The following is a 922,746-nucleotide window of genomic DNA, read 5'->3' as shown; positions in this document are numbered from 1 at the left end:
ATATGATTTTTTTCATTTTTATTTCCTAAAAATCAGATATTGTTTATCCTAAGATGCCTATATATAAATTAATATGCATGTATAAAAAAGTCAAGCAGTTTATTATGAAATGATATAATTATAAATGTTTATCAACTAATTTTTGATATGTTCCATTAGACATTATAGTATGGAGACCTCTATTAATTGTTTGAAGTAAAACATCATCATCTTTTCTAACAGCTATTGCATAATCCATTAACTTAAATGATATATTTTCAGCCAATTTTATAGTATTATCAAATTTTACATAGTCTTCGCAAGTAATAGTATCAAGCATAACAGCATCTATTTTATTTACTTTTAATGAAAGTAAAGCACTGCTTGCAACATCAAATCTTTCTACATTAACTCCATCTACTTCTGATATAATATTGTCTGATATAGTACCCTTTATAACACCTACTGTTTTTCCTATTAAATCATCATTCACTTTTATTTCATCATTTTCTTTGTTTAGTATGATACCTTGTCCGGAGCTGCAATACTTATCAGAGAAGTTTACAAGCTGTTTTCTTTCTTCTGTTATGCTCATACCGGCAATAATAAGGTCTATATAGTTTGTCTGCAATGCTGGTATTAGTTCTGAAAATTGAATAGGGATAAATTTTAATTTTAAATTTTCTTCATTTGCTATAGCATTTATTATATCATAATCAAATCCGTTTATATTATCATTACTCACATACAGCATAGGATAATCATAAAGATATATTCCTACTTTTAATGTTTTGTTGGAATAAATATTATTTGTGATACTTGTAGTTTCATTGCTGTTTTCAGATATATTTGTATTTGAAGAATTATTACAGGCAATAATAAAGATTAATAGTATAAAAATAATAATGTTTTTCATTTGAAAAATATATTTATTAAGTATTAAATGTTGTAGTTATAAAATAATATTTTATAGAAAAAAAGTCAATATTTTTTTATATAGAATTGTAAAAAAAATATACATAAAAATATTTGCAAAAACATACTCACTATATTATAATAAACAATCAATAAATAATAAGAATAATTTTATCAATTTTTATATAAGGATATATTTTAATAAATGTCATACGCAGAAAAAATCAGGAATTTTTGTATCATAGCACATGTTGACCATGGAAAAAGCACATTAGCTGACAGAATTATAGAACATACTAAAGCAGTATCAAGTAGAGAAATGAAAGCACAAATACTAGACTCTATGGATATAGAAAGAGAGAGAGGAATAACAATAAAGAGTCAGGCCGTTAAATTATCATATCAGGCTAAAGATGGGGAAGTATATACTCTTAATTTGATTGACACACCGGGACACGTTGACTTTAATTATGAAGTTTCACGTTCTCTTGCTGCTTGCGAAGGTGCTATACTTGTAGTTGATGCAGCTCAAGGTGTTGAGGCTCAAACTATTTCCAATTTTTATCTTGCATTTGAAAATAATTTAGAGATTGTACCTGTTATAAATAAAATAGATTTGCCTGCCGCCAATATCGAACTTTGTAAGGAGCAAATGGAAAAAGAGTTTGGTGTTAATAAAGATGATATAGTTTTGGCAAGTGCAAAAAATGATATAGGCATAGATGAGATACTTGAAGCAGTTGTTAAGATGATACCGGCTCCAAAGGATAATACTAACAAAAAAACAAGAGCTTTGATATTCGATTCTTATTATGATCCTTTCCGCGGTGCTGTTATGATAGTGAGAATATTTGACGGCTCTATAAAGAAAGATGATAAACTTCTTTTAATGGAAACTAAAGCGAAGTATGAAGTTGAAGAATGCGGAACTCTTTTGCTTGGGCTTAAATCTGCTAATGGATTAAAAAGCGGCGAGGTAGGATATATTATTGCGGGCATTAAAAACATATCTGATATAAAAATAGGGGATACTATTACACTTGAAGAAGACCCTTCAGATGAACCTTTGATTGGATATAAAGAAGTTTTGCCAATGGTATTTGCCGGCATTTTCCCTGCTGAAGATGAGGATTATACAAACTTACAAAAGGCTTTGGAAAAATTAAAATTGAATGATGCTTCTTTAGTTTATGAGCCTGAGCGTTCTATTGCTTTAGGGTTTGGATACAGATGCGGATTTTTAGGACTTTTACATTTAGAGATAGTACAAGAGCGTCTTGAAAGAGAGTTCAATCTTAATCTTGTAATAACTAGTCCTTCCGTAGAAGTTAAATTAAAACTCACAAATGGTGAAGAAAAATTAATTGATAACCCGGCAGATTTTCCGTCTGGTCAGTATATAGAAAAATGTTATGAGCCTTTCATAAATGCTCTTATAATAGTACCAACCGATTATTTAGGAAACATTATTTCTCTTTGTATAGACAGAAGAGGAACACAAACATCATTAACTTATTTAGATGATAAAAGGGCAGAGATTAAATTCGATTTACCATTAATCGAAGTTGTATATGACTTTTATGATAAATTAAAATCTATATCAAGAGGTTATGCTTCATTCGATTATGATTTTTCAGATTTCAGAGAAAGCCAAATAGAAAAAATTGATATACTTGTTCATGGCGAAGTAGTGGATGCATTATCATTTATGTCGCATAGAAGCAATGCAGAAACTAGAGGCAGACAAATCATAGAAAAATTAAAGCATCTTATTCCAAAGCATATGTTCCAGATTCCATTACAGGCTGCAATAGGCGGACGTATAATCGCACGTGAGAATATAAGTGCATTGAGAAAAAATGTTACAGCAAAATGTTATGGTGGTGACATCACAAGAAAGAGAAAGCTTCTTGAAAAGCAGAAAGAGGGTAAAAAGAGAATGAAGGCTATCGGTAATGTTGAGATACCTCAGGATGCATTTATAAGCGTACTTAAAACTGACGATAACACAAAATAATTTAATAATAAATTAATAGGCATTAGAAATAATGCCTATATTTATATATACTAAAAATTTTTAAGTTTGTCAAAATTTAGATTTTTAATTTTATTGTTTGTGGGGACTAGCCCCCACACCCCCAGTTCTTTTTGTGACCAAAAGAACCAAAAAGACTGCATTTTTAACCTAAATTTTAGATATTACCATATATTTAATACATATTCTTAAAATATTAAGCTATAGTATATGCGTTTTCGCGAAGCGTGCCTGTGGCAGCAACTTTTTTGAGCGACAAAAAAGTTGATAATACATCTAAAAAAATATCAAAATTGACAAAATATAATTGTTTAGGTATAAAATTAAGAATCTAAAATTATCATAAGTTTGTTTTTTGTTTATTATAAATATTTTAATTTTTGCTATCAAAAAAAGTTCCAACATATATACATATTAATCCTGAAACTATCAATGATATCCAAATACAGCCTTCAGAAAAAGGAAGTTTTATATTTCTTGGTTTATTTGGATCAAACCATAAAGCTAATTCATCTCCAACTTTTCTAAAAGGGTAATAACTTTTTAATGTTGTATATAATGTTCCGTATCTTTCAGTTTCATAACTTATAAGCATTGTATTTTCGTATCTTAATTTTCTAGATTTATATACTTTTTTACTATTATATTCTTCAACTATGCATACAGTATGTACATACTTTTTTGAAGCAATAAAAATAGAAACGAATCCTGCTATTGCTCCTAATATTAATAATATTCCTGCTGCCAATATTATTACTTTAATTATTTTTATGTTCATATATTATACATTCCAATTAGTTCAAAAAATTAATAATATAAAATAGCTATAATAATTTAATATTATACATAAAAAATAATCAAGGTTTTAAGTTATCTATATTTATATTATATGATTGTATAAATTAAAGAATATTTGTATTATATTATCATTATATAAGAATGGAGTTTTTTATGTATAAAGTTGGCATAATAGGTCTTGGTCAAATAGCATATTTCATAGATAAAGACCCTAACAGAAAAATAATATGGTCGCATATAAAGGCTTATCAAAATACAGAAAACACTAAAATTACAGCTATATGTGGTAATAGTAATTTGGATTTAGTTAAGCAAATACAAAAAGATGAAAATATAGAGAAAGGATATATTGACTATAATAAAATGCTTGAAGAAAATGATTTTGATATAGTGAGTATATGCACACCTATAGAGTTTCATTATGATATAGCAAAGAAATGTATAGAAACAGGAGTTAAAGCTATTTTTTGTGAAAAGACTTTATCGTATTCAATAGAAGAGGCAAAATCAATATTAGAATTATCAAAGAAGCATAATACTGTATTTGCAGTTAATTATATATTAAGATGGGATAATATTAATAAACAAATAAAAAACTCATAGAAGAAAATGCCATAGGTAAAATATATACAATAGTTGGATATGGAGCTACTGCATTGCATACCAGTGCTAGTCATATTATAGATTTAATGCTTTACTTTACAAACTCTGAAGCGGAGTATGTTGTAGGAGAAAAGCAGGCAGATTTTATAAGAGAAGTTCATGGTATTAGTGATCATGGCGGATGCGGCATTATAAAATTTAAATCAGGTGCTATTGGATTCATTAAAGCTGTAAGTACATCTCCTTTTAAATATATGCTTGAAATGGATATAATGGGGGAGAATGGAAGAATAAGATTATACAATAATGGAAATAGTTTTGAATTATATCAATACAAACAAGTTGATAATAATGAGGCAGGTTCAGGATATGAGTCTTTAATTTTGACAAAACAATATAATAGAGATTATCAGAATGAAAGAATGCTTGATGCTGTTCATAATATTATAGAATGTTTAGAAAATGGCGGACAGCCTATATCGAATGCTTCTACTGCTTTGGAATCTGTTAAAATAATAGAAGGTATTAAATTATCATCTGATACAAAAAGTAAAATAGATTTTTAATCTAATTAAAACTTGGGTGGGCGTTAACATTTCTAGTCAAGCAATAAGAGAATAAAAAATAAAAATGATATGATATATTTTTTTTATTTAAATAAAACTAGAATATTAAAATTATTTTATATGACTTATGTATTAATTATGTTCTTTTGCAACTTTGACGAAGTCCGGGAAAAGTTGATAAAAATAAGTTCAAAATTTTATTAACATACCCCGCCATTTATTTTTTTAATTACTCTGTGCAATAATAAAAAAATTATCCGGTATACTCTTCTATATACTTACGCATAAGCATTTTTATTGTTTCTTTGTCAGCATCAAGTGAGGCTATATCGAATGCATCAATCATAACTTTGCGTTCTTCAGGAGTTAAACATTTTACAGGGTCTTTTGCTATGAATAATTTTTTATATTGAGAAGGTATTAGCGTTTCATCATCCATTAGAATTTCTTCATAAAGTTTTTCACCTTCTCTGATTCCTGTAAATATTATAGGTATATCTTTTTCTGTTAGTCCGTACATTTTAAGCATGTTTTTAGCTAAGTCCAAAATTTTAACAGGCTTTCCCATATCCAAAGTAAATATTATTCCGTCATTTAAAGTGCATGCCTTTATAACTAGTCTTGCAGCTTCTCTTATAGACATAAAGAATCTTACCATTTCAGGGTGAGTTACGGTTAATGGCTTACCCTCTCTAATCTGCTTTTCAAATACAGGTATAACACTTCCGCTGCTTCCCAAAACATTTCCAAATCTTGTTATTTTAAATGCTGTGCTGTTTTGTTCATGAGATAAAGACATTATCATTCTTTCGCATATTCTTTTGCTTGCTCCCATCAATGAAGTAGGTCGAACTGCTTTATCTGTTGATATGAATACGAAGTTTTTAATATTATTTTTAATTGCAAGTGTGGCAATGTTTTCTGTTGCTAGTATATTATTTTTAATTGCTTCTTCAGGATAAGCTTCCATAAAAGGTAAATGCTTATGAGCAGCTGCATGGAAAATTATATCCGGATTTTCTTCTTTTAATATTTTATCAACTTTGACATAATCTCTGACATTTGAAATTATATATTGGAATTTATGTTTGTTTTTTTCGTTCTTTCTGTCATTTATAGACATTATAAGAGAGTGTATTGCACTTTCAGAATTATCTAAAGCCATAACTTTTTTTACAGGGAGTGTAATTAATTGTCTTACAAGCTCGCTTCCTATAGAACCGCCTCCACCTGTAACTAGTATTGTTTTATCTTGATAGTATGCAGATATTTCCTTTTCATCGAAACCAATCTCTTCACGTCCTAGCAAATCAGATGGTTCTATATTTCTAATATCTTTTATAGAGGCATTTCCTTTTATTATCTCAAAGAAACAAGGAAGTATTTTATATCTTATTCCAGTAGGATATATAATATCTAATATTTCAAGAAGTTCTTTTTGTTTTAAAGTAGGAATTGCAATGATGATTTCTTCTATTTCTATACTATGGTTTTTATAATATTCTATTGTGTTTTCTATATCTTTAATCTTTCCTTTTACATCAATAGAATGATTTTCAATATTTACTTGTTTCTTATTTTCATCATCATCTAAAAAACAAAGTATATTATATTCATTACTATCATCAGAAGTTAATATTTCGGATGCAAGAGTTTCCCCAGCATTTCCAGCCCCAAGTATAACTATATTTTTTTTATTCATTGCTTCAAACCTAAAATACATGTTAAATAAGAATTATAGTATATATTTTTTTTATTATTATACAAGGATTTTATTATATATTGTTAATTTTATAGAAAGGTTTTATTTTAAAATAAATTTTCAATAGTATATTAATATAATAGTTTTATAGTTTATTATATTTTATACATATAAGATAATTTTTTTAATTATTTGTATTTTATGGTAAAAACGTTAAAAAATATTTTCAATTTTATTTATAAGCTGTTCTATGTTTTTGAAATTTATTTAGAACCCCGCCCTTTAAGATTTGATAACTTATTTTTTTATTATAACTTCATTAAGATTTGAAAACTTAGATTATAATTTACAGCACCCGCCCAAGATTTTATTAGAGTGAGGATATTTTCAACGCACGGTTAATTTTATCTTATTATTTAATAAGATTAAAATTGTAAAATTATCATAATTATGAATTTGTTTAGCGTGCGGTAATTTATTTTTTATAAAAAAGTTTGACAAATTAAATGTTTTTTGTAGAATTATTTTATAATTAGGTCATTAAAAATTGGACATATTTATGCATAAAACAAATAATAGTTATAACAAAAATAATAGTAAAAATAACAAGAATAAAATTGATGTAAAAAAACTCTTTTCTGATATAGGTACGGTAGCCAATGTTCTAGGCAAGATATTAACAACTTCTAAGTCTGTTGTTGATGAGTTACAAAATCAAAACGGAATATTATATGTATTTGATACTAATGCCTTAATGAATGATCCTAATTTAATCAGCATACCAAAAAGAAACAGCAGTTATATTGTGCCTATTGTAGTTTTAGAAGAATTGGATAAATTAAAATTGGATAAAAATAGATCACAAAAAGCAAGTAATGCTATAAGAACCATTAATAAATCAAATGTTCGTATAGAAAAATATAGCGAACATGCTTTACCAAAAGATTTTGATATGAGAAATAATGATAATAAAATACTTGCAACCGCAATGAAATTTTCAAATAAAAATGTTGTAATAGTTACAGATGATAATAATTTAAAGAATAAAGCAAAATCTCAGAATATTAAATATATGTCTTCATCAGAATTTAAAAGAAGTAAAAACTAATAATTTTTTATTATTGTTTATATATAACTTGATAAAAAGATCTGACAACTAAAATTATCAGCTGCTTGTTATAGTTTTAAAAACTAGTTAGATGTAATTTTATTATTAATATTATCAATAAGATTGTTAAAAAATATTTAAGTATTTTTATCATCACTTTAAAAAATAGCACTATAAACTATAGGTAGTTTTATATGTATTTTTTTTATAAACATTGTGAGTGTATATTTTATTTATTAGCTATTTACTCACAATTTTTGCTTGTAATCATATAAAATAATTATTTTCTACATTATAATAGGAACAATATTTAAAAAATATTTTTATTGTGTGTAACAAATAATGTTAATCTTATTTATCATTGATCAAAGAAAAGTATTTTAATATGTCAAAGTTCAATATTAGGTAATTTGTTATTATTTTATAATACCACAATCCCCTATTTTATAGTTTTTTATAATTATGAAACGTTTATATTATTTTTTGTAGTCTAGAATTAATATTATAAAAAACTAATGAAAAATTAATTAAAATCTAAAAAAAATATAATGACATTTTGTATACATTTTTGATAAAGATTATATTTCAAATATTTGTTATACTATAAAATTAAGAAATACTTAAATACAATATCTTGAAATTTTATGTTTTTTTAGTTTTGGCATTAAACAAAATGGCTATTTTATCACATTATGCATTGATTTTTAAAAAAAAATGTCCTATAATTAACTAAGAACTATTTCAATTATTTTAAGAAGGTGGTAATATGGATAAAGGAAAATTTATAAAAGCAAGTCAGGTTCCTGAGCTTATCAAGGATAACTCTTTTGTAGGGTTATGCGGATTTGTAGGTATCGGATCTGCTGAAGAAATTTTAACTAGCGTTGAGAAATCCTTTTTAGAAAAAGGATCTCCTAATAATTTAAGTGTCATTTTTGCAGCTGGAATCGGAGATAGTAAAGGAAGAGGCGCAGGACACTTAGCTCATAAAGGACTTGTAAAAAGGGTTGTAGCAGGACACTGGGGATTGGCTCCAAAACTTGGCGAATTAGCCAACAACAATGAAATTGAAGCTTACAATCTTCCACAAGGTGTTATTTCTCAAATGTTTAGAGAAATGGCAGCCGGAAAACCAGGTATACTTTCACATGTAGGACTTGGAACTTTTGTTGATCCGGAACTTCAAGGCGGAAAACTTAATAGCGTAACAACTGAAGATATCGTTGAAAGATGTAAATTCAGTGGACAAGATTTATTATTCTATCATGCTCCAAAACTAGATTATGCTATATTAAGAGGTACTTCTGCAGATGAAGATGGTAATATCTCTTTTGAAGAAGAAGCTCTTACACTTGAAGCTTTATCTGTAGCAACTGCCGCTAAAAATAATGGGGGAAAAGTTTTTGTACAAGTAAAAAGAAAAGTAAAAAGAGGAAGCATACCTCCAAAAGAAGTAAAAATTCCTGGAATTTTAGTAGATTATGTAGTTATAGCTGAAACTCCTGAAAATCATATGCAGACTTTTGGAGAATATTTCAATGAAGGTTATGTAAAAAATAACTTCGTTGTAGAAGGAAGTCTTAAAGAAGTAAAACTTGATGAAAGAAAAATAATATCAAGAAGATGTGCAATGCTTCTAGATAAGAGTAAAAAAATACTTAACTATGGTATAGGAATGCCAGAAGTTATAGCAATGGTAGTAAATGAAGAAGGTCAAGAGCAATACTTCACACCTACTGTTGAGCCTGGTGCAATAGGCGGTACTCCTATGGGCGGACTTAGCTTCGGAGCTACATTCAATGCTACAGCTATAGTTGATCAGCCATATCAATTTGACTTCTATGATGGCGGCGGATTAGACATGGCATTTTTAGGATTAGCACAATGCGATCAATACGGAAATATCAATGTTTCTAAATTTGGACCAAAGATTGCAGGATGTGGCGGATTTATTAATATCACTCAAAATGCTAAGGAAGTAGTATTCTTGGGTACTTTCACAACTGGAGGATTAAAAATAGGCGTAGAAAATGGTGAGCTTAGAATTCTTCAGGAAGGAAAAGTTAAGAAATTTGTAAAAGATGTAGAGCAAGTTACATTCAGCGGTAATATTGCTAATAAAAATAATAAAAAAGTTACTTATGTAACTGAAAGAGCTGTTTTCACTCTTGTTAAAGAAGGATTAAAACTAGTTGAAATAGCTCCTGGAGTAGATCTCCAAAAAGATATATTGGATCAAATGGAATTCAAGCCTATTGTAGCTGATGACTTGAAGAAAATGGATTCAAAAATATTTATTGATGAAAAAATGGGATTAGTATTTTAAATTAAAAAAAATTAAAAGGAGACATTATATGGCATTTGGAACAATTGGTATTATATTATCGCTGATACTTTTGATGTATTTGGCGTATAGAGGGTTTTCAGTTTTAATCATAGCGCCTATTCTTGCTTGTTTTGCTGCAATAATGAGTGGTATTGATAGCGGAAGTATTCACATTTTGGCTACATATACAGAAACATTCATGAGTAGCTTAGCTGGATATGTAAGAAGTTATTTCCCTATTTTCTTACTTGGTGCTATATTTGGTAAAGTAATGGATGATACAGGTTCAGCAAAAAGTATTTCATATTTTATTTGTGAAAAATTCGGTAAAGAAAAAGCTATACTTGCTATAGTTCTTGCATGTGCTGTACTTACTTATGGTGGTGTATCTTTATTCGTTGTATCTTTCGCTATTTATCCTGTAGCAGCAGCTTTATTTAGAGAAGCAGGAATCCCTAAAAGATTCATCCCAGGCGCAATTGCTTGCGGAGCTTTCACTTTCACAATGACAGCTTTACCTGGAACTCCTCAAATCCAAAATGCTATTCCTATGCAGTATTTTGGAACTGACGCTTATGCAGCTCCAATACTTGGTATAATAGGTTCTATAATAATGGGAGCAAGCGGAATTTTATGGCTTCAAAGAAGAGCAAAAAAAGCTATGGCTAAAGGTGAAGGATATGGAGTACATCAAAATGAACCAACTGTAACTAATGAAGAAAAAAAAGTACCTCCATTCGGAATTGCTATACTTCCTATATTGTTGGTATTGGTTGTAGGACTTATCACTTCTAAATTTGTATTCCCTAGTTTAGACCTTTCTTATCTTGAAAGTTACGGAACTAGTGCTGGTAAAGTTGTAGGAAACTGGAGCTTAATCGTTGCATTAGTTATTTCTATAATAGTAGCAATACTTGTTAACTTAAAGAGAATGGATAATGTTACTAAAACTCTTACTGATGGTGTATCAGGATCATTCCTTGCTGTAATGAACACAGCTTCTGAGGTTGGTTACGGAAACGTTATTGCTTCTATGGCAGCATTTGCTGTTGTAAAAGGTGCTTTATTAGGTCTTTCTTCTAACCCTCTTGTATCAGAAGCAGTTTCTGTATCAGCACTTGCTGGTATAACAGGTTCTGCATCAGGCGGATTAAGTATAGCTCTTGAAGCTCTTGCTGATACATATTTAAGAGATGCTTTAGCTGCTAACATAGACCCTCAAGTTTTACACAGAATAGCTTCTATGGCTTGTGGTGGTTTGGATACTATGCCTCACAATGGTGCCGTTATCACAGTTCTTGCAGTTACTGGTATGACTCACAGAGAATCTTATGGTGATATTGCTATGTGTACTGCTATAATTCCTGTAATAACAGTTGCTATTTGTATCGTACTTGCTAGCTTTGGAGTTGTATGATATAAAAAATAAAAAATTGAAATATTTTTCGGCAAGATATCTGATAAAGACATTTTGCCGAAACTTTATAAAATCTCTATTTATTATTTATGAAAATATTTTTTAGGAGAATAATTATGAAATTTGAAGAATTAAAAGTTGGTATGAAAGCTGAAGTTGCTAAAACTATAACAGAAACAGATGTAATTTTATATGCTGGAATTACACTTGATACAAACCCAGCTCATTTGAATGAAGTTCATGCTCAGCAAACTATGTTTAAACATAGAATAGCTCATGGAATGCTTACTGCCGGACTTGTATCTGCAGTTTTAGGAACAAAACTTCCAGGTGAAGGAAGTATTTATATGGGACAAGAATTAAAATTCACAGCACCTGTATATTTCGGAGATACAATCACAGCTACTGCTGAAATTATAGAACTTATTCCTGAAAAGAACAGAGTAATTCTTTCTACTACTTGTACAAATCAAGAAGGCAAAGTTGTTTTAAGCGGAAAAGCAACTATTATGAAAAAATGACAATTGTTAAATTTATTATAAATTAAAAAAAATTTGATAAAGATATTATCAGGAGGACTAGAATGGAATTTAATTTGCCTAAAACACATGAACTTTTCAGACAAATGATCAGAGAATTTGCTGAAAAAGAGGTAAAACCTTTAGCAACAGAAATTGACGAGGAAGAAAGATTTCCTGTTGAAACTGTTAAGAAAATGGCTGAAATCGGACTTATGGGTATACCTATTCCTAAGGAATACGGCGGAGCTGGTGGAGACAATTTAATGTACGCTATGGCTGTTGAAGAATTATCAAGAGTTTGCGGTACTACTGGTGTTATTCTTTCTGCTCATACTTCTCTTGGAACTTGGCCTATATTACAATTCGGTACAGACGCTCAAAAACAAAAATATGTTCCTAAATTGGCTAGCGGTGAATGGCTTGGAGCATTCGGACTTACTGAACCTAATGCTGGTACAGATGCAGCTGGTCAGCAAACTGTAGCTGTATTAGATGAAGCTACTCAAGAATGGGTACTTAATGGTTCTAAAATATTCATAACAAATTCAGGATATGCTAATGTATATGTTATATTCGCTATGACAGATAAATCAAAAGGATTAAAAGGTATTTCTGCATTCATAGTTGAATCAACAACTCCTGGATTTAGTGTTGGTAAAAAAGAGAAAAAATTAGGTATTAGAGGTTCTGCTACTTGCGAATTAATATTTGAAAATGCAAGAATACCTAAAGACAACCTATTAGGAGAATTAGGAAAAGGATTTAAAATTGCTATGATGACTCTTGACGGAGGAAGAATAGGAATTGCTTCTCAAGCATTAGGTATTGCTCAAGGTGCACTTGATGAGACTGTTGCTTATGTAAAAGAAAGAAAACAGTTCGGAAGAACAATAGCTAATTTCCAAAACACTCAATTCCAATTAGCTAACCTTGAAGTAAAAGTAGAAGCTGCAAGACTTCTTGTTTACAAAGCTGCTTGGAGAGAAAGTAACCATCTTCCATATTCTGTAGATGCTGCTAGAGCTAAATTATTCGCTGCAGAAACTGCAATGGAAGTAACAACTAAAGCTGTTCAGCTTCATGGTGGTTATGGATACACTAGAGAATATCCTGTTGAAAGAATGATGAGAGACGCTAAGATTACTGAAATCTATGAAGGTACATCTGAAGTTCAAAGAATGGTAATAGCAGGAAACCTTTTAAAATAAGCCAATTAAGTAAATAAAATATTTATGGAGGAATAGAAATGAAAATAGTAGTTTGTATAAAACAGGTTCCAGATACAACAGAAATTAAACTAGACCCTGTAAAAGGTACATTAATAAGAGATGGTGTTCCTAGTATAATGAACCCAGATGATAAAGCAGGTTTAGAAGAAGCTTTAAAATTAAAAGATAAATATGGTGCTCATGTAACTGTAATAACTATGGGACCTCCTCAAGCTGAAGCTATATTAAGAGAAGCTTATGCTATGGGAGCAGACAGAGCTATTCTTATAACAGATAGAAAATTCGGCGGTGCTGATACATTAGCTACTTCTAATACATTAGCAGCTGCTTTAAGAACTTTAGAATATGATATTATTATTTCAGGTAGACAAGCTATAGACGGTGATACTGCTCAAGTTGGACCTCAAACAGCTGAACACTTACAAATACCTCAAATTTCTTATGCTAAAGAAATTCAGTATAATGAAGCTGATAAATCATTAACAGTAAAAAGAGTAATAGAAGATGGATATTACCTATTGAACGTTCAATTACCAGCATTAATAACTGTATTATCAGAAGCTAATAGCCCAAGATATATGAGAGTTAAAGGTATTGTTGAAGCTTATGATAAAGAAATTGAAATTTGGTCTTCTGAAACTATCAAAATTGACCCTTCTTTGATAGGTCTTACTGGTTCTCCTACAAAAGTTAAAAAATCATTTACTAAAGGAGCTAAACAAGCCGGTAAAGTATTTGAAGTTGATACAAAAGAAGCTGTTAATATCATAATTGAAAAATTAAAAGAAAAATTTGTTATTTAATAATTAACAAAGAACCTTAGAAAAGGAGATAGATAATGAATTTAAGTGATTACAAAGGAATATTAGTATTTGCAGAGCAAAGAGACGGTGTAATTCAAAACGTAGGTTTAGAATTAATTGGTGAAGCAAAAAAACTTGCTGCTAAATTAAACGTATCTGTAACAGCAGCTTTAGTAGGACATGAAATAGAAGGCTTAGCTCAAACTTTAGTTGAGTATGGTGCTGATAAAGTAGTAGTTGTTGACAATGAACTTTTAAAACAGTACGATACTGAAGCTTATGCTCAAGCATTAACTGCTATAATCAATGCTAAAAAACCTGAAATAGTATTATTAGGTGCAACTACTTTAGGAAGAGACTTAGCTCCTAGAGTATCTTCAAGAATATCTACAGGACTTACTGCTGACTGTACAAAATTAGATATAGATGATGAAACTAAAGTTTTCGGAATGACAAGACCTGCATTCGGCGGAAACTTGATGGCTACTATTGTTTGTCCAGACCACAGACCTCAAATGGCTACTGTAAGACCTGGCGTAATGCAAAAATTAGCTAAAGAAGAAGGTAAAAAAGGTGAAGTTGAAGTATTACCTTTAACTATAGACACTTCTAAAATGAAAGTTAAAATCTTAGATGTTGTAAAAGAAACTACTAAGAAAGTTGATATTACAGAAGCTAAGATATTGGTATCTGGTGGTAGAGGTGTAGGTTCTAAAGAAAACTTCAAGAATCTTGAGGCTGTAGCTTCTAAAATCGGTGCTATCGTTTCTGGTTCAAGAGCTGCTGTAGATGCTGGATACATAGAGCAGGCTAGACAAGTAGGTCAAACAGGTAAAACAGTAAGACCTAATATATATTTCGCTTGTGGTATTTCTGGTGCTATTCAGCACATGGCTGGTATGGAAGAATCTGAATACATTATTGCTATAAACAAAGATAAAGATGCTCCAATGTTTGGAATCGCTGATTTGGGTATAGTAGGTGATGTTAACAAAGTACTTCCTCTATTAGCTGAAGAATTAGCAAAAGCTATAGAAGCTAAAAAAGCTAATTAATTTAAGCTTAAGCTTTTAATATAAAAACAAAGCCGATGGATAAAATATTTTATCTGTCGGCTTTTTGTTATATAAAGTGGATTATATATTTTATCTTAATCAATTCATAAAAACTTCAATAAAACAATTTCTTTGAATATAAAAATTCTAATTCCAGAATATATTTTTTATTTTTAATTAAACATTATTTTATACGATAATATATAAAAAAAATTACTATAAAAAAATTAAGGAATAATGTATGAGAAAAGATGAGCATATATCAAAAGTACTTATATCTGAAGAAGATATAAATAAGAAAGTTAAAGAATTAGCAGAGCAAATCTCTAATGATCTTAAAGATAAAGAAAACATACCATGCATAATAGGACTTTTAAAAGGTTCTTTTATATTCATTGCTGATTTATCAAGACATATTGATGTACCAGTGGAAATTGATTTTATGATAGTATCTAGTTATGGAAACAATAAAATAGGTTCTGAAATTAAAATACTTAAAGATGTTGATATACCTCTCACAGGAAGAGATGTTATTATAGTAGAAGATATAATAGACACAGGATATACTCTAGAGAAAATATGTGAGGTATTAAAAACTAGAAATATTGCTTCTCTTAAAATATGCACACTTTTAAATAAACCTTCAAGAAGAAAAGTTGATATAAAGATAGATTATAACGGTTTTGATATTGAAGATGAATTTGTTGTAGGATACGGAATTGACTATGCTCAAAAATACAGAAATCTTCCATATATTGGAGTTGTTGAATAAAACTAAATTACCGCACGTTAAATAAAATCATAATTATAATGAAATTTATAATTATGATTTTTTGATGTAAAAATATAAAATTAAACGTGCGTTGGGTAGATTTCAAATTTAAAAAAACTTGGGTGGGGGCCAACAAATATAATCTAAGTTTTAAATTCTTAATAAAGTTTTAATTAAAAAGTAGGTTATCAAGTCTTAAAGGGTGGGGGTTCTCAATAAATTTCAAAACTAAATTATTGAGAGTATGTTTTATAAAAAGAATTTAGATAATTAATCTATATTAAAATATAATATACTTCAAATTTATTTCTATACTGTTAATAATTACCATAAAAAACAGTAACAATATAATGTGAATATAAACTGTAAATATTCTTTTGATTTTTTTAATAGTTTTTTAATTTATACTTAATTGTTGTTTTATTTTATTTATTTGTTAAAAAATGTTACAATATTATCGAATATTGATACATGCAATACCTGTGTTAAAAAAATAATCTATATAATTATTTTACGTATTTTGCTTGATTTTTTTAAAAATATTGATAAACTAATAAAATAGTGTTTTTGGAGAAAAATTTTAAAATTTCTATAAATCAATTTATAAAAAAGTCAAGGAGTTATTATGGCTGAAGAGAAAAAATTAGACTCCCTTCTTGAACGTATATATCAAGATGGTGTTGAAAAATCCAACAAAAAAGCTGATGAAATAATCTCAAATGCTAAAAGCGAAGCTGACAGAATTATAAAAGAGGCAGAAGCAAAATCAGAAGAAATTATAAAAGAGGCAGAAAGAAAGTCAGAAGAGCTAAAGAAAAATACAATAACAGATGTTCGTATGGCAGGCGAGCAGTCAATCAGTGCTTTAAAACAAAGAATAAAGGATTTAGTAACTGCTAAAGTATTAGAAGACGGACTTAAAGGTGCTTTTGCAGACACTTCATTCTTAAAAGATTTAATACTTGAAGTAGTAAAAAAATGGGATATCGCTTCAAGTAATTCAGATGTAACAGTATATTTCCCAGAATCAAAGAAAGCTGATATAGATGCATCTTTCGAGAAATCTATAAAAAGTGCTATAAATAATGCTACTATTAATTTTGATAAGAAATTATCTAACGGTTTCAAAATCGTTCCTGAAGGCGGAAATTATCAGTTGCAGTTTACAGATGAAGATTTCGTAGAATTTTTCAGTGATTATATTAAAGCAAAAACGGAAGAAGTAATATTTACTAAATAAGAGGAGTGAGTATGGGATCATATTATTATCTTATCTCAGGTCTTCCCGAAGTTAAACTTTCTGACGCTAAGGCTAAGTATGATATTAATGAAATTACTCAAAGCATATTATCTAGTTTAAGTGCTAAAGATTCTAAATTTTTTAAGTATTTAATTTATCAAAATGATAATAAAAATTTAGTAAGTGCTATAGCAAAACAAAAGGGATTATTTACTCCTTATATAGAACATATAGAACCATCAATATTCGGCAAAGAAGAAATGCAGAAATATTCAAGCATATCAAATTTACCATTATATATGAGCAAATTTTTGGAAGATAATAAGAATATTGAATGGGAAAATGCAAGACATATAGAAAATACTCTTTTAAATTTGTATTATGAAGAGATGATACAAAGCGGTAATTCATTTATAAAAAATTATGCTTTATTTATGAGAGATATGAAGAACGTTCTTGCTGCTTTAAATGGAAGAGCTTTAGGTTTCAGCAGTGATGAGATAGCAAAAGAACTTATAGGAGATTATTCTTTGATATCTGCATTAACAAAATCTACAGCTTCAGATTTTGGAGTAGGCAGAGAGATACCATACATTAATACTATTGTTGAAACATTCAATTCATCAGATAAAGCAGATCCATATAATATGGAAAATATAGAGTGTTCTTTAGTAAGAGAATTTTTAGACAAACTTACATCTATAAAATCTTTCACAACAGATAATGTTTTTGCTTATTATATAAATCTCACTTATGCTGTTAGTATAAATGGAAGAAACGAAGAGGAAGGTAAGAAACATTTAGAGACGCTAATAGGTTCATTAAAAGAAAAAGCGTCTGCTATGTAATGTATGTATAATTAATTAGGAGATAGAAATGACTAAAGGTAAAGTAACTGCTATTATATCAAACCTAATTTCAATAGAGGTAGACGGTCCTGTTTCACAAAACGAGATATGTTATGTATCTTGCGGTAATGCGAAACTTATGGCTGAGGTTATTAAAATATCAGGTACTAGTGCTAGTGCTCAGGTATTTGAATCTACTAGGGGCGTAAAATTAGGTGATGCCGTAGAGTTTACTGGTTCAATGTTAGAGATTGAATTAGGACCTGGACTTTTAGGTAAAAACTTTGACGGACTTCAAAATGACCTTGACAAATTACAAGGTGTATTCTTAGAAAGAGGTAAATATAATGATCTTTCTGAAGATAAAGAATCAACTTATGACTTTACTCCAATAGCTAAAGTAGGAGAGGAAGTACAAGCTGGAGATTGGATTGGTGCTGTTAAAGAAGGTTGGATTGACCATAAAATAATGGTTCCTTTCAAATTTGAAGGCAAAGGTGTTGTTGAAAGCGTTGCTTCAGCAGGCACTTATCATTTACAAGATACACTAGCTGTAATCAAATCAGCTAATGGTGAAAAAGTAAATGTAACAATGATACAAACTTGGCCTGTAAAACTTACTATTAAAGCATATAAAGAAAAGCCAAGACCTTTCAAACTATTAGAAACAGGTGTAAGAACTATAGATACATTCAACCCTATTACTGAAGGTGGTACAGGATTTATTCCAGGACCATTCGGAGCAGGTAAAACAGTATTACAGCACGCTTTAGCTACTAATGCAAATGCTGACTTGATCATAATGACAGCTTGCGGTGAGAGAGCTAATGAGGTAGTAGAAATATTTACAGAATTCCCAGAACTTATAGACCCTAGAACAGGAAGAAGTTTGATGGAAAGAACAACAATCATCTGTAACACTTCTAACATGCCGGTTGCTGCTCGTGAAGCTTCAGTTTATGTAGGTATGACTATAGCTGAATATTACAGATCAATGGGACTTAAAGTTCTTCTTCTTGCTGACTCTACTTCTCGTTGGGCACAGGCTTTAAGAGAGATGTCTAACAGACTTGAAGAGTTGCCAGGACCGGACGCATTCCCTATCGACTTGCCTGCTATTATTTCTAGTTTCTATGCTAGAGCAGGTTTCGTATACTTAAATAACGGAGAAACAGGTTCTATTACATTCATAGGTACAGTATCTCCTGCAGGCGGTAACTTGAAAGAGCCGGTAACAGAATCTACTCGTAAAGCTGCTAGATGTTTCTACGCTTTATCACAAAAACGTGCTGACAGTAAGAGATATCCTGCTGTTGACCCATTAGATTCTTATTCTAAATATATTGAATATCCAGAGTTCATAGAATTCTCAGATATTAATATAGAAAAAGGCTGGGCTGATAAAGTAACTAAAGCAAAAGATATTGCTAGAAGAGGACAGGAAGCTAATGACCAAATAAGCATTCTTGGTGACGACGCAGTACCTCTTGAATACCATCAGCGTTTATGGAAAGCAGAACTTATAGACTTCGTTATCTTACAGCAGGACGCTTTCGATAAAGTAGATAAGAACTGTCCTATAGAAAGACAAAAAGAATTATTAAATCAAGTTATGAAAGTTGTAGAAGCTGATTACAGATTTGATGATTACAGCGAAGTAGGTACTTATTTCAAAAGACTTATTAACGCATTCAAACAGATGAACTATTCTGTATATCAGTCTGATGATCACAAAAAATACACAGCTGAGATGGAATCAATATTTGCTGAAAGGAGTATAACACATGCCTAAAGCATTTCAAAAAGTATATACAAAATTAGTACAGATCACTAAAGCAACTGTATCATTAAGAGCAGAAAATGTTGGTAACGATGAGATGGCTCTAGTAGCTGGCAGACCTGCTCAGGTTGTAAAAATGATTGGAGATATTGTTACACTTCAGGTTTTCCAAGGTACTGAAGGTATACCTACTAACGCTGAAGTTGTATTCTTAGGCAGACCTCCTAGACTTAAAGTAAGCGAACTTCTTGCAGGAAGATTCTTCAATGCTTATGGTGAGCCTATTGACGGAGGTGCAGAAATTGAAGGTAAGGAAGTAGAAATCGGAGGACCTTCTGTAAACCCTGTTAGAAGAAAACAGCCTTCCGAACTTATCGCTACTGGTATTGCTGGAATCGACCTTAACAATACTCTTGTTACAGGACAGAAAATACCATTCTTCGCAGACCCAGACCAGCCTTATAACGCAGTACTTGCACAGGTTGCTTTGAGAGCTGAAGCTGATAAGATCATTCTTGGAGGTATGGGACTTTCTAACGATGACTACTTATCATTCAAAAATACATTTACTGAAGCTGGAGCATTAGATAAAATCATATGTTTCATCAATACTACTGATGACCCTCCAGTAGAAAGACTTTTGATACCTGATATGGCTTGTACAGCTGCTGAATATTTCGCAGTTGAGCATAAGCAGAAAGTTCTTGTTCTTCTTACAGACATGACACTTTATGCAGATGCTTTGGCTATCGTATCTAACAAGATGGACCAAATTCCTTCTAAAGACTCTATGCCAGGTTCTTTATATTCAGACCTTGCTAAAATATATGAGAAAGCAGCTCAGTTCCCAGACGGCGGATCTATTACTATTATTGCTGTTACTACTCTTAACGAAGGTGATATTACACATGCTGTACCAGACAACACTGGTTACATCACTGAAGGTCAGCTTTACTTAAGACGTGACTCTGATATAGGTAAAACAATCATTGACCCATTCAGAAGTCTTTCACGTTTGAAACAGTTGGTTATAGGTAAGAAAACTAGAGAAGATCACCCTGCTGTAATGAATACTTTAGTACGTCTTTATTCAGATGCTGCTAATGCTAAAATGAAAAAAGAAAACGGATTCGACTTGACTGAGTACGATGAAAGATGTTTGAAATATGCTGCTGAATATTCTGAAAGATTATTAGCAATAGACATTAACATAAAAATTGATGAGATGTTAGAAACTGGTTGGGAATTGATGGGTAAATACTTCAGTAAAGCAGAAGTAGGTGTAAAAGAATCACTTGTAGAAAAATATGGTAAATGGACTAACAACTAATTTTTAATAAAGTAGGTACAAAATATGGCATTAAAGTTTCAATACAATAAAACGGCTCTTCAAAACCTAAGACGTCAGCTTTCTATACGTGAGAAAGCATTGCCTACTTTAAAAAGTAAAGAGGCAGCTCTTCGTCTTGAGGTGAGAAAGATTACCGCTGAGATTGAATTACTTAAAGAAGAATACCAAAAGTTAGTTAAAGAAAATCAAAACTACAATGGTTTTTGGACTGAATTTCCTGAGATAGTAAAAATCAAGAAAATTAATTCCGAGCTTAAAAACATTGCCGGTGTTAAAGTGAATATACTTTCTAATATAGATTTTGCTATTGAAAATGTCAGCCTCTTTAATATGCCTTCTTGGATAAGACTTGCCATAAGTATGTTTGAACGCCTTATGACTATTCAGGTAAAAATTGAAATGACTGAGGCTAGATTAAATGCTTTGGCTTATGCTAGGAAAAAAACTACTCAGAAAGTTAACCTTTATGAGAAAGTACAGATTCCTGAGTATAAAACAGCTATAATCAAGATTAAAAGGTATATGGAAGACGAGGATAATTTAAGTAAGTCTTCTCAAAAGATAGTAAAAGAAAGAAACAGAGCTAAGGAGGCGTCTTTATGATTAGAAAAATGAAGAAACTCTCTCTCTTTGTCTTTCATGAGGATAGGGAAAAAACTTTAAGCGATTTGGCATCACTTGGACTTGTGCATATTGAAATTGCTAATGGTGTTTCATCTGAAAATATAGAGAATATTTCAAGTAAGAAAAATGATGCTTTAAGAGCTAAAAATATTATTAATAATGCTTTGGCTGATGCTAAAAAGGCTAAAAAAGATGTTTCTAATGTGAAAGCTGATAATTTATCAAAAAAAGCTAATGAAGTTATAGAAAATGTTATATCTACTTCTCAGGCTTCTGATAAATTAAAAGCTGAAAGAGATATGCTTAAAAAAGAATTATCTGTTATAGCTCCTTTTGGAGATTTTAGCTTTGATAAAGTTAATGGCTTAAAAGAAAAAACAGGCTATAATATTCTATTCTACAGTGCAAATGCTAAAGAGTATAATGACTATAATTTCTCTGAAGTTAAGGATATATTTACTTATTCTATAAAAGAGGAAGCCGGAAAAGTTTATTTTGTTGCTTTCAAAAAAGACGGCAGTGAAGAGACAATTCCTTTCGATATAGTTAATATGCCTTCTCTTTCTTATAGTGAAATAAATGAGAAAATAGCTAAGCTTGATAAAGAAATAGAAAATAATGATACTGAGATTATAAAAAATCAGGTATTTATAGAAGCTATTAATAAAGAAATAGATAATCTTAATATATCTAATCACTTTGAAGAAGCTAAAGAAAGCTTTGTAGCTAGTGAAGGCACTGAAGGAAAAATCCTTTATGTAGAGGCTTATGTTCCTAAAGATAAAGAAAGCGAAGTGAAGTCTTTATTCGACAGCAAAAAAATAGCTTATATAATGGAAGATCCTTCAAGAGATGATAGAGTTCCTGTTGAGCTTAAAAATAATAAGTATTCAGGTGCTTATGAGCTTATTACAAAATTATTCCAATTACCGAATTATTTCGAGATAGATTTAACTCCTATGATAGCAGTTTTCTATCCATTATTCTTCGCTTATTGTTTCGGTGATTCAGGTTATGGTATAGTATTAACTATAGTAGCTTTAATAGGCTTATTTACAGTATTAAAAGGACAATTAAGAGGAGTAGGCATACTTGCTTTAACATTAGGTATATGTACTACTATTATGGGTGTTATAAACGGAGGAAGTTTCTTTGGTGTAAGCATACCTTCAAATACACAAATACCTTTATTTGCCACTTTAAGTAAGTATTTAATAATTACAGACTTAAAAGAAAATTGGTTCTTAACTCCATTTAATACAGCATTACTTATAGGCGTACTTCATATATGTTTCGCTTTATTGGTAGGCGTTATAGACAGGATTAAAACTAGCCCTATAGGCGATATACTTGGTGCTATAGGTAAACTTCTATTCATACCGGGACTTGTTTTATGGTTCTTGGGCGATATGCAAAAAATGGAAGTTATCAAACAATTCAGCACTGTATATTATGCTTTAATAGCTGTTGGTTTGGTATTCTTAGTAATACTTTCTAATGTTGGTAAGAAGCCTGATGTATTAAACTCTATACTTGGGGTTTATTTTGCGGCAACTGGTATAATGGGTGATACACTTTCTTATATACGTTTGTTTGCTTTAGGTGCATCTGGTTCTATATTGGCATTGGTAATAAATCAGATAGGTATGAGTTTCAAAGCTATTCCTGGTGTTGGTGTAGTGATAATGGTTGTATTCCTTGTAGTAGGACATATAGCTATATTCTTACTAAACATACTTGGTGCTTTGGTACACCCTTTGAGATTAACATTTGTAGAGTTCTACAATAACGTTGGTTTTGAAGGCGGCGGAAAAGAGTATAAGCCTCTCAAAAAAGCGGCTTAATTAGTTTATATAAAAAATAATTAAAAAGAAAATAATCTAAAAAAGGAGATTTTATTATGGGTTTTACAATGAACACAGCACTTTTATTAGGATATTTAGGTGCAGGATTAATGGTAGGTATGTCTGGTATTGGTAGTGCAGTTGGTACTTCTATTTCTGCTATGACTACAGTTGGTGCTTTAAAGAAAAACAAAGATGCTTTCGGTAGCTGTCTTGTTTTGAGCGCTTTACCTGGTACACAAGGTCTTTATGGTTTCGCAGCTTTCTTCATTATGCAGCCTTATCTAACAGCTGACATAAGCATATTCCAAGGTGCTGCTATATTAGGTGCTGGTATCGCTGTTGGTTTAGCTTGTATGGTTTCAGCTATATTCCAAGGTAAAGTTTGTGCTAACGGTGTTGAGGCTATAGGTAATGGTTATGACGTATTCGGTAACACTATCATCGTTGCTGTATTCCCAGAACTTTACGCTATCGTTTCTTTCGCTACAGCATTCTTAATCAGCGGTGTTTTAGGTGCTTAATTAAGTAATTAATAAAAGTGAATAAATAAGAATCCGTAGGAGTTATAATGACTCTTACGGATTTTTTGTTTTTTGATAAAATTTAATAAATTATATAATTGATTTTTTTTGATGTAGTGATAATATAGTTTTTATTATTATAATATATATTAATTTAATATACTATTTGTAATAAAAAAATAATTAAACTAAACTAAATTAAAGGAGTAGGTATGAAGAAATATATTGCAGAACCATTTAGAATTAAAATGGTAGAGCCTATAAGAATGATTTCCAGAGAAGAAAGAGAAGAAAAAATAAAAGAAGCAAATTACAATGTATTTGCTTTGAAAGCTGAAGATGTTTATATTGATTTATTAACTGATTCAGGTACTGGAGCTATGAGCGATAAGCAATGGTCTGGAATTATGATGGGTGATGAATCATACTCTGGAAGCAGAAGTTATTTTCATCTTATGGATGTTGCTAAATCCATATTCGGATACAAATATTTTCAGCCTGTTCACCAAGGAAGAGCTGCAGAAAAGGTATTGCTTCCTAATATAATTAAAAAAGGTCAGTATTCTATTTCAAACATGCATTTTGATACAACAAGAGGACATGTTGAATTAGCAGGCGGTATAGTTGTAGACTGTGTTTGTAAAGAGGCATTGGATACAGAGAATTATTTTGATTTCAAAGGTAATATGGATGTAGAAAGACTTGAGAAATTGATAAAAGAGTATAAGCCTGAAAATGTTGGTATTATTATAATGACAATTACTAATAATACTGCAGGAGGTCAGCCTGTATCTATACAAAATATCAAAGAAACTTCTGAAATAGCTAAGAAATATAATATACCACTTATTATAGATGCTGCAAGATATGCTGAAAACTCTTATTTTGTTAAGAAAAGAGAAAAAGGCTATGAGAATAAATCTATAAGAGAAATAGTAAAAGAAACTTTCCAATATGCTGACGGATTTACTATGAGTGCCAAAAAAGATGCTATAGTTAATATGGGCGGATTAATAGGTATAAAAGAGAATGAAGCTTTATTTGAAAAAGTGAAAATATCTACTATTCCTAATGAAGGTTTTGTTTCTTACGGCGGATTATCAGGAAGAGATTTGGAAGGTCTTGCTATAGGTTTAGATGAGGGATTAGACTTTGATTATTTAAATTATAGAATAGGACAGATTGAGTATTTAGGAGATATATTAAGAGAAGCTAAAGTACCATTCCAATATCCTGTTGGAGGACATGCTTTATTTGTAGATGCTAAGAAAATGCTTCCTCATATTCCTTATTATGAGTTTCCAGGACAGGCTTTGGCTATAGAATTATATAGAGAAGCTGGAATAAGAGGCTGCGATATAGGTTCTTATATGATAGGAAATGATCCTAAAACAGGAAAACAAATAGAAGCTGAATTGGAATTAACAAGATTAGCAATACCTAGAAGAGTTTATACTCAGGCACATATGGATGTTGTAGCTGAGGCTTTGATATCAATAAGAGATAGGGCATCTTCTATAAAAGGATATAGAATAACTTGGGAGCCTCCTATATTAAGACATTTTACTTCCAAATTGGAGCCTTTATCTTAATAAAAATTAAGTGTGTCATATATGAAAAAAGAAAGAGGGAATTTCAGCGGCTCTATAGGTTTTATTATAGCTTGTATAGGTTCTGCAGTTGGAATAGGTAATGTTTGGATGTTTTCTTGGAGAGTAGGGCAGTTCGGCGGAGCAATATTTATTATATTATACTTTTTCTTTGTTATTGCTTTAGGTGTAATAGGTTTAATAGGCGAATTTACATTAGGCAGAATGAACAGAACAGGTCCTATAGGGTCTTTTGAAAATGCTTTAAAAACTAGAAATAAAAATTTTGGCGGTATCATAGGTATTATTCCTATGATTGGATCACTTGGTATTGCTATAGGATATTCTGTAGTTGTAGGCTGGATATTAAGATATACTGCTGGTGCTATAGATGGCAGTTTATTTTCATCTTCAGATATTGGTCTATATTTTGTATCTCTTGTAACTGATTTTGGAAGTATACCTTGGCATATTATGGGAATAGTTATTTGCGTTCTAATATTAATTGGGGGAGTAAGTAAAGGAATAGAACTTACTAATATGTTCTTAATACCTTTATTCTATATATTATTTATTATATTATTAGTGAGGGTATTAACTTTACCTAATATAAAAGAGGGAATAGATTATTTATTATTTCCCGATTGGCAAATTTTATCTAATCCTAAAGCTTGGGCTATGGCACTTGGTCAGGCTTTTTTTTCTTTATCTTTAGCTGGAAGTGGAATGGTAGTATATGGTTCATACTTAAAAGATGATATAAATATACCAAAGGCTGCAGTTCAAACAGCTATCTTTAGTTCTTTGGGGGCTTTATTATGTGCTTTTGTAGTTATACCTGCTGTATTTGCATTTGGAATAAATCCTAATGCAGGACCTCCTTTAGTATTTATATCAATACCTTTAGTATTTCAGAAAATGCCTTTTGGTTATTTTTTCTCTATACTATTTAATATATCTATATTATTTGCGGCTATTTCATCTTTAATAAATTTGATGGAATGTCCTATTGAGGCTTTAGAAAATAGATTGAAATTATCAAGAAAGGCTGCTGTTATTACTATTGGTATAATCATGATATCTGTTGGTATTTTTATAGAAAGAGCTGATAGAGTGGGAGCATGGATGGATTTTGTTTCTATTTATATTGTTCCTACAGGAGCTATGCTTTCAGGTATAATGACTTTTTGGATTTTCGGAATGAAAACTTTCAGGGAAAATGTAGAAAAGGGTATGAATAAACCTTTACCTAAGTGGTTTGATTTTATGTCTAAATATGTATTTGTTGGAGTATCTGTTTTGATTTTAATATTAAGTATCACATTAGGCGGATTCTAATGAATATATAATTTATTAATAATAAGGTTAGGTTATTATGCCTAACCTTATTATAAAATTATAACTTATAAAAAATCAAAATTGACAAATAATAATAGTCTGTTAAAATAAATTAAATCAAAAATAATAAAAAATAATTTAAATGGAACACTGTAAATATGGCTGAAAACTATAAAGTAATTGCAAGAAAATACCGTCCTCAAACTTTTGAAGAAGTTATAGGTCAGGAACATATCACTAAAACTATATCAAAAAGTATAGCTCAAAAGAAGATAGCACATGCATATCTTTTTTCAGGTGCTCATGGAGTTGGAAAAACTTCCCTTGCTAGAATTATAGCTAAAGCCCTAAATTGTGTTAATGGCCCTACTGATAAGCCTTGTGGAGTTTGTCCTTCTTGTACTCAAATAGAAAACGGTACTCCTCTTGATGTTATAGAAATTGACGGTGCAAGCAACAGAGGTATAGAGAATATAAGAACAATTATTGAAAATGTACGCATATCTCCGGTTGCCGGTAAATATAAAGTATATATCATAGACGAGGTGCATCAGATAACTAATGAGGCTTTTAATGCTTTGCTTAAAACATTAGAAGAGCCTCCTGCTCATGTGGTTTTTATACTTGCTACTACTGAAGCTGAAAGAGTACTTCCTACTATAAGAAGCCGCTGTCAGCAATATACTTTTAAATCTCTTGGTATAGAAGACTTAGAAAAAATATTAAAAGGCATACTTGATAAAGAAAATATTAAATATGATGAAGAAGCAATTTTCTTAATAGCTAAACAGGCCAGAGGTTCTGTACGTGACAGTGAAACTATACTTGAAAAGATGATAGCTTATACTACAGATAAAAAGTATATAACTAGTGCAGATGTTAATGCTGTTGTAGGCGGAAATAATTTCTCTTTTGTCAAAGAGTTTTTTGATATCATGATTTCAGGGGATAAAAAAACTTATTTTGAATTTGTGAAGAAATTATTTGAGGAGTCTGTAGATCCTAGAACATTCATAAACAGTATAATCGAGTATATACGTGTTGTGCTTATGATAAAAAGCGGTATTGATGATATAAAATTATTAGAGATAACAGAAAATGAGAGAGATGATTTAAAAGTTTTTGCTAATCATTATAGCGATGATGAGATAGAGAGAATACTTGATTATATATTATCGACTGAAGAGCGTATAAGAAGTGCTTCTAATACTAGAACTATATTTGAAATGCGTATGCTTTTGCTTCTTAATACTGACAATTTGATTCGTCCTGTAGATATAATATCTTCAAATATGCAGGCTGCTGTTTCTGTTAATGAAGATTATGGATTTGAAAGCTTAAGCAATAACAATAATACATCTAATAATAATACTCCGGCAGTGAATCAGCCTAAACCTCAATATGATGTTCCTTTAAGCCCTAATGATAAGAGAAGAATATTCTATAATAAAATACTTTCATTTATAGAGTCAGAAAGCCCTACTATATATTCTTTATTATCTCAAGGAAACCCTATAGAAAGTAAAGGTGCTGTTTTAATAGTGGCATTACCTGATCATATATATGATATGACTCAAACAGATAAACGCATAAATGATTTGGTAGCAAAAGCTATACCTCATTTCACTAAAAATAAAGATGTGGCTATACAATTTCAGAAGGCAGTTGAAGGAAACATGATAGATAAATTAAAAAGTAAATTGCAGGCTACAGAGGTAGATGAAAGTTCTTTATAATTTTTTATAGAATTATAGTTTTTGTATATAGCTAAACAATTATATGAACAATATACAATAAATACACATACTACAATTTAATATTTAAAAAATATGTATTGAATATAGTGTAATACCATATTATTATCAAAAATGCAGTCTTTCGCGAAGCGTATTCGAGTTTATATATGATATAAGGTTATTTTACCGACGTTATGCGTACAGTAGCAATGTAGCTTTCAGTATTGGTATAATGGAAACTCATGTGGATAAAGTCTACACTTGCACTTTCGCGAAGCGTGCCGACGAAGTCCACCAATGGTGTTGGCAGCAACTTTGGCGAAGTCGCGGGAAAAAGTTGAATAAAAAATTGACAAAGTTAAAAAGTTTCAGTATATACATAAACAATTATATTTTGTTAATTTTTAAAAATGTAATTATAAAATATTATTATATATTAATAATATATATATATTTAAAATGCAGCGTATATATTGTATAATAACAAGTAATCAGCCGCATACTTTACAGTACTTCCTTCGGTCGCGTATAGTTGGCTATACATAATGATTTGCAATACCGTGTGGAAAGTCTCCGCGAAGCGTAGCTAATGGGTATTAGGCTAATAGTTGACAAACTTAGATTTTTTCAGTATAGTATAAAACTTATAAAATTCAAAAGGCTATTAATAAATATGAAAAAGCAACAAAATGAAGAAGCTGTTAGGCTTGTAAAAGTTATATTAGAATCCGGTTTTGCAAGCAGGAGAAACTGCGAGAAGGCTATAATGTCAGGAAGGGTTAGGGTAAATAATCAGGTTATACTCGATCCTGCTTATAGAGTTAAAGAAGATGATTCTGTTTCTATTGACAGAGAATTAATAAAAAGACAGACTAAAAGGTATATGGCATTATACAAACCTATAGGGGTTGTAAGCACTACAAAATATTTACCCGGAAGGCGAATAATTACAGAATTTTTTAAAGGCATTAAAGAAAGGCTTTTTTATGCCGGAAGGCTTGACTCCGAATCAAGAGGTATAATGATAATAACAAATGACGGAGAGTTTGCTAATATCATTACTCACCCTTCTTATGAGATTTTAAAGGTTTATGATGTTACAGTTAATGGTAAAATAGATTCTGAAGCTCTTTTGAATGCAAGCAAAGGTATCACAATTAAAAATGTTTCATATTCTCCTTTTAAATTTAAAATCTTATCAAAGGGTAGAATACAAAGCAAAATACGCTTGACTATCAATGAAGGAAAAAACAGAGAGATAAGAAAAATATTTGATCATCTTGGTTACAAAGTTATAGATTTGGAGAGAATATCTGTAGGATGTGTCAGCAAATACGATGAAGTTTCAGGAACTTTAGAGGCTGGTCATATAAGAGATTTAACTAAAAAAGAGATAGATTTCTTCTTCAAGCAAAAAGATAAAAAATTGAAAGATATTGAAAGTATATTTGAAAATATTCCTGATGATATAGAAGATGAAAATTATGAAGATAGTATTTCAAACGATAAAGAAGAAAATAAAAAAGTACATGATAAATCCAAATGGGCTAAAGCTAAGCCTAAGAAAAAAAGATTAGTTACTAAAAAGTCATCTACATTTAAAGGAAAAATTCAGAAGAAAAATACTAAATCTGAATTTTCTGAAAATAGAAAAGATAAAAAGCTTATAGGTAAAAAAATAACAATAGAAAATCAATTAATAAAAAAAGTACTGGGAAAGTAGATTTTAAATCTAATAAACGCTAGGGCGGGTATGCTTTTTCTAAGTTAGCTATTAAAACAAATAAAATTTTTAATGCAGATATAGCTTTAAATATAAAAGGGCGGGGTATGTAATTAAGTTTTAAAATTTAATTACATTTGCCCACCCTTTATGCTTTTTAATTTATTCCGTCATTTTTTAATTATTTTTCCTTTTAGTTTTATCAGTTATTTTTGCTTCCCACCCAAGAGTTTTTTAAATTTATAATGCATTCACCGCACGCTAAGCTAAGCTATAAGTATATGCTTATTAATAATAACATGTTGATTATATAAAAAAGCCGATTCACCGTGCGTGAAGCAGATTAAAAATCTAATTAAATTTAGGGCGGGTATGCTTTTTCTAAATTGGCTTTTAATATAAATAAAATTTTTCAATACAGAGATAACTTTTAAATCTAAAGGGTGGGATTTAAAAGATTGACAATATCTTTAATTTTTTTAAATTATTTATCTCTTTAGGGATTCTTTTTAATTTGTTTGAATCAATAATTAGTTCTTCTAAATTTTCTAAATTTTTTATTTTACTATCTATCTTTTTTATTTTATTGGAGGATATATCAAGAAATTCAATATTATATAATTTAAATATGCCTTCAGGAAGAGAAGATATATTGCAGCTGCTTATGTCTAGTTCTTTTAAGTTTATGAGCTTTTCTATATCATTATCAATTTCATCAATATAATTATTAGATATATTCAAATACTCAAGCATTGTTAAATCAAATATTTCTTTAGGAATAACTTTTATATTATTAGCAGATATATCAAGCACTTTCAATTTTTTTAAATTTTTTATTTGTTTTGGAATTTTTTCTATATAGTTTAAAGATAAATAAAGTTTTTCTATGTTTGTAAGTTTACAAATCTCTAAAGACACTCTCTCAATATCCAAGTTACTCAAATTTAATTCTTTTGCTGAAGTTATTTGTTTTTTAGTCATACTTATAATATTATAGGCATCATTTTTTTTAGCCCATTTAATCAATTTATTAAAATCATTATCAGTCATTGTCATATCCTCATAGCAATATACTAATATACAATGATGACAAAAAATGACATTTATATATAATTTTATATAAATTTTTACATATTTTTATATATTATCAGAGTATAGGAAATCTGCAAAATAATCAGGATAATCTATTTCAAAATCTAATGTTTCTTTAGTAATTGGATGCATAAACTCTATTTTTTTGGCAACTAACATAAGACCCGAATATTTATTGAAACTTTTAGAATATATTTTATCACCAGCTACAGGAAAACCTTTATATGATGAGTGAACTCTTATTTGATGAGTTCTTCCTGTTTTAAGATTAATTTCTATAAGTGTATGGGCTTTGAACCTTTTTAAAACTTTTATATGAGTAAGTGCTTCTTTACCGTCATCTCTCACAGTCATTTTTTTTCTGTATATATGATGCCTTCCTATAGGCAGATTTATTTCCATATAATTATCTTTTAGTACGCCTATAACAATAGCATGATAAATCTTTTTTATAGTTCTGTTTTTAAATTGCTCTTGAATGCTAGACACTATATTAGCATTTTTTCCAATAATCATAAGTCCTGAAGTATCTTTGTCTAATCTATGTATAATTCCAGCTCTCTCTTTATTTCCAACAAAATCAAAATCTTTTATTTTGTATAGAAGTGCATTAACTAAGGTCCCGCTCATTTCAGAAGGTGAACAATGCACACTCATACCGGCAGGCTTATTTATTACTAGTAAATATTTATCTTCGTAAAGTATATCTAAATCAATGTTTTCAGGTAATGGATTTTCTGTATCTGTTTTTTCTTTTAATATATTATCTAAATTGATTATTATATTATCATTTAATTTGAGAGAATATGATAATTTTTTTTCAGCATCATTTACGATTATAGAAGTTAAATAATTTTTTACTTGGCTTCTAGTGATATTTAATTTTTCGCTTACAAATGTATCTAATCTTTTACCTATATCATCTTTTGTTATAATGAACGATTTTTTATTATTAGTACTTTCAGCATCAATTTCATCGTCTTCTATTTCTTCTGTATCAATACTATTATTATTTTCTAATTCTTCTATGCTCATAATTAATTATTTTCAGTATTGTTTTTATCAGATTCTATATTTTTCTTTTTATCAAAATCTTCTTTGAACACAAACACTCCTATAGCTATAATACATATTCCTATTGTGATAGAAGCATCAGCAATATTATAGTTATAAGGAAATCTTATAGTTTCATTGAATCCCATACTTATAAAATCAGTAACATATCCTCTCATAATTCTATCAACTAAATTTCCCATAGCCCCTCCAAGAACCATAGTAAAACCAATCATAGATAATCTTTGTTTTTTTACATTGATAGAAAGCATTATAAAGAAAATTACAATCATAGCTATGAATACTATAACTTTTAATAATTCCGGTATTATATGCTGAATTGTTTCAGGTACATTATTTAGAAAACCAAAAGATACACCGTAATTTCTTGTATATATGAATATTAATATATCTCCTATTACTCTTTTAATAATAGTTTCCTGCAAATATTTATCTATAAAATATTTAGATACTGTATCTGCTATAAAAATCAATAATGCTATTAAAAAATATATTTTCTTTTGTTTGATTTCTTCTATTACTTTATTTAATTTTATCATATTTTATTTCATCTCTTAAATTAATTTTTATTTATTATAATATGCTTTGTATTTGAAGTTTTATGAAAAATAATAATAATTTATATTCGTAAAAATTACAAGCTGTTTTGATATTATAATGATATGTAATTTTAGATATTTGTATTTACTTTTTTTATAATTTATGTTATAATTTTAAAAAATTATAAATTTATAGGAATTGATAATTATATGGACTTAAAAGATAAAGCCCAAAAAATAATAGATGCCAAAGTTCTTGTAATAGGCGATTTAATGCTTGACAGATTCACTTACGGAGATGTTGTAAGAATATCTCCTGAAGCTCCCGTACCTGTACTTCATGTAAATCATGAAGAAAATTATTTAGGTGGTGCTGGAAATGTTGCAAGAAATATATCAGCTTTACTCGGAAATAACAATAATGATAATATATTTATTATAGGTGTTATAGGACATGATAAAGCTGCAGATGTTATAATTGATAATATGAATTGTTCAAATATATCATCAAATGGACTTGTAGTAGATGATACAAGATCCACTATAACAAAAACTAGGATAGTGGCAGGTACTCAGCAGATAGTAAGAATAGATGAAGAAAGTACCAATCCTTTTTCTTCTAATATTGTGAAGAATATAGAAAAAGCATTTATTGATAATGTAGATAATTATAACGTTGTTATAATAAGCGATTATGCAAAAGGTATAATTACAAAACAGTTATCAAAAAAGATAATAGATACATGTAATAAAAAGAATAAGCCTGTATTAGTTGACCCTGCTATAAAGCATTTTTCATTTTATAAAAAAGCAACTCTTATGACTCCTAATTTGAAAGAGGCTGTGGAAGGAGCTGAAAGTAAATCTCCTTTTTATGAATTCGATGAAAAAGCCATAAAGATTTTAGGTGATAATATAATAAAAAAATTAAGCTTATCAAAGCTGATGATAACTTTAGGTGCTAATGGAATGGCTTTATTTGATAAAGAAATAAAACTCAAAGATAAAAATGTCCCTTATATAATACCTACAAAGGCAAAAAGTGTATTCGACGTTTCAGGTGCTGGTGATACAGTTATATCAGTGCTTGCTATGTGTTTATCAGTGGGTTTATCATTTAAAGATTCTTCTGAAATTGCTAATGCTGCTGCTGGTGTTGTTGTGGGTAAGAGGGGAACTTCTACTTTAACTTTGGAAGAATTAATTGATGCATTATAATTCTTATAAAATTAGTAAGTTATTTTTTATATGAAGATTGTAGAGATTATGAAGAAAAAATATTTATATTATTATTTATACTTTTATTTTTAATTTCATGTTTACCGAAGCCTTTAATAGTTCCTGCTAAGGTTGTTACGGAGCTTTCTCTTGGTAAAGATATAGGAATTTACAGCAATGAATTTGTTGATTTAGATAGTCCTAAGATATATAAAGTTGATAATGAATATTATTTCGGTGAATTTTATAGGGTGAAGAATGATACAGTTTATGCTTTGGATTTATATAATTCAAGAATGGTAATAGCTTCAGGAAGTAATGTAAGATATTTTCCATTAGAATATAAAAATCTTGAAACTTCTACAATATCCCTTATAGATTCAAATTCTAATATATATATAACCGGATACAATTTAAGATATGTAGGCGATGTTGTTGTCAGCAATGTGATGATGTCTTTGCCTTCTGAAAGTCCTTCTACTGAAGGGGATGATGCTCCTCAAATAGAAACATATACGGTTAAAGTAACAAATACTAATTATACAAAAGTAGGTTTAGTTTCTTTAAATAAAATATCTCCAGAGGGAAATACACTTTATAGTATAGATACAATTATAGATAATGAATATGAATCATTAGTGAAATTATTAACATTAACTAATCATAAATTTGCTATTTTAAAAAGAGATAAAGACAGAATACCTCTTCTTGATATATATGATATGGACAGCGGTAAAATGGAGAACAGATATTCTCTTAAAGAAGTTGAGTATATTGATACTGGTAAAATGTCATATAGAGAAATAGTTGATTGTGTTTATGTTCCTGAAAAAGAAGTGCTCGCTATACTTACAATGAACATAGTTGAGGGTAAGCATCAGGAGGATATTATATATACTTCAAAATTGGATAATTTTAAATTAAAAGAATCTTATAAAATACCATGCCGTGATAATTCTTTGGCAGTAGGTATGTCAAGTACGGGCAGGGTTACATATACCGGAATGGATAATGGAATGTATTTCTTTATAAGGACTAATCCGTTTTTATCGCAAAACCATGTTAAAGAGTATTTAGGTACAGACGGATTTAATAAACTTAGAGGAATACATATGTTTGATGATTCAGTGTACGGCTTTATGGTAGAAAATGGAGTCATTAAATTTCATAACTATTAAACAGTTTTTTGAAATGCTATTCTTTTACCGCCGTTCAATTTTAAAATGATAGTTCCGCATTGTTTAAAACCTTCTTTTTTAAGGAAGTTAAGCATAGGTATATTATCCTTATAAGTATCTATTCTAATATTGCTGCATATGCCTAAACAATAATTAAGACAAAATGATGCAACGCCTTTTCTTCCTCCAAGTACTGCTATTCTATGTATAGTGCCGTATTCTTTATCATTAAGCCAATTACCGTCATATATTTTATCATAATTTTCATCTTCTCCTACAGCAAAAGAAAAAGTACCAATTATCTCTCCATTATCATCTAAGCATACATAACTGCTGTCATTTTTTATATCCAATTCAACATCACTCTTTCCCGGATATCCATCAACCCATTGATTTGGATTATTATTTTCAGCCATGAACTTTCTTGCATAATCAAATATTTCTAAAATTTTATCAATGTCATTAACTGTAGTTTTTCTTATTTTCATTTATTAAATACTCCGATTATTTATTATTATTTTCTTTTAAATATTCAAAAATGGTTTCTATATCTTTTTTATTAAGATTGATTTTTGAAAATAGATCTGCTCTGTTTGCAAAAGTTTTTATAATGCTTCTTTTTCTTCTGTATTCATCAATATTTTTATGATTTCCAGAAAGAAGTATTTCAGGCACTTTCATATCATCTATTTCAGGCGGTCTTGTATACTGTTCATATTCTAAAAGTCCATTGCTGTTTTCTTCAAATGTATCGCTTATAACAGACTCTTCATTATTCATAACGCCTTTATATCTTGCAATAGCATCTAGCAATAAAAGAGCAGGTATCTCTCCTCCGCTTAATACATAATCGCCTATACTTAAAGCCTCATCTGCATATTTCTCTTCAACTCTGTAATCTATTCCTTCATAATGTCCTAGTATCATTGTTATATGTTCTTTATATGCAAGTTCTTTTATTTTCTGCTGAGTGAGAGTTTTTCCTGAAGGCGAGAAAATAATTGTATATCCTTTTTTATGACTGTCAAAATATTTTTTAAATATATTATAAGTCATAATCATTCCGGGACCTCCGCCATAAGGATAATCATCACATTTTTTATAATTGCCTTCTCCGTAGATTCTCATATCTTCAATATTTAAATCTATTTTTTTTTCATTGAGAGCCATTGATATAACACCGAAAGAAGTGGTGCTTTCATAAAATTTTGGAAAAAGTGTAAGAATATCTATTATCATTTTAGCATTATACTTTATACAAACTATATATCAAGTGCTTTAAATATAATAAAAATTTTGTAAGCAGTTATAATAACAGTAAAAATAAAAAAGAAAATTAGTATAAAAACATCATAATAGATTGTAAATATAAAGGGTGGGGTATGTAATTGATTTTTTAAAGTTAATAATTTTCTAAATGTCTGAACAGTCTGCTAATGATATTTTACAAGTGTTTGACTAATAAAAAGTAAATTAATTCATTATTATTGATATTATAATTTAATAATATGAAATAATATTATGATTAAATTTGAATGGGATAATAATAAAAATATTATCAATATAAAAAACATAAAATTTCATTTGAAGATGCAATATATGTTTTCTCAGATAAAAATGCCCTCATTATGAAAGATGAAGAACATTCTGATTATGAGGATAGATTTATTACAATGGGTAATATTAAAGGAAAGTTTATTGTTGTTGTAATTCATACAGATAGAACAAAAAATTCTAATGAAGAAGTTATAAGAATCATATCAGCAAGGTATGCAACTAAAAACGAAATTAATCAATATTATAATAGGGGGGATTATGAGTGATATAAAAAAAGAATATGATTTTTCAAAAGCTCATAGAATTACAGATTTCGAAAACGGAAAATTTCTTATTAATAGCGAAGATATAGAAACTCCTATTTATTTAGATAAAAAATATTATCTGAATTGGAAATTTTATCCAAACAATCAGAAACTTATATATCAGAAATAGCTAATGAAATACTTTCAAAATATCTAATTAATAAATAATCTAAGCCCCTTTTGCAAATTTTCTAAAAGCCTGAACAGTCTGCACCGAGCCGTACCAGAATAAAACTTTACCTAAAAAATAAACTAACACTCCGAATGTTTTTAAAAATAAATTCAGTTTAGACGCGGCATATTTTATAATAAGGCTGTAATCAGTAGGTATAAAATATTTTATTAACTCTGGAAATAGATTTCTATAATATAGGCGTATTATATTAGAATCAGTCAAATCAGGAATATAAAAAACAGTAAAACAAATAATTGTTATTAATATAGTCATAAATAAGGCCTTAATCCAATTCTGCCCATTATCACTGTATAAAGAACTTAAATATATTGATGCTATATCTCCAACAATTTTATATAATTCTTTTATTTTTTTAGTAAATGAATATTCTTTATTTTGTATAATGTCTTTTGACAATTTCATTAAATCATCTTTATGACATTCAATTTCTTTAGCCTTATACTTTAAGGCATCAATAGCATTATTTCTAGCATAAGCCTCATTTTTAAGAAATAAAGCACTTTCACGGTTAGCGAATTTATGAACTTTGAAATTAACCGGATTGATTAAACCTCCATTAATAACAGAGCCCTTAAAATCTGCTTCTTCTACTTCTATATTTTTTAAATTTATTCTACCATTAATAAAAGTGTTATTTATATTTATTTCATTTACTTTTTTTATATTATTTAAGTTTATAGAAGAAGTATTGTTATCAAAAACAACATTATCTAATATAATTTTTGAATTATAATTTTTTTCTTCAATATTATCATCAATATTAATTTTATTTATATCAATTATTTTTTCTATATTATTGTTTTTTAATATTAATTCTTTATTTAAGTATGAATCTATAATTTCAATACTATTTATATATTGATTATTAGCAAATGATATTCCATTTTCAAATGTAGAATTTGATATATATAATTTATCATTTATTTTAGAACTTCCAAAACATAATTTATCTTTAAAATAACATCCAGAAAAGTAAATTCCTTTATTTAATATCAGATGATCAAACCATAAATTATTTTCAAATTCAATATTATGAAATTGTATATTAGAATCAAATATATTAAAAAAATTATTGTAACTAAAATCTAACTCATTATTAATAATTAAATTATCTAATCTTAAATTGTAATGTACTTTATTTACATTAGCGTATTTTATACTAAAATCAAATAAAATGTTTTCTAAATAAAAATTAATAATGGTTTTATTTTTAATATTATTTTTATAATCTTCAATACCTATATTTAAAGTATAATATTTTTCTTCTTCATCTGTTATAATTATAATATTATTTGAATTTTTAGTTTTACATTTGCTAAGTGCTTGTTGAAGTAAATCATACTTTAGCCAATTAATAAGTTCATATTCTGAATTATATTCGGTAGGCTGTTCTGTTATACCATATCCTAATATTTCATTTATATCTAAAGTGGTCATAAAAAACTCTTAAAAAAATTATACTTCAATTATAAACCAAATAAGTAAATCAGCAACAATATGTAAGATGATAATAAGTGCTTGCAGTTCTTTTGCTTCTTTTATACCAATAAAAGAAGTGGGGGTGTGGGGGCAAAGCCACCGCAACTAAAATCACTCCTTCAAAAACAAGTTAATGCACTTTAAGCTATAAAATATTTTAAATTAGTTTGTATGCAAATGTTAAAACTTATAATTAATAAAGAAAACAAATAGATTGACTTTTACTTAAAAATAATTTAAAATGCTTGAATCTTATTAAGGGGATATAGCTCAGTTTGGGAGAGCATCACAATGGCATTGTGAGGGTCGTGGGTTCGAGCCCCATTATCTCCAATTTTTTTAATTATTTAGTTAGAGTTTATCAAAATCTTAAATTATTAAATCTGCTTTTTATTTGCAATATAAAATTATAATAGTAGTTAAAATAAAAAAGTACAAACATAATATTTATGCTTGTACTTTTATTTTATATTTTTTAAATTACCATCTTCCTTTTTTAGTGATGTTGCCTTCAAGATCTACAGCTATTTTTCTTCTGCTTTTGAACTCTATGTCATAATTTTTGCTATTTTTCTTTATACTAATAACTTTTTCATCAGGAAATTCTTTTTTGATAGCATTTCTAACTTTATCTTCTACATAAGCTATAGATATTTCTTCTCCGCCGCCGTCTACAGTTCTCCATTCTCCATTAGAATTAACATATATTTTAAGTCCGCCTTTGAATATTAAAGAATAAGAACCTCCCATTTCAGTTGCTCTGTATAAATAATAATCAGCAAAATATTTATCAGCAAATGCTATAGCTTTACTAGGTACTTCGCTTAATGCTATAGAAGCACCATAAGCATATATTGATAATACAGATAAAGTTAATATTGTACATATTATTTTTTTCATAGTAACCCTCCTTAAATTATTAGAATAATATTATATATTATAAGGAAAATACTACAAGTTGTTAAAATGTTACATTTCCTGCAATATAATATCTTCCATCTGTAGAACCTTGGAAACCTACATTGAATTCAGCAGGACCAGCTTTGAATTTACCAAATATAGCATATTCTAAATATAATTTAGCATTTTTATCTTTTATATGAACCATTTCTCTTAAAGCAATGTTTAACATATACCATTCAAAACCCTGCTCTAAACGTATATAATGAGCATCATTTTCTCTCCAAGTATATTCGGCAATAGCATTAAGCCAAATAGTTTCATTCATAAGAGGGAATCTAAATGTTGCAGAAGCCTGAACAAGTGAATCAAATAAATTTATATGATAAAATTGTGGGTCTCTTCTGTTTTCATGTTCATATAAGAATCTAAATTCAATATTAGGTATATTAAATCTAAATAAAAATGCTTTAGGTATACTATGTCTGAAATCTCCTTGAGAATAAGCTATCTCATAATGATTTCCTATAAATCCAACTCTTATACCAGGTCCATTTAATACTTGAGGTATATAATAATCAGGTGTATCAATATGAGCAGGGTTTAATGTAGTATCATAATAATGCGGCATAAGCATGAAAGTAGTAGTATTAATATCAAAAGTAGCTCTTCCTCTGGCTGATACTAGTATTCTATCGATAAACACAGCCTGTACTCCTCCATCATAAAGACCAGCATTTCCTTTTATATATGGATATTCTATATCTGGGTTATGTGTATCAAAATATCCGTATGCTGTTATAAATCCTGTAAATTGTATATAGTCATTATGAAATGTCTGACCAATAGTTGCAAAAGTATCTCTTAAATTAAAAGTATTTGTATGAGCTGCATAGGAAAAAGTAGTAGTTAAATGAAATTCTATAGGATACTTTTGAAAGAAGCCTAAATTTGTATCATTAGGATTTGGAAGTTTTCTTTTATAATCATCTCTAAAATAATCAGGTTCTATATATTGAGGAAGTTCGTTGTTTCCTTCTCTTCCAATAAACATATCAAATGCATTTGGAAGCGGAGGCATTATAGCATTGGTATATTTTTCTTGAGCATTTAATAAAGAAGTTATTAATAAGAATGTGATAAAGGTTATCACAATTTTGATATAGTTTTTCATAGATAATCCTAAAATAAAATTATCAGCTATGATAATTTAATTTGTACAAAAAGTAAAGATTATTTGTCAATAAAATTTCATAGCTGATAATAAATTAAATTTTAATCCATTTTGAAGAAAGTCATAATACTTTTTAAATTCTCTGACTGTTCTAATAATTCTCTAGCATAGTTTGTAGTTTCATCAACTAAAGCAGCATTTTGCTGAGTTATACCATCTATTTTAGATACCGCTATATTTACTTGATCCACACCTGTTTGCTGTTCTACTGCGGTTGTGCTTATTTCCTGCATTATCTTTGCTGTTCCATCTATTTTTGACTGTATATCATTGAATATAGATTGTGACTCTCTTGCAGTTTCGGCAGATTTATTAATCTTTTCATAAATATTTTCTATAAGCAATGTTATGTCTTTAGCGGATGACTGAGAGTTTTGTGCAAGGTTTCTAACCTCAGAAGCTACAACAGCAAAACCTCTTCCCTGATCTCCAGCTCTTGCGGCCTCTACGGAAGCATTAAGAGCAAGTATATTAGTTTGGAATGCAATATCTTCTATTGTTTTAGTAATACTTTTTATTTTTTCACTAGATTCATAAACTTCTTCTATGTTTTTAGTAGTTTCCGCTATAACGCTTGCTCCATTTTCTACAGCCTTTTTAGAAGCTATCATCATATCGTTTCCTTCTACAGAATGTTCTGCTGATGATTTAATTGTAGAAGCCATCTCTTCTATAGCAGAAGCAGTTTCTTCAAGACTGGAAGCCTGAGCATCTGTTCTAGCTGATAAGTCATCACTTCCTTGAGTAAGGTTAGCAGCGGCATTGTTAATTTTTTCTGAAGTAGCATTAACTTCATTAATAATTTTTACCATAGCATCTCTCATATTTTTGAATGAATATGCTATATCCCCAATTTCGTTTTTCTTGAATTTGAATTTTCTAAGTACAAATTCTCCTTTAGACATTTCTTCAGCTTCTTCTACAAGTATTTTCAAAGGACTAATAATCTTTTTAATGTATAAGAATCCGATAACAAAACTAAATATTATTCCTAATACTCCTATTAGAATTCCAATCTTTAATATATTTGTACTTTGTTGTTCAATAAAACTCAAAGGCATAGAAAAAGCAACTTTCCAAGGCTGATCTTTAAGGGAATTATATAAGCATACTTTAGTCATACCATCATTTTGGAATTCCAATTTTCCTTCAGTGTTATTAACTATTGTTTTAATTTCCACAGGAGCCAATTTACCAACTTCGCTTGGTACATTATGCATTACAAGTAAAGTATCTTTATTGAATACCCATAATCTTATCCAATGAGTAAGAACCTCTCCTGCAGTAATGGATATTTCATCTATAACTTTCTGCCAATCTAATATAATCATCATACCGCCAAGATATGTATTATCAGTTTTAGACTTAACCGGAGAGATTATAGCAGTGATCCACTTGCCATCTTTGTCTTTATATATAGCATCAGCTAGAGTAGGTTTTTTTACAGGATCATATCTTCTCCATAAATCCGGATACAGATCAGCTACTTTTTTACCTACATCAATATTATTATCTTCAGAATTATTTAATATAGTTCCATCAGCTTCTATCAAAGATAGGCTTTTAACATATGGGTTTTTTGCTCCTATAAGTTTTAATACTGTAAGCATATTACTTTCATCTGCAGGATTTCTATATTCCATATAATTTATTACGAAAGAAAAAGAAGCATAAGTATCTGATAAAATTAACTGATTTTCAATTAGAGAATCAAAAAAAGTGGAATATCCTTTTATTGTAGTTCCAAATCCATCGTATGAAGATTTATCTATGGCTTTTTTCGACATATATACTAATGTTGATATAGAAATAATTAAAAGCAATGCGATAAAAATATTAACTACCATAGGTATTTGTACATTTAAACTATTAAATCGCTTTTTCATAATACAGACCCCAATAAAGTTATGTATAAATCAAATTGAAAAATACTAGTAATCTAGAATATAAAAAAATTGAAAGAATATATAAATTATATTTGATATATTCTTACAAAGACAATTTTTATTATATTAATGAAATCCTAGTAACTCTTAACACCACTATATAGTATAATAGTTAAAGTACCATATGTCAAATGTTTTATTGTTCATACATTTTTTTTGTAAAACTTGTGTAAACATATAGTATTTTTTTAATAAAATATATATATGCTACATTAAAATAATGATAATTAATTTGACTTTTATCTTATTTATAGTACAATATATAAACATTGATAGTATATTAATTTTATAAACTATTATACTTTTAATGTTTATTCCCAAAATCTCATTTTAATTAAATAAAGGAGAAAAAAATCGTGAAACTCCCAAAAGTCAATGATTTAGGCTTTTTCGAGATTCGTCTCGAAAGTATAGGCGGAATGGGTGCTAATAGTGCTGGTAAAATGCTTGCAGAAGTAGGTGTTTTGACTCAAGGTTTCTATGGTGCTGCATTCTCAAGTTATGGTTCAGAAAAGAAAGGTTCTCCAGTTAAATCTTTCGTAAGATTTTCTGATACAGAAGTAAGAGTTAACTCTACAGTAGAAGAGCCTCATGTTGTGGCTGTATTCCATATGAATCTTCTTAAAAACCCTATGACATTAGCTGGTGTTAAAGAAGATGCTATAGTTATTTTTAACACTAATAAAACACCTGATGAAGCAAGAGACTTCGCTAAATTACATGGTGGTAAAGTAGTTTGTGTTGATGCTATTAAAATCGCTAATGATTTAAAACTTCCTTCACAAGCAGCTAACACTATCATTATGGGTGCTATGGTTAATCAGCTTGACTTTATAGATTCTGCTAAATTTGAAGAGCAAATTAGAAAGCAATTCTCAGGCAAAAAACCTGAATTAGTAGAACCTAACGTTGAAGCTTTCAGAAGAGGCGGAAGTGATTCTGTAGTAAAAGATTTCCCTGCAGATGGTAAATATCCATATATACCTTACAAAAAACCAGAACCTGTTTATGGTAAAAACAACCAATTAACAGGTGGTTATATCAATGCTGCTGGTAACTCTACTTTAAAAGATTTACAAGTTACTCGTACAGGTAATATACCAGTATTCAATCCTAAAAACTGTATAGACTGTGCTAACTGTGAAGTTGTTTGTCCAGACCTTTGTATCGTTTGGGAAAAAGGACCAGACAGAAAAGATCCAAACAAAATAGCTATGAACATGATGGGTATTGATTATCAATATTGTAAAGGCTGCTTAAAATGTGTTAGAGCTTGCCCTAAAGGACCTTATTCAGGTAAGTTTGAAAAAGATCAGCAGGCTTTAAGAATAGAAGTAGAAGCTGATTGCAATGTTGATGAACTTACATACAGTCGTTATAAAAAATAATAAGGAGCGAATAAATGGCTAACAAATATAATCTTGCTGAACAAGAAAACATACTTGAAAGTGGTAATGAATTAGCAGCCATTGCAGCCGCTCAAATCAATTATCACGTTATGGGTTATTACCCAATCACTCCATCTACTCAAATTGCTGAGTACTTAGATGAAATGAAAGCTAATGGAAGACACACTGTTTGCATGATCCCTGGTGATGGTGAACATGGTGCTGCTGGTATCTGTTATGGTGCTACTACTGCTGGCGGTAGAGTATTCAATGCTACTTCTGCTAACGGTCTTCTTTTTGCTATGGAACAATTACCTGTTCAAGCGGGAACAAGATTCCCTATGGTATTAAACGTTGTAAACAGAACTGTTTCTGGTCCATTAGATATTAAATGTGACCAATCTGATATTATGATGGCTCTTAACACTGGTTGGATCATCATTATGGCTCATACTACTCAGATGGTTTACGACTTCAATATTCTTGCATTAAAAATTGCTGAAAAAGCTAAACTTCCTATCATAGTTTCTTCTGATGGATTCTTTACTTCTCACCAGAAGAAAAAAATATATCTTTTCAAAAATGATAAAGATGTACAAGACTTCTTAGGTAAATATACTCCAGAAGTTACTTCAGTTGAACCAGGAAAAAATCCTGTTACAATTGGACCTTACATGAACGAAGATGAATTAACAGGAAGTAAATTACAGCTTTCTCAAGCTTTAGAAGATTCTCGTGCTATCATTACTGAAGTATTCGAAGAATTTGCTTCTCTTTCTGGAAGACAATATCATCCAATAGAAACTTATAATATGGAAGGAGCTGAAGTTGCTTTAATGCTTTGCGGTTCTTCTTATGAAACTGGAACTTTGGCTGTTGATGAAATGAGAAAAGCTAATCCTAACCTTAAAATAGGTGCTTTCGCTATCACTCAAATTCGTCCTTTCCCTGAAAAAGAATTACAAAAATTATTAGCTAATGTTAAAGTAGTTGTAGTAGGTGACAGACAAGATTCATACTCTGGTATGGGTGGTAATATGTCTACTGAAATCAGAGCTGCTTTGAAAAACGATGTAAACAATAAATCTTCTGTTGTAAGCAGAGTTTATGGTCTTGGCGGTACTGAGTTTACTCTTGAAAAAGCTAAAGAATTATTTGATTTAGGTTTAAAAGAATTAGCTAACCCTGGTTCTGTTGAAAAACATTCTTACTTAGAACAATATATGGGTCATGCTGGTGTTGAAATGAAACCTATACATGAACCTCTTACTTTAGAGAGTCAAAAATCAGGCATCACTGTTACTATGAATGAACAAACTCATAAACTTGATGTTAAAGTTCCACCTCTTAGAGAATTAACTGGTAAAGCTTATCGTTATGCTCAAGGACATGGTGCTTGTAACGGTTGTGGTATCTTCTCTGGTATCAATACTTTCATGAAAGGTATTGAAGGTGATGTTGTTCTTTTAGTACATACTGGTTGTTCTATGGTTGTTACTACAGGTTATCCTTACAGCTCTTACAGAACTACTTATGTTCACAACTTGTTCCAAAATGGTGCTGCTACTCTTTCTGGTGTTGTTGAAATGTATCATGAAAGAAAACGCAGAGGAGAAATTCAAGGACCTGAAGATCCTACTTTCATAATGATTACTGGTGACGGTGGTCATGACATAGGTATGGGACCTTCTATTGGTGCTGCTATTAGAAATCACAAAATGATTATATTAGAATATGATAATGAAGGATACATGAACACTGGTAACCAATTATCATTCTCTACTCCATTAGGACATAGAACTTCTACTTCTAACGTTGGTAAAGCTGAAGTTGGTAAACAATTCGGACACAAAGATGTTGCTCAAATCTTTGCTGGTTGTCATATACCTTACATTGCTACTGGTTGTGAAGCTTATCCTATGGATTTGATTAAGAAAGCTGCTAAAGCTCAATGGTATGCTAATAATCATGGTACTGCTTTTGTTAAACTTCTTATCACTTGTCCATTGAACTGGAAATCTCCTGATGATATGGGTAAAGATATTATCAAAGCTGCTGTTGATTGCTGCTTCTTCCCATTATATGAGGTTGAACATGGTATCACTACTATCACTCAAATGGTAGCTGATGATAAGAAATTACCTGTTACTGAATGGTTGAAAATGATGGGTAAAACTAAACACCTTCTTAAAAATCAAGAGATACTTGATAAATTCCAAAAAGAAGTTGACAGAAGATGGACTAGAATCAAAGCTATGCATGAAAGTCCTGTTCTATAATAAGTTAATAGCTTAAAGATAGAATATAAAATAAAGATGACGGTTGTTTATCCAATAGGGTAGGCAGCCGTTATTTTTTGTTTTTAAACTTTATTATGAATGCCACACATTATCCTACTTAATACAAAATAAAAATTCAAGTTTATTTTTTCTTAATTACTTAATCTGAAAATATAGCTCCTCCTAGATTTATTTAAATTTGCTGTATACTAATCCGCATGCAGAACAAAATTATAAATATTGATTAAAATAAAATTTTGATTATAAAAAATAGCCAATTAAATAAATTTTTAAATTTAAATAACACTTGGGTGGGTAATAAAACAATAAAGTTAATTTAAGTAAAAATGTGTAGATTAAGCAGAAAATATTAAAGGGCGGGGTATGTAAATAAATCACAAAATAATGTATTGAATTATTAAATAATTTTGTTAACATATAGGTATTATTTTTAAGGACTATTATATGAAAACTTATGAGAGATTTATAAAATATACATCTTTTAATACTACTTCAAACAGCAGAAATGAGAATCAAACTCCAAGTACAGAAGGACAAAGAGTATTCGCTGAATATTTAGTTAATGAATTAAAAACAATGGGTATTGATAATGCTTATGTCGATGATAAATCTTTTGTATATGCTTCGATACCTGCATCTAAAGGAAAAGAGGATAAGCCTAAATTAGGATTCATTGCACATTTAGATACCAATGAAGATGCACCGGGAGAAAATATAAAAACTAATATTATCAAAAATTATGACGGTAAAGATATTGTTTTAAACAAAGAAAAAAATATAGTTTTAAGCAGCATAAAGTTTGATAATTTAAATAAATATATAGGCAATGATTTAATAGTAACAGACGGAACTACTCTTTTAGGTGCTGATGATAAGGCCGGTATTGCAGAAATTATGACTATGGCTGAAATTTTAATGAATGATAAAACAATAGAGCATGGAGAAATAAAAATAGCTTTCACTCCAGATGAGGAAATAGGAGAGGGTATAGAATATTTTGATATTGAAAAGTTTAATGCAGATTTTTCTTATACTATAGATGGCGGAGAGATTGGAGAAATAGAGTACGAGAATTTTAATGCTGCTTCTTGTAAGATAACAGTTAATGGTGTCAATGTTCATCCGGGATATTCTAAAAATAAAATGAAGAATGCTATTTTATTTGCAATGGAATTTAACTCTATGCTTCCAGCAGAACAAAAGCCTCAGTATACAGAGAAGTATGAAGGTTTTTATCATTTATCATATATAGAAGGTACTGAAGAAAAAGCAGAACTTGAATATATTATAAGAGATCATGATTTAGAGAAATTCAATCATAAAAAAGAATTCATAAAAGATATTTGTGATTTCCTAAACAAAAAATATGGCGAAAATACATTTATCTGTGATATTAAAGACAGCTACTATAATATGAAAGAAAAAATACTTCCTCATATGCATTTAATTGATAATGCTAAAAAGGCTTTTAATGAATGCGGTATAAAGGATAAGATTAGACCTATTAGAGGCGGTACTGATGGAGCTAGATTATCTTTTAGAGGATTGCCTTGTCCGAATTTATCAGCTGGAGGAGAAAATTTTCACAGCAGATTTGAATACATTCCTGTTCAGTCTTTAGAAAAAATGACAGAGGTAATATTAAAAATAGTAAGCATATATTCTAATTAAATAAAAAATAATAAATGTAGAGCGGGTATGTATTAAGTTTTAAAATTTACTTACATTTGCCCGCCCTTTAGGCTTTTTAATTTGTTCTGTAATTTTTAAATTATTTTTCTTTTTAGTTTTAACCCGTTATTTTTAGCTGCCTGCCCAAGATTTATTTAAATTTTTAGAGTATACTGAAAATTTTTAACTTTGTCAATTTTTTTATTCAACTTTTTCCCGCCGCAAAAAGTTGCAAAAAGTGCAAGTATAAAATTAGTACTAAATAATACTAAAATTGTCTTACATGTAAAATAATTTATTACATTTAAGTTCAAATATAGCCTTTCGCGAAGCGTATCCGAGTTTATCGAGGATATAAGCTTCTTTGTGGCACCAAAAGAAGTGGGGGTTCGGGGGCTAGTTCCCGAAAATAATAAAAATATAAAAAATAAAATTGACAAAATATAATTTTTTAGGTATATACACCGCACGCAGAATTAAATTTAAAATATTTATTTATTCATAAATACAAATTTTATTATATTATAAGATTTCACTTACCGTGCGTTAAATAGATTTTAATTATAAACTATCAATTTTTTCAAAACTATATTATATTAGAATGCATTAAAAATATTAAAAGGAAGTATTTATATGGGACTTTATATTGTAATTAATGTTATAATATTGCTTGCTCTAATTGGATTACTCTATTTTATGCAAAAGAAGCATATAAATTTCACAATTAGAGTATTATCAGCCTTAATTCTAGGCTTGGCTTTAGGCTTCGTACTTAGAACAGTTTATGCCTCAAATATGGAAATAGTAAATCAAAGTATCGTTTGGTACAATGTAGTAGGTAACGGTTATGTGAGACTTCTACAAATGTTAGTTATGCCTTTAATTTTTGTTTCTATAACTATGGCACTTATTAACATAAAAGGCAATAGTAATAATCTAGGCAAAATGACTATGATAATTATTGCAGTACTAATGATAACGACAGCTATATCTGCTTTAGTTGGATTTTTAACAGCTAAAGGATTTGGCTTAGATGCTTCAAAACTTCAGTCATTGGTAGGCGATATATCAAAAGGTGCTTCAAATTATGAGGGTAGATTGGAAGAGTTTTCATCAAGACCAGTTCCTCAGCAATTATTAGATATTATACCTACAAATCCATTTGCAGCATTAGCCGGTATGGGAGGATCGCCTACACTTTCGGTTGTATTTTTTGCAGCTTTAGTTGGTTCTTCTGCTTTGGGACTTAGAAAGAAAAAGCCTGAAGTATTTGAATTCTTTCAAAAGATTATGCAGTCTTTACATGACGTTGTTATGAAGATAGTTGCGTTTGTTATGAGATTAACTCCATTCGGAGTATTAGCTCTTATGGCTAAATTCATGGCTACAAGCGATTTGAATGCATTCGCTCAATTAGGACAATTCCTTCTAGCTTCTTATATATCTATAATCATTATGCTTATAGTTCATAGTATAATACTTATGATATTTGGATATAATCCTATCAAATATTATACTAAAGCATTTACAGTTTTAACATTTGCTTTCTCATCAAGAACAAGTGCAGGTACTTTGCCTTTAACTGTTTCAGCTTTAAAAGATAAAATGGGTATATCTGAAGGAGTTTCAAATTTATCAGCTTCTCTTGCCGTAACTATAGGACAGAATGGATGTGCTGGTATTTATCCTGCTATGGTAGTTGCTATGATTGCACCTACTTTAGGAATTAATCCTCTTGAACCTGCTTTCTTAATAAAGGCTGTTATAATAATTGCTATTGGAAGTTTCGGAATTGCCGGAGTTGGAGGAGGAGCTACAAATGCCGCTTTGATTACGCTTTCAGCTTTAGGTTTTCCCGTGGGATTGGTTGCTATACTTTTAGGAATAGAGCCTCTTATTGATATGGGAAGAACTATGCTTAATGTTAATGATGGTATGGTTACTGCTGCTGTTACAGGAAAAATCTGCAAGGAAGTAGATATGGACAAATTCAATTCCAGTGATAATACAGGTTCTAATATGTAATTAATTAAAATATTATAATAAAAGTTTTAGGTATTCCAAACAAATTGGGATACCTATTTTATATTATATAAAATTTATATATCTCTAAACGCACGGTTAGCAAAATTTCAAAACATAATGAAATTTGAATTATATACTAAAAATTTTTAAGTTTGCCAAAATTTAGGTTTTTAGTTTTATTGTTTGTGGTTGCTTTTCCTCACCGCTCTGAGTACTTCGTAACCCCAAGTTGTTTTATTGGTATAAAAGAACCAAAACAACTTCATTTTTGACTTAAAATTATGGTATTACACCATATTTGATACATATTCTTAAAATATAAAGTTTTAGCAATTGCGTTTTTTGCTACTTTTTTGTACGACAAAAAAGTAGATAATATCTATATAAAGTGCATCGGTTGACAAAGTTAAAAATTATTAGTATATACTGAAACAAATATATTTTGTTAAAATAATTTTTTTAATTCAAAATATTTTCAGGGCTTTGCCCCGAACCCCAGTTATTTTGTTGGCACAAAGAACCAAAAAGACTGCATTTAGTCTTTAATTTAATAAATTATCTTACATGTAAGATAATTTTAGTGTTATTTAGTACTAATTTTATAATTGCACTTTTTGCAACTTTTTGCGGCGGGAAAAAGTTGAATAAAAAATGACAAACTGAAAATTTTTCAGTATATATTAGATAAAAATTCTATATATCTAAACGCACGGTTAGCAAAATTTCAAAACATAATGAAATTTTATTATAATATAAATTTATATTTTTAGCTTTACTAAACGTGCGGTATATTCGCTATAAATTTAAAAAAATCTTGGGTGGGCAGCTAAAATAACATGTTAAAACTAAAAAGAAAAATAATTTATAGATGACAGAATAAAGTAAAAAGCCTAAAGGGTGGGCGAGTGTAATTAAATTTTAAAACTTTATTTACATACCCCCCTTTTTTATTTTTATTGCTATAATCTGCAATTTTTAATTTATTTATACTTAAAGCTAATGAAGAAATTATAGCCCCCCCAAGTGCAGATTAGATTTTTAATTTAATACTCCGCACGCTTTATCTATTTTTATATATAGCAAAATTTGAATACTAAATTAATTTATATTTTTTATTTAGTTTACCGTGCGTAAATTAAAACTCTATATTGTTATTAACACAAAAATCTACAGCAGTTTTTATATTTTCTTTTGCAAGTGAAGTAATACATTTTACTATTAATTTTTTATCATCTTTTTTAGCAAAGCTGTATGCATCAGAAAAATATTTGTAAGCCTCTTCATTAAAAATATTATTTTTATTGTTCATTTTGTCTAAATGTATATAAATGTACGCTATACTATTATGAGCCAGAGCATGTTTACTATTTAGTTTTAAAGCTTCTCTAAAACAGAGTAAAGCATTATTATAGTATTTGTAAGCATTGTCCATATCTTTCATTGATAAATAAATATTGGCTAATTTTGTAGTAGTATAGCCCATACTGTCATAAATTGAAGCGTTATTTAAATTATCATTTATTTTTAAAGATAAACCCTTTTCATAATATAATAAAGCATCATTAAGTAAATCTATAGCCCTTTGAGTGTTGCCGTTTTTAAATTCATTGTTGGAATATTTTGTCTTTGAAAAACCTATGCCATTATAAGCATTAGCATATTTAGGATCAATTTCTAAAGCCCTTATATAATCTTCAAAAGCTTCATTATAAAGTTTTAATTCTACTTTGCTTAATCCTCTGTTATAATAAGCATCAATAGAAGATTTATCAGCTTCAATAACTTTGGTGTAGCAGTCAATAGCTTTTTGATGCTCTTTCAAAGAATCATAACATATACCTATATTAAAATAAGCGTCCATTATGGTATTATCAATCTCTATTACTTTATAAAAATCTTCTATAGCCTCATTGTATAATTCCATTTCAATTTCAGCTAAAGCTCTGTTATAATATGGATCAGGTGTGGTAGGATCTAGTTCAATAACTCTAGAATAATATTTCAAAGCCGTTTCATATTCTTCTAAAGCATCATAAGATAAAGCTAAATGATAATTAGCATATACACTTTCATTATCAAGCTCTATAACTTTTTTGAAATCTTTAATAGCTGATTTATAATCGGTATTTCTATAATGTATAAGCCCTCTTTCATTATAGGCATTAATATATTTAGAATCTAGTTCTATGGCTTTGTTTATATATTTCAAAGCTTCATCTAATTCATTTAGGTATGAGTTGGTAAGTCCTCTATAATAATAGAATTCAGCATCTTCACTGTATAATGAAATAGCTTTGTCAAAATCTTCTATAGCTTCTTTGTATAAATGCATTCTTCCTTTAAGCAAGGCTCTGTTATTGTATAAATATGCATCGTTTTGCTCTAGTTCTATAGCTTTATTATAATCTTCTAATGCTTCATCATACATCTGCATTTCATTTTTTATGAGTCCTCTATTGTTGTATGAGTAAGTATCTTCAGGATTTAATTCTATAGCTCTACTATAATCGGCTAAAGCATCTTCATATAATTCCAAAGACTCTTCAGCCAATGCTCTATTATAATAGGAATAGTATATATCATCATTTATTTCTATAATTTTAGTATAATAATTGATAGCCTCTTTATAATTTCCTAATTTGTATTCTAGAAGTCCCATATCATTATATATACTGATAATATTATCTTCATCGGCGTATTCTAATGCTTTTTTATAATCATCCATAGCCTCTTTGTATAATTCTAAGCTGTTTTTAGTAAGCCCTCTGAAATAATATGCATTAGAATAATTGCCGTCTAATTCAATAGCTTTATCAAAATCATTAATAGCATCTTCATATAGCCCTAAGAAAAATTCAGTTAAACCTTTAGAATAATATGAATCGCTGTCATCATCTCTTAATTGTATAACTTTATTAAAGTCGGATAATGCCTCTTCATACATATTTAGGTATCTTTTAGAGTGCCCTCTATAATAGTATGCATCATCAATTTCATCATCTAATAATAAAGATATATCAAAGTTTTTTATAGCTTCCTCATATCTTCCCAAATAAAAATATCCTAATCCTATATAGTATATAGCTTCAGCATCATCTTCATTAAACTCTAAAACTTTTTTGAAATCTTTGATTCCTTCTTCATATTGACCTAAGTATGATTTAGAATGCCCTCTATTGTAGTAGGCATTAGATTTATCAGGTGACAATTCTATGACTTTATCAAAATCTTTAATAGCTTCCTCATACTTTTTTAAATTAAAATATGATAGTCCTCTATTATAGTATACATCTACTAGAGTATCATGAGTGGTATTTATATCTTCATTATTTATATTTTTTCCTTCTTCATCATCTTCATTATCATAAGAATCGCTATATATAATAAATTCGCTGTCTGAATATGCAATAATATCTTTATTATAAATATTGATAATTTCATCTAAATATTCAATAGACTTTTCATAATCTTTACTGATAAAAGCATCATGCCCTAAATCAAATAATCTTTCTATGTTCTTTCTATCATCTATATTCATTAATGATCACTCCAATAAAATACATTATTCTTATAATTATATACAAAAATATAATAATTACTATATATAATAGTTAATATTATTCATAATATATAGTTAATATTATTCATTGATTTATTTTTATTTTTATATTAAATTTTGACAAATCAATATTTTTAAATATAATATAATATTGTTCCGGTATTGTACCGGTAGTTTTTTTATAATATTTATTATATTATATTAATAAAGTTTAATATCAATGAAGGAGGATATATGGCTAAAGGCAGAGTTACTATTGATAGAGAACAATGTAAAGGATGTTCTAATTGCATATCTGTTTGTCCAACTAAGATACTGTATTTAGATAAAGAAAATATGAATTCTTGGGGATATTATCCGGCAGCTGTTACTGATATGGAAAAATGTATAGGCTGTGCTAATTGTGCGATGATGTGTCCGGATATATGTATAACAGTAGAAAGGTTAGACAAAGAGGAGGGTAAATAATGGCTAGGACATTAATGAAAGGAAATGAGGCTATGGCTAGTGCGGCTATTGCTGCAGGATGTAAATGTTTTTTGGGTATCCTATTACTCCGCAGAATGAGATACCTGAATTTATGTCAAAAGCTATGTATGAATCAGGTGGATCATTTGTGCAGGCAGAAAGTGAGGTTGCTGCTATTAATATGGTTTATGGGGCAGGCGGAGCTGGAGTAAGAGCTATGACTTCTTCTTCTTCTCCGGGTATAGCTTTAAAACAGGAAGGTATATCATATCTTGCCGGTGCGGAAGTTCCTGCTGTTATACTTAATGTTATGAGAGGAGGTCCTGGACTTGGAAGTATACAGCCTTCTCAAAGTGATTATAATATGATGACTAAAGGCGGAGGAGATGGGGATTATAATTGTCCTGTTTTAGCACCTGCAAATTTACAGGAAGCTGCTGATATGATAATGGAGGCTTTTGATATAGCTGATCATTACAGAACACCTGTTTATGTTGCTGCTGATGGTTTTATAGGTCAGATGATGGAGCCTGTAGATATAGTATATAAGCCAAAGTATGAGATAAAAGAAAAAACTTGGGCTGCATGCGGAAAAAGAGGCAAAAGAGAAAAAAATAATATAATTAACTCTCTTTATTTAGAGCCTGAATTATTATATGAACATAATCTACATTTGCAGAAAAAATACGATGAAATAAAAGAAAAAGAAGCAAGAGCAGAAAAATATCATACAGATGATGCAGAGTTAATATTTGTTTCTTATGGTACTATGTCAAGAATAGTAAGAGGTGTTGTTGATAAATTTAGAGAAGAAGGCAAGAAGGTAGGTATGATTAGACCTCAAACTTTATGGCCTTTTCCTGTTAAAGCATTTGATAACCCTAATTGCAAAATGTATATAAGTGTTGAACTGAGCATGGGACAGATGGTTGATGATGTAAAACTCGCAGTAGAATGTAAAGTTCCTGTTAAATTCTATGGAAAGGCTGGCGGTTTGGTACCTACTTCTCATGAGATAATAGATAATGTGAGAGTTTTAGCAGGAGGTTTATTATGACAGTATTTGAAAAATCAAAAGGATTAACAGATGCAAGGACACATTATTGTCCCGGTTGTATGCATGGTACTTCTCAAAGAATAATAGCTGAATGTTTAGAAGAACTTAATGTACTTGACAGAACTGTAGGAATAGCTTCAGTAGGATGTTCTGTACTTGCTTATAAATATTTTAATTGTGATATGCAGCAGGCAGCACATGGAAGAGCTCCGGCTGTTGCTACAGGTATAAAAAGAGCCATTCATGACAGTGTTGTATTTACACTTCAAGGTGATGGAGATTTAGCTGCAATAGGTACTGCCGAGATAGTACATGCCGCTGCAAGAGGAGAGAATATTACAGTAATATTTTTGAATAATGCAATTTACGGAATGACAGGCGGACAGATGGCGCCTACAACTTTGGAAGGACAAAGAACAACTACTACACAGGCTGGAAGAGATTTCCACAGAGCAGGTAAACCTATAAGAGTATGCGAAATGCTTGCTACTTTGGAAGGTGCTACTTTTGTTGAGAGAGTCGCTTTAGACAGTCCTGCGAATATTAGAAAGGCTAAAGTTGCAGTTAAAAAGGCTTTTGAAAATCAGATTGCAGGAAAAGGCTTTTCTATAGTAGAAATGCTTACAAGCTGTACTACTAACTGGGGAATAGCACCTACTGAATCTCATAAATGGATAAGAGAATATATGATACCTCATTATCCTCTTGGTAATTTTAGAAATGATGCTTAAAAAAGGAGGGAATATATGAGTACAGAAAGAATTATTTTTGCAGGCTTCGGCGGACAGGGTGTTATGTCTATGGGACAGATGATAGCCTATGCCGGAATGATAGAAAATAAGCATGTTACTTGGTGTCCTTCTTATGGCCCTGAAATGAGAGGAGGTACTGCTAATTGTTCGGTAGTTGTAAGTGATGAACTTGTGGGTTCTCCTATGATTTCTCATGATGCTAGTGCAGCAGTTATCATGAATCTTCCTTCTCTTACCAAATTTGAAAAAGATGTTCTTCCTAATGGAATACTTTTAATAAATTCATCTTTGATAGATAAAAAGGCTTCAAGAGATGATATAAAAGTTGCTTATGTTGAAGCAAATAAAATAGCAGGCGATATAGGTAATCCTAAATCTGCTAATATGGTTATGCTTGGTGCTTTGCTTACACTTCATAATATAGTATCATTTGACAGCGTACAGCAGGCATTTTTAAAGGTATTCGGAGAGCGTAAGAAAGATTTTCTTCCGTCCAATGAAAAGGCTCTTAATGCCGGACGCGATGCTGTTAAGGATTTAGTATCTTAATAGAAGAAAATATTTAATAAATAAAAAGTTTGAGCCTCTGTACTCGTAAGAGTGCAGAGGTTTTTTAGCGAAAACTTTTTTATATATAAATAAAAAAGGCTCTTAATGCCGGACGCGATGCCGTTAAGGATTTAGTATCTTAATAGAAGAAAATATTTAATAAATAAAAAAGCTTGATATAAAAAATTACGAGTGCCTGCTATTTAAAAAATGTCAGGCTCTTTTAATGAATAGTTTTTTCTTATAAATAAAAGTCTTATATTTTCAAAAATAGTGCTAGTAATAAATATTTTCTTAATTTACTTTTATATATTTATTTGTTATAATTTGTTTATGAGAAATATTAACAGAATGAACGATTACTTTGTGCGTTACCTTCTAGGCTCTCTTGGAAATGAAGATATATTAGAAAATATAGTAAATTGTGTACTTAGAGATTCAAAATTTGATGAAGTACATGATTTAGAAATTATAAATCCTCATAATCTGCCTGAAAATATTAATCTCAAAGAATCTGTTCTTGATGTTAAAGCTAGAACAAAGGACAATAAAAAAATAATTATAGAGATACAATTATCTGGAAATATTGATTTTGTAAAAAGGATATTTTATTATATATCAAAAAATGTAGTAAGTGAAATTAATGAAAATGAACCCTATGATATTATTAGTCAGGTTATAAGTATTAATTTTGTGAACTTTAATATGGATTTTTATGATGAAGGTAAGCCTCATAGATGTTTTAAATTAATAGATACTGAGAATCATAGTGTGTCATTGGATATGATGCAGATGCATATAATAGAAGTACCAAGATTTATAAAAGTATTAAATAGTTCAGATATAGATGATATTAAGAAAAATAAAATATTATCTTGGATAGAGTTTTTTACAGTTAAAGATTTAGATGAAGTAAAAGATAAATTAAAGGAGGTTAATGATATTATGCCTAAAGTAATAGATAAATATGAGAGATTTATATCAAGTAAAGAAGAAATGGAAGTTTATAATGCTAGGGATGCTTTTTTATATGGTCAAACTATAATGTTAAAAAGAGAGAGAGATGAAGGTAAAAGAGAGGGTATAGAACAAGGTAAAAGAGAGGGTATAGAACAAGGTAAAAAAGAACAGCAAATATCCATAGCTAAAAAATTAAAAGAATCAGGAATAGATATAAAAATAATAAGTGAAAATACAGATTTGAGCATAGAAGAAATAAAAAAATTATGAGCATTTAGTAAATTCCTATAATGCGGACAGAATCATTTACTAGACACTATAAGTGAATAATTTTTTTATGTATAAATAAAGAAATAAAAAAATTACGAGTGCCTGCTATTTGAAAAATGGCAGGCTCTTTTTACGTGTAATTTTTTTATCAACTTTTTTGGCTTCGCCAAAGTTGCAAAAAAGACATATAAAATAATTATTTATTATAAATATATTAGTTGAAAAAATATATAATATTATTATATTATAAAAAGAGTTAATTTTATATAAAGAGGTGAGCAATATTATGAAGAAAATTTTATTAATAACTTCAATGTTAATAATAACTATAAGCACAAATCTTATGGCTAAAAGCGGTTTTGGAGTTGATTTAACTGTACCTTTAGGAGCAGGTATTGGTTTTTTTTATGAAGATGGAAAAGAAAATAAAACATTGAAGCCGGATGGAGGTTTTGAATTTGGAGTATATTTAAGACCTAATTATTATTTTGATTTAAGTGTTTTATCTTTAGGAATAGCTTTAGATTTTGGATATCAAAGAGATGTATTCGCTTATAAATCAGATATTAACAAAGAAAATTTAACATTTGATAGCTTGAGTATAGGTTTAATGCCTAAAATTGATATATTATTTTTGTCTATTGGTGTAGGTGCTGGAGTAAAATTTCCTCTTGGCGGAAGCAGTTACTCTAAAGAAAATAGCGGCGGAGAGCATACTGAAAAATATGATTTAAAACAGCTTCAAAATAATTTTAATAATTTATATATACCTTATCTTAAAGCAAGTTTAGATTTTCTTTTATTATATAACTTTACTTTGGGTATATATATGTCTTATGATTTCCCTGTTATGGAATATAAAAATGTTGCTCCGAAAGTAACATTCGGAGGATTTGATATAGGCGGACAAATAGGTATAAGATTCTAATAATTTTAATTAAAAATAAAAACCATGCAGAATTTCTGACATGGTTTTTATATTATTTATAAGTATTTTTTATCATCATTATTAATCTATAATAGCATAGGCTCTAACTGGAGAACCTTCACTTCCTTTGATTTTTAAAGGTGCGGCACTGAAAAAGAATTTTTTATGAGATACTTTTTCTAAATTTGTAAGATTTTCTACAATACATATATCATTAGAAAATAAAATATTATGTATCAAGTTATTATTTGAAATTGAATCAACTGAAGGAGTATCTATTCCTATAGTTTTTATTTTTAAATCTATAAGCTTATATGCAAAACTTTCACTCAAATATGGAAAATTTTTATAATGTTTTTCTGTATTAATATTCTTATGCCAATATGTATTAATAAGAAGTATATTGCATTCTTTTATTATGTCAAAATTGAAATTATCATCAAAATTTATTTTATTATCATTATCAGGCATTATATCAATACAATAAGCATTTCCAACAAAATAATTTAAATCTATACTTGCAGCAGAATCTTTGCCTTTTATGCAATGAAGAGGGGTATCAATATGAGTTGCAGTATGCACGCACATAGATATATTTGTGATATTAAAATATTCATAGTTTTCAGCTGAAACTTTCACATCAATATCATCAGGATAATGAGGCATATTGTTATATATTTCAGCTGAAAGATCTATTATCATATTTTTTTAATTCTGTTTATTATCATGTCTTTTTTTATTATTAGGTTTAGAAGAAGCTAAAGAAGCAAATATTACTCTTCCAGCCTCTTTAGGAAGAACATTATCTATTTCTATTTCAACATTCTTTCCTATTAAATGTTTTGCATTGTCAACTACTATCATTGTACCGTCTTCTAAATAACCTAAAGCCTGTTTATCTTTTCCTTCTCTTATCAAATCTATATTTATAGTTTCACCCGGTAAAACAACTACATGAAGAGAATTAGCTAAATCATTGATGTTTAATATATCTACTTCATGTATGGAAGCTACTTTCATTAAATTAAAATCATTTGTTATTACTTTAGCATCCATTTTTTTAGCAAGCTCAATAAGTTTCAAGTCAACTTCTTTTATATTAGGAAAATCTATATCAGTTATTGAAAGAAGTATGTTTTTAGAAGATTTCATTTTATTTAATATTTCTAAAGCTCTTCTTCCTCTTATTCTTTTTTGCGGATCTCTTGCATCGCTTAAAAACTGCACTTCCTTTATGACAAATTCTGGAAGTATAAGAAGTCCGTCAAAAAATTTCTTTTCTGCAATATCATATATTCTTCCGTCTACTATTACAGATGTGTCTAATATTTTAGCGGTTTTAGTTTTATCCTGCTTTGTAAGTTTAAACATATTTGATATGCTTGGTATGAAAGCTATAATAATACCAAAAATCAAATATCCTTCTACGAATAGAATGATTAATTTTTCATTTAATGATAAAGTTATTCCTACTGTATTAATTGTACTTATAGTTAAAAGTACAGTTATTAATGTCAAAAAGAATGCTATAAAAAAACCTAGTATGATTTTAGAAGTTTTCTTTCTAATAAACAAAAACTCAAATAAAAATACCAATACCGCACTAATTATGAATACTGTTAATGTTTGATAATTAAAATGTTTCAGTATAAAATAATCCACAGCTAGTACTATACAAGATAGTACAAAATACACAACTCTCCACATAATTTCCCCTTAGTTTCATATTATATGCATATTATTTTTTTAAGGAATAAACTAATATAAACTGGATAAGGTATTATTCTTTATCAGCCTCTTTTTTCTTTTTTTTGTCCGTTTTTAGAAGTATCTTTTTCTTCTTTTTCTTTAACTACTTTTTCTTTTTCTAACGGCTTAGTCTTGAATTTCTTAGCTGACTTCTCCAAAGCATTTGATACTATATCTTCAATTTCATCTCTATCTTTTTTTAATGCTATACTAATTTCATTAACTATAAACATATAAGCTTTTTCATATAAACGCTTTTCGCTTGCAGAAAGTTCTTTTAATTTGTTTCTTGTGAATAAACTTCTTGCAACTTCTATCGTATCTTTAATATCTCCGCTTCTTAGCTTTTCTTCGTTTTCTTGGTATCTTATTTTCCAATTGTTTTCTATATCATGAGGTTTTGTCTGTAATATATTTAAAAGATTATCAGCTTCTGCTTTAGATATAATCTTTCTTATACGATATTCTTTAACTCTATTTATAGGCACTTTTAATGTAATATTTTCACTTTCACATTCTAGAACATAACATTCTACTAGATTAGAATTAACTTTATTATCTGATATTCCCACAACTTTGCATATACCGTACATAGGATATACAACATAAGTATTCAATTTGTACATATTAGCCTTTCTTGTTAATAGTTAATGGTTTATTCTAATAAAATATAATAATATACCTCAGTCTATTATATGTTAAAATTATAAAAAATCAAGTATTTTATTACAGTATTAATGTTGTATTTGTATAATTAAATAAAATTTTATTTGCAATCTTAATGAATAAATTGGGAAAATTTGCTGCTATATAGCTTGCTATATTTAAATATATAGTATACTATATATATTGACAATAATAAAAAGGAGGTACAAACGTATGACGGATAAAAAAATAGAATTATTTGAAAATTACCCAGTACATAAAGCACTAATTACGCTAGCACTTCCAACAATATTAGGAATGTTAGTAAATGTTTTTTATAATATGGTAGATACTTTTTTCGTAGGACAGACAGGCGATCCTAATCAGGTTGCTGCCGTGTCATTATGTATGCCTATATATTTGCTTCTTATGGCTTTTGGTAATATATTCGGTATAGGGGGCGGATCATATATATCAAGAAAATTAGGTGCCAGAGATTATGAATCTGTAAAAAAGATATCAGCATTTGCTTTTTATGCAAGCATTATAGTAGGTTTTATTTCTATGGCTGTATATCTAATATTTATGAAGGATATATTAAAAATTTCTGGAGCAAGTCAGAACACTTATCAATTTTCTAAAGATTATTTAGTAATAGTGGCATTTGGAGCACCTTTTGTAGTTAATCAAATGGCTATGGGGCAAATTGTACGTGCTGAAGGTTCTTCAAAAGAGGCTATGATAGGTATGATGCTTGGTACTATTGTTAATATAGTGTTAGATCCTATTATGATTCTTTATATGAATATGGGGGTTGCTGGTGCTGCTCTTGCTACAATAATAGGTAATGCTTGTTCTACTATTTACTACATATACCATATTTTAAGAAAAAAATCTTTCCTATCTATACATTTTAAAGAATTTACTTTGCATAAAGATATACTTATCAATGTATTTTCTATAGGAATACCTGTTTCAATCAACAATATACTTATGAGTGCTTCAAACATATTAATAAATAATTTAGCAGCAGGATACAGTGATAATGTAGTAGCCGGACTTGGAGTTGCTCAAAGAATATTTACTCTTGTTGTACTAGTATTTATAGGACTTTCCCAAGGGCTTCAGCCTTTTGTGGGGTACAACTTCGCTTCTAAAAATTATAAGAGAATGAATGCTGCTATTAAAATATCTTGTGCTGTAAGCGTTGTAATAGGATTTTTACTTTTAGGCTTATCTTTAATATTTGGAAGATTAGCAGTAGCTGTATTTATAAACAATGAAGAAGTAATTGATTATGGAGTAAAATTCTTAGTTGCTAGTTATTCTATAGCTCCTATAATAGGATTTCAATTTGTATTTATGTCTACATTCCAAGCATTAGGAAAGTCAATTCCTTCATTGGTGCTTTCTATAAGCAGACAAGGTATAGCATTTGTTCCTACAATACTTATAGGTACAAAATTATTCGGCATAAAAGGTATTATATGGGCTCAGCCTATAGCTGACATAGTTACTGTTATAATGGCTAGTATTATGTACATATATATTTACAGAAAAATGAAAAGAAAGGCATTGGAAGAAGAAAATAATAGTGAAAATAATTCTGAACCAGCTTATGCAAATGTATGACATTTCGTAAACTTTTCATAGACCTTAGCCTGCACTTTTATTCTTAGAAGTGCAGGCGTTTTTTATTATATAAAATTTATTTTAATACTATACTTGTACTAGATATCAATTTTATAAATGAAATCATATTTACTAATTTATTTCACATATAAAATTAGTATTGTTTAACACTAATTTTATACTTGCACTTTCACCGTGAGGCGTACTTCGTATGGTTCTTTGACGAAGTCCGCCTGTGGCGTGCGGCGGGAAAAAGTTGAATAAAAAAATGACAAACTTAAAAATTTTCAGTATATATAACATAAATAAATATTTTTGTTATATAGTTTTTACCAAAATATATTTAATTCTTAATCGTTATTATTAAACTTAGTTTTTAATAATTCTATATTTTGTGGTATATCAAATCCTAAATTTCCTATTTTTATAATTTTATTAAATATGTTTTTTATCTTATTTTAAATCCCGCCCTTTAAAATTTACGGCTTCAATTTCAATTAAGAATTTTATTTATATTAAAAATTAATCAGAAAAATTAAATCCCACCCAAGCATTAATTAGATTTAAGATTATCCTCAACGCACGCAGAATAAAGCTAAATATATTGATTTATTTGCAATTCAAATTTTTATTATATTGTTAATCTAGTTTAACGTGCGGGAAAATACATTTTTAATCTAATAAAAGCTTGGGTTGGGTACTAGTCGTACGGACTTACCGAACAGCAATATCATTCATTATACAAAGCTCAATATACGTTCGGTATAATATGCCTTAATTTACAGTTTTTAAGCTCAATGACAATTCAAACAAAATATTAATTAAATTTAGAACTCTCATCTACGCACGGTAAATGCATTCTTATAATAAATTTAATTTGAATTAATAATTAAGTTCATATTAATAAAATCATTCTTCGTGCGGTAAATAAGTCTTAAATTTAAATACAACTAGGGTGGGTGCTAAAATTTCTAATTAAGCAGTAAAGATAATAAAAGTAACATTATTAATTTAAATAACAAAAGATAAAGGGCGGGTATGTAATTAAAGTTTTAAAACTTAATTACATTTGCCCACCCTCTATATTTAAAGTTTCTATCTGTAATATAAACTTTAATTTTTTTTATTATCAAATTAGATTTTTTAGATGCCCACCCAAGATTTTTTTAAAATTTTAATTATATACACCCAAAATTATTCATCATCAGAGTCTTCATCTTCTTCATCGTTTAAATCTATGAATATAGTATATAAAGCACATATATTGTCATTTTCATCATAAGCAAAATAGGAAGGATAATAACCATCACCATAACCGCTTGTAAATAATACTATATTAGAATCGCTTTCAGGTACATTCCAATTAAGCCAATCACCATATTCAGATTGATATTTAGGGTTCTTTTTGGCATTATCTTCTAATAGGTCGGAAAATAAATCATCGTATCTGTTATCAAAATCTCCTCCGCTTTCCTCTTCAAGTTTGTTTTCATATTCAAAATATTTTTTAGCTGCATCATAATCGCAAAAACAACCCATACCAGCATCCACAGGATATCCGAAAAACTCTCCTTCTTCTACTTCAGATAAATCTTCTTCTCCTGTAACGGCAAGTTCATATCTTTTAGGTTCTTTATCAGAGAAAGAAATTTTAGCTATGGAAATTCTCTCTTCATCTTTTATTATAAGAAGCGAAACTTTATATTTATTAGGCTTTACAGTTTGAATGAATGGAGATACTTGATCATCATACATATATGCTAAAGGATCGCAGGCAATTATTTTTCCTGATGATAAATTAACTTCTCCTATATCTAATATATCAAGTTCTGTATCATTAAATTTTTTATCTCTAAAAGGCTTATCCAAATCAAAACTAGGTACAAGCAGATGTTTTACTTTATCAAATTGTTGTTTGAAATCTTTGTCCATATACTACTCCAAATAGTTATTGTTATGATAATAATATACTATAAAAAATAAATAAAGACAAATAAAAAGGCACTGCTTTATATAAACAATGCCTTTTAAAATTTAATGATATTTAGTAATAAGCTTAAACAGCCTCTACATTTCTAGTAGCAACTATATTAACCCCAGCAGCATTTTGAACAACAATATCCCCTATATGAATAGGTGCTTTAACTTCTACAGTTTTTAAAGCCTCAAGACATTCATTGATTTTTGATTTGTCTATAGGCTCTTTAGTTTTTACTGGAAGCATTTTTAATTTTCCGTTTTTTACTTTTACTATAGAAGTAACCATTCTTACAGGACGAACAACTTCATCTTTGGCATAAGTGTCGCCCCTTTTGCAAGTGTTTCCGCTTACACTTAAAACATTACTGCCCTCTAACTCTACAGACAAAGCACAGCCCATAGGACAGCATATACAAGTTAATTCTTTTTTTTCCATTTTAATTACTTCCTTATATATTTATTATTGTTTGTTATTTTTTAGTTATTGAGCTCATTAAATAAACTCAAATCTGCCATCATATTTTTAAGCATTATCTCAATTCTTGGCATATGTTCCGCTATAGTAAAGCCAACAATTTCCTTTTCTTTGGCAATATCATTTATTATTCTCACTGCTTCATTTATCTTCATTCCGTTCGGAGAAACACCGACAGCAGCTATTATCTCATTAGGATCAAGCACATCTAAATCAAAATGTATCAAAACCTTAGAAGCATTAGATTTTTTTAGCCATTCTATTACAGATTCACTTGATGAAGAAATAGCTTCAGGAGCAAAATGAGTTATGCCGTATTCCTCTTGACGTTTTTTTATCTCATCTCTTTCCCAATCTCTAAGCCCTACAAATAATATTCTATCAGCTGAAATTTTGCTTGGAAGTATATAGCTTATATTTTTATCAACATTACCCATACAAGCACTAACAGCCATAGCATGATATCCTGCATAAGTATTATCTTCAGGCAAAGTAATATCAGGATGAGCATCTATCCAAATTAAAGCAGCATCATTATCATATTTTTTATTTAAATATGTGAAAGGCACTACACTAACAGAACATTCGCCTCCAAAAGTGATTATTTTATCGGGATTATTTTTGCTTAAAATATCTAAGGCATTTTTAGTTTGAGATACTATAAAATCATAATCCATAATACCATTTTTTATTTCTCTGTTTTTTATATCCAAAGAAACAGGAACTTCTAAAGTTTCATGATTATCATTTTGAGGTGCAAGTATGCTAAGAAGTTTTGCCCCAAGATAATAACCTCTTGAAGAATCTTCAGGATTTAATTCCTTTATCCAATCAGATATAATTCCGCCCTGCCACTGCGGATAAATCAATCTTATAGTTTTACTCATTAATTAACCTCAATTAGATTTAATAATCAAAACTCTTTTAATTATCTTCTATCTTAAACTCAATATTCTTTAAGCCTTCTTTTGAAAGCATAGCTTTATCAAGTTTTACAGTTTCCATTTCACCCGGAGCAAATATCAAATGCTTTTTATGTATTACTCTCTCACCGTCAAAATAAACATTCAAGAATTTATTCTGAAATATATTTGCTACTCTGAATCTTACCATTACATGATCATCTACATTGTCAGTATTAATCATAGAAGGAACAGTATATCTTACTCCATTAGAACCTTTTAAAGAAATAGAGTTGCTGTCGTCTCTTCTTTTGTTTTTAAGAACATAAGCAGCGGCACTCTTTCCTGCAGTTTCAGCTTCTTCAGATACAAAGTCTACTAAGTCATGAACATGAAGAACATTACCGCAAGAGAATACTCCGTCAATATTAGTTTCTAAACTTTCATTAACTATAGCACCTGAAGTGATAGGGTTAATTTGAACGCCTATCTCTTTTGAAAGCTCATTTTCGGGAATAAGCCCAACAGATAAAAGCAAAGTATCGCAGGAATAATATTCTTCAGTACCTTTAATAGGCTTCATATTCTCATCGACTTTTGCTATAGTAACGCCTTCAAGTCTTTCTTTTCCTTTAATATCTATAACTGTATGACTAAGTTTAAGAGGTATTCCGAAATCGTCCAAACATTGAACTATATTTCTTTTAAGTCCTCCGGAGAAAGGAAGTATTTCAGCTACTACTTTAACTTTAGCACCTTCAAAAGTCATTCTTCTAGCCATAATAAGTCCTATATCACCAGAACCAAGTATTACAACTTCTTTTCCGGGCATATATCCTTCTATATTAACTAAATGCTGGGCAGCTCCGGCAGAAAATATTCCGGCAGGTCTAAATCCCGGTATATTCAAAGCTCCTCTTGAACGTTCACGGCATCCCATAGCAAGTATTACAGCTTTGGCATTGATCTCAACTAAACCTTCTTCTTTGTTTATATAAATAATCTTTTTAGTTTTGTCATTATTAAGTACAATATCCAAAACCATAGTATTAAGTTTATAATTGATATTTAAATCAACAACTTTTTCTATAAATCTATAAGCATATTCAGGTCCTGTAAGCTCCTCACCAAATCTATGAAGTCCAAAACCATTATGTATGCATTGATTGAGTATGCCTCCAAGTACGGCATCTCTTTCCAACATAAGTAAATTATCTATTCCATTTTCTTTAGCAGAAATGGCAGCGGCAAGTCCGGCAGGTCCTCCGCCTATAACAACAACATCATAAGATTCCATTTTTACTCCTTAAATCAAAACAAATAATTATATTGTTTTTAATTTAATACTAACAAACTCTAAATCAAAAAGTTTCCTTGTCATAACCAATAACTATTTCAGAACCTTTTCCACATTTTGTAATAGTTAAAGGAGAAACATTAAGTTCTCTAGCTAATATCTCTATAATCTTAGGAGAACAGAAACCGCCCTGACATCTTCCAAGTCCTGCTCTTACTCTTCTTTTTACTCCGTCAATAGATTTAGCTCCTATAGGGCTTTTTATAGCTTCTACTATTTCACCTTCTGTTACCTTTTCACATCTGCAAATTATATGTCCGTATAAAGGATTTTCTTTTATAAGTTTATTTTTCTCTTCATTAGAAAGAGCATTGAAATGTGTGATTCCTTTTCTAGTTTCTATAAAGTTTTCTTTCTTCTCAAAATTTCCTTTTTTACTTACTATATCAGCAACCATAACTCCTATGGCAGGAGAAGAAACAAGTCCAGGAGATTCTATACCGGCACAATCAAAGAATCCTTCACAGTCTTCAAGTTCTTTTATAATAAATTCATGATTATCTTCATGAGGGCGAAGTCCGCAGAATGAAGTAATAACTTTATTATAAGGAATATTTTTAACTGTCATTTTAGATTTCTCTATAATCTGAGCAAGACCTTCAGCAGTAGTATTTAATCCCTCTTTATCTTCTATATCAATAGCAGTAGGTCCAAGCATTATATTGCCATGAGCTGTAGGAGTAACTAAAATACCTTTACCCAATTTAGTAGGCAATGCAAATATTGTAGAAGTTACAAGATTATCAACTTCCTTATCAAGTAATATATAATCGCCTCTTCTAGGAGTAATATGTATTTTGTTTTTACTCATCATGTTATGGAATTTATCAGCATAAACACCAGCAGCATTTACAACATATTTTGTTTTTATAGTGCCATTATTAGTTTCTACTTCAAAAGTTCCATCATCAAGTTTTTTAATATTAATTACTTCAGTATCAAACTTGAACTCAACTCCATTAGCATGAGCATTTTCAGCATAAGCTATATTTAAAATGAAAGGATCAACTATACCGCCTGTAGGTGCATATAAGGCAGCACATACATTATCATTAAGATTAGGCTCTTTTTTATGAACTTCTTCTCTGTTTAATATTTGAAGTCCTTCAACTCCATTTTTTATTCCTCTGTCATATATAGCCTGTAAATTAGGCATATCCTCTTCATTAGTACAAACAACCAATGAACCATTTTGTTTGAAAGGCACATCAAGGTCTTTTGCTATTTTTGGCATCATCTTATTGCCTAAAACATTTAATTTAGCCATAAGAGAACCATTTGCAGCATCAAAACCTGCATGCACTATTCCGCTATTGGATTTTGAAGTTCCGGAACAAACATCTTCGCCTCTTTCAACAACACATATATTAGCTTTGTATCTGGCTAATTCTCTGGCTGAAGAAGTGCCTGAAACTCCTGCTCCTATAATCAATATATCATACATAATATATATTTCCTCTAAATTTTTTATACAATAAAATTTTAAAACTCTAAACTCTTTATAATAAATAAAACAATTTCTTAATAAAATTGCAGCATATTAAAATTAATTTCAAAAAACAAGAATATATATGCATATTAATATCTTAATTGAATAAAATATTAATATGCATAACATTTAAATGACAAATTATAAAGCCCAGCCTCTTGATCTCTCAACAGCTTTTTTCCAGCCCATATATTTTTTCTTTCTTTCTTCTTCAGAAATAGAAGGAGTGAATTCTCTCTCTAACTTCCATCTGTTAGCAATCTCATCTTTATCCTTCCAGAATCCTACAGCAAGACCTGCCAAATAAGCAGCACCCAAAGCAGTAGTTTCAGTGATTTGAGGACGAAGAACTTTTGTATTGATGATGTCAGATTGGAACTGCATTAAGAAATTATCTCTGCATGCTCCGCCGTCAACTTTTAATGAAGCAAGTTTAACACCGCTGTCAGCAACCATAGCATCAATAACATCTTTACTCTGATAAGCAATAGCTTCTTCAGCAGCTCTTATTATATGGCTTCTATTAACTCCTCTGGTAATACCTACTAAACAGCCTCTAGCATACATATCCCAATAAGGAGCACCAAGACCAACGAATGCAGGTACTAAATAAACACCGTTAGTATCTTTTACTTTTGTAGCAAAATATTCTGTATCTTTAGCATCATGAAGAAGTCTTAATTCATCTCTTACCCATTGTATAACGGCACCAGCTATAAATACAGAACCTTCCAAAGCATATTCAATTTTTCCTTTATATCCAATACCTATAGTAGTAATTAATCCGTTTTTGCTTAATATAAAGTTTTCACCAACATTCATAAGAATGAAGCTTCCTGTGCCATAAGTATTTTTAGTATCACCCTTATTGAATCCAGCTTGTCCAAATAAAGCAGACTGCTGGTCTCCTGCTATACCTGATATAGGAACTTCTTTACCATTAATATGAGCATATCCATAAACGCAAGAAGAATCTTTTACTTCCGGAAGCATACTCATAGGTATATTTAATTCTCTTAAAATGTTTTCATCCCATTTTAAGTCTTTAATATTATATATCATAGTTCTTGATGCATTAGTATAGTCAGTAACATGAACTTTACCACCAGTAAGTTTCCATACAAGCCAAGTATCTATAGTACCAAAAAGCAAATCGCCTTTATTAGCTTTTTCTCTAGCACCAGGAACATTATCAAGTATCCATTTTATTTTAGTACCTGAGAAATAAGCATCAACAACTAATCCAGTATTTTCTCTTATGTATGTATCAAGACCTTTTTGTTTCAATTCATCACAGATAGGAGCAGTTCTTCTACATTGCCAAACTATAGCATTATAAATAGGTTCTCCTGTATTTTTATCCCATACTACAGTAGTTTCTCTTTGGTTAGTTATACCAATAGCAGCTATTTCTTCAGGCTTAACACCTGCAATCTGTATAGCTTCCTGTAATACACCGAACTGAGTAGCCCATATTTCAGCAGCATTATGTTCAACCCAGCCTTCATGAGGATAAATTTGTGTAAACTCTTTCTGAGCAACTGATACCATATTTTGATCATAATCAAATACTATGGCTCTGCTGCTTGTTGTACCTTGATCTATTGCAACTACATATTTTGACATAATTAAAACTCCTTTATAATTAAATTAAAAAATAATAATCTATAAACTATTTATTGAAGTTTATCTTTAGCCAATGACTTTCCTATTGTGAAATCATATAAAACAGCACCTAAAACAGCACCTACTATAGGTCCTATTATAGGAACTATCCATATATTAGTTCCATCTGTAAGTCCATTATTTTTAAATCCTGCAACAACAGCAAAAAGTCTAGGGCCTAAATCTCTAGCTGGGTTTATAGCATAACCATGCATAAATCCAAATGACATACCTATAACAACTATTATAAGTCCAACTATTAAGTATCCTAAATTAGAACCTGCTGGTGTATTATTAGCATCACCTGTTGTAAGAATTAAGAATACAAGTATAAATGTTCCTACTACCTGGTCTATAAAACCTGGTAAGAATCCTGGAACAGCTGGGAAAGTTGTAAATACTCCTGCTGTAGTACTTAATGTAGGGTCTACTTCTATCCATTTAGCATAATAAACAGCAAATACTACAGCTGCACCAAGGAAACATCCTATCATCTGAGCTATAACATAATACCATACTTTATTCCAAGGAAATCTGCCTGTAACGGCTAATGCTAAAGTAAGAGCGGGATTTAAATGAGCACCGCTTATTTTACCGGATACATAAGCACCAAACATAACAGCAAGTCCCCAAGCTATATGAATATTAACTGGAGCTCCGTTATTTCCTATTAATACTGAAGCAACAACTCCGCATCCCAATAAAATTAGAAAGAAAGAACCTATTAATTCAGCTAAAAATTCAGCTTTTTTACTATACATAAGATTAACCTCCATACATAAAAAATAATAATAAATTAATAACTAATTTTTATAACCAAATATATTAAAAATTAATTACTTCCCCCAACTCTGTATTGTTCGCATACAGGACATCTTTTAGGTGCTTTAGAATCTTTGTGTACATATCCGCATTTTGGACATTGCCATTTATCAAGATTAGTGTTGCTTCCATCTAGGTACTGCTCAAACATCTTTTTATGTCCTTCTTCTATTTTAGCAACATGTTCAAAAAGCATAGCTATATCTGTGAATCCTTCATCTTTAGCAGTTTTTGCAAATTTTAAATACATATCCTCAGATTCATAAGTTTCACCTGCAATAGCATCTCTTAAATTTTCATCTTTTGATAAAATTCCATGGTATCTTTCAAACCATAATTTACCATGTTCCTGCTCATTTCTCGAAGCTTTTTCATAGGCTAATGCTAGATTTTCCATTCCATCTTCTCTAGCTTTTTCAGCATAGTACATATATTTGCACCTAGCCATAGCTTCCCCCATAAAAGCAGTTTTTAAATTTTCCGCTGTTTTTGAATTTTTTAAATCCATATATCCTCCTTAAAATTTTGTTTTCATGTTAACTAGTATAGAAATTTTTATTGACTAAATATATAAAAATATGAAAAAAAAGAATTTTTATATTTTTTTAAATAAAAAATCGTTATATGAATATTAACATTATTTATGAAATTGTTATAAATATACATATACTATGCTATACTATAAACATGTTTATTTCTATGAATTAATGATATTTAAAAATAAAAAAGACTTAATATCGTAAAAAATACAAATACCATGTATATCTATTTATAAGTAAATATTTCTGTTTATAGTATTGTACATATCATACATTATTTGTTTTGCTATTGATTTTATAAAGATAGACAATGCAAAGAAAAGCCAGTGTTGATAATACAGCTCCTCCAAATCCTACCCATCTTATGCCAAAATTATCAAATATGGTACTTCCTACAAAAGAACCTAAAGCTATACCAAAGTTGAAAGAAAATGAATTATTTGATGAAGCTAATGTTAAACAAGAGGGGTATTCTCTCTCTGTAAAGTCCAAAATGTTTAATTGAACAGGCGAGTTCATTAAGTACATTAAAAATCCTATTATTAATATAACAATAGAAGAACTTATAGCATTAAGAAGTGCAAAAGGCAATACTATCATACATATAAACTGCATCATAAATACATATCTTAATCTATATACTCCATTATGCTCTGCTAATTTTCCAGAAAGAAGATTACTGAAAAGAACTGTAACTCCGAAAACTAATAATGCGGCACTTATATATTTATTAGGTATATGAATATAGTCAAGGAAAATAGGCTTTAAATATGTATAAAGCACATAAGAAGAAGCGGCACCAAAAAGTATTGTGAAAGTGCTTAATATGAATCTAGTATCTTTGAATAATATAAATTGTCCTAATAGTTTAACTTTATGAGTAGGTGTGTTTTTTGGAAGAGTAGCGAACATTAAAACAAGCATAACAGCACTGAAAATAGAGATAAATATAAAAGAAGCACGCCATCCGAAATAATAACTTATGCTTGTGCCTATAGGGACACCGAATATTGAAGCTATACTGAATCCTGAATAAATCCAAGCTACAACCATAGGTCTTTTATCTTTTGTTGATATATAAGGACTGAATGATATTGAAACTGATATTAATGCTCCTGATATTATAGCTATAAACATTCTTATAATAAGAAGGAATGTATAATTTGAGGCTAATGAACATAAGAAATTTCCTGCTATAAATAGTATGCTTGCAAATATTATAAAATGAAATCTATTAAATTTACCTGCAAAAGCTGCTGAAAATGGGGTACATATTGAATAGGCTAGGGCAAACATAGATACAAGTCCGCCTGCTTTAACCTCTGTAATATTAAAACCTTCGGCTATTTCCGTTAATACTCCTATAACTATAAACTCGCTTGTACCTAATGCAAAACTAAGAAGCACTAAAGCAATTATGGCTAGTAATTTATTTTCTGAAACATTACTTACATTATTATCTATATTATCTATATTAGACATAAATAAACTCTTAAAAATAATTGCATTAGTTCTATACCTTTTTTGAAAAAAATTCAATTATAATATATGATTTATTTAGTAAATTTTTAATTAAAAATTGAAAATAGGTTATATTATTTATGAAAAAATCAAATGAAAATACTTCATTAAAATATTTAGAATTGGCAAAAGAGAAAGAGGAAATTGGAGAATATAAAGAGGCATTAGAATATTATGAAAAATCTATAGAAGAAGATCCTGATAATATAGAAGCCTATTTTGGACTTAATTTAATTAATTCATATATTGAAATGGAAAAAGAATTAAAAAATGATGATGCTTCAGATAATATAAATAAGCATATAGAATTTTTTAATATATTTAATGAATTTTTAAATAAAAAATAAAAATTATAAATATTTATTTAATTCTTTATAAATTTCTGAAGCAAATACACTATGTCCGTTTTCACTTAAATGAACACCATCAAAGAATATATCATAATAATTATTTTCTTTTAAAATTTTATTAGTAAATAAATCATAAACATCTATACTTTTAATATTGTTTTTAGAAGTATAATCATTTATAAAATTAACATACTCTTTTAGAATATTTTCAAATTCTTCTATATTATTAGATTCAAAAAAGCTGAAAGCCTCTTTGACAAAAGTTATAGGAGTAAAAACAATTATATCAATATTATTTTCTAAAGCTTTGTTTATTATATTTATAAAATTATTTTCTATTTTTTCTAAAGGCTTACAAGTGAATATATCATTAACTCCGCCCATCAAAATAACAGTGTCAGCATTTTCTTTTATGCAGTCCATATCAAAACGAACAAGCATACCGGAAATCATATCGCCATTAATACCTTTATTTATAAATTTAATATTTTTATTTTCTTTATGAAATTTATCATTTAAAATTTTAGTCCAAACCTTATTCCTTCCAACCATATATCCGTAAGTGGTGCTGTCGCCTAAACAAACTATATTCATAAACTATCCCTTAATTTAATATTTTAATATGATTATTAATTATACATAATAAAAATATTTAAATAAATCTATTTTTAATATATTATTATTCAATACACTATTAGTCAATAAAAAATTACTTAGGAGTAAAATACATGTTTGATAGTTTGAAAGATACATTCACTTTAAATAATGGTTATAAGATTCCATGTATAGGATTTGGTACTTGGCAGACTCCTGATGGTGAAACTGCTGTTAACTCTGTAATAGAAGCTATAAAGTCAGGATACAAACATATTGATACTGCGGCAATTTACGGAAATGAAAAGAGTATAGGAAAAGCTATTAAAGAAAGCGGCATAAACAGAAATGAACTTTTTATAACAAGTAAGGTTTGGAATAAGGATAGAGGATACAAAACAACATTAGCTGCTTTTGAAAAAACTATTAATGATTTACAGATTGATTATTTAGATTTATATCTTATTCATTGGCCTGCATCGGTAAATAAATTCAATGATTGGGATAATATTAATTTAGAAACTTGGAGAGCTATGACAGAACTTTATAAAGCTGGTAAAATAAAATCAATAGGAGTTTCAAATTTCATGCCTCATCATTTGAAATCATTGATGGAAACAGAAGTTAAGCCTATGGTTGATCAAATAGAGTTTCATCCCGGTTTTATGCAGGAAGAAACTTTCAAATACTGTAATGATAATAATATATTGGTAGAGGCATGGAGTCCTCTTGGTACAGGCAAGATGCTTGATAATGAAACATTAAAGATAGTAGCTTCTAAATATAATAAATCTGTAGCCCAAATTTGTATAAGATGGTGTTTACAGAATAATACTTTGCCTTTGCCTAAATCTGTAACTGCTTCACGTATAAAAGAGAATACTGAAATTTTTGATTTTGTTATAAGCGATGAGGATATGAAAACAATTAATGCTATGGAATATTGCGGCGGTTCCGGACATCATCCTGATAAGGTTAATTTTTGATTATATTATTCTTAAATAATATATATTGATAAAATATTATTTAAGATATATAATAACGCAAAAATTTATTAAGGGGATTTTTTAATGAAATTTTTTATAGATACAGCAAATGTTGATGAGATTAAAAAAGCTAATGATATGGGTGTAATTTGCGGAGTTACTACAAACCCATCTTTAATAGCTAAAGAAGGAAGGGATTTCAAAAAAACTATAGAAGAAATTACTACTATAGTTGACGGTCCTATATCTGGTGAAGTTAAAGCTACTACTGTTAAAGCTGAAGACATGATTGCAGAGGCTAGAGAAATAGCTAAAATACATAAAAACATGGTAGTTAAAATTCCTATGACTGATGAAGGTTTAAAAGCTGTAAAGGTTCTTGCTAAAGAAGGAATTAAAACTAATGTTACTTTAATATTCTCTGCTAATCAGGCATTACTTGCTGCAAGAGCTGGTGCTACTTATGTTTCTCCTTTCATTGGAAGACTTGATGATATATCAATGGACGGACTTGAACTTATAAGAACTATTTCAGAAATTTTTGCTACTCATGCAATAGAGACTGAAATTATTTCTGCAAGCGTAAGACATCCTATACATGTTACTGAATGTGCTTTAGCTGGTGCTGATATTGCTACTGTTCCATACAGTGTTATACTTCAAATGACTAAACACCCTTTAACTGATCAAGGTATAGAAAAATTCAAAAAAGATTACGAGGCTGTTTTTGGTAAATAATTGATTATATTTTAATAATTGTTTTTATTTTTGGGGAAGTATTTTTATTAATGCTTCCCTTTTTATTTAACGCACGCAGAATAAAGTTTTAAACTTACGCTTATTTTTTACTCTAATTAAAATAATAAATAAAAATGCGTTATCCGTGCGGTGCATATATTCTAAATTTAAAAAACGCTTGGGTGGGTGCTAAAAATTCTAATTAAACTATAAAGATAATTAATACTAAAATTATAAATTTAGTAATAAAGAATAAAGGGCGGGGAATGAAAATAAGTTTTTAAAAATTATTCTCACTTCCCACCCTTTAGGCTTTTAATTATTAACTGTTATTTTTGTATAATTTTTCTTTTTAGTTTTCACTGTAATTATAGTAACCCACCCAAAATTTTTTTAAATTTGCTGCTTATTTACACGCACGCAGAGCGAAACTAAAAATATAAATTTATTTGAAATGCAGATTTTATTATATTTTTAAATTTTACTAACCGTGCGTTAAAGAAATTCAATTTTTTAAATAAAGTTTGGGCGGGTGCTAAAAATTCTAATTAAACTATAAAGATGATTAATATTGAAATTCATAAAATAGCAATAAAGATAAAAGGGCGGGGATTAAATGAAAGTTTTTAAATTTAAGCTAAATAAAATTCTATTCTCCGAAAATAGCATTAACTAAATTCATTTTATCATCATTTTCTTCATTTATTATTTCTTCAATACCAAAGAATATTAAACTAGATAAAGCATCCGGAAAATCTAAATAACTAAATGCATCTCCTTTAATACTGCTTCCAACAAGTGAATCATCGAAATTAAGCAGCTGCCTTAAAGCTATATAACCTCGTCCATTATTAGTTTTAAGCCATTTATCTGTATCGGAGCCTTCTGGTACTTTCTGCCAGCTCTTTGGAAAATAAACTTTATCGTATATTAAATAGCTTGCATTTACAATTCTCTCTGCCTTATTTTTATGCACATAAAACGGAGTAACTTCAAAATGTTTTTCTAATCTTTTTACCAATTCTTTTTGTGCAAAATTTGATTCGCATAATATTTTTTTTATGTTTTTATTTGATAGAAAATTTATTATGCTTTCATCTGTAGTGGAGTTGGAATCATTTCTTATAAGTCCGGAGTCTATTAAATAAATATCTTCTCCTATTTGTGTATATATTATTGCTGAAGTAAAACAATTATATTCACCGAATGCGGGATCTACCACTGCTTTATGTTCTGATGAATTGATTTTATTTATATTTTCTTTTAAATTATCATCATAGAATTTTAATTTTGAATATAAGAAAATTTTACCTTGTTTATTTTTTATTTTTCCAAGCCAAATATGATCATACATTTTAGGCATGAGTTTTAAAGTAGAAAGTCTTGATTTATTTAATATATCACTGAAATAATAATTACCATCATAATTTATAAATGTAATTAAAATATTATTATCTTCATATTCTTGATAATTATATTTATTATTATTTTTATCTGTATAGAATTTATTTTCCAAATTAAATTTACTTACTGTTTGATAAATAAAATCTGTTTCAAATCTAGGATTAAATGCTATCCATATTTCACTTTTTTCAGCTCTTATTGAAGGCTCTAATATTTCGTAGCTTCTTTGAGTGAGAGTTTGGGCTTCTTCTATAAAGCATATTCTCACATTATAAATAGATTTAATTTCCTCTATAGAACATTCTCTAATACCTAAAAATATAAATTTGCAGTTTGTAATTTTATTAATGATTTCATTTCTTTTTATATTAAAAAACTTTTCTAATTTCAATTCTTTTATGATACTTATTAAAAGAGGGTAGGTTGAGTAGGATATTGATTTTTGTATTTCTCTTGAGCATAGTATTACTCCGCTTTTTTCAAAACTTTTAGCTATCAATATTCTTGCTATGGATTCACTTTTTCCACCTCCTCGTCCTCCATAAGCTATTTTCAATCTCTTTTCAGTATTTGCCCATTTTTCAAAAGGTTTTAGTATATCAAATTTTATATTCATAATTTTTGCTCATAATTTTATTTGATAGATATTCTTTTATATAAAAAATAATACCTCCATATAAAAATCAAAAATTATAAGTCATTATAAGTAAAGTTGATTTTTGAATTAATTTCACGCACGCTAAGCTAAATAAAAAATATAAATAAGTTAAATAATAAAATTTTAATTATAAAGAATAGTTGATTGACCGTGCGTTGAATAGATTTTAAATCCAATAACAACTTGGGTTGGCAGCCATATTTTATGTATTAAGCGGTAAGATAAATGATATTATAAATTTATAATAAAGCAGAAAATCTATAGGGTGGGGTATGTAAATAAAGTTTTAAAATTTAATTACACTTGCCCGCCCTTTATACTTTCTGCTTAATTATTCATTTTTGCTTTTATTTTTCTTTTTATTTAAATTAGTTGATATAGCACCCGCCCAAGATTTTTTTAATTTTATAGTTAGCTTACCGCACGATAAAAAATGTATAATTATACAGTGAAAATAAAAAATTAAATTTATATTATTATATTGTCTATTTACCGTGCGTTATATAATATTAATATGTATACTGTATTAATATATTTTAGTTATAAAAATTCGTATTTTTCAAAAAAATTACAAAAATTAATACTGTCTTTCGGAAGACATAGGAAATTATTTTTTATAATTCTGTTATAATCAGAAAGTATCTATTGCAAGGAAATATTTTATGAAAAAAGAAAGCATAAATATATCGGATAGAAAGTATAATATAAAGTATTATAGTATTTCAGATGAAAAAGCAAAATATCCATATATACTTCCTTCATTAAAAACATTGATATCAAAATGTAAAGAGTGCTATATAGTTTCTAAAATATCAGGAAATAAATTACATGATAAGCCTTACAATGTTGAAAGAGTAAAAATTTCAAAAACAGATGATAATACATTTGTATATAATTTTATAGATATAGGATCGATTAAAGAAGATATAAAAGGCATAATGACAAATTATAAAGATACAATATTATTTTTTGAAATAGGAGTTTTTGCAGATATATACAGCTATTTAAGAAGCCATTTACAATTTGATATAATAAACTGTTTTTCAAATGACGGCATCATAGATATTTCTAGTATTAAAGATAATATATTTGATAAACTTCCTATCAAGAAAGATAAACTCATAAAAAGAATGCAAAACTATTATGATGATAATAAAAACTGTATACTTCCAGCCTACAAAGTTCATGATAGCATTTTTGAAGAAGATAAAAAGCCTTCTAACAAAGTGCTTTATTCTATGTATCATCTTCCTGTGCTTGAAAAAATATCTGAACTTGAAAATATGAAATTAAATTTAAAAGATATAGCAGATATTTTTTTCAGTAATGATAATAAAGAAAATATAAATAAATCTTTAGTAAAGAAGATCACTTTAAATAAAATAAAGTTGATAGAAGAATCTGTTAAGCATTTGAACTATACTGAATTAACAAAAAGGATAGATAATTTTAAATATCTTGAAGAAATTTCTTTATCTAAAATAATAGAACATATATTCTGCTTATATTATGTTTTGCAGCATGATAGTGTATTAAGAGATAGTTATATTAGTTCTATTAGTATAATACTAGATCCGGAAATGGAAGAACATTTATCATTATCAGAATATTTTTCTAATGATGCTATATATTTTGATAAGATGTTTTATCATTTCGTACATAGGATCAAATATTTATATCTTAAAATGGATATAAAGTTTGACTGTTTGTTTATAGGCTTAGAAGAATACATAGAGTACCAATATAATGAAGTGATAAAATTATGTATAGATAAGTACAATGAAATGAAGAATGAATTAAAAGACTTATTTTCTGAACTATATTCAGATGATAATTCTAAAATGTACAGAATGCATAATTTGAGTCATGAAAACTATTTTGACAATGAAAATAAATTCAAATCTATTTTAAATGACGGACAGCATTATGTGAGTTTAATTTTATTTAATTATGATTTTCTAAAATTCTTATGTTCATTCATAAGATTTAGAATTGATTATGATATAGTTGAGGGCGGAGAAGAAATTGTATTTTCTAATTTAGAAAGTAAAAAGTACAGCAATAATAAAATCTACAATATAGCTTCTATTATAGATGATATAAATACATCTTTCTATATAGCCGAAACTTTATACTTTTTTAATCTTTACAGTATAAAATCTTACAAAGATATACTTAATTCTCTGCATTCTTGTATAGTGAAATTATCTTGTTTGAATTATGAATTATTAAAAGAGTATTTAAATAGTAATGATATTGAATTTAGAAATTATATTGATGAATTCAATTTAATGCTAAAAATTGCTGAAGAACATAAATGCATTGATGATATTTCAGTAAACTCTAATAAAGAAGTAATTGACTTTTTGAAAACTTTTGAAGAATTGAAAGATGTAAAAAGGTATGAGGATATATTTATAAATAATTCTTTCTTTATTTATAATCAGGAAATTATTTATAGCGAAGAAGATGAAGAAAAATTGAAAAAAATGGAAGAAAAAGAAAGAAAATTTCAGGAGGAAGAAAAAAGGGAGAGAAAAATATTTTTTGATGCCAATTATAAAACTATATACAAAGCAATCATGTATTACATCAAAGTAAAAGAATCAGAAGATTTTAAATACGATGAAAAATATTTAGAGGAACATTTTATAAATGCTCTTGAGTATATGTATAGGGTATCATACTACAAAGAATATTTGATTATTAATAATCCCAACTCAAATAATAATGAATAACTAACTGAAGAATAAAAACTTCATTTGTTATAAAAAATTAGGAGAATAAAAAATGAAAAAAGCCATTATTAAAATTGCTGTTTGTTTTACAGCAGTATTATTTGCGGTAAGCTGCGGAAATGATGCAAATACTGTTACAAACCCACCTATTATGGATGATACTTATGATTTTAAAGTATATTTATCCACAGTTAGTACTGCACCAAATTATGATAGAATAAATGTGTCTTCAGATAAGACTAAAGTTTCTAAAGCATCATCACTAGAATTTTCTATGACACCTGGAATAGTAAAAGAAGCACAAGCTAGAATAACAGATGTAAAAAAAGATAATGCATCTTCTTTAGTATTAGATATTTCAGATTTTACTATTGATAGTACAATAACCGATCTTACTGAATCTGTTTTAACATTAACTCAGTCAGGTATTAATAAAGTAAAAAATGCTAATCTTACAGCTGCAACAGAATATATATACAATGTTGATATTACATTCACATCAGATAATGAGAAGTTAAAAAATAAAGAAGCTGTAGTTACAGTACCAATAAAAATATTAGTGATAAAGAATGTAACAAAAACTGATATAGAAAATATCATAAAAAAAGCTAATGGCGGAACAATTACTATTAGTGGAGGTGATGCTAGTTTTGATTTAAATAGTTTCCAGTTAAATCAATCAGGCTCAACAATAACTTCAACAGGAGATAATGGCGGAACTTATAAAGCTCAAGAAGCAGCAGAATTATTTTGGAAAATAACAGATGATAATTTAAAATACAGTCCTTCTGCTAAAACTTCACCAATAAGCGGAGATGGCAAAACAGCTGATTTCACTATAACATTACAATTTAAAGACGGATACGAAATAGAAGATAGTAACTATGCATTTGTTAATAAAGATGGAATTAAATTAAGTTTAAAATTAAATGGTACTGGTAATTGGAAAGAATATTAATCTATTTATAAATTAGATCAATCAAATATATAAACCTCATGCTTTTATAAGTATGAGGTTTTTTAAATATCTTTATATTATTTTAATTTTTTTATTATCTCTTTAGCGAAATATGGTAAATCATCAGGACATCTTGAAGTTATAATATTTCCGCATACCACAACTTTTTCATCTTTATAATTAGCTTTGGCATTCATCAAATCATCTCTTATGCCTATATAGCAAGTAGCATCTTTTCCTTCTAATACTTTTGCTGATATTAAAGTTTGCTGTCCATGACAAATAGCTCCTATAGTAAGATTATTATCAACAAAGTATTTAATTATTTTCTTTACGTTTTCATTTCCTCTTATAGCTTCAGGTGCTCTTCCGCCGGGTATTATTAATGCTTTATAATTTGAAGGGTCTACTTCTGAGAAATCTAATTTTGCTTCAACTTTGAAAAAATATTCTCCTTTAATCTCGCCTTTATTTAAAGCTGCTATATCAACTTCAATGCCTTCCTCTACAAGTCTGAAGTATGGATAAAATAATTCTGAATCCTCAAAAAAATTATCTGTAATAATCAATGCTTTCATTTATATATTTCCTTTGTATTATAATTTTTAGTATCATATAATAATGCTTAATTTTTTCAATATAAAATATTTTTTTATTATATTTATAAATATTAAATAATAAAAGGATAAAAAATGAAAACATTATTAAAAACAATTTCTTTAACTTTGATGATAATATTTTTGGCATCTTGTTCTAATGATATTACAAAAACAGGAAGCGGCATAGACTCAAAATATCAAGGAAAATATTCTGGGGCAATAAATAGAAAACATCAAAACGGCATTGAAGATGGAAGAGCTACATTCACAATTAATAATGATGGTTCTGTAAAAGGTTCAGTAACATATTATGGAGGTTCTAATCCAGAGGATGTAGAATTATCTAAAGAAATTATTATTAAAAATTCTGATAATAGCTACAGTGCTGAAATAAATTTTACAGGATTAAAAAAATATACTTTTACATTCAATAATAATATGCTTGAGCTTAATATAGTAAATGAAGATAATTCAGTAACATCAGGTCAATTAACTGAGTCTAATTAAATTTAAAAATGTAAATTTAATTAAAATTTTTTGTAAAAAAAATTGACATCTAGCTATAAATGTATTATAATGTAAATATATCAAATATTAAATTTACAATATATTTACAAAAGGATATGTTTATGAGAAAAATAATTTTTAAAGCAATACCTGCCTTGATAATATCTTCAGGTATGTTGTTTGCTCAATATTATGATCCATATAATTATCAGAATGGTTATAACTATCAAAATAATCAGAATAATTATAATGCATATCAGAATAATAATATTCCTGCAAATAACTACTATAATAATTATTATCAGGAGTTTATGAGAACTTTATCCGAGGAAGCAAATAACCCTAACAGTATTTATTATAGTCCTGGATTTTATGAACAATATAATGATTATAATGCTATGCATGGAAATCCATATCAGGATACTATGAATGCTATGAATTGGGCTTCTCAAAATTATAATGCTCATTCTTATTATAATGAAGGTAGTACTGCACAAAATCCATATCAAAATAATTATTATAATGGCTATGATAATACTTATCAAGATCCATACCAAAATAATTATTATGGCGGTTATGACAATACTGCACAAAATACATATCAAAGCGGTTATGACAATTATAATAATCAAGCATATAATAATACAGCAAGCTATGTAAATCCTTATGAAGAATTGATGAAAATGTTGGAAAGAGAAGCTAAAAATCCTAACAGTCCGTACTATAGCCCTAATGCAAATCAGAATGGATATAATGAAAGTTATGATGGTACTGCACAAAATAATTATTATAATGACTATAATGCTTATGATAATACTTATCAAAATAATTATTATAGTGCTTATGACAATACTGCACAGGATCAGTATCAAAACGGATATTATACTGGATATGATTATAATGCTTATACTCAAACAAATAATAACATGTCAGATGATCCTTACAAGCTAGCTGCTGAAGCTTTAATAAAGGCGGCCGAAGAATTGACTATAAAAGCAAATGGTATGCCTAATCAAAATAATACTGCTAATCAAAATTTAAACAATAATAATCAGCCTGCGGCAAATACTAAAAATGCACCATTATATGTTCAGGATTTTTATACTCCTTTCAAAGTACCTCAAGTAGTTTTGGATACAGCTGCTGCAAAATATCCTAATGTTCAAATATTAGATGTAGAAGTAAAAGAGATAGGTACTTTTGAAGTGAGAATGGCAAATAGTATGAGACTTTATATTGATAGAAATGGAAACTTCCTTCGAGAAATAGTAGATTATTAAACATATTTTTGTTTTTGCAAAGAGAGTCCCTATTATTGGGGCTCTTTTTTTATTTAGTTTATACTGAAAATTTTTAAGTTTGTCAATTTTTTATTCAACTTTTCCCGCCGCAAAAAGTTGCTGCCGACATCATAGGTGGACTTCGTCGGCACGCTTTGCGAAAGTGCAAGTATAAAATTAATACTAAATCATACTAAAATTATCCTAAATGTAAGGTAATTCATAAAATTAAAGCCAAAATGTAGCCTTTTTGCTTCTCGCCGTAGGCGGGCTTCGCCTGTGGCAACAAAAGAAGTGTGGGTTGCCGAAGGCACGCACAGCGGGGGGCTAGTCCCAACAAATAATAAAAATAATAAAATAATTTTTGACAAAATATATTTGTTTCAGTATATATAAAAAATAATATAAAAAAATAATTTACTTTAAATAAAAATTTTATATACTATTTTAAAAGCACTAAATGAGGATTTTTTATGTCAGTTAAAATACCGTATGAGAAAATAGTAAATGAGGATTTTATAGGAAAAGAAGTTAATCCTATCAATCAGCAGGATATTTATAAAATAGCTTTAGAATACAGTAATGAAGTTATTAAAGAGTTTGAAGATGAAAGTATTAATCTTCTTATAGTAGATCCTCAAAGAGATTTTATAGATATGGAGAAAGGTGCTTTGCCTGTAAAGGGTGCCGTTGATGATATTAAAAATATAATAAGATTCATATACGACAATATGGAAAGGCTTTCAAGTATATATGTTACTTTGGATACTCACAGATATGATTCTATATTTCATTCTATTATGTGGAATGATTTTAATGATAAGCCTGTTGCTCCGTTTACAGAAATAACTTTAGAAAAAATTTTGAATGATGAAATAATACCTGTTTATGATGAGGAGATACAAATTAATTATGTGAAAGCATTAAAAGAAAAGAATGCTCAGAATTTGATGATATGGCCTTATCATTGTATATATGCTACAGACGGCTGGCTTATAGATAAACAGCTTGCAAATATTCTTTTATTCTTTGAAACTTCAAGAAGAGTTTATATAAATAAAATATTAAAAGGGCAAGATTCATTCAGTGAGATGTATGGTGTAATAAGGCCTGAAGTACCTACAGAGTATACAAAAAACTATGATACTTCTTGGGTTTACGATATAGCTAATGCTGATAAGATATATATATGCGGAGAAGCTAAGGATTATTGTGTTTATGAGAGTGTGAAGCAGTTTTGTGAAATATATCATAACGATAAAAGTGTAACAGAGACTATTAATATAATGATGAATTGCAGCAGTGCTATAGGCGATAATAAGGCATGCGAACAAAAATATGAGGAGCTTTCCAGTAAATACGGCATAAAATTACTCAATATTTAATAGATAAAAAAAATAATTTAGCCCTTGATTTTTTTATTTTATTATGCTATAATTTTAATACTTAAAAGTAAGTTGTTTTTATCGCGGGCGTCATATAATGGTTATTACCTTAGACTTCCAATCTAAAGATGACGGTTCGATTCCGTTCGCCCGCTCCATTTATTTAATTCCAATAACAATTTTTATTAACGCACGGTAAGTAAAATTTCAAAATATAATAAAGTCTATATTTCAAATTAATTTATATATTTATACCAATTCAACGTGCGCTGAGAATACAATAAATTTAAAAAATTCTTGGGTGGGAAGCTATAATACCAGAACAAATTAACAAGAAAAATAAAATTTAAATATCATAAAAGACTATAAGCCTAAAGGGTGGGCAAGTGTAATTAAATTTTAAAACTTTTATTACATACCCCACCCTTTATTTTTATTGATTTACTTTTTAATTTTGTTTTAATTTCTTTTTTGGTTTAATTAAGAATTTTTTAGTACCCGCCCTAGTTTATTTAAATTTATAATCTATTAACCGCACAAAGAGTAAAATTATAAATATAAGTCAATTAATAATAACATTTAAATTTCATAATAAATTTAGCTAACCGTGCGTTAAATAGATTTGAAATATAATAAAAACTTTATCAGACATACTTCTTATATTAAAATAAAAATATAATTTTGCATATACAGTTTTAACTATTAAAGTGTGATAAATTAGGATATAATAAAAAAGACTGCAAACACTTTTATTTGCAGTCTTAATTTTTATATTTAATTTCTAGTATTTAAAAATTGTTATTACCCATTAGCAAGCTTTATAAACTTATCAGCTTCCATTATCTCTACGCCTAAATCCTGAGCTTTTTTAAGTTTGCTTCCTGCTTTCTCTCCAACAATTAGAATGTTTGTGTTTTTTGATACAGCAGACTGAACAGTTGCACCTAATCTCTCAGCAGCCTCTTTTGCAGAATTCCTCGTAAATCCTTCTATTGAACCTGTTATTACAACATTCTTTCCAGTGAGAGGAGATTCCACTGTTACAACTTTTTCAAATACTGGATTAACTCCTGCTGCAAGTAAATCATCTATCAATTTTAATGTTTTTTCATTATGAAGGAAATCGTAAATACTTTTAGCACTTATTTCGCCTATTCCTTCAATATTTTGTAAATCATCAATAGTAGCCTTTTTGAAATTATCTATTGATGTGAAATATTTAGCTAGTAAGTCAGCAGTAGTTTCTCCAACCTGACGAATACCTAATGCATATATAAATCTTTTTAAAGTAGTGTTTTTACTGTTCTCAATAGATTCAAGCATGTATCCTGCTAATTTTTCCCCCATTCTTTCAAATTTAAATAAATCATCTCTTGTTATTTTGTAAAGGTCAGCAGGAGTTTTAACAAGTCCGCTTTTTGTAAATACTGCAATCCACTCTTTTCCTATTCTCTCCATATTCATAGCAGGCTTTGAAACAAAATATTCTATATATCTAGTTATCTTGCTCGGACATTCTTCATTAATACATCTTACAATTACATCGCCATCAGTTACAGCAGTATCGCCTCCGCAAACAGGACATTTTTTAGGGAACTCAAAAGGCTTACTATCTGCAGGACGCTTTTCCAATACTACTCTTGTGATCTTTGGTATAACATCTCCGGAACGTATAACTACAATAGTATCGCCGATTCTTATGTCTTTTGATTTTATCTCGTTAGGGTTATGAAGTGTAACATTTGAAACTGTAACACCTCCAACTTGAACAGGCTCTAATTTAGCAACTGGTGTTAATGCTCCGGTACGTCCGACTTGAACCTCAATATTTTTTAATACAGTTTCTTTTTCTTCAGGCTTGAATTTGAATGCTACTGCAAATCTTGGGGCACGTGACAAGAATCCTAATTTCTCCTGATGCTTAACATCATCAACTTTAATTACGAGTCCGTCAATCTCATAATCCATTTTGCTTCTTTTTTCTTGTATATCATAATAAGTTTCTAATACTTTTTTAGCATCAATATTTGGGTGAACGCCTTCAACTGTGAATCCTAATTCTGATAAAAACTCCATTGATTTATATTCATTAGTTAAATCAAAATCTTTATAATTAGCAATCTGATAAGCAAAGAATTTTAATCTTCTTTTTTTACTTTCAGCACTGTCTAATTGTCTTAATCCGCCGGAAGCTGCATTTCTAGCATTTGCAAAAGGTATCTCTTCAAGTTCTTCTCTTTCTTTATTTAATGCTTCAAAATCTTTTTTTGTTATTAATGCTTCGCCTCTTACAATGAGTTTCTTTTTCTCTTTTATGCTTTTAGGAACATTATTCATCATCTTAACATTATTGGTAACATTCTCTCCAACTTGTCCGTCTCCTCTTGTGCTTGCAACTGTGAGTTTTCCTTTTTCATAAATAAGCTCTAAAGCAAGTCCGTCAAATTTATTTTCAACTGTGTATTTAATCTTGCTTTGATTAAGTTCCTTTTGCATTCTGTTGTCGAATTCCAAAAACTCTTCTTCATTCATAACATTAGAAAGTGAGTACATAGCAATAGGGTGTTCAAATTTCTCGAACTTTTCTAATATAGTGCCTCCCACTTTATTAGTAGGGCTGTCATCTTTTTTTAATTCTGGGAACTCTCTTTCAAGATTTTCTAATTCCCTGAAAAGTTTATCATATTCATAGTCTTCTATTTCAGGGTTATCATCTGTATAATAAAGTTTGTTATGGTAATTAATAGTTTCTGTTAATTGTTCGATTTTTTGTTTAGCTTCTTCTTTATTCATAATTTTATTCCTTAAATAAAAATATTTAATTATTGGTATTATTTGAATATAGTATAGTATTAATTATCTAAATATATTTCAATTATTTTAATAAAATATTTTTTTATATCAACTTTTTTTACCTATGCTAAATCAAACTTCGTCAAATTTTCGAAAATACTAATAAAATAATTATATTTATACTTTATTTACTTTGACGCACGGTAAAGAGATTGTAAATATAATTAAATTGTATTACTTTATTAAACTGTATTTTTTATAATTGTTTTTCGTGCGGTGAGTATACTATAAATTTAAAAAATCTTGGGTGGGTAGCTATAATAACTGAACAAATCAAAAAGAAAAATGACATTTAAATAGCAGAAAAAATAAAAAGCCTAGAGGGTGGGGCAGTGTAATTAAATTTTAAAACTTTATTACATTCCCCGCCCTTTATACTTTATAACTAATTTTTGAATTTTAATATTAACTATCTTTATAGCTTACTTATAAATTTCAGCACCCGCCCAAGCATTAATTAAATTTAGAATTTATCTAACGCACGCTAAACCAAATTTTAAATATAGAAAAATTATAAATGACAATCAAATTATATTTATAGCTTTGTTCTCCGTGCGGTTAGTATAGAATAAACATTATCAAACTAAATCATGAACTAAATATTGTTTATATTTTTTCATTTAGTTATATAATATATACCTAAACAATGATATTTTGCCAAAAATTATTTTATTATTTGTGGGGACTAGCCCCCACTTCTTTTGTTGCCACATACGAAGTACACTTACGGCGAGAAGCAAAAAGGCTACATTTGAACTTAAATGTAGTAAATTATCTTACCTGTAAGACAAATTTAGTATGATTTAGTAATAATTTAACATTTGCACTTTTTGGTTCTTGACGAAGTCCGCCTGTGGCGTGCGGCGGGAAAAAGAACAACAAAAACATTGACAAACTTAAAAATTTTCAGTATATTCAAAATATAATAGGATAAAATATGTCTGATAATACAAATAACTTAAATAATAGAAATAATACCACATTCATATTATATATTGTTGTATGTTCAATATTTTTAATAGCATTGATTATAATATATTTATTATTTTCTTCTTCAATAAAAAAATCAATGGATTATAGTATTGGAAAGTTTGAAACAAATTCACAAATACAATTAAGCAATTATTATGAGTTCTTGAAAGAAATGGTTACAAATGAAAGTTTTGAAAATAAAGAGTTTATAAAAAATACATTAGAAGAAGCATTCAAACCTAATATAGATTTACTTAGAGAAACTCTAAAAGACAGTAAAGACTTTTCAATAAATACAGTAACTTTCTGGCTCGCATTTTTATCATTAATAATGATAATATTCACAATTTTAGGCATATACGCCAATAATAAAATAATGGAAAGCAATCAAAAGCAGTCGGAACTTATTATAAAAGACTTAGAATCAAAAGCGGAAAATAGTTTTAATAATATTGGAGAATTAGTAAAAGAAAATAAGGAGTATATTGAAAATCTAAAATCGGATTTTGACAATATAAAAAATAGTCTGCTTAGTGAAATGGAAACAATAAAAGATGATGCAATAAAGACAAAAGATAATACTCTAAATGAAGTAAATAGTATAAAAAAAGAAATAGACAGTAATAAAAAAGAATCTGAAGATTTAAAATCTGAAATATATGAAATAAGAGATGAATCAAAAAAACTATTAAAAGAAATGAGAGAAGAAAGAAAGGCTCAAAGCGAAGAAGGTAAAAATATTATAGAGAAAATAAAAATAGAAGGAAATACTCAAAAAGAAGAAGCTAAAGATTTAAAATCTGAAATAGAGAGAATAAAAGAAGAAGCAGAAAAAATGTTAAAAGAAATGAAAGAAGAAAGAGAAGTACAAAAAGAAGAATCTGAACAAACTCTAGAAGAATTAAATAAAAAAGCCAAAGAAATAGAATCAACATTAAAGAAAATAGAAAAACAAACCAAACAGTCAAAAATAAATGCTGACAGAGCTAAAGTAAGTGAATTATTTAATAGAGCTTTGAGAGAAAATGATAAAAATAATAAAGAAAAAGCTATAAAACTTTATACAGAAATAATAAATGAATATAATTCAAATGATACAGATTCTTTGAACAATAGAGGTGTTTTATATTCAGATAAATATAAAGAAACTAAAGATGAAGAATATTTTGATAAAGCATTAGAAGATTATAATCATATTTTAAGAATTGATAACAATGATTATGGTACATATATAAATATGTCATTCTTATATTTAAATCATTATGAAATAAATAAAGAAAACAAAGAAAGTTTGACACAAGCAGAAAAATATTTAAATGAAGGTTTAAAACTATATACTAATGATTTAGAATTAATAAATAATTATGGTATATTATTGTATTTCAAATATAAAGAAGATAAAAAAACTGTTGATTTAAATAATTCTGAAATGTATTTTAATAAATCTATAGGAAATACTAGAACTAAAGAAAACATAGGAGAAACCTACTACTATTTACATCTTGTATACGATGAATATGCTAAACTTGATGAAAATATAAGCGGATATTCAAAAGAAGAATGCGAAAAGAAAAGTAAAGAGTATCTTCAAAAGTCAAAAGATTTAGGATATAAGCATTTTATGGATAAATAATTTTTAGTATCTAAAATATACTGAAAATTTAAAAATTTTCAGTATATACCTAAACAATTATATTTTGCCAAAATAATTTTTTTAATTTAAAATATTTGCAGGGCTTTGCTGCGAAGCATACCTACGATAACAGCTCGCAGTTGACAGAATAAAGAAAATTAATTATACTATATAAAAATACTATTGACGAGGTGATATATGGAGAATAATATCAGTAATGAAGAACAAATAAGAAATAAGTTTGAAAGAATATTCCAATACGAAAACAATAAGAATGCATTCCTTGATTATTTTTACGGAAGATCAAACAGCTGCCCTACTTTAAGAAATTATTATGGTTATGAAGCTGAAGATATTTTTAAGTTTTATTTTGATGAAAATACTAAAGAAGAAGATAAAAAAGCACTGTCAAGATACGCTGAAGCTATAATAAAAGATATATACAAAAACCAAAATGTTCATATAATTTTGAGATTATCCACTGGTGAAGATTTAGAAAAAGCATTAATAGAAAGTTATAATAATACGTATGAAAGAACTATATATGATAAAAAATATTCTAAAGCAACTTTGCTTAATAATGAAGCATCTAAATATATACAAATACAAGTAAATAATTTTTATAAGTTTTCAGAATTAGAAGCCTATGTGTATAAAGACTTTAATCAATACTTAGAAAAAGTAAAAAATGACAATAAAGCATTATTGAATAAAGAACCTCGTTTATTATTAACTATTTTAGTATACCTCATAAATAGAGATGATGATAAAAGCCTCATAAAACAATTATTAAATTATATAGACTTACTAAAAATCAATTATGAAGAAACTATATCATTACTTTTTACTATAGTTGATAAAGATGAAGAAGTTTATAAAAGATTAATGAATATTTTAAATAAAGATAATAATATGATTTATTTTCTTGTGAATATATACAAAGATATGACAAGAACTATAAAACTATATAAAAGATTATTTAAAGGATATTCAGAGGATAAAGGCTATTATTACTACACACAAAAACTTATACCTGAATATTTAGAACTATGCAATTTCCCTAAAGAATGTATTTTGTTAAACACAATAGTTAATAATAACACTCTTTTTATTTCATATTTAACAGTAGAAGCAAAAAAATTATATGATGAAGACAAAGAAACTTTTTATAAGCTTTATGAGATAATAGAAAAATCAAAATTGGAAAATTTATATCTTGATTATGCTATGCTTTCATCAATTATGCTTGCAAGCGGTGATAACAAATATAATATCGATACTAATTCTATTGTAGAAACTCTCAAAACAATGTGCGTTGAGCTATTAAAGATAATGCAGCCTATTCAAAGTTTTGATGAAATAACTTCTAAAAGCTTTAAATATGTAAAAGAAGAACCTTACACTAATCATAGTCATTATTTATCAGCTATAATGTCCTTTGACGGTATAAATGATGAAGCATCAGAAATTACTACTAAATTATTAAAGCATTACGGAATATACGGCAAAATTTCAATTTATGTTTCTATTCAGAAAATATTCTATAATAGAAATATTTTGGAAGCTAAAGAAAAATTAGTTAATGATAAAAAAGTACCATTAAAAGATATTTATTTATCATTATTAGATTCAAAAGATAATATTATCACACTTATAAAAAATAATGTTGAAGAAACAAAATCTATTATGGAAGAAAAATCGTTTATCACTTCTATAACAGCAAATATTAGCGGTACTATATCATTTATTAATTGTATTTTCAGTGATGAATTAAGCGGTTTAATTGATAATAAATTTGATTTTGTTTTCAAAGTTCTTGATACAGCAAAATCAAAAGAAATAAAAAAGCATTGTGTATCAGTAATCAGTAATAATGAAAGCATTGTAAGAAGCAAAGTAGAAAAATTAGCGAATGAAGGAAAAGAAGCATCAAGAACAGTTTATAAAGAAATAATTAAATATTGGGACTTACAAAAGTTTGATGATGATTTCCAATTTACAAGTGTTGACGAAATAAACGAATATTTAAATAAATACTATAATGAAGGACATGAAAGTTTAATAAAAGATATAGACGAAAATATACTTTCTAATATTTTATTAAAAGACAAGAAAACTAAAGCACCTTTAAAAATAGTTCAGTATGTGTTTATGGAATATGTTGCATTAAAAGAACCTTCTATATTAAAAGACTGCAACAAGATAGCAGAGTTCTTTGATATTGATTCATTTAGAAATGCACTTGATAATATATATACAAATTGGCTCAACAACAAAGCAGATACAAAATTAAAAAATATACTTATTCCATATTGTATTTTCCAGCCTGAAGATAAACTATTAAAATTAAAAACACAAATTGAAGAATGGGCATTGAATGCAAGAGGAGCATTAGCCGCTCATGCAGTATATGCTATAGCATTAAATGCAAGCAAATTTGCATTGGTTTTAGTTGATACAATGTCTGTAAAAATTAAAAATAATCAAGTAAAAAATGCTGCTAAAGATGCATTAAAAAAGACTGCAAAAGCATTAGAGATTTCAGAAGATGAACTAATAGACAAAATAATTCCAGATTTGGACTTTGATAAAAAAGGAATGAGAGAACTTCATTATGGAGGAGAAGCAAACAGAGTATTTAAACTTCAAATAAAAAATGATTTCACTATCGAAGTAACAGATTCAAATGACAAAGTTTTAAAATCACTTCCTGCACCAAACAGCAAAGACGATAAAGAAACTGCAGATGCATCTAAAAAAGAATTAACTTTGATAAAGAAAAATATAAAAATGATAACTTCTAATCAAATAACAAGATTAAATAAAGTTTTATTAAACGGAAGAAAATGGTCTTATAAAACTTTTACTGAGCTTTTTGTAGAAAACCCTATAATGAATATATTTGCTTTAAAACTTATATGGGGCGTTTATGATGAAAAGAATAATTTGATAGAAAGTTTTAGATACATGGAAGACGGTTCTTTCAACACTTTTGATGAAGAAGAATATATATTTGAAGACAGTCTTAAAAACAAAAAGAATATTACTTTAGTTCACCCTATAGAATTAGACGAAGAACAATTATCAAAATGGAAAACTCAATTAAGCGACTACGAAATATCACAGCCTATAAATCAGCTTGACTTATTATTTGAAGAAGTAAAAGAAGAGCATATAAAAAACAACAAAATCATTTCCTTTGAAGATCAGGAAATAACAGCAGGCGAAATAATGTCAATGGCAAATAAAATGTCATTTGAAAGAAGCAGAGATATTGAAGACGGCGGAAGCTATACTTATTATGAATTAAAAGACTCTATATTAAATATTGCATGCCGTATAGATTTTGAATATATGTGGTTTGGAATAGAGGCTAACGAAAAAGTAACATTTAAAAATATTGCTTTCCACAGGCTAGATGAAAACGGAAACTGCAATGCAGAAGAATATATAAATCCTTTAGACATTAACAAAAGATTTACTTCATCAATATACGGAACAGTAAAATCTTATTTTATGAAGTAAAGACTTTTATAACCTGCATATATTTATTATAAAAATGTATGCAGGTTTTATAATTTTCGTGGGCTAGTTCTGAAAATAAACTAAATGTAAAAATTGTATGTGTTAGAAACTTAAATTTTTATTATATACTAACAATTTTTAAGTTTGCCAATTTTTTTGTTGTTCTTTTTCCCGCCGCACGCCAAAGGCGGACAGCGTCAAAGAACCAAAAAATGCAAGGATAGAATTAGTACTAAATAATACTAAAATTATCTTGCCTGTAATATAATTTATTAAATTAAAGCCCAAATGTAGCCTTTTTGCTTCTCGCTGTAGGCGGGCTTCGCCTGTGGCAACAAAAGAAGTGGGGTATGGCACGACTGTGTGCTTCGCAGCAAAGCCCCAGATATAAAAAAGAAAATATAATTTTATTTTTTGACAGAGTATAGTTGTTTAGGTATATACTAAATTTACTCAGCGTGCGTTAAATAAATTTTTAATATAATAACACTTTAACTTGTGATACAATAAAAAATTATATATAAAGATATTATGCATATCTTAAAAACAATTTATATCAATTATTTAATATTACAGTAAACAAACATAATAATAAAATTTGACAGAATAAAAAAAATAATTATACTACATGAAAAATATTGTTAATAGGTTGGTTTTTATGAAAAATAGTATTAGTAATGAAGAAAAAATAAGAAATAAGTTTGAAGAAATGTTTTCTCATGAAAATAATAAGGATGCATTCCTTGATTATTTTTACGGAAAATCAAATAGCTGTCCTACTTTAAGTAAAAATTATCTTTATTATGCAGAAGAAATTTTCAAATTTTATTTTGATGAAAATACTTCAAAAGGAGATAAAGAAGTACTGTCTAGGTATGCCAAAGTAATAATTAAAGATATATACAAAGGTAATCCTAATCCTAATTATATAATAATTACTACTTATATGATTGTAAGATTATGCTCTGGGGAAGATTTAGAAAAAGTTTTAATAGAAAGTTATAATATTGATATTGAAGAAATATATATAGATGATAAAAAATATTCTAAATCTCAGTTAAAAAATAATAAAGGATATGAATACATAAAAATACAAAATAAGAATTTTAATAGGTTTTTAATATTAGAAAATTATATAGGTAAAGAGTTTAATGAATATTTAGAAAAAGTAAAAAATGATAGTAAAGTATTATTAGAAAAAGAGCCTCATTTATTATTAACTATTTTGGTATATATCATAAATAGAGATGATGATAAAAGCCTCATTAAACAATTATTAAATTATATAGACTTGCTAAAAATAAATGATGAAGAAACTATATCATTACTTTTTACTATAGTTGATAAAGATGAAGAAGTTTATAAAAGATTAATAAATATTTTAAATAAAGATAATAACATAATATATTTTATTGTAAATTTAGATTCTGTAATGATAACTAATATAGAATTATGTAAAAGATTCTTTAAAAAATATTCAGAAGATCCAACATATCATTATTTTGAAGCAAGAGAAGTTGCAGATGAATATTTAGAAATATGCTCTTTCCCTAAAGAATATATTTTCTTAAACAAAATATATTGCGGCGGAAATACCCATTGTACTTCATCTTTAACAGTGGAATTAAAAAAACTATATATTGAAGACAAAACAACATTCTATAAACTTTATGAGATAATAGAAAAATCAAAATTAGAATGTTTATATCTTGATTATGTTGTGCTTTCAGCAATTATGCTTGCAGTAAATGATAATAAATATAATATAAATGCTAATTCTATTATAGAAAAGTTAAAAGAAATATCTTTAGAGTTCTTAAAGAAAAGAGAATCTATTAAAAGTTTTGATGATATAATTTCCAAAAGTATTAAATATATAAAAGAAAAGCCTAATGGCAGTTATAGTGCTTATTTATCAGCTATAATGTTATTTGATGAAATAAATGATGAAGCATCAAAAATTACGGATATATTATTAAAGTATTATAGAATATACATCAAAATTTATATTTATATTCAGAAAATATTCTATAATAAAAATATTTTAGAAATTAAAGAAAAATTGGTTAATGAGAAAGAGGTACAATTAAAAGATATATATTTATTTATAAAGTCGGAAGATGATATTATAACTCTTATAAAAAACAATTTAGAAGAAACAAAAAATATTATAAAAGAAGAAGCATTCATAAACTCTATAACAGAAAATACTAAATGTACTATATCATTTATTAATGCTATTTTTAGTGATGAATTAAGGAGTTTAATAGATAATAAATTTGATTTTGTTTTCAAAGTTCTTGATACAGAAAGAGATCAAAGAATACAAAATCACTGCATATTAATAATAAAGAATTACGGAATTTCTATAAGAAGCGAAGTAGAAAAATTAGCAGTTGAAGGAAAAAAATCATCAATAAAAATTTATCAAGAAATAATTAAATATTGGGACTTACAAAAAATTGATGCTGATTTCAAATTCAAAAATATTGATGAAATAGAAGAATATGTAAATAAACAGTATAATAAAGAACATGAAATTTTAATAAAAGATATAGACGAAAATATACTTTCTAATATTCTCTTAAAAGACAAGAAAACTGTATCTCCATTAAAAATAGTTAAGTATGTATTTATGGAATATGCTGCATTAAAAGAACCTTCTATACTAAAAGACTGCAACAAAATAGCAGAGTTTTTTGATATTGATTCATTTAGAAATGCACTTAATAATATATATACAAATTGGATTAAAAATAAATCAAATACAGAAATCAAAAATATATTTATTCAATATAATAATTTAACTGAAGATAAACTATTACAATTACCGTCGGAGACTACTAATATATCTTATACAACATATGATATAAAATTAAAAAACATACTTATTCCATATTGTATTTTCCAGACTGAAGATAAACTCTTACAATTAAAGATACAAATTGAAGATTGGGCTTCAAGTGATATGAATGATAGTGAAGAATTAGCAGCTTATGCAGTATATGCTATGGCTTTGAATGGAAGCAGCTTTGCATTATCATTAATAAATAAAATATATTTAGAAGTTAAAAATAAGAAGGTTAAAAAGGCCGCTAAAAATGTATTAAAAAAGGCCGGTAAAGTATTAGATATACTATAATAAACTACTTAATAATAGGATATAAAAATGGATAAAGAAATTGAAGATTTTAATAAAAATTTTGACGATGAAATTTTAGACATAGCATTCGTTTTAAAAAAGCAAAATTTATCCGCCGGTAAATCAAAAGGAAAATATTATACTTTATTGGTATCTGCAATTGCATATAAAAATATTATTACCAATGAAATTATAGAAAATGAAAATTTACTTATAGTAAAAGAAATTGAAGATACAAAGCATTATTTTCAAATATTCAGAAACAAAACAATAGTAAGATTAAAAGTAAGAAAAGAAAAAGATTCATCTGGTTTATATATGAGATTTTTACTTGAAGATATTATTGATACCAACTATAAAGATAATGATTTAAATATTATATTAGAAAAATATTCTAAGCCTGTTTATTATAAAGATGAAGAATTGGGAGATTTTGAACTTGATAAGTCTATAAACATGTTTAATAAAAATATAGAGTGGGATAATAATAATATTTCAATATCATTTGAAAACATTGATGAAGAAGTTAATAAAAAAAGTGTTGATATAATCAGAAAAATATTTGCTAGTAAAAAAGATATTGATAAAAAACTAAAAGAGTATATATCAGAAAACCTGATTGAAGATGCCAACACTTGGAACGATGATGATGACAAACCTCATATAAGCAAAGAAGAGTTTGTAAAATTAATAACATTAACATCTATAACTATTATATACGAAAATAATATAACATTTTATTTTGATGACGGCGATATTTTCTCTAGACATGTAATAGCAGTAGACAGCGACTATGATTTTAATTTTGAAGATGCTCATATAGAAGGATAATTATTAACATATAAGTTATATTTTATTTTTATATCAACTTTTCCCGGACTTCGTCAAAGTTGCAAAAGCACATATTTACAAATTAAATTTACTACTCTATTTATATATAATAAATGGTGTGATATTAATAAAGTCTTAAAAATTATTATTGATATTTTATACTAGTATATTACAATATTAACAGGATATATAAATGGATAAAGAAATTGAAGATTTTAATAAAGATTTTGATGATGAAATTTTTGACATGGCATTCGTACTAAAAAGGTCATGCTGCAAATATAATAAAATACCTTGGGATAAATATTATACTTTATTTGTTTCAGCTATAGCTTTAAAAAATATTTCCGCTAATGTCATTATAGAAAACACTCATATTATCATTCATAAAAAAGTTAAAGAACCTGAAGAATATTTAAAAATTCTTAAAGATGAGAGCATAGTAAAATTAAAAGTAAGAAAAGAAAAAGATCCTGATGATTTCTATATTAGATTTTTACTTGAAGATATTATTGATACCAACTATAAAGATAATGATTTAAATATTATATTAGAAAAATATTCAGAGATTATTTATTATAAAGATGAAGAATTAGGTGATTTTGTGCTTAATAAGGATATAAACAGTTTTAAGAAAGAGATGACTTGGACTGAGAGTAATATTTCAATTTTCTTTGATAATATTGATGAAGAGTTTAATAAACAAAGCGTTGATATAATCAAAAAAATATTCTCTAATAAAAAAGATATTGACAGTAAATTAAAAGAGTGTGCTGCAGAAAGTATATTTAAACCTCATAATATGGAAAGAGAAGAATTCATAAAATTAATAAGTTTAGAATCTATAAGTATATATTCCAAAAACTGCATAACATTTTATTTTGATGATATTGACGGACATACAATACTAGTAAATAGTGATTGGGATTTTAATTTTAAACCGATTACTGAACTAATGTTTTTTTAAATTTGTAGTACATTCACAGCACGCTAAATAAAGCCTAAAATATAATTTTATCTATAATTCAAATCTTATTGTATTATATAAATTTTACTCACCGTGCGTTAAATAAATTATAAACTTAATCAACACTTGGGCGGGTGCTAAAATTTCTAGATAAGTTATACTAAAAATTTTTAAGTTTCTCAATTTTTGGTTGTTCTTTTTCCCGCCGCAAAAAGAACCAAAAAGTGCAAGTGTAAAAAATTAGTACTAAATAATACTAAAATTGTCTTACATGTAAGATAATTTGTTAAATTAAAGCCCAAATGTAGCCTTTCGCCACAGGCGGGCTGTGCCTGCTTCTTTGTGGTAATACCACAGGCACTTCCTTCGGTCGCAAAAGAAGTGGGGGTGTGGGGGCAAATCCACAACAAACAATAAAATTGAAAAAACTAAAATTAAAATATAGTTATAAAAAATAAAGGGCTGGGTATATAATAAAAATTTTAGAATTGAATTACAGTTGCCCACCCTTTAGGGTATAGTTTTTTCTGGTATTTAAATTTCATTTGTCTTATTAATTTGTTCAGTTATTATAGCTGCCCACCCAAGAATTTTTTAAAATTTATTGTATTCTCACCGCACGCCAAATGGGTATAAATATATAAAATTAATTTGAAATATAAATTCTATTATATTAGAAATTTTGCTTACCGTGCGTTAAAAGAATTAATGTATTGTTAATAGGCTTTAATTGATAATAATATTTTAGTGGGGGGAACTTAAAAAATTCCCCCAAACGGTGTTTATTGTTAATAAAACTCTACTGAATTGATAGAATTGGCAATATTATACATTGAAGCGTATTCATTCTTTTCTGGAAAAGTGTAACTAAGAACTAAATATTTAGAATCTTTAGCCTCGAATATAGTATAAAATAGAACTGTATTTTCTAATTGTATTTTATACTGTATATTCTTTTTCCCATTGATATAGAAATAGTTTTTTAATATATTGTTATCTCTTTCCATTTTGTTTATATAGTTTATAAGTTTTTCTAAAGAATTATTATCTTTTTTCATATAACCTACTAAACAAGTGGTTTGCGTATTTTCTTCCCAAAATATACTTTCTATATGATATAAATCTTTAACATAACCTGTATTTTTTATTATATGATTTTTATCTTCATCAGTTAATCTTACAGAATTATTTAAAGGCATAAGTTTTACTTTAATATCCGATATATCGTATTTGTTTTGATATAATATATCATTATCTAAACTTAACTTTTTAAAATTTATATCTCTGTTAGAAAATATATCTTTGTACGAATTATTTGTGCATGATATTAAAAATAGTGTTATTATAAAATATAGTGTTTTCATTTTTTGTATTTTTCTATTTGATTATTTTCTCACAGTTACAGTTCTGCTTGTGAAACCAATTATTCCTGTAAATAGATTAATGAAGAAATCTCCGGCATTACTTCTAGTATATATTTCATAATTTTCACTTCCTCCAGCAAGTTTTTCAACATCTACATCGTTTACAGGTACTAATCCCCATAAAGCATACCATTGTTTTCTTGTTAAAGTAACTCCTGTCTGAGGTCCGTTGCCTACTAAATGCCTATGCTGATAAGAGCAGGAAACGGCAAATATAGAAATGATTGATAGTAAAATTATCATTTTTACCATAAAAACTCCTTAAATTGGTTTAATTTTTCACATTTAGTGAACATTGTTCAGTTTAACATAATAAGGCTGTTTGTCAATGAAAAAAGCTAAAATAAAAACATCAATACTAAATTGTTCATTTTGCTTATAAGAAATCATTTTTAATAGTAAAATAATACCTTTAAATAATATATAAAATTAAAACGAGTAAATATATACTATATTTATAAATCGTTAATTTAACCTAAATGAATAATTATTGTTATAATATTGAAATTGAAATATAAAAAATACAAATGAAACAAAATAAAAAAACATTCTTATTATCATATTTAGTATTTATATTAGCAATAATTCTATTTATTGTAATTTTTTCTATTCTTGGAAGTGTGGAGAGGGTAGGATATTTATCAAATTTCAATCATATATTGGAAAATAAATATTATTTCACATTGAAATTTGAAAGCAGTATTTTTAAGAACAATAAAATATATAGAGTATATCCAAATACAAATGAAATGCCTGATAATGTTACAAATATAAGATGGAGCGGAAGCTATTATGGAAATTTAGTTTTAGGCGATTCAAGCATACAATTAAAAGAAAATGATAAAATAGAAAATATTAAATATACAGTTAAAATACAAAAAAATGTATTTTTATTTCTGCTCTTTATTATAATAGTTTTTCCGGCAATTTATTTTTATGTAATACCTAATATATATTATCATCATAAATCATATATTTTCTTTTTTGTGCTTAATTCTTTATTATATTTGATAACTTCAAATTTAATAATGCCTTTATTTTCTATGATGAAGCTTGATTTTAATATATATGATTTTTTATATACTTATCTTTTTGTAATGATAGCTTATAATTTGCTTGTGCACTATCCTTTTAATTTAGGCAATATTAAAAATATTAGGATAATACTAACAGCTTTATTTTGTGTAGTGTCAATATTTTCATTTTTTGCTATAGAGTCAATAAGTTTAACTGTACTTAGTATGGTGATATTGTTTTCAGATATGCCTAATCTTTATTCATCGCTTATTACAGTTCTTCCAATGCATTTAAAAATTATTACTATCACAGTGAGCATAATATATTTTTCTTCTTTACTAGCTTTTGTAATATTATTTATTTTTAATATATATAAAATATTTGTAGAGAGAAATAAAATAGCATCTTTAGTGATGATAGCTTTTATAATATTCACAGTATTTTATTTATTTTTAAAGCCCAAGAATATAGATATATGGAGCATAGATTTTGTAAGAAATGCTAAAAGAAATGGTATAATAAATACACTCAATTATAGAATAAATTATGACAGATTAAATAATATAAAGCCAAGCAAAGAACTAGTATCAGATTCTATAAAATTATTAAAAGAATATGAATCAAAAAGAGATGTATCAAAACTTTATTTAAAATCCACAAAGAATATTTTTGACAATATAAAAAAAATAGAAGATGATATGCATTCTATATTGATTGAGGCTTCATCTAAAAACAGTAATTTTGTTTATAATAATGAAAATATAGATTATGAATATATAGAGCAGTTAAAAAATAATTATTATGATGTATACACTAATTTTGAAATATCAATCACAAATGATTTATCAAAAATAGAGGAATTAAAAAAAGGTTTAAAAAGAGATGTATATTTAATATTCTTAGAATCTTTTTATGATTATTCACATTTTAGAAAATTATTTAATAAAGACCCTTTCCCAAAAGAATACAGAAAATGGGCTGACTCATCAAGAAAAATAGCTCCTAATGTTAATAACGGAAGTTTTTATGCAAGGCTTTCAGGACTTACAGGATCATCTCCACTTTATCCAAAAACTCAGTCAGAAAAGATAGAAAATACTTTACCGGATATTCTTTCAAAAAACGGATATAATACAATAGCATTAGAAGAAGCATTGAATACTTATAATTTAAAAACTTTCTATCCTTCAATAGGTTTTAAATCTCAGTTGTTCGGATTAGGAACTACAAATATTAATACATATTTGGGAACAAATATTGATAATTTAGGAAGTCCTGTATTTGCTGCAGGCTTTACTATTTTAGGACATACCGATTCGCATTTATCTAATGATTTAAACTTTGCTGAAAACAATAAAAAGTTTTTGGATAATTTTGAAGGTAATGATAAACTTCATATAATAGAAACCATTGATAATTCTGCAATGACTGCTATAAATATTATAGAGATAAGAGACACCATTTTAAAACATTCTCCTAATGCAATTATAATATTTAAACATGATCATCTTTATCCTTATTTGAAAGCTATAATAGAACGTTCCAGTATAGATGAGAAAATAAAAACTAATTTTCTAAATGATTATAAACCTTCTCCTGTACTTATTTGGGATGGTACCAACGGAGCATATAAAGCACCTGAAAATTTTACTCCTGAAAATATACCTTTATTCATAGCTGCTAATTTGAATGTTGATTATACAAATAGTGTGATATCTCTTTTATATAAAGAAGAAATTGATGATACTATCAGCACTTATAATAAATTTTATCATACAACAAATGATTCTCTTATAGATAATAGTGAAGTTTCAAATATGATGATATTTAAATATGAGAATGCTCAAAGAACATTATCACAGGATATTTTTCAGGGTAAAAAGCATTATTATAATTTTATAAAATAATGTTGACAATTTTAGTAATTATGATATTCTAAGTATCATCTAAATATAGGAATGTTTATGCAGCAAACAGCAAACAGCAAACAGCAAACAGCAAACAGCAAACAGCAAACAGCAAACAGCAAACAGCAAACAGCAAACAGCAAACAGCAAACATTTATTCTTTAATAAATATAATTTCTAAAAAAAATACAAAAAAAATTTATCAATTAAAATACAATTCTTGTATTATTATGGGGTAGTTATGAAAAATAAATTAAAGAAAATTTCATTAACTACTAGTATAATTCTATTAATATTTATATTATTTTTAATCGTATTAGGAAATATTTCTAGAAAAGGATATTTTTCTGACTTCAATTTGAAATCTCATAATGAAGGAAAATATACTTACGCTTTTAGAATAAATTATTATAATAAAATTTTTAGGAATAATGACATATATGGAGTATATCCTAATATTCAAAGTATTTTAAATAATAATAAACATATAAAAAAAATAGATATGAATGATTATAATGGAACTCCATTCGGTACTTTGGTAACTGCAAAGAAATTAAATGTTGATGAAAAAATTGATAATATCGATTATAAATTACAAATAAAACCAATATTTTTTCTGATATTTTGTATATCTATCATATATATAATATGTAACTTAAAATCATTCAATATATATAAAAATATAATGAAAATAATCTATTATTTTAATAACTTCAATTATAGAAATATCATTAAAAAAATTATAATAGTTTCTGTACCATTATTTATATTCATATTTGTTTTATTATTTATTTTAGGAAAGAATGATAGGATAGGATATTTATCTGATTTGAATCTAAATATAGATAATACATTAAAAATAAATAATTTTAATGTAAATGCTACAAAAAAATTATTTACATTAAAAAATACTTTAAATAATAAAGAGCTTCTAAATTACATATATACTAATGATTCAATTACAAACTATAGCTATAATTTTGAAATAAAATATTATAGTAAAATATTTAAAAATAGTGATTTTTATGAAGTTTACATCGATACAAATAAATCTATTAATAATAATATATTCATAAAAAAAATAGATATGAATAATACAATAGGCACTCCTTTTGGTATATTGGCCTCTGATAAAGTAATAAATGAAAATAAGATTGATAATATTATTTATACCTTAAAAATAAAAAGTCATATTATATATGCTATATTCTTGATATTTTTTATTTTGATACTATGTTATTTAATTAAAGTATATTGTTCAATTACATCATTCAAAAGTAATAATATAAATGGATTAATTATAAAAGAAGATAATATAGTATATATGTTAAAAAATGATTATTATTTTTTATTCTCATTAATATTGATTTTTATATTTCTATTCTATTTTATATATTGGTTATTTTTTCCAGGTTATTACCAATACTGGGATACCTCAGAGGTTATATGGAGAGCATATACAGAAAATTATGATAATTGGAGACCTATAATTATTTCTTTAGTATTAAGAATATTATACAGTATATTTGGATATGATACATATTATCTATTTTTAATAAATATTTTATCATGGTTCATTGGATTATATTTAATAATAGTTTCACTTTATACAAAATTCAAAAATAAATTAGTAATATTATTGATATTTCTTTCTTTTCTTGGAAACATTTTTTTTACTAAAATTAATTCTGAAAAAGATTTTACGGCAACTTTAATTTTATGGCTATCTCTTTCTATTATTTTCTATTCTATAACAGGAAATATAAAAAATCCTAAAATATTATTTTTTACAAAAGCATTATCTATATTTATAGCATTAATAGCATTATTATGGAGACATAATTTTATTGTTACAGTATATCCTATATTATTTATATATCTATTTATTAATATAGAGAAGATAAATAATGTAAAAAAGTTTATACTATCAATAATTTCAATAATGTTTGTATTAGGAATATCATTAATAATTATGGTAAAAATTTTTCCTTTATTTTTTATAGATGAAGATAGGGCAAAAACAGCTACTTATCATACTTTTTTAATACAAATATCAGCTTGTGCAGTTGATTCAAATGATTCAAATCTAATTCCTAAAAATTGGTACTTAGATGGAAGAAATTTTGAGGATGTAAAAAAAATATATAATACAGAAAGAGGTAGCGTTTTGGCTGATTTGTATGCTGTTAATTTTGATAGAAATGCCCCATTTAAAATATTACCACCTAATCCAAATATAAAAAAGAATATAAAAAAAGTATGGGTAAAAGCAATAATTAGTCACCCTATTAGTTATATGAAACATATTTATAATTATGCAAAATACATATTCACTACAGAAGATTGGAGTACATTTTTAAGAAAATTAAATTATAGATTTGATCCTGAATACATACAACAAACATATAAATTTCCATTTATGTCAAATGAATATTATAATTCAATACATAATAAAAACATACAATTTGATAAAAATAAAGAAAAAATATATTCTTTTTTCTATAGATATTTACCTGATATAAATATATCATTTTTTGTTATATTATCTTTTGTTTTATTTTTTATATCATTATTTTGTATGTTTAAATTTAATAATAATTTTTTAATATTTTCTTTTTTGGTATCTTTTTCATCAGCGGCCACATGTATAATAGTTCTTTTATTTTCTCCTGCTCCTCTATATAGGTATATAAGTCCTGTAGTACATATTTCTATTATTTCTTTAATATCATTCATTACTTTTATATATGATATTGGAGGATTAAAAATTTTTATTAAAAAATTAAGGAGTAATAGCAATATATGAAAATATCTGTGATAATACCATGCTATAATGAAGAAATAACAATTAAACAAGTAATAGAAGAATTTAGAAAATATTTACCTGAAGCTGAAATAAATGTATTTGACAATAATAGTAAAGATAATTCTGTAAAATTAGCAAAAGAAGCTGGAACTATAGTTACTGAGGTTAATTATCAAGGAAAAGGAGAAGTTGTAAGAAGAGCTTTTTCTGATATTGATGCTGATATATATATAATGGTTGATGCTGATATGCAGTACGATATATCTGAAATAAAAAAACATATAGAGTATTTTTTAGATAAAAAACTTGATATGCTAAACATTGCACGTGAAGTAGTAGATGAAGATGTACATAGAAAGGGACATACTTTTGGAAATGCTATGCTTACAGGTTTTGCAAATATATTATTTGGAAAAAGATTTAATGATATGTTAAGCGGATATAGAATATTTTCTAAAAGATTTGTAAAAAGTTTTCCTGCTGCTTCTAAAGGTTTTGAAATAGAAACAGAACTTACAATATATGCTCTGCAAATGCGTTTGTCTGTAGGAGAAGTTCCCGCTAAGTATTTTAAAAGACCTGAAGGTTCACATTCTAAACTTAATACTTTTAGAGATGGATTTAGAATATTATTTACTATTATATATTTAATGATGACAGAAAAACCAATAATATTTTTTAATATAATAAGCATTATATTGTTTATTATTGGTATGGCTTTAGGAATAAGCATAACTATAGAATATTTTGAAACATTAAAAGTAGATAGATTTCCAACAGCAATACTAACTATATGCTTACTAATATTATCCGCATTATCTTTTGCTATAGGGTTAATAATGAATGCTATAGGCAGAGTTATATCAGAAAACAGAAGATTTAAATATAATTCTGTAAAGTAATACTAATATAAAAACGCTCAAGGAAATATTATATTAGGATATTTTTCATATTAAAAAGTATTATTATAATTTGTTAAAAGAAGTAACTAATAACTAGAATTATTTATTTAATAAAAAAATCTTGTTTTAAAATCTCTATCACTCACTCGATTTTTTATTTGTAATTAGCCGACAACTAAAGTTATCAGCTGATCCTTTATTGCTTTAATTATCGAATCCAACTTTTATGTTAATTCTACTATCTTCTTCTTGAATATTTCTTTTTAATTCTGCTTTCTCCAATCTTTTATTGTTTCTATTTTTTAAAATTTCAAAAAATACTATGATAGCTCTTTCGCTTGGCGGATTATATTTATTTATTATTTTTTTAGTTTTTGATTCTTTACCGTCTTTATCAGTTTTTATTTCTCTTACTATTTCTTTACTATAATATCCTAATGCTTTTTTTATCAAGGCATTTTCTATTTTTATTTTAACATCTTTCAAATATTCTTCTTTTGCCTTTCTTATTTTTTTTACTAAACTCTTTTTATATTTTTTGCTTGATTTATTTATATAGTTTTTTAAATCATCATAATTTATATTTAGTTTTTTGCTTATTTCCTCAAATGTAGGATTATCTTTTTTTATTATTTCATATATTTGATTTTCTATTTCTTTATTATATTTTGTATTCATAACAATATCCTTAAAAAAAATTTATGTTATAAAATAATTAAAAAATATAAGTGATTATAATCATTTTTATATTGTTATAATTTTAAAAAAGATGTTGCTATAAATAATAATTATTATATAATAATAAATATTAATAGATTAGAGGGTTATATCTATGATTAAGAAAATAGCATTATTTTATTTATTTTTATTTGCTTTAATATCTTGTAATGCTAATAGCGACGGATCTACATCAGCATCTGCAAAATATAAAGAAGCTCCAAGAGAAAGTAAAGGCTTAACTAATTTTACAGGTATTTGGAATGCAAAATTTCCAAATAATGAATCAAGCATTGTAATAGAAAACGGAGAAAATGTACTATATAATGATTTAAAAGCTTCATCTATAGAAGATTTAGGAAATGATAGATATAAAATGACTATATCAGCAGATAAAACTTTTTCAGTTACATTGAAATTTAAATCAGATACTGAAGGAACAGTTGAAGATGATAATTTAGGAATAGGTACTTTAGCAAAATCAGAATAATAAATATTCAAATGTCATAATGTCTCTAAAAAGCCCCATTTTAATATGGGGTTTTTTATTATTAAATGATTTTTATTTTTCTATATCATTTTCATCATTATCATTTCCATCATTTTCTTCTTCGTCATCATATTCATCATCTTCATTTTCTTGCATACTGCTTGATACATAATCTCTATTTAAGAAGAATAATGTTGTAATAATCTGAAAATATGTATTAAATATATATAAAACTATCATAGCAATAAAATATGATAATAACCCCTCTCTGTTTTCTAGAGATGATGGAAAAAGAGTCATAGCAAATACTTGTTGAAATAAAAATATAAATCCTAATAAAAATAATGTTTTAAAGAATTTAGGCTTTACTAAATAAAAAGAATATTTTAAAGCATCTATTCCCCAAGTATGTCTTAAAGCACATATATTTTTAATGAACACAAAAAATACAATAAAAGCAATACCAGGCACTATAAAGAAAGTAAGTCCTAAAAATACTAATATGAAATATATAAAAGTTGTAAATATAGTAGGCAATAAAAATTTAAAGCTTCTTATGATAGCCCAAGTAGCACTTTTTACGTTTCTATAAATTAATCTTTCTACTAATAATGATACGGATATAATAGAAATTGTATCCAAAAATAAAGAAAGAAATATATTTATATAAAACCCTATGGTAACATCATTTTTGAACCAATTTATAAGGTCCTCATAAGTTTTTAATTTTTCAGGATCAAATGTGCTTATAGGAAAGTAAATTCCTGTTAGTATCAAAGGTAAACAGCATATTAAAGATAGTATAATAAAATTAATAAAGTTTTGTTTAAACAAAGAAAAAGCAAGAGTAAATAAATCTAAAGTTTCAAGATCTCTTTTTCTTAATTCATTTCTTAATGAAAACATATATTTCCTTATAAAATTAAAAATGTACTTTTTATTATCGTATAATTATATATAAATTAAAATTTTATAATAATTTTAACCTATAGTAATTTAAATTACAAATATATTTTTGTATATAAAGTGATGATTAAAATTATAAATTTTATTTAATTAAATGTTTTTATTAGCCCGCCCACCCACCCCCTAAACTTATTAAAAAATCATGCAAATAAAAAGACTAGGTTTCATTTAGAAAACCTAGCCTTAATTAACTAATATTAAAAGCACTAAATATTATTATCTTAAAGGAGCTTCTGATATAAGAACTTTTATATCATCTAATTTATTTTTATCAGTATTTTTTTCATGTAAAATTTTTCTTATATATTCAGCAAGCGATTCATTATTTTCAACTTTAGAACCTATTATAATTTCTTTTATATAATTTGTGTTTTGATCAAAAAGTTTTAAATAATCTATATAAAGTTTATTATTGATTTTATCTGCTTTTATTTCTTTAGATTTATAATCAGAAGTTACAAGCATTCTTAATTCCTGTTCTTCAAAAAATGCTTCATGCTTTATTATGTATTTTATATTTTCAAATAAATAATTATATAGTTTAGGATCAATATTTTTCTCTTTAATTTTTCTAGTATATTCAAATATTTTTGAAAATGCATATTTAATCTTATCTTCAATAGTATCGTCTTCTTTTAATTTTTTTCTATACTTCTTTATTTCGTTTAAATCTATAATATTACTTGAATATTTTAAATCTTCTTTATTGAAAACAAGTTTATTTAATTTTTCATTATAATAAAGCACCCAATATAAATTTCTTTTATTTTCTTCTTTTTCTTTTTTTATATTCGACTTATATTCAATATTTATGTTGCTTACATTTGAATCATAAGATGAAGTATATGAATCAGTAAAATATTCATCATTTTTAATACTTATATTATTTACATTAAAGTCATAATAAGAAAAAGGAGAAGTATATGAATCAGTAAAATATTTATTGTCCAAAACTAAACATATACCAGTAGCTTCTTTATCTTCTCTTTTACCATATAATCTAAACATTGTAAGAGAATCTCTGTTTCTTGAATATGATGTTTGCAATGTTACAATTTTTTCATCGCTTCCTATTTTTATATCTATATCATTCCTATTGAAAATACTTTCTAAAATATTTCCTTCTTTAGGATCATTAGCAGTTGATATATTATTTATTCTTATATTCCCTATTTCATCTGAATTTTCATTTTTACACCCTAATAATATTAATAAAAGATCTAATGATGTATAATGAGATATTTCTATATTTTCATCATCAGTATCGAAAGATAATATTTTAAGTAAAAAATATTCATATAAAATTAAATATTTAATATTTTTTATAAGTTCATCATCAAATTTTTTGCTCTCTTTAAAATGAAAAATTAAATTAGTAATAGGTTCATTTTTCCATAATTCTTTATTTTCATCCATAATTAATAGCTTAAAAAATTTATCAATATCATTATACTTATCAAATTCCTGAACTATTTTTATGATAATTATCTTGGAAGTATCATTATTATCTTTAGAAAATATTTTAAAATCATTAATAGCTTCCTTATATTTTCCAAAATTTGTTTTTAAGATTCCTCTATTAAAATATGCCTTATTATAATTTTTATTTAGTCCTATAGCCTTATTAAAATCATTAATAGCTTCCTTATATTTTCCAAAATTTATTTTTAAGATTCCTCTATTAAAATATGCCTTATTATAACTTTTATTTAGTCCTATAGCCTTATTAAAATCTTCTATAGCTTCTTCATATTTTTCTAATTTTACTTTTGTAATTCCTCTACTAAAATATGTTTTTTCATTGTTTTTATTTAACTTTATAGCTTTATTAAAATCTACTACAGCTTCTTCATATTTTTCTAATTTTGCTTTTGCAATTCCTCTATTGAAATATGCATTTTCATTATTGGGATTTAATTCTATAGCTTTATTAAAATCTTCTATAACTTCTTCATGTTTTCCTGATTCTATTTTTGCAATTCCTCTTGCTAAATATGCTTTTTCATTATTAGGATTTAATTTTATAACTTCATTAAAATCTTTTATAGCCTCTTCATATTCTTCTAAATATGATTTTGCAATTCCTCTTGCTAAATATGCTTTTTCATTATTAGGATTTAATTTTATAACTTCATTAAAATCTTTTATAGCCTCTTCATATATTTCCAATTTTGTTTTTGCGATTCCTCTATTAAAATATGCTTCTTCATTTTTAGAATTTAATTTTATAGATTTATTAAAATCTTCTATGGCTTCTTTATCTTTTTCTAATTTTACTTTTGCAAGTCCTCTAAAAAAATATGCTTCTTCATTTTTAGTATTTAATTTTATAACTTCATTAAAATCTTTTATAGCTTCTTCATATTTTTCTAAAGATGCTTTTGCAAATCCTATATTAAAATATCCTCTTTCATTCTTAGGATTTAATTTTATAATTTTATTAAAATCTTCTATGGCTTCTTCATATTTTTCTAATTTTACTTTTGTAATTCCTCTGTTAAAGTATGCCTTTTCATTATTTGGATTTAATTTTATAGCTTTATTAAAATCTTCTATAGCTTCATCATACATATTAATAATTGAATAAAGCTTTCCTCTATTAAAATATAAATCCTCATCATTATTATATTCTTCTATAGCTCTATTAACTAATTTTATAGCATCTTCTATTTTTTTTGATGATATTAATTTTTCTATTTTATATTTTAATGCATCTGTCATAAAATAATCCAAATATTTTTTATATATTATAAACTGCAAACTTATTTTATCAAACAATATAAATATTACTTTTAAAAATTTTTAGTATATAAGGTAATGATTGAAATTATGAATTTTATTTAATTAAATGTTTTTATTAGCCCGCCCGCCCACCCCCTAAACTTATTAAAAAATCATGCAAATAAAAAGACTAGGCTTCATTTAGAAAACCTAGCCTTAATTAACTAATTATATTTTTAAAAATTATTTTGCATTGATAGCATCTATTATTTCAGCACATTTCATATACATTCTAGGAATATGGAAAGGTCCTTTATACATATTGCCTTTTAAGTCAGTAGATATTCTTCCATCTCTGTGAAGATATCCGAACCATTCTCCGTATTCTGTATCAATGAATTTTTTAGTATATTCTTTTACCATGTCATGCTTTTCTAAATATTTGTCATCTTTAGTGAAATAATAGCAGTATAAAGCAGCAATAGCAGCTTCAGTCTGAGGCCACCAGAATTTCATGTCATGGTGATATTCGCTTTTAGGCTTTCCAAGTACGTCCATATATTGAATGATTCCGCCGTACTCTTTGTCCCAGCCCCATTCCCACATCCAGTCGAATATTTTAACTCCTAGGGCTTTTAATGTTTCATCATGTCCTCTTTCTATAGCTTCTCTTAATATAAACCAAGATGATTCTATAGCATGACCTGGATTTAATAATCTTCCTTCAAAGTGATCTTGTAAAGTACCGTCAGGATTGCATTGTTCAAGAACTGCTTTTTTATCTTCGTATAGGAAGAGCTGTATGTTTTTAAGAAGATTATCAATATATTTGTTGTAATAATCTTTATTTTCAGGATCAGCTTTTCTTAATTCCTGAACAGTAGCAAGCATTATCATAGGAGGTCCGAAAGCTATAGTAGGTCTGTTGCCTGCATCAAATTTTGGTATAAGAAGACCTTCTTTTTGATAGCGGTCTATATTATCAAGTATTTCTCTAGCCTTTTTAACATAGCTTTTATCTCCGCTCGCTCTTGAATATGCAGCCATAGCAACTAAGCAGAATGTTTCTGAAAAGTAATATCTCAATCTTTTTATGATAGGCTTTCCGTCTTCAGTAACTCTGAAATACATTCTTCCGTCGCCTGCTTTATCAAAACAATATTTTTCTAAGAACTCTATTCCTGATTTTGCAGCATCAAGATATTCTTGTTTTTTCTCAAAATCAGCATAAAGAGTTGATAATACCCAAGCAAATCTTCCCTGAAACCATACAGATTTATCGGTTTCTATAAGTCCACCTTTTCTGTCTAAGGCAGTGTAGTATCCGCCATGCTTTTTATCAAGTCCGTTTTTTAGCCAAAATGGAATGATATTGTCTTTTAACATGTGAAGATACTCGTTTTTTACTTCGTTTAAATTACTCATATAAAAATTCCTTAGATTTTATTTAACATAATATAATAATATTAACAGATTGATATCATAAAAGCAATATATAAAAACAATAATTAAAAAAATATTTTTATTTTATAAAAGTTGACTATTTTTTAGATATTATATACAATATGTTAGAGTAATCTAACAATAATAAAGTAGGAGTAAAATATATATGACAACTTTAGAATTTATAAATATTTCTGATAGCATATATGATCTATGCACTAAATATCCAAAAATTAAAGAAGCATTATTTGATTTGGGATTTGATAAGATAAAAAATCCAATAATGTTTAATACTGTATCAAAGATTATGACTTTGGAAAAAGCAGCAAAAATGAAAAATATTGATAATAATGAATTAAGAAAAAAATTAAATGAATATGGTTTTGAATTGAATAGTATATCAAATAAAGAAGATAGAAATGATATACTGAAATCGCTTATAGTAAAACTCCATTGTACAGGAGATATAGAAACTATAAAAAGAGAGTTTGAAGATAAATTGATTAAAGTGTCAGCAGAGGAAGTTCATAATGCTATGCATGAGCTTATAGATAATGGTATGAGTATAGATGAAGCTAAAAGATTTTTCTATATAAGAACGCTAGTTTTAAAAGATGCTATGGATAATAATACAGAAACTAATCATAAGGCCATAGATATTTTTGAAGAAGAAAACAGATGTATAGAAAAATTATTAAATGAAATTAAAAGTTATGATAATATTAATATATTAAATGAGCTTTATGATAATCTTAATAGGCACTACATCAAAAAGGAAAGTTTATTTATTGCATCTTTAAAAAAATATGGTAATGATGAGCCTTCAAAGGTGATGAGCAGAGTTGATAAAGATATATTAAATGAGTTAAAAGATATTATTGATTATGGTAAAAATAATAAAATTAATTCAGAAAATATAATTTTATTAAAAGAGCATATTTCAGATATGATATTCAAAGAAGAAAATATATTAATACCTCTTTGTGTTTCTATACTTTCAAAAGAAGATTTTGATAATATAGAAATAAAGTATAGTTAAAATACAAAAAATGATTATATATATAAAAAAGAGTAGCTATTATTTCAGCTATTCTTTTTTTATACATAATAAATATTTAATTGACTATTAATGTATATACTATATAATTTGAAAAGTTGGAGTTTATTATTTATGGAAGAAAAAAGTATTTTATCGTTTATAAAGATGGTATCCAATATGCCTCTTGTAAAGATAGATAAGCATAAATATTTAGTTGCAGCATTTGCATCAGAATATCCTTCACTTCTTCAGACTATATTAGAGAAAGGAGCTTATGATGCAGGAGTACCATTAAATATAATAGATACAAAATTAAGAGAAGCTATTAATTATGAAATAGCCAAATCATCAGCCATATCATTTGTTTCAGGACTTCCCGGAGGCATCGTTGGTATAGGGGCAGTTCCGGCAGATACTGCTCAATTTTTATGTCATGCTTTAAGAATAGTACAGAAACTATGTTATATCTCAGGACTTCCTAGTTTTACTTTAGGCGATTCGATGACAGATGATGAAGCTTGTCTTGCTGCCGTATATATTGGGGTGATGTTTGAAGATAAGGAAGCTATATTTGCTTTAAATAGCATATGGAAAGCTATAGCTGAAAAAAGTGCAAGAATAGGTTTTAGAGTAAGTTCTGTAGTAGGATATGCAGTTATTTCAAGCATATTAAAATCTATAGGTATAAAAATAGGTTCTAAGAGTTTTATGAAATCTGTTTCAAAGGCTGTTCCTCTAATAGGCGGTGCAGTGTCTGCAGGTTTTACATATACTAGTTTAAATAAAATGTCTAACAGACTTTATAATAAAATTAAGGAAAGCAAGTATTCAATAAGCTGATATTTTACGGATAATTATATGGCAAATGATAAAAATAACAAAGAAGATTATGTTGAAATAAATGAAGATGATATTGAAATATTAGGCGAAGACGGAATATATAGAAAGTACGAAGTATATAAAAGATATCAAAATAAAAATAAGATGAAGTTAAGATATTGGCTTCCTTTTATTACTGCTGTTATTTATACTTTATCGCCTATAGACTTAATTCCGGATAGAATACCAATAGGAAAATTAGATGATATACTTCTTTTAGTTATATCATTTATGTATGGTATTAAAAGAGCTAATTTTTCTTATAATCCTATAATAAATATAATTATTAGAAATATTATATTATCAATCACTATTACAGGATTTGTTATGATGATCATAATATATATACTTGCTGCATTATTATAGTTTTTTCTTTTTTGAATATTTATATAAGGAGTTCTTTTATGAATAGAATATCATCAAGCAATATAACAAAATTAGAGGATAATGAAGTATTTGTATTTGGAAGCAATACTCAAGGAGCGCATGGAGGAGGGGCAGCAAGATTTGCTATGAATTTCGGTGCTGTATATGGTAAGGCATTTGGGCTTCAGGGTAAAACATTTGCTATACCAACGGTTGATTATACAAAAAGCGGAAAGATGGCAGTATCTGAAATAAAAAAATATGTTGATAAGTTTTTAGCCTTTACTTTAGAGCATAAAGATTTAAAATTCTTAGTAACAGAAATAGGATGCGGTATAGCTGGTTTTAAAGTTGAGGAAATGGCAGAGCTTTTTAGAGAGGCTTTAAAAGATGAATATGATAATGTTTATTTGCCTCAAAGATTTGTCGATTATTTAAAAAGATAGTTTTTATAATTAATTTGTTTTATTTATTAGTAAGGTGTAAAAATGAAGACAAAAATATTTATATTATTAATGATTTTAATATTGGCTTTTTCTTGTTCTAAAAATAACCCTGTAAGTGCTTTAGGTACAGGAAGTGATACAGGTATAGAAAGCGGCGGCACTGATACTGGTACAGAAGAAGGTAGTGGAGGAGAAGACACAGGAACAGGCACTGGAGGGGAAGACACTGGTACAGGAACTGGAGAAGGAGATACAGGAGGAACTGATACCGGTGAAACTACTATTGGAATAATCTATGCCGGAACATATACAGGAAAAGCTGTAAAAACCAGAATAAATAATATAACTGAAGAAGAAAAAGTAGTAGAAGATGTAATTTTAGTAGTTAATAAAGATTCAACTGCAATATTCAAAACAGCTTCTTTAGGAGATTATACATTTGAAAAATTTGAAAAAATAGCTAACAATGACAGTTTATATGAATCTATTAAAAGCGATACAATGTTATTTTTATCATTTGATAAAAATACTGTAACTGTTAATTTTATAAAAAAAGAATCATCAAGAGAAAGCATAATATATGGAAATGGTCATGAATATGATAAGGGATACGGTGATTTGACTAAGGCAGATTATTAATTTAAATATATATAAATAAAAATAGTTAGGTTTTATTTATAAAGTTAAGCATTAAAAAATGAATAGAAAATATTTTTATTGTTAGCTTTGTTAGTATTGGTTTTTTCTTGTGCTAAAAACAACCCTTTAAACTCTTCAAATAACATTACGATTAGAAGCTATGAAGGAACATATACAGGAAAAGCAAAATACACAGTAATACCATCTACTGGAACGGATAGTATAGAAGAAAATGTAAACTTAATAGTAAATAAAGATTCTACATTAACTTTTAAAACTCAAAAGAAGATGATAAAAATTATAATTCTACAAAAACTGAAAATAATGCAAATCTAATATTATCTTTAACATTTGATGGAAATGTTAATGCTATTCTTATTATACAAGATACTAGCAGCGGAACATCTGAAAAATATACAGCTGATAAATTGACAAAGACAGCTTCTTAATATAAGAAAAAACTTTTTTATTATAGTAACTTCTAAAAATAAAAAAGCCCATGCTTATATAACAGGAGCTTTTTTATATTATTATATAATTGTTAAAATATACAAAAATAAAGCCCACAGAATATATAAAATATAATTCCATAGGCTTTAATTTATCAACAATTTTATTTCTTAATAGTTTTATTTCCGCTTTCTTTGCTGTTCATCAATGCTTCTTCAGCTTTCATCATACCAACAGTTTTTTCTGTTTTATTAAGATTAGCATTATCAGTTTTTGAAACCTCGCTTTGAGTAGCAGAATTGATTTCAGCTTCAATAGCAGCTCTCATATCACCAAACTCATTATTGATTCCTTCGCCGTTATTTTCATCGCCTGAAGGTCTTATAATTTGAGCCTTATCAATTAAAGAAGATTCAAATACTTTAGCAGCCTCGTCTTCGCTTTGAGCTTCTCTCACCTGAGAAACTGCAGCAGCCTCAGAAGCCATTAAATCACCGCTTGAATGTACTATCATAACATCTTCAGGACGAACAGTTATAAGTCCGTTATCAGTTCTAACGGCAAGTGCCACTCCTGTATCATTTTCCATAACCATTTCAACAGGGCCTAAGAATCTGTTTCCAGCCTCATCCATAACCTCAACACTCTTACCAAGCATAGAGTAGCCTGTTTGGCTTGAATAGAAAGTTTTCATAGAGTCAAGGTTCTTATTAACCTCTGTCATTTGTTCAACAGATGAGAATTGTGCTAATTGTGCAATCATATCTCTGTTGTCCATTGGAGCAAGAGGGTCCTGATGGCTCATTTGTACTGTAAGGAGTTTCAAGAAAGCATCTTTACCCAAAGAATTTTGTGTAGGATCTCTTTGGAAATTATGCTGTAAGTTAAAAGCTCCTACCTCTTGTTTTAATATTTTTATCTCTTTATCTGACATTCTTAAAGCATCTGCTGATATCATTTATACACTCCTTCAAAGTTATTTCTTCATAATTTATTTTTTATCTTTATAAATACAATAAGCCAATAAACCTATTAAATAAGTAAATTCAACTTTCTTTCAGGTACTATATATGCTTTTATATCGGCTTTTACTTCTTCTACATTATTACTATTTTCAGAAGCGAATCTGTTTCCTATAGCTTCTAATTCCTCGCCAAAGCCTCCATCATTAGGCATATCCTGTCTAAGCATTACATCAAAACCTTCTATATTAATGCCTATCTCGCTTAATGAAGTTATAACAGTATCTAAATTCTTAGTGAAAATATCTTTAACATCTGCATTATCTACAAATATTTTACCTATTAAATTGTCTCCGTCCATGCTGATTTTTAATCTTACTTTACCAAGATATTCAGGATTAAGACTCATTAATACTTCGCTTTTTCCATTATTAACAGCAACTTGAGCTTTCTCTACCAATTTACCCATTAAGTCTTGGAATTTTATCATATTATCAGTAAGGTTTGTGCTGTTATGAGTTTTGGATACATTATTGTTATAATGATTATATCCTTTCAAATTAGCACCCTCTGCAGAGTCTTTCATATTGATTATAGTAAGTTCTGCACCTTTATCATCTGAAATAGTATTATTTACAGTGCTGTTATTATTTTTCATTTCAGCAGCATCTTTTTTATCTGCATATTTATTTTCTATATTCATATCAATATTAGCATCTGCCATAGCATTATTATCAACTTGCATAGCATTATCTTCTATATTGATATCGTTAATATCTTTTGTTTCTATATTTTTGTCATTATCTTTATTGGAAGCAACTTTTATTTCTTTAACTTCTGGATTATCAATATCTTTTACTTCTATATTTTCTTCAGTATTTTCAGCTAAAACTTCTTTTTTATCTTCGCTGCCTTCATTTTCTATCATTGCTTTTAAAGCTTCTAAAGAGTCAATTAAATCTTCTAATTCTTTCTCATCTTCTTCGCTTAATTCTTCTGCATTCAAAGATTCTATTTGTTTTTTTATTTTTTCTATTTCTTCAGTATTTTTTGTATTTTCTTTTTTATCAGCTTTAGCTAGAATATTTTCTTTAGTATCAGATGTATTAACTTCTTTTGCATCAGCTTTTTTATCATTAGAAGTATTTTGTAAAAGGAGTTTTGCTTTTTCTTTTGTTAGTGCCAATTTTTCTTTAGCTGATACATTTTCTTCTTTATTGCCTGAAGCTAATTTTTCTGCTTTTGCTTCTATATTATCTTTATTAGATGAAGCATTTAATTCTTCTGATTTATTTTCTGCCTGTTCTTCAGCATTATTAACAGATTTTGCTTCTTCAGCATTGTCTGAAGTTTCATCTGTTTTTTTAGCAGCATTTTCGCTAGATGAAGAAACCTTTTCTTCTATAGTAGTATTTTCTTCAGCATCATATTGATTATAATCGTTATAGTAATCATCATAACTATTATAATTATTTTCTGTTTGATTTTCTTCAGTATTTAAGTGTCTTTCTATTTTATTAGAAACACTTGAAGGAGCAGAATAATCTGTTTGAGTTTTATTTAGCATATTAGCAAAAGAATCATCATAGCTATAATTATTCAAATTATAAGGGCTATTATTAGATGAAACATTAGTATCAACAAAAGATAATAAGTTGCCTAATCCATTTACCATAATTTACTTCCTAATTATTAGTTTTATTACTATATTAATATTCGGAAGTATATAAATTTCCTTTATAAAAAATAACATAATATTTGAAAATTATTTTTATGTTTTATAATGATAATATGCTTAATATAAATAGTAAATATTTTAATCTCATAACCAATAAAAATAATGCTCAAATCAAAGACGGCGATGTGGTAAGATATTCTATAATGAGGAAATTAGATAATGATAAAGCATTAATAAATGTTATGGGCAATAAATTAATAGCATTATTTAAAAACGGCATGACGGATAAAGGCTTTGCTTTAGTTAGTAAAAAAAACGGTGAAGTAACTTTAACTATACTCAAAAATGCGGAAAGTTTGAAAGAAGCAAGAGAAGGCATACAAAATAAGAACAATGCGAATGTTTTACTTAACATAACTGAGAATAATTCAGAAGTTTCAACTATGCTGTCTCAGAAAGGTATAAAGCCCAGTCATGAAAATATAAGATATTTTGAAACTATACTTAAATACCTTCCGGATTTGGACAGCGATAAAAAAAAGTTCATACTAAATGCAATGTCTAACGGTGTATATTTAACGGTAGAAGAAATAAACTCTTTAGGAAATATTTTTAAACAATTTAACGACATAATAGGCTATATAAAAAACTCTAACAAAAATACTGAAATAACCGAAATATTACTAATGCTTGCTAATAGTGTTATTCAGGGTGATGATAATAACTCCAATAATACCATTGCAGAAAATTTGAATAACTATATAAATACAAATGCTAGTTTTAATATATGGTTTATGCTCTTTGATATGCTTCATGGTGAGTTATCTTCTGATAATTCTAATATGATGATGCTTATGCTGAAAATTCTATCCGCAAATAGGAAAAACAGAAATTTTAATGAAACTGCATTTATGATTCCTATACCATTTGTTATAGACGGCGAAATTAAAGATGTATTATTATATATTAGTAAAGATGAAAATAATAAAAACAGATTAACATTTGTAGTTTATAATGATGATAAAGAACTATGTAAAATAGATATCACTAAAGATGAATATGAGAATAAATATTTGATTACAGTTAAATTTTTTGATAAAAAGTTGTATAATAAATTAAACCGTATAAAAGAAGATATGGAAAAAGAATTAAGTATTTTTGATAATATAAAAATGAATTATGAAGGCTAAGTAAATGAGCAAAGATAATAAGGATATAAAAAATGCTGCTGCTTTATTATATAATAGAGAAATGCATAATGCTCCTATAGTTATATCCAAAGGAAATAATTATTTAGCTAAAAGAATGGTTGATATTGCAAGAAAGCATAAAGTGCCTGTTATTTCTGATGAGAATACGGCTAAGCATTTGATGCAGTTAGAAATAGGGGAGGAGATACCTTATTCACTTTATGAAGCTGTGAGTATAATATTAAAATATATATATAAATTAAAGGCAGAATAAATAATGGCAAAATTAATAAAAATAAATATCCAAGATATCAAAACAAAAGCTGAAAAGAAAGATATATACTTGTATAATGATTTTCTTGCATCTACAGGATATATAGACCTCAAAGAAGATGATATGCAAAGGTTTCAGAAATGGGATATCAATGAAGTATTTATGGAGGATAATACTTCTTTAGATATGGAAGTATCTGCTGACTTTGATAAATTTTTGAGGGAATATAAAGTATTCAAAAAAATATATTTAAATGTAATTAAAAAAGTTAGAAATAATTTGGGCGGATATAAAAATAATAATTTAGTTAATATGAATGAACTAAATGAAATTTTGGACGAGGTTTTGGATATAGTTAATAGAAATTTAAGCAGTGTACTTCAGCTTCTTAATTTAACTGGTTTGCCTAGAGCCGATGAATATTATATAAGGTCTTTAAATGTTTCTTTAATATCTATGATTATCGGACGTGCCATGAAGTTCTCCGAAAACAGGGTAAAAAAATTAGGTATAGGTGCTATACTTTATGATATAGGGCTTGTAAAAGTTCCAGATAAAATATTGGAAAAAATAGGAAAATTCACTCCGGAAGAATATACTGAAATAAAAAAACATACAGTTTACGGATATAAAATTCTTAAAACTAGTTTCAGGTTTGAAGAAGATTTGGCTATGATATCTCTTATGCATCATGAGTACTATAATGGTAAAGGATATCCTAGAGGACTTTCCGGCAATCAGATAAATTTATATTCAAGAATAATTGCAATAGCTCATGCTGTTGAAAAGATGCTTAAACCTATAAGAATAGCATCTTCTAATACTAAAATAAAAGATAATAAATCTACATTTAGTTTAATGCTTGAAAAGAGTAATGCAAATAAAAAGAAAGATATATCATTATACGATGCAGTTAAAGAGATTATACATGGAGCGAATACCAAGTATGATCCTAATATATCAAAAACTTTTGTGAGTATATTCACTGTATATCCTATAGGTTCTATAGTTCTTTTGAATGATAAAAGAAAAGGATTTGTTTTTGCTACTAATCCTAATTTTCCTATAAGACCTATAATAAAAATAGTTTCAAATGAGAATGGTGAATTTACTGATGATGGAGAAACTATTAATTTATTAGAAACTAATCAGCTGTTTATAGCAGGTGTTGATAAAGATAATAATTTCTTAGAGGAGGTAAGAACTAAAATATTAGACACTGAAGAAGAAAAGTAATATTAAAAAATGGCTAACAAAAAAATTATAGGCAATCTAGGAGAGGATATTGCCTTAAAATATCTCGAAGGACTTGGATATACCTTAGTAGAAAGGAATTTTAAAGGTAAGAAGACAAGAGGAGAGATAGATTTAGTAATGACAAAAGGAGTTGTTATTGTGTTTATAGAAGTTAAATATCGAAGACAGGGAAGTTTTGGATATGCAGCTTGCTCAATATCAGATCGCAAAAAGAAGAAGCTATATGAGACAGCTGAAGAATACTTAATTGAAAAAGGATTAAGTTTTAATCAAAAATGTTCCTTTGGGGCAGTTCTAATAGACGATACCCATTATAATCGTGAAATATCATTCATTGAAGATATATTTATTTAGGGGTATCGACATGAAAACAGCAGTAAAAATTAACCCTGAAAAAATAGATCTTTATAAGAAAAAATTAAAAGATGAAAAGTATATAGATAAAGCTATAGAGAGATTAGCTGGACACTTAATAAGTGCAGTAATAGATTAAATAATTAATAAGCGGATTTTGGTGCATTTGTATGAATATAATTGAACGAGGAAAAACTACTCTTTTACTTGAAAGTGAAAATCTTAAAATGTTGTCGGATAAATTAGATAGCAATTTTGAAAATGCAGTAAAAGAGTTATTTAATATTAGAGGCAGAGTCATAACTTCAGGAGTAGGAAAGAGCGGACATGTAGCAAGAAAGGCAGCGGCCACTTTTGCATCCACTGGTACTCCAAGTTTTTTTGTTGATCCTAATGAATGTATGCATGGTGATTTCGGTATGATTACAAAAGATGATTATTGTTTGCTATATTCTAAAGGCGGTGAATCACGTGAGATTATAGAGCTTGTAAATTGGTTATGCAGACAGAACATACCATACATTGCAATTACAAATGATATTAATTCTACACTTTCTAAGAATGCTAAAATTACATTGCTTACTTATGTTAAAGAAGAGGCTTGTCCTTTAAAATTAGCTCCTACTGTAAGCACTACAGCATCTTTAGCTTTATCTGATGCTTTGGCTACTGCATTAATGGAATTGAGAGGATTCAGAGCGGAAGATTTTGCAGTGTTCCATCCGGGAGGAAGTTTGGGAAGACAGCTTGCAAAAGTTAAATCTATTATGCATACTGAAAATTTGCCTATTATTTTTCCGGATACTTCATTGCAGGAGGCTTTATTTAAAATCATAGAATGCAAGCTCGGAATAGCCATTGTTGTCGATGATAAGAACGTTTTAAAAGGAATAATAGTAGATGGGGATTTAAAAAGGCTTCTTGTCAAAGATGATGATATAAAAAATATACTTTCTAAAGAAGTTAAATATATTATGAACACTTCTCCTAAAGTCATTTATGAGGATACTCTTATCGGAGAGGCTTTACATATCATGGAAGGAAAGATTACCAATTTGGTAGTAGTAAACAATAATAATAATCCTATTGGTATAGTGCATATACATGATATTTTGAAGATAAAGGCTTTTTAAATCATAAATATTCAAAACGCACGGTAATTTATATGAGTAATTCAATTGAAATTCTATATCATAATAATTTAATCGTGCGTTAATATAAATCAAAAAATTACAAAACACTTGGGTGGGTGCTTTAATTTCTAATTAAAATTTTAAATATAATCAATATTATAATTAAAAATATAGTTTTAAATTTTTAAGGGTGGGGAATTAAAATAAGTTTTAAAATTTAATTACACTTGCCCGCCCTTTAGGATTTTAGTTAATTCTGATATTTTTGAATAATTATTTTTTAACAATATCAACTGTTATTTTAGCTGCCCGCCCAAGAGTTTTGAAATTTAAAGTCTATACTCCGCACGCAAAGCAAAGCTAAAAATATAGAATTATTTGAAATTAAAATTTTTATTATATTTATAAATTAGCTCCCCGTGCGTTATTTATAATACTATACATCTATTATATAAAAATAATTGCTTGACTTTTTTCAGATATACATTATTGTTAAATGCATATCTAAAAATATTTTTGTACAAATGAAAAAGATTATTATTTTTTACTATTTACTTTAATAACTTTTACCGCCTGTAGTAATTATTCCAATACAAATAATTCAGAAAATATTGCAACTAATGAAGCATTAAAAGTAGGTATATATATTTATGATTATCCTATGCCTCATTCAGATACTGATGATATAGGCGGTTTTGATTATGATTTAATGAAAGAGGTAGCTAAAGTATCAGATTTAAAAATTCAATTTGTTACAATGCAGTTTGATGATCTTATTTCGGCACTTAATAAAAAACGTATAGATATTATTATAGCTGCTATGACAATAACAGAAGATAGAGAAAAACTTGTGAATTTTTCTGACAGCTATCTAACAGCTGGTCAAAGCATTGTAGTAAATAAAGGAAATACGAATATAATAACAACTAATGATTTGATAGGAAAAACTATAGGTGCTATAAAAAATACTGTTTCTGATATTACAGCATCAAAAATAGAAGGTGTTCGTCAAGTGATAAGATTTGATATTGCCGGAAGTGCTTTTCTGTCTTTGAAAACAGGTAAAATAGATGCTATGGTAGTTGATAAACTTACTTGTATTAACTATCTTCAATATGATAAAGATTTAGAAATAGTTGAAACTATAGAATTCCCAAAAATGGGATATGGTATAGCTGTAAGAAAAGAGGATACTATTTTACTTAATAAGATTAACAAAGGTCTTCAAGAAATAATGACTAATGGCACTTATCAAAAATTAGTAGATAAGTATTTATAATAATTTGATTTACATTTGCCCGTACTTTAGGCTTTCAGCTATTTCTGATATTTTTGTATTATTATTTTTTATTATTGCTAATAAAAATTGTTCGTTTGCTATGCGTGCTACGGCAAAGGCTATGTAAAGTAAACTTGCCAGAGGCTCACAATTTTTATAATTAGCTTTACAATATTTATCAACTATTATTTTAGCTGCCCCACAAGTTTTTTTAATTATAGTCTATTCACCGCCTCTATAGCAAAGCTAAAAATATAGAATCATTTGCAATTAAAATTTTTATTATATTTATAAATCAGTTAATCGTGCGTTAAATATATTTTCGATTTAATTAACGATTGGGTGGGTATGCTTTTTCAATTTAAATACCAAAATAAATGAAGCTTAAATTTATAATTAAGCTTTAAATTTTATAGGGCGTGGTATGTAAATAAAGTTTTAAAACATAATTTGTATAAGGAAGTATTATATAGTACATTGAATTTATAAGAAATATTTATATAATAGTTAAAGTTTTAATAGTTATATAAAACATTAAGAGTTTTTATATGAATAATTTCTGGGTAATAAATACAAGCAATTTAAAATATAGTAAAAATATAAATGAAAACCAAATTCCTAGTTTTTTAGATATTATGGAAAGAGAACATATATGTTTATTTGGATATTTCGATAGTAGCGGTCAAACATTTAAAAATAAAATAGAATTAGGTGATATTATAATAGTAAGTCAAAGAGGAATTAGAGAAGCTTATAAAAGAGATCCTGAACATAATTATTTTTCAGGTATAGTAAATTCAGATGCTTATTTATGTCGCTACTACGATAATGATTTTCAAGCTAGAAAAATAAAAAAATTCATTTCATTGAAAGGCAAAAAACTAACATTTAAAGAAGATAGTATATCTTATCCAACTGTACAACCTATTTATAAATTAAAAACAAGCAATGATAAGGATAAAATATTAATAGATGAAATAAAAAAAATAATGGATATAAATATGATAAAAGAATGTAAAGAACTGTTAGAACAAAATTATAATCTTATACTCACAGGAGCACCGGGAACAGGAAAAACCTATTTGGCTAAAGAAATAGCTAAAGAAATGATGAAGGATAATACTACACAAATTAAAGACTATAAACAATTTATAATTGACTATTATAATAAAAATAAAGATCGTTTAGAAAAATTGAAAAAAGAAGGAGATGAATTAAGAGAACAATTTAGAAAAAAATTTCCTATAGAGAGTTTGAAAAATATAAGCATAGATGATTATGCTGTAGGCAGAGGAGATAAAAATTCTTTTTGTTATTGGATTGAATACGGACTTAAAAGGGAATTATTGGATAACTTTTCTGCGCTAGGTTCTAAATCATCATATATTTTATATTATGATAAAAAAACAGGTAATTTGGTAAATGAAACTGATAAAACTGATGATGAACTTATAAAAGAAATAGGCGAAGAATTATATAAAATGGCTACAATAGAAAATTATGATGACAAAGATTCAGTATTTAATAAACGTAAGAATTATTTGTCAATAAAAATATATAATACATATCACCCATATACATATTTTCCTATGATGTCAAATGAAGACATTCTTAGTATATGTGATATATTTAGTATAGAAAAAGATAATAATATATATAAACTAAATAAAAATATAAAAAGTTTTTTTGATAATAATTTAAAAGATATTGATTCATATATAATTAAAATAATATTATCGGAGAATATTAAGCTATTAGAAGGAAATACTGAAAATATTAATTCTAAAGAATTAGACTATGGATTTGTGCAGTTTCACCCATCTTATGATTATACAGATTTTGTTGAGGGGTTAAGACCTATTAAAGATAGTGACGGAAAAATTGGTTTTGAAAGAAAGGACGGAGTTTTTAAAGAGTTTTGTAAAAAGGCACTCAAGAATTTAATTGATAGTAAGAAAGAAGTATCAGAATTAAATAAAGATACTATTATAAAAAATAATTTGATTAGATTCATAGATGATGTTTCCAATATAATAAATGAAAAAGGATATTTTAAAATTGATGGTATTGATAGGAAAGCAGCACCATTAAAAGAAATAAACTTATATGATACGGATATGTCATTTGATATTGATACTAAAAGTGCTCATAAGATTAAGAAAAATTTAGATGACATGGTTAGATTATATAAAATATTTATTAGTAAATCCATTAGTGAATGGAATAGAAGTATGTTAATATCAGCATTTGGATTTGAATCTTTTATAACATATGTATATGGTTTTTTAAAAGCATTCTATGAAAAATATAATTCTAAAATAGAAGAAGAAGTTAAAAATAATACCAATACAGTAGAAAAAGTTCAAAAGAAAAATTTTGTATTTATAATAGATGAAATTAACAGAGGGGAGATTTCAAAGATTTTCGGAGAATTATTCTTTGCTGTTGATCCCGGATACAGAGGTATTAAAGGAAAAGTTCTTACTCAATACTCTAATTTGATAGATGAGGAATCAGAAAAATATTTTTATATACCAGAGAATGTTTATATAATAGGTACAATGAATGATATTGACAGAAGCGTTGAGAGTATGGACTTTGCTATGCGTAGAAGATTCGCTTGGAAAGAGGTTAATGCCAAAGAAACACAAGAGAATATATTAAAAAGCTTAGATTCAAATATAAAACAAAATGCAATTGATAGAATGAATGCTTTAAATAATGCAATTAGCGAAATAGAAAGTTTTAATTCCTCTTATCATATAGGAGCTTCTTATTTCTTGAAATTAGAAAATTATTATAAGAGTTCAAGTGATAATAAAAACAAAGCATTTGATATGCTATGGGAGAATCATTTGAGAGGACTTTTGTATGAGTATTTGAGAGGAATGCCTGATGCTGAAAATAAACTTGATGAATTAAAAAAGTCTTATAATTCAGGTTGCGATAATAATACACAATCTGATAGTAATACATCACAAGATAGTAATAATTAAAATTTAAATAAACAAAATGATAGTAATTGATATTATAACAATTAATAATTTTTTAATATATTTATTTCAATGCAAAATAATAATAAGCTATGGTAATTGTGTTTTTTGCAACTTTTTTGCACTACAAAAAAGTTGAAGAAATTTATAATAAAAAATTAACACAAACAATAAAATGATTAAATTAAAAGATAATACTAAACATGAAAAATTAATAAATATAAAAGAAAATATTTCTGAAGAAGATATAATTTCAATCAAAGAAATTGCTAGTAAAACTCTTTCTGATGTGAAAGATAATATTATAATATTTCCTAACTCTATAAAAGAAAGTAAGGACTTAGAAGAAGACAGCAGAATATTTGATATTATTAATGACAGTTTATTAACTAATAATATAATGGGATTTATAAGCTATAATAATACGCAAATAAAAATATCTTCAAGGTTCGCTGTAAATGATAATGAAGATTATTTTCTGCATTATATGCTTATGAAAGTACTTTCTATTAATATTGTTAATTTAGAGCATAGTAAGGATTATGACGATTCATTTGATTTTTTAATTTATATGTTTATTAGTTTTTTCAAAAGAGCATTAAGACAGGGCCTTTTTAAACAATACAAATTAATAAAGCATAATGATGCTAATGTTAAAGGAACTATTGATATTAATAGATACATTAAAAATAATATTCCTTTCAATGGTAAAATTTCGTACAATACTAGAGAATACAGCTATGATAATAATATCACACAATTAATAAGGCACACTATAGAATATATAAACAATAAAAACAGATATCTTTTAAGTTATGATAGTGAAATAAAAAATTATGTTCAGCAGGTATTTTATTCTACTTCTAGTTATGAGAGAAATAAAAGAGAAAGTATTATAAATAAAAACTTAAAAAAATTATCTCACCCTTACTATTATGAATATGAGCCTTTAAGAAAAATATGCATTCAAATATTAAGGCATGAAAAATTAAAATACGGCAGTAATGATAATACTGTATACGGATTATTATTTGACGGAGCTTGGCTTTTTGAAGAGTATTTAAATACTTTTTTAAGCAAAGAAAATTTTATTCATGCTGAAAATAGAAATTCAAAAAATGGTATTAAATTACTTGATAATGCTTGGAGGGTTTATCCGGACTTCTATAAATTAGAAAATGATAATAATATAGTTCTTGATGCCAAATACAAAAGATTAAACTATTATGATAATGAAAGCATAGACAGAAATGACAAGCATCAAATAGTTTCTTATGCTTATACACTTAATGCTAAAAAGGCAGGTTTTATTTATCCATTAGAAGAAGTTAATTGTACCGATGCAAATAAAATTATAAAAATAGGCGTTTTAAATAATGCTTATAATGGATATGCTGATTGCGGTATATACAAATATGCTTTAAAAATTCCTTCAACAAAATCAAACGGGGAAGATTTTCAAAACATAAAAGAATTTGCTGAAGTTATGAGAAATATTGAAAATGAATTAATAAAAGTTTTAAATAAATTTTGATTAAGAATTTTTTGAACGCACGGTTAATGAAATTATAAATTTAATAAAAATTAAAATTGCATTAAATCAATATTTATAATGTTGCTTAACGTGCGGTGTATAGACTATAAATTAAAAAAAATCTTGGGTGGGTAGCTGAAATAACTTTGAAAAACTAAAAAGAAAGATAGTATGAAAATTGTATATTATGCTGAAAGCCTATAGGGTGGGCAAGTATAATTTGATTTTTTGTATTAATTTAAATGCCCGCCCTTTTATATTTTATGTAAAATTAAAAATTATGACTTAAATTTATCTATTGCGAATTTAGAAAAAGCATACCCGCCCTAATGTGATTAGGATTTAGAATTTATATACCGTATGTATTATTTTTTTGTATATATGTAGAGCTATTAATTAATGTTATTCATATTATATTTACCATACGTTTATATTAATATTTTATTTGTATATTTATTAAATTAATAATTATTTTAATTTCATTTTCATTGAAAAAAAAGCAATTTTATTATAAAGTATTATAAAATTAGTTTGTAATATATTTTGAAAATAAAAAACGATAGGAGAATAAACGATATGGTAGTAGAGCCAAAAATATTAAATAATATATGTATAACAGCTCATCCATTAGGCTGTGCTAAAGAAGTAGAAAATCAAATTAATTATGTGAAATCACAGCCAAAAGTAAAATCTAATGTAAAAAATGCTCTTATATTAGGAGCTTCAGGCGGATACGGACTAGCAAGCAGAATAGCTATAGCTTATGGATTAGGTGCTAAAACTATGAGTGTGTCATTTGAAAAAGAAGCTACAGCAAGAAGAACAGCTACACCAGGCTGGTATAATAATGAGGCTTTTTCTTCTTTCGCTAAAAAAGACGGAATAGAGGATAAAAACTTAATATTAGATGCTTTTTTAAACGCTTCAAAAGAAGAAGTTATTAAAGAAGCTAAAACATTCTTTAATGGTGAAAAAATAGATTTGCTTATATACAGTTTGGCAGCTCCAGTAAGAATGGACGAATCAACAGGAACACTTTACCGTTCATCTTTAAAACCTATAGGAAAAAAATATAATGGTATAGGTGTAGATTTCCTTACAGAGGAGTTATTAGAGGTATCTATTGACCCTGCTAATGAAGATGATATAAAATCTACTGTAAAAGTTATGGGCGGAGAAGATTGGAAATTATGGACAGATGCCTTACTTAATGCTGATCTATTAGCTGAAAATGCTATCAATGTAGCTTACTCTTATATAGGCCCTGAAATGACAAAAGCAGTATATAGAGAAGGTACTATAGGAAAAGCTAAGGATCATTTAGAGGCAACAGCTCATGAATTGGATAAAGAGATGCAGGATAAAATCAAAGGACACGCATATGTGTCAGTAAACAAGGCCGTAGTAACTAGATCTTCAGCAGTTATCCCTACAGTTCCACTTTATATAGGCATATTGTTCAAGGTAATGAAAAATAAAGGCCTTCATGAGGGCTGTATAGAGCAAATGTATAGACTTTTGAACGAAAAACTCTATAATGGCGGAGAAGTACCTGTTGACAGTGAAAACAGAATAAGATTAGATGATTGGGAATTGAGAGAAGATGTTCAAAAAGAAGTTTTGGATTCTTGGAATAAATTAACAAAAGATAATCTAAAAGAAATAGCTGATTTAGCATTATTCAGAAAAGATTATATGAATATGCATGGCTTTGATGAAGAAGGTATTGATTATAGCCAAGATGTTCAGATATGATAACTAATTATTAAATATAAAATTAAGGCGGAGGAGTTAATATTTCCTTCGCTTTTCTTTTTTGTATTATTTTAAATCCCGCCCTTTATACTTCTTGATATATTTTGAATTATAAACCTTTATATTTTTAACAGTCTAAATAGAATTTTTAGCTTCCCACCCAAGCTGTTTTTAATTTAGAATATAATTTAGCGCACGTATTATCTATTTTTTGTATGTTGTTATGCTTGTAATTGTTAATTTGTTTATATTTTATGTTATTTTTAGCGTGCGTTTAATAAATAATGGTGATAAATTTATAATTTTTTTAAAATTTTTAAATTTAGTAGTTGACAAAAAACAGAATTGGTATATAATACAAAGCAATCCTTAACTAATTTGGAGTTGTAGCTCAGTTTGGTTAGAGCGCCTGCCTGTCACGCAGGAGGCCGCGGGTTCGAGCCCCGTCAACTCCGCTTTTTATTTTAACATGGAGAGCGATAATGCCTAATATAGCTTCAGCATCTAAAAGATTAAGACAAAATGAAGTTAGAAATCTTTACAATAGAAAAATTAAAAGTTTCTTAAATACTCAGAAAAAGAAAGTAATTAAAGCAGTAGAAAGCAATGATAAAAATCTTGCTTCAGAAGAATTCAAAAAATATGCGAGTGCTTTAGATAAAGCTGCTAGAAAATCAGTTATTCATTCTAATAGAGCAGCTGCTAAAAAATCAGATATGATGAAAAAAATTAATGCTATGAATTAATTTTGATTGTTACTAAAAAATAATGAGGTCTATACAGAAATGTATAGACCTTTTTTTATGATTTTAATCATAAATGTCAATTTATTTTAAAAAAATAAAAAAAATTACATTTTTGTAAAAAAATATATATTTTTTATTTCCTAATAGAAAATTTTTGTTATTATTATAATATACAGTTTGAGTTTATTAAATGATATATACAGTTTTTATTGTTTAAGTTTATGAGCTTTGATAGTATATAAAGGTAAATTATTCTGTGCTATTTTGATAATATTATCACAAAAAAATATAATAATGGGGAGGATTGATTATGATTAAAAAATTTAAAAATAATAATTATAATGATTCTGTTATATTTAATGATGATGACTACAATTCTTTGATTGAAGAGTACAATGATATTATTAAAGATAATACATCCGAGAAAGAAAATGATAATCTTTAATAATATTATGGGAATACCGGTTATAATTATATAGCCGGTATCTTATCCGCTAAAATAATTTGCGGTATAAAAAATTCTAACATTATAACGATAAAATACGAAAATAAACACTATGAAATATTTAAAATTGATTTTTCTTATATTAATGCTAAATATAAATATATATTCTCAAACTATGACAGAAAATTCTCTGCCTTTGAGAGCAAAAAATTTTTTAAATATTAATTTTCCAGGAAATAATATAGAATCTGTTTCATTATATCAAAATGGCGGCGGATATGAAGTTGATATAGATTTTGGTTATAAATTTATTTTTTATAATACAGGCCTTTGGAAAAAAATATCTATAATCAATGATGAAACTAAAAATATTGGAATACCTAGAAGCTGCATACATAAGTCTATGGTTAATGTTATAGATAATGAGTATCCGCATTCTAAAATTACGGATATAGAGAGAAGAGATAAAAATTTTCTTATCAAATTAGATGATAAATATTTAATAGAAATTACAGGCTATGGTATTATAATTAGTCAGGAAAATTTGGATAATGTTCAATCTGAAGCAACTAATTAAGATATTATTTCTTTAGATTTATTGAATGCTATTATAGATTTTTCTATGTCTCCCATAGCATTATAAGTGTTAGCAAGCAATATATAAACTTCTTTATTATTACCATCTAATTTAACACATTCTTCTAGCACATTTCCAGCATTATCATAAAGTCCTGCTGAATAGTATGAAAGCCCTAAATAATAATAAGATGATGAATGGCTATTATTTATTTCTATAGATTTATTTAAATATGATATGGCATTTATATAGTCTTTTGTTTCATATAGAGAAATTCCAAGATAATAGTATAGCAAATAATCTTTATCATCTATATTTAAAGCACTATTAAAAGCAGATACAGCATTATCAAAGTCATCAATCATAAAGAAGCATAGTCCCATATTAAAATATGCGGAGTAATTATCTTTTTCTACTTCTGTTACTTTCTTTAATATATCTATAGCTTTTTTATATTCATATTTATCTTTATAGGCTATAGCGAGCATATATAGACTATTATAATCATATTTATTAAGTTCTATGGCTCTTTCAAAAGATTCTATAGATTCATCTGTTCTTTTTAGATTATATAAAGCTATTCCCAAAGTACGCCAATTAAGATATTCTTTAGGTGCGAGCATAAAAGATTTATTTAATACATTTACAGCATCTTCATAACGTCCAACTTCTATATAGCATTTGCCAAGCCAATTAAGACTTATATAATCATTATTTTCTAATTCACAAGCTTTTTCAAGATATGTAATAGCATTATAGTAATTATTTATCTTTGTATATGATATTCCTAAAAGTCTATATATAGAATAATCATTATTTTTTATGAGTAAAGCCTCTTTGAAAAGCTCTATAGCTTCTTTATGATTTCCTAATTGAGTATAGAATACCCCGAAATCTACTCTGGCTTTATGATTATGAGGTTCTCTATCGCATATTTCTTTATAATGAGATATCATATTATTTACTTTGTTTTGAAGACTATAATCTGATGAATTATCCATAATTAATTTACTTTCCCTAAAAAATAATTACTTGTATAATAGTATATCTTTAAGTTAATTTTTTTCAACTTTTTAATTTTGATATATCTTTTGTAAAAAGTTAAAATATCATTGTAATTTTGTAAATTTTTATTATATTACTTAAATAAGCGATAAGAATTGACAAACCTATTATTTTTTAATATACTACATATAGGTATTAAAAAGGAGTTAAAAATGAAAAAAGTTATAATAATAGGAGGCGTTGCTGCCGGAATGAGTGCGGCTGCTAAGGCTAGAAGAATAGATAAAGAAGCTGTAATTACGGTTTATGAAAAGACAGATGTTGTATCTTGGGGAGCATGCGGTATGCCTTATTATGTAGGCGGTTTTTATGAAAGCCCTAATACTATGATAGCAAGAACTGCTGAGGCTACTATAAAATCGGGAATAGACTTGAAAGTTAAGCATGAAGTTTTAAAAATAGATGCTAAAAATAAGAAGGTATTAGTTAAAGATATTATTAATAATAAAGAATTTGAAGATAATTATGATTCGCTTCTCATAGCTACAGGAGCAAAATCAATAATACCTAATATACCAAACATTAATATAGGAAATGTATCTACTTTAAAAGACTTTAGTGACTCTATTAATATGAGAGAGAAAATGAAAGACTCTAATATTAAAAATGTTGTAATATTGGGTGCTGGATTTATAGCTATAGAGGCTGCTCATGCTTTGAAGCATATAGGAAAGAATGTTACTATTATACAGCGTTCAGACAGAGTATTTGGAAATAAATTTGATAAAGAATTTTCTGATATGGTGATAGAGCATATAAAAGAAAATGTTGACTTACATCTTAATGAAAAAGTTCAGTCATTAGAAGCTGATAATAACAATAATGTAAAAGCAGTTATTACAGACAAAGGTAAATATGATGCTGATTATGTTGTTGTTGCTATAGGTGTTACACCTAATAATGATTTAGCTAAAGAAGTTGGCATTAAATTAATGGATAATGGTGCTATTTTAGTTGATAGGGAAGGAAAAACAAGCATTGATTCTATATATGCTGCTGGAGATTGTGCTAGCATATATGATAAAGTATTAGATGATCAGACTTATGCTGCTCTTGCTACAGGGGCTAACAAATTAGGAAGAATGGTTGCAAGCAATTTGGTAGGAGGGCATGAAAAGTTTATAGGAAGTTTAACTAGTGCCTGTATACTTGCTTTTGAACTTGAAGCTGCAAGAACAGGTATAACAGAAGAAGAAGCTAAAAAAAGAAATATCAATTACAAAACTGTTACTGTAAAAGATTTAGATCATACACATTATTATCCTGGTTATCAGGACTTACATATAAAACTTATATATTTAGCTGATAGCAGAAAGATAATAGGCGGTCAGATATTAGGAAAAAGAGGTGCTGTATTGAGGGCTGATGTTATAGCTGCTTGTATACATGCAGGGCTTACTGTAGATGAATTAGGAATGTTAGATTTATGTTATGCTCCTCCTTTCGCAAGAACTTGGGATTCTTTGAATGTGGCAGGAAATGCGGCTAAATAAACAATATTAATTTTAAACCATGCTGTTATTAATGCAGCATGGTTATTTATTTTCACTCCCCACCCTCTAGGCTTTTTATTTTTTCTGGTATTACAGTTTAATTTTTCTTATAAACTTAAACTGACATTTTAGCTGCCCACCCAAGTTTTTTATACGATTATGATGTCATTAACCGCACGCAGGATAAAGCTATAATTATGAACTGATTTATAATAACATTTTAATTATATAAAAAATTTCGTTCACCGTGCGTTGAGTAGTTTTTAATTTAAATAACACTTGGGCGGGGATGCTTTTTCTTTGTAGGCAATAAATATATATAAAATAAAAATTTTAATGAAAACATTGAAATAAAAAGGGCGGGGTATGTAAATAAAATTTTTTAATATCCTATTGCAAATATTTCTATTATTTAACTAATAGTAAAACTTACAATAGGATATTAAATATGATATTGATTATTATTTTTTTATTTTATGCTTACATACAGGACATATACTAGGATTTTTATTTTCAGAATCTATATATCCGCATATATCACATTGCCAGCTTGGTATATCTACTTTACTAGCTCTAAGTAAACTTTGGAATTGTTTTTTATGTCCATCTTCAATCCTCGCAACATTCATAAAAGCCATAGCCAACTCATCAAAACCTTCTTCTTGGGCAGTTTTAGCATAAGAAAGATACATATCTATAGATTCGTAATTTTCATTTATTATAGATTCTTTTAAATTTTCTTCTGTAGTAGGTATACCATGAAAATTTTCAAACCATATTTTAGCATGTTCCTGTTCATTTCTTGCAAATTTTTCATAAGCAGCAGCAACATCTTCTTTTCCTTCCTCACGGGCTTTTTCAGCATAATACATGTACCTACATCTAGCCATAGCCTCACCTATAAAAGCATTTCTCAAATTAACCTCAGTTTTAGATCCTTTCAAATTCATAAGATAAGCTCCTTATTAGTAAAAAATTCTAATAAATAATATACTAAATTTATAAAAAATAAATAGTTATTAAATGACAATTTTATTATTATAAATATAACAAATAATACAAATAAGGAAAATAAAAAAACAAGGAACTTAAAAAATAATTTAAGCCCTTGTTTTTATAATATGAAAATAATATAAATTTATAAGATATTTACTTTTCTATCTCTCTGATTAAATTAACCATTTCAATAGCAGCCATAGCAGAATCAAATCCCTTGTTTCCAGCTTTAGTTCCTGCTCTTTCAATAGCCTGTTCAATGTTTTCAGTAGTAAGTACGCCGAACATTACAGGTATATCAGAATTAAGAGAAACATTGGCAATACCTTTAGAAACTTCAGCACAAACATAATCATAATGAGTAGTAGAACCTCTTATAACAGCACCCAAACAAACAACAGCATCATACTTTTTAGATTTAGCCATTTTAGAAGCTATTAGAGGTATCTCAAAAGCACCAGGCACCCAAGCTACAGTAATATCATCGTCTTTTATGTTATGACGAGATAAAGCATCTAAAGCACCGCCCAAAAGTTTAGAAACAATGAATTCATTGAATCTAGCACACACTATACCGATTTTAATTGGTTTTTCACTAACGAGTTTTCCTTCAAAAGTTTTCATATTAACTATCCTTTTTTAAATTTGCTAGAAAATTGCTCGCTATCTAGGCCCTGGCAACTTCCTTCGTCAGTTACCAGAGGCTCGCAATTTATCTAGCTTTATATATTTTAAATTTGCTAGAAAATTGCTCGCTATCTAGGCTCTGGCAACTTCCTTCGTCAGTTATCAGAGGCTCGCAATTTATCTAGCTTTATATATTTTAAATTTGCTAGAAAATTTTATTATTATTGCTATGCTTGCCTACGCCTTAAATAAGCTAGCGAGTAAACTCACTAGCTGGCTTCGGCTCGCTTTTTCTTATTATTGCTATGCCACCCGTAAAGGTGCCTACTTGCTTGGCTCGCTTTAATGCCTATGGAAATAAGTTCTAGCAATTTTCTTTATTAGTTTCCAGAGGCTCGCAATTTATCTAGCTTTATATTTTAAATTTGCTAGAACCCTGACATTTTGTAAATGCCATATACTCACAAGTTTTCTATTTCTTCTATACTCAAACCTGTATTTTCACTAATTATTTTTATATCTATGCCGGCTTTTTTAAAGTTTCTAGCTATAGATATTTGCTGTTCTTTTTTACCTTCTTCAATTCCTAGTCTTCGTTCTTCTTCAAGCATTATTTGATTACCATATAAATATGCTTGTCTTTTATCATATTCATTCATCATCAATCTATCTTTAATGAAGTTATTATATCTTCTTTGTACTTCTTCCATTATAGGCTTTTCTTTTACTAATTCTGACATTATAACCTACTTATTATCACTTTCCTTTATAGTAAAAAATTTAAGCCAGCAATTTAAATCAGGTTTTAATAAATTGTATTTAAATTTTTTTACTTCAATTATGTGTATTTGTAAATGATCAGTTAATAATCTTTGATTACCTGTATCATAAATCATATAGCAGGAATGAATATTTTCTGAATCATCTAAATTAAAATTAAGAAGATTAATACTAATTACAGGAGTTAGAGCATCATATTTTTCACCCTGCTTTAAAAGTTTGCTGTAATTAGAAGCCCAATAATAAAGTATTCTCTCTGGAAACCTTGAATTTCCTTGAAGCTGAATCTCTATTACAACAACTGAGCCATTTTGAGTTATACATTTTACATCTGTAATTGTTTCTTTATCTTCATAATTTTCTTTATAATTAAATGGAGTTAGTATTTCAACACTTCTAAATGTTTTCATATTGGAGTCAAGCATTATTGAATTAATAAAATCCAACAATATTGCTTCACTTCCTCTATCAGATAAAAGATATCTTACAAAATAATCATTCAATGTATTAAAATATTTTACATTATCCATAATACAAACATTATAATAAAATTAATATAAATGTCAAAATGCTAGTCTATATCATAAAAAATTACTAGCTTGCTTTGTATGTCTATTGTGATAAGCTCTAGCAACTTCCTTTGTCAGTTTACAGAGGCTCGTAATTTTTTATTTTTAAATTCAATCTATATATGGCCCATACGTTTTATATATATATAAAAAACTTGTTCGTTGATAGGCCCTGACATTTTTGCAAATGTCAGGCACTCACAAGTTTTTTAATCTAAAATATGACCCATTCTTTCCTTTTTAGTCTTTAGATAAAATGCATCATACTCTGAAGCTTCTATCTGTATAGGTACTCTGTCTTTTATCTCTAAGCCGTAATTATTCAAATACTTTATTTTATCTGGGTTATTAGTCATTATTTTTATGCTCTTAATACCTAAATTTTTAAGCATTTGATAAGCCTCATAATATTCACGCATATCATCTCTGAAGCCCAAAGCTATATTAGCATCAACTGTATCAAGTCCGCTGTCCTGAAGTTCATAAGCTCTTAATTTATTAACAAGTCCTATTCCTCTTCCTTCCTGACGCATATAAACCATGATGCCCCTGCCTTCCTCAGCAATTTTTCTCATAGCATAATCATACTGTTCACCGCAATCGCATCTTTTTGAGCCTAATGCATCGCCTGTCAAACATTCAGAATGAACTCTGCAAAGTACATCTTCTCCGCTTGAAATATCTCCCATAGTTAAAACTACATGATGTTCTTTTGTGATTTTATTTACGAAAGTAAGTATTTCAAACTCACCATATTTAGTAGGCATTTTAGCCTTAGCATAAAGCTCCATTAAATCTTCATTCTTTTTTCTATAATCAATCAAATCAGAAACAGTTATCATTTTAAGATTATGTTTTTTAGCGAAATCAATCAAATCATCTCTTCTCATCATATCACCGTCATCTCTCATAATCTCGCAGCATAAACCACATTCTTTTAAACCTGCTAATCTCATCAAATCAACAGTAGCTTCAGTATGTCCCATTCTTACTAATACTCCGCCTTCTTTTGCAAGTAATGGGAACATATGACCGGGACGTCTAAAATCTTCAGGTTTAGCATTTTCATCAATAACTTTTAAAGCTGTGATAGATCTTTCAACTGCTGATATACCTGTTGTAGTTTCAACATGGTCAATAGATACTGTGAAAGCTGTTTCATGATTATCAGTATTTTTTGTAACCATTTGATTTAAATTTAATCTATTAGTAATTTCTTTACTCATAGGCATACATATCAAACCCTTAGCATAAGTAGCCATAAAGTTGATATTTTCTGTAGTAGCAAATTCTGCCGCACAGATTAAATCGCCTTCATTTTCTCTATCTTCATCATCAGAAACAACTATAATTTTTCCGTTTCTTAAATCCTCTAAAGCTTCATCAATAGTGCTGTAAACATTTTCCATTTTTAATGCTCCATTTTTATTTTTTATTCAACTTTTTCCTAATATTTATTAGCTGTAAAAAGCTGTAAAAAGTGCATAATTATTAAAAACCATTTTTAAGTAAAAAGTCCATTGTTATATTGGATTTTTTACTATCATCATTATCTTCTTTAAATGTTAAAAGCCTTTCAACATATTTGCCTATAACATCATTTTCAATATTAACCTTATCACCTTCTTTTTTATAATAAAGTACAGTTTCCTTCAATGTATGAGGAATAACCGCTATAGAAAAAGTATTATCGGTTAAACTTGCCACTGTCAAACTTATGCCGTCAACAGCAACAGAACCTTTTTCTACTATATACTTCATTAAGTGTTTAGGCACTTCAATAGTGAGTATTATAGCATTGTCATCTTTCTTCATAGACTTAATGCTTCCCACTCCGTCAATATGTCCGCTTACTATATGACCGCCAAATCTTCCGCTTAAAGTCATAGCTCTTTCAAGATTAACTTTACTTCCGTTTTTTAAACTTCCTAAATTAGTACGGTTCAAAGTTTCTTGAGTAACATCTGCATTAAATATTTTATTATCAAAACTAGATACTGTTAAACAAGTACCATTAACAGCAACACTATCACCTAAGTGCAAATCATCGAATATTTTGCTTGCTTCTATCGTGATAACTTTGCTTTGTACAGATTTAACAGTTCCTATTTCTTCAACTATACCAGTAAACATTATTAATATTTTCTCTCTTAAATAATTTCTGTACTTTTTCCCGTGGCAAAAAGTACCAAAAAGCACAAGGTATATTAATTTAATAATAAAATTTATCTATTAATATTGTAAGTAATACTCTAAAAATAAATCGTCTTCTATTTTTGTTATGCTGCCTTCAGTAAGTTTAACAGCATCATTAGGATCATCTATCCCTTCGCCTCCTATAGGGCTTTTTGCTTCAAGACCTCCGAATATTTTTGGTGCTATATAAATCAAAGCCTTATTTACTAGCTTTTCTTTTAATAAACTCGCATGTAAAGCAGCACCGCCTTCAACATACACACTGTCAATATCTTTTTCTTCTCCGAGTATTCTCATCAAATCTTTTAAACTAACTTTGCCATTATCATTTTCTGTTTTTATTATATCTATACCAAAACTTTCAAGTTCTTTTATTTTTTTATCATCATCGCTAATAGTAGCTATAAAAGTTTTTATTTCTTTAGCAGTTTTACAAATATTAGAATACAAATCTATTTTTAAAGAACTATCCAAAATTATTCTTATAGGATTTCTAGTATTTGGAAGTCTGCAATTAAGTGTAGGATTATCTTCTATTACAGTATTTATTCCAACCATTATAGCAGAGTATTTATTTCTAAATCTATGAGAATGCTCTCTAGTTTTTTCTGAAGTTATCCATTTTGATTTTCCGCTTACAGTAGCTATTTTACCATCAATAGTCATAGCATATTTCATAACAATAAATGGTCTTTTATTAGCTATATAATAGAAGAAAACCTCATTTAATTTTCTGCATTCTTCTTCAAGCACATTTACTATAACTTCAATGCCAGCATCTTTTAATTTTTTTATGCCATTTCCTGCTACTTTGGGATTAGAATCAACGCATCCTATAATCACTCTTTTTAATTTATTTTTTATAATAGCATCAGCACAAGGAGGAGTTTTTCCATAATGAGAACAAGGCTCTAAAGTTACATATATATCAGCATCTTCAACATTTTCGCCTTTTTCTTTGGCATCTAAAAAAGCATTAATCTCTGCATGATTTTCACCGCATTTTTTATGGTATCCAATGCCTATAACTTTTCCGTCTTTCACTATAACAGCACCAACCAAAGGATTAGGACTTGTAAAACCTTCTCCTTTTTTAGCTTCCTCTATAGCCATTTTCATGTACTTTTCATGCATATTGTTCTGCATAATGCTAATACTCTTAAAAAATATTTTTTATTAATCTTTGAGGTTTTTAATTGGCGGATTTTTTGACTTGTAAACAAAAAAACTCTAAATGTTAAAAATAACAATTAGAGCCATTATTTTATGTAGTAGTTTACATTAATTTTATCTTCTACCATCCAGACTTTAACTGTCGGTTTTGGAATCGCACCAAATCTGCCGTTTTTGAATGAGGAACATCAAAAAGGCTCGCGGACTTTACCGCCGGTATGGAATTTCACCTAGCCCCGAAGATTTATATGTAATAGTATAATACAAATATTTTATATTGTCAAGCATCAGTAATATATTATTAATTTTTATCATTTATTATTTCTTCACATAACTTTTTCAGTCTTTCTTCTGCAATTTTATTTTTTAGTTCACATTCCCAAATTACAATAACTTTCCATCCCATTGATTCTAAATTTATTATATTATTTTTGTCCCTTTCTATGTTGCGTTTTATTTTAGGTACCCAATAGCTTTTATTAGAAAGAGGCATTCTTCCTCTTGAACAGTTATGCATATGCCAAAAACATCCGTTGACAAAAATTATAGTATGATATTTTGGAAGTACGATATCTGGTTTGCCGGGATATCTTTTATCATTTTTTCTATATCTAAATCCATGTTTAAAAAGATATTTTCTAACAATATTTTCAGGTTTTGTATTTTCACTTTTTATTCTTGCCATATTTCGGCTTCTTTCTTCAGGAGTTTTTGTATCTGACATTATTAGTAACTCCAATATAAAATTAATTTTCGTTTGTTTTTACTTCTTCTATAAATCTTTCATAACTTCCCCAGCTTTGTATATCTATAGAATACTCTCCAGCTTTTTCCTTAGTTATTATGACAGAATCTATACCTAAAATTTCTAATCTCTCAATAGTAGCAAGTTCTAATTCTTTTAATTTGAGAATATTTCTCAAAAGCCAATTACTTAATGCTTTGTTAGGATTTGTCATTAATGCTTTATTATTATCTTGACATACTTTAGCATTTAATATTTCACCTATAGGAGTTTTCAAAATAAATGGAGTATCCCTTCCTGGAAAAAAATTAGGAAAATTATTTCTTATAAATGAAGGTATTGTAATATATACTTCATCAGGATCCCTCTTTCTTCCGCCTGCATTCCATTGATTCAAAGCAGATTTTTCCTGAACTATTTTTTTTCCTTCTTTTACTGTATACAATGGAAGAATAACATATTCACATTTAGGTTTAAAGTTATATGTAATTTCATCAATTGACAATAAAAGTTCTGCAGGATTTTCAAATATAACTACATCTGTGCAGGAACTTTCTTTAGGAATATCAAATCTTCTAAATAAAGTACTTTTTGAGAAATTAAACTTATATAAATGATTTCCATCTGTAAAATTTAAAGACTTTTCTTCTTTACTTCCTTTCTGCCTTTCTATTCTTAAGTTTGAAATATCAATTTCGTTATAATCTGTTTCAAAAAATAAGAGTGATTTTTTTCTTCTTGCTATAATATGATATAAAGATTCTGATATTCCATAAAGGTTCTTGGCAAGATTAATTCTATCATTCCTTAAATTAGCAAGAAATTCCATTATCTCTCTTTCATCTTTTTTATCTTTTATAAGTTTTGAATCTTTATTAAATTCTGCTATTTTTTCAAAACTATAATCTTTATTTTCACCAACAAAAGTTTTTAATCCTATTCCAAGATTTCCTAATTTAGCATCAAATGCAATATCTGATCTGCTTAAATTTTTAGCTCCAAAACAATAGCAAAATAAGTTCTCCATAGCTCTATAATATATATATGGAGTATCGCTGTCACTATATAACCTAGAAAGTTTTGCAACTATTTTCATTAAATTGACATAATTTTTATTTTCTTTTTTATCTAATTCAAAAAAATTCAGCATTTGTTTCCTCAGACATATTGATATTATTTATAACTTTAAGAATATTATCTGCTATCTTTTTTACTAAAGGATAAACAATAGAATTACCAGCTTGTTTATATAATTTAGAATTTGATTGATTTGGAAGTTTAAAATTTTTAGGATATCCTTGAAAATTAAAGCATTCTCTTGGCGTCAATTTTCTTATACCATAATCATCGCGTATTATAGGAACATTATGCCCCCCCTCTCCCATATTAGCTGTCAAAGTTGGACATAAATTAGATTTATTTTCTCTTATATAATGTCTTCTCCACTGATAAACGGTATTTTTATTAAGCATTCCTTCATTAAAAATTTCATAGTACTTAGTATTATTATAATAAAAAACATCATCTTGTTTTTCTTGATCTATAAAATCATGAATAGTATTAGTTAATTCTACAGGTTCAGGAAATTTAAAATAAGAATAATTTAATACTGTATCTTTATTAAAAGCTACAATAAAGATTCTTTCCCTATTTTGAGGAATATTTGAATATTCAGCAGAATTTAAAATTTTATAGCATACATAATAATTTAAATCTTGCAATACATTTATTATTGTTTTAAGAGTATTACCATTATCATGATTTTCAAGATTTTTAACATTTTCCAATAATACTGCTTTAGGTCTATGATATTTAATTATTCTGGCAATATCAAAAAACAAAGTACCTCTTACATCTTCAAACCCTTTTCTATAACCTGCTACAGAAAAAGGCTGACAAGGAAAACCGGCACAAAGAATATCATGTTCCGGAACATCTTTTTCATCTATTTTTGTAATATCCCCTTCTAACCTTGTATCAGGAAAATTTAATTTATATGTTTCACTTGCGTATTTATCTATCTCACTGGCAAAAACACAATATTCAGAATTAAAGGCTAAATGAAAACCTCCTACTCCTGCAAATAAATCAATAAATCTGCACATTATATGATTTCCTAATATATTAAATTTACATTATAGCTTAATTATTCGGATTATATAATTATAATTTATATTTGTCAAAAAATTATTTTTAGCTTTATATATCTTATTTTTCTAAAAACTCATTATTTCATACCAATAATTATCGAAGTATCTATACATTCCCATTCCAGGTGAATAGTAAGTGTATATTTCATGAAAATCTCTTAAAGCATCTTTGAATGAAGTATTACTTATATAGCCTTTTCTTGCCATATAAAGAAGTGCTATAGATGGAGATCTTGACATACCAAAATTACAATGAACTAATACTTCCATATCATTTATATGTTCATCTATAAACTCCATAGCTCTCTTTATCATAGGAAAAGCATATTCAAAAGATAAGCTGCTTATATCAAGTAAATTCAAATATAAATCATTATTATTTTGATACACTTTTTTATCGCCTATATTTCCTCTTACGCCTCTAACAAAACAGCTTTGGCAAGCATGAACTATAGCCCCTTTAAACTCTTCGCAATCTCTGTCATTACCTACATATAGATTTTTATATAATTTTTTCATAGTAAAAAACTCCAGTAAGTTTTACATTATAATTAAATAATTGAAATTGTCAATTTTAGTTTTTTATATAAATTAAATATAACAAATAATAGTCAAATTAATATTCATTAACTAATTATTTACATTATTATAGCATTATTATAAAATATAAAAAGTTTATGTATTTCGGAGAGTATATGGAAATTAGGGCTTTAAAATATTTTTTAACAACTGTAAGAGAAGGCAATATTACAAAGGCGGCTAAATATCTTAATCTCACTCAGCCAAATCTATCAAGACAGATAAATATACTTGAAAGAGATATAGGGCATAAACTATTTGAAAGAAAGCATAATAATATAATTCTCACTCCTGAAGGCATTTTATTAAAAAAAAGAGCCGAAGAAATAATTGATATGATAGATAAAACCAGAGCAGAATTCAATTTCACCGATGAGTTAATAGCTGGTGATATATTTATTGGGGCAGGTGAGAGTTGGGCTATGAGCTTAATTGCTTCTGTTATGAAAGATATTCAAAAAACTTATTCCCATATAAAATATAATATTTACAGCGGAAATTTTCAGGATATAACAGAAAAACTTGATAAAGGTTTATTAGATTTTGGTTTGTTGATAGATCCTGCAGATTTATCAAAGTATGATTATTTGAAAGTGCCTGCCAAAGATACTTGGGGGCTAATCATGAAAAAAGATTCTGAGCTTGCGAAAAAGAAAAGTATAATAAAAACTGATTTATTAAATATACCTTTGATAATATCGAGGCAGGTGATAGAAACTGAAATGCAGGATAATGATTTTTCAAGGTGGTTTTCTGATACTTTTGATAAGCTAAATATAGTTGCTACTTACAATTTGATTTACAATGCATTAATTATGGTTCAGGAAGGTATGGGTTATGCTTTATGTTTAGATAAATTAATTGACAATATGCATAATGAAAATATTTGTTTTATACCTTTAAAGCCCAAATTAGAATCTGGGCTTAATATAGTTTGGAAGAAGAATCAGGAGTTTTCAAGGGCTTCCAAAATATTTTTAGATAGGCTCACAAATGAATTTAATAATAAAATGTAATAATAATTTGATTCATAACGCACGGTAAACAAATCATCAAATATGAATATATTTTCTTTTTATAATATTTCTATAAATTAAAAAATATTTAATCGTGCGGTAGTATACATAACAAATTTAAAAAACACTTGGGTGGGTGCTAATAAACTCTAATTAAAATAAAAAACATAAAAGAAATGTTTATACAAAATAAAATTATAAAATCTTGAGGGTGGGGAGTGAAAATAAGTTTTAAAATTTAATTACATATGCCCGCCCTTTATAGTTTTTAATTTTATTAGTTATTTTTATCTTTATTTCTTTATAGTTTATACTGCAAATATAAAACCCGCCCAAGCTTTATTTAAATTTATTATTAACATACCGCACGATAAGTAAAATTATAAAAATAGATTTATTAATAATTGTAATTTTTATTATAATTAAAGCTTTACTTACCGTGCGTTATTTGATTATAATTACAAATAAAAAATCCAAGAATTATAAAAATAATACTTGGATTAAGAGAATACTAATGAAAAAAATATTATTAATTATTTTAAATTATCATTGAAAAACTGTGATAATTTTTCAAAAGGAATTTTCTCCATATTATCGTATAAATCAACATGATCAGCATCTTCTACTATTACTAATTCTTTTGGTTCTAATGCTTCTTTATAAACATCTTCAGAATAGTATCTTGAATGTGCTCTGTCACCTGCTACTAAAAGTATAGGAGTAGGAGAAACATCTTTAATATTAGCCATTAAAGGGAAATTCCAAAATGATACAGGCATTGTAGCAGTCCAAGAAGTAACAAAGTTTATAGCTCTAGGGTGATAAGCTCTTTTAGCATAATAGTTGTAGAAAGCAGCAAATACAGGATCAGCATTTTCAGGAAGTTCTTCAGGTACAACCATTGCAGAAGCCATTAAATTATTGTTCTCATCAAAATAAGGTTCATGATTACCTAAAGCATAAGTTTTGCTTTCAGCATCTTTCCAACGCTGCTCGCTCAAATATTCTCTTATTTTTCTTCTTTGTTCAGGAGTATAATAGTCTTGATGTCCTTTACTCATATCTCTTGACATATCATACATTGAAAGAGTTGCTACAGCCTTTATTCTAGTGTCAGTTCCAGCTGCAGTGATAGCCATACCAGAAAGTCCGCAAATACCTATTGCACCAATACGGTTTCTGTCTACATAATCAAGCAAACCTAAATAATCTACAGCAGCACTGTAATCTTCAGTAAATATATCAGGTGAAGAAGTGTTTCTTACATCTCCGCCGCTTTCACCAGTAAAAGAAGGATCGAATGCTAAAGCAACAAAACCATAAGTAGCCATTTCCTGTGCATATAATCCTGAAGCTTGTTCTTTAACTGCTCCGAATGGTCCGGACACAACTATGGCAGGATTTTTTTGATTAGTATAATTTTCTGGTAAATATAAATCTCCTGCTATTTCTATGCCGTAACGATTTTTAAATCTTACTTTTTTCATTTCTATGTTTGTGTAAATTTTGAAAACTCTTGTATCCATATTATCTCCTCCTTTAGATTGATTATTTTGTGATTGGTTATTGTTACAAGATATTAAAAAAGTTAGTATTAAAGTTGCTGATAATATTATTTTTTTCATAGAAATCTCCTTATAATTAATTTTATTTGTATTAAATTTTTATTATAAATTTCTTATTATTTTAGCAGGCACTCCGCCGACTATCACATTAGAAGGAACATCTTTATTTACCAAAGTACCAGCAGCTATTATTGAGTTATCTCCTATTGTTACACCTGGAAGTATATTAGCACCTGAACCTATCCAAACATTATTTCCTATTGTTACTTTTGAAGGATATGTTGTACTTCTGTTTTGTATCTCTATTCCATGATTAAGTGTAGAAATAATTACATTCATACCAATAAATACATTATCACCTATAGTGATTCCGCCTCTGTCCTGAAATGAACATCCAGTATTAAAAAATACATTCTTTCCTATCTTTATATTTCTTCCAAAGTCTGTATAAAATGGAGGAAAACATGTAAAACTTTCATCTATTTTTTCACTTGTTAATTGTTCAAATAATTTTCTCACCTCCTCTGTAGTATGATAGCTGTTATTGATTTCCATTGTTACTTTTATTGCATTTTGTGAGCATTCATATAAAAGCGGTGCAAGTTCTTTATCTTCGCTTGATATGGGATTGCCTTCTTTACAGTGTTTTATAAACTCTTCTATATTCATTTGATTTGTTCCTTTGTTTTAATTTATTTGTATTTTACAGAAAAAATAAATTATATCAAATATTTATGTGTTATATAGTTTTATGCTTAAAAGGTATATTTGTAATATTTGAAGTTTGATAGATGTACTTTATTGTTATTTATATATAATAATGTTTATATGATTTTATTATGTTGTATAAAGTAACAATATTGTATGCTCTAATAACAAAATTATATATTTATAATATGAAAGAAGTTTAATGAATTTGCTTTTTTGTCTCTTTTGTACAATACTTATTATATAGCATTTATTTTTATACTTATATTATAGTGTGAAACTATGCTAAAAATAATTTTAAGGACTTGCGATGACAGAGAATTTTATACCTAATAAAAAAGTGTTCGTATTTGATACAAATGTTATACTTCATGATTTTAAGTCAATATTTTCTTTTGAAGAAACTAATATAGTTATACCTATTACAGTTTTGGAAGAAGTTGATAAATTCAAAAAAGGAAGCGATACAATCAATTTCAATGCCAGAGAGTTTATACGAGAACTTGATGTCATTGTAGAAAAAAATGAGGAACTTCAAGGGGTAAAGGATATATTTAAAAAAGGTGCTTTGCTTGATAATAAAAGTAAAGTATTTATAGATGTTAATAATGAAGAGAGAGAAGAATTCAAAAAAGTATTTGCAGGAAACATACCTGATCATAAAATACTATCTTGTGCCTATAATATAAAATGTGAAAATCATAGAGTCATTCTTATAACTAAAGACATTAATATGAGAATGAAGGCTAGAAGTTTGGGAATAGATACTCAAGACTATAATACTGACAAGATAGAAAAATTATCTTCATTGTTTACAGGTATAGAAAGTATTTCAGGAGATAATGCACGCATTTATATAAAAGAGCTTAGCGAAAATAAAGAAATAGAAGTTAAAGGCGAGCATTCTATTTATCCTAATACATATTTCTGCTACAGAGTAAAAGAAGATGATGAGGCAGTTATAGGAAAATATAAAGATGACACAAAAACAATAGTTCATGTTGATACTGATATAAATGCTTATGGTATAAAGCCAAGAAATGAAGAACAGGCTATGGCTTTAGATGTTTTACTCGATAATAATATACCTTTAGTTACTATAATGGGTAAAGCTGGAACTGGTAAAACTCTTTTAGCATTAGCTGCTGCTTTAGCAAAAAGAAGAGAGTACAGACAAATACTTTTAGCCCGTCCAGTAGTAGCACTTTCTAATAAAGATTTAGGTTTCTTACCAGGCGATGTTAATAGCAAATTAGATCCTTATATGCAGCCTTTATTTGATAATCTTTCAGTAATACAGCATATACATTCTGATGATAGTGATGAAAGTAAGAATATCAAAAAAATGCTTGAAAATGAAAAAATAGTAATTTCACCTCTTGCCTACATTAGAGGAAGAAGTTTGAATAAGATTTATTTTATAGTAGATGAAGCACAGAACCTTACTCCTCATGAAATAAAAACTATCATAACAAGAGCAGGCGAAGGAACAAAAATAGTTTTCACAGGAGATATTCATCAGATAGATACTCCTTATTTGGATGAAAGAAACAATGGGCTTACTTATTTAATAGACCGCACAAAAGGAGAAGTTTTAAGCGGTACTGTAACACTTGAAAAAGGTGAGCGTTCACAGCTTGCAGAACTTGCTGCCAATGTATTATGATTTTTTAATTATTTAAAACAATAAGGCATAAAGTGATGGATTCTTCGCTTTATGCTTTTTATTTACTTTTTACTGTAATCCTATATATTTTTAATTTAATGCTAAAAATATAAATTAGTGCTTTCGCTTTGCGTACCTGCGGTATCAACTTTTGCCACGGGAAAAGTTGATAAAAATTAAAAAACATATTACAAATTTATTTATAATAACTCAAAAATTATATTTTATAAAGTTTAGAGTTTATTTAACGCACGGTGAACGAAATCTTATTTATAATTTAAATTTTAATTTATAATTATTCTATATTTATAATTTTGTTTAGCGTGCGGTTAGTGAATTTTTAAATCTAATAAAATTTAGGGTGGGTGTTATAATTTCTGTTTTGACATTAAGGAAAATTTAAATAGAAATATAAAATTAAAATAATAAGGCAATAGGGCGGGCAGATGAAAATAAATTGATAAACTGAAACATTTATTTTCAGCAAATAAAATATTTTATTAACTTTTTTAATTACAGTTAAAATCGAATATAACAATATATTATTTACATAATATAAAAAAGAATAAACTTTCATATATTAATATGATTAAATATTATATATAATATAATATAATATAATATAATATAATATAATATAAGAAAAATTTAATTGGGAGATATAATTAAAAATGATAAAAAAATACTACTTATTTTTATTATAGTATTATCTATAAGCTGCAGCAAAAATAATAATTCTGCCACAAATCCGAATTCACCTTCAAGCTCAGACTTAAATCAATGGAAAGGTATATATAAGAGTATCAGTGATGAGCAAGGCAACATTCTTATGACGTTAACAATCAATGATAATAATTCATTAGATATTGTTGCCAACAATGAAAGTATGCATGTGGATCCTTATATTATACAGGAAAGTTCTGAAAATATTTATACCATTTATGAAAAAGAAAACAATGAAGAAGGTATAATATTAATCAAAATACTTTGGGAAGGACGTTTTGTAGAAATAGATTTATGGAACTCTGTTAATGGTCAGCTTACCTCATTAGGCAGAGTTACTTTATGTAAAGAAGAATTTTATAATGTGAATAGCGGAATATCAGATTATAAAGGTATAGTATATACTCAATTTGATGATGCTAGCAGTAAGCCTTTGACAGTTACTTATGAGATTGACGCTCAAGGTGCTATAATTATTAAAGATTCATCGGATGCTTCTCAAACAATAATAAATCCAGGATTTATTGTAAAAGTAGAATATGAACAAGGTTTAAGATATATGAATTTTATTGATCCTAACTCCTATATCATTTTTGATAAATATTCTTATAGAGATAACGCAGATAATCTTATATCTTATGATGCTTTATTACAAAATACTGCTTTTGGTTATCCTACAATATATGTAGATTTAAATAGTAAGACTCAAGAACCAGCACAGTAATATATAGAATAAAATAAATTTTAAGGAGAAAATTTAAAATGAATAAAAAAATAATATTTTTACTAACTTTAGTATTTGCTGCTATCATAAGCTGTAAGGATAATGTTACAAATCCTAACACAGAAATTAAAAAAATAACAATTGCTGAGAGAGCTGGCAGTTATGAAGCTACTTATGGAACATCAAAAGTTGCCTTTACACTTGATAATGAGGGTAATATTACTTCTTTTGTTAGAGGAACATTCACCATTATCTATGAAGGAGAAAAAATGAATATAGTACAAGATCCAAGCAGCACACAAACAATTATTGCTTTTCAGTTAGAAAATTATACTTATGTTATACAATTTGAAAGCGAAACAGAAGCTACAGGAGGACAATTATTACTATCTCTTCCTGGTGTATCTCAACCCCCTGCTTTTACATTAGTAAAAATAAAATAATATTTAAAATATAATTTATAAAGAGGTATTTTATATTTTTATAAAGTATCTCTTTTTTATAATAAAAATATATTTAATCATTTTTTATTTATACACTCGATAATTGTATATAAGTTTATCTAGGATATAAGGTTCTTTGACTCTGTCCGCCTGCGACTGAAGAGGGTACCTTTAGGTAGGCTTGCGGCGGGAAAAAGTTGAATAAAAAAATGACAAACTTAAAAAATTTCAGTATATATTAAAAAGCATTAATTATATTTTAATATTTTTCAAGAAGCTCAACTATATCCTTATAATCTTCTGATTTTGCCAGATCAAGTGCAGTCCTGCCATATTCATCAGTTATAGAAGTATCAGCATTATTTTCTAAGAGTACTTTTGCAGCTTCAAATTGATTAAAACTAGCGGCCATCATCAAAGCAGTCATTCCAAAATCAGTGGTATAATTAATATCAGCACCATTTTCTAATAGCATGTTTATTATATTAGTGTTTCCTTTATAAGCAGCATTCATTAAGGGAGTAGGCGATATATCAGTATGTTCATTTTTTATTTCGCATACTGTATTGGCGTCAGCTCCCTTTTCAAGTAAAAATTTTACCATCTCTTCATCATTGAAAGAAGCAGCATAAACTAAAGCATTAATGCCGTCATCATCTTTTGCTTCAATGTCAGCACCTTTTTCAATTAAAAGCTCTGTTATAGCAATATTATGAAGGCTAGCCATAAGAGGAGTAAAGCCTGTAAGTTCAGCATGTAAATTGACATCAGCTCCTAAATCTATAAGTTTACGAACAAGTTCTTCATCATACATAGCTTCTGTTAATGGAGTAGAATATCCTAAAGTTAAATTAACATCTGCATTATTTTCTAATAAATAATTTATGATATCAGTTTGCTTATATTTTATAGCTTGTATTAAAGGGGTTGACTTAGAATATTCATCTATCTCTAAGTTATAATTAACATCTAAACTTTTTGATTCGATTAATTTTTTGATTGTTTGAAAATCTCCTGATTCTATAAAAGATATAATTTCTTTATCTGTGTATGAATAATATTCTGTTTCTTCCATTTCATTTGTATTTATTGATGAATTATTTTCTTCATTATCTGCAGTTTTTAATTCTTCTGTTTTATTTATATTATTATTATCTGTATTGTCATCTAAATTTATAGTTACTTTATCTGCATTATTATTTAGTTCTTTATTATTGTTAGTATCGTTATTATTATCGTTAGAGCAAGAAAATATTATGGTAGATAGAAAAAGAATTAACAAATATTTCATAATAATATATCCTATAGTCAAGTTTTTATTTATTATATTATAAAAATGTATTTTTTCAAGTTTTATATTAAATCCCTATAGGGTATATTTTTATTAAAATTCAATCTTAAAAATTTATTTTAAAACCCCGCCCTTTATGTTTATTGTTTTATACTTGAATATTAACTTTATTTGTTTTTTAGTTTATACTTAAAATTTTTAAGTTTGTCAATTTTTATGTTGTTCTTTTTCCAGCCGCACGCTACAGCGGCAATACCATACCTACACTTACAGTGGATTTCGTCAGGTACTCCTTTCAGTCGCAGTACTTCCTTTGGTCGCAAAAGAAGTGGGGTGTTACGAAGTACGCAGAGCGGCACGTCTGTGTGCCATCACAAATAATAAAATTTAAAAAACTAGAATTGACAAAATATATTTGTTTAGGTATATATTAAAAAGTATTAATTATATTCTTCAAGAAGCTCAACTATATCTTCAAAATTTTCTAATTTTGCCCAATCAAGTGCAGTCCTACCATCTTCATCAGTTATAGAAGTATCTGCATTATTTTCTAAAAGTATTTTTACTGCTTCAAATTGATTATAACTTGCTGCATACATTAAAGCAGTCATTCCATAATAATTGGTATAATTAATATCAGCACCATTTTCTAATAATGTATTTATTATATTAGTGTTTCCTTTATAAGCAGCATAAATTAAAGGAGTCATATCAGAATCATTGGTATAATTAATATCAGCACCATTTTCCAATAACATATTTATTATATTAGTGTTTCCGTTATAAACAGCATTCATTAAAGGAGTAGGCGGCATATAAATATGTTCATTTTCTATTTCGCATACTGTATTGGCGTCAGCTCCTTTCGCAAGTAAAAATTTTACCATCTCTTCATCATTTAAAGAAACCGCATAAACTAAAGCATTAATTCCGTCAACATTCCTTGCTTCAATGTCAGCACCTTTTTCAATTAAAAGCTCTGCTATAGCAATATTATGAAAGCTAGCCATAAGAGGAGTAAAGCCTGTAAGTTCTTCTTTTAAATTAATATCCGCATTATTTTCTAATAAATAATTTATAATATCAGTTTGCTTATATTCTATAGCTTTTATTAAAGGGGTTGACTTGGAATATTCATCTATCTCTAAGTTATAATTAACATCTAAACTTTTTGATTCGATTAATTTTTTGATTGTTTGAAAATCTCCTGATTCTATAAAAGATATAATTTCTTTATCTGTGTATGAATAATATGTTGTTTCTTCTGTTTCATTTGTATTTATTGATGAATTATTTGATTTATTATCTTTATCGTCTGTATTTGATTGTTCTGTTTTATTTATATTATTATCTGTACTTTCATCTAAATTTATAGCTGCTTTATCTGTATTATTATTGTTTGATTCTTTGGTATTACAAGAAAATATAATTATAGAAAGTAAAAAAATTAATAAATATTTCATAAACAATATATCCTATAGTCAAGTTTTTTATTAGTATATACTTAAAATTTTTAAGTTTGTCAATTTTTATGTTGTTCTTTTTCTCGCAGCACTTCCTTTGGTCGCAAAAGAAGTGGGGTGTTATGAAGTACGCAGAGCGGCACGTCTGTGTGCCATCACAAATAATAAAATTTAAAAAACTAGAATTGACAAAATATATTTGTTTAGGTATATATTAAAAAGTATTAATTATATTCTTCAAGAAGCTCAACTATATCTTCAAAATTTTCTAATTTTGCCCAATCAAGTGCAGTCCTACCATCTTCATCAGTTATAGAAGTATCTGCATTATTTTCTAAGAGTACTTTTACAGCTTCAAAGTGATTAAAACTAGCAGCCATCATCAAAGGGGTTGTTCCAAAATCAGTGGTATAATTAATATCAGCACCATTTTCTAATAACATATTTATTATATTAATATTCCCGTTATAAGCAGCATTCATTAAAGGAGTAGGCGATATAACCATATCTTCATTTTCTATTTCGCATACTGTATTGGCGTCAGCTCCTTTCGCAAGTAAAAATTTTACCATCTCTTCATTTTCATCACTTGAGGCATAAACTAAAGCATTAATGCCATAATCATCTTTAGCTTCAATGTCCGCACCTTTTTCAATTAAAAGCTCTGCTATAGCAATATTATTATGGCTAGCCATAAGAGGAGTAAATCCTGACTGAGCAGGTAAATTGACATCGGCTCCTAAATCTATAAGTTTACGAACAAGTTCTTCATCATACATAGCTTCTGTTAATGGAGTAGAATATCCTAAAGTTAAATTAACATCTGCATTATTTTCTAATAAATAATTTATAATATCAGTTTGCTTATATTCTATAGCTTTTATTAAAGGGGTTGACTTGGAATATTCATCTATCTCTAAGTTATAATTAACATCTAAACTTTTTGATTCAATTAATTTTTTGATTGTTTGAAAATCTCCTGATTCTATAAAAGATACAATTTCTTCATCTGTGTATGAATAATATGTTGTTTCTTCTGTTTCATTTGTATTTATTGATGAATTATTTGATTTATTATCTTTATCATCTGTATTTGATTGTTCTGTTTGATTTATGTCTTTACTATCATCTATGTTTATAGCTGCTTTATCTGTATTATTATTGTTTGATTCTTTATTATTGTTATTATTATTAGAACAAGAAAATATTATGATAGATAGAAAAAGAATTAACAAATATTTCATAATAATATATCCTATAATTAAGTTTTCATTAGTATATTATAAAAATATTTTTTTGCAAGTTTTTAATTACATCCCTATAGGGTATATTTTTATTAAAATTCAATCTTAGAAAAATTTATTTTAAAACCCCGCCCTTTATATTTATTGTTTTATATGGCAATATTAACTTTATTTGTTTTTCAGTTTAAATCAGAAATTAGAGCACCCGCCCAAGTTATTATTAGATTTTTTGCTTATTTAACGCACGGTTAATACGTTCTATAATATTGTGTAATTTTAATTTCAAATAAGTCTATATTTTTAGACTCATTATGCGTGCGGTTATGGGGCTATAAGTTTAAATAAAATCTTGGGTGGGCAGCTAAAATAACAGTTCAGATTTTTAAATAAAATAATACAAAATCATCAGAAAAATACAAAAAGGATAAAGGGCGGGATTTAGAATGAAACTTTATAATAATTTATGTATTTAGGTAATATTTGTAATTATTGCATTATGCTGTTTTTATAGTAAAATACTTTTCATTGTTAAGGATTATTGATGATGAAAAAACGGATAAAAATAATAAAAAAGATAATAACAATTTTGATGAGTGTTTTAAAGAGAGTATAAAAGATAATGTAATATTCTTTCCTATAAGACACCATTCGCCTGCATGCTCATATCATTTGAAGAAAATTTTCGAGAGTTTTAAGCCTGATGCTGTTCTTATAGAAGGGCCAAGCGACTGTAATGATTTGATGAAATATATGATAGAAGAAGATACCAAAGCACCATTTTGTATTTATTCAAGTTATGTCGATGGGAATGATGAAAAATACAGATGTTATTATCCTTTTTTGGATTATTCACCGGAGTTTACCGCTATAAGAGAATCATTAAAAAATAATATTCACTGCAGTTTTATAGATATGAATTATGCTTTTATGATAGAAAATTCAAAGCCTGAAAAAGAAAATAATAATAATAATAATGAAGAAAATTCAGAAGATATATATAGTAATAAAGAAAATGATAATGAAGATAAAAAAAAGAAATTAATATCAATTTATGATAATGATGATAATAAATTCAATGTTAATGCTTATACTGTAGAGCTTACAAAAAAAGCAGGACTTAGAACTTTTGCCGAACTTTGGGAGAGGGATTTCGAGATAAACGGAATACTTAAAGACAGCAAAGATTTTATAAAAAGTGTTTATGCTTTGGGCTATTATATGCGTTTGATAGAAGATGAAGATTTTGAAACTAGAAACAGAGAATATGTAATGGCTTTAAATGTTAAAGAGGCTTTAGAAAAATATAATAGAGTTTTGGTAGTTACAGGAAGTTTTCATACTAAAGGCATAATAGATAAATTAAAAGAAGATGAAAAAGATAATAAAAAATTAAATAAAGAATATAAAAATTTAAAAAAATATATAATTTCAAATACAGCCAACTATTTAATACCATATTCATTTGAAGATGCTGATGCTAGAAAAGGATACAGAGCAGGAATAGAGTTTCCGGCATTTTATAATTTAGTTTATAAAGAACTTGAAAATTACAGCAGTAAAAATGATAATGATAATATAGAAAATATGTATTTAAATGTTGTGATGTCATTTATAATAAAGGCTTCAAATATAGATAGGCATAATCATAATGTAAGTATTCCTGACTGTATTAATGCTTATTATATGGCGGTTAATCTTGCAAAATTAAGAGGCAAGCATTCTGCAGGAGTTTATGAGCTTATAGATGCTGCTAAAAGTGCATTTGTCAAAGGTGATATATCTCTGGAGAATACAAGCAATCTTGATTTGATGATGAAGCTTCTTTCAGGTATGTCAAATGGTACTGTATCATCAAAAAGTATAGTGCCTCCTGTTGTTATAGATTTTAGAAATAAATGCAAAGAATATAAAATAAAAACTGATAAAACAGAAGAAAAAGAATCTATATTAGATATAGTAAAAAATGAGAGTCATTTTGAAAAGAGTAAATTTTTTCATAAGATGAGATTTTTAGATACAGGCTTTTGTAAATTAGAAAAAGGTCCTGACTATGTAAATAAAATTAATAAGAACCTAGCAAGAGAAATTTGGAAATATGAATATAAAACATCTGTAGAATCAGCTTTAATAGATAAATCTGTTTATGGTGTAACAATAGAAGAATTAGCATCAAATTTAATAGTTGAAAGACTTAATAACCGTATAGAAGCTAGAGAAGTTTCAAAACTTTTAATAGAAGCTAATGTTATGGGTATTTACAGCTTTTTTACTGATAATTACAATAAAATAGAAGAAACTATACTTAGCGATAATAATTTTATAAGTCTTTGCTCATGTCTTAATAATTTATCATATTTAGCTAATATGGAAGCTATTAATAATAATTTATCAAAAGATAGAGAATCTTTATTTGATAATTATGATATAATGCCGGTTATAGAATCTTTAGCTAAACAGACATTTATGCTTGCTGTTGTAAATATGGATTCTATGAAGAATTTAAATGAAGAAGAAGCATTAAAAAATTCACATTATATAAAAGACCTGTATTCATTTACATTGGAAAACCCTAATTATTGCGATATGGATATTTTTAATGATAAGATAGATTTAATGCTTGATAATACTTTCGGAAGTTCTCATATATATGCAGTTTGTTTGGCTTTAAAATATAAATCTGGAAGATTGATGGCAGATGAATTTTCTAATATAGTATCATCTTTTATGGAGTCTTCAGATATAGAGGCCGCTTCATATTTTTTGAATGGTATACTTTTAGCTGCAAGGGATATTTTATTTATTAATGAAAATATTATAGAAAGTATAGACTCTGCAATAAAAAATTTAGATGAAGATAAATTTTTAGAGGTGCTTCCTAATTTTAGATATGCCTTTTCAAATTTAAGCCCTGTAGAAATAGAGCGTTTTTCAGGTATTATAGCTGACAAATACAATATTAGTAAGAACAAAATATTGATTGATGTTAATTTATCTATAGAAGAAATTCAATTAGCTTCCAAAATAGATAATGAAGTTTTTGATTTAATTAATAAAACTTTATGAAAAAATCATAAAAATGAACATGTTATTATCAAATTTGTATTATATGTATAAAATGATTTATTGTTTTATTATTATTTATTTATATTTCTTATTTATTGAGAAAAAATATAAATAAAAGCATTGTAAATATAGTTTACGAAATTTATAATTTATTTATTATAAATTTATAAAGATATCAGGGGAACTATTTTTGAATTTATTCGTCTAATAATACAAAGTTTATATATAATATGCTATATAGTAACTTGATATTTTCTATTCTAAGTTTATAATATAAAAATTTATAATTATTAAACTTCATAATATGATAAATTGATATTAGGAGCGGTCGGTGAAATTTTATGTTACTCTGGTTTTGATTTTAATATTGAGTATCTCTTTATATTCTCAAGATTTAACTGATAATATAGCATCTAATGAAGCCCCAGAGGTAAAAAAAATCTCTATAACTTTGGAAGATGCTTTGATGATGGCTTTTGATGCTAGTAAAACATTAAAACAGGCGGAATATGATGTAAGAATAGCACAGGTTCAAAAAGATGCTTCTTTTTCTGATTTATTTATGCCTTCTTTAAGTATAAGCGGAGGATTGAATTTAGCTGAATCCAAAGAATATTCAGTTAACGATATAAATACAGGTGTCTATTCCAGTCCTGATACTTGGTCAGCTTCTGCTACTTTATCCAAAACATTATTTACAGGATTTAGAAACTGGAACACAGATAGGGCAAGAGATGTTAATTTAAAAATGAAAAAAGATACATATTATGATGAAAGACTCAATGTGGATCTCAATACAAAATTAAATTTTTATAATACATTTGTGGCTCAGGAAAATTACAGAGTATATTTACAGCAGCAGCTTAATTATAGTAATAGAATGAGAGAATCATATATAAAGTATAGAAATGGACAGGTTTCAGAGTATGAATATTTGAATGCTAAAGTACAATATGAAACTACAAAACCTCAAGTTATAACTTTAAGTAATCAATATCAAAGTTTGAAATTAACATTTATTAGACAGATAGGATTAACTAATATTGCTGATGAAGTAGATTTAGTAGGAAATATATTGGATGCTACTAATATAGCATTACCGGATATGTCTTATGATGATTTGCTTACTGTTATAATGAATAATAATATAGAATTAAAAAATATGGCTAGTAATTTAGAGATGTTAGAGTATAATAGGAAAGTAGCAAGAAGTTACTTATGGCCAACTTTATCAGCAAATGCTAATGTAGGTATTACTACTGTAGATAAAATAAAAATGGAGAATGGTACATTTAAGAAAAATAGACAAGGTGAATTTAATTGGGGAGTAGGTTTTTCTCTTAATTATAGTCTTGACTCTCTTTTACCATTTTCTTCTACAGCAAAAGGGGCAGAAGAAATTGAACTTAGCATAAAGCAAATGGAAGTAAGCTATGATGAGTTAAGAGATACTATAGAGATAAACAGCCGAGATTTGATTTCTACCGCAAGATCTCAGGCTGTGAATTTACAATCACAGGCAGAAAATGCTAGAACAGCAGCTTATGCTTTACAAATGGCTCAAAGACAGTATCGAGGCGGTACAATATCAACACTTGAACTTAATGATGCCGAAATAACATATTTGAATGCCCAGCTTGCATATTTACAGGCTATATATGATTATTTTTCAAGCACTTTACAAATACTAAAACTTTTGGGAGCTTAAGGAGATTATGATGAGAAGAATAAGTATTATAATATTATCAATCGTTTTAATTTTATCTATTTTATCTGTTTCTTGTAAGAAGGGAGCAGTAGATTTGAAGAGAAAAGAAAATCCTATAAGTGTATTGGTGGCTGCACCTATAAAACAGCCTTTAGAGGAATATCTTGATTTATCAGCTGAGATTAAAGCCATTAAAGAGGTAGAAATATCATCTGATGTACCAGGAAAAATCGCTAATATATTAAAATATGAAGGAAGTTTCGTTAATAAAGGTGATACAATAGCATTGATAGACAGATTTGTAATAGGTGCAAATTATGCTTATGCTCCGGCAAGAACTCCTATTGCTGGTTATGTTACAACTACATATATGGCAGTAGGTGCCTCAATAGCTGCTTCTACTCCTATAGCAAATGTTGCTGATATTAGCCAATTAGAAGTAGAAATACAAGTTCCTGAACGTTCTATTGCTGGAATAGAATTGGGACAAAAAGTAATTATAAGAGTTCCTTCAGCTCCTAATAAAGAAATAGAAGCTACTATCACTAAAAGAGATTATGCTGTTAATCCTTCAACTCGTACTTTAATGGTAAAAGCTTTAATAGATAATAAAGAAAGACTTTTATTACCTGGAATGTTTTCAGATGTATCAATACTTTTGAATTCTGCTGATAATGTATTTGTAATACCAAACAGTGCTATGTTCAGTGATGATTTAGGTAAGAATTATATATATGTTGTTAAAGAAGATAATTCAAATAACCCTCCATCAGAAGTTCAGGCAGCAAATTCTACCAATGTAAAATACAGAGCATATACGAGAGAAGTTAATGTATTATTCACTTCTAAAGATAAAGTGGCTTTAAGTGGCGGACTTGAAGAGGGAGAAGAGGTTGTAATGTTCGGACGTGAATTCTTGAAAAACGGTTCATTAGTTAATAGAATAGAAAATGACCCTACTATTTTAGAATATATTACTCCTCCTACAGCAGTTGCTTCAGCTGATACTAATATAATAAATAACAACAATAATAATACTCAAAAAGCACAGCAGTCTGCAACAAAACCAGCAGCAAATACAAATACTACTGTAAAAAATAATACAGCAACTCAAAAACCAGCTACTACTACAAAACCAGCTGCTACAGTAAGAAACAATACTCCAGCTGCTACTACAAAACCTAATACAACAACTACTGTAGAAAAACCAAAACAAACTGAAACAAATACTTCTAATGATGATGCTATATATTCAATTGGAGGTTGATTTTTCTTATTATGATTATAGTTAAAATTAGATAAGGAGCGATTATGAGAAGTTTTATTGAATTAATAGTAAAAAGACCCGTAGCCGTTTTTATGGGTATAGTTGCTGTTGTTATACTTGGTGCTGTTAGTCTTTCAAGGCTTCCTGTCGACTTTTTGCCTGACATGGAATTGCCTTTTATTAGTATTAGGACAACTTATGATAATGCTGGTCCTGAAGAGGTAGAAAAATCTGTTTCTAGGATCATAGAATCAGCTGTTTCTTCAGTTAACAATATTAAAGAGGTAAGCTCATCTTCAGAAGAGGAAGAATCAAGAGTTTTTATAGAATTTAACTGGGGAAGTGATTTGGCTTCTGCTACTGCAGATATTAGAGAGGCTATAGACAGAATAAGAAAATCTTTGCCTGACGATGCTGAAAGCCCTGCAGTTTATAAATTCTCTACAGACAATATTCCAGTTATGGAAATATCTTTCTATGGTACAGATAACTTATCTGCTTTATACAATTTAGTTGATAATCAGATATTAACTAGTATAGAACAGGTTGGCGGTGTTGCTATGGCTGAGATTAGAGGAGGACTTAAAACTCAGATTAAAGTTGATGTTGATATGAACAGACTTCAGGCTTACGGTCTTGATATTAATACTATAGTAAGTACATTGGCTATGGAGAATCAAAATATATCAGGCGGTGAAACTTATGAAGGGGTTTATAAATATACTTTAAGAACTACAGGTGAGTTTAAAACTGTTAATGATATAGGAAATGTTGTTGTGGCATTAAAAACAAACAGCACTCCTATAAGACTTAGAGAATTAGCTACAATTTATGAAGGTTATGATGAAGACGGCGATGTAATGAAAGTAAATGGTACTCCTGCCGTTAACGTTTCTATAAACAAAGAATCCGGTGCAAATACTGTTGCTGTTTCTGATGCTATAAAGAAAAGGTTAGACTCTCTTAATTTACCTGAAGGTATCAAATATGAGGTATTATTCAATAGTGCTGATAACGTTAATAATGCAATAAAAGGGGTTCTTGATACTGCTTGGCAGGGAGGTTTATTTGCTGTTATTATTCTTATGATATATTTATGGAATGTAAGAACTGTACTTATAATAGCAATATCCATTCCTATGTCTATAATTGTTACATTTACTTTGATGTATTTCTTCGGAACTACTTTGAATATCATATCACTTTCAGGACTTGTACTTGGTATTGGTATGATGGTTGATAACTCTATTGTTGTACTTGAAAATATATTCTTCTATAGGAATAATGGTTATGGTAAATATTCATCTGCTATAGACGGTACTTCCACAGTGGCACTTGCGATATCTGCTTCTACTCTTACTACAATAGCAGTATTTTTACCTTTCCTTTTTGTTGAAGGTCAAACTGGACAGATGTTCAGAGATTTATGTATTACAGTTACTGTTTCTATGATAGCTTCTTTAGCTGTTGCTTTGACAGTTGTTCCTATGCTTGGTGCCAGACTTGTAACTACTAAAAAATCTAAATTCTTATCTAAGTTTGAAAATTTCTTTGATAAATATTTCCACTCTAAAGTTAATTATATATATGAAAAAGTATTAACTTTTTCTGTTCATCATAAAAACAGAGTATTAATTCCTGTTATAACTATAGTATTTGCCGTTATCATTGTAGGATTGATGTTGATAGGTAAAGAAGGATTCCCTGAATCTGATGAAGGTCAGTTAATGGCAAGTATTACTATGCCTGTTGGTACTAGAAAAGAACAGACAGGTGCTTTCATTGACAGAATGAGAAAAGATATGGAAGATGTTATAGGAAAGGATTTAAGCAGAATACAATCAAGAGCTAGATCTGGTTCTGATGCCAATAAAGGACAGATAAGAGCAAAACTTATAGATAAATCAGATGGAAGAACTAAAGAAACAGAAGAATATGTTGAGCTTGTAAGAAAAAGATTAGCAAGTTATCCTGCTACTATCAATGTTGACTCTGTAACTAGTATGAGAGGCGGCGGAAACAGTGATTCAAGCGGTATAGATATAGATATAGTTGGTGAAGATTTAGTTAGAGCTAGAGAATTAGCTAATAATGTAATGGCAGCTTTACAAGATGTTCCAGGACTTAGAGATGTTCGTCTTAAAAAAAGTGATGCTAGTCCTGAACTTAATGTTGTTATTAACAGAGATTTAGCTTCAAAGATGGGACTTAATATAAATACTGTTGCTAATTCTATTAAAACAAGTTTCGGAGGTACTACTGCTACAAGAATGACTCCTGACAATTCAGATGTTACTGATATTGATGTTATAGTAAGACTTAATGAAAGAGACAGAATAAACATAGAAGATGTAAAAAGAATGCTTATACCAACTCCAAGCGGTATGGTTCCTATATCAGCTGTTGCTAGTGTAGATAAGAATTTTGCTCCTACAGAAATAACAAGAAAAAATGACAGCAGAATTACTTCTATTACTGCTTCAGGTTATGGAAGACCTATGAATCAGATAATGAATGATGTACAGGCTGCTATCAATCAAAAAGTTTTCATACCTTCAGGATTTACTATAGTTTATTCAGGAGATTATGAGGACATGCAAGAAGCATTCGGACAGCTTATACAGGCTTTATTCTTGGCTTTAGTATTAGTTTATGCTATTATGGCAAGTCAGTTTGAATCTTATATAGCTCCTTTCGTTATTGCTCTTGCTATACCTTTTGGATTTGCTGGTTCTCTTTTCTTGCTGCTTGTTACAGGACAGACTTTAAGTGTATACAGCGGTATAGGAGTTATAGTTCTTATAGGTATTGTAGTTAATAATGGTATTGTACTGATAGACTATATGAATCAGCTTATGCATGAAAAGAAAATTAATGGTGATAAAGCAGCTTTGATTGCTGGTCCTAGAAGATTAAGACCAGTACTTATGACTTCTCTTACAACAATATTAGGACTTCTTCCTATGGCTTTATCCAGCGGAGAAGGTAATGAGATGTATCAGCCTTTATCATTAGCGGTTCTTGGAGGTTTAACAGTTTCTACTATGTTTACTCTTGTTATAGTTCCTACTGTTTATGCGGCTATTAGAAATAGAATACCTCTTAAAGACTATGATGCTAAAGATATAGCTAGTGTTGAAACTAGTATTAATGATGCTTTGAGTACTCCAGGTAAATAATATATAAACATAAATATAATAATAAAAGGGCTTGAGTTATAATACTTAAGCCCTTTATTTTTGCTTTATCTTATTTATTAAAAATATAATTTTTATATTTTAACGCACGGTGAACAAAATTGTTAATATAAAAAAAATTAAATTACACATAATACTATATTTTTAATTTAGCTTTTCGTGCGCTGAGTAAAATAATAAATTTAAAAAAAACTTGGGTGGGCAGCTAAAAAATTCTAATTAGGCATTGAAGAAAAATTAAATTCAAATTGAAAATTAAGTCTATAAACCTAAAGGGTGGGGAGTGAAATTAAAATAAAAAAATAATGACATAAAAAAGGATGCATTATTTATATGCACCCTTTTTACTAACTAAATTCAATAAATAAAATATTAGAATCTTATACCAAGTTGAGCACCTAAATCAACACTTGATAATTTAAAGTCATAAGTTTTACTTTCCATAAATGGTATATCATAAGAAATATAAATACCAGCAGTTAAATTAAGCGGTAAAATAAAATCAAGAGTAACTTTTACATAAGGTATAAAAGGTTTATTAAATTCTCTATATATAGTTTTTGTATCATACATACTAGCCTGAGCTATTCCGTTTGAACCTCTTTTATCATACATAAGTCCTGCTATAGGGAATTTGAATCCTCCGCCTACACCTATAGATATGAAAGCTAAATCTATTCTAGGCATTAAACCAAGATTGAAACTGTCAAAAGAAGCACCGTATCTTCCTTTTTCTCCTTTTAATCCGAAAGCAAATACATCTTTTTGATAACCTATATCAAGACCTATTCCTAAAGCTATATTACTTATTCCGAAATAATATCCAGGTATAACATGAATACCAAATTCAAAACCAGCATCAGCTTTGGTATATTTAGAAGCATCTGTTCCTGTATATGTTCCTAAACTTACTCCAAAAGGAAATAGAACATTTACTTCGAATCCTGTTTTAGCCATCAAATTTCCGCTTAATGCAATTATTAATAAGCATGCAATTGTTATTATTTTTTTCATTTTTTATAGTCCTTTATATTTTATTGCCTTATATATTCGACAATATCTATAATATACTTATAATAAAAAACTACTATAAAAAAAGGAATACATATTATTGAATATGCATTCCCCAAATATTATTTTTATTAATTAAATTTTGATTAGAATCTTAAACCAACTTTGGCACCCAAATCAAAAGCTGAAGATTTAACATGAAGAGTAGGGTCTTTAGTTTCAACTAAATGTATATCATAAGAGAAATAAGCTCCTAAAACTATATTATAAGGCAATAAGAAATCAACAGCGATCTTTTACATAAGGGATATAAGGATTTTTAAAAGTATTTTTAAGTTTTTTATAATCATATCCTTGAGAAGTATATCCTCCGCTACTTTCTCTAAAATACCTGCTTCCTGCTAAAGGTATTTTTACATCAGCCCTATACCTATAGATACAAATCAAACATCTATTCTAGGTAATATACCTATCATTAAGTTGTCAAAAGTTACCCCGCCTTTAGACTTTTCATCAATTGCAGATTTGAATGCAAATACATCTCTGCTATATCCCAAGTCTAAACCGAATGATAAATATTCAAATCCTAAATAATAAGCATGCCAAATTCAAAACCAACATCAGATTTTATTATAGAATCATCATTTCTGCAAAACTTGCTCCAATAGGTACTATTAATACGAAACTAAATCCTGTTTTAGCCATTAATCCGCTGCTTAAGCTAATGACTAATATACTTATTATTATAATTAATTTTTCATTTTATTTTCTCCTAAAATAATCTATATGTATATATAAAATCATAGGCATAAAAAATAAACTATATATACCTAAACAATTATATTTTGTCAATTTTTACTTTTTTGTAAATGTAATTTTTGTTTATTAATAGTATAAAATATTATTAAGTTTTGTTTGAAATATAAGGTAAAACCAAGATTTGTGTCAAAAATTCAGTCCTTTTGCTTCTCGCTGTATGCGTACTTCGTATGGGTCACCACCGAGTAGGTGCCTTGCCTACGGCACGCATAGCGTCGGCAAAAGAAGTAGGGGTTGCCGAAGGCACGCACAGCGTGGGACTAGTCCCCGAAAATAATAACAATATAAAAACTAATTTTGACAAACTTAAAAATTTTTAGTATATAATTTGTTTTTTTATTCTATATGCTATAATGTAATTTGAATTATTTTATATATTAGAATTGCAAGAATAATCTAACTTTTTTCAAGTGTTTTTAGTGTATTTTTAATTTTTGACCGAATGCTTAAAATGTACAAAAGTTGTAGATATATAAAATGAATATTTCTTTTTAAGAATAGAATTTTAATTTTTTAATTATTACTTAAATAAAAAAGAATATTATTATTGGCATAAGGAATTATCATTAATTTGTAAAATAAAAGCAGAAAAACTAAAAATGTCAAATAATTTTTATATTTACAATTTGTCATATTGTTTTTTGGATTTTTTGTATTATACTGATTAAAAGATATAATTTATTTAAAGGATTTATTATGAAAACTAAAATTTACATGTTTTTATTATTATTTATATTTGCGATAAGTTGTAGTAACCCATCTACAGAGCCAAGTAACGATGATACTACTAATCCTCCAACAGAAGATAAATATGTTGCTTCAGGTATGCCATCTAGCTATGATGGAACTGCTTGGAAATTTTATAGTGCTGATGGTAATACCTATGATGTTACAATCAAAGATGGAGGAATATCAGGTTTGAAATATGATAATAATTCAGCTGCTGTTTCATTTGACAAATCCAATATATACAAATCTGTTAACTATAATAATATATTATTAGTTTATGCTGATTCTTATAAGGGATATATAAAGATATATGATACATCAGATGCTGCATATCTGTATATAACAGATGGAACTAAAGTGATAAACGGCTTTATTGATAATAGAACTATTCAGGGAAGAGGTGTTTCTAGTCAATGCGAGGGTACTTGGGAGTATGTAGAAGAAGCAGTATCAGCTAGTACATTTAGAACACATAAGTTAGTAATTGATAAAACATTAATATCATACTCTCTTATTTATGATCAGCAAGGTGAAAATGTAAATTCAAGACTAAGTATACCTACTTCTTGGTTTAAAGTTAATGGCACAGGAGCAACAGCTATATATACAGATCCTGTAGTTTATTCAGAGGGACTTGTAATTGATAGTGAGGGAAATTTAACATTTAATTATACTCCTATTAAATCATATAATTCTCCTGTAGTAGAAAATGGAAAAGTTGTAGGTGAGACTTATACATATATTAATTTAAATACATTAGATAAATATACTTATACAAAATCTGTTCAATAAGTTAAAAAAATAATAGTAAAAAATGAAAATAGGGGATTTTTAATAAAGTCCCCTATTTTATTAATATAAATACTTAATGTTAGTTAATCAAAAAATAATTATTATATATTTTATCATTAATTCTAATATTCAATAATAAAGCATGATTTAAAATTTCTACTAAATTTTTAAAACATACAAAATTATATATAATGAATACTTATTTTTTAATAATAGAGTTTTAATTTTTTACTATTAGTGAAATAAAAAAGGACATTCTCTATTAAAGAAAATGCCCTAATTATATCATTTATTTATTTTGTATATCAATTAATTTGCAGCCCAATATGCTTCGTATTGTATACCATATACAATTTTTTTCTCTGTTACCTCTTTTAAATAAAGAGTTTTTCTAAAAGTACTTGTGTCAAATTTATCATAACTGTTTTTAGGAGTCATAATTATATCAAAAGTTATTGTTTGTTTTCCATCAGTGGTTATTGTAGGAGGTATTACTTCATAGTTAATTGTACTATTTGGTATAGAAGCAAAAGTTTTATCTAATCCATCTTTTAGTCTGGCAGGAGTAATAGCAGTAGCTGCATCGTTATTATCCCCAATTGGAGTAGGTGAAAGATATATTATAGAATTTATAATTTTTCCTGTTGTTATAGGTATTATAGATGGTGCTTCTTTTGATATAGTAAAAGAAGTATCTGCAGTATAAAGTTGTTCTGATAATATATCGAATGTTATTGTAGTAGTTATTGTTGGTTCTGCTACATTGTTTTTACAGCTTACAGCCAATGCTAAAACGAATAAAAGAGATAAAAAAATTTTTTTACTCATATAATTTTCTCCTTGATTTTTATATAATTAAATATTAACAGATTATGTTTTAAAGTCAATATTTTATATATTTGTTTGTAATATAAAATGTAATATTATTTAAACTATATGAAAATATCTTATCACTTTATTTGATATATTTTATGTATAAAGAAAATTAAACTTTCGACTAAATTGTTAAAACATACAAAAGTTATAAAACACCATTGCAATAAATAAAAAATAGTTATATGTTTCTTTAACTAGTCATTTAAATTTTTGTTTAAAATCTAATAGTTAGATAAAAAAATCTAATAAGGACTTAAAGAAATATGCAAGAAAAAATCAATGAATTAAGAAAAAGAAAAGAAAAGATAGAAGAAGGCGGCGGTAAAGAAAAAAACGAAGAACGCCATAAAAAAGGTAAATTAACAGCAAGAGAACGTATATTACAGCTTTTAGATGAAGGTACTTTCTGCGAGATTGATGCTTTTATAGAGCATAGATGCAGTGATTTCGGTATGGAAAAGAATAAAGTTCCGGGCGAAGGTGTAGTTACAGGATACGGTAAAATAAACGGCAGACAAGTATGTATATATGCTCAGGACTTTACTGTTATAGGCGGTTCTTTAGGACAAATGCATGCTGCTAAGATTTGTAAGGTACAGGATATGGCTATCAAATTAGGCTGTCCTTGTATAGGTATCAATGATTCAGGCGGAGCTAGAATACAAGAGGGTATTGATTCATTAAGAGGTTATGGTGATATATTCTATAGAAATGTTCAGGCTTCAGGAGTTATACCTCAAATATGTGTTATAATGGGACCTTGTGCAGGCGGTGCTGTTTATTCTCCTGCATTGATGGACTTTATATTTATGACTGATAAAAGTTCAAATATGTTTATAACAGGCCCTCAGGTAGTAAAAGCTGTAACAGGCGAACAGGTTTCTGCTGAAGAGCTTGGAGGAGCTTTTGTTCATAGTAAAACTTCAGGTGTTGCTTCTTTGATGTTCCCTGATGAAGTTTCTACATTAGAAGGCGTTAAAAAATTATTATCTTATATACCTCAGAATAATTTGGAAGATGTGCCTTTAGAAAATACAGATGATGATCCAAACAGAGCAGATGAAGAATTATCAAATGTTCTTCCAGATGCTCCAAATAAACCTTATGATATAAAAGAGATTATAAAAAGGGTTGTAGATAATGGAGAGTTTTTTGAACTTCAGCCTTTATTTGCTACTAATATAGTTATATGTTTTGCTCGTCTTGACGGAAAATCAGTTGGTATAATAGCCAATCAGCCTAATTCTATGGCTGGAGTATTAGATATTAATGCTGCAGATAAGGCTGCAAGATTCATTCGCTTCTGCGACAGCTTTAATATTCCATTGGTTACATTAGTTGATACAGCAGGATATTTACCGGGTGTAGGTCAGGAGCATAATGGAGTTATAAGACATGGTGCTAAACTTTTATATGCTTATTCAGAGGCTACTGCACCAAAAATCACTCTTATAATAAGAAAGTCTTATGGCGGAGCTTATATAGCTATGTGTTCTAAGCATTTAGGTGCTGATATGGTTTATGCTTGGCCTTCTGCTGAGATTGCTGTTATGGGACCAGATGGCGCTGCTAATATCATATTCAAAAAAGATATAGATAATGCTCAGGATCCTAAAAAAGTAAGAGCTGAAAAAATAGAAGAATATAAAAAAGAATTTGCTAATCCTTACAGAGCTGCTGTTAGAGGTTATGTAGATGATGTAATAGAGCCGGAATATACTAGAAGCTATTTGATTAATGCATTGCATCTTTTAGCAAGCAAGAGAGAAACTAGACTTCCTAGAAAACATGGCAATATACCTCTATAAAATTTGATTTTAATTAAAAGGAGAATTGAATGGAACATAATGCAGCTATTACCATATTTGGTATAATGTCTGTTTTTATAGTTGCTTTAGTTTTTTATATATTGTCTTTAGTTTTGGGAATGATTTTCAAAACTAGAAATATAAAGAAAGAAGAAGAAATTATAAAAGTAGTAGAGGAAAGTAAAACTAAAGAAGAGGATTTAATAGATGATACTGAACTTGTGGCAGTGATTACAGCTGCAATATCAGCTTATACAGGTATGTCTAATAATAGATTTATTATTACATCTATTAAAGAATCTAAAACTCCTATATGGGGAATGGTAGACAGAGTAAATAAATTAAAATAATAATTAAATTATAAGACTCTATTAATTTTATTTATTAGAGTCTTAAAGAAAGATTTTTTATATATAAATATTTTTTTGGAGAATAATATTATGACTAAGCAATATAAAATCACAGTTAATGGAAAAACTTATGATGTATCAGTAGAGGAGATAAGACCTGTAGCTTCAAATAAAACAGTATCTACTATAGTTAGTGCTCCAGTAAATACGCCAAAACCTGCAGTAGCTCCAGCACCAAAACCAGCGGCAGCTCCAGCAGCTCCAATAGATGAGAATGCTATATCAGTAAAAGCAACTATGCCTGGTACTATAGTATCATTCAGTGTTGCAGTTGGAGATAAGGTACAGGAAGGTCAGGTTGTAGCTACATTAGAAGCTATGAAAATGGAAAATGAAATTACAGCTCCTGCTTCAGGTGAAGTAAAATCTATACATGTTGAAAAAGGTTCTTCAGTTGTAGAGGGTCAGGTTATATTACAAATCAAGTAATATAAAGGGGTGAATATGAATAAAGCTTTAGGTTTGGATTTTAACAATTTACTTACAGGTTTTTATCCGCCAACTATAGCCCAAATTATAATGATGCTTTTAGGTGCATATCTTATATATATGTCTATATATTATAAGAAAAAGCCTTTGCTTCTTCTTCCTATGGGAGTTGCAATACTTGCTGCTAATATGCCTCTTCCTAAAATGACAGAAGATGTAGTAAGCGGTTTTTTGGGTTTAATGCATAGCGGTGCTGACAGCGGAGTTTATCCTGTACTTGTATTTTTTGCAGTTGGTACTATGATAGATTTAGGGCTTGTACTTGCTGATCCTAAGAATTTCTTTATAGGTGCTAGTTCTCAGATTGGTATACTTGTAGTATTTTATATTATGAGTTCTTTGAATTTGGGAGAAGATTTATCTGCTGCTACTGCAATTATAGGTGCTGCTGACGGATCTTTGGCTATGTATATGGCTTCTTTGATCACAGAACCTAAATATTTTGCTGCTATTGTTATGTCTGCTTATCTTTATATGGAGCTTCTTCCTTTACTTCAGTCAGGACTTACAAAGGTTTTAACTACTACAAGAGAAAGAAAAATCCCTATGAATTATTTAAGACAGGTTTCAAGAGGAGAGAAAATCATATTTGCAGTTATTGCTATGGGACTTTGCGGAATATTTTTGGCAAACTCATTCCCTCTTATAGCTGCTCTTTTATTCGGAAGTATTTTGAGAGAATCAGATATTATAAAAAATTTCTCAATCAATTTGCAGAAATCTTTAACAGGAATACTTACAATGCTTATAGGTATAGCAATAGGTTCTTCTGCTTCAGCTGATTATTTTATGACATTTAATACTGTGATAATATTTGCTTTCGGTTTATTGTCATTGATATTAAGCACTACTATAGGTATAATTGCTGCTAAAGTTATTAATATATTATCAGGCGGAAAAGTTAATCCTATAATAGGTTCTGCAGGTTTAAGTGCTTTTCCTATTCCTGCTTGGGGTGCCCATGTTTACGGACAGGAGAATAGTTCATCTAACTGTCTGCTTCTTCATGCGATGGCAGTTAATATTTCAGGTATAATATCCGGTGCTATTGTTATGGGTATACTTCTAACATTCTTTCATTGATTAGATGATCATACGATTAGATAAAAATAAATTAATAATTAAATAATGCTTAACCCTATTTATTAATTTAAATAGGGTTTTTTATATAAAAATCATTATTATTATATTTTATGTATTACACTGTCGAAAATTATAGAATTAATATATAATAATTTTAGTATAAAAATATTTATGGAAAAAATATGGTAAAAAGATTAACATTAAAAAATGGTACAAGGGTTGTTTTAGAAAAGATGCCTATGCTTGATACTGTATCTATAGGTTTTATATTTTTAACAGGAAGTGCTAATGAGAAAAAAGAGGAAAACGGATATACTCATTTCATAGAGCATATGCTTTTTAAAGGAACTGACAAAATTAGTTCAAAAGAACTTATTAGAAATATAGAAGGTGTGGGCGGTATATTTAATGCTTTTACTTCAAGACATTTAACTTCATTTTATATTAACATAATATCTAAATATTTTGATAGGGCAGTTGATACTTTAGAAAATATCATGCTTCATTCTGCATTCAGAGAAGATGATATAAACAGAGAAAAAAAAGTTATCATTGAAGAGCTTAAAATGTCAAATGATACCCCTGAAGAAATATCAGCTAATCAATTTTTTGCTGCTGCCTATAAAGGTACTTCTATGAGTTTTCCTATAGGCGGAAATATTAATAATATAAAAAAGATAAGCAGAGATAAAATTTATTCTTATTTTAAGGAACATTTTAATTCTAATAATTTAATTATATCTATAGCCGGAAATTTTGATATTGATTATGCTGTAGATAGACTTGAAAAAATAAAATTAGAAAAAAAAACTAGAACAGTTAATGATGAGCTTCCTTTTTATTATAAAACTATCACTAAAGAGAAACAAGAAATTAATCAGGTTTATTTTTCATTAGTAACACCTTCATATAATGCCTGCGATAATAAAAAAAGATATGCTATGAATATAGTTAATGATATATTCGGAGGAAGTTCTTATTCAAGATTATTTCAATCAATAAGAGAGAATAAAGGACTTTGTTATAATATATACAGTTATAATTCTAGTTTTATAAATGGCGGTACATTTGAGATACATGGTTCTACTAGTTTGGACAGATATGCAGAAACTATAGAAAGTATATATTATGAAATAGAAAGATTGGTTAATGAAAGGATATCAGAAGAAGAGATTGAAGAGGCAAAAGAGAGTTATAAAGGTTCTATGGCATTTAGTAAATTCAGTGCTGAGTTTATAATGAATAAAAATGCCAGACATGAACTGTATTCATCTAAATATATTTCATTTAAAGAACTTTATAACATAATAGATAAAATAGATTTGAAACTGGTTAATGAAGTAATAGATGAAAAATTGATTAATAAAAAATTCTTTTTAACATCTGTAGGAGCAAGTGGAACTAAAGATATAAGTAAGGCCTTAAGCAGCAAACTTAAATTAAATTGATAATAATGTTTTAAATGTATTACTGTGCTCTTTATTATTATATATAATTTTTTGTAAAATTGTGCTAAATATTGACTTTTTAAATATATTATGTATAATATGACTTGGAATTAATATGTTTATAAGGTTGTTTTTTAGTGTTTGGTAATTTAACTAAATCTATATCTAATGTATTCTCTAAAATACAAGGAAAAAAAGTCCTAACAGATAAGGATATAACAGATAGTTTGTTAACTATAAAAGAAGCATTACTTTCTGCTGACGTATCTTTAGAAGCTGCTGACAAGTTTCTTGAAGAAGCTACTAATAGAGCTATAGGAAAAGAAAAATTAGAAGGTGTAGAGCCTGCTAATCAGTTTGTAGCTGATGTTCATGATACTTTGGTTAATATGATAGGCGAGGGTGAAAGCGGTTTGAAATTAGAGCCTGTTGAGAAAACAACTATAACTTTGCTTTTCGGACTTCAGGGTTCTGGTAAAACTACTACTTCTGCTAAATTGGCTAAGTATTATAAAGATAAAAGACGCGTTATGCTTGTAGGACTTGACGTTCACAGACCTGCCGCTATGGAACAGCTTGCCGTTTTGGCTAGGGAAGTTGGTGTTCCTTATCATATAGATACTAAAGAGAAAAAAGCATATAAAATACTTAAAAAAGCACTTTCAATTGCTAAAAAAGAGCAGTATAATATGATATTAGTGGATACTGCAGGACGCTTAGAGATAGATGAAGAAATGATGCTTGAACTAAGACGTGTTGTAAACTCTGCTAATGTTACAGAAAAATTATTAGTTGTGGATTCTACAGCAGGTCAAAGTGTTTATGATGTTGCAAAAAGTTTCCAAAACAATATTGGCATTAATGGTGTTATACTTACAAAATTCGATTCCGGAGTTAGAGGCGGTGCCGCTTTATCTCTAAAATATGCCACAGGTTCATCTGTTAAGTTTGTCGGAGTAGGTGAGCATTTAGATGATATTGATGTATTTGATGCTAAGAGGGTGGCAGGACAAATACTCGGTATGGGTGATATAGTAAAATTAGTAGAAAAAGCCCGTGCTGCTATAAGTGAAAAAGAAGCTCAGGAAATGCTTCAGAAAGTTATAGAGAACAATTTCGATTATAATGATTTCTTGAAGCAGATAGAAGCTACTGCTAAAATGGGCGGACTCAGTAAAATGACATCTATGATTCCGGGTATGGCTAATGTAGATACAGAACTTTTAAGCCGTGAAGAAGAGAAATTTAAAAAGTATAAAGCTATTATACAGTCAATGACTAAAAAAGAAAGATTAGCCCTATTTCCTTTGAATAATTCAAGAAAGATGAGAATATCTAAAGGAAGCGGTCAAAGTGTTTATGATGTAAATCAGCTTATAAAGCAATTTACTATGATGAAAAACATGATGGGCAGTACTAAAAAGATGGATAAGCTCGCAAAGTCCCTAGAGGGTATGGGTATGTCTATAGATGATTTAAACAAATTAATGTAAATAAACTTGGAGGAAAAGAAAGGTGGTAAAATTAAGATTAAAACGTATAGGTCGCAAACATGAGCCTCATTATCGTATCGTAGCTGCAGATGCTCGTTTCCCACGCGATGGTCGTTTTATTGAAGAGCTAGGTTGGTTTAACCCTAAAGCTAAAGATGTATTATATAAGTTGAACGTAGAAGGTTTAAAAAAATGGCTTTCTAATGGTGCACAGCCAACTTATGTAGTAAAAAGCATTCTTGTAAAAGAAGGCTTAATGGAAAAAGATAAAGGTGCTCCTCTTGAAAGAAAGAAAAAAGAGCATTGAAAAATCCTGAAAAAAGGCGCAAACATCGTAAACAAGCTAAGCCTGAATCTGCTGAGGAGAAGAGCGAAGCTTAATTTACGTCTTATAATATATAAAGGAGTGTGCTATGACGGAAGAAAAAGAGCTTATTGAGTATTTGGCTAAAAAATTAGTGGATGAGCCTGATGGTGTTAGTGTTAAGGTTATTGAAGGTGAGAAGAGTACGATTCTGGAATTGAAAGTGAACCAAAGCGACATAGGTAAAATTATAGGTAAAAGAGGTCGTATTGCTCATGCATTACGTACTATTCTTTTTGCAGCTTCCATGAAAAGTGGTAAACGTGTAATGCTTGAGATTATTGACAATTGATTTTTTTTTACGGCAAAATCACAGGTTTACATGGTTTAAAAGGAGAGGTAGAAATTGCTTTTTCTGATAAGAGTTATTTTACCTCTCTTCCTGTTTTAACTAACGATACACCTGTTATCATCAACAATCAAACATTTACTCTGTTAAATGTTAAAAAGAAGAACAAATCTTTTGTGTTCCAATTAAAAGATATAAATAATATAGAAGATGCTCAAAAATTAATAGGGCTTGATATATTTATAGATTCTTCGTATTTGCCTCAATTAGATGATGATACTTTTTATGAGGCTGAATTAATAGGGTACAAAATCATAGATACTGATAATAATATTTATGGTGAGATAACAGATGTATATAGCCTTCCTTCTAATTATGTATTTGAAATTAAATTAAAAGAAAATAATAATATAGTTTCAATACCTTTCGTTAAAGCATATTTCGGAGATTCTGATAAAAGCAATAAAACCATATGCATAATACAAAAGCCTATATTTGATGATGATTAATATTGTTTAATTATATATAGTTTTTAATATCATTATAATTTTTTACTTTTTTCATATTATAAAAGTTATTAGATTGAATAAAAATCAATGATAAAAAATAAATAAAAGGATGGAAAATGAAAAAAATTATAACAACATTTATTATTTCTTTAGCTGCTTTATTATTTATATCTTGTTCAGAGAAAAATACAGATACTGCAGATACTAATGCCAACACTATGGATCATTCAGCTCATACTGCTCATAAATCTGGTTCTGAAATTATTGATTTAATGCATCAGCCTATGATGGATCAGGCTTTTCAAAAAACTGCTAATATAGATGCTGATTTTTTATTTAATATGATTCCTCATCATAAAGGTGCTATTCTTTCTTCTCAAAAATTATTAGAAACTACTAAAAATGAAAACTTGATAGAATTAGCTAATAATATAATAACAGAACAGAATAAAGAAGTTACAGAATTTGATGCATTGATCAAAGAATTGAATGCTAAAAATACAGATTACAGTGATATTGATACTGTAGCTATAGGAAATGAGATGCAGCTTATTATGGATAAAATGATGGCTGATATGGCTGTTATTGAAATAACAGGAAATAATGATATAGATTTTCTTAAGGGTATGATACCACATCATCAGGCTGCTATTGATGTTTCTAAAAAGATATTAGAATATACTAAAGATGACAAAATAAAAGAGATAGCAAACAGAATAATAAAAGCACAGGAAAAAGAAATAGAAGATATGAATAATATGATTAATTCTATGAGTTAAAATTTATAAAGTTTGATAAAAGAGCTGGAATTAAAAACTCCGGCTCTTTTTGTATATATTGAATAATTGACAAATTGATTTATTTTAAGTATAATCTATATACTTAAATATTATGGTAATATATTATGGCTAGTAAAAAGGATAAAAAATCAGGTAGCAACACTATTTCTTCTGGTGAAATAGTAAAAAATAAAAAGGCTCTCTTTAATTATGAGCTTGTAGAAAAATTTGAGGCAGGTATAGTTTTGCTTGGAACAGAAGTAAAATCTCTTAGGGAGAGAAGTGTTAATATGTCTGACAGCTATGCTTCTTTTAAAAAAAATGGAGAGCTTTTTATAGTCAATATGCATATATCGCCTTATCATTTTGGAAATAGAAATAATCATGAACCTTTAAGAGAAAGAAAGCTTTTGATGAAAAAAAGAGAATTAAAAAGACTTCAAGGAAAAATCAAAGAACAAGGGCTTACTTTAATTCCTGTTAAATTATATTTTGCTAGAGGAAAAGTGAAAGTTGAATTAGCTTTGGCAAAAGGTAAGAAACTTCATGATAAAAGAGAAACTCTAAAAAGAAAGACTTTAGATAGAGAAATGGAAAGATATATAAAAAGATAAAGTAATTTTATTCATAAGATAAAGCATTTCTTATATAAAATTCTATTTTAGAAATATTGTCTGATACTTCTTTAATATTTGTTCTTTTATCTTCATCTGTTTTATATTTTTTTAATGAATCTGTAAATTCTATTAATAAATTTTTTATATTTTCCATAGAAATTTTTTCAAACCTTTTTGCTAAAACTTCTATTTTGTCTATAGTGCTGTAATCTATATTGTTTATGCCGCTGAAAACTATATCGGATAAAAGCAATTCTAAATCTCTTAATAAATCAAAAACCATATACTACCTATTATTATCTTTTATTTTCAATAAATTAAGTCTGTATAGGAAAGGAATATCTTTTTTTACTTTTACAATATAGAATATAGAAGATACAAATATTCCAATTAAAGCTGTTATTAAAGATGTATCACTCATAACAAATACAGTTTGATATAATATTAATACACATATAGGTATATATATTCCTCCTGCTAATGCCGTAAATATTAAAAAGAAAAAGAAGACAAATACAGGATTTCCCATAACAGCATTGTTGACTATATATTCTGTAGCAATATGAGTGGAAAATGTTTCGAGATAAAGGTATATTGTAGAAATACAAGCTAGTATAAAAAAGGCTATAGCATATATTTTTTCTCTTTTCATTAGGAAGCCTGCTATAAAGAATGCTATAAGTATAACAGAGAATATATAACTGTCTAAAAGCAGAAAACAAGCTACTATTAATAACTCTGTCAATATTATGAATATCATTAGAGCAAAATTCTTTTTGATAGATGCAAATCCAAAGAAAGTATATATTATAATTTTTGATTTACTGTTTCTATATTCTTCATATATATGTTTAAAGTAGCTTATAAATATTAATGCTATAGATACCAAAAATAAAGACGGAAATAAAGTTGATGTTATTAATATGGAACTTTTAATATTTACATCATCGCTATCTCCAATTAATAGTTTTGAAGATATACGATTTTCCTTTTTTTCTTCTATATTCACATAAGCATATTCTTCATAGGATATATTAGTATTTCCTGTAGAGCCTACATAAAGTATATGCATAAGTACAACGCCATTTCCGGGATTTTTTAAATTCAGTTTAGCCTTTGCTATTCCATTTTCATCTGTAGGAACTACATATATATTTGTATACATATTAACTGATTCATTAGTGTTTAATGCAGTTTCTTCATTTTCATCAATTTCTTTTAAAAGTATTTCTTCTTTTTGATTTTCATCTATTTCAAAATCAAACATATCAGGGTGTAATGATGTGAATCTTACCAATCTATTAACAAGAGGAAAGCCTCTTCTTTCAAGCATTATAGATATTTCATTTTGGGTATTTGTAGTATTTGATTCATTAGTTTCATCTGATTCTTTATATATTGTAAAATTGTTTTCTTTTTCGTAAGTGAATTTGTATTCAGGATCTTTGTTAGTGGTGTTATCTTGAGCATATACTATATTTAATATTGCAAGAAATATTATGAAATATTTTAGCATTTATAAAAATCTCCTGATTAAAGAAATGAAATTAATGATTTAATTATCGAACAAATTAATAAAATTAAATAATATAATTTGTTATATTATTTAACCTTATTAATTCTTTATGATACGAAAAAGTTTTATTAACAATAATATAAACTGCCAAAAACCCTAATTAGTAAAAAAGAACACCATCTTTTTTTAAAGATTAGTGTTCTTTTATTTTTTATTTGTATAGCTATTAATTATTTTATAAGAGCAACTATCTCTTCATTTTTTACTATTAAATATTCAGTATCGCCTTCTTTTATTTGAATACCAGCATATTTATCATATATAACTATATCGCCTTTTTTTACTTTTATATCTTCGCTGTCTCCTACTTCTATAACTTCTGCTTTCTGAGTTTTTTCTTTAGCTGTATCTGGAAGAAGTATTCCGCTTGAAGTTTTTTCTTCTTGTTCTAATACTTTTAAAAGAACTCTATCTGCTAATGGTTTAATAGATGACATATTTTATATCTCCTTAAAATGTATTTATTTCGATAATTTTTTTAATAATTTTTGCTATATTCTATAATAAAAAATGTTAAAAGTCAATAACTGATTAAATAGTAATATTCTTTAATACTCTATAAGAACATGAACAGGATATTTTTCTATTTCTTTTCTTCCGTTTAACTCTTTTAACTCTATTAAGAAAGAAGAGCCTACAACTATACCCTCTAATTTTTCAACCATTTTTATCATAGCAAGTGCAGTTCCGCCTGTAGCAATTAAATCATCTACTATTAAAACTCTCTCTCCTTTTTTAATAGCATCTTCATGCATATATAAAGTATCTGTGCCGTACTCTAAAGCATATTCTTCTGAAATAGTCTTGTAAGGTAGTTTTCCTTTTTTTCTTACAGGAATAAATCCGCAGTTTAGTTTATAAGCTAATGCTGAACCTACTAAAAAACCTCTGCTTTCTGCTCCGACTATATAATCTATTTTTTCACTGCTTATTTGTTCAGCCATTTTATCTATTGCATATTTGAATGCATCTTTATTTTGAAGTAATGTGGTAATATCTCTAAAAAGTATGCCTTGTTTAGGATAATCTTGAATATTTCTTATATAGTCTTTTAACTCCATATAACACCTCGTTTTATTTAAAAATAATTATGTAAACAATTACACAACTTTTTATTATAATACTTTTATGAAAAAATCAATTAAAAAATACTTCTTTTAATAAACTTATTTTAATATATTATATTAAATAATAGGAGAGTATCATGAATTATTATATTGGTATAGATTTAGGAACTTCATCTGTAAAGAGTTTAATAATGACATCAAATGGCAAAATATCAGCATTATCTCAAAAAGATTATGATTTTGATAAGCCTTACTATAATTTTGCTGAGCAGGATGTTAATGTATGGTGGGAAAGCACTATATTTACTATAAAAGATTCTTTAAATCAATTAAGAAAAATAGATTCAAATTATAAAATTTCAGGGATAAGTTTTTCAGGGCAAATGCATGGGCTTGTGCCATTAGATAAAAACGGAAATGCTTTGAGAAAAGCTATATTATGGTGTGATTCAAGAAGCGTTAAAGAGCTTAATTATATAAATAAAAAAATAGGTTTAGACAAAATAATGCAAATCAATCATAGCCCTATAGCTGCAGGATTTTTACTTCCTTCTTTGCTTTGGATAAAAAACAATGAGCCTCATATTTATGAAAAGATTTATAAAGTAATTCTTCATAAAGACTATATAAGATATAAATTGACTGGTATAATTGCTTCCGATATAACTGATGCTGCTGCTACGGGGGTTTTTGACAGTGATAATTCTTTTTGGTCTGATTATATAATAAAAGAACTCAATTTAGATAGAAACATTTTTCCTGATATTTTTTATCCTTATGAGATATCAGGATCAATTACAGAGAATGCAAGTAAAGAAACTGGATTAGAAATAGGTATTCAGGTTTCATATGGCGGAGCTGATCAAGTTATGCAGGCTATAGGTAACGGCATAATAAATACAAACACTGCATCCATAACTATAGGGACAGGAGGACAAATTTTAATGCCTATAGATAAGCCTATTTATGATAAAAAGAATATGGCTTCTCATACTTTCAATTTTTTATTTCCTAATACTTGGTATTATTTGGGTGCTGCTTTATCTTCTGGGCTTGCTTTAAAATGGGCTAGGAATAATTTTTGCAATACTGATGAAACTTTTAAGAATATAGATTCAAAAGTAAAAGATATAAAATCTGGAAGTGATGGAATAATATTTCTTCCTTATTTAGCTGGCGAGAGAACTCCTCATATGAACAGTGATGCTTCTGCTATGTTTTTGGGATTGACTTTAAATCATGATAGATATCATATTTTAAGGGCTGTTATGGAGGGAGTTGTATATTCTTTAAAAGACTGCTTTATGATTTTAACTGATGATTTAAATATTAAATGCAATAGATTAATAGCTTCTGGAGGAGGTTCTTATAGTGATGTATGGCTTCAGATTCAGGCTGATATTTTAAATATGGAGATTTATGTTTCAAAGACTAAGGAGCAGGCAGCATTGGGGGCGGCTATAACTTCGGCTGTTGCTGATAAAGAGTATTCAAGCTATGAAGAGGCTATAAAAAATATTATAACTTACAATGACAAGCCTGTAACTCCTATTAATGAGAACGTTAAAATTTACTTTGAATATTATCAAATATATAAAGAATGCTATAAAAGAAATTTTGAATTGATGAGTAAATTAAAAAATATAGCTTATTAAATATCAGTTGCTTTTATACTCGCACGCAGAGAAGATTATAAACATAATAGAATTATATTATAACATTAATCTAAATTTATAAAAAAGTTAATCGTGCGTTAATAGGCACAAAAAATTTAATTAACATTTAGGGTGGGTGTTAAAATAACAGTTAAAAGTAAAAAAGAAAAACAATACAAAAATTACTGATCATTTTAAAAAGCCTAGAGGGTGGGCAAGTGTAAGTAAAATTTAAAATATTATTTATATACTGATATTTATTTTTTATAATAACTTTCATTATTTTTTTATTAATAAGAAAATAAAACTTATAAAACTATAAAAATATTTTAATATAAATTTGTTAAAAAGTAATGCGTGCTTTTGCAGCTTTGAAGAAGTCCGAGAAAAGTTGATATGAAATAATATAATTTTTTAACTATATTTAAAACCCCGCCCTTTATTCCTTTTTATCTAATTTAGAATTTTTAATTTTTATTATCTTTATAGCTTATTTAGAAATTTTAGTACCCGCCCAAGTTTAAATTAAAGTTAAAATGTATTTAACGCACGATAAACTGAATTTTAAATATTAAGTTGATTTATCAATATAACTTTAATTATATTTAGAAATTCGATTACCGTGCGTTTGGAAATAAATAAAACTACTCTAAATACGCATTAAAAAATCTATATAAGCCTTGAGAATCATATTCAACATTTTTTAATTTATGAGATACTAAAAGTGCCTCAGAATAAAAATATATCGGTACTATAGCATTGTCATTCATAAAAACATTCTCTGCTAAATGAAGTGCATGCATTCTTATCTGATTGTTTTTGTTTGTGGAGGCTATGTCAATGTAATCATCAAATGCCTTGTTTGAATATGAGCCGTAATTGTTTGGAGCATCACTTTTAAAAATGTTTAAAAAGTTTATAGGATCATTATAATCGGCATACCATAGATAAACAGCTAAATCAAAATTTCTGTCATACATGTTTTGTAGATAAGAAGCCCATTCATGCTTAACTATTCTTACATCAATGTTTAAATTCTCTTTAAGCATGCTCTGAACAGCATCGGCAATATTTATGTCAAACTCTCTTGTAGCTATAAGCAAATCAATTACAGGAAAATTTCTTCCGTTTTTGTATCCTGCTTGAGATAATAATCTTTTAGCTTCTTCTATGTTTTTCTGATAGTTGGAAGATATTATATACTCTCCTGCTTTAGTTCTGAAATCTCCATCTATGTCATTAATACCATAAGGAACTAAACTTCCTGCCGGACGCTCTCCGCACCTTGTGATTGATTTTACTATATAATCTCTGTCAATGGCTAAAGATATAGCTTTTCTTACCTTTTCATTTTTTAAAACTTCTTTGTTTAGATTGAATCTGTAATAATATGATGCAGCTACTGGTACAATATGAACTATTCCTTTTTGCTTTAGGCTTTCAATATCATTTCTAGGAAAAGGCTTTGCAAAATGAATTGAATTATTAAGTACACCTGCAAGCGAAGTATTAGGCTCTTCCATTAAAAGAAAAGTTAATTTGTTTGGCTTTATATTTTCATTGTTCCAATAGTTAGTATTTCTTTCTAGTATTATGCTTTTATCGAAATTCCTTTCAGTCATTTTAAAAGCACCATTTCCAATATATGTTGCAGGCTTTAGAGTCCAATCATCTCCATATTCATTTATTATATCTTCTCGAACGGGATAAAAAGGAGGATAAGCAGCAAGCTCTAAAAAGTATGCAGTAGGGCTGTTTAATTCCACTTCAAATGTATAATCGTCTATTGCTCTTACTCCAAGCTCTTCTATAGTTTTTTCGCCGCTTATAACTTCTTTGGCATTTTTTATCACTTCAAAATAATAGCTGTATTTGTTAGCAGTTTTTGGATCAACGGCTCGCCTCCAAGTATAAACAAAGTCTTGTGCCTTAACTTCTTTACCGTCGCTCCATTTAGCATTGGTTCTCAAATGAAAAGTGTAGATATTGCCTGCTTTGTTAATATCCCAGCTTTCAGCAGCTCCGCCTATTATTTTATTGTTGGCATCTTTTTTTGTAAGCCCTTCAAAAGCATGAAGAATATATATCATAGTGAGATTGTCTGTGTTTAAAGTTGGATCCATAGTTAAAGGCTCTGGCGCAAGATTTATAACTATATCATTATTACTCATTTCTTTTTTTGAACAAGATACGAATACAATTAACAGCATTAATAAACCAGCAGTAATTATTTTTTTGAACATTTGTTTTTCCTTTGCATTAATTTTATATTTCTATTTTTTGGTGTATTACTATACTAATAAAAAATTGACAAAGTTAAAAATTTTTAGTATATACCTAAACAACTATATTTTATCGAAAATTATTTTCTTATTTTTATTATTAGTGGGGACTAGCCCCCACACCCCAACTTCTTTTGTTGCCACAGGCGAAGCCCGCCTGTGGCGAGAAGCAAAAAGGCTACATTTGGGCTTTAATTTAATAAATTATCTTACATGTAAAACTAAATTAGTATTATTTAGTACTAATTTTATACTTGCACTTTTTGCAACTTTTTGCGGCGGGAAAAAGTTGACAATTCTATATAAAGACATAGGTTTACAAAGTTAAAAATTTTTTAGTATATACTATAAATTTTAAGTTTATAAAATAAAGTTTATACTGTAATGAATTTAATATATGCTTTTTTACTCATAAATAATACTTTATTATTATTTATAAAATTAATCATTTCAGTATATCATTTATAGAAGATACACATAAATCAACAGCATTATCTATTTCATCTTCATTTATAATTAAAGGCGGATTAAAATAAATTACATTTCCCAAAGGTCTTAATAGAAGTCCTCTTTGAAGTGCCTTTCTATATATTTGATAACCCATTCTAAGTTTAGAGTCAAATCCTTCTTTTGTATTTTTATCAGTAACTAATTCCATGGCATTGATAAGCCCTATATTTCTAATCTCTCCTATATTTTTATGATCAAGTAATTTTTCTTTTAATTTATTATTTAAATATTTAGCTCTTACTTGTGCCTTATTTATAATATCATCTTCTCTCAAAACTTTTTGTACAGCCAAAGCAGCAGAACAGCCAAGAGGATTTCCGCTGTAAGTATGACTATGCATGAATGCTTTTCCTTCATTATAGTCAGCATAGAAAGCATTGTATATTTTGTCTGTTGTTATTGTTATTGCCATAGGCATGTATCCGCCTGTTAAGCCTTTTGAAATACACATTATATCGGGTGTAATATTGGCATGATCGCATGCAAACATTTTTCCTGTGCGTCCAAAATTTGTAGCTATCTCATCAACAATAAAAACTACATTGTATTTATCGCAAAGCTCTCTTAATTTTTTCAAGTATAGGGGAGGATATATTCTCATTCCTGCACTAGCCTGAAGCAAAGGCTCTACTATAACGGCACAAGTTTCTTCTCCGTATTCTTTAAACTTTTTTTCAGCATCTTCAAAACATTCGCATTTGCAAGTATCTCTGTTTTGATTGTATTTACATCTGTAGCAGTCAGGTGCTTCTATATGTATAGTGTCCATTAACATTGGCTTGTATATTTTTGCATATAAGTCCAAACTTCCAACGGATAATGCACCAATAGTTTCACCATGATAACCATCAGTAAAACACATGAATCTTGTTCTTTTTGTATTTCCTATTTGATGCTGATATTGAAAAGCCATTTTTAATGCAGCTTCTACAGATGAAGAACCATTATCAGAAAAATTGAATTTAGTAAGTCCATTAGGAATTATTTTTATAAGCTCTTCGCATAATTTAATAGCTCCTTCATGAGAGAAGTTTGCAAATATTACATGCTCTAATCTGTCAAGCTGTGCTTTGATATTGGCATTTATTTTTTCATTGCAATGCCCAAGTAAATTGCACCACCAAGAACTTACAATATCAATATACTCTTTTCCATTTTTATCGTATAAATAAATTCCTTTTCCTCTGTCTATAATGATTGGAGGAAGCTCCTCATAATCTTTCATCTGCGAGCAAGGATGCCAAATATATTTTAAATCCTTTTCTTCTAATGTCATAACTAGTCCTTTATTAAGTACATATACTAAAAATTTGTAAGTTTGTCAATTTTTTTGTTGTTATTTTCCAGCGACTTCGTCAAAGAACCTTATATCCTCGATAAACTCGGATACGCTACGCGAAAGTGCAAGTATAAAATTAGTACTAATAATACTAATTTCATTTTACATGTATATAAACTATTAAATTTAAGCTACAATATAGCCTTTCTCCTGCCGTAGGCACGCTTCGCGAGGCGGGCTGTGCCTGATTCTCGCCGTAGGCGTACTTCGTATGTGGCAATACCACAGGCACTCCCTACGGTCGCAAAAGAAGTGGGGTTGCCGTAGGCACGCACAGCGGGGGCAAAGCCCCAGAATAACAACAAAAGTATAAATTGTTTTTGACAAAGTATATTTTTTTATGTATATATTAAGTAAAAATATTATTCTATTCAAATAGAGTTTCTATATTTTTTCATCTAGTTTTAAAATACCGTCTATAACAACGCCTATAATTTTTACTCCTGTCATCTCCTCTATCATTTTTCTATTATCATCATGCATTTCATTTGCAATTTCAAATCTATTTAATATCACACCATTAACTTTTAGATTTTTACTTCTCATATATTCTATAGTTAAAACTGTAGAATTTATTGTTCCAAGTCCTGCATCCGCTATTATAAGAGAAGGTATATTTAATTCTTTTATGATATCTTCTAAAAATATTTTTTGATTATTATCATAGCGAATAGGGCATATTATACCGCCGCTTCCTTCTACTATCATATAATCATGCCTGTTATCTATATTTTTATAAGCATTTTTTATAACCTTTATATCCGGAGGATTCCCCTCAATTTGTGCTGCCAAATGAGGGGAATAGGCATGCTTATAAGTGTATGACACCATTTCATCATAAGAATCTAATAAATCGGCCTGCTGTTTTACATACCAAGCATCGCTGTCTGTTATATCAAGACTTCCGCTTAATGCTGCTTTATAGTATCCGATATTCAATCCTTTATCTTTCATATGTTTTGCAATTAAGCCTGATACATAAGTTTTACCTATATCAGTACCTGTTGCTGTTATAAAAATAGCTTTAGCCATAAATATTTCCTAATAAATTAATCTTTATTATAAATTAGTCTTCTTTTAACTGTATTTTATATCCTAATTCTTCAACCATTTTTTTATCTGTTTCTATTGAAATGCCTGCAGTTGTAAGCATATCGCCTGTTATAGCGGCATTAGCTCCGGATAAAAAGCATGATCTTCCTTTATCTTTCATAAGTCCTCTTCCGCCTGCAAGTCTTATGAATGCTCTAGGGTTAATGAATCTGTATATAGCAACAATTCTTTTCATATCATCTTCAGTAAGAGGTTTAATATTTTCAAAAGGAGTGCTTGCTATAGGATTAAGCATATTAACAGGTATTGACATTATTCCTAATTCTCTAAGCTCTATTGCCATATCAATTCTGTCTTCCCAAGTTTCACCCATTCCCATAATACCACCGCTGCATACAACCATTCCTGCTTTTTGTGCTGATTTTATAGCATTGATTTTATCATCATAAGTATGAGTAGTGCATACTTTAGGAAAGAAATTTCTTGAAGCTTCTAAATTATTATGAACTCTTTTAAGTCCTGCATTCTTCATTTTGCTGAATCCTTCCTCATCAAGCAAGCCTAAAGAAGCACATACATATCCTTCAGTTTCTTTATTAATGGTTTCTATAGCATCATAAACTTCATCGATCTCTTTTCCGTATAAAGCTCTTCCTGATGTTACTATAGAATATCTTAAGACACCTTTATTAAAATCGCTTTTTCCTTGTTCTAATATTTTTTCTTTATCTAGAATATCGTACTCATCGCATTTTGTATCATAATGAGATGACTGTGCACAGAATTTACAGTTTTCTGAGCATTTTCCGCTTTTAGCATTGATTATTGAACACATATCAAATATATTAGAGCAGAAATATTTTCTTATTCCATTAGCCACAGAGCATAAATCTTCTAATGGTGCTTCTACTAATTTTATAGCCTCTTCTTTTGTTATATCATAACCTTTTATTATTTTCTCTTTTAATTCTTCTAAAGATATCTCTTTTTTATAATTAAATCTATGTTACTCATTTATAACCTCCTATTTATGATACTCTATGATTTACACTTCCTGAAACTATTCTATCAATTTTACCGTCTTGAAATTCCGCTACGAGAGCAAAAGTTTTATCTATATCCAATACTTTTACTATATGCTCTTCATTGTCTATATTAAGCGAAACTTTTTTTCCTATTAAAAAAGAACGTTTTTTGTATTCATCATAGAATGCCACATTATTAAAATAGTATTCATACATTCTTTCTAATATCTTAGCTATTAAAATATTTCTTATATCTTTGTTATTTTGCATTTTATTTATTGAAACAGCTATATTATTAATTTCTTCAGGAAAACCATTCTTAGGGAAATTAACATTTATACCTATTCCTATAACAGCATAATCTAATTTACCATCTTCAAAACTGAAAGCCCCTTCAGTGAGTATTCCGCATACTTTTTTACCATTTATAAATACATCATTAACCCATTTAATCTGGGTATTTTCATTTGAAATTTCTTCTATAGATTTTGACACAGCCATAGCGGCAGCAGTAGTGATAAAAGAACTATTAAAAATCTTTTTCTCTTTTTTTAGATTGAGTATAATGCTCATATATATTCCTGTACCATAAGGCGAGAAGAAAGATTTTCCATTTCTTCCGTATCCGCTTGTTTGTTCTTCTGCAATTACTACGGTTCCGCTGTCAGCTCCGTTCATTGCCATGCCTCTTGCTACAATATTTGTAGATTCTACAGTTTTATATATTACAAAGTTGAAGTTATCTCTATATTTAGGCATATTATCTTTTATTATTTTTGATGATAATATATCTGTTTCTTTTGATAGAGCATAGCCTTTATTTGATACAGAAAGAATATCATAACCTTCATTTTTCAAAGATTTTATAACTTTCCAAACGGCAGCCCTACTTACATTCAAATCATTTGCTAGTTTTTCGCCTGATATGAATAATCCCTTATTTGATTCTAGTATTGATATTATATTTTCTTTTAAATTTTTTCCCATAATTGAGAATAATAACATAACAATCATAATTGTCAACTTTAAAAACTATTTGAGTTTACAATTTTTATTTAAATTGTATAGAGTATGAACATCTATTTTTGATTAGGCCTTATATCGTATAATTGATATACATACTATAAAAATTCAATGTATTAATATTGTACATCTTTTATAATTTATATACCATATATACTGTCTCAACCATTAATAGTGTTTTATAAATATACAATACTTTAAAAATAATTGGTATATTTCTTGCATATATAATAGTGTAAGCGATGATGACTCGGTAAGAGTTAAAACAAATGATAGTTAATCGCTGATTAGATTTAGAAATATAAAAGTTTACATAAAAAGGAGTTTAATTATGACTAAAAGATTATTTTTTCCAGCTTTACATTCTATGTTAGATGATTTTAGAAGTTTTGACGAGGCATTCGGCAGTTTATATAACAATGATGAGGTTAGAAAATTATCTCATTACAATATAGAAGAAGATGATAAAAGTTACACTATAGAAATGGATATGCCGGGTGTAAGAAAAGAAGATTTAGAAATAGGTATAAAAGAAAATGTACTTTCTATATATGCTGAAAGAAAGAGAGTTAATAAACAAAAACTTATTGAGTCTTCAGCAGAAAATAGCGAGAACAAAGAAAATGATAATGAAGTGGTTGTTTCTAAATATGAACAAAGCTTTAATATCAGCACAAAAGGAATAGATGTTGAGAACATTGAAGCTAATTTGACAGACGGTGTTTTAAAAATAGTTCTTCCTAAAAAAGAGGAAGTAAAATATGAGAAGAAAATCAATATAGGTTAATTATTATTAATTAAATGAAGGCTATAAAATATAGAGGTTTATGGAAAATTTTTAAAAATTAAAAAAAGAGATAAGTTAATATAAATTAAGGAGTTTTAATATGTCAAGAAGAATATTTGTACCAACTTTACATTCAATTTTTTCAAATGCTAATAGATGTAATTCAACAGGAAATTGCGGTCATTATAATGGCTACAATGCTTATAATGATTATCATAATAGAGTATCAAATTACAGAATAGAGGAAGATGATAAAAATTACATTATAGAAATGGATATGCCGGGCGTAAAAAAAGAGGATTTGGAAATAGGAATAAAAGAGAATATACTTTCCATATCTGCTAAAAGGAAAAAAACTTTCAAATCAGAAAATGGAGAGTCAAGAGAGGAAGTTATTTCAAGTTATGAGCAAAGCTTTAATATCAGCACAAAAGGAATTGATGTTGAAAATATAGCTGCCAATTTGAATAACGGCGTACTTATGGTAACACTTCCAAAGAAAGAAGAGCTTAAATATGAGAAGAAGATAGAAATCAAAGGAGAATAATTAAAGCCTATATGTAAATTCAATTCATAAGATATAATCCATAATAATAAGGACACAGGGTAAATAAAAAATATCCTGTGTCTTTTTTATTTTTTTAATTAAAAATTTTTATTTTTCAGTATCAAAAGTAATATTAAAATAGTTTCAATTTTTTTATAATAGTCTTATAATTAATAAATAGCGATTCATAAAAAATATATATAATATTTCAATATATAGGTGCATTATTATGAGTGAATATTATTTAGAAAATGCATTTGAATTGAACAAGGAATATACTGATACTTTTGAAATACCTTCCAAAGAAGAAATTGATTCTTTAAAAGTTAATGATTTAGTTAAATTAATTTTTGTTGAGAATAATGGCAGCACAGAAACAATTTCTGAGAGAATGTGGGTAAAATCATAGAAATAAATAAAGACAATTTTGTTGGTATATTAGACAATAAACCTTACTATATTGAAAGTATAAAATATGGTGACGAAATAATTTTTAAAATAGAAAATATTATTGATATATACTGAAAATTTTTAAGTTTATAAATTTTTTGTTGTTCTTTTCCCACCGCACGCCTGCCGTAGGCACGCTTCGCGAAAACGCACATACTACCTTAATATTTTAAGAATATATATTAAATGTATGATAACACCTAAGATATGGGTTAAAAATGCAGTCTTTTTGGTTCTTTTGGTCACAAAAAGAACTGGGGGGTGGGGGCAAAGCCACCACAAACAATAAAATTAAAAATCTAAATTTTGACAAACTTAAAAATTTTTAGTATATATTATGCATAAAAATGATAAAAGGAACTAAATATGAATAAACCAAAAATAGTAGTGCTTGACGGATTTATATTGAATCCGGGAGATATATCTTGGGCAGAAATAGAAAGCATATCTGATTTAACTGTTTATGATAGAACTGATTATAATAAAGTGTATGAAGCAGCTAAAGATGCTTGGGGAATATTAAACAGTAAAGTTGTAATTGATAAAAAGTTAATGCAGTCGCTTCCAAATTTAAAATATATAGGAATGCTTGCTACAGGATATAATGTTGTGGATATTGAAGCTGCTAAAGAATTAGGAATTACTGTTACTAATGTAAGAGGATACGGCCCGCAGTCTGTGGCTCAGCTTGTGATGGCTTTTGTATTATCTCTTTCTTTTAGGATAGTTGAACATAATAATCAGGTTCATAATGGCGATTGGATAAAATGCAAAGATTATTCTTTTAGTTCTTATCCTTTAATGGAGATAGAAAATAAAACTATGGGTATATTTGGATTTGGAGATATAGGAAAAGAAGTTGCAAAAATGGCTAAGGCAATGGGAATGAAAGTTTTAGTTTATTCAATAAGTAAAAAAGAGAATGTTGAAAATGCTTCTAGTATAGATGAACTTTTTGAGAGAGCCGATTTTTTATCTCTTAATGCACCTTTAAATAAAGAAACAGAAAATATTGTTAATATAGATTTGCTTTCAAAGATGAAAAAAACAGCATTTTTAATCAATACTTCAAGGGGCGGAGTGATAGTTGAAAAAGATTTGGCTTATGCTTTGAATAATGATATTATAGCTGGTGCCGCTTTAGATGTGCTTTCAAAAGAGCCTCCTACAGAAGATAATCCTTTGCTTACTGCTAAGAATTGTTATATAACTCCGCATTTTGCAGGCAATACTTTAGAGGCTAGAACTAGACTCATGCATAAAGTTTATGAGAATATAAAAGCATTTTTGGAAGGAAATCCTATAAATGTTTTAACTAAATAATATTTATTATATATTAAAAATTTTTAAGTTTGTCAACTACTAGCCGTAGTGGCAACCCGCACGGTATTGCTTATTCTTAACGAATGTCCTTTATACGTGCGGCTGATTACTTCTCATTACACAATTATATTTAAAACTTTAAATACTCACTTCCCCAGTTAAAAGCCTACGCCATGTACGATTCTAGAGAACGCAATTGTTAGAACTTTATATTTAAAAAATATTTATTAAATGTAGAATATTCCCCAAATTTATACTAAAAATGCAGTTCTTCGCCGTAGGCGTACTTCGTATGGTTCTCGCCGCAAGCGGGCTTCGCCTTATACCAATAAAAGAACTAAGGGGGTAGGGGGTAGTCCCCACAAATAATAAAATAATTTTTTACAAAATATAGTTATTTAGGTATATATGATGTCTTTTAGCTCATTCAAAAACATGTTATTTATTTTATGAGTTGATACTGTAACCCTTAGAAAATTAGCTAGTATGTTTTCTTTATCATATTTTTTTACGAATATATTTCTTTTTATAAGTTCTTCGTATATATAATCAGATGTTTTATTTACATGTTTTATTAAAAGGAAATTCGCTCTTGAAGGCACTACTATAAAACCTTCTTTGCTTAGTAAAGTATCCAATCTTTCTCTCTCTAAAACTATATCGAATATATTATTATACGAAGTTTTTTCATCTCTCAAAGCAGCAAGAGTTATAGTTTCGGATATTTTATTTATTCCGTATTTCTGTCTTAATTTTGACATGTTTTCTATATTTTCTGAATTGGATATTATAAAGTTAATATTAAGTCCAGATAAAGAATGAGAATGTGCAATGGATCTTATTATAATTAAATTTTTATATTCATTAATTAATTTTATAGCACTTTCTCCTGCAAAGTTTATATATGATTCATCTATAACATATATTCCTTCATAATGTTTTAGGAACTCTTCTATTTCTTTTATATTGATGAACATTCCTGTTTCAGCATTAGGGTTGCTTGCTATTATTATAGAATTTTTATTTCTTATATGTTTTTTAAGACAAATGTTATAATCTTCTCTAGCTTCAATTACCTCATAATGCATTTTATAATATAGAAAAATTCTTGTATATAAATCTCTGTAAGGCTCTTGAATAAATATTTTGTATTTATCATAAGAGTTAATAATACAGGCGAAAGCTTCATACATACCATTAACAGAAATTATATTATTATTTTCCACATTAAGATATTTAGACATTTCTTCATCTAATTGCTGAGGGCTATACTCAGGAAAGAATCTTAGAGAATCAATATCAAATTTTTCAAGCTCTTTAATGATGTTTTTGGACGGCTTGTATGGATTTTCATTTTTGTCTAAAAAAATTTCTTTGTTCATTATTGCTATGCTCGCCTAGCTATGCTACCTACTTGGTCGCCCAAAGGCTTTACTTAATAAATTAAGTAAAGGTCTTCGGCTCGCTTATTTATTGTTATGCTCGCCCTTGGTCGCCAAAAGTATTGACTTAATAATTAAATCAGAAACCTGTGTATCTTAGTTAATTTATTCAGCCAGTTTATATTTAACTTTTTAATATTAAAAATATATCGTTTATAATTATCTTAATATTTTTAAATTAGTTTACACTTTTAAATTTTATGTTTAGTTAATGTAATATTTTTATTGAGTAATGTATTATGTTTAAATAAATGAGAAATCTTGTCGATAATTATGTTAGGTTGATTATTCATAATCAGCTTAATTTTGTATATTATATCTTAAATTAAGAGGCAGATTTCAATGTCAGTAAAACAGGTTTCCGATCAAGAAATATTATCAATGTATTTAAATTATGAAGCAGTGGAGAAAGGATTATCTTCCAATACTTTAGAATCTTATAAAAGAGATATTGTAATATATCTTGATTTTTTAAGCAGAAATAAAAAATCTATTTTAAAAGCTACAAGAAAAGATATTGAAAAATTTTTAAGTGAAAGAAAAGAGCAAGGTTCAAAGTCAAGAACTGTGGCAAGAAATAAAGTAAGTATAGTTAACCTTTATAAATTTTTAGTAATGGAGAATTATATTTCTAAAAATCCTACAGACAATTTAGAGGTTATTAGATTAAAAAGGGTATTGCCTGAATCTCTTACAGATACAGAAGTAGATGATTTGCTTGCAGTTCATAATGAGAAAACTGATAAAGGATTAAGAGATAAAGCTATATTTGAACTTATGTATTCTTCAGGACTTAGAGTAAGTGAAATTTGTTCTTTAAAAATTGATGATATATTTTTTGAAGGAAAGTATTTAAAGATATGCGGTAAGGGTAAGAGAGAGAGAATCGTGCCTATTAATGACAGAGCTTTAGATATTTTACAGAGATATATTCAAACCAGCAGGGTGATAATGGTGAAGGGTAAAAAGACTTCAGAATTATTTCTAAACTTTAGAGGAGATAAAATTTCTAGAGTAGGTATTTGGAAAATAGTTAAAGAGGCTATGAAAAAAAGTAAAATAGAAAAAAATATTTATCCTCATACTTTAAGACATAGTTTTGCAACACATCTTATACAGCATGGTGCAGATTTAAGAGCAGTACAAAGAATGCTTGGACATTCAGATATTACAACAACAGAAATTTATACTCATGTTGATTCTTCACATCTAAAAAAACAAATAGCAAAACACCCTAAACATTCTAAACATGCTAGACAAAACACTAATATATAATAAAATATAACGAATTGGAAATAGTAAATGAAAAGAAGCATAATAGCCACAACAATATTATTACTTATATCTATATCATTGGTAGCATTAACTTTCGGTATAGGTGAAAGAATGACAATAGTCAGTTATAATGATAATAATACAGATTATCTTTTTGATGAAACAGAAAAGAATCATAGAATAGATATGTATAATCCTGATTCTCTTTCCCTTGTTACCTCAAAGCCTATATATGATTATGATTTGTCAGTAGATTTGGAAGATATATATACAGAAGAAGAAATTAGTGCAGATTCTGATATAGAATATTTAAATCAAAATATGCTTCTTAGTGATGAAGAGATGAGCACTGAAATGCCTAATCCTAATATACTTCCTGCTATGGCATATAATGCTAATAATATAGACAAAACTGCTGATAAGCTTAGTGTGGCTGTAGATTTAGCTATACAAAATGCTAGAAACAGAGAAGCTCCAAGAGTGGCAATAGATTTATCCAAAATATCAGTATTTAGATATGAACCGGTAGTTATTAATGCTTCTGTATATACTGAAGATGTTGTAAAAAATATAAGTATATATGTAAGATACAAAAAAGATAAAATAGTTAGAATGAATGGAGATGAAAGACATTCTATTAATGTATTTAAAGTTAAAAATTCAGAGTATAAGGGAACTTATTTGCATCCATTCGGCGGAGATTTAGGAGAATATCAGGCTGTTGTATTAGTTCAGACTAAAAATGGTGTATACGGCTATACTAAAGACTTTACTGTAAAAGGCAGACAGTCTCCTTCAGCTAAAGAAACTAAAAAGATAGCTACTTTAGAATATGCAATAGATTTAACAACTAAAAAAATACCTAGTGTAGAAACAGGTGAGCCTACAACTTATGATGCTATATATGATTGGGTAAGATATATGAAATGCGATATGTTCTGGGCAATAGGAGGACAGACTACTGGTTGGACTGCAGGAATCACTCCGGAAGAGCCTTGGGCTAAAGCTATGATTAAAAATATAGAGAATCTTGCTTCTAGCAAAGCTAAAGGTAATGTTGAACTTGGTGCTTATGTTATGAGTTATTTTGCTGCAGGCGGTGGTGCTAGAAAAGGCGGTTATGAGGTTTCTATAGGATACAATTCTGCTACTCAAAGTCTTGTAGAAAGCAGACACATATCTTTAGATGATCCTAAAAGAGTGCAGGATATTATAGATATATTAAAAAGATATGATTCTAATCCTAATATATCATATTTAGGTCTTGACTTCATAAGAACAGGTGAGGTTGATGGATATGAGATGGTTGATGAAATGGTAGAGCTTACAGGAGTTTATGTGCCTTCTAATTGGTCTACTATGAGTAAAGCTGCTCGTATGCGTTGGCTTGCTGTTAATAGAGGAAGAAAAGAAATAGGTATGAAATGGAGATGGTTCAGAGCTCATAAAGAAGCTTTAATAATAAAAGCTATAAAAGATTCTGGAATAAGAAAAAAATTATGGGCATTTACTTTAGGTTGGAATCATGGTCAGGAGCATGGACAGGATCCTTATATGTTCTTTGATGCTGGTATAGATTATGATGCAGTTATGATATATGAAGCTAGCCGTCCTCAGCATGTTAGCATGCTTACTGCTTGGCCTCAGTATCTATCAGGTGAATACAATGTGTTAGTTGGAAATATGATAGATAACAGACTTCAGGACGGAAGTCTAAGACCTGAACTTGAATATATGAGAAGAGTATATGAATCTGAAGCTAAATTTAATAGAAGCAGCAGAATAAGAGGTATATTCTTCCATGATATATCAAGAATGTTATGGTCTAAATTTAGAGGTTCTGGAAATGGTATAAGAGAATGGGCTAATATTAATGCTTCTATTGTTTCAAGAATAGAAGAAAAATATTCTGAAAACCCATTTAATGTTACTGTTAAATTGGATGAGAGAAATAGAACAGGAGTGCTTACTATAGTTAATAGAACTTCTAAAATGCAAAATGATGTAACTATTAAAACAGATTTAGCTCAGGCTTTATCTACTATAGTGCTTGATAATGAAACTGTTGATATTGGGCCTGGAGAAACTGTTGAGATAGGATTCAGATATGCTTATGGAAGAAGCAGATATTCTTCACTTATGGCATTTAGAGTTGCTTCTTCTTCTGGTGAAGAGAATGTAGCAGTTGCTTATACTTTACTTAATTCTCTAAGGGCTAGACCTAAACAAGAAGAAAGTCCTACTTTAGCTAAAAGTAGCGATGATAGTAAAAAAGAAGATGAAAAAGTAAAAGATAATTAATAGAATATAATTAATATTAAAAATAGGGAGTAATTTTTTACTTCCTATTTTTTATAAAAAATATTTTTATCATGCATGCTAACCTAATAAAAACTTGGGTGGGCAATGCTTTTTCTTTTTAATACTAAAAATTTAAATAAAATTATAATGCAAATAAAAGCAGAAAATTTATAGGGTGGGGTATGTAAGTAGAATTTTTAAACATAAATTATTTTTATTGCTTATTTAAAAAAAACATTATATTTTTTCTTTTTGATTTATTCTGCCCGCCCACCCGCCCCATTAAATTTGTTTTTTAATTTTTTATATAATATCTATATCCTGATTCTTTTATAGCATCTTCAAATACTTTATTATCTAATTGCTTTTTAGTTAATATGATGGCTTCTTCATTATCAAAACTTACTTTTGCATATACATCTTCAATTTTATTAAAATTATTCTCTATTATCTTAGCACAATGCGTACAAGTCATACCTCCTATTTTAATTATTTGTTTATATGGATAATTATTCTTGTTTTTATCTTTTACTTTAACTTTTTCTATTGCTTGAAATGCTCCTTCTGATGAACAGCAGTTTCCTGATTTAATCTTTTTTATATAATTTATCACAGCGAATACTGCTATTATAATTATGATTGATAGTATTATTATGCTTTCCATTATTGCCTCCAAAGTTTTATTACTATAAAAAATGTTATGTTATTCTAACAAATATGATATACTTGTCAATAAAATTTTATAAAAAAACATTTCTTATATTTAATTTTAAGTTTTAAATTCCGTATTTATTAACAGTATAAACTATTTAAGGAAATTAAAATGATTAGATATATATTATTAATTTCATTTTTTATTATATCATTGAGTTCCTCTTTTCTTTATTCTCAGGATAATTTAAATGATAACCCAACTAATGCATTAAAGAGCAGATTATTTTTTACAGAGAGAGACAAACTCACTTCCAAAATGAATATATATACATCTTGGAAGGAAACATATAAATATTTGAGGGATAATAGATTCAGATTTTATAAAAGAGCAGGTAGAACTCTTACATTAGAATTTAGATATAAATATCCTAGTCAATTATATGTCAATAATGGTACGCCTATAATATTTACATTTGATGATGGAAGTACACTTGAACTTACTAATATACAAAAAGTTATATATAATCCTTATTTAATGGGTGATATTAACTATTATGATGTTGAGGTGAGATATAAATTCAATCAGGACAGTGAATTTGAAAGTTTTGCAAATAAATCTATATCAAATATAAGATTTAACTTTATAAATCAATTTGGTGAAGAAGACTATGAGGATATAGGAATATCTATATTATCTACAAGTAATTGGCAGGAAATATTTGCTGCTTTCAAAAATGGTATTGATGCCTTAGAAGAAATACAAGGTACAAATGACAATAATTATTAAAGATAAGTAATAAATAATAAAGCCAATCATAGCAGTTTAATATGCTTTTGATTGGCTTTTATATTATTTATAATAAAAATTTCTTATATTAATTTGCAAGACATTAAATCCTGTTCTATAGAGTTGCTTAAAAATTCTACAAATACATCGTATAATATAGGGTCTAATTTAACATGCTTTTCTATAAAATCTTCTCTCATAATATTAAGAGCCTCTTCAGGAGTGAAAGTTTTTCCTCCTCTATATTTTCTAGCAGGGTCTATTAAAGCATCGTATACATCTATAATTTCAAGCATTTTAGCAGGGAAATAAGCAAAAGCCTCGCATTCATCTATAGCTTTAGCATCATAAGTCATTATTCTCTGTATTTGGAAATTAGGATATTTTTTTAATTTCAAAGCATGTAAATGTTCATAAGGGCCGTATCCTAATCCATAATATTCATGGTGTAAAGCCACTGTAAGTATAACTTCAAGAGGATATTCAGAAGTTTGACTTACTAAAGCATAGCTGTTAAATAAGTGTTTTTTTATTCTTTCATAATCTCTTCCATTAGCTCCCTCAAAATAGTCTAAGTCTTTAACTTTTCCTATATCATGAAGTAAAGCTCCTACGGAATAAAGATTCATTTCTCTTTCTTCTATGATTTTTATACCTTTATCTATACAATCTTCTACAGTAGCTAAATTTTTATGAATTCCTTCTTTGTTGAACATATTTTCAACTTGCTCATAGAATTTTTTATATTTACTTGTATATGAAGTTCTTATTTTATGTACTAAATGTCTTCTGTTTATTAAATTATTATAGAATACCATGAAATTGACATAAGATATAAATACTCTGTTAGAGTGAGACATTACACCACCATCAGAATAATTTCTAAGTTCATCAAATACCTTCTGTGTTTCGGTATTAGCAGCAAGCATATCAACTATAGTAGTAACTAAATTTGTAGTAGTTTCAGTTATTTCCTGATTTTCTTCTTTAGCCTGTTCTTGAGTGATTTCTTCACCTTTAATCTTTTGAATACTTTCAAACATAGTAACTTTGGCTATAAGTCCTACATCATTACCTACATTTACAATTTGTTGAGCTGTATTCTTATTGATTCCTGTTTCTTTATCTACAGCAATTTCTTTTAATTTTTCATCATAATTTTTTATTGTATTAACTTTTTCCTTATATGTCATTTTAGAGATTTCGGATATTCTTTTACCCATCTCTTTTTCTGACTCTTTAGGTGTTCTAAATACATAAGGAGTAGATTCATCTGAAGTATTATCTGAATTATTTGTTTGAGTAATAGATTTGAATTCTTCTATAAACATAGAAAAATTTTTAGGTATATATATTTTTAGATTGCTGTATTTTTCATTATCAATTATCAAGCCTAATTGTTCTGTTGGAAATACTATAACTTTTCTTTCTTTATCTAATCTAAATAATGGTATATTGTGAGCTATTAATTGATCTTTTATGGTTTTCAGCTCTTTTACTGTTAGAATTTCGTATTTTTCAATCAAATCATTCATTATAAAAAATTACCTCAAATAAAAATTACATAATACTTTCGGATTGTATTATATAATATATTTGAAAAAAAATAAATATCAAAAAATTATTTTTTTATTTTGACACCTGGGCAGGCTCTTTTGAATTTTCCGGATATTAAATTGCCGTTTTTATCCATATATTCCTTCCAATATGGAAAAGTACCACATTGATTAGGTTTAGCACTATTAATTGTGCATCTATTATTTTCATCTAAGAATGTACAGGCTTTATCATCGGTTACTTTTATATAATAACCATATCCTTCTTCATATTCTAAATATTTATTTATAAAAACCAAAGGTGATATTTCTAATAATTTAGATGCTCTTTTTATATCATCATCATTAAAAAATACATATCCTTTTTCTTTGCAGCATATACCACATCCAGTGCATGAAAATGTTAGTATAGAATTTTTGTTATTTGATTTGTTAGATTTTTTCATTTTATTGATTTTTTATTTAAGTATAGAATTAGCTTGAGATTTTATTGTATTTGCTAGATTTTGCTTCCCCATTTTTGAGTACATTTCTGATACTTTTATATAATCATTATACAAAGCTCTCTTTTCTGAATCATTCATATCTTCTAATTTTTTTTTTCCCCCATTAGGGATTTTTATATCTATATTGAATACTATACTGTCAGGATTATTTTTTATTATATTTTCATTAAGTACTGCTATTGAAGGCCATCTTCTGCTGTCTCCAAGCTCGGCAGTGGCTATTGATGATAATGTATCAGTCCACTTTGTTTTATAAGTATCTGTATCGTATGCTAATGTATTATTATTCGCCTGTGTATTATTTGCAGCAGCATTTGTATTTGCTGTTGGAGGATTAGGCGGAGGTGTTGGAGGAGTAGGAGGTGTTATCTCAGGCTCTTTCGGAGGAGTAGGAGGTGTTGCAGTATTAGTCTGAGTATTTACTGTATTGTTAGTTTGCGGTCTAGCAGTATTAGTCTGAGTGTTTACCGCATTGTTAGTTTGCGGTCTAGCAGTATTAGTCTGAGTGTTTACCGCATTGTTAGTCTGTGGTCTAGTAGTATTAGTCTGAGTATTTACTGTATTGTTAGTTTGCGGTCTAGTAGTATTAGTTTGAGTATTTACTGCATTATTAGTTTGCGGTCTAGTAGTATTAGTTTGAGTGTTTAATGCATTGTTAGTCTGTGGTCTAGTAGTATTAGTTTGAGTATTTACCGTATTGTTAGTCTGTGGTCTAGTGGTATTAGTATTTACTGCATTATTAGTTTGCGGTTTAGTAATATTAGTGTTTATATTATTAGTAACAGATATAACATTATTTGTTGTTAAATCATTAGTATTTAATGTATTATTATTTGTAACTTCCTCATAGAAATTATCATCTATTTCATTATTTCTTCCAGAGAAGAATTGTATGCCTAAGAATGATAATCCCAATATTATAATTATAATTCCCACTATAGGTACAATTTTATTAGATTTTTTATTCTCACTTATAGAATGATCAGGAGCTACATAAGGTTCAGCTGGTTTCTTCTCAATTTCAGGTAAAGAAGAAGTTTTCAATTCATCTTCTGTTTCTATGATTTTTATTTCTTTATCTTTCAATTCCTGAATTTTTTCATTGATAGTTTCTTTTAATTCTTCTATTTTTGTTTCTGATGCTGAAGAAGAAGAATAATCTTTATAGTTTTCTACAGAAGCATTTTCATCTATTGTAGGAGCAGATTTTATAGCGGTATCAATTTCTTCCTGATTGAATTTAGATTTCTGAATATGCTCATCATCAGTAGGTATAATAACAGGTCTTTTAAATATATCGCTTTTACTGTATGTAGCTTTTTCTTCTACTTTTACGGTTTCCTCTTTTACAGTTTCTTCAATTTTTTCAACTTCATCAGTATCTGCTTCAGTTTTCTCTTCTGCGATTACATCAAGTTCTTTAGTTTCTTCTACTACAGTTTCTTTTTCCTCTATCAAATCTTCTTTAGTTTCTATTTCTTCACTAGCTTTATCTTCAGTATTTTCATCTTGAGTATAATTATTCTCTTCTGTTTTTTCAACTTCTTCAGTTTTTTCTTCTTTTTCTCTATTAGATTCAAATGTTTCGAAAGAATAAGGAGATGAAGTATTATTATGAACTATTGCTGATGATGCTATAGTTTCTGTATTTGATTCTTCAGTAGCAGTAGTATCTTCAATCTGTTCATTTTTTTCTTCTACTTTTTCAGTTTCTTCTGTTTTTATATTATGTGCTGCAAATACACTACTTATAACAGGTTTAGAAGTACTTATTTCATCAGTAGTATTTCTAGTATTATCTAAATTCTCATCATCATCCACATCTACTATAGCTATACGCTTTTTTACGCTTACAGGTCTTGATACATTCTTAGATTTTGCCTTTATAGCTTCTTTAAGAAGAGTTATAGACTCTCTTTCAGTTTTAGTTTCAGTATTTTCCGTCTTAATTGACTCAAGTTTTCTAACTGGAGTTGAAGTTTTAAGAACGATTTTTCTATCTGCGGTTTTTATTTCAGATGTAGCTTCTTTGATTATATCTTTTAAATCTCTTTTTTCATCATCATTTTTTTTCAGAATGGAAGTTAATGGCTTTGTTTCAGTTTTAGTTTCTTTTATTTCTTTAGTTTCTACTGTTTTTTCTTCTACTGTAGCAATTTCAGCAACTTTTTTTCAGGTTCTTCCTTTTTTCAACTTTTTCTATAGTTTTTTTACAGGCTCTTCTTTTTTTTCAGCTTTTTCAGTAGTTTTTTTAGCTGTAGTTTTCTTTACAGGCTCTTCTTTTTTTTCAGCTTTTTCAGCAGTTTTTTTAGCTGTAGTTTTCTTTACAGGCTCTTCTTTCTTTCAGCTTTTTCAGTAGTTTTTTTAGCTGTAGTTTTCTTTACAGGTTCTTCTTTCTTTTCAGCCTTTTCAGCAGTTTTTTTAGCTGTAGTTTTCTTTACAGGCTCTTCTTTCTTTTCAGCTTTTTCAGTAGTTTTTTTAGCTGTAGTTTTCTTTACAGGCTCTTCTTTTTTGCTAGTAGTTTTTTCGGTTGCTGATTTCTTTGTTTCTTTAGTTTCGTCTTTTTTGTTTGTTGTAGTTTTTTTTGTTGCCATATTTTCACTCTGTTATATTTTGTTTTCTGTTTATTAATATACTTTTTATAGTATTCATTGTCTTTTCATCAAATATGTTTTCAGTTATATTGCCTCTTTTTAAAGAATCTATAAGATATTTATTTAAATTTATATCTTTATTTAGATTTTTTTCTTTTGCTATATAAACATAATTACACATAGAAAGAATTATTCTAAGCTGATTTCCATCAGAAGAATATTTATCTATCAATTTCTGAGGCTCATCTATACCTAAACAACTTAAATTATAACAAACTTTAAAGAAAAGTTTATTAGTAACTTGTTTAATTTGGGTATCTTTTTTAGCTTTTTTATTTACAGTATATAGTATAGAAAAGTCTCTAGCTTCAAAATTACATATAGTAGCATAAAACTTTTCTTGATAAGGCATAAGATAATGATGACTTTTTGCCTTAGATTCTACTCTAGTAATAAAACCTTTCTCTTCTAAAGTATCTAATGATTTTACTATAGTAGCATTTCCGCCTATACCTGCTTCATTTAATATTTGAGAATGAGTTGTTTTAGCTATTCCAAGCTCATAATCATAATTAGCTACTAAAGTTCTGTATACTTCTTTAGCAGATAAAGATAATTTCTTCCAAGTATTATTTTCTGTTATAGATTTTGGAATGAACGAACACATCGATGCTATTGACAAAAATGTGTCTTTATCTATTGTTTTTAATTGTGCTTTATTGATTATATCTATAATGTTTTCCAAAATTCTACTCCAGTATGTATATAATATATCTAAATTAATATAAAATCAAGTTTTAACAAAATATTTTATTATTGTATATTTTGATACTTTATTTTATATAAATCAGACTTTTCTTATCGGATTTGTTTTTAATAATTTTATTTTGAATTTTTTATAAGAAATTTTCAAAATATATTCTTAGAAACTTCACAGAATTTCATTAATTTTAATTTTTTTATGAGTATTTTTTGGAAATTTAGTCTTAAAATTTCCTTAGATTTCTTGAATTTTAAATTTTTTACGCACTTTTTTTGAAAATTATTCTAAAAATTCCAGAAAATTTGGATTTTTCAGAATAAATTTTCCAAAAATCACCCAAAAATTCCCAAAATTTCAAGATTTTTAGGCTATTTTGGGGCTCATTTTTGGCAAAAATGGCAAAATATATTTTTAGCTAGCTTCAATATGTATTATATGTTTTATAAATACTGTATTTTAATAAAAAAGCCTGAAATTTTATAAAAAACGCCCTTTTTAGCTATTGTGTTTTTCTAGGTGTATGCTATAATAATAAAACAGTTGATGAGAAACAAAAAACAAAACGAAACATCAGCTGACACAAACAAAAAATAAAAGTTCTTTGAAATATGGATAGCAGAAGCAATTTAAGAAAAACAAAACACAACTGGTGTAAATGAACTTAATAAGTTCTATGACCCAACGGTTACAATTTGTAACATTTCTTTAAGTAAGTAAATCTCTATTCAGTAGAATAGAAAAATAAAGAATCATTTCAGATTCACAAAAGTGAGTATGGAGAGTTTGATTCTGGCTCAGAGCGAACGTTGGCGATGCGTCTTAAGCATGCAAGTCGAGCGGGCTTATTCGGGCAACTGGATAAGTTAGCGGCGAACTGGTGAGTAACACGTAGGTAATCTGCCGTAGAGTGGGGGATAACCCATGGAAACATGGACTAATACCGCATATACTCTTGCTACATAAGTAGAGTAGAGGAAAGGAGTAATCCGCTTTACGATGAGCCTGCGGCCTATTAGCCTGTTGGTAGGGTAACGGCCTACCAAAGCTACGATAGGTAGCCGACCTGAGAGGGTGACCGGCCACATTGGGACTGAGATACGGCCCAGACTCCTACGGGAGGCAGCAGCTGAGAATCTTCCACAATGGACGAAAGTCTGATGGAGCGACATCGCGTGAGGGATGAAGGCCTTCGGGTTGTAAACCTCGGAAATTATCGAAGAATGAGTGACAGTAGATAATGTAAGCCTCGGCTAACTACGTGCCAGCAGCCGCGGTAATACGTAGGAGGCAAACGTTGCTCGGATTTACTGGGCGTAAAGGGTGAGTAGGCGGACTTATAAGTCTAAGGTGAAAGACCGAAGCTCAACTTCGGAAACGCCTCGGATACTGTAAGTCTTGGATATTGTAGGGGATGATGGAATTCTCGGTGTAGCGGTGGAATGCGCAGATATCGAGAGGAACACCTATAGCGAAGGCAGTCATCTGGGCATTTATCGACGCTGAATCACGAAAGCTAGGGGAGCAAACAGGCTTAGATACCCTGGTAGTCCTAGCCGTAAACGTTGTACACTAGGTGCTTCTATTTAAATAGGAGTGCCGTAGCTAACGTCTTAAGTGTACCGCCTGAGGAGTATGCCCGCAAGGGTGAAACTCAAAGAAATTGACGGGTCCCCGCACAAGTGGTGGAGCATGTGGTTTAATTCGATGATACGCGAAAAACCTTACCTGGGTTTGAATTGTAAGATGAATGATTTAGAGATAAGTCAGACCGCAAGGACGTTTTACATAGGTGCTGCATGGCTGTCGTCAGCTCGTGTCGTGAGATGTTGGGTTAAGTCCCGCAACGAGCGCAACCCTCACCCTTTGTTGCTACCGAGTAATGTCGGGCACTCTTAGGGGACTGCCTACGTTCAAGTAGGAGGAAGGTGGGGATGATGTCAAGTCCTCATGGCCCTTATGTCCAGGGCTACACACGTGCTACAATGGCAAGTACAAAGAGAAGCGAGACCGCGAGGTGGAGCAAAACTCAAAAAAGTTGCCTCAGTTCGGATTGGAGTCTGAAACTCGACTCCATGAAGTTGGAATCACTAGTAATCGTAGATCAGAACGCTACGGTGAATACGTTCCCGGGGATTGTACACACCGCCCGTCACGCCATCGGAGTTGGTTTTACCTGAAGTCGTTAGCCTAACCGCAAGGGGGGCGGCGCCGAAGGTGGGACTGATGATGAGGGTGAAGTCGTAACAAGGCAGCCGTACCGGAAGGTGTGGCTGGATCACCTCCTTTATTCGGAGATTGTCCGACTTAAATCTTACTGCTATTCATATTTGAAAGAATTTTTCCATATTATATTTTTTATACCTCGTTAAATAAACTAGCCTATTTGGCTGGTTTTTTTGTTTTTAAATATTGTTATTTGAATAGATTTATTAATTTGAATAGATTTATTAAATAGAATATTCTAATTTTTAATCATTAGTTGTTTCTTCAATAAAGCCTAATGATAAATCTCTTTCCTTGCTGTAATTACTAGAATAATACCAGCGGTAAAATTTCCAATTATTAGTATCAAATATATTATTATTTACATGATAATAACTATTAAAATCATAAGTGTTTGATGATTGATTTTCAGGCTTCCAGCTTCTTATTCTTATTATATTAGCACCATTAGTTTTATAATCATTAGTTATTATTTTATTATTGAATATGTTTTTTATATCTTTTATATGATTAACTGCTAAATAGGGCATATCTGCTACAGTCATAAAATTGGTATCAATATTTAATCTGCCTTTCGAGTTAAAATCCTTATACATTAATAAAGAATTATATAAAGCTATGAATTTGGTATTAGGCTTTTCAAAATATTTAGAGTTTATTCTATATCCATGATCTGAAATAATTATTATCTTTGTATTATCATAAACATTATTTTTTTTAAGAAAGTCTATTATTTTAACTATATTTTTCATTGAGGCAGCATTAGCATAAAAATGTCTTACGCTGTTTGTATCTTTATATATTTTTAAATCATTAGTATCTATATAATTCAAAGATACTGAAGGCAATAAATCAGGAAGAAAATAATGAGGTTCATGTGTGGTATTGTTATGCATTATATTATAATTATTGCCATTTTCATCTATATTTATTAAATCTTTAATAGAATCTAATAAAGCATAATTTTCTATACTAGTATTTATAATATTATTTTCATTTATAAGCCATTTTCCTCCGCTGTATAATGTTTTTCTTAGCCATACAGGTATTATTCTAAAAAATGAAAATCTTATCAATTTATCATTATCCAAATTAGATGTTATTATATTATTTTCATTTGTATATTTATTTATACTATAATCATAAATATAATCTTTATTGTAGGCTTTAATATTGCTGTAGCTTTTAAATATGCTTAAGTCTCCATTAAAAGACATATTAGCATAAACGGGCTCAAGTATATAGGATTTATAGCCGTATTTTTCTAATGATAAAGGCAATGTCAATAAAGCTTGATTATGAATATTTGTAAGATTATTATTTTTATTAGTGCTTGTTTCATAAGGCAAATAATCATAACCTCCATAAATAGAAGCTATAGTTATGGTGTTATAATTGTATGAAACAGTATTAGGATAGAATGTAAAGCCATCAAACATATCTTTATATTCTTCAAATCTGTTAAAAGCATCAAACCAATATGAAGGTATGGCTCTATCCAATATTATAACGAATATATTTTCTCCATTTCTTGAGATATTAAATATTTTTTCTCCGTTTTTTAATTTATATGATGTTTTTGTATATGTATCATCATAGCTTAATACCTTATATGTATAGAATATTGATGAAGCAATCAATACAAATATGATTATATAATCAATGTTGATCAATATAGAAAATTTTGATTTTGTTATTATAAAATAAATTAATAATGATGATATTAATATAATTACAATATTTATTATTATATCTTTATTGATTATTTTAATTGCACTGTCAAACATAAAATCAGAGTTCATATTAGGATAATTGCCTGCGAAAATGAACGTGTCTATTATGAATATTACAGACAAAAAGATAAATGCCAATGTTATATAATTTTTTGTTTTATCTGAAAATATATTATATATAAACAGAGGATAAAATAAAAATATTCCAATACTCATTGAAAAATTATTTATTATTAGGTTCAAATGATTATTAAATTCTGACACTGAATTATTTATTAATGATGTAGGTATAAAAAGCCCTGAAAGTACGGTTATAATCAAACATGATAATATAAGCAGTTTATATCTATATTTTATAAAATTATTGTTTGTAATTAATGATTTTTCTATATAATCAAAATTTAACGTTAATATTATTACTATAAAAAGAGTTAAAATATTTTTTATATCTGTTTTATTTTTAAAAGACATCACAATCAATATTATAAAAGCCAATATAACAGATATATTACATATTTTTAATATTTTATCTTTATTTAATGCTTTATATAATTTGTATTCCAAAACAATATTTTTAATTAAGGAAAATAAACAGTTTATATTCCAATAAAATAATAATCCTGAAGGCGAATTATATAATATGATTAGAAATATTAATGAAGTTATATATAGAGGCATACTTTCTTTTATAGTCAATTTTTTACTATAAACCATTCCGGCAAGTATACTGAATATAGTCATAGTAAATGGAAGTAAATTAATACCGTTTATTAAATTATCAGGCTTTGAAAAATCTTTTATGAAAAATAAACTTCCTTGAGATAAATCGGATAGGCTGTATATAAAATTATATGCTGCTATAAAGAAAGGTATTTGTATTAAAAGCCCTAAAACTCCTCTGAATGCATAAATCACCTTATATCCATTAATTCTATGACAGGTTCTTATTAGTAAATATCTTTGATCACCTTTATAAACAGCTTTTATATTATCTATCATAGGCTTCATTTTATTTTGAATGTCTCTTTCTTTTTCCTGCCATTTTTCTGCTACATTATAGAGAGGAAGAGATAAAAAATTTACTGATAAACTTAATAAGAATATACTTGTACTATAAGATAAATTGAATATATTCTTAAATAGAAAAAATAGAGTTTCTATAATAAATTCTATAGGAAATATAAAAATATCAAAAAATATATCTGCTAATATCATATATATTAATTTAAAATTTAAAAATTAGAGAATTATATAATAACATATATTTTATATTATGAAAGCATATTAACATAATATTAATAATTTTTATAAAACTCTTGTTTTTTATTAATATTAGTTACTATATAAATAATAAATAAAATTATTTTGGGTTTTAATTTATGAAATTTATCTTTTCTAGATTTTTGATAGGAAGCATTGTCATATTGATAGGTGCTTATATTCTACTGCAATATGTCTTTCATATTTATATTCCAGCACTTGCATATACTCCAGTATTTACCATAATAGTTGCTATTTTGATAATGGTTTGGGGCTGTGCTATAGTTGTAGGTAGAGGTTTTTATGCATCTAAAATACTTTTGGGACTATTTGTCATAGGTACAGGAATATATGTACTTATAAGATACTGCTTTAATATCAATATGCCTTTTATATTATATACACCAATATTTAGAATGGTTATAGGTATGATAATAATATTTTTGGGTGTTTATATACTATTTGGCATGCATTATGTAAGAGATAGCATACCAAAAAATAAAAAAACTAAATATAATGTTTATTTCAAAACTGATAGTATAGATTTATCAGAATTGGAAATAGACAGAAACAGAGCTATAGATATTAATACAATTTTTTCAGATACAGTGGTTTTTATAAGCGATAAGGTACAGGTTCATATAAAAGCTTCAAGTGCTTTCGGATCTGTTTCACTTCCTACAGGCGATAGTGTGAGTTTTGGGGAAACTAATTTTGTTATTGGCAACTCTGATAAAATACTTTATTTAAATGTAAGTTCAGCATTTGCTCAAATCAGGGTTCTTTATAAATAAATGTTTTATTAGAAATATTGTAAAAGAGTAATTAATTTATGCATATAATATCCGGAAATAAAAAGGGAAGAAAAATAATAACCCCTAAAAGAGATTTCAGACCTACACAAGGTAAGGTTAAAGAGGCTTTTTTTAATATAATAGATATAGAAAATAAAACTTTTTTGGATTTATGTTCCGGAAGTGGTGCTATGGGGTTTGAGGCTTTAAGCAGAAATGCTAAATTTGCTGCTTTTATAGAAATAGACAGAGAGGCTGTAAAAACTATATTTTCCAATGCTAAAGCTATATTCAGTGATAATGAAAATATATATAAAATAAAAAGAGTATCGGCTGAAGATTATGTAAAAAAGACTAATGATAAATTCGATGTTATATATTTAGATCCGCCATACCATTCAAAGATATATTTTGATGTTATAAATAATATAATAAAAAGAAATATATTAAATGATAATGGGGTTTTAGCAGCAGAGTTTGGGGCAGATTATTATAAGAAATTTTTAGAAAATGAAGAATTAAAAAATATAATATCCGGTATTATGGAATATGATATAAAAACTTATGGTGAAAGTGTTTTGATAATATTTAAGTATATATAAAAAAAGAGATGCTTATTAAAAAGCATCTCTTAATAGTTTTTCATAAACCATTTAGCCGTAAAATATTTTCATAAACCTTAATTTATCATTAATCGTCCCATTGCTGCCCCATTAACTGACCATTAGCAGCTACATATATTTCCATCATATTGTTGAGTTTTATTTTGTAATTGCCCCATTCTTTTTCAACATCTATCATTCTAGCCTGAGGATAAGTTCTTCTAACAGTATTAGCTACAGCCTGAGGTAAAACGCTCATAGGTACTCCGTTATATTCTCCATCTATATTAAGCCAATTACCATTAGGCATAAAATCTATAGAAGCTCCATTAGACAATTTAACTTCAAATTTGCCGTCATCTCTTTCAACTTTCCATATCTTAGCATTAGGATAAACTCTTCTTATAAAAGTTCTTGCTTTTTGAGGCAATGATGAAGCTGGTACTACCCAATCAGCAAAAAGGCTTGATGTAGAAAGAATAGTCAATGATATTAATAAAGCTAATAATTTTTTTGTCATAATGAATCTCCTTAATTTAATTGTATTTTTTAATAATCTCCTGTAAATTATCTTTACAATTATAAGTATAGCAGAAAAACACTTTATGTCAATAGAATTTACTATTATTTTACAGTTTTTTTACAAAATATTATTAAATTAAGAGTATTGTAAAACATATTCTACTTTAGGGTTGTTTATATAAAATTAAATCTCATTATAGTAAATATTGTTTACTTTTACGATTATTTTTTATGAATGGTTTATAATTAAATACATTTAACTTGAATGATGAGAGATTAGATCATGAAAAAGAAGATTTATTTTTCTATACCAATAATAGCTGTGGCATTAATAATAGCTATTTCATTTTATAGGGCAAGAGATAAATATGTAACAGCTACAGTAGTAATAAGCGATACTATACTTAATATAACTGCAGAAACTTCTGATAAAAATATGGATAAGCTTATAAGCAGCATTACAAACGAAATAAACAGAATGGATAATATAGTAAACCCGTATAATACTTCAAGCGAAATAGGAAGAATAAATAGCGAAAGTTTATCCGGAAAAACTGAAATAGAAATTTCAGATGAAATGGCACATATATTTACTACAGGATTAAAATATTCAAAATTAAATCCTTCTTTTGATATAAGTGTAAGACCTTTGATAGAGTTATGGGGATTCGGTGTAAAAGAAAATCAAACTGTACCTTTAAAACAGGATATAGATAATGCTTTGGCTAATATAGATTATTCTGCTGCAAGTATAATTACTAATGAGGATAATAAAAAGATACTGAAATTATCAAAGCCATTAACATTTGATTTTGGTTCTTATGGTAAAGGTTATATAATAGAGAAATTAAAGAATGTATTTGCAGAGTATGGCATAAAAAATTATTTAATAGATTATGGCGGAGACACTTATGCTAATGGGGTTAATAGTAAGGGTAAACCTTGGATAATAGCTATAAGAAATCCAAGAAATGATGCTGACGGATATTTGGGACTTTTAGAATCTACAAATTATACTATAGTAACAAGCGGTGATTATGAAAGATATTTTACTCAGGACGGCACTAATTATCATCATATAATAGATGCTGAAATAGGATATCCTACTTATAATAGTATATCTGCTACTATAGTTCATACTAATGCCGAAGAGGCTGATGCTTTATCAACAACAGCATTTTTGATGGGTACTAATTTCTTTACAAATGAGGCATTTAAATATAAAGAGGCTTATATTGTAACGCCTCAAGGTGAATTATTTATAGTAACTAATGATAATTTTTAATATATATACTTTAAATTGCAAAAAATATATATATACTATAGAGCATAATAAATGAATTATGTTTAATTTGATTTTTTATTATAGAGGTTTTATATGGCTTTTTTTGATTTAAGTTTAGAAGAACTTTATAAATATAAAGGAAGCGGCGAAGAGCCTAAGGATTTTGATGAATTTTGGCTTAATACTTTAAATGAAAATAATCATAAAACAGAGTCTGAATATACTTTAATAGATACATATTTAAAATTATTTGATGTATGGAATGTATCATTTAAAGGATATTCAAAGCATGTTATAAACGGCTGGTATATAGCACCTAAATATGCAAGGGAAAATAATGAAAAATTAACTTGTATAATGCATTATCCGGGATATGGCGGCGGAAGAGATTATCCTAATAGCCATTTACTTTTTCCTTCAGCAGGATACAGCATATTCGTTATGGAGGTAAGGGGACAAGGGGCAGAAGGCGGAAACGGAGCAACAACCCCTGATCCTGTCGGTTCAACTCCTCATGCTGATGGTTTTCTTACTATGGGAATTTTGGATAAAAAAGATTATTTCTATAAAAGAGTTTTTGTAGATGCATTTAAATCGATTGAAGCTGCAAAGGAGCATCCGCTTACAGGAAAAATTGCTATAAATGGTACTAGTCAAGGCGGAGGCATAGCACTTGCACTTCTAGGACTTTCAGCACTTAAAAATGAAAAAATTGAGGCTGCTATGATAGATGTGCCTTTCTTATGTGATTATAAAAGAGCATGCACTATTACAGATACTTTGCCTTATAATGAAATAGCTAGATTTTGTAAAACTAATAGAATGTATGAAAATAGAGCATTTGAAACTTTATCATATTTTGATGGAGCTTTCTTTGCTAAAAGGTCTAAAGTTAAGGCTTTATTTTCTGTGGGGCTTATGGATATTTTATGTCCTCCTTCTACAGTTTTTGCTGCTTATAATAATTATGCCGGCGAAAAGTCTATTAATGTTTATACTTTTAATGGACATGAGGGCGGAGATAATGAGCAGAGTGAAAGAAAATTGGAATTTTTGAATTATTTAAATTTATAGTTTTAAAATATATGGTGTTCTACATATTATACATATATTATCTGCTATTATTTATGTAAATAAAATAGGTTGATAATATTTGTATATATGTTATATTATTATATACAATAATAGGTATTAATGGATATGGTATGAAGATTATATCTGGCAGATTTTTTTCTAAATCTGAACTAAGAAATAGAATATTGAGAGACGTTGTTATTGCTATTTTGTTCTTATTTATAATCGTTTTGGTTTATATGCAAATTAGAAACCCTATACCTATAAAATTTATTTTTAAATCTCTTTTTCAAGATGTTAAAACTTCAATAGTAGAGGAATATTCTAAAATATTTTATCCTACCTACTATTTTTCTATGCAGATGACTCCTATATTCGATATAGTTAATCAGGCTCCGGAAGCTTATAAAATTTTAATAACTAATTTCTTTCCAAAGCATACCTTTATAGAAAAGGCAGCTATGCAGGTTGGTAATAACTATATGTCTATTACTAAAGAAGGCAATGGGTATAAAGTCGTCGGGCATATTGTAACGAACAGTAGCAGTAATCTATATTCATCTGTACCATTTGAACAGCTTAGTATTGATTCTTTTTATATAAAAGATGGAAAACCTTATATACATTTAATATATATAGCTAATGAAAATGTTGCTTTTGAATATATTTCTCAATTTAATGTGAATTTTAATGATGTAGAGCTTAGAGATATTGATAATATGCATGCATACCTTATCACAGGAAACAGTAAAATTACTTTCCCTATATCATATTCTGACACAAATGCTGTAAAAGATAATTTAGATTATAATGTTATAGCTGATATTATGACAGAAGAATTTGATGGAACTAATGAAGATATGATAAAAGTTTCATATAAAGATAATAATTATTGGGGATATAAAGGTACTTTTGCAGTAGCTAATAATAATATACAAATAGGTATAATCATTCCTGAAAAGGATTTAATCAATAAAATACAAATACCTATAATATTATTCTTAGTTGTATTTATAATTGTTACTATAGTGATAATAGTAATGCTTGCTATACATTATATTAGAATGATTGAAGAATTAAAAAGAAATCATATGAATATAACTAAGATTATAGAAAACGGTGAAAATACTAATGTAGAGTTTAAATCCACATTAAGATATGATAGTAATACAGAAAAAATAAATAAGGCTTTAGAAGAAGTTATTATGAAGTCCATTGCAGCATTCAGCAATACTGAAGGTGGAAGATTATTTATAGGTATTACTAATGATGGTGAAATAATAGGGCTTGAGCATGATTATTCTACATTGAGACAGCCTAATAGAGATTTCTTTGAGCTTCATTTGAGAACGCTTATAGAAACTTATTATGGTAATGCTTTTTCTGCTGAGGGTATAAGGATTGATTTTGTAACTCATGAAGGTAAAGATATATGTATTGTTTATATAAGGAAGGGAAGAGAGCCAGTATATACTAAGATTACAAATAAACAAGGTGCTAAAGAAGAAAAATTCTATATAAGAGTAGGAAATTCTTCTAGGGAAATTGCAAATGCTAGCGAGATAATAGCATATGTAAAAAAACATTTTAAATGATTAAAATATTTAAATGTTTGATGTATCTAACTTGACTATTAAAATATATATTATATAATAATGGTTACTAATAATAAAAAAGGAGTGTTTATATATGTCTGTATATGATAGTGTTATAATAGGCGGCGGTCCTGCTGGACTTTCTGCTATGCTTTATTTAGGAAGAGCTTTAACAAATTCTATTTTGATAGAAAAGAAAGGTATTGGTGGTCAGATGATGAGTACTGATGCTGTTGAGAACTATTTAGGTTTTCCAGAAGAGATGAGTGCTTTTGAATTAGTAGCTAGAATGCAGCAGCATGCTGAAAAATTCTCTAAAAATGAAATAGTTTATGATGAAGTTATAAAAGTAGAAAATATAAAAGATGAAGTAAAAAAAGTTATCACTGCTGACGGCAATACTTATGAAACAAAAACAATAATACTTGCTATGGGCGGATCATCTAAAAAATTAGGTACTAAGGGAGAAGACACATTTGCTGGAAAAGGCGTTTCATACTGTGCTACTTGTGACGGAGCTTTTTACAGAAACAAAACTGTTGCTGTAGTTGGAGGCGGAAACAGTGCTTTTGATGAGGCTTATTTCCTTACAAGATTCGTTAATAAAATATATTTAGTTCATAGAAGAAAAGAGTTTAGAGCTGAGCCTATAAACGTAAAACATTTAACAGATACTGGAAAAGTAGAATATGTACTTGATTCTGTAATAGATGAGATTTGCGGAGATGGCAAAGTTAACAGCATAAAAATAAAAAATGTTGTAGATGGTTCTATGCATGATCAGGCAGTAGACGGTGTATTTGTATTCGTAGGTCAGGAGCCTTCAACACATTTCTTAAAAGATACTGGATTAGAATTAAAAGATACTGGACACATAGTTACAGATATGTCTACAATGGAAACTAATATTCCTGGTGTATTTGCATGCGGAGATTCTATATTAAAACCAGTTCGTCAGGTTGCAAATGCTGTTGGAGAAGGTGCAGTTGCTGCTATGAGCGTAACTCATTATTTGAACAAAGCTTGATTTTAATTTTATAATTTTTAATAAAAAAGAGTTTAGCTTTTAATTAAGTTAAACTCTTTTTATTTTTTTATTTTTCTGCAATAGAGTCAAATAATATTATATCTTTATAAACTTGTATACACTTCAAAAAGGTGCAAGTATAAATTATTTTTAATATTAAAATCTATAATCTTATCCTTAATTTAAAAGATTAATATATTTTTATTTGTATTATTTTAAATTTAGTTATTAAAATTAATTTAAATTAAATCTGTACTGCAAAGCCTCTGTAATATGATCTACTCCTATAATATCTTTGTCATCTAAGTCGGCTATAGTTCTTGATACTTTCAATATTTTATTATAGCTTCTTGCACTCATTGAAAATCTTTCCATAGCCATATTAAGTAGATTTTTAGCTTTATCATCTAATATGCAAAACTTTTCTGTATCTTTTATCCCCATAGATGAGTTTGAAAATATTTTAAGTCCATTATCTTTGAATCTTTTTTCTTGTTTTTTTCTAGCTTCAATAACTGTTTTACGCATAGAGGCAGAACTCTCCCCATCAGCTTTTGAAGTCATTTTTGCATATTCAACGGCACGTACTTCTATTGATATATCTATCCTGTCAAGTATTGGGCCTGAAAGTTTAGCAATGTATTTTTTTCTAGCTATATCAGAGCATCTGCAAGTATGTTTTTCATCTCCATAATAACCGCAGGGGCAAGGATTCATAGCGGCAATCAAAGTGAAATTAGCAGGAAAAGAAATACTTCCATTTGCTCTGCTTATAGTTATAGTTTTTTCTTCCATTGGTTCTCTTAAAGTTTGAAGTGCTGAGCTTTGAAACTCTACAAACTCATCAAGAAATAAAACTCCATTATGTGCTAATGTGATTTCTCCAGCCTTTATATTTCTTCCGCCTCCTACTAAACTTACATAAGAAGAAGTATGATGAGGTATTCTAAAAGGACGTTTTTTTACTATAGGCATGTTTTTTGATAATAGTCCATAAGAAGAGTAAATTTTAGTAACTTCCAAAGCTTCTTCAAATGTTAATGGAGGAAGTATTGTAGGTATTCTTTTTGCTATCAAAGTTTTTCCGCATCCGGGAGATCCTATCATTATAAAGTTATGTCCGCCTGCTGCTGCTATCATAGCTGCTCTTTTAGCATATTCCTGACCTTTAACATCTGAAAAGTCTATATTTTCATTTTCTTCATTACTAAAATTGAATTTACCTTCTGATACAATAGGGGCTTTTTTGCCTTCAATAGCATCTATGGCATCTTTTAAAGTTTTTACTGGGTATAGATTAAGTCCGTCAATGATATTAGCTTCTTCCATATTATTAAATGGTATTATAGCATTGGTTATTCCTAATTCTTTAGCATTTAAAAGCATTGAGAATATTCCTTTAACCTCTCTTACACTTCCATCTAATGCTAATTCTCCAAGTATAATAGTTTTATCCATAAAGTCAGAAAAGAATATTTGTGCACTTGATGAAAGTATACCCAAAGCGAAAGGCAAATCATACATACTTCCTGTTTTTTTCAAATCAGCTGGTGCTAAATTTATAGTTATTCTTTTTGGAGGGAAAAATCTGTCGCTATTATTTATGGCGGCAATTACTCTCTCTTTTGCTTCATTTACTGCCTGATCTGGTAAGCCCACAACATCGAATTTAGGCAAACCTTCTGATATATTAACTTCTATTACAATGGGTATTCCTTCTATTCCATAAAGAGCTTCTGAATATATTTTTGTATGCATATAAAACTCCGTTATATTAATTTTTATATACATATAGTTAAACAAATTTTTTTATCATTTTAAGCCTTAAATTTTTGATAAATTAAGAAAATATTTGTATTGATATTATTATTAAAATACATTATTATATGCTTTATATTATAAAAAATAATATATATTTTTGTTTGTGTTTTTGGGGTATGCTATGAGCGATTTAACAATTAATTATATAAATGATATTTCTGGATATAAATTTAAAATACCAAGCTATCAAAGAGGCTATAAATGGAGAAAAGCACAAGTTGAACAGCTTTTGAAAGATTTATATGAGCATTGTCAATCTAGTAATACTTTTTACTGTTTGCAGCCTTTAGTAGTAAAAGAAGAGAATGGTTATTATAAAGTTATAGATGGGCAGCAAAGACTTACTACTATTTATATGATACTTAAATATTTAAAAAGTTCTATATCTTATGAATTGTCATATGAAAGCAGAGAAAAAAGTAAGGATTTTTTGGAAAATATAGATAAAGATGCAAATTCTGAAAATATAGATAATATAGATTTCCATTATATGGTAAAGGCATATATTACTATAAAAGAATATTTTGAAAATAAAAAAGAAGAAGATAAAGAGAATATAAAAAAATTGCTTGAAGCAGAAAGAGATGAAAATAATAAAAAAGTTGGGTTCATTTGGTATAAAATAGATGATGATACTAAAAATTCTGATAAAGAGTATGAAATAGATGATGATACTAAAAATTCTGATAAAGAGTATGAAATATTTTCAAGATTAAATATAGGAAAGATAGAGCTTACTAATGCTGAATTAATAAAAGCTTTATTTCTAAAGACTTGGCCTGATGAAAGTGAGCATGAACTTCTTAAAGCAAAACAAATACAAATATCAAATGAATGGGACAGTATAGAAAATACTTTGCAAAATGATTCTTTTTGGTATTTTATAAATGATAATAAAAAAATTATATAAATAGAATTGAATATATATTTGATATAATAAAAGATAATTTAGATAATAAAAAAGAAATAAGATATACATTCAATGAATATTATAATGATTTTTTTAAAAATAGTGAAAATAGTGAAAATAAAAATAAAAATAAAAATAATATTAAATCTATCATTGATATTAAATGGCAGGAAGTAAAAAATATAATGTATATTTTTAATTATTTTTATAATGATTTAGAACTATTTCATTTAATAGGTTTTATTATGTGTTTTAATATAAAGTCAATAAAAGATATTATAGATGAATATAATAGTGCTGAAACTAAAGATGATTTTAGAAAATCAATAAAAAATATTATACATAAAAATATAAAAAATAAAATATATGATAATAATACTACTAATAATAAACTAACTTTAAATAAGATAGAATATAAAGATAAAGATATTATAAAAAAATATTGCTTTTATTTAATATAATAATCATTATTAAGAATAAGTCAGTAATAAAATTTCCATTTGATGAGTTCAAAAAACATAGTTGGGATATAGAACATATACATTCTCAAGTTACAGAAGAAGATATTACATGTAAAGATGAATGGTGTAAGATGATTAAAGATTTTTTTAATATTGATATAAGTAAAGAAGATGATAAAGAAAATGATGATTATAAAGAAATATGTAAGCAAATAGATGAATATATAAAAAAATATGAACAGTCAAAAAATAATGATGATTTTAATAAATTATTTAACTTGGTAAAAGATTATTTTAATTTTGATGATAATTTTGGTAATATAAATTCTATTGGTAATTTAGCTTTATTAGATTCAGAAACTAATAGAGCATATAAAAATGCTTGGTTTCCTTTCAAAAGAAAAACTATTTTGGAAAAAGATTCTAAAGGCTATTTTATACCAATAGCTACAAAAAATGTTTTTACTAAAGTTTATAGTTCTGCTTTAACAAATCTTTTTCATTGGAGTGATGAAGATGCAGAGGCATATCAAGAGGAAATAGAGGAAACTATAAAAGAATATTTTGAGGAAATATAATATGACTGAATTAAAAAGTTTAATTGATATTATTGAAAATAAATCCATTATTTTAATACCAGCAATGCAGAGAGATTATGTTCAAGGAAGAATGTGCGGAGATAAAGAAAAAAATGTAATAAATAATTTTATTAGTTATTTAAAAGAAGCATTATTAAATAAAACACAATGCGAGCTTGATTTTATATACGGAGTAAAAAAAGATAATAAATATATTATATTAGACGGACAGCAGAGAATAACTACATTATTTTTACTATATTGGTATTTGGCACAAAAAAGTAATAAAATGGAAAAGTTTAGAGAAAAATTTACATTAAAAGAAAATGATATATTAAAGTCTAAACTACAGTATGAAGTTAGAGCAAGTTCTTTGGATTTTTGCAATACTATAGTAAATAAAGATTTATTTAATGATTTTAATAATGATAAAGATATTTCTGATATTGTAAAAAATAAAAATTGGTTTATGTATTTATGGTATTATGATCCTACTATAAATGCTATGCTTAATACAATGAATGTTATCAATAATCAATTTAAAGATTTTAATGATATTGAAGGTATTTTTTGATAATTTAATTGAAAATAAAGATAAACTTATATCTTTTCAATTTTTAGATTTAGAAGATAAGAGTATGAGTTTATCTGATGATATTTATATAAAAATGAATTCTACAGGAATACCATTAACTGCTTTTGAAAATTTTAAAGCAAAATTGGAACAGTATTTAAATAAAGAAAAGATAGGGGCACAATTACAGTATAAAATAGCTGATAAATGTTTTAATTTACGTGAGTATTTTTCAAGGAAAATAGATACAGATTGGTCTGATTTTTTTCTATCATATTGTAAAGATGATAAAAATCAATTTGATGAGAAGCTATTTGATGAAAAAGTAATGAATTTCTTTCATAACATTTTTTATAATGAATATTATGAGAGAATATATTCAAATGAAAATAATAAAGATAATGAAGAAAACTATTTTAATAATAAAGAAAAACAGGTTCTATATTTTGAAGATTATTATTGTTCAAAAGTTATAAACGAAGAAAGTATAAAAGGAGTAACTATATTTTTAGATTGCTTAATAAAGATGAAAGAGTGTTTTGATAAGTATAATAAACATGAACGATATGATATTTCTAAAAATATTAATAAGATATTAGATAATGATGTTACATTTATGGATAGAATTAATTTTGCTGCTTTATATAGATATATAATAAAGTATAGCGATAAAATTTTAGATGATGATAATACTGTATATAACTTTAATGAGTTAATTCGAGTTATAGTAAATTATACAGAAAATACAGATAATAGTAAAGATAATTATATTAGAGATATAAAAGCTATTGATAAGTTCATTAAAAATTCAGAAAATATTTTAGATTTTGTAAAGAATATAGATATAAAATGTTTTGATGTTTATCAGAGAGAAGAAGAAAAAATTAAGGCATCTCTTATTACTGAAAATGAAGAATTATGGAAAAATAGAATAATAGAAATGGAAAATAATGAATTTTGTAAGTATCAGATAAAATTTTTGCTTGATATGTCTGTTAATGATAGCAAAGAATATGATACTAAATTATTTGATAAATACAGAAAGATAGCTGAATATATTTTTCATTCTGAGAGTGGTAATGAATGTATTAATAAAGATATTGAAGATAGATTGTTTGAAAGGGCATTATTAACATATGGAAAAAAAGAAGAATGTTACTTCTTTTTAGAACGAAAAGATAATTTTTATAATAAGAGCAGGGGATATTGGAAAGGAATGTTAAAAAAAGATAATTTTATTCCTATATTAAAGTATGTCTTCGATGAAATATATAAATATTGTAATGTAGATAATATATCTTCAAATGATATAAAGAATTCTTTATTGATGATAATAAAAAATAGTGAAGTAAAAGATTGGAGAGAGTTATTAATAAATGATTACTATAAATTGGATAATTTTAGAAGAATTTTACATAATAAAAATTATAAATTGTATGATAAATTTTATCTAATAGAGAAAGCCATAATGTCTTCTCATCATGTTGAATTCTTTTCTTATTTATTGTATTTATTTTTGCTAAAACAAAATTTAAGTGGTATTAAAAAAATTGAATATAAAAAGCAGTGCTCTTATGAAGAGACGTATTTAGAGATGTGTATAGATGATAAAACCATTAAAATTTATGGTGAACCATTATCTTCCGAAAATAGATATAAAGTGGAAGTTTATGAAAAAGAAAATAATACAATACCAATGGATACAAAATGTTTTAAAATAAATACAGATGTATTAGAATATTTACAAAATTATAATTTTTAGACAGTTATTTTTTGATGCTGATTTTGACAAATTGAAATTTTTAATATTTTATTAAATGTAATAAAACAAATTATTTATTATGAAAAAATCAAATAAAGGGGTGTAGGGTATTGACAAAAAACTGTTATATAATAAAATAATAAAACTAAGAGAATATATGAAAAAAAGTAAACAAAAAATGCAATCGCTTCAATTTTGGGTGATTGCATTTTTATTTTATTCTTTTTACGCACGCTAAGAAAAATCATAAATATAAACTAATTATCAATCAAATTAAAATTATATACTAAATTAAGCAAAACGTGCGTTGTATAATTTTTTTAATCTAATCAAATCTTGGGAGGGTGCTGAAATTTCTAATCAAGCAAAAAGTTTAAATAAATTTTAAATGCTAAAATAGATTATAAAGCATAAAGGGCGGGGTATGTAAATAAAGTTTTAAAGCTTAAATTACATTTGCCCACCCTCTAGTTTTTTTAAATTCACAGATGTTTTTGTGTCATATTTATTTTTAGTTTTTCACTGTTATTTTAACACCCACCCTGAATTTATTTAAGTTAAAAAATATATTCACCGCACGAGTAATGAAATTATAAATATTTGATTATTTTTAATTATAATTTTCATTATGTTATGAAAATTTGTACACCGTGCGTAAAGCAATAAAAACTAATTAGATGGATATTATTATTTTTCCGTCTGTATGTTTTTTTAGAACTGTTCTTAAAGCTTCTGATGCATTATCCATATTAAATACAGTAGAATATATTTTAGGTTTTATATTTTTATCTTCCACAATTTTTGTAATTTTACGAAGCTGTTCTCCATCAGCACGTACAAACATAAAACGATATTCTTTTTGCTCCTTCATCGCTTTTTTATCATATTTGGAACCGGCGAGAGAAAATAATAATTTTTTGAAGAAAGGAAGTTTATTATCTTCAGCAAACTTTTTATTAGGGCTAGTTCTCAAACTTAAAAGTTTACCTCCTTTTTTTAATACAGATAATTCTTTGTCAAATTCACTTGCTCCAAGCGTATCTATAACATGATCAACATTAGAAACTAATTCTGCGTAATTTTCTTTATTATAACTAATATATTTATCAGCACCTAAATTGATAAAATGTTCTTTTAATCTTTCACTTCCAGAAACTATAATATTTAAACCTAAATATTTTGCAATTGGAACGGCAAGCTCTCCAAAACTTCCAGAACCTCCAGTTATTAAAATAGTTTGTCCTGATTTTGCTTCTAATTCTTCTGTAAATGCTTGATATGCTGTAAGGGCAGTTAAAGGTATTGCAGCAGATGTAACGAAATCATAATCTTTAGGCATAAGAGATATAAACTTACTGTCCACTGCTACATACTCAGCAAAAGCTCCTATTTTTGATATAGGCAAACGAGTATAAACTTTATCTCCTGTTTTAAAACCGGTTACATTTTTGCCTACACTTTCAACTATTCCAGAACATTCATTACCTAATGTTAAAGGCATTTTATAATCTTGTATAAGTCTTACTGCACCTGTTAATATTAACATTTCAAGAGGATTTACTGCCGCAGCCTTTACCTTAATTAATACATCGTTATCAGAGATTTCAGGTATTGGAATATCAGCAATATTGATATCTATTTCTTTTGAATATTTTTTTATTTGTATAGCTTTCATAATATCTCCATTTTTTGTTTTTTATAAAAATATATTTATGTGAGATATAAATCAATATAAAAATGCTGCTCATTTACAAATTTTGTTGTAATAACGATAGTATTTCTATATATAGAAATGTAATAATGATACATACAACACATATATTGCCTGTATTAGAAATTAAGAAAAAATCAATGAATAAGTTTTATTTCTTATTAAAGTTATTTTTCTATGTTATTTTAAAGCTATTATATATTTATTAAATTAAAAAAATCTGCACACCGTGGTTAATTCAATAAACATATATACCGTATTGACAAAAAAACTATATACATTAAAATTGAAAAACTTCATATGATAAAAAATAATTTTAATTAAAGAGTAGCTAAATGAAAATTAAAAAGAAAAAAAATGATAGCAAAGATAATGTAATAGTTTTTATACTATATCTCTTCTTATCTTTAATTATACCGTCTACTGCAATATCATTTTTTGCTATGGCTGATAAAAATATAAAAGAAAAAAAAGAAATAATATATAATGATAAAGAAATAATAGATAATAATAAACAAACTAATGCATCAAATTTTGACAAAGAAGAAGTACTTCAAAAAATAATAACATCATTATTATTAAAAGGAAATTCATCATCTAAATATAGCGGCTCAAAAGTGGATTTGAAAATTCTTGGTATAAGAGTATTAATTGTATATGGACTGACTTATATATTATCGCTTGCAATTACCGCAATTATAGCCCAAAAATATTATCATGAAGATATAAAAATAAAAGAAGATATTAGAGAGACTATAGGAACAATATTAGTAGGGTTAGCTACTCTGGCATTAATGGCATTCGTTTTAATAGTAACAGTAATAAATATGGAAAGTAATAGAGAATATTTAGCTTTCAGCGGAGTGATTTTTGGTTTTATAGCCTGTATTATCATTAGAAAAATAACATAAATTTATTAGCATTCTAAAAATATATACCTAAACAACTATATTTTGTCAAAAATAATTTTTTTAAATTTTAAATATATGCAGGGGTTTGCCCCGCACTCCACTTCTTTTGCGACCTAAGGAAGTACTGTTAAGTATTGCCACAAAGAAGCAAAAAGGCTATATTTTAGATTGAATTTAATGTTTTATCTTACATGTAAAACAAAATTAGTATTATTTAGTACTAATTTTATACTTGCACTTTTTGCAACTTTTTGCGGCGGGAAAAAGTTAAATAAAAAAATTGACAAACTTAAAAATTTTCAGTATATACCTAAACAACTATATTTTGTCAAAAATAATTTTTTTAAATTTTAAATATATGCAGGGCTTTGCCCCGCACCCCACTTCTTTTGGTGCCCCAAAGAAGCAAAAGGGCTATATTTTATCTTAAATTAATAATCTATCTTACATACAAAACAAAATTAGTATTATTTCATACTAATTTTATATTTGCACTTTTTGCGGCAGGAAAAAGTTGACTAAAAAATGACAAACTTTAAAATTTTCAGTATATACTAAATTTTTTATTTTAACAATTATAGTTTTTTATATATAAAATTAATTCTATTGCTTTTTTATATTTACTGCAATTTTTTTTAATACTTTTATTTTACGCTTACAATAAACTAATTCCAATAAACATCTATACCGTATTGACAAAAAAACTATATACATTAGAATTGAAAAACTTTATATGATAATTAAAGAGTAGTTAAATAAAAATGAAAATTAAAAATAAAAAAATGACAGCAAAGTTAATGTAATAGCTTTAATAATATATATCTTCTTATCTTGTACTATACCTCCTACTGCAATATCATTTTTTGCTAAGGCTGATAAAAATATACAAGAAAAAAAAGAAATAATAGATAATAATAAACAAACTAATGCATCAAATTTTGACAAAGAAGAAGTACTTCAAGAAATAATAACAATATTATTAAAAGGAACTTTATCATCTAAATATAGCAGCTCAAAAGTGGATTTGAAAATTCCTAGTGTGAGAGTATTAATTGTATATACACTGACTTATGTATTATCGCTTGCAACTACCGCAATTATAGCCCAAAAATATTATCATGAAGATATAAAAATAAAAGAAGATATTAGAGAGACTATAACAACAATATTAGTAGTGTTTATTACTCTGGCATTAATAGCATTCGTTTTAATAGTAATAGCAATATATATGGAAAGTAATAGAGAATATTTAGCTTTTAGCGGAGTGATTTTCGGTTTTATAGCCTGTATTATCATTAGGAAAATATCATAAATTTATTAGTATTCTAAAAATATATTACCGAAACGATTTCATTTTCCCGACTACTGCATATTATATAATTATTATCAACTTTTTTTGCCACATACGCTCTGCGGACTTCGTCAAAGTTGCAAAAATACTAATAAAATAATTATATTGACAGTTTCGTTTAATGTACAGTGATAAAATAATAATAAAAAAATTGACAAAGTTAAAAATTTTTTGCTTAATAGTTTAATTTTACGCTTACAATAAACTAATTCCAATAAACATCTATACCGTATTGACAAAAAAAGCATATATAATAAAATATATTTAGGATTATGAAAAATAAAAGTCTATTTAATTAGACATTTATTAATTTACACAATACAGTTTTATTGCCTATATAAAAATCTTTTTTATAATAAAAAAGTATTGTCTTTATATTTTTCTAATCATTATATCTATAAAGGCTTAAAAATGAGTAAAAAAGAATCTGCAAAATCTATAATAATTTTTGCAATATTTTTGTTTTCACCTATTATAATACCTCCTGCTCTTATAATATTATTTTCTTACAGAGATACAAATATAGGATTTGCAAAAGAAGTAGAAATAAATATAAAAAATTATTTAGAAACAACTTATTTAAAAAATATATCAAAAGAAGAAAAGAAAGAGAACTTGACAACATATATAAAAAATAGTTTCTTTATAAAATATTATACGGCAAAAGCTTTTTTTAATACTATATTTATGAGAGTTTCTTTGCTATATGCTATATTGGCTATATTTACAGGTATTATACCAAATACAAAGAATGAAATTAAGAAATTCTACAGAATAATGAAAGAGGATAAAAAAAGTTTGCTATTCACACTTTTTTTATTTGCAAATGTTATTACTATAACAGTTTTATGTGTTATTAATGCTAAAAGTAAAATAGAATATTTAGCATTTAGTGCAATATTTTTTAGAAAAATACTAGATACTTTCTTAGAAAAATATTCATAAATATATAGAGTAAAATATAATGCAATTATGATAATAAAACATAAAGAAGAAAATATTTATATAAGAGCCATTCTTTTTATTATGCCTACCATGGCAATAATGATATTGTTGATACTCTTTATTATTAATGCCCATACGATATTAACTAAGTATGATTCAGTAAATAATAAATCAGAAACAATGGATAAATATTCTAAAAAATGTTATTTAGTTAATGAAAATAAAAAATATAATTTAATTAATTCAATTATAAATTTTATAACTACTAGCTGTATTCACTATAGCAAATTTGAATGTATTACTGAAAGTTACAATTATGTTTTTTCTTAGCTTTGCATCGGCTTTGTTTTGTAATTTAGTAATTCATAAAATAAAAAAGAAGGATTAAATAATAAGGAGTCAATAATTAATTTTTTTCATTTTTATGGATTGCAATTACTATATTTGCTTTCTTTATGTTAAAATATTATAACTTACAAAGAATATTTGAGTATAGCAGCAGGAATTACTACTCGCAAATATATTTAAGAATTAAGGAGATATTATAAATATTTATGAAAGATATTATTTTTAATTTAATATACAAAATCAATATACCAGAAAATGATTTATTTAGAATGTCGGCATTATTTTTATGCTCATTTATAATAGTGTTTTTAATATTACTTTTGATTAAAGGAGATTTTAGCTTTGATGAATTCATTGGTGATAGTAATGGTATAGGTTTGGGAATAATTATAATATTAGTAATAGCATTTTTTGGAGTATCAGGATTTTTTATAATAAAATACATTGAAAATACTTATGAATATATATTTATAGCAATTGGTATTATAACGGCATTATTTAATATAAAAGATGACAATATAAAAAAGACATTAATTGTTGCTTTGATATTTTTTCTTATACTTTTATATGCAGCATTTTTTAATGCTCCGCCAACTATAAATGATGTATCTATAAACAATCAAAACATTACAAATAATTATACTAATGATTTGAAATCAACTTTATCTACTCAAAGAAATATTGCTGACTTATTATTAGGATATAACAATCTTTTTCCTTCAGTTTTATTCGGTGATATTACATTAAAAGATTATATAATTATAGGATTCATTTTTATTTTATCTACAATTGTAATTATTTATATAATTAAAAGGATTGGAAAAAGAAAATCAAAATAAATATAATGACAAAAATATAATTTCTTAATTTTGTATAGCTAATTAATTTTATCAACTTCTATATTTTTATAATTTTTTATGCACACAGAAAAATGAATATTATAAAAGTTTATGCATTAGTCATACAAGCATAAAATCTTTATAATTATTCATTATTTTTTTTATTATCTTTAGATCTAAGGTATTTACTAATTGACAATGTTATAAATGATATTATACCACCGAAAAAGAAGGCTAATAATTCTAATATGCTTTCTGTACTTCCCCGCATATTAAGTATAGCCAAGTTTTCATGTATTTTATAAATAATAATTGAACTTATTACAAGAATTACAGCAAGTACAATAATATTAAATTTATAAGAGGCGTTTTTGAAAAAAAGTATATCTATTAAAACACCTATAATAGCACATCCTACCATAAATATTATTATTAATCTCACATATAAATCTTTTGAATCCTCTTCAAAATCTACGTTAGGATGCTCTCTATCTCTCCATCTGAGGTAGTTGCGGCGAATTTCTTTAGTTTCTACACTATTATTGAAATCATAACTATTTTCTAAAATAATATCATCATCACTTGCTATATAGTTTCCATTATAAATGTTGCTTTCTTCATTTTTTTCTATTACATTTACATTAGATACATTATAATTATGTTTTGTCATTTCATCATAAAATATAAAAGAAATAATAATTAATACAACCGCTAATATACTAATCTTCATATAAACCTCTTTAAAAAACGCTTAAGCAAATTAATACATATTTATCATAAATTGGTTTTTATTTCAAGTTATTTGTTAGTACCTACATAATGTATTAATAAAATAATAATTAACGCATGGTAAATAAATCCTTAAAATAAGTTTTAAAACTTAATTACATTTGCCCACCCTTTAGGCTTTTTATTATCACTGTCATTTTTGTATTATCTTTATTTTTAATACTATCTGTTATTTTAGCTACCCACCCAAGATTTTTTTAAATTTGTTGCCATTTCACCGCACGCAGAACTAAGTTTTAAACATAGATATATTTAAAATTTAAATCTAATTATATTAAAAATTTTGTTCACCGTGCGGTTGGTAAATTTTTAATTTTAAATAAAGCTTGGGCGGGTGCTAAAAATATAATCTAAACTTTTAAATCTGAATAAAGTTTAATAGCAAAATAGATTAACAATTCTTAAAGGGCGGGGAATTAGAATAAAATTTAAACAAATATATTATTTTTATTTAAATAATAATCTTCCCAATACAAAGCCTATTATAAAGCCTATAGGTAAAGATAAATACTCCAATATGTTTTTTATATTCTCATAATTGATAAAAATAATTATTCCAATGATTATAACAAATACAATGAGTATTATTTTGGCAGCAATTAATTCTTTTTTAGGTAATCTATTTTTTGATAATAAAATAAAACTAAGTAAAAAACCTATGATCAGAGAACCTGTGAACATAATAAACACTCTGTCTTCTTCAAGGTCAAGATCAACATCACTTCTGTATCTTCTTATGTCTTGATATTCAATATCAGAGTCTGTATTATAATTATATTCTATTATATAGTTATCTTCTACTATATAATTTAAATTATAAATGTTAATTTCTTTATTGGTATTATTTTTTATAAATTCATTATAAAATATATAAGAAATTATAATGAATATTAGTATAATAGTTAATCTATTCGTTTTTAAGAAGTTCATTTTATTTCCTGAATATAACTGATAAATATAGTTTTACTATAATTTAAAACAAGTATTATTTCAATACTAAAAGATAATTGAGATAAAAATATATTTTTTACATCCTTGAATAATAAGCGATTTTATTATATAACAATATAATATAGTTAATTTTGCTAGGCTTTGTGCCGTATACAACTTATTTTTCCAACATATTGCGTTCCATAGGTATCAGTGATGACCACCTACTGATAGAATTAAAAATACTGTGTTTTTTAACTTAAAACTATTTGCCAAAAAATATTTATTTTAATTCTTAAAATATTTTACTTTATTTATAAACATAAATAGTATATTATTAGAATAAGTCTAACGTACAGATAGTAAAACTGTAAAATAAAGGATTTTAATAATTCTAATTTTTATATTTATTATAAGTGATAGGTAGATATTAGTATAACTAAGTTGTATTACTTTTAATTAATTCCTTTTATTAAAAAATTGATTTTACTATATATATATTACATTTTTCTATTAATTAATACATATTTTTTTAAAATATTTATATTGATTTATAAAAATTATTGCAAATTCATTATGACATATTATAATGTATTTATGGAAGTTTGTTCACATAGTATTTTTGATCCTAAAACCATTTTACTAAAATTAAATGGTAATATATGTAATATGAACTGTTTATATTGTTCTGAGATAATAAAAGATTTTTATAAAGAAAAAAATACTTTTAATCTTAATAATATATTAGAAATTATTGATGGTCTGCCAAGAGATACACATATAATATTTCACGGTGGCGAACCTACTTTATCTGGTAAGGATAATATTTCTAGTATAATAAATTTTATAAAAAAGTCTGAATTTATATATAAGCCTGCTATACAAACAAATGGATATTTAGATGAAAGTTGGGTAGATTTTTTCTATGAAAATAAAGATAATTTAAGTTTAAGTATAAGTTTAGATGGTAATTATCAGGCAAGTATATTTAGGTTATTCAATAAAGAAAAAGCTTTTAATAAAATAAATGAATTTTTAAATTTAATAGATAAGAGAAATATAGAATTTAGATGTATTGCAACTATTAATTCAAAATCATATAATTTAATGTATGATATTATAGAATATTTCTCTAACTTCAACAACATTAAATTTTTAAAGTTAAATCCATGTTTTGATATTGATAATAATGGAATAAAAGAATATTCAATTACACCGCTTCAATATTTAAAATCCCTAAAAGATGCATTTAATTATATGATAAAATATAAAACTTATAAGAAATTTAAATTAGATCCTATTACAGATATAATAGAAAGTTTCAATAATAATAATAAAGAATTTAATTTGAAATGTAATAAATTTTATTCAGTTTATCCTGATAAATCTATAATGTTTTGTGATGCCATGCATACAGATGAAAATGCAAAATCTTTGTTTAATTCATATCCAGAATATATAGAAAAAGAAATAGAATATTGTAAATCATGTAATATGTTGGAAATTTGTTCAGGTGGATGCCCATCTGTTAGAAATATGTATAGAAAATATAATGAAAAATTATTAGAAGAATATTGTCAGTATAGAATAGAAATAAAAAATATATATTGTCCTATATTAATAATTGTTAGGAGGTATTTATGCTATTATGTAAATTTAATGAATTATTTTATAGTAAAAAATATGATGAATGTATAAAATTTCTAGAAGATGAGAAAAAAAATAATCAAAATGATCAAAATGAAATAAACTATTATATATCTAAAGTATATTACCAATTAGCTTTACTTTCAGATGAAAATGAAAAAAAATCTTTTTTTGATAAAATAGAAAAATTATTACAAAATAATACATATGATAAATCTAAAAAATTACTAGCATTAGTATATAATGAGGAGTCATCATATGATAAGGCAATAGAAATATATAATGAGATAATAAATAATGGTAATGATAAAGATTATAAATATCATGTATATAAAGCAAATGCATTACATAATAAATATAACAATAATAATGATGATCTAAATAAAATTATTTATGATTATAAAAGAGCTATGAATAGTGATAGCGAAGATATATATACAAATGCTTTTATAGGATATTGTAATGTTATTATATCTAAATGTATATGCGAAAAAGAGATTAATAGTTTTTTTGATATATTTGAAGATACAAAAATTTTAGATAAGTATAGTAATATTATAAATATAAATTTCATTGTTCATAATATAATATTTTATTTAGATAAAGTAAATGATAAATTTGATAATAGTTTTACAAATATTATAGATAAAATTTGTAATCTTGACATTATATGGGAAAAAGAAGAATATTTTAATTATATTGTTAAACCAGATGTAAATAATATATATGAATATAAAAAATTATGGATATTGCAGTATATTATGCTTGATTTATTATCTGTAAGAAAAAAAGGAAATATAGATAAATTATGTACATATATATCCATAGATGTATTTATGAAATTATATAAAGAAAATAAATCTAAATTAAAAATGTTCAGCGTATCAAGAGTTAATGATTATAGAGAAGGTAAAATAATTAATGATATATTATATAAAAAAGAAATAAATATAAATTATGATGAAATGGAAAATAATTTTGGTGTAAAAAAGAAAAATATATCATTTGCTGCTTTACAAACTTCTTTTACAAGAGTCAGAGATTCTCTAACTATGTTTAGATTATATGGTAAAAACACTAAATACAGCAAAGATGATAAAAATGAGGGAACAGGTGTTTGTTTAGTATTTAATAAAAATTTTTTTGATGTGTTTTTTAAAAATCCATCTACACCTATATCAGATAAAAAAAATAATGTTTTACCTATTTACAGTATTATGTATTATGACCATTATGAAAATAAATTAATATTCAATCAAACTCCTTCTAATTATCAGGCTATAGAAATAGGTTTAAATGAAACAAACAATTATAAGTGGAATAATGATAACAGTCTTAAAGAAGAAGAAAAATTAAAAAATAGAATAGGGTATATATTTAATAAAATTTTTGAAATTTTTATAAAAAACAATACAGAAAGAGAAAAATTAAAAATTTTATATAAATTATTAATTAATATACAATATCTTATAAAAGATGCGGCTTTTGTAGAAGAACAGGAAATGAGAATTTTGCAAGTGGCAGAAATGTCAGATAATGATGTTCAATATGATGAAGATAGTAAAACTCTATACAAAGATTATTTAAATATATTTGATAGAGATGCATTAAGAGAAGTTATAATAGGTCCAAAAGTGAAAGATCCTGTTTCATTAATTGAAGGATTTCAAAAAGATTTAGAAAATGATATTAGAACTCCTTATGGATTAAAATTTACTATTTCAAAAGCACCTCTTGCTTAAAATGTAAATTGTTTTAATGCTTCTAATATTTTATTTTTTTGTTCTTCTGAAACAATTATAGGTTTTAATTCATCACTACCAAAAGCTTCTACATATTCAGACCAAGGTCCTTCGCATATGGAATATAACGCACATTTTTGGCAATTATCTCCTTTTCTTTTTATAGAATGTCTTATTTCATTCCAATCAAAAACTTCTTCATGTACTTGAGAACATATTTCTTCACTTTTTAAATATTTTAATTCTCCTACTAAATGCATGTATTTATGAAGTATACAAAAAGGAATTGCTTCAAATTCTATATTAATTTTATATTTTATTGAATTGGAAACGACTTTATCTAAAATAGGCTGCAAATAAGAATATTTTGGTATAACCTCTTCAAAATTCTTCCTAGCATTTCCTTGTCCATGTGGGAAAGCAAAGCATATGTATTTTACTCCTAAACTATTTGCAAGAGTAACAATATCTGGAAGTTCCTCAGCATTTATTTTGGATATTACTACTTTCAATATAAGAATTTTTTTATAATCAATAATTGCTGAAATACCTTTGCAAGTTTCATCAAAACTTCCTTTTACACAAGTGATTGTATCATGAGTATTTGATTTTGCTCCATGCAATGCCACAACAAATTTTATATCATCTACATCTTTTATTGAATTTAAAATAAAATCATTATTTAATCTTCTTCCATTTGTTTGTATTGTTATAGATAAATTATTTTCAACGCATTTATTTATCAAAGTATCAAAATCTTTTCTTATTGTAACTTCTCCGCCGGTCAAAACTATTTTATTGATTCCATTTTTTACTTGATCATCTATTTGTTTTAAACATTCTTCTGTAGTTAAATCTATATTTATATTATTATCTGCAAGTTTATCACTGCTGTCAGCTATAACACAATGCTTACATCTGTTGTTGCATGAATATCCAACTTTTAAATCGTATGTTAACATTATTTTTCCTTTAAATAATTCAGTAAATTCATTAATTCTTTTTTATTTAAATCTTTAATTTTAGAATAAATTTTTATATCTTTTATGTCTTTTATATTAATGTTATTTTTTATAACATCAGATATAGTTCCATTAATCCAAGTATCTACAGAATATCCATCTATTATTTGTTTTAACCCCTTTTCCGATATACCTGTTTCACCGCATATGTCACAAGGTACTTCATATGCATCTATACCTTCGAAGACTCCTTCTTCTCTAATTAATTTTTTTCCATTACAATGTTCACATGGATAGCTTTTTATTATTTTATTAATTTCAGTTGATATTTTTTTAAATCCAAATAATTCATAAACAAATGAATTAATTTTATAATTTGAAAAATCATTGTTTAGTATATTTTCTTTAGTGTCATTAATGTTTTTATAATCACAAATTATAACTTTATTATTTATTGCTATATTTTCTATTATTTTCTTTGCATAATCTTTAAATGGATTTATATTTTTTAGTACTATATAAAATCCGTAAAAACTAGAGTAGTATATTTCTAATAATTTTAATTTAGCCTGCTTATCCTGAGGCAAATTAGATACATCATAATTTAATTTTATATCTTTGCCTAGTATATCTATTACACTATTTATAGGCTCTATATCAGATAATATGTTCATATTTTCTGATATACTAGAAGATAAAATATCTCTTATATCTTTATTCTTTATATAAAATTTATTATTATGACCTAATATACTGCCATTACATATAGGACATATTATTTCTTCTTTAGAACTATTTATAATTTCCTTTAATTTGCTCTTAGACTGTTTCATATATTTTTTTATTAAGAAAATTATTCCTTTCCAATATCTTCTAGTCTTTTTGTCTGAATCATAAAAATCTGTTTTCCAATATCCGTATAAAAAAGTATTTATTTCATCAGGGTTCATTTTTGAAAAATCTTTATTCAAATCCAATTTAGAATCTTTTTTTATTTCTTTAAATAAAAATTTTATTTTTTGAAAATTATAATTTTTTAATGCTTTCATTATATCATCTTCAAATAGATCATTCCAAAGATTTGAATCTTTATTTTTTATAATGTTATTTATATTAAAAGAATCTATTACTGAATTTCCGCGGCAGCATTTACATAAATTTTCTTCATTATAATAATCAAAAATATCTATATCATCTATAAGAACATTATCCCCCAAAGAAATAATTCTGTTTACTATACCTAATGTTTCATATAAAAATGTATTTTTACTGTAAAGCTGACTTTCAAAATCTATTGCTATTTCAGGTATGACTTCATCTGAAAAATAATCACCATATATCCATCTAGCAGTTTGTGATATATTCTTTAATATTCCTCCTTTAAATATATTTTCTGATTTTTTAAAATAATCTTCAACTTCTTCATCTTTTAAATACTCTATTCCAGATTTATTAGAAATTGATGATTTTATCATAATATTTTTATTATTTTTCTTTTTATTATCATGGTATTTTGAATTAGAAAGTATATTTAAGTGAGATATTATATTATCTGTTCTTTTACCAAAATCTATTATGAAATCACTTAGTTTTATTATATAGCTATTATGTTCTATCATAATTACAGTGATATTTTTATTGTTCAATATATTATGTATATATTTCATGAATTTATTTAAAATATTTTGTGAAAGACCTTTTGAAGGTTCGTCAAATATGAATAGAGTTTTTTTATTCAAATCTATAAATAATTCTGAAATTAAATGCACACACTGGAATTCACCTGTAGATAGAGTTTGTATTTTTCTGTTTAAATTCAGATAACCTAAACCTAAATCTATTAAAGAAGATAGGTATTTATATGCCTTCTCATTTGTATCTATCATGTTTATAATGTCTTCTATAGGGGCATTTTTATTCAAATCTTTAATTTTTGATAGATTATTTTTTATATCCAAAAATGTTTCAATAGTGGACTTGGAAGTTATAGATTGATTTCTATTTTGACCTATTAAAATTAGTTTTGCATTTTTGTATAATTTATTAAAAACAGACGATATGCAATCATTTACAAGAGTAGATTTTCCGCATCCTGATTCTCCAACTATTGATATTAGTCTGTTTTCAGGAATCTTTAATTCTTTTATTTTTAAATTACGTTTTTCTAAATCGCTGAAAACATAATAATCTTTTGCTTCAGACTCATTTATTTCAAAAAATTCTTCTTTTGGTCTAGGAGATTCATCTACTATTTTTCCTCCGTATTTTCCGCTTTTTGGTCCAAAATAAATTTTTTCTTGTGTTGAATTAATAACTATATTATTATGATCTATAAGCCATAATTGATTATTGTTTGATAGATCACCAATCTGTTCAAGCATATTATATAGACTATCTTCATCTAATCCTATAGATAATTCATCTGCTATTATAAGAGAATTGACAGAGTATGTAATAAATTCTGATAATAATAATCTTGTAGTTTCACCGCCTGATAATGTACTAACTATTCTATCTAATGATAAATATCCAATATTCAATTTTATCATATTATCAAGCATTTTCTTAATACTTTTATTAAAACCCAATTCATCAGATAACTCTATCAATTTAAATATATTCATTTTATTAAAATCAATAATATTATATTCTTTATCATGACAAGTTATAGTATATTTTTTTATTTCATCAGAATATCTTTCAGAATTACATTCTTTACATTCCACCATTGCATTATAGCCTCTTCCTTTGCATTTTTTACACCAAAATTTAGAATTATTAAATGAGAAAAATTCAGAAGGGCATTTATATTTTTTAGCAAATAAACTTCTTATAGTTTTAAATATAGGTGTATAAGTTCCAACTGTTGATCTAACATTTGAAGAGGTAGAAGTTTTTTCTAAAAAAAAAGTTAATGGTATATTAGTAATATTTTGAGCAGAAAAGTTTGTTTTGAGAAATTCAGAAAATAAAAATCTATATTCTACCTTTGGTAAAAGAGTAACTATACGTTTTAAAGACTCATCACTTACTACTTTACAAAATGTAGTTTTTCCTGAACCAGAAAGCCCTGATATAGAAATTGATTTATCAAAATCAATATTTTTATTTAAATTTATTATGTTATTTGCTATTAGATTATTAATTTTCATAGTTTTATTTTATCCAAAAATAATTTAAAGTCTTTTCTAGATTCACAAAAGGTTTCATCTTTTTGATCGACTAAACATCCGCCACCGCACCAATCATAAATATAACATTCCAAACATTTCTTGTCAACATTTGGCATTTTATTTGAAATAATATGGCTGCAATATTCAGTGTTATATTCTTTATTATAAAAAGTTTTAAAATATTTACATTTATTATTATCAGACGAATAAATACATATTTTACTGTCAGTTAATAAAGATATAAATGGCTGTATATCTATAGATTTGTATTTTTTGTTATTTATCCAATATATCAAAATCTCTTTTAGCATTTTATTATATTCTTTTTCTGTTATATAATAATCTGTATTATGAGTTGAATATCTTATCTTATTAATAGTTAAAAATTTTATTTTATAATTTATTAGTTCATCTATAAATTCTTTAAAATAATTTATATTATATTTGTGAGCAACAGATACTATTCCTATAGTATCTATTTTTTTTATATATTTTGAAATATTTGAAATAACTACTTTCCTATATTCAAAATTATTAGCTTTTCTTAAGTCCATATCTCCTATAGGGTCAAGTGATATTGATAATTGTACATTATAATCAAGAAAAATATTAATGAAATCATCATCTATTAATAAACCATTAGTTTGTATCTGTATAGTATATTTATTTAGAAAATTAGTTTTTATAAATTTTAAAATATCTTTTATAAGATCTTTTCCATATAATAATGGTTCACCACCATGAAATAATATATGTATATGATGATAATCAATAAAGCTAGATAAAAACTCTTTAACATCGTTTATTTTAGCTATATTTAAATTATTTATAGTATCATATTTAATTGTATCATGTTCATAACAGTATGAACAATTCATATTACATGCATTACCAACTAGATTAAGTATTAAAGTAATACCTTTATCCATTAAAAGAATCCTCAAAATAGAGTTTATTAGATATTATTTTTGCCATTTTTTGTAAATACTCGAAATCATCATTTATTATTATTGTTTTATTATTTATACAATCTAAATTATGATTTATGTAAAACTCTCTAAAATATTTTAATTGAGGTAAATATTCTCTCCAAGTCCTTGGTATATTTCTATTTTTTATTCTTATATCAGCTTCATTTTCATCTACATCAATTATTATAAGTTCATCTATTCTTTTTAAACTTGAACATAATCCAAATTGATTATCCGTATTTTCATTAAAGGCATAATTAAATGTTGCTATATCAGTTAATATTCCCCTTATACATATAACAATGCCCCCAAGATTATTGATGTATTTTTCAGATTCCTTTCTATTTTCAGTTAAATATTCTATAACTTGATGCTTGGTATATTTTTTATTTAAATCTTCTATAAATGATTTTGATTCTTTGCCATATTTAAAATTGGAATATGGCTGACCTATAATTGATACAGGAGCATCTTTAGTGTATTTAAATCTTTTTTTATTTCACTTTGTAAAAAGTTTGCAAATGTATCTTTACCGCTTCCATCTATACCTTCAATTAATATGAATTTATTTGGAGCTTTTTTTCTAATAAATGCTTTGTTATTATTGCATATATTATTAGCTTTTGAAAAATCTTTCAAATTATTTTGTGTTTCATCGTCAATATAATTGTTGACAATATATTCTATGTTATGATAATCTGAATCTCCAAATGACACACTAGATATAAAAACTTCAGCATATTTATTATTATAATTTTCTAATAAATATTTGTAGAAATAAATATAATTATATTCGGGTATATATATAACTTCATTATTATTTTCATCTTCTATAAATAAATTACAATCTAAAAGAGATTTGAAATATTTATTAATTGTATTTTTGAGTACTCCTGTAAATGACGAAGATATTATTGTATTATGATATCTTGGTATTCTATCTCTTTTATTAAAATAAAAATTTTCACCATCAAAAATAGACAGATATGATTCATTATTTATATAAGAAACACTATTATGACCTATACCTATTATATTTCCAATATAGCGATATTCTACTTTGGAATAATTTGATTCTTCTGTATTCTCTTTTAAATATATGAATTTTGATTTTCCAAGAGGTTTATAATTTTTAACAGAAAATGATAATTTATTTAAAGAATCATAAATATTTATCAATCTTTTTAAGCCTCTATTTTTTGTGTTTGGATAAAATACTATAGAATCCGGAGATAGTTTTAATGCTTTTGTTATATCATCTTCTAAAATATATTCATCGAAAATCAAATCAATATTAACTTTATTGTTATTATTATTTTTTTTATTTTATATATAATATCTTCTATGATTTTATAATCATAATTTTTTCTGTTATAAAGTTTTAATAATTTGTCATCAAAACTTTGTACACCTATTGAAAATCTATTAAAAAAATTATTATTATCATAATCAAAGTTGCATATATCCGGATATATTTCTATAGATACTTCTTCTGATGAAATATTATAATTATCAAATAATTCTTTTATTTGGTTTATTTGATGTTCATTTAAAAGTGATGGAGTACCGCCTCCAAAATATATACTACTTAATTTATTATTTTTTATATTTTTTAACACATATTCTAACTGTTTTAATAATATAATAAAATAAGAATCCTCAACTTTTGAATATGAATATTTTAGATTATTAACATAATGACAAAAACTACATTTTCTTAGACAAAAAGGTATATTAATATATATAGCATTAACAATTATATCGGATATAAACATTTTAGTTAGACCTTAAATTTACTACTAAATGAATATAACATTTTTTTTGATTCACAATAATCATCATATAAATCTTTATTATTTCTAAAGTAATATCTTTGTGATATGCATCCTGCATTACAAAAATCAAATATATTACAATTTTTACAATCATTCATAAGGCTGTTAAAAATTGTATTTTCATTAATAGCATTGACAATATTTTCACTAATAGATATTGTTTTATCAATATTTATTTCAAATTCACTGCTAGAAAAACAATCACATGGTGCTACTAATCCATTTGGATATAAAGATATAAATTGATAGCATTTATTTTTATTATAATTACAATATTTAGATTCTTTATTATTAATTTTTTGAATCATACTTAATATTGGTTCTATTGCTATTTTTTTATATATTTCTTCCTTTATATATAAGTTTGCTACATTTATTATAAATTGTGCAAATTCAGTTGGAGTTATACTATCTTTACTTAGATTATTATTTTCCATATTAAATAGGGGATTGATTTTTACAAATTTTAGATTATCAATTTTTTTTATCAACTCAATATATTCAACATATAAATTTAATGAATGTTTAGAAATTACACTAAGCATTCCAGCATTTATATTATTTTTAGATAATAATCTATAAGCATTAAGTACATCATTATAAGTATTTTGATTATTATAATTTATTCTTAGAGAATTCATTTCAAATGAACCATCTAAACTTATGGATATTTCTATATTTAATTTTTTATATTGCTCAAATATTATATATATCCATTCATCATCTAATAATATACCATTAGTTTGCAAATATATATTAATAATTTTATTTGGATAAAATTCTGATAATAAATCAAGTATCTCTATAATTTTTTTTTACCAATAAGTAAAGGCTCACCGCCATGAAGCGTAACAACTATCTGATTTTTTATACCATTTATAAATTCTACTAAGAAATCTTTATTTATCGATTCAGATGAAAACAAATTTTTAGTTTTTTCAAAACAATAAGTACAGTTTATATTACAAGAAGAACCTGCAAGCTTTAAAATTAAATGAATTATTTTATTTTTATCGAAAAAAATAACATCTCTTTTAATCACAATAATTTCTACCAATTACTATGATTATCTGTATGAAATGCACCTAAACCTGTATCAAGAAATTCTTTTTTTTCATTTAAAAAAGTTACAAAATCTTGAACTTCCTGATCATTTAAAACTATTTCAGATGATGTATTATTCATAAATATACCTTCACAAGTTAATAATATTTATTTATATTATAACCTAATAAAAAAATAAGTCAATATATAATAATCATTAAATATATTGTATGTTACATACTTTTAATTATAAAATAGATTTAAAATCAATATTTTAATATATATTTTTTATGGTTGGAAATTATTTGTATAAAAATATATTTTTTTACATCCTTGAATAATAAGCGATTTTATTATATAATAATCTACTATAGTTTATTTTTGCAGGGCTTTGCCCCGCACCCCACTTCTTTTGGTGACCCAAAGAAGCAAAAGGACTGCATTTTTTAACTAAATATTACTTGTTAAAAAATATTTCTTTTAATTCTTAAAATTATTTATTAAAATACGTCACTATAATTAAGTAAGATATAAAAATTTTTATTTTAATAAAGAGGTAGATAACTAAATGGCAAAACTTTCGCATCTGGAAAAAGAGTACATCAAAGCTAATTATAAAAATAAAAGCATTGATGAGCTTACAAAAAAATTAGAAAAAGACAGAGAGTTAATAGAAGAATATATTAATAATCTGCAAAATAGTCAAAAAAATAATACAAAAACTAATAAAGAAAAAGTAAATAAAGAAAATGGCGGAAATATACTTTCTAAATTATTCTCTAAGAAAGCAAATCAGGAACCTATTTATAAGAGATATGAAATTAAACCTTATCATCTTTCAAAAATAGATGCAATATTTGCTGCTGTAGCTTTTCTTTTCACATTCTTTTTGTATTTATTTACATTAACTCCTTCACTTTCAGCAGGTGATAATGGAGAGCTTACAACCGCTGCTTACTTCTTGGGAGTAGGGCATGCTCCTGGATATCCTTTCTATACTTTGATGTCCAAATTATTTACTTATATACCTTTTGGAAATATTGCTTGGAGAACGAATTTATTTTCCGGTACTTGTGCTGCAATAGCGATGATTTTCTTCTATCTTATTATGGTAAAAGTATTAGGACAAAATAGAGTTGAAAGAGGATTCTCTCCTATAGTACAGATACCTGCACTTTTTGCGAGCATTGCTTTTGCTATATCTGATAATATGTGGGCACAGGCTACAATGGCAGAAGTTTACAGCTTGAATATACTTCAAATAGCTTCTATGCTTTTAATACTTGTTTACTGGTTTGAAAATGTATGGAAGCATGCCAATGATGAAGTACCTTATTATGGAAATAAATATTTAATGGCTTTCGGCTTTTTGTATGGTGTGGCACTTGCAAATCACCATGTAACTTTGCCTTTCGCTTTTGCCCCTCTTTTGTTTATAGCCGTTGTTTTATTTTTGATACATAAAGATAGATATATCAATCATATAGAAACTTCATTTATATCAATATTTGTATTTTTAGTGTTATTATTTATAGGCGGTTTCGGATACTATAGATTTATTATGAATTATGAGGCTTATTTATATTTCCCTCCTGGAGTAGCTTCAAATGATTCCATATTCTCTATAATATTCAAGCCTTTCGCTGATATGAATATAATGAGCGATATATTTACAGCACTTGCTAATGGTTCTTATTTAAGACCTGATATGATACAGAATTTAAAAGCTCCATTCTATCCTACTTTATATAAAGGTATGTTCTTAGTATTTTGGCCTTTATTCTTAGTAGTTGTTTGGTGCTTAGTATATAGATATTTCTTATGCAAAATAGATAAATTCAATAATGATAATGACTTTATCACAGGAATATCAATATCATATTATAAAATGCTTTTAATGCTTGCAGTAGGCGTTATGATATATGCTTATATGCCTATAAGAGCCAGAGCATTGCCTCCGCTAAACTGGGGACAATTAAATGAACCTTCAGGCTGGGAGAATTTAAGCTATTTATTTAGTATGATACATAGAAAACAGTACGGAGCTTCAGGAAATGATATTGCTGCAGCCTTCATACTTCACCCAGAACAGGTATCTGCTTTAATAAATATATTCAAAACTCAATTAACAGTATTAGGCTTATTATTCTTAATACCCGGATTATTCCAGATATTCAAGAAAAATAAGTTTATAGGTATATTCTCAGTATTCGGACTTTTGAGTTTTGCCGTATCTTTAATGGCATATACTAATCCGCCTCCAAGTGTAAGAACTTTATCATTTGTTGAAGTTTTCTTCTTGCCAGCAACTTTATATATGCTTGTAATAATAGGATTCGGTATTCAATGGTATATGGAATATTTCAATACTAATATAAAAAATGTATTGAAAAAACCTTCTGAAGAAACTGCGGATACTAAATTAAAGCCTTATCATGCTATATCACTTGCGGCAATACTTGTTATAATGATACCTATATTTATAATGAATTTAAGCCGTAATAATAACTCAAAAGACTTCAGTAACCATGACTATTCATACAATATGATGAACTCACTTCCTGACAATGCTATATTTGCCACAGAGGGGGGAGATAACCAAGTATTCGGACTCGTATATTATACTATGGTAGAAAGAAGAAGACCGGATTTGAAAATATATGACCAGAAAGGTAATGTATTTGAAAGAATATACGGTAACCTTATGAAAACAGACGGCAGATGGCTTGGAGATATTAGTGATGCCGTTGATAAAGACTTTATAGAATCAGGCAGACCTTATTATATGGCTTGGAGAAGGGACGGACTTTACAGGCTTGGAGATTATTATTTCAAAGCTTATGGTTTGGTATTCAAAGTTCAGCCTATTAAATATGCTTTAGTTGATGAATTAGAGTTCTTTAAAGTTCTTACTGTTAATGATTATAAAGATATTGCTAAAGAGCATTTAAAAAGAGATTATGAGAATGAAAAGATAGCAGCTGACTTAAATGCATTATTAGATGAAGGTTTAATTTCGGTTGCAAGAAAAAATATATATGACGGAAATGAAGAGATAACTTTCGTAAAAATGTATGAACTTCCTTTCCCTCAATTCAAAACAGAAGAAGATTATTGGAACAGCTATACTATGCAGGGAACTGCTGAAGAAATATCACATTATGACTTCCTAACAAGAGAGATATTCGTTAGTTCTTATTCTTTAGCTAGAATAGATTTATATAATAGAAGAATAAAAACTTATCAGAAATTACTTGGTTTTATGGGTAATGGTGATGTTGCTAAAAATGGTATGACAAGAGCAGAAGCTAATCAAAAAATAGCAGAATTTCAGGATTTAAAGAAACAAGAAGAAGACAGAATGCTTACAATAGGCTTTGATATGTCTAATGTATATTTTGCAATAGGAAATCAGGCTATTATGGACGGCAATTATGAAAGAGCTGCCGCTATGTTTGAAGAGCTTATAAAGTTAGAAAAACTTATTTATCCTGCTTATTTCAATTTGACTGCTTCTTATGAATATTTAGCACGTTCTAAAGACACTCCTTATGATAAAGAGGCAGAATATTTAAATAAAGCTAAAGAAACTCTTGAAAGAGCAGAAAAAACTTTCCATAGAGGAAAAGATATGGGAAATGCTGCAAGAGAACAGAATCAAACTTATCAGCAGATAAAACAATTTATGGCTAGAATAGATGCTCAGCTAAAAACTACAAGACAGCAGGCTGATAATCTTAAAGCTCAGGCTATGAAAGAAGATACTTTTGAAAGCTATTCTTCTTATGCTAATTATATATATCAAAACAGACAAGATATAGAAGAAACTTTATGGGCTAAATTGGAAGCTAAAAAAAGAGCAAGAAGCAAAGATCATATAATAGGTGTTAATAAAGATATATCAATACTTTATGCTAATTTGGGCGACACAGCAAGTTCTATAACTATATTAAATGATACTTTAAAAATGCCTGATTTGACTAGAGATGAAAGAAGAGGCATAGAGTTTGATTTAGCTAATATTTATCTAAACAATAAAATGTATGATGAAGCTATAAGCACATATTCAAAATATACTAATGAGCTTACTCAAGACGGTGCATTTGCTTTATATGCTATAGGTCATATATATATAGAACAAAATAAAATTATAGAGGCATTAAATATTTATAATGACTTCAAAAGGATAATGTCGCCTTTAGCTGCTAGTAATGATGTTATAGCTAATTTGGATAAAGATGTTGAAAGCAGAAGACTTCAGATAATGCAGTATTTAGGTACTATGAACAATAATTAATTTCTAATAATATAAAAAATTAAAAGGCTTGCTTATAATGGCAGGCCTTTTTTATTAGAGTATTGTGTAATCAAATTTTATTGATTAGTATTAAAAAATAAACAAGAAAAATAAATGTGTTGTCAAATCAATTGATGACGATAATAAATAAAACGAAATTATAATGGAATATATTTTATGAAAAAATCTATTTATTATTAGTTTTATTTATTTTTATATCTATTAATGCCTATAGTCAGAATAGTGCAGCTTCTATGGTAAAATCTATGCAGATAGAAGATGTTGCAGATATATCAATATCCGATGAAAATTCTACTATGACATTTCAAGAATTGGCAGAAAATTATGCATCTATTATTATGAATAAAAATGCTACACCTGACCAATTAGAGGCATTAGGAAGTATAATTAAATTATGGATGGACACTTTAGCAGCAAATTATACAAGAGATGAAATGTTTAATGAATACAGCAGAATTACATCTACTTTATCATGCATGTCTATACATTTAATATTAAGAATAGCTATAAAAGATAATAATATTCCTACAGAATCAGCACAGAATAATATATACAATTCTATTAATAATAAATTTATACCATCATTTGCTGAATTTAAAAATGACGGTTGGAAGACAGAATTTAATTTTTATGTTATTAATATGTCAGCAGCTGTATGCAAATGGTATGAAGATAAATCCAAGAAATTGGACTACCCAGACTTTAAAGTTTGGAGAGATGGCAGCTTCTAAAAAACATTATTCATTATTCAAGGAGGAATTAAATAATGACACAAACAGAAGACAAGGTAAAAAAAGACCTTAAAAGCCTAATATCTAAATATAAGGAGCAGGCTACTGTAGTAATAAGAAAAAGCAAGGCAGTTTGATTTTATTATTTAAGTATTATATTTAGAAAATTATTTTATTTATTTATAATAAATAAAATTGTATAGTCCCTTCTAAAAAATTAGAGGGGATTTTTTTATTATCAATAAATTTATTATTTATGTAATAAAAAAATCTCATTTTAAAATCTTTATCAATTAAATCGCTTTAAAATTTATAACATAACTAAATTTAATTTTTATTATTAATACTGTATAAAAAATCATTTTGTAAAAAATGAATAATATACCTTGACAAATAAAGTCTTTTAAGTAAAATGTTAATTATATTTTAAGGAATAAAAGTTAATATGAAAGATATAGTATTTTACAATTCACTAACTAGAGAAAAAGAGGTATTCAAACCTATCAATGCAAATGAAGTTGGCATGTATTCTTGCGGACCTACTGTATATAACTATGCTCATATAGGTAATTTTAGAGCTTATATATTTAGCGACTTACTTAGAAGAGTATTAGAGGATTACGGATATAATGTTAAACTTGTAATGAATTTAACTGATGTTGATGATAAGACTATAAAAAATTCTAAAGAAAATCATATATCTTTGAATGATTATACAAAGAAATATAAAGAAGCATTCTTTGAAGATATAAAAACATTAGGAATAAAAAAAGCTACAGTAAACCCTGCAGCAACAGATCATATAAAAGAGATGATTGATATTATAGAGCTTCTTAAGAAAAACGGACATACTTATGAATCAGATGGTTCTGTTTATTTCAAGATAAGCACATTCCCTCAATATGGAGAATTGGCTAATTTAGATAAGCAGGAATTATTGGACGGAGCTTCAGGACGCGTTCTCAATGATGAATATGATAAAGAGAATGCAAGCGACTTTGTACTTTGGAAAGCGTATACAGAAGATGACGGTGAAGTTTATTGGGATTCTCCTTTTGGAAAGGGCAGACCCGGCTGGCATATAGAATGTTCTGCTATGAGCTGCAAATATTTAGGAAAGCATTTTGATATACATACTGGAGGAGTTGATAATAAATTTCCTCATCATGAAAATGAAATAGCACAGAATGAAGCTGCTTTCAATGAAAAGTTCGTTAATTATTGGCTTCATTGTGAGCATTTGATAGTTGATGGTGAGAAAATGTCAAAGTCTAAAGGCAACTTTTATACTTTAAGAGATTTGCTTGATAAAGGGCTTTCTCCTGAAGCTATAAGATACTCACTAATTAACTCTCATTATAGAAAGCAATTAAATTTCACTATTGAAGGAATTAAACAATCTCAAAGTGCTATTGATAGAGTTAATGATTTAATATTTAGACTCAAAGATATAAATAATACCGAATCTAATGAAGTTAATGAAAATTTATTAAAAGAGTTAGAACTTTCTAATGAAAAGTTTTCAGACTCTATTTATAATGATTTAAATATATCAGAGGCACTTGGCGTATTATTTACTTTGGTGAAAACTGTTAATACATCTTTTGACTCTATTAATGTTAGTACAAGAGATGCTATATTAAAATTTATAGAGAGAGTAAACAATATTATAAATTGTTTTAATATAGGCGATACTGATAAAAAAGCAGATAATGAAGATGAGATAAATAAATTAATAGAGGAAAGAACTCTTGCTAAGAAAGAGAAAAATTATCAAAAAGCAGATGAGATAAGAAATCAGTTATTGTCTATGGGAATAGAGATAATGGATACACCTCAGGGTGTTAAATGGAAAAGAAAATAAATAGAAAAAATAAAGGAATTGTGTGGATTTAATAAAGAAAACATTTCAGCATATAGAAGGTATAGGACCTAAAAAAGAGAGTCTTTTATGGCAAGAAGGTGCTGTTGATTGGGAAGATGCTTTAAATAATATAAATTATTATGCTATGCCTAGCAGTATGAGGGAGGCTTTGAAAAATGAGCTTCCTAAATCTATTTATAATTATAATTCAAAAAATTATAGTTATTTTTTAAAGAGGTTCCCCGATTCAATAATATATAGACTTTATCCTCTCCTTATGGATAAAACTGTATTTTTGGATATAGAAACTACAGGCATAAAACCGTCCAAAGCACATGTTACAGTTATAGGATGTTATGACGGCAAAGAGATGAAAGTTTTTGTTCATGGCAGAAATGAGCATGAATTTTTAGATTATATAAAGAATTATTCTATAATTGTAACTTTCAATGGTTCTTGTTTTGATATACCATTTTTGGAGAGATATTTTGCTACGACTATAAAATCTGCTCAAATAGATTTGCGTTTTGTACTTAAAGATTTAGGATATACAGGCGGACTTAAAAAAATAGAGCAGGATGTAGGTATTTCCAGAGGTGACGATATGGAAGGCGTTAATGGATATACAGCTGTTTTACTTTGGAATTATTATCAAGATACTAAAGATGAAACAGCTATAGATTCATTGATACATTATAATTTATTAGATACTATTAACTTGGAGCATTTGCTTCGTTTAGCATATAATAAATATGCAGAAAGCTATAATTGTCAGCTTTTAGAATATAAGACTTTACCTTCTGTAGATCATTATAAACCTAACAAGAAATTAATTGATGCTTTACACAAAAAGCCTTATAAATACGCTCCTAAAAGCGAAGATTAATAAGCCTGATCCAATATTGTCATTATTGAATCAAAATTCATAGTTCTAGGAAGCTGATCCATTCCTGGATATTTTAATGCTAATTCTGCAACTTTATCAAATTTACTTCTGTCTATATTTATTTCATTAAGTCTTGTAGGTAAATTTATATTATGTAGGAATTGCTTTATATGCTGTGCAGATTGGTTAGCAATTTCAAAAGGTGTCATTTCAGGATCTATTCCGTCTATAACATTTGAAAGTACAACATATTTATTAGGGGCAACAGTGATATAATATTCCATAATATGAGGAAGCAATATAGAACATACCATAGATTTATTAACGGCATATACACTGTTTATAGCAATAGATAAAGCTCTTATAGCACCTAAAGAGCTATGACATGCTGAAGTAGCACATAACATATTTGCAGTTGCTAAAGTTGTTATATTATCTATATTATTACTATCAGCTATAAGTTTTTTTAATCCCTGCATACTTATCTTCATAGCATGAACTATTAAAGGCTCTGTTATGCTTGTAAGAGTGTTGCTCATATATATGTCGAATGATAATGCAAATACTGATAGAGCACTGCTTATAGTATATTTAACCGGTACAGTTGCATATAAAGTAGGGTCTATGATACAATTTGAAGAATATACATTAGATTCATTATTCTGTTTATTTACTTCTTCATATTTATCATAAAGACACATTCCAGTAGATATTTCAGATAAAGAACCTAATATTGTAGGCACTGCTATAATAGGCAAAGGTTTATGGTATACAGGCTGTCCATTGATATAATCTGAAGCTTCACCGCTGTTTGTTACTACAATTGCAGCTCCTTTAGCAGTATTTTGTATTTTGAATCCTCCTACTGCTACTATGGATTCTGCTCTGCTGTATCTTACCAAATTGGCAATGATATCTGCAGCATCGCTTGTGCTTGTAGAATTTATATCAGAATAAACCATTACATTGATAAAACTATCATTAAGTTTATTTACTATTTGATCTATTAATCCGGTTTGATTGAATGATGCTCCATCTGTAACTAATACAGTTCTTCCGCCGTATTTCTTTATTGTATCTGGTAAGCAGTCAAGAGAATCAACTCCGAATGTTATTTTTGTTGGTATATTAAATTCTATTATAGCCATAGTCTTCTTCTGTTATATGTATTTTTATATTTCTTATTATATATCTTCGGAAATATTAGCCTTAATTTTTAATGTTAACAGTCAATTAATTTTATACATTTTATAATATTTACACTTGCCTGCCTTTTTTCTTTACTGTTTTTTATACAAGTTGTTGTTATGCTCGTCGACGAAGTACACCTAGGCAGGTATCGCCTACAATAACCTACTTGGCGGCTACTACTTGCTTTTTGTATTTTATTTATTTTATATTATATAATATTTTTATTAGTAATAATAAAAAATTAAATATTAGTAATGTTACAAGTTTTAAAGCGATAAAGGAGCAGCTGATAACTGACGAAGGAAGTTGTTCTCTAACAATGTTTAAAATAAAAATTGTGAGCCTCTGGAAGTTTATTTACAGAGCCTTTGCCACAGTCACGCTTTGTGAGCGAACAATTTTGATTGGTAATAATAAGTTTATCGCTAGTAATAATAAAAAATTATTCCATTATGTATAAATATTCATCTTTTATGAAAGGTCTAATTTCATCAAAGTCAAAAATTATTTCTGTTTCACCCAAAACATAGGCAGTTATAGTATATATAGGCCATACAAAATGCACGCCATCAGCATAGATGTAAAAAGATGTATCAGCTAAAGTTATTTCATCTAAAGGTACTAAGTAACTTTCTTCATCTCTATCTTCTATTGATAAAAGTTTATCTCTCATAATGCTTCTTAATTCATCATCATCAAAATCTTTTATTAAATTAGTAACTTCTATTTTTTCACCTGTTTCTAATGAATATACTAAATTATAATTATTGTACACTCCATGTGCTCCGCCTAAATATAATGTTGAAGTTCTTGTTATAGATATAGTTTTATCATTAAAATAAGTTATGTTGATAGATTTACTTGATTCATAGCTGTCAGCTGAATTTGTTAACCATTCATCATAAGGATCACTCATATCGTTTTCAAATAATTTTGATATGCTTCCCTTTTTATCCTCAAATTCTAAATTTTCATTTCTTTTTAGATTATTTAGATTGAAACCTTCATTTATATCAAAAGAAATTTTATCATATACTTCTAATTTGTTAGTATCATCTGGTATAAGCAAAAATATAGAATCTTTATATGAGAATGTCGATGCACTTCCATATTCATTAGTATCAGAAACATCTGAATATGCATAGTTATATACTGCTGCTTTTAATGATGAAGTTGTATTTATATTTTTTGATGAACTATTTAATGATTTGGAAGTCATTTTAAATGATGTAATATTTGAATATGTACTTTCTATACTGTCTCCGTTTTCAGCTTCTGCATATATTCTATTATTTGTTATATCAAGAATGCTGTTTTTATCATAGAATTGGTATATATCATTTAAATTTTTATAATTAAAAGCTGCCTTTATTTTTTCATAATTAGGCATTAATTCAGAATCGCTATTTATATAATCAGGCCATCTGTCATTTAAATAAACTGAAAAGAAATCTCCTTCATCATTTTTCATATAATAGTGATGAGATATCCATTCTATATTTTTTGTATTATTATTGTTTGATTCTTCGGCTTGTTTTAATTCATTTGTTTTTGTTTCATTGGTTTGAGTTTCTATTGCATTGGTATTGGTTTGATTATTATTAATGTTATTATTTTTATTATTTGAACATGATATTATTAAAAGTATGAAAGATAATGTAATAATATTTCTAATCATAATTGTTTTCCTGAAAATTAAAAAAGTTAGTAAACATAATATTTTATATTGTTGTTTTTGTCAATATAAAATATAGTTACTGTATAGAGAAATTTTTATTGACATTATGAAGTTTATGATATAATATGAATAAAATTTATATAATATATTTAGAGGCTATATTATGAAAAGAATATTGATTGTTTTTTAATGATGTTTTTGGTTATAATATCATGCGGTAAAAAATCAGAAACAAATAATGAGTCAGTTCCATCTATATCTATAAATTTGGGACCTGAACCTAAGACTATGGATCCTACATTAAATTCTATCAATGTTGTATCATCTTATATACTTCATGCTTTTGAAGGTTTAACAAAGATAGATTCAAATAATAATGTAAGACCCGGTATGGCAGAAACTTGGGATATATCAGATGATGGTTTGGTATATACATTCCATATAAGAAAGAATGCAAAATGGTCTGATGGTAAACCTGTAACAGCTCATGATTTCGAGTATTCTTGGAAAAGGGCAGTTGATCCTAATACTGCAGCTGAATATTCATATATGATGGAAATAGTTAAAAATGCTAAAGATATTAATGCAGGCAATATGGATTATAATAGTTTAGGAGTAAGAGCTATTGATGATTATACATTTGAAGTACAGCTTGAAAATCCTGCTATTTATTTTATAGATTTCATAGCTTCTACGGTAGTATTTATGCCTGTTAGAAAAGATATTATAGAGCAATATGGAGATAAATGGACTTTAACTCCTGAAACATATATAGGAAACGGCCCTTATAAAATGAAAGAAAGGGTAATAGATGAGAAAATAGTTTTTGATATCAATACTAATTATTATGATGCTGATAAACAGGTTGCTAAACAGATTAATTTTGTACTTATGAGCGATCCTAATACTGCTATTGCCGGTATAAGAGGTGGTACAATAGATTTTTCTGCATTAGAGCCTCCTTCTGCTGAAATAGAAAAATTGAATAATGAGGGTTATATAGTGGCAAATAATGCTATAGGTACTTATTATATAGAATTAAATATCACTAATAAGGCTTTTGCAGATAAAAGAGTAAGACAGGCTTTATCTCTTGCAATAGACAGAAACTATTTGGTAAAGAATGTTACTAAAGGCGGACAAGTTCCTGCAGGAGCTTTTGTTCCTACTGAAGTAAGAGGATTAAACAGTACATTTAGAAAAGAAAATAAAGAATATATAGATGTTAATGATTATGAGAATAATGTAAAAAAAGCAAAAGCATTAATGGCTGAGGCTGGTTATCCTGATGGTGCAAATTATCCTGTAATAGAATTAAAAGTTTCTCCGGGTATTTATGTATTAGTTGGAGAGGCTTTGCAGCAGATGTGGAAAGAGAATTTAAATGTTAATGTATCTTTAGTACAGGAAGAGTTTCCTATAACACTTCAAACTTTGGTAGAAAAAGATTATCAAATGGCTAGAATGGGTTGGACTGGAGATTATAATGACCCTATGACTATGCTTGATGTTATGACAAGCGGCGGCGGAGTAAATCATACAGGATTTGCTAATAAAGAATATGATGATAATCTATTAACAGCAAAACAAACTGAAGATAATAAAATAAGAATGGCTGCTATGGCTAAAGCTGAAAATATACTTATGGAAGAAATGCCTATCATACCTTTATATTATAGAGCAGATTCTTTTATGAAAAATCCTAAATTGCAGGGTGTGGTATTAAATCCTTTGGGAAGACATAAATTCAATTATTCATATATTAAATAATAAAAAATAAAATGTTAGGAGAAAAAATATGAAAAAAATAATGACTTTATTTTTAATGGCTGCTTCATTATTTGTTCTTTCATGCGGCGGCAGTGGAGGAAATAATAATGATGCTATAGTAATTAATATGGGGGCAGAACCTAGAACTATAGACCCTAGTTTAAATAGTTTGAATGTTGTTTCTGCTATGTTGTATCATCCATTTGAAAGTTTAACAAAAATAGGAGCAGACGGAAAACTTACAGGCGGTATGGCAGAAAGCTGGGATATATCAGAGGACGGAAAAACATATACTTTTCATATAAGAACTAATGCTTTATGGTCTGACGGTAAACCTGTAACAGCATATGATTTTGAATACAGCTGGAAAAGAGTTGTTAATCCTGATGTTGCTGCACAGTATGCTTCTTTATTAGAAATAATAAAAAATGCTAAAGAGATTAATGCCGGTAATATGGATTATAATGAACTTGGTGTAAAAGCTATAGATGATCATACTTTCCAAGTTGAGCTTGTTGATCCTGCTGCTTATTTCTTGGAGTTTATGACTACAGTTTCAGTTTTTGCACCTGTAAGAAAGGATATTATAGAACAGTATGGCGATGATTGGACTTTATCACCTGAAACTTATATATGTAATGGTCCTTATCAAATGACTGAAAGAGTAATGGATGAGTACATCACTTTTGAAGCTAGAACTAATTATTATAATGATGAAACAGTTGCTAAGAAATTAAAATTCATTTCTATGGCTGATCCTAATACAGCTATTGCTGGAATTAGAGGAGGCACTATACATTTTTCAGCATTAGAACCGCCTTCTAGTGAAATAGAAAAATTAAAAGCAGAAAATTATATTGCTCTTAAAGACGGAGTAGGTACTTTCTATTTATCTCTTAACATTACAAACAATGCTTTGAAAGATAAAAGAGTAAGACAGGCTTTATCTTTAGCTATTGATAGAAATTATTTAGTATCAAATGTAACTATGGGCGGACAGGCAGCAGCTCAAGGTTTTGTTCCTCCTTCTATGGACGGTATTAATGGTCCTTATAGAGAAGAAGCAGGAATACTTATAGATACTGATAATTATACAGCAAATGTTGAAAAAGCTAAGGCTTTAATGGCTGAAGCTGGATATCCTAATGGAGATGGTTTCCCTGTATTAGAAATAAGAGTTTCTCCTGGACTTCATATAATAGTTGCAGAAGCTATACAGCAGATGTGGAAATCTAATTTAAATATAGATGTAACATTAAAGAATGATGAATATCCTTTAGTTCTTCAATATTTATTAGAAAGAAACTTTGATATAGGTTCTATGGCTTGGAATGCAGATTATAGAGATCCTATGACTATGCTTGAGATTATGGTTAAGGGCAATACATTCAACTATGGTTTATATGATAACACTGCTTACAATACTTTAGTTAACAATGCAAGAAAAACTGCTGATCCGGCTGTTAGAATGAAGTATATGATGGATGCAGAAAAATTATTGATTGATGATATGCCTTTTATTCCTCTTTATCATAGATCATATACTTTGATGGTTAGTCCTAAATTAAAAAATGTTGTGTACAATGCTTTAGGAAAACATAAATTTAATTACTGTTATATAGAATAATTAATTTAATAATTATAAATATTATTGATTTTAAAAGGGGCTTTATTATAAGCCTCTTTTTTATTGATTGAAATTTTTTTATTATTCATAATTTAATTTTTAGTTTTTACAATTTATTTGTTGACAAATATTAATATTAGAGTATAAATATTGTGTTAACATAATGTTTTGGATGTTGGGTAATTTCTATGAGAAAGATAATTTTTTTATTAATAACAGTTTTTTTATTTTTGCTATCATGCGGTAATGACAAAAGCTATGTTGAAACTATAAGGGTAACTATTGGGGCAGAACCTCAAAGTATAGATCCTTCATTTTTATCGGCAATAGATAGTATGATTTATGCAGTTCATGTATTTGAAGGTCTTACCTCAAAAGATGAAAACGGTAATATAATAGGCGGAGTCGCTGAAAGATGGGATATATCTGAAGACGGACTTAGCATTACATTTCATTTAAGAGATAATGCTAAATGGTCTGATGGTAAGAATGTAGTTGCTGATGAATTTGTATATTCTTTTAGAAGATTGGCAGATCCTAATACAGCATCAGCCTACAGCTTTTTAATAACTCCTATAAAAAATGCTGATAAAATTCTTAAAGGAGAACTAGCAACAGAAAAACTTGGAGTTGAAGCATTAGATGATAGAACTTTAAAAGTATATTTTGAAAGTCCTACTGCTTACTTTTTGGAATTAGCTGCTATTCCTATATTTTCACCTTTAAGAAAAGAATTCATAAGCGATAATTGGACTTTTTCTCCTAAAACATATATAGGTAATGGCCCATACAGAATGATAGATAGAAAGCCTGATCAGATAATATCTTTGGAATTAAATACTAATTATTGGAATAAAGATATGATGATAGCTAAGAGAATAGATTTCGTTATGTTTTCTGATGTATCTACAGCTTATGCAGCTTTGAAAGAAGGTTCTATATTGTATTCCTATAAAGTTCCTACTGCAGATATAGATTTACTAAGGAAGGAAGGCTATTTAGTTACAACACCTTCTCTAGGAACAGCTTATTATGCTTTGAATAATACAAATGAAGTTTTGAAAGATAAAAGAGTAAGAAGGGCTTTGGCTCTTGCTATAGATAGAAACTATATAGTAGAAAATATTACAAAAGGCGGAGAAATACCTGCAGCTGCTTTCATACCTTATGGATTAAAAGATATAAAAGGTGATTTTAGAGAAAATGGAGGCGGATATTACAGCGTTAAAAAAGAAGATTATAAAGCAAATATTGAAGAAGCCAAAAAACTTTTAGAAGAAGCAGGTTATACTAATGGTGCAAATTTTCCAGTATTGGAGTTTAAAACTAATCCAGGTGTAGGAATTACTATAGCAGAAGCAGTGCAGCAGATGTGGAAAGAAAATCTTAATATAGATATGACTATTACTCAGGAGGAATGGTCAGTATTTCAAAAGAACAGACAGACAAGAAATTATGTTGTATGCAGAGCTGATTGGATAGGAGATTATCTTGATCCTATGACTTTTGCTGATCTTTTTGTTAGTACAAGTGCCGGAAATAGAGTAGGGTATAATGATCCTGAATATGACAGACTTATATTAGAGGCTAAAAATACTATTGACAACAAAATAAGAATGGATAATATGCATAAGGCTGAAGATAAACTTATAGGCGAGGATATGGCTTTTATACCTATTTATCATTATACATCTTGTTCTATGCAAAGTCCTAAATTGAAAAATGTTCTAGTTGATACTTTGGAAATAAGAAGATTTTTTTACTCATATATAGAATAAAAATTATATTTTATATATATTTTTTCGATTATTAAATAGAGCATAATAATAATAAAAGTTAGTATTCGCGTTTTTGAATACTAACTTTCTTTATTATTTTATTAATTAATCATAATTTATTAATTATTTCTTTAAGGCCATTGCTAATTGACTATGTCCGGCGTAGATTAGATAATATATTTCTTTAAATCCGTTTCTATCCATATAATGAGCTAATGCTTCAGATCTTGCACCTGTAGCACAATACAAAAGATATTTTTCTGATTTATCTAATCCATTAACTAAATTTTCAGCTTTAGGATCATTTAAATCTATTAATATGCTTCCTTCTATTGCCCCTGTCATATTAACTTCCATTTTACTTCTTACATCTAATAACTTTATATCATTATTGGACTTTATTAAATCAGCAGCCTCTTGTACATTTAAAGATTTTAACATTATAAACACCTATTTTTATATATACATACTATGGGTATATATAATAACATAAATATATATAAAATCAATATATTACTTTATTAAATTTGTATAAAAATTAAATTTACTCAAATCTGCTGAAAGGCATATTCTCTATAGCACCTTCTGCACCTATAGTTTCATTTAATTGTCCATTGATAAGGAATATAACATTATCTATACCTTCAAATTGGGTTGCTGTATATACAAACTGATAAATCTGCACCATAGTTCCTTCATTTCCTAAAGGATTAAATTCAAAATTCTCATTGAAGTTTAAATATACTGTATTATTCTCAATAAATATATCAAGAAGTTCAGTATCTTTAGGTATGCAGCTTATTATATTTCTATTATTTTCTTCATCAGTAGCACCAACTAATAATTCTTTTATAGCTTCCTCTACAGAAGATTTATTATTAAATTTTCTCTCTCTAAATATCAAAGTTATAGAGCCTGTTGATTCACTGTATTCAACTAAATATATTCCTTCATTACTGTTTTCTTTAAGTTTTCTCTCTTTTAAATCTCTTGTTATATTATTATTAGCTTTTTTGATATTGTAGTTATTAATATCACTTTGAGCTTTTTTAATAATTTCTTTTTTATATTCTGCATTATTATTTTTTATTGAGTTATTTTTTATTATATTATTATCAGTTTCTTTTATATTATTATCTTTTAATTCATTATTTTTTATAATATTGTTTTCTTTATTTTCATTTATATTATTTTTTTCTTCTGAAGGTTTATTTATTATTGAATTATTATCTTTACTAATAATATTATTATTTACTTTACTATTATTTACCTTGCTATCATTGACTATATTATTATTGTTTTCTCTTACAACATTATTATTTGGATTAACCATATCATTTATTACTCTGTTATAATCAATATTAGATTTATCAAATGAGTTAGTAATAGTATAAACAGATTTCTGCATTATATCTTTTCTATTTTCTGTTACATTATTGTTATTTACCTCATTGTTATTTAAATTTCTATTATTATTTGCTATATTTTCTTTTCTATTATTATTTAAATTGTCTTTTCTGTTATTGTTTATATTTCTATCATTATTTACAGTATTATTATTAACTTGATTGTTATTTATTACTTTTTCTTTATCATCATTATTATTTAAATATTTATCAATATTAAGATCATTATTTGCATTATCTTTTTTAGTAGTATTTTCTACATAGCTGGCAGGAGGTCTTGTACTGAAAGTAGTAGTTGATGCCGGCTTCATAGTTGTAGTTTCTCTTTTTGTAGTATTATCTTTTGGTTTTAAGATATCATCAAATATACTTTTTTTACTTTCAGTATTATTTTGTTTATTAGTGATTGTATTTGTTGTTTTAATATCCTGAGTGTTATTGTTTTGTCTATTTTCCAATATCATTTGCTCAAGATAATTATATGTTTTTTCTTCTTCAGTATTAGGCGTATTTTCAATATCTGCCACAATGATATTTTCTTCATTATCATTTATAATATCATTTTCAGGTATTCTGTTTAATGTATTCATATTGTTTGATAATATTACTGATTCATGATTGTTACCGTAATCTATATATCCGCTGTCATAAAGTATAGAATTACTTACTCCGCTATTATTAAAGAAAGGAAGTAGGGATTCCTTTGTTATTATACTTGAATTTGTAATGTTTTCTGACATCATATCTAAAGATGTTTCTATTTTAGAATTTGTTTCATAGGCCATTACAGATAGAGTTTCATTTGTATCAGTTTTTATAAAGAAGTTGAATAACGGTATATTATTTAAGAAACTCATTTTATTTTGATCTTCTGTTATTCCATCGCTTTCCAAAACTAAAGCCTCTCTATGATTTATAGAAAAGAAATCTTTTATTGCTATATCTACCATAGGAGAATATTTTTTCACAACTGTAAATATCAAAGCTGCAGCAATGATAAAAGTTGCTGAAATTATTATAGGTTTCTTTAAATTTATTTCTTTGCTTTCATTTCTAATTTGTCTTGTATATGAAATACTTTTAGATTTAGATTTAAGCTGCTCGTATCTTGGCACTTGTTTACTCCAGAGTATTATGTATCGTTTAAATTATCGATAAAAATAAAAATGGTATTAGAATTTATTTTATTGGAATATGTATTGAATATATTGATTTTTTTCATGAAAAAACCCTTTTAGAAAAATTGTATTTCTAAAAGGGTATTAATTTCTTAATTGATTATTTTATTGTAAATGAACTGCATTACGAGATAAGAAGTTTTTTCTGTCATTAGCATATTTAGCTTTAGAAGAAGTAGGATATTCAGCTAAATATAAATTATAAGTTTTATAAGCTTTTTCAAAATTTCTTATATTGTTATCACCTTTTTCATATATTTCAGCTAAAAGAAGTATAGAATCACCGCGTTTAGAAAACTTTACATTTTTTTCTAAAGATTTTTCTAACATATCAGCACCATCAGATATTCTTCCAAGTTGTTTTAAACTATCAGCTATTTCATAAACAGCATTTCCATATAAAGGAGTTTGAGAATAATTGTTCATTATATCATTGAAATACACGATAGCTTCATCATGTTTATTTTCAGATTTTTTCATAACGCCCATAGAATATATAGCTGCTGCTTTTTCATTATTACCAGCATTTTTTAATTTTGAAGCTTCATTATACATATCAAAAGCATTGTTATAATCTTTCTTTTGATTATAAATATCTCCTATTCTAAAATGGCTGTATACAGAATATTTAGAATTTGGATATGAACTTATAATATTGCTGTAAGCATTAACTGCATTGTCATAATCTTTAATATTTTTTAATTCTTCTGCTGAATTAAATAATGCTATGATTTCAGGATTAGTTTCAGTTACTTTAGCAGGTTTATCAGCTGGCTTTTTTATTATTGAAGTTTGAGCATTATTAGTAGATGCTGTTTGATTAGTTTGATTTGCATCATTAGGAACTACTTCATTTGTATTAACCATATTAGTAGCTGTGTTATTAGTATCCATCATATCGTTAGTCATAACATCATTAGTCATCATTTCATTAGTAGACATATTGTTAGTTTCATTATCAGGATCTAATATAGCATTAGTTTCCATAGAAGCTATGCCTTGACTATTAGTTACAGTTATAGTATAGAAATATTTTCTTATTATGCTTTCTTCATTATCAACTTGGAAATCAAGTTTTCCTATACCAGCTGTTAATGTTCTGAAAGTAAGGAAAGCATTAGTTTTATCTCTTGTAAATCTTACAAAGTCAAGGTTAGTAGAATAGCTTGTTATACGAATATATCTGTCAAAATTAGTAGCATTTAATTTTATTGAGAAAAGAGTATTTTCAGCTAAATCTACAGATTTAATCAAATCATCTTCTATAGGACCGCTTTTTACACGGGCAGAAGAAGTATTAGTTACTACTTTATCATCCGGTTGTACAGTGATTGTTTCTTGAGCGAATGCAGCATTAATTATAATGAACATTGCCATAACAGAAGAACATAAAAAAACACGCATAATTCTCTCCTAAAAGTTAGTATTATTTTTTTCGGCTTTCTACAAAGTTTCTTGAGTGTTCTAAATCTTCAAAACTTAGATTTTCTTTTGTAGATAGCATTTCGCCTTTTAAAATTTTTTCTTCGTCTTCTTTGAGAATATTAATAGCTTTTGAATTTTCCTCTTCAGGTGTTAATGGTATCACTTTAGGTCTTGAACAAGAGCCTATTAATACTCCAGAGACTACTACTAATAATAACCAAACAAATAAAATTATGAAAAATAAAATCTTTTTTGTTCTGTAAAAATCTTTTACTTTTTCAAGCATTGAGTTATACCTCTAATCGAATTATAAAATATAGTAAAAAAATTGCAATGAATTTATTCACAAAATGCAGTTAAAACTTATCGTATGATTAAAGTTAATGTTTAGTATTATTTATTTTATTATGTTAATTTTTAAATATTATATAAATGCTAAAAATATAATTCTGTAATGAATAAAATCACATAATAAAAATAGCAATTTTTAGTGGACTTAGTAAAATCTGAAAAGGCAATAAATATTGTTTTAAGTATAAATGTTTATTAAGTAAAATTAAATTTAAAAGCTTTATTTACATACCCCTCCCTTTATTTTTTCAATGTATCACTATGAAATTTTAATTTAATTTTCTTTTTTACCTTCTCAGTGATTAAAGCACCCGCCCAAGCATTATTTAAATTTTTTATTGACTCAACGCACGATGCATGATTCTTTATATCCTAGTAGTATTTAAATTAATAATTAATCATATATTTATTATTTTGCTCTGCGTGCGGTATAAGAGTAAAAAATTAAAAAATGCTAGGGTGGGAAGCTAAAATAACAGAAATTATTAACAAACAAATTAGTATTTTATGGACTATAAATAGCAAAAAATTTATAGGGTGGGAGTTAAAATAAAATTTTATCAAAAATTATAAAAAAATTAATAAAATGATTAAAGATTAAAAAATATAATGCTTAAAAAATCAAAAAAACGATAGAATAGATATTATTTTTATAATTTTGATGATTATATTGAATGTTTTTTAGGTATAAATAGTCATAATTTATAATTTTTCTAGATTTTACGTAGTATATGTATGATATAGTACTTATTTTGATTTTTTTTTAAGAAAAAAGAGAAAAAAATGCTAAACCAAATTAAACTTTATGCCGAGAGGGTCGAAAATTATTGTATAGCAAAATGAGAGTTCAAGTATTTGGCGGTCTCGAACTCCCTATTTGCTTAGTTGATACCATATAATTTGTAGGGATATATTTATTGGCGTAAATATATCCATTATATAGAATTTAATGGTATTTTGGCAACTTCATATAGTCATTTTAGATTGTCGGAATACCTTAAATTCTCTTTAATATTTTTTGCCAATTAGGCACGGATGCCTTTTTGAATAAATATCATGGAGGATGACGATGATCATCAATAACAACATTAGTGCTATAAATGCACAACGTACTTTAAAATTTAGAAACGTAGACCTTTCTAAAGACATGGCTGCTCTTTCTTCTGGAATGAGAATTAACAGAGCTGGCGACGATGCTTCTGGATTAGCAGTATCTGAAAAAATGAGAACACAAATCCGCGGTTTACGTCAGGCTGAAAGAAATACTCAAGACGGTATATCTTTCATTCAAACTACTGAAGGATATCTTCAAGAGAGCCAAGACATCTTACAAAGAATTCGTGAATTAGCTGTACAATCTGCTAACGGTATCTATACTGATGCTGATAGAATGCTTATCCAAGTTGAAGTTTCTCAGTTAGTAGACGAAGTTAACCGTATTGCTAGCCAAGCTCAGTTCAATACTCTTAACATGTTAACTGGTAGATTTGCTAACCCTAATGAGGGTGGTGCTCCTGTTGCTTCTATGTGGTTTCATATGGGTGCCAACATGGATGAAAGAAGAAGAGTTTATATAGGAACTATGACTGCTGCTGCTTTAGGTTTACAAACTGCTGAAGGTACTGGTATTTCTATTTCTTCTATAGACAAAGCTAACAGTGCTATAGGTTTAGTTGATGAAGCTTTAATGAAAGTTTCTAAACAAAGATCTAATCTTGGTGCTTACCAAAATAGATTAGAGCTTACTGCTCAAGGCTTGATGATCGCTTATGAGAACACTGCAGCTTCTGAAAGCAGAATCAGAGATACTGATATGGCTGAAACTTCTGTTAAATTTGCTAAAGACCAAATCTTAAGTCAGGCTAATTTAGCTATGTTGGCTCAAGCTAATACTATGAACCAAGGTGCTTTACGTTTAGTTCAGTGATATAGTACGTTTATAGCATACTAATTTAAAAATAGCTGGTCTCATTTTTACAATGGGACTGGCTATTTTTTTGCTTTTATAGCTTTTTATAAATCCAGCCCTTTAAGATTTTTTAATGATAAAATTAATTATTTTTTGAAGCTTAAATTACTCACCCAACTTTTGATTAGATTAATAATATATTTAGCGCACGGTGAGTAAAATTTTATATTTTGTTTAAATTATAATTATAAATTAGCATATATTTTTAATTTTACTCTGCGTGCGGTTTGTAGATTTTAAAATTTAAAAAAATCTTGGGTGGGCGTTAAAATTTCTAATTGAATTAGTAAATATAATAAAGTTAAAATGACTAAATAAAATAATAAAATATAAAGGGCGGGGAGTTAGAATAAATTTTATTTACTTGAAAAAAATATTACTTGTACTATACTAAATTAAAGTTTAAAATAAGTGAGGGATTTTTTATGACAGTACAAGAAGAATATTTTCAAAAATTATCTTCAGTTTTAAAAGATAAATTCAATAAAAAAGGTTTTGCTTTCGATAGTTTTTCAAATAAGGAAGAAGCAAAGAAATTTGTATTATCATTAATAAAAGAAAATGATACTATCACTTTTGGCGGAAGTACTTCAGTTAATCAAATGGGGATATTAGAGGATTTAAAAAACTATAAAAATTTTGTAGATAGAAATAATAAAGAATTAAAAGCCGAAGCTGAAGTAAAAGCATTTAGTAGTGATGTTTATTTATGTTCTGCAAATGCCATAACAAAGAATGGTGATATAGTATCAACAGATGGCGGCGGAAATAGAGTTGCTGCCACTATTTACGGACCTAAAAAAGTATTTTTGATTGTTGGAAGGAATAAGGTTTGTGATACAGTTGAAGATGCCATAAAAAGAGTAAGAAGCATTGCTGCTGGTGAAAATTCTGTGAGATTTAAAGTGGATAATCCTTGCTGTGTAGGTAATATGGTTTGTGATGAAGAAAATTGCGATATAGAAAAAAGATTATGTTCTTATACAATAATAGTTAATAAATGCCATATAAAAGACAGAATACATATTATATTTATAGATGAAGAATTAGGATTCTAATTTTTTATTAAAGTTATACTGTGTTTATATTAAGAATTTTTTATATTCACAGTGTAACTTTAATATGTTTATATTTTAATTTTTTTAAATATAGAAGTTAATAAATAAAACAAATTACTTACATAGCCCGCCCTTTAAAATTTATAACTTTATCTTGAGTTTTAATATTAATTATTTTTTCTGATTAATTAGAATTTTTACACTCGCACAAATTTAAACTCACTTTGAAATTCATTTAATGTACGGTAAACTAAATTTATAATATAATGTTAATAAAAATAATATAGTTTATCTTAATTATAAATTGCACTTTTGCAACTTTTGCGGCGGGAAAAGTTGATAAAAATAAATAAAGAGATTACTTACATACCCCGCCCCTTAAAGTTTATAGCTTTATCTTGAATCCTAGTCTTACTTATCTTTACAGCTTGATTATAAATTTTAGCACCCGCCCAAGTTTTAATTAGATTTATAATCTATTTAACGCACGGTGAACAGAATTTTATAATATAATAATATTTGAATTATTATTAAAATTATATTATTAGTTTTACTCTGCGTGCGGAATAAAAGCAAAATTTTTAGTTTTATTATTTTAATATCTGACTCTTATATTTTTCTAATAAAGTTCCAGAGAAATCAGTTTTATGCATTGCCTCTTTTAATCCTGTAACATCAATAGTATATGCTTCACTATTACTATTAGCTCTTATTGATAAAGTTTTGCTATTTATTAATTTATTTAAAAAATCAATAACTTCTTTCTCCTGTATGATTCCGAAAGCAGGTGATATTGTGTATAATATATCAAAATTATCGCTTGAAGACCTCATAAAAGGCTCTACAGATTTATAAGGAGAATTATTGAAACTATATTCCACTACAGGAGTATTTTCATCTACTTTATCTTTATACCAGTTTATGCTTACGCTAACTTGATTATTTCTAGCTGCTATATATACCTCTAAACTATTATTGTTTTTTATAGTCATTGTAACAGTTTTTGTATCAGTATTGTTATAGCTTATTCTTCTTATTTTCCAATTATTATAATGTGTTGTTACAGCAGCAGAGAATGCCTGTATTGATATTGTTAATAATGTTATAAACACAAATACAATTTTTTTCATATGTTTTTTAGTTCTCCTGTATTTTAATAATTTTATTTTACTATATATTATGTTTACTAATTATAATTCTCGTTAATTTTTTGTAAAGTATTAGAAATAAAAAATTTAAATATTAGAATAAAAATATAAAAGCGAGTCGTAGCCACCAAGTAGGTTATTGTATGCTACACCTGCCTAGGTGGACTTCGTCGACGAGTATAACAATAATAATAAATAATTTTTTAATAAATAAGCAATTTTATATCATTATACCATTTATTCATATAGCTTTTTAACTCTTCGTAGCTTATAACAGATTTCTCAAATTTTTCAACATGCCAAGGTGATATTATATCAGCAATATTTTTCATATTGTTATTGAAATCTTCTTTATTGATATTTTCTTTGTTGATGTTATTTATAAAATTATCTATTTCTTTTACTAATTTTTCTTTATCTATATTTTCTTTTAAATAGTTTTTAATTTCTATATTTTTATTATTATCCAAATTGTTACTATTATATATTTTTACATTTTTTATGCTTGCAGATTGTACTGTCAAAGTAAAAATATCAGTAGTTTCGGAAATCTCCCCAATTAAAGATTCAAAATGATTTTTATAACTTAAAAGTGATGAAGAAGTATTTCTATAAACATTATCATAGCATTTTATTTTTTGATTATCATTAAGCCTTTTATATTTAGCAGATTCAAAAGTTTTTAATTTACTGCTATTAATATAATCATGGGCTGAAGCATTTGAATATTTAGAATGCGTTTTATCATCAATATGACAAAAATCACATCCTGCAAGCAGTATATATTTAGGATTAAGCATATACGCTATTCTTAAAGCAGGCATTATAACACTTCCTTCCATATAGAAATATATATTGTTATTATCATCATCATTTATAGGGTATAATATCTTCTCAAAACTTTCATCATGTGAGAAATAAAATATTCTTTTGTTTTCTATATGAGTGAGAGGAAAAGGATATGCTGTATGCGTAGTAAATATATTTATATTTTCATTTTCTTTTTTAAGAAGTTCTTTTAAATGTATCGATGAATAAAAACCTCCGTCAGTAGATACAACAGCATCAGGCTTTATATTATTTTTTATTAAGCTATTAAAAGCATGCGATAATACTATAACAAAATGAGTATTTGATAGTTCTTTAATATTTTCTATATAATCATCAGCCGAAGCTCCTGCAGATACTAATAAAACAGGTGTTTCTCTTTTTAATATATTATAGAATGTTTTTATAGAGTATCCTTCATTGAAATGCATATTATATAATGTATTTCTAGCCCATATAGGAGCAAAATAATAATTAGATGTTAATGACATTAATTTTTCTTTTATACTGTTGGCAAGAGATATATTAACATTGTCATAATATTCTCTTGTTTCATCATCTATATTTGAAGCTCTTATATGTCTTATATAAACTATTTTTTTAGAATCATTATCATTCATATAAAAATTAAAGAATGCCAATATATTTTCTAAATCTTCATTTAGAATGAGTATGGTATTTTTTAATATATTTTCATTTGAAGGCTTTAAATTTTCTAAAATAAGTTTAACTATTTCTATATCTTTTTCTATTATAATTGCTTTGTTATTTTCATTTAATGATAAAAAATATTCTATATGAAAGAATGAGGCAATAGATAAAAATATTCCTATATGTTCATTATTGTTTGTTATGAATTGTGATATTAATCTTTTAGCTTCTTCCATAGGATTATATAGAGAAGTTAAAGGTTTATTATTGTACATAACAGCAAACAAATCATTTTTAGCCTGCTTTAATTGATATTTATTATTAGCTGCATTATATTCTATTAATTTTTTTACAGCTCTAAAATTATATTTATTTTTATTTAAAAGCTCTATATTTTTAGTGAATATAGTATTATCCATTTTATTTCTCTGCAGATTATTTTTAGAATATTCCGTATTTTTCTACAAGTTCGTAGGTGGCATCTTCATCATTTTTAATTTTATTGTATATGATGAGTTCCGGCCTATATTCAAAATGTATAGTATCATAATTATGCCATTTACCGCCCCATATAAAACCATACTTTTCAAATACTTCTACAACTTCTTTAGGCGGATGCCATCTTTTATCATAAGGCACAGCATACCAAGCTTTATTATTAACTCTAGTCCAAGCCCAATATATTTGCTTACCATTATTTTTTTTAGGTAAAGTATCAAATGCTACACCATAACTATGATAGCTTCTGCTTGCACTTTTTGAAATAATTTTCCAAACATATCCGCTAACTATTTTCAAAGAATCTAAGAAATTTTCCACTTCCTGATTAGTTTGAGCTATAAGCTTCACTTCTACGCTTACATTAGAAAGCTGTTCATATACATAGTCATGAACTCTTACTTTATATCCTAATATACTTTTTGTGCTTATGTGTTTTATCATACTCCTTTCGCTTGTTCCGTCATAAAGAGTATCTAAGAATTTATTATTGATATATTTTGTATTGTTAACTCTTTTTTTGTAATATTCCTGAAGTTCTTTGGTTCTTTCAGGAGTTTCTTTCTGTACCTCAGGAAGTCCATCTATTGTATAAGGATAAAAACCGAAAGGTATATAATTATCCTGATTAGTCATATCTTCATCGGTTAAAAGTTTACCATTAGCCCAGTTAAACCATATTCCGTCTAAATAAAATCCTAATTCTCTATTTTTTATAGTAGGAGGGGATATTCTATTTGAATATGCTAAATGAAGAGCTATAGTTTCTATCGCCCCTGGTCTTATTATTATATCTTTTCTTATTCTTTTTTTCTCTTCTTCAAGCTGAATTTGCTTTAAATCAGAACTGGACATTATATCTTTAGTATTATTTATATAAATTATTCCTACTGCAGATATAGATGATACAATAACTGTCATAAGAGCTATTGTAAATATTTTGTATTTAGATCCGGCCTTTATTATAAAACTTATTAGTGCCAGTACTACTAGTATAATTGTTATTACTAAAACATATTGTAAAACCGTCATATTATTCTATCATTACTCTATAAAAAAATTATTTGTTTACATAATATTAACATGTATTAATATTAAATTCAAATATATTATCGTTAAAAAAATCATATTTAATAGGAAGATTTATCAAAAAAGATTTATTTGTAAAGGGAAAAAATTGGGCGATGACGGGCTCGAACCGCCGACCTAGTGCTTGTAAGGCACCCGCTCTCCCAGCTGAGCTAATCGCCCTTTCTTTTGAAATGTGTAGTTATAATAGCATATCATCAAAAAAAAGTCAAGTGTTTATATCGTTAAAGTGTACTAAATTTTATATTTTTACTATTTGTATATAAAACTTTATCAAATATATATTGCTAAAATAATAAAAAATGTTATTATAGTACAATGTAAATATTATAAAATAAGTAGAATTTTATTAAAATGAATGTAGAATTTTTGCTGTCAGCAACATTTGATAATAGAAGGGTTATTCCTAACCAAGATAGATTGTTTAAAGCGATAGTTTCTTCTTTAAACGAAGTTAATATTAATCCGCTTGTAATGATTTCTGAGTTTTCTATAATAGAGGATGGAAGTACACTTATATATTCTTTTCATCCTTCTGCTGACCCTATATATTTTGAATTTAAAACAGATACTTTATATATAACTATAACTACAGGTTCTTTCGGGGCCGGATATCATAGATTTATAGTAGGTGTTTTGGATAGAATAGCTAGAAGGCTTGATATAGAGTTTAAAGAGGATTTAGTTCATAAAGATCCTAGCGGTTATTTTAGAAGTCGGGATTTTGAAGCTTTAAAGAAGTTTTTTGTTAATTCTTTGGCTGATTATGCTAAAATGCTTATAACTCATCATGATAATGGATTCAGTAATTTTATGATATCTATGCCTTATAATTATCCTGTAATAGAAAAAGAGTATTTTGCTTTATCTTCTTTGGGATATTGGGGCAAAAATTGGTTTACTGACTTCATAGATGCCAGTGAAGAGGATAGATTAACTTTAGCAGCAGATTTCTTCCTATGGGATATCGAAGAGATGAATGCCAAATTCTGGTTTAAAAGTTTTATTAGTATGATTTGGCTTTATTTTCCATTCAGAGAGGCTATAGACAACAAAGAAAAGACTATGTATAAAAAAATTATGTATGCTTTTCAGGAATCATATAAAAAAGATGCTTCATTAAAATACCCTTGGGACATTCTTATTGATATTGCCCATTATTTGGATGATGAAAATTTGGCTAAATTTATAGAAAGCAAAAAAACTGCTCATCATCAGGATACTCTTCAAATAGGTTTCAGACTTGAAAAGGCACGTTTTTCTATAGCAGCAGGATTTACTATTATTCTGCCTATGCGTATGAATGTATTTAGAAATGATAAATCTTTAATAGAATTCAAAGATATTAATGTATATATAGCTATGCAGGTTTACTCTTTTGCCAATGAAGAGATTGATGTAATAATGGAATATGTATTAAAGCAAATAGATATTGCCGGAGAAGATAAAGGTGAAAAACTTGATGTTAAATCTCAAAGCGGTAAGATAGAAAGTATAGTATATGAAAAAGAATTAGAAGATAATGATCATATTATTACAGTAGCTTGTGCAGCTAAAAAGCTGGCATTACTTGCTTGGTTTACTTATTCTGATCCTGAATATAGAGATATGTGTATAGAAGCCATAAAATCTATAGATGTGGAAAATTAACATAATATTTTTTAAAAAATATGTTAAGTAATCATAATAACTGCCGATAATTTATCACATAGCTGATTAATAATTTTAATCTGCTTTAACTTAAAGGTGGTATTTATGTTTAACTTATATGAAGAACTTACAAAAATAGAGATTCTTTTATCCAAAGAAATAGAAGTTTACAAAGTAATATTAGAAGACGAAGAAAAAAAAGTTAATTCTATAATCAATACAAGATTACAGGATATACATTTATATTGTGATCATCAAAATGAAAAAATGACTGAAGCTAATGAGCTTAGAAAAATGAGAGAAAATGTCATTGATTTGATAGTATTAAATAAATTCCCTCATTTATCAGAAACAGCAACATTATCTGATATTATTAGAAGAATACCATTGAATAAAACAGCTAGAATATCAGCATTACGTCTTGAATTAGTTACTTTAATGGCTAGATTAAAACATCTAAATAAATTAGCTCCTAAACTTTTCGATGAAGCTTTAGATTTATTTGCAAATATGAAAGAAGTTTTAAATGAAAGCAAAAAAGTAGGATATAACAACAAAGGTAAAGAACATGTTGTTAATAGGAAATTATCAGTATTAGTAAATAAGCAAGTTTAATATAGAATATTTATATCTTAATTAAACGTATGGCATAGTTTTATGTTATACGTTTTTTTATATATTTTATTTTTTAAAAAATATAAAATAAAAATATTGCAAAATTATAAAAACGATATATAGTATTACTCAAAAAATAATATAAAAATTTAAACGGGAAAAAATTATGAAAAAAGTTAATTTATCAGGAAGACATTTTATTAATTTGGAAGATTTTACAAGCGAAGAGTTATCAGCATTGATTGATTATACATTCGAGTTAAAATCAAAGGTAAGAAATAGAGAAGAAATTGATATAATGAAAAATAGAACTATGGTGATGTATTTTTCAAAGCCTAGTTTAAGGACTCGTTTAAGTTTTGAAATAGGAATGAAGAAATTAGGCGGAGATGCTTTTGTATTAAAACAAGATGAAATAATATTGGGACAGAGAGAAAGTATTGAAGACAGTTCTAATGTTATTTCTAGATACTGCGATTTGATTATGATTAGAACTTTTGCTCATAGTGATGTTGAGGATTTTGCTAAATATTCAAAAGTACCTGTTATAAATGCTTTGACAGATCTTTCACATCCTTGTCAGATTATGGCAGATTTATTTACTATGAAAGAGCATTTCGGTAAATTGAAAGGTTTAACATTAACATATATAGGCGATGGTAATAATGTATGTAACAGTCTTTTAACAGGCTGTACTTCTTTAGGAGTTAATATTAAAGTAGGAGTTCCTAAAGGTTATGAACCAGATGCAAAAACTATAGAAGTAGCTAAGAACATAGCAAAAAATACAGGATGTACTGTTGATATTCTTAATGATGTAAAAGAGGCAGTAAGCGGAGCCGATGTAGTTTATACAGATGTATGGGCTTCTATGGGACAGGAGAGTGAAAAAGAAAAAAGACTTAATGTATTTAAGGGCTTTACTCTTACTAAAGAGTTATTTGCTCTTGCTAATAAAGGAGCTATAGCACTTCACTGTTTGCCTGCACATAAAGGCGAGGAGATAAGCGAAGAAGTATTCAATATGAATTCTCAATATATTTATGAAGAGGCAGAAAACAGAATGCATGCTCAAATGGCTATAATGAGCAGTATAGTAAAAGAATAATATTATAAAAATTAATATATACTTAAACAATTTTATTTTTTACAAAAGTATTATCAACTTTTTTGTTGTTACTTATAGAAGTTTTTATAATCATATATGAACTGCAAAAAACTTAAGTACTACATTTTTATATGTTGATAATATATATTAAAAAATTAGATTAGACCTAAAAGCTGACTTTATCAAATGCAGTTTTTTTGCTTCTTTTATACCAATAAAAGAAGTGGGGTGCGGGGCAAAGCCCTGCAAATCAATAATTAAATAAAAACATTTTATAAGTAAAGAAGGGTTTTATCATGAAAAAAAATTAGTATTAGCCTATTCAGGCGGTTTGGACACTACAGTTATTATACCATGGCTTAAAGAGAATTATGATTATGATGTAATCGCTGTATGTGTAGATGTTGGTCAGGGTACAGAAACTGACGGTTTAGAGGAAAGAGCTTTAAAAACTGGTGCTGTAAAATACAGATTAGTTAAATGCGAAGATGAGTTTGTTACTGATTATATTTATCCTATAGTTAAAGCTGAAGCTACTTATGAAGATAAATATTTACTTGGTACTTCTGCAGCAAGACCTTTAATAGCAAAAAAACTTGTTGAGGTTGCTTTAGAGGAAGGTGCTACTGCTATAGCTCATGGTGCTACAGGAAAAGGTAATGACCAAGTAAGATTTGAATTAACTGTTAAAGCATTAGCTCCTAACTTTGAAATCATTGCTCCTTGGAGAGAATGGAATATATCTTCAAGAGAAGAAGAAATCAAATATTTGGAAGACAGAAATATAGAAGTTCCTATGAAGAAAGATGATTCTTATTCAAGAGATAAGAACCTTTGGCATTTATCACATGAGGGATTAGAACTTGAAGATCCTGCTAATATGCCTAATTATGAAAGACTTCTTAAATTATCAAACACTATAGAGAATGCTCCTAATGAAGGCCAGTTTGTAGAATTAGAATTTGAAAAAGGCATACCAACTAAAGTAGACGGAAAAACTTTCTCTCCTTCTGATTTAGTTAAATACTTAAATGAGATAGGCGGAAAGCATGCAGTTGGTATAGTTGATTTATTAGAAAACAGAGTAGTAGGAATCAAATGCCGCGGCGTATACGAAACTCCAGGAGGCACTATACTTTATGCTGCTCATAGAGAAATTGAGCATTTATGTTTAGACAGAGAGACATTATATTTCAAACATGTAGTTTCTCATAAATTAACTGATTTAGTATATAGCGGAAGATGGTTTACTCCTTTAAGAGAGGCTTTATGTGCATTCATTGACAGCACTCAGCAAACTGTAACAGGAAAAGTAAAATTAAAATTATACAAAGGTAATGTTATACCTGCTGGTGTTACTTCTCCTTATTCACTTTATAATCAGAGTTTGGCTAGCTTTACTACAGGCGAATTATATGATCACCATGATGCTCAAGGCTTCATAACATTATTCGGTTTGCCTTTGAAAGTTAATGCTTTAATGAAAGAGCAAGCTAAAAAAATGGGGTTAAAATAATTAATTATGAAAGAAAAATTATGGGGGGGACGCTTTTCTAAAGAGCTTAACAAGGAAGCTAATGATTTTAACTCTTCATTATCTTTCGATTGTAAGATGTACAAAGAGGATATATTAGGAAGCATAGCACATGCGAAAATGCTTGGAGAATGCTCAATAATTCCTCTTGATGAAAGCGTAACTATAATAAATGGTCTAAAACAGATTTTAGATGATATTGAAAATAATAAACTTCAATTTGATTTTGAATTAGAAGATATACATACTCAAGTTGAAAGATGGCTTATTGATAGAGTAGGGGAAGTAGGAAAAAAAGTTCATACTGGAAGAAGCAGAAATGATCAGGTTGCACTTGATTTGAGAATGCATTTAAAAAACAAAGTAGAGAATATAAAATCTTTAATATTAGATTTAATTTCTACATTGGTAAGCATTCAAAAAGAGCATACAAAAACCTATATGAGCGGATACACACATCTTCAAAGGGCACAGGTTATAACATTTGCACATTATTTAGGTGCTTATGTTGAGATGTTTAAAAGAGATTTTGACAGATTGACTGATGCCTACAAAAGAATAGATGTTATGCCTTTAGGTGCTGGTGCTTTGGCTTGTTCTACTTACAAGATAGACAACAAAAAAACTGCTGAAACTCTCAATTTCAAAAATGTTATGCTTAACTCATTGGATGCTGTATCTGATAGGGATTTTGTTATTGAGGTGGAATCTGCTTTATCAATAATAATGATGCATTTAAGCCGTTTTTCTGAGGAGATGATATTATATTCTACTTCAGAATTCAAATTTGTAGAATTTGATGATGAGTTTACAACAGGTTCAAGTTTAATGCCTCAAAAGAAGAATCCGGATATACTTGAACTTATTCGAGGAAAGACTGGAAGGGTTTACGGAAATTTATTTTCTATATTAACAGTGATGAAGTCTTTGCCTTTAGCATACAATAAAGATATGCAGGAAGATAAAGAAGGTATATTTGATTCTTTAGAGAATGTTAAGAATTGTTTATCAATACTTCCTAATGTATTAAAAACAATGAAAGTCAATAAAGATAATATGCTTAATTCTGTTAATGAAGGATTTTTGAATGCTACTGAGGTTGCTGATTATCTTGTAAGAAAGGGTATGCCTTTCAGAGATGCACATGGTGTTTCAGGCCGTCTTGTAGTATATTCAATCAACAACAATAAAAATCTTTCTACTCTTTCTATAGAAGAATATAAAAAAGAGTCCGATTTATTTGAAGATGATATTTATGCTTGTATAACTCCAGAAGCTCAGGTTTCTAACAAGACAATGATTGGAAGTCCTAGCGAGAGTGCTGTTTTAGAAGTGATAAAGATAAACGAAGACTGGCTTAAATCAAACGGAAAGTAAATTTATTATTTTTAAGTAAATAAAAAATATAGAACAAGGGTACTATAAAAAAATGGTGCTCTTGTTTTTTTATTGCATTTTTTTACTGCATTATTTTTAACGCATGGTGAGCGAAACTAAAAATATAAGTTTAATTATCAATTCAATTTTATTATATATCAAAATCTATTCAACATGCGGTATATGCATTATAAATTTAAATAGCGCTTGGGTGGGTGTGCTTTTTCTAATTTAAGTTTTTGATAAAATAAAATTTTTAATTGAAATTAATACTATAAATTTAAAAGGGCGGGGATTCAAAATAAAACAAAAAACTAAAATTTTATAAATTACATAATATAGGCTGATAATTGATAAATTACTGTTAATAATTTGGTAAACATAATAATATTTATAATATTATGGGATTTTTATATGAACATATTATTCTATTTCCATTAGATTGTCTTTTATCTTTATCAGAAACCACAAGAACATAATTAATTAACTGAAACATATCTTGAGGTTTTATTTTAGATTTAGTAAATAAAATTTTTGCCAATTCTTTTGATTTATTTTCTATGCCTTGAGGAATTTTATTTTTTTCTTTACTTACTATATAGGCTTTTAATTCTTTTATATCTATTAAATGTTTTAATTTATCGTTGTTTGAAATATTTTTGATTGTTTCTATAATTTGAATATATGCTTTATCTATTTTTGAACCTTTTAATTCTATAAAATTAGAAACTTCTTTTTCTCTATATGCTAAGTAATCACATTTTTTTACATTGTCATTAAATATACCATTATCAACTTTTATAATAAGAATATCATTTTCTGCTTTTATATAAAGTTTTGTTTGTGCATCTGATAAAGTTTTTCTATCATCTTTTTTTAATAGTTCATAATTATTGTTCATTATTTAATTCCATATCAAACAATTTTGTATATGTTTCATTAATGGTATTAGATACATCATCTATTTCTTCACAGTTAATTTCACTTTCCTCATTAATAATATTTGTATATCTAAAATCATTTAAGTATAGTTTAAAAGCATTTATTTCACTAGGATTGATAGCACCATATTCACCTACAATGTTATTAATTTTTTCTATTTTTTCTTTATTGTTTTTATAGTTTTCTTTTAATTTTCCAGCATAAAGCAAATTATTTGTACTTGTTAATATATAAGGGCTATGAGTTGTAATTAAAATACTGCTATTAGTCATATTCATAAAATTAACAATGAAGTCTATAATTTCTTTTTGCATTTTGGGATATAGATGAGCTTCTGGTTCTTCTATTATAACAAATTGATTTTTTTTATTTAGCCATGTTATACCTAGTAAAACATTTAATAGCCATAATATTTCCTGCTGTCCAGATGATATTTTATCTACAGGTATTTTTTTATTATTTTCTAATTTTATATACCCAAATTTATCATCGCAAAAATATTCTCCGCCCATATATTTTTCTATTTTTTTATTCATTTTATTGAGAATTGTTTTTTTATAATCATCATTGATATTCTTTATAAAATTTTGGACTCCATCTTTGAATAAAAACTCAATTTTTTCAACAAGTGTAATAAAAGGATAAAATATAAAATCTATTGTATCATAATCAAGTCTGGTTCTTTGGTTGTTTAATAATGCTATAGAACTTCTTGAGGCAGGTATATAATAGGTCATTGACTCATTTTCAAAAAAATCATCTATTTCTCTACCTATTCCTCTTTCAAAAATATCTTCAAATCTTATCGGACTATTAAAATTTAAATATTCTTCAAAAAGTTTTTTTATATCAATTTCTAATTTATGAAAAAATCCTATTATATTTTCACTATAATTAATATCTAAATCATTATTTTTTTTGGTTATTTCTATAGAAGTATTAGATTTGTATATATATTTTAAATATAAATCATCATCTATATTCTCTAATTTTCCAAAAATAGTTATAAAAGAATCTTTTATTATATTATTATATATTTTTTTTATACTAGATTGTATATTATTTTTATAAACAAATATGTAAAATTTAATTTGAGCATTTATTTCTTTGAAGAAAAATATGGCTTTACTTATTGTGCTTTTACCTGAAGATTGTTCCCCTATAATCAAATTGAATTTGTCAATTTCCATTTCAAAATTTTTTACAATAAGTAAATTTTTAATAATTATTTTCTGCATATTATCTCCATTAATCATATAAAAACTATTATACTTAAAATATAAAAAATTGTCTATATTCAAAATTTTAGGTTTATGTTATTTAAAATAATACTGATAATTATATATTTTTATAATAAATATATTATCCATAAATACAAAATATGAATTAAAAGAAGAAATAAATATTAGTTATAATTAATTTTATTAAATTGAGTATATTAACTTTTTTGTCAAAGTTTCAAAAAGACAAATGTTATATTGAAATGTTATACGATAATTAATCTTTAGTATTATATTAAAAAATTGATATAAAATCTATTTGTTATATTTAGTATTAAAATTGAAAAATATATAAAATAATATAGAATCATAAAAAACATTAAGGGTACATAATAATGAAATACAAGCCTCAGACTAAAGAAGAATTAAAAGAATTAGTAAAAGATGAGAGTATATATTTGGGCGATATTGATACAAGTTTAATAAATGATATGACTGTATTATTCAAAGAATCAAAAAGAAAAAAATTTGATGGTATAGAAAATTGGGACACTTCTAATGTTATAGATATGCATGATATGTTTTTTAATTGCAGAACATTTAATAGCGATATATCAAAATGGAATGTATCTAATGTTGAGAATATGGCTTGTATGTTTTTCGGTGCTGAAGAATTTAATCAGTATATAGGTGATTGGAATGTTTATAAAGTTAAAGATATGAACAGTATATTTTTTGACTGCAAGAAGTTTAATCAAGATTTAAATAGCTGGAATGTATCTAATGTTGAAAATATGAGTTTTATGTTTTATGGGGCATCATCTTTCAATCAGCCTTTGAATAATTGGAATGTAAGTAATGTTAAAAATATGTACGGAATGTTTAGCGGATGTAAAAAATTTAATCAGGATTTAAATAGTTGGAACACATCTAATGCTGAGAATATGAGCTGCATGTTTTTTGAGGCAGAAAATTTTGATCAATCTATTAGTAATTGGAATGTAATTAATGTTACTAAAATGTATAGTATGTTTGAGAGATGTAAGAATTTTAATCAGAGTTTGAATGATTGGAATGTTTCTAATGTTACGGATATGAACAGCATGTTTAAATGTGCAGAAAAAATTAATCAGCTTTTAAATAATTGGGACACTTCTAAAGTTGAAAATATGCGTTCTATGTTTGAAGAGGCATATAGATTTAATTCTGATATAAATAATTGGAATACAAGTAATGTAAAAGATATGAGTAATATGTTTTGTAAATGTAAAAGTTTCAATAAGCCATTATACAAATGGGATACTTCAAACGTAGTAAATATGAAATGTATGTTTTTTGAGGCAGAAAATTTTAATCAAGATATTAATAATTGGAATGTAAGTAAAACAGAAAATATGCTTGGTATGTTTGAGAATGCTTATAATTTTAATCAGCCTTTAAATAATTGGGATACTTCTAATGTTTTATATATGAACTATATGTTTTTCAATGCAAAAAGTTTTAATCAGGATATTGGAAGCTGGAATGTTTTTAGTGCAATTTATATGTCATATATGTTTAGCGGTGCAGAAAGTTTTAATTATTCTATAGAAAATTGGATTATTAATGAGGCTTGCTTTATTGATGATATTTTTTCTGGTGCTTCTTCTTTTAAGAATGTTAAGTCTATATTAAATATTTATTTTTTATCTAAAGGAAATAATAGAAAAAAACTTTTAGATATGCTTGAAAACTGCAATATAAAAGAAGTTTATAAAGAAGTTTTGAAATATAATAAACTTAAAGATTTTATAAAGAAACTTGAAAATACTTATTATGATGAATTAAAAGAACTAATTGAAAATAAAGAAAGTATAATAACAGAATATAAAAAAGCTAAAAAAATAGAATTAAAAGATAATGAAAAATATAAACCTAAAAACAAAATAGAATTATTAAAACTAATAAAAGAAAAAGTAAAATATGATAAAATAGATACTAGTTTGATAACTGATATGTCTGGTTTATTTCAGAATTCAAAACTTGAAAAATTTGACGGCATTGAAACTTGGGATACTTCAAATGTAGAAGATATGCATAATATGTTTAAAGGAGCTGTATATTTTAATCATAATATAGAAAATTGGAATGTATCTAAAGTAGAAGATATGGCTTATATGTTTGAAGGCTGTACTAGATTTAATCAGCCTCTTAATAATTGGAATGTTTCTAATGTGAAGTATATGAATTTTATGTTTTCACATTGTATTATTTTTAATAATGATTTAAGTAATTGGAATGTTAGTAATGTAGAAATTATGAGCTTTATGTTTGAAAGTGCATATTCTTTTAATCAGGATATTTCTAAATGGAATATAAGCAAATTAAAATATGCAGATGCTATGTTTAGGTATGCAAAAAGTTTTAATCAGCCTTTAAATGATTGGAATATGAGTAATGCTGAATCTATAACCTCAATGTTTCAATGGGCTTCAAATTTCAATCAGCCTTTATATAAATGGAATATGTCTAATATTAAATATATATCATTTTTATTTGATAACTGTATTAATTTCAATCAGGATTTAGAATCTTGGAAATTAGGAGAAAATGTTAATATGAAATATGCTTTTTCAAATTCGCCTATAGAAAGTAATCCTCCTTCTTGGTATAAAAGTTAAAAATAATTTATAGCGGATTGTAATATACTTTATAAATTGTATATACCTAAATAACCATATTTTGTCAAAATAATTTTTTTAAATTTAAAATATCTGCAGGGCTTTGCTGCGAAGCACACAGACGTGCCGCACCCCACTTCTTTTGCCGATTAGGCACCTACTCGGTGGACGACGTCCGCCTTTGGCGTGACATATACGAAGACGTCTCACTGTGCGTGCCTTCGGCAGGCGAGAACCTATATCCTCGACAGGCTCGGATACGCTTCGCGAAGAACTGCATTTTTGACATAAAATTACTGTATTATATTACATTTAACATGTATTCTTAAAATATTAAGCTGTAGTATATGCGTTTTCGCGAAGCGTGCCTGTGGCAGCAACTTTGACGAAGTCCGCAGAGCGTGAGCGACAAAAAAGTTGATAATATATTTACAAAATATAAAAATTGACAAACTTAAAAATTTTCAGTATATACCTAAACAACTATATTTTGTCATTTTTTGCTTTTTTATGAATGTAAATAATATTTTTTTATAATATTAAATATTATATAATATTGGTTGAATATGTTTTATCTGTAAGATAAATTATTAATTTTTTAAAATAATAAGTAATCAGCCGCACGTATAGTTGGCATTTGATAAGATGAGACAGTACCGTGCGGTAAGGTGCCGCAGCTCGCGGTTGACAAACTTAAAAATTTTTTAGTATATATTAGATTAATAAGTGATATTAAGAATCATTTAAATATTCTAAATTAAAAACTTTTGAGGCGTTGAAAATTTTAATACTTTAAATATAAAGTTTATGTTAAAAATATTTTTGAACAAATTAGAAAATGTGAAAAATAATTTACTATATTATCTTTTTAATTTTATAATATCAGTTTCATTTTCTTTTTTATATTCTTTCTCTTCATTTGAATTATTTATTATTACAAATTGGCATTTTCTATCTTTATCATTATATTCAGATGAATGAGTAGAACCATATCCTATATATCTAAGTCTATCTTTATCTACACCCTTATCTACTAATTTATCAAATATAGCTTTTGCTCTATTTTCAGATAAATATATATTATAATTAGAATCGCCACTACTGTCACTATGTCCTTCAATTATTAGATTAATATTTTGATTTTTATTTAGATATTTACAAATTTCATCTATACCTTCATCATATTCATTTTTTAATTCATAAGAATCAAAATCAAAAGCTATTATATTGGCGGTAACAAGAATTTCATTATCATCTTGCTTTATCACTTCAGTTTGTTTTATAATTTGAGGCTTTTCTTTTTCAATAACATCATTATTTGTGAGTTCTTTTTCTTCTGTTTTTTCTTCTATTATCTGTTGTTCTTCATTATTTGTATATTCTTCTTGTTCTTTTATAGAATCTGCTACAATTGTAATATCATTTTTTTGTGTATATGTTTTTGAAGCTGTTTTTGTAGCCTGACTATTATCATTATAAAGTACTGCATGCAATTGTTTACTGAAAGCTAATACTACAACATGTTTATCATTAGTAGAACATGAAACTGCAAAAATTAATAAAAATATTAAAGGTAAAATTTTTTTATCATAATTAACCTTCTTAAAATATAATTATTTATCTATTATCTTATTGTAAATCTAGCTCCGAGAAGCACCTCATGAGCATCATGAAAACCAAAGCCTAATAAATACCTGTATCCTAAATCCAAAGCAAACCAATCAAGTATATTATATACCAAACCAGCATTAATTCCAAATGCAAAAGAACTTCTAGTTATAAGTGCTTTTCCTATATCAGAATATTCATGATGCATTTGATATAATCTGTTTCCGAAAGACAGTCCGAAATATATACTCATATTTGGAACTCTGCTGTAAAGAGCTCTTGTAGTAAGATTATCTAATTCATTATTTCTTACAAAAAATATATTTATATCATAATATACGCTTGCCATTATGCTTTGCATCCAAGTTTCTTTTTTACCAATTACTCCCTGAAACATATATTCAATATCAAGTCTTAAAGGCACTAATCTAGTTTTTCTAAATAAATCATATCCAACAGCAAAACCTCCTCCTACATAATTATTCTTTTCAAGGAAAGGAAGTTTTCCTAACTCTAATTTATTTGTTTTATTTAGAGCTTCATGTTTAAAATTGATTTTAGGGGCTATATAAACACCTGAGAAAATTGCTGCAGAAAGACTTTTACTTGAAAAGGCAACAATAAAAAATAATAATATAATCACTAATCGTTTCATATAACAACCCTTTTATTTTAAATAAACAAAATTTTTTCTAAGTAAATTATTAGTATTAAAAATACTGTTATTAAATAAACTGCTATTCATACCTAAACTATTATTTAAATTATAATAGCTGTTAGAATTAAGTTTGCTTTTTTCTCCTAAATAACTTTGAGGAGGATAAGCAGGCATTTGAACATTCTGTACCGGCATTATAATCATAGTTGATGTTTGGCATGAAGCAAGTGCAATTAAGATTAATAATAATAAAGCTATTTTTTTCATAAGTATTATTTCCTAAGATCCGGTATTGGGAATCTTGCTGCTATAGCAAATTCATGTGATAAAACACTATCCAAACCATATAGTATTCTGTATCCTATATCCAAGTTAAGGAAACTAGTAACATATATATCAACTCCAACAGCACCTCCTATTGCAAATGTAGGGCTAGGTACTGTTACAGTAGCTTTAACTCTTCCATTTTCTTCAAACCATCTGTCATAAGTGTTTGCATTTATTTTTGTACCCATTAATAGTCCTAAATATAAAGACATTATTGGAGTTCTGCTATATATTTCTTCAGCGGTAACAGTTCTTAATTCACTCTTTTTTATATGATATATATGCATGCTGTAATATGCTGCTGCTAATATAGAATGCTGAGACTGTTTTACTATATTTCCTGTATGATAATTTCCTGTCATACCATCTTTGAAAGTATATTCTAATTCTAATCTCAAAGGTATGTTTCTCTGGTATCTATAGAAGTCAAATCCTGTAGAAAAACCTGCTCCAAGATAATTATTCATTATGTTCTGATTTTTATTATTTTTATAACCAGAATCATTGAAATTATATATAATTTTAGGTGCTATATAGAATGCATCTATTATTGGAAACAAAGATGAACTCATAAAGCAAGTTATTATTGATATTAATAAAATTTTTTTCATACTAAAAACCTTACAAAACATTATCAATTTTATTAAAAAGATATACCTACAGCTAATCTAGGAAGAGGTATTAACCTTATGCCAGGTGTGAAAGAATATCCTATATCAAGCAAAGATATATCTATAAAAGGACGAACTTCCCAATTAGCACCCATTTGAGAAAATAAATCTATTCTAAATCCCATTTCTCCGGATATATAGAAATCATAAACAGTAGTAGTTTTATATCTTGTACTTCCATCATCTCTTAATTCTTTACCATTAACTATAAATGTAGTCATACCAACTTTAGGAAGGAGGAAAAAACCGCTAGGAGTATCATTTTTGTTGAAGTAAAATCTTACTCCTATAGAAGCAGGTATAGCTATTGTGCTTCCATTATAAAATTTACTTATAGTACCTGAGTTTATAATATTACCGGCACTATCTTTTATAGGATCAGCATAATCTCCATAATGAGTATCAAAAGCATAAAAACCTAATGTAGCATCTATTGATTGTTTAGGTAAATAAGTATAATTATATGTTAATCTTATTCCAAATTTACCATCATAAAATTTACCGCTGGCACCTTCTTTAGTTTTAAATATTAATTCAGTAATAAGAGGCATAGTACCCATAGAAAATAGTGTAGTACCAAAATCTATTCCTAAAGAATGCTTTAAATAATCCTGAGCATTAACTATATTTACTGATGTAAAAATTAGTACAGATATAAAAATGATAATTTTCTTTATATTCATAATTCAAACCCATTAAAATCTTAAACTAAATCCAATTCTAGGAAATAATGCAAATCTTATATTTGCAAGATATTTTGCCCAATCAGGGAAACTGCTCCAAGCAGGTATATTGAATGCAGAGAAACCTGCAGTCAAAGAAGTAACGCCTCCTGTTACAGTGTTATATACATTTTGAGTCCAAGGTCTTACATAATATCCTATTTCAAGTATTGCTATATCTATAGTTGGTTTTACTCTCCATTCTTTAGTAGGGAATAATTCTATATTCCAACCCAACTCATAAGAAACATATAAAGCAGCATCATGAACAGTATGATCTGTTCTTATACCAGTAAGTCCATTATCTGTAGTTACAGTATAGAAGAATGCATCTATTCCGAAACGAAATGCATTATAGAATTGTCTTTTAGGTCCGTAAAATTTTACTCCGAATGTTACAGGCATAAATATAAATGAGGCATTAAAAGTTGTATCTTTACCAACAACCCCAGCATAATTTCCTTGTCCTAATGCTTCCAACAATTTTCCTGCATTTTCTTTTGTTATAGTCAAATCATAAGTACTTGAATAAACACCTATTCCTGTTTCCAAAGCTATTTGATTATGAACAAATAATGAATATGAAATGGCAGGTATATACCAAGCAGAACCTTTGGCATCAGCATAATCAAAATATTTATTGATATCGCCTAAATCCATACCAATTAATCCAGTTAGATTTACAGCATTATTTACAGCAGTGTTAAATAATAAAGGATAAAAAACAGCGCCTCCCGGATTTAAATTGACGCTTATCATTTGTCTTCCTTTTATCCAGCTGTAATCTTCGCCTGTTACTTCTGTAGAAAGAGGAAGTCCTTTAGCAGAAGCATAGGCACTCAAACAAAATAAAACAGATAATAATATAAAAATTTTTTTCATAATAAGAACCAATATATTTTTTTATTTTATAGCCTCACCGTTTTTAAATCCGCCTTGAGAATTTTTCAATATGTTTTCAATTTCAGCTTTTTTGTCAGCAGATAAGTTAGTACCTTTTAATATTTCATCAGAATTACTTAAATCTATATTTTCAGCCCCTTTATCCATAATAGAACTTATTAAATTACCTACAACAGCTTCACCGCCTTTATCATCAAGAACATCAAGTATAGTATCAACTGCTTTTTTAGCATTTTCATCCATTTCTACAACATAAAGTTCACTTCCAGCAGGAGCAGTCATTATATATTTGCCATTACTATCTTTGTATATACCGCCTATACCTAATACAGGTGAATCAAAAGTATAATCTCCCGCATTATTTCCAGTATTTATACTAAGTTTATCACCATTAGCTGAAGCTCCAGCCCAATTACCGCTTTGCATTTTTGAAAGTATTAAATCAGCTCCTGGTTTAGTAACTTTTACTCCATAATCTTTTGTACATGAAATTATTAAAATGATAGACATAAGTGAAATAAATGATAGTGTTTTCATAGCATATTTCCATAAATTAAAATATTTTTTATAACATTTTAATATTATAAATCACTAAGTAAAATATTACAATTTTTAATTATATATTTTTATATATTTTTTGTATTTTTTACATTTTTATGATTTTTTTAAAGTTTTTTTAAAAAAAATCACATATTTATTTTACGTTTTTGATTTTTTTTGATTACAAATTTTATAATGTATGTTAGTTTTATTAAATTTATATTTAAATTTGTTTTAAATGAAAAATAAAATATATATTTTTAGTAATTTTTAATGTATAATAAAATTTTTTATGTATATATTTGTATAATAATGATTCTTTTATAATTGAATTTTTATAAGATTAAAAATATTATGTATTAGAATTTTGTATTATTTCATGCTTTTTGTTTTCTTTTTTATCTATTATAGATCTGTTGGCTAATTCATTTTTTATATCATTGATAGTGATGCCTTTTTCCACCATTAAAACTAAGCTATGATAAAGTAAATCGGACAATTCATATATAGTTTCTTTGTTACTGTCGTTCTTAGCCCCTATTATGACCTCTGTGCATTCTTCTCCAACTTTTTTTAGTATTTTATCTATTCCGCTATTGAATAAATAAGTTGTATATGATCCTTCTGTTTGATTGATTTTTCTTCCTCTTATAAGTTCATAAAGTTTGTCTATAGAAAAATCTTTATAATCTTCTTTTGAATACACTTCATTAAAGAAACAAGATTCACTTCCTGTATGACAAGCAGGACCATCTTTTATAACTTCTATAACTAAAGCATCATTATCACAATCGCTTTTTATTGATTGTATATGCTGATAATTTCCAGAAGTTTCTCCTTTTCTCCATAATTCTTGTCTGCTCCTACTGTAGAAGCAAGTTTTTTCTTCTTTGATGCTTATTTCAAGGCTTTCTTTATTCATATATGCTAGAGTTAAAACTTCTTTTGTATAATAATCTATAACTATGGCTGGTATTAAGCCTTTATCGTCAAATTTTAATTTTGATATTTCATTTTGATTTATATTGTTCATAAATAATTCCTAAAATATTATTGATAGTAATTATGCTATAAATATAATTTTTTTGCAATATTTTATATTGAATTATATTGTTTTTAATCAATATTTTGCATATAGTTTTTTATAATTTGGAAATATGAATTAATTTATTTTAAAAAAAATTGTTATATTTAATTATATAATTAATTTGATTTTAAGAATTTTTTATTTTAAAAATTAAAAAGTTAAAAAATCTAATAATTGTAAAGTGATAAAATTTGAAGTATTTATTAGCGACTAATAATAAGAAAATATTAGTGAAAATATTAAAAAATAGTAAAAAACTATTAAATACTATTGATTTTTTTGTATAGTTGTTTTATAATGCTCTCACTTTCATAAAAGCGATTAAAGCGTATAGTATGGTTTTCTCACTATTAATTAGGTTTTAATACTATAATTGCTCAGTTGATATACTGTTTCGTGTTTGAAGTTTAATAAAAAATATTAATATTGTCATTCCTTGAAACGGATTGGCTTGTAAAAAAATAAAGAATTAGAGGTTTTGTATTTTATGCCTACAATTAATCAATTAGTAAGAAAAGGTCGCAAGCGTATCATAAACAAGACAAAATCGCCTGCATTAATGAAATGTCCGCAAAGAGAAGGGGTTTGTACTCGTGTAACAACAACTACACCAAAAAAACCTAACTCAGCTATGCGTAAAATTGCTCGTGTAAGAGTAACTAACGGTATGGAAGTAACAGCTTATATTCCTGGTATAGACCATACATTACAGGAACACAACCGCGTACTTATAAGAGGCGGAAGGGTTAAAGACTTACCTGGTTGTCGTTATCACATAGTTCGCGGAAGCCGTGAAGCTACAGGTGTAGAAAAGAGAATGAAAGCTAGAAGTAAATATGGTACTAAAAAACCAAAGGCTTAATGGAGTAAAGTAATATGGCTAGAAGAAGAAGAGCACAAACTAGAAAAATAGATGCTGATCCAGTTTATGGAAGCGTTGTTATTAGTAAATTTATAAATAAGCTAATGTATGACGGTAAAAAAAGTAAAGCTGAAAATATATTTTATAAAGCTATGGATTTGGTTAAAGAAAAAACAGGTAAAGATGGTTTAGAGGCTTTTAATGAAGCTATAGAAAATATTAAGCCTCGTGTAGAAGTAAAATCAAGAAGAGTTGGTGGTTCTACATATCAGGTTCCTGTTGATGTAAGACCAGACAGACAAAATTCTTTGGCATTCACATGGCTTATAGATGCTTCTAGAAAAAGAGGCGGAAGAAGTATGATAGAACGTTTATCAAATGAGATAGTAGACGCTATAGATGGTAAAGGTCAGGCAGTAGCTAAGAGAGATACAGTTCATAGAATGGCTGAAGGTAACAAAGCGTTCGCACACTTCAGGTGGTAATTTTAAGGAGAATATTTAAGTGGCACGTCAAATTTCGTTAGAAAACACACGTAATATTGGTATTATGGCTCACATCGATGCTGGTAAGACTACTTTAAGTGAGCGTATATTGTTCTTTACAGGTAAAACACATAGATTAGGTGAGGTTCATGAAGGTGCAGCTGAAATGGACTGGATGGAACAGGAAAGAGAAAGAGGTATTACAATAACTTCTGCTGCAACAACTTGTTTTTGGAATGGTCATAGAATTAATTTGATAGACACTCCAGGGCACGTTGACTTCACTGCTGAGGTAGAAAGATCTTTAAGAGTATTAGATAGTGCAGTAGGTGTTTTCTGTTCAGTAGGTGGTGTTCAGCCTCAAAGTGAAACAGTATGGAGACAAGCAAGTAACTATAAAATTCCTAGAGCTATTTTTGTTAACAAAATGGACAGGATAGGTGCTAATTTCTACGCTGTTTTAGATCAAACTAGAGATAGATTAAAAGCTAACAGTCACCCTGTAGTTATACCTATAGGTGCAGAAAGTAATTTCGAGGGTGTTGTTGACTTAGTAAATATGAAAGAAATAATTTGGGTTTCTGAAGACGGCATGAAAATGGAAGAAAGAGAAATCAGACCTGAATTAAAAGAAAAAGCAGAGGAATATAGAAATTCTTTATTAGAAGCAATCGTTGAATATGATGATGATGCTATGAATAAGTTCTTTGAAGGTGAGGAAATAGATGTTCCTACTATAAAAAGACTTATAAGAACAGCTACATTAACAGCTGACTTCTTCCCAATGTTCTGCGGTACAGCATTCAAAAACAAAGGTATTCAAGTATTAATCAATGGAATAGTTGATTATTTACCATCTCCTATAGATAAACCTGAAGTAGAAGGTACTGATTTAGATGGTAATGTTATAAAAAGAAAAATAGCTGATGATGAGAAATTCAGTGCATTAGCATTCAAAATAATGACAGACCCACACGTTGGAAAAATAGCATTCTTAAGAGTTTATTCTGGAATATTAGAATCTGGTTCTTATGTACTTAATGCTACAAAAGGTAAAAGAGAGCGTATCGGAAGAATACTTCAGATGCATGCTAACAAGAGAGAAGAAATTGAACAAGTATATGCTGGTGATATAGCAGCAGCAGTAGGACTTAAAGAAACAACAACAGGTGATACATTATGTCCTGAAAATGCTCCTATCATCTTGGAATCAATCAACTTCCCAGAACCAGTAATTAACGTTGCTATAGAGCCTAAAACAAAAGGCGACAGAGATAAAATGTCAGTTGCTTTATCAAGACTTGCTGAAGAAGACCCAACATTCAGAGTTAGCTTTGATGAAGAAACAGGCCAAACAATCATCGCAGGTATGGGTGAGCTTCACTTAGAGATTATCTGTGATAGAATGAAAAGAGAATACAAAGTTGAGGCAAATGTTGGACGTCCTCAAGTATCTTATAGAGAAGGTATCAAGAAAACAGTTGAAGTACAAGGTAAATTCGTACGTCAGTCAGGTGGTAAAGGTCAGTATGGTGATGTATGGCTAAGAATTGGACCTAATGAACCTAATGGTGGATTCAAATTCAACAATGAAATCGTTGGAGGAGCAGTACCAAGAGAATATATACCAGCTGTAGAAAAAGGTTGTGTAGAATCTATGAATACAGGTGTTCTTGCTAACTATCCAATGCTTGATGTTATAGTATCAGCATTTGACGGTTCATTCCACCCAGTAGACTCATCAGAAATGGCATTCAAAATCGCTGCTTCTATGGGATTCAAAGACGGATGTAAAAAAGCAGATCCTTATTTGTTAGAGCCTATGATGACAGTAGAGGTTGTAACTCCTGAAGATTATATGGGTGATATAATAGGTGACTTAGCTTCAAGAAGAGGGCAGGTTCACGGATTTACAGATAAATCTGGTTATAAATCTATTAATGCTACAGTACCTCTTGCAGAGATGTTCGGTTATACAACAAGTATAAGAAACGTATCTCAAGGTAGAGCTAGTTACACAATGCAGTTCTCACATTATGAGGAAGTACCTAAAAACGTAGCAGAAGAGATAATCGGTGCTAGAATGGGTAATAATAAGTAAGTAAGTAACTAATAAAATATTAGTATTAAAATAAAAAATAAATTTCCTAAAGGATAAAATAATTGGAGGATTAAAATGGCTAAAGGAACTTACGAAGGTAATAAAACACACGTAAACGTTGGTACTATCGGACACGTTGACCATGGTAAAACAACATTAACATCAGCAATAACAGCAGTATCATCTGCTATGTTCCCAGCAACAGTACAAAAAGTTGCTTATGACTCAGTAGCAAAAGCTTCTGAAAGTCAAGGTAGAAGAGACCCAACAAAAATATTAACAATCGCAACATCACACGTAGAATACGAATCTGACAACAGACACTACGCACACGTAGACTGTCCAGGTCACGCTGACTACATTAAAAACATGATTACAGGTGCTGCTCAGATGGACGGTGCTATCTTAGTAGTATCAGCAGAAGACGGTGTAATGCCACAAACAAAAGAACACGTACTTCTTTCTAGACAAGTAGGTGTAAACTACATCGTAGTATTCTTAAACAAATGTGATAAATTAGATGACCCAGAAATGGCTGAAATAGTAGAGGCAGAAGTAATAGACGTATTAGACCACTATGGTTTCGATGGTTCTAAAACTCCTATCATCAGAGGCTCTGCAATCAAAGCTATTCAAGCAATCGAAGCAGGAAAAGATCCTAGAACTGATCCAGATTGTAAATGTATATTAGACTTATTAAATGCATTAGATACATATATTCCAGATCCAGTACGTGAAGTAGATAAAGACTTCTTAATGTCAATCGAAGACGTATACTCAATTCCTGGAAGAGGTACAGTTGTTACAGGAAGAATTGAAAGAGGTAAAATTGAGAAAGGTAATGAAGTTGAAATCGTTGGTATCAGACCTACTCAAAAAACAACTTGTACTGGTGTAGAAATGTTCAAGAAAGAAGTTGTTGGTATAGCTGGTTATAACGTTGGATGTCTTTTAAGAGGTATTGAACGTAAAGCAGTAGAAAGAGGACAAGTATTGGCTAAACCAGGTACAATTACACCTCATAAAAAATTCGAAGCTGAAGTTTATATCTTGAAAAAAGAAGAAGGCGGAAGACACAGCGGTTTCGTAAGCGGTTACAGACCACAAATGTACTTCAGAACAACAGACGTAACAGGAGTAATCAACTTAGCAGAAGGTGCACAAATGATTATGCCTGGTGACAACGCTAACTTAACTATCGAGCTTATCACTCCAATCGCTATGGAAGAAAAACAAAGATTCGCTATACGTGAAGGTGGTAAAACAGTAGGTAACGGTGTTGTAACAAAAATATTAGAATAATTTAGAGCGAAAATAAAAGGGTATACCTTTTTGAAAGATATACCCTTTAATAAATTAAGAGAAAGCGAGTAATTCAAGCTATGAAAGAACAGAAAATACGAGTTAAACTAAAAGCCTTTGATATTGAGCTTATTGATCAATCAGCTCAGTCTATAGTAGCTAGTGTAAAGAAAACAGGTGCTAGAGTATCAGGACCTATACCATTGCCTACAAGTATACGTAAGGTAACAGTAATAAGAAGTCCGCATGTAAACATAAAGTCAAGAGAACAATTTGAGATGCGTATATATAAAAGATTAATAGATATCTTTGATGTAACACCTCAGACAACAGAGTCTCTTAAAAAATTGGCGCTTCCAGCTGGGGTTGATGTTCAGCTTAAATAAGCGTTTAATTAAAAAATATTAAAGATAAAGCTTTACTACGTTTTATCTGTAATAGTTTGAAACATTAAAAAGTAGTAAGTAAAATCATTATAGAGGATTCGCCGATGGTAGGAATAATTGGCAAAAAATTGGGTATGACAACAGTTTTCGATGAGACTGGTAATGCTATAGCAGTAACAGTTGTAGAGGCTGGACCATGCACAGTTATGCAGATAAGAGATAATGAGAAAGATGGCTACAGTGCTATTCAATTAGGCTATGGTGCCGTGAAAGAAAAGCATTTAAAAAAGCCTCAAATAGGTCAGTTTAAAAAAGCAAATTTAGAGCCTAAGAAATATTTAAAAGAGTTCAGAATGGACGATGCTAGCTCTTATACAGTAGGTCAAGAGCTTAAAGCAGATATATTTCAAGCAGGCGATTTTATAGATGTTAGTTCTTTGAGTAAAGGTAGAGGTTTTGCCGGTGTAATGAAAAGACATAATTATGACGGCGGTCCTATGAGCCATGGTTCTAACTTTAGAAGAAGAGCAGGTTCTATAGGTTGTAACAGCTACCCTGCAAGAGTATGGAAAGGTAAAGGTATGCCTGGACATATGGGTAATACTTTGACTACTATACAAAACTTAAAAGTAGTTGAAATAAGACCAGATGATAATTTGATTATGATAAAAGGTGCTATACCAGGTGCTATAAATAGCATAGTGAAATTAACATCAGCAGTAAAGAAACGTAACAAGAAGAAAAACTCAATGAATTAATAGAGTGAAATAATAACAGGATGATAAAATGGAAGTAGTAATACTAAATGAAAATGGAGATAGCGTAGGCAATTTAGAGATTGTTGACGAGATATTTAAATCAGAAGTTAACAATAATCTACTTTACGAAGCAATCAAAAATGAATTAGCTAACAGACGTCAGGGAACTCACTCTACAAAAACAAGAGCAGAAGTTTCAGGAGGCGGTAAAAAGCCTTGGAGACAAAAAGGCACAGGAAGAGCTAGAGCAGGTTCTACTAGATCCCCAATTTGGGTAGGCGGTGGTAAAACACATACTCCAAAGCCTAGAGATTATAGCTACAGATTGCCAAAGAAAATGAAACGTAAGGCTCTATTGTCTGTTTTATCTTTAAAATATGGAAGCAATGTTCTTAAAGTTTTTGAGGATTTTACTTTTGACGCTCCAAAAACAAAAAGAATGGCTAGTTTTATAAGTAAGGTTAAAGAACCAAATACAAGAAAGGTGGCATTTGTAGTAGGTAAAGATGAATCTTTAGGAGATAATTATAATAAATTATTATTATCTTTAAGAAACATCAAAGATTTAAAGCTTGTAAATGCAGACAGTATGTCTATACATCCTTTATTTTATGCTGATGAGGTATATTTTACTAAAACAGCTTTATCTAAATTAAATGCTAGAATTAAGGGTTAAAAAATATGAGCATGTATTCACTTTTAATTGAGCCTATACTTACAGAAAAAAGTAATATGCTTAGAACTGAGCCTAGAGGAACAGAGAAGCGTTATTATGTATTTAAAGTAAGACAGGACGCTAATAAGACAGAATTAAAGAAAGCGGTTGAGAAAATATTTAATGTACATCCGCTAGATTGTAAGATAATAAATGTTAAGCCTAAGAAGAAAAATCGCAGAATGAGCAGACGCGGATATACACGCAGCTATAAAAAAGCGATAATAGTTCTTGACGGCAAAGAATCAATAGATATAGTAAAATAATGAGGGATACCGATGGCTATTAAGAAATTTAAACCGACAACACCAAGTTTGCGTTATCGTACAGTAGTAGATTTTTCGGATATTACAACAAATGAGCCTTGTAAATCATTAGTATGCGGAAAAAAACGTATAAGCGGACGCGGTTCAAATGGTCGTATAACTATGCGTCGTCGCGGAGGCGGACATAAAAAACTATTTAGATTTGTAGATTTTAGAAGAGATAAACATGATGTAGAAGCTAAAGTAGTTTCTATAGAGTATGATCCTAACAGAACAGCTCGTATAGCTTTACTACACTACACAGATGGCGAGAAAAGATACATAATATGGCCATTGGGACTTAATGTAGGCGATAGAGTAGTAAGCGGTGAAAATGCAAAAGTTAAAATTGGATGCAGTTTACCATTGAAAAAAATTCCATTAGGTACTATAATACATAACATTGAAATAACTCCTGGAAAAGGCGGTCAGCTTGTTAGAGCAGCAGGAGGTGGTGCTCAAATAACAGCTAAATCAGGCGGTTATTGTGTAATAAGACTTCGTTCAGGCGAAGAAAGAAGAATACTAGAAAATTGTTATGCTACTATAGGTCAGATTGGAAATTTAGATCATTTCAATACTACAGACGGTAAAGCTGGAACTACTAGACATAAAGGTAGAAGACCTAAAGTAAGAGGTGTTGTAATGAACCCAGTAGATCACCCACACGGCGGTGGTGAAGGTAAAAGCGGACAAGGTAACCCACATCCGGTTTCACCTACAGGTGTACCTACTAAGGGATACAAGACTAGAAAGAAACACAAGTATTCTGACAGATTAATAATCAAGAGAAGAGGGGGTAAGAAATAATGTCTCGCTCTATTAAAAAAGGACCTTTTGTAGATAAGAATCTTTTTAAGAAGATACAAGCTGGAGATAATAAGCATCAAATAAAAACTTATAGCCGTGCTTCAACAATTATTCCAGAAATGATAGGTTTTACTATAAATGTTCATAACGGAAAAACATTTGTAGCAGTTTATATACAAGAAAATATGATAGGTCATAAATTAGGCGAATTTGCACCAACAAGAAAATTTATATCTCATGCCGGTGCCGCTAAAGTAGGTAAGAAATAAGGATTTAGACTATGGATTATAAAGTAAAGGTACGTTATTTACGCATTGGTCGCAGAAAAGTAGCAAGACTACTTCCTTTTGTTAAAGGTGAGTATGTTAACCATGCTATATCTAATCTAGCAACAATGCCTCAGATGTCATCAGTAGTTCTAAGAAAGGCTATTAAGAGCGGAATAGCTAATGCTATATTCCAATCAAGAAATATCAATCCAGATACATTATGGGTAAAAACTGCTTATGTTGATAAAGCACCTACTCTTAAAAGAATACGTGCAGCAAGCAGAGGTAGTGCTGATCCAATATTAAAAAGACTTTCACATATTACTATAATTTTAAGTGATGATAAAAAACCTGAAAAGAAAAAATTAAAAGCTAAGAGTGCTAAAACAGAAGAAGCACCTAAAGCAGCGGAGGTATAAACTATGGGTCAAAAGGTTAGTCCAATAGGCTTAAGACTCGGAATTAACAAAACTTGGTCTAGTAAATGGTTTGAAGATAGCAGAACTTATGCAGACAGTTTGCATGAAGATTTATCTATCAGACGTTATATAATGAATTATTATTATAAAACATTAAAAGAAGAACAAAAGAAAATCGGCGGAAAAAAAGAGTCTTTTGACCCTGCTATATCTGATATACAAATAGTACGTTTCCCAGATAGAATCAATATTTTCATCTCTACTGCAAGAGCAGGAGTTGTAATAGGTCCTAAAGGACAGAGAGTTGAAACTGTAAAAACAACTGTTCAGAAAATGGTTAAAAAACCAGTTCATTTCTCTATTACAGAAATAAGAGATGCAGAGTTAGATGCTAATTTAGCAGCACAAAGCGTAGCTCGTCAATTAGAAATGCGTGTTGCTTTCAGAAGAGCTATGAAAAGTGTTATAACTCAGGCTATGAAGAAAGGTGCTAAAGGTATAAAAGTTATGTGTTCTGGTCGTTTAGCAGGTGCTGATATTGCTAGAACAGAACAATACAAAAATGGTTCAGTACCATTACATACATTGAGAGCTAATATAGATTATGGCACTGCAGAAGCACTTACTACATTCGGTATTATCGGAATAAAAGTGTGGATCTATAAGGGTGAAATTCTTGATAAGAAAGAACATAAACAAGATGATGCAGGTAAAGTTATCAGTGCCAAAGGAGATAGATAATGTTACAACCATCAAGAATGAAATATCGTAAACATCATAGAGGCAGAATGAAAGGCAAATCTAAGAGAGGAAGTAATTTGACTTTCGGAGATTATGGTCTTATGGCATTAGAGCCTGTATGGCTTACAGATAGACAAATTGAGGCTGCACGTATTGCTATATCAAGACATGTTAAGCGTGTAGGTAAAATGTGGATAAAAGTATTTCCTGATAAGCCTTATACTAAAAAACCTGCTGAAACTAGAATGGGTAAAGGTAAAGGTAACGTTGAATATTGGGTAGCTGTAGTTAAGCCTGGAAAAGTAATATTTGAAATAGCAGGTGTTCCAGAAGAATTAGCTCAATCAGCTTTCAGACTAGCTGGTTTCAAGCTCCCTATCAAAACTAAGTTCATTAAGAGGGAGGCTATATAATGGCTAAGAACACTAAAGATTATAAGTCATTAGGTTTAGAAGAGCTTAAAGGTGAACTTCTAAAATTAGAAAAAGAATATCAAGAGCATAGATTTGAAAAAGTAGTTGGTGATGCTAGACAAACTCATCAATTAAAGAAAGCTCGTAAAGATATAGCTAGAGTTAAGACATTTATTCGTCAGCATGAACTTGGCATAAAAAAATAGTGAGGTATTAGTGTGGAAAGCAAAGCAAAAAAATATAAAAGAGTACTTGAGGGAATTGTAGTTTCTGATAAAATGGATAAAACTATAGTTGTTAAAGTAGAAAGCAAGCAGAAACACCCGCTTTATGGTAAAACTATTAGTAAAAATAAAAGATATAAAGCTCATGATGAAAAAAATGAATGTCATGAAGGTGATTTAGTAAGAGTGATAGAGTGCAGACCTCTTAGTAAAGATAAAAAATTCAGATTAACAAAAATAATCAAAAAAGCAGAGCGTATAGAAAAAGATTCTATAGACAGCGATGTAGAGAATGTTTTAAAACGTGAAAAACATGCTCCAGAAGCAGCAGTTTCTTCACAGGTTGAAGGAGAGTAAGAACTATGATACAAGTACCAAGCACTCTTAATGTAGCTGATAATACAGGCGTTAAAAAGTTAAAATGTATTAAGGTATTAGGCGGAAGCAGACGCAGATATGCTACTTTAGGTGATGTAATTATCTGTTCTGTAACAGATATAATACCTACTTGCTCTATAGAAAAAGGTAAAGTAGTAAAAGCTGTAATAGTAAGAGTAAAAAAAGAAGTTAGACGTCCTGACGGTTCATATATTCGTTTCGACGAGAATGCTGCTGTTATAGTAGATGATAAAAGAGAGCCACGCGGTAAACGTATATTCGGACCTGTAGCTCGTGAACTTAGAGACAGAGGCTTTATGAAGATAGTATCACTTGCACCAGAGGTAATATAATTATGATAAAGAAACAAGATTTAAGTAAGACAAAATACAAAGTAAAAAAAGGCGATACTGTTGAGGTAATAGCTGGAGAGCAAAGCGGAGAACGCGGAGAGGTATTGTCTGTAGATAGAACAAGAGGCAGAGTTTTAGTAAAAAACATCAATATGGTTAAAAAAACTATGCCTAAAAGCCAAGAGAATCAAAAAGGCGGAATAGTTGAGAAAGAAGCTTCAATACATATATCCAATGTAATGGTAGTAAACAAAGCAGGAAAAGCTACTAGAGTTGGAAGAAAAGAAGTAGACGGTAAACTAAAAAGATATGCCAAAAAATCAGGCGAAGTTCTTGATAAGTAAGTAGGAGAAAATAAATTATGTCAGTATTGAAAGATAGGTATGAAAACGAGATTAAACAGTCTCTTCTAAAAGATATGAATTTAAGCTCTACTATGGCTATCCCTAAAATAGAAAAAATCATAATCAATATGGGAGTAACTCAGGCTGTAACAGACAAAAAATATGTTGATTCTGCTGTAGAAGAACTAAGCCAAATAGCAGGACAGAGAGCTGTTGTAACAAGAGCTAAAAAGTCTATAGCTAACTTCAAATTAAGACAAGGTATGCCTATAGGCTGCAGAGTAACTTTAAGAGGCGAAAGAATGTATGACTTCTTAGAGAGATTAATATTCATAGCATTACCAAGAGTAAGAGACTTCCAAGGTATTCCTAGAAGAGGTTTCGATGGTAATGGTAATTACAACTTAGGAATAAAAGAACATACTATATTCCCAGAAATAAGTTTTGATAAAACAGATGCCGTAAAAGGCTTAAATATAACAATAGTAACTACTGCAGATAATGACGATATGGCACGCACTTTATTAGAAAGAGTTGGTTTGCCATTCCGTGCAGCACCTAAAAGTCAGGAGAATAAATAATGGCTAGATTGGCACTTAAAGTTAAAGCTACAAAAAAACAAAAATATAAAACAAGACAGTATAATCGTTGCCCAATATGCGGCAGACCTCGTGCTTATATAAGACAGTACAAGATGTGCAGAATATGTTTTAGAGATTTAGCAAATAAAGGTTTGATACCGGGCGTAACTAAGTCTAGTTGGTAATTTAAGGAGAATATGAATGAGTGTACATGATCCAATAGCAGATGCTTTAACTATAATAAGAAATGGTTGTAGAGCAAAAAAAGAGTCTGTTACTATACCTTTTTCTACAAAAATGGAAAATATACTTGCAATTTTAAAGAAAGAAGGTTATATTAATGACTTCAAAAAAGTAGAAGTAAAAGATAAAAATTTCTTCCGCATAGAAATAGATTTGAAATATTATGAGGGAAGTTCAGTAATAGAAGGAATTCAAAGAGTATCAACTCCAGGTTTAAGAGTTTATACATCAGTAGATACTATACCTCAAGTAAAAAACGGTTTCGGTATATCTGTAATATCTACAAGTAAAGGTGTAATGACAGATAAAGAGGCTAGAAAAGAAAAAGTTGGCGGCGAAGTTTTATGCTACGTTTGGTAATAAATTATTAAGAGGGTATTAATAATGAGTAGATTAGCAAATAAACCTATAGCGATACCTCAAGGCGTTGAAGTTAAGATAGACGGACATAAAGTAATCGTAAAAGGTAAAAGAGGGGAGTTGACAAGAGAGTTTTTTGATTATATAATATTTGAACTCGAAAATAATTCTCTTTGGGTTAAACCTCCTAAGATTGAAAGTACTGACGAGAAAGCTATTAAAGAAAATAAAGCTAAGTACTCTGCACAATTAGGTTTGGTGTGGAAGCTTATTTCTAATATGATAGAAGGCGTTACTAACGGATATAAAAAAGTTCTTCAATTAGAAGGTACAGGTTATCGTTCTAATGTTCAAGGAGATACTATAACATTGCAATTAGGTTTTTCTAGTGATGTAAAAATGAAAATACCAGAAGGTATTAAAGTAACAGTTGAAAAAGATACTAAAATCACTATCGAAGGCAATGATAAAGAACAAGTAGGCGAGCTTGCTATGAATATCAAAAAGAAAAGACCTGTTGAGCCTTATAAAGGTAAAGGTGTTAGATTTGACGGCGAGCATGTAAAATATAAAGAAAGTAAAAAAGCTGCTAAGTAAGGGGTTTTTTATGAGTTTAAGAGAAAAGATTAAAGCTCAACGCGAAAGAAGAAAAAGAAGTATACGTATAAGAATAGAAGGAAGCTCAGAGCGTCCAAGACTTACAGTTCATAAAAGTCTTAAATATGTATCTGCTCAAATAATAGATGATAGCAAAGGTATAACTTTAGCATCAGCATCTTCTCAAGAAAAAGATTTAAAAAGCGGTAAGAATGTGGATATAGCTAAAGAAATAGGTAAAGTTTTAGCTACTAGAGCAAAAGAGAAAAATATAAGTGAAGTTGTATTTGACAGAAACGGATATATATATCATGGAAAAATAAAATCCCTAGCTGACGGTGCTCGTGAAGCAGGATTGAAATTTTAAGGAGTATTACCTTGGCACACGATATAAATAACAACGAAGAAAAAAGTATGTATGAAGAGCGTCTAATAACTTTAAACAGAGTAGCTAAAGTTATGAAAGGCGGAAGACGTTTTAGATTTGCCGCTTTGATGGTTTTAGGCGATAAAAATGGTCATGTTGGTTTAGGTTACGGTAAAGCAAACGAAGTACCAGATGCTATAAGAAAAGCTATAGAGCAAGCTAAGAAAAACATGATAGAAGTTAACTTAAAAGGTGAAACTATACCTCATAATACAGTTGGTGTATTTAGAAGTAGCAGAATAGTTATGAAACCAGCTTCTAAAGGTACAGGAGTTATTTCTGGAGGTCCTGCTCGTGCAGTATTAGAATTAGCAGGAGTTAAAAACATTCTTTCTAAGTCTTTAGGAAATAACAACTCTATGAACCTAGCTAAAGCTACTTTTGAAGGTTTAAAATCTTTGAAAACAGTAGAATATATGGCTAACAAAAGAGGTGTAAGTATAGATCAAATTTATGGGAGGGCAGAATAATGGCTAAAGTTGTAATAACATTAGTAAAATCTCCTATAGGCTATGAGAAATCTCAAAGAGATACAGTTGTAGCTTTGGGTTTCAAAAAGGGCAAAAGAGTTGTAGAAAAAGAAGCAACTCCTCAAATAAATGGAATGATAAATAAAATATCACATCTTCTTAAAGTAGAGTATAAGTGAGGTTCTTAAAAATGGCACAAGAAAATACAAAAATATTAAGAGCTCCTAAGGGATCTAGTAAAAAACGTCATAGAGTAGGACGCGGACAAGGTTCTGGTTGGGGCTGTACTGCAGGCAGAGGTGATAAAGGTGCTCAGTCTCGTGCCGGTTACAGCAGAAGAGCTGGTTTTGAAGGCGGACAAATGCCTTTGCATAGAAGAATTCCAAAAAGCGGATTCACTAATGCAGCTTTCAAAAAATGTGTAAATATTATAAATGTTGGTGATTTAGATTCTATAGGCGGTAATGAAATCACAAGAGAAACTTTACTTCAAATGGGTTTCTTATCATCTAAGAGAGATTATATTAAACTTCTTTCTATGGGTGAAGTAAAAAATGCTGTTACTATAACAGTTGATATGGCTAGTAAAAAAGCTATAGAAAAAATAGAGAAATCCGGCGGTAAAGTTGTAATACATGAACGCAAAAAATATATTAGAAAGAAAGAAGATAAAAAGTCTTAAGGTAAATTATAATGTTTAAGTCGTTTGCTAATATATTTAGGGTACAAGAATTAAGAAGCAGAATCTTATTTACTGTTATTGCTATATTAGTTTATAGAATAGGTAGTCATATTCCTACACCTGGTATAGATCCTACAGCATTGTTAGGTTTCTTGTCCTCATCTCAAGGCGGAGGAGGACTTTTAACTATAATGGATTTATTTTCAGGTGGTGCTTTATTTAGATTTTCTATATTAGCATTAGGTATTATGCCTTATATTTCTGCTTCAATTATAATGCAGCTTCTTGGTGTAGTTATTCCTGCTTTGGAAAGAATGCAAAAAGAAGGTGAGAGTGGTCGTAAAAAGATAAATCAGTATGTTAGATATCTAACTCTTGTTCTTTGTATAGTACAATCTGCAGCTATGGCTAGCTGGATTCAGAGTATAAATGAAGGTGCTATGATATTTATGAATCCTGGTATAGGTTTCATACTTCTAGTTGTTGTAACAGCTACAGCTGGTACCATGTTCTTGATGTGGCTAGGTGACCAGATCACAGAACGCGGCCTTGGTAACGGTATATCTGTTATAATCTTTGCCGGTATTGTTGCTCGTATTCCTGCTGGTGTATATGATGTTATACAGAAAAGAGAAAGTGAATATTTGAATTCTTTAGTTATAGTTCTTTTCTTTATAATTTTCGCAATAGTAATATTCTGCGTAGTTTATGAAGAAAGCGGACAAAGAAGAATTCCTGTTCAGTATGCTAAAAGAGTTGTAGGCAGAAAAGTATTCGGAGCTCAATCAACTCATATACCTTTCAAAATCAACCCATCCGGTGTAATTCCTATAATATTTGCTTCAGCTTTAATGGCAATTCCTGCTCAAATAGCTAGCTTAACTAGAGGAGTTCAATGGAGATGGCTTGATGCATTGCTTAGATTCTTCTCTTATGGAAGTTGGGCATACATAATTCTTTATTGTTTATTAGTTATAATGTTTGCCTATGTTTATACATCAGTACAGTTTAATCCTGATGATATAGCTGAGAATCTTAAAAAGTCCGGTGGTTTTATACCAGGTTACAGACCAGGTACTCAAACTGCAGAATATTTAAAGACAGTATTAAGCAGAATAACTATAGGCGGTTCAATATTCTTGGCTGCAATAGCAGTATTTCCGGATTTAATGTCTAAGATTCCTATATTTGCTCCTTTTAGAGGTACAAATAATTCGCTTGTTTATTTGATGGGTGGAACATCTGTAATGATTAGTGTAAGTGTTGCTGTTGAGTTATTAAAACAAATAGAGTCCTATTTACAAATGCATAACTACGACGGCATATTAAAGAAATCTAAGGTGAGAAGGTAATAATATGGCTGAAAGAGAAACTATAGAAGTAGAAGGTACTGTAGTAGAGCCTCTTCCAAATGCTACTTTTAGAGTAGAGTTAGAAAATGGTCATAGGATATTGGCTCATATATCAGGCAAAATGCGTATGAATTTTATTCGCATACTTCCTGGGGATAAAGTAACTATAGAAATGTCTCCCTATGATTTGACAAAGGGTAGAATAATTTATCGTTATAAGTAATAAATTAAATGGAGATTAGTTACAATGAAAGTAAAAAGTTCTATAAAAAAACGTTGTAATGACTGCCAAATAGTGAAGAGAAAAGGCGTCGTTAGAGTTATATGTAAGAAAAACCCAAGACATAAACAAAAACAGAAGTAATTAATTTAAGGAGATAATTAATATGGCACGCTTAATGGGTGTTGAAATAAGAAATAATAAAAGAATAGAAATAGCCCTTACTGATATATATGGTATAGGACGTACTCTTGCTCATGTTATTTGTGATAAAGCTAATATAGACTACTCTATTAAAGCTAAAGATTTAACAGATGCACAAATTACTGCTTTAAGAGATGCTATAGAAGCCACTACTAAAGTAGAAGGTGATTTACGTACAGAGCTTTATAATAATATAAAACGTTTGAAAGACATTCACTCATACCGCGGAATGCGTCATATTAAGAGGCTTCCTGTACATGGTCAACGCACTCGTACAAACTCTCGTAATGCTAGAGGCGGCGGTGCAAGAAAAGCTATTGCTGGTAAGAAAAAAGCACCAGGTAAAAAATAATTAATGGGGGAGAATAGTGGCTACTCAAAAAGGTAAAAAAACTCTAAAAGATAAAAAAATTAAAAAAGATAGAAAAGTTGAAGCTTTTGGTATAGTACATATAAAGGCTAGCTTTAATAATACAATAGTTACTATAACTGATAGAAATGGTGACACTTTATCATGGGCTAGTGCAGGTTTAGATGGAGATTACAAAAGTAGTAAGAAATCTACGCCTTTCGCAGCACAAGTTGCTAGTGAAAAAGCATCTAAAAAAGCTTATGAAATGGGTGTAAGAGAAGTAGAAGTTTATGTTAAAGGTCCTGGAATGGGTAGAGAAAGCTCTATCAGAGCTGTTGAAGCTTCAGGTCTTAAAGTTAAACTTATTAAGGACGTTACTCCAATGCCTCATAATGGCTGCCGTCCTAGAAAAAGAAGAAGAATATAATAGTTAATTAAGAATTGTATTGATAATAGGAGATAAATAATTATGGCAAGATATAGAGATGCTAGTTGCAGATTATGTCGCCGCGAAAAAATGAAACTTATGTTGAAAGGCGATAGATGTCTTACTGCTAAATGTGCTATAACAAAAAAGAGAGATGTACCTGGTCCTGCTAACAGAAAAATGAAACAGTTATCAGAATATGGTATTCAGATGAGAGAAAAACAGAAAGTTAAACGTATTTACGGCGTTTTAGAAAAACAATTTAGAAATTATTATCATGAGGCTATTCGTGTAGCTGGTGTATCCGGTGAAAACTTACTTAGATTATTAGAGCTTCGTTTGGATAATGTTGTTTACAGACTTGGACTTGCTAAAAGCAGAAATCAAGCTAGACAATTTGTAGCTCATGGTTTTATATCAGTTAATGGTAAAAGAATGACAGTTCCTTCTTATTGTGTTAAAGTAGGTGATAAAGTTGCTTTCACTGAAAGAGGTAATGCAGTAGCTGAAGTAAAAACTATAGTGGAAGGTTTAAAAAGTGAGTATGTTCCTGCTTGGTTAAGTTTAGATCTTTCTAATAAGACAGGCGAAATCGTAACTTTACCTATAAGAGAGCATATAGAGTATCCTATTAATGAACAGCTCATCATTGAGTATTATTCTAAGTAATGGAACTCTTTTATAAGGGGTATTTTAAGAATGGCATTAAAAGAAATATTAGAATCTATTAGACATCCTCATAGAGTTACTTTTGAAAAGAAGGATTTAACTCCTACTTATGGTAAATTTATAGCTCAGCCTTTTGAGAGAGGATATGCGGTAACAGTTGGTAATGCTTTAAGAAGAGTACTATTATCTTCTATACCTGGTTATGCTATCACTACTATCAAAATTGATGGTGTTAGCAATGAATTTGAAAATGTTCCTGGAATGAAAGAGGACACAATTGTTATGATTATGCATCTTAAAAATGTTGTGGTTTCTCTTCCTAGCCATATGGATACTAAAACTATTCATATGAAAAAAGAAGGTCCATGTGTTATCACTGCTGGAGATTTGGTGGCTGATGATACTGAAGCTCAAGTGCATAATCCTGACTATTATATAGCTACAATTGCTGAGGGATATACTTTTGAGATGGATATTCAAATTGAAGGTGGATACAGCTATGTGCCTGCTGAAATGAATATTGAATTATTAGAAGATATTAATGCTATAGCTATAGATGCTATTTATTCTCCTATTGTAAGTGTAAAATATAATGTTGATCCTATCAGAGTAGGTCAGCGTATAGATTATGGTAAACTTACTCTTGAGATAGAAACTAAGGGTAATATAGCTCCTGATAAGGCTTTATCCCAAGCTGCTAAGATTTTAAGAGATAATTTAAAGCATTTTATGGATCCTGAAGAGGCTAATGGAGATGATGAAAAAATAGAAGAAACTCCTAAAGATTCTGTGCTTGATTCTCTTAAAGGTAAACATATTGAAGAGGTAGAATTCTCTGTTAGAACTGCTAATTTCTTAATGGCTTCTGATTTGAAAACTTTAGATAAAGTTGCAGTTAAAACTGATGCTGATTTATTAAGATTAATCGGTGCTAATGAAATGATTATCGAAGAAATTAAAGAAAAGCTAGCTGAGTATAATGCTCATCTTGGTATGAGAGGATAAGAGAATAATATAAAAGTTAATAAACTTTCAAGGATAGTAAAATGAGACATAGAGTTACAGTAAAAAAATTTAATAGAACAAGTGCACATAAAAAAGCTATGCTTTCTAATATGCTTACTTCTCTTTTTAAATATGAAAAAATAGAAACTACTAAAGAAAAGGGTAGAGCTATTAAGCAATTAGCTGATAAAATAATTTATAGAGCTAAAGTTGATAATGTTCATAATAGAAGAACTGTAGCAAAGTATGTTAAAGATAAAACAATACTTGCTAAACTTTTCAAAGATATAGCTCCTAGATATGCTGGTAAAAACGGCGGTTATGTAAGAAAAATTTTATCATATAAGAGATTCGGTGATGCTGCTGACATGTGTGTTATTATGCTTTGCGAATCTGATAGCAGTTCTGCTAAAACTGAAAATAAATAAATTAAATCAAGTTTATAAATCTAATATAAGCAAATTAAGATAAATATTATATCGTGTAGTTATAGCGAGTATTCGCTATAACTTAGCATGATTCTTATTTATCGAAGGAATTATTATGCCTTTTCCAACCAAAAAACGTGTTAAAGTATCTAATGAAAATGAGGAAATTGAAACAGCTCCTGTTCAGGTAAAAAAAGTTGTTAGAAAGAAAGTTGTAAAACAGGTTGTTGCTGAAAATAATGAAGAAAATACAAATAATTCAGAAATTGTACTTGAAAAAGATGAATTTGATAAAGAAATAGAAAGTAATGATGAAGTGAAAGAAATAAAAAGACCTCATGATATACTTTATATTAGCAAATTAAGTGTTTTAACTTTTGAGGAATTATTGGAATTTGCTGAATCTTATGGTATAAAGAAAGACACTAATAATAATATAAGACGTCAGGAACTTATGCATGCTATATTAAAAGCACAGATTGCTTTAGAAGGAAAAATAGTTGCTGAAGGTACTTTGGAAACTTTACAAGATGGTTTTGGTTTCTTGCGTTCAAAAAATAGTAATTATTTAGTTGGACCTGATGATATATATATTTCTCCTGCTCAAATAAGGCTTTTCGGACTTAGAACTGGTGATTTAATTACTGGAGAAGTTAGACCTCCTAAAGATAATGCCGGAGAGAAATTTTTTGCTTTACTTAGAATAGAAACTGTTAATGGAGAAGAACCTAATAATCTTTATAAAAGACCTCATTTCGATAAATTAACTCCAATTTTTCCTAATGAACGTATAGATTTAGAGTTTGCTCCTAATAAAATTTCTACTCGTATTATTAATTTAGTTTCTCCTATAGGTAAAGGTCAAAGAGGATTAATAGTAGCACCTCCTAAAGCTGGTAAAACTATGATGCTTCAGGAAATTGCTAATGCTATATGTAAAAATTATCCTGATATCAAACTTTTCATTCTTCTTATAGATGAACGTCCTGAAGAAGTTACTGATATGAAAAGACAAGTACCAGAAGCTGAAGTTATTGCATCTACTTTTGATGAAACTCCTGATAAACATTGTCAAGTTTCTGAAATGGTATTAGAAAAAGCAAAAAGATTAGTTGAAAATAAACATGACGTTGTTATTATATTAGATTCTATCACAAGACTTTCAAGAGCTTATAACTTAGTAGTTCCTGCAAGCGGTAAAGTATTAACAGGCGGTGTTGATTCAAATGCTTTACATAAACCAAAAAGATTCTTCGGTGCTGCTCGTAATATAGAAGAGGGTGGATCTCTTACTATAATTGCTTCTGCTTTAGTTGATACTGGAAGTAAAATGGATGATTATATCTATGAAGAGTTCAAAGGTACTGGTAATATGGAACTTCATTTAGATAGAAAACTTGCTAATAGAAGACTTTTCCCTGCTATTGATATTGATTCTTCTTCTACTAGAAGAGAGGATTTACTTCTTACTGAGGAAGAGAAAAATAAAATGTGGGCATTAAGAAAATATATGCAGTCTCAAGGTATTGATGAAGATCAATTAATAGAAACTGTTGTTGATAAAATGAATTCTACTAAAGACAATGCTGAATTTTTAAAATTATTAAATTCATAAATATTTTTTAGGATTTTATTAATATGTCGAAAAATTCTGAAGAAGAAGAGAGAAGACTATTTGAATTCTATTTAGAGCATGGACATTTTCCTGATGAGTTTAATGATAAAAAAGAAGATATAAAAAAAGAATTTAATAAAAATAAAATTGATAAAGAAAATAATTTTAATAAAGAAATTCAAATCAATTCAAAAGAAGAATTAGCCTACACAAAAGAAGATGAAGAAATGTTTTTAAGTGCAATTGAGAATCTCGATTGCACTAATCATTCTAAAAAATCTATTCATGACAGAAAAGTTAATACTAAATTCAAGCCTAATATAAAAAATGCCATTCCAAAAGATAGGCTAGATCTACATGGACTTACAAGTGAAAGAGCATTAATAGAAATTAAACATTTTATTTATGAATGCCAAAAAAATAAAATAAGCCCAATACTAATAATACATGGCAAAGGTTTTGGAAGTGAGAATAGGATACCTGTTTTAAAAAATCTAGTCGAATATTATTTAGCAACAGATGGAAAAAATTATATAAAATATTCTTCTGATGCTCCTATCAATCTTGGAGGAAGCGGTGCTAAAATAATTTATTTGGATATATAATATTTTTTGCTTTATTTTAAATCCCGCCCTATATATTTTTTGTTTAATTAATAATATTTAATTAATTTTTCTTTTTTATTTATTTTGAAATTATAGCTTCCCACCCAAAATTTATTTGTATTTTTATATTCTCACCGCACGCAGAGTAAAGTTATGAATATAGATGTATTAATAATTATAAATTAATTATATTATTAAGTTTAGCTAACCGTGCGTTAAATAGATTTTTAAATTTAAAAACAACTTGGGTGGGTGCTTTATTTTCTGAATAAATTAATATTTAAAAATGAAGTTTTATATTCAAATAAAAGTTCTAAAGAATAAAGGGGGGGGTATGTAAATAATTTTTATTACATAAACACAAAATAATTATATTTATATAAAAAATTAATGTATTTATTAAATAAAATGATTATTTTATATGAAAATCTTATTGACTTTATAATAATTTATCTTATAATAACGAAAAATACAAAAAAGGTAAAAGTAAAAAATGTTTTGTTTATTTGATATAGGCATCGCATCGCATCGCATCTAATATATCTATCTAATTTTTTATTCTTATCTTTCAATTTATTATTCACATCATTATCTTTTTTAATAATCAAATATTTATTTTATTCATAAATCATATACAAAAAATTATATTATTATAAATACTAATGTTCGAAATGTAGTTCAAAATTATAAATTTAGCTTTTTATCTCATAAAGCCAAAACAATTAAAGGTACTATGAGGTATATTATAAATTTTTTATTTAAGGAGCGTTCTATTATGAACAAAAAATTTTTAAAAATTTTATTATTAGTTGTTTCATTATCATTATTTGCTATAAGCTGCAGTAGTAATAATCCAACCAATCCTGGAGGAGAAGGTACTACACCGCCATCAGGTTCAAAAAAAGCTACTATAAAAATTAAAGTAAAAGATGATTTAATAGGTGGAATTGTATCTGATATAGAATCTATAAGATTCAACAATCAGACATTTACACTTGATTCATTTGATCAGGTTAATAAAGAAGTGACAATACCTGATAATGGAGATTATGTTTATGTAAAGCTTAAAATAGGTACAGAGTTAAAAAGCAGAAATATATTTACTCCTATAGAAAATGGAGATACTATAATGGATACAGATGAAACTGTTTTTATTATTTCTAAAACTGATAGTATGGATTATTATGATCCTAATGGTATGGGAAAAACAATCTCTGATACTATAGGTAATTTCATTAATAATTATGGTGTAATAGAGTTTAAAAATAATACAGGTTTTATAAATATTAATAATTTAGTTTGGGAAACAGATCAATTATTATCAAGTACTTTTGCTAATGGACAATCATTCAAAGTATTTGCAAAACCAGCAACTGGTAAGTCTATTGGTATAACATTGGAAAATAGCAAAGGCGGTAGTACAACAGGAGAGTTAAAAGGTCCTTATCAAGTAATAAAAGGAGAAGTAACCACTGTAGAACTTACATCTGAAACTCCTGCTAAAAGTGGTGCGATAGACAGCACTCTTTATAATGTATATGCAGATAAATTAAATTAATATAATTGTTATTAATTTAAAGATTGATTCCCTGTAAATTTTTTATAGGGAATCATTTTTATATTATAACATTTAGTACAAATTTATTTATATATTTAATCTTCTCACCGCACGCAGAGTAAAGTTATAAATATAGATTATTAATAATTACAAATTAATTATATTATTAAGTTTAGTCAACCGTGCGTTAAATAGATTTTTAAATTTAAAAACAACTTGGGCGGGTGCTTTATTTTCTAAATAAATTAATAATTAAAAATGAAGTTTTATATTTAAATAAAAGTTCTAAAGAATAAAGGGCGGGGTATGTAAATAAATTTTAAAACTTTAATATTTATTGTATACAACAAGAGTAAATTCTTTTTTGATAGGCAGTATCAATTTTGAATGCGTTTTATGATTTTCATCGTATATTTTTAAATGATTATGAGGCTCTAAAGTTTGATTGAAAAGTCTTAAATCGCATAAAGCAAGTCCGAATCCTGCACTTTCTGTATTATCTAATTGCTCCATAAAGAATTTTTCTACCAAATTATTTTTATAATATTCTTTAAATGTTAATCTTTTAGAGTCTATTCTTGTTCTGCTAATCATTGTAAGAGGAGCATCATTTATTATTTCAAATTCTATATTATTTTTATTAAATCTAACTATCAATGTTATTGTAAGTTTGCTATTGCATAATAACAATTTTGAGTATTTATCTTCATCAATTTCAATATTATTGTCAATATCTTTTATAAGTTTATTTTCTAATTTTATAAATTCTTTTAATTGTTTTATAGTTTCCTCATCTTTTAATATATTAGAATATTCACTCATTATATAATAATCATCAAAATATTCTTCATTTTTTATTTTTTCTATAAAATCCGGAAATTTTTCTATTAAAGTATTAATTGTAATAGCATGAAGATATCTAGCTTTTATAGCATTTGAGATAAGCTCCATTATAATATAATGTGCATCATTTGTATATTTACTTATATTATATTTTTTTAATATTTCTTCCAAGATAAAATTAATTTTCTGTTTAGAAGCACTATCAAGCCAAGTAATATTAAATTTGATAGGCTCTTTTTTATGATTTTTAATATATTTGCTTATCTCTTCTATATTAGTTTTGGAATCTATCATGAATTTATAATCTCTTTTGCTATACGTTCTAGCACATTTTTTTCACCTAAAGTTTCTCTCACTCTAAGCAAATTATTACTTACTTTTTTATAATATTCTTTATCAGTTAAATATTTTATAATATGACTTGTAATAGCATTAGGATTGCAGTCATTTTGCAAAAGTTCAGGAGCGGCTTCCTCGTTAAGAAGAACATTAGGCATACCAACATATTTTATATTTGTAAGCAATTTTCCAAGAAAAAAAGTTATAAATGATATTTTGTAACATATAACCATAGGCTTTCCATAGCATGCTGCTAATAGACTAGCAGTACCGCTTGACATTATTAGAGCATCTGAATAAGAATAAACATAATCTTTATCATCACCGCATAATAATGAATATGAAACATTTTCTAATAAATTTTTATGGCTATCTAGAATTTTTTCTATGGGGTCTTTATATTCAGGATATGCTATAGGTATTACAAATCTTATATTTGAAGAAAGCATATCATTAAGCATCTTCATAGATTTTATAAATACAGGAGCAAGCTTTTTTATTTCTTGATTTCTGCTTCCAAATAAAACTCCAACAGTATATTCTTTTTTAGGCATGTTTAATTCAGGAATATTTTTATTATAATTCAAATCTGCAAACGGATGTCCGCTATACATTACATCGCAGCCGTACTTTTTATATACTTCATAATCGAATAAAAAAGGAGTAATTATTTTTTTAGCAGAAAGAAGTCTTTTAGCATTCCAAGCTCCCCATATACCAACATGAGGAGGAAAATAATACATATATGGTATATTATTGGTTTTACAGTATTTCGCTAATAATAGATTTACTCCTTGATTGTCTACAAGAAGCATAATATCAACTTTATTATTTTTTAAATACTCTTTTAATCTATTAAAAGCACCAAGATTTTTAAAAGCAACTTTAGGATTAGCTCCCTCAAATATTCCTATAGTTGATAAAGTGGACATATCAGATAATATATTGACATTAGCTTTTTGCATTTCAACACCGCCGAAACCATCTAATATTATATTAGGATCCAGCTCTTTTATTTTTCTTGCTAATAAGGCACCTTGAATGTCGCCTGAAACTTCGCCAGTGGCTATAAATATTCTCATAATTTATTTTATTTTTTAAACCGTTTTTCTAGGAGTTATTCCTCTTCTAGCTTTGGATATAAACTCTACAATATCTCTAGCTATAGGATTTAATGAGGTATCATTTAAATATGTATCTAAAAATTCTTGTTTTGTTTTATTCCAATTAAACCACATATCATAAGCTTCTTCAGCCTGAGAAATCTGTTCTGAAGTAAATCCGGCTCTTCTCATACCTACCAAATTAAGCTTATAAATAATTGCTTCACCTGCATGAGCAGTTAATGCAAATGGGAGTATATCTCTTCCTACAGCTGACATACCGCTTATCATAGCATATTGACCTATAGCACAGAATTGATGTACTACACAGTTTCCAGATATGAATGCACCTTTTTCAACTCTTACATGTCCTGCTACTAAAGCACCATTACATATTATAACATTATCATTTATTTCACAGTCATGAGCAACATGCCCTGTAGCCATTATATAACAGTTATTTTTTATAATAGTTTTGGCATTTTCTTTAGATGCTCTATGAAGATTAGCAAACTCTCTAATTTCATTTCCGTCACCTATCTCTAAAAAGCTAACAGTTTTTCTATCAAAATGTATATCTTGAGGAAGATTTCCTATAACAGCATGATCATGTATTATATTGTTCTTACCTATTGTTGTATATTCTTTTATTACAGAATGTGCTCCAATAGTTGTATTTTCTCCTATACTTACTTCACCTTCTATAATAGCATAAGGTCCAATTTCTGCAGTATCTGCAATTTTAGCAGAATCAGAAATTATAGCAGTTGGATGTATATTATTTGACATTTATTTTCCTTATTTTATTTAAGATAATTATTTATCTATTTTCATAGCTTCTTTATCAACTAAAAATAAACCTAAATCTCCAGAGCAAGCTAATTTATCATTAACTTTTACTTCTCCATGAGTTTTAAGCAGATTATTACTAAATGCTTCAACAGTCACAAACATATCCATAACATCTCCTGGTATTACAGGATTTTTAAATTTAACATTATCTATTTTAGCAAAGAACATGAATTTTTTGCCATATTCATCAGGCTTTAAAATTTTTGTATAGCAGTAAATACCAGAAGTTTGAGCCAATGCTTCAATCATTAAAACGCCTGGCATAATAGGGCTTTCCGGAAAATGTCCTGTAAACTGAGGTTCATTAAAAGTTACATTTTTTATAGCATGTATTTTACCTTCTTCAACGCTTTCTACTCTATCTACTAGTAGGAAAGGGTATCTATGAGGTAATAATTCCATTATTTTATTTATGTTAATTTTTTCCATTTCTAATGAATCCTTATTTTATTCAAAATATATATACGAAAATTATACCATATAATATTAAAGTTACAAGTATAAAATTATTTGTAGAAGTAATTTGTATGGTTTAGATTGTATTAGCATATTTGTGTATAAAATGTTATTTAAAAAATATATGGTAATTTACATATAAAAAATAATTTATAATTACAAAAATGATAAATTATTACTACATTATTTGATAAAATAAATTTATTAAACATTAGCCATTTTGAAAATATTATAAACGTCTTCTCTATTTAAAGCTCTGAAATGTTTAAACTCTAATTTACCATCTTTGATGCATCTTCTTGTTAAATCATGCAAAACTTCTTCGCTTTGTATTCCCACTCCTAATTCTGTAAAGTTGGTAGGCATGTTGATTTGTTTAAAATATTCTATAGTTTTTTCTATTCCTTTAAGTCCTGTATCATCATCTATATTCCAAACATTTTTTGAATATTGAATGAATCTTTCTTTTTTATCTTTTAAACAGTATTTAGCCCAAGAACCCCACATTACAGAAAGGCTTGCTCCATGTGCACAATCAAATTTTGCACTCAATTCATGACCGAATTTGTGAACTATAAAATCAAAAGTAAGTCCTAGTCCTGTTAAAGTATTATGTGATAAACTTCCGCACCACATAAGTTCGCTCATAGCATCATAATTATTTTTGTCTTTCATCGCTATTAAGCCGTTTTTAAAAATAGTTCTCAAAACAGCTTCGGCGATTGCATCTGTTGTTTGATTGTTATCGCCGTTTATAGAGTTTTCACTGTCTCCGAAATATCTGTCAAATGTATGCATAAGCATATCCACTATTCCGCATGCTACTTGATAATATGGTAAAGTAAAAGTTAAGCAAGGATTCATTATAGCAAATTTAGGACGGTTAAATTCTGTAGGAAAACCTCTTTTATCAAGAGTTTCTTCATTAGTAAGTACAGAAGAATTACTTGTCTCGCTTCCGGCAGCAGATATTGTAAGTATGCATCCTATAGGAAGACTTTTTTCTAAAGTTTTTTCTCTTGTCCAAAACTCCCATATATCTGTTTCTGGATTAGCGGCACCATGAGCTATAGCTTTGGCAGTATCAATGGCACTTCCGCCGCCTATGCCAAGTATAAAATCAGCTTTGAAATCTATTGCTTTTTTTACTCCTTCTCTAGCATGTGATAGTGTAGGGTTAGCTCTCACTCCTCCGAATAGTTCATATTCTATATTTTCTTTTTTTATTATATTTTCTATTTTCTCTAATAATCCGCTTTCTTTTACGCTTTTTGTACCATAAACTATAAATACTCTTTTAGCGCCGAAGTTTTTTATTTCTTTTGCTGTATTTTCTTCGGAATTTTTTCCAAATATTACTTTTGTTGGATTGTTATATATAAAACTTTGCATATTCTTTTCCTTTTATATAGAATAAAATATAATAATGTTTTTTACTAAAATATTATTATAATGATTTTAATTTATAATACAATACAAAAATAAAAACTAAAAAAATATTTTATTTTAAATAAATTTTTAAATATAAATTTTTATTGTACTTGATATTTATTTATTATCTAATATACTTATAAATATTAGTTATTTTGAGATTGGAGTATAAAGGTGAAACATATTAGATTTTTGATTATACTATTGACTTTTAGTTATTCTGTATTCGCATTAACTGCAAATGAAACTAATTTATTTAATGCAATTAATGAAAAAAATTCAGATAATGTATCAAATATATTGAATAATTCCGCAGATATAGATATAAACGTTCTAGATGATGAAGGATATACTCCTTTGCATAGAGCTGTTTTGAATAAAGATTTGGATACTGTAAATGTTTTATTAGAAAATGAAAACATAGATATAAACTCTAAATTAGATATGAAAGTAAGTATAGATGGCTGGTATTTAGGAGGTGCCACTCCATTAATATTAGCTTCATATATTGGTGATACTAATATTGTTTCAGTTTTACTTGAGAATAATGCTGATATTAAGGCTCAAGATGATGTTGACGGAAGTATGGCTATACATATGGCTTCTGCTAATGGTAATAATGATGTTGTAATGATACTTTTAGATAAAGATCCTACTACTATAAATGATGTAGATAATAGAGGAAATACTCCATTACATTGGGCTGCTATGAAGGATAAGCCTGAAACTGTTAAATTATTAATGGAAAATGGAGCAGATATAGAATCTAAAGATGCAGATGGATGGACTCCTTTACATTATGCTGCTGCTTTCTCTTCTCTTCAAACAGTACAGACTCTTGTTGATTTAGGTGCTGATAAAATGAGCAAAACTAAAGATGGAAATGAGCCTATATATTATGCCAAAGGCGATGATGTTAAGAATTATTTAGCAGGCAATGATAATATAGCAAGAGAAGGTACTCCTGAAGATAATTTGGAAGGAGATGAAACTGTTGTTGCTGATAATAATACTGCAGATAATAATACAGAAGAAGCTGTGAATAATGAGGAAGAAACAGTAGCAGAAGAAGAAGTTACGGAAGAAAATGAAGAATATGCTCAAAATGATACTGCAGAGGAAGAAGTTACAGGAGAAAATGAGGAAGAAGTTGTAGAAGAGCAAACTGAAGAAGTATATGTTGATAATACTATAAATGCTGTTGATTTAGATGTTAAGCAGTTAGAGCTTTTAGTTGCTGTTAAAAATAATGATATAATAGCTTTGAATACCTTAATAAAAGAAGGCGTTAATCCTAATTTTGTAGATGAAAACGGATATACTCCTTTACATTTAGCTGTTATAAATAGCAATTTAGATACAGTAGAGGCTTTGCTTAAATATAAAGATATAAACAAAGAAGCAAAACTTCCTTATAAAGCTACTTTAGATAATTGGTATTTAGGCGGGGCTACTCCTTTAATAGTTGCTTCTTATGTAGGTAATGCTGATATAGTTTATACTTTAATAGAGGCAGGCTGCGATATAAAAGCTAGAGATGATATAGATGGTGCTATGCCTATTCATGTAGCTTCAGCAAATGGAAATGATGATGTTGTTATATTGTTATTAGAAAAAGATAAAACATTGGTAAATGAAGCTGATAAAAATGGAAATGATACTCCATTACATTGGGCTGCTATGAAGAATAAACCTTCCACAATTAATGTACTTTTGAAATATGATGCTGATACAAAAATACAAAATTCTGATGGAAATACAGCTTTACATTATGCTGCCATGTATGCATCTTCTGATGTTGTAAAAAATATAGTTGCTTCTGATAAATCTAGTGTTAATATGGCTAATAATGAAAATATGTATCCTATACATTATGCTGCTTTAGAAAACAATACTGATGCTTTGGTAGCATTAGTTCAGAATGGAAAGGCAGATGTTAATATAAAAGATTCTAATAATGATACAGCTTTACATTATGCTGCTGCTTATGGTAATATGGATAGTGTTGTGGCATTAGTAGAAAAATGCCAAGCTGACAAAACATTGAAAGATAGTGATGGGTATACAGCTGCTGATTTAGCTTTAGACAATGGTTATAATAATATAGCTAATTATTTAAGAGGTGCTGCTTATATACCTGATAATAATCAAGATAATACAGGTAATGAACAGGAATTAATACTTCCTGAGTACAATAAAAAGCCAAATTTGGATAAAAAATGGTGGTAATTTAATTTTTATTATAATTGTGATCGAAAGGCTTGGAATTTTTATAAATTTCAAGCCTTTATTATGTAGTTTTTATAAACTTATAAAAATTCATCATGTTTTTTTTAATATTGTTATATATTTGATTTTATTAGTCAATAATATTGAAAAATAGTACAATAAAATTTGCAATAGAAATCAATATATAATACAATATAAGATAATATATTAATTGAGAGGAATTAAGAATATGTTTAAAGGCACTACAATATGTGCAGTATGCAGAGATGGTGTTACAGCAATAGCTGGAGATGGACAGGTTACATTAGGTGAAACTGTTATGAAGCCTAATGCAGTAAAATTAAGAAAATTATACGGCGGTAAAGTGATATCAGGTTTTGCTGGATCTACTGCCGATGCTTTTACATTATTTGAAAAATTTGAGAAAAGACTTCAAGAATTTTCAGGCGATTTAACAAGAGCAGCAGTTGAGCTTGCACGCGAATGGAGAACTGATAAGATGCTTAGAAATTTACAGGCACTTATTATAGTTGCTAGTAAAGAAAAAATGCTTTTACTTTCAGGTAACGGCGATGTTATAGAAAGTGAGAACAATATATTAGCTATAGGTAGCGGAGGACAGTATGCTAAAGCTGCAGCAATGGCATTAAGTGAAAATACAGATCTATCTGCTGAAGAAATAGCTAGAAAATCGCTTGAAATAGCTTCTAAAATATGTATATACACTAACAGCAATATTTCTTTGGAGGTAATAAAGTAAGATGTCATTTGATGCGAAATTAGAAAGCGAACTTACGCCTAGAAAAATAGTAGAGGCATTAGATCAGTATATAATAGGACAAACAGAGGCTAAACGTTCTGTTGCTATAGCTTTGAGAAATAGATATAGAAGAAGACATTTACCTGATGACTTGAGAGATGAGGTTGCTCCTAAAAATATAATCCTTATAGGACCTACAGGTGTTGGTAAAACTGAAATAGCTAGAAGACTTGCTAAATTAGTAAATGCTCCTTTTATTAAAGTTGAGGCTACTAAATATACAGAAGTAGGTTATGTGGGACGTGATGTTGAGAGTATGGTAAGAGATTTGGTAAATGTTGCTATATTCGATCTTAAAACAGCCATGATGAAAGAGGTAGAAAAAGAGGCTACAGAAATAGCTTTGGATAAATTAGCTAAATTACTTCTTCCTTCTGTAAAAAAAGAAAATGATGAAAATATATCTGAAGAAGAGGCAGAAAAGAAGAAAAATGCCAAAGAACAGATAAAAAAACGTATACAGAATGGTGATTTTGATGAAAGTTATGTAGAAATCAAAATATCATCAGGCAATAACAGAATGTTTGGTATAATTCCCGGTATGGGCTTTGAAGAAAGCGATATGATTCAGTCTATGGTAGGAAGTATTATGCCTACAAATAAGAAACATAAACGTTTGAGAGTTAAAGAGGCTAAAAAATATTTAATTAATGAAGCTTCAGAATCTCTTATAGACATGGATAAAATTACATCCGATGCTTTAAGTCTTACTGAGAATATGGGTATAATATTTTTGGATGAGATAGATAAAATAGCAAGCGGCAATAAAACAGATAGTGCAGATGTTGCCCGTCATGGCGTACAAAGAGATTTACTTCCTATAGTTGAAGGTACTACTGTTAATACAAGATATGGTCCTATAAAAACAGATCATATATTGTTTATAGCGGCAGGAGCTTTCCATATAAATAAACCTTCTGATTTAATTCCAGAGCTTCAAGGTAGATTCCCTATAAGAGTTGAGTTAAAGGCTTTATCTAAGGAAGATTTCAAAGATATACTAGTTAATCCTAAGAATGCCATAACAAAACAGTATCAGGAACTATTAAAGACAGAGGGTGTAACTATAGAATTCGAGGAAGAGGCTTTATCGGCTATAGCAGATATAGCTTATAATATCAACACTAATGTAGAAAATATAGGAGCAAGAAGACTTTACACTATTATGGAAAAAGTTTTTGAGGAAATTTCTTTTAGTGCTGATGAACATAAAGGTGAATTTATAAAAATTAATGCCGATAATATAAAAGAGTCTATGAAAGATATCGAAGATAACCGCGATATAAGTAGGTATATATTGTAGCATTTTTTTATAGTAATAGTAGATTTTTTTATTATTTTTTATAATATAGTAAATATAATCAAAAAAAATGGAGTTTATGATGGATAATAACAATGAACAACAAGAAAGTACAGTATTTATTAAATGGGTGCCTCTATATGAGACAAGGCATAAGCTTATAGACAGTCAGCATAAAGAACTTGTTAATATTGTTAATGAGCTTTATTTAGCAACTGTTGATAATAATGCTAATACCAATGAAGCTTTTATTAAAGCTATAAAGAAATGTATAGACTACACTCAGTATCACTTCAAAACAGAAGAAAAAATAATGGATTTAATCAATTATTCAGATGCTGAGAATCATAAAGCTATGCATAAAAGTTTTTATTTGGAAATAGTTGATCAGATTAGAAAATATGAAGAAGGTCAGCCTTTTGTAGCTAATAAGTTTATTAAGTTCTTAAAAGATTGGCTTTTAGAGCATATTGGTTTCCAAGATAAAAAATTTGTAAATGAAATTAAGGAAGCTTTAAAAAAGAAAGAAGCTAATCAGTAAAAGCATTATTTTTATATATTTATAAACATCTAATGTTTATTAATTTGTTATTATCAATTTAGAATAGTATTGTATAAAAAATATAGGATTTGTTAAGTGTCGAAAAGTAATTCATACATAATTGGTGTAATTATATTAAGTATTATTAGTGCTATACTTCTATTTTTGGCTTTTCCTCCACTTAACTTATTTCCTATGTCTTTTATAGCTTTAGTACCGCTTAATATTATTATATTTAAAGCAGATAAAATTAGATATTATGTAATATCATCTTCTATATTTGTTCTACTTTTTTTTGGTACGCTTTTAATGTGGATTGTGGCTTTTATGTTAAGAGAGCTGGGATCCTTAATTTCTTTTTTGACTTTATTCACTATATTATTTTTATTGATATTTCTTTTTTACTTTCCAGCTATGCTGTTAAGTGGATTTCTTTCTAAAAAAAATCCTGAATTTAGATTTATAATAGTGCCTGTTGTATTTACATTTATGGAATATATGCGTAATATAGGATTTCTTGGTTTTCCTTGGGGAATAATTGGATATTCTCAATGGAATTTTCCTATATTCATACAATCTGCAGATATATTTGGTGTATTGGGAATTAGTTTTTTTGTTTATTTTTCTAATTCAATTATTGCTCATTATTTGTTATTATATGCTGAAAAAGATAAGATTAAATATAAAAAGCCTTATATTCCTGCTTTGATTTTTATATCATCATTTGTTCTAGTTATAATATATGGTGCTATTAAGATGAATGTTGAAGAATCAAGAAGAACTTTTCAGCCTAAAACTAATATAGCTCTTATACAGCATGCATTTGATCCTAATAATCAATGGAATAGCATATATACAGGAGAACCATTTAGAAAAGGTGTTGGAGGTATTCAAGGTTTTGCAGAGAAATTTCTTTTAAAATCAGATAAATTTAAAAATGAAGAAAAACCAGATGGATCTACGCAAAACGGTACTATAGCTATAAAAAGAATATGTTCTCTAGCAAAAGATGCTGCTCTTTCAAAACCATCTTTAATAGTATACCCTGAAACAGCTGCTATTGAAGGATATAGCTTTATTGTAAATAATTATAAAGATATTTTAGATGTTGGTGTGCCTGATTATGCATATCCGCAAATATATAATATGTATCTTTTTTATGAAATGATTAAATATACTCAAACTTATCATTTAGTTGGTACAGTATCTATAAAAGAAAATACTAATAAAGATGCTTATAATCAATATTCATACTATAATAGCATTGAATTTGTTAATGACAGAGGCAACAAGATAGATGAATATTCCAAGATAAAGCTTGTACCTGGCGGGGAATCTTATCCTTTTCAGGATAATCAGTTTTTGCTTAATACCTTCCCATTTAAAAATATTATTAACTTTATGTATAAGCAGTTTGATAGTGCCGGAGCTAATAGATGGGAAAGAGGAAAGAAAATAACAGTATTTAATCATCCTAATGGGTATCGTATTTCTGGGTCAATATGTTATGAAAGTGCTTTTGGCGATTTTATGAGAAAATTTGCTTATAATGGGGCCCAGGCTTTAGCTGTTATTACAGAAGACTCTTGGTCTTATAGCGATGAATCACTCCTTCAGCATTTTTATATGTCAGTATTTAGAGCTATAGAAAATAGAAGAGATATTGTTCATAACGGAAATTCAGGAGTTACAGGTCATATATCAAGTACAGGAAAAATTATTTCAACTCTTCCTTTTTGGAAGCCGGATTATATGATTGCAAATGTAGCACTTAATGATAGAATCACTATATATACTAGATTTGGAGAATGGTTTGTATATCTTTGTATTATAGCTATAATAGTATTTATATTATCAGCTACAACTAAAACATTATTTGAATTAAAAGAGATAATAAAAAAACGTTTCTTTGCTAAAAAATTAGAAACTGTAGAAGAAGTTGCTTTACCTTCAGCAAAGAAAGTTGATGAATATATTGATAATGATAATAATCATGATTTGCCTAGTTTAGATGATTTAGATGAGCTTATTAGTAAAAAAGAAACAAAATCTAAAATTACTAAAGAAAATATTGTTAGAGAAAATAAAGCAGGTAAAATTGCAGTAATAGAAGAAAAAAAAGAATCTCCTTATAAAGAATCAGATAATAATAAAAAAATAGTTGTAAATAAAAAAACTAATGCTTTAGAAAATGTTAATAAAAATAAGGAAGATAAAAAACTTAATAGTGATCAAAAAATAGATTTATTTTCTGATAATACTATAAATAATTCAGATAAATACAGTATATTTGAAGAGGATAAATATACATCAGCAATATCTTCTGCTTTAACAGGCATCATAGAAGAAAATGAGGAAAGCCTTAATAATAAAGATATAAAAAAGAATAGTAATGCAATAAAAGGGGATTAAGGTATTTATATATGTTGGGAGCTATCAGAATACTTATAGCAGAAGATTCTAAAACGACTAGTGCATTATTAAATAATGTATTAGCCAATCATTATAGATTAGAAGTTGTAAGTATTGTGAATAATGGTATAGATGCCTATAAATCTATAGTGGCAATAAAGCCAGATTTTGTTGTTATGAATATAGATTTACCTTTGATGGGCGGCATAGAATTATTAAAATTATTAAAAAAAGAGAATATACAAACTAATATTTTAATTATGAGTTCTTTGGCACAGAATAAGGATCTATCATCTAGGGCTTTGGATTTAGGTGCTTTGGATATAATATATAAACCTAGGAATATAAACGCTGAGTTTGTTAAAGATAATATACTTAATGTTATATTGGAAACTATAAAAAACAATCAAATAAAATCTGATTCAGCTTTTGACTACAATTCAACTATATTAAATAGCTGCAGTATGAAAGAAGTCATTGAAGATGAAGAAAAAACATATATGGATAAATTTGATGATAATGTAAAAATAATGCCTTATGATCAAAAGCAAGTTGCAACAGCTTTAAGTATATCTTTTAGAAAAGATTTTAAAGCTCCTCTTTTGGTGGCAATAGGTATATCTACAGGAGGCCCTAGAGCTCTTAGAATAATGCTTCCTAGTATTCCTAAGGACTTTCCTTTGCCTATACTAATATCACAGCATATACCTAAAGAATTTTCATCTTCTCTTATTTCTAGTTTGCAGGATATTTCTAGTATTAGAATTAAAGAGGCTCAGGTAGATGAGGAGATATTGCCTTCCATTGTATATGTTTCTCCTGGTGATAAAAATATGGGTATATATATGGACAGCAAAGGAAAATTAAGAATTAAATTTTATCCTGATCCTGATAAAAAATTTGTTTATACTCCTTGTGTGGATTATTTATTTAATACTATTGATGATGTTTTAAAAGATAAAGCTATTGCTATTGTTATGACTGGTATGGGTAATGATGGTACTAGCGGTATGACTAGATTGTATAATCATAATAATTTAACTATTGCTCAGGATAAATTAAGCTGTACAGTATATGGCATGCCTAGAAGTGTTATAGAAAATAAGGTTGCACATGTGGTATTATCACTTTATGATATTGCCGAATTTTTAGTGCAGTATTTGAGAGGAAAACTTAAATGAAAAATATTTTTATTTTTACTATTATATTAATTGTTTTTGCATCTTCTTGTAAAAAAGAATATGGTGTTGAATATAGTATTTATGAATATGAAAAATATATATCTACGCTTATAGCAAATAAAGATACATTGGAGTTTACTTCTAATTTCATTCAGAATTTAGATGAAAATATAATTAATACTTTAAATGAGATGAGTTTAATATATGAACTTACTCCGGTTAATATTATAGAGTCAATAAAAAATAGAGGGGCATTATATCAGAGAATATTTTCAGATAATGATGATTCTCTTTGTAATTATCTTCCTAAAGATGGAGGATATTATGATGTTAATGTAACTTATAAAAAGTATAAAGATATTATGGTAGCTCAGATTGAATATCCTTCTTTTAATAAAATATCTGAAAACTCTATTGAATTTGTGGCAATATATTTGAATGATAAATGGAATTTAATTACTATTAACTTTTTGAATATTTGAAAATAGGATTTTTTAATGAAAAAAATTTTGATTACATTGATTGCGATATTATTTTTATTAGTATCATGTTTAGAAGATTTGGACACTGTTAGAAAACAATCTTTGTTTGCATTTTATGATGAGATGAAGACAGAAATATTAAATGATAATATAGATTGGATAGAAAAAAATTCTGATATAGAAAATATAGAAAACATTAAAAATATTATATTAGATAATACAGATTCTATAAAAAAATTAATGTCCTCTTCAAATAAGGAGTATTCTGTAACTATAAATTATACAATAGGTGATAATACTAATCCTGCAAGCGGATATTATATTGTTAGAAACACAGAATTTTCACCTACATATTATTATATAAGACTTGTAAACAATTCAAATAAATGGAAAATAGAATCAATAGATAAACTTCCTTTAAAATAAAATATTTATTTTTTATTATTTGCAAAAAATACTAAATATACTAAAATAAAATAATTAAGTTTTATTTTAAGGAAGTTATTATGCCTATAATAAAAGCGCCATGCAAAATAAATATTTCTCTTGATATAACTTCAAAAAGAAAAGACGGATATCATTTGATAGAATCTTTATTTCATACAGTTAATTTATATGATATCATCACTATTGAAAAATCTGATAAATATAATATTACAACAAGCGGTAAGTATGCATTAGAAGATGATAAAGAAGAAAATATAGTAACAAAAATATTTAATCATTTTAAAAATAATATGAATCTTAATAATGATTACAATATACATATAGAAAAAAATATTCCTACAGGGGCTGGACTTGGAGGAGGATCATCTGATGCTGCTAATATTATTAAGTTTTTTTTATCTGAATTAAATATTGATATCAATGATGAATTAATAGAATCTTTTTCTTCATTTGGAGCAGATATTCCTTTTTTTATTAGAGGAGGATGTGCTTGGGTTTCAGGTATTGGAGAGAAGATACGAAATTATGATTTTACGCTTCCTTATAATGTTATTTTAATATATCCGAATATACATGTTTCTACAAAATTAGCTTATTCAAAGTTTACTCCTGAAGATTTTAATAAATCAGATTTGTTTTATATAAAGAATATGCTTGATAATAAAGATATTAATTTTGAAAGAATAGTCTCAAAAACATATAATGTATTTGAGAAGAATGTTTTTAATTTAGAAAAAAAAATAGAAGAAATAAAAAACAAAATTGAAAGTATAATTAAAAGAAAAGTAACTATGAGCGGTTCAGGTTCTTCTCTTTTTGCTTTATATGATAATGATGATGTTATGATTGAAGATGATTTTCAAAAATTAAAAAATGAACTTAATATGGATATATATAAATTGAGTTTGATTTAATTGTATTTAATGTTTTTTATGTTATAATTTTGTTTATTATAAAAATTCAATATTAAAAAATTAAAGAGAACATTATAAAAAATGCTAAAAAAGATATTTATTATATTATTTATTTATTCATCTGTATTTTTTGCAGCTGATTTATCATCTTTATCATCAAAACATTCATTATCAGTTTTGGAAACAAGCAGCACAAGATCAAAAGGCATGATGGGAGCAGATTTCTTAATAGGAAATGATTCATCTGCTTTATTTAAAAACTCTTCATCTTTGATGGGAGTACTTAGAGATAGTGTTAATTTGAATTATACTTTTACATCCAACCCTCAAAATGATTATATATTCAATGCTTCCTATGCTCATATAGGAGGTTCTTATGCTGTAGGAGTTGGTTTTGCAGGTGATATAAATAAAGTTTATTCTTATGATAGTTTAGGTGCTAAAAAAAACGATATATATAACGGACTTTATTTAATCAATGTAGGTGCTGCTTATGCTATCAATGAAAGTTCTTTTATAGGGGCAAATATTAAAAGTGTAGTTAATAATAGCGGTAAAGATAATAATTTTGGAATGTTTTTTGATGTATCATATATGCAGTCATTATTTACACCAAATTTTAAACTTGGTGTTGGAGTTAGAAATTTCGGATTTTATGATAATGTATTTGCTAAAACAGATACTGATATAACAGCTTCTGTAGCATATGCTAAAAGCGATGGAAGTTTTGCAGTATCAGGACAATATACAATATCTGTACCTTCTGTAAGTCATGAATTCTCTGTTGGGCTTGAAGCTATGATCATAGATTTTAATAAATTAGGATTATTTAAGAAAAAAACAGCATGGTATGATGATTTGCCCGAAAGTATATTAGATGCTCCGGATTTCGTACAAAAAAGGCTTTCACAACAGCTTCCAAGCGGTATTCTAGCTAGATTAGGAGTAGGCACTAAAGGAGTTTCTTTAGGGTTATCTATTTATTTGGATTTATTCAGACTAGACTATGCTATTAGTTTTGATAATTTTAGTAAGGATAATATTTCTCATGATATAGGCATGAGTTTTGTATTCTAATTTAGGTTTTTTATGGCTATTTGTAAACAAAAAATATCTAATACAGAAAATTGTCCAAGAGAAGAGTACAAAGACGGTTTATGCATTCTTCATCATAACAGCGATGATAAACCTGAAGGACTTTTCAGAAGAATAATAAGAGATGATATTTATAGGGGATTCTATAATTTCTCTTATATGATAAGTTATGACGGATTTAATTTCGAGGGATTAAAAATCGAAAAAAATACTAATATGCTTTTCACTAATTCTTCATTCTATGGACCTTTCCAAATGAGAAATTTTAATTTATTCGGCTCTTTAGATTTTACAGACAGTAATTTTGAAAGCGGATTTTTTATTACAATGTCTAATGTTTATAAAGAAATCATTATAAAAAATTCTAAAATAAATATGGATTTTGATATGTCTTTGTCAAATTTGCAGTCCATTGATATTGATAATATAACAGTAGAATGTAATTTTTCCATTGCTAATTCTGATATAATAGATAAGCTTTCATTCAATCATATTCATTTTAAAAATAATTTCAGTATGCTGAATGCAAGTTTGCAGGGAGAATCTAGCTTTGAAAATATTATTATAGATGGTGATGCTGATTTTAGGAATATGGTATTTTATAAATCATTAAAATTTGAAAACGTAGAAATAAAAGGTAGAACTATACCTTATGAAATTATTGACAATGAAAAAATAGAATTCGTGAATGTTTTAATAAACGGCAAAGTTATAGATGACAATCAAAAAGAGAGAAAAGAAAAAGAGAAAAAAGAATCTCAATTAGAAAAAATCAAAGAGGCAAAGGAAAAAATGTACAAAGAAACTTTGCTTAATAATAAATACTCTAAAAGAAAATAGATATTAAAGTAAATTTCTTTTGTCTTTTAATTCATCTTTTTCTCTTATATCCTTTAATATATCTTTAATTTTTGAATCTTTATTATTCGGATAAATTAAAAGCACTCCGTTTGATTTTACTATAGTTAAATCATCAACTCCATCTATAGCTATAAAAGTATCTTTATCATCATTTATTATTATATTGCTTTTTGCTTCTTTAGCATATACATTTCCGATTATAACATTATTATTATCGTCTTTATCATATATTCTTCCAAGGGCAGAGAATGCTCCCAAATCGTCCCAGAAGAAGCTTGATTTTATACATTTAATGTTTTTTATTTTTTCCATTATACCGAAGTCGAAAGATATTTTATTTATAGTTTTGAATATTTCTTCTTTTTGAGTATCATCTTTGGCTTCTAATGTTTGTACAGTTTTGTTGTATGTATCAGGCATTAATTCTTTTATTGAATTAAGAATATTATCTATAGACCATATAAACATACCGCTATTCCATAGATAATTACCATCTTCTAAGAATTTGCATGCATTTTCATAATTAGGCTTTTCTACAAATCTATCAACATTATATACATCATCTTTAATATTATCTTTTATTTTTATATATCCGTATCCTGTTTCTGCTCTGTTAGGCTTAATTCCTACCACTGCAACTTCATTAGTATTTTCACTTACTTCAATGGCATTTTCAATAGACTTTATAAATAAATCTTCATTTTTTATTATAGGATCTGCAGGAAGCACTGCAATCATAGCATTTCCTATCTTTTCTTTTATAGAAATAGCACCTAAAGCAATAGCAGCTGCTGTATCTCTTCCCATTGGCTCATATATTATATTTTTGAAAGATGGCATATATTTAGCAAATGCATCTTTATATCTTTTGCCTGTTATTATGAAAATATTATCTTCACTAGTAATTTTTAATGCTCTGTCTATTGTCTGTTCTATAAGAGATTTATTTTCTATAATACTTAAAAATTGTTTTGGTTTGCATTCTCTGCTTAAAGGCCATAGTCTTTCACCTATACCTCCTGCCATTATAAGTATTGATTTTTTCATATTGAAGCCTTTTAGTAAAAGTTATTTTATAGTACCTTATTATATATATAATTAAATAAAAAACAATGATATTGTAAAAAAAGTATTTACATTTCATACATTAAAATAAAAAAATATATTTTTTGTAAAAAATGTAGTTCTTAGATAGTATTAATAAATATAAACTCATTAATATTAAATATAATTTCAATATTTTTATTTGACAAAAATTTCATTATGTATTATCTTTTATCGTGTAATGGGAGATTTTTTATTTTTCTTTAAATTTTTAAAATTTGAGAGGTTATATGAATAATACTGAAGAGCTAATATATGATGACGATGATATGCTGTCGCCTATAGATGCGGCGAAAATAGTTGGAGTTTCAAGAACTACTGTAAACTATTGGGTGAGACATTATGGATTAAAGGCTGATGTTACACCTGGTAAGAGATACAAAATTCGTTATGCTGATTTAAAAGCTTTTTTGGCTTTCAACAAGAAAGAAAAAAGAATCAAATTAAAAAGAAAACAGTCCAAATATAAGCTTGCCATAATTGAGCCTATGGAAATCACAAGAAAAAATTATCTCGAATGGCTTAAAGATGATTATGATGTTACATGTATATCTAATTTGGTTGCACCTTTAAAAGAGTTAAAAAAGATTTCACCTGATATCATTCTAATGGATATCAATTTATCAGATGATAAGGATTATTTTTATATAATAGATGAAATTAAAAAAGAAATTTCTTTAAGAACATCATTAATTATTATTATTACAAAGAGATATAATGAAGATGATGTTGTAAATGGGCTTGAAAAAGGTGCTTGCGATTATGTAAAAAAACCTGTAGGACAAAATGAACTTAAAGCAAGAATTAAAAATGCTATTAGATTTTATGTCGATGTGTAAATAATTATTAAAGCATATTTATAGGGTCTATGTCTATTTCTATATAATTGCCTTTATCTGCTGTAAAACTAGTATTTAGTTTATTAAAGAAATTTTTTAGCAGTGAATGCGACGGTGTTTTTATAAGTATATTCCATCTGTAATATTTGTTTAATTTGCTCATAGCACATGCTGTAGCTCCTAGAATTATTATTTTATCAGAATCATTATAAGTTTCCATTCTGAGCATATCTGCTATTTTATTGGCATCATCTTCTACTTTTTTTTCGTCTATTCCTCTTATTACTAATCTAATTAATCTTGAAAATGGAGGATAATTTAAAGGTGCTTTCCTATTTTCTATTTCTTTATTATAAAATGATATATAATCATGATTTTTAGCACATTCTATACTATAGTTATTAGGAGAATAAGTTTGAATATATACTATACCGTTTTTTTCTCCTCTTCCACTTCTTCCAGCAACTTGAGTAATGAGGTTGAATGTTCTTTCAGCACTTCTAAAATCAGGTATATGAAGCGACATATCCGCTAGAAGTACGCCTACTAAAGTAACATTAGGAAAATCAAGCCCTTTGGCTATCATTTGAGTGCCGACTAATATATCTATTTCCCCGTCAGAAAATCTTTTGAATATTTTTTCATAATTTTTTGTACCGCCTACTGTATCCTGATCCATTCTCTCTACTACAGCATTTGGAAAAAGTATATTTAAATGCTCCTCTACTTTTTCAGTACCACTTCCTATTCTCTCGAAATGTCCTATTTTACATTCATCGCAAAGCTCATCTAAATATTGAGTATATCCGCAGTAATGACACATAACAACATTTTTCTTTTTATGATAAGTAAGAGATACCGAACAATTAGGGCATTCCAAAACTCTCTGACAATATGAACAAGTAACTACAGGAGCATAACCTTTACGATTAAGAAATAGTATAATTTGTTCTTTTTTTTCTAATTTTCTATTTATTTCTTCTGCCAATTTTTGAGTAATCATAGGAAAAGCATCTGCTCTTTTTTCCTTTTTCAAATCTAATATTTTAACCTCAGGCATATTAACTGAAGCCGCTCTTTTCTTTAGGCTTAGAAGTTCTATTTTGCCTATTGAGGCATAATAAAAACTTTCTATAGAAGGAGTGGCACTTCCTAAAAGTAATGTGGCATTCTCATGAGATTTTCTATAAAAAGCAACCTGTCTTGCATGATATCTTGGGGTGTCTCCTGCCTTATAACTGGTTTCATGCTCTTCATCTATAACTATTATACCTAAATTAGGGGTAGGGGAGAATATAGCACTTCTAGCACCTATAACGATTTTTATCTCATCTTTTTTTATCATCTGCCAATATCTGTATTTAGAATTAGGCGATAATTTACTATGAAGTACAGCTATTTTTCCTTCAAATCTTTCAGCAAATCTTTTTATAGTTTGAGGTGTTAAAGATATTTCAGGAAGTATCACTATTGCCTGCTTTCCCATATCAACTACTTTCTTTATAGCCTGCAAATATACTTCTGTTTTTCCGCTTCCTGTTACGCCATGAAGGAGAAAAGTTTTTGGATTATTTGATTCTATACTTTCATTTATTTTTTTTAGTACAGCTTCTTGTTCTTCATTAAGTTTTAAATATGGTTTTTGTTTTGCCGGTATTGGTTTTGCTTTTTTCTCTTTTTTGGCTGGAGTACCTACGGGAAGTGCGGCAAATAATGCCTCTCCAAAAGATGAATGATAATAATTACTCATCCATTTTGCTAATTTGAATTCTTTATCTGAACAAATAGGTTCAAGATCAATTCTAGCTTTGATAGGATATACTTTATAGTTACCGTCTATAGTTTCAACTTCTTCTACAACAATACCCTTATTATTTTTACCCTTAATAGGAGCAACAACTCTACATCCTACCAAGCTATCATTAATCTCATCTGGTTTTCTGTATGTAAGTATTCTGTCTATAGGCAGATTGAAAACAACTTTAACATACATTATTACATTTTTTCGCGACGTTTTTTATCTTCATATTTAGACATACAGTTTACGCATCTTAAAGTATAAGGTAAAGCGGTTAATCTCTCTTCATTGATTTCTTCTTTACAGTCAATACATTTACCATAAGTACCGTCTTCTATTCTTTTAAGTGCATTATTAAGCATATCTAATTTATCTTTTTCTTTTTGTGAGAAATTCATTAGAGTTTGTTTCTCATAAGCCTGAAATGCTATATCAACCATATCACCATGAGAATCATCTTTAAGAGCCTCATAGGTTTCATTTCCGCTTAATAATTCATCTAAAGTTTTTCTCTTTTCTTCTAACAATAAATCTTTAAATTTTTTTAACTTCTTAGCAGTCATTATACCAACCTTTAAGCAATATAGTAACCCAATAAAAAGATATTTTAACGTTTTGAGAATTGGAAACGTTTTCTAGCACCAGATCTTCCGTATTTTTTACGTTCAACTACACGAGAATCTCTAGTAAGGAATCCATTTCTTTTTAAAGTAGTTCTGAAATCCTGACTTTCACCTACTAAAGCCTTAGCGATACCATGTCTTACTGCATCAGCTTGAGCAGAAACACCGCCGCCATGAACATTAGCAAATACATCATATTTTCCAAAATTACCTGTTACTTTTAAAGCATCTTCTACTACTTTAAGAAGTGCTGCTCTATTGCAGAAGTATTCAGCATAATTTTTTCCATTTATTAAAATTTTGCCGCTGCCTAAAGTTATACGAACTCTTGCATTAGCTGTTTTTCTTTTTCCAGTAAAAATAGTTAATTGTTTAGCTGCCATTTTTATCTCCTAATTATATATTTACTACAGTAGGTTTATTAGCTTCATGCGGATGCTCGCTTCCTGCATATACTTTTAACTTCTTAAGATGAAGTCTTCCTAATGGGTTATGAGAAAGCATACCTTTTACAGCTATTTTTACCATTCTTTCAGGATTTTTTTCTAATAATTCGCCGTAGCTTATAGCTTTTATACCGCCTGGATAACCTGTATGTCTATAGTGAATTTTTCCTTTCTTTTTATTTCCTGTTAATACTATGTCTTTAGCATTGATGATGATAACATAATCACCATTGTCTAAGTTGTATGCATAGTCTACTTTATGTTTTCCTTTAAGCATATAAGCTGCTCTGCTTGCTACTCTTCCTAATGACTTACCTTTGGCATCTATTATTAGCCAATTTTGCTTTATATCTTTTTGTGATAAAACGTAAGTACTGTTTTTTGTTTTTAATGTTTTTTATCCATAACATACACACCTTGATTTAACGTTTTAAAAAAATTTGGTAGTTTTTATCTTAAAAATGTAACGGTGCGTAATTATAACATGAATATACTGTAAAGTCAAATTTAATTTATAAAATTATTTTGACAATTTGAATGCTTGTTTTTAGTCCTATGAGTTTGATTATTTTAATGGATTTTATTATTCCTATGATTCTTATAAAATCTATAATGTTTTTTGATTTAATTATTTTAGGCATATTCTTTATACCTATTATTTTTACCATGCTTTTTAATTTTTTATACCTATTATTTGAGTTATTTTTGATATTTTTGCTATTTTACTCATTGTTATACCTGTTTATTTTAAAGGCATATTATCTAATAATCTAGTAGAGCCGCAGTAGCAGGATATGAGTATTATTGAATTTTTAGTTGCTGTTTCTACATTGGCTAGAGTTTCTTTGTCTGCTATATAAATATATTCTAGCTTAAGCATTTTATGAGATTTCAAATTATTCTTTATTATATCTACCAAATATGATGATTTAGTACCGCCTTTTTTAAACTCTTCTCTTGCCTCTTTAAGAAGTTTATATATGATAGTAGCTTCTTCTTTTTCCCTATCACTTAATAAAGTATTTAAACTGCTTAAAGCCACCATATTCTCATCTCTTACTATAGGAATAGTTTTTAATGATATATTATAATTTAAATCTTTTATTATTTTTTTTATTATAAATACTTCCTGATAATCATATTCAATAAAATATACATTTGTAGGTGATATTATATTAAATAGTTTTAATACTGTTGTGATTATGCCTTTATAATATATAGGTCTTGAAATAATATTGAATTTACTGTTTTCTATATTTATATGAATAGAATAATCATCAGGTATCATCTCTTCTACAGACGGTAAAAATAATACATCTGCCTGACATTCTTCTAAAAGTTTTTTATCATTATCTAAATCCTGAGGATATTTTTCTATATCTTCTACTTTCATAAATTGAAGCGGATTAAGAAATATACTCACAATTACAATATCGCATTCTTTTTTGGCTTTTTTTATTAAAGCCGCATGTCCTTCATGCAAAGCTCCCATGGTAGGAATTAAAGCTATAGATTTATCCTTATTGTCATTAATAAATTTATATGCACTTTTTATATTTTTTAATATAGTTAAATACATATATTAATCCATTTTTTTATTCATTTTATCCTGATTTGTTGCAGGCTCATAAAAATATAATGCCAGTATAGTTTGAAGCGGAAACATTATAATAGCTTCAATAAACATACTAAATCTTCTTATAGTATATATAATATCTTTTTTAAGTGCAAATACATTCACTATATAAAGTATTTTACTAGCAGCAAATGCCGCAAACAATAATATTATTAAAAAATAAGGCAATGTATTTGGTGCTGGTAATATAGTAATATATTTAGGTGTTTCATTATTATTACAATTAACTATAAAAAGATATATTCCAAATAAGTATATAAAAGTAAATATTACATCTAATATAATTGTAATAAGTTCAGCTTTTTTATGTGAAATTTCAGGGTAAAGTAAAGTTCCGCATGATCTGCATTGTTTAGCATATTTATCATTCACTGTTTTACAAGATTTACATTTAATAGTTTTAGCCATAGTTCTAGAATAGCTCCTTCATTATTGTCAATATTATCGTAACTATTGTTTAAAAAATAATCATATTTATAAATTGTAAAATTGTCAACTATTATAATAATTAAACATATAAAATATAAAAATTATATTCAATAAATAATAATAAAGCTAATAGAAGTTTTTTATTTTTCTATTAGCTTTATTGATTATTTTAAGTACAAGTTATTTATTAATGTCCTGCAGTAGTTATAGTAGTAGTAATTTCCTCTGTAGGATTTGTTGTAGAAGGGATTTTTATAAGTCTCAAGTCAAACATAATCATAAACATACAAGGTAAGAATATGAGTGTAAGCAAGGAAGCAAATAAAAGTCCGTAAGCTAATGCCATAACTATAGGAATAATGATATCTGCTCTACCACCTATACCATAAACAGTAGGTAAAAGTCCTACAACTGTAGTAACAGTAGTTAAGAATACCGGACGAAGTCTTTGCTTAGCTCCATCAACAATAGCCTTAGCAACGCCTTTTTTACCGCCTTCAACACCTTCATCTATGATTTTGTTAATCAAGTCAACAAGTATGATACCATTGTTTACAACAACACCAGCCAAACCGATGATACCTACAACACCCATGAATGATAAAGGCATTCTGTGAATAGCAAATCCTAATAATACCCCAATCAAACCAAATGGAATAATTACCATTATCATGATAGGCTGTATGAATCTGTTTAACTGAAGTAATAATACAATGTATACAAATACAAATGCCATAGCAAAACTGAAAGCTAACTGTTTTAATGCTTTAACAGTTTCTTTAGCTTCACCGCCGAATTCTAATTTTAATCCTCTATACTGTTTTGAGAAGTCTTTATATTTTTCTCTAACGGCATTCATTACCTGCTGAGAAGTATTTTTTCCGTATTCTATACCAGCTGTAATAGTTATTGTTCTTTGTCCGTTATAGTGCTTTAATGTTGCAAGTCCATCTGCTCTTTCTATTGTTGCAATATTTTTAAGATATATTAATCTTCCGCTTGTATTAGGTATCAAAAGATTCTCTAAATATTTAGTATCATAAGTATATTCATCATCAAATACAACTCTGAAGTCTAATTTATTTTCAAGTTCCTGTATATAAGTAGCTTCTGTACCATAATATGCAGTTCTTACTTCATTAGCTACAGTTGCTACATTAACGCCAAGTTCGGCTATTTTATCATAATCAAGCATAATTCTTAATTCTTCTTTACCTACTTTATCATCATCATCAATGTCTATAACTCCAGGTATTGTAGCCAAAAATGCTTTGATTTCTTCTTTTGCCTGTTTAGCTAATTCAGTTTTATTACCTACTATTTTTATGTCTACAGGATCACCTGGGTCAATACTTCCTTTTGTATTCATACTAAATACTGGGACATTTTGTCTTATATCTGTTTTATCTATTTCCTGATTTATCAATACAACAAGTTCATCAGCTGTTCTTTCCCTTTCAGCAGCAGGAACTAAATAAACCATAATACCTGCCAAACTTCCTTTTTCTTCAGAAACAACTTCTTGGTCAACCTGCTTACCTACAAGAGAGTATAAAGCAACAAGTTCTTCAGGTTTTACAACTCTTGAAACAGCATCTTCTATTTTAGCAATTTGCTCAGTTGTAACTTCTTTAGTTGTACCAGTAGGCATTTCTATATTAATAACTATTGTATCAGCACTTGTGTCGTATATAAGTACGAAATTTTTGAAGCTGTTTTGTGCTAAGAATACTGATGCTATAAGCAATGCCACAAATGCTCCTACTACAATATATCTTATATGTATTAATTTCTCTAATATTGCACCGAAAGGTATTTTCATTTTATCGAATAAAGCATCTTTATCAAAATCAAGAGGATTTTTAAATTTGCTTTTCTTTTTAGGTTTATAAGATTTGTATTTATCTTCTTTATCTTGTAATTGGTTAGGCAAAAGCAAAGTAGCTTGAAGCATACTAACAACAAGAGTAAATATAACGATTTTTGGGAAAAGGTTTAATATTTTACCCATCATACCGCTGATTGTAAGCATAGGGAAGAAGGCAGCAACTGTTGTAAGTGTTGAAGCTACCATTGGCATTACAACATCGGAAACGGCAAGTCTTGTAGCTTCTAGTCCCTTATATCCTGCCTGTTTAAAGTTAAATATATTTTCAGATACTACGATAGAGTTGTCTACTATCATACCAAGTACTGTAATAATAGCAGCTAATGACATAGTGTTAAATGTGATATCTGCAACTTGCATGTATATAAAACATGAGAACATTGTAACAACCATTCCCAAACTTGTAAACATAGCACTTTTGAAATCTAAGAAGATAATCAAAGTTATAAATATGATTATGAATCCTTGAATAAGGTTTGAAGTTACAATACTTAAAAGTGATTTAATAGTTCTTGAGTTATCACCCATAACAGATACTTGAATATTATCTGGTATCAAGTCTGCATTATCTTTCAAATACTGATTTACTACATCAATAGTTTTAAGAATGTCAGCATTTTCATTTTTTACAATAGAAAGAGAATATCCAGAAGCCTTGTTTACTCTCATTAATGTAGTTTTTTCTTCAAATCCTGATTCAACTCTTCCTATATCGCTTATTCTTACTCTCTGTCCATTGAATGTAGAACGTATTACAGTATTACTTGATTCCATAGGATCTTGGAATTCACCGTAGGTTACAACAGTTTGTTCCTTTCCGCCTGATTCCATATCTCCGCCTGTAGCTCTTACATTTCTTACGCTTAAAGCATTAACTACATCGCTTAAAGCTATATAATTTTTTTGCATTTTTACAGGATCAACATACACTTTAATTTCAGGATCTGTTCTTCCGCTTATTCTTACTTCGCCTACACCTTCAAGTCTTACAAGATCGTTTTCAAGCATTTGGCTTACATCAAATAATTCTCTTTCATCGCCTTCCATTCCTTCTTTAAAGTGTACAGCTAAAGTATATATTGACATTTTATTAGGGTTTAAGTCATAAGTTGTAACTTCTTCAACATCTTCTGATAAATCCGGAACATTCTGCATTTGTCTGAATATTTCATCTTTAACAGGCTGTCTGTCAGGCAGAGTTTCATCTAATGTAACTATAATAATAGCAATATTTTCAATTATTGTTGTTTCATATTCATCTATTCCTGATATTCCCTGTAATTGTTCTTCTATAGGTATAACAGCATTTTGCTCTACGTCAAGCGGAGTAGCACCTGGATATGTTACAGCTATAAGCATTTTATCTAAATCTGTAGATGGAATTGATTCTTTTCTTAAGTTAAAATAATAGTAGCCTCCTACAAATAATACGGCCATTACTATTATATTTACAAGCATCGTTTTTTTGGCAAAAAATACTATAATTCTTTCCATATATTGCTTAATCTCCTCTATATTAATTGTCTAAATTAATGTATCTAATTAAATTAAATAAAGATTTGGTTATTAAGGAGGCTAATTTTTTATTAATTAACCCCCTCAATAAATATTTTATCCCTCTAAATCCTTATTGAAAGTTGCTAATTAAAAATATTTATTCGTAATCCATTGCAAGCAAAGCTCTATAATCAAATATAGTCGTTATAAATTCGTACTGAAGATTTAAAAGCTCTGTTTGAGTGGCTACAAGTTCCAACCTTGATGTAAGAAGATCATCAACTTCTAAACGTCCTTGATCAAGTTTTTGAAGCTGTGTAGCTATTCTTGAATTAATTGCTCTTATTTGCATTTGTTTGCTTGCTATTAAATTTTTATAAGCATTAAATTTTGAAATATATGTTTGCAATTGAGTATTAAAGTCTTTTTCTAATTGATCATATTGTGCTATTATTCCATATAAGGAGTTTTCAGCCATTTGGTATTGTGCTTTATTTGCTCTGTTTCCTATAGGGTAGGAGAATTGTACTCCGGCAAAAAAGTCAACATTTGTCATACTATTGAAAGATTGAAAATATCCGTCACTGTTAGGGCTAAGTCCATTAAGACTTACACTGCCCACAAAGTCTAGATTAGGAAGAGTACCATTTTTCATAGCTTCAAGAGTATATTCTGCTCTTATTTTTGATTGATATGCTATTTGACCGTTTACACTATCAGCAAAAGGAACAGCTTCCATCTGCATATTACTTCCTAAATCTAAATAAGCATCCCAAGTAGTATGATCTGGTTTTATATTAGTCACAGGCATAAAGAAACCTACAGTTGCCAAAAGACTATCTAAATTAATCTGATTCTGTGCATAATAATCACTATATACCATAGTTTGAGTTCTGGCATTCTGATAAGAGTCATTATCTATAAGTCCATTATTGTATCTGTCTCTCATCTGATTTTCAAATCTTTTTGCGGTTATGTACATGTTTCTATAGTATGCAAGAAGTTTTTCGTACATTATCCATTGATAATAAATTTTCTGATATGAAACAATAACGCTGGCATCATCTAATTTTCTCTGAAGCTTAGCTATAGTAAGAGCATATTCAGCATCTTTTATAGGATACCTATCTAAAGTACCAAAAAAGTTTCTTAAAAGTGGCTGAGTTACTTCTAATGTTAATGAAGGCTGATAATTTTTAAAGTCTACAGACTGACCTCCAGGCATATTTAATTTTCCGCCCAAAAAAGAAGTATGAGTTAAATTAACAGACCACTTAGTTCCTGTATAAGGTATTAAAGAACCTAATCCTATTCCTGCCTGTATTCCTGTGGCATTGATACTTGGGCTTGATGTAGTACTTGAATATCCGCTTGATAAACTTCCATATTTACCCACAGCTCCAACCTGTGCAGATAAATTTACATCTCCGGAACTTTCAGCACTAAGTAAATTCATTTCAGCATTAGTTTCTGTTACAGCATTAATCTTTAGTTCTGGTATCTGATCTCTTATAGTTTCCATATAAGCTGCATAAGTCAAAACATTTGTTTGCCCATATAAAATATTTATAAACAAAATAGAACATAAAATTATTTTAACAGTTATTTTCATTTACTCTCCTTATCACATCAAATCATACAATATTAATTCTTAATTCATTTTGATAAAAAACATTAATTTTTGAAGCTATATTTGTGTATGTTTTTACTTCCGAGCAAAAGCAGCAGTGTTTTATATAATGTGTCAATTAAATTATCTAAATTTACATCTAATGTTCTTCCTGCTTCTTCCTGCTCTATTTTTTCTTCATCTCCTTTGTAATAGTATAGCTTTCTGTCTAGGTTATAATATTTATTTAATATTAATTCGTTTCCTATACCTGAAGCTGCAACTATCATCTGCATATAAATGTCTTGAGGATCTATTACTGGATTGAAATATTTTTCATCAATTTTCTTATCTATGAATATTAACAGTTCTGAAAACCAATAATTCAATACAAGGTCTTTATTTATATTATCTTTTAATTTCTGCATTCTCTCTTTACTGTTAAAAAACATAGCCTGCAACTCAAACATTATTTTTCCAAATTCCTTAGCTGTTATAAAGAAAAATTTTCTAAAAGCATTAAATAATTCAAATATAGCTTTTTCAGGTTCATCATAAAAATTTTCTATAATATCTCTTGGATTCACTTCCGTTTTATTGCTGTTAATCAATGCTATTACAATTTCATCTATATTTGAATAATATTTGTAAACACCTCCTTGGCTTAAACCTGATTCTTTAACGATATCTTTCATCTTTACACTGTATGCAGGCTTCTTAAAAAATACCTTTATAGCTGCATCTAGTATTATCTTCCTTTTGTTCTCAAAATATTCTTGATTTACTTTAGGCATTGTATTATTTTGGTGTTCACCTCGTACTTGAAAAATTAATATGAAAATAAAAACGATACTAGTGTCATTTTTATTTGTGAAATACATATTATTACGATTAGATTTTATTGTCAATATATTATGTATAGAAAAATTTACAGTTTTTATATGCAATTTGTAAAACTATATAAAAATATTATGATATATGCTACATTTCTTACATAAAATATTTGTAATTAACTATTGTAAATATTTGTATTTAGTTTAATATTAACATATGGAATAACTTCAATAAAATTTTGAAATGGAGTTTGATTATTATGGAAGTAAATATTAAAGAGTTAGAGAACAACACTGTAATATTGAAATTGGATGGAGATATTGATGTTTATACTTCATCTGATTTAAAAGATTCTATTTTTTCTCAAATAGAGTTTGGGGCAAAAAAATAATAATAGATATGGAAGATGTTTATTATATAGACAGCAGTGGAATAGGGGTATTCATTTCAGCACTTGGTGCATTTAAGAAGGTAAATGGTAAAATATGTTTTGTAAAAGTAACAGATCCGGTTAAAAAGGTATTTGAACTTACTAAAATTAATAGTTTTTTCCTGTGTTTACAACAGAAACTGAAGCTTTGGCTAATTTTTAATTTACTTAAGTGTTGATATAAATTAAATTTAGTTAAAATAAAAAAATAAAAATAATAGTAGTTGATTTTTTATTTAATAGTTATAAAATTATTACAATTTATAATAAATATTTTTATTATTTTAATGAAATTCTATACAAGGTAGTAATTGTTTATTATGATTAGAGGATTATTTTTGCTTAGGAATGTTGTTATATTAACTTTGATATTAAGCTGTGTATTTTCTTTTAATGTTCTTTACGGTGCTGAAAATATTAATGATTATATAATGGAAGAGATAACTGATAATACTGCCCATCCATTCTATACAATTCCCATAAAATTTGGAAAATACATTGATTTTGATTTTAAGATAACAAAACATATAATATTGGTAACTTTAGCAGGTATTTTATCCGTTTGCAGTATGAAATACTTAGCTCATAAACTTAAACGTCCTTTAAACAGACCTACATATTTACAAAGTATATTGGAAGGTTTGATAGACTATATGAATAAGGATGTTATCGGTGCCACTTTAGGCGAAGAAGGTAAGAAATATGTACCTTTTTGTCTTACTGTATTTTTATTCGTATTATTTTCAAATATATTAGGACTTATACCGGCATCTATAAAATTTCCTACAGAAGATGGAAATCATTCTTATCTAGCAGGAGGACTTGGTGCAAATATAGGGTTTACTGCTGCTATAGCTGTAGTCGTATTTATAGTTTATATTTTTGCTGGAATAAGAAAGAAGGGCATAATAAAATATTGGACTGGTTTAGTACCTAAGGGACTTCCTTTGCCTTTAATACCTATAATATGGGTATTGGAATTTATTACATTATTCAATAGGGCTTTTGCTCTTGCGATTCGTTTGTTTGCAAACATAACAGGCGGGCATATAATGATGATAGTTATACCGTATTTGATAGTTATGTCTGGTACATTATTAGTTTCACCGTTTGCGGTATTATTCTTAGGATTCATATATGTTCTTGAAATGTTTGTAGCTGTTTTACAAGCTTATATATTCTCATTATTATCAGCAGTTTATATTGGAATTGCTATTAGTGATGAGCATTAATTATAAATAAAATTATCATAAAAAGGAGAATAAAAAATGGAACTTTCTATATTAGGTGCAGCAATTGGAGCAGGACTTGCCGCTATAGGGGTTGGTTTAGGAATAGGTTTTATAGGTTCTAGAGCAGTAGAGGGAATAGCTAGACAGCCTGAAGTATCAGGTAAAATACAGACAGCAATGCTTATAGCAGCAGCATTAATAGAAGGTGTTGGACTTTTTGCTTTAGTTATTTGTATTCTTGCACTATTTACAAAATAATACAGATAATAAATAATTGATTTGGAGGTATATGTATGGCACTTTTAAAAATAGACCCAGGTATTATCATTTGGACTTGGATCACATTTTTACTAGTCCTTGCTATATTAGGTGCTTCTACTTGGAAAATAATTTTGAAGGGTTTGAATGCTCGTGCTGATAAGATACAAGAAGATTTGGAAGAAGCTGAAAAAACTAGAGAAAATGCTAAAAAATCTTTGGCAGCATATAGAGAGCAAATTGATAATGCTAAAGCTGAAGCTAGTGCTATCATAGAAAATGCTAGAGTTGAGGCTAATAGGATTAGAGATAAAATTATTAATAATGCTAGAGAGGAAGCAGAACTTAATAAAAACAAAATTATGTCTGAAATAGACAGATCTAAAGAAGAGGCTATGAATAGTGTAAAAAAACAGGCACTTGATATTGCTGTTGTTATGGCAGAAACTATTCTTAAAAGAAATATTAATAAAGAAGATAATCAGGCTCTGATTAATGAATTTATTAATAATGCTAACAAAGAAAATAATCAGAAATGATTTTAAGAGTTTTTAGGAAGTAAATTAATCTTATGAAAGAAAGTGATAAATTACAAATATTGAAACCTACAGCCAATGCTATATTTGATATAGCTAGAGAGCTTGGAATGATAAAAGAAATATATAATGAACTTTCAGAATGTTCAAAATTATTTCAAGATATTGATATTAAAAAATATTTTTTTGATAAATCAATTTCAAAGAAAGATAAAAAAGAATTAATAGATAAGAGATTAAAACCAATACTTTCTAAAGAAACTTATGCTTTTGTATCTATATTAACAGAACATGACAGTATAGATGTACTGCCTGATATTGCTTCTTTGTATAAAGAGATAGCAGATGATTATAGTAATATAGTCAGAGTCCGTATTATTACAGCAAGCACTATTGATGATAAGACAGTAGAAGATATCATTCAAACAGTTAAATGTTTTTCTAATAATGAGATATCTTATGAAACTGTAGTTGATGAAAATATTATAGGCGGGATAATAGTATATATTGGCTCTGTTGTTTATGATTATAGTATAAAAAAACAAATAGATTTATTGCAAAGTAAATTTACTTATGGTAATTAATTAATAAACATTATAGGAGTTATAATATGGATTCTATTGCTGAAAATATTTTAAGTGATCTCAAAAAGGAAGTACTTAAAGAGGTTACAAAAGAAAAGGCAAGTAGATTTAGCCGTATTGTAAAAAATGAGTCTAGTGCCAAGAATTATGCTAAGGCTATGTTTGATATTGCTTCAGATATGGGTAAAATTGAAGCAATTAAAAGCGATTTGAATGTTGTATATTCATCTTTGCTTGTTGATAGTGATATATATGATTTTTTTAAATCTAGTTTCATAGATGGACATTTAAGAATGCGTATATTAAAAAAAATATATGCAGATAAGATTTTAGAAGAAACATTTAATCTTATCGCTATCTTGATAGAGAGAGATATGATTAATATTTTATTTGCAATAATAGTGGAATATGAAAACTTATGCAATGAATATTATAATATAATTGTAGTTAAAATTACAACTGCATCGAATATGACAGATACAGAGGATATGAATAAACTTAAAGATCATATTACAAATATGATATCAGATAAAGACATACATTTTACATTTAATATAGATGAAAATATAATAGGCGGTGTTGTAATAGAAATAGAAGATGTTGTATATGATTATAGTGTGAGAAGACTGCTTACAGAATTAAAGTCTTCTATTTCTGAAATTAATTGATACATTTTATATTTGAGGAATTGTTTATGAATATAAAAGCTAGTGAAATTGCAGCAGTTCTTAAAGAAGAGATTAAGAATTATAAAGCTGATTTTACTCCGAATGAAGTAGGAGTTGTTGTAGAGGTTGGAGATGGTATAGCCAGAATTATTGGACTTCCGCATGTTATGGCTAATGAGATGATACTTTTTGAAAGCGGTGCTGTTGGTCTTGCTTTTAACTTGGAAGAAGAAACTATAGGTGCTATAGTTTTAGGTGATTATTACGGAATTAAAGAAGGAAGTAAAGTAAGCAGGCTTAAAAGAATATTAGAAGTACCTGTTGGGGATGTATTACTTGGAAGAGTTGTTAATCCTTTGGGTGTGCCTATAGATGGACATGGAGAAATAACTACTGATAAAAGGAGAGTTATAGAATTCCCTGCTCCTGGTATTGCTGACAGACAGGCAGTAAAACAGCCTCTTCAAACTGGTATTAAAGCTATTGACTCTATGACTCCTATAGGAAGAGGACAAAGACAGCTTATCATAGGCGACAGAGGTACAGGAAAAACTTCAATTGCTCTTGATGCTATAATCAATCAAAAAGGTACAGGTGTTATATGTATCTATGTAGCAATAGGACAGAAGGCTTCTACAGTTGCAGGTGTTGTTGATACATTAAGACAGCATGGAGCATTAGAATATACTATAGTAGTTGCTGCAACTGCTGCTGATTCTGCTCCGCTTCAATACATAGCTCCTTATGCTGGATGTGCTATGGCAGAATATTTCATGTATGAACAGAAAAAAGATACATTGATTATATATGATGACTTAACTAAGCAGGCTAATGCTTACAGACAGATATCATTACTTTTAAGAAGACCTCCTGGAAGGGAAGCTTTTCCGGGCGATGTATTCTATTTGCATTCAAGACTTCTTGAAAGAGCTGCAAAACTTAGTGATGAATTAGGAGGCGGTTCTTTAACAGCACTTCCTATAATAGAAACTCAGGATAATGAGGTGTCTGCTTATATTCCTACTAACGTTATTTCTATTACTGACGGACAGATATATTTGCTTACTAGTTTGTTTATGAGTGGTGTTCGTCCTGCAATTGATGTAGGTATATCAGTTTCCCGTGTAGGCGGTAATGCTCAGACTAAAGCTATGAAAAAGGTTGCCGGTACTTTAAGACTTGACCTTGCTTCTTATAGATCTTTAGAGGCATTCTCTCAGCTTGGTATTGGACTTGATAAAGCTACTTTGGCACAATTAGACAGAGGTGCTAAAATGGTTGAATTATTAAAACAAAAACAATACAGTCCTATACCTTTTGAAGAACAGGTTATTGTTATATTTGCTGCTACTAAAGGTTTCTTGGATAATATTGAAGTTGACAGAGTTCATGAATTTGAGTGGAGATTACTTCAGTATATGAGAGCTGATAAGCAGAATATACTTGATGATATTAGAGAGAAAAAAGATATAGAAGATATGGACGGACTTTATAAAATCATAGAAGAGTTCAAATCTAAGTTCTAATTTTTATATATTATAATATAAATTAGACTTGGCAATTCTATTGATTTGGGGTTTTATTATGGCAGAGAAACTTAATGTATTAAAAGCGAGAATTAAAGCTGTATCAAGTACTCATAAAATAACCAAAACTATGGATATGATAGCAAGATCTAGAACAGCTAAAATTCTAACAGTAGAACAAGGTATGCGTCCTTTCACTCAGAAATTAAACAGAATAGTTGAAGATCTTTCGCATTCTGATATGGATCATGTGCATCCTTTGCTTGCTCCAAAAAAGAAAATAAAAAACATAATACTTTTTGTTGTAACTTCTTCAAGAGGATTATGCGGTTCTTATAATACAAAGATTTTTGATGAGGCTATGGAGAGAATCAGACACCATCATAGACATGGTAGAGAGGTTCAGCTTCATGTACTTGGAAAGAAAGGTGAAGTTTATTTTGAAAAGCAGGGCATACCGATAGCACGTAAATATCCTCGTATAGATGAGGAATCTACTTTTGATGATTGTGCTACTGTAGTTCAGCGTTTCATGCATGAATATGCAGTTGATAATGCTTCTAGGGTAGAGGTTATATATACAAGATATTATACAAGGGTGGTACATATACCTAAAATTAAAAGTTTGATCCCTATGATTCCCGATGAAGAGGATATTGAGGGACATAAAATAAAGAAAAAATTAGAATATGTTATTGAGCCTAATGTAGATGATGTATTAAAGGAAGTTGTTCCTATGGCTATTAAAACATATTTCTATTTTATGCTTACAAGTTCTTTTTTGTCAGAAAATGCTGAAAGGGCTATTGCTATGAGAAATGCTACTGACAATGCTGAAAGATTATTAACTGATCTTAAAAATAAAGCTAACAGAGCCAGACAGGAACATATTACTAATGAGCTTCTTGATATTATAGGCGGTTCTGAAGCTATATAATTTATTTTGTATATAAAAAATTAAATACCATTCATATATTTATTTTATGGATGGTATTTTTTTATTTTAAATTTTTTAATTTTGGTACTATATAAAATTATTTATTTTATAGTATAATACTCAAAATTATTAATTACTATGTGGTGGTATATGAAAAAATTGTTATTGATTTCTTTTGTTTTAATGATTACTTTTATTGTTTCTTGCGGTAAAAAAGAAGAGGCTAGTATAAGTAATAATTCTGTGTATGTAAGTGATCCAAATAATATATATCATAAAACCTGTACTAATGTTGTAAAGATTCAAGGTAAATTTGTTAATATGAACTCTTCTTTTTCTTATGCTGATAGAGAAGAAGGAGAATACAGTGAGGAATATGATATATTTGAAGCTATAAAAAATCATAGCTTAAAAAGAGTCATGGAATTAATAGGAGAAGGTGAAGATATTGATCAAAATGATAGAGACTTCATTATGTATAGTGAGTTTATGGACTCTCATTATATTATAGAAGGTGCTACTCCTTTGATATTTGCAATATTTTATAGGGATTTGGGTATAATGAAATATTTACTCGATAATGGTGCTGATCCTTATATTAAAGATGATAACGGTAAGAATTCTTTTTTATGGGCTTGCGGTGTTGGAAATGTTGAGGTAATAAAAATGCTTGTAGAGTTTTATCCTGATTTAGTTAATTCTTTAAATGTTTATGGTTCAAATGGACTTCATATTGCTGCTGGAAGTAATAATGTAGAAGTATTTGAATATTTAGTAAATGATTTAGGTATTGATGTAAATAGTACTAATGAGTACGGCAACAGAGTTTTATATTATGCTGAAAAAGATGAGACAATAGAAAAGTTAAAAGAGCTTGGTGCCAAATAATATAAATTGTGTAATACATTAATATATTTTAAAGATGAATAAACTATAAAATAGCTATAGCCTTAAAGCAAGATTTTTTAATTATTTAATAAAGCAATCTTTATTAAGAATACTATAAAATTATTTGTTTTTATTGTATAATACTCAAAATGATTAATTACTATGAGGCGGTATATGAAAAAATTGTTATTGATTTCTTTTGTTTTAATGATTACTTTTATTGTTTCTTGCGGTAAAAAAGAAGAGGCTAGTATAAGTAATAATTCTGTGTATGTAAGTGATCCAAATAATATATATCATAAAACCTATACTAATGTTGTAAAGATTCAAGGTAAATTTGTTAATATGAACTCTGCTTTCTCTTATGATGACAGAGAAGAAGGAGAATACAGCGAAGACTATGATATATTTGAGGCTATAAAAAATCATAGTTTAAAAAGAGTCATGGAATTAATAGGAGAAGGTGAAGATATTGATCAAACTTATAGCGGCAGAATCAAATATAGTGAATTTATGGATGATAATTATGTAATAGGTAGCGGTACTCCTTTGATATTTGCAATATTTTATAGAGATTTGGGTATAATGAAATATTTACTTGATAATGGTGCTGATCCTCATATTAAAGATAATAATGGGTTGAATTCTTTTTTATGGGCTTGCGGTGTTGGAAATGTTGATGTAATAAAAATGCTTGTACAGGCAGATCCTGATTTAGTTAATTCTCAAAATATGTATGGTGACAATGGACTTTATGTTGCAGTTTTGAATGAGAATGTAGAAGTGTTTGAATATTTAGTAAATGATTTAGGTATAGATATAAATAGTACAGATGAGGACGGTGATGGAGTTTTGTATTATGCTGAAAAAGATGAGGCAATAGAAAAGCTAAAAGAACTTGGTGCCGAAGAATAAAAATTGCGATAGTTTCAAGATGAATGTATTAAAAAATCGAGCGTCTAGCAAATTCGCCGAAGGCGGACAGAGTCCTTGCTAGAGCCTTAAAGCTAGATTTTTTAATTATTTGATAAAACAATTTTTATTAGCAACAATAGAAAATAATTCGTTTTTATTGTATAATACTTCAGAAATTATTAATTACTATACGGTGGTGTTTATGAAAAGTATAAAATTCTCAAAAAGTGTATTATTGGTTTCTTTATTATCAATTATTTTAATTATATCATGCGGTAAAAAAGAAGAGACTAGTGTAAGTATAAGTAATAATTCTGTGTATGTAAGTGATCCAAATAATATATATCATAAAACTTATACTAATGTTGTAAAGGTTCAGGGTAAATATGTTAGTATGAACGCTGCTTTTTCTTACGGCAATAGAAAAGAAGGAGAATACAGCGAGGAGTATGATATATTTGAGGCTATACAAAATCATAGCTTAAAGAGAGTACAGGAATTAATAGAAGAAGAAGGCGAAGATATAGATCAAACTTATTTCGGAGATAGTTTATATAGTGAATTTATGGATGATAGTTATGCAATAGACGGCGGCACTCCTTTAATATTTGCTGTATTTTATAGAGATTTGGGTATAATGAAATATTTGCTTGATAAAGGTGCTGATCCTTATATTAAAGATGATGACAGTTGGAATGCATTTTTATGGGCTTGCGGCACAGGCAATGTTGATGTAATAAAAATGCTTGTAAACTTTGATTCTGATTTAGTTAATTCTAAAAATATGTATGATGCAAACGGACTTCATATGGCGGCTTTGAATGATAATGTAGAGGTGTTTGATTATTTGGTTAAGGATTTGGGTATTGATATAAACAGTACAGATGAGGACGGAGACGGAGTTTTATATTATGCCAATGAAGATGCAGCATTAGAGAAGTTAAGAGAGCTAGGAGCTGAAGAGTAATTTTATAAAAATAGTGGGTGTCTAGTAAATGAAATTTGCTAGACTCAATTAGCTACAATTTTTATCAGTAATAATATAAAAAATTGTGAGCATTATATTAAGTATAGTCAAAATAAATTATAAAATAATATAGCGTATATCAATGTACGAACTGAATTGTTATAGCTTTATTAGCAACAATAGAAAATATTTGTTTTTATAGTATAATTTTAAATTATTATGATTGGGTATATATGAAAAAATTGTTATTGATTTCTTTTGTTTTAATGATTACTTTACTAATTTCTTGCGGTAAAAAAGAAGAGAATATTATAAGTAATGCTAATAATATAGATAATAAGATTGATACTAATGTTGTAAAGGTTCAGGGTAAATATGTTAATATGAACGCTGATTTTTCTTACGGCAACAGAGAGGAAGGAGAATACAGCAAAGATTATGATATATTTGAAGCTATAGAAAATCATAGTTTAAAAAGAGTGATTGAATTAATAGAAGAAGGTGAAGATATTAATCAAACTTACGGTGGCGGAAAAAAATATAGTGAGCTTCTTAATAATGATTATTATCTTGATGGAGCTTCTCCTTTAATGTTTGCTGTGTTTTATAGAGATTTAGGAATAATGAAATATTTGCTTGATAATGGTGCCGATCCTAATATTATTCAAGATGAATATGGACGAAATGTATTTTTACTTGCTTGTGGTTTTGGAAATGTTGATGTAATAAAAATGATTGTAGATTTTGACTCTGATTTAGTTGATTCTGTATCTAGCCGTGATGAGAATGGACTTGATATTGCTTATTTGTATGGAAATATAGAAGTATTTGAATATTTAGTTAATACATTAGGTTTAACTACTGATATTTTGGATCATGTTGATGAAGAAGATCCATACGAAAATACTGAGCATATAAAAAAATTAAGAGAACTTCTGAATTAGATTATTTTTATATAATATTTTTTATCTTAATTGTTAATAAAAAATCATAAATAACGCACGGTGAATAGGCTTTTATTTATAAATTCATTATATTTTTTATTTTGTATATTTTATAAATAAAATTTTTCGTGCGTTGTGTAAGCAATAAATTTAAATAACTCTAGGGTGGGAATTAGAAATAACAGTGTAGAGCCAAAAATAAAAATAATATAAAAATTGCAGATTAAAGTTATAATTCTAGAGGGTGGGGAGTAAAAATAGGTTTTAAAACTTAATTACATACCCCGCCCTTTATTCTTTATCACTTCATTAAAAAATTTAACTTTAATTATATTTATAGCCTGCTTAGAAATTTAAGCCCCCGCCCAAGCTTTTATTATGTTTAAAATTTTATTTAATAATGGTAATAATTTTTATATACTATTCATATTTCATAATATTATCTATATCTTTAATAATATTTTTTTTATTTTATCTCTAGTTTTTCTGAAAGGAATAAACCATACTATTTTATCTATTATTTTATATAAAGCGATTCTATTTCTATTAATAGAAAATATATCCATATATTTAAAATAATTCTCTTTAAAAAATGGAGTCAAAGAGAAATATTCCCAAAATTTATAATAATAATCATTTATTTCTTTATCAAAACCATATTTTAATGGCTTACCAGTACTGATAAAATACCCTGAAATGATGATTTTTTCTGTATTTTCACCATAATCTGTTTTTAAATCTGAAAAAGCAATGCAGTCTTTAAATAAATATAGGAATATATGTTCTTCAGTAAATATTGAATTGATATATTTATTTATACATTCATCTATTTTTATTTTATAAGATTCTTCTGTAAATATTTCTTTTATTTTTTTATATTGAATAATAATACAGCACCATGAACACAATTGTATTCTGGATTTTTATAACCTATATCTAAAATATATTTATATAATTTAGGATCTAAATTTTTAAGACCTTTGCAATACCATGATTCACAAATAAGAAAATGATTAGATATATCCATATTAAATACATAATTAAGTTTATTTAAAACTATAGAATCAGCATCTATAAATAATACATTATCTAAATCTTTTAATATAAATGGGATATCTAATTTAATAAAAACACTATAATGCCATATTGGATATCCATTTTTTTTAAATGTTTCCTGCCATTTTTTATATTTTTCTACGTTTTTATAATTAGGTTTATAAAATTTTATTTCAAAATCTTTAATTTCTTTAAGCATTAATAATTTATTTTTATTTTCGTCTTTGATACCATCTTCAATAAGATGAAAACAAAATTTATCATTTTCAGAAGAATTTTTTAATATTGAAACTATTAGCGTTGCAATATATGTTACAAATTTATCATCTGAAATTAAAGATATATTCATTATTTTATTCATAATATGAACTCCTATTTTTACTTAAACATAAAAAACTATACAGTTGTTTTTATAAACTTATAAGTTTAAAATATTTTTTACATATATAAATTTAAGCTATATTGATTAACTTGGCATTATACTAATAATATTTAAAAAATACAATATTAAAATAAAGTAGGAGCTTCTTCTACTACTTTATTATTATATCTATTGTAAACGCTGTCTTCAGTATTGAGTTCTTCTTTGGTTTTGTATGTGATATTATATTTTTCTTCTAAGGCTTTTATTTTTTTATATAGCTTTTCTCTGTATTCATCTTTAAGAATACCGTCAGAACCATAAATGTATAGATACTTTTTATAATGCTCTGGAAATACTTGCCTTACGAAATTTAGATATATTTTTCTGCATTCGCCCCTAAGTTTTAATGCATCAGTGGCACAGTAGTCTATGCCGTACTCTTTTACTTTTTAAAAATATCTTCTATACTGTCTTCGGTTATGAAAGGCATTACAGGCATAGCATGAACCGCTACTATTGCTTTTGTCTTTTTAAACTCTCTAAGCATGTCGAATCTTTTTTGAGGAGTTATTACATTAGGCTCTATTAATGAGGATAACTTTTCATCTAATGTCGTTATAGTTGATGCTATTCTTACAGGCACTATACTTGAAAGCTCATCTATCAAATCAAAATCTCTTAATATTAAATCGCTTTTTGTGGATATGCACATAGGAGTTTTATATCTTATAAGAAGTTTTAAAACATCTCTCATAAGCTTATAATCTTTTTCAGCCTCCTGATAATTGTCAGTAACGCTTCCAAGATTAATAATATCTCTATTCCAATTCCTTGATGATAATTCTTTTTCTAATACTTCAGCAATATTTTTCTTTACGAATATCTCTCCGAAAAAATCTTTTGAGTTAATATATTTATGAGAATAAACAGCAAAACAGTAATAACATTTATGCAAACATCCTCTGTAAATATTTAAATCATAACAGAATCCATATTCATTATCTATTTTATTTAAAGCTGATTTGCAGTTGATTTCTCTATATTTAAGCATTGATTTTATCTCTTTTATTAAAATCTGTATTAAAATATTGTGTTTATAATAATACTGTATTTTAATATTTTGTCAACTTATTATTTATTAATAATATATAAATTAAAAATATGTTTATATTAAAATATAACTTTTTTGACAAATTCTGACATTTCAATGATTTATAATAAATGATAGAATATAATTGAATAGTATTAAAAGAGGTATATTTTGATGATAGAGCTTAAAGGAAAATACAATAAAGACTGTAAAATTTTCACTGATAATATCGACGAAGAATCTTATTCTGTATTGTACAAAATATTAAATGAAAAAGCCAGTGAAGATGTAAAGATAAGAATAATGCCTGATACTCATTTGGGTAAAGGAATAGTTGTAGGTTTTACAATGCCATTAACTGACAGAGTGAATCCTTTTCATATAGGTGTTGATATAGGCTGCGGAATGCTTACTTCAAAATTAAGCGATGAAATAAAAGATATACCATTAGAAAAAATTGATAAAACTATAAAACAAAATATTCCAATGGGGCAAAGCACTCATAAAAAAAGTTTTAATACGCTTTTTAATTTTAAAGAACTTAATGAACTCATAAGAAATTTTATAATTAATTATAATAAAAAATTTAATACCAAATTTGAAGTTTTTGAAATAGATAATGAATATATAGAAAAATTATGTCAAAGAGTAGAAATTGATTTAGAGAAATTCCATAATTCTATAGGAACGCTTGGAGGGGGTAATCATTTTATAGAAATAGGTAAATCCTCAAATAATGAGTATTATATCACTATACATTCAGGCTCTAGGAATTTCGGTAATCAGGTTTGCAGATATCATGCCAAAATAGCTAAAAATAGTGAAGACTGTTATTTGCAGGATAAAGAAATGTTTGATTATTTAATTGATATGGTAATAGCACAATACTATGCAAAAATAAACAGAGAAACTATTTTAAAAATTATAAAAGATGTATTAAATATAGAAATAGAAGATTCTTTTTCATCGGTTCATAATTTTATTGATTTTGAGGATTTCATTATAAGAAAAGGTGCGATAAGAAGTTATGAAAATGAAAAAATGATAATACCTTTTAACATGCGTGATGGTATATTGATATGCGAAGGAAAAAGCAATGAAGATTGGAACTGTTCTGCACCACATGGGGCTGGAAGGGTTTTATCAAGGGCACAGGCAAAAAATCAATTAGATATGAAGGAGTTCATAGATTCTATGAAAGGAATTTATTCAAGCAGTGTATGCAAGAATACTTTAGATGAATCTCCTATGGCTTATAAAAATCCTAACAAAATAGAAGAATTAATAGAACCTACTGTGAAAATTGTAGATAGATTAAAGCCTGTATTAAATATAAAATCTACTTCAAAATAAAATTATTTTATGATTTTTATTATAAAATTACAGTATTCGTAATGTAATTTAACTTTTTAAACTCATTTTATATCTATTTTAATTAGATGTTTAATTAATTATTATTGAAACTGATTACAAAATGAAAATTAATATCAAAAACTATATACAATTATTAAAAAATTTATTATACTTATATATATGGATTGATGTTTATATGTGATATTAGTATACATAATATTAATTGATAATCTAGTATCTTTATATATATAATATCAAAAAATACATTTTATACTACGGAGTTCTTTATATGAAGGATAAAATTTTCGGCGTACTGCAAAGGGTAGGAAGATCGTTCATGCTTCCTATAGCTGTGCTTCCTGTAGCAGGTTTGTTTTTGGGTGTAGGTAGTTCATTAACTAATACTACAATGCTTGAAACCTATAATTTAATGGGTATTTTAGGACCAGGCACTATAGCTTATGATATATTATCAGTATTAAGTGAAGCAGGAAATATAATATTTGGTAACTTGCCTATCATATTCGCTATGAGTGTAGCTATTGGTATGGCAAAGAAAGAGAAAGAAGTTGCTGCTTTATCAGGAGCTATAGCATTTTTCGTAATGCATGCTTCTATTGGTAAGATGATAACAGTTATGGGAGGAGCTGATAAATTATTAGCTGGTTCTACTACAAATGTTGTTGGTATATTGTCATTACAAATGGGTGTATTCGGCGGTATTATAGTAGGACTTGGTGTAGCTGCTTTGCATAATAAATATTATACAATAGAGCTTCCTCAAGTATTATCATTCTTTGGCGGTACAAGATTCGTTCCAATAATATCTTCTATAGTATTTTTAGTAGTAGGTATATTGATGTACTATGTATGGCCTCCTGTACAGGTTGTAATGAATAAATTGGGTGATTTAATAGCTGGTTCAGGTTATGTTGGTACTTTGTTCTATGGTATAATAGAAAGAGCATTGATACCTTTCGGACTTCACCATGTATTCTATACACCTTTATGGCAAACTTCTTTGGGCGGTACTATGATGATAGACGGCAATTTAGTAGAAGGTGCTCAGAACATATTCTTTGCTCAATTAGGTTCTCCTAGTACAACAGCATTCAGCGTTGAAGCTACTAGATTTATGACTGGTAAATTCCCATTTATGATATTTGGATTACCTGGCGCTGCTTTGGCTATGTATAGAACTTCAAGACCAGAGAAAAAACAGGTTGTAGGTGCTTTACTTTTCTCAGCTGCATTAACAGCAATGCTTACAGGTATAACTGAACCTATAGAGTTTACATTTATATTTGTTGCCCCTATATTCTATGCTATTCACTGTGTACTTGCAGGTATATCTTTCATGCTTATGCATATACTTCATGTTACAGTAGGTATGACATTCTCAGGCGGTTTTATAGACTTATTATTATTCGGAATAATACAAGGTAATGCTAAAACTAATTGGGTATGGATTGTAGTTGTAGGTGCTGCTTATTTCTTCATTTACTATTTCTTATTCTATACTTTAATTAAGAAATTTGATTGGAAAACACCTGGAAGAGAACCAGACAGTGAAGAACCAAAATTGTACAGAAGAGCTGATGTTGCTGCTGCTAAGGCTGCTGCAAGCGGAGAAGCAGTTGATACAAATCCTTTATTCCAATATGAAGAAGCTCCTTTAATTACTGCAGGACTTGGCGGAAAGAAAAATATAAGCGATGTTGATTGTTGTGCTACAAGACTTCGTATAACAGTATTTGATCCTTCTAAAGTTGTTGATGCTACATTGAAAGCAAGCGGTGCAGCTGGTATAATCAAAAAAGGTAATGGTATACAGGTAATATACGGACCTAAAGTTACTGTAATAAAATCAAGACTTGAAGATTATTTACATGATCCTATAAGTGATCAGGAACCTCAGGTACCAGCAGATGCTCCTAAGGCAGAGGAAAAGAAAGAGGAGAAAAAGGAAGAGAAGAAAGTAGAAGTAAAAAGTTCATCTGCAGTATATAAAGTTTATGCTCCTATAAAAGGAAATATAATAAAATTAGAAAGCGTTAAAGATGAAGCATTCTCAAGCGGTGCTATGGGTAAAGGTATAGCTATTGAACCTACAGAAGGAAAAGTGTATGCTCCTTATGATGGTGTTATAGAAACTGCTTTCCCTACAAAACATGCTATAGGTCTTACTTCTGATGATGGTGTTGAATTGCTTATACATGTTGGTATGGATACTGTAAAATTAGGCGGTGCTCATTTCATATCACATATAGAAGAGGGACAGAAAGTTAAGAAAGGAGATTTGTTATTAGAATTTGATATTGAAAAAATAAGAGGAGAAGGATATCCTACATTAACTCCTGTAATAGTAACAAATTCTGATGATTACACAGATGTTATACCTGTTGCTGCATCTTCTATTAATGTTGGTGATGAGCTGCTTGAAGTAAAAAAATAATCAAATAAAATTGTAAAAATTGTGGGGCTTATTAATTTAAGCCCCTTTTTTTATGGAAAAAATAAAATATTATTGCTCAATAGTAAAAAAAATTACTTGACAATAAAAAAATAAAAAATTATACTTTATCAAAGTTTTATTTATTTGGAGATATTATTTATGGAAGACAAAAAAAGAAATATGTTTTAATGCTGAAATTTCTAATCCCATTTGCAGTATTCATAATAGTGGTTGTTATAGGTTTAATGTTATATTTTATTCCTAGGTATAAGAAAGAGTTCTTACTAGAAATAGAATCTAATATGTACAAAAAAGAGTCTTCTATTTCTTCTTGGCTTAGTTATTTTTATTCTGAGATTGATGTTTTATCTTCATATTGTAAATACGAAACAGATTATACTCAAATGCTTGATTCTTTCAAAGAGTTAAAAAATATGAAAGATGAGATTGGTAATATACATTTTAGTGGTACTGTAGGATATAAATACGGAGGATTATTAATTATAGTATATGGTGATAATATAGAAGGATTTGATCAGACTACAAGAGAATGGTATATAGAAGCTGTAAAAAATCCTTCCACTCCTTATTTGAGTGCTCCATATCAAGATGCTGAAACAGGTGAAACAGTTATAACTATATCTAAAGCTGTTTTTCAAAATAATCAGCTTAAAGGTGTAGTAGGATTGGATATATCTTTTGCTAAAATAGCTAAATCCTTAACAGCTGATAAAGATAATAAATTTTTTATAGCATTAGATGATGGTAGATTTATAACTCATACAGATGCAAATTTATTATTTAATCAGCAGAGAAATATTTATACAGAATTGAATGCTCCTAAGCTTAATGATAAAGATTATGATGTCATCATTAATAAAAAACAAAAACAGTGGACTGCAGCTTATAATATACCAAATACTCCTTGGATTCTTGTAGGAAATGGAAGTTCATTAAATCTAAGTAAAAAAATATTTACATTATCTATTATTATGATAATAGTGGCAATTGGTTTTTTAGTGATTCAGTTTATGCTTGTTTTATTGAATGTTAATCCTTTATCACAAACTTTAGACAGAGCTATAGAAGTTATTAAGAATATGACTAATAAACATTTTAATGCTGTTTTCGATGAGAGGCTATTAAATAAATCAGATCAAACAGGTGTTTTAGTTAATTCTATTAAGGATATGCAGAAATCTCTTGGTGATTCTATTCATTTCTTTCAGGAATCATTAAATTTTATCAATAATGAAATAGATACTGTATCAGATGGTACAGCAAATTTATCGTATAGAAGTAATACTCAGGCTAGCTCACTTGAAGAATTATCAAGCCTTATAGAATCATTATCTACATCTCTTGATGAAACTAATGTACATTCTGAAGATGCTAGAAATATGAGTGCTAAAGTTGCAGATGCTACTAAGGTAGGTGTAGAATCTTCTTCTGAAATTACTAGTAGTATGAATGAGATATTAGAATCAAGCAAGAAAATATCAGATATGACTAAACTTATACAATCTATTGCTTTTCAAACAAATATATTGGCTTTGAATGCTGCTGTAGAGGCGGCACGTGCTGGGGAACAGGGTAAAGGTTTTGCTGTTGTGGCTAGTGAGATACGTTCTCTTGCTCAGAATGTAGATGAAACTGCTAAAAATATAACTAATACTATAAATGAGGCTTTGGCTAAAGTTGAGATAGGAAATAAGGCCGTAGAAAATTCTTCTAAAATACTTTCTGAGATTGAAGCTTTGGCTGAAGATATGCTTAATAAATTAACTTCTATATCAGAACGTGCTGTAGTAGAGGCCGACAGTATTAATCAGATCAATATTTCCGTAAGGCAGCTCAATTCTATAACTGGTGAAAATAGTATGTTAGCTGAATCTAATGCCAGCTCAACAAAAGAAGTAAGAGAGAAAATAGAGAATATGGTTGAGCGTATTGGCAGTTTCAAATTTTAATTAAAAATTGTATTTATGAAAAAGAAATGGCTTTTATTATAGTCATTTCTTTTTTTATATATTTTCTACACAGAATATATAATGCGTCATATCCATATTATAATAATGTTTTACTGTATTATCTATTATTTTCATGCCGTTTCTAATAGCTACTTTTTGAGATGCGATATTATTATCTCTTATGATAGAGTAGACTCTATCAGCATTTAAAACATTAAAGGCATAATTTTTACAAGCTATTGCAGCTTCTGTAGCAAATCCTTTATGCCAGTAGTTTTTATTGAATAAATATCCTATTTCAATGAGTTCATAAGAATTATGTATTTTTTTATCTACATTTTGCATAGTAAGTCCGCATTGTCCTATAAACTCATTATTTTCTTTTAGTATACAAGCCCATAATCCAAATCCGTAAGTTTTGTATCTATTCATTTGATTATTGAACCATTGCTGCACTTCTTCATTAGAAAAGGCATGTTCGTATGCATACATAGTATCTTTATCTTGAAGTATAGAAGATAATCCTTTATAGTCTTTTTCATTATTTTCTTCAAATTCTCTTAAAATAAGTCTTTCAGTTTCTAGTATTTTTTCATAATTATAAAACAAAAGTATTTTAGAAAAATGATATTAAATATTTATTTTTTTGATTTATTTTTCAGTCCCACCCTCTAGGATTTTTAAATTTATATGTTATTTTTGTATTATCTTTCTTTTTTATTTTAATCTGTTATTATAGCACCCACCCAAAATTTTATTAATAGTTAGAATCTCCCAACCGCACGCAAAGCAACACTATAAATATAAGTTGATTAATAATTGCACTTAATTAATATATCTAAAATTCATTAAACGTGCGTTAAATAGATTGAAAATTTAATTTAAACTTGGGCGGGCTTTTATATATTCTAATTTAGTTTATAAGAAATTATTAGTTAAAACTGCATATAAATTTAATAAGGAAAAAAGGGTGGGCATGTGTAATAAAAAATATAGTTTTTTGTTTTTTATGTATTGACAAAGTTTTAAAATATGTTAGAATATACTAACAAATGTTAGAGAGTATTAATAAAGTCAACAACTTTGTATCCCTAAATTGATACAATATATTTTATAACCTTCATTTAATTAAACTGTACGCCCCCTATGATGGTAGGGGGCAATATTTTTTCATTAAATATAAAAAATAAATATAGCAAATTCTTTTTTATAACATATAATATTTTATCAATAAAAAAAATTTTATAGATAAATAAATGGAGGATTAAAATTTTATTATGAAAGCTATAACAACTATAGTATTACTTATATTGTCAAATACATTTATGACAATAGCTTGGTACGGACATTTGAAATTTAGTGAGATGAAAGGTTTTGCTAAATTATCACTTCCTATAATTATATTAATAAGCTGGGGAATTGCTTTATTTGAATATTGTTTTCAGGTTCCAGCAAATAGAATAGGATTCCAAGGTAATGGAGGACCTTTTTCATTAATGCAGCTTAAAGTTATGCAGGAAGTTATTACATTAACTATATTCACTATTTTTACAGTAGTATTTTTTAAAACAGAAACTTTAAGAATAAATCATTTTATAGGTTTTTTATGTTTGATATTGGCAGTATTCTTTATTTTTAAGAAATAGTAATTATCATTATATAAAAAAGATACAATAAAAGGCAATTATATTTAGTATAATTGCCTTTATTTTATTGATGATTTTTTAATTATCTTAGATTATGTTTTTTTACTCTAGCATCTGCTATATGTTGATTTTCCCATTCTATTTGAATTAAATTCATTCTCTGCATAGATAATTCTCTTTTAACAGCATTTTTAGTAGCGGCATCCAAAGTTGTTAAAGTAGCCATATTTGGTTTTTCTTCAGCAACTAATCTTATAACAGCCACACCATTATCCAATTTTATAACATCGCTTACTTGATTAGTCTGCATAGAGAATACATGCATATAGAAAGATTCAGTAGAAGAATCAGGTATAATTGCACCTTCAGCAGTATTTAGTCTTCCCTGATTATAAGAGAAAGGCTTATCTGGTTTATAATATTTTATATATCCGTTTCCATTTAATCTTGCCAAATTATTAATACCAGCAACAGCAGCTTTTAATACTTCAGCTTGTTTTGTTTTTTCAGCTTCTAAAAGAGTATTCATATTAGCATTTAAATATTCTCTTCTTATAACTTCTCTATTAACATCAGTATATTTTTCAGGTATTCTAATATCATTAACTAATACAATGTAATAGTATCCGTTTGCATATATAGGCTGTAAAAGATTAGTTCCTTTAGTAGCGTTATTAGCAAAAATTTTATTAGCAAAATCCTCATTAGGCATTTGCATCCTTGTAAGATATCCTAACTTATAGTTATTAGTATCAAAACTTTTTTCCATAGCTGTTTTTTCAAATAAAGTGATATCGTCTTTCAAAGTTTTATATAAATTATCAGCTACTCCGCCACTTTGAGTTATTATCCAAGAAATATCAGCCTGAGCAAAATTAGTTTTATTATCTATAAAATATTTTTCTAAGTCAGCATCAGCCACTTGATTAGACTGTACTATCTCAGAAGCATTTATATAAACCATTTCAATATCTTTTTTTGTAAGATTTCTTTTGTATTCTCTTTGCATTTCTAAATCATTTAATTTAACAGAAGTAAATAATTCGGCAGAAGCAGTTTGTGCTAATATATCTTCTTCTAAATCTTTTTGTATTTTTACTTTATCAGATTGAGAAGAATTTTTTATAAATGATTCATAAGCCATTTGATTATAAACACCATTAGTATCTATAAACTGACTTTTCATAGCTTCAACTATAAAATTATCGCTTACATTAATATTTTTTCTAGCTACATCATTTAAAAGAATAGTAGCAACAGCTCTTCTAAATGCCAAATCTTCTATGTAAGTATACATTTCATTATTTATTTGTATTCCTAATTGCTGATAATAACCTTCTATTTGTCTGAAAGCTCTTCCATAAGGACTAGTGCTTGTATAATATATAGGCTTTCCATTAACAGAACCTATTGTAGGAGTTTTTTGGCTTCCTCTTGTATCAACTACCAAGAAATAAATTATCAAAAGTATTGAAACTGCTGATACTCCTAGCCATTGTAAAGTTTTTATTACTGGACTTTTCTTTTTAGGTACATAGTTTTTATTAGATGACATTATATATATCCTTAATTCTTAATTAAAAAATGATTATAATTTAATAATTATATAAGAAGAGTTTAAAAAATTCAAGTTTTTATAAAATTAAATTTATAATTGTTAGTATTTATGAACTTATATAAAAAAGCTGATAACCTTATCATTTAAATAAAGTTACCAGCCTATAATTTCTTTTTTATTAATAGTTAGGTGCTTTAGAAGTTATTTTTACATCATGTACATGGCTTTCAGCTAAACCTTGATTAGTTATTCTTATAAATTCAGCTTTTTCCTGAAGCATTTGTATATCCTTAGCCCCAATATATCCCATACCAGCACGAATACCGCCAACTATTTGATATACAACATCAGCAACATGTCCCTTATATTCAGTAACACCCTCTATTCCTTCAGGTACAAATTTAGATTTATTAACAACCTCACTTTGGAAATATCTATCTTTGCTTCCATGTATCATAGCACCAACAGAACCCATTCCTCTATAAGGTTTGTATTTTTTACCGTCTATTATAATAACATCTCCAGGAGCTTCATAAGTAGAAGAGAAAAGTCCTCCAGCCATAACAGCATCAGCTCCTATAGCAAATGCTTTAACTATATCTCCTGAATACTTTATACCGCCGTCAGCAATAGCTCCTACATTATATTTTTTAGCTATTTCTGAAGCATCATGTATAGCAGTAAGCTGAGGAACACCAACACCAGCAATTATTCTTGTTGTACAAATAGAGCCTGCACCTATTCCTATTTTTATAGCATCTACTCCGGCATCAATCAAAGCCTTAGCTCCGTCTGCAGTAGCAATGTTTCCTGCTATTACTTCAACTTGAGTATATTTATCTTTTATTTCTTTTATAGCAGTAAGTACATTTTTTGAATGTCCATGCGCTGTGTCTATTACTATTAAATCTACTTTTGCTTCTATAAGTTTTTCTATTCTCTCATATCTGTCATCAGATATGCCTATAGCAGCTGCAGCTATTAAAGAACCATCTTCTGATAAAGTAGCCTTTTCTTTGTTTTCTATATCCTTAAAACTTTTTACTATTTCTACTTCTTTAACTTGCTGTTCTAAAGGCATGTTTTTATGTATAACACCTAATCCTCCGCATAATGCCATAGCTATTGCCATTTTAGATTCTGTTACTGTGTCCATTGGAGAACTTATTAATGGTGTGTTTAATGTTACTTTTTTTGTTAATTTTCTTCTTAAAGTTACATCTTTTGGAAGAATATCTGATTCTTTTGGTACTAATAATACATCATCAAAGGTTAATGCTTCTTTAATATTAATAGGCATAATTATTTTTCCTCTTTTTTAATTAGATATAGATTTGAATAATATAGATATTTTGATAAAAGATTCTATAGTAAAAATGCTATAATTGCAATGATTTTTTATTTTTTAATGAATATTTTATTTAAAAATATTCAAATGTATTAAATGTTCATTATTATTGTAATAATATTGTAAAATTTTATCTATTTTTTATTTTTAAGTAAAGTATATTTACAAAAATACAATAATATATTATACTGCAATTGTAAAGAAAGTTTACTAAGTATGCAGGAGGTAAATTATGACTATGACAACAATAAAAGATAATAACTTATTTGATGTATATAAAATGTATTTTAAACATGGTGATTTTAATGATTTTTCTAATGTAAAAAGAAATCATATACTATCTTCTTTAATTAGAGAAATAAAAATCATAAATGCTAAAAAAGATTCTATTAGTGAAAAAGAAATAGAGAGTATATATGATATATTGGTAAAACTTTCTGTTATGGCAAGAATTGATTTGATTATGGCTATGAAAGGTATAAAGAGTAAAGATATATCATTCATAGGCGGTATAAAACGCTCTAAAGATGTTATAGATTATGCTTTAAAGATAATAGTGAAGTTATTATATAAATTAGATGAAGAGCAAATAACTTCTCATTATACCAATAAGTTTATTGATAATGACAGTATATCTCATACTAGCAGAGTATTTATTATAACTGTAAGATTTATGAAATATTATAATAACAGCATAAATAACAATATTGTATCTGATATAAGAAAGAAATTTAAAAAGAGATATTCTAATTATTATAAAAATGTATTAAGAAAATTTAATATTAGTAAAAAAATAACGAGATTAGAGCATGTATACAAGAATGGTTTAAGAGATATTTTATTTAATGAGTTAGTTAATATTGCTATATCAGCGTTTTGGCATGACATATCAAATTTATCTAATAATTATAATAAAGATTATAATACATCAAAATGCTATTCATATTTAAAGCATTTTGTAAAATATAATTATGATATATCATTAACAGTAGGGCTTCATAATGAATATTACGGATATGGAAACGGAGTATTTTTGAATTATTATAATACTATAATTAATTCAAATACACTTTTCGCACCTAATTACATTATTAGTTTTGATTATAATGATACTTTGAAATTAAACAGCGTATCATATTTTCCTTCAAAGGTTCTAGAGATAATAGACTTATTTGATAGAATAACTTATTCTAATAATAGTTCAGTTAATAATGATGATGCTTTAGCATTTATTAGTGATAATTATTTGGATAAAGAAGTAAAAGTGGATCCTATAATTTTTGATATATTTTCTTCTTTTGTGTCTGATAATATAAAATTAATAGCTTGATAATATAGTTTAAAATTATTTAAAAAGAAAAGAGAGGGAAAATAATTTCCCCCTCTTTTTATTTTTAAGAAACGTAAATTCTAAAATTAGAAGTTTTCAACTCTAACTTCGAAGAATTTTTTAGCATGTTTACAAACTGGGCAAAGTTCAGGAGCTTCTTCGCTTTCAACGATGAAACCACAGTTTCTGCATTTCCATTGAACTTTAGTAGCTTTTTTGAAAACGCTTCCGCTTTTTACAGCTTCTCTTAATTTAGCATATCTTTCTCTGTGTTCTTTTTCAACATCACCGATTAATTTCATAGAACGAGCTATTTCATCGAAACCTTCTTCAGTAGCTTCTTTAGCCATTCTTGGGTACATATTTTCGTATTCTTCATTTTCACCTTCCCAAGCAGCTTGTAAGTTTTGAAGAGTATCACCTATACCGTTAAGATATTTGAAATGTACTTTAGCATGTTCTCTTTCATTTTCAGCTGTTTCAAGGAAAATAGCAGCGATTTGCTCATAACCTTCGTTTCTTGCTACGCTAGCAAAATAAGTATATTTGTTTCTAGCCATAGATTCGCCAGCAAAAGCTTCATTTAAGTTTTTTTCTGTTTTTGTACCTTTTAAATCCTTCATTTTAATTCTCCTAAAAAAATATATAAATAATTAGTTAAACTATATTATTTAGCAAGTTTGATTCTTTCAGCAACATAGTCCCAATTTACTAAATGATCAACAAAAGTAGTTAAGAAATCAGGTCTTCTGTTTTGATAGTCTAAATAGTAAGCATGTTCCCAAACATCGCAAGTTAAAACACCATGTACTTTATCAGCAACAGGGTTCATAGCATTAGCATATTTTCTTACTTCTAATTTACCATTGTTCATAACAAGCCAAACCCATCCAGAACCGAATTGAGTTTTACCGCCAGTAGTGAAAGCTTCTTTGAAAGCATCAAAAGAACCGAAATCTGCTTCGATTTTTGATTTTACTTCAGCAGGTATAGCAACATCTTTTTTAAGCATTTTAAAGAATTCTTCATGGTTATAAACTTGACCAGCATTGTTAAATACAGCTTGTTTATCAGCATTGTTGTGAGATAAAGTGATTAATTCCTCAATGCTTTTTCCTTGTAAAGCTGAATCTTTAGCTACTAAATCATTAAGAGTAGTAACATAAGTATTTAAGTGTTTTCCATGATGGAAATCCAATGTGTTAGAAGACATATATGGTGCTAAATCTTCTTTTCCATAAGGTAATTTCATTAGATCAAACATACATTTTACTCCTTCATTTTATTTTATTATTCATAAATAATAACCTATTTTAAATTAATGTCAAGCATTTATTAAATAATAAAAAACTTTTATTAGTAAAAATTACTATTAATAAATAAAGGCATACCAAAAATGGCATGCCTTTAATGATTTTTAATTTTTATTTTTAATTAGTTAGCAGCTTCAGTAGTTTCTGTTTCTGTAGTAGTTGTATCTGTAGTAGTAGCTGGATCAGCTGCTTCATTTTCATAATCTCTGAAAACTGGCATTTTTTCTCTGCTTAATATTTCATCTTCTGTTTGACCATAAGTGAATCCTAATTCATCATAGTATTTAGCGTAAGTAGTTCTAAATCTTTCAGAAGTAGTATATAAAACTTTATGGTATTTAGTTATTAACAATTTATATTTAGCAGTTTTAATATTTTCATCTTCTGTTTTTAAAGTAGTCAAATCCCAAAGGTTATTAAACATTTCATTTAAGAAATAAACTTTGCTTACATCGCTGTTTTGGTTTATAGTAGCTAAGTTATAGTTAACACCTGCTAAGTAAGTGTTTAACATAATCAATCTTTGAGTATCATTAGCTCCTGTTAATTCATTGTTTAAAGCATTAACTAAATGATATCTGCTTTTTGCATAATATCCAGCAGTACCTTTAAATAGATTAAAAATACCAGCATAAAGATTTAATTCATAATCTGCTTGTTTTAATTCATTAGTTTTTCCAAGTATTTCATAAATAGGCTTTATATCATCATAAAGTTTAAAAGATTTATCTAATTCTTGAAGAGCTATATCTATATTATTATCATTAGCTAATGGGTTAGCTACTAAATCATAGTAATAAACCGCATTATAGAACATTTCATTAGTATCAGTGAAATTAACATTAGTATAACGCTCTAATATTTTATTAGCTTTGTAAAGAACTCTGAATAAATAATCTTCTCTCATTTTAGTAAGATTAGTTTGAAGAAGATTGTATTCTTTATCAAGAGCAACATCATCAGTATTTCTTAAATCAGTGAAAGAAGGACCAAAAGATGTTATTTCATTTACAGTGTTAGTTCCTGCAGCTTCTTGATTTTCAGTTGTAGTTTCAGCAGTAGTTTCTGTTGTTTCAGTAGCAGTAGTATCTGCTGTAGTTTCATCCTGAGCGTATACTGGGCTTAACGCTAGAATCATTACGCTTAATACAAGAAATAGTTTTTTCATGTATAACTCCTATATGTTTTTATTATAATTGTGTAACCAAGTAAAAATGTTGCCTAAAGTTTTATAAAGCAGCATTTTAGGTTGAGTATTTGTATTAATTAGGGTATTGATTGTAGAATCTAATTCATCAATAGTCCATACAATACTTTCATCTGAAATAGAACTAGGCAATATATAATCTCTATTTTCTATTTCAAGATACTTATCTTCTAAAGACTTTTTTAAAATATTAATCATTTCTCTAAAAGCATCAGCTATCTCATAATCTCCGTCACTTAGTAATGTGGCAAGTGAGGCTATTTGAGACGGATTGTTATTTAAAGCAGCGTCCATAAAAGATAATAATACTTTGTATATATTATCGCTTGTATTTGATTTTTTGTCAAGTACATATTTTACTGCTTTAGCCACACTTCCATAAGAATTTTCTAATGCAAGGGCTGTTTTTTCTTCATTTAGCCTCAATCTCTTCATTAATATGGATCTTAAAGTATTTTCTGATAAAGGTGAAAATTTTAATTCCATCATGCGCGATCTTAGAGGTTTCATACCATCTTGCACCAATTTATTAGTATCTGAAGTTATTAGAATAAATATATTATTGTCTGAGGGTTCTTCTAAAGTTCTTAAAAAGATATTAGGAGCCCTCTTATCCATTAATTCTATACCTTCTATGATAATAATTCTCTTATTTGATATTCTCGGCTTTCTGTACGTTAATTCTATAATATTTCTTACTGTATCAAGCGGAATTACCGTATGTATTATATTATAATGTATTTTTTTTAATGCACTGAAGAAATCGCCTTCTATAGAAATTTTTTTCTTGCCGCCTTTATTTTTAGCTATATTTAAAGCTTCTTTTGATTTATTTCTGAATATAGAATCTATAAACTCAACATTATCAGCATTTAACTCATTTAAAGTATAATTAACAGCCAAATAATAAGGTTCTATTAAAGCATATCTTGAAGTTTCTTTTTTACTTCCAAGCATATATTCTTTTGGTTCGCTTGTAGGATAATTATCATAACTATCAAAAAGCATAGATTCAACTTTATACAGTATAGAACGGCATGCAGAATAAAAATTATTAAATAAATGCGGCATTTTATATTCTAAATATTGATTAAAATAAAGCTCAGCATTTCTAAATCTTTCATCTGTGCCTGCCACTATAACATCAGGGTGTTTGTATTGATCTATCATTTTACAGGATTTGCATTCATCGCAGTAAGTTCCGTTTCCTCTCTCGCAGCAAATAGCCTTAGCATAATTTAAAGCACTTTCAAATTTGCCAATTCCCTCATCTCCGTAGAAAAGATAGGCATGATGAAGTCTGCCGCTTTTATATATTCCTGACATTATTTTCAGCGGGGTTGTTTGTCCTAATACCTTAGCCAATATTAAACCTCTATTAGTAGAATGATATGTTTTTTACGAATACATATATAAATCATAAATAAAATTATATCAACAATAATTTTTGCTGTTTTAAATTATAACTATAATTATGACGATATTTTACTGTTGAGTTTTAATTTTTATATTAGAGCATAACAATATAATAATGGGGAATATTTAATGGCTGCAAATGATGATATAACAAAAAAAGATTTAAGTGAAAATAATGATAATAAAATTGTAAATATTTCTGAAAGACTAGATAAGTTAGAAAAAGATGTTGAAAGCATTTTATCTGATGATAAAATAACAGACGAAGAAAAAGAAAATCTTATCAAGGAAATTTTACAAAATGAAGAGTTTTTACAATCTGCAGCGGAAACTATAAATAAAGATAGTTCAAAATATGATGAACTTATCAATGAATTAAAAGAACAATTGTCTAATAGTTTTGATGATAAGATAGACGAAAAAATAGAAAAAAATAATGCTAATTATAATAGCATAATGTTGGAACAGAATCTTAAAAATTTCAAAGATATTTCCAATTTGAGAAAGAATCAGAAAGATTTAGAGAATTCTATAACTGAAAATAATACAAAATATGATGATATTGTAAATAATATTAATGATATCAATGATAAATTGGACACTAATTCAGAAGAATATAAAAAAGATATAAAAATTTTAAATTCAAAATTAGAAGAATACAAAGAAGAGCATTCTAAATTCTTAGAAGAAGAGATAGAACATTTTAATAACTTAAAAGAAGAATTATCCAATAACATCGAAGAAAAGATAGACGAAAAAATAGAAAAAAACAATGCTAATTATAACAGCATAATGCTAGAACAGAATCTTAAAAATTTCAAAGATATATCTAATTTGAGAAAGAGCCAAAAAGACTTGGAAGAAAATATAAAAGAAAATGTATCTAATATAGTTACTTCTTCTATCAATGAAAATAATTTAAAATATGATGAAGTTATAAATAATATCAATAACAAATTAGATACCCATTCAAATGAATACAAAAAAGAAATAGAAACTATAAATTCTAGATTAGAAGAATACAAAGAAGAGCATTCTAAATTCTTAGAAGAAGAAAAATTGGATAATCTCAAAGAAGAATTATATAATAGTTTTAATGATAAGATAGACGAAAAAATAGAAAAAAATAATGCTAATTATAACAGCATCATGTTGGAACAGAATCTTAAAAATTTTAAAGATATATCTAATTTGAGAAAGAGTCAAAAAGACTTGGAAGAAAATATAAAAGAAAATGTATCTAATATAGTTACTTCTTCTATCAATGAAAATAATTTAAAATATGATGAAGCTATAAATAATATCAATAATAAGTTAGATACTCATTCAGAAGAATACAAAAAAGAAATAGATGATTTAAATGCTAGATTAGAAGAAACAAAAGAAGATAATGTCAAATTTTTTGAAGAAGAAAAAAGCAATTTAAAGAAAAATTATGAAGATATACTAATTGATATAAAAGACATTAATGAACAAATGGAAAGATATAAATCCATATATGATGAAAAACTTTCAACAGCAGAGAATCAATTCAGTACATTAATATTGGATCAGAATTTAAAAAATTATAATGAGATCGATAATTTAAAGAAAGATCATTCAGATTTAAAAGATGTTGTAGAAAGAATAGATAATACATTAAGTATAAATAGTTTAAAATATGATGATTTAATAAGTGATATTAATAATAAATTATCAGATAATTCATTGAAATACAGAAGAGAGTTAGAAAGTTTAAAGAGTAAATTTGAAGAATCTAGAGAAGAGCAGGATAAATTTTTAGAGGAAGGAAAAGAGAATTTAAATAACCTTAAAGAAGAATTATCTAATAACATTGAAGAAAAAATCGATGAGAAAATAGAAAAGAACAATGATAATTATAACAGCATAATGCTAGAACAGAATCTCAAAAATTTTAAAGATATATCAGATTTAAGAAAGAATTATAAAGATTTAGAAAATAGCATAAAGGAAAATATTGCTAATACAGTTTATGCTTCAGTAAATGAAAATAATTCAAAATATGATGAGCTAATAAAAAATATAGATGATAAGTTGTCTTCTTATTCAGAAGAAAATAAAAAAGAAATAGAAGGCTTAAATACTAAATTAGAAGAGGCAAAAGAAGAACAAACTAAATTCTTAGAAGAAGAAAAAGAAAGTTTCAATAATTTAAAAGAAGAACTATCTAATAGCATAGATGAAAAAATTGATGAGAAAATAGAAAAGAACAATGCTAATTATAACAGTATAATTCTAGAACAGAATCTCAAAAATTTTAAAGAGATATCAGATTTAAGAAAGAATTATAAAGATTTAGAAAATAGCATAAAAGAAAATATTTCTAATACAGTTTACGCTTCAGTAAATGAAAACAATTCAAAATATGATGAGCTAATAAAAAATATAGATGATAAATTATCTTCTTATTCAGAAGAATATAAAAAAGATATAGACAGCTTAAATACTAGATTAGAAGAAGAAAAGGAAAATTTAAATAATCTTAAAGAAGAACTATCTAATAACATTGAAGAAAAGATAGATGAAAAAATTGATGAGAAAATAGAAAAGAACAATGCTAATTATAACAGTATAATGCTAGAACAGAATCTCAAAAATTTTAAAGAGATATCAGATTTAAGAAAGAATTATAAAGATTTAGAAAATAGCATAAAAGAAAATATTTCTAATACAGTTTATGCTTCAGTAAATGAAAATAACTTAAAGTATGATGAGCTAATAAAAAATATAGATGATAAATTATCTTCTTATTCAGAGGAAAATAAAAAAGAAATAGACAGCTTAAATACTAGATTAGAAGAGGCAAAAGAAGAACAAACTAAATTCTTAGAGGAAGAGAAAGAAACTTTAAATAATCTTAAAGAAGAATTCTCTAATATTGTAAATGAGAAAATAGAGAGAAGTAATGCTAGTTATGGCAGCTTAATGGTAGAGCAAAACTTAAAGAATTTTCAAGAGATTTCAGATATTAAAAAGAGCTGTGAGGATTTAGGAAATTCTATAAATGAAAATAATGCTAAGTATGATGAACTAATAAAAAATATAGATAATAAATTATTTACTTATTCAGAAGAAAATAAAAAAGAAATAGACGGTTTAAATGCTAGATTAGAAGAAGAAAAAGAGAATTTAAATAATCTTAAAGAAGAATTATCTAATAACTTTGATAATAAGATAGACGAAAAAATTGATGAGAAGATAGAAAAAAATAATGCTAATTATAACAGCATAATGCTAGAACAGAATCTTAAAAACTTTAAAGAGTTATCAGATTTAAGAAAAGGTCATAAAGATTTAGAAGATTCTATCTTATCTAATAATGCTAAATATGAAGAAGTTCTAAATAATATTAATAGTATCAATGATAAATTAGATTCTACTTCAGAAGAAAATAAAAAAGAAATAGATAGTTTGAATGCTAGATTGGAAGAAGTAAGAGAAGAGCAGACTAAATTCTTAGAAGAAGAGAAAGAGAATTTAAATAATTTCAAAGAAGAATTATATAATAATTTTGATAATAATATAGACGAAAAAATTGATGAGAAGATAGAAAAGAACAATGCTAATTATAACAGCATAATGCTAGAACAGAATCTTAAAAACTTTAAAGATTTATCAGATTTAAGAAAAGGTCATAAAGATTTAGAAGATTCTATCTTGTCTAATAATGCCAAATATGAAGAAGTTTTAAATAATATTAATAGTATCAATGATAAATTGGATTCTACTTCAGAAGAGCATAAAAAAGAAATAGATAGTTTGAATACTAGATTGGAAGAAGTAAGAGAAGAACAAACTAAATTCTTAGAAGAAGAGAAAGAGAATTTAAATAATCTTAAAGAAGAATTATCTAATAGCATAGACGAAAAAATCGATGAGAAGATAGAAAAAAATAATGCTAATTATAACAGCATAATGCTAGAGCAGAATCTTAAAAACTTTAAAGAGCTATCAGATTTAAGAAAAGGACATAAAGATTTAGAAGATTCTATCTTGTCTAATAATGCCAAATATGAAGAAGTTCTAAATAATATTAATAGTATCAATGATAAATTGGATTCTACTTCAGAAGAAAATAAAAAAGAAATAGATAGTTTGAATACTAGATTGGAAGAAGTAAGAGAAGAACAAACTAAATTCTTAGAAGAAGAGAAAGAAAATTTAAACAACCTAAAAGAAGAACTATCTAATAGTGTAGACGAAAAAATTGATGAGAAGATAGAAAAAAATAATGCTAATTATAACAGCATAATGCTAGAACAGAATCTTAAAAACTTTAAAGAGTTATCAGATTTAAGAAAAGGTCATAAAGATTTAGAAGATTCCATAAATGAAAATATTTTGAAATATGATGAATTAATAAATCAATTAGAAAGCAAAATAGCAAACTTTAATAATAGTAAAGAAGAATCATTCTTAGATAATGAAAATAATTATAATAATGATTATAATATTGATGAAAAAATCGATGAGAAAATAGAAAAAAATAATGCTAATTATAACAGCATAATGTTAGAACAGAATCTTAAAAACTTTAAAGAGCTATCAGGTTTGAAGAAAGCCCAAAAAGATTTGGAGGATTCTATTTTGGCAAATAATTCAAAATATGATGAATTAATAAGTCAATTAGAAAGTAAAATATCAAACTTTAATAATAGCAAAGAAGAATCATTCTTAGATGATGAAAACAATTACAATAATTATAATATTGATGAAAAAATCGATGAGAAGATAGAAAAAAATAATGCTAATTATAACAGCATAATGCTAGAACAAAATCTTAAAAACTTTAAAGAGTTATCAGATTTAAGAAAGCATTATAAAGATTTAGAAGAAGAAATTAATAGACTAGCTAATAGAGATAATCATTATAATACTAATGATACTAACTTTGAAGAGTTTGCTGATATCATTAATAAAAGATTGAATAATCAGGAAGCGAAAAATGATGAGTTTATAAAAGCGGTAAATGATATTCTAAACAGAAATAATATAAAGTATGAACAGCTGCTTGACTCAGTAAATAGAAAATCTGAAGTTAATAATGTCAGAGACAATACTGAATATGTTAGGTATGTGAAAAATCATGATGAGAGACGCAAAGATATTAATGATAATAAAGTAGCTAAAGATATTAAGAGATTAGATAAAAAAATAAGCGATGTTACTATATTATCCATTTCTATTTTTGCAATTATAGTTGTGATATTTTTAGCTTATCAATTATTATGATTTTTATGAAGATGTACTAATATATGGATATGTTTTTAGATAATAAAGCTGATAAATTTGTTTATGAGAGAGAATATTTATCATTAGGTTATAAATATATATGCGGCATTGATGAAGTAGGTAGGGGCTGTTTATTTGGTCCTGTTACAGTTGCTGCTGTTATAATGCCTTTAGAACTTTATAATGAAACAGAATTAATAAATGAAAATATAGTTGAAGGCGTAGATGATTCAAAAAAAATATCTGCCAAAAAAAGAGAAGAACTTTATGATAAAATTATAGATAAGGCTTTATGCTATAGTATTTACTCTGTTGATTCAAAAACTATAGATGAGATAAATATTTATAATGCTGTAAAACTTGCTATGGTTAATGCTATTAATGGTTTGAATATTAAGCCTGATATATTATTAATAGATGCAGTAAAATTGGATACAGATATAAAACAATGTTCTATAACTAAAGGCGATTCTAAATCATATAGTATAGGATGTGCAAGTATAGTTGCAAAAGTATATAGAGATAGAATGATGAATGAGCTTCCTGATTCTTATCAGAAGTATAAAGTTGCAAAAAATAAAGGTTACGGTACTAAAGAGCATATGAAATATATAGAAATGTACGGCCCTAGCGATATGCATAGATATTCTTTTGAACCTATAAAATCAAATTATAAAGAAACAGAAAATGATTTATTATTATAAAATACTTGTTTTTGATAATTTTTATGATAATATATTTATATGATTGATAATATAAAATTAATAGCCACAGATTTAGACGGCACATTTTTTAATAGTAATAGTGCTATAAGCGATTATAATAAAGATGTTTTTCAATTTCTAATGAAAAACGGTGTAGAAATAATATTAGCTACAGGAAGAGCTTTAAACAGTGTAAAGCATTATAAAAATATTCTCTCTAATGATAATTATTCTATAATATTTAATGGTGCTGCTATAGTAGATAATGAAGGAAATTTTATATACGATAAAGTTATAGACGCCAATACATCAAAATCTATTATAAATATTTATGATAAATATAATGTCTATTTACATGTTTATAAACAGAATATACATATAGCTTCAGATATTGATTTTTATTTAAAAAGATACATTGAAAAAGAAAAAGTAAATGATGTTGCTATAGGTTTAGAAAATATTGAAGATTTTGAATTCAATAAAATGGTATTTATAGGCGATAGAGAAGAACTTGAAAGGCTTCAAAATGATATAAGAAATAGTTTTAATGTTCATACATGTTTTTCTCATACTAATTTTCTAGAAGTATTAGCCTCTGGTATTAATAAAGGCAGTGCTTTAGAATGGATATGCAGTCAAAAAGGTATAAAAAGAGATGAAGTAATAGCTTTCGGCGACAATTATAATGATATTGAAATGATAGAGTATGCCGGAGTAGGCGTTGCTATGGAAAATGCAGAAGAAGCATTAAAGAAAAAGGCTGATTATATATGTTTAACAAATGATGAGGACGGAGTAGGTAAATTTTTAAAAAAATATATGAAATTTTGATGCTATTAAATATATTTTTGTTAGTGTACTATTGACATTTTTTTTATTTAATGTTATATTGCTTTCAATGTCTATGCGGGAATAACTCAGTTGGTAGAGTTTCTGCTTGCCATGCAGACTGTCGCGGGTTCGAGTCCCGTTTCCCGCTCATTAATAAACCCCAATAGATAACTTCTTTTCTATTGGGGTTATTTTTTTTATTTTTAATTTTAAAGGTATTGCTAAAATGGATATTAAAGATTTAAATTTTGAAACTTCAACAGATGAAAAAGATTTAGTTACATTGAAAATCACTATTTCTAAAGACGCTTATGATAAAGAATTAGAAAAACAAATAGAATATTATAAGCCTAGAGTTAATGTTAAAGGTTTTAGAGTAGGTCATGCTCCTAATAATATTATACTTTCAAGATACAGAGAAGCTTTAGAAGGTGCTACTAATGAAGTTTTAATAGAAGAGGCTTGGAATACTTATCATGATGAGAAAAATGTTAAGGCTTTAGGTACTCCTAAACTTCTTAATTTAGACAAAAAAGATGACGGACTTCATCTTGATTATGAATATTATCCTATACCTGAATTTAACTTGCCTGATTTGGCTTCTATAAACGTAGAAAAAAATAAATATACAGTTGATGATAATGTTGTAGAAGAAGCTTATAAACTTTCTCTTCAAAGATTTTCTCATTTTGAAGAAAGCGAATTAAAATCTGAACTTGGTGACAGAGTTTTTGTAAAAATAGAATTTGATGATGATGCAAATAAAAAATATGATAAAGAACTTACTGTAGTTGCCAGCGATGATGAAAATGAAAGCATATTTGCTAAAAATGCTGTAGGTGTAAAAAAAGATGATAAAAAACTTCTTAAAACTTTTGTTGACGGCAGAGAAGCTACTTTAATAATGAATATAGTAAAAGTAGAAAAACCAGATATGAAAGATGATTCTAAAGAAGAAGACAGACAAAAAGTAAAAGAATCATTAAAAGAACATTTAATAAAAAGAGCAGAAGACAGAGCTAACAGCGAACTTATTAATGATACATTGTTTAATAAATTAATAGAGTTAGTTAATATTACTCTTCCTAAAGGTTATTTTGAAGAGCAATTAGAAATCTCTTTAAATGAATTTGAAAGATCTATGTCCAGCAGAGGAATGAGTAAAACTGATTTCTTAATTTCTGTTGCTAAAACTGATGAAGATATCAAAAAAGAATATGAGGAAAATGTAAGAAAGCAAATCACTTTTGATATGATTATGGCTAAACTTTCAGAAACTTATAAAGATTCTATAACAGTAAATGAAGAGAAAGCAAAAGAATATGCTAACAGAATGTATCAGTATCAAAGCTATATGGGACTTGCTAAACTTCCTAAAGAAGAACAGCAGAATATAATTAATTATATAATGCGTGATGCTCATACTAGAGCAACTTCTGAAGCTATAATGGATTATGTTAAAGAGCATGTAAATGTTTCAGAAAAAGATGCAGGCGAATTTAAACCTGAAGAAAGCGATGTTTGGGGCGGATATTAATAATTAATTGTGATAATAGGTAATTAGAGAGGTAATATATAGAATGGAGAAGAATTATATGACTATACCTTATGTAATAGAGCAAACAAGCAGAGGAGAACGTTCCTACGATATATATTCCAGACTTTTAAAAGATAGAATTATATTTTTGGGCGGCGAGATTAATGATGATGTTGCTAATGTAGTTATAGCACAGCTTTTATTTTTGGAATCAGCTGATCCTGAAAAAGATATTTCTTTATACATTAATAGTCCCGGAGGAGTTGTTACAGCTGCTTTAGGTATGTATGATACTATGCAGTATGTTAAGCCTGATGTTGCTACTTTATGCGTTGGACAAGCTGCTTCAGCAGGTGCTTTACTTCTTGCAGGCGGTGCTAAAGGTAAAAGATTTGCTACTGCTAATTCAAGAATAATGATTCACCAACCTTCAGGTGGTTCTAGAGGTATGGTTACTGATATGGAAATACAATTAAAAGAAACTATTCGTTTAAAAAGTATTCTTAATAATATCATGGCTAATCATACAGGTCAGGATATCAAAAAACTTGAAGCTGATATGGACAGAGATTATTTTATGAGTGCTGATGAAGCTAAAGAATACGGCATCATAGATAAAGTTTTTTCAAGCAGAGAATAATTTTTTCAAATTGAAAATATATAAAGCTAATAATCTTTTTATTAAGTTTATTAGCTTTTATTTTTAATTTTTTTATTGTAATTTTTTATTGCAATAGTTTTATTATAATATAGAATATGCTAATTAAATTTTAATTATTGTTATTTTTATAAAAAACAATATGGTTGATTTGGAGAGATATGTCTAAAAAGAATAATGATAAGAAAGAAGTTTGTTCTCTTTGCGGAAGAGAATTAAAAGAATTAAGCCGATACATTGAAGGCAATGAAGGATATTTATGTTCAGATTGTTCTTCCATAGCGAATGACTATTTTAACATGAATATGCAAAAGAAAAAATCTAAAGAAAAAGATTATGATATAAAAATAGTTCCTCCTAAACAGATTAAAGCATTACTTGATGAATATGTTGTAGGGCAGGATTATGCTAAAAAAGTATTGTCAGTAGCTGTTTATAATCATTATAAGAGAATAACGCAGAATACTGAAGATAAAAATGATGTAGAAATAGAGAAGTCTAATGTACTTTTGATAGGACCTACAGGAAGCGGTAAAACATTATTAGCAAGAACTTTAGCTAAGGCTTTGAATGTACCTTTTGCTATTGCTGATGCCACTACTGTAACAGAGGCCGGTTATGTAGGCGATGATGTTGAGAATATACTATTAAGACTTATACAGAATGCTGACGGAGATATAAAATTAGCTGAGAAAGGCATAATATATATTGATGAGATAGATAAAATTTCTCGTAAAAGCGAATCGCGTTCTATAACAAGAGATGTATCAGGTGAAGGAGTTCAGCAGGCATTATTAAAAATAGTTGAAGGCACTGTTGCTACTGTTCCTCCTCATGGCGGAAGAAAGCATCCTCATCAGGATAATTTGCATATAGATACTTCTAATATACTTTTTATATGCGGAGGTGCTTTCATTGATATAGAAAAGTCTATAGCTGAAAGAACTTCTAAAAAAGGTTTAGGATTTGCTGCTGAAGTTAATTCTATGGATAATCTCAATTATGATGAGATAATGAAAAATATTGCTACTGAGGATTTAGTTAAATATGGTCTTATACCGGAGCTTATAGGAAGGCTTCCTGTTATAGCTACTTTAGAAGAGCTTAAGGAAGAAGAGCTATTAAAAATATTAAAAGAGCCTAAAAATGCTTTAACTAAACAGTATCAGAAATTATTTTCTTATGACAATATAGAATTAAAAATAGATGATGAGGCATTAAAATCTATAGTTAAAAAGACTATGGAAGAGCATACAGGTGCTAGAGGTTTAAGAGCATTATTTGAGCGTGTTATGCTTGATGCTATGTATGATATGCCTACAGATGATAAAGAAAAGCAAGTATTTGAGCTTGATAAAAAATATGTTAATGAAAAATTAGGTATTGATGATTAATGATTATCAATATTGAAATTTTATCTTTAATAAAATATAATTCACAAACTAAAAATTAATAAATTTTATATAGGGGTTTTTAATGTTACCAGTAAATGATTTAAGAAAAGGCGATGCTATAATTTTAGACGGAGAAACTTATTTAGTAGTAGATGCACATTTTCACAGAGCACAGCAAAGAAAGGCAAATGTTAAGACAAAATTAAAAAATATGCTTAAAGGAAATATGATAGAAAAAACTTTTTCTTCTACTGAAAGCGTTGAAGAAGCTGATTTATCATATAAAAAAGCTCAGTATCTTTATGAAGAAGGCGACAGTTATGTATTTATGATATTAGACAATTATGAACAAGTTCATGTAAGTGCTGATATATTAGGAGACAGCAAATATTATTTATTAGACAGCTGTGAAGTTGATTTACAATATATTAATGATGAAGTTACAGCAGTACGTTTCCCTATTCATGTAATATTAGAGGTTACTTATACAGAACCTGGATTTAAAGGGGATACTACTGGTACTACTTTAAAGCCTGCAAAACTTGAAACAGGTATAGAAGTTAATGTGCCTTTATTCATAAATATAGGTGATAAAATTAAAGTTGATACTAGAGATGACAGCTATGTTGAACGCGTAAACAAATAATGCTTTACATACTATATATTATTTCAGCTTTATTCTTATTAATAACCATATTTTTTATAAAAGTTAATTATTTGATATATATTGCAATAGCTTTTTTTATACTTCATATAATATTTACTAAATCTGTTTTTATGACTATAAAAAAGCTATTGTATTTAATACCTTATTTCCTAGCTATATTCATAATTCAGGCTTTAAACTCAAGAGGTGAGTATTATAATTTATTTGGATTCTATATTGATAAAGTAGGGGCGGATTTTACAATTATCTATTTTATCAGAATAGCTTCTGTACTTTATTTCCTATCAATTTTCTTTATTATCATAAAAAAGTTAAAAGTGCCAAATGGATATATTTTTGATGAGATGATAAGAATAAGTATCTTTATGAAAATAGTAAGAAAGTCATTTTTTGCTGAGTTTGCTAAAATAAGAGATAAAAACAAAACTTTTCAAGAAAAACTTAATTTAATAAAGAATTTACTTGAGAATGTTTATAATGATTCTTTTAGACTTTATCCTTATGATATGCTTATTTCTCACTATAGAAATTTAAAAAAATAGATTTATTTTCATTCCCCGCCCTTTATATTTACTGCTTCATTTTTAATATTAGTTTTTCTATTTTTTATTGTTTAATTCAGATATTAAGTACCCACCCAAAGCGGAGGGTGGATTTTTTGTCTATTCAACGCACGCTGAGAGAATCTAAAACTTTAAATCAAGTTATAAATACAATTTTTATTATATTATAAATTTTGCTAAACGTGCGGTAAGCAGTATAACAAACCTAATTACAGCTAGGGTGGGTCATGCTTTTTCTTAATTTAGCCTTATATATAATAAATCTTATAATTCAAAGTTGATCTTAAATCTAATGGGCGGGGTATGTAATTGATTTTAACAAAAAAAGGAAATCAGCAGAACCGACTTCCTTTTTTATATAAATTTATTTTTTTGAATTATTTTTCTAAATATGAATAATGGAATCTGTATTTAGCCAAAGGATCAAGTTTATAATCTTTAAGCTGTTTTGAAACCATTAAAGCATTTGCTCTGTAATGTATAGGTATTATAGGCATATCATACATAAGTATTTTTTCAGCTTCATGAAGAACTTTCATTCTTTCCTGAGGATTAACTATATGTTTAGAGCTTTCTATAAGTTTATCATATTCAGGATTATTGTAGCCAGGATTGCTTGGAGCATAGCTTAAATATAATTCAAGCATAGTCATAGGATCATTATAATCACCAGTCCAACCGCTTAAAACCATCTGATAGCTTAAATCTCTGAAACTCTGAAGTATAACAGCCCATTCTCTAGGTACTATAACAGCATCAACACCAATATTCTTCCACATTTGCTGTATAGCTTCAACCATAACAACATTACCGTCATTTGCCACTAAAACCTCTAAAACAGGATAATTCTCACCATTAGGATATCCAGCCTCAGCCATCAATTTTTTAGCCTCTTCTATATTTTTCTGATAATCATTGCTTTGTACGCTAATATAATCTCCGCCTTTTTCTCTGAACTCGCCTTCATAATCACTTATTAGAGGAGGAACGAATGCACCTGCAGGTTTCTGACCAGATTTGTTTATTGAATCTACTATATAGTTTCTGTCAATAGCAAGAGCTAATGCCCTGCGAACTCTAGAATCTTTCAATGCTTCGTTTGTAAGGTTCATTTCAAAGAATACAGTACCATAAGCCTGATTCATAACTATTAAACCTTCTTTCTGAAGATTATCAACTTCCTGAGTAGGTACTAAATTAGAAAAATGTATTTGTCCGTTTCTCAAAGCAGCTAATGCAGTGTTTTTATCTGATATCATTGATATTGTAATTTTCTTAGCAACTATTGAATCTTTATCATAATAGTTAGTATTAATTTCCATAACTATTTTATCATCTCTAACTCTTTCAGTCATTTTATAAGACCCATTACCTATATAACTTTCAGGAGTTGATACCCAATCATCACCATATTTTTCTATGATGTCTTTTCTAACAGGTACAAACATATCAGCAAGCTCTAAAAAATATGCAGTAGGATTTTCTAATGTTATTTCTATAGTGTAATCATCGATCTTTTTTATTCCTAATTCTTCAACATTCACATCGCCGCTAGATATTTTTAATGCATTTTTTACAGGAGCCATAAGCGAAGCATAAGGAGCAGCAGTTTTAGGATCAACAAATCTTTTATAGCTATATACAAAATCATCAGCAGTAACAGGTACTCCGTCAGACCATTTAGCATTAGTTCTCAAATAGAAGGTATAAGTAATTCCATCTTCACTCATTTTATAGTTTTCAGCCATTCCGCCGACTATTTTTCCATCTTTATCCTTTTTCATAAGACCTTCAAAAAAATGTCTTATATAAACAGTACCTGCACTTGCAGTATTAAGATGAGGATCTATAGTAGCAACTTCTCCTCCTAAAGATACAACTATGGAATCATCTTTAGTTTTGCTAGATGAACATGAAAATATGAAAAGTGATAATATAACTATTAAGATTAAAAATTTTTTCATCGCTTTTGTCCTTTTATAAATATTCTATATTTTAGTATAAAATTATAAAAAGCACAAATTTTTATATAATTTATTGAAAATAGTATTATATTTTTTATTGATTTAAATCTATATAACAATAATTAAATCTATGCCTTCCTAATGGATTTAAAACAATATCTTTTAAATAAGGTGATACTATAAAAGAATCAGCTTTATAGTATAAAGGTATAATAGGCATTTCATCTAATAATATAGCTTCAGCTTGCTTCATATTTTCCATTCTTAAATAATTGTTTGTGTATATTGTCTTAGCTTCTGTTATAAGTTTATCATATTTTGCATTAGAAAAACCCGAATGATTAACTCCTCCATAACTAACCATCACATCAAGCATAGTCATAGGATCATAATAATCACCAGTCCAACCCATTCTTGCAATTTGATATTTCTTTTTTGTAAGAGCCATTAGTGTAGCTGGAAATTCTTCCTCTATTAAATCAATATCAATATTGAGATTATCTTTCCACATTTTTTGTATAGCTTTTCCTACTTCATAAAATAAACCAGGAGATACTTTAAGCTCTAAAATAGGATAATTATCCCCATTGGGGTATCCTGCTTCAGTCATTAATTCTTTGGCTTTTATTATATTTTCATTATGTTTATCAATATTTATAAAATTTGATGACTCTTCTCTAAAATAAAATCTTGATCCTTTTACAGCTGGCGGTACAAATGCTCCTGCTGGTGTTTGAGCTCCTTTAACTACATGTTCTACTAGGTATTTTCTGTCTATAGCTAATGATAAAGCCTGTCTTACTCTTTTATCATTTAACGCATCATTTGTTATATTTAATTCTAAATAAATTGTTCCTATAGCCTCATTTAACTTAATATATCCATCTTTCATAAGATATTCTATCTCACCAGGAGAAGGTTCTAATGATGAAAAATGTAATTCGTTTTTCTTAATTTTTTCTACCATATCAAAAACATCAGCACTTGGTATAAAAGTAAGTCTTTTTGCTATTATTTCATTTTTATCATAGTAGAAAGGATTTTCCTCAAATACTATTTTCTCATCTTTAATTCTCTCTTTAAGTATATATTGTCCATTACATACATAAGTTTTTGGTTTTAATGTCCATTTATCTCCATATTTTTCTATTACATCCTTTCTTAAAGGCAAAAATACTCCTGAAGATGCTAGAAAATCTAAAAAATACAAAGATGGGGTTTCAAGTACTACTTTTAATGTATTATCATCAATAGCCTCTACTCCCAAATTTGTAATATCCATATTTCCTAGATTTATATTTTTTGCATTTTTAATTATTTCAAGCATATATGAATATGGAGAATCTAAATTTCTATCTAAAGCTCTTTTCCAACCATACTCAAAATCAGATGCTTTTACAGGTTTGCCATCAGACCATTTTGCATTTGTTCTCAAATAAAAAGTGTATATTAGTCCGTCATCGGAAATATCCCATTTTTCGGCTATACCAGGCGCAATATTGTTATTTTTATCTATCTTTGTAAGTCCTTCAAATGCATGTAATAGATAAGTACCTACTACCCCTATAGAGTTTAGTGTCGGATCTATAGTAACAGGTTCGCTTCCCATATTAATTATTATATCTCTAGTTGGATCTATTGCAGAATTTTTTCTATTACAGGAAATTATTATAAGCAATGTAAAAATAAATAATATTCTTTTTATATTCACAGATTGCCCCCTAAAATAGTATTCATAATATAATATTATACCTATTTCCTATAAAGTCAATATAATTCTCAATATATAGTATAATTGTATTAATATAGTTGTTTATTCGTTATAATAAATGTGGTTTATTATGTATATAATATGAATTATTTATATTATGGGTTTAAGCGTTAATTTTAATGATTTTTTATTATGAAATTATTAAAATTGTATTTTATTCATATATAGTATTAATATATATAAAAAAGACTGTAATTATATATAATAGATTTAATTATTTATTAGCTTTTATATTTTAGGATATATAATGCATGTATGGTTATACCGATACCTGGTATAATTATGTTGTTTTAATTGTTTGTGTTTTTTATAATTTTAATAAGTTGTAGAAAAATATGTTAAAAAGTTAAGTTTATTGTATGTATATCAATAAAAATTCAGCTGCAAATAGGATAAAACTATGTAATTTTGTGTAAATAACATTATTTTTATAGAAAATATTTTTATATTGTATATTTTTAGGTTTAATATGAATTTTATTCACAATAATAAATATTTATTAATATTAGTTTCTAAATAAAAATTGAATAAAATAAATTTTTTTAAAAATAAAATTAAAAAAATGCCTGTAAATGAAAATTCAATTGACAATTGAATTGAATTTTACTATACTAGAGTTTATTAAAATAACTATTAAAAAATTAATTGGAGGTATTTCATGGATTTCAAAGCCTTATATAAACAAAAATTAACAACTGCTGATGAAGCAGTTAAAGTTATAAAATCTGGCGATTGGATTGACTATGGTTGGGTTACTGCTACAGTAATAGATTTGGATAAAGCTTTAGCAAAAAGATTGCCTGAATTGACAGATCTTAATTTTAGAGGCGGTATATTAATGTGGGAGCCTGAAATTTTTAAGATAGAGAATCCTGAAAAACATATTACTTGGAATTCATGGCATATGTCAGGTTTAGAAAGAAAAGCAGTTGATAAAGGTTTTTGTTTCTATGATCCTATTCGTTATTCAGAAATGCCTAGATATTATAGAGAGTTACCAAGAGGAATAGATGTAGCTATGTTCCAAGTATCAGAAATGGATGAAAATGGCTATTTCAATTTCGGTCCTAACGCTTCACATATGCAGGCTTTAATAGAGAGATCAAAATGCGTAATAGTAGAAGTAAATAAAAATATGCCAAGATGTTTAGGTGCTGCTAATATAGGCGGAGAGGCTGTACATATCAATCAGGTAGATATGATAGTAGAAGGAAGCAATACTCCTATAAAAGAAATGCCAGGAGGCGGTGCTACAGAAGTAGATAAAACAGTAGCTAAACTTATAGTAGAAGAAATACCTAACGGTGCTTGTTTACAATTAGGTATAGGAGGTATGCCTAATGCTGTGGGTTCATTAATAGCTGAATCTGATTTGAAAGATTTAGGTGTTCATACAGAAATGTATGTTGATGCTTTCGTTGATATATCTTTAGCAGGAAAAATTACAGGTTCTAAAAAGAATATAGACAGAGGCAGACAAACTTATGCATTCGGTGCTGGTACTAAAAAATTGTATGATTATATACATAATAACCCTGAATGTTTATCAGCTCCTGTAGATTATACTAATGATGTAAGAGTAATTTCTTCTATAGATAACTTTATGTCAATAAACAACGCAGTAGAAATAGATTTATTCGGACAAGTAAGTGCTGAATCAACAGGATTCAAACATATAAGCGGTGCAGGCGGACAATTAGACTTTGTATTAGGCGCTTATTTATCTAAAGGCGGTAAGAGCTTTATATGTTTATCTTCAACTGTAACAGGAAAAGATGGACAATTAAAATCAAGAATAGTTCCAAGTTTTGCTAATGGTACAGTAATTACAGATACTAGAGCTAATACACATTATGTAGTAACAGAGTATGGTAAAGTAAACTTAAAAGGTTTAACTACTTGGCAAAGAGCTGAGGCTTTAATCTCTATAGCACATCCTGATTTGAGAGATGGCTTAATAAAAGAAGCAGAAAAAGCTAAAATTTGGAGAAAAAGTAATAAATAATAGAGACAATATCAATAACTTTTATATACTATTAAATAAATAAAATAATATTGTTAAAGGAGAAGCAAATGTTTAAAACAACAGAAAAGCATGAAGAACTTCGTGCCAAAATTAGAGCATGGGCTGAAGAAGTTGTAACTCCAATAGCTCATGAGCACGATCAGACAGGTAAATTCCCAACAGAAGCTGTAAAACAATTAGGTAAAGGCGGATTAGACATTATGGGTTTGCCTTTCGAAACAAAATACGGTGGAGCAGGATTTGATAATATTGCTTATGCTATAGCTGTAGAAGAACTTTCAAGAGTAGATGGAAGTATGGGCGTAATTTTATCAGCTCATTGTTCTTTAGGTAGTTATCCTATCTATGCTTTCGGTACTGAAGAACAAAAGAAAAAATATTTAGTTCCTCTTGCTGAAGGTAAAAAATTAGGTGCTTTCGGTTTAACTGAACCAGAAGCTGGATCTGATGCAGGCGGTACAGAAACTACTGCTGAATTAAAAGGTGATCACTATATATTAAATGGTGAAAAAATATTCATAACTAACTCTATAGAAGCTGAAAGTTATGTAGTATTTGCTGTTACTACTCCTGGTATCGGAACTAAAGGTATTAGTGCTTTCATCGTTGAAAAAGGCTGGGAAGGTTTTGAATTCGGTGAAAAATATGACAAATTAGGTATTCGTGCTTCTGCTACAGCTCAGTTACTTTTCGATAACGTTAAAGTTCCTAAAGAAAACTTGCTTGGTAAAGAAGGACAAGGATTCAAAATTGCTATGCAAACTCTTGACGGCGGACGTATTGGTATTGCTGCTCAAGCATTAGGTATCGCTCAAGGTGCTTATGAAGCTGCTGTAGCTTATTCTAAAGAAAGAATACAGTTTGGACGTCCTATCGCTCAGCAACAAGCTATCGCTTTCAAACTTGCTGATATGGCTACTAAATTACGTGCTGCTAGACTTCTTATCTACAGTGCTGCTGCTATGAAAGACAGACATGAACCTTATGGTACTGAATCTGCTATGGCTAAATTATATGCTTCTGAAATAGGTTTGGAAGTTGTTAACCAAGCTCTTCAAATCCATGGTGGTAATGGATATATTAAAGGTGCTTATATAGTAGAAAGAGCTTATCGTGATGCTAAAATTTGTACTATTTATGAAGGTACAAGTGAAATACAAAAAGTTGTTATTTCTGCTGCTATACTTGGTAAAATGCCTAAAGCTCCTGTTGCTGCTGCTGGTCCTATGGCTAAAAAAGGTCCTATTACTGGTGAAAGAAGAAATATCATCTTCAAAGAAGGTTCAGCTCAAGATAAAGTTGATGCTTTAGTAGCTGCTCTTAAGAAAGATGGAATTGACTTCTCTGTAGGTATTGATATTAATACTCCTATTGTTAATGCTGAAAGAGTTGTTTCTGCTGGTAAAGGTATTGGTGGTAAAGAAAATATGAAACTTGTTGAGGACTTAGCTAAAGCTGCTGGTGCTGCTATAGGTTGTTCTCGTCCTGTTGCTGAAGAATTGAAATACTTACCTATCATCAGATATGTTGGTATGTCAGGTCAAAAATTCAATGGTAACTTATACATAGCTTGCGGTATTTCAGGTGCTAACCAACACTTAAAAGGTATCAAAAATGCTTCTATCATCGTAGCTATCAACATCAAAGGTTCTGCTAAAATCTTCAAAAATGCTGACTATGGTATAGTTGGAGATGTTAAAGAAATTCTTCCATTGTTGGCTAAAGCTCTTGATACTGGTGCTAAGAAACCTGCAGAAGTACCATATAAGAAAATGAAAAAGATTACTCCTAAGAAAACAATCGAATTACCTAAAATCTATGTATGTAGCGGTTGTGGTTATGAGTATAATCCATTCATTGGTGATCCAGAATCTGAAATAGCTCCAGGTACAGACTTTACAGCTCTTCCAGAGGAATGGGTATGTCCTGAATGTAGTGAAGAAAAAGCTAACTTCATTAAGGCTTAAAATATAAACTTAATTATTAATAATTTTTTGAGGAGGAAAAATAATGCATTGCGTTAGAAAAGTTACTGAAGATTTATATTGGGTTGGAGCGAATGAACATCGCTTGGCTCTATTTGAAAATGTACACCCTTTAACTAAAGGTGTTTCTTATAACTCTTATGTTCTTTTAGATGAAAAAACAGTTCTTTTTGATACAGTTGACTGGGCTGTTTGCAGACAATTCTTAGACAACTTAGAATATGTTTTAAACGGTAAAAAACTTGACTATATGGTTATTAACCACATGGAACCAGACCACGCTGCTTCTATAGATGAAGTTTTAATCAGACACCCTGAAACTAAAGTTATAGCTACTGAAAAAGCTTTCATGTTTATGGATCAGTTTGGTTTCACTATTCCTGAAGAGAAAAGAGAACAAGTAAAAGAAGGTGACAGCAAAAAATTCGGTAAACACGAAGTTGCTTTCGTAGCTGCTCAAATGGTACACTGGCCAGAAGCTATGGTTACTTTTGATACTACTAATGGAGTATTATTCTCTGCTGATGCTTTCGGTTCTTTCATCGCTTTAGACGGAAGATTATTCAATGACGAAGTTAATTTTGACAGAGATTGGTTAGATGAGGCTAGAAGATATTATACTAACATTGTTGGTAAATATGGCCCTCACGTACAAAACTTGCTCAAAAAAGCTGGCGGAATTATTGACAAAATTAAAATGTTCTGTCCTTTACATGGACCTATTTGGAGAAACAATCTAGGTTATATCCTTGATAAATACAACAAATGGAGCACTTATGAGCCTGAAGAAAAAGGTGTATTAATCGTATATGCTTCTATGTATGGTAATACTGAAAATATGGTTGGAGTTTTAGCTGCTAAATTAGCTGAAAAAGGTGTTACTAATATAGCTATGCACGACGTATCTAGCACTCACGTTTCTTACTTGATCGCTGATACTTTCAAATTAAGCCATGTTGTATTAGCTTCTGTTACTTACAACCTTAATATTTATCCTCCAATGCATAGTTATTTAGATGATATGAGAGCTCTTAACGTTCAAAAACGTAAGTTTGCTATCATAGAAAACGGTTCTTGGGCTCCTAAATCTGGTGCTTTAATGCAAGAATTCATTGAAAACAACTTGAAACAATGTGAAATCTTAGATGCTCAAGTTTCAGTTTCTTCTTCTATGAAAGCTGCTAACGTTGGTGAAATGGACGCTTTAGTAGACGCTATAGTTGAATCTATTAATAAATAATAAACAATAATTATTTATTAAGCTATATAATAAAGACCGATTCAAGTGATGAACTTGAATCGGTTTTTTTATTAAACCATTTTTAAATTTTGACGAAGATAAAAACAATATAGATAATATAAATAAGGAAATAATTTTTTATGGTAAGTATTAAAAGACAAAGACAGATTAAGTTATTTTTTATATTATCTATTATATTAATTGTAATAATTTCTTTATTTATTATATTTGGGTATTTTCCTTATGGGCTTCATAAAAAAAATATGTCTGAAGTAAAAATGCCAAAAGATAATATCGCTTATGTAAGTGTCAAAAGTTTAGATAAAAGTGTGCTTAAATTTTCTGACTCTATATATGCTTATAGAATATCACATGATGAATCTATGTATGATTTTTCTATTTTGCTTAGAAAGGCAGATGCATTTGCTGACAGATTAAGAACAAATGATAATTTCTTGGTTAAAATGGCTTCTAAACCAATATTAAGAAGAAATGCTGCTTTACTTTTTTGGGGTTATAATGGCAGTTTAGATAATTCGGAAATTTTTTATTTATTTGATATAGGAAGATTGAATTCTTTCATATTTAAATCTTTTTTTAATTCTGAAAATTTAACTATAGATAATATTACTTATGAAGTAAAAAAGATTAATTATAATGGAAGCAGAATATATGCTTTAGATAATGGAAGTCCTTATTTATTCTTTAATTTTTATAAAGGGCTTTTAATAGTTACTAAAAATTATAATCATATAAAAAAATTAATTGATTTTTTAAACTCTGATACTGACGGCATTAGCGAAGTCAAATTACTTAATAATGTTGAAAACAAATATGAATCAGATATTTCTTTCTATGTTAATAAACAGCTTTTCGATTATAATAAATGTGAAGGCTCTTTACTATTTACTCCGTTACAATTTTTTGATAATGCATATTCAATATATGGAAATGCTAAAATAAATAATGATAATGGATTAATGGATATTTTTGTTGATTATGAATACGGCGGTTCTGAAAGATATTCTCTTTATGGTTTAGATGGGTCGATAGATATACAGAATTATTTACCTAAAGAAAGAACTGTTATGTATTTTGCTTTGAAATCATATTTGGCAGGGCTTTATCCTATAATGTATAATGATTTGAAAATGGATCATAATAATAAATTATATTCTGAATTATACAATTTATTTACAAAGATGAATGATGTTTATTCATTTGGAAGTATTATAAATGATTTGTATGGTGAGATGGCTGTTGCATATATAGAATCAAAAAGATCTGAATTGATATATCCTCTAATGATTTTTAATATAGAAAATGATACTGCTTTGCTTCCTAAATTGGAAGTTGCATTATTAGAAAAATATCCTAATCTCATTAAAAAAGAAAGAAATTATAATAATAGTTATATATATTCTTATGATTTAAATAATGGAAATATGTTCTATTATACTTTTGTAGATAAAGTATATTTTGTAAGCGAGAATGAAAAGGCCATAGAAACTATTATAGACAGTGTTTATGACGGAGAATCTTTAGATACATATATAAAATCTCAGATATCAAAAAATATCAATCCTGATTATATATTTACTATACAGCTTGCGAAATCTCAAGATATATTAAGATATTTCAATATACCTTTAAGGACTTGGAGTTATCCTAACAGTATAATAATAGGTTCTACTATTAATTCTAATTATACACATATTAATATAGATTTTAAAGCTAATTTTAATAGTGTAAGTAAATAATTTGAATAATTAAGAAAATTTTATAATAGTTGATAAATATCATTATTTGTATATAATTATACTTATTTTTTGGAGTGGAATTTATTTTATGTCAATAATTGATAAACTGTCATTGGTAGAAAAAACTTATGAAGATATAGTGCAGAAACTTAATGATGCCAACATAAAGGATAATAGAGTTATACAGGATTTGATGAAAAAAAAATCAGAGATAGAAGATATTGTAGAAGAATATAAAAAATTAAAAGTAGTATTAAAAGAAATAGATGAATCCAATGAGATGATTAATAATCCTGATACTGATAAAGAGCTTAAAGATATGGCATTATTAGAGATAGAGGAACTTAATCAAAAAAAAGAAGATATAATAAATGGTCTTAGACTTCTTTTACTTCCTAAAGATAAAAATGACGGAAAGAATATTATAGTTGAGATTAGAGTAGGTACAGGAGGAGATGAATCTGCTTTATTTGTAGGCGATTTATTTAGAATGTACACTCGTTTTATAGAAAGAACTAATTTAAAAATGGAAATAATAGATACTAGCCCTACGGAGCTTGGAGGATATAAAGAGGTTATATTTTCAGTATCCGGAAAAGATGCTTACAGAACATTGAAATTTGAAAGCGGAACTCATCGCGTACAGAGAATACCTGCTACAGAGTCAGGCGGAAGAATACATACATCTGCTTCTACTGTTGCTGTTATGCCTGAAGCTATGGAAAGCGATGTTGTTATAAAAGATGAAGACATAAGAGTGGACATATTCCGTTCAAGCGGACCGGGAGGACAGTCTGTTAATACCACTGACAGTGCAGTTAGAATCACGCATTTACCTACTGGATTAGTTGTGCAGTGTCAAGATGAAAAAAGTCAGCATAAGAATAAGGCAAAAGCATTGAAAGTTCTTCGTGCTAGAATATATGAGAAAGAAGAAGCTGAGAGAAAGGCAAAGGAAGCTAAAGAAAGAAGAGAGCAGATTGGTTCAGGAGATAGAAGCGAGAGAATAAGAACTTATAATTTTCCTCAAAACAGAGTTACAGACCATAGAATAAATGTTACTCTTTATAAATTAGATAGATTTATGGACGGTGAAATTACAGAGATAACTGATGCTTTATTTAAAAAAGAACAAGAAGATATGCTTGCTTCATATTCTGATTAATACTTTATGAGTTATTTTTATGAAAGATATAGAAAATATATTAGGTGAAGAAAAGATTATTCATAAATTATATGATGATGATCCTGTTATTAGATATATAAAAAGTTTTGATAATGTTTTATATGCAGATTATTCTTATAGCGGAAATGATTCTTATGAAACTTATGATTCTTTGATTGGATTATTTGCCTATCATAAAGATGATAAATATTTATTTTGTGAATTCGGATATTTTAAAGAAAATAGAGAAGAATTAAAACTCATTGTAAGCGATTATCCTGAATATATAACTTTAGATAATTATGAACTTACTAATGAAGTATTTAATGATTTAATTAATTTACATAATATTTCTATGAATCAGTTTAGTGCTTTAATGATAGGGAAAAATGAAATAGATAATATAAAATCTAATTCTTTAAAAAAAATAACTTTAGATGAGTTTATAGAAATTTTTCCTCATAGATATATAAATAACAGAATAAGATTTTCATCAAAAGATAAACGATATGAAAGAATATATATAGATGATATATCAGAAGATTTAATTTACAGATGTTCCTATTGCGGGTCTTCTAATTTATCCAAGATAGTAAATAATGATATTAATAATTTGCAGGATATAGATGTTCTTGATTATGACGATGATGCAGAAAAGAGTTTGTATATATGCAAAGTATGCGGTTTGATATCAAGAAGTCCTGATAATATTATGGATTATATTTAATTAATTTTTATAAGAGGTAAAAGATGAGTTTTTTAATATTAGCTGATAAAACTTTTTCCAATGAGTTTTCTGAAGAATTTGATAGTATCTTTAATGATAAGATTAATATTTTAAAAGAGAAATTAAATTGCGATGTTAAATATATAGAAAATAATGATCTTGAAAAAATAGAAAATTATTTGAATAACATATATAAAGAAAGCGAAAATTATGACAATATAATTTATATACCGGGAAATATGCCTTTATTTAATGAAGATGAAACGATTAAATTAACTAAGATACATGAAGAAAATATATCATATTTTAGTTATGGTGAAAATTATCCTTCCGGCATAGTACCTTTTATAATAAGAAGAACCGCTTTTGAAAAATTATTTAATATTATAAAAACTAAAGATATTAAAGTATCTGAAAATGCTATAAACAATATTGTGTTTGTTGATCCTAATTTTTTTGAAATAGAAATACTTATATCTGAACATGATATGAGATATTATAGACTTTCTCTATTTGCTGATAGTAAGAGAAATGCTATTTTAATAAAAAAACTCATCAATTATAAAGATTATAATGAAATGGTGAAAGCAATAGAAGAAAATCCAAGCATCAGAAGAACATTGCCTTCATTTGTAGAAATAGATATTAATAATAGACAAAATGTATTGAATAAATATTTATTGAAAAATGAAACTATAAAAAATGAGCTTTCAAAAGAAGAAAAGAATATCACTTTAGATGAGTTTAAAACTATTTATGATAAACTTTATAATTTTTGCGGCGATTTCCATATGTCTATAGGAAGTTATTATGAACCTCTTTTGAATAAAGATGTTTTTGATATATTAGAATATTCTACAAGAAATAAAAATGTTAATGTATATTTAGAAACTAATGCATTGCTTCTTGACAGCGATAATGCCAAGAAATTATTATCTATGCAATCAGAGAGAAATAATCTTCATGTTATAATACATTTAGATACTGTAGAAGAAGATGTTTATAACAAGATATATGATAATGGCGATTTGAAAACTATTATGTCTAATATAGATTATTATTTGCTTAGAGAGCCTAAGAATACTTATTTACAGATAACTAAGCAGAAAGATAATTTTGATTATTTAGCTTCATATTATAAATATTTCGATAAATACAAAGTAGATATCATAATGCAGAAATACTACAACTACAGAGGCATGATAGATGACAATAGAGTAGGGGATATGGCTCCTATTATTAATATAGGCTGCTGGCATTTGTCTAGAGATTTATTTATAGATAGTTACGGAGATGTTTATATTTGCAGATTTGATATAAACAAAGAAAAGAAAATAGCTTCTATATATGAAGAGAATATAGATAATATATGGAAGACACTTGAAAATTATTTTATTGATAATGTTTGCAAGAAATTAGATTTTTGTAAGAATTGTGATGAATGGTATTTATATAATTTTTGATTATGGAAAATATAATAGTAAAATATTTGGAATTTGTTTTAGCTTGTTATGTAGTTAGATTTTTAGCTACAAGATTCGTACTAGAATTTCAATCGGTTAAAAAATTCTATTATAGAAGAGAGATATTGCCTGGTGTTCGTAATTGGAATAATAGAATAAAGATGATATATTATTTTGAGTTTTTTTCTTTTATTCAAAGTTTACTCATAGCATTATTTTTTATGGTATTTTCTCATTTTGTGCCTTTGAAAGAGCATTTAAAATTAATTATAGGATTTTTAACATATTCATCTTTGATAATAGCAGATAAAGTGAGATTTTCAATACTTCTTACTAATTATCCATATTCTCTTTTAATAATGGATACAGGAATATTTTTATTTGTGAGTTTTTTGCAGTTTATTGTAATGGCTTTTATGAATGCTACATTATAAAAGCTATATTATAAAATAAAAGGAAGCTGTCATATTTATAATGAAGCTTCCTTTTTTTAATATTGCAAATATTATTAATTTTGTTCTATTGTGATAGAGGCACCTATATCCATTGAATGAGTTTTTCCTTTATATGTAACTTTTTCAGAGATTATAGAATTGTCCATAAATGCATTAGATATATTAACTTCTTCAAATATAATGCTGTTTTTTAAGATGGAGTTTTCTATTTTTGAATTCTTTCCAATATGTACATAAGGGCCTATTACAGAATTTTCTATTTTTACATCTTTATCTATGAATACAGGGGGTATTATAGCGGTGTCTTTTATACCTTTGCTTAATATCTCATGCTTAATGATAGATTTATTTGTTTCTATCATAGTAGATTTTTCACCGCAGTCATACCAGCCATCTAATTTAAATGTTTTAAATATAATTGAGTTTTCTATCATATATTCCAAAGCATCTGTAAGCTGATATTCATTTTTAGTTTTTATATCATTTTTTATAATGTAGTCTATAGCTTCAAATAACTCTTTGGTATTAACTATATTGTACATACCTGTAAGAGCTAAATTACTTATAGGCTCTTGTGGTTTTTCAACTAATTTTGTTATAACACCTTGCTCATTCAATACTGCTACTCCGAATCTGCTTGGATTATCAACTTCACATACTCCAAGAGAATTTTCATTTTTGCTTACTATATTTGACAGATTTAATTTGAATATGGTGTCTCCTAAAATAATAAATATTTTGTCATCATCTTTTATATGTTCTTTTGTAAGTGATATAGCATGAGCCAAACCTTTATACTCTTTTTGCTCTACAAATGTTAGTTTTATATTTGTATATTTATTACTTAAATATTCAATCATTTGATCTTTTAAATAACCTACTATAAATATTACTTCTTCTAAATCTTGTATAGAAGATATTTCAGTCATTATAAAATCAATAATTGTAGAGCCCGCTATAGGAAGTATTGGTTTGGGTTTTGTAATAGTATGCGGTCTTAATCTAGAGCCTTCTCCGGCTGCTGGTATAATAACTTTCATTTAACCCTCAAATTTTTTATAATTAATTATTTGATCAATGGTACTAATAAAGCATTTGCTAATTCTTCATTAGATCCATTTAAATATTTTACTATTTCTAAAGCAAAGAATACTGTAGTAGCAGGTCCTTTAGAAGTTATAACATTATCGTTACAAACTACTAAGTCTTTTTCTACATATTCACCGCCTTTTACATATATTTCACAGCTAGGATAGCAAGTATATTTTCCATTTATAACTCCAGCTTCACCTAGTACTATAGGAGAAGCACATATTGCTGATACTAACTTTTTACTTTCATACATATCTCTAATTTTTTCTATAACTCTCATATCTGCTTTTAAATTATTCATGCCTATCATTCCACCAGGAAGAGCTATAGCATCAAAATCATAATTCATTATTTTTTCTAGAGTTGTATCTGCTTTTATAAAAATATTATGGGAGCCTTTTACATCTAAATTATCAGTTAAGGAAGCAGTTACTACTTCTATATTTGCTCTTCTTAAAACATCAACAATAGTCACAGCCTCTATTTCTTCAAATCCTTCAGCTAAAGGTACTAAAACTTTTTTGGACATATTATCATCTCCTTTATTAACTAATTTACCTATATTATATAATATTTTATATTTATAATATTGCAAGTAAATTATTTTTTATATTTTATAATATGTAAAATATGATTAAAGTTTAAAATTTCTATATGTTACTACCATCATTATTTAGTTTTTCTATAGCTTTTTCATATCCTAAGTCGGCTGATTTTTTTAAATATTTTTGAGATTTAAGAATATACTTTTCTTTTTTTTCTTCTTCTTTTTCATGATTTGAAAGTATGTTATATAGTTTGTAGAGATCATAATATGCTATATAGTCTTCATCATAAAACTCTAATGTTTGCTTTAAATATTTAATAGCTTTTTTATATTTCTTTTTTTCCTATATGCTACAGACATTAGATAATAGGCATCGGAATAGGCTTTGTTTTTTACAATAGCTTTTTCCAAATCTTCTATAGCTTTATCATAATCTTTTTTTGCCATATAAACTTCTGCTCTATAATAATAAGTATCGCTGTCATGAGGATATATTTCAATAGATTTATTATAAGTCTCTATTGCTTTATCATAATCTTTTATTTCATAATATACTCTTGCTAAATTATGATAAGCATCTAAATTATCATTGTCTATTTCTATAACTTTTAATAAATCACCAATAGCTTCATCATATTTTTTATTTTGAATATTGCTCAATGCACTATAAAAATATTTGTTTTCTTCACTAATCATATTATAAACTGTCCTAAATATTAAAGATTATACTTTGAAATTATACAAAAAATAATAAGTGAATGCAAATTTATTTTATATAAATTTATATTCACCTATATTATTTATACATAGAAAGTATATAAAAATCATATAATAAAGTTTTATTAAATTCCCAATTCTTTTATTAAATGATGAGCTTCTTCAAATCTTCTTTTTATTTCTTTCCAATTTTTTTCTTCCATTAAGTTTCTAGGACATAACCAAGAGCCTCCGCAGGCAAATACATTTTTGTTTTGCAAATATTCTTTTGCATTGTCTATACTTACACCACCCAAAGGCATAAATTTTACTCCGGTATGCTGATAAACAGGAGCTATATTTTTTATCCAATTAATTCCTCCGTATAAACCTGCATGGAAGAATTTTATATATTTATGTCCGTAAGCTAAACATTGTTCTATTTCAGCAGGAGTCGCAGCACCTGGTATATAATGATAATTTTTCTTTTTGGCATATTCAAGCATTATAGGCTGAAATCCTGGGCTTATTATTATATTCGTTCCTAAGTCAAGTATTCTATCAACCTGTTCTGTATTTAAAACAGTAGCAGCAGATCTTGGAAGTGTAGGGTAGTCTTTGGCTAATATTTCTAAAGCTTTGTATCCGTATTCTGTTCTTAAAGTTAATTCTATAGAAGGAAGAAATTCTAGACAAAGTTCTGCTACATTTCTTATTTCTTCTTCATTTTCAATGACTACTACAGGTATTATTTTATTTTGTATATATTTTTCTAACATAAAAAACTCCTTAAAATGTAAAACTATGATTTATAATTTATCATGCTTAATTATTAAAGTAAATATTAGAATTATTGAAGCATATATTTTCTATTATATTTCCTAAATATTTAATATCGTTAGGAACTTCGCCTTTTTCAGACCACTCTCCTATTATATTGCATAATATTCTTCTAAAGTATTCATGTCTTGAGTATGATAAGAAACTTCTTGAATCAGTAAGCATACCTACGAATAAAGCTAATGATCCAGTATTGGCAAGAATTTTTATCTGTTCTTCCATTCCGTCTTTATTATCACAGAACCACCAAGCGGAACCTAATTGCATCTTTCCTTTTATACCGCCTTCTTGAAAACATCCCATAAGAGTTGAAAGAGGATAATAATCTTTATGATTAAGGCTGTAGAAAATAATTTTAGGAAGTCCTCCATCATTATTAGCAGTCTTTAATAATAATGATAATTTTTCTATGATATTAGAATCTCCAACAGAATCATATCCTGTATCAGGCCCTAATTTTTTAAACATTACTTCATTATTGTTCCTCATAGCGGAAATATGTATTTGCATAACTAAATTTGATTCTTTATATTTTTTTATTAATTTTATAAGAATATATGTTTTGTATTTTTCTATATCTTCATTAGATAATGTTTCTTTGTTCATAGCTTTTTTGAAAATATTATCAATATTTTTTTCTTCATCTAAATTAAATGGTACTGTTGATAAAGAACAATCGCTTGATACACAGCCTAAATTTTTAAAATAATCTATTCTATTATATAAAGCTTCAATTAATGATTTTATATCTTTTATATTTATTTTGCTTGCATTTTCAAGCTTTTTTATATAATCACTGAAATCAGGCATTTCTATATTTATAGACTTATCAGGTCTGAAAGAAGGTACTATTTTTGTATTAATTTGTCCTATTTGAGCTTTACCTTCTTTTATTAATTTATGATATTCCAAATTATCTATAGGATCATCGGTTGTTCCTATGGTATGAACTTTAAATTTTTTAAGAATATCTTTAATAGTCATATTCTGTAATTTTTGATTAGCTTTTTCCCATATTATATCAGCATTATCTTCATTAATAACTTCATAAATATCGAAATATCTTTGAAGCTCCAAATGACTCCAATGATAAAGAGGATTTCCTATTAAATTAGGTACAGTTTTTACCCAAGCAATAAACTTATCATAATCGGATGCATCACCTGTTATGAATTTTTCATCTATGCCATTAGCTCTCATCATTCTCCATTTATAATGATCACCATAAAGCCAAATCTCTGTTATATTTTTAAATTTTTTATTTTCAGCAATCTCTTTCGGATTTAAATGACAATGATAATCAAATATAGGACATTTGCAGGCATAGTTATGAAAAAGTGTTTTTGATGTTTCATTATATAATAAAAAATCTTTATCCATAAAAGTTTTCATGATATTTATCCCCTTTGATTTGTAAAGTATAAAATAAATGCAATACTTTTATAAAATAAAATCATAAAAGTATTGCAGCTAATATATATTTAATTATTTACCCATCTTTTCTATAGCTTCCCATAATCCCTGTAGATAAACAGCTCCTAATGCTCTGTCATAAAGTCCGTAACCTGGCATAGATACTTCGTCCCATATAGCTCTTCCATGATCAGGTCTGAATGGTCCTTCAAAGCCTATATCATAAAATGCTTTCATAATAGCAAACATATCCATAGATCCGTCACTTGATAAGTGAGCTGCTTCTTGGAATTTACCCGGGGCTGTATGCTCTAAATTTCTTACATGGGCAAAGAAAATTTTTCCTTTTAAACTTCTTACTATATCAGGTATATCATTTTTAGGATTAGAACCTAAAGAACCTGCACATAATGTTACTCCATTGCAAGGACTATTAACACTATTAACCATCCTTAAAATATTTTCTTTGTTCACTATTATTCTAGGAAGTCCGAATACAGGCCAAGCAGGATCATCAGGGTGTATAGCCATTTTTATATTGTATTTTTCACATGTAGGCATTATAGCAGTTAAGAAATATTTCAAATTTTCAAATAACTTTTCATCATCAATACCTTTATACATTTCAAAAAGTTCTTTTAATCTGCTTAGTCTTTCAGGCTCCCAACCAGGAAGTACGAATCCATTAGAGCTTGAATCAATTTGTTCGAACATTTTCTGAGGATCTATTTTATCTATTATATCCTGATCATAAGATAAAACAGTAGATCCGTCGGGTCTTACCTTAGCTAAATCGCTTCTTGTCCAGTCGAATACAGGCATGAAATTATAACATACTAAATTAATTCCCTCTTTACCTAAAACCTCTAGTGTTTTTATATAGTTTTCTATATATTTATCTCTGCTAGGCAAACCTATTTTTATATCATCATGTATGTTTACACTTTCTATACCATATATTTTTAATCCGGAATCTTCTACTTCTTTTTTTAGAGCTTTTACATCTTCTTCTTTCCAAGCATCTCCAACTTTACTATCATATAGAGTTGTTATAACTCCTTTTACACCAGGTATTTGTCTAATTTGTTTTAGAGTTACAGAATCAAAATTCTTACCAAACCATCTTAAAGTCATTATCATAATAAAAATTCTCCTTCGTTTTTAATTAATTTATATATTTGTTCAGACATTCTTTTACAGCATTTTCACTTGCTATCATCTCTCTGAAATACCCCTCTATTTTTTCTCCAAGATTTATTTCTTTATCGTATAAATCAACAGCGAATATAACTTTATTAGAAAGTATAGGCTTTAAATTATTTCCGATACTTTCTTTATTTTTGAATTGAATATTTTTTATATGTTTTTGCAATTCTTCAAGCATAGGATCAGGGCTTATATCTATAGGTTTTCCATTATCATCAATACCAATTAAATACCTAAGCCAAGCTGCTATAGTTAAAGGTATGCCTATCAAAGAAGATGTATCCAGTCCGTTTTTTATATAAGATTTTAAAGTTTCTCCGTATCTTATAGGAATTTTTTGAGAAGTATCTGTTGCTATTCTTTTCGGAGAATCAGGTATATAAGGATTAACTAAACGTTCATCAATTACCTCTTTTATAAAATCTTTTGGATTTAAAATCTTTGGGTCGGCAACTACTTTCATTCCTTCATCATATCCTATTTTTTCAACTAGTTTTTTTAATAGAGGATCTTTCATCTCTTCATATATAAAATTATAATTTAGTAAGCATCCGAATACTGCTAAAGCTGTATGCAAAGGATTTAAACATGTTGTAACTTTCATTTTTTCTGATGTTTGAACTGTTATTCTATCAGTTACATATACATGAGCTTTTTCAAATTCTGCTCTTCCATTTGGAAATAAATCTTCTATAATTAAATATTCAGGAACTTCAGCATTTACAAAAGCCGCCATATTATTATGCCCAACTTTAAATACTGACATTTCTTCAAGTCCTATTTCTTCTAATTTTTTTGCTATAATTTCAGAAGGTCTAGGAGTGATTTTGTCTACCATACTTAAAGGAAAAGCGGTTTTTTTATCATCTTCAAGATATTTTATAAAACCCTCATCAGCAAATCCTTTTTTTACCCATTCCTTAGCTATATCAATAATAGATGATTTTAATTTGTCGCCATTATTTGAACAGTTATCTATACTGAGCATAGCTATAGGATAGGCACCGTTTTTATATCTTTCTAAAAGCATAGCAGTAGAGATACTCATAATGTTTTTTGCTTTTTTAGGACCATTATTAATGTCTTCTTTAACTGTGATGTTGTAATTGCCATTTAAATCTTTAATAGAGTAACCCTTTTCTGTAATAGTAAAACTTGCTACTTGAAGAGAATTTGATATAAATATTTTTTTTAATTCTTCGTAGTTATTTATGAAATCGGCATGTACTACATCAGTTATACTTCCTATGATTTTTTTATCTATATCTCCACTGCTTTTAATAGATGCTAAAAGAGTGAGATTATCGAAAGGTTTATATACTTTATCAATCATTTCGTAATCATCATCTCTTCCAGCGGCATGTGTATCTATGGCTATTATACCAGTATCTATTATATTTTCATTCAAAAGAGTATCTGCTACTGCTGCTATAAAACCTCTGAATATATTTCCTGCTCCAAAATGAACCCAAGTAGGTTTTTCAGAAGTATTTTTTCTAATTTGTTTGATATCATATGTAGGTGTTTTTATATTAGAATTTTTCCAGAAAGTTTTATCATTTAAATTTTCTATATTGAGTTTCATAACATATCCTATATTAGTATACTAGTATTTTAATAAAATAATATAAATAGTCAAGTAAAATTCTTTTTTATGAATTTTTAGCTTTTATTTCAGCTATAGTTCCCTGTATCTCTTCCATTTTTTCTTTAGTAAGCGGATAGAATCTCATAGCTATAATATTAAGTACCCATCCAATCATAGGGGCAAAGAATACACAGAACATAGTTACCCAGAAAATAGCTGTTGAGTATGGAGTGTCAGGAGTAGGCTGAGTATCTTTAAAACCAATCATAGCTATCAATAATCCAACTATAGTAGTGGCAAAAGATGATATGATTTTATCAACGCAGCTAAATAATGTACCCATTAAACCAGGAACATATTTTCCGGATCTGTAAGTTTCATAATCTGCACAGTCAGCAGTCATAGGAATAACTATATTTGTTGAAATTCCAGCAAATCCCTGCATAAGTATCCATAATACAATAAATGCTATAGTAAAGAAATTGAGATTTGTAAAGCTCATAGTTTTAGGATCTCCGAATATAAATAATAATGCCAATAATGCAGCAAAAATTATACATCCTATAGTACCAAATAGAAGAGCTTTTCTCTGTCCTAAACGGCTTGCTACAAATTTCATACCTAATATTATAATAATTATACTTGGTATACTATATATAGCAGATACTTCACCGCTAAGTGCATAGTTTCCGCATATTATACCATAAAGCATAACTAAAACTATAGAGTTGGTTTGTATAGTAACAAAAAGTTTACTTGTGGAAGCTGCAATTACAAGCATTTGTATAGCTCTGTTTTTTCTTATAACAGTCCAGTAATCTTTAAATGTAATTAATTGAGGCTTTCCAAGTCCGAAATATTCTGTTCTATCTTTAGTCCATAATCCTATTACAGCCAATGCTGATAAACAAGCTGATACAATTATAGTAAATATTAAGAAAGTATTAAAAAAGTCAGCATTAAAACCGCCGTATTTTGGTATCCATACTTTAGAAACTACTATCTGCATACCAGCAAATAATACAACATTATAACTTCCGTCAAATATAGTAAAATAAGGTCTTTGTTTAGGATCATTAGTAAGACAAGTTTGTGCTGATTTTGTAACAACGCATTGTAAAGTATATCCTATAATATAAACAGCATAAACTAAAATGAAAAATAACAGCCTCATATTTTGAGGTGCTTTATATACAAATTTGTACATTATTATACAAGAAATTATCATTACAATATTTCCTGCTACTATAAAAGGTCTGTTTTTTCCAAATCTTCCATTTGTTTTATCAAGCAAGTAACCTACAAAAGGATCAGTTACAGCATCCCAAATACGCATAACTGTAAGCAATGTAGATACTAAAACTACTCCTAAGCCTAACATTCCTGTTGCATAGTATGATATAAAAAACATAAAGAACATATATAAATTTGTTGCGGTATTATTGAATGCAAAGAATGCTATTTGCCATATTTTGGCTCTATGATAAGTATTTGTATTATCCATATATTATATCCCTCCTCTTTTGTAAAAAGGGTAGAAAATATTTAATTTTCTACCCTAATTTTAGTAATGATTATTTTTTGGATTTATAATCTAATGGCAATTTAGTCCATCTGTTTCTTATGTAATGAGCAACGGCTTTAGGCTGACGATTTCTTGTGAATATACCTTTTTTATTTCCGTCTACTCTGAATATTCCTTCAGTAGTTTGGAAGTCAGCGAAGTTCCATAATTGTTCTCCAATTATAAAGTCATAGCTGTCAAAAACTTTGAAATTCATTTCATAGTATTCGCATTGATATTCCTCAGACCACATTACAGAAGGAAGTTTATGAACACCTGCATAAGTATCAGCTCCGTATTCAGTGAACATAACTGGTTTATTCATACTAGAATATAAATTCATTTCTTCTTTAAATTTTTCTTCTGACATATCTATTTCATAACCGCCTAGGAAATACCAGCCATAATATCTATTTAATGTAATTACATCACATAAATGCATACATTTGCATTTTCCTGGTGATGATGCCTGAATAGCAGCAAAAGTTTTAGGAAGATTTTGTTTATCCTGACTTTTAGCAAAATTGAATATATCTTCAAAATATGGCACAGCTTCATCTTTTGAAGTATCAGGCTCATTGAATAAACTCCACATAACAACAGAAGGGTGATTTTTATCTCTTTTGATAAGTTCTTCAACTGCCTTTTTATGCACTTCTTTAGTTTTGTTATGTACTTCATCTAAAGAGAAATAATCAGTTTTTGAAGCACCAGGGTTTAGTACTGAACCTACATCAAACATACCTACAGCAGCAACTTCATCTATTATTACTATACCTTCTCTATCAGCAGCCTGCATTATTTCTTCGCTATAAGGGTAATGAGATGTTCTAAATGAATTTGCTCCAATCCATTTAATAAGTTCAAAATCTCTTTTTATTATAGGAGGGTTGTATGCTCTTCCTGCTATTTCGCTGTCTTCATGTTTTCCGAACCCTGTAAAGTAGAAAGGTTTTCCATTAATTAAAAACTTAGTTCCTTCAACTTTTACAGTTCTTATTCCAAAGTCTAAATAGTATTCATCTATAAGTTCATCTCCGTTTTTTATGCAGGCTATGAATTTATATAAATAAGAAGCCTTTGGATTCCAGAGTTTAGCATTTTTTATAACTATTTTTCCGCTTTTTCCTTCAGCATTTGCCGCTTCATTACCTTCTTCATCAAGTATTTTAATATATACTTTGTTTTCACCTGTAGTATGTACTTCATAGTTTACAATTCCATCACCGCCGTTTATATCTGATACTATATCTATATCATGTATATATTCTTTATTTGTAACAGTGATTTTTACAGGTCTGTTTAATCCGGCATAATTAAAAAAGTCAAAAGAAGGTTTGATATATTTTTTGCCTGAAGGTTTAGTTTCAGTATGTCCGCAAGGTATTGTTGTATTGCTAAGTTCATTATTAACAACAACAACTAATTTATTTTTTTCTCCAAATATACCTGCTTCATTTACAGGAGCATTGAAAGGCATAAATCCTCCCACATGCGTACATACTTCTTTTCCATTAATATATACAGTAGCTTCATGAGTTGCACAACCGAATCTTATATTAACATCCTTATCTTTCCATTCTGAAGGCAGATAAAATGAAGTTTCATACCATACATCTCCAGCATGTTCTCTTATATTTTTATCTGTAAAAAGATCATTAAAGCTAGATGGTACAGGTATAAATGTAGTGTCTTTAAGTCCGTTAGCATAACCATTTTTTCTGCCTTCATTGTTGGAGTCAATCTTAAATTCCCACATACCAGATATATCAATTACTCTTCTTGTTTTGCTTTCTCTAGGATATAACATAGAATTAACCATATTCAAAAAATTCCTCCGTATATTTATATTTTATAAAATTAATTAATCAAAGAATAATTTTGTTAAATCAATACCAACTTTAAGTTCAAATCCCCAACCATTTTTATTAAATTGAGATGATCCTATTCCTAAAGCAGACATATCTTGTTTAAATATACCGCCATAGAATAATCTAGGTTCGATAAAGAAAGTCCATTCTTCTAAGAAGAACTGTAAACGAGGATTGAATCTTATCCAATACCAATCTTTAAATGAAGTTTGAGCACCTGATAATATTTTGAATTGTATTTCAGGTCTTAAAGCAAACCAATCATTGAAACGCATTTGATAAGCTACTCTGAATTCAGTACCATCATACCAGCCTTGAGTTAAAGCACCTGTTTGAGAATTATACTGATTTCCTCTCAAATATATATTTTGCTGAGCCATAAATGTTATAGAATGTGATTTGAACGCTGCAACGTCTGGAAGTTTTTTATTCAAGTACATTACAAATACAAAATCACCTGTTGAAGTAAATCCTAAACTGAAAGTATTAAATAAGTGCATATTTCCTGTTAATTCAACCATAGAAAATGGATTTGAGCTGTTTTTTCCAGTTCTGCTTCCCTCTTTCCAACTAGGGTCATATACACTTGGATTATCAAATTGAGCTTGAAGTATAAATCCAAAACCTAACCATGGAACACTTTTTAATGTCTGCATATAGGTTAATTTAGTATCGAAATTTTCCATCATTCTTTTTGCTTTAGGATCTGTTCCCAAACTTGTTAAGTCTCCTGAAGCATATTCGATATAGAAACTTAGCATTTTCATTGATCCAGGATATACATTAAAAAACTGATAAGCAGGGTTTGTCTGAGTATTTGCTGCTTGCTGAGCAAATAACATAGTGCTTACTAAAAATGAAAAAACTAAAACATTAATAAAAACTTTTTTCATAATAAAACTCCTTTACTAACATACTAGTATTTTAGTAAAAATAAAATCCATTGTCAATAAAAATGATGACTTTTTTACAAAAAAGTAATATTTTAGATTTTTTATTTATATTTTTATATCTTGAAGTTTATTGATAAATGATGTATCTTTAATACTTATAAATTAGATAACTAAATATAAAAATTGTTAATGTGCAGCAGTTTTATTTAATGGGGAAGCATAGTTAGTAACAATTTTTATTAGTAATGATAAAAAATAATAATTTGAAGGATATATTTTTAGATTATGCCTAAAGCTAAGAATAATAATGCAGATAATTTAATAATATTGGATAGGGAAATTAATGAACCTATAGGGGATTATGCAGTTAGATGCTTAGAATATAATATCATAAATATGACATTGCTTCCAGGTACTTTTATTAGCGAGAAGATAGTAAGCGAAGTATTATCTATAAGCAGAACTCCTATAAGAGAGGCTTTTTCAAGACTTGAGAAAATTAATTTGATAGAAATATATCCTCAAAAAGGAACTATGGTTTCATTGATAGATACTAGCATAGTTGAGGAAACTAGTTTTATGAGAATGGTTCTTGAAAAAGAAATTATAAAAATGGTTTGTAAAAATCATTCAGAAAAAGATTTAAAATTATTAAATAAAAATATAGAGCAGTATGAGAAGAATATAAATACTAATAAAGTTTATGATCTTCTTAAATTGGACAATGAATTTCATGAATTGTTATTTTCAATGGCAGATAAAAAATTGACTTTTAGTTTAATAAGAGATTCAATAAAACATTTTAATAGGGCTAGAATATTCAATATAATGGAAATGGACAGAACTAGAACATTAACAGAACATAGAAATATACTGCTTTATATAAAAGAAAAAAATATAAAAAAGCTTCTTCCTATTATGGAGGTGCATTTAACTCATGTAAAAGATGACATGGTGTTTTTGAAAAATAAATTCCCTGAATATTTTAATTAGAGAATTTACCTTTTTACATCTAAACCATTTTCTGATTTCATTAAATTTATTACCTCCTCTTTTGTTGTTAAATTCCAATCTCCTGGTATACTATGCTTTATACAAAATGAAGCAGTGGCAAATTCCAATATATCCTGATAATTATCAAATAGCTGAATGCCTGAAAGTATTCCAGCAGCAAATGAATCTCCTGTTCCTATTCTATCAATAATATTTTTTATATAGTATTTTTTTGATTTATATAATTTTTTATCAGCATATAGCATGCAATATATGTTGTTATGATTAGAGCTTATAGTTTCCCTTTTTGTTGTTACTGTCATTTCCAAAGAATATTTATTAATTAATTGTTGCATAATATCCATATAATCTTCATCGCTAATGTTTCCATCTACATCTACATTGCTTTTTACACCTAATATTTTTACAGCATCATATTCATTGGCAAATACTATATCAGAATGTTTTACAATTTCAGGCATTACTTCTTCTATAGTCTTTCCATATTTCCATAATTTTTTTCTGTAGTTTATATCGCATGAAACTTTTACATTTCTTTTTTTAGCTTCTTTTACAGCATGTAATGTAAGATCAGCAGCAGTTTGACTTATAGCAGGTGTTACTCCGCTTATATGAAAGTATGAAGCATCATTAAAAACTTTATCCCAATCAAAATCTTCTATTAAAGCCTGAGAAATAGAAGAATATTCTCTGTCATAAATAACATTTGAACTTCTATAATTATTACCAGGGTCTACAAAATATATTCCAAGTCTTTTACCTTCCCAAGATATTGCAGAGGTATCAACTCTATGACTTAAAAGTAATTCTTCAACCTTTTTTCCTACAGCATTATTAGGTAAAGCTGTTACATATCTGCTTTTTAATCCAAATATTGAAGCTAAAACACAAATATTAGCTTCTACTCCTCCGAATGTTGCATTAAGTTTTGAAGATTGAAATAATCTTTCATTATCTATTGATGAGAGCCTTAGCATTATCTCTCCAAAGCCTACTATATATGACATTTTATTACCTCTAATTATTTAATAATATACTAGTATGTCAATAATCTTCTAATAATATGATAGTACACTAAATATTAATTGTCAAATAAATATTAAAATTTTTTTAATAAAAACGATATAAACGAATAAAGGCCAAATAATGAATATTTAGCCTTTATTCTGATATTAGAGAATAAAAAATACTATAGATTTTCTTTTAGAATTTTAATGATTTCTTCTTTGCTTAATACTTTACCATAAGAAAGAACTTTATCATCTAATAATAGGGCAGGAGTTGACATTACTCCATAAGAAGCTATTTCAGCCATATCTTCTACATATTTAATGGCTAAATCAAGTTTTGCTTCTTCTATAGCAGCTATTGTATTTTCTTCTAGCTTTTTACAATTAGCACAGCCTGTACCTAATATTTTTACTCTTGCCTCTATAGGCGATTCTTTTGTTGTTTCCTCTTCAACGAAGGGAGTAATAGATGGTCCTCAGCCGCATCCGCCTTTTCCGAATAAAATATCTTTTAATGACATGTTATCTCCTTAAAATTTTTAATATTTATAATTTTTCTTTTAAAATATTTACTATTTTTCCCTATCCAAAACTTCTCCATAGGATATGAGCTCATCATTAACAATAAGAGCCGGTAAAGTCATCACACCATAATATGACATAGTTCCTTTACTGTCTGTATATTTTATGGATAAGTCTAGATTTAAATCCAATATAGCTCTTCTTAAGTTATCAAGCATATCAAGAGAATTTTCATCATCATTACCTAAAAGCAGTATTTTTTCTACTTCTCTTTCTATACCCTCATCCTCTAGAGGGTCAGGCAAACATCCTCAGCCAAATTGTATTTTTTCTATAGCCATAATATACCTCCAAAGTTAGTATATACATATTATAGGTATATATGAAATAATTGCAAATTTAAAAATGAAAAAAATCATACATTTTTTACAATTTATCTTTTAATAGTTCTATTATTTCATCTTTATTTAATACTTTACCATAAGATAATACATTTTCATCTAATACTAAGCTAGGTGTGGATATAACTCCATAAGAAGCTATTTTTTCTATATCATAAACATGTCCTACTGTTAAATTAATCCCCATATCTTTCAAAGCTTTCAATGTGTTTTCTTCTAATTTTTTACAGTTATTACAGCCTGTACCTAATATTTTTATTCTAGCATTTTCTTCAGATGATGTTTGACATGAACCGCCGCAATTGCATTGTGATTTTTTATTATTATTAAAAAACATAATTTACTCCTTTTTTATAGTTTTTATTATTAATATTTACTAAAAATTAAATCATGCAAAAAGAAAATAAAAATTATTAAATAAGTATCCAATAATAATTATTCCTAAAGTTACTATAAATACAAAAAATATTAAAAGAGGCATTTTAACGGCTTTTTTAAGCATAATAATAGAAGGAAGAGATAAGGCAGTAACTGACATCATAAATGATAAAATAGTGCCAAGTCCTGCACCTTTATAAAATAAACTCTCTGCTATAGGTAAAGTTCCGAATATATCAGCATACATTGGAATTCCTACCAAAGAAGCTAAAGGCACAGAATACCAATTATTTTTTCCTAGTATTGTATTTATCCATTCTGATGGTATAACATTATGAATAAAAGCTCCAATTCCAACTCCTACAAAAATATATAAATAGACTTTTTTTATAGTTTCTATAACCTGTTCTTTTGAATATATTAATCTCTCTTTTTTTGTCATAGTTTGTATTTCTAATTCAGTGTTATTTACTTTTATATTTTTTATAAAGTCTTCTAAATATTTTTCCATTTTAAGTTTGCCTATCAAACTACCTCCGGCAACAGCAAGTACAAGTCCTACTACAACATAAGCAATTGCAATCTTCATACCGAATATGCTTGATAAAAGTATTAAAGATGCTAAGTCTACTAGAGGCGATGATATTAAAAATGAAAATGTCATTGAAATAGGTATTCCTGCAGAAGTAAATCCTATAAAAAGCGGTATTGATGAACATGAGCAAAATGGTGTAACAGTACCGAAAAGTGCAGCCAATATATTTGCTGATATGCCTTTAAATCTGCTTAGTATTTTTTTAGTTCTTTCAGGTGGAAAATAAGATTGAATATATGATATACAAAATATAAGAACTGATAACAACACAAATATTTTTATAACATCATAAATAAAAAATTGTATTATTCCTTTAACTGTTTCTGATAAGGCAAAATTATTTAATATGTTTCCTATTAAAGTATTAAGCCATTTCATAGATATGATTTGATCTTGTATAAATATAAATATTGATTTTATTATTGTCATAATTTAATTTCCTTTATATACTAAAAAATTTTTAAGTTTGTCAATTTTTTGTTGTTATTTTTCTTGCCGCACGCCTGCCAAAGGCACGCACAGCGGGGGCAAAGCCCCAGATATAAAAACAAAAATATAAATTTATTTTTGACAAAATATAGTTGTTTAGGTATAAAATTAATCTTTATAATTTGATGTAATAATTTAATAATTCTTTTGCTCTTTCAAAACCTTCTTTGTTTATGCTATAATAAGTCCATTTTCCTTCTTTTCTTGGTATCACTACTTCAGCATCGCATAATATTTTCATATGATGTGATAATGTAGACTGCACTATTTTTAATTCTTCTAAAAGTTTGCAGGCGCATATTTCATCGTTTTTAATCATATCTAATATTTGAAGTCTGTTTTCATCGCAGAATGCTTTGAATATTATTGCTTCTTTTTTATAGTCTTTCATATTAATAATATCCTTATTAAATTTATATATCGAAGTTTATCGATGTGTTTAATATAGCATACATATCGATAAATATCAATATGTTTTTTATCTTTTTTTATATTATTGAAATAATGCTGTATAATGGTATAATATAGCATTACTATATAAAATATGGAGTTTTTTACTATGCAAGTTAAAAATTTTGGAAACGGATATCTTTTATATGAATTAAAAAATGAAAATGATATGATATTAAAACTTACAGATATCGGTGCTTCAATAGTTGGCGTATTTTTCAAAGATAAAAACGGAAATGAAGTGCAGGTATCATTTGGAAGCGATGATTATTCATTTTATTTGAATCCGCATGATTATATAGGTGCTTCTGTTGGAAGAATAGCTAACAGAACTATAAATGCTGAGTTTACACTTGATGGACAAACATATAACTTAACTAAAAATGATAATGGAAAACATCATTTACATGGCGGCGATAAAGGAATATCATTTCAAAAATTTGACTCTAAGGTTTTGGATAATCATTCTGTATTATTCAGCTACAGTTCAAATGAAGGCGATGAAGGTTATCCTGCCAATGCTGATATAGATATAACATACTCTTTAACAGATGATAATGAAATAATTATAGAATATTTTGCTGCAGTGAATGCTCCTACACCAATAAATCTTACTAATCATGCTTATTGGAATCTTAATGGAGAAGGCGAGATATATGATCATAATTTATTTATAGATTCTTCATTTTATTTGCCTGTAACAGATGAATGCGTATCTACAGGAGAGATTTTAAAAACAGAAAATACTCCTTTTGATTTTACTAAAACAAAAAAAATAGGTGCTGATATAGAAAAAGCAAATGGTTATGATAATTGTTTCATATTTAATGAAAAAAATATATTATCTAATACAAACGAAGAAGAGAATAATTTGAATAAATTAAGAGCTTCATGCCATAGTGATAAAACAGGTATTACTTTAGAGCTTTATACTACAAAACCGGCCATGCATTTCTATTCAGGAAATATGCTTAATAATAGAGAAGTTAGAAATACAGTTTTAAATAAGCATAATGCATTTTGTTTTGAAACAGAGTACTTACCTGGTGCTGTAAACTTCCCGCATTTTCCAAGTATAATATTTGATGCTGACAGAAATTACAGTCATAAAACAATATATAAATTATCACTAAAATAATTATAAAGAATTATAAAAAATATTTTTGGAATGGTATATGGACAGTAAGAATAAAAAATCAATAATAATAGAGCATTATATAGAAAGGGTAAAAGATTTTAATATACCGGAATATAAAGTTTTGGATTGGGAATCGCAGGACGCTCAGGAGGCTAGATTTTCTGCTTTGCTTAGTCATTTTGATATAAGAAAGTCAATTTTACTTGATGTGGGATGCGGACTTGGACATTTAGCTGAATACATAGATAAGCAGAATATTAATACTTACTATATTGGTATTGATATAATGCCAGAGATGATTGAAAGAGCTAAGCATAAGAAATTTAAAAATATTAATCCGCAATTTATGACTATAGATTTTTTTAAGAATTCTGATACAAAAGATGATTTTGATTATATATATTCTTCCGGTATATTTAATCTTAATCTTGGAAACAATGAAGAGTTTTTAAGAAATGCTGTTAGAGATTTTTTAATTGCTGCTAGGAAAGGCGTATGCTTTAATTTGCTTGATATTTCTTGCAAAGAAAAATATGGTGATAAATATTACTACTATAAAAAAGATGAAGTATTCAATATGGTTTGCGATATAGTAAAAGATTTGGATTTAAAATGCCAAATAAAAATATCTGATGAATATTTATCAAATGATTTTTCTGTATTTGTTGATATATTATAATAAAATATATTTAATAAATTAAGGAGTAAGAATTTATGTTAAAAAGATTATTAATAATTTCTATTTTTTTGATTTTCAGTTTTTTAGTATATTCTCAAACTCCAAAAACTGCTAATAATACTTTAGAAGCTGTGTCTATAGCTTATGATGTAGAAATTAATTCTTCTTTTGCTTATGCTAAATTTTCTGCAGCTTCAAAAAATAAAGCTATAGTTAATTTATTTCAAGCTGTTTCTGATTCAAAATCTTGGCATGCTAATATTTTATATAATGCTGCCATTCAAGATAAGATAACAGACACCATTTTACAAGCTAAAGTAGGAGATCCTAAAGTAGGAACGGACATTGAAAATTTAAAATCAGCTCAATCAATGACATCTTATGAATATACTAAAATGTATCCTGAATTATTAAAAGTAATAAATAAGGATAATAAAAAAGAAATGTCAAATGAGATGAATAATATAATAAAAGCAGAAAAATCACATAATGCTTTATTTACTCAAGCTATAAGCAATTTGCAAAATAATAAACCGTTATCAGATAAATATTATTTATGTGAAACTTGCGGTTATGTTGAAGCAAATTCAGCACCTAATAAATGTCCTATATGCGGCAGTGCTAAAAATACATTTAAAGAATATAAATAATTAATCTACTATTAAAAATATAAAAAATAAAAGGCTGAAAGTGTTATACCTACAGCCTTTATTTTTTTATATGGTATTAAATTATTATAAGTTATTTATTTATAGTACGCATATCTATTACATATCTGAATTTTACTTTTCCGTCTATAACTTTTCTATAAGCATCTGATATAGTTTGAGCATCTGCTTTTATAATTTCCACAGTAGGATAAATATTATTTTCTATAGAATAGTTAAGCATTTCCTGAGTTTCTTTTATGCCTCCTATAAGTGAACCAAATAATTTTTTACTGCCATGCTGTCCGACCATTGCTATAAGAGTCGGCATTTTAGAGGTTCGAGGAAGTCCTAATATACACATAGTACCGCCTCTTTTAAGCATACGCATATACATATTAACATCATAATAAGCTGGAATTGTACTTATTATATAATTAAGAGTATTATTAACATTTTTCAAATCTTCTGTGTTATTAACATTAACATATTTTACGGCTCCCATATTCAAAGCGTCCTGTCTTTTATCTTCTGTTATATCAAATACTGTTACTTCAGCACCTAATTTAACAGCATATTTTATAGCCATAGAACCAAGTCCCCCGAATCCAGCAATACCTATTTTATCGCCTTTCTTTACATTCATAATTTGTATAGGTGAGTATGTTGTAATACCTGCACAAAGAAGAGGAGCAACTTTATCTAGTTCTGCATTATCTGGTATAAGTATTGCAAAATCTTCAGACACCACTATATTATCAGAGTATCCGCCTTGAGTTATTTCATTATTATGGAATCTATCTCTTGATCCGTAAGTATAAACAGCTCTATTTAAACAGTACTGTTCCAAATTATCCAAACAGCTTTCACATTGTCCGCATGAGTTTACCATACAGCCTACGCCGGCAAAATCTCCAACTTTGAATTTTGTTACTGTATTTCCAACCTGTACAACTCTGCCGGCTATTTCATGTCCTACCACTAAAGGAGTATTGCTTGATTTTCCTTCAACAACATGTATATCGCTATGGCATATTCCGGCATAAAGTATTTCTATTAAAACATCATTGCTTCCTACTGCATGTCTTGTAAACTCATGGTATTTAAAATCCATATTGGCTGAAACTGCAGCAAAGCCTTTTGTTTTTACTCTGCCGTTTGCATTGGTTTGTATATTGATAGGGGCTTTTTTTAATTCCTGATTATACATTGCGTTTGAAGAATTCTTCTGATTATTAACAGCATTATTATTTTCTGTATTTACACTTGTTTGTGCATTTGATGAATTATTACATGACAACACATATAATATAACTAGCATTGTAATTAATATAGCTTTTTTCATTTTATAATCTCCTTCATAAATTTCTATAATTATATTATATCATTGAAGTAAACTCCAGAGTCAAGCAATTTTTTTAAATTTCTTCATATATTAAATTTTATTCTAATTCCCACCCATTTTGTTTTATAGTTTTCTTTGTTATTATTGTTCTATTATTCTTTTGAGTTATTACTGTTATTATAACGCCCACCCTAGATTTATTTAGATTTTGAATTTCCACACCGCACGCAGAGCTATATTATAAATATAAATAGGTTTTGAATGTTAATTTTAATTATATATAAAATTTAGTTGAACGTGCGTAGAGTTAGTCTTTAATTTAATAATCGCTTGGGTGGGTGCTTTTATTTCTTATTTGGCTGTAAATATAATTAAAGTTATTATTTTTAAATAAGTCTATAAAATAAGAGGGTGGGGCATGTAGTAGAATTTAAAATAATATTATCACTTGAAAAATATATGAATTTGCAATATAATTTTCGACATTAAAAATATGTAAACTAAATTTTAATATTTTAATAAAAATTAATAGTATCTATCAAACAAACTACGGAGTGTTAATCATGGAATATAATTTTACTACCATTGAAAAGAAATGGCAGAAATTCTGGAAAGATAATCAGTCTTTCAAAACAGTATCTAAACCTACAGACAAAAAATACTATGTACTAGAGATGTTTCCATACCCATCTGGAAAAATGCATATGGGACATGTTTCTAATTATACTATAGCTGACTCTATAGCTAGATACTATAAACTGTTAGGATATGATATTTTGCACCCAATGGGCTGGGACGCTTTCGGTATGCCTGCAGAAAATGCTGCTATAGAACATAAAACTCACCCTGCTGAATGGACTTTGAAAAATATTGCTAATATGAAAGAGCAGTTAAACTTGCTTGGATATTCCTATGATTGGGATAGAGAAGTTACTACTTGTTTGCCTGATTATTATAAATGGGGACAATGGTTCATATTAAAAATGTATGAGAAAGGTCTTTTATATAGAAAAGGCGGGGATGTTAACTGGTGCGATCATTGTAATACAGTACTTGCAAATGAACAGGTTACTCCTGAAGGTACTTGCTGGAGATGTGATGGAGAAGTTACTAAAAAGAAACTTGAACAATGGTATATAAAAGTTACTGATTATGCAGAACAATTAGATGCAGATTTGAAATTATTAGAAGGTTATTGGCCTGATAATGTTATAGCTATGCAGAAAAACTGGATAGGAAGAAGTGTAGGTGCTTATATCAATTTCAATTTAGATGACGGTAAAGAGTTCCCTATATTTACAACTCGTCCGGACACTATTTATGGTGTTACTTATATGGCTATAGCTTGGAACTATGACGGACTTTTGGATATGTGTACTCCTGAACAAAAAAGTGCTGTAGAGGAGTTTATTAAAAAGTCTGCTAAGATTGACCAAAAGACAGATTATGAGAAAGAAGGTGTATTTACTGGAAGATATGTAGTTAATCCATTTAATGGAGAGAAAGCCCCTTTATATGCTGCTAATTTCGTTTTAGCTGAGTATGGTAGCGGTGCTGTAATGGCTGTACCTGCTCATGACCAAAGGGACTTTGAATTTGCTAAAAAATACAATATTCCTGTAAAAGTTGTTATACAAAATGCTGACAATTCTTTAAAAGCTGAAAATATGACTGAGGCTTATACTGAAGACGGAACAGTTGTTAATTCAGATATTTTAAATGGACTTTCTTCAAGAGATGCTATAAAAAGAGCTATAGAGTATGCTACAGAAAAAGGTTTCGGAAAAGAAAAAGTTCAATATAAACTTAGAGATTGGCTTATATCAAGACAAAGATATTGGGGCAATCCTTTACCATTTGTACATTGTGAGAAATGCGGTGTTGTTCCTGTACCTGAAAGCGAACTTCCTATAACACTTCCTATGGATATAGAGTTTACAGTTGGTGATAACCCTCTTAAAAAATCAGAATCATTTGTTAATACTACTTGTCCTAAATGCGGCGGCAAGGCTAGAAGAGAAACTGATACTATGGATACATTCACATGCAGTTCTTGGTATTATGCTAGATATACAGATGCTCATAACACTCAAATGCCTTTCGATCCTGAAACAGCAAATGCTTGGCTTGGGGTTGATCAGTATATAGGCGGTATTGAACATGCTTGTATGCACCTTTTATATTCAAGATTCTGGTACAAGTTTATGAGAGATATAGGACTTGTTAAAGGAGATGAGCCTTTCAATAGACTTCTTACTCAAGGTATGGTTTTAGCAAATAGCTATGAATCAAGAGAGTTAAAGAAATTCTATACTCAGGAACAAATGAACAATAAAGAGTATGAGAAAGATGGCATTAGAAAAGAAGATATAATAGTAAAAATGGAGAAGATGTCTAAATCAAAAGCTAATGGTGTTGATCCTGCTGAGATTATAGAGCTTTTCGGTGCTGATGCTGTTAGAATATTCGTTATGTTTGTTGCTCCTCCTGAAAAAGATAAAGAATGGTCTGATGAAGGAGTTAAAGGTTCTTCAAGATTCTTAAATAGAATTTGGAACTTATTCCTTAAATACAAAGATGAAGAAGCATTCAAAAACGGCAAATCATTTGATTATAATAATCTTTCAAAAGAAGGACAAAAATTATTCAGAAAATATAATAAAACTATTAAGAAAGTTACAATAGATATTAAAGACAGATTCCATTTCAATACTGCAATTGCTGCTTTGATGGAGCTTTTGAATGATATGTCTGTAATAAAATTAGCTAATAATGATGATTATGCTATGTTTAAAGAAGTTATAAGAGGATATTTAATACTTCTTAATCCTATAGCTCCTCATATGACAGAAGAACTTTATCAGATATTAAACTTTGGTAAAATGATACTTGAGGAAAGCTGGGTTGAACATGATGAACAGTATTGTAAAGATGATACATTTGAGCTTGTATTCCAAGTTAATGGTAAGATAAGAGATAGGGTGGAAGCTGATGTTAATATAAGCGAAGATGATGCAAAAACTCAGGCATTAGCAAGTGAAAAAGTTAAAGCATTCACAGACGGCAAAAACATTGTTAAAGTAGTTTATGTTAAAGGCAAACTTGTAAATATAGTTGTAAAATAAAATATAATTAATTTAGAATAATAAAAAAGAGTATGGATTAAAAGTCCGTACTCTTTTTTTAAAAAATGAACTATATATAGTTTTCTTTTATTATATTATTAATATAATAATACATATTAGTTAGGAGTTGATATGTTTTTAGATGATGAATTAGAAAGAATTAATATAGAAGATGAAAATCTGGTAATGATACTTCAAAATATAATAGTTGATCTAAATAAATATGAAATAAATGATTATAATAAAGTATTAAATTTATTATACGAAATTGAAAAAAATATCCTAAATATTATATAGTAACAACATTAATAGCAGAAATTTTATATAATACTAATAATGAAGAATACATTAAAAAATCAATAAAATATTACAATAAAACTATAGATTTAATATCAGAATTAAAAGATGTTATTGTTAGAGAACAATTATTGAAATGTAATTGTTATGGTAAAATAGCTAATTTTTATTTTGATAGAAAAGAATATCTGAATGCAGTTTATAATTATGAAAATATTCTAAATATATTAGAAAATATAAAAAATAAGGATTATGAATTAATGTTATTTACAGCTGATAATTATTTTGCAAATGCTAATGCATATTATAATGAGTTTTTAAAATCAGGAAATATGGATAACATAGAAATAATGTTTGAATATTACAATAAAGCAATAGATAGTTATAATTTGATAGATAATAAAGATTATAACATTATAAAAAATATAGGAATGTGTCATTACCAAATAGCAAATATTAATTTAAAGTGTAATATGCATAATTTAACTGTTACTAATTTCGATTTGAATTCAAAAATGTTTGATATTTGTATAACAAATTTTAATGCTGCAATAAGTAATTTTCAATATATCTTAAAAAATAGTGTTACTAATTTACTATCAGATTATCAACAATTTGAAATTAATTTTAAAATAGCAGAGTCATATTTTTATTTGGGATATATTTATTATTTATATCATTTAAGCAGTAATGTATATCAATGTTATGAAAATGCAATGTTATATTATAATGATGCTTTTAAATTAATTTCAAATACAGATAATATACAAAATAAAATTGTTGTTTTAAATCAAATGGGAATTTTATACTCATATTTTGGAAATTATAAATTATCTATAAATATATATAAATATGCAGTTAATATTATAGGAGATATTAAAAATATAAGAAATGATCCTCAATTATATCTATCTATATATATAAATTTAGCTAGTTCTTATATAAAAAATAAAAACTATGATGAAGCAATAAAAATATCAAAATATCTATATGATAATATAGAAAATATAGGTCTTAATAATGAACATGATATTACAAGTATCATATTATCATTATCTATAGTATATGCTATAACTAGAAAATATGATGAAGCTATAACAATTCTTAAGAAAGCAATTAATGAAAATTATACCCATTATGATATATATCATAATTTAGGTCGTTGTTTAATTGAAAAAGGAAATTATCAAGAGGGCATTAATTATATATCTAAATCTAATAGAGAACAATCAAAAGCTTATTTAGCTTATGCTCATCTAAAATTAAATGAAAATGAAAAAGCATATGAGATATTAGATGAACTTGTAAAAAATAATGTAAATTATGATGTTTTTATCATTGTATACAGAATGTATGAAGAAGCTTTATTAGATAAATTAAAGTCTAAAGATATTATTGAAAAAATATTAAAAAAAATATAGAATCATATATTTCCAATAATATTAATATAAAAGATAATATATTATATCAATATATACCATGGTATTCAAAAAATGTAACTGATGAAGTCAAAGAACTTATAGAAAATGAGCAAATTGAATTCAGAAATCCGACTACATTTAATGATCCTATAGATCCTCCTACGAGACTATTAGAAAAAGATGATATACTTTATGAATTAACTAATAATTTTCAAATATGCTGTTTAACTACAGAACCATATAATATATTAATGTGGGCACATTATGCTAATAAACATAAGGGTATATGTATTGCTTATGATATTACAGATTTTTTTAATGAAAAAGATGTTTTATTAGAAAAGTTAATGTATACAACAAAATTAACTTTTGATTATAAAAATGAATTGGATAATTTTTTTAATATTGAAGATGAATATCATCGTTTAGAAAGCGATAATATATATCCTTTACATCTATTTTTAACTAAAAATGTGCAATGGATGTATGAAAATGAATTTAGATTAATTAAATACATAGGTAATATTAATAATATTATTAATATTGATGGATATGATTTTATTAAATATAAAGATAATGAAAATAGTGATTATAAAATTAAAATAAGAAAAAAAATTCATATTAAACATATTTATTTAGGAAAAGATATAGAAGGAAATGACCAAAAAATTATAAAAGAGATAGCAGATAAAAAAACTATCCCTGTTTCAAAAATAAAATGTAAAAAAAGTAATCTATATGAACTAGAAAGTTATGATTTGTAAATGGAGTATATTTATGAAAGATAGAGGAGAAATTAATATAGCAGTTGCTAATTATTTTGATAATAATTTTCATGATTTTTCTATACTTAATAGAAGAGATGGTAATAATGTACAGTCTAAAGATGAATTAAGACATATCATTATAGGAAGATGGTATTATGGTCTTTATTTGTTAGCTAAAGAAAAATTAGGAAAACAATATATAAGCCATACTGGATATTTTGATAAAAATAATAAACGTAAATTAGGTATATGGGAAACTTTAGATGATAATGCTAAGATAAAAGGTTTATCATATGATTTTGAAAAAAATGGTACTTTATTATTTGATATGAGAAATAGATATGAATATAATGGCATAAATGTTCCAGATACAATGTTTCAAAAAGCTCAAACTATATATGAGGATATGTATAATGAATTACAAAATATTTAATACTATACAACAAGAATACATTGCTATACAGGAGTATATAGATGAGATTAGAAATCTTAATATTATATCTGATATAAAAGTATTTAATAATAAATCTTTATTTATTATTTATTTAATGGATAATTCTTTTGATAAAAGAATAGAAAATATTGAATTGAATTTAAGAAAGAAATATAGAAACGCTTTTAATAAAAATATATACGTTGAAGAATTTTCTTCTTTTTATGGAAACAAAAATGAAGCAGATAATGAAATTAAAAATTGCGTTATAACTGATATAACATCTAATTTTTCAAATGTTAATATTCAAAAAATGAAAATGGGCAAAAATTTGATTAAGCAAAATAATATGAATGTATATAATCCTCCAATGAAAAATAATATTGCATATCATATTTCATTTTATATCGTAACTTTACCACCCCAAAATTCTTTATCTGCATAAAAGAACATATATTCTATATAAGTTCAAATATACTTTAAAAAATGTATATTTATACACTAAAATAATTAATTATATAATATATAAAACATCATTTTATACTAAATTTTGTTAGTTAATTAAATTTCATTTCAAACCGTATTTGTTTTCAATATTTTTTATATTTTCTATGACAGTATTATTAGTAGTATCTAATTCCAAAGCTTTTTTATAATCTTTTAATGCTTCTTTATATAATCCCAAATTATATTTAGCATTTGCTCTATTACAGTAAGCTTCAAAATAATTATTATCAAGTTCTATTGCTCTGTCATAATCTTTTATAGCATCTTCAAAAAGTCCCATATTATACTTAATTATTTATTATATGATTTAATATGATACGGATCTATTTTTAAATCTTTATTATTTTTTAAGGTTTCTTCATAAAAGTTTATAGCTTTATCATAGTCTTTTAATCGAGATTTTTCTAATTTAGATTTGTCTATAGGCTTTTTAAATAAATAGCCAAATATTGACATTGGTCGCTCCTATATAACAAATATTAATATATATCATTATAACATAAATAATTTTTTATATTTTAAAATTTTATTTATAACCCGCCCTTTATTCTTTATTATTTTATTTTGAAATTATAATTTTTATTGCACTTATAGCTTAATCAGAAATTACAGCCCCCACCCAAGTTTTTATTAGATTTAGAATTTTATTCAACGCACGGTGATGAGATTATAACTTGGGTTGGCGTTATAATACCAGTAAAAGTTAAAAATAAAATAGCATAAAAATAATCAATGATAGTTATAAATGAAAATGGGCTGGAATTATAATAATTCCTTTACATTATCAATATTATAATTATAAGATTTAAACCCTTCTTCTTCAGTATTCGCTATATTTATAATGTTTATTGATTCTTTTATATCATTAAACTCTTCACTATCGTTTACTGTTTCATGTAAAAGTTTTAATGTTTCATAATTATTGATTGTGAAAAACATTTGCATATCATTGTTTCTGCTTAAATTTAAAATGCTTTTAAATAAATATTTAGCTGTTTCATTGTCTAAAGAGCTGGCTATATCATCTGCTAAAATCACATTATTTTTATTTGCAGCTATTGGAAGTATTATAGATAAATATTTTTTTAATCCTTCACCCATTAAATTCAATATTACTAATTTATTCATTCCTTCAATATTAATATAAATATCATTGTTAAGTACACTTATTGCTTTTATATTTTTATTGAAAAATGAAAGCATTTCTATTATAGGCTGTTCATTTTTATTTTTTAAAATTTCTATTAAATATGCTGTTAATGTATTATATTCTATATTACTTGTTATATATGTTTCTTCTCTATTTCCTACATTATCAGTTTTTTTATTCATCATATATATAGTATTATTGATGTTTGGAATATTTAATTTTTTTTCTTCTATGGAGGCAGAATCATCATTATTTATTATGGTATTATAGTTTAATTCTATATTATCATCTTTAGGTATTTTATTATCTTTTAATACTGGGCTGATATTTATATTGTAGCTTGTATTATCATATTTATTATAATTAAAATTTATATTGTTGTTATAATCAAAATTATAAAATAATGTTTTTATTTCAGTTTTATTTTCTTTGAATCGGCTAATAGTTTTTATATTCTCTATTACATTAATACGAGATTCTGATAAAATAAGCATTAAGGCTTCAAGTATGGTAGTTTTTCCAGAATTATTTTTTCCTACTAAGAAATTTATTTTTTTATATCATCTATTTTAATTTTGTTAAAACATTTAAAATTTTCTATATATAAGTCTTTAATCATAATAAAATCCATCGAATTTAAATTAATCTAAAATTAAATATCGGAGTTTTGAGAAAAAAATACAGTTTATTAATTTTTACATTTATAAATTATATGCTATAATAAATACTATTATAAATATAATATTTTAGGGGATTGAAAATGTATATATTGCCTGCGATAGATTTGAAAAACGGAGAGGTTGTACGGCTTGTAGAAGGAGATTATGATAATAAAACAACTTACTTTAAAGATCCTTTGGAAGTTTTGGATTTTTTTATTGAGAGCGGAAGCAGTTATTTGCATGTTGTTGATTTAGACGGGGCAAGCGACGGAGAAACTATTAATTTTAAAACGATAGAAAAAATAATAAAAAAATGCGATTTATTTGTAGAAGTAGGCGGCGGTATAAGAAATGAGGAAACTATCAAGAAGTATTTGGATATAGGTGTTAAAAGAACAATATTAGGAACTGTCGCTGTTGAAAATATTGATTTTACTAATAATATGATTAATAAGTATAAAGAGCATATAGCGGTATCTATTGATTCAAGAGATAGAATGATAGCTGTTAAAGGATGGAAAGAGATAAAAAAAGAAGATTCTGTTGAATTTTGTATTAAATTGGATAGCATGGGAATAGATACTATTATATATACAGATATTTCAAAAGATGGTAAACTTTCTGGTACTAATTTGGATATTTATAAAGAGTTAAGAGAAAAAATTTCCTGTAATATCATAGCTTCAGGCGGTGTTACATTTGAAGAAGAAATTATAAAATTAAGAGATATGAAGATTAATGGTGCTATAGTTGGAAAAGCTATATATGAAGGCAGAATGGATTTAAAAAGAATAATAGAAATAGCAAAGCAGTAATTTCATTTTGTAATAATAGTGCTATATATAATTGCTAAATTTTTTTGGGGGGATTATAAAAGTTGCGAGCGTCTAGCAAATTTATTTGCTAGAGTTGATTAGCGAACAATTTTTATTAGCAATAATATGAAAGAGATAAATAATATATTAGAAGAATGCAGAAAGATAGTAAATAAAAACTTCAGTAAAGAAGAAATAGAAAAAATAGAAAGCAATGATAATTTTATAAAAGCTATGATGAATGAAGAAAATAATAATAGCTTTGATATTTTTTATAATATGCTTAAAGATTCTTTTTCAAAAGAAATTTTTAAAAAAGTTATAAGATACAGATACATGCTTTCATTTCATAGAGATGTTCATATGAATTTTAAGAAAGAAGTTTTATTTAGTTTTAAATATGGCATAATATCCACTTATAAATGGATTATGAGTATGATTTCTTTTTTAATTTTTAATAGGATATTTTTGCCTAAAGAGATAGGTGCTTTTGCTTTATTTCATATATTTAAAATGAAGCAATATGATATAAAAGATATTTTTGAGGTAAGAAATGATAGCGTAGTATTTGATGTTGGTGCTTGGAAAGGTGATACAGCTTATTTCTTTTCAAAAAAATGTAATGATGATGCAAAAATATATGCTTTTGAGCCTGATGCAAATGCTTTTGAAATATTAAAAATTATGAAAGAAAAATATAAGTTAAATAATGTTATTTTAGAAAATATTCTTTTTTCTAATAGAAATGAAACTATTGATTTTGTTTCTATGATACCAAATACTCCCGTTGTTAAGATGAATGCTACTACAATAGATGAATTTGTTGAAAGTAATAATATAAAAAGAATAGATTATTTAAAAATGGATGTAGAAGGAGCTGAAAAGCATATATTGGAAGGGGCTGTAAATACAATAAAAAAATTTCGTCCATCTCTTGCTATTGCCATATATCATGGAGGAGAGCTTTTTATGGAGGATTTTTATAAAGTACCAATATTTATAAAAGAAATAACAGAAAATTACGAATATTATATAAGAACATTTTCTCCTTGGGGAGGAGAGACAATACTTTTTTGTATACCTAAAAAATAAAATTATGTTATAATTATTGTAAGCTAATATATAATATTGACTTTTTATAACTAAACTTATAAAATGAAACTTTAGGAGATTAAATTTATGGCAAGAAAAGACATGGTAAACAGTGTTATAGGAGATGGTTCATCTTTTAAAGGAACTTTTATCGTAAAAGGTTCTTTTCAAATAGATGGAAAATTTGAAGGTGAATTAAAAATAGACGGACATTTAATTATAGGACCTAATGGTAAGGTAAAAACAAGCACTATTCTAACAGAAAGTATTACAATAGCAGGTACTTTGATTGGTAATATAGCTGCTGAAAAAGAAGTTATATTGATAGAAACAGGAAGAGTTTTAGGTAATATAGAAGCTCCTAAAATAGATGTAGGTGAAGGTGCTGTTATACAGGGAGAAATGACTATTACAGGCGGACAGAAAAAAGATATCACAAAAGTAGTGCATGAATCTTTTACAGGTATAAAAATTGAAGATGAGATGTCAGAAAATAATAATACTTCTGATAATAATTTGTCATCAGATAATACTTCCTCATCAGATAATAATACTTATAATAGTTATGACTCTTATAATACAGATAATAATAATTCAAATAATAGTATTTTTAATTAAGGTGTATTCATAAATGGCTATAAAAATAAAAACACAAGCTGAAATTAATTTAATGCGTGAAAGCGGACATATATTGGCTAATGTATTTAAAGAAGTTGAAAAGATAATTCAGCCGGGAATCTCTACTAAAGAAATAGATAAATTTGTTTATGACTATATAAGAAAACATAATGCTAAACCTTCATTTAAAGGCTATGGTAACCCTCCTTTTCCGGGTTCTATATGTTCTTCTATAAATAATGAAGTAATACATGGAATACCAAGCAAAAAGAAAATTTTAAAAGATGGAGATATAATAGGTCTTGATATAGGCGTATATTATAAAGGATATCATTCAGACAGAGCATTTACTTTCAAAGTAGGAAATGTATCAGAAGAGGCTTCAAGATTGATTGAAGTTACTATGCAGTCATTTTTTAATGGTGTAAAAAAGATAAAAGATGGAGTTCATTTGGGTGATGTTTCTCATGCCATTCAAAAAACCGCTGAAGATGCAGGTTATTCTCTTGTAAGAGAGTTTCAAGGTCATGGAGTAGGTGCTAATTTGCATGAAGAGCCTGCCGTTCCAAATAGAGGAAAAGAAGGAGCAGGACCTATACTTAAAACTAATATGGTTATAGCAATAGAACCTATGGTTAATATGGGACATCATGCAATTCTAATAGAAGATGATGATTGGACTATCATAACTAGGGACGGTTCTCTATCGGCACATTATGAACATACTGTAGCCGTTAAAGAAGATGGTGTTGAAATACTAACCGCTTTGGAAGATGATGAGATAGTAAAAAATATCTTGCTTAATAAATTAAAAAACTCTATTTGATTTTTATTAAATAGAGTTTTTTTTGTTTTATTTAAAAATAAAAAATTAAGGATATAAATTATGGCTGTTTTTGAAGTTAAAGAAGATTTTATTTTAAATGGTAAACCTATAAAACTTTTATCAGGAGCTATTCATTATTTTAGATTTGTTGAAGAGTATTGGGAGGATTGTCTTTATAATTTAAAGGCAGCAGGGTTTAATACAGTTGAAACGTATATACCTTGGAATATTCATGAGATAGACGAAGGCGTTTTCGATTTTTCAGGCAATAAAGATATAGCATCTTTTATTAAACTTGCTCAGAAAATGGATTTATTGGTTATATTAAGACCTACTCCTTATATATGTGCTGAATGGGAATTCGGAGGACTTCCTGCTTGGCTTTTAAGATATGATAATATGAAAGTTCGTACTAATACGGAATTATTTTTAAGTAAAGTTGATGCTTATTATAAAGAATTATTTAAACAAATTGCAGATTTACAAATTACTAGAAATGGTCCTGTAATTATGATGCAAATTGAAAATGAATACGGTTCTTTTGGTAATGATAAAGAATATCTTAAAGCTTTAAAAAATCTTATGGTTAAACATGGTGCTGAAGTACCTTTATTTACTTCAGATGGAGCTTGGGATGCTGTTTTAGAAGCTGGAACATTAGTAGATGATGGAATATTAGCTACTGTTAATTTTGGCTCTCAAGCTAAAGAAAGTTTTGATGCTACTGAAAAATTCTTTGAAAGAAAAGGTATAAAAAATCCATTAATGTGTATGGAATTTTGGGATGGTTGGTTTAATCTATGGAAAGAGCCTATAATCAAAAGAGATGCTGACGATTTCATTATGGAAGTAAAAGAAATTATAAAAAGAGGCAGTATAAATTTATATATGTTTATAGGAGGAACAAATTTCGGTTTTTATAATGGTACTTCTGTAACAGGTTATACTGATTTTCCTCAAATTACATCTTATGATTATGATGCAGTTCTTACAGAATGGGGAGAGCCTACAGAGAAATTTTATAAACTTCAGAAACTTATAAATGAATTATTTCCTGAAATAAAAACTTTTGAGCCTAGAGATCATAAAAGAGCAGATTTTGGAGAGGCAAAACTCAAAGATAAAACTTCATTATTTTCAGTAATAGATAAAATATCAAAATGTCAGAAAAGTGATGCCCCTATAACTATGGAAAAAGCAGGCAGAGGATATGGTTATATGCTTTATAGAACTACAGTGAAAGGATTTGACAATAATATGAATGTAAGGGCAGTAGGAGCTTCAGACAGAGTCCATTTTTATTTGAATGGTGAATATAAAGGCGTAAAATATCAAGATGAGCTTATAGAGCCTATTGAAATGCATTTTAATAATGGTGATAATGTATTAGAATTATTGGTTGAAAATGTAGGACGTGTTAATTACGGCTATAAACTTCAGGAATGCAGTCAGGTTAAGGGTATTCGTATAGGAGTTATGGCTGATATACATTTTGAAACTGGCTGGGAGCAGTATGCATTACCACTTGATAATATAAAAGATGTTGATTTCAGCTCAAAATGGATAGAAAATACTCCTTCATTCTACCGTTATGAATTTGATGTTAAAGAGCCAGCAGATACTTTCCTTGATTGTTCCAAACTTGGAAAAGGTGCTGCATTTATAAATGGCTTTAACTTAGGAAGATACTGGAGTGAAGGTCCTGTATGTTACTTATATATACCCGCTCCTCTTTTGAAAACTGGAAAAAATGAAATAATTATATTTGAAACTGAAAATGTATTTGCAGATACTATAGCACTCAAAGATAAGCCAATATATAAAGAAATAAAAAAATAGTATAATGTAAAAATTTATTATACCGATACTTTAGACAATAAAACTTTATTTTTGATTTAGCTTATGAAACGTATATTTTTTATATTTGGTATATTAATATTGACTTGTTTATCAATATATGCTCAGGGACAATCCCTTAATACTCCTAATAGGACAGCAGATACTGTTAGAACTATGGAGATGGACACAAATACCTACGAATCATTATTCAGCGGTAAATTGGAACCTGCTTGGGTATATATAGGAGAGGCAAAAAGAGCAATACATAACGGCGATATTCCTTATGCTTTATATATAATGAATAAAACTTTGATGTATTATCCTGATAATGCAGATGCTCATTATTTTTTAGGTTTAATATATGAAAAAGAAGCCGGCAATCCAGCAGAACAGGGAGGAGCTGCTTCTTATCATTTGGCTATAGAAGAATATAAAAGGGCTATAAATTTGGCTACTAATCTTACAATACCAGCATATAAATTGGATGCATATTTCAGTCTTTTATATATATATGAAAAATTGATAGATGAAAATAATTATGCTGCTGTAGAAAAAGAAATCATTACTATGGCTGAAAATACTTATAAAAATTATGAAAAAGGAAGAATCTATTTTAAATTGGCAGAACATTATGGAAGTAAGAATAGAGGTACTTCGGCTGTAGATTATTACAGACAGGCATATATTAACGGATACAGACAAAAATTATCTCTTTTTAGAATGTCTTTAATATATAGAAGAATGCGTAATTATGTTCTAGAAAAAGAAACTTTAATGCTTGCTGTTAAATATGATTTTGATAATGTTGAGCCTAGTAATTTTGATGTTCAAAAGGCTATAGTTCAAAGATTAGAGGCATTAAAGAATGTACGAATACCTAAGAAATTAAATTAATTTTTTGATTATCTTCATTATGAAATAAAAAAAGCAATGGTGTGTTTGGCATCATTGCTTTTTATTTTTTATAATTTTATATATCTCTATTGAGAAAAAGTCTTTATTATATTAAAATATGATACTTAATAGTAAATAAATATTAAGAGATGTAAAATGAAAACTAAATTAATTATAGTATTATTAATATTATTAAGTTCATTGAATTTATATTCTCAGGAAGAACAATTAAATAATGATTTAAATTATTTGGGTGATGATTATACTTTTACTAATCCTTTTCGTATATATGAAGTTGATAAATATTATATGGGTTGGCAGGATCCTAGAGCTTTTATAGGGCGTATATTATTTGCTAAAAACTTTAATGTAGAGAAGAATTTATCGCTCATTGCTCCTGATGTAAACTGGGATTTTAAATCCGTATCTGTTTATGTAGAAGGCCGTTTGGCAAGTGAAATAATGTTTTATAGAAATAAATATTTTTCTGTAGGCATGGGCGGAGCTATGGAAATATCTATACTTGGAAGAAGCAGCGGATTATTTGATGTTTATGATTTTTCTGGTCAGTTTATGGTATTTGCTGATTTATGGCTTCAGAATCTTGTTGGAATTAATATGAAAATAAGATTTATACCCATGTATCATCAATCCACACATTTGGTAGATGGATTTAAAGGCGATACTAAAATAAAAAGCGGAAGCAGTTATGAATTTGGTTCTATAGCAGTTTATTATTATATTAAAAATTTCAGTATTTATTTAGGTTCTGAAATTTCTTATAATGCTGTAGGAAATAGTCCGCAATTATTTAGAATACATACAGGATTAGATTATAGATTTCCTTTATATAAAGATCAAATCAGCTTAATAACAGGAATAAATATTGCTGCCATTTTGGATAAGAAAGATAAACTTGGATTTATAAAAGATCCTTGGCATGCTGCTGTTAATTTTGGTATAGGTATTGAGTTTTATAGATATGCTATATCTTTGAAGGTTGGTTATGGAAAGCCTAGAGGAGCATCTAGTTATTTCGGTTATGAAACTAAGGTTGGACTTGAGATAAGTTTATTATTCTGATATTTAAATATTCTTATTAATAGTAATTATCTATAGATTAATTGTACTTTTTAACAATATTTTTATTTGTCTTAAATAAAAAATAATAAAAAACTATATTCAAAAATTATTTATTATGTTAAATTATAATTATGAAATGGAGGGAATTATATGGCTGGATTATTTGATATAATAGGTCCTGTAATGATAGGGCCTTCAAGTTCTCATACAGCTGGAGCTTGCCGTATTGGGAAACTTGCTAAGAAGATTTTGGGCGAAGATGTAAAAGAGGCAAAAATATATTTGCATGGTTCTTTTGCTTTAACTTGGAAAGGTCATGGAACTGATAAGGCTATTTTGGCAGGACTTTTAGGTTTTGAAACTGATGACCCTAGACTTAGAGATAGCTACAGTTTTGCTGAAAAGGCTAATCTTAAATATGAGTTTATTCCTACAAAATTAAGAGAGGCTTTTCACCCTAATACTGTATATATTGAAGCTAAAGGCGAAACTAATGAGATTGATATATTAGCTTCTTCTATAGGAGGAGGATTGATAGTTTTGGATAAAGTTAATGGTATAGAAGTGCATTATAAAGGAGATTTCCCTACTATTGCTATAGTTAATAAAGATGTTCCTGGTATTATAGCTAAAGTTACTTCTATTATATTTGAAAAAGGAATAAATATTGAAAATATGAATGTAACTCCTCAATTTGAAGGTCCTAATAGAGGATATGCTATTATTGTTATTGGTATGACTGATGTTATATCAAAAGATATAGAGGAAAAAATAAGAAAAATTGAAAATATAAGGGACTTTGTATTTTTAGATAAGTTATATTAAATATTATATGGAGTATTAAAATATTATGGATATAAAATCTATAGAATCATTAGTGGCTTTAGCTACGGAAAAAAAGTGAAAATAAGCGATATAGTAATAGATATAGAGGCTCAGTCTCAGAAAACAGATAGGCAAACTGTTATTAATAATATGACTTCTTATTATGATATAATGAAAGAAGCTGTTGTGAATGGTAAAAAGGATAAATTCAATTTTGTAACAGGTTTGCAAAATGAATGTGTTGAGATAGTAGAGAATTTTTATAAATCTAAGAAAAGCATATTAGGTGAAACAATAGGTGAGGTTGTAACTGCTGCAATGGCCGTAAGCGGTTATAATGCTTGTATGGGTAAAATAATAGCTGCTCCTACTGCAGGAAGCTGCGGTGTAATGCCTGCGGTACTTACAGTATGTGAGAACAGAGGATATAAAAAAGAGGATGTAGTAAAATCAATGTTTACAGCTGCTGGATTAGCTGACATTATAGCACAGATAGCAACATTTGCAGGTGCTGAAGGCGGATGTATGGCTGAATGCGGTTCTGCTGCAGGTATGGCGGCCAGTGCTTGTGCTGAGATTATGGGTGCTACTCCTCAGCAATGTGCGGATGCTTTTGCTCTTACTATATCGGCTATGCTTGGGCTTATATGCGATCCTATTGCTGGATTCGTTGAAGTGCCTTGTATGGGTAAAAATGTTATGGCTGCTGTTCATGCTATGGTTTCTGCTGAGATGGCTTGTGCTGGATTTAGAAGCGTTATACCAGCTGATGAGGTTGTATCTGCTATGAAAGAAGTTGGCGATGGAATGGATGAAAGATTTAAAGAAACTTCTCAAGGCGGACTTGCCAATACTCCTACTGGACGTGCTATTGCTGAAAAGCTTTTAGGAAAAATAAATAAATAATATATAATATTATAAAAAGCTTACAAATATTTTTTGTAGGCTTTTTTAATATATAGAAATTTTATTTTGAATCCCACCCTTTATTCCTCATTGCTTTATTTTTAATTTTTATTTTCATCATCTTTATAGCTTAATTAGAAATTTTAGCACCCACCCAAATTTTTTAAAGAATTTGAAATTTACTTAACGCACGGTGAACTAAATTTGCAATATAAATAAATTTGAATTAAAAATAAATCTATATTTTTGAGTTTTACTCTGCGTGTGGTGATGATACTATAATTTAAAAAAAAAATTTTGGGCGGGCAGCAAAAATGACTGTATAATGCAAAGAAGAAAAATAATGTTGAAATACCAGAGAAGATAAAAAGCCTAAAGGGTGGGCAAATGTAATTAATTCATTATATTGAGGAAATAATATGTTAAATACACAAAGACTTATAATAAGAAAATTTAATATCGATGATGCTGAAGCTTTATTTAGTATATTATCTGATGAAGAAGTCAATAAATACCTTCCATGGTTTCCTTTTCAAAGTTTAGAAGAAACTAAAATACATTTACAAAAATTTTATTTAGATACAAATGATAATCATAATTTTTATAGATATGCAGTATGTTTAAAAGAAGATAATGTACCTATAGGTTATGTGCATCTTGAAAACAATAATGACAATAATGATTTTGGATATGGACTTAAAAAAGAATATTGGAACATGGGAATAATCACAGAGGCTTCAAGAAGAGTTATAGAAGAATTAAAGAAAGATAATATAAAATATATAACAGCTACTCATGATATAAATAATATTGCAAGCGGTGAAGTAATGAAAAAAATAGGAATGCATTATCAATATAGCTATGAGGAATTATGTCAGCCCAAAAATATAAAAGTTATATTTAGAATGTATCAGTTAAATTTAGATGATTATAATAAAAGAGTTTATAAAGGCTACTGGAATAAATATACAAATCATTTTGTAGAAAATATATTGTAATTGATAATAATATATGGTAATATATAGATAATAGTTCAATATGTAAATATAACTATTGGGGGACTGTTATGAGATTTATTTTATGCACATTTTTATTATTGATACTATTATCATGCACTCAAAAGTCTAATGTAAATGTTGATGAAAATACTCAAAGTAATGAAACATCTATGGAAGGTGTAAATATAGTTCAGGATTTATCCATAGAAGATGCTATAGCAGAATATGAAGAAAGTCCTTGTATAGATATAATAAAAAATCTTATTAGTTCAGGCAATATAAATAATACTTTAACAGAAACTACGAATATAGTAAATGCAGAAGATACAGAATATGATCTTAGTGTAACTTTTGATGAAGGTACTACAGCTTTAATGATAGCTTCATATTATGGATATGCTGATTTAGTAAATGCACTTATACAAAATAATGCTGATGCTAATATAAAAAACAAAAGAAATTATACAGCACTTTTATATGCTACTGATATATGGTCTAGACAAGGTATAGGAATATATGATAGTAATTTCAATGTAGTAGAGCTTTTGGTAATTGCTAAAGCAGATGTTAATGCTGTTAATAATTATGGATGGACTCCTTTATTCTTTGCTGCTGATAATTCTAATTCTGATGTAGTGGCATTTTTAGTTGATAATGGTGCTAATATTAATGCTGTGTCTGATGAAGGAATAACACCTCTTTTATTAGCAAATGATGTTGAAACAGTTAAAATATTATCTAAAACAGTTAATATTAATAAGCCTAATTTAGCTGGAATAACACCTTTAATATCTTTCGCTGGAAGAGAAATATCTATAGAGGCTATTAGTATTTTACTTGAGAATGGCGCTGATGTGAATATGGTAGATAAAGACGGAGAAACAGCTCTATCTTATGCTGTTGAAAATGGTAATTTTGATGCAGCTTTAATGTTACTTGAAAATAATGCTAATCCTAATCTTGCCAAGAAAAAAGCTAAAGATTTGGCAAATATAGCTAGAGAATTAGGAGATGAAGAAGTAGCTTCTATATTGGATAAATATTAATAATATTGATAAATTCCTTTGACAAATTATTTTATTTTGGTATATTTATTATATTGGAAAAATCTATATATTTATTTGGAGTTTTATAATGTTTGATAACAATGTTCACTATATAAGAAAAGAGCTTGAATCTATTTATAAGATCATAGTAGAGAATTTAGGAAAAGAATTACTAAACACTGAAATTAAGCGTTTAGAGTATGAGCCTAAAATGGATAGAATTAATATTAATAATTTCATATTCATAAGACTTACTTTTGAAAATGAATATGATCATAAAGAACTTTACTATGATATATATATTGAAGATGAAGACGGAAATGATGTTGAAAGAGCTTTAATCAGTGTAGAAAAGCCATTTACTAAAGTTGTTGATAAAATAGATTATTTGGTAAAATTGAATTATCAAGCTAATGAAGACGATTAATTTTTTATTTATTTGTTTAAAAATAAAAGAGGGACTTTTTAAGTCCCTCTATTTTTTAGTTATTTATCAGTATTAATTTAATGCTTTAGTAGATAATACATATTTATCTTCTCTGTATTTTTGAGTATTTCCAGCTATTAATTCATTTAATTGTCTTCTTACTTCATCTTGTGAATCGCCATCAACTATATATAAAGTATCTCTATCAACTAAATAGTAGCCTTCATATTCTGTATCATTTTCATACTTTCCGCTCTCTGTATTTTTAACTATACATGCATTTTTTATTTTTATTAGCTTGAGCATTAGCAATAGTAATCTCTTCCATCAATTATTCCATTTTCATATTCTCTTTCAATCATTTCAGAATTTTCATTAAAGAATACAAATGTTTCTTCTGTTTCTAATCTTCCGTCATCACTTTCTTCTTCTGATTGATACCAAGTAGTAGAATATAATCTTTGTAATAAGTCAAATTCTTGAGCAGCAGCAGTATTATCTCCAGCATTATTACCAGCAACTGAAGCGTTTACTGTTATAGACTGGCTATTTCCATTCCAACTAGCTAATGGAGTACCTTCTTTTACCGTTTTGTCATCGCTTGGTACATTAGTAGTTAATGGCTTATCGCCTACTGTTGGAGCTTGTTTGCTGTTACATGCAACTGCTAATACTGATAAAATACTTATGATTAATATAATTTTTTTCATATTTTTTTAATCCTCTCATCAATTATTATTTTTGTTTTTAAATATAACAATAATATATTTTTATTGTAAAAAAAATTTATTAAATTTTAATATTTTTAAAATTTATTTTCTTTTTGTTCATTTTTAGGTAAAAATAATTCTATTTATAATATGAAATGTATGTAAATAGCTGTTTAATATCTTTTATACTATTTATAAAAAAATACTATTTAATTTATTATAATTTAATTAATAATGTTTTTGACAAATTTTTATATTATTCTATAATAATAAGACATTAAATAAAGTATTAGGGGATTGATATGCTTCAGTATGCTGTTATAGGAGTCGGCACTTTAGGCAAGGCATTAATTAATAGACTTATGACAAAACCTTCTATAGAGGTATTTGCTATAGATAATGATATAAACGAAATAGAAGCTATAAAAAATAATGTAACTCAGGCTATGCGTTTGGACTCTACTCAAAAAGAGGCATTGGAAGCTATTGAGATTAATAAATTTGATGCTGTTATACTTACAATAGGTGAAGATATGATGACAAGCATATTAACAGCATTACTTTTAAAAGAGCTTAATGTAAAAAATATTATAGCAAGATACTCTAATGAAAAGCATAGAGCCATATTAAGTATGATAGGAATAACGCATCTAGTAAGCCCTGAAGAGTCTATGGGAGTGCATATTGCAGAACAGCTTGAAGTAGGTGATACGCTTCTTCTTTATGATCTTACTGAATATCACTCTATAGTAGAATTCCCTGTTCATGGCGGACTTGCCGGTAAAAATTTAAAAGAACTTGATTTGAGAAAGAAATACAAAATCAATGTTGTTGCCATAAAGAAAGAAACTGTAGGAATATTGGGAGAGAAAAAAGTTATTGTGGATTGTACCCCTGATCCTGATGTGCCTATGGTTGAAGGCGATATACTTGTAATTGCAGGTCATGATAAAGATATAGAAAAAATGTATAAAAAAATGGCTGAATAGTAAATGAATATTCAAATTGCTAAACTTTTTATAGTTATTGGTATAATATCAATAATCATTGGCATACTATTTTTATTTAATATAAAAATCCCTTTCGGCAAACTTCCGGGTGATATAATGATAAAAAAAGAGAATTTTACTTTTTCATTTCCTTTGCTGAGCTGTATTATAATCAGTGTATTATTATCTTTTATAATGTGGCTGCTATCTAGATTTAAATAATATACTAAAAATTTTTAAGTTTGTCATTTTTTTAGTCAACTTTTTCCAGCCGCAAAAAGTTGCAAAAAGTGCAAGGTATAAAATTAGTACTAAATCATACTAAAATTGTCTAAAATGTAATGTGATTCATTAAAGTTAAGCTGAAATATAGCCTTTCGCGAAGCGTATCCGAGCCTGTCGAGGATATAGCTTCTCGCCACAGGCGGGCTTCGCCTGTGGCAATACCATACCTAAAGGTACTCCTTCCAGTCGCAGAGCACTTCCTTCGGTCGCAAAAGAAGTGGGGTTTGGCACGACTGTGTGCTTCGCAGCAAAGCCCCATATATTAAAAAGAAACTATAGTTTTATTTTTGACAAAATATATTTGTTTCAGTATATACTATCTATATAAGAATTTACTTTGTATTGATATAGTTTTTAATCTATTATATAATTTAAAAAAATTAATGTGTAAAGAATTATTATGTCAGAAAAAAATAAATACCCTAAACTATATGTTAAAAATTTCGCTAAAATTAAAGAGGCAGAAATAGAATTAGCTCCTTTCACACTTTTTGTAGGCGACAACAACAGCGGGAAAAGTTATTTAGCTAGTTTAGTTTGGTATATTTCTAGTGTAATGTTTTTCTGGGATTATAAACAATCTTTGAATTTTCAAAATTATCATTATTTATATAATTTGGCAAATGAAATATTTTCTAATAATAAAACTGATGTTACAGAAGTAAAGATATCTAATGAAGTTATAGATGAATGTATGAATGTAGCAAATGATGTGATATCTCATAATAAGGTTGCTATTTTTGAAAATATATTTGCTTATAAAAACATTATTGCTGAAGAAATATATATATCTTATACAAATTATGATATAAATATTAATATGAAATATCATAAGAGTGTTTCATTTAATAAATCCAATGATAATATTATTTATTTTTATCATAATAATATGTATTTTCCAGGAAATGCTAGTAATAGTATAGATAGCATTATTACATTATTATGTATGAGAATATTGGAGGGTATTATGTCAAGAGAATATAATAATACTCTTTTTTTACCTATATCAAGAACAGGTTTTTTATTATTTAAAGATTTAATAATAAATAAATCGTTAAACAGTTATTTCAGTAATAATTATTATTCTAATGTTAATGATAAATTAGAATTAACATTACCTATAAGAGATTTTTTCTTTAAATTATCATATTTAAATTTTAATGAGAATATTAGTAAAAAAAACATTGTTGATTTATTAGAAAATAAAATTATAAATGGTAAGATATATTTGGATAATATGCCTTCTCCCAAAGTGCACTATAAAAGCAATAATTCAGATATTGATTTAAAAATGCATGTAAGTTCTGCAGTAATTACTGAAATTGCCACTTTAATACTATTTTTAAAATATAGTAAACATAATGAAGATATAATAATGGAAGAACCAGAAATTTCTTTACATCCAGAACTGCAGCAGCAATTAACAAGAGTTTTTATTAAATTGATTAATAAAGGTATCCATATCTTAATTACAACTCACAGCGACACTATTGTTCAGCATATAAATAATATGATTAAATTAAATTCAAATGATGAAGAAAGAAAAAAATATTTGATGAATAAATACGGCTATGATGAAGATGATTTGATTTCAGAAGATATGGTTAGAATGTATCAGTTTGATATTGAGGAAGATGGATTTACAAAAGTTACAAAATTAGAAAGTTCAGAGTATGGTTTTGAAGTTCCTACTTTCAATAAAGTACTAAAAAAAATATCAGATGAAATATATGATTTTCAGGAAGAATTATAATAATGAAATGGTATGAAAAATATCCCGAAGAGTTCAGAGAAGTTTTAAAAAAAATATTTCTTAATAATTTCTTTGATGATTATAATGATAAAGAGTATATATTAACTGATCATGATATATCTGTAACTATAGAAGTTTTTGAAAATTCTTTATTAATAAAAGAATTAGAAGGTAATGCATCTTTTCCATACTTAAAAAATAAAAAATGTGCTGATAAAGTTATAATTCAAAAAGAAAGCGATAAAGTTTATAATATATATATTTTTGAATTAACTAGAAAAAGAAAAGGCGATGATGAATTAATAGAACAGTTTGAAGGTGCTTGTTTAAGAACTTTGGCAGTTATTTCTTATTTTAAATATATTACAATTAATAAAGTATATCTATTTTTTGTTAGAAAAGATATGAGTGCCGATCCTATTTCTTTCAGACGTCCAATTTCAAATAAAAAATTATTAGTTGATAATGATGAAGTTTTGGAATTAAATAATATTTCATCAGTATTTGACGGAGAAATATTGAAAATAAAACTACTTGAGCATAATAAAACTTATAGTATAAAAACTCATTCAAAAGAATACGGACTGAATATATCCTTTTTATAAGTTTAATACAAATTTTATAATTGCACTTTATTCAACTTTTTGCGGCAGGAAAAAGTTGAATAAAAAAATGAGAAACTTAAAAATTTTCAGTATATACTAAAACAAATATATTTTGTCAAAATAATTTTTTTAATTCGAAATATTTTCAGGGCTTTGCCCTTACGAAGTACACAGCGTGCAGCACCCACTTCTTTTGCGACCGAAGGAAGTGCCTGTGGTATTGCCACAGGCGAAGCCCGCCTGTGGCGAGAAGCTATATCCTCGACAGGCTCGGATACGCTTCGCGAAAGGCTACATTTTTGCTTTAATTTTATGGATTACCTTACATTTAAGATGATTTTAGCATGATTTAGTACTAATTTTATACTTGCACTTTTTGCAACTTTTTGCGGCGGGAAAAAGTTGAATAAAAAAATGAGAAACTTAAAAATTTTTAGTATAGTTTAATTTATTTTATTATTCAATATGTTTCAATTCTTTAAAATATCTTTATTTATTTGTACAGCAAATTTGGGTAAAGTAAGCATATAAATAAATGAAATTCCTATACTAATTAAATTAAAAAATGAATAAGGCATGTACTGTAAAGTATGCACTCCAAGTATAGAAGTCATATAAACTCCTGTAACAGTCCAAGGCAGTAAAACCTCTGTAAGAGTTCCGCCTTCTTCCATAGTTCTTGAAAGTACGCCTCTATTAACATTGTATTTATCGTATACTGTTTTTAGTACATCACCTAAAGTTAAGAAAGTAAATTGTAAACTGCTTAATGCTGAATTTATAGTGAATGTTGTAAACCAAGTTACAAATATTAAACTTCTGGCGCCTCTTACTATTTTTACTAATAATTCTATTAAAGTATTTAAAGTACCTATTAACTGAAGCATGGCTCCGTAAGTAAGAGCAAGTATCAAAAATAATACACTAGGCATAGTGCTTATCATTCCGCCTCTGTTTAGTAATGTATGAAGATTTTGAGGTATGCTTTCAGGATTAACTGTAGGCGACATAGAAATATTAAAACCTGTTACAAATGATTTCATAGCATTAATAAACCCAAAGTTTTGGAATATTGCTCCTAATATTATAGCAATTAAACTTCCAATGAACATAGTTATTACAGGATTAACACCTTTTACACTTGCAATAAGTACAAATATTGGAGGAATAAGCAAAAATATATTGAAATTGTATATATTTTCTAATGAAGTTAATATTTCGCTTGCTTCTTTTAAATTTAGAATATCTGAATTAATAGGGGAGGCATTAAAACCTAATATAGTAAAAACAATAGCCGCTAATATTGCAGATGGTATAGTGTTTACAAGCATAGTTTTTATATGATTTTGTAAAGTAGTTCCAGCACCAAGAGCAGCCAAAACAGTTGTATCCGATATAGGGGAGTTTTTATCACCAAGATATGCACCGCTTATAACAGCACCAGCAACCAATGGCAAAGGTGTATTTGTAGCCTGTGCAATTCCTATGAATGCCACTCCTGCAGTAGAAGCAGAACCCCAAGAAGTACCTGTAAATATAGATAGAAAAGATGTTATAATAAATGCCATTAAAGGTATGAATGAAGGGTGAATTAATTTAATACCATAGTATATAAGCATAGGTACAGTTCCCGAATATACCCAAGAACCAACTACTATACCTATTAATATAAATATCAGTACACCAAGCCAAGTATCTACTATCTTTTTTATGAAGGCTTCTTCCATATCTTTCCATTTATAACCTGCAAAATGTGCTATTATACAGGCTATCAATGTGCCTATTGTAAGCAAAAACTCTATAGGAACTCCGTATTTTACAGTGAAGATTAAAACAGTTATAAGTATGAATAATAGAGGAAATAATTTCCAAAATGTATTGATTTTTTTTATATTCATGGGTATACTCCGTATATTCTAAAACATTGTAATGATTAATATTACAACAATATATAACATATTTTTATTATGATGTCAATATTTATAAGTAATTTTTATTATTTATAGTAAATAATGTATTTTTTTATAGTAATAAGAAAATAATAAAATTTATATATAGATTGACTTTTAACAAAAAATATAATAAAATGATAGTAGTTACAAAATTCGTTTCAGATTTTTTAATTGCAAATATTTATTGTATATGTAAAAAATAAGAAATTATTTCCGATAATAGAACAACTGTAAATTTTATGGAGGCATAATAAAAATGGCAGAGCAGACAGAGCAACAATCTATTGAAAGTACCGAAAATAGAGTTGATCTCGAAGATAGTACAAACCTTGTTACTTTTAGATTAGGCAGCGGCGAGTATGCCATAGACATCATGCAGGCTAAAGAGATAATCAAGATGGAAAAGATTACTCTTATTCCTAATGCCCCAGATTTTGTTGAAGGTGTAATAAATCTACGCGGTAATATTATACCTATAATTGACTTAAAAAAGAGATTCAATTTAGAAGAAACAGAAGGCGATAAAAATACAGGTATTATCATAGTAAAAATAGAAGATGTTGATATGGGAATAATTATTGACTCTATTTCTAAGGTAGTATCTATTTCTAATTCTGATATTCAGCCTCCTCCTCCAATGCTTTCCGGTATAGGTCAGAAATATATTAAAGGTGTAGGTAAATTAGAGGATAAATTATTAGTTGTTTTAGACCTAGAAAAATTGTTTACTACAGATGAAGAAGAGGAAGAAACTGCTTCTGCTGAGAGTTAATATTAAAAAGTAGCAGTTATTACTTTACTTTCGCTTATAATAATGTCTAATATCTCATCATTATTATCTTTAGGTATTGATGGAAGTATCTGATAATCATAAGCTAAGCCTACTCTTAGAGCATTTTTATTTCTTTTTAACATATTATCATAATATCCTCTTCCAAATCCGAGTCTATTACATTTCTCATCAAAGGCTAAAGCAGGGATAATGAACATAGATATTTCGTTAATATTGCAGTCTTTACAATGTTCGAAAGGCTCTCCGCATCCGAATTTTGTATTTCTATTGATATCTTTATCATAATCATTTATATATTTTAATTTCATGTTATGATTATCTATAAGAAAAGGTACAGATACTTTAATATTATTTTTTAAAGCATATTCTATTATTTCTTTAGTTGGTACTTCATTATTGAAATCTACATATACTGATATAGAATGAAATTTATTAATATTCACTATATTTCTAAATTTTTTAAAAATTACAGCACTTTTCTCTTTAATGAAGTACGAATCTAAATTATTTCTAATGAGTTTAAAGGATTCTCTTATTAAATTTTTTGCTTCTTTAATATTATTTTCATTAGGAGAAGTTTTCATCTTTCAATTCTACTAATAATTCCTGTAATAACTTGTCTCTAATAATCTGGTCAATAATTTTTTGTGATGCCATACCTATATCAATAAATTGTACAGCAAAACCTTTAGGTAAATCAGGCTTTTGATTCTCATTATTTATCCAAACTACTTTAGCTTCAGTAAATAATTTGAAATCTTTAAAAGATATAGTAAGACCTAACATATCGCCCTTATCAGGAATATTAGTATCAGATGATATATAAGCTCCATTACCGCTTATAGAAAGAATATTTCTATCAATAGTTCCTCTAATTTTATCTTTATATGCTATAATAACATTTAAAGGCCAATTAACTCTTGAATATTGTCTTCTTTTTTTACTTCCATCATCTAATAATTTTGAAACTTCATTTTGTATTGATTGTACTATTACGCTTGCATCTGTATTTCTATGAAATATTAAAGCATAAGGATAAGCAGCTTCATCAAAACTATCTGGAACATCTGTCATTACCAATTTTATTTGAGGGTTAATTTTTTTTACTTTTTCTACAAATAAATTGATACCATCTTTTTCAGTTTCATTATATCTTATAATATAAAAATATATACTTAAATTGTTTTCTATTATATAACCTAAAGAAGAACTGGTATCATTAAAAGTACTTATATCAAATATGTTATTAAAAGCATTTTTGTATTTGGTTAAAATAGAGGGGTTATTTTCTATAATTACACCTTTTACTTGTTCTTTATCCATTATTCCTTCTCCTGATAATACTTGCTTATTAAGTATAACATAATTTATTATTTATGCAATATTATGAATAAAAAAATAGAAGACTAAAGTTATTCATATTTTCTGTTTATATGTTATAATAAATCATATTAAATAAAATTATTAAAATTATAGAGAGTGTTTATGAGAATAAGAGAAAAATCTAAAGAATTATGGGAAAAAATTTCATTGGAAACTACATTTGATAAATTAACATCTATTATTGATAAAACAAAAGATATATTGAATCTTTCTTCATCAAGGCATCTTTCTAAATTTTTAGATAAAATTCAATTGATGGTGGATATGATAGGAGATTATATTAATAAAAATTACAGAGAAATTCCTTGGAAAAGTTTATCTGCTGTAGCGGGAGCATTAATATATTTAATACTTCCTTTGGATGTTCTTCCTGATTTATTTCCATTTATAGGATTATTAGATGATGCATTCATTATAGGCTTATGTATAAAATGTTTTTCAACTGATTTAGAGCAGTATAAAATTTGGAAATACGGAGAATCTGATGAAGAAGTAACAGACGATGGTAGTGAATCTGATGAAGCTGATTATGAAATAGTAGATGATAAAGAAAAAGATGATGACAAATAGGATATGTAGATTTGTTAAATAATGATTATAGTAAGGATATATTTACTAAAAGTATAAAATATTCAAAAGGCGTAGGTCCTAAATACGCAGAAATACTAGCCAAAAAAGGTATAATCACTTTATATGATTTAATAGCATTTTTTCCTAGAACTTATGATGATAGGAGAAAAACTTTAAAACTTCATGAGGCATTGGAGAATAAAGATAAAACTTCTGTTGTATATGTAGAAGTTATAGATGTATCAAGTTTTACCTTTCAATATAGGAGTAAACCTTTAGTTATAGTTACAGATGGAATTGCTGTGTGTGAAGTTCCTATTTATGGAGGAAGGCTTCCTGTAGGAGTAACTAAGGGAGCAAAACTTTATTTAACAGGTAAGTTTGTAAGAAGCGGCAGAGGCAAACTGCAATGCAGAATGACTGAATTTGAAAAACCTTCTTCTAATGCATTATCTTATGGAAAAATTGTACCTATATATCCGCTTACAGAAGGACTTTCTCAGAAAAAATTAAGAACTTTGATTGTAGATGAACTTGAAAGTTTTGAAAAAAATATGAAGTATGATATTCCGAGTGTCATTAAAAAAAAGTATAGGCTTAAAAGTTTTGTTCCTTCTATTATGGAGATGCATTTTCCTACTTCTTTTGAGGCTTTAGCTGAGGCTAGAGAGAGTTTAATTTTTGAAGAGTTTTTAACTTTTCAGTATATACATTTAAGTGAGAGAAGACCTAATATTCTTATAAAAGAAGAAAGGTATAATTCTTTAAATTTACTAGAAAAAGTAAAATCAAGTTTATCATTTGAACTTACTGCAGATCAATTAAACACTATTGAAGAAATAAAAAATGATTTATTTTCTACTAAGCAGATGTTCAGACTTCTTCAAGGAGATGTTGGAGCTGGTAAAACAATAGTAGCTTTCTTAACTGCATTAATACCTGCAGAATCAGGATTTCAAACTGCATTTTTAGCCCCTACTGAAATATTAGCATTACAGCATTATAATACTTTTAAGAAACTTATTAAAGCAGCTGGACTAGAAGATATTATAAAAATAGATATACTCACTTCTTCAGTTAATCAAAATGAAAGAGGATATTTATTAAAAAGATTAAGAGAGGGAAAAAGTCATATATTAGTAGGAACACATTCTATTATTTATGATGAAGTTATATTTAAAAATCTTTCTTATGCAATAGTAGATGAACAGCAAAGATTCGGGGCAGCACAAAGAAACAAACTTCTTTCTAAAGGGAATAATGTTGATTTTTTACTTATGACAGCAACTCCTATTCCTCAGTCTTTAGCATTAACATTATTTGGGGAATTGGATTTATCTATTATAAAGAGTATGCCAAGCAGCAGAAAGGGTGTACTTACAAAGTATAAAGAGCTTTATGAGAGGGATCATTGCTACAAGTTTTTAAAAAGCAGAATAGCAAAAGGCGAGCAGGGTTATGTAGTTTTTCCTCTTATAGAAAATAATGATTCAAGCTTCATTACCCTTTCAAGCGAATTTCAAAGAGCAAAAGAAACTTATTTTTCAGATATTCAAATAGAAATAATACATGGCAAAATGAAAGATGAAGAAAAAGAATATATAATGAACAGATTTTCTTCAGGTGAAATAAAGGTATTATTTTCTACAACAGTTATAGAAGTTGGTATTGATAATCCTAATGCTACAACAATACTCATAGAAGGTGCGGAACGTTTTGGTTTATCACAGCTTCATCAGCTTAGAGGTAGGGTAGGCAGAGGAGATAAATTAGGGTACTGCTATTTAATACTACATAGCGAGCTTAATGATATCATAAAAGAAAGAATTAATATAATATGTGAAACTACTGACGGATTTAAAATATCAGAAAAGGATTTGGAATTAAGGGGGGCTGGTGAGTTTTTGGGGGACAGGCAGAGCGGAATACCGGATTTCAAACTTGGAAACATCATTAAAGACAAAGAGATAATGCGTAAGGCTAAAGATGAAATGCGTTCTTTATTGAGAGATGAAAATTCTAGAGAAGCTTTTTATAAAGAAAATGAAGCGTTTATATTAAAAGCTAATTATCTAAAATCAAGAATTGTCAAAGATGAATGATTTTTTATATATTTTATTATTTTTATACAAATAAAAAATCATACTATAGTAATTTATTTTATAATAAAATGTTTTGTTTCAATGTTGACAAAAACATCATATAATATATGATTATATTAACAGGACCCCCAGCACGTCATTTTATGGCGTGGACCATGGGGGACATTTTTTATTTTTGGTTATTTTATGGATATAAAGCGTCCTTATAAATATGAAGAACAGCTTCAAAAATTGAAAGATAGAGGCTGTATTATTAATGATGATAAAAAATGTATGTCTATACTTGAATCAGTAAATTATTATCGTTTTAGTGCTTATTTTTTGCCATTCAAACAAAGTAATGATATTTATATTTATGGTACTTCATTTGAAAAAGTTTTTAATATTTATGAGTTTGATAGAAAATTACATACTATATTGTTCAATGTTTTAGAAGAGATAGAAATTTTTATTCGTGCTAAAATAGCATATTATCATGCTCATAAATATGGAGCATTAGGATATTTAGATGAAAAAAATTTTTATAATACAAATTCAAATCAAAAACATATAAATAAAAAGATAAACTATCATAAAAAATTTATAAATAACTTAAAAAGAGAAATAAAAAATAATCAAAAGGTATTATTTGTTAAACATCATATATCTAAATATAATAGTAATTTTCCAATATGGGTAGCAACAGAAATATTTACTTTTGGTATGTTATCAACTTTTTTTGCCAATTTAAAATTAGAGGATCAGAAAATATTAGCAAAGGATATGTATAACATTACTGCTAAAAAATTAGAAAGTTGGCTTCGTTGCTGTACGGATTTAAGAAATATTTGTGCTCATTATGGTAGACTTTATTATAGAATTTTTTCATCTATTCCAAAAGAAATGAATCATTTAAATAATAATTCAGAAAGGAAATTATGGGGAGCTATTTTGGCAGTTAAGGAATTGTATCCTTTTAAAGATAAATGGGATTATGATATACTTCCAAATTTTATTAATCTTGTTGATGAATATGAAAATTATATAGATTTTGTTCATATAGGATTTCCAAAAGAATGGAAAGATTATTTAAAAAAGTAGTTATTATATTATGTAATTTTATTTACATACCCCGCCCTTTATGTCTTATTGTTTTATTTATAAATTTCAGTTTTAATTATATTTATTGTAATAATTAGAAATTTTAGCACCCGCCCAAGTGTTTGTTAAATTTAAAAATTTACTTTACGCACGGTGAACTAAATTTTATACATGATTAAAATTAGAATTATAATTAAACTACATTTTTTATTTTATTCTGCGTGCGGTAATGTTACTAAAAATTAAATAAATCTAGGGTGGGTGCTATATTTTCTTTTTAGATTTTTAAGAAAACTATACTTAAATATTCTTATTAAAATTAATAAGAAAAAAGGGCGGGGAGTGAGAATAAAATTGACAATATAAAAGTATATAACTATTATAATCTGTATCATAAACCTTCAAATTTATTGTGATTTATTATGATGAAAAATATCGCATAAAAAAGAAGCCCCATTAAAAAATAGGACTTCTTTTATTTTTTATTAATAATAAGTTTATCGTTAGCAATAATAATAACTTATTCTTTAATAAACTTTTTGAAATTAGCTACTTTTTCTTTTGCAACTGCAAGTCTCTTGTCTTTGCTTTCTTTTACGCAAACTTCAAAATAGAATTTTATTTTTGGTTCAGTACCAGAAGGTCTTATAGTAATTTTAGTTTTATCTTCAAGTATGTACTGAAGAACATTAGATTTAGGTAAAGTAATATCTTTTATTTTTTTACCAGTGTTATCATAAACTTCTTTTTTCTCATAGTCGCTTATACTTTCAACTTTTACTCCTGAAATTTCTTTAGGTAAATTGTTTCTGTAATAAGTCATTAAATCAGCTATAGCTTTAGCACCGTCAGCACCTTTTTTAGTTATAGAGATAGTTTCTTCATAGAAATAGCCATATTTCTCATAAATGCTTTCTAAATAATCAGCTAAAGTCATATTGTTTTCTTTACAATAAGCAAGTACTTCAGCAAGCATTAAACAAGAACTAACACCGTCTTTATCGCGTACATTTGAGTTGATACAGTATCCGAAGCTCTCTTCAAATCCGAATAAATATGTTCCTTCTTTATCTCTTTCTATAACATCAGCAATCCATTTGAATCCGGTAAGAACATCATAAATCTTAACATTATTAGCATCAGCAATAGCTCTTGCAAGTTCAGTAGTAACTATAGTTTTTACTATATATGGATTTTTAACATTCTTTTTGTTTGTTATAAGATAGTAAGCCATAATAGAACCAATTTGGTTTCCAGTAAGGTACATATAAGAACCATCTTTAGTAAGCAAAGCACATCCCATTCTGTCGCAGTCAGGGTCAGTACCCATAACAAGTTCAGCACCTATTTCTTTAGCTTTATCAACAGCAATTTTTAATGCTTCAGGGTTTTCTGGGTTAGGTGATTCAACAGTAGGGAAGTTACCGTTAGGCGGCTGAGCTCCTTCCATTGTTGTCAAATTAGTGAATCCTGCTTTTCTTAAAGCCATAGGAACCATTTTATATCCTGAACCATGAATAGGAGTATAAACTATTTTTATATCATGATGTTTTTTTATGATATCAGGATTAACTAAATATCCCATTAAATCATTCATGTATTTATCTTCAATATCTTTACCTATGATAGTAACTTTTGAAGAATCGCCCATTTTTACTTCTTCAGGTTTAACTTTCAATACTTCATCTATGATATTTTTGTCATGAGGAGGTATAACTTGAGCACCGTCAGTCCAATAAACTTTATAACCATTATATTCTTTAGGGTTATGGCTAGCAGTAACAACTATTCCGGCAATACATCCTAAACTTCTAACCGCATAAGAAAGAAGTGAAATAGGGTGAATATCATCGTATAAATAAACGCTTATTCCATTTGAAGAAAGTATTTCAGCAGCAGCTTTTGAAAATATATCAGAATTATTTCTTGAGTCATATCCTATAGCAACTTTATAATCGCTTCCGCCTTGTTTCAATATATAGTTAGCTAATCCTTGAGTAGCAACACCAACAGTATATTTATTCATTCTGTTAGTACCAACACCCATTATACCTCTAAGTCCGCCAGTACCAAATTCTAAATCTCTGTAGAAGGCATCTATTAATTCTTTTTCATTACCAGCATCTAATAATGCCTTAATCTCTTTTTTGGTTTCTTCATCATAAGAACCATTAAGCCAAGAGTCAATTCTAGCTTTTACTTCTTGTTCCATATATGCACCTCTCTCTATATTTATTTTATTTAAAAATATTTTTTAAGAAAAAATTAAAAAATTCTATATATAAATTATAGTATACAAAAAGTATATAATCAAGTTAAAATATGTTAATTATTTAGGCATAGAAGCACCATAATGTATATTAGCCCAAGCAACATTTAAAAAATTATCCCAACTGCCATCATTAGGATCTGAAGAAACATTAGGTAAATATAAATCTGTAGGCTTTGAATCAGTAAATGGAGTTGCTGTTATAGCATTTGCAGCAGTCCCTAAATATTCAACATTTTTTATAGAAGTACAATTATTGAAGCATGAATCCTTTATTATTGTCATTCCATTAGGTATTTGAATACTTGTTAATGAAGTACATCCGCTTAAAAAATTCTCAATAATGTCTTGCATATTAGGAAGCAATATAGTTATTAATGAAGTAACATCATTTAATGTAAATTTATTATCTGCATTTAAATTACTTCCTGATAAATCTAATATTATATTTTTTTCATTTTGAATAACCGTTTTTATATTATCAAAAATTTTAGATGAATTATCAATATAGCCTGTCACAACTATAATATTTTTACCAGATATTTCTTTATTATTTGCTAATGCTGTTCTTATTTCTTCTTCAGTAGAATTGGCACCAACAGTATATAAATTATTATTATCATTTATATTGTCTGTTGTACCGCATTCATATTGTATTTTTGGAGAAGTTATTTTGTATTTACAAGAAATCAAAATAAAAAAAATGAATAATAATATTATAGCTTTTTTCATTTATATGTTTTTCCCTTATTATTTTGGCATAGTCTTACCATAATTTATAGTTTGCTTACTCCAATCATAACCCAAGAAATTATTCCAACTTCCGTCTTTTGGATCAGCAGTAACATTAGGAAGATATAAGTTTACAGGAGTACTATTTTCAGTATATCCATCAAATACTGCTCCATTTGCTACTTTTATGGTAGCGGGATTATTTCCTAAATATTCTACATCTTTTAATGAAGCACATTCACCAAAAGTATAACCATACATATAAATTAATGTACTAGGCAAACTGATTTTCTCTAATGATTTGCAACCAACGAATGACTCTGGATACATTCTAATTAACTTAGATGGTAAATTGATTTCTTTTAATGCAGAACAATCGCCAAATGAGTTGTTTTTTATATCAACAACAGTTTCAGGAATTACAGCCTTAATTAAACTAGAACAGTCATTAAATAAATAAGGTTCTAATACGGTTAATTTTGTTTGGCTTAAATCAGCAGTATGCAAACTTAAACAGCTCTGAAAAGCTCCGCCTTTAATTTGAGTTATAGAAGATGGGAAGTTGATTTCTCTCAAACTAGAACAATCCCTAAATGCATATCCACCTATAGTTGTTATAGTATTCGGCAATGTAATTTTATTTAAATTTCTATTTCCATTAAATACATTATCTGCTAATTCTGTAATTGTTGTTCTGCTTAAATCAAGATATACTCCGTCTTTTGTGTATACATCTTTTTTGATTATAGTATTTATTATTTCTAATGTTTTATTATTAGCAATGTTTTCTTTTGTATCTTCTAAAAATACTGCATAAGAACCTTTATCTTCAAAATATTTCTTCATTTTAGCTTCTATATCAGCTTCTGTAGTATTTGCTTTTACAATGTAGTCAGTAACATTTTCAATAGGTGCCTCTATTGGATTATTTGATGATGGATTTGTTGAAGAATTATTACAAGAATATACAAATGCTATTAAGACTATAAATATAATATTATTTATCATTTTTTTCATATCATTTACCTCCGCTTATATTGATATTACTGACTGTATTTTAGTATATTAAATTTGAAATTACAAAAAATCAAGTAAGAATAAAAATTATTTTATTTGTTTATTTATACTATAATTATTTTTTATGATATGAAATCTTATTACCTATATAATAAATACTATATTTTAGGTACTTTAAATCTTAATCCTGCTAATACTTCATGATATCCTTGTGCTTTTGTATCTAGCAGATATCTATATCCAATATCTATTGACATATAAGGAAGTACATTAAATGCCATACCTCCGCTAAATCCAAAAACCAAAGTACTTGAAGAATTTTGTAATTTTACCCCATTTAATTCTTCTGGAATTCCAGTATTTATTCTGCTTCCTATAGAAATACCTAAATATATTGTGAAAGGTGCATACTGAGTAAGCATAGTTTGTTTATAAACTTCATCTGTCAATTTTTCTTTAGTTAATAAGAAATTTAGATCAAAGTATACAGATCCTAGTAATGTATGCATTTGTAAATCATCCGACATACTAACTAATTTTCTTCCTAAATACTCAAATTCAAATCTTACAGGAGATGATTTATTTATAGTAGGTATGCTGTATCCTAATGCAAAACCGCCTCCCAGATAATTGAAATACCCTTTTTCTCCATTATCTTTTATATAAGCATCATTTCCATTATGAGCAAATGCAAATTTAGGTGTTATATACAAACCTTCTGGAATTATTGAAAATAGCTTTTGAGTGCTATGAAATAAAAATATAAACATAAATATTATTATATAATTTTTTTTCATTAGTCAACTCCTAGAAATTTAGCCTTACAGATGCCACAACATCATGACTTAATTGAGAACTTGTATTTAGAAGCAATCTGTAACCTAAATCAATACTAACTATTTCAGTTATATGGAATGCTAAACCACCTCCAAAACCATAAACAAATTGAGCTTTGTTGTAATATTTACTTGTTTTAAATAGTCCATGATACTCAAAATTCTCACAAGTAATATATGAATCTAATTGTCCGCCTAATATAAATCCGGCATAAACAGACATAACAGGTCTTTTTCCTCCATTTAATTGGCTTCTTATAGAATCAGGATTATCATAATTTATATATAAGAAATTATAATCATAATATGCACCTATTAAAAAAGTATGTGAATTTATAGTTTTTATATCTGTTTTATAAGCGTTTCCAGGTAATGCATTTCTATATAAATATTCAAACTCTACTCTTACAGTGCTATACTTATGAAATATATCAAAGTTATAACCTAAAGCAAGTCCTCCGCCTACATACATGTTTAAAGTATTTTTATTATTTCCTTGTAATTTTATTTTAGAATCACCTACATTAAATATAAATTTAGGCGCTAAATAAGCTCCTATATCCATAGACATAAGCATATTAGTGAAACATGCTGATAATATAGATATTAATAAAAATTTCCTTATCAAAAACTTCATAACATGATTTCCTTAAAAACATCAAAACAATATGCCTATAGCAAATCTTGGCAGCGGAACAATTCTTATTATACTTCTATATGAAAAACCTATATCAAGTATGGATATATCAAAGAAAGGACGAACTCCGCTATTTACACCTAATCCTCTTGAAATATCTATTCTAAACCCCATCTCTCCAGATATATAAAAGTCCCATATATTAGTATTTCTATTAGTATATGTTGATGTACTTTTTTGTAATTCTCTTCCCTGAGTGATAAATAATGTTGTACCTACTTTAGGCATTAAGAAAAAACCTGAGGCTCTGTCTTTGCCATTAAAATAAAATCTTCCTCCAATTGAGAATCCAAGTCCATACACATTTCCATTATATTCAGCTGAAGTATTATTATAATATGTTTTCATAGCATAAAAACCAGCATCTACATTTATATCTACTTTTTCAGCTGCTCTAAAAGTATATGTAATATCTAATCCGAAATCACCTTGCAATTTTAAATTTCCGTTATCATTAAGCGGCATTAATAGATTAAAAACGGAAGGAGCTACCAACATATAAAAAATTGTAGATCCGAAATTTATACCTATAGAATTTCTATGAGAGTTTAATGCAGATTCATTTGTGCTATTATTTTTATATTTTTCTACCACTATATTTGAAACATCATCAGCAAATGTAATATTAGCAAGTATAAATAAAAATAAAATTATCAATATATTCTTTCTCATTATTTATACCTCACTAAAATCTCAAACTGAAACCTATTCTAGGGAATAGAGAAAATCTTATTGCTGAAACATAATTAATCCAAGAAGGAAAAGAACTCCAAGCAGGTATACTAGCAGTCAAATCTACTAATCCGCCGCCAAAGAAATTTATACCCTCTCTCATATCTTCATATACTCCAGGAAGTCCTGAACGCACATAATATCCTATTTCAAATAATGATATATCTATATAAGGTTTTACAGGCCATTCTCTAGTAGGAAACAATTCTATACTCCAACCAAGCTCATAAGAGATATACATCCCTGTGTCAACAGTATGTCTTTTAGTTTTTAATCCTGTTACACCATTTTCTGTTTCTACATCTGATATTAAAGCTTCTACACCAAATCTGAAAGTATTAAGAACCTGTCTATTTTTTCCGCCATAAAATGTTATACCGAAAGTTACAGGAATAAATATTAATGATGTTTTTAATGTGGTATCAGAACCTATTAATCCGCCTATATTTCCTAAATTACCTGTATTAACAGTAGAATCTACTAATTCTCCAGCTTTATCTCTTGGTATAGTTAAACTAAATGACATAGATTGAACACCCACTCCAACTTCTACACCTATTCTTGGGTGAAGCAGTAATGTGTATGATATAGTTGGTACATACCAAAAACTTCCCTTTACATTTATAGCATCAAGGAATTTTTTATTTTCTCCCAAATCAAATCCTGTCAATCCGCTGAATGTTTCTAAATTATCAAATATAGTGCTAATCATAGGCGGAATCAATCCAGCATATCCTGGATTAAGATTTACGCTTATTATCTGTCTGCCTTTAATCCAGCTATAAGTATTTGTATCCGATTGCGTAGATAAAGGTATCCCATTAGCATATAGATTAATAAATGATATATTAAATACTATGATAGCTGTAAGGATTTTTTCATATTTTAACCTTGTTTCATATATTTTTGTTACGGATTAGGGATACTAGGTGTATTAGGGCCATTAGGACCTATAGTTTCTGGATTTTTAAAATTATTCCCACCATTTAATCCAATAACTATATCTTCTATTCTTTTTTTCTCTTCTTCTGTAACACTTGCATTGCCTACTATTTCATCAACATTAATATTGTTAGGATCTTTACTATTGATTATTCCATTAATAGCACCTAATGCATTTTCCTCTCCTACTATTCCCAATATTTCATCAACAGCTTGTTTGCCTTTCTCTGTCATTTCAACAGTTCCTAAATTATCTCCGGCAGGTACTGTTACAAGATATCCTCCGTTACCATCATTATATATTCCGCCTACTCCTAATATAGGCTCTTCAAATGTATAATCACCTTTTCCATCAATTGTTAATTTATCTCCATTTACTGTAACACCTCCCCAATTACCATTTTCCATTTTTCCTAAAAAGAAATCAGGACCTGGAGCTGTTATTGTAAGTTCTGTTTTTTTGCATGAAAATGATGCTATTAAAATAAAAATTATTAAGGCATATTTATAAAATTTCATTATATGTTCTCCTAAAATAAAAATCATAGTTTAATTATATAATTTTTATTTATAAAAACAACTAAAATAAAATGCACTTATATAAACTCGGATATATATACATTAAAATTTAATATCAGAAATTATTAAAATATAGTTTTTTAGTGTATCTTTATTTGTTTTTATAATATGTTAATATGAAAAATATGTGTTATAAATATTTTTATTAATTGTATTATATAATGCTTGACAGAAAATTTGAATTGAAGTAAAATTCTTAAATACGCATTAAAGAAATTAAGGTAAATCTTTCGTCTTATGGATAAAAATACAGAACATATCACTTGTCTAATTAATCATGAAGAGAGTTTCAAAAGAATCATCATAAATAGAAATTACAAAACAAAAAGATACTATATAGATTTTTTTGTTGCAGGATATAAATATAATAATGGAAAAGATGTTATAGATTTACTGCTTAAAAATGAGCCTATAAATTTGCTTCGTGATATAACAAATCCTTATGACAGGTTTGCCATAGCTATTTATGATAGAAGTTTTGATTTCAGATTAGGATATGTTCCAAGTGTTATTTCTCCTCTAATATCATATAAACTTGAAGATAAAAGAAACAGAGTATATGCAAGAATCAAGAATGTGAAATTAGATGCTACAGATGAATGTAAAATAGAAATAAGAGTTTTTATAGATATAGCCAAGAAGAAGAAAAAAGCTATGTGATCTATAATATTGCATATAAAAAATATATGATATTATATATTTATTATGAATAAAGTTTCAGTAAAAACAGAGATAGAATTTCAAAAAGTCAAAGATAATTATATAAAAGAGCCATTTAAACACTGTATTTATGTACTAACAGGTAAGGAAAGACTTTTTAAAAAAGCATTTGTAGCGGCTATGCATTCAAGTATGTTTTCAGATGAAGGTGATAGCGAGATGAATTACAGTGTATTTTATGATAAAAATGATGCTGTGGGCTTTATGCCATTAGAGGTGGCTGATACTCCTCCATTTGGCTCTAAATTAAGACTTATTGTAATTTATAAATATAATAATTTTCAGGAAGATTTTTTAGATTATTGTTCAAATCCGTCAAAAACATCTATTGTTATACTTGAAACAGAAAGTTCATTAGAAGAAGATCCTATATATAAATATTTTTCAAAAAAGAAAGATGTTAATAATATATATTTTATAGATTTTCCGCTTCCTGATGAAAAAGATTTTAGAGGACTTATAAATGCTTATATTATCAAACAGGGAAAAAAAATATCTTCTGAAGCTATAGAATATCTTATTAATAATATAAATTTGGATTATGATTCTCTTTATTCGGAACTAGCAAAAATATGCAGCTATAATGATAAAGAATATTTGAATGTTGAAGATATTGCAGATTTTACTTATGTATCTAAAAATAGGAATATATTTGATTTTCTAGATGCTGTTTTTGAAAGAGATAGAAAAAAATGTTTTAGTATAATGCATAGATTGGATCAAGACGCTTCAAGTTCTTTAACTTTGATGATGAATAATTTCTTGGCTATTTATTATATGAAAATATTTCCTCCTCAAACTACATTAGGCGAAATAAGTAAATTAACAAAAATACCAGAATTTATCTTAAAAAAGAAAAAAACTTCATTGAAACTGTTTTCATTAGAAGAAGTAGTGAACATAATATCGAAAATATCATATTTAAATACTTTAAGTGTTACAACACCGGTTAATATATTCAAGGCACATTTTGAATTATTCTTGTTTACAATAACAAAGTGAAATTATAATAAAAAATTAATAGATAGATTTGTATTACTAATTATAAAAACCATATTCTTATATTAGATCATTGTTTTTTATACATACAAACACTTATATATTCAAGTAAAGAATACATTTTATATTTAATTTTTTAGCAATTTCTTTATAAAAATATATTTTAATACAAAAATTATATAAATAAAACAACTTTTATATGACAATTCATAAATTTATTTCATATTAATAGAATTTGCTTTGACAAATAACAGTTTATTTTGTATAATATATATTAATTAGGAGGAGTTTTTTCTATGTATTTAGTAAACCTTATGGAACAGAAAGTTTCAAAACTAGCAGATTCATACTTAAGAGAAAAAAATATTCCCGTTAACACTAATATGCGTATGGATATAATAGCGTATACATTAAATAGAGTTCAGCCTCAGTATGTTACAAGTGCAAGAGGAGTTCTTCATAGTTATAATAAAGATCCTATACAAAGCAATACCGAAATATTAAGTATCATAGCAGATGCTTGTGAAATAGTTACTAGAAGAAAAGAAAATACATTGTTGGAGTCAGTTCCTTCTATTGATGAAAGCGGATATTATTTAACTTATCCTAGTATAATGGGTAATATTACAGCTTCTAATAATTTTGAAAGAATAGAAAATGCTTTAGTTTATATATTCTCAGATGGAAAAATATTAGAAGGTTATGGAGTTAATTTCCCTAATCCTGCTATAGTATCAAGTAATGTTCCTGGTAAATTTATGTTCTGCTTTATGCCTAAAAGAGTGGATTCTAATACTGAGGTTGAAGTTAAACTTGATATAGTTGTTGAATCAGAAAAATTTATGCAATATGAAAGTGTATTAACTTTTAAATTAAAGCCTTCATACTATAATGCAGGAGATATGCCTCTATTCTCTATAGAAGAGGTTAATGATATACTACTTATAGAAAATCATAATATACCTAGCTAACTATAATATATTTACTGCTGTCAAATATATGCTGTTTGTTTAAAGATTTGAAGAGAAGTTGATGAGAGTAATTAGATTTATAGTATTTGCATGCTTTTTAGTTATTTTTATAGTTATAGCTAATATAATTCATAAAAATATGAATTCTTATGAAGTTGTCAATATAAAGAATCCTTTTACTTATTATAATTTGATAGCTTATAGTAATAATGATATTAAGTCTCTAGCTTCTATTTCTTTTAAAGATTCTTTTGAAAGTCTTTCAGAAATGTTCGATATGGATAGATCTTTTGTACCTAATAATATTTTAAAAAAATATAAAAATTAGAGAAGATGATGCGGAGTTAATAGTATTTACAGGAAGCAATTCTATATCTCAAATAACAGTTAATAGTTATGATAATGTTGAAAATTTATTTGAAAACGTTTTTGATAGTTTATCTTCTAACAATACTCAATTAGAAAAACAGTCTTTAGATGATGAAAATGGAAACCTTTTAGCTGAAATCTATACTCATAAAACTGATAACTATAAAATAGTAATAACAAAAACTTATGTATCAAATACTATTAATTTATCCATAGATTATGTTAATTTATTGCCATTGTAATGATTTTTTTCTGTGTTATTTGTATAAAATATGATTTTTTTCCTGACAAATAATTTACTTGATATAATATTACTAAATAAGATTAATTATTAATTGCTTTAGCAAGGAAATTAGGGTTATGAATAATACAAGAAATACAATACAAAAACAAGTTATTTTAAATGCTGTAAGAGAGCTAAAAAATCATCCTACTTCAGAAGAAGTTTATAATCATATAAAACCAAACTTCCCATCTATAAGTTTGGGCACAGTATACAGAAATTTGAATTTACTGTCAGAAACTAAAGAGATACAGAAATTATCTATAATAGATGATGCTGTTCGTTTTGATCATATAACAAATGATCATTATCATTTTCAATGCAGTAAATGTAAAAAATTATCAGATATACCTATGGAATATCAGAAGAAACTAGATGAATTAGTTTCCAAAGAATATGATGTAGAAATATTCAAGCATGATATTGTATTCACTGGTATCTGTAAGAATTGTAAAGATTTGTAATATATATGTGCATATTCTTAGCATAAATTTATTAATGGTTTTTATTTTTTAATAATAAGTATATTGAAAGTCTTGATTTTAATATTTATATTTTATATACTATTTATATAACATTTTAAATTTAAGGAATAATTATGTCAAAAGGCTATTTAGCTTTAGTGCTGCATGCTCACTTGCCTTATGTGAGACACCCTGAACATGAAAATTTTTTGGAGGAAGAATGGTTATATGAGGCCATAACTGAAACGTATATACCTCTATTAGATGCTTATGATAGAATGGTTAATGATGGAGTAAACTTTAAAATAACTATGAGTGTAACTCCACCTCTTATGAATATGTTAGCTAATGAATTGCTTCAAAATAGATATGTTAAATATATAGAGAAATTAATAAAATTGTCAGAATTGGAATGTGAGAGAACTTCATTAGATCCTAACTTTCATCATACAGCTGAATTTTACAGAGATAAGTTTAAAAAGATAAGAGATATATTTGTTTATAAGTATAATAAAAACTTATTAAATGGATTCAGATATTTTTTAGAAAGAGGTAATTTAGAGATAATTACTTGCGGTGCTACTCATGGATTTTTCCCATTTATGCAGGAATATCCTAAGGCAATAGAAGCTCAATTAAAAATGGCTGTAAAAACCCATGAAAAACATTTGGGTAGAAAGCCTACAGGGATATGGCTTGGTGAATGCGGTTTCTTCCCAGGACTTGAAAAGCATCTTGCCAATAATGGTATTAAATACTTCTTTGTTGATACTCATGGTATAATGTATGCTGATAAAGTACCTAAATATGGTGTTTATGCTCCTTTATACTGTTCTAGAGAGAGTAGGGTTGCAGCTTTCGGAAGAGATATAGAGAGTTCAAGAAGTGTATGGAGTGCCGAAGTAGGTTATCCAGGCGATTTCAGATACAGAGAATTCTATAGAGATATAGGTTATGATTTGCCTTTCGAGTATATTAAGGATTTCATACAAAGCAATGGACTTAGAAAGAATACAGGAATAAAATACTATAGAATCACAGGTAAAGACTGTGCTAAAGAACCTTATAATCCTGAATGGGCTATGGAAGCTGCAGGAGATCATGCTGGAAACTTTATGTTCAATAGAGAAAAGCAAATTGAATATTTAGATTCTGTTATGGACAGACCTCCTATAGTAGTATCTCCTTATGATGCTGAATTATTCGGACACTGGTGGTATGAAGGCCCTATGTTTATAGAGTTCTTAATGAGAAAGATTCATTATGATCAAAATACAATAGAAACTATTACACCTAAAGAATATTTGGAAAGACATCCGGTAAACCAAATATCAATGCCTTCAATGTCAAGCTGGGGTGCTAACGGATACGGAGAAGTATGGCTTAATGGTACTAATGGCTGGATATACAGACACTTGCATAAAGCTGCTGAAAGAATGATAGAATTAGCTCATGACTACTATAATGAAACAGGTCTTTATGAGAGAGCATTGAATCAGGCAGCCCGTGAATTGCTTCTTGCTCAAAGTAGTGACTGGGCTTTCATTATGCATACAGGTACTATGGTTGATTATGCTGTTAATACTACAAAATTATATATAAAAAGATTTACTGATCTTTATTATGCTATTAAAAACAGAGATTTAAACGAAGAATGGCTAAGCAAAATAGAATGGCGTGATGATATATTCCCAGAAATGGATTTCAGAATATACAGTTAAATTATTCTGTTTAAGTGAAAGTAATTAAAAATAAAAGAGTATGTATATTTAATATGCATACTCTTTTTTATTGCTTTTTAATAAAAAATACATTTTATTTAATTTATTTTACTAAAATATGGTTATTTAATATAATGTAAAAAATAATGCAGCACTATTTAAAAATGTTAATTCTTTATTTTTTGATTATACCACTCTGTATTACCGAGATTTTCCTTTAATATATCTTTTAAATCTTTTAAGTTAAAATATCCTAATAATTCATCATCTCTATACAATTCAAGCTCTGATGAATCAAGCAGTATATTTATTAGATTGTTGGCTCTGATACCATTTTCAGTTTTTATTCCTATACCAATATATATTGATTCATCATTTTCAATTATATCCTCCTCAGAAATAGAGTAAGTAATATAATTATTAGATTTTTTCTTTATGCGTAAATATAAATTATCATTAGGTATTATTTTATCACTATAAAATGCTACCGCAGCAATTTGACTATCATCATATACTGATAGAATATCATCAACAATAGAAGTATCTACACCAATAGCCAATACAGATTCATTTTCTTTGTCAAAATTCATCATAAACATTAAGTCATTATCAATATTAACTTCCCATTGAGCTAAAAGGGTTGAAGATAAAATAAATAATATTATTAATGTAATTTTTGAAATATTTTTCATTGTGAAAACCATATAATTAAGAAACTTTATTTAAATAATATCACTTATGTAAAAATAATCAATATTACAGAAATATACTAATAGTTTTATTTTTTTAATATTTCATTTTGATATTTTTTTATTATGATTGATATTGGTATATTTTTATTTATTTCTTCTTCAAGATTATAATTATTTAATATGTATAATAATTCATAACCATTAGGCATTATTCTTATATAAGCGTCTGATAAATCTTCAATACTTACAGGATAATAAGGTATTCCTAAACATTTATTATCATATAAAACTTGTATGTGATTTATAAAATTAATTCTTTTATTTTGATAATCTTTTTCTATTTCTTGATTTGATTCATCTAAATCATTTTCTGGTATTTTATTTTCATTGTATACATCAAATTGTTTTGACAAACTGCTTCCAATGATTTGATAAGAAGAACTATTATCTATAAAATCAAAAATATATTTGATAAGATTAAAATCTATTTTCATAATTGAAAATCTCTTAAATAGCGGTACAAGAAAAATTGGAGATGGCGGGACTCGAACCCGCGTCCTACGAAGCGTACCATATTCGTCTACATAGCATATCTTATCTTTGAAGGTTTCGCCTTATAGGTAGAAGACAAGCAGAAAAACTATAAGACTAGCATGAGTGTACGTAATATTAGGCTCATACGGCACCTAATACAAGTTCTATGTGTTTTGGCACCGAAAAAGTAACCCATAGACAAATCACTTAATCAGCGGCAACTTCAATTAAGCTGCGAGTGCATATTCGTCTGCACTTATTTTTCGGTATGATATTAACGTGCATACACCTAGCACGACTATGCAAAATATGTTCCAACCATCGCAGTCGAAGCCGGAGCATCCCCTTTCAAAGAACAAATATTAGTTTATCTTATCATTTATAAAAAAATTGTCAACATTAAAATTATATTAAAAATTAAAACAATATCTTTTTTAGATATTTTTATCTTGAATTTTTTCGCTAAATTTTATATCATATTTCAAAACGTATATTTGGAATGATTATGAAAAATAGAATTAGACTAATATTAAGTTTTACAATTCCATACATCATTTTTATATCAATAATAGCTGTTATTTTACTCTCAATATTTATTCCTTTAAATAAAGAATTCTATTTCAATAGAATATCATTAAATGTAGAATTAGCAAAAAGTGATATAGAAAGCCGAGTTGATGATATTGTAAATTCTCTAACCTTTTTAAGTTCTTATGCAGAAATAGGCATTAATACTCCGAATATAGCGCAAAGTATTACTAATGTAAAAAAATTCGGTAATTATTTTGATGTATTTTACTGCAATACAGTACCTTATAGCAGAGGAGGTACATTTATAAGTTCAAGAATAACATATCCTAGTAATTATGATCAAACAGCAAGAGAATGGTATATAAATGCTTCAAAAAGTCAGAATAGTTTATATATAACAGCACCGTATATTGATTTTAATTCAGGTAATTTAGTTATAACATTTATAAATAAGATAATGATTAATAATAGATTAGCAGGATATTTTGGTATTGATTTTGATAATATGAATACTGTTATTAGAAATGCTAATAATGATTTTATAGATTCTATAAATGTAATTACTGAAGATGGATTATACATAACTCATGAAAATAATGAATATCTTATGAATCCTAAGATGCTTGTTTTTAATGATAATTTATTTTCATCATATAAAAATAATATGGAAGACTCAGGAATATATATAAAAGATAATTATTGGTATACAGTAAAAAAAGTTAATAATGCTCCTTGGTATATAGCAGTTAAGGGGGATGCATCGTATTATTTTGGTTTAATTAGATATTTAATATTATTCTTAATTGCTTTTGGAATATTATTTATAATCGGAGAGCTTATAATTGTTTCTATATCTTTGATTCCTATTTCTGACAGATTAGATGATATTATAGTTAGCCTAGAAAATATGGCTAATGGCGATTTTACTTCAAGAATCAAAGAGCATAAATTAATGGATAGCAGTGCAAGAAGACTTTCTAGTGTTATGGAAAAGATGCAGAGAAATATTGGAAAGACTATGTATAAAATAAAAACAGGAGTTGAAGAGGTTAATAAAAATGGAGAAGCTATAGCAAATGTAAGCATTGAATTATCAAATAAGGCTAATGAACAGAGTGTGTCTTTAAATAATTTAATAGATGCTATAAATTCAATCTCTTCTTCTATAGAATATGCTTCTAAAAAAACTGACTATGCAAAGACTATGAGTGATGAATCTTTTGAGAACACTAAAATTGGTGTTAAAATGATTGGTGAAATAAAAGATAATATGAATGAGATAACAGAGGCAAGTAATCAAATTGCTCATATTATAGAAACCATACAGGCAATAGCTTCGCAGACAAATATACTTGCTCTTAATGCGGCAGTAGAAGCAGCACGTGCAGGAGATCAAGGAAGAGGTTTTGCTGTTGTTGCTAGTGAGGTTCGTTCGCTTGCTCAAACAGTAACTAATTCGGCTGATAATATTACAAGTATAGTTGAAGGTGCTGTCTCAAAGATAGAGCATGGAAGTGAATTCGTAAGCAAATCATCTGAAGTTCTTAACAGCATAGAATCATCTTCTTTAGAATCTTCAAATTCTTTATCAGAAATATACAAAATGTCTAATGATAAAAAATCAGGCATAGATAATATTAATAATATAGTAGCAAAGATTAATGATATTACAATGAGCAATGCTAAATTTGCAAATGAAAGTGCTGAATCTAGTGTTAAAGCTTCTAAAATAGTAAATGAAATAGTAGATGAACTTTCTTTCTTTCAGTTTAAAAGTTCAAATAAGGATTAGAATAAAATGAAAAATAATATTAAGCTTTTATTAAAATTAATAATTCCATATTCTTTATTTATTATAATAACATCTGCTATTATATTTGTTTTGTTTACGAAAGCTTATAAATCTGATTATTTAGAACAGATATCAATAAATATAGATAAAATCGGATACTATATACAAAGAGATATTGATAATGTAAATTTGGTATTAAATATGCTTGATTCTTATGCCGTAGCTGATTTAACTCCTTATGAAATTGGTTTATCTATGAGTAATGTTTATAATAAAAGACAGGAATTTTTTGATATACTTTATGGTTCTACAGTTCCATTTTCAGAAGGCGGATTATTTTTAAGTGTAACACATCAATATCCTACTAATTATGATCAAACTTCAAGAGTATGGTATAAAGGTGCTTTAAGTACTAATGGAATATATATTACAGAGCCTTATATAGATTTTAATACACAAAAACTTTTAATCACTTTTTCAAAGGCTGTTTATACTAATGGAAGATTGAAAGGTGTTATGGGCATAGATTTTTCAAGTGTAAGTAATGTAAGAACAGAGGGCAATATAGATAAAAATAATATATTCATTATTACATCTGATGGTCTTTATATTAAGCATAGCAATCCTGATTATGTGCTAAAAGAAGGAGTTACTATATTTAATACTGATAATACATTTGAAGGTGCTGAAGAATATGTTAATAATATAGCTTCGCCTATTAAAATAAAAAATAATAATTGGTATTCTATTCGTCAAATACCTAATACTAAGATGGCTTTAGCTGTTAAAGGAAATTTAGACGATTATAAATCTATTTTTAATAAAACGTTTTTTATATTTTTATTGATGCTTATATTTTTATTAGTTATGGGATTATTCTTAACAACTATTGTTCTGCTTCCTCTTTCAAAATATTTGGATATGGCAATTACGGCTATTGATAATATGGCAGACGGTAATTTTTCATATAGAATAGATAAATCTATATTATCAAAGGGTAATAGAGCAGGTGATTTAGCTCGTGCTATAGATAAAATGGAAGCGAATATTGGAAAATTAATATTTAAAATAAAAAAAGCAATAGAAGATATTAATGCTGTAGGTGTAGAGATATCACAATCAAGTGAGAAGCTGCTTGAAAGAGCTTATATACAGGCGGTTAATCTTGAAAAACTTGATGAGGCTTTAAAAGATATAGCAACAGCAATTAATTTATCATCAATAAGTGTTGCTACCTCTAAAGATTCTATGGAAAAGATGGAGAATACAACTCAAACAGGTGTTCAAACTATAAATGAAATAGAAAGCAATATGAATGAAATACAGGCTTCAAGTAAAAAGATATTCGAGATAACAAAGTCTATAGAATCAATAGCATTGCAGACTAATATACTAGCTCTCAATGCGGCAGTAGAAGCAGCAAGGGCAGGAGAGCAGGGCAGAGGTTTTGCGGTTGTTGCAAGTGAGATAAGAAAATTGGCTACTACTGTTTCACAGGCTACAAAAGACATTACTGTTATAGTTGAAAATGCTGTAGATAAAATAGATAATGGAAGTATTTCAGTTTCAAGAACTTCTAAAACATTGGATAGTATAGCAAAAAGTTCTGTTGAAACTTCTTCTATACTTTTGGATATATCAGCTTCTTCAAATGAAGAGATAGAGCGTATAAATAATATTAATAATGATATAGGTGTTATTAATGAAATAATGATCAAAAATGAAGAACTTTCAAAACAAGCCTCTGAAGCTAGTGCTAAAACTTCAAAAATGGCTGAAGATATAGTGAAAGAATTGTCATTCTTTAAATTTGGTCATGGTAAGTAAAATGATATTAAATAAAATAAATTGAGAGTAAATAAAAAAATAGTAAAACAATAGATATTAAATTGTTTTACTATTTTTTTATTATATAAAATTCTATTTTTGTAGGAATAATTTTATTTAACTTTTAGGAAGAAGTTTTACAGGATCTACCGCTCTTCCCTGATAAGAAATTTTAAAGTATAATTCGCTTCTGTCTATCATGCCTGTATCACCGATATCGCCTATATAATCTCCTTTTTTTACTATATCTCCAAGTTTTACATTTATCTTAGAAAGATGAGCATAAGAAGTATTATATCCATTTTTATGTTTAAGTATTATAACAGTACCGAATCCTCTTATATTATCAGCATATTCTACTATTCCGTCATCGGAAGCTACAACTTTATCTCCAACATCTCCTAATATATTAACTCCTCTATTTGCAAGTTTATCAGAAGCTACTCCATATCCTGAAATTATTATACCTTTATAAGGCCATATAAAAGAACTTTCAGGCAATATAGAATCATCATTAAAAGAATATGGGACCATTTTAGCTGTTTTTACTTTTAGATTAGCACCAACATATAATTTGTATTCATTGGCATTTTTTATATTATTAAGCTGCATTAAATCTCTTAAATCCATTTTATGCTTTTTAGCTATCGAATATAAACTATCACCACTTTGTACTTTATAATTTGATATTACTAAAGTAGTTGTTTTTTTAGGATTAGCATATACTTTGAGAGTATCTCCAACTTTCAAAATATATTTATCATTTATATTATTTATAGAATATAATTCTACTAAATCCATTCCTCTTGCTAAAGCTATTTCGCTTAAAGTATCACCGCTTTTAACTTTATAATTTTCTAAAGTTCTATATGCGGTTGTCTGTGAAGAATTTCCTATACTAATATTATCATATATTTTTAAAGTGTCCCCAACTTTAAGTACATAATTATTTTTGAGATTATTTAACTGAAGCAAATCTTTTAAAGACATAGAATTCTTTAATGCTATCTCTCCAAGTGTATCTCCGCTTTTTACTTTATATGTTTTTATAGTTTTGCTTTGTGCATTAGAGGCACTTGCTCTTGCATATATTTTTAATTTTTCGCCTGTTCTTAATTTGTATTTTAAAGGATCATCTATATTATTAATTTTTAGAAAATCATTTACACTAATATCATTTTGAAATGCTATACCGTATAAAGTATCGCCGCTTTTTACAGTATAATATTCAATTTCTTTTACTGTATCTTTTTCATTATTAGTGTTTAAATTATTTTCTTTTTTAGATGATTTAACATACATAGTTTTACCTACATATAGTTTATATTTATCAGGATCATCTATATTATTGATTTTCAAAAATTCGCTTGCTGTCATACCATGAGAGAAAGCTATTCCATATAAAGTATCACCGCTTTGTACTTTATAAGTATCATAATTTTCTGTATTATTATCATCATTATTATTGCTGTTATTTATTATATTATTTGAAGGCGAATTAGTTTCTTTTTGATTATTTGCCACTTTAAGAGTTTGTCCCACTCTAAGATTATATTTATTGGCATCTTTAATATTATTTATAGCTAGGAATTCATTAGCAGTCATTCCATGAGCAAATGCTATACCGAATAAAGTATCTCCGTTTTTTACTTTATAATCTTTATATGAGTTTCCTTCTTCTCCTTTCAAGCCGAAAACTTTATTATCAGTATCATATACAAGGGTGTAGCCTTTCTCTTTTACTTTTAAAACTTCTCCTACTTTAAGATTATATTTATCCGGATCTTTTATATTATTAATTTTTAAAAATTCGCTTGCACTCATATCATGAGCGAATGCTATTCCGAATAAAGTATCTCCGTTTTTTACTTTATAATCTATATAATCAGCCGCGAAATTAAGCGAGGCAAAGGTGCATCCTATAATGGAAGCATATTTAAAAATATTTTCATAATTGTTATTTTTTAGTTCAATATAAAGGCTTTAATTTGCTATTTCAAAAACTTCATCTACAAGAGGGTCTGAAGGTGTAACCGTAACAGTTACCTCTTTAACGCTTGACATTTGAGGTCCTATTTTTATTTTTTCTACAAACTCATCAATATCATTTTTAGTTTGTAAATATCCTATTACTTCTACAGAACCGTCATAATTATTCCACACTTTTCCGCCGATTTTCATTTCATCGGCCACCTGTTTAGCATAGTATCTGAAGCCTACGCCTTGAACTCTTCCTTTTAATATAATATCTACTTTAAACATATATAAATTATCGGAAATATATTTTATTGAATTTATACCAATAAATAAAAATTGACAATTTATATAAACGATTATAAAATACTTTAAATGTATGATATTGAAATTACTATAAAAAATATTGATTTAAAATTTAATTCAAGTGATAAACTCTTTTCGCCTAGAAATATAGATATAGGAACATTATCTATGATTGATGAGGTGAATTTTGAAAATGAAAGTAAAATCCTAGATTTAGGCTGCGGATACGGTTTTGTAGGCATATTAGCGGCAAAAATAATAGGCGAAGATAAGGTAGTTATGTGCGATATAGATACTGAAGCTGTGGAAATGTCAAAGCATAATGCTGTTTTAAATGATGTTTCAAATATTAATATTATACAAAGCGACGGATTAAAAAATATAGCAGATAAAGACTTTTCTATGATACTTTCAAATCCTCCTTATCATACGGATTTTTCTGTGGCAAAGCATTTTATAGAATCAGGATTTTATAAATTAGCATTGAATGGTAAATTTATAATGGTAACTAAAAGGCTTGATTGGTATAAAAATAAACTTTCATCTGTATTTGGAGGAGTAAAAGTAAAAGAAAAAAATGGATATTATATTTTTATATCTGAAAAGAGAAATATGATTGACTCAAATAAATTAAAGAAAAAATTAAAAAAGAAAATAGAGAAATTCTTAAAAGTATGAAATCTAATAAAAAGAATTATAAATGACCTATTATAGGAAGTCCGGTAATATAGAAGAATATAACATTTGCTAAAAGTCCTATTAAAGTACCAAAAATTATACCGAATACTACATCAAATGGATAATGCAGCCCTACATATACACGGCTGAATGCTATAAGAGAAGCTATAGGATAAAATAACAAAGCTGAATATAAACTATAACTGCCCATAGAAAATGATACCGAAAAAGCTACCATTGTATGTCCTGATGGAAAAGAATGTTTATCGGGCGGATACATAATAGGTGTTTTTTGATGTTTTTTATAAGGGCGTGTTCTGCTGAAGAAACTTTTTATATATAAAAATAAAAATATACATATAAAAATTCCTGTTACTGCTCTTGAAAAATATAAAGCTGCATAATCTATTCTGAACATATAGAATATTAAATAGATTATCATCCATATATATCCGTCTCCCATTCTGCTCATGAATTTCATGAAGCTTTTTACAGGACCTTTTCTATTATCTTTGAATATTTTTAAAAATAATTTGCTGTCTATATTGGACATAAATCTTATCAATGGAAGATTATTTATATAATTGATTCTTTTTTGTTTTCTTCGTTTCTTTAGAATTTTTTTGATTTTTCTTCTAATTTTTTTACGATTCTTAGGATTATTATCATTAATGTTATTTTGTTCGTTTTCCATATAAAGAAGTCCAATTTAATGATTTATAATAAAATACCATAAAATATAAATAAATCAACTATTATAAAAAATATTGAAAATATATATACATTTTAAAATATTTAGTGATTTTTTTAAAGTTTCCGAAAATGGTACAAACATATAAGGAAAATTTAATTTTTAGGATATTAAAAAGTGCTTGTAGGAAATGATGCTTATGAAAAGTTTATAGACTATATAGAGAATGTTATAAACTTTAATTTTTTATCTCATATACCCGGCTCTGATGATACTATAGAAATGCAAAGGGAGTCTATCATTAATATAGTAAAAAGATCAAATACTAATGAATCTTTTTTGGATTACATATCGTACACATATACTATATTTGAAAATGATATAATAAAACAAATATTATCCATATCTTGGATTAAAGGAAATGGTGAAGAAGATAAAATAATAAATGATGATAAGTTTGAATTAAATAATGAAGAATTAGTTAATTATATCTCTATACTTTTAGTATTAAGAGATGTAATGCATACAAGCTATATAGCATCTCTTCCAATATACTATGAATATAAATATGAACAAAAAGAATTCATAGATAAAGCTAGAGAAATGATAGAACATTCTATATCTAATATATCTACTTTGGAGCATATTAATCCTATATTCATAGCAATAGCAGCAAAAAGTGTTATTCCTTATTCTATGACAAATGATGAGCTTTCTTCTTCATCTAAGTTAATAGCAATACTTTTTAATTTGTCAAGGATAATGGCATCATATCCTTATACTGATAAAATTATGGAAAATACTCAGCCTATATTTTCAAGTGCTTTGTATAATTTAGTTAATAATGCTTCTTTCTTAGGTTTGGATTATAAGATGATTAGAGTTATATATGATAAAGCAAAAACAGGAGAAATAAAGTGGAAAAATTAAGTAAATATAATATTACCTTTATAGTATCTGCTGTATCATCTTTGACTATAATATCAATGTGTGCATATATGATTTTGAATGTACCTGCTTATATTATGAGGGTATTAATGATTATAGAGTTTGTATGCTCTTTTTATTTTGTATGTGTGTTTTTTTATAAATTAAATAGATATTCTAGAATTGAAACTTTTTTCTATTTAATAATATATTTAGTACCTTTTATACTGTCTATATTAGGACTTTTTTATATTACTAACTTTTTTTCTTTGAACAGAGTTTTTTTGAGAGAGAATCTTATAGCTTCTTTTCTCACTAGAGGTTATCATGTTCTATTTGTTTTTTATATATCTCATATAATATACTTTTTCTATTTGTTTAGCATTGAAAATAAGAACACTTTTTATTCTTTGATATCTTCAAATTTTATTATAGTTGTTTCTGTGATAATGGCTGTTATATTTATAGTATTGTATGGAATAATAAATTGGGTATTTGATGATAAGATAATCACTTCATATGGAGATAAAAAGAATGAAATAATATATGAAGCAGGACTTGCATTTTCTCAGAATGCAGAAACTGATGATCTTGAATATGAGGGTTTTGCTAAAAGTTATGATATGGTTATTGTGTATTATGATAATGATCTAAAATACAGAGCAGAAGATTGGGATAATTTTGAAAGTATGCATTTGCTTTTTGAAGTTGCTATAATGCAGGGAAACGGATTTTTATTTATGGGAAGCGGTAAGGAATTTATTTATCCTTATTATATGTTTATACTTATATATGTTATAGTAAATTCTATTATACTTACAAGCTCTATAATGTTCTTTAAATTATTCTTAGATAAGAAATTTAATAACTATATTAATATTATGGTAAAGGGTTTCAAAGAAGACAGCTATATATATGCAATAGATACAGAAAAAATGGATAATACAGAAATAAAAAAATTAGCAGAATTATATAATAAAAAATTACTTACTTACAAATATAGAGAAAGATTTATAAAGATGTTTACTAGATGATTTTATTATAAAAAAATCACTGCAAAAGTATTATAATGATATATTTAATACTTTTGCAGCTTTGAATATTTGAATAATAGAAGAATTAATTATTTGGTATTAGTAGCATTATACTCTTCAATCCATTTTTGCATAGCTGTTATATTAGTATAATATTTTTTAGTAAGTTCATCATTATAATAAAATTTTACATCTTCTCCATTGATTAAAGCATTAAGAGTATTTCCTTCAAGCTTGAAATTAAAATCCTGATTTCCAAAAAACTCCATAGTATATGTTGCTTCGTTTTTGCTTTTTATTTCTTTAACATAAGTTGTAGCTAAAGTTATTAATGAACCTAGAGGATCTATTATAGTTTTTTCATCACCAACTAATACTTTATCGGCTATGAATAATATAGATTGATTTTTTGTATTGGTATAAAATTTATTTCCGGCATTTTTAAACCAACCATCTTCTTTGCTTTGACATGAAATAAACACTAATGCAAAAAAGATTATTAATAATTTTATTTTCATATGTATTCTCCTTATAATATTAATTATTAAAAATTCCTATAAATAATTAATTATTTTTTATTCTCTAAAATTAGGATTATGTTTTAATGTGCCTTTTATATAATATACATCATTTTTTATAGAGAGAGAAGCATTTATATAAAGCTCTGATCTTTCATATATAAAAGTTGATGTTTTAAATATTATAGGCGTATCATTATTTTCTGCATATATTACTGCATGTACAGAAAATTCTGATGAAGACATTTCAACTATATTTTTTGCCTGTATTTCACTGTTTATATATAGATCTTCTAAAGGCAGTTTTATTAATAAAGTGCCGTTATCTCTGTATGTATTTTTAGAACCTAAAACTCTCATTTGTGTTTCACCTAAAGAGGAGCCATTTTTAGTTATTTGTACAAACCCTACACAAAATCTGTCATTCCAGCTTTTATTTATACCTGTTCCATATTCAGGCACTTTGATAGTATTTTGTTTTGATTGAGTATATGAGTTTTTATTAAAATAAAATAAACATATTAAAGATAAAGCAAAAATAAAGTGTATATTTATTTTTTTCATTATTTTTATAATCCTTTTTATATTTGTAAATTTATTATTAAAAGATAATATTAACCCATTTTTATTAATTATAATTTTATTTTGATACTAAAAATCAAGGGTTTTACTTGTATAATAAAGTAAAACCCTTTTTTAATATTTTTTATTTATAAATAGGAAGCCATTGTCTTATTTATTGAGGATTTACTGGAGTACCTGCTATAGGAGTTACACTATTAGCTTTTTCAATTGCTTTTATTTTGTTCTCTTTTAATGCATAAATAACTTTAGTTGTAACAGGATCTTTATCTTGTTCTTTTACTATTGTAGTTTTTGTTAATGTAATATCGCCATTCATAGTTATGAAACTACTACCAAATTGTATTCCTGTAGTTTGTAATTCAACATATTCTAATCTTTCTTCCGGATTAGTATTATTGATTACATAAACTGCATGTATATCATATCCATATCCAGGATTTCTTTTTATATTTTTAGGAAGTATTCTTATAAGATCTGATTTAAATCCTAAGGATGTTAATTGAGGCATTTTTATTAATACTCCTCCAACATATTCTCCTTGTAAATTTGGATCTTTGTCTGTAGAAGTACTTATCTGTAATTGATCTTGAGTAGTAAGAGTCTGACTAAGTTTGCCATCAACTGTTAATTCAAGACCGCCGTAATCTGCAGTAGAAGCATATTTATATTGATAACTTGTATCTACACCTTCGCCATCTTGTGTACCTGTTGGAATTGTTGTAGTAGTACTTGCGCCTCCATTGTCATTGTTTCCGCCTGTACCTGTTGTGTCCTTATTAGAACAGCTTACAGATAAAAGCCCTGCTAAAAATAAAGTGAAAATAATAGATAAAATTTTTTTGTTCATAATTTGAACTCCTTTTGATTGTTTTTATATAAACATTATTAATGTTTATTTCATATAATTGTAGTAAACGTAAAATATAATTACATGCTTTTACACATTTAAATACGAATTTAAATGTATTATTAAATTTATTTTATTATAAATAAATATTGTAAAAAATCAATACAATTTTATATATTTTTTAATATTTATTATTAAATGATATTTACTTGCTATAATGTATTAAATATCAATAATGGCATAATATTTGAATAAGTATTCTATGATATTTCATTGAAATGTAATTAAAAAATGGTTTAATTAATATAGATTATTTAATTTATTAGTATATGCCTGAAACTTTTTTTACATTTTACCGTCTAATATGCTATAATATTTGATAAGGTATTATAGAATACAAATTAAGAAAACAGTTTGATTATGAAGACAATAATAGAAACAGTTGTAAAAAGACCAGTAACTATACTTATGGTTATTGTATCAGTAATTATATTAGGTATTGTAAGCCTATCAAAACTATCAATAGATTTTATGCCTAGTATTGAAGTTCCTTATGTAAGCATATATACAAGGTATAAAAATGCCGGTCCTGAAGAGATAGAAAAATCAGTTACAAAAATCATTGAGGGTGCTGTAGCTACAGTAAATAATATAAAAGAAATCACTTCAACATCAAGAGAGAATGCATCAGATGTAACTATAGAATTTAACTGGGGAACAGATTTAAATGATGCTTCAGAAGATATAAGAGAGGCATTGGAACAGGTTGTAGATTTGCTTCCGGATAATGCTGAAAAACCTATAATAAGAAAATTCAGCACAGATGATATTTCATTGATGGAAGTTGCTGTTTATGGAATGAATGATCAGGCAGCTTTATATAATATAGCAGATAATCAAATAGCTCCGCAAATAAAACAGGCTAAAGGTGTTGCTCAGGCTGAAGTTTTAGGCGGATTAAAAAATGAGATAAAAATTGATGTTAATTTGAATAGATTAAAAGCATATAATATAAATATTAATGAAATAGCTTCTGTACTTGCAAGAGATAATAATAACTTAGTAGGTGGGCAGGCTAATCAGGGTTTTTACAGATATACAATAAGAACAATGGGAGAGATAAATAGTGTTGATGATATAAAAAATACAATTATCAGTTTAAAAAAAGATAGTATGGGAAATGCTTCTGTAGTAAAAATACAGGATTTAGCAGAAGTTTATCAGGGTTATGATGATGATGTTAATATAATAAAGATTAATGGAGAAAATTCTATATCAATAGCTGTAAGTAAAGAATCCGGAGCTAATACAGCAGAAGTTTCAAAAAATGTAATAAGGCAATTAGAAGAATATAATTTTCCTCAAGGCGTAAAATATGAAATAATGTTTAATACAGCCGATAGTATAAATGAGGCTATAGCAGGAGTTCTTGATGCTGCTTGGCAGGGAGGACTTTTTGCTGTTATAGTGCTTATGATTTATATGTGGAATATAAGAACTGTATCAATAATAGCTATATCAATACCTATTTCTATAATAGTAACTTTTACACTTATGTATTTTATGAAAGTTACTTTAAATGTAATATCTCTTTCAGGGCTTGTACTTGGAATAGGAATGATGGTTGATAATTCTATTGTAGTGCTTGAAAATATATTTTATTACAGACATCATGGATATGGAAAGTATTCATCAGCTATTAATGGAGCTCATAAAGTATCGCTTGCTATTTCAGCTTCTACCTTTACAACTATTGCCGTATTCCTTCCATTTTTATATATTGAAGGTATGGTTAGTCAGGTTTTCAGAGATTTATGCATTACTGTTACAGTATCAATGATAGCCTCTTTATTAGTTGCTATATTAATAGTGCCTATGCTTGGTGCAAGACTTATAACGAATAAAAAATTAAAACTTTTTTCAAAATTTGAAGCTTTAAGCAATAAATACATACATGATAATATGAGTAAACTCTATGATAAAATTTTGCATTTTTCAATAAGAAGAAAAAAGACTGTATTAATACCATCTATGATATTAGTATTTACTGTAATATTTTTAGGAGTGATGTTTATTGGCAAGGAAGGATTTCCTAAAACAGATGAAGGTCAGTTTATGGTTCGTATAACTATGCCTATAGGTACCAAATACGAACAGACTCAGTCATTCATTGAACTTATGGAAAATGATATAAGAGAAATAGTTAAAGATGATTTAGTAAAAATTCAGTCAAGAATAAGAAAAGGTGATGAGGCAAATAATGCTAATATAAGAATAGAATTAAAATCTAAAAGCGAAGGAAGAAAAGGTACTATTGAAGATTATGTTGAACTTACAAGAGAAAAACTACAGAAATATCCAGCCAGAATAAATATTAATGCATTAGGTTCAGCTTCAGGAGGAGGAACAGGCGAGGCTATAAGAATAGAGATGCTTGGAGATGATGCTGCTCAGGCAAAAGAACTTGGAGATAGAATAGTTAGTGCAATATCAAATATAGAAGGTGTCAGAGGGGCAATGGTTGATATTGATGAATCAAACAGAGAACTTCAAATATATGTTAATAGAAATATAGCTGCTAAAATGGGGCTTAAAGTTAATGATGTAGCAAGAATAATAAATACAAGTTTTGCAGGAAGAACAGCTACTACAATAACACCTGAAAATTCTGACTTTACAGATATAGATGTTAATGTTCAATTAGAAAATATTGATAAGGTTACAATAGATGATGTAAAAAAAGTGAGTATACCTGTAAAAGGAGTATTGATTCCATTATCCTCAATAGCAGATATAGTAAAAAGTTATGGACCTAATAGAATATATAGAAAAGACAGAAAAAGATTTACAACTGTAATCGCTAATGTTTATGAAAGACCTTTAAATGAGGTTATTTCTGAAATAAAAGATAATATAGATAATAATGTATTCATACCAAACGGCATATCTATAAATTATGGCGGAGATTATGAGGATATGAATGAAGCTTTTTCTCAGCTAATACAGGCTTTGGTTTTAGCTTTAGTTTTAGTTTATGCTATTATGGCTAGTCAATTTGAATCTTTGATAGCACCATTTGTAATAGCATTTGCAATACCTTTCGGATTTGCCGGTTCTCTAATTGCTTTATTTATAACTAATACCACACTCAATGCTTATAGTGCTATAGGTTTTATAGTTTTAATTGGAATAGTTGTTAATAATGGTATAGTATTAATAGATTATATGAATCAGCTTATGCATGAAAAACATATAAATGGAGATGAATCTGCATTGCTTGCTGGAAAAAGAAGATTAAGACCTGTACTTATGACAACTCTTACCACTATATTAGGTATATTGCCTATGACTTTGGGTATAGGAAGCGGAAATGAAATGTATAAGCCTTTAGCTATAGCATTATTAGGAGGGCTTGTTGTTTCTACTATGTTTACATTAATCATAGTTCCTACAATTTACGCTGCTATAAGAAATAAAATACCTCTTAAAGATTATGATAAAAAAGATCAAGAAAGTGCTAATGATTTTGCTTTAAATAACACTGTAAATGCAAAATGATAAATTTTTAAATGAATTAGGGTTTGTATATGAGTAAAAAGATTTTAATTATAGGAAGCATAAATAAAGATTTAGTAGTAACAGCTCCTCGTTTTCCTAAAGAAGGAGAAACTATATTAGGAAGCAATTTTTATACAGGAAATGGAGGAAAGGGTGCAAATCAGGCTTGTGCTATAGGAAAATTAGGCGGTGATGTAAGCATACTCGGAGCTGTAGGAGATGATAGTTTCGGGAAAGATTTATGCAATGCTCTAATTTCTAATAATGTTAATACTGATAATTTAATAATAAAAAATAATGTTTCTACCGGTATTGCTGTTATTACTGTTACTGATTATGGAGCAAATAATATTATTGTGGCGCAAGGAGCTAATGCTTTAATTACAAAAGATGATATAAAAGAAGAATTAATATCTTTATATGATATTATAGTAATGCAGCTTGAAATTCCATTAGAAATAGCTGAATATGCTGCATATATTGCTAAAAAGCTAGGAAAAACAGTTGTACTAAATCCTTCTCCATCTGTAAAGCTAAGCAGAGATTTTTTAAGCTATGTTGATATATTGATACCTAATGAAACAGAGATAGATATTATAGGAGGCATAGATTATGCATTTGAATGCGGAGTTAAAAATATAATACTTACTCTAGGTGCTAATGGATGCGATTTTATAAATAAAGAAGGAAGAAAACATTTTGATGCATATGATGTTGATGTAATTGATACTACTGCAGCAGGTGATAGTTTTCTTGGTGGAGTTGTAAGAATGATAGCTGATAATAAATCTATAGAAGAAGCTATAATTTTTGCTACAAAAGTTTCTAATATAACTGTTACTAGAAAAGGGGCAATAGATTCCATACCAACTTATAATGAGGTTATAAGTAAAAACTGGTGATTTACATTTTATATTTGTAATAATCATTATTCTATATTGTAAATAAATTTTATTTAGCTTTTATTCAAGTGTTGACATATTAACTTTTTTTAATATACTAAAAATTATATGCTGTAAAACTAAAAGAGATTTTATTTATGAAAAAATATTTATTTATATTATCATTTATGCTTCTTGTAATGTTTTCAGAAAAAGAATGCAAAGGACCTGATGGAGACAGCAAGCCAACACCTTTTAGAAAAGAAACAGAAATGATTTATAGTAAAAAATATAATTTAGATGTAGAGGGTATTTTTTATAGTATAATTATATTTTCAGTAATTACATTACCTTCATTATATGTAATAAACAAAATATATGATAAATGAGAAAATCAATTAAAAACTATTTATAAAAACTATTCTAAAATGACGGAGAAGATTATGATAAATGTAGAAGACTTAGTAGATGTAGAAGCTGCAAATATAAATGAAGATGATTGGAAATTATATAAAGTATTTAAACCTATGAAAATTTTTGGTAAACAATTAGAAAGTTTATTTGATATAGGTATTCATAAAGTTTGGAAGTTAGAAGATATTATTAATAATTTAAAAGATCATATTTCTATATTATCAGATTCCAGAGATCAATTAAAAACAGCTTACGGCGATTTTATGTTTATAGATGTAGATGATAATTGGTATGATAATTTGGAGATATATAAAATACTAATAAAAATTAATGAAGACGGCAGTATAGATTCCAAGGTTGACTGCGGAGATGATGAAAATATATTCAGTGTATATTTCAAGAATAATGATATAATTGATATAATGGAATCAAGAATAAGATGATTTTATCCCCATATTATCAAAAGAAGTTTATATAGTATTGGTATAAGTACAACAGATAAAGCACCGGCAATACCTATTGCAAGTCCTGACATAGCACCTTCAGTTTCTCCCAATTCTATAGCTTTACTTGTTCCTACAGCATGAGATGCAGTTCCAATAGAAAGACCTATAGCTAATGATGATTTTATTTTACATATTTTGCATACAGTAGGGGCAACAATAGCTCCTGTAACTCCTGATATAATAACGGACAAAATAGTTATAGATCTTATTCCTCCCATACTAGCAGTGATATCTACAGCAATAGCAGTTGTTACAGATTTTGTAAGTAAAGAAGGAAATAATGCATCGGATATACCCAACAATTTAGCAGATATAAATATTCCTGTTATTCCTATTGAACTTCCTATAGCTATACTTATAAATATTACAGCTAAATTAGCCTTTAATATAGGAAGATTTCTATATATTGGAAGAGCTAAAGCAACTGTAGCAGGTCCGACTAAGGCATTTATAAATTTACCGCCGCTTTCATTATAAACACTATATGGAACTTGCATAAAATACAGAGAAAAACCTACTAATATAACACTTGTTACTAATGGAGTTAAAATAGGTAATTTTGTTTTTATATATATAGTGTATGATATTATATATGCTATTAAAGTTATCACTATTGGTATAATAGGGTTTTGTATAAATAATTCTTTCATATATTGATCCTTATTGTTGTTATGCTCGACAAGCCAAATAGTCCCGAGTAATTTCATTACTCGGCGGCTTTGTCTCGCTTGTTTGTTGCTATGTTCGCCCACCGTAAGGTGCCTACCTGGTTCGCTATTATAAGCCATTAACTGAAGTTACTGGCTGCTTCGGCTCACTTTTTTTGTTGTTATGCTCGACAAGTTAAATAGTCCCGAGTAATTTCATTACTCGGCGGCTTGTCTCGCTTGTTTATTGCTATGTTCGCCCGCCGAAGGTGCCTACTTGGTTGGCTATTATAAGCCATTAACTGAAGTTACTGGCTGCTTCGGCTCACTTTTTTTGTTGTTATGCTCGACAAGCCAAATAGTCCCAAAATAATTTTATTACTCGGCGTTCAGATTGTTATTTATTTCTATGTTCTCAATTATAAATAATTCATTGTTTGTATTCTTGGTTTGCTTATTTAATAAACTAAATATTTACAAACAATTTAATTAAAGTATTATTTTCTAAATTTTGAAAATAACTTTTCAAAGAACTGTGCAGATAATCCTGTACTTATCATAATAATTATTGCCATAAATATACATATTGCTACAAATGGTATAATTTCAGCTTTTACATATTGATATTCATCTATTATAGCCAAAGTTCCCGGTATGAATAATAATGACATATTTGCTATTAATAAGTCGCTTGCTTCATCTATATGGCTTTCTTTTACTATTCCTGTTAATAATAATATAAATAGAAGCATCATACCTATTACATTTCCGGGTATAGGCAATTTTAGAGTTTTACTTAGAATATCAGATATTGAGTAAATAGAAAATATTATAGCAAATTGTTTAATAAGTTTCATTTTTATTCCATTTATCTAAATTTTATTAAATTTTTTGGTATAGATTATATATATTAATTTATTCTTTTTCAATAGAAAAGTTTATAAAATATAATATATTTATTTGTGTTTTTATATTGACATAAAATTTATTTAGGTATATAATAGCATACCTTGTAAATTATAGGTTATCTGAAATTTGTTTAAGATAAATTTAAGGAGCAAAAAATGGCAGGTGCTAAAGTAAAAACAGAACAAATACATCTTCAATGCACAGAATGCAAAAGAAAAAATTATATAACAACAAAAAATAAGCAAAATGTTCCAGAAAAATTGGAATTAAAAAAGTATTGCCCTCATGATAAAAAACATACAATTCATAAGGAATTAAAAGTATCAAGATAAATAATTCTTTTAATTAAGATTGTTTATAAATTTTTTGGGTCAGTAGTTCAATTGGTAGAGCACCGGTCTCCAAAACCGGGTGTTGCAGGTTCGACTCCTGTCTGACCTGATTCTTTTCTAAATTGTTGTAATATAATTTAAGGTAATATTTATGGCTGATAAAAAGAAAAATAATATAATTGATTCTATCAAAGAGATAAAAAAAGAACTCTTTGAAAGAAGTGTTTGGCCTACTCGTCAAGATGTAATAAATCAGACAGTTGTTGTTATAATATTGCTTATTTTAGCATCGGCTTTTTTAGGTGCTGCTGATTATGTAGTAACATTTTTGACAAGGGCGTTATTAGACGGTTCTATTTTGGGTAGCTTAATATCTTCTAAAATCACATTAGTTTTAATTCTTGCTGTAGTTGTTTTGTTTGTGATATATTTTGCTATTCGCTATATGAGAAAAAATAGATATAATAGGTGAAAAACATGTCTGAAGAAATATCTGATATAAAAGATTATAAATGGTATATAGTTCATACTCAGCACGGTTATGAAAATAAAGTTCGTGAACGTATAGAGAAAAGAGCTAAAGAAAATGGTATGACTGACTTAATAGTTGATATATATATACCTTCAGAAACAGTAACTTCTACAAAAAATGGTAAAAAAGTATCTAAAGAAGAATTCTTTTATCCTGGCTATGTTTTAGTAAAAATGATAATGAATGATGCTACACAGTCTATGGTTAGAAGAACTCCCGGAGTTGCAGGCTTTATAGGAAGTCATGCTACAACTAAAGAAGAAGGTAATATTATTCCTACTCCTTTAAGCGAATCAGATGTTGCACGTATATTTGAAAATAGAGAAGAAAAATCCAAAACAGGTATCAATGAAATTATTGGAATGGAATTTGATATAGGTGAAAAGGTTCAGGTAATAGACGGACCTTTCAATGGACTTAATGGTATAATAGAAAATATTAATTCTGATAAGGGAAGAGTAACAGTAAAAATTGAGATATTTGGAAGAAGTACTCCTACAGAATTAGAATTTAGTAAAGTAAAAAAGTTATAATTTAATAAGATATTATAAAAATAAATAAATCAAGAGGTAGTAAAAATGGCTAAAAAAGTGGTTGGTATTGTAAAGGTTCGCATACCAGGCGGAGAGGCAACTCCTGCTCCTCCATTAGGACCTGCATTGGGTCAGAAGCAGATACAAATAGCCGCTTTCGTTAAGGATTTTAATGCTAAAACATCTAAAATGAAAGGTCAGCTATTAAATACTTACATAACAGTGTATGAAGATAAAACTTATACATTCGTTACTAAAGGAACATCTACTTCTACATTAATCAAAAAGAAATTGGGCATAGAAAAAGGTTCTGGAGAGCCTAACAAAACTAAAGTTGCTACAATCAATCAAAAGCAGCTTGAAGAAATTGCTCAGGAAAAAATGGCTTATATGTCAGCTAATGATATAGAAGCAGCAAAGAAAATAGTTGCGGGTACTGCTCGTGCTATGGGTATTAAAGTAGAATAATAATTAAGAAGCATACCATTTATTTAGTATAATAAATGGGAGTAAACGTTTGAAAGAAAAGGAAGAAAACAATTATGGCTACAAAAGAGAAAAAAATAGGTGGCAAACGTTACGACGCTATAAGAAAGCAAGTAGAGAAATTAAGACTCTATTCCGTAGATGAAGCTATTGAATTAGCTAAGAAAAACGCTACCTGTAAATTTGATGAAACTATTGAGGTAACAATAAACCTTAATATCTTACCTAAACACTCAATAAGAGACACATTATCATTCCCAAATGCTTTTGGTAAAGAAAAAAGAGTAGTTGTATTTGCACAAGGAGAAAAAGCTGATGAGGCTAAAGCTGCTGGTGCTATGGAAGTTGGTTTTGAAGATTTAATTGATAAAGTTAAAGGCGGATATACAGACTTCGATGTTGCTATAGCTACTCCAGATTTGATGAAAGAAGTAGGTAAATTGGGACAAATTCTTGGAAGAAAAGGACTTATGCCTAACCCAAAAACAGGAACTGTTACTCTTGATATAGCTCAGGCAGTAAAAAGTTTCAAAGCCGGAAGAATGGAATACAGAGCTGATAAAAACGGTATCGTAAGAATGGGAATCGGTAAAGCTTCTATGACTGCTGACAAATTAAATGAAAATTTCAAAGTATTCTATGATGAAATTTTAAGAAAAAAACCTTCAGATTTAAAAGGTGAATATATTAAAGCAGTAGGTGTAACATCTACAATGGGTGTAGGTATAAAAATAGATCATAAAAGAATCAAAATGTAATTAATTTAGCGATAAACTTATTTTGCTTAAGCGAAGTCATATTTTGTGATCCCATTATATGAATAGTATTATCAAAATAGTTTAATATAATAGAGGTGGTATTTATGCCTAATAAGAAAAACATTGAAACAGTATCATTGCTTAAAGAAACTATGGGAGCATGTGCTGGTTTGGTATTCTTCGATTATAGAGGAGTAACAGTAGCACAGCTTACAGATTTAAGACGTGAATTAGCAAAGACTTCTTCTTCAATGAAAATATGTAAAAACTCTTTAGTTGATATTGCTTTAAAAGAGTTAGGCAGAGAAGTAAAAGATGAGATGTTCATTAATCCTACAGCTGTAGTATTTGCTAAGGAAGATGTTCCTGGTGCAGCTAAAGTTATAAGTGAAGCATCTAAGAAAAATGATAAAATTAAAATCAAAGGCGGCTATATGGGTGAAGATTTGCTAAACCCAGCAGATGTTCAAGTAGTAGCTAATATTCCGCCAAGAGAAGTTTTACTTTCTCATCTTGTTACAGCACTCGAGTCTCCTATATCTGGCTTGGCAAACAGCTTGCAAAGCGTTATATCAGAACTTGCTTATGTGCTTGACAGTGTTGAAGAAGAAAAGAAAAAATCAGCTTAATATGCTGACAAATTAATAATTAAAAAACTATTTTAACAATTTTAAGGAGATAAACAATGGCTTTAAGTAAAGAAGAAATATTACAAGCAATAGAAGAAATGAAAGTTATAGAGCTTCATGAATTAGTAGAAGCTATTAAAGAAAAATTCAATGTAACAGCAGCTATGCCAGTTGCAGCAGTAGCAGCAGCTCCAGCAGGCGGTGCAGCAGCTCCAGCTGAAGAAGAGAAAAATGAATTTGATATCATTCTTACTGGTTTTGATGCAGCTCAAAAAATCGCTCTTATTAAAGAAGTTAGAGCAGTTAGCGGCTTAGGCTTAAAAGAAGCTAAAGATGCTGTTGAAAAAGGCGGAGAAACAATCAAATCAGGCGTTTCTAAAGAAGAAGCTGCAGCTATTAAGAAACAATTAGAAGCTGCTGGTGGTAAAGTTGAAGTTAAATAATTATTTTTGTAAATATATCATTAACAATTAATGATTCGTATATAGGAAGGGTATGAGTCTTTGTACCCTTCTTATTAGTGTATTTAATCAATTAGTAAAACTAAAAGCGTAAAAGCGGAGATCTTTTAATATGGCCAATAATATTCAGATAGATAATAAAGTATATCCGGAAAGAGGGGTAGAGTTCGCAAAAAAATATAGGATAGAAAACGGACGTGTAAACTTTTCACGAACCGCTTCTGTAATAGAACCTCCCGATCTCCTCGCTATACAAAAAGAATCTTATGAAAGCTTCCTTCAAAAGGATGTACCTGAAAATAAGAGAAAAAATGAAGGATTACAAGAAGTTTTAACTTCTATATTCCCTATAGTAGCTTCTAATGAGAAGATGCAGATAGAATTTATTTCTTACTCTATAGGCGAGCCTAAAATGACAGAAAAAGAGGCTAGAAGAAGAGATAAAACTTATTCTTATCCTTTTAAAATAAAAGTACAATTAACTGTAAGAGACCCTGAAAGAATCATTGAACAGGAAATATTTGTGGGTGATATACCTGCTATGACTGATAGAGGTACATTTATTGTTAATGGTGCTGAACGTGTTATAGTTTCTCAGATTCATAGATCTCCAGGTGTAGTTTTCAACCGCAGCGACAGAGATGCTATGTTCGTAGCTAAGATAATTCCAGATAGAGGTACTTGGCTTGAATTCGAACTCGATACCAAAAAAGATATAATGTATGTAAGAATAGACAGAAAGAAAAAACTTCCTGTTACAGTATTTTTAAGAGCTATTGGTATCACAACTAATGAAGAAATTTTGAAATTATTTTATGAAATAGATAATATATCATTAGAAAAACTTTCAGATGAAGATGCTAAAGAAGCTTTAATAGGCAGAAGATCTTATTCTACAGTATTTGATACAGAAAACCCTGATGAAATAATATTGAATCCAGGCGAACTTATCAACCCTAACTTGGCTGAAAGACTTTTAATGAGCGGTATTAAAGAAATATCCGTATTAAATATGGAAGCAATAAAAGACAATGTTACCATAATTAATACTTTAGATAAAGATACAACAAAAAACCAAGAAGAAGCATGCACTAAAATCTATAATGTTATAAGACCTGGTGAGCCTGCTTTAATAGAAAACGTTGTAAGAACTTGTAATGACTTAGTATTTGACCCTAAATCCTATGCTTTAGGAGATGTGGGACGTTATAAATTAAATAAAAGATTGAATTTCCCAGAAAGCGAACAGGATAAAGTTTTAAGACATAAAGATATAGTAGAAACTATTCGCTTTTTGATAAAAGTATTCATAAATGAAGAACAATTAGATGATATTGACCATTTAGGAAACAGACGTGTAAGAAGCGTAGGTGAATTATTATCTATACAAATAAAAGCCGGCTTCACTAGAATGGAGCGTATAGCAAAAGAAAGAATGCAAATGCAGGATATGGAGGCAGTAACTCCTCAATCTCTTGTAAGCATTAAACTTATACAGGCTGTAATAAAAGAATTCTTTGGTACAAACCAATTATCTCAGTTCATGGATCAGAACAATCCATTATCAGAGATTACACATAAAAGAAGATTAAATGCCTTAGGTCAGGGCGGTCTTACTAGAGACAGAGCAGGATTTGAAGTAAGAGACGTACACCATACTCACTATGGTAAAATATGTCCTATTGAAACTCCTGAAGGTCCAAACATCGGACTTATAGTTTCACTTGCTACTTATGCTAAAATCAATAAGCATGGATTCTTAGAAACTCCATACAGAAAAGTTATTGATGGAAAAGTAACAGATGAAATAGAGTATTTGACAGCTCATGATGAGGAAAAATACCATATTGCCGATGCAAATGCTCCTTTAAATGAGGACGGAACTTTCAAAGACAATCTTATTTCAACAAGATTCAGAAGTGAATTCCCATATTCTTCACCAGATCAGGTACAGTATATGGACGTTTCACCTCAGCAAATTGTTTCACTTTCAAGTTCTTTGATACCATTCTTGGAGCATGACGACGCTAACAGGGCTTTGATGGGTTCAAACATGCAACGTCAAAGTGTACCTTTATTGTATCCGGAAGCTCCTATAGTAGGAACAGGTGTAGAGGCTAAGATTTGTCAGCCTGGAACAGGTATAGCAGTTCATGCTAAAAGAGCTGGTAAAGTTATAAAAGTAGTTCATGATGAAATTATAATTAAGCCTACTAAACAAAATAGTGATGATGATTTAGATGTTTATGAATTAGTAAAATATCAAAGAACTAACCAAGATACAAATTATCACCAAAGACCAGTAGTTAATGTTGGTGATGTTGTTAAGGCTGGAGGACTTTTAGCTGATGGCCCTGCAACAGATCATGGTGAATTAGCTTTGGGAAGAAACGTTCTTGCTGCTTTCATGATTTTTGAAGGTTATAACTTCGAGGACGCTATTCTCTTAAGCAGAAGATTAGTTCAGGAAGATGTATTTACTTCTATACATATAGAAGAGTTTTCAGTTGAAGCTCGTGAAACAAAATTAGATAAAGAGAATATTACTAGAGATATACCTAATGTATCAGATGCTGCTTTCAAAAACTTAGATGAAAGAGGTATTGTAAGAATAGGTGCTAAAGTAAAAGCAGGAGATATATTAGTTGGTAAAGTAACTCCAAAAGGAGAAACAGAAATAACTCCTGAATACAGACTTCTTCACTCAATATTCGGTGAGAAGGCTAGAGATGTAAAAGATACTTCTTTAAGAGTACCGCATGGTAAAGATGGTACTGTTATTGATGTTAGAGTATATAGCAGAGAAAATGGCGATGAATTAAAGCCTGGTGTAGAGGAAGTTGTAAAAGTATTCCTTGCTAAGAAGCGTATAATACAGGAAGGCGACAAAATGGCAGGACGTCACGGTAACAAAGGGGTTGTTGCTAGAATCATGCCTATAGAGGATATGCCATTCTTAGAAGATGGTACTCCTGTAGATATATGTCTTAACCCATTAGGTGTACCTTCTCGTATGAACATTGGTCAGGTTATTGAGATGTTGCTTGGTTGGTCTGGCCATAAAATGGGACTTAAATATGCTTGTCCGGTATTTGAAGGCCCTAAAGAGGAGGCTTTAAGAGAAGCATTCGTTACAAGCGGTATGAATCCTAATGGTAAAGTTAGACTTTATGACGGAAGAACAGGAGAGCCTTTCAAAAATGATGTAGCTGTAGGATATATGTATATGCTTAAGCTTAATCACTTGGTTGAAGATAAAGTACATGCTAGAAGTACAGGTCCTTACTCACTTGTTACTCAGCAGCCTTTGGGAGGTAAATCTCAATTCGGAGGTCAGAGATTAGGAGAGATGGAAGTTTGGGCATTAGAGGCTTATGGAGCTGCTAATATGCTTCAAGAGTTCTTAACTGTTAAATCAGATGATATGACAGGTCGTGCTAGAATATATGAATCCATTGTTAAAGGTGATGTTATATCCTCTCCGGGTATACCAGAAAGCTTTAACGTATTAGTTCAAGAGCTTAGAGGTTTGGGTCTTAATATTACTATTCATGATGAAGAAGGCAATCAGCTTCCTTCTACTGAAAAAGAGCTTAGACAAAAAACTAAGAAACAAACCAAGATTTTTAAATAATTAGGAGAAGTTTAAGTATATGCAATTTTCAAACTTTGACCAAATAAAAATTAGTATAGCAAGCCCACAGGTTATGAGAGAATGGAGTTATGGTGAGGTTAAAAAACCTGAAACTATCAACTACAGAACTTTAAGACCTGAAAGAGACGGACTTTTTTGTGAGAAGATATTCGGAACTACTAAAGAATATGAATGTTATTGCGGTAAATTCAAAAGTATTCGTTATAAGGGCGTAGTTTGTGATAAATGCGGTGTTGAAGTTACTCATTTCAAAGTTAGAAGAGAGAGAATGGGGCATATAGAATTAGCTGCTCCTGTTGCTCATATTTGGTACTATAGGAATACTCCTTCAAGAATAGGGCTTCTTTTAAACATGAATATTGCTCATTTAAGAAGCGTACTTTATTTTGAAAGATATGTTGTTATAGATCCAGGTGATAGCAGTTATTCTAAAGGCGATCTTTTAACTGAAGATGAATATAATGAAGCTTTAGATAGATATGGCGATAATATAAGAATAGGTATAGGTGCTGAAGGCATAAGAGATATGCTTAAAGACCTTGATATGGATGAGGAAATCAGAAAACTCAGAGAGGAAATGATTAAAAAACGTGAAAAGAGTGATAGACGTTTAAGAAAGCGTCTTGAAATCTTTGAAGATTTTAAAGCGAGTGGTAATGATCCTACTTGGATGATACTTGATGTAGTTCCTGTAATTCCTCCAGATTTAAGACCTATGGTTCAGCTTGACGGCGGAAGATTCGCTACTTCAGACTTGAATGACCTTTATAGAAGGGTTATAAACAGAAATATTCGTTTAAGAAGATTATTAGTTTTAAGAGCTCCTGATATTATCATCAGAAATGAAAAAAGAATGTTACAGGAAGCTGTTGATGCTTTATTTGATAACAGCAGAAGAAAGAAAGTTGTTAAAGGCCCTGGAAATAGACCTTTAAAATCTCTTTCAGATATGCTTAAAGGTAAGCAAGGACGTTTCAGACAGAACCTTTTGGGTAAACGTGTTGACTATTCAGGACGTTCTGTTATTGTTGCTGGTCCTAGACTTAAAATGCATCAATGCGGACTTCCTAAAAAAATGGCTGTAGAGTTATTCAAGCCTTTCATAATGAAAAAATTAGTTGAAATTAATTCAGCTCATAATATAAAATCTGCTAAGAGATTCGTAGAAGAGGGCAGAGAAGAAGTTTGGGGAGTATTAGAAGATATTGCTAAAGAGCATCCGGTACTTTTAAACAGAGCACCGACTCTTCACAGACTTGGTATTCAGGCATTTGAACCTGTACTTGTTGAAGGAAAAGCAATTCAGCTTCACCCATTAGTTTGTCACGCTTATAACGCTGACTTCGACGGCGACCAGATGGCTGTACATACTCCGCTTTCTGCTGAGGCTCAGATTGAGGCTTGGACTTTAATGCTTGCTCCTCATAATATATTGAACCCTGCTAACGGTGAACCTATTGTTAACCCTACTCAGGATATAGTACTTGGTATCAGCTATCTTACTAAATTAAGAACAGGCAGTAAAGGTGAAGGAAAGATGTTCTCATCTCCTAAAGATGCTTTACTTGCTTATGATAATAATTTGGTAGAGCTTGAATCAAGAATTAAAGTTCTTATGAAAAATAAAGACGGAGAGGAAGAATTTATTGAAACTTCTGTGGGAAGATTAAAATTCAATGAAGTTATTCCTGAAGATTTTAGATATCAAAACAGAGATTTTAACAGTAAAGATTTAGCTAAGTTTATTCATGAAGTATATTTGAAACATGGTACAGCAGTAACAGTTAATATGCTTGATGATATTAAAGAACTTGGTTATCAAAGTGCTACAGTATTCGGTTCTACTATTTCTATTGCTGATATACTTATTCCTCCAATGAAAAAACATGAAATAGAGGAAGCTACTAAACAGGTAGAGTTTATTGAAAATCAGTATATGAACGGTATTATTACTACTGATGAGAAAAAACAGAAAGTTATGGACCTTTGGACTACTGTTGAAGGTAGAATAACTGAAGCTATGATGGATAACTTAAGACAGGATCAGGACGGATTTAACCCTGTATACATAATGGCTGATTCTGGTGCGAGAGGTTCTAAACAGCAGATAAGACAGCTTGCTAGTATGAGAGGTTTGATGGCTAAGCCTTCCGGTGAGATTATCGAACTTCCTATTATTTCTAACTTTAAAGAAGGTCTTACTGTACAGGAATACTTTATTTCTACTCACGGTGCTAGAAAAGGTCTTGCCGATACTGCCTTAAAAACTTCAAGTGCTGGTTATCTTACTAGAAAATTAGTTGACGTTGCAATAGGGGTTGTTGTTTCAGAGCATGACTGCGGTACTGTTAAAGGTATTGCTATAGAAGCCATAAAAAACGGAGATGAAATCAAAAAATCTCTTAAAGAGCGTGTTGTTGGTTTCTTCACAAGTGAACATATATATCATCCTGTTACTAAAGAGCTTATATGTTCAGCTAATACTGAAATTACAGAAGAATTAGGTGATTTAATAGAGAAATCTGGTATAGAAAAAATCAGCATAAGACATCCTCTTACTTGTGAAAGCAGAATGGGGGTATGTCAGAAATGTTATGGAAGAAGCTTATCTACTAATAATTTAGCTTCTATAGGTGAGGCTGTTGGTGTAGTTGCTGCTCAAAGTATTGGTCAGCCTGGTACTCAGCTTACAATGAGAACTTTCCACATCGGTGGTGTTGCTACTCAGATGGTAGAAGAAAACGAAATTAAAGTTAACTACCCTATATATATTGAACAATTCTCTAACTATGTTGTTCAGCCTAATGGTGTTAAAATCACAGCTAGAAAAGGTGATTTAATTATCAGAAGAGTTTTAGAGAAATGGGAAAAATCTACATTAAAAGATATTTTAACTGAACAGAATACTAAAGTTCTTATAGGTGATGTTATAGCTACTCTTAAAGACGGTACAGAAATTAAAGCTACTCATAATGGTACTTTCAAAATCACTGATGATGATAAATATATAATGATTACAGGTGATAAGCACACAATTGTAATTAAAGTTGGAAGTGAGTATAAAGTTGATGAACATGTATTCATAGAACCTAATACTGTTATAGCTAGCTTTGATACATATAACGAGCCTATCATTTCAGAAAAAGCTGGTATAGTAAGATGGCAGGACATCATTCCTGGAAGAACATTAGTTGAATCTATAGACGATCAAACAGGAAACGTAACTAATATTATTCAAGAGTTTAAAGATGCTAGTATGCAGCCTAAAATCTTGATTACAGGTGAGGGAGATCCTTTTGAAACTGACATACCTAATGGTGCTCAGCTTCTAGTTGAAAACAACCAAAGAGTTGAAATAGGAGAGGTTATTGCTAAAACTACTCGTATACAGCAGAAAAGTAGGGATATTACAGGAGGTCTTCCAAGAGTACAGGAATTGCTTGAAGCTCAGAAACCTAAGGATACTGCTATTATTGCTGGTATTGACGGTGAGGTTGAAATAGGCGGTTCTCATAAGGGTAAAAAAGTAGTTAAAATCAGAAATGAATTTGATGAAACTAAACACTTAGTACCTCATGGTAAAATGCTTCTTGTTAGAAACGGCGACCAAGTAAAAACAGGTACTCAATTATGTGCTGGTAAGATAAACCCTCATGATATATTGGAAACTCAGGGAGATTTGGCTTTACAAACTTATTTGCTTGAAGAAATTCAGACAGTATACAATCAGCAGGGTGTAGGTATTAACGATAAGCACTTCGCTCTTATCATAAGACAGATGCTTAGAAGACTTGAAATTACTGATCCGGGCGATACTAAATATATTGTTGGTCAGTATGTTGATAAATATGAGTTTGAAGAAGAAAACAGACGCTATGAAGAGGCTGGCGGTTCTCCTGCAAGCGGTAAGCCTGTACTTTTAGGATTAACTAAAGCCGCTCTTAATACTGAAAGCTTTATATCTTCTGCTTCATTCCAAGAAACTACTAAGGTATTGACTAATGCTGCTATTAAAGGAAAGGTTGATAAATTGCTTGGATTAAAAGAAAATGTTATTATAGGACACTTAATACCTGCCGGTACTGGTGTTAAATTGTATAACAAACTTCATGTCTACAACAAGCAAAGCGGAGACTTGGATAAGAAAGATAATATAGATAATAGTGCTAAAGAAGAAGAGGTTATGCAAATAACTGTATAAATAAATCATTTCAATAAAGGAGGTTTTCATAAGTATTTATGGAAACCTCTTTAATTATATTGATTATCAATTTCTAATTTAAAAAGTCTTAATAATGAATAATTCAAAAATCTAAATAATAAAGTGTAACAAAAAATGATAAGTAAAATTAATAAAATGCCTTTGGCTCTCACTGGTTTAGCACTTGGTGTAGGAGGTATATTTAATGCTTGGACTATATTCACAGGTATTAAATATTTTGCCTATGTAGGTGCTTTAATCTCATCTATTTTAATATTAACCATTATAACTAAAATATTTTCATCATTCGGAGATTTTCTTAATGATTTAGAACATCCTGTTGCAGGAAGCACTATTCCTACTCTTGATATGGCTGTTATGGTGATATCATCTTCAGTAGTTCAATTTGTAAAACCGCTTGGTGTTGCTATGTGGTTTACAGCGATTGCAGTTCATGTGATATTTGCTTTTACTTTTTTAGCTCATAGAATCAATTTGAAAGATTTGCATCATATACTTCCTAGCTGGTTTGTTCCTCCTGTAGGAATAGTTGTAGCTGCTGTTACTGGTACTAATATGGGATTTCCTCAAGTATCGCAAGTAATAGTTTATATAGGTACAGTTCTATATATTATACTATTTCCATTTATATTTTATAGAATAATTTTTCATGATCCTTTGGCTGATGATAGATTTCCGGCATTTGCTGTAATGGGAGCACCTGCTAATCTTTGTTTATGCGGTTATTTAAGTGCATTTACTGATTATAATACTGCTTTGCTTAATTTCCTTTTGGCATTGGGATTATTTACCACATTCAAAGTATATTTATCTCTTATAAGAGCTTTTCAAATAAAATTTATACCTTTATTTGCTGCTTATACTTTCCCTTTGGCGGTTGGAGCTCAAGCATTATTAAAATATGCTAATTATTCTAAAAGTGTTAATGGAGAATATTACTATATATGGAATATTGTTTCTATATTTGAGCTTATAGTTGCAAGTATGATGATAATTTATGTATTTGTTAATATGATGTTCTTTGTTCACAATAATGTTATAAAAGAAAAGAAATAATATTTTTGATAATTAATAAATATATTTATATTAATAGAGTAATATAAATATATTTTTATTTTATACTTAAACGACTATATTTTGTAAGAAATTATTTTTGAAAAAATATAATTGTTTAGGTATATATTATTAAAAATTGTAATATTTTCTATTTAGCTTTAATTACATATCCCGCCCTTTATTATTTTTTATTTTATTTTGGAATTCTAATTTTTATTATCTTTATAGTTTAATAAGAAATTATAGCACCCGCCCAAGTTTTTATTAAATTTAAAATGCATTCAACGCACGGTGAACTAAATTTTATATATGATTAGAATTATAATTTTATAATCAATTTATATTTTTTATTTTGTTCAGCGTGCGCTGAGGAGATTATAAATTTAAATAACACTAGGGTGGGCTTTATAATTACAGTAAAAGCTAAAAAGAAAAATAATCTAAAAATGACAAATTGAAGTTATAAATCAAAAAGGGTGGGCAAGTGAAAGTAAAATTTACTTTCACTTTTTATAAATTAAATACTATTAAAATCTTACTTTTACAGAATTAGCATGTGCTTCTAAACTTTCATGCTCTGCAAAATTGATTATATTTTCTTTTACTTTACTCAAAGCATCTTTAGTATAATAAGTTATATAAGATTTCTTTATAAAATCATCTACTGATAATGGAGAAGCAAATTTAGCTGTTCCGCTTGTAGGTATTACATGATTAGCACCTGATAAATAATCTCCTAAAGCCTCAGGAGTATAATCTCCTAAAAATATTGATCCTGCATTTTTTATTTTGCTTAATACAGAGAAAGGCTCTTTTATGCTTATCTCTAAATGCTCCGGTGCTATTTCATTGCTTATATATATTGCTTCATCTATAGTTTCAGTTATTATTATTCTGCCGTTATTTTCTATAGATTCTAAAGCTATATCTTTACGGCTTAATTTTTCTAATTGTTTGTATAATTCTTCTTTTGTTTTTTCAGCTATGTCTTTGCTTGTAGTTACTAATATACTTGAAGCTAATTTATCATGTTCAGCCTGTGCAAGCATATCAGAGGCTATATGTATATGATTTGCTGTTTCATCGGCTATTATTAATACTTCACTTGGACCAGCCACCATATCAATAGAAACCTCACCGTATACAAGTCTTTTAGCCATAGCAACATATATATTTCCAGGGCCAACTATTTTATATACCTTTGGAATGGACTCTGTACCGTAACTTAAAGCTGCTATTGCCTGAGCACCGCCTGTTTTGAATATTTTGTTTACTCCTGATATTTTTGCAGCGGCTAATATATTATCATTTATTTTTCCTTCTTTGTTTGGAGGAGATACCAATATTATTTCATTGACTCCGGCTACTTTTGCAGGTATTACATTCATAAGTACTGTAGAAGGATAAACTGCTGTGCCTCCTGGAATATAAACTCCGACCTTTTCTATTGGGTTTATAATCTGTCCCATTACTATTCCGTCTTCTTCATTTGTTATATAACTATTTCTTAATTGTTTTTTATGGAATTTTTCTATATTGTTATAAGCTAGATTTAATGTTTCTTTAAACTTATCATCAACTCTGTTATATGCTTCTTCTATTTCTTTTTCTGTTACTTCTAAAGTTTCTATTTCTGCATTATCAAACATCTTAGAATATTTTTTTAATGCATTATCTCCATTTTGTTTTACATCTTCTAATATGGCCTTCACTTTCTCATTAACATCATCATGACTGAATTGGCTTCTTAATAATATGTCATCTAATGATTTGCATTCTTTATAATTAATTACTTTTATCATAAAATTTCCTTTATAAAACTTCTTCTATATTCTTTACTATAGTTTTTATTAAATCATTTTTAAACTTATAGCTTACTTTATTAACTATTAATCTTGCACTTATATAATCAATAATTTCTTTTATAACTGTGAGATTATTTTCTCTTAAAGTACTTCCTGTTTCTACTATATCAACAATCACATCAGAAAGATTAAGTATAGGAGCTAACTCAATAGAACCATTTAATTTTATTATTTCAACATCTCTATTAATAGAATTAAAATAATTTTTTGATATATTAACATACTTTGTAGCAACTCTTAATCTTCTTTCAATATCTTCTTTATATCCATTGACAGAAGCCATACAAACTCTGCATTTTCCGAATTTCAAATCAAGAAGCTCATATACATCATGATTATTTTCAAGAAGTATATCTTTTCCCACAATACCTATATCAGCAACACCTTTCTCAACATATATTCCAACATCAGAAGGCTTTACTATTAGATATCTCACATTTTTATCTTTATTTTCAAATACTAATTTTCTATTATCTTCTAATAGTTCTTTATTTTCATAACCTATTTTTTCAAATAGAGTATATACTTTATTTACTAATCTTCCTTTTGGTAATGCTATATTAATCATAATCTGTATTCTTTGATATATTTTAAATTTTAGAAAATATTATAATATTAATAAGACATTTTTTCAAATAGTAATATTTAAAAAGTTTCAAATATTTGTTTTATAGTATAAAAAATAAATAATGTGAAATAATGTATTTATATATTGTTTGTTAAGCTCTATAGTGTATAAATAATTTTGTATATATGACTTTTATTAATATAAAATTATAAATAATGTGTAAAAAAATACTAATAAAAATAATATTTGTTAATATTTTCTTGACAATAGTAACATGATTTATATACTTTAAATTAGGAGGGCATTATATGTCAAATAAAAAAACTAAAAAATTACAAAATTCTACTGTTATGTTAACCGAACATAAATTAGATGATGGAACAGTTGTAAAACTTAATCCAACAGTTACAAGAATAGTATTATGTGAAAGTGATAAACGCTAATTAATAATTAATATTACTAATAAAAATTGTTTTATATCTTCTAAATCTTAGTTATTTGCAATTTTTATGAATTAATTAAAGCATCATTTTCAAATATGTATTTCTCTCTGTAATTATAATCTGTATTATAATCATCGCTGTATATATCTGTTCTTATTTTCTTTTATTAAACTTTGTACTTTGCTTAGTAAAATTTTTTTATATTATTGCTAATAAAAATTGCTCATTTACAAGCCCTGCCATTTTTACAAATATCAGGCATTCTCAATTTTTATGAATTAATTAAAACATCATTCTCAAATATATATTTCTCTCTGTAATTATAATCTGTATTATAATTATCGCTGTATATATCAGTTCTTACTTTCTTATTTTCTTTTATTAAACTTTGTACTTTACTTAATAAAATTTTTTATATTATTGCTAATAAAAATTGCTCATTTACAATCCCTGCCATTTTTACAAATGTCAGGCATTCGCAATTTTTATGAATTAATTAAAGCATCATTTTCAAATATGTATTTCTCTCTGTAATTATAATCTGTATTATAATCATCGCTGTATATATCAGTTCTTACTTTCTTATTTTCTTTTATTAAACTTTGTACTTTGCTTAATAAAATTTTTATATTATTGCTAATAAAAATTGCTCATTTACAATCCCTGCCATTTTTACAAATGTCAGGCATTCGCAATTTTTATGAATTAATTAAAGCATCATTTTCAAATATGTATTTCTCTCTGTAATTATAATCTGTATTATAATCATCGCTGTATATATCTGTTCTTACTTTCTTATTTTCTTTTATTAAACTTTGTACTTTGCTTAATAAAATTTTTTCATCACCACTTTTATATAGTATAAGTATATCAAAATCATATTCATTTTTTATTGTGTCATTTGTATATAGCTTATCCATATAAACAGCGAAACCTATTGCATTCTTTTTATTTTTTTCATTTTGTGTATGAGCATTGAATTTCGCAAGAAGTTTATCGTATCTTCCGCCTGATAATACAGCATCATTGTTGCCTTTTATATATCCTTTAAAAATTATTCCGTTATAATAACCTAATTTACTTTCTATTGAAAAGTCTAATAAAATTTTATCGAAGTTATCATAATTTTCAAATACAGCTGAAAGGCTTTTTAATTCATCGTATGCTTTTTGCATTTTATCATTTATTATTATGCTTTCTATTTTTTTTAATATTTCTCTATAGTTTCCGCATAAGTCTATTAATGATATTATATTATTTTTATATTTATCATCTATATTATTAGCTATTAATGTTTTTTCTAAATCATGTTTATTTTTGCTGTATATAAAATTAAGTATTTCTAGTTTTTTATCTTCATCTAAATTAAGTTCATCTATCAAAGCGAACATAAAATCTATACTTGATATTTCTAATATATATTCATCATTTATAGATTTTAAACTATCTACTGCCATACTGATTATTTCTAAATTTGAATATGTGCTTAGAGTTCCTATTATTTCCACTCCTACCTGCTGAATTTCCTCATATTCATTTGAAACGCTGTCTATTTTATAAATATCTTCTATATAATAAATTTTATTTGTGTATTTATTATTATCTTTCAAAACTTTTTTTACTATTGATAATGTAACGTCTGGTCTTAATGACTGCAAATTACCATTTAAATTCATAAATGTTAATATATGTTCTGTTTGAAGAAAATCTTTATAATTATTATATAAATTATAATCTTCAAATTTACTTAATTTAATTTTCTTGTATCCGTATTGCTCGTATATTTTTGTTAATTTAGAAACTATATCATTTTCATTCATAATTTTATTCTTCTCTATTATCTATTTTCATTTTGAATATATATTATAATCTAAAAAATAAAAATTACCATATAAAGTAATTAAAAGATTTATATTTTTAAGCATTAATTTGAAATAAGTATAAAAAAAGTATATTATTATTTATAAATTTAATTAAAGGTGTGTTAATGAAAACTGCAGAAGAATTAATAAAAAAATTAATGAAAAATCAAATGGATTATAATATATTTATAAAATTTAATTCAAAAACAGCTTTAGAAAAAACATCTCTTACTAATTTGATAAGAAAAGCCATAAGCAGCGGATATATAGAAAAAACAGCAGGTAATTTACTTCGTGTAACAAAAGAGGGCAGACAATATATTAATAAATTAGAAGGTAAAGAGGAAGCTCCTAAAACTGTAAAATCTGTAAGGGTAAATGTTGATCCTAAAGATGCTAAATCAGATTCTAAGATCATAGCTAAATCTTATAATATAAAATTAGATTTCAGTGAAGAGCTTTTAAAATTGGCAGAAGAAATTAATAATAAAGCTGATTTCACAAATATAGAAGATGACAGAGTTGATTTAAGAAATTTAAAAACAATAACTATAGATAGTGAAAGTTCAAAAGATTTGGACGATGCTTTCAGTATAGAAAAAACTGATAATTATAAAGTGTATGTTCATATTTCTGATGTAAGCCATTTTATAGAGCTTGATTCTCCTTTGGATTTAGAGGCTAGGGCAAGAGGAAATTCTACTTATTTGATTGATACAGTTTATAATATGTTTCCTGAAGTTTTGTCTAATAATATAATTTCTTTAAATGAAAATGAGGATAGATTTGCCATTACTTTTATTTTTGATATAAATAATGAAGGTGAAATATTATCTTCATCTGTATGTAAAAGCGTTATAAGATCCGACAGAAAATTATCTTATGATTATGCTGAAAAGCTTATAAAAAAAGAAGAAAGCGATGAGGATTGGCTTTTAGAGCTTATTGATAATGGTTTAAATATAAAAAATATTTTGTATAAAAAAAGAAAAGAGGGCAGGGGAGTAGAGTTTGAAAATCAGGATATAAAAATAGTTCTCAATGATGAAGGTATGCCTATAGAGTTTTATGCAGAAGAAAAAAAAGAATCTATGGCTATAATAGAAGAATTAATGCTTCTTGCTAATAGTCAAATAGCTGAAAAATTATCAAGTTATGATGGAGTTATATTCCGCTATCATGGACTTCCTGATGAATACAGATTCAATAATTTTAAAATACTTGCACATACTAAAGGTTATAATTTAAAAGAAAATCCTGATAAAACTTATGATATAAAAGGATTCATTGATAATGTGAAAGGAAAACCTGAAGAAAATTTGCTTATACCTGTACTTCTTCGTTCTATGACTCCTTCATCTTACAGTATAGTTAATAAGAGCCATTTTGGTTTGGGACTTGATTATTATACTTATTTCACTTCGCCTATAAGGAGATATGCAGACTTACTCATTCATAGAATAGTTAAAGATACTATTTTATCTAATAAAGATGTAATAAATGAAAAATTAAAAAATATATGTAAGGATTCTATTGAAAGTTTATCTCTGCTTGATAAAACTTCAAAGAAGGCTGAAAAATATCTCATTCAAATAAAAGCAGCAAGATACATGAAAGATAGACTCGGTGATGAGTATTATGGAGCGGTTAGTTCTATAACTCAAAAGGGAATATATGTTGAGATAGAAGGTTTGGAAATAGAAGGTTTTATTGAGGCTACTTATGTGGGTTCTAATTATAGATTTTATCAGGATATGCAAAGCGTATATGTTGATAAAGTAAAGGCTTATGAGTTGGGTGATAGAGTAAAAGTTTTAGTTGCCAGCTCTAATGTTGAAAACGGAAAAATATTTTTCTCTTTATAATAGACTTATTTTAAAACTATTTAACAATATTAGTTGAAAAATTTTCAGCATAATTTTAAGAAGGTATTATATTTTATATTCTGTATAATCTATGCTTTTGTGATAAATTGCAGTCTTTTTGCTTCTCGCCGTAGGCGGGCTTCGCCTGTGCCAATACCACAGGTACTTCCTTCGGTCGCAAAAGAAGTGGGGTTTGGCACGTATGTGTGCTTCGCAGCAAAGCCCCAACTACAAAAATAAAAAGCACTTAAAATTAAACAGTGTAAATATTTATTATTTTAGTTTTGAAACAAGTCTAATAAAGATTAATAAAATTTATAAAATGATAACTAATTTTTATTTATATAGAATTAGTTATCATTTTTTATTGAGTTCATTATATCAGATAAGCAGCTTTCTAATTTTTTATCGTCTATAAATTTTGAATCTATTTTTATATCATTCTCTTTTATAATGAAATACTGCATTCCGGCCTTATTAATTAACAGCTCTTTTATCATATCATTGTTTTTTATTCTTTCTTTCATATCTTCAGTATTACCGAAATGTCCTGCTCCGTCATATTCTATTACGGCAATAGGCTCATTTATTTTATTTCCTTTTTTGTATGTTATTAAAAAATCGCAGTAAAAATCTCTGAAGCTTCTCCATACATCAGTATCTTCTTCAGCATCTAAAAATGCTTTGAATGATACCTGCTTATAAATATTATAATCTTTAAATATATTAAGCATAGAATAAAAAATCTTTGTTTCTTCTATGTTCATAATTTTTTTTATTGATATATTGCCTGTTTCCATGTTTGATAGTCTTTGTTCTGTTATATCCTGTATTCTTTCTGCTTCTGTTTTTTTATGTCTTTTATAATATTTATTTCTTCTATAGTACCCTTTATAGTACCCTTGTTTATAATTGGATTTAGATAATAAAAATAATATTGAAAATAATATTAGTACTAATGCAATAATAGCCATATATTTTCCTTTAATTTTGTTTTAATTCATTAGATAAAATGTTATTAATATCATTAAGAAATAAGTTTAGTTTCTCTTCCTCTATTAATCCTGATTTCATTTTTATGTCATAGTCTTTTATTATAAAATATTTAAGTCCTATTTTATTAAAAAGTTTTTCTCTTACATAATCATTATTTTCTACTTTCTTTTTTTGATTTTCAGTATCTCCGAAATGTCCTCCTCCATGGTATTCTATAACAGCAACAGGTTCATTTATTTTACTTCCTTTCTTGTATGTTACTAAAAAATCACAGTAAAAATCTCTGAAAGTTTTCCAAGTTTCAGTATCTTCTTCTCCTTTTAAAAATGCTCTGAATGACACTTGAGGATTGATATTGTAATTGTTAAGTATTTTCACCATAGAATAAAAGATTTTATTTTCTTCTATATTCATAACTTTTTTTGTTTTTATATTTCCGCTTTCTATGTATTTTAATCTTTGATCTGTTATTTTATTGAATATGTATTTATCACTATTATTAACTTGATTATCATCATCTTTTTTACTACTTGAATCTTTTTGTTTTTTAGATAAGAATATCAAAAATAAAATGATAATTGATAAAATAGAAACTGCCATTGCTATTTCAATCATAATAAACTCCTATATATTAATTATATACATATACTAGAGTTATTCAATGATATATAGTTGTTATAATTTGACTAAAATATAATTATAGTTCGCTTTTTAGAATTGAGTCTATTTCTTCTTTGGTTAGATTTTGAAAGGAGCCTTCTTTAAGATCGCCCAATAAAATACCGGATATTCTAAGCCTTTTAAGTATTATAACTTCAAAACCTATTTTCTGGCACATTCTTCTTATCTGTCTGTTTTTGCCTTCTGTTAATATTATATGAAATGAATTTTTATTAACTCTTTTTACTTTTGCAGGTTTAAGTTTTTGCCCGTCTAATGAAATACCATATTCTAATTTTTTCAAAGCTCCGTCAGGTACACTGTCATTTACTCTTACATAGTACTCTTTTTCACAGTTTGTATTTTCTCCTATTATTTGTTTAGCAAATACACCATCATTAGTAAGAAGTATAAGTCCGCTGCTGTCTTTATCCAATCTTCCCACAGGATATATATTATCAAAATCATTTTTTATAAGATTATATATAGGTTTTCCTTCATTTTTATTTGATGATACAACATAACCTCTAGGCTTATTTAGCTTTATATATATTTTATCTTCTTTATATTGTTCTATACTGCATTCTATTTTATCATTTTCATCAACTTGTGTAGCAGGATTTGTATTTACTATTCCATTAACTTTAACATTTCCATTTTGAATAAGCCTATCAGCTTCTCTTCTGCTTGCGATATTTAAAGATGCTATATATTTATTTAATCTCATTTATCCGTCTTTTTCTAATAAATTTTGCTTACATATTAACATAATATAATTTTTAATCAAATTTTAATAATATTTACTAAAATTATATAGTTATGATATCGATATAATATATTAGAATTTTATATTTTATAGTTGACAATTTTTGTTGATTATAATATAATTGTGCTAAGTTATTGGATATAATTGCTTAGCTATAAATATTAAGGAGAGTGCGCTATGAAATTCTATAGAAGTACGAGAGATTTTTCTCGCTACCTCATAATCATTTGTCTATTCATAAGCATATGTTCATTTGCTGTTTATGGACAAACTTCTAGTGTTTACATGGAAACTAGATTGCTTTACAACTTTGAAACATTAGACGAATGGCAACCAATATCAAATGCTAGCCGTTTTATGTTTAGAGGTGATAGAACAAATGAAAATGGTGTTGTAATGAAATATCCTAACATGAGATTGTTCGCTACAAAACCATATGGTATGGGTAACCAAAGTTATAATTCAACTAATTCATTATCAGTAAGTGTTTCTTTTTTCAGAAAATCTTATAACTTCTTTGACTTAGTTCCAACAGTACAAAAAATCATACCAGGTAAAGCTCAAACTTTCGACGTTTGGGTATGGGGTGGTAATTATGACTATACTATGGAAATGATATTTGAAGATTATCGTGGTTATACTTATACATTGCCTTTGGGATCTATAAGATATATAGGTTGGAGAAATATGAGTACAGCAGTACCATCTTTCATTCCTCAAGAAGAGCCTTATGTTCCTAGAGCTAAAGGTTTAAGATTTATGAATTTCCGTTTCTGGTCATCACCAGAGGAAAGAGCTGATAACTTTGTAGTTTTATTGGATTACTTCCAAACAGTAACAGATACATTCAGAGAAGCTTATGACGGTTCTGATATTGAAACTACATTAGGTCAGGAAGTTGGTGGAAGATCTTCTGAACAATATACAGAAGGCGGAGCTAAAGTAGTAGGTGAAGATGGCGGTACTGCTGATACTACTACAGAACAGCCACAAGAAGCGCAACAATAATGTATAAGTAAGGAGAAGAATGAATATGAAAAGATTAAGTATCTTGATAACAATGTTAATTCTAACTGTTGCATTCTTGTTGTTTGCCCAAGATGCGGCTCAAACAGGTGAGCAAACTACTCAAAATCAGGGTGAAGATGGTAATAATTTCGTAACTGAAGCTATCACTAATTACTTAATAGATGATTTTGAATTTGCTAATACTTGGCAAGCTTCTATGCCTAGAGATTATGGTGTAGTTAGTATTATTCGTCGTGAAGGCGGTCCAGCTGATGTTGTAGCTGAAGGTGCTGAAAATAATAAATATATTTTAGGTGCTAAAGTAGAGTACTTCAGAACAGGTTATCCTTGGTTCTCTGTTACTCCTCCTAGACCTGTTAAAATACCTGGTTATACTAAAGAACTTAGTGTTTGGGTAGCAGGACGTAACCATAATAACAAAATGAGTTTCTACATTTACGATGTAAATGGTAAACCTCAATCTGTTGGTAATGAAGCTCTTAACTTTATGGGTTGGAAAAACATTACTGTACAAGTTCCTGCTAATGTAAGACAAGAAGAATTCAGAGGTCAAGTTGAACAAGGTATTAGCTTTATGGGTATACATGTTAAAGTTGATCCTAAAGATTCTTATGGTAAATACTATATCTATTTCGACCAATTAATGGCTAAAACAGATATGTACTTAGAAACTTATAGAGAAGAAGATGACCCATTAGATACTTGGTAATAATAACCAGTTGAAATGAATATTAAAGGTGAAGTATTATTAATAGTACTTCACCTTTTTTATTATTTAAATTTTATAAAGAACTTGAAATTAATATAAATTTATATTAAACTAATAAAATATTTTATTAAAAAGAGAGTTTTTATGTCTAATATAAATTTACTGCTTCTTATTGGATTTATATTACTGGCTGTGTATTCTATAACAACTAGAATTGTAAATAGTAGAGCAAATAAAGATAAAAAAGAAAATAATAATAATTATGAAGAAGATAATGATTCAAAAGAATAAAATATAAAAGGTATAAAATGAGTGAATTAGTTATATATTTAATAATAGCCGTTATATGGGGTATAGTAAGTTTGATTCAAAAAGCAACAAAGGGAAATAAACAAAACAAAAAACCAAAACAAAAAACTTATACTCAAAATAATAAAAAAGTTAATAATAAAAGATTTAATGATAATAAAAATGAAGAACAAATATTTAAAGAATTACAAAGAAATATTAAAAATTTAAAGAATTATAATGAAGAAGTTCTCAGAGAAAATACAAAAAGAGAAGAAGTGTATACTAGTAGTTATGAAACTTCAAATAATGACAGAGAAATATTAGAGCTTCAAGAAAAATATAATTCTAAAATGTCACAAATTAATGCTATAAAAGAAGAAACAGTCAGCAGTGATTTTAATAATATTAGAACATCAGAAAATAAAAGACAAGTTAATCATATGTTATCTTCATTAGATATAAAGAATGCTATAATATATAATGCTATACTTGAACCTAGAAGAATTAATTATATGAGAATAAAAAAATCAAAACTTAGTTAAAGAGTCATAATAATGAAATCATTTGAAGAACTTATATCTATAATACAAACTTTAAGAGGAGAAAATGGATGTGCTTGGGATAAGGTACAGACTTTTGATAGTTTAATACCTTGTTTTTTAGAAGAGGCTTATGAACTTGTAGAGGCTATCAACAATAAAGATTATGAGAATATCAAAGAAGAACTTGGAGATGTGCTTTTGCATGTTGTATTTTTTTCAGAGCTTGCAAAAGATGAAAATAAATTTAACATAGATGATGTTTGTAAAAATATTAATGAAAAACTTATAAGAAGGCATCCGCATGTATTTGGTGATAGTAATGTAAAAGATGTGCAGGGTATACTTAAGCAGTGGGATAAAATAAAAAAAGAAGAGAAAGGTACTGACGGGGCAGATGAATTTAAAAGTGTGCTTGATGGAATACCTAAATCACTTCCTATTATGGAAAAATCCTATAAATTAATGAAAAAAGCAGCTAGTGTGGGCTTTGAATATGAACATATTGATGACTCTTTATCTAAAGTAGAAGAAGAACTTTTGGAAGTAAAAGAGGCGTATAAAGAGCAAGATAAGGAACATTTGGAAGAGGAAATAGGGGATTTGATTATGACTGTTCTTGATTTTGCTCGTATGAATAAAATTAATCCTGTAAATTCTCTTATTAAAGTTAATGAAAAGTTTAGAAAAAGATTTAATTATGTTGAAAAAACTGCCTATGAAATGAATAAGAAATTAGAAGATATGTCTTTAGATGAAATGGATCAACTCTGGAATGAATATAAGAAAAAAGAAAGAGAAAATAAATGAGCATATATGATTTCAATGTTAAAGATATCAATGGTAATGATGTGTCTTTAGCAAAATATAAAAATAAAGTTATTTTGATAGTTAATACAGCTACTAGATGCGGTTTTACCAAGCAGTACAAAGATTTAGAAAATATATATGAAATGTATAATAGCAGAGGATTTGAAATATTAGATTTTCCTTGTAATCAGTTTTTAAATCAGGCTCCTGAATCAGATGAAAAAATAGATAATTTCTGTAAACTTAAATATAATACGACTTTTGATAGATTTAAAAAAATAGATGTTAAAGGAAAAAATATAGAACCTTTATATTCATATCTTATTAATAATAGCAATTATTTATTTAATAAAGATATAAAATGGAATTTCACAAAGTTCTTAATAGATAGAAATGGTAATATAGTAAGAAGATTTTCTAGTTTTTCATCTTATAGTGCTATAACTAAATATATAGATAAACTTATATAGTATTTTGTACATTACAGTATACTAAATCTGCTTTTTATGAATTTATTTTATCAATTTTTCACATATACTTATGAGCTTTATATTGCAAAATTTCAAGTTTTATATTATAATATTGGCATATTAAATTCAGGGGTTTTAATTAATGCCAATTAACACTAATTTATATAAAAGATCCAAATTATACGACTTGCTTTCTAAAATTATTAAAAAGAAAGATGATGAAAATTTTGACTTGAAGGATCATATCAATAAATTATTGGAGCTTATATCAAAAAGTACAGAGGAAGAAGTAAATTATGCAGATAATAAAATAAGCTGTCTTCATCTTGCTGTGCAGATAGATAATGCTGATGTAGTTGCAGCTTTAATAGCAAAGGGTGCAAATGTTAATGCTATAAATGAGAGAGGTGTTAGTCCATTGCATACTGCTATCATAAAAAATCAGCCTGAAGAAGTTATAAAAGTATTATTAGATAATGGAGCTGATTACAACATAGAAGAAGCAAATTTTTCAGCACTTGCTTTGGCAGAAATAATGAATGTTCCATATATGCATTTATTTAAAAAATAAGTTTATTTCTATTATATTTAATCACTATTTTCAATATATTTTAATTTTTTAAATATAGCTGTAATTATAGTTGTATATATTATTTGTTATAGTTATTTCTAGCTATAGAATTATATACAGGTATTTTTATATTATAGATAAGTTTATATGATTATATTTTGATAAGGTATGTATATAATGAAAATCTATTAATATATAGATTCTCATTATATACTTAATTTAATTTTAACTTACTCTGTCAGTTTTCATTTTATAAATTTTATCTGCTATATTGAGAGTAGAAAGTCTATGAGAAACTAAAACAACTGTCCTGTTTTCACTATTGTCTTTTATGGACTTCAATATAACAGCCTCATTCAAACTATCAAGATTGCTTGTAGGTTCATCAAGAAGTATGAAAGGAGCTTTATGTAAGAAACTTCTTGCTATTCCTATTCTTTGTTTTTCTCCTCCTGATAAAGTATCTCCAAGTTCACCTACATTTGTATCATAACCATTAGGCAGACTCATAATAAAGTCATGTAATGAAGCTTTTTTGCATGCTTCCACAACTTCTTCATGAGTGGCATTTTGATCAGCTATTTTTATATTGTTTTCTATAGTATCTTTGAATATAGAAGTTTCCTGAGTTACATAGCTTTCCATATCTCTTAATTTATCTGTGTTGATATCTTTTATATTAGTATTTGATATTTTAATACTTCCTTCTTTAATATCCCAGAAACGCATGAAAAGTTTAAGAAGTGTTGATTTTCCGCTTCCACTTTTTCCGCTTATACCTATTATTTTATTAGGCTCTATCTCTAAATTATAATCATTTAATATATTCTCACCTTCATAATCGAAATATACATCTTCACATTCAACACCATTGAAAGAAATATCTTTTTTGCCTTCATAAACTTCTTCTACTATAGGCTTTTCAGCAAGTAAATTGAGTACTCTCTCTCCGCTAGCTAATGTCATAAATAAATTGTTTGATAAATTACTCAATGCTATAACAGGACCAAAAGAACTTGCCATTGCTATAGTAGGTATTATAATCGCAGCAAAATTTGATTCTTTTGATATCATTATACTTACAATAAGAACAGCTAATGTAAATAATGATACAGCAGAAGTTGTAAGTCCTGATATTATACCTTCATATTTTTTTAATTTTTTATTTAAATCCATTAAATCATCAGTTTTACTTTCTATATTTTGTATTCTTTTCTCACCATATCCGAATTGAAGTATTTCTTTTATTCCCCATAAACTGTCAAGAAAATAACTGTTTAATTTTCCGAAATTATTTCTATAAGCCATTCCATCATTTTTCCCAAATTTAGATGAAAAATAAGGAATAATAAAACCTATAGTAAAATATCCCAAAAAAGCAATAGCACCTAGTACAATATTAAAACTTCCTATGAATATTGTCATTATAAGAGAAGTTAATATTCCTATAGCTATAGGTGAAATAGTATGGGCATAAAATACTTCTAATAATTCTATATCGCTTGTAATAAGTGCTATTAAGTTTCCTTTATCTCTTCCTTCAAGTTTGGCAGGAGATAATTTTCTTAAAGCTTTGAAAACTTTATCTCTTATTAAAGCAAGTAATTTAAATGCTATATAATGATTGCTTAACTGTTCAATATAGTGAAGTATCCCTCTTAAAGCTGCAAGTACTAAAACAGTTATAAATATAGTTTTTATTGTAAATAGAGAATCTAAACCTAAATATGTTAATATGGCATATCCTCCAAATATAGTTATAGATATAGCACATAAAAAACCTAATACTCCTGTAGTTATAGCTAATATCATAACATGCATAAGCGGAGTAATTAAACCAATTAATTGTGCCATAATTTTTATACCGCTTCTTCTCATCGTGTAAACTCCTATTAATTTATTTTTTATAATTATTAATGATGAAAATTAAATGGCTATGCTTAAGCTTTCGCTTTTAGTTATGCTTTCTAAGTTGCTTTGTTCATTGTAAATTTTAGCATACTCTCCATTTAAGCTCATCAGTTTATTATGAGTTCCTTCTTCCATTATTATTCCGTCTTTTAAGAAATATATATGATCTGAAGGTATACAGTTATAAAGTCTATGAGATATAAGTATTACAGTTTTTTCTTTAGCAATATCTCTTATAATCTGCATAATGCTCTCTTCGCTTTCAACATCAACATTGGAAGTAGCTTCATCAAATATATATATGTCAGCATTAAAAAGTATTGCTCTAGCCAAAGCCAATCTCTGTCTTTGTCCTCCGGATAAATTGGCAGCTTTTTCCATTATTACAGTATTGAGTCCGTTTTCAGTTTGAAGAAAATCATAAAGCTCAACTTTCTTTAATGCTTCATTCATTTGATTTTCTGTGATAGTATCTCCAGCCATTTTTAAATTGTCATATACAGTGCCTTCAAATAAATAACTATTATGATCAACAACAACTATTTTTTTGTATAAATCATCTTTATTTATTGTATCAAGTTCTAAACTTCCGATTTTTATTGAACCTTTATAATTTTCATTTTTCAAAGATATGAGTCCTGCTATAGTGCTTTTTCCTGAACCTGAAACGCCTACTATAGAAACGAATGATTTTTCTTTTATAGTCATATTAATATTTTTTAATATAGTTTTATTTTCATTATATGCAAAACTTACATCTTTAAAAGTAATCTCTTCATTTTCTTTATTTATATTATTTACTCTCTTATCATCTTCTTCCATATCAAGTATTTCAAACATCTTGTCGCTTGCTGATATTCCGTTCATAGCTATGTGGAAGAAAGAGCCTAAAAGTCTTAAAGGTATAAAGAATTCAGCAGAAAGCATTATTATAGTGAATGTGCCTGCTAAATTTATATTTCCTTTCATATATTCAAGTACAGATATTATTACCCCTAAAGCAGCTCCGCCATAAGCTATTATGTCCATTATAGTAGTAGAGTTAAGCTGCATAAAAAGAAGATTCATAGTAGCGATTCTGAACTTTTCAGCTTCTATATTCATTTCTTCATTTTTCTTTTCATCTGCTTTATATATTTTTAAAGTAGTAAGTCCCTGTACATCTTCTAAAAATATTTCACCTAAATCGCTGTAGCTTCCCCAATATTTTTTTAATATTCTCTTAGCAATTTGTACTATGGCAATGATTGATATAGGTATAAGAGGAACACATATCAAAAGTATAACAGCCGACTTAACGCTTATAGTAGAAAGTACACAAAAAAGTACTATAGGAGCTATCATACTATAGAAAAACTGAGGAAGATAACGTCCGAAATAAGTTTCTAATTGATCAACGCCTTCCATAGATATCTGAACTATTTCACTTGTAGAAAATTTTTCTTTATATCTGCTTCCAAGTGTTAGAAGTTTTGAGTACATTTTTTCTCTTAAAGTTTGTTTTACTCTTCCTGAAGCATGATATGACATATTAGCCATTAAAATATTGAATCTGAATCTCAATATTATTATAACAAAAATGGCAATAGCAAGTTTTAATATATCTTCTTTTAATACATTGCCTTGTGAAGCTTTTTGTATTATATCAGCCATGAAAATTACAGCTGTTATATTTAGAGCCAAATTCACAAGCTGTATTATCACATGCCATGCTATGTATTTTTTAGCATTTCCCATTAATGATATAAGTCTTTTATTAATCATAAACTTTCCTTTATTTTTATTTTAATATATTAATAAATGGTTCTTTTTATTATTTCTTTTATCATAGAACCATCATAATCTGCATTAATCATAGAGCTGATAATAAATGAGAATATAGTATCTATAAATTTATCAGCAGTAAAATTATCATTAAATGCATCTTCTTTTACTTTTTTATCATTCATAAGAGTTTTATATAATCCCTCTTTAATATGCTTTTTTATCATATTCATCATATTGATGCCTTTGCTTTTATTTTTACCAAACATCATAGTGGAATGCATAGAGAAAAAACTAGGGTATTTTTTACTTCCTTTCTCTAAACTTTTATAAATAGTATCAACAATATCCAAAAAATTATCAGATTCTAAACAAACATTTAAAGGGTGGAATATATCCATCCATACACTTCCTATAACTTCTATAGTAAGTTCTTCTTTAGATTTAAAATAATTATATATAGATCCAACAGCTATATTAGAGGCTTCCGCAAGAGAACGCATATTTATTGAATTAAGTCCTCTTTTTTTATTAATTCCCTGCTTACTCTAAGTATTTCTTCTTTTGAAGTTACAACATTATTCATTCAATAGTCCTTTTTAATATAGTATTTTATTTAATAAATATAGTATCTTACACCCATACTCATTCTTCCAAAACCTGCCATATTCAATTTTTTAGGGTATCCCAATGATTTTCCATTAAATATATCATGAAGTCCTCCGCCAAATTCTAGTACTATACCAACATGTTTGCTCACATTGATATTAAAACCTGCTCCTCCTCCTACTTCCCAATAAAAAGGTCTAGCAAATAAAGATTTACCGCTTTTATCTGGTTCAAAGGATATAAATCCAAAACTCACGAAAGTAAATGCATATCTTGCTATAGTTATCTTATCTATATATTCATCCTTGTTTCCAAAAGTAAATTTCTGCATAAATCCTAATTGATACATATCAGGATTATCATCATATATTTTTGAACCTACTATTGAAGTATAGCTTTTCATCTCAAAATTATTATACTTAAATAATTTAAATCCAAACTCTATATTAACACTTGTTTTTATAGTGTCAGCACTGCTGTAAAGTCCTATAGAAAAAAATCTATTATCAAGTCCAGATAACAATTTATTCTTTTTATCCTCTTCTGTATAAGCAATTTCAAATAAACTCAATGAAATAATATTTATTATAATAATATATTTACATATCTTCATAATAGTACCCAAATAATTAATTTTCTTTATCTAATTCAATATTTGTTTCTATGCTTTCGCTGTATTCTTTTGTAGTTTTTATATAAGCAAAGAAATATATATATTTTATTAATAGTACTACAACTAATGCTATTCTAGCATGCAAATGATTTATGAATATGAATGCTATTGAAAGCATGATAGTAACAGGTATCAATATAGTTAATTTAGATTTTAAAGTCATAGTTTTTGATTTAACAAAACTTTCTAAATGCTTTTTATAAATATTAGTTGATATAAACCAATCATGAAATTTTTTAGATCCTTTAGCAAAAAAGAATCCTGATAAGAGTAAAAAAGGTGCTGTTGGAAGTATAGGAACTACCACTCCAACAATACCTATACCCATAAATAAAAAACCTAAAGATATAAATAATATTCTCATAATTTAGCCTTCATATTGAACATTGTTCAGTATTTGAGTAAAATAAATGTTCAATATATCATTGCTTTACGCCTTCATATTGAACATTGTTCATTATAAACTATATTTAAATTTTGTCAATAAAAAATAATATACAATTATAAAGTTTTTTTCTTTGTGTTGTTTCTATCTAAAGCTTCTTTTAATAATTCGCCGTTAGGATATATTTCTTTACACATATTAATATATTTCTGATAATTTTCTTCATCTTTTGTTTTGAAATAATATTGAGATATCCAAATATAAGATAAATATTTTTGATATTTTTCTTTAGCATTTGAAAGAGCATCATTAAAATATTGAAAAGCCTTTTTATCGCTTCCGCCTGCTATTGCCGGAGCATGCATATATCCTACACCTGTACCAAGAAGTGCAAAAAAGTTTTTATCATCTGTTTCTAATATTTTTTTATATATATCTTTGCTTTTTGATCCGAAAGAAATTTTTTCAGAAAGTCCTGAATAATAAACAATATAATTCATAAGTTCAGATACGCTTATCAAATAATCAGCATCATTAGATTTTTCATAATCTTTATTTTGATTTATAGCTTCTTTTAAGTAATTATATTTTTCTTTATCATTAGTCATAGTTTTTGCTTTGATAAGAGAATAAATATTTTTATAGGTTTGAGAGTTATTGTTTTCTATAGTTTTTATATTATAGCTTGATGAATAATAGGCATTGTAAAAATTATTAATATCCTTTGAATTATAAGAATATAAAAGGCTTGCTAATATAAGCATAATTATCATAGTTTTTATAGTATTCATAGAGGTATCCTTATTTGTTTTTAATTGAGTCGTCATTCTAATATCAAAAAAATAAAAAGCAAGAAAATAATAACTTTATGATAAAAAGTTCATTTTAGATCGCAGTGTATACCTAAACAACTATATTTTGTCAACTGCGAGCTGCAGCACCTTCCCGCACGGCACTGTTTCATATTATCAAATGTCTGCTATACGTGCGGCTGATTATTTATTATTGTACAAAATTAATAATTCATATTACAGATAAAACATATTTAGCTAATATTAGATAATATTTGATATCATAAAAAATTATAATTTATAAAATATAGTTATTTAAGTATATATTTTTTATATTATCAAATTATTGGAATTTATAAATTTTATTTTATGCTTGTAATTTGAGGCGAGCATAGCAATATAAAAAAGCGAGCCGAAAACATAAAATAAATTTATTTATTTTATGCTCATAGTTTGAGGCGAGCATAGCAATAATAATAAGCTTTTAAATAAACCTATTATTATTGCTATTTATTTTTTAATTATCTTCTTATATATCTTGAATGTATTTCGCCTATAGATTCTATTCTTTGCATAGCTAATTTATCGGCAGCTTCATTTGTAGAAATATTTTCTCTGTCGGATATTTCAAATATTTCTAATATTCTATTATATATTTTTTCTGTAGCAGTTTTAGCAGCCTCATAATTATAGGTAGGATTTTCCATAGCCACATTTATAACGCCTCCTGCATTTGCAACATAATCAGGAGCATAAACAATACCTTTCTCTTTCAATATTCTTCCATGATGAGATTCTTTAAGAACATTATTAGCTGAACCTGCTATAACTTTGCATTTTAATTTTGGTATAGTTTCATCATTTATTATAGCACCTAATCCGCAAGGAGCAAATATATCCACATCTTGTTCATATATAGAATTAACATCAACTTCTTTAGCTTTATATAGTTCAACAGCCTTTTTCACTTTATCATTATCAATATCAGATACGAATAAATGAACATTATCTTTAGCTAAATAATCACATAATACCAAACCTACATGTCCAAGTCCCTGAATTGATATTTTTTTGCCGCCTAAATTATCAGTTCCGAAAGCTTTTAATGCACTTGCTTTTATAGCCATATAAACACCATAAGCAGTCATAGGAGAAGGGTCTCCGGATTTGCTTCTTAGTCCTGCTACAAAATTAGTTTCTTTAGCAACATATTCCATTTCTTCTGTACTTGTGTTTACATCTTCAGCAGTGATATATCTTCCGTTTAAAGATTCTATAAATCTTCCGTAAGATCTCCAGAAAAGCTCATTCCCTTTAACTTTTTTAGGATCGGCCATTATTACAGTTTTTCCGCCTCCTAAATCAAGTCCAGCACATGCAGATTTTAAAGACATTCCTCTTGCAAGCCTCAAAACATCTTCTATAGCTTCATTTTCATTATTGTAATTCCAAAGTCTTGTACCTCCAAGAGAAGGCCCTAATTTTGTGGAGTGAATGCAGGTAATAGCTTTAAGACCTGTTTTGCTGTCATTAAAAAATACCAATTCTTCATAATTGTATTTTTCCATATAATTAAAAATTTCCATACTATTATCCCCCTATATTGAAAAAAATACTATATAAATTCAAGTATATTAACTGTTATTTACTTGTCAAGTTTTTATAATGATAATTATTTAATAAATAAATATTTTTAAGTATGTATTTTGTTAATTAATTTTTATATAAAAAAGTTTTGTAAATCACATTTTTTATAATTTTATAATACATTTAATTGATATTATTGTAATTGTATGAAACTATAAAATACATAATGTTGTATTTTTTTATTACTTATTTATTTTAAAATAATGATAATTTTATATTTTTGACTAAATTAATTATTTACTGTTTATAAAAATATATTTAGATAGTTGTTTATATGAAAGCGAAAGATAAGAATTTAAAAAATAAATTAAAAAAAATAGAAGTATCAAAAGAGGAATTGGAAGCTAAAGAGATTCCATTGCTTTTTAGTGTGGTAAATTTTTCTTCAAATATACCTGTTTCTATGTATGCAGATACTATAGGAATAAAAACTTCTGAATCTTCATATAGAGCTTCAATGCATTCGGAAGTAAACAGAAATATCAGTGAAGAATATCTTTTAAACTCTAAAAAATCATCGATAGATTTATCTACAATGCTTGATGTTGTAGGCTATTCATCATTTCCAATAGATGCATCTTTGAGTAATAGGATATTATTAGAAGAAGAAGTACATAAAAAAGGAAATGCCGTTAAACTTCCTCCTTATAAAAATATTAATGCTCCTATAGGCTCTGTAATAAGATCAAGAAGAAGCAGAAGAGATTTCAAAGGAAAGCCATTAACAATGGTTGATTTATCCAATTTACTTTATTATGGAGATGGAATTTCAGGAGATTTTGATTTTAATTTGAATAAAAATGAATACGGAACAATAACTTTTTCAGATAAATACATATCAAAGTTAAGAACAGCTCCTTCAGGCGGAGGACTTTATCCTATATATCTTTATATAGCAGCACTCAATATAAATAATCTTGATAAAGGTATATACAAATACATGCCTTTTACTCATTCTCTTGAAAAAATAAAATTATTCAATGATGAGGATTTAGAAAACTATTATAATAATAATGTTTTCGGCGGCGGTATAGATTTAAGAAAAACGGCATTATCCATTTATTATGTGTATAGTATATATGAAAACTCAAGGAAGTACGGAGATATGGGACTTCAATTTGCTTTAATAGAAACGGGTGAGATTGCTCAAAATATACAGCTTACTGCAGCGGCAAGCGGTATTTTGGCATGCGATATCGGAGGATTTAATAAAACTTTATCCGAGGATTTACTCAATATTGACGGTAATACTAATCATGTTGTGCATTTGACTTTACTTTCAAAATAAAATAATTAAATTTATGGTATGAGAAACATATATAAAAATAATAGGTTAATAAAATGGCTAAAAAAAATATTAAACTTTATGATAATGTGAGTATTTTCTTTAATTCTGATGATGAAATTAGATTTAGAAAGGGAATATGGAATTTTGAAGAGGCTTCTTTAGAGCTTAGTGATTTAAATGACACTATAAAAGAAGCTTTAATATTCATAGCTAAAGAGCTTTTTGATGATAAATTGATTTCTTTTGATGATATAGTAAAGAAATTTTCTCTAAATGATAAAGACAGTAATTTTTTAAATGAGCTTATATCTTCTCTTATAGGCAATAGATTTTTAGAGTATGATGATAAAAAAAATAATATGCTTAATACGGTTTATGAGTTTATAGGGGAATATTTTTATGATATACCAGATGAAAGCAAGGTTCAGAAAAATAAAATAATGTTCATTACAGATAATGACAGATTGAAAGAGTATGCTAAATTGACTTCTGAAGATTTGTATATGAATGTTATTATGATGAATGCTGATGATATAAAAAAACTAGAAAAAGCAAATCTCACAGATACAACAGATGCTATTGAAAATATGGAAAAACATAAAGAATTAATAAAATTATTTGATGATATATCATGTGTTGTTGTAAGTGCCGAGAAGCCAAGATTAAATTTGCTTAGAAATATAAACAGGCTTTTACTTGATAAATCTATACCAATAGTTATATCAATATTAGATGGGCCTTTTTTGAATATTACCACAATAAAGGGCAAAGAAACAGGCTGTTATGAATGCTTTGAAAATAGGGTAGTAGCTAGAAATGAAAGTTTATCAGTTTATAATAAATTTGTGAAGCAGACTATGAATTTTAAATCAAACGGTAAAAGAACATATATAACGCCTATTTTGCAGACATTTACTTCTCTTGCATTGTATGAAGCATTTTTATTTGCTACTATAGGTAAATGCAAACTTGCAGGACGCGTTATTAATGTTTATATACCTTTGTTAGAGATTCAAATTCAGGATTTATTAAGAGTGCCTTTCTGTCCTGCATGCGGTAATGTAAGCAAGGCTAAATATAATGAAATGTATACTTCTTCAAAGGAGATAATAGAAAACTTTTCAAGCAAAGTTATATTAAAGTTATAGTAAAAAATTATAACTAAATAATATTAATTTGTGTTTAGCAATATAAATATCAAATTTAAGTTAAATATAGCCTTTTTGCTTCTTTGTGGCAACAAAAGAAGTGGGGTATGGGGCAAAGCCACATATATTAAAAACAAAATATAATTTTATTTTTTATGAATTATAGTTATGTAGGTATTTATGAAATAATTAAGTAAAGAGATGAAAATATATGATTAAATATTATCCAAGCCATAAAAATATATTAAATAAATACAATTCTATTTGCGGACACCAAACAGGAATTATGGATTCTCTTATTATAATGCAGGCTAATTCTGTTATTGCTGAAAATATTAATACATGTACGGCAATGCTTCCAGATTATCATAAAATATTATTAGGCGATAATGCTGAAGTTAATTATCATCTTTCAGGTTATGGTATTTATAGAGATGAGGCTATTATTAGATTATTGGGTGAAGGCATTGAGAGATATGCATTATTTACAGCAAATTTATACTTTGAAGAAAAATTAAAATACGCTTCATATAATCAATTAAAAGAAAAGTATCCTGATAATATAATACCATTTGAATATGTGAAAATATACAGCGATGAAGATTGTAATAAATTAAACAGCATAGGAATTTTAGAAAATATTACAGAAGATGATATATTGTCTTGGGTGCTTCTTCCTTCTTTGTTTGATAAAGAAAAAGAATATTATGTACCGGCACAGAATTTCTTTTTATCGCATATTATTAGAAGAGATAAAAAAGAAAAAATATTTATAGGCGGATTTTCAAAGGGAAGTGCAAGTCATAAAAGTATTCCCCTTGCTTTGAAATCTGCTATTACCGAAATAATAGAATGCGACAGCTGCATGATAAAATGGTATACTGACAGTAAAGTTAAAGAAATTATTATTGATGATGATATTCTTAATGAAGTTATTAATAGTATTTTAAAAGATATTGATTATAATGTGAGAGTTTTTGATTATACAGTTGACAAAAAATTGGGTTATGTATTTACTGTTATGCTTGAAAATAAAAATGAAAAATCTCCTTATATTGTTGTAGGTGCTTCTTCAGGGCTTAATCCTAGAAAAGTGATATACAGAGCTTTTATGGAGGCTTTGGCTATACTTACATTAAATATTAACGGACCCTTATCAATGCCTGCCGATTATTTGGAAACTGTATCTCCAAAAAATTATCTTAATCTTGACAGTAATGTTAATTATTGGGCTGATGCTGAAAATAAAGATAAAAATTTAAAATTCATTAACAGCAAAGTTCAGGATAAAATCGAATTAAAGAAATATAAAAATCTTGAAGTAAATACTGAATCAGATTTGGAATATTTACTTAAAGGGCTTTATAATGTGTCAAAATATGCAGTTTATTTGGATATTACGCCTTCAGAAATATCTGATAAAGATTTGCATGTGATGCGTGTATATGTTCCGGAGCTTGTTCAAATGTCAATGCCTGCTTTCCCTTATAGTAAGCATCCTAGAATCATTGATAATGGAGGAATTTCAAATAATGAATTTCCACACCCTTTACCTTAGTGCTTTTCTTGTACTTTTGGCTATTTCTTTTCCTACTTCTTTGATTGGAATATTTTATAAATTAAATTTTGGAAGAATTAATACTATACTTCCAAATAGTTTAAGTTATCTTTTATTTGTTATAATAGTGTTTTTTACAGGGTATATTGGAAGCATTAATTATAATATTAGTATTTATTTTGTAATTTTGTCTTTTATTATGTCTTTTGTATGTATAGGTATAGAAATATTTGAAGCAATGCTCATTCATTTTTTTAAATATAGATTTTGGATAAAAAATATAGAAGTTCATGAAATAATAGAAAAAAAGAATATATTATTTGATATTATCATTATATTTATAGGGGCTTTATGCGAGGAGATAATTTTCAGACAGGTATTTTTTAATATTACTTATAATGTATTTGGCATTAATATTTATATTGTGATTATACTTTCGGCATTTATATACTCTATTAATCATATATATTTCGGAGCTAATGCTGTATTTCAGAAATTTATTGTAGGAATTATATATTCTTTATTATTTGTATATTCTTCTTTTAGTATAATAGCACCTGTAATTACTCATTTTTTACAGAACTTTATTTTATATATATTATCATTTAGAAGAAATAAAAGAGAGGCATTAAATTGATATTTTTAAATCTTTTACCATATATAGCCGTATCTTTTATATTGGGTATTATAATCAAGTTTTCAGAACGTACTAATATCATTAATAATATTTGTTTTAAATTAATGAATCATAGCAGGCTTGAATATAATGAGATGTATGTTTATGTAAGCACTTATATATATTGGCTTTTAATGATTATTTTTGCTGTTATAATAAGTCTGATACAAAAACAAAATATTTTATTATATTTGTATATAGAAAGAAAATATATAATTTATATTTTTATAAATATTTTTGCTGTTATATCTGCTTTTGAACTGATTATGAGTGTAATAAGTTTAATCAATAAAGATATAAGAGTAAATACCATATTTAATAATATATTATTAGTTCCTTCTGTGGATATGCTTTATTCTTCAAGAAGCAACCCTAAATGGACTTTAATAATGTTTGCAAGTATAATCAAATGCTTATTCTTTAACGGAGTAATATATTCAGCTGTAAAAATGCAGTTTAGCGATTACGGTATATTTTTTACTATTTTCATAGTAAGTATGTTATTTTCATTAGAGGAAATTTTGAGAGTAAACAGCATAAAGCAGGCATTAATATTTACTATAGCCTGTTTTGTTGTTATAACTATTAATGCTCTCACATTTGAGTATAGCGGAAGTTTGATTCCTTCCGTATTTGCCAATATATCTTTTACGCTTTATTATTTTGGGCAATTTGAAAATATTAGCAAATATTCATAAAATTTAATTATTGGTATTAATTTTTTTATATATTTTATATATAGAAAATTTAATATAAAAAACATCAAAAGGAGTTGTTATATGATTAAATATTCTTCTAAAGTACGAACAACATGTTCTCTAAAAAGCCAATCTGTTGTATTGACTCCTGGAGGATGTTGCTGTTCTTGTTGTTGTTCTTGCTGCGTTAACGTAACAACTACAACTAACAATTAATTTATTATAATAGTTTATAGTAAATTAGTATGCCTGCTGTGTTAATTTTATTAATGCAGCGGGTTTATACTTAAATAGCTATATTTTTGTTTTTACATTTGGGACTTTACCGCAACTGTAGTAAATTGTGTTGGTAGCCCCACTTTTTTCTTGCTACATATAAGTATGCCTACGGTTAGAAAAAAATTCTTTTGCACTTTCGCCGTAGGCGTACTTCGTATGGTTCTTTTTGCGGCGGGAAAAAGAACAACAAAAAATTGATAAACTTAAAAATTTTTTGTATATATTATAATATATTGAGTTGGTTATAATGGAAATATTGATTAGTGCTAGAAATATAGAAAAGAAATTTAATAATAATGTTATTTTGAAAAATGTTAATTTTGATATACATAAAGGTGAAATAATAGCACTTGTAGGCCCTAATGGTTCAGGCAAAACAACATTAATCAATATATTATTAGGAATATTAAAAGCTGATAAAGGCGAATTAAAAATAAATATAGATAATTATAAAAAGCATATAGGAGTTCAGCTTCAGTCCACGCCGTTTTTTGAGGGCTACAGTGTAAGAGATAATATATTAATGTTTTCAGCACTTTACGATATAAAAATGAGTAATGAAGAAATAGAAAGCATTACAAAAAAATACGGACTTAATCCAAAAACTCCAGCTATAAAACTTTCGGGAGGTGAACAGAAAAAACTTGCTATAATGATAGCTACTATGCAAAATCCGGACTTACTTATATTTGATGAGCCTACTGCGAGCTTGGATCCTAGAGAAAGGTATAATGTTAAAAACATGTTATTAGAGCTTGCTAAAAATAATAAAACTATACTTTTTACTTCTCATGATTTAGAGGAAGTTGAGGACCTTGCGAGTAAAATAGTATTTTTATATAAAGGGGAGATATTAGAAAGCGGCAGCAAAGAAGAACTTTTAAATAAATATAATTTTGACAGTTTGGAGAAACTTTACCTGCATATTACTAATTATTAATTTTAGTATATACTGAAACAAATATATTTTGTCAAAAATTATTTTATTATTTTTATTATTTGTGGGGACTAGCCCCCACACCCCCACTTCTTTTGTTGCCACAAAGAAGCAGGCACAGCCCGCCTATGGCGAAAGGCTATATTTGAACTTAAATGTAATAAATTATTTTACGTGTAAGACAATTTTAGTATGATTTAGCACTAATTTTATATTTGCACTTTCGCGAAGCGTGCCTACGGCAGCAACTTTGACGAAGTCCGCAGAGCGTGTGCGGCGGGAAAAAGAACAACAAAAAATTATAAATATATATTAAAAAATTATTATGAAAACGATATTTAAACTCACAATGAAAAAAGCTATAAGAGATCCTTTTCTTATATTTTGGTCTATATTCTTTCCTTTGGTGATAGTTATATCATTGGGACTTTTTTTCAAAATGGAAAGCTATACCGTGCATATACTTACCGCTATGAGCTGTGTGAGTGTGCTTGCCTATTCCTTTATGACTACAAGTTTTAATGTGCTTAGTCAGAGAAGGAGAGGAGTTTATAATTTACTTAAAGTAACGCCTCTTCCTTTATACAAATATATTATAAGTTTATCATGTGCTTGGGTGATAATATCTATTATAAGCTGTTTATTTGTATTTTTTGTATGTGCTTTATTTTTTAAATTGGAATTTTCTTTTGCTTCTATACTTTTATTTTTGCCTGTAATTATATTGGCTTCTTTGCTTTATATATTTATAAGCTTCTTTGTTTCTAGTCTGGTTAAAAATAATGAAACTGCAAGCATATTATATAATATTATTTTGATGGCTTCTATGTTTTTGAGTGACGGATATTATTCTTTATACAATGCTCCAAATATAGTGAAAATTTTAAGTAAATTAAATATTTTCCAGTATTTTTTGAATGCCTTTAGAGGTGCTTTTTATTTTGATTTTCATGCATATTTTATTGGAATAGCTGTACTTTTAGTATGTTTAATAATTGCTTTGATGCTTGCCGTTAATACTTTCAGATACGCTGATAAATAATTTATGTACTTGTTTTTCTACCTAAACAACTATATTTTGTCAATTTTTATTCAACTTTTTCCAGCCGCACACGCTCTGCGGACTTCGTCAAAGTTGCTGCCGCAGGCACGCTTCGCGAAAACGCAATTGCTATAACTTTATATTTTAAGAATATGTATTAAGTATAGTGTAATACCCTATTGTAGGTCAAAAATGCAGTTGTTCGCGAAGCGTATCCGAGCCTGTTGAGGATATAGGTTCTTTTATACCAATAAAAGAACTGGTGTATGGGGCAAAGCCCCATATATTAAAAAGAAAATATAATTTTAATTTTGAAAAAATATAGTTTTTTAGGTATATACAATATATATTATAATAATTTTACATATAATTTTATCAGCTAAAGTTTTGAAACAAGTATAAATTATTTTTTTGGTTATTGACAAAATTCCATATTTATTTTACTTTAAAAAATAAATTATAATTAGTTTAGGGTTAGTATTAATGTATATAGAAAGCGATATAATACGAGGTCATATTGATGCTGTTGTTCTGCATTTTTTGAAAGATAATGATTCTTACGGTTATGAACTTTCTAAATTAATTACTGATAAAACTAATGGAGAATATGAGATTAATGGTCAGACTTTATACAGTGCTATAAGAAGACTTGAAGGAAAAAAGCTAATAGAAAGTTATTGGGGTGATGAAAGTCAGGGCGGAAGAAGAAAATATTATAAAATTACTGAAGAAGGTAAAAAGTTTTTGCAGGAAGAAAGAGAAATATGGCTATTCACTAAAAAGATAATAGATAAACTTCTTGATATTGAATAGATATATTAGGCAGAGAAAATATTATGATAGATGATTTTTGTAATGAATTAAAAAATAAATACCCTAATACTCAAAAAATTAGAGATCAAATTGAAGAACTTAGAAATTATTTATATATGAAAAGCGAAGAATATATAAATGATTCTAAAGAAGAAGCTTTTAAAAAGGCACTTAAATCTTTCGGAGATGTAGATTCACTTCTTGAGGAATTATCAAAGGATACAAAAATAGTTAATAAATACAGATTATATTTATTTGTTGGTACTATTGATATTGTTATTGTGGCTTTTTTAAGTTTATTATTATGCTTTATATCTTTAAAAAATAATTATATATCATTTTTTTCTTATATAAATAATTCATTGATTGCCAGCATATTTTTTATCATTTCTGGAATAATTAGTATTTTTTACTTATAGTGATACAGTTTATTAATATGCGTAATATATATGAAACGGTAGAATATACTTACAATGATTATAAGATAAATTTAAAATATTCTATAATAGGTTTTATTATTATATCTATAGCGGTATTTATATTTAATATGTTTTTTAGTCCGCATCATATTTGGTTTGTATTTGTTATTATATACTTTTTATCTTGGCCTTTGACTGTGTTTTTATTTTATCAATTTTTTAAAAATTCTGATAAAAATATTAATAGGAAATGATGATGAATATTAATGAGTTTTATAAAAATATTAAAAAGAAATACCCTAATACTAAAGAAGTTCTTGAGCAATTAGATGAAATAAAAGATATGTTAAATTCCAAAGTTCAGCATTATGTAAAAAATGGAATGAAATATGAAGAAGCATGCAGTAAATCTATAGATGAGCTTGGAAATATTGATGAAGTTTTTGAAGATATAAGCAAAGATGCAAAAATTGTTCATAATTTATATATAAAAATATTAACAGCTTTAATATCATCTTTTTCTACAGCTCTTTTAGCTTTTATTGTTGGTTTGATTGTAAATAATTTAAGTTTTTTTAATGAAACTACTAAAATAGGTTATAAACTTACTATGCCTTATTTTTATTTGGTATTATTTATTTATATAGTGATTTATTCTTTTTGGAATTTCTCTGATAATATAAAACCCAAAATAAGAAAGTACAGTTATGATATATATAAAATTAATTTAAAAAATTCTATTATTGCTGTTATAATTTATTCTGTGATAATGATTATTGTAAATATCATTACATATCAATATAATAATTATTTATGGTTTATTTGGGCTTTCAATGGAATATTGAATTGGACTATTTCTATAATTGCAGATTATCATTTATTTAGAAGCAGAATATTTGAATATACTGAAAAGTTTTAAATTAATTTTTATGTTGTCTTTTTCAACTGTGAACCATACCTACAGTGGATTTTATCAGGTACTCCTTATAGTTGCTGTCAATCTTATATCCTCGATAAACTTGGATAAAATAGTTAGATAAATGATTAATTTTGTATAATGATAAATAATCAGCCGCACGTATAAAGGACTATCCATAATATTATGATATACTGTGCGGATTGCCTCCGCGAAGCGTACCCAATGGGTATAGGCTAGTAGTTGACAAAATATAGTTGTCTAGATATATACTATTTGTAAATACACTTAATTAGTTGCCAGATAGTTTACAGTTCATAAAATGATTTGTTTTTATTATAGGAGTTAAATTTTGTAATACTTTACACAAAGTATATTGACAGACATAATACTTGTGTTATAATAGTAGTATAAGATAAATAGTAGGTGTATTGTTTTTATGAAAAGGTTGTTATTACTATTTTTTATATTATCAAGTTTCCTTTTTGCTCAGAATGATTTTGTAAACTCAGGTTTCCATTATAGTTATAATTATTTCGGATTTCCATTTTCTGTTGATTTTGGATATGCATATAAAAAGAATTCTCATTTTATATATGTTCCTCGTGTAGGAATAAGTTTTGATTATGGTGCAGAATCATCATTTGGAATATTTGCTAATGTTGGAATGGAATACAGATACAGAAGATTTTTTATAGATTTGAATTATAAACAAGGAATAACACCTCCATTTGCTACATTCAATTATAAAGATTTGGAATATTACGGACAATTAAAATTAGGTTATTCTTTTGATAATGTTAGTATTTATTATGGTATGAATATAGGTAAAATGTTAACTTCTGAAAGAGAGGTTTATAGATTAAGTTCTATATTTAAGATTAATCAGAGTATTGGTTTAAGTTCTACATTTGTTGATGATGGAGTTAATAAATTAAAATTCAATGCTAGTGTAGGAGCAAGCATTATACCTAATGAAAAGCAGTATTCTTATAATGTTTCAGCTAGCATGCCTTATTCATTCTTCCATTATTGGGGAGAGCTTGGAATTATGCCTTATATAGGATATAGTGCTTATTTTGATAAAAGCGAGAAAAAATATTCTATAGGCTTTAAATATTTATACTCTCTTATGATGATGCCTTTATCAAATTTGGAAGCACATGTTAAAAATATGGACTTTCTTACATTTGCCCATTTTGAATATAAATTTTTTATGAGATTTCTTCCTTCTGGTTTTAATGATATATACTTAGTTGCTTTTGGTAATGTAGGTTATGGAAAATATTTTGAAAGTAGTATTGATAAAGGTAATTTATTATATGTTGTAGGCGGAGGAATAGGGTATAATCTTTACGGAACAACACCTTTACAATTAACTTTCGGTGTTGATAATAATAATAGTTTGGTTATGAATTTAATAATCAGCGCTATAATGTTTTAATATTTTGGAGTTTATTATTAATGGGAAGTATTAAAAATAAAATTATATTTTCTTTTTTATGCTTAATCTTTTATACAGCATTGGGTTTATCATTTTATTTAATACCTTTCAATTCGGAACTATTAAATATAATTGCAGTAACTTGTATTACTATATTTAGCGTATTTTTTATACTTCCTGCATTTTTATATTCTCCTGTTTATTCAATAATTATTGGAGTTTTACATTATATATTTTTTAGAATGTTTGAAATTATAAGAATTTTTACTAAACTAGATTCTACGCCTGTAACTTTGATTTATTTAATATTTCAAAGTGCTTTTGGTATTATTATTAATATAGTTGGTATTGTATTAACTTGCTTGACTATTTATTTTGTTAAAAATATATTAAAAATAAATGTACTGATTTTAATATAAATATGGCTTTAATAACAGCTGGTATAATTACGTTTATTAAATTTATTGTAAGTGCATTTAATTTTTCATCATTCTTTTTTTACTTTATGGTAAATAATATAACTATTAATAATGATTTAATAATACAGCAGCTTATTGCTAATGTTGTTAGCGTTATATTTACTTTTATTGCTGTGATGATTTCTTATTTCATTTATATTAAAATAAAAGATAAGCCATTTTTTTGCGATGTAAAGGCCTGATTAGTTGAAAAATATGGAGAGATTGATGAATAGTAAAAAAATAGAATTATATTTTCTTTTATATGTGTTGTACTTTATATTGCATGTTCTTTTGTGCCTTTTTTAAGGAGCTTTAATTTATTAAAAATATTTTTTATACTTCCTGCTTTTTTGTATTCTCCTATTTATTCAATAGGGATTGGAATTGCAAGCTATATATTTTTACTTGCATTTAGCATAATAAAACTTCTTCCTTATTTGAATAATTTAGTACTTGTTTTTTTGCAGACTGCATTGAGAAATTCAGCTAATGTATTGATTAATATATTGTTTGTTGTATTAGCTTCTTTGTTAATTTATTTTTTCAAGAAAAAAGCATTAAAAAAAGGAATTGATATTAACATTAGTATGGCTTTGACTATAGCAGTTATAATAACATTTTTAGAATTAATTGTAAGTACATTTTATTTATTAATTTATTCTAAAGATAATGTATCAAATTATAATACTATAATAATGGAACATTCATTTTTCTATATTAATTCTATGATATTTACTTTTATAGCTGTTATTGTTTCTTATTTCATTTATATGAAGATAAAAGACAAAGCATTTTTTGCTAATAATTTAAATAATAATGAGAATAATCAAGATAATGATAATAATTTAAATAAAGAGAACAATGTTAACAATATTAATGAGTAGTTTTTTATTGTATTTTGTTTTAAGGAGGATTTAATATGATGAGAAAGATTTTGACAGTTTTATTTTTATCTTTAGTTTTGACTATTTCAGCTTTTTCATACAGTAAAGAATTTAATGAACTTTATAACTTGTATTATATGGCTAATACAAATAAAGCAGATGATTTAAATCTCGCTATAGAAAAAATGAAAAAAGCAAATGTTGGAAAAATAGAAAAACAAACTTATGATAATCTTATTTTACTTATGGACATATATATGAATCCTAGAAGTAAAAGAGAGGCTTATAAATTATTGAATGATAATATAAAAAAGAATACTCCTCTTTTATCGGAGAAAGATGCTGATTACTTGTCTTCTGTTGCTGATGTGATGAGCGGAGCTATTAATTATTCTTCATTTAATGATGTTATAAAACTTTCAGGCAAGGCAGGGGAAATATATGACAATGCTTTAAAAATCAATGCGAATCATTTTCCTTCTCTTTTGGGTAAAGCAATACTCACAGCATACAGCCCTGAATTTGTAGGCGGAGGAATAGATAAATCGCTTCCAATATTTAAAAAGGCTGAAAATAGTGCCAAAGAGAAATGGGAAAAGCATATAGTTTATTTATGGACTTCTCAGGCTTATTTTAAAAATAATGATAAAGCCAATTATGATAAGTACATGAAAATGGCAAAAGATATATTTCCAGAAGGAGCTTTTATAAAAAATATTATTGATATGAATGCCAAAGGAAAAGGAATGTTTAATTGATATATTTAAGAATTATTATTAAATATACTGATATGTATTGCAATTATATAAAGCTATAGTATTTGCACTTTTTGCAGCGGGAAAAAGTTGAATAAATATAAGGATATTAAAATGTTTAGAGTGATTGTTTTGATTTTTATTAACGTTTTCTTTTTATGCGGATTATACGGAGAGATTTCAAGCGAAGCTAATTCCATATTAAAAGAAATAGACAATAAAAATAATGAATACCATTCAGGAGCAAGACTTGTAAGAACGAGCGAAGCTAAGGATATTTTAAATAGAGTTAATAACAGCAATTTAAGAGAAGAAGAGAAAATGCATTTAAGTATAGAATGCTATACTCTTTGGGCTAATGTATCTATTGCAAACGGAACTTTTGAAGAAGATTATAAGACTTTAGGTGAGATATATAATAACCTTAAGAAAGATAAAGTTTTCAAAAAAGGTTCTTCAGATATTTATGCTTCATTCGCTAATTTTGCAAACTCATTTACTTCACTTGCTTTTTTTAATAACAAATATCCTTATAGTGTTATAGTTGATATGTATACCTATGCACGTATGGCTTTATTAAAAGATAAAAATAATATAAGGGCAAAACAAGTATATGGAATGTGGCAGATAGCTACTTTAGGTTTTTATAATAATGCTGCATATTATTCTGTAATAAGTTCTTTAAATGATACAAGCAATTTACCAGACTATATGGTTTACAGAGCTTATATTTATAGATCTATGGCATATATGAAAGTAAATGAAACAGATAAGGCTTTTAAAGAATTAGATGAAGCTTTAAAAATGTATCCTAAAGGCTTTTACGGATATTTATTAAAGAGTTCTTATGATAAAGGTAAGGACGGATTTTTGAGTGCGGAGGGTTCTGACTTTTAATTATGATAAGATGTGAGAGTATTTCAAAGATATATAAAACTAAAGATTATAATATAACAGCAAATAAAAATATTAGTTTAGAAATAAAAGACGGAGAAATTGTATGGGTGGCTGGAGTTTCCGGAGCTGGTAAAAGTACGCTTCTTCATATATTATCGAGTATAGACATTCCGACTTCAGGTTCTGTTTATTGGAATGATAATGAGGTGTCAAAATTAAGCGATAAAGAAAGAAGCAGTTTCAGGCTTTCAAATATAGGGCTCATTTTACAGTCGCTTGAGCTTTTGAAAACTCAGAGTGTATTTGATAATGTTGCTTTACCTCTTAAGTTTTTAAATGAAAGTTCTTCTAATATAAATAAAAAAGTTAATGAAATATTAGAAAACTTAAAAATAGATAATTTAAAAAAGAAGAAACCGGAACAGCTTTCAGGAGGACAGAAACAGAGAGTTGCAATTGCTAGGGCATTAGTAAGCGAAGCACCTTATATATTCGGCGATGAGATTAGTGCGAATTTGGATACTGAAACGAGCAAATTTATTTATGAATATATAAGAAATACTATAAAGAAAAGAAACGGTATAGGATTTTTTATTTCGCATGATGAATTGATAGAAGATTATGCAGACAAAAAATATATTATGAGGGATGGAGGAATAATACTCAATATATAGTAATAATTTTTAGTTTTTTTGTGGTGGCTTTGCTCCCACACCCCCACTTCTTTTGCGACCGAAGGGAGTCCTTCAGGGCGACCGTAGGAAGTGCCTGTGGTATTGCCACAGGCGAAGCCCGCCTACGGCGAGAAGCAAAAAGGCTATATTTTTAACTTAAAATGCATAATTTATCTTACCTTTAAAATATAATTAATATTATTTAAAAGTATTTTTTACTTGCACTTTTTGGTTCTTTTTGCGGCGGGAAAAAGAACAATAATAAAATTTTATTAATAACTACAATGGACAGATAAATGAATATAATAAAATTAGCATTCGATAATCTTTGGTATAATAAAACCAGAACAATTTTAAATATGATACTTATTATAGTGTCTTTCGTATCTCTTATGATGATAAGCGGATATAATAACTTCACAAAAGAAGGTATTATTATAAGTGTTAATACAAGCGGAGGCTCTGTTGTAATAGCTGATAAATCTTATTGGGATACAAAAAGCGAAAAAATCAATATGCTTAATAATAATGATTTTGAAGCAATTTATAAAAAACTTGACACTATAAATGAAATTAATGATTATCAGAAAAAACTCGATATAAGCGGACTTGTAGGTAATGAAAGTAAAAGTAAATTCTTTTCAGGTTATGCTTATGAGAAATCATCAAAAATAATGTCATCAGTTTCTTTAAAGGCAGGAACTCCTATATTTGATGATGATATTGATACTATGGTTTTGGGCAAAGATTTGGGAGAGTTTTTTAATATTAATTATGATGATACGCCTTATTTAAATTTGATGACAGATTTCGGAGATGGTATAAATCTAGGTTCTTTAATGGCGGTAGGTTCAATATCTTTGAATAATAGTGCTTCTGATGCTATTACTCTTTACTGTCCTCTTAATGCTATGTATGAGGTTTTTGGTCTTGAATATGGTAATGCTCATAATTTACTCGTATATTTAAAAGATTATAAAAAGGCTACTGAAATAAAAAATAGTCTTAATAAATATTTTAATGAAAACAATTTAAATTATGAAGCTAAAGATTGGAAGGATTTGAATGCATTTTTACTTTCTGTTATTGATATGAATACTAATAATTATTTAATAGCATTATTAATATTAAGTATATTAGTATTTGTTTCAGTTATGCAAATGCTTACAACAAATTTTTTAGAGCGTTTGAATGAATTCGGTACTATGCGTGCATTAGGAATAAATATAAAAAATGTAACTTTACTTTTATTTTTGGAAATTATTATAATGGCTGTATTGAGTTCTGTTATTTCAATAATTATTTCTTATGGTGCTTCAGGTATACTTAATGCTTCAAATTTTGTAATGAAATTTCCGGGTGCTACAGATGGTTATGCTTTAAGTTTATTACTAACATTTAAAGATACTGTTTTAATATTTGCATGGGTATTATCTGTTTCTATACTAGCAGGGATCTATCCAATAATAAAGGTTATTAGAATGCCTATAATAGAGGTGATAAAGTATGTGTAAAAAAATAGTGAAAATTTTATTTATAATAAGCATTTTATCTTTTAATTTGTACAGTCAGAATATATTTGATGATTTTGTTAAAATTTATAATAGAGACGGAAAAAGTTATAAGATGTCCGGCACTTTTACTGATATAAAAGACGGCAAAAAGAAAGTTAATAATTTTGATATGATAGTTGGAAAAAACTATAAATTGATGTATTTAAAAAATAATAATACTCTTTTTCTTGCTAATGATCAGGGATATTTTGTGCAGTCAAAGAATCAGGTTTCACCTTTAAAAATTTCAGGAAGCTATGTTGTAACAGGTGCTGCAAATATGAATGATTTAATGTCTATCAACTTTACCGATGATTATAAGATAGAAAAAGTTGTTAGTGATGAAGAAGTAAATTTAGTAAAGAAAAATAGAAGCGTACCTTATGCCAAAGCTACACTAAAAAAAATTGCCGGCGGATATAGCATAGATTTTTTTGATAATAGCGGAAAGGCATTGAAAAGAGGTATATACAAAATAAAAGATAATTATTTTAATGATATGGAATTTTATAATTTGATTATTAATACCAATACAAGTACAGTATGTAATATATCAAAGACAGAGCCTTCAAGTTCATCAAGTTCCTATTTTAGAAGCGAGAACATGAAAATGCTTTTTGGTTTATTTAAATAATAATAAAAACATTTGGTAATAAATGCATCGTACAAAAATATATTTAATTTTTTTATATTTGCTGTATCCTCTATAGCATTCGCCGATATAACACCTAAATTCGGTATAAAGAATAGTTTTAATTATATAGATTTAAAAGAAAGCCAATATATACCAAATTCAATATTAAGTAATGACACTTATTTTTATTTAGGTTTTGAATATCTTAACAATAATTTTTATTTTTCATTCAAGCCTGCAATTAGAATATATACAAAAGATAATAGAGAACTTATTTATGATAATGGAAATCTTATAAAACAGCATGATAATAAGGCATATTTGTCTTTTACATTCGATGAAATACAATTTAATTATATAAATGAAATTTTAGGTTTTTATATAGGAAAGAGAAAATTCCATTTCGGAGAAGGTTTCAACAGGCAGTATATGTTTGTTGGTGAAAGCGTACTTTATAATGATTATGAGGCTTTATATAATACCGAGCTTAATTTTTATCAGGGAAATATTACTCATTCAATAGGATTCATTACAGACACTAAATCAATAGACTTACTAAAAGAACCTCAGTATTATACTTCTTGGTATTATTTAAAATATTCCTCATCTCATTTGGGATTAATGGGAATAACAAAATATACTTATGACTTGCAAAAACAAAATAATTTAATGCTTGGTTTTGAGGCTTCATATATATTTGATATAGGTTTTAAACTTTATGGAAATGTTACTTATAATATTTTAAGTAGCAATAATTTAGGAAAAAGTCTTAATGATATAAAAAGTTTATTAGGTATTAATTATACTTTTATTTATAATTATGATTTTATACTTAGTCCTTATGTAGAATATTTTTATGAAGATAGTCATTCATTTTATTCTATAGGGCTTTATTTATCTTTCCTTAATAATTTATTTAATATAATAACTTATTTTTCTCATTCTCCTAATTATAAAATGGATTTAAATACCAAACTTCTTATCAATTATAATAATTTTAGTTTTACTTTTAATTATTATACTCCTTTCAAGAGCAATGAAATTTTAGAACATGCTTTTGAAATATCATTGGAATATAACTATTAATGCTATATCCTTATTAATTTTAAGCATAATATTTTAATTATGAAAACTTTATATTGACATAGTAAAAAATATAATTATAATCAAAATACTTTAGGAGGTATCTATGAAAAGCAATATTTTTAAATTTTTATTTGTTTTATCATTATTGAGTTTTTTGTCAGTTGGATGTGGTGTTAAAGATATATTGGGTTTAGGAGATGATAATGGTATAGACCAAGAATATATAGGTAATACATATTCAGGCAAAATTGATAGTAACAAATCAGGTACTATGAGTGCTACTATTACTGTGAATAGCGATGGTTCTTTTACTTTGTATTTAGGAAGTAGCTATACTAAGTTCGAGGCATCAAATATTAAAAATAATGGTAATGGTCAATATAGCGGTATTCAGGGTGTTTATTCTTTTAGTCTAGAGTTTACATCTTCATCAGTATATGTTTCACTATATAATTTTAGTGATACAGAATCAATAAAAGGTACTTTGGTAAGATAATAAAATTCCTATAATAATATAGTTTTGTAAAATACTTATTTTATTTATATATTTTTTAGTATGTAAAAATATTTTGTATTTACTAATTAACAAAAATATATTTATTTATATTAAATATTAAAAAGGAGCAAATATGATTAAAAAATTATTTTTATTTACTTTATTAGTATCAAGCTTTTTAGTGATAAGCTGCAGCAACAAAGATACAACAGGATCGACAGGAGAACAACCTATAGGTACAGGTATAGATTCTAAATGGTATAATACTTATTCTGGCAGTATTTCTGATAAAACTACTGGGGAAAAAATTCCAGTTATATTAAAAATTGATTCTACTGGTGTAACTATTACTATGAATACAATACCTTTTCCTACATTGCCTCCAGAAACTATAGTTAAAGATTCAGATACTCAATATCATACTTTGACTACTACTGATAATAATTTTACATTTGTATTTGATGATGGAGGAGTTACTTTTAGTGTAAACCCAAATGTTGGTTCTGGATATCTAACAAAACAACAATAAAAGTTTGATAAAAATAAAATGGTGGCTTAAAAATCCACATTTTTTATTTTTTACTATTTTGTATTGACTAATTAAAAAAGATATATATCATTATTAAATATCAAAAAAGGAGCAAATATGATTAAAAAATTATTTTTATTTACTTTATTAGTATCAAGTTTTTTAGTTATAAGCTGCAGCAACGAAGATACAACAGGATCAACAGGTACAGAAACTAGAGTAGGAACAGGCATAGATTTAAAATATGCAGGCGAAATTTACGAAGCATTAAATGTTCAAAAGAAAAATGGAACCGTATTAAGTGTACTTCGAATTACAATTTCTAATGATGGCGGATATAAATTATTCTATGTAGAAACATCAGATGCCAATACTTATAATGGAGAGGTTGTGCCTAAGGAGATTTTTAAAGTTTCAGATACAAAATACAATACCGAATTCTTTGGGGAAGTTACTAGAACATTTGAATTCGCTAGTGATGGTTCAACTTTAACATTACATGAGCCTAATTCATATAATGAAGATATCGTTCTTACAAAAAAATAGTAATAAAGATCATATAAAATAAATCAAAAAAGGGGCTTTTAATAAGCCCTTATTTATTTGCATTGAAAAATATTTATATAAAATATATTATTGACATTATTAATTTTTAATTATAAATTGATATTGATTACTTTGTGAAAGTGTATAATATTATAGAATATTAAAAAAGGAGAAAATATGATTAAAAAATTATTTTTATTTACTTTATTAGTATCAAGCTTTTTAGTGATAAGCTGCAGCAACAAAGATACAACAGGATCAACAGAAGAAAAGCCTATAGGTACAGGTATAGATTCAATATATGTTGGTACTTATGAAGGTACTATATATAATCCTGATCCTACTACTCAGTCAATGACTTTTACTCTTACAGTTAATGCTGATGGAGGCGGTTCTTTAAAACGTGTATCTAATCCTACTGTCCCTAATGATATTAATAAAGTATTTTTTTCTACAGACATTGATAAATATTCAGATACAAAATATAAATTTAAAGATAATATTTTCCAGCTTGATTTTAATAATGATAAAACAGTATATCTAACATTTGAAGGTACTGATCCTATTACTCTTACATGGAAACCATAAATATAATATTATAAATAATTAAACTTTAATAAATAAAGGGGGCTTAAAAAAGCCCCTTTTTTATTTTTTACTATTTTTGTATTGACTAATTAAAAAAGATATATATCATTTTTAAATATCAAAAAAGGAGAAAAATATGATGAAAAAATTATTTTTATTTACTTTATTAGTATCAAGTTTTTTAGTGATAAGCTGCAGCAACAAAGATACAACAGGATCAACAGTTACAGGTATAGATTCTAGCTATCTTGGAACATACACTGGTAAAATGAAATATGACACCGCATCATCTTTAGAATATCAATCAACTCTTGTAGTAAATAATGATGGTTCAGCATCCTTTACTGTTGATACTATTTTCGATAATCTTAATATTCCAAAAGCAGATATTACAAAGACAGGAGAAGGAAAATATACTGCTAATGGTATAGATTTTTCTTTTACTGGATCATCAGTAACTATTAAGATTACTCTTCCTGGTAGTACACCATCAATGAGCGGTACTCTTACTGAGCAGCAATAGTAGTAATATAAAAAAATAGGGGGCTTTTAATAAGCTCCTTTTTATTTGCATTGAAAAATATTTATATAAAAAATTATAAAAATATTTCATATACTATTGACATTATTTATATTTGTATTATATTGAATCCAATTAAAAATTAATTATGCAATAGCTCGAGTAATGGATATTCTTTGCAGGTGTATCTGTTGACTAAGAAAGGCTTATTATTAATTATAATTAGCTAGAACGAAAAAAACCCTATGCGGGTAAGCGACGAGTAAACTGCGTTTTATACGTTAAGATGTATATACGTAATTTTACGGAGGCTATTGCAAATATACGCATAGGGGGCTTCATTATGAGCGATAATATTATCGTGTCTTTAAAAAATATCAATGTTTCTTATGATGAAAATTCTATACTAGAAAATCTTAATCTTGACATCAAAGATAAAGAATTTTTAACTCTTTTAGGACCATCAGGCTGCGGTAAAACAACTATACTTAGAACTATAGCAGGTTTCATAAAGCCTAATTCCGGAGAAGTGCTTTTTGACGGAAAAGTTATTAATGATACTCCGGCTTATAAAAGAGAAGTAAATACTGTATTTCAAAGATATGCATTGTTTCCGCATTTAAATGTTTTTGAAAATATTGCATTCGGGCTTAATCTTAAAAAAGTTCCTAAATCAGAGATTAAAGATAGAGTTCATCAAATGCTTAAAATGGTGAACTTAGAAAATTACGGAAACAGAAATATTGCTAGACTTTCAGGAGGTCAGCAGCAGAGGGTAGCTATTGCAAGGGCACTTATCAATAAACCTAGAGTGCTGCTTCTTGATGAGCCTTTGGGAGCATTAGATTTAAAACTTAGAAAAGAAATGCAAATAGAATTAAAGAAAATTCAGCAGTCATTAGAAATTACTTTTGTTTATGTTACTCATGACCAAGAGGAAGCATTAACTATGAGCGATACTGTAGCAGTAATGAAGGACGGTGAAATACTTCAGATAGGCACTCCTGAAGATATATACAATGAACCTAAGAATGCATTTATAGCCGACTTTATAGGCGAGAGTAATATTATAGACGGCATTATGCATGATGATTATGTTGTAGAGTTTGCCGGTTATATATTCGACTGTGTGGATAAAGGATTTGAAAAGCTAGAGAAAGTTGATGTTGTTATACGTCCTGAAGATATAATAGTTGTGCCACCTGAAAATGCTAATATATCCGGATTGGTTGAATCTGCTATATTTAAAGGTGTGCATTTTGAGATGGTGCTTGATGCCCATGGATACAAATGGATAATACATTCTACAGAAAAATGGGAAGCAGGTACTGAAATAGGAATAGATATTGCCAAAGAAAATATACATATTATGAAAAAAACTGTAGAAGAGGTGATAATATGAAAACAAAAATACCAGCAATACCTTATTTAATTTGGACATTAGTTTTTGTATTAGTACCGCTTTTTTTAGTTATATATTTTGCTTTTACAAATCAAAGAGGAGATTTCACTCTAAACAATTTTGCAAATGTTACAGGATTTACACCTGTTATAGTTCGTTCTGTGATACTTGCTTTTGTTGCTACTTTAATATGTTTGATACTTGCTTATCCTTTATCATATTATATATCAAGACAGGAGAAAACAGTTCAGCATGCTTTAATAATGCTTGTAATGCTTCCTATGTGGATGAACTTTCTTCTTAGAACTTATGCTTGGATGACAATATTAGAAAATAATGGTCTTATAAATAAAATGCTTATGTTTATGGGGATTTCCCCTGTAAAACTTATAAATACTCAAGCAGCTGTATTAATAGGAATGGTTTATAATTATCTTCCTTTTATGATACTACCGCTTTACTCTGTTATGACTAAAATACATCAGAGTTTAATAGAGGCTTCTCAGGATTTAGGTGCTGATTCTTTCAATGTATTCAGCAAGGTAATATTTCCATTGAGTTTACCAGGAATGGCCGCAGGAGTTACAATGGTATTTGTAGCTGCTGTAAGTACATTTGTAATTTCGCGTATGCTTGGAGGAGGCTCTAATATACTTATAGGCGATTTGATAGAGATGCAGTTTTTAGGCATGTCTTATAATCCTAATTTGGGTTCGGCTATAAGTTTGGTGTTAATCGTAATATCTTTATGTGCTATTATGCTTATGCAGCAGATAGATGATGAAGATGAAGATGTTAAGGGTATGTTTTTATAAGGATATGCCGTTATGATAAAGAAAATATTATCAGGAAGTTATATTGCTTTTATATTTTTATTTTTATATGCTCCTATAGCAATACTAATTTTTTTCTCTTTCAATAAAGCAAGAGGAAGAGGAGTATTTACTGGTTTTACATTAAATTGGTATAAAGAATTATTTTCTAATGATTTGATACTGCATTCATTTTTTAATACAATAATAGTTGCAGCAGTATCTTCTATATTCGCTACTATACTTGGTACAATGGCTGCTATTGGAATAAACAGTTTTAATAAAAAAATGAAAAGTGCTGTTATGGGTATTACTTATATATCTATAATAAATCCTGAAATAGTGACTGGTATATCTTTAATGCTTTTATTCGTTATAATGAAGCTTAAATTCGGATTTACTACTTTGATTTTAGCACATATCACTTTCAATGTACCTTATGTTATATTGAATGTGCTTCCTAAATTAAGACAGCAGGATAATAGTTTATATGAGGCAGCATTGGATTTAGGCTGTACTCCTTCAATGGCTTTTTGGAAGGTTGTTATACCGGATATACTTCCCGGAATACTTGCAGGTTTTCTAATGGCATTAACTTATTCATTAGATGACTTTGTTGTGAGCTATTTTACTACTGGTATTACTTCTCAGACTTTGCCTATTACTATATATTCTATGACTAGAAAGAGAGTAAGCCCAGAGATTAATGCTATATCTACTGTTATATTTATAGTTGTGCTTGTGAGTCTTGTTGTTATGAATTTAAAAGAGATTAAAAAAGAAAAATATTTGATGCAGTTAAAAAGAAAAATAAATAAACATTAATAAAAAATTATTTATAAGGAGATTAAAAAAATGAAAAAGAAACTTTTTGCAGTTTTTATGTTAATTGCTATAGTAGCAAATGCACAAACTGTTAATTTAAGCAGATTTGATACTAACTATTATCATAAATACAAAGGACAAAATTTATCAGTTAATGTTTATAACTGGGGCGAGTATATATCAGATGGTTCAGACGGATCATTAGATGTAAACAAATTATTTGAAGAACTTACAGGAGTAAAAGTTAACTATTCAACTTTTGCTTCTAATGAAGAGATGTATGTTAAATTAAAAGTTGGTGGTATTCAATATGATGTTATAATTCCTTCTGATTATATGATAGAAAGACTTATAAAAGAAAATTTGGTAAGAAAATTGAATTTTAAAAATATACCTGCTCATACAAATATAGCAAACAGATTTAAAAATTTACCTTTCGATCCTACAGGTGAATATTCTTTAGCTTATACTTGGGGAGTAACAGGAATAATTTATAATAAAAGTTTAGTAACTGAAAGTGAAGATATGATAGATTGGAAAATACTTTTTGATAAAAAATATCAAGGTCAGATACTTATGTACTATAACCCTAGAGATGCTTTCGGAATAGCTCAGGCATATTTAGGATATTCTTTAAATACTACTAATGAATCAGAACTTAGAGAATGTGCTAAACTTTTAAAAACTCAAAAACCTTTGGTACAGTCTTATGTAATGGATGAGATGTATGATAAGATGGAAGCTGGAGAGGCTGCTATAGGTGTTTATTATGCAGGTGATTCTTTAACTATGATAGATAATAATCCTGATTTAAATTTTGTTATTCCTAAAAAAGGTGCTAATTTATTTGTAGATTCTATATGTATACCTGCTTCTTCAGGTGCTCCTGAATTAGCTGAGATGTATATCAATTTCTTATCTGAGCCTGAAATAGCATTAGCTAATATAGAGTTTATAAATTATGCTTCTCCAAATGACGGAGCTATCGCTATAATGAGTGATGAAACTAGAAATAATAGAATAATATATCCTGATCAAACTACTTTGGATAACTGCGAAGTTTATATAACTTTACCTGATGAAACTAATATCTTAATGGAAGATTTATGGAATGAAATACTTTCTAATGACAATACATATAAAGGCTGGGTAATACCTGTTGCTTTAGGTGTTATAGTTTTACTTTGTGTTGTTATTATAGTATTGAAAAAAATGAAAAGAAGAGAAAACTAATAAAATAGTATTTGTAATATTATACTAAAAGCCTAGTATGTTTTTTACATGCTAGGCTTTATTATTTATTAAATTATCTTGAAAAAGAGAATAATAGATATATAATTTAAAAACAATATTTTTAAGGAGAGTGCAAATGTTTAAAAGATTGCATATTATTTTGTTATTATCTTTGATTCTTTTGTTTTCATATTCATGTTCTAATTCTACTGTAAAGAAAACAGGAAATACAGGTAATTTAACTATAATACATATGAATGATACACATGGAAAAGATGAGGAAGAGAGAGTTGTTAATAAAGATGTAACTAATTATATGTATGGAGCTGCTAGAAGAGCTTCATATATAAAACAGGTAAAAGCCACTAATGATAATGTATTAATTCTTCATGCTGGAGATACTATCACTGGAAGTATTTATTCTACAGTATTTCAGGGAAGAGATGAAGTTGATATTATGAATATGATTGGTGTTGATGCTGCTACTGTTGGAAATCATTTTGTAGATTTTGGACTTAGTAATTTTACAGAGATAATGAAAGAAAGAAAATTTCCTACACTTTCTTTAAATATAAAAAATAAAGCAGATAATAGTTATTATGCCACTCCATATATAGTTACAAATGTGAATGGACTTAATGTAGCAATTATTGGTGTAACAACAACTGATTCAGTTTATAGCCCTAAAAACATTGTAGATTTAATATTTGAAGAAGAAATTAAATCATTAAAAGATTTTCTAAAACAAACACCGCTTAATACTACTAATGATGTTACAATATTACTTAGTCATGTAGGTTATGAAGGTGATAAAAAAATTGCTGAAGCTATACCTAATACATTTGATATAATAATAGGTGGACATAGTCACACTGAATTAGATAAAGCAGATGTTGTTAATGGTACTCCTATAGTTCAGGCTGGTTCTTATGGACATTATTTAGGACATATTAATTTTAATGTTAATAATGGCATAGTAGATAAAAATAATTTGGACTATAAATTAGTAGCTATGGATCAGACAATAGAGCAGGATAAGGATATGCTTGCATTTATTGATGAGATGAAAGGTACAGTTGACAAAGAATTTAATGTTAGAGTAGGAACTTTACCTATGGATTTAGCTCATGACGGAATAAGATCCAATTCTATGCCTATAGGAAATTTTGCATGTGATTTAGTAAAAGATTCTTATGAAAATGTTGATATTGTAATGATTAATTCTGGAAATTTAAGATCTGTATTAAAATCAGGTGATATTACTTTAGGAAATATACAGAATGAATTTGCTCCTTTTGATAATGAAGTTATTATAGTTTCATTGAATGGAAAAGATGTGCTTGATATGATAAAACTTTCAGGTCAAAAGAGAGGAAATGGAGGATTCTTACAGTATTCTAAAGGTATGGAAGTAAAATACACAGCAAACGGAGAGTTAATATCAGCTAAATTGAATGGAGAGGATATAAGCGAGGCTAAAGATTACAGTGTTATTTTATCAGATTTTGTATTTGACGGCGGAGATGGATATGTTGATGCTGAGAACAATCCTATAGGAAGAAAAGGAAAAAATGTTGTTCATACAGGAAATGATATAAGAGATGCTTTAATAGCAAAGATTAAAGAATTTAATAATATACCTGCTGATTATATTGATCAAAATCCAAGAGTGATATTTGAATAATAATAATTAAAATATAAATGAGAGTCTGGTTTATTGAACTAGGCTCTTTTTTGTATAGTATTATATTATGAAAAATTTAATTTACACGCAATAATTATATTTTAAAACATAAAGAAATTATATTATAGAATAATTTATAATCTAATTTTTATTTTAAACGCGTGCTTAATAGATAATAAATTTAAAAAATCTAGGGTAGGGCATGTTATTTCTGTGTTTATAAAATAGAAATAAAAAGTGAAAATAACTGATTATGATAATAAAGAAAAAGGGCGGGGATTGTAATAAATTTAAAAATCATTTTATAAATGCCCACCATTTCTTCTTTTTAATGATATTATAAATTGTTAATTTTAATTAAGTTTTTTAGCCCATACCCAAGTTTTTATTATAATTTTAAATTTCATTAACGCACGTTTAATGGAAATTTTTATTATAGATCAAATTATTATTAAGAATTATTTATATCCATAATTTTGTTTTGCGTGCGTAAAAATTAAGGCTGATATAAATTAATATACCAGCCTTAAAATATTATTAGTAAATATATTTTTTATAAGAAACAACCTTCAAGTTTAGTGTCGCCAAGTAAATGTTTTTCTATTGATGCTGCTATAGAAACAAAAGAATCTTTAACACCTATATTAACATTTTTTTTCAAATTTTTTCCATAAGCAAGTATAGGTATATATTCTCTTGTATGATCGCTTCCCTTGTATGTAGGATCGCATCCATGGTCTGCTGTTATAATGAACAAATCATCATCATTTAAATTTTCAATCATTTCAGGAATATATTTATCGAATTCTTCTAAAGCATTTTTATATCCTTTCGGATCCCTTCTATGTCCGTAAAGCATATCAAAATCAACTAAATTTGTAAATATTAATCCTTCATCAATTTCCTTAATAGCCTTAATAGTTTTTTCTATACCATCAAGATTATTTTTATTAGTTTGTCTGTTTTCTGTGATTCCAACTCCCGCAAATATATCGCTTGTTTTTCCTATGCCTACAACAGGAAGATTTTTATTTTTTAATCTGTCAAGCATAGTTTCACCACTTGGAGGCACTGAATAATCATGTCTTCTTTCAGTTCTCTTATAATTTCCTTTAGTTCCTATATAAGGACGTGCTATAACTCTTGCTACAGGAGAATATTCATTGCATATTTCAAGTGCTTTTTTGCATATACTATAAAGCTCATCTACAGGTATTATTTCTTCATGAGCTGCTATTTGAAGAACAGAATCTGCGGAAGTATAAACTATTAAAGAACCATTTTTTAATTGTTCATCAGCATAATCGTCTATAACTTCAGTACCTGAATAAGGCTTATTGCATACAACTTTTCTTCCTGAAAATTCTTCTATTTTTTTCAAAGTAATTTCAGGAAATCCATTAGGGTAAGTATTGAATGGCTTTTCAGATACTAATCCGGCTATTTCCCAATGTCCAGTAGTAGTGTCTTTAGCCTTAGAAGTTTCCATAGCTTTGCCGTAATATCCTATTGTATCATTATTTTTTGAAACCCCTTCTATATCTATTATATTTCCAAGCCCTATTTTTTCCATATTAGGAAGGCTTATTCCTCCATTAGCTTTAGCCAAATGAGCAAGAGTATTAACTCCCTCATCTCCAAAAACAGCTGCATCAGGTAAAGCACCTACACCGCAGCTATCAACCACTATTAAAACGGCTTTCTTTTTATTCATATTTTATTATCCTATATTTATTTTTTATCTATAATATAAATATAACCATTTTTTAAGAATTATATAAAATATTATTTAATGAGTATATTCTATTTTTATAATAAAAATGAATAACTATAGAAATATTATATAAATAAATTTTTTGGCATAAAAAAGGGATAGCATTAAACTATCCCTATTTTTAATAATATATCTAATAATTATTTATTATTTTTTACATCCTTTTTTCTTTTCTAAACCTATAGCATCAGCTAATTCCTGATCTATAACAACAACAACATCATCATGAAGTTTAAGGAAAGTAACAGGACATTTAGTAGTAACTTTATCATTAGTAAGAAGCTCTTTCATAGCAGCAGCTTTTCCTTTACCAATAGCAGCTATAACTATTTTTTTAGCCTTTAATATTCCGCCCATACCCATACTGAATGCTTCTTTAGGAACTTCCTTTTCTGAAGCAAAGAATCTTGCATTAGCTTTAATAGTTTTTTCATCTAATTTTACGCATAATGCATCAGCATGTAAAGCCTCATCAGGTTCATTAAATGCTATATGTCCATTAGGGCCTACTCCTAATAATTGTATATCTCTAGGAAGCTTATTTATTTTATCATTAAATTCTTTTAATATTTTTTCTTTTTCTCCTATACCTTTAGGAACAAAAGTATTCTTTTTATCAATATTAACATGATCAAATAAATTTTTGTTCATAAAATATCTATAACTTTGTTCATTTTTAGGATCTAATCCCTTATATTCATCTAAATTTACAGATTTAACATTTTTAAAATCAATTTCTTTCTTTTCATAAGCCTTTATTAAATGAGGATATACAGCCTCAGCAGTACCTCCTGTAGCAAGTCCCAAAACTGCATCTTTTTTTACTTTTAATAAATTAATAATTTCTGCTGCTGTTTTTTTTCCTACCGCATTTGCATCCTTAGCAATAATTAATTTTAATCCCATAATAATATACTCCTTTTATTTGGATTACTATATTTTTCATAAATCAGCTCTTTATTTAAATTATAACATATATATAATTTATTATCAAACATTATACCACTATTGATTTTGATTGAAAAAAATATAAAATATTTGCATCAATAAATATTTTAAAAACATTAAGGAAAAAATGATGAGTAAAAATATAAAGATAAAAGCTGCAATATTTGATTTTGACGGAACTTTAGTTGATAGCGAAAGTTTATATACTAAGGCATTGATTCATGTATCAAATGAAATGAATGTACTTAAAGAGGTTGATTTTAAATCTTTAGCGGGGTATCAGACTAAAGATATAGATAATATTTTGAAAAAAGAAGGCTATCATATACCTGATAATTTCTTTAAAGAAGCTGAAGTTTATTTTCATAAAATAATAGAAACAGATTTAGAAACTTTTGACGGTGTTATGGAAACTTTAGAAAAGTTAAAAAATATTAACATTGTTATAGCATCAAATAGTAATATAAATTATGTTACAAGAATGTCTAATAAAAAAGGCATATCAAAATATATAAAAGATTATTCATGTTATAATGGAGAATTAAAGGCTAAACCAGCCCCTGATTTATTTTTAAATGCTTTTGAACTTTTGAAAAAATTAGATAATAATATAAAAAAGGAAGATGTTATAATATTTGAGGATAGTCTTGCCGGTATTATAGGAGCAAAGAAAACAGGAATAATTACAGCTGCAATTACAAATAGTTACAGCAAAGAAATATTATTAGAGAATGGTGCTGATATAGTTTTAAATAGAATAGATGAAATATTTAATTATATAGAGATTATTTGATATTATAATAAAAATTATATTAAAAAAATAAGCAATAAAAAAGGGAAACTGGTAAATTATCAGCTTCCCTTTTATGCTATTATATAATTTACATATCAGCTATAAATTTATACATAGGGAATTTTTTACATAGAGCAGCTACTTTTTTAGCAACAGCATTAATCATTTTTTCATCATTACTATTACTTAAAACTTCATCTATATATTGAGTTAATTCCATAACATCTTTTTCTTTTAAACCTCTTGTAGTTATAGCAGGAGTACCTAATCTTATTCCGCTTGTAACCATTGGAGATTCAGTATCATAAGGTATACCGTTTTTGTTTATAGTTATATGTGCTTTATCTAAAATAGTTTCAGCAAGTTGACCAGTTATGCCTTTAGATTTTTTTACATCAACTAATATTAAATGAGTATCAGTACCGCCAGAAATCAATTCGTATCCTTTAGCTAAGAACATATTAGCCATAGCTTCAGCATTTTTTACAACTTGCTCTTGATATTTAACGAATTTAGGATCTAAAGCCTCTTTAAAACACACAGCTTTAGCAGCTATAACATGCATTAAAGGACCACCTTGTATACCAGGGAATATAGTTTTATCTATTTTTTTAGCTAAATCTTCTTCAGTAGAAATGATATATCCGCCTCTAGGACCTCTCAAAGTTTTATGAGTAGTACCTGTAACGAAATGAGCATGAGGAACTGGGCTAGGGTGAACACCAGCAGCAACAAGTCCTGCAATATGAGCCATATCTACCATTAATAAAGCACCAACTTCATCAGCTATTTCTCTGAATTTTTTGAAGTCAATGAATCTAGGATAAGCACTTCCGCCTGCAACGATCAATTTAGGATTAAGTTTTTTTGCAGTATCTCTAAGCTCATCATAGTCGATTTGCATAGTTTCTTTACTAACATTATAGTGTTGGAAATTATAAATTTTTCCTGAGAAATTAACATTTTTACCATGAGTTAAGTGTCCGCCGGAATCAAGTGATAATCCTAAGCATGTATCTCCTGGCTTAAGAACTGCCATATAAACACCCATATTAGCTTGAGAACCGGAATGCGGCTGTACATTTATAAAAGGAGCTTTGAATAATTTTTTAGCTCTTTCTCTTGCTAAATCTTCTACAATATCAACCTCACTGCAGCCGCCGTAATATCTTTTTGACGGATAGCCTTCAGCATATTTGTTTGTAAATATAGAGCCTTGTGCTTCCATAACAGCACGTGAAACTATATTTTCGCTAGCTATAAGTTCAAAGCCATTAACTTCTCTCTTATACTCATTTTTCATTGCAGCAAATATCTCTTTATCAGCACTTTTTAATGGAGTTTCTGATACATAATATTTAGGAGCAACTACTTTTTTCTCTGCAGGTTTTGAAGCTTTTTTTACATTAACAGCTTTCTTAGATGCAGCTTTTTTGTCAACAACTGTTTTCTTAGCAGCTTTGGAAACCTTTTTTGATGAAGATTTAACTGCTGCTTTTTTCTTAGATACAGCCATATTTCCTCCAATGAAATTTATTATTTAATCAAATTTTTGTTTGAAGTAATGATATATCAATATAGTTTTTTTTCAATTATTAAAGCTGTGTTATATATATTTTTTTATTTTTATATTTTTAATATTTATCAAATTATTTATTTTTTTATTATTAAGATTAATATAAGTTCATTTTTATCTATTGTATTTTTTTATTTTAAATGTTAGTATAAACTAACATTTTGTAAGTATATGCTAACTTATTATATAAGGAGATTATTTTATGGTAAAAAAATATTATTATCATTTATTTTATCATCTATACTATCAATCAATTCATTTAATTTATTTGCTTATGGAGGAAGTTTTGAAATATCATTAAATGTTCCAATAGGGGCAGCAATAGGAACTCCTAATGATGCTATGAAAGCCTTAGGCTATAAATCCAAAAAATCAATAGATAGCGGACTGGAAATTCAGGTAGGATATATGCACAAAATATATAATAGGATAGGAGCAGGATTATTCTTAGATATAGGATATACGTATGATAGTTTCGCTTCGTCAAAAACTTTGACTGATAACAGTATTATTGATACATCTATGTATATTCATAATTTTGAAATAGGATTTATGCCTAAATTTACTGTTTGGGGATTTTCTATAGCTGTAGGAGGAGGTATAAAAATTCCTATGGCTGGAAAAAAGGATTTGGAATATGGATATAGTGCTTCTGTTATGCATTATTTTAAAATGACTTTAGATTATTCCATATTTGTAACTGACAATTTGGCTGTGGTTTTAGGATTGTATTTATCACATGACTATGGACTTCCTTTAAGATCTTTATCAGAAACACCAAGAATAGGAGGCTCTGGAGGAGGTGCTTTTATAGGTTTTAAGTATGGCAGTAAATTATCAGATTGAAATTTATGATTTATATAAAAACTAAATTTAAGGTATTGATTTTTTTATTTAAATGTTAGAATATACTAACAAATTAGATATATATGCTAACTTATATAGAGGCGTAGATGAAATACATAATTATTTTATTTATAATAACAAATATAATATATTCTTATGAATCTAAAGAAATAAATAATTTTTATAATGAATATTATTCTTCTTCATATAATATAAAGTCAATAGAGAATAATACTTCTAAGACTTATAAAAATATATATGTTCTTATTACATCAAAGAGCATAACTAATGAAAAAGAAAAATATAATTATTTGAAAGAAGCTATAAATGATAATGCAGATTATATTAAATCAGAAGATATTGATTATTTAATAAGCATATCTGAATTAATGAGCTATATAGTTTATTACAGCGGGCTTTCTGAAAAAATTTCTTTCGGTTCTAAAAGCAAAGAGATATATAAAAAGATTTTAGAGAAAGATGAATCTAATTTTTTCGCTCTTTTAGGTACAGCTATTGGATATATGCATGCTCCGGCTATAGCAGGCGGAAGCAATAAGAAAGCTTTTGAATATTTTAATTCAGCATTGAATAATTCAAAAGAAAAATATCAGAAATATTTATCTTATGTTTGGTTATCACAATACTATTTTAAAATAAAAGACAATGAAAATTATAATAAATACATTGAAATGAGCAAAAAAATATATCCTAATGGAAAATTATTAGAGGAGGCCATAGAGAGAAATAATACAAAAAATAAGCCGTTATAAAAATAGTTTAATAATAGTGATAGGATAAAAATATATTTGAATTAATAAAAGTACAAAGTTGTTAAAAAAATTATAAACAAAATAAAGGATTATATATGAAACGTTTATATTTTATTTTAGCAGCTTTATTGATAACTGCTTATAGTGCATTTAGCTATACTGTTGTAGAAGATTTCAATGATTTTTTAGTTGATGAAAATCAATTAACCATAAGGCTTGATAGGTTAGGAGTATTGGCAGGAACTGAAAATTTAAGATTTATGGTTGGAGTATCTGGAGAAACTGCAGGAGTATTGCTTGATAATTTAGACAGCGGTACTAAAGGAGGAATAAATACATTCAGACCTGCAGCAATAGCAGGATTTGGATATAAAACAGAAAGTTTTGGTATAGGATTGGGTTATCAATTCAAATATGTATCAGGAAGCTGGCAGGCACATACTCCTATAATAACAGCAACTGCTTTGAATGATAACTTGAGAATCAATGTCCCTGTTACAATAGGAGTAGGAAGCGGAAATGTTAATGAGGGAGATATAGCAGTTTCAACAGATACTAGAATAGAATATTATACAGGCAACAATATATTCAGCAGAATAAGAGTTAATCTTAAATATGGAATGTATAGATTAAAAGCTAATGAAAGCAGAAGCGGAGATTTAACAGGAGGCGGTAACTTGGCAGGTATGGGAACTGTTGGAGAGAATGGTAAATATGGATTTATTAAAGATACTATAGGTCAGTCAATAGGTATAGATGTTAGAGGCTACTTTATAGCAGCAACAGATCCAATATTAATAGAACCTCAAATAAGAATATTATATCAAGGTTCTATAGCTGACTTTACAGGTACTTCATATAAAGTTACACCTCCAGGAATGGACTCCAAAGAAGGAGGAGCAGGATTCGGACTTTACAATATAGATGCTTCAAATCCTATAGGTGCTTTTGAGTTGGGAAGTACAGGTTCTATACCATCAGCACCATATTATGACTTTACCGCTCATAATATAATGTTTACAGGTGAAGGAGCTTCAATAGAAATAGGAGGTACAGAATATTATATTACAAAACCTCAGTTTATAGGAGTATCTGTTCCTGTTGGCTTTACTGCTGAAAGTGAGTTTATTACATTATATTTAGAGCCTGCTTTATCATTCTCTATGATTACAGGTGGAATCAATGCTTATGCCAGCAGTGCCAAGCCTGTAAGAATACCGCCTTTATTTTATTCAGTTGGATATTTGGTATATGGAGAATTATATATCACTCCTAAACCTAATTTAGAATGGTATTTTGAGGCTCAAATAGGAAGTGCTACCACTATTGACAGTATAGGAGACAGCAAGCAGGGAGGTTTGGCTTTCAATGGAAGTACTGGTATCACTTGGAAATTTTAATTTGCTAAATTATTGATTTATTGATCTTTGGGAAAATATATTTATTGGGTGTCTTAGAATATAAGATGCCCAATATGAAAACTACTAATATGAAAGTTATTGAAAGATATGAACAAAATAATAGTTTAAAAATAAAAAGAAAAATAGATTATGAAAAAAATATGCTGCTCTATATGATTAAACTTTATTGCAGACATAATCATAAAGAGTATCATAAGAATTATAATAAAACATTTGGAAGTAAAAATATTTGCAAAGAATGTGAAGAAGTTTATAATTATGCTTGCGAAAGAACTTCAAAATGCAGATTCATTTCTACAAAAACATTTTGCAGTGCATGCTCTTCTCATTGTTATAAAAAAGAGATGAGAGAGAAAATAAAAAATATAATGATTTTTTCTGGAAAGAGAATGATTTTTTATAGTCCTGTAATTGCTTTGAAACATGTTTTTGTTATGTTTGTATGCAATATGAAGAAAAATATTAAAAAGTATTGAAGGTGCTATATGAGAATATTATTTATATGTTTAGGTTTTATTTTTGTAGGTATAGGTGCTGTTGGAATAGTTGTGCCTATACTTCCAACAACACCTTTTCTTTTGCTTGCTTCTTTCTTTTTTGCTAAAGGCTCTAAAAGATTTCATGATTGGTTTATGTCTACAAAACTATATAAAAAATATTTAGAAAGTTTTGTTAAATCAAGGGCTATGACTTTAAAAGCTAAACTCACTATACTTTTACCTGTAAGTGCTATGCTTATAGTTACATTTATTTTTGTGAATAATTTGCATGCTAGAATTGTTCTTGTAATACTTTTTATTGCTAAGTATGTATATTTCTTTACTCAAATAAGAACTATAAAAGAAGGTGAGGAAACAGCAGAATTAGAAGAAAGCAATAAATAATTATTTGTAACAAAATAATAAATAATAACATTTTTTGCATTATTGATATTTCCCTTTGTTTGATAGTGGGAGATATGATGAAAATACTAAGATATATTTTTATGGTGAATATTTTATTTTTTAATTTATTTACTATAGTACATGCAGAGGAAAATAAAGAAGATAATGAAAAAAAAGGTTTTCAGTCTGTATTGGATAATAGATTTTTTTCTATAGGATTATTCAGCAGTGCGGATTCTATCAAGACAACTGTTAATATAGAATTTGGTTTTAAGATAATTAAATATAATAATTTTCAAATAAAAAGTTATACTGCTGTAACAGGTTCAAAAATATATGATGACAGTCCTCAAATGTATCAGCTAGGACTTATGCAGAAATTCACTTTTGGAAATAATGATGAATATACAGGTGAGATAGGTATATCAAGATATGGATTTGCTTTTTTTAGTTTTGGATTTTTATCTTTTGATCCTGATAAAAGCGGAAAATTTTTATTTGCTTCTCCATACTATTGGGAGGTTGGGGGAGGAGCCGGTTTTAATATTAATGTAAGCGAACATGTGGCAATAGTATTGGAGTTTGGAGGAGGACTTCATCTTGTTCCTGAAGGTAAAGAACTTGGATATCCTGAAAAAATTAATAAAGCCGGATTTGGAAGAATGAGTGTTGGCGGAAGATATTATTTTTAAATTGCTTTCTCCTAAATTATTATAATTGCCTAGTAATTATATAATTAATTTTTTATATAATTACTAGGCAATATTTGTTATGTGCAGTAAAATTATTACCAAGTTTTTTTAATTTCTTTTAAGATGGCTTCAGTTAATTTTATTGTGTTAACATCATCTTCTATAGATACGAATCTTTTATCTTTTCCTAATATGCAATTAGCGAAATGTTCATCTTCTAATTTTAGAGGATTATCTCTATGTATAAATACTCTTTCTATTATAGATTCTTGTTTATAATTAATACCTACTGAAGTTTTTATATTACTTTGACTTGCTGCTTGTCTATGTATAGTTATATCTTGAGTAGCATAGTCTAATATAAAATATGCTTCTTCTGTACTAATAGCTAAAGTTCTTATTTTTTCTTGAGTTACTCTGCTTGCACTTATTGTTGCTATAGTTGAATCTTCAAATTCTAATAATGCACTTGCAATATCTTCATTATTTGTTCTTATTCTTTTTCCACTTGCTGAAAATCTTACTATTGGTTTTTTCACTAAAGAAGTTACTATATCTAAATCATGAATCATTATATCAAATACAACACCCACATCAGTAATACGAGGAGTAAAAGGAGCTAATCTTCTAGCTTCTATTAAATAAGGTTTTTCTATTATATGATGAAGTTCTTGAACAGCACCGTTAAATCTTTCAACATGACCAACCTGAAGTATAACATTTTTTTGTTTAACGATTTCTTCCAATTCCAAAGCCTGAGCATAAGTTTCAGTCATTGGTTTTTCTACTAATACATGTTTTCCTTTTTCTACAGCTTTTTTAGCTATTTCAAAATGATACATTGTAGGGCTTGCTATTATAACAGCATCAGCATTATCTATTGCTTCATCTAAACTGTTAAATTTTCTTATATTATGTTTTTGAGATATTTCATTTAAATGATTTTCATCAGCATCGTATATGCCTGATAAATTTATTTGGTTTATTTGGCTTACAACATTTAAATGGAATTGACCCATTCTTCCTACACCTATAATACTTATATTTACTTTATCCATTGACTATCCTTTTTATAAATTAATAATTAAATGCTTAAATAAATTTTATTTGTAACAAATATTTTAAACGTTCTAAAGATTATAATAATAATTCTACAAAATTCAATAATATTTTTTTATTTTATGAAATTTTATATACTATCAAATATTTTAAAAGTATAGTATATTTGAAATGTATATAAAAATTATTTGATTGGAGTATGTATGAAAACAGATATAGAAATAGCTCAAGAGTGCAAATTGGAAAGAATAGAAAAAATAGCAGAAAAATTGAATTTGACTGATGATGATTATGAGGTATACGGAAAATATAAGGCAAAGATAGAATTATCATTATTAAATAAATTAAAAGATAAAAAAGATGGAAAATTAGTTTTGGTAACTGCAATAACTCCTACACCAGCTGGAGAAGGAAAATCTACTGTTACAATAGGACTTACTCAAGGATTAAATAAAATAGGGGAGAATGCTGTTGCTGCTTTAAGAGAGCCATCTCTTGGACCTGTATTTGGTATAAAAGGAGGTGCATGCGGTGGAGGGTATTCTCAAATTGTACCTATGGAAGATATTAATCTTCATTTTAATGGAGATTTTCATGCTATAAGCAGTGCCCATAATTTAATATCCGCTTGTATAGATAATCATATTAAACAGGGAAATGAATTAAAAATAGATGTTAATAAAATAGTATTTAAAAGAGTTTTGGATATGAATGACAGAGCTTTAAGAGATATAGTTATAGGGCTTGGAGGAAGTGAGAATGGCGTTGTAAGGCAGTCATCATTTCAAATAACTGTATCATCTGAAATTATGGCTATACTTTGCTTATCAAATTCATTAATGGATTTAAAAGAGAAAATAGGAAATGTTATATTTGCTTATGATATTAATGATAATCCTTTAAGAGTGAGAGATTTAAAAGTAGAAGGAGCAGCATGTACATTACTTAAAGATGCCATAAAACCTAATTTGGTTCAGACACTTGAAAATACTCCTGTTATAGTTCATGGAGGTCCTTTCGCTAATATTGCTCATGGATGTAATTCTATACTTGCTACAAAAATGGCTTTGAAATTATCCGACTATACTATTACAGAGGCAGGTTTCGCTGCTGATTTAGGAGCTGAAAAGTTTCTTGATATTAAATGCCGTCTTGCCGGTTTAAAGCCTAATTGTATCGTATTAGTTGCTACTATAAGAGCATTAAAACATCATGGCGGAGCTTCTGATATTAATAAAGAAGATTTGGAAGCTTTAACTAAAGGTTTTGAAAATTTGGATAAACATATTGAGAATATGCAGAAATATAATGTTCCTGTAGTAGTTGCTATTAATAAATTTGTTTCTGATACTGATAAAGAAGTGGAATGCATAACAAAACATTGTGAGAGTAAAGGAGTAGATATTTCATTATGCGAAGTTTGGGCTAAAGGCGGAGAAGGTGCAATAGATTTATCTCATAAAGTTTTAAAAGCAGCTTCTGAAGAATCAAATTATAAGCCTTTATATGAATTAGAAAAAAGTATAAAAGAAAAAATAGAAACTATATGTAAAGAAATATATTCAGCAGGAGAAGTTAAATTTTCTAATAAAGCATTAAAAATGATGAAAAAAATAGAAAATATGGGATTCGGTAATCTTCCTATATGTATATCAAAAACTCAAAAATCAATATCAGATAATCCTGCTTTACTAAATGCTCCTAAAGGCTATACATTAAATATTGATGAAATAAAACTTGCATCAGGAGCAGGATTCATTATTGCTATGGCTGGCGGTATTATAGATATGCCGGGACTTCCTAAAATACCTGTTGCATGCAATATTGATATAGATGAAAATGGCAAGATAAAAGGCTTATTTTAAAATATTTAGAATATACTAAAAATTTTTAAGTTTGTCATTTTTTTAGTCAACTTTTTCCCGCCGCACGCCACAGGCGGACAGCGTCAAAGTTGCTGCCGCAGGCACGCTTCGCGAAAGTGCAAGTATAAAATTAGTACTAAATCATACTAAAATTATCTTAAATGTAAGGTAATTCATAAAATTAAAGCCAAAATGTAGCCTTTTTGCTTCTCGCCGTAGGCGGGCTTCGCCTGTGGCAATACCACAGGCACTTCCTACGGTCGCCCTGAAGGACTCCCTTCGGTCGCAAAAGAAGTGGGGGTTGCCGAAGGCACGCACAGCGGGGGCTAGTCCCCACAAATAACCTAAATTTAAGTTTGTCAATTTTTTTATTGTTCTTTTACCGACACTCTGCGTGTCTGTGGCATGTGAGGCAAAAAGTTGATTGTGCAGTAGTTGGAAAAATGAAATCGTTTCAGTGTATAAAAAAAGAGCTATAAATAATTTTATAGCTCTTTTTTATTTTTATATTAATTAATTTTTATTCTGTTGTAGTAGGTGATGTAGTAGTACCGCCTGTTGTATTTTCAGTAGTTGTACCATCTGTAGTAGTATCTCCTGTTGTATCTCCAGTAGTTGTACCATCTGTAGTAGTATCTCCTGTTGTATCTCCAGTAGTTGTACCGTCTGTAATAGTATCTCCTGTTGTATCTCCAGTAGTTGTACCGTCTGTAGTAGTATCTCCAGTAGTTGTTGTATCATCAGTTACAGTTGTATCTTCTACAGGTTCTGGTTCAGGAGGAGGCGGAGGTAATTTAAGATTATCAATATCCTCAACTCTTATATTTAAATCCATTCTTCTAATTACTGTTTTTGCAATCTCTGCTTCTACAGGCTCTCCTAAAGAATCGAGTAAAGTTATTTCAGGATCTTCATTTCTGTACTGTTTCATTTCTAGTACATAGCCTTCGGCATCTCTTGCTACAGTAGTTTTATTTCTTCCGTCATTTTCTATATCTATACTAACTCCATCAGCTCTCACTTCATTAACAGTAGATCTTCCATCAGTGTAAGTTTTTGTAGTTGAAGTGCTTCCGTCTGCTTCTGTTGTTGTAGTTTCTGTGTTTCCTTGTATATCTTTTACCACTACTATGCTTGATCCGTTAGGCTTAATAGTTGTAGTTATACTGCTGGAATCTGCTGCTACTACTTCTGTTACTGTGGTTGAATCTCTGTTAAGAGTAGTAGTTTCTCTTGATCCGTCCTGTCTTATTACTCTTTTTATAGTAGTACCGTCAGGCATTTTTATTTCGCTTATAGTATCTTCAGAAACTGTATCAGTTATTACTGTGCCATCTACCTTTTTAGTTACTACTGTAAATGAACCGTCTTCGTTATAAGTTTTTGTTATAATACTTCCGTCATCAGATTTAACATTATATGAGAATGTACCTGCACCTGCTCCTGTAGAATTTCTTTCTTCGACTCTTCCATCTGGATAAACTATTTTTAAATTGCTTATTCCATTTGTATCTACTGTTGTAGTTCCTATACTTCCGTCTATATAATTTGCAACTACTACATAGCTTCCGTCAGGATTTTCTGTTTTTACTATAACAGCTCCGTCAACTCTCTTTGTTTCAGTTGTTATATTGCCTAAATTATCTTCAGTTCTTTTAACCTCTGTACCGTCTAAACTTCTAGTGTAGAAGAATGCTCCGTTATTATCTTTGTAATTTGTCGTAATAGAGCCGTCAGACCTTTCCACTACGAATGCTTTATTGCTATCTAAAGTTTTTCTATTTATAAATGAACCGTCAGGATATAAAGTATATTCAAATGTATCACCAGCAGAATTTTTTGTATTTATAGATTTTGAATTATCTGACATATATGTTTCTAATCTCTTATCTCCGTTTTCAAATACTGTTTCTATTTCTCTTTTTCCATAAGGATATATAGTATCTGAAACTTCATAATTATTGGAATACATCTTTGTTTTTTCTATTTTTCCATTTTCATAAACTATTCTTACACCATTAGGATATATAGTTTCTCTTTCATAATCAAAATTAGGGAATATATTTTCTGTAGTTATACTTCCATCATTATTTGTATTTACCCTATGATTATTAGTGAAAGGCATAAATTTTATTGATGTATCATTACTTCTTATAAGAGATATAACTCTTTCTAAAGATTCTTTCTGATAATAGTCGCCGCCTACATTGGTTAAAAATATTTCATAAGATATAGCGGCATTAGTTATTTCTCCAAGTGCTAAGAAAGTATGTCCCATATTAAGATAAGCACTATAGTATAAAGCCCAAGTATTATATGCATCTACTGAAGCTATATTAGTTTTTATCTCTACCATATTTCCATTAGTATCCATAACATTAGTCATTATAACTATGTTTGTTACTATGAATGGATTTTCTTCAGTTATCACATAAGTAGATCCTGTAACTGTTGAATTAGTAGACATTGTAACAGTATTTGAATCTCCTGCTACCGCTTCATTAGTTACACTATCTGGAGGAAGTGCAGTTTCTGAAACAGAAGGATTTACTACTTCTAAATTAAAATTAGCATTTGCTTCAAATATTACTGTTGTATTTGTAAATTCATAATTATTTGTGTATGTATTTGTTATAACCACATTTGTGAATAATGGAAGTTTTGTAAATGTATTGTCCAATGTGTTTTTTATATTTTCATTTGCAATATTTTGATTATTTATGGCATCAGATATTGCATTAGTATCAGATGATAAATTTGTTGATACTGTATTTGTAGTTATAGGTGCAGTAGATATATTTGTTGATATAAATGTATTTGTTAATGAATCATTTGATCCTATTGCTATATTAGTTGCAGATTCATTAGAAGAAGTATTATTAACATCAAAAATAAATATTGTATTTGTTACTACATTTTGTGAAACTGTATAATTAGTTAATACTTCATGATTTAATTTAGTTGTGTATGGTGAATGAAGACGTTCTATTGATCTATTATACCAAAGTAAAGCATCTTCATAGTTTTTTAATTGATAGTATGAGTTTGCTATATTATTACAGTATGAATATGAATCATTTATATCGAATGCTAATTTATAATAATTTATAGCATTTTCATATTGTTTGTCTTGGAAATAGCATGCTCCTATATAATAATAAAGCATATCATTTGTTGATAATGGTCTTCTTTTTAAATATAAAAGAAATGCTTCTCTTGCAAAATTATATTTTTTTTGGAAGAAAAGTTTTTCTGCATTATAAAATTCTCTGTCAATATTTCTTTCATCATTAGGAGCAGCATTTTGCGCTAATAACATTGATGATAATGATATAAAAATAGATATTATAATTATTGAAAGAATTTTTTTCATAATAATATGATCCTCTTAATTTTTTAAGGATAATATTTAAAACTATCAATTTTTTATATAGTCAAAATAATGATTAAATAGTGAATATAGTATATACTCACTGTATCCTCTTACTTTTTTATCTTTATCTAAAACATCATTTAAAAATTCGAAAGTTTTTTCATTAGGATTTTCTATATAGTAAATCCTTTCTTTAGATATTGAGTTACTTTCATTTTTTATCATTTTTATAATTGAAAGTTCTTTTAATCTATCCTTTTTATCTTCTCTGCTAGCCTGATATGAAAACAGACGTTTCACCAAGTTTTCAAATACTATCTTATTGTACATAACGGCTCTTCTCACATCTGTATCAACACTGCCGTCATAATTATTGATTTCATTGTCAAATATTGCTATGGATATTGCAGATTTAATATCAGCAAATACTGCTTTTTCTTCTTTTAATTTAAATTTCTTACTAGACATAATATTAGAAAATATTCACCTTTGTTTAAAATATAAGTCATATTGAATATCGACAAAGTTAAAAATTTAATTAGATTAAAAATTTGATTTAGATAATAGTTGTATATTTCTTATAGTATTAAAATATAGTGAAATAAAAAACCCCTTCCATAAAATAATTATGAAAGGGGGAAATTCTATATTAAATAAAATTATTTGTTTTTGATAGGATCATTAGGGTTAGAAGCAGTTTCTTTAGATAATCCGCGAGCCCATTGACCTGTGATGAATAATTCAATAACAGCTAATATGATCATAACAGCAGCTATACCAGCTAATACATAACCGTCAAAAGTAGCTTTCATAACGTTAGTATAAACAACTAATGCTAAAGCTGAAAGAGTAACTGCGAACATGAATACTAAAGGAATAATATTTTCCCAAGAGTTTCTTTTCTGACGATTTTTTATCCAAGCAGCAACTGCTAATAAAGATAAACCAGCTAATAATTGGTTAGCACTTCCGAATATAGGCCAAATTCTAGCATAACCGTAAAGAGTAAATCCTAAAGAAACTAATACAGTGATACCTGTAGCTACATAAGGATTAGTTAAGAAAGTTTTATGTACTCTTCCATCAGCACCAGTATATTCACCTAATTCCTGTATTAAGTATCTTCCTATACGAGTAGCACTGTCTAATGAAGTTAAAGCAAAAGAAGCAAATGCTAAAGTAACGAAAGTTTTACCCATACTTAGAGGAACTCCGAAAGAAGTCATAAAAGTAGCAACACCAGTAGCGAATCTAGCAGCAGGAGTACCTTCGCCGTTACCAGCAACAGCAGAAACACTCATTAAAGCTACTATAGCAACTATACCTTCAATAAGCATAGCACCATATCCTACTAATTTTGCATCTTTTTCACTGTTAAGCTGTTTAGCACTAGTACCAGAGCTAACAAGAGCATGGAAACCAGATATAGCACCACAAGCAACAGTAATGAAAAGTATTGGGAATAAATAGTTACCTTCACTAGGCATAAAGCTAGTAAATGCAGGAGTTTGTACAGCAGGTCTCATTATTACCAAACCTACAACACCGCCTACAACCATAGCATAAAGCAAGAATGAAGACAAATAGTCTCTAGGCTGTAATAATATCCAAACAGGCATCAAAGAAGCTAATATTATGTAAATAACTAATATTATTTGCCAATGTATTTTTTGTAATGCTAAGAATGGGAATTTGTCAGAAATGAAGATGATAGCTGCTAATAATACAACACCAACGATTGTAGAAACAGCAACACCAGCACCTCTTCTGTATACTAAAAATCCGAATAATAAAGCTAAAACAATAAATAACATACTAGCAGTACCAGCTGCAGCAGATTCTCTAGCATTATCAACATTTACAGCAAAAGTACCAGCTGTAATATCTAAGAATGCAGCTACTACTAAACAAATAGTAATAAATGCATAAAGAGTGAACATTATTTTACCTTTTTGGCTAACATTATGTCTTATAACTTCACCAATAGATTTACCTTCATGTCTTAAAGAAGCAACTAATGAACCGTAATCATGTACTCCTCCAAAGAATACACATCCGAATATGATCCAAAGATATACAGGAAGCCATCCGAACATAGTAGCAATAATCGGACCAGTTATTGGACCGGCACCGGCTATTGAAGAGAAGTGGTGTCCCAATAGAACTTTGGCATCAGTAGGTACATAGTCTTTACCGTCATTAAGAGTATGAGCAGGTGTTTTTTTGCCAGGGTCTATACCCCATTTCTTTGCTAAATATGATCCATAAGTAATATAGGCTACAAAAAAGATGACCATACCTAACAATAGAAGAATGAAAGCATTCATTTTTTATCTCCTTTTTTTTGTTTTTTTATAACTTCCTAAAAATCCGAAAGAAGAAGTTTTAATTCTTTCTTACGCATTTTAGGTAGATATACATTTTTATCTGTCATTGACACTATTGCATACTGTGTTTCTGACCATCCATGGAATAATAGTTTGTAATTAACTTTATAAAAGAATTTTTTAGTTATCTTTTCCCATTCTTTATCTAAAGGGCTTTCTGTTACTAATATACCTGTTATTAAACTTCTTTTATGAAATTTATTAGGGTTAGATAATATAGGTGTAAGCCTAATAAGCATATCCTGAAAATTTTCTATATCTTCTTTTTTTAATTCTTTAATGAATCTTAAAAGCATATGTTCAAATACAGAATAACCTTCATAAACTGTAGATTTAGTTATGAATGATTTAAAGAAATCGTTTCTATGAAAAGCATAAAGATCAAAATATTCATCTTCTTTTGTAATTTCATATTCCAAGTCAAAATGTCTCATTAATTTTTCTGAAATATTGAATATGTATTTTTTTACATTTTCGTTATCAATGTGAAGTTTAGCCATATTTCCTCTCCATGCTATATATTATATAAAGTTTTTTTTCATTGTCAAGTTATTATACATACTAAATAGTAATAATTATCATTTAAAACGATATTTTTAATTATCTTATTTTATATTAAATAATTTATTATTTTTAAATAAATTAATTGTGTATCTATTATCGTTTATTCATTTATATAGTTTTAGCTGTACACTATAATTATAAAATATTATTTATAATAAATATTTTTTATAGAAAATATTTATTAATATATGTTTATAAATTAATAATGATAAATACTAGATAAAATATCCTTCATCTTATTCATAGCCAATGCTCTATGACTCATAGAATTTTTTTCTTCCAAACTCATTTCAGCATAAGTGATATCATATCCATCGGGCTGAAATATAGGATCATAACCGAAACCCTCAAAGCCTCTTGGATTTTCTATGATTTTACCATTAACTCTGCCTTCAACTGCTATATAATAATTATCATCTAATACACATACAGCAGAAGTGATAAAATATGCTGTTCTATCATTTTTATCTTTTAATTCATCTAAAAGCATTTGCATTTTTTCTTTGTATCCTAATGTTTCTCCGCCATATCTTGCCGAATATATTCCGGGTTTTCCTCCAAGTGCATTAACACATAGTCCGGAATCATCTGCTAAAGATGGTAATTTAGTATGATTATATACTGTTTTTGCTTTTATAAGTGAGTTTTCTATAAATGTGTTTCCGTCTTCTATTATTTCACCTATATCTGAAGGCATTGATAAAATTTCTTTTATTACAGTTCCTTTGAATAGAGATTCTATTTCTTTTAATTTATGTTGATTTGCTGTTGCTATAACTAATTTTTCGAGCATATTAATTTCCTTTTATATTAAAAAATAGATAAAAATCTTTACTGTTGGGTATATAATATTCCATAACATTGCCTATGATTATATATCCGTTTTTGGGGGCATAATTTTCAACTACATTTGTAAATACTTTGCTGTAATTTTCTATATTGCATTTTACTTTTATAAATTTACCGCCTTTAATATTCCATTTTGTCCAGCCTTCAGGAGGAGTAGAATTTTCTTTTACTTCCACGCCTGCCATATATTTGCCTCTTTCTCCCCAAGGAGCAAAGGTTTCATCTATATCATTCATTATTCCCCATATACCAGATAAATTATTATTCTCATCAATCTTTACTAAATTAATTATTTCTTTAATATTTTTATTAAATTCCTGCCATAAAGGTAATACCCATTTTGAATGTTTTTCGCTTTCTCCTTCAGCTACTTTTCCTATAACTTCAAAATCTTCTTTCTCTACTATTTCTATATCCATAATTTTTTATAACTCCTATTTTATTTTTTTAATTTTTTTACAGCTTCTGATATATTATTCATAGCCTTTTCAACATAGTATCTTTGAGTGGCTAAATTAAAACGCATAAATCCTATTCCAGCTTTTCCGAAAGCATTTCCTTCATCTAATGATAAATTACAAGAATCATAATAAAAATTATTTAAATCTTCCTGATTCATGTTGAATTCTTTCATTAAGTTTTTATTATCAGCAAACATCAAATAAGAACCTTCTAAAGGCACAGCTTTTATATAATCTTTTAATATACTATTTTCTATATACTCTTTAATATAATTATAATTGTCCCAAACATATTTTTTCATTTCATCAACCCAATAAGCACATTTTGAATATGCTGTTTTACAAGCTACTAATGATAATATAGAAACAGATACGCAGAATCTTTCCATTTGAAATTTGAATGCTCTCATTATTTCTTCATTTTGAATTATTATATTTGATACCTTTGCACCTGCTAAATTGAAAGTTTTTGATGGGGCATTCATTGAAATTATATGATTGGCGTATTTTTCTATAGATGCTAATGGTGTATATTTTTTTGATGGATCTACTATTATATCGCAGTGAATATCATCGCAAATCATTTTAACATTGTTTTCTATTAAGATATCTGCTAATTTTGATAATTCTTCTATAGAGTAAAGTCTTCCTGTAGGGTTATGAGGATTTCCTATTAAAGCAGCTGTTAGATTATTGTCTTTTACTTTTTTTGCTACATCTTCATAATCTATAGTATATCTGCAAGTATTATCATCATATATCAAATCTGATTCAACTATTTGACAGCCTTGATTTTTTATTCCTGCAAACATAGGGTAGTAAGTAGGAGTTAAAACTAATACACTTTCACCTGGTCTTGTTAAAGCAGATATTGCTATATTAAATCCTTGTACTAATCCTTGTGTGAAATTGAGCCATTCTTTTTTTATATCCCAATTATATCTTTCTTTATGCCATTTTATAACAGATTCATAATATTCATCATAAGTAAAATAACCAAAAATACCAAAATCTGCTTCTTTCTTTATTGCTTCTATTATTTCAGGAGCAGCTTTAAAATCCATATCAGCAACCCACATAGGAATTTGATTTTCTTTTAAAGGTTTTTCTCCGAATGCTTTAGTCCATTTTATACTATTAGTTTTTCTTCTGTCTATTAATTCATCAAAATTAATCATTAAATAACCTTTTATGAAAATTATACCAATTTATTTTATAATAATATAAAAAATAAATCTATTATATAATATATTTTTATTAAAAAGAAAATATATATTGATAGTTGATGTTTAATTTAATATATACTGAAAATTTTTAAGTTTGTCAACTTATGCACTTTATATAGAATTATCTACTTTTTTACCGCACACGCTCTGCAGACTTAGTCAAAGTTGCTGCCGCCACCGCAGGTGGACTTCGTCGGCACGCTTCGCGAAAATGCAAGTATAAAATTAGTACTAAATAATACTAAAATTGTCTTACATGTAAAATAATTTATTACATTTAAGTTCAAATATAGACTTTCGCCTGCCGTAGGCACACTTCGTGAGGCGGGCTTTGCCTGTGGCAATACTTAACAGTACTTCCTTCGATCGCAAAAGAAGTGGGGTTGCCGAAGGCACGCACAGCGGGGAGCAAAGCCTCATATATAAAAATTAAATTTATTTTTAACAAAATATAGTTTTTTAGGTATATATAAAAAATGAGGAAGCATTTATAAATATTAAAGCTCCCTCATTATTATTTTTATTTATTGTTATTAATTATTAAGCAGCAGCGGCAGTATTCATTTTATTTTTTGTTACTATTTGTATGATCACTAATATTGCTATAACTGCTATTCCTATAATGTCACTATAGAATTCAGGATATATAGATAATAATCCAGCTATAATAAATAATATTCTCTCATAAGCTTTACATTTTCTAAATACATATCCTTCTAATCCTGCAGATACTCCAAACATACCAATAAGAGAAGTTATAAGTATAGGTATAACATCAGCAATAGTAGTGTTTATCATTAATATATCAGGATTGAATATAAACATATAAGGAATTATAAAAGCACCTATAGAAAGTTTTGTAGCTTCAATACCAGTTTTAAGCGGATCTGATTTTGCAATAGCAGCACCAGCCATAGCAGCCAAAGCAACAGGAGGAGTAACATCCGCAATTATTCCAAAATAGAATACAAACATATGAGCAGCTAAAGGTTCATAACCTAAACCTATTATTGCACTTGCAGCTATTGTTGAAGTGATAAGGTAATTTGCTGTAGTAGGTACTCCCATACCAAGTATAATAGAACTTACCATTGTTAAGAATAATAATAACAAAGGTATTCCACCGGATATAGATATTAAACCTGCTCCTATTTTTAAACCTAAGCCTGTTAAAGTAATAACTCCTATTATAACTCCAGCCATAGCACAAGCAACAGCTACACTTATTATATTTCTAGCAGCATTAACGAAAACATCTATTAAATCTTTGAATCCGAAACTTACCTGTCTTTTCATTATAATGTCTACTATTGAGTTTACAATAGCAACTAAACCAGCAGCTATTATACCCATTAATCCGGCATAAATTGCAGTTTTACCAAGAACAAAGAAATATATGATAGTAGCAAGAGGTATAACTAAATAACCTTTCTTCATCAAAAGTTCTCCTATTTTAGGAAGAGAATCTCTTGATAAACCTTTAAGTCCTGTTTTTTTAGCCTCTAAATGCACCATTATAAATATACCTGTAAAATAAAGTATAGCCGGTATGATAGCAGCCTTAGCAACTTCCATATAAGGTATACCTAAACTTTCAGCCATTAAGAAAGAAGCAGCTCCCATTATAGGAGGCATTAATTGTCCGCCTGTAGAAGCCGAAGCCTCAACAGCACCAGCAAACTCTGGTCTGTATCCCAAAGATTTCATCATAGGTATTGTGAAACTTCCAGTACCTACAGTATTTGAAACAGAACTTCCTGATACTGTACCAAACATTGCACTTGTAAGTACTGCTACTTTTGCAGGGCCTCCGTCAAATCCTCCTGCTATAGCATTACATATATCTATAAAAAATTGTCCTATTCCTGTTTTATCAAGCAATGCACCGAAAAATATAAATAAGAAAATAAATGTAGCTGAAGCACCTATAGGAGTACCCATTATTCCTTCAGTATTATAAAATAAATGTGATACTAATCTTTGAAGAGAATATCCCCTATGATTTAAAAAACCAGGTGCATAAGCTCCAAACAATGCATATATAATAAAAACTATTGATATTATAAGTATAGGAAGTCCTACTATTCTTCTGCAAGCTTCAAATACAAGAAGTATTCCTATTATACCTATAATAATATCAGTTGTAGTGTATATTCCAGCTCTTCTTATTAATGCTTCAAAATTAAATGATATATAAGCCCAAGAAGCAGCACCTATTACAGCAAGTATAACATCATACCAAGGAAGTTTATCCTTAGGCATATCTTTTTCATTGGAAAGAGAAGATAAGCAAGAAGCATAACAAATGATAGGTGAGTGGCTCTTACAATCTGTGCTGTAATTTTTCCAGATAATATTGAATATAATTGAAACAAGCAGAATACAACAGATATTGCTATTATCAAATATTTTTTCCAATCTGAATATCTTCTGTACCTTGATTCACTGTCATATTTACTCATGTAATCATCAATTTCTTCAACTGTTGGAATGTGAATATCATTTTTATGTTTCATTGTTCCCCCTTAATATTTTATTATTCATTATATTTGTAATCATTGTAAATAATGATACTTTCTTATATTGTATCTTTATATTTATTTGAGGCTTAAATAATGTATTTAATTTTATTTCTTTTCCGTCAAATTCTATTCTATGATCAGCCACAATACCGACAAATAAATATAAGTCTTTTATTTTTTTATTAATATTGTTTATTTCTATATAATCATCTGTAATAATTATCTTTTCATTACCTTCCGGATCTGACATTCCAGCACCATAAGAAACAAATCTTGTTTTATCGAGCACAATATCATTATTATTATTTATAATGTAGTAATCTCTAATTCTTCCTTTATTTACAGAATGTGTATATGAAATTAGAAACTCTTTTTTATTAATATTAAATATAAAATTATCTTTATTATTTTTAACACTATTTAATATAAGTCTTGGAAATAGAGGTACAAATAATAAAGCAATAATTATTATGATGACAGATATACATATAATAATTTTCTTTAACATATATCAGAATAATTATTAGTGTATTCATTATTTAATTAATATAAAAAACAATGAATACACTTATATTATTTTTTATTATTGTAGATTATATCCCAATTCTTCGTAATATTTTAAAGCACCTGGATGGAATGGTATAGATATTCCTTTGTAAGCTTCTTCAATATTTAATTCTTCACCTTTAGCATGAGCAGTTGCTAAATCAGCTTTTTTATCAAATAAAGTTTTTATTAGATTATAAACAACATCTTCAGGTATATTATTATTAACTGCGATAGTTGCTTTTACTGCTATTGCTGTAGTATCTGTAGTAACATTATTATATGTATTAGCAGGTATTTTTACTTCTGTATAATATTTATATTTATTTAAAATTTCATCTAATTGAGTTTTATCTAAAGAAACCAAAACTATATCTTTTGATAAAGATAATTCTTGTAAAGCGGCATTAGGTATTCCAGCAACTATAAAACAAGCATCTAAAGTACCATTTTGTAATCCGTCACTTGATTCTTTAAAAGAAAGATTTGATTTATTTATATCATTGAAACTTAATCCATAAGCTTCTAATATTTGTTTAGCATTAAATTCAACACCGCTTCCAGCATCTCCTACTGATATTCTTTTTCCTTTCATATCAGCTATTGATTTTATTCCGCTTTCTTTTGTAGCTGCGATTTGTACTATTTCAGGGTATAAAGTAAGTACAGCAGAGAAATTAGTTAATACTTCTCCATCAAAAATGTCTGTACCATTATATGCATAGTCCATAACATCGTTTTGTACAAATGCTAAGTCAGCTTCATGTCTGTTAAGAAGTCTTAAATTTTCAGCAGAAGCTCCTGTTGATTGAGCAGTAACATTCATTCCTTCTATATTAGCATTCCATATGCTAGCTATACTTCCTCCAAATGAATAGTATGTACCGCTTGTTCCGCCTGTAGCAAAAATATAATTTAGATTGTTGCTTTTTTGACATCCTATCATTAATACTAATGATAGAATAACTGTAGTAGCAGTAATAATAACATTTCTCATAATAATAATACTCCTTGCAAAATTTATTAAATAATACACTTTATAATATTAAAAGTCAATATTTGATATATTATGTTTTTTTATATATTAATGATGAAATTTTATAACTTTTTTATATTGTAATATATCTTAACTAAGAAATCAATATTTTTTAAAATAATATTAATATTGTATATACCAATTATTTAATTTGTATAAAAAAGGGACTTAAACTTAATAGTTCAAGTCCCTTTCATTTATATGTTATTTAAATATTAGCTCCATATAATAAGTTTCATATCAAATTTATAGCTTAAATCTTTATGATATGGATACATTCTTATAGCATAACCGCTTTGTCCACTGTTAGTACATTCTAAAGTTCCTGAGAAAGAATGTCTTCCGTTTCCTAAATCAGCAGAATGTTTCATTTCAACTGTAATAGGATCTATAATTTCTTCTTTCATGCTTAACTTACCATGGTAAAGTTCTACTCTTACAGAATCAGGAGCTATATCTCCAAGATTAACTATAGTTTTAACTTCAAATTTGCTTCCAACTTTTAAATTTCTTGAAGGCATTTCAGAAATTGTGTTTTCAATAAGAACTTTTGACCATTTTGAAGCTATATCTTGTTTCCAAGCTTTTAATTCTTTAGCTTTAGCAAATTCATTTTCAGTCATATTGAAATATCTTCTGCTTGCGTTGTTATAGAATTTATGGAAATAATCAGCAACCATTCTATTAGTAGAGAATACAGGACAAACAGTTTGCATACTCCATTTCATAGCAGCAACCCATTGTCTAGGAATATTATCTCTTCCTCTTTCATAGAATAGAGGTATTATTTCATTTTCTAAAACATTATAAAGAGCTTTACTTTCAACTTCATCTTGATATTCTAAGTCAGTATATTCTTCTCTGTTACCAATAGGCCATCCATTTTGACCATCATAAGCTTCGTCCCACCATCCGTCTAATACACTGAAGTTTAAACCTCCATTTGGTGGTACTTTCATTCCGCTTGTACCGCTTGCCTCTAAAGGTCTTCTAGGGTTATTAAGCCATACATCAACACCTTGTACCATATATCTAGCAACATTTATATCATAGTCTTCTATAAATACTATATGATCTCTGAAATCTTCTCTTCTGCAAATTTCAGCAATATTTCTTATTAATTCTTTACCGCCATTATCATGTGGGTGAGCTTTACCAGCAAATATGATTTGTACAGGTCTTTCAGAATTAGTAACTATTTTCTTTAATCTCTCTAAATCTCTGAAAAGCAATGTACCTCTTTTATAAGTAGCAAATCTTCTAGCAAAACCTATTGTTAAAGCTTCAGGAGAAAGTATCTGATCAGCATGTTCTATTTCGCTTTTTGTGAATCCTCTGTTTGTTATTTGAGTTTTTAATCTTTCTCTACAGAAGTCAATAAGTCTTTCTTTTCTTCTTTCATGAGTTCTCCAAAGTTCTGCATCAGGTATTTTTTGAACTCTTTCCCAAATTTCATATTCTAAAGGTTTAGTTCTCCAACGAGGTCCTAAATATCTGTCTAATAAGTTTTGCATATCAAAAGATATCCAGCTTAAAGTATGAATTCCATTAGTAATAGAATCTATAGGAAGCTCATTAACAGGAACACCTTTCCAAATATCTTTCCACATAGCTCTTGATACATGTCCATGAAGTTCACTAACACCGTTATTTTCAGCAGAAAGGTTAAGAGCAAGTACTGTCATACAGAAACTTTCTTTTTGATCATCTGGATTGATTCTTCCAAGTCTTATGAATTCATCCATAGTCATATCTATATGTTTAACATAATCAGTGAAATACTTCTGAATCATATCTATAGGGAATATATCATTACCAGCAGGTACAGGAGTATGAGTTGTAAATATATTAGAACTAAATACAACTTCTCTTGCTGTATTTTTATCTAAATGATTATTTTCCATTAATTGTCTTATTCTCTCTAAAGAAAGGAAAGCACTGTGACCTTCGTTCATATGGTATATAGTAGGTTTAATTCCTAATTTCTCTAAAGCCTTAACACCTCCTATACCAAGAAGTATTTCCTGCTGTATTCTAGTTTCTAAATTACCGCCGTAAAGCTGAGCAGTAATGTCTCTGTCTTCAATTCTATTTTCTTCTATATTAGCATCTAAGTAATAAAGTTCTATTCTTCCTACATTAGCTTTCCAAATTTGAGCATAAACTTTTCTTCCAGGCAGATCAACATCTACTTTCATAGTTTCGCCGTTTTTATCTAAAACTTTTTCTAAAGCCAAGTTAAAGAAATCATTTTCTATATCATATTCCTGCTGCCAACCATCAGCATTTAAATATTGTCTGAAATATCCTTTTCTATATAAAAGTCCAACTGCTACTAATGGCAAACCCAAATCACTAGCAGATTTTAAATGGTCTCCTGATAATATACCAAGACCTCCTGAGTAGTTAGGTAGAGATTCATGCAAACCATATTCAAAAGAGAAATAAGCTATTTTTTCATTAGGAGTTTTTTGGCTATCGTCTAAACTATTATACCAAGTTTCCTGCTTCATATAAGTTTTAAACTCATCATAAACTTCAGCTAAATTCATCATAGCCGCATCATCTTGAAGCATAGCATCAAAACGTTCTTGAAGAGATTCTCCCAACACTCTTATAGGATTATGATCTCTTTTATCCCAATTATCAATATCTATTGTTCTTAATAAAGTTACTGCTTTCTGATTCCAGCACCACCAAAAGTTTTTAGTAATTTCTATAAGTGGTTCTAATTCTTTTGGAACCGATGGTGAAACCATATATTTATTTAATTTCATAAAATTACCGCCTTAAAAATTATTTTAGATATACCTCTGCTTATTCTATAATATTTTACAATAAAATCAATGAATTTATTTAATAATTCTTATTATTAGTTAATTATATATATTTTTTATTGACATTTATTAATTTTTATATATAATATATTACTATGAAAGATAAGATTTTTATTAACTCTATCATAAGCAACTCTTTTTGCTTCCCATTTTTCTTTAGCTTTTTTGGCGTTTAAGGCGCCAGTATATTCTATTTTTTCACAACAATAAAAACAAATACATAATAAATTAATTTTTTAATTATAAGAAAACATATTCAAATATAACAAGTTAATTAACATAATATTTTAATTTTAAGGAGATAATTACTATGATTATTGTAATGAAACCAAATGCTAAAGAAGAATATATAAATAATATAACAGACAGACTCATCGAAGCAGGATTAGGAACTAACAAAATAGTAGGTGTTGACTGTACTGTTATAGGTATAGTAGGGGATACTTCAAAAGTTGATAGAGAATTAATGGCTACTTTACCGGGTGTTGCTAGAGTTTTAAAAGTACAAGAACCTTTCAAAAGAGCAAATAGAGCTTTCAAAAAAGAGGATACTGTTGTCGATGTAAGCGGTGTAAAAATAGGGGCAGGAAAACCCGTAATAATAGCAGGTCCTTGTTCAGTTGAAAGTGAGGATCAGGTTATTAATATTGCTAAAAGCGTAAAAGCTGCAGGAGCTTCAATACTTAGAGGAGGAGCTTTCAAACCTAGAACTTCTCCTTATGCTTTCCAAGGTTTAGCTCTTGACGGACTTAAAATATTAAAACTTGCAAAAGAAGAAGTGGGCATTCCTATAGTAAGTGAGATTGTATCTATAAGACATTTAGAAGATTTTGAGAATACTGTGGATATGATTCAAATTGGGGCAAGAAACATGCAGAACTTCGAACTTTTAAAAGAAGTGGGTAAATTAAAAAAGCCTATACTTTTAAAAAGAGGTTTAGCTAATACTATGGAAGAATGGCTTATGAGTGCTGAATATATTTTGGATAAAGGAAACAGCAATGTAGTATTATGCGAAAGAGGTATAAGAACTTTTGAAACTTATACTAGAAATACTTTCGATGTTTCTGCAATACCTATGATAAAAAGAATGAGCCACTTACCTGTAATAGGCGATCCTTCACATGCTAGCGGTAAGGCTTGGATGGCACTTCCTCTCACTTTAGCTGCTCTTGCTGCAGGTGCTGACGGTATGATTATAGAAGTACATAATGATCCTGAACATGCTTTATGCGATGGGGCTCAGTCTATAAAACCTGATACTTTTGAAGAGATTATGGCTTCTGTTAATATGATGGCTGAAACTGTAAGCAAAATAAAAGAACGTCATGGCGGTAAGATTTATACTAAGTAATTAGTTTTTATTTAAAATAAATTTTTAAAACTATGTATTTGATATAAATATAATAACAAATACATAGTTTTTGATTTTTTAAATATTAGATAAATCCATTATAGTGAAATTCATAGATTCTATAACTTTAAGCAAAGCATAAGCTGTATCTAATGATGTAATACAAGATATATTATTTTCAGCAGAAGCTCTTCTCAATTCTAAACTGTCTGAATGTGTTTGGCTATTGCTTTCTATTGTATTTATCACATAATCAACTTTGCCTAGTCTTATTGTATCTATTATATTTTCTAAACCTTCCTCATAAATTTTTGATACTTCTTTAACATAGAGTCCTTTTTCTCTCAAGAAATTAGCAGTTCCTTTTGTAGCATATATTCCGTAGCCTATATTAGAAAATCTTTTTGCTAAATCAAGTATTTCATTTTTATGATTATCCGAAATAGTAAGAAGTACATTTCCTTGCAAAGGTATTCTTAATCCGCTTGCTATTAATGCTTTATATAATGCCTTTTCAAAATTGATATCAAAACCTAATGCCTCGCCTGTACTTTTCATTTCAGGGCCAAGTATTGTATCAACTTTTCTCAATTTAGAGAAAGAAAATACAGGAGCTTTAACAAATACTTTATCAGATTCTTCTTTATATAAATTATTATATCCTTGTTCTTTTAATGATTTACCAAGTATGCACATAGTAGCAACATTAGCCATTGGAACATTAGTTATTTTACTCAAGAAAGGTACTGTTCGGCTGCTTCTAGGATTTACTTCAAGCACATAAACATTATTCTCTTTATCAACTATAAATTGTATATTATAAAGCCCTATGAAATTAAATCCTATTCCTATTCTTTTAGCATAATCAATTATAGTTTCTTTTACTTTGTTTGATATTGTTTGAGTAGGGTATACGCTTATAGAATCTCCAGAGTGAATTCCTGCTCTTTCTATATGCTCCATAATGCCCGGAATAAATACATTATTTTCACTGTCGGCAATAGCATCAATTTCTATTTCCTTACCTATAACATATTTGTCAATTAGTATAGGAGCTTTATTGCTTACTTCTTTTACAGCAGTTTCCATATAAACTTTCAAAGATGCATCATTATCCACTATCTCCATAGCTCTTCCTCCAAGTACATAACTAGGACGAACTAGAACAGGATATCCTATATCATTTGCTATTACTAAAGCCTCATCAACAGTTATGGCAGTTTCACCTTTAGGCTGAGGTATATTTAGAGTTTTTAACATCTCTTCAAATTCATGTCTATCTTCTGCTTTATTGATATTTTCTAAAGAAGTGCCGAGTATATTTACTCCATGCATGACTAATTTTTCAGCTAAATTTATTGCAGTTTGTCCTCCGAATTGTACTATAACTCCTTTAGGCTTTTCAAGTTCTATTATATGCATAACATCTTCTATGGTTAATGGTTCAAAATAAAGTTTATCGGATATAGAAAAATCAGTAGATACAGTTTCAGGATTATTATTTATTACTATAGCTTCATAACCGGCATCTCTTATAGTCATAACTGAATGAACTGTAGAATAATCAAACTCTACACCTTGCCCAATTCTTATAGGGCCAGAACCTAATACTATTATGCTTTCTTTTCCGCTTTTAAAAGATTCATTTTCATTTTCATAAGTAGAGTAGAAATAAGGAGTTTCGCTTTCAAACTCTCCTGCACAGGTATCAACCATTTTATAAACAGGTATTATATTATTCTCATGTCTTAATTTGTATATATCAATTTCTTCAGCTTCCCACACTTTAGATATATAACTGTCAGAAAATCCTCTCTCTTTGCATTCTCTTAAAACATCTATATCCATTTTATTTTTATATAATTTTTCTTCTAATGTTACTATGTTTTTTATTTTGTCTAAGAAGAATTTATCTATATGAGTAATTTCTATTATATCATTTATATCTTCTTTACGTCTTATAAGTTCAGCTATAATAAATATTCTTAAATCATCTCTTAATTCAATACGCTCCCATAATTTTTTAGTTGTATATTCAGAAACATCATTATGAATTATATGATCGCATTTTATTTCAAGAGAACGAACAGCTTTCAAAAATGATTCTTCAAAATTTCTTCCTATACTCATAACTTCGCCTGTAGCTTTCATCTGTGTGCCTAATTGTCTGTCGGCATTTGGGAATTTATCAAATGGAAGTCTTGGGAATTTTGTAACTACATAATCAATGGAAGGCTCAAAACATGCAAAACTTTTTTTAGTGATAGGATTAATTATTTCATCTAAAGTCATACCTACTGCTATTTTGGCACTTATTTTTGCAATAGGGTAGCCTGTTGCCTTACTTGCCAAAGCACTTGAACGTGATACTCTAGGATTAACTTCTATTATATAATATTTAAAACTGTTAGGGTCTAAAGCTAATTGTACATTGCAGCCTCCGCATATTTTTAAAGCTCTTATTATTTTAAGACTTACATTTCTAAGCATTTGATTTTCAGTATCGCTTAATGTCTGACAAGGAGCAACTACTATACTGTCGCCTGTATGTATTCCAACAGGATCAACATTCTCCATATTACATACCACAATAGCATTATCATTATTATCCCTTATTACTTCATATTCTATTTCTTTATATCCGGCAATACTTTTTTCAACCAAGCATTCATGTACAGGACTTATTTTTAAACCTGTTTCGCATATTTCAATTAATTCTTTTTCATTTCTGGCAAATCCGCCTCCTGTTCCTCCAAGAGTATATGCAGGACGAACAACCAAGTGATAACCTATTTTGTTTGCAAATTCAATGGCCTCTTCAACACTATGTACTATTATACTTTCAGGCACAGGTTCATTGATTTCATTCATAAGATTTTTAAAAAGTTCTCTGTCTTCAGCACAATTTATAGCATTCAAATCCGTACCTAAAATTTCAACATTATATTCATCTAATATTCCGCTTTCAGCAAGTTCTACAACCAAATTTAAACCGGTTTGACCTCCAAGAGAACCTAATATTGCATCAGGTCTTTCTTTATATATTATTCTCTTAGCAAAATCTAAATTTATAGGTTCTATATATACCTTATCAGCAATAGCGGCATCTGTCATTATTGTTGCAGGATTGGAATTTATAAGTACAACTTCATATCCTTCTTCTCTTAAAGACTGACATGCTTGAGTACCGGCATAATCAAATTCTGCAGCCTGTCCTATAATAATAGGGCCTGAACCAATTACTAATATCTTTTTTATATCTGTTCTTTTAGGCATTTTTCTCTCCATAATTGTTGTTTATCATATCAATAAAATTATCAAATAAATATTTACTGTCTTCAGGTCCCGGATTTGATTCAGGGTGATACTGAACAGAAAATACAGGATATTTTTTATGCTTAACTCCCTCACAGCTTCCGTCATTTAAAGATATATGCGTCATAATTAAATCCGTATTTGATAAACTTTCTTTTTTTACTGCATAACTGTGATTCTGACTTGTTATACTGATTCTTCCTGTTTCCAAATCTTTAACCGGGTGATTTCCGCCTCTATGTCCGAATTTTAATTTAATAGTATCAGCACCGCATGCCAAACTTATAAGCTGATGTCCTAAACATATACCGAATATTGGAACTTTACCTATAAGCTCTTTTATTGTATTTATAGATTCTTTAACGTCCTTGGGATTTCCCGGACCGTTTGAAAGCATTATTCCATCCGGATTTAAACTCATTATAGTTTTAAAATCTGTATCATAAGGAACTACAATTAAATCGCAGTTTCTTTTGCTTAATTCTCTTATTATTCCTAGTTTTGCTCCAAAATCTATTAATACAACTTTCTTTCCTCTATTAGGTATAGGAAAAGCATTTTTTGTAGAAACCATTTTTACATGATCATTCATGTATGGTGTTTCTTTAAGCATTTTTACTATATCATCTTTATTCTCTATAGTATCGCTCATCACAGCTTTTAATGTTCCTATTTCTCTTATTTTCTTTGTTATTGCTCTGGTATCAATATTTTCTATAGCCGGAATATTTTTTAATTTCAAAAATTCATCTATTGTTTGTGAATTCCTAAAATTATTCGGACTTTTACATGCTTCTTTTACTATAAGCCCGAATATTGCAGGATTCAAACTTTCAAAATCATCTCTGTTTATACCATAATTTCCTATAAGCGGATAAGTCATCACAGTAATTTGTCCACAGTAAGATAAATCCGATAATACTTCCTGATAACCTGTCATAGATGTGTTAAAAACTAATTCACCTACTTTGAAGTTATCTGCCCCAAAACCTATTCCTTCATAATGACTTCCGTCTTCAAGTATTAAGTAGCGTTTCAAATTTTACCTTCCTATAATTCTAAATTTTTTTAGATTTTTATTTAAAATAAAAAAAGATTGGAAATCAACCGAAAGTCAATCTCCAATCTTTTTAAGATTATAAAAAACTGCATTATTAGCAGCGTTTTCTTTAGTTTAAACTTTTTCCCAATCATATTATTTTTTCTTCATTTTTATTTTCTTTATAATAACATATAATAATTTATTTTACAATTAATTTTTTATTATTCTATATTAATTATTCATTATTTTATATTAATTATTTGTAAATTTGAACGGATACTCTTTTAGTTTCTTCATCAAGCCATTTTATAAATGATTCTCTCATTTTAGATTCGCTTAAATAGTTTTTTACTCTAGTTCTTATGCTTTCCATATCCTTTTCTATTTCCATTATTTTTACTATATAAAATCCTTTTCCAACCAATTCTCTCACACTGCTTACAGTACCAACTTTATATCCTCTTTTAGCCAAATTAAGTCCTGCATTTATTTGAGCTGGTAATGATCTTTTTCCAGCATCATAAAGAAGATTATATCCTAAATCCCCTCCGTTTTTTCTTGTGGCTTCATCTTCACTATATTGCTTAGCAAGTTCTGCAAAATCTTTTCCTCTTGCTGCCATACCTCTTACTTTGGTAGCTAATTCCTGCTTTTCTCCTTTTTCTGTAAATGTAGTGGCTTTGAAAAATATCCAAGAAAGTTTTACCAATGTATCAGCTTCAAATGCAGATTTATCTTTTGTATTATTATAAAATTCATCAGCTTCTTTATCGCTAATCTCTGTATTATTAACTACAAGTCCGTATAAATTTTCCATAGCTATTTGCTTTTTTATAGAATTCTTATATTCATCATAAGATATTCCTTCAGCCATTAACTGCTTAGCAAATTGATCTGCATTCATATTATATTGTTTGGCAATACTTTCTAATCTTCTTTTTACATCATTTTCTTCTATAACAAAATTATTTTCTTTAAGTTTTAAATACATTACTCTCTCTTCAACTAAATCTTTATAAACCATATCATCAGTAACCCTTTGTCCTATAGATCTAGCCTGTAATGTTAGAAATGTTTTTCTGCTTAAAAAGTCTTCATAAGTAATAGGCATAGAACCTACTATACCTACTATGCTGTTTACAACATCATTAAATAAAAGATTACTTTGTATAAAAATAAAAGATAATATAAAAACTATTATTTTTCTCATGTAAATTTTTATCCTTAATAATTATTGCATGTATATAAACCGTTTAGAAAGAATATCATTAAAACATTTTCCATGCAAGCATATTTTTAATCATTTAAATAGAATGAAAGTATATTTTTAAATGATTTTATATTGTATTTTATATCGTAAATATCCCTTATACTTTTTATTTTTTGCAGTACATATTTAGGATTAAATGACAAATTATAAAAATATTCAATATATTTAAATATTTGATCATCATCCATATTTAATTCCATAACACTTTTTCTCATATCATAATCAAACCAATTTTTTGTTTTAATAAGATTATTTTCATCGCAATATTTGAATAATTTAGTTCCGGGATATGGTATGAAAAGAGAAACATTCATAGAATTAATATATCCGTTAAGCATTAAATTTTTGACAATATTGAATGTATTTATTATATCTTCATCTGTTTCCCAAGGATATCCTATTTTTACCATTATATCTGTAAATAAACCTGCTTTCTTAGCTAATCTTATAGATTCTATCACATTTTCTACAGTATTATCAGTAATACCTAGTTTCTCTATAGTTTTAGCATTTCCTGAAGGCAAATTAAAAATAACTGTTTTAAATCCTGACTTTTTCATCATTTTATAATCTTGATATTCTAATATTCCAAGATAAACATAACAATCAATATAAACTTTCTTATTAAGTTTTCTTTCTTTCATAGTTTCACAAAATAATGAAAGCCATTCTCCTGTGGGAAAATAAACACTTGTATCCAAAATTTCTTTTATTCCATATCTTTTATTCAAATATTCTATTTCATCTATAACATTTATTGGGTTTCTAACTCTTACCTTATCAAAAAGAATATTAGAAGAATTACTGTTATAATTATTATATAAAGAACCTCTCGCTGACATTATAGATGTGCCGGGTGTTTTTTTGAAATATTCATTAGTTTTTGAATATAGTTTCCAATTTGTAAGATTTCTATCTATAAATGGAAGTCTGTCTAAAGATTCTTCAAGTTCAAATTTTCCTGTATTTTTTATATTTCCATTAGATGTTCTGTAGTATATACCTTTATCTAATTTTTCACCATTATTTATATGATTAACTAAATTTAAAAGAAGAAAATCATAATCGCCGCCTGTTAATACGAAATCTGTTTTTGATTTCTCCATACTTTCTTCAGGCAAAGCAGTAACATGATCGCCTGCCAAAACAACATAGATGTTTTCATATCTTTCTTTTATTGCTTCTATAGTATCCCAAATATAATTAATTATAGGAGTTTTTACTTCAAAGAATATTAAGTCAGGAGCTATATCATCTATATTATTAAACCAATCTATAGTTGTAATATTAGATGCTATTGTATCTAAAAACACAACATTAATACCATTATTTTTTAATAAAGTAGCAGCATAAGATGGTAGCATAGGGTAGGCATATGAAGGATTTTTTAACCATTGAAATTGCCTATTTAAAGATATTAATGGATATCCATTATTATATTCAAAAGGCGGATATGTTATACAAACTTTTTTAATTTCTTTTTTTTTCATCTTTTAATTATTAAAATATATTATTTAGTTTTTTTAGCTACTTTTTTCTTTGTAGTCGAAGATTTTTTCTTAATTATTTTCTTTTCATATACATACTTCTCTAATTCATATTGATCATCAAATATTACATCATACCATTCTTCATATCTTTCACATTTAGGAGGACTATGTTTTGAGCAGATTTCATTTCTGTTTTCATAATTTTTGCATAAATATGTTTTTTTATCTAAATATCTGCATTCGCTTCTTATCATATGATACCAAGTATTTTCATATATAAATATAAATGAATGTCTGAAATGCAAATACCATTTTAATGTATTAAGTTCGCTTTCATTTTTAGGCGGAGATATTTCCATAACCAAATCATGACAGCATAATGAATTGCAGTCGGCACATAATTTTTCACTTACTTTTTCTTTTCTATTTTTTAATAAACTATCGGAAGGTATAACTTTCAAAATAAAACCGCCTTTTTTAATATTACTTAATTATAATAATAATTAAATTAAATTCAATATTTTAATTATTAAAATAATTTTCCATAAATGTCATAAGTTTTTTCTGAGGTTCTACATAATTTTTGATTTCATTTTCTGTAAGACATTTAAGCATTTGCATATCTAATTTTTCTAATTCTTTTAATATAGGTTCTGCAAATGTAAGACCTTTTTTTGTTAAACTTATTAATCTGTTTCTTTTATCTTTTGGGTTAATTTTCTTTTTGATATATCCTTTCTTCTCGAAATTATCAAGTATAGAACATACAGTTTGCTTTGGAACAGATAGTTTTTCTGTGATAGTATTCTGTACACATTCTCCGCTATTATAGATTATAAATAAACTGAATAAAGCCAAATCTGTAATACCATACTGCTTAGCCCATAGATAATAAAATCTATTAGAAGTATACCAAAAATCATATATGACTTCCATATATTTTTTTATATCTTCATTTTTCATAACTTTATCCCATTATTAATATTTCTATTAATATTAAACGTAAATTAAAAATAAAACAAGATAGATTTATATAAAAAAAGAGCTTGAAATTTTCATCTCAAACTCTTTTATATTTATTATTATCATAAAAATTGTTCGCTGATAGAGTCTGCCAAGTAAACTTAGCAGACGCTCACAATTTTTATTTTATTATTATCATAAAAATTGTTCAGCTATAGTGTTTGTCAATTTTATATTGTTTTTATTTCTATTGTTTCTTCTTTTACTCTTTTATTTTTAACTGTAACTTTTATGCTTCCTTTTGTTTTATTAGATTTAACCCAGAAAGAATAATAACCGCCTTCAAGTACAGGATTATCATTTCCTATTAATTCTCCTGATCCTTTTACTTCTATAGTAATAGCTTCATTTATATATGGAAGTCTGTTTCCTATAGCATCTACTGCTTTTACTGTTATTCTTGTTGAGTCCCAAGTGGAGCCGCTGCTTACAGCATTGATTTCATAATCATCTGCTTTTACTTCCAAACCTTTGAAAGTAGGGTTATTCAAATATTTTTTTTCTATAGCAGGTTTACCATCTATATAACCTATTAATTTCATATCACCCCAACCCATATCACTTACACCAGGAACATTTACATCAATTTTTATTATGACTGGTGCATGTTTTAGTCCCTGATATTTTCCTGTAGCCGGATATTCTTTTACCATTAATTCATCTCTATAATAAATTTCTACATAATCACAATTAGTGGCAACCATTAGAGGTGATATTCCTCCTATAGCTCTTTCGCCTCTAGCGTATATGGTTATAGGCTCTAATATTATTTCATTTTTTGTATTCATTTGAGATGAGTATACTGAAGCTGCTAATTTAGGATTTCTAAACATATCATAAACACCATGATAACATATTCTATCTCCTGAACCGAAATTATAATGTGTATGATAATCGAAAGCACACCAGCCTGTAGAACCTGAAATATGATTATCTATAGCAACAGCATTTATTATTTCAAAATGTCTTTTAGTATGTTCTATTAATCTTTCTTCACAGTCCTGCATCTTTGTAGGGAACATATGTCCGTTATATTCTGTTATCATATAAGGAACATTTTTATCCAATTTAGTTACGAATTTTTGTGCTCTTAGAGGATCAGCAATACCATCATAATTAAAATCATTCATTGTATATACATCTTCTAAAAGTTCGCTTCCTACTAAATATCTTACTCCGCCTGTTTGTCTTGTTTTATCAAGTTCATGAGCTGTTTTATTAGTTTCTTTATAGAAGCTATGATTATCCTGACTTTCATTTATTCTTACTCCCCATATTATAATAGAAGTATGATAAAAATCTCTCTCTATCATATCTTTAACATTTTCCACAGCAACTTTCTGCCATTGTTTATCTCCTATATGCTGCCAGCCCGGAATTTCTTCAAATACCATTAATCCTATTTCATCGCATCTATCTAAAAAATGTCTTGAAGCAGGGTAGTGTGAAGAACGTACTATATTAAGTCCTAAATCAAATTTTAATATATCAGCGTCTTTCTTTTGTATTCTTTCAGGCATAGCATAACCAACATAAGGGAAACTTTGATGTCTGTTTAATCCTCTTAATTTTACTCTTCTGTCATTTAAGAAAAATCCGTTTTCAGTGAATTTTGCATCTCTGAATCCCATTTTTATAGAAAAACTATCTTCATTGCTAGGAATGGATACTTCTAATCTATAAAGTCTTGGATTGTCTATATCCCATAATTCTATTCTGTCAGAATCTATATGCTCATCTATTTTTATATCAGTAAATAATTCACCTTTTTTTAAAGTTACTTCTTTTTTTATTTCACATATATGATATTCTCTGTTATACAAGTTAATAGCTATTGTTTCTTTAATGCTTTCTTTTTTGCTGTTTCTTATTCTTATTTTTCCTGTTATATTTTGATTGGCAAGACCAGTAAGCATAACATTTTCTATTGATATATTATCAACAATAATAATTTGTACTTCTCTGTATATTCCGCCATAGCATAAATAATCTATTTCATTACCAAAAGGAGGAATATCTTCTCTTTCTGTACTATCAAGTTTTACAGCTATAATATTTTCACCGTATTTTAATTCATCTGTTATATCGTATACAAAAGGTAAATATCCGCCTTTATGCTCTCCGAAACTTTTTCCATTGATAAATACTTCAGCAGCAGCCATAGCACCTTCAAAATTAATTAATATTCTTTTATCTTTTAATTTTGATTTTTCATATTTAAAAATGTTCTGATATCCTGAAACAAGCCAAGTATCTGATTCATTGAAATAATGAAGAGGTATTTCAGCAACTGTATGAGGCAATGTGATATTTTCCCCATTTAATTTTTCAATTTTTATATTATCATTCCATTCTTTTGTAAATTTCCAATTGGTGTTAAAATTGATTATTTCTCTCATTTTGGTATATACTCCAATGTTTTTTGATATGCAATTTTATATTTAAAAAATAAAAATCAATAAAAGTTTTTACAAAATTTATTATTTATTGTTTTATATTACTTGATCTAATATTACTATATGAAGTTGTTAAACATCAAAATAGAATCGTATGAAATATAAGTGATATGCAATTTAATTATATAGTTATAGTATGGTTAAAATAGTAAATTTTTTTTGAGGATTATGTATTTTTGAAGTTTGTCAACTTTTTTGTTGTTCTTTTTTCCGCGACTTCGTCAAAGAACCTTATACCTTGATAGACTCAGATACGCTTCGTGAAAGACTGCATTTTTACTCTAAATCTAGGTTATATAATATATTTAATACATATATTTTTAATGTAAAGTTCTAGCAATTGCGTTTTCGCGAAGCGTGCCTGTGGCAGCTACTTTTTTGTGCGGCAAAAAAGTTGATAATACATCTGAAAAAATATCAAAATTGACAAAATATAGTTGTTTTGGTATATACTATTATATATTTTTTAGCTTATAAAAAGTTTTATGCGTATGTATCTACATTATTGCCTTTGCTTGAAGGGCTAGCTATTGCTGCTTTTGTAACACCGCCTGAAACATAAACCCTTTTACATTCAGGGCATATATTAGTAGTTAATGTTACATTTTGGAAAATTACTTCTCCGCCGCTTTTTTCTGCTGATCTCTGATTATTGGCAACATGTTCCTGTTCATGTGATGCTACCATAGAAGGAGCACTTGAAGGATCTATTTTAGTAGGAGTTTTAAAAGATACACCTATATCATTAGAACCGTCTTGATATGTTCTTGATGCACAAGTTTTACATACTCCCACTTCGCTTATAGGAGTTTTTTGGCTTGCTTCCTGAACAATATTATTGATATTATTGTTATTATTTCTTATATTATTAGTGTTTCTTATATAAGGAGCATTATTACGAATACTTATTTCCATAAATTACACCTCTTAAATATTTAATTCTACCCCTATATTTGAATTATAAACCTATAAAAATAAATATCAATACATATTATATTCATAATTGCTGTTATGTTTACTAATTATAGAATTTTTATTATAATTTTAGTAAATTTTTTATTTTATAAGTATAGTTTCATTATTTCCGATAATAGAAGCGGTATTTTATAACTTGGATTTTATAATGAAAAAATAATTGCATTATTATTTATAATATTTAATACTTCTTTAGTATTTGCTCAAAATGATGAGTTAATGGAATCTATAAAAAATAATGATATAGATAAAGTAAAAATATTATTGAGAGATGGCATTAACTTAGATTTATACAATATCAATTATGGTATGAGTCCTTTAATGTATGCGGCTCAGCTTGGCAATGAAGAAATAGTTCAGGAATTATTAGATTTCGGTGCTAAAGATTTTGATTTTGCTTTTTATGTGGCATGTGCTGAAGGGTATTGGAATATAGCAGAAGATATAATGAAGTCCGGTGCTAGTAATTATAATATTGCATTGTCTTATGCTGCCATAGGCGGACAATTAGATATAGTAGAAAAACTTATTGATTTAGGTGCTAAGGATCTTAATCCTGCATTGGTATCTGCATGCGAGGGTAATCATTTAGAGGTTGTAAAATATTTAATAGGTAAGGGTGCCAATGTTAATACTAGGGCATATATAGAAGTATATAGAAATTATAAAGGTGCTGAAAGAAAATCACCATTAACAGCTTCTACTAATATTGATATAATAAAAGAATTAGTAAATGCAGGAGCAACTAATTTAAATGAAGCTATAATATATAATGCTGAAACTATATCAACAAATTTTGACAGTACTTATTCTACTGCAATATTAAACGAATATATCAATTTAGGTGCTGATATAAATTCTATGAGTACAAATGACGGAAAGACACTTCTTATGTATTTGATAGAAAAAAGGCAATTAGATTTTGAATTGATAAAAAAAGTTATAGAGCTTGGTGCTGATGTTAATGCTCGCGACAGAAATGGAAATACTGTTTTAATAAGAGCGGTAATGTATGAATATGAAGCGCCTATTCAGGATAGTAATTTAAATAAAAAAGTATACAGAACTATTGGTACTCCTATAAATGTAATAGAAGAACTTTTGAAAGCAGGGGCAAGTCCTACTGACAGGAACAGTTATGGAAATACCGCATACAGATTGGCGGCAAGAAAGAAAAGAGATGATATAATAAAACTTTTTGATGAATATTTAAAAAGATAATTATTTGTATATACTAAAAATTTTTAACTTTGTCAATTTTTTGTTGTTCTTTTTCCCACCGTATACGCTCTGCGGACTTCGTCAAAGAACCAAAAAGTGCAAGTATAAAATTAGTACTAAATAATACTAATTTCGTCTTACATGTAAGATAAAATATTAAATTTAAGCTAAAATATAGCCCTTCGCGAAGCGTATCCGAGTTTATAGAGGATATAAGCTACTTTGTGGCAATACCATACCTACACTTACAGTGGACTTCGTCAGGTACTCCTTTCAGTCGCAGTACTTCCTTCGGTCGCGTATAGTTGGCGTTTGATAAGATAAAACAGTGCCGTGCGGGAAGGTGCCGCAGCTCGCGCTTGACAAAATATAGTTGTTTAGCTATATTATAATTTTATATAATCAAAATAAATCTGTTAATCTGAAATCCCATATAATAAGAATTAATAAAGTATAAATAAATCTTTCTGACACTTTTTCATTATTCTCATTATAGAATTTAATATTTATTTTTACTTTATCTTTATAATCAATATTATCTTCAGAATCTATGATTATATCAAAATTGTCTCCATTATTTATTTTTAGATTATATTCTTTAACTGTGCCATAGTCCATATAACTAGGAATCATTGAATACCTATCACCGAAAGCCTTAAAAGTACCATAAGCTATTTCAATGTTTTGTAATTTGTTTATTTCATTTTCCAAATTATTTTTATCTAATTTTATTATGCTTAATTGATTTATTGGCTGAAATAATTCATAATCTTCTAATTGTTTTTTCCATTTTGTAATAGTTTCTTCATTCATTTCTATAGGGCTTGCTAAACCTATAAAGCTGTCATCATTAATTTTAATTTCTTCATCATCACAATTTGAATAGCTTCCGTCATTGTTGTACCTAAATGTAGTTATAAAATTGTTCTCTTTATCATATAAATTCCAAATAAGCGAAGAAGAAAATTTATTCATTAAAGGATTATCAATAAATATTTCTTTGAAAAGTTTATAATTATATTTCTTTTCATACATTAATGATTTATACAATTTTAAAGAAAGTTTCTTTATAATATCAGGAATTTCTTTTTTTATGTATTTAATTTCTTCTTTTATAGCTTCTGTAAAATCTTTGGGTACAGCTTTTAAAAGTTTATTATTTTTTATATCAAATACATTCACAGAATAATCACTATTTAAAATCAATTTATAATCATCATTGATAATTTTTTCGCCTTTTAAATCAAATCCGAAATTTGAAGTAAATTTTAATTCCAAATCTTCAAGCGATAAATGTTTTTCTTTTGATATTTCTTTTAATAAATGTAATGCTGAAATTCGTATTTCATGTTTTTTAGCTTTTGAATAAATATCATACAATAGTTTTATAGCATAATCAGTAATTTCTGTAATTTTTATTGAAGACAAAATCATTAAAAAGAATTTAGAATCTTTTTCTTTCTTGTATATTTCTCTTAAAGCCTCATCATCTCCATATAAAGTATAAATAATTGCTGTGGTTTCCTTGTATGTTTCTTTATAAATATTTTTAGCAAAAGTCAAAAAACTTTCTCTATCAAGTAAATTAATAATAGAATCTATTTCAATCAAATGATAAATATCTCTTTTTAATTCTAAATATTTTAAGTATATATATTTTATCACTTTAGTATCAACTTCTCTAGATTTATCTTTTACTAATACATTACAATTTTCTATATAAGAAACTTTTGCCTCATCTTTTTTATTTAATTTTTTATTAATACTTTCTTCATACTTTTCAATATTACAAAATAATTCATAATCAAGAAATTCTTTTAAATCATTATAATAAAGATTTTCTAATCTTGTTTTAACAGCTTTAATTTTTTTATTATTGCTTGTATGTGCTATTTTATAAATTTCTTTTATATTTTTTTCTAAAACACTTAAAACATTAATATTAGAAAAAGTATATAAATATAGAATCCATTTTAAACTTAAACTACTAACTGCACTATCATCAAAAATATTATCGATTATAACTTTGTCATTAAGCTCCCAAGTATTAAGAGAATCATATTCTTTAAAACCGCTATTATAAAACATAGCAACCATAGTATTGACATTGCTTACATTCCATTTATCCAAAGGCTTGTTAAAACTTTTAGCTTTCCAAAACATAGAATTCATACTTTTTACATTTGAAGTATCCCATTTATCTAAATCCTGATTAAAACTTTTACATCCTTCAAACATGTTGCTAATATTTTCAACCTTTGATATATCCCAATCATTTAAAGGCTGATTGAAATGATGACAATCTTTAAACATAGCCGTTAAATGTCTTACCTTTGATATGTTCCATTTATTCAAAGGCTGATTAAAATTTTCACAGCCATTAAACATTTCAATTACTATTGATAAACTAGATGTATTCCAATTATTTATATTCTGATTAAAATTAGTACAGCCCTTAAATATTCCATTCATATATTCAATATTGGAAGTATCCCACTTATCTAAAGGCTGATTAAATTCCTTACATCCCTCAAACATATAAATTGCATTTTTTACTTTTGACATATTAAAATGATTTACACTCTGATTAAAATTAGTACAGTTTCTAAACATATATTCAGTATTTTCTAAATTAGAAGTTTTCCATTTACTCAAAGGCTGATTAAAATTTTTACAACCATTAAACATGCCCCGCATATTGATAACATTTGATACATTCCACTCAGAAATATTTTGATTAAAATTTATGCAGTTATAAAATAAATCTCCCATATTATTAACATTAGAAACATTCCATTTTCCTATATCTTCATTAAAACTATAACAATTATAAAACATTCCTCTCATACTGGTAACGTTATTAACATTCCAATTTCCTATACCTGAAAAATCTTTTCTTCTTTCAAATGAGAACAGTCCGCTCATGTCTGTTATTAAACTTGTATCAATATCACCTAAGTAAATATTTTCATCTTGTACTAATTTCTGTAATTCTTCTCTTGTTTGTGGTTTGTATTTATGCATAATAATTTCTCCTATTTTATATATACTAAAAATTATTAAGTTTGTCAAAAATAGTATTTTAAATTTAAGTTATTTGTGGGGACTAGCCCCCACACCCCCAGTTCTTTTGTTGACACAAAGAACCAAAAAGACTGCATTTTATCTAAAATTTAGGCTTTATTTTACATTTCAAATAAAATTTGATAATATTTTATACTATTAATAAATAAAAATATTTATATATTATTTATCATATTTAAAACTTCATCTTTATATTTTACCAATTCTTCTTCAAAAAATACCTCTAATACATTACCATTTTCATCACATAATGATATAAGGCACTTTCCTTTAGTAACGACAATTTTTTGTTTATGAAGATATCTAGTGAATTCTATTCCAGATGCTTTAATGATTTTATTATCAAAATATATATAAATTGGTTCATATAAAGTTGCTTTTTGAATATTATCATTTAAATTTTCCCATTTACAATCTGATAATATATTTTTTTCTAATTCATCAAATCTTTTATTTTTATTAACTAATAATATGTCTTTCTTTTCAATAGTCATATTAATTGTTTTTTTATTAAAAGTTTTATAATTATATTCTTTGTCATCATTTGAAAAAATTGGAAACATTTTTATATTTAAAACTATATCCATATTAATAACAATTTCCAACAATTTGTTTTCTATATCTTTATATTCACTTAATCTCATTATATATAGATTAATTTTTGATTTACTTAAAGATTTCTTTGCCCACTCTTTAGCACCATTTGAAAAGCCTTTAGTACTAATTAAACAAGATGATATTCTATTATAATTTTTTCAAAATGTAGAGTTGTACTTTCTAGTTTTTGAACTTCTGGTCTATCTACATTTTTTTTCCAGTCTTTGATATCAATTATTTGTGAATAATGATCTTTTATCTTTTCTAATACATCAATTTGAACATTATTATATTCATAAAAAGTTATTTCTTTATTCCATTCATATTCTTTATTAGGATCTATGTTAGAATTTTTTTTGATTATATAATATAATAACTCTGCAGATACTCCATCTTTTTTAGGTCTAACCCCATACAAATGTTCAAATAAATCATCTATATTATTAATATAATTTGGTGGTAATTTATCAATTATCATATAGTATTCTCCCTCCATTCATGAGTTTTTATGAACTTGTTTAAGTATAACATCAAAATAATTAATTCTATCATATTATAAAACAATACTTATTCAAATAAATATTTTGTTTAATTTTCTTTATACCAAGAAGGAGGATTATTTTCTATAGGAGAATTAATAAAAGCATATTTCATATTAACATCTTCTGACAACTTCCAAGATTCTAAATCCTGATTAAAATTAATACAATAGGCAAAGGCAAATGATATATCTTTAATATTAGACGTATTCCATTTGTCTAAAGGCTGATTGAAACTTGAAGCCCCTTTAAACATTCCGTGTATAGATTCAATATTACTCATATCCCAGTCATTCAAAGGCTGATTAAAACTTTTAGCTTCCTCAAACATAGAATATAATTTTTTTACTTTGCTTATATTCCATTTGGAAATATCCTGATTAAATGAATATGCATTTTCAAACATATATTCCATACTATCAACATTAGAAACATTCCAATTACTTAAATCACTGTCAAAACTTTTACACTCATTAAACATAAAAGCCATATACTTTACATTAGAAACGTCCCAATTATTTAATGGCTGATTAAAAAGTTCACAGCCAGAAAACATATGTTCCATATTAACAACTTTGTATACATTCCAATTATTAATATTATGATTAAAATGCAAAGCTCCTCTAAACATGTTATGCATATCTTCTACATTTGAAGTATCCCAAGTTTCTATGCCGTCAAATTTTTTAAGTTTTGAGTTCTGAAATAATCCTGACATATCAGTTATTAAGCTAGTATCTATTTTATTAAATTTGACTTTTTCTTTTATTAATTTTAATAATTCCACTTTGTCTTTAGGTTTATACTTTTCATTATCTTTTAATTCTAATTTGTTAGATTTTGATTTTTTATATTCTGATATAATACTATCTTTATTTTCAATTAGTTCTTTTAATTCATCATAATAAGTATTTTCAAGTTTCTTTATAAAATCTTTAAGTTTATTATATTTAATAACTTCTTTATACACTTCTTTTATATCGCAGTTTTCAAGCATATTTAAAAGTTTTTTCCTATCATTTACTTTTTTAGAGATAAAATAAATATTTAATATAGATTTTATGTCTTTAAAAGAAGAAGCACCCGAAAAAAACTCCCAAATAGAAGAGCCTTCATTAATGATCCAATTTTCTATAGAATAATTAAAACTTTCAGCACCGTTAAACATATGAGCCATTCTTCTTACATTAGAAACATTCCAATTATTGATATCCTGATTAAAACTTTTAGCTCCCTCAAACATAGCAGTCATATCTTCTACTTTACTTACATTCCAATTATTAAGAGGCTGATTAAAATTATAGGCCTTTGCAAACATACTCTGCATATTTTCAATATTAGAAGTGTCCCAATTATTTAAAGGCTGATTGAAATTTATAGCTTTACAGAACATACAGCTCATAGTAAATACTTTAGAAGTATTCCATTTATCAAGAGGCATATTAAAACTTTCAGCTTCAGAAAACATAAACTCCATATCTTTTACATTAGAAACGTCCCAGTCATTTAAAGGCTGATTAAATTTTTTAGCACTTGAAAACATACCTGACATATTAGTAACTTTAGAAACATTCCAATTATTTATATTTGAATTAAAATTTAAAGCCCCAGCAAACATATCAGACATATCTGTAACATTAGAAGTATCCCAATTTTCTATGCCGTCAAAATTTTCTCTCTTGCTATTTGCAAATAAAGATTTCATGTTGGTAATTAAACTTGTATCAATATCACCTAAATATATATTTTCATCTTTTACTAATTTTTTTAATTCATCTTTTGTCTGAGGTTTATATTTCATTTTTAGCTCCTCTATAATTTTTACATTCTTATATTTGGTATATCGAATACTTTTCCGTTTTCAAAGTTCTTTACTTTTTCTTTTTCTGTAACAGTTATAAATACCTGCCCTAATGTTTTTATGTATTCAAGAATATTATCTCTTCTTGTATTATCAAGTTCAAGCATAGCATCGTCAATTAATAAAATAGGAGATTTTTTTCTGTATTCTGATAATATTTTTTCGCTTGCCAATTTCATTATAAGCGTAAACATTCTCTTTTCGCCTTGAGATGAGAATTTTTTTGACAATGAATCTTTATAAAAGAATTGATATTCTGCTCTATGTATTCCGAAATATGTTGTACGCATTCTGATTTGTTCTTGCAATGTAGTTTCAAGTTTTTTCATATATTCATTTTCATTTAAAATATCTTCTATAGTGGATTGATATTTTATAGCATAAGGGTTTTCATCATTAAAAATATTTTTATAAATTTCATTCATCTTTTCTTCTAAAAGAGTAGAATATTTTTTATTTTCATTAGCTATATAAAGAGAGAGTTTGGCTATGTCGCTATTATAAATATATGCTTCATTGGGTTTTGTACTAAGACAAATATTTCTCATTTTTAGAAGTTTATTGTATTTTATCAATGCAAGCAAATATTCTGATGATATTGTTGATATTAGCATGTTAAAATAATCTCGTCTTAATTTAGGCTCTGCTATAACCAAATCAGTATCATTAGGAAGAAATATAACATAAAGTATTCTTCCTATTAAATCTTTTCTTGAAGATACTTCTTTTTTATCAATGAATACTTTTTTGATTTTTTTTTGATAGGCTATTTCTATATTAGTATCATAATTAAATTCATCTTCTCTGAAAATGCCTCTCAAAAAATAATTATCATTTCCATTTTTCACAAGCTCTCTGTCAAGTCTAGTTCTAAATGACACACCGTTTCCAAGCATATATATTGCTTCTAGTATATTAGTTTTACCGCATCCATTATGTCCATATAGAACATTTATTTTATCAGAAAATTCAAATATATTTTCATTGTAGTTTCTAAAAGAACGTAATGTAAGTTCTTTAAGTATCATTTTATAAGCCTTTAATATTATAGTGAAAAGTATTATATATTAAAATATTAAAAATAGTAGTGCATAATATTATATTAATTTTATCATATTAATAAGTATAATATAATAAGTAAGTAAACTGAGATATTTAATAAAAAATCATTTAAATATTAGAAACATTATTAAAAATATATAGTATAATTTAATTAATTTTCAATATAGGAGAATAATATATGAAATTATTTACAAATTCTAATAATAGAGATGATTTTTTTAAAACAGCATTATTAAACAGTATAAAAGAAAATGATAATATATTTATAGCAACAGCGTTTTTTAGCGATACAGAAATAATAAATAAGGCTGTAGAAAAAAATTGTAATATCAAACTTATTGTAAGATTATCATTAGCAACTTCAATAGAAAGATTAAAAGAAATATATAAGAAAGAAAATGTTTATGTTAGATTTTTTACTTCAGATACTTTTCACCCTAAATTATATATATTTGGTAGTACAAAAGCATTTATAGGCTCATCAAATTTAACTAAGAGCGGAATATCACGTAATCAGGAAATAAATATTTCAATAGAATCAGATAATCAGAATTTTGATGATTTAATATCAATTTTTTATGATTATTGGGAGAGTGCTGAAGTACTAGATGATAATATAATAGAAAAATATTCAAAAATAGAAGAAGAATATTATAATGTTGATATACAAATAAAAAATTTTAAACAAAAATTACAAGAAGAAATAGGTGATTTTAAATTTAATAATATTACAACTATTGATAATACTAAAAAAAGCAAAAAAAGCAAAAAATTTTCATATGTTTCAGATTTTAAAAGAAAATATCAAATATTTTTAGAGCGTTATAAAAAATTAACTGAAATGTACACTTCATCACTTGAAAAATTAAATATGGATAGAAAATATAAGGATATTCCATTAAAAATAGAAATAGATCAGTTTCTAAATTGGATAAAAGAAAATAAAATAAAAAAAGGAGAAAGTTATGATAAAATTAATGATGATAAAATAGAATCAAAATTAAAACTTCTTATTGAAGAATATTATAATAGTTATAATATTGAAAGTAAATATATTGATGATTACAAAAAATGCAGATATACTTTAAAAAAAGACAATATAGATACCGTATCTTATAATGAATTATATAATGCTTTATTATTTATTAATGCTTTTAGAGATAGGAGACGTTTTTTCTCAAGTAATTCTATGAAAAAAGAGTTTTTAAATTTAAATAATAATTTAAAAAATATAATAAAAACAATTACATATTTGTTATATGATAGCGAACAATATGAAATAAAAATGACTAATTGTATATATGATGAAGATTTTAAATTAAAAGAGTTTGGAGAAAACTGTGTTAAAGAGTTATTTGGTGTTATGAGCGATGATGAAAATATTCCTTTATGTAATGATAGGGTATTTGAAGCTATGGAATATTTAGGATTTGGTAATTTAAAATAATTTCTAAGTTACAAATAAATAAGGCTTGCTAATATTTAATATTAACAAGCCATGAATGTTTAAAACTTTTTATATTTTATTGAAATAAATTATTTAGCATTAGCAAACAAATCTTTTATATCTGTCTTTTCCCAAGTGAACTCTGGAAGCTCTCTGCCAAAGTGACCATAAGCAGTAGTTTTTTCGTAAATAGGTCTTCTTAAATCTAATCTTTTGATTATACCTGCAGGAGTTAAATCAAGCTCTTTAGAAACTATATTAGCCAATACTTCATCATGTACTTTTGCTGTACCGAAAGTATTAACATATACAGATAAAGGCTCAGGAACACCTATAGCATAAGCAAACTGAACTAACGCTCTATCAGCTATACCAGAAGCAACAATGTTTTTAGCAACATATCTAGCCATATAACATGCACTTCTATCTACTTTTGTAGGGTCTTTACCAGAGAAAGCACCGCCGCCATGTGCACCATGTCCGCCGTAACTGTCTACAATGATTTTTCTTCCTGTTAATCCGCAGTCACCCATAGGGCCGCCAACTACGAATGAACCTGTTGGGTTAATATAATATTTTGTGTTTTCATCAAGCATATTAGCCGGACATATTTCATTAATAACATATTTTTTAATGTCAGCTTCTATTTGTTTATGCTCAACGCCTGCAGCATGCTGAGTAGAAATAACAACAGCTTCTATTCTTGCAGCTTTACCGTCTTTATATTCAACAGTAACCTGACTTTTTCCGTCTGGTCTTAAATAGTCAACTACTTTGTCTTTTCTAATCTTAGTTAAACGTTCTGCCAATCTATGGGCTAAATGTATAGTTAAAGGCATAAATGTTTCAGTTTCATTTATAGCATAACCGAACATTATACCCTGGTCGCCTGCACCTTCAGAAACATTTGATGATTCAGAATTGAATAATCCTTTTCCGGCACTAACTCCCATATCTATATCTGGAGACTGTTCTGCAATAGACTCCATAACTGCACAAGTATCAGCGTCAAACCCCATATCGCTGCTTGTGTATCCTATTCGCCTTACGGTATCTCTAGCGATTTTTTGATAATCCAATTTAGCTTTTGTAGTGATTTCTCCGGCAATCATGATCATTCCTGTTTTTGCCAAAGTTTCACATGCAACTCTAGAATTAGGATCTTGTTTTAAACATTCGTCTAAGACTGCATCGCTTACAGCATCGCAGATCTTATCAGGATGGCCTTCTGTTACCGACTCAGAAGAGAAATAATAATTCTTTATCTCTGCCATAGTTTTACCTCTTTTAAAATATAATCATGTGATTGTATATCAGTTAACATAAATAGTCAAGGAAATATTTGATAATTATTACGATTTAGTATAAATAACTATAAAACTATTATTGTATATAGTATGATTTTAGTATTATCATACATATTAAACTATGGTATTATTAAAAATCTTGTAGTAGATAGTATAATACTCAGGCATAAGCAAAGAAAAGCTATTATAATAAATGGTTTATAAAGTTCATCATACTGAATCAAGTCATCATCTAATATAGGCTTTTTCTCTAATCTGTCTATTGTATTATAAACATTATCCAAAGCGGAAGCATTTTTCGCATTAAAATATTTACCGCCTGTAGTTGCGGCTATATCTATTAAAGATTCTTCATTAAGTGTAAAATCTGCTCTTATTCTTCTTTTACCATAGCTAGGATCATCATAAGTAACCCAAGCATGACTTCCGTTAGCATCACCTATACCTATAGTATATATTTTTATATTGAAATTAGATGCTATTTCGGAGGCTAGTTTAGGGTCTATTTCACCGGAATTATTTTCTCCGTCTGTAAGGAGTATAATAATTTTTTCATTATCTTCTTTTACACTTCTAAGCATATCAACAGCAGTGGCAATTCCAAGTCCTATTGATGTAGAACCTTCTTCATCTATTTCTATTTTTTTTATTTCTTCTTCCAATGAAGTATAGTCAAATGTTGCAGGTGAAAGTACAGAAGCACGTAAAGCAAATGATACTAAACTTATTTTATCAAAATTTCTTTTCTTTATAAAGTCTATCATAGTTTTTTTAGAAGCTTCAAGCCTTGTAGGTATCATATCTTCAGCCATCATAGAAGGTGAAACGTCTACTACAAGAGATATGTAAATACCTTCTCCGTTAATATCTGATAAATGTGAAACCCTTGCAGGACGGGCTAAACCTATAATAGAAAAGGTAAGTGCCAATATAATAAGCATAAATGGTATATCTTTAACATAATATCTTGATTTTAATACTTTGGACATACTTACTCTTGGGTGCTTTACAGAATAAGAATGATTCTTTCTTGTTTGTATATATGCAAATATTATAATAGGCAAAGTTAGCAACAAGAATAAAAGTTTCGGATATACAAAAGTCATTTATACATTTTCCTAATCATAATTTTTATATTAAAACATAATAAACAATATTAAAGTAATATTTGCTAAATTATTATACTAAAATACAAATAAAAGTAAAGTATGTATATTTTCAATGTCAATTTGTTATTATGAAAAATTTATAAAAAATTATAAAAAATATATTAATTTTAATAATATAAAGTATAATATAGAAACCAAAAATAAAAAATTGGAGTAATTTATGTTTAAAGATTCTCGCATACTAATTATTATTTCTGCTGTATTATTATTTATGATAAGCTGTAGTAATAATCCAACAAATCCTAATAATGGAAATAACAATAATAATAACAATGATATTATTGATAAATCTAAAATTGATGAAATTGTAGCTTCATTAGGAGATTTATATATTAATTCATCAACTGAAAATAAGAAAGTGAAATTTACATTTTCAAAAGAAACTAAAACTACTGCATCAGTAAATAATTATACAGTTACAGTAAATGCAACAACTGAAACTTCTTCAGTACCTTCTGCTAATGACAGGCTATATCATCATGCTATAGCTGAAGCTGTAATAAACAAAATATTATCATTGTCTTCAACAGTGACATCAGAATATGTATTAGATAGCGATAATGTAAGTATTCAAAATGTAAATGATGGTAAAAGATCTGTAAAAGTATATATACCATTCAAAAAAAATAATAATAGCGGAAATATTATTTTAGAATTAAAATTGGGAGCAACTATTGATTCAACTGTAGAATTTGAAAAATTAACTTTATCTATAGAGAATGGGGCAGTTGGACTTCAGAATATAGCATTACAACTTTATATACAATATGCAACATTAGAAGGAGAATTAAAAGAAGAAGATGAAATAATAAGGTTGGGTACACTTAAAACAGATGATCCAACAATTACATATTCAGTACTTAGAATTGAAGGTTTACCTGTAGATGCTATAGGAAGTATGCCTGTAGAAGTTGATTTTTCAAATATATTGAAAGGTACTGAAGCAGAAAAAAAAGAAAATTATACATTATTATGTGATACTGAGTACAGACGTTTTATTTTAACTATTAAAAAACCTGCTGTTGATGTATTTATAGAAAATCTTCCTCATCAATCTGGAAGCCCAACAGGTCAAAGAGGAAATATAAAGATTACAGTTAAAGCCTCAAAAAAATATTGTAATGATAGTAATGAATTAGATATATATATACAGATTACAGGAAAATCATAATTGTTAATATTATATAGCAGTTTGTCTTAATTTGTTATAAGGCAAACTGTTATTTTATTTTTAATAAATCATTAAATTATATATATTAATTATAGAAATAATTTATCTATTATGGAAACAGACTTTTTAAATCTCTCTTGATAATCTCCATTTATAGAATGATATTTTATATTTAAATTATGGAGTATATCTTTTATTTTGTTGCTGTATTTAATTCTGTCATTTTTTATTACTTCGCTTCTGTCACCATCCTGAACAAAATCAACATCAGGTTCTAAAAATAGTATAGCATCATATTTGTTTATATGTATAATAGCCTTTGCTAATCTTTCATTATCTATAATATTTTCATCTTCTAAGAAATGCATATAAAAGTTAGTGATTATAGCATCAGTATCAACAAATAGTATCTTGTTGCTGCTTTCTATTGCTTTTATTTCATTTAATTTATGAGTAAGAAGTATTTCCGTAAAATCTTCTGAAAGCATAAGCAAATCAGTACCGGACTTTTCAGATAATTTTCTGCCTGCTTCTTCTATATAGTTGGTATTATAATAATTTGCAAGATTAATTGTAAGAGTGGATTTTCCTGTGCTTTCGCTCCCTAATAGTAAAACTTTTTTTGTATAATAAGGCTTTACTATATTAGGCAAATAATCCCAATACTTATAAACATTTTCTCTTATTTTTGAAGAGCTTATTTCATTTCTTTCTATAAATATTAATTCTGATTCTTTATAATATCTTGTATAAAAAGAATCTTTATTTTTATAATCATCTCCGCAAAATACTGCATCAATTTTTTCACCTATAGCATTTTTTATTTTTATAGAATCTGCTTCCCATAAATCTTCAGTATATTCTTCTTTTGTATTGGCATCATCTTCTATGAATATAATCTTAACATTTCCAATATGCTTTGTTAATTGATAAAGCCAGCGGTATCTTATTTTTTTATCAATTTCATTTCTATTATTACCTACAGCTAAAACAATATAAAGTTTTTTACATTGATTAGCAGCTTCTATTATGCATTTTATATGCCCAAGATGAAGAGGATTAAAAGAACCTCCATACATTCCTACATTATACATAAAAACTCCAAATTATTTTTGTAAATTGGCTTCTCTATACCATTTAATAAACATAAATATTGCATTAATTAAATAAACGCTCCACATAAGCAAAGTTGCTATATTATCACCCCCGCTTGAGAAATTAATATACCATATAGAAATATTTAGAATGTTTACAAGTATCCACATTATCCATTGTTCGGTGCATCTTTTTACACATAGAATTTGAGCAGTTACAGCAAAAACTGTACTTGCACTATCAACAAAAGGAAGAGAGCCTCCTAATTTTTTTAATATAAGTCCATAAATAAATATTGATATAAAAGATAAAGCGAATATTATAATTTTATATTTATTATCTAATTTTGTTTTTATTACTTCTTTGCTTTCATTGTTGATATTTCTGCTCCATAATATAAAACCTACTATATTCATAGGTATATAATAGAAGACATTTAGCATAAACTCTCCGTAATATTTAGCATTAAAAGCTATAATAGAATAAAGAACAGTATTAACCATTCCAAATATATATGAAGATAATTTTCCTTTACCTGTGAGAATGACGCATAATATACCGCTTATTGATGATACTATACCAATAATATTTTCTTTCCAATATATAGAAAGCGATAATATTATACCACTTGCAATTATAATCCATATAATTTCTGCTGCTTTCCAATTTTGAAGTTCATTTTTTATAAAATTTTTCATTATGATTTTATCATTTAAATAATTTTCTGCTAATTATATAATCATTTTACATAAAATCAATATTAATCAATTTTATATACTAAAAACTATGCTTAATAAATTGAATTTTACTATTGACAAAAAATAAATTTACAAATAATATGAAATTATTAAGAAAACGGAGATAAATATGAGAAGAAAATTACTAATTATATCTTTATTGTTTATAGCTTTATTTACAGTAAGCTGTGATATGTTTAAAAAGGCTGAAGAAGTTACAGGACCAATTACAGAAATAATTACAGGAATAGACAGTACTTATGTTGGTACTTGGTATGTTGATGAAACTCCAGATGTAAGTAATTTTGATTTTATAGGTTCTTATATTACAATAAAGGAAGATGGTTCTATGGATTTTTATTTTAGAAAATCTAATAGAACATTTAATTATCCTTCAAGTTCAATATTAAAAGTTGTAAATTCTTATATAGCTACATATAATGAAACAGATCCTAATAACAATAATGCAGTATTGAAAAAACATATACTTAATATGACTTTTGAAGAAAGAAATAATGGCAACGGAACATTTTCTTCTATAGTAAATGTGAGTTATAGTGTTGAGGAAAATAATGCTGGTACAATAATTAAAGGTGTTTTTGTTAGAAAAGTACAGTAAAATTTATATATAAAAATTATTAAGGGGGCTTTAAAAGGCTCCCTTTTTTATTTTTTAAAATTAAATTTAATTGATGAAATGATATTTATAATATAAAATCAAAATAATAAAAATGTTTTAGGTTTCATAATGGCTTCAAATAAAAATAGTAAGGCAAAACAATTCAATATAAAAAATAATGATAGAAGATACATAATTGAAAAATACAATACATCTTCAAAATATGATTCATATGAAAGTACTATAAATAAATGCTATGATGATTATTATATTCTTCACTCACTAAAAAATATAGTAAATAAAATCAATGCACTTAAAAAAAGAAATAATGATATAAAAGTATTATTAGTATCAATCAATTCAGGAAAGCCTGCACAATTAGAAAAAGGAAAATATAAATATATAGAAATAGAGTTTGATAAAAGATTAAACTATAAAGAAGGGGTGCCTGATTATACAGATGATATTTATTTATTTTTAGATGAAAATAAAATTTGTTTTTTTGAAATAGGTGTGTTTTTAGAATTATACAATAATTTGAAATCTTATGAACAATTTAGCAATATCTATATATATGAAATAATTAATAAAATAATAAGCCCTTATAAATTAATATATGAAAATTTCCCATTTTTTAATAAAGAAAGAAATTATAAAGATATTTTAGTAGATATAAAAAATAAGAATTTTGAACTTATAATCAAAGAGAGAGAAATTGAAAGATTAAAAAAAGTTATGCAGGAATATTTTGATAACAATAAAAAAACTGTTTCAATTCTTCCTTCATATAGATTGTATAAAGAAGATAAACAAAAAGATACTAGATATTATACATTAGAAAGTTTAATAGTTTTAGATGAAGTATTAAGAATATACAAAGATATAAAAAGTACAGAGTTTGTATTTATTAGAAATATAAGCTATTTATATGATGCCGAAGATATAGCAAAAGAAATATTTAATTTTGATAAGATACTAAAATCAAATATATATACTATTGAAAGTGAAAAATATATAAAAGAAATTATTTTAAATATAAGCGATAATAAAGAAAGACAAAAAGAAATAAAAAAATAGATATAAAAAATATACTTAATAATTTTGAAACTATAAAAATAAAAGACTTAGAGAATAGCATATTTTATTTGTATGATAGAATACTTGATTTAATAAGAGATAATAAAAACTATAATATGGAGGAAAATGAAGAATTACAAAAAGGCATTTTATACTATGACAGTGTTTTTCATTACTTACAATATTTTATAGGCTATTTATTTACTGATAAAAAAATTATAAATGAAGAAGAATATAAAAAAATAATAGCTCTTTACATTTATAAATATAATACACTTAGAAATCATAATATTTATAGATTCTATAAATATTATTCAAATAATGAAACAGCTAAAAAGTATAATATAAAAGATTATGGTATCATTAACTATAACATTTACTATTATCAAGATGAAGAAAAAATAATTAAAAAATATTTAATATATGATTATAAAGAAATATATATTTATTATTATAAGTTTATATTGATGCGTATTGCATACAATATTGTAGGCTATCATAGAGATGAAAAAGATTATATAAAAACTAGAATAGAAATAAAAGAAGAGATAGAAAAAATCCAGATAGTATAATATTAAATTTAGAAATTACCTATAAAGAAGAGTTTAAAAAAATAAAAAATGATATTAAAAAATTTAATATAATGCTTAATAATTTATACTTTATTAATATTATTGATTATGAAGAGTATAAAAAATATAATTGTTTTAAGTTGGAAGAATTAATAAATTATATTTGTGATTTAATTCAAGATGATGAAAAATTCATAAATATAGAAGAAAATATAAAAGACTTTGAAATATATCAATTAATAATGAAAGAAATAGAATCAATAAAAGAAAGTAAAATTATATATGATAGATATAAATTATTTTATTTCTTTTTAGAAGAAGAATATAAATTAAGCTATGATAATACAGAAGATATAATAAAAAAAATTAATAACTTCTATAATATATACAAATCAATAGAAATTCCTATAAAAAATATTTAAAAAAAATCAAAAAAAAAATTCTCGATTGACCTCCACACGAATATGTCAAATGATAAAAACATATAAAGAGCCTAATATATAACTATGGTTAGATAAAAAACACATATCTAACTAAATATCATTTTTATAAAGGAGGCTCAATATGAGCAAAAAACCTAATCACAATGCGGATATTTCAAATCCAAACAAAGGTACATCTGGAACAAACATTACCTATGACAAGAATCAAGGTAATAGAGGCAAACAGTTGAACCCTAATCAGAAGAAATAATAAATAAAATTATTTCTTCTGGCCGCTTCAAATTATTTATTAGTTTGGGGCGGCTTGAACAATTAAAATTAATGAAAGGTATTATAAAAAGTTGGTATCTAATGATAACGAGGTATTAAAAAATTTAATAATAATATTTAAGGAGATTGTATAATGAACATTTACTTATTTATTGACTTACATAGAAAAAGAGCAAAAGAAGTGAAAGATTATCTCAGAAATTTATTAAAGATACTATACATATTAAAAATAGTATTTAGAGATAGTTTAAGCATTAATATGGAGGTGGTATTTGGCAGAGGGCTTCATAGTGAAAATAAAATACCTGTTTTGAAATATGTTGTTTTAAGACAAGCTAAAAAATATCGAGATTTCGGATACAAGTACAGATTAAATAAAAAAACAGCTAATGGCTCTATGATTATAACTTTTTAATAAATAAGGTAAATGCAATGGCTAAAAGAGATGAAAACAACAATATAGATATAAATGCTAAAAGAGACATAAACAATTTTGATTTATATTATTTTATAAAAAATAAAAAATATTACTTGCCAAAATATTCATTTATTTTGAAAAGCAAAAAAAGATTAATGTCCATAGGTGAATTTTTAAATCTCTTGAAAAAAAACAGTATAAAGAATATGAGCATTAATTTATTAAGAGAATGGGATAATAAAGAGCTTCTTCCTGCATATAGAGTTGAAAGAGGAATGATCAGAACAGAAAGCAGATATTACATAATGGAGCATCTTGATATTGTAAAAGAGATAGTAAAGCTAAAATCCTACGGGCTTGAGATAAGAGAGATAGAAAAGATAATTTTTGAAAATAAATCTTTTGAAATACTTTTCCTATCAAAAATAATAAAAAATAAAGAGTTATTTATGAAGATGAAAGATATTATAAAAAACATAAAACATATAGAAGATGATCTTGTAAGTTCTATATGCACCGAAGTGAAAAAATATTTAATATTAATGATGATGATTTTAAAGAAACTTTTAATGATAAATATTTAAACACTATATTAAATGATTATAAAAAGAGCAATTTAAATACTGATGAATCAAGCATATTATTATTATCTTTAATACTTTTAAGTTTGTATAATTCTTATGATAATAATTCTTTTGACAGGAAAAAATTCTCTAAACAGTTTTACAGTATTATAAGCGAGAATAAAAATCATACCTAACCATACTCAGGTGCATACTTTATTGATTAATGAGATTGAATAAATACTAAAAACAAATAGCATATATAAAAAATTAATTTAAATAACTTATTAAAGATTAAAAAAATCTTTAATTGTTATAAATAAAAAATATTTAAGGAGCAACTAAAATGAAAAAACAATTATTCAAATTTATTTTATGCTTAACAGCAGTAATATTTGCAGTGAGCTGCGGAGGTAAAAATAACAGTACTTATTATCCTGGAGATGATACTACAAGTACAAGTTTATCAGTTTTTGAAGAAATAGACTATACTCAGCCAGATTATAATATTATAGAAGCAGATACAGGTAATGAAGTTAGTTCAGAAATAGATAGAGCAAAATTCAAATTTAATATAAGTCCTTCATCAGCAAATTGTACAGTATCAATAACTAAAGTTACAGGAGGAACTACAACTTTAAGTTCTTCTGATTTTAATATAACTACTGCAAATGGCGGTACTGAAGCTACAATATCTTTATCCAGCTCTGGTCTTAGCAGTCTTTCAAGAGAAACAAAAGGAAAAGAAATAGAGTATACATTAACACTTACATTTACAGCTACATCTGCAGAAGTTACAGAAAATAAGGAAGATACTGTTGATATAAAAGTGAGAATTATACCTTTGAAAGTAATTACTAAAACAGAAGTGGAAAATATGATAAAAGCACTTAGAAAAGTAACATTAGCATATAGTTCAGGTATATCTAGCATAGCTGATTATGATTTTTCTAACATCACATTTAATACAGCAGGAATTGATGTTACAGCTACTAAAGAATATCCAGCAGGTATACCACCTGTTCAATTTCCAGCTTCAGAAGCAGTATCAAGTTTAAAAAATAAAATAGAAGAGCTGCAGGAATATAAAAATTTAGGTTTCGGAACTAGCTGGAATGATGGAATAAAAACATCTCATACTATTTCATATGATAAAAAACAGCAAATGCAGTTTTAACATTTACTCTAACTAAGGGATATGCTTTAAATAACGAATGCAGTTTTATTTCAAGTACAGGAATGAAAATTAATTTAAAATTAGTAGATAATAACTGGAAACAAAGTTTATTAAATTAAATCAATCAATATTATAATAAAAGCCTGTCTTAATAGTTTTATTATGGCAGGTTTTTTTATATTTATAAAGTCACTTTACCACGCGTTGAACTAGCTATAAAAATAAATTAATCAATAATTAAACATTTACTATAATCCTAAATTCAATTTACCGCGTGTTGTTAAAGTAGCTAAACTAAAAAACACTTGGGTGGGCATGCTTTTTCTTGATTGGCTATAAATATAAATAAAATGTTTTTCAATATAAATTTTTAATTTTAAAGGGTGGGGATGTAAATAAAATTTCTTTTGAATTTTTTTCTAATTCCCCGCCCATTATATTTGTTAATCTATTTTGCAATTATAACTTTCATATTCTTTTTTGTTTTGTATAGATATTACAGCCTACGCCCTAGCTTTTATTAAATTTACGCCTTTACAATTTTATATCTATTTAGTAGATACTGAAAATTTTTAAGTTTGTCAATCGATGCACTTTATGTAAAATTATCAACTTTTTTGCCGCACACGCTCTGCGGGCTTCGCCAAAGTTTTTATCCTTCGGATACGCTACGCGAAAAACGCAATTGTTAGAACTTTATATTAAAAATATATGTATTAAATGTATGATATAGCCTAAATTAAGGTTAAAAATGCAGTTGTTTTGGTTCTTTTATACCAATAAAAGAACTGGGGTATGGGGCAAAGCCCCATATATTAAAAAGAAACTATAGTTTTATTTTTGACAAAATATAGTTGTTTTGGTATATACTTATTAAATATAGGATATAACCTAAATTTAGACCATAAATGCAGTTTTTTTGGTTCTCACCTGCTGACACCATAGGTGGACTTCGTCGGCACGCACAGCGAGGCGGGCTGTGCCTTATATCAATACCGAAAGGTACCTACTCGGTAAAAGAACTGGGGTTCTGGGGCTAGTCCCCGAAAATAATAAAAATATAAAAACTATTTTTTGACAAAGTATATTTGTTTAGGTATAATCTTAAATATTAAAAACTATAAAAGGACATAACTATGCTTAATGATGAATTACAGGAATTAAGAAAAGATATTGATAGAATAGATAAGCAAATAGTAAATTTGATAGATGAAAGAATGAAAGTAAGCTTGAAAGTAGGGGAGACAAAAAAGAAATATAATGCCCCTATATTCGATCCAAAAAGAGAAAAAGAAGTTATAGCAAAAAAAATAGAATTGCTTGAAAATAAAGAATTGTCTAGTTTAATTACTACTATTTATAATGATATAATGTATACATCAAAACAGCTTCAGAAACATTTGATTGATGAATATAATGCTGAAGAAGATAAAAAAGAAGATGATAAAGAAAATATAAAATACGATGAAAAAATAGTGTATCAGGGCAGAGAGGGCGGAAACGGACATGAAGCTGCTTTAAAATTTTTCGGAGAGAATGCTAAACTTATAAAGAAAGAACATTTTGATGATGTGCTTGAAAGTATAAGAAGCGGAGAATGTTATTACGGAGTTTTGCCTTTAGAAAATTCTTCTACAGGAATGGTTAATGAAGTTTTGGATATACTTGCAGATTATAATTGTAAAATAGTAGGAGAAGTTTATCTTCCTATAGAATATGGACTTATGGCAAAAAAAGGTACTAATATAAAGGATATTAAAAAAGTTATATCTCATCATCAGGCTTTGAAGCAATGTTCTAATTTTATAAAAGAAAATAATTTTGAAGAGATAACAGCATCTAATACAGCAGAAGCGGCATTCATAGTTTCTAATGGAGATGATAAAGAATTGGCTTCGATTTCTAATAAGCATGCCAGTAAAATTTATGATTTAGAAATGCTAGAAGAGAATATTGAAAATATTAAAGGAAATACAACCCGTTTTATTATAGTTGCTAATTATGATAATGCTTTGAAAAAAGGCAATAAGATGACTATAAGATTTTTACTTCCTCATGAAAACGGGAGTTTGGCAGATTCTTTGAATAAATTAAAAAGTTTTAATTTAACTTCTATAGTAAGCCGTCCGCATGTTGAAAGAAAATGGCAGTATTATTTTTATATTGATATGACAGGTGATTTTGAAAAAAGTAAAAAAGAATTTGAAGAGTTCAAAAACAGTGTAGAAAATTTAATTGTTTTAGGTGTGTATAATGAATAATATAAAAAATAATAAGATTATATTTATTGTAGGTTTACCCGGATGCGGAAAAAGTGCATTATCAAAAATGCTTGCTGAAAAATTAAATTATGATTTGTACGATATGGATTCTTTTATAGAGCATAAAGAGGGCAGGACTATAACAAATATTTTTGCTGAAAATGGAGAGCCTTATTTTAGAAATATTGAAAGCGAAGTTCTCGAAGAATTGAGTAATTTAAATAATGCTGTCATATCCACAGGAGGCGGTATAGTTCTAGCTGAAAAAAATAGAAATATCATGAAAGATAAAGGATTAACTATTTTTATAGATAGAAATCCTGATATTATACTTGAAAATATTGACCCTACAGAAAGACCTCTTCTAGCTAAAGATAAAAATAAATTATTAGAATTATCTAAACAAAGAGATGGCTTATACAGAGAATCAGCACATATTATATTCACACATAATACTTGGGAAGATAATATTGATAATACTTTTAAAAAATTTTATGATTGTATCATTGATTATATTTAAAAATTACTATTGATAAAAACAAAAAGAAGTATTATATTATTTTATTTATATAGCAAATTATATATTATAATAATGTTAGGATTAAAATATGATAGCCGTTTTCGTTAATATGATAGCTGTACTTGTTGGTTCTATTATAGGTTTTGCATTCAAAAATAAATTATCAAAAAGGTATGAAGAGCCTGTTTTTATTGCTGCCGGTATAATATCTCTTACTATCGGTATAACTATGGCTATAACTACAAAGCATATATTAATATTTGCAGTGTCAATTATGCTTGGAGGAGTTACTGGTACATTTTTTAGGATAGAAGAAAAAATAGAATTATTTGGAGAGTTTTTAAAAAATAAATTTGCTTTCAAAGAGAATTCAGGCAATTTTGCTTTAGGTTTTCTTACTTCCTCAATACTTTTTTGTTCAGGTTCAATGTCTATAGTAGGTTCATTTCAGGCAGGTACCCAAGGCGTATATGATTTAATATTTACAAAAAGCGTAATAGACGGATTTGTTGCGGTATTTATGTCTACAGTTTATGGTATAGGTGTTGCTTTTTCAATAATAAGCATATTTGTTTATCAAGGAGCTTTGACTATACTTTCATCTTTTTTAGAGCCTTATGTATCTGAAACTATGCTTAATGAAGTTTCCGCTGTTGGCGGTGCTACTGTTATGATGATAGGAATAAATTTATTGAAATTAGCCAAAATAAAAACAGGAGATTTCCTTCCTGCATTAATTTATTCTATTTTACTTGTTTTACTTATACCTTATATTCAATTTTTATGATATAATATATATAAAAAATGTTAGGAGATATTATCAATGGAAGACATAGTAAAAGAGTATATTGACTACACTAAGCAAAAATCAAATATTGAAGAGGTAGCAAATAAAAAACTTATATCTCAAAATGAGAAATTTTTGAAATTAAAAGAGTATGTAAAAGAAAATCATGATAAAGAATTGGATATATGCAGACAAATAGCATCAGAATTTGAAAATATGGATATATTAAAATCATATTATGCTGCTAATTTTGTAGGACATTCACTTCATCATGAAGATATAGTAGATGATGAAATAGGCAAAAAGATTATTAATTTATTTTTTAGAAATATAGATAATGCCTGCCGTTTCATAGAGAATGCTGCTCAGCTTTACAATGTAGATGAAGATGATCTTACCGATGATGATATAGCCCGCATTAATATAGATATTATGTACAGATTGGATTATAAACCTTTAGAGGCATTTATTGGAATTGATATGATGATACCTCCTGTTATGACTGTTATATGTTCTAATCAGGATTTAAGAAAATATTTTATTAATTTAGGACTTGAGGATCATATAGAATATTTAGAAGGTTATGTTAATGCTTTATCTTATGTACATATTGGTATAGAAGCCTGCTATAAAACAAAAATTCTTGTTCTTTCACCTAAAGTTCAGAGAGGTTTTTATATAGAGGCTTCAGATATGAGCAATGGCTACTATCTTATAACTTTATTAGAAGCAGAATTATATAAAAAAGGATTATTAAAAAGATACGGCATAGATAATTATGAGTTTAATGAAACTATTTATAATATAGCCGCTGGAAATGAGCATCCTCAAGAATTAATGGAGGCAGAGGCGCATCAGCAATACTACACTATATATGCTCTTCAAAAAGACGGTACTTATAATATTGAAGATGAGAACGGAGAATTGGATTGCTACAAAATATTATACAGTGATATGTCACCGGAAGAAATTCCTGACTTGGACGGCACTCACATATTGATTATGGATAGTGAAGGAATGTGGGCAAAACCTGTAAAATGGGATATAAGCTACTTCACAAAACCTCATCAGAAATTGAAACCTTATGTAAAAATACTAGATGAGATATCAGATGAAGAATATAATAGTTGGATAGAAAAAATAAAAAATTCTAATTCATAAAAAATATAATATGATTTCTTATGAATGTATAAATAAAAAAATCTCTATCAGTTTTAGCTGTTAGAGATTTTTTATTACATGAATAAAAAGTTTATATATATATACCCAAACAACTATATTTTGTCAAAAATTATTTTATTATTTTTATTATTTGTTGGGACTAGCCCTGCGAAGCACACAGTCGTGCTGTTCTGTTTACTTTGTAACATTCCAAGTTCTTTTACCGAAACCTCAGATTGCGAAGCCTGACTACTGCATGCGAAAGACTGCATTTTTTAGATAAAATCATGGTGTTATATTACATTTAATACGTATTCTTAAAATATTAAGCTGTAGTATATGCGTTTTTTGCAACTTTTTTGAGCGGCAAAAAAGTTGATAATATATTTATAAAATATAGGAATTGACAAAGTATATTTGTTTAAGTATATATTAGTTTTTATCTTATAGAAGTTTTGAATTCAGCTGTAAATGTAGAATCTTGATTATCTTTTACTGTTACTTTAGCATCATAAACAGCAGAAGGAAGATACTTTCCATTTTTATCAAGTCCAGACCATATACAAGTAGCTGTTTTTTTGGAAGCATCAATAGTTAAATCTTTTGAGTCCATTAAATCACCGTTTTGAGAGTATATTTCTACTTTAGCACTTATAATTTCTCCGCTATTAATAGAAACTTTATAAGTAGTATTCTCTTTAGACGGACTAAATGGGTTAGGGTAATTATAAAACTCAGAAATGCTTGAGCTAGGTTTATTAGGTGAACATGAAATATAAAGGAAAGCTAAAAGAAGTATTATTAAAATATTTCTTTTAGCTGTCCATATTTTTAATAAATTACTTATCATTAATGTTATCAGTCAGTAGTGAATAATATTCTTCCGCAGTGGAAACACATAATAATTTGATTTTGTCTTCTAACTTCATTAACAGTCATTTTAGGTATAGCTACATTACAAGCACTGCATTTGTAATTTTCAATTTTAGCTAAAGCCTCACCTTTATTTTCTTTAATTCTCTTATAATTTTCTAAAACAGCAACATCTATTTTGCTAAGAATAGTGTCTTTATATTTTTTGTACTCTTCTAAAACAACATCAGATTTTTGCTGAGAGTGAGTAGAACTATAAAGTTCATAAGCTTTGATTTGTATTTCAGCTCTTTCAAGTTCGATTAAGAATTTGATTTGTTTTTCAGCTTCAAATTTTTCATCTAATTTTTTGAATGATTCTAAAACAGCAGCAAGTTCATCATAGCTTTTAGTAGCCATTACTTTATCAAGTATTTCTTTTTGGTTAACTAAGAAGAAAATTTGAGAAAGATTTAAAAGGTAATCTTGAGGGTTATCAAGATCTGAAAGTATGGCAAATACAAGTTTAACAGGGCTTTTTTCATCAGAGTCTGAATCGTAGTTAATTTCATTTTTTAAGAAACCAACGAATATATCTGTTTTTCCATAACCTTGTATTCTTCCATGAGGAACAGCAACCCCGTTTCCAATATTAGTAGTGTATTCATCTTCACGTTTTTTGAATGCATCAAAGATAGCATCTGCAGATGCAGAAGCAACTGGTGCAATTTTTTCACTTAACGCTCTAAAAAGTGATTCTTTGTCTTTTGATTCCAAATCTTCAAATACATGTTCTTTTGTGATTTTGTCAATTATTTTGAGCATACAATCTCCTAGTTTTATACATATTCTAATATTATATGATAGTATATAAAAAATATCAACTTTATTTTTATATACTAAACCCTAATTTTATTCTCCGCTGCCAAGCAATGCTTTTCTTTCCTCTATAACCTTATCGGCCAAAGGACCTGTAAGCTCTTGATAGTGAGAATGCTCCATTTCAAAAGTACCTCTTCCTGAAGTAGATGCTTTCATCTCTATAGAATAAGTAAGCATTTCAGATAGCGGCACTTCAGCTTTAATCATTTGTATTGTATTAGATGCTGCCTCCATACCTAAAATTTTGCCTCTTTTACCTGTAAGTTCATTCATTATAGAACCAGTAAACTCTTCAGGTACATAAACTGTAACTTTCATCACAGGCTCTAATAATACAGGGCTTGCATTTTTGAATGCTTCTTTTGCTGCCATAGAACCTGCTATTCTAAATGACAATTCGTTAGAGTCTACATCATGGTATTTACCGTCAAATAGTCTTACTTTAATATCAACCATAGGATATTTACCCAAAGGTCCCTGTGCTAATGCATCCTGTATACCTTTTTCTACTCCCGGTATATACTGTTTAGGTATAGCTCCTCCAAATATATCGTTTATAAATTCAAAACCGCCGTCACGTGGCAGAGGTGAAACTTCTAAATGAACTTCTCCAAATTGTCCGCTTCCTCCGGATTGTTTTTTATGTCTATATTGAGCCTGAGCCTGTTTTCTTATAGTTTCTCTATAAGCTACCCTAGGAACGCTTTGTTCTATTTCTGCTTTAGTAAGAGATACTACTCTTTCTAATGCTAATTTTACCTGTAAAGCACCCATAGCTTTGATAATAGTTTCTTTAGTTTCGCTGTCATACTCTATATTGAAAGTTAAATCTTCCTGAGATATAGTATCAAGAACTTCAAGAGCTTTTATATCATTTTTCAATATTTTAATAGCTGTAAAGTATATAGGCTGAGGTACTTTAAGAGGTAGGAATTGGAATGGAGCAGATGGAACACTTATAGTATCACCTGTTCTGCAGTCTGAAAGTTTTGCCAATACTCCTATATCTCCTGATGTAATAGTATCACTTTCTATTTGTTTTTTTCCTCTAGCCATATATATATGAGAAACTTTTTCTTTCTTTCCTGTTCTTGAATTGTATATTTCATCTCCGCTTTTTATGCTTCCTGAACGAACTTTAAAGAATGATATTCTTCCAGCATATTGGTCTATAGTAGTTTTAAATACAAATGCTGCAAAAGGATTATTATCACCTAATATAGTTCTAGTTGCAGGTTCATTAGTTAAAAGATCAGTACCATCTGTAACAGGTACATAAGAAGGGGAAGGCATATATCTGATAATAGTATCAAGTAAAGCTCCCATACCTATATCTCTTATTGATGTACCAAAAAGTATAGGTACTACTTTATATTGAAGTATAGATTTTGTTAAAGCTTCAATATATTCTTCATCTGTAAACTTTCCGCCGTCTAAATACCTTTCCATAAGACTATCATCAACTTCGCATACTAATTCTTTTAATCTGTCGCGAGTTGCTCTGTACTCTTCATAATATTCTTCAGGTATTTCTGCCTCTACAATTTTTCCATGTTCATCTCTGAAAAACGCTTTATGATAAATAACATCTATTATACCTTTAAAATCTTTACCATTACCCATAGGTATTTGTATAGGAACTACAGGCGGTTCTTTAAAGTTATGTTCGATTTTCTCTAATAAAGCTTTATGATCAACCATTTCTTTATCTATTTTATTGATAAATACTATTCTAGGTCTTCTGAAATTATTAGCCATTTGCCAATGTTTTTCAGTTTCTATTTGTATACCGAATTCTGCATCTATAACAACAATACAAGATTCAGCTACTCTTAAAGCAGGGTTAATTTCACCGCTAAAATCACCAGACCCAGGAATGTCCAGCAAATTAATTTTATGATCATTCCATTCTATAAAACTTAAAGAAGTTCTGATGGACATTTTTTGCTTAATTTCTTCGTCTGTATAGTCACTGACTGTAGTTCCTCTTTCGATTTCACCTTTTTTATCTATAGATTTGGCTCTATAGAGTAAGGCTTCATTCAAACTAGTTTTACCGCTTCCTACATGTCCTAGAAGTGCAACATTACGAATACTTTCTGGGTTATATATTTTTCCCATAAACATTCCTCCTTTGGTAACAGAAATTATTTTGATGATATAATAGATTATTTATTATATTATTTGATTTGTTTCTAAAGAAGCTTAAAGAATAAGCTGATTCATAGAAAACTAAGTAATGCATGATAACTCAAGTATAGTAAAAAAAATCTCAAAAATCAAATTTTATGTACTATTTTTAATATTAAATAATAATAGCTACATTTATAATAAATACTAATTTTTATTTATTATGCTTGCTATATATTTAAAATATATTTGTATATTATATTTTATAAAAACAGTAAATAAATTTGGGATAGAATTATGTATTTAAATTTATTGAAGCAAATTAATTTCAGACTTTTTATCGTTCTTATGATACAGGCTTTGATATCTTCTATTTAGTCAACATTTAGAATATATTTGCTTGACAGCTATCCCAGTGCAAGCGGTATAAATATTGCATCTCAGCAAATGTGGCTTGGAATCATATATGAGGTATTTGAAGAAGCTATAATAGCCCCGCTTTTTTCTTTTTCGGTAAGATAAAAGATAAATATTCATTTGAAGAAAAATATATATTTATAAATAAAGTAAGAAGTTCTATATTAATAATCACTTTTATATATATAATAATGGCTTTTATTATAAATGTATTTGCTGGCTATTTAGTTACTGTTATGAAGCAGCAGACAGAACTTTATGCTCAAACTACAACATATATAAGATTAGAATCTTTAGCTAATATTGCTGTTGTATTATTTCATTTGGTAATAATAGTTCATACTGCTTTGGAAAATTATAAATCTATTTTTGTAATAACTACTATAAAAATGTTTTTAACTATTATTCTTGATATACTTTTTGTTTCTCAGTATCCTATATCATTAAATTTCGGAGTTAATGGAATAGCTTATAATAATATAATATCAAATTTAATTTCTGTAATAATAGCATTAATACCTACATATAAGTATTTTATGAATTATATAATGAATGCCCAGAATCTTGAATCTGTTATGTCATTGATTATGATATTATTTCCTTTTTATATATTCTATGCATATTATAATATCATATCAAATTTATTGTACGCTATAGGACAGATTAAATATATGCTTCTTCAGTCTTTTATAGTTAATACTTTTTTCAATATACCGTATTTTATTTTATATTTGAAAGGTGCTTATGAGATTACGCTTCTAAATATAACTTTAAGATTTGGGCTTGCCATTTTAATATCCACAGTGATTATATAATTTATTTTACTAAAATAAGAAAAATTTTAAAATTAGAAAAACATAATATTTGAATATAAAAAAATTACTGCATTTACTATTATGAAAATAATTAATGCAGTAATTTGTTATTTTGTTTAATTAATTAAAAAACTTTTATATATACCTAAACAATTATATTTTGTCAAAAATTAATTTTTTATTTTTATTATTTGTGGGGACTAGCCCACTGCGAAGCACACAGCGTGCAGCTCTGCGTACTTCGTAACACCCCCACTTCTTTTGCGACCGAAGGAAGTGCCTGCGACCATAGGAAGTCCTTTAGGGTGGTATTGCCACAGGCGAAGCCCGCCTCGCTGTGCGTGCCTTCGGCAGGCGAGAAGCAGGCACAGCCCGCCTTCGGCGAAAGGCTATATTTTAGCTTAAATTAATAATCTATATTACATACAAAACAATTTTAGTATGATTTAGTACACATTTTATACTTGCACTTTCGCGAAGCGTGCCTACGGTAGGCGTGCGGCGGGAAAAAGTTGAATAAAAAATTAACAAACTTAAAAATTTTCAGTGTATATAAAAATTACTGCATCTATTATTTATAAAAAATAAAAATGCAGTAATTTATTATTTTAATTTTGTTTAATCATTTATAAAGCAGTATTTTTCGTATATAATGTTTTACCTTCTTTAATAGTTTCAATTACTTCTATATCCTTTATCTTCATAGGCTCACAGGTTAATGGATTATCGCTTAATATTACTAAATCAGCTAATTTTCCTTCTTCAATAGTTCCTTTTAAATCTTCTTCTTTATTTTGATAAGCGGCATTAATAGTTATGGCCTTTAAAGCCTCATAAGGAGTAACTTTTTGATTATCTCCTAATAATACACCGTTTTTTGTTATTCTATTAACGGCACACCAAATAGTTTCAAGCATATCTGGTTTTATTACAGGTGTGTCTTGATGATAAGTAAAAGCTAAATTATTATTTAATGCTGTTCTAGATGCACTTATTTGTGAAGCTCTTTCCATTCCTAAATTAGCTATATGTACATCGCCCCAATGATAAACATGTGCTACAAATATTGAAGGTATAATATTTAGATTTGACATTGATGTATATTGTTCATCTCTTATTATTTGGCTATGAACTAAAACTGCTCTGTAATTGTTAGTGGTATTTCTTCTTTGCATAACATTGCTGAATGCATTTATATACTGATCTGCTGCTGCATCTCCGTTACAATGCGCCTGAAGCTGCATTTCATCATCTAATGCTTTTTCAACGTATTTTTCTACTGCCGCATCATCATATATTCCGTATCCTCTGTATCTTGCTGGTCCGCTTACATAAGGCTGTTCTAACCATGCAGTTTTTGCCTGAGGAGAGCCGTCCAAAAATATTTTATAGCCTCCTATTTTAAATCTATTTTTGTATTTTCCTACCATTTCTTTATTAGTTTCTACGATGGAGTCAGAATTTTTTAAATCTATAAAACCTATAATATCTATTCTAAATCTATTATTAGTTATCATATTATTTACAAGAGGAAATTCGGCAGTTGATAGTAAAGCATCTTGTGCAGTTGTAATGCCGTATCCTAAATAAACATCTTCAGCTTGATTCACAAATCTCATCAAGTCTTCATCAGTTAATTCAAAATTGATACTGTTTGCATAATGTAAAAATGCAGTTTCTTCCATATATCCTGTAGGCTTTCTGCTGTCAGGATATCTCTCTATTACTCCGCCTTCTATATCCGGTGTATTTTCATCAACTCCAAACTCTTCTAATGCTTTTGAATTCATTGCTCCTACATGTCCTGAAGCATGAGTTATAAATATTGGGTGAGTAGTAGAGATTTTATCCAAATCATCTCTGTTAGGATTTTTTTTATCAGGAAGCAAATTATTATCATAACCAAATCCTACAACCCAAGCATCTGGTTTTAATTTATTTATTTCTATATAGTTAGTGATTCTTTGAGCCATTTCAAGTAAATTAGTAGAGCCTGTTAAATCTACTGTTGTAAGAGCCTGAGCAAATCTCACTAAATGGCTATGAGAATCTATAAATCCGGGCATTAATGTTTTACCTTGCAAATCAACTACTTCTGCATATACATTATTTACAATGCTTTTTTCATCTTCTTCTGTATAAACAACTTTCATTATTGTGTTATCTCTTATCTCTATAGCCTTTGCATAAACTGGTTCATCGCCTTGCATAGTAAGTATATTTCCATTATGATAAACTTTTATTTTATGAGTAATTTTATCATAGCAGGAAATTGATAATACAGACAAAATCATTAATAATACAAAATATAATTTTTTCATTTTGATATCCTTTTATTTTATATATGCCTTTATATAGTTATTTCTATTCTATTATTTTCGCTGTCAAGCACAACGCTTTCATAATATCCATCGCCTGTAGTTCTAGGATATGATGCGATTTTAAATCCGTCTTTTTCTAATTCTTCTGTGAGGCTGTCAACTTTCTCTTTGCTTCCTACTGATATTGAAATATGAGCAAAACCGTACATATCATCATTTGTATTTCTTTCTTTTATATCTTTTCTAGTCATAATCTCTAATCTGCAGTCATCTTCAAATTTTAGAAAATATGATTCAAACCCTTTTTTCTCATTAACATATTTATCATTGCATATACAATTAAAATATTTGATATAAAAATTTTTAATATTCTCTAAATCTTTAACCCAAACAGCAATATGAGCTATTTTCATTTTATAACCTCGCATGATAAAATTTATATTTATATTATAACATTAATGTAAAAATTAAAAACAATTATTATCTGCTTATATATGTAATAATATAAAAAATAATGAACTATAAATAAAAAATATCAAAATATTGTTGTTTGTAGTATTTTTTAATAAATATATACCTAAACAACTATATTTTGTCACTGCGAGCCACAGCACCGCCCCGCACAGTATCGCTTATTCTTATCGAATGTCAACTATATGTGCGGCTGATTACTTATTATATAAAATTAATAATTTATATCTAAACAACTATATTTTATCAATAATAAATTTATATTTTTGTTTTGATATCTGGGGTTTTGCCAACTATGCTGTGTCCTTACGCAAAAACCACTTCTTTTGTGACCGAATGGAGAGCCTTCGGCGAGAAGCAGGGACAGCCCCGTGCCGACGAAGTCCGCCTTCGCTCTGCGTGCCTTTGGTTGGCGAGCGGCGGGAAAAAGAACAATAAAAAATTGACAAACTTAAAAATTTTCAGTATATACTACATTGTTATTAAAAAAAATAATTTAAATATTAAAGGGGGTTTTATACATGTACCTTATATAACATAACAAATACTTGATAAGCCAAACACTCCATATACAACTAAAGATATGATAGTACATGCTCTTGAAATAATAATAAAAACTTCTGTATTATATTAAGTGAAATCTTTTATAAGCTTTTAAACTTATAATTATAAAAAGTATTGATATAATAACTATTACATATATAATCATTATATTAAAAATTTAAAATTAGGAAATTATATCAATGAACTATCGTATTTTCATCGAAAAAAAAGACGGCTTTAATTTAGAAGCTAAAAGATTAGAAAATCAATTAAAAGAGAATTTCAAAATAAAATGTAATGTAAGACTTCTCAATGTTTATGATATTTTCAATATTGAAGAAAGTCAGTTAAATAATTCTATAAAAGTAATATTTTCAGAACCTCCTACTGATAAAATTGTTGAAAAAAAAGATTTTGAGAGTTTAAAATATTTTGCTGTTGAATATTTACCGGGACAATTCGATCAAAGAGCAGATTCAGCATTACAATGTTTGAAGCTTATTTATAATGATATAAAAGATGTAACTATAGTAAGCGGAAAAGTTGTTATTTTTGATGGCAATATAGATGACAGTACAATAGAAAAAATAAAAAAATTCTATATTAACCCAGTAGAAAGCAGAGAAAAAGATTTAAGCAAATTAGAAATAGAACCTCATCAAAAAGCTGATGATATTAAAGATGTAGAAAATTTTATTAATTTAAATATAGATGAACTTCATAAATATAGAGATACTCTTGATTTGGCAATGACTTATAAAGATATAGAGTTTGTACAGAATTATTTCAAAAATGAAGAGAAAAGAAACCCAACAGAAACAGAAATAAAAGTACTTGATACATATTGGTCAGATCATTGCCGCCATACTACATTCATGACAAAGATAAATGATGTAAAATTAGAAAATGATAAAAGTAATTTTTCAGAAGTTATACTCAATGCTATTAATAGATATTATAGTATGAGAAAAGAGCTTTACGGTGAAGATGTTGACAGTAAAAGAGATATTAATTTAATGGACATGGCAACAGTATCTGCTAAATACATAAAGAAAAAAGGAAAGCTTGAAGATTTAGAAATTTCAGATGAAATAAATGCATGTTCTATTTATATAGATGTTGATGCCATTGATGAGAACGGAAAAAATAAAATAGAAAAATATTTATTAATGTTTAAAAACGAGACTCATAACCACCCTACAGAGATCGAACCTTTCGGAGGTGCTTCTACATGTTTGGGCGGAGCTATAAGAGACCCGCTTTCTGGAAGAAGCTATGTATATCAGGCAATAAGAGTTACAGGAAGTGCAAATCCATTAGAAAAACTAGAAGATACTTTAGCCGGCAAACTTCCTCAAAAGAAAATAACAACAACTGCAGCAGCAGGATATTCTTCTTATGGTAACCAAATAGGACTTACAACTTGTTTAGTTAATGAAATATACGATGAAGGATATAAGGCAAAAAGACTTGAAGTAGGTGCTGTTGTAGGTGCAGTTCCTGTTAGTTATGTACGCAGAGAAAAGCCAAAAGCAGGCGATATAGTTATAGTGCTTGGAGGAAGAACAGGAAGAGATGGATGCGGAGGTGCTACTGGTTCATCAAAAAGTCACACTGATACATCTTTAAGACTTTGCGGTGCTGAAGTTCAAAAAGGTAATGCTCCGGAAGAAAGAAAGATTCAAAGATTATTTAGAAATAAAGAAGTTACTAAATTAATAAAAAAATGTAATGACTTCGGGGCTGGCGGTGTTTCTGTTGCTATAGGTGAATTATCTGACGGAATTGACATTAATCTTGATGTTTTACCTGTTAAATATTTAGGATTGAATGGTACTGAATTAGCAATATCAGAATCTCAGGAGAGAATGGCTGTTGTTGTTGAAAGTAAAGATGCAGATAATTTTATAAAACTTGCTAATGAAGAAAATATTGAAGCTACAAAAGTTGCTACTATAACAGATACTAACAGACTTGTAATGTATTTGAAAGGCAAAAAAATTGTGGATATAAGCCGTAAGTTTTTAGATACTAACGGAGCTAAGCAGGAAACTAATGCAGTTCTTAAAGATATTAATTTTGAAAATAATCCTTTTAGCACAAAGAATGCATGTTCTTTAACATCTCATTGGTTCAACATGATAGAAGATTTGAATGTTGCTTCTCAAAAGGGACTTATTGAAATGTTTGATTCATCAATAGGGGCTACTACTGTATTAATGCCTTTCGGCGGAAAATACCAAATGACTCCAAGTGATGTAAGCATTCAAAAAATACCAATATTCGATAATAATGCTAAAGAAATCAATACTGCTTCTGCTATATCTTGGGGTTATAATCCTTCTATAATGAAATGGTCAGAGTTCCATGGAGGTATATATTCTGTAATAGAATCAATGTCAAAACTTGTTTCTATTGGTGCTGATTATAAAAATATAAGATTATCATTCCAAGAATATTTTGAGAAATTAGGAAATGATGCTAAAAAATGGGGTAAAGTTTATTCTGCATTACTCGGTACAATATATGCTCAGACTGAATTTGATATACCAGCTATAGGCGGTAAAGACTCTATGAGCGGTACTTTCAATAATATATCAGTGCCTTCAACTTTAATATCATTTGCAGTATCAACTGTAAACTCTAAAGATGTTATATCTCCAGAGTTCAAATCTGCTAATAATTATGTTTACTTAATAAAACATAATATGTTAGAAAATTACATACCTAATGTTTCTGAAATAAAAGAGAATTTTGACTTTATACATCAAAATATAAAAGACAAAAAAATATTATCAGCTTATACAATAAAATTCGGAGGTATTGCTGAAGCTTTAACAAAAATGTCTTTCGGAAACAGAATAGGTGTTGATATAAAAGATGAGCTTTATTTCTTTAATTTAATGCCTGCTTCTTTTATAGTAGAAACTAAAGAAGAATTAAATTATAAAAATGCTGTACTTATAGGAAAAACTATAAATGAATACAAAATAAAAGTATGCGGTGAAACTGTAGATTTAGAAGAAATAGAAAAATTATGGCTTGATAAATTATCTCCAGTATTCCCTTATAAAACTTATGAGGATGTAGAAACTTACCAGCTAGCTGAATACAAAAGAGAAGCCCCATTTATATGCAAAAATAAAACAGCTAAACCTAATGTTTTAATAGCTGCATTCTTAGGTACTAACTGTGAATATGACACTCAAAAAGCATTCTCTGATGCTGGTGCTAATACTGATATTTTTGTATTTAGAAACATTAAACCAGAGTACATAAAAGAATCTATTGAAGAGATGTCTAAAAAAATAGATAATTCACAGATATTTATGATACCAGGAGGATTCAGTGCTGCAGATGAGCCTGACGGTTCCGGAAAGTTTATTTCTGCAATACTTACAAATGAGAAAATTAAAAATTCTATACATAAATTATTAGAACGTGACGGACTTGTTTTGGGTATATGTAATGGTTTCCAAGCATTAATCAAATCAGGACTTCTTCCTTATGGAAAGATAGGAAACATTACAGAAAACTCTCCAACTCTTACATTCAATAAAATAGGAAGACATATTTCTCAAATGGTAACAACAAAGGTAGTATCAAACAATTCTCCTTGGTTATACAATATACCAGTAGGAAGCGAATTAGTTGTTCCTGTTTCTCATGGTGAGGGAAGATTCTTTGCTGATGAAAATACAGTAAAAGAGTTAATCAAAAAAGGACAAGTTGCTACTCAATATGTTAATTTAGAATCAAAGCCTACTAATGAGTTTAGATTCAATCCTAATGGTTCAGTTTATGCCATTGAAGGTATAATTTCAGAGGATGGAAAAGTATTGGGTAAGATGGGACATAGTGAAAGATACGGAAACAATTTATACAAAAACATCATTACAAAAGATATTTATAACATCTTTGAAAATGGTGTGAATTATTTCAAATAAAAATATATAAACTTATAAAAAATAAAGCTGTAGTCTTAAATAAAGATTACAGCTTTTTATTATTAATAGTGAAAATATGTGTAATTTACAGCATTCAATAAAAAATCAATATATTGAATATTAATATTTTTTATTATAATATATAAAAAGGTTATAGATCATATTCAAGGATAATATAATGGATATTTCAGATATTTCAAAAGATAAAATAAAATTAATAGCTACAGATTTAGACTGTACTTTACTTAATGATAAAAAAGAAATAGGAAGTCATACTGTAGAAATACTAAATAAACTTATGAATGATTATAAAATAGAACTCATATTATCAAGCGGACGTCCTTATGAAGGAGTAAAAAATTATAATAAACTTCTTAAAAATAATAATTATTCAATCATTTTTAATGGAGCTTGTATTGCTGATAAAGAAGGAAAAATTATATATAGAAAGACAATTGAAGAAAATATATCTGAATCTATAATAAAATTATCAGAAAAATATAATGTATGCATACATATTTATGATAATGGTAAATATATAGTATCAAAAGAAGATTTTCCTATAAAATCCTATGTACAAAAAGAGCAGTCTCTTCCTGCTGTTTACGGATTAAATAATATAAGAACTTATATTATTGATAAAATGCTTATTTTAGGAGAAAGAGATATTTTAAATAAACTGCAAGCGGAAATAGATTCACAATTTAATGTTCATTCTTGTTTTTCTGGTCCTCTTTCTTTAGAGATAACTGCTAATGGTGCTAATAAAGGAAATGCTTTAAAATGGGTTTGTGATAATAAAGGGATAAGTTATAATAATATTATAGCTTTCGGGGATAATTTGAATGATATTGAAATGATTGAATATGCAGGTATTGGCGTTGCTATGGCTAATGCAGAAGAAAAGTTAAAACAAAAAGCTGATTATATTGCACTTTCAAATGAAGAAGATGGTGTAGGAAATTTTCTAAAAAATATTTTTAAATTAGGATAAATGATGAATATTTCAAAAGAACAAATAAAATTAATAGCTACAGATTTAGACGGTACTTTATTAAACAATAATAAAGAGATAACAGAATATAATATAAATATATTAAAAAAATTGATTAAAAATTATAATGTTCAATTAATATTATCAAGCGGAAGACCTTATGAAGGGGTTAAAAGCTACAATAAAATTTTAGAAAATAATAATTATTCTATTATTTTTAACGGGGCTTCTATAGTTGATAATAGCGGTAAAGTGATATACAAACAAACTGTTGAAGAAAATAATGCCAAAACTATAATAAAACTTTCAGAAAAATATGATGTATGTGTTCATGTTTATGATAATGGAAAGTATATAGTATCAAAGGAAGATTTTCCTATAAAATCTTATGTGCAAAAAGAACAGACTATTGATCCTATTATAGGACTTGAAAATATTGAAACTTACAGATTTGATAAAATGTTAATTTTAGGTAAGAGAGATATTTTAAATGAACTTTATAAAGAAATATTAGAAAATACTGATGTTCATTCTTCTTTTTCCGGTGATTTATCTTTGGAAATAACATCTAAAATTGGAAATAAAGGAAAATCATTAGAATGGATTTGCAATAATAAAGGTATAAGCCCTGATAATATTATAGCTTTCGGAGATAATTATAATGATATTGAAATGATTGAATATGCTGGTATTGGAGTTGCTATGGCTAATGCAGAAGAAGAATTAAAACAAAAAGCTGATTATATTGCACTTTCAAATAAAGAAGATGGAGTAGGTAAGTTCTTAAGCAGTATTTTTTCAATATAATAAATTAATTAGTAAAAAGTTATATAAAGTTATATTATGAAAGAATTAGATTTAATAAAAAATAAAATAAAAATCATAAAAAAAGAATTAATAAATATAAGACGGGATATACATTCTCATCCTGAATTATCGAATGAAGAGTTTAGAACTATGGATATAGTATCTAAATATTTAACATTTCATAGTATAAAGCATAGAACAAAAGTTGCAGGTACTGGTGTTATAGCTGATATTGAAGGTATTGATAAGAGTTTTACTGTTGCCTTTAGAGCAGATATTGATGCACTTCCTATAGAAGATTTAAAATATTGTGATTATTCTTCTAAAAATAAAGGTGTTTGTCATGCATGCGGTCATGATGTGCATACGGCTATTAATATGGGTATAGCAAATATATTTTCAAATAATAATGAAAATAAAGAAAAGATTGTACCTCCTTGTAATGTGAGATTAATATTTCAGCCCGCCGAAGAAACTACAGGCGGTGCTTTACGTATGATAAAAGAGAATGCCTTAGAAAATGTTAATGTTATATACGGGCTTCATGTTTCATCTAATGCTGATATTGGATATATACAGATAAATGATAATATAGTTAATGCAAGCTGTTTAGATTTTATAATAAAAGTTTATGGAAAAAGCAGTCATGGTGCTAATCCAGCAGGCGGTGTGGATGCTATAGTTATTGCATCAAAAATAATAAATGATTTACAAACTGTAATAAGCAGAAATATAGCTGCAGAGGATAGTGCTGTTATTACAATAGGTACGATTAATGGCGGAACAGCTACAAATATAATATGTGATTATGTTGAAATCACAGGTACTATAAGAGCTTTAAAAGAAAGCATTATGGATAAGGTAAAATCAAGAATAAAAAAGATTATAAAGTTTACAGCTAATTCTTTTGATGGAGATGCTGAGTTTATAGAAACTGTTTATTTTGCAAGTCTTGTGAATTGGAAAGATGCATCAAGTATTATAAGAGAGAATGCTTTTGAGTTTTTGGGCGAAAATAAAATATTGGAATTAAATCCTTCTTTAGGTGCTGAAGATTTTTCTTTTTTTGTTCAGAATAAACCTGGTGCATTTTTTTATGTTGGTTCAAGAAATGAAAAGAAAGGAATAACTCATAAAGCTCATAATGGATTATTCGATGTAGATGAAAACTGTATAGAAATAGGATTGATGCTTCAGATAATGAATCTTTATAAAAGTTATTCAAAAAAAGATTTATTTTATATCGGAAAAGAAAGAAATTAATTATTTATTATATAAATAAAAAATAATAAATAATTAATTGTATAAAAAAATATATATTATATAATATTTAGTTGATATTTTAACTTTTTAAATGGATTTATTTATGAAAAATATAAAATTAAAAAATAATAGTTTTTATTTAATTTCTTTATTAGTAATAGTTTTGCTTTATTATTCTATAACTCAGTTATTATTTCCTATGTTTTCAGTAATGAAAGTAAATTTTAGTATTATTGACATATTGTATATTTATTTATTTTCTATAATATCGTATATACTATCTGACAAAAATAATTATATTTCTTACTTTTTTATAATAGTTGCTGTATTTTCTTTTTTTGCCATAGAGCCGCTTGGGATTACTATAGAAGCCAAGCCTTTATTTTTTACTGATATGCCGGATTTATATCCTTCACTTATAGAAGTACTTCCTCTATACATGAAAATAATAACAATATCTGCCACTACTTTATATTTCGGACTTTTATTTGCTTATGCTTTATATTTTATATATAGATTAGTTAAAATGTATAGTGTAAATGTTAAGAAAGCTGTTATAATGACTTTGATAGTGGCTGCTGTAACTTATATATCATTTTTTAGAAATGTAAAAATGGATTCTATATATGTTGATTATATTAATATAGCTAATAAGTATGGTATCATTAATACTATAAGTTATAGAATTTCTTATGATAAATTTATGAAAGTAAATTCAGATATAGAAAGTGTACAAGAAGCAGTTAATATATTGAAAGAAGCACAGAGTAAAAGGGATATATCACATTTAATGCTTTCTTATGATTGTGATAAAAAGAGAGATGTTTTTATAATATTTTTAGAATCTTTTTATGATTATGAACATTTTCTGCCTTTAATGGATAAAGACCCTTTTCCTGAAGAATATAGAGAATGGGCAAGCAATTCTACCAAAGTAGGACCTAATGATGGTTATGGAAGTTTATTTGCTAGAACTTCAGGACTTACAGGAACTTCTCCTATATTTCCTAAGAAACAAAAAACTCCTATATATACGGCTTTACCTTATTTGATGAAAGAGAATGGATATCACACTATAGCTTTAGAGGAATCGGATGTAACATATTATCTTGATGCATTATTTCCTAATATAGGTATAGATGAAGTTATATTTAAATTGGGACTTACAAATATAAAAAATTATATTAATACTCATGATTTTGATAAGCCTATATTTGTTACTGGATTTACATTTATGGGGCATGCTGGAAGCCATGTTGAAAATGATTTAGATGTATACGAAAACAATAAAAGCTTTATGGAGAAAATAGATAAAAGAGATATTCCTGTATTGGTTGAGACAATGGAGAATTCGGCATTAACTGCTAAAGATATAATAGATACAAAAAATATTATATTAGAAAAATATCCTGATGCTTTAATAATATTTAAACATGATCACTTGTATCCATATTTAAAAACTATAATACATAATTCTAATATAGATGATTCAATAAAAGAATGTTTTTTTAATTCTTATGATATTTCCCCTTTGCTAATATGGAATGGTACTAATGGATATTATAAATTTGAAGAGAATGGATTTCCTCCAGAGAATATACCTATGTTTGTTGCGGTAAATACATGTGCTAATTATACAAATTCTATAATATCATTATTATATAAAGATAAAACAGATGGTATTATAAGATTTTATAATGCCTTTTATACTAATGATAATGGAAAATTAATTAGGATTGAAATAGATAGAAACAGTTTATCATATAAAGAGAATAATGCTCAGAGAATATTATCTCAGGATTTATTCAGAGGCAAAAAGTATTTTTATCAATGTATAAATAATTGATTTATTATAAAATAAGGACTGACAAATAATTGTCAGCCCTTATTATTATTTTACTTTGCTATTAGTCTAATTTATCTCCTACAATTTTACCATTGTTATCAACATAAACTTCTCTATTATTACCTAATTTTAATTTGTAGCTTAAATATTCTTTGCTTATTTCTAATACAGGTACTTGAGGATATTTTGCTTCTACAGTTTTCATAATATTAGAAGGTATAAATTTTGTATTTATTGGCTGATTATTTCCTGATACATCAGTCCAATTTCCTTGTTTGTCAAAATCAATTTCTACACCGCTAGCTAATTCTACTTTGTATGATTGTCTATCTTGCTCAGCATAAACTATTTTGTCATTTGTGAAATTAGCTTTTACAAAATCTTGTGCTTTTTTTGGAAGCTGATTTGCTTGTATAGCCATATCAGCAGCAAAAGCACTAACTACAGACAACATCATTATAGATGCTACTAAAATAATTTGTTTGAAATGTTTTCTCATAAAATAACTCCTTTTATTTTTCGTTATACTTATATGATAGTACATAAAAGGTGTATTGTCAAGTTATTTTACATTATTTTTAAATAAAATTTACTTAAAATGTTAAAAAGTAAATAAAAGGTAAATATATATGTATTTTTGTAAATAATTTTTGATAATTAAAAAAGCCGGCATATATAAATATACCGGCTTTTTATTGATTTTTTATGCTATTAATCTAATTTATCGCCTGTTATTTGTCCGTTATTAGATACATAAACTTCTCTGTTATTTGCTAATTTTAATTTATAGCTGTTATATTCTTTGCTTATTTCTAGAACTTCTATCTGAGGATATTTTGCTTGTACACTTTTTAATACTGCTGTAGGTATAAATTTAGTAGGTATAGGTCTATTATTTCCAGATACATCAGTCCAATTTCCTTGTTTGTCAAAATCAATTTCTACACCGCTAGCTAATTCTACTTTGTATGATTGTCTGTCCTGCTCAGCATAAACTATTTGATCATTTGGAAAATTAGTTTTCACAAAAGTTTGAGCATTTTGAGGTAATTGATTAGCTTGTATAGGCATATCCTCTGCTGTTAAAATTAAACTTGAAAGCATCATTAAAGATGCTACAGAAATGAAAAGTTTTAATTTTTTTGTCATACGCTTCTCCTATTTTTTGAAATCCTTTTGTATTAATTAAAACTTATATATTTTTTTTATGTAAAATATTATTTATAAACAATATCATTTTTTTACAATTTTAAATAAATTTTGATTATATATTTATATAAAAAAATATTTATCAAAAATAATTTACAAAAAAATATTGACTTTTTATAAAAAAATATTAAATTCTTTTCAGATACAGTAAAAGGAGGAACTATGGCTCATAACATTATAGATGGATATAGAAAAATAGAAGGTAATTATCCAACCTATAGAGAATATTTAATACATTTCTACTGTAAAGATTGTTCTAATTTTTGGGCAGTAGACGATAAAGAAATTAATATATCAGAAGATGATGATATTTCTCAAATTGATGATATAATTGAAGATTCAGTATCACATTGTCCGATATGCGGATCTACAAATATAACAAGGAGTAATAATAATAATTAATAAATAGAATTTTAATATTAGAGAAGGTATTTTATATATCTTCTCTTTTATTTTCTATAAACTCGGCAATTTCTTTGCATCCCAAATCTTGAGCTATATTAAGTGCATCTTTATTATCTTCATTCCTTATTCTTAAATCGGCACCATTTTCTATAAGCATTTGAGAGGCTTTGATATTATTATTTTTTACGGCTATTATTAAGGCAGTATCTCCTCGCACATCTATGTCATTCACATTAGCACCATTTTTAATAAGATATTCAATAGTTTCTATAGCACCATCTTCAGCAGCATACATTAAAGGGGTTTTATTGCTGAAGTCTTTAGAATTAATATTGACACCAGATGCTATTAATCTTTTAATTTTTGAAAGATCACCGTATAAGCAAGCTATATGTATATTTTCTGAGCTTTCTATTTTGATGTTTTTAGTTATTTTTTTCATAATAGGCCATAATATTACTATAGCTACTATTACAACTATGATGATAGTATTGAAATTCATTGTCTTTTCCAAATTTTATATAAAATTATATACCCATGATATGTTTATAAAACAATATAAAATTATTATAGTAAAAGCTATTATTTTTTTAAATAAATAATTTTTCCTTCTTCATTTTTAGTATCTATAACTATATCTTTTCCTTTTAACTGCATAGCGGAGTCGTATATAACATAGGGTATATTTAATGATTTTAAAAGTATAGCAGCATGAGATACAGCACTTCCATTGATAGAAATTACACCTTTTATATTTTGTCCTATCTCTGTTACAATAGAAGCATATATATTATCTACTATCAATATTACATCATCTTCTTCAGGCATATTAATTTTTATATCTAATAAATATTTTAAAACTTGATGTAGTATATCTTCTATATCATATTTTCTTTCTTTTATGTATCCATCATCTAAAGAATCAAAACTTTTGAATATATTTCTCATAACTTTATTGTATGAGTAAGCTGCAGAATATTTTTTATTATCTATTAAATCATATACTTCTTTTAAAACATAATCATCAAAAAGCATTGATATGTAAGTTTCAAAAATAAGATACTCATTATTTTGCAGATTTTTTTCTTCTATAATTGTTTTTTGTTCTAAAAGATCTTTTTTAACATTTTCTATTGATTGATTAAATTTATTTTTTTCAGCTTCTGTATCTTTTATATATTCTTTTTTAACATTGATACCAAAATACATATAGGTTGCTTTACCGCTTACATGTCCATCTGAAACCACAATGGCATTATTATCAATATTTTTTTGCTGAAGAGTTTTCTTTTTAGTTTCAAATTTCCCATTTACTAAATATTCAAATCTTTCTAAAACTTGATCCGCATCAGGACCTTTGGCATATATTTCCATTACATCGCCATATTCTATATTTAATAATGTTACTTTAGTGATACTATCAGCAGATACAGGAGGTTTATGCTTAGTTTTATTAGAAATATAAACTTCACTTTTTGAATTAGCTATTAAATTAATAAACATAAAAACAGGTCTTGCATGAAAACCATTTTCCAATAATATCTTATATTCTCCTTTTACATAATCTTTAAATTCTATATCATCTAATGCATCATTGTTTATATTATAATCAACTTTATCTTTAACATAAGATATTTTTGGAGTTAAACTTTCGAGAGATTCATTAATAACCTCATCTATATTTTTACCCAATGAAGACTGTATTGCAGCGTTTATTCCTCCCTCTATGAAAGGTGCTGAAGTAATTCTTACATTTGCTGATTTTTCTTCATCAAGCATAGATATTGCAAGTTCGGAACTTATTAAAGCACTTCCCAAATCGCAAAATATTATAACTCCGTCATCAGAATATACTCTTTCTATAGCATTAAAAACGTCAACTGCATCCGTACCAATTTCTTTATGATCATCACCAGTTCCGCCTGAAAATGATATATCCACATTATTGATATTAGTAACTTCTTTTATATATTCAGCTGCAATTTTAGCAAGTTTATAACTATGTGAAACAAATATTAAACTAACCACATTAATTCCTTTTAATTAATTTTTTATAAAATATTTATTAATTCTTTTATCATCATAAATGAAGAAGTAGCTCCAGGATCTTGATGTCCTGCACTCCTTTCAGCTAAATAACTAGCTCTTCCTTTAGTAGCAATCATATCTATAGTTGATTTCATTCCATTTTCTGCTGATATCAATACTTTGCTTTTAAAATCTTCTATGCTTTCATTATTTTCTTTCATAGCATTTAATGCAGGAAATAATGTATCAAGCATAGTTTTTTCACCTTCTTTAGACTTTCCCAATGCTGCTATGGCATTTGTTCCTTTATTAAAAATTTCTGTTATATCTTTTAATGTTAATTCTTCTTTATTTGTAGAAACTATGCTGGCGTTAAGAAAGAAAGTACCATATAAAGGACCTGAAGCTCCGCCTACATTTTTTATAAGAAGTGTTGCTGTTTGTTTGAATATGGCCGATATTGCAGAATCATTATCTTTTAAAGCATCTCTAACAAAACCAAAACCTCTGCTCATATTTATTCCATGATCAGCATCTCCTATGTCAGCATCCAATTGAGTAAGATAATCTTTATTTTCATCGTATACAAGAGATAGATTAATAAGCCATTCTTTTATTTTTGTATTATTACACATAAAATATCTCCTTTATTGTTGTTATGCTAGCTTTTTCAATTATAATAAAAAAGTATTTTTTATTATTGCTAATAAAAATTGTTAACTCATCATACATATATTAAGCAAAGGCTTATATCACAATTTTTATACCTAGCTTTATAGTTAAATAAAATTAGTAAACTCTCACAATTTTTTATATATATCTAATATTTTTAATACAATAAACTTGTATTTATATATAACTAATGAAATTGCTATTATTTTTTACAATATTATTAGTTATGTGAAATAAATTTATTTAATTATATACCCCATCTTAAAGCGGCAGTATGTACAGGATAATCCCAAAGTTTTAATATATCATCATTTACTTTCATTAAACTGATAGAAGCACCTGCCATATCTATAGAGGTAACATAATTACCTATTAAGTTTCTTATTATTTTTATTCCTTTTTTATCAGCTATTTTAGCAACATCATTATATAGTATGTAAAGTTCCATTAAAGGAGTAGCTCCCATACCATTAACCATACAAATTACTTCATCTCCATTTTTATATGGTATATCAGAACATATAGCTTCCATCATTATTTCAGCTATTTCAGAAGATTTTTTTATATTTGTTCTTTCTCTTCCAGGTTCTCCATGTATTCCTATACCCATTTCTATTTCACTATCAGATATATCAAATGTAGGCTTTCCAACAGCAGGAACTGTGCATGAAGTTAGAGCCATACCCATAGAACGTGCATTTTCTTTACAGAAGTTAGCATATTCTAAAACTTTATCTAAATTATCTCCTTTTTCAGCAGAAGCACCGCATATCTTTTCAAAAAATACAGTTGCTCCGACTCCTCTTCTTCCTGTAGTATATAAACTGTTTTTTACTGATACATCATCATCTATAATAATACTTCTTGCATCTATACCATCAGCTTTGCATAAATCTTCAGCCATTTGGAAATTCATAACATCGCCTGTGTAATTTTTTACTAGAAATAGCACACCTTTATCATTATTTATGGATTTTGCTGCTTCTTCCATTTGATCTGGAGTAGGTGAGGTGAATATTTCTCCAGGACAAGCTGCATCAAGCATACCATATCCAACAAATCCGGCATGTAATGGTTCATGCCCTGAGCCTCCGCCCGAAACTAGGGATACTTTACTATTTTTACTTGCTCTTGTTACATATATAGGATCATAATTAACTTTTAATATATTAGAATATGCTTTTTCCATTCCTTGAAGTTCTTCTAATATTATGTTACTTACATCATTAATTATTTTTTTCATAAGTACCCCCTTATTATTTTTTTATTTTATAATATATTATGTTACTTATATATTATAAAACACATACATCTTTTTGCAATAGATAAATAGATAATATAAAGAATTTATTTAATAATAATTAAAAAATTAATTCTTAAAGAAGAAATTTTGTATGATATGAAAAATATAGTATTTTTATACATGATTATTTTTTATAAATTTTTTAAATTTACTTGCAATTATTGAATAATAATAGTATTATTAGTGGAAGTTAATATATTAAGGGGTTGTATAATGCTCAAGAAAGTATTTATCGTAACATTAATGTTTGCATTTTCTTTATCATCTGTTTTTGCTCAAGATACTACAACAACTACTACTACAGATACAGGAACTACAGGCAATAAGCCAAGAGAACAATTAGCTCAAAATTTTGTGGATGCATTGGCTGCTCAAGATGAAAAACTTTTGATATCAGCTATAGAAGGTGGCAGTCCTCAAGTTAAAGCTATGTGTTTTAAAGCTTTAAGTGAAAAAGGTGCTAGTTCTGAAAATTTATTAGAAGCAATTAACAGATATGTAAGCTATGGTTTAAATGCACCTTCTAGTCAGAATTCTGATTCTATGGTTCGTTATCAGGCTTTACAAGCTGCTAAAGCTGCTAAGTCAGAAACTTCTGTAGAATATATATCTCAAATGTTATATTCTGAACAAGAAACATCTAACATTATAGCTGCTGCTCAGGCATTAGGTGAAATAGGAAGTAATAAAGGTGTAGCTGCTTTACTTTTCCAATTAAGATTAGCTAAAACTCAAGCTATAGTTTATGAAGTTGTTGTTGCTTTGGGTAAAATAGGTGATCAAGCTGCTTTAAGCGATTTGATAGATTTAGCTCAAAATGAACAATATTTTATAGTTGTTAGACAAGCTGCTGTTGATGCTATCAAAAATATCAAACCTTCATCAGATGGCGGAAACAACAATACTACAACTACTACTGATACTGCAGCTCAGTAATTTTAGTAAATAAAAACATTAATTTAATTTTGAATAAAAAAAGTCTGTCTAATTTAGGCAGACTTTTTTATTTATTTCGATGATACAATTATAGAATTTAGTACAAAACAGTCTTTAATATTATAATTTTTTATTACTGAAAAATTATTATTTTGCGATAATATAATAATTAACAAATATGTTGATAAATTAGAGTTTTGCTGTATAATACAGCATTCTTTTATTGTAATAAATATTTAAAGGATTTTTAATGATAAAAGTTGATAATATAGTTAAATATTATGGGGAACATATAGCATTAAAAGGGGTATCCTATACTATAAATAAGGGAGAGATAGTAGGATTTTTAGGACCGAATGGAGCTGGTAAAAGCACTATGATGCGTATAATTACAGGTTATCTTCCAGCTACAAGCGGATATGTTTATTTAGATGATTATGAAGTTTATGATAATCCTATAGAAATTAAAAAAAGAATAGGTTATATGCCTGAAAATGTTTCGCTATATACTGAAATGACAGTTATAGATTATCTTAGATTCTGCGCCAAACTTAAAGGCATACCTAGAAAGCATATAAAGACTGCATTAGAAAATACTATAGAAATAACAGGACTTACAAAATACAGAAACAGAATAATAGGACATTTATCAAAAGGTTATAAGCAGCGTACAGGTATAGCACAGGCAATAATACATGATCCTGAAGTTTTAATATTAGATGAGCCTACAAGCGGTTTGGATCCTAATCAATTAATAGAGGTAAGATCATTAATAAAAAGTTTAGGCGGAACTAGAACAGTTATACTTTCTACTCATATATTGAGCGAAGTAGAAGATACTTGTGAAAGAGCTTTAATTATAGATAGCGGAGAATTAATAGCTGAAGATACTATTGAAGGTTTGAAAATGGCTATGGATAGAGAAATATTAGGCGGCAATATAGAACTTAAAGTAGCTGGCAGATATAATGATGCTCTTTTATGTGTTAGGGAAGTTAATGGAGTTGTACAGGCTGAACTTAATTCTTATGGTGATATTCTTATTGAGTGTGAAAGAGGAAATGATTCAAGAGCCCAAATAGTTAAGCATTTAGTTAATAATAATTTTGATGTTTTAGAGATAAGAGCTAAAGAAAGATCATTAGAAGAAGTATTCATTTACTTTACTGATAAAAAGAAAAATGAAGATTTTGATAAATCTAAATATATCAGAGATGCAATTTTGAGTGCAGAAAATAATGAATAATAAATATAAAATAGATAAACAATTAATAAGAGGTTAATATAAATGAGAAATATATATGTTGTATTTTCAAGAGAAATTCAATCTTTTTATGTATCGCCATTATACTATATATTGGGATTTATATATCTTGCTTTGACAGGATACTTTTTTACTATAGAAATTTATTATAGCAGATTGGCTGTTATGGAAAACACTATGTATAATATTGGGTTTTTTACAATATTATTCTTATCTATTCTTTGTATGAAACTTATAGCAGAAGAAAGAGCTTCAGGAACTTTTGAACTTATAATGACAGCACCTATTACTTCGCTTCAATATGTTATAGGAAAATATTTATCTGTATTAGTAGTATATATATCATTGCTTGCTATGACTTTTGTTTATCCTATACTTCTTATGGTATTTGGTAAGCCTGATATAGGAGTAATATTCAGTGGATATTTAGGATTATTTCTTTTAGGTACTGCTATACTTGGATTAGGACTTATAGCAACAAGTATATCTAAAAGTCAGTTAGTAGCTGCTATTTTGGGCGTATCTATGGGGATATTTGCCTATATAATAAATTGGCTTAGTGAAATGTTTACAGGAGCAAGCAAGATATTGAATGCTATTTCTATAACTACATACTTTTCTGATTTTACTAAAGGTATGATAGATATACAGAATGTTATATTCTTTTTAATTTGGGCTGTTGCCTGTATATCAATATCTACTATGTTTGTAGAATCTTATAAATGGCAATAATTTTTGATTTTATTAAAAGGGCTTTATCAAAATGTCTGATATAGTTGAGTATGTAAAAAATAATGATATAGATAATGTTAAAAAATGTTTAGCATCTGATAATACTTTGGTAGATGCTAGAGATGAAGAATCTAAATTTACATTACTTATGATTTGTGCTAAGAAAGGTTATTTTGATATAGCCAAACTTTTAGTAGAAGAAGGGGCTAATTTAAATGCAAGAAGTAGAACAGGAATAACAGCCTTAATGTTTGCCTGTGCAGAGAAGCAAGTAAAAATAGCTGAGTATTTAATAGACAGCGGTGCTGATGTCAATTTAAGAGATAAGCCTTTATTTTCTGCATTGCTTTATGCATGTCTTACAAAAGAATATAATATTATTAAGGCATTAGTTGAAGCCGGTGCTGATGTTAATGTTAAAAATTTTAAGCTTGTAACGCCTTTAATGTTTTCTGCTGGTGTAAATGATATTGAAACAATGAAATTATTAATAGAAAATGGGGCAGATATAGAGCATAAAAATAAAGATGGAGAGAGAGCTTTAGAATTTGCCATTCGTAAAGAGCAGAAAGAAGCAGCAGATTATTTAAAAACCGTTTCTAAATAATTTAAATTTATTTAGAAAAATACAAATAATAGAAATAATTATACTTTCTAATATCAAAGAAAAAGTAAATATTATATTTCCAAGATACACTTGATTATCTTTATCCATAAATGTATTTAAATCTGTTCCATAAGTATTTATTTTATATAAAAGATTAATTAGAAAATAAGCACTAATTAATATGTTGATGGATACAAATGAAATTATATGAACTTTATCTATTAATTTTTTGTCTATATGAAAGAATTTCATAAAAAGAGCATTTATTATTTTTATAAAATAATATAAAAGAATAAAGAATAATAAAATTATTAAACTTATGGCGATTAGTATTGGGCTAAACATTATTATTTCAAATATAGCTGTATTCATATTTTTATTATACCTTGTATGTGTATTTTGTCAATTATAAAAATATTTAACATAATTCTATATAATCCGTTATATATATTTGTAAATTTATTACGGATATTGTTATGAAAATATATTTAATTTTAATATTTATCATATTTAATAGTTTTTTATATTCAGAGTATATAAGCAGTGCTAATAAATATGATATTAATAAAGATGAGGATAAAATTTTTATATACGTTCAGCAGAATGATTATAAAGGAGTAAAAGAGTTATTGGATAATGGAATTGATCCTAACATGCTTGATAGTGATAAAATATCTCCTTTGATGATTGCTTCTTTTAATGGATTTAAGGATATAGTTGATTTACTTATAAAAAATAATGCTGATGTAAATATAGTGAATAATTTTGGATATAGTGCCCTTATGGCTTCCGCTGCTGGGGGACATTATGATATTTTTAATATTTTATTGGAAAATGCTGCTAATATTAATCAAGTAAATAATGATGGTAATAATGTATTGATAGAGGCTTGTTTTTCTAAGAGTACGGATATAGTAAAAAAAATATTAGAGCTTGATACTATTAATATTAATCATCAAAATAATATGGGATATACTGCGTTAATACAGGCTGTTATAAATGGTTATGAAGATGTTGTCAATATTTTGCTAGATAATAATGCTGATATTAATATTGCAAGTAATGATGGTAAAAGTTCATTAATGTTTGCAATTATTAGAGAAAATACTAATATAATTGATATTCTGCTTAAATATAAGCCTAATATAAATTTTGAAGATAATGATTCAAATACTGCTTTAGATTATGCTTATGATACAGGTAATGAAAAAATTATTAATATGATTAAAGAATATTACGAGAATAATAAGATTTAAAAAAATACGATTAAGTTATCATATTTATTTTTTTTATGAAATGCAATCCGATAAATAATCTACTTAATATCGGGATTTTTGCATGGAAGAAGAGCATAATTTTATAAAAACTGAAGAAAATTATGAACCTGCAATAGAAAAATCTTCTTCAAATGGTGTTATGTTAACAATTATATTCCTTGTTTTATTAATTGCGGGAATATGCTATTGGATATATAACTCAAATACTTATTCAAGAAGTTATTCATATAAAAATAATATACAAACTAATACACAATTAAGCAATAAAAATGATATTCTAAATAGAAATAATATAAAGAAAAATTTAGATTATTTATTAGAGATAAAGTATAAGGAATATATTGCTCCTCATGTTAATAGTTTCAATTCAATTATAGATAACAGCGGATTATTAAATGTAGATACTAGAACTATAGCTATTATATTTGCAGGCACTGTATTTACTATTATTGCTTCTATGTTTTTATTTAGGGGTAATAATTCTGAAGCATTAGAAAATGCAGATTCTGATGTACGTTTCTTTGATAAGGACAATAAAGATAGTGGTAATGGTAACGAAGATAATAAAAATGAAAGTATTAATAAATTAGATACATCTGGAATTATTAATTCTTTAGATGATGATAAAAATATTATTGATACAAATAATGACGGAGATAAACTTGTATTAAAAAATAATTACTACAAATACAATAAAAATGCAGATAATGTATATTGGAATGTTATAAAGAAAAATAAAAATGATGAGAATTTAAATATAAATGAATTATCTCTTATGGCTTTAAGAGAGGTTGAAAATGGAAATGATGATAATGCTATAAATATTTATACAAAGATATTGAGTTTCGATGATGATAATATAGCCGTATTAAAAAGTAGGGCATTGCTATTCAATAAAAAATACGAAGAAACTTCAGAAGATAAATATTTTGATGCTGCTTTAAAAGACTATAATAAAATAATAGATATTAATAGTTTTAATGGATATAGTAATACAGACACATTAAAAGATAGATCAGTTCTTTATACAAAAAAATATCATTATACATCTAATGAAAATTATTTTAATTTAGCTTTGAATGATTATAACAAAGTAGTCAATGATAATAATGATAAAGATGATTTAAGTACATTGCTTATATATTCAGATCTTTATAATGAAAAGTATAAAAACACTAGAGATAAAAAATATTTTAAAATGTCTTTAGATAATTATAATAAAGCACTTGCTATAGATAATAATAATACTTCTATTTATATAAATAGAGGATGGCTATATTTAACAGATTATAAAATTTGTAATGATATAGAGAGTTTAGATAATGCTGAAAAAGATATAAAGCATGGACTTAATTTAGAAAAGGATAATTTTTATCTTTTGAATAACAGCGGTATAACATCTCTTTATAAATACAAATTAGAAAAACAGGTGAAAGATTTAAAAGAATCTGAATATAGTTTTTTGAAATCTATTAAAAATAATAAATCTAATTCTGTTTTGGCTGAAAGTTATTATTATTTATCATTGGTTTATGATGAATATGCAAAACTTACAACTATCACAGCAGAGAAGATGAAAGAGTATACAGAGAAAAGTAAACATTATTTTGAAGAATCAAGAAAATTGGGATATTCTGCAGTTTCTAAATAAAAATTATTAGTTAATAAATTTATAAAATTAAATTCCGCTTACTCGGCTGCATATACCTTCTACTATAATATTATAATCTTTTGTATTTTCTATATTAAGGAGATGTCCTGCATTTTCTACTATGAATAAATCTTTGTCAGGAGCTATTATATTTTTATAGTATTCTTTTACTACAACAGTTGGTACCTGCCAATCATTAGCACCGCATATAAAAAACATAGGTATATTAAAGTTTGTGAATTTAGTTGTATCATAATCAATTAGATAATATATAATGTTTTGATTTAGTATTAGTGAATTAGAATTAAACATATCTTTAAATGAATATATAGGACTTTGTTTAATGATTTTATTTAATTTATCATTGCCTTCATAATATCCGGCTAATTTGTATTTTACTTGTATCTCTCTGAAATTTTTAAATATTTCAAATACATTATTTTTATTTATGATAAAGGGATAATTTTTTAATTTTTCTATTTTTTTTATATATTTTTGATTGTTACTTTTTTGAACAATATTATAACAGTAGTCAAATCCTGTTTTTTCGCCTATTTTGAAATTAACTACCTGTCCCATACCAATATAGGCAGAAACTAAATTAGGAAATTTTTTTATAAACTCAATTCCTAAAACACTTCCCCAAGAATGACCAAGTAAAATAATGTATTTAGAATTATATTTTAATTTAACATAATTAATTGTTTCTTTTAAATCTATGAGCAATTTTTCTATAGTTATATCTTTATCTTTTGATTTATTTTTTGCTTGAGTTTTTCCTGTACCCCTTTGATCATAGTATACTAAATTGTAATTTTGAGTTTTTGAATGCATTTTATATAAAAAATATGATTCGCTTTCTCCCGGGCCGCCATGTAAAAATAGTAAAGTTGTATTTGATTTTTTAGGGTAATGTATAAAATATTGTTCTATACCGTTTATATTTATGTATTCTTCAAAAAATATATCCATAATTTATTATCTTTTTATTTATAAATGTTGATTAATTTTATTATATAAAATAATGGTTATTATTACAATAATAAAAATTGCTAATTAATTTACTAATAATACCGTTTGATTAATATTATAATATGTGTTATTATAAAAATTAGAATTTAAAAATTAAGGGTTACAATGAAACTATGTAAAATATTAGTGGTGTTATTTGTTCTTTCTTATTCGGTATTTGCAAAAAGCGGATTAGAGTTGGGTGTTTTTGTTCCTTTAGGTTTCAACATAGGAATTCATTATTATGACAAAGCTCCTTCAGGCTTGGATAATCAGCAGGCAGCTGCGTACAATTCATATGTTACAAATAATACTAGAACCTCCCATATTGGGTATGATGCTGGGGCTTTATTTCAGGCAGGCTATAGATTAGAATTAAATAAAGAAATTAGTTTTAGTTTTATGGGAGAGCTTGGATACAGCAGAGATACTTTTAATTATAGATTGAAAGATAGTAGTAATACAGGGTCTCAGGTACTTAAATTTCAGAATTATCGTTATTATACTTTTGATAGTCTTGTTATTGGTATTCTTCCTAAAGTTAATTATAAAAGATTTTCTTTCGGTATTGGCGTGGGAATGAAAATATTTCTATCCGGTACTATTAATAATTCAAGTTATAATCCAACATTGGGTTATACAACTGAAACCATAAAGATGCTTGATACGAAGAATTATAAAGATTATTTTACTTCAAATGTAATGGGGTATTTGAAATTAACTTTAGATTATTCAGTATATACATCTAGGAATTTTGATATAGTTGTAGGGGCATATATTGATTATGATTTTGGTTTGAGATATCAGATAAAAGGTTCAAAAATAAATAATAATCAACTCGATGCACCTATAGAAAATATAGCAAGCGTGGATTTTGGTATACAGGTAGGTACTAAGATAAGACCTATGAATTAAGAATGTTGAAAATTAATAAAGAGAAAATTATGAAAAAATTATTGAATATATTTATAATAATGTTTTTAAGCTGCTTTACTCTTTTTGCTAAAAGCGGTCTTGAAATAGGAGTATTTGTTCCATTAGGGTTAAGTATTGGAATAAATCAATATAGTTTAACTAATAAAAATCCTACTCAACAGCAGGAAAATGATTTAAAATCAGCAATAAAGCAGTCGGATAGAAAATCAGGTGTAGGGTTTGATGCGGGTTTTTTAGTTCATATAGGGTATAGATTCGATATAAATAAAGATTTTAGTATCAGTGTTTTAGGTGAATTAGGATATAATCATGATGAATTTTCATTTTATAGAATAAGCACAGATAAGAAAAATGAAAATGTTTATGCATATACATTTGAAAGTATGTCATTTGGTATATATCCTAAATTTAATTGGAAGAAATTTTCATTTGGTTTGAATGTTGGAATTAAAGTACCACTGTTTGCCAGAGCTATGTCAGCTTCTATCAATTATGATACTAAAAATATGAATAAAAATATAGAAGATTTTAATGCATTTCAGATAAAAAATTTATTTGAAGTTCCTATAATACCATATCTTAGATTTTCTGTAGATTATGAAGTTTATAGTGATAAAAAATTCGGACTTGTATTGGGTGGTTATATAGGTGGCGATTTCGGTATGTCTTTTAAAAATGCTATGTTAAATAATCAAAGTATAGCTAAAATAACAAGACAAACTATATCTAGTTTTGATATAGGTTTTCAAGTTGGCGTAAGAATATTGCCTTATAATTAATATAGTAAGGAGAATAATTGATGAGAAAATTATTTTTATTTTATTTGTTTTTATTTTCTTTATTCATATTAAGTTGTAATAACAATGCATTAAAGCCTGATGATTATAGTAAAGAATCTATAAATAAAAAATATCCATATTGGCAGGTAAGTGTTTCCAGATTTCAAATATCTCAAAATGAAAAAACTTATACTACTATAACTGTAGAAGAGAAGCGTTATATATTAAGAGGAATGGCTCTTTTAAGAATTGTTGTCAATTCAGAGGAATTTTCAGGTGCTGTAAGATCTAAAAAAGATGAATTAATTTCAGGAGTAAGTGATTCATATAATGGAAAAACTTTAAATGTTGGAGACAAATATGATCCTGACAGAGTAACTGAAATAATACGTACGGTAAAATATGATTTTATATATGAAAAAACAAGCGCTAATCAGGCAGGAGGAGTTGGAACTGTAGGTAACTCTAGATATTTACGTTATGGTATTCAGCCGGAAGATCAAATATTTATAGGAGATTGGGTTGGTTTTGTAAATGCTAATTGGCTGCTTTGGTCATATAATAACATAGGTAACTTTGCTCCTTTAATGTTTCATGAACATATGCATAATATTGGTTTCGGACATCCTGGTGCTTATGTTCTTGATGATATAGTAAGACAGCTTGGTTATAGAATATTATCTGGGGATTTGAAAGATAAATACGCTAGACAGTTAGATGAGCTTACAGCTTATTATTATACTGAATATAAAGATTTGTTGTTAGAAGATACTATTTTTGATCCTAGTTTAAAATAATAAATACTTGAAAGCGGAGTTGATTATGTTAAAAAATTATTTTTATTTTGTTTGTTTTTATTTCCATTATTTGCATTAAGCTGTAATAATGGTGCATTAAAGCCTGATGTTTATAGTAAAGAATCTATTGATAAAAAATATCCTTATTGGCAGGTTGGTATAGAAAATTTTGAGGTGGATAGCCGTTTAAATAAACGTACTGTTATTACAGTAGAGGAAAAAAAGTATATATTGGTATGTATGGCTCTTATGAGATTAGCTGTTAATACTGATGAGTTTGCTGAACGTGTAAAGGCATCAGAAGGTTCATTAAAATCTTCTGTTGGAGATTCTTATGGCGGACATACTTTACAATATGGAGAACAATATAATACTCAAAAATTAATAGATAGCGTACGTTCTCTTAAATATAATTTTATATATAGAAAAATGAATGTTGCTGTCGGTACTGGTACTGGTGAACAAGGTAAATCAAGATATCTTAGATATGGACTTCAAAATGAAAATGATATACCTACAGGTAAGTGGATAGGATTAACCACAGGTAATTGGGGCAGTTTAAATGATGTTTTATTTGGAGATTATTTTACTTATAAGCAAAGTGAAACATATGCCAATGTAGCAGGCTTAATGTTTCATGAACATATGCATAATATAGGTTTTAATCATTTTGGAGATTATAATGTTCCTGCAGCTCTTCAGGGTGTAGTAACTCAAATTTTACATGAAATGTTATGGAAGCCTATTGAGGGTCCAGCCTTAAAAAATAAATATTCAAAACAGCTTGATGAACTTATAGCTTATTATCTTACAGAGTATAAGCATCTATTAAATGAAGATACTATTTTTGAACCTAGTGCAAAATAATAAAGTTAATAAATTATAATTGTAAAATACAAAAGGCTTTGATAATTAATTTTGTTGATTATTAAGGCCTTTTTTATAATTATCTGAGCATAATACCATTGTTATAATTCCTACTATGCTTCCTGTTATGAGTGATAATATAAATACAGGCACTATTAAAAATCTTATATCCGGTAATTTAAATAAATATTTAGACAAAAAAGCCTGAGATAAGTTACTTATTAAAGCACCGGCTAAACTTACACCGAATACAGAAAAAGTATTTTTGAAATAACTCATTAATTTCATCACTATTATTGATGTTATACCTCCGCATAATCCCAAATAAAAAGGAGGCGTTAATATATAAGCAAATGCTAAAGCAACAGAAACATTCTTTATAAATATAAGCAGTAATAATTCTTTAAAAGTGAATACATCTACAACCATTAATACAATAACAAAAGAAAATCCTATTCTGAAATATGGTATAGGTCTTGGAAACATATTTTCAACTGCTGCAATAAATGATGATAAAAAAGCAAAAAATATTATATCGTATATTCTTCTTTTGCCAGTATGAGATTTTATATTTTCTAAAAATAACATAAATATTCCTATTGAACTACAGAATCTATTTCTATATCGTTCTCCATATTTTTTTCAAATCTTATAGATATACCATTAGGCATGCATATTATAGGTGAATTTTTTAGTGCCCCTGCCTTGATACATAGTTTATCTCTGCAAGGTGAGCTTTCAAACATAATTTGCTGATTGCTTATAAGTATTTTTGATTCGCCTAATAAACCAGTAACAGTAATTTCTCTGTCAGTATTTAAGTCATATCTAAAAGATTTATCATAAGTATCTATTATTATTTTACTGCTTTTATTTGAAATTAAGTTCTTAGCATAGAAAAATGAGAAAATAATTATAAATAAAAATATTAATACATCGCCGTATCTTAATCTCTTCATTATTTATTTATTAACCTTATTCATTAGTTACACTATTTTCATTAGTAATTGTTTCATTATTTATATTTTCTTCATTTGTCGCTATATTGTTATTAGTATAGTTGATATTATTAGTATCAGTTACATCTCTTTCTATTATTTCTATATCGAAGAATGAAGGTTCTATTTCTATAAGTCTTGTATGAACTGGTATATTAGCTTCTACGGATACATTTGAGTACATACCAACATTAGTCATTTCTTGCAAATCTATATATAATTTAATATCATCAGGAGATAAATTTGCAAGCATTATTTTATTAGCTTCTAAAACTATTTTATTTATTATAAGCGGATTATGATCATTAATTTTAAATTTTCCATTTAAATTATCTATATTGATAGCAAGATCATTGAACTCTACTCTATCAAGATCTTTATCAAATATAATATTTACATTAACTCTTGAAACATCTGATTTTATATTTCTAGGCAAATGTATTCTTGATATTGATGAATAATCCATATATTTATCTGTTATATCTACATTAAAAGTTTTAATTTCATCTATAGAGGATATTAAAGTTTTAGGTCCTGATATTATCGTATTAGAAGGATTTATTATTATTTTATCAACAGTAAGTCCATAAGCTGCTATTCCTACAGTAGGTACTTTTATAGGTACTGTTTTATATGACAATTCATCTAATATTATAGGTATTTCACTTGGATTTACAGTAATATTCATTTTAGAATAATCTATATCGCCTGCCAAATTAACATTATATATATTACTTCCTATAGAGGCATTGGTAAGATCTATATAAGCACTAAATTCTGTAGGAAGTTCATAAATATTATCTTTAAATCCTTTTAAAGTTATAGTAATATTTTCAGGTATATCATTTGCAATCAATAATCTTGAAGGAATATTTTTTATATCTATTTTTGTAACATAGTCTTTAGTATATTCTTTTTGGTATCTAACAAATAGGAATAATAAAAATGACATTAGCAGACATAATAATTTAATTCCTAATCTATTCGTTAAACGAGCTAACGCTTTTTTTAAACTAAATTTGCTTAAATCTGATGTTGTTTTGCTGCTCATTTTTTTATCTCTAAAAGTTCTCCAAGTCTTTTATCTAATTCTTCTCTATTTAAATTATATTCTAATATACCATTATGAACAATCGATACGCATTGAGTTTCTTCTGAAACTACAACTACTACTGCATCAGTTTGTTCTGAAATACCAAGTGCTGCTCTATGCCTTGTTCCTAATCTTCTATTTTTTATTTGAGGCTCTATTTCTGTAAGAGGCAGATATGCACTTGCTGCTGCTATTCTATTTTCCATTATTATTGCAGCCCCGTCATGAATAGGGTTATTCTTAAAAAATATAGCTTCAACAAGTTCTATAGATATATCAGCATTGAGTTTTACAGCTCTATCAACTAAAGAATGCAGTGATATATTTCTTTGAAATACTATTAAAGCACCATATCCTTTATATGATAAATTAAATGTAGCACTTAATATTTTTTGAATTTGATCTTCATCATATCTGAATGATTTTTTTAAAAATGCTTTTCCGCCTAATATTCTTAAAGCATGCTTTATTTCTGCTTGGAATATCACTACTATGGCTATAAGTCCTACTTGGAAGAATTGATCAAATATCCAAGATAATGTAGAAAGTCCAAATACTTTTGCTATTAGAGTTATAAAAAATAATATTATAAAACCTACTGCTATGCTGTAAGCTCTTGTATTGTACATAAGCATATATATAATATAGAATAATACAGCAACCAATACTATATCTAGACCATAAAAGAAATATCGCCAGTTTGAAGTTGATATAAAATTATTTATTACATAAAGCATTGCTAATCCATTATATCACAAATATATAATTTGTAAATATTTAGCATTCAATTATTTTTTATTATTACTTTATTATATTTAATAGTTAAAATATGGGTTCTATTTATAAAATAAATAACTGTAAAAACTATCAGGTTTTATATAGGGCTTTAATTCTTCTATGTTTATATTGATAAAGCTATATTCTAGTTTTTCTTTACCGAAGAAAAAGTGAACGGTTACAGAGGCGTCAGTGTTGAAGTATATTTCAGCATAATTGAGAGAAGTGATATATTCATCAAAATATTCTCCGAAATTATCATTATCATAATTAGAATTTTGTTTTTTTATCTTATTTTTTAAAAAAGTTCTGAAATCTTTAGTATCATATACCAAATTTCCTAAATAATTATGAATTTTTACTAATGAATTTATAGTAAGTATAGTTACATAAGATTTATAAACTATTCCATTTTCTCCATAATATCCATCAGAATAGTTTTTTATAGAAAGTATTTTATCATCAAAGTAATCTGATAATACAGCAAATTCAGTATAGTTTAAATTATTTGTATAATTATTAGTTTTAAGGTTTTCATCAAGATTATTATTTATTTCAGATATTAATTGATTTAATGTGATATTAGTTGAAGTTCCTTTATATATTGCGAAAGATTTATTTTCTATATATATTGCTCCCATAGAACCTGAATTTTTTTTATACTCTTTTTCTATATATATTTCATAAATAGAGTGTACAAATTTGATAGATTTTATAATGCATTTTGCTGATTTATCTCTATTTCTCCATTTGCCATTTAAATTAAAATATATTTCGCTTTTTGAATTAATAATATCATATAATTGCTTCTCATGAAAATTGAAAGCAAAAATTTCATTATTAGGAGTTTTTATAGTCATACTTTTTTTATCAATATTTCCTTCCAACTGTATAGGAATATTTATGCTGTCATATTTATAATGTCCTTTTATACTGCTGATTTTACCATCTATAATAGAATCAGGATTTTTTATTTTTATATGCATAGTGATAGGGGAGTTGTCTATAATTGCTTTAATTGTAAGAAGGAGATATTTATCAATAGAAGAACGTTCAGAGGTATTGGGATATATATTTAAAACAATTATAAAAAATAATATCATGACTAATAGATAAATTCTTTTCATAATAAATACCATTAATTATTAAAACTTTATATTATTGTTAAATATAATTATATTTTTATTGTATACTTTATCATATATATACAAAATAATAAAGTATATTTTTATAAAAAATAATAAAAAACCTGCCTCATAACCTAAAATATAAGACAGGCTTTTATTAGAATATTGATTGATTTTAATTTATAAAATAATATTTTCTATATCACTCAACCCAGCCTTCAGGAATCATAAGAGTAATATCTATACCTTTTGTAATATCAATAGCACTATATGATGATGTTCTAAATACAAAAGAGCTATCTGATACAGTCATAGGCTCAATTGCCGATATTGCAAAGACTGATTCAGCTATATAAAAATTGAAACTGCTTCCAGACCAATTAATTCCTATTTCTAAAAGTTTAGTTTTTAATCTTTGTATTACATCTTGTCTATTGAGACCAGTAGCAATACTATTTATATAACTTATGCTTCCTTTTTTTCCATAGCTGACATCAAAAAATTTTAATTTGTTTACGCTAGATGATTCTGCCAAATAAGGCAATAAGCCAACCATATTAAATGTTACATTGTCATTTATCATTATGTTAATAGTCTCTTCAGAACCTGTATAAGTTTGTCCTGATATTCCCTCAATAAATGCTTTTATTATAGCTTTATCATTTACTATTTGATGATCTTTTTTTAAATTTACATACAAATCTATATTTTTAGTCAAAGTATTATTGTCTTTGCTATATGATATTGTTAATGTCAATTTATATATTTGAGAAGTTTTTAGTTTAATATTAACATCCTCTAATATTTTAAAAGTTTCTAGATAATCTATATATAGTGCTGTATCATATTTAGAAATATATGGTTTAAATATTTCTAAATTTGATACATTCCAAATATCCTGTATGCCTACTACCCATTTTAATGGGGAATGTGTTATATCATGAATAAATACTCCTGTACCTGTTTTTATTGTAAATGGTGCTTCTTTAGCATAATCAGTTCCTGTATAAAGAGAAATATCTAAAGGCATATCGGCAGACTTACCTGGACCGTCTATTGATATATCTTCTTCTGAAACTAAAGGTTTTACTGTTATAGTAAATTCATTATTAGCTAAAGAAGCAGTCAAATCATCAGCAAACTTCATACCTTCTGCAGGAGATACGCTTACTTTTATGATTCCCTCTTTATCAGATGTTACTTCCTCTTGCCAAGTTAATGAATCTATATTGTTTATTACTATATTTTCTTTAGATAATGCAGATAATGCAGTTTTTATTGATGTTAATGCTGTTTCTGCTGTCATTTCTTTTTCAGATGTTAAAGTTAAAGAATTATTTACTGTTTGTGCTGTGAAATCAGTTACTTTGATAGCATTAAGCCACTCTGTAAAATTCTGTAATGATATCGGTACTGTATCCGGTGTTGTAGGTGTTTTTTGACAGCTTGCAATAAAAATCATCATTACAATCGTAATAAATGCAAGTGTTTTTTTCATTTTTATTACTCCTTAAATCTTTATTTGATAAGTTAAATTTGAAGTATTAATTTTTTTAATACTTCAAAATGATATTAGGTTTATAAAATATAATACGATAAAAAGAAAATATTGCATTTGAACTATGCATTTTTTTTTTTTAATATTTCAAAAATTATTTTAAAGAAATTATACCCTTAAATTAATTCTATATTTCGTTTGTAATACTTTTTGAGGATTTATGATAAAGTTTATTGAAATTGTATAATTCTATATATCCTATAATCACTTGTTTATGATCATTTTTAATTATTGTTTGATAAATTATATCTTCATCTTTTTTAGTTAATTGTATAGCTTTGTATTCTTTATTATTTTCAGCATTTATTTTTTTTAATTCTTCTATATTTTTTTAAAGAATAAAAAATCATCATTAGAAATTCTATCTGTAAAATATAAAAAAATTAAAATCTTATCATTAAAAAAGTTATTATAATATTCTATATACCTATTATATTTTATCTGGTATTCAATTAATTCTTTATGTAATTGAATATACTCTTCTAAATATGAATTGTTTTGATAATCTTCATAAGAAAGTACTTTAAAATATTTCTATGAGATTTTTTTATAGAATGTTTCTTTGTTTTCTATTTTATATCCAAAATAATTATATTCTTTTTTTCTTTTTGTTTTTTTTTGAATGATTTATAAAGTTTTCTGTATGATTTTAAAAGTTCATTATGTTCTTTTTCCGTGATTTTACCATGTTTGAAATTGTCAAAAATTAAAAAAGGTATGAAGTATAATTTATAATCATAATATATCATTTTATCATTGTTTTTTGATATATAATTTTGAATATTGTTATAAAAGCATTTTATTTTATAATTTATGATATTATGATAATTAATTTTTTTGCTGTATAAAATATATTTTAATTTACTTATTTCAAGCTCAAAATATTCTACTATCATATCAAATAATTCTATTTCTTCTAATGAATAAAAATAACCTTCTTTGCCTTTTTCTTTACTTTTTACTTGTATCTATAGCAATATGCTAGCAGATAATGTTTATATATATTCTATAGCTTTTGAAGAATATTTGATTGACAGTTTTAATTTTATTTAATTATATAGCATTAATATATAAAAACATATTCTACTAATTATTTAATGATATAATTTAATATATAAGTTTTAAAATTCTTCTATTTTTTTTGTAAGGAAATTTATAATATTATCTTTGGCTACTTTTATAGGTTCATTCTCTTTTTCAAAGAATATAAAGTTTCCGTCACCTGTTCCAGCTACTCCGAAATCAGCATGCCTTGCTTCACCAGGGCCGTTAACAACACAGCCCATAATAGCTATAGTGATATTCTTCTTTATATTCTGAACATGTTTTTCTATGAAGCTAGCCACCTCTTCTACGTTAACCTGACATCTTCCGCATGTAGGACATGATATTATTTCTATGGAAGGTTCATTTCTTATGCCTAAAAATTTAAGAAGCATTTTTCCTGCCATTACTTCTTCTACAGGATCGCCCGTTATAGAATATCTTATAGTATCTCCAATACCCTGCATTATTAAATATGATAAAGCACTTGTACTTTTTATAAGCGAGCTTCTTAAAGTACCTGCCTCTGTTACTCCCAAATGTATAGGATAATCGAATTTTTCTCTGAATAAAGTATTAGCTTCTATTGTAGTTTTTATGTCTGAAGATTTTAAAGAAACTTTTATATTTGTGAAATCTAAATCTTCCATTAATTTTATATGATCAGCAGCACTTTTCACCATGTTTTCAGGAGTTACTTCTTTATATATGCTTCTGTCCAAACTTCCGCCATTTACTCCAACCCTTATTGTAAGGTTTCTCTCTTTGGCTTCTTTTATAACTTCTTTTACTTTTTCTTTATCTTTTATATTACCCGGATTAAGTCTTAAAGAATCAATACCGCTTTTCATACTTTCTAATGCTAATCTATAATCAAAATGTATATCAGCAATTAAAGGAACTTTTGTTTGATTTTTTATTTCTTTAATGGCTTTGGCAGCATCCATATCCAAAACAGCAAGCCTTACTATATCAACCCCAGCATCTTCAAGCGATTTTATCTGATTAACAGTTTCTTTTATATTTCTAGTATCTGTATTTGTCATAGACTGAATGCTTATAGGATTGTTTCCTCCTATCAAAACATTTCCTATTTTTACAGTTTTTACTTTTTTTCTTATATCATTAATATTATCTATATTCATTTTATTTCCTTATAATTGCTTTTAAAAAATAATATATTTTATAGTATCATTTTAAAATATTTTTGCAAATATATTTTGAAGTTTATATTATATTTTCTAATATAAGAATTAAAATTTATAATAAATGCTATTTAAATAAAAAATAAGTTTATTCAAATAGTATTTATTTACACTATAAAAACTATATGATAATTTTTTACGTTAATTAAATAATCTCATCTATATTATAAGTTAACACACCACTTCCAATATTAAAATGTAAATATCTATCATATATTTTTATATTACCATTATAATAATATTCAATAAAAAAGTTATATTCATTATCAGATATTTTTTGAATATTTTGAATATTCATTTTTCTATTTCCATCATAAAAATAAAGATTGTCGTTTGGAGAAATTATTATCATTGTTGGAGTTTTTATAACATATAAATTACCATAGTAATGCAAAAATACTTTAGATTTTTTATCTACCTCATTATTTCCATTATCTTCAGTATTTTCATTACCATCATTTTCTATTTCTACACCAGTTACATCATAATTATAACATCCTATTACACAAATAAATATAAAACATAAAAATAATATACTTATTGTCTTTTTCATATTTACCTCCATTACATTATTATGTAAAAATAATATATACCATCTTCTATATAATTCAATTAATTTTAAAGAAATATATATTGATAAAACTACATATAGTTGTATATTAATTGATAATTACAATTTTTTTCTATAAAAAAATTAATATGAAATATGCAAATTCTAAATTTTACATTATTTAAATATAATATATAATAGCTTTTCAAAATGAGAGGTATTTTTTATTATGGCATTAATGTTAAATGAAGAACAAAGACAAGCAGTAGAACATATTGACGGCCCGTTACTAGCATTGGCTGGTGCAGGTTCTGGCAAGACTAGAGTTATTACAGAGAGAATTGCATATTTAATAAAGCATGGCGTACTTCCTAGTCAGATACTAGCAGTTACTTTCACTAATAAAGCAGCAGCGGAAATGCGTGAACGTATAACAAAACTTTTAAAAGAAAAACCAAAACAATTGGTAGTAAGCACTTTCCATTCTTTTTGTGTTAGAGTATTGAAAGGTGATATTGAAAAGTTAGGTTATAAAAATAATTTCAGTATTTATTCTTCATCTGACAGTAAAACATTAATAAGAAATATTTTAAGAGAAATAAAAGTTAATACCCTTAATTATGATGAGGGATTATTTGCTTGGTATATAGACAGATTTAAAAATAATTTGATGAAGCCTTATGAAGTAGAGCCTCATGATGATTTGGAAAAAATTGCTAAAAGAGTGTATGAAGTTTATCAAAGCTATTTAAAAGGATATAATGCTGTTGATTTTAATGATCTCATTAATCTTACAATAGATTTATATGTAGAGTTTCCTGAAGTTCTTGATAAATATCAGGAGAGATTCAGATATATAATGGTAGATGAATATCAGGACACTAATTTTGCACAGTATAAACTTACCACTTTATTAGCATCAAAATATAGAAATATTGCAGTTGTAGGCGATGATGATCAAAGTATATATGCATTCAGAGGTGCTGATGTATCTAATATATTATCATTTGAAAATGAATACCCTGATGCAAAAATAGTAACTCTTACAAAAAATTATAGAAGTACAAAAGCAATACTTGAAGCAGCACATTCTGTAATAAGTAATAATACTCAAAGGAAAGATAAAAAGGTAGTGGCAGAAGGTGAGGAAGGAATACCTCCTACTATAATGCCATGCGAAGATGAGAGGGAAGAAGCTCAATTTGTAGCAGATTCTATAATAAATTATTCTATAAGTAAAAGATTAAATTATGAAGATTTTGCGGTGCTTTTTAGAATGAATGCACAGTCAAGACTTTTTGAAGAGGCATTCAGACTTAGAGGTTTGCCTTATACTGTAGTAGGTGCTTTTCAGTTTTATGAAAGAAAAGAGATTAAGGATATACTTGCATATCTTAATTTATTTGTTAATCCTGAAGATGAGGTGTCTTTGCTTAGAGTTATAAATATACCTAAAAGAGGAATAGGGGCAGTTGCTATAAATAATCTCAATGAAGCTAGTATAAAAAATGGAGTTTCACTATATCATACATTGCTTAATTATGAGAGTATGGATGAAATTTCACCTAAAGCTAAAGCAGGCATAAAAGATTTTCTTGAAGTGATAGAGCATTATCATAATTTATTTACAGTTGACAAAAATGATTTAGAGCGTCCTAAACTATATGAGAATATTAATAAATTTTTAGATGTTATTGCTTATCATAATGAGATTTTAAACTCAAGCGATACAAAAGAGCAGGGTGCTAAAAAAATGGAGAACGTAGAATCTCTTATGAACGGCATACTTGAATATGAGAAGTCAAATAAGAACGCTACTTTAAAAAATTATTTAGATAGAATTTTATTAATGAGTATAGAAGAACAAAATGATGATGAGGATAAAAAGAAAGGAATAATGCTTATGAGTATACATGCTGCTAAGGGATTAGAGTTTCCTTATGTTTATATATGCGGTATGGAAGACGGTATAATGCCTCATCAAAAAAGTTTGGACGAAAACGGATTAGAAGAAGAGAGAAGACTTTGCTATGTTGCTATGACTAGAGCTAAAAAACATTTAACTTTAACATACTGCAGAAGCAGAACTAAAATGGGAAGAAAGGTTGAGTGTACGCCTTCTGTATTTTTGGAGGAGATGAGCGAGAATTTACCTGAAGAAATGGCTATGAATGAAGAGGAGTTTTTCTCAAATTTAAAAGCTTCTTTAAGACCTGAAAATAAATAGAGTTTGTATTTTTTTAAGTAAAGTATTTTATTTGAAATATACTAAAAAATTTTTAACTTTGTCAATTTTTTTTATTCAACTTTTTCCCGCCGCAAAAAGTTGCAAAAAGTGCAATTGCTATAACTTTATATTAAAAACATGCCTATTAAATATAGGATATAACCTAAAAATACAGTTTTTTTGGTTCTTTTATACCAATAAAAGAACTTGGGTGCGGGGCAAAGCCCTGCGGATATTTAAAATTTAAAAAAATTATTTTTGACAAAGTATAGTTGTTTAGGTATAATAAAGAGAGAGTTTTTTATAACTCCCTCTTTTTTATTTAGTATTTTTCATGAAATAATATTTATAATATATTTCTAATTAATCATCGAATTTCTGTCCCATTAACTGTCCGTCAGATGTTATAAATAATTCCATAAAGTTATTCAATTTAACTTTGTAATTGCCCCATTCTTTTTCTACATCTATTACAGCAGCCTGAGGATAAGTGTTTCTTATAGTGTTTGCTATATTAACAGGTAAAGCGTTGAAAGGTACTGCATTATATTCACCTTCTATGCTGTTCCAATCTCCATTGTATAAAAAGTCTATTTTTACCCCGTTTGATAATTTTACTTCAAATTTTCCGTCATCTCTTTCTACTTTCCATATTTGTGTATTAGGATAAATTTGCTGTATGAAACTTCTAGCATTTTGAGGAAGTGAAGAAGCTGGAACCACCCAATCAGCAAAAGCGTTTGAAGTAGAAATTATAGTCAAAGTTATTAATAAAGCGAATAATTTTTTAGTCATAGTAAATCTCCTTTATATTGTTTTTATTTATTGTCATTAATACTGTAAATTATCTTTACAATTATAAGTATAGCCTAAATTAGATATTTGTCAATATATTTTACATTAATTTTACTTAAAATTTACCTAAAATATAGATTTTAATATGTATTAGAATACATATCGTACATATTGATTTATTTTAATATGAAATTTACTAATAAATGTAAAATTTGCTTACGTTTATGGCTTTATTTTATAAATATTCATCTTTAGCTATTGCAATTATTTCATTATAATATTTAATTATGTATATGAGCAGCAAAGATTTACAATTAATAGCTAATAAATTAAATGAACTTATTTCATATTTAGAGAATAATGATTTGGATAATTTTTTCAAACATAAAGATGAATTCTGTGATTTGATAATATTAGAAAATAGTGATAGTTTTAATGATAATATAAAATCTGACATAGAAAATATTGTTCCTGCTAATTTGATGAATACTTTTATGAATTTTATTAAGTATATAAGAGCTTTAAGAACTATGAAGCATAATGATAATGATTATACAAGATATACATTGGATAATATAAAATTTATAAAAACACAAATCTTTAAAGACTATTAAATATTATGGGAAGCAAAAATAGATTTTTACTCAGAGAATTAAAAAAATGGAATAAAGATAATATCATAACTGATGAACAGTTTGAAACATTATCCAAAAGATACAGAGATGATTATATAGATTGGCAGCCTATTATAAAAGCTATAATGATAACAGGTATTATAATGGTGTCCATTGGATTTATTGCATTTATAAGTTTCTACATTTTTTCTCTTTATTTCATAGTATTCCTATTTGCTTTACTTTTCTTATCAGGATTTATAATTGATGAAGTATTTAAAAGAAAAGATATATACTTACCCAAAACTTCTTCTGCAATAATAGCAATTTCTTCAATATTTTTATCAGCATTTATTTTTACTTTATCATATATCATAACTCATAACAAAGATAATTTTATTTTATTATCTCTTATAAGTATAATATTGTTTTTTATCATAGCATATATAAAAAGAAATTATGCCGTATTATCTATCGCAATAATAGGCTTAATAACTTGGTATGGTTTTGAAGGTTTCGATATATCCGGAATTGATTTGACACTTAATAATTATATAAGATTTATTATAACAAGTGTATTAATGTTTTTGATAGGAATAACTGATATAAATAAAAAATTAGGAGAAAGATATTCTAATTTTACAATCATATATTATACAGTTGGAATATTGTATTTAAACATAATACTAGCGATAATGTCGATATTTGGAAATAATCTAGAACCTATAATATTTGAGTATGGCTCATCTGAATTATTAATATATAGTTTATTATTTTTATTTATAGATATAATTATTTTTATAATAGGTTATAAATTAAAAATCTCTTCAATAGTAAGATATTCGATATTTTTTGTTATTCTAAATATATATATAAGATACTTTGAATATTTTTATCTTAGGATGAATACTTGGATATTTTTTATTATTTTGGGTTTATCAACTATATTAATAGGTGTGATAATAGAGAGGATAATAAAATATAGATAAATATTACCATAATCTTTTTATAAATTGGTCTCTATTTTTTATAACATATTCAAGAGTTTTTTTTAAATATTTATCATAAAATTCTTTATTAAGATATTGCTTATCATTATCAAAATATTTTATAGTCAAATCTGATAATAGAGTTTGATATTCTTTTTTTTCCAAATTATTTTCTATATATTTTAATATATCTTCATTATTCATTTTATGTATATCCATAAATTTAATTTCACTGTCTATATTTATTGATCTTTTTATCAATCCTAAATGAACCCAAGATAATCCTAATACACTACAATTATGAGGAAGATGAATACTTTCTAACCCAACAGAATTTAAATAATAAGTATAATTTTGAGTAGGCACAAATATAAAATGATCACCAGTGGCTCCATTATATACAAATGATGTATTTAGACAAAGAGAATCATTATTTAATCCTAACTCAAATCCACTAATTAGTAAATAAAAATTATCAGTATATTTCATCTTTGAATATATTATAAAATCTTTTAAACTTAAAAAATATTCAGGACAATTAAAGTTATAGTATTTATCTTTTATGTTAAATAATTTTTTTATATAATAGGTTCTGAAATTATTTCTTAGTTTTTTAATAGGTATATACCAAGAAATTTTATCTATCGTTAATAATTTATTGATGGTTTCTGAAGCGTTTATATCTGATAATAAAGCTTCTCGTATATCTAATAATTTTTCTGTAAAATAAATTTGGTCTGCATCTATCTTTATATAATATCGATATTTTATTTTTAAATAACCAAAATTGCTATAATGATAAAAATAATGAATTTCTGAATATTTTGTTTTATATTCATTTTCATTATATCCTATTATATTAGGAGCATAATAATAAAGTCTTATTTTATCAGGATATTTTTTTTCATAGTCTTTTAATATTTCTTCTGTATCATCTGTTGATTTATTGTATGTTATAATAAGTTCATCTAAGGCATCAATACATGAGTCTATACATTCAGCTATACTCATAGCTTCATCCTTTACTCTTAAATGTCCTGATATACCCAAAGGACGTTCTTTATCGAGTACTTTAAAATCTTCTTCTTTTATAATATAATCTTCAGGATTGAATTCTTTATTTTTACATTGTTCACATTCGCAATGATATGACATTTAATACTCCTAATTTGGTATTATTAAAAAATTATAATTAGATTGAAATAATATTTAATATTTATGAAATTATATAGTAAACTAATAAAAAAACAATAATATGTAATTATAAAATAAAACCTGCAGATTTTATATAACCTGCAGGCTTATAATTTTTAAAGAGTTATTATGAAATTAAACTATTCTAAAACAACTATTGCATTAGAGTCTTTTATTCTAGGTATTATAGTTTCCATTATTCTAAAGCTGTGATTTAAATCTTTTTGTTCTAAATATGCAGTAGACATATCTATTCCAACAGCCAAATCCATATATTGAGGTTCAGCACAAATTAATGCTGCTTTCTTTCCTTTGATAACAGGTACATTATAAAGATTTCCAATCATACTGGATATTCTTTGAGCTTCTGTCATTCCAGTACCTTGCTGTATTCTTTGTAAGTCAAAATATAATGATTGGCTTAAACATAGTACAAATCTTCCTACTATGCCTTTTTCTCTAATCATATTTATAGCTTTTACTATATCAGTATAAGGATTCTCACCTTGTCCCCAATCAGAGATTTTTAATTTTTGTACTCCCTCAGCATTGAGTATTCCTTTTAATTCAAGAAAATCATTTCCATTGAATATTAAATTATCTTCTTTGTTAGCAAGTGTTTGAGCTGCCTGAGATACAATAGATAAATCTAAAGGTAATTTATTAGAAATATTATTCTCTAAATCTCTCCATAATAGAGTAAAATCCTGATAAATCTGAGGAAGCTCAACAGATTTTCTTCCTGAAGTTTTTACGAAGCCATCTTCAAAAACTTCTTCTCTGTCGCTTTTATCATATTGAACGCTTATAGCACCTGCACCAAGAGGTCCGTAAATAGATAAAAATCTTCTTCCTATAAGTGTTCTGCTTGCTGTTTCAACAACAACTTTATCTATATTCTGCCAAAAACTTTCTTCAAAAGGCGAACTTTCTCTAGCTAAATAATCCATATATTCCTCCTTTAATGTTTTATTATCGCTTTATCAGTCTTTTTTCAAACTTCCAACTGTAAGCCCAGATAGATCAGGTTCTTTTATTCCAAGCTCTTCCATCATCTCTTTAACCTCTAATTGTCCAGATTCAAAATGTTCTGCTTCTTTAGGGTCTAAATGTCTAAGTAAAGCCATAAGCTCTCCGACATGTGCTTTTTCTTCATCTCTTATGTCAGCTAATACTGCCTTTGCAACAGGGTCATCTGTAGCCATAACATGGGCATCATACAGATATATAGCCTCCAATTCTCCGGCAATATCAAGTCTTACAGCTTGTATTAATTCTTCTTTAGTAACTTTTCTGTTCACATTTGCATTAAATGGATTTGCAAAACTAGGCATAATATTAGTCTCCTTATTTAAAATAATTACTTAATAGTATTAATTACTAATAATATTATACAAGATAAAAAAATAATGTCAATATTATTATAATAAATAATAACATTTTTCATATTAAAAAGTAATAATTTATTTGTTATAATTTTATATTAATATGTATAATAAAAACTATATATATAAGTAAACCGGTAACATATAATGTGTATTTTAATGAAATATATGATAACAAAAAAGATAATCTTCTATAATTTAAAAGTAGTATAAAATCAAAATAAAAAAAGCTGCCATTATATAAATGACAGCTTGAAAATTTTTTATTATTGCTAGCGATAAACTCGCTCACAAATAGCTGACAACTAAATTTATCAGCTGCTCGTTTATCGCTTTAAAAACTTAATAAAACAATTAATATATAGTCTTTAGTAATATATTATAATAATAAATAATAATTTTTAAATAAATAACTTTACTTATTTTTGATTAATGGATATCCTAATTTTTCTCTTGATTCTATATAAGCAGCTGAAACTTTTTTCATTAGCTCTCTTACTCTTGCTATATATCCGGCTCTTTCTGTTACACTTATAGCATTTCTAGCATCAAGCATATTGAATACATGCGAACTTTTCATAACCATATCATAAGCAGGTAGTACGCATCCATTAGCTAAACATCTATCGCATTCTTCTTCATATTCTTTGAAATGTCTGAAATACATATCAGTATCAGCAACTTCAAAATTATATTTAGAGAATTCTTTTTCACCTTGTAAATGTACATCTCCGTATTTTATGCCATGTCCCCATTCCAAATCATAAACATTATCTATATTTTGTAAATACATACATATTCTTTCAAGTCCGTAAGTAATCTCACCTGTTATAGGCTTTAAATTTATTCCTCCTACAGCTTGGAAATATGTAAATTGAGTTATTTCCATACCGTCAAGCCAAACTTCCCAACCTAGTCCCCAAGCTCCAAGGGTAGGGGATTCCCAGTCATCATGAACGAATCTTATATCATGATCTTTAAAGCTTATTCCTAATGCTTCCAAACTTTGTATATATAAATCCTGAATATTTTCTGGAGATGGTTTCATTATAACTTGGTATTGATAATAATGCTGCAGTCTATTAGGATTTTCTCCATATCTTCCGTCAGTTGGTCTTCTTGATGGTTCTACATAAGCTACACTGAAAGGTTCTGGTCCTAATGCTCTTAATGCTGTTGCTGGGTTGAATGTTCCTGCTCCTACCTCTAAATCATAACCTTGCTGTATTATGCATCCATTCTCGCTCCAAAATTTATTTAAAGTCATAATTAAATCTGTAAATGTCATGATTGATATATCTCCATTCTTTTTTATTAATCAAATAACGCTATCAATTATATAATATGATTAATTAAAATGCTATAATTAATATTAAAATATTATATTTTTAATATAAAAAAGACAATAACAGTACAATTTACCATTATTGTCTTATATGAAAATATTTTAATTAATATTAAACTTTAAAGAAATGCATTAAATCAACTAATTCTTTAGCCTGTCCCATTAATCCTTCTGAAGAAGCAGTAGCCTGTTCTACTAAAGCAGCATTTTGCTGAGTAGATTGATCCATTTGAGATACTGCTATATTAACTTGATCAACTCCAGCCTGCTGTTCTACTGCCATAGCACTGATATCCTGCATGATTCTAGAAGTATCTTCTATTTTTTGTTCTATGTCCATAAATATTTCTTTGGATTTTCTAGCTGTTTCTGTTGCAGTTTTTATTTTCTCATTAGCATCTGCTATAAGAGAAGTAATATCTTTAACTGAAGATTGACTAGTTTGTGCTAGGTTTCTAACTTCAGAAGCAACAACCGCAAAACCTTTTCCTTGTTCTCCTGCTCTTGCAGCTTCTACTGCGGCATTAAGTGCTAATATATTAGTTTGGAATGCAATATTTTCTATTATTTTTGTAATATCTGTAATTTTATTACTTGCTTCAAATACCAATTCTATATTATTTGTAGTAGCTTCAATTATTTCTCCAGCTTCCTGAACAGATTTTTCAGAATCCTGCATCATCTGATTTCCTCTTACAGAATTATCAGCAGAAGATTTTATAGTAGAGGCAATTTGTTCCATAGAAGAAGCAGTTTCTTCCAAATGAGATGCCTGCATTTCTGTTCTTGTTGATAAGTCAGTATTTCCTTGTGCTATTTCTGTAGCAGCCTCAGATATTTCTTTAGAGCTTTGTAATACTCTTGAAATAATTTCTCTTAAATGTGATATCATATCTCTGAAACTTTTAAGTAATGAAGCAAATTCTCCATTACCTTTGCATAATCTTTCATCTATTTCTGCTGTTAAATTACCATTAGATATTTCAGAAGCTAATTCTACGCATAATCTTAAATTTTTTCCTATAGTTTTTCCTAAAGAAGCCAAGAACACTACAACAGATGAACCTACTAATAATAGACCTATAAAAAATAATATAGTATCATTTCTTACTTCATAAGCTGCAGCCCTTAACTTTATAGCATTATCACTTTCTAATTTATCGAAAAACTGACTTATAGGAGTCATTATCTCTGAAACTCTTCTTTCATATTCATCGCCATTAACTAATTCTATGGCTTCTAATTGTCTTCCCTTATATTCATCAGGTATAGTTCCATCAGCATTTCTTGGTATTGACTTTATTATATCCATAGCCTGAACTTCTAATTTTACTAATTCTTCAGATCTGCTCTTTGATAAAGCAAGTAAATCAAACATATCCTGAGAGAAATTAAGTTCTTTCATCACATCAGCATAAGATTTTGTTTGTCCATCTTGATACGGTTTAGTTCCGCTTCCTAAATATAAAGACCAATATAAACCTCTGTCATAATTTAATGGTGTAGGCTTTGTTCCGCCTGATATTCCTATACAGTCATTATATGCTTGTTCATATTTTTGATTAGCAGTTGCCACATAACTTCTAACGAACTGAGTTAAATATGCTGAATTTTGCTGGTACTGTCTTGCTATAGCGGATGACTTTATAGTATGCTGATATATCTTACTATATCCGGTAACACTTCTTACAATTCTAAATTGCAAATATATTAACAAAAGAGTAACTATAAAAGTGTAAATACCAAATATAATGAACCTTGTCTTTATTTTCATATGCACCTCATATCCATAATATAGTTTTTTAACAATTCTCGGAATCAATTAAACTGTAATGCAATAATTATAGCATATAAATGAATAAAATATTACATTAATATTAAAAAATTAAAAATAAAATAAAAATACTTGAATATTTTTTAATAAATTTACAATAATCGGAAATTAAAAATGGAATGGAAAATATTATGAATGATAAAATAGTAAAAATGAGAATAGGGTTTTCTAGTATAGTGATATTTAGGGATATACTTAAAAATAAAGTGATAAAAAAGCTAATTAAATTTTTAGAAGCTTATGATGATGACAATAAAAACAATGAAATAAAATTGATAGATTATTATTCAGATTTTTTATATGAACTTTTTAAATATAATAATAATATAGCTGATTATTTATTATCTTATATATTCAAAGATGATAATATTTATATAAACAAATATATAAAGAAAGATAATTTAGATTATAATTTAGAAGAGTCATTAAAAAATGAATTAAATTTTTTTGAATTTTTATCTTCATTCGATTTTAATACATTATTTTCAGAAGAATATTCAAATCAAATATCAAAATTGGACTGTGATGAAATAAACTTTTATGAATTATATAAAAAACATATAGAAGAAATGCCTAATAAAGGGCATGGAATATTTTATGAAAATAATATGTTTACTCTAGATGATAAAAAAAATATTATACCGGCAAAACATCAGGATATGCAGGATATTAAACATTTATACGGTTATGAAAGAGAGAGAAGCAAGGTTATTGCCAATACTAAAAGTTTGCTTGAAGGTAAAAAGGCAAATAATATACTTCTTTACGGGGATGCAGGTACTGGAAAAAGCAGCACTATAAAAGCAATAGCTAATATGTTTAAAGATGATGGATTAAGACTTATAGAGGTTAAGAAAAGCCAATTATCATTTATAACGGATATAATAGAAGATTTAAGTTTTAGTCCTCTTAAATTTATAATATTTATAGATGATTTAACATTCTCTTCAAATGATGATACTTTCTCATATTTAAAAGCCATACTTGAAGGCGGAGTTAATTCTTTTCCTTCAAATGTTGTAGTTTATGTTACTTCAAATTACAGGCATTTAATAAAAGAAAATTTCCAAGACAGAACAGGAGATGATATTCATATAGAAGATACTATTCAACAGATAATGAGCTTAACTAACAGATTCGGTATAATAATAACATTCCAAAGACCGGATAAAGATTTATTTATAGATATTGTACTTTCTTATGCTGAAATTAATAATATAGAAATGGATAAAGAAGAACTTATAAAACAGGCTGAAAGTTATGCTATAAGAAGTGCCGGAAGAAGTCCTAGGGTAGCAAGACAATTTATAGAGTCTTTATTATAATTAATATTAAATATGGGTTATTTTGAATAAGTAATCCATATTTAAATTTTATTCATATAATTTTCAATTTTTTTAATTATGTCAAAAATATGTCAAAAACTGTCATACATATATACTATAATACTATTATATAAAAATTAATTTAGGAGTTTATTATGCTTCCTTTTAATCCGCCTTTCATGTATAAATGCAATTCATGCGGAAAATTTTTTTCTTCTAAAAAAAGACCTTCAGTTCTTAATTTATTTGGCTTTGGTGCTAAATGTCCTAAATGCGGAAGTAAAGATACTAAGTCTATGGATCATATTATAAAAAAATAAAAGTATTATTAAATACTGTCAAAAAACTGTTTTAATGGATTTAAATATTCATCATTTAAATTCCATATATTATTATTGGTATATACCAAAACAAATATATTTTGTCAAAAATAATTTTTTTAAATTTTAAATATTTGCATGGCTTTGCCCCGCACCCCACTTCTTTTGTTGCCACAGGCGAAGCCCGCCTTCGGCGAGAAGCAAAAAGGCTATACTTTAGATTAAATTTAATGTTTTATCTTATATGTAAAACAAAATTAGTATTATTTAGTACTAATTTTATACTTGCACTTTTTGCAACTTTTTGCTGCGGGAAAAAGTTGAATAAAAAAATTGATAAACTTAAAAATTTTCAGTATAATCTCTTTTATCTTCTGTTATTGTTTTTTTATCATATGATTTTATTGATTCTAAATATGCATATATTTTTGATTTTTTAGCTGGAGTTATAGTTTCAGGTATTGAATCTATGCAATTTGTGTATTTGTCAAAACAATTAATTATATCTTTTATGACAGCAATATTACTTAATATATCTTCTAAAGTACCTAAAGAATTATTATTTGGAAATAAAAATATATTATTATCATCTATATTTAAATTTGTTTTTATATTATTTTTTGCTTCTTCAAAATTGTTATCAGCATCAAATATCACTGCTAATTCGTAATCATCATCAATATATTTTTGAATATTATTTATATTGTTTTTGTTAAAACTTTTTCCGCCGTTTTCTTCTATAATAATATTATCATTGATATCAGTATCTATTTGGTATTGATATTTAATATAGTCTTTTATGAATTTTTTATCAGCTTTACCTTCAACAAGTATTATGTACTTTTTATTATTATCCATAAATTAATACCTTATATCCGAATCGTTTTCTAATAATTCTTTAACTCCGTCAATATCATAATTGTATGACTGAAAACCTTTATTTTCTGTATTAACTATATTAATAATATTTATCATATCTTTCATATCATTAAATTCTTTATCTGCTATTTCTGATAAAAATTTTAATACCTCATAGCTATGAGTTGTAAAAAATATTTGTATATTGCTATTATTCTTACTTAAATTTAATATGCTTCTTAATAAATGCTTAATACTTTTATGATGCAAACCATTTTCTATTTCATCAACTAATATCATATTATATTGATTTACTACCATAGGAATAATAATTGAAAGGTATTTTTTTAATCCGTCTCCCATAAGGTTTAATAATACTAGTTCATTAATACCTTCTATATCTAAATATATATCATTTTTTATTATTTTTATAGATTTTATATTTTTGTTGAAAAATGATATTAAATTTATTAATAATTCTTCATCTTTATTTTTTACTATATTAGCAAGTGAATCCAATAAATCTATGCATTCTACTACATTATGCAAGTATAATTCTTTTATATTATTAAGATATTCTTTTTCTCCAATTCTTCTTATTGTTTTTCTAATACTAGTATTTCTAAAAATATATTTATATTCTTCTTTTTTCTTATCTTCAAATTCTATATTAAGTTTATATTCTAATTCATTTATATCATCTGTTTTATTGTCAAATGAAATATCTTTTTTTAATATAGGAGTTATCATCAAATTATGATTTATATTATCAAAGTTATAGTTAAATTCTATATCATTATTTCTATAATCAAAATTATAAAATAAATTTTTTAATTCTGAATTTTCATCTATTCTTCTTATAGCATTGATATGATAAGCTATTGAACAGTCAGGCATGCCAGATATTATAGCTATGGCTTCAAGTATGCTTGTTTTTCCACAATTATTTTGACCAACTAATAGATTAATTTTTTTATATCATTTATTTCTAGTTTATCAAATCCTCTAAAGTTTTTTATTGATATATTTTTAAGCATGACTAAAACCTATATTATAATTTATCTAGAATATCGGAATTTTTTTTATAAAATAGATAATGTGATTATTGTATTAATTTATTTATTATATTAGAATTAATTGAATATATAATATATTTTTTATTAGGAGAAAACATGAAAGTTGCTATAATATTTGGAAGCAGATCTGATACTGATAAAATGAAAGGTGCTGCTTCTTGTTTAAAAGAATTTGGAATTGAGTATAAAGCATTTGTTCTTTCAGCTCATAGAGTGCCTGAACATCTTGAAAAAACTATTAAAAATATAGAAGAAAATAATTATGAAGTGATAATAGCAGGTGCAGGACTTGCAGCACATTTACCGGGTGTAATAGCTTCAAAAACTATACTTCCTGTAATAGGTGTTCCTATTAGTGCAAGCAATCTTGACGGAATGGACGCTTTACTTTCTATAGTTCAAATGCCTAAGCCTATAACTGTTGCTACTGTTGGCATAAATAATTCTTATAATGCCGGTATGCTTGCTGTGGAAATGCTTGCTTTAAAATATAATGATATTAAAAATAAATTGATAGAATACAGAAAAAAAATGAAAGAAGATTTTATTGCTGATAATGAAAAGCCTATAGAGTTTGATATTTAATTATTTTAAAAAATATTATATAATATAGAGAATATATTTAAAAAGTTTAACTATAATAGGAGTTAATATATGTCTAAAGAAAAAAAAGAAATGATGTACGAGGGAAAAGCTAAAAAGATTTATGCTACAGATAATCCTGATGAAATAATTGTGTATTATAAAGATGATGCTACTGCTTTTAATGGTGAGAAAAAAGGCTCTATAAAAGATAAAGGCGTTATGAATAATGAAATAACAACTTTACTCTTCAAAATGCTTGAAAAAAACGGAGTAAAAACTCACTTCATAGAAAAGTTAAATGAAAGAGAACAGCTTTGTCAGAAAGTTAAAATCTTCCCATTAGAAGTGATTGTTAGAAATTTAATAGCAGGTTCTATGGCTAAAAGACTTGGAATAGAAGAGGGTACAGTTCCTCCTAATACTATATTTGAAATTTGTTATAAAAATGATGAATACGGCGATCCTTTAATCAATGATCATCATGCTGTTGCTTTGAAATTAGCTACTTATGATGAATTAAAATATATTTATGAAGTAACTGCAAAAGTGAATAATCTATTAAAAGATGCTTTGGATAAAATAGGAATTACTTTAGTTGACTTCAAAGTAGAGTTTGGTAAAAATGCAAAAGGCGAAATACTTTTAGCTGATGAGATTACTCCTGATACTTGCAGATTCTGGGATAAAGAAACTGGTAAAAAATTAGATAAAGACAGATTCAGAAGAGATTTAGGTTCTATTGAAGAGGCTTATATAGAAGTGTTAAATAGACTTAATAATCTATAATTAATTTATAGTACATATAAAAAAGACTTTGCTTGATTTTAATATCTAGCAAAGTCTTTTTAATTATTATTTGATTAATTTTCTTTTTTTTCTGCTTCTTTTATTTCTGTTATTTTTACTTCTTTAACTTTTTCATCAGCAGTTTTTTTAAGTGTAAGTTTTTCTCTGTCTTTTTCAGCTATATAATAGTTATTTCTTAATTTAAATACTATATCCTTAGCACCATTAATACCATCATTTTTTTTATATGCCTGAATAATTATTTGTATTAATGATATAGTAGATGGAAGTCCTATATATATAATAGCTATACCTGCAGATGGAACTGTTGCTATTGAAGAAGCTATTAATGCCTTATCTTTTCCGAATTTTTTTGATGATACTATAGCAGTAGCAGCAACTAATACTCCTCCTATAAGAACGCCCCAAGCAATTTTACCTGTATTTTTTATGTTAGAAACTTTATTACCAAGTTTATGCTCTATGTAAATAACATCATCATCTGACATAAGAGCATTTACTAACTCTTCTTCATTCATACAAATTTTATAAGAAACTTCTTTCATAATAATTTCTAACCTCAACTTTATTATATGTTTTCATAATTATATGATAAATTTATTGATAAAAAAGTCAATTAGTACATAAATATTTTTATTATGTCAGCAAGTCTTTTCAGCTGCAGGTCTGTTTGGTATTTCAGTAGGATATTCTCCTGTAAAACAGCCTATACAGTAATTCTGATTTTGTAAAGCTTCAAGCATATCTTCTATAGTGAGATATTCTAAAGTATCAGCATTGATTTCCTTTCGGATCTCTTCTACAGAGAGTTTAGCTCCTATAAGTTCTTTTTTGGAAGATATATCAACTCCATAGTAGCAAGGACTTTTTATAACAGGAGATGCTGATCTGAAATGCACCTCTTTAGCACCTGCTTTTCTAACAATATCTATCAATATTCTGCTTGTAGTTCCTCTAACCAATGAATCATCTATTAATATAACTCTTTTACCGTCTATTAAATGTCTTAAAGGGTTAAATTTAAGTTTTACAGTTTCTTCTCTTGATGATTGTTCAGGCATGATGAAAGTTCTTCCTATATATCTGTTTTTTACTAAACCTATGCTATATGGAATACCGCTTTCTTTAGCAAATCCTAATGCCGCTATTGTACCAGAGTCTTGAACACCTATAACTATATCTGCGTCTATTGTATTTTTTTTGGCAAGCAATACGCCTGTTTGGAATCTTACATTATAAACATTAATGCCGTCTATATTACTTTCAGGGCGTGCAAAATATATATGTTCAAAAGCACAAGGATAATGTTTAACTTGGTCTTTAGCGTATTTGAAAGATTTAACACCTTCCTCATCTATTATAACCATTTCTCCTGCTTCTATATCTCTTATGAATTTAGAGCCTACAGCATCTAAAGCACAGGACTCGGAAGCTAAGAAATAATCACCATTGGCATTTGTACCCAAACATAATGGTCTTATTCCATAAGGATCTCTTACACCTATAAGTTTGCCATCAACAACTATAACTAAAGCAAAAGCTCCTTTTATAATATTAACACATTCTTTAATGCCTTCTATGAAGTTATTAACAGTTTTTCTAGCTATAAGTTTAATAATAACCTCTGTATCAGAAGTAGCATTGAATGTTGCTCCTCCTTCTTCAAGTTCATATCTTAATTCTTCAGCATTAGTCAAGTTACCGTTATGAGCTATAGCAATTTGTCCCAATCTGAAAAGGTTTTCAAGCGGCTGAGCATTTTCTATTTTACTAGCACCTGTAGTGGAATATCTTACATGTCCTATAGCAATATTACCTTCTGTATCTTTAGGTATATTACTAGAAAATAAATCTGATACAAGCCCCATAGATTTATAAGTAAATAAATGTTTGTAATTTGATACTGTAATACCTGCACTTTCCTGTCCTCTATGCTGTAAGGAATAAAGTGCATAATTTAAAGTTTTTAATATATCTTTCTTTATTTCTTTAGAATAAATACCAAAAACTCCGCATTCTTCTCTAGGCTTGTCATTCATATAAATATTATTCATCATATATTATTATAACCAACTTTATTTTTATTTTTAACCTGTCAATATTATAATTAATTGCATTTTTATACAATAGATTTATTGAATATTTTTTTATTATTATGTTTGCCTCTACTAACAATAGAGGCAAGCTAAAGCTGTTATCTGCTCCGGATCGCTTATTTATTAAGTATATACTGAAAATTTTTAACTTTGTCAATTTTTTATTCAACTTTTTCCCGCCGCATACGCTCTGCGGACTTCGTCAAAGAACCATACGAAGTACGCCTGCGGCGAAAGTGCAAGGTATAAAATTAGTACTAAATCATATTAAAATCGTCTTACATGTAAGATAGATTATTAATTTAAGCACACCTAAAGGTGGACTTCGTCAAATATAGCCCTTCGCGAAGCGTATCCGAGCCTGTTGAGGATATAGCTTCTCGCCTGCCGTAGGCACACTTCGTGAGGCGGGCTTCGCCTGTGGCAATACCATACCTACACTTACAGTGGACTTCGTCAGGTACTCCTTTCAGTCGCAGTACTTCCTTCGGTCGCAAAATAAGTGGGGGGCTAGTCCCCACTAATAATAAAAATAAGAAAATAATTTTTGATAAAATATAGTTGTTTAGGTATATACAGAAAATATCAAATCAATCGCAGTCAGTATGTAAAATTAATTGTCCGCATTTCAAGCATTCAAACAAATATCCTTGGAAATTTCCTTCTATTTCTAAATCTTCAATATATTCTCTTACAGAATCTTCATCATTATCAGAGGATATAATTATTTTATCTAATAAATTTCTTTCTTTTAATTCTTTATAGCCAACATAAGAAATAAATTTACAAAAATCATCGCAATGGTTTGGATAATACGGCTGCTGCCAAGCTGAATATTCAGGTGTTCTTTTTGTAAGTTCCTCAATTTTTTCATCTCTATTTTCTATGATATTGTCACTATCAAAAGGCTCATCAATAAAATCACAATTAAATTTTTCAGCTGCCTTTCCATTTACTATGCATTCAGGGCATAACGGTTTTATATTGTCTTCACAATGCGGAATAGTATAATAAACCAAATCTGTTTCCTTTTCACAGCATTTACATAATACTTTATTATCTTCCTTTACAAAAAATTTTTAACAATATTATCATCAACATATTTAAATTTAGGTATCTCGTTAGACATTTTATACTCCTTTATAATTTATTGCTTTTAATTATTTAATCAAATTTTCTAAAATTAAAATGCTTCCGTACATAAATCTTTCAAATAAATGTTTATTATTCTCATTTTTGCCTTGAATAGATATTTTTATATCAATTTCATCATTGTAATTTGAATTTCTATTAAAAGGAGATTCTATATATAATGATAAGCCGCTGTAATTATCTAAGTATTCATAACCATTAACTTCTTCATAATATTCAGAAATCTCTTTAAATGCAAATTGAGAAGCGAAATTTTTTATATTTGATACTGTCACTGTTATACTATTATATTTATTGAACTCGTCTTTTAAATCATCTATTATTTGAATCTGTTTAATAGGCTGTGCTATCTCATAATCAGATAATTGATTGATGCACTTTATTATTGAATCTTTATTTATTTCAGTAGTTGAGGTTAAACTTATTAAATTATTTTCATTCAATGTTATATAATCATCATTTATATCAATGAAACTTCCATCTCCTAAATATCTGAAAATATTTATAAAATTTTCATTCTCATCATATAAGTTCCAAAATAAATTTATAGAATACTGACTCAAAAATGAATTATCAATATAAATCTTTTTCCAAAAATCATAACTCAATTTTCTTCCGTTCATAAGAAGCATTAATATTTTTTCTCTTTCTTTTTTTACAATATTCTTTATTTCTTTTTTCATGAAGTTTATTTCTGATTTTAATTCAGATGAAAAAGTTTTTGGAATAGTTTTTAATATTTTTTCTTTTTCTGTTATATCGTATATATCAATAGACATATTTGAATTGACGGATATTTTGTATTTTTTCTCTTCTATATTTATTATTCTCTCGCCATTTTTATCCAATGAAAAATCAGGAATTAGTAAACCGCTTAACTCATCTCTATTTATTTTCATTCTGTCGGCTATAACATCGAGTGCAGAATTAGAAGCATTTCTCACGCTTTCAATCTTTGATTTTCTAGCCATTTCATCTATTAAACTTAAAGCGTATTTTCCGTCATTTAAAGCTAAAATATAAATATAATATGAACGCGGATAAAATTCTTTGCCCTGAATACTTTTAGCATAATCTTTTATAATATTTCCTTTTCCATATATGCCTACTATTATTCTTGAAGCGATTTTACTTCTGTCATTTTCAAATATTTTATAGGCAGCATTCCTGAAACTTTCTATATCTATTAAATCTATGATATTATCTATGATTTTTAATCTCATCACATTGTCTTTAACTTTCAAATAATTTCCGTAAATGAATTTAATTATTTTTATATCAATCTTTTTAGTTTTATCTTTTGTGAGAATATCATATTCATCTTTAATAAATTTTAAATTTTTATCAAAATATTCTTCATAATTATTGTTAACATAATCCTTAACTTCTTCTATGCTATTAAACTTTACTTCATTTTTAGCTTCTATTTGTTCTCTATGTTCTATAAGATTTTTAAGTTCATCATAATGTTCTTTTTCTAACTTTGTTCTAAAGGCTATAATCTTTCTGTTTTTAGAAGTAATGATAGTTTTGTATATATCTTTTATATCAATATCTTTTATTTTATCAAAATCTTCATAATATAAATTGATTCTAAGATTAATAGGAAGTTTATTTATATCAATATCATTATTAAATACATCATAAGCTTCTTTTATATTATCAAGATTCCATTTATCAGGATATTTATTGAAAGATGATGCATTAAAAAACATATATGAAATTTTTTTAAGGTTTGAAGTATCCCAATTATTCAAATCATTATTGAAGTAATGAGCATCTTTAAACATACCAATCATATCATGAACATTTGAAGTATTCCAATTTTCTATGCCTTCAAAATTCTTTCTTTTGCTTTCTTTAAATAAAAAACTCATATCTTTTATAAGACTTGTATCTATATTGTATAGATTTATATTTTCATCATCAGTTAATTTTTTTAATTCTTCTTTGTTTTTAGGCTTATATATAATTAAATTTTCCATAGGTAATTTTTTTATGTAATGATATAGCTTCAGAATCTGTAAGATGCGCAACATAATCTTTTACTAATTCTTCATCGCTGTTATAAGGTATATCTGCTTTTTTGAATAAAGTATCTTCTTCTATAATATCTTTATGCTTTAATAAATATTCAAATATTGTTGAAATTATTCTGTTTACTCTTTCAACATCTTCGAGTATCGCTTTGCTTTCATAAACAGTCTTAAACATGAAAGCCCTTAAATCATTAATAGCTTTTAATACTTTTTCATCAATATCAATTTCCATCTTTTCCATACTAGCTTCTATAACACCCATAATCATAGTGTCTGCTCTCTCTCCATAAGTTGTTCCAAGAACTTTAACTATATCTTTAGGTAAATCCTCATATTTAAGAAGTCCGTATCTTATAGCATCATCAACATCATGATTCGCATACGCTATAGTGTCTGATATCCTTACTATCATGCCCTCATTAGTTGAAGGACCTGATGAGTCAGCAATAAGTTTTCCGTTTTTTCCTTTGGTATGCTTTATAATACCATCGCGTACTTCAAAACTTAAATTTAGTCCTTTACCTTTTTCAAGATGTTCTACTACTCTTAAAGAATGTGAAGAATGATGAAAACCTTTGAAATATTTTGATATAGCTCTCTCTCCGGCATGTCCGAATGGAGAATGTCCTAAATCATGCCCAAATGCAATAGCTTCTGTTAAATCTTCATTTAGTCTTAAAGCTCTTGCTATGCTTCTAGCTATTTGCATAACTTCAAGTGTATGAGTAAGTCTTGTCCTGAAATCGCCTACTGAAAGCATTATAACTTGTGCTTTATCTTTAAGGCGTCTGAAATATTCGCTATGTACTATTCTGTCTCTATCCTGCATATAAATAGTTCTTATATCGTCTTTTTCTCTAGGGTATACTGTGCCTTTACTATCTGCTGAAAAAGCTGCAGCAGGAGATAAAAAGCCTTTTTCTCTGGTTTCTATATCAAGTCTTATAGTTCTCAAAATGTCTTCCTCATAAGTTTTAATATTCTAATAATTATGTTAATAATAAATCAATTAATAAAAAAATACAATTATTATATAATTTGAATATAATCAAATTATATAATTATATTTTCTTTTTAATATATGGGGCTTTGCCCACCACTCTGTGTGCTTCGCAACCCCCACTTCTTTTGCGACCGAAGGAAGTACTGCGACTGAAAGGAGTACCTGACGAAGTCCACTGTAAGTGTAGGTATGGTATTGCCACAGGCGAAGCCCACCTACGGCGAATGGCTATATTTGACGAAGTCCACCTTTAGGTGTGCTTAAATTAATAATCTATCTTACATACAAAATAATTTTAGTATTATTTCATACTAATTTTATATTTGCACTTTTTGCAACTTTTTGCGGCGGGAAAAAGTTGACTAAAAAAATGACAAACTTAAAAAATTCAGTATATTCTAATAATTATGTTAATAATAAATCAATTAATAAAAAAATACAATTATAATAATTATTTATTTAGTCAAATAAAAAATCCTGTATTTTAATAAAATATAAATAAGCTGAAATAAATATTTAATAAAATACAAGATTTTTTAATTTTTGTATTATTTATTCAACTGTAACACTTTTAGCCAAATTTCTAGGTTTATCAACATTGCATCCTCTTATTACAGATGTATGATATGCTAATAATTGTAATGCCACAATTGAAACTATAGGCATAAACATATCCTCAACTTTAGGAAGATATACTATTTTTCTATATGAATCTTTATCTATATCAATGCCTTCCTTTACAAAAAGTAAAACATTAGCACCCCTTGATATTACCTCTTTTGTATTGCTTATCATTTTACTAAGTATTTTTTCTTGTATAGCCAATGCCACTACAGGAGTATTGTCTGTAATGAGAGATATAGCACCATGTTTGAGTTCTCCTCCTGCATAAGCCTCACAATGAATATAGCTTATCTCTTTCATCTTTAAAGCTCCTTCCATTACCTGATAATAATCTAAATCTCTTCCTATAAAGAATATGCTGTTAGCTTATTTATAATCATAGCATAGTGATTTTATTTCATCATTCATAGTGAGAACTTTATTTACAGAATCTATTGTATTAAGTAAATTCTTTATAAGTATTTTTATATAATCATTATCTTTAATTTTTCTTGCAGATATTATTTTAAAAGTTATTAAATACATTATAGCCATTTGTACAGAATAAGCCTTTGTAGATGCAACTGATATTTCAGGGCCTGCATAAGTATATATAACATAATCAGCATTTCTAGCTATAGAAGAACTATTAACGTTTACTATAGCTAAAGTTTTGTATCCTTTTTCTTTAACTAAATTTAAAGCAGCTAAAGTATCAGCAGTTTCTCCGGATTGTGATATGAATATTGAAAGAGTTTTTTCTGTAAGTATAGGATTTTTATATCTGAACTCAGAAGCTATTTCGCATTCTACGGGTATTCTGCAATTATCTTCTATGAGTCTTTTTCCTATCATAGCGGCATGCATAGCAGTACCGCATCCTATTATATAAACCCTGTCAAAGAATGTCCAAAAACTTTCATCTTCGATTCCGTCTCTTTTAAAATCTGGAATGCCATGAACTATTCTAGGCTCTATTGTATCAAGAAGAGCTTTAGGCTGTTCATTAATCTCTTTAAGCATGAAATGTTCATATCCGCATTTTTCAGCTTGTTCTACAGTCCAATTTGCCTCAAGTATTTCATAATCTTTTTCTTTTAAGTTTTCATCATATATAGTTATTTTATTTTTTTCTAAAATAGCTATATCTCCGTCATCTATCAAAATATATTTATTTGTATATTTTAATATTGCCGGTATATCTGAAGCTAAGAAATTTTCATTTTCACCTAAAGCAGCTATTAAAGGAGCAGATTTTCTAACAGCATATAATTTATTAATATCATCTTTAAAAATGATAGCGAATGCATAAGAGCCTTCTATAATATCCAAAGCCTTTTTTATGGCAGTTAAAGGATCACCTTCATATAATGAATCTATTAAATTTGCTGCCGCTTCAGTATCCGTTTCCGATAAGAATTTATATCCTTTTTTATTAAATCATTTTTTATATCTTTATAATTTTCTATAATTCCATTATGTACCAATGTAAGCCTTTCAGTAAAATGAGGGTGAGCATTAATATCGGAAGGAGCACCATGAGTGGCCCATCTTGTATGCCCTATGCCTATATTTGATTCTATGTTTTTTCATTTTTTAATATGTTTTTTAGATTTTCAAGTTTTCCTTCAGCTTTGAAAGTGATAATATTATTATTTGAGTCTGCTATAGATATACCAGCAGAATCATATCCTCTGTATTCTAATGAAGAGAGTCCATGCATTAATATATCTGATGCTTTATTATACCCTATATATCCAACAATCCCGCACATAAATTAAAAAGTCCTTAAATAAGATTTTATCAAAAAACATCATTTTAAAAAAATCAGTTTTTTTGATAATCGAATATGATAAATAAAAAAAGTAAAAAGTCAATACTGTTTGAAGTAATACTATAAAAAAGATGCTTTACAAAAAGACTTATTTATTATAGAATTATGTTAATTAATTTTTCTATTATTACGAAATTATAAGTAATAAATTTCAATAAAGCAGGGCATTATCATGAAAACTATTAATTTAATATTGGGTAACCATAATCATCAGCCGGTTGGCAATTTTGACTTTGTATTTGAAAATACATATAAAAATGCTTATAAGCCTTTTTTAGATATATTAGAAAAATATAAAGACATAAAATTTAATTTTCACTATACAGGCTGTTTATTAGAATGGCTTGAAAAGAATCACCCAGAACATATTCAGGCTTTGAAAAAACTTGCAGAAGAAAAAAGAATAGAAATGCAAAGCGGCGGTTTTTATGAACCTATAATGCCTTCAATACCGGATAAAGATAAAGATATACAGATAAAAAAATTAAATGAATATATAGAAAAGAATTTTAATATTACTCCTCAAGGTGCTTGGATTGCTGAGAGAGTTTGGGAGCCTACATTAGTTAAGAATTTAGCTATGAATGGCATCAAATATATAATGCTTGATGATTCTCAGTTTTTAACTACAGGAATAGACACTAAAAATATGTTTGGTTACTTTATAACTGATAATGAGAATTATAAATTAAATATATTCCCAATATCTCAGGAACTTCGTTATTTAATACCGTTTAGAGATGTTGAAAAGTCCATTGAATATTTAAAATCAATAGCTACTGAAGAAGGCGACAGAGTTGTAGTTCTTCATGATGACGGTGAAAAATACGGAGATTGGCCTGGTACTCAAAAATGGGTATATGAAGATAAATGGCTTGAAAAGTTTTTTGATGCCCTTACAAAAGAAAAAGATACGATTATCACTACTACATACAGTGAATATATGGAGAAACATCCTCCTATATCAAGAATTTATATACCTACAGGCTCTTATGAAGAAATGCTTACTTGGGTTTTACCTGCTAAAGTACAGGATGAATTCCATTCAAAACAGGAAGAATTAAAAAAATCTGAAGATAATGAAATTGTAAGCAGATTTATGAGAGGCGGTTTCTGGAGAAATTATTTCAGCAAGTATTCTGAAAGCAATAGAATGAATAAAAGAATGATATTTACTTCCAATATGATAGGGGAGATTACAGATTCTAATTATAAAGAAAAAGAAGAGGCTTTGAGTTATTTATTAAAGGGGCAGTGTAATTGTCCTTATTGGCATGGTACATTCGGCGGTCTTTATTTAAATAATTTAAGACATGCTACTTATGCTAATTTAATTAAGGCTACTTCTATATCTTTAGAGAAAGTTTATGGAAGAAAATATTTTTTAAGTCATAGCTTGGATTTTGATATGGACGGCAGAGAGGAGATCATGATTTCATGTGAGAATGCCGGATTAGTTTTCCATACTTTAAGCGGATCTTTAATAGAATGGGATTTGAAAAAAGGAAACCCTACTAATTTAATAGATTGTCTTAGAAGAAGGGAAGAGGCTTATCATATAGCTGCTGTAAGAAATTCTAATAATAATCAAAATAATGATGAGCATGTATCAATACATGAAATAGCAAAAAAAGTTGATGATAAGATTGCTAAATATTTGGTATTCGATAAAAATGAAAAAGTATTCGGAGTTGACCACTTCCTAAATAAAATGCCTACTGCTGAAGAATTCCAATTATTAAAATATGAAGAAAATGCAGATTTTTATAATCTTCATTATGATGTTTTGGAAAATCTTATCAATAAAGATTATGCTACCGTATCTTTTGAAAAGACTTCAAAGGTTAATGGCAAAGATATACATTTGGTAAAAAGATATATTGTAAACAATGACGGAAAATTTTCTGTTGAATCTATTATAGAAAATAAATCTAATGAAGATATAGAATTTGTATATGCTTTAGAAAATAATATAACATTGCTTGCAGGACAGGAACCAGACAGATATTATATAGGAGGCAATGAAAAAGTTTCTAATAATTTGTCTGATTGCGGAGAATACAAAGGAACAGTTTTCGGTATGGCCGATGAATCATATATAAAAATAAATGTATTAATGGAAGCAAGCGAAGAAACAGTGTTCTTATATATGCCTAACTTCACTATATCCGATGCTGTTGATAAACTAGAGATGAATTATCAAAATTCTACTATAGTATGCTGCAAAAATATATCATTAAAAGCAGGTGAAAAAGTTAAATATAAAGTAAAATTAGATGTTAAATATATTTAATTTTAAGGGTAGTATAGATGAAGCTGTTTTGTGTTATATCTGATAAGAGTCATGTTGGTAAGACTTATATTTCTTCTCATATAGTGTCATCATTAAAGATGCTGGATAAAAGTGTATGCTATTATAAACCTTTTGTAATGGAAGTAAGAGATAATAAATTATTCGACCCTGAATATATAAAAAATACAACTTCTTTAAAAGCTTCAGAAATATTTGTTTCCTATGCTACTAATGGAAATATATCTCCTCTTCACAGTATTAATGCAAAAATAGATGAAAGAGATATTACTGATCTTATAGATGAAAATAATAATATTTATGATTATATGGTGTTTGAATCATTATCTTTATATTCGCCTATAAAAGAGAATTATAATTTTATGGATTTAATGCTTGATATAGAAAAAGAAAATGAAATTCATATAATACCTATTGTAGAATATGATTCTAATGTTATACATTCATCTTTAGAGCAGGTGGAATTATTTCATACTAGAGGATTTAAAATACCTTTCATAATTATCAATGTAAAAAAAGATGTATTTGTTTCATCTAATGTTATAAAATATATTACAAGTCAAATAGATCCTATAAAAGTGCATATAACAGAATTTGATAATAATGCAGGAATATCAAAAATAAATGATATTAAATATCCTAATATAATTAAAGATTTATTTTAGTAATAATATTTTATCTTATTATTTTATTTCCTTAAAGAGCTTTTTCTTGCTATTACCTCAGGAGTATAACTTATTAAAGGAGATTTCTCTGTAAAAGGTTTTCCGTTTCCAAATAAAATATATTCTATAGAGTATAGAATTTTTTCATATAATTTCTGATCCATAGAGCTTAATCCTAAAAATTCTGATATTTCTAAATTATCAAATCCTATTACACCTATATCTTTTCCCATTTCATATCCATATTCATTTATAGCTTTAATTCCTCCTATAGCCATTTGATCGCAAAAATAAAAAATAGAATCTATTGTTTTATCCTGTAAAATTTGCCTTGTTATATTGTATGATTCTTCCATAGAAAAATTATATGTGTTAAATAGTTTGCAATCTATATTAAGATTTTCGCATGCAGTTTTTACTCCTTCATATCTTTCTACTATATCTCCGCTTAATTCATAATGTCCAACAAAGGCAGGATTTCTCCAATTATTTTCGTATAAATGTTCTATGGCTAATTTACCGCCTAAATAATCATTAACATCTATATTTAATCCGTATTCCTGCTGAGGCATATTCAAAAATACTGTAGGAATTAAAAAGTCATTTGTAATTTCTTCAGTTTCAGTTGATAAACTTATGATGCCTCTAATATCACTCCATTTCTTTTTGTTTTTATTAATAAGTATATTCAAAGGTATATTTTCACTATTTTCATACAGTCTTATTGAAATATTATATTTTAAAGTTATTTTCTGAAGATATTTAATTATATCAGAAGCTACCATTAAATTATGATCTCTTAATATGAATAGTATATCTCTATAGTCTGATTTTACTATTGATCTTAAATCTTCAGGATAGTATTCAGCTAAAACAGACATTATCTCCCTAAAAGTATCACTATGCAGTTTTTCAGGAGAATAGAAAAATCTTTTTACTGTTGTTTCTGCAATATTCAAAATCTTAGCAATATTCTCAACTTTCTCTTTCTGTACCATTGAATCAGTCCTATAATGATTTTTTATATTATATTACATTTTTTATAATAAACAATATCATAATAATGATATTAAAAATGTAATAAATATTAGCAAAAATATTAATTAATATTAATAATAATATATTTTATATGAAAAATCTACAGTTTTAACTAAAAAATGATATTTTAGTATTAAAAAAATGATATTTTAGTATCATTTTATTGACATTGTATATTGTTTGTATATAATAATAGTTATAGATATTATGAATATTTAATTAATATTCAATTTTATAAATAAAAGGAGATGGAAATGATTAAATTTGTTTTGGTAGGTGCAGGAAGTGCACAATTCGGATGTGATATGCTTGGAGATATTTTCTCTACTAAGTCTTTAGAAGGCTCTCATATAACTTTACTTGATATTAACCCTAATGCTTTGAAAAAAGTATATGATTATGTTAAAGAGTTTATTGAGGCTAATAAATTAAATTTTACTGTTGATGCCACTACAGATAGGAAAGAGGCTTTCAAAAATGCTGAATTTATTATAAGTTCAATAGAAGTAGGGGATAGATTTCAATTATGGGATGAGGATTGGAAAATACCTATGCAGTATGGTATTCATCAGGTTTATGGAGAAAACGGAGGACCTGGAGGAGTATTCCACTCTTTAAGAATTATTCCGCCTATTTTGGATATAGTAAAAGATGCTATGGATATATGTCCTAATGCTTATATATTCAATTTTTCAAATCCTATGACTGCTATATGTACTGCTGTAAAAAGAGTTTATCCTAATGCTAGATTTATAGGTATGTGCCATGAGATAGGCTGGCTTCATAAATGGCTTCCAAAAATTTTAAGAATGAATTATGACTCATTGGATATTAAGGCAGGAGGACTTAATCATTTCAGCTGCTTATTAGAGATTAAAGACAAAAAAAGCGGAAAAGATTTATATCCTGATGTATTAAAAAATGCACATGGTTATTTTGAGCATGAAGTTGGATATAGTGATTTATTAAAATACGCTAAAGCAAATAATGCATTTTCAAAAACAGAAAGTTTTGATCACTCTATAGAAGAAAAATTAAAAGGGGAATTTATATGGGCTGACAGAAGATTATTAAAAGTAATATTAGAAAAATATAAATTATTACCTATAACAGTTGACAGCCATTTCGGTGAATATATAGGCTGGGCTTGGGACGTTGTTGATCATAGAGGAATATTAGATTTCTATGAATTATACAGAACTGTACTTTCTAAAGCAGAACCTAAAATAGAATTGAGAGTAAAAGAAAGAGCTTCAAGCATAATAGACGGTATAGTTACAAATGAAAGCTATGTAGAAGAGGCTGTTAATATTTTGAATGATGGATTAATAGAAGATTTACCTAGCTGGATAGCAGTTGAAGTTCCTGCTGAAATAAGCAAAGACGGAGTTAAAGGCGTAAAATTAAATAATGTTCCTAAAGGTTATTTATCACTTTTAAGAAATTATGTAAGCGTATATGATTTAACTGCTGAAGCTGCTATACATCATAAAAAAGAATATGCTATACAGGCTATACTTGCTAACCCTGTTGTTAATGTATGTAAAAATATTGAAGAGATGGTGGATAGAATGATAGATTCTCAAAAACCATATTTAGATTATTTAAAATAATTTATTTTATTTTCGTCTGCGTTTTGTAAAGGAGGATGCAAATATTTTAGAGATTATAAAGCTCTGAATTATGATATAAAAATTTAAAATGAGGGGGATATAAATGTTTGCTAATATTGATTTAAGGGCTAGTTTCCAAAAATTTGGGGCGGCCATGTTTGTACCGGTATTGCTTTTTTCTTTTTCCGGTTTAGTTGTAGGATTAACTATTATTTTTAAAGATCAGGCTATAGTAGGAAATTTGGCTAATCCTGATGGCGTATTCTACAAATTAGTATTTATAATAGAAGAAGGTGCTTGGACTATATTCAGAAATATGCCTTTATTTTTCTGTTTAGGTATTCCTATAGGACTTTCAAAAATGGCGCCTGAAAGAGCAATATTAGCAACTTTGATATGCTACTTATCATATAATTATTTTATAGCTGCTATACTTAAATTTTGGGGTCTTCAGTTTGGAGTTGATTTCACTCAAGAAGCAGGCGGAGTAAGCGGTTTAGCTTTAATAGCAGGTATTAAAACATTAGATACAAGCATAATAGGGGCAATATTTATAGGTGTAATTATTACTACAATTCATAATAGATTTTATGAAACAAAACTTCCAGATTATTTGGGAGTATTTCAAGGAACATCTTTTGTACATATTATAGGTTTCTTTGTTGTATTGGTTTTAGCATTCTTAACATGTTTAATATGGCCTAAAATACAGGCTTTAATAGCTTCAATGCAGCAATTCCTAGCAAATGCAGGCGGAGCAGGAGTATTTATATATACTTTCTTAGAAAGAATATTAATACCTACAGGACTTCACCATTTCATTTATGGACCTTTTATTTACGGGCCAGCTGTTGTTCCTGAAGGTATAGAACCTTATTGGATAAAACATGTTGCTGAATTTTCAAATATGGTTGAGCCTCTTAAACAATTATTCCCTGAAGGCGGATTTGCTTTGCATGGAAACTCTAAAGTATTTGGAGCTCCCGGACTTGCTTTAGCTATTTATTTCTGTGCTAATAAAGAGAATCGTGAGAGAATGGCTGCTTTGCTTATTCCTGTAACATTAACATCAATACTTGTAGGTATTACTGAACCTTTAGAGTTTACATTTTTATTTATATCTCCTTTCTTATTTTTTGTGCATTCTATTTTGGCTGCTAGTTTAGCCACAGTATTATATGTAGTTGGAGGCGTAGTAGGAAACTATGGATCAGGATTAATAGCTTTTATAACGCAAAACTGGATATTTGCTATGAAAAATCATTCATCTATGGTTATAGCAAATATTGTTATAGGGCTTATATTTACTGGTATATGGTTTGTTGTATTTAGATTTTTGATATTAAAATTTAATATTCCTACTCCTGGAAGGGGCGATAGTAAGACTAAACTATATACTAAAAAAGATTATAAAGAAAGAGAAGCTAAAAAATCAAGTTTTGAGGATCAGGCTGTTATCTATCTAGAGGCATTGGGTGGAAGAAATAATATAGAGCATGTTACTAACTGTGCTACTAGATTGAGAGTAACAGTTAAAGATATGAATCTTGTTAAAGATGTAGATGCATTCAAAAAAGGTGGTGCTCATGGACTTGTTAAAAAAGGAAATGCTATACAAATAATAGTAGGTTTATCAGTGCCTCAAGTAAAAGCTAAATTTGAAGAACTTTTGAAAACTAGTGAATAATAATACTAAATTTTAATAAATTTTTTAAGGAGTAATAAAATGAAAAAACATTCAGTTGTTATAGCCGGAGGCGGAAGTACTTTTACGCCAGAAATTATTTTAATGCTTTTAAGTGAAGAAGGAAGATTTCCTTTATCAGAATTGAAATTATATGACAATGATGCAGAGAGACAGGCTATAGTTGGAAATGCTTGTGCTATCATCATGAAAGAGAGAGCTCCTCATGTTAAATTCTCTTTCACAACAGATCCTAAAGAGGCTTTCACTGGAGTTGATTTTGTTATGGCTCATATAAGAGTTGGTAAATATGAAATGCGTTCTTTAGATGAAAAAATACCTCTTAAATACGGATGCGTAGGACAGGAAACTTGCGGTGCCGGCGGTATGGCTTATGGTATGCGTTCTATAGGAGGAGTTTTAGAAATAATAGATTATATGGAAAAATATTCTCCTAATGCTTGGATGCTTAACTATTCTAACCCTGCTGCTATAGTTGCAGAAGCTTGCAGAAGATTAAAACCTAATTCTAAAGTTTTAAATATCTGTGATATGCCTGTTGGTATAGAAGATATTATGGCATCTATATGCGGTTTGAAATCAAGAAAAGAAATGCAAGTAAGATACTTCGGTTTGAACCATTTTGGTTGGTGGACTAGTATAATAGAAAAAAGCACAGGCAGAGATTTAATGCCTATATTAAAAGAATTCGTTTCTAAAAACGGATACTTACATCCATCTATGGAAGGACATGTAGATGCTGATTGGCATTCTACTTATGAGAAAGCTAGAGATATTTTGGCTGTTTCTCCAAACTTCATGCCTAATACTTATTTCAAATATTATTTATTTCCTGATTATGTAGTAAGTCATTCTGATATTAATTATACTAGAACTGATATGGTTAGAGATGGCAGAGAAAAAAGAGTATTTGGAGAATGTAAAAGAATAACAGAGGCTGGTACTGCTAAAGATTCTACATTTGAAGTAGGAGGACATGCTACTTATATAGTAGATTTAGCTTGTGCTATAAGCAATAATACAGGAGAAAGAATGTTATTGATAGTTCCTAATAATGGTTCTATAATAAACTTTGATCCTACTGCAATGGTTGAAATACCTTGTATAGTTGGCTGCAATGGTCCTGAACCTTTAGTAATGGGAGAAATTCCTAGATTCAATAAAGGATTAATGGAACAGCAAGTAGCTGTAGAAAAATTAGTTGTTGATGCTTGGATAGAAGGTTCATATTTGAAAATGTGGCAGGCTATCAGTATGTCAAGAACTGTTCCTAGTGTTGAAGTTGCTAAGAAAATATTAGATGAGTTAATAGAAGCTAATAAAAAATATTGGCCTGAATTAAAATAATTATTTTTTAATAATTATATGATATTAGAATAGGGAAGGGTAATTATTACTCCTTTCCTATTTTTTGTATATACTGAAAATTTTTAAGTTTGTCAATTTTTTATTGTTCTTTTTCCCGCCGCACGCCACAGGCGGACTTCGTCAAAGAACCATACGAAGTACGCCTACGGCGAAAGTGCAAGTGTAAAAATTAGTACTAAATCATATTAAAATTGTCTTATATGTAAGGTAATTCATTAAATTTAAGATAAAATATAGCCTTTCGCGAAGCGTATCCGAGCCTGTCGAGGATATAGCTTCTTTGTGGCAATACCATACCTACACTTACAGTGGACTTCGTCAGGTACTCCTTTCAGTCGCAGGTACTTCCTTCAGTCGCAAAAGAAGTGGGGGGGTACGAAGTACGCAGAGCGGTGGGCAAAGCCCTGAAAATATTTTAAATTAAAAAATTATTTCGACAAAATATAGTTGTTTAGGTATACACTATTACTAAAAAATTTATTACATATTTATAATATAATTGTTTTATTAAAAAATTAATTACAGGAATCATAAATGCAGATAATAAATATATTCGATAAAACTATAATAGAATTTGCTCATAGTTTACATAATAATTATCAAATATTAGATTTGTTTTTTTCATCTATAACATATTTAGGCGAATCAATTCCTTTGATGGTATTTACAATTATATTAATATTTATAAAAAGGACTAGAGTTTGCGGTATTAATATGGCTGTAAGTTTATTTATATCTATATTTATAGGAGCTATAATATTAAAACCATTGATAGCAAGAGAACGTCCTTTTACAGATCCCATTTATAATGAATATTGGATTGCTGTTGGCAAGCATCTTGAAACTTCATTTTCATGTCCTTCCTCTCATACTACTGCATCATTTGCTGTGCTTTTTCCTATTTTTCTTTATTTTAATAAGAAATATAGTTTTATAGCTGTATTGATTGCAGCATTAATAGGTTTTTCTAGAATTTATTTAGTAGTTCATTATCCTAGTGATGTAGTATTCGGGGCATTTATTGGGATAACAGTATCTTGTTTAACTTATTTTATTTTTAAAAGATTGAATATTGAATATAGATTAAATCAAATTCCAATCATAAATAAATTTGATAACCCATAAATATAATAAAAGCCCAAACCTTATTTGGTAAGGGCTTTTCATTCATTATTATCAACATATATTTAGAAATTAAAGAAGTATAAATAATCATCAGAAAGATCTTCTTCCTCTTCTTCTATTTCGGAAGCTAATACAAATTCTACAGTAACATTTTTTTGTTTAGCTGTAGATAAATTCAAATCCAAATTAGCTCTTCCAATAACTTTAGCAGGTGCATCTGTGATAACTATTATTAATCTTTTTTGATTAATATAATCAAATGTTTCTAATGCTTCCTGTAAAGCTTCATACATAGGTTCTGCCTTATCTCCGCCTCCTGCTGCATAGAAATAATTAACTTCTCTATTTATAAAGTTAATATTATCGCTGAAATCTATCTTTTTTGTAAGATAAGTATCTTTAACATCTCTGTAAAGCAAAAAACCTACTCTTGAATATTTATGATTATCGAATAATTCTGTAACCATACCCCTTATATCTCTTTTTATAGTTTTCAAATAAGGATGCATACTTTCTGTTGTATCTAGCACTACAACTAAGTCTATGCTTCCTTCATCTTTATATCTTTTAATAATGCCTTTAAATTTATCACTCAATTCTTCTTGATCTTTTACATAATTATTAGGGGTATTGAATGATTTACTAGCATTATTTAAATTATCCATAGCTTCCAAGTTATAATTGAAATTTTCTTTTACTTCAGGTTCTTCGATAATTGGTTTTTCTTCTGTTACAGGATTTTCAACAATATTAGCAGAAGATAAAATTTTTATCTCATTATTTTCTTTTTGAGGCTGAGCATCTTTTTTTACTATTATAGTATTTGTAGAAGTTTCTATAACTCTATCTCTAGGTCTTATTTGTACGGGACCTTCATTTCCTCCGTTAGGGATTTGAGGAGGTACTACTTCCTTTTGTACATTTGTAGTTTCTATAACATAATCTATAGGATAAGTAAAGCTTTCACCCTGAGTATTAAATACATTGAAAGATAAATATCTATCTTCAGGCAACTGTTTAAAATATGCTTTTATATAGAGTTTTTTACCTAATGATCTATTAAAAGTATCTTCTAATATAATACCGCTGCTGTCATAATTTCCAGTATTTCCATAAGAAGTATCTATTAATTTATATGATGTATTTGTTCTTCCTTCTCTTACATAAAATGCATATTCTCCATTATCGCCTCCAGAGTAGTATAGATAAAATGCATATAGATCGCCTTCTTTTTCAACATTTCTAAGTGTTATAGTAGGTGTTGAAATTTCTGCATTATTTGCCTTTAATATTATTTCATTATTTATTAAAGTCTCATTGTTGATATTATAGGCTTCTAAAACTAGAGTAATATTATCCCTTAAAGTAAATGGAGAATTATTGTTTCTTCTATCCAAATATACATTTTGTGGAATAAATACTTTAAATACTTCCCCAAGTTTATAATGATAATCGCTTTCTCTTATTCTTACTATAGAGTTAGTACTGCCGCTATTATCAATATGAAGATAAGAATTAAAACCATCTTGGCTTTTTAATTGTATTCTATATCCGTATACATTCGGCTTTTTCTTTAAATAAAGCTGATATCCATTTATAAACTTAACTATTTCTATATCGTTAGTAGTAATTTCTAAAGAATAGGTATTTACGGCGATTTGACCATATAAATTTTCTAAAGTAGAAATGAATACTACCGATAAAATAACAAACAAATATTTATATCTTATGTTTCTCATGTTGATACCCTCTTACAGATTATTATCGGTTAAGGATATCATAAATCTGCATTGTTATGTTAATTGAACTATAATATTTTTAATAATGAGTTTACATAACTCCTAAATTCTTGATATCATAAAATATTTTTTACTTCAATAACTTCGCTTGATTCTGTAAAATTATTTATTGTTAGTAATTTTATTGAATGAGTTCCGTCATTAAGTTCTGCATGAGCTATAAAATAATAATTGATTCCCTTTACAACTTGGCTTGCAGCATAAAGTTCAGGAGTATATTTTGTATCTTTAATATCTTTAACAGCATTTTTAAATACTTTGATGATATCATTAGCTTCTTTAGAATTTGATATATTAATTTTAGCTTCATCAGATGATGTGCATACTATTCCGCCTACACTGCTCTGACTGCTTTCTATTATCTTTTCTAATTTTACTATAGATATTTCATTTGAAGGAGATACATTGCATATAATAATTTCATAGTAAGGCAATGCTGAAGGATATGTTATTTCGCTTCGGCATATAAAAGCATAGTTGGTACCATTAAGATTTTGGCTTCCAATATAGAGCATTAATTCTCTTTTTACACCTAATAAATTTTTAACAGTATTATCAAAAATTGTTTTTATGTTTTCATCTACTTCATTTATTTGTTTTGGATTAATATCCCATTCTCCTTCTTTTAATATTTTTTGACCATTTTGCTGTGAATTATTATTTTGTTTTTCTGATTGATTGGAGCATGATACTATTGATATAAAAGATATAACAATAGTAAAAAGTATTAATATTTTTTTCATAATGTTTTCCTTTAAAAATTATTGATATATAAAACAGTTTATATAATAAATAGAAATAAATACAATATAAAATAATATGAAATAATGTATTTTTTTGAAAATAATTTATTTTTACATAATTGAATATATGAAAATATTAGTAAAAATTATTATTGATTTAATTATTTTAAATGTTAGAATATACTAACTTTTTTTATATATGGGGAAATATTTATGAAAGATTATGAAAAATTATCAAAAGAACATTTTAATAAGCAAGCTAGTATTTATGATAAAAAGGATACAATTTATTATTCTAAATACGGAAAAATAAGCTGTAATTATGTGTCAGAATATTTAAAAAATATAGATTATAATAAACTGCTAGATATAGGCTCTGGAACAGGTTATTTAATAAATATGCTAAAGGATAAAGAAATGGCAGAATTTTACGGTCTTGATTTATCAGAAGAGATGATAAAGATTGCAAAATCTAAAAAAATAAAGAATGCCGAATTTATTTTGGGCAGTGCAAATAAACTCCCTTTTGATGATGATACTTTTGATATAGTAACATGTATACAAAGTTTTCATCATTATCCATATCCTAATGAAGCTATGAGAGAGGCTTACCGAGTTCTTAAAAAAGGAGGACTTTATATATTATCAGATACAGGAGTTGGAGGAATTGCAGCTTGGATAGATAATCATATTTTATTTAAAATAATGAAAAGCGGAGATTGTCATACAGAAAACAAAGAAGGTATATCTAAACTAATGATAAAAAACGGATTTGAAGTAATAGATAAAAAACAAATAAAAGGTTTTATATATTCAGTTGTAGGAAAAAAATAATTGATATATAAAAATTAAAGCTGATAATAAATTTTATTTACCATTTACTATCAGCCTTATTAATAATATTTTATTATAATTATTATTTTTCTAATCTAGCTCTTAAAGTTTTACCCATTTCCTCGTAACCTTTTTTACCAAGCATAGCAAACATATTTTTCTTGTATGCTTCAACACCAGGCTGATCGAATGGATTAACTCCAAGTATATGACCAGATATGCCGCATGCTTTTTCAAAGAAGTATAAAAGCTCTCCAATAGTGAATGGAGTAATTTTATCTAAATCTATTATGATATTTGGTACTCCTCCATCAACATGGGCAAGAACTGTAGCTTCTAATGCTGACTTATTAATTTCATGTAAAGATTTTCCGTCTAAATAATTAAGTCCGTCCAAATCAGAATCTTCTTTTTTCATTTTTAAATCAATATCTTCTTTATCAACTCTTATAACAGTTTCAAATAATCCTCTTTTACCATCTTGTATGAATTGACCTAAAGAGTGTAAGTCAGTAGAGAAATCAACAGAAGCAGGGAATATACCTTTTTTATCTTTACCTTCGCTTTCACCGTATAATTGTTTCCACCATTCAGATACATAATGCATTCTAGGTATATAGTTAACCATTATTTCTGTGCTGAATCCTTTATTATAAAGAGCATTTCTAAGCATAGCGTATAACATAGAAGGATTTTTCTTATAATCCATTTCTTTAGTTATTTTTGCCATAGAATCGAAACCTTTAACAAATTCTTCTATATTGATTCCAGCAACAGCTATAGGTATAAGTCCTACAGGGGTAAGAACTGAATATCTTCCGCCAACATCATCAGGTATTACAAAAGTTCTATATTTATTTTCTGTAGATAAAGTTTTTAAAGCACCTTTAGCCTTATCTGTAGTAGCTATTATTCTTTTAGCAGCACCATCTTTGCCGTATCTTTTTTCAGCATATTCTTTTAACATTCTGAAAGCTATAGCAGGTTCAGTTGTAGTACCGCTTTTTGATATAACATTAATATAGAAGTCTTTTCCCTCTAAATAATCTAATAAATGTTTGAAATATTCTCCGTTCATATTATGGCCTGCATATACAACTTGAGTATTTCCTTTTTTAGCCTGAGAGAAAGGATTCAAAAATGATTCAATTACTGCTTTACCGCCTAAATAAGAACCGCCTATACCAACAGATACTAATACTTCAGCATTTTCTCTTATTTCTTTAGCTAATTCATCGATTTCTTTAACCATTTTTAAAGCTTCAGTTGGTAAATTAACCCATCCCAAAAAGTCATTGCCGGCACCTTTTTTGTTTTCAAGAAGTTCATTTGCATATTTAGCATGCTCAGCAAGATATTCTAATTCATGCTCTTGTAAAAATCCTAAAACGTTTTTATAATTTATAGATAGCATTTAATAACTCCCTCATTTTATTTTGCTCGATAAATTATACTATAATAATACCGAAAAATAAAGTGAAATAATTTAAAATAAATTGCAGGAAAATAAATAAATGATTTTGTCAGGACTTGAAATAGAAAAAAATCTTGGTAAAGATATAATAATAGAACCATTTAATAGAAAACAATTAAATTCTAATAGCTATAATGTAAAACTTCATGATAAACTTTTAGTATATAAAGACAATGTTCTTGATATGAAAAAACCAAATGAAGTAGATGAAATAATAATACCAAAAAGCGGTTATGAGTTAAAGCCTAATGAATTATATTTAGGTAGAACTTTGGAATATACTAATACAAAAAAATTCGTTCCTATGATAGAGGGCAGATCATCTATAGGAAGGCTTGGAATATTTATTCATATTACTGCTGGTTTCGGCGATGTTGGATTTGCAGGTTATTGGACTTTAGAAATTTTCTGTATAAAGCCTATAATAATATATCCAGGGGTTGAAATAGCTCAGCTTTATTATCATACAATAGACGGAGAATATGAAGAATATACAAGCAGCAAATATCAGAATAATACTGATGTTCAGCCTAGTATGCTTTATAAAGATTTCAAATAATTTAGTATTTGTATTAAATTTTTTAATTAATACTTTTATATTAAAAATAATCCATTTCAATTTTTACATTTTAAATATATTTAGTATACACCTAAACAATTATATTTTGTCAACCGCGAGCTGCGGCACCTTTCCGCACTGCACTGTTTCATCTTATCAAATGCCAGCTATACGTGCGGTTGATTACTCTTATTATTGTACAAAAACAATAAGTAATTTTATAAATAAAACATATTTTATAAAAAAATATAATTTACATTTACAAAAATGTAAAAAATTACAAAATATAGTTGTTTAGGTATATACTGAAAATTTTTAGTGTAACATATTTATTTTTTACTATTAATTTATAAAAGATTAAATAAATACTAAAAGTAAATTAGATATACCGTTTTCAGAAATTCCTATCATGGAATGCACAGAATGCGGTCTTACCCTTATAATATCGCCTTCTTCTAAATCTACGATTTCTTCTTCTACTATATATCTTACTTTACCGCTTAATACTATTACCATTTCTTCGGAAGGATGTTCATGATATGGTATTAATTGATTAGATTTTTGTGCAATGGCATAAACAGTATAGCCCTTATCCGATAAAGTTTCTATCAATCTCTCATCATCTTTTACACAGTCGAATTCTCTTTCAGTTGTTGATTTGTAGTAATATTGTTCAGTCATTGTACACCTCATTATTATACTATAATTTCGGCTTGCAACCTCTTAAAATTGAATTTATAAAAAAATCAATGAAATTAATATGATATTTTCATATCATGTTCTTCCATTTATTAATTAAATTCATGGCATCAAGAGGTGTTATCGTATTAATATTCAAATCTTTTATCTCTTTTTCTATTTCGCTTTCTTTTTCTATTATTTTAGGCTCTTCATAAAGCGGAAGTATATTTTTAGATTTTTGAGTATTTAATTCTATATTTTCCACCTGAACACTAGCATCAGCTTCTAATCTTTTTAATATTTCAGTGGCTCTTTTTATAACTTTATTAGGGGCACCGGCTATTTTTGCAGCATATATACCATAACTGGATTTAGCTGCTCCTTCAGTAACTTTTTTCATAAATATTATTTCATCTTTATATTCTTCAACTAATACTTTATAGTTTTTAACGCCTTCCAAATCTTCAAGCATAGTAAGTTCATGATAGTGAGTAGCGAATAGAGTTTTAGCTTTTTTATTTTCTTCATGAACTAAATATTCTACTATAGCCCAAGCAATAGAAAGTCCGTCATAAGTTGAAGTACCTCTTCCTATTTCATCCATTATAACAAGACTTTTATCTGTACAATGATTTAGAATGTATGCTGTTTCATTCATTTCTACTAAGAATGTACTTTCTCCTCTTGCTATATTATCGCTTGCACCAACGCGAGTAAATATACGGTCAACTATAGAAATTTTCGCACTTGATGCAGGAACGAATGAACCTATTTGAGCAAGAAGTACTATCAAAGCTGTTTGTCTTAAATATGTACTTTTACCGCTCATATTAGGGCCTGTAATTATAAGCATATGTTCATTTTTATTGTCTAAATATGTATCATTTGGAATGAAGCTTTCTGTTTTTAGATTAACTTCTACAACTGGGTGTCTTCCGTCTTTTATATCTATTATGCCGTCATCTGTTATTATAGGTTTTATATAATTATCTTCTTTAGCTAAACAAGCAAGCGAAGAATAAACATCTATTATGGAAATTACTCTTGCCATTTTTAATATTGAGTTTAAATATTCATTGGTTTTATTTCTAACTTCAATAAATATATCATATTCTAATGCATAGCTTTTTTCATTAGCTTCATTTATAATAGTTTCATACTCCATTAATTTGCTTGTAGTATATCTTTCGCTTCCTATTAATGTTTGTCTTTTTATAAAGTCGCTTGGTACAGATGATACATTCGCTTTTGTTACCTCTACATAATAACCTATAACATTATTGTATCTTATTTTAAGATTATTTATTCCTGTATCTTGTTTATAATTATGTTCAAGTTCTGCTATCCAAGACCTTCCTTCTCTTCTAGCTTCATTATATTTTTTTAATGTTTCATCATAATCATCTTTTATAATGTCGCCTTCATTTATAACAACTTTCGGATCTTCTAATATTGCACGCTCTATTAAATCAGTTATTATTTTTATATCATTAACTTCTTCAAAGTTTACATCTTCAAAGTTATTCATTGCAAGTTCTGTTACAACTTCAAGAGAACCTACTAAAAATCTTTTTAATGATACTAATTCTTTTGGGTTAATTCTTCCAAGTGCCAATTTTGATGCTAGTCTTTCTATATCTCCAATATCCTGAAGCAAATCTCTTATTTTATACATAAACTTTTGATTTTTATAGAAAAACTCTACATTATTAAGTCTTTTATTTATTTCTTCTATATTTAATAATGGCTCTACGATTATTCTTTTTAAATATCTAGCTCCCATAGAAGTTTTTGTTCTGTCTATGGTGTCGAACAATGTCATTTTATTATTATCATTTCTTATAGTTTCTAATATTTCCAAACTTGCTATTGTAGCATAATCCAAAGTCATTGAATCTCTTCTATTATATAGTTTAATATTTGAAATATGCTCAAGAGAAGTTTTTGAAAGTTCCTGTATATAGAATATAGTTGATCCTAATAATGATATTAAAAGAGGTTTTTCTTCTATACCGAAACTTTTTAATGATACTGTTTTAAAATGATTTGTTAAAGTTTTATATGCATAAGAATGTTCTGCAGTATAATTTGGAGTGGTACTGTAGAATACATTATTAAATTTATTTTGAATTTCTTTTATAATAATACTTTCAGAAACGGATTCTATAGTCATAATCTCTTTAGGAGAGAATCTTATAATTTCTTCTGTAAGTTCATTAATAATTTCTTTTAAAGCTTCATTATGATTTTCTAAATTAGAATTTATTTCTGTAGCATAAAGTTCTCCTGTAGAAATATCGCATATAGATAAAGCTGCATTTTTCTCGCTTTTTGACACTATTACTGAAGCTAAATAATTATTGCTTTTTGATTCAAGGTATTTATTTTCTGAAATTGTACCCGGAGTTATAACTTGAGTAACCTCTCTTTTTACTATACCTTTTGCAAGTTTAGGATCTTCCATTTGATCGCATATAGCAATCTTCATTCCGGATTTAACTAATCTTGATAAATAATTGTCTATAGCATGATAAGGAACTCCTGCCATAGGCACATTAGCTCTTTTTGTAAGTGTAAGACCCAATATATCGGACACTACTTTTGCATCATCAAAAAATACCTCATAAAAATCTCCCATTCTAAAAAGAAGTATACTGTCACTATATTTATCTTTTATTTCTTTGTACTGCCTCATCATCGGTGTGAGTTTTTGATTTTCTTCTTTTTCGCTTCCAAAAAATGTTTCTTGCATTATAGTTATCCGTTTATAAATTTTAGGGTTAGTATAATATATTTTTGTTCTTTAATCAAATTTGAATTTTCTTTCTTTTATATGCCAAATAATAAAATATATACTATTTGACAAAGTATAAATATTTCATTATAATAATTTTATGGAATTGGGATCAAATAATAATTTTAATGTTTTAAATGATTACTTTGTGAGATATCTTTTATCCGATAAAGGCAGTGAAGCAATATTATTAGACTTTATTAATTCAATAATGCTTGATTCTGGAATGAAAACTTTTAGATCTGTAGAAATATTAACTCCTTTCAATTTTAAAGAGAATTATGAAGATAAAGAAACTATTGCAGATGTTAAATGTATTACTCAAAATGGAACAGTTGTTATTATAGAAATACAATTACAAGGTAATTCAAGATTTCCAGAAAGAATATTATATTATTGGGCTTCTAATTATAATAAACTTTTGAAACAAGGTGAAAAATATGATGCTCTAACTCCAGTAATTAGTATCAATTTACTTAATTTCAATTTAGATGATAATGATTTTATACATTCCTGTTATATGATTTATGATACCAATAATAAAAGATTACTTACTGACCATTTACAAATACATATAATAGAATTGAAAAAATTTAAATATAATACATTAGAATATGATTTAAATTGTTGGCTTAAATTTTTTACTATGAAAGATAAGGATAATAAGGAGGTTATAATGTCAGAATTAGTAAAAGAGAAACCTATAATGGAAGAAGTACAAAGAAGATATAATAACTTTATTAAAGATAGATTGATGATGAATGAATATGATAAAAGACAAGCATATCTATACGGTAATCAAATAATGTTAGAAGAGGAAAGAAGATTAGGAAGAGTAGAAGGGAAAGAGGAAGGTATTAAAGAAGGTATAGAACAAGGTATAGAACAAGAAAAATATTCTCTAGCTAGAAATATGAAAAATAAAAATATGGATTTAAATCTTATAAGCGAATTAACAGGGCTCAGTATAGAAAAAATAGAAAAATTATAATATAAAAATTATATTTTGATTTATATTTATAAATATGAATATGCTTTTATATAATGTGCTAATAAAAGAGAAATTATAAATGACAATAATATTATTGTGGAAGTAAAAACAAATATTTTTATTGTGAATGTAAAGAAAATCACTGTTATAATAGAAGATATTATTAAAGATAAAATAAAAGATATTATATAACCAGCATTTACAAATATAAACCTGCTCCAAGGATTCATAAACTTCGATGACATTATATTAAAAACTGATAGTATTGCAGATGATAATAATGAGTTTGATATACTCAATAAAATAATAATGTATTTAGATTCATAAAATAAATATAATAGTATAAAAACTGATGTATACACAAATGATATTAATAATATATTTGAAATGCATTTAATATTAAATAAATGTTTATTTTCATTTATAAAAAGTTTTTCTAGTATAAAATATACTATATTAGCTAGTATTATAGAAATAAAATTCATAATAGGAAAAATTGCATATATATAATTAAATACTACCATTTTATTAAAAACAATTTTTGTAATCAAGATATATAAGATTAATGATATAACAAAACCAACAAAAGAGAATAGAGTTTTATTTTTTATTTCTTTCTTGTAATTTTTAAAAATGTTAGTATAAACTGTACGGGAATTGATAAACATAAATACTGAAAAGAAGCTAAATAAATATACTGCGTTAAATGTGATTAAATTAAAATTATTTATATTGAGTAATGCTGTTAAATTTATTAAAGCTGATATTAAAGAGATTATTAAATTAACTCTTCCTTTGTATTTATATATTGGAGATGCATATTTATTCATAATACTATTATATACTTTTTGTCAAAATTAAATACTAGAATATCCATAACTAGATATATTTTTTAATATATGTTTAATTGATACTATTTGACAAAGAATAAAAATTCATTATAATAATTTTATGGAATTGAGATCAAATAATAAAAAATTTAATGTGCTTAATGATTATTTTATGCGTTATATGTTTGCCAAAGAGGGACATGAGCATATATTAAAAAACCTAATTAATTCTGTTAGGATAGATTCTAATCAAGAGCCTTTTGAATATATAGAAGTACTTAATACTTTTAATTTAAAAGAAAATGTATTTGATAAAGAATCAATAGCAGATGTTAAAGCAAAAACAAAATCAGGTGAAACTATAATTATAGAAATACAAAGAATAGGTAATCAGTCATTTATATATAGAAGTTTATACTATTGGGCTAAAAATTATTTTACAAATTTAAAATCTAAGGATATATATTCAGATTTAACGCCTGTAATAAGTATTAATATTCTTGATTTTAATTTGATAAAAGGTATAGATAAGCCTCATAGCTGTTATTTTATAAAAGAGTTAGAAACCAATCATATATTAACTAATCATTTAGAGATTCATTTTCTTGAATTGAAAAAATTTAATAGTAATAATAAATTGTGTAAAGATTTATCAGATTGGTTTGAGTTTTTAAATTCTAAAGATAAATTGGAGGATACTATGGAAATATTAGTAAAGAAAAACCCTATAATGAAAGAAGTATATGAAGAATATAATAAATTTGTTAATAGTAATGATTTATATAATGGCTACAGTAATTATGAAAGAGATTACTTTAATGTCCTAATGCTTAATGAGGAGCGTATAAAGGGTATAGAACAAGGTATAGAACAAGAAAAATATTCTCTAGCCAGAAATATGAAAAATAAAAATATGGATTTAAATCTTATAAGCGAATTAACAGGACTTAGTATAGAAAAAATAGAAAAATTATAATATGAAAAAATTATATCATAATTTTAGTTCTATTAAAAATAATAATATATATAATTTTAATCAGCATAAAAATCAATTATCTAAAAAATCCAGCTATATTTTCAATAAATCCTGATATTGCATAGAATATAAAAGATGATATAGCAACTATAATTATAAGTAGAAGTATAAAAATAGGGTATAATATATCATTAAATATTTTACTAAAATTAATTTTATATTATATATAAATGCTCCGGGATACGCTTTTTTTCCATTATTATTTTTTATGTTTTTATCTGCATTATTTTCTATCAAAAGAGATATAACTTTTTTTTCCATATCGATATCTCTATGACCATTATTTTTTTTATATGAAATCTTATGAAGTGCAGTATCTCCATCATTATTTTTTAAATTAATATTGATTCCGTTTTTTATAAGCATTTCAAAAATATCATATTCTTCTATTCCTATATTATCTCTAGAAAGTATATAGTGAAGTATACCATTTCCATCATTATCTTGTATATTAATATTTGCTCCAAGATTCATCAGTGTTTCAATTTTATATTTGCTATCTGGAACTCCTATAATTTCACTTGATCCGAATTTAGGTTGACGATGTGAATCGTAGGACTTACTTACATCAAGTATAAGATTTTTTCCAGATTCGTTAATATCCATTCCATTATCTAATAAAACTTTTACGAAATTAGAGAAACTATTAGTGCTTAAATTGGGTATATAGTTATACCATGTTTCAATGTTTGTTATAGAGTAAGTTATATATTCTTTATTGTTTTCAATATTTTCAATTACATATTTAAATTCATCAATATTTTCTGATATTACTGATTTGTATAATGCTGATTCTTTATTTGTTGCCGCTAAATTTTTAAAATCATCACTCACTTGAGCATAAGAAATGTATGAACTAATAATAAATATAATAATACATAATACTTTCATCATAAACCTCTTTTTAACCCAATATTAGTTTTTTGATTATACACTATATCAGTATATTGTGTCAATATATTTTTTATTATTGCTAATATAATTAATATAAATTATATATTAATATATTTTTAAAGCGATAAACGAGTAGCTGATAACTTTAGTTGTAAGCTATATTAAAAATAAAAAATCGAGCGTCTATCAGCTAAAAGCTTATAGAGATTTTAAAGCGAGATTTTTTATATATAATAATAAGTTTATCGCTAGCAGCAATAAGAAATTAGTATTTTCTTTACTTTTATATTTAGTTGTGATATTATAGCAAACAATAATGATTAAGGAGTGTTTTATGAAAAAAATAATTATAATGGCTTTAATATTAATCAGTATAATAAGCTGTAATTCTAAAAAAACTGATAATACAGAAGTAACCACAGATACTAACACAATTAATACCAATAATGCAGAGATATCTAATAATGATGAATATGTTGAAGATAATAATACTGAGGAAATTAATACTGATACTGCAGAAATTAGTGAATCAGGTATTGAAATATCAGAATGGGATTTGGAGGCTTTTAATGAGCTAAAAAATGTAAAAGATGCAGAGTCTTTAAAAAGCTGGGAAGAGAAAAATGGAGAAAGAAGTTTAATAATGGCATTACAATACGGTGATAAAAAAATGGTTATGGAATTACTTTCTTACGGTGCTAATGTTAATCAGAATTATGATATTAATAGTCCATTAAAAATAGCTTCTGCAAAGGGAGATTTAGAACTTGTAAAAGAGTTTATAAAAAGAGGGGCAGATGTTAATGATAAATCTGAAGGAGGGTTTGATGCTTTGTTTTCAGCAGTAATGTCTACAAATGAAAATAGTTTAAAAATAATGAAAGAATTATTGGATGCAGGTGCTGAAGTAGATGTAGGGTACGGCTATGAAGAAATTACCCCTATATTATTTGAAGCAATTGGATATGTTGGAGAATCAAGATGTTATTTAGATAAATTTAAAATGCTTGCCGAATATGGAGCTGATATAAATTATGTTGATAATTATGGCTATCCTTTAATTCATTATGCTGTTAATGCAGGCTGTTTAGATATAGTAAAATATTTAGTTGAAAAAGGCATTGATCCTGCTATGAAATATGAACTTGAAGAATACTATCCAAATGTAAATATTTCATTATTGGCTGGAACTCTTTATAATAGTGATACAGAAATGGCAAAGTATTTAATAGAGCAAGGTGCCGATGTAAATACTCCTACACCTTCAGAAGATGGTTATCCTTTACTGCTTCAGGCTATTGATAATGGAAAAACAGAGCTTGTTAAGCTTTTAATAGAGAAAGGAGCAGACACTACAGTTGTAAATAAGGAAAAGAAGACAGTATTTGATATAGCTAGAGAAAAAGGCTATGATGATATATTAGAGTTAGAAAATAAATAAAAAGCGAGCCGACCGAATTACATAAAATAAATAAAAAGCGAGCCGACCGAATTACATAAAATAAATAAAAAGCGAGCCGACCGAATTACATAAAATAAATAATAAAGTGAGAAAAAGCCGCCTCGATAATTCATTATCGAGGGTCTTATAGGCTTTTTCGAGCATAACAACAATAAATAAAAAATTGAGAAGCTGGTAGATTTAATTGTCAGCTTTTTTTATTAACAACATATTTTTAATTGATTTGTTATATACGATATAGTGGTAATTAATGTTTTCTTTACTTTTATATTTACTTATGATATTATAGCAAACAATAATGATTAAGGAGTGTTTATGAAAAAAATAATTATAATGGCTTTAATATTAATCAGTATAATAAGCTGTAATTCTAAAAAAAACGATAATGCAGAAGTAACTGCAAATACTAATGCCGTTAATACAAATAATGTAGAAACCGATACTAAATTAATTTCTGTAATTAATACCAATACACTAGAAAGCAATACAAAAGAGTATGAAGGATATGCCACTAATATTTATTATAGTGCTTCATCAGCTGAAAAATATTCACAAGCTATTGCAGATTTTAATCTTATAAAAGATAAAGCCTCTTTAGATGAATGGCAGTCAAAATATACAGATCAAACACCTATAAAGTTTGCTATTGATTATTATCCTACAGAAGAAAAAGCCATTGAATTAATATCTTATGGTGCTGATGTCAATCAAAAAGATTTTATGGGGCTTACTCCTTTAATGAATGCCTCAATTAACGGATATGTAAAACTAGCTATAGAACTTATAAATCATAATGCTGATGTTAATGCAAGAGAATTAGATTCAAGAGGTAATATATCTGCGGATTCTTTATTTTATGCTGTTAATGCTAATAATAGTTTAGAATTAGTTAAAGTTCTATTAAATTCTGGAGCAAATCCCAATATTGTTTATTCAGATCCCGAGGAAGGCAATTTTACTATATTAGACAGAAGTTTATATTATAATAATTTTGAAATATTTAAAACACTTGTAGAAAATGGTGCTAATATAGACAAAGTTAATGATAGAGGGGAGCCTTTTATTGTTGATGCTATTAGACGCGAACGTTTTGATATAGTGAAATATTTAGTTGAAAAAGGAATTGATCCTACAATGAAATATACAGATTATAGAAATATACCATTTTCTTTATTAGCTGCTACAGTTAATAATAATGATACAAAAATAGCAGAATATTTAATAGATAAAGGTGCTGATGTAAATACTAAAGCTATTATTGATAATTATATGGAAAATGATATGACTTCAAATGATAAAGATGATAGCAAAGAAGCTGTAAATTTAATATTGACTGCTATTGAAAATGGAAATACATCACTCGTAAAACTTTTAATAGAGAATGGAGCAGACACTACAGTTGTAAATAAGGAAAAGAAGACAGTATTTGATATAGCTAGAGAAAAAGGCTATGATGATATATTAGAGTTAGAAAATAAATAAAAAGCGAGCCAACCAAGTAGGCACTCTTACAGGTGGCGAGCATAGCAATAATAAAAAAATCGAGCAGCTGATAACTTTAGTTGTCAGCTTTTTTTATTAACAGCTTTTATACTTGCACTTTCGCCGCAGGCGTACTGCGTATGGTTCTTGGCGAAGCCCGCCTGCGACCGAAGGGAGTACCTTTAGGTAGACGTGCGGCGGGAAAAAGAACAACAAAAAATCGATAAACTTAACAAATTTAAGTACACATTATAATGTTATATTTTATCAATAGTATATTTTTAATTGATTTTTTATATACGGTATAATGGTAATTAGTATTTTATTTACTTTTATATTCATTTATGGTATCATAAAATAAAATATGCTATTTAAGGTTGAAATTATGAAAAACAAAATTATTATTATCTTTATAATAACTATAATGACTGCAATAGCTTTATATGCTAGTAGTGAAAGCAATAATGATGAATTAAATAATGAAGATAATACATTAATAGATCCTGATAAAGAAACTGATGAATATACTGAAAATGAAGAGATAAAAGAAGAAACAAAAAATAATAACACTTTTAATGACGGTAATAATTATAAATTAAAAAATACAGTAACTACAAATGAAATAATAATGCCTAGCGAAGAATTATTAAAACTATTAGAAAAAAATAAAAAGAAAACAGGCGTTGCTGAAATGATTGAATTGATAAATGATGGCGGTATAAATGCTGCTTCAAAAGATCAGCTTACTATAGGCGATGTTACACACTATACTAATTCTACCCCTTTAATGATAGCTTCATCATACGGGCATTATGATATAGCAAAAGCTTTGATTGATAATGGGGCTTTGATTAATTTAAGAACAGACGATGGATTTAATGCTTTAATGGAAGCTGTAAGAACTGATAATATAGAGATGGCAAAATTATTAATAGAACATGACTCTGATATAAATATAAAAAATAAAGATGGTGAAAATATGATTATACTTGCATGCGAAAACGGCAATGAAGAAATGTTTAATCTATTAGTAGAAAATAATGCAGATATAAATGAAAAATCATCATGGGGAGCATCTGCACTTATTTATGCTTCTGAAAAAGGCAATATCAATATAATGAAATATTTAATAGATAATGGAATAGATGTTAATGGAAAAGCTGATGAAAATGGGGACACTCCATTACTTTGGGCTGTTACAGGAAAAAATCCTTATGAAGCTTCAAAACTTTTAATAGAAAATGGTGCCAATGTAAATGCTACAAATGATGGCGGAGTTGCTCCTGCTACTATACTTGCGGCATCTACTCCTAAAGTGGTAAAACTCTTAAAAGATAATGGTGCCGATTTAGATACAAAATTTTTAGATTATTATCCTCCTATAGCAATTGCTGCAGGTGAGGGTAATTTAGAAATAGTTAAGGCATTGGTTGAAAATGGTGCTGATGTGAACTATTATCCTAATGATATAAACTATACTGCGATATTTCATGCTATAGACCAACATAATTATGAAGTTGCTGAATATTTATTTAAAAATGGTGTTGATTTAAATATAAAAATGAAACCTGATAATGACTATGGCAGAAGTATAAAAGAAAGCTACAATGTTTTAGAATATGCTGAGGCTATTCAGGATAAAAAAATGATTAACATAGTAAGCAAATATTATAAAAAGAAAAAATAAATTATTATAATATAAGGGGAATTAAATGAAAAAAATAATTATAACAGCTTTAATGTTAATCGGTATAATAAGCTGTAATTCTAAAAAAACTGATAATACAGAAGCAACTGCAGATACTAATGCTGTTAATAACAATAATACAGAAATATCTAAGAATAAAATATCTAATAATGATGATGAAAAAATCTATCAGGGATATGCTTCTAATGATATGTGGAGTATATATAAAACTACAATGTTAGAAGAGGAAAAAAAATTATTTAATGAAATTGATTCTATAAAAGATAAAAATTCTTTCAATGATTGGCAGTCAAAAAATCCTAGTAAATCTTCTTTAGTATTTGCTATTGATAAATTTCCTACAGAAGAAAAGGCTATTGAATTAATATCTTATGGTGCTGATGTAAATATGAAAGATGATAATGATAGTAGGACTCCTTTAGAATTAGCTTCAAAAATGGGATATTTGAAACTTGTAAAAAAACTTATCAAAAAAGGGGCTGATGTTAATTTTAGAGAAGAAGAAGGAGGAGATATAGATGCTTTATATTATGCAGTAGAGTCTGAAAAAAATTATCATTTTGAAGTAGTAAAGGAATTATTAAATGCAGGAGCAGATACAGATATTATTTATGGTACTAGAAATATATTAAATGTTGCTATAATAGGAAGATGCAATTTAGAAAAAGTTAAACTACTTACAGAACATGGAGCAGATATAAATTATTCAAATTTTGAGTATGGCCCCGTAATTGCTGTTGCTATTTCTCAAGGATGTATTGATATAGTAAAATATTTAGTTTCTCAAGGTGTTGACTCTGCTATGACATATACCAATGTTTATTCATTATATTCCGGTAAAAGTTATTCATTACTTAATGCTGCAGTAAGAAATAAAACTACAGAAATAGCAGAATATTTAATAGAACAAGGTGCTGATATTAATACTCAAACTGATAGTGTTTCTGGTTTACCTTTAATATTTGTTGCTCTTAGAGTTGAAAATATTGAACTTCTTAAACTTTTGATAGAGAAAGGTGCAGATACTTCTGTTGTTGATAAAGACGGAAAAACAATTTTTGATTTAGCTAAAGAACAAGGCTATGATGAGATTGCAGCTTTAGAGAAATAATAAAAATAATATTTTAAAGTGATAAATTATCAGCTGGCAGATTTAATTGTCAGCTGTTTTTTTATTAACGGCTTTTATACTTGCACTTTCGCCGCAGGCGTACTTCGTATGGTTCTTTGACGAAGTCCGTAGAGCGTATGCGGCGGGAAAAAGAACAACAAAAAATTGACAAACTTAAAAATTTTTAGTATATACCTAAACAACTATACTTTGTCAAAAATAAATTTATATTTTTGTTTTATATCTGGGGCTTTGCCCCATACCCCACTTCTTTTGTTGCCACAAAGAAGCTATATCCTCGACAAGCTCGGATACGCTTCGCGAAAGGCTATATTTGAACTTAAATGTAATAAATTATTTTACATATAAGACAATTTTAGTATGATTTAGTATTAATTTTATACTTGCACTTTTTGCAACTTTTTGCGGCGGGAAAAAGTTGAATAAAAAAATGACAAAGTTAAAAATTTTCAGTATATAATAGTAAGTTTATCGCTAGCAGCAATAAGAAATTAATGTTTTCTTTACTTTTATATTTAGTTGTGATATGATAATAAAAAATAATAATTAAGGGGTAATTAAATGAAAAAATTAATTATAACTGCTTTAATATTAATCAGTATAATAAGCTGTAATTCTAAAAAAACTGATAATACAGAAGTAACTACAGATACTAACGCAATTAATTCCAATAATACAGAAACATCTAATAATGATGAATATGTTGAAGATAATAATACTGAGGAAATTAATACTGATACTGCAGAAATTAGCGAATCAGGTATTGAAGTACCAGGATGGGATTTGGAGGCTTTTAATGATCTTAAAAATGTAAAGGATGCAGAGTCTTTAAAAAGCTGGGAAGAAAAACATGGAGAAAGAAGTTTAATAATGGCATTACAATACGGTGATAAAAAAATGGTTACAGAATTACTTTCTTACGGTGTTAATGTTGATCAGACTTATCTTGATAATGATAGTCCATTAAAAACAGCTTCTGCAAAAGGATATTTAGAACTTGTAAAAGAGTTTATAAAAAGAGGGGCAGATGTTAATTTTATAGGAGATGGAAATATTGATGCTTTACATTCAGCAGTAATGTCTACAAATGAAAATAGTTTAAAAATAATGAAAGAATTATTAGATGCAGGTGCTGAAGTAGATCTTGAGTATGGCTGGGAAGAACCTGTTCCTATATTACTTGACACAATTGGAGTTGACGAATCAAAATGTGATTTAGAAAAATTTAAAATGCTTGCTGAATATGGAGCTGATATAAATTATGTTGATAGTTATGGCTATCCTTTAATTCGTTATGCTGTTAATGCAGGCTGTTTGGATATAGTAAAATATTTAGTTTCAAAAGGCATTGATCCTGCTATGAAATATGAACTTAAAGAATACTATCCAAATGTAAATATTTCATTATTGGCTAGTACTCTTTATAATAGTGATACAGAAATGGCAAAGTATTTAATAGAGCAAGGTGCCGATGTAAATACTCCTATACCTTCAGAAGATGGTTATCCTTTACTGCTTCAGGCTATTGACAATGGAAAAACAGAGCTTGTTAAACTTTTAATAGAGAATGGAGCAGACACTACAGTTGTAAATAAGGAAAAGAAGACCGTTTTTGATATAGCCAGAGAAAAAGGCTATGATGATATTGTCGCTTTAGATAAATAATAATTTTAAATATAAAAATTGTGAGCGTCTATTAGCTTTAGCTTACAGAGCCTAAAAGCGAACAATTTTTATTGGTAATAATATATATTAGCTTTAGAAAAATAATATAAATAATATTTTAAAGTGATAAACGAGCAGCTGATAACTTTAGTTATCAGCTAGTTTAAAGCGAGTTTATCACTAGCAATAATAAACAGCTGATAACTGATGATGAAGTTCTCAGCTGTTTTTTTATTGTTCTTTTTCCCTACGCACGCTAAAGGCACTCTCTTCGGTCGCAAAAGAAGTGGGGTTTGGCACGAATGTGTGCTTCGCAGCAAAGCCCTGCAAATATTTTAAATTAAAAAAATTATTTTTGACAAAATATATTTGTTTAGGTATATACCAAAAATTTTTAAGTTTGTCAAAATTAGTTTTTATATTGTTATTATTTTCGGGGACTAGTCCCCGAACCCCTACTTCTTTTGGTGACCCAAAGAAGCAAAAGGACTGCATTTTGACACAAATCTTGGTTTTACTTCACATTTCAAACAAAACTTAATAATATTTTATGCTATTAATAAATAAAAATTACATTCGTAAATAATTCAAATTTGACAAAATATATTTGTTTAGGTATATACTAAAAATTTTTAACTTTGTCAACTGATTCACTTTATATAAATGTTATCTATTTTTTTCTTGCACACGCTATGCATACGGCATCAACTTTGAGAGTGTAGCTGTGGGAAAAAGTTGATAGTACATTTACAAAATATAAAAAATTAAAAATTTTAAGTATATTATTCTAAAAAATTAATAAAATAAAAATTATTTTATTTATATAAAACATCCTACTATTTAAAAAATAGCGTTTTAAAAAATTAGTTGTAATTATTGACATTACAATAAAATATGTTATTATAGTTGTAATAATATATGTTACAATCTTTTTAATTAAAGATAATATTTATAAATTTAGAAAGTTAATTATAATTAAATTATATTTGGAGTTTTATATGAAGATATATGAAATTATTTTCAGTCCAACAGGCGGAACAAAAAAGGTTGCAGATGCAATTGCTTCAGAAATAAGCCAAAAAACTAACAGTAGTATAGAAAAAATTGATTTAACTGATTATAGTATGGATTTCTCAAGCGTAAAAATATCTCAAGATGATATTGCTGTTATTGCAGTACCGTCTTATGCAGGCAGAGTTCCAGAAATAGCATCAAAGCGTATATCTCAAATAAAAGGTAATGGGGCTAATACAGTTATTGTATCTGTTTATGGTAATAGAGATTATGAAGATACTTTAATTGAACTTTATGACATAGCGAAAGAGTTAAATTTCAAAGTTACTTCTGCTATAGCTGCAATTGCAAAACATTCTATAGCTTATAAATACGCTTCTAATAGACCAGATGAAAATGATATAGCCAAACTCAAAGAATTTGCAGGTAACATAATAAATGCTTCTGAAGTTTTAGATGAACATAAATTAAAAGGCAATCGTCCATATAGACAAATAAGTAAAGTATCATTAGTGCCAAAAACTACAAATAAATGCAATGATTGTAAATTATGTGCTAAGAAATGCCCAGTTCAGGCAATAGATATTAATAATCCTAAAATAATTGATAAAAATAAATGTATATCCTGTATGAGATGCGTTTCAATATGCAATTCATCAGCTAAGTATATTAATAAGATTATGTTAATTATAGTACATTTTGCTTTGAGAAAATCATGCTCTAAATCAAAGGATTATGAATTTTATATTAACTAATTATATTATTATAGAATAAACCTATATTTTTACTTATCTAGTTTAGGTGATACATATATATTATTTTGTTTTAATTTAAATGCAAATACTATTACAGCCATTGCTAATATTATAAATATGAATGCTATAACTAATGTATATATTTTTGGCTTGGTTACTATAGTGTTATTTGTTTTATCATACAGTATTTCCGTTTTTGAATTTACAGAGATATTATTGTCTGAATTTTCTAAATATGAGTTTGTAAGTATTATTTTTTTCCTTCATAAGTGAAACTATAAATTACATTTGCAAATTTTTGTTTTTTTATAATACCATATTCATAATGCTCAATACTTTCTATATTAGCATTTATTTTAATTATATTTTCATTATTAAATCTAAAATGAAGATAAATTATAATAAATGATGCCGATAAAAATATCAGTCCTATGAAAAATAGTATAGCTTTATATTTTATAATTTTTAATTTATTGTTCATATAGCAATAATAATATATTTTTATTTTTTATCAAATAGTAGTTTGAAAAAATTATAAAAATTACAAGTATATATTAAATTTCTTTACTAGACTTTATAAGTTTAGGTTTTTATTAATTGAATTTTATATTTATTTAAGATAATATTACTTAATGAAATTAAATATTTAGGGTAGGTTTTTCTTTATGAAAAAAATTATTTATTTTTTATTTTTATTTGTTAGCATTATATTTATTTCATGCTCTTCAGAAAATAATAAATCTCATGAATTATTTATAAATGTAGGTTCTGAACCTAAAACAATAGATCCGGCATTAAATATATCTATAGCAGATTCAACTTATATAATCCATACTTTCGAGGGACTTTTGTCTAAAGATAAAGAAGGAAAATTAATAGGAGCTGCCGCTGAAAGATGGGACATAAGTGAAGACGGACTAGTTTATACATTTCATTTGAGAACTAATGCAAAATGGTCTGACGGTGTTGATGTAACTGCTGAAGATTTTGTATATTCTTGGAGAAGAGTTTTAGATAAAAATACAGCAAGCGGAGGAAGTTTGCAATTAGAACCTGTAAAGAATGCTAAAGATATCATATTAGGAAAATTGAATTCCGATTCTTTAGGTGTAAAAGCCATTAATAATTATACTTTTGAAGTTACATTAGAAAAACCTTTGCCTTATTTTTTGGAGTTAACAGCCCTTTCTACTTTTTATCCTGTGAGAAAGGATATTATTGAAAAATATGGAGATACTTGGACTATGAATCCTGAAAGTTATATAGGTAATGGTCCTTATATGATGATTGAAAGAAATATAGATGATAAAATAGTAATGGTAAGAAATGCTAATTATTGGGATTATTGGAATCTTGGTCCTGAAAAAATAACTTTTATTATTATGAATAATCCTACAGCTTCAGAAGCAGCTATAAAAGAAGGTTCATTACATTTTTCAACTATAATACAGAATAATGATATAGATAAATTAAGAGATGAAGGATTTCTTAGATATATTAATAAGCTTGGAGTAGTTTATTATGCTTTAAATATTACTAATGAAATATTGAAAGATGATAGGGTGAGAAAGGCTTTATCTCTTGTTATAGATAGAAATTATCTAGTTAATAATGTTGTTAAATCAGGTCTTCCTGCAGGTTCTCTTGTTCCTTTTGGAATTCCTTATTCTGAAGGCGATTTTAGAGAAATAGGAGGAGATTATATAAGCGTTAAGCCTGAGAATTATGATACAAATTTATATGAAGCTAGAAGATTAATGGCAGAAGCAGGATATCCAAATGGCAGCAATTTTCCTGTTATAACTTTCTTATCAGATTCGACTGCATCATCTCAAATTTTTGAAGCTGTACAGCATATGTGGAAGGAAACTTTAAATATTGACAGTACAATAGATCAGGAGGAATTAGCAGTATTCTTACAAACATTCTTTGCTGATAAAAATTATGTTGTAGCAAGGGGCGGATGGACAGCTGATTATACTGATCCTATGACATTTTTGAGTTTATTTTTAAGTTATAGTCCTCAAAATCATTCATCATTCAGCAATGAAGAATATGATAATTTGATTATTTCTTCTATGTCTATGACAAATGAAATTGAAAGAATGAATACTTTGCATAAGGCTGAAAAGATATTATTTGATAATGATGTGATTATACCTTTATATTATGATACCGTACCTATATTGATAAATCCTAAATTAAGAAATGTGGTATACGATACTTTATCAAGATATAAATTCACTTATGCTTATTTAGAAGAATAGAATATTTAATTTATTTATATTTAATAATGTTAATTTTTTATAGAATTTTTTTGTTTTTAATATATATTTATAGCAATATTTTTCATGTTATTTCATTACAAATAACAAATAATTTAAGAGGGATAATTTAATGTCAGAAAATCAAAATAATTCTGAAAATACACAAAATGAAAAAAATACTAGTGTAGAAAAAAATGCAGAAAAAGAAAACAGAAGAGAAAAGTTAAACACATTAAGAGGTATGGGAATAAACCCATTTCCAAACAGTTATGATGTAACTTATAAATCTAAGGATATAGCAGAGAAATTTGAAGAGTTAGAGAAGAATGAAACGGAAGTTGCAGTTGCCGGAAGAATTATGCTTTATAGAGTAATGGGTAAGTCTTCATTTTTAACTATAAAGGATGCTGTAGGTACTATTCAGGCTTATATACAAAAAGATAAAGTAGGTGATGAGTTCTATAATACAGTATTCAAAAAATTAATAGATATAGGCGATATTGTAGGCGTAAAAGGTACCGTTTTTAAAACTAAAACAGGTGAAATTACTATATATGCAAATGAATTAAAATTATTAACTAAATCACTTAATCCATTGCCTGAAAAATTCCATGGATTAACAGATACAGAACTTCGCTACAGACAAAGATATGTTGATTTGATAATGAATGATGATGTTAAAGAAGCATTTATTAAAAGATCTAAAATGATTTCTGCTATAAGAGAAGTAATGATAGAAAATAACTTCTTGGAAGTAGAAACTCCTATGATGCATCCTTTGATTGGAGGAGCTAAGGCTAAACCTTTCATCACACATCATAATACTTTGGATATGACATTATATTTGAGAATAGCACCTGAACTTTATTTGAAAAGATTGGTTGTAGGCGGTTTCGACAGAGTATTTGAGCTTAATAGAAATTTCCGTAATGAAGGTATATCTACAAGACATAATCCTGAGTTTACTATGATGGAAGCATATATGGCTTATGCTAATTTCCACAAAGTTATGGAATTGGTAGAAGAAGTATTCTCAAAAGTATGTTTCAAATTAAATGGAAAATATACTTCTCAGTATAAAGATTATGAGATTAATTTCAAACCTCCATTTGCAAGAGTACCTATGGTTGATTTGGTTAAAGAGCATTCAGGACTTGATTTCAATGCTATACAGTCAGATGATGAGGCATTAGAAAAAGCTAAATCAGTGGGTGTAGAAATAGATACTTCAAAAACTAAACCTACTAAATGGGAAGTAATGGTTGCAGTATTTGAGGAAAAAGTTGAAGAAAAATTGATACAACCTACATTTGTTATTAATTATCCTAAAGCAGTTTCTCCTCTTTCAAAATCTTATCCTGATAATCCAGATATTACAGAGAGATACGAATTATTTATAGGTGGAATGGAGATGTCTAATGGATTCAGCGAGCTTAATGACCCAATAGACCAAAAAGAACGTTTTGAGGAACAATTAAAAGCTAAAGCACGCGGTGAAGATGAAACTATGGATATGGACTTAGACTATATCAATGCTTTGGAATACGGACTTCCTCCTACAGGCGGACTTGGAATAGGTATTGACAGAATGGCTATATTATTCTTGAATGTTGCTAGCATTAGAGATACTATTCTTTTCCCTCAAATGAGAAAATTAGATTAATTGTTTAAATGTATAAAAAAATTAAGAAAAATTTATTACTAATTTCATACTATTCTGTTTTACATAAAACAAAATAATATAATAAAGAGGGTAAAAATGAAAAGAATCTATTTACTATTTATCATTTTTGTGCTTGCTATTTCCTGTTCTAATAAGACAGAAAGCACTCAAAATACTGCAGATAATAATGCAGCAGCAGAAACTCAATTAAGTTCAAATACTCAAGTGTTTGAAGGTGATTTTGTTTACTATGCTGATTCTGCTAATTTCAGCAATTACACAGAAATGAAAAACTATCCTGTAGCTATGGAAGGTGAATATCTTAACTTAGAGAGAGAATATACAGGATTTAATTTTGCTGAACCTACTAAAGTTAATTTGAAAGTTGAAGGTTATTTAGAAGAAAGACCTGGTATGGAAGAAGGAACTACAAATATGTTTTTAATAGTTACAAAAGTTATAGGTTTTGATACTAATAAAACAACTCCTTTATTCCAAAAATAATAAATTCTAATTAGATTATATGATGCTGGCGTATAATTTTTTATATGTCAGCATTTTTATTTTAAAAATACATTAGTTTATCATTAAACCTATAATTACTTATCAAAAAATAATATTTACTATTTACAAAAATGGCTATTAAGATATAATCTTCTTTTATATTATTATGATTATTTTTTGTTTAGGATATTTATGAAAAAAATTAATATACTCATTTGTTTAATATCTATAGTAATTACATTTACTGCATTATTTTCTGTAAATTATTTAGGTAAAAATGATTCTGATACTTCTTTAAGCAATATTAATATAATGAATAGTACTTATAAAGAATCAAGGGATTATATATTAGATGATTATTATATATTTGATTATTCTGATAAGGAACAGAAATTAAGAGATATATTTAAGTCAAGTCCTATAGCCTCAAGACTAAAATATAGAGCTAGTTTAATATCTCATTTGGGTGAGGAAGAGATTGTTATAAATGGTATTGATATAAAAAATGATGATGAAGTTTTTGGTATTTTAAATAATCGTACATTAGAAAATTTTAATCCTGATAATTCAATTATTATAAGCAAGTCAATAGCTTCTGTATTGGATGTTAATACTAATGATACTATAATATTGAAACTTATTACCAAAACAGGACATTATAATGCTGAAGAATATACTATAATAGAAGTGTCTGATAACTTAAATTACAATTATGCATTAATCGATATTAATAATTTAAATAACTTTGTAGGTTTGGAAAATGCCGCCACTGAAATATATGTGAAGCAGAATATAAGCGATGATAAGTTGTTTGATTATGATAATGATATAAATCAAATTTTTGGAAATGGATTTGGTGCTTATACTAAAAAAGATATTTTAGGATCTGATTATAAAGCTAATGAAAATGATTCCAAATACAAAATATATATAATATTAATATATTTATTTGTTTTGCTTTCAGTATTTATATTTATTAATTCATATACTATTTACAGCTATAGGGATTTACTAAAATCAAAATTATTATACAGTGCTTCTGGTTTTGCTATATCGTTCATTATATATTTCTTTATATTATTGTATAAGGGCGAATTAGAATTTGATTATATATATCCACTTCTTTTTATTATAAATATATTATCAGTTATTATAGCCAATGTTAAATATCAGGTTTGGGAGAAAGTATTTTTACAGGATGATGAGTATAAAAAAAGTAAGAATATATTAATCATATTCGGACTTGTATGTACTTATATAATAGTATTTTTGGTATTGTATATATCATTTTTTGTATTTGCAAATAAATCAAATGAAAATATTAATAAAGAATCACCTGAAAAAATTTTTAGAATAGTAAAGAATAACACTTCAAGAAATACATTTTTATTCAATGGTTCTATAGATTTCTCTACAAATAATTCTTTTAGTAATGATATTAATGATAGTATAACTAATTTATTATTTAAAGAAATTAGTTCTTATGATGAGTACGCTGATATAGAAACAGTGTTGACTTTTCCTGTTGGAGTTGTTATAAGAACAGGAAGCATATATTCAAGGGTTTATGCTTATGATAAGAATATATTAGAAAATGGAATGAGCGTATCTAATATTCTTATAGAAGGAGAGATGTTTGAAAGTCCTAAAAGAGAAATTATAATAGGCAAGGATTTAGCTAATTATTTGAATTTGAAGATAGGGGATGCTTTATCACTTATAGCAAAGGCATCAAGGGGCTGGCTTGAAACAGGATATTTTTATGTAAGCGGAATATATGATTTAAAGAATAAAAATTATGATATTATAGGAGATGTAACTGCTATGAATAGTTTTATATATCTTAAAGAAGGTGATAAATCTCCTTATAATGAAAGCATAATAGTTTTTTCTAATAATGATGATATATATTCGCTTTTAAATAAAAGTGAAATAATAAATAATAATGATTTGAAAATTGTTTCCGCTGATAAAGTATATTATATGCAAAATTCCAGCTCAATTAGAAATATTACTATTTTGCTTATAATAACTTTAGCTTTTTCACTTGCTTTATTATCTTCATCTGTATTATCTATTTTCCACAGAAGATTATCAAAGTATATAAATGCTTGGAATAAAAGTTTATTATTAAATGGTTTATATGCTTTGTCTTTTGTTATTGCTATAATATTATCTATTGTAATAATATCTGTATTTATGATATTTAGTATTAAATTGGTGTTATTTAGTTTATGTATAGTATTATTGTCATTTGTACTATCTCTTTTAATATCTAATTATAATTATATATAGAGGTTAAGGATTAAAAATGAATTTTTTAAAGAAAGTATCAAAAAGAAATAAAATAATATTTTTAGTAGTGATTATATTCGTATTTACTATGCATCTATATATGTATAAAACAGCTCATTCAATGAGAGTTAGATATATTACTTTAGAGTTTAAAGATTTGCCTAAAAGTTTTGATAATATGAAATTGGCTTTAGCTGCAGATATGCATGCCGGGCTTTATATACCTGAAAGTCATGTAAGAAGAATGTCTGATTTAATAATGAATGAAAAACCAGATATGATATTATTTGGGGGTGATTATATTTATAGTGCACCTCATAAATTCAGTCATTATGATAAAAAGAATACTGAGAAATTTAATAATGGTATAAAAGGTTTAGAAGCTAAATATGGAAAATATGCAGTTTTAGGAAATCATGATAATTGGGAAAGCACTGAAGATATTTCTAATGCTTTGATCTCTAATGGATTTAAAGTAATAGATAATAATATTTCATTCATAACAAATGAAAGCGGAGAATATATATCTATTGGAGGAGTAGGAGATTTTTTAACTGATGATGTTAAATTTGATATCGCTACTAGTAATGTTAAAGCTGAAGATTTTCATATACTATTATCTCATGAACCTAATATACCTTTGAAGAGAGCAAAAGATGGAGGATATATGAAGTTTATAGATTTCTTTTTCTCAGGACATACACATGGACTTCAAATAAGTTTTCTTCCTATGTGGGTATGGGAAGGAATAAATAAAAATAGAGAGTATCCTCTTTTTCCTGCTGTTTACGGACTTATGAATTATGCTAATATGAAAGTTTATGTTACTTGCGGAATAGGTGCAGTGCTTATGCCTTTAAGATTATTTGCTTATCCTGAAGTAGTTATAATAACTTTGAAAAGTAGTAAGTAATAGAATAATAAAAAAACAGGCTTTAAATTTTAATATTTAAAGCCTATTTTATTTCTAATAATTAAACATTATTAAAATATTTTTGTGTAAAAATGGCAGTAAGGCATAGAACCTTTTTTAGCATAATAATTCTGATGATAATCTTCTGCCTCATAAAAGTTTTTGTACGGTCTTATAGTTGTAGCTACATCATAATTTTTTTCTCTTAACATTTTCACATATTTTTCTGCTATTTCTTTTTCTTCATCATTTTGATAGAAAATAGCAGATAAATATTGCGATCCTATATCAGGACCTTGTCCGTTTTTTTGAGTAAAATCATGAGTTTCAAAGAAAAGTTTAACCAATTCTTCATAAGTAGTTTTTTCAGGATCATAAGCAACTCTTACAGTTTCTAAATGTCCTGTAAGTCCTGTGCATACTTCCTGATATGTAGGATTTACTTTATGTCCTCCTGCATATCCGCTTACAACTGAAAGAACTCCTTTTGATTTTTCAAACCAGTATTCTGTACCCCAGAAACATCCGGAAGAAAAATATGCATATTTTACATTTTCAGGCATAGCTGTACTATTGTTCATATTGTTACCTTTATCATTAATATTTTGGCTGTTAAGTTTTTCAGAGCATGAAATAATTGATAATAAAGATAAGATTGTTATTATTATTTTTTTATCATAGTATATATTAAACTCCGTAATTTTAGATTTGCTGTTCTTTATTATCTTGAAATATTATTTATTTTTCAGAATTTTCATTATTATTTTCATTCGTGAATTTATTAACGAAATTTAAAGAAACAGAATTAATGCAGTATCTAGTCTCTTTTTCTGTAAAACCTTCTCCATAAAATACATGTCCCATATGTCCACCGCATTTTGCACATACAACTTCGATTCTGTCTCCATCAGGTACTAATTTGATATTTTCTTTTATGGCATCATCAAAACTAGGCCATCCTGTTCCAGAATTAAATTTTGCTTCTGAATAAAACAATGGCGTATCGCAGATTTTGCATGTGTATATTCCGTCCTCTTTTATATTTAAAAGATCTCCTGTGAAAGGAATTTCTGTACCTTTATTAATTAATACATGATATTCTTTTGCTGAAAGAGTTTTTGTTTCATTACAGACATTACATACTTCTTTGTTTGCTGTTTCATCACATGATATAACGATTATCAAGATTGAAATTAGTATTAATATATTCCTTAACATAATTACTATTATATAAATTTTTCTTTAAAAATCAATAGTGTTATACTACCTATGTACATTTAAAGGAAATGAATATGCAGTTCTATCCTTTAAATCAAATATGTTTCCAGCAGTATCTATTAATTTATAATCAAACATATGAGTAAATTTCTTATATTTTATTTTGGCTGGTAATTGTATAGTTTCTATATTACCGGAATAAGCATCTATTCTGTATAGAACCATAGCATCGATTTGATTATTAGACATTTTTTCCTGTATTATAGCAGGAGTATCTAAATATACCTTATTATCTTCTTTTAAATAGAAAAATCCGCCTATATAATGATTAAGGAATGAAAGAAATTGAATTTTCCAAATTATTTTTTTGTTGCTGTATAGAGAAACTGACTCATCATTATCTACTAAAAGTAACTCTTTATTAGCGGCATCAAAAATTTTAGATACTCTTATTTCAGAATATCCTATTAATTCCTTAGTTTCAGTTAAAGTGTTAAAATTCAAATAATTTATTACTCTATTTTCTGTTATAGAAGGATATGTAAATATAACTCTTTGTTCATTAAAACATCCGTTTCCAATGAGTATATTTTCTTTTAACGTATGCATAGTTTTTTTAGTTTGTACATCATATACAAATACTTTCATTATATTTACTTCTCTTGCCCTAATTAATATATATCTTGGATTTCCTGTGAAAAATGCTTCATATACATAAAGGTCGTTTATTTCTAGTAATACCTTATTTGTTCCTATTTCTATTATTTTAAATACATTATTTTGAGAATCATTGCTTGTAACGGAAATAGTCATAATTTTAGTTCCGTCTAATGACATATCAACTATAGAGTATGATCTTGCATTTTTATGAAATGTTCTGCATATATCCAATTTAAAATCATATAAAAAACTATTGCAGCTTCCTTTATAATATGGTCTAAATATTCCTTTATTAGTTTTCTGATCTATGTATATGTAATAATCATCTTTTTCAATTTCATTATATAAAACATTTTGTTTAGATATCATCAATAATTCTCCTAATTTTTTATTTTCACTATCATCATTGGTTCTATTTTTGCATCTAATTTATACTCTAATATGGCATAATAATCATAAATTTCTATGACTTTAGCAGATGCCACAAGTTTTTCTTCATTTTTATAAAATCTGTATTTATATAGCATTTCGCTTGTATACCAAACATCTCCTTCCTGATTGCTTCTCACAGATATATATCCCTTTTCAGTATTATTATTATTAACTGGTATTTTGGGTATATTGCTGATATTATTAGTAGGATTATTTTCTGGAGTTGGAAGCTTAAGAACTTTATCTACTTTATATATATTAAATTCATCTCCTACTTTAATATTATTATTTTTTCCAAGGTTTATATATAATTTATTATTTTCTATTCTAGTTACTATTCCTGTTAAAGGTGGATTTCCTAAATATTCTGTTATTTTATTTGCTATTTTATTTAATGCTATTGCCGATGCCGCTCCTAATGCTGTTTCTGTAAAAAGAGCATCTTCTGCTGAATATACAGGACTATTATTAGGTAGAGTATAAGTACCAGTGTCAGTAAAAGATTTTACTGTTCTTAATGTATTTATATTTATAAGATTTACTTTAAACTCAACATTAGCTGTATCTTTACCGCCTTTTTTTAAGTTAAAGTTTAATATTTCACCTGTTATAATATAATCAGAATTGAATGTTTCTTTTATAAAGTCGGAAGCCAACTGCAAATTAGTTTGCATAGTTTTGTATGATGCTACAATATCATAAGAACTAAAATATGATATTAGGAGATCATAGTCAGTAACATTTACCATTTTTGTATTAACTAATGAATCTTCAAGTACTCTTACTACTCCATCATCAGCTTTATATTCTTCCACCCAAGTTTCATCAACACTTTCAAATGGCAGTATAGTTATAGTTATAGAGTAGGCATTAATACTAAAGAGTAGTATTGCTATTAATAATATAAATTTATTTTTTATAAAAAGCATATATTTAATAATCTTTGTCTATTTCTTCTTCTTTTTTTGGATTTTTGCATGCCATTAATGCATTTATAGATATTAATGACAGTAATATTCCAAAAATAAAAATAATTTTTCTAAAAAAGTTCATTATAAAAATCCATTAACTTTATATATTGTATATTATATTAAAAAAATAAAACAATTTCAATAATTAACATAAATATTTTTATATAGATTCTTTTGTAAAAATATATTTGACAACTTAATTAACATAATATATCATATATAGATGAATAATAAGAATGAAAAAAATTGAATGATAAAGCTTTAAAAACAATAAGTCAGGCTAATAAAAAAGCCGTTATGCTGATTATTTTTTCTATAATATTTTCAGTATCATTTATTGTTATAATATTTTATTACTTTTTTATAAGTAAATTAGATATAGCTAAAAAGAATGATGAACCTTTATACTTTTCTGTTTTATTTATAGATGATAATAATGATATTTATGGTGCTTATGTAGGTATAATATCCAGTTTGAATAATAGAATAGGTTTAATAGGTTTGCCTAGAAATATAGCATTATGGGAAAATAATGATTCTGCTCCTCAGGTTATAAGAGAATTATATAAAAATGGAGGAGAGAATGCCGTTTTTAGGGCAATAGAAAATTCGGTGAATAAAAAAATAACTTATAGAATAGCTATTGATAATAATCAAATATCTGATATCATAGATTTGATCGGCGGCGTTAAAATGTATGTTGAAGAGCCTATTAATTTTAAAGATGAGGAGAAAGGATACGAACTGTCATTTGATATAGGCGAATGGATGTTTACAGGAAAAAAGATAATATCATATCTTCATTATTTAAATATGAAAGGATATGAGGACATAGAAACTTTATATAGATTAGAAGATGTTGTAGTTAATTCTATGATAGCTTTAATACAAAGTCCTCAGCTTAGAAATATTATACATTCTAAAGATATGAGAAATGCTATATTTTCAAAAGTTAAAAGCAATTTAAGACCTCCTGATATTAAAGCCATTATGAATATACTTGCAAATAGTAATGAAAGAACATTAGTTATAGAAAATATTGATGCAAGAGTAGATGACAATGGTATTTTGACTCCTATATTTGAAGGAAGTGCTTTTATTAAGCAGATGGACGATTTAACATTATATGTTGAGCTTAAAACACAGAAAAGCGAATTGAATAATGAGGATGTAAGTTTGACTGTATTGAATGCTACAACAGTTGGAGGGCTTGCCGATAGAATAAATATAAGAATGCGTTACAGAGGTTTTGCTGCCGGAGAATACGGTAATTTTGGTACTAATCTCAATGAAAGTGTTGTTCTTATAAGGGACGGACAAATTGAGAAGGCATTTATGGTTGCTAATGAAGGCAGAGTAACAAGAGTATATGCAAAGACAGATAGAAGAGTATTAAATAATGCAGTATTAATTTTGGGGAATGATTACTATGAAATTACACAATGATAAAAACAATGAAAATAAAGAATTAAAGAATAATGAGGCAAATAAGGTTTTAGAAACAAAGCTTAAAAAAAGAAAGAAAAAATTTATAGATAAAGAGAAGGCTAAAGAATTAACTTTAAAAGCAGCCAAAGCTTTATACGATAAGAAACTTGAAGATATTGTTATATTAGATTTAGAAGATGTAACAAGCCTTTCAGACTTTTTTATATTGGCTACGGCTTCTTCTTCTCCTCAGATGAAAGCAGGTTCCGACGCTGTTTATAAAGATTTAAAAGAAGAAGGTGTGCTTCCTTATGCAGAAAATGACAATGATCCGGAAGGCGTTTGGTATTTGAGCGATTATGGATTTTTAGTCGTTCATATATTTACTGAGGAAGGCAGAGAATATTATAATCTTGATAAATTATGGCATGAAGCTAAGAAAATAGATATGCCAGAAATATAATTTTTATTTTAATATTGTGGAGTATTTTATGAAGAGAATTACTATTATACTATCAATCATTTTTATCTTTGCTAAGATGTCATTTGCAGCAAGCGGATGGCAATTTGGTTTTATGGTACCTATAGGTATGAGTTTAGGTTTCTATAATATTGGATTTGATAATAATGTGTCTGAAGAATATAAGAAGAATTATAAAAAAGACAGCGGTACAGTTGGTTTTGATGCCGGAGTAAATATTTATGGTGGATATGCTGTATCAGATGGAGATATAGGAATAAGTTTATTATTAGATTTAGGATATTCTCATGATTCATTTGGATTATCCGGATCATATAAAGAAAATAATATAGATTATACAAAAAAAGAATATTATACTTTTGAAAATTTCTCTATAGGTATACTTCCTAAATTTCATTATCAAAATTTTGCTTTTGGTTTAGGAATAGGAGTAAAACTTCCTTTGTATTTAACACATTCAATGGAGCTTACTTCAGGAAATACAACAACAAAAACAGAAAGTAATTATGATATTAATAATATGAATAATGTAATGAAAAATTCTGTTATTACTTATGTTAAACTTACATTTGATTATTCTTTCTATGTTCATGAAAAAGTTGCTCTTTTATTGGGTGCTTATATAGGAACAGATTTTGGTATAGATTTGAGAGGAACAGAAGGTTATTATGATAGTGCTAATAAATGGGTTAAAGTAATTGACAGCAGGAATTTGGCTTCATTTGATTTAGGTATTCAATTGGGTATGAAATTCGGAGAAGATTTATTTAATTAATAAATAAGGTTATATAATTTAAAAATCTCTAGCAGCTGACTATATATTTAGTAAAGTTTCTAGAGATTTTTTATTAACTTATTATTGCTTTATTAATTATTATCATTATAGCAGCAATAAAAAATAATAATTAAGTATATTTTATATTTGCAAAAAAATATAGACTATGTTATAATTGTTAGACTAAAAACTTATGTGCCTGTAGCTCAATTGGATAGAGCATCAGATTGCGGTTCTGAAGGTTGGAAGTTCAAATCTTCTCAGGCACGTTGCTATATTAGGAAAGATGTCCGAGCTGGTCGAAGGAGCACGATTGGAAGTCGTGTGTGCTTAACCGCACCGTGGGTTCGAATCCCACTCTTTCCGTATATATGTTCTTTTTATTTTTTTACATCTCTTATAACGGGGCTCTACGGCAGTTGATGATGAATCCGCCAGGTTCGGAAGGAAGCAACGGTAAGTCAACCCAACTGGGTGCTAGTTCTCCTGTTATAAGGGGCTTTTTTATTAATTCCTTTTATAAATCCCATTTTAATTATTTTGTTATTTTTTTATATTTTTACTTGTTAATATCTTGACAAAAACAATGTATTTTTATACAATGTATTATTATATTGTTTTTTAGGAGAATTTTTTAATATGGCTACTAAAAAGAAAGAAACTGCTGAAGTAAAAAAAGATGGTAAGAGTGAAGCTATTGAAGCCATTACCGATCAGATAAATAAAAAATACGGTCCCGGCTCTTTTATGAGACTAGGAAGCAATAAAACTGTTAATGTTGATGTTATCTCTACTGGAGCATTGACACTTGACCATGCCTTGGGAGTAGGCGGAATACCTCGCGGAAGAATAATAGAGATTTATGGTCATGAGGCTTCAGGTAAAACTACATTAACTTTGCATATCATAGCTGAAGCTCAAAAGGCTGGAGGTTATGCTGCTTTTATAGATGCTGAACATGCTCTTGATCCTGTATATGCTAGTGCTTTGGGTGTTGATATTGATAATTTATATATTTCTCAGCCAAACAGCGGAGAAGAAGCTCTTGAGATATTAGAAAAAGTCGTTTCTTCTACTGCTTTTGATATTGTAGTTGTGGACTCTGTTGCTGCATTGGTTTCAAAGGCTGAACTTGCAGGAGATATAGGAGATGCTCATATTGCTTTACAGGCTAGACTTATGAGCCATGCTTTGAGAAAACTCACTGCTATAATAAGTAATACTAATACTGCTGTAATATTCATTAACCAATTAAGACAAAATATTGCAACTACTGGTTATGGTGCTGGTCCTACTGAAACTACTACAGGTGGTAAGGCTTTGAAATTTTATTCTTCTGTAAGACTTGATATAAGAAGAACTGAATGGATTAAAAAAGGCGATGATACTATAGGACATAAAGTAAAAATAAAAGTTGTTAAAAATAAATTATCATCACCATTTAAAGTAGTTAATTTAGAGATAATATTTGGTAAGGGTATATCATCTGAAGGACTTTTGATAGACTTAGCAATGGAAGCAAAAATAATTACAAGAAGTGGTGCTTGGTTCTATTATAATGGAGAGCAGATTGCACAAGGTAAGGAAAAGGTAAGAGAATTACTTGCATCAGATCCTAAAATGCGTATGGAACTTGAAATACAGATTAGAGAAACATTAAATATGGGTGGAGCTGATAAGGTAAAAGAGAAACTTGCTGAATATTTAGAAGAACAAAAAAATGGCGGTGCTAAAGAAGCAGTAAAAGAAAATAATGATGATGAAAATAATGAGGCTGCATCTTCAAAGAAAAAATCTAAGAAAGCTGAAGAAGATGAAGAAGCTAATCTTTTAATGAGTGCTGAAGAAGCTTATTCTGATGATGACGATGAAACTTACAGCGATAATGATTTTGAGGATACTATTGTAACACCTGTAAAAAATTAATTTATTATTTTAGTATATATCTATAAAAAGGGGCTTTTTTATAAAATTAGCTCCTTTTTTATTTTTACTAAATAATATAGTTATATTATTAGTATATACATATTTTTATAAAATGTTATAATACTAAAACTATAATATTGAATTTTTGAATATTTTGAATGAAGTTAATAAAATTTTTATTTATTTTTACAATTATATATACATTAATAATAATTAAGCCTTTAACAGCTCAAACTAATCTTCAGGCTGGTCTTTATATAGGGGCAGATTTAAACGGACGCTTCAGTCCCTATTTAGATGGCGGCGGAAAAATTATGCTTTTTTACAGATTTATTTCTGATGTATTTCCGGGATATATTTGGGAAGGCATAAAAACAGATCTAGGTATAAGCGATCATATTAGTGCGGAAATGAATAGGCTTACAATATTTGTGAATAGTTCTATTTCTGAATATTTTAATATAGATGCTAGATTTTCTATGCTTAATTATTATCTTTCATATGCCAAAAGGGGATTTGTAAATTTTAATAGTCCTCAAGATGAATTTGGTACTAATGGCATAGCCAATGCACCTAAGACTTCTAATTTATCGTTTGAGGCTGAAATAACACCTACATTTAAAGTGAGTCTTTTTAGATCTTTATTTGAAGGGAGAGGATTAATTTTGCAGGCGGGGCTTACTTTCAAATATGCTTATAATATGTTTGGAAAATATCATTTGGATTATGATTTACTTTTAATTAGGGATCAGAATGATATATCATATAAACTTGATTCTATGATTCTTTTTGATTTAATGCCATTAACTGTTGGTATTAATTATATGCTTGCTTATATGAATAATACCAAACAATTATGGCATTCAATAGGTGCTTACGCTCATTTTCAATATGAATTCATAAATAGAATATATACTGAAGTAAATTTGAGAATAGGGCAGTACTTAGGTCATCCGGAATTTCCTGCCACTTTATATTTCGATATGAATGCTATGATTACATATAGAATAATATGAAATTACTTTCTTGAATTACAAACTTCTACAAACATATCAAATATATTTTGCATCTTTATTATTCTAGAGCTCATTAATTCAGGATGCCATTGTACTCCTAAAATAAAAGAATCTTTTTTCTTATATTCAATAGCTTCTATTATGCCATCTTTGGCAGTAGCTGTTACTCTGAAATCTTTAGCTAATTTATCAACTGCCTGATGATGAAAACTATTTACTTCAGCTGTTTCCCCCAACATATCATAAATTATACTGTCTTTTACTATTTGAATTTTATGTGTAGCTGTATGGTATTCTGCAGTTTGACTATGAAGTATATTACTATTTCTTTGACTTGGTATATCCTGTATTAAAGTGCCTCCGAAATAAACATTGATAACCTGTATTCCTCTACATATACCAAATATTGGTTTATTCATTTCAACTGCATATTTCATTAATGTAAAATCGAATTCATCTCTCTCTGCTGAAATAGTTCCTATTTTTTCTATAGGTTCTTCATCGAATCTAAATGGGTGAACATCAACTCCGCCTGTCATTATTATGCCGTCAACATTTTCAACCATTTTCTTTATAATTTCTTTATCTTCTGTAATCGGCATAATGAATGGTGCCCCTTGGGATCTTATAACAGAATCTACATAAGAGCGGTTGATAAATGCTTTCGGTATAGAATTGTTTTCATATAGAATATTGCCAGATAAACCTATAACAGACATAAATATATCCTTTATTCAAGTAAAAATTTGCATATATATTACATGTAAAATAATTTTTTACAAGAGATTTGGGGCGGGTGGGCGGGCTGAGTAAAGCTTTATTAAATATTAGTATTAACATAATATAGTTGACATAATTAATAAATGGCATTATTTTATATTTATCTGTTTTTTAGGAATTAAAAATGAAAGATAATAAATTAACTAAAGAGGAAATAAAAATAAGTAAATTTGTTAGCTTAGTATTAAGGCATAAACCTGAAAATATAGGACTCACATTATCAAAAGACGGCTGGGCAAATGTTTATGAATTAATAGAAAAAATAAAAGCTACAGGAAGAAATATAAATGAAGATATACTTGAAAGAGTAGTACTGTATAATGATAAAAAGAGATTTAGTTTTAATGAAAATCATACATTAATAAGAGCTAATCAAGGACATAGTATAAATGTAGATTTACAATTTGAAGAAAAAGAGCCTCCTGAAATATTATTTCATGGAACTTCTATTGATAATATAGAAAGTATAAAACAGGAAGGCATAAAAAAAATGGGAAGGCTTCATGTGCATTTATCTCTTACAGAAGAAACTGCTAAAAAAGTAGGAGAGCGTCATGGAAAGCCTGCAATAATAAAAATTAATTCAAAGCAAATGTATGAAGACGGTATTAAATTTTATTTGTCTGAAAATAAAGTTTGGCTATGTGATTATGTTGATCCTAAATATATTATAGATGTGATTTAATAAGAATCCCCGCCCTTTATATTTTTTAGTTTTATTTAGAGAATAAAATTTTAATTATTTTTAAAGCATAATTATAAATTTTAGTCCCCACCCAAGTTTTTATTAGATTTAAAAAAATATCTACGCACGATTTATTTTTTATTGTTTAGTATATAAATTAATAAAAATAACATATTTATATTTTTTATTCATTCACCGTGCGGAAATTATATTAACATAATATAGTTGACATAATTATATATTTGGTTATCATATTTAAATATATAATTAATATAATCATATTATAAAGAGAATAAATATTATGAAGAAACTAATTTTTGTAATAATTTTGATTGCCAATATATTTTTGTTATCATGTTCTAATCTTAAATCATCTAATGAAGGTATAGTTGTATCAGTAGGAGGAATGCCCAGCAGTTTGGATCCGGCATTTGCTAAAGGCATTAATACTGCAGTTTACATAACACATGCTTTTGAAACTCTCACTCAAAGAGATGAAGACGGTACTATAATTCCTGCACTTGCTGAAAGCTGGGAGTCTATGAGTAATAATACAGTTTATATATTTCATTTAAGAGATAACGCTAAATGGTCAGACGGTAAAGATTTAACTGCTAATGATTTTGTATACACTTTAAGAAGATTAATTGATCCTGAAGTTGCTTCTCCTTTTTCTTTGGGATTTGATATAATAAAGAATGCTCAGAGTATAATGAAAGGCGATAAAAAATTAGAAGAACTTGGAGTTTATGCTTTAGATGATTATACTTTAAAAATTGAGCTTGATATACCTTTACCATATTTTGAAGAGGCTATGGCTAGTGATATTGCTTCACCTGTAAGAGAGGATATTATAGAAACTTATGGAGAAGATTGGGCATTGACTAAAGATCATTATGTTGGAAATGGTCCTTATATAATGACTGAATATGAAGAGGCTGTAAAAATAGTTATGGAGAAAAATCCTTATTATTGGGATAAAGATAATGTTAAGGCTGAAAAAATAACTTTTGAATTTTTAGAAGATGTTAATACTGCAGTTGCGGCAATTTATGCAGATAGTATACTATTTTATCCGGAAGCACCAGAGAATGAGAGAGCTTCTTTGATAGAGCAGGGCATAGGAAGAGAAGTTGACATAACATCTATTGCTTATTATATGGTTAACTTAAAAAGAAGACCTTTTAATAATCCTTTAGTTAGAAAAGCATTGGCACTTGGTATAGACAGAAACTATATAGTAAATAATGTTTTAGGCGGGGGCAGGGTAGCTGCTGACGGATTTGTGCCTATTAATGTAAAAATTGGTACTAACAATTTCAGAGATAATGCCCCTCAATATATTTCTTTAGAAGAAAGTAATTATAATAAAAATATTGAAGAAGCTAAAAAACTTCTTGCTCAGGCCGGATATGCTGATATAAAAAAATTTCCTATAATAGAATTAATAACTACAACTAATCCTTCATCATTATTCGTTGCAGAGGCAATTCAAAGTATGTATAAAAATAATTTGGGTATAGATTTAAAACTTAGATATGAAGAGCCTACAACATATTTGCAGTCAATAAAAGACGGAAGTTTTCAGATGATAAAGGCTGGAACTAGTGTTGCTTATAATCAGGCATCTGGTTATTTAAGACTTTTTCAGCTTGATGGTTTGGGCAATGACGGCGGATACACAAATGCTGTTTATGATTATTTAGTTGATATTGCTATGACAAATGCAAATGAAGATATAAGAATAAAAGCAGCCTATGATGCAGAGCGTATACTCATACAAGAGGATATGGCTATAATACCTATATATTATGATAAGGCTACTATTATGCAGAGCAAAAAACTTCATGGTGTGAAATATGATATTTTTTCTATATATGATTTTAGAAATGCTTATATAAGTAATCAATAATAATAGGATTTTAATTTATGAAAAAATTTTTTGTAGGTTTATTCATTGGAATTGTATTGACTATATTCAGTTATAATGTTATGCCGAAACTTTATTCAGAGTTCAGCAGCAAGGATTCAAGTGCATTAAATAATATAGCTTATGAATTAAGAAATATAAGAAAGATTTTAGATGATATAAAAACAGAATTGAGAAAATAGATAATTATATATTTTATAGTTTGTCTATTATTTCTATTCTGCTATCTTTAATAAATTGCTGCATTCTATGGAGCGTTTAGTGTTGCTAATATTCTTTTTGCCGTGTCAAATAAGCTAAGCATAACTAAAGTATAAAAAAAGATTTATACGATATTTAGTTTTTCATTATTATATTGAAATTTGTTCATATATATTTTAATATATTCTTATAAAGGGATATGCATATGATATATAGCAATAATTTAAGAGAAGAAGAATTAAAAAATAAAATAGCTTTAGATTTCTTTAATGATTTTGATAATACTCAGATAATTAATGAAATAGATTTTACTGTTAGTCTAAAGAGAAATACTGATATTTATATGTTATGGGCTGAGGCTAAAAAAGCTAAAAGCGATATATATAAATCTTTTGTTCAGCTAATTTTAACTATAGGTAAAAAAAGAATATTTGATAAAAAAATTCCTCCAAAATTTTTAGGAGCTTTTGATAGTGAAAAAATTGCTTTTATAGAATATCATAAAGTTATGCATATATTCTCAAAAACTGACTTTAATTGGAATATAACTCCATCTGATTATAATACCAAAGAGTTTAAAGAGCTTTATAATTTATCAAAAGAAACATTAAAAGAAGAAAGTTTATGGTATTCTTTTGATGAAGATGAAGAAGAAATAAAAAAGTTTATTAAAGACAATTTTAATACAGATAAAACTTTATTAAATAAAATACAAGTAGATAAAAATAATTTTGTGAATATTTATTATAAATGGCTTGAAAGAGTAAAACCTTCAATTACAGCCGATTGGAATACTGTAAAAAAAAGCGGTATAATAGATGCCGACTTTTATCTTGCTGATTTATTAAGCGAAAATAATATGAGTCTTAAAGATAAATTATTTGTACTTTTAAAGAATAATTATTATGAACTTGACAGAAAAATAGACAATGAAGGTTTTATACAAATAAGGTAAGTATATTTTAATGATAATCAGAAAAATCATAATGAGTTTTGGAAGATTTATAAAAGACCGCCTAAAGAGGAATACTGGGATTATATAATAGAAAGACGTGATTTATTAGTATCTCAGGATATAAGAGAAAGAAAAGGCTCATTTTTTACACCTCGTATATGGGTTGAAAAGAGTCAAGAATATATTGCTGAAGCATTGGGTGAGAATTGGCAGGAAGAATATTATATATGGGATTGTGCTGCAGGTACAGGAAATCTATTGGCCGGACTTACACATAAATATAAAATATTTGCTTCTACTATAGATAAGGCAGATGTAGATATAATGAAAGAGCGTATAAAAAATGGGGCTAATTTATTGGAAGACAATGTGTTTCAATTTGATTTTTTGAACGATGACTTTGATAAATGTCCTAAAGCCCTACAAAAAATAATCAACGATGAAAATGAAAGAAAAAAACTAGTAATATATATAAATCCTCCATACGCTGAAGTATCTACAAAAAAAAGAAAACAAGGAAAAGTAGGAGTAAATATTTCTGTAACTCATAGCAGATATATGGATATATTAAAAACTGCAGGACGTGAATTATTTGCACAATTTTTTATACGAGTTTATAAAGAATTAAACGGATGTATATTAAGTTGTTTTTCAACACTAAAATATGTCAATGGAAGTGCATTTGAAAGTTTTAGAGAAACTTTTAGAGCTAAGTTTTTAAAAGGATTTATAGTGCCTGCTGATACTTTTGATAATGTAAAAGGACAGTTTCCTATAGGTTTTTTAATTTGGGATACTTCAAAAGAAAATAGGGCAAAGCATATAAGAGTAAATGTATTTGATAAAAATAATAAATCTCTTGGTAGAAAAAAGATATATTCTTATAAAAATGATAGGTATATAAATCAATTTGTTAATGAATATAAGACAAATGATGATAATAATATCGGTTTTTTAGATGGCATTAATGGTAATGATTTTCAGCATAATAACATTATTTATATTTTAAATAGTAGAGAACAAGTTGTAAATCCAAGAGGTGTATGGATAAACTTAAATAATTTAATACCTTTATGCATTTATTTATCTGTAAGATAATGTATTAAATCAGATTGGCTTAATGACCGTGACCAGTTTCTTTATCCTAATGAAGATTGGACTTATGATAAAGAGTTTCATTCAGACTGTCTTGCTTTTACACTATTTCATCCGCAGAATCGTATTTCTTCACAGCGAGGGATTAATCATTGGATACCTTTTACTAAAGAAGAAGTTAATGCTAATGGCATTTTTGATTCTCATTTTATGACGGATTTTATCAAAGGTCAAATTAAAACAGAAAATAAAAAAAGTGATTTATTATTATATGATAATAAAGATTTCTATCACGGCGATGAACCTATAGTTTTTTCTAATGAGTCTTTAGAAATTTTTGAGTCAGGTAAGGAACTATGGAAATATTATCACTCTTTTAGTAATATCAACATTAATTTTTCTTTTTATGATATACGCGGATATTTTCAAGGATTTAAAAATAACCGTATGAATAATAAAAGTAATGATGAAGAATATGATTCTTTAATGAAAAATTTAAAAGAAAAAATGAATATATTAGCTGAAAAAATAAGCATAAAAGTATATGAGTATGGTTTTCTAAAAAAATAGTTTTTATTATAAAAAATTGAATACCTGCTGTTAATATGTACTGAATGTGTTTTTACTGTTGATGATATATAGTGCATTTTTTATAAAAAACTAATAAAAATATTGTCTTTAAATATATTTTTTGTATATTATAAAATAATTAATAAATTTACAAAAATCATTTACTAAAAATGCGTTTTATTGTATAATTGATGCAACAAATTTAATAAAGGAGTAATATTCATGAAGGTTGAAGAATTAAAACATGAGAAGCTTAAAGCTTGGATTAAAGAAGTAGCAGATATGTGTCAGCCAAAAGATATATATGTATGTGATGGAACTAAAGAAGAATATGACAACTGCATGAACGGTTTGGTAGAATTAGGTTTAGCAAAACCTCTTAAAAAAAGACCTCACAGTCATTCTTTCAGAAGTGATCCTTCTGACGTAGCACGTGTTGAAGATAGAACTTTTATTAGTTATCCAGATAAAGAAGATGCTGGTCCTACTAATCACTGGATGGCTCCAGATGAATTAAAAGGAACTATGAAAGAATTATATAAAGGTTGTATGAAAAATAGAACTATGTATGTAATTCCTTTCTCTATGGGTCCTGTTGGTTCTCCTATAGCTAAAATCGGTGTAGAAATCACTGACAGCCCTTACGTTGTATGTAACATGCATATAATGACTAGAGTTGGTACTAAAGTATTAGAAGTATTAGGTGCTGACGGCGAGTTCATACCTTGCTTACACTCTGTAGGTGCTCCTCTTGCTGACGGTGAAAAAGATACTAAATGGCCATGTGCTCCAATAGAGAAAAAATATATTTCTCATTTCCCTAATGAAAACTTAATATGGTCTTATGGTTCAGGTTACGGCGGAAACGCTTTACTTGGTAAAAAATGTTTCGCTTTACGTATCGCTTCTGCTATGGCTAGAAGAGAAGGCTGGATGGCAGAACACATGCTTATCTTACGCTTAACTAACCCAGAAGGTAAAAAATTCCATATAGCTGCTGCATTCCCAAGTGCTTGCGGTAAAACTAACCTTGCTATGTTACAGCCAACTATCCCAGGTTGGAAATGTGAAACTATAGGTGACGATATTGCTTGGATGAAAATAAATCCTGAAGACGGCAGACTTTATGCTATCAACCCAGAAGCTGGTTTCTTTGGTGTAGCTCCTGGAACTTCTTATGATTCTAACCCTATGGCTATGGATTCAATAAAAGAAAACACTATATTCACTAACTGTGTAGAAACAGATGACGGTGATGTATGGTGGGAAGGTATGGGAGAAGCTCCTAAACATGGTATAGACTGGAAAGGTAATGATTGGACTCCAGAAAGCGGTGAAAAAGGTGCTCACCCTAATGCTAGATTCACAGCTCCTGCTAGACAATGTCCTGTAATTTGTCCAGATTGGGAAGACCCTAAAGGTGTACCTATAGATATATTCATCTTCGGTGGAAGAAGAGCTTCAGTTATGCCATTAGTACATGAATCTTATAACTGGGATCATGGTGTATTTATGGGTTCTACTGCTGCTAGTGAAACTACTGCTGCTAATATCGGTGCAGTTGGTGCATTAAGATTTGACCCATTTGCTATGCTTCCATTTGCTGGTTACAATATGGGCGATTATATGAACCACTGGCTTGAAATGGGAGATAAATTAGGTGATAAAGCTCCTAGAATCTTCTATGTAAACTGGTTCAGAAAAGATGCTGACGGTAAATGGTTATGGCCTGGATTCGGTGATAACTCAAGAGTATTAAAATGGATGTGTGAAAGAGTTGAAGGTAAAATCGACGCTGTTGACACTCCTATAGGTAAAATGCCTAAAGAAGGCGATTTAGATCTTAAAGGTTTAGATATTCCTGAAGCTGATTTCAAAGAGCTTATGAGAGTAGATGTTGAAGCTTGGAAAGATCAAGCTAATCAAATCGAAGCTCATTATGCTAAATTCGGTTCAAGATTACCTGAAAGACTTAAAAAACAATTAGAAGAATTAAGAGCTAGATTAAGCAAATAATTGATAAAGTAAAATTCCTTTAATTTGCCAATAGTTTAATTTAATAATTAAGCTATTGGCTTTTTTATTATTTATTAATTGATTTTTTTTCTATTTGAATAGATAATCTATAAAAAATAAATATCAAGAAAAAATAATTATGAATAGTTTAATAAAAGAATTAAAAACACAATCACAAAAAAATATTATAATACTAGCATTAATTTCTATATTGCCTTTTACCATATATTTTTTATTTTTTGCTTTAAATATCAATTCAGATTATAGAATTACTGAAATAACATCTCATTTTTTTGTTTTTAGGATTTTTTATTTATTTTGTTTTTCTCTTATGTTTAATTTAGACAATAAGAAAAAAATATTCATAACTTTTTTAATATTTTTATTTGTAGGCATTCTCAGTGTGATTATACCTTCATCAGAGTTTACATTTAAAGATATAATAGATAGAGATAAAAAGTTGATTTTCTTTGTTCATACGATTTTGAATAAGAATTTATTTTTGGATATTATATTTTTTATAATGTTTGCTTTATCATTCAATCAGTATAAAAATTATAAAGATATTAATCAGGCATTTACTTTCAGTGCCAATATAATTATATTAACTTCTATTGTACCTGCAATTATTTCTGTAATGTTTATGATGTTTTTTGCAGCAGTAATTAATTTATTTAGAGGAATTATTATAAATATATTTGATGATACACTTATTGTCTTTAATGTTTTTATATTATCTGTATTTTATATATTTGCTTTTACTCCTTTTATAATTTATTTTCTTTATAAAAAAGATGTAAAAAATATATCAATATACTTTTCAAGAATAATAATGTATATAAGTTTATATAATATAATTAAGCATTTATTTTCTATAATAGTGCCAATTATTCCTTATAGCAGTCCTTATGATATCAGAATAAATTTTATAATTTATAATGTTGCTCTTGCTATAGGGGCCGTAAATTTATTTTTTGTAAGAATGGATTATAAATCAAGCATATTTACTAAATTAGTTTATATTGTATTTCCTATTGTAGCATTTATTTTTAATATAATAATTTTAACTTCTACAATATATAGAATAAAAGAATATGGAATAAGTCCAAATAAATTAACTTTGATTTTTACAAATATAATAATGCTTATTCATTTTATTTTGATAATTTTTGATAATATAAAATCATTAAAAAAATTAAATAGTATAAAAAATATAAAAGACATTATACTAACAAACAATAGAAGCTATTATGTATATGTTTATGGAATCATAGCTTTTATAGTATGTTTTATAATGCCTTTGTTTTATAATATTTTTTAATTTTTATTTAATTCTCTCATTATCATTTTTGCTGTAGTTTCTGTAGTGAAAGCAACAACATCTTTGCAGGATTTTTTTCTTTCTTCTGAGTTTTGCTCCATTCCTTTTGTTATCACTCTGCAGCAAGTTGATTTGAACTCTTTTTTAAAACTATCATGAAATTCATTGCTTAATCTAAGACAATTATCTACTTTTTGATGGGGTTCTCTTCTTCCAAATAAAAACCCCAAACACATAGAGCTTGCAGCAACAGCACCGCATAAGCATCCGCTTCCTCCAACTCCTCTCAAAAATGATGAACTCATAGCTATAGCATCATCGCTTAAATTAAATTCAAAATGTTTGTTTAAAGCATATATTATAGCTTCAGAACATCCGAATCCTTTACCAAAAACATTTTTTGCATCATTAATGCATTCTTCGATATTGATATTTGTTTTCATAAATTAACTTCCTAGAAAATATTTGTAACAATATACCTAAACAATTATATTTTGTTATTTTCTATATTTTTGTAAATCTATTATCAACTTTTTTGCCGCACACGCTCTGCGGGCTTCGCCAAAGTTGCTGCCGCAGGCACGCTTCGCGAAAACGCAATTGTTAGAACTTTATATTAAAAATATATGTGTTAAATGTATAATATAACCTAAATTTAGACTAAAAATGCAGTTTTTTTGGTTCTTTTATACCAATACCGAAAGGTACCTACTCGGTAAAAGAACTGGGGTATGGGGCAAAGCCCCATATATAAAAACAAAAATATAACTTTATTTTTGACAAAATATAGTTGTTTAGGTATACATTAAAATTATAATTATTTTTTCTTCTTATAATATTTGCTTACTATGTTAATCATTTTTTTATCCTGCATAGCTTCAGCATATTCTAAAACATTATAACTTTCTTTTATAGCACCTCCATAAACATCAGAAGGTTTTAATTCTATATTTAAATCTACTCCGTTTTTGAATAAATATTCAGCAACTTCATAACAGCCTTGATCTATAGCATGATATATTGCAGTATAATTCATATCATTAGGATAATAGTTCACGTCAGCACCATTTTCAACTAATGCCTTAACTATTTCTAAATTACCAACGCTTGCAGCAATTGCTATAGGAGGATCATCATTTGCAAATTTTGTATCTAAATCAGCACCATTATCTTTTAAAAGTTTAACCACTTTAGGAACAGATCCAGCAAGTATAGTAGCAGGAGCAACTCCGCTGTTATTTGTAGCATTCACATCAGCACCATTTTCTATTAAAAGTTTTGAAGCTTCATAAGGATTCTCTCCTGTAACAGCCCAAAGTAATGGAGTGTCCCCATTATCATCAGCTTTTCCATTAACATCTATTCCGTTATCTATTAAATATTGCATTATATTAATATTGCCTTTTTCAGAAGCATAAATAAGTGCAGATGCTCCCCATGATGATTTTTCATTTATATCTGCATTATTTTCTATTAATAGATTAAACATTTCTTCATTGCCGTTTTCGCATGCAATCATAATCATATTTTTGCCGTCTTTATTTTTTATATTTATATCAGAATTATGTTCTATTAATAATTTTGCCATCTCTATATTATCAGTTCTTACAGCTTCCATTAAAGCATTAAATCCATCGCCTGCTCTTAAATTAACTAAAGCCCCATTATCAATCAAAGCTTTTGCTATATCATAATGACCAAATGATGATGCTAGCATTAAAGATGTTGTATTAGTGTGGCATATTATATCTTCTATATCAATTTTATCTTTTGAAGCAGCATTTATACCGCCCTCATTTATCAATTCAATCATTTCAGCAACGCCTGTTTTATTTTTATTTTTTTCTAATAGTTTTAATAATTCTTCACTAGGCATTATTATTTCATTTGTCATTACTGTGTTTTTCAACTTTTCATTATTACTTTCATTAAAAGTGCTATTATCTTTTGTTTCTTCTTTTATATTTTCATTTTCAGCATATTCATCAGCTTCTTTGTCAGGTTCTATTAATGTATTATCTTCTATTTGTATGTATTCTGTATTTTCTATATTATCTGTTGTTTCTGTATTATTTATTGTAATGTCTTTTACTTTATCATTATTGCTTTCATTATTTGCCGCATATAAAGTTATTACTGTCATTAGGGTTATCATCAGAATGCGAATGATTTTATTTTTCATAATACTATCCTTAATATTGATTGTTTCAATAATATCATATAATATATTTTTAGTAAATATTTTAATATATACCTAAACAACTATATTTTGTCAATTTTTGCTTTTTTATGAATGTAAATTATAATTTTTTATAATATAAAATATTATCTAATATTTGTTAAATATGTTTTATCTGTAAGATAAATTATTAATTTTTTTACAATAATAAGTAATCAGCCGCACCTACATTTGACTATCTGTAATATTAAGAAATACGGTGCGGGTTGCCACTACGGCTAGTAGTCGGCAAAATGAAATCGTTTCAGTATAGATTAAATTATATTGATTATTAGAAATTAATGTTAGAAATATTTTTGTTAAATAAAAAAGGCCATTATATTTTTATAACAGCCTTTTTATCATTAAAAATTATTTATTTAAATTTTTAATTAGAATCTTTTTTTACCATGTTTTTTTTCTTTTTTGTTATATTCTTCTTCAACATAATCAGCAGGTTTTTCAAGTAATGCTTTTCTGCTTAAAGAATATTTGCCGCCCTTGATATCTAATATTTTTACTTTCACTTCATCACCGATTTTTAGAACTTCCTCGACATTCATAACATGTTTATAAGCAAGTTCAGATATATGACAAAGACCTTCTACACCAGGAAGTATCTCAACGAAAGCACCGAAATCTTTGATGTCTTTAACTATTCCGTCATAAACTTCTCCAACTTCAGGATCTTTAACATAAGAGTTGATAAGTTTTATAGTTTTATCTAGAGTAGGAGTGTCAGGAGCAAATATATTAACTACACCGCTGTCTTGTATTTCTACATCGCTTCCAGTTTCTTCTATTATAGCTTTTATATTTTTTCCGCCAGGTCCTATTAATACTCTTATTTTTTCAGGATTAACATCCATAGTTTTGTATTTAGGAGCAAAATCAGAAATCTCTCCTGCATTAGCTATAGTAGCATCTATTTTATCAAGTATAAAATATCTTGCTTTTTTAGCCTGCTCTAATGCTTCTTTTAATATCTGAGCAGAGATTCCTGTAAGTTTAATATCCAATTGGAAAGCAGTAATACCTTTACGAGTTCCTGCCACTTTGAAATCCATATCTCCTAAATGATCTTCTACCCCTTGTATATCTGTAAGTATTTTATAGCCGTCTTTGTATGTAGCAAGTCCCATGGCAATACCTGCAACGCTGGCATTAAGAGGAACACCTGCTGAAAGTAATGACATAGTAGAAGCACATATAGTAGCCATTGATGAAGAACCATTACTTTCTAATATTTCAGCAACTACTCTTATAGTATATGGGAATTTATCTTTTGGAGGAAGTACAGCATTGAAAGAACGTTCTGCTAAATTTCCATGTCCTATTTCTCTTCTTCCGGGAGCACCGTATCTTCCAACTTCTCCAACAGAGAATGGAGGGAAATTATAATGAAGCATGAATGTTTTATTTTCTTTGCCGTATATATCGTCCATTAATTGAGCGTCTTTCTCGCTTCCTAATGTAACTATGGATAAACATTGAGTTTGTCCTCTAGTGAAAAGAGCAGAACCATGTACTCTAGGAATAAGGTTTGTCATAGTAGTTATAGGACGAATTTCATCTAATGCTCTTCCGTCAGGACGCATACCTTTTTCTACTATAGCCTCTCTAACTATTTCTTCTTCTATAGAATGACAAATACCTTTAACTTGAGATATTAATTTCTCATCTTCCACTTGAGTTTTGATATATTCTTCTATTTCGTCAAAAGCATTATCCATACTTTCATTTCTTTTGGTTTTGTCAGGATTATAATTAGCGGCTTCAATTTTATTTCTACCGTATTCAGTAACCATTTTTACTAATTCAGCATCAAATTCAAATAATTCCTGTTGTATTTTTTGTGTTCCGCATAGAGTAGCCATTTCATTTTGCATATCAATATATTTCTGCATTTCTTTATGTGCTAATTCTATAGCTCCGATGAATACTTCTTCAGAAACTTCTTTTGCTTCACCTTCAATCATTAATATAGCATCTTTACTTCCAGCAACAATAATATCCAATTCGCTAGTAGCAAGTTCGCTATTTTTAGGGTTTATTATATATTCGCCGTTTTTATATCCTATTCTTACAGCTGCCACTGGTCCGCCGAAAGGTATCCAAGAGATTGTAAGTGCTGCAGATGAAGCTATTAAAGCTAAAGCATCAGTAGGCATATCGGTATCTACAGAAAGTACTGTAGGTATTATTTGAACTTCATTTCTAAACCCTTCAGGGAAAAGAGGTCTTAAAGGTCTGTCTATGATACGGGATATAAGAATTTCTTTATCTCTAGGTTTTGCTTCTCTTTTGAAGAAACCGCCAGGAATTTTACCGCCTGCATAATATTTTTCATTATAATTTACTGTTAAAGGGAAAAAGTCAGATTCTAAATTAGGCTCTTTAGCTGCTACAACAGTTGCTAATATAGTTGTATTTCCAAGTCTCAAAGTTACAGAACCATGAGCCTGTTTAGCTAAAAGTCCGGTTTCTAAAATTAACTCCTCTCCACAAAACACGCTTTTGACTGTTACCATATTCTACTCCTTATATTAAGTACAAAACACCGAGAGGGTATTAAAATAAGTAAATTTGATTGAGCAAATTTATTTTCTTAATTTTAATCTTTGTATAAGATTTTTATAAGCTTCTATATCAGTTTTTCTTAAATAGTTAAGAAGTTTTCTTCTTTTAGCAACCATTTTAAGAAGTCCCATTCTTGAGTGATTATCTTTAGTATGAGTTTGGAAATGACCTTTTAAATAAGTTATACGGTTAGTTAAAAGTGCTACTTGTACTTCTGTAGAGCCTGTATCCTTTTCATTCTTACCAAATTCTTTAATTATTTTTGCTTTTTCGTCTGCTGTGATAGACATTGTTTTGTTCTCCTTTTGAAATATTTTCTTATCTTTTTTTCATCATTTTCTAATAATTTTTTTACTTCATCTATAGAGTTAACTTTTATATTATCCCTAATATATTTGAGTAATACAACAGTTATTTTTTTGCCGTATATCATCTTAGAAAAATCTAATATATGGCTTTCTACTCTTAGTTCTTTATTGATATTGCTAATACCTATAAAAGTAAGAGCTTTATATATAGTATCAGAATTACCTATTTTTACTGTAGAGCTATATACACCCATTTTAGGTATAAAAATATTTTTAGGTATTTCTAAATTAGCAGTAGGGTATCCTATTTTTCTTCCTAAAGCATTTCCATGAACTACTAATCCGCTCATAGAATATTCTCTTCCAAGCATTCTATTAACACTAACCATATCACCGTTTGAAAGAGCTTCCCTTATATTAGAGCTTGATATTTTATCTTTTTTATAGTTTAAAAAATTTATAAAACTTACTCCAATACCACATTCTTTGGAATATTTCTTTAAAAATTCACTGTCTCCCATTCTGTCTTTACCGAATGCAAAATCAGCCCCTACAGCAATATGCTTCATACGATAATACTCTATGAGTTTGTCAAAGAACTCTTTAGCTTCCATTGTATAAAATTCTGGTAAAAAGTCAATAACAATTATGTAATTAATCCCCATAGACTTTATCAAAGTATTATTATCTTCAGTATTATATATTGACACATTTTTCTTTTTGATAACTATTGCTATTGATATAAGATTATTTTTATTGGCATAATCAACAGTGTATTTAATTAATTTTTGATGTCCCCTATGTACACTGTCAAATTTTCCTATTGTTATTATACTATCTTTTTTTATAGGAAGTTTACAAAAATCATATATAATTCGATTCATTTTACTGTTCTTTATCCGTTTCTTTAATTATTAATAGTTTTTTTATCGTTATTGATAATTTTTTTCAAGGCTAGTGATATTATTATAGTGATTAATGATCCTATAAACATATATAAATTCATAGTCCAATAATTTACATTTCTTACTATTACTTCTAATAGATTATATTGTTCTATAGATACAGCAAATATTATTTTTATAATACCATATAATAAAAGTGCATTAAGTATATTATGATATATATATTGTCTTGAATTCAAAGATAATCCCAACATATAAAAAGCAAACATCATAAGCCATAAATTAATAAATAATAAAACTATAGCATAAATAGGCATTTCAGTTAAAGTAATTATTTTTAAAAGTGCTACTATTATAGGGAATACTTCAAATCCGAAAATTATATCAGCTGTAAAACTTGATAAATAATTGCTTATAGCATTTCTATTAAATATGCTTGAAGTTTTTTCTACAACAGAAGTTCCGTTAATTTCTTTTACCTCATGCAAAGATATTTCCTTATCAGTAATATATATATAGTCCCCAATATACAATTTACCCATAACAGTAGGGTCTACTAATATTACATTTTTATATGTATTATCTAATAATTTGTATCCAACCTTTATTAGGTAATTATCAACTCTTGTAAAATATCTTCCAGTATCATCTATGAATAATGAAGTTTTATCATTAAGTTCATTTCTCAAATAATCTATATTTTTATCGAATGCCACTGTATAAGCTGGATATAATGTAATAAAGAAAGCAAGAATACCTATTACTATAATAGTAGATAAACCGCCTGAAAATTTATTTAAAGCTCCTATTATTACTACAGATGAAATGCTAGCGACTATAACAATAGCTAGAAAATAATGTTCCATTAAATTTTTTACTAAATCGATATTCATATTTTGATATATATTATTTGTATCCATAACTTTAAATAGATAAATACCAAAATATATTATGAAAAACACTAAAAAGAAAAGTGTAAGAGTGATGAAATTTCTAATAATTTTCATGATTATATATTATATCTAGAGAAAGAAAAATTCAAGTATAAAAATAAATTTAAGCTGATTTAATGTCGTTTAATATGCCAAAATTATAAAAAGCATTATTGATATCGTTAAAAGATTCTAAATAATTTGATAATTCCATAGTATTATAATCGTTTTTAACAACTCCATACATATTTGCTAAAACTAAATCGCCTTTTTTATGTAATAATTCTTTTTTTAATTCTACAAGATATTCCCATATTTCTTTTTCTATAAAAAGACAATCAGATAAATCTAATATGATGTTATTTATATTTTTTGTGATAAACTCTGAGAATAAATCTTTTACTTGAGGAAGATGTTCATCATATATATTATTATATAAAGATATAATGATAACAGAATCATCTTTTAAATAATAGCTGCTTTCAAATGAAATACCTATCATAAGGTTACTTTAACAAATTTTTAATTTTTAGTCAATGAATTTTTTTAATTTTATTTCAATCGTTTAATTTTTTTAATTTATCTCTAGTGCTTCTATATATTATTATAGGTTTGTCGCCTTGTATTAGTTTTTCTTCTTTCATACCTAAATATGATTCTTTGCTTGATTGTGTTTTTACGACATTCTTATCCTGTTTTAATACAATATCCGAATATTTTTTTCCTATAAGATTTACTATTGATCTTATAAAAGGAATATTTACTATTTTTTGATAAAATCTCATATATATAACTGTGTTTTCATCATCAACAGGAGCGAATACTCCAAACACACGCATCTTTTCAAATATGTAATTCTGCCAAGTATTTGGAAAATAAAAATATAAAAAGTATTTAAAATCTTCTTTTTTCATTTCAGATTCTCTTAATGCTTTTTGTCCGCTGTCAATTACATTATTTACATAGAATTTTAATATATTGTTGTCTTCATCTAATTCTACTAAAGGGCCATTAACTACAGTTTTATTTCCTCTACCTATAGTATTATAATGAACAAAAGCAATATGAACTACATCAAGCTGATTTTCTATACATCTTGTATAATGATTATGCCATTCATCTTTTATGGTAGAGTAGGAGAATTTTTTATCTTTCAAATCATCTGGAAACATTATTCTATCATTGATTTTATCTTTATCACCATACCATAACCATATAAATCCGTATAATTCTCTAACTTCATAACCTTCAACAAAAAAATTTTTATTAACTTCAGTATTTTTTCCATTAGCAGGAATCATAACCGTTTTTCCTGTTTTATCGAATTGAAAGCCATGAAATGGGCATGCTATATTATTACCGCATATTTTTCCATGAGATAGTGAAGCCCCTCTATGACAGCATTTATCATCTATACAGCATATATTATTGTTTGAATCTCTCCAAAATACTAGATTTTTATTCAATCTTTTAGCAAAAAGAGGTTTGTTTCTTTTTACTTCTTTAGAATCTAGTACAGCATACCACATATTATATATCATAGTTGTTTCCTCAATATTTTTATACTATTAATTATATATTGTTATTTTAATAAATAAACATTTTATAAGATGATTTTTTATAAGTTGTATAAGTACATATAAGGTTAAGACAATATAAATTCAAATATTTTTTATTATTCACTTTAATATACTTGTTATTAATATTTTTTAATATATAATATTACCGAAAATAATTCAGTTTTTCAATTTAATGTTAAATACAAATTAAGGAAATAAATATGGCTTTATCTATAGGAATAGTAGGACTTCCAAATGTAGGAAAATCTACACTTTTTAATGCTTTAACTAATGCTCATGCTGAGGCGGCTAATTACCCATTTTGTACTATAGATAAAAATGAAGCTACTGCTATAATAAAAGATGAAAGAGTTGATAAATTAGCAGCACTTTTCAAATCAAAAAAGAAAGTTTATAATACAACTACATTTGTAGATATTGCCGGACTTGTAAAAGGTGCTTCAAAAGGTGAGGGGCTTGGTAATAAATTCCTTTCTCATATTAGAGAAGTTAATGCTGTTTTACATGTGGTAAGAGTGTTTGAAGATGGAAATATTACTCATATTGGAGAAGTTGATCCTTTAAGAGATTTAGATATTATTTTAACAGAGCTTATGCTTGCAGATATTGAAACTATCAATGCAAGAATGGAAAAGCAGAAAAAAGTAGCAAAAGGTGCTAAAGTAAAAGCTGCTGAAGAAGAAGTGGCTTTGCTTGAAAAAATACTTCCTGAATTGAATAATTTTAAACCTGTATTCAGTCTTGATTTAACAGATACAGAAAAGGAAATATTAAAACCTTTATTCTTATTAACAGCAAAAAGTATGATGATAGGTGCTAACTTATCAGAAAATGAACTTGCTAATCCTGAAAAAAATTCTAATTATGTAACATTACAAAAATATGCAAATGAAAGAAACATTGAATTAATACCTTTCAGTGCTAAAATAGAAGCAGATTTGCAGGATTTAGATGAAGAAGAAAGATTGAGCTATTTAGAAGATTTGGGAGTAAAAGAATCAGGAGTGGCAAGACTCACAAAAGCAGGACATAGATTATTAAAACTTTTAACATTCCTAACTTCAGGAGAAGATGAAACAAGAGCTTGGACAGTTAGAGAAGGTGCTTATGCTCCAGAGGCTGCGGGAGTTATACATAGTGATTTTGAAAGAGGATTCATCAGTGCTGAAGTTATAAACTGCGATAAACTTTTAGAGCTTGGAAGTTTTGTTAAAGCTAAAGAGGCTGGTGCTATAAGACTTGAGGGTAAACAGTATCTTATGCAGGAAGGCGATGTTGTAACATTCAGATTTAATGTGTAATTTATATATTCTATATTATTAATAACCCATAAAATATTAAAAACATTGATTAGAAAACTAAATTATGAAGATAAATTTTGAAATTAAATATATAAAGCTTTTTACATTATCTGCTTGTATAGGTGCAGTAGTTGGGTTTATAGTTTCTATATATAGGATTATATTATATAAATTAAGTGTTAATGTCTTTTATGTATCAAACTTTATATTTGCCAAATGGTATTATCCTATTTTGCTTTTTGTGTTTCTTATAGCTATGGGATGCTTAATAGGTTATATACTTATACATTATCCACAGATAAGAGGGGCAGGAGTTCCTCAAATAAAATATTATATATCTTTGCATGAACCTAAAAATATATTTTTGGAAATTTTATTTAAACTTTTCGGAAGTATGATTTCATTTGCAAGCGGTATTTCTTTAGGAAGAGCAGGTCCTTCAATGCATGTCGGTATGCTTGTAGGATTATTTTTCCATAAATATTTTTCAAAACTAGCAAAATACAGAAGATATTTACTTGTTTCCGGTGCTTGTGCCGGAATGACAGCTACTTTCAGTGCGCCTTTTACTGGTATTGCATTTTCTTTTGAAGAACTTGGAGAACATAAGAATCATATAGTTTTTGTATGTATAGTTTTTTCTTCTATAGCTTCAATACTTGTAATTGAACATATTGTAGGGCAGGGGTTCATACTTAATTTTAATCTGCCTAAAATACTTGAGGTAAGACATTATATATCTTTACTTCCTTTTGGTATAATATGCGGCATACTTGCTTCTATATTAAATTATCTTATGAATTTCTTTTCTAAGATGTATCAGAAGATTAATAATGATATAATTCGTCCTGTGCCTGCATTCTTGCTTGCTGGTTTAATGATAATGTTTTTCCCTTATGTACTTGGAAGCGGTGATTTACTTATAGGAAGTATAGTAAAAGATAAGTTTTCTGTATCTATGCTTTTTATATTAATATTTATGAAATTATTTTATACTTCTGTATGTGCTACTTCCGGAGCAGTTGGGGGAATATTCTTTCCTACATTTATATTGGGTGCTTCAATAGGTTCTTTATATGATATATTCTTAGTTAAATATTTTCCTGATTATGCGGTATATGGAGATTTATTTATACTTCTTGGAATAACTTCATTAATGTCAGGAATTACAAGAACGCCTATAATGGTATGTATATTAATACTTGAAATATCAAACTCCATTTCTAATTTCTCGGCTCTGGTTATAGTAGCTATTATATCGTATATGGTTGCTAAAGTATTGGGAGTAACTTCTATATACGATCATAATGATTAATAAGTGATTTTTATATATTATGGAACTTTATCAAGAATTATTTAATGACTATTTAAAAGAATATTATAAGACTCTTGAAGAATTATTGAATTGTTTAGAAAATAATGATAAAGAAAAATTTCAAATAAATATTGAACCATTTATATATAAAAAAGATAATGAGTCAGAGTATATAAAAGATAAAAATTATATTGAAAGATTAAAATTAATTTTATCTATACTTTATCATAAAAATAGAAACAAATTAATGAGTAAAAAATCATTTGAAGATTTGCTTGTTTGTTTATTTGAAGAAGAGATAAAAGACAGACAAACTAATTCTTATCAGGGAATAGGTACTTCTTTGGAAATTATGAGTTTTTTATTTGTTAAACTTTATAATGATAATATAAATAAATTACTTTCTAAATATAAAGATTTATTTGATAAAGCAAAAAATGCAAACTTTGACTGTAATTGCGGTTATGGTATTGATGATTATGATTATTATAATGAAAGATTAGATGAATTAAGTATAGATGCAGTAATATCATACTTTATAGATATTGATGAATTAAAATTATGTTCAAAACTTATTGATATATGGAAAGATGCAGTAAAAGAATGGGATAAAAATAATTTAGATAAATTAAAATATTATGAGTCACTTATAGAAGATAAAGAATCTTTACTGGAAACTACTAAAAAACTTTTTGAAATGGCTGTTAAAGAAAATGAGAGTAATTGGGATATAGTTTCTGCTTTAAATAATTATCTTAAATCTTTAATTGATAATAAAAAATATGATTATGCTTGGCAATTAATATCAAAATATATAAATAATATAAAAAATATTCACGATGATAAATTTTATAATATTAATTTAGGCAGATATATAATAGAAAGAGCGGCTGATATAATGCTTAATATTAATAATGAAAAATTAGAAAAAGAAATATGGTCTTTCATTAGTGAACCTTTTACAGCAGAACATCATTCTTCTTATTTGAAATTATACGAAAAAGTATTATTATGCTGCGATATTGTAAGAGATGAAAAATTAAAAAATAAAATATCAGAAGAGTATCAAAAAGAGCTAAAAAAATTGAAGCTATATTAGAATATACCTAAACAACTATATTTTGTCAAATTTGGATTATTTATGAATGTAATTTTTATTTATTAATAGCATAAAATATTATTAAGTTTTGTTTGAAATGTAAGTAAAACCAAGATTTGTGTCAAAATGCAGTCCTTTTGCTTCTTTGGGTCACCAAAAGAAGTAGGGGTTCGGGGACTAGTCCCCGAAAATAATAACAATATAAAAACTAATTTTGACAAACTTAAAAATTTGCAGTATATATTAACTACATAATAATAAAAAATATATTAATTTTATTGTTATAAATTTATTTAATGCATCTATTGATAAATTCTATAGGTACGTCCATACGTTTTGCAGTTTCTTCTATAGTCATGCCGCTGTCCATACAGTTTTCATATTTTCACCAACTTCAATAATATGTTTGTCCGGATCATAAAATAGAATAACTCTCTGTCCACAAGAATGTTTTTTACAGAATGTACATATTCTATATTGTATTTTTTAGTTTATTAAAATCATCTTCTTCAAAGTATATTTCAAAATTGTTTCATACAAAAGAAATATCATTATTATCAATAAAGTCTTTATATGTATCTTTTGTCTTTAAAACTAAATTTCCAGTTAATGTTTTATCTGCTCCAAAATCCATAATAACATTTAGTTCAAGAATGTTTTTATAAAATTCTACTGATTTATTGAGATCAGTAACTATAATCATAGTATTTTTTTATTTCATTTTATTAATTTATAATTTTTTATATGAAATTATATAATTTATAGATTAAGTATTTTAGATTATAATTATATTGTTAGAATAATTTTTTAACATGATAAATAATAATATGTATTTATCATGTTATATTTTATAGATATTATCCGGCAATATCTCCGTATTCTATATTTCTTTCACCGTCAATATAAACTATCAATGAATGATGTTTGAAATAGTCAGGTTCAAATAATATATGTAATGTAGTATCCGGTCTTGTTTCATCCTCGTCAAAATCTATTAATATAGTGTCTATATATATAGCATTGAAAAAATCTTCTTCTTTTATAGGTATTGTTATTAATTCTCCGGATTGATTTTTATATGTATTTTCATCTACTTCTTCGCAAGTTGTTACCCATTCTTCTGCCAATTCTAAACATTGTTTTTCTATAAGAAAGTCAGTAACATTTTTTTTATGCTCATCAATCCATTTCAATATTTCATTTATTTTATCTATATATTTCATAAGCATTTCAGATTTATTTGCTTCTTCACCGAAATCTATTAATAATGATATTTTTTCATCATTCCATAAATCGCAATCAGATTCATAAGAAAAGTAATCATTTTCATAAAAATCTTTTATAATCTTGTCCTTCATAATATCCTCTTATTCTTATATCATAAATCTTTATTTTTAAATATAGTAATATATTGTCAATTTTCAAGTATTTATATTCTTTTTTACATTCTTTTTTTGGCGGCTTCTATAATGATATTGCATACATTTTCTTCATCAAAATATCCGCTGTCTATGGTGAGATTATAATTTATCATGTTTCCCCATTCCATACCAGTGTAGTATTTGTAGTAATTAGACCTGTATTTATCGGTATTTATTAATTGGGTTTCTGCATCCTCTATTTTTACGCCATATTCTTTTGTAATTCTTTCTATTCTATCCTTATTAGGGGCATGTACAAACACATTAAAGCATTTATGTTCTGTATTTTTTAATATAAAATTAGCACATCTTCCTATTATTACACAGCTTCCTTTATTTGCTATGTCTTTTATAACTTCACTTTGTATCTCAAACATTTTATCCAAAGTAGAATATTTTATTTGTCCTGAAAAAGGGCTTGAAAAATGTTCTTTATGAAATGCACTAAAAAAAAGATTATCATTAGTGAATTTTTCTTCAACATTTTCTAGATATTGTTTATTAATACCTGTTCTTTTTGCCACTATTTCTACAAATTCTTTATCATAAAAGTTTATATTCAATTTGTTTGCTATTAATTTTCCTATATTTCTGCCGCCGCTTCCATATTGTCTGCTTATAGTTATAATAATGTTATTCATGTTCTCGCCGTTTTTAAAATAATAATTTTTTATTATAATATAAAAAAATTTAAATCTATATTAATGTGCTTTAATTTTTTTCTATTTTTTAAAAAATGGTTTGATTTTTTTTAAAGTAATTGATATCATGTATGTGGGAATATTATAATAAAAACAATTATTCTTTTTAAATATAAATACATAATTTGGAGGAAATAAATATGGCTGCTAAAACATTAGAAGAGGTTTTATATCAAATATTTCAAGGCGAATCAAACGCTGCAAATAGATATAGTTCATTTGGTAAAGCATCTAGCAATAAAGCTATTCAAAAAGTTTTTTCAACAACATCATTGGCTGAGAAAATTCATGCCGAAAAAATGAGAAAATTAGCATTGAGAAGCGGATTAGATATGAGTAAATTTGTTCCTCAGCTTAATCCTGTAGAACCTTTAAGCGATAAAGAAAATTTAGAAGCAGGTATCAAAGGTGAGGTTTATGAATCTACTATACTTTATCCTCAATTAGCACAGGTTGCTATAGAGCAGAAAAATAAATTAGCTAGTGATACTGTAAATTCATTGGGTAAAGTTGAAACAGAACATGCTAAACTTTTCCAAGATATTATAGATAATTTCTTGAATAAAGATGGAGATGTAACTTTCTATCTTTGTCCTAGCTGCGGCAATATATATAGAGATAAAGCACCTGAAACTTGTGAAACTTGCGGAGGTTCAGGTAAAATGTTCCAAAAATATTAATAACAGCATTCTTTTTGTTATTTTTATAATTAATATATTATTGACTTTATAATAAATTTATGTTAAATAATATAACATTGTAAAAAATAATTTAAAATAAAGAGGTGAAATATGAATCCAGTAATAATTATCACCTCTGTTGTAGTTGCGTTTGTTTTTGGATATACAACCCGTTTTATTATAGCTAAAATCAAGCTTAATTCTACGGAAATAATAACACATAAATTGCTCCAAAGTGCAAGAGAGCAAGCAGAAAATGAGAGAAAGACTATACTTTCTGAAGCTAATTCTGAAATACAGAAAGAACGTAATAGATTGGAAAGCGAAAATAGAGATAGAAAGGCTGAAATTCAGAAATTAGAAAATAGAGTGCTACAACGAGAGGCTAATATTGATAAAAAGTCTCAATATTTGGAAAATAAAGAGCATAATATTGAGAATAAAATGAAAAAAATAAAAGAACAGGAGGATAAATTAACTTCTGTTATACAAGAGGCTGAAAAAGAACTTGAGAGAATAGCAGGTCTTACTAGAGAAGAAGCTAAGGCAGATTTGATTAGAAGTATAGAAGAAGATGCTAAAAAATCTGCTACTAAAATAGTTGATAATATAGAAAAAAATGCTATAGAAACAGGAGAGAAAAAGGCTAGGGAAATAATAGTACAAACTATACAAAGACTTTCTAGTGAAGTGGCTCAGGAAACTTCTGTAACATCTGTATCTTTGCCTAGTGAGGAAATGAAAGGTAGAATCATAGGCAGAGAGGGTAGAAATATCAGAATGCTTGAGACGCTTACTGGTGTTGATATTATTATAGATGATACTCCTGAAGCCGTTGTGATATCTTGTTTTGATCCTGTGAGAAAACACATAGCTAAAGTTTCATTAGAAAAACTTATACTAGATGGAAGAATACACCCTGCTAGAATAGAAGAAGTTGTTGAGAGAACTAAAAGAGAAGTTGAAGATTCTATTATGGAAGCAGGTGAAAATGCTATTGTTGATTTAAATCTTACTACTATGCATCATGAATTAATCAGGCATATGGGTAGACTTCAATATAGAACAAGTTATGGACAAAATATGCTTTTCCATAGTAAAGAAGTTGCTAATATTGCTGCTATGATAGCTGCTGAAATAGGTGCTAATGTGGAAATGGCTAAAAGAAGTGCATTTTTGCATGATATAGGAAAGGCTATAGAAACAGAAGGAGAAGGTTCTCATGCTATGAGCGGTGCCGATTTAGCTAAGAGATGCGGAGAAAAAGAGGAAGTAGTTAATGCTATAAGAGCCCATCACAATGATGTTGATACTCAAAGTGTTGAGGCTGTAATAGTAAAGGCTGCGGATGCTATTAGTGCGGCAAGACCTGGTGCAAGAAGAGAATCTTTTGAAAGCTACATTAAACGTTTAGATAATTTAGAAAAGATTGCTGATAGTATAGAGGGTGTTGAAAAATCATTTGCTATACAGGCAGGCCGTGAACTTAGGGTTATGGCTAAGAGTGATATGGTAGATGATGTTCAGGCTAAGCAAATAGCAAGAGATATTGCTAAGAGAATAGAAGATGAATTGAAATACCCAGGTATAATTAGAGTTACTGTTATTAGAGAAACTAGAGCAGTTGAAGTTGCAAGGTAAATAAAATGTCTGTGAAGAATATATTATGTCTTGGTGATATTATAGGTGTTACAGGACGTTATGCTATTAGAAGGCATTTAGAAGAAATAAAATTAGAGAACAATATAGATTTTATAATAGCAAATGGTGAAAATGCTGCCAATGGAATAGGCATTACTAGGGATACAGCAGCAGAGCTTTTTAATTCCGGTATAGATGTACTTACTTCTGGTAATCATATTTGGAATAATAGGGATGTTTTTGCTTTGATAGGCAATGAGCATCGCCTGCTTCGTCCTTATAATTATCCTAGTGATGCCCCAGGACTTGGCTATTATATATACGATATGTTAGATTGTAAGATTGGTGTAATTAATCTTATGGGAAGGACTTTTATGGATACATTGGATTGTCCTTTCAAAAAAGCCAATCTTGCAATTAAGCATATAAAAGAAAAAACTAATGTTATATTTATAGATTTTCATGCAGAAGCTACAGCAGAAAAAATAGCTTTTTCTTATTATCTTGAAGGGCAGGTTTCCTGTATATTTGGTACTCATACTCATGTTCAGACGGCTGATGAAAAGATATTATCATCATATACAGCTTATATATCAGATTTGGGTATGTGCGGTAGTTATAATTCGGTTATAGGAATGAAAAAAGAACCGGCTATAGCTAGATTTGTTACCAAAATGCCTCATAGATTTGAAGTGGAAACTACTAGCCCTATGATTAATGGTATTGTAGTTCAAGTTGACACTGTAACTGGTAAGGCACTTTCTATTAAAAGGATTAATTTAGTTTATCATAATGATATTGTAGAAAGACAAGAAAAATAGATTAGAGAGAATTCTTATGGAAGAGAATGAGAATAGTCCAAAAATTTTTATTAGACATTTTTTTATTTTTTATATAAAAGTTGCTGTTATTCATACTTTAACTTATATAGTTTTTGGAATATTATTCTCTAACATGTTTGATTACACCTCTGTATATAGTAATGATATAATTACTAATTTTATGAGAGGTTTTGAATCTCCTCTGACTGTTATAGGGCCATTTTTACAACCTATAAGGGCAATATTCATAGCTATTGCATTATTCCCTCTTAGAAAAATTATAGCTACCAAATTTGGCTGGTTTATACTATGGCTTATATTTGCATGTATAGGTATTATTGCAGCTCCTTCATCAGCACCTAGTTCTATAGAAGGTTTGATATATACTCAGCTTCCTCTTGAGTTTCATCTAGTTAATTTGCCTGAGCTTCTTATTCAAACTTTTACTTTTTCTATAATACTTTGGGTTGTTGAAATGCTTCCTCATACTGAAAAAGAATTTTCAAGCAGAGTATTTTTACTTAAATTATTATTTGCTATAATATATACAATGATAGGTATATTTTTAACTTCTATATGCGGAATTATTATAATGAATTTCTTAGAATTAGATTATAATAATGCTAAATTGGATAGAGGTACTGTTTCATATTTATCTACAATATCTATATTGACAATCATTATATCATATTCATTTGCTGATAAAGTTTATAAAAACAAATTATGGCTTTTGCTTACTATCCCATTAATATTATTATTATATATACTTTTCCCTTATGGATATAATTATTTATTTAATACAGTATATAATAATAATATGTCTTTAATTCCTTACAGTTTATCTGCTGTTTTAATGTCTATTATATATTATGTGCTTTTTGTGATCATTTATGGAAAACTAAAAAATATAAATAAAAAATCTGATATTATAGAAGCTGATATAATAGAAACAAAAGATGCAGAAACAACAGATGAAAATAATGATAGAGATAATTTAAAGGTTATAGAAATAAATCCTGAAGATAATGAAGATGAAAAAAAGGATGATGTAAAATATATAGAAATAAATCCTTATGACAATAATAAATAATCTTATTATTGCTATCGATAAACTCGCTGAAATATAGATGACAACTTCCTTCGTCAGTTATCATCTGCTCGTTTATCTCTGGTTATTGCTATCGATAAACTTTTTATCATATATAAAAAATCTCGTTTTGCTATCTCTATCAGCTAAAGCTGATAGAGACTCGATTTTTTATTTATAAATATCTGACAACTAAAGTTATCAGTTACTCGTTTATCTCTAGTTATTACTAATAAAAATTATTCGCATTCAATTATAGTATTGTTATACCCCACAATTTTTATATTTAACATTCTAATATTAAAAAATTAAATATTATCTTTATAATAAAATGATAAAGAGTTATGTATGGTAAATAACTTTTTAAATTTAATTATTTATGATTTTATATTATGATATAACTGCTTTTGCAATTTTGATGAAGTCCGACTGTCGTGTACGAGGGGAAAAGTTGATATATGCAATAAAAGTAATAATAAAATACATATAAGACATAAGATAAAAAATGTTCAATAATTCAGCAACAATAAATATAAAATGTAGTATTTTTCGTATAAAATGTAGTATAATTGTGGTTAGAATATATTTTTTCTTTAATTTTCTATAAATTTACATTACATACTATCTTTTTAACATTTACTTATATATTTTTTAGTGTATTATAAATTTAATAAAAATTAAATTACTACTATGATTTTGAGTCGATTTTATGAAAAAAGTATTTTTTTGTTTATTATTGATATTTATAAATAGTTTATTTTTATTTTCAAAAGAAACTATAGAGAGAGATTTATCATATAATCCAAACTTTAGTTCTTCAAAATTCAATGATTGGCTTTTAGTTGCTACTTTTGATGGTGATAATGTGCCTACATTACAATTTATAGATAAAACTGAAAATATGTTTTGGGAATCTTCTGACTCTTCTATAAAAGAATATATGTACAAAGGTAAAAATTCAAAAGCTGGTATATTTTTTATATCATCTATGACATATTATCAGTATAGAGGCTATAATCCTTTATATACAGAGAAAAGAAATAGAGCTAATGCTAATATGATGAAACGTTTTTATTTCTATAGATTTACAGGAAAGGGCGGCGGAATAATATCTTTAGATAATACTTTGGTAGCTATAGATATATATACAAAATATGTATATATATATGGAGTACCTGTAGAAGAGGAAAAAGTATTTGGTGTTGATGTACCTCAAAGATGGGGTCCTTCAGATACAGTAAAATATAAAGGTTCCATTTTACCTTTTTATAAATATGATCCTGTAGGACATGTACAAGAAGATGGAACTATTGTTTTATATGATTTTTATCTCAATTCATTTTTGGATAAAGAAAATAGATATCAGCCTCTTTTGAACAGCAAATATATTTATAAATAATTTATATATACGAAAAAAGTTTTATTAATCAAGAAAGCTATTGACTTTATAATGAGTTGATAGCTTTATTTTATTTCTGAAATGGATTTTAAATATACTTTTGATATTTGCCAATCATTAGAACTAATGAATTTTAATTTATATTTCAATTTATCTGTAAACTCAGCAATTTTATTTTTTGGGCACATTTGAAAACCATCACCTTTGAAATATTCACCTGTTATCCATTGCTGTTCTTTCTTTGTGTATAGACAATAAAAAGCATCTTCTCCAAATGGAGGTCTTATTTTTATATTGAATTTAGAATTTGCAGGGGGGATTACGTAATTTTTTCTTGCTTCTATTTTGTTTTCATATTTATTGTTTATAAAATTATTGAAGTCATTTGGAAACATTAATATTACATTTCCATCATTTTGAAAGGCAAATATATATAAATATCCTTCAGTATTTGGTCTGAAATTTAGAGTAAAAGATTCTCCTTCTATTATTTCACCTTCATTGTTTATTACATTTGTTTTATTTTCTAATGTTATTCTTTCTATTCTAAAATTTAAATATATACCGTTTATAGGAGATTCCATAGCTTTGAATAAAAGGTTAGAGAAATAAAATTCTAAATAAGTACATATTTCTTGTATAGTTGTTACACTTTCAGACTGATTTTTTAGTTCATATTCTTTAAGAGTATCACCAGTTAACATATCTATGACTTTAAAATTATATCTCATTTCATAAAGCTCTTCATCACTTTTTTCTTCTCCGTCTTTATCAATTTTTTCTGTTTTTTCTCCAATTCCATATTCTATTAAATCGCCTAAGTCTTTAACTTCATTTGTAAGCACTATATCATTACTAAGCATAGTATTTGTAATGTTATAATTGCTTAATATTGTATTTATTTCATTTGAATTAATAGTGATATTCTTATTAGTAGCGGTATTATTAGTGTCTTTTAATACTTTTTCACTATCCATTATAATAACAGCCTGTACTTTTAAGTTAGAAGCAACAGTTAATCCCTCTTCTAAGCTAAGTTCATTTGTAGAAAATAGTTTTTTCTTCTCTCTATCTACCGAAATAGAAGTTTTTTGTTTGAGAGAGGCAAATCTATTTATTGTTCTCACAAACTCTTTTCTCATAGGCTCATTAGCCCTTAAACTATGATCCAAATCTACAGTAGCTATAAGCATAGTTTCTCTAGGATAAAGATTTAATGTTATTATAGTGATAATCAAAATGTATTTTAATATTGTTTTCAAAATTGCTCCTAATATTCAAGAGTAGGTTTTATTCCTGTTTCTCTTTCATATACTTTTTCAAGCATATCCATTATTCTTGATAAATCATCAGAACTGTAATATTCTATTACTATTTTACCCTCTTTCCCATTTTTATCTATAACATTAACTTTGGTAGAGAATATTTTTTCTAAATCATTTTCTAGCTTTTTTATATTAGGGTCTTTCTTATTATCTTTTTTTACTTCGTTTTGATTTTCTGTATTTTCTTCATTATTATTTGTATTAGAATCATTTGATATATTATTTTTTCTTTCTTTTACTATTCTCTCGCATTCTCTTACAGAATATCCTTTTTCTACTATTTCTTTAGCAAATTCTTCTCTTTCATTCTCGTCATCTAATGATAATATAGTTCTGGCATGTCCTTCTGTTATTTTGGATTCTAATACTAAATTTTGTATATTTTCGCTTAAATCTAGTATACGCATAGAATTAGATATTGTGCTTCTGCTTTTTCCAACTCTGTTTGCTAATTCTTCTTGTTTAATATTCAAATCATATATTAATTTTTTATAGCTTCTAGCAACTTCTATGGCATTTAAATCCGCCCTTTGTATGTTTTCAACTAAAGTAAGCTCAAGCATTTTAGAATCTGCTATATTTTCTAATACCAATGCTGGAACTCTATCCCTGTTCAAGAATTTAAATGCTCTGAATCTTCTTTCTCCGGATATTATTTGGTATTTTCCGTCTTTTTCTCTTAAAGTAATAGGGTTTATGAGTCCATTTTCTTTTATAGATTCGGCAAGACCTTGTATTTCTTCTTCATTGAATACTTTTCTAGGCTGATCCGGATTAACATCTATAAGAGAAACATCTATTTCCAATACTCCTCTTCTTTCTGCCTCTTCGGCTGCTGTTCTTATTTCATTGTCAGTAGATTTTATTAATGCACTTAAACCCTGACCGCCAAGTCCGCCTTTTCTGCTCATATAAACCCTCTTAATTTTATTTAATTAATATATTTTTAAATAATATTATCAATACAATAGCATTATTATATTAAAAATACTCATTATTTAGATTTTTCAACAAACTCTTTTGCAAATTCTTTATAACTTCTAGCTCCCACACAATCTTTATCATAATCCCCTATAGCTTTACCATAGGAAGGTGCTTCGCTTAAACGTACATTTCTAGGTATCATAGTTTTGTAAGTCTTTTCTTTAAAGAAATTTACTACTTCTTTTACTACATCTGAAGCTAATTTTGTTCTAGCATCATACATAGTGAGTAGAACACCCTCTATTTTTAATTCTTTATTAAGATTTTCTTTTACAAGTGCTATTGTGTTATTAAGTTCAGCAACACCGTCTAAAGCATAAAACTCACATTGTATAGGTATAAGAACAGAATCAGCAGCAGTTAAAGCATTAAGTGTTAATATACCCAAAGTAGGAGGGCAGTCTATAATAATATATTCATAGTCATTTTTTACAGTTTCTACAGCCTTTTTTAATTTATATTCTCTAGCTATTTCATTAACAAGTTCTATTTGAGCACCAACCAAGTCGGAATCTGCCGGTATTAGAAATAAATTCTCCTGATATGTAGGTATTATTACTTCTTTTGCTTCAGCTTGTCCTATTAATATATCGTATACGCTTTTTTGCATTTGTTCTCTTGTAACGCCAACACCTAAACAAGCATTAGCCTGAGGGTCTATATCTATAAGAAGTGTTTTATGACCCATTTTTGCTATGCATGCACTTAAATTAACGGCTGTGGTAGTTTTTCCTACTCCGCCTTTTTGATTGACTATAGCTATAACTTTAGACATAAATATATCCTTAAACTAAAAACTATCATGAAATTATATTATTATATCAAAATCGGGCATTTTATCAAGTTTTATGTATAACTATTTTATTAATATAGTTTATTTTACATATTTATTTTTATGTGATAATAATATAATTTATTTTATTATATATAATGTAAATATTATTGACAAAATATCCTGTTATTATATTATAGGTTGTTAATGTATATCTTATTAGTTTATTTTTTAGTATGATATACATTCAAGGAGGGCTTATGATAAAAAATAAAAAAATGTGAGAGGTTTGGTATTTATTGCTTTGTTTTCTACAATATCTATATTTTCTATAAGCTGTTCATCATTATTTGATCCTGATTATAGAGGAAGATTCAGACCTTATGATCTAATAGGTACTTGGAGAAATATAGATAATTATTATGAGAGATTTACTATTTCTTATAATGGTATATTAACTTTTTATAATGCTGATGGTACATATAGCAGGCATTATATTGATAATTGGGATTATTATAAATATGATGAAAGAAGTTATTATGAATTAGTTATATCTAATATACCGATTGTAGGAAGCATTATATTTTATTTTACAAGTGAGAATGAATGCGAAATAAGTTATGGAAATATATCTAATCTAATTTATTATTATGAAAAATTATATTAAACAAAATATTCGATAATAGCATAAAATAATCTGATAACTTCAAAGCTATCAGATTATTTTTATATTTTAATGCATTTATTTTATTCTCTTATGCTTGAATCTAGATTTATAAGTGAGATAATCTTTTATTATTGCTAATAAAAATTGTTAGTTAAATATCTCCTGCCATTCTAACGAATAGCAGGTACTAACAATTTTTATATTGTTTATATTTTATTTTATTCTTTTATGTTTAAAACTTGCTTTATGAGTAACGTAATCATTAACTATTTGATAGTTTCCAAAAATTTTATATTTGTATATTGTTAAGCCTTCCAAACCTACAGGACCTCTAGCATGAGTTTTATTTGTTGATATTCCTACTTCAGCACCGAAACCATATCTAAATCCGTCTGAAAATCTTGTTGAAGCATTGCAGTACACATTAGCAGAATCAACGAATGTCATAAACTTTTCTATATTGTCTTTATTTTCTGATATTATTGAGTCAGTATGATGAGAGCCGTATTTGTTAATATGATCGTATGCTTCTTCTATGTCTGATACTATTTTTAAAGATACTTCTTTGTCGCCATATTCAAAATGCCATTCTTTCACTTCGCCTATATCAGATGAAGTTAATATTTTTTTTACTTCAGTATCGCCATTCATTTTTATTTCATTTTCTTTGAATAAATCATAAAGTTTTGGCAAGTATTCTGAAGCTATATTTTTGTTTATAAGTATAGTTTCAACAGCATTGCAGGCACTTGGATATTGAGCCTTTGAATCTAAACATATTTTTAATGCTTTTTCTTGATCGGCAGATTCATCTATATATAAATGACATATACCGTCAGCATGTCCTAATACTGGTATATTTGTATTTGATTTTATATACTGTACCAAACTGTTTCCGCCCCTTGGTATTATTAAATCAATATATTTATCCATTGATAATAATTCTTTTATATCCTCTCTAGTGAATACCAAATTAACAGAGTTTTTTGGAAATTCTTTTATATTATTTAGAGTTTCTTCTATTATACTATATATTGCTTTATTAGTGTTTTCTCCTTCGCTTCCTCCTTTAAGTATAACGGCATTAGATGATTTTATACATAAAGAAGATATTTGGGATATTACATCAGGACGAGCCTCAAATATTACTGCTATAAGTCCAATAGGGCAGGATATTTTTTTTAATAATAAATTGTCATCAAGCTCTGTTTCTAATAATACTTTATTAATAGGGTCTTCAAGTTTTACAACATCTCTTATTCCTGAAACAACGTCTATTAATTTATTTTCATCTAGTTTTAATCGGTTAAACATAGATTTTGAAATTTTATTTTCATCAAGAAGTTTTTGAGCATATTCTAAATCTTTTTTATTTGCTTCAAATATTTTGTCTTTATTTTCTTCAATTTTTTTTGCTATTTCAAGAAGAGCATTATTTTTTATATCTGTATTCAATGATTGTAATTTATATGTGGCTTCTTTTGCATTTTTTACTAAATCTATTAATTGCATATTATTCTCCTTAATATATTTTTAGTAAACATAATTATTTTTATTATAGATTAAGCATTAAAGATACCCAATCATTTTTTCTCTTTCTTAAAATGGTATTGAGTTTATTTTCTCTAATGGCATTAATCATATATGATTCTTTTTCTAATAAAATTCCTGATAATATTAAAATAGAACTCGGTTTTAATAATTCTTTTAAATCCGGAAGAATATCTATTAAAATATCAGTTTCAATATTAGCTATTACTAAATCGAATTTTAAATTCATATTGATTAAATCTCTAGCATTTCCAAGTATCACATTATCAAGCTTTATACTGTTGTAATCAGCATTATCAAGTGTGCAATGAACGGCATCATTATCAATATCTATAGATGTAATATTTCTTGCTCCTAATTTATAGGCGAATAATGATAATATACCGCTTCCGCATCCTACATCAACTATACTTTTTGAAATAATATCATTGTTATTTGAATATTCATAAATCATTTCAAGTGCAAGCGATGTAGTTTCATGAGTTCCAGAACCGAATGCATATTGTTTTGCTATATAAAGCGGATTTTCACATTCTTCATTATAAAAATCTTTTAAATTCGGTACTATAGTAACATCTCCTATATTAAATGGTTTAAGAAAATCCATATATGAAGTTAAATATTCTTCAGATTTTAATTCTTCTATTTTATAAGTATATTCAGCAATACCTTTAATATTTTCTTCTATTATACTTAGATTATTTTTTAATATTTCTTCATTTTCATTGTATATATTAACTATTGAAATACTTTCTTCTTTAATAGGAAACTCTGTATTAAAACCTAATATATTTAATTTACCGCTTTCTATAACAGCTTCAATTATATCCTCAAATCCTCTTTCTATTTTTATAGATAATGAATATATTAACATAATGACTCCAATAATAATTTTCTATATATTACAATATATTAATAATATTGTTAATAGATTCAATTTTATTTTCCATATCTTTTTTATATTTTATTACGAAAGTGTTGTCATTAACAGTGCCTCTTACAGCCTCAAAATCTTTTTCCATCATTGTTTTATCATCAATACCTGAACTTACCATTTTTGATATATCATATTCTTTTTCAACATCTTTATAAAATATATTATATGCTTCTTTTAATAATGATTTATGGTCTTCTAATAATTTTTTTATATTTTCTTTATTGATAGTATTTATATTATATCTTGATTTTACAGTATTCATAACCCAAGATTTTTCATCTTCTGAATATATATTGTATATGTTTTCAAACTTTTCAGTTAATGATTTTATATCATTTATTTTATCATTTTCTAAATCTTTGATGATGTTATCAACTCTCTGTTTTGCACATATAAGTCCGCCTATATCAACCCATTTTTCAAAAATAGTATCTTCATTGTACTGAAGATTTTTTATAATTTCATCAATATTTTTAGAGTTTTCTATATATGAAAGTATTTTATTATGAAGATATAAATCTATTGCTATTGAGTATCTTTTTGAATATTTATCTAAAGAGGATATTTTTATAATCATGTTTTTATATGTTAAAAAATCTTTATTATAAATATTATTACTTTCTTTTTTTATTTCTTCTAATATTTTTTCAGATTTAATAATTTTTGATACAGTGTAAGGACTGAATACATCAAATATTATTAAATCTTTTTTATCTCCTTTTCTTCTGTCTCTATCTCTCCATTTATTTTCATCTCTTGATAAACCCACACCGAATAAATTTAAAGCAGGTATAAGTCTTGTTTGATGATAACCATGCTCAGTGATATATGAGAAAGGAAAATCAGAAGTATCAACATTATCATAATGTGCCCCTATAACAGTTGAGAAAGCTCCTATATGAGAAGGCCATAAAATATATGAGTTGCTTCCTGTTTTGCATCCTCTTTCCATAAAACCATGATGATAAGGTCCAAGTTTGTACATATGATTACTTTGATTAGTTCCGCTTCCAGCATTGAAGAAAGAAAAATGACTTGCTATTAAAAGTGTAGCTTTATGATGCGTAACAGTATAAGGACCTGCAAATATAGAAAACATTTCTCCATGCTCTCCCTCGCAGTTTGCAAATAAAAGTGAATCCTCGCATGAAAATTGTCTTCCAAGTTTAACTCCTTCACCTATAAACGCTTTTTTTATAACTGTTCCATCAACTATATGAGCACCTTTAAGAACAATAGAATCTTTTAATATAACAGATGTTCCTATATATGAAGGACATTCTTTTGTACTTATTACTGTTGTATTATTAATTTCATCAGTATTTTCTATTGTGGCATAAGGATCTATTAAAGAATTTTTTATTAGTCTTGCATTTATTATTTGTGCATATTTTTTTATTTTTCCGAATCTTCTTGTTTTTTGTTTTGTGTATTCATCTATAAGGGTATTAATTTTTTCACGCATTACTTTTTCATGTCTATACATTGCAACTAAATATGCTATATGTGAATTAAGTCTATAAAATATTTTTACGCTTCTTCCATCGCCTTCCATGATTGGTGAAGTTTCAACTCCGTTTCCGAAACTGCTTTTTCCTTCCATATATATAGAACCGGCATTTTCTATAATAACCCCATTTTCTATTTTATAATTTTCTATGAATCTTCCTACATTATTTATATAAACATTTCCATTAATATATACATTTATTAAAGTGGCTCTGTTAATAGAAGCTAATAATTTAACTTTTTTATGATATTTCACCATACCATTAAGTGCGTTTATTTTTACTTTGCCATAAAATTTAACATCTTTTATTCTGCTTAAATCTACATTTTTTATTAAAATTTTTTCCCATGACTGAGAAGAACAGCCTTGAGATTTGAGAAAGTTTATTTCTTCATTTGTGAGATTTCTGAAATCTTTATCCTGTTTTTTGAAAATATACATAATTAAAAGTTTTCCTTTTTTCCATTATTTATTAATCATTATGTTAACTTTGTGATTTTGTGTAAAATTTGTGTAAAAATCAAAATTCGTTAAAAAATGAAAAATATTACAGATTATATATCAAAATAAAATAATTTTCTATTATTATTTTTTATTTAGACTATATTTTGTATTTCATAAATTTTTTAAAAAATTAATATCATCTATTGACTTAATTATTATATAAGTATATTATTATATTATAATATACTTATATAGAGATGAGGCAATATGAAAAAGAATATAAAAAAAGATATAGAAACTTCTGATGAAGAATATTTAAATAATGATGATGATTGCGAAATAAGCACAAAAGATTCAAATATATCATCATTAATACCAAAACTTCCAAACGATGAAGAGTTTTCACTTTTAGCAGGATTTTTTTCTGTGTTTTCTGATCCTACAAGATTAAAGATAATATCTGCCTTAAGTGAGAAGGAATTATGCGTGCATGAATTATCTTCTTTACTAGATATGAAGCAGCCTTCTATATCACAGCATTTAAAGATGCTTTGGCAGGCTAGGGTAGTAAAAAACGGAAGGTAGGACTTCATGTTTTTTATAGATTAGATGATGAGCATATAGAAAAAATTTATACATGGGGGTATGAACATGTTAAAGAATAAAGAAAGACTTTTATTTTTATCAGAAATTTTTTTAGGACTTATAGTATTAATATTATTATACACTTTGCATAAAACTATACATGGTGCTATAGAATATATTATTTTCTTTATACCATATTTTATTTTGGGAAGAGATGTATTTAAAAATGCAGCTTTGGATTTTATCAAAGGAAAATTCATGCGTGAAAGTTTTCTTATGAGTATTGCTACAGTTGGAGCTATTATACTTCATGAACTTCCTGAAGCATTAGCAGTATTAATGTTTTATAGGGTGGGCGAATACTTTGAAGATATGGCAGTTGATAAATCTAAACGCACAATAGCAGCATTAATGGCGATAAGACCAGATTCAGCAAATATTATAAGAGAGAACGGAAATGTTGAAAAAGTTGATATATCTGAAGTTCATATTAATGATAATATAATAATAAATCCATTTGAGAAAGTGCCTCTTGATTCTTTTATATATGAAGGTGAAAGCTGGATTGATACTAAGGCTTTAACTGGTGAGAGTATGCCTAGAAGTGTTAAAGTTAATGATGAAATTTTAGCAGGAACTATCAATGGTGATAATACTATAAAGGCAAAAGTTATAAGAGCTTACGGAGAATCTTCTATAGCTAAAATATTAAAATTAGTTCAGGATTCACAAAATAGAAAAGCTAATATTGAGCAGTTCATAAGCAGATTTGCAGGCATATACACTCCTATAGTAGTATTCGGTGCAATTTTCCTTACTGTAATACCTACTATAATATATGGTACTGAAGTTTTTGATAATTGGTTCAAACGTTCTTTGACTCTATTAGTTGTATCTTGTCCTTGTGCGTTTATGGTTGGTATTCCATTAACATATTTTGCTTCTATAGGAAGAGCATCTAAATTTGGAATAATGGTTAAAGGCGGAGTATTTTTGGATTTGCTTGCTAAGGTTGATAAAGTTATTTTTGATAAGACAGGAACTCTTACAAAAGGAGAGTTTTCTATAAGAGATATACATAATACAGGTTTATATGATAATGAAACTTTATTAAAATATGCTGCTTATGCTGAAACAGGTTCTTCTCATCCGATTGCAGTATCAATAGTTGAGCATTATAAAAATCATCATAACGGCATTATAAATGATAGTTTAATTTCAACTCATAAAGATATAAGCGGAAAAGGTGCTTCATCAATAGTTGAAAATAAAAATATATTGATTGGAGGACTTGATTTATTAAAACAAAATAATGTTGAAATATCAGAAATTAAAGAAAATATCAATGTTCATATTGCTGTAGACTCCAAATATGTAGGCGGATTTTTCATTGATGACAGTGTGAAAGATGATACAAAAGAAGCTATTGATTTATTGAATTCAATGAATATAAAAACTGCATTAATAAGCGGAGATAATGTTGATAGGGTAGAAGCATTTGCAAAAGAGATGAATATTCAATCATTCAAAGGAGGCTGTTTGCCTGAAGATAAAGTAACTGTATTAGAAGAAATGATGAAAGATTCTAAGGCTTCAATATTTGTAGGCGATGGTATAAATGATGCTCCTTCTCTTGCTCGTGCTGATATTGGTATTGCTATGGGCGGACTTGGTTCTGATGCTGCTATAGAAAATGCAGATGTTGTAATTATGGATGATAAGCCTTCTAAAGTTGCTCTTGCTATAAAACTTGCTAAGAAAAATCATGTAGTAGTTTTGCAAAATATACTTTTAGCATTAGTAATAAAATTCGGAGCTATTATATTAGGAGCTTTAGGACTTGCATCTATGTGGCTTGCTATTTTTGCTGATACAGGTGTTACTATGATAGTAGTATTGAATGCATTAAGACTTCTTTATCCTTTAGGAGAAAAAGAAGAGGCTGTTAATATAGATACTAAAACTTGCGATATAAAAGTTACTAACTGCGGATGCGGACATTAATTAATCATTGATAATTATATTTTTTATAGATGCATGATTATTATTCATGCATCTATTTTTTTATTTATTTTTTATAGTTTTTATTATCATTAATCTATGCATAATAAACATAAGTACTAAAATCAATATTAAATAAAAGGGAAGTAATGATATTGATATATGATTTGCAATGTAGCCGAATAAAGGAGGCATGGCAAGAGTACCTATATAAGCACTAGCCATTTGTACTCCTATTATAGCCTGAGAATTTTCTGCACCAAAATTACTTGGAGTTGAATGTATTATTGAAGGATATATTGGAGCACAGCCTAAACCTATAGTTATAAAACCTATTAAAGATACAATATTTACAGCAGGAATAATCATTAGTATTATACCTATCAAAATTAATGACTCGCCTAAAATTATCATTTGATTATCATTTAATTTCATTGTTATAAAACCAGATATAGCTCTTCCAACAGTGATGCCTATATAAAATAAACTTCCAAATGAAGCCGCAGTTTTTATATCCACTCCTTTATATAGATTTAAATAACTACTTGCCCATAATCCAGTTGTAGCTTCAAGTGCACAATAACAAAAAAAGCATATCATAATTTCTCTGGCACCGGGTATTTTTATTATTTCTTTTAAGCTTAAAACTTTTGTACTTATTTTTTCTTTATTTTCTTCATCATTTTTCTTCCATAGAGAAAGGCTGAAAAATAAAATAGCAGTGAGTACAATTTGCATTATTGATATATATCTGTATCCTGCATTCCAATTATTATTAGTAATAGCATATCCCATTATATATGGTCCAATTGTTGCACCTATTCCCCACATACAATGAAGCCAGCTCATATGTTTGCTTTCATAATGAAGTGCAACATAATTATTTAAAGAGGCATCTACACTTCCAGCACCTAATCCATAAGGTATAGCCCAAACACAAAGAAATAAATATGAATGAGTGATAGAAAATCCAAAAAGTGCTATAGCTGTCATTGCTACACTGAATGCAGTTATTTTTGCTGTACTAAATTTTTTAGTTAATCTGTCGCTTTGCAAACTAGAAATTATAGTGCCTGCTGATATGATCATTGATATTATGCCTGCATAGGAAATTGGCACATTCAATTCTTTATGCATAGTAGGCCAAGCTGATCCTAAAAGTGCATCCGGAAGCCCTAAACTTATAAAAGATAAATATATAATAGCAAGTAGTAAATTAACCATATTAAATATCCGCAAAGTTATTTTAATATTATAATACAAATAATTTTTTATTGAATACTTATCAAATAAATAATTTTATAATAAATCTTATTATTTGTTAGTAATAATAAAATTGACAAAACTTTTATATTTAGTATTATATAATAGTAATATTAAATTTTGGGGATAAAAATATTGAAAATAAAAGATATTGGCTTTGATGAATATTTTGAGAAATTGGCACTTAAAAGTTTGAATGTTAATTCTTTAGAAGAAATTAATAATGAAGAACTTGTACCTGCAAGAGTTATAAGGATTAACAAAAGATATTATACTTTGTTTGCTGATGATGGTGAGTTTTTAGCAAGAATCAAAGGAAAGATAAGATATAATTCTGAAATACAAAGCGAGCTTCCTGTAGTTGGTGATTGGGTATTAATGAAGAAGTCGGATAATAATGCTTTTATTGATACTATACTCACTAGAAAAAATATTTTATATAGAAAAGCTAATGTTAAAAAAAATGATATTCAGGCTATAGTAAGTAATATTGATTATGCTTTTATTATAGTTGGTATTGATAATGAAATGCCAATGTCTGCCATAGCAAGATATTTGTCAGTTGTTCATACTTCAGGAATTAAACCAATAATTGCAATTAGTAAAATAGATTTGTATGAAGATGCTGAATATAAAGAATTATTAGCAGCTATAAAAGAAACTTATCCTAATGAAACAGCATTTGCCTACAGTTCAAAAACAGGAAAGAATGCAGATACATTTTTAAAATATATTAAGAAAGATACTTCATCGGTTTTTATAGGTGCATCCGGTGCTGGTAAATCCACTATTATTAATTATCTTTTAAAAGATGAGAAGATGAAAACCCAGGAAGTAAGGGAATACGATTTTAAGGGAATGCATACCACAACACATAGAGAGCTTTTAGTTTTAGATAGCGGAGGTGTAGTTATAGATACTCCTGGTTTAAGAAATTTAGGTTTATGGGAAGATGATAAAGGTATAAAGAAAACTTTTGAAGATTTAGAGGAGTATGCTAAAAAATGTAAATTTAAAGATTGTACCCATCAGCATGAGCCGGATTGTTATATATTGGAACTTTTAGAAAATGATGAAATACCTTATGAAAGATACGATGCTTATATAACACTTCTTAATGAAAACAGAGAATTGCAGAAAAGTTCTATAGAGATAAAGAAAGATAGAAAGATGGCATTGAAAAAAATAACGAAGCATAGAAATAATTATAAAAAGATTAATGTTAAAAATAAGAAATAATTATAAAATCACTAATCAATAAAATTATTAAGTTAATTTATATATCAATGATATATATTGCAAAATATATAAATTAAATTCTAAGATTAAAAAAATATGTAAATATTATGTTTACTCTATTATGTTTCTTTACAATGTTGCGGTTAATGATAAAAACTTATCATAAAACTTTTGTTGTATATAAATTTAGTTTACATAAATACCATGCAATCTATAGAGTGTAAAATTTAAATAAATTTTATTTACAAAAAATTGACAATATCTATTATATTTATTATACTATCTTTATAATTATTATATATTATTATACGTAGATTTTTTATGGAAAATTTTAATTATAAGATATTAATATTTTCATTTGTATTATTTTTAATATTTTGTCTGAATGCATTTTCAAAAAGCAATATAGCAATAATTGATGCAGCTGGCAGAGGAGATATTAATAAGGTTAAAGAATTAATTAGTAGCGCAGTTAATGTAAATCAGCAGGATAGAATAGGTGAGAATGCATTGATAAAAGCAGCAGAAGGCGGACATATAGAAGTTGTAAAATTGCTTATAGAAAATAAAGTAAATCTGAATCTCAAAAGTAAATGGGGAAGAACAGCATTGATGAGAGCTTCTTCAAAAGGTTATACCAATATAGTAAAGGTACTTGTAGAAGCAGGAGCCGATTTGAATATCAAAGACAATAGAGGAAGAACAGCATTAACTTATGCCAATCAAAGAGGACATCAGAATATAGTAAAAATATTAAAATCAGCAGGTGCTAAATAAAGTTAATATATTTAAATAATTAATTAAGGAGATATATTTATGAAAAAGATTTTAGTTTTAATCTTTATAATTAGTGTTAGTGTTTTTGCTCAAAGAAAGATGACACCTTTAATGGAGGCTTTGGAGAGAAAAGATACTAAAAGAGCCATAGAATTAATAAACTCCGGAGTTGATCTTAATACAAGAGACAGACGAGGTGAAACTCCATTAATAGAAGCAGCAGAAGGCGGACATATAGAAGTTGTAAAATTGCTTATAGAAATAAAGTAAATCTGAATCTCAAAAGTAAATGGGGAAGAACAGCATTGATGAGAGCTTCTTCAAAAGGTTATGCTAATATAGTGAAAGTGCTTGTAGAATCAGGAGCAGATTTGAATATTAAAGACAATAGAAGAAGAACAGCATTAAGTTATGCTAGTCAAAGAGGACATCAGAATATAGTAAAAATTTTACAAACAGCAGGTGCAAAATAAAGTTAACATATTAAATATTTAATTAAGGAGATATATTTATGAAAAAGATTTTAGTTTTAATTTTCATAATTAGTGTTAGTGTTTTTGCTCAAAGAAAGATGACACCTTTAATGGAGGCTTTAGAGAAAAAAGATACTAAAATAGCCATAGAATTAATAAACTCAGGAGTTGATATTAATACCAAAGATAGAATGGGGGAAACTCCGTTAATAGAGGCAGCAGAAGAAGGACTTACAGAAGTAGTGAAAGTTTTGATAGAAAAGAAAGCAAATTTGAATGCAGCTAATGTTAGAAATAGAACAGCATTAAGCAGGGCTTCACATAAAGGGTATACAGAAATAGTTCTTATGTTAGTGAATGCAGGAGCTGATAGAAGTATTAAAGATAAATATGGAAAAACTGCTTTGGACTATGCTTCAGAGCGAGGACATAAAGATATTGTTTCTATATTAAAAAAGTAGTATTAATTTTATCTATTAAATTTGAATATATTTTAATTTAAGTCATTAAATTATTTTGTAAAATTATTTAATTTTTTAAAAAATATTTGTGTAAAAATAAAAAAATGACGATTTAATAATTATTATAAAATTATGTAAATTTATTTTCTTATTTTAAGATAGGAGTTTTTTATGAAATTAAATAATAAAATATTTTTGTTTTTTATAGTTTTTTCATTACTTTTTTATAACAGTGCATTTTCTAAAAGTAATGTAGAATTAGTAAATGCAGCAGAAAATGGCGACATAAAAAAGGTAAGAGAACTTCTTAGAGGAGGAGCTAATATAAATGAGCAGGATTCTAAAGGAGATAATGCATTAATAAAAGCTTCTGAAAATGGACATTTAAAAGTTATAGAATTATTGGTGCAATATAGATGCAGTTTAAATCTTCAAAACAAAGATGGAAGAACAGCAATAAGTAAGGCGTCAGAAAATGGACATGTTAATGTTGTAAGACTTTTAATCGATGCAGGTGCTAAAGTTAATTTGAAAGATAGAAAAGATAAAACAGCTTTAACTTATGCTTCAGAAGAGAAACATAAAAATGTAATTAGTCTTTTAAAAGCAGCAGGCGGTAAATAAATTTAAAGTTTTAATTACAAAATATAAAAAAAGTGTGATTTTTATTTGAAATTACTATATATAACATTGATAATAAATTTTAATTATAATATAATGATTCGCAATTAAAAATTTTGTAAAGGAAAAAAGAAAACATGAAAAAAATATTGTCTTTAGTTCTTATTGTTATGGGAACAGTATTTGTAGTATCATGCGGCGGTAATACTTCTAATACTACTACAAACGATGCAGCTGCTGCAGTAGTTACAGTTAATGATTTGTTAGGAAAAGAGTATTCTCTTACTAATATGTACGAAGGCAAAGAAGTTACTATAGCTTTTTCTGATACTAATATGTTAGGCGGAAAATCAGCTGTTAATAACTATTTTACTGAGTTTTCATTAGACGGTAACAAAATAAAATTAAATGCTTTAGCTTCTACTAAAATGGCTGGCCCTGAAGAAGATATGGCTGTAGAAACAGAATATTTACAAATATTAAATGGTGCTGATACAATTTCTTTAGACGGAGATGTATTAACTATTACTACTACTTCAGGTACTAATTTAATTTATACTTTCAAAGGTAATGTAGAAGTAGCAAGTGAAAATGCAAACTAATTAAACACTATCTATATTTTTTGGCAAGATGATATTTTTATATTATCTTGCCTTTTTTATTTTAAATTTTTAATAAACTATTGACTTTTATATTCAGTAGTATAATATAAATGTATATTTCTGTTTTTTTAGATAAAATATTTGGAGTGATTATGAAATTAAAGAAATATATTTTTATGCCGCTAGTATTTTGTTTGATTATCGTTGTATCATGTTCGGAAAGTATGCCTTTAAAAGAATATAAAGATGCAACTACCTTGAGAGATAAAGCTATAAGATATGATTTGCAAAACTATTCTAAAGAACAATTCGATATAGCTGAAGCAAATTATTCAGAAGCTATGATATTAATAGATGAAAATAAAGATTCAGCGAAAGTAAAAGAACTTCTTACAACAGCATCAAATTCATATCAGACCGTATTAAATGATGGATTACCACAGTATGCTGAAGTTTTAAGAAGTGAAATAGATTTAGAAAGAGTATATTCTAAAGAGGTAAAAGCGTATAGAGTAGATAAAGAAAATTATGAGTTTGCAGAACTTAATTATATAAATGCATTATCAGCTTTAAGTACAAACAATTATGAAGAAGCTGTAAGTTGTTTTTTAAATGCTAAAAAATATCATCACAAAGCCTATTTCACAACTAAGATAAGATATGATGAAAGTACAAGAGGAATAAAAGAAGCTGAAGATAAAATTAGACAAGTTGAAGAATTAGAAAGATCATCTTCCAAGTAAATACTTTTACTTTAATATAAAAATTAATGGAGAAAAAATATGAAAAAGGGATTATTTTTATTTATCTTATTAACGTTTTCTTGTTTTTTGTATGCACAGGAAACAAATGAATTAGTTTTACCTCCTGAATTACCAGCAGATTTACCTGTTAGTATAAAGGAAAGCGATGATTATAAATTGGCACAAAGATATAGAGAAATGGCTATAGATGCTCATAGTGTAGGTGATTATAATCAAAGTATAGAATATTCAAAACAAAGTAAAGAATATTCTGATAAAATCATATTGAGATATGGTGTTTATGAATATGTTTTGAATAGTCAAAGAGATGCGGAAAGAAAACTTAGCTTATTCAAAGGAGTTGGGGGAGATACTAATGAATTGACAACTTCTTTATATGAAGAGTCTGTTACCGATCTTAATTCTGCTCATAGCATGCTTGAGACATCTACTAATAGCACAGATTATACTAACACTATGCTTGAGTATAATAAATCAGCTGAAAAATCTGAATTAGGATACAATGTCCTTGCTATAGATTTAAGAAGAGAATATTTAATGAGTGAATCAGTATTAACTAATGGTGATAATAATGATACACAAATTACAAATTTAAGAGATGAATCTAAAAATGCATTAAGTAGCGGAGATTATACTAACTCTTTGGCAAAATCAAGAGAAGCTATGAATATGCTTGATATGTTAGAAGCTCCATTAGCTTATGCTAAAGCTCAAGATTCTATGGATAAAGCTAAACAAGACGGCTATAATAATAGTAAGCCTAATTTATACACTGAAGCTTTGAAATCATTATCTTCAGCAGGTGAAACTTTGATAGCTAATAATTATAGTGATTCTTTAATGCATTCTAAGAATGTTATAAGTTTAGTTAATTCAATGGAAAGTACATCTGGAGATATATCTTCTCCTGAAGAAGAAGTGATAGTAACAGATGGAACAGTATTCCCTCAGTATTATATAGTTCAATCTAGAAGAACTAATACAGATTCATTATGGCGTATCGCTTCTTATGACTTCATATATGGTAATGGTAATTTATGGAAAAAAATATATGATGCTAACAAAGATACTATAAAAAATCCTAATGTCATAAGAGCAGGTCAAAAATTAATTATACCTAGTCTTAAAGGAGAAACAAGACAGGGAACTTATAGCACTAATCAAACTTATGGAAATATAACTACTTTCTCTACTAATCAGATTGAAGGTAATATAATCATAGAAGATGAAAAAGCTATGGAAGAGCAAACAGAGCAGACAGAAGAAACTGTTATAGATGAACAAACTGATACTGCTGATGAGAATGCAGAAATGACAGAAGATACAGCAGCTACTGATGAGAATGCAGAAATGACAGAAGAAGATACAACAGTTACTGATGAGAATGCAGAAATAACAGAAGAAGATACAACAGTTACTGATGAGAATGCAGAAATGGCTGATGATGAGACAACAGCAGAAGAAGGAAATCAATAATAAAAGTAAAAATAAATTTATAGAAAATAATTACGAATATTATTGAAGTTTATTATAATTTAAGAGGTACATATTTTGGGTAAAAAATTAAAAATCATTATTATTTCATTATTGGGTGTGATTGTATTCGGAACAGTTCTTATAGCACAAAAACCGAAAACTTCAAAAGAGCATTTGTTTATAGAAACAAATTTTGGTACTATAGAAATAGCTTTCTTTCCTGAAAAAGCACCAAAACATGTTGAGGCTATAAAAAAACTTGCTAATGAAGGTTTTTATAATGGAACATTATTTCACAGAGTTATACCTGGTTTTATGATTCAAGGCGGAGATCCATTGAGCAAACAGCCTAATAGATCTTTGCATGGTACAGGCGGCCCTAATTTTGTTATACCTGCAGAGTTCAATGATGTTTCTCATAAAAGAGGTATATGTTCTATGGCTAGAGGTGCAAGTGTAAATAGTGCTGGTTCTCAGTTCTTTATTTGTGTAGCTGATAGTCCTTTCTTAGATGGACAATATACAGTTTGGGGAGAAGTTGTTAGCGGTATGGATGTTGCTGATAAAATAGTATCATTAAAAAGAGATGCTAATGATAATCCTTTAGAGCCTGCTAAAATGAATAGAGTTTATGTAAAAACAGTTAATTAATTTATTTTTATAAAGGAAATAGGAAATTAAAATGAAAGAACATTTATTTATTGAAACAGATTATGGTACTATAGAAATAGAATTCTATCCTGAAATAGCACCTAAACATGTTGAAGCTATAAAAAAGCTTGCTAATGAAGGTTTTTATGATGGAATAAGATTTCATAGAGTAATACCTAGATTTATGATACAAGGTGGAGACCCTGTAAGTAAAGATGCAACAAAAAGACATTTACATGGTACAGGCGGTCCTGGATTCAATATCCCTGCTGAATTTAGCGATAAGCCTCATAAAAGAGGTATATGTTCTATGGCTAGAAGTCAGCATCCTGATAGTGCCGGTTCTCAGTTCTTTATCTGTGTAGCTGATGCACCTCATTTGGATGGACAATATACAGTTTGGGGAAATGTTGTTAATGGTATGGACGTTGCTGATAAAATAGTGGCATTAAAAAGAGACCATAATGACAACCCTATGGAAAATTCTACTATGAATAAAGTTTATGTTAAAGAAGTAGAATAATTAAAAAGTTTATAATCTAATATAATAAAGACGAAGCCCAATATTGAGTTTCGTCTTTTTTATATTTAAATTATTATTTTTTATTTTATGATTGTTTAGCTGACTTTTTATGAACGAAGTAAACAGCAAATGCTATAATCAAATAAATAGCCGAAGTGATTAATGCTGTTATAAGATTATCCCAAGTTGAGCCTACAGCCAAAACTGTATTAAGTATAGGCACAACTAATAAACCTGTAACAGACATCAAAGAAAATCCTAAAGAAAATTCTGTGAGTGCTGGGCTTTTATATTCAGGATCGCATATTTTAAGAAGAGTCATTCCTGTTATTAAAACCCCTGTCAAAGTACCCCATGAAATTATAGCTCTTTCAAAAGCATAATCATCTTTAAATAACATATTGTTAAATATGAATACTATCAAATAAGTAAATATGAAACCAGCTACACACATAACTATTATAGGTGCTATATAATGTATTATGGCTTTTATAGGAAGACTTGTTATAGCTGATACTATAGCAAAGTCGCTTAATGTACCTATGATTTTTGCCTTAACTTTAGCATCTACCATCCAAGATAATTTTAATTTTTTTATTATCATATTTAAAGCAAACATTATAATCATAGAATAAGTCCAAACAGGAAGAACATCCAATCCCGGTACTTTTAATTTTTTAATGAAGTTCAAAACTATAAAAGCAAGTCCGCATACGGCAAATATTACAGCCAAATGAAAAGTTATAGTTTCTATAGAGCTGCTTAAAAAAGTTTCTCTTCCCAAACTAGCTTGCTTGCTTATATCATTGTTGTATCCTACTTCCATGTTTCTATCTATTTTATTTATATTTTGATTGTCATCATTTTCATTAACTACTTTTTTTATAACATTTGTTTTATTTCTTCTTACTGCAATATTAATGAATATGATTCCGAATATCATTCCGCCTACAAGTCCTATTGTAGCAGTAGTAAGAGCAACTCCCTGAGCTATTTCCCATTGAGGTATTCCGAAACCTTCAAGTAATTTTCCTGTTGAAGCTGCAAGTCCATGTCCTCCGGCAAATCCGGCTGAAAGTTCATAACCGAAAGTTCTATACATATTTATATCAGGATTTATTTTTGTAAATAGTATATTAGTGGCATATCCTATGGCAGACTGAAACATACTTGCACATTGAAATATACCGAATGCTATTAAAACTTTTGTAGGGTAGAGTGATTTTATACTTTTTGTTTCATTTAAGAACATACCCAAAGGAATAGCGGCAAATATAGGTATTGATAATATACCGGGAAGAAGTGAATAAGTGCTTATCCATTCTGAGGATATTGAATAGTTTGAGAATTTACCCAATATTTCAGGAGATATTAAAAGCCCAATAAATCCTCCTATTACAGAAGCCGGCAAATATAATTTTTGAAAGAGCTTTATTTTAGCCCTTAAAAAAACTCCTATAAGCAGCAATACCGATAATAAAGATAATGACTGCAATAATTCAGTTAATAGTTTAGATGTCATATTGTTTCCTTAAAAATGAATGTTTTTATTTTTTTAGTATTTATAATTTTTTAATTTTTGATTTATCGAATTTATTACTTTTATCTATTATATCATCTTCTCTCTCTTCTATTTTAATGATATCTCCATAGAATTTAGGCGGTCTGTTAAATAGTATATCAAGAAACATTAAAGCTCTTGCACCTAATTCTCTTGGAAATTGTCTTACTCTGTAAAGTTTTCTAACATTATTGGCATTATATGCTATTGCATTAATATTTTTTTGTCTTGCTATTAATATTGCTCTCTCATTGTGAAAAGGCTGAGAAACTATAGTGAAATTTGTAAGTTCAAAAACTTTATTAGCTCTTATGATAGAATCTCTTGTTCTAAATCCAGCAAAGTCCAAGAATATATGCTTTTTATTTACTCCCAACTTTATTAAATCGAGACGCATTTGTCTAGGTTCATTATATGATTTATATCTGTTGTCTCCACTTACAAGTATGTATTTCACTTTTCCACTTTTATATAATTCATAAGCAGCATCCATTCTGAATTTGAAATACATATTTATTCTGCCATTATTCATATATTTACTGGTTCCTAATACCAATGCAACATCATTATATGGTATTTCTTCTATTGATGAATATATATATCTTTTTGAATAAAGTGAAACAGATGAATATAATATTACTGCAGATATAAGAGATAGAATAATAATTTCAGGAAGAAAACTAAAAATGAAAATAAAAATTAGTAGTATATAATTGATAAATTTATATACACCACTTTTATTTTCTATTCTATTTTCAATTATTCTTTTATTATTTTTTATATATAATATTTTATTTTTGTATCTATTTTTTAATATCTTCATAAAACCTGCAACATAGTTGTTGTGATAGTATACTAAAATAATTTATATTGTCAATTACTATTAATAATAAAAGTTGAGAAAAAATTTATTTTAAGTATTGCAATATTACTCAAAAATATTATAATATTTAGCAAATATTAAAAGGAGAATAAAGATGAATACATCATCTGCTAATGGTATGAATGCTGTTTTTGATGATATGAAAAAAATGCCAGCATCTGCCTCTAATTTTTACAAACAAAATAAATCTTCAAAAAACATTGTCTTCTTAAATATTCTCCTCTCAATTCTTCTCATTATCCTGTAATATTATAATCTATTTTTTATAAAATACATTATTTGATTGAATACATTTAAAAATATAATTTCTATAAGTAGAAATACTAATAAGAAAATTAAAAAAGGCTATAAAATATAAGGAGTTATTTAATGAAGTTAAACGGTTCTGATATAATAATGGAAGTTCTAATAGAGGAAGGCGTTGATACAGTATTTGGCTATCCGGGAGGAGCAGCTTTATTTATATATGATGCTATCTATAAATATAGAGATAAAATTAAACATATAATGCCTGCAGATGAAACAGGAGCTTGTCATGCAGCAGATGGATATGCAAGAGCAAGCGGAAAAACAGGAGTGGTAATTGCTACAAGCGGACCGGGTGCTACTAATTTGGTTACGCCTTTAGCAACAGCATACATGGACAGTGTGCCTTTAATTGCTATAACTGCAAATGTGCCTGAAAGTTTAATAGGTAAAGATTCATTTCAGGAGGTTTATATTGCAGGTATTACAATGCCTATTACTAAACATAATTTTGTTGTAAGAGATATTAATGATTTAGCAAATATAATAAGAAAGGCATTTGTTATAGCAAATACAGGAAGAAAAGGACCTGTTTTAATAGATATACCTAAAAATTTCACATTTACAGAAACAGAATACGAAAGAAAAGAAAAATTTGTTCCTAAGCATGTCAAAATAAGTGCTGAAGATGAGAAAACTATAGAAGAAGTAGCAAAATTAATAAATGAATCAAAAAGACCTATTATATATTTCGGAGGCGGTGCTAAAGATTCAAGCGATAAGTTGAGAGAGTTTATGATCAACTCAAATATTCCTTCAGTTCATACATTAATGGGAGCTGGAGTATTAGGTTATAATGAAAAATTAAATATAGGACTTTTGGGAATGCATGGTTCTGCTACCGCTAATAAGGTTATGAATGAAGCAGACTTGATACTTGCCGTTGGAACTAGATTCAGTGATAGAGTTGCTTTGAATACTTCTAAATTTGGAGGAGTTGCTAAAAAGATTCATATAGATATTGATAAAAGCGAAATAAACAAGAATGTTCATGTTGATTACAGTATAATAGGCGACTTGAATGATGTTTTGGATAGATTCAATAAACTTGTAAAAAGAGTGGAAGATGATGAATGGGTAAAATATTTGTCTGATTTAAGAGCTAAAGAGATGAAGGAAGATTCAGACAGAAACACTAAGAAAGACGGTATTTATCCAAGCAAGGTTATGGATATAATAGGTAATAAAACTAAAGATGATGCTATTTATGTTACAGATGTAGGACAGCATCAAATGTGGGCAGTTCAATATATAAGACATACCAAGCCAAGAAGTTTTATAACAAGCGGCGGTTTGGGTACTATGGGATTCGGATATGGTGCTGCTTTAGGCGTTCAGGTTGCCAAGCCGGATAGAAGAGTAATACATATAACAGGTGACGGCTCTTTCTATATGAATTTGAATGAAGTTGCAACTGCTGTTGAATATAATCTTCCTGTTATAACAATAATATTAAATAATAGTACATTAGGTATGGTTAGACAATGGCAGACTATATTTTATGATAAAAGATATTCCAGCACAGATATAAATAAAAAAATGGATTATGTTAAAGTTGCTGAAGGTTTCGGTGCTAAAGGCTTCAGATGCGAAACTATAAAAGAATTTGAAACAGCATTTGAAGAGGCTTTGAAATGTAATTGTCCTGTATGGATAGAATGTGTTATAGATAAAGATTTGAAAGTTTTACCTATGATTCCAGCCGGCGGTACTATAGATGATATAATAGTAGATTAAAAATAGTAGGAGTAAAAAATGGATAAGAAACAAAGAAGGGTTTTAGTTTTATTTGTAGATAACAGTTCAGGTGTATTAAATAGAATAACTTTATTATTCAGCCAAAAAGGTTTTAATATAGAAACCATTACTTGTTCTGTAACTTGTGTTCCTAGCATATCAAGAATGACTATAGTTACTGAAGGCGATGATACACAAATATCACATATTATAAAGCAGACTTATAAACTTATAGAAGTTCACTCTGTTCATTTAATAGATCATACTAATAGTATAATAAGAGATTTATTATTAGTAAAAATAGAAATTGATGACAGCAATAGAAGAAAAGCCTGCGATATAACTAATGCACATAGCGGAGTTATACTTGATATAGGTAAAAAAAGCATGATAGTTGAAATTACTGCTTCTGTTACAGTAATAGACGGCTATTTAGAAGCATTGAAAGATTTCAATATTTTAGAGCTTTCAAGAACAGGGGTAACTTCAATACAATTAGGCGATGAAGTTCCTGATATGAATATAATCAATAATTTTGAATTTTAATAAATAATAATAAGTTAAAGGAGAATTAAAATGATAAAAAAATATTATGATGCTGATTGTAATCTAGGTTTACTAGACGGTAAAACTATAGCTATAATGGGATATGGTAGTCAAGGACATGCTCATGCTCAGAACTTAAAAGATAGCGGAATGAATGTAATTGTAGGACTTAGAAAAGACAGTGCAAACTGCAAAAAAGCAGAAGAAGCTGGATTTAAAGTAATGGAAGTTGAAGAAGCTGCTAAGCTTGCTGATATAGTAATGATGCTTGTTCCTGATGAGGTTTCAGCTGATATATACAATACTCAAGTTGCTCCTCATATGAAAGAAGGTAATGTGTTAATGTATGCACATGGATTTAATATTCATTTCCAATTTGTAGTTCCTGCTAAAAATATAGACGTTATAATGGTAGCACCAAAAGGACCAGGACATACTGTAAGAAGTCAGTATTTAGAAGGAAGAGGAGTACCTAGTTTGATAGCTGTTTATCAGGATTTCAGCGGAAGAGCAAAAGATTATGCTTTGGCTTATGCTTCAGGAATAGGTGCCGGACGTGCTGGTATATTAGAAACTACATTCAGAGAAGAAACTGAAACTGACCTTTTCGGTGAACAAGCTGTATTATGCGGCGGTGTTACTGAATTGATGAAAGCTGGTTTCGATACTTTAGTAGAAGCAGGTTATGAACCAGAAATGGCTTATTTTGAATGTATACATGAAATGAAATTGATTGTTGATTTAATATATTCAGGCGGATTTGCTATGATGAGATATTCTATTTCAAATACTGCTGAATACGGCGATTACAGAACTGGAAGAAGAATGATCACTGAAGAAACTAGAAAAGAAATGAAAAAAGTATTAAGAGAGATACAAGACGGTACTTTTGCTAGTGAGTTTATTCAAGAGTTTAGTGCAGGCCGCAAAGCTAAATTTAATGCTACTAAAAAATTAGAGAGCGAGCATAAATTAGAGAAAGTCGGTGCTGAATTGAGAAAGATGATGAGTTGGATTAAAAAGTAATTTTTATTCACACTCTATTGTTATAATTAAATACTTTAATATTGGAGATCTATATTTAAAATTTTTAAGTTTGTAATTTTTTATTGTTCTTTTTCCCGCCGCACGCCTACCGTAGGTACGCTTCGCGAGGCGGACTTCGTAAAAGAACCATACGAAGTACAAGTAAAAAATATTAACTATGCTTTTTTGATATAAATATTGCCTTTTTGCTTCTCGCCTGCCGACACCAAAGGTGGACTTCGTCGGCACGCACAGCGAGGCGGGCTTCGCCTGTGGCAACACTGAGTAGGTGCCTTCCTACGGCACGCAGAGCGTCGGCAAAAGAAGTGGGGGCTTGCCTATAGCACGCAGAGCGGTGGGCAAAGCCCCAGATATCAAAATAAAAATATAACTTTATTCTATTACAAAAATCAATAAAAGTATTTAATTATACAAATGTTTATTTTATAAGGGTTTTAACAATGAGAAAGATTAAGATTTTTGATACTACTTTAAGAGATGGAGAACAATCTCCTGGTTGTACTATGAATTTGGCTGAAAAATTAGAAATGGCAGCTGAATTAGATAAATTAGGCGTTGATGTTATAGAAGCTGGATTTGCTATATGTTCAGATGATGACTTCAATGCTATAAGAGAAGTTAGTAAAGTTGTAGAGAATGCTAAATTGGCTAGTTTGGCAAGATGTAATAAGAAGGATATAGACAGAGCTTATGAATCACTAGCTGAGGCAAAACATCCTATGCTTCATACATTTATAGCTACTAGCGATATACATTTAAAGCATAAACTAGAGATGACCAGAGAGCAGGTATTGGAAACCATAAAAGAATCTGTTTCTTATGCTAAAACTAAATTTGAGTTTATAGAATTTTCTGCTGAAGATGCATCAAGAAGCGATAGAGAATTTTTGGCTCAGGCTTATTCTACTGCAATAGAAAACGGTGCTACTACAATAAATGTTCCTGATACTGTAGGATATACCACTCCATTAGAAATGGCTGATTTGATAAAGTATTTAAAAGAGAATGTTAAAGGTATAGAAAATGTTGATATATCTGTTCATTGTCATGATGATTTAGGACTTGGCACTGCTAATTCTTTATCTGCTGTTTTGGCTGGAGCTACTCAGGTAGAATGTACTATTAATGGTATAGGGGAACGTGCTGGTAATGCTAGCTTGGAAGAAATTGTAATGGGCATTAAAACTAGAAAAGATTTTTATAATGCTTATACTGATATTAATACTAAAAGAATTTATAAGATTTCAAAATTATTATCTACAATTTCTGGTATGGTAGTTGCTCCTAATAAAGCTATAGTAGGTGCTAATGCTTTTGCTCATGAGGCAGGTATTCACCAACATGGAGTATTAAAAGAACGTTCTACTTATGAGATTATGAATGTTGAAGATATAGGAATACCTCAAAATAAAATGGTATTAGGTAAGCATTCAGGAAAACATGCTTTTAAAGACAGAATTGAATCTTTAGGTTATGATATTGATGATAAGTCTTTAGAGGATAAGTTTATAGAGTTTAAGGCTTTGGCTGATAAGAAAAAAATAGTTACTGATTCAGATATAGAAGCATTATTGATAGGTAATAATGATTCAGAAAATCCTACTTATACATTAAACGGATTTGTTGTTAATGACGGTAATTCAATATCTTCTTTGGCTACTGTATCTATTATGGACAATCAGGAGAATATTGTTGAGGGAATAGGAAAAGGAAACGGACCTATTGATGCTGCATTTGGTGCTATAGACTCTATTACTTCTAATAAAGCTAAGTTGGTTAATTATAGTATTAATGCTATTACAGAAGGTGAAGATGCTTTGGGAGAGGTTATTGTTAGATTAGCTTCTAATGATAAAACTGTTATTGGAAGAGCAGTAAGCACAGATATTATTGAAGCTAGTTTGAAAGCTTATGTTAATGGGTTAAATAAATTATAATTATATATTTTCCGCATAATTATTGAGTAATCAATTTTTATGCGGAATTATAATTTTATCATAAAATAGCGGATTTAATTATGAATATTAATAATGAGCTTGATGATAAAGATATAATATCAGAAGAAAAAAGTTTAGAATATTTAATAGATAATACTAAAAAATACCCTAATAAATCTGAAAGTTGGTCTAAATTGGGTGAATTTTATTTTTATGAGCTTAATGATTATGAGAAAGCTATAGAGAATTTTAATAAAGCTATAGAAATTGATTTGCATAATGAAGATAATTATATTAAGTTAATAAGTATTTATAAAGAAATGGAAGATAATGATAATACTTTAAAAACTATAAATAAACTTATAGAGATGGGTGATAATAAAGAAGATAACTATTTAATGCTATGCAAATATTATGAGAGTATAAACGATTATGATAATGCTATAGATACTATTAAAAAAGTTATAGAGTTTAGCCCTGAAGAATATAATTATTTAAGATTAGCTCAATATTATGATAAGACAGAAAAATATGACGATGCTATAGAAACTATAAATAAACTTATAGAATTGGGTATTGCTGTAAATGATGGAATCAATTACTTTATGCTTGGAAAATATTATATAAAGAAAGGCGAAAATGATATTGCCGAAAAACATTTTAATAAAGCTATAGAATTGGACCCTGATTATAAAAGTTATTTAGAAAATCATAAATTTGATGAAGAAACTGAAGATGAATATGTTGTTTAAAATTCAGTTTCATATTATAATAAAATTTTTAGTATTTCAAAGTAAAAATGAGAAGAATTAAAAAATTAATTTAAGGATACGAATATGACTATTACTCAGAAAATTTTAGCTGCTCATGCTGGCGTTGAAAAAGTAGAGGCCGGCGAACTTATCATGGTTAAAACTGATTTAGTTTTAGGAAATGATATTACAAGTCCTGTTGCAATTAATGAATTTGAAAAGTATGGTTTTGATAAAGTTTTTGACAAAGAAAAAATAGCTTTGGTTATGGATCATTTTGCTCCTAACAAAGATATAAAAGCTGCAGAACAATGCAAGCAATGCAGAGATTTTGCTAATAAATATGATATTTCAAATTATTATGATGTTGGAGATATGGGAGTTGAGCATGCACTTTTACCTGAAAAAGGATTAGTGGCACCTGGTGAAGTTATAATAGGTGCAGACTCTCATACTTGTACTTATGGAGCTTTTGGGGCTTTTTCTACAGGAGTAGGAAGCACTGATATGGCTGCTGCTATGGCTACAGGACAGGTTTGGTTTAAAGTTCCTTCTGCTATTAAATTTAATCTTAAAGGAAAATTAAAACCAAATGTATCTGGTAAAGATGTTATACTTCATATTATAGGTATGATAGGAGTTGACGGAGCATTATACAAGTCAATGGAGTTTAGAGGTGAAGGAGTTTCATCTCTTACTATGGACGATAGAGCTTGTATTGCTAATATGGCTATTGAGGCGGGTGCTAAAAACGGGATATTTGAAGTTGATGATCAAACTATAGAATACTTAAAAGATATAGTAAAAAGAGATTATACTATTTTCAAAGCTGATGATGATGCAGTTTATGATAAAGAATATGATATTGATTTATCTTCAATAGAGCCTACAGTTGCATGTCCCCATTTACCAGAGAATACAAAAGAAGCTAAAGAATTAAAGAATATAAAAGTTGATCAAGTGGTTATAGGTTCTTGTACTAATGGAAGATTATCTGATATGGCAACAGCTGCTAATATTTTGAAAGGAAAAAAAGTAGCTAAAGGTGTAAGATGTATAGTTATTCCAGCCACTCAGAAAGTTTATAAAGAATGTATAAAATTAGGTTATATGGATATATTTATTGATGCAGGCTGTGCAGTATCTACTCCTACATGCGGACCTTGTTTGGGTGGATATATGGGAATACTTGCTCATGATGAAGTGGCTGTTACTACAACTAATAGAAACTTTGTTGGAAGAATGGGAGATAAAACTTCAAAAGTATATTTGGCTAGTCCTGCTACTGCTGCATATAGTGCTATAACAGGATATATAACAGAGCCTAAATGATAAATTTATAAATTATATTATTATTTTTTAATGGGAGATAATATGAAAGCTAAAGGTTTCGTTCATAAATATGGTGATAATGTTGATACAGATGTTATTATTCCAGCAAGATATTTAAATACTGCAAATCATAAAGAGTTAGCAGCACATTGTATGGAAGATATTGATAAAGATTTTGTAAGCAAGGTTAAAACTGGTGATATTATGGTTGGAGGGGATAATTTCGGATGTGGTTCGTCAAGAGAGCATGCTCCTATAGCTATTAAAGAATCTGGTATATCTTGTGTTATAGCATCATCTTTTGCTAGAATATTTTATAGAAATTCTATTAATATAGGACTTGCTATATTAGAATGCGATGAGGCAAGCAAGAAAATAAATGCCGGAGATGAAGTTGAAGTTGATTTTGATAATGGTATAATAAAAAATATTACTAAAAATGAAAGCTATAAAGCAGAGCCTTTTCCTGAGTTTATAAAAAATATTATTAATTCTAATGGGCTTTTAAATTCTATAAAAAATTCTAAGGGGTAATTATTAAATGGAAAAGAATATTGTTGTTATTGAAGGTGACGGTGTAGGTCCTGAAGTTGTAGGAAAAGCCGTAGATATTCTAAAGAGGATAGAAGAGAAATATTCTCATAAATTTAATTTGGAATATGTTGATATGGGAGGTGCTTCTATAGATAAATACGGGGTTCCTCTAACAGATGAAAATTTAGAGAAATGTATTAAGTCCGATTCAGTACTGCTTGGATCTGTAGGAGGACCTAAATGGGATAATGTTGCTCCTGAAAACAGACCTGAAAGAGGATTATTAAAACTTCGTAAGGGAATGGGATTATATGCTAATATAAGACCTACTAAAATATTAAAGTCTTTAGAATATGCATCTCCTTTGAAAGAAACTATCTGTAAAGATGTTATTGATTTTATTATGGTGAGAGAACTTACTGGAGGAGTATATTTCGGAGAGCATAAATTTGAAGTAGTTGATGGTGTTAAACAGGCTACTGATCTTATGCTTTATACAGAAACAGAAATTAAAAGAATAGGAAAAGTTGCTTTTGAATTAGCTAGGAGTCTTAAAAGACCTTTAACTTCTGTTGATAAAGCTAATGTACTTCATACTTCTAAATTATGGCGCGAGGTTATGAATAATTTAGCCAAAGAGTACAGCGATGTTAAATATAATGACATGTATGTTGATAATGCAGCTATGCAGATAGCTTCAAATCCTTCACAATTTGGAATTATAGTAACAGAGAATATGTTTGGGGATATACTTTCGGATGAGGCTAGCGTTATAAGCGGTTCTATTGGTATGGCGCCTTCTGCTAGTCTTTCTGATGGAACAGTTGGTATGTATGAGCCTATTCATGGTTCAGCTCCTGATATAGCTGGTAAAGATTTAGTTAATCCTATAGGAACAATACTTTCTCTTGCTATGATGTTTAGATACTCTTTTAAAATGGAAAATGAGGCTGAAGATATAGAAAAGGCTGTTTATAAGGCTATAGATGATGGTTATAGAACTACAGATATAATGCCTAAGCATAATATGATGACTTATTTATACAAGCAAGTTAAATGTTCTGAGATGGGCGATATAATACTATCCAATATATAATTATGTAATTTTTATTAACAAGAGGTAAAAACCTCTTGTTAATTACTTCATAATATTGTTCAATTTTACTTGACAATTCATTTATAATGTACATAATAGATATTATATATTAAATAAATAGAGGGTTTGTAGAAGTGGAATATACTGATAAAGAGATCATTTTAGAATTGCAGGAAGATAATAAACTGCTTTCCTCTAAAATAGATATCTATAAAGAAGAGATAAATGAATTGAAGCAGAAATTAGAGTACGCAAAGAAATTTTTTACTTTATATGAAAATATTATGGAACAATCTAGAAACGAAACTAAAGAATTAACTATAAAAGTAAAAGAATTGGAAGAAGAGATTAGAAGATTGAAGAATGAATAATATTTTTTATCCATCTAAAAATGATAATAAAAAAATATATATAGCTATATTGTCTAAAGGAAATATTAATGCTCATGATATAACTTTAGAATGTAGAGAAAACGCTGAAAAAGATTTTTTTAAATATATTAATTTTGATATAAACAAAGCTATCTTTATGCATCAAGTTCATAAGGACAATATAATTAAAATAGATGAATCTAACATTCATTTATTTGGAAGCCGAGAAAAATTAGTTAAAGATACTGATGCTTTGATAACGAATCTTAAAAACATTCCTTTAATAGTTCAAACAGCTGATTGTGCACCTATAATACTTTATTGCGATGAAAGTAAGTCTATGGCGGCAATACATTCTGGTTGGAGAGGAACTGTTCAGAATATTACCTCAAAAACTATAGATTTAATGAAAAAAGAATATAATGCCAATCCTTCAAAAATGTATGCTTATATAGGACCTTATATAGCTCAAAAAGATTATGAAGTTGGTGATGAAGTGGCTATTCATTTCAAAAATAAAGCTATGATTGATGATAAATGGTATATTGATAATGGTTTAGAGATTAAAGACCAGATGATTGAATGCGGTATCTTAGAAAATAATATTGAGATTTCTAGTATAAATACTTATGATGATATTTGTTATTCTTATAGACGTGATGGTGTTCAGGTAGGAAGAATGCTTACTCTTGGAGTTATTTTATAATTTTTTATTTCTAAATCGCACGGTAAATAAAGCTAATAATTTAAAATAGTTCATTTTTTAATTTTATTAATTATAAAAATAATATTAATCGTGCGGTGAATTTATCATTCAATCTAATCAAAACTTGGGTGGGGTTTCTTTTTTCTTTGTAAATTAATAAAGATAAATATAGTTAAAATATTAAGTTAATCTATAAATCTAAAGGGCGGGGTATGTAAGTAGATTTTAAATTTTAATTTCACTCCCACCCTTAATATTTAATGATTTATTTTGATTTTATAGTTTTATTCATTTTTATAATTTAAATATGAATTATAGATTCCCACCCTAGAGTTTTTTAAATTTAAAGCAGTATCAACGCACGATTAAATTTTAATATATAAAGTTAGCATATTAAATAATAGAATTTTTATTATATAAGAAATCAGCTAACCGTGCGGTATATATGAAAGTGTTATGATTTGATAGCTTTGACAATTATAATTTTAGTATTATAATATTTGAATTATATTAATTAAATTTAAGAAAAGGTATTATTTATGTATGAAATGAAAACAATTGTAGGAACAAGTCAGATTGATAAAGACGGACTTTTGAAAACATCATCAATATTTGATCTTATGCAGGACTGTTCTTTTTTTCAATTAGATTCAGAAGAAGATCTTACAAAATATTTTAATGAAAACAATGTGAGTATGTTTTTGGTGTCTAGGCAAGTTGATATATACAAACTTCCAAAATATAGCGATAAAGTTATAGTACGTACTTATGTTTATGAATGTAATGAGGCTTATGGTTATAGAAATACTGTTATATACGATGAAAATTATAATGAGCTTGCTATTTGCTATGCTATAGGCGGATTTGTAGATTTATCTAATGGTAATTTGATTAGAGTGCCTTCATCATTTATAGAAAATTTCAAATTTGATGAGAAGCAGGAAATGAATTATTTACCTAGAAAAATAAAAGTTGATAATAATTTATTAAAAGAAGTTGATAGATTCAAAGTAAAAAAATATTTTATAGATGATAATAATCATGTTAATAATGCCAGATATATTGATATGGCAATAGATTATGTTGATGATTATTATAAAAGAATAAGAATAGAATACAGAGTGCCTGCTGCTTTAGGCGATACTATTGTTGTAAAGAAAGCTGTAATTGATGATAAAGTTTTATTAAAGTTTGACAGTGAAGATAATAAAACTTATGCTATATTAGAGTTTTCTTATAGTCTATAATTAATTTTACTTTATTGCTGTAAATTGATTTTTATTAATAAAAAAAATATATGAAGGAAATAAAAACTATGAAAATTGCTATAGGTTGTGATCATTCGGCTGTTGAGTTGAAAAAAGAGATAATAAAATATTTAGAAGAATTAGGACATAATGTTACTGATTTTGGAACGCATACCACAGAAAGTGTTGATTATCCAATATATGGAAAAAAAGTTGCTGATGCTATTGTAAGCAAAGAATGTGAATGCGGTGTTTTGATATGCGGAACTGGTATAGGTATTTCACTTTCTGCTAATAAAGTTAAAGGCATAAGGGCAGCGGTTTGCAGTGAGCCTTATTCTGCTAAACTTTCCAAACAGCATAATAATTCTAATATAATAGCTTTCGGTGCTAGGGTAGTAGGTGTTGATTTAGCTAAGATGATAGTAAAAGAATGGCTTGATGCTGAGTTTGAAGGCGGAAGACATGCCAGAAGAGTTGACTTGCTTACAAAAATAGAGAATGGTGAGGAAATTTAATTTTTTAGTAGGTAACATAATATAAAGGGCTTTAGTTAATTAAAAAACTAAAGCCCTTTATTGTTTTTTATTTATTGTATTATTCTATTAAATTATTAAAGAAACCTCTTTCTAAATCAATAGGTTTTATTCTGCTTGTGTGATTAAATTTAGCAGCATCTGTTTTGTAATTATAATAATGTTCTTCTTCTTTTTTGTTAAGATCTGATCGATTATATTTTTCCATAGAAAATTTATCTAAATAAAAATCATTATTTTCTATTATGAATGTATAATAATATGTACCGTCATCTATTGCTTCTATTGTAACGTAATTTCCTGATGAAGCAATATCATAAGTTTGTGAATAGTCTTCATTTTGCATTGGATAAAAACCTGTTATAAACTGTGCTTTATTTTCATCGTTTTTATCTCTTTTCCATATAGTTACATAATTAAAATATTTATCGTTTACTTCAAAATCATGTACATATTTTTCCATTGATATAAGATTTTCTACATATTCTTCATTTAATATATGACTTTGTATTAAAATATATTTTTCATTATTGTTTGTAAATTCAGTTTGTGAGGTAGGTGAATAAATATAGCTAGTATCTGCAAATTTAAAAGTTTGAGATATTTTATTTAATATTCTTATCATCAAATCTTCATTATTATTTCCAGTGATAACAGTATTAATTAAATTTGTAGGACTTAAAACAGGAAAATTTTCCATCAATACAAAAGATATATGAAGATCATAAGTATGAATACTTTCTAATTCTTCTGTATCTTGAAAGCAGTGAATAGTAATATCAGCATTTTTCTCTTTTAAATAATCCATAATATCATACTTTTCATAATAGACACTATACATTAAAGGAGTTCCCACATAACCATCACTCATTCTGTTTATGGAATTGATATCAGCACCAAGTTTAAAAAATAATATTACTAAATCCAAATTGTCAGCTAAAATAGACTGAAATAATAAGTCGCTTTGCAATTGATAATCTATATCAGAAAAATAATAACCTGCAGATTCTAACTTTTTAATCAATTTTGATATTAAATTATAGTTATTATTTTTTAAGTCAATTTTATTATATACTGTTTGATAATCAAAATTAACTCCGCTATCTAATAAATAATCTATAATCTCATCAGTATAATTATAATTTAGTATTTCACTATCATCTAAACTAATGCCATGTTCAACAAGCCATTTCACTAAATCATTATAAGCATAATTTCTATAATCAAGTTTATGCATTAGAGTCAATACGCTGTTTCCATCTTCATCTTTGCTATTTATACCTTTCAAAAGTAAATCTTTAATATTCTGCATTCTTTGTTTTTCTTCTTCTCTTCTTTCTTTTTTGGAATTGTCGGATATTCCATAATCTGCTAATTCTGTGTCAATAGTTTTGTATAATATCTCATCAATTTCTGCTTCTGTATATGGTTTGATAGGATATATATTTTTAAATTCTATTTTTTCTTTCTTGTTGGAGTTGTTTGCTGACTTATAATTTGATTTGTATTTTGAGTGGTATTGTTAGTGATTGTTATGTTTGTATTGTTATTAAATGTTGTATTGTTTTGTGTGTTATTAGATTTGTTATTACAGCTTATTAAAATGCTTAAAGCTGTCATTAATATAATTTTTTCATAAACTTTCCTTTAACTTTTTACAGACTGTATTTAAAATATTTTAGGCATTATACTAATATATTTTTAAATTGTCAATTTTTATGTTGTTCTTTTTCCCGCAGCAAAAAGAACCAAAAAGTGCAAGTATAAAAAATAGTACTAAATCATACTAAAATAGTCTTACATATAATATAATTTATTAGATTAAAGCCAAATGTAGCCTTTCGCCGTAGGCGGGCTGTGCCTGCTTCTTTGTGGCAACAAAAGAAGTGGGGTGTTATGAAGTACGCAGAGCTGTAGGTCTAGTCCCAACCAATAATAAAAATAATAAAATAATTTTTGACAAAATATAGTTGTTTAGGTATATATAGTGGGTTGATAATTTAATTGTTTTCTTTATAATTTAAATTAACAAAAGTAAAATATTATGAAGGTAAATTATGAGTGATAATATTCCTAAACCTAAATTTATATCAGATAAACCTGTAGATGAAAATTTTTTTGAAGGTAATAATTCTTTTACTTTAATAAAAAATAGTATAGTTAATATTATAAAAGGAAATCAATTAGACAATAAAGTAATTGCGTTATCTGGAAAGTGGGGTTCTGGTAAAAATACAATTATTAATATGATTAAAAAAGAAGAAAAAAAAGATATAAAGGTCATAGAATTTGACACTTTATCTTTATATAATGAGCATATTAAAAAGAGTTTTTTGATAAATTTGGCTAATGAATTAGGAATAAAAGAAACTTGTCAGGAATTGGAAAAATCAAAGTTAGAAGAATTAATTTCTGGAACAGTAAAAAAGACTACGAAAAAAACAGGAAATAAATTATATACATCAACAAAGTTAATAATATTAGTTATATTTATTTATATTGTACATATGCCTATTTATAAAATAGTTTCATATTTTGGTGATATGTTAAATATATTTCATCATTCATATTATAAAATGTATAATCTTATAATATCAGTATTAGTTTCAATACTTATATTATTCTCTTTTAGTAGAAGCAGAAAAGATGGTGAGAGCGATAAAAAGAATAAAGAGAATAAAAAAGAAGAAAATGATAAAAATAATAAATGTAAACTAATTGACAATATAATTAATGTTATTTTTCCTTTTATTAATTCTTCTTTAAAAACAGAAGAAATTTCAAATGAAGAAACAGAAACAGGCGATATAACAAGTTTAGATTTTAAAAAATATTATCACCATATAGTCGAGCAATATTATAGAAAGGAAACTCATTGTAATAGTATAGCAATAGTTATAGATAATTTCGATAGAATAGAAACAGAGAAAATAAAAAATATATTATATGATTTATATTTATTTATATCTACAAATAATGAATTAGATAAAAATATATTTTTTATATTTTTGATAGATAAAGAGATACTTTTTAATTATATTAATGGGCAGAGAAACATTGATACTGTTATGAATATTAATTCTAAATTTAATGATCAAATGAATACGGAAAATATTTCAAGTGTAAATTCTCAATTTTTTGAAAAAATATTTACTCTTATAATAGATATCCCTAATATATCCCATATTAATTGGGGAACATTTTTTGAAAATAAATTAAAAGAAGCATTTAATAATATTGTTATAACTGATAATACTATAAAAAGTATAATTAATTTATATAATGTATTTAGTTTTGGAAATATAATTCCAAGAGATATCATTTATTTTATTAATAAGGTTGTTTTAAATTATTTAATGATTAAAGAAGGAAATTTATTCTCAAATGAAGAAATTTTTAAAGCTTCAATTATTACATCTTTTTTTGTTATTTTTATAGATGAAAAAAATATTTTACTAAGTACATAGAAGAGAATTATTATCTTATGGATGATGGTTGCAAAAAAGTTTGCAAGGCAATAGAATTAATTGAAAATTCTAATATAAAATTATTTTTAGAATATTATATTGAACCTAGTTTCCATAGAGGAGGAGATACTAGGATTATGAAGATATATTCATTGTTAGATAATATTGATACTAAGTGGTATATTTTATTAGAAAAAACTTATTTTTTAAGTAATACTATAAAATAATTGTCTGATGTTTGGTAATCAGCCGTATATTTAAGTATGTTATTATTTTAGTATAAAAGGCTTTATCCTGCATTATTAATATAATTAAAATTTTTTGGTTCTTTTTTATAAAAAAGAACATTTATGCAATGCATAAATTAAAGTTATATTATTAGATTGTTAATGCTTTTTGCTTCTCGCCGTAGGCGGGCTTTGCCTGTGCCACAAAAGAAGTAGTTTTTCGCGTAGCGTGTACGAGCAAAGCGAGGACATAAGGTACTTTTTCCTACGAAAAAAGTACAATATTTTTCTAATTTTTTCAAAAAAATATTGTACAGTAATGGTTGGGTAATCAGCCGAACTTACAGAGGAATGCCCTACTAATGCACGCTGTGTACTTCGTAAGGGCAAAGCCCTGCAAATATTTTAAATTTAAAAAATTTATTTTTTACAATATTTGTTTCAGTATATACTAAAAATTTTTAAGTTTGTCAATTTTTTATTCAACTTTTTCCCGCCGCAAAAAGTTGCAAAAAGTGCAAGTACAAAATTAGTACTCAATCATACTAAAATAGCCTTACATGTAATATAATTTATTAAATTAAAGCCAAAATATAGCCTTTCGCCGTAGGCGGGCTGTGCCTGCTTCTTTGTGGCAATACTTACAGTACTTCCTTCGGTCGCAAAAGAAGTTGGGTGTGTTGCGAAGTACGCAGAGCGGTGGGGCTAGTCCCCATAAATAATAAAAATAAGAAAATAATTTTTGATAAAATATAGTTGTTGGTATATATATAAAAAGTAATAAATTTTCTATATCATTTAGTTTTAGATAAATATAATCATTATATAATATTTATTTATTAATTATTTTCTCTAACTCTTCTTTTATACTCAAAGCCATTTTGTCATCGAAACTTGAAAATGAATTCTTTGTGTATAATATCTTCTTGTCGCTGTCAATTACTATTATCCAAGGAAGCCATTTAACATTATACTCATCAGAAATATTTTTGTATTTATCAACATCAACTTCAGTGAAAATCAAATTATCATCTATGAATTTTTTTAGTTCTTCATTTACGAATACTTTCTCTTTAAGCTCATAACAATTCGCACACCAAACAGCAGAGAAATCTATTAGTATCGGTTTGTTGTTTTGTTTTGAAAGCTCTAATGCTTCACTGTATGTTATATGATTTGAAACTTCATTTTTTTGTTTTATGAATCCGTAAGTACAGCCTAATGCTATTGATATAATAACTACAGAAACGAATATTTTTATTTCTAATGCACTTAACATAGCAGATTTGTTTTTTATTATGTAAACTAAAACAGCAAATACTAATATCGTAGCTGAAGCAAGTATATAACTTATTTTATTAAATCCTAAAACTCCGAAAAGTATATTAGCATAATAGAAACTTATTATCATCATTAGGAAAGTGAAAATATATTTAACATATACCATCCAAGTTCCAGCCTTAGGCATTTTTGTGAGTATTGAAGCGAATGTACCAAGAATGAATAATACAGAAGCGAAACCCAAAGCATAAACAGCCATGTATAGAGTAGCGAACACAGGATTAAGAAAACCTATTTCCAATATAACCGCTATTATAGGAGCAGCACAAGGAGTGGCAACTATTCCTGCAAGAAGTCCCATTATATATTTATGGAATATTGATTGATTTTTTTTGCTGTATGCATTTGTTTTTGCAGACTGTAAGAAACTAGGAGCTTTAATTTCATAAAATCCAGCCATTGAAAATGTGAAGTATAAAAATAATAATACTAATATGGTTAAAACAATAGGATTATATCCAATACTTCCAAATAGAATAGTTTTATGAAAAGCAAATCCAGCCACAGAAACTACAGCACCTAAAAGTGTATAAGTTGTGATTACACCCAATGCAAATAAAAGCGAAGCTAATACGCTTGATTTTTTATTGTTTTTTTCGTCTGTTGTGGTTCCTAAAATAGACACTGTAATTGATAGTAGGGGATAGGTACAAGGCAAAAGCACAGATGCAAGTCCTGCTGCAAATATTAAAATCAATGTTATAAATATATTATTGCTTCCTTTTATATAGTTTTCTATAGAGCTTGCATTCTCTGGTTTTTCATCTGTTATATTAGTATTTGCTATATCAATTTCTTCACCGTATATTATTTTACTTTGAGGCTGTAAGCATACATTATCTTTTGCTGAGCATAATTGATAGGTTGTTTTTATAAAGTTGATTTTATTTATATCAATATCATTTAATATAAACTCTTGTTCGCCTTTTATTATAGTATCATCATGATATTTTTTGCCTTTTGGATAAGTTGTATTTATTTCTTTATTGTCTGCAAAGAATAATATTTTATTTGCTATTTTTGAATCTAAATATGCATAATAATTATTTGGTATGATTGCTTTTACTATTAATTTATTATCATTAGTTTCTAAATTAAAATTAATTTCAGGATTTTTATTTAATGAATCAAACTGGTTTAAATTAAGCAAATTATTATTTTGAGCAAGTGAAATATATGCTGTAATAAAAATAGTAATTATTATATATCTTAATAGTCTTATATTCATTGATTATCCTTTTTTATCATATTTAGTTTTCTTAATTAAATATAACAAATATATTCTATTTTAGTAAATACAGTATATACGTATTTTATTGAAATTTAAAATAAAAAAACAGCCGCTAGAATATATCATAACGGCTGTTTTAATTTATAATTTTAAAAATTAATATCTAGTTTCATAAGGTAAAAGTGCTATATTTCTAGCTCTTTTAATAGCTTTAGTAACTAATCTCTGATGTTTAGAGCAAGTACCGTTTAAGCGTTTAGGTATAATTTTACCGCTGTCTTTAACGTATCTTTTTAATAATTTAATATCTTTATAGTCTAAAACATCAATATTGTTTTTGCAGAAGTAGCAAACTTTTTTCTTAAAGAATTTTTTTCTTCCGTCTTTTTCATTTAATTCTTTATTGAAATGAGGCTTTTTTTCGCCTTTAGCTTTTATTTCTTCTTCATTATTATTATTTTCTACATTTTCTGTATTTTCTAAATCCATTGTTTTTCTCCTAAAAAATTATGCTTTTTATTAATCATCAAAATGGCACTTCATCATCATCTTCAAAGCTGCCTAAATCAACATTTCCAGCAGAAACAGAAGGTGAATATGCTGTATCCATACCAGCAGCAACATTTCCGGAAGAAGCACCAAGCATCTGCATAGATTGCATGATGATTCTCACTTTAGATCTAGCTGCATTAGTATCTTTATCCTGCCATCTTTCCTGTCTTAAAGTACCCATTATAGCAACTTGCTTACCTTTTGTAAGATATTTGCTTACAGTTTCCGCCATTTTTCCAAAAGCCACTACATCAAAATAATTAACTTCAGTAGTGTTTTTGCTGCTTACATAGTAGTTATTTGCTATAGAAAACTCTACAACAGCACTTCCGCTAGGTAAATATTTAGATACAGGGTCTGCTGTAAGTCTTCCTATTAAAGTTACGCTGTTAAAATCTGTTGCCATAATAAAACCTGCTTAAGCCTCTTTAGAAGCTTCCTCATTATTAACATTTTCTTTATTATTTTCTTTTTTGTTTTTCTGAATTATTTCATCTAAACGCACTATTATAAATCTTAATATGCTAAGTTCATAACGTAATTCTTTTTCAATGCTAGCTAAACTATTGCCGTCGCATCTAAAATGATAATAATAGAATTTACCCTGATTTACTTTACGGATAGGGTAGCTTAAATTATGAATACCATAATCAGCTTCATTAAATATTTCAGCATGATAGTTTTGAAGAATAGTTTTTACATGATCTTTTGCAGTTTGATGCACAGCGTCATTGATTTCTGTTACGAATAATATTTCATATTCTCTCATTGTTTTTAACTCCTTGGACAAAGCTTCTCTGAATTTTATTAATTTTTTGTAAAAATTTTATCATAGAAGCGAAGTATATATTTTTAATCGTAATATAATAAATTATTTTTTACAAAAAGTCAATATATATAACTTTATTATTAAGTTATGTTTATTAAAAGTGTAAAAAAATATCTGCAAGTAAACATAATGCATTTGATTTTATTATTCAATAATGTATAATAATGAATAATAAAAATCTTGGAGAACAAAATGAAAAAATTACTAGTTATGTTTTTGTTTGTAGCTGTAAGTATCTCTGCTTTTGCTTATGAAACAGTTCCATACATGTTCCACAATATGGTTCCTTATGGAATTACTCCAGATGAAGTTAATGAGATATTAATAGCTTCTAATTTCTCTTCAGCTGCTGCTGAGCCTATAAGCGGTACATTTTATGTTAGTAAGTATCCAGATCCTGATTTAGTATGGTACAATCCTCATACTATGAATTGGATAAATGTTAAATTCACTACTAATGATGTTTCTGAACTTTTCACAAGAGATTCAGGCATTTTATACTTTAACTTTATAGTTACTAATGAATTTAAATGTATGACAGTTAGAGCTGATAATATTAATGATGATGCTACTTTAGCAGGAAAACAGACTAAATGGGCTTATAAATTCTTCTTCCATGAAGATAAATTATTTGCTGTAAGTGCTGTTTATGAAGGTGATTACACTTTAGAACAATACAAATCAAGAAATGAAGGTAAAGAATATGCCCATCCTGGTTATGTAATGTCTAGAGGTTTATTCAGCAGAACTTTAGGCGGATTCCATACTAAATATGGTGGATTCCATAATAGCAGATATTCTACTTTTGATGATTTTACTTCTATGAGATATGGTAACTATGCTAATAAATCAGCTAATACTTCTTTGGCTGTTTATTATGCTACTTATGGTGGTAAAAACATTAACTTTGTAGCTTCTTATGTAGATAATTTTAGAATGCAGCCTATAGCTAACAGATTCCAAAAATCTTATTATGAAAATTATTTTGATTTTGCTGATGTTCCTGTAGGAATACCACCTGAAATTAATCCTCCTAAAGATGAAAATGCAGATGAGAATAATACTCAAGCTACTGATAATGCTCAGTAATTGTAATTGATTTTTAATAAATAGAGAGTCTGTAATATTCAGGCTCTCTATTTTTTATATTATGGTTTAAAAAATATATTTATTTTTTGCAAAAAACATATATTTATGATATAATCTTTCAAATTAATAACTTTTATTATATTTCTATTTAATATGAGAGGTTTTTTACTATGGAGTTAAATGAATTGACTATAATTCAAATAAGAGAAAAATTAAAGAATAAAGAAATAGATGCTCCTACATTAGTTGATTCTATTATAAAAAAATAGAAGAAGACAATAAAAGAGATGATAAAATATACGCATATCTTGAAATTTTCAAAGAAGAAGCATTAGAACAGGCTAAAAAAGCTCAGGAAAGAATCAATAATGGTGAAGATTTGCCTTTGCTTGGTGTTCCTTTGGCTATCAAAGACAATTTATGTTATAAGGATCATTTAATGACAGCTTCTTCAAAAATGCTTGAAGGCTATAAAGCTCCTTATACTGCTCCAACAGTTCAGAGATTAATAGATAATGGTGCTATTATTATAGGCAGAACTAATATGGATGAGTTTGCTATGGGCGGTACTACAGAAACTTCTAACTATGGAGTTACTAGAAACCCTAAAAACAGAGCTCATGTTCCTGGTGGTTCTTCAGGCGGTTCTGCTGCTGCGGTTGCTGCTAATTTTGCTTTCGGTGCTTTAGGAAGTGATACAGGCGGTTCTATAAGACAGCCGGCTTCTTTCTGCGGTATAGTTGGTGTTAAGCCTACTTATGGAAGAGTTCCTAGATTAGGATGTATTGCTATGGCTAGCAGTTTAGACCAAGTTGGACCTTTGACTAAAGATGTTAAAGATGCTGCTTTGATGACAAAAATTATAGCTGGTTTCGATCCTAAAGAATCCACTACTTTAAATATACCGGTTCCTGATTATGTTGCTGCTTTAGATGGTAATATTAAAGGAATGAAAATAGGACTTGCTAAAGAGTATTATGACACAGATTTAATATCTCATGATGTTAAAGAAAATGTTATGGATGCTATAGGTAAATTAAAAGATCAAGGTGCTGAAATTGTTGAGATTAGCTTACCTAATGCAAAATATGGTTCAAGAGTTTATACAGCAGTTATGGATGTTGAAGTAGCTTCTAATATGGGAAGATATGACGGTATAAGATACGGATATCACCCTAAAGGCGATTTCAATCTAGATGAATATTACTATACTTCAAGAAGTGTAGGACTTGCTTTTGAAACTAGAGCTAGAATATTATTCGGTACTTTAATGACTGGTAAAAGATTCTTCTACAGCCATTATCAGCATGCATTAAAAGTAAGAAAGTTAATGCAAATGGATTTTGATAATGCATTCAAAAATGTTGATGTTATTGTTTCTCCTACTTCTCCTGTAACTGCAGGACTTTTAGGTACAAGAGATCAAACTGACAGTGCTTTAAGTTTCTTGGCTGATAGTTATGTTTCTAATATTAACTTGGTAGGTCTTCCTGCTATGAGCGTACCTTGCGGAGCAGATAAAAACAATATGCCTATAGGTATTCAATTCATTACTAAACAATTTAATGAAGTTGATATGTTTAGAATGGCTTATGCTCATGAATTAGCTAGTAAATAATTGAATTTTCATTTTGAATATAAAGGGGGCTTTAATGCCTCCTTTTTTATTTAACTTATTTTTAATTATAATAATGATAGTAAATAGAATAATAATGTTTTATAAAAATTATATGTATATACCTAAACAATTATATTTTGTCAAAAGTAAAGTTATATTTTTGTTTTGATATCTGGGGCTTTGCCTTGCGAAGCACACAGTCGTGCCGCACCCCACTTCTTTTGAGACCGAAGAAAGTACTGCGACTGAAAAGAGTACCTGACGAAGTCCACTGTAAGTGTAGGTATGGTATTGCACGAAGAAGCTATATCCTCAACAGACTCGGATACGCTTTGTAAAAGGCTAAATTTGGGATTAAATTAATAATCTATCTTAAATGTAGATTCAATACTAATTTTATACTTGCACTTTCGCTTGCCATAGGGACACTTCGTGAGGAGTACTTAGTATGGTTCTCAATGAAGTCTAGCGGGAAAAAGAACAATAAAAAAATTGAAAAACTTAAAAATTTTTAGTATTGATAATTAAAATATCACTTTACTTTTGTTAAGGTTACAAGTATATCTTCATTTTCTATATTTTTGAAAGTACCTTCATAACCGTATTTTTTGCATCCTCTTATAACACTTTCACAGCTTGAATGTCCGCTTACCAAAACTTCTATAATAGTATTTAATTCTGTATTATTAATAGCGGCACATTTGGCCTGAAAAGAGGCTTGAGAACATGACATTCCTCTAGTATCTACTTTTATAGTATCCGGCATAGCAATTTCCTTTTGATTAATTAAAAAATGAGTAATTTGTAGTGTTTTTTTGAAAATTGTGGAAGTTTTATTTAGAAAAATTCTTATTATTATAATAAGCATTATATTTTTTATCTAAATTTTTTTATGATCTCTGCCTCTGCCTTGTATTATCATAACTTTATTAAGTTTTAAGAATACAAAGCAGAGGCAAAGTTCATTATATTACTTCCAAAAATTTGTTGCGGTATATTTCCATTTATATTATGGCAGCACACGGCTGTACAAGAAATATATCAATTAGCGGTATTTTCTTTCATTGTAAAACCAATTATTATACAAAATACCAAACCTAAAATAACAGCTCCCATTCCATAAGTAGTAGGGCCTGAAGTTGAACTTGCTAAATTAAAGTTATGAGCAAATCCAGCACCAACTAACATACCTATAACGAATATGAAACTGTCCATATTACCTTCCGCAGATTGTATCACTTGTCTTCCAGGGCATCCTGTACCTAAAGTAAATGCTAAACCTGTAAGAATCATTGATACAGTATTCCATAAAATATTTGTATGGGCTATTGGCTGATTTTCCATAGAAAAACTAAATCTGTTAGTTATTATGTTTACTATAAAAGCAGCAACTATAAAAGCTATAACACCTTTAGTCATATGGAAATCTTTCATAAATATTCCATCTCTAAGTCCGCCTACAGTACAGAATCTTGATTTTTGTGCTATGAACCCTATAACTATTGAAGCTATTAAAGCTATAATGATAGGGGCTCTCATACTTCCCGGACCGGATTCAGAAAAGAATATTGGACCTCCTTCAGAAAATTTTGTTTGTTTCAATAATAAAATCAAAAGTATTATTGATACAACTAGAGGCAATAAACCTACTAACTTATTTTTATAAGCTTTTGGCTGACCTAAAGAGAAATTTTGTTTCCAGAAGAAAACTCCAATTCCTCCGCCTATAATGATGCCTATTAAACCGAATATTCCGTTAATATCTCCTCCTGCTACTCTAAGCAAAGTTCTCCAAGGACAGCCCAAGAAAACTAAAGCACCGATCATAGCAAAGAAGCCTAAACAGAATCTTATAATAGGCGAGCTTCCTCCCTTAGGAACGAATTCTTTAGAGAGTATTGCCGAAACTGATGCACCTATAACAAGCCCTATTAATTCAGGTCTTATATATTGTACAGCAGCCGCTCTATGCAATCCGACAGCTCCGGCTAAATCTCGGGTAAAGCATGCAATACATATACCCATATTAGCAGGATTGCCCATTACAGAGAGCCAAGCAGCTATAGCACCTATAATAGCACCGGCTATTATAACTCCTATAGAGCTTGTGAAAATGTCTTTCTTCATTTTCAACTCCTTTAATATATTTTTGCGTAATTTTATAATAAAAAATATTTATTATCAATATAGTATATTTTTTTTTGACAATTATTGTTATTTGTTTTAAAATAAATCATTATTTTATAATACAATTATGGATTTTAATTATGTTTTATTTGCAAAAAGAAAGTGAGTTTTCAGAAGAATATAAAGATGTTGCTTTTATAATAGGTTCTCCTGATTTTTTTGGGGCAAAAACTGAAGATGATAATAAAATTAATGTGCTTATTATGTGTATTGCATATAAGGATATTGAAACAGGATACATAGAAAAGAATAAAAAAATAGTTGTAAGAATGAAAATCTATGAAAAGGAATTAGATTATTATAAGAAGATAATAAAAAGAGAATCTATTGTCAAATTAAAAGTCAGATACGAAAAAGAGCAGGGTGAAGATCTTGCCGAGTTTTTGCTTTCAGATATTATAGATAATAATTATAAAGATGAAGATTTAAATAAAATGCTTAAAGAATATTTAATTCCTATTTATTATAATGATGAAGTTCTTGGAAGCTTCTTATATAATAGAATGGTAGGTTCTTTTGATAAAGAGATTGAATGGGTTAATAATAAAAAAATTCTTACTGCTTTTGATGATTCTAATGAAAGCGATAAAAATAAGGCTGCTTCATTTTTAAGAGATGTATTTTTAAACAAAGAAGAATTTGATAAAAAAGTAAAAGATTATTCTGCAAGAAAAATTATAAGAGAGGGTAATAATATTTCTTCTAAGAATGGAGGAAATACCATTGATGAAGAAGTTTTTATAAAAGAGTTTATGGGTAAGATGGATTTTCTAGAAATTATAGTTCATGAAAAAGATGATTATGTTAATTATAGATTAGGAAATAAAAATGTTTTCAGAATGGATATAATTGTAGAAGGAAACTTGAACGGAAATTTATTTAATGCTTTTATAAGTCCTTTTTGATTATACGTATAATATGTATAATTATAATAAAAATTTGCCTAGTATATAATAACCATTATTAATAAATATTTAAATTTGTAATATTGACATTTTCTAATATAATAAGTAAAATATTTGTAAAAAAATAGACTATATGGATTTTAATATATGATGAGAAGTGTCATAAAATCCAAGATAAATAGACTTACAGTTACAAGGACGGATTTAAATTTTAGAGATTCAATAACAATAGATGAAGCCTTACTCGATAAATCGGATATAATGGACGGGGAGAGGGTATCTGTTATTAATTTGAGTAATGATATTCGCTTTGAAACTGAAGTTGTTAAAGGAATAAGGGGTACTGGTATTATAGGCATCAATGGCGACAATGTTCACTATGCTAAAAAAGATGATACTATAATAGTTCTTTCCTACGGACATATACCGGAGGAAAATATAAAGAATCATAAAACTAAAATAATATTTGTTAATACGTACAATATGATACTGGAATAAATAAATAGTTTACTTTTAGGAGAGATATTATGGAAAAAATTTTCAAAGCAGGTATTGACATTGGTTCAACTACCGCAAAGATGGTTGTATATGATAATGACAATATGATATTCAAAACTTATGTCAGACATAACGCTGATGTAAAGGATACATTATTGTCTATACTTGATAATTTACAAGCTATGCATGGAGATTTAAAACTTTCTCTTGCTATGACAGGTACAGCAGGAATGGGTGTCTGCGAAAAAACAGGTATTAGTTTCATTCAAGAGGTAATTGCTTCTTCAACAGCTATCAGAAAGATTTATCCTTATGGAAGAACTTTGATAGATATAGGCGGAGAGGATGCTAAAATCATAGTATTTGATGATAATTTCAAAGCGGATATAAGAATGAATGGTAACTGTGCAGGCGGTACAGGAGCATTCATAGACCAGATGGCTACACTTCTTAATGTTCAGCCTTCAGAACTTTCTGTATTAGCTGAAAAATCTACTTCTATATATCCTATGGCAAGCAGATGCGGAGTATTCGCTAAAACAGATGTTCAAACTCTTATAAGCCGTGATATACCTAAAGCTGATATTGCTAAAAGTATATTCCAAGCTGTTGCTGTTCAAACAGTTAATACTTTGGCTAAAGGTTTCGAGATTAAGCCTAAAATATTATTTACAGGCGGACCTTTAACATTCCTTCCTGAATTAAGAAAAACATTCTTGGCTCTTCTTAATGCTTCAGAAGATGATATGTATACAGTAGACCACCCAGAATTAACTGCAGCAATAGGTGCAGCTTTCGGTGAAAAAGAGGAACAAACTACAATAAAAGTTTCTGAATTATATAAATTAGTAGAAAATATTTCAGCAGAAGTAAAAATCACTAATTCAAAAACAAGAGAAGCTTTATTTACAAGTCAGGAAGAATACAAAGAATGGACAGAAGAGCATAGCAAAGATAAAGTAAGATCTGCTGATGTATCAACTGTTAATGGTAAAAATACATTCTTAGGAATAGACTCTGGTTCTACTACTACAAAAATCGTTATTATTGATGAGGACGGACAGGTAGTATTAAGACATTATAGAAACAATAATGGTAATCCTGTTGGTGCTGTTACTGAAGGACTTACAGAGATTAAAAAAGAATTAGATGAGAAAAATATAAAAATCAATATAGCAAGAACTGCCGTTACAGGTTATGGAGAGGATTTAATAAAAGCCGCTTTCAATATGGACGAGGGTATCGTTGAAACTATGGCACATTACAGAGGTGCTAAGGCTTTCGATAAAGATGTCAGCTTTATACTTGATATAGGCGGACAGGATATGAAAGCTATATTCATTAAAGACGGTATTATAGAAAATATTGAAATTAATGAGGCTTGTTCTTCAGGATGCGGTTCATTCATAGAAACATTTGCACGCGGAATGGGTTATAAAGTTGCTGATTTTGCTAATATTGCATGCGAATCTGCAAGACCTTGCGATTTGGGAAGCCGCTGTACAGTGTTTATGAATAGTAAAGTAAAACAATCTTTGAGAGAAGGTTCTTCAGTTGCTGATATTTCTGCAGGACTTGCTAAGAGTGTTACTTTAAACTGTTTCACTAAAGTATTAAAAATTACTGATACTTCTATTTTGGGCGATCATATAGTTGTTCAGGGCGGTACTTTCAAAAATGCTGCAGTGTTGCGTTCTGTAGAAAAGTTTTTAGATAAAAAAGTTATTCGTCCTGATATATCTGAACTTATGGGAGCTTATGGTTGTGCATTGCTTGCTTTAGATACATACAACGCTAAAGAAGAAGATACAACATTTATAGGTTTGGATAATTTACAGGAAGCTAATGATTATGAAAGAAAACAGCTTACTTGTAAAGGCTGCGAAAACCTTTGTACAGTTACTAGATTAAAATTCAAAGATAATAAATCATTCTACACAGGCAATAAATGCGAAAGAATATTCACTAATAAAGGAAATAAAGAAAGAAATTATGGAATGGATATCACTCAGAAAAAACTTTCTTTATTATTCGACAGACCTTTAGCACCTGCTTCAGATGAAATAAAAGGTACTATCGGTATACCTCGCGTACTTAATATGTATCAAAACTTCCCATTCTGGGCTACTATACTTGTTGAATGCGGATACAGAGTACAATTATCTTCACCATCAAGCATGGCTATAGCTGAAAAAGGTTCCGGTACTGTTATGAGCGATAATATATGTTTCCCTGCTAAAATAGCTAACGGACATATATATGATTTGATAGAGTCTAAAGTTGACAGAATATTCTATCCATCTGTAGTATTAGAAAAAGCTGAAGATGACGGAAGTGTTAATAGTTATAACTGTCCGGTTGTTACAGGATATCCTGATGTAATAGACAGTTCTATAAGTCCATTAACTAAATACGGAATTCCTTTTGATGCTCCGACAATTTCTTTCTTGAATGAAGATTTATTGTACAAAGGCTGTAAGGCTTATTTCGTTAAAGTATTAGGAATAAATAAAAAAGATTTCGACAGAGCTTTCAAAATGGCTTTAAAAGAACAGGTAAGAATTAAAGAGGAATTAAGAGCTGAAGGCAAAAAAATAATAGAACATGCCAAAGAAACTCAAACTCCTACTATACTTATAGTAAGCAGACCTTATCATATTGACCCATTAATCAATCATAAGATACCTGAAACTATTGCTTCATTTGGTATCAATGTTATTACTGAAGATGGTTTGGATATAGATGAATCTCTTGCTGATGTTCAAGTATTAACTCAATGGTCTTACCCTAATAAAATGTTTAAAGCTGCTTTATGGGCTTGCAAACAAAAAGATATGAAGCTTGAAGTAGTTCAAATTAATAGTTTCGGATGCGGTCCTGATGCTACTACTTCAGATGAAATAAAATCTATACTTAATGCTTATGGTAAGAGTCCTACTTTGGTAAAAGTAGATGAGATATCAAGTCCTGGAAGTATAAGATTAAGAATACGTTCTATGATAGAAAGTATGAAGATGAAAGGCGACTTTACACCAAGCGAAGAATCTAATAGAACTATTATTAAAAGATATGAGAAAAATGACAGACGTGCAATACTTGTACCTAAATTTGGACATTTCTATGATCCTATGATTTTAACTTTATTAGAAAGAAGCGGATATGATACAATACCTCTTCCTGAACCTGATGTTGAATCTGTGGAATTAGGTTTAAGATATGCCAACCAAGATATATGTTATCCTGCAACAATAGTAATAGGTGATATTATAAGAGCCGTTCAAAGCGGAAAATATGATCCTAAAAATATAGCTGCAGGTATCACTCAAACAGGCGGACAATGTAGGGCTAGTAATTATGCTTCTCTTATAAAGAGAGGATTAATAAATGCAGGTTATCCTGATGTTCCTGTTGTTACAGTTGGTTTAACAGTTATAAATGATCAGCCTGGATTTGAGCTTTCAAAAATGGACTTGATGAAAGAGGGTATTATAGCTATGCCTTATGCTGATGCTATATCTACAATGTATTATTACTGTGCTGCCAGAGAAGTTAAAAAAGGTGAGTCTTTGGCACTTGCTAATAAATATATAGCATTACACCCTAAAGATTTCGCTCTTAAACCTACTGATAAATTATTAAAACAGGCTATAGCAGAGTTTAATGCTATTGAAACTAATGATAATTTAATGCTTCCTAAAGCTGGATTAGTAGGTGAGATTTATGTAAAATATAACAGCTTTGCTAATGGAGATGTTTGCGATTGGCTTATGGCTAAAGGCGTTGAGGTTATAGTTCCTCCTGTATTTGACTTCTTTGTACAGAAGGTTATAAGCGAACAGGTTAATAAAGAAACTAATGCTAGAGATGTATCATTCTTAGGATATTATGGTTCTAAAATATCTGAAAAAGTTATTGATATGAGAATAGATTCTATAAATCAGATGATGTCTAAATTCAAAGGCTTTAGACCTGCACATCATATAAGACAAATAGCTGAAAATGCTGCTAAAGTTACTGCTATGACTAATCAGTTTGGAGAGGCTTGGCTTTTACCTGGTGAAATAGCAACTTTCGCTGAGGAGGGCGTAAACAATGTACTTTGTCTTCAGCCTTTCGGTTGTATTGCTAACCATATCATAGCTAGAGGTATTGAAACTAGACTTAAAACTAGATATCCTGATTTGAATCTTCTTTATTTAGATATGGATGCAGGAGCAAGCGAAGTTAATACTGTAAATCGTTTAGAGTTCTTCGTTCGTTCTGCTAAAGATAGTATGAATACTGCAGCAAATATCAATTATGTTAAAGAGTCTATTGGAGAATATGCTAAATAATTTTTAATGATTAATAAAAAATAATAAATATAAAAGGTTTGCAATTAGTTTGATACTTTTTGCGAACCTTTTTGTTGTTTACACTTTTTGTAAATTATTATTTTACATTATTTGTAAATTAAATATTGACATTTTGTGTAAATAGTTTATATTCTAGATGTATTAGGGATTTTATAAGAACACTATATTTTAGTTATTAGAAAAATTGTATTATGTCTATGGAATATTAATTTTTAATTTAATAAAAGAGAAAAATAAAAATGGAAAATAAATTATTAAGAGAAAAAATAAGAGATTTAGGTTTGAGAATATCTGATCTTGCAGAATATCTTAAAATATCAAGACCTACTTTATATAAATATATAGATATGTACGAAGAAGGTAATAGAAGTACAATAGATACAAAAATATTAAATCTCTTTGATTATATACAAAACAGTAAAAACATAGGAAGTAATAATGTTATTTATTATATAATGAATAATATCGTTGAGAATAGCAATACAAATAATACTGAGGAGGTTAAAAGGATGAAAATAAAATCATTATTAAAAACAGAAAATAAAACAAAAGAGGATTTTATATATATGCTTACAGAGGATAATTTTTTTGATCCTATATTAGATTATTTGATGAAATGTAAAAAACTTTCTACTGATCCGGACAAAAAATTATCTGAAGAGGATTATGAGTTTATATCACCTCTTATGAGTTTATATAAATCTCAAGGTTTCAGAATGAGATTATCAAATAAAGATAAGCAATAAAATTTAGGGAAAAACTTATGAAAAGATATTTAACAATTAAAAACTTCAGAAATATTAATCCTGTAATTGTAAGTAAGGAGGCAGAATATAATTCAGAAAAGAAAGAAGATGAAGTAAAATACGGCAGATTATATCTTAATGGTGATATAGAGCAAGGGGCATTAATAAGCATTATAGGGGCAAACGGCACCGGTAAAAGTAATATACTATCAGCAATAGAAAAATCATTTAAAGGCGGTATAAACGGCAGAAAAGATAATCCTAAAATAGATGGTTTTATAGGATGCAAACCAGAGTTAGAAATATTTATTGAAGCAGATAGCGGACTTGTATATAAAGGTAAATGTAGAACTATTAGAATAAAAAAAACTGGATACAGCGAAAAAGATGAATATAAAGATAAACTTGTATGGGAATTAGAAGAAAATAAAATCAATTCAGATATTATTTTAAGTAAAAATTATTTGTCAAAAATAATGGATTATATATACAATTCCACAAATAATGTTACTTCAAAATACGGCAGCAGTATATACTTTGTTTATGAATATAATTATAAATATGATAATAAATCAAAAACAGAATATGCTTATGAAGATATATTAAATTATACTGTATCAAAAATAATGGATATAATTTCTAAATATAAAGAAAATGAAAATATAGATAAATTAAAATTATTAATAAGTTTGCTTGATGATGAATCTTATGAACAAAATAAAAATACCGGATACCGTGAGTTTAATTTCGATGAAAATCAGATTAATAAAAATGATTTAAAATACTTATTAGAAATTTTAGCAGAAATTGAGTCTGTAAATATAAATATATATGTTCATAGAGAAAATGTAAAAAACAGCGAGCTTACTGTGGGATGCTATAGCAGTAATGGACATTATCATGATAAAACTGAAAATATTATAACCAAATCTCATTTTTTACGTTCATTATTCAAAGCGGCAGATAATATGGAGATGTATAATAATTTAATAAAAAACTATACTAATATATTATCTGATGTTGCTTTTGCAAAACAGACAGAAAATGAAATAAATAAACTTTTTGACAACACCGTATCAAAGAAATTCAATGAACTATATAAATCAAATAATGAATATAAATTTAAAATAGCATTAGATGAATACTTTATAAAAATATATTTTGAAACTAGAAATGGTATTACTAATCTAGAAAATGAATCTGAAGGATTTAATTGGTTTTTCAGTTTATTCTTTAATACAATCAATCCTAATGAATTAAAAAAAGGTGATATAATTATAATTGATGAGCCTGAACAGCATTTATCAGTTCCTTTAATAAAAGAATTAAGAAAATTTTTGAAAGAGTTTGCTAAAGATAATGGCGTTACTATAATCACATCTACTCAAATTCCTTATTTTGCAGATATTCATTATTTAGATGAATTAAAAATAGTAGAACCAAAACAAGACGGTATAGGAGTAAAAATAGAAAATGATTTCTCTGCTACTTATGGTAAAGTAGATACATTAGAAAAAATTATAAATGCATTTGGTGTTAAGCATATAGATATTATGAGAGATACTAAAATAGTATATGTTGAAGGTATTACAGATTATAATTATCTTACAGCTTTTAAATTATTAATGGAGCATATAGAAAATAGAGAAATAAATACAGCATTTATGCCTATTAATGGAGTGGGAAGGCCTAATGATGAAAGAAAGAAAAATGATATAATAGATTCATTATGTAAACTTTCTGCTAAGCCGATATTATTAATTGACAGTGATATTTCAGCAGATCAATTTACAGAGTTAGCAGAAGGAACAAATTTAAGAATAACACAGCTTGAAGATATAAGTTCTAATTTTGTTACAATAGAAGATTTATTCGATGATAATGATAAGCAAATTCATAAAATAGATAAAAAGAATAAAGATGCTCTGGATTCTGCTTTGTTCAAAAATAATATAATAGACTATTATGAAAAAAATCTGATATCTCAAACTACTATTGATAATTTTTTCAAGGTTATTAGAGAAATAGATTAATAGAAAAAGATGCTATAATAATAAAGGGACTGTTCATTACAGCCCCTTTTTTATTATTAAGTTCATTAAAATATTGAAATTTATTGCCTTAAATTATCAAATAACTATGAAAAATACAAAAAATATTAAATTTTTCCTTAAAAAATAATAAAAATTATATTTTAAGGAACTTTTGTATGTTGTATTCGTCTAATATAGTAAATACTATACAGGGGTAAGATTTATGAAAAGAAATCTTTTTATTATTATCGCATTATTATTAACAACAATCGTATGTAATGCACAAACAGCAAAAACTAATGAAGCTGTATACGAACTTGACAATGTAAAAGTTGTTAATAAAAACGGCCTAGCTCTTAATGACTTTATATCATCATGGAAAGCTGATCCTAATATAATATTAGTTGATGTCAGAACACCTCAGGAGATTAAAGAAACAGGAACTATAAAAGGTGCTATGAATATTGATTATAGAGCTAAAGGCTACAGCAAAAAAATATTATCATTAGATAAAACTAAAAAATATTTCTTCTATTGTAAGAGCGGCGGACGTTCAGGAAAAACAGTTCAGTATTTGCTTGATAACGGATTTAAAAATGTGAATTATCTTAAAGATGCAGGATATACTGAATTAAATGCTGCTTTAAAAAAGTAATTATTAATTAAAACTAAAAAAGGGGGACTGTTTATTACAGCCCCTTTTTTTATATGAAAAATCATTTAAATATTATACGTTCTGTATTGTCAATGGCATTTTCAGGTACATTTTGATATTCTTTCAAAGTTTTTATTATTAAATCTCTTATATCAAGTCCTGTATGTATAGTATTTTCTCCATACTGAAATAAAGGCTTTCCGCTTTCATCAATATATTTTTCTCCTCCATTAAATATATAATCAGCAACAGCAACTACATACTTTTCATTGTCATTTATAGTTCTACCTTTGATAGATGATTCTAAAAGTTTTCCTTTACTGTCAAAATTAATAATGCAGTCTTTTGAAACTTGTAAAAATGCACCTTCTCCTTTTCTTGAGGCTGATAATTCCAATATATTCTTTAAATCTTTTCCTTTTAAAGTTGTAAGTATTATTAAATTATCGAATGGGAAAAACTCATACATATTTCCTAATGTTACCTTTCCGCTTGGAAGCTGACCTCTTAAAGAACCTGAATTTATTAATGCTATGTCAATGCCTTCTTGAGATGAAGCTACTATATCAGAAACGAAATTTCCTAAAGCGGTGGATTTATTTCTGACATTTTCATCAGTTAATTCATAAGGAAGTTTTGCTATTTCAATATTAAACTCTTTATCTACTTCAAGCTGCATTTTTTCTATTTTTGCTAATATAGTTTCATCTTCTTTTATATTTTCATCTAATCTAGTAAGTGTATATTCAGGATAAGCATATTTACCGTTTTTAAATATTACATCAATAGTACCTATATACTCTCCGTATTGTCCTGCTTGAACTATTGTTGTTTTTCCTATAATGATAGGTTTTTTTAATAAAGTATGAGTATGTCCGCCTATTATAATATTAAAAGTATTTGGTATTTCCTGTGCTATTTTTTTATCAGTATCGAATCCTGCATGGCTTAATAAAATTGTTATATCGTTAGTAGTATTTAATGGTATTTCTTTTAAAAGATTTTTTAAAGATGATACCTCTTCTTCTATATCTATATAATCAAGTCCCTGAATAATATTCATTTTTTCGCTTTGCAAAACTCCTATTATAGCAACATGTACACCTTTAATATTTGTTATTATATATGGAGGAATATAATTTTCACCTGTGGCTTTTACTTTAACATTGCATGCTATTGTAGGGAAATTTCTATTGCTAATAATATTATTTAATTGATCTATTCCAAAATCAAATTCATGATTGCCAAGAGTTGATACATTAACTCCCATTTCATTCATAAGTTCCACTTCGTCCATACCCTGATAAACAATAGAAAATACGCTTCCTGTGATAGTATCTCCTGCATGCATTACTATAACATTTTCATTTTCTTTTCTTACATTATCAATAAAGGTTTTTCTTCTGGCAGCACCGCCGTATCTGTTTGTAGTTCCATCTTCTTTTGAAACAGTAATAAATTCTTTATCTTTTGAATGCGTATCATTCATATGAACTATTGTAAATACTTTTTGATCATTGGCTTTATTAGAACATGATAAAATTAAAATAGAAACAATTAATAATATATATAAGTTTTTCATTTAAACATCCTAACATATAATAATTTAATGATATAACATTAACTTTTAAAGTCAATAATTTAAAGTTTGACTAAAATATAAATAGGTTTATGATATATAAAATGTAAACTATATTAAAAAATAATAGATGAGATAATTATGAGTAATGAAGCAGTATTAGATAATAATAATTTAAAATCAAATGAGCTTGGAAATAAGCCTGTAGGAAAATTGCTTTTTCAGCTAGCACTTCCTGCAATAGCGGCGCAAATAATAAATGTACTTTATAATGTTGTAGACAGAATGTATATAGGACATATTCCTGATATTGGTGCAAAGGCTTTAACAGGGGTAGGTGTTACAATGCCTGTTATAATGGCTGTATCTGCATTTGCATATCTTATCAGTATGGGAGGTTCTCCTCGTGCTTCTATAATGATGGGAAAGCAGGATTATGATAAAGCCGAAGAAATAGTCGGAAACTGTGCTATGACCTTAATCATTATTTCAGTAACTTTAACTATAATATTATTATTATTTTCAAAGCCTCTTCTTATGGTTTTCGGTGCAAGTGAAAATACTATTATATATGCATTGAGATATTTAAGAATATATTCTATAGGTACTATATTTGTTCAATTAGCTTTAGGACTCAATGCTTTTATCACTGCTCAGGGAAAGGCAAAAACAAGTATGTTTACTGTTTTAATAGGTGCTGTTACTAATATAATATTAGATCCTATATTTATATTTGTATTTAATATGGATGTTAGAGGTGCAGCACTTGCTACTATTATATCTCAGGCTATATCATGTATATGGATACTTTCTTTTATGACATCTAAAAGAACTGTATTAAAACTAAAATTAAAAAATTTAAAAATATCTCCTAATGTAATACTTCCATGTTTAGCTTTAGGATTTTCACCTTTTATAATGCAGTTTACAGAAAGTATTTTATTTGTATCTTTCAATACTTCGCTTTTGAAATACGGCGGTGATTTGGCTGTTGGTGCTATGACAATATTAAGCAGTATTATGCAGTTTTCTTTTCTTCCTATAATGGGACTTACACAAGGAGCTCAGCCTATTATAAGTTATAATTATGGAGCAAATAATTTAAATAGAGTAAAATCTGCTTTTAAGATACTTTTAATAAGCTGTCTTTCTTTTTCTTTTTTAATGTGGTTTATATCAGAATTCTTTCCTTATGTTTTTGTTAGAATATTTACAAGCGATGAAGAATTAATAAATTATGCTATTTGGGCTTTAAAAATATATATGGCAGCTTCATTAATATTTGGGGCACAAACTGCATGTCAGCAAACATTTGTAGCTTTAGGAAACGCTAAAATATCTGCATTCCTAGCCATATTAAGAAAGGTAATATTATTGATACCGCTTATATTTATATTGCCTATATTTATGGAGAATAAAGTAATGGCTGTACTTTTAGCAGAGCCTATAGCAGATTTTTTGGCTGTTTGTACAACAGTAACATTATTTACTATTTCATTTAAAAAATTAATGAGTATTAATGCTAATGATAAACTAGCTACAAAATAGCTGACAACTAAAGTTATCAGCTGTTCATTTATCACTTTAAAAAATAATAATTATTTTACGCTATTTTTTATTATGATAAATCAAATTAATTGTATTGACTTTTTTCGTTTTCATGGTAGCCTTTTAAAAAATTAGGGTTAATATATTTTATATAATTAAAATATTATAATTATGCAGTAATCATTATTTCAATTGATATAAACATATTAAATAAATGTTGGGAGATTTTTATGTTTAAGAAATTTGGTTTGCAATTTAGAATTAGTTTGCTTATACTTTCAATTTTTTTCGCTATGATTATAGTTTCTAGTCTTGTAAATATAATTCTAGTTAATAATGCCAACAGAGCAAAATCTTTAAGTTATCTTAAAAAAACTGTAGAGGCAGAATCTTACAGAGGTCAGAATATATTAAAAATAGAATTTAATTATTTGAATGAATTAGCTTCTTCGCTTGAAGATTTATATAATATAGGTATAAGGGATAGAAATACTTATATTAATGTGGTAAGTAATTATGTGAGAAAAGATGAAGCTAGTACAATTGCTATGGGATTTTTATTGAATAAAGATCTTATAGATAATGATGCTGATTATACTAATAATGAATTTTATAGGGATATAAAAGGACAATTTGGAGTATATCTTTCTAAAAATAATGGCAATGTAGTACAGCAAAGAATTTTATCTTCTGATTTAAATGCAGATTATTTTGTTACTCCAAAAAGTACATCAAAACCATATATAACTCCTTTATATTCATACAATGTAGCCGGTAATAATATTCTAATATATACTTGGTCAATACCTGTTTTTGATAATAGTGGTAAGAATATAGGTGTAGTTATTGCTGATGTAACACCTCAGAGTATAAGTAAATCTATAGAAAAAATAAAACCTTATCCTGAAAGTAAGGTAATACTTTTTGATAGTGCTGGTAACTTAGTATATAATGCCGGAAATTTAGAAGGTATAGGAAAAAACGGTTATGATGTCTATGAATGGTATAAGACTTTAGGAATAATAGAAAAGGTTCAGTCAGGACAATCTTTAGATTTTGAGCATTTTACAACAGTATTTAATGAAGTCGGTACTTATGTTGTATCTCCTATACCTATGCTTGAAGGTCATAATTGGGGAATAGAAATTCTTACTCCAAGCAGAGTTATACAGGCAGAAACAAGATATATTAGAAATACAATGGTATTAATATTAGTGTTTATATTAATTGTTTCTTTGATTATAACACCTATAATAATTAAAAAGAAAGTATCAAATATAATAATAGTTTTGGCTAAAGATATTGTTGCTATGTCTACAGGTGATTTGACTGTTGAAATACCTAAAGGATTTGAGAAAAGAACTGATGAATGGGGAGATATAGCAAGAGGCTGGGATAAAGCCATGAATAATTTTAATAATGTAATAAATACAGTAAAGCATTCGGCAGAGCAGGTTTCTACTGCTGCAAATGAGGTTTTAATAGGAAATAATGATTTATCTCAAAGAACAGAAACACAAGCTTCTAGCTTGGAAGAAACAGCAGCATCTATGAATGAGATGGCTAGTGCTATAAAAGAATCAGCTGAGAGCGTTGCCCAAAGTACTTCTATGGTATCGGATGCTAAGGAATCTTTGAATAAAGCGGGTGTAATAATAGAAGACAGTGTAAACAAAATGAATGATGTTTATGAATCTAGTTCTAAAATAATGGATATCACTAAACTTATAGAAGGAATAGCTTTTCAAACTAATATACTTGCTCTTAATGCTTCAGTAGAGGCAGCACGTGCTGGAGATCAGGGACGAGGATTTGCAGTAGTAGCTAGTGAAGTAAGAAATCTTGCTCAAAATACTCAGGAGTCTGTAAAAAGTATTACTTCATTGATTACAGATAGTAATGATAAAATAAAATTAGCTGCTACAAGTGTTCAGGAATCCAAAACTATTTTTAATGAGATATTAGAAAAAATGGATAGAGCTTCTTCTATAATGGAAAGAATCAATATTGCTGCTCAGGAACAAGAGAAAGGAATAGATCAGGTTAATATAGCAATTAGTAATATGGATGCTTCTGTACAGAAAAATGCTGCTTTGGTATCAGAAGCTACTTCAGCATCAGAGTCTTTATTAAGTGAAGCTAATGATTTATTGAAAGCTATATCATACTTCAATTTAAAAAATTAATTAAAATGAAATTTTTAGTTCATTATTAATCTTATATAAATAATGAACTGAAAATTATATAAAATTATGTTTTAAGATTTTCTAAAAATATCAATTCCAATACTTGTTTTATCAATAAGTTTTTGTTATTTATTAGTAAAAAATATGTTTTATATCATAAATAACTATTCTAAACTATGTTTTTTATCTGAACAATAATAAATAATTTTTTTTTATTATTGAAATTGCAAATAAAAAATGTATAATAATTGTAAAAAAAATTATAGGTTTAATTATGGTTAAGAAATTTAGTCTCCAAATAAAAATTAGTTTAGCTATATTGATACCATTATTGATTATGCTTATTATTTCAAATGCTATAAATATTGCTTATGTAAAATCAGCTAGTAAAAATTTGTCTCATAGAATATTGGAGGAAAGCTCAAAAGGTGAAGCTGCTAAATTATTATCATATATGAAAGAAGATTTATATTCTCTTGTAGGATTATAAAGGGTTATAAGAGGATTATATAATGATGGTACTTTAAGCAGACCATTTTATGAAAGACTTTTATATAGTTTTTTTGATGAACTTCCTAAAAAAGTTAATAGTTTGCTTATAATATTTGAACCTGATACAATAGGCAATGATTCAGATTATACCAATTCAGAAAAATACGGTCCTGCAAATGGACGTTTTAATTATTATTTGTCAAGAGATGATAACTCTAAAATTCGAACTTCATATTTTGATACAAAAATTTTTCAAAATGATACATATAAAAAAACTTTAAGCACAGGAGAAACATATATATCTGATGTATATAAATCACCTGTTAATGATAAAGATTTATTCTATACTTGGGCTGTACCTATAAAAACATCAAATAGAGTTATAGGTGTAATATGTTTAGAAGTGAATGTAAATTCTATTAATGATTCATTATCTCAAATAAATCCATTTGAGGGTTCTACAATTACATTATTTGATAATGTCGGAACTATAGCTTATGATAGTGACAAAGCTATTTATATATCTAAAACACTTGATGAAATATATCCATACTACAAAGAGCATGATGTATTTAATAAAATAATACGAGGAGAAAATTTACTATTTGAAAATTTCAGCGGAACATTACAAAAATTTTATACATATTCATTTACTCCTGTAGAAATATCAAAAGGAAAATATTGGGGCTTGAAAATAACTGCTCCTAATGATGTTATATTAAAAGATTCTGATATTATAAGAAATATAATGTTTATAATATCAGCATTAATAGTTGTCATAAGTGCTATAATAGTTCCTTTAATAATAAAGAGAAAAGTAACAAAATTAATAGGATATACAGCAAGAGACATTACAAGAATATCTAATGGAGATATATCTTTTCATATTTCAAATGACTTTTTAAAATTGAATGATGAATGGGGAGATATTGCAAGAGGATTAGAAAACACTTTAAAAAATTTAGGAAATGTAGTCTCTACAGTAAAAAATTCTGCAGAGCAAGTTTCTACAGCAGCAAATGAGGTTTTAGTAGGAAATAATGACTTATCTCAAAGAACAGAAACTCAGGCTTCTAACTTAGAAGAGACAGCTGCATCTATGAATGAGATGGCTAGTGCTATAAAAGAGTCAGCTGAAGGCGTATCACAAAGTACATCTATGGTAATGGATGTAAAAGAATGCGTAAATAAAGCAGGTCTTATAATAGAAGATAGTGTAAACAAAATGGATGCTGTTTATGAGTCTAGCTCTAAAATAATGGATATTACTAAACTTATAGAAGGAATAGCTTTTCAAACTAATATATTAGCTTTGAATGCTTCAGTAGAGGCAGCTAGAGCAGGTGATCAGGGACGCGGATTTGCTGTTGTAGCTAGTGAGGTAAGAAACCTTGCTCAAAATACTCAAGAATCAGTAAAAAATATTACATCTTTAATAACAGATAGTAATAATAAAATAAAATTAGCAGCAAACAGTGTACAAGAATCACAGACTATATTCAATGAAATATTAGAAAAGATGGATAATGTTTCTAGTATAATGGATAAGATTAATACAGCCTCACAAGAACAGGAAAGAGGTATTGATCAAGTTAATACAGCTATTGATAATATGGATTCTTCTGTGCAAAAGAATGCTGCTTTAGTATCTGAAGCTACTTCTGCTTCTGAATCTCTTCTCAGTGAGGCTAAAGATTTAATTAAGGCTATAGAATATTTTAAATTGAAGTCTTAATTTAAATAATTTTTTATTATAAAAAATTAATTAAATTGTTTTTTACAATTGAAATATATATGTAAATTATGTATAATATTTGCATAAAAATATTAGGGTTTTTTTATGTTGCAAACTTATCCGATTGAAATATATATTGATACTATGATTATTAAATCATATAATCGAATTCTTATAAATTCCTAGTTTTATTATAATTATTAGAATTATAAATGTAAAAGATTAATTTTATATAGAGGTTTTATTTATGTTTAAAAGAGTAAGTCTTCAAGTAAAAATTAGTTTAATTATATTAATACCATTATTAATAATGCTTGCAATATCAAATGTAGTGAACATTATTTATGTACAAAATGCCAGCAGTAAATTGTCTTATAAAATATTGGAGGAAGTAGCCAAAGGAGAAGGAAATAAAATAACTGCTGTAGTTAAAGATGATCTTTATCAAATAACTGGTTTGAAATATATAATAGAAAATATGTATAATTCAGGTGTTACAGATAGAAATGCTTATGAAGCTGTAGCTAGAAATTTTTTTAGAGTTCTTCCAGATACAGTAGTTGGAGTTATGTTGGCTTTTGAGCCTAATATACTTGGTAATGATGCAGCGTATAGTAATGTTTATCCTTTAACAAAAGGACAGCAAACTTATTATATATCAAGAACATCTGGAAATAATATTGAGGAAAGGGCTTTATCTGCTGCAGATATAGATGCTGATTATTATAAAGAGCCTATATCAAAAGCTAGAGAGTATTTATCTGGTATATATGACTTTGATCTTGGAAATAATGATGTAGTAAAAATGTATACTTGGGCAATACCTATAATGTATCAAAATAAGCCTATAGGTGTTATAACTGCTGACATAAAAGTAGAAACATTAAATCCTACTATGAAAAATATACAGCCATTTGCAAATTCAGAAGGATTATTATATGATCATTATGGCAATGTACTTTATGATGCCGGAGAAACAAAAAATTTAGGCAAAAACATGTATGATTTATACACTCATTATAAAGATTATAGTGTATTTGAAAAGGTATCAAGCGGTGGTACAGTATCATTTGAAAATTATACAGCTTATTATAAAGGAGATGCCACATATTATTTTGTTCCTTTAGAGGTATCAGCAGGACAATATTGGATACTTGAGATAATGGCTTCAAACAAAGATATTTTCAAAGAGAGTGATGTTATACGTATTGTTATGGTAATTATATCTTTAATTATTATTATAATAGCATTTATAATGATACCTATTATAATTAAAAGTAAAGTTGTGAATGTAATAATTTCTTTATCTAAGGATATGCAGAAAATTGCTAAAGGAGATATATCTTTTAAAATATCTAAAGAATTCCTTAATATGAATGATGAGTGGGGAGATATAGCTAATAGTTTAGATGGTATAATTAATAATTTAAATAAAGTTGTAAAGACAGTAAAAAATGCTGCCGAAAGAGTTTCTATAGAAGCAAACCAAGTATTGGAAGGTAATAATGACTTAGCACAAAGAACTGAGTCACAAGCCTCTAGCTTGGAAGAAACAGCTGCATCTATGAATGAGATGGCTAGTACTATAAGAGAATCGGCAGAAAGTGTTGCACAAAGTACTTCTATGGTATCAGATGCTAAGGAATCTTTGAATAAGGCTGGTGCCATAGTAGAGGATAGTGTAAATAAGATGAATGATGTATATGAAGCTAGTACTAAAATAATGGATATTACTAAACTTATAGAAGGAATAGCTTTTCAAACTAATATATTAGCTTTGAATGCTTCAGTAGAGGCAGCTAGAGCAGGAGAACAAGGACGAGGATTTGCTGTAGTAGCTAGTGAAGTAAGAAACCTTGCTCAAAATACTCAGGAATCAGTAAAAAGTATTACTGCTCTAATAGCTGATAGTAATGAAAAAACAAATTTGGCTTCTGAGAGTGTAAGAGAATCTAAAGAAATATTTGAAGACATATCTGTAAAGATGGATAGTGCTTCTAATATAATGGATAGAATTAATGTAGCTTCTCAGGAACAGCAAAAAGGAATAGAACAGGTTGATTCCGCTATTACAAATATGGATTCTTCAGTACAAAAAAATGCTGCTTTAGTAGAAGAGGCTACAGCTGCTTCTCAGGCTTTGCTTAATGAAGCTAATGAACTTATAGATGTTATAGGATATTTTAAATTACAATAAGAGGAAATGCTGCGGATATAATGAACAATAAAGTAAGTATAAATGTTAAAATAAGTTTATTAATTTTAATGCCTATTATAGCAATAATATTACTATTTGGTATTATCAATACAATATATACATATAAAATGACAAAGGAAATGACACTATTTATAATATCTCAAATGGCTGAAAAAGAGATATATGAAATAGAAAATATAATCGATGTTGAATTAAATTATCTAAATAATATAAAATATTCTGTAGAAAATTTATATAACTATGATGTTAGAAAGAGAGAATCATATGAAGATTTAATGAATAGATTTGCTCATGAAATGAGTACTAATGCAGCATCGGTATCTTTAATATTTTTTACTAATGTTATTGATAATGACAGTATGTATATTAATAATCCTCTTTACCATGATATTAATGGACGATTAGGAATATCTTTAGTTAAAGATAGTGAAAATAATATATCTAGAATTAATTTACAAGCATCTGATTTAGAATATACTTATCTGAATACTACCATAAAAAGCAGAAAACCTTATATCACAACTTTGAACTATTATCCTGTGCAAGGAAAATATAGACCTATGTACACATATTCAATACCAATATTTTCTAAAGATAATGAAATGATTGGTGTGTCTTCTTTGAATTTAACTTTAGATAATATAATATTTTATGAAGATACAAATGGATTTACAATATCTTTATTTAATGAAAATGGTAATATAATGTATTGCACAACTGATATATACAGTATAGGAGAAAATATTACTAATTTATCGGATGTATATGAAAGCAGTGATTTAGAAAATACCATATATTCTAATAATACTGTTTGGAAGGAATCATATAATAAAAAAACTTCAAGTAAATATTATAATCTTTTTACACCTTTACATGTTTTTGATGATCTATATTGGGGAATAGAATTAGCTGTTGATAGTAAGGCAGAGTTTTTTAATCATTATAAAATTATGATAATGATGTGGGTTATTATAGCAATTATAATTATTTCAATATTTATTATTGTACCATTCATAATTAATAAAAAATTATTATCAGTAATGAATAATTTAAATGATAATATTACAAAAATAAAGGAAGGGGATATATCTTGGAGTGTTTCTGAAAATTATTTAAATATGAATGATGAAATGGGAGATATGAGCAGAGAAATTAATGATACAGTAGTATATTTGAATGATTTGATTAATTCTGTAAAAGGAACAGCTAATAAAATTTCTGAAAACTCAAATAACATATCTGAGCTTGTATATAAGATTAATGATTGCTGCGAAGATAATGAAATAGAAAAAAATCAGACTTCTAATATTGTAAATAATGTAAATAAAAATTTAAAATCTCTTTTAGAAGAGTCAAATGAATTGCAAAAAACAATAAAATATTTTAAACTAAAAAAATAAAAAATATTATTTGACTTAAATATTATAATATTATGAATAGCAAAAACAGTTTAAATATCAAAATAAGTTTATTAATTATTATACCTACAATAATTATAGTGATGCTAGCAGGTGCTTTAGCCATGGTGCATACCTATCATATTTCTAGAGGTATGTCTTTAGTAACAATGGATCAAATATCTGAAGTTCAATTATTAAATATGAGAGATTTAATAAATAATGAATTAAATTTTATGAAAAGTATAAAATTTATTTCTGAAGAATTATACTGCAGTAATATAAGAAATAGAAAAATATATGAAAATGTTATGTGTAAATTTTCAAAGAAAATAAGTGAAAATGCTGAAGCCGTTTTTTTACTTTTTCTTCCAAATGCAATTGATAATGATAATATATATAAAAGTGATAGTTGGTATAAAAATATAGACGGACGATTTGGAATATATATGGGTAAAGATAAAGACGGAAATATATCAAGACTTGGTACAGAAAATTTACAATTAAAATTATCATTTATTGAAGATACGATAGAAAAAAATAATATGTACATAACTCCTATATATAGCGTTCAGATTCAAAATAGATATAAGCAGGTTCAAACCTGTTTAATGCCTATATATTCAAATAATGATGATATTATAGGGGTAATTGGTTTGGATGTGAGTTCGGATAGTATGAATTTTGATAATGGAGAGGATATATCTACAACTTTATTTGATGAAAATGGAAATATTATTTACTGTAATATAGATAGTGAAATTATAGGTGAGAATTTTACTAATTTATATCATCCTTATCATAATCATAATGTAATAGATATGATAAAATCTAATGAAAGTTTAATGGTAGAAAAATATAATGTAAAAAAATCTAATAGGTATTTTTATATTGTAAAGCCTATAAATCTATTTGATGATCTATATTGGGGAATTGAAGTTGCAATACCGTCTATTATGGTATTAAAAAATAACTATAAAATGGTAATAATGATTGGTATTATGATTTCTATAATAATTATTTTAATGATAATAATAATACCTAATATTATAAGCAAAAAAGTAATACCTGTAATAAATTTCTTTAATAAAAACAAATTAAAAACAAAATCAAACAATGCAGATTTAAATAATATAAAGTCAGATGATGCCATTATCGATATGAATATTAATCATGAAAATACTATAAAATATTTGAATGCTGTAATTAATGCGTTAAAAGGTAAAACCTACAAAGTATCTGATGATTCTATGTTAAAAAAATCAAATGATCATAAGTCAAATAATGATTCTCAATTTGTGAAAGAGGCTTCTGAAAACTCTAAGTCTATTAATGAGGAATCTGAAGAATTAAAGAATATAATAGAATATTTTAAACTAATAAAATAATATTATTTGACATTATATGTTATAAAATATATACTTAATTTAACTAAATATCATTTGGATAATAAAATGTTAAAAAAATCTTATATTTTCATAATTATTTTAATGTATTTAACTATATCATGTACAAAAATAGAGGAAACTATTACTCATACACCTCCGCAAGGTAAATATTTCTCATTGGTCATAAACATAGGTCAGGAACCATATACTATGGATCCCAGTATCAATGTAACAGGAGATAGTTTAATATATTTAAATCATATATTTGAAGGTTTAGTAGGTAAAGATAAAGACGGTAAAATAATACCTGCTGCTGCCAAAAGCTGGGCAATAAGTGCTGACGGACTTGTATATACATTTAATTTAAGACAAGATGCTTATTGGTCTGATGGTAATCCTGTTTTAGCTAAAGATTTTGTTTACTCTTTTAGAAGATTGTTTGACCCTAATACTAAAAGTAAATTTGCATATCAATATAATGTTATAAATAATTCTAAAAATATCCTTGAAGGAGAAATAGAAACAAAATATTTAGGTGTAGAAGCTATAGATGATTATACATTAGAAATTGTTTTGGACAGACCATTAACATATTTTCTTGAAATTTTATCTTATCCTACGTTTTATCCTTTGAGAGAAGATATTATAAAATTATACGAAACTAATTGGACAGAAAAAGCAGAAACTTTTATAGGAAACGGACCTTTTAAAGTTGTAGAGAGAAAAATAGATGATGTTATTATTATGGAAAAAAATGAATTCTATTGGAATAATAAAGAAGTTATACCAAGCAGATTAGAGTTTGTAATGAAAAATGACACTCAATATTCTTTAACTGCTTTGAAAAACGGATTGCTTCATTTCTCAAGAAATTTTCCAATAGAGCATATAGCTTTATTGCAAAGAGGCGGATATATACATAATGTACCTAGAATATCAACATATTTTTATTTTTTAAATACTACTAATAAAACATTATCTGATATAAATGTAAGAAGGGCATTATCTCTTGCAATTGACAGAAATTATATAGTTGAAAATGTTACAAAAAACGGAGAAAGACCTGCTACGGCTTTTGTGCCTTATGGTATACCTGGTTTCTTTGGAGATTTCAGAGAAAATGGTGGGGATTATATAGATATAGATAAAAAAAATTATGAAAATAATATTAGAGAAGCAAAAAGGCTTATGATTCTTGCTGGATATCCTAATGGAAATGGTTTCCCTGTATTGACTTTGAAAACTACTTATGGAACACATAGAAAAATATTTGAAGCTATACAAAAAATGTGGAAGGATAATTTGGGTATTGATGTAAATATAGAAGAATTGGAATCATCAGATTTATTCACCCAAAGATTTGATAAAAATTTTGAAATGGCAAGCGGCGGATGGAATGGAGATTTTAATGATCCTATTAATTTTCTTTCGGTATTTTTAAGCACATCGCCCAATAATAATAGTCTTTATACTAATAAAAGATATGATGATTTGATAAAAACAGCTACATTAATTACAGATTCATCTCATAGAATGATGACTATGCATAAAGCCGAGGAATTATTAATATCTGATATGGCAATGATACCTATATATTTCTCAAGCGAGCCTATATTAGTATCACCTAAATTGAAAGGCGTTTTATATGATTCTATGGGACAGCATAGTTTTATGAGAGCATATTTAGAAGATTAATTTTCTTTATATAAATGTTAGGAGTTAACTATAGATGAAAAAAATATTTATTTTATTTATGATTTTTATATCATTTATAATATCATGTTCAAATAATAATAAATCAGAAGATGGTATATCTATATTTATTAATACTGGTCCTGAACCAAATACTATAGACCCCAGTATAAATGTAACTTCGGATGCAGTATTTTATTTGATGCATACATTTGAAGGATTAATAGAAAAAGACTCTGAAGGAAAATTGACTCCAGGAGTGGCTGAAAGCTGGGAGATAAGTGAGGACGGACTTACTTATACATTCAAACTTAGAACTAATTCAAAATGGACAGATGGAAAGCCAGTTGTTGCAAGCGATTTTGTTTATTCTTGGCAAAGGGTTGTTGATCCTGCTACAGGAAGTCAATACGGATATCAGCATGAACCTGTAAAAAATGCTAAAGCTATAACAGCAGGCACTATGCCTAAAGAAAGTTTAGGTATAAAAGCAATAGATGATTATACTTTAGAAGTTCAGCTTGAAGCTCCTACAGCATATTTTTTAGAGCTTTTAAGTTTTCCTACATTCTATCCTCTTAGAAAAGATATTATAGAACAGTACGGAGATGAATGGACTTTAAATGCAGATACTTATATAGGAAATGGTGCTTTTAAACTTATAGAAAGAAACAGAGATGAAAGTCTTGTAATGGTAAAAAATACCAATTATTGGAATGTAGAAGATATAGTTCCTGATAAGATTACATTTGTTCTTATGGAAAATGAAACTGCTTCTGTTGCAGGAGTTAAAGCAGGTTCTTTGCATTTTGCAAGATCTTTCCCAAGACAGGATATAAAGACACTTCAAAAAGAAGGACTAATAGTAATAGAACCTAGAATATCTTCATATTATTACTGCTTGAATTTAACTAATGAGATATTGAAAGATGTAAGAGTAAGAAGAGCATTATCTCTTGCCATTGATAGAAATTATATAGTGGAGCAAATTACAAGAGGAGGTGAGAAGCCAGCAGGTGCTTTAGTTCCTTTTGGAATATCTGACTATGAGGGAGATTTCAGAAAAAACGGTGGAGAATATATAGATATAACTGAAAATGGATATGCTAAAAATGTTGAGGAAGCTAAGAAATTAATGGCTGAGGCAGGATATCCTAATGGAGAAGGCTTTCCTGTTATGGAGTTTAAAACAGATCCGGGACTGCATGTAAAAATATTTGAAGCAGTTCAGCAGATGTGGAAAGAGAATCTTGGTATTGATGTAACTTTGACTCAGGAAGAATGGGCAGTATTTTTGCAGACAAGATACGACAGAAACATCACTATGGCAAGAGGAGCATGGAACGGAGATTTTGATGATCCTATAAACTTTATGACTTTATGTTTAAGTTATTCTCCTAATAATTACAGCGTTTATAGTAATAAGGCTTATGATGATATAATAAATCAAGTTATGCTTTCAGGAGATCAAAAGTTTAGAATGCAGACTATGCATAAGGCAGAAGAAATGCTAATGAGAGAAGAAGCCATAATACCTATATATTATTATACAGAACCTTTGCTTGTATCTCCTAAATTAAAAGGCGTTTATTATGATCCTCTAGGATTTCATAGATTCCATCATTGTTATTTAGAATAGTTTTATATAATTTTATTATGAAGTAAAAAGTTAGGCTGTATCTTTATTTGAGGATACAGCCTTTTTTGTAAGAAGATATATGTTAATTTTCAGCAGGTTTCTTAATAAATCCAAGTAAAAGAGCAGTTATTACAGAACCAACTACTATAGCAAGTAAATACATTACAGGATTATTAACTATAGGCAAAACGAATATTCCGCCATGAGGGGCTCTAAGTTCTATATGAAAAGCCATAGTTAAAGCACCTGAAATTGCAGCACCTATCATACAAGATGGTATTACTCTTATAGGGTCTGATGCGGCAAATGGTATGGCTCCTTCAGTAATGAATGAAAGTCCCATAACATAGCATGTTTTTCCGGCATCTCTTTCATCAGCAGAGAATTTATTTCTGAATATTGTAGTAGCCAAAGCTATTCCCAAAGGAGGAACCATTCCGCCAGCCATAACTGCAGCATGAGGAGCGTACTGTCCTGAAGCTATCATAGCTATACCGAATGTGAAAGCAGCTTTATTTATAGGGCCTCCCATATCAGTGGACATCATGGCACCTAGTAAAGCACCTAATAATATTAAGTTTCCTGTTCCCAAGTTTTTCAAGAAATTTGAAATTCCTGTATTGATTGCAGCTATAGGATTAACAATGAATAAATACATTATAGCACCTGTAATGAATATACCAAATAAAGGATATAGTAAAACAGGTTTAATTCCGTCTAAACTTTCAGGCAACTTATTAAATACTTTTTTTAATAAAAGAGTGATGTATCCGCCTAAAAATCCTCCTATCAAACCTCCTAAAAATCCGCCGCCGCTGTTTAATGATATTAATCCTCCAACCATAGCAGGAGCAAATCCCGGTCTGTCAGCAATACTCATACCAATGAATGCTGACATTACAGGAACCATTAGGAAGAATGCATTTCCTCCTCCTATATCATTTAAAAGTTTAGCAAAATAATTGTATGAAGGATCATTCGGATTGCTGGCATTAATACCAAACATAAATGAAAATGCTATTAATATACCTCCGCCTACAACGAATGGAAGCATATTTGATACACCTGACATTAAATGTTTATATACGCCTGTTTTTGGTTTCTTAGCAAATTTATTTGAAGTTTGAGTATTATCTTCATTACTATGATATATAGGAGCTGTTTGATTCATAGCATTTTTTATTAATTGTTCAGGATTTTTTATTGCCTCTTTTACTCCCACTATATCAACATTCTTTCCTGCAAATCTTTCCATAGCAACATTTTTATCAGCAGCTACTATTATACCTTTGGCATTTTTTATTTCATCTTTTGTAAGTTCATTTTTTACACCGCTTGAACCATTAGTTTCTACTTTTATAGTAATACCAAGTTCTTTACCTTTTTTAAGCAAGGCATCGGCAGCCATATAGGTATGTGCTATTCCAGTAGGGCAGGCTGTTACTGCTAATACTTGATATGAATCATTGCTGTTATTAGTTTCATGATTTAATGATGAGTTTTCATTATCTTTTTCAGCATTTTTTATTAATATATCTAAAACTTCTTCTTTGCTTTTAGCATTTAAAAGTGCCTCTCTTATATCATCTTCAAGAAGTAGGGTAGTGATTTTTGATAATAATTCTATATGAGAATCATTTGAGTTTTCAGGAGCTGCTATCATAAAAAATAAATGAGAAGGCTCTCCGTCTAATGATTCATAATCAACGCCTTTTTTTGAAATACCTATTGCAACAGTAGGAATTTTCACGGCTTTAGTTTTACCATGAGGTATTGCTATTCCTTCTTCCATACCTGTTGAGCTTTGTGCTTCTCTTTTTAGTATTTCTTGTTTATACTCTTCTCTGTCATTTAATTTACCATTATTATAGAGAATATCTACCATTTCATCTATAATTTCTGATTTAGTTGTTCCCTTTAGATCTGTATTAATACAATCTAAAGTTATAACATCTTTTAGCATTTTTAGCCTCCATTTATATTAACTTTATAAACTTTAATTAATTTTTTTATTTCTACTTTTTCTAGAAATTTATTCATATTTTCAAATGTAGTTAACCCTTCAGAACATGCTGTAGAGCTTCCGCTTGCTATAGCATATTTATAAGAATCAATTATATTTAAATTATTGCTTATACCGTAAACTATACCAGCCACCATGGAATCTCCGGCACCTACAGAACTAATCAATTTTCCATCAGGAGCATTTCCTATATATGCCTTATCTTTTGTTACAAGTATAGAACCATCTTTTCCTAAAGAAACTATTACATTTTCACTTCCTTCTTTTATTAGTTCTCTTGCATATTTTATGATATCATCTGCTGATTCTATATTTTTATTAAAGTATTCGCTTAATTCTTTTTTATTAGGTTTTGTGAGAAATACTTTTTCTTTTAATCCGAATTTGAATGCTTCATCTCTTGCATCTAATATCACTTTTATATTTTTATTTGCATTTGCTATAATATCTTTGTATATAGAACTGTCAATAGAATTAGGAACGCTTCCAGATAAAACCAATATATCATTTTCTTTTATATTGTTTTTTATATAGTTTAATAGTTCATTAACTTTTTCTTTTGAAATATTAGGAGATTTTCCTGCTATTTCGCTTTCTGTTTTATTTGTTTTTAATTTTATATTGATTCTTGTATCTTCCTCTAAATAAATAAAATTTTCTTTTATGCCGTATCCTTTAAGATGCTTTTTTATATAATCTCCTGTAAAGCCTCCGCAGAATCCCAAAGCAATAGAATCAATATTGAAATTTTTTAAAACTTTGGAAACATTAATTCCTTTTCCTCCGGCCAATGTATAGGCATTATTAACTTTGTTTAGATCTCCTTCTTCAAAGTTATTCATGTCTATATAATAGTCTACAGCCGGATTTAATGTTAAAGTATATATCATAAATAATCCCTCACTTTTTATGAATTGACAATGTATAAATCTTTTAATTTATTTTTTATATTATCATCTATTTCTTTTGCATTTGTTATCAAATAAGAATCTTCCAAGTGATAAAAATTAATTAAACTTTTCTTTTTTAATTTTGATTCATCGCATAGAAAATAAGTTTTATTTGCTTTTGAAGCAGCTTCACTTTTTATCAAAGCTTCTTCACTGTCAGGAGTAGAGTAGCCGTCAATATCTATTCCATTCGCTCCCATAAATGCCAAATCAAAATTAAAATTCTTTATTGATAAAACGGCACTAGCTCCAACTAAAGCACCTGTAAGCATTTTCATCTTTCCGCCTATTAAGTATGTTTCTATTTTTTTGTTATAAAGCTCTTCTATATGACTTAATCCATTAGTTACTACTTTTATGTTTTCTATGCCGGCTAAATATTTAATCATAGCAAAAACACTTGTTCCTGCATCTAAATATATTGTATTACCGCTTTCAACTAATGAAGCAGCAAACTTTCCTATTTTTTCTTTTTCTTCTGAGTATATTTCTTTTTTGTATATTAAACTTTCTTCCTGAGTATCAACTAATATAGCACCGCCATGAACTCTTCTTATCTTTCCTGCTTTTTCAAGAAAAGTTAAATCTCTTCTAATTGTTGCCTCTGAAACGTTAAGCCTTTCAATCAATTCTTCAATTTTGATGTTCTTTTTCTCTTTTATAACTTCAAAAATCAATTCGTATCTGCTTACTTTTAGCACCTTTATCATTCCTTTTTCTAATCTTTATATTAATAATTATATCAAAAAAACGATAAAAATCAATCAAAATCAATCAAAAATAATCAATTTCAATCAAAAAATACATAAAAAAACTATATTAAGTATAATTTGTAGCATATAATCATACTTAATATAGTTTAAATGAATCAAATATTATAATTATTTTTTATTTACTTTTATTAATTTAGGCGATCTTCTTGATACAGTTCTTTTTCTATTGTTTTTATTATTTTTTATATTAGCTTCTGCGACGCTCATTTTAGAATGCTCTTCTTGATTATCATTTATATTCTTATCATTTTTTGAATTAGTATCTGGTGCATAATTTTCACCTTCTATTTCTAGAATTACATTTTTTATTTTTTCTAATTTCCATTCTATATCATTTTCTTTTTCATGTATAACCGGTATTATTAATTGATTAAGATTATCTTTATCAAAATAAACTCCTGAATTTTTTGTATTGATTAATTTTACAAGTTTGTCAGTATCTATTTTTGAGAGTTTATCAAGTTTAAGATATATATTATACTGTCCTTCTATAACAGATAATATTCTCATTCTTTTTAATATAATTTTTAATTTGGCAATATCGAAAATATCTTCTAATTCTTTCGGAAGTTTGCCATATTTATCTATCATAAACTCTTTAGCATATTCAATATCTTCATCGCTTTGTGAACGCATTATTAATTTATAAGCGGATATTTTTTCTTTTGAATCGGCTATATAAGAATCAGGAATAAATAAATTATGCTTTAAGTCTATAACAGTATCGAATGTTACTTCTTTTATTTCGCCTTTATATTCATTTGCAGCTTCTTCTAGCATTTGAGTATATAATTCATAACCAACTTGATATATCATACCGGATTGTTCTTTACCTAAAATATTTCCTGCACCTCTAATTTCTAAATCACGCATAGCTATTTTAAAACCCGCACCTAAATCTGTATGTTCGGATATAGCTTCAAGTCTTTTATATGCAACTTCTGTTAATGCTAAATCGCTAGGATAGAACATATAAGCATAAGCCTCTCTGTCGCTTCTTCCCACTCTTCCTCTTAATTGATAAAGCTCGGATAATCCTAATTTATTTGCATTATCTATTAGTATAGTATTGGCATTAGGTATATCTATTCCGTTTTCTATTATGGTAGTGGAAACTAATATATCATATTTATGATTAATAAAATCGCCCATTATTTTTTCAAGCTGATGTCCTGTCATTCTTCCATGGGCAACGCATATTCTGGCTTTAGGACAAAGTTTTTTTATCATAAGTGCAAATGATTCTATAGTATCTATTCTGTTATAAAGATAAAATACTTGTCCATCTCTTTTCAATTCTCTTTCTATTGCATTTACAACAGCATCTTCTGTGAACTCTGTAACGAAAGTTTTTACAGGTATTCTGTTTAATGGAGGAGTTTCTATTATGCTTATATCTCTTATTCCTGTTAAAGCCATATTTAAAGTTCTAGGTATAGGAGTAGCTGAAAGTGTAAGAACATCAGTTTCTAATCTTAATTTTTTTAATGCCTCTTTATGTTTAACTCCAAATCTCTGCTCTTCATCTATAACTATAAGTCCTAGATTTTTAAACTCCACATCTTTTGATAAAAGCATATGAGTTCCAACTATCAAATCGCATGAACCTGTTTTTAATAATTCTTTATTCTTCTTTGTTTGTTTGCTTGTAACGAATCTATTTAAAACTTCTATTCTAATAGGGAAGTCTTCAAATCTTTTTTTAGCGTTATTATAATGCTGCTGTGATAATATTGTAGTAGGGCAGAGTATAGCACATTGTTTTCCTGCCATTATAGCTTTAAATACAGCTCTGAATGCGACTTCTGTTTTTCCAAATCCTACATCGCCGCATACAAGCCTATCCATCATCTTGCCACTTTCCATATCTTCTTTTATATCATTTATAGCCCTCAACTGATCAACTGTTTCCTCATAACGAAATGAAGCTTCAAAATCGTCCTGCCATTGAGTGTCAGGTCCATAAACATTTCCTCGGATATTGGATCTTATGGCATAAAGCTTTATTAATTCTCTTGCAGTAGCTAATGCATCTTCTCTTGCCTTGCTCTTTATTTTATCCCAAGCACTTCCGCCTAACTGTGTTAATTTTGGGGCTTCTCCATGACCGGATATATATTTCTGTACGAAGTTCATTTGCTCTACAGGTATATAAAGTTTATCTCCTTTGGCATATTCCAATGTGATATAATCTTTTTCTTTACCATTGGACATTTTTCTTGTTAGTCCTAAATACTTTCCTATACCATAATTAACATGAACAGCATAATCTCCAACATTCAAATCTACAAATGTTTCTATTAAGTTTTTATTAACTTTTGGGATCTTTCTTACCTTTTTTCTTTTTCTTCCAAATACTTCCCAATCTGCTATGAATATTGTTTTTATATCATTCTTTATGAAGCCTGATGATGCCTGAGTTGTTATTATATAAAAATTATTTTCATTTTTTGAATAATCTTTTATTATTTCTTCTTTTTTATTAGTATCCTCAAGAATTATTTCTTTATTATCTTCATTATTTTCAGAATTTTCTAAATTATCATTATTGTTTATTTCTTTATTATCAGTTATTTCTTTATCTTCAGAATCTTTTTCTTCATCTTCTATTTCATTTTCAGTTATGATAGTAGGCGATAAATCCTGCATTATCTTATAAAATCTCAATGCCTGATCATGATGTCCTGTAGAAAGTATAATTAAATAATCTTTTTCTCTATATTCTTTGACATAATCAAGAAAATCTGTTAATCTAGATTTAAAAGAAACACCTTCTTCAAAATGAAATTTATATATATCTATGTCCGTTATAAAAGGTGATATATTTATTGATTTTTTTACTATTTCAGAAAAATAATTATTATCAATATAAAGTTTATAAATATCTTCTATTATAGTAAACATATTATCTATATCATTAAAATTTTCTTTTATAGTATCTATAATAGTTATGAGTTTATTTTTTAATTTTAAAGCATCATCAATGAATATATAACCATAATCAAAATAATCAAATATAGTTTCTAAATCATTATAAAAAATAGGCAGTAATGTTTCACTTCCGGCGAAATACTTTCTTTTTGTTATATTGTCTTTTAGTTCATCTTCAATTTCATTATTATTTAAAAATTCGCTTACCGCCGAATCACTGTAAATAGCTTCTCTAACGGGATAAATAATTATATTTTCTACGCTTTTGAAAGATCTTCCATCTTCTATATTGAATAGTCTTATACTTTCTATTTCCTCATCAAATAATTCTATTCTAATGGGATTATCATATTCTACAGAAAATACATCTACTATACTTCCTCTCACAGAAGCAGTGCCTTTTTCAGCAACTTCTCTCTCTATAACATATCCTAAATCATATAATGTTAATCTTAAATTATCTAAATCCAATTTATCGCCTACATTTAAATATATAGGCAGTTTTTTCAAATCATTTCTATTAGGTAATTTTCTAGTTACAGCATTTATAGTTGTTATTATGATACATTTTTCTTTATTTATTAATTTATATAAAATATTTATTCTATCCTGTGCTATATCTGTAACAGGAGACATTTTGGTAAAAGGAACAGTGTCATAATCAGGGAAATAATAATTAGGTATATTGTAAAAATTTAAAGATTGGCTTAAAAGCATAGCATCGCTTTCATTTTCTTTGATTATTAAAATACTTTCTTCATTATTATTAAAAAGAGATGCGAAAAATAAAGAATCGCTTCCGCCTTTAAGTCCTGTTAAACTTTTTACAGTTTTTATATCGAAATTTAAAAATTCTTCGCTTTTTGAAAATCTTTCTATTAATTCAGTATATATTGATTCATTATTATGCATATTACTTTTACCGTTTATATAAGGTGTTAAAAATGTTAATATATAATAAATATTATTTTATTAAATAGCAATAGTCTATAATGAAAAGACTATGAAAAATCACTATAAATATAATTTTATATAATAATTAATTTTGATGCCGAGAATATAGAAAATATTTTGTTAAGGATTCTTATGTTGAAATTGTATACTATAGTGATATTGTTATTTACTATAACATCTTGTGCTTCTAATGTTAAAGTTTCTCAAAGTAAATACAATAGTGTGTGGATAAAGGCAGTTAAAGGAAAAAGTGTACTAGCTCCTAATGGATATTTATATACATTTAAAGAAAATGGAAATGTTGAATATAAAGTAAACGGTATGAAAAGAGGTACAGGAATATTTTTGTATGCAGAAAGCGGAACTAATGCTTATTATTATGAGAAAATGCCTTTGAGTTATGTTGCTTATGATGTAAGAGATTCTATACCTAATGATAAAGTAGATATGTTTGTAGGTTTTATATTGAATAATGGAAAATTAGAAATGACTGCAGGATATACAAAAGAATACAAAAAAAGATTATCAGATTGGAAGAAAAGTAATTTAACTATATACAATACCTTAAGAGAAGGTAAAGATATGTCTGAATATCCTATACCTTTAATAGAAGAAGTAGATAAATTTAATACAATAGAATTCGGAAGATTAAGATAATTACATTTTATATAGTAAAAATAATTTGCTTAAGTAATTATAAATAATATCGATATTGAATTTAGAAGTACCTGTATTATATTTTACAAAGATATTGCTAATAGGTTAAAAAAAATAAAAGGTTTTTATTGTGTATAATTCAACTATAGGATATGCTTCAAAACTTATTAAAGGAAGTATTGTTTTTTCAATAATAATATTTATTTCATTATCTCAGCTTATGGCTGTAACTTCTATATTCAGTTTGGTATGGAAATATGAGATATTATTAAATGAAAATATACCTTTCTTCAGAGAATTTTCTATATACGCTTTATTTATAGGAATATTTATAATAGGAATACTATATTCTGCAATATCCAGTTCATACATATTTTCAAAAAACAGCAGAATGTTTTCTACTTTGCGTATATTCGGAGCTACTAAATTAGCTATAAGAAAATTAGCGATATTAATAAGCCTTTTATATCCTTTAGTATCGTTTGCAATTTGCATTATAGAAATGCTTATATTATATTTGAGATACAGTTCATATATATTAACTTTAATAGAATTCTCTGATGTAATAAATGGTGCTTATGTTGTATTATTGGCTAATGCTGTGCTAATAGTAGGCTTTATGATAGGAGCTTTTATTTCTAACTCTATACTTTTACACAAAGATCCTTATGATGATTTGAGGGGAACACTATGAATATAAAAATAATAAATGTATCAAAGGTTTTCCCTTTGGGAGTTAATCAATTCAATGCCTGTGAGGATATTAGTTTAGATATTAATCAGGGTGATTTTATAAGTTTTGTTGGACATACAGGAAGCGGTAAAAGTACATTGCTTAGTATAATAGGCGGTATACTTAAACCAACAGGAGGAACTATATATTATGACTCCTTCAAATTGAATGGAGCTAATGAAGATGTTCTTGCAAGTTTCAGAAGAGAATATTTTTCTTATATATTTCAGTATCCTGTGATTATACCTACTATAAGCGTTATAGATAATATATTAATGCCTTTAGCTTTTAAACATAAAATTACAGAAGAAAAAATAAATCAGACTAAAGAAAATATAGAATTATTTGCACTTAAAGATAAAACATATTCTAAAGCCTCTAATCTTTCAGGAGGAGAAATGAAAAAGGTTGCTATACTAAGAGCATTAGCTTATGGATGTAAATGCTTAATAGCTGATGAACCTACAAGCGATCTTGATCCTGCAACTACAAAAACTTTGATGGAAATACTTACAACATTAAATAAACAAGGAACTACTATAATTATGGTTACACATGCTCATAATATAGCAGCTTATGCTAATAATGTTTATGAAATGTCTAACGGTAAAATAGTTCGCTGTTTGAAATGATTTAATTGCTGTATATATGCATTTCTAAATAATGATCTAATATCACCCTATACGAATTAATGATTCTTCTTATCTCATTAATATCTAAATTTTCGTATTGATATTTTGTTTCAGATTTTTTTAATTTACTTATTTTATTTTGAACTACATCAGGTATAACAGCTTCCGGAAGCCTTTTTTGGCTGTTGATAGAAATCCAGTTGCCATATTCATCAAATGTGATAAATACTTCATTATCGAGTTCTACTTTGAAGATATTTTCTATTTTTTCGATTTCTACTATTTGTGCTTTAAGAAATTTACTTTTTATAAAGATCTCGGCTTCATAAGGCAGCTTTAATATAGTATCCATAATTTAACCCCAAAAATAACATATTAATATTATCTATATTTTTATATATTTAATAAGTAATTTTTTTCTTTAACAGAAAATTGTAATTAATCAAAATTAAATATTTAAGAAATAAAATAACTTTCATTTTAAATATTTCTGAATACATATTTCCTTATATTATTAATATAACAAAAATTTAGAAAATTACAAATTTCTAAAAAAAATTAAGCCTATATAAAAATATATAGGCTTAAAATATATAGTAATAAAAACTATTTATTACTTCTTTTCTTCATTATCGGCAGGTACAACAGCCAAATCACTAACTCTAGCACCATCAGAAATATTAACGATTTTTACCCCTTTAGCATTTCTTCCAAGTTCAGGTATAGAATCAGCTTTTATTTTTATTGTCATGTCATCAGTAGTAACAACCATTATTTCATCTTTATCTCCTACAGTTTTTACGCTGACAACATTTCCTGTTTTATTATCCGGCTTGATATATATCTGTCCTTTTCCGCCTCTTCCTTTAACATTGAATTGTTTTGAAGAAAGTCTTTTTCCTATTCCGTTTTCTGTAATAACTATTAATGATTCACCTTTATGTATAGCGTTTCCTGATACACAAATATCATCATCATCTAAAGCAATACCTTTAACTCCAGCAGCAGCTCTTCCCATTTTTCTGATTTTCTCTTCAGTGATTCTTAAAGCAAGTCCTGCAGCAGTAGTCATAATGAAATCATCTCCAGTCTGTACAGGTGAAACAGCAACTAATTCATCATTATTTTCTAATGTTAAAGCGAGTATTCCTCTCTTTTTAGCATTTTCAAGATGTTTTAATTCCATTTTCTTTATAGTACCCATTTTAGTAACCATTATAATAGACTGTTTAGGGTCAAATTCGGATACTGTAAAGTAGCTTGTAATCTTTTCTTCAGGTGCTAAGTTAAGTATAAATTTAATACTTTTACCCTGAGATATCTTAGTTAAAGCAGGAATTTCATGCACTTTCATCCAGAAAGCTTTACCTCTATCTGTAAATATGAATAAATAGTCTTTAGTAGAAGCAACAAATAAATGTTCTATATAATGCTCTCCTTGAGATTTTCCGCCTTGAACACCTACGCCGCCTCTTCCTTGAGTACGATAGCTTGAAGCAGGTACTCTTTTAATGAATCCCTGAGTCGTGATAGATACCGCAACATCTTCATCATGTATCAAATCTTCTTCATCTATTTCAGTATCATTTGTTTTGCCTATTATTTCACTTCTTCTGTCATCGCCATATTTTTCAGCTATCTTTTTAAGTTCATCTTTAATAACAGCAAGTATTTTTTCAGGGTGAGCAAGCAAATCTTCACAATAAGCTATAAATTCTCTTAATTGCTGTAATTCTTGTTCTATTTTTAATTTTTCTAAAGCAGTTAAGCGTTTGAGAGGCATATCAAGTATAGCCTGAGCCTGTTTTTCAGAAAGTTTAAATCTATTCATAAGAGTGTTTCTAGCAGCGTCAGTATTTTCGCTTTCTCTTATTATTCTTATAACTTCCTCAATATTAGCCTGTGCTATTAATAAGCCTTCCAATATATGTGCTTTAGCTTTAGCCTGATTCAAATCATATTCTGTTCTTCTAGTTATTACTTCAACTCTATGATCAACAAAATATTTGATAAGTTCTTTTAAATTTAATACTTTAGGCTCACCATTAACCAAAGCAAGGTTTATTATACCAAAAGTTGTTTCTAAATCAGTATGCTTCCATAATTGGTTAAGAACTATCTGTGTGGCAACACCTTTTTTAAGCTCTATTATAAGACGAATACCAGCTCTGTTGCTTGATTCATCTCTTATATCTGCTACACCTTCAATTTTACCTTGTTTAACTAATTCGGCTATTTTTTCATGCAAAGTAGTTTTTACAACACCATAAGGAAGTTCTTTTACTATTATAGCTTCTCTGTCTCTTTTAGTTTCTTCTACTTCAAGTCTGGCTCTTAACTTAATTCTGCCTTTTCCTGTAGTATAAGCCTCTTTTATTCCCTCTTTACCGTATATAATTCCAGCAGTAGGGAAGTCAGGACCTTGTATATAACGCATCAAGTCCTTGATTTCTGCATCTTGATGATCTATATAATAAACTATAGCATTTACAACTTCTTTCAAGTTATGAGGAGGCATATTAGTAGCCATACCGATAGCAATACCCATACTTCCATTAACTAAAAGCTGAGGTACTGTTGCAGGAAGCACAGAAGGTTCAGTTCTGGAATCATCGAAGTTTGGTACGAATTTTACAGTTTCTTTTTCTATATCATTAAGCATTTCTTCAGCAAAACGCGTCATTCTAGCTTCAGTATAACGCATTGCTGCAGGTGGGTCATCATCTATAGAACCGAAGTTTCCTTGTCCGTCTACAAGTAAGTAACGCATAGAGAAATCCTGTGCCATTCTTACCATAGTACCATAAACGGCAGAGTCACCATGTGGGTGATAACGTGCTAAAACTTCTCCTACCGTAGCCGCCGATTTCTTATAAGGCTTATCATGAGTAAGATTAGCATCATACATTGCATATAGGATTCTTCTATGAACAGGTTTTAAACCGTCTCTAACATCAGGTAATGCTCTAGAAACGATAACGCTCATAGCATAAGTTAGATAAGATTCTCTTAATTCATTTTCTATTGAAATATGATCTACTCTTTTCAAGATATCTTTTGTCAGTGTGGAATATTGTCTTTCTTCCGAATTATCTTCTTTATTCTTTTTTACTGCCATATATCTATATCCTTAAAAAAATATTCGTACAATTATAACATTTTATCGTAAAATTATCAATATATAAATTATACTATAATAAAGAAGAAAATATATAATTCACACTATACTATTATAGATATATATTTTTATTTCTGAAAATTGGCTTTCAGTTCTTGATTATATAAAAAATAAATTATAGATTTAATAGAATAATTCTATTTTAAATAATCTTCTCTTCCTATTACCTTAGCTAAATGATACATTACAGTTTGACGCTGAACCGGCTTTACAACATATCCGTCTACTTTTAATTTTAAGAACTCCATCAATACTCCTTTATTGGCATAAGAAGTAACAACTATTATTTTGGCGTCTATATTTAATGCTCTTATTCTTTTCAACAAATCAATTCCGTTCATCTGCGGCATTTCAAAATCCATCATTATTATATCCGGCTTATCTACTGCTTCTCTAAGTTTTGTTAAAGCATCCATAGCACCGTCAGCTTCCAATATTACCTCAAAGTTTTCTGATAACAATATCTTTCTTTCAGCTATTCTTATAGTACTAGAATCATCTATAACCATTACTTTGTATGGTTTTCCTGTTTTAGTATTATATCCTAATGGTGAAGTTGACATAAAAATACCTCATAAATGTTATACCACTATAATTTATAATAATTATCAATATTGTCAATTATTTTTTATTATATATTTTGCTATATATTTGATTTTTATATTTTTTTGTTATTATAATTAGATGAATATATCTGTAAAACTGCATAATTTATTAAAAGAAGAACAGAGCGAACTAGACGCTTCATACAAAATAGAGAAAAATAAAGATAATATTATAATAATTTCTAAAAATGGAAGAGCTTTACATAGTAAATATAATATAAACAATGAATGCAAAAGAGCATTAGAAAACATAAATAAAAATAAAAATCTTCTCATAATATACGGATATGGATTAGGATATACTTTAAAATACTTGCTTGAAAATATTGATGAATATTTTAATAAAGAAATCATAAAAACTCTAAAAATAATAGTTGTTATAGAAGATGCGGCAGTTTTCAAATATTCATATTACAATATATATAACACTGATAATAATAATATATTTTTTATATATAAAGATGATAGTATTAATTATGTGAATAATATCATTGATTATAAAAGTATCAACGGTATTAATTTAGTTCTTCTTCCATCGCTTACCAAAGAAGAAAAGGATAATGCTAATATATTTTATACTCAGATATTAAATATAATGGAGAAGGAAATATCCAATATATTTACTAATATGTATTTTGAAAATATATGGACTAAAAATATAATATTTAATAGTGAGTACATAAAGAAATCATCAGATATAATTCATTTCAAAAATGCATTTAAAGGATTCAAGGCATTACTTATATGTCCTGGTCCTACATTAAAGCATAGCATAGAATATATAAAAAAAGAAAGAGAAAATTTTTTTATTATATGTGTAGATACTAGTTACAGTGTATTATGTAAACATGGTATAATTCCTGATTTTATAATTACTGTAGACGGAGGTTTTTTTAATTCTTTGGATTTTGTTTATGAGAATAGAGCATTCCCATATTTAGTTATGGATATATCGGCAAATAAAATAATACCTAGAAATATAAATGCTGATATTATAAGATTTACTTCTTCTGAAAATTTAGGGATAATAAAATATATTCAAAAATTCACTGAATTATCATGCCTTACAACTTCTAGTACCGTAGCAACTACTATGATAGATTTTGCTAATTATATTGGTTTAGATGAAGTATTATTAATAGGATTTGATAATAGCTATCCTTTTTATGAAAGACATATGAAACATGCACTTTCTTATGAATATATGGTGAATAAAACTAATAAATTAAAAACTTATGAATCATACTATTTTAATGCTATAAAAAATAATACTAATATAGATAATTACCCGCCTACAGAATTTGTATTTGAAAGTCAGATGGAATATTTTAATGAATTCAGAGATAGATATTCAAATATGAAAATAAAGAGAATCACCAAGGAAGCTGTAAAGATAGATTCTATAGAAGAGGGCAGTATTGAAAATTTTTATGTTGATAATATAAGAGAGAAGGCATTGAATATTGCTAATGGCATATATAAAAAAGATAGTGATACTGATATAAAAAAAGCATATATAGAATTAAAAAATATATTAGAAGAGTTTAGAAATATTTTATCAAACACATACAATAATATAAATAATAATTTGAATAATATAGATGAATTATATAATGAAACAATGAATCTCGTAAAAGAATATCAAAAAAAGGCAAGCATACTTCAAACTATTCTTTCAACAACCATACTTATGTGCGAAAGGGGAGAAAGAGAAACTAGAGAAAAGTTAATATTTCTTATAGCTGAAAGTTTGAGGAATGTGAATTACTTTTTTACTAGAATATCTTTGATTATAGAAAAATTATAAAATTATAAAGTGAATATAAAATGAAAATTATTTATGAAGATGATTATTTTATTGCCATTGATAAAGAGGCAGGAATAGAAGTTGATAATAATTTAATAAATGCAATAAAAAAAGAATATACTTATATTGATAATTTATATTTAGTTCATAGAATAGATAAATTTACTTCAGGAATAGTTATTCTTGCAAGAGATGAAGAAACTAAAAAATATTTTGAAGAATCTTTCAAAAATAAAACTATTAATAAAGTGTATCATGCTATAGTTCAGGGAAAAGTAGAAAAGGAAAAAGGCACAATAGATATATCAATAGGCATTGACAAAAAAAATCCTAATAGAAGAATTCCATTATCAGTAAAAGAAGGCGGAGAATCGGCAATAACTCATTATAAAGTTTTAAAAAGATTAAATGAACATACTTTGCTTGAGTTAAAGCCTTTGACAGGAAGAACTCATCAAATAAGAGTGCATCTTTCATATATTGGACATCCTATAATAGGCGATAAAATATACTCAAAAAATGCTGATATTTACAAAATGAAGGGTTTTGCTTTAATTGCTAAAGAGGTTCATTTTGTTCATCCTTTCACAAAAAAAGATGTTAATATAGATATAAAATACAATAAAGAATTTTTAATAAGACTAAAATTACTAGAATCTAGAAAAAGAATATAATTGTAATATTTTTTTATTGACTTTTTTTTTAATAATTATATATTTTCTTTAAATAATTAAATTAATAATTATTTTCATTTTTTAATAAAAATAATTGTTTAAGGAGTTAAAAATATGACAGTTACATTTCAAGGTGCAACACAAAATTTAGAAGGTGCTCAATTAACAGTTGGAGCTAAAGCTTTAGATTTCACAGTATTAAAAACAGATTTAAGCCCATGGTCTTTAAAAGATGCAGGTGATACAGTAAAAATCATTTCCTCTGTACCATCTTTGGATACACCAGTATGTGATATACAAACTAAAAGATTCAATAAAGAAGCTGCTTCTCTTAAAGGAGTAACAGTTGTAACAGTATCAGTTGACTTACCATTTGCTCAAGCTAGATGGTGTGCTGCTGCTAATGCTGCTTCTCATATCGTAGCTTCTGACTACAATCAAAAAGATTTTGGAAGAAAATTCGGTACTTTATTAAAAGAATTACAACTTCTTACTCGTGCTGTATTTGTACTTGACAAAGACAATGTTGTTAAATACGTTCAGTACGTTCCTGAAATCACTAATGAACCAGATTATGAAGCTGCTTTAAATGCTGCTAAAGCTCTTTTATAATTTTTAATTAAATTATAATTGAAATATATAAGGCATGGTAATTAATATACTATGCCTTTTTATTTTAGTAAAATATTATTATAATCGGAGGATAGTATGAGTATATACGACTACACAGTTAAAGATGCTGAAGGTAAAGATGTGAAATTAAAAAAGTATGAGGGAAAGGTATTACTTATAATTAATACCGCTACTAAATGAGGATTCACAAAACAATATTCTGCGTTGCAGGATTTATACAAAAAATATAAAAAGGATGGTTTTGAAATATTAGACTTTCCTTGTAATCAATTCGGCGGACAGGCTAAAGAACCTATTGAAGAAATTGCTGAGTTTAGAAAGGAGAAATACGGCATTACTTTCAAGCTATTTGACAAAGTTAAAGTTAATAGTAAAAATGCTGATCCTTTATTTACTTATTTAAGAACAGAAAAGCCTACTGAAGAAGGCGTTGATAAAATAAGATGGAATTTCGGTAAGTTTTTAATAGATAGGCAAGGAAATATAGTTGGACGCTATGATCCTAGAGTAAAGCCTGAAGAACTTGATGAGATAGTAGCCGAATTATTAAAAAAAGAATAAAAAATTAAGAGCTTTTATATATTGTTATATAGAAGCTCTTTTTATTTTTAAAATAAATTTATATCTATTATAGTTTTTCTATTTCTTCTATACTTAATCCTGTGTTTTCGCTTATGATTTTTATATCTATACCTGCATTTTTTAAACTTCTAGCTATAGATATTTGCTATTCCTTCCTACCTTGTTCTATGCCTTTCTCCATTCCTTGTTCAATACCTAATCTTCTCTCCTCATCAAGCATTATTTGATTACCATGTAAATATGCCTCTTTCTTCTCATATTCCATCATCATTAATCTGCTTTTTATAAAATTATTATATTTTTTCTGTACTTCTTCCATTATAGGCTTTTCTTTTACTATTTCTGACATAGAACCCTCCAAATTTTTACTTGTAAATATTTTTAACCAACAATTTAAATCTTTAGTTAATATGTTTTTCTTGAATTTTTTTAATTCTATTATATGTATCTGCAAATGGGGCAAAGCCCACCTTCGGTGCAAAATGTAATTGACAATGATCTGTTAGAATTTTATTATTATTTAATTCTTTAAAAATATAACAGCTATGTACTTTATCTTCATCAGTTAAAACGAAATTTGTAATATTAATACTTACAGCAGGTTTTAATTCATCATAAAAAGAAGCTCTATTTAAACTAGAACTATAATTATAAGCCCGATAGTATAAAGCTCTTTTTATAAAGTCTTCATTTCCTTTAGATTGTATTTCTATTAAAACAGTTATACCTGTTTCTGTAGTAGCCTTGATATAAACTATAGACTCTTTCTCATCGTAGTTCTCCGCTATGTTAAGGCGACTGCCCGCCTTTGGCGAAGGATTTAGTATTTCTATATTTTTAAAAGTTTCAAAGTTTAAATCTTTAAATACTGCATTAATGAAATTTAAAGCTATATTTTCATTGCCTGAATGGGAAAATAAATAGCGTACAAAATAATCATTGATTCTATTTAAATTTTCAATAGTAACTGATTCATTTAATATTTGTTTTAATTTATATAAATCTTTCATATAATTTTATTATACAAAAAAATAACTATAAAAGTAAAGTTTTGATTATTTATTATTAAAGCGGCAAAATAATCAATAGATATTCTTTTTTAAATAAGGCTTTAATTTTTCAAAAGATATTTCAAAATCATCAAGTGCTCTAACAACATGAGGAAGCTCAAACTTTATATGCAAACTAATGCCGTCAGAATGTCTGGTAATTGCAACATTTCTTGACATTAAAGTTTCAGCATAATAACTATCAGATTTATTTATTACATCAATAGTAAAATCATCTTCTCCAATTTCTTTATAATGTTTATCTATTTCGCTTTGCAAAGCTTTTCTAAATTTATCGCTGTCATTTACAAAATCTGATAAAGTTAATACTTTTATTTCTAATTTATTAATATCTAATGTCAAATGTGATATTGCAGTATCAGGATATGCTCCTCCATAATAGTATTCTGTACTGCTTGTAAAACATAAAATATTATCATTAAAAAATTTGTTATAAAAATTATAAAAATTAACTTCGTAAAAAATTTCTTCTTCATTAAGATTTACTTTAGCAATATCATCATTAATTTTTTTTATCATTTCATTGGTATTGTTTATTTTGTTTATGATTTTACCTTCATATATAGATGATTTTAAATTTTCTATATAAAGTGCTGATAAACCATAAGTATTATCTTTATATTCTTTAGAAACATATATATCATAAACAGTATGTATTTTATCTCCTAAAGGTTTTACAGTATCTATATTACAGCTTAATTTTTTATTGTTATTTTGCCAGCTTCCTTTTAAATTAATATTCTTTTTACCATTTCCTAAATTAATATTCTTTTTACCATTTCCTAAATTAATAATATTATTTAACTGACTACTATTTATTTTAAATCTGAATTCTTCTTTTTTATTAGAATTATCATAATCAAAGGCAGTAAATTTAATAATATTTTTATCCATTTCTCCGTCTATAGGTATTGGAGTATTAACGTTATTGTATTGATAATATCCGTCTATATTAGACTTTTTATTTTCTGTAATATTATCAGGATTTTCAATATGTATATTTATTGTAATAGGGTATTTATCAATGCTTCCTTCAAGAGTAAAAAATAAATGCTTTGTTATATCGGTAGTATCAGCAAAAGCAGATATGTAAATTATATTAAGTAATAACATTATAAATAATTTTTTCATAAACTTAGTCCTTATTATAAAATAGATGTGGCTGGTATTGTATGATATATTTTGACAATTAGCAAATTTATAGTATATTTATTATTATAGTTAAAAAATATTTATAATATTAAATAAAAAAATCCAAAATAATATAGTAAGCATTTTTGCCTATTATATTATTTTGGAATATTAATTTTATATATTAAAATTATATAGTCTGGTTATATAATATTTGATCTTCTCTCCATAACTCTCCAGATTTCCTTAAAAAACCTTTCCAAAGTTCATAATTTTGATACGTGCTTCCATTTCTTATATCTGGAAAATAAATTTTGGAAGATGATAAATCCCCTCCTATTGTGAGAGAAACAAAATCATTTCTATTTCCTTTTATAATAATATTTTTTACATTATTAAAAACATTATCATCTATTTTTACTTGTGCAGAAGAATGAATATATAACTTATCTAATCCATTTATTCCTGAAAATGCATTGACAAATACATATGTAAATAAAGCAGATGCTTTTTCAAAATTTATAATTTTTAAAGAAGTGCAGTTATTAAATGCATAACTTTCTATAATAGCTGTATTTTCATTAAATATTACTTCTGTTAATGAAGTCCAATCAGAAAATGCATACTCTTTTATATAGCTTAAATAATAAGGCAATGTAATTGTTTTAATATTTTTAGCTCCTGAAAGAGAATATCTTCCTATAATTTTTAAAGAATCAGAAATATTAATTGATGTTAAAGATGAAAGCTGGCAAAATGAATTATCTCCTATTTCAAGAATCTGATTTTTCATATTAAGACTTGTTAATTTACTTATATCTTTAAATACATTATTTCCTACTATAATTAAATTCTCAGGAAGTTCTAATTCTGTTAAATTGGGTAGTAGGCTAAGAGAGTCATTTTCTATCATGGAAACACTGTCCGGAAGTATTAATTTTTCTATAGATGATAAATAACCTTCTCCAAAACTGCTAGTTATAGTATTATTAGGTATATTAGCTTCTTTCAATTTCAAACTTAATTTTATAGAAGGGCTTGTAAATTTAGCTTTTAATGCAGAGTTTAAAGCCTTCAAATCAGTATCAGTCATATCTCCTATTATTTCTATTTCATATTTTCCTGTTTCATTAAATGAATTATCAAGTTTTGTATTGATAGTTTCTGAATCTACCTTTTCACCCAAAGTTATATTAATAACAGTACTTTTTATAGGATTTTCTATAGGCGGTTTGTTATTATTATCATTATCATTATTTGAAGATGACGGATCCATAGTATTATTTTTGCAAGATACAATTAATAATATTAAAAAAATAGCTGTAAGAATTTTATGCTTCATATTTTACTCCTAATTTAATTTTGTGCAGGCTCTGTACCGAAATGTATATTTTGAGGAAGGAATTTATATCCTCTGCTTTTATCTAATAGAAAAGTTTCCCAAATTGCAGGATTAGCATTTGGATCTCCTACTTTTACATTAGGCAAATACAATGCTACACTGTAATCATAAGCATATATCCCGCCGCCTGTTACCGTTTTATTAGGGTCAGTTCCATAATATACAACTGCTTTAGTTGAATAAGTCATATCAATATGCTCTATTGTGTCATAAAGATAAATAACATCAGTACCATAAAAAGAATATTCTTCTATTCTTTTTAAACTTTTTGGTATTCTAAGTTCATTTTTTATCATTTCAGATGTGCTAATATCAAGAGCTCTAGGTCCAACATAGATTAAAGTTTCAGGAAGTACGAGTTTTTTAGTTTTTATTCCAGAAAGACCACTAGCATCTACATAAGTTAAATTTGGGAGATTTATTTCATCTAAAACTGCAGTAGCATCATAGCTTAAATTTATGGAAGAAAATCCTACTGTTCTGAGAGATTTAGAAAGTTTAAGTTCTTTGATAAAATATGTTCTTGTAAAAACTACATTTCCAATAGACATTACAGAATCAGGTATTACAAGTCTTTCAAGTGATGCTATGTCAGAAAATGACAAATCACCTATTGAAATTAAAGAATCAGGCAAATTTAATTCTTTAAGATTTTCAACATCTTCAAATACTTTTTTGCCTATCGTTCTTAAAGTATCAGGAAAAGTGATTTTTTCCAAATAAATTCCGAAACTTTTCCCAAAATCATTTATAGTATTGTTTTCAAAATTTGCTTTTTTGAAATCTAATATCAATGGCAGTGTATATTCTCCTTTAGCATATTTACCTCCAAGAAAAAGATTTAAAGTTTTTAAATCTTCAGCTGTAACGTCTCCTACTATTGAAAGCTGATATTTATTATACTGATTTTTGGAATTGGCAAATTTTTCTGTTAATGTTGCATCATCAATTTTTTCATTCAAATTTATATTTATAACTGTAGGCTCTATTTGTCCGTTATTATTATTTCCATTATCATTCCCATTATTGCCTGAATCATTTCCGCCCGCATTTTGTGTTGGGTCATTTACTCTGTTATTGCATGATGTCATAGATACAACAAACATTATACATATAAATAAAATAGATAATAGTTTTTTAATATTCATAATTTTACTCCATTTAATTTTTTAGTAATATTTTCATTTAAATAAAAAAGTATAACTATGTCATAAGCAAACCTCCAAATTGAAATAATATTTTTATATCAATATTTATTTGCTTAATAATATATAGAATAAAATATTTTGTTATAGCGTAAATTTTTTTATGCAATACGAAAAAAGAATATAAAATATATAAATTATGAAATGTTTAGTTGAAATTAGATGCGATGCGATGCGATGCGATGCGATGCGATGCGATGCGATGCGATGCGATGCGATGCGATGCGATGCGATGCGATGCGATGCGATGCGATTTATTATACATTATATAACCTTTTATAATTAAATATTAAAACTATGGAAAAATCATATAGTAAACATGTTAAAAGTCAATATTTAATATGTATTTTTTCAAAATTATTGAAAATTTTCTATTACAAAATAACTTATTTTAATAATAACTTTGACAGAATTATTATGTTTAGTTATAATCTATACGTTTTAATTAATTTATAAAGGGCATTATTATGAATACAAAAATAGAAATATGTGTTGATTCTGTTCAGTCTTGCATAAATGCTGAAAAAGGCGGAGCTGACAGACTTGAGCTTTGCGGCAATATGTTTGAAGGAGGCACTACTCCTAGTTATGGCGTTTTAGAATTAGCAAGAGAAAAAGTAAATGCTACAATATATGCAATGGTTCGTCCTAGAGGGGGAGATTTCTGCTATGATGATATTGAGTTTGAAATAATGAAAAAAGAAATAAAACTCATGAAAGAATTAAAAATTGACGGAATAGTATTCGGTATACTTACAAAAGAGGGTAGAGTTGATAAAGAAAGATGTTCTAAATTACTAGATTTATGGGGAAGCAGTAAGGCAACATTTCATAGGGCAATAGATGTAAGCCGTGATTTAAATGAAGCATGTGAAGACATAATATCATTAGGTTTTGAGAGAATACTCACTTCAGGCGGAGAGGCTAATGTTATGAGCGGTATAATAAAATTAAAAGAATTGGTTGAAAAATATAATGATAAAATAATAATAATGCCTGGAAGCGGAATAAATGAAAGAAATATTGAATATATAAAAGACACCGTAAAAGCTAATGAATATCATATGACAGCAAATAAAACAGTTAATAGTTTAATGGAATATAGAAATGAAAATGTATTTATGGGAGCAGCTTTAAGACCTCCTGAGTTCAGCGTTAAATATACTGATGAAAATAAAGTGAAGAATATAAAATCAAAGTTATAATATGAATACTAAAAAACATGATTTAATTCCAGCATTAAAATATGCATTTCCTTATACTATACCTGTTCTTGTAGGGTATATATTTTTGGGTATGGCTTATGGTGTACTCATGAAAGCTAAAGGTTTTGATACTTGGCTTGCAGTTTTTTTAAGTTTATTTGCCTATTGCGGAAGCATGCAGTATACGGCTATTAATTATTTGTTTTTAGCTCCTTTTAATCCTCTATATGCTTTCATACTCACATTAATAGTTAATTCAAGAGTAGGTTTTTATGGAATATCTCTTGTATCAAAATTTCAAAATACAGGAATTATAAAACCTTATTTGATATTTGCCTTAAGCGATGAAACTTTTTCGATACTATGTTCTGCTGATATACCGGAAAATATCAATAAAAATGCCTTTCTTTTCTTTGTGGCCTTCATAAATCATATGTATTGGAATATAGGTACATTGTTAGGCTGTTTAATAGGCTCTTTTATAACTTTTAATACTAAAGGGCTTGATTTTGTTTTAACTGCTTTATTCGTTGTGATATTTACAGAACAATGGCTTGAAAGTAAAGATCATAGAGGTGCTTTGATTGGGCTTATTTGTTCAATACCTATTTTAATATTTAAAACTAATATATTTATAATACTTGCTATGGTGTTAATATTCATATCCATAAGCATAGTTTATAAATATAATAATGAAGACGGAAAAATATATGAATAATACAGAAATGTTAATAACTGCTTTGATGATTGTAATTGGAACTGCTTTTCTTAGGTTTCTTCCTTTTCTTATAATAAATAAATCATTATCTGAAAATAAATATGTGCAGTTTTTAGGTAAAGTACTTCCTTATTCTATGATAGCACTTCTAGTGGTGTATTGTCTTAAGGATATTAATATAATAAAATTTCCTTATGCTATACCTGAATTAATATCTATAGCAGTTATAGTTGTTTTGCATATAATAAAAAGAAATGTACTTATAAGTATAGGGGCAGGTACTGTACTTTATATGTTTTTGGTGCAAGTGATATTTGTATAATAAATTTATTCTGAAATATTATTATTATGAAAAATATTGTTAAATAGCTGAAATCTTTTTTTGGGGCTGAATATTAGTATAACCTGTCCTTTTATGTCTTTTTCATCTATAAGCCCAAAATACCTGCTGTCCTCACTCACTTTTATATTATCGCCCAAAACAAAATATTGATTATTGCCCAAAATATATAGTCCGTTATCTTCATTTGAAAATATATAATATTCATGTTCTATTAATTTATCATTCAAATAAAGTCCGCCGTCTTTTATTTCTACTTTATCGCCCTCTGTTCCTATAACTCTTTTTACAAGATTGGTATCATTATAATTGAATACTATAACATCAAAGTTTTTAATTCTATTAAATACAAAATTTTTTTTCAAAAGAAGTATCTGATCGCCTTCAAAAAAAGTAGGCTCCATAGATTTATTAGTAACTATATAAGTATCAAAGAAAAATATTCTAATAAATCCTGCTATTAAAATTGCACTTAACGAAGCCAATATTATTTCTAAAATTTGTCTTTTATTTGTCATAATTGAATTATTTTAATATTAATAAAAAATTAAAAATTTTTAATATAATAAGAAAAAGCCTCTTTGGCAGATTCAAAAGCTATTTTTTCAAAATCAATATTTTCTCTTTTTATAAAAATTACTTTTGAAGCATCATCGTTTGGAGCAGCATCTGGAACATAGTCTAATTTTGAATAGAAGAATATGTCTGTTGTAACATACATGATACCATCATATATGTATTCATTAGCTCCGCTTATTAAAAAATGTATATCATTTAATTTTATATTTGTTTCTTCAAGAACTTCCCTAACAGCGGTATCTTCAACTCTTTCATAAGGCTCACAAAAACCTCCAGGCATATCTATATAACCTTTTTTAGGTTCTATTCCTCTTTCAACAAATACTATACCATTAGGAGTTTCTATTATAACGCCTACAGCAGATGCAGGATTAGTAAAGTATGTTCTTTTGCATTTTGAGCATTGAAAAATTTTTACATCATTAAAAATAAAAGAATCTTTTTCACCGCAATAAGGGCAATATTTAAATTGATATTTAACATGTTCTTTTATTTTTAAAGCATTTGTAAAATTATCATTAGTATGTTCTTGCATAATTCTTATTAATATAATATGAAGCTATATTTTTAGCTTTACATATAAATACATCAGACTGTCCCCATATACCAAAAGGTGCTTTTTCAAAAGATACATTTTGAATATTAGTAACATTCACGCTTTCATAATTATAATCATTAGGATCAACATTATAAAAATCGTATATATAATAATAATCAACGTTCATATCTTTCATTTTTTCGTCTATTAATGTTTCCATTTCTTCTATGGTGTTTGCTACTATATAATAAGTAGATATAAAGGTTCTTTTTTGACATTTACCCAAACCCTTAACTGTAACATTCCACCATTTAGGGGTTTTTATAATATTATTAACATCATTTAAATTAATAGTAGTGAATCCATAAGTTGATTTAAGATTATTTATAATATCATAATAATCAAAAACATATTCATCAGCTTCAGAACATCCTTCATCTGCAACTATAGATGATAGAGAATAATGCATATGTTCATAATCGCTGATAAAAGAAACATTATCATTAAGAAGTTTATATGAACGCAATATACGATTAATTTGCTTCATATTTTTATATGAAGTGTTAATTTCTATTTCTTTATCTAAATTTATAAAAATTTCAAATTCTGTAAGTTCATCTATAACACCAAAACCTACAAAACCGCATTCAACCCATAATTCATTATATCTTCTAAATACTTTTCTTATTTCATTTAATGAAACATCAGGATCGCTCATAAGAACATCGAAATCTCTGTTAACATCTTCGCTGATTCTTTCTATGATCATGGTGCCATAAGATGGAAATAATTTTAATAATTTCATATACAATGAAAATATTTTTTCTGCAGAAACGGATATTTTATATGAATATACATCTCCGTTATCAGTATTTTTTAATTCTATTTTTGTACCCTCTATTGGGTATACATATTCGCTAGGTACTATACCTAATGGAATATTAAATTTATCTATTATAATCCTTCTTGATTTTATGTTATTTAAGATCCTTCTTCTTCTCTGACTTTTTTCAAAATAACTAAACACAATAAGTCTCCGCAAAACATGTTCACACTATAATAATAAAAAACAGAATTTTGTCAAGTAATAAATATGTAAAATAAATTGATTTTAACTAATATTATTTTGATTAAAAAATATTAAAAATACTTGACTTTTTTTAAAATATTTTTATATTTATGGATATTTATTTGTGGGGATAATGTTTAATTTTTAATATTTTAATATCCGATTATATATGGATATTAGAGTTTGAGCTTATTTATTGTGGATAATTTATTTATTGAAAAATTAAATAATCTATTGTCTAGAGTATCTCTTGTTGATATATTAAGAGATAGATACAAAGTAATACATAGAGGCGGAAGTCAATATACCGTTCAATGCCCTTTTCATAAAGACGGACAGGAAACAAATCCTTCTATGTCTGTTGATGATTCAAAGGGTATATATAAATGCTTTACATGCGGTGCTAAAGGCAATGTTATTACATACCTCAAAGAAAAAGAAAATAAATCATTCAAAGAGGCTGTGCAGTATTTAGGCAATAGGTTTTCGGTTGATGTAAGCGGATTTTTTTCTGCAAAGACTACACAAAAAGATAAAATATATTTAGAAAGCAGAAGAATTAACAGAATAGCATGCAACTTTTTTGGTAAAAGTCTGTTTTTAAAAGATAAAAATGGAGATTACTTCTATAAAGATGCTGAAAAATACTTGAAATCAAGAAAAATACCATTCAGCATTATAAAGGAATTTAAGATAGGCTATGCTCCTCCTAGTTGGAATGCTTTAATGAATGCATTAACAGAGAATAAAATTACAGTAAATAATATGAATATATTAGGCTTAGTAGGTGTAAGCAAGAATAATCCTAATCATTATTATGATACATTTGTTAATAGGATAATGTTTCCTATAATAAATGAACGTGAAGAGATAGTTGGTTTTGGAGGCAGAAGTATAGATGGTAAGGAGCCTAAGTATCTAAATTCTAAAGAAAGCCTCATATTTAAAAAGAAATCTTCATTATATGGTATAAATATTGCTAAATCGTATGTAATGAAGCAAGATGAAATAATGCTTGTTGAAGGTTATATGGATACAATAGCATGCCATAAAATGGGTATAAAAAATGTTGTCGGCACTTTAGGAACGGCAATTACAGAAGAACATGCTAGAGAAATAAAAAAATACACTAAAAATGTAGTATTAGCATTAGATAGCGATGAAGCAGGCATAAAAGCGGCAAAATCTGCTATAATTACGCTCTTGAAGTTTGATTTAAAGTTGACTATACTTTCTATACAAGAAACTAAAGATTTAGATGAATTTTTTACAGTTTATGGTAGAAGCCGGTTTGATATATTGTATAATAATAAACTTAATTGGTATGATTTTGTTATAGATACTGAAATAAAAAAGGATATTTCTTCTTTATCTATAGCAGAAAAATTAAATGTTATTAATAGTTTTTATAAGTATTTAGATGCTGTGAAAAGTGAAACAGAGAAACAGATGATAATTTCATACGTAGCTTCAAAACTTAATGTTGATAGAGAAGCTTTTAACAAAGACTATTTGAACACATATAATGCAAATCAGTATGCTTCCGGTATAAAATATGATAAAAAAGTAAAAAATAATACAGATAACAAATTTTACTATGAAAATAGTTTAATATATTTGCTTGCTTTGAATCCTTCTTTGATTAAAGAGGCAGAAAGAGAAATTAGTGTTGATCTTATTAAGAAAGATATAACAAGAGAATTTTATATAAGGCTCTTAACTCTTAATAAAGAAGCAAGTGTTGAAGATGCTCTTAATGTATTAGGAAATGAGCATATAGCCAATCAGATTTTAAGCAAGAAAAAACTATATAGTGAAAATATATATGAAAAACTGGAGGAGCTTATTATTAAAATTAAAAGCGGCTGCATAGACTCCGAAAAAAAAGAATTACAAAATAATATAAATTTGGATAATTTAGATAATATTTATGAAGCAGCTCGTAGAATAAGTTTACTTAATAAGCAAAAAGAAAAATTACATCAAGGAAGTGATTTATGATGACAGAAGAAGATTGCGATCTTTTGATTAAAAATAATGAAAAGATTAGAAAATTACTTGAAAAAGGAAATGCCAATAAATATCTTACATTTAAAGAGATTAACGGTGCCATTGATAATATGGATACTGATGTAATGGATATACTTTTTCAATTATTAGCTGCAAGAAAAATTGTTATCGTTGAAGACAAAAGAGAGTTTGAAAGCCTTTCTAAGAATCAAAATAAGATTGATGATGCCGCAAAATTCATACATGTTGAGGATAAGGTTGGCAACAATGATGATCCTATAAGGCTTTATCTTAAAGAAATTGGAAAGGTGAGTCTGCTTACTCATGATGATGAGGTTGATTATTCAAAAAAGATTGAATCAGGAGAAACTGAAATAGAAAGTATAATCTTGAATACTCATCTTGTAGTAGGGGAAGTATTAAATACTATCAAAAATGTGCAGATAGGAAAAGTTTCTATACATGAAATATTAGAACCTCCTAGGATATATAATGTTTCTACTCAGGAGAAAAGAAAATTAGAAAGAAAGTATAAAAACTTTGAAAAAGAGTATGTTGCATTAGCTGAAAAATATCTAGCTTTAGATAAGAGAATAAAAAAGATTACTACACAAAAGACTATTAAAGCTCTTACTAAAGAACAAGAGGAAGTTAAAGAAAATATAGTAAAACTTTTAACAAAAGTAAGATTAAACAGAATGGAAATAGACAGAATAGCTGAAAAGCTAAAGTTCTATTTGCATAGAATAAATCAGATAGAAGAGTATTTTGAAAAACTTAAAAAAAGATACTATAAAGAAATATCAGACTTTGAAAATTATTACAAAGAGATAGAATCTGGAAACAAGGATATATATATAAGACTTGTAGATGAATTTAATATTACTCCTGAAGCTATAGAAGCTGTAATAACTAGTTTCCATAAAGCACAGGTTCGTATGGCTGATATTTATGATGAAGTTCGCATTGATAAAGAGACTTTAGTGGAATGGGTTCGTAAAATAGATTCATCAAGAAGAAAAATTGCTCAGGCTAAAGATCATATTGTTAAGGCTAATTTAAGACTTGTTATTGCTATAGCTAAAAAGTATGTTAATAGAGGGCTTCATTTCTTCGATTTGGTACAAGAGGGAAATATAGGACTTATCAAGGCTGTAGATAAATTTGAATACAAAAAGGGTTATAAATTTTCTACATATGCTACTTGGTGGATTCGTCAGGCTATTACACGTTCTATAAGTGATCAAGCTAGAACTATAAGGGTTCCTGTTCATATGATAGAGCAGATTAATAAGGTTCAAAGAGTATTAAGACAGTATATGCAGCAACATGGAAGAGAGCCTTCTATTCAAGAGATAGCAAAGGCTTTAAGTTGGCCTGAAAGTAGGGTAAAAAGTGTAAGAAATGTTGCTAAAGACCCTGTTTCTTTGAATGCTCCTATAGGTGATGAAGAAGATACCATTTTGGGTGAACTTATCGAAGATAAAGAATTTGAAAGTCCTCAAAATATTACTACTTTCAAAATATTAAGAAAGCAGATTGATTCAATACTTGACAGCTTGCCTGACAGAGAACAAAAGGTTATAAGAATGCGTTTCGGTCTTGTTGATGGTTATTCTCATACTCTTGAAGAGGTGGGATATGTATTCAAGGTTACTAGAGAACGTATTCGTCAGATAGAGGCAAAAGCTATAAGGAGATTAAGAGCACAATCTAAGAAAAAAGAGTTAAAAGATTTTCTTGACTCTTAATATCAATTAAAAATCTAGAATCTAGAATCTACAAAGGGAGCAGTTTTCTGCTTCCTTTTTTTGTATACAAAGTCATAAATTTTAAAAAAAGCTTGGGTGGGCATGCTTTTTCTGTATAAGTATCAAATATAAATAAAATTAAAAATTCAAATTTATCTAAAAAGCCTAAAGGGCGGGGTATGTAAATAATGCTCTTTTATAAAATTTGTATGAATTGTATTGTATTTTTTATATATAATTACAAAATACTATTATAGTATACAAACATACATTATAGTAGGTTGAAATAAATTTATTTATACTGTATAAATATTTATACAGTATTTATATATACTGTATAAGGAGTTCGTAATGAATAAATTTCAAAGCACAATCTATTATAAGAGACTCATAAAAAACATATTAGATAATATTAAGGAGGATGATTATTTTTACAACAAAAAAACTAATTGGGAGGAATGGGTTATAATGCGTGTTGATATTAAGAATGCCATAAGACAATTAGAAGATGTTGATACAGAAAATTATAAACCTGAAATTCTTGATAAAATATTATGTATTTTAAAGGAGTATTAATATAATGTGCAATTTATGTTCTAAATATGATACCTGTAAAAAACTTTGTAATGATGTTTTAAAAGAGATTAATAAAAGTTTGGGAACTAGGAAAATTAATTCTGATAGAACAGACAGCAGAGAGAGTATATTAACAAATGATGATTTGGATAATATACTTTATACAAACGCTTTGACTGATAGTGAATATAGCAGGGTTTCAAATTTAATAATAGCTATACTTACACCAAAACAAAAAAGAATAATGAAATTATTTGCAGAGGGAAAAAGTCAGGGGGAGTTAGCAAAAAAGCTTAATGTAACTCAGTCTGCTGTATCTCAGTATTTAAGCGTTATAAAAAAGAGATATCCAAGCAGTTTAATATGGTTATTAATATATGATTATAAGAATTTTATAGTATATAGTTTAAAAATAAAAGGGGAGGCATCCGATTAAGAATGTCCCCCTTTATATGGTTAATATTACAAAACTAATTGAATATTAATTATTGTAATAATCTAAGAGCACCTTGTGGTAACTGATTAGCTTGAGCAAGCATAGACAAGTTAGCTTGGTTAAGAATTTGATCTTTAGCAAGTTTAACTGATGCTTCAGCCATATCTGTATCACGAATTCTGCTTTCAGAAGCCTGCATGTTTTCGAATCCAACCATTAAGCCTTGAGCTGTCATTTCTAATCTGTTCTGATAAGCACCTAAGTCAGATCTTTGTTTTAATACTTTAAGAAGAGCTTCGTCTACCATACCGATAACAGAGTTAGCTTTAGATGGGCTAGAAACGCTGATGAATGTAGCTGTAACAGCAGGTCCAACTGGGTTTTTAAGTCCAAGAGCTTGGCTGTTCATAGTACCGATATAAACGCGTTTTCTTTCGTCCATATTAGCACCGATGTGTAACCACATAGAAGCTGCAGGAGCATTTTCACCTGTAGATCTAGCGAATCTTCCAGTTAACATGTTAAGTTTGTTGAATTGAGCTTGTGAAGCAACTCTGTCGATTTCGTCTACTAACTGAGAAACTTCGATTTGTACATAAAGTCTGTCTTCGTCAGTATAGATACCGTTAGCAGCTTGTATAGCTAATTCACGAATTCTTTGAAGAATGTTAGTAGTTTCTTCTAAGTATCCTTCAGTAGTTTGAATGAAAGATATACCGTCTTGAGTATTTCTTTCAGCCATACGTAAACCACGAATCTGAGTTCTCATTTTCTCAGATACTGCTAATCCAGAAGCATCATCTCCAGCTTGATTGATTCTCATACCGCTAGAAATTTGAGCAGCGTCTTTTTTAAGATCTACTTGGCGGAATTTAAGTGTGCGTTGTGCATTTATAGCACTTATATTATTGTTGATAACCATATGGTTCCTCCATGAATTATTTGTATGTGTTCTTCCCTGAACACACAATTATTATCGGTTATCGTTTTTTAATTATTAATTTTTTTTAGTTAAATAAAAATTTTTTCTTCAGTTTTATTTAAAAATATATTTTAATATTATGTTAATACTATTATGTTAATATTATTATGTTAATCTCAAATAACTTAGTTTCTTATATCTACTATATATTAATATCTATTAATTAAATTCATTTTATTTTAATATTTTATTGTTTATAAAAAATGCATTCATTGTGCGGTTAATAAACTATTTATATTTAATAAAATCTTGGGCGGGTGCTGTAATTTCTAATGAAGCTAAAAAATAAATAAAACTTATAATAAAAAAAATAAAGCAGAAAATATAAAAGGGTGGGGTGTGTAAATAGGTTTTAAATTTACTCTAATTCCCCACCCTTTATATTTTTTATCTGCTTTGAAATTTTTGATAATTTTTTTTTGATGATTTATTAAGAAATTATAGATGCCTGCCCAAGCTTTAATTAAATATATTATGTTTATTAGATTTTTAATTAAATTGACTAAAAGTATTAATTTTACTATACTATAGTGAGGTAATATATATTAGGTGTGGTATGATGTTTACAGATAAAGAAAAAATTGAATTTTTCAATGCTATAGAAGACGGCGATATTCAGCAAATAAAATATTTATTGAATAAAAATAATTATATAAATATAAATGTATTTGGAATAGCAAAAATATTAATTGAACATGAAAATAATAAAAATGTTATTGAAAAAAAAGATATTGAAATTGATTTTAAGAATAAAGATGGATGCACTCCTTTAATGATTGCCTCTTATAAAGGAAATACTGATATAGTAAAACTTTTATTAGAGTATAATGCCTCTATAGATATGACTAATGATGATAATTATACAGCTTTGATATATGCATGTATTTACGGCAGAGCAGATGTGGTAAAAATTCTTCTTGAACACAAAGCTGATATGTATATAGAAACTAAATTAGAAAATAATTATTTAACTGCATTGATGATAGCCTGCAGTCAAAATTATGCTGAAATAGTGAGAATATTACTTGAAAATGGCTATGATCCTAATTATAAAAATAAAAAAGGAGAAACAGCGTTAATATATTATTCCTTTATAAAAAATGATAAACTTAGTACAGAAATAATAAAAATATTATTAGAATATGGTGCAGATATAAATTCTACAAATAGCAAAGGCTCTACAGCATTAATGCTTGCTTCTTACAATGAAGAAAAAAAAGATTTTATGATGACTTTATTAGAAAACGGTGCTGATACTGAAATAAAAAATAATTTCAATCAAAATACAGCCTTACTTAATGCATGCGAACGAAGAAATATTGAAGGAGTTAAAGTTCTTCTTGAGTATAATGCTAATATAAATGTGCAAGATGAATTTAAAAAAACTCCTTTAATATTAGCCTGTGATGCTAATTCTTATGATATGGTAAAAATATTATTAGAGCATAATGCTGATATTAATTTATCAGATCACAGAAAAGAAACTCCTCTAATGTATGCAGTATATGAAAGAAATACAAAAATTGTAGAACTTCTTTTGAAATATAAACCTGATTTAACATTAAAAAATGAATCTGGAAAAACTGCATTAGATATAGCATACAATAGAAATAATTATGTAAAAGAAATAACAGATTTAATAAAAGAATCATCATCAAGAGAAATACAATTTTTATATGCTGCTGCTGAAAATAATGCTGATAAGGTTTTAAAATATATTGCTGAAGGAATTGATATTAATAATACTATAGATGAATCAGATGACTCAATAGGTTCTAATGCTCTGCTTTTAGCTTCACAGTTTCATCATAAAGAAATAATAAAAATATTATTAGAGAATAATGTTGATGTCAATTTTAAAAATTATTTAAATAAAACAGCTTTAGAATATGTTGCTAATAATGATAATAATTTTGATATTGCTGTAGAGTTTATAAAGAGGGGAGCCGATGTAAATGCGGTAGATAATGAAAATGCTACACCTTTAATGTATGCCGCTTCCCATAATGCTAAAAAAATATTAAACTTATTAATAGAGCATAATGCTGATATTAATATTCAAACTAAATTAGGCTACACTGCTTTAATTCTTGCTGCTATGCATAATCATATTAATATAGTGAAAATTTTAATAAAAAATAAAGCTGATGTATCTGCAAGAGATGGTTATGGAAGAAGATGTTCATATTATGCAGATGAAAATTGGAATGATGAGATGTATAAAATTTTTAGGAATTATCATGATGATGAATATAAAAAAAGTAGTCAATTTATTTTTGATGTTTTATATTCCAAAACTGATGAAATAAATAAATATATATCTGAAGGAGGGGATGTTAACTTTCAAGATGATGGAGGACTTACAGCTTTAACTGTTGTAGAGAAGATAGAGATTGCAAAGATATTATTAGATAATAATGCAGACATTAATAAAAAAGGAAGGGATGGATATACTCCATTAATGATGGCTGTAAGGAGAGATAATATAAATCTTGTAGAATTCTTTATAAAAAATAATGCTGATCTTAATATGACAGATCCTGAAGGAAATACTGCATTAATTGTAGCTGCTCAAAATCACAAATATGATATATTTGAGCTTTTATTAAAAAACGGAGCAGACTCATCTATAAATAGTGAAGATTTAGAATTCTATATAGAGTTTGAAGATGAAATGAAAGATATGTTAAAAAAATATGGTAAATAAGTTTTTTAATTTTTTCTCATTCCCCGCCCTTTAGGTTTGTTATATATTTTAACATTTTTACTTACAATTTTCTTAATGCTTTATCAAGAAATTATAGCTGCCCGCCCTAGTTTTTTAAAATTTAAAAATCTTCTCTACGCACGGTGAACAAAATTTCAAATATAATAAAAATTAGAATTGATAATTGGCATATATTTACAGCCTTACTCTGCGTGCGGTGTGGAAATTGTTAATTTAATAAAAATTGGGGCGGGTATGCTTTTTCTAAGTTGATATAAAAGAATAATATGATTATAAAATCATAAAAAAACTTTAAAGTTTATGGGGGTGGGATATGTGTATAAATTTAAATTATCTTTGTAAATTATCTATTTTAGTAATCAAATTTTAATTTTAATTTGTTATTTGTGATTTTTATTTACATTAAATGATTGTTTTATATATAAAGTATCACTGGTAGTATTTTTATGTATTAAAATTAAATTATTTATATTTAGAATTTGATTTTTTTTTATTTTTCGATTATATTATAGAATATAAAAAATAATTAGTTTTTTGAAAAATATCTAAATTTTTTTTAGTATGGTTTTGTTATTATGAAAATAAATAATCTTTCTTTTAGGATACCTTTTATAATTTCTATTATGTTTATACTATGTATGTCAATTATTGTATTAATAATTACAATAATAAGTTCCCGTTCTATAGAAGATACAGCTATAAAGGGATTAAGAGTTGCAGCAAAATCATATTCAGATATGATAGATTTATATTTCACTGAAAAAAGATTAGTTATGGATTTATATTCTAAAGATCCTAATCTAGCAAAATATCTAGTTGATCCAAGCGAAGAAAATAAATTGGCGGCAGAAGAATCGTTGAAGGAATTTACTAGAGAAGTTGCCGATACACAGGTTTTCTATAATTATTCTTTAGTTAATTTTGATGCTAATATAGTACTTGATTCTATAGGCGGAAAATTACTTCATATTAATTATGGTAAAAATTCATCAGATTGGACTAGATTTAGAGATACAGGATTCGATTTTGCGGGAAGAGATTTGATTCAGCCTTCTTCAGCTAATCCACTTAATGCTATATGTGTTATATGGAAAGGTGTTAAAGATGAAAACGGAAAAGTTGTAGGAGTATTAAATAGCTCTATTAATTGGATGAAATTTATAGCAGATTATATTATGCCTAGTCAATTAGGAGAGACAGGTTCTATAATGATAATCGATAAGAATAAAAATATAATAGCTCATAATGATACAAATAAATTGTATATATATGAGAGTAATATAATAGGTACTTCAGCTTATGAAAGAAAGCCGGAAACTATAAGAGCTAAAGAAGATGAATTCTTTCAACATGTTTTGGATGCTAAAGAAGGTATTTTGGAATATGTAGATGATAACAATGTGTCTGAAATAGCATTATTTAATCCTATACATAATACACCTTGGTACTTGATAGTAAGTTACAGCCAAGATGAAATTTATGGAGATAAAAATAGACTTACAAAGATAGTTGTAATTATAGCTATTGTTATGGCTATGATTATTTGTTTTATTGGTAAATTGATAGCTAGATCTATAATTTTACCTCTTAATATGGTTGTAAATGAAGCTGACAATATATCTAAAGGTTATATAGTTAATAATGATAATGTTTCTTGCAGTACTAGAAAAGATGAAATAGGTAAATTAATGTGTAGTTTTTATAATATGAAATCAGCATTAATAAATGCAGTCAATGTTGCCAATAGTATAGCTGTTGATGCAAAGGATAAAGCCGGAGAAATATCTTCAAAAAATAGTAAACTTCATGCAGAAACAGAAAGTAATTCTTATAAAATGCAGGAAACTTCTAGCATAACTAATAATATAGGAAATTCTGTATTAGAAACTACTAATTATGCTAATGAACTTATTAATATAATGAAAGAAGCTAATAGTTCCATAGATATGGCTGACAGCAGTATTTCGGAAGCAGCTGATAATGCTAATTCTGTAAGTGAAGCTAGTAACAAAATAAAAGATATAACAAATGTTATAGAAAATATTGCTTTTCAAACAAATATATTAGCTTTGAATGCCTCTGTTGAAGCTGCAAGAGCTGGAGAAAATGGAAGGGGTTTTTCTGTTGTAGCAAATGAGGTTAGAAATTTAGCACAAAGTACATCAGGATCCGTAAAAGATATATCATCTCTTATAGAAGAAAGTCAGAAACGTATAGAGCTAGCTGCTAAATCTACTAATCAATCTAAAGAATTATTCAATGACATGAAAGAAAAGATAGAAAAAGCATATTCTTTGCTTTCTAATTTTAACAGTGCTTTGAAATTACAGAAAGATGGTATAGATTCTATTAGTTCTCATATAATTAATATAGAAGATAGTTCTAAAAATAACACTAAATTGGCAGAGGATGTTAGCGAAATTTCAGAGGAATTAGAGGAATTATCTATCAAATTGGAAGATGCTATGTCATTTTTCAAAATAAAAGATGATGGTAAACTATAAATTATATTGATGTATGCTTTTGTCCATATTTTGTTGAAGAATTAAAATAATAATTAAAAGGCTGTAAATCATAATTTTACTTGAAAAAATTATGATTTATTATATAATATACAAGTATAATCTTAATTAAATCAAGGTTAAATTATTATGAAAAATTCTCAGGTATTTATGGAAGGTGTTTGGAAAAATAATCCTACCTTCGTTCAGGTTCTTGGTATGTGTCCTAGTTTGGCAGTAACAAGCAGTGTAATGAATGCTATAGGTATGTCAGTAGCTACTATATTCGTTTTGGTTTGTTCTTCTGCCTTAATCTCTCTTATTAAGAAGATTTACGCTAATGAAGTTAGAATTATGGGATACATAGTGGTTATAGCAGCTTTCGTTACTTTAACAGATATTGTTATGAAAGCTAAGTTTTATACATTGTCTTTGGCATTAGGTCCATATATTCCGCTTATAGTTGTAAACTGTATTATATTAGGAAGAGCAGAGGCTTTTGCTAATAAAAACGGAATTATTCCTAGTATTTTTGATGCTTTAGGTAATGGTGTAGGTTTCTTTATTGCTTTGACATTACTTGCTTCTATCAGGGAGATTTTGGGTAATGGTACTTGGCTTGGTTTTGATATAGTAGGTACTTTAAGAGGTTTCTTTGAGTCTGCTATGCCTTTCGCTTTGAATGCATATAATGAAATTACTACTCCTTGGGTTGTTATGATTATGGCTCCTGGTGCTTTCTTCACTTTAGGAACTTTAATTGCTATCAAAAGAGCTATAGACGCTAGAGGAGGAAAAGCTTAATGGTTAATTTAATTTTATTATTTGTAGCAACAGTTTTAGTTAATAATTTTGTTTTAACTAAATTTTTGGGTATATGTCCGTTTTTGGGAGTATCAAACAAGCTAGATTCAGCAATCAGTATGGGTATTGCCGTTACTTTTGTATTGGTTTTGACTGCTGCTGTTAGCTGGATGATACAGTATTACATATTAGTTCCTTTTAAAATCGAATTCCTACAAACTATTCTTTTCATTATTGTAATCGCAGCTTTAGTACAATTTGTTGAGATGGTAGTAAGAAAAACTAGTGAAAGTTTATATCTTTCTTTGGGTATTTATCTTCCTCTTATTACTACTAACTGCTGTGTATTAGGATTGGCTTTATTTGGTGTTTTATACAAATATAACTTTATACAAAATATAGTATTTGCTTTAGGTGCAGGCGTTGGTTTTACATTAGCTTTAGTTATAATGGCTAGCATAAGAGAACGTTTAATGACTGCAGATATACCGGAAGCTTTTAAAGGTCCTGCTATGCCTTTCATTACTGCAGGTATACTTGCACTTATTTTCTATGGTTTTTCCGGAATAATAAAAATATGATTTTGAGTGTTAGAAGTATTTTATAAGGATAATAAAAATGATGACATCTGTTTTAGTAGCTTCAATATCTTCAGGCTTAATTGCTTTGATATTGGCTGTTTTATTGATATTTTCTTCAAAAATTTTCAAAGTTGAAGTTGATGAGAGAGTTACAACACTTACTGAAATGCTTCCAGGTGCTAACTGCGGAGGATGCGGTTTTGCTGGTTGTGCACAGTTTGCTAAGGCTTTAGTTGATGATAAAGCTCCTGTAGACGGTTGTTCTGTTGGAGGTCCTGATACTGCTGCTAAAGTTGCAGACTTCTTAGGTAAAGTAGCTCCTGAACAAAAAGAAAAAACAAGAGCATATATTTTCTGTCATGGACATAATGGAATAGCTAAATCTAATAAGGTTTATAAAGGTGCTCCTACTTGTGTTTCTGCTGTTATGGCTGGAGGAACTAAAGAATGTTCTTATGGTTGTGTTGGTTTTTATGACTGTATGAACGCTTGCGAGTTTGGTGCTATCGTTAAAGATGAAGAAACAGGAATGCCTGTTATAGTTGAAGATAAATGTGTTTCTTGCGGTGCTTGTGTTAAAGCTTGCCCTCAGAAACTTATTGAGATTCACCCAGCTTCACAAGATATACATGTTTATTGTAAATCTAAAGATAAAGGTCCTATAGCTAAAAAAGCTTGCGACAGAGCATGTATTGGATGTAATATATGTGTTAAAAATACTAAAGAAGGCGGTATGAAGGTTGATAATTATCTTGCTATAGTTAATTATGAGGACTATGCTGTTACAGATGAAAGTATAGCTAAATGTCCTACTAAAGCCATTACTAATGAAAAAGTAAATTCTGTAAAAAGCCTTCCTGTGCCTTTAAAAAAAGCATAAGAACTATTAATTGAAAATTATAAAACAAGGGTGGTAATTAAATAATTATCTCCCTTGTTTTTTTATATTTATAAATCTATATAATAAAGTACAATATCCTCATACTCATTATTTTTATTGATGTATCCTTTTAACTATACCTATTTTATTAAACCCAATTTTTTTTATATAGTTTATGAGCATTAATATTTGATATTACAACGGCATTAAATTGAAGTATTTTATATCCTAATTTCTTGACTTGTTTCATAGAATCTCTAACTAATGCTTCTACTATTCTTTTTCTTCTTGATTCTTTACTTACTTCATAAGAGGCATTTGATATATGTCCGCATTTTCCTATATTATTCGGATGAAGTATATATACACCAAAAACTTTATCATTATCTACAGAAATACCTGTATAGTCTTGTAAGCTGAAATATTTATTGGCTTTTTCCTCGTTGGATAATGTTTCTGTCTTAGGAAAATATATAGCTTTTTCTATAGTGTCATTCATATTTTCAAATTTTTTTTAATATATTTTATTATATGCATTTTTTATTCCTTTTAATAGTATTGAATCATTATATTAATAAAATATTATTATGCAATAAGATTTTATAAGCTTGACATAAAATAATAATATGACTATAATATATTTAGTCAAAAAACATACTATTAATAATTTATTTTTATATCTTAATCTTTTTCTTTAGTATATGTTTTTATAATTCTTATAATATTTTTTCTTTTTATTTTAAAGGAATAATTAATGGAACTTAATAATAGAACTTTAATAGAAAATAGCAGTATTAATTTATTTTCAAAATTTGCAATACCTAGCATATTGGGCATGATAATGGGAAGTGCTGCTGTATTTGTAGATGGTTTTTTCGTAGCACATTTTATATCAGCAGAGGCTTTTACTGCAATAAATATAGTATGGCCTATAACTGCTTTATCTTTCGGTATTTATGTAATGCTCACTATAGGTTCTGTTGCTCTTGCCGGAAAATGTATAGGTGAGAATAATATAAGACGTGCAAATTTAATATTTACTCAAACTTTAATTGTTGTTCTTACTATAGCTAGTTTTCCTTTGATTATAGCATATATATTTAGAGAGAGTCTTCTTCCTTTTTTTGGAGCACATGGAGAAGTTTATGAATTATCATTGGATTATGTAGAGGGTGTACTATTTGCAACATTTTTTTGGGGAATGGCTTATGTTTTAAGTCAGTTTGTAAGGCTCAATGGTTCTCCTAGATTTGCTTCTGCAATGTTTATAATATCATCTTTGGCCAATATGGTATTGGATCCTCTTTTCATTATAGCTTTTCATTTTGGAATTGCCGGAGCTGCTTGGGCTACTGCAATATCACAGATAATAGCTTTTTTGATGGGATTATTATATTTCTTCAAACCTAATTGCAGATTAAAGATAATAAAAATTTACGGAGGCTGGATATATATACTAAAAGCTGCATTTAATGGATTTTCTGAGTTTTTAAGTAATTTTTCATCAGGACTCATTCCTTGGCTTTTTAATATAACAGCATATAATATTTCAGGAAACAGAGGCATACTAGTATATTCAGTTGCTAATTATGCAATAATGTTTTTTATAATGCTTGCATATTCAATAGGCGAGGCATTAGAGCCTTTAGTAAGTGTTTCTTATGGCGCTAGAAATAAAAACAGAATGAAAGATTTTTTAAAGATATCAGTATTTTTAATTACTTTTATATCGGTATTAAGTTCTATTATACTTTTAATTGATCCTAGTCTTCTTGTTAATACGCTTTTAAAAGACGTTGATAATCAAACTTTTGATGATGCTTTATTTTTTGTAAGAACTTCTATACCTACATTCATAGGTGTTGGAATAAATATCATAATGAGTGCATATTATACTTCAGTTCAAAAGGCTGGTGCTTCTGCAATTGTTGCTGCTTTAAGGAGTATGATTCTTCCTGTTGTATTGGTATTAACTCTTCCAAATATTTTCGGATTTATAGGTTTGGTTTTGGTTTTGCCTATAAGCGAGATAGCCACTTTGATAGTATCTTTTGCATTATATAAAAATAGAAGTGCTGATATATTACTTACAGAATGATTATTTTATATAATTATTCTAATATTGTAATGATATAATGAAATGTTAATATATACCAAACAACTATATTTTTTCAAAATAATTTTTTAATTTAATAAATTATCTTATATGTAAGACAACTTTAGTATTATTTAGTACTAATTTTATCCTTGCACTTTCGCCAAAGGCGGACTTTGTCTGGTTCTTTTTGCGGCGGGAAAAAGAACAACAAAAAATTGACAAACTTAAAAATTTTTAGTATATTCAATTATAAAAATTATCTAAGAGTGATTGTATGAATATAAACAAAAAATTTTATTGTGATGTATTGATTGTAGGCGGAGGAATAGCTGGGCTTATTGCTGCTGAAAGAGCATTGAAAGTTTTTAAAAGAGTATGCATTGCTGATTCTTCTAAGATTTGTTCTGGAGCTTCTTATTTTCCTTTGAAAGCTACATTAGGCATACAGGCAACAAAAGATGAAAATGATTATGATAAATATTATGAAGATATTACTAATATGGGTAAAGGTGTTGAAAATCCAGAGCTTATAAAAACTTATATAAAAAATATTAAAAGAGATGTTTATCTTCTAAAAAGAATCGGTTTTAAACCTTGGCTTAGAAAGGATTCAAGACCTGCATGTTTTGCTAAATACTCAAGAAATATTTTTTTGATTAATGATTGGAATGGGGCTAGAAAAAGAGCTAATAAAATTTTCAGAAAAAATAAAAGACTGAAAATATTTGAAGAAAGTTCTTTAATAAGAATCATAAAAAATAATGATAAAGTTTATGGAGCAATATTTCAAAATAAAGATAAATTTTTCTTTATAAAATCTAAAATGATAATTTTAGCTGCAGGTGGAATTGCAGGAAATTATAAAAATAGCTTGTATCCAAAAAAAATTAATGGTACTTGTCATATAACTGCATTAGATGCTGGAGCTTATGCACAAAATATGGAGTTTATTCAATTTATACCTGCATATTTAAAGCCTAAATATAACGTTTTGTTTGGAGAGCATACTCTTAAATATTGTATTGGCATGTATGATGAAGATAATAAATTAATTTTGGAAGGAATAAACGATGATAAAAATAAAAAATTATGGATTGAAAGAAGTGCTTATGCTCCTTTTAGTATAGATTTTGAAAGCAGTGAAATAGATTTAAAAATACCTTACAGCGGAGTAAAATTAAAATATTCTGAAGATTTATATAAAGACAAAGAAGAATTTTATACTGTTTATTTGGATTGGCTTAAGAAAGAAATGAATATTGATTTACTTAAAGATGAAACTTTAATAACTCATTTTGCTCATAGCTGTAATGGAGGCATAAAAATAGACAGCAATGGATTTACCGGTGTTAATGGGCTTTATGCTATTGGCGAATTATCATCTGCTATAGAAGGAGCTAATAGGCTAGGCGGAAATTCTGTTGGCGGTGCTTTGGTGTTTGGAAATAATGCTGTTAAAGATGCTTATAAATATATTAAAAATAATAAATTTAATGATAATAAAAAATTAAATAGTATAGAAAAAGAGTTTAATGATTGGATAAATGATATTTCAAAAGATGATAAAGAAAACAATCTTAAAAAAAATGAAGTGCTTGAAAAAATAAGAGAATTAGTAAGTGAAAATTTATCTGTTGTAAGAAGCAGAGAAAAAATAGAAAAATTTTTAAGAAAGATTGACGAGATTAGAAGCAATTACAGCATAAAAGAAAATATTAAAGATGGTTCTATAGAAATTTATTTAATTATTGAAAGTGTTAAGATGATTGCCTTGAGTATGCTTGATAGAGAAGAAAGCAGGGGAGCACATTACAGAGAGGATTTTAAAGATTCATCAGATAAAATTTATAAGCTTCAGGTAAAAAGAGAAAATAATAAAACTATAATAAACAAGATTTATATTAATGATTAAAAAATTATAATAAAGATTCTCTGTTATAATCTGTTATATCGGTTCCTATTTTTTGAGCCAATTCTTTTACTGTGATTTTTTTATCATATATAGCATTAAGTTCTGAATCTGCAGCACCTAAAAGCTCAACAAAAATTACTTTTCCATTTGGAGTATTTATTTCGCCTGCTTCATCTGGTATGGTGATAAATCCTGTTATCTTTGATTTTTGTTCAGCATCTATTCCTTCTTTTTGTTTAGTCCATATATATTCATAAGGATTGAAAACAGCACCGCTTTCAAATACATATCTTGCCAATTGCTGTAAAAATCCTACAACAGTTTTTATTTCATTATCAGCAGTATCATCATCTTTAGTATTATTAATCTGTTTTTCATTCATTTTTAATTTGAAAGTAAGTTCAAAACCAAATCCGCTATACTCTTTATTTTCTGATTCTTTTTCATAAAGCTCGCTGAATCCATAAGTAACAAAATGATAATATCCTTTACCTCTATAAATACTTATTCCGTCAAGCGGGTCTTTTCCTCCAAGCTGATAAGATATTATAGGTCTGTAATGTAAAGGTTCTTTTTGTTCAGGATATATTTTTTCAAATGTTTCAGTTATAGCATCAAAACCGGAAGTATTTATTTCTTCATTATTGTTTAACTCTTCTTTGCTCATTTTTTACTCCTAATTATTATGTTAATTAGTATAACAGAAAGAATTTATATATCAATAATATTTTTTATTATAGTTTTACTTGAAAAATTATAAAAATATTCTAATATGTGAATTGTAAATTTTTATTCAGGATAAATAAATGATAAAAAAAGAAATACAGCAATTATTAGAATTAGGAAAAAATGCTTTTAAAGAAAAAAGATATGAAGAAGCTATTTACAACTTAGAAAAGATAATTGATATTTATAATAAGGATTTAGTTTTTTATTCTGATGATGAATTTATTATTTATAGTGATGATGATGATAATAATGATGATGAAACAAATTATGAAGATATTAATGATATGCATAATATTTTGATAAGTGCTTACTATAATATAGGTACTTCTAAATGCAATTTAAAAGAGTATGAGGAGTCTATAAAGTATTTTGATAAAACTATTGAGCTTAATGATAAATACAGTAATGCTTATCATAGCAGAGGCGTTGCTAAATATGGTTTAGGCTTATATGAAGATGCAATAGATAATTTTAATAAAACTTTAGAATTAGATTCTGATTTTAAAGATGCTTATTTTATTAGGGCTTTATCTTATGCTAAGATAGATAAACATAAAGAAGCTGTCGATGATTTTAATACATTATTGATAGAGTATAATGAAATTAATTATATATATTATTACTATAGAGGTTTATCTAAATATAATTTGAATTTATTGGAAGAAGCCATTGAAGATTTTACAATTGCTATAGATTATTGTCCTGATGAAAGTTATATATATTATGAAAGGGCTTTAGTTTATTCTAATTTAAATATGTTTAAAAATGCTATAGATGATTATACTAAGGCTATAGAGCTTAATGAAATGGATGTTGATTCTTATTATAACAGAGCTTTGACATACTTTAAGTTAGAAGAATATAATAAAGCTATAGAAGATTATAATAAAGTTTTGGAATTAAATCCTGATGATACAGAAGCCGTTTATAATAAGGGTTTATGCAAACAGAATTTAGGTTTATTTGAGGAAGCTATAGAAGATTTTAATTCTATTATTGATTCGGATAATGAATTTGTTTGTTATAGTTTAGGTATTTGTTATTTAGAATTAAAAAGATATGAAGAAGCTATTGATTATTTTGATGTATTTATAAAATTTAATTCTTGTTATGCTGATGCTTATTATTATAGAGGAAATGCCAAGTTTGATTTAGAACATTATGAAGAAGCCATTGAAGATTATAATAAAACTTTAGAATTAGATAATGATCATATAGATGCTTATTATGAAAGAGCTATGGCAAAGATTAATTTGAATTTATATGATGAGGCTATGAAAGATTTTGATGAAGCTTTATATGATGCAGAGTCAGATTCTGATAGAGCTTATTTGTATACTTTAAAAGCTGCTTTAAATGAAATATCAAAAAATTACGATGAGGCTATAGATAATTATACTAAGGCGATAGAGCTTGGAGATGATTGTTATTGTAAGAGAGCCATTGCCAAACATAATGCAGGATTAATAAAAGAATCAATTAATGATTATAACAAAGCTATAGATTTAGATCCTGATAATTATGAAATATATAGTTATAAGGGAAATGCTGAGCTTGATTTGTATTTGTATGAAGAGGCTATTAGAGACTTTGACAAGGCTATAGAGTTAAATCCGAATTATGATGAAGCATATTATAATAGGGGTATTGCTAATGAGGCATTGAAAAATTATGATGAAGCTTTTAGAGATTATCAAACTACTATAAAATTAAATAAAGAACATGATTATGCTTTTAATAATTTGGGCGGCTGTTATGTGAGATTAAAAGAGTATGATGAGGCATTAGAAAATTTTTATAAAGCGTTAGAAATAAATTCTGAACTTTCTTTGCCTTATAATAATATAGGTGAAGTGAAATCAAGATTGGCTTTAAAAGAAAAAAACAATATAGAAAATTATAATAAATTAAATGGTGAAGCATTAGAGTATTTTAATAAATCATATCAAACAGCTTTAAAAAATAATGATGAATATGAAATAAATGCAATTATGGATAACATGAAAGAATTAGCGGCTGAAAATATAGAGCCTGCAATAGAGTTCTTGAAAAATAATAATATTGATTATTAAAATATAACTAAGTGTAAACCAACTTCTTTTGAGACCTAAGTAAGTGTCATTGTGGCGTGCCCGCCTCACGAAGTGTGCCTACAGCAGTCGAGAAACAAAAAGCTGAATTTTTTATATTAAAATACAGGCATTATTATATAGTTTATCATATTCAAAACATACAACGCTATAATATTTGTACTTTTTGCAACTTTTTGCTACGGGAAAAAGTTGATAGAAAATTATTTTTTTAATATAAAATGAAAATTTTTAACTTTGTAAAAATTTATTTGTTTCAGTATATTTCAGTTAATCCAAAATCACATATTAAAAGTATAAGACAAGTATATATAAATCTGTTACTAGCATTATTAAACTTTATATTAATTCTTATTTTATAATTATTATTGGTGTCAGTATTAAGAGTTTTTGTTTTCATATAAAACTTTTGATTATTATATAAATCTTTATAAGAATAGCCATTAATTTCATAATAGCTTTTATATTCTGTATTCATATCATATTTTTGAGAAAATGCTTTTATTGAACCGATGCTTATTTCTATATTTTGTAATTTTTTTAATGCTTCTTCTAAATTATTTATTTTTATATTTGTAAACTGCATTATTGGCTGTGATAATTCATAGTCTTCAAGCTGTTTTTTCCATTTTACTATAATTTCTTCTTCCATTTCTATAGGGCTTGATAAACTTACAAAATAATTATTATTTATATTTACTGTGTCATCATCGCAGTTGGTATAGCTTCCATCTCCTGAATATCTGAATGTTGTTATAAAATTATTATTTTCATCAAATAAATTCCAAACTAAATTAATAGCAAATATATTCATTATTGGATTATCAATAAATATTTCTTTAAAAAAATTAAAATCGTACTTTTTTCCTGCTAATAGAATTTTTATTAGATTATTACTTTGATTTTTTATAATATTTGGAATTTCTTTTTTTATGTATTTAATTTCTCCTTTTGTACTATCATCAAAATTTTTAGGTATTTGTTTTAATGTTTTATTTTCTTTGATATCAAATAATTCTATAGTATAATTATTTTTTAAAATTATTTTATATTGACTATTATTTATTATTTTCTCTGCATTTCTATCAAATCCGAAATTTTCTACAGCTTTTAATCCCAATTCATAAACACTCAAATTATTTTCTTTTGCCATCTCCTCAATTATTATTTCTGTCATCTCTTTTATTTCAGATTTTTTACTTTTTCTAAATACATTATAAAGCATATTAACAGCATATTTACTGTTTTTATTGATAGAAAATACAAGTAAACATAATTTTGAATCTTTTTCTTTTTTATAAATCTCTCTTAATGCTTCATCGCCTCCATATATTGCATACATAATGAGAGAAGTTTCTTTATTGGTGATTTCATATATTGTTTTCATTGCATTTATAAAAGACTTTTCATCAAGCAAATTTGTAATATAATCTATTTGTTTTATTCTGTAGGGTTCTCTTTTTAATTCTAAATATGATAAGTAAATATATTTTATTATTCTTTTATCTATATTTTCTATTTCTATATCATCTATAAATTTTACTTTTTTATCATCTTTTTTATTATAGTTTTTATCTATATAATCATAAACTTCTTCTATATTATTAAAACTTTCAATATAATTTGGTATTAATTCTTTTAATTCATTATAAAAATTATTTATTAAGTATCTTTTAAGAAGATTGATTTTTTTATTTTTATTATTTTCTATAGTTTTGTATACTTCTTCGGCATTGTTTTTTATAAAATCATTTAAATTATTTTTTTCTTTTTTATCTAAAGTAAAAGCATATAAATAAGTTTTGAATTTAATAGTTAATTCTAATGCAGAATCTTTATTAAAATTAGTCATATCCGAAAGATTATCAATATTCCAATCATCTAAATTTTGATTGAATGCATAAGCTGATGAAAACATTGCAGCCATATCTTTTACTTTTTTAGTATCCCAATTATTAAGAGGCTGATTAAAATTTCTTGCAAACATAAACATGCATCTCATATTAGTAACATTGCTTACATTCCAATTATTAATATCTTGATTAAATGCATAAGCTAATGAAAACATGCCAGACATCCTTTTTACTTTTTTAGTATCCCAATTATTAAGAGGATGATTAAATTTATGAGCAGATGAAAACATATGATTCATACTTTCTACATTGCTTACATTCCAGTCATTTATATCTTGATTAAAGCTATTAGCATTATGAAACATATTGTCCATATTTTTAACTTTACTCACATTCCAATTATTGATAGGCTGATTAAAACTTTTAGCATTCATGAACATGCTATTCATATTTGTTACATTGCTTACATCCAAATCATTCAAAGGCTGATTAAATTTTTCAGCCGAGAAAAACATATTAGACATATTTTTTACTTTAGATACATTCCATTTACTAATATCTTTATTGAAATTTCTATTAGCAGTAAACATACCAGACATATCTTCTACATTAGAAGTATCCCAATTTTCTATACCCTCATAATTATCTCTATTAAAAAACTCAAATAAGCCTGACATATCAGTTATTAGGCTGGTATCAATATCACCCAAATAAATATTTTCATCTGTTACTAAATCTTTTAATTCTTTCCTGCTTGTAGGTTTATATTTCATATTTACTCCTATAATATTAATAATTAAATATTCTTTTTGAAGTGTTATTTATAAAATGTATTATAGATTCATCTTTTGGCTCATTGATTTTATAATATTCTAATAATTTTTGATATTCTGTTTTTATTGTGTTAATTATTTCTTTTTTATATTTTTTATTATTTTTTAAAATATTTTCTAAATATGCAATCGTATTTCTTATTTGAGAAGTATTTTTATTTGAACAGCTTTCTACAAATTCATTTATGTAAATATTGAATATATTATCATTTTCTAAAGTATTTATAGAGAGAATATATAATATAGTAGAGTTTCTATTATTAATAAATATATCAAATTCTTTAAAATCGATTAAATTATTTTTATAGAGATATAAAGCCATATCAATAAGAAGTCTGTAATTATTTGTTTTATTTTCTTCATTATATATTTTTTTATAATATTCCAATGCTGATTTTATTTCATTTGTCCAATCAAAAATTTCTTTTTTAAAATTGCCTACAAACAAATTTGTGTCAGCATGAACTTTTAAATATAAAACTTTAACATAAGAATCTATAATATCTTGATTTTGAAATGCTTCTTTTATATTTTTTTCTATATTTTTATAATTATGATTTATTAATAAAACAGCAAATTTTAATTTATAATTTTCATCTTTTTCCAAATTGTATAAATCATATATTTCATTTAAATATTTTTCTTCTAATGATTTGTATTTATGCATCGTTGTTATAATACTTTGTTTATTTATAATATTATCTTCTTTTTCATTATTTAATATGTCATAATAAGATTTAATTAAATCATCAATTTCAAGTTTTAATCTTAACCCAAAAGAACCCATATTATAATCAAGAGATGTTTCCAAAGCCCAATTCTCATAGTAATCAACAAAATTATCATAACAAGTGATAAAAGGCTCTTCATAAAATTCATCATCATAATAAATAACTTTTCCTTTATTTTCTCCTGTTACTATTAAACCTATAGAGGAAGAACAGCCCAAAGTTCCAAACCTTAATATTCCATAATATTCAAAGTCTATATCTTCTATATCGTTAGCATTTCCTTCATTTACTTTTTTTGAATACTCTATCATTAAATCAATTCTGTTATCATATTTCAAATAATCAAAATACATATCTTCAAATTTATCCATACTGTAGCCATGACAAGCACCTCCATTTCCAACCTCTGTTATAAACCAAAAATAATCTTCAGGAAGTTTGAATTCATATTTATTTTCTAATTCTATAACTTTATTTTTATTTATAGGAGGATTTAATTTATATTTATGACTTTCTGATGCAAATTGTTTGAAGTTTTTATCTGTTTCTTTGCATTTATTTAATAGATTTAAAATATTTTGTTTACGTTCATTGTTTAGTTCTTTATTTGTATTGATCATTAATTAATTATACATTTTGAATACATAAAGTCAAATTATGTAAATTTTAATGTTTATGTATATTGAAAATTTTTAATATTGGTAATTTTTAGTGAATTTTTCCAACCGCACACAATCTGCAGGTTTTGTCAAAGAACTTTATATCCTCTGCAGGCTCGGATACGCTTCGCTGAAAATTAGTACTAAAATCGTTTACATGTAAGATAGATTATTAATTTAAGCTAAAATATAGCCCTTTTGCTTCTCGCCGAAGGCGTACTGCGTATGGGGCCACCACCGAGTAGGTGCCTAATCGGCAAAAGAAGTTGGGGTGTGGGGGCTAGTCCCCACAAATAATAAAAATAATAAAATAATTTTTGACAAAATATATTTGTTTCAGTATATTTATTTACTCGCAAATCATAATACCGCCTTCATATTTCAATGCCTTTGCTGATACAAGATCCTTTTTGTTTAGGGTATTTTCACTATGAAGTTTGCATTTTAAATATTCAGCACTAGTTCCAATATAGTTGTTATCTTGTAAGGCTTTTTCTATTACTATTTTTAAATCTCTTCCTTCAGCATTTTTGTAATATAAATCTTTAAGTTTGTTATTTAAATCATTGAGTATTTTAGCTCTTTTTAATTTAGCCCTATATCCCACCTGATTATCCATCTTTGATGAAGGTGTATTTTCTCTGTTAGAATATCTGAATATGTGAATCTTTATAAATTTTGACTTTTCGCATAAATCATAAGTATCATTAAAGTCATTATTATCTTCATGAGGAAAGCCAACCATTACATCACTGCTTATAGACATATTTGAATTAGTTTTATACAGTTTTTCTGTGATATTTAGATAATCTTCCCTTGTATATCTTCTGTTCATAAGCTGTAATATTTTATTGCTTCCAGACTGTAAAGGTATATGAGCATGCGGACAAAGTATATCATCATTTTTAAATAGACTTATAAGCTCATCATCAAAATAAATAGGCTCAATAGATGAAAGTCTTATTCTTATACCATATTTAGATGAATGTTCTAGTATATTTTGCAGTATTTTTGTGAAGTTTATTTCATTATTATAGTTATATGAACCAAGATTTAAGCCTGTTAGAACAATTTCTTTATAATTGTAATCATTAGCAATTTTTATAGCATCATATATTTTTGAAGGCTCAACACTTCTGTGACTTCCTCTTACCCTTGATACTATACAATAGGTACAAAAAACATTGCATCCGTCCTGTATTTTTAAATAGGCTCTGCTCTGTTCCTGAGGAAAGAATATTGGATTGTCTATTTTATTGTTTGAATTATTATGTAAAGTATTGAATATTATTTCAGAGGCCTCTTCTTTCTTTTCATTTGGTATCAATACAATATTATCTTTAAATATAGAAGAATCTTTATCTTTTTTTGAAACATAACATCCTATTAGAAATACTTTTTTATCTTGTATATCTCCCAATTTTTCTAAATATGATATGAGTTTTTTATCACTGTCATTAGTAACAGTGCATGTATTTATAGCTATAGCTTCTGCATTGTCTAATTCGGTTATATTTGCCCCTAAGTTTTTTAATTCGTATGATATTTTCTCACTTTCATATTGATTGAGTCGGCATCCAAAAGTATGTATATGTATATTCATAAATATTCTCTTTGTATATTATTGTTGTTTTATTGTTATTATTTTTTATTTAAAAGTAATATTAGTTATCTATTAGTATATATTTAAAATAAGAATAATACAAACAATAAAAAACAATTAACATAATATTTTTATAATTAAAAGTTAAAAAATCCGATTAACATAATAACATATTTTTTTATTTTTACTACTTGCGGAATTTGACAGTTATGTTAATATAATTATGTTTATTGAAATATGTTTATTATAAATTTAAAGAAATTTTGATTAAAAAATCTAATATATAGTAAGGGGAGCTGCAATGAATCCTAACTATCGCATACAATTGGCAGATAATATGAAAGGGAGCGAAAAAATGGCATTTAAGAATGATTCTTCATCATTGGATACAGTAATAAAAGTAATAGGAGTCGGAAACGGCGGATGTAATGCTGTAAACAGAATGATAGAAGAAGGTTTAAAAGATGTAGAGTTTATTGCCATGAATACAGATGCTCAGGCATTATCTCGTTCTAATGCTCCTACAAGAATAGTTTTGGGAGACAGAGTAACTCAAGGTTTGGGAGCAGGTACAGATCCAGATAAAGGTGCTGAAGCTGCCAGAGAAGATATTGCTAATATAGAAGAAGTTGTAAGCGGAGCTAATTTGGTATTTATTGCCAGCAGTTTTGGAGGCGGTACAGGAACAGGAGCAAGTCCGGTAGTTGCTGAAGCTGCTAAAAAGGCTGGAGCTTTAACTATAGGTGTTGTTACTAAACCTTTTGAATATGAAGGTAAATTAAAAATGAGCCGTGCTGAATCTGGTATAGATAAAATGCTTTCAGTAGTGGACTCTCTTATCATAATACCTAATGAAAACCTTTATGATATGGTTGATATGGACGATTACAGCTATGAAGAAGCTTTATCTGTAGTAGATGATATACTTCGTCAGGGCGTACAAGGTATATCTGATATAATTACTCAAACAGGATTCATCAATGTTGACTTTGCTGATGTAAAAACTATGATTTCTTTATCTAATGGAAGAGCTCATTTAGGTATAGGAGTAGGTAAAGGCGATGACAGACTTCAAAAAGCTATAACTAATGCCTTTGAAAATCCTCTTTTAGATGTTTCTAGTATCAAAAATGCTAGAGGTATACTTGCTAATATAGTTTGTCCTAAAGATTTTGCTATGAAAGAGTATAGAGAAGCTAGTAAAATCATCAATAATTATGCTAATGATAATGCTAATATAAAAATAGGTGTTTGTCCTAAAGAAGATATTAAAGATGAAATTATCGTTACAATAGTTGCTACAGGATTTGATGCTAATTCAAAAAATGATTCTGAAAATAAAGATGTAGATTCACATGCAAATGATATAATAAATAAGTCTGTAACATCTAATAAAAAAGATGAAGTTATAAATAATAATACTAATACTTCTAATGATACAGTTACTAATAAAACAGCTGAACCTGTTGTAGAAAGTAAGTCTGATAATAAAGTTGATGATAAAAAAGTTAATGATAAAGAAGAAGTAAATAATAAACCAGAAATTAATAAAGTAGAAGTTAATAAAGTAGAAATAAATGAAAAGATTATAGCTGAAAGTAAAACAGCATCAAAAAATATAGCTGAAAATATCGTTGAAATAGATAATATTAATACAATAGTAAAAGAACCGGAAGAAGAAAAAGAAGTTGAACTTGAAACTGCACAGACTAAAACAGAAATTGAAGCAGTTAATAATATTAATGTAATAAATAATAAATCAGCAGATAAAATAGTAGTAGAGGAAGAAAAACAAGAAATTAAAGAACAAGTATTAGTTTCAAATAATAATGATATTCAGGAAACTAAAGAATATAAATTTGAAAATAATATTAGAAATCTTAAAAAGCCTCTAATAACTAAAACAAATAGATTTAATAATATCAATGAAAATACTTTTATAGAAGAAGAAAATAAAAGCAGTATTAGTAATGAGGAAAATTATAATAAAAATGATGATATTATAGAAACATTTAATAGAACTATAGTTAATAATAATTCAGAATATGCTCATAGATATGAAACAAAAGAAAGAATATCAGAAGAGATGCGTTTTGAAGATGAAGAGAAGCATAATAATCCTCATTCAGATTATCATAAAAAACCATTTGATATAGTATCAGATGATTATATGGAAAAACATAATAAAATGGGTTCTAAAATGTCTATATTTGGTGAAACTTATACAGTTGATAATGATTTGGAAAAACCTGCTTTTTTGAGACGTCAAATACAGGCAAGAAATACTATGAGATAAGGTGTTATTTAAAATATGAAGAAAAATATTTTTAAAAAAAGATTATTATTAAGTCTTTTTATTTTTCAAATATTTACTTTTCATGCATTTTCTCAAAATACTGTAGAAGATGCTTTGAAATTGTATAATGAAAGAAATTATGAAAGTTCTATAAGAATATTAGAATCTCTTAATGTTAAGCCTAGTGATTTAGATTCATATCTTTTACTTATAGATAATTATATGAAGCTTAATAACTTTGCTATGGTTGAAACTTTAATAGCTGATGCCGAGCGTTATCATTCAAGAAATTATAAATTACTTGAAAGAAAATTAATGATGGAGCTTATGAATAATAGAAATTCAGAAGCTAGAACAACAGTTAATGATATAAAAAGATTAGATAGTAAAAATTATATAGCCAATTATAGCGAAGGTGTTTTAAGTGAAAGAGCAGGATACTATCAGACAGCTATGAATATGTATGAAAGAGCTAGGGTTATTGACAGAGTAAGACCTGAAGCTACTGTGGCTTTAGCATATTTGCATTTAGCTAATGGCGATAATCAAATAGCTTTAAATTTATTCAATGAAAATATGACTAATAATCCTAGAATGGCTGAATCTTATTATCATTTAGCTAATTATTATTATTTGAATAAGGATTATAATAAATCTTTAAATGAAATCAATAATGCTTTATTTTATTATACAAATTATAATGATGCTAAAATATTGAAAGCCAATGTATATATTTCTTTGGGTAAATATGATGAGGCAATAGCTATATTAGAATATATGCCTGATACAGGATTTCAAGATAATTTCAAATATTATTATATAGGTAATGTTTATGAGGGTGCTGATAATTATGTACGTGCAAAAAATGCATATATAAATTATCTTAGAACTAAGCCTGATGATGAACTTGGAAGACTTGCTTATGAAAGAGTATTGCTTCATACAAATCCTACTCCAGATTATGAGAGAGATAGGGCAGCTTTATACTATGGAAATTTAGCTTCTTATTATACAAGACTTGCAGATAATATAAGAGCTCAGGCATATTTAAAACATATGTTAAAATTAAATCCAGCCAATACTTATGCTAGATTAATGCTTTCAGATGTTTATAGAAGAATGGGATTAGAAGAAAAGTCTTTAGAAGAATTAGAAATAGCAAAAAATGTTAACCCAGAAGAAAAATCTATTATATACAAATATGATAGTTATAAAAGAAAATTAGATAAAAATATAGTTTCAAAATCTTGGGGAATAGAGCAGTATAATCTTGAAACTCCCGGATTTACAGTTGCTATAACAGATACTATTACAGCACAGAAAGATAGTCCTTTATTTTTGAATACATCTTTATATCAGACATTAGCCTATGTGCTTCCTCAATTCGGAAGATTTAAAGTATTGGAGATGTATACAAACTATTATGATACAATAGATTTATATAGAGAACTTAATAGCAGAAATGTTGATTATTTTTTAAGAGGTTCTGCTTTTCAGAATAATGATACTTTTACTATTATGCTTGATTTAGTAGATGTTAAGAGTGAAAAAGTTGTTACTAATTTTACTGTTATGACTAGAGGCAGAGAAAAGGTAATGGGTGCTGCTGTTATGGCAGGAAGAGTTGTAAACAATAGTATTCCTTTCTATTCTAAAGTTATAAAGATTCATAATGATAATATATACATAAATGCTGGAAGAATGCAAGGTGTAACTAACAATATGAATTTGATTCTTTATGATACTTCAGCTCCTAGAACTGATTTATCTACTAGAGGTTATAACAGAGCTATAGGTATGATAAAGGTTATAACAGCAGATGAAAATGTTTCTTTGGCTAAGCTTATAGACGGAAGGCTTTTAAATAAAGTTAATTTAAATCAAATAGTAATGCCTTATATAACAAATACAGTTCAAAACACTAATACTAATGCTGTTAATTAATTTTAAATAGTTAAAAATTATGGAAAGAAATATTGTAGGAGTATACGGACTAATATGCTCTGGAAAAAGTTCATTTTCTAAAATGCTAGCTAAGGAAATGAATGCATTATATATTGATGCCGATTTGATAGGGCATAAGGCTTTGATCGAAAATAAAGATAATATAGTCAAAGAATTTTCATCATCTATATTAGATGAAAACAATAATATAGACAGAAAAAAACTAGGCGGTATAGTATTTTGTAATGCTAAAAAATTAAAAAAACTTCAAGAACTTAATTATCCTTATATAGAAAATAAAGTAAAAGAAATGGTTGATAGTACAGATAAAGATGTTGTTATAGAGGCAGCTCTCATTATGAGAAGTAAAATACCTGCTATATGCAGCAGCTTGATATATGTTAATGCAAAAACTTCTGATATTATCAAAAGAATGAAAAAAACTAGAAATATTTCAGAAAGAGAAGCAAGAAAAAGATTAAAAATGCAAAGAGATGTTAAAAATAATAGATTCGATGCCGATATTCTAATAAACAACATGAAAGATTATAATAATTTAATTATGATCTCTAAAAAATTAGGAAGGTATTATGGAGTTAAATCAAAATCCAAACGTAGAAGAAAAAGGCGCTTCTATTAATCACAATATTGGCAGAAAAAAAACTCTTTATATAGTTAATTTTACCCCTATAAGATTATTGATATTTTCTATCAGTTCTGTTGCTTTAATTTTATTTATATTTGTATTAGGTTTTCATTTAGGCGGTTCAAAACCTGTTCATGCAAATAATACTGATGATTCTATTGCAGCTTTAATGAGAAATGCTCAGGACAGTGAAAATATGGCAGCAACAGAAGTAAGCACTGCAGATATGCCAAATAATGATATTACTGCATTAAGTGAATATGATGCTGCAGTTAATAATAGCATTATTAGAGAAGGCAATACTTCAGCAGACAGATACAATGAGTATACTCAGAATTTGGCTTCTGAATTAGATGCTATAAATGAAAATATCAAAGAAAAAGATACAGCTGGATTAGCACCTAACACTACTTATACTCCTCCTCAGCAAATGGCTAGTATAGCTCCTGTTAAGACAACAACAACTACTACTAAAAAGAGTACTGTTCCTTATACTAGAAGTTCTTCAGCAGATTCTATATACTTTATACAGGTTGCTGTAGGTTATGACAAAGATAATACTTATTCTGCTAGAGATAGTTTAAAAGCTAAATTCCCAAAGGCTTTTATCAAAGAAGAAACTATGTCTGACGGAAAAATGATGTATAAGTTAAAAGTAGGCAGATATGAAACTAGAGAAGAAGCTCAAAAGGCTTTAGCTGAAATAAAAAAGATTCCAGCATATAAAGATAGTTACATTTATTCCGATAAGAAAGTAAGTTAAATAAAAATATCCTAAAAGTTATAGTGATGCCCTTTTAAATGAAAATTTAGAAGGGTATTATTATTTTAAACTATTTGTTCAAATTTTGTGTTTTTAGATTCTTTATTATCTATTTCTATTATCTCGCTTTTATATTCTTTATTATCAGAATTGTTATAGTATGATGCTGTTATTGATAGAGTATCCTTTTCTTCTTTTGAAAAATATCCCATTATCATAGCAGATTTATATATTATATCCTTATCAATATTTTCTGATTTATCATCGTATATTTCTGAATAGCCAAAAGGTCCTCTATTATAATTAGGTCTTAATACTATGCAGTTTATTCTTTTTCTTTTTTCCAAAGCATCATTTTCTTTTTCATTTCTTCCAAGTAAAAGCTTAACATTTTTATTCATTCTTATATGTCTGCCTATAGCCAAATACTGCATAAGCTCTATATTAAGTATATCTTTTCCATTATTAGAAACTAAATCATTATATCTTCTAGCATATCCTTTGTCTACTATAGCACATCCTGCACCTGCTGGAATAGGGTAGTCTGTTATTCCGAACTCTTCAGCTAATTTCATTTGTACATTTCTGCTTCTTCCGTATATATCATAAAGATTTTCTCTGTTTATCAATCCTTCTTCTTCAGCTTTTGTTATAGGCAGAAGTTTTGCAGATAATGGTCTTAATAATCTTCCTTCAAGTCCGCTTTCTTTTATAGCATTGATTAAGTCCTGCGATTTCTGACTCATAGGTCTTTGTCCTTTAACTTCGCCTGTAGCTATAAAATCGTATCCTTCCTCTTCCATTATTTTTTTAGCAGTTTTAAGCATTAATATATGACAGTCTAAACATGGATTAATAGCACTTCCGTATCCATATTTAGGATTTAAAAACATATCTAAATAAACATCTTTTAATGATACAAATCTTATTGGTATATTAAGAAAATCAGCAGCCTTTTTGGCAGGGTCTTCGCTATATATTTCAAGTAATTCTTCTTTTATAACAGCATATTCCAATCCTGTAACAAATCTTAAAGCAAGAACATCAATATTTTCTCTTTTTAGTATAGCTCCTACAAGCATACTGTCTAATCCGCCGGATAATAGTAAAATAGCTTTTGCTTTTTTATCGCTCATCAAATTTTCCTTTTAATTATAATTTAATTTTATAATATACTGAAAATTTTTAAGTTTGTCAACCGCGAGCTGCGGCACATTCCCGCACAGTATTGCTTACTCTTATCAAACGTCCGCTATACGTGCGGCTGATTACTTGTTATCGTACAAAATTAACAATTTATATTACAGATAAAACATATTTTACTATTATGTCTTAATATTTTATAAATTATAATTACATTCAAAAATAATTAAACATTGACAAAATGTAGTTGTTTAGGTATATACTAAAATGACTTTATTTTGTCAATGTTTTATTTAATTAACTCTTATTATATAAATTTTGAATATTATCAAGATTTTGCTATTGTATAAATAAAATGTGAAATATATTTTATCAACTTTTCCCGCCGCACGCCACAGGCGGACTTCGTCAAAGTTGCAAAAGTGCAAATATTATAATTATATGAATTTTTATTTATACGAAATAAAGGATAAATAAATGACTATATAATTAAAAATAAATTAATACTATATAGTAAAATTTTATTTACAAATACTTGAAGTTTTATATAAATTATATTATAATATTTATCACGAAAATAATTTTTTAAGGATAATACTTTCAGTACTTACTCTTTTTATACAAATATTTTAATACTTCCCTCTGTAAAATCGTATTATTTTCTTTTTCAATTTTTTAAATCTAATAAATATTTTTTATTTTAAGGATAAATCAAAATGGATATAATTATAATAATAGTGTTAATACTTTTAAATGGTATTTTTGCCATGTCGGAAATTGCAGTAATTTCTGCTAGAAAATCTTCACTTATGAAAGACAGCAAAGAAGGAAATAAAGGTGCAAAGACAGCATTAGCTTTAGCAGATAATCCTGATAAATTTTTATCTACAATACAAATAGGTATAACTTTAATAGGTATATTGACTGGTATTTACTCAGGCGATACAGTTGCCAAAGAAGTTTCAAATTTACTTGTAAAAATAAATGTACCATTATCTTATGCTTCTTTGATAGCTCAGGTATTAGTTGTGGCATTAGTAACATATCTTACATTGATATTTGGAGAGCTTGTACCAAAAAGAATCGGTATGGTAATGCCTGAAAGAATAGCAAAAGTTGTTGCAGCTCCTATGACAATACTTGCAAAGATAGGTGCTCCTTTTGTGTGGATATTATCTAATAGTGCATTATTAGTTTCAAGAGTTTTAGGAATAAAAGATGATAAAAGTCCTGTTACTGAAGAAGAAATAAAATCTATGATAGAAGAGGGTAGACAAGGTGGAGAAGTTAAGGAGATAGAACAGGATATTATAGAGAGGGCTTTCTTTTTAGGGGATAGAAAAATAGAATCTATAATGACTCATAGAAATGATATAGTATTTTTAGATGTGAATATGAGTAATGATGAGATAAAAAAGATAGTATCAAAACATTCTTTTTCTGCTTATCCTGTTGTTGATAAAAATTTGGATAATATTATTGGTGTTGTGAGAGTAACTGATATATTTGATAAATTAAATACTTCAAAGGCTAAAATAGAAAAGTTTGTTAAAAAGGCCAATTACTTTCATAATAATATGGAAGTTTATTTGGTGCTTGAAGAGATGAAAAAGAATAATACTAAAATAGGGCTTGTATCAGATGAGTTTGGTAATATAGACGGAATGATTACTCAAAGCGATATATTTGAGGCTTTAGTGGGTTCTGTAGCAGAAGGAAAAGAGAGTAAGGATATTAGAAAGAGAAAGAGCGGAGGATGGTTTGTGGATGGTCAGTGTCCTATATATGATTTCTTAGAGTATTTTGAAATAGAAGATGAAAATGCTTCAAATCATTATAATACAATAAGCGGTTTGATATTAGAATTACTTCAGCATGTACCTAGTGAAGGCGAATCTTTAGAATGGAAAAATTTAAATTTAGAAGTTGTTGATATGGACGGAGCCAGAATAGATAAAGTTATTGTAAATAAAATAGAAAAGACTGATGAAAATAAAACTTTAGATAATGAATAGTATTAGAATTTATTAAAAAGATATTTGCTCGAGACTGGACTTGAACCAGCACGGTGTTACCCGACAGCACCTCAAGCTGTTGTGTCTACCTATTCCACCACCCGAGCTTAAATATTAACGAAGACAATTATATATTAAATTATTATTTTGTCAAATATTATTATTTTCAATTTAGTATTTAAAAAAATATTTTTTGATATATATTTATATTATTGTTTATTTTTTAATAAGGAAATATAAATGAAATATATATCAAATTTGCATACGCATACTATATACTGCGATGGTAAAAATACAGTCGAAGAAAATATTCAATATGCTATAGATAAGGAATTAATAAGTTTAGGTTTTTCAGGTCATTCTCATTTTTATATAGATGATACTTCTATGTCAGAAGAGAATACTATTAAATATTTAGAGAATATAAAAAAAGCAAAATATATTTATAAAGATAAGATACAGGTTTATTTAGGAATAGAAGGCGATTATTATTCAAATTTAAATAAAGATACTGATAAAGAAATGGGACTTGATTATAGAATAGGCTCTGTACATTATATTGATGATGGTAATAATTCCTACTTTCCTATAGATATGTCCAAAGATACTTTTAATGAAACTATCAAACATTTTGGAAATATTAAAGAAGTGATTTTTAGATATTATGATAATGTTATAAAAATGATAGAAACTCAAAAGCCTGATATTATAGGACATTTAGATTTGGTGAGAAAATATAATTTGAATAAAGAATATTTTACTGAAGAGGAAGATTGGTATATTAAAAAGGTAGATGAAGTCATAGATGTTATTGAGAAAAATGGATGTATAGTTGAGGTAAATACTAAACTTATGAACAAAAATAATTTGAATGCTCATTATCCTAATAAAACAACTATAAAAAATTATTAGAAAAAATATTCCTATTACTATAAATTCAGATGCTCATCAATGTAATAATATAGATAATTGTTATTTTGAAACTGCTGATGAATTAAAAAAAATTGGTTTCAAATATATAAAAATGTTAATAGATAATGATTTTAAAGATATTGATATAAATAAATTAGGACTTGATGTATAAATAACATATTCTTTATATTTATTTAATTTTTTATAACTTATAATACATATATTGTACTAATTATTATGAATATTTAAAATATAAAAAAATTATTAAAAAATTAATATTTTACTTATTACTACTTGAAGTAAGTAATAAATTTTGTATAATATTATGATTAATAAACTTTATGGAGTGATTCTATATGAATAATGAAAAAAGAGAGAGATTATCTAGTAGAATTGGTTTTATTCTTGTATCAGCCGGATGTGCTATAGGTCTTGGAAATATATGGCGTTTTCCTTATATAACTGGAAAATACGGCGGAGCTCTTTTTGTTATTATATATTTAATATGTCTAGCTCTTATAGGGCTTCCAATACTTATAATGGAATTTAGTATAGGAAGAGCCGGACAAAAAGATATTGCAGGTTCATATAAAGTAATAGAAAAAGAAGGTAGTAAATGGCATTTAATAGGTTATGTACAAATGCTTGGCTGTTTAATACTTATGATGTTTTATACTAGTGTTACAGGATGGACTATTACCTATGCATATTATATGGCAACAGGTGCTACTTTAGGACTTACACCTGATGGAATATCAGAGTTTTTTGGAAAAATGCTTTCTAATCCTGCTATAATGATTTTAAGTTTATTTATTGCTGTATTTTTGGGAACATTAATATGTTTTAAAGGGCTCCAAAAAGGGGTTGAAAGAGCTTCTAAAATTATGATGTCTTCATTGTTTGTTATAGTAATAATATTAATAATGAGATCCATTACCTTAGACGGTGCTATTGAAGGTATAAAATTCTATTTGCTTCCTGATTTATCTAAAATGTTTAATGGAGGAATAGGTAATTTTTTTGAGGTTATATATGCAGCTTTAGGACAGGCATTTTTTACATTGGGAATCGGTGTTGGAAGTATGACTATATTCGGAAGTTATATAGGAAAAGAAAGATCTTTAACTAATGAATCTATAATAATAGTAATATTAGATACTTCAATAGCTTTCCTTGCAGGACTTGTTATATTTCCTGCTTGTTTTGCTTTCGGAGTTAATCCTGGAGAGGGAGCTGGTTTAGCATTTGTAACATTGCCTAATATATTTAATTCTATGCCTATGCCTAGAGTATGGGGAACATTGTTCTTCTTATTTTTATCTATGGCGGCATTAACTACAGTTGTTACTGTATTTGAAAATTTAATAGCTTTTACTATGTCTCAATTTGATATGCCTAGGAATAAAGCTTCTATATTAGTGGGAATAGTTGTATTTATATGTTCTCTTCCTACGGCTTTGGGATTTAATGTATTGTCATTCATACAGCCTATGGGAAAAAATACTAGTTTCTTAGATTTATTTGATTTTATAATAAGCTATAATTTAGTTGAGCTTGGAGGTATATATATAATAATATTCTGTGTATCTAAATATGGCTGGGGATGGGATAATTTTATTAAGGAAGTAGATTCTGGATCTGGAATAAAATTTCCTAAATTCTCAAGAATATATATAACTTATGTTCTTCCTGTAATATTATTTGCTATATTTATTATTAATTATATATATAAATTTTTCCTATAAAATATTAGATTAGATTTCATAGCCAAGTATTTTTATACTTGGCTTTTTTTATAAAAAATTATTATATTATAGTTGTATGAAATTACTTTTTATAATTTTTATTTTGTAAACTTGTGAAATTATGTTTTAATATAAAATTTGACTTTAAATGTAAATAATGATAATAATATATGAAGCAAATCTAATTGTATTTCATGCTATATATAAATAAATGTCCTATGAAAGCAATTACTTTATAAAATAAATTATTTTTGAAATTATTATAAATTTTATGTAAGGAGTTGATTAAAATGTTAGAAAAAGAAGTTTGTGAAAGAATAAAAAAAGATTTGATTCTCAGGATTTTTTATCTTTTGTTGGAATGAAGCTTGAGCATGTAGATAAAGGTAAGGCTGTAATATCTTGTGAAAATAAAAAGGAATTTTCTCAATATTTAGGATATATGCATGGCGGTATGGTTTCAGCTATTGCCGACACTGCCGGAGGACATGCTGCAGCTACTATGCTTAAAGAAGGTTATAAAACAGTAACTTCTGAATTAAAAATACATTTTTTGAAGCCTGTTGTTTCAAAAAAGGTAATAGCTACAGGAGAGGTTTTAAGTGCTGGTAAAAGATTAATTATAGTGGAAACTACTGTAAGAGATGAAGAGGACAATATGCTTGCCAAAATGATAGCTACTATGTTTGTAATAGAGCCTTCAAAATAACTGTATAAATTAGGGTAGGGATAGTTAAAAATATTTTAAAATTTATTTTCACTTCCCGCCCATTATTCTTTATTAATTTCATTTGCAATTTTAATTTGTTATTTCTTATTTGCTCAAATAGAATTTAAAAGCACCCGCCCTAATGTTATTTAAATTTTTAGTGTATAAACCGCACGATAAATAAAAAAGTAGTTAACAATACAAACCGTATTATTAACTACTTTAAATTTAAAATCTATTTACCGTGCGTATTTGCTATTAATAAATAAAAATTAATCTACAAAAACACTTTTCACTATACTGTAAATTGAAGAAGCAAATCTCTTATTAACTTTTAAAGGATTAATCAAAGTTTCAATACCGTCAGTAATTTCGCAGAACTCAATATCACCGAAATTAATATCTTCATTACCGTCCATTCCGAAATACATATAGTCGAATGAGAGATGAACTGATATGTTGAGATAAGTATCTTTTAATATGTACTCGCAGAAAGTTCCTCCGTCCATAGCCTCACCTCTAGCCATATCATACTTAGTAGCTAATGACATCAATACACCAGCCTTTATTGTTTTAGAGTCAAGAGAATGAATTTTATCTTCTTTTATGTCTTCTTCTTTAATCTCTTCATATTTGAAATCAAGCTGTTCTATAGGCTGTGATATCTCATAATCTGATAATTGAGTTTTCCATTTGGCTATAGTGTCAGCATCTAATTCTGAAGGGTGAACCAAAGTTATTAAACTGTTCTCCGGTAAAGTGTACTCTTCTTCATCAACTGTATTGAAAGTGCCGTCTTCCATGTATCTGAAACTTTGTATTAAATTGTTGTTTTCGTCATAAGCACCCCAAATAAGCTTCAAAGCAAATATGTTCATTATTGGGTTTTCAACAAATACAGTTTTAAAATTGTTGTAAGTCCATTTTCTGCCGTTTAATAAAACTTTTTGAAGCCTTATTTTCTGATTCTGTATCAAAGTTTTTATTTCTTTCTTAAGAGTAGTGCATTCTTTTTTAGCACTGTCAGCTTCTGCTTTGTCGTCTTTGCTGTTTGGTGCTGGAAGTGATTTTATTACTTTTTGTTTTTCATTATCTGTAATTGTAAGTTCAAGATTATTGTCTATTGATAATGTGAATGTTCTTCTTGCTTCTCCGCCGTAGTTTAAAACTCTTTCACCTTTTTGACTAAATCCGAAATTAGGTATTATTCTGTCTGAAAGTTCATCGGCTGTCATATCAAGCATATAAGCAGCATTCTCCATAGTTTCTATTGCCACTTCTTTTATTTTTGCTGTAGGTGATTTTCTTGTAAGTCCGTCTACTAGTATTAATGCATAGTTCTTTCCGTTTAATGCCATACATTTTACAATAAATGCTGCCATAACAGTACGAGATCCCTTAGCAAATTCTTTTATAAGAGGATAAACTTTATCTATTTTCAAATCATCAGAATATATTAAATAAGGTATTAAAATATTCTTTTTTGTAGCTTCATAATTAGAATCTTTCCAATGAATATATAGCATCTCCAAAGCATTAGTAAATGAAGTAGTATCAAGAATTTCAGCAAGCATATCGCAGTCTTTTAATCTTGATGGCTCTACTAAATTCATATATTCCATAATGATATATTTAAATATTCTCTCATCAGCCAATGTTCCATTATTGTATAAAACTTTTGTCAAATGAACATCTTCTAAGAATTTTATATTTTTTTCATAGTTTGTATTGTAGTAAGTGTCAATAAACTCCAAAGCCTCATCGATACTTTTGAAATACTCCCCGTATTTTTTAAGATTCCAATTCTTAATAATATTTTTTAATGCTCCTTTAAGTTCTGATGATCTTGCTTTCTCTGACATCTTCTCAACATATTCTCTTGTAATAGATTCATTATCAGAAATAACTTTAATACAATGCCTTTTTACTTCTACTCTCTTTGTATTTTCAAGAATCGTATAAACTAAATGATAATCATTATAATGACATTTATTATACAATGTTCTTAATATATCTAAGGCTGTATTTTTATTGCTTGCTATATTATCTTTTATAAACTTATCATCATTTAATATATTTACAACTTCATCAAAATAGCTTTTTAATAACTCATCTTTTACGCTATTTATAATAACATTATTATTTTCATCTACGCATCTAAGTTCTTTATATAATGTAGGAAGAGATTTTCCGCCATAGTCATAATAATAATTTGAAAGATCTCCTGCATAATCAAAATAGTATGATAATAAAATTTCTTTTAATGTAATATTCAATTCTTTATTATTTAATAGACTATCAATAACTTCTTTTAAAGTTTTAGTTCCTATAGATGCCTGAACTTCTATATATTTTCTTATTCCAATCTGAATTGGTAAATATTTAAGAATATCGAGAGCAAACTTTTTATAGTTTTTCATTTCATCAATGTCATAATTAAATAAAGAGAATAAATAATAAAGTTCTGTATTAAGACAATATTCAGGGAGAGTATTTCCCCATCTGTATGTGCTGTATAGATTGTATGTATTTTTTTTGTCTGTATAATAATCTATAAGCGTATCAAAGAGTTTATTTTTATCTTTATCAAATATTTCTTCTATTTTTACTGTAGTAGTGAATGCTGGTCTTTTATTATATCTATCAGAATTATCTTTTGTAAATTTATTAACTATAGTTTCTAATACACTTACTGCATTTTTTAAATTATTTGTGTCTATTTTATTATTATTATGTTCTAGTAAAACACCGCTAAGCACTATAAATATTCTTTTATTTCTATCATTATTTCTATTATTATTATACCTATCACTATTTAAACTATTTTCTACAAAATTATAAATTTTATAAAAATCTTCTTTATGATTCAAATATAAATCTCTTGCCCCATAAATGAAGGCATAATGAAAATAGTCCTCAAAATGCTGAGCTATAAATGCGAAATCATTTGGATAATTTATTGCATTAAAGAATTTCTCTCTAGCTTTATAAGGATTGTTATAATCTAATGATCTTAAATGGTATCCAAGTATAATATTAATGTCAATTATATATTCTTCATTTTTATTAAGCACTTCTATAAATTTATTTTTTATAGACTCATTTTTATCTAAGATAGCAGCAATTACATTTAAAGTATCATAAAGATTAGGAAGAACATCGAATGATTTTATAGCTGCATTTATATATTTCTCATCACATTCTTTATTATTTTTTATAACAGAACATATTGCAATCAATGGTATTACAGCATCTCTATCCATTTTTTTTAATATTTTTTTATTATCATTGTTATTAATAATATCAATATATTTATCTGTGTATTCTTGAAACTCTTTACTGAAGTATTTATTAAAATCTTCAAAAACTGTATATATTAAACTTTCACCATTTAAAGTTCTTGCCTGCTCTTTATATCTTTTCTCATATCCATAAACAAGATATCTAAGTGACTTTTCAAAATCTCTATTGACTATATAATCAAAAATAACATATCTAGTTCCGCCTTCTCCTTCCTTATCTTTTCCATAAATAAGTATCTTCATGAAATGTTCATATCTTTTTTTTAATTTTTCATCTTCTATAGAAAAATAATCTTTCAAAAACTCCTCTTTATAATGGAAATAGTCATAAGGATGTCTTTTTATTTTACTGAAATCATTTGTAGCTTCACATTTTGCCATATCATCTTCTATAGCAGAGCCTTGATAATATATTGCAAGTTTTTCTTCTAAGTCCATAAATTCACCTCTTATTATTAATCTATATTAATATATAGTATATGTATTTTTTATTTATTGTCAATAGAGATAATATAATACAAATATCAATAACATTCTTAATAATAAAAAAGCCTATGCACTTACCGCATAGGCTCAATAGGAAAAAATAAATCTTATTCTTCCACATTTTCTATTATGTCGTTATATTCGCTGATTAATAAATTATATTCTTCATCATCTAATAAAATACAGTCATTATTCAAAGTATTTAATAATTTTGTCATGTGTAGATCTCCTTTTTTCATTCATAAGTAAACCTTAATTTTTTATGTGATATATAGAGTTTATATTGTGGTTTGTTATCACGATTTATACTAAAAATATAAGAAATTAATATAGAAAAGCAATAACTTTTTATGTATTTATTTAATTATAGATAATAAAAAAGCCTATGCAGTTAATGCATAGGCTTAAGGAGAAACAAATAATATCGTTCATTCTTCATATTTCCTTATTATCTCATAATATTCACTTATTAATACCCTATAATCTTCATCATTAATAAAAGTACATTCATTATCTAATATATTAAATAGTTTAGTCATAATATACCTCCTTTTTTCATTCATAAATAAACCTTAGCTTTTTTATGTGATATAAAAACTTTATATTGTAATTAATTATCACAACCATCTATTAATAATATAACAATTTGTATAATAAAGGCAATAAATTTTTTAAATAAATTTGAATATATTTAAAATTATAGATTAAATTGAAAATTACTTATTGACATATATTTTTGAGTTAAACAAAAAATAGTAAAATATAATTCTATATTATAATCATATTGAAGTAGTAGAAAAAATAAGTTGTTATAAAATATAAAAACTAAGTTCAATAGATTAGCTTTACAGATCAATTAATTTATTATTATATAGATTATCAAGTATAGAGTATTAGATGTAGGGTAGGATAGCAATAATAAAAAATATTACTAAATTTACTTAATAAAATATCAGTAAAGTTTTGTTATGATGCATATAAAAAAGCAATGCATTTTGTTTATACATTGCTTTATATATTTTTATTGTTTTACTATTATAATCTAATTAGTATCTCCAAATTCCCCAAACATCTATTCCGCCGCCAAATGCATTATATATATTGAAGTCAGCACTTTTTTTCATTATTCCCTGACCTTCAGCATATCCAGTCAAACCAAATGTGAAATTTTCTACTAGAGTCACTCGAACTTCTCCCTCAACTCCATAATGCAAATTATATTCACCATCTACCTTATATATTTTACCCTCAAACATAAGTCTAGGCATTACATAAGTATATATAGCTCCTAATTTAGCCTCGAATTTCGCTGGCAACAATACATAGAAATACATACTGTCAGTAGATCTTCCACCTTCATCATCATAAAGATAGTTAAGTAAAGCATCTTCTGCATATCCTGCATCTATAGTAGCCCATCTAGCTCCTATACCATAATAGAAAGCCAATTTTACAGGAAGACTTATTTGTACAGGATAATTATCAAATCTTGTAAGCATTATACTTCCGTATACAGATCCTCCTAATACCATAGGAGCTATTTGTGTTCCTGCTACATCATTTGTAACAGTTGAAAGCTGTATACCATAATGAAGCGACATAGTAAATTCATCTAATAAACCGCCTCTAAACATAAAAGAAAATTTAGGTGTTGTACTTAATGATAATTTTCCACCATAATATTTTTCATCTCCAAGAGAAAATGAGAAAGGTAATGTAAATCTATATTTTTCTGTAGCTAAACCAAAAGAAAATGAATGGCTATGAGCAACAGGCATCTTTTTTTCACTAAGCTCATTATATAAATTAAATTGATATCCAAAGCCAAATATACCGTAACTTAACCCTACAAAACCTTTAGGTAGAAATGCTAATTTTCTTCCTCCATCAGCATTTGTATAACTATTATTTACTATATGTGATAAATCTAATATTGATACTCCTAATTTGAAAGGGGTGTTATGATTCATAAGCGGAGCAAAATCGTATATTGTACTTACTCTATCAGATCCAAATCTTGTTGAAGTAACTCCTTCTATCAAGTTATGCATATTATCTTTATCTACTATATCGTCTATAGCAAAAGCAAAAGAATTTAATATTAACAGCATCAGGAATATTATTTTTTTCATTTTTTCTCCACTTGTCTTATACTCATATTACAAAACAGATTTTATTTAATAATGTAAATAGTGTAAATATAATTATATATTTTATATAATTTAATTGCTACACTAGTTTATAGCAGAAACACTATTTTTTCAAGTGCCTATTTTTTACATCATTCAAAAAGTAAATTAAAAGGTGTTTTCTTCCGATAAATTCACATACGGAATTAAAAATGATAAAAGATTTTTTTTATTTTATAGTTATAATACTATCTAAAACTATAATAGATTTATTTAGATCATTTGGAAGTATTATAATATTCGGATTTATTTTATATGTTCTATCATCTATCACTAGAAGAATATTTGCTAAAACATTAGGCTCTAAAACAGAAGTATATATTACAGGCTGGATAGGCACTCCTATACATGAACTATCACATGCCTTATTTTGTTTATTATTCAAACATAAAATTAATGATATAAAATTATTTAACACAAAATCTGATACTATAGGATATGTTCTTCATAGTTATGATTCAAGAAGTTGGTATCAGCAAATGGGCAATTTTTTTATAGGGGTAGGGCCGATTATTATTGGAACTTTAATAGTTTATTTATTATTTATATTGCTAGCCCCTGAATTAAAGAATAATGTATTTGAAATACCTGTCATTAAATATAAACAAGTATTTAATTCGGATATACTTTCAATATTCTACTATACAATATCAAATATATTTGTATATACCTATAATATATTTATCAATATTATCAAAAATGTGATAGCGTATTCTTCTTTTAAGAATATTACTTTTTGGATATTTTTATATTTATCAATAGCAATAGCTTCTCATATGGAGTTAAGCCCTGCTGATATTTCACATGCTTCAAAAGGTATTATAGTTATATTTGCTTTGTCATTAATATTAAACACATTATTTATTATAATGAAAGTATTTTTTAAATTGGATATTCCTATTTTTATAAATCAGTTTTTTAATAGAATTCTAGAAACATATAATATGCTGTTAATATTTTCGGCTATAATATCATTATTCAATTTTCTAATATCATATATAATTTTAACTCCTATTAATTTAATAAAAAATAGAAGTTTAATTAATCCATTTACAAGCTGATAGTAGATAGTAAACTTTATTATGATTCAAAAATATAATTAATATTAGATTTTAGAATAGTTTTAAGAAAAAATAAGATTGTTTATTATTGTTTTTTACCAAATTTATTTTTAACAAAATTACTTAAAATATTCAATTTATCAGCAGTAGCCTCTTTTGATGCCTCTAAGTTTTGGCTTTCTATTTCTTCATAAACTTCTTTTCTGAATATTTTTACATTTTTAGGAGCATTAATACCTAGTTTGATTTGATCGCCTCGTATATCTACGAGCATTATTTCTATATTATCTCCTATTACTATGCTTTGATTGATTTTTCTAGAAAGTACAAGCATTGTTATGAACTCCTTTCTTCTGTATTGGAATCATTATCTTCTAAAAGAATAGAATGTCTAGTAGTGTATTTATCACCTGAAACGGTACACTGTTTAGCTTTGTGATTTTTTATATTAAAAACTACAGGGGCTACTAAATTAGCACTCATAGATTTAAAATCACTATTTGGAATGCTGACAATAGTAAGAAGGTATAAATCTTCATTATTCTCTATACCTAAATATTTTATATCATCATCATGTACATCAGGTTCATAATTTTTGAATATTAAAAATGGATCTATAAGTATAAAGCATACATTTTTATCATCTTTAGACTGAAGTATTTTAAAAGTTCCTTCCTCGTCCATATTGACAAGATAAAATTCATCATAAGCCTCAAATGCTAATATAGTACCATTTAAGTGATATAATGAATCATCTGAAACTTCTATTTTTCCTAGTATCCTAGATTCTATTTCCGGCATATAATTATTTCCTTTTATACATTAATAATATTTTATATTGTCAGCATTTTATTTTTTATCTTATTTAGATTATCTTAAATAATCCATAAGAGTTCTGCCTAATAATCTTCCTGCTGTTTGTAATGAAGCATTATGAGCATATTGCCACATATTGAAATTAACAATTTCTTCAGCATAGTCAATATTTTCATTTTTAGCCAAAGCCTCTTCAATAGCTAATTTCTGATCTTCAAAGCTAGCATAACCCATATCAAGTCTTGTAACTTTAGAAGATGCATTAGCCTGAACAGTAGCAACATTATCCAAAGAACTATCTATATAACCTAAAGCCTCACTTCCTATAGCTCTTACATCATCATTAAGCATAGCATCTCTTAAATAAATAAGAGTTTCAAATACGCTTTTTCCTGTAACTAAAGCACTAGGTTCATAGTTGTTTTCTAGATTATTAGCAGCACCTTCTCTTACTAATCCTATATCTTGTAAAACTGTACCGCCTGCTAAATCTTGTAAAAGTATTTTATGAGGAGAACCTGTTTTTAATTGTATAACTTTTTCTCCGCCTCTTAAATCTCCTATACTTGCACTTACATTACCATTAGCATCATTTATTCTCTGAACTATGGCTTCAATATTATCGCCTTGTTTAATATTTACAACCATATCATCTATCATAATATCCTGATCTTCAGCAGCAACATAAGTTGAAGCATCTGTTGTAGATATTATTTCCATATCAGTACCCCAGAAAGCATAATTACCTGGAGTTGCTACATTGATAAGTTGTCCATTTTCTACTTCTCTGTTTTGAGCATTTCCATCGCCTTCATACATAACGGATTTTACGATAGAACGGCCTGCTTTTTCATCATATCCGTAGAATGCTCTGAAAGGTGCTGTTTTTATACTTGTTCCTGAGAATATATACTCACCTTTGCTTTGAGTTTTTGATATATCATATATTCTCTCTATCATTTCTTCTACTTCCATAGCCATTTTTGCTCTGTCATCTGCTCCGTAAGTGCTGTTTGCACCTTGAACTGCTAAATCTCTTGCTCTATTCAAGGCCTGAGTGATAGCTGACATAGAATCATGTGCTACGCTTAATTTTTCTTTTCCATCAACTATATTGCTTTGATATCTGTCTACTGAAGACATTCTAGTTCTATAGTATATAGAATTAATAGTTGAAGTAACATTCTGGTGAGGGTACTGCACCCTTTGACCAGTAGATAATCTAGTTTGAGAAGCTTCCATCTCATTATAGTTTCTTTTTATTGTACTAACTGTTCTATTAAATTGGGCTTGTTCAGTAACTCTCATTTTTTATCTCCTGTTTTAATATAGAAATGATTTTTATATCGTTTCCATTTTCGTAATAATCTAAAATTCTTTTATTATTTTTTTATTATTAATAAAAATTGTTCGCCAAAAAAGTATAGCAAATAAATTTGCTATACGCTCACAATTTTTATATTTTTATTATTAGTAAAAATTTTTTATTATTGCTATGTTCACCCACCTGTATGGTGCCTACTTGGTACGCCTGCAATAACCTACTTGCTGGTTTTGGCTCACTTTTTTTATTATTGCTAGCTATAAACTCGCTTTTAATAAGCTTACAACTTCCTTAGTTAGTTTAAACTGCTCATTTATAGCTTTAAAATTAGCATTAATTATAGCATTTAAATTTTTATTATTTTTATAACAATAATAAAAACTATTCTTATTATCGGAATATAAATTATAAAAAACATTCATACATACATATAGATGATATTAAATTTACTTTATAAAAAATTACATTTCCGTTAATATTATGTTAATTAAATATGTTTATGGAGTATTAATATTTTATGATAATTATAAAAGAAAGTATTGAAGTTTCAGAAATTAAGAATATGCTTGGAAATTTTTTTACTGATATGGTTAAAGGTGTTGTTGATATAGAAAAAAATGAATTAGCTTTAGATGCGGAGCTTCATAGTGATTTGGAATCTTTACTCATAGAAAATGGTTCTTTACAAAAGAATTTATGGGGTATTAATATTTATCCTGAATTAGATGATGAAGATTTTATAGAGTTTGATTCTTTAATTAATATAAGACCTGCTGATAATAATAGAAGCAGATATGTTGAAGATGAAAATATTAGAAATAAAATAATAGAAATATTAAATAATTTAATAATTAAGTAATAGGTATATTTATGAGTTATATGCATAAAGATTCAGCAAATGGAAAATGGAATACTTTGAGTCTTGCCGAACAGATGGCTAATATTGGAAGTGAAGTTTACAGAGCAATAAAATTTAAAAATAAAAATAATTTTGAATATTCTAAAAATGCTGCATATAGAGCTTTAGAGCTTATTGACTTGACTATATTAGCCCAATACAAAAAACATAGTATAAAAGAATTTACAAGGCTTAGAGAAGTTTTATGTGATTATTTGCTTGGGGATAATGAATATAATACAGATGAAAGCATTATGAAATATTTTGATAGTTTTGCTTATATATTAGCAAAAAGAAAAGGAAAATAAAATTTAATAGTTTTATTTTTTATAAAATCTTTTAAAAATTTATTTCATATTTACTATTAATCATTCTTTAGTTTTTCCTATAATAGCCTGCTGACATATATCATTATATCTGGTATCTCTTTTTCTTTTTTCTATTATTACTATACCGTCATAATAATGAATAGAGTAGGCACTGTCTGTAAAAGCATTTGGGTATAAATCATCTTCTTCAGTAGCCCAATAGGCATTAAGGGAGTCTATTAAATTTTTTGTGTATTCTATATATGAATTAGGATTTTTATAACCGCCTCCGAAATTAGGCCAATATGAAGTATAAACATCTTCACATAAATAAATTCCATCATCTTTTACATGTTCATACATCTCTTCAAAAGTAGTTATTTGCTGATTCATTCTATGTCCGCCATCATCTATTAAAATATCTAATTTTGGAATTTGGCTTTTTACTTCTTTTAAAAATTCTCTGTCATCTTGAGAGCCTATGAAGATTTTTATATTATCTTGTTCAAATTGTTTGCATTTAGGGTTTCTATCTATTGCATATATGTTGATATTTGCATCAGGGTTATTGTTTCTGAAATATTCCCTCCACATCTTCACAGCTCCTCCGCTTCCAACACCAATTTCCATCATATTAATATCTTTACCTCTATATTTAGAGAAATGCCTTTCATATATATCAAAAAAAGGCAGATGTTTGAAAATAGCTTCTCCTTTATTATTCAAAAAATAATTATGCAAATCATATTTAGATTGATCTTCATTATCATTTATGAGTATATCTCTTATTATTTCCAATTTTTTATATCTTCTTCGCTGTCGCTTTTCACAAGTAAAAGATTTTTATGCTTTTTCACTCTTAATTTTTTTATTTCAGATTTTTTGCCTTTTTTCATTTATTTTCCTTATGATATTCAATAGAATTAATATTATGTTAATTCTTTATACTATAAAATTTTAAATTGTCAAGAATGTAAAGTATTATTAAAATTGAACATCTATATAATTTGTTTTTTATTAAAATTATTATACATATATATCAATATTTCATATTAAATATATGTAAAATAATAATTTTTGTATTGTAAAATATCTTTAAAATGTTAAAGTTTAAATATACATATTAAATTATTAAGGAGTATGAAAACTTATGAGAAAAATAATACTTTCTATTATAATGTTTATCGCTATTGCATCCACATCATTTGCGGTTAACGGCGGTTTTGAGTTTATATTGAATGTACCTATTGGAATGAGTGTTGGTGTTTATGATTATGATTTAACTGATAGAGCTGAAAACCTTGATGTTTGGCTTAATGGTGAAATAAGAAATAATGTAGGAAGAAATAGTGGAGTTGGTTTTGATATAGGTGTGACTGCTCAGCTTGGTTATATGTTTAAATTTACTGATAAATTGGGATTAAGTGTTCTTGGTGAAGTAGGATATAGTCATGATACTTATTCTTATATTAGTAAACTTGATAAAAATATTTCATATACATATTCTTTTGAAAGTATACAGATTGGTATACTTCCTAAATTTAACTTCTTTAATTTTTCTGTAGGAATTGGAGGAGGTATTAAATTTCCTATGGCTGGAAATTATCATTCAAAAATTGGATCAATTAGTACTGATACAAAAATAGATTCGGATTATATGAAAAGAAATTTCAAAACAGGTGTTATTCCTTATATAAAATTTACTTTTGATTATTCTATTTTCTTTACAGAAAAGATGGCATTTAATATAGGTTTATATCTTGGATATGATTTTGGAGTAGAACCTAATTTATATTTCATTAATACAGGGCTTCCAAATTGGAATTTAGGTAATAATACTTTAGTAGTTGATGAAGTGAGTTACTCTAGTTTTGATATAGGTATACAATTAGGATTTAAATTCGGACCTAGAACAAAATAAAACAAAATAAAATATTATAATTTATTGAATAATAAAAAGAAATAGTTTATCTTTAATTTAGATAACTGTTTCTTTTTTATTTTTACTATTTAATTGCAGAGTTAAATTATGAATAATGATATTAATAAAATTATAGAAATTGCTAATAACAATCAGAAAAAAGCATTTGATATTGTAAAAGAGCTTGATATTGAAAATGCTTTTAAAGGTATTGGGGCAAGAATTAATTTAGTAGGTTCTTTAAAAATGGGGCTATTAATGAAAAATAGAGATATTGATTTTCATGTTTATACACCTGAATTAAATATAGAAAAAAGTTTTTTAGCAATATCAAAAATAGCTTCAAATAAAAAAATACAAAAAATTACTTATACGAATTTAATAGAAACAGAGGAGCATTGTATAGAATGGCATTTGTTTTATAAAGGCAATGATAAAGATGATAATGAAAATTGGCAGATTGATATCATTCATATACTGGAAGGTTCTTATTATGACGGATATTTTGAAAAAGTTGCTGATGATATAATGAATATGCTTACTGAAGAAAAAAGAAATATAATATTAAAATTAAAATATGAAACTCCTAATGATATAAAAATAATGGGTATAGAATACTATAAAGCCGTTTTAAAATATAATATTACAACCTTTGAAGAGTTTATGAAATGGAGAGATAAACATATATTTAATGGTATTATAGAATTTTAGTTATATTCTATAAATAAAGATTGCAATCATATTTAATAAAGCATATAAACAAATATAGTTAATATATTTCGATTTTATATAATTTATATTTTCTATAAAATAGATTATAGGTACGAATCCTAAAGTAAATGATGAATAAAAATAATGAGGTCTTCCTCCTCCGGCAATACCGCCTACCATATAAAATACTATAGTAGAAATTATATATACAATATAGAAAAATAATAAATCTTTTAAGGCATTTGTTTTTTTATCATTATCTGTCACCATTTTTTTAGTAAAGAAATGTTTATAAGTATATATTAATGCTGTTAATGCAAATAGTAATGATAATATATAAAATATAAAAGTAAAAGCATATAAAGGGTTGCTTCCAAAATATGCATTTATTATGTCTTTTATTCCATTAGTATATTTACCTCCGGATTCATTAGTAGTAAATAGAAATATAGAATAAATTTGAGGAGGCTGTATTACATAATGAGCTAATTCTGATTTTCTACCCAATATTTTTGATAAACTTTCAAAGTTATTTTTGAATTGATATATCAAATAAGGAAGATATGTTAAAAATGATATAAATACACCTATTGATAAAGGAATAATATTTTTTTTAGTATCTTTTTTCCATCTTATTATTAAAAACACTATTAATGAAGGAATTATAGAAAAAAAGTTGGAAAAATGACATTGTGCTGATAAAGCTAATATAGGAAATAATAAAACAGCGTATATAAATTTTTTTTCATTATATAAATATTCATAAAGTACAGGTAAAAATATAAATGATAATATAAAAGGGTTATGAGGATTATATATATCATTTCCTGCCCTTAGAAAATACACATTAACCGACATCAGCATTAAAATAATAGTAAACGTAGTGAGTGAAAATCTCTTATAAAGCCAAACAAAAAATATAATACTTATTAATATAGAAGTAATTAAATTAACAAGTCTTGCACCTTCGTAAGTTTGCCCACCGATTAAATATTTAATCATATATGTTAAATAAAAATAACCTCCTGGTACTCTTGAATCCTCTTCGCTATCATAAGTTTCAGGAGTATTTAAAAATGCACCTTCAATTGGTAATCTTTTTTCTTTAATATGTTTTTTTGTTTGATAGAATTGATACTGTTCATCTAATCTTGGAGGATTACCTAGAATTGTTTTATTGTATATATAAAATCTTAAAAATATTCCAATGATAATAGCTGTTACTGAAAGTATTATTAATAACTTTTTATTATTTATATTTATCATTTTTTATCCTTGTAAACATTTTCTTTCTTTGATATATTAAATTTTGAAAGTATATAAACAACACCTATTAAAAATCTTAGGAAGTACATTGATATTGAATAAATAGGGTGTAGTAATAATTTTTTCCATTTTCCTTTTTCTACATATACGCCTATATAACGATAAAACATACCAAATTGTTTTTTAGTTGTTTCATCATGTCCCCATTTATTGAAATAATTATTGAAGCTTGAAGCATAATAACTTTTTTTTATTATATATTGTTTTAGAGTATGATTTTCATGATGATATAATGGTGATTTTATTATATCAACTTTTCCTATTTCTTTTATTCTTCTATCTATATCCCAATCTTCTGCAGAATTTAAATTTAAATCAAAACCGCCTATTTTTATGAATGCTTCTCTTCTAAAGAATCTAACAGCATCTATAACTGTGGCATCATAAAAAGAACGTTCAAAATTTCTTACTCTGTTAAAAAAAGTATTTCCATAAATTTTTTCTGGTATATAAAGAGCCTGCACATCTTTATTATTTTCAAAAAATTCTAAACATTCTGTTATAACATTTTCTGATATAGTCATGTCAACATCTAAAAATCCTATTATTTCACCGCTTGACATTTCAGCTCCATAATTTCTTTGTGCAGAACGCTCAGGGCCTTTTATAAAAGTTTTTGCTCCTAATTCTTTGGCTATTTCTACGGTTCTATCAGTTGAGCTGTTATCTACTAGTATTATTTCTGTATCTTTATAATTAGAATTTTTTACTGCATTGATACAATCAGCGATAAAATTTTCTGAGTTTTTAGTTGTTATAATTATACTTACCATTTATTTACCAATTTTTATTTATGATTGATAAATAATATATTCATAATAAAAAAATAACAATATTATTTAACTATTTTTAATTTGATGATGTATAAATTATAATAAAAAGCGGAGCTATAAGCCGTATTCTGTCATTTAAGGTAAACATTTATCTGTGCATTATATCACTACAATGCTTTAGCGAGCCACCTGAAACATAGGAAAAGGGCAATCCGTTTCTGTTTGCTCTTGCCTCTCATGGGGTTTACACTGCCATTCATGTCGCCACGAATGCGGTATGCTCTTACCATGCCTTTTCACCCTTACCAAATTGGCGGTATATTTTCTGCTGCACTTTCCATAGGCTTTCGCCTTCAAGCCGTTAGCTTGCATGAAGCCCTTTAGAGGTACGGACTTTCCTCAGTATTAGTTACTTAAATACCGCGTTTACCCACTCCGCATAGTCAATTACTCTATTATAAAACTTACAAAATGTCAATCATTAATTTTTATTTAATTAACAAATTCAATACCGCACGGTAAGTAATATAAAAAATATAAATTAAGTTATAATACACAATATTATTAATATTAAAAATACTTTCTTAATCGTGCGTTTAGTTAATTATAAATCTAATCAAAACTTGGGCGGGCATGCTTTTTTATTTGAAGCAGTAAGGAAATAAAGATTAAAATTTGAAATAAAATAATAAGTATATAGGGTGGGGTGTGTAAATAATTTTTTAAATATTAAATTAATTGATTTTTTTATTCTTGTTTATTATACTCAATATATGAATAAAGAAATTATTGAAAACATATTATTAACTTTAATAAATGAATTCAAAAAAGATGAAGAAGAAAAATATAACGCTGTAAGCAATACTATATATTCTATTCATAAATCATTTTTATATGAAGAAGAATTAAAAACAAATAGATTAAATGAAATCTTCTCTAAAATTAAAATAATAATAGAAAAAGTAAAAAATGAAATGAAAAAATTTCCTCCTCAGTTTTGTATATTTGATGTGGTAAATTTACAAAGACATGAGAATTATAATAGTAATTTACTTGCCAAGTTTCTTAAAATAAATATAGAGAATGAAGGTACTGAATTAAGTTTTGTTAAAGATTTTCTAATTTATTTAAATGATAAATTTAAATGGGGTTATTATGGATTAAAAAATATTGAAGAATTAGAAGAAATAAATCATTTAGATATAAAAATAAAAAGAGAAGAATATGCAGGTAGCAGAAGAATAGATTTATTTATATCTTATAAAAAAGACTTTGCAATTATAATAGAAAATAAAATATACGCTGGAGAGCAAGATAATCAATTAGATGATTATTATCAGAATAAGAAAAAAGATAATTATAAAAATTTATATATGATTTTTCTCACTCCTTCAGGCTATGAGCCTTATACTTTATCAGAAAAATCCAAAAAAGAACTTGGAAATAATTTTCAAACATTAAAGCATAGCGATATAGCTTTATGGCTTGAGAATATTTTAGAAAATGAAAAATATTCTTTTCTTCATGATTCAAATATTTTATTTAAAGATAATGATAATAAATATATAAAAGATTATAGGCTTTTGAAATCTGCTATTATACAGACTATACATAATGCCAACATGATAAGCAATAATACAAAGGAGCTTGATATGACAAAATCAAAAATACAAGAACTATTGGAAGCCAATATTTTTAAAGACATACAAACTGTAGAGGACGCGGAAGAATATAGAAAAATATTTACTAGTGTTATAGATATTATTAACCAAAAACAAATTCACATAATAGTTAAACCACATATTGAGTTTACAGAAAAAGTATTAGAGTATTTAAAAAATAATGATAAATCAAAATATTATATTTTTTTGACTGAAAGAAAAATTATTAATGATATATATCAAGAAGGATATTCTCATAATATAAAATATAGTTTTTGTAATGGAGAAGTTGAGTTGATATTGGAGAGTAGTAAAGATTGTTTTTTCTTCATATTTACTTGTATAATTTAAATGATAATAAGAAATATAATATTTTAAGAAAAAATTAAATTTAGAAATAAATAAAATATTTTGTAAGTTTTATGAAGATAAAAATTATGTTTATCGTTATAATATAGATACAGAAAAAGACAGCCCAGAGGAAATTGCTGAAGCTATGATTAAGCTTTATAATCTTTTGAAAGAGAATTTATGATTATTTGATATATACTGAAAATTTTTAAGTTTGTCAACCGCGAGCTGAGGCACCTTCCCGCACGGCACTGTTTCATCTTATCAAATGTCAACTATATGTGCGGTTGATTACCTATTATTATACAAAAATTAATAATTTATCTTACAGGTAAAACAATTTTAGTATTATTTAGTACTAATTTTATAATTGCACTTTTTGGTTCTTTTTGCGGCGGGAAAAAGAACAATAAAAAATTAACAAATTTGAAAAATTTCACTATATACTACTATATTGTTATCTAATTATATCTAATAAAATTTTTAATGTAGTTAGTAAGGAAATACTTACGAATATTGGTTTTATAACTTTTATTCCTTTCTTTATAGCGAACTTAGCACCGAAGTAAGTTGATGTCATTATGAAAGGTATAACGAATACACCAGCCATATAGTTTACTTTTCCCTCTATAGCAAATATTATTAATGAACATAAATTGCTTGTGAGGTTCAAAGCCTTAGCATTACCAGAGGCAAGAAGAAAATCCATTTTATAATAAAGTACAAAAAACATTATTAAAAAACTTCCTGTACCAGGTCCGAATACCGCATCATAAAAACCCAAAAGAAAAGCAAGAAACATTCCTACTATATAGTTTTTAGTTTTTAGATTATTTTCATCGAATTGATTTTCTGTACCGAAAGTTTTTGAAAATAAAGTGTAAATACCAACGGCTAAAATAAGTATCATTATTAAAGGCTGCAATATTTTAGCATCTATTAATACTATGACCTGAACACCCACAATAGAGCCTAATATTGTCATTGGTATTAAAAACTTTATTAGTTTGGTTGTAAGTTTACCATTTTTGAAAAATGTAAAAGCAGAAACTATAGCTCCTGATGTTGAAGTAAATTTATTTGTAGCTAATGCAGTATGAGGAGGAATTCCGGCTATCAAATAAGCAGGCAAACTTATAAGTCCGCCGCCTCCTGCAGCAGCATCAACAAAACCTGCTATGGAACAGCCTATTATTATAATTATTAAATTTTCTATACTAAGCATAATATCAGTACAAATAATCTTTTAAATATTAAAAGTAATTATAAAAATTGTTTTATTAATAAAGATAAAACAATTTTTATTAGCAATAGATATTATATCTTTGATGTTTTTTTGTCAAATAATTTATATGAATTCTTATTGATTTATTTTTTATATGTTATATATTAATTATTTAGTAAACATAATCTTTTAATATGTAAACTAAACATAATATTGTATGTAAGGGATAAACTATGAATAAGAAAATACCTTTTTCACCTCCAGATATAACAGACAGCGAAATTAATGCAGTAGTTAATGTATTAAAATCGGGCTGGATTACAACAGGTACAGTAAATAAAGAATTTGAAGAAGAACTTTGCAAATATATAGATGTAAAAAGAGTAAAATTATTTTCCAGTGCCACTTCAGCTATGGAATTGGCTTTAAAAATATTTGGAGTAGGCGATGGTGATGAAGTAATAGTGCCTGCTTATACTTATGCTTCTACTGCTAATGTTGTAGTTCATTTGGGTGCTAAAGTAGTATTTATAGATGCCAAAGAAGATGATTTTAATATAGATTTAGAAAGACTTGAAAAAGCTATAACTAATAAAACTAAAGCTGTTATTGCAGTTGATATTGGCGGAAAACCTTGCGATTATGATGCTATTATAAAAATTTTAGAGAGTAAAAAAGAATTATTTAATGCATCAGAAAACAAATATCAAAAAGAATTAAAAAGACCATTATTTTTACTTGATGCAGCTCATTCAATAGGTGCCGTTTATAAAGGAAAAAGAACAGGTTCGCAGGCTGATATGTCTTCTTTCTCTTTTCATGCTGTAAAAAATATAACAACTTCAGAAGGTGGAGCATTGTCTTTTAATGATATAGGAAATTTAAATGCTGATGATATATATAAAGAACTTTCTATATTATCTTTACATGGACAAAATAAAAGTGCTTTCGATAAAAACAAAGGCGGTAAAGGTGCTTGGAGATATAATATAGAATTGCCTGGATATAAATGTAATATGAGCGATTTGCATGCTGCTATTGGTTTATCGCAGTTAAGAAGATATGATTCAATGCTTAATCACAGAAAAAAAATAGTAGATATATATAATTATATTTTAAGTAAAAATAAAAGAATAATACTTCCTAATTTCAAAGATGATCACAGTGAATCTTCATATCATTTATATTTAATAAGAATACAAGATTTTGAAGAAGAAGACAGAGATTTATTTATAGATAAAATGTCAGAATTAGGTATAACATTAAATGTTCATTATTTGCCTTTGCCAGCACATAAGGCTTATATAGATTTGGGTTACAAAATGGATGATTATAAAAATGCATTTAATTTATATAAAAATCAAATAACATTGCCTTTATACAGCACATTAAAGGAAGAAGATGCTGAGTATATTGCACTTAACATAATTAAGTATTTGAATTAAATAATAATGCTTTATATTATCATAATTACTATAATACTACTTTTTGTATTAGTTTTTTTATTCATCACTCATTTTAATAATAATGAGGAAAAAACATATTTAAATAATATTGATAATGATAAAGAAATATTAACTTTTATATCTGTAAAGAATTATGATAATGAATTAATTAACATAATAAATACAACTAAAATATCAGGAATTATAATAAATATTGATAATTTGGATATTGATACGCTTTATAATATTATAAAAACTATTAAAAGAAGTATTAATAGAAAAATATTCATAGCATTGGATCAGGATTATAAATCCACTTATAATATAGCCTATCATCAGAAGTTTAAAGTTTATCCTAGTTATATAGGGGAGAGAGAAAGCGAAGAATATGCTTATAAAATAGCCTATGAAAGAGCATTAAAATTAAAGTCTTTAGGTATTAATATGATTTTATCGCCTATATGCAATACCTATTGTAATGAAAAATCACATTTAAAAGAGAATATATTTACAAATGATAAAATACTTGCTTCAAGACTCATATATCAAACTGTAAAAGCTCAGAAAGATGCAGGAATTATAACTGCATTAAAATATTTTCCAAAATACTATGATGATGAGTTATATATAGATGAAAAAATAGATAATGTAGAAAACGTATTGGATAATAGAGAAACATTTTTAGCAGGAATAAAAGCTAATGCGGATATTATAGTGATGTCGCATATAAAGAATGCTGATAAATACAAAGATTTTCTTATTAACAATATGAAGTTTAAAGGCATTATAATGACTGATTATATTAATGACAGTAAAAATATAATTAGTTATGGAATTAATGTTTTTTCCTATAATTATTATAGAAATAAAAATATAAAGAATATGATAAAAAATAATATAAAAGAAATGGATCTGGAAGTATGTTCAAAAGTATTAAAATTAATAGAAAGATTATAAATATAGTATTAACTTTGTTTTTAATATTATTATTATTTTATGCATGTAAAAGTGCTTCTAGTGTTATGGAAGAACAAAGTTATATAGATGAGTTAAAACAATCTTATCCTGATTTATCATCTTATATAGATAAAGTAGCAGAAATGAGTGATAAAGAGAGAAAAGGTTTACTTTTGATGGTAGGTATAAAGGATAAGGTGCTTTCAGAAGAGACTATTAAAACTCTTAAAGATAATCATATAATGGGTGTAATACTATTTGATTATAATATTACAGATGAAAAACAGCTAAAAAAGTTAACATCAGATTTAAGGAAATATGTTAACCCAAATATGTTAATTTCTATAGATCAGGAAGGAGGGGAGGTCAATCGCATTAATTTTGATAAGTTAAAAAATATATCTCCAAAGAATATAGGAGATTCAAATAGTGCAGAATATGCTTATAATATAGCTTATCAAAAATCTAAGTTCTTATTGGATTTAGGAATTAATATGATATTAGGACCTTTATGCGATATTCCTAATGATACAAATTCTTATCTATATAATAGAAGTTTTTCAACGAATGTTAATATAGTTGCTGAAATGGTTTCAAATACAGTTAAGGCTCAAAGAGATGCAGGAATTATAAGTGTATTAAAACATTTTCCGGGACATGGAGATACTGCTGTAAACTCTCATAACGATTTTCCAAGCATTAATAAAACTACAAATGAATTATTATCAAATGAGTTTATTCCTTTTAAAAGCGGTATAGATGCAGGGGCAGAAATGGTTTTGGTTGCTCATATAAAAAATAAATATATAGACAATAAAAATACTGCTAGTATGTCAAAAAAATATGCTGATATATTAGAAAAAGATTTAGGCTTTAATGGGGTAATTATTACAGATGATTTGGCTATGACAGGAAACATTGATAAAGGAATTAATTTTGGTATTAATTTGATAAGTAATGTATATGAAAATGTAGAGTATATGTTTGAAGATATAGATGCTGATATCATTTCATGTGCGAGATTATTAAAAATAATTTCAGAAAAATAATTCATCCCGCACATAGAAATATCATTAATTTCAATTGGCCTGTTTCTTTTTCCTATTACTGTTAGGATTTCTCTTATATGTTAGAGTTTCATCTAATCCTGATTTAACATATTCATTAATAATGTTTACTACTGTGTGATAAGTAACATTATATTGTTTTGCTATATCAGTGTGAGTAAGTCCTGTATTTTTCTTTTCATCTAATGCCAAAATGATATTTGCTCTAGAAATGAGTCTTTTTGATTTTCCTTCCTTTTTAATAAATTCTTTGATTTTTTCCTTCTCCTCTTCACTTAAGGATATCATGTGTTTAGTTGTTATACTCATTCGAACCTCCTATTAAAAGAATACATATAACTAACATTAAGGATAAAGAGATTTTTAAGAATAAAATTATAAAAATATAGTCAAAGAATAAAATATATTTGTTAAAATATCAAAAAATAATTTAGGTAAATTATGTCAAAATATATAGATAATCTAATATATTTTTATTCCAATATATATTTTATAAACCCTTGTTGTATGATAAAGATTATCATAATATGAATAAAATATCAATATGAAAAATAAAATTGGAATTTTGTATAACAAATCTTATATTTATAACATCATTTTATACAAAAAGAACATAATAAATATTATTATCTTATTATATTCTAAATAATAATATTTCTTTTTCTATGTTATAAAATTATTTTCTATAGTATTGATATATTCTTTTGTATTTATTTTTATGTTATTTAAAAATGTATCATCATCTATAAGAGGTATATTTATATTAATATTAAGTACAGAGCCTTTAGCACATGCAAATGCTAAAACATAAGCTGAAGCAATATCAGTAACAACATTACTGTTTCCATATTTAATTACTATTTCAAAAAAGGCATCAATTCATAACAAGATTTCAAAGCACTGAAAGGAATATCTATAGCTTTTTTGGCAGCATCAGATATAGCAGTTTTTCTTTTTGCTTTTTCTTCATCTGTATTTTTAGGAAGTTTCATAGCTTCCATAAATGCATTAAAACTTTCTGCATCCTTATCAACTATGTCCATTAATCTGCTTTTTATATTTCTTATATTTTCTATAGCCTTATTAAAATTATCTTGTTCCTGCTGACTTAATTCCAAGAACTTTTTTTTATTAACTGTAAGATGTCCAACCATACCAGCTAATGCACAAGCCAAACTTCCTACAGCTCCCATAACACTTCCGCCTCCTGGAGCAGGAAGAGAACTATCAACATCATTTATATAATCCGCTAATTTTTTATCGATTAATTTTGACATATATAATAACTCCGAAAATATTTGTATCTTATTGCCACTGATTTTAATATATCATAAAATAAATATCAATAGTAAAAATATAATATTGTATTGTTATTTGTTATTTTTATGATATTATATACAAAGTAAAATTAAGGATTTTTATGAAAAATATTATACTTTCTATATTTCTTTGTCTATTTTTTGTAAGCTGTTTAGATTATACTCAGTATGTAACTGTAGATGAAAATAAAAATGTAACAGTTGTTGCAATAGTTACAGTGTCTAAATCTTTAATAGAATTGGCGGCCTATTCAGAAGGTTATGAGGAGGGTGTTCCTGATTATTATTATGAAGATATATTAAGAGATATGGAAAGTGAAGCTAAAACTTCTTATCCTAGAAATTTTAAATTTAAATATATAAATAATGATAATGAAATAGGACTTTATGTAAATGGTGTTTTAAAAGAAAGTGATATAACAGAAGATGATAATTCATTATTGCCTGTAAGAAATGGAAATAAATTTTTATTTACACCTTTTAAAGATTCTGAAAATACATCTGAATATAAAGAATATGAATCTATGTATAGCTCTATGAAAATGAAATTAATAGTTTCAAAATCTTATATACCGACTGTAAGTTCATGCTATCTTTCTTCTTATGATGATATAAAAGATGTTAATGTTTATGATTTAAGAGATGCATTTTTAATAGAAATTCCTATATTTTCAGGTATGAATAACCCTGTTTTATATATTGAATTATAATAAAAAATATTATTATATGTATTTCATATTGAACAATAAAAATAAATATTCATAATTGACAATTATTTATTATCAATTATAATAACGATATTATGAGATTAATATTAATACTGCTTGTTTTTATCCTATCTGTATATGTTTTTCCAGCATTTTATGTAATTCATCATTCACATCATCATGTACATCATTTAAGTGAGGACTGCGAAACTTGTATGGAAATATTTTCTATAGTGAAAGCAGTAAGTAAAATAATAAAATTTCATAATATATATAATTCTGTAATAATATATTTATCTATTTCATGTATATTTTTTGTAAAAATAAGAAAGTATATATTTTCTTTAAATAATAACCCCACAAGCCTGAAAGTGAAGCTGATAAATTGATTTAAGATCTTTTATATTTTAATGATTTAATTTGTTATATAATTTTTAAATATAAAGGATTTTAAATGCAAAAAAAGATATTAATTGTTTTAACTTTATTATTTTCAATTATTATTTCATGTAATGATGCTAATAAAAGCAGTAAAGAAAATAATAAAGAAATTGATAATAGTAAACTAAAAGTAGTAACTACAATATTTCCAATATATGATTTTACTAGAAATATAGCTGGAGATAATGTTAATCTTCAAATGATAATAAAACCAGGTATAGAGATTCATTCATTCAATACTACACCTGCTGATGTAATAGATATACAAAATGCTGATGTATTTATTTATATAGGTGGTGAAAGTGAGGCTTGGGCTGAAAAAATTATATCTTCTATGAATACTAATAGTAAAAAGATAATAAGACTTATAGATTATGTAAAAGCATTAGATGAAGAGATTGTTGAAGGTATGGAGCATGATATAGATCATAATTATGAAGAAGAAGCAAATCATGAAGAGCATGAAAATCATACTGAAGAAAGCCATACTCATGAAGGTGTTTATGATGAACATATATGGACTTCTCCAAAAAATGCTCAATTAATGGTTACAGCAATATGCAATGCATTATCAGAAATTGATGCTAATAATGCTGGTATATATAAAACAAATGCTGATAAATATAATCAAGAATTAACAGCTTTAGATGAAGAAATAAGAAATGCAGTAAACTCATCTAAAAGAAAAAATATAGTATTTGGAGATAGATTTCCATTCAGATATTTAGCAGAGGAATACGGATTGGAATATAGAGCGCCTTTTACAGGATGCAGCAGCCAAGTGGATGCTAGCCCAAAAACTATTGCTTATTTGATGAATTATATTAAAGACAATAAAATACCTTATCTATACTATATAGAATTGAGTAATGAAAAAATAGCAAATACTTTAATAGAACAAACAGGTGCAGAAAAATTAAAGCTTCATTCAGGACAAAATGTAAGCAAAGATGAATTTGATTCAGGCGTTACATATTTATCTATTATGAGGGATAATTTAGAGAGTTTGAAAAAGGGTTTAAATTGATGTTGAATATAAAAGATTTATCGGTATTTTATGATAGTAATGAGGTATTATCTAATATCAATTTTTCTCTAAATAAAGGAGATTATCTTTCTATAATAGGTGAGAATGGCTCTGGTAAAACCACTTTAATAAAAACAATACTAGGATTAATAAAACCTAAGAAAGGAAGTATATCTTTTAACAGTATAAAGAAAAATGAAATAGGGTATTTGCCTCAGCAGGGAATAGTGCAGAAATCATTTCCAGCAAGCGTATTTGAAGTTGTTATTTCAGGAAGATTGAATAAGAAAAAGTTTCTTCCGTTTTACACTTCTAAAGATAAAAAAATCACTTTAGATAATTTGAAAAAACTTAATATAGAAAATTTAAAAAATAAGTCATATAAAGATTTATCAGGAGGACAACAGCAGAGAGTAGCATTAGCTAGAGCATTATGTTCTACTAAAGAATTACTCATACTTGATGAGCCTTCTACAGGACTTGACCCTATAGCTACAGCTGATTTATATAATTTAATAAAAAAATTAAATGATGAAGTAACTATTATAATGGTTTCGCATGATATAGCGAATGCTGTTAAATACTCTAATAAAATACTTCATATAAATAAAAATATTCTTTTCTTCGGAAGCACAGAAGATTATACAAAAACGGATATATACAGAAAAATATCAGGGGAGGATATGAGATGATTGCTTTGATTCAGGAACTTTTTTCATATACCTTCATTGTAAGGGCAGTTATAGTAGGCATATTAGTATCATTATGTGCAGCACTTTTAGGTGTTAATTTGGTTTTAAAAAGATATTCTATGATTGGTATTGGGCTTTCTAATGTAGGATTTGGAGCTTTATCTCTTTCTTTAATGTTTGGATTTTCTACTCTTCAGCTTTCAATACCTATAGTTGCCATTGCTTCAATACTGCTTTTGAGATTAAGCGAAAACAGTAAAATAAAAGGAGATGCTGCTATTGCTTTGATATCTAGTGTATCTTTAGCGGTTGGTATCATAGCCATCACTGTAAAGACGGGTATAAATACAGATGTATGTAATTATATGTTTGGCAGTATACTTGCTATGAGCAAAAGCGATGTTTATATAAGTATTGCTGTAAGTATTGTAGTTATAGTGCTTTATGTTCTTTTCTATAATAAAATATTTTTAGTAACATTCGATGAGAATTTTGCCCGTGCTGTTGGAATAAATGCTGAATTTTATAATATGCTTATATCTATACTAACATCTTTGATTATAGTATTAGGTATGAGAATGATGGGAGCTATGCTTATATCAAGTTTGATAATATTTCCGGCACTTACCTCTATGCGTATATTTAATACTTTTAAGAGCGTGGTAATTTCATCGGCTATATTATCTGTATTCTGCTTTTTTATAGGTATAATAGTTTCTTTTCAGCTTGAATATCCTACAGGAGCTTGCATTGTTATGGTAAATTTAGCTATGCTTTTAATTTTTTCTATTGTAGGAAGGTTTATAAAATTAGGGGCTAAATAAAAGGAGGGATATTGTATGAAAAAAGTATTATTTTTATTTGCTGTATTATTAGCATTTTCTTCTTGTTCAAAAAAAGAATACAATGATGGTTGGTTTGATATAGAAAAAAATTATGTGGATATACCTCAAAAAAAATATGATTATAGCAGTGTAGGAACTAAATCTGCTAATAATTCTCAAAATAATAATGAGCTTAAACAGGATAAAATAGATACATCAACACTTGATATGAATAATGTAATAGAGATAAAAGAGAGAATGTTTATAAATCAATGTAATGATGTTTATTTGAATCCTGATGATTACAGAGGAAAGTTAATAAAATTGCAGGGAATATATGACGGATTTACTGATAAAGAAACAGGGGAGAAACTTAATTTTGTATTCAGATACGGACCGGGATGCTGCGGATATGATGGGGTTGCCGGATTTGAATTCGATTATAAAGGCAATATACCTAATCCTCAGGATTGGATAGAAGTTGTTGGTGTTGTAGAAATATTAGAAATAGATAATTATGAAACTGTAAGGCTTAATGCAATAAGTTTGAATGTTTTAGATAAAAGGGGCAAAGAATTTGTTGCTAATTAACTTTTGATAATTTCGTATATTTATATTTTATAAACCATGTTGCGGGCAGGATAATAAGGGATATATTATCCTGTCCATTTTTATGTCTTAATTTATATAATTATTTCCAAAAAGCTCCTACTCTTTTTCTTACATTTTCTTTTAAATCATAATAATAAAGAGCAATATCATAAACATGGTAAACACCTTTTTCAAAAACTCCGCCACCTCTAACATAAAAATCATCAATGTTTATAGTGCTGCATCTTATAACACCTCTTGCCTTATCAACTTTAGCATCGGCTATCTTTGAAGGTTTTCCTGCATTTGTAACTATATTAGCTTTAGGGTTTCCGTAATTATGTGATATATTAGCACCTAAACTTTGTTCTTTAGTAGCCAAAGTTTCATCTAATGTCCAAGATATAGGATTTATTGAAATTGCTCCTTCAAGAAGTACGGGATTATATCCGTTAAAATCTGGGGCTTCTGTATTATAAGAAATTATTACTCCTGTATCATATTCACCATTTGCAAATCTCAAATGAGGATTTTCATCTAAATCTTGCTGAGTAACTGAATATCCGAATATATAAGCTGCTACCATTCTGTTTTTTAAATTTTCATTTGTTTTGAAATAGTCTATTAATATTTCTTTTATCATCATAGCACCTTGAGAATGTCCTGCTAATATGAATGGTTTTCCATTATTATAATTTTTTATATAATAATCGAATGCCGCTATTGCATCTTCTTTAGGCGAAGAATAAAAATATTTATCCTGTTCTTCTTTGCTTATATTATTATTTGTATTCATTAAATATAAAGCATCAGCTTGTCTGTAAAACGGAGCATATACATTTCCAACTTCTTCGAATATTCCTGTTTGTTCAAGCATTGAATTTGTAATGGTACTTCTCATTGGTTCATAGTCTATTGGGCATACTATACTGTCATTACTATTTGCTCTTGTCCAAGTTGTAGAATATAAATAAAATACATCTACTTCATTTGATGTTGAAGGTATACTAAGCCAATTATTTTTGTCTGAATAATCGGTTAATTTTGTTTCTGCTGTATTATTGTTTGCAGAACAGCTTAGAATTATAATACTTGATAAAATAGTAATAAAGATTTTAATTTTTATCATTTGAATTCCTCTCATTATTTTTTAATAAAATAAATATTATAATGTATAAAAATTAAAATCAATAACAATTTATTATTATTGTTATACTCACCTTAGTCTATAATAAACTAGTGACTAAAGTTACTAGCTGGCTTCAACTCGCTTTAATTACTATAAGTTATCTCTTTTCCTATAAAATTGTCAGTGAATTTGCCATTATTATATACTATATTTCCTCGTACTATAGTAGTTAAAACTTTTCCGCCTCTTTGATAACCTATATAAGGTGACCAGCCTGCTTTAGTGATTATATCTTTTTCTTCTATTTCTGAATGGTCATTTAAATCTATTATTACTAAATCGGCATCATAATTTTCTTTTAATAAGCCTTTATCCTTCATAGAGAAAATTTCAGCAGATTTTTCACTCATAATTTTTGTAAGTAATTTTAAATCTATAGTATTATCATTAACTTTTTTGAGCATCAACTCAAGAGAATGTTCAACAGAAGGAACTCCGAATGTAAGTTTTTCTAATTTCTCACTTATCAAATGAGGAGCATGATCTGTGCCTATAGTATCTATAGTGCCGTCTAATATTGCGTTCCATAATGCTTTATTGTCGGACTTTTCTCTTAATTCAGGTTTCATTCTAAGGAGCATTTTATTTCTATCATTTTTATTTACATCTTCTGTATTTAAAAATAAATGATGAGGAGTAGCTTCTCCGTAAATTATCATTCCAGAGTCTTTTGCTTTTCTTAGTGAATCAATTTCGCTTTCAAGTGATAAATGGCATAAATATAATGGGGTATTAGTATTTTTTGCTATTTTTATTGCCTTATCAACCATTTTATCTTCAGCATGAACTGTAACTATTTTTGAAACTTCAAATAATTTTTCTAATATTTTATCATCTTCTACAAGCATATTTCCTGTAGAGGCATTAAAGAAAATTTTTGTAGATGCGGCATCATTGATAATATTTTTTATATCATCGCTGTTATCTGCTTTGCTTCCTCCGAAATGAAAGCCGTAATCTACATAAGATTTTCCAATCATCATAGATTTTTTTGAGATTAGATTTTCTTTTGAAATGGTGTTTGGTACAGTATTAGGCATATCCAAAAATACTGTAACACCACCTCTTGCACAGGCTTTACTTCCAGAATTAAAATCCTCTTTATGAGTAAGTCCTGGATCTCTCATATGTGTATGAGGGTCTATTATTCCTGAAAGCACATAATTATAATTAGCATCTATTATATCATCTGTTTTATTATCAGATATATATTTCTCAAAATTATTATCATAATCTATATTTTTTATTTTTTCATTTTCTATTATTATAGATACTATTTTTTCATTATTTGGGATTTTAGCATTTTTTATTATCATAATTTACCTGAATAGTTTATTTTCCTATTTCTCTATTGCAGTAATAGCAGAAATCTCCATAACCTTTTTTCACAACTCTATTTTTTGTTTCTTCAAAATGTGTAACGCATTTATTATTAGGACAAACTATTTCTTTATTTTCTACAACTTCATAATTCATTTCTTTTCTTTTTACTTTAGATTTTATAGCATCTGTAGCCAAAGCCATCATAGCCATTCTTGTAGGAACTCCGTTTCTAGCCTGTATAAAATATTTAGCGTATTTTGTATCATCTAAATCTATATTAATTTCATCAACTCTTGGAAGAGGGTGAAGTATTATCATATCATCTTTACATTTTCCAACAATACTATCTTTTGATATTCTGAATGCATGTTTAACTTCTTCATATTCATTGATATCATCAAATCTTTCTTTTTGTACCCTAGTCATATATAGACAGTCTATTTCTTTTAATACTTCTTCATAATTGCTAAGTTTTTTGTATTTTATATTTGCATTATCCAATTCTTTTAATATATAATCAGGTATTTGTATAACATCAGGAGATATAAAATAGAACTCACCATTGAACATCATTAAACCATCAACTAAAGAGTGAACAGTTCTTCCGTATCTTGTGTCCCCTACAAAAGCAAGTTTTTTATTTTCTATAGTTCCTAATTCTTCTCTTAATGTGTATAAATCCAATAAAGTTTGACTAGGGTGTTCGTTAGCACCGTCTCCGGCATTTATGATAGGACAGTTTGTAACTTCTTCAGCAAATTTAGCAGCTCCGTCAATACTATGCCTCATAACTATAATATCTGAATAGGCAGAAACCATGATTATAGTGTCTCTTAAAGATTCTCCTTTTTTTATAGAACTTTGATCTGGGTTATCAAATCCTAACTCTTTGCATCCCAATCTGTAAGCAGCTGATGTGAATGATAATCTTGTCCTTGTAGAAGGCTCGAAGAATATACTTGTCATTATCATTCCGTCCATTAATTTTCTTCTTTCTCTACTATCAGTGTTATCCAACTCCTTAGCTACATCTAATACTTCAATAACTTCCTCTTTTGATAACTCTTTGATAGATATAAAGTTCCTCATTATTTCTCCCTTAAAAAATAGTTAATTGTTTTTATTGAAAATTGGCATAAAAAAAGGAATAAAATTGTTAAAGATAACAACTTTATTCCCTTTTAAAAAATTCCAACTTAGTAAATTTAAATAAATAGAATAGGTTTGCAAATAAAAAAATATCTTGGATTTAAGAAATATGTTTTTCATTTTTTATCCCGTTCTTTATAAATTGGAAGGATTGTATCATGTATATTAAAAAAAGCAAGTATAAATTTATCATTTATATATTTTTAATATATTGAAATAAAATGTTTTATGGTTATAATTAAATTTATAAGTTTAATTATAGGGTTGTGTATGTACTTAGAATCTATCAATACTCCTTCAGATATAAAAAATTTAGATATAGAACAATTAAAATTATTAGCTTCAGAGATAAGAGAGTTTTTAATAAATAATGTATCTAATACAGGCGGACATTTGGGTAGTAATTTAGGAGTTGTAGATTTAACTTTGGTACTGCATTATTTATTTGATTCTCCTAAAGATGCTTTTATATTTGATGTTGGGCATCAGTCATATACTCATAAAATTCTCACAGGAAGAAAAGATAAATTTAACACTTTAAGAACTTACGGTGGTATATCAGGCTTTCCTAAAAGAATGGAATCGGAACATGACATTGAAGAAACAGGACATTCATCTACTTCATTATCATTTGCTTACGGATTAGCATGTTCAAAGGAGATTTTAGGACTTAGAGGCGAAGTTATAGCTATTATTGGGGATGGTGCTATGACAGGCGGAATGGCTTTAGAAGCTATGAATAATATTGCAAATACAAATACTGATATAATAATTGTTTTGAACAATAATGAAATGTCTATAGGTAAAAATATAGGTGCTATATCAAAATTTTTAAATACTACATTAAATGACAGTTTAGTTCAGGAAGCATCAGAGAAGGTGAGGGATCTTGTGTCAACTTTGCCTTTTGGAGATATTGCTAATGAATTTATAGATAGAGGAAAAGGTGCTATTAGAACTTTTGTAGCTCCTGGAATTGCTTTCAGAGAAATGGGATTTAAATATTTCGGTCCTGTTGATGGTCATAGTTTTGAAGATTTAATTAGTACTTTTCAGAAAGCAAAATCAATAAGAGGACCTAGATTAGTTCAGGTTAATACTATTAAAGGTAAAGGATATAAAATAGCAGAAGAAAATCCTTCTAAATTTCATGGTATAGGACCTTTTGATATAGAAACAGGAGAATTAAAAAATAAATCTTCTTCAAAAACTTTCTCTAATTTAGCTGGAGAATGCATAATAAAAGCAGCCGAAGAAAATAAAAATATTGTTGCTATAACTGCTGCTATGGAATCAGGTACAGGTTTAACTGAATATGCAAAACTTTTTAAAGATAGATTCTTTGATGTCGGTATAGCAGAACAGCATGCTATTACTTTTGCTGTGGGGCTTTCTGAAAATGGTATAATACCTTTTGTATGTTTGTATTCTACATTCCTTCAAAGAGGATATGATCAGGTTATACATGATATTGGTATAATGAATGCTAATGTTAAGCTTATGATAGATAGGGCAGGACTTGTTCCAGAAGACGGAGATACTCATCAGGGTGTATTTGATGTATCTTTTTTAAGAATCATACCTAATATTACAATTATGGCTCCGGTTGGAGAAAAAGATTTTAGGGATATGGTACAAAAATCTGTAGAATATAGAGGTCCTACGGTTATGAGATATAATAAATCAGCTGTAAGAGAATTAAAGGCGAATATTGTATCTGATAATTTTGAGATAGGAAAAGCTCATATTATAAGAGAATCTAATAAAGAAAAAAATCTTATAATAAGTTATGGTCCTACGCTTATTGATATAGTTGATGCTGTTGATGAAATTAATTTTGACTGTTCAATAATAAATCTTTCTACTTTAAAGCCTCTCGATGAAGAAACTATTTTAAATATGATTAGAAAAGCAGATAAAATTTTAATAATAGAAGAAAGTATAAAAAATGGCGGTATTGGAAGTGCAATATTAGAATTAATGTCTGATAATGAAATATATAAAAATGTAAAAGTTCATGCTTTACCGGATAAATTTTTTGAAGTTGCCACTAGAAATGAGCTTTTAAAAATTTATAAATTAGATAAAGAAGGTATAAAGGAAACTATTAAAAGTTATTTTTAATTTATTATAGTTTGATTTTTTTACTTCTTTTAGATATTCTATGAATACATCAGTCATTATAGGATCAAGCATTATATCTTTTTCCAAGAAATTTTCTGTCATAAATAAAATAGCTTCTTTTGGAGTTTTTTTCATATTTTTTGTGAGAGTATCATAAATATCAATTACTTCAAGCATTTTTGCAGGAAGATATGTAAGGCTTTGCAATGTTAATATATCTTTATAATCATAAGATACTATATATTCTATTTTATGATTAGGGTTTCTTCTTAATACTGCTTTATATAGTTCTGTAAAAAGTCCGTAGCCATGACTATAATATTCATGATGTAAAGACACAGTCAAAGCAACACCTTCATTACCTCTCATAAAATATTTAGCAAAACCATAGTCTTTTATAGAATGATTATCTTTTTCTTCGCTTGGTATAGGTATATAATCTTTTTCTTTATCCAAAGAAATATCATGCATTAATACACCTATAGCAATTTCTGAGATAGTGTTATTTTCTATCTTTCTTACGCCTAATTTTACATTTGAATCTAATGTATTTATCTCATTGATTAGATTATAT

General features: G+C 27.4%; 810 protein-coding genes, 9 tRNA genes, 1 rRNA gene, 3 other RNA genes, 19 pseudogenes and 1 riboswitch (2 of these 843 cut by a window edge). Of the genes and pseudogenes, 501 read left to right on the top strand and 341 right to left on the bottom strand.

Features of this window, described 5'->3' with window-relative positions; genetic code table 11:
• Positions 1-16, bottom strand: the start of a protein-coding gene (locus BINT_RS13800) for a transporter substrate-binding domain-containing protein (RefSeq protein WP_014489181.1). Its footprint begins 752 nt before the window's first position; the window shows 16 of its 768 coding nt (coding positions 1-16); its start codon is at positions 14-16; its stop codon lies beyond the left edge, outside the window.
• 102 nt (positions 17-118) lie between these two features.
• A complete protein-coding gene (locus BINT_RS13795) occupies positions 119-895 on the bottom strand; it encodes a basic amino acid ABC transporter substrate-binding protein (RefSeq protein ID WP_014489180.1) in 777 nt (258 codons plus the stop codon).
• A 204-nt stretch (positions 896-1,099) separates the two neighbouring features.
• On the opposite strand from BINT_RS13795, the gene lepA reads away from it, so the two are divergent.
• On the top strand, positions 1,100-2,911 hold the full coding sequence (gene lepA / locus BINT_RS13790) for a translation elongation factor 4 (RefSeq protein ID WP_012671408.1): 1,812 nt from the start codon (positions 1,100-1,102) through the stop codon (positions 2,909-2,911).
• A 391-nt stretch (positions 2,912-3,302) separates the two neighbouring features.
• On the opposite strand, the gene BINT_RS13785 is transcribed toward lepA, so the two are convergent.
• Positions 3,303-3,707 carry a hypothetical protein gene (locus BINT_RS13785; protein ID WP_014489179.1) on the bottom strand — a complete coding sequence of 135 codons (405 nt, stop codon included), beginning with the start codon at positions 3,705-3,707 and terminating at the stop codon, positions 3,303-3,305.
• A gap of 173 nt (positions 3,708-3,880) precedes the next feature.
• Here BINT_RS13785 and BINT_RS14985 point away from each other — a divergent pair, with 173 nt between their 5' ends.
• A complete protein-coding gene (locus BINT_RS14985; RefSeq protein WP_014489178.1) occupies positions 3,881-4,330 on the top strand; it encodes a Gfo/Idh/MocA family protein in 450 nt (149 codons plus the stop codon).
• A gap of 53 nt (positions 4,331-4,383) precedes the next feature.
• The gene (locus tag BINT_RS14980; RefSeq protein WP_200859220.1) at positions 4,384-4,896 is read left to right on the top strand and encodes a Gfo/Idh/MocA family oxidoreductase; all 513 of its coding nucleotides are present in this window, start codon (positions 4,384-4,386) and stop codon (positions 4,894-4,896) included.
• Between the two features lie 253 nt (positions 4,897-5,149).
• On the opposite strand, the gene BINT_RS13770 is transcribed toward BINT_RS14980, so the two are convergent.
• Positions 5,150-6,598, bottom strand: coding sequence for a nucleoside-diphosphate sugar epimerase/dehydratase (locus BINT_RS13770; protein WP_014489176.1), 1,449 nt, complete (start codon positions 6,596-6,598; stop codon positions 5,150-5,152).
• 559 nt (positions 6,599-7,157) lie between these two features.
• On the opposite strand from BINT_RS13770, the gene BINT_RS13765 reads away from it, so the two are divergent.
• From BINT_RS13765 to BINT_RS13675, 19 genes are all read left to right on the top strand, one after another.
• Entirely contained in the window at positions 7,158-7,706 is a 549-nt protein-coding gene (locus tag BINT_RS13765; RefSeq protein WP_014489175.1) for a PIN domain-containing protein, read from the top strand.
• 766 nt (positions 7,707-8,472) lie between these two features.
• On the top strand, positions 8,473-10,032 hold the full coding sequence (locus BINT_RS13760) for an acyl CoA:acetate/3-ketoacid CoA transferase (RefSeq protein ID WP_014489174.1): 1,560 nt from the start codon (positions 8,473-8,475) through the stop codon (positions 10,030-10,032).
• 28 nt (positions 10,033-10,060) lie between these two features.
• On the top strand, positions 10,061-11,449 hold the full coding sequence (locus tag BINT_RS13755) for a GntP family permease (RefSeq protein WP_014489173.1): 1,389 nt from the start codon (positions 10,061-10,063) through the stop codon (positions 11,447-11,449).
• A gap of 116 nt (positions 11,450-11,565) precedes the next feature.
• Entirely contained in the window at positions 11,566-11,970 is a 405-nt protein-coding gene (locus BINT_RS13750) for a MaoC family dehydratase (RefSeq protein ID WP_014489172.1), read from the top strand.
• Between the two features lie 62 nt (positions 11,971-12,032).
• Complete coding sequence (locus BINT_RS13745) at positions 12,033-13,178, top strand: acyl-CoA dehydrogenase (RefSeq protein ID WP_014489171.1); 1,146 nt, start codon at positions 12,033-12,035, stop codon at positions 13,176-13,178.
• A gap of 38 nt (positions 13,179-13,216) precedes the next feature.
• Entirely contained in the window at positions 13,217-14,002 is a 786-nt protein-coding gene (locus BINT_RS13740) for an electron transfer flavoprotein subunit beta/FixA family protein (RefSeq protein WP_012671413.1), read from the top strand.
• Positions 14,003-14,037: 35 nt separating this feature from the next.
• The gene (locus BINT_RS13735; RefSeq protein WP_014489170.1) at positions 14,038-15,057 is read left to right on the top strand and encodes an electron transfer flavoprotein subunit alpha/FixB family protein; all 1,020 of its coding nucleotides are present in this window, start codon (positions 14,038-14,040) and stop codon (positions 15,055-15,057) included.
• Between the two features lie 241 nt (positions 15,058-15,298).
• Positions 15,299-15,829 (top strand): hypoxanthine phosphoribosyltransferase, encoded by a 531-nt coding sequence (gene hpt / locus BINT_RS13730; RefSeq protein ID WP_014489169.1) that lies wholly within the window; start codon positions 15,299-15,301, stop codon positions 15,827-15,829.
• Between the two features lie 625 nt (positions 15,830-16,454).
• A complete protein-coding gene (locus BINT_RS13725) occupies positions 16,455-17,069 on the top strand; it encodes an ATP synthase subunit E (protein ID WP_014489168.1) in 615 nt (204 codons plus the stop codon).
• A gap of 11 nt (positions 17,070-17,080) precedes the next feature.
• Positions 17,081-17,917 (top strand): DUF2764 family protein, encoded by an 837-nt coding sequence (locus BINT_RS13720; RefSeq protein ID WP_014489167.1) that lies wholly within the window; start codon positions 17,081-17,083, stop codon positions 17,915-17,917.
• Positions 17,918-17,945: 28 nt separating this feature from the next.
• Positions 17,946-19,709, top strand: a complete 1,764-nt coding sequence (locus BINT_RS13715) for a V-type ATP synthase subunit A (RefSeq protein ID WP_012671417.1) — start codon at positions 17,946-17,948, stop codon at positions 19,707-19,709.
• Positions 19,702-21,027 (top strand): V-type ATP synthase subunit B, encoded by a 1,326-nt coding sequence (locus BINT_RS13710; protein ID WP_014489166.1) that lies wholly within the window; start codon positions 19,702-19,704, stop codon positions 21,025-21,027. Before BINT_RS13715 ends, BINT_RS13710 begins: the two co-directional genes overlap by 8 nt.
• Before the next feature lie 24 nt (positions 21,028-21,051).
• Complete coding sequence (locus tag BINT_RS13705) at positions 21,052-21,651, top strand: V-type ATP synthase subunit D (RefSeq protein ID WP_014489165.1); 600 nt, start codon at positions 21,052-21,054, stop codon at positions 21,649-21,651.
• Positions 21,648-23,516 (top strand): V-type ATP synthase subunit I, encoded by a 1,869-nt coding sequence (locus BINT_RS13700; protein ID WP_041177516.1) that lies wholly within the window; start codon positions 21,648-21,650, stop codon positions 23,514-23,516. Before BINT_RS13705 ends, BINT_RS13700 begins: the two co-directional genes overlap by 4 nt.
• Positions 23,517-23,572: 56 nt before the next feature.
• Positions 23,573-24,040, top strand: coding sequence for a V-type ATP synthase subunit K (locus BINT_RS13695; RefSeq protein WP_008721414.1), 468 nt, complete (start codon positions 23,573-23,575; stop codon positions 24,038-24,040).
• Positions 24,041-24,252: 212 nt separating this feature from the next.
• Positions 24,253-25,632 carry a tryptophanase gene (locus BINT_RS13690; protein ID WP_041177515.1) on the top strand — a complete coding sequence of 460 codons (1,380 nt, stop codon included), beginning with the start codon at positions 24,253-24,255 and terminating at the stop codon, positions 25,630-25,632.
• A 21-nt stretch (positions 25,633-25,653) separates the two neighbouring features.
• Positions 25,654-26,967, top strand: coding sequence for a sodium-dependent transporter (locus BINT_RS13685; protein ID WP_041177514.1), 1,314 nt, complete (start codon positions 25,654-25,656; stop codon positions 26,965-26,967).
• A 158-nt stretch (positions 26,968-27,125) separates the two neighbouring features.
• Entirely contained in the window at positions 27,126-28,703 is a 1,578-nt protein-coding gene (dnaX, locus tag BINT_RS13680) for a DNA polymerase III subunit gamma/tau (RefSeq protein WP_014489161.1), read from the top strand.
• A 673-nt stretch (positions 28,704-29,376) separates the two neighbouring features.
• The gene (locus tag BINT_RS13675) at positions 29,377-30,426 is read left to right on the top strand and encodes a pseudouridine synthase (protein ID WP_014489160.1); all 1,050 of its coding nucleotides are present in this window, start codon (positions 29,377-29,379) and stop codon (positions 30,424-30,426) included.
• Between the two features lie 450 nt (positions 30,427-30,876).
• Here BINT_RS13675 and BINT_RS13670 read toward each other — a convergent pair whose 3' ends face one another.
• From BINT_RS13670 to lspA, 3 genes are all read right to left on the bottom strand, one after another.
• On the bottom strand, positions 30,877-31,476 hold the full coding sequence (locus tag BINT_RS13670; RefSeq protein ID WP_041177513.1) for a leucine-rich repeat domain-containing protein: 600 nt from the start codon (positions 31,474-31,476) through the stop codon (positions 30,877-30,879).
• An 87-nt stretch (positions 31,477-31,563) separates the two neighbouring features.
• Positions 31,564-32,553 carry an RluA family pseudouridine synthase gene (locus BINT_RS13665; RefSeq protein ID WP_014489158.1) on the bottom strand — a complete coding sequence of 330 codons (990 nt, stop codon included), beginning with the start codon at positions 32,551-32,553 and terminating at the stop codon, positions 31,564-31,566.
• A gap of 2 nt (positions 32,554-32,555) precedes the next feature.
• Complete coding sequence (gene lspA / locus BINT_RS13660; protein WP_014489157.1) at positions 32,556-33,131, bottom strand: signal peptidase II; 576 nt, start codon at positions 33,129-33,131, stop codon at positions 32,556-32,558.
• Between the two features lie 210 nt (positions 33,132-33,341).
• On the opposite strand from lspA, the gene rfaE1 reads away from it, so the two are divergent.
• Both rfaE1 and BINT_RS13650 read left to right on the top strand, forming a co-directional pair.
• Positions 33,342-34,349, top strand: coding sequence for a D-glycero-beta-D-manno-heptose-7-phosphate kinase (gene rfaE1, locus BINT_RS13655; protein WP_014489156.1), 1,008 nt, complete (start codon positions 33,342-33,344; stop codon positions 34,347-34,349).
• A 251-nt stretch (positions 34,350-34,600) separates the two neighbouring features.
• Complete coding sequence (locus BINT_RS13650) at positions 34,601-35,527, top strand: hypothetical protein (protein ID WP_014489155.1); 927 nt, start codon at positions 34,601-34,603, stop codon at positions 35,525-35,527.
• Here BINT_RS13650 and BINT_RS13645 read toward each other — a convergent pair.
• Both BINT_RS13645 and trmD read right to left on the bottom strand, forming a co-directional pair.
• Entirely contained in the window at positions 35,524-36,015 is a 492-nt protein-coding gene (locus BINT_RS13645; RefSeq protein ID WP_014489154.1) for a GNAT family N-acetyltransferase, read from the bottom strand. The genes BINT_RS13650 and BINT_RS13645 overlap by 4 nt on opposite strands.
• A gap of 16 nt (positions 36,016-36,031) precedes the next feature.
• The gene (gene trmD, locus BINT_RS13640; protein ID WP_014489153.1) at positions 36,032-36,766 is read right to left on the bottom strand and encodes a tRNA (guanosine(37)-N1)-methyltransferase TrmD; all 735 of its coding nucleotides are present in this window, start codon (positions 36,764-36,766) and stop codon (positions 36,032-36,034) included.
• Positions 36,767-37,104: 338 nt separating this feature from the next.
• Here trmD and BINT_RS13635 point away from each other — a divergent pair, with 338 nt between their 5' ends.
• Positions 37,105-37,350: a BrnT family toxin gene (locus BINT_RS13635; protein WP_200859234.1), complete on the top strand. Its 246-nt coding sequence runs from the start codon at positions 37,105-37,107 to the stop codon at positions 37,348-37,350.
• Positions 37,343-37,519, top strand: a complete 177-nt coding sequence (locus BINT_RS13630; protein ID WP_014489151.1) for a hypothetical protein — start codon at positions 37,343-37,345, stop codon at positions 37,517-37,519. Before BINT_RS13635 ends, BINT_RS13630 begins: the two co-directional genes overlap by 8 nt.
• A gap of 39 nt (positions 37,520-37,558) precedes the next feature.
• Here BINT_RS13630 and BINT_RS13625 read toward each other — a convergent pair whose 3' ends face one another.
• Complete coding sequence (locus BINT_RS13625; protein WP_014489150.1) at positions 37,559-39,022, bottom strand: hypothetical protein; 1,464 nt, start codon at positions 39,020-39,022, stop codon at positions 37,559-37,561.
• 301 nt (positions 39,023-39,323) lie between these two features.
• Between BINT_RS13625 and BINT_RS13620 the strand changes: the two genes are divergently transcribed.
• A tRNA-Ala gene (locus tag BINT_RS13620) sits at positions 39,324-39,397 on the top strand.
• 147 nt (positions 39,398-39,544) lie between these two features.
• On the opposite strand, the gene BINT_RS13615 is transcribed toward BINT_RS13620, so the two are convergent.
• From BINT_RS13615 to BINT_RS13605, 3 genes are all read right to left on the bottom strand, one after another.
• Positions 39,545-39,964 (bottom strand): PepSY-like domain-containing protein, encoded by a 420-nt coding sequence (locus BINT_RS13615; RefSeq protein ID WP_014489149.1) that lies wholly within the window; start codon positions 39,962-39,964, stop codon positions 39,545-39,547.
• A 61-nt stretch (positions 39,965-40,025) separates the two neighbouring features.
• Positions 40,026-41,138 (bottom strand): hypothetical protein, encoded by a 1,113-nt coding sequence (locus BINT_RS13610; RefSeq protein ID WP_041177511.1) that lies wholly within the window; start codon positions 41,136-41,138, stop codon positions 40,026-40,028.
• Between the two features lie 101 nt (positions 41,139-41,239).
• Positions 41,240-43,084, bottom strand: coding sequence for a methyl-accepting chemotaxis protein (locus tag BINT_RS13605; RefSeq protein ID WP_041177510.1), 1,845 nt, complete (start codon positions 43,082-43,084; stop codon positions 41,240-41,242).
• Positions 43,085-43,500: 416 nt separating this feature from the next.
• On the opposite strand from BINT_RS13605, the gene BINT_RS13600 reads away from it, so the two are divergent.
• From BINT_RS13600 to BINT_RS13585, 4 genes are all read left to right on the top strand, one after another.
• Positions 43,501-44,532 carry a 2-oxoacid:acceptor oxidoreductase family protein gene (locus BINT_RS13600; protein ID WP_041177509.1) on the top strand — a complete coding sequence of 344 codons (1,032 nt, stop codon included), beginning with the start codon at positions 43,501-43,503 and terminating at the stop codon, positions 44,530-44,532.
• 14 nt (positions 44,533-44,546) lie between these two features.
• Positions 44,547-46,811, top strand: coding sequence for a thiamine pyrophosphate-dependent enzyme (locus BINT_RS13595; protein ID WP_014489145.1), 2,265 nt, complete (start codon positions 44,547-44,549; stop codon positions 46,809-46,811).
• 465 nt (positions 46,812-47,276) lie between these two features.
• Positions 47,277-48,503, top strand: coding sequence for a peptidase T (gene pepT / locus BINT_RS13590; protein ID WP_014489144.1), 1,227 nt, complete (start codon positions 47,277-47,279; stop codon positions 48,501-48,503).
• Between the two features lie 633 nt (positions 48,504-49,136).
• Complete coding sequence (locus tag BINT_RS13585) at positions 49,137-50,528, top strand: L-cystine transporter (RefSeq protein ID WP_041177508.1); 1,392 nt, start codon at positions 49,137-49,139, stop codon at positions 50,526-50,528.
• Between the two features lie 1,135 nt (positions 50,529-51,663).
• On the opposite strand, the gene BINT_RS13580 is transcribed toward BINT_RS13585, so the two are convergent.
• Positions 51,664-54,066: a tetratricopeptide repeat protein gene (locus BINT_RS13580; protein WP_014489142.1), complete on the bottom strand. Its 2,403-nt coding sequence runs from the start codon at positions 54,064-54,066 to the stop codon at positions 51,664-51,666.
• A 255-nt stretch (positions 54,067-54,321) separates the two neighbouring features.
• Between BINT_RS13580 and BINT_RS13575 the strand changes: the two genes are divergently transcribed.
• The 6 genes and pseudogenes from BINT_RS13575 to BINT_RS13550 all read left to right on the top strand — a co-directional run bounded on the left by BINT_RS13575 (position 54,322) and on the right by BINT_RS13550 (position 59,071).
• Positions 54,322-54,555: a 4Fe-4S dicluster domain-containing protein gene (locus tag BINT_RS13575; protein ID WP_014489141.1), complete on the top strand. Its 234-nt coding sequence runs from the start codon at positions 54,322-54,324 to the stop codon at positions 54,553-54,555.
• Positions 54,555-55,612, top strand: a pseudogene (vorB, locus tag BINT_RS13570) (3-methyl-2-oxobutanoate dehydrogenase subunit VorB). Before BINT_RS13575 ends, vorB begins: the two are co-directional and overlap by 1 nt.
• On the top strand, positions 55,609-56,343 hold the full coding sequence (locus tag BINT_RS13565; protein ID WP_041177507.1) for a thiamine pyrophosphate-dependent enzyme: 735 nt from the start codon (positions 55,609-55,611) through the stop codon (positions 56,341-56,343). Before vorB ends, BINT_RS13565 begins: the two are co-directional and overlap by 4 nt.
• 15 nt (positions 56,344-56,358) lie before the next feature.
• Entirely contained in the window at positions 56,359-56,913 is a 555-nt protein-coding gene (locus BINT_RS13560; protein ID WP_014489138.1) for a 2-oxoacid:acceptor oxidoreductase family protein, read from the top strand.
• A gap of 333 nt (positions 56,914-57,246) precedes the next feature.
• Positions 57,247-58,143 carry an Rpn family recombination-promoting nuclease/putative transposase gene (locus tag BINT_RS13555; RefSeq protein WP_014489137.1) on the top strand — a complete coding sequence of 299 codons (897 nt, stop codon included), beginning with the start codon at positions 57,247-57,249 and terminating at the stop codon, positions 58,141-58,143.
• Positions 58,144-58,429: 286 nt separating this feature from the next.
• Positions 58,430-59,071, top strand: a complete 642-nt coding sequence (locus BINT_RS13550; RefSeq protein ID WP_041177505.1) for a hypothetical protein — start codon at positions 58,430-58,432, stop codon at positions 59,069-59,071.
• 81 nt (positions 59,072-59,152) lie between these two features.
• Here the strand turns inward: BINT_RS13550 and BINT_RS13545 are convergent, their stop codons facing one another.
• The 3 genes from BINT_RS13545 to BINT_RS13535 all read right to left on the bottom strand — a co-directional run bounded on the left by BINT_RS13545 (position 59,153) and on the right by BINT_RS13535 (position 61,446).
• On the bottom strand, positions 59,153-59,773 hold the full coding sequence (locus BINT_RS13545) for a cyclase family protein (RefSeq protein WP_014489135.1): 621 nt from the start codon (positions 59,771-59,773) through the stop codon (positions 59,153-59,155).
• 6 nt (positions 59,774-59,779) lie between these two features.
• Positions 59,780-60,778, bottom strand: a complete 999-nt coding sequence (locus BINT_RS13540; RefSeq protein ID WP_041177504.1) for a PIN/TRAM domain-containing protein — start codon at positions 60,776-60,778, stop codon at positions 59,780-59,782.
• Between the two features lie 83 nt (positions 60,779-60,861).
• Entirely contained in the window at positions 60,862-61,446 is a 585-nt protein-coding gene (locus BINT_RS13535) for a CarD family transcriptional regulator (protein WP_041177503.1), read from the bottom strand.
• Between the two features lie 253 nt (positions 61,447-61,699).
• Between BINT_RS13535 and BINT_RS13530 the strand changes: the two genes are divergently transcribed.
• Complete coding sequence (locus BINT_RS13530) at positions 61,700-63,097, top strand: MATE family efflux transporter (RefSeq protein ID WP_014489131.1); 1,398 nt, start codon at positions 61,700-61,702, stop codon at positions 63,095-63,097.
• A 1,194-nt stretch (positions 63,098-64,291) separates the two neighbouring features.
• Here BINT_RS13530 and BINT_RS13525 read toward each other — a convergent pair.
• The 9 genes from BINT_RS13525 to BINT_RS13485 form a co-directional block, all read right to left on the bottom strand.
• Entirely contained in the window at positions 64,292-65,029 is a 738-nt protein-coding gene (locus tag BINT_RS13525) for a DUF4241 domain-containing protein (RefSeq protein WP_014489130.1), read from the bottom strand.
• A gap of 124 nt (positions 65,030-65,153) precedes the next feature.
• Entirely contained in the window at positions 65,154-65,513 is a 360-nt protein-coding gene (locus BINT_RS13520; RefSeq protein ID WP_014489129.1) for a DUF1667 domain-containing protein, read from the bottom strand.
• A 41-nt stretch (positions 65,514-65,554) separates the two neighbouring features.
• On the bottom strand, positions 65,555-66,439 hold the full coding sequence (locus tag BINT_RS13515) for an arginase family protein (protein WP_014489128.1): 885 nt from the start codon (positions 66,437-66,439) through the stop codon (positions 65,555-65,557).
• A gap of 37 nt (positions 66,440-66,476) precedes the next feature.
• A complete protein-coding gene (locus tag BINT_RS13510) occupies positions 66,477-67,751 on the bottom strand; it encodes an NAD(P)/FAD-dependent oxidoreductase (protein WP_014489127.1) in 1,275 nt (424 codons plus the stop codon).
• 64 nt (positions 67,752-67,815) lie between these two features.
• Complete coding sequence (locus tag BINT_RS13505; RefSeq protein ID WP_014489126.1) at positions 67,816-69,255, bottom strand: NAD(P)/FAD-dependent oxidoreductase; 1,440 nt, start codon at positions 69,253-69,255, stop codon at positions 67,816-67,818.
• Positions 69,256-69,441: 186 nt separating this feature from the next.
• The gene (gene glpK, locus BINT_RS13500; protein WP_014489125.1) at positions 69,442-70,926 is read right to left on the bottom strand and encodes a glycerol kinase GlpK; all 1,485 of its coding nucleotides are present in this window, start codon (positions 70,924-70,926) and stop codon (positions 69,442-69,444) included.
• Positions 70,927-70,976: 50 nt separating this feature from the next.
• On the bottom strand, positions 70,977-71,726 hold the full coding sequence (locus tag BINT_RS13495) for an MIP/aquaporin family protein (RefSeq protein WP_041177502.1): 750 nt from the start codon (positions 71,724-71,726) through the stop codon (positions 70,977-70,979).
• 71 nt (positions 71,727-71,797) lie between these two features.
• Positions 71,798-72,295 carry a rubrerythrin family protein gene (locus tag BINT_RS13490; RefSeq protein ID WP_014489123.1) on the bottom strand — a complete coding sequence of 166 codons (498 nt, stop codon included), beginning with the start codon at positions 72,293-72,295 and terminating at the stop codon, positions 71,798-71,800.
• Between the two features lie 298 nt (positions 72,296-72,593).
• Positions 72,594-73,808: an MFS transporter gene (locus tag BINT_RS13485; RefSeq protein WP_014489122.1), complete on the bottom strand. Its 1,215-nt coding sequence runs from the start codon at positions 73,806-73,808 to the stop codon at positions 72,594-72,596.
• 119 nt (positions 73,809-73,927) lie between these two features.
• Between BINT_RS13485 and BINT_RS13480 the strand changes: the two genes are divergently transcribed.
• The gene (locus BINT_RS13480) at positions 73,928-74,194 is read left to right on the top strand and encodes a tetratricopeptide repeat protein (RefSeq protein WP_014489121.1); all 267 of its coding nucleotides are present in this window, start codon (positions 73,928-73,930) and stop codon (positions 74,192-74,194) included.
• 3 nt (positions 74,195-74,197) lie between these two features.
• On the opposite strand, the gene BINT_RS13475 is transcribed toward BINT_RS13480, so the two are convergent.
• Positions 74,198-74,791, bottom strand: coding sequence for a GDSL-type esterase/lipase family protein (locus BINT_RS13475; protein WP_014489120.1), 594 nt, complete (start codon positions 74,789-74,791; stop codon positions 74,198-74,200).
• Between the two features lie 134 nt (positions 74,792-74,925).
• On the opposite strand from BINT_RS13475, the gene BINT_RS13470 reads away from it, so the two are divergent.
• Both BINT_RS13470 and fsa read left to right on the top strand, forming a co-directional pair.
• A complete protein-coding gene (locus BINT_RS13470) occupies positions 74,926-75,777 on the top strand; it encodes an aldo/keto reductase (protein ID WP_014489119.1) in 852 nt (283 codons plus the stop codon).
• Between the two features lie 84 nt (positions 75,778-75,861).
• Entirely contained in the window at positions 75,862-76,515 is a 654-nt protein-coding gene (fsa, locus tag BINT_RS13465) for a fructose-6-phosphate aldolase (protein ID WP_014489118.1), read from the top strand.
• Positions 76,516-77,164: 649 nt separating this feature from the next.
• Here fsa and BINT_RS13460 read toward each other — a convergent pair.
• Entirely contained in the window at positions 77,165-78,535 is a 1,371-nt protein-coding gene (locus BINT_RS13460; protein ID WP_014489117.1) for a phage terminase large subunit, read from the bottom strand.
• Positions 78,536-79,239: 704 nt separating this feature from the next.
• Between BINT_RS13460 and BINT_RS13455 the strand changes: the two genes are divergently transcribed.
• Both BINT_RS13455 and BINT_RS13450 read left to right on the top strand, forming a co-directional pair.
• Positions 79,240-81,315 (top strand): hypothetical protein, encoded by a 2,076-nt coding sequence (locus tag BINT_RS13455; protein WP_014489116.1) that lies wholly within the window; start codon positions 79,240-79,242, stop codon positions 81,313-81,315.
• Between the two features lie 52 nt (positions 81,316-81,367).
• Positions 81,368-82,273, top strand: coding sequence for a hypothetical protein (locus BINT_RS13450; RefSeq protein WP_014489115.1), 906 nt, complete (start codon positions 81,368-81,370; stop codon positions 82,271-82,273).
• 77 nt (positions 82,274-82,350) lie between these two features.
• Here the strand turns inward: BINT_RS13450 and BINT_RS13445 are convergent, their stop codons facing one another.
• A complete protein-coding gene (locus BINT_RS13445) occupies positions 82,351-82,851 on the bottom strand; it encodes a type 1 glutamine amidotransferase domain-containing protein (protein ID WP_014489114.1) in 501 nt (166 codons plus the stop codon).
• A 114-nt stretch (positions 82,852-82,965) separates the two neighbouring features.
• On the opposite strand from BINT_RS13445, the gene BINT_RS13440 reads away from it, so the two are divergent.
• The 4 genes from BINT_RS13440 (at position 82,966) to BINT_RS13425 (ending at position 86,202) form a co-directional block, all read left to right on the top strand.
• A complete protein-coding gene (locus tag BINT_RS13440) occupies positions 82,966-83,379 on the top strand; it encodes a hypothetical protein (protein WP_014489113.1) in 414 nt (137 codons plus the stop codon).
• Between the two features lie 122 nt (positions 83,380-83,501).
• Positions 83,502-84,659, top strand: coding sequence for a hypothetical protein (locus BINT_RS13435; RefSeq protein WP_041177501.1), 1,158 nt, complete (start codon positions 83,502-83,504; stop codon positions 84,657-84,659).
• A gap of 473 nt (positions 84,660-85,132) precedes the next feature.
• The gene (locus tag BINT_RS13430) at positions 85,133-86,044 is read left to right on the top strand and encodes a cysteine hydrolase family protein (protein ID WP_014489111.1); all 912 of its coding nucleotides are present in this window, start codon (positions 85,133-85,135) and stop codon (positions 86,042-86,044) included.
• Positions 86,045-86,127: 83 nt separating this feature from the next.
• Positions 86,128-86,202: transfer RNA gene (locus tag BINT_RS13425), tRNA-Gly, on the top strand.
• Between the two features lie 643 nt (positions 86,203-86,845).
• Here the strand turns inward: BINT_RS13425 and ligA are convergent.
• Positions 86,846-88,837 carry an NAD-dependent DNA ligase LigA gene (ligA, locus tag BINT_RS13420; RefSeq protein WP_014489110.1) on the bottom strand — a complete coding sequence of 664 codons (1,992 nt, stop codon included), beginning with the start codon at positions 88,835-88,837 and terminating at the stop codon, positions 86,846-86,848.
• Between the two features lie 997 nt (positions 88,838-89,834).
• Between ligA and BINT_RS13415 the strand changes: the two genes are divergently transcribed.
• The 5 genes from BINT_RS13415 (at position 89,835) to BINT_RS13395 (ending at position 99,967) form a co-directional block, all read left to right on the top strand.
• The gene (locus BINT_RS13415) at positions 89,835-91,502 is read left to right on the top strand and encodes a tetratricopeptide repeat-containing protein (RefSeq protein WP_014489109.1); all 1,668 of its coding nucleotides are present in this window, start codon (positions 89,835-89,837) and stop codon (positions 91,500-91,502) included.
• 198 nt (positions 91,503-91,700) lie between these two features.
• A complete protein-coding gene (locus BINT_RS13410; RefSeq protein WP_014489108.1) occupies positions 91,701-95,027 on the top strand; it encodes a DUF4132 domain-containing protein in 3,327 nt (1,108 codons plus the stop codon).
• A gap of 658 nt (positions 95,028-95,685) precedes the next feature.
• Positions 95,686-98,169: a hypothetical protein gene (locus BINT_RS13405; RefSeq protein ID WP_014489107.1), complete on the top strand. Its 2,484-nt coding sequence runs from the start codon at positions 95,686-95,688 to the stop codon at positions 98,167-98,169.
• A 27-nt stretch (positions 98,170-98,196) separates the two neighbouring features.
• Positions 98,197-99,000 carry a DUF2262 domain-containing protein gene (locus BINT_RS13400; RefSeq protein WP_014489106.1) on the top strand — a complete coding sequence of 268 codons (804 nt, stop codon included), beginning with the start codon at positions 98,197-98,199 and terminating at the stop codon, positions 98,998-99,000.
• A 193-nt stretch (positions 99,001-99,193) separates the two neighbouring features.
• Entirely contained in the window at positions 99,194-99,967 is a 774-nt protein-coding gene (locus BINT_RS13395; RefSeq protein ID WP_014489105.1) for a DUF2262 domain-containing protein, read from the top strand.
• 788 nt (positions 99,968-100,755) lie between these two features.
• Here BINT_RS13395 and BINT_RS13390 read toward each other — a convergent pair.
• On the bottom strand, positions 100,756-101,331 hold the full coding sequence (locus BINT_RS13390; protein ID WP_014489104.1) for a hypothetical protein: 576 nt from the start codon (positions 101,329-101,331) through the stop codon (positions 100,756-100,758).
• A gap of 21 nt (positions 101,332-101,352) precedes the next feature.
• A complete protein-coding gene (locus tag BINT_RS13385; protein WP_014489103.1) occupies positions 101,353-101,643 on the bottom strand; it encodes a Bor/Iss family lipoprotein in 291 nt (96 codons plus the stop codon).
• A 275-nt stretch (positions 101,644-101,918) separates the two neighbouring features.
• Here BINT_RS13385 and BINT_RS13380 point away from each other — a divergent pair, with 275 nt between their 5' ends.
• The 3 genes from BINT_RS13380 (at position 101,919) to BINT_RS13365 (ending at position 108,023) form a co-directional block, all read left to right on the top strand.
• The gene (locus BINT_RS13380; protein ID WP_014489102.1) at positions 101,919-104,315 is read left to right on the top strand and encodes an alkaline phosphatase family protein; all 2,397 of its coding nucleotides are present in this window, start codon (positions 101,919-101,921) and stop codon (positions 104,313-104,315) included.
• A 241-nt stretch (positions 104,316-104,556) separates the two neighbouring features.
• Positions 104,557-107,121: a hypothetical protein gene (locus tag BINT_RS14475; protein WP_014489100.1), complete on the top strand. Its 2,565-nt coding sequence runs from the start codon at positions 104,557-104,559 to the stop codon at positions 107,119-107,121.
• On the top strand, positions 107,118-108,023 hold the full coding sequence (locus tag BINT_RS13365) for a glycosyltransferase family 2 protein (protein WP_014489099.1): 906 nt from the start codon (positions 107,118-107,120) through the stop codon (positions 108,021-108,023). The genes BINT_RS14475 and BINT_RS13365 overlap by 4 nt, the downstream gene beginning before the upstream one ends.
• A 204-nt stretch (positions 108,024-108,227) precedes the next feature.
• Here the strand turns inward: BINT_RS13365 and BINT_RS13360 are convergent, their stop codons facing one another.
• On the bottom strand, positions 108,228-108,701 hold the full coding sequence (locus tag BINT_RS13360; protein ID WP_014489098.1) for a hypothetical protein: 474 nt from the start codon (positions 108,699-108,701) through the stop codon (positions 108,228-108,230).
• Between the two features lie 154 nt (positions 108,702-108,855).
• Between BINT_RS13360 and BINT_RS13355 the strand changes: the two genes are divergently transcribed.
• A complete protein-coding gene (locus BINT_RS13355) occupies positions 108,856-109,230 on the top strand; it encodes a hypothetical protein (RefSeq protein ID WP_014489097.1) in 375 nt (124 codons plus the stop codon).
• 72 nt (positions 109,231-109,302) lie between these two features.
• Here BINT_RS13355 and BINT_RS13350 read toward each other — a convergent pair whose 3' ends face one another.
• The 3 genes from BINT_RS13350 to BINT_RS13340 form a co-directional block, all read right to left on the bottom strand.
• Positions 109,303-110,136, bottom strand: coding sequence for a hypothetical protein (locus BINT_RS13350; RefSeq protein ID WP_014489096.1), 834 nt, complete (start codon positions 110,134-110,136; stop codon positions 109,303-109,305).
• 276 nt (positions 110,137-110,412) lie between these two features.
• Positions 110,413-112,917 (bottom strand): tetratricopeptide repeat protein, encoded by a 2,505-nt coding sequence (locus tag BINT_RS13345; protein WP_041177500.1) that lies wholly within the window; start codon positions 112,915-112,917, stop codon positions 110,413-110,415.
• A gap of 243 nt (positions 112,918-113,160) precedes the next feature.
• Positions 113,161-114,342 (bottom strand): AGE family epimerase/isomerase, encoded by a 1,182-nt coding sequence (locus BINT_RS13340; protein ID WP_041177499.1) that lies wholly within the window; start codon positions 114,340-114,342, stop codon positions 113,161-113,163.
• Positions 114,343-114,526: 184 nt separating this feature from the next.
• Here BINT_RS13340 and BINT_RS13335 point away from each other — a divergent pair, with 184 nt between their 5' ends.
• From BINT_RS13335 to BINT_RS13310, 6 genes are all read left to right on the top strand, one after another.
• Positions 114,527-115,399: a DUF438 domain-containing protein gene (locus BINT_RS13335; protein WP_014489093.1), complete on the top strand. Its 873-nt coding sequence runs from the start codon at positions 114,527-114,529 to the stop codon at positions 115,397-115,399.
• 132 nt (positions 115,400-115,531) lie between these two features.
• Complete coding sequence (locus BINT_RS13330; protein ID WP_014489092.1) at positions 115,532-116,239, top strand: EcsC family protein; 708 nt, start codon at positions 115,532-115,534, stop codon at positions 116,237-116,239.
• A gap of 18 nt (positions 116,240-116,257) precedes the next feature.
• A complete protein-coding gene (locus tag BINT_RS13325; protein ID WP_014489091.1) occupies positions 116,258-116,644 on the top strand; it encodes a DUF1232 domain-containing protein in 387 nt (128 codons plus the stop codon).
• 38 nt (positions 116,645-116,682) lie between these two features.
• Positions 116,683-117,090 (top strand): A1S_2505 family phage non-structural protein, encoded by a 408-nt coding sequence (locus BINT_RS13320; protein ID WP_014489090.1) that lies wholly within the window; start codon positions 116,683-116,685, stop codon positions 117,088-117,090.
• Between the two features lie 42 nt (positions 117,091-117,132).
• Positions 117,133-117,729: a hypothetical protein gene (locus BINT_RS13315; protein ID WP_014489089.1), complete on the top strand. Its 597-nt coding sequence runs from the start codon at positions 117,133-117,135 to the stop codon at positions 117,727-117,729.
• A gap of 78 nt (positions 117,730-117,807) precedes the next feature.
• Positions 117,808-118,065 carry a hypothetical protein gene (locus BINT_RS13310; protein ID WP_234944335.1) on the top strand — a complete coding sequence of 86 codons (258 nt, stop codon included), beginning with the start codon at positions 117,808-117,810 and terminating at the stop codon, positions 118,063-118,065.
• 277 nt (positions 118,066-118,342) lie between these two features.
• Here BINT_RS13310 and BINT_RS13305 read toward each other — a convergent pair whose 3' ends face one another.
• A complete protein-coding gene (locus BINT_RS13305) occupies positions 118,343-119,137 on the bottom strand; it encodes a flagellar hook assembly protein FlgD (protein WP_014489087.1) in 795 nt (264 codons plus the stop codon).
• Positions 119,138-119,211: 74 nt separating this feature from the next.
• Positions 119,212-120,816, bottom strand: coding sequence for a flagellar hook-length control protein FliK (locus BINT_RS13300; protein ID WP_014489086.1), 1,605 nt, complete (start codon positions 120,814-120,816; stop codon positions 119,212-119,214).
• A gap of 98 nt (positions 120,817-120,914) precedes the next feature.
• Between BINT_RS13300 and BINT_RS13295 the strand changes: the two genes are divergently transcribed.
• The 14 genes from BINT_RS13295 to BINT_RS13240 all read left to right on the top strand — a co-directional run bounded on the left by BINT_RS13295 (position 120,915) and on the right by BINT_RS13240 (position 134,356).
• Positions 120,915-122,009: a hypothetical protein gene (locus tag BINT_RS13295; protein ID WP_014489085.1), complete on the top strand. Its 1,095-nt coding sequence runs from the start codon at positions 120,915-120,917 to the stop codon at positions 122,007-122,009.
• A 4-nt stretch (positions 122,010-122,013) separates the two neighbouring features.
• Positions 122,014-122,283, top strand: coding sequence for an EscU/YscU/HrcU family type III secretion system export apparatus switch protein (locus BINT_RS13290; RefSeq protein WP_014489084.1), 270 nt, complete (start codon positions 122,014-122,016; stop codon positions 122,281-122,283).
• A 3-nt stretch (positions 122,284-122,286) separates the two neighbouring features.
• Entirely contained in the window at positions 122,287-123,519 is a 1,233-nt protein-coding gene (locus BINT_RS13285; protein WP_014489083.1) for an HD-GYP domain-containing protein, read from the top strand.
• A gap of 9 nt (positions 123,520-123,528) precedes the next feature.
• Complete coding sequence (locus BINT_RS13280) at positions 123,529-123,894, top strand: YraN family protein (RefSeq protein ID WP_014489082.1); 366 nt, start codon at positions 123,529-123,531, stop codon at positions 123,892-123,894.
• Positions 123,895-123,904: 10 nt separating this feature from the next.
• Positions 123,905-124,033, top strand: coding sequence for a hypothetical protein (locus tag BINT_RS15350; protein ID WP_012671505.1), 129 nt, complete (start codon positions 123,905-123,907; stop codon positions 124,031-124,033).
• Positions 124,034-124,064: 31 nt separating this feature from the next.
• The gene (locus BINT_RS13275) at positions 124,065-125,027 is read left to right on the top strand and encodes a KpsF/GutQ family sugar-phosphate isomerase (protein ID WP_014489081.1); all 963 of its coding nucleotides are present in this window, start codon (positions 124,065-124,067) and stop codon (positions 125,025-125,027) included.
• A gap of 661 nt (positions 125,028-125,688) precedes the next feature.
• Positions 125,689-126,306: a transporter substrate-binding domain-containing protein gene (locus tag BINT_RS13270; protein ID WP_014489080.1), complete on the top strand. Its 618-nt coding sequence runs from the start codon at positions 125,689-125,691 to the stop codon at positions 126,304-126,306.
• A gap of 548 nt (positions 126,307-126,854) precedes the next feature.
• The gene (locus tag BINT_RS15270; protein ID WP_014489079.1) at positions 126,855-129,302 is read left to right on the top strand and encodes an AAA family ATPase; all 2,448 of its coding nucleotides are present in this window, start codon (positions 126,855-126,857) and stop codon (positions 129,300-129,302) included.
• A gap of 172 nt (positions 129,303-129,474) precedes the next feature.
• The gene (locus BINT_RS13260; protein WP_014489078.1) at positions 129,475-130,833 is read left to right on the top strand and encodes an McrC family protein; all 1,359 of its coding nucleotides are present in this window, start codon (positions 129,475-129,477) and stop codon (positions 130,831-130,833) included.
• Between the two features lie 576 nt (positions 130,834-131,409).
• On the top strand, positions 131,410-132,588 hold the full coding sequence (gene fabV / locus BINT_RS13255; protein WP_014489077.1) for an enoyl-ACP reductase FabV: 1,179 nt from the start codon (positions 131,410-131,412) through the stop codon (positions 132,586-132,588).
• Between the two features lie 380 nt (positions 132,589-132,968).
• Positions 132,969-133,043: transfer RNA gene (locus BINT_RS13250), tRNA-Asp, on the top strand.
• A 27-nt stretch (positions 133,044-133,070) separates the two neighbouring features.
• Positions 133,071-133,334, top strand: coding sequence for a 30S ribosomal protein S20 (gene rpsT, locus BINT_RS13245; protein WP_014489076.1), 264 nt, complete (start codon positions 133,071-133,073; stop codon positions 133,332-133,334).
• 310 nt (positions 133,335-133,644) lie between these two features.
• Positions 133,645-133,779, top strand: a complete 135-nt coding sequence (locus BINT_RS15345; protein WP_014489075.1) for a hypothetical protein — start codon at positions 133,645-133,647, stop codon at positions 133,777-133,779.
• 112 nt (positions 133,780-133,891) lie between these two features.
• Positions 133,892-134,356: a PepSY-like domain-containing protein gene (locus tag BINT_RS13240; RefSeq protein WP_014489074.1), complete on the top strand. Its 465-nt coding sequence runs from the start codon at positions 133,892-133,894 to the stop codon at positions 134,354-134,356.
• Here the strand turns inward: BINT_RS13240 and BINT_RS13235 are convergent.
• Positions 134,353-135,357, bottom strand: coding sequence for a tetratricopeptide repeat protein (locus BINT_RS13235; RefSeq protein ID WP_014489073.1), 1,005 nt, complete (start codon positions 135,355-135,357; stop codon positions 134,353-134,355). The genes BINT_RS13240 and BINT_RS13235 overlap by 4 nt on opposite strands.
• A gap of 216 nt (positions 135,358-135,573) precedes the next feature.
• Between BINT_RS13235 and BINT_RS13230 the strand changes: the two genes are divergently transcribed.
• Entirely contained in the window at positions 135,574-136,914 is a 1,341-nt protein-coding gene (locus BINT_RS13230; RefSeq protein WP_014489072.1) for a CoA-disulfide reductase, read from the top strand.
• A 461-nt stretch (positions 136,915-137,375) separates the two neighbouring features.
• Here the strand turns inward: BINT_RS13230 and BINT_RS13225 are convergent, their stop codons facing one another.
• The 10 genes and pseudogenes from BINT_RS13225 to BINT_RS13180 all read right to left on the bottom strand — a co-directional run bounded on the left by BINT_RS13225 (position 137,376) and on the right by BINT_RS13180 (position 146,669).
• Complete coding sequence (locus BINT_RS13225; protein ID WP_014489071.1) at positions 137,376-137,864, bottom strand: rubrerythrin family protein; 489 nt, start codon at positions 137,862-137,864, stop codon at positions 137,376-137,378.
• A 199-nt stretch (positions 137,865-138,063) separates the two neighbouring features.
• Entirely contained in the window at positions 138,064-138,534 is a 471-nt protein-coding gene (gene ribH / locus BINT_RS13220; RefSeq protein WP_012671528.1) for a 6,7-dimethyl-8-ribityllumazine synthase, read from the bottom strand.
• Between the two features lie 464 nt (positions 138,535-138,998).
• Positions 138,999-139,847 (bottom strand): annotated as a pseudogene (locus tag BINT_RS13215) (Rpn family recombination-promoting nuclease/putative transposase).
• 248 nt (positions 139,848-140,095) lie between these two features.
• A complete protein-coding gene (locus BINT_RS13210; RefSeq protein ID WP_014489070.1) occupies positions 140,096-141,295 on the bottom strand; it encodes a bifunctional 3,4-dihydroxy-2-butanone-4-phosphate synthase/GTP cyclohydrolase II in 1,200 nt (399 codons plus the stop codon).
• Positions 141,296-141,377: 82 nt separating this feature from the next.
• Positions 141,378-142,019, bottom strand: a complete 642-nt coding sequence (locus tag BINT_RS13205) for a riboflavin synthase (protein WP_014489069.1) — start codon at positions 142,017-142,019, stop codon at positions 141,378-141,380.
• A 99-nt stretch (positions 142,020-142,118) separates the two neighbouring features.
• Entirely contained in the window at positions 142,119-143,228 is a 1,110-nt protein-coding gene (ribD, locus tag BINT_RS13200) for a bifunctional diaminohydroxyphosphoribosylaminopyrimidine deaminase/5-amino-6-(5-phosphoribosylamino)uracil reductase RibD (RefSeq protein WP_014489068.1), read from the bottom strand.
• A 139-nt stretch (positions 143,229-143,367) separates the two neighbouring features.
• A riboswitch (FMN riboswitch) is annotated at positions 143,368-143,503 on the bottom strand.
• Between the two features lie 53 nt (positions 143,504-143,556).
• Positions 143,557-143,979: a very short patch repair endonuclease gene (locus tag BINT_RS13195; RefSeq protein WP_014489067.1), complete on the bottom strand. Its 423-nt coding sequence runs from the start codon at positions 143,977-143,979 to the stop codon at positions 143,557-143,559.
• A 22-nt stretch (positions 143,980-144,001) separates the two neighbouring features.
• A complete protein-coding gene (locus tag BINT_RS13190) occupies positions 144,002-145,150 on the bottom strand; it encodes a restriction endonuclease (RefSeq protein ID WP_014489066.1) in 1,149 nt (382 codons plus the stop codon).
• On the bottom strand, positions 145,134-146,105 hold the full coding sequence (dcm, locus tag BINT_RS13185; protein ID WP_014489065.1) for a DNA cytosine methyltransferase: 972 nt from the start codon (positions 146,103-146,105) through the stop codon (positions 145,134-145,136). Before dcm ends, BINT_RS13190 begins: the two co-directional genes overlap by 17 nt.
• A 111-nt stretch (positions 146,106-146,216) precedes the next feature.
• Positions 146,217-146,669: a dual specificity protein phosphatase family protein gene (locus BINT_RS13180; RefSeq protein ID WP_014489064.1), complete on the bottom strand. Its 453-nt coding sequence runs from the start codon at positions 146,667-146,669 to the stop codon at positions 146,217-146,219.
• 176 nt (positions 146,670-146,845) lie between these two features.
• On the opposite strand from BINT_RS13180, the gene BINT_RS13175 reads away from it, so the two are divergent.
• On the top strand, positions 146,846-147,745 hold the full coding sequence (locus tag BINT_RS13175; RefSeq protein WP_041177497.1) for a LysR family transcriptional regulator: 900 nt from the start codon (positions 146,846-146,848) through the stop codon (positions 147,743-147,745).
• Between the two features lie 533 nt (positions 147,746-148,278).
• Here the strand turns inward: BINT_RS13175 and BINT_RS13170 are convergent.
• Both BINT_RS13170 and BINT_RS13165 read right to left on the bottom strand, forming a co-directional pair.
• Positions 148,279-149,370 (bottom strand): alpha/beta hydrolase, encoded by a 1,092-nt coding sequence (locus tag BINT_RS13170; RefSeq protein WP_014489062.1) that lies wholly within the window; start codon positions 149,368-149,370, stop codon positions 148,279-148,281.
• Positions 149,371-149,412: 42 nt separating this feature from the next.
• Positions 149,413-149,979 (bottom strand): DapH/DapD/GlmU-related protein, encoded by a 567-nt coding sequence (locus tag BINT_RS13165; protein WP_014489061.1) that lies wholly within the window; start codon positions 149,977-149,979, stop codon positions 149,413-149,415.
• 349 nt (positions 149,980-150,328) lie between these two features.
• Between BINT_RS13165 and BINT_RS13160 the strand changes: the two genes are divergently transcribed.
• The 3 genes from BINT_RS13160 to BINT_RS13150 all read left to right on the top strand — a co-directional run bounded on the left by BINT_RS13160 (position 150,329) and on the right by BINT_RS13150 (position 153,574).
• Complete coding sequence (locus BINT_RS13160) at positions 150,329-151,684, top strand: PhoH family protein (protein WP_014489060.1); 1,356 nt, start codon at positions 150,329-150,331, stop codon at positions 151,682-151,684.
• A gap of 652 nt (positions 151,685-152,336) precedes the next feature.
• Entirely contained in the window at positions 152,337-153,131 is a 795-nt protein-coding gene (locus BINT_RS13155) for a hypothetical protein (RefSeq protein ID WP_014489059.1), read from the top strand.
• Between the two features lie 38 nt (positions 153,132-153,169).
• Positions 153,170-153,574, top strand: a complete 405-nt coding sequence (locus BINT_RS13150; protein ID WP_014489058.1) for a hypothetical protein — start codon at positions 153,170-153,172, stop codon at positions 153,572-153,574.
• Between the two features lie 259 nt (positions 153,575-153,833).
• Here BINT_RS13150 and BINT_RS13145 read toward each other — a convergent pair whose 3' ends face one another.
• The 3 genes from BINT_RS13145 to BINT_RS13135 form a co-directional block, all read right to left on the bottom strand.
• The gene (locus BINT_RS13145; RefSeq protein WP_014489057.1) at positions 153,834-154,865 is read right to left on the bottom strand and encodes an ankyrin repeat domain-containing protein; all 1,032 of its coding nucleotides are present in this window, start codon (positions 154,863-154,865) and stop codon (positions 153,834-153,836) included.
• 440 nt (positions 154,866-155,305) lie between these two features.
• On the bottom strand, positions 155,306-156,328 hold the full coding sequence (locus BINT_RS13140; protein WP_014489056.1) for an ankyrin repeat domain-containing protein: 1,023 nt from the start codon (positions 156,326-156,328) through the stop codon (positions 155,306-155,308).
• Positions 156,329-156,552: 224 nt separating this feature from the next.
• Positions 156,553-157,572, bottom strand: a complete 1,020-nt coding sequence (locus BINT_RS13135; RefSeq protein WP_014489055.1) for an ankyrin repeat domain-containing protein — start codon at positions 157,570-157,572, stop codon at positions 156,553-156,555.
• A 525-nt stretch (positions 157,573-158,097) separates the two neighbouring features.
• Between BINT_RS13135 and BINT_RS13130 the strand changes: the two genes are divergently transcribed.
• From BINT_RS13130 to BINT_RS13115, 4 genes are all read left to right on the top strand, one after another.
• A complete protein-coding gene (locus BINT_RS13130; RefSeq protein ID WP_234944334.1) occupies positions 158,098-160,635 on the top strand; it encodes a DUF5682 family protein in 2,538 nt (845 codons plus the stop codon).
• Positions 160,636-160,966: 331 nt separating this feature from the next.
• Positions 160,967-162,343, top strand: coding sequence for a TolC family protein (locus tag BINT_RS13125; protein ID WP_041177496.1), 1,377 nt, complete (start codon positions 160,967-160,969; stop codon positions 162,341-162,343).
• A gap of 7 nt (positions 162,344-162,350) precedes the next feature.
• Entirely contained in the window at positions 162,351-163,610 is a 1,260-nt protein-coding gene (locus BINT_RS13120) for an efflux RND transporter periplasmic adaptor subunit (protein ID WP_014489052.1), read from the top strand.
• A 44-nt stretch (positions 163,611-163,654) separates the two neighbouring features.
• Entirely contained in the window at positions 163,655-166,789 is a 3,135-nt protein-coding gene (locus BINT_RS13115; protein WP_041177495.1) for an efflux RND transporter permease subunit, read from the top strand.
• Positions 166,790-167,179: 390 nt separating this feature from the next.
• On the opposite strand, the gene BINT_RS13110 is transcribed toward BINT_RS13115, so the two are convergent.
• The 3 genes from BINT_RS13110 to BINT_RS15265 form a co-directional block, all read right to left on the bottom strand.
• Entirely contained in the window at positions 167,180-167,821 is a 642-nt protein-coding gene (locus BINT_RS13110; protein WP_014489050.1) for a hypothetical protein, read from the bottom strand.
• A gap of 143 nt (positions 167,822-167,964) precedes the next feature.
• Positions 167,965-168,093: a hypothetical protein gene (locus BINT_RS15340; RefSeq protein ID WP_268741609.1), complete on the bottom strand. Its 129-nt coding sequence runs from the start codon at positions 168,091-168,093 to the stop codon at positions 167,965-167,967.
• A gap of 7 nt (positions 168,094-168,100) precedes the next feature.
• Entirely contained in the window at positions 168,101-168,265 is a 165-nt protein-coding gene (locus BINT_RS15265; RefSeq protein ID WP_234944333.1) for a hypothetical protein, read from the bottom strand.
• 1,068 nt (positions 168,266-169,333) lie between these two features.
• Here BINT_RS15265 and BINT_RS13100 point away from each other — a divergent pair.
• A complete protein-coding gene (locus BINT_RS13100; protein WP_041177494.1) occupies positions 169,334-170,158 on the top strand; it encodes a DcrB/PsbP domain-containing protein in 825 nt (274 codons plus the stop codon).
• Between the two features lie 309 nt (positions 170,159-170,467).
• On the opposite strand, the gene BINT_RS13095 is transcribed toward BINT_RS13100, so the two are convergent.
• Positions 170,468-170,986: a hypothetical protein gene (locus tag BINT_RS13095; protein WP_014489048.1), complete on the bottom strand. Its 519-nt coding sequence runs from the start codon at positions 170,984-170,986 to the stop codon at positions 170,468-170,470.
• Between the two features lie 311 nt (positions 170,987-171,297).
• Between BINT_RS13095 and BINT_RS13090 the strand changes: the two genes are divergently transcribed.
• From BINT_RS13090 to smpB, 11 genes are all read left to right on the top strand, one after another.
• Complete coding sequence (locus tag BINT_RS13090) at positions 171,298-172,842, top strand: acyl-CoA carboxylase subunit beta (RefSeq protein WP_014489047.1); 1,545 nt, start codon at positions 171,298-171,300, stop codon at positions 172,840-172,842.
• 29 nt (positions 172,843-172,871) lie between these two features.
• Positions 172,872-173,192: an OadG family protein gene (locus BINT_RS13085; RefSeq protein ID WP_014489046.1), complete on the top strand. Its 321-nt coding sequence runs from the start codon at positions 172,872-172,874 to the stop codon at positions 173,190-173,192.
• A gap of 90 nt (positions 173,193-173,282) precedes the next feature.
• Positions 173,283-173,681 carry a biotin/lipoyl-containing protein gene (locus tag BINT_RS13080; protein WP_014489045.1) on the top strand — a complete coding sequence of 133 codons (399 nt, stop codon included), beginning with the start codon at positions 173,283-173,285 and terminating at the stop codon, positions 173,679-173,681.
• A gap of 15 nt (positions 173,682-173,696) precedes the next feature.
• The gene (locus BINT_RS13075) at positions 173,697-174,824 is read left to right on the top strand and encodes a sodium ion-translocating decarboxylase subunit beta (RefSeq protein WP_014489044.1); all 1,128 of its coding nucleotides are present in this window, start codon (positions 173,697-173,699) and stop codon (positions 174,822-174,824) included.
• A 182-nt stretch (positions 174,825-175,006) separates the two neighbouring features.
• On the top strand, positions 175,007-176,272 hold the full coding sequence (locus BINT_RS13070) for a M16 family metallopeptidase (protein WP_014489043.1): 1,266 nt from the start codon (positions 175,007-175,009) through the stop codon (positions 176,270-176,272).
• A gap of 137 nt (positions 176,273-176,409) precedes the next feature.
• Positions 176,410-177,765 carry a signal recognition particle protein gene (locus tag BINT_RS13065; RefSeq protein WP_012671545.1) on the top strand — a complete coding sequence of 452 codons (1,356 nt, stop codon included), beginning with the start codon at positions 176,410-176,412 and terminating at the stop codon, positions 177,763-177,765.
• Between the two features lie 22 nt (positions 177,766-177,787).
• The gene (gene rpsP, locus BINT_RS13060; RefSeq protein ID WP_049783513.1) at positions 177,788-178,072 is read left to right on the top strand and encodes a 30S ribosomal protein S16; all 285 of its coding nucleotides are present in this window, start codon (positions 177,788-177,790) and stop codon (positions 178,070-178,072) included.
• Positions 178,073-178,178: 106 nt separating this feature from the next.
• Positions 178,179-178,421 (top strand): KH domain-containing protein, encoded by a 243-nt coding sequence (locus tag BINT_RS13055; protein WP_014489041.1) that lies wholly within the window; start codon positions 178,179-178,181, stop codon positions 178,419-178,421.
• Positions 178,418-178,927, top strand: coding sequence for a ribosome maturation factor RimM (gene rimM / locus BINT_RS13050; RefSeq protein WP_041177493.1), 510 nt, complete (start codon positions 178,418-178,420; stop codon positions 178,925-178,927). The genes BINT_RS13055 and rimM overlap by 4 nt, the downstream gene beginning before the upstream one ends.
• Positions 178,928-179,043: 116 nt before the next feature.
• Entirely contained in the window at positions 179,044-179,706 is a 663-nt protein-coding gene (locus BINT_RS13045) for a DUF305 domain-containing protein (RefSeq protein ID WP_041177492.1), read from the top strand.
• A 125-nt stretch (positions 179,707-179,831) separates the two neighbouring features.
• Positions 179,832-180,320, top strand: coding sequence for an SsrA-binding protein SmpB (gene smpB, locus BINT_RS13040; protein ID WP_014489037.1), 489 nt, complete (start codon positions 179,832-179,834; stop codon positions 180,318-180,320).
• Between the two features lie 7 nt (positions 180,321-180,327).
• Here smpB and BINT_RS13035 read toward each other — a convergent pair whose 3' ends face one another.
• The 4 genes from BINT_RS13035 to BINT_RS13020 all read right to left on the bottom strand — a co-directional run bounded on the left by BINT_RS13035 (position 180,328) and on the right by BINT_RS13020 (position 182,960).
• Positions 180,328-180,606, bottom strand: a complete 279-nt coding sequence (locus BINT_RS13035) for a hypothetical protein (RefSeq protein ID WP_014489036.1) — start codon at positions 180,604-180,606, stop codon at positions 180,328-180,330.
• Positions 180,607-180,609: 3 nt separating this feature from the next.
• On the bottom strand, positions 180,610-181,839 hold the full coding sequence (locus BINT_RS13030) for a hypothetical protein (protein ID WP_014489035.1): 1,230 nt from the start codon (positions 181,837-181,839) through the stop codon (positions 180,610-180,612).
• Positions 181,840-182,069: 230 nt separating this feature from the next.
• Positions 182,070-182,336 carry a co-chaperone GroES gene (locus BINT_RS13025; RefSeq protein ID WP_008722116.1) on the bottom strand — a complete coding sequence of 89 codons (267 nt, stop codon included), beginning with the start codon at positions 182,334-182,336 and terminating at the stop codon, positions 182,070-182,072.
• A 111-nt stretch (positions 182,337-182,447) separates the two neighbouring features.
• A complete protein-coding gene (locus BINT_RS13020) occupies positions 182,448-182,960 on the bottom strand; it encodes an adenine phosphoribosyltransferase (RefSeq protein ID WP_014489034.1) in 513 nt (170 codons plus the stop codon).
• Positions 182,961-183,103: 143 nt separating this feature from the next.
• Here BINT_RS13020 and xylB point away from each other — a divergent pair, with 143 nt between their 5' ends.
• Entirely contained in the window at positions 183,104-184,621 is a 1,518-nt protein-coding gene (gene xylB, locus BINT_RS13015) for a xylulokinase (RefSeq protein ID WP_014489033.1), read from the top strand.
• Between the two features lie 644 nt (positions 184,622-185,265).
• On the opposite strand, the gene BINT_RS13010 is transcribed toward xylB, so the two are convergent.
• The 5 genes and pseudogenes from BINT_RS13010 to BINT_RS12990 form a co-directional block, all read right to left on the bottom strand.
• On the bottom strand, positions 185,266-186,864 hold the full coding sequence (locus tag BINT_RS13010) for a peptide ABC transporter substrate-binding protein (protein WP_041177491.1): 1,599 nt from the start codon (positions 186,862-186,864) through the stop codon (positions 185,266-185,268).
• Between the two features lie 484 nt (positions 186,865-187,348).
• Complete coding sequence (bioA, locus tag BINT_RS13005) at positions 187,349-188,689, bottom strand: adenosylmethionine--8-amino-7-oxononanoate transaminase (protein WP_014489030.1); 1,341 nt, start codon at positions 188,687-188,689, stop codon at positions 187,349-187,351.
• Between the two features lie 447 nt (positions 188,690-189,136).
• On the bottom strand, positions 189,137-189,784 hold the full coding sequence (bioD, locus tag BINT_RS13000; protein ID WP_014489029.1) for a dethiobiotin synthase: 648 nt from the start codon (positions 189,782-189,784) through the stop codon (positions 189,137-189,139).
• 34 nt (positions 189,785-189,818) lie between these two features.
• Positions 189,819-190,819: pseudogene (gene bioB / locus BINT_RS12995) on the bottom strand (biotin synthase BioB).
• Between the two features lie 14 nt (positions 190,820-190,833).
• Entirely contained in the window at positions 190,834-191,817 is a 984-nt protein-coding gene (locus BINT_RS12990; protein ID WP_014489027.1) for a biotin--[acetyl-CoA-carboxylase] ligase, read from the bottom strand.
• A gap of 367 nt (positions 191,818-192,184) precedes the next feature.
• On the opposite strand from BINT_RS12990, the gene BINT_RS12985 reads away from it, so the two are divergent.
• The 4 genes from BINT_RS12985 to BINT_RS12970 all read left to right on the top strand — a co-directional run bounded on the left by BINT_RS12985 (position 192,185) and on the right by BINT_RS12970 (position 194,960).
• Positions 192,185-192,640, top strand: a complete 456-nt coding sequence (locus BINT_RS12985; RefSeq protein WP_041177489.1) for an Hsp20/alpha crystallin family protein — start codon at positions 192,185-192,187, stop codon at positions 192,638-192,640.
• A gap of 100 nt (positions 192,641-192,740) precedes the next feature.
• Entirely contained in the window at positions 192,741-193,187 is a 447-nt protein-coding gene (locus BINT_RS12980; protein WP_014489025.1) for an Hsp20/alpha crystallin family protein, read from the top strand.
• Between the two features lie 229 nt (positions 193,188-193,416).
• Positions 193,417-193,596, top strand: a complete 180-nt coding sequence (locus BINT_RS15260; protein WP_014489024.1) for a hypothetical protein — start codon at positions 193,417-193,419, stop codon at positions 193,594-193,596.
• A 407-nt stretch (positions 193,597-194,003) separates the two neighbouring features.
• Complete coding sequence (locus tag BINT_RS12970) at positions 194,004-194,960, top strand: D-2-hydroxyacid dehydrogenase (RefSeq protein WP_014489022.1); 957 nt, start codon at positions 194,004-194,006, stop codon at positions 194,958-194,960.
• Between the two features lie 398 nt (positions 194,961-195,358).
• On the opposite strand, the gene BINT_RS12965 is transcribed toward BINT_RS12970, so the two are convergent.
• Positions 195,359-196,342 (bottom strand): aminotransferase class I/II-fold pyridoxal phosphate-dependent enzyme, encoded by a 984-nt coding sequence (locus tag BINT_RS12965; RefSeq protein WP_014489021.1) that lies wholly within the window; start codon positions 196,340-196,342, stop codon positions 195,359-195,361.
• A 402-nt stretch (positions 196,343-196,744) separates the two neighbouring features.
• Here BINT_RS12965 and xerD point away from each other — a divergent pair, with 402 nt between their 5' ends.
• Both xerD and BINT_RS12955 read left to right on the top strand, forming a co-directional pair.
• Positions 196,745-197,677 carry a site-specific tyrosine recombinase XerD gene (gene xerD, locus BINT_RS12960; protein ID WP_014489020.1) on the top strand — a complete coding sequence of 311 codons (933 nt, stop codon included), beginning with the start codon at positions 196,745-196,747 and terminating at the stop codon, positions 197,675-197,677.
• Between the two features lie 27 nt (positions 197,678-197,704).
• Entirely contained in the window at positions 197,705-199,978 is a 2,274-nt protein-coding gene (locus tag BINT_RS12955; protein ID WP_014489019.1) for a hypothetical protein, read from the top strand.
• 295 nt (positions 199,979-200,273) lie between these two features.
• Here the strand turns inward: BINT_RS12955 and BINT_RS12950 are convergent, their stop codons facing one another.
• Entirely contained in the window at positions 200,274-200,642 is a 369-nt protein-coding gene (locus tag BINT_RS12950; protein ID WP_014489018.1) for a heavy-metal-associated domain-containing protein, read from the bottom strand.
• A 159-nt stretch (positions 200,643-200,801) separates the two neighbouring features.
• Here BINT_RS12950 and BINT_RS12945 point away from each other — a divergent pair, with 159 nt between their 5' ends.
• Positions 200,802-201,419: a hypothetical protein gene (locus tag BINT_RS12945; protein ID WP_014489017.1), complete on the top strand. Its 618-nt coding sequence runs from the start codon at positions 200,802-200,804 to the stop codon at positions 201,417-201,419.
• A gap of 83 nt (positions 201,420-201,502) precedes the next feature.
• Here BINT_RS12945 and BINT_RS12940 read toward each other — a convergent pair whose 3' ends face one another.
• The 3 genes from BINT_RS12940 to BINT_RS12930 all read right to left on the bottom strand — a co-directional run bounded on the left by BINT_RS12940 (position 201,503) and on the right by BINT_RS12930 (position 205,302).
• Entirely contained in the window at positions 201,503-202,954 is a 1,452-nt protein-coding gene (locus tag BINT_RS12940) for an HD-GYP domain-containing protein (RefSeq protein WP_014489016.1), read from the bottom strand.
• An 86-nt stretch (positions 202,955-203,040) separates the two neighbouring features.
• Positions 203,041-203,421 (bottom strand): YkgJ family cysteine cluster protein, encoded by a 381-nt coding sequence (locus BINT_RS12935; protein WP_014489015.1) that lies wholly within the window; start codon positions 203,419-203,421, stop codon positions 203,041-203,043.
• Between the two features lie 12 nt (positions 203,422-203,433).
• Positions 203,434-205,302: a LysM peptidoglycan-binding domain-containing protein gene (locus BINT_RS12930; RefSeq protein ID WP_014489014.1), complete on the bottom strand. Its 1,869-nt coding sequence runs from the start codon at positions 205,300-205,302 to the stop codon at positions 203,434-203,436.
• A 208-nt stretch (positions 205,303-205,510) separates the two neighbouring features.
• Between BINT_RS12930 and BINT_RS15255 the strand changes: the two genes are divergently transcribed.
• Entirely contained in the window at positions 205,511-205,840 is a 330-nt protein-coding gene (locus BINT_RS15255) for a hypothetical protein (protein ID WP_041177488.1), read from the top strand.
• On the opposite strand, the gene BINT_RS15250 is transcribed toward BINT_RS15255, so the two are convergent.
• Together BINT_RS15250 and BINT_RS12915 are read right to left on the bottom strand one after the other, a co-directional pair.
• Positions 205,806-206,075 carry a hypothetical protein gene (locus tag BINT_RS15250; protein ID WP_014489012.1) on the bottom strand — a complete coding sequence of 90 codons (270 nt, stop codon included), beginning with the start codon at positions 206,073-206,075 and terminating at the stop codon, positions 205,806-205,808. The genes BINT_RS15255 and BINT_RS15250 overlap by 35 nt on opposite strands.
• Before the next feature lie 4 nt (positions 206,076-206,079).
• Positions 206,080-206,820, bottom strand: coding sequence for a hypothetical protein (locus BINT_RS12915; RefSeq protein WP_014489011.1), 741 nt, complete (start codon positions 206,818-206,820; stop codon positions 206,080-206,082).
• Positions 206,821-207,609: 789 nt separating this feature from the next.
• On the opposite strand from BINT_RS12915, the gene BINT_RS12910 reads away from it, so the two are divergent.
• Positions 207,610-209,124: ribosomal RNA gene (locus BINT_RS12910) — 16S ribosomal RNA — on the top strand.
• Positions 209,125-209,306: 182 nt separating this feature from the next.
• Here the strand turns inward: BINT_RS12910 and BINT_RS12905 are convergent.
• Entirely contained in the window at positions 209,307-212,009 is a 2,703-nt protein-coding gene (locus BINT_RS12905) for a YidC/Oxa1 family membrane protein insertase (RefSeq protein WP_014489010.1), read from the bottom strand.
• 164 nt (positions 212,010-212,173) lie between these two features.
• Between BINT_RS12905 and BINT_RS12900 the strand changes: the two genes are divergently transcribed.
• Together BINT_RS12900 and rsmD are read left to right on the top strand one after the other, a co-directional pair.
• Positions 212,174-212,848: a hypothetical protein gene (locus tag BINT_RS12900; RefSeq protein ID WP_041177487.1), complete on the top strand. Its 675-nt coding sequence runs from the start codon at positions 212,174-212,176 to the stop codon at positions 212,846-212,848.
• 38 nt (positions 212,849-212,886) lie between these two features.
• A complete protein-coding gene (rsmD, locus tag BINT_RS12895; RefSeq protein WP_014489008.1) occupies positions 212,887-213,450 on the top strand; it encodes a 16S rRNA (guanine(966)-N(2))-methyltransferase RsmD in 564 nt (187 codons plus the stop codon).
• Between the two features lie 88 nt (positions 213,451-213,538).
• Here rsmD and BINT_RS12890 read toward each other — a convergent pair whose 3' ends face one another.
• Positions 213,539-213,970 carry a PepSY-like domain-containing protein gene (locus BINT_RS12890; protein ID WP_014489007.1) on the bottom strand — a complete coding sequence of 144 codons (432 nt, stop codon included), beginning with the start codon at positions 213,968-213,970 and terminating at the stop codon, positions 213,539-213,541.
• A gap of 285 nt (positions 213,971-214,255) precedes the next feature.
• Here BINT_RS12890 and BINT_RS12885 point away from each other — a divergent pair, with 285 nt between their 5' ends.
• The 4 genes from BINT_RS12885 (at position 214,256) to trxB (ending at position 218,953) form a co-directional block, all read left to right on the top strand.
• Positions 214,256-215,257: an FAD:protein FMN transferase gene (locus BINT_RS12885; RefSeq protein ID WP_014489006.1), complete on the top strand. Its 1,002-nt coding sequence runs from the start codon at positions 214,256-214,258 to the stop codon at positions 215,255-215,257.
• Between the two features lie 93 nt (positions 215,258-215,350).
• Positions 215,351-216,331: an acetylxylan esterase gene (locus BINT_RS12880; protein ID WP_014489005.1), complete on the top strand. Its 981-nt coding sequence runs from the start codon at positions 215,351-215,353 to the stop codon at positions 216,329-216,331.
• Between the two features lie 131 nt (positions 216,332-216,462).
• The gene (locus BINT_RS12875) at positions 216,463-217,926 is read left to right on the top strand and encodes an AlbA family DNA-binding domain-containing protein (protein ID WP_041177486.1); all 1,464 of its coding nucleotides are present in this window, start codon (positions 216,463-216,465) and stop codon (positions 217,924-217,926) included.
• Positions 217,927-218,020: 94 nt separating this feature from the next.
• Entirely contained in the window at positions 218,021-218,953 is a 933-nt protein-coding gene (gene trxB / locus BINT_RS12870) for a thioredoxin-disulfide reductase (protein WP_014489003.1), read from the top strand.
• 234 nt (positions 218,954-219,187) lie between these two features.
• Here the strand turns inward: trxB and BINT_RS12865 are convergent, their stop codons facing one another.
• On the bottom strand, positions 219,188-220,711 hold the full coding sequence (locus tag BINT_RS12865; protein ID WP_014489002.1) for a YifB family Mg chelatase-like AAA ATPase: 1,524 nt from the start codon (positions 220,709-220,711) through the stop codon (positions 219,188-219,190).
• A 184-nt stretch (positions 220,712-220,895) separates the two neighbouring features.
• Here BINT_RS12865 and BINT_RS12860 point away from each other — a divergent pair, with 184 nt between their 5' ends.
• From BINT_RS12860 to BINT_RS12845, 5 genes are all read left to right on the top strand, one after another.
• A complete protein-coding gene (locus BINT_RS12860; protein WP_049783512.1) occupies positions 220,896-221,684 on the top strand; it encodes a DUF262 domain-containing protein in 789 nt (262 codons plus the stop codon).
• 245 nt (positions 221,685-221,929) lie between these two features.
• Entirely contained in the window at positions 221,930-222,145 is a 216-nt protein-coding gene (locus tag BINT_RS14460) for a hypothetical protein (protein WP_148258796.1), read from the top strand.
• Positions 222,127-222,723, top strand: coding sequence for a hypothetical protein (locus BINT_RS12855; protein WP_041177485.1), 597 nt, complete (start codon positions 222,127-222,129; stop codon positions 222,721-222,723). Before BINT_RS14460 ends, BINT_RS12855 begins: the two co-directional genes overlap by 19 nt.
• A 1-nt stretch (position 222,724) precedes the next feature.
• A complete protein-coding gene (locus BINT_RS12850) occupies positions 222,725-223,297 on the top strand; it encodes a DUF262 domain-containing protein (RefSeq protein WP_041177484.1) in 573 nt (190 codons plus the stop codon).
• Complete coding sequence (locus BINT_RS12845; protein WP_041177483.1) at positions 223,275-225,059, top strand: hypothetical protein; 1,785 nt, start codon at positions 223,275-223,277, stop codon at positions 225,057-225,059. Before BINT_RS12850 ends, BINT_RS12845 begins: the two co-directional genes overlap by 23 nt.
• A 673-nt stretch (positions 225,060-225,732) precedes the next feature.
• On the opposite strand, the gene BINT_RS12840 is transcribed toward BINT_RS12845, so the two are convergent.
• Positions 225,733-226,734 (bottom strand): NADP-dependent oxidoreductase, encoded by a 1,002-nt coding sequence (locus tag BINT_RS12840; RefSeq protein ID WP_014489001.1) that lies wholly within the window; start codon positions 226,732-226,734, stop codon positions 225,733-225,735.
• A gap of 371 nt (positions 226,735-227,105) precedes the next feature.
• Between BINT_RS12840 and BINT_RS12835 the strand changes: the two genes are divergently transcribed.
• The 4 genes and pseudogenes from BINT_RS12835 to BINT_RS12810 all read left to right on the top strand — a co-directional run bounded on the left by BINT_RS12835 (position 227,106) and on the right by BINT_RS12810 (position 231,164).
• Entirely contained in the window at positions 227,106-227,681 is a 576-nt protein-coding gene (locus tag BINT_RS12835; protein ID WP_014489000.1) for a hypothetical protein, read from the top strand.
• 761 nt (positions 227,682-228,442) lie between these two features.
• Positions 228,443-228,993, top strand: a pseudogene (locus tag BINT_RS15385) (hypothetical protein).
• 450 nt (positions 228,994-229,443) lie between these two features.
• Positions 229,444-229,977, top strand: a complete 534-nt coding sequence (locus tag BINT_RS12820; protein WP_014488997.1) for a hypothetical protein — start codon at positions 229,444-229,446, stop codon at positions 229,975-229,977.
• Between the two features lie 554 nt (positions 229,978-230,531).
• Entirely contained in the window at positions 230,532-231,164 is a 633-nt protein-coding gene (locus BINT_RS12810; protein WP_014488996.1) for a hypothetical protein, read from the top strand.
• A 145-nt stretch (positions 231,165-231,309) separates the two neighbouring features.
• On the opposite strand, the gene BINT_RS12805 is transcribed toward BINT_RS12810, so the two are convergent.
• Entirely contained in the window at positions 231,310-231,894 is a 585-nt protein-coding gene (locus BINT_RS12805) for a hypothetical protein (RefSeq protein ID WP_014488995.1), read from the bottom strand.
• Between the two features lie 506 nt (positions 231,895-232,400).
• Entirely contained in the window at positions 232,401-232,883 is a 483-nt protein-coding gene (locus tag BINT_RS12800) for a hypothetical protein (RefSeq protein ID WP_014488994.1), read from the bottom strand.
• 576 nt (positions 232,884-233,459) lie between these two features.
• Here BINT_RS12800 and BINT_RS12795 point away from each other — a divergent pair.
• Both BINT_RS12795 and BINT_RS12790 read left to right on the top strand, forming a co-directional pair.
• Positions 233,460-234,581 carry a radical SAM/SPASM domain-containing protein gene (locus BINT_RS12795; protein WP_041177482.1) on the top strand — a complete coding sequence of 374 codons (1,122 nt, stop codon included), beginning with the start codon at positions 233,460-233,462 and terminating at the stop codon, positions 234,579-234,581.
• Entirely contained in the window at positions 234,524-236,272 is a 1,749-nt protein-coding gene (locus tag BINT_RS12790) for a DUF2971 domain-containing protein (protein WP_049783509.1), read from the top strand. Before BINT_RS12795 ends, BINT_RS12790 begins: the two co-directional genes overlap by 58 nt.
• Here BINT_RS12790 and BINT_RS12785 read toward each other — a convergent pair.
• From BINT_RS12785 to BINT_RS15335, 8 genes are all read right to left on the bottom strand, one after another.
• The gene (locus tag BINT_RS12785; protein ID WP_014488991.1) at positions 236,269-237,234 is read right to left on the bottom strand and encodes a radical SAM protein; all 966 of its coding nucleotides are present in this window, start codon (positions 237,232-237,234) and stop codon (positions 236,269-236,271) included. The two genes, BINT_RS12790 and BINT_RS12785, sit on opposite strands and share 4 nt — an antisense overlap.
• Positions 237,234-240,386 (bottom strand): ATP-binding cassette domain-containing protein, encoded by a 3,153-nt coding sequence (locus BINT_RS12780; protein ID WP_014488990.1) that lies wholly within the window; start codon positions 240,384-240,386, stop codon positions 237,234-237,236. The genes BINT_RS12785 and BINT_RS12780 overlap by 1 nt, the downstream gene beginning before the upstream one ends.
• Positions 240,383-241,336: a radical SAM protein gene (locus tag BINT_RS12775; protein WP_014488989.1), complete on the bottom strand. Its 954-nt coding sequence runs from the start codon at positions 241,334-241,336 to the stop codon at positions 240,383-240,385. Before BINT_RS12775 ends, BINT_RS12780 begins: the two co-directional genes overlap by 4 nt.
• Positions 241,337-241,828: 492 nt before the next feature.
• Positions 241,829-242,665 (bottom strand): hypothetical protein, encoded by an 837-nt coding sequence (locus BINT_RS12770; protein WP_014488988.1) that lies wholly within the window; start codon positions 242,663-242,665, stop codon positions 241,829-241,831.
• Positions 242,662-243,153: a radical SAM protein gene (locus BINT_RS12765; protein WP_041177481.1), complete on the bottom strand. Its 492-nt coding sequence runs from the start codon at positions 243,151-243,153 to the stop codon at positions 242,662-242,664. The genes BINT_RS12770 and BINT_RS12765 overlap by 4 nt, the downstream gene beginning before the upstream one ends.
• Positions 243,154-243,158: 5 nt before the next feature.
• On the bottom strand, positions 243,159-243,962 hold the full coding sequence (locus tag BINT_RS12760; RefSeq protein ID WP_014488986.1) for a radical SAM protein: 804 nt from the start codon (positions 243,960-243,962) through the stop codon (positions 243,159-243,161).
• Positions 243,963-244,015: 53 nt separating this feature from the next.
• Complete coding sequence (locus BINT_RS12755) at positions 244,016-244,255, bottom strand: 4Fe-4S cluster-binding domain-containing protein (protein WP_041177480.1); 240 nt, start codon at positions 244,253-244,255, stop codon at positions 244,016-244,018.
• 8 nt (positions 244,256-244,263) lie between these two features.
• Positions 244,264-244,398 carry a hypothetical protein gene (locus BINT_RS15335; RefSeq protein WP_014488984.1) on the bottom strand — a complete coding sequence of 45 codons (135 nt, stop codon included), beginning with the start codon at positions 244,396-244,398 and terminating at the stop codon, positions 244,264-244,266.
• 427 nt (positions 244,399-244,825) lie between these two features.
• Here BINT_RS15335 and BINT_RS12750 point away from each other — a divergent pair, with 427 nt between their 5' ends.
• The 4 genes from BINT_RS12750 (at position 244,826) to BINT_RS12735 (ending at position 252,056) form a co-directional block, all read left to right on the top strand.
• Entirely contained in the window at positions 244,826-248,554 is a 3,729-nt protein-coding gene (locus BINT_RS12750) for a DUF2723 domain-containing protein (protein ID WP_014488983.1), read from the top strand.
• Positions 248,555-248,808: 254 nt separating this feature from the next.
• Positions 248,809-249,306, top strand: coding sequence for a hypothetical protein (locus BINT_RS12745; RefSeq protein WP_014488982.1), 498 nt, complete (start codon positions 248,809-248,811; stop codon positions 249,304-249,306).
• Positions 249,307-249,751: 445 nt separating this feature from the next.
• Entirely contained in the window at positions 249,752-251,170 is a 1,419-nt protein-coding gene (cysS, locus tag BINT_RS12740; protein WP_014488981.1) for a cysteine--tRNA ligase, read from the top strand.
• Between the two features lie 22 nt (positions 251,171-251,192).
• On the top strand, positions 251,193-252,056 hold the full coding sequence (locus tag BINT_RS12735) for a ribonuclease H-like domain-containing protein (RefSeq protein WP_014488980.1): 864 nt from the start codon (positions 251,193-251,195) through the stop codon (positions 252,054-252,056).
• Here the strand turns inward: BINT_RS12735 and BINT_RS12730 are convergent.
• Positions 252,053-253,204, bottom strand: coding sequence for an iron-containing alcohol dehydrogenase (locus tag BINT_RS12730; protein ID WP_014488979.1), 1,152 nt, complete (start codon positions 253,202-253,204; stop codon positions 252,053-252,055). The genes BINT_RS12735 and BINT_RS12730 overlap by 4 nt on opposite strands.
• Positions 253,205-253,689: 485 nt before the next feature.
• Positions 253,690-254,925 carry a DUF3298 domain-containing protein gene (locus tag BINT_RS12725; protein WP_014488978.1) on the bottom strand — a complete coding sequence of 412 codons (1,236 nt, stop codon included), beginning with the start codon at positions 254,923-254,925 and terminating at the stop codon, positions 253,690-253,692.
• A 189-nt stretch (positions 254,926-255,114) separates the two neighbouring features.
• On the opposite strand from BINT_RS12725, the gene BINT_RS12720 reads away from it, so the two are divergent.
• The 3 genes from BINT_RS12720 to BINT_RS12710 all read left to right on the top strand — a co-directional run bounded on the left by BINT_RS12720 (position 255,115) and on the right by BINT_RS12710 (position 260,100).
• On the top strand, positions 255,115-256,695 hold the full coding sequence (locus BINT_RS12720; RefSeq protein ID WP_014488977.1) for a peptide ABC transporter substrate-binding protein: 1,581 nt from the start codon (positions 255,115-255,117) through the stop codon (positions 256,693-256,695).
• A gap of 28 nt (positions 256,696-256,723) precedes the next feature.
• The gene (locus BINT_RS12715; protein ID WP_014488976.1) at positions 256,724-258,322 is read left to right on the top strand and encodes a peptide ABC transporter substrate-binding protein; all 1,599 of its coding nucleotides are present in this window, start codon (positions 256,724-256,726) and stop codon (positions 258,320-258,322) included.
• Positions 258,323-258,510: 188 nt separating this feature from the next.
• Complete coding sequence (locus BINT_RS12710; RefSeq protein ID WP_014488975.1) at positions 258,511-260,100, top strand: peptide ABC transporter substrate-binding protein; 1,590 nt, start codon at positions 258,511-258,513, stop codon at positions 260,098-260,100.
• A 123-nt stretch (positions 260,101-260,223) separates the two neighbouring features.
• Here the strand turns inward: BINT_RS12710 and BINT_RS12705 are convergent, their stop codons facing one another.
• The 4 genes from BINT_RS12705 to BINT_RS12690 form a co-directional block, all read right to left on the bottom strand.
• Complete coding sequence (locus BINT_RS12705) at positions 260,224-260,541, bottom strand: rhodanese-like domain-containing protein (protein ID WP_014488974.1); 318 nt, start codon at positions 260,539-260,541, stop codon at positions 260,224-260,226.
• Between the two features lie 103 nt (positions 260,542-260,644).
• Complete coding sequence (locus BINT_RS12700; protein WP_014488973.1) at positions 260,645-262,621, bottom strand: GerMN domain-containing protein; 1,977 nt, start codon at positions 262,619-262,621, stop codon at positions 260,645-260,647.
• Positions 262,622-262,789: 168 nt separating this feature from the next.
• Positions 262,790-264,088 carry a tetratricopeptide repeat protein gene (locus BINT_RS12695; RefSeq protein ID WP_014488972.1) on the bottom strand — a complete coding sequence of 433 codons (1,299 nt, stop codon included), beginning with the start codon at positions 264,086-264,088 and terminating at the stop codon, positions 262,790-262,792.
• Between the two features lie 22 nt (positions 264,089-264,110).
• Complete coding sequence (locus BINT_RS12690; RefSeq protein WP_014488971.1) at positions 264,111-264,395, bottom strand: hypothetical protein; 285 nt, start codon at positions 264,393-264,395, stop codon at positions 264,111-264,113.
• Between the two features lie 1,134 nt (positions 264,396-265,529).
• Here BINT_RS12690 and BINT_RS12685 point away from each other — a divergent pair.
• A complete protein-coding gene (locus BINT_RS12685) occupies positions 265,530-266,387 on the top strand; it encodes a flagellin N-terminal helical domain-containing protein (RefSeq protein WP_041177478.1) in 858 nt (285 codons plus the stop codon).
• 467 nt (positions 266,388-266,854) lie between these two features.
• Positions 266,855-267,487: a lactate utilization protein gene (locus tag BINT_RS12680; RefSeq protein ID WP_014488969.1), complete on the top strand. Its 633-nt coding sequence runs from the start codon at positions 266,855-266,857 to the stop codon at positions 267,485-267,487.
• Between the two features lie 590 nt (positions 267,488-268,077).
• On the opposite strand, the gene BINT_RS12675 is transcribed toward BINT_RS12680, so the two are convergent.
• From BINT_RS12675 to BINT_RS12660, 4 genes are all read right to left on the bottom strand, one after another.
• Entirely contained in the window at positions 268,078-268,617 is a 540-nt protein-coding gene (locus BINT_RS12675; RefSeq protein ID WP_014488968.1) for a hypothetical protein, read from the bottom strand.
• Positions 268,618-268,838: 221 nt separating this feature from the next.
• A complete protein-coding gene (locus tag BINT_RS12670) occupies positions 268,839-270,533 on the bottom strand; it encodes a motility associated factor glycosyltransferase family protein (RefSeq protein ID WP_014488967.1) in 1,695 nt (564 codons plus the stop codon).
• A 22-nt stretch (positions 270,534-270,555) separates the two neighbouring features.
• On the bottom strand, positions 270,556-271,644 hold the full coding sequence (locus BINT_RS12665; RefSeq protein ID WP_041177477.1) for a M15 family metallopeptidase: 1,089 nt from the start codon (positions 271,642-271,644) through the stop codon (positions 270,556-270,558).
• A gap of 146 nt (positions 271,645-271,790) precedes the next feature.
• Positions 271,791-271,863 (bottom strand) — tRNA-Val (locus tag BINT_RS12660).
• A gap of 192 nt (positions 271,864-272,055) precedes the next feature.
• Here BINT_RS12660 and BINT_RS12655 point away from each other — a divergent pair.
• The 5 genes from BINT_RS12655 to argH all read left to right on the top strand — a co-directional run bounded on the left by BINT_RS12655 (position 272,056) and on the right by argH (position 277,985).
• Positions 272,056-273,351 carry a hypothetical protein gene (locus tag BINT_RS12655; protein ID WP_014488965.1) on the top strand — a complete coding sequence of 432 codons (1,296 nt, stop codon included), beginning with the start codon at positions 272,056-272,058 and terminating at the stop codon, positions 273,349-273,351.
• 105 nt (positions 273,352-273,456) lie between these two features.
• On the top strand, positions 273,457-273,966 hold the full coding sequence (flgN, locus tag BINT_RS12650) for a flagellar export chaperone FlgN (protein WP_041177476.1): 510 nt from the start codon (positions 273,457-273,459) through the stop codon (positions 273,964-273,966).
• 166 nt (positions 273,967-274,132) lie between these two features.
• Positions 274,133-275,074, top strand: coding sequence for an ornithine carbamoyltransferase (gene argF, locus BINT_RS12645; RefSeq protein ID WP_014488963.1), 942 nt, complete (start codon positions 274,133-274,135; stop codon positions 275,072-275,074).
• 274 nt (positions 275,075-275,348) lie between these two features.
• Positions 275,349-276,590, top strand: coding sequence for an argininosuccinate synthase (locus tag BINT_RS12640; protein WP_041177475.1), 1,242 nt, complete (start codon positions 275,349-275,351; stop codon positions 276,588-276,590).
• 6 nt (positions 276,591-276,596) lie between these two features.
• The gene (gene argH / locus BINT_RS12635) at positions 276,597-277,985 is read left to right on the top strand and encodes an argininosuccinate lyase (RefSeq protein WP_014488961.1); all 1,389 of its coding nucleotides are present in this window, start codon (positions 276,597-276,599) and stop codon (positions 277,983-277,985) included.
• A 391-nt stretch (positions 277,986-278,376) separates the two neighbouring features.
• On the opposite strand, the gene BINT_RS12630 is transcribed toward argH, so the two are convergent.
• Positions 278,377-278,886 carry a hypothetical protein gene (locus BINT_RS12630; RefSeq protein ID WP_014488960.1) on the bottom strand — a complete coding sequence of 170 codons (510 nt, stop codon included), beginning with the start codon at positions 278,884-278,886 and terminating at the stop codon, positions 278,377-278,379.
• Positions 278,876-280,165: an AAA family ATPase gene (locus BINT_RS12625; protein ID WP_148258795.1), complete on the bottom strand. Its 1,290-nt coding sequence runs from the start codon at positions 280,163-280,165 to the stop codon at positions 278,876-278,878. Before BINT_RS12625 ends, BINT_RS12630 begins: the two co-directional genes overlap by 11 nt.
• A 377-nt stretch (positions 280,166-280,542) precedes the next feature.
• Here BINT_RS12625 and BINT_RS12620 point away from each other — a divergent pair, with 377 nt between their 5' ends.
• Entirely contained in the window at positions 280,543-282,807 is a 2,265-nt protein-coding gene (locus BINT_RS12620) for a BspA family leucine-rich repeat surface protein (RefSeq protein ID WP_014488958.1), read from the top strand.
• 860 nt (positions 282,808-283,667) lie between these two features.
• Here the strand turns inward: BINT_RS12620 and BINT_RS12615 are convergent.
• From BINT_RS12615 to hisIE, 8 genes are all read right to left on the bottom strand, one after another.
• Positions 283,668-284,300: an OmpA family protein gene (locus BINT_RS12615; protein WP_014488957.1), complete on the bottom strand. Its 633-nt coding sequence runs from the start codon at positions 284,298-284,300 to the stop codon at positions 283,668-283,670.
• 131 nt (positions 284,301-284,431) lie between these two features.
• Positions 284,432-285,070 carry an outer membrane beta-barrel protein gene (locus BINT_RS12610; RefSeq protein ID WP_041177473.1) on the bottom strand — a complete coding sequence of 213 codons (639 nt, stop codon included), beginning with the start codon at positions 285,068-285,070 and terminating at the stop codon, positions 284,432-284,434.
• Positions 285,071-285,082: 12 nt separating this feature from the next.
• Positions 285,083-285,340 (bottom strand): hypothetical protein, encoded by a 258-nt coding sequence (locus BINT_RS12605; protein ID WP_014488955.1) that lies wholly within the window; start codon positions 285,338-285,340, stop codon positions 285,083-285,085.
• A gap of 5 nt (positions 285,341-285,345) precedes the next feature.
• Entirely contained in the window at positions 285,346-286,011 is a 666-nt protein-coding gene (locus tag BINT_RS12600; protein ID WP_014488954.1) for a hypothetical protein, read from the bottom strand.
• 32 nt (positions 286,012-286,043) lie between these two features.
• Positions 286,044-286,754, bottom strand: coding sequence for a hypothetical protein (locus BINT_RS12595; protein ID WP_014488953.1), 711 nt, complete (start codon positions 286,752-286,754; stop codon positions 286,044-286,046).
• 12 nt (positions 286,755-286,766) lie between these two features.
• Positions 286,767-287,675, bottom strand: coding sequence for a hypothetical protein (locus BINT_RS12590; protein WP_014488952.1), 909 nt, complete (start codon positions 287,673-287,675; stop codon positions 286,767-286,769).
• Positions 287,676-287,696: 21 nt separating this feature from the next.
• Positions 287,697-288,233 carry a hypothetical protein gene (locus BINT_RS12585; RefSeq protein ID WP_041177472.1) on the bottom strand — a complete coding sequence of 179 codons (537 nt, stop codon included), beginning with the start codon at positions 288,231-288,233 and terminating at the stop codon, positions 287,697-287,699.
• Between the two features lie 355 nt (positions 288,234-288,588).
• Entirely contained in the window at positions 288,589-289,269 is a 681-nt protein-coding gene (gene hisIE, locus BINT_RS12580; RefSeq protein WP_014488950.1) for a bifunctional phosphoribosyl-AMP cyclohydrolase/phosphoribosyl-ATP diphosphatase HisIE, read from the bottom strand.
• Positions 289,270-289,810: 541 nt separating this feature from the next.
• Between hisIE and rpsL the strand changes: the two genes are divergently transcribed.
• From rpsL to BINT_RS12400, 36 genes are all read left to right on the top strand, one after another.
• Positions 289,811-290,185, top strand: a complete 375-nt coding sequence (rpsL, locus tag BINT_RS12575; protein ID WP_020064458.1) for a 30S ribosomal protein S12 — start codon at positions 289,811-289,813, stop codon at positions 290,183-290,185.
• 14 nt (positions 290,186-290,199) lie between these two features.
• Positions 290,200-290,670, top strand: coding sequence for a 30S ribosomal protein S7 (gene rpsG / locus BINT_RS12570; RefSeq protein ID WP_012671616.1), 471 nt, complete (start codon positions 290,200-290,202; stop codon positions 290,668-290,670).
• Between the two features lie 19 nt (positions 290,671-290,689).
• Entirely contained in the window at positions 290,690-292,771 is a 2,082-nt protein-coding gene (fusA, locus tag BINT_RS12565) for an elongation factor G (RefSeq protein WP_041177471.1), read from the top strand.
• A gap of 75 nt (positions 292,772-292,846) precedes the next feature.
• Positions 292,847-294,073 (top strand): elongation factor Tu, encoded by a 1,227-nt coding sequence (gene tuf, locus BINT_RS12560; protein WP_014488947.1) that lies wholly within the window; start codon positions 292,847-292,849, stop codon positions 294,071-294,073.
• 80 nt (positions 294,074-294,153) lie between these two features.
• Positions 294,154-294,459, top strand: a complete 306-nt coding sequence (gene rpsJ, locus BINT_RS12555) for a 30S ribosomal protein S10 (RefSeq protein WP_008723370.1) — start codon at positions 294,154-294,156, stop codon at positions 294,457-294,459.
• A 104-nt stretch (positions 294,460-294,563) separates the two neighbouring features.
• Entirely contained in the window at positions 294,564-295,217 is a 654-nt protein-coding gene (rplC, locus tag BINT_RS12550) for a 50S ribosomal protein L3 (RefSeq protein WP_012671619.1), read from the top strand.
• Between the two features lie 28 nt (positions 295,218-295,245).
• On the top strand, positions 295,246-295,893 hold the full coding sequence (rplD, locus tag BINT_RS12545) for a 50S ribosomal protein L4 (protein ID WP_012671620.1): 648 nt from the start codon (positions 295,246-295,248) through the stop codon (positions 295,891-295,893).
• Positions 295,894-295,904: 11 nt separating this feature from the next.
• Complete coding sequence (gene rplW, locus BINT_RS12540) at positions 295,905-296,198, top strand: 50S ribosomal protein L23 (protein ID WP_012671621.1); 294 nt, start codon at positions 295,905-295,907, stop codon at positions 296,196-296,198.
• A 12-nt stretch (positions 296,199-296,210) separates the two neighbouring features.
• A complete protein-coding gene (rplB, locus tag BINT_RS12535) occupies positions 296,211-297,047 on the top strand; it encodes a 50S ribosomal protein L2 (protein WP_014488946.1) in 837 nt (278 codons plus the stop codon).
• Positions 297,047-297,316, top strand: coding sequence for a 30S ribosomal protein S19 (gene rpsS / locus BINT_RS12530; protein WP_008723378.1), 270 nt, complete (start codon positions 297,047-297,049; stop codon positions 297,314-297,316). The genes rplB and rpsS overlap by 1 nt, the downstream gene beginning before the upstream one ends.
• A gap of 11 nt (positions 297,317-297,327) precedes the next feature.
• Positions 297,328-297,735 carry a 50S ribosomal protein L22 gene (rplV, locus tag BINT_RS12525; RefSeq protein WP_014488944.1) on the top strand — a complete coding sequence of 136 codons (408 nt, stop codon included), beginning with the start codon at positions 297,328-297,330 and terminating at the stop codon, positions 297,733-297,735.
• Positions 297,736-297,738: 3 nt separating this feature from the next.
• Positions 297,739-298,476 carry a 30S ribosomal protein S3 gene (gene rpsC, locus BINT_RS12520; protein WP_014488943.1) on the top strand — a complete coding sequence of 246 codons (738 nt, stop codon included), beginning with the start codon at positions 297,739-297,741 and terminating at the stop codon, positions 298,474-298,476.
• Positions 298,476-298,889 (top strand): 50S ribosomal protein L16, encoded by a 414-nt coding sequence (gene rplP / locus BINT_RS12515; RefSeq protein ID WP_008727113.1) that lies wholly within the window; start codon positions 298,476-298,478, stop codon positions 298,887-298,889. Before rpsC ends, rplP begins: the two co-directional genes overlap by 1 nt.
• Entirely contained in the window at positions 298,889-299,095 is a 207-nt protein-coding gene (gene rpmC / locus BINT_RS12510) for a 50S ribosomal protein L29 (protein ID WP_012671626.1), read from the top strand. The genes rplP and rpmC overlap by 1 nt, the downstream gene beginning before the upstream one ends.
• Positions 299,096-299,107: 12 nt before the next feature.
• Complete coding sequence (rpsQ, locus tag BINT_RS15240; RefSeq protein WP_014488942.1) at positions 299,108-299,470, top strand: 30S ribosomal protein S17; 363 nt, start codon at positions 299,108-299,110, stop codon at positions 299,468-299,470.
• Positions 299,471-299,475: 5 nt separating this feature from the next.
• Complete coding sequence (gene rplN, locus BINT_RS12500) at positions 299,476-299,844, top strand: 50S ribosomal protein L14 (protein WP_014488941.1); 369 nt, start codon at positions 299,476-299,478, stop codon at positions 299,842-299,844.
• 2 nt (positions 299,845-299,846) lie between these two features.
• Positions 299,847-300,188 (top strand): 50S ribosomal protein L24, encoded by a 342-nt coding sequence (gene rplX, locus BINT_RS12495; protein WP_008723393.1) that lies wholly within the window; start codon positions 299,847-299,849, stop codon positions 300,186-300,188.
• 17 nt (positions 300,189-300,205) lie between these two features.
• The gene (gene rplE / locus BINT_RS12490) at positions 300,206-300,769 is read left to right on the top strand and encodes a 50S ribosomal protein L5 (RefSeq protein WP_012671628.1); all 564 of its coding nucleotides are present in this window, start codon (positions 300,206-300,208) and stop codon (positions 300,767-300,769) included.
• Positions 300,769-300,954, top strand: coding sequence for a type Z 30S ribosomal protein S14 (locus BINT_RS12485; RefSeq protein ID WP_008723403.1), 186 nt, complete (start codon positions 300,769-300,771; stop codon positions 300,952-300,954). The genes rplE and BINT_RS12485 overlap by 1 nt, the downstream gene beginning before the upstream one ends.
• A 16-nt stretch (positions 300,955-300,970) precedes the next feature.
• Positions 300,971-301,372, top strand: a complete 402-nt coding sequence (gene rpsH / locus BINT_RS12480) for a 30S ribosomal protein S8 (protein ID WP_014488939.1) — start codon at positions 300,971-300,973, stop codon at positions 301,370-301,372.
• Between the two features lie 24 nt (positions 301,373-301,396).
• On the top strand, positions 301,397-301,969 hold the full coding sequence (gene rplF, locus BINT_RS12475; protein WP_014488938.1) for a 50S ribosomal protein L6: 573 nt from the start codon (positions 301,397-301,399) through the stop codon (positions 301,967-301,969).
• A gap of 10 nt (positions 301,970-301,979) precedes the next feature.
• The gene (gene rplR, locus BINT_RS12470; protein ID WP_014488937.1) at positions 301,980-302,336 is read left to right on the top strand and encodes a 50S ribosomal protein L18; all 357 of its coding nucleotides are present in this window, start codon (positions 301,980-301,982) and stop codon (positions 302,334-302,336) included.
• 11 nt (positions 302,337-302,347) lie between these two features.
• Entirely contained in the window at positions 302,348-302,866 is a 519-nt protein-coding gene (rpsE, locus tag BINT_RS12465; protein ID WP_148258794.1) for a 30S ribosomal protein S5, read from the top strand.
• The gene (rpmD, locus tag BINT_RS12460) at positions 302,866-303,045 is read left to right on the top strand and encodes a 50S ribosomal protein L30 (protein ID WP_014488935.1); all 180 of its coding nucleotides are present in this window, start codon (positions 302,866-302,868) and stop codon (positions 303,043-303,045) included. Before rpsE ends, rpmD begins: the two co-directional genes overlap by 1 nt.
• An 11-nt stretch (positions 303,046-303,056) precedes the next feature.
• Complete coding sequence (gene rplO, locus BINT_RS12455; protein ID WP_012671634.1) at positions 303,057-303,548, top strand: 50S ribosomal protein L15; 492 nt, start codon at positions 303,057-303,059, stop codon at positions 303,546-303,548.
• Between the two features lie 11 nt (positions 303,549-303,559).
• Positions 303,560-304,900 (top strand): preprotein translocase subunit SecY, encoded by a 1,341-nt coding sequence (gene secY, locus BINT_RS12450; protein ID WP_012671635.1) that lies wholly within the window; start codon positions 303,560-303,562, stop codon positions 304,898-304,900.
• Between the two features lie 4 nt (positions 304,901-304,904).
• Positions 304,905-305,123, top strand: a complete 219-nt coding sequence (gene infA, locus BINT_RS12445) for a translation initiation factor IF-1 (RefSeq protein ID WP_014488934.1) — start codon at positions 304,905-304,907, stop codon at positions 305,121-305,123.
• Positions 305,124-305,147: 24 nt separating this feature from the next.
• Positions 305,148-305,264 (top strand): 50S ribosomal protein L36, encoded by a 117-nt coding sequence (gene rpmJ, locus BINT_RS12440; protein ID WP_008723415.1) that lies wholly within the window; start codon positions 305,148-305,150, stop codon positions 305,262-305,264.
• A 22-nt stretch (positions 305,265-305,286) separates the two neighbouring features.
• On the top strand, positions 305,287-305,676 hold the full coding sequence (rpsM, locus tag BINT_RS12435) for a 30S ribosomal protein S13 (RefSeq protein ID WP_008723417.1): 390 nt from the start codon (positions 305,287-305,289) through the stop codon (positions 305,674-305,676).
• A gap of 16 nt (positions 305,677-305,692) precedes the next feature.
• Positions 305,693-306,103, top strand: a complete 411-nt coding sequence (gene rpsK / locus BINT_RS12430) for a 30S ribosomal protein S11 (RefSeq protein WP_008723418.1) — start codon at positions 305,693-305,695, stop codon at positions 306,101-306,103.
• A gap of 42 nt (positions 306,104-306,145) precedes the next feature.
• Complete coding sequence (rpsD, locus tag BINT_RS12425; protein ID WP_041177470.1) at positions 306,146-306,772, top strand: 30S ribosomal protein S4; 627 nt, start codon at positions 306,146-306,148, stop codon at positions 306,770-306,772.
• A gap of 30 nt (positions 306,773-306,802) precedes the next feature.
• A complete protein-coding gene (locus BINT_RS12420) occupies positions 306,803-307,777 on the top strand; it encodes a DNA-directed RNA polymerase subunit alpha (protein WP_012671639.1) in 975 nt (324 codons plus the stop codon).
• 41 nt (positions 307,778-307,818) lie between these two features.
• Positions 307,819-308,205: a 50S ribosomal protein L17 gene (gene rplQ / locus BINT_RS12415; protein ID WP_014488931.1), complete on the top strand. Its 387-nt coding sequence runs from the start codon at positions 307,819-307,821 to the stop codon at positions 308,203-308,205.
• Positions 308,206-308,320: 115 nt separating this feature from the next.
• Positions 308,321-309,820 (top strand): transcription termination factor Rho, encoded by a 1,500-nt coding sequence (gene rho, locus BINT_RS12410; protein ID WP_014488930.1) that lies wholly within the window; start codon positions 308,321-308,323, stop codon positions 309,818-309,820.
• 23 nt (positions 309,821-309,843) lie between these two features.
• Positions 309,844-310,425, top strand: a complete 582-nt coding sequence (locus BINT_RS12405; protein ID WP_014488929.1) for a Smr/MutS family protein — start codon at positions 309,844-309,846, stop codon at positions 310,423-310,425.
• A 775-nt stretch (positions 310,426-311,200) separates the two neighbouring features.
• On the top strand, positions 311,201-311,983 hold the full coding sequence (locus BINT_RS12400; protein WP_014488928.1) for a hypothetical protein: 783 nt from the start codon (positions 311,201-311,203) through the stop codon (positions 311,981-311,983).
• A gap of 327 nt (positions 311,984-312,310) precedes the next feature.
• Here the strand turns inward: BINT_RS12400 and BINT_RS12395 are convergent, their stop codons facing one another.
• The 5 genes from BINT_RS12395 to BINT_RS12375 all read right to left on the bottom strand — a co-directional run bounded on the left by BINT_RS12395 (position 312,311) and on the right by BINT_RS12375 (position 316,968).
• Positions 312,311-313,120 carry a hypothetical protein gene (locus BINT_RS12395; protein ID WP_014488927.1) on the bottom strand — a complete coding sequence of 270 codons (810 nt, stop codon included), beginning with the start codon at positions 313,118-313,120 and terminating at the stop codon, positions 312,311-312,313.
• Complete coding sequence (gene lpxB / locus BINT_RS12390) at positions 313,117-314,247, bottom strand: lipid-A-disaccharide synthase (protein WP_014488926.1); 1,131 nt, start codon at positions 314,245-314,247, stop codon at positions 313,117-313,119. The genes BINT_RS12395 and lpxB overlap by 4 nt, the downstream gene beginning before the upstream one ends.
• 15 nt (positions 314,248-314,262) lie before the next feature.
• Positions 314,263-315,057, bottom strand: coding sequence for an acyl-ACP--UDP-N-acetylglucosamine O-acyltransferase (lpxA, locus tag BINT_RS12385; RefSeq protein ID WP_014488925.1), 795 nt, complete (start codon positions 315,055-315,057; stop codon positions 314,263-314,265).
• Between the two features lie 27 nt (positions 315,058-315,084).
• Positions 315,085-315,549, bottom strand: coding sequence for a 3-hydroxyacyl-ACP dehydratase FabZ (gene fabZ, locus BINT_RS12380; protein ID WP_014488924.1), 465 nt, complete (start codon positions 315,547-315,549; stop codon positions 315,085-315,087).
• Positions 315,550-315,780: 231 nt separating this feature from the next.
• The gene (locus BINT_RS12375; protein WP_014488923.1) at positions 315,781-316,968 is read right to left on the bottom strand and encodes an iron-containing alcohol dehydrogenase; all 1,188 of its coding nucleotides are present in this window, start codon (positions 316,966-316,968) and stop codon (positions 315,781-315,783) included.
• A 213-nt stretch (positions 316,969-317,181) separates the two neighbouring features.
• Here BINT_RS12375 and BINT_RS12370 point away from each other — a divergent pair, with 213 nt between their 5' ends.
• The 11 genes from BINT_RS12370 to BINT_RS12320 all read left to right on the top strand — a co-directional run bounded on the left by BINT_RS12370 (position 317,182) and on the right by BINT_RS12320 (position 329,268).
• Entirely contained in the window at positions 317,182-319,236 is a 2,055-nt protein-coding gene (locus BINT_RS12370; protein WP_041177469.1) for an ankyrin repeat domain-containing protein, read from the top strand.
• A gap of 229 nt (positions 319,237-319,465) precedes the next feature.
• Positions 319,466-319,996, top strand: a complete 531-nt coding sequence (gene hslV / locus BINT_RS12365) for an ATP-dependent protease subunit HslV (protein ID WP_014488921.1) — start codon at positions 319,466-319,468, stop codon at positions 319,994-319,996.
• A gap of 1 nt (position 319,997) precedes the next feature.
• Positions 319,998-321,359, top strand: coding sequence for an ATP-dependent protease ATPase subunit HslU (hslU, locus tag BINT_RS12360; RefSeq protein WP_014488920.1), 1,362 nt, complete (start codon positions 319,998-320,000; stop codon positions 321,357-321,359).
• Positions 321,360-321,438: 79 nt separating this feature from the next.
• On the top strand, positions 321,439-321,897 hold the full coding sequence (locus BINT_RS12355; protein WP_200859219.1) for a bacteriohemerythrin: 459 nt from the start codon (positions 321,439-321,441) through the stop codon (positions 321,895-321,897).
• A 96-nt stretch (positions 321,898-321,993) separates the two neighbouring features.
• A complete protein-coding gene (gene lnt / locus BINT_RS12350) occupies positions 321,994-324,309 on the top strand; it encodes an apolipoprotein N-acyltransferase (protein ID WP_041177468.1) in 2,316 nt (771 codons plus the stop codon).
• 11 nt (positions 324,310-324,320) lie between these two features.
• Positions 324,321-325,490: a chemotaxis protein CheB gene (locus tag BINT_RS12345; RefSeq protein WP_014488917.1), complete on the top strand. Its 1,170-nt coding sequence runs from the start codon at positions 324,321-324,323 to the stop codon at positions 325,488-325,490.
• The gene (locus BINT_RS12340; RefSeq protein ID WP_014488916.1) at positions 325,487-325,972 is read left to right on the top strand and encodes a hypothetical protein; all 486 of its coding nucleotides are present in this window, start codon (positions 325,487-325,489) and stop codon (positions 325,970-325,972) included. Before BINT_RS12345 ends, BINT_RS12340 begins: the two co-directional genes overlap by 4 nt.
• 15 nt (positions 325,973-325,987) lie before the next feature.
• Complete coding sequence (locus tag BINT_RS12335) at positions 325,988-326,398, top strand: hypothetical protein (protein ID WP_014488915.1); 411 nt, start codon at positions 325,988-325,990, stop codon at positions 326,396-326,398.
• A gap of 80 nt (positions 326,399-326,478) precedes the next feature.
• Positions 326,479-327,333 carry a 4-(cytidine 5'-diphospho)-2-C-methyl-D-erythritol kinase gene (ispE, locus tag BINT_RS12330; RefSeq protein ID WP_014488914.1) on the top strand — a complete coding sequence of 285 codons (855 nt, stop codon included), beginning with the start codon at positions 326,479-326,481 and terminating at the stop codon, positions 327,331-327,333.
• Positions 327,334-327,414: 81 nt separating this feature from the next.
• Entirely contained in the window at positions 327,415-328,410 is a 996-nt protein-coding gene (locus tag BINT_RS12325) for a hypothetical protein (RefSeq protein ID WP_014488913.1), read from the top strand.
• Between the two features lie 12 nt (positions 328,411-328,422).
• Positions 328,423-329,268 (top strand): hypothetical protein, encoded by an 846-nt coding sequence (locus BINT_RS12320; protein ID WP_014488912.1) that lies wholly within the window; start codon positions 328,423-328,425, stop codon positions 329,266-329,268.
• 3 nt (positions 329,269-329,271) lie between these two features.
• Here BINT_RS12320 and BINT_RS12315 read toward each other — a convergent pair whose 3' ends face one another.
• Positions 329,272-330,336, bottom strand: a complete 1,065-nt coding sequence (locus tag BINT_RS12315; protein ID WP_014488911.1) for a mannose-1-phosphate guanylyltransferase — start codon at positions 330,334-330,336, stop codon at positions 329,272-329,274.
• A gap of 287 nt (positions 330,337-330,623) precedes the next feature.
• Between BINT_RS12315 and BINT_RS12310 the strand changes: the two genes are divergently transcribed.
• Positions 330,624-331,232: a response regulator gene (locus BINT_RS12310; protein ID WP_014488910.1), complete on the top strand. Its 609-nt coding sequence runs from the start codon at positions 330,624-330,626 to the stop codon at positions 331,230-331,232.
• Between the two features lie 7 nt (positions 331,233-331,239).
• Here the strand turns inward: BINT_RS12310 and priA are convergent, their stop codons facing one another.
• The 9 genes from priA to BINT_RS12265 all read right to left on the bottom strand — a co-directional run bounded on the left by priA (position 331,240) and on the right by BINT_RS12265 (position 341,952).
• Entirely contained in the window at positions 331,240-333,225 is a 1,986-nt protein-coding gene (priA, locus tag BINT_RS12305) for a replication restart helicase PriA (RefSeq protein ID WP_014488909.1), read from the bottom strand.
• Between the two features lie 2 nt (positions 333,226-333,227).
• Positions 333,228-333,593, bottom strand: a complete 366-nt coding sequence (locus BINT_RS12300) for a TraR/DksA family transcriptional regulator (RefSeq protein WP_014488908.1) — start codon at positions 333,591-333,593, stop codon at positions 333,228-333,230.
• Positions 333,594-333,637: 44 nt separating this feature from the next.
• Positions 333,638-334,036, bottom strand: a complete 399-nt coding sequence (gene rpsI, locus BINT_RS12295; RefSeq protein ID WP_008723492.1) for a 30S ribosomal protein S9 — start codon at positions 334,034-334,036, stop codon at positions 333,638-333,640.
• Positions 334,037-334,049: 13 nt separating this feature from the next.
• Positions 334,050-334,427, bottom strand: coding sequence for a 50S ribosomal protein L13 (gene rplM, locus BINT_RS12290; protein ID WP_268741624.1), 378 nt, complete (start codon positions 334,425-334,427; stop codon positions 334,050-334,052).
• 414 nt (positions 334,428-334,841) lie between these two features.
• Positions 334,842-335,678 carry a pantoate--beta-alanine ligase gene (gene panC / locus BINT_RS12285; protein WP_014488906.1) on the bottom strand — a complete coding sequence of 279 codons (837 nt, stop codon included), beginning with the start codon at positions 335,676-335,678 and terminating at the stop codon, positions 334,842-334,844.
• Positions 335,679-335,681: 3 nt separating this feature from the next.
• Positions 335,682-336,143: a hypothetical protein gene (locus tag BINT_RS12280; RefSeq protein WP_014488905.1), complete on the bottom strand. Its 462-nt coding sequence runs from the start codon at positions 336,141-336,143 to the stop codon at positions 335,682-335,684.
• Positions 336,144-336,351: 208 nt separating this feature from the next.
• Positions 336,352-339,546 carry an efflux RND transporter permease subunit gene (locus BINT_RS12275; protein WP_014488904.1) on the bottom strand — a complete coding sequence of 1,065 codons (3,195 nt, stop codon included), beginning with the start codon at positions 339,544-339,546 and terminating at the stop codon, positions 336,352-336,354.
• Positions 339,547-339,706: 160 nt separating this feature from the next.
• On the bottom strand, positions 339,707-341,161 hold the full coding sequence (locus BINT_RS12270) for a TolC family protein (RefSeq protein WP_041177466.1): 1,455 nt from the start codon (positions 341,159-341,161) through the stop codon (positions 339,707-339,709).
• 62 nt (positions 341,162-341,223) lie between these two features.
• Positions 341,224-341,952, bottom strand: a complete 729-nt coding sequence (locus BINT_RS12265) for a TetR/AcrR family transcriptional regulator (RefSeq protein WP_014488902.1) — start codon at positions 341,950-341,952, stop codon at positions 341,224-341,226.
• Between the two features lie 299 nt (positions 341,953-342,251).
• Here BINT_RS12265 and BINT_RS15330 point away from each other — a divergent pair, with 299 nt between their 5' ends.
• The 13 genes from BINT_RS15330 to BINT_RS12205 all read left to right on the top strand — a co-directional run bounded on the left by BINT_RS15330 (position 342,252) and on the right by BINT_RS12205 (position 351,877).
• Positions 342,252-342,383: an anti-sigma factor antagonist gene (locus tag BINT_RS15330; protein ID WP_014488901.1), complete on the top strand. Its 132-nt coding sequence runs from the start codon at positions 342,252-342,254 to the stop codon at positions 342,381-342,383.
• Between the two features lie 8 nt (positions 342,384-342,391).
• Positions 342,392-342,601 carry an STAS domain-containing protein gene (locus BINT_RS15235; protein WP_234944332.1) on the top strand — a complete coding sequence of 70 codons (210 nt, stop codon included), beginning with the start codon at positions 342,392-342,394 and terminating at the stop codon, positions 342,599-342,601.
• Between the two features lie 141 nt (positions 342,602-342,742).
• Positions 342,743-343,654 (top strand): F0F1 ATP synthase subunit A, encoded by a 912-nt coding sequence (gene atpB, locus BINT_RS12255; protein WP_014488900.1) that lies wholly within the window; start codon positions 342,743-342,745, stop codon positions 343,652-343,654.
• Between the two features lie 36 nt (positions 343,655-343,690).
• On the top strand, positions 343,691-343,912 hold the full coding sequence (atpE, locus tag BINT_RS12250; protein ID WP_008723511.1) for an ATP synthase F0 subunit C: 222 nt from the start codon (positions 343,691-343,693) through the stop codon (positions 343,910-343,912).
• Between the two features lie 35 nt (positions 343,913-343,947).
• Positions 343,948-344,451: a F0F1 ATP synthase subunit B gene (gene atpF / locus BINT_RS12245; protein WP_014488899.1), complete on the top strand. Its 504-nt coding sequence runs from the start codon at positions 343,948-343,950 to the stop codon at positions 344,449-344,451.
• A gap of 32 nt (positions 344,452-344,483) precedes the next feature.
• Positions 344,484-345,032 (top strand): ATP synthase F1 subunit delta, encoded by a 549-nt coding sequence (gene atpH / locus BINT_RS12240; RefSeq protein WP_014488898.1) that lies wholly within the window; start codon positions 344,484-344,486, stop codon positions 345,030-345,032.
• 26 nt (positions 345,033-345,058) lie between these two features.
• Complete coding sequence (gene atpH, locus BINT_RS12235) at positions 345,059-345,700, top strand: ATP synthase F1 subunit delta (RefSeq protein ID WP_014488897.1); 642 nt, start codon at positions 345,059-345,061, stop codon at positions 345,698-345,700.
• A 26-nt stretch (positions 345,701-345,726) separates the two neighbouring features.
• Positions 345,727-347,226, top strand: coding sequence for a F0F1 ATP synthase subunit alpha (gene atpA / locus BINT_RS12230; RefSeq protein WP_014488896.1), 1,500 nt, complete (start codon positions 345,727-345,729; stop codon positions 347,224-347,226).
• A 58-nt stretch (positions 347,227-347,284) separates the two neighbouring features.
• Positions 347,285-348,163, top strand: coding sequence for an ATP synthase F1 subunit gamma (gene atpG / locus BINT_RS12225; RefSeq protein WP_014488895.1), 879 nt, complete (start codon positions 347,285-347,287; stop codon positions 348,161-348,163).
• Between the two features lie 150 nt (positions 348,164-348,313).
• Positions 348,314-349,051 (top strand): ankyrin repeat domain-containing protein, encoded by a 738-nt coding sequence (locus BINT_RS12220; protein WP_041177465.1) that lies wholly within the window; start codon positions 348,314-348,316, stop codon positions 349,049-349,051.
• A gap of 174 nt (positions 349,052-349,225) precedes the next feature.
• Positions 349,226-349,966, top strand: a complete 741-nt coding sequence (locus BINT_RS12215) for an ankyrin repeat domain-containing protein (RefSeq protein ID WP_014488893.1) — start codon at positions 349,226-349,228, stop codon at positions 349,964-349,966.
• A 202-nt stretch (positions 349,967-350,168) separates the two neighbouring features.
• Positions 350,169-350,933: an ankyrin repeat domain-containing protein gene (locus tag BINT_RS12210; RefSeq protein ID WP_014488892.1), complete on the top strand. Its 765-nt coding sequence runs from the start codon at positions 350,169-350,171 to the stop codon at positions 350,931-350,933.
• 233 nt (positions 350,934-351,166) lie between these two features.
• The gene (locus BINT_RS12205) at positions 351,167-351,877 is read left to right on the top strand and encodes an ankyrin repeat domain-containing protein (RefSeq protein ID WP_014488891.1); all 711 of its coding nucleotides are present in this window, start codon (positions 351,167-351,169) and stop codon (positions 351,875-351,877) included.
• 443 nt (positions 351,878-352,320) lie between these two features.
• Here the strand turns inward: BINT_RS12205 and BINT_RS12200 are convergent, their stop codons facing one another.
• The 3 genes and pseudogenes from BINT_RS12200 to BINT_RS12190 form a co-directional block, all read right to left on the bottom strand.
• A complete protein-coding gene (locus BINT_RS12200) occupies positions 352,321-352,785 on the bottom strand; it encodes a glycosyl transferase (protein ID WP_014488890.1) in 465 nt (154 codons plus the stop codon).
• Positions 352,743-353,294: a glycosyltransferase gene (locus BINT_RS12195; RefSeq protein ID WP_014488889.1), complete on the bottom strand. Its 552-nt coding sequence runs from the start codon at positions 353,292-353,294 to the stop codon at positions 352,743-352,745. The genes BINT_RS12200 and BINT_RS12195 overlap by 43 nt, the downstream gene beginning before the upstream one ends.
• 146 nt (positions 353,295-353,440) lie before the next feature.
• Positions 353,441-354,348: pseudogene (locus BINT_RS12190) on the bottom strand (radical SAM protein).
• 213 nt (positions 354,349-354,561) lie between these two features.
• On the opposite strand from BINT_RS12190, the gene BINT_RS12185 reads away from it, so the two are divergent.
• The 3 genes from BINT_RS12185 (at position 354,562) to BINT_RS12175 (ending at position 360,165) form a co-directional block, all read left to right on the top strand.
• Positions 354,562-355,740 carry an RtcB family protein gene (locus BINT_RS12185; protein ID WP_014488887.1) on the top strand — a complete coding sequence of 393 codons (1,179 nt, stop codon included), beginning with the start codon at positions 354,562-354,564 and terminating at the stop codon, positions 355,738-355,740.
• Between the two features lie 289 nt (positions 355,741-356,029).
• Positions 356,030-358,195: a PTS transporter subunit IIABC gene (locus BINT_RS12180; RefSeq protein ID WP_041177463.1), complete on the top strand. Its 2,166-nt coding sequence runs from the start codon at positions 356,030-356,032 to the stop codon at positions 358,193-358,195.
• 188 nt (positions 358,196-358,383) lie between these two features.
• On the top strand, positions 358,384-360,165 hold the full coding sequence (locus tag BINT_RS12175; protein ID WP_041177462.1) for a methyl-accepting chemotaxis protein: 1,782 nt from the start codon (positions 358,384-358,386) through the stop codon (positions 360,163-360,165).
• A gap of 54 nt (positions 360,166-360,219) precedes the next feature.
• On the opposite strand, the gene BINT_RS12170 is transcribed toward BINT_RS12175, so the two are convergent.
• On the bottom strand, positions 360,220-360,774 hold the full coding sequence (locus BINT_RS12170) for a GNAT family N-acetyltransferase (RefSeq protein WP_014488884.1): 555 nt from the start codon (positions 360,772-360,774) through the stop codon (positions 360,220-360,222).
• A 668-nt stretch (positions 360,775-361,442) separates the two neighbouring features.
• Between BINT_RS12170 and BINT_RS12165 the strand changes: the two genes are divergently transcribed.
• Positions 361,443-361,811 (top strand): DMT family protein, encoded by a 369-nt coding sequence (locus BINT_RS12165; protein WP_014488883.1) that lies wholly within the window; start codon positions 361,443-361,445, stop codon positions 361,809-361,811.
• 82 nt (positions 361,812-361,893) lie between these two features.
• On the opposite strand, the gene BINT_RS12160 is transcribed toward BINT_RS12165, so the two are convergent.
• Positions 361,894-363,366 carry a SurA N-terminal domain-containing protein gene (locus BINT_RS12160; protein WP_014488882.1) on the bottom strand — a complete coding sequence of 491 codons (1,473 nt, stop codon included), beginning with the start codon at positions 363,364-363,366 and terminating at the stop codon, positions 361,894-361,896.
• Between the two features lie 181 nt (positions 363,367-363,547).
• Entirely contained in the window at positions 363,548-364,669 is a 1,122-nt protein-coding gene (gene guaB, locus BINT_RS12155) for an IMP dehydrogenase (protein ID WP_014488881.1), read from the bottom strand.
• A 280-nt stretch (positions 364,670-364,949) separates the two neighbouring features.
• On the opposite strand from guaB, the gene BINT_RS12150 reads away from it, so the two are divergent.
• The gene (locus tag BINT_RS12150; RefSeq protein WP_014488880.1) at positions 364,950-366,047 is read left to right on the top strand and encodes a hypothetical protein; all 1,098 of its coding nucleotides are present in this window, start codon (positions 364,950-364,952) and stop codon (positions 366,045-366,047) included.
• An 86-nt stretch (positions 366,048-366,133) separates the two neighbouring features.
• On the opposite strand, the gene rbr is transcribed toward BINT_RS12150, so the two are convergent.
• From rbr to BINT_RS12130, 4 genes are all read right to left on the bottom strand, one after another.
• Positions 366,134-366,670, bottom strand: coding sequence for a rubrerythrin (gene rbr / locus BINT_RS12145; protein WP_014488879.1), 537 nt, complete (start codon positions 366,668-366,670; stop codon positions 366,134-366,136).
• 44 nt (positions 366,671-366,714) lie between these two features.
• Positions 366,715-367,311: a superoxide dismutase gene (locus tag BINT_RS12140; protein ID WP_041177461.1), complete on the bottom strand. Its 597-nt coding sequence runs from the start codon at positions 367,309-367,311 to the stop codon at positions 366,715-366,717.
• Between the two features lie 170 nt (positions 367,312-367,481).
• Positions 367,482-368,528: a hypothetical protein gene (locus BINT_RS12135; RefSeq protein WP_014488877.1), complete on the bottom strand. Its 1,047-nt coding sequence runs from the start codon at positions 368,526-368,528 to the stop codon at positions 367,482-367,484.
• A gap of 9 nt (positions 368,529-368,537) precedes the next feature.
• Positions 368,538-369,932 (bottom strand): DNA polymerase III subunit delta', encoded by a 1,395-nt coding sequence (locus BINT_RS12130; RefSeq protein ID WP_014488876.1) that lies wholly within the window; start codon positions 369,930-369,932, stop codon positions 368,538-368,540.
• Positions 369,933-370,112: 180 nt separating this feature from the next.
• On the opposite strand from BINT_RS12130, the gene BINT_RS12125 reads away from it, so the two are divergent.
• From BINT_RS12125 to BINT_RS12085, 9 genes are all read left to right on the top strand, one after another.
• Complete coding sequence (locus BINT_RS12125) at positions 370,113-375,236, top strand: hypothetical protein (RefSeq protein ID WP_014488875.1); 5,124 nt, start codon at positions 370,113-370,115, stop codon at positions 375,234-375,236.
• A gap of 23 nt (positions 375,237-375,259) precedes the next feature.
• Positions 375,260-375,940 (top strand): ribonuclease HII, encoded by a 681-nt coding sequence (locus tag BINT_RS12120; RefSeq protein ID WP_014488874.1) that lies wholly within the window; start codon positions 375,260-375,262, stop codon positions 375,938-375,940.
• Positions 375,941-375,979: 39 nt separating this feature from the next.
• Positions 375,980-376,771 (top strand): Cof-type HAD-IIB family hydrolase, encoded by a 792-nt coding sequence (locus BINT_RS12115; RefSeq protein ID WP_014488873.1) that lies wholly within the window; start codon positions 375,980-375,982, stop codon positions 376,769-376,771.
• A gap of 75 nt (positions 376,772-376,846) precedes the next feature.
• Positions 376,847-376,919: transfer RNA gene (locus BINT_RS12110), tRNA-Gly, on the top strand.
• Positions 376,920-376,997: 78 nt separating this feature from the next.
• Positions 376,998-378,308, top strand: coding sequence for a trigger factor (locus BINT_RS12105; RefSeq protein WP_014488872.1), 1,311 nt, complete (start codon positions 376,998-377,000; stop codon positions 378,306-378,308).
• A gap of 58 nt (positions 378,309-378,366) precedes the next feature.
• Entirely contained in the window at positions 378,367-378,948 is a 582-nt protein-coding gene (gene clpP, locus BINT_RS12100; RefSeq protein ID WP_008729298.1) for an ATP-dependent Clp endopeptidase proteolytic subunit ClpP, read from the top strand.
• Positions 378,949-379,127: 179 nt separating this feature from the next.
• Positions 379,128-380,360: an ATP-dependent Clp protease ATP-binding subunit ClpX gene (clpX, locus tag BINT_RS12095; protein ID WP_014488871.1), complete on the top strand. Its 1,233-nt coding sequence runs from the start codon at positions 379,128-379,130 to the stop codon at positions 380,358-380,360.
• 82 nt (positions 380,361-380,442) lie between these two features.
• Positions 380,443-381,006: an elongation factor P gene (efp, locus tag BINT_RS12090; protein ID WP_014488870.1), complete on the top strand. Its 564-nt coding sequence runs from the start codon at positions 380,443-380,445 to the stop codon at positions 381,004-381,006.
• Complete coding sequence (locus BINT_RS12085; protein WP_014488869.1) at positions 381,006-381,569, top strand: hypothetical protein; 564 nt, start codon at positions 381,006-381,008, stop codon at positions 381,567-381,569. Before efp ends, BINT_RS12085 begins: the two co-directional genes overlap by 1 nt.
• A 398-nt stretch (positions 381,570-381,967) precedes the next feature.
• Here BINT_RS12085 and BINT_RS12080 read toward each other — a convergent pair whose 3' ends face one another.
• The gene (locus tag BINT_RS12080; protein WP_014488868.1) at positions 381,968-383,554 is read right to left on the bottom strand and encodes a peptide ABC transporter substrate-binding protein; all 1,587 of its coding nucleotides are present in this window, start codon (positions 383,552-383,554) and stop codon (positions 381,968-381,970) included.
• A 94-nt stretch (positions 383,555-383,648) separates the two neighbouring features.
• Positions 383,649-385,265 (bottom strand): peptide ABC transporter substrate-binding protein, encoded by a 1,617-nt coding sequence (locus tag BINT_RS12075; protein WP_014488867.1) that lies wholly within the window; start codon positions 385,263-385,265, stop codon positions 383,649-383,651.
• Between the two features lie 718 nt (positions 385,266-385,983).
• Here BINT_RS12075 and BINT_RS12070 point away from each other — a divergent pair.
• From BINT_RS12070 to BINT_RS12035, 8 genes are all read left to right on the top strand, one after another.
• Positions 385,984-387,330 (top strand): butyryl-CoA:acetate CoA-transferase, encoded by a 1,347-nt coding sequence (locus BINT_RS12070; RefSeq protein WP_014488866.1) that lies wholly within the window; start codon positions 385,984-385,986, stop codon positions 387,328-387,330.
• A gap of 68 nt (positions 387,331-387,398) precedes the next feature.
• A complete protein-coding gene (locus BINT_RS15380) occupies positions 387,399-389,318 on the top strand; it encodes an acyl-CoA dehydrogenase family protein (protein WP_014488865.1) in 1,920 nt (639 codons plus the stop codon).
• A gap of 43 nt (positions 389,319-389,361) precedes the next feature.
• On the top strand, positions 389,362-390,576 hold the full coding sequence (locus BINT_RS12060; protein ID WP_014488864.1) for an FprA family A-type flavoprotein: 1,215 nt from the start codon (positions 389,362-389,364) through the stop codon (positions 390,574-390,576).
• A 140-nt stretch (positions 390,577-390,716) separates the two neighbouring features.
• Positions 390,717-392,336 (top strand): hypothetical protein, encoded by a 1,620-nt coding sequence (locus BINT_RS12055; protein WP_014488863.1) that lies wholly within the window; start codon positions 390,717-390,719, stop codon positions 392,334-392,336.
• An 88-nt stretch (positions 392,337-392,424) separates the two neighbouring features.
• Positions 392,425-393,501: a peptide chain release factor 1 gene (gene prfA, locus BINT_RS12050; protein WP_041177460.1), complete on the top strand. Its 1,077-nt coding sequence runs from the start codon at positions 392,425-392,427 to the stop codon at positions 393,499-393,501.
• 19 nt (positions 393,502-393,520) lie between these two features.
• Complete coding sequence (locus tag BINT_RS12045) at positions 393,521-394,228, top strand: hypothetical protein (RefSeq protein WP_014488861.1); 708 nt, start codon at positions 393,521-393,523, stop codon at positions 394,226-394,228.
• Between the two features lie 23 nt (positions 394,229-394,251).
• Complete coding sequence (locus BINT_RS12040; RefSeq protein ID WP_014488860.1) at positions 394,252-395,691, top strand: spiro-SPASM protein; 1,440 nt, start codon at positions 394,252-394,254, stop codon at positions 395,689-395,691.
• Between the two features lie 2 nt (positions 395,692-395,693).
• Positions 395,694-396,125: a hypothetical protein gene (locus tag BINT_RS12035; protein ID WP_014488859.1), complete on the top strand. Its 432-nt coding sequence runs from the start codon at positions 395,694-395,696 to the stop codon at positions 396,123-396,125.
• A gap of 74 nt (positions 396,126-396,199) precedes the next feature.
• On the opposite strand, the gene BINT_RS12030 is transcribed toward BINT_RS12035, so the two are convergent.
• The 10 genes and pseudogenes from BINT_RS12030 to BINT_RS11985 form a co-directional block, all read right to left on the bottom strand.
• Entirely contained in the window at positions 396,200-397,186 is a 987-nt protein-coding gene (locus tag BINT_RS12030; protein ID WP_014488858.1) for a sugar phosphate nucleotidyltransferase, read from the bottom strand.
• 26 nt (positions 397,187-397,212) lie between these two features.
• The gene (locus BINT_RS12025) at positions 397,213-397,767 is read right to left on the bottom strand and encodes a DJ-1 family glyoxalase III (protein ID WP_041177459.1); all 555 of its coding nucleotides are present in this window, start codon (positions 397,765-397,767) and stop codon (positions 397,213-397,215) included.
• A 121-nt stretch (positions 397,768-397,888) separates the two neighbouring features.
• Positions 397,889-398,481 (bottom strand): annotated as a pseudogene (locus BINT_RS12020) (tetratricopeptide repeat protein).
• Positions 398,482-398,627: 146 nt separating this feature from the next.
• The gene (locus BINT_RS12015) at positions 398,628-399,260 is read right to left on the bottom strand and encodes a bifunctional 4-hydroxy-2-oxoglutarate aldolase/2-dehydro-3-deoxy-phosphogluconate aldolase (protein ID WP_014488855.1); all 633 of its coding nucleotides are present in this window, start codon (positions 399,258-399,260) and stop codon (positions 398,628-398,630) included.
• A 46-nt stretch (positions 399,261-399,306) separates the two neighbouring features.
• Positions 399,307-400,713: a glucuronate isomerase gene (gene uxaC, locus BINT_RS12010; RefSeq protein WP_014488854.1), complete on the bottom strand. Its 1,407-nt coding sequence runs from the start codon at positions 400,711-400,713 to the stop codon at positions 399,307-399,309.
• 93 nt (positions 400,714-400,806) lie between these two features.
• A complete protein-coding gene (gene uxuA / locus BINT_RS12005) occupies positions 400,807-401,874 on the bottom strand; it encodes a mannonate dehydratase (protein WP_041177458.1) in 1,068 nt (355 codons plus the stop codon).
• Between the two features lie 25 nt (positions 401,875-401,899).
• Positions 401,900-403,525, bottom strand: a complete 1,626-nt coding sequence (locus tag BINT_RS12000) for a mannitol dehydrogenase family protein (protein WP_014488852.1) — start codon at positions 403,523-403,525, stop codon at positions 401,900-401,902.
• A 67-nt stretch (positions 403,526-403,592) separates the two neighbouring features.
• On the bottom strand, positions 403,593-405,032 hold the full coding sequence (locus tag BINT_RS11995; protein ID WP_014488851.1) for an MFS transporter: 1,440 nt from the start codon (positions 405,030-405,032) through the stop codon (positions 403,593-403,595).
• A 70-nt stretch (positions 405,033-405,102) separates the two neighbouring features.
• Positions 405,103-406,914: a beta-glucuronidase gene (gene uidA, locus BINT_RS11990; protein WP_041177457.1), complete on the bottom strand. Its 1,812-nt coding sequence runs from the start codon at positions 406,912-406,914 to the stop codon at positions 405,103-405,105.
• Positions 406,915-406,956: 42 nt separating this feature from the next.
• The gene (locus BINT_RS11985) at positions 406,957-407,856 is read right to left on the bottom strand and encodes a hypothetical protein (protein ID WP_041177456.1); all 900 of its coding nucleotides are present in this window, start codon (positions 407,854-407,856) and stop codon (positions 406,957-406,959) included.
• Positions 407,857-408,141: 285 nt separating this feature from the next.
• Between BINT_RS11985 and BINT_RS11980 the strand changes: the two genes are divergently transcribed.
• Positions 408,142-408,849 (top strand): GntR family transcriptional regulator, encoded by a 708-nt coding sequence (locus BINT_RS11980; RefSeq protein WP_014488848.1) that lies wholly within the window; start codon positions 408,142-408,144, stop codon positions 408,847-408,849.
• 5 nt (positions 408,850-408,854) lie between these two features.
• Here BINT_RS11980 and BINT_RS11975 read toward each other — a convergent pair whose 3' ends face one another.
• The 6 genes and pseudogenes from BINT_RS11975 to BINT_RS11950 all read right to left on the bottom strand — a co-directional run bounded on the left by BINT_RS11975 (position 408,855) and on the right by BINT_RS11950 (position 412,656).
• Positions 408,855-409,877 (bottom strand): sugar kinase, encoded by a 1,023-nt coding sequence (locus BINT_RS11975; protein ID WP_014488847.1) that lies wholly within the window; start codon positions 409,875-409,877, stop codon positions 408,855-408,857.
• A gap of 182 nt (positions 409,878-410,059) precedes the next feature.
• Positions 410,060-410,401 (bottom strand): thioredoxin-like selenoprotein Sec.2, encoded by a 342-nt coding sequence (sec2, locus tag BINT_RS14595; RefSeq protein WP_234944329.1) that lies wholly within the window; start codon positions 410,399-410,401, stop codon positions 410,060-410,062.
• Between the two features lie 25 nt (positions 410,402-410,426).
• Positions 410,427-410,743, bottom strand: a pseudogene (gene sec1 / locus BINT_RS11965) (thioredoxin-like selenoprotein Sec.1).
• Between the two features lie 85 nt (positions 410,744-410,828).
• A complete protein-coding gene (locus BINT_RS11960; RefSeq protein ID WP_014488843.1) occupies positions 410,829-411,140 on the bottom strand; it encodes a thioredoxin family protein in 312 nt (103 codons plus the stop codon).
• Between the two features lie 51 nt (positions 411,141-411,191).
• Complete coding sequence (locus BINT_RS11955; RefSeq protein ID WP_014488842.1) at positions 411,192-412,205, bottom strand: permease; 1,014 nt, start codon at positions 412,203-412,205, stop codon at positions 411,192-411,194.
• Positions 412,206-412,380: 175 nt separating this feature from the next.
• A complete protein-coding gene (locus BINT_RS11950; protein WP_014488841.1) occupies positions 412,381-412,656 on the bottom strand; it encodes an ArsR/SmtB family transcription factor in 276 nt (91 codons plus the stop codon).
• Positions 412,657-412,824: 168 nt separating this feature from the next.
• Here BINT_RS11950 and BINT_RS11945 point away from each other — a divergent pair, with 168 nt between their 5' ends.
• From BINT_RS11945 to BINT_RS11935, 3 genes are read left to right on the top strand one after another with little or no spacing between them, the layout of a single operon-like run.
• Positions 412,825-413,853, top strand: coding sequence for an aldose epimerase family protein (locus BINT_RS11945; protein WP_041177455.1), 1,029 nt, complete (start codon positions 412,825-412,827; stop codon positions 413,851-413,853).
• Between the two features lie 37 nt (positions 413,854-413,890).
• Positions 413,891-414,532, top strand: a complete 642-nt coding sequence (locus BINT_RS11940; protein WP_041177454.1) for a class I SAM-dependent methyltransferase — start codon at positions 413,891-413,893, stop codon at positions 414,530-414,532.
• Between the two features lie 35 nt (positions 414,533-414,567).
• A complete protein-coding gene (locus tag BINT_RS11935) occupies positions 414,568-415,182 on the top strand; it encodes a rubrerythrin family protein (RefSeq protein ID WP_014488838.1) in 615 nt (204 codons plus the stop codon).
• A 91-nt stretch (positions 415,183-415,273) separates the two neighbouring features.
• Here the strand turns inward: BINT_RS11935 and BINT_RS11930 are convergent, their stop codons facing one another.
• Positions 415,274-416,524: an NAD(P)-dependent alcohol dehydrogenase gene (locus tag BINT_RS11930; RefSeq protein ID WP_014488837.1), complete on the bottom strand. Its 1,251-nt coding sequence runs from the start codon at positions 416,522-416,524 to the stop codon at positions 415,274-415,276.
• Positions 416,525-417,087: 563 nt separating this feature from the next.
• On the opposite strand from BINT_RS11930, the gene leuS reads away from it, so the two are divergent.
• The 6 genes from leuS to BINT_RS11905 all read left to right on the top strand — a co-directional run bounded on the left by leuS (position 417,088) and on the right by BINT_RS11905 (position 423,012).
• The gene (leuS, locus tag BINT_RS11925) at positions 417,088-419,649 is read left to right on the top strand and encodes a leucine--tRNA ligase (protein ID WP_014488835.1); all 2,562 of its coding nucleotides are present in this window, start codon (positions 417,088-417,090) and stop codon (positions 419,647-419,649) included.
• A 132-nt stretch (positions 419,650-419,781) separates the two neighbouring features.
• Positions 419,782-419,946: a hypothetical protein gene (locus BINT_RS14825; RefSeq protein ID WP_014488834.1), complete on the top strand. Its 165-nt coding sequence runs from the start codon at positions 419,782-419,784 to the stop codon at positions 419,944-419,946.
• A gap of 131 nt (positions 419,947-420,077) precedes the next feature.
• Entirely contained in the window at positions 420,078-421,367 is a 1,290-nt protein-coding gene (locus tag BINT_RS11920; protein WP_014488833.1) for a tetratricopeptide repeat protein, read from the top strand.
• A gap of 251 nt (positions 421,368-421,618) precedes the next feature.
• Positions 421,619-422,131 carry a DUF2971 domain-containing protein gene (locus BINT_RS11915; protein WP_014488832.1) on the top strand — a complete coding sequence of 171 codons (513 nt, stop codon included), beginning with the start codon at positions 421,619-421,621 and terminating at the stop codon, positions 422,129-422,131.
• Between the two features lie 13 nt (positions 422,132-422,144).
• Positions 422,145-422,567, top strand: coding sequence for a hypothetical protein (locus tag BINT_RS11910; RefSeq protein WP_014488831.1), 423 nt, complete (start codon positions 422,145-422,147; stop codon positions 422,565-422,567).
• The gene (locus BINT_RS11905) at positions 422,548-423,012 is read left to right on the top strand and encodes a hypothetical protein (RefSeq protein WP_014488830.1); all 465 of its coding nucleotides are present in this window, start codon (positions 422,548-422,550) and stop codon (positions 423,010-423,012) included. Before BINT_RS11910 ends, BINT_RS11905 begins: the two co-directional genes overlap by 20 nt.
• 123 nt (positions 423,013-423,135) lie before the next feature.
• Here the strand turns inward: BINT_RS11905 and BINT_RS11900 are convergent, their stop codons facing one another.
• The 3 genes from BINT_RS11900 to BINT_RS11895 form a co-directional block, all read right to left on the bottom strand.
• Positions 423,136-423,354 (bottom strand): tetratricopeptide repeat protein, encoded by a 219-nt coding sequence (locus tag BINT_RS11900; protein WP_014488829.1) that lies wholly within the window; start codon positions 423,352-423,354, stop codon positions 423,136-423,138.
• Between the two features lie 11 nt (positions 423,355-423,365).
• Positions 423,366-423,530, bottom strand: coding sequence for a hypothetical protein (locus tag BINT_RS14820; protein ID WP_014488828.1), 165 nt, complete (start codon positions 423,528-423,530; stop codon positions 423,366-423,368).
• Positions 423,531-423,836: 306 nt separating this feature from the next.
• Positions 423,837-424,718, bottom strand: a complete 882-nt coding sequence (locus BINT_RS11895) for an ATPase (RefSeq protein ID WP_014488827.1) — start codon at positions 424,716-424,718, stop codon at positions 423,837-423,839.
• Positions 424,719-424,984: 266 nt separating this feature from the next.
• On the opposite strand from BINT_RS11895, the gene hisA reads away from it, so the two are divergent.
• From hisA to BINT_RS11835, 12 genes are all read left to right on the top strand, one after another.
• The gene (gene hisA / locus BINT_RS11890) at positions 424,985-425,701 is read left to right on the top strand and encodes a 1-(5-phosphoribosyl)-5-[(5-phosphoribosylamino)methylideneamino]imidazole-4-carboxamide isomerase (RefSeq protein WP_014488826.1); all 717 of its coding nucleotides are present in this window, start codon (positions 424,985-424,987) and stop codon (positions 425,699-425,701) included.
• 126 nt (positions 425,702-425,827) lie between these two features.
• Positions 425,828-426,793, top strand: coding sequence for an FkbM family methyltransferase (locus BINT_RS11885; RefSeq protein WP_014488825.1), 966 nt, complete (start codon positions 425,828-425,830; stop codon positions 426,791-426,793).
• Between the two features lie 87 nt (positions 426,794-426,880).
• Complete coding sequence (locus BINT_RS11880; protein WP_014488824.1) at positions 426,881-427,411, top strand: bactofilin family protein; 531 nt, start codon at positions 426,881-426,883, stop codon at positions 427,409-427,411.
• Between the two features lie 13 nt (positions 427,412-427,424).
• Positions 427,425-428,237: a type I methionyl aminopeptidase gene (map, locus tag BINT_RS11875; RefSeq protein WP_014488823.1), complete on the top strand. Its 813-nt coding sequence runs from the start codon at positions 427,425-427,427 to the stop codon at positions 428,235-428,237.
• Between the two features lie 60 nt (positions 428,238-428,297).
• On the top strand, positions 428,298-430,076 hold the full coding sequence (locus tag BINT_RS11870) for a glycoside hydrolase family 35 protein (protein WP_014488822.1): 1,779 nt from the start codon (positions 428,298-428,300) through the stop codon (positions 430,074-430,076).
• A gap of 63 nt (positions 430,077-430,139) precedes the next feature.
• A complete protein-coding gene (locus tag BINT_RS11865) occupies positions 430,140-430,970 on the top strand; it encodes a tetratricopeptide repeat protein (RefSeq protein ID WP_014488821.1) in 831 nt (276 codons plus the stop codon).
• A gap of 156 nt (positions 430,971-431,126) precedes the next feature.
• Positions 431,127-432,053, top strand: coding sequence for a hypothetical protein (locus tag BINT_RS11860; RefSeq protein WP_014488820.1), 927 nt, complete (start codon positions 431,127-431,129; stop codon positions 432,051-432,053).
• Positions 432,054-432,203: 150 nt separating this feature from the next.
• Complete coding sequence (gene sdaAB, locus BINT_RS11855) at positions 432,204-432,878, top strand: L-serine ammonia-lyase, iron-sulfur-dependent subunit beta (protein ID WP_014488819.1); 675 nt, start codon at positions 432,204-432,206, stop codon at positions 432,876-432,878.
• A gap of 75 nt (positions 432,879-432,953) precedes the next feature.
• Positions 432,954-433,784, top strand: coding sequence for an L-serine ammonia-lyase, iron-sulfur-dependent, subunit alpha (gene sdaAA, locus BINT_RS11850; protein WP_014488818.1), 831 nt, complete (start codon positions 432,954-432,956; stop codon positions 433,782-433,784).
• Between the two features lie 419 nt (positions 433,785-434,203).
• Positions 434,204-434,782, top strand: a complete 579-nt coding sequence (locus BINT_RS11845; protein ID WP_014488817.1) for a GNAT family N-acetyltransferase — start codon at positions 434,204-434,206, stop codon at positions 434,780-434,782.
• 68 nt (positions 434,783-434,850) lie between these two features.
• A complete protein-coding gene (locus tag BINT_RS11840; RefSeq protein ID WP_014488816.1) occupies positions 434,851-435,828 on the top strand; it encodes an ankyrin repeat domain-containing protein in 978 nt (325 codons plus the stop codon).
• Between the two features lie 88 nt (positions 435,829-435,916).
• Positions 435,917-436,255 (top strand): hypothetical protein, encoded by a 339-nt coding sequence (locus tag BINT_RS11835; protein WP_014488815.1) that lies wholly within the window; start codon positions 435,917-435,919, stop codon positions 436,253-436,255.
• A gap of 72 nt (positions 436,256-436,327) precedes the next feature.
• Here BINT_RS11835 and BINT_RS15220 read toward each other — a convergent pair whose 3' ends face one another.
• Together BINT_RS15220 and BINT_RS15215 are read right to left on the bottom strand one after the other, a co-directional pair.
• The gene (locus BINT_RS15220; RefSeq protein WP_234944328.1) at positions 436,328-436,561 is read right to left on the bottom strand and encodes a hypothetical protein; all 234 of its coding nucleotides are present in this window, start codon (positions 436,559-436,561) and stop codon (positions 436,328-436,330) included.
• Positions 436,561-436,965: a hypothetical protein gene (locus BINT_RS15215; protein WP_234944327.1), complete on the bottom strand. Its 405-nt coding sequence runs from the start codon at positions 436,963-436,965 to the stop codon at positions 436,561-436,563. Before BINT_RS15215 ends, BINT_RS15220 begins: the two co-directional genes overlap by 1 nt.
• 302 nt (positions 436,966-437,267) lie before the next feature.
• Between BINT_RS15215 and BINT_RS11825 the strand changes: the two genes are divergently transcribed.
• The 4 genes from BINT_RS11825 (at position 437,268) to BINT_RS11810 (ending at position 440,597) form a co-directional block, all read left to right on the top strand.
• Complete coding sequence (locus tag BINT_RS11825) at positions 437,268-437,954, top strand: potassium channel family protein (protein ID WP_014488814.1); 687 nt, start codon at positions 437,268-437,270, stop codon at positions 437,952-437,954.
• A gap of 3 nt (positions 437,955-437,957) precedes the next feature.
• Positions 437,958-438,176, top strand: a complete 219-nt coding sequence (locus BINT_RS11820; RefSeq protein WP_014488813.1) for a DUF2905 domain-containing protein — start codon at positions 437,958-437,960, stop codon at positions 438,174-438,176.
• Between the two features lie 463 nt (positions 438,177-438,639).
• Positions 438,640-439,992: an AAA family ATPase gene (locus BINT_RS11815; protein WP_014488812.1), complete on the top strand. Its 1,353-nt coding sequence runs from the start codon at positions 438,640-438,642 to the stop codon at positions 439,990-439,992.
• A 2-nt stretch (positions 439,993-439,994) separates the two neighbouring features.
• Positions 439,995-440,597, top strand: a complete 603-nt coding sequence (locus BINT_RS11810) for a hypothetical protein (protein ID WP_014488811.1) — start codon at positions 439,995-439,997, stop codon at positions 440,595-440,597.
• A gap of 470 nt (positions 440,598-441,067) precedes the next feature.
• Here the strand turns inward: BINT_RS11810 and nhaC are convergent, their stop codons facing one another.
• Positions 441,068-442,495, bottom strand: a complete 1,428-nt coding sequence (gene nhaC, locus BINT_RS11805; protein ID WP_014488810.1) for a Na+/H+ antiporter NhaC — start codon at positions 442,493-442,495, stop codon at positions 441,068-441,070.
• Positions 442,496-442,805: 310 nt separating this feature from the next.
• Between nhaC and BINT_RS11800 the strand changes: the two genes are divergently transcribed.
• A complete protein-coding gene (locus tag BINT_RS11800; protein WP_014488809.1) occupies positions 442,806-443,321 on the top strand; it encodes a chemotaxis protein CheW in 516 nt (171 codons plus the stop codon).
• 2 nt (positions 443,322-443,323) lie between these two features.
• Here BINT_RS11800 and BINT_RS11795 read toward each other — a convergent pair whose 3' ends face one another.
• Both BINT_RS11795 and BINT_RS11790 read right to left on the bottom strand, forming a co-directional pair.
• Positions 443,324-443,926 (bottom strand): 5-formyltetrahydrofolate cyclo-ligase, encoded by a 603-nt coding sequence (locus tag BINT_RS11795; protein WP_014488808.1) that lies wholly within the window; start codon positions 443,924-443,926, stop codon positions 443,324-443,326.
• Positions 443,910-444,665, bottom strand: coding sequence for a PilZ domain-containing protein (locus tag BINT_RS11790; protein WP_014488807.1), 756 nt, complete (start codon positions 444,663-444,665; stop codon positions 443,910-443,912). The genes BINT_RS11795 and BINT_RS11790 overlap by 17 nt, the downstream gene beginning before the upstream one ends.
• A gap of 162 nt (positions 444,666-444,827) precedes the next feature.
• Between BINT_RS11790 and BINT_RS11785 the strand changes: the two genes are divergently transcribed.
• The 3 genes from BINT_RS11785 to BINT_RS11775 all read left to right on the top strand — a co-directional run bounded on the left by BINT_RS11785 (position 444,828) and on the right by BINT_RS11775 (position 448,477).
• Entirely contained in the window at positions 444,828-445,295 is a 468-nt protein-coding gene (locus tag BINT_RS11785; protein ID WP_014488806.1) for a YkvA family protein, read from the top strand.
• An 11-nt stretch (positions 445,296-445,306) separates the two neighbouring features.
• Positions 445,307-447,397: an ATP-dependent DNA helicase RecG gene (gene recG, locus BINT_RS11780; RefSeq protein ID WP_014488805.1), complete on the top strand. Its 2,091-nt coding sequence runs from the start codon at positions 445,307-445,309 to the stop codon at positions 447,395-447,397.
• A 186-nt stretch (positions 447,398-447,583) separates the two neighbouring features.
• Positions 447,584-448,477, top strand: a complete 894-nt coding sequence (locus BINT_RS11775) for an Abi family protein (protein WP_014488804.1) — start codon at positions 447,584-447,586, stop codon at positions 448,475-448,477.
• A 520-nt stretch (positions 448,478-448,997) separates the two neighbouring features.
• On the opposite strand, the gene BINT_RS11770 is transcribed toward BINT_RS11775, so the two are convergent.
• The 8 genes from BINT_RS11770 to BINT_RS11735 form a co-directional block, all read right to left on the bottom strand.
• Positions 448,998-450,689, bottom strand: coding sequence for a phospho-sugar mutase (locus tag BINT_RS11770; RefSeq protein WP_014488803.1), 1,692 nt, complete (start codon positions 450,687-450,689; stop codon positions 448,998-449,000).
• A gap of 117 nt (positions 450,690-450,806) precedes the next feature.
• Positions 450,807-451,478, bottom strand: a complete 672-nt coding sequence (locus tag BINT_RS11765) for a leucine-rich repeat protein (RefSeq protein ID WP_014488802.1) — start codon at positions 451,476-451,478, stop codon at positions 450,807-450,809.
• A gap of 18 nt (positions 451,479-451,496) precedes the next feature.
• The gene (locus tag BINT_RS11760) at positions 451,497-452,495 is read right to left on the bottom strand and encodes a leucine-rich repeat domain-containing protein (RefSeq protein WP_014488801.1); all 999 of its coding nucleotides are present in this window, start codon (positions 452,493-452,495) and stop codon (positions 451,497-451,499) included.
• A 158-nt stretch (positions 452,496-452,653) separates the two neighbouring features.
• Entirely contained in the window at positions 452,654-453,292 is a 639-nt protein-coding gene (locus tag BINT_RS11755) for an outer membrane protein (RefSeq protein WP_014488800.1), read from the bottom strand.
• Positions 453,293-453,302: 10 nt separating this feature from the next.
• On the bottom strand, positions 453,303-453,968 hold the full coding sequence (locus BINT_RS11750) for a tia invasion determinant (protein ID WP_014488799.1): 666 nt from the start codon (positions 453,966-453,968) through the stop codon (positions 453,303-453,305).
• Between the two features lie 21 nt (positions 453,969-453,989).
• On the bottom strand, positions 453,990-454,700 hold the full coding sequence (locus BINT_RS11745; RefSeq protein WP_014488798.1) for a hypothetical protein: 711 nt from the start codon (positions 454,698-454,700) through the stop codon (positions 453,990-453,992).
• 13 nt (positions 454,701-454,713) lie between these two features.
• Positions 454,714-455,472, bottom strand: a complete 759-nt coding sequence (locus BINT_RS11740) for a hypothetical protein (RefSeq protein WP_234944326.1) — start codon at positions 455,470-455,472, stop codon at positions 454,714-454,716.
• A gap of 197 nt (positions 455,473-455,669) precedes the next feature.
• Positions 455,670-456,221 (bottom strand): hypothetical protein, encoded by a 552-nt coding sequence (locus BINT_RS11735; protein WP_041177452.1) that lies wholly within the window; start codon positions 456,219-456,221, stop codon positions 455,670-455,672.
• A gap of 297 nt (positions 456,222-456,518) precedes the next feature.
• On the opposite strand from BINT_RS11735, the gene BINT_RS11730 reads away from it, so the two are divergent.
• The 6 genes from BINT_RS11730 (at position 456,519) to BINT_RS11705 (ending at position 461,808) form a co-directional block, all read left to right on the top strand.
• On the top strand, positions 456,519-456,941 hold the full coding sequence (locus BINT_RS11730; protein WP_012671783.1) for an HIRAN domain-containing protein: 423 nt from the start codon (positions 456,519-456,521) through the stop codon (positions 456,939-456,941).
• Between the two features lie 45 nt (positions 456,942-456,986).
• Positions 456,987-458,003 carry a DNA polymerase III subunit delta gene (gene holA / locus BINT_RS11725; protein ID WP_014488795.1) on the top strand — a complete coding sequence of 339 codons (1,017 nt, stop codon included), beginning with the start codon at positions 456,987-456,989 and terminating at the stop codon, positions 458,001-458,003.
• Between the two features lie 293 nt (positions 458,004-458,296).
• Complete coding sequence (locus BINT_RS11720; protein ID WP_041177451.1) at positions 458,297-458,971, top strand: late competence development ComFB family protein; 675 nt, start codon at positions 458,297-458,299, stop codon at positions 458,969-458,971.
• 61 nt (positions 458,972-459,032) lie between these two features.
• Positions 459,033-459,299: a hypothetical protein gene (locus tag BINT_RS15210; RefSeq protein WP_014488793.1), complete on the top strand. Its 267-nt coding sequence runs from the start codon at positions 459,033-459,035 to the stop codon at positions 459,297-459,299.
• Positions 459,300-459,700: 401 nt separating this feature from the next.
• Positions 459,701-460,087: a Fur family transcriptional regulator gene (locus BINT_RS11710; protein WP_014488792.1), complete on the top strand. Its 387-nt coding sequence runs from the start codon at positions 459,701-459,703 to the stop codon at positions 460,085-460,087.
• A gap of 134 nt (positions 460,088-460,221) precedes the next feature.
• Positions 460,222-461,808: a glycoside hydrolase family 57 protein gene (locus BINT_RS11705; protein WP_014488791.1), complete on the top strand. Its 1,587-nt coding sequence runs from the start codon at positions 460,222-460,224 to the stop codon at positions 461,806-461,808.
• Positions 461,809-461,975: 167 nt separating this feature from the next.
• On the opposite strand, the gene BINT_RS11700 is transcribed toward BINT_RS11705, so the two are convergent.
• The 3 genes from BINT_RS11700 to ssrA all read right to left on the bottom strand — a co-directional run bounded on the left by BINT_RS11700 (position 461,976) and on the right by ssrA (position 463,380).
• Positions 461,976-462,500 (bottom strand): hypothetical protein, encoded by a 525-nt coding sequence (locus tag BINT_RS11700; protein WP_041177450.1) that lies wholly within the window; start codon positions 462,498-462,500, stop codon positions 461,976-461,978.
• Positions 462,501-462,586: 86 nt separating this feature from the next.
• Positions 462,587-462,994 carry a hypothetical protein gene (locus tag BINT_RS11695; protein ID WP_014488789.1) on the bottom strand — a complete coding sequence of 136 codons (408 nt, stop codon included), beginning with the start codon at positions 462,992-462,994 and terminating at the stop codon, positions 462,587-462,589.
• A gap of 33 nt (positions 462,995-463,027) precedes the next feature.
• Positions 463,028-463,380: a transfer-messenger RNA gene (ssrA, locus tag BINT_RS14590) on the bottom strand.
• A 159-nt stretch (positions 463,381-463,539) separates the two neighbouring features.
• Here ssrA and BINT_RS11690 point away from each other — a divergent pair.
• Both BINT_RS11690 and BINT_RS11685 read left to right on the top strand, forming a co-directional pair.
• Positions 463,540-465,357, top strand: a complete 1,818-nt coding sequence (locus BINT_RS11690; RefSeq protein ID WP_041177449.1) for a methyl-accepting chemotaxis protein — start codon at positions 463,540-463,542, stop codon at positions 465,355-465,357.
• A gap of 6 nt (positions 465,358-465,363) precedes the next feature.
• Positions 465,364-467,184 (top strand): methyl-accepting chemotaxis protein, encoded by a 1,821-nt coding sequence (locus BINT_RS11685; protein WP_014488787.1) that lies wholly within the window; start codon positions 465,364-465,366, stop codon positions 467,182-467,184.
• Between the two features lie 117 nt (positions 467,185-467,301).
• Here BINT_RS11685 and BINT_RS11680 read toward each other — a convergent pair whose 3' ends face one another.
• The gene (locus BINT_RS11680; protein WP_014488786.1) at positions 467,302-469,008 is read right to left on the bottom strand and encodes a LysM peptidoglycan-binding domain-containing protein; all 1,707 of its coding nucleotides are present in this window, start codon (positions 469,006-469,008) and stop codon (positions 467,302-467,304) included.
• Positions 469,009-469,167: 159 nt separating this feature from the next.
• Positions 469,168-469,446, bottom strand: coding sequence for an acylphosphatase (locus tag BINT_RS11675; protein ID WP_014488785.1), 279 nt, complete (start codon positions 469,444-469,446; stop codon positions 469,168-469,170).
• Between the two features lie 87 nt (positions 469,447-469,533).
• On the opposite strand from BINT_RS11675, the gene BINT_RS11670 reads away from it, so the two are divergent.
• The gene (locus BINT_RS11670) at positions 469,534-470,142 is read left to right on the top strand and encodes a class I SAM-dependent methyltransferase (protein WP_014488784.1); all 609 of its coding nucleotides are present in this window, start codon (positions 469,534-469,536) and stop codon (positions 470,140-470,142) included.
• Between the two features lie 16 nt (positions 470,143-470,158).
• Here BINT_RS11670 and BINT_RS11665 read toward each other — a convergent pair whose 3' ends face one another.
• Complete coding sequence (locus BINT_RS11665) at positions 470,159-470,836, bottom strand: phosphatase PAP2 family protein (RefSeq protein ID WP_014488783.1); 678 nt, start codon at positions 470,834-470,836, stop codon at positions 470,159-470,161.
• A 174-nt stretch (positions 470,837-471,010) separates the two neighbouring features.
• Between BINT_RS11665 and BINT_RS11660 the strand changes: the two genes are divergently transcribed.
• Together BINT_RS11660 and BINT_RS11655 are read left to right on the top strand one after the other, a co-directional pair.
• A complete protein-coding gene (locus BINT_RS11660) occupies positions 471,011-471,763 on the top strand; it encodes a hypothetical protein (protein ID WP_014488782.1) in 753 nt (250 codons plus the stop codon).
• The gene (locus BINT_RS11655; protein ID WP_014488781.1) at positions 471,751-472,794 is read left to right on the top strand and encodes a hypothetical protein; all 1,044 of its coding nucleotides are present in this window, start codon (positions 471,751-471,753) and stop codon (positions 472,792-472,794) included. Before BINT_RS11660 ends, BINT_RS11655 begins: the two co-directional genes overlap by 13 nt.
• A gap of 89 nt (positions 472,795-472,883) precedes the next feature.
• Here BINT_RS11655 and BINT_RS11650 read toward each other — a convergent pair whose 3' ends face one another.
• The 3 genes from BINT_RS11650 to BINT_RS11640 all read right to left on the bottom strand — a co-directional run bounded on the left by BINT_RS11650 (position 472,884) and on the right by BINT_RS11640 (position 474,744).
• Positions 472,884-473,312, bottom strand: a complete 429-nt coding sequence (locus BINT_RS11650) for a hypothetical protein (protein WP_014488780.1) — start codon at positions 473,310-473,312, stop codon at positions 472,884-472,886.
• A gap of 57 nt (positions 473,313-473,369) precedes the next feature.
• A complete protein-coding gene (locus BINT_RS11645) occupies positions 473,370-473,876 on the bottom strand; it encodes a hypothetical protein (RefSeq protein WP_014488779.1) in 507 nt (168 codons plus the stop codon).
• A gap of 172 nt (positions 473,877-474,048) precedes the next feature.
• Positions 474,049-474,744 carry a hypothetical protein gene (locus tag BINT_RS11640; RefSeq protein WP_014488778.1) on the bottom strand — a complete coding sequence of 232 codons (696 nt, stop codon included), beginning with the start codon at positions 474,742-474,744 and terminating at the stop codon, positions 474,049-474,051.
• Positions 474,745-475,164: 420 nt separating this feature from the next.
• Between BINT_RS11640 and BINT_RS11635 the strand changes: the two genes are divergently transcribed.
• The 4 genes from BINT_RS11635 to BINT_RS11620 all read left to right on the top strand — a co-directional run bounded on the left by BINT_RS11635 (position 475,165) and on the right by BINT_RS11620 (position 480,040).
• Positions 475,165-478,302: an efflux RND transporter permease subunit gene (locus BINT_RS11635; protein WP_014488777.1), complete on the top strand. Its 3,138-nt coding sequence runs from the start codon at positions 475,165-475,167 to the stop codon at positions 478,300-478,302.
• A gap of 29 nt (positions 478,303-478,331) precedes the next feature.
• Positions 478,332-479,204 (top strand): ribokinase, encoded by an 873-nt coding sequence (rbsK, locus tag BINT_RS11630; protein WP_014488776.1) that lies wholly within the window; start codon positions 478,332-478,334, stop codon positions 479,202-479,204.
• A 137-nt stretch (positions 479,205-479,341) separates the two neighbouring features.
• Positions 479,342-479,572 carry a hypothetical protein gene (locus tag BINT_RS11625; protein WP_014488775.1) on the top strand — a complete coding sequence of 77 codons (231 nt, stop codon included), beginning with the start codon at positions 479,342-479,344 and terminating at the stop codon, positions 479,570-479,572.
• A 54-nt stretch (positions 479,573-479,626) separates the two neighbouring features.
• Complete coding sequence (locus tag BINT_RS11620) at positions 479,627-480,040, top strand: hypothetical protein (protein WP_014488774.1); 414 nt, start codon at positions 479,627-479,629, stop codon at positions 480,038-480,040.
• A gap of 2 nt (positions 480,041-480,042) precedes the next feature.
• Here the strand turns inward: BINT_RS11620 and BINT_RS11615 are convergent, their stop codons facing one another.
• Both BINT_RS11615 and BINT_RS11610 read right to left on the bottom strand, forming a co-directional pair.
• Positions 480,043-480,753, bottom strand: a complete 711-nt coding sequence (locus tag BINT_RS11615) for an LrgB family protein (protein ID WP_014488773.1) — start codon at positions 480,751-480,753, stop codon at positions 480,043-480,045.
• A 494-nt stretch (positions 480,754-481,247) separates the two neighbouring features.
• On the bottom strand, positions 481,248-481,607 hold the full coding sequence (locus tag BINT_RS11610) for a CidA/LrgA family protein (protein ID WP_014488772.1): 360 nt from the start codon (positions 481,605-481,607) through the stop codon (positions 481,248-481,250).
• A 207-nt stretch (positions 481,608-481,814) separates the two neighbouring features.
• Here BINT_RS11610 and rpmG point away from each other — a divergent pair, with 207 nt between their 5' ends.
• From rpmG to BINT_RS11555, 11 genes are all read left to right on the top strand, one after another.
• Positions 481,815-481,991: a 50S ribosomal protein L33 gene (gene rpmG / locus BINT_RS11605; RefSeq protein ID WP_008723772.1), complete on the top strand. Its 177-nt coding sequence runs from the start codon at positions 481,815-481,817 to the stop codon at positions 481,989-481,991.
• 36 nt (positions 481,992-482,027) lie between these two features.
• Positions 482,028-482,100 (top strand) — tRNA-Trp (locus tag BINT_RS11600).
• Between the two features lie 42 nt (positions 482,101-482,142).
• Positions 482,143-482,463 carry a preprotein translocase subunit SecE gene (gene secE, locus BINT_RS11595; protein WP_014488771.1) on the top strand — a complete coding sequence of 107 codons (321 nt, stop codon included), beginning with the start codon at positions 482,143-482,145 and terminating at the stop codon, positions 482,461-482,463.
• 5 nt (positions 482,464-482,468) lie between these two features.
• Positions 482,469-483,056 (top strand): transcription termination/antitermination protein NusG, encoded by a 588-nt coding sequence (nusG, locus tag BINT_RS11590; RefSeq protein ID WP_014488770.1) that lies wholly within the window; start codon positions 482,469-482,471, stop codon positions 483,054-483,056.
• 45 nt (positions 483,057-483,101) lie between these two features.
• Positions 483,102-483,524 carry a 50S ribosomal protein L11 gene (gene rplK, locus BINT_RS11585; protein WP_012671806.1) on the top strand — a complete coding sequence of 141 codons (423 nt, stop codon included), beginning with the start codon at positions 483,102-483,104 and terminating at the stop codon, positions 483,522-483,524.
• 74 nt (positions 483,525-483,598) lie between these two features.
• Entirely contained in the window at positions 483,599-484,300 is a 702-nt protein-coding gene (gene rplA / locus BINT_RS11580; protein WP_014488769.1) for a 50S ribosomal protein L1, read from the top strand.
• A 104-nt stretch (positions 484,301-484,404) separates the two neighbouring features.
• Positions 484,405-484,929, top strand: coding sequence for a 50S ribosomal protein L10 (rplJ, locus tag BINT_RS11575; RefSeq protein WP_041177447.1), 525 nt, complete (start codon positions 484,405-484,407; stop codon positions 484,927-484,929).
• Positions 484,930-484,985: 56 nt separating this feature from the next.
• Positions 484,986-485,372 carry a 50S ribosomal protein L7/L12 gene (gene rplL, locus BINT_RS11570; protein ID WP_008728857.1) on the top strand — a complete coding sequence of 129 codons (387 nt, stop codon included), beginning with the start codon at positions 484,986-484,988 and terminating at the stop codon, positions 485,370-485,372.
• A gap of 130 nt (positions 485,373-485,502) precedes the next feature.
• A complete protein-coding gene (gene rpoB, locus BINT_RS11565; RefSeq protein ID WP_014488767.1) occupies positions 485,503-489,024 on the top strand; it encodes a DNA-directed RNA polymerase subunit beta in 3,522 nt (1,173 codons plus the stop codon).
• Positions 489,025-489,043: 19 nt separating this feature from the next.
• Positions 489,044-493,246, top strand: coding sequence for a DNA-directed RNA polymerase subunit beta' (gene rpoC, locus BINT_RS11560; RefSeq protein ID WP_014488766.1), 4,203 nt, complete (start codon positions 489,044-489,046; stop codon positions 493,244-493,246).
• 135 nt (positions 493,247-493,381) lie between these two features.
• Entirely contained in the window at positions 493,382-494,323 is a 942-nt protein-coding gene (locus BINT_RS11555) for a TDT family transporter (RefSeq protein ID WP_014488765.1), read from the top strand.
• 527 nt (positions 494,324-494,850) lie between these two features.
• Here BINT_RS11555 and hisD read toward each other — a convergent pair.
• Both hisD and hisG read right to left on the bottom strand, forming a co-directional pair.
• Positions 494,851-496,125 carry a histidinol dehydrogenase gene (hisD, locus tag BINT_RS11550; protein ID WP_014488764.1) on the bottom strand — a complete coding sequence of 425 codons (1,275 nt, stop codon included), beginning with the start codon at positions 496,123-496,125 and terminating at the stop codon, positions 494,851-494,853.
• 10 nt (positions 496,126-496,135) lie between these two features.
• Complete coding sequence (hisG, locus tag BINT_RS11545) at positions 496,136-496,756, bottom strand: ATP phosphoribosyltransferase (protein ID WP_014488763.1); 621 nt, start codon at positions 496,754-496,756, stop codon at positions 496,136-496,138.
• A 308-nt stretch (positions 496,757-497,064) separates the two neighbouring features.
• Here hisG and BINT_RS15325 point away from each other — a divergent pair, with 308 nt between their 5' ends.
• Positions 497,065-497,199 carry a hypothetical protein gene (locus tag BINT_RS15325; RefSeq protein ID WP_014488762.1) on the top strand — a complete coding sequence of 45 codons (135 nt, stop codon included), beginning with the start codon at positions 497,065-497,067 and terminating at the stop codon, positions 497,197-497,199.
• A gap of 698 nt (positions 497,200-497,897) precedes the next feature.
• Here BINT_RS15325 and BINT_RS11540 read toward each other — a convergent pair.
• A complete protein-coding gene (locus tag BINT_RS11540) occupies positions 497,898-499,019 on the bottom strand; it encodes an ATP phosphoribosyltransferase regulatory subunit (protein WP_014488761.1) in 1,122 nt (373 codons plus the stop codon).
• Positions 499,020-499,186: 167 nt separating this feature from the next.
• On the opposite strand from BINT_RS11540, the gene BINT_RS11535 reads away from it, so the two are divergent.
• The gene (locus BINT_RS11535; protein WP_014488760.1) at positions 499,187-500,926 is read left to right on the top strand and encodes an RNB domain-containing ribonuclease; all 1,740 of its coding nucleotides are present in this window, start codon (positions 499,187-499,189) and stop codon (positions 500,924-500,926) included.
• Positions 500,927-501,276: 350 nt separating this feature from the next.
• On the opposite strand, the gene BINT_RS11530 is transcribed toward BINT_RS11535, so the two are convergent.
• The 3 genes from BINT_RS11530 to BINT_RS11520 form a co-directional block, all read right to left on the bottom strand.
• Positions 501,277-501,900, bottom strand: coding sequence for a DUF2726 domain-containing protein (locus tag BINT_RS11530; RefSeq protein ID WP_014488759.1), 624 nt, complete (start codon positions 501,898-501,900; stop codon positions 501,277-501,279).
• Between the two features lie 10 nt (positions 501,901-501,910).
• A complete protein-coding gene (locus tag BINT_RS11525; RefSeq protein ID WP_014488758.1) occupies positions 501,911-502,537 on the bottom strand; it encodes a DUF2726 domain-containing protein in 627 nt (208 codons plus the stop codon).
• Between the two features lie 82 nt (positions 502,538-502,619).
• Positions 502,620-503,309 (bottom strand): pseudouridine synthase, encoded by a 690-nt coding sequence (locus BINT_RS11520; RefSeq protein ID WP_014488757.1) that lies wholly within the window; start codon positions 503,307-503,309, stop codon positions 502,620-502,622.
• A 324-nt stretch (positions 503,310-503,633) separates the two neighbouring features.
• Between BINT_RS11520 and BINT_RS11515 the strand changes: the two genes are divergently transcribed.
• The 7 genes from BINT_RS11515 to BINT_RS11490 all read left to right on the top strand — a co-directional run bounded on the left by BINT_RS11515 (position 503,634) and on the right by BINT_RS11490 (position 507,767).
• A complete protein-coding gene (locus BINT_RS11515; protein ID WP_014488756.1) occupies positions 503,634-504,356 on the top strand; it encodes a flagellar filament outer layer protein FlaA in 723 nt (240 codons plus the stop codon).
• A 25-nt stretch (positions 504,357-504,381) separates the two neighbouring features.
• Complete coding sequence (locus tag BINT_RS11510) at positions 504,382-505,086, top strand: flagellar filament outer layer protein FlaA (RefSeq protein WP_041177637.1); 705 nt, start codon at positions 504,382-504,384, stop codon at positions 505,084-505,086.
• Between the two features lie 144 nt (positions 505,087-505,230).
• The gene (locus BINT_RS14895; protein WP_014488754.1) at positions 505,231-505,377 is read left to right on the top strand and encodes a hypothetical protein; all 147 of its coding nucleotides are present in this window, start codon (positions 505,231-505,233) and stop codon (positions 505,375-505,377) included.
• A 17-nt stretch (positions 505,378-505,394) separates the two neighbouring features.
• Positions 505,395-505,919 (top strand): hypothetical protein, encoded by a 525-nt coding sequence (locus BINT_RS11505; protein ID WP_014488753.1) that lies wholly within the window; start codon positions 505,395-505,397, stop codon positions 505,917-505,919.
• Between the two features lie 12 nt (positions 505,920-505,931).
• On the top strand, positions 505,932-506,726 hold the full coding sequence (gene mazG, locus BINT_RS11500) for a nucleoside triphosphate pyrophosphohydrolase (RefSeq protein WP_014488752.1): 795 nt from the start codon (positions 505,932-505,934) through the stop codon (positions 506,724-506,726).
• Entirely contained in the window at positions 506,723-507,196 is a 474-nt protein-coding gene (locus BINT_RS11495; protein ID WP_014488751.1) for a glutathione peroxidase, read from the top strand. Before mazG ends, BINT_RS11495 begins: the two co-directional genes overlap by 4 nt.
• Positions 507,197-507,338: 142 nt before the next feature.
• Positions 507,339-507,767, top strand: a complete 429-nt coding sequence (locus BINT_RS11490; RefSeq protein WP_041177445.1) for an ankyrin repeat domain-containing protein — start codon at positions 507,339-507,341, stop codon at positions 507,765-507,767.
• Between the two features lie 225 nt (positions 507,768-507,992).
• Here the strand turns inward: BINT_RS11490 and BINT_RS11485 are convergent, their stop codons facing one another.
• From BINT_RS11485 to BINT_RS11455, 7 genes are all read right to left on the bottom strand, one after another.
• Positions 507,993-509,645 carry an amino acid ABC transporter ATP-binding/permease protein gene (locus BINT_RS11485; RefSeq protein WP_014488749.1) on the bottom strand — a complete coding sequence of 551 codons (1,653 nt, stop codon included), beginning with the start codon at positions 509,643-509,645 and terminating at the stop codon, positions 507,993-507,995.
• 48 nt (positions 509,646-509,693) lie between these two features.
• Complete coding sequence (locus BINT_RS11480; RefSeq protein WP_014488748.1) at positions 509,694-511,442, bottom strand: ABC transporter ATP-binding protein/permease; 1,749 nt, start codon at positions 511,440-511,442, stop codon at positions 509,694-509,696.
• Between the two features lie 29 nt (positions 511,443-511,471).
• Entirely contained in the window at positions 511,472-511,945 is a 474-nt protein-coding gene (locus BINT_RS11475) for a TetR/AcrR family transcriptional regulator (RefSeq protein ID WP_014488747.1), read from the bottom strand.
• 113 nt (positions 511,946-512,058) lie between these two features.
• A complete protein-coding gene (locus BINT_RS11470) occupies positions 512,059-512,664 on the bottom strand; it encodes a hypothetical protein (protein ID WP_041177444.1) in 606 nt (201 codons plus the stop codon).
• 16 nt (positions 512,665-512,680) lie between these two features.
• Positions 512,681-513,088 (bottom strand): YbaN family protein, encoded by a 408-nt coding sequence (locus BINT_RS11465; RefSeq protein WP_014488745.1) that lies wholly within the window; start codon positions 513,086-513,088, stop codon positions 512,681-512,683.
• A 137-nt stretch (positions 513,089-513,225) separates the two neighbouring features.
• Complete coding sequence (locus BINT_RS11460; RefSeq protein WP_014488744.1) at positions 513,226-513,900, bottom strand: hypothetical protein; 675 nt, start codon at positions 513,898-513,900, stop codon at positions 513,226-513,228.
• A 521-nt stretch (positions 513,901-514,421) separates the two neighbouring features.
• A complete protein-coding gene (locus tag BINT_RS11455) occupies positions 514,422-515,486 on the bottom strand; it encodes a Leu/Phe/Val dehydrogenase (RefSeq protein ID WP_014488743.1) in 1,065 nt (354 codons plus the stop codon).
• A gap of 335 nt (positions 515,487-515,821) precedes the next feature.
• On the opposite strand from BINT_RS11455, the gene BINT_RS11450 reads away from it, so the two are divergent.
• The 30 genes from BINT_RS11450 (at position 515,822) to BINT_RS11310 (ending at position 542,344) form a co-directional block, all read left to right on the top strand.
• On the top strand, positions 515,822-516,835 hold the full coding sequence (locus tag BINT_RS11450) for a SagB/ThcOx family dehydrogenase (RefSeq protein WP_014488742.1): 1,014 nt from the start codon (positions 515,822-515,824) through the stop codon (positions 516,833-516,835).
• 53 nt (positions 516,836-516,888) lie between these two features.
• On the top strand, positions 516,889-517,983 hold the full coding sequence (locus tag BINT_RS11445) for a streptolysin associated protein SagC (RefSeq protein WP_014488741.1): 1,095 nt from the start codon (positions 516,889-516,891) through the stop codon (positions 517,981-517,983).
• A 211-nt stretch (positions 517,984-518,194) separates the two neighbouring features.
• A complete protein-coding gene (locus BINT_RS11440; protein ID WP_014488740.1) occupies positions 518,195-519,541 on the top strand; it encodes a YcaO-like family protein in 1,347 nt (448 codons plus the stop codon).
• Positions 519,516-520,178, top strand: coding sequence for a CPBP family intramembrane glutamic endopeptidase (locus tag BINT_RS11435; protein ID WP_041177443.1), 663 nt, complete (start codon positions 519,516-519,518; stop codon positions 520,176-520,178). The genes BINT_RS11440 and BINT_RS11435 overlap by 26 nt, the downstream gene beginning before the upstream one ends.
• The gene (locus tag BINT_RS11430) at positions 520,175-520,915 is read left to right on the top strand and encodes a SagF family protein (RefSeq protein WP_041177442.1); all 741 of its coding nucleotides are present in this window, start codon (positions 520,175-520,177) and stop codon (positions 520,913-520,915) included. The genes BINT_RS11435 and BINT_RS11430 overlap by 4 nt, the downstream gene beginning before the upstream one ends.
• Positions 520,916-520,996: 81 nt before the next feature.
• Positions 520,997-521,131, top strand: a complete 135-nt coding sequence (locus tag BINT_RS15425) for a streptolysin S family TOMM toxin (protein ID WP_104618768.1) — start codon at positions 520,997-520,999, stop codon at positions 521,129-521,131.
• A gap of 310 nt (positions 521,132-521,441) precedes the next feature.
• Positions 521,442-522,134, top strand: a complete 693-nt coding sequence (locus BINT_RS11425; protein WP_014488737.1) for an ABC transporter ATP-binding protein — start codon at positions 521,442-521,444, stop codon at positions 522,132-522,134.
• A gap of 322 nt (positions 522,135-522,456) precedes the next feature.
• Complete coding sequence (locus BINT_RS11420; protein ID WP_041177441.1) at positions 522,457-523,173, top strand: ABC transporter permease; 717 nt, start codon at positions 522,457-522,459, stop codon at positions 523,171-523,173.
• A gap of 483 nt (positions 523,174-523,656) precedes the next feature.
• Positions 523,657-523,986, top strand: a complete 330-nt coding sequence (locus tag BINT_RS11415) for a PadR family transcriptional regulator (protein WP_014488735.1) — start codon at positions 523,657-523,659, stop codon at positions 523,984-523,986.
• 23 nt (positions 523,987-524,009) lie between these two features.
• Complete coding sequence (locus BINT_RS15205) at positions 524,010-524,405, top strand: permease prefix domain 1-containing protein (protein WP_014488734.1); 396 nt, start codon at positions 524,010-524,012, stop codon at positions 524,403-524,405.
• 256 nt (positions 524,406-524,661) lie between these two features.
• Entirely contained in the window at positions 524,662-525,324 is a 663-nt protein-coding gene (locus tag BINT_RS11405) for a permease prefix domain 1-containing protein (protein ID WP_041177440.1), read from the top strand.
• Positions 525,325-525,760: 436 nt separating this feature from the next.
• Positions 525,761-526,765: a hypothetical protein gene (locus tag BINT_RS11400; protein ID WP_041177439.1), complete on the top strand. Its 1,005-nt coding sequence runs from the start codon at positions 525,761-525,763 to the stop codon at positions 526,763-526,765.
• A 20-nt stretch (positions 526,766-526,785) separates the two neighbouring features.
• Positions 526,786-527,184 carry a hypothetical protein gene (locus BINT_RS15200; protein WP_014488731.1) on the top strand — a complete coding sequence of 133 codons (399 nt, stop codon included), beginning with the start codon at positions 526,786-526,788 and terminating at the stop codon, positions 527,182-527,184.
• A 335-nt stretch (positions 527,185-527,519) separates the two neighbouring features.
• Positions 527,520-528,110 (top strand): hypothetical protein, encoded by a 591-nt coding sequence (locus tag BINT_RS11390; protein WP_014488729.1) that lies wholly within the window; start codon positions 527,520-527,522, stop codon positions 528,108-528,110.
• Positions 528,111-528,145: 35 nt separating this feature from the next.
• On the top strand, positions 528,146-528,868 hold the full coding sequence (locus BINT_RS11385; RefSeq protein ID WP_014488728.1) for a hypothetical protein: 723 nt from the start codon (positions 528,146-528,148) through the stop codon (positions 528,866-528,868).
• Positions 528,869-528,979: 111 nt separating this feature from the next.
• Positions 528,980-529,762, top strand: coding sequence for a hypothetical protein (locus BINT_RS11380; RefSeq protein ID WP_041177438.1), 783 nt, complete (start codon positions 528,980-528,982; stop codon positions 529,760-529,762).
• Positions 529,763-529,764: 2 nt separating this feature from the next.
• Positions 529,765-530,436 (top strand): ABC transporter ATP-binding protein, encoded by a 672-nt coding sequence (locus BINT_RS11375; protein ID WP_014488726.1) that lies wholly within the window; start codon positions 529,765-529,767, stop codon positions 530,434-530,436.
• A 296-nt stretch (positions 530,437-530,732) separates the two neighbouring features.
• Complete coding sequence (locus tag BINT_RS11370) at positions 530,733-531,950, top strand: ABC transporter permease (RefSeq protein WP_014488725.1); 1,218 nt, start codon at positions 530,733-530,735, stop codon at positions 531,948-531,950.
• The gene (locus tag BINT_RS11365; RefSeq protein WP_014488724.1) at positions 531,943-532,623 is read left to right on the top strand and encodes a hypothetical protein; all 681 of its coding nucleotides are present in this window, start codon (positions 531,943-531,945) and stop codon (positions 532,621-532,623) included. Before BINT_RS11370 ends, BINT_RS11365 begins: the two co-directional genes overlap by 8 nt.
• Before the next feature lie 12 nt (positions 532,624-532,635).
• On the top strand, positions 532,636-533,709 hold the full coding sequence (locus BINT_RS11360; protein ID WP_014488723.1) for a hypothetical protein: 1,074 nt from the start codon (positions 532,636-532,638) through the stop codon (positions 533,707-533,709).
• A gap of 103 nt (positions 533,710-533,812) precedes the next feature.
• On the top strand, positions 533,813-534,205 hold the full coding sequence (locus tag BINT_RS11355) for a hypothetical protein (RefSeq protein WP_014488722.1): 393 nt from the start codon (positions 533,813-533,815) through the stop codon (positions 534,203-534,205).
• A 133-nt stretch (positions 534,206-534,338) separates the two neighbouring features.
• Entirely contained in the window at positions 534,339-534,734 is a 396-nt protein-coding gene (locus BINT_RS11350) for a hypothetical protein (protein WP_014488721.1), read from the top strand.
• A 117-nt stretch (positions 534,735-534,851) separates the two neighbouring features.
• Positions 534,852-535,280 carry a hypothetical protein gene (locus BINT_RS11345; protein ID WP_014488720.1) on the top strand — a complete coding sequence of 143 codons (429 nt, stop codon included), beginning with the start codon at positions 534,852-534,854 and terminating at the stop codon, positions 535,278-535,280.
• A gap of 177 nt (positions 535,281-535,457) precedes the next feature.
• The gene (locus BINT_RS14450; RefSeq protein WP_014488719.1) at positions 535,458-535,868 is read left to right on the top strand and encodes a hypothetical protein; all 411 of its coding nucleotides are present in this window, start codon (positions 535,458-535,460) and stop codon (positions 535,866-535,868) included.
• A gap of 136 nt (positions 535,869-536,004) precedes the next feature.
• Positions 536,005-536,391 (top strand): hypothetical protein, encoded by a 387-nt coding sequence (locus BINT_RS11335; RefSeq protein WP_014488718.1) that lies wholly within the window; start codon positions 536,005-536,007, stop codon positions 536,389-536,391.
• Positions 536,392-536,731: 340 nt separating this feature from the next.
• Positions 536,732-537,790, top strand: coding sequence for an ABC transporter ATP-binding protein (locus BINT_RS11330; RefSeq protein WP_041177437.1), 1,059 nt, complete (start codon positions 536,732-536,734; stop codon positions 537,788-537,790).
• Complete coding sequence (locus tag BINT_RS11325; RefSeq protein ID WP_014488716.1) at positions 537,787-538,605, top strand: ABC transporter permease; 819 nt, start codon at positions 537,787-537,789, stop codon at positions 538,603-538,605. Before BINT_RS11330 ends, BINT_RS11325 begins: the two co-directional genes overlap by 4 nt.
• A 12-nt stretch (positions 538,606-538,617) precedes the next feature.
• Positions 538,618-539,427: an ABC transporter permease gene (locus tag BINT_RS11320; protein ID WP_014488715.1), complete on the top strand. Its 810-nt coding sequence runs from the start codon at positions 538,618-538,620 to the stop codon at positions 539,425-539,427.
• A gap of 30 nt (positions 539,428-539,457) precedes the next feature.
• Entirely contained in the window at positions 539,458-540,660 is a 1,203-nt protein-coding gene (locus BINT_RS11315) for an ABC transporter substrate-binding protein (protein ID WP_014488714.1), read from the top strand.
• A gap of 136 nt (positions 540,661-540,796) precedes the next feature.
• Positions 540,797-542,344 (top strand): bifunctional metallophosphatase/5'-nucleotidase, encoded by a 1,548-nt coding sequence (locus BINT_RS11310; RefSeq protein ID WP_041177436.1) that lies wholly within the window; start codon positions 540,797-540,799, stop codon positions 542,342-542,344.
• Positions 542,345-542,897: 553 nt separating this feature from the next.
• Here the strand turns inward: BINT_RS11310 and BINT_RS11305 are convergent.
• Both BINT_RS11305 and BINT_RS11300 read right to left on the bottom strand, forming a co-directional pair.
• A complete protein-coding gene (locus BINT_RS11305; protein WP_014488712.1) occupies positions 542,898-544,058 on the bottom strand; it encodes a phosphopentomutase in 1,161 nt (386 codons plus the stop codon).
• Between the two features lie 207 nt (positions 544,059-544,265).
• Positions 544,266-545,024, bottom strand: a complete 759-nt coding sequence (locus tag BINT_RS11300; RefSeq protein ID WP_014488711.1) for a glucosamine-6-phosphate deaminase — start codon at positions 545,022-545,024, stop codon at positions 544,266-544,268.
• Between the two features lie 169 nt (positions 545,025-545,193).
• Between BINT_RS11300 and BINT_RS11295 the strand changes: the two genes are divergently transcribed.
• Positions 545,194-545,859 carry an HAD family hydrolase gene (locus tag BINT_RS11295; protein ID WP_014488710.1) on the top strand — a complete coding sequence of 222 codons (666 nt, stop codon included), beginning with the start codon at positions 545,194-545,196 and terminating at the stop codon, positions 545,857-545,859.
• A gap of 88 nt (positions 545,860-545,947) precedes the next feature.
• Here BINT_RS11295 and BINT_RS11290 read toward each other — a convergent pair whose 3' ends face one another.
• Positions 545,948-547,375, bottom strand: a complete 1,428-nt coding sequence (locus BINT_RS11290) for a serine hydroxymethyltransferase (RefSeq protein WP_014488709.1) — start codon at positions 547,373-547,375, stop codon at positions 545,948-545,950.
• 231 nt (positions 547,376-547,606) lie between these two features.
• Between BINT_RS11290 and BINT_RS11285 the strand changes: the two genes are divergently transcribed.
• From BINT_RS11285 to BINT_RS11260, 6 genes are all read left to right on the top strand, one after another.
• Positions 547,607-548,281, top strand: coding sequence for a hypothetical protein (locus tag BINT_RS11285; protein WP_014488708.1), 675 nt, complete (start codon positions 547,607-547,609; stop codon positions 548,279-548,281).
• A 107-nt stretch (positions 548,282-548,388) separates the two neighbouring features.
• Positions 548,389-549,054 (top strand): hypothetical protein, encoded by a 666-nt coding sequence (locus tag BINT_RS11280; protein WP_014488707.1) that lies wholly within the window; start codon positions 548,389-548,391, stop codon positions 549,052-549,054.
• 95 nt (positions 549,055-549,149) lie between these two features.
• Positions 549,150-550,454, top strand: coding sequence for a hypothetical protein (locus BINT_RS11275; protein WP_014488706.1), 1,305 nt, complete (start codon positions 549,150-549,152; stop codon positions 550,452-550,454).
• A 74-nt stretch (positions 550,455-550,528) separates the two neighbouring features.
• Positions 550,529-550,951 (top strand): nitrous oxide-stimulated promoter family protein, encoded by a 423-nt coding sequence (locus tag BINT_RS11270; RefSeq protein WP_014488705.1) that lies wholly within the window; start codon positions 550,529-550,531, stop codon positions 550,949-550,951.
• A gap of 9 nt (positions 550,952-550,960) precedes the next feature.
• Positions 550,961-551,359, top strand: coding sequence for a YbaN family protein (locus tag BINT_RS11265; protein ID WP_014488704.1), 399 nt, complete (start codon positions 550,961-550,963; stop codon positions 551,357-551,359).
• Between the two features lie 77 nt (positions 551,360-551,436).
• A complete protein-coding gene (locus BINT_RS11260; protein WP_041177435.1) occupies positions 551,437-552,051 on the top strand; it encodes a hypothetical protein in 615 nt (204 codons plus the stop codon).
• 95 nt (positions 552,052-552,146) lie between these two features.
• On the opposite strand, the gene BINT_RS11255 is transcribed toward BINT_RS11260, so the two are convergent.
• A complete protein-coding gene (locus BINT_RS11255; protein WP_014488702.1) occupies positions 552,147-553,109 on the bottom strand; it encodes a Gfo/Idh/MocA family protein in 963 nt (320 codons plus the stop codon).
• Positions 553,110-553,313: 204 nt separating this feature from the next.
• On the opposite strand from BINT_RS11255, the gene BINT_RS11250 reads away from it, so the two are divergent.
• Complete coding sequence (locus BINT_RS11250) at positions 553,314-554,975, top strand: formate--tetrahydrofolate ligase (RefSeq protein WP_014488701.1); 1,662 nt, start codon at positions 553,314-553,316, stop codon at positions 554,973-554,975.
• Positions 554,976-555,495: 520 nt separating this feature from the next.
• On the opposite strand, the gene BINT_RS11245 is transcribed toward BINT_RS11250, so the two are convergent.
• The 11 genes and pseudogenes from BINT_RS11245 to glgP all read right to left on the bottom strand — a co-directional run bounded on the left by BINT_RS11245 (position 555,496) and on the right by glgP (position 570,716).
• On the bottom strand, positions 555,496-558,348 hold the full coding sequence (locus tag BINT_RS11245; RefSeq protein ID WP_014488700.1) for a hypothetical protein: 2,853 nt from the start codon (positions 558,346-558,348) through the stop codon (positions 555,496-555,498).
• 45 nt (positions 558,349-558,393) lie between these two features.
• The gene (locus BINT_RS11240; RefSeq protein ID WP_014488699.1) at positions 558,394-558,816 is read right to left on the bottom strand and encodes a hypothetical protein; all 423 of its coding nucleotides are present in this window, start codon (positions 558,814-558,816) and stop codon (positions 558,394-558,396) included.
• 191 nt (positions 558,817-559,007) lie between these two features.
• The gene (locus BINT_RS11235; protein ID WP_041177434.1) at positions 559,008-560,675 is read right to left on the bottom strand and encodes a carbon starvation CstA family protein; all 1,668 of its coding nucleotides are present in this window, start codon (positions 560,673-560,675) and stop codon (positions 559,008-559,010) included.
• Positions 560,676-560,710: 35 nt separating this feature from the next.
• The gene (locus BINT_RS11230; protein WP_014488697.1) at positions 560,711-561,235 is read right to left on the bottom strand and encodes a hypothetical protein; all 525 of its coding nucleotides are present in this window, start codon (positions 561,233-561,235) and stop codon (positions 560,711-560,713) included.
• A 263-nt stretch (positions 561,236-561,498) separates the two neighbouring features.
• Entirely contained in the window at positions 561,499-562,092 is a 594-nt protein-coding gene (rdgB, locus tag BINT_RS11225) for an RdgB/HAM1 family non-canonical purine NTP pyrophosphatase (RefSeq protein WP_014488696.1), read from the bottom strand.
• Position 562,093: 1 nt separating this feature from the next.
• Positions 562,094-562,567, bottom strand: a complete 474-nt coding sequence (locus BINT_RS11220) for a GyrI-like domain-containing protein (protein WP_014488695.1) — start codon at positions 562,565-562,567, stop codon at positions 562,094-562,096.
• A gap of 20 nt (positions 562,568-562,587) precedes the next feature.
• The gene (locus BINT_RS11215; protein WP_014488694.1) at positions 562,588-563,787 is read right to left on the bottom strand and encodes a MalY/PatB family protein; all 1,200 of its coding nucleotides are present in this window, start codon (positions 563,785-563,787) and stop codon (positions 562,588-562,590) included.
• Positions 563,788-564,375: 588 nt separating this feature from the next.
• Positions 564,376-566,351 (bottom strand): annotated as a pseudogene (locus BINT_RS11210) (TRAP transporter permease).
• Positions 566,341-566,865 carry a DUF1850 domain-containing protein gene (locus BINT_RS11205; protein ID WP_014488692.1) on the bottom strand — a complete coding sequence of 175 codons (525 nt, stop codon included), beginning with the start codon at positions 566,863-566,865 and terminating at the stop codon, positions 566,341-566,343. Before BINT_RS11205 ends, BINT_RS11210 begins: the two are co-directional and overlap by 11 nt.
• 75 nt (positions 566,866-566,940) lie before the next feature.
• The gene (locus tag BINT_RS11200; protein ID WP_014488691.1) at positions 566,941-567,900 is read right to left on the bottom strand and encodes a TAXI family TRAP transporter solute-binding subunit; all 960 of its coding nucleotides are present in this window, start codon (positions 567,898-567,900) and stop codon (positions 566,941-566,943) included.
• A 254-nt stretch (positions 567,901-568,154) separates the two neighbouring features.
• Complete coding sequence (glgP, locus tag BINT_RS11195; protein ID WP_014488690.1) at positions 568,155-570,716, bottom strand: alpha-glucan family phosphorylase; 2,562 nt, start codon at positions 570,714-570,716, stop codon at positions 568,155-568,157.
• Positions 570,717-571,086: 370 nt separating this feature from the next.
• On the opposite strand from glgP, the gene aroF reads away from it, so the two are divergent.
• Positions 571,087-572,130: a 3-deoxy-7-phosphoheptulonate synthase gene (aroF, locus tag BINT_RS11190; protein WP_041177433.1), complete on the top strand. Its 1,044-nt coding sequence runs from the start codon at positions 571,087-571,089 to the stop codon at positions 572,128-572,130.
• A 78-nt stretch (positions 572,131-572,208) separates the two neighbouring features.
• Here the strand turns inward: aroF and carB are convergent, their stop codons facing one another.
• The 8 genes from carB to BINT_RS11150 form a co-directional block, all read right to left on the bottom strand.
• Positions 572,209-575,406, bottom strand: coding sequence for a carbamoyl-phosphate synthase large subunit (gene carB, locus BINT_RS11185; RefSeq protein ID WP_014488688.1), 3,198 nt, complete (start codon positions 575,404-575,406; stop codon positions 572,209-572,211).
• Entirely contained in the window at positions 575,399-576,484 is a 1,086-nt protein-coding gene (gene carA, locus BINT_RS11180) for a glutamine-hydrolyzing carbamoyl-phosphate synthase small subunit (protein ID WP_014488687.1), read from the bottom strand. The genes carB and carA overlap by 8 nt, the downstream gene beginning before the upstream one ends.
• A 259-nt stretch (positions 576,485-576,743) precedes the next feature.
• A complete protein-coding gene (locus tag BINT_RS11175; protein ID WP_014488686.1) occupies positions 576,744-577,697 on the bottom strand; it encodes a peptidylprolyl isomerase in 954 nt (317 codons plus the stop codon).
• Between the two features lie 86 nt (positions 577,698-577,783).
• Positions 577,784-579,247 (bottom strand): B12-binding domain-containing radical SAM protein, encoded by a 1,464-nt coding sequence (locus tag BINT_RS11170; RefSeq protein ID WP_014488685.1) that lies wholly within the window; start codon positions 579,245-579,247, stop codon positions 577,784-577,786.
• A gap of 20 nt (positions 579,248-579,267) precedes the next feature.
• A complete protein-coding gene (locus tag BINT_RS11165; RefSeq protein ID WP_014488684.1) occupies positions 579,268-579,708 on the bottom strand; it encodes a YkgJ family cysteine cluster protein in 441 nt (146 codons plus the stop codon).
• Positions 579,709-579,769: 61 nt separating this feature from the next.
• Positions 579,770-580,210 carry a MarR family transcriptional regulator gene (locus BINT_RS11160; RefSeq protein ID WP_014488683.1) on the bottom strand — a complete coding sequence of 147 codons (441 nt, stop codon included), beginning with the start codon at positions 580,208-580,210 and terminating at the stop codon, positions 579,770-579,772.
• Positions 580,211-580,440: 230 nt separating this feature from the next.
• Entirely contained in the window at positions 580,441-582,669 is a 2,229-nt protein-coding gene (locus BINT_RS11155; RefSeq protein WP_014488682.1) for a glycoside hydrolase family 2 protein, read from the bottom strand.
• 540 nt (positions 582,670-583,209) lie between these two features.
• On the bottom strand, positions 583,210-583,641 hold the full coding sequence (locus tag BINT_RS11150) for a hypothetical protein (protein ID WP_014488681.1): 432 nt from the start codon (positions 583,639-583,641) through the stop codon (positions 583,210-583,212).
• Between the two features lie 279 nt (positions 583,642-583,920).
• Between BINT_RS11150 and BINT_RS11145 the strand changes: the two genes are divergently transcribed.
• The gene (locus tag BINT_RS11145; RefSeq protein ID WP_014488680.1) at positions 583,921-584,922 is read left to right on the top strand and encodes an ankyrin repeat domain-containing protein; all 1,002 of its coding nucleotides are present in this window, start codon (positions 583,921-583,923) and stop codon (positions 584,920-584,922) included.
• A gap of 402 nt (positions 584,923-585,324) precedes the next feature.
• Here BINT_RS11145 and BINT_RS11140 read toward each other — a convergent pair whose 3' ends face one another.
• The 5 genes from BINT_RS11140 to recF form a co-directional block, all read right to left on the bottom strand.
• Positions 585,325-587,946 carry a BspA family leucine-rich repeat surface protein gene (locus BINT_RS11140; RefSeq protein ID WP_014488679.1) on the bottom strand — a complete coding sequence of 874 codons (2,622 nt, stop codon included), beginning with the start codon at positions 587,944-587,946 and terminating at the stop codon, positions 585,325-585,327.
• Positions 587,947-588,161: 215 nt separating this feature from the next.
• A complete protein-coding gene (locus BINT_RS11135) occupies positions 588,162-588,593 on the bottom strand; it encodes a hypothetical protein (RefSeq protein ID WP_158306605.1) in 432 nt (143 codons plus the stop codon).
• Between the two features lie 137 nt (positions 588,594-588,730).
• Positions 588,731-589,081: a hypothetical protein gene (locus BINT_RS11130; protein WP_041177431.1), complete on the bottom strand. Its 351-nt coding sequence runs from the start codon at positions 589,079-589,081 to the stop codon at positions 588,731-588,733.
• A gap of 110 nt (positions 589,082-589,191) precedes the next feature.
• Positions 589,192-590,943: a BspA family leucine-rich repeat surface protein gene (locus BINT_RS11125; protein ID WP_014488676.1), complete on the bottom strand. Its 1,752-nt coding sequence runs from the start codon at positions 590,941-590,943 to the stop codon at positions 589,192-589,194.
• 20 nt (positions 590,944-590,963) lie between these two features.
• Entirely contained in the window at positions 590,964-592,031 is a 1,068-nt protein-coding gene (recF, locus tag BINT_RS11120; protein ID WP_014488675.1) for a DNA replication/repair protein RecF, read from the bottom strand.
• A gap of 212 nt (positions 592,032-592,243) precedes the next feature.
• Here recF and BINT_RS11115 point away from each other — a divergent pair, with 212 nt between their 5' ends.
• On the top strand, positions 592,244-593,512 hold the full coding sequence (locus BINT_RS11115; RefSeq protein ID WP_014488674.1) for a phospholipase D family protein: 1,269 nt from the start codon (positions 592,244-592,246) through the stop codon (positions 593,510-593,512).
• An 89-nt stretch (positions 593,513-593,601) separates the two neighbouring features.
• Here the strand turns inward: BINT_RS11115 and metK are convergent, their stop codons facing one another.
• Complete coding sequence (gene metK / locus BINT_RS11110) at positions 593,602-594,786, bottom strand: methionine adenosyltransferase (protein WP_014488673.1); 1,185 nt, start codon at positions 594,784-594,786, stop codon at positions 593,602-593,604.
• 152 nt (positions 594,787-594,938) lie between these two features.
• On the bottom strand, positions 594,939-595,925 hold the full coding sequence (locus tag BINT_RS11105; RefSeq protein WP_041177430.1) for a VWA domain-containing protein: 987 nt from the start codon (positions 595,923-595,925) through the stop codon (positions 594,939-594,941).
• A gap of 223 nt (positions 595,926-596,148) precedes the next feature.
• Between BINT_RS11105 and BINT_RS11100 the strand changes: the two genes are divergently transcribed.
• A complete protein-coding gene (locus BINT_RS11100) occupies positions 596,149-597,159 on the top strand; it encodes a hypothetical protein (protein WP_014488671.1) in 1,011 nt (336 codons plus the stop codon).
• 89 nt (positions 597,160-597,248) lie between these two features.
• Here BINT_RS11100 and BINT_RS11095 read toward each other — a convergent pair whose 3' ends face one another.
• Positions 597,249-598,253, bottom strand: a complete 1,005-nt coding sequence (locus BINT_RS11095) for an AAA family ATPase (protein WP_014488670.1) — start codon at positions 598,251-598,253, stop codon at positions 597,249-597,251.
• 12 nt (positions 598,254-598,265) lie between these two features.
• Entirely contained in the window at positions 598,266-598,952 is a 687-nt protein-coding gene (pnuC, locus tag BINT_RS11090) for a nicotinamide riboside transporter PnuC (RefSeq protein WP_014488669.1), read from the bottom strand.
• Positions 598,953-599,121: 169 nt separating this feature from the next.
• Here pnuC and BINT_RS11085 point away from each other — a divergent pair, with 169 nt between their 5' ends.
• From BINT_RS11085 to BINT_RS11030, 12 genes are all read left to right on the top strand, one after another.
• Positions 599,122-599,610, top strand: a complete 489-nt coding sequence (locus BINT_RS11085) for a hypothetical protein (RefSeq protein ID WP_014488668.1) — start codon at positions 599,122-599,124, stop codon at positions 599,608-599,610.
• Between the two features lie 129 nt (positions 599,611-599,739).
• Entirely contained in the window at positions 599,740-600,687 is a 948-nt protein-coding gene (locus BINT_RS11080; protein WP_014488667.1) for a hypothetical protein, read from the top strand.
• Between the two features lie 68 nt (positions 600,688-600,755).
• Entirely contained in the window at positions 600,756-601,259 is a 504-nt protein-coding gene (locus BINT_RS11075) for a hypothetical protein (protein WP_014488666.1), read from the top strand.
• Positions 601,260-601,330: 71 nt separating this feature from the next.
• Entirely contained in the window at positions 601,331-601,681 is a 351-nt protein-coding gene (locus BINT_RS11070) for a hypothetical protein (protein WP_014488665.1), read from the top strand.
• Positions 601,682-601,823: 142 nt separating this feature from the next.
• Positions 601,824-601,952, top strand: coding sequence for a hypothetical protein (locus BINT_RS15320; RefSeq protein ID WP_268741608.1), 129 nt, complete (start codon positions 601,824-601,826; stop codon positions 601,950-601,952).
• A 153-nt stretch (positions 601,953-602,105) separates the two neighbouring features.
• The gene (locus tag BINT_RS11065; protein ID WP_234944324.1) at positions 602,106-602,387 is read left to right on the top strand and encodes a Smr/MutS family protein; all 282 of its coding nucleotides are present in this window, start codon (positions 602,106-602,108) and stop codon (positions 602,385-602,387) included.
• Between the two features lie 17 nt (positions 602,388-602,404).
• Positions 602,405-602,974, top strand: coding sequence for a MerR family transcriptional regulator (locus tag BINT_RS11060; protein WP_014488663.1), 570 nt, complete (start codon positions 602,405-602,407; stop codon positions 602,972-602,974).
• Between the two features lie 325 nt (positions 602,975-603,299).
• Entirely contained in the window at positions 603,300-604,130 is an 831-nt protein-coding gene (locus tag BINT_RS11050; RefSeq protein ID WP_014488662.1) for a hypothetical protein, read from the top strand.
• A 1,136-nt stretch (positions 604,131-605,266) separates the two neighbouring features.
• Positions 605,267-606,391 (top strand): chorismate mutase, encoded by a 1,125-nt coding sequence (locus BINT_RS11045; protein ID WP_014488661.1) that lies wholly within the window; start codon positions 605,267-605,269, stop codon positions 606,389-606,391.
• A complete protein-coding gene (locus BINT_RS11040) occupies positions 606,384-606,911 on the top strand; it encodes a shikimate kinase (RefSeq protein WP_014488660.1) in 528 nt (175 codons plus the stop codon). The genes BINT_RS11045 and BINT_RS11040 overlap by 8 nt, the downstream gene beginning before the upstream one ends.
• Positions 606,912-606,999: 88 nt before the next feature.
• Complete coding sequence (locus BINT_RS11035) at positions 607,000-607,698, top strand: DUF554 domain-containing protein (protein ID WP_041177428.1); 699 nt, start codon at positions 607,000-607,002, stop codon at positions 607,696-607,698.
• Positions 607,699-607,734: 36 nt separating this feature from the next.
• Positions 607,735-608,859: a hypothetical protein gene (locus BINT_RS11030; RefSeq protein ID WP_014488658.1), complete on the top strand. Its 1,125-nt coding sequence runs from the start codon at positions 607,735-607,737 to the stop codon at positions 608,857-608,859.
• Between the two features lie 439 nt (positions 608,860-609,298).
• Here the strand turns inward: BINT_RS11030 and BINT_RS11025 are convergent, their stop codons facing one another.
• The 3 genes from BINT_RS11025 to fusA (BINT_RS11015) all read right to left on the bottom strand — a co-directional run bounded on the left by BINT_RS11025 (position 609,299) and on the right by fusA (BINT_RS11015) (position 612,714).
• The gene (locus BINT_RS11025) at positions 609,299-609,709 is read right to left on the bottom strand and encodes a hypothetical protein (protein WP_014488657.1); all 411 of its coding nucleotides are present in this window, start codon (positions 609,707-609,709) and stop codon (positions 609,299-609,301) included.
• Positions 609,710-609,717: 8 nt separating this feature from the next.
• The gene (locus BINT_RS11020) at positions 609,718-610,536 is read right to left on the bottom strand and encodes a PTS sugar transporter subunit IIA (RefSeq protein WP_014488656.1); all 819 of its coding nucleotides are present in this window, start codon (positions 610,534-610,536) and stop codon (positions 609,718-609,720) included.
• A gap of 87 nt (positions 610,537-610,623) precedes the next feature.
• On the bottom strand, positions 610,624-612,714 hold the full coding sequence (gene fusA / locus BINT_RS11015; RefSeq protein WP_014488655.1) for an elongation factor G: 2,091 nt from the start codon (positions 612,712-612,714) through the stop codon (positions 610,624-610,626).
• Between the two features lie 405 nt (positions 612,715-613,119).
• Between fusA (BINT_RS11015) and BINT_RS15315 the strand changes: the two genes are divergently transcribed.
• Both BINT_RS15315 and BINT_RS15190 read left to right on the top strand, forming a co-directional pair.
• Positions 613,120-613,245 carry a hypothetical protein gene (locus tag BINT_RS15315; protein WP_268741607.1) on the top strand — a complete coding sequence of 42 codons (126 nt, stop codon included), beginning with the start codon at positions 613,120-613,122 and terminating at the stop codon, positions 613,243-613,245.
• Between the two features lie 86 nt (positions 613,246-613,331).
• Positions 613,332-613,955, top strand: coding sequence for an MATE family efflux transporter (locus BINT_RS15190; RefSeq protein WP_234944323.1), 624 nt, complete (start codon positions 613,332-613,334; stop codon positions 613,953-613,955).
• Between the two features lie 626 nt (positions 613,956-614,581).
• Here BINT_RS15190 and BINT_RS11005 read toward each other — a convergent pair.
• Positions 614,582-616,276 (bottom strand): amidohydrolase, encoded by a 1,695-nt coding sequence (locus tag BINT_RS11005; RefSeq protein WP_014488654.1) that lies wholly within the window; start codon positions 616,274-616,276, stop codon positions 614,582-614,584.
• 29 nt (positions 616,277-616,305) lie between these two features.
• Positions 616,306-616,689: a VOC family protein gene (locus tag BINT_RS11000; RefSeq protein WP_014488653.1), complete on the bottom strand. Its 384-nt coding sequence runs from the start codon at positions 616,687-616,689 to the stop codon at positions 616,306-616,308.
• A 524-nt stretch (positions 616,690-617,213) separates the two neighbouring features.
• Here BINT_RS11000 and BINT_RS15410 point away from each other — a divergent pair.
• From BINT_RS15410 to BINT_RS10970, 6 genes and pseudogenes are all read left to right on the top strand, one after another.
• Positions 617,214-617,381 (top strand): annotated as a pseudogene (locus BINT_RS15410) (pyroglutamyl-peptidase I family protein); the annotation flags it as partial.
• Positions 617,382-617,490: 109 nt separating this feature from the next.
• Complete coding sequence (locus BINT_RS10990) at positions 617,491-621,237, top strand: phosphoribosylformylglycinamidine synthase (protein ID WP_014488652.1); 3,747 nt, start codon at positions 617,491-617,493, stop codon at positions 621,235-621,237.
• Positions 621,238-621,415: 178 nt separating this feature from the next.
• Positions 621,416-622,231 carry a Cof-type HAD-IIB family hydrolase gene (locus BINT_RS10985; protein WP_014488651.1) on the top strand — a complete coding sequence of 272 codons (816 nt, stop codon included), beginning with the start codon at positions 621,416-621,418 and terminating at the stop codon, positions 622,229-622,231.
• A gap of 3 nt (positions 622,232-622,234) precedes the next feature.
• The gene (locus tag BINT_RS10980; RefSeq protein WP_014488650.1) at positions 622,235-623,038 is read left to right on the top strand and encodes a Cof-type HAD-IIB family hydrolase; all 804 of its coding nucleotides are present in this window, start codon (positions 622,235-622,237) and stop codon (positions 623,036-623,038) included.
• Positions 623,039-623,074: 36 nt separating this feature from the next.
• Positions 623,075-624,301, top strand: coding sequence for a M20 metallopeptidase family protein (locus BINT_RS10975; RefSeq protein ID WP_014488649.1), 1,227 nt, complete (start codon positions 623,075-623,077; stop codon positions 624,299-624,301).
• Positions 624,302-624,404: 103 nt separating this feature from the next.
• Positions 624,405-626,147, top strand: coding sequence for an LTA synthase family protein (locus BINT_RS10970; RefSeq protein ID WP_200859218.1), 1,743 nt, complete (start codon positions 624,405-624,407; stop codon positions 626,145-626,147).
• A 61-nt stretch (positions 626,148-626,208) separates the two neighbouring features.
• Here the strand turns inward: BINT_RS10970 and BINT_RS10965 are convergent, their stop codons facing one another.
• Together BINT_RS10965 and BINT_RS10960 are read right to left on the bottom strand one after the other, a co-directional pair.
• Positions 626,209-626,646, bottom strand: a complete 438-nt coding sequence (locus BINT_RS10965; protein WP_014488647.1) for a PepSY-like domain-containing protein — start codon at positions 626,644-626,646, stop codon at positions 626,209-626,211.
• Positions 626,647-626,858: 212 nt separating this feature from the next.
• Complete coding sequence (locus tag BINT_RS10960; protein ID WP_014488646.1) at positions 626,859-627,296, bottom strand: PepSY-like domain-containing protein; 438 nt, start codon at positions 627,294-627,296, stop codon at positions 626,859-626,861.
• A gap of 222 nt (positions 627,297-627,518) precedes the next feature.
• Between BINT_RS10960 and BINT_RS10955 the strand changes: the two genes are divergently transcribed.
• Positions 627,519-627,758 (top strand): hypothetical protein, encoded by a 240-nt coding sequence (locus BINT_RS10955; protein WP_012671924.1) that lies wholly within the window; start codon positions 627,519-627,521, stop codon positions 627,756-627,758.
• Positions 627,759-627,789: 31 nt separating this feature from the next.
• Here the strand turns inward: BINT_RS10955 and BINT_RS10950 are convergent, their stop codons facing one another.
• From BINT_RS10950 to dhaK, 4 genes are all read right to left on the bottom strand, one after another.
• The gene (locus tag BINT_RS10950) at positions 627,790-628,263 is read right to left on the bottom strand and encodes an ankyrin repeat domain-containing protein (RefSeq protein ID WP_014488645.1); all 474 of its coding nucleotides are present in this window, start codon (positions 628,261-628,263) and stop codon (positions 627,790-627,792) included.
• Between the two features lie 80 nt (positions 628,264-628,343).
• Positions 628,344-629,789, bottom strand: a complete 1,446-nt coding sequence (dhaM, locus tag BINT_RS10945) for a dihydroxyacetone kinase phosphoryl donor subunit DhaM (RefSeq protein ID WP_014488643.1) — start codon at positions 629,787-629,789, stop codon at positions 628,344-628,346.
• 23 nt (positions 629,790-629,812) lie between these two features.
• A complete protein-coding gene (gene dhaL / locus BINT_RS10940; RefSeq protein WP_014488642.1) occupies positions 629,813-630,424 on the bottom strand; it encodes a dihydroxyacetone kinase subunit DhaL in 612 nt (203 codons plus the stop codon).
• Positions 630,425-630,708: 284 nt separating this feature from the next.
• Entirely contained in the window at positions 630,709-631,704 is a 996-nt protein-coding gene (gene dhaK, locus BINT_RS10935) for a dihydroxyacetone kinase subunit DhaK (RefSeq protein ID WP_014488641.1), read from the bottom strand.
• Positions 631,705-631,977: 273 nt separating this feature from the next.
• On the opposite strand from dhaK, the gene BINT_RS10930 reads away from it, so the two are divergent.
• The 4 genes from BINT_RS10930 to BINT_RS10915 all read left to right on the top strand — a co-directional run bounded on the left by BINT_RS10930 (position 631,978) and on the right by BINT_RS10915 (position 635,303).
• Positions 631,978-632,700 (top strand): HEAT repeat domain-containing protein, encoded by a 723-nt coding sequence (locus BINT_RS10930; RefSeq protein WP_041177426.1) that lies wholly within the window; start codon positions 631,978-631,980, stop codon positions 632,698-632,700.
• Between the two features lie 250 nt (positions 632,701-632,950).
• Complete coding sequence (locus tag BINT_RS10925; RefSeq protein WP_014488639.1) at positions 632,951-633,946, top strand: ABC transporter ATP-binding protein; 996 nt, start codon at positions 632,951-632,953, stop codon at positions 633,944-633,946.
• Between the two features lie 42 nt (positions 633,947-633,988).
• Entirely contained in the window at positions 633,989-634,696 is a 708-nt protein-coding gene (locus BINT_RS10920; protein WP_014488638.1) for an ABC transporter permease, read from the top strand.
• Positions 634,697-634,727: 31 nt separating this feature from the next.
• Positions 634,728-635,303, top strand: coding sequence for an ankyrin repeat domain-containing protein (locus BINT_RS10915; RefSeq protein WP_014488637.1), 576 nt, complete (start codon positions 634,728-634,730; stop codon positions 635,301-635,303).
• On the opposite strand, the gene BINT_RS10910 is transcribed toward BINT_RS10915, so the two are convergent.
• Positions 635,283-635,675, bottom strand: coding sequence for a hypothetical protein (locus BINT_RS10910; protein WP_014488636.1), 393 nt, complete (start codon positions 635,673-635,675; stop codon positions 635,283-635,285). The genes BINT_RS10915 and BINT_RS10910 overlap by 21 nt on opposite strands.
• Positions 635,676-635,779: 104 nt before the next feature.
• Here BINT_RS10910 and BINT_RS10905 point away from each other — a divergent pair, with 104 nt between their 5' ends.
• Both BINT_RS10905 and BINT_RS10900 read left to right on the top strand, forming a co-directional pair.
• Positions 635,780-636,559, top strand: coding sequence for an ankyrin repeat domain-containing protein (locus BINT_RS10905; protein ID WP_014488635.1), 780 nt, complete (start codon positions 635,780-635,782; stop codon positions 636,557-636,559).
• A gap of 82 nt (positions 636,560-636,641) precedes the next feature.
• Entirely contained in the window at positions 636,642-638,231 is a 1,590-nt protein-coding gene (locus BINT_RS10900; RefSeq protein ID WP_014488634.1) for a tetratricopeptide repeat protein, read from the top strand.
• Positions 638,232-638,258: 27 nt separating this feature from the next.
• On the opposite strand, the gene BINT_RS10895 is transcribed toward BINT_RS10900, so the two are convergent.
• Positions 638,259-639,203: an alpha/beta fold hydrolase gene (locus BINT_RS10895; protein ID WP_014488633.1), complete on the bottom strand. Its 945-nt coding sequence runs from the start codon at positions 639,201-639,203 to the stop codon at positions 638,259-638,261.
• 165 nt (positions 639,204-639,368) lie between these two features.
• On the opposite strand from BINT_RS10895, the gene BINT_RS10890 reads away from it, so the two are divergent.
• The 4 genes from BINT_RS10890 to BINT_RS10875 are packed head-to-tail and all read left to right on the top strand — an operon-like array spanning position 639,369 to position 642,621.
• Positions 639,369-640,157, top strand: coding sequence for a hypothetical protein (locus tag BINT_RS10890; protein ID WP_041177425.1), 789 nt, complete (start codon positions 639,369-639,371; stop codon positions 640,155-640,157).
• Between the two features lie 29 nt (positions 640,158-640,186).
• A complete protein-coding gene (locus BINT_RS10885; protein WP_041177631.1) occupies positions 640,187-640,957 on the top strand; it encodes an outer membrane beta-barrel protein in 771 nt (256 codons plus the stop codon).
• 20 nt (positions 640,958-640,977) lie between these two features.
• Positions 640,978-641,754, top strand: a complete 777-nt coding sequence (locus BINT_RS10880) for a hypothetical protein (protein ID WP_014488630.1) — start codon at positions 640,978-640,980, stop codon at positions 641,752-641,754.
• A gap of 51 nt (positions 641,755-641,805) precedes the next feature.
• A complete protein-coding gene (locus BINT_RS10875) occupies positions 641,806-642,621 on the top strand; it encodes a hypothetical protein (protein WP_014488629.1) in 816 nt (271 codons plus the stop codon).
• 45 nt (positions 642,622-642,666) lie between these two features.
• Here the strand turns inward: BINT_RS10875 and BINT_RS10870 are convergent, their stop codons facing one another.
• The 9 genes from BINT_RS10870 to BINT_RS10830 all read right to left on the bottom strand — a co-directional run bounded on the left by BINT_RS10870 (position 642,667) and on the right by BINT_RS10830 (position 650,976).
• Positions 642,667-643,209: a Gx transporter family protein gene (locus BINT_RS10870; RefSeq protein WP_014488628.1), complete on the bottom strand. Its 543-nt coding sequence runs from the start codon at positions 643,207-643,209 to the stop codon at positions 642,667-642,669.
• An 8-nt stretch (positions 643,210-643,217) separates the two neighbouring features.
• Complete coding sequence (locus BINT_RS10865) at positions 643,218-643,580, bottom strand: NusG domain II-containing protein (protein ID WP_014488627.1); 363 nt, start codon at positions 643,578-643,580, stop codon at positions 643,218-643,220.
• A 16-nt stretch (positions 643,581-643,596) separates the two neighbouring features.
• Positions 643,597-644,670 carry a CdaR family protein gene (locus BINT_RS10860; protein ID WP_041177424.1) on the bottom strand — a complete coding sequence of 358 codons (1,074 nt, stop codon included), beginning with the start codon at positions 644,668-644,670 and terminating at the stop codon, positions 643,597-643,599.
• On the bottom strand, positions 644,667-645,449 hold the full coding sequence (gene cdaA / locus BINT_RS10855; protein WP_041177423.1) for a diadenylate cyclase CdaA: 783 nt from the start codon (positions 645,447-645,449) through the stop codon (positions 644,667-644,669). The genes BINT_RS10860 and cdaA overlap by 4 nt, the downstream gene beginning before the upstream one ends.
• A 99-nt stretch (positions 645,450-645,548) precedes the next feature.
• Entirely contained in the window at positions 645,549-646,616 is a 1,068-nt protein-coding gene (locus BINT_RS10850; protein WP_041177422.1) for a hypothetical protein, read from the bottom strand.
• A gap of 202 nt (positions 646,617-646,818) precedes the next feature.
• Positions 646,819-648,114, bottom strand: coding sequence for a hypothetical protein (locus BINT_RS10845; protein WP_041177421.1), 1,296 nt, complete (start codon positions 648,112-648,114; stop codon positions 646,819-646,821).
• Positions 648,115-648,743: 629 nt separating this feature from the next.
• Entirely contained in the window at positions 648,744-649,070 is a 327-nt protein-coding gene (locus BINT_RS15185) for a hypothetical protein (protein ID WP_014488621.1), read from the bottom strand.
• Positions 649,071-649,295: 225 nt separating this feature from the next.
• Positions 649,296-650,363, bottom strand: a complete 1,068-nt coding sequence (gene ispG, locus BINT_RS10835) for a flavodoxin-dependent (E)-4-hydroxy-3-methylbut-2-enyl-diphosphate synthase (protein WP_014488619.1) — start codon at positions 650,361-650,363, stop codon at positions 649,296-649,298.
• 205 nt (positions 650,364-650,568) lie between these two features.
• Positions 650,569-650,976 carry a hypothetical protein gene (locus tag BINT_RS10830; protein WP_041177420.1) on the bottom strand — a complete coding sequence of 136 codons (408 nt, stop codon included), beginning with the start codon at positions 650,974-650,976 and terminating at the stop codon, positions 650,569-650,571.
• A gap of 226 nt (positions 650,977-651,202) precedes the next feature.
• Between BINT_RS10830 and BINT_RS10825 the strand changes: the two genes are divergently transcribed.
• Positions 651,203-653,200: an ATP-dependent helicase gene (locus BINT_RS10825; RefSeq protein WP_014488617.1), complete on the top strand. Its 1,998-nt coding sequence runs from the start codon at positions 651,203-651,205 to the stop codon at positions 653,198-653,200.
• A gap of 363 nt (positions 653,201-653,563) precedes the next feature.
• Here BINT_RS10825 and BINT_RS10820 read toward each other — a convergent pair whose 3' ends face one another.
• Positions 653,564-653,995, bottom strand: coding sequence for a PepSY-like domain-containing protein (locus BINT_RS10820; protein WP_014488616.1), 432 nt, complete (start codon positions 653,993-653,995; stop codon positions 653,564-653,566).
• Between the two features lie 293 nt (positions 653,996-654,288).
• Between BINT_RS10820 and BINT_RS10815 the strand changes: the two genes are divergently transcribed.
• Both BINT_RS10815 and BINT_RS10810 read left to right on the top strand, forming a co-directional pair.
• On the top strand, positions 654,289-654,609 hold the full coding sequence (locus BINT_RS10815) for a hypothetical protein (RefSeq protein ID WP_014488615.1): 321 nt from the start codon (positions 654,289-654,291) through the stop codon (positions 654,607-654,609).
• Between the two features lie 5 nt (positions 654,610-654,614).
• Positions 654,615-655,598 carry a DUF2157 domain-containing protein gene (locus BINT_RS10810; RefSeq protein ID WP_014488614.1) on the top strand — a complete coding sequence of 328 codons (984 nt, stop codon included), beginning with the start codon at positions 654,615-654,617 and terminating at the stop codon, positions 655,596-655,598.
• Between the two features lie 3 nt (positions 655,599-655,601).
• Here BINT_RS10810 and BINT_RS10805 read toward each other — a convergent pair whose 3' ends face one another.
• The 5 genes from BINT_RS10805 to BINT_RS10785 form a co-directional block, all read right to left on the bottom strand.
• Complete coding sequence (locus BINT_RS10805) at positions 655,602-656,753, bottom strand: glycosyltransferase (protein ID WP_014488613.1); 1,152 nt, start codon at positions 656,751-656,753, stop codon at positions 655,602-655,604.
• A gap of 179 nt (positions 656,754-656,932) precedes the next feature.
• The gene (locus tag BINT_RS10800) at positions 656,933-657,742 is read right to left on the bottom strand and encodes a family 1 encapsulin nanocompartment shell protein (RefSeq protein WP_014488612.1); all 810 of its coding nucleotides are present in this window, start codon (positions 657,740-657,742) and stop codon (positions 656,933-656,935) included.
• A gap of 33 nt (positions 657,743-657,775) precedes the next feature.
• Positions 657,776-658,126 carry a demethoxyubiquinone hydroxylase family protein gene (locus tag BINT_RS10795; RefSeq protein WP_014488611.1) on the bottom strand — a complete coding sequence of 117 codons (351 nt, stop codon included), beginning with the start codon at positions 658,124-658,126 and terminating at the stop codon, positions 657,776-657,778.
• Between the two features lie 466 nt (positions 658,127-658,592).
• Positions 658,593-659,465, bottom strand: coding sequence for a glycine--tRNA ligase subunit alpha (locus BINT_RS10790; RefSeq protein ID WP_012670681.1), 873 nt, complete (start codon positions 659,463-659,465; stop codon positions 658,593-658,595).
• A gap of 169 nt (positions 659,466-659,634) precedes the next feature.
• Complete coding sequence (locus BINT_RS10785) at positions 659,635-661,296, bottom strand: methyl-accepting chemotaxis protein (protein WP_041177419.1); 1,662 nt, start codon at positions 661,294-661,296, stop codon at positions 659,635-659,637.
• Positions 661,297-661,475: 179 nt separating this feature from the next.
• Between BINT_RS10785 and BINT_RS10780 the strand changes: the two genes are divergently transcribed.
• Positions 661,476-662,681, top strand: coding sequence for an ATP-binding protein (locus BINT_RS10780; RefSeq protein WP_014488609.1), 1,206 nt, complete (start codon positions 661,476-661,478; stop codon positions 662,679-662,681).
• A 155-nt stretch (positions 662,682-662,836) separates the two neighbouring features.
• The gene (locus BINT_RS14715) at positions 662,837-663,001 is read left to right on the top strand and encodes a hypothetical protein (RefSeq protein WP_014488608.1); all 165 of its coding nucleotides are present in this window, start codon (positions 662,837-662,839) and stop codon (positions 662,999-663,001) included.
• Between the two features lie 342 nt (positions 663,002-663,343).
• Here the strand turns inward: BINT_RS14715 and BINT_RS10775 are convergent, their stop codons facing one another.
• Both BINT_RS10775 and BINT_RS10770 read right to left on the bottom strand, forming a co-directional pair.
• Complete coding sequence (locus BINT_RS10775; RefSeq protein WP_014488607.1) at positions 663,344-663,859, bottom strand: DUF3226 domain-containing protein; 516 nt, start codon at positions 663,857-663,859, stop codon at positions 663,344-663,346.
• 3 nt (positions 663,860-663,862) lie between these two features.
• The gene (locus BINT_RS10770) at positions 663,863-664,768 is read right to left on the bottom strand and encodes an AAA family ATPase (protein ID WP_407636879.1); all 906 of its coding nucleotides are present in this window, start codon (positions 664,766-664,768) and stop codon (positions 663,863-663,865) included.
• Between the two features lie 263 nt (positions 664,769-665,031).
• Here BINT_RS10770 and purE point away from each other — a divergent pair, with 263 nt between their 5' ends.
• Both purE and purC read left to right on the top strand, forming a co-directional pair.
• Entirely contained in the window at positions 665,032-665,520 is a 489-nt protein-coding gene (purE, locus tag BINT_RS10765) for a 5-(carboxyamino)imidazole ribonucleotide mutase (RefSeq protein WP_014488605.1), read from the top strand.
• Between the two features lie 69 nt (positions 665,521-665,589).
• Complete coding sequence (purC, locus tag BINT_RS10760) at positions 665,590-666,306, top strand: phosphoribosylaminoimidazolesuccinocarboxamide synthase (protein WP_014488604.1); 717 nt, start codon at positions 665,590-665,592, stop codon at positions 666,304-666,306.
• Positions 666,307-666,380: 74 nt separating this feature from the next.
• Here purC and BINT_RS10755 read toward each other — a convergent pair whose 3' ends face one another.
• The 6 genes and pseudogenes from BINT_RS10755 to glmS form a co-directional block, all read right to left on the bottom strand.
• Positions 666,381-666,872 (bottom strand): hypothetical protein, encoded by a 492-nt coding sequence (locus BINT_RS10755; protein WP_014488603.1) that lies wholly within the window; start codon positions 666,870-666,872, stop codon positions 666,381-666,383.
• A 96-nt stretch (positions 666,873-666,968) separates the two neighbouring features.
• Entirely contained in the window at positions 666,969-668,381 is a 1,413-nt protein-coding gene (gene purF / locus BINT_RS10750) for an amidophosphoribosyltransferase (RefSeq protein WP_041177629.1), read from the bottom strand.
• Between the two features lie 632 nt (positions 668,382-669,013).
• A pseudogene (locus BINT_RS10740) lies at positions 669,014-669,472 on the bottom strand (CbrC family protein); the annotation flags it as partial.
• Between the two features lie 111 nt (positions 669,473-669,583).
• A complete protein-coding gene (locus BINT_RS10735; RefSeq protein ID WP_014488600.1) occupies positions 669,584-671,560 on the bottom strand; it encodes a BspA family leucine-rich repeat surface protein in 1,977 nt (658 codons plus the stop codon).
• Positions 671,538-672,569 carry a deoxyguanosinetriphosphate triphosphohydrolase gene (locus tag BINT_RS10730; protein ID WP_014488599.1) on the bottom strand — a complete coding sequence of 344 codons (1,032 nt, stop codon included), beginning with the start codon at positions 672,567-672,569 and terminating at the stop codon, positions 671,538-671,540. Before BINT_RS10730 ends, BINT_RS10735 begins: the two co-directional genes overlap by 23 nt.
• 600 nt (positions 672,570-673,169) lie before the next feature.
• A pseudogene (gene glmS, locus BINT_RS15375) lies at positions 673,170-674,994 on the bottom strand (glutamine--fructose-6-phosphate transaminase (isomerizing)).
• A 232-nt stretch (positions 674,995-675,226) separates the two neighbouring features.
• Between glmS and BINT_RS10715 the strand changes: the two are divergent.
• Complete coding sequence (locus BINT_RS10715) at positions 675,227-677,347, top strand: alpha-amylase/4-alpha-glucanotransferase domain-containing protein (protein ID WP_014488597.1); 2,121 nt, start codon at positions 675,227-675,229, stop codon at positions 677,345-677,347.
• A 17-nt stretch (positions 677,348-677,364) separates the two neighbouring features.
• Positions 677,365-678,030: an ATP-dependent dethiobiotin synthetase BioD gene (gene bioD, locus BINT_RS10710; protein WP_041177415.1), complete on the top strand. Its 666-nt coding sequence runs from the start codon at positions 677,365-677,367 to the stop codon at positions 678,028-678,030.
• Positions 678,031-678,053: 23 nt separating this feature from the next.
• Here the strand turns inward: bioD (BINT_RS10710) and BINT_RS10705 are convergent, their stop codons facing one another.
• Complete coding sequence (locus BINT_RS10705) at positions 678,054-679,028, bottom strand: substrate-binding domain-containing protein (RefSeq protein WP_014488595.1); 975 nt, start codon at positions 679,026-679,028, stop codon at positions 678,054-678,056.
• 294 nt (positions 679,029-679,322) lie between these two features.
• Here BINT_RS10705 and BINT_RS10700 point away from each other — a divergent pair, with 294 nt between their 5' ends.
• From BINT_RS10700 to BINT_RS10685, 4 genes are all read left to right on the top strand, one after another.
• Positions 679,323-680,681: a family 4 glycosyl hydrolase gene (locus tag BINT_RS10700; protein WP_041177414.1), complete on the top strand. Its 1,359-nt coding sequence runs from the start codon at positions 679,323-679,325 to the stop codon at positions 680,679-680,681.
• A 103-nt stretch (positions 680,682-680,784) separates the two neighbouring features.
• Positions 680,785-682,368, top strand: coding sequence for an alpha-glucoside-specific PTS transporter subunit IIBC (locus tag BINT_RS10695; protein WP_014488593.1), 1,584 nt, complete (start codon positions 680,785-680,787; stop codon positions 682,366-682,368).
• 39 nt (positions 682,369-682,407) lie between these two features.
• On the top strand, positions 682,408-683,733 hold the full coding sequence (locus BINT_RS10690) for a 6-phospho-alpha-glucosidase (RefSeq protein WP_014488592.1): 1,326 nt from the start codon (positions 682,408-682,410) through the stop codon (positions 683,731-683,733).
• 555 nt (positions 683,734-684,288) lie between these two features.
• Entirely contained in the window at positions 684,289-684,879 is a 591-nt protein-coding gene (locus BINT_RS10685; protein WP_014488591.1) for a phosphatase PAP2 family protein, read from the top strand.
• A gap of 62 nt (positions 684,880-684,941) precedes the next feature.
• Here the strand turns inward: BINT_RS10685 and BINT_RS10680 are convergent, their stop codons facing one another.
• Both BINT_RS10680 and BINT_RS10675 read right to left on the bottom strand, forming a co-directional pair.
• The gene (locus BINT_RS10680) at positions 684,942-686,618 is read right to left on the bottom strand and encodes a vWA domain-containing protein (RefSeq protein WP_014488590.1); all 1,677 of its coding nucleotides are present in this window, start codon (positions 686,616-686,618) and stop codon (positions 684,942-684,944) included.
• 116 nt (positions 686,619-686,734) lie between these two features.
• Positions 686,735-687,421, bottom strand: coding sequence for a hypothetical protein (locus BINT_RS10675; protein WP_014488589.1), 687 nt, complete (start codon positions 687,419-687,421; stop codon positions 686,735-686,737).
• A gap of 213 nt (positions 687,422-687,634) precedes the next feature.
• Here BINT_RS10675 and BINT_RS10670 point away from each other — a divergent pair, with 213 nt between their 5' ends.
• Positions 687,635-688,255, top strand: a complete 621-nt coding sequence (locus BINT_RS10670; RefSeq protein WP_014488588.1) for a class I SAM-dependent methyltransferase — start codon at positions 687,635-687,637, stop codon at positions 688,253-688,255.
• Between the two features lie 82 nt (positions 688,256-688,337).
• On the opposite strand, the gene BINT_RS10665 is transcribed toward BINT_RS10670, so the two are convergent.
• Positions 688,338-689,669 (bottom strand): glucose-6-phosphate isomerase, encoded by a 1,332-nt coding sequence (locus BINT_RS10665; RefSeq protein ID WP_014488587.1) that lies wholly within the window; start codon positions 689,667-689,669, stop codon positions 688,338-688,340.
• Between the two features lie 100 nt (positions 689,670-689,769).
• On the opposite strand from BINT_RS10665, the gene dcd reads away from it, so the two are divergent.
• Positions 689,770-690,288 carry a dCTP deaminase gene (dcd, locus tag BINT_RS10660; RefSeq protein WP_014488586.1) on the top strand — a complete coding sequence of 173 codons (519 nt, stop codon included), beginning with the start codon at positions 689,770-689,772 and terminating at the stop codon, positions 690,286-690,288.
• A 357-nt stretch (positions 690,289-690,645) separates the two neighbouring features.
• Here the strand turns inward: dcd and BINT_RS10655 are convergent, their stop codons facing one another.
• Positions 690,646-690,969: a cupin domain-containing protein gene (locus BINT_RS10655; protein WP_008723089.1), complete on the bottom strand. Its 324-nt coding sequence runs from the start codon at positions 690,967-690,969 to the stop codon at positions 690,646-690,648.
• Positions 690,970-691,057: 88 nt separating this feature from the next.
• Positions 691,058-693,721 carry a DNA mismatch repair protein MutS gene (mutS, locus tag BINT_RS10650; protein WP_014488585.1) on the bottom strand — a complete coding sequence of 888 codons (2,664 nt, stop codon included), beginning with the start codon at positions 693,719-693,721 and terminating at the stop codon, positions 691,058-691,060.
• Positions 693,722-693,863: 142 nt separating this feature from the next.
• Here mutS and BINT_RS10645 point away from each other — a divergent pair, with 142 nt between their 5' ends.
• A complete protein-coding gene (locus BINT_RS10645; protein ID WP_014488584.1) occupies positions 693,864-694,754 on the top strand; it encodes an Rpn family recombination-promoting nuclease/putative transposase in 891 nt (296 codons plus the stop codon).
• Positions 694,755-694,780: 26 nt separating this feature from the next.
• Here the strand turns inward: BINT_RS10645 and BINT_RS10640 are convergent, their stop codons facing one another.
• A complete protein-coding gene (locus BINT_RS10640) occupies positions 694,781-695,584 on the bottom strand; it encodes a hypothetical protein (protein ID WP_014488583.1) in 804 nt (267 codons plus the stop codon).
• A gap of 121 nt (positions 695,585-695,705) precedes the next feature.
• On the opposite strand from BINT_RS10640, the gene BINT_RS10635 reads away from it, so the two are divergent.
• A complete protein-coding gene (locus tag BINT_RS10635) occupies positions 695,706-696,560 on the top strand; it encodes an Rpn family recombination-promoting nuclease/putative transposase (RefSeq protein ID WP_014488582.1) in 855 nt (284 codons plus the stop codon).
• A 76-nt stretch (positions 696,561-696,636) separates the two neighbouring features.
• Here the strand turns inward: BINT_RS10635 and BINT_RS10630 are convergent.
• Positions 696,637-697,511 (bottom strand): annotated as a pseudogene (locus BINT_RS10630) (ankyrin repeat domain-containing protein).
• Between the two features lie 337 nt (positions 697,512-697,848).
• On the opposite strand from BINT_RS10630, the gene BINT_RS10625 reads away from it, so the two are divergent.
• From BINT_RS10625 to BINT_RS10595, 6 genes are all read left to right on the top strand, one after another.
• Positions 697,849-698,955 (top strand): ankyrin repeat domain-containing protein, encoded by a 1,107-nt coding sequence (locus BINT_RS10625; protein WP_014488579.1) that lies wholly within the window; start codon positions 697,849-697,851, stop codon positions 698,953-698,955.
• A gap of 336 nt (positions 698,956-699,291) precedes the next feature.
• Positions 699,292-700,458: an ankyrin repeat domain-containing protein gene (locus BINT_RS10620; protein WP_041177413.1), complete on the top strand. Its 1,167-nt coding sequence runs from the start codon at positions 699,292-699,294 to the stop codon at positions 700,456-700,458.
• A 385-nt stretch (positions 700,459-700,843) separates the two neighbouring features.
• Positions 700,844-702,145, top strand: a complete 1,302-nt coding sequence (locus tag BINT_RS10615; protein WP_148258792.1) for an ankyrin repeat domain-containing protein — start codon at positions 700,844-700,846, stop codon at positions 702,143-702,145.
• Between the two features lie 25 nt (positions 702,146-702,170).
• Entirely contained in the window at positions 702,171-703,277 is a 1,107-nt protein-coding gene (locus BINT_RS10610) for an ankyrin repeat domain-containing protein (protein ID WP_014488576.1), read from the top strand.
• Between the two features lie 582 nt (positions 703,278-703,859).
• Entirely contained in the window at positions 703,860-704,963 is a 1,104-nt protein-coding gene (locus BINT_RS10605) for an ankyrin repeat domain-containing protein (protein WP_014488575.1), read from the top strand.
• A 998-nt stretch (positions 704,964-705,961) separates the two neighbouring features.
• Positions 705,962-706,732, top strand: coding sequence for a 4Fe-4S binding protein (locus tag BINT_RS10595; RefSeq protein WP_014488574.1), 771 nt, complete (start codon positions 705,962-705,964; stop codon positions 706,730-706,732).
• A gap of 250 nt (positions 706,733-706,982) precedes the next feature.
• On the opposite strand, the gene BINT_RS15160 is transcribed toward BINT_RS10595, so the two are convergent.
• Positions 706,983-707,213 (bottom strand): hypothetical protein, encoded by a 231-nt coding sequence (locus BINT_RS15160; RefSeq protein ID WP_014488573.1) that lies wholly within the window; start codon positions 707,211-707,213, stop codon positions 706,983-706,985.
• Positions 707,214-707,397: 184 nt separating this feature from the next.
• On the opposite strand from BINT_RS15160, the gene BINT_RS10585 reads away from it, so the two are divergent.
• The 5 genes from BINT_RS10585 (at position 707,398) to BINT_RS10565 (ending at position 714,374) form a co-directional block, all read left to right on the top strand.
• Positions 707,398-708,999, top strand: coding sequence for a peptide ABC transporter substrate-binding protein (locus BINT_RS10585; RefSeq protein WP_014488572.1), 1,602 nt, complete (start codon positions 707,398-707,400; stop codon positions 708,997-708,999).
• A 130-nt stretch (positions 709,000-709,129) separates the two neighbouring features.
• Complete coding sequence (gene lysS, locus BINT_RS10580) at positions 709,130-710,662, top strand: lysine--tRNA ligase (protein ID WP_014488571.1); 1,533 nt, start codon at positions 709,130-709,132, stop codon at positions 710,660-710,662.
• 96 nt (positions 710,663-710,758) lie between these two features.
• Positions 710,759-711,166: a copper homeostasis protein gene (locus BINT_RS10575; RefSeq protein ID WP_041177411.1), complete on the top strand. Its 408-nt coding sequence runs from the start codon at positions 710,759-710,761 to the stop codon at positions 711,164-711,166.
• 192 nt (positions 711,167-711,358) lie between these two features.
• Positions 711,359-713,461, top strand: coding sequence for an ABC transporter permease family protein (locus BINT_RS10570; RefSeq protein WP_014488569.1), 2,103 nt, complete (start codon positions 711,359-711,361; stop codon positions 713,459-713,461).
• 16 nt (positions 713,462-713,477) lie between these two features.
• Entirely contained in the window at positions 713,478-714,374 is an 897-nt protein-coding gene (locus tag BINT_RS10565) for a metallophosphoesterase (protein ID WP_014488568.1), read from the top strand.
• Positions 714,375-714,445: 71 nt separating this feature from the next.
• Here the strand turns inward: BINT_RS10565 and msrA are convergent, their stop codons facing one another.
• The 4 genes from msrA to BINT_RS10545 form a co-directional block, all read right to left on the bottom strand.
• Positions 714,446-714,955: a peptide-methionine (S)-S-oxide reductase MsrA gene (gene msrA / locus BINT_RS10560; RefSeq protein ID WP_014488567.1), complete on the bottom strand. Its 510-nt coding sequence runs from the start codon at positions 714,953-714,955 to the stop codon at positions 714,446-714,448.
• A 157-nt stretch (positions 714,956-715,112) separates the two neighbouring features.
• On the bottom strand, positions 715,113-715,592 hold the full coding sequence (gene msrB, locus BINT_RS10555) for a peptide-methionine (R)-S-oxide reductase MsrB (protein WP_041177409.1): 480 nt from the start codon (positions 715,590-715,592) through the stop codon (positions 715,113-715,115).
• A gap of 45 nt (positions 715,593-715,637) precedes the next feature.
• Entirely contained in the window at positions 715,638-716,621 is a 984-nt protein-coding gene (locus BINT_RS10550; RefSeq protein WP_014488565.1) for a hypothetical protein, read from the bottom strand.
• 11 nt (positions 716,622-716,632) lie between these two features.
• The gene (locus tag BINT_RS10545) at positions 716,633-717,613 is read right to left on the bottom strand and encodes a hypothetical protein (protein ID WP_014488564.1); all 981 of its coding nucleotides are present in this window, start codon (positions 717,611-717,613) and stop codon (positions 716,633-716,635) included.
• Between the two features lie 339 nt (positions 717,614-717,952).
• On the opposite strand from BINT_RS10545, the gene BINT_RS10540 reads away from it, so the two are divergent.
• The 8 genes from BINT_RS10540 (at position 717,953) to BINT_RS10510 (ending at position 723,281) form a co-directional block, all read left to right on the top strand.
• The gene (locus BINT_RS10540) at positions 717,953-719,101 is read left to right on the top strand and encodes an LCP family protein (RefSeq protein WP_407636878.1); all 1,149 of its coding nucleotides are present in this window, start codon (positions 717,953-717,955) and stop codon (positions 719,099-719,101) included.
• Entirely contained in the window at positions 719,085-719,546 is a 462-nt protein-coding gene (gene rsfS, locus BINT_RS10535; protein WP_014488561.1) for a ribosome silencing factor, read from the top strand. Before BINT_RS10540 ends, rsfS begins: the two co-directional genes overlap by 17 nt.
• Positions 719,547-719,574: 28 nt before the next feature.
• Positions 719,575-720,339, top strand: coding sequence for a hypothetical protein (locus BINT_RS10530; RefSeq protein WP_041177408.1), 765 nt, complete (start codon positions 719,575-719,577; stop codon positions 720,337-720,339).
• A gap of 195 nt (positions 720,340-720,534) precedes the next feature.
• Positions 720,535-720,608: transfer RNA gene (locus tag BINT_RS10525), tRNA-Arg, on the top strand.
• 11 nt (positions 720,609-720,619) lie between these two features.
• Positions 720,620-720,705 (top strand) — tRNA-Ser (locus BINT_RS10520).
• A 34-nt stretch (positions 720,706-720,739) separates the two neighbouring features.
• An RNA gene (ffs, locus tag BINT_RS14570) (signal recognition particle sRNA small type) lies at positions 720,740-720,834 on the top strand.
• 144 nt (positions 720,835-720,978) lie between these two features.
• A complete protein-coding gene (recA, locus tag BINT_RS10515) occupies positions 720,979-722,265 on the top strand; it encodes a recombinase RecA (protein ID WP_014488559.1) in 1,287 nt (428 codons plus the stop codon).
• Between the two features lie 158 nt (positions 722,266-722,423).
• Positions 722,424-723,281: a hypothetical protein gene (locus tag BINT_RS10510; RefSeq protein WP_014488558.1), complete on the top strand. Its 858-nt coding sequence runs from the start codon at positions 722,424-722,426 to the stop codon at positions 723,279-723,281.
• A gap of 2 nt (positions 723,282-723,283) precedes the next feature.
• Here the strand turns inward: BINT_RS10510 and BINT_RS10505 are convergent, their stop codons facing one another.
• Positions 723,284-724,000, bottom strand: coding sequence for a gamma-glutamyl-gamma-aminobutyrate hydrolase family protein (locus BINT_RS10505; RefSeq protein WP_014488557.1), 717 nt, complete (start codon positions 723,998-724,000; stop codon positions 723,284-723,286).
• 185 nt (positions 724,001-724,185) lie between these two features.
• On the opposite strand from BINT_RS10505, the gene BINT_RS10500 reads away from it, so the two are divergent.
• The 8 genes from BINT_RS10500 (at position 724,186) to BINT_RS10475 (ending at position 732,834) form a co-directional block, all read left to right on the top strand.
• A complete protein-coding gene (locus tag BINT_RS10500) occupies positions 724,186-724,746 on the top strand; it encodes an RNA 2'-phosphotransferase (protein ID WP_014488556.1) in 561 nt (186 codons plus the stop codon).
• A gap of 301 nt (positions 724,747-725,047) precedes the next feature.
• On the top strand, positions 725,048-726,658 hold the full coding sequence (locus BINT_RS10495; protein ID WP_041177407.1) for a peptide ABC transporter substrate-binding protein: 1,611 nt from the start codon (positions 725,048-725,050) through the stop codon (positions 726,656-726,658).
• Positions 726,659-726,675: 17 nt separating this feature from the next.
• On the top strand, positions 726,676-726,858 hold the full coding sequence (locus tag BINT_RS10490; protein WP_014488554.1) for a hypothetical protein: 183 nt from the start codon (positions 726,676-726,678) through the stop codon (positions 726,856-726,858).
• A gap of 224 nt (positions 726,859-727,082) precedes the next feature.
• A complete protein-coding gene (locus BINT_RS15155; RefSeq protein ID WP_234944318.1) occupies positions 727,083-727,832 on the top strand; it encodes a hypothetical protein in 750 nt (249 codons plus the stop codon).
• Positions 727,833-728,027: 195 nt separating this feature from the next.
• Complete coding sequence (locus tag BINT_RS15150) at positions 728,028-728,930, top strand: hypothetical protein (protein ID WP_234944317.1); 903 nt, start codon at positions 728,028-728,030, stop codon at positions 728,928-728,930.
• Between the two features lie 207 nt (positions 728,931-729,137).
• On the top strand, positions 729,138-729,497 hold the full coding sequence (locus BINT_RS15145; RefSeq protein ID WP_234944316.1) for a hypothetical protein: 360 nt from the start codon (positions 729,138-729,140) through the stop codon (positions 729,495-729,497).
• A gap of 222 nt (positions 729,498-729,719) precedes the next feature.
• On the top strand, positions 729,720-731,513 hold the full coding sequence (locus BINT_RS10480) for a phosphoenolpyruvate carboxykinase (GTP) (protein WP_014488553.1): 1,794 nt from the start codon (positions 729,720-729,722) through the stop codon (positions 731,511-731,513).
• Between the two features lie 139 nt (positions 731,514-731,652).
• Positions 731,653-732,834, top strand: a complete 1,182-nt coding sequence (locus BINT_RS10475; RefSeq protein ID WP_014488552.1) for a hypothetical protein — start codon at positions 731,653-731,655, stop codon at positions 732,832-732,834.
• Here the strand turns inward: BINT_RS10475 and BINT_RS10470 are convergent.
• The 8 genes from BINT_RS10470 to BINT_RS10435 all read right to left on the bottom strand — a co-directional run bounded on the left by BINT_RS10470 (position 732,831) and on the right by BINT_RS10435 (position 741,318).
• Positions 732,831-733,277: a C-GCAxxG-C-C family (seleno)protein gene (locus tag BINT_RS10470; protein WP_014488551.1), complete on the bottom strand. Its 447-nt coding sequence runs from the start codon at positions 733,275-733,277 to the stop codon at positions 732,831-732,833. The two genes, BINT_RS10475 and BINT_RS10470, sit on opposite strands and share 4 nt — an antisense overlap.
• Positions 733,278-733,651: 374 nt before the next feature.
• Positions 733,652-735,016 (bottom strand): ankyrin repeat domain-containing protein, encoded by a 1,365-nt coding sequence (locus BINT_RS10465; RefSeq protein WP_200859217.1) that lies wholly within the window; start codon positions 735,014-735,016, stop codon positions 733,652-733,654.
• A 428-nt stretch (positions 735,017-735,444) separates the two neighbouring features.
• Positions 735,445-737,583: a polyribonucleotide nucleotidyltransferase gene (gene pnp, locus BINT_RS10460; RefSeq protein ID WP_041177406.1), complete on the bottom strand. Its 2,139-nt coding sequence runs from the start codon at positions 737,581-737,583 to the stop codon at positions 735,445-735,447.
• Positions 737,584-737,652: 69 nt separating this feature from the next.
• Entirely contained in the window at positions 737,653-737,922 is a 270-nt protein-coding gene (gene rpsO, locus BINT_RS10455; protein WP_008726355.1) for a 30S ribosomal protein S15, read from the bottom strand.
• The gene (locus BINT_RS10450) at positions 737,889-738,824 is read right to left on the bottom strand and encodes a bifunctional riboflavin kinase/FAD synthetase (RefSeq protein ID WP_014488548.1); all 936 of its coding nucleotides are present in this window, start codon (positions 738,822-738,824) and stop codon (positions 737,889-737,891) included. Before BINT_RS10450 ends, rpsO begins: the two co-directional genes overlap by 34 nt.
• 23 nt (positions 738,825-738,847) lie before the next feature.
• Positions 738,848-739,852, bottom strand: coding sequence for a hypothetical protein (locus BINT_RS10445; RefSeq protein ID WP_041177405.1), 1,005 nt, complete (start codon positions 739,850-739,852; stop codon positions 738,848-738,850).
• A gap of 49 nt (positions 739,853-739,901) precedes the next feature.
• Entirely contained in the window at positions 739,902-740,279 is a 378-nt protein-coding gene (locus tag BINT_RS10440; RefSeq protein ID WP_014488546.1) for an STAS domain-containing protein, read from the bottom strand.
• 55 nt (positions 740,280-740,334) lie between these two features.
• On the bottom strand, positions 740,335-741,318 hold the full coding sequence (locus BINT_RS10435) for an aromatic ring-hydroxylating oxygenase subunit alpha (RefSeq protein ID WP_014488545.1): 984 nt from the start codon (positions 741,316-741,318) through the stop codon (positions 740,335-740,337).
• A gap of 239 nt (positions 741,319-741,557) precedes the next feature.
• Between BINT_RS10435 and ychF the strand changes: the two genes are divergently transcribed.
• The 3 genes from ychF to BINT_RS10420 all read left to right on the top strand — a co-directional run bounded on the left by ychF (position 741,558) and on the right by BINT_RS10420 (position 745,072).
• On the top strand, positions 741,558-742,658 hold the full coding sequence (ychF, locus tag BINT_RS10430) for a redox-regulated ATPase YchF (protein WP_014488544.1): 1,101 nt from the start codon (positions 741,558-741,560) through the stop codon (positions 742,656-742,658).
• Between the two features lie 64 nt (positions 742,659-742,722).
• Positions 742,723-743,973 (top strand): chloride channel protein, encoded by a 1,251-nt coding sequence (locus BINT_RS10425; RefSeq protein WP_014488543.1) that lies wholly within the window; start codon positions 742,723-742,725, stop codon positions 743,971-743,973.
• 19 nt (positions 743,974-743,992) lie between these two features.
• Positions 743,993-745,072 carry a hypothetical protein gene (locus BINT_RS10420; RefSeq protein ID WP_014488542.1) on the top strand — a complete coding sequence of 360 codons (1,080 nt, stop codon included), beginning with the start codon at positions 743,993-743,995 and terminating at the stop codon, positions 745,070-745,072.
• A gap of 354 nt (positions 745,073-745,426) precedes the next feature.
• On the opposite strand, the gene BINT_RS15420 is transcribed toward BINT_RS10420, so the two are convergent.
• From BINT_RS15420 to BINT_RS10405, 4 genes are all read right to left on the bottom strand, one after another.
• Positions 745,427-745,543, bottom strand: a complete 117-nt coding sequence (locus tag BINT_RS15420) for a hypothetical protein (protein ID WP_456151108.1) — start codon at positions 745,541-745,543, stop codon at positions 745,427-745,429.
• Positions 745,544-745,604: 61 nt separating this feature from the next.
• Positions 745,605-745,775, bottom strand: coding sequence for a VOC family protein (locus BINT_RS15305; protein ID WP_014488541.1), 171 nt, complete (start codon positions 745,773-745,775; stop codon positions 745,605-745,607).
• Between the two features lie 154 nt (positions 745,776-745,929).
• Positions 745,930-746,430 carry a DUF2262 domain-containing protein gene (locus BINT_RS10410; RefSeq protein ID WP_014488540.1) on the bottom strand — a complete coding sequence of 167 codons (501 nt, stop codon included), beginning with the start codon at positions 746,428-746,430 and terminating at the stop codon, positions 745,930-745,932.
• Positions 746,431-746,513: 83 nt separating this feature from the next.
• On the bottom strand, positions 746,514-747,134 hold the full coding sequence (locus BINT_RS10405; RefSeq protein WP_014488539.1) for a cytidylate kinase-like family protein: 621 nt from the start codon (positions 747,132-747,134) through the stop codon (positions 746,514-746,516).
• Between the two features lie 200 nt (positions 747,135-747,334).
• Between BINT_RS10405 and BINT_RS10400 the strand changes: the two genes are divergently transcribed.
• The 5 genes from BINT_RS10400 to BINT_RS10380 all read left to right on the top strand — a co-directional run bounded on the left by BINT_RS10400 (position 747,335) and on the right by BINT_RS10380 (position 752,822).
• On the top strand, positions 747,335-747,874 hold the full coding sequence (locus tag BINT_RS10400; RefSeq protein WP_014488538.1) for a rubrerythrin family protein: 540 nt from the start codon (positions 747,335-747,337) through the stop codon (positions 747,872-747,874).
• 111 nt (positions 747,875-747,985) lie between these two features.
• Positions 747,986-749,515 (top strand): ribonuclease Y, encoded by a 1,530-nt coding sequence (gene rny / locus BINT_RS10395; protein ID WP_041177404.1) that lies wholly within the window; start codon positions 747,986-747,988, stop codon positions 749,513-749,515.
• 5 nt (positions 749,516-749,520) lie between these two features.
• Positions 749,521-750,336 (top strand): TIGR00282 family metallophosphoesterase, encoded by an 816-nt coding sequence (locus BINT_RS10390; RefSeq protein ID WP_014488536.1) that lies wholly within the window; start codon positions 749,521-749,523, stop codon positions 750,334-750,336.
• Positions 750,337-750,352: 16 nt separating this feature from the next.
• On the top strand, positions 750,353-751,426 hold the full coding sequence (locus BINT_RS10385) for a hypothetical protein (RefSeq protein ID WP_041177403.1): 1,074 nt from the start codon (positions 750,353-750,355) through the stop codon (positions 751,424-751,426).
• Positions 751,427-752,132: 706 nt separating this feature from the next.
• Positions 752,133-752,822, top strand: coding sequence for a hypothetical protein (locus BINT_RS10380; RefSeq protein ID WP_014488534.1), 690 nt, complete (start codon positions 752,133-752,135; stop codon positions 752,820-752,822).
• A 65-nt stretch (positions 752,823-752,887) separates the two neighbouring features.
• Here the strand turns inward: BINT_RS10380 and BINT_RS10375 are convergent, their stop codons facing one another.
• The 3 genes from BINT_RS10375 to BINT_RS10365 all read right to left on the bottom strand — a co-directional run bounded on the left by BINT_RS10375 (position 752,888) and on the right by BINT_RS10365 (position 755,906).
• Positions 752,888-754,084, bottom strand: a complete 1,197-nt coding sequence (locus BINT_RS10375) for a DUF4384 domain-containing protein (protein ID WP_014488533.1) — start codon at positions 754,082-754,084, stop codon at positions 752,888-752,890.
• An 8-nt stretch (positions 754,085-754,092) separates the two neighbouring features.
• Entirely contained in the window at positions 754,093-755,058 is a 966-nt protein-coding gene (locus BINT_RS10370) for a ParB/RepB/Spo0J family partition protein (RefSeq protein ID WP_014488532.1), read from the bottom strand.
• An 83-nt stretch (positions 755,059-755,141) separates the two neighbouring features.
• On the bottom strand, positions 755,142-755,906 hold the full coding sequence (locus BINT_RS10365; RefSeq protein WP_014488531.1) for a ParA family protein: 765 nt from the start codon (positions 755,904-755,906) through the stop codon (positions 755,142-755,144).
• A 277-nt stretch (positions 755,907-756,183) separates the two neighbouring features.
• Between BINT_RS10365 and BINT_RS10360 the strand changes: the two genes are divergently transcribed.
• Positions 756,184-756,570 carry a hypothetical protein gene (locus BINT_RS10360; protein WP_014488530.1) on the top strand — a complete coding sequence of 129 codons (387 nt, stop codon included), beginning with the start codon at positions 756,184-756,186 and terminating at the stop codon, positions 756,568-756,570.
• Positions 756,571-756,783: 213 nt separating this feature from the next.
• Here BINT_RS10360 and BINT_RS10355 read toward each other — a convergent pair whose 3' ends face one another.
• From BINT_RS10355 to BINT_RS10345, 3 genes are read right to left on the bottom strand one after another with little or no spacing between them, the layout of a single operon-like run.
• The gene (locus tag BINT_RS10355) at positions 756,784-758,082 is read right to left on the bottom strand and encodes a glutamate-5-semialdehyde dehydrogenase (protein WP_014488529.1); all 1,299 of its coding nucleotides are present in this window, start codon (positions 758,080-758,082) and stop codon (positions 756,784-756,786) included.
• A 43-nt stretch (positions 758,083-758,125) separates the two neighbouring features.
• The gene (locus BINT_RS10350) at positions 758,126-758,995 is read right to left on the bottom strand and encodes a 50S ribosomal protein L11 methyltransferase (protein ID WP_014488528.1); all 870 of its coding nucleotides are present in this window, start codon (positions 758,993-758,995) and stop codon (positions 758,126-758,128) included.
• A 28-nt stretch (positions 758,996-759,023) separates the two neighbouring features.
• Entirely contained in the window at positions 759,024-761,009 is a 1,986-nt protein-coding gene (locus BINT_RS10345; RefSeq protein ID WP_014488527.1) for a DUF4954 family protein, read from the bottom strand.
• Positions 761,010-761,279: 270 nt separating this feature from the next.
• Between BINT_RS10345 and BINT_RS10340 the strand changes: the two are divergent.
• Both BINT_RS10340 and BINT_RS10335 read left to right on the top strand, forming a co-directional pair.
• A pseudogene (locus BINT_RS10340) lies at positions 761,280-761,677 on the top strand (ArsR/SmtB family transcription factor).
• Complete coding sequence (locus BINT_RS10335; protein WP_014488525.1) at positions 761,664-763,601, top strand: heavy metal translocating P-type ATPase; 1,938 nt, start codon at positions 761,664-761,666, stop codon at positions 763,599-763,601. The pseudogene BINT_RS10340 and the gene BINT_RS10335 overlap by 14 nt, the downstream one beginning before the upstream one ends.
• Before the next feature lie 60 nt (positions 763,602-763,661).
• Here the strand turns inward: BINT_RS10335 and BINT_RS10330 are convergent, their stop codons facing one another.
• Entirely contained in the window at positions 763,662-764,822 is a 1,161-nt protein-coding gene (locus BINT_RS10330) for an MFS transporter (protein ID WP_014488524.1), read from the bottom strand.
• Between the two features lie 174 nt (positions 764,823-764,996).
• On the opposite strand from BINT_RS10330, the gene rsgA reads away from it, so the two are divergent.
• From rsgA to BINT_RS10280, 10 genes and pseudogenes are all read left to right on the top strand, one after another.
• On the top strand, positions 764,997-766,100 hold the full coding sequence (gene rsgA, locus BINT_RS10325) for a ribosome small subunit-dependent GTPase A (protein ID WP_014488523.1): 1,104 nt from the start codon (positions 764,997-764,999) through the stop codon (positions 766,098-766,100).
• 321 nt (positions 766,101-766,421) lie between these two features.
• Complete coding sequence (locus BINT_RS10320) at positions 766,422-766,877, top strand: ankyrin repeat domain-containing protein (RefSeq protein ID WP_014488522.1); 456 nt, start codon at positions 766,422-766,424, stop codon at positions 766,875-766,877.
• A 39-nt stretch (positions 766,878-766,916) separates the two neighbouring features.
• Positions 766,917-767,350 (top strand): annotated as a pseudogene (locus BINT_RS10315) (ankyrin repeat domain-containing protein).
• Positions 767,351-767,388: 38 nt separating this feature from the next.
• The gene (locus BINT_RS10310) at positions 767,389-767,811 is read left to right on the top strand and encodes an ankyrin repeat domain-containing protein (RefSeq protein ID WP_014488521.1); all 423 of its coding nucleotides are present in this window, start codon (positions 767,389-767,391) and stop codon (positions 767,809-767,811) included.
• Between the two features lie 171 nt (positions 767,812-767,982).
• Entirely contained in the window at positions 767,983-768,435 is a 453-nt protein-coding gene (locus BINT_RS10305) for an ankyrin repeat domain-containing protein (protein ID WP_014488520.1), read from the top strand.
• A 134-nt stretch (positions 768,436-768,569) separates the two neighbouring features.
• Entirely contained in the window at positions 768,570-769,034 is a 465-nt protein-coding gene (locus BINT_RS10300) for an META domain-containing protein (protein ID WP_014488519.1), read from the top strand.
• Between the two features lie 152 nt (positions 769,035-769,186).
• The gene (locus BINT_RS10295; protein WP_041177402.1) at positions 769,187-769,777 is read left to right on the top strand and encodes a hypothetical protein; all 591 of its coding nucleotides are present in this window, start codon (positions 769,187-769,189) and stop codon (positions 769,775-769,777) included.
• A gap of 39 nt (positions 769,778-769,816) precedes the next feature.
• Complete coding sequence (locus tag BINT_RS10290; RefSeq protein ID WP_041177401.1) at positions 769,817-771,274, top strand: LysM peptidoglycan-binding domain-containing protein; 1,458 nt, start codon at positions 769,817-769,819, stop codon at positions 771,272-771,274.
• 75 nt (positions 771,275-771,349) lie between these two features.
• Positions 771,350-771,925 (top strand): peptidylprolyl isomerase, encoded by a 576-nt coding sequence (locus BINT_RS10285; protein WP_014488516.1) that lies wholly within the window; start codon positions 771,350-771,352, stop codon positions 771,923-771,925.
• 31 nt (positions 771,926-771,956) lie between these two features.
• Entirely contained in the window at positions 771,957-772,448 is a 492-nt protein-coding gene (locus BINT_RS10280) for a peptidylprolyl isomerase (protein WP_014488515.1), read from the top strand.
• 85 nt (positions 772,449-772,533) lie between these two features.
• Here BINT_RS10280 and BINT_RS10275 read toward each other — a convergent pair whose 3' ends face one another.
• Together BINT_RS10275 and BINT_RS10270 are read right to left on the bottom strand one after the other, a co-directional pair.
• Positions 772,534-773,970: a sodium/glutamate symporter gene (locus BINT_RS10275; protein ID WP_041177400.1), complete on the bottom strand. Its 1,437-nt coding sequence runs from the start codon at positions 773,968-773,970 to the stop codon at positions 772,534-772,536.
• 40 nt (positions 773,971-774,010) lie between these two features.
• A complete protein-coding gene (locus BINT_RS10270; RefSeq protein WP_014488513.1) occupies positions 774,011-774,832 on the bottom strand; it encodes a SanA/YdcF family protein in 822 nt (273 codons plus the stop codon).
• Between the two features lie 154 nt (positions 774,833-774,986).
• Here BINT_RS10270 and BINT_RS14815 point away from each other — a divergent pair, with 154 nt between their 5' ends.
• The 13 genes from BINT_RS14815 to rpiB all read left to right on the top strand — a co-directional run bounded on the left by BINT_RS14815 (position 774,987) and on the right by rpiB (position 787,021).
• Positions 774,987-775,139: a hypothetical protein gene (locus BINT_RS14815; RefSeq protein ID WP_158306604.1), complete on the top strand. Its 153-nt coding sequence runs from the start codon at positions 774,987-774,989 to the stop codon at positions 775,137-775,139.
• A gap of 122 nt (positions 775,140-775,261) precedes the next feature.
• Positions 775,262-776,935, top strand: coding sequence for a biosynthetic-type acetolactate synthase large subunit (gene ilvB, locus BINT_RS10265; RefSeq protein WP_014488512.1), 1,674 nt, complete (start codon positions 775,262-775,264; stop codon positions 776,933-776,935).
• 18 nt (positions 776,936-776,953) lie between these two features.
• A complete protein-coding gene (gene ilvN, locus BINT_RS10260; protein WP_014488511.1) occupies positions 776,954-777,481 on the top strand; it encodes an acetolactate synthase small subunit in 528 nt (175 codons plus the stop codon).
• Between the two features lie 30 nt (positions 777,482-777,511).
• A complete protein-coding gene (gene ilvC, locus BINT_RS10255; protein WP_012670577.1) occupies positions 777,512-778,507 on the top strand; it encodes a ketol-acid reductoisomerase in 996 nt (331 codons plus the stop codon).
• A 461-nt stretch (positions 778,508-778,968) separates the two neighbouring features.
• Positions 778,969-780,465, top strand: coding sequence for a 2-isopropylmalate synthase (locus BINT_RS10250; RefSeq protein ID WP_014488510.1), 1,497 nt, complete (start codon positions 778,969-778,971; stop codon positions 780,463-780,465).
• An 80-nt stretch (positions 780,466-780,545) separates the two neighbouring features.
• Positions 780,546-781,217 carry a tetratricopeptide repeat protein gene (locus BINT_RS10245; protein WP_014488509.1) on the top strand — a complete coding sequence of 224 codons (672 nt, stop codon included), beginning with the start codon at positions 780,546-780,548 and terminating at the stop codon, positions 781,215-781,217.
• Between the two features lie 84 nt (positions 781,218-781,301).
• Entirely contained in the window at positions 781,302-782,549 is a 1,248-nt protein-coding gene (gene leuC, locus BINT_RS10240; RefSeq protein WP_014488508.1) for a 3-isopropylmalate dehydratase large subunit, read from the top strand.
• A gap of 42 nt (positions 782,550-782,591) precedes the next feature.
• Entirely contained in the window at positions 782,592-783,083 is a 492-nt protein-coding gene (gene leuD, locus BINT_RS10235) for a 3-isopropylmalate dehydratase small subunit (protein WP_041177399.1), read from the top strand.
• A gap of 7 nt (positions 783,084-783,090) precedes the next feature.
• Complete coding sequence (gene leuB, locus BINT_RS10230; RefSeq protein WP_014488506.1) at positions 783,091-784,179, top strand: 3-isopropylmalate dehydrogenase; 1,089 nt, start codon at positions 783,091-783,093, stop codon at positions 784,177-784,179.
• 134 nt (positions 784,180-784,313) lie between these two features.
• Positions 784,314-784,550 carry a hypothetical protein gene (locus BINT_RS10225; RefSeq protein WP_012670572.1) on the top strand — a complete coding sequence of 79 codons (237 nt, stop codon included), beginning with the start codon at positions 784,314-784,316 and terminating at the stop codon, positions 784,548-784,550.
• On the top strand, positions 784,543-785,256 hold the full coding sequence (pgeF, locus tag BINT_RS10220; protein ID WP_014488505.1) for a peptidoglycan editing factor PgeF: 714 nt from the start codon (positions 784,543-784,545) through the stop codon (positions 785,254-785,256). Before BINT_RS10225 ends, pgeF begins: the two co-directional genes overlap by 8 nt.
• A gap of 539 nt (positions 785,257-785,795) precedes the next feature.
• A complete protein-coding gene (locus BINT_RS10215) occupies positions 785,796-786,503 on the top strand; it encodes an acyl-[acyl-carrier-protein] thioesterase (RefSeq protein WP_014488504.1) in 708 nt (235 codons plus the stop codon).
• Positions 786,504-786,571: 68 nt separating this feature from the next.
• Positions 786,572-787,021, top strand: coding sequence for a ribose 5-phosphate isomerase B (gene rpiB / locus BINT_RS10210; protein WP_041177398.1), 450 nt, complete (start codon positions 786,572-786,574; stop codon positions 787,019-787,021).
• A gap of 79 nt (positions 787,022-787,100) precedes the next feature.
• Here rpiB and BINT_RS10205 read toward each other — a convergent pair.
• Positions 787,101-788,659: pseudogene (locus BINT_RS10205) on the bottom strand (ankyrin repeat domain-containing protein).
• Positions 788,660-789,096: 437 nt separating this feature from the next.
• Here BINT_RS10205 and BINT_RS10200 point away from each other — a divergent pair.
• Both BINT_RS10200 and BINT_RS10195 read left to right on the top strand, forming a co-directional pair.
• Positions 789,097-790,506, top strand: coding sequence for a P-loop NTPase fold protein (locus BINT_RS10200; RefSeq protein WP_014488500.1), 1,410 nt, complete (start codon positions 789,097-789,099; stop codon positions 790,504-790,506).
• Positions 790,507-790,523: 17 nt separating this feature from the next.
• Positions 790,524-790,733 carry a hypothetical protein gene (locus tag BINT_RS10195; protein WP_014488499.1) on the top strand — a complete coding sequence of 70 codons (210 nt, stop codon included), beginning with the start codon at positions 790,524-790,526 and terminating at the stop codon, positions 790,731-790,733.
• A gap of 832 nt (positions 790,734-791,565) precedes the next feature.
• Here the strand turns inward: BINT_RS10195 and BINT_RS10190 are convergent.
• From BINT_RS10190 to rpsF, 4 genes are all read right to left on the bottom strand, one after another.
• Complete coding sequence (locus BINT_RS10190) at positions 791,566-793,302, bottom strand: protein-disulfide reductase DsbD family protein (protein ID WP_014488498.1); 1,737 nt, start codon at positions 793,300-793,302, stop codon at positions 791,566-791,568.
• A gap of 159 nt (positions 793,303-793,461) precedes the next feature.
• On the bottom strand, positions 793,462-793,794 hold the full coding sequence (rpsR, locus tag BINT_RS10185; RefSeq protein WP_014488497.1) for a 30S ribosomal protein S18: 333 nt from the start codon (positions 793,792-793,794) through the stop codon (positions 793,462-793,464).
• Between the two features lie 37 nt (positions 793,795-793,831).
• Positions 793,832-794,263: a single-stranded DNA-binding protein gene (locus tag BINT_RS10180; protein WP_014488496.1), complete on the bottom strand. Its 432-nt coding sequence runs from the start codon at positions 794,261-794,263 to the stop codon at positions 793,832-793,834.
• Between the two features lie 12 nt (positions 794,264-794,275).
• On the bottom strand, positions 794,276-794,626 hold the full coding sequence (gene rpsF / locus BINT_RS10175; protein WP_014488495.1) for a 30S ribosomal protein S6: 351 nt from the start codon (positions 794,624-794,626) through the stop codon (positions 794,276-794,278).
• Positions 794,627-794,878: 252 nt separating this feature from the next.
• Here rpsF and BINT_RS10170 point away from each other — a divergent pair, with 252 nt between their 5' ends.
• Together BINT_RS10170 and gatA are read left to right on the top strand one after the other, a co-directional pair.
• A complete protein-coding gene (locus BINT_RS10170) occupies positions 794,879-795,775 on the top strand; it encodes a hypothetical protein (RefSeq protein ID WP_014488494.1) in 897 nt (298 codons plus the stop codon).
• Between the two features lie 265 nt (positions 795,776-796,040).
• The gene (gene gatA / locus BINT_RS10165; protein WP_321162744.1) at positions 796,041-797,393 is read left to right on the top strand and encodes an Asp-tRNA(Asn)/Glu-tRNA(Gln) amidotransferase subunit GatA; all 1,353 of its coding nucleotides are present in this window, start codon (positions 796,041-796,043) and stop codon (positions 797,391-797,393) included.
• Positions 797,394-797,925: 532 nt separating this feature from the next.
• On the opposite strand, the gene BINT_RS10160 is transcribed toward gatA, so the two are convergent.
• A complete protein-coding gene (locus tag BINT_RS10160; RefSeq protein WP_014488491.1) occupies positions 797,926-798,159 on the bottom strand; it encodes a sulfurtransferase TusA family protein in 234 nt (77 codons plus the stop codon).
• A 275-nt stretch (positions 798,160-798,434) separates the two neighbouring features.
• Positions 798,435-799,520, bottom strand: a complete 1,086-nt coding sequence (gene yedE, locus BINT_RS10155) for a YedE family putative selenium transporter (RefSeq protein WP_014488490.1) — start codon at positions 799,518-799,520, stop codon at positions 798,435-798,437.
• A 140-nt stretch (positions 799,521-799,660) separates the two neighbouring features.
• Here yedE and BINT_RS10150 point away from each other — a divergent pair, with 140 nt between their 5' ends.
• The 6 genes from BINT_RS10150 (at position 799,661) to BINT_RS10125 (ending at position 808,772) form a co-directional block, all read left to right on the top strand.
• Positions 799,661-800,485 carry a DUF2262 domain-containing protein gene (locus BINT_RS10150; RefSeq protein WP_014488488.1) on the top strand — a complete coding sequence of 275 codons (825 nt, stop codon included), beginning with the start codon at positions 799,661-799,663 and terminating at the stop codon, positions 800,483-800,485.
• A 147-nt stretch (positions 800,486-800,632) separates the two neighbouring features.
• Positions 800,633-800,983 (top strand): aspartate 1-decarboxylase, encoded by a 351-nt coding sequence (locus BINT_RS10145; RefSeq protein WP_041177397.1) that lies wholly within the window; start codon positions 800,633-800,635, stop codon positions 800,981-800,983.
• 29 nt (positions 800,984-801,012) lie between these two features.
• Entirely contained in the window at positions 801,013-805,317 is a 4,305-nt protein-coding gene (locus BINT_RS10140) for an acyl-CoA dehydratase activase-related protein (RefSeq protein ID WP_014488486.1), read from the top strand.
• A gap of 260 nt (positions 805,318-805,577) precedes the next feature.
• On the top strand, positions 805,578-806,084 hold the full coding sequence (locus BINT_RS10135; RefSeq protein WP_014488485.1) for a hypothetical protein: 507 nt from the start codon (positions 805,578-805,580) through the stop codon (positions 806,082-806,084).
• A gap of 17 nt (positions 806,085-806,101) precedes the next feature.
• Positions 806,102-808,117 (top strand): AAA family ATPase, encoded by a 2,016-nt coding sequence (locus BINT_RS10130; RefSeq protein ID WP_014488484.1) that lies wholly within the window; start codon positions 806,102-806,104, stop codon positions 808,115-808,117.
• Positions 808,118-808,340: 223 nt separating this feature from the next.
• The gene (locus BINT_RS10125) at positions 808,341-808,772 is read left to right on the top strand and encodes a rhodanese-like domain-containing protein (protein ID WP_014488483.1); all 432 of its coding nucleotides are present in this window, start codon (positions 808,341-808,343) and stop codon (positions 808,770-808,772) included.
• A 61-nt stretch (positions 808,773-808,833) separates the two neighbouring features.
• On the opposite strand, the gene BINT_RS10120 is transcribed toward BINT_RS10125, so the two are convergent.
• Complete coding sequence (locus tag BINT_RS10120) at positions 808,834-810,354, bottom strand: bifunctional metallophosphatase/5'-nucleotidase (RefSeq protein ID WP_014488482.1); 1,521 nt, start codon at positions 810,352-810,354, stop codon at positions 808,834-808,836.
• 138 nt (positions 810,355-810,492) lie between these two features.
• Here BINT_RS10120 and BINT_RS10115 point away from each other — a divergent pair, with 138 nt between their 5' ends.
• The 8 genes and pseudogenes from BINT_RS10115 (at position 810,493) to BINT_RS10080 (ending at position 824,646) form a co-directional block, all read left to right on the top strand.
• On the top strand, positions 810,493-811,899 hold the full coding sequence (locus BINT_RS10115; RefSeq protein ID WP_014488481.1) for an MATE family efflux transporter: 1,407 nt from the start codon (positions 810,493-810,495) through the stop codon (positions 811,897-811,899).
• 230 nt (positions 811,900-812,129) lie between these two features.
• Positions 812,130-814,085 (top strand): methyl-accepting chemotaxis protein, encoded by a 1,956-nt coding sequence (locus BINT_RS10110; protein WP_041177396.1) that lies wholly within the window; start codon positions 812,130-812,132, stop codon positions 814,083-814,085.
• Between the two features lie 274 nt (positions 814,086-814,359).
• Positions 814,360-816,312, top strand: a pseudogene (locus BINT_RS10105) (methyl-accepting chemotaxis protein).
• 247 nt (positions 816,313-816,559) lie between these two features.
• A complete protein-coding gene (locus BINT_RS10100) occupies positions 816,560-818,509 on the top strand; it encodes a methyl-accepting chemotaxis protein (RefSeq protein WP_014488477.1) in 1,950 nt (649 codons plus the stop codon).
• Between the two features lie 20 nt (positions 818,510-818,529).
• Positions 818,530-819,930 carry a PDC sensor domain-containing protein gene (locus tag BINT_RS10095; protein WP_014488476.1) on the top strand — a complete coding sequence of 467 codons (1,401 nt, stop codon included), beginning with the start codon at positions 818,530-818,532 and terminating at the stop codon, positions 819,928-819,930.
• Between the two features lie 32 nt (positions 819,931-819,962).
• Positions 819,963-821,315, top strand: coding sequence for a PDC sensor domain-containing protein (locus BINT_RS10090; RefSeq protein WP_041177395.1), 1,353 nt, complete (start codon positions 819,963-819,965; stop codon positions 821,313-821,315).
• Positions 821,316-821,381: 66 nt separating this feature from the next.
• Complete coding sequence (locus BINT_RS10085; protein ID WP_041177394.1) at positions 821,382-823,010, top strand: peptide ABC transporter substrate-binding protein; 1,629 nt, start codon at positions 821,382-821,384, stop codon at positions 823,008-823,010.
• 34 nt (positions 823,011-823,044) lie between these two features.
• The gene (locus BINT_RS10080; protein ID WP_014488473.1) at positions 823,045-824,646 is read left to right on the top strand and encodes a peptide ABC transporter substrate-binding protein; all 1,602 of its coding nucleotides are present in this window, start codon (positions 823,045-823,047) and stop codon (positions 824,644-824,646) included.
• Between the two features lie 82 nt (positions 824,647-824,728).
• Here BINT_RS10080 and BINT_RS10075 read toward each other — a convergent pair whose 3' ends face one another.
• The 4 genes from BINT_RS10075 to mfd form a co-directional block, all read right to left on the bottom strand.
• Positions 824,729-826,609: a PTS fructose transporter subunit IIABC gene (locus tag BINT_RS10075; protein WP_014488472.1), complete on the bottom strand. Its 1,881-nt coding sequence runs from the start codon at positions 826,607-826,609 to the stop codon at positions 824,729-824,731.
• A 2-nt stretch (positions 826,610-826,611) separates the two neighbouring features.
• Positions 826,612-827,559, bottom strand: a complete 948-nt coding sequence (gene pfkB / locus BINT_RS10070) for a 1-phosphofructokinase (protein ID WP_014488471.1) — start codon at positions 827,557-827,559, stop codon at positions 826,612-826,614.
• 17 nt (positions 827,560-827,576) lie between these two features.
• Entirely contained in the window at positions 827,577-828,320 is a 744-nt protein-coding gene (locus BINT_RS10065) for a DeoR/GlpR family DNA-binding transcription regulator (RefSeq protein WP_041177393.1), read from the bottom strand.
• A 180-nt stretch (positions 828,321-828,500) separates the two neighbouring features.
• The gene (mfd, locus tag BINT_RS10060) at positions 828,501-832,235 is read right to left on the bottom strand and encodes a transcription-repair coupling factor (RefSeq protein ID WP_014488469.1); all 3,735 of its coding nucleotides are present in this window, start codon (positions 832,233-832,235) and stop codon (positions 828,501-828,503) included.
• Between the two features lie 174 nt (positions 832,236-832,409).
• Here mfd and BINT_RS10055 point away from each other — a divergent pair, with 174 nt between their 5' ends.
• From BINT_RS10055 to BINT_RS10045, 3 genes are all read left to right on the top strand, one after another.
• Entirely contained in the window at positions 832,410-832,934 is a 525-nt protein-coding gene (locus tag BINT_RS10055) for a hypothetical protein (protein ID WP_041177392.1), read from the top strand.
• Between the two features lie 130 nt (positions 832,935-833,064).
• Positions 833,065-833,628, top strand: coding sequence for a hypothetical protein (locus BINT_RS10050; protein WP_014488467.1), 564 nt, complete (start codon positions 833,065-833,067; stop codon positions 833,626-833,628).
• Complete coding sequence (locus tag BINT_RS10045) at positions 833,625-834,299, top strand: ABC transporter ATP-binding protein (protein WP_014488466.1); 675 nt, start codon at positions 833,625-833,627, stop codon at positions 834,297-834,299. The genes BINT_RS10050 and BINT_RS10045 overlap by 4 nt, the downstream gene beginning before the upstream one ends.
• A gap of 1 nt (position 834,300) precedes the next feature.
• Here the strand turns inward: BINT_RS10045 and BINT_RS10040 are convergent, their stop codons facing one another.
• The 3 genes from BINT_RS10040 to BINT_RS10030 all read right to left on the bottom strand — a co-directional run bounded on the left by BINT_RS10040 (position 834,301) and on the right by BINT_RS10030 (position 838,040).
• Entirely contained in the window at positions 834,301-834,651 is a 351-nt protein-coding gene (locus BINT_RS10040; RefSeq protein ID WP_014488465.1) for a PepSY-like domain-containing protein, read from the bottom strand.
• Positions 834,652-834,912: 261 nt separating this feature from the next.
• Complete coding sequence (gene gyrA / locus BINT_RS10035) at positions 834,913-837,417, bottom strand: DNA gyrase subunit A (protein WP_014488464.1); 2,505 nt, start codon at positions 837,415-837,417, stop codon at positions 834,913-834,915.
• Positions 837,418-837,614: 197 nt separating this feature from the next.
• A complete protein-coding gene (locus BINT_RS10030) occupies positions 837,615-838,040 on the bottom strand; it encodes a response regulator (protein WP_014488463.1) in 426 nt (141 codons plus the stop codon).
• Positions 838,041-838,161: 121 nt separating this feature from the next.
• Here BINT_RS10030 and BINT_RS10025 point away from each other — a divergent pair, with 121 nt between their 5' ends.
• The 4 genes from BINT_RS10025 to BINT_RS10005 all read left to right on the top strand — a co-directional run bounded on the left by BINT_RS10025 (position 838,162) and on the right by BINT_RS10005 (position 841,757).
• Entirely contained in the window at positions 838,162-839,889 is a 1,728-nt protein-coding gene (locus BINT_RS10025) for a motility associated factor glycosyltransferase family protein (protein WP_014488462.1), read from the top strand.
• Positions 839,890-839,909: 20 nt separating this feature from the next.
• Positions 839,910-840,563, top strand: a complete 654-nt coding sequence (locus BINT_RS10020; RefSeq protein WP_014488461.1) for an RluA family pseudouridine synthase — start codon at positions 839,910-839,912, stop codon at positions 840,561-840,563.
• Between the two features lie 114 nt (positions 840,564-840,677).
• Positions 840,678-841,175: a thiol peroxidase gene (tpx, locus tag BINT_RS10015; protein WP_014488460.1), complete on the top strand. Its 498-nt coding sequence runs from the start codon at positions 840,678-840,680 to the stop codon at positions 841,173-841,175.
• A gap of 96 nt (positions 841,176-841,271) precedes the next feature.
• Complete coding sequence (locus BINT_RS10005; RefSeq protein WP_083818252.1) at positions 841,272-841,757, top strand: glutathione peroxidase; 486 nt, start codon at positions 841,272-841,274, stop codon at positions 841,755-841,757.
• A 67-nt stretch (positions 841,758-841,824) separates the two neighbouring features.
• Here BINT_RS10005 and BINT_RS10000 read toward each other — a convergent pair.
• The 4 genes and pseudogenes from BINT_RS10000 to BINT_RS09985 all read right to left on the bottom strand — a co-directional run bounded on the left by BINT_RS10000 (position 841,825) and on the right by BINT_RS09985 (position 846,529).
• A pseudogene (locus tag BINT_RS10000) lies at positions 841,825-842,788 on the bottom strand (Rpn family recombination-promoting nuclease/putative transposase).
• A gap of 72 nt (positions 842,789-842,860) precedes the next feature.
• On the bottom strand, positions 842,861-843,979 hold the full coding sequence (locus tag BINT_RS09995) for a hypothetical protein (protein ID WP_014488456.1): 1,119 nt from the start codon (positions 843,977-843,979) through the stop codon (positions 842,861-842,863).
• Between the two features lie 190 nt (positions 843,980-844,169).
• The gene (locus tag BINT_RS09990; protein ID WP_014488455.1) at positions 844,170-845,321 is read right to left on the bottom strand and encodes a leucine-rich repeat domain-containing protein; all 1,152 of its coding nucleotides are present in this window, start codon (positions 845,319-845,321) and stop codon (positions 844,170-844,172) included.
• Positions 845,322-845,335: 14 nt separating this feature from the next.
• Entirely contained in the window at positions 845,336-846,529 is a 1,194-nt protein-coding gene (locus BINT_RS09985) for a leucine-rich repeat domain-containing protein (RefSeq protein ID WP_014488454.1), read from the bottom strand.
• Positions 846,530-847,053: 524 nt separating this feature from the next.
• On the opposite strand from BINT_RS09985, the gene BINT_RS09980 reads away from it, so the two are divergent.
• From BINT_RS09980 to BINT_RS09970, 3 genes are read left to right on the top strand one after another with little or no spacing between them, the layout of a single operon-like run.
• The gene (locus BINT_RS09980) at positions 847,054-847,791 is read left to right on the top strand and encodes a copper homeostasis protein CutC (protein ID WP_014488453.1); all 738 of its coding nucleotides are present in this window, start codon (positions 847,054-847,056) and stop codon (positions 847,789-847,791) included.
• Between the two features lies 1 nt (position 847,792).
• Positions 847,793-848,509, top strand: coding sequence for an AzlC family ABC transporter permease (locus tag BINT_RS09975; protein ID WP_014488452.1), 717 nt, complete (start codon positions 847,793-847,795; stop codon positions 848,507-848,509).
• The gene (locus BINT_RS09970) at positions 848,502-848,831 is read left to right on the top strand and encodes a branched-chain amino acid transporter permease (RefSeq protein WP_041177391.1); all 330 of its coding nucleotides are present in this window, start codon (positions 848,502-848,504) and stop codon (positions 848,829-848,831) included. The genes BINT_RS09975 and BINT_RS09970 overlap by 8 nt, the downstream gene beginning before the upstream one ends.
• Positions 848,832-848,836: 5 nt before the next feature.
• Here BINT_RS09970 and lepB read toward each other — a convergent pair whose 3' ends face one another.
• From lepB to BINT_RS09955, 3 genes are read right to left on the bottom strand one after another with little or no spacing between them, the layout of a single operon-like run.
• Positions 848,837-849,367: a signal peptidase I gene (gene lepB / locus BINT_RS09965; protein ID WP_014488450.1), complete on the bottom strand. Its 531-nt coding sequence runs from the start codon at positions 849,365-849,367 to the stop codon at positions 848,837-848,839.
• A 29-nt stretch (positions 849,368-849,396) separates the two neighbouring features.
• A complete protein-coding gene (locus BINT_RS09960; protein WP_014488449.1) occupies positions 849,397-849,963 on the bottom strand; it encodes an NUDIX domain-containing protein in 567 nt (188 codons plus the stop codon).
• Positions 849,947-850,993 (bottom strand): hypothetical protein, encoded by a 1,047-nt coding sequence (locus BINT_RS09955; protein WP_014488448.1) that lies wholly within the window; start codon positions 850,991-850,993, stop codon positions 849,947-849,949. Before BINT_RS09955 ends, BINT_RS09960 begins: the two co-directional genes overlap by 17 nt.
• A gap of 240 nt (positions 850,994-851,233) precedes the next feature.
• Here BINT_RS09955 and dnaG point away from each other — a divergent pair, with 240 nt between their 5' ends.
• From dnaG to BINT_RS09935, 4 genes are all read left to right on the top strand, one after another.
• Positions 851,234-853,036, top strand: coding sequence for a DNA primase (dnaG, locus tag BINT_RS09950; RefSeq protein ID WP_014488447.1), 1,803 nt, complete (start codon positions 851,234-851,236; stop codon positions 853,034-853,036).
• Positions 853,033-854,796: an RNA polymerase sigma factor RpoD gene (gene rpoD / locus BINT_RS09945; RefSeq protein ID WP_014488446.1), complete on the top strand. Its 1,764-nt coding sequence runs from the start codon at positions 853,033-853,035 to the stop codon at positions 854,794-854,796. Before dnaG ends, rpoD begins: the two co-directional genes overlap by 4 nt.
• A gap of 351 nt (positions 854,797-855,147) precedes the next feature.
• A complete protein-coding gene (locus BINT_RS09940) occupies positions 855,148-855,372 on the top strand; it encodes a hypothetical protein (protein ID WP_014488445.1) in 225 nt (74 codons plus the stop codon).
• Positions 855,373-855,376: 4 nt separating this feature from the next.
• A complete protein-coding gene (locus BINT_RS09935) occupies positions 855,377-855,808 on the top strand; it encodes a helix-turn-helix transcriptional regulator (RefSeq protein ID WP_014488444.1) in 432 nt (143 codons plus the stop codon).
• 49 nt (positions 855,809-855,857) lie between these two features.
• On the opposite strand, the gene BINT_RS09930 is transcribed toward BINT_RS09935, so the two are convergent.
• Entirely contained in the window at positions 855,858-856,730 is an 873-nt protein-coding gene (locus BINT_RS09930) for a flagellin N-terminal helical domain-containing protein (protein WP_014488443.1), read from the bottom strand.
• 619 nt (positions 856,731-857,349) lie between these two features.
• On the opposite strand from BINT_RS09930, the gene BINT_RS09925 reads away from it, so the two are divergent.
• The 5 genes from BINT_RS09925 (at position 857,350) to BINT_RS09905 (ending at position 864,284) form a co-directional block, all read left to right on the top strand.
• Positions 857,350-859,497, top strand: a complete 2,148-nt coding sequence (locus BINT_RS09925) for an ankyrin repeat domain-containing protein (protein WP_041177390.1) — start codon at positions 857,350-857,352, stop codon at positions 859,495-859,497.
• 596 nt (positions 859,498-860,093) lie between these two features.
• Positions 860,094-862,022 (top strand): methyl-accepting chemotaxis protein, encoded by a 1,929-nt coding sequence (locus BINT_RS09920; RefSeq protein ID WP_014488441.1) that lies wholly within the window; start codon positions 860,094-860,096, stop codon positions 862,020-862,022.
• Positions 862,023-862,169: 147 nt separating this feature from the next.
• On the top strand, positions 862,170-862,823 hold the full coding sequence (gene rsxE, locus BINT_RS09915) for an electron transport complex subunit RsxE (protein ID WP_014488440.1): 654 nt from the start codon (positions 862,170-862,172) through the stop codon (positions 862,821-862,823).
• Complete coding sequence (gene rsxA, locus BINT_RS09910; protein WP_013113074.1) at positions 862,823-863,404, top strand: electron transport complex subunit RsxA; 582 nt, start codon at positions 862,823-862,825, stop codon at positions 863,402-863,404. The genes rsxE and rsxA overlap by 1 nt, the downstream gene beginning before the upstream one ends.
• 37 nt (positions 863,405-863,441) lie before the next feature.
• On the top strand, positions 863,442-864,284 hold the full coding sequence (locus tag BINT_RS09905; protein ID WP_014488439.1) for an RnfABCDGE type electron transport complex subunit B: 843 nt from the start codon (positions 863,442-863,444) through the stop codon (positions 864,282-864,284).
• Between the two features lie 68 nt (positions 864,285-864,352).
• Here BINT_RS09905 and BINT_RS09900 read toward each other — a convergent pair.
• Positions 864,353-864,821 (bottom strand): annotated as a pseudogene (locus BINT_RS09900) (GNAT family N-acetyltransferase).
• Positions 864,822-865,038: 217 nt separating this feature from the next.
• On the opposite strand from BINT_RS09900, the gene BINT_RS09895 reads away from it, so the two are divergent.
• Together BINT_RS09895 and BINT_RS09890 are read left to right on the top strand one after the other, a co-directional pair.
• Positions 865,039-866,382 carry an MATE family efflux transporter gene (locus BINT_RS09895; protein ID WP_014488437.1) on the top strand — a complete coding sequence of 448 codons (1,344 nt, stop codon included), beginning with the start codon at positions 865,039-865,041 and terminating at the stop codon, positions 866,380-866,382.
• Positions 866,383-866,656: 274 nt separating this feature from the next.
• Complete coding sequence (locus BINT_RS09890; protein ID WP_014488436.1) at positions 866,657-868,294, top strand: FAD-binding protein; 1,638 nt, start codon at positions 866,657-866,659, stop codon at positions 868,292-868,294.
• A 4-nt stretch (positions 868,295-868,298) separates the two neighbouring features.
• Here the strand turns inward: BINT_RS09890 and BINT_RS09885 are convergent, their stop codons facing one another.
• Positions 868,299-868,961 (bottom strand): suppressor of fused domain protein, encoded by a 663-nt coding sequence (locus BINT_RS09885; protein ID WP_014488435.1) that lies wholly within the window; start codon positions 868,959-868,961, stop codon positions 868,299-868,301.
• 139 nt (positions 868,962-869,100) lie between these two features.
• Here BINT_RS09885 and BINT_RS09880 point away from each other — a divergent pair, with 139 nt between their 5' ends.
• A complete protein-coding gene (locus BINT_RS09880) occupies positions 869,101-871,095 on the top strand; it encodes a tetratricopeptide repeat protein (RefSeq protein WP_014488434.1) in 1,995 nt (664 codons plus the stop codon).
• Between the two features lie 274 nt (positions 871,096-871,369).
• On the opposite strand, the gene BINT_RS09875 is transcribed toward BINT_RS09880, so the two are convergent.
• The 3 genes from BINT_RS09875 to mtaB all read right to left on the bottom strand — a co-directional run bounded on the left by BINT_RS09875 (position 871,370) and on the right by mtaB (position 876,792).
• On the bottom strand, positions 871,370-873,739 hold the full coding sequence (locus tag BINT_RS09875; protein WP_014488433.1) for a BspA family leucine-rich repeat surface protein: 2,370 nt from the start codon (positions 873,737-873,739) through the stop codon (positions 871,370-871,372).
• A gap of 16 nt (positions 873,740-873,755) precedes the next feature.
• Positions 873,756-875,150, bottom strand: coding sequence for an SMI1/KNR4 family protein (locus BINT_RS09870; protein ID WP_014488432.1), 1,395 nt, complete (start codon positions 875,148-875,150; stop codon positions 873,756-873,758).
• Between the two features lie 388 nt (positions 875,151-875,538).
• Positions 875,539-876,792 (bottom strand): tRNA (N(6)-L-threonylcarbamoyladenosine(37)-C(2))-methylthiotransferase MtaB, encoded by a 1,254-nt coding sequence (mtaB, locus tag BINT_RS09865; protein ID WP_014488431.1) that lies wholly within the window; start codon positions 876,790-876,792, stop codon positions 875,539-875,541.
• 301 nt (positions 876,793-877,093) lie between these two features.
• On the opposite strand from mtaB, the gene ftsZ reads away from it, so the two are divergent.
• From ftsZ to BINT_RS09845, 4 genes are read left to right on the top strand one after another with little or no spacing between them, the layout of a single operon-like run.
• Positions 877,094-879,088 (top strand): cell division protein FtsZ, encoded by a 1,995-nt coding sequence (gene ftsZ / locus BINT_RS09860; RefSeq protein ID WP_041177389.1) that lies wholly within the window; start codon positions 877,094-877,096, stop codon positions 879,086-879,088.
• 15 nt (positions 879,089-879,103) lie between these two features.
• Positions 879,104-881,032 carry a tetratricopeptide repeat protein gene (locus BINT_RS09855; RefSeq protein WP_014488429.1) on the top strand — a complete coding sequence of 643 codons (1,929 nt, stop codon included), beginning with the start codon at positions 879,104-879,106 and terminating at the stop codon, positions 881,030-881,032.
• 19 nt (positions 881,033-881,051) lie between these two features.
• Positions 881,052-881,672, top strand: a complete 621-nt coding sequence (gene coaE, locus BINT_RS09850) for a dephospho-CoA kinase (RefSeq protein WP_014488428.1) — start codon at positions 881,052-881,054, stop codon at positions 881,670-881,672.
• Positions 881,623-882,441: an SPOR domain-containing protein gene (locus tag BINT_RS09845; RefSeq protein WP_041177388.1), complete on the top strand. Its 819-nt coding sequence runs from the start codon at positions 881,623-881,625 to the stop codon at positions 882,439-882,441. The genes coaE and BINT_RS09845 overlap by 50 nt, the downstream gene beginning before the upstream one ends.
• Positions 882,442-882,506: 65 nt before the next feature.
• On the opposite strand, the gene BINT_RS09840 is transcribed toward BINT_RS09845, so the two are convergent.
• A complete protein-coding gene (locus BINT_RS09840) occupies positions 882,507-883,577 on the bottom strand; it encodes a thiamine biosynthesis protein (RefSeq protein WP_014488426.1) in 1,071 nt (356 codons plus the stop codon).
• A 723-nt stretch (positions 883,578-884,300) separates the two neighbouring features.
• Here BINT_RS09840 and BINT_RS09835 point away from each other — a divergent pair.
• Entirely contained in the window at positions 884,301-885,599 is a 1,299-nt protein-coding gene (locus BINT_RS09835; RefSeq protein WP_014488425.1) for a hemolysin family protein, read from the top strand.
• Positions 885,600-885,624: 25 nt separating this feature from the next.
• Here the strand turns inward: BINT_RS09835 and BINT_RS09830 are convergent.
• Positions 885,625-885,706, bottom strand: a tRNA-Leu gene (locus tag BINT_RS09830).
• A gap of 133 nt (positions 885,707-885,839) precedes the next feature.
• Between BINT_RS09830 and BINT_RS09825 the strand changes: the two genes are divergently transcribed.
• The 3 genes from BINT_RS09825 to BINT_RS09815 all read left to right on the top strand — a co-directional run bounded on the left by BINT_RS09825 (position 885,840) and on the right by BINT_RS09815 (position 888,965).
• A complete protein-coding gene (locus tag BINT_RS09825; protein ID WP_014488424.1) occupies positions 885,840-886,511 on the top strand; it encodes a histidinol-phosphatase in 672 nt (223 codons plus the stop codon).
• A gap of 356 nt (positions 886,512-886,867) precedes the next feature.
• Positions 886,868-888,256 (top strand): sodium-dependent transporter, encoded by a 1,389-nt coding sequence (locus BINT_RS09820; protein WP_014488423.1) that lies wholly within the window; start codon positions 886,868-886,870, stop codon positions 888,254-888,256.
• A gap of 361 nt (positions 888,257-888,617) precedes the next feature.
• The gene (locus BINT_RS09815; protein ID WP_014488422.1) at positions 888,618-888,965 is read left to right on the top strand and encodes a PaaI family thioesterase; all 348 of its coding nucleotides are present in this window, start codon (positions 888,618-888,620) and stop codon (positions 888,963-888,965) included.
• 272 nt (positions 888,966-889,237) lie between these two features.
• On the opposite strand, the gene BINT_RS09810 is transcribed toward BINT_RS09815, so the two are convergent.
• Together BINT_RS09810 and BINT_RS09805 are read right to left on the bottom strand one after the other, a co-directional pair.
• On the bottom strand, positions 889,238-892,705 hold the full coding sequence (locus BINT_RS09810) for a DUF4132 domain-containing protein (protein ID WP_014488421.1): 3,468 nt from the start codon (positions 892,703-892,705) through the stop codon (positions 889,238-889,240).
• Positions 892,706-893,799: 1,094 nt separating this feature from the next.
• A complete protein-coding gene (locus BINT_RS09805) occupies positions 893,800-894,885 on the bottom strand; it encodes a hypothetical protein (RefSeq protein WP_014488418.1) in 1,086 nt (361 codons plus the stop codon).
• Positions 894,886-895,094: 209 nt separating this feature from the next.
• On the opposite strand from BINT_RS09805, the gene BINT_RS09800 reads away from it, so the two are divergent.
• Complete coding sequence (locus BINT_RS09800; protein ID WP_014488417.1) at positions 895,095-896,003, top strand: hypothetical protein; 909 nt, start codon at positions 895,095-895,097, stop codon at positions 896,001-896,003.
• A gap of 85 nt (positions 896,004-896,088) precedes the next feature.
• Here BINT_RS09800 and csrA read toward each other — a convergent pair whose 3' ends face one another.
• The 3 genes from csrA to BINT_RS09785 all read right to left on the bottom strand — a co-directional run bounded on the left by csrA (position 896,089) and on the right by BINT_RS09785 (position 898,127).
• Complete coding sequence (gene csrA, locus BINT_RS09795) at positions 896,089-896,337, bottom strand: carbon storage regulator CsrA (protein WP_008727916.1); 249 nt, start codon at positions 896,335-896,337, stop codon at positions 896,089-896,091.
• Between the two features lie 2 nt (positions 896,338-896,339).
• The gene (gene fliW / locus BINT_RS09790; RefSeq protein ID WP_014488416.1) at positions 896,340-896,804 is read right to left on the bottom strand and encodes a flagellar assembly protein FliW; all 465 of its coding nucleotides are present in this window, start codon (positions 896,802-896,804) and stop codon (positions 896,340-896,342) included.
• 69 nt (positions 896,805-896,873) lie between these two features.
• The gene (locus BINT_RS09785) at positions 896,874-898,127 is read right to left on the bottom strand and encodes a flagellar hook-associated protein 3 (RefSeq protein ID WP_014488415.1); all 1,254 of its coding nucleotides are present in this window, start codon (positions 898,125-898,127) and stop codon (positions 896,874-896,876) included.
• 533 nt (positions 898,128-898,660) lie between these two features.
• Between BINT_RS09785 and BINT_RS09780 the strand changes: the two genes are divergently transcribed.
• Together BINT_RS09780 and BINT_RS09775 are read left to right on the top strand one after the other, a co-directional pair.
• Positions 898,661-899,002 (top strand): DUF5674 family protein, encoded by a 342-nt coding sequence (locus BINT_RS09780; protein ID WP_014488413.1) that lies wholly within the window; start codon positions 898,661-898,663, stop codon positions 899,000-899,002.
• An 11-nt stretch (positions 899,003-899,013) separates the two neighbouring features.
• Entirely contained in the window at positions 899,014-899,349 is a 336-nt protein-coding gene (locus BINT_RS09775) for a hypothetical protein (RefSeq protein WP_014488412.1), read from the top strand.
• A gap of 60 nt (positions 899,350-899,409) precedes the next feature.
• Here the strand turns inward: BINT_RS09775 and BINT_RS09770 are convergent, their stop codons facing one another.
• Positions 899,410-900,147: a class I SAM-dependent methyltransferase gene (locus BINT_RS09770; RefSeq protein WP_014488411.1), complete on the bottom strand. Its 738-nt coding sequence runs from the start codon at positions 900,145-900,147 to the stop codon at positions 899,410-899,412.
• A 352-nt stretch (positions 900,148-900,499) separates the two neighbouring features.
• Here BINT_RS09770 and BINT_RS09765 point away from each other — a divergent pair, with 352 nt between their 5' ends.
• On the top strand, positions 900,500-901,270 hold the full coding sequence (locus tag BINT_RS09765) for a hypothetical protein (protein WP_014488410.1): 771 nt from the start codon (positions 900,500-900,502) through the stop codon (positions 901,268-901,270).
• A 108-nt stretch (positions 901,271-901,378) separates the two neighbouring features.
• Complete coding sequence (locus tag BINT_RS09760; RefSeq protein WP_014488409.1) at positions 901,379-901,981, top strand: hypothetical protein; 603 nt, start codon at positions 901,379-901,381, stop codon at positions 901,979-901,981.
• Here the strand turns inward: BINT_RS09760 and BINT_RS09755 are convergent, their stop codons facing one another.
• The 3 genes from BINT_RS09755 to rnpB all read right to left on the bottom strand — a co-directional run bounded on the left by BINT_RS09755 (position 901,982) and on the right by rnpB (position 904,522).
• Complete coding sequence (locus tag BINT_RS09755; RefSeq protein WP_014488408.1) at positions 901,982-903,247, bottom strand: hypothetical protein; 1,266 nt, start codon at positions 903,245-903,247, stop codon at positions 901,982-901,984.
• Positions 903,244-904,080: a glycosyltransferase gene (locus BINT_RS09750; protein WP_014488407.1), complete on the bottom strand. Its 837-nt coding sequence runs from the start codon at positions 904,078-904,080 to the stop codon at positions 903,244-903,246. The genes BINT_RS09755 and BINT_RS09750 overlap by 4 nt, the downstream gene beginning before the upstream one ends.
• 101 nt (positions 904,081-904,181) lie before the next feature.
• Positions 904,182-904,522: RNase P RNA component class A (gene rnpB / locus BINT_RS14485), an RNA gene on the bottom strand.
• 331 nt (positions 904,523-904,853) lie between these two features.
• Here rnpB and BINT_RS09740 point away from each other — a divergent pair.
• A complete protein-coding gene (locus BINT_RS09740) occupies positions 904,854-906,092 on the top strand; it encodes a PDDEXK-like family protein (RefSeq protein ID WP_014488406.1) in 1,239 nt (412 codons plus the stop codon).
• 457 nt (positions 906,093-906,549) lie between these two features.
• Here BINT_RS09740 and BINT_RS09735 read toward each other — a convergent pair whose 3' ends face one another.
• Entirely contained in the window at positions 906,550-907,317 is a 768-nt protein-coding gene (locus tag BINT_RS09735; protein WP_014488405.1) for a sulfite exporter TauE/SafE family protein, read from the bottom strand.
• Between the two features lie 233 nt (positions 907,318-907,550).
• Here BINT_RS09735 and BINT_RS09730 point away from each other — a divergent pair, with 233 nt between their 5' ends.
• From BINT_RS09730 to BINT_RS09720, 3 genes are read left to right on the top strand one after another with little or no spacing between them, the layout of a single operon-like run.
• Entirely contained in the window at positions 907,551-908,762 is a 1,212-nt protein-coding gene (locus tag BINT_RS09730; protein ID WP_014488404.1) for a DegT/DnrJ/EryC1/StrS family aminotransferase, read from the top strand.
• 6 nt (positions 908,763-908,768) lie between these two features.
• Positions 908,769-909,719, top strand: a complete 951-nt coding sequence (locus BINT_RS09725) for a glycoside hydrolase family 3 N-terminal domain-containing protein (protein WP_014488403.1) — start codon at positions 908,769-908,771, stop codon at positions 909,717-909,719.
• Positions 909,683-910,768 (top strand): glycoside hydrolase family 3 N-terminal domain-containing protein, encoded by a 1,086-nt coding sequence (locus tag BINT_RS09720; RefSeq protein WP_041177386.1) that lies wholly within the window; start codon positions 909,683-909,685, stop codon positions 910,766-910,768. The genes BINT_RS09725 and BINT_RS09720 overlap by 37 nt, the downstream gene beginning before the upstream one ends.
• Before the next feature lie 30 nt (positions 910,769-910,798).
• On the opposite strand, the gene BINT_RS09715 is transcribed toward BINT_RS09720, so the two are convergent.
• On the bottom strand, positions 910,799-911,095 hold the full coding sequence (locus BINT_RS09715) for a helix-turn-helix domain-containing protein (RefSeq protein ID WP_008724686.1): 297 nt from the start codon (positions 911,093-911,095) through the stop codon (positions 910,799-910,801).
• A 354-nt stretch (positions 911,096-911,449) separates the two neighbouring features.
• Positions 911,450-911,979, bottom strand: a pseudogene (locus BINT_RS09710) (cyclodeaminase/cyclohydrolase family protein).
• 227 nt (positions 911,980-912,206) lie between these two features.
• Between BINT_RS09710 and BINT_RS09705 the strand changes: the two are divergent.
• The 5 genes from BINT_RS09705 (at position 912,207) to BINT_RS09685 (ending at position 916,387) form a co-directional block, all read left to right on the top strand.
• Positions 912,207-912,815 carry a hypothetical protein gene (locus BINT_RS09705; RefSeq protein WP_014488400.1) on the top strand — a complete coding sequence of 203 codons (609 nt, stop codon included), beginning with the start codon at positions 912,207-912,209 and terminating at the stop codon, positions 912,813-912,815.
• A gap of 451 nt (positions 912,816-913,266) precedes the next feature.
• Positions 913,267-914,280: a metal ABC transporter substrate-binding protein gene (locus tag BINT_RS09700; RefSeq protein WP_014488399.1), complete on the top strand. Its 1,014-nt coding sequence runs from the start codon at positions 913,267-913,269 to the stop codon at positions 914,278-914,280.
• Entirely contained in the window at positions 914,280-914,972 is a 693-nt protein-coding gene (locus tag BINT_RS09695) for a metal ABC transporter ATP-binding protein (RefSeq protein WP_014488398.1), read from the top strand. Before BINT_RS09700 ends, BINT_RS09695 begins: the two co-directional genes overlap by 1 nt.
• Complete coding sequence (locus tag BINT_RS09690; RefSeq protein ID WP_014488397.1) at positions 914,969-915,796, top strand: metal ABC transporter permease; 828 nt, start codon at positions 914,969-914,971, stop codon at positions 915,794-915,796. The genes BINT_RS09695 and BINT_RS09690 overlap by 4 nt, the downstream gene beginning before the upstream one ends.
• Before the next feature lie 15 nt (positions 915,797-915,811).
• Positions 915,812-916,387, top strand: coding sequence for a TIGR03943 family putative permease subunit (locus BINT_RS09685; RefSeq protein WP_014488396.1), 576 nt, complete (start codon positions 915,812-915,814; stop codon positions 916,385-916,387).
• Positions 916,388-916,487: 100 nt separating this feature from the next.
• Here the strand turns inward: BINT_RS09685 and BINT_RS09680 are convergent, their stop codons facing one another.
• From BINT_RS09680 to pyrB, 3 genes are all read right to left on the bottom strand, one after another.
• On the bottom strand, positions 916,488-917,531 hold the full coding sequence (locus BINT_RS09680; protein WP_014488395.1) for a DUF3089 domain-containing protein: 1,044 nt from the start codon (positions 917,529-917,531) through the stop codon (positions 916,488-916,490).
• 128 nt (positions 917,532-917,659) lie between these two features.
• Complete coding sequence (locus BINT_RS09675) at positions 917,660-918,892, bottom strand: dihydroorotase (protein WP_014488394.1); 1,233 nt, start codon at positions 918,890-918,892, stop codon at positions 917,660-917,662.
• Between the two features lie 16 nt (positions 918,893-918,908).
• The gene (pyrB, locus tag BINT_RS09670; RefSeq protein ID WP_014488393.1) at positions 918,909-919,988 is read right to left on the bottom strand and encodes an aspartate carbamoyltransferase; all 1,080 of its coding nucleotides are present in this window, start codon (positions 919,986-919,988) and stop codon (positions 918,909-918,911) included.
• A 330-nt stretch (positions 919,989-920,318) separates the two neighbouring features.
• Between pyrB and dxs the strand changes: the two genes are divergently transcribed.
• Positions 920,319-922,172, top strand: coding sequence for a 1-deoxy-D-xylulose-5-phosphate synthase (gene dxs / locus BINT_RS09665; RefSeq protein ID WP_014488392.1), 1,854 nt, complete (start codon positions 920,319-920,321; stop codon positions 922,170-922,172).
• Here dxs and BINT_RS09660 read toward each other — a convergent pair.
• A protein-coding gene (locus tag BINT_RS09660) for a hypothetical protein (protein WP_014488391.1) crosses the window boundary here: on the bottom strand, positions 922,128-922,746 show its 3' portion. 578 nt of this gene lie beyond the right edge of the window; only the last 619 of its 1,197 coding nucleotides appear in the window; its start codon lies beyond the right edge, outside the window; the stop codon is at positions 922,128-922,130. The two genes, dxs and BINT_RS09660, sit on opposite strands and share 45 nt — an antisense overlap.

The organism is Brachyspira intermedia PWS/A, from assembly GCF_000223215.1.
GTDB lineage: Bacteria > Spirochaetota > Brachyspiria > Brachyspirales > Brachyspiraceae > Brachyspira > Brachyspira intermedia.
This window is presented reverse-complemented; position numbering and strand designations above follow the sequence as displayed.

Bases quoted from the DNA above. Each gene is read 5' to 3' on its own strand.
- BINT_RS13795 (WP_014489180.1), bottom strand. From the start codon at position 895: ATGAAAAACATTATTATTTTTATACTATTAATCTTTATTATTGCCTGT.
- lepA (WP_012671408.1), top strand. From the start codon at position 1,100: ATGTCATACGCAGAAAAAATCAGGAATTTTTGTATCATAGCACATGTT.
- BINT_RS13785 (WP_014489179.1), bottom strand. From the start codon at position 3,707: ATGAACATAAAAATAATTAAAGTAATAATATTGGCAGCAGGAATATTA.
- BINT_RS14985 (WP_014489178.1), top strand. From the start codon at position 3,881: ATGTATAAAGTTGGCATAATAGGTCTTGGTCAAATAGCATATTTCATA.
- BINT_RS13770 (WP_014489176.1), bottom strand. From the start codon at position 6,598: ATGAATAAAAAAAATATAGTTATACTTGGGGCTGGAAATGCTGGGGAA.
- BINT_RS13765 (WP_014489175.1), top strand. From the start codon at position 7,158: ATGCATAAAACAAATAATAGTTATAACAAAAATAATAGTAAAAATAAC.
- BINT_RS13760 (WP_014489174.1), top strand. From the start codon at position 8,473: ATGGATAAAGGAAAATTTATAAAAGCAAGTCAGGTTCCTGAGCTTATC.
- BINT_RS13755 (WP_014489173.1), top strand. From the start codon at position 10,061: ATGGCATTTGGAACAATTGGTATTATATTATCGCTGATACTTTTGATG.
- BINT_RS13750 (WP_014489172.1), top strand. From the start codon at position 11,566: ATGAAATTTGAAGAATTAAAAGTTGGTATGAAAGCTGAAGTTGCTAAA.
- BINT_RS13745 (WP_014489171.1), top strand. From the start codon at position 12,033: ATGGAATTTAATTTGCCTAAAACACATGAACTTTTCAGACAAATGATC.
- BINT_RS13740 (WP_012671413.1), top strand. From the start codon at position 13,217: ATGAAAATAGTAGTTTGTATAAAACAGGTTCCAGATACAACAGAAATT.
- BINT_RS13735 (WP_014489170.1), top strand. From the start codon at position 14,038: ATGAATTTAAGTGATTACAAAGGAATATTAGTATTTGCAGAGCAAAGA.
- hpt (WP_014489169.1), top strand. From the start codon at position 15,299: ATGAGAAAAGATGAGCATATATCAAAAGTACTTATATCTGAAGAAGAT.
- BINT_RS13725 (WP_014489168.1), top strand. From the start codon at position 16,455: ATGGCTGAAGAGAAAAAATTAGACTCCCTTCTTGAACGTATATATCAA.
- BINT_RS13720 (WP_014489167.1), top strand. From the start codon at position 17,081: ATGGGATCATATTATTATCTTATCTCAGGTCTTCCCGAAGTTAAACTT.
- BINT_RS13715 (WP_012671417.1), top strand. From the start codon at position 17,946: ATGACTAAAGGTAAAGTAACTGCTATTATATCAAACCTAATTTCAATA.
- BINT_RS13710 (WP_014489166.1), top strand. From the start codon at position 19,702: ATGCCTAAAGCATTTCAAAAAGTATATACAAAATTAGTACAGATCACT.
- BINT_RS13705 (WP_014489165.1), top strand. From the start codon at position 21,052: ATGGCATTAAAGTTTCAATACAATAAAACGGCTCTTCAAAACCTAAGA.
- BINT_RS13700 (WP_041177516.1), top strand. From the start codon at position 21,648: ATGATTAGAAAAATGAAGAAACTCTCTCTCTTTGTCTTTCATGAGGAT.
- BINT_RS13695 (WP_008721414.1), top strand. From the start codon at position 23,573: ATGGGTTTTACAATGAACACAGCACTTTTATTAGGATATTTAGGTGCA.
- BINT_RS13690 (WP_041177515.1), top strand. From the start codon at position 24,253: ATGAAGAAATATATTGCAGAACCATTTAGAATTAAAATGGTAGAGCCT.
- BINT_RS13685 (WP_041177514.1), top strand. From the start codon at position 25,654: ATGAAAAAAGAAAGAGGGAATTTCAGCGGCTCTATAGGTTTTATTATA.
- dnaX (WP_014489161.1), top strand. From the start codon at position 27,126: ATGGCTGAAAACTATAAAGTAATTGCAAGAAAATACCGTCCTCAAACT.
- BINT_RS13675 (WP_014489160.1), top strand. From the start codon at position 29,377: ATGAAAAAGCAACAAAATGAAGAAGCTGTTAGGCTTGTAAAAGTTATA.
- BINT_RS13670 (WP_041177513.1), bottom strand. From the start codon at position 31,476: ATGACTGATAATGATTTTAATAAATTGATTAAATGGGCTAAAAAAAAT.
- BINT_RS13665 (WP_014489158.1), bottom strand. From the start codon at position 32,553: ATGAGCATAGAAGAATTAGAAAATAATAATAGTATTGATACAGAAGAA.
- lspA (WP_014489157.1), bottom strand. From the start codon at position 33,131: ATGATAAAATTAAATAAAGTAATAGAAGAAATCAAACAAAAGAAAATA.
- rfaE1 (WP_014489156.1), top strand. From the start codon at position 33,342: ATGGACTTAAAAGATAAAGCCCAAAAAATAATAGATGCCAAAGTTCTT.
- BINT_RS13645 (WP_014489154.1), bottom strand. From the start codon at position 36,015: ATGAAAATAAGAAAAACTACAGTTAATGACATTGATAAAATTTTAGAA.
- trmD (WP_014489153.1), bottom strand. From the start codon at position 36,766: ATGATAATAGATATTCTTACACTTTTTCCAAAATTTTATGAAAGCACC.
- BINT_RS13630 (WP_014489151.1), top strand. From the start codon at position 37,343: ATGAGTGATATAAAAAAAGAATATGATTTTTCAAAAGCTCATAGAATT.
- BINT_RS13625 (WP_014489150.1), bottom strand. From the start codon at position 39,022: ATGACCACTTTAGATATAAATGAAATATTAGGATATGGTATAACAGAA.
- BINT_RS13615 (WP_014489149.1), bottom strand. From the start codon at position 39,964: ATGAAAAAAATAATATGTACAATATTAACTTTATCTGTATTATCAATA.
- BINT_RS13610 (WP_041177511.1), bottom strand. From the start codon at position 41,138: ATGAAAAACTATATCAAAATTGTGATAACCTTTATCACATTCTTATTA.
- BINT_RS13605 (WP_041177510.1), bottom strand. From the start codon at position 43,084: ATGAAAAAGCGATTTAATAGTTTAAATGTACAAATACCTATGGTAGTT.
- BINT_RS13595 (WP_014489145.1), top strand. From the start codon at position 44,547: ATGGCTAACAAATATAATCTTGCTGAACAAGAAAACATACTTGAAAGT.
- pepT (WP_014489144.1), top strand. From the start codon at position 47,277: ATGAAAACTTATGAGAGATTTATAAAATATACATCTTTTAATACTACT.
- BINT_RS13585 (WP_041177508.1), top strand. From the start codon at position 49,137: ATGGGACTTTATATTGTAATTAATGTTATAATATTGCTTGCTCTAATT.
- BINT_RS13580 (WP_014489142.1), bottom strand. From the start codon at position 54,066: ATGAATATAGATGATAGAAAGAACATAGAAAGATTATTTGATTTAGGG.
- BINT_RS13575 (WP_014489141.1), top strand. From the start codon at position 54,322: ATGGCTAAAGGCAGAGTTACTATTGATAGAGAACAATGTAAAGGATGT.
- BINT_RS13565 (WP_041177507.1), top strand. From the start codon at position 55,609: ATGACAGTATTTGAAAAATCAAAAGGATTAACAGATGCAAGGACACAT.
- BINT_RS13560 (WP_014489138.1), top strand. From the start codon at position 56,359: ATGAGTACAGAAAGAATTATTTTTGCAGGCTTCGGCGGACAGGGTGTT.
- BINT_RS13555 (WP_014489137.1), top strand. From the start codon at position 57,247: ATGAGAAATATTAACAGAATGAACGATTACTTTGTGCGTTACCTTCTA.
- BINT_RS13550 (WP_041177505.1), top strand. From the start codon at position 58,430: ATGAAGAAAATTTTATTAATAACTTCAATGTTAATAATAACTATAAGC.
- BINT_RS13545 (WP_014489135.1), bottom strand. From the start codon at position 59,773: ATGATAATAGATCTTTCAGCTGAAATATATAACAATATGCCTCATTAT.
- BINT_RS13540 (WP_041177504.1), bottom strand. From the start codon at position 60,778: ATGTGGAGAGTTGTGTATTTTGTACTATCTTGTATAGTACTAGCTGTG.
- BINT_RS13535 (WP_041177503.1), bottom strand. From the start codon at position 61,446: ATGTACAAATTGAATACTTATGTTGTATATCCTATGTACGGTATATGC.
- BINT_RS13530 (WP_014489131.1), top strand. From the start codon at position 61,700: ATGACGGATAAAAAAATAGAATTATTTGAAAATTACCCAGTACATAAA.
- BINT_RS13525 (WP_014489130.1), bottom strand. From the start codon at position 65,029: ATGGACAAAGATTTCAAACAACAATTTGATAAAGTAAAACATCTGCTT.
- BINT_RS13520 (WP_014489129.1), bottom strand. From the start codon at position 65,513: ATGGAAAAAAAAGAATTAACTTGTATATGCTGTCCTATGGGCTGTGCT.
- BINT_RS13515 (WP_014489128.1), bottom strand. From the start codon at position 66,439: ATGAGTAAAACTATAAGATTGATTTATCCGCAGTGGCAGGGCGGAATT.
- BINT_RS13510 (WP_014489127.1), bottom strand. From the start codon at position 67,751: ATGGAATCTTATGATGTTGTTGTTATAGGCGGAGGACCTGCCGGACTT.
- BINT_RS13505 (WP_014489126.1), bottom strand. From the start codon at position 69,255: ATGTATGATATATTGATTATAGGAGCAGGAGTTTCAGGCACTTCTTCA.
- glpK (WP_014489125.1), bottom strand. From the start codon at position 70,926: ATGTCAAAATATGTAGTTGCAATAGATCAAGGTACAACAAGCAGCAGA.
- BINT_RS13495 (WP_041177502.1), bottom strand. From the start codon at position 71,726: ATGTATAGTAAAAAAGCTGAATTTTTAGCTGAATTAATAGGTTCTTTC.
- BINT_RS13490 (WP_014489123.1), bottom strand. From the start codon at position 72,295: ATGGATTTAAAAAATTCAAAAACAGCGGAAAATTTAAAAACTGCTTTT.
- BINT_RS13485 (WP_014489122.1), bottom strand. From the start codon at position 73,808: ATGTCTAATATAGATAATATAGATAATAATGTAAGTAATGTTTCAGAA.
- BINT_RS13480 (WP_014489121.1), top strand. From the start codon at position 73,928: ATGAAAAAATCAAATGAAAATACTTCATTAAAATATTTAGAATTGGCA.
- BINT_RS13475 (WP_014489120.1), bottom strand. From the start codon at position 74,791: ATGAATATAGTTTGTTTAGGCGACAGCACCACTTACGGATATATGGTT.
- BINT_RS13470 (WP_014489119.1), top strand. From the start codon at position 74,926: ATGTTTGATAGTTTGAAAGATACATTCACTTTAAATAATGGTTATAAG.
- fsa (WP_014489118.1), top strand. From the start codon at position 75,862: ATGAAATTTTTTATAGATACAGCAAATGTTGATGAGATTAAAAAAGCT.
- BINT_RS13460 (WP_014489117.1), bottom strand. From the start codon at position 78,535: ATGAATATAAAATTTGATATACTAAAACCTTTTGAAAAATGGGCAAAT.
- BINT_RS13455 (WP_014489116.1), top strand. From the start codon at position 79,240: ATGAAAAAAGAAAGCATAAATATATCGGATAGAAAGTATAATATAAAG.
- BINT_RS13450 (WP_014489115.1), top strand. From the start codon at position 81,368: ATGAAAAAAGCCATTATTAAAATTGCTGTTTGTTTTACAGCAGTATTA.
- BINT_RS13445 (WP_014489114.1), bottom strand. From the start codon at position 82,851: ATGAAAGCATTGATTATTACAGATAATTTTTTTGAGGATTCAGAATTA.
- BINT_RS13440 (WP_014489113.1), top strand. From the start codon at position 82,966: ATGAAAACATTATTAAAAACAATTTCTTTAACTTTGATGATAATATTT.
- BINT_RS13435 (WP_041177501.1), top strand. From the start codon at position 83,502: ATGAGAAAAATAATTTTTAAAGCAATACCTGCCTTGATAATATCTTCA.
- BINT_RS13430 (WP_014489111.1), top strand. From the start codon at position 85,133: ATGTCAGTTAAAATACCGTATGAGAAAATAGTAAATGAGGATTTTATA.
- ligA (WP_014489110.1), bottom strand. From the start codon at position 88,837: ATGAATAAAGAAGAAGCTAAACAAAAAATCGAACAATTAACAGAAACT.
- BINT_RS13415 (WP_014489109.1), top strand. From the start codon at position 89,835: ATGTCTGATAATACAAATAACTTAAATAATAGAAATAATACCACATTC.
- BINT_RS13410 (WP_014489108.1), top strand. From the start codon at position 91,701: ATGGAGAATAATATCAGTAATGAAGAACAAATAAGAAATAAGTTTGAA.
- BINT_RS13405 (WP_014489107.1), top strand. From the start codon at position 95,686: ATGAAAAATAGTATTAGTAATGAAGAAAAAATAAGAAATAAGTTTGAA.
- BINT_RS13400 (WP_014489106.1), top strand. From the start codon at position 98,197: ATGGATAAAGAAATTGAAGATTTTAATAAAAATTTTGACGATGAAATT.
- BINT_RS13395 (WP_014489105.1), top strand. From the start codon at position 99,194: ATGGATAAAGAAATTGAAGATTTTAATAAAGATTTTGATGATGAAATT.
- BINT_RS13390 (WP_014489104.1), bottom strand. From the start codon at position 101,331: ATGAAAACACTATATTTTATAATAACACTATTTTTAATATCATGCACA.
- BINT_RS13385 (WP_014489103.1), bottom strand. From the start codon at position 101,643: ATGGTAAAAATGATAATTTTACTATCAATCATTTCTATATTTGCCGTT.
- BINT_RS13380 (WP_014489102.1), top strand. From the start codon at position 101,919: ATGAAACAAAATAAAAAAACATTCTTATTATCATATTTAGTATTTATA.
- BINT_RS14475 (WP_014489100.1), top strand. From the start codon at position 104,557: ATGAAAAATAAATTAAAGAAAATTTCATTAACTACTAGTATAATTCTA.
- BINT_RS13365 (WP_014489099.1), top strand. From the start codon at position 107,118: ATGAAAATATCTGTGATAATACCATGCTATAATGAAGAAATAACAATT.
- BINT_RS13360 (WP_014489098.1), bottom strand. From the start codon at position 108,701: ATGAATACAAAATATAATAAAGAAATAGAAAATCAAATATATGAAATA.
- BINT_RS13355 (WP_014489097.1), top strand. From the start codon at position 108,856: ATGATTAAGAAAATAGCATTATTTTATTTATTTTTATTTGCTTTAATA.
- BINT_RS13350 (WP_014489096.1), bottom strand. From the start codon at position 110,136: ATGTTTTCATTAAGAAATGAATTAAGAAAAAGAGATCTTGAAACTTTA.
- BINT_RS13345 (WP_041177500.1), bottom strand. From the start codon at position 112,917: ATGACAGATGCATTAAAATATAAAATAGAAAAATTAATATCATCAAAA.
- BINT_RS13340 (WP_041177499.1), bottom strand. From the start codon at position 114,342: ATGAGTAATTTAAACGAAGTAAAAAACGAGTATCTTCACATGTTAAAA.
- BINT_RS13335 (WP_014489093.1), top strand. From the start codon at position 114,527: ATGACAACTTTAGAATTTATAAATATTTCTGATAGCATATATGATCTA.
- BINT_RS13330 (WP_014489092.1), top strand. From the start codon at position 115,532: ATGGAAGAAAAAAGTATTTTATCGTTTATAAAGATGGTATCCAATATG.
- BINT_RS13325 (WP_014489091.1), top strand. From the start codon at position 116,258: ATGGCAAATGATAAAAATAACAAAGAAGATTATGTTGAAATAAATGAA.
- BINT_RS13320 (WP_014489090.1), top strand. From the start codon at position 116,683: ATGAATAGAATATCATCAAGCAATATAACAAAATTAGAGGATAATGAA.
- BINT_RS13315 (WP_014489089.1), top strand. From the start codon at position 117,133: ATGAAGACAAAAATATTTATATTATTAATGATTTTAATATTGGCTTTT.
- BINT_RS13305 (WP_014489087.1), bottom strand. From the start codon at position 119,137: ATGATATCAGCAGATGCTTTAAGAATGTCAGATAAAGAGATAAAAATA.
- BINT_RS13300 (WP_014489086.1), bottom strand. From the start codon at position 120,816: ATGGTAAATGGATTAGGCAACTTATTATCTTTTGTTGATACTAATGTT.
- BINT_RS13295 (WP_014489085.1), top strand. From the start codon at position 120,915: ATGTTTTATAATGATAATATGCTTAATATAAATAGTAAATATTTTAAT.
- BINT_RS13290 (WP_014489084.1), top strand. From the start codon at position 122,014: ATGAGCAAAGATAATAAGGATATAAAAAATGCTGCTGCTTTATTATAT.
- BINT_RS13285 (WP_014489083.1), top strand. From the start codon at position 122,287: ATGGCAAAATTAATAAAAATAAATATCCAAGATATCAAAACAAAAGCT.
- BINT_RS13280 (WP_014489082.1), top strand. From the start codon at position 123,529: ATGGCTAACAAAAAAATTATAGGCAATCTAGGAGAGGATATTGCCTTA.
- BINT_RS15350 (WP_012671505.1), top strand. From the start codon at position 123,905: ATGAAAACAGCAGTAAAAATTAACCCTGAAAAAATAGATCTTTATAAG.
- BINT_RS13275 (WP_014489081.1), top strand. From the start codon at position 124,065: ATGAATATAATTGAACGAGGAAAAACTACTCTTTTACTTGAAAGTGAA.
- BINT_RS13270 (WP_014489080.1), top strand. From the start codon at position 125,689: ATGCCTCATTCAGATACTGATGATATAGGCGGTTTTGATTATGATTTA.
- BINT_RS15270 (WP_014489079.1), top strand. From the start codon at position 126,855: ATGAATAATTTCTGGGTAATAAATACAAGCAATTTAAAATATAGTAAA.
- BINT_RS13260 (WP_014489078.1), top strand. From the start codon at position 129,475: ATGATTAAATTAAAAGATAATACTAAACATGAAAAATTAATAAATATA.
- fabV (WP_014489077.1), top strand. From the start codon at position 131,410: ATGGTAGTAGAGCCAAAAATATTAAATAATATATGTATAACAGCTCAT.
- rpsT (WP_014489076.1), top strand. From the start codon at position 133,071: ATGCCTAATATAGCTTCAGCATCTAAAAGATTAAGACAAAATGAAGTT.
- BINT_RS15345 (WP_014489075.1), top strand. From the start codon at position 133,645: ATGATTAAAAAATTTAAAAATAATAATTATAATGATTCTGTTATATTT.
- BINT_RS13240 (WP_014489074.1), top strand. From the start codon at position 133,892: ATGAAATATTTAAAATTGATTTTTCTTATATTAATGCTAAATATAAAT.
- BINT_RS13235 (WP_014489073.1), bottom strand. From the start codon at position 135,357: ATGGATAATTCATCAGATTATAGTCTTCAAAACAAAGTAAATAATATG.
- BINT_RS13230 (WP_014489072.1), top strand. From the start codon at position 135,574: ATGAAAAAAGTTATAATAATAGGAGGCGTTGCTGCCGGAATGAGTGCG.
- BINT_RS13225 (WP_014489071.1), bottom strand. From the start codon at position 137,864: ATGAATTTGAAAGGATCTAAAACTGAGGTTAATTTGAGAAATGCTTTT.
- ribH (WP_012671528.1), bottom strand. From the start codon at position 138,534: ATGAAAACTTTTGAAGGAAAACTCGTTAGTGAAAAACCAATTAAAATC.
- BINT_RS13210 (WP_014489070.1), bottom strand. From the start codon at position 141,295: ATGGAAAATGTTTACAGCACTATTGATGAAGCTTTAGAGGATTTAAGA.
- BINT_RS13205 (WP_014489069.1), bottom strand. From the start codon at position 142,019: ATGTTTACTGGTATAGTTGAAGAAATAGGAACTGTTAAATCTGTACAA.
- ribD (WP_014489068.1), bottom strand. From the start codon at position 143,228: ATGCAGAACAATATGCATGAAAAGTACATGAAAATGGCTATAGAGGAA.
- BINT_RS13195 (WP_014489067.1), bottom strand. From the start codon at position 143,979: ATGTCAGATACAAAAACTCCTGAAGAAAGAAGCCGAAATATGGCAAGA.
- BINT_RS13190 (WP_014489066.1), bottom strand. From the start codon at position 145,150: ATGCTGAATTTTTTTGAATTAGATAAAAAAGAAAATAAAAATTATGTC.
- dcm (WP_014489065.1), bottom strand. From the start codon at position 146,105: ATGTGCAGATTTATTGATTTATTTGCAGGAGTAGGAGGTTTTCATTTA.
- BINT_RS13180 (WP_014489064.1), bottom strand. From the start codon at position 146,669: ATGAAAAAATTATATAAAAATCTATATGTAGGTAATGACAGAGATTGC.
- BINT_RS13175 (WP_041177497.1), top strand. From the start codon at position 146,846: ATGGAAATTAGGGCTTTAAAATATTTTTTAACAACTGTAAGAGAAGGC.
- BINT_RS13170 (WP_014489062.1), bottom strand. From the start codon at position 149,370: ATGAAAAAAATAATATTATCAGCAACTTTAATACTAACTTTTTTAATA.
- BINT_RS13165 (WP_014489061.1), bottom strand. From the start codon at position 149,979: ATGAATATAGAAGAGTTTATAAAACACTGTAAAGAAGGCAATCCCATA.
- BINT_RS13160 (WP_014489060.1), top strand. From the start codon at position 150,329: ATGACAGAGAATTTTATACCTAATAAAAAAGTGTTCGTATTTGATACA.
- BINT_RS13150 (WP_014489058.1), top strand. From the start codon at position 153,170: ATGAATAAAAAAATAATATTTTTACTAACTTTAGTATTTGCTGCTATC.
- BINT_RS13145 (WP_014489057.1), bottom strand. From the start codon at position 154,865: ATGAAATATTTGTTAATTCTTTTTCTATCTACCATAATATTTTCTTGC.
- BINT_RS13140 (WP_014489056.1), bottom strand. From the start codon at position 156,328: ATGAAATATTTATTAATTTTTTTACTTTCTATAATTATATTTTCTTGT.
- BINT_RS13135 (WP_014489055.1), bottom strand. From the start codon at position 157,572: ATGAAATATTTGTTAATTCTTTTTCTATCTATCATAATATTTTCTTGT.
- BINT_RS13120 (WP_014489052.1), top strand. From the start codon at position 162,351: ATGATGAGAAGAATAAGTATTATAATATTATCAATCGTTTTAATTTTA.
- BINT_RS13115 (WP_041177495.1), top strand. From the start codon at position 163,655: ATGAGAAGTTTTATTGAATTAATAGTAAAAAGACCCGTAGCCGTTTTT.
- BINT_RS13110 (WP_014489050.1), bottom strand. From the start codon at position 167,821: ATGAAAAAAATAATAACAATTGCATGCTTATTAATAATTGCATTAAGC.
- BINT_RS13100 (WP_041177494.1), top strand. From the start codon at position 169,334: ATGAAAACTAAAATTTACATGTTTTTATTATTATTTATATTTGCGATA.
- BINT_RS13095 (WP_014489048.1), bottom strand. From the start codon at position 170,986: ATGAGTAAAAAAATTTTTTTATCTCTTTTATTCGTTTTAGCATTGGCT.
- BINT_RS13090 (WP_014489047.1), top strand. From the start codon at position 171,298: ATGCAAGAAAAAATCAATGAATTAAGAAAAAGAAAAGAAAAGATAGAA.
- BINT_RS13085 (WP_014489046.1), top strand. From the start codon at position 172,872: ATGGAACATAATGCAGCTATTACCATATTTGGTATAATGTCTGTTTTT.
- BINT_RS13080 (WP_014489045.1), top strand. From the start codon at position 173,283: ATGACTAAGCAATATAAAATCACAGTTAATGGAAAAACTTATGATGTA.
- BINT_RS13075 (WP_014489044.1), top strand. From the start codon at position 173,697: ATGAATAAAGCTTTAGGTTTGGATTTTAACAATTTACTTACAGGTTTT.
- BINT_RS13070 (WP_014489043.1), top strand. From the start codon at position 175,007: ATGGTAAAAAGATTAACATTAAAAAATGGTACAAGGGTTGTTTTAGAA.
- BINT_RS13055 (WP_014489041.1), top strand. From the start codon at position 178,179: ATGACGGAAGAAAAAGAGCTTATTGAGTATTTGGCTAAAAAATTAGTG.
- BINT_RS13045 (WP_041177492.1), top strand. From the start codon at position 179,044: ATGAAAAAAATTATAACAACATTTATTATTTCTTTAGCTGCTTTATTA.
- smpB (WP_014489037.1), top strand. From the start codon at position 179,832: ATGGCTAGTAAAAAGGATAAAAAATCAGGTAGCAACACTATTTCTTCT.
- BINT_RS13035 (WP_014489036.1), bottom strand. From the start codon at position 180,606: ATGGTTTTTGATTTATTAAGAGATTTAGAATTGCTTTTATCCGATATA.
- BINT_RS13030 (WP_014489035.1), bottom strand. From the start codon at position 181,839: ATGCTAAAATATTTCATAATATTTCTTGCAATATTAAATATAGTATAT.
- BINT_RS13025 (WP_008722116.1), bottom strand. From the start codon at position 182,336: ATGTCATCTATTAAACCATTAGCAGATAGAGTTCTTTTAAAAGTATTA.
- BINT_RS13020 (WP_014489034.1), bottom strand. From the start codon at position 182,960: ATGGAGTTAAAAGACTATATAAGAAATATTCAAGATTATCCTAAACAA.
- xylB (WP_014489033.1), top strand. From the start codon at position 183,104: ATGAATTATTATATTGGTATAGATTTAGGAACTTCATCTGTAAAGAGT.
- BINT_RS13010 (WP_041177491.1), bottom strand. From the start codon at position 186,864: ATGTTCAAAAAAATAATTACTGCTGGTTTATTAATGCTGTTAATTGTA.
- bioA (WP_014489030.1), bottom strand. From the start codon at position 188,689: ATGACATTAGAAGAAAAGGATTTAAAATATATTTGGCATCCTTGCTCG.
- bioD (WP_014489029.1), bottom strand. From the start codon at position 189,784: ATGGCTAAAGCTATTTTTATAACAGCAACAGGTACTGATATAGGTAAA.
- BINT_RS12990 (WP_014489027.1), bottom strand. From the start codon at position 191,817: ATGGGAAAAAATTTAAAAGAAAATATAATATCAATACTAGAATCAAAT.
- BINT_RS12985 (WP_041177489.1), top strand. From the start codon at position 192,185: ATGACTAAAAGATTATTTTTTCCAGCTTTACATTCTATGTTAGATGAT.
- BINT_RS12980 (WP_014489025.1), top strand. From the start codon at position 192,741: ATGTCAAGAAGAATATTTGTACCAACTTTACATTCAATTTTTTCAAAT.
- BINT_RS15260 (WP_014489024.1), top strand. From the start codon at position 193,417: ATGAGTGAATATTATTTAGAAAATGCATTTGAATTGAACAAGGAATAT.
- BINT_RS12970 (WP_014489022.1), top strand. From the start codon at position 194,004: ATGAATAAACCAAAAATAGTAGTGCTTGACGGATTTATATTGAATCCG.
- BINT_RS12965 (WP_014489021.1), bottom strand. From the start codon at position 196,342: ATGAACAAAGAAATTTTTTTAGACAAAAATGAAAATCCATACAAGCCG.
- xerD (WP_014489020.1), top strand. From the start codon at position 196,745: ATGTCAGTAAAACAGGTTTCCGATCAAGAAATATTATCAATGTATTTA.
- BINT_RS12955 (WP_014489019.1), top strand. From the start codon at position 197,705: ATGAAAAGAAGCATAATAGCCACAACAATATTATTACTTATATCTATA.
- BINT_RS12950 (WP_014489018.1), bottom strand. From the start codon at position 200,642: ATGGAAAGCATAATAATACTATCAATCATAATTATAATAGCAGTATTC.
- BINT_RS12945 (WP_014489017.1), top strand. From the start codon at position 200,802: ATGATTAGATATATATTATTAATTTCATTTTTTATTATATCATTGAGT.
- BINT_RS12940 (WP_014489016.1), bottom strand. From the start codon at position 202,954: ATGAATGATTTGATTGAAAAATACGAAATTCTAACAGTAAAAGAGCTG.
- BINT_RS12935 (WP_014489015.1), bottom strand. From the start codon at position 203,421: ATGAAAAAATCTAACAAATCAAATAACAAAAATTCTATACTAACATTT.
- BINT_RS15250 (WP_014489012.1), bottom strand. From the start codon at position 206,075: ATGGCAACAAAAAAAACTACAACAAACAAAAAAGACGAAACTAAAGAA.
- BINT_RS12905 (WP_014489010.1), bottom strand. From the start codon at position 212,009: ATGATATTAGCAGATATATTTTTTGATATTTTTATATTTCCTATAGAA.
- BINT_RS12900 (WP_041177487.1), top strand. From the start codon at position 212,174: ATGAAATTTATCTTTTCTAGATTTTTGATAGGAAGCATTGTCATATTG.
- rsmD (WP_014489008.1), top strand. From the start codon at position 212,887: ATGCATATAATATCCGGAAATAAAAAGGGAAGAAAAATAATAACCCCT.
- BINT_RS12890 (WP_014489007.1), bottom strand. From the start codon at position 213,970: ATGACAAAAAAATTATTAGCTTTATTAATATCATTGACTATTCTTTCT.
- BINT_RS12885 (WP_014489006.1), top strand. From the start codon at position 214,256: ATGAAAAAGAAGATTTATTTTTCTATACCAATAATAGCTGTGGCATTA.
- BINT_RS12880 (WP_014489005.1), top strand. From the start codon at position 215,351: ATGGCTTTTTTTGATTTAAGTTTAGAAGAACTTTATAAATATAAAGGA.
- BINT_RS12875 (WP_041177486.1), top strand. From the start codon at position 216,463: ATGAAGATTATATCTGGCAGATTTTTTTCTAAATCTGAACTAAGAAAT.
- trxB (WP_014489003.1), top strand. From the start codon at position 218,021: ATGTCTGTATATGATAGTGTTATAATAGGCGGCGGTCCTGCTGGACTT.
- BINT_RS12865 (WP_014489002.1), bottom strand. From the start codon at position 220,711: ATGCATACAAAAATATATTCAGAAGCTCTTTATGGAATAGAAGGAATA.
- BINT_RS12860 (WP_049783512.1), top strand. From the start codon at position 220,896: ATGAGCGATTTAACAATTAATTATATAAATGATATTTCTGGATATAAA.
- BINT_RS14460 (WP_148258796.1), top strand. From the start codon at position 221,930: ATGTGTTTTAATATAAAGTCAATAAAAGATATTATAGATGAATATAAT.
- BINT_RS12850 (WP_041177484.1), top strand. From the start codon at position 222,725: ATGACTGAATTAAAAAGTTTAATTGATATTATTGAAAATAAATCCATT.
- BINT_RS12845 (WP_041177483.1), top strand. From the start codon at position 223,275: ATGATATTGAAGGTATTTTTTGATAATTTAATTGAAAATAAAGATAAA.
- BINT_RS12840 (WP_014489001.1), bottom strand. From the start codon at position 226,734: ATGAAAGCTATACAAATAAAAAAATATTCAAAAGAAATAGATATCAAT.
- BINT_RS12835 (WP_014489000.1), top strand. From the start codon at position 227,106: ATGAAAATTAAAAAGAAAAAAAATGATAGCAAAGATAATGTAATAGTT.
- BINT_RS12820 (WP_014488997.1), top strand. From the start codon at position 229,444: ATGAGTAAAAAAGAATCTGCAAAATCTATAATAATTTTTGCAATATTT.
- BINT_RS12810 (WP_014488996.1), top strand. From the start codon at position 230,532: ATGAAAGATATTATTTTTAATTTAATATACAAAATCAATATACCAGAA.
- BINT_RS12805 (WP_014488995.1), bottom strand. From the start codon at position 231,894: ATGAAGATTAGTATATTAGCGGTTGTATTAATTATTATTTCTTTTATA.
- BINT_RS12800 (WP_014488994.1), bottom strand. From the start codon at position 232,883: ATGAACTTCTTAAAAACGAATAGATTAACTATTATACTAATATTCATT.
- BINT_RS12795 (WP_041177482.1), top strand. From the start codon at position 233,460: ATGACATATTATAATGTATTTATGGAAGTTTGTTCACATAGTATTTTT.
- BINT_RS12790 (WP_049783509.1), top strand. From the start codon at position 234,524: ATGCTATTATGTAAATTTAATGAATTATTTTATAGTAAAAAATATGAT.
- BINT_RS12785 (WP_014488991.1), bottom strand. From the start codon at position 237,234: ATGTTAACATACGATTTAAAAGTTGGATATTCATGCAACAACAGATGT.
- BINT_RS12780 (WP_014488990.1), bottom strand. From the start codon at position 240,386: ATGAAAATTAATAATCTAATAGCAAATAACATAATAAATTTAAATAAA.
- BINT_RS12775 (WP_014488989.1), bottom strand. From the start codon at position 241,336: ATGGATAAAGGTATTACTTTAATACTTAATCTAGTTGGTAATGCATGT.
- BINT_RS12765 (WP_041177481.1), bottom strand. From the start codon at position 243,153: ATGTTTATATCCGATATAATTGTTAATGCTATATATATTAATATACCT.
- BINT_RS15335 (WP_014488984.1), bottom strand. From the start codon at position 244,398: ATGAATAATACATCATCTGAAATAGTTTTAAATGATCAGGAAGTTCAA.
- BINT_RS12750 (WP_014488983.1), top strand. From the start codon at position 244,826: ATGGCAAAACTTTCGCATCTGGAAAAAGAGTACATCAAAGCTAATTAT.
- BINT_RS12745 (WP_014488982.1), top strand. From the start codon at position 248,809: ATGGTAAAATCTATGCAGATAGAAGATGTTGCAGATATATCAATATCC.
- cysS (WP_014488981.1), top strand. From the start codon at position 249,752: ATGAAAGATATAGTATTTTACAATTCACTAACTAGAGAAAAAGAGGTA.
- BINT_RS12730 (WP_014488979.1), bottom strand. From the start codon at position 253,204: ATGGCTATAATAGAATTTAATATACCAACAAAAATAACATTCGGAGTT.
- BINT_RS12725 (WP_014488978.1), bottom strand. From the start codon at position 254,925: ATGATTAGAAATATTATTACATTATCTTTCATACTTTTAATAATATCA.
- BINT_RS12720 (WP_014488977.1), top strand. From the start codon at position 255,115: ATGATGTTTTTGGTTATAATATCATGCGGTAAAAAATCAGAAACAAAT.
- BINT_RS12715 (WP_014488976.1), top strand. From the start codon at position 256,724: ATGAAAAAAATAATGACTTTATTTTTAATGGCTGCTTCATTATTTGTT.
- BINT_RS12710 (WP_014488975.1), top strand. From the start codon at position 258,511: ATGAGAAAGATAATTTTTTTATTAATAACAGTTTTTTTATTTTTGCTA.
- BINT_RS12705 (WP_014488974.1), bottom strand. From the start codon at position 260,541: ATGTTAAAATCTTTAAATGTACAAGAGGCTGCTGATTTAATAAAGTCC.
- BINT_RS12695 (WP_014488972.1), bottom strand. From the start codon at position 264,088: ATGCGTGTTTTTTTATGTTCTTCTGTTATGGCAATGTTCATTATAATT.
- BINT_RS12690 (WP_014488971.1), bottom strand. From the start codon at position 264,395: ATGCTTGAAAAAGTAAAAGATTTTTACAGAACAAAAAAGATTTTATTT.
- BINT_RS12685 (WP_041177478.1), top strand. From the start codon at position 265,530: ATGATCATCAATAACAACATTAGTGCTATAAATGCACAACGTACTTTA.
- BINT_RS12680 (WP_014488969.1), top strand. From the start codon at position 266,855: ATGACAGTACAAGAAGAATATTTTCAAAAATTATCTTCAGTTTTAAAA.
- BINT_RS12675 (WP_014488968.1), bottom strand. From the start codon at position 268,617: ATGAAAAAAATTGTATTTGTGTTTATAACATTATTAACAATATCAATA.
- BINT_RS12670 (WP_014488967.1), bottom strand. From the start codon at position 270,533: ATGGATAATACTATATTCACTAAAAATATAGAGCTTTTAAATAAAAAT.
- BINT_RS12665 (WP_041177477.1), bottom strand. From the start codon at position 271,644: ATGACGGTTTTACAATATGTTTTAGTAATAACAATTATACTAGTAGTA.
- BINT_RS12655 (WP_014488965.1), top strand. From the start codon at position 272,056: ATGAATGTAGAATTTTTGCTGTCAGCAACATTTGATAATAGAAGGGTT.
- flgN (WP_041177476.1), top strand. From the start codon at position 273,457: ATGTTTAACTTATATGAAGAACTTACAAAAATAGAGATTCTTTTATCC.
- argF (WP_014488963.1), top strand. From the start codon at position 274,133: ATGAAAAAAGTTAATTTATCAGGAAGACATTTTATTAATTTGGAAGAT.
- argH (WP_014488961.1), top strand. From the start codon at position 276,597: ATGAAAGAAAAATTATGGGGGGGACGCTTTTCTAAAGAGCTTAACAAG.
- BINT_RS12630 (WP_014488960.1), bottom strand. From the start codon at position 278,886: ATGAACAATAATTATGAACTATTAAAAAAAGATGATAGAAAAACTTTA.
- BINT_RS12625 (WP_148258795.1), bottom strand. From the start codon at position 280,165: ATGCAGAAAATAATTATTAAAAATTTACTTATTGTAAAAAATTTTGAA.
- BINT_RS12620 (WP_014488958.1), top strand. From the start codon at position 280,543: ATGAAATACAAGCCTCAGACTAAAGAAGAATTAAAAGAATTAGTAAAA.
- BINT_RS12610 (WP_041177473.1), bottom strand. From the start codon at position 285,070: ATGAAACGATTAGTGATTATATTATTATTTTTTATTGTTGCCTTTTCA.
- BINT_RS12605 (WP_014488955.1), bottom strand. From the start codon at position 285,340: ATGAAAAAAATAGCTTTATTATTATTAATCTTAATTGCACTTGCTTCA.
- BINT_RS12600 (WP_014488954.1), bottom strand. From the start codon at position 286,011: ATGAAAAAAATTTTATTAATATCAATAATAACTTGCTTTATGAGTTCA.
- BINT_RS12595 (WP_014488953.1), bottom strand. From the start codon at position 286,754: ATGAATATAAAGAAAATTATCATTTTTATATCTGTACTAATTTTTACA.
- BINT_RS12590 (WP_014488952.1), bottom strand. From the start codon at position 287,675: ATGAAAAAAATTTTTATATTATTATCTGTTTTATTTTGTTTGAGTGCC.
- BINT_RS12585 (WP_041177472.1), bottom strand. From the start codon at position 288,233: ATGAAAACACTATCATTTATTTCACTTATGTCTATCATTTTAATAATT.
- hisIE (WP_014488950.1), bottom strand. From the start codon at position 289,269: ATGAACAATATAAATCAAAATGAAATATCAAAATTAAAATTTGACGAT.
- rpsL (WP_020064458.1), top strand. From the start codon at position 289,811: ATGCCTACAATTAATCAATTAGTAAGAAAAGGTCGCAAGCGTATCATA.
- rpsG (WP_012671616.1), top strand. From the start codon at position 290,200: ATGGCTAGAAGAAGAAGAGCACAAACTAGAAAAATAGATGCTGATCCA.
- tuf (WP_014488947.1), top strand. From the start codon at position 292,847: ATGGCTAAAGGAACTTACGAAGGTAATAAAACACACGTAAACGTTGGT.
- rpsJ (WP_008723370.1), top strand. From the start codon at position 294,154: ATGAAAGAACAGAAAATACGAGTTAAACTAAAAGCCTTTGATATTGAG.
- rplC (WP_012671619.1), top strand. From the start codon at position 294,564: ATGGTAGGAATAATTGGCAAAAAATTGGGTATGACAACAGTTTTCGAT.
- rplD (WP_012671620.1), top strand. From the start codon at position 295,246: ATGGAAGTAGTAATACTAAATGAAAATGGAGATAGCGTAGGCAATTTA.
- rplW (WP_012671621.1), top strand. From the start codon at position 295,905: ATGTATTCACTTTTAATTGAGCCTATACTTACAGAAAAAAGTAATATG.
- rplB (WP_014488946.1), top strand. From the start codon at position 296,211: ATGGCTATTAAGAAATTTAAACCGACAACACCAAGTTTGCGTTATCGT.
- rpsS (WP_008723378.1), top strand. From the start codon at position 297,047: ATGTCTCGCTCTATTAAAAAAGGACCTTTTGTAGATAAGAATCTTTTT.
- rplV (WP_014488944.1), top strand. From the start codon at position 297,328: ATGGATTATAAAGTAAAGGTACGTTATTTACGCATTGGTCGCAGAAAA.
- rpsC (WP_014488943.1), top strand. From the start codon at position 297,739: ATGGGTCAAAAGGTTAGTCCAATAGGCTTAAGACTCGGAATTAACAAA.
- rplP (WP_008727113.1), top strand. From the start codon at position 298,476: ATGTTACAACCATCAAGAATGAAATATCGTAAACATCATAGAGGCAGA.
- rpmC (WP_012671626.1), top strand. From the start codon at position 298,889: ATGGCTAAGAACACTAAAGATTATAAGTCATTAGGTTTAGAAGAGCTT.
- rplN (WP_014488941.1), top strand. From the start codon at position 299,476: ATGATACAAGTACCAAGCACTCTTAATGTAGCTGATAATACAGGCGTT.
- rplX (WP_008723393.1), top strand. From the start codon at position 299,847: ATGATAAAGAAACAAGATTTAAGTAAGACAAAATACAAAGTAAAAAAA.
- rplE (WP_012671628.1), top strand. From the start codon at position 300,206: ATGTCAGTATTGAAAGATAGGTATGAAAACGAGATTAAACAGTCTCTT.
- BINT_RS12485 (WP_008723403.1), top strand. From the start codon at position 300,769: ATGGCTAGATTGGCACTTAAAGTTAAAGCTACAAAAAAACAAAAATAT.
- rpsH (WP_014488939.1), top strand. From the start codon at position 300,971: ATGAGTGTACATGATCCAATAGCAGATGCTTTAACTATAATAAGAAAT.
- rplF (WP_014488938.1), top strand. From the start codon at position 301,397: ATGAGTAGATTAGCAAATAAACCTATAGCGATACCTCAAGGCGTTGAA.
- rplR (WP_014488937.1), top strand. From the start codon at position 301,980: ATGAGTTTAAGAGAAAAGATTAAAGCTCAACGCGAAAGAAGAAAAAGA.
- rpmD (WP_014488935.1), top strand. From the start codon at position 302,866: ATGGCTAAAGTTGTAATAACATTAGTAAAATCTCCTATAGGCTATGAG.
- rplO (WP_012671634.1), top strand. From the start codon at position 303,057: ATGGCACAAGAAAATACAAAAATATTAAGAGCTCCTAAGGGATCTAGT.
- secY (WP_012671635.1), top strand. From the start codon at position 303,560: ATGTTTAAGTCGTTTGCTAATATATTTAGGGTACAAGAATTAAGAAGC.
- infA (WP_014488934.1), top strand. From the start codon at position 304,905: ATGGCTGAAAGAGAAACTATAGAAGTAGAAGGTACTGTAGTAGAGCCT.
- rpmJ (WP_008723415.1), top strand. From the start codon at position 305,148: ATGAAAGTAAAAAGTTCTATAAAAAAACGTTGTAATGACTGCCAAATA.
- rpsM (WP_008723417.1), top strand. From the start codon at position 305,287: ATGGCACGCTTAATGGGTGTTGAAATAAGAAATAATAAAAGAATAGAA.
- rpsD (WP_041177470.1), top strand. From the start codon at position 306,146: ATGGCAAGATATAGAGATGCTAGTTGCAGATTATGTCGCCGCGAAAAA.
- BINT_RS12420 (WP_012671639.1), top strand. From the start codon at position 306,803: ATGGCATTAAAAGAAATATTAGAATCTATTAGACATCCTCATAGAGTT.
- rplQ (WP_014488931.1), top strand. From the start codon at position 307,819: ATGAGACATAGAGTTACAGTAAAAAAATTTAATAGAACAAGTGCACAT.
- rho (WP_014488930.1), top strand. From the start codon at position 308,321: ATGCCTTTTCCAACCAAAAAACGTGTTAAAGTATCTAATGAAAATGAG.
- BINT_RS12405 (WP_014488929.1), top strand. From the start codon at position 309,844: ATGTCGAAAAATTCTGAAGAAGAAGAGAGAAGACTATTTGAATTCTAT.
- BINT_RS12400 (WP_014488928.1), top strand. From the start codon at position 311,201: ATGAACAAAAAATTTTTAAAAATTTTATTATTAGTTGTTTCATTATCA.
- BINT_RS12395 (WP_014488927.1), bottom strand. From the start codon at position 313,120: ATGATAGATTCCAAAACTAATATAGAAGAGATAAGCAAATATATTAAA.
- lpxB (WP_014488926.1), bottom strand. From the start codon at position 314,247: ATGAGAATATTTATAGCCACTGGCGAAGTTTCAGGCGACATTCAAGGT.
- lpxA (WP_014488925.1), bottom strand. From the start codon at position 315,057: ATGTCAAATAATATACATCCAACTGCTATAATTTCTGATTCTGCTAAA.
- fabZ (WP_014488924.1), bottom strand. From the start codon at position 315,549: ATGGAAAAAATTAACATAAATAAAATAATGGAATTATTACCTCATAGA.
- BINT_RS12375 (WP_014488923.1), bottom strand. From the start codon at position 316,968: ATGCAAAGTTTTATATATAACAATCCAACAAAAGTAATATTTGGAAAA.
- hslV (WP_014488921.1), top strand. From the start codon at position 319,466: ATGTTTAAAGGCACTACAATATGTGCAGTATGCAGAGATGGTGTTACA.
- hslU (WP_014488920.1), top strand. From the start codon at position 319,998: ATGTCATTTGATGCGAAATTAGAAAGCGAACTTACGCCTAGAAAAATA.
- BINT_RS12355 (WP_200859219.1), top strand. From the start codon at position 321,439: ATGGATAATAACAATGAACAACAAGAAAGTACAGTATTTATTAAATGG.
- BINT_RS12345 (WP_014488917.1), top strand. From the start codon at position 324,321: ATGTTGGGAGCTATCAGAATACTTATAGCAGAAGATTCTAAAACGACT.
- BINT_RS12340 (WP_014488916.1), top strand. From the start codon at position 325,487: ATGAAAAATATTTTTATTTTTACTATTATATTAATTGTTTTTGCATCT.
- BINT_RS12335 (WP_014488915.1), top strand. From the start codon at position 325,988: ATGAAAAAAATTTTGATTACATTGATTGCGATATTATTTTTATTAGTA.
- ispE (WP_014488914.1), top strand. From the start codon at position 326,479: ATGCCTATAATAAAAGCGCCATGCAAAATAAATATTTCTCTTGATATA.
- BINT_RS12325 (WP_014488913.1), top strand. From the start codon at position 327,415: ATGCTAAAAAAGATATTTATTATATTATTTATTTATTCATCTGTATTT.
- BINT_RS12320 (WP_014488912.1), top strand. From the start codon at position 328,423: ATGGCTATTTGTAAACAAAAAATATCTAATACAGAAAATTGTCCAAGA.
- BINT_RS12315 (WP_014488911.1), bottom strand. From the start codon at position 330,336: ATGAAAAAATCAATACTTATAATGGCAGGAGGTATAGGTGAAAGACTA.
- BINT_RS12310 (WP_014488910.1), top strand. From the start codon at position 330,624: ATGAATAATACTGAAGAGCTAATATATGATGACGATGATATGCTGTCG.
- priA (WP_014488909.1), bottom strand. From the start codon at position 333,225: ATGTATGTTAAAGTTGTTTTCAATCTGCCTATAGACAGAATACTTACA.
- BINT_RS12300 (WP_014488908.1), bottom strand. From the start codon at position 333,593: ATGACTGCTAAGAAGTTAAAAAAATTTAAAGATTTATTGTTAGAAGAA.
- rpsI (WP_008723492.1), bottom strand. From the start codon at position 334,036: ATGGCAGCTAAACAATTAACTATTTTTACTGGAAAAAGAAAAACAGCT.
- panC (WP_014488906.1), bottom strand. From the start codon at position 335,678: ATGTATTTAACTATATTAAAAAATATAAAAAGTGCATATAAATTTATT.
- BINT_RS12280 (WP_014488905.1), bottom strand. From the start codon at position 336,143: ATGGCTAAAACTATTAAATGTAAATCTTGTAAAACAGTGAATGATAAA.
- BINT_RS12275 (WP_014488904.1), bottom strand. From the start codon at position 339,546: ATGGAAAGAATTATAGTATTTTTTGCCAAAAAAACGATGCTTGTAAAT.
- BINT_RS12270 (WP_041177466.1), bottom strand. From the start codon at position 341,161: ATGAAAATAACTGTTAAAATAATTTTATGTTCTATTTTGTTTATAAAT.
- BINT_RS12265 (WP_014488902.1), bottom strand. From the start codon at position 341,952: ATGCCTAAAGTAAATCAAGAATATTTTGAGAACAAAAGGAAGATAATA.
- BINT_RS15330 (WP_014488901.1), top strand. From the start codon at position 342,252: ATGGAAGTAAATATTAAAGAGTTAGAGAACAACACTGTAATATTGAAA.
- BINT_RS15235 (WP_234944332.1), top strand. From the start codon at position 342,392: ATGGAAGATGTTTATTATATAGACAGCAGTGGAATAGGGGTATTCATT.
- atpB (WP_014488900.1), top strand. From the start codon at position 342,743: ATGATTAGAGGATTATTTTTGCTTAGGAATGTTGTTATATTAACTTTG.
- atpE (WP_008723511.1), top strand. From the start codon at position 343,691: ATGGAACTTTCTATATTAGGTGCAGCAATTGGAGCAGGACTTGCCGCT.
- atpF (WP_014488899.1), top strand. From the start codon at position 343,948: ATGGCACTTTTAAAAATAGACCCAGGTATTATCATTTGGACTTGGATC.
- atpH (WP_014488898.1), top strand. From the start codon at position 344,484: ATGAAAGAAAGTGATAAATTACAAATATTGAAACCTACAGCCAATGCT.
- atpH (WP_014488897.1), top strand. From the start codon at position 345,059: ATGGATTCTATTGCTGAAAATATTTTAAGTGATCTCAAAAAGGAAGTA.
- atpA (WP_014488896.1), top strand. From the start codon at position 345,727: ATGAATATAAAAGCTAGTGAAATTGCAGCAGTTCTTAAAGAAGAGATT.
- atpG (WP_014488895.1), top strand. From the start codon at position 347,285: ATGGCAGAGAAACTTAATGTATTAAAAGCGAGAATTAAAGCTGTATCA.
- BINT_RS12220 (WP_041177465.1), top strand. From the start codon at position 348,314: ATGAAAAAATTGTTATTGATTTCTTTTGTTTTAATGATTACTTTTATT.
- BINT_RS12215 (WP_014488893.1), top strand. From the start codon at position 349,226: ATGAAAAAATTGTTATTGATTTCTTTTGTTTTAATGATTACTTTTATT.
- BINT_RS12210 (WP_014488892.1), top strand. From the start codon at position 350,169: ATGAAAAGTATAAAATTCTCAAAAAGTGTATTATTGGTTTCTTTATTA.
- BINT_RS12205 (WP_014488891.1), top strand. From the start codon at position 351,167: ATGAAAAAATTGTTATTGATTTCTTTTGTTTTAATGATTACTTTACTA.
- BINT_RS12195 (WP_014488889.1), bottom strand. From the start codon at position 353,294: ATGAATAAAATAATGAATATATCTTTAATTTCAGATGATAAATTTGTA.
- BINT_RS12185 (WP_014488887.1), top strand. From the start codon at position 354,562: ATGATAGAGCTTAAAGGAAAATACAATAAAGACTGTAAAATTTTCACT.
- BINT_RS12180 (WP_041177463.1), top strand. From the start codon at position 356,030: ATGAAGGATAAAATTTTCGGCGTACTGCAAAGGGTAGGAAGATCGTTC.
- BINT_RS12175 (WP_041177462.1), top strand. From the start codon at position 358,384: ATGCTGAAATTTCTAATCCCATTTGCAGTATTCATAATAGTGGTTGTT.
- BINT_RS12165 (WP_014488883.1), top strand. From the start codon at position 361,443: ATGAAAGCTATAACAACTATAGTATTACTTATATTGTCAAATACATTT.
- BINT_RS12160 (WP_014488882.1), bottom strand. From the start codon at position 363,366: ATGTCATCTAATAAAAACTATGTACCTAAAAAGAAAAGTCCAGTAATA.
- guaB (WP_014488881.1), bottom strand. From the start codon at position 364,669: ATGCCTATTAATATTAAAGAAGCATTAACCTTTGATGATGTATTATTA.
- BINT_RS12150 (WP_014488880.1), top strand. From the start codon at position 364,950: ATGACTATGACAACAATAAAAGATAATAACTTATTTGATGTATATAAA.
- rbr (WP_014488879.1), bottom strand. From the start codon at position 366,670: ATGAAGGATTTAAAAGGTACAAAAACAGAAAAAAACTTAAATGAAGCT.
- BINT_RS12140 (WP_041177461.1), bottom strand. From the start codon at position 367,311: ATGTTTGATCTAATGAAATTACCTTATGGAAAAGAAGATTTAGCACCA.
- BINT_RS12135 (WP_014488877.1), bottom strand. From the start codon at position 368,528: ATGAAAAAACTATTTCTTGTATTAAGCGTAATGATTCTAGCGTTAAGC.
- BINT_RS12125 (WP_014488875.1), top strand. From the start codon at position 370,113: ATGGCTGCAAATGATGATATAACAAAAAAAGATTTAAGTGAAAATAAT.
- BINT_RS12120 (WP_014488874.1), top strand. From the start codon at position 375,260: ATGGATATGTTTTTAGATAATAAAGCTGATAAATTTGTTTATGAGAGA.
- BINT_RS12115 (WP_014488873.1), top strand. From the start codon at position 375,980: ATGATTGATAATATAAAATTAATAGCCACAGATTTAGACGGCACATTT.
- BINT_RS12105 (WP_014488872.1), top strand. From the start codon at position 376,998: ATGGATATTAAAGATTTAAATTTTGAAACTTCAACAGATGAAAAAGAT.
- clpP (WP_008729298.1), top strand. From the start codon at position 378,367: ATGACTATACCTTATGTAATAGAGCAAACAAGCAGAGGAGAACGTTCC.
- clpX (WP_014488871.1), top strand. From the start codon at position 379,128: ATGTCTAAAAAGAATAATGATAAGAAAGAAGTTTGTTCTCTTTGCGGA.
- efp (WP_014488870.1), top strand. From the start codon at position 380,443: ATGTTACCAGTAAATGATTTAAGAAAAGGCGATGCTATAATTTTAGAC.
- BINT_RS12085 (WP_014488869.1), top strand. From the start codon at position 381,006: ATGCTTTACATACTATATATTATTTCAGCTTTATTCTTATTAATAACC.
- BINT_RS12080 (WP_014488868.1), bottom strand. From the start codon at position 383,554: ATGAAAAAATTTTTAATCTTAATAGTTATATTATCACTTTTCATATTT.
- BINT_RS12070 (WP_014488866.1), top strand. From the start codon at position 385,984: ATGGATTTCAAAGCCTTATATAAACAAAAATTAACAACTGCTGATGAA.
- BINT_RS15380 (WP_014488865.1), top strand. From the start codon at position 387,399: ATGTTTAAAACAACAGAAAAGCATGAAGAACTTCGTGCCAAAATTAGA.
- BINT_RS12060 (WP_014488864.1), top strand. From the start codon at position 389,362: ATGCATTGCGTTAGAAAAGTTACTGAAGATTTATATTGGGTTGGAGCG.
- BINT_RS12055 (WP_014488863.1), top strand. From the start codon at position 390,717: ATGGTAAGTATTAAAAGACAAAGACAGATTAAGTTATTTTTTATATTA.
- prfA (WP_041177460.1), top strand. From the start codon at position 392,425: ATGTCAATAATTGATAAACTGTCATTGGTAGAAAAAACTTATGAAGAT.
- BINT_RS12045 (WP_014488861.1), top strand. From the start codon at position 393,521: ATGAAAGATATAGAAAATATATTAGGTGAAGAAAAGATTATTCATAAA.
- BINT_RS12040 (WP_014488860.1), top strand. From the start codon at position 394,252: ATGAGTTTTTTAATATTAGCTGATAAAACTTTTTCCAATGAGTTTTCT.
- BINT_RS12035 (WP_014488859.1), top strand. From the start codon at position 395,694: ATGGAAAATATAATAGTAAAATATTTGGAATTTGTTTTAGCTTGTTAT.
- BINT_RS12030 (WP_014488858.1), bottom strand. From the start codon at position 397,186: ATGAAAGTTATTATACCAGCAGCCGGAGAAGGCTCTAGATTAAGACCG.
- BINT_RS12025 (WP_041177459.1), bottom strand. From the start codon at position 397,767: ATGTCCAAAAAAGTTTTAGTACCTTTAGCTGAAGGATTTGAAGAAATA.
- BINT_RS12015 (WP_014488855.1), bottom strand. From the start codon at position 399,260: ATGTTAGAAAAATATATACAAAATAAAATAATACCTGTAGTAGTCATT.
- uxaC (WP_014488854.1), bottom strand. From the start codon at position 400,713: ATGAAAACTTTTATGGATAAAGATTTTTTATTATATAATGAAACATCA.
- uxuA (WP_041177458.1), bottom strand. From the start codon at position 401,874: ATGATAATGACTTTAAGATGGTTTGGTAAGAATTTTGATTCTGTAACT.
- BINT_RS12000 (WP_014488852.1), bottom strand. From the start codon at position 403,525: ATGAAACTCAATATAGAAAATTTAAATGATAAAACTTTCTGGAAAAAT.
- BINT_RS11995 (WP_014488851.1), bottom strand. From the start codon at position 405,032: ATGGATAATACAAATACTTATCATAGAGCCAAAATATGGCAAATAGCA.
- uidA (WP_041177457.1), bottom strand. From the start codon at position 406,914: ATGGTTAATTCTATGTTATATCCTAGAGAAAGCAAAACAAGAAGAGTA.
- BINT_RS11985 (WP_041177456.1), bottom strand. From the start codon at position 407,856: ATGAAAAAAGTTTTTATTAATGTTTTAGTTTTTTCATTTTTAGTAAGC.
- BINT_RS11980 (WP_014488848.1), top strand. From the start codon at position 408,142: ATGCCTAAAGCTAAGAATAATAATGCAGATAATTTAATAATATTGGAT.
- BINT_RS11975 (WP_014488847.1), bottom strand. From the start codon at position 409,877: ATGTCATATATAGTAGGCTTTGGAGAGATAATGCTAAGGCTCTCATCA.
- BINT_RS11960 (WP_014488843.1), bottom strand. From the start codon at position 411,140: ATGTTTTTTAATAATAATAAAAAATCACAATGCAATTGCGGCGGTTCA.
- BINT_RS11955 (WP_014488842.1), bottom strand. From the start codon at position 412,205: ATGACAATAATAAAATCAATATTTATATTTATACAAGATCAAATCATA.
- BINT_RS11950 (WP_014488841.1), bottom strand. From the start codon at position 412,656: ATGAAAGACTATAAAAAAGAAGCAATAATATTCAAAGCATTCTGCGAT.
- BINT_RS11945 (WP_041177455.1), top strand. From the start codon at position 412,825: ATGCAAGTTAAAAATTTTGGAAACGGATATCTTTTATATGAATTAAAA.
- BINT_RS11940 (WP_041177454.1), top strand. From the start codon at position 413,891: ATGGACAGTAAGAATAAAAAATCAATAATAATAGAGCATTATATAGAA.
- BINT_RS11935 (WP_014488838.1), top strand. From the start codon at position 414,568: ATGTTAAAAAGATTATTAATAATTTCTATTTTTTTGATTTTCAGTTTT.
- BINT_RS11930 (WP_014488837.1), bottom strand. From the start codon at position 416,524: ATGAAAAAAGCTATATTAATTACAATGCTAGTTATATTATATGTGTTG.
- leuS (WP_014488835.1), top strand. From the start codon at position 417,088: ATGGAATATAATTTTACTACCATTGAAAAGAAATGGCAGAAATTCTGG.
- BINT_RS14825 (WP_014488834.1), top strand. From the start codon at position 419,782: ATGTTTTTAGATGATGAATTAGAAAGAATTAATATAGAAGATGAAAAT.
- BINT_RS11915 (WP_014488832.1), top strand. From the start codon at position 421,619: ATGTGGGCACATTATGCTAATAAACATAAGGGTATATGTATTGCTTAT.
- BINT_RS11910 (WP_014488831.1), top strand. From the start codon at position 422,145: ATGAAAGATAGAGGAGAAATTAATATAGCAGTTGCTAATTATTTTGAT.
- BINT_RS11905 (WP_014488830.1), top strand. From the start codon at position 422,548: ATGAATTACAAAATATTTAATACTATACAACAAGAATACATTGCTATA.
- BINT_RS11900 (WP_014488829.1), bottom strand. From the start codon at position 423,354: ATGGGACTTTTTGAAGATGCTATAAAAGATTATGACAGAGCAATAGAA.
- BINT_RS14820 (WP_014488828.1), bottom strand. From the start codon at position 423,530: ATGTCAATATTTGGCTATTTATTTAAAAAGCCTATAGACAAATCTAAA.
- BINT_RS11895 (WP_014488827.1), bottom strand. From the start codon at position 424,718: ATGCTTATTTTATCAGAATCTCGTATTAATGTAATAGAGAATATAAAA.
- hisA (WP_014488826.1), top strand. From the start codon at position 424,985: ATGTATATATTGCCTGCGATAGATTTGAAAAACGGAGAGGTTGTACGG.
- BINT_RS11885 (WP_014488825.1), top strand. From the start codon at position 425,828: ATGAAAGAGATAAATAATATATTAGAAGAATGCAGAAAGATAGTAAAT.
- BINT_RS11880 (WP_014488824.1), top strand. From the start codon at position 426,881: ATGGCAAGAAAAGACATGGTAAACAGTGTTATAGGAGATGGTTCATCT.
- map (WP_014488823.1), top strand. From the start codon at position 427,425: ATGGCTATAAAAATAAAAACACAAGCTGAAATTAATTTAATGCGTGAA.
- BINT_RS11870 (WP_014488822.1), top strand. From the start codon at position 428,298: ATGGCTGTTTTTGAAGTTAAAGAAGATTTTATTTTAAATGGTAAACCT.
- BINT_RS11865 (WP_014488821.1), top strand. From the start codon at position 430,140: ATGAAACGTATATTTTTTATATTTGGTATATTAATATTGACTTGTTTA.
- BINT_RS11860 (WP_014488820.1), top strand. From the start codon at position 431,127: ATGAAAACTAAATTAATTATAGTATTATTAATATTATTAAGTTCATTG.
- sdaAB (WP_014488819.1), top strand. From the start codon at position 432,204: ATGGCTGGATTATTTGATATAATAGGTCCTGTAATGATAGGGCCTTCA.
- BINT_RS11845 (WP_014488817.1), top strand. From the start codon at position 434,204: ATGTTAAATACACAAAGACTTATAATAAGAAAATTTAATATCGATGAT.
- BINT_RS11840 (WP_014488816.1), top strand. From the start codon at position 434,851: ATGAGATTTATTTTATGCACATTTTTATTATTGATACTATTATCATGC.
- BINT_RS11835 (WP_014488815.1), top strand. From the start codon at position 435,917: ATGTTTGATAACAATGTTCACTATATAAGAAAAGAGCTTGAATCTATT.
- BINT_RS15220 (WP_234944328.1), bottom strand. From the start codon at position 436,561: ATGCTCAAGCTAATAAAAATAAAAAATGCATGTATAGTTAAAAATACA.
- BINT_RS15215 (WP_234944327.1), bottom strand. From the start codon at position 436,965: ATGAAAAAAATTATATTAATCATAAGTATTTTATCAGTATTAGCAGTT.
- BINT_RS11825 (WP_014488814.1), top strand. From the start codon at position 437,268: ATGCTTCAGTATGCTGTTATAGGAGTCGGCACTTTAGGCAAGGCATTA.
- BINT_RS11820 (WP_014488813.1), top strand. From the start codon at position 437,958: ATGAATATTCAAATTGCTAAACTTTTTATAGTTATTGGTATAATATCA.
- BINT_RS11815 (WP_014488812.1), top strand. From the start codon at position 438,640: ATGTCAGAAAAAAATAAATACCCTAAACTATATGTTAAAAATTTCGCT.
- BINT_RS11810 (WP_014488811.1), top strand. From the start codon at position 439,995: ATGAAATGGTATGAAAAATATCCCGAAGAGTTCAGAGAAGTTTTAAAA.
- nhaC (WP_014488810.1), bottom strand. From the start codon at position 442,495: ATGAATATAAAAAAAATCAATACATTTTGGAAATTATTTCCTCTATTA.
- BINT_RS11800 (WP_014488809.1), top strand. From the start codon at position 442,806: ATGGCAGAGCAGACAGAGCAACAATCTATTGAAAGTACCGAAAATAGA.
- BINT_RS11795 (WP_014488808.1), bottom strand. From the start codon at position 443,926: ATGAAAACTTCTCCTAATGAAAATAATATTAAAGAAGCAAAAAATTTA.
- BINT_RS11790 (WP_014488807.1), bottom strand. From the start codon at position 444,665: ATGGATAAAGAACAAGTAAAAGGTGTAATTATAGAAAATAACCCCTCT.
- BINT_RS11785 (WP_014488806.1), top strand. From the start codon at position 444,828: ATGAGAATAAGAGAAAAATCTAAAGAATTATGGGAAAAAATTTCATTG.
- BINT_RS11775 (WP_014488804.1), top strand. From the start codon at position 447,584: ATGGATATAAAGCGTCCTTATAAATATGAAGAACAGCTTCAAAAATTG.
- BINT_RS11770 (WP_014488803.1), bottom strand. From the start codon at position 450,689: ATGGAACAAGAAGTAAAAGCTAGAATTGACTCTTGGCTTAATGGTTCT.
- BINT_RS11765 (WP_014488802.1), bottom strand. From the start codon at position 451,478: ATGAAAAAAGCTATAATATTATTATTCATTTTTTTTATTTTGATTTCT.
- BINT_RS11760 (WP_014488801.1), bottom strand. From the start codon at position 452,495: ATGAAAAAAATGATAAATAATATTATATTTATAGTCTTAATAGCATTT.
- BINT_RS11755 (WP_014488800.1), bottom strand. From the start codon at position 453,292: ATGAAAAAAAATTATATAATAATATTTATGTTTATATTTTTATTTCAT.
- BINT_RS11750 (WP_014488799.1), bottom strand. From the start codon at position 453,968: ATGAAGTTTTTGATAAGGAAATTTTTATTAATATCTATATTATCAGCA.
- BINT_RS11745 (WP_014488798.1), bottom strand. From the start codon at position 454,700: ATGAGAAAGAATATATTGATAATTTTATTTTTATTTATACTTGCTAAT.
- BINT_RS11740 (WP_234944326.1), bottom strand. From the start codon at position 455,472: ATGATTAGCACTATATTTGATAATTTAGAAACATTCAGCGGATTGACA.
- BINT_RS11735 (WP_041177452.1), bottom strand. From the start codon at position 456,221: ATGAAATTTTATAAATATGCCTTAATAATTTTTATTTTAATAGCATCA.
- BINT_RS11730 (WP_012671783.1), top strand. From the start codon at position 456,519: ATGGATAAAAATACAGAACATATCACTTGTCTAATTAATCATGAAGAG.
- holA (WP_014488795.1), top strand. From the start codon at position 456,987: ATGAATAAAGTTTCAGTAAAAACAGAGATAGAATTTCAAAAAGTCAAA.
- BINT_RS11720 (WP_041177451.1), top strand. From the start codon at position 458,297: ATGTATTTAGTAAACCTTATGGAACAGAAAGTTTCAAAACTAGCAGAT.
- BINT_RS15210 (WP_014488793.1), top strand. From the start codon at position 459,033: ATGAGAGTAATTAGATTTATAGTATTTGCATGCTTTTTAGTTATTTTT.
- BINT_RS11710 (WP_014488792.1), top strand. From the start codon at position 459,701: ATGAATAATACAAGAAATACAATACAAAAACAAGTTATTTTAAATGCT.
- BINT_RS11705 (WP_014488791.1), top strand. From the start codon at position 460,222: ATGTCAAAAGGCTATTTAGCTTTAGTGCTGCATGCTCACTTGCCTTAT.
- BINT_RS11700 (WP_041177450.1), bottom strand. From the start codon at position 462,500: ATGAAAAATATTTCAAAAATTACATTAATAATATTATTTATTTTATCT.
- BINT_RS11695 (WP_014488789.1), bottom strand. From the start codon at position 462,994: ATGAAAATAGATTTTAATCTTATCAAATATATTTTTGATTTTATAGAT.
- BINT_RS11690 (WP_041177449.1), top strand. From the start codon at position 463,540: ATGAAAAATAGAATTAGACTAATATTAAGTTTTACAATTCCATACATC.
- BINT_RS11685 (WP_014488787.1), top strand. From the start codon at position 465,364: ATGAAAAATAATATTAAGCTTTTATTAAAATTAATAATTCCATATTCT.
- BINT_RS11680 (WP_014488786.1), bottom strand. From the start codon at position 469,008: ATGAGTGCAAGCGAATTTTTAAAAATTAATAATATAAAAGATCCGGAT.
- BINT_RS11675 (WP_014488785.1), bottom strand. From the start codon at position 469,446: ATGTTTAAAGTAGATATTATATTAAAAGGAAGAGTTCAAGGCGTAGGC.
- BINT_RS11670 (WP_014488784.1), top strand. From the start codon at position 469,534: ATGTATGATATTGAAATTACTATAAAAAATATTGATTTAAAATTTAAT.
- BINT_RS11665 (WP_014488783.1), bottom strand. From the start codon at position 470,836: ATGGAAAACGAACAAAATAACATTAATGATAATAATCCTAAGAATCGT.
- BINT_RS11650 (WP_014488780.1), bottom strand. From the start codon at position 473,312: ATGAAAATAAAATTATTAATAATCTTTTTTGCATTAGTGTTTATTTCA.
- BINT_RS11645 (WP_014488779.1), bottom strand. From the start codon at position 473,876: ATGAAAAAAATAAATATACACTTTATTTTTGCTTTATCTTTAATATGT.
- BINT_RS11640 (WP_014488778.1), bottom strand. From the start codon at position 474,744: ATGAACAAAAAAATTTTATCTATTATTTTCACTTTATTTTTAGCAGGG.
- BINT_RS11635 (WP_014488777.1), top strand. From the start codon at position 475,165: ATGAAGACAATAATAGAAACAGTTGTAAAAAGACCAGTAACTATACTT.
- rbsK (WP_014488776.1), top strand. From the start codon at position 478,332: ATGAGTAAAAAGATTTTAATTATAGGAAGCATAAATAAAGATTTAGTA.
- BINT_RS11625 (WP_014488775.1), top strand. From the start codon at position 479,342: ATGAAAAAATATTTATTTATATTATCATTTATGCTTCTTGTAATGTTT.
- BINT_RS11620 (WP_014488774.1), top strand. From the start codon at position 479,627: ATGATAAATGTAGAAGACTTAGTAGATGTAGAAGCTGCAAATATAAAT.
- BINT_RS11615 (WP_014488773.1), bottom strand. From the start codon at position 480,753: ATGAAAGAATTATTTATACAAAACCCTATTATACCAATAGTGATAACT.
- BINT_RS11610 (WP_014488772.1), bottom strand. From the start codon at position 481,607: ATGAAACTTATTAAACAATTTGCTATAATATTTTCTATTTACTCAATA.
- rpmG (WP_008723772.1), top strand. From the start codon at position 481,815: ATGGCAGGTGCTAAAGTAAAAACAGAACAAATACATCTTCAATGCACA.
- secE (WP_014488771.1), top strand. From the start codon at position 482,143: ATGGCTGATAAAAAGAAAAATAATATAATTGATTCTATCAAAGAGATA.
- nusG (WP_014488770.1), top strand. From the start codon at position 482,469: ATGTCTGAAGAAATATCTGATATAAAAGATTATAAATGGTATATAGTT.
- rplK (WP_012671806.1), top strand. From the start codon at position 483,102: ATGGCTAAAAAAGTGGTTGGTATTGTAAAGGTTCGCATACCAGGCGGA.
- rplA (WP_014488769.1), top strand. From the start codon at position 483,599: ATGGCTACAAAAGAGAAAAAAATAGGTGGCAAACGTTACGACGCTATA.
- rplJ (WP_041177447.1), top strand. From the start codon at position 484,405: ATGCCTAATAAGAAAAACATTGAAACAGTATCATTGCTTAAAGAAACT.
- rplL (WP_008728857.1), top strand. From the start codon at position 484,986: ATGGCTTTAAGTAAAGAAGAAATATTACAAGCAATAGAAGAAATGAAA.
- rpoB (WP_014488767.1), top strand. From the start codon at position 485,503: ATGGCCAATAATATTCAGATAGATAATAAAGTATATCCGGAAAGAGGG.
- rpoC (WP_014488766.1), top strand. From the start codon at position 489,044: ATGCAATTTTCAAACTTTGACCAAATAAAAATTAGTATAGCAAGCCCA.
- BINT_RS11555 (WP_014488765.1), top strand. From the start codon at position 493,382: ATGATAAGTAAAATTAATAAAATGCCTTTGGCTCTCACTGGTTTAGCA.
- hisD (WP_014488764.1), bottom strand. From the start codon at position 496,125: ATGATAAAAGTAATTAATTATAAAGAATGCAAATCATTAGATGACATA.
- hisG (WP_014488763.1), bottom strand. From the start codon at position 496,756: ATGATTAATATAGCATTACCAAAAGGAAGATTAGTAAATAAAGTATAT.
- BINT_RS15325 (WP_014488762.1), top strand. From the start codon at position 497,065: ATGTCAAATAAAAAAACTAAAAAATTACAAAATTCTACTGTTATGTTA.
- BINT_RS11540 (WP_014488761.1), bottom strand. From the start codon at position 499,019: ATGAATGAAAATGATATAGTTTCTAAATTAACAAAAATATACGAGCAA.
- BINT_RS11535 (WP_014488760.1), top strand. From the start codon at position 499,187: ATGAAAACTGCAGAAGAATTAATAAAAAAATTAATGAAAAATCAAATG.
- BINT_RS11530 (WP_014488759.1), bottom strand. From the start codon at position 501,900: ATGGCTATTATTGCATTAGTACTAATATTATTTTCAATATTATTTTTA.
- BINT_RS11525 (WP_014488758.1), bottom strand. From the start codon at position 502,537: ATGATTGAAATAGCAATGGCAGTTTCTATTTTATCAATTATCATTTTA.
- BINT_RS11520 (WP_014488757.1), bottom strand. From the start codon at position 503,309: ATGAGATTAAATAAATATATAGCATCTTTAAATATCGCAAGCAGAAGA.
- BINT_RS11515 (WP_014488756.1), top strand. From the start codon at position 503,634: ATGGAAACTAGATTGCTTTACAACTTTGAAACATTAGACGAATGGCAA.
- BINT_RS11510 (WP_041177637.1), top strand. From the start codon at position 504,382: ATGAAAAGATTAAGTATCTTGATAACAATGTTAATTCTAACTGTTGCA.
- BINT_RS14895 (WP_014488754.1), top strand. From the start codon at position 505,231: ATGTCTAATATAAATTTACTGCTTCTTATTGGATTTATATTACTGGCT.
- BINT_RS11505 (WP_014488753.1), top strand. From the start codon at position 505,395: ATGAGTGAATTAGTTATATATTTAATAATAGCCGTTATATGGGGTATA.
- mazG (WP_014488752.1), top strand. From the start codon at position 505,932: ATGAAATCATTTGAAGAACTTATATCTATAATACAAACTTTAAGAGGA.
- BINT_RS11495 (WP_014488751.1), top strand. From the start codon at position 506,723: ATGAGCATATATGATTTCAATGTTAAAGATATCAATGGTAATGATGTG.
- BINT_RS11490 (WP_041177445.1), top strand. From the start codon at position 507,339: ATGCCAATTAACACTAATTTATATAAAAGATCCAAATTATACGACTTG.
- BINT_RS11485 (WP_014488749.1), bottom strand. From the start codon at position 509,645: ATGAGAAGAAGCGGTATAAAAATTATGGCACAATTAATTGGTTTAATT.
- BINT_RS11480 (WP_014488748.1), bottom strand. From the start codon at position 511,442: ATGATTAATAAAAGACTTATATCATTAATGGGAAATGCTAAAAAATAC.
- BINT_RS11475 (WP_014488747.1), bottom strand. From the start codon at position 511,945: ATGCGTTCTCTTGCGGAAGCCTCTAATATAGCTGTTGGATCTATATAT.
- BINT_RS11470 (WP_041177444.1), bottom strand. From the start codon at position 512,664: ATGAAGATATGTAAATATATTATTATAATAAATATTATTTCATTGAGT.
- BINT_RS11465 (WP_014488745.1), bottom strand. From the start codon at position 513,088: ATGAGAATATTATTTATATCTTTAGGTTTTTTATTTATGGGTATAGGT.
- BINT_RS11460 (WP_014488744.1), bottom strand. From the start codon at position 513,900: ATGAATACTATAAAAACTATGATAATTATGCTTATATTAGCAAGCCTT.
- BINT_RS11455 (WP_014488743.1), bottom strand. From the start codon at position 515,486: ATGGAAATTTTTAATTATATGGAAAAATACAATTATGAAGAATTGGTA.
- BINT_RS11450 (WP_014488742.1), top strand. From the start codon at position 515,822: ATGAAAGCGAAAGATAAGAATTTAAAAAATAAATTAAAAAAAATAGAA.
- BINT_RS11445 (WP_014488741.1), top strand. From the start codon at position 516,889: ATGGCTAAAAAAAATATTAAACTTTATGATAATGTGAGTATTTTCTTT.
- BINT_RS11440 (WP_014488740.1), top strand. From the start codon at position 518,195: ATGATTAAATATTATCCAAGCCATAAAAATATATTAAATAAATACAAT.
- BINT_RS11435 (WP_041177443.1), top strand. From the start codon at position 519,516: ATGAATTTCCACACCCTTTACCTTAGTGCTTTTCTTGTACTTTTGGCT.
- BINT_RS15425 (WP_104618768.1), top strand. From the start codon at position 520,997: ATGATTAAATATTCTTCTAAAGTACGAACAACATGTTCTCTAAAAAGC.
- BINT_RS11425 (WP_014488737.1), top strand. From the start codon at position 521,442: ATGGAAATATTGATTAGTGCTAGAAATATAGAAAAGAAATTTAATAAT.
- BINT_RS11420 (WP_041177441.1), top strand. From the start codon at position 522,457: ATGAAAACGATATTTAAACTCACAATGAAAAAAGCTATAAGAGATCCT.
- BINT_RS11415 (WP_014488735.1), top strand. From the start codon at position 523,657: ATGTATATAGAAAGCGATATAATACGAGGTCATATTGATGCTGTTGTT.
- BINT_RS15205 (WP_014488734.1), top strand. From the start codon at position 524,010: ATGATAGATGATTTTTGTAATGAATTAAAAAATAAATACCCTAATACT.
- BINT_RS11405 (WP_041177440.1), top strand. From the start codon at position 524,662: ATGAATATTAATGAGTTTTATAAAAATATTAAAAAGAAATACCCTAAT.
- BINT_RS11400 (WP_041177439.1), top strand. From the start codon at position 525,761: ATGAAAAGGTTGTTATTACTATTTTTTATATTATCAAGTTTCCTTTTT.
- BINT_RS15200 (WP_014488731.1), top strand. From the start codon at position 526,786: ATGGGAAGTATTAAAAATAAAATTATATTTTCTTTTTTATGCTTAATC.
- BINT_RS11385 (WP_014488728.1), top strand. From the start codon at position 528,146: ATGATGAGAAAGATTTTGACAGTTTTATTTTTATCTTTAGTTTTGACT.
- BINT_RS11380 (WP_041177438.1), top strand. From the start codon at position 528,980: ATGTTTAGAGTGATTGTTTTGATTTTTATTAACGTTTTCTTTTTATGC.
- BINT_RS11375 (WP_014488726.1), top strand. From the start codon at position 529,765: ATGATAAGATGTGAGAGTATTTCAAAGATATATAAAACTAAAGATTAT.
- BINT_RS11370 (WP_014488725.1), top strand. From the start codon at position 530,733: ATGAATATAATAAAATTAGCATTCGATAATCTTTGGTATAATAAAACC.
- BINT_RS11365 (WP_014488724.1), top strand. From the start codon at position 531,943: ATGTGTAAAAAAATAGTGAAAATTTTATTTATAATAAGCATTTTATCT.
- BINT_RS11355 (WP_014488722.1), top strand. From the start codon at position 533,813: ATGAAAAGCAATATTTTTAAATTTTTATTTGTTTTATCATTATTGAGT.
- BINT_RS11350 (WP_014488721.1), top strand. From the start codon at position 534,339: ATGATTAAAAAATTATTTTTATTTACTTTATTAGTATCAAGCTTTTTA.
- BINT_RS11345 (WP_014488720.1), top strand. From the start codon at position 534,852: ATGATTAAAAAATTATTTTTATTTACTTTATTAGTATCAAGTTTTTTA.
- BINT_RS14450 (WP_014488719.1), top strand. From the start codon at position 535,458: ATGATTAAAAAATTATTTTTATTTACTTTATTAGTATCAAGCTTTTTA.
- BINT_RS11335 (WP_014488718.1), top strand. From the start codon at position 536,005: ATGATGAAAAAATTATTTTTATTTACTTTATTAGTATCAAGTTTTTTA.
- BINT_RS11330 (WP_041177437.1), top strand. From the start codon at position 536,732: ATGAGCGATAATATTATCGTGTCTTTAAAAAATATCAATGTTTCTTAT.
- BINT_RS11325 (WP_014488716.1), top strand. From the start codon at position 537,787: ATGAAAACAAAAATACCAGCAATACCTTATTTAATTTGGACATTAGTT.
- BINT_RS11320 (WP_014488715.1), top strand. From the start codon at position 538,618: ATGATAAAGAAAATATTATCAGGAAGTTATATTGCTTTTATATTTTTA.
- BINT_RS11315 (WP_014488714.1), top strand. From the start codon at position 539,458: ATGAAAAAGAAACTTTTTGCAGTTTTTATGTTAATTGCTATAGTAGCA.
- BINT_RS11310 (WP_041177436.1), top strand. From the start codon at position 540,797: ATGTTTAAAAGATTGCATATTATTTTGTTATTATCTTTGATTCTTTTG.
- BINT_RS11305 (WP_014488712.1), bottom strand. From the start codon at position 544,058: ATGAATAAAAAGAAAGCCGTTTTAATAGTGGTTGATAGCTGCGGTGTA.
- BINT_RS11300 (WP_014488711.1), bottom strand. From the start codon at position 545,024: ATGGGATTAAAATTAATTATTGCTAAGGATGCAAATGCGGTAGGAAAA.
- BINT_RS11295 (WP_014488710.1), top strand. From the start codon at position 545,194: ATGATGAGTAAAAATATAAAGATAAAAGCTGCAATATTTGATTTTGAC.
- BINT_RS11290 (WP_014488709.1), bottom strand. From the start codon at position 547,375: ATGGCTGTATCTAAGAAAAAAGCAGCAGTTAAATCTTCATCAAAAAAG.
- BINT_RS11285 (WP_014488708.1), top strand. From the start codon at position 547,607: ATGCTAACTTATTATATAAGGAGATTATTTTATGGTAAAAAAATATTA.
- BINT_RS11280 (WP_014488707.1), top strand. From the start codon at position 548,389: ATGAAATACATAATTATTTTATTTATAATAACAAATATAATATATTCT.
- BINT_RS11275 (WP_014488706.1), top strand. From the start codon at position 549,150: ATGAAACGTTTATATTTTATTTTAGCAGCTTTATTGATAACTGCTTAT.
- BINT_RS11270 (WP_014488705.1), top strand. From the start codon at position 550,529: ATGAAAACTACTAATATGAAAGTTATTGAAAGATATGAACAAAATAAT.
- BINT_RS11265 (WP_014488704.1), top strand. From the start codon at position 550,961: ATGAGAATATTATTTATATGTTTAGGTTTTATTTTTGTAGGTATAGGT.
- BINT_RS11260 (WP_041177435.1), top strand. From the start codon at position 551,437: ATGAAAATACTAAGATATATTTTTATGGTGAATATTTTATTTTTTAAT.
- BINT_RS11255 (WP_014488702.1), bottom strand. From the start codon at position 553,109: ATGGATAAAGTAAATATAAGTATTATAGGTGTAGGAAGAATGGGTCAA.
- BINT_RS11250 (WP_014488701.1), top strand. From the start codon at position 553,314: ATGAAAACAGATATAGAAATAGCTCAAGAGTGCAAATTGGAAAGAATA.
- BINT_RS11245 (WP_014488700.1), bottom strand. From the start codon at position 558,348: ATGAAAAAAATTCTTTCAATAATTATAATATCTATTTTTATATCATTA.
- BINT_RS11240 (WP_014488699.1), bottom strand. From the start codon at position 558,816: ATGTCTAGTAAGAAATTTAAATTAAAAGAAGAAAAAGCAGTATTTGCT.
- BINT_RS11235 (WP_041177434.1), bottom strand. From the start codon at position 560,675: ATGAATGCTTTCATTCTTCTATTGTTAGGTATGGTCATCTTTTTTGTA.
- BINT_RS11230 (WP_014488697.1), bottom strand. From the start codon at position 561,235: ATGGCTAAACTTCACATTGATAACGAAAATGTAAAAAAATACATATTC.
- rdgB (WP_014488696.1), bottom strand. From the start codon at position 562,092: ATGCTCGAAAAATTAGTTATAGCAACAGCAAATCAACATAAATTAAAA.
- BINT_RS11220 (WP_014488695.1), bottom strand. From the start codon at position 562,567: ATGGATATAGAAATAGTAGAGAAAGAAGATTTTGAAGTTATAGGAAAA.
- BINT_RS11215 (WP_014488694.1), bottom strand. From the start codon at position 563,787: ATGATTAATTTTGATGAATTAATAGACAGAAGAAAAACTAATAGTATA.
- BINT_RS11205 (WP_014488692.1), bottom strand. From the start codon at position 566,865: ATGTTAAAGAAAATTATTATATGTATATCTGTCATCATAATAATTATT.
- BINT_RS11200 (WP_014488691.1), bottom strand. From the start codon at position 567,900: ATGAGAAATGTTATTATTACTGCTACTACAGTTATTCTATCATTAGTA.
- glgP (WP_014488690.1), bottom strand. From the start codon at position 570,716: ATGAAATTAAATAAATATATGGTTTCACCATCGGTTCCAAAAGAATTA.
- aroF (WP_041177433.1), top strand. From the start codon at position 571,087: ATGATTATTGTAATGAAACCAAATGCTAAAGAAGAATATATAAATAAT.
- carB (WP_014488688.1), bottom strand. From the start codon at position 575,406: ATGCCTAAAAGAACAGATATAAAAAAGATATTAGTAATTGGTTCAGGC.
- BINT_RS11175 (WP_014488686.1), bottom strand. From the start codon at position 577,697: ATGAGAAAAATAATAGTTTTTATATTATCTTTTATTTTTATACAAAGT.
- BINT_RS11170 (WP_014488685.1), bottom strand. From the start codon at position 579,247: ATGAAAAAAAAAGAAATTAAAAAAGTTTGTATAACATATCCGCCTTTT.
- BINT_RS11160 (WP_014488683.1), bottom strand. From the start codon at position 580,210: ATGAAAAATGAAGATATAAAAAAATATATGGAAGTCATATATGATTTT.
- BINT_RS11155 (WP_014488682.1), bottom strand. From the start codon at position 582,669: ATGAGAGAAATAATCAATTTTAACACCAATTGGAAATTTACAAAAGAA.
- BINT_RS11150 (WP_014488681.1), bottom strand. From the start codon at position 583,641: ATGGAAATAAGTATTCGTAATAATGCTCCTTATATAAGAAACACTAAT.
- BINT_RS11145 (WP_014488680.1), top strand. From the start codon at position 583,921: ATGGAATCTATAAAAAATAATGATATAGATAAAGTAAAAATATTATTG.
- BINT_RS11140 (WP_014488679.1), bottom strand. From the start codon at position 587,946: ATGCATAAATACAAACCACAAACAAGAGAAGAATTACAGAAATTAGTA.
- BINT_RS11135 (WP_158306605.1), bottom strand. From the start codon at position 588,593: ATGGATATAGTTTTAAATATAAAAATGTTTCCAATTTTTTCAAATGAT.
- BINT_RS11130 (WP_041177431.1), bottom strand. From the start codon at position 589,081: ATGATAATTGATAAATTACCACCAAATTATATTAATAATATAGATGAT.
- BINT_RS11125 (WP_014488676.1), bottom strand. From the start codon at position 590,943: ATGAAATATAAACCTCAGACAAAAGATGAATTAAAAAAATTAGTAAAA.
- recF (WP_014488675.1), bottom strand. From the start codon at position 592,031: ATGATACTTAAAGAACTTACATTACGTTCTTTTAGAAACTACAATGAA.
- BINT_RS11115 (WP_014488674.1), top strand. From the start codon at position 592,244: ATGAAATTATTTACAAATTCTAATAATAGAGATGATTTTTTTAAAACA.
- metK (WP_014488673.1), bottom strand. From the start codon at position 594,786: ATGGCAGAGATAAAGAATTATTATTTCTCTTCTGAGTCGGTAACAGAA.
- BINT_RS11105 (WP_041177430.1), bottom strand. From the start codon at position 595,925: ATGACTTTTGTATATCCGAAACTTTTATTCTTGTTGCTAACTTTGCCT.
- BINT_RS11100 (WP_014488671.1), top strand. From the start codon at position 596,149: ATGTTTAAAGATTCTCGCATACTAATTATTATTTCTGCTGTATTATTA.
- BINT_RS11095 (WP_014488670.1), bottom strand. From the start codon at position 598,253: ATGTATAATGTAGGAATGTATGGAGGTTCTTTTAATCCTCTTCATCTT.
- pnuC (WP_014488669.1), bottom strand. From the start codon at position 598,952: ATGAAAAATTTTATAAAAAATGAACTTCAAAATTGGAAAGCAGCAGAA.
- BINT_RS11085 (WP_014488668.1), top strand. From the start codon at position 599,122: ATGAGAAGAAAATTACTAATTATATCTTTATTGTTTATAGCTTTATTT.
- BINT_RS11080 (WP_014488667.1), top strand. From the start codon at position 599,740: ATGGCTTCAAATAAAAATAGTAAGGCAAAACAATTCAATATAAAAAAT.
- BINT_RS11070 (WP_014488665.1), top strand. From the start codon at position 601,331: ATGCTTAATAATTTATACTTTATTAATATTATTGATTATGAAGAGTAT.
- BINT_RS15320 (WP_268741608.1), top strand. From the start codon at position 601,824: ATGAGCAAAAAACCTAATCACAATGCGGATATTTCAAATCCAAACAAA.
- BINT_RS11065 (WP_234944324.1), top strand. From the start codon at position 602,106: ATGAACATTTACTTATTTATTGACTTACATAGAAAAAGAGCAAAAGAA.
- BINT_RS11060 (WP_014488663.1), top strand. From the start codon at position 602,405: ATGGCTAAAAGAGATGAAAACAACAATATAGATATAAATGCTAAAAGA.
- BINT_RS11050 (WP_014488662.1), top strand. From the start codon at position 603,300: ATGAAAAAACAATTATTCAAATTTATTTTATGCTTAACAGCAGTAATA.
- BINT_RS11045 (WP_014488661.1), top strand. From the start codon at position 605,267: ATGCTTAATGATGAATTACAGGAATTAAGAAAAGATATTGATAGAATA.
- BINT_RS11040 (WP_014488660.1), top strand. From the start codon at position 606,384: ATGAATAATATAAAAAATAATAAGATTATATTTATTGTAGGTTTACCC.
- BINT_RS11035 (WP_041177428.1), top strand. From the start codon at position 607,000: ATGATAGCCGTTTTCGTTAATATGATAGCTGTACTTGTTGGTTCTATT.
- BINT_RS11030 (WP_014488658.1), top strand. From the start codon at position 607,735: ATGGAAGACATAGTAAAAGAGTATATTGACTACACTAAGCAAAAATCA.
- BINT_RS11025 (WP_014488657.1), bottom strand. From the start codon at position 609,709: ATGATAAGTAATTTATTAAAAATATGGACAGCTAAAAGAAATATTTTA.
- BINT_RS11020 (WP_014488656.1), bottom strand. From the start codon at position 610,536: ATGCTCAAAATAATTGACAAAATCACAAAAGAACATGTATTTGAAGAT.
- fusA (WP_014488655.1), bottom strand. From the start codon at position 612,714: ATGGGAAAAATATATAACCCAGAAAGTATTCGTAATGTTGCACTTCTA.
- BINT_RS15190 (WP_234944323.1), top strand. From the start codon at position 613,332: ATGGCTTTTATTATAAATGTATTTGCTGGCTATTTAGTTACTGTTATG.
- BINT_RS11005 (WP_014488654.1), bottom strand. From the start codon at position 616,276: ATGAAAAAATTATATTTTGTATTATTAATGATTTTGTCTGTATTATCA.
- BINT_RS11000 (WP_014488653.1), bottom strand. From the start codon at position 616,689: ATGAAAATAGCTCATATTGCTGTTTGGGTTAAAGATTTAGAGAATATT.
- BINT_RS10990 (WP_014488652.1), top strand. From the start codon at position 617,491: ATGAACTATCGTATTTTCATCGAAAAAAAAGACGGCTTTAATTTAGAA.
- BINT_RS10985 (WP_014488651.1), top strand. From the start codon at position 621,416: ATGGATATTTCAGATATTTCAAAAGATAAAATAAAATTAATAGCTACA.
- BINT_RS10980 (WP_014488650.1), top strand. From the start codon at position 622,235: ATGAATATTTCAAAAGAACAAATAAAATTAATAGCTACAGATTTAGAC.
- BINT_RS10975 (WP_014488649.1), top strand. From the start codon at position 623,075: ATGAAAGAATTAGATTTAATAAAAAATAAAATAAAAATCATAAAAAAA.
- BINT_RS10970 (WP_200859218.1), top strand. From the start codon at position 624,405: ATGAAAAATATAAAATTAAAAAATAATAGTTTTTATTTAATTTCTTTA.
- BINT_RS10965 (WP_014488647.1), bottom strand. From the start codon at position 626,646: ATGAGAAAACATTTCAAACAAATTATTTTAGTAGCATCTATAATGATG.
- BINT_RS10960 (WP_014488646.1), bottom strand. From the start codon at position 627,296: ATGACAAAAAAATTAAAACTTTTCATTTCTGTAGCATCTTTAATGATG.
- BINT_RS10955 (WP_012671924.1), top strand. From the start codon at position 627,519: ATGGCTCATAACATTATAGATGGATATAGAAAAATAGAAGGTAATTAT.
- BINT_RS10950 (WP_014488645.1), bottom strand. From the start codon at position 628,263: ATGAATTTCAATACTATCATCATAGTTGTAATAGTAGCTATAGTAATA.
- dhaL (WP_014488642.1), bottom strand. From the start codon at position 630,424: ATGTGTAATAATACAAAAATAAAAGAATGGCTTATTAATCTATCTCTT.
- dhaK (WP_014488641.1), bottom strand. From the start codon at position 631,704: ATGAAAAAAATAATTAATGATGTAAGTAACATAATATTAGAAGAACTT.
- BINT_RS10930 (WP_041177426.1), top strand. From the start codon at position 631,978: ATGCTCAAGAAAGTATTTATCGTAACATTAATGTTTGCATTTTCTTTA.
- BINT_RS10925 (WP_014488639.1), top strand. From the start codon at position 632,951: ATGATAAAAGTTGATAATATAGTTAAATATTATGGGGAACATATAGCA.
- BINT_RS10920 (WP_014488638.1), top strand. From the start codon at position 633,989: ATGAGAAATATATATGTTGTATTTTCAAGAGAAATTCAATCTTTTTAT.
- BINT_RS10915 (WP_014488637.1), top strand. From the start codon at position 634,728: ATGTCTGATATAGTTGAGTATGTAAAAAATAATGATATAGATAATGTT.
- BINT_RS10910 (WP_014488636.1), bottom strand. From the start codon at position 635,675: ATGAATACAGCTATATTTGAAATAATAATGTTTAGCCCAATACTAATC.
- BINT_RS10905 (WP_014488635.1), top strand. From the start codon at position 635,780: ATGAAAATATATTTAATTTTAATATTTATCATATTTAATAGTTTTTTA.
- BINT_RS10900 (WP_014488634.1), top strand. From the start codon at position 636,642: ATGGAAGAAGAGCATAATTTTATAAAAACTGAAGAAAATTATGAACCT.
- BINT_RS10895 (WP_014488633.1), bottom strand. From the start codon at position 639,203: ATGGATATATTTTTTGAAGAATACATAAATATAAACGGTATAGAACAA.
- BINT_RS10890 (WP_041177425.1), top strand. From the start codon at position 639,369: ATGAAACTATGTAAAATATTAGTGGTGTTATTTGTTCTTTCTTATTCG.
- BINT_RS10885 (WP_041177631.1), top strand. From the start codon at position 640,187: ATGAAAAAATTATTGAATATATTTATAATAATGTTTTTAAGCTGCTTT.
- BINT_RS10880 (WP_014488630.1), top strand. From the start codon at position 640,978: ATGAGAAAATTATTTTTATTTTATTTGTTTTTATTTTCTTTATTCATA.
- BINT_RS10870 (WP_014488628.1), bottom strand. From the start codon at position 643,209: ATGTTATTTTTAGAAAATATAAAATCTCATACTGGCAAAAGAAGAATA.
- BINT_RS10865 (WP_014488627.1), bottom strand. From the start codon at position 643,580: ATGAAGAGATTAAGATACGGCGATGTATTAATATTTTTATTTATAATT.
- BINT_RS10860 (WP_041177424.1), bottom strand. From the start codon at position 644,670: ATGAGCAGCAAAACAACATCAGATTTAAGCAAATTTAGTTTAAAAAAA.
- cdaA (WP_041177423.1), bottom strand. From the start codon at position 645,449: ATGCTTTATGTAATAAATAATTTTATATCAACTTCAAACTGGCGATAT.
- BINT_RS10850 (WP_041177422.1), bottom strand. From the start codon at position 646,616: ATGAAAAGAATTTATCTATTAGTCATGATATTATTTTTTATAATTGTT.
- BINT_RS10845 (WP_041177421.1), bottom strand. From the start codon at position 648,114: ATGAAAAAAACACTTGCATTTATTACGATTGTAATGATGATTTTTATT.
- BINT_RS15185 (WP_014488621.1), bottom strand. From the start codon at position 649,070: ATGATAGTAGAATATTTTGAGCTTGAAATAAGTAAATTAAAATATATT.
- ispG (WP_014488619.1), bottom strand. From the start codon at position 650,363: ATGAATATAGATAATATTAATGATATAAGAAAAAAAGTAAAAACTGTA.
- BINT_RS10830 (WP_041177420.1), bottom strand. From the start codon at position 650,976: ATGAAAAAGACAATAAGTATATTATTTTTATGTTTTATATTTATTTGT.
- BINT_RS10825 (WP_014488617.1), top strand. From the start codon at position 651,203: ATGGCATTAATGTTAAATGAAGAACAAAGACAAGCAGTAGAACATATT.
- BINT_RS10820 (WP_014488616.1), bottom strand. From the start codon at position 653,995: ATGACTAAAAAATTATTCGCTTTATTAATAACTTTGACTATAATTTCT.
- BINT_RS10815 (WP_014488615.1), top strand. From the start codon at position 654,289: ATGAGCAGCAAAGATTTACAATTAATAGCTAATAAATTAAATGAACTT.
- BINT_RS10810 (WP_014488614.1), top strand. From the start codon at position 654,615: ATGGGAAGCAAAAATAGATTTTTACTCAGAGAATTAAAAAAATGGAAT.
- BINT_RS10805 (WP_014488613.1), bottom strand. From the start codon at position 656,753: ATGTCATATCATTGCGAATGTGAACAATGTAAAAATAAAGAATTCAAT.
- BINT_RS10800 (WP_014488612.1), bottom strand. From the start codon at position 657,742: ATGGATTATTTAGCTAGAGAAAGTTCGCCTTTTGAAGAAAGTTTTTGG.
- BINT_RS10795 (WP_014488611.1), bottom strand. From the start codon at position 658,126: ATGCCTAGTTTTGCAAATCCATTTAATGCAAATGTGAACAGAAAAGTT.
- BINT_RS10790 (WP_012670681.1), bottom strand. From the start codon at position 659,465: ATGACATTTACAGATTTAATTATGACTTTAAATAAATTTTGGAGCGAG.
- BINT_RS10785 (WP_041177419.1), bottom strand. From the start codon at position 661,296: ATGAAAATAAAGACAAGGTTCATTATATTTGGTATTTACACTTTTATA.
- BINT_RS10780 (WP_014488609.1), top strand. From the start codon at position 661,476: ATGGAAAATATTATGAATGATAAAATAGTAAAAATGAGAATAGGGTTT.
- BINT_RS14715 (WP_014488608.1), top strand. From the start codon at position 662,837: ATGCTTCCTTTTAATCCGCCTTTCATGTATAAATGCAATTCATGCGGA.
- BINT_RS10775 (WP_014488607.1), bottom strand. From the start codon at position 663,859: ATGGATAATAATAAAAAGTACATAATACTTGTTGAAGGTAAAGCTGAT.
- purE (WP_014488605.1), top strand. From the start codon at position 665,032: ATGAAAGTTGCTATAATATTTGGAAGCAGATCTGATACTGATAAAATG.
- purC (WP_014488604.1), top strand. From the start codon at position 665,590: ATGTCTAAAGAAAAAAAAGAAATGATGTACGAGGGAAAAGCTAAAAAG.
- BINT_RS10755 (WP_014488603.1), bottom strand. From the start codon at position 666,872: ATGAAAGAAGTTTCTTATAAAATTTGTATGAATGAAGAAGAGTTAGTA.
- purF (WP_041177629.1), bottom strand. From the start codon at position 668,381: ATGAATAATATTTATATGAATGACAAGCCTAGAGAAGAATGCGGAGTT.
- BINT_RS10735 (WP_014488600.1), bottom strand. From the start codon at position 671,560: ATGGAAAATTTAATTATATATAAGCCTAAAAACAAAGAAGAATTAAAA.
- BINT_RS10715 (WP_014488597.1), top strand. From the start codon at position 675,227: ATGAAAACTATTAATTTAATATTGGGTAACCATAATCATCAGCCGGTT.
- bioD (WP_041177415.1), top strand. From the start codon at position 677,365: ATGAAGCTGTTTTGTGTTATATCTGATAAGAGTCATGTTGGTAAGACT.
- BINT_RS10705 (WP_014488595.1), bottom strand. From the start codon at position 679,028: ATGGTACAGAAAGAGAAAGTTGAGAATATTGCTAAGATTTTGAATATT.
- BINT_RS10700 (WP_041177414.1), top strand. From the start codon at position 679,323: ATGATTAAATTTGTTTTGGTAGGTGCAGGAAGTGCACAATTCGGATGT.
- BINT_RS10695 (WP_014488593.1), top strand. From the start codon at position 680,785: ATGTTTGCTAATATTGATTTAAGGGCTAGTTTCCAAAAATTTGGGGCG.
- BINT_RS10690 (WP_014488592.1), top strand. From the start codon at position 682,408: ATGAAAAAACATTCAGTTGTTATAGCCGGAGGCGGAAGTACTTTTACG.
- BINT_RS10685 (WP_014488591.1), top strand. From the start codon at position 684,289: ATGCAGATAATAAATATATTCGATAAAACTATAATAGAATTTGCTCAT.
- BINT_RS10680 (WP_014488590.1), bottom strand. From the start codon at position 686,618: ATGAGAAACATAAGATATAAATATTTGTTTGTTATTTTATCGGTAGTA.
- BINT_RS10675 (WP_014488589.1), bottom strand. From the start codon at position 687,421: ATGAAAAAAATATTAATACTTTTTACTATTGTTATATCTTTTATATCA.
- BINT_RS10670 (WP_014488588.1), top strand. From the start codon at position 687,635: ATGAAAGATTATGAAAAATTATCAAAAGAACATTTTAATAAGCAAGCT.
- BINT_RS10665 (WP_014488587.1), bottom strand. From the start codon at position 689,669: ATGCTATCTATAAATTATAAAAACGTTTTAGGATTTTTACAAGAGCAT.
- dcd (WP_014488586.1), top strand. From the start codon at position 689,770: ATGATTTTGTCAGGACTTGAAATAGAAAAAAATCTTGGTAAAGATATA.
- BINT_RS10655 (WP_008723089.1), bottom strand. From the start codon at position 690,969: ATGACTGAACAATATTACTACAAATCAACAACTGAAAGAGAATTCGAC.
- mutS (WP_014488585.1), bottom strand. From the start codon at position 693,721: ATGCAAGAAACATTTTTTGGAAGCGAAAAAGAAGAAAATCAAAAACTC.
- BINT_RS10645 (WP_014488584.1), top strand. From the start codon at position 693,864: ATGGAATTGGGATCAAATAATAATTTTAATGTTTTAAATGATTACTTT.
- BINT_RS10640 (WP_014488583.1), bottom strand. From the start codon at position 695,584: ATGAATAAATATGCATCTCCAATATATAAATACAAAGGAAGAGTTAAT.
- BINT_RS10635 (WP_014488582.1), top strand. From the start codon at position 695,706: ATGGAATTGAGATCAAATAATAAAAAATTTAATGTGCTTAATGATTAT.
- BINT_RS10625 (WP_014488579.1), top strand. From the start codon at position 697,849: ATGAAAAAAATAATTATAATGGCTTTAATATTAATCAGTATAATAAGC.
- BINT_RS10620 (WP_041177413.1), top strand. From the start codon at position 699,292: ATGAAAAAAATAATTATAATGGCTTTAATATTAATCAGTATAATAAGC.
- BINT_RS10615 (WP_148258792.1), top strand. From the start codon at position 700,844: ATGAAAAACAAAATTATTATTATCTTTATAATAACTATAATGACTGCA.
- BINT_RS10610 (WP_014488576.1), top strand. From the start codon at position 702,171: ATGAAAAAAATAATTATAACAGCTTTAATGTTAATCGGTATAATAAGC.
- BINT_RS10605 (WP_014488575.1), top strand. From the start codon at position 703,860: ATGAAAAAATTAATTATAACTGCTTTAATATTAATCAGTATAATAAGC.
- BINT_RS10595 (WP_014488574.1), top strand. From the start codon at position 705,962: ATGAAGATATATGAAATTATTTTCAGTCCAACAGGCGGAACAAAAAAG.
- BINT_RS15160 (WP_014488573.1), bottom strand. From the start codon at position 707,213: ATGAACAATAAATTAAAAATTATAAAATATAAAGCTATACTATTTTTC.
- BINT_RS10585 (WP_014488572.1), top strand. From the start codon at position 707,398: ATGAAAAAAATTATTTATTTTTTATTTTTATTTGTTAGCATTATATTT.
- lysS (WP_014488571.1), top strand. From the start codon at position 709,130: ATGTCAGAAAATCAAAATAATTCTGAAAATACACAAAATGAAAAAAAT.
- BINT_RS10575 (WP_041177411.1), top strand. From the start codon at position 710,759: ATGAAAAGAATCTATTTACTATTTATCATTTTTGTGCTTGCTATTTCC.
- BINT_RS10570 (WP_014488569.1), top strand. From the start codon at position 711,359: ATGAAAAAAATTAATATACTCATTTGTTTAATATCTATAGTAATTACA.
- BINT_RS10565 (WP_014488568.1), top strand. From the start codon at position 713,478: ATGAATTTTTTAAAGAAAGTATCAAAAAGAAATAAAATAATATTTTTA.
- msrA (WP_014488567.1), bottom strand. From the start codon at position 714,955: ATGAACAATAGTACAGCTATGCCTGAAAATGTAAAATATGCATATTTT.
- msrB (WP_041177409.1), bottom strand. From the start codon at position 715,592: ATGTTAAGGAATATATTAATACTAATTTCAATCTTGATAATCGTTATA.
- BINT_RS10550 (WP_014488565.1), bottom strand. From the start codon at position 716,621: ATGATATCTAAACAAAATGTTTTATATAATGAAATTGAAAAAGATGAT.
- BINT_RS10545 (WP_014488564.1), bottom strand. From the start codon at position 717,613: ATGCTTTTTATAAAAAATAAATTTATATTATTAATAGCAATACTACTC.
- BINT_RS10540 (WP_407636878.1), top strand. From the start codon at position 717,953: ATGCTGATTATTTTTTCTATAATATTTTCAGTATCATTTATTGTTATA.
- rsfS (WP_014488561.1), top strand. From the start codon at position 719,085: ATGAAATTACACAATGATAAAAACAATGAAAATAAAGAATTAAAGAAT.
- BINT_RS10530 (WP_041177408.1), top strand. From the start codon at position 719,575: ATGAAGAGAATTACTATTATACTATCAATCATTTTTATCTTTGCTAAG.
- recA (WP_014488559.1), top strand. From the start codon at position 720,979: ATGGCTACTAAAAAGAAAGAAACTGCTGAAGTAAAAAAAGATGGTAAG.
- BINT_RS10510 (WP_014488558.1), top strand. From the start codon at position 722,424: ATGAAGTTAATAAAATTTTTATTTATTTTTACAATTATATATACATTA.
- BINT_RS10505 (WP_014488557.1), bottom strand. From the start codon at position 724,000: ATGTCTGTTATAGGTTTATCTGGCAATATTCTATATGAAAACAATTCT.
- BINT_RS10500 (WP_014488556.1), top strand. From the start codon at position 724,186: ATGAAAGATAATAAATTAACTAAAGAGGAAATAAAAATAAGTAAATTT.
- BINT_RS10495 (WP_041177407.1), top strand. From the start codon at position 725,048: ATGAAGAAACTAATTTTTGTAATAATTTTGATTGCCAATATATTTTTG.
- BINT_RS10490 (WP_014488554.1), top strand. From the start codon at position 726,676: ATGAAAAAATTTTTTGTAGGTTTATTCATTGGAATTGTATTGACTATA.
- BINT_RS15155 (WP_234944318.1), top strand. From the start codon at position 727,083: ATGATATATAGCAATAATTTAAGAGAAGAAGAATTAAAAAATAAAATA.
- BINT_RS15145 (WP_234944316.1), top strand. From the start codon at position 729,138: ATGACGGATTTTATCAAAGGTCAAATTAAAACAGAAAATAAAAAAAGT.
- BINT_RS10480 (WP_014488553.1), top strand. From the start codon at position 729,720: ATGAAGGTTGAAGAATTAAAACATGAGAAGCTTAAAGCTTGGATTAAA.
- BINT_RS10475 (WP_014488552.1), top strand. From the start codon at position 731,653: ATGAATAGTTTAATAAAAGAATTAAAAACACAATCACAAAAAAATATT.
- BINT_RS10470 (WP_014488551.1), bottom strand. From the start codon at position 733,277: ATGAAAACAAATATCAATATCGAAGAATGCATTAATGATGCAAAAAAT.
- BINT_RS10465 (WP_200859217.1), bottom strand. From the start codon at position 735,016: ATGAAAAATAAAATCATTCGCATTCTGATGATAACCCTAATGACAGTA.
- pnp (WP_041177406.1), bottom strand. From the start codon at position 737,583: ATGGTAACAGTCAAAAGCGTGTTTTGTGGAGAGGAGTTAATTTTAGAA.
- rpsO (WP_008726355.1), bottom strand. From the start codon at position 737,922: ATGTCTATCACAGCAGACGAAAAAGCAAAAATAATTAAAGAATTTGGT.
- BINT_RS10450 (WP_014488548.1), bottom strand. From the start codon at position 738,824: ATGAATCGAATTATATATGATTTTTGTAAACTTCCTATAAAAAAAGAT.
- BINT_RS10445 (WP_041177405.1), bottom strand. From the start codon at position 739,852: ATGAAAATTATTAGAAATTTCATCACTCTTACACTTTTCTTTTTAGTG.
- BINT_RS10440 (WP_014488546.1), bottom strand. From the start codon at position 740,279: ATGATAGGTATTTCATTTGAAAGCAGCTATTATTTAAAAGATGATTCT.
- BINT_RS10435 (WP_014488545.1), bottom strand. From the start codon at position 741,318: ATGATATATAATATGTGGTATGCTGTACTAGATTCTAAAGAAGTAAAA.
- ychF (WP_014488544.1), top strand. From the start codon at position 741,558: ATGGCTTTATCTATAGGAATAGTAGGACTTCCAAATGTAGGAAAATCT.
- BINT_RS10425 (WP_014488543.1), top strand. From the start codon at position 742,723: ATGAAGATAAATTTTGAAATTAAATATATAAAGCTTTTTACATTATCT.
- BINT_RS10420 (WP_014488542.1), top strand. From the start codon at position 743,993: ATGGAACTTTATCAAGAATTATTTAATGACTATTTAAAAGAATATTAT.
- BINT_RS15305 (WP_014488541.1), bottom strand. From the start codon at position 745,775: ATGATTATAGTTACTGATCTCAATAAATCAGTAGAATTTTATAAAAAC.
- BINT_RS10410 (WP_014488540.1), bottom strand. From the start codon at position 746,430: ATGAAGGACAAGATTATAAAAGATTTTTATGAAAATGATTACTTTTCT.
- BINT_RS10405 (WP_014488539.1), bottom strand. From the start codon at position 747,134: ATGAATAACATTATTATAACTATAAGCAGACAATATGGAAGCGGCGGC.
- BINT_RS10400 (WP_014488538.1), top strand. From the start codon at position 747,335: ATGGCTGCTAAAACATTAGAAGAGGTTTTATATCAAATATTTCAAGGC.
- rny (WP_041177404.1), top strand. From the start codon at position 747,986: ATGAATCCAGTAATAATTATCACCTCTGTTGTAGTTGCGTTTGTTTTT.
- BINT_RS10390 (WP_014488536.1), top strand. From the start codon at position 749,521: ATGTCTGTGAAGAATATATTATGTCTTGGTGATATTATAGGTGTTACA.
- BINT_RS10385 (WP_041177403.1), top strand. From the start codon at position 750,353: ATGGAAGAGAATGAGAATAGTCCAAAAATTTTTATTAGACATTTTTTT.
- BINT_RS10380 (WP_014488534.1), top strand. From the start codon at position 752,133: ATGAAAAAAGTATTTTTTTGTTTATTATTGATATTTATAAATAGTTTA.
- BINT_RS10370 (WP_014488532.1), bottom strand. From the start codon at position 755,058: ATGAGCAGAAAAGGCGGACTTGGCGGTCAGGGTTTAAGTGCATTAATA.
- BINT_RS10365 (WP_014488531.1), bottom strand. From the start codon at position 755,906: ATGTCTAAAGTTATAGCTATAGTCAATCAAAAAGGCGGAGTAGGAAAA.
- BINT_RS10355 (WP_014488529.1), bottom strand. From the start codon at position 758,082: ATGCAATTAATAGATTTAGTAAAAAATGCAAAAGAAGCCACATATAAA.
- BINT_RS10350 (WP_014488528.1), bottom strand. From the start codon at position 758,995: ATGTTAATATATTCATTATCTATAAAAATAGAAAGAGGATTTGAGGAT.
- BINT_RS10345 (WP_014488527.1), bottom strand. From the start codon at position 761,009: ATGTATATTTTCAAAAAACAGGATAAAGATTTCAGAAATCTCACAAAT.
- BINT_RS10335 (WP_014488525.1), top strand. From the start codon at position 761,664: ATGTTAAAGAATAAAGAAAGACTTTTATTTTTATCAGAAATTTTTTTA.
- BINT_RS10330 (WP_014488524.1), bottom strand. From the start codon at position 764,822: ATGGTTAATTTACTACTTGCTATTATATATTTATCTTTTATAAGTTTA.
- BINT_RS10320 (WP_014488522.1), top strand. From the start codon at position 766,422: ATGGAAAATTTTAATTATAAGATATTAATATTTTCATTTGTATTATTT.
- BINT_RS10310 (WP_014488521.1), top strand. From the start codon at position 767,389: ATGAAAAAGATTTTAGTTTTAATTTTCATAATTAGTGTTAGTGTTTTT.
- BINT_RS10305 (WP_014488520.1), top strand. From the start codon at position 767,983: ATGAAATTAAATAATAAAATATTTTTGTTTTTTATAGTTTTTTCATTA.
- BINT_RS10300 (WP_014488519.1), top strand. From the start codon at position 768,570: ATGAAAAAAATATTGTCTTTAGTTCTTATTGTTATGGGAACAGTATTT.
- BINT_RS10295 (WP_041177402.1), top strand. From the start codon at position 769,187: ATGAAATTAAAGAAATATATTTTTATGCCGCTAGTATTTTGTTTGATT.
- BINT_RS10290 (WP_041177401.1), top strand. From the start codon at position 769,817: ATGAAAAAGGGATTATTTTTATTTATCTTATTAACGTTTTCTTGTTTT.
- BINT_RS10280 (WP_014488515.1), top strand. From the start codon at position 771,957: ATGAAAGAACATTTATTTATTGAAACAGATTATGGTACTATAGAAATA.
- BINT_RS10275 (WP_041177400.1), bottom strand. From the start codon at position 773,970: ATGACATCTAAACTATTAACTGAATTATTGCAGTCATTATCTTTATTA.
- BINT_RS10270 (WP_014488513.1), bottom strand. From the start codon at position 774,832: ATGAAGATATTAAAAAATAGATACAAAAATAAAATATTATATATAAAA.
- BINT_RS14815 (WP_158306604.1), top strand. From the start codon at position 774,987: ATGAATACATCATCTGCTAATGGTATGAATGCTGTTTTTGATGATATG.
- ilvB (WP_014488512.1), top strand. From the start codon at position 775,262: ATGAAGTTAAACGGTTCTGATATAATAATGGAAGTTCTAATAGAGGAA.
- ilvN (WP_014488511.1), top strand. From the start codon at position 776,954: ATGGATAAGAAACAAAGAAGGGTTTTAGTTTTATTTGTAGATAACAGT.
- ilvC (WP_012670577.1), top strand. From the start codon at position 777,512: ATGATAAAAAAATATTATGATGCTGATTGTAATCTAGGTTTACTAGAC.
- BINT_RS10250 (WP_014488510.1), top strand. From the start codon at position 778,969: ATGAGAAAGATTAAGATTTTTGATACTACTTTAAGAGATGGAGAACAA.
- BINT_RS10245 (WP_014488509.1), top strand. From the start codon at position 780,546: ATGAATATTAATAATGAGCTTGATGATAAAGATATAATATCAGAAGAA.
- leuC (WP_014488508.1), top strand. From the start codon at position 781,302: ATGACTATTACTCAGAAAATTTTAGCTGCTCATGCTGGCGTTGAAAAA.
- leuD (WP_041177399.1), top strand. From the start codon at position 782,592: ATGAAAGCTAAAGGTTTCGTTCATAAATATGGTGATAATGTTGATACA.
- leuB (WP_014488506.1), top strand. From the start codon at position 783,091: ATGGAAAAGAATATTGTTGTTATTGAAGGTGACGGTGTAGGTCCTGAA.
- pgeF (WP_014488505.1), top strand. From the start codon at position 784,543: ATGAATAATATTTTTTATCCATCTAAAAATGATAATAAAAAAATATAT.
- BINT_RS10215 (WP_014488504.1), top strand. From the start codon at position 785,796: ATGTATGAAATGAAAACAATTGTAGGAACAAGTCAGATTGATAAAGAC.
- rpiB (WP_041177398.1), top strand. From the start codon at position 786,572: ATGAAAATTGCTATAGGTTGTGATCATTCGGCTGTTGAGTTGAAAAAA.
- BINT_RS10200 (WP_014488500.1), top strand. From the start codon at position 789,097: ATGAGTGATAATATTCCTAAACCTAAATTTATATCAGATAAACCTGTA.
- BINT_RS10195 (WP_014488499.1), top strand. From the start codon at position 790,524: ATGGATGATGGTTGCAAAAAAGTTTGCAAGGCAATAGAATTAATTGAA.
- BINT_RS10190 (WP_014488498.1), bottom strand. From the start codon at position 793,302: ATGAATATAAGACTATTAAGATATATAATAATTACTATTTTTATTACA.
- rpsR (WP_014488497.1), bottom strand. From the start codon at position 793,794: ATGGATTTAGAAAATACAGAAAATGTAGAAAATAATAATAATGAAGAA.
- BINT_RS10180 (WP_014488496.1), bottom strand. From the start codon at position 794,263: ATGGCAACAGATTTTAACAGCGTAACTTTAATAGGAAGACTTACAGCA.
- rpsF (WP_014488495.1), bottom strand. From the start codon at position 794,626: ATGAGAGAATATGAAATATTATTCGTAACAGAAATCAATGACGCTGTG.
- BINT_RS10170 (WP_014488494.1), top strand. From the start codon at position 794,879: ATGAAAAAATTACTAGTTATGTTTTTGTTTGTAGCTGTAAGTATCTCT.
- BINT_RS10160 (WP_014488491.1), bottom strand. From the start codon at position 798,159: ATGCCGGATACTATAAAAGTAGATACTAGAGGAATGTCATGTTCTCAA.
- yedE (WP_014488490.1), bottom strand. From the start codon at position 799,520: ATGAAGAAAGACATTTTCACAAGCTCTATAGGAGTTATAATAGCCGGT.
- BINT_RS10150 (WP_014488488.1), top strand. From the start codon at position 799,661: ATGTTTTATTTGCAAAAAGAAAGTGAGTTTTCAGAAGAATATAAAGAT.
- BINT_RS10145 (WP_041177397.1), top strand. From the start codon at position 800,633: ATGATGAGAAGTGTCATAAAATCCAAGATAAATAGACTTACAGTTACA.
- BINT_RS10140 (WP_014488486.1), top strand. From the start codon at position 801,013: ATGGAAAAAATTTTCAAAGCAGGTATTGACATTGGTTCAACTACCGCA.
- BINT_RS10135 (WP_014488485.1), top strand. From the start codon at position 805,578: ATGGAAAATAAATTATTAAGAGAAAAAATAAGAGATTTAGGTTTGAGA.
- BINT_RS10130 (WP_014488484.1), top strand. From the start codon at position 806,102: ATGAAAAGATATTTAACAATTAAAAACTTCAGAAATATTAATCCTGTA.
- BINT_RS10125 (WP_014488483.1), top strand. From the start codon at position 808,341: ATGAAAAGAAATCTTTTTATTATTATCGCATTATTATTAACAACAATC.
- BINT_RS10120 (WP_014488482.1), bottom strand. From the start codon at position 810,354: ATGAAAAACTTATATATATTATTAATTGTTTCTATTTTAATTTTATCA.
- BINT_RS10115 (WP_014488481.1), top strand. From the start codon at position 810,493: ATGAGTAATGAAGCAGTATTAGATAATAATAATTTAAAATCAAATGAG.
- BINT_RS10110 (WP_041177396.1), top strand. From the start codon at position 812,130: ATGTTTAAGAAATTTGGTTTGCAATTTAGAATTAGTTTGCTTATACTT.
- BINT_RS10100 (WP_014488477.1), top strand. From the start codon at position 816,560: ATGTTTAAAAGAGTAAGTCTTCAAGTAAAAATTAGTTTAATTATATTA.
- BINT_RS10095 (WP_014488476.1), top strand. From the start codon at position 818,530: ATGAACAATAAAGTAAGTATAAATGTTAAAATAAGTTTATTAATTTTA.
- BINT_RS10090 (WP_041177395.1), top strand. From the start codon at position 819,963: ATGAATAGCAAAAACAGTTTAAATATCAAAATAAGTTTATTAATTATT.
- BINT_RS10085 (WP_041177394.1), top strand. From the start codon at position 821,382: ATGTTAAAAAAATCTTATATTTTCATAATTATTTTAATGTATTTAACT.
- BINT_RS10080 (WP_014488473.1), top strand. From the start codon at position 823,045: ATGAAAAAAATATTTATTTTATTTATGATTTTTATATCATTTATAATA.
- BINT_RS10075 (WP_014488472.1), bottom strand. From the start codon at position 826,609: ATGCTAAAAGATGTTATAACTTTAGATTGTATTAATACAGATCTAAAG.
- pfkB (WP_014488471.1), bottom strand. From the start codon at position 827,559: ATGATATATACTTTAACATTAAATCCGGCTGTAGACTATTATATAGAC.
- mfd (WP_014488469.1), bottom strand. From the start codon at position 832,235: ATGCATAATAATGAATCAATATATACTGAATTAATAGAAAGATTTTCA.
- BINT_RS10055 (WP_041177392.1), top strand. From the start codon at position 832,410: ATGTTGAAATTGTATACTATAGTGATATTGTTATTTACTATAACATCT.
- BINT_RS10045 (WP_014488466.1), top strand. From the start codon at position 833,625: ATGAATATAAAAATAATAAATGTATCAAAGGTTTTCCCTTTGGGAGTT.
- BINT_RS10040 (WP_014488465.1), bottom strand. From the start codon at position 834,651: ATGGATACTATATTAAAGCTGCCTTATGAAGCCGAGATCTTTATAAAA.
- gyrA (WP_014488464.1), bottom strand. From the start codon at position 837,417: ATGGCAGTAAAAAAGAATAAAGAAGATAATTCGGAAGAAAGACAATAT.
- BINT_RS10030 (WP_014488463.1), bottom strand. From the start codon at position 838,040: ATGTCAACTTCACCATTAGGATATAATACTAAAACAGGAAAACCATAC.
- BINT_RS10025 (WP_014488462.1), top strand. From the start codon at position 838,162: ATGAATATATCTGTAAAACTGCATAATTTATTAAAAGAAGAACAGAGC.
- BINT_RS10020 (WP_014488461.1), top strand. From the start codon at position 839,910: ATGAAAATTATTTATGAAGATGATTATTTTATTGCCATTGATAAAGAG.
- tpx (WP_014488460.1), top strand. From the start codon at position 840,678: ATGACAGTTACATTTCAAGGTGCAACACAAAATTTAGAAGGTGCTCAA.
- BINT_RS09995 (WP_014488456.1), bottom strand. From the start codon at position 843,979: ATGAAAAAATTATTTATAATGTTATTACTTAATATAATTTACATATCT.
- BINT_RS09990 (WP_014488455.1), bottom strand. From the start codon at position 845,321: ATGAAGCATAAAATTCTTACAGCTATTTTTTTAATATTATTAATTGTA.
- BINT_RS09985 (WP_014488454.1), bottom strand. From the start codon at position 846,529: ATGAATATTAAAAAACTATTATCTATTTTATTTATATGTATAATGTTT.
- BINT_RS09980 (WP_014488453.1), top strand. From the start codon at position 847,054: ATGAATACAAAAATAGAAATATGTGTTGATTCTGTTCAGTCTTGCATA.
- BINT_RS09975 (WP_014488452.1), top strand. From the start codon at position 847,793: ATGAATACTAAAAAACATGATTTAATTCCAGCATTAAAATATGCATTT.
- BINT_RS09970 (WP_041177391.1), top strand. From the start codon at position 848,502: ATGAATAATACAGAAATGTTAATAACTGCTTTGATGATTGTAATTGGA.
- lepB (WP_014488450.1), bottom strand. From the start codon at position 849,367: ATGACAAATAAAAGACAAATTTTAGAAATAATATTGGCTTCGTTAAGT.
- BINT_RS09960 (WP_014488449.1), bottom strand. From the start codon at position 849,963: ATGCAAGAACATACTAATGATAATTTTACAAATGCTTTAAAAATAAAA.
- rpoD (WP_014488446.1), top strand. From the start codon at position 853,033: ATGATGACAGAAGAAGATTGCGATCTTTTGATTAAAAATAATGAAAAG.
- BINT_RS09940 (WP_014488445.1), top strand. From the start codon at position 855,148: ATGAATAAATTTCAAAGCACAATCTATTATAAGAGACTCATAAAAAAC.
- BINT_RS09935 (WP_014488444.1), top strand. From the start codon at position 855,377: ATGTGCAATTTATGTTCTAAATATGATACCTGTAAAAAACTTTGTAAT.
- BINT_RS09930 (WP_014488443.1), bottom strand. From the start codon at position 856,730: ATGGTTATCAACAATAATATAAGTGCTATAAATGCACAACGCACACTT.
- BINT_RS09925 (WP_041177390.1), top strand. From the start codon at position 857,350: ATGTTTACAGATAAAGAAAAAATTGAATTTTTCAATGCTATAGAAGAC.
- BINT_RS09920 (WP_014488441.1), top strand. From the start codon at position 860,094: ATGAAAATAAATAATCTTTCTTTTAGGATACCTTTTATAATTTCTATT.
- rsxE (WP_014488440.1), top strand. From the start codon at position 862,170: ATGAAAAATTCTCAGGTATTTATGGAAGGTGTTTGGAAAAATAATCCT.
- rsxA (WP_013113074.1), top strand. From the start codon at position 862,823: ATGGTTAATTTAATTTTATTATTTGTAGCAACAGTTTTAGTTAATAAT.
- BINT_RS09905 (WP_014488439.1), top strand. From the start codon at position 863,442: ATGATGACATCTGTTTTAGTAGCTTCAATATCTTCAGGCTTAATTGCT.
- BINT_RS09895 (WP_014488437.1), top strand. From the start codon at position 865,039: ATGGAACTTAATAATAGAACTTTAATAGAAAATAGCAGTATTAATTTA.
- BINT_RS09890 (WP_014488436.1), top strand. From the start codon at position 866,657: ATGAATATAAACAAAAAATTTTATTGTGATGTATTGATTGTAGGCGGA.
- BINT_RS09885 (WP_014488435.1), bottom strand. From the start codon at position 868,961: ATGAGCAAAGAAGAGTTAAACAATAATGAAGAAATAAATACTTCCGGT.
- BINT_RS09880 (WP_014488434.1), top strand. From the start codon at position 869,101: ATGATAAAAAAAGAAATACAGCAATTATTAGAATTAGGAAAAAATGCT.
- BINT_RS09875 (WP_014488433.1), bottom strand. From the start codon at position 873,739: ATGAAATATAAACCTACAAGCAGGAAAGAATTAAAAGATTTAGTAACA.
- BINT_RS09870 (WP_014488432.1), bottom strand. From the start codon at position 875,150: ATGATCAATACAAATAAAGAACTAAACAATGAACGTAAACAAAATATT.
- mtaB (WP_014488431.1), bottom strand. From the start codon at position 876,792: ATGAATATACATATACATACTTTTGGATGCCGACTCAATCAATATGAA.
- ftsZ (WP_041177389.1), top strand. From the start codon at position 877,094: ATGAATCCTAACTATCGCATACAATTGGCAGATAATATGAAAGGGAGC.
- BINT_RS09855 (WP_014488429.1), top strand. From the start codon at position 879,104: ATGAAGAAAAATATTTTTAAAAAAAGATTATTATTAAGTCTTTTTATT.
- coaE (WP_014488428.1), top strand. From the start codon at position 881,052: ATGGAAAGAAATATTGTAGGAGTATACGGACTAATATGCTCTGGAAAA.
- BINT_RS09845 (WP_041177388.1), top strand. From the start codon at position 881,623: ATGGAGTTAAATCAAAATCCAAACGTAGAAGAAAAAGGCGCTTCTATT.
- BINT_RS09840 (WP_014488426.1), bottom strand. From the start codon at position 883,577: ATGAGCGATAAAAAAGCAAAAGCTATTTTACTATTATCCGGCGGATTA.
- BINT_RS09835 (WP_014488425.1), top strand. From the start codon at position 884,301: ATGGATATAATTATAATAATAGTGTTAATACTTTTAAATGGTATTTTT.
- BINT_RS09825 (WP_014488424.1), top strand. From the start codon at position 885,840: ATGAAATATATATCAAATTTGCATACGCATACTATATACTGCGATGGT.
- BINT_RS09820 (WP_014488423.1), top strand. From the start codon at position 886,868: ATGAATAATGAAAAAAGAGAGAGATTATCTAGTAGAATTGGTTTTATT.
- BINT_RS09815 (WP_014488422.1), top strand. From the start codon at position 888,618: ATGAAGCTTGAGCATGTAGATAAAGGTAAGGCTGTAATATCTTGTGAA.
- BINT_RS09810 (WP_014488421.1), bottom strand. From the start codon at position 892,705: ATGGACTTAGAAGAAAAACTTGCAATATATTATCAAGGCTCTGCTATA.
- BINT_RS09805 (WP_014488418.1), bottom strand. From the start codon at position 894,885: ATGAAAAAAATAATATTCCTGATGCTGTTAATATTAAATTCTTTTGCT.
- BINT_RS09800 (WP_014488417.1), top strand. From the start codon at position 895,095: ATGATAAAAGATTTTTTTTATTTTATAGTTATAATACTATCTAAAACT.
- csrA (WP_008727916.1), bottom strand. From the start codon at position 896,337: ATGCTTGTACTTTCTAGAAAAATCAATCAAAGCATAGTAATAGGAGAT.
- fliW (WP_014488416.1), bottom strand. From the start codon at position 896,804: ATGCCGGAAATAGAATCTAGGATACTAGGAAAAATAGAAGTTTCAGAT.
- BINT_RS09785 (WP_014488415.1), bottom strand. From the start codon at position 898,127: ATGAGAGTTACTGAACAAGCCCAATTTAATAGAACAGTTAGTACAATA.
- BINT_RS09780 (WP_014488413.1), top strand. From the start codon at position 898,661: ATGATAATTATAAAAGAAAGTATTGAAGTTTCAGAAATTAAGAATATG.
- BINT_RS09775 (WP_014488412.1), top strand. From the start codon at position 899,014: ATGAGTTATATGCATAAAGATTCAGCAAATGGAAAATGGAATACTTTG.
- BINT_RS09765 (WP_014488410.1), top strand. From the start codon at position 900,500: ATGAGAAAAATAATACTTTCTATTATAATGTTTATCGCTATTGCATCC.
- BINT_RS09760 (WP_014488409.1), top strand. From the start codon at position 901,379: ATGAATAATGATATTAATAAAATTATAGAAATTGCTAATAACAATCAG.
- BINT_RS09755 (WP_014488408.1), bottom strand. From the start codon at position 903,247: ATGATAAATATAAATAATAAAAAGTTATTAATAATACTTTCAGTAACA.
- BINT_RS09750 (WP_014488407.1), bottom strand. From the start codon at position 904,080: ATGGTAAGTATAATTATAACAACTAAAAACTCAGAAAATTTTATCGCT.
- BINT_RS09740 (WP_014488406.1), top strand. From the start codon at position 904,854: ATGAATAAAGAAATTATTGAAAACATATTATTAACTTTAATAAATGAA.
- BINT_RS09735 (WP_014488405.1), bottom strand. From the start codon at position 907,317: ATGCTTAGTATAGAAAATTTAATAATTATAATAATAGGCTGTTCCATA.
- BINT_RS09730 (WP_014488404.1), top strand. From the start codon at position 907,551: ATGAATAAGAAAATACCTTTTTCACCTCCAGATATAACAGACAGCGAA.
- BINT_RS09725 (WP_014488403.1), top strand. From the start codon at position 908,769: ATGCTTTATATTATCATAATTACTATAATACTACTTTTTGTATTAGTT.
- BINT_RS09720 (WP_041177386.1), top strand. From the start codon at position 909,683: ATGTTCAAAAGTATTAAAATTAATAGAAAGATTATAAATATAGTATTA.
- BINT_RS09715 (WP_008724686.1), bottom strand. From the start codon at position 911,095: ATGAGTATAACAACTAAACACATGATATCCTTAAGTGAAGAGGAGAAG.
- BINT_RS09705 (WP_014488400.1), top strand. From the start codon at position 912,207: ATGAAAAATATTATACTTTCTATATTTCTTTGTCTATTTTTTGTAAGC.
- BINT_RS09700 (WP_014488399.1), top strand. From the start codon at position 913,267: ATGCAAAAAAAGATATTAATTGTTTTAACTTTATTATTTTCAATTATT.
- BINT_RS09695 (WP_014488398.1), top strand. From the start codon at position 914,280: ATGTTGAATATAAAAGATTTATCGGTATTTTATGATAGTAATGAGGTA.
- BINT_RS09690 (WP_014488397.1), top strand. From the start codon at position 914,969: ATGATTGCTTTGATTCAGGAACTTTTTTCATATACCTTCATTGTAAGG.
- BINT_RS09685 (WP_014488396.1), top strand. From the start codon at position 915,812: ATGAAAAAAGTATTATTTTTATTTGCTGTATTATTAGCATTTTCTTCT.
- BINT_RS09680 (WP_014488395.1), bottom strand. From the start codon at position 917,531: ATGAGAGGAATTCAAATGATAAAAATTAAAATCTTTATTACTATTTTA.
- BINT_RS09675 (WP_014488394.1), bottom strand. From the start codon at position 918,892: ATGATAATAAAAAATGCTAAAATCCCAAATAATGAAAAAATAGTATCT.
- pyrB (WP_014488393.1), bottom strand. From the start codon at position 919,988: ATGAGGAACTTTATATCTATCAAAGAGTTATCAAAAGAGGAAGTTATT.
- dxs (WP_014488392.1), top strand. From the start codon at position 920,319: ATGTACTTAGAATCTATCAATACTCCTTCAGATATAAAAAATTTAGAT.